Origin of the sequence: Saccharothrix syringae (assembly GCF_009498035.1) — a bacterium.
In the GTDB taxonomy this organism is placed as follows: Bacteria; Actinomycetota; Actinomycetes; order Mycobacteriales; family Pseudonocardiaceae; genus Actinosynnema; species Actinosynnema syringae.
The window spans coordinates 5,204,956-6,127,701 of the sequence record NZ_CP034550.1; the positions used below are offsets into that span (position 1 = coordinate 5,204,956).

The window sequence follows — 922,746 nt, forward strand, 5'->3', positions numbered from 1 at the left end:
CACGCTGCGCGAGCTGGTGCCGGAGCTGGACGACGAGCGGCTGGAGGCGGTCCGCGCCGCGTTCGCCGAGCAGCTCGGCCCGGAGGCGCCCGAGGCCGCGATCGGCCTGGTGCCCAACCTCGCCGCGTCGCGCGTGGCCAACCGGCTCGACCTGCGCGGCCCCGCCTACACCGTCGACGCGGCGTGCGCGTCGTCGCTGGTCGCGGTGGACCACGCGGTGCGCGAGCTGGCCGGCGGCCGGTGCGACGTGGTGCTGGCCGGCGGGGTGCACCACTGCCACGACATCACGCTGTGGAGCGTGTTCAGCCAGCTCGGCGCGCTGTCGCGCAGCCAGCGCATCCGCCCGTTCCACCGCGACGCCGACGGCGTGCTGATCGGCGAGGGCACCGGCGTGGTGGTGCTCAAGCGGCTGGCCGACGCCGAGCGCGACGGCGACCGGGTCTACGCGGTGGTCGCCGGCACGGGCGTGGCCAGCGACGGCCGGTCCGCCAGCCTGCTCAACCCCGACCCGGGCGGCCAGGTGCGGGCGGTGCGCCAGGCGTGGGAGGCGGCCGGCCTGGACCCGCGCGACCCGGACGCGCTGGGCCTGCTGGAGGCGCACGGCACCGGCACCCCGGCCGGTGACGGCGCGGAGCTGGAGACGCTGGCCGAGGTGTTCGGCCCGGCCGACGGCCCGCGCGCCGCGCTCGGGTCGGTCAAGTCGATGATCGGCCACACCATGCCCGCCGCGGGCATCGCGGGCCTGGTCAAGGCGGCGCTGGCGGTGCACCACCGGGTGCTGCCGCCGACCCTGCACTGCGACGAGCCGCACCCCGCCCTGGCCGCCACCCGGTTCGAGCCCCTGGCGCGGGCCCGGCCGTGGGAGCGCCCGGCGGGCGGCGCGCCGCGCCGGGCGGCGGTCAACGCGTTCGGCTTCGGCGGCATCAACGCGCACGTGGTGCTGCACGAACCGGCCCTCGCGCCGGCCGTGGTGAGCGAGCCGACGAAGGTGCTGCGCCTGGCCGCGGCCACGCCCGAGGCGCTGCTGGCGCTGCTGGACGGCGGTGCCGAGGGCCTGGACGAGCGGGCCGCGGGGACCGAGCCGTGCCGGCTGGGCGTGGTCGACCCGACGCCGCGCAAGCTCGCGCTCGCCCGCAAGGCGGTGGCCAAGGGCGTGCCGTGGCGCGGTCGCGGCGACGTGTGGTTCGCCCCGCGCCCCCTCGGCGGGCGGACCGCGTTCCTGTTCCCCGGCCTGGAGGCCGAGTTCGAACCGGCCGTGGCCGACGTGGCGCGGCGCTTCGGCCTGCCCTGGGCGGTCGAGGACGGCACGCGCGTCGGCGACGTCGGGCGGCACGGCGTGGCCGTGTTCCAGGTCGGTCGGGTGCTCGACGCCGCGCTGCGCCGGCTCGGCGTGGTGCCCGACGCGGTGGCCGGGCACAGCGTGGGCGAGTGGACCGCGATGGCGGCGGGCGGCATCCACGCCGCCGAGGACGTGGACGCCTTCCTCGCCTCGTTCGACCCGGGCGCGCTGCGCGTGCCGGGGGTGGTGTTCGCGGTCATCGGCACCTCGGCCGAGCGGGTGGTCGAGGCGCTGGCCGAGCACCCCGGGGTGGTGCTGTCCCACGACAACGCGCCCAACCAGGCCATGGTGTGCGGCCCGGAGGCCGAGGTGGACGCGGTGGTGCGGCGGTTCCGCGCGGAGGCGGTGATCAGCCGGGTGCTGCCGTTCCGGTCCGGGTTCCACACGCCGATGCTCGCGCCGTACCTGGACCCGATCCGCGGCGCGGCGCAGGACTTCGTGCTGCGCCCGGCGACCACGCCGGTCTGGTCGGCCACCACCGCCGGGCCGTACCCGGAGGACCCGGCGGCGGTGCGCGAGCTGTTCGTCCGGCACCTGCTGGAGCCGGTGCGCTTCCGGCCCCTGGTCGGGGCCATGCACGAGGCCGGGTTCCGGGTGTTCGTGCAGTTGGGGCCGGGGCAGCTGGGGTCGCTGGTCGACGACACGCTGGCCGGGCGGGAGCACCTGGTGGTGTCCGCCCACGGCGGGTTGGCCCAACTGCGGCGGGTGGTCACGGCGCTGTGGGCGCACGGGGTCGAGGCCGACGCCGGGCCGTTGCTGCCGCCGGTCGAGGTGCGGCGCGGCGGGCGGAGGCTGCCGCTGGAGCTGGGCAACCCGCTGGTGTCGCTGCCCCGGGACCGGCGCCCGGTCGTGCGGCCGGCGGTCGCGGCGGGGAACCTCCCGGCGGGTGACCCGCTGGCCGGGTTGGCCGGTGACCCGCTGGCGGCCGAGCTGTCGGCCCTGCTGCGGGACACGGCGGGCGTCGCGGCGGAGCTGATCGGCGCCCGCGCCTCGGCGACCCGCACGCCGGTCCGCCCCCCGGCGCACAGGCCGCCCGTTGCGCCCGCGCAGGGTTTTGCCCCGCCGGCCCCGTCCGCCAGGCCCGCGCCGCGCCCCGCCGTCCCGGCCGCGCCGGGCGTCAGCGCGCCGGTTCCACCTCCTCCGGGCCCGCGGGTGCTGCACGTGGGCCTGGACCGGATGCCCTACCTGCGCGACCACTGCTTCTTCCGCCAGCGCCCCGACTGGCCGGACGAGGCCGACCGCTGGCCGGTCGTCCCCGCCACCACGGTCGTCCACCACCTGGTGGAGCTGGCCGAACGCGCCGCCCCGGGCCTGCGGGCGGTGGCCGTGCACGACGTCCGGCTGCTGAAGTGGATCACCGCGATCCCGGCGGCCGACCTGCCGGTGTCGCTGCGCCGAACCGCGCCGAACCGGGTGGAGGTCGGCCTGACCGGCTACTCGCAGGCGGTCGTCGAGCTGGCCGACCACCACCCCGCGCCCCCGTCGCCGTGGCCGCTCGACGCCCCCGAGCGCACCCCGGACCTGACCGCCCGGCAGCTCTACGACGAGCGCTGGATGTTCCACGGCCCGCTGTTCCAGGGCGTGACCGAGCTGACCGCGATCGGCGACCGGCACGTGCGCGGCGTGCTGGCCGACCTGCCGACGCCCGGCGCCCTGCTGGACAACGTCGGCCAGCTGTTCGGCTACTGGGTGATGGCCGTCCTGCCCGAGCGCACCACCGTCTTCCCGGTGCGCTTCGACCGCATCGCCTTCCACGGCCCGCGCCCCGGCGGCCCGCTGGACTGCCACGTCCGCGTCACCGACGTCACCGCCACCACCGTCACCGCCGACGTGCAGCTCTCCCGGCGCGGCCGGGTCTGGGCGAGCATCACCGGCTGGACCGACCGCCGGTTCGACACCGACCCGAACATCCGCGCGGTGGACCGGTTCCCGGGCGCGAACACCCTGTCCACCGTGCACGAGGAGGGCTGGGCCGCGGTGCACGAGCGGTGGCCGGACCTGGCCACCCGCGAACTGGTGATGCGCAACGTCCTGGGTGGCGCCGAGCGCGACGCCTACGACGCCCACCCGCCCAACGGCAAGCGGCAGTGGCTGCTCGGGCGCATCGCGGCCAAGGACGCCGCCCGCGCCGTGCTGTGGCGCGAGGGCGCGGGCGACGTCTACCCGGCGGAGGTGGCCGTGCACGACGACGCCGAGGGCCGCCCGCACCTGCGCGGCGTGCACGGGCGCGACGTCTCCGGCCTGCACGTCTCGATCGCCCACCACGCCGAGGTCGGCGTGGCGATCGCCGGGCGCGGCCCGTGCGGGGTGGCCGTGGCGGAGGTCGGGCCCGCCGCGTCCGACGAGCCGGCCGAACGCGCGCTCCTGGCCGGCCTGCCGGGTGGCGCGGACCGCTGGTCCGCCGCGTTCCGGGCCGCCCGGGAGGCCGTCGCGCGGCTGTGCGGGCACCAGGGCCGGGTGGTGGCCGCCGACGGCGACCGGCTGCGCGTCAAGGCGGCCGGCGTCGAGCACACCGCGCGGGTGCGCGACCTGGCCAACCCGCCCGGCCTGCCCCCGCGCCGGTACGTCGTCGCGTGGACCGCACAACGAGGAGAGGCACCATGAGCACCGAGACCACCAGCGCGACCACCGCCGACGCGGACGCCGTGCTGGCCGACATCACCGCGATGCTGCGCGACCTGCTCGACGAGAACGGCCTGGAGGACGTCGAGGTCACCCGCGACGCCACCTTCCACGGCGACCTGGAGCTGGAGAGCATCGACCTGGTGACGCTGTCGGCCGACCTGCGCGAGCACTACGGCGACCGGGTCAACTTCGCCGAGTTCGTGGCCGAGCTGGAGCTGGACGAGATCATCGCGCTCACCGTCGGCGAGCTGGTGGACCACGTGGTCGCGTCGCTGCGGGCGGCGTGATGGCGAAGGTACGCACCGGCGGGATCACCACGCACGTCCAGCGGCTGCCCGCGGCGGGCGGCGACCCGGGCGCGCCGCTGGTGGTGTTCGTGCACGGCCTGCTCACCGACAGCCTCGCCAGCTACTACCTCACCGTCGGGCCGGGCTTCGCCGCCGCGGGCGTGGACGTGCTGATGTACGACCTGCGCGGGCACGGCCGCAGCGACCGGCCGGCCACCGGCTACCGGCTGGAGGAGTTCGTCGACGACCTGGCGAACCTGCTCGACGCCCTGGGGGAGACCAGGCCGGTGCACGTGGTCGGCAACTCCTTCGGCGGCACGGTCGCCGCCGGCCTGGCCGCGTGGCACCCGGCGCGCGTGGCCACCGTGACCATGATCGAGTCCGAGCCGCCGGTGGCGACCTGGCTGGGGCACATGGCCGACGGCCTGGCCGACGCCAAGGCCCGGCTGGCGCGGGAGGAGGTCATCGGCTGGATCGAGGCCAACCACGGCTCGCACACCGCCCGGCTCTCGCGCGGCGCGAGCCGCATCCTCCAGGCCACCACGCTGGCCGAGGACGTGCCGCTCAGCCGGGTGGTCGCCGACGACCTGTCCGCGATCACCTGCCCGCTGCTGGCGATCTTCGGCGACGAGTCGGGCCTGTCCGCGCAGGTGCCCGACCTGGAGGCGAAGCTGGTCGGCTGCCGGACGGTCGTGCTGCCCGACCAGGGCCACTCGGTGCTCATCGAGCGGCCGCACGAGACCCGGGAGCTGGTGCTGGACTGGGTGCGCGAGCACAGCGCGCTCGCGGGTGCGCCCCGGTGAGCCGGTACCTGCTGGTGGTGCCGCCGCTGGTCGGGCACGTCAACCCGCTGGTGGCGGTGGCGGCGGAGCTGGCCGGGCGTGGCCACGAGGTGGCCTGGGCCGGGCACGCCGAGCTGGTGCGCCGCCTGGCCGGGCCGCGCGCGCGGGTGTTGGACTGCGCGCTGCCGCCCGCCGAGGGGCTGGACCGGCCGCCGACGCTGACCGGGCCCGCCGCGTTCCGGTTCCTGTGGCGGGACTTCTTCGTGCCGCTGGCCGACGCGATGGCCGACGGCGTGGCGGCGGCGATCGAGGCGTTCCGGCCCGACCTGGTGCTGGCCGACCAGCACGCCGTGGCCGGTCCGCTGGTGGCCGAGCGCCTGGGCGTGCCGTGCGCGACCTCGGCGAGCACCTCGGCGGAGCTGGTGGACCCGCTGGCGGGCCTGCCGAAGGTGCGCGCCTGGCTGGGTGAGCTGCTGGCGGAGCTGCGCGGGCGGATCGGGGACCCGGCGGCCGACGGCGACCCCCGCTACCCGGCGCACGGCGTGGTCGCCTTCACCACCCGGGACCTGGTCGGCGACGTCGACCTGCCCGGCGGCGTGCGGCTGGTCGGCCCGGCGGTCACCGCCCGACCGGGCGGGGCGTTCCCGTGGGACCGCCTGGACCCGGGGCGGCGGCTCGTGCTGGTCAGCCTCGGCACCGCGAACGCGGACGCGGGCGCGCGGTTCCTCGGCGCCGCGGCGGAGGCGCTGGCGGCCCGCCCGCACGTGCAGGGCGTCGTTGTCGACCCCGGTGGCCTGCTGGCCGCGGTGCCGCCGGAAGTGCTGGTGTTCCCGCACGTGCCGCAGCTGGAGCTGCTGGCGCGGTGCGCGGCCGTGGTGTGCCACGCGGGCCACAACACCGTGTGCGAGTCGCTGTGGCACGGCGTGCCGCTCGTGCTCGCCCCCATCCGCGACGACCAGCCCGTGGTGGCCGACCAGGTGGTCGCCGCCGGCGCGGGCGTGCGGGTGCGGTTCGGCCGCGTCGGCGCCGAGGGCCTGGGCGCCGCGCTGGACGCCGTGCTGGACCCGGCGGGCGGCCACCGCGCCGCGGCCGCGGCGATCGGCCGGTCGTTCCGCGGGGCCGGCGGCGCGGTCGCGGCGGCCGACCACCTCGAACGGCTCACCACCGTTGCCGTCCGCTGAGCACCCCTGGGGACCGGAGATGACCGAGACCAAACCCCTGCGCGTGCTGCTGGGGCACGCCCGACCGCACCGCGCGGTGCTGCTGGGCAGCCTGCTGCTGGTGCTGGCGGCCAGTGCGACCGGGCTCGTGCAGCCGCTGGTCGCGCAGGACGTGCTGGAATCGCTGGGCACCGGCGGGCAGGTGTGGCGGCCGGTGCTGCTGCTGGCCGCGCTGGTGGTCGTGGGCGCCGTGCTGACCGGCGTGCAGTCGTGGTGGCAGCAGCGCACCGCCGAGCGGGTGGTCCGGCAGGTGCGGCGCGACCTGGTGCACCGGCTGGTGCGGCTGCGCGTGCCGGAGCTGGACCGCCGCCCGCCCGGCGACCTCACCGCCCGCGTCACCTCCGACAGCACGCTGCTGCAGAACGCCGCCACCGAGGGACTGGTGATGGTGGCCAACGGCCTGCTCACCACGGTCGGCGCGGTGGTGCTGATGGGCACCGTGCACGCGGGCCTGCTGGGCGTGACGGTGGGCGTGCTGCTGGTGGTGGCCGTGCTGCTGCTGGTCGTGCTGCCGCGCATCCGCGCCGCCGTGGCGCGGGCGCAGGAGTCGGTCGGCGCGGTGGGTGCCGCGCTGGACCGGGCGCTCGGCGCGGCCCGCACGGTCAAGGCCAACGGCGCCGAGGCCCGCGAGACCGCCGCGGCGGGCGCCGCCGTGGACGAGGCGTACGCGGCGGGGCTGGTCGGCGCGAGGTACGTGGCCGTGGTGAAGGTGCTGACGGGCGTGGCGATCCAGGGCGCGTTCCTGGCCGTGCTGGGCGTGGGCGGCGCGCTGGTCGCCTCCGGCGGGCTGACCGCGCCGGACCTGATCGCGTTCCTGCTCTACGTGTTCTACCTGGCCTCGCCGATCGGGTCGCTGGTGGCGGGCCTGGGCGTGCTCCAGCAGGGGCTGGGCGCGGTGGGCCGCATCGACGAGGTGCGCGGCATGCCGGTCGAGGACGACGTGGACCTGGACGTGCCCGCGCCCGACGGGCCGCCGCCCGCGGTGGAGTTCGATGCCGTCGAGTTCGCGTCCAGGCGGTGCACGGTCATCCTGATCGCGCACCGGCTGTCCACGGTGACCGACGCCGACCAGATCGTGGTGCTGGAGCAGGGCGCGGTGCGGGCGGCGGGCACGCACGCCGAGCTGGTGCGGGCCGACGGCCTGTACCGGGAGCTGGCGGCCACCCAGCTGCTGGTGCCCGCCGGTGGCTGACCGGGGCGCCCACCGGCGGCGGGCGCCCCGGTGCCCGTCACGCGGCCGCGATGCCCGCGGTCAGCGCGTTGAGCGCGGGGAGGTAGCCGTCGCGGTGCCCGGCGGCGTTCGGGTGGTAGGACTCGTTGATCTTGTCCCACTCCAGGCTGGTCACCCACTTGGTGCCCGAGGAGCACAGCGAGTGCGGGTCGAACACCGGCCGCGCGTCCAGGAAGGTGAACCCGGCCTCGGCCGCGCGCTGCGACATGACGGCGGCCAGGGTGTCCGCCGCGGAGTTCAGCGCGGTGCGCTCGGTGTCGCTGAGCCCGAAGATGCCGCACGTGCCGCGGATGGTGTAGAGCCGCGGGTAGCCGACCACGATGACGCGGGCCGACGGCGCCTTCGCCCGCACCGCCGCGTAGACCTGGGCCAGGGCGGGGGAGAGGTAGGTGGTGGCCGCGGACTTGGCCGCCTCCACGCCGTTGACGCAGTCGCGGTCGTCGATGGTGAGGATGCAGTTCTTGAGCACGTCGACGAAACCGACGTCGTTGCCGCCGACCTGCAGGGTGATCAGCGTGGTGTCCGCGGTGACCAGCGGGAGCTGGTTGCTCACCAGGTCGGTGGTCCTGGCGCCGGAGCAGCTGGCCTCCACGAACGCCACCGACGGGTGGGCCGCGGCCCACAGCCGCGAGTAGGTCAGCGGACCCCGGCGGCACGGGTCGTTGACGTCGTCGTAGGTGCGGGTGCCGGGGGCGGTCGCGTAGGAGTCGCCGAGGGCGACGTACTTGCCCGCCAGCGGCGCCGCCTGGGCGGGCGCGGCGAGGACCGCGGTGGCGATCAGCGCCATCAGTACGGGGAACAGGGCCCGTGGTGTGCGCATGGATCTCGTCTCCATCAGGGTGGGGTGGAGCGGACCCCTCCAGGAGTAACAGGTGATGTTGTGGGGGAATACCCCGCAAAGGGTATTAACGTGTGAATATTTCACAAATGGTGCGGGATTCCGATCCGGCCGGGCGGAACGGGTGGGAATGGGGGCGCACCGCCCGTCCGGGCGGTGCGCCCGGCGGTCAGTGCCACCACCCGGAGCGCCACGTCACCACACCGTCACCAGACCCAGCGCCGACGCGGCGACGAACAGCGCCGCCAGGGTCCCCACCAGTGGCAGCGGCAGGGCGCGGACCACTCGGGCCGCGAGGCCGAGCGCGAAGCGCACGAGCCGGTCCAGCCAGGAGGCGACGCACCCGACGCCGTCCCCGTACGCGTACACCACCGGGGACGGGGTCCGGTCGTCCCGGCGGCTGCGGGTGCTCCAGCAGTAGTCGGGCAGGACGAGCAGCACGGCGGTGGCCGCGACAGCGGTCCGCAGCAACCACGCCGCTGCCCGCAACAGGGCCGGGGCCGCCCACCTGGTCGTCAGGCAGGCGACCACGACCGCGATCACGACGGTCGGCAGGCCCGGTGGCAGGAGCGGGCCCACGACCCGGCCGGCGAGGATCACGGCACGTCCGTCCCGTCGTCACCCGTCGACCGCGCGTTGCCCCGGGTGTCGCCGAAGGCGAGCGGCAGCGGCTTGTCACCGGCGGTGAACACCTTGAAGAGGTTCTCCTGCGCCATCTGCAACGCCGTGCGGAGGGGGTCGTCGATCTGCCACCGGTCCAGGGCCTCGGACTCCAGCAGGCGGTTGATGAAGTCGAACACCGCGCGCAGCCGGCTGTCCCGTTCCTCCACGAGCACCTTGACCACGCTCGCGATGTCCTCGGGCTTCAAGGTCAGCTGGAGGGCGAGCTGGTCGAAGTCGCCCGTCTCCAGGATCTGCTTGAACTGGTCGACCTTGCGCCGGATCACCGCCTGCTCCAGGGTGACCTCGTCCTTGGCCAACCGGACGTACGCGCGCACCGACAGCCCCAGGTCGGCGCCGAGCACGCCGTCGGCCAACTCCCGGTTCGCCTCCCCCTCCGCCAGGTCGGACTCGTGGATGCCGAACCTCCGGGTCACCGCCCGCAGCCTGGCGAGCATCGGCGGGGACACCTTCCCGCACACGTCCGAGACCCCGGAGCGCACGACCTGCGCGGGGTCGGTCACGTTCCACACCAGGTCGATCGCGGAGCGAAAGAAGACCGTGTCGCCGCGACTGGGGAGTTCCTCCTCGAGGTGGGACACGTACGTGCCGAGGTCCACCTCGTACACCGTGCGGACCCTCTTCCACACCAGTTCCCCGGTGGTGGGCTGGCCGTCCGCCGGGTACGTCAGGCAGCACCCCGAGCGGGTGACGAACACCCGGGCCGCGCGCACCCCCACCGGCAGGCGCCGGTAGAGCAGCTCGAAGCGGCGCACGTGCCGCTCGTCGGAGATCGGGCCGGCTGCCTCGGGGTGCTGGACGGGCGTGGGCGCCGCCGCGTGCCCCCGCTCGCCCTTCGCCGCGTCCGGCGGGCGTTGGTCGGGTTCCTCCACCCGGTCGGTCTCGGCCTGTGGTTCGGTCTTGGTCGCGGTCGTCACGATGCTTCCTCTCGGGTGTCGGGGCGGTGGAGGCGGACGGCCGACTCCAGCAACCCGGCCGCGTTGTCCGCGAGGGGATCGCTCCAGTCGTGCCGCAGGCGGTTGATCAGGTGGCAGAGGCGGCGGGCGTCGAACTCGTCGTGGACGAGGTGCGGCACGAACGCGACGAGCGCGCGCATGCACTCGTCCTCCTGCCCGGCGGCCCGCATCCACGGACCGAACAGGTACTTGGCCACGTAGTCGGCGCGTCGCCCGCGCAGGCCCCAGCGCAGCAGGTGCGCGATGCGGGCGGTGAGGTGCGGCTGCTCGTCCTGCAGGGCCAGCAGGAGCGGCCAGCGCTCCCGGGTCCGCGCCGTCGGTCGCTTGGACCGCCCCGCTGACATCCGCAGGTGGTTGAGGTCGTACCCGTGCATGCTGATCATGAACAACATCGCCCACCACGCCAGGTTGCGAACGCTCTGCCGCTCGTCGACCGCCCACTCGGCGAGCTTGGCGAGCACCGGTTCCACCTCGCCGAACGCGAAGAGGTTCGCCACGCTGTAGCCGGACGTCTGCACCAGGTCGGAGACCAGGCTCAGGTCGGCCAACCAGTCCAGCGCCAGGTGCCGCTCGGACGGGGTGCCCAGGACGCGCAGCTCCTCGAAGGTCACCTCGATCGACCGCCGGCCCAGGTCGTAGCCGAGGGCCGCCGCGGCGGTCCACCGCTCGGCGTAGCTGCCGTGCCGCCTCCAGTACTTCAACCGCTCGTCCACCGCTTCGGCGACCCGGTCGTCCCGGGCGGCCTGGTCCAGCGCGACGGCGGCGAACAGGCGCCGCTGCTTGCACTTCCCGCCGTTGGCCGTGGCGCCGGGGCGGATCATCGACTGGAAGGTGAAGTGGAAGTCGAGCGAGCAGAACAGCCCCGTCGCCTGGGCGGCTCGAACCCAGATCATGGGGCGGGCGTCCTTGCTCAGCGCCTTCAACCAGCCGACCATCGCGGCCCGCAGGTTGTGGTGGTTCTTCCAGACGTGGCTCAGCAGCACCACCGGAAGCCGGTCGTCGGAGTAGTGGGCCAGCCCGGTGGGCAGGCTGATGCGGCCGAAGGACAGGCGGCCGTCCGTGATCTCCGCCCGTGACCCCGGCAGGCGGTTCCGCTGGTCGTCGGTGAACGGAGAGGGTGAGGTCGAGGCGTCCTTGAGCCCCTTGCCGAACCTCTCCGCCAGGTCGCGGCCGGCCTCGGTCACCATGTGGTACGGCGACCTGTTGAGCACCGCGAGCGAGATCCGGAACGCCGCGAGGTCCAGCGCGTCCCGCAACGCGGCGCCGCGCAGCCCGGGGAGGCTCGCGAACCACTCCAGCACCTGTTCCCGCACCAGCAGGGCCGCCTCGTTCTCCACCTCCTCGAGCGTGATCTCACGGCGTCCGTGCCGGGCCAGCAGGCGTGCCATCTCGGCGGCCTCGGCCGGGCGCGGCGCCGGTCCCAGGGCCTTCTGGAGGCGAGGCGTGCCGGCCAGTTCCCCGAGCAGGTCGCGCACGTCCCGGTCGCCACCCCGCACCTCCTGCGCCAGGTGGCTGCGCAGCACCTGCCGGTGGTCCGGCGCGGGGTGGGGTGCGGCGTAGCCGCCGAGGCGCCTGCCCGCGAGGCCGTCGGGCTCGGCGGTCACCACGAGCCAGCTGCCGCACCTGTCCGTCAGGTCGCGCAACTTGTCCAGCTCGGCCTCGCCGGTGGGGCCACCGACCTCGCCCGCGACCTCCAGGACGTAGCCGTGGCCCCGCTCGAAGTCGCCTTCGGTGAGGGAGGCGAGCGCCTGCCCGGCCTCGAACCGGCAGATCTGCCCCGGCACGAGTTCGTCGAGCAGCCGCACCGCGGTGGTGAAGCGCCCCGAGCCCGGTTCGCCGCACAGCAGGAGCACCCGCCGGTCACCCAGCGTGGACCGCATGTCCTCGAAGCCCGCCACCCGCACGTAGCGGGCGCGGACCTGTGTCCGCTCCTCGTCGCGCACGGACCCCCACCGGCGACCGGTGCCGCCGGTGGCGAAGTGGTAGTGCCGGTCGCCGATGTGCATCCGGTCCACCTCGGTGTCCCGGATGAACGCCATGGGGCCGTCCGTGGTCAGGTTGCGACCCTGGTCGTATGCCTCGCCGAACGCCCTGCGGTCGGGTCCGTAGGGCACCTCGGGTTCGCCGTGCTCGGCAGCCTGCTTGCCGCCCTCGTGCTCCCCGCCCTTGCCGGGGGAGGGGGCGCGATCGCCGCTCCGGCCGGCGCCCGGTGCGGGACCGCCACCTGCCGGTCGCGAGGTGTCCGCGGTCCCGGGAGCCGCTGCCGGTGTTCCTCCGCTGTCGTCAGAACTCATCGTCGCCCGCCACACCGTGGTCGACCACCGTTGCGATGACCTGGCGCCCGATCCGCGGGTTGCCGACGAAACTCACGTTCGGCCCGCCGATGCCGCGGTGGCGCGACCGCTCGGGCGCGGCGAGGTCCTCACGCCGGTCCCGGGTGACGGGGGTCGAGTACCCCGGCACGCGGTACCAGGCCCCGGTCTGCTCGTCGACCTGCCCGTAGGCGTCGATCTCGACCTGGTCGCCCCGACGCCTCACCGCGTCGTAGACGCCGTCCGAAACGAGGACCACCAGGCGCCCGTGCCGGTGCCGGTGCAGGATTTGGTGGGCCTGGTCGCACCGGGCCAGTTCGCCCGCTTCCTCCTCGTCGTCCACCGCGATCCCGACGTGCACGGGCCGGGTCACCCTGTTCGCGATCCCGTCGAGCCACGGTGTGACGACCCCGGCGTACGGCACGTGCGCGGCGACCGCGCACACCAGGTGCTCCCCCGCCTCGTGCACCCGGATGCCGTCGTGGTGCGGGGTGGTGGTCAACGGGTACAGCCCCGCCGGGTCACCGTCCTCGGGGTGCAGGACCACCGTGAGCCCCTGTGCCGCCCGGCCTGCGGGTGGCGGGCGAACCGCGACGGGGGCGGGTGCGACGCCGCGGCGCAGGCCGTCGTCATCCGTGAGCAGTTGTCGTTGCAGTTGCACGAGTTGTTCGTCCACTTCGAGACCACCGATTTCGACTACGTGCTTCCGGTGTGCGGTGTAGGTGTCGAGCGCTTCCTGGCGACGCCCGGCGTGGTGGAGGGCGAGCATGGTGAGCCTGGTGACCGTCGCGTCGTGCGAGCGGTCCCGGAACAGGTGGACCAGGCGTGGCACCTGGTCCCGGTGCCGGCCCAGCCGGATGCCGAGCTCGGCGCAGCGCAGTTCGGCGGCGAGGCGCCGTTCGACCAGTTCGACCCGCAGCGCGTCGATGCGCCGGCTCCGCAGGCCGGCCAGTGGCTCGCCGTCGGCCAGTCGCAACGCCTCGGCCAGCAGCGCGAACGCCTCCCGGTCGGCGGCGTGCTCGGCCTGTGCCAGCAGGGTGTCGAACCGGTGCAGGTCAACCCACTCGTCGGGCACCTCCAGGCGGCACCGCCGATCCCGGCTCACCAGCGCTTCGCCCAGACCGGCCGGTTCCAGGCGCCTGCGCAGCCTGCCCATGTAGCGGTGGAGCTCTTCGGAGGGGTCGGCGGGCGGGTCCACCCACACCCACTCCGGCAGCGAGTCCCGAGGCACCTGCTGCCTCCTGGCGACCAGCAGCGCGGCGGCCAGGCACCTCTCCCGTTCCGTGCCCAGGTGCAGGGGCTCGCCGCCGTAGTGGGCGACAAGAGGTCCCCAGAGGTGGAACTCGACCGGTTGTCCGCGCTTTCCAAGAGGTTTCCCCGCCATTGTCACCAATCCTTCTGTTCGGGTCACGAGGCTTCACCGTCACGGTGTCGGTACTGCTGCCAGTTGCTCCCCGCGGCGCTGCCAGTCGCTTCCGGTGGAGCAGCCGGCTGTGCTGCCGGTCCGACCGCTGAATCTCGGTTCATGCGACGGAGGAATCGCAGCGGAACAGGAGGACAGGACGTGGACGCCAGGAACCGGCAGTGGAAGAAGAGTTCGTTCAGCGAGGGCGGCGGCGAGTGCGTGGAGGTCGCGATGGTGTCGGGCGGGGTTCTCGTCCGCGACTCGAAGAACCCCAACGGTCCGGAGCTGTGGTTCACCTCCTTGGAGTGGATCGCGTTCCTGTACGGCGTGCTGGCGGGTGAGTTCGGCCTTCAGTGACCGCGGTACCGGGTGCGGGTCCGCCGCGGGGACCCGCACCCGGTGCGTCACGAGGTGGCGGACCGGGCGTGTCGTGCGACCGCGTCCAGGAACTCACGCGCCTCGTCGTCGAACACGGCCATCCGCTGGAGCAGGGTCCAGCGGTTCTCGTAGAGCTCGATGTCGTCGGAATCGGTCACCTCGACCGGCCGGTGGGCCATTTCGACCGTTACGAGGCCGTCACCCCCGTCATGCGGGCCGTAATAGATGACGAAACCGTGCGACAAGGTGGTCGAGGCATCGGCGTCGTTCGGGATGAGGCCGAGCGACACGTTGTCGAGCGTGCTGACCGAGGCCAGGCGGTCGAACTGGGCGAGCAGCAGCGGGAGGGGACCCGGTCGCCAGCGCAGCGCCGCCTCGGTGATCAGGAAGTCGAAGCGCCGGTGCGGTTCGAACACCAGGCGCTGCCGCTCGACGCGCGAGGCGACGGCGGCGGCGAGGTCGTCGTCGGAATAGGGGACCGGGAACAGCGAGAAGACGCGCCGGGCGTACTCGGCGGTCTGGAGCAGGCCGGGGACCACCGAGTGCTGGTAGGTCCGGATCCGGGTGGCGAGCGCCTCGCGCCGGGCGATCTCGTCCTGGAGGTGGCCTCGCCCGTGGAGCAGGCCGCGCCAGGAGCGCGCCTCGTCGTGCGCGCCCCTGGTCAGGGATGCCAGTCGACTCCGCGTGGCCGGTGACGCCTCGACGGCGGCACTCCACGCGACGACCTCGGGCATGGAGGGCAGGACGCTGCCCGACTCGATCCTGGAGACCTTCGACTGGCTGATGGCGATGCGCCTGCCCAGTTCGCGACCGGAGATCCCGGACAGACCGCGGAGGTGCCGCAGTTCCGCGGCGAGCCGGTGGCGCATCGAAGGCGTCGGCTGGGTGCCTTCTGCGGTGAGGTCCACAGGCCCTCCGTGATTCGAGGTGAATCTCGTTGATTCAAAATGATTCGTCGACTGAACCAGGTGAACCCGGGGGTGTCAAGGAATTCCACTTCGCCGGGCCGGAGTCCATTCCGGCGGGAATGGTGACGCGTGTTCGTGTTCTGTTTTCCGCGGTTCAACCGCGGCGGGAATCAGACCCAGGAACGATCCGCCCCGCGGGTCAGGCGGGCCAGGTCGGCTGGGCCGTCGAGCGAGGGGCGGACGTAGCCGGCGCGCGACGCCAGGCCCGCCGCCTCGCCCCGGGACCGGCAGTCGAGCTTGGTGAGCAGCCGCTCGACGTAGGTCTCCACCGTGCGGCGGCTGACCACCAGCGCCTCGGCCATCGCCTGGTTGCTCAGCCCGGCCACCAGGCCGGTGGCGACGTCGAGTTCGCGGGCGGTCAGGCCGGGCGCGTTGTCGAACGGCGTGCACGCCGCGATGACGCCGCCGCGCGGTCCGTCGCCGGCGCGGAGCAGGCGCACCCGCAGCCAGCCGTCCGCGCCGGGCCACAGGAACGGGACCGTGCGGATGCCCAGCGCGGCGAACCGGCCGGCCAGGGCCCTCAGCCCGGGGTCGTGGGCGATCGGGCTCGGGGTGCGGCCGGTCACCGGTGCCGGCGCGGGCAGCACCCAGCTCGCCGTCCACTCCGGACCGAACCACGCGTCCAGCGCGGGGTGGCGCAACGGGTCCACGCGGCGGGCCAGGGCCTGGCCGACCGCGGCCACGAACTCCCGGGCCTGCTCGCCGAACGCCGACCGCACCGGCGCGTTGAGGTGCAGCACCCCGGCCACCCGGCGGCCGTCCGGTTTCAGCGCCGCCGACAGGCCGTCCTCCAGCCCGGCGGGGCGCAGCTGCTCCTGGTAGTGCGGGGAGTCGCGGAAGTTGTGCGGCATGTCGTCCATCAGCAGCGGGACGGGTGAGTCGAACAGCTGGCCGCCCCACCGGGTGCGCGGCAGCTCGTGGGCCAGCTCCCGGCTGATGGCGCGCTGGTAGCCGTCCTCGGCCAGGACCAGGAACCGGCGCGCCACCGGGTCCCACGCGGTCACCTGGACCGCGCACATCTCCGGTACGGCCATCCGCAGCGCGGCGAAGACCTCGGCCCACTCGACGTCCGCGGCGCTGCCCAGCGCGGCGCCGATGCGCAGCGCCGAGGCGACCCGCGTGCTGTCCATCCGGCCTCCTTGGGTAGGCGGACAAACTACGCGAGGTCAGTGGTCTAGACAACAGTTACCGCAGGTCGCGAACCTTCCTCGGGTTGTCGGCGCGGGCGGCGGTCGGCACCGCCGGAGCGGTGTCGGTCACGACTGGACCGACCTGTCGACGACCTCGTCGGCGACCCACCGCACGACGTGCTCGGGGAAGGGGTCGGGCAGCACCAGGACGACGTGCCCGAAGCCGGCGTCGACGGCCTCGGCGATCGCGTCCCTCGTCCCACCGGGCTGGTCGTAGGACACCGGCAGGACGATCGACCGGCCGACCGCCGCGGGGTCGCGGCCGATCTCGGCGCAGAAGCGGTCCAGCAGGGCGCTGCGGCGGGCGGCGTCGGGGATGTCGTCGCCCGGGGTGTTCCACGTGTCGGCGTGCTCGGCGACCACGCGCAGCGTCGCGGTGGAGCGTCCCCCGACGACGATCGGCGGGTGCGGTCGCTGGACGGGTTTGGGGTTGCCGTACGCCCCGGTCACCCGGACGTGGGTGCCTGCGAAGTCGAACGGCTCGTCCTCGGTCCACAGCCGCCGGATGACCGTGCACGCCTCGGCGAGGGCGGCGACCGCGTGGGCGGCGTCGTGGTAGGGCAGGCCGTGGGCGTCGTACTCGCGCCGGGCCAGGGGGTGGCTCGGCCGGGAGCCCGCGCCGATGCCGAACTCCAGCCGCCCGCCGGAGACCGCGTCCACGGTCGTGGCGATCTTGGCCAGCACCGCGGGCGGGCGGAAGCGGTTGCTGGTCACCATCACGCCCAGGCGCAACCGCTGGGTCCGTGCGGCCAGGGCGGCGAGCGTGGTCCAGCCCTCCAGGGCGGGGCCGTCGGGGTCGCCGCCGATGGGCATGAGGTGGTCGAACAGCCAGGCGTGCCCGATCCGCGGTACGGCGTCCGCCTCCTGCCACACCCGCAGGAGGTCGGGGTAGGTGACGTGCTGCTGGGCCGTCATGATCCCGAAGCTCGGCGTCGTCATCGGCGGCGTCGCAGCGACGGGTCGAGCAGGGACGGCGGGGTGTCGTGCTTCTCCTCCGGGGCGAGGTCGACGCCGGGGGCGACGATCGCGTCGACCGCGTCCAGCACGTCGGCGGGCAGCACGGTGTCGGCCGCGGCGAGCTGGGCGTGCAGGTGGTCCAGGGTGCGGGGGCCGACGATCGCGCTGGTCACGGCCGGGTGCGCGGTGACGAAGCCGAGGGCGAGCTGGATCATCGTCAGGCCGGCCTCGTCGGCGACCCGCGCCAGCCGCTCCACGGCGTCGAGCCGGGCGCGGTTGGCGGGCAGGGCGGTGTCGAAGCGCGCCGGCATGGTCTTCGCGCGGTTGGTGGTGATCTCCTGTCCGGCGCGGATCGCGCCGGACAGCCAGCCCGAGGCCAGCGGGCTCCAGACCAGCACGCCCATCCCGTACTCCTCGGTGACGGGCAGGACGTGGGCCTCGACGCCCCGCTGGAGGATCGAGTAGCTGGGCTGTTCCGTGACGTACCGGCCCAGGTGGTGCTCCCGGGCCGTCCACTGCGCCTGGACGATCCGGTGGGCCGGGAACGTCGAGGAGCCGAAGTAGCGGATCTTCCCGGCGCGTCGCAGGTCGGTCAGCGCCGACAGCGTCTCCTCGTCGTCGGTCGACGGGTCCCAGCGGTGGACCTGGTAGAGGTCGACGTGGTCGACGCCGAGGCGGCGCAGGCTGTGGTCGAGCGCGGTGACCAGCCAGCGGCGCGAGCCGCCCCGGTGGTTGCGGTCCTCGTCCACCGGGAGGGAAGCCTTGGTGGCGAGCACGACGTCGTCGCGGCGCCCGGCCAGGGCCTTGCCCACGATCTCCTCGGACTCGCCGCGGCTGTAGAAGTCGGCGGTGTCGACGAGGTTGATCCCGCCGTCCAGGGCGGCGTCGACGATGGCCCTGGCCTCGTCCGGGGTGGTGCGCCCGATGGCGCCGAAGTTCATCGCGCCGAGCGAGAGCGTGCTGACCTGGACGCCGGTGCGGCCCAGGGTGCGGTACTGCATGGGGGTCTCCTCGTGACAGGGGGACTCGCGGTCGGCCTCGCGCTCTGCCACCATGGGCAAGCGGAACCGCGTTCCACTTAATATACGGAGCACTGTTCCGGTTAGCAAGGTGCGATGGGAGGACCAGTGGCCGACACCGAGGGGCGGACCCCCGGGCCGCAGCGCAAGCGGGCCGACGCCCGGCGCAACGAACAGACCCTGCTCGACGCCGCCGCCGCGGTGTTCGTCGCCTCGGGCGTGGACGCGCCGGTGCGCGACATCGCGGCCAAGGCCGGCGTCGGCATGGGCACGATCTACCGCCACTTCCCGACCCGGGCCGACCTCGTCATCGCCGTCTACCGCCACCAGGTCGACGCCTGCGCCGAGGCCGGACCGGCCCTGCTGGAGGGCGGCGGCTCACCGCACGCCGCGCTGGCGCGGTGGGCCGACCTGTTCGTCGACTTCCTGGTCACCAAGCACGGGCTCGCCGCGGCGCTGCACTCCGACAACGCCCGCTTCGAGGCCCTGCACGCCTACTTCCTCGACCGCCTCGTGCCCGTGTGCGCCCAACTGCTCGACGCCGCGGTCGCCGCCGGGGAGATCCGCTCCGACGTCGACGCCTACGGGCTGCTGCGCGGCATCGGCAACCTGTGCGCGGGCGTGGACAACGACCCGCGCTACGACGCGCGCCGCCTGGTCGGGCTGCTCGTCGCCGGGCTGCGCCGAACCGGGGGATGAGCCCCCGGCGGCACCCCGCCGCGGCACGCGGTCTCAGCCGTCGACGGCGATGTGCACGGCGACGGGCGCGCCCGCCGCGTCCACGTCCAGGTGCACCGGGAAGTACCCGTCGCCGACGGAGGTCATCGCCACCATGATGTCGGCGCCGCCGACGGTGAGGGTGGCGGCCTCGTGGTCGGCGGCCCGGACACCCGCCATCGCCCGCCAGTGGTGCGAGTGCGGGCGGAAGTCGAAGGCGAACCTGCGCTCCGGCTCGGCCTGCCGGTGCTCCTCCAGGGCCACCGCCCGCCGGTAAGCCTCCCGGACCGGCAGGTCGAGCCAGCCGTAGTGGTCGTCGCCCGGTGTGCCGGTGCGCCGCGCGCCGAACTCGGCGGCGACCTCGTCCTCGTCCCGGCCCCAGAACACCACGTCGGCGAGGCCGTCGAGGGGGGTTTCGTGGACCCAGGAGCCGAGCGCGTCGGCGTCGGCGAAGGCGAACCGGGCGTGGTCGACCCCGAGCCTCGCCAGGGTGCGCCGGTCCGCCACCGCCCCCTCGCCGAGCTCGATCCGGATGTGGGCCCACCCCTGCTGCCCGCGCGTGGCCACGACGCGCAGCGCCCGGTCGGTGGGCACACCGCCGACCGGGACGACCGGCACGCCGGTGATCAGGAAGTCCGGGTCGGCCGCGGCGAGCGCGTGCCGCACCCGCGCGCGGTGCGGGACCCGGCTGGGGAAGCGGTGCAGCGAAGCGCTGAAGCCGCGTTCGCGGCAGTGCTCGTCGAACAGCGCGGTGAACATCTCCGCCGCGTGCTCGGGGATGTCGTACAGCCTGCACCCGGACTGGCGGTCGAAGGAGCGCGCCGCGAGGTCGGCGTCGGGACCGACCACCTCGAAGTCGACCGCGGCGACACCGCCGGGTTCCGCGACCTCGTCGGGGGAGCGCTCCCCGGACCACAGGCCCAGGTAACCGCCGTCCACCAGCACGAGTTGTCCGGACGGGCAGGTGACCGAGCCGAGCACGACGTCATCCACCGCGGCAGTCTACGAGCCGGGCGCGCGCGGGCCGCGCCGGCGTCGTCGCCCGGGACGGCACCGCGCACGACGCCCGCGGTCCGGCGGGTCGGCGGTCCCGGCAGGTCAGCGGGTCAACGGGTCAGCGCAGCTTCTCGGCCACCTGCTCCAAGCCGTCCCGGATCATCCGCCCGTACCCGTCGTCGCCGAGCGCGCCGATCGTGGCCCGCGCCCGCGCGAGGTGCTCCCGGGCGCGGTCGAGGTCGCCCAGCTTGCGGTAGCACTCGCTCAGGTTCAGGTGCAGCGACGGGTACAGGCCGGCCACCGGGAGCGTCAGCCCGGCCTGCATCATCCGCGCGTCGGTGAGCAGGTCGGCGGCGGCCATCGCGCGCAGGTCCCAGGCCAGCTCCTCGCGCACGTCGTCCTGCATGTCGGCCATCGCGTGCGCGAGCGTGCAGCGGTGCAGGGGGTCGCCCCGGTCGCCGCCGATCTCGTCCCAGATCCCCGCCAGCGACGCGCGGGCGGCCTCCCGCTCGCCCCGGTGGCCGAGCTGCACCGCCTCGCCGATCCGGTTGAGGGTCGGGTCGGTGATCATCGGTGGTTCCTCCCCTTGGCGGTGTTCCCCGGCGCCGCTCCGCGCTGCCGCCGGACCGGGCCGGGAGGTCAGTCGTCCAGCAGCCGCCACGCGGTGAGGGCGAGCCTGGCCCGCACCAGCCCGGTCGGGTCGGTCAGCTCGACGCCCAGGGCCTTCCCGAGCTGGTCGAGCCGGCGGGAGACGCTGCTGTGGTGCAGGTGCAGCACCTCGGCGGCCCGGCGCAGGGAGCCGGTGGCGCAGTAGGCGTCCAGCGTCTCCAGGTCCTCGGGGTTGGCGGCCACCCGGGCGACCGCCGCGACGTCGGCGTTGTCCCGCGCGACCTCCGGGGGCACCTGCGCCAGCAGCGCCAGCGCCCCGAGGTCGTCGTGGTGGACCACCGGTCGACGCGGGGTGGTGAAGCGCAGGGCGGTGCGCGCCTCCCGCCAGGACCGGTCGGGGCTCTCGGCGGCGCCGATGCCCGCGCGGGTGCCCGCCGGGAACCGCGTCGCGTCGACGCCGGTGGCCAGCACGACGCCCACGTCGCCCAGCGGCGCGGCCTTGACCGGCCGGCCCGGGCAGACCAGGCCGGCGACCCGGTCCAGCGGCAGCGGCGAGCGCACGGCGGCGACCCGGACCGGCAGGGCCGCGGCGAAGCCCAGCAGCCGCAGCGCCCTGGCGCGGGCCGCCTCGTCGCTGTCGGCGCTGATCACCAGTTCGACCAGGGCGGGGTCGGCCATGGTGGTGCGGGCCGGGCCGTAGCGCTCGACGACCACCGCGGCGGCGATGGCGAGCCGGTCGAGCAGCACCTCGTCCAGCGGGTTCGCCGGACCGGGGCGCTCCAGCCACACCGCGCCGATCTCCTCGTCGTCGAGCGTGATCGGCGCCGTGCTGGACGCGGGTGACGGCGGGGTGGGCGCCGGCGTGCCGTCGGGCGACACGCGCACCGAGCGGCCCGTGCCGTGCAGCCGGAACCCGGCCACGCACTCGGCCAGGCCCGCCGAGGCCCGCGCGAGCGCCGGGAGGTCGACCCGCCTGCGCATCAGCGTGTCGTAGAACATCACCACGCGGAGCGCGCCCTCGACCTGCGAGTCCAGGTGCGACAGCCGCTTGGCCAGTACCTCCACGGCACGAGCGTACAAGGGGCCGGGTGCGCCGAGCGGTGCGCGATCGGGGCCGGATGCCCGACGGTTGGCGGGCGATCCCGGCGGCCCCGGTCGCCAGGATGATCTCCATGGATGCCGAGCTGGAAGCCTTCGTGCCGCTGTTCCCCAGGATCGACCTCGACGACCCGGTGGCGGCGCGCCGGGTCTACGTCGAGCTGGCCGCCTCCCGGCCCGTGCCGGACGTGCCGGACCTGGAGGTCGAGGACCACGTGGTGCCGGCCGACCCGGACGTGGCGATCCGGGTCTACCGGCCGCGCGGGGCACGGGGCGCCGTCGTCTGGCTGCACGGCGGCGGGTTCGTCATGGGCGACCTGGACACCGAGCACACCTGGGCGGTCCGGATCGCCCAGGCGGCCAACGCGGTGGTGGTCTCGGTGGACTACCGCCGGGCGCCCGAGAACCCGTTCCCGGCCGCCCTGGACGACGCCTACGCCGCACTGACCTGGACCGCCGGGCACGCGGCCGAACTCGGCGTCGACCCGGACCGGATCGCGGTCGGCGGGCACAGCGCCGGCGGGGGCCTCGCCGCCGCGGTGGCGCTGCGGGCGCGCGACGAGCAGGGGCCGCCGCTGTGCTTCCAGCTGCTCAACGAGGCGGGGCTCGACGACCGGCAGGAGACCTGGTCGCAGCAGCACGTCGTCGGCACGCCCTGGATGGACCGCCACGCGGTCGCCGCGGCGTGGCGGTACTACCTGGGCGGCACGCCGGCCACGCCGTACGCCGCGCCGGCCCGGGCCGCCGACCTGTCCGGCCTGCCGCCCGCCTACATCGCCACCGCCGAGCTGTGCCCGAACCGGGACGAGGACATCGCCTACGCGCTGCGCCTGCTCCAGGCCGGGGTGCCGGTCGAGCTGCACCAGTGGCCCGGCACGTTCCACGGGTCGCAGGCGATCCTGTCGGCCGAGGTGTCGCAGCGGCAGATCGCCGAGATCACCCGGGCCCTGCGCCGTGCCCTGGGCGACTGAAACCCGTTGGTGTCGAACGAACGAGGGGGAGTTCCGGTGAAGGTCCGAACCGATTTGCAGTCCACGTTGGACGACATCCACCGCGCCGGGGTGCCCGGTGTGTTCGCCGAGGTGCGCGAGGCCGGCCGGGTGTGGCGCGGCGCGGCCGGGGTCGCCGACCTGGCCACCGGCCGTCCCGCCCACCCCGACCTGCGCCAGCGCGTCGGCAGCGTCACCAAGACCTTCACCGCCGCGGCGGTGCTGGGACTGGTGGAGGAGGGGCGGATCGGCCTCGACGCGCCGATCGACGACCACCTGCCGGGCCTGGTGCCGGGGGAGCGGGGCCGGGAGATCACCGTCCGGATGCTGCTCGACCAGACCAGCGGCATCCCGGAGTACCTGCCTCACGCCTTCCCGTCCCTGCGCGCCTTCCCGTCCCTGCGGGACATGTCGCCCGAGAGCCTGGACGACAACCGGTTCCGGCGGTTCCGGCCGGCCGAGCTGATCGCGATGGGGCTCGCGGCACCCGCCGGGAAGCCCGGCGAGCTGCCCGGGACCTACTCCAACGCCAACTACCTGATCCTCGGCCGGCTCCTGGAGCGCGTGACCGGCACCCCGGCGGAGGAGCGCATCACCCGCGACGTCATCGAGCGCGCCGGGCTCCGGCACACCTCCTTCCCGGACGGGCCGCGCGTCGACGGGCCCCACCCGCTGATGTACGAGTCCTTCCACGGCCTGGTCGACCCGCCGCGCGACTACAGCGTTTACGACATGTCCTGGGTCGGGGTGGGTGCCGCGCTGGTGTCGACCGTGGCGGACCTCAACCGCTTCTACGCCGCGCTGTTCGACGGCAAGATCGTGAGCCGGTCGACGCTGGCGGAGATGCGGCGCGCGGTGCCGGTGCGCTCCCAGACCGGCGAGGACATCGCCTACGGCCTCGGGCTGCGGCGTTTCGAGGTCCCGGGCCTCGGCACCCTGTGGGGGCACGACGGCACGGTCTGGGGTGCCTGCACCATGTCGCTGATCAGCGAGGACGGCGCGCGGCAGATGTCGATCGCGGTGAACCTCGCGCGGTGGAACCGGCCCGACGCCGCGGGCGGGGTGCGGCGCCACCCGATCGACGACGCGCTGGCCGCGTTCACCGGGCGGGCCATGGGCGGTGGGTGGTGACCGCGCCGGGCCTGTCCGGGTTGCTGCGCCCCCACCTGGGCGGGTTCGCCGCCGTGGTGGTCCTCCAGGTCGTCGGCGCGGTCGCGGGCCTGGCGCCGCTGCTGGCCGTGGTCGAACTGGGGCGCGCCCTGCTCCCACCCGGCCCGGTCGACCCCGGTCACGTCCGGTTCACCCTGGTCGTGGGCGCGGTCGGCCTGTTCGTCCGGCTGTCGTGCACGGCCGCCTCGGCCGGGATCGGGCACCTCGTCGACGGCCGGGTGCAGCTCGCGTTCCGCCGTCGGCTGGCCGAGCGGCTGGGGCGCGTGCCGATCGGCTGGCTCGCCCGGCGCCGGACCGGCGAGCTGGCGAAGCTGGTGGGCGAGGACGTGGGCGCCGTGCACCCGTTCATCGCCCACACCCCCGGCGAACTGGTCTCCGCGTTCGTGGTGCCGCTGGTGTCGCTGGTCTACCTGGTCACCGTCGACTGGCGGCTCACGCTGGTCACGCTCGTGCCGGTGGTGCTCGCGCTGGCCCTGGTACCGCTCATGATGGTGCCCGCCCGGCAGCGCGAGCAGGAGGAGTTCGACGCGGCCATGGCCCGGATCTCGGACTCGGTGGTGGAGTTCGTGCGGGGCATCGCGGTGGTCAAGGCGTTCGGCGGTGCCGAGCGGGCCCACCGCGGGTACCGCGCGGCCACCGACGAGTTCGTCGGCACGTTCACCCGGTGGGTGCGCGGCATCTCCGGCACGGCCGCGGCCGTGCAGCTGGTGCTGTCGCCGCCGTTCGTGCTGCTGGTCGTGCTCGTCGGCGGCGCGGTCCTGGTCACCGGCGGTGGTCTCGCCCCGGCCGACCTGCTGCCGTTCCTGCTGCTCGGCCTGGGCCTGACCGCCCCGGTGGCGGCCCTGGGCCACGGCTTCGACGAGCTGCGGGCCGCCCACCGCGCGGTCGGCCGGATCCGGGACGTGTCGGCCGTGCCGCCGCTGCCCGAGCCCGCGCACCCCGTGGCACCGCGCGGGCACCGGGTGGAGCTGCGCGGCGTCCGGTTCGGCTACGAGCCCGGCCGCGAGGTGCTGCGCGGGGTCGACCTGGTGCTCGAACCGGGCACCACCACCGCGGTCGTCGGGCCGTCGGGCAGCGGGAAGTCCACCCTGGTCCGGTTGCTGCCGCGGTTCTCCGACCCGACCGGCGGGGCGGTCCTGCTGGGCGGCGCCGACCTGCGCGAGCTGGCCGACCGGGAGCTGTACCGGGCGGTGTCGTTCGTCTTCCAGGAGACCCACCTGCTGCGCGCGTCGGTCGCGGACAACATCGCCCTGGCGGTACCGCACGCCGACCGCGACGACGTGGTCCGCGCCGCCCGGCTGGCCGACGTCCACGACCGGATCACCGAGCTGCCGCGCGGCTACGACTCGGTGGTCGGGGACGACGCCGGCTTCTCCGGCGGCGAGGCGCAGCGGATCTCGCTCGCCCGCGCCCTGCTCGCCGACGCGCCCGTCCTGGTGCTCGACGAGGCGACCGCCTTCGCCGACCCGCGGACCGAGCGGGCGGTGCGCCGGGCCCTGGCGGCGCTGGAGGGCGAGCGGACCGTCCTGGTCATCGCCCACCGCCTGGAGACGATCGCCGATGCCGACACCGTCGTGGTCCTGGACGACGGGGTGGTCGTCGAGCAGGGCGCGCCCGCGGAGCTGTTGGCGCGCAACGGGAGGTTCGCCGAGTTCTGGTCGGCGGTCGGAGGGGTGAGCCGGTGATCCGGATGCTGTTGCGCGTGCTGGGGGACGAGCACGCACCGCCGGTGCGCCGCACCGTGGCCCTGATGACGGTGACCGCGGTCGCGGAAGGGCTGTCCTGCGCCCTGCTGGTCCCGGTGCTGCGGGCGCTGTTCGGCGGCACGCCGGGGGACGTGTGGCCCTGGCTGGCCGCCTTCGGGGCGGCGGTCGCGGTGTGCGCGGTGCTGCGCTACCGCGGCGACCTGTCCGGCTTCCGGGTCGGGACCACGCTGCTGCGCGGCGCGTACCACCGCCTCGGCGAGCACCTGGCCCGGCTGCCCGTCGGCTGGTACCGCGCCGGCCGGGTCGGCGAGGTGTCCGCCCTGGCCGGTCAGGGCGTGCTCCGGGCGGTGAGCGTGATCGCGCACCTGCTGGCGCCGTTCATCTCCGCCACCGTGACGCCCCTGGTGGTCGTCGCGGTGGTGCTGGCCTTCGACTGGCGGCTGGGGCTGGCCGCGCTGGCCGCCGCGCCGGTCGTGGTCGCGGTCCAGGCGTGGACGGCGCGCGCGACGGCCGCCGACGACGCGCGGCGCGCCGAACTCGACCACGAGGCCACCGCGCGGGTCGTCGAGTACCTCCAGGCCCAGCCGGTGCTGCGGGCCGGCGGCCGGACCGGCGAGCGCTTCCGGCTGCTCGACGACGCGCTGCGCGAACTCCAGCGCGCGTCCCGCCGCTCCGCGCTGTCGGCGCTGCCCGGCGTGGTGGGCTCGGTGCTCGTGGTGCAGGCGGTGTTCACCGCGTTGCTCGTGCTGGGCGCCCACCTCGCGCTGGGCGGGCACGCCGGCGCGCCGGAGGTCCTGGCGGTCCTGGTGCTGGCCGCCCGCTGCGCCGACCCGCTGCTGGCGCTGTCCGAGCTGGCCGGCAGGCTGCGCGGCGCGCGGGCCGAGCTGGTCCGGCTCGACGCGGTGCTGCGCGCCGAGCCGCTGCCGGAGCCGCCCGACCCGGTCCGGCCGCGGCGCCACGACCTGGAGTTCGACTCGGTCACCTTCCGGCACGGCGACCGGGTGGTGCTCGACGACGTGTCGCTGACCGTGCCGGAGGGGCGGCGGCTGGCCGTGGTCGGGCCGTCGGGCGCGGGCAAGAGCACGCTGCTGCACCTGCTCGCGCGGTTCCACGACGTGACCGCGGGCGCGGTGCGCGTGGGCGGGGTGGACGTGCGCGCGATCGACAGCGGGGTGCTGATGTCGCGGATCGCCGTCGTCTTCCAGGACGTCTACCTGTTCGACGGCACCATCGAGGACAACGTGCGCCTGGGCCGCCCCGACGCCGACGGGGCCGAGGTGCGGGCGGCGGCGAGCGCGGCGGGGCTCGACGAGGTGGTCGCGCGGCTGCCCGGCGGGTGGGCGGCGAACGTCGGCGAGGGCGGTGCGCTGCTGTCCGGTGGGGAGCGGCAACGGGTGTCGATCGCGCGGGCGCTGCTCAAGGACGCGCCCGTCGTGCTGCTGGACGAGGTGACCTCGGCGCTGGACCCGGTGAACGAGGCGGCGGTCCACCGGGGCGTCGAACGCCTGGTCGCCGGTCGGACCGTGGTCGTGGTGGCGCACCGGCTGCGGACGGTCCGGCACGCCGACCACATCGCCTTCCTCGACGGCGGTCGGGTCGTGGAGCAGGGGAGCCACGACGAGCTGCTGCGCCGGGGCGGCCGCTACGCCGACTTCTGGCACCTGTCCGCGGCGGAGGTGGGCGGGTGACCCGCGACCGCCGCGGACCGGTGGGGGAGCCGGTCCGCGGCGGTCACGCCCCGGTCGTGCCGGGGTTGCCGCCGGTGGACCCCAGGTCGAGGTCCGCGCAGGTGCGCGAGTCCCGGACCAGGTCGTCGCAGAAGGCGGCGACGTCGTCACCGATGAGTTCCAGGACGCCCTTGCGGGCCGCGACGCCCTCCTCGAAGAACTCGACGACCCCCGGCAGCAGGCTCCCGCCGAACAGGTCGACCGGCCCGACCTTGAACAGGTACCTCTGCATCTCCCCGTAGACGATCCGGTAGTCCGGCGGGAGCGCCTTGACCCGCGCCACGTGCGCCCGCCACTGCCTCTTGCCCTCGATGATGTCCCGCACGCCCACGTCAGCCTCCCAGCCGGGCCAGTTTCCTCGCGACGTTGCCGTTCAACTTCTCGCGCCACCGGTCGCGATGGGTCCGGGCACCCTCCCCGCCGGCCAGCGCCGCGCAGAAGCCCTCGACGTCGTCACCCAGCACCTCGTGGACGCCCAGCCCGTCGGCCGCCGTCTCCTCCAGCAGCCCCAGCGCGCCGTCGAGGATCGGCACCAGGTTCCGGCCGGTGAAGCTCCCGTAGGGGAAGAGGTGGCACTTGACCTCTTCCCACGCCGCCCGGTACTCGGCCGGCAACGCCCCGGCCCGCACTTCGAACGCCTCGCAGTCCCTGGTGAGGTCGTTGCCCGTGATGGTGTCCCAGAACTTCATCTCCCACCCTCCCTCAGCCGGTCGATCCGAGAGGTGACGTACTCCCACTTCGCCCAGAACGTCGCGAGTTCTTCGCGCCCCGCCTCGTTGAGCGCGTAGAACTTCCGCGGCGGGCCCTTCCCGGACGGTCGTTTCGCGACCCGGACGAGCCCGTTGCGCTCCAGCCGCAGCAGGATCGCGTACACCGTCCCCTCGACGACGTCGGCGAAGCCGAGTTCGTTCAACCGGCGCGTGATGGCGTACCCGTAGGTCTCCTCGTCGCCGATGATCTGGAGCACGCAGCCCTCCAGCGTGCCCTTCAGCATTTCCGTCAGGTCGTCCACCGGGGCCCTCTTCGGTCCTCTCGGTACTCAGTGGCACTGAGTACCGGTGCACAGTACCACTGAGTAGTGGACCGCGGGGCCCGGGAACGTCCCGGGCCCCGTTCGCGCATGCGGGACCGCTACGGGGTCACGCCCCGTGCTCCTCGATGAACGCCAGGACCCGCCGCCACGCGTCGGCGGCGTGGTCGGCCTGGTCGGGCAGGTCGCCGTCGAAGAACGAGTGCGGCGCGGCCTCGTAGAGGCGGAACTCGTGCGGCACGCCGGCCTCGGTCAGCGCGCGGTCGAAGGCCAGGCTCTCCTCGACCGGGGTGAGCGCGTCCGCGCCCGCGGCGAGCACCAGCACCGGCCGGGTCATCCGCCCGACCAGGTCCCGGCACCCGGCCGGCCTGCCGCAGAACCCGATCGCGCCGGCCAGCCGCGGTTCGAGGGCGGCCTGGGCCCAGGACAGGGCGCCGCCCAGGCCGAACCCGACGGTGAACGCGGCGGTCACGCCCAGGGCGAACAGGTGGTCCACCGCCGCCCGCACGGCCGGCTGGACCAGGTCGCGGTCGTAGCGGTCGAGCACCAGGGCGGCCACGCCGGCCTCGGCGAACCCGTGGGCCAGGTCGTCGTGGAACTCGCGCGCGCCGCGCACGTCGGGCAGCACCACCACCCCGGCGGCGGCCGGCTCGACCGGCAGGGCCCGGTAGGCGGGGAAGCGCGTGCCGTCGGCGGTGGCGAGCCGCAGCGGCGCGCCGCGCACCGCGGGTCGGTCCACGGGCAGGTCCTCGACGGGCAAGGCGATCACCGGTCCACCGTTCTGGTCGCGTGCTCACGGGGTGATCGGCTCAGCGTGGTTCACGCGGGTCGGTCGGCCGGTCCGTAGAAATACCGAATTCGACACCGCCCGTTCATCGCGCGGATCGGTTCCCCCGATCGGCACGCCGCCGCGCGTCGGCCCAACCGACCAGGGCGGCGCCCGCCGCGAGCGGCACCATCCCGGCGATCAGCGCCACGACGTACCTGTTCACATCCCGGAAACCCTTCGCGTCGAGTTTTGGTGCGATCGCACCAATAAGTTCGGCACCCGCTCGACACTGCTGCGGTCCGCCCTGGAACTGCTCAACTCCGACGCCGAGCGGCACGCGCGAGCGCCTGGCCGCCTTCGGCGACGCCCCGGGGCAGCGCACCCCGCTGCGCGGTGTGCTGCTCGGGCAGACGGCGCCGGACCGCGCGGTGGTGTTGCTGGACCGGCAGCTCGACCGGGTGTTCGCGCGGGCCCGAGCCCCGTTGTGGATCATCCTTTCGATATCTCGACCGGGTGCGCGCGGGCCGGCAGCGTGCGCCGCATGGATCATGGTCAGGCATTGCGCCGGGAGTTGGCGTCCGCGGGCGTCACGCCGGTGATCGGCGTGTTCGACATGCTGTCGGCGTCGGTCGCGGCACGGCACTACGACGCGTTGTTCGTCTCCGGCTTCGGCCTCGCCGCGTCCCACTACGGCCTGCCCGACATCGGGTTCATCGCCTGGCCGGACGTGGTCGGGTTCGTGCAGCGGCTGCGGCTGGCGTTCCCGCGCCACCACCTGCTGGTGGACGTCGACGACGGTTACGTCGACCCGGAGGTGGCCTGCCACGCGGTGCGCGCCCTGGAGCAGGTCGGCGCGTCGGGCGTGGTGCTGGAGGACCAGCGGCGGCCGCGCCGGTGCGGGCACGTGGGCGGCAAGCAGGTGCTGCCCCTGTCGGAGTACCTGGACAAGCTCGACCGCGTCCTGGCCGCCCGCACCGACCTGGTCGTGGTGGCCCGCACCGACGCCACCGGGGAACCGGAGATGCTGCGCCGGGCCGCCGCGCTGGCCGCGACCGACGCGGACGCGGTGCTGGTGGACGGCGTGCCGTCGGTCGAGGTGCTGCGCGGGGTGCGGCGGGCGGCGGGCACCAGGCCGCTGGTGTTCAACCAGATCGCGGGCGGCCGCTCGCCCCGGCTGGACCTGCCCGGGTTGGCGGAGCTGGGGGTCGACGTGGCGATCTACAGCACGCCGTGCCTGTTCGCCGCGCACGCGGCCATCGAGGAGGCGGTGGTGGGGCTGAAGCGGAGCGGCGGGGCGCTGCCCGTCGGCTCGATCGGGGTGGCGGAGTCGCAGGAGCTCATGGCGCGGAACCTCGGGGCACGGGACCTGCCCGCGCAGCGCGCGACCTCGGTGCCCGCCCGCTGAAGGCCGGGTCCGGGCGGGCGGCGCGGCCTTCAGCCGGTGGGCCGCACCCGGATCGTGCCGTCGGCCCCGGCGGACACGAGGAGCCGGCCGTCGGCGCTGTAGGTCAGGTCCGTGACGCGGGCGGTGTGGCCGGTCAGGGCGTTCTTGAGGTCGCCGGTCGCGGCGTCGACCACGCGCACCAGGTTGTCGGGCTCGCCGACGGCCAGGCTCCGGTGGTCGGGGCTGATCGCCCACGGGCCCTCCGGGGTGGTGGTGTGGAGCAGCTCGCCGGTGGCCACCTCCCACAGCTGCACGACAGTCCGGTCGAAGTTCGTGGTGGCCAGGGTCGTGCCGTCGGTGCTGAACGACACGGGTTCGCCGGCGCCGTCGAGGGAGCGGATGCGGGCGCCCGTGGCGGTGTCCCACAGGCTGATCTTGTCGGTGTAGTGGCTGCTGGCGGCGATCACGGTGCCGTCCGGGCCGAAGACGGCGACGTAACCGGCCTCGAAGGTAGCGGTGTTCCGGCCGGTCGCGACGTCCCAGACGCGGACCGTCCGGTCGACCGAGCCGGTGAGGAGCAGGCGGCCGTCGCGGCTGAAGGACAGGTGCTGGACGCCGTTGGTGTGCCCGGGGAGCGTCGCGACCTGCCGGCCGTCGGCCGCGTTCCACAGCAGGACCGGGTTGTCGAAGGGGGCCGTGCAGGCGCAGGAGGAGGCGGTGGCGAGCGTTCCGCCGTCCGGGGCGAACGCCAGCGCCGGTCCGGTCGTGGTGCCCCGCAGCTCCGCCCTGGTGCGGTGGGTGGTCAGGTCCCGGAGGACCGCCGAACCGTCGGACCCGCCGACGGCGACGGTGTGCGGGGCGGCGCTGAAGGCGAAGGAGAAGGCGTTGCCGTCGACGGCGTCGACGGCCTGGCCGGTGCGCACGTCCCAGAACTGGACGCGCTCGCCCCCGGTCGTGGTGAAGCCGGCGAGGGTGCCGGCGTCGGGGCTGAGCACGATTCGTTCGGCGGTGCCGGTGATGACGGGCGCCGCGGCCGCGGGCGCCGCGCTGCCGCCGGAATCCGAGTCGCCCCGGTTCACCAGTACGACGACCGTGGTCACGACCAGGGCGGCCGCGGTGAGCAGGGCGACCAGTCGGACGCGGCGGGAGGCGAGGGCGCGGCGGAGGGGTGATTCGGTCCGGGGTGTGGCCGGGAGTGGGGGTGGCGGGAGCGGCTCGGGTGTCGGCTCGGGTGTCGATGTGGCTGGAGGCGGGGGGAGTGGCTCGGGTTCGGGTTCGGGTGTCGATTCGGCGGCAGCCCGTTCCGGGGTGGCGGGCGTCGAATCGGCGAGCAGGGCGGCGGCCGCGGTGGAGACCTGGCGGCTGTCGTCGTCGGCGAGGCGGCGGATCTCCTGCTCCGCGCGAGCCCGGACGAGGTCGTTGCCCACGCGGCGCAGGCGGGCCAGGCCGTCGAGCGCGCCGAGGCGATCGGTGGCGATGGGGCTGGTCAGGGCGTTGGCCAGGTAGCCGGGCAGGGTCCAGTTGACGTTGCGGGCGATGACCGTGCGGCCCTGCACGTCGTCCTGCTTCTTCGGGCGTTGCTGGGGCATCTCCTCGACCACGTGGTCGTGGACGTAGCCGTACAGCTCGTCCACGGTGATGTCGCCGTCGCCGTCGAGGTCCGCGCTGCCGTCGCGCAGGCCCGCGACCAGGTGGCGGGTGAACACCGACTGCGCGGCCCGCCCGTGCGGCCGGTCGCCCTCGAAGGAGTACTGCGTGGCGTCCGACGCGGTCAGGACGGTGCGGCCCCGGCCCTGGAAGCGTTCGAGGGCGTGGACGGCCGTGTCCGCCTTCGCGATGCGCCCCGCCGGGAACGCGCCGCTGTAGCAGCAGTCGAGCACGAGGATCTTCCGGCGGGACGCGCAGCCCTCCATCGCCTGGTCGACCTGCTCGGCGGGCAAACCGGTGAACAGCAGGTTGTCCCGGGCCGTGTTGGTCATCGCGAGGTACAGCCTGCCCTCGTCGTCCTTGAGGCCGTGACCGGTGAAGTAGAGCAGCGTCAGGTCGTCGCGGCGGCGGTCGCGGTAGAACTCGCCGATCGACCGGCCCACCCGGTGCAGCGGCTCGTTGACCAGCGTGGTGACCTCGAACCCGGCGATCGACGGGTCGGCCAGCACCTCGGCCAGGGCCTCCGCGTCGTGGGCGGGCGCGGTCAGCCTGCGCAGCCCCGCGTCCTCGTACTCGTAGGTCGCGATCAACAGCGCCAGCCGCCGGCCCACGGTTCACCCCGAGTGCCGCTGCACGTAGGCGTCGACCAGCGCCCGCCGCTCGGCCGCGGTGGCCTTCTCCAGCGTGATAGTGTCCCCGTCGACGGTGAGCGACACCCGGTGCCGCGCGGCCTGCCGCGCGAGCCAGTCCCGGACCGTCTCGACGAGCAGCGGGAACACCCCGCCGGAAGCGCTCAGCGCGACCAGCACGGCGCCCAGCGCGACCGGGTCCCCGACCTTGGCGCCTTCCGGTGACGGCCCGGCCGCGGCCAGCCGGGCGTCGACGTCGAGCTGTGCGACCTCGGTGCGCAGCCGGCGCGCGAGGCGGTCGGCGCTGTCCGGGTCGACGTCCGGGTCCGGCTCGACCACGAGGAGCACGACGCGTTCGTCCTCGGTGCCCATCGGCCCTCCCGTCATCGGGGTGAAGGACCTTGCACCGGGGATGTCGCCGGCGGCCGGGCGCCGTTACGGCCCGGGGCGCTGCGTGGCCGGCGCGGTTGTGGCCTGGAGCTGCGGTTGTGGTGGAGAGGGAGGCGCGGCGGGGCGGCGGGGCGGAAGGGCCGGGCGGCGGGGCGGCGGCGCGGCGTGGCGTGGCGGCGGCGTGGCGTGGTGGAGGCAGCGTGGTGGAGCTGTGGCACGTCGGAAAGGGCGGGCCCGGTGGTCGACCACCGCCGCGTCGACCACCGGGCCCGCCGGGTCGTTCCCCGATCGGGCGGTCAGCCGCCGACCGGGGTGGGCCGCCACTCCTCCTGCCAGCCGTGGCGGGTGTCGTAGGCCGTGGCCAGCAGGCCGAGCACGTCGCGGTCCCCGGTGTGCTCGACCTCCTCGCGCAGCCAGCGCGCCTTCTCCTCGAACGGCACGGGCTCGCGCTCGCCCTGCGCTTGGGCCGGCCCCGGCACCAGGATCAGCCCCTGCCCGTCGTCGGTGCGCAGCACGCGCAGCCTGCCCTGCCGCTCGGCCTCGTCCAGCAGCGGCAGCTCCTCGCGGGCCAGTCGCTGCTCGTCCTCGGCCAGCCCGTCCAGCACGAACCGGCGCAGGTCTTCGTCGGTGACGTTCGCCTCGGCATCCATGCCGCTGGGGTATCCACCCGTCGCGCGGAAAACACCCGGTGCGTCACACCCCGTCGCCGTGCGGGTGATCGCGGCGCGGGGTAGGAATAGTTGGTGACCAGCGCGTACGAGCCGGACCCGCGGCGTTGGCGGGCGCTGACGGTGACCCTGGTGGCGGGCTTCATGAGCCTGCTCGACGTCAGCATCGTCTCCGTCGCGCTGCCCTCGATCCAGCACGGCCTGGGCACCACGCCCGCCGGCGTGCAGTGGGTGGTGTCCGGGTACGCGCTGGCCTTCGGCCTGGCCCTGGTGCCCGCCGGGCGGCTCGGCGACGCGATCGGCCGCCGCACCATGTTCCTGTGCGCGCTGGGCGGGTTCGTGCTGTTCAGCGCCCTGGCCGGGCTGGCGCCGACCACGGAGGTGCTGGTCGTGGCGCGGCTGCTGCAGGGCGTGTCCGCGGGTGCGCTGGCACCGCAGAACTCGGCGCTGATCCAGCAGCTGTTCCGGGGTGCCGAGCGGGGTCGGGCGTTCGGGTTCTTCGGCGCGACCGTGGGCATCTCGACCGCGGTCGGGCCGGTGGTCGGCGGCGTGATCCTCGCGGTGGCGGGCGAGGACGAGGGGTGGCGCTGGATCTTCTACGTCAACGTGCCGATCGGCGTGGTGGCCCTGGTGCTGGCGGCCCGGTTGCTGCCGCGCCGGCGCGGTGGACGGCGCGGGCACCTCGACCCGGTCGGCGCGGCGCTGCTGGGCGTCGGCGTGCTGGCGCTGATGCTGCCGCTGGTGCTGGCCGAGTCCGGTGGGCTGACCGACCTGTGGTGGCTGTTCGCGGTGGGCGCGGCGCTGCTGGTGGTGTTCGTGCGCTGGGAGCGGCAGTACGCGGCGCGCGGGTGCTCGCCGCTGCTGGACATCGGGTTGTTCAGCAGCACGCCCGGCTACGGCACGGGCGCGCTGCTGGGGATGGTCTACTTCGTCGGGTTCAGCGGGATCTGGCTGGTGTTCGCGCTGTTCTTCCAGACCGGCCTGGGCTACACGCCGCTGCAGTCGGGCCTGGCCGTGACGCCGTTCGCGCTCGGGTCGGCGGTGGCGGCGGTGGTCGGCGGCCGGCTGGTGGAGCGGTGGGGCCGCAGGCTCACCGTGACCGGGTTGAGCCTGGTGGTGACGGGTCTGGCGGTGACCGCGGTGGTGCTGCGGCTGGCACCGCCGCACGTGGCCGGGTGGGCGGTGGCACCGGCCCTGCTGGTGGCCGGCGTCGGCGGTGGCTGGGTGATCTCGCCGAACACCACGCTGACGCTGCGGCATGTGCCGGTGTCGATGGCGGGCGCGGCCGGCGGTGCGCTGCAGACCGGGCAGCGCATCGGCGCGGCGATCGGCACGGCGGCCCTGGCGGGCGTGTTCTACTCGGTGCTGTCGGCCTCGGACCGCGACTTCCGGGTGGCGGTGTCGGTGGCGCTCGGCGGTGCGGTCGTGGCCGTGGCGGTGGCCCTGGTGGTGGCCGTGGTCGAGCTGCGCAACCGACCGCGCTGCCCGGCGGCGCAGGAGGGGGCCGAGCACGTGGTCTCGGACGCGGGCTGACGCCCGGCCGGCGGTCGCGCCGAGACTCCCGGGTGGCGGGCGGGCGTGGGTCGTCGGGCGCGTCGCCCGGGAGCGGTTGGCCGGCGGGCGGGGGCGGGTCGTTGAGCGCACCGCTCGGGAGTGGTCGGCTGACGCGCGGGCGCGGGTCGTCGGGCGCGTCGCCCGAGAACGGCTGGCCGGCGGGCGTGGTGCCACCTGTTCGGACCGGCGGGGGAGGAGGCCGGCCGGGCACGATGGCCGCATGGACATCCTGTCGCTCGCCGAGGAGCTGATCGCCATCCGGTCGACCGCCGACCGGCCCGAAGACCTCGCCCGCGCGCTGGACCTCGTGCTCGACGCGGTCGGGCCCGGCTTCACCGTCGAGCGGTTCTCCTCGCGCGGCAAGCCCAGCGCCCTCGTCCACACGGGCCCGGACCGGCCGCACTTCCGGGTGGTCTTCAACGCCCACCTCGACGTGGTGCCCGGCGCGGACGCGCAGTTCCGCGCCCGCCGCGAGGGCGACCTGCTGGTCGGCCGCGGCGCGCAGGACATGAAGCTGTCCGCGCTGGTGCTCGCCGGGGTGTTCCGGGACCGGGCGCGCGAACTGCCGTTCCCGCTCGGGCTCCAGCTCGTCACCGACGAGGAGGTCGGCGGGCGCGACGGCACCCGCCACCAGCTCGAACAGGGCGTGACCGCGGACTTCGCGGTCATCGGCGAGCACAGCGCGCTGCGGGTGGTCACCGAGTCCAAGGGCCTGGCCATCGCGCGGCTGCACGCGACCGGCCGGGCCGGGCACAGCGCCTACCAGTGGCTGGGCGACAACGCGGTGCTCAAGGTGGTGCGCGCGGTCGACGGGGTGCTGGCGAAGTACCCCGTGGCCGAGGCCGAGGAGTGGCGCACCACGGTCAACGTCGCCCGGATCACCACCGGCAACCAGGCGCTCAACCAGGTGCCCGCCGACGCGACCGCCCACCTGGACATCCGGTTCCCGCCCGAGGACGCCGACTTCGCCGGCCGCACGCCCGGGCAGGTCGCCGCCCACCTCACCGCGCTGTGCCCGCCGGGCGTGACGGCCGAGGTGGTCGACCTCGAACCACCGCACCGGGCCGATCCGGACGGCGCCGACGTGCGGGCGTTGCAGGCGGCCGCGCGCGCCCAGGGCCACTCCGGCGAGCTGCTGCGCAAGCACGGCGCGGCGGACTCCCGGTTCTACCACCGGGCCGGTGTCGACGCGGTGATCTTCGGCGTCGGCGGCGACGGGCAGCACGGCCCCGACGAGCACGCCGACCTGACCACGGTCGAGCCCTACCGGCGGGCCCTGCACGCGTTCCTGGACGACGTCGCCCGCCGGTCGTTGCCGAACGCGTAACCCAGAGGTTACGCTTCCGCCCGTGGACGAGGTGGCGGCCGCGATCGCGGACCCGGTCCGGCGGCGGATCCTGGAGCTGCTGCGCGACGACGCCCGGCTGTCGGCCGGGCAGCTCGCGGAGCGGTTCGAGATCAGCCGCCCGGCGGTGAGCAGGCACCTGCGCGTGCTGCGGGAGAGCGGCCTGGTGCGCGACGAGCTCGTGGGCAGGCAGCGGATCTACCGCCTGGACGCCTCCGGCCTGGTCCCGCTCGTCCACTGGCTCGCGGGCTTCGACCGCCCCGCGGGCTGGGAGCACCACCTCGACGCGCTGGAGACCGAGGTGTACCGGGCGCGGCGGGAGCGCCGCGCCGGACGACCCACCGAACGACCCGAGGAGCACACGGCATGACCCGCATCCCCACCGGTCGCCTGTTCCGCACCCCCGCGGGCAGCGACCTGGTGATCACCCGCACGTTCCGGGCGTTAGCCGAGGACGTGTGGGCGAGCGTGACCGAACCGGAGCGCACCGCCCGGTGGTTCGGCCCCTGGGAGGGCGAGGCCGGGCCGGGCCGCACGGTGCGCGTGCGGATGGTGTTCGAGGAGCAGGCGCCGTGGCTGGACGTCCGCGTCGACGCCTGCGACCCGCCCCACCGGCTGGCCCTGTCCACCGCGGACGAGGCCGGCGTGTGGCGGCTGGAGCTGGTGCTGGCCGAGGTGGACGGCACCACCGAGCTGCGCCTGGTGCACCACCTCGACACCGAGGAGGGCATCGGCGAGGTGGGCCCCGGCTGGGAGTTCTACCTGGACATGCTGGTCGCCGCGCGCGACGGCACGCCCCAGCCGGTCTTCGACGACTACTACCCGTCGATGAAGGCCCACTTCGAGGGGCTGCGCGACCCGGCGTGACGGGGGCCGGTGGTCCCGCCGGCCGCTCTTCGACCGGTGGGGCCACCGGGCGGGCCGGGACTCCGCGCCCGGTCCCGTGGAACTGCCCCGCCGCCGCTCCGGCAACCTCCGGGGGGTCGGGCTGCGCAATCCCGCCGTGCCGGGTACGGTTCGGGCACGCAGCCGGTTGAGCAAGCAGCCACTGCCTTCTTCGAGCGTGAGGAGGCCGCGGCCGTGGTGGCACACTTCGACCGCCCGTTCCGGGTGGAGCGCGAGGTCCACGGTTACGCGATAGTGGTGCGCGTCGTCGGCGAGGTGGACTCCTCGACCGCCGCCGAGCTGGGCCGGGCAACGGCCGTGGCGCTGGCCCTGGCCACCCCGCCCGCACCCGTCGTGGTCGACCTCAGCGACGTCGACTTCATCTCCGCAGCCGGGCTCAACCAGCTCCAGCGCGACCACGGCGCCGCGTCGGCGGCAGGCGTCGAGCTGCGCGTGGTGGCCCGGCACCGGCACGTGCTGCGCCCCTTCGAGGTCACCGGCCTCGACCGCGACCTGCGGCCCGCGGCCACGCTGGCGGAGGCTTTGCGCGTGCGCGCCACCGACGCGCGACGCGCCGTGCTGCGGGGTTGACCGGCCGCCGGCGGTTGCGCCACCCGGCCCCGCGGGTACCCCTCAATGCGCTTCGGGAAAGCCTCCTACCCCGGTAACCGGCATTCCAAACATGCAATTCACCGGCGTGTTCCGGGACAAAGGACGAAATGCCCGCGTGCAATACTCGTGGGCACGACGACCGGAAGGCAAGGGGTGGTGGAGCGAATTGGTCCCGGACGACGAGGAATGCTCGAACTCCGCGGACCGGACCACCACCGCACCACTCGCCGGGCGGGTCGCCACGTGATGCCCGCGACGGCGGTGAGCGGGCAGCGGCCGACCGGTGGCGGGCACGACGGCAGCGCGGTGCCGGCCGCGCCGCGGAAGGCGGTGGCATGACGGACACGGTGGTGGACATCCTGGCGGCGGGCCGCGAGGAGCTGATGGCGGCGCTGGCCGAGGGCGACGAGCACGCGGCGGTGGACCTGGCGATGCGGCTGCTCGACGGCGGCGTGCCCGCCGACGTGGTGCTGCTGGAGCTCGTCGCCGACGCGCAGGTCGAGATCGGCGTGCTGTGGCAGGCCAACCGGTGGAGCGTGGCGCAGGAGCACGCCGCGACCGCGATCTCCGAGCGGGTGATCGCCGCGGTGGGCGACCGCGCCGCCGCCGCGCCGACCAGGGGCCACGTGGTGGTCGCCTGCCTGGACGGCGAGTGGCACGCCCTGCCGGCGCGCATCGTCGCCGAGGTGCTGCGGGGCCGGGGCTGGCGGGTCACCTTCCTAGGCGCCAGCGTGCCCGCCGCGCACCTGGTGCCCTACCTGGAGGAGCACGGCCCGGACGCGGTCGCGCTGAGCTGCACCCTGCCCCGCGGCCTGCCGCGCGCCGACCAGGTGGTCGCCGCCTGCCGGGCCACCGGCACGCCGGTCCTGGTCGGCGGCCTCGGCTTCGGCCCGGACGGCAGGTGGGCGCGGGTGCTCGGCGCGGGCACGTGGGCCCCGACCGCCCGCGCCGCCGCGGACCTGCTCGACCGACCGGAGTGGCCGCGCACGGCGCTGCCGGCACCGCCCCGGCCCGCCGACCCGGAGTACGCCGCGCTGCGCGCCCGCCGCGCCGAGCTGGTCGACGCGGGCCTGGCGGCGCTGCACGAGTGGTTCCCGCCGCTGCGCGACTACGACGCGCGCCGGCTCGACGCGACGCTGGACGACCTGGGCGACATCGTCGACCACCTCGCCGCGTCGGTCTACGTGGACGACCCGGAGCTGTTCGGCGAGTTCGTCACCTGGACCGCCGAGGTGCTGGCCGCGCGGGGCGTGTCACCGGCGTCGGTGGAGGTCGCGCTGGAGGCGATCGCCCGCGTGCTGGACGACCACCCGCGCACCCGTCACCACCTGGACCACGGGCGGCGGGCCCTGGCGGCGCATTAGGACTGCCGGAGGCCGGCGGTGGACCCGTCCACCGCGGGCGGGGAGGACCCGCGGGCGTCGACGGTTCACCGGTCCGACCGCCCGGAGGCCGCGCCGTCGAGGGCGCCCAGCAGTTCCCGCAGCGACGACGCTTCCTCGTCGCGCAGCTGTGCCTCGTACAGCTCCAGCGCCTTCCGCCAGGCCGCGCGGGCGTCGTCGTGCCGGCCGAGCCCGTGGAGCGTGTTGGCCGCCGCCCAGGCGTGGCCGATGTCCCGGTAGATGGCCGGCGCCCGCTCGTAGTGCTCGACGGACTGGTGGTGGCGACCGGTGTGGTGGTCGCGGTGTGCCACCCCGGCTCGTTGAGGGACCGCGGACAGGCTGAGGTGGGGGGTCCGGGTCGTCGAGGGCGCTCGCGGAGTTCCGCGGCGATCTCCGCCAGGCGCGGGTGGGGCCGGACCTGGGCCCGGCTCGCGATGACGCCCGGGGCGAGCGGGAACCCGCCGCACAGCGCGACCAGCTCCGCCGCGGCCGCCGCCTCGGCCGTCACCCGGTCCGCGCCCAGCCGGTGGGCCGGCCCGCCGGCTGGTCACCACCACCGTGCAGGAGTCCCCGCCGGGCAGCAGCGGGGCGACCTGGTCGGCGGCGACCGCGTGGGGACCCGGTAACCGCCATCCGCCTCACCGGCTGGAGTAGGAGAACCGCCGCACGTGCGGTGCCCAGTCCTGGAACGCCGCCAGGTCCGGCAGCGTCACCAGGGCGGTCACCTCCTGCAACCCCCGGTGCAGGTGGAACCACGCCTCGGCCTGCCCGTCGGTCAGGGCGCCGACCACCGGTGAGCGCCCGTCGCGCGGTGCCAGGTCCGCCGCGAACGACGACCACGCGTCGGCCCGGTCCCGGTGCAGCAGACCGCCGCGCACGCCGGTGCCCGGCGGTGCGGTGAGGGCGGCGGCGGCCAGGGCGGGGGTGGCGGCGACGATGCCGAGCAGCACGACCACCGCCTGGAACTCGCCCGGCCGGTCGTCGTCGCCGAGGAACGCGGCCGCCTCGCCCAGGTCGCGGCTGGCGCGGATCATGCGGTAGACGTTGAACAGGCGCTTGGCCGCGCGCGGGGTCCGCACCAGGGGGTCCAGGGCGTCGAGGAACCGCAGCTCGCCCTCGGTCAGGGGGCGCGCGGGGCGCTGCGGGTGCGCGAGCACCGCGTCCCGCTCGATGGTCAGCAGGTCCGACGGCGGGGCGGGTTCCGCGGCGGGCACGGGGGTGGCGGCCGGGGTGGGGGAGTCGCCGTCGACCATGGACCGCAGCACGTGGCCCAGGGTGCCGCGCACCATGCCGGGCAGGGTGAACGGGATGTTGACGATCTTCTCCAGGTAGTCCTCCGGCGGCGTCGGCAACTCGGACCCCGCGCCGTCCAGCAGGTCCGCGTAGTGGCTGCGCAGCGCGCGCACCAGCCACCGCGGGTCGACCCCGACGACCACCACGAACAGGTCCATCGCCAGCAGCAGGTGCACGGCCTCCAGCACCTGCACGACCTGGCGCGGCTCGCAGCGGTCGAGGTCGTCGACGTGCAGCACCACCCGGTCGATGGGCCGCCGCGCCGAGTCGGCGTCCGGGTTGGCCCGCCAGTCCGCCAGCAGCGCCACCAACTGCTCGAAGTCCTTGCGCAGCGCGGAGACCACGCCCAGGCCACCGGTGTAGGCGTCGCCGCGGTCGCGCAGGAACTCCGACGCCCGCCGCGCCGGGTTCAGCTCGGCCAGCCGCCTGCCCAGCTCGCCGACGTGCGCGACGACCTCGTCCAGCTGCGCCTGCGCGACCAGGTGGTCCGCCTCGGCCTCGCGCAGCCGGTCCATCAGCTCGGCGGCCTCGGCGCGCACCCGCTCGTCGTGGATGCGGTCCAGGCCGCCGCGCAGGTCCTCGCTCAGCGCCCGCAGCTCGCCCAGGCCGGTGCGGGCGCGGGCGAGCAGGCCGCCGCCGAGCGCCGCCAGCGCCGCGCCCGCCGCGCCGCCGACCAGCGCGACCAGCGGCACGGCCAGTCCGGCGAGGGCGCTGAGCCCCAGCACGGCGCCGGCCGCCGCCAGGGCGATCCGGCCGTTGCGGTCGCCGGGCACCCGCCGCACGGCCACCGCGTCGGCGTGGGCGTCCTGGAGCTGGTCGGACAGCAGCCTGGCCCGCTCGACGTCGTCGGCGACGCCGATCCGCCTCCACACCCGGTCCAGCCGGGCCCGCACCTGCTCCGAGCCGCGCAGCGCGGCCAGCAGGTCGCGGGCGCCGGTGACGTGCGCCCCGTCGGCCTCGTCGACCCTGGCCCTGAGCCGGGCGACCTCCGCCTCGGCCCGGGTGCCCGCCTCCTCCAGCTCGGCCCGCCCGCCCACCTTCTCGGCCAGCAGCCGCTGGAGCTCGCCGCGCTGCGCCTCCGCCCCGGGCTCCGGGTCGGCCAGGCCGCGGAAGATCACGTCGGCCAGGCTCGCCCACAGGTTGGTGTCCGCGTAGTGCCAGGCGTTGAAGCCGATCTGCACGATGCGGCGGCAGTACCTCGCGTCGCCGGTGCCCGCCAGCTCCTCGATCCGCCCGCGCAGCATCCCCATGAAGAAGCTCTTGCCCGAGCCCCACTCGCCGAACACGCCGATGGACAGCGGGGTGGGGGTGGCGCGCTCGGCGACCACCGCCGCCAGCATCGACACGTACGGGGTCACGCCCAGCCGGTCGCGTTCCAGCGGGATGGGCCGCACCGGGTCGACCAGGTCGCTCGTGACGCCGCCGGCGAGTTCGTCGGGGACCGCGTCCGCGGGTTCGTCCTCCGCCACCCACGCGGGCCGCGACTCGATCTCCGGGCCGCGAATGCCGTTCCACAGGTCCTCGACGAGGGGCACCACTTCCGGGTCGAGGCCGATCAGCAGCACCCGACGCGTCCGCGTGATGACCCGGTCGCGCAGCGCGTTGATGATCGCAGGTAACGCGACCGCCGCCACTTCGGCGTGCGAGAGCCCCAGCACGCCCGTCGCCAGCAGCGGCACCGCCAGGCTCCGGGCGCCCGCGCGGTTCGCGGCCAGCACCGCCTCCTGGGTGGCGGTCCGCACCGCGCCGAGGTCCACTTCCTCCCCGTCGTCGGCCTCAGGGGAGGCCAGCACCGCCAACCGCAGCGGTTCCGCGCCGTGGAACCGGAGCACGCGCGGGCGCGACGACCTGATGCTCGGCAGTTCGACCTCGTCGACCGCGCGCAGGAAGTCGGGGAACTGCGCGGCGAGCGCCGAGCCCAGCCCGCCAAGGGTGTGCCCCACCGACACCACCAGGGCCTCGACACCCAGCTCCCACGGCCGGTCCGTGGCGGCGACCCCCACCACCACGTCATCTACCGTCCCCAAGTTCCTGACCGCGACCACGAACCGCCCCCTCCGGTCGACCTCCCGCCCCGGCCGTTGACCGTACCGAGCCGATTACGCACCGCGATCAGCGCCCCCGGGAATGGGAATTCGCCGGTCAAACGTGAATTCCGACCAATGGAGGACGGGCGTGGCCCGGCATTCCCGGCCACGCGTCCCGTTAACGGGTGTTATGCGCCGTTGATTCGGGGTAGTCGGCGGAAGACTGCCGACGAGGAGGAGCAAGTGGACCCCATCAAACCCGCCAAGGTCGTCAAGGAAGCCCTGGACAAGGCGGTGGAGAAGGTCGCGGACCTGGTCACCCCACCGGTTCCGGGGGTGCCGGGCAGCGAGCCGCCGCGGTTGGACCCGCCGACCGAGCCCCGGGGTCCCCTGCCGCGCAAGCCCGACCAGGCGTCCCCGCAGACCCGGTCCGCGACCGGCGCGGAGACCGGTGCCGGGCACGAGGTGCGCGAGCAGCGGGGCGAGTTCCTGACCACGTCCGCGGGCCTGCGCCTGCACGACACCGACCACTCGCTCAAGGCCGGTGAGCGCGGACCCACGCTGCTGCAGGACCACCACCTGCGCGAGAAGATCACCCACTTCGACCACGAGCGCATCCCCGAACGGGTGGTGCACGCCCGCGGTGCCGGCGTGCACGGCGTGTTCGTCGGCTACGGCAACGCCGAGCAGGTGTGCCGGGCCGCCTTCCTGAAGCAGGGCGAGACCACGCCGGTGTTCGTCCGCTTCTCCACCGTGGTCGGGTCGCGCGGTTCGGCCGACACCGTGCGCGACACCCGCGGCTTCGCCACGAAGTTCTACACCTCCGAGGGCAACTTCGACCTGGTGGGCAACAACATCCCGGTGTTCTTCATCCAGGACGGCATCAAGTTCCCCGACATCATCCACGCGGCCAAGCCGCACCCGGACCGCGAGATCCCCCAGGCGCAGAGCGCGCACGACACGTTCTGGGACTTCGTCTCCCAGCACACCGAGGCCACCCACCACGTCCTGTGGCACATGTCCGACCGGGGCGTGCCGCGCTCGTACCGGACCATGGAGGGCTTCGGCGTCCACACCTTCCGGCTGGTCAACGCCGAGGGCAAGACCTCGCTGGCCAAGTTCCACTGGAAGCCGAAGCTGGGCGTGCACTCCCTGCTGTGGGAGGAGGCGCAGCTGATCGCGGGCGTCGACCCGGACTTCCACCGGCGCGACCTGTTCGACGCCATCGAGTCCGGCGCGTTCCCGCAGTGGGAGCTGGGCATCCAGGTGTTCCCGGACACCCCGGAGCAGACCTTCGAGGGCATCGACCTGCTCGACCCGACCAAGATCGTGCCCGAGGAGCTGGCGCCGGTGCAGCCCATCGGCATGCTCACGCTCAACCGCAACACCACCAACTACTTCGCCGAGACCGAGCAGGTGGCCTTCCACGTCGGGCACCTGGTGCCGGGCATCGACGTCACCGACGACCCGCTGCTGCACGCGCGGCTGTTCTCCTACATCGACACGCAGCTCAGCCGGCTGGGCGGGCCGAACTTCAACCAGATCCCGGTCAACCGGCCGCACGCGCCGGTCAACGACATGCTGCGCGACGGCTTCCACCAGCACGCCGTGCACAGCGGCGTGGCGCCGTACAAGCCGAACTCCCTCGACGGCGGCTGCCCGTTCACCGCGGGCGCCGACATGAGCGCGTACGTGGAGGTCGCCGCGCCGGTCGCGGCGGCGGTGAAGCAGCGCAAGTCGCCGGCGTCGTTCGCCGACCACTTCAGCCAGCCGCGGATGTTCTACCGGAGCCTGAGCCCGCTGGAGCGCGAGCACGTCGTGCGGGCGTTCACCTTCGAGCTGGGCAAGTGCTACGAGCAGGCCATCAAGGAGCGGCAGCTGCGGGTGCTGGCCAACGTCGACGCCGAGCTGTGCGCCCGGGTCGCCGAGGGCCTGGGCCTGCCCGCGCCCGAGCCGACGGTGCCGGTGGAGGAGGTGACCACGAGCCCGGCGCTGTCCCAGGTCGGGCGGGTCTGGCCGCCGGACGGCCGGATGATCGGCATCGTGGTCGACGCCGACGACCCGGACAGCCTCGACGGCCTGCACACCCTGCGGCAGACCATCACCGCCGCGAACATGGTGCCGCTGGTCATCGCCGCCCGCGGCGGTGCGCTGGAGGAGGGCCTGGTGGCGCAGCGGACGTTCCTCACCGCGCGCTCGGTGGAGTTCGACGCGATCCTGCTGGCCGCCGCCCCGCCACCGGCGCCCGACGCGCTGCCCAGCCGCGACGCCAAGGCGGGCGCGCCCGCCGCCACCGTCGACCCGCGCGTGGTGCTGATGGTGCAGGAGGCGTACCGGCACGCCAAGGTGATCGGCGCGTGGGGCAGCGCCCGCACCGCGCTGGTGGAGGCGGGCTGCACGCCCGGTGAGCCGGGCGTGGTGGTCGGCGAGAACCCGGCCGACGTCTTCGCGCGGGTCTCGGAGCTGCTGGCCGCCCACCGCGTGTGGGAGCGGTTCCCCGTGTCCGTCGGCTGAGCCCGGACCCGCACCGCCCCCGCCGGGCTCCCCGGCGGGGGCGGTGCCGCGTCCTGCCCGGCGTGCGGTTGATCGCAAGGCAATCGCAAGGTTCGCCGGGGCGGATCGGGGCGACCACCGGTGGGCGGCGCGAAAGAATTCCCGGTGCACGACCGGGCGCCGGCCGTGCGGACGCGGTCGGCGCCCGCCCCGATCGTCCCCCGCGAGAAAGCAGACAGTGACCGCGATCCCCGCTGCCCCCGGCGCGTCGTCCCTGACCCTGATCTGCGACCACTGCGGTCGCGCCTACCCCGACACCGGGACCGAGTGGCTGGTCCTGTGGCGGGCCGCGACGGCCGCGGGGTGGGACGGGCGTGACCGGGCCGTGGGGCCGCACCGGTGCGACGCGTGCGGCTGACCGGTCGCGGGCCGCGCGACCCGCGACCGGTCGGGCCGCCTCAGCACGCGCAGAGCGAGAAGTTCGCCTGGTAGGTGGTCGCGGTCGCGGGTGCGACCACGTTGTGCGTCTGCGCGCCGCCGTCGGACCAGTTGGCGAACCGGTACCGGAAGAACAGCGGTCCGGGCTGGGGGCTCGGCGCGCTGATCGAGTTGTTCGACCCGACGATCACGGTCCGGGTGAACGGCGTGGCCTGCGCCGTGCCGCCCACGCTGAGCTGCAGCCCGCTCGGGTTGGTCGCGAAGGTCAGCTGCACCGTCCGCGGGTCGAGCCTGCGGGTGGTGGTCACCGACCGCCCGGAGGAGTCCGTCGCGGTCAGGCTCAGCTCCAGGTACGACGGGTACTCGTGGTCGGGCGCCACGAACGAGCCCGACGCGATCCCGGACCAGTTCTGCACCACGTGCTCGTGGCACGTGCCGTTGGCCGCGCAGTGCTGGATGCTCAGCCGCCAGCTCAGCGCGGACGCGGGCAGCGCCCCGTCCTGCGGGTCGGTGGCGTGGCCGGTGAACGGCACGGTCTGGCCCACCGTCCAGTTCAGCGGCGCGGTCGGGGTGTCGATCACCGGCACCGGGTCCTGCGCCACCGGCGCGCCGACCGTGACCGTGACGGTGGCGGTGCCCGAGGCGCCCGCCTGGTCGGTCACCCGCAGCCCGACCGTCACCGTGGCCTGCGTGGTGTAGGTGTGGGTCGGGGTGGCGGAGGTGGAGTCGTCGTACTGGCCGTCGCCGTCGAGGTCCCAGGCGTAGCCGAGCACGTCACCGGGGTCGGGGTCGGTGGAGCCGGTGCCGCTGAACTGCACGGTCAGCGGTGCCGCGCCGGACTGCGGGGTGGCGGTGGCCACCGCGGTCGGCGCCTGGTTGGCGCCGGTGTAGCTGACGCGCCGGAGCTGGCCCGCGCCCAGGGCGATGTAGAACAGGTCGCCGCCGGGGCCGGTGGTGACCTGCACCGGGACGTTCACGCCGGTCACGAACGGCACCAGCTTGGCGGGGTCGGGCAGGCCGTTGGTGGTCTGCATGGCCCAGATGCAGCCGCGGGAGCTGTCGGCGAAGAACAGCGCGCCGTCGTAGGCGGCCGGGTAGTTGCTGGTCGACTCGAACGCGATGCCCGAGATCGACGACCCGCCGGTCGGGCACGGGTCGCTCGCCACGACCTTGGCCGAGTGGTTGTAGGTGTAGTGCGGCGCGGTCTGCCCGGCGCCGGTGTAGAGCGATTCGCACAGGTCGAGGTTGGCGCCGTCGTAGCCGCCCTGGCGGCCGCCGCCCTCGTAACAGGGCCAGCCGAAGTTCTCCGCGGTCGCGTCGTTGACGTCGGCGACGCGGTTGATCTCCTCCCAGGTGTTCCAGCCGACGTCGCCCGCCCACAGCTCCTCGGTGCCCGGGCGGAAGCCGAACCGGAACTGGTTGCGCATGCCGTAGGCGATCACGCGCCGGGCGTTGGCGTCGGTGCTGCTCGCGAACGGGTTGCCGGGCAGGCCCGCGCCGGTGTCGGGGTCGATGCGGATGATCGTGCCGTCGAGGGTCACCGGCTCGCCCGACGGGCGGCGCACCGACTGGGAGCGCAGCGCGCCGCCGCGCGCGGTCGGCGCGGTGAGGTTGGTGCCCGCGGGCGACGGCGGGTCGGCGCACGGGTTGCCCACCTGGCCGTAGTCGGTGAAGTTGAAGCTCGCGCCGTCACCGCCGCCGACGTAGAGGGCGCCGTCGGGGCCGAAGGCGACCGTGCCGATGGAGTGGCTGGGGTACTGCTGGCACCAGTCGGTGATCAGGGGCTGCTCGGCGGTCATGGTGCCGCCGGCACCCATGGTCAGCTTGGAGACCCGGGCGGTGACCACGCAGCCCTGGTCGGTGGCGCCGGGCGGGGTCGGGCACTGGTCGCCCCAGCGCGGGTGGGTGCCGCCGGGCACCGCGTCGTAGGTGTAGAGGGCGTAGACGTAGGGGCGGGTGGGGAACTGCGGGTCCAGGGCCAGGCCGAGCAGGCCGCGGTCCCAGAAGTCCTGCGTCTGGGGCCGCAGGTCGGCGAACGTGGTGGGGGTGGTGTCGGCGAGCGAGTCGTAGACCTTGATCAGGCCGCTCTTCTCGCCGATGAACACCCGGCCGTCGGCGGCGAAGGAGACCGCGGTGGGCGAGCTGAGGCCGCCGATGGCGAGGGTGTCGGTGAACCCGGTCGGCACGGCGGCGCCCGCGGTCGGCGGCAGGGCCACCGCGGTGGCCGCGAGCACGACGGCCGCGGCGGAGGCGGCGGTCCAGCGTCTGGAACGGGGGGAAGGTCGTCTGCGACTACGGCGGAGGAGACGCATGGTGAACTTCGTTCCCTTCGTGACACGGTCGAGTGAGCACGAAAGGGTGACACTTGAGATCTACACCACTGTCAGTTTTCGCCTTTCCGCTTCGGGATTCCGACGCATCTCACCCTCGCGGCCTAGCGGGGAGATCGGGGGAGTAGTGTGAAAGCCCGGCCGGTCCGCCTTTTCAGGGGTTCGTGACGGCGTTCCGGGTGTCGTCCGTCCGGGCCAAGAGGTATCCGGCGGCCGCGGCGAGCGGGAACATCACCACCCCGTAGACCGCCGCCGGCACCGCCAGCTCCTCGCTGCCCAGCACGCTCACCGCCACCGTGATCGCCAGCGTGCTGTTGTGCACGCCCACCTCGAACGCGGACGCGACCGCCTGGCGCCGCCCGACCCGCGCCAGGCGCGGCACCGCGTAGCCCGCCGCCAGGCTGCCCGCGCAGAACAGCGCCGCCACCAGGCCGACGTCGGCCAGGTAGGCCCCGACGTCGTCCCGCTCGGCGGCGATGGTCCCCGCGATCACGGCCACCAGCACCACCGCGGAGACGACCCGCACCGGCCGGTCCGCCCGCTCGGCGAACCCCGGCGCGCGGCGGCGGACCAGCATCCCCAGCGCCACCGGCACCAGCACGATCGCGAACACCTGGGCGACCTTGCCGAACTCCAGCCCCACGCCCCCCGCGCCCGCCGGCTCGAAGTGGGCCAGCGCGAAGTTCACCACCAGCGGCAGCGTGGCCACGGCCAGCACCGAGTTCACCGCGGTCAGCGTGATGTTGAGCGCCACGTCGCCGCGGAACAGGTGGCTGAACAGGTTGGCCGTGGTGCCGCCGGGCGAGGCCGCGAGCAGCATCATCCCGACCGCGGGCACCGGTTCCAGGCTCAGCACCACCACGAGCGCGAAGCAGGCCATCGGCAGCACCAGCAGCTGCGTGGCCAGTGCGACCGCGACCGCGCGCGGTTCGCGGGCGACGCGGGCGAAGTCGGCCGGTGCCAGCGAGAGGCCCAGCCCGAACATCACGGTGGCCAGTGCCACGGGGAGGCCGATTGTCGTCAGTGCGGTGTCCACGGCGATCACCTGCGTCTCTCGCGCGGCCGGCGGGAAGAGCGCATCCTCTCCCGCGGACGCGCGGATCGGGAGGTGCCGCGACCACTTCGATGGCATTCGGTGATCGACCGGGCGGCGCGCGGTTCCGCGGCGGGACCACGCCCGCTCGCGCGGGTGCGGTGAGCGTTCGGCGGGCTGCGCACCGAGATCGCCCGGATCACGCCCGCTCGCGCGGGTGCGGCGAGCAGCTGACCGACCCCGGCCCACCCGGCAGCCCACCACCCCGCTCGCGCGGGGGCGGCGACCCGTGGCGGGCCGCGGTGCGACGGCACCGAATTTCTTCGAGGCGGGCGGTTTCCCGTCGACACCCGGCGGTCCCCCGCATGGTCGCGGCCGGAATGCGGAGTTCCACACCTCCGTAAGGAGGTGCGCCGACGCGCATTCACCGATCGATCCCGGAATTGTTCGCGGACCGCGTGGAATTGGCGGGCCGATGAGGTCTTTGGCCTCTGGCGGGGTGCCGGCCGCACCTGTGACGCTGGCCCCGGCGTTAAGGGTGCCGGGTGACCCCCGATATTTCCAGCCGACCCGGTATTGGGCGCCAAAGGCCACTCGTGAGGGCAGGAATCCGGCCGCGCACGAGACCCGTCGGGTGAAAGGGGAGAGGCCGCATGTCATTGTCCTCGGCTGATCTTGCCGTGCTCGGAGGCACGCCGATCACGATCCGGTCGACGTACTTCGCGAACGTCTACCTGCGCATGGACGGAACCGGGGTGACCGCCGCCACCGGCTCCGGGGGCGGGACGGTCAACTGCCAGTACGGAGCGGGCGACAAGGAGAAGTACCGGGTCCGGCCACAGGCCGACGGGTCGTGTTCCTTCGAGTCGGTCGCCTTCCCGAAGGTCTGGTTGCGCATGGACGGGACGGGGGTGACCACCACCGGTCCCGGGGGCGGGACGGTCAACTGCCAGTACGCCGCCGACGCGCCCGGCCCGTGCGAGAAGTACTGGGCCCGCGCCCAGGGCAACGGTTCGTTCTCCTTCGAGTCGGCCGCCTTCCCGAACGTGTTCCTGCGCCTGGTCGGCAGCGGGGTGACCGCCACCACCGCCGCCGGGGGCGGAATCGTCAACTGCCAGTTCAACGCCAACGGCGGCGGGCACGAGACGTTCTTCCTCGACATGGCCGACCAGGGCATCGACTTCGCCATGCAGCACCAGGAGCAGACCTGGTGGTGCTGGAACGCGGCCACGGTCAGCGTCGCCAAGTTCTACAACCCGGCCGCGGCCTGGACGCAGGGGTCGCTGGCCAACGCGGAGTTCGCCCGCAACGACTGCACCGTCGCCGCGGGTCAGGTGTCACCGTGCAACTGGGGCCGGTGGCCGGACGCGCCGCTGCAGCGGGTGGGGCACTTCGGCGAACGCCTGAACAACGCCCTGACCAGCGTGCAACTGGGCGCCGAACTGGCGAAGTCCGCGCCGGTCGTGGTGAACATCGCCTGGCGGGACCGCAACGGCAACATCACGGGCGGCCACATCGTGGCGCTGCGCGGGCGTTCCCTGCGCGACGGGGTCGAGTGGGTCAGCGTGAGCGATCCGTGGTCCGGTGACTCCGACATGACCTACGAAAGCTTCCGGAACAGCTATCCCGACAACGGACTCTGGAACGTCAGCTACCGGACCAGGTCACAGGGGTGAGGGAGTTCGCATGCCACTGCACCTGCCCGACCCACCGGCCGGCGTGCCCGACCGGGTCAGGGCGAAACTGCAAGCGTTCGCCGACGGGGCCAAGTTCTCCACCAAGGCACTGCGCGGCGCGCGGAAGGACCGGCTCGACGTGTCCACCCCCCACCAGGTCTTCACGATGGGGATCGACGACATCACCTCCGGCGCCGGCCTCGACGGGGCGCGGCCGGCGGGCTGGCGCTACCTCGTCGAGGAAGGCGGGCAGCTGATCGCCAGCGCCGAGACCACGCAGGCCCCCGACGGGACGCACGAGGTGTCCCGCTTCACCGAGGGGCCGTTCGTCGCGGAAACCGACCGGGCCGTGAAGGCCGTCCGGAGGCTGCCCCAGCTCGAAGCGGCCGGTTTCGAACTCCGCCTGCTGCGCATCCCCGCTCTCTACGTGATGGCGCTGTGGCTGCACGCACCGACCACCGACCTGCTCGTGCCGCTGGCGCCGTCACCGATCGGCAAGGAGGGCAGACCCCTCCCGGCGGCGGAGTTCCTCGCCGACCTGCCCGAACTGATCAGGCAGGCGACCCCGCCCGCCTGACGCGGAGGTGCGGGCGCGCGGTGGCGGACGCGGTCCGCCACCGCACCCCCGCCGTTTGCTAGGTTGCCGGGCGCCGCCCGGCGACGCCCGGCGCCGAACCACGTCCGGGAGACCGATGCGCTGCTCGTTCTGCGGCAAGGCCGCCGCCGAGGTGCGGAAGCTGATCAGCGGCCCCGGCACCTACATCTGCGACGGCTGCGTGGCCGCGTGCGTCGCGATCCTGGAGGACGACGACGGCACCTCCTCCGCGAGCGTGCCCGAGTGGGCCGACCTGACCGACGACGAACTGCTGGCCCACCTGCCGCGCATCGCCGCCACCGCCGCCCAGGTCGAGGGCGGCCTGCGGGCCCGCGTGCTCGACCTGCGGCAGCGGGGCGTCACCTGGGCCCGGATCGGCGAGGCGCTGGGCATGAGCAGGCAGTCGGCGTGGGAGCGGTTCAAGTGACCCGCGACCCGGTGCCCCCACCACCCGGCCCGGCGGTGCCCTGAGACCGGTCGGACCTGGTACCAACGCCGGGTGAACGCGGTTCTCCGGGAGCGGCCGCCGTGGCTGGCGCGGGTCGACGTCGACGGGGCACCGGTCGGCGCCGGCGTGCTGCTGGCCCCCGACCTGGTGCTGACCTGCGACCACGTCGTGCCGGTCGACCGGGTGCGGGTGGTGCTGGTGCACGCCGGCCACGAGTCCGCCGCCGCGGTGGAGTTCCGCGCGCCGGTCACCGGGGACGGCCGGGGCGACCTGGCCGTGCTGCGCCTGGACGCGCCGGCCGACGCGACCGCGGCCCCGCTGCGCGCCCCGCGCGCCCTGGCCGACCACGGCTACCTCGTGCAGGGGTTCGCGGGCGGCCACCACGCGGAGGCCCGGGGCAGGCTGGGCGGCCGGGTCGGGCCCGGCTGGGTGCAGATGGACGACGCGCGCGGGTTCGGCCACGTGCTGGACCGCGGCTTCTCCGGCGCGCCGGTGTGGGACGACGAGGTCGGCGCGGTGGTGGGCCTCGTGGTGGCGGCGCACCGGCCCGCCCGCGGCGGCTACCTGCTGCCGGTCGACGAGGTCGTCCGGTGGTGGCCCGCGGCGGCCGCGTTCACCGGCTGGCGGCTCGACCTCGACGACGCGTTCGCCACCCACTGGCTGCCCCGCGCCCGCGGGGTCGAGCCGCACGAGCCGACCGGCACCTCCCGCTTCGTCGGACGTCGCCGGGTGCTGGAGGAGCTGGCCGGGCACCTGGCCGCCGAACCCGACGGCCGGGTGCGCGTCGTGACCGGCGCTCCGGGCAGCGGCAAGAGCGCCGTGCTCGCCCGCACCGCCGTCCTGGCCTGCCGCGCCACCCGGCACCTCGTCCCGCCCGGGGAGCTGACCGCCGCACCGCCGCCGGTCGGCGGCCTCACCGTCGCGGTGCACGCGCGCGGCCGCACTGCGGCCGACGTGGTGCGCGCGATCGCCGCGGCGACCGACGTCGACGCGGGCGACCCGGCCCACCTGCTCCAGGCCCTGACCGGCCCGGTGGCGGTGCTGCTCGACGCGCTGGACGAGGCGGCGGCCGGTGCCGCCGAGGAGATCGCGACCCTGCTGGCCAGGCTCGCGGCCCTGCCCGGCAACCGGGCGGTCGTCGGCACCCGCCTCGGCGCCCGCGGCGCGGCCCCGGGCCCGCTGCTGCGCCGGCTCGGCGACCCGGTCGTGCTCGACCTCGACGCGCCCCGCTACCTCGACCACCACGACCTGGTGCGCTACGCCCGGGACCGGGTCGGCGACCCGGCGCTGGCCGAGGAGATCGCCCGGCACGCGGGCGGCAACTTCCTGATCGCCCAGCTGGCGTGCCTGTCCGGCACCGACCGCCTGCCCTCGACCGTGGGCGCGGCCCTCGACGACTACCTGCGGGCCCGGTTCGAGCACCCGCGGCGCGTGCGCGACCTGCTGCTGCCGCTGGCCTTCGTCGCGGGCACGGGCCTGCCGGAGGGCCCGCTGTGGCTCGCCCTGGCCAACGCCCTGACCGCGGGCGCCTACACGGCGGGCGACCTGCGCGAGGTGCTGGGTTCCGCGGCGAGCTACCTGGTCGAGCAGGCGGACCGCCGGTACCGGTTGTTCCACCAGGCGCTGGACGACACGCTGCGCGCCGAGCACACCGGACCCGAGCCCGAGCGCGTGGTCCACCGGGTGCTGCGGGCCGTCGGACCGGGCGACGAGTACGTCCGCCGGCACCTGCCCGGGCACGCCGTGGAGGCGGGCGAGCTGGACGAGGTGTTGGCGGACCTGGACCTGGTGCTGGCCCTCGACCCCGCGGGCCTGGTGCCCCACCTGGCGCACGCGGCCTCCGAGCCGGCCCGGGTGGTCGCCCACGTCTACCGGCGCGCCGCGCACGGGATGACCGCGCCCGACCGGCGGGCGGCCTACTTCTGCCTGGTCGCCCGGCAGTCCGGGTTCGGCGAGCCGGCCGACCGGTGCACCGACCCGTCCTGGCGGGCCGACGTGCTCGCGTGGGACGTCGAGCAGGGCCAGCAGGTGGTCGGGCGCATGCCGGGCGGCACGCGGCTCGTGCTGTGGGTCGACCACCACGGCCGGGCGGCGGCGTTCGCGGCGCACGACGGCAGGCTGGCGCTGTACCGGGCGCAGCCCGACGCGCTGGCCGCGGTGGACGGGCTGCGCTCGCCCGAGACCGGCCTGGGCTTCGAGGCGGCGGCCGCGCACGTGCACCCCGACGGCCGGGAGGTGGGCCTGACCGTCGACCACCGCGGCACCGTGCGCGCCTGGTCGTTCACCGACGGCCTGCGCGCCCGCGGCACCGTGCACCTGGGCGGGACGGGCGTGACGTGGGACGTCGTGCTCGCCGACACGCCGGACGGCCTGCTCGCCCTGGTGGTCAACGACCACGCGCTCTGGCTGCTCGACGTCGGCGGCGAGGCACCCGTGGTGCTGGACCACCTCGACGGCCGGGGGCTCGCGAGCGGTGCCGTGACCGCCCACGAGGGGTCGGTGTGGGCGGTGTCCATCGGGGACGACGGGGTCCGGCTGTTCCGCGTCGTCGAACGGTGCCTGACCCGGGTCGGCGCGCCGCTGCGCGTCCACCGGTACAGCCCGCTGCTGGCGCGGTTCCTGGTGGCCGGGGACGGTCGCCTGCTGGTGGTCAGCGCCTCGACCGAGCAGCGGGTCGTCTCGGCGGTGACCCCCTCCGGGCCGGTGGTGCTGGAGGCCACCCGCGCCGCGACGTCCGCGGCGGCCACCCTCGACGGCGCGGGCGTCGTGGTCTTCGGCGACCCGTCGGGCGGGCTCGCCGCGTACGAGGTGACCGGCGAGGTGGTGCCGCTCATGGCGGTCGCGGCGCACCACGGCGGCGTGGCGGCGGTGGCGGTGGGCAGCGTGTCGACGGCCTTCACCTTCGGCTCGGACGCGCTGGTCAAGCGGTGGGACCTGCGGTACGCGCCACCGCTGCCGGACCGACCGCCCCCGCCGTTCGGCCGGATGCGCGGCCGCGTCGCCCTGGTGCCCGCCCCCGGCCGGGGCGCGCTGACCACGCGGGTCGCGGGCACCGGCTTCGAGGTGTGGTGGGCGGCCGACGGCCTGGTGCGGCTGGACACCCCGCCCGGCCCGCGCGGCGACGACATGGCGCACGACGCGGTGGCCGCCCGGGGCCCCGGCGGCACCGTGCTGGTGGCCGTCCTGCACGGCTCCGGGCGGATCGCCACGTGGACCCTCGCCGACGGCCGCTGGACCTCCGCCGGCACGACCGCGTTGCCGGGGGAGCTGCCGTACTTCGGCACGGTGGCGGCCGTGGGTGCGGCGGGGGAGCCCGTGGTCGCGGTCGGGCAGGTGGACGGCACCGTGCGGTACCGGGAGCGGTCCGAGGGGCGTTGGCGGCCCCTGCCGGAGCACCGCTTCGGCCACCGGATCACCCGGCTGGAGTTCTGCCGCGTGGCCGGTCGCCTCCTGCTGCTGGTCGTCGCCGGCGGGCAGGCGCACCTGGTGTCGCCCTGGCGGGCGGAACCGCTGGGGGTGTTGCCGACCGGGGCGCGGGAGCAGTGGGTGGTCCTCGGTCACGGGGGCGCCGACGTCGTGGCCGCGGTCTTCGACCACCACGGCGGCGGGCCGGTGGTCCGGCTGCACTCGTTGACGGACAAGGGGTTCGAGCCGTTGACGTCGTCCTGGGCGGTGCCGGGCGGGTTCGCGGCGGCGGTGACCCGCGGGTCCGGTCCGGAGGTGTGGCTGGCGCTGGCGGCGGACGACGACGCCCTGCACGTGTGGTCGTGCGCACCGGGGGCGACGCCGCGCGAGATCGCCGTCACGTGGCCCGGTGCGCGCGTCAGGGACCTGGTCTGGACCGACGACCACCGGCTGGTGGTCTGGTGCGAGGCGGGCGTGCTGAGCTTCGACTTCCGCCGGGCGTGAGGGGCACCGGGCGATCAGCCGGGCCGGTCGACGTGGGTGACCTGCGAGTACCACGGCCGGTGCCGGACGCCCGGGACGCGGGTGCAGGTCACCCCGCGCTGGTCGCCGAGCTGCCTGCCGGCCAGGCCGTCGTCGAGCCCGTGGGCCGGGTCGCGGTCGACGGCACCGTCGAACGAGCCGGTGAACCGAGGCGCGGCGGACCTCGGTTCACCGGGTGGCGGCCGGCGGGACGCGGCCCTCTCCGGGAACGGGCGATCCCGGCGCTACGGACCGGCCGTCCTCCTGGCGGCGCAGGCCGGGTCCACCAGCACGTCGTCGTCCCGCTCGACCCGGAGGAATTCGTACCGCTCCAACTCGATCCCGCTCCTGCGCGCGGTGGCCGCCGCCAGCTCCCCGCGGATCCGGCGCGCCTCGGCCAGGCAGGCCGAACCGTCCTCGCCCCGCCCGGTCGCGCACCGCAGGTCGCCGAGCTTGCCCAGGGCGATCGCCTCGGCCAGCCGGTCGCCCTCCTCGCGGTGCGCCTCCAGCGCGCGCTGGTAGAACCGCTCGGCCCGCTCCGCCCGCCGCAGGGCGCGGTAGGCGTCGCCGAGCCGGTGCAGCGTGACGGCCTCGCTGTACCGGTCGGGGTCGTCCCCCGCCAGGGCCAGCGACTCCTCGAACTCCCCGATCGCCCTGGCGGGGTCCTCCAGGTCGAGGTGGGCCTGGCCCAGGTTGCTGCGGGTGCGGGCCTCGCCCGGCCGGTCACCGAGGTCCCGGCGGATCGCCAGCGACGCCGTGTAGTGCCGGACGGCTTCGGCGGCACGTCCCAGCGCGCGTTCGGCGTTGCCGATGTTCGACAACGCGTCGCTCTCGCCGGAGGCGTCGCCGACTTCGCGGGCGAGCAGCAGCGCGCGTTCGTGGCACTCCAACGCGTCCGCGTAGCGCCCGACGCCGTGGTACGCGTTCCCCAACGAGGTCAGCGCGCCGCCCTCCCCGGCCCGGTCGCCCAGGCCGCGGGTGGCGTGCACGGCGGCGCGCGCGACGTGGACCCACGCGCTCCAGTCCTTCCGGGAGTCGAGGTGGTGCTCCAGCGCCGCGGCGAGGTCGCGCAGCTCGGCGGGCAGCCCGGACCCGTCCGCCAGGTCGATGCCGGCCAGCAGGTTGGGGTGCTCGACGTCGAACCACGCCAGCGCCTCGGCGCGGGTGGGGAAGCGGGGGCCGCGCCGGTCCGCCGGGACGCGCGGGTCCAGCCGCTGCGCGGCGCACCGGGCGAGGTCCGCGTAGTGGCGCAGCAGCCGGGCCGCGGCGGCCGCGCGGTCGGGGTCGTCCTCGGCGAGTTCGGCGGCGTAGAGGCGCAGCAGGTCGTGCATCCGCCACCGGCCGCGCGCGGACCCGGGCACGACCAGGTACGCGTGCACCAGCCGCCGCAGCAGGCGGCGCGCCGCGGCCGGGTCCACCCCGACGAGCGCGGCCACCGCCTCCGTGCCGATCTCCGGGCCGTCGCCGAGCGCGAGCAGCCGGAACAGCCGCGCCTCCTCGTCGGCCAGCCGCTGGTAGGACAGGTTGAAGGCGGCGCGCACCGACAGGTCCGCCTCGACCTCCAGCCCGGCCAGCCGGTGGCGCTCGTCGGCCAGGTCCGCCACCAGCTCCGCCAGCGGCTGGGTGGGGTCGGCGGCCAGCAGCGCGGTGGCGGTGCGCACCGCCAGCGGCAGGCCGCAGCACAGCTCCACCAGGCGCCGCGCCGCGGCCGGGTCGGACCGCACCCGGTCGTCGTCCGACCGCGCGGTGGTCAGCTCCACGGCGAGCAGGGCCGTCGCCGAGGACTCCGGCAGCACGTCGAGGTCCAGCAGCCGGGCGCCCTGGAGCCCGGCCGGCGTGGTCCGGCTGGTCACCAGCACCCGGTGCCCGCCGCCCGGCAGCAGCGGCCGCACCTGCTCGGCCGAGGAGGCGTTGTCGACGACGACCAGCACCCGCCGCCCGGGCCGGTCGTGCTCGGCGAGCACCGAGCGCCACAACCGCTCGCGCCCGTCGGCCGCCACGGGCACCTGCTCCGCCCGCACCCCGACCGCCACCAGCAGGGACCGCAGCGCGGCCGAGGCGGTGAGGTGCCGCCCGGTCCGGTCGTAGCCGCGCATGTCGATCATGAGGACACCGCCGGGGAACCACCCCTCGGCCACCGCCCGCCGCGCCGCGTGCACCACCAGCGCCGTCTTGCCGATGCCGCCCATCCCGCCGACCGCGGACACCACCGCGGCGCCGTCGCCGGTCCCGGGCCGCAGGACCTCCAGCAGCTCCAGGACCTCGGCCTCGCGCCCCACGAACACCGGCTGCGGCGGCAACCCGGCCAGCGCGGCGCGCACGGGGACCGCCGGTGCCAGGGTGACGGTGCCGGCCTGCACGACGTTGCCCACCACCGTGCCGCTGACGCCGTTGACCACGCTGTTCTCCGGTGGCACCGGGCCAGTGTGCGCCCGCCCGCGCGGGCGGCGGCACGTGCCGCCGCCCCTTCACCCGAACGGGGCATCCCTGCCCGCGCGCCGCGCCACGTGCCACCCTGGACGGCGACACCCGCGTGCGAGGAGAGGCATGGCGTCCAAGTCGAAGAAGTGGTCCGTGGCCCCTTACGTGGCGTTGTTCATCGCCGCCCTGATCCTGATCCCCGACCTGCGGGAACCGGTGTTCACCGTAGTGGACTCCCTGGTGGAGAAGGTCAAGGACGCCTTCTTCGGCTGAGCGGTGCCGCACGCGGCCCGCCGTCGGCTCGAAGGCCCGCGGAGTGGTGCACCGCGAAAGGGCGCGCAGTGGCACTGGGGTGCGCCGCCCTCCCGCACGACGATCGGTGCGGGAGCGGGACACGTCCGCACCGCTGATCGCCGAAGGAGAAGACATGCGGCACCTCACCCGCCGTTTCGCCGCCACCGCCGCCGCCACCGCGGTGCTGGCCGGGGCCACGGTCCTCGCGGCGCCCGCGGCGTCGGCCGCCGCGCCGGGGGCGGAGTTCCGGTACGGCGCCCTGACCTGCCGGGCCATGGAGGGCCTGCCGGACTACGACGGCCTGCTGGCGTGCGAGGGCACCCAGGCCGGGTACTGGCGGGCCAAGGTCAAGTGCACCCTGAGCTTCAGCACGTATTACGGCAACTGGCAGAACAACCAGTACGGCGGCGAGTACTACTCCATCTCCGACTCGAACTGCTTCTGGGGCGTCTCGGACGTCTCCCTCAGCACCACCTGATCCCACCGGTTCGCGGGGGCACCCGCGCGGCGTCCCCGCGAACCGGTGCCTCAGCCCCGCCGCGCCACCACCAGCGACTGCCCCGGCGACGACCGCAGCGGGTGCCACGACGGCTCGCCGAACCCCGCCGACGCCAGCCACGACGCGATGGCCCCCGCCGGGTACACCTGACCGCCCTGCCCGTGGAACAGGTTGAGCCCGAACACCCGCGCGAAGGCGTCCGCCGCGCGGTCGGGGGAGTGCTCGTCGTGCTCCAGCAGCACCACCGCGCCGCCCGGCCGCAGCGCCGCCGCGACCCGCGCCAGCAGGGCCTCGTTGGCGGCGGGCGGGCGGCCGTGGACCACGTTGAACAGCAGCACCACGTCGTGGTCCGACCCCAGGTCAAGGCTGTCGTAGTCGCCCGCCCGGAAGGTGATCCGGTCGGCCAGGCCCGCCGCGGCCACCGCCGCCTCGCCCACGGCCACCGCCTCCGGCAGGTCGACCACGGTCGCGTGCAGCGCGGGGTGCGCCGCGCACAGCCGGATCGCGTGCTTGGCGTGCCCACCGCCCAGGTCGAGCAGCGACGAGCCGACCGGGACCACCGAGACCACCTCGGGCGCGATCGCGTCCGCGTGGCCCGACAGCATCCCCTGGAACCGGCGCAGCGTCTCCGGCCGCTCGGCCAGCCACGCGTAGAAGTCGACGAAGGGCTTGCCGGTGCGGACCGACTCCTCCAGGCCCTCCCACGACTCGAACAGCACCGTCGACCAGAACCGCTCCACCTCGGCGTACGGGCCGGTGAGCCAGTCGGCGGCGTTGGCGTAGCCGTCGTCCGCCACGACCAGGTGCCCGAACGAGACCAGGGCCTGGCACAGCAGTTCCGTGCCGCGCGGGTCGGTGCCCAGCACCGCGGCCAGCTCCCCGGCCGACCGCGGCCGGTCCAGGGCCTCGAACACGCCGAGCCGCAGGCCGGCGGCGAGCGCCCGGTACCCGGCGGCGGCGAGCATGTCGTGGAACGACGGCGGCCCGTCGTCCGGTGGCAGGTGCAGCGGCATCGTTCAGCCCCTCTCCGGCATGACCCCCGCCGAGGCGAGGTAGTCGACGTGGCGCCCGATCATCTCGGCGTCGGCGGGCGGGAACTCCACGCCGCACTCCCGCGCGGCCGCCCAGGTTGCCGAGCAGTCGAACACCGGGTGCGCCCGGTGCGTGGTGGTCAGGCCGAACGCCAGCGGCCCGAACGCGCTGTCCGGGCTGTCGAGCATCAGCGCCCGCCAGTCCGGGTAGTCCAGCGCCCTGGTCGGGTAGCCGCGGGCGGTCAGCACCTCCCCGAGGTCGGGGTAGGTCAGGCCGTCGGCCCGGTAGTAGTGGAAGTCCCGCCCGTGCCACTCCGGCCGGGTGGAGATGCCCGCGATGGCCGCGGCGAGCCGGTCCACCGGCAGCATGTCGATCACGTCCGGGCTGATCGGCACCGCGCCCGCGTGCGCGCAGGTGGCGATCTGGCGGCTCAGGTACGACTCGGTCTTGGCGGTGCCCGTGCGCACGTCGCCCACGATCGCGGCGATCCGGTGGATGGACACCGGCACGCCCCGGTCCCGCGCGAGCACGCCCATCATGTCCGCCACCCACTTGGTGGTGTGGTAGCCGGTGTCCAGGCCGGTCGGGTCCTCGGGCCGGTCGGCCTCGGTCACCGGCTGCCGGTCGTAGGCCGCGCCGAGGAACACGCCGAGCGTGGACATCAGGTGCAGCGGCTTGGTCGAGTAGCGGGTGGCCAGCCGCAGCACGTCCGCGGTGCTGCCCACGTGCGGCGGCATCATCCACTGGTAGGTGAGCACGAAGTTCATCACCGCGCCGTTGTGGTAGATCGCGTCCACGCTCTCCGCGAGCCGGTCGAACTCGGCCTCGGCCAGGCCGAGCAGCGGCCGGGACATGTCGCCGACCACCGGCACCACCCGGGTGAGCAGGTCGTCCGGCACGTCGAGGTGCGCGCGGCGCAGGTTGGCGCGGATGCGCGCCAGCGCCACGGCGGGCGTCTCGGCCCGCACCAGGCAGTGCACCTCGGCGTCGGTGCGCGCCAGCAGCTCGCCCAGCAGGTGCGCGCCGAGGAACCCGGTGGCGCCGGTCAGCAGCACGCGTTCCGGCGGGCCCTGCCGCAGCGGGTGGTGCGGCGCGATGTCGTCCGGCGGCACGGCGTCCAGCCGCATCTGCGACACGCTGGGCAGCCCGGACCGGTAGCGCTTGGCGAACGTGTGGTCCGCCGCCGCGGCCTGCTCCACCACCTCGGCCAGCTCGGCGAGGTCGGCGGTGGCGAACAGCGCGCGCAGCGGCACGGTCACGCCCAGCAGCGCCCGGACCTTCGCCAGCACGGCGGCGGCGATCAGCGAGTGCCCGCCCAGGCCGAAGAAGCTGTCCCGGCGCCCGACCGCGGGCACCTCCAGCACCTCCGACCAGATCTCGGCCAGCGCCCGCTCCACCGGGGTGCGCGGCGGCTCGTACGGGGTGGTGCGGGCGGTCGGGTCCGGGTCGGGCAGCGCGGCCGGGTCGACCTTGCCGTGCCGGGTCAGCGGCAGTTCGGCCAGCTCCACGCGGGCGCCGGGCAGCATCGCGTCGGGCAGCCGCTCCGCGCAGAACGCCCGCAGCTCGTCCAGCTCCGGCGCGCTCCCCCCGGACCGCGGCACCACGTAGGCCACCAGCACGTCACCGCGCACGGCCACCGCCGCGTCGGCCAGCGCCGGGTGCGCCAGCAGCGCGGCCCGCACCTCGCCCGGCTCGATCCGGTGCCCGCGCAGCTTGACCTGCTCGTCCACCCGCCCCAGGAACTCCAGCGCGCCGTCGGGCAGCAGCCGCACCAGGTCGCCGGTCCGGTACATCCGGCCGCCCACCACGGTCGGGTCGGGCAGGTACGCCGACGCGGTGCGCCCCGGGTCGCCCCGGTAGCCGCGGGCGGGTGCCAGGCCGCCGACGTGCAGCTCACCGGGCACGCCCACCGGCGCGGGCCGCAGGTCGGCGTCGAGCACGTAGGCCCGCACGCCGGGCAGCGGCCGGCCGATCGGCAGCGTCGCCGCCCGCGGGTCCACCTCGGCCGCGTCGACGGTGCGGTGGGCCGTGGCGCACACCGTGGTCTCGGTCGGCCCGTAGTGGTTGACCAGCGCGACCTTCCCGGAGGTGACCGCGGCCCACTCGGCGACCGTCGACACCGGCACCGCCTCGCCGCCGATCATCACCACCGACAGCGGCCCGGGGTCCGCGGCCACCCCGCCGAGGTCGGCCACCCACCGCTTGAACAGCGCGGCGGGCGCGTCCACGGCGGTGATCCCGTGCTCGGCGCACAGCTCCAGCAGGTCGCGGCCGCCGATCGCGGCGGGCTCGGGGTGCACCACGACCGCCGCGCCCGCGCACCACGCCGGGAACACGTCGCCCACCGACGCGTCGAAGCTCAGCGGCGGCACCATCAGCACCCGCTGCCCCGGCCCGAAGCCGTGCAGGTCGATGAACGCGCCGGTGAGGTTGGCCAGCGTGTCGTGCTGCACCTGCACGCCCTTGGGCACGCCGGTCGAGCCGGACGTGTAGACCACGTAGGCCAGGCCGTCGGGGGCGGGGAACACCGCGGGCGGTTCGGCGGCCTCACCGGTGAACGCGTCGTCGGAGGTGTCCAGCAGCGCGCCGCGGTACCCGCCGAACCGGTCGCGGCTGCCGGGCGCGGTGAGCACCACCGGCGCGCCGCAGTCGGCGAGCAGCCCGGCCAGCCGGGCGGGCGGGTGCGCGGGGTCGAGCGGCACGTACGCGCCACCCGCCTTGAGCACGGCCAGCAGCGCCACCAGGGCGTCCGGCCCGGCCTTGAGCGCCAGCCCGACCGGGGTCTCCGGCCCGACGCCCAGCCCGGCCAGCACGTGCGCGACCCGGTTGGCCCGCCGGTCGAGCCGCGCGAACGTCAGCGACGCGCCGTCGGCCAGGTCCAGCACGGCGACCGCGTCGGGGTGCGCGGCGACCTGCTCGGCGACGCGGTGCAGCACCGGCGGGCGGCGCAGCGACGGCGCCGGGTCCAGGCCGTCGCCGGGCCCGCCGTTCAGCGCGGTCGCCGCCACCCGGTCGGCCGGGGTCGTGGTGTCCAGCTCGGACAGCCGCGCGGTGGGCGCGGCGACCAGGGCGGCCAGCACGGTCAGCAGGTGGTCGGCCATCCGCGCGGCGGTGTCGGGGTCGAACAGGTCGGTGCTGTAGTCGAGGTTCGCCGGCCAGTCGCCGTCGGTCTCGCGCACGTGCAGGGTCAGGTCGAACCGGCTGGTGCCCCGGTCCACCGGCAGCGGCGCGGCGGCCAGCCCGCCCCAGCGGTCGGTCCCGCCGCCCCGGTTGAGCACCAGCATCACCTGGAACAGCGGGTGGTGCGCCAGGTCGCGGCGGTGCGCCACCCGCGCGGCCACCTCGTCGAAGCCCACCTCGGCGTGGTCCAGCGCGTCGACCGCGGTCTCCCGGGCGCGGGCCAGCAGCTCGGCCACGGTCGGGTCGCCGGACAGGTCCAGCCGCAGCGCGGTGGTGGTGACGAACATGCCCACCGAGCGCTCCAGCTCCGGGAACGGCCGGTGCGTGGTCGGCGCGCCGACGACCAGGTCGTCCGCGCCCGACCGCCGCGACAGCAGCACCCCGAACGCGGCCAGCAGCCCGGCGAACGACGTGCAGCCGTGCGCGCGGGCCAGCTCGACGAGCCGCCCGGCCAGCGCCGCGGGCACGGTGAACCGGTGGCTGCCGCCCGCGGTGGTGCGGTTCGGGGTGCGCGGCCGGTCCAGCGCCAGCTCCAGCACCTCGGGCGCGTCGGCCAGCCGCTCGTGCCAGTGGTCGAGCTGCCGCTGCCGCTCGCCGTCGTCCAGCCGCCCGGCCTGCCAGTGCGCGTAGTCGGGGAACTGCGCCCCGACCGGGTCCGGGTCCAGCCCCTCGTACAGCCGGCCGACCTCGTCCACCACCACGTCCAGCGACAGGTCGTCGCAGACGATGTGGTGGGCGCTGAACACCAGCGCGGTCCCCGCGCCGACCCGCACCGCCCGCACCCGCAGCAGCGGCGCGACGGCCAGGTCGAACGGCGCGTCCACCTCGGCGACCAGGAACGCGCGCAGCTCCTCCTCGTCGGCGACCGACGAGCACGCCACGTCCTCGGGCACCTCGTCCAGCACCTGCTGCGCGGGCAGCCCGTCGGTGTCCACGACCCGGGTGCGCAGCGCCTCGTGCCGCGCCATCACCACGCGCACGGCCCGGCGCAACCGCTCCTCGTCCAGCTCGCCGGACACCCGCAGGGCGGCGAACATGACGTAGGCGCCCGCGTCCAGGCCCAGGCGGCCGGTCAGCCACAGGCCGCGCTGGTTGCCGGTCAGCGGCACCACCGCGCCCCCGGGCCGCCGGGGCACGCCGGGCCGTTCGGCGGGGGCCAGCCCGCGCTCGGCCAGCAGCTTGGCCAGCAGCAGCTCCCGGTGCCGGGACTCCAGGGGTTCGGACAGCTCGGTCACGGCGTGGTCCTCTCAGCCGCGGCGGCCTCGTCGGCCACCGCGTCGGGCAGGTCGTCGGCGGTGCGCAGCGCGGGCCGCGTCCAGGCCCAGGCGGCCAGGGCCAGCATCAGCACGCCGACGACGAGGAAGATCAGGGCGATGCCGCGGCCGGCGCCGGTGCCGATCACCGCGCCGACGCTGGGCGCCAGGGCGCCGTCGGCGGCCATCAGGGGCTCGGCCACGCCGTCGGTCAGCGGGCCGATCAGCAGGAACGCGACGGGCATCGCGGCGGTGCCCAGCACCCGGACCACGGCCAGCACCCGGCCCAGCACGGCCGGGTCGACCTTGGTCTGGAGCAGCGTCACGCAGCAGGTGTTCATCAGCGGCAGGGTGAACAGGAACGCGGGCGCGGCGATCCCGATCAGCCACGGCGAGGGCGCCAGCGAGTGCAGCACCAGGAACACCCCGCCCAGCGCCAACCCCAGGTAGACGCCCAGCACGCGGCGCTTCGGCCCGCCCCACACGCCCATCACCAGGCCGCCGGCGAACAGCCCGCTGCCGCCCGCGGCCATCAGCACGCCCAGCGTCGCGGGGGAGGCGAAGGACAGGATCAGCGGCTGCACGAGCCCGCCCGCGATGGCGAACAGGAAGTTCCACGCGCCGAACACCGCGCACAGCGCGAACAGGCCGGGCGCGCCGCGCAGCCACGCCAGCCCGGCGCCGACGCCCGCGCGGTCGACGTCGCCGGCGCCCGGCGGCCGCACGGCCTCCTCGGGCAGCCGCGCCACCAGCAGCGCGCCCACCGCGAACACCATCGACACCACGTCGACCAGCAGCACGCCGCGCAGCCCCACCAGGCCCAGCAGCGCGCCGGCCACCAGCGGCGCGGCGATCTGCACGCCCTGGGTGACCTGCATGAACCCGTTGATCCGGCCCAGGTGCTCCTTGGGCACCAGGGCGGGCACCAGCGCGGTGTAGGCGATGAGGTGGAAGGTGTTCAGCGTCGCGCTCAGCGCGGTGGCCGCGTACACCTGCCACACGGCCAGGCCGCCGGTGGAGGCCGCGACCAGCAGCAGGGCGGTCACCGCGCCGCCGCCGAGGTCGGCGGCCAGCATGATCCGCCGCCGGTCGTGGCGGTCGGCGACCACGCCCGCGTAGGGCGCGAGCAGGATGCCCGGCACCACCGCGCAGAACTGGATCAGCACGAACTGGGTCACCGAACCGGTGCCGGTGTAGACCCACACGCCGAGCACGAACGCGGTCAGCGCGGACCCGATCACCGAGACCAGTTGGCCGCCCCAGACCACGGAGAACCGGCGCAGTCCCGGGTTCGGGGCGCGGTGCGGCTCCGGGTTCACCGGGCGGCCTCCCCGAGCATCGCCGCGACCTCGTCGGCCGACAGGCCGGCCAGCTGCTCGCGCAGCTCGGCGACCGCGGCCACCCGGCCCGGCACGTCCTCCAGCGCGGCCAGCGCACCGGCCAGGCCCGCGACGGTCGGCGCGGCGAACAGCCGGCCGATCGGCACCGGCACCGAGAACGCGCCGTGCACCCGGGCCAGCACCTTGGCCGCGAGCAGCGAGTGGCCGCCCAGCGCGAAGAAGTCGTCGTGCACGCCGACCTCCGGCACGCCCAGCACCTCGGTCCAGATCCCGGCCAGCACCCGCTCCACCGCGTCGCGCGGCGCGACCCGCTCGCCCTCGGCGGCCCACACCGGCGCGGGCAGCGCGGCGCGGTCGGTCTTGCCGTTGGGCGTGAGCGGGAACGCGTCGAGCACCACCGCGGTGGCGGGCAGCATGTAGTCGGGCAGCCGCTCGGCCAACCGCGCCCGCAACCGCGGCCACGGGACCTCCGCCGGCCCGTCCGGCACCAGGTAGGCGACCAGCCGGTCGTCGACCGCCTTCACCACCGCCTCGCGCACCTCGCCGGTGGCCAGCAGCGCGGCCTCCACCTCGCCCAGCTCGATGCGGAACCCGCGCACCTTCACCTGGTGGTCGGCGCGCCCCAGGAACTCCAGGGCGCCGTCGGCGCGGTGCCGGACCAGGTCGCCGGTCGCGTAGAGCCGCTGCCCGGGCCGCCGGGCGAACGGGTCGGGCACGAACCGCGACGCGGTCAGCCCCGGCCGGTCGTGGTAGCCGCGGGCCACGCCCGCACCGCCGATGTGCAGCTCGCCGACCACGCCCGGCGGCACCGGTTCCATCCCCGGGCCCAGCACGTACAGGCGCGTGTTGCCGATCGGCGGCCCGAGCACCACCGGCGCGGGGGAGGGCTCGACCAGCCCGGCGGAGGACCACACCGTGGTCTCGGTGGGCCCGTAGGCGTTCCACAGCAGCGCGTCGTCGGCCAGCAGGTCGTCGGCCAGGTCGCGGGGCAGCGCCTCGCCGCCGCAGATCCGCGTCACCACGCCCGCGGGCACGCCGCCGGCCGCGTGCAGCAGCCGCCACGTGGCCGGGGTCGCCTGGAGCGCGGTGACCTCGCGGTCGACCAGCAGCCGCCGCAGCGCCTCGCCGTCGCCGGCCACGTCGGCGGGCACCACCAGCACCTCGGCGGCGGCGGTCAGCGGCAGCAGCAGTTCCAGCACGGAGATGTCGAACGACAGCGTGGTCACCGCGGCCAACCGGTCCCGCGGGGTGAGCAGGAACAGCTCCTGGAACGACACCAGCAGGTTGACCACGGCCCGGTGCGGCACGCCCACGCCCTTCGGCGTGCCGGTGGAGCCGGACGTGTAGATCACGTACGCCAGGTCCTCGCCGGTCGCCGGGCACGGCGCCGGGTCGGGTTCGCGGGCGTCGGCGTCGCCGGGGTGCAGCACCGCGCCGGCGAAGGCGAACCGGTCCCGGTCGGTGAGCAGCACGGCCGCTCCGGAGTCGGCGAGCATCAGCGCCAGCCGGTCGGCGGGCCAGCCGGGGTCCAGCGGCACGTAGGCCGCGCCCGCCCGCCACACCCCGAGCACCGCGGCCACCAGGTCGGGGGTGCGGGGCAGGCACAGCGCCACCGCCGAACCCCGGCCCACGCCGTGGGCGCGCAGCAGGGCCGCGTACCGCCGCGCCCGGACGTCCAGTTCGGCGTAGGACAGCGCACCGTCCACACCGGACACCGCGGTGCCCTCGCCGGTGACCAGCTCCAGCGCGGTGGCCGCGGGCGGCAGCGGCAGGTCGGTGGCGTTGTTGCCCTCCAGGACCTGCCAGCGCCGCACGCCGGTGAGGCCGTCCAGCTCGCTGATCCGCCGGTGCGGCTCGCGCGCGGCGGCGGTGAGCAGGTCGACGAGCCGGTCGGTGAACTCGGCGACGGTGCCCTCGTCGAACAGGTCGGTGCTGTACTCGACGGCCAGGCCCAGCGCGTCGCCGCGCCGCTCGGCGGCCAGGGTGAGGTCGAACTTGGCCACGCCGGGATCGGGCACGATCGCCCGCACCCGGAGGCCGGGGAGCGACAGGCCCGCCGCCGGGGTGTTGGTGAGGATGAGCTGGGCCTGGTAGAGGGGCGCGTGGCCGGTGCTGCGGCGTGGCCGCAGGTGCTCCACCAGCCGCTCGAACGGCAGGTCGGCGTGCGCCAGGCCGGCCACGGTCACCGCGCGGACGTGCGCCAGCAGCTCGGCGAACGTCGGGTCGCCGCCCACCCGGGTGCGCAGCGCCAGGGTGTTGACGAAGAACCCGACCAGGCCCTCCAGGTCCGGGTGGGACCGCCCGGCGACCGGCGTGCCGACCACCACGTCGTCCTGCCCGGCCAGCCTGCCGAGCCGGGCGGCGAACCCGGCCAGCAGCACCATGAACAGGGTGGCCCCGTGCTCCTGCGCCAGCCGCTCCAGCTCGGCCAGCTCCGGTGCCCCCACCCACGCCTCGCGCAGCGCGCCCCGGTGGCTCACCACGGCGGGCCGCGGCCGGTCGGTGGGCAGGGTCAGCAGCTCCGGCGCCCCGGCCAGGTGCCGCGTCCAGTACTCCAGGTGCTCCGCGGCCGCGGCGCCGGTCACCCGGTCGTGCTGCCACACCGCGAAGTCGTGGTAGTGCAGCTTCGGCGCGGGCAGGTCCGGGTCGGTGCCGCGCAGCGCCGCGTCGTAGGCCCGGCCCAGCTCGTCCAGCAGCACCGACAGCGACCATGCGTCGGAGGTGATGTGGTGCATGTTGAGCACCAGCACGTGGTCGTCGTCGGCCAGCCGGCCCAGGCTCGCCGCGAACAGCGGCCCCTGCCGCAGGTCGAAGCCGACGGCGCCGCGCTCGTCGGCGAACCGCTTGGCGGCGGCGTCGCGGTCGGGCGCGCCGGTCAGGTCGTGGGTGGTCAGGGTCGCGGTGCCGGTGGGCGCGACGAGCTGCACCGGCTCCCCGCCCGAGTCGGGGAACGTGGTGCGCAGCGCCGAGTGCCGGTTCACCAGGTAGTCCAGCGCGCGTTGCAGCGCCGCGGTGTCCGGCGCACCGCTCAGCCGCAGCCCGACCGGCACGTTGTAGACGGCGCCGCCGGGGGAGAACTTGTCCAGGAACCACAGCCGCTGCTGCCCGAACGACAGCGGGTAGGCGGTGGGGGTCGCGGCCCGCGCGCGCAGCCGCTGCGCCAGCAGCTCCCGCTTGCGGGCGGACGTGGTCGCGTCGGCGCCGGGTCCGTCGGTCATGTCAGCTCCCGGAGGTCGCGAGTCGGTCGGCCGCGGCGCGCACGTGCTCGCGCAGGTGCGCGGGCACGCGGTCGCCGAACCGCTGGAGGTAGGCGGCGACGGTGTCGTCGTCGTCGCGCAGGAACGGGAAGTCGGTCGGCACCATGTGCCGGATCGCCAGCAGCGGCACCGGGCTGTGCAGCGGGCGGAACTCCGGGTTCCACAGGCCGCCCTTCTGCGGCGGACCGGGGTGGAACTCGCCGAGCATCAGCCCGTCGCGGGTGTAGTCCGGTTTCAGCGCCCGCTGCGCCCGGTCGACCACGTCGAACCCGGTCAGCTCGGGGAACAGCACCAGGATGGTCTTGAACTGCGCGCCCGGCCCGGTGCGCGGTTCGAGCAGGCCGAACCAGTCGCGGTAGTCCAGCAGCAGCGCGGCCAGCTCCTCGACGCCCGCGGGCCGCCCGGGGTGCACCGAGAGGTAGAACAGGCCCCGCTGCAGCGAGGTGTCGGTGAACGGGCAGACCGCGCCGCGCCTGCCCAGGTCGGGGTGCGGTCCGCACAGGTACTCGTCGGCCCAGGCGAACACGGTGCGCAACGCGGTCTCGTGCGCCGCGACCGCGTCGGGCAGGGCGGGCGCGGCGAAGTCCGCCGGCTCGACCAGCGGGAACGCCCGGCGGTGGGGGTGGATCAGCATTCAGTTCACCTGTTTCCTGCAACGCCCGCGGATCAGGGTCGCCAGCGCCGTGCCGGCCAGCGCGGCGCCCGCCAGCCCCACGCCGGCGGCGCCGAGCAGGCGGTCCTGGCGGCGGGACCGGGCCAGCGCCTCGCCGTAGGGGACGGTGGTGTGCGCGATCAGCGTGTAGAGCGGCACCCATGCGTCGGGGAACAACCGGTGCAGCGCCAGGTCCGCCTGCTTGCGGACCAGGAACAGCGGTGAGCGCAGCTTGTCGCGCAGCTCGACGAAGTTGCGCTTGGACAGCTCGGCGAGCACGTCGGTGTGCGGCCTGCGGGCGGCCTCGAACGCGGCCAGCGCGCCCGGCAGGTCGCCCGGGTGGGCGGCCAGGCACCGGTCGAGCACCGAGCAGTCCTCGAACGCGGCGTTCATGCCCTGCCCGAAGAACGGGTAGACCGCGTGCGCGGCGTCGCCGACCAGCACCACGCCGCGGCCCTCGTCGGTGGTGACGTGCCAGGGCGCGGTGCGCACGGTGACCAGGCTCGCCGCCTCGTGGTCCAGGAACTGCTCCACCACGTCCGGGATGAGGGTGAGCGTGTCGGGGAAGCGGCGGGCGAAGAACGCCCGCACCTTCGCGGGCTCGGTGAGCCCGGCGAACCCGTGCTCGCCCGCGAAGGGCAGGAACACCGTGGCGGTCAGCGAGCCGTCCGCGTTGGGGTGCGCCACGATCAGCCCGTCGTCGCCCGGCCACACGTGCAGCGCGCGCAGCTCGGTGCGCGGCCGCCCGTCGTCGCCGACGGGGATCAGCAGCTCCTTGTAACCCCACTCCAGGAACTCCTGGTGCAGGTCCACCCGCAGGCCGCGACCGAGGTGGGTGCGCACGGCGGAGAACGCGCCGTCCGCGCCGACCACGAGGTCGGCGGTGTGCACCTCCGCGCCACCCGGCCCGGTGGCGGTGACCGCGGGCTTGGCCCGGTCCACCGCGGTGACCCGGTGGCCCCAGCGGAACTCCACGCCCAGGCGCTCGGCCTCGTCGACCAGGGCGACGTTGAGGTCGTGGCGCAGCACGGAGTGCAGGATCTGGTCCTCGGCCAGGCCGTAGGGCTGGAACCGCAGCCCGTCGGGCAGGTGCACCACGCGGCCGCGCATGGGCACGGTCAGCGGGCGCAGCCGGTCGAGCAGGCCGACCTCCCGCAGCGCCACGATGCCGCGCTGCGACAGGCCCAGGTTGATCGAGCGGCCCTGCTCGCGGACACCGGGCGTGCGCGGGTCGCCGCGCCGCTCCAGCACCTTCACCGCGAAGCCCCGCCGCGCCAGGTAGACCGCGGTGAGCGAACCGGCCAGGCCCGCCCCGGCGACCAGCGCCTGCCCGCTCACGCCAGGTCCCCGTCGTCGACCATGGTGCCCAGCAGGCGGTCGACCTCCTCGTCGGACAGCTCGTCGAGCTGGTCCAGCAGCGGCACCGGGCCGCGCGCGGCCGGGCCCCGCTGGAGGTTCGCGCACAGCTCGGCGATGGTCGGCGCGGCGAACAGCGTGGCCAGCGGCAGGTCCGCGGCCAGCGCGGTGCGGACCCGGGCCAGCATCTGGGTGGCGGTCAGCGAGTGGCCGCCCAGGGCGAAGAAGTTGTCGTGCACGCCCAGCGGGGCGTCCGCGGGCAGGCTCAGCACCTCGCGCCAGATCAACGCCATCCGCCGCTCGGTGTCGTCGCGCGGCTCGACCCGCTCGACGGCCTCGGTGGTCCACACCGGCTCGGGCAGCGCGTCCCGGTCGACCTTGCCGGTGCCGGTGCGCGGCAGCTCCGCCAGCACGACGACGGTGGCCGGGAGCATGTACTCGGGCAGGTTCGCGGCCAGGTGCGGCCGCACCCGGGCCCTCAGCTCGCTGTCGGGCAGGGCCGGGTCGGCGGGCACCGCGTAGGCGACCAGCCGCACGTCCGCGGCGTGCGCGGACCAGGCGACCACGACCGCCTGCGCCACGTCCGGGTGCGACCGCAGCACGGCCTCGACCTCGCCGGGCTCGATGCGGTAGCCGCGGATCTTGAGCTGCCGGTCCGCCCGGCCCAGGAACTCCAGCCGCCCGTCGACGTGCCGCCGGACCAGGTCGCCGGAGGCGTAGAGCCGCCCACCCGGCGCGGTGCCGAACGGGTCGGGCCGGAACCGGTCGGCGGTCAGCCCCGGCAGGCCGTGGTAGCCGCGGGCGACCCCCGCGCCGCCGATGTGCAGCTCGCCGATCACGCCCGGCGGCACCGGCCGCATCAGCGGGTCCAGCACGTGCAGCGAGGTGCCCCGGACCGCCGGGCCCAGCCGCACCGGCCCCGGCGCGGGCGCGACGGCGCCGGCCGCCGAGTACACCGTGGTCTCGGTGGGCCCGTAGCCGTCGACGAGGGTGGCGCCGTCGCGCTGGAGGTCGTCGGCCAGGTCGCGGGTCATCGCCTCGCCGCCGCTGACGCGCAGCCGCACGTGGGCGGGCACGCCACCGGCCGCGACGACCATCCGCCAGCTCGCCGGGCCGCCCTGCACGACCGTGGCGCGGCTCTCGGCGATGCGGGTGCGCAGCAGCGCGCCGTCCGCCACGTCGTCGGCGGGCAGCACGACCAGCGCGGCGCCGGTGATCAGGGGTGCCAGCATCTCCACCGCGGACACGTCGAACGCGGGGGTGGTGATGGAGGCCAGCCGGTCGTCCGGGCCCAGGCCGGTCAGCTCGACCATCGCCCGCAGCAGCGCGGCCAGGCCGCCCTGGGTGCAGCGCACGCCCTTGGGCGCGCCGGTGGAGCCGGAGGTGTGGATGACGTAGGCCAGGCCGTCCGGGTGCTGGGGGACGGCGGGGGGAGGGGTGTCCGGCTGGGAGCCGAGGTCGGCGGTGTCCAGGTCGACCTCGGTCCACGGGCCGGTCAGCGGGCCGGTGGTCGCGCGGGCCGCGCCGTCGGTGACCAGCACCGGGACTTCGGAGCCGGTGGCCATGGCGGTCAGGCGCGCGGCCGGCCAGGTCGGGTCCAGCGGCAGGTAGCCGGCGCCCGCCTTCCACGCGGCCAGCAGGCCGACCAGGACGGCCGGGCCGCGGTCCAGGCACAGGGCGACCGGGCGGTCGGGCGCCGCGCCCGCGGCCAGCAGCACGTGGGCCAGGCGGTTGGCGGCGCGGTCGAGCTCGCCGCGGGTGAGGGAGGTGGCGGTCGGGGTGCGGGGAGCGGAGACACCCGAGGCCGCCTCGCCCGGCGTTGCCCCGGCGGGAGCCGGTGCGCCGCGAGTCGGCCCCCCGTGCGGCGGGAAGCCCTCGATCGCGGGCCGGTCCGGGTCCCGCGCCAGCGCCCCGATCACCAGGTCGGCGGCGGTCTCCCGGGGCACCTCCACCGCGTGCTCCTGCGGCGAGCCGCCGGTCAGCGGCAGCTCGGCCACCAGGTCGCCGGGATCGGCGTGCACCGCGGTGGCGAAGATCGCGTGCAGGTTGGCCACGGTGGCGGGCTCGAACAGCTCGCTGTCGTACTGCCAGCGCGCGTACCAGCCGTCGGGGGCCCGCTCGACGGTCAGCGACAGGTCGAACTTGGCCCCGCCGTTGGCCACCGCCTCCGGGGCGAAGGTCACCGGACCGGCCTCGCGCGGCGGCGGCACCGGCTCGACCGCGAACATCACCTGCACCAGCGGCGCGTGCGCCAGCGTCCGCTGCGGTGCGACGAGGTCGACCAGCCGCTCGAACGGCAGTTCCTGATGCGCCAACGCGGCCACGGTCGCCGCCTCGGCCGCCGCGACCACGTCGCCCAGGGTGGTGCCCGGCGTGATCGTCGCGCGCAGCGGCAGGGTGTTGGCCACGAACCCGACCAGGCCCTCGGTCTCCGGCCGGGTGCGGGCGGCCACGGGCGTGGCGACCAGGAAGTCCGCCTGGCCGGTCACCCGGTGCAGCACGCACTGGAACACCGCCAGCAACCGGGCGAACGACCCGTCCGGCACCTCCAGCGTTGCCCGCAGCTCCGCGCCGCGACCGGTCGGTGCGGCGGGCCGGGCGCGGTCGGCGGGCAGGGACAGCACGGTCGGTGCGCCGTGCAGCGCCCGCCGCCAGTGCGCGGCGTCGGCCTCGAACGCACCACCGTCGACCTGCTCCAGTTGCCACACCGCGTAGTCCGGGTACTGCACGGGCAGCTCCGGCAGGTCGGCGGGCTCGCCGCCCACCTCGGCCGCGTAGAGGTGGGCCAGCTCGTCGAACAGCACCGCGCACGACCAGCCGTCGGCGACGGTGTGGTGCAGCACGAGCACCAGCACCGGTCCGTTTTCGTCGCGGGGCGGGCTGGGACGCGGCGTCAGCCCGTCCTCGCCGCGCGCCGGGGCGGCATCCGGTGCCGGTCCGCCCTCGCCGTCCGGTGCTGGTCCGTCCTCGCCGCGCACCAGGGTGGCGCGCAGCAGCGGCCCCTCGTGCAGCGCGAACGGCCTGCCGACCTCCTCGCGCACGGCCGCCTCGACGTCCGCGACCCGGGCGCGCCGCAGCGGCACGGTCAGCGCGGCCGACACGACCTGCACCGGTACGCCGTCCTCGGCGGCGAACCGGGTGCGCAGCGCCTCGTGCCGGGCGACCAGCCCGCCCAGCGCCCGCTCCAGCGCGTCCTCGTCCACCGGCCCGGTCAGGCCGACGCGCCAGCCGATGTTGTAGACCGGGCTCGCCGGCAGCAGCTGGTCGACCAGCCACAGCCTGCGCTGCCCGGACGACGCCGGGAACAGGAACACCTCGTCCGCCCGGTCCTCCGGAATCACCGCGCTCATCGCGCTCCTCCCCCCGCAGTCGTCGTGTCGCCGTGCTCGGACCGGCCGCGCCGGTCCACCGCCACCACCCGGAACTCCGCGGTGTGCCGCGCGCCGCGCGCGTCGGTCAACCACAGCCCGTCCGGGTCGGGCAGCATCTCGCCCACGCCCATGGGCGCCTCCGGTTTCTCCCGGTCCAGCGCCCGCACCGCGTGCGCGAACAGCTCGACCGACGGCCGGCTGGCCAGGTCCACGTAGAACGGTTTGTGCTCCACCGGGCTCTTCACGAACAGGAACCGCGGCATGCCGTGCTCCCGGCGCCACGCCTGCGCCCCCAGGAAGCGCGTGGTCTCGTCGGCGGCGAACGCGAACCCGCACCGCGAACTCGGCAGCCGCCAGCCCTCGCGGGCCACCACGAGCCGGTCCAGGCTCACCCGCGGCGTGTGCTCGCCCGCGGGCAGCAGCCGGAAGTGCTGCACCAGCTGCGCCATGACCTGCTCGTTCAGCAGCTCCACCAGGTCCAGGTCGACCCGGCCGTCCCGGCTGCGCGCCACCAGCCGCCCGCCGACCTCGACCACGTCGCAGTCGCCCACCGGCACCGCGCCGCGCAGGCCCGGGCCGCAGGCGTCGTGCCCGGACACGATCTTCAGGTCGCCGGGCAGCACGAGCGCGTCGGCCAGCCGCTGCGGCGTGCCGCCCTCCTCGCGGGTGGTGGCGAGCACGACGCGGGGCCCGTTCATGTCCCGGCCCATCGCGGTGCGCAGTTGTTCGGGGTCGGGGTGCTGGGAGACGAACAGGGCCGAGCGCATGGTGTTCACGCCGGGGTGCACCTCGCCCAGCACCCACCGGTAGTCGCCGTCGCAGATGGCCTGCTCGTCGCGGGCGGCGATGAGCACGTCCGGACTGTGCTGCACGGCGCCGCGCCAGCCCGGGCGGGGCGCGGCGAACTCCCGCAACACCGCGGCACGCACGTCGGCCACCCGGTGGTGCACCTCCCAGGCGCCCGAGGCGTGACTGTTTGGCCGGTGGCTGCCTGGCGCGTGGCCGTCTGGCCGGTGGCCGTCCAGCCCGTGAGCGCCTGGCCCGTGACCGTCCGCCGCATGGCGGCCAAATCCGTGGCCACTCAGCTCGTGACCACCCAGCGCCCGGGCCCAGCGCTCCTGCAGTGCGCCGACCAGGCGCCGGACCAGCCGCTCGTCGAGCCGGAAGATGGTGTCGTTGGCCCACAGCCAGAAGTCGGCCAGGCTCACCCGCTCGTCACCGGTGGCGGCCACCCGCCGCCGGTAGACCTCGCGCAGCGCGCGCCCGTACAGCGCGGCACCGGCGGAGGTGTACCAACGCGCCGCCTCCAGCACCAGCGACAGCGGCGACCACAGCGTTTCCAGCAGCGAGGGGGAGAGGGTGACGTCCAGGTCGCGACGGCACTCCTCGTGCACCACGGTCCGCCCGGCGTAGAACAGGCCGGGCCTGCGCACCGCGGCGGTGCCGGTGACGGCGGTGAACCGCTCGTGCAGGTCCTCGACCGCCCGCACCAGCCGGTCGGGGTCGCCGACCGCGTCACGCACGGCGTCCCGGCCGTCCTCGATCGAGGCCAGCGCCCGTTCGGCACCGGCGCGCGCCTCGTCGTCCCCGATGGCCGCGATCTGCTGCCGCAGCGAGGTCTCGGGCACCAGCGCCTCCGGCGGCACCTCCAGCGTCCAGGCGATCCGCTTGGCCCGCCGGAGCCGGTCCAGCGCGGCGAACACCTCCGGTTCGGGACGGCCGAGGGCGGCGGCGATGGCGTGGGCGCCGGTCAGCCCGTCGCAGGCGGCGAGCACGGCGGCGTCGAGCGGGGGCAGCCGCACCGGGTCGGCCATCGGGACGTGCACGGTGTCGCCCTCGACCCGCACGAACGGCATCCGCCGGGGCACCGCCCACGGCCGCACCTCGTCGGTGGTCAGCGCTTCGGCCACCTGTTGGACGGCCCAGTTCTCCAGGTAGGTGGTGCGCGAGGCGATCAGGTCGGGGCCGGGCGCGGTGGTGATCGCGGCGGGTGCGTCGTCCACTACCCGTGCCCATCCCACGGGGCCGAAGAAGCCGATGGTGTCGTTCTTCGCGCAGTAGCGCTGGAGGTAGCTCACCGCGGTGTGCTCCCAGCGGCGGTAGTCGACGTTGCGCGTGGCGGGTCGGTCGCCGGACAGGGCGCGCTGCAGTGTGCGGTGGAGTGCGTCGACTGCGGTTTGCAGGGCGCGGGGGTTCTGCCAGGCGACGGCCTCGCGGAACTTGGGGTCACCGCTGACCTCGCGCAACACCTCGGCCACCGCCCGACCACCCTGCTCGAAGCGGTCGGCGTAAGCGGCGAGCAACGCGTTGTGCCGAGCATCGGCATCGGCCGCAGCCGCCAGCGCAGCGTCTACCTCGGCAATGTCAACATCAGAGATATCGGCTCCGGCAATGTCAACATTGGCGATGTCAACATTGGCGATGTCGACATCAGAGATGTTGACATCAGAGATGTTGACATCGGTGAGATCGGCTCCGGCGCTGCCCGCACGATCGGAACCCGCAATGTCAACATTCGACATCTCTACATTCGCGCGGTTGATGTGGTTGACATTCGCGTGGTCGGCATTCGCGTGGTCGGCGCTCGCGTGGTCGGCGCTCGTGTGCTCCGTGATCGCGTACTTGGCCTTGGCGGTACTCGCGTTGGCGATCCTGGCCAATGCCTCCCGGGCCTCGGTGAACCGTCCTTTGCGCACCAGCCGTCCGATGCGGCGCAGCGCCGACCGCTGCTCACCTCGCGCCCGGTCCTCGACCTCGCGCAGCACGCGGAACGCCGCCCACCGCGCGGCCCCCACCTCGTCCTCCGCTTCCAAAGCCTCCTCGGCGGCCCGTGCCGAGGCCGGATCGGCCAACGCCAGCAGCGGTTCGATGCCGAACCCCGTGGCGCGCAGCTCGACCCACCGCCACGCCGCCCAGTTCCCGTCATCAGGCAGCACCAGGTGGTCGGCCACCGCTGCGGTCCGCTGCGCGGGCACCCGGTAGGCCGACCGGTCGCGTCGGGTGATCCCCGCCGACACCTGGCGCCGTGCACCGTTCAGCGCAGAGCTGTTGTTCGCCGCGGGACTGCCGTCAACCGCAGGACTGCCATCGATCGCAGAACTACCGACCGCGGAACCGCCGCCCACCGCAGGACCGCCAACCAAGGAGCCGTCGGCCACAGAACCACCGGCCAGAGAACCACCGGCCAGAGCGCTTTCGGCCAGACACCCATCGATCACCTCCGCGCAGCCGGCCAAGGTCCGCGCCCGGTGCAGCGCCGCGACCGGCACCTCCACCCCGAACTCCTCACGCACCCGGAACACCAACCGCACAGCCAGCAACGAGTTGCCGCCCACCGCGAAGAAGTCGTCCTCCGCCCACACCTCGGCCACGTCCAGCAACCGCCGCCACAGCCGCGCCAACCGCCGCTGCACACCGGTCGCCGGCGGCGTCCGGTCCGTGCCCCGCGCGCCCGGGGCACGGACCGTGCGCAGCGCCGCCCGGTCCACCTTGCCGCTGCGGTTCAGCGGCAACTCCGGCAGCGGTGCGTACCGCGCCGGGCACAGGTAGGCGGGCAGCCGTTCCGCGACGTGCGCGCGGACGTCCTCCACGTCAAACGCCCCCGCGTCAAACGCCTCTACGTCAAACGCCTCTACGTCAAACGCCTCTACGTCAAACGCCTCTACGTCAAAAGCCCCGGCGGGCACCACGTACGCCACCAGGTGCCGCGCATCGCCATCACCGACCGGCAGCACGGCCGCCTCAGCGACGGCCGGGTGCTCGCGCAGCACCGCCTCCACCTCGGCCGGCTCGACCAGGAACCCGCGCACCTTCACCTGCTGGTCCGCGCGCCCCAGGAACTCCAGCACCCCGTCGGGCCGCCACCGCGCCAGGTCACCGGTCCGGTACAGCCGCCCACCGGGGGCCCCGAACGGGTCGGGCACGAACCTCGCCGCGGTCAGGCCGGGCGCGGCCAGGTAGCCGCGCGCCAGCCCGTCACCACCGGTGTACAGCTCACCGGGCACGCCGACCGGCACCGGCCGCATCTCCTCGTCGAGCACGTACACCGTGCTGCGCTGCACCGGCGTCCCGATGGGCACGGTCTGGCCGACCTGGTCGGCCGAGGTCATCACGTGGCACGCCGTGAACGTGGTGTTCTCCGTCGGCCCGTACCCGTTGACCAGCGGCTTGCCGCCGCGGGCCGCCAGCGCCGCGCGCACCGCGGCCGGCGCGAGCACGTCACCGCCCGCCAGCAGCTGCCCGACGCCCGCGAGCACGTCCACGTCGAGCGCCACGAGCTGGTGGAACAGCCCGGCGGTCAACCACAGCACGTCCACCCGGTGCTCCCGCAGCAACCCGGCCAGCACCGCCGGGTCCACCGGCCCCTCGGGCGCGGGCACCACCCGACCGCCGGTCAGCAGCGCGCCCCACACCTCCAGCGTGGTCAGGTCGAACGCGGTCGCCGACAGGTGCAGCAGCGTCCGCCCCGGCCCGAGCAGCGCGAACGAGGGCCGGGTCACCAGTCGCACCACGCCCCGGTGCGGCACCGCGACGCCCTTGGGCCTGCCGGTCGAGCCGGACGTGTAGTTGACGTAGGCCAGGCCCAGCGGGTGCGCCGGCACCGCGTCGAACGCAGGCCCGCCGGAAGTGTCCACATCGGACACCACCACGCCGCTCACCCCGTCGGGCAGCGGGCGCGGCCGGTCGACGACCACCAGCGTCGCGCCGGACTCCCGCAGCGCCGCCGCCTCCCGCGCGGCCGGGTTGGCCGGGTCCAGCGGCAGGTACGCGGCCCCGGTCTTGAGCACCGCCAGCATCGCGGTCACCAGCCCCGCGCCGCGCGGCAGCGCCAACCCCACCGGTCGGTCCGGCACGGCGCCCCGCGCCACCAGCTCGTGCGCCAGCCGGTCCGACCGCCGGTCCAGCTCCGCGTAGCTCAGCCACCGCCCGCCGTCGAACACCGCGTCCGCGTCGGGTCGCGCCCGCACCTGCTCGGCGAACAGCGCGGGCACGGTGGCGTCGGCGGGGAAGTCGACCGCCGTGTCGTTCCAGCGCTCCAGCACGCGCACCCGCTCGGCGCCGCGCGGCCGGGTCAGCTCCCGCACCGGCCGGTCCGGCGCCTCGGCCATGCCCGTGACCAGGTCGCGCACCCGCGCCAGCAGCGCGTCGGGCGCCCACGCCGGGAAGCGGCCGGTGTCGTGGATGAGCTGGAAGCTCAGGCGCGGCTCGGCGAACGCGTACAGGGTCAGGGCGTAGCCGGGGGTGCGCAGGATGCGCACCCGCCTGCCGGGCGGCGCGGACGGCCGGGAGGCCAGCACCGCGCCCAGTTCCCGGTGCTCGAACAGCACCAGGCTGCGCATCAGCGGCGCGTCGTGGCCGGCGGCGCGCTGGATGACCGGCAGCGGGCACAGCTGGTGGTCCCGCGCGGCCACCGAGCGCTCCCGCACCGACCGCAGCCAGTCCACCACCGACGCGTCCCGGTCCACCGGCAGCCGCAGCGGCACCGTGGCCAGCAGCAGGCCCAGCATGTCGTGCGCGCCCTCGACGGTGCCGTGCCGCGCGGCCCGGGTCACCCCGAACACGGCCTCGTCGGCCTGCCCGTGCACGGCCAGCACCAGGCCCCACGCGGCGAGCACGACGGTGTTGACCGTGACGCCCGCCTCCGCGGCCAGCGCCCGCACGGCCCCGGTCTCCGCGTCGGTCAGCCCGGTGCCCGCGGTGGCCATGACCGGTGTGCCCGGCCCGGCGTGCTCCAGTGGCAGCGGACCGGGCTCGGGCAGCCCGGCCAGCTCGGCGCGCCAGAACCGCTCCTCGTCCGGCGCGGTCCGGGCGTCGTACCAGCGGGCGTAGTCGGCGAAGTCCGGGCGCGGCGCGAACTCCGGCGCACCGCCCGAGAGGCGCGCCGCGTAGTCGTCGTCGATCTCGGCCAGCAGCATCGCCAGCGACCGGCCGTCCAGGATCGCGTGGTGGAAGGTCGTCACCACCACGTCCCCCGGCAGCGCCACCACCCGCAGCGGCGGCGCGGCCACCGGGTCGACGCCCGAGCGCCGGTCGGCGGCCAGGAACGCGTCGAGGTCGGTGACCGAGTCGTCCGCCAGCACCGGCACGTCCGCGGCGGGCCCGGCCCACTGCTCCAGGCCGCCGTCGGCCCGCCAGGTGAAGCGGGTGCGCAGCAGCGGGTGCCGTTCGACCGCCGCCCGCCACGCCGCGAGGTAGGCGGCGGTGTCCAGGCCCCCCGGCCAGTGCTGCACGCATTGGATGACGTCCGTCCCGGCCGCCGGGTCGCGCAAACCGGCCGCGATCATCCCGCTCTGCAGCGGCAGTGCGGGCGCGGGTCGTGACAACGATTCCGTGGGCACCGGATCCTCTCCCGTCCGAGGTGTTCCGGGCGCGCTGGAAAGGACCACCGGAAAATATCCGGCAGTCTATTGGGCGCACCACGGACGCGCCCGTGCGGAACGGGCGCTGGTGAATTTGGCGAGGAAGGTCCGGAGGTCAGCCGGAGTGCGCCGCGAGGTGCTCGCGAACGCTGCGCGGGCGCATGTCGGTCCACACGCGGTCGATGTGGGCGAGGCACTCTTCCCTGGTGCCGCGGGTGCCCTCGGCACGCCAGCCCAGCGGGAGGTCGCGGTCGGCGAACCAGACCGAGTACTGCTCCTCGTCGTTCACCACTACGAGGAATTCGCGCTGAGACGCGCTGTCCGTGCTCATGGTCGTACTCCATGCCCTTGGCGGATGTGGGCGGTTGACGTGGAGGGCCACGCTACGCGGCGGTTGTCGCCATTCGGAATCCACTGAACGGTCGAATCGGTCATAAGGGGGACCTCGGGCGGGTTATCAAGTGGTCCTATTGGCTGTAGCGGCGCGTGTTCGATCGGTTACCGGACCGTTTCCGGATGGCGACCGGAGAAACTTTTGCAACCTATGGAGTCCGCCGAAAGCAGTCATGATCGTTGGGCTGTCCGGATATCTGGATCGGTTTTCCGCCGTTCTCGCAACCGGGTGTGCACGCAGGGTTATCGGGGCGCTAGGGTCCTGTCCGGTCGGCGAGGAGGGGCGCTGTTGACGGGCACCGGTGACGAGATCCACAACACGGTCGACGGCACCGTGCACGCCGACTCGGTGGTGCAGGCGCGCGACATCCACCTCCACCTCCACGGCGAAGTCCCCGCACCGGCATCCGACCACCCCGACCCGTGGGTGCGACAGGTCCTGCGGTCAACCGCCTGGGACTGCGTTCAGTCCGGGCACGACTTGCGCGCCCGCGCCGCCGCCGTGGCGGGGCACCTGGCGGTGGTCCGGGACGAGGCGGGCGCCCGCCTGGCCGCCGACCCGTGGCGCGACGACCAGGTGGCCGCGCGCTTCGCCAAGCGCATCGGCTGGCTGCTGAAGCGACTGAACCTGGAGCTGGCCCCCGCCGAGGCCGCCCTGCTGGCCCTCGTGCCACTGCTGCACCAGGCACTGTGGGACCGCGCGGCCGCCCGTCTCGTGGACGTGGGTCCCACCGACCTCGACCAGACCGGCCGCCGGGAGCGCATCGACTACGAGCGCTACCTCCGCGACCACGACCGCCTGGTCGACCGCGCCCTGCTGCCCGACCTGCCGGACCGCCCGGACGCCCAGGTCGAGATCGGCTGGTGGCTGTTCAACCGGTGGGTCAGGCAGCGGGCGGAGGAGGTCAAGCGCCGCGCCGTCGGCGAACTGCTGGCCGGCACCGGCATGCCGGAGGTCCTGGACGTCGACCGCGTCCGCGAACTCCTGTACGGCCTGCGCCTGGAACCCCAGGCCCTGTGCGCCCTGGACCGCCTGGGCGGCACCGCCCCGCACGACGTCCTCCACGGCGGCGAACCGGACGAACAACGACTCCGCGTCCCCCTCCTGGGCCTGCTGCTGGGCGTGGCGCACACCGCGACCGTGCCCGTCACCGACCTGTCCGACACCATCGCGTGGCACCTGGGCATCCCCGCACCGGTCGACCTGGACCGCCTGCGCGAGACCCTGGACAAGGCGGCCTGGCAGACCCAGGCCGACGGCCTGGTCCTCAAGGCCGCCTGCCAGCACGGCGCCGTGATCGAGGCGCTGCGCGAGCACGCCGTCCGGATGGACGCCCTGCTGCACGCCGTCCGACGAGCCGCCGAGAAGCACGGCGGCCTGGACGTGCTGGGCAGGCTGCCGGTCCGCGCCTCGGCGGACCAGGTCGATGCCGCCCACGACCCCGACGGCAAGCCCGAGTTCAGCGGCTGGAGCCGGTTCAGCCTGGACGAGCAGCGGGTGCGCGAGCTGCTGATGGGCGAACAGCTCTACCGCGACCGCGACCTGGCGATCCGCGAGCTGTACCAGAACGCCCTGGACGCCTGCCGGTACCGCCGGGCACGGGAGCAGTACGTGGCGCGGACCACCGACCGCCTGTCGGCGTGGCAGGGGCGCATCACCTTCACCCAGGGCGTCGACGAGAACGGCCGCGCCTACCTGGACTGCGTGGACAACGGGGTGGGGATGGGGGAGGGGGAGCTGAAGGGCGTCTTCTCCCGGGCCGGTGTGCGCTTCGCCGACTTGGCGGAGTTCCACGACGAGCAGGCCGACTGGAACGCCCTGGACCCGCCGGTCGAGCTGTACCCGAACAGCCGGTTCGGCATCGGGGTGCTGAGCTACTTCATGCTGGCCGACGAGATCACCGTGACCACGTGCCGCATGGCGCGCGACGGCGGTCGGCGCGGGCCTACGTTGCAGGCGACGATCTCCGGACCGGGGCACCTGTTCCAGATCCGGCCGGTGGAGGACCGGGGTGGGCCGGGGACGACGGTGCGGCTGTACCTGCGGGGTGGTGAGAAGACGTCCTGCGTGCAGGTGTTGAGGCGGGTGCTGGGCATCGCGGAGTTCGCCACGACCGCCCGGCACGGGCCGGAGCGCGAGCAGTGGGAGCCGGGCGTGTTCCACGCCAGGAGGCGGCCCTCGTGGAAGCCCGAAGGGCTGAACGCTCACGGCGCGCTGATCCCGGTGGTCGACGGCCGGGTGATCTGGTGCGAGCACGGCGGCGCGATCCTGGTGGACGGGTTGCTGGCGCAGCCGACCCACCTGCACGGCGTCTTGGCGGCCCCCGCCTCGGACAAGTCCTTCACCGGCGCGGTGGTGAACCTGGCCGGCAAGCAGGTGCCGCGCCTCTCGGTCGACCGCGCGAAGATCGTGGACGACGTGTCGGAGGTGGTCGAGGACCTGCTCGTCCAGGGGATGGGTGAGCTGGACTTCTCCGGTCCCGTGGTGTTCGAGTGGATCGACCAGGTGGCCTGGCGGACACCCAGGCTGGCCGACCTGGTCGCGGCCAGAGGGGCGCTCGGGGTTGAAGCGGTGCGGTTCCCGCAGGACATCAACCTGGTGGGCGACCTCCGGGATGAATACCGCGGTCCCGCCGACCGGTTGCGGTGGATGATGCGGTCGATGAGCGCCAAGGGCTTGCCCGACCACATCTACCTGTGGCGCTTGCTCACCTACGGCTCGGACCTCGTGGACCTCGTCCCGGAGCTGTCCCACGTCGGTCCGCTCCTGCCCGCCCTGCCGTCCGATGGGGCGCTGCTGGCGGAGATCTGGCCGGACATCCTGTCGTGGCGTTCCCAATACCAGTCATTGACCCCGTACGACATCCTAGCGGCTGCCTGGAGCACCGGGACCACGCCGCGCGAGATGGCTCGTCGTGCCGCGGCGCTGCACCTGGGTTCCCTGGACTCCGAGTGCTTCTCCGGCAGTCGAGTGCCCGACCCCGACGACCGCCTCCTGGTGTTGAACACGCTCGGCAGCCTCGTCGGCTCGGTGGGCCACTCATACCGGGCCTCCGCTGGGCAGGTGCTGCACGGACACCTCGGGCTTGGCCTGAGTCTGCCTGAGGTGGCGAGCCGGTTGGCGCGCTACGGGTTCGACGTCGAGGTCGTGGACCGCCTGCCGGACGACGTGGACGAGGTCGATCTCAACCTGCTCAGCCGGTACAGCAGTGGGATTGGGAGCTGGCTGGCGGAGGAGTTCCCTGTTCCCCTGGTCCACGTGGCACGCGTGAGCGAGGATCTGGGCATCCCGACGGGTCTGGTCCGGGAGAGGTTGCTGCGCTTCGGGTTCGTACTCGAAGCAGCGGAAGGGCTGTTTCCCTCGTACAGTGACCGCGACTTCGTCCTCTTGAGCCATCGGTTGGACGGAATACCTCCCTGGCTGGATCGCGCAGTACCCGTCCCTCCCGGTCATCTGGTGGCTGCGGCTGTCGCGTTCAACATGCCGCTCCAGGCTGTTGTCGACGTCTTGGCGGCATACGGGTTCGACTGCCCGGCCATGCCATCGCACCGCCCCGCCGTGGAGGACAAGTTGTTGCTGTCACGGGGCGTCATCGGGCTTGAGTCCTGGCTACGAGCGGGGCAGCCACTACCGCCGCATCACATCCCAATGTTCCGCCACCAGCACAACCTGGCGCAGCAGGAAGTCGTGCGCCGGCTGAACGCCTACGGCTTCGAAGTCACCGATGACGACCTGCGCGACGACCTGAGCCTCAACGACCTGCTGCTGCTATCCAGGGACTTCGACGGCGTCAGCCCGTGGCTCAACCGGGGCGAGCCGATCACGCTGGCACACCTGGCCGAGGCGGGCGCCCGGTTCTCCATGACCATCACCGAAGTGGCCGACCGACTCCGACAGTTGGGCGTCGACCTGCCCGACCCGGCCGACATGATCCGCGCCGCCATCCCGAAGATCCCGCTCGCCCGCTGACCCCTACGGCACGATCGAGTCCACGTACCCGCCGTCGACCCGCACCGCCGCCCCCGTCGTAGCCGAAGCCTGCGGCGAGGCCAGGTACACGCACAGGTTCGCGATCTCCTCCGGCTCGATCAACCGGCCCAGCAGCGACTGCGGCCGGTGCAGGCGCATGAACTCCCGTTGCGCCTCCTCCCACGGCAGCGACCGGTCCACCAGCTGGTACACGAAGTCCTCCACCCCACCGGTGTGCGTGGGCCCGGCGATGACGCAGTTCACCGTCACCCCGCTCCCGGCCGCCTCCTTGGCGAACCCCCGCGACACCCCCAGCAGCGCGGTCTTGGACACGCCGTAGTGGATCATCTCCGCCGGGATCACCACGGCCGAGTCGCTGGCGATGTACTGCACCCGGCCCCAGCCGCGCTCCTTCATGCCGGGCAGGAAGGTGCGGGTCAAGCGCACCGCCGCCAGGACGTTGACCTCGAAGTACCGCCGCCACTCGTCGTCGGTGATGTCCAGGGCCGGTTTCGAACCGAAGATGCCCACGTTGTTGATCAGAATGTCAACATTCGACATTGTGGCCTCCAGCGCTGCGGCGCCCTCGGCGGTCGAGACGTCGCCGGGGGCGGCGACCACGTCGGCACCGGGTACTGCCGCCCGCAGCCGCTCGACGGCCTCCTCCACCGCCTCCGGCTTGCGCCCGTTGACCGCCGTCCGGGCGCCCGCCCGGGCCAGCGCCACCGCGATGGCCTCACCGATGCCCTGCGTCGAACCCGTGACCAGTGCCGTCTTCCCGCTCAGATCGAGGTGCACCGCACCATGATCGCGCAACCGGCCGGGCACCGCCTCGGGAGGCGCCCGCGGGGTCGTCCGGTCGGGTGGAGGTTGCGCCTGTACCCGCCGGGCTACCTCGACGGTCTCCGCCGGCAGGCCGGGTTCCTCCGGCGACCAGCCGACGCGCGAGGCGCAGGTCGAGGTTGGCCGGACGGCGTGGGCCTCCTGCCGGACCGCCGCGCCACCCTGGCGGTCCGGACCTCACCGACGCCCGGACCGCCACCACCTCACGAGTACAACGCCCCCAGGAACTCCACCAGCAGCCGCTCCCGCAGCGCGGGCGAAGCCGCCGCCAGCAGCGTGTTCACCACGGCCATCCGCTCCGGCAGCACCCCCGACCCGCCCATGCCGGCCGCCGCCAGCAACCCGGCGAAGTCCACCGGCGTCAGCGTGGCCGGGTCCAGCGACGCGACGTGGGCCAGCACCTCCGGCGCCACCTCCACCGGCCCGGCCTCGACCGCCGCCGCCACCGACGCGCGCAGGTCGTCCAGCAGCTCGCGCTCGTTCCCGGCGTTCGCGGCCGTCACGGTCAGGTGCAGGTTGGCGGGGGAGGGCCCGAACGCGAACTGCGGCTGCACGTACCACTTCCGGGCCCGCATCTCGTCGGCCACGGTGAACACGTCGAAGTCGTCCCGGTCGGCGGTCACCGCCAGCAGCGTCGCCTCCGGCGTCCCGAGCACCCGCAGCCCGTCGATGTCCTCGATCCCGGCGCGCAGCACCCGCGCGCTCTCCAGCACCCGCAGCGCCAGCTCCCGGTACCCGTCGTCGCCGACGTGCCGCAGCACCGCCCAGGCGGCGGCCAGCGGACCACCGGACCGGGTGGACTGCGTGGTGGAGTTCAGCATCGTGTAACCGGGCCAGTCGGCGCTGGCGAAGTACTGCGACCGCCGCAGGTCGGCGTTGGCGTGCAGCAGCACCGAGGTGCCCTTCGGGCAGTACGCGTACTTGTGCAGGTCCACCGAGATGCTGGTGACTCCGGGCACGGACAGGTCGAACGGCTCGATGCCGGCGGCGTGCGGCAGCACCCACCCGCCGATGCACGCGTCCACGTGGCACCGCACGCCCCGCTCCAACGCCGCCGCCGCGATCGGGGGCACCGGGTCGACCACGCCGTGCGCGTAGGACGGCGCGCCGGCCACCACGAGCACCGTGGACGAGTCGATCGCCGCGGCCATCGCGCCGGGGTCGGCCCGGAACGTCACCGGGTCCACGGGCACCGGCACCGCCCGCACCCCGAAGTAGTGCGCGGCCTTGTGGAACGCCGCGTGGGCGGTCTCGGGCAGCACCATCGACGGCGCGGCCACGTCGGGTCGCGCGTCACGCGCCGCCACCACCGCCAACAGGCACGACTCGGTGCCGCCGGAGGTCACCGTCCCGACCGCCCCCGCCGAGCCGCCCAGCAGCCGCGCGGCGGTGCGCACCACGTCGTTCTCCAGCCGCAGCAGGCTCGGGAACGCGGTCGGGTCGAGCCCGTTCGCGGAGGACGCCAGCGCGTGCGCGGACGCGGCCAGTTCGTCCAGGCCGGGCAGCGCGCTGTCGTAGACGTAGGCCAGCGTGCGGCCGCCGTGCGTGGGCAGGTCGCCCGCCCGCAACGCGCGCAGCTCGGCCAGGACGTCGGTCATGCGTTCTCCTCCCGCAACAGGGGCAGGGCGACCACCGCCAGCACCGCGGGCACGACGGTGAACCCGAGCAGCGCGGCGGTCACCGCGCCGGACGACTGCACGGCCGAGCCGTCGGTGCTCGCGGCGTACCCGCCCAGCGCCAGCACCAGCCCGTACACGCCGGGGCCCAGCGCCAGGCCGAGGGTCTCCCCGGCGGTCCACACCCCGGAGAACAGGCCCGCGCGCGTCGCGCCGACCCGCTCCTCCTCGGCGGTGATCACGTCCGGCAGCATGGCCAGCGGGAACACCTGCATGCCCGCGTAACCGACGCCGACCACCGCCATCAGCGCCAACACCACCGCGACCGGCAGCACCGGCGAGGCCGGCAGCCCCAGCACGGCCAGGGCGAACACCAGCGACGAGCAGACCAGCCCGGCGCGCTTGCCCCACCGCCGGCCCACCCGCTGCCACAGCGGCATGACCAGCAGCGCGGGCCCCACGAACCCGGCGAACAGCACGGGCTGCCACCCCTGGTCGCGCAGCACGAGCCGGGCGAAGTAGTCGACGCCGGCGAGCATCGTGCCCAGCCCCACGGCCTGCACCACGAACACCGCCAGCAGCAGCCGGAACGGCCGCGAGCCCCGCACCGCGGCCAGCAGGTCGCGCGGTGCGGCGGCGGTGGACGTGCGTCGCGCGACCGGAACCCCGCGCGTGCCCGCGACCGTGACCAGGGTCCCGACCACCATCACCGCCGCGACCGCCGCGCCCATGCCGGGGTAGCCGACCAGGTCGCGCACCGCCGGCGCGCCCGCGCCGCCGAGCAGGATGGCCAGGGCCAGGAACGCCATCCGCCACGCCATCAGCCGGGTGCGCTCGTCGTAGTCGTCGGTGATCTCCGCGGCCATCGCCACGTACGGCACCTGGAAGAACGCGTAGGCGGTCGCGCAGGCCAGGAACACCACCGCCACGTACACCGCCGCGCCCGCGCCGTCGAACGGCCCGGCGAACAGCAGCGCGAACAGCACCGCCGTGGCCAGCCCGCCGCGCAGCAGGAACGGCCGCCGCACCCCGGCCCGGTCGCTGATCCGGCCCGCCACGGGGTTGAACAGCACGTCCCACGCCTTGGGCAGCAGCACCAGCAGGCCCGCGACCGCGGCGGGCACGGCCAGGCCGTCGGTCAGGTAGGGCAGCAGGAGCAGACCGGGCACGGTGCCGAACGCGCCGGTCACGAACGACCCGGTGGCGTAGCCCGCCCGGACCCGGTTGCCGATCATCCGCATAGGCGGAAGATCTTCGCATCCGGTGCGACCCGCCGGCCAGGAGCGCTTCGGCGGGTGAGCCCGCGGCGGGTGGTGCCAACCGCCACCCGCCACGGGCTCAGGGGATCGGCACACGCGTGCGGTCGGGTACGAGGTGAGGTCGACGCTCCGCTCCGGCGTCGCCGGGCAGTGCGGTCGCTACCACCAGCGCGCGCATCGCGGCGCGGACCCGGTCGGGCCGCACCGCGCCACCCGCGGGCCGCCGTCCGCGACCGGCCGGCACCCGCGAACCGGGGAGTCCGCTCACCCGGGGTCGAGGCGGACGCAGCACAGGTCGGGCGCGGGGGCGAGGCGGGCGGTCAGGCCGGTGGCGGCGAGCCCGTCGAGCAGGCCGTCCAGCAGGCACAGGTTCATGCCGCACACCAGCTCGGTGTGCTGCCGCGCCAGGCTGTGGAACGGGCAGTTGCCCAGCACGATCGCGGTGCCGGACGCGCGCGGCTCGAACCCGTGGTCCTCCAGCGCGCGCATCGCGGCGGGCCGGTCGTCCCGCGCCCCGTGGCCGTCGCGGGCGGCCCGGCCGATCTCCCGGCCCAGGTCGCGGGCACGCCGGTGGAGCACGGCGCGCGGTGGTTCGCCGGTCGAGTCGGCCTCGGCGAGGGCGTCGGCCAGCAGCAGCCCGGCCAGCTCGTAGCGCCGGTCGGGCAGCGAGACCGCGATCTGCGCCGCGGAACGCCGGTAGAGCTTGGCCGGCCGCCCGGCGCCGGGACCGCTGCGCCCGGTGCGCCGCTCGTGGACGGCCTCCAGCAGCCCCTCGGCGACCAGCCGGTCGAGGTGGAACGCGGCCGTGGTGCGCGGCACGCCGACCGCCTCGGCGGCCTCGTCGCGGCCCACCGGCGCGGGTTGGCGCACCACGAAGTCGTAGAGCCGGCGCCGGGTCGGCTCGTCGAGCGCCGCGACGGCGGAGACGTGCGTCGACGGCGGCTGGTCCGGTTCGCCCATTCTAAAACCTACTTCTGTTGACGGAAGAACGCGTCGGCTTCTAAGGTTAGCCGAAGTTGTCGATAGAAGGAGGAGCCATGTCCACCGAGGTCTCCGACGTCCGGCCGGCGGGTCGGGCGGCGCGGCCCGACTCCCCGCCCCGGCGGTTGCAGGTGGTCCACGGGCGCGGCGTCGTGGACGTGGCGGCCGCGCGGCGGGCCGTGGCCGACCTGCTGGTGGCGCTGGGCAAGGACCCGGCCTCCGAGCACCTGGCCGACACGCCGCAGCGGGTCGCGCACGCCTACGCCGAGATGCTGACCCCGCGCGAGTTCGACCTGACGACCTTCCCCAACGACGAGGGCTACGACGAACTGGTGCTGGTGCGGGGGATACCGGTGCAGTCGCTGTGCGAACACCACCTGCTGCCCTTCCACGGCGTGGCGCACGTGGGCTACCTGCCCGGTGAGCGCATCCTCGGGCTGTCCAAGCTCGCCCGCGTGGTCGAGCTGTTCGCCCGCGACTTCCAGGTGCAGGAGCGGCTGACCAGGCAGGTGGCCGACTGGCTGCGGGAGCACCTGGTGCCCCGGGGCGTCGGCGTGGTGGTCGAGGCCGAGCACATGTGCATGTCGCTGCGCGGCGTGCGGGCCCCGGGCTCCCGCACCGTGACCTCGACCCTCCACGGCCTGCTGCGCGAGGACGCCCGGTCGCGGCAGGAGTTCTTCGCCCTGGCCGGCGTCAACCGGTAGCCGGGGCGAGCACGCCGAGCACCGCCAGCGCGATGTGGACCAGGTGGGCGTGCGACCGGGGCGCGGTCTCCCCGGCCAGGACCCGGTCGGACCGCAGGTTGAGCACGGGGCGCACCGCGACCAGTTGCAGCGTCAGCACGACCGGGGCCGCCACCGCCGCGGTCGTCACCGGGGCGGGCGGCGAACCCGCCACCACCGCCGCCACCACGACGCAGGCCAGGCGACCTCGACGACGTTGAGCGCGCGGAACACGATCCGGCCGATGCCCAACCCGATCGCCACCGTCACCCCGGGCGCCCGGAACTTCAGCGGTGCCTCCGGGAAGGAGATCGCCGGCGCCATCCCCAACCACAGGCAGGCGATGCCCGCGAGCACCGCGGTCGGCGTCACGGCGCGCCCCCGTCGTCCGCGGGCATGTCCGCACCGCAGCGCGGGCACACCGCGGGCGGCTCGCCGTCGGGCAGCAACCCGCACTCCGGGCACAGCCTGGACAGCCGGCACGTCGGGTCGCCGCCGTCGACGTGCTCCCGCCGGACGACCGCGGCCCGGTCCTCGTCCAACCCCACCGCCACCTCCTGGTGCCTGAAACAGGTAGTGAAAATACCTCTTTTGCTATGGTCGGACCGTGCGCCTCAACCGCTCGACCGACATCGCCCTGCGCGTGGTGATGCTGCTCGCCTCGGGCGGCGGTCGGCTCACCGTCGACCGGTTGGCCGAGGTGCTGGACGTGCCGCGCAACCACATGGCCAAGGTCGTGCAACGCCTCCAGCGCCACGGCCTCGTCGTCACCGCGCGCGGCCGGGTCGGCGGGGTCGCCGTGCCGGTGGGGGCGCTGGACGCGACCGTCGGCACCGTCGTGCGCGCGCTGGAGGGTGAGGACGAGGTCGTGGACTGCGAGGGGCCGCCGTGCCCGCTGCGCGGGGGCTGCCACCTGCGCACCGCCCTGCGGGAGGCGCAACTGGCGTTCCTGGCCGCGCTGGACCGGGTGACCGTGCGGTCGCTGGTGGCCACGCCGGCCGGCCCCGTGCTGCTCGGCCTGGCCGCGGGGGAGCGGTCGTGACCGCGAGGCGGGACCTGGGCGGTCGGGAGGACGCGCTGGCCGTGGTGACCGAGTTCTACCGGCGCGCCTTCGACGACGCGCTGCTCGGCCCGGTCTTCCGCGACGTGGCCCGGCTGGACCTCCCGGCGCACCTGCCGGTGATGGCGGACTTCTGGGCGACGGTGCTGTTCCGCGCCGGGACCTACCGGGGCAACCTGCTGAGCGTGCACGCGGCGCTGGACGAACGCGCCCCCCTGACGGCCGCGCACTTCACGCGGTGGCTGGCGCTGTGGACCGCCACCGTCGACGAGCTCTTCGCGGGCGAGAAGGCCGACCTGGCGAAGTCGCAGGCCGAGCGGATCGCCGCGTCGGTGGTGCGCCGCCTGCGGCGGGAGGACGCCGGGGAACTGGTCACCATCCGGCGGCGGGACCAGGTCGAGGCGGGATCGACCCGGGTGCCGACATCACCCGCGCGTGGTCGCACCCCGGCGCCCGGCGGCTCCTGCTCGACGAAACAGCCCGCGGATGGCCTTCGCACCTCGACGGGGTATGACCCGGAGCGGGACTGCGAGCGGGCAGGAACTGCCGGCGACTAGAGCAGCAGCGGGGTGCTCGGCTCGACCCCGCACAGGGCGCGGCCGTAGTGCTCGATGCCGGTGGTCGGGATCATGACCGCGTGCGTGGCCAGGGCCTGGACGTCCCGGGCGATCCGGTGGAGGGGGAACCTGGTCGCGATGCCCGACGCCCCCGAGTTCAGGCGCAGCGCTTCGACGGCCTCGGTGCACAGCCTCGCCGCGTAGGCCGCCTGCCCCCAGACCCTGGCCTTGTCCGCCGGTGGGCACGGCGCGCCCGCGGCGACGCGCTCGTCGAGCAGGGTGGCCGCCTGGTCGGCCAGCAGGCGGGCGGAGTCGATCTTCAGCCTGGTCTCGGCGACCTGGTGGTGGGTGGTGGCGGCGTCGCGGTGGTGGGCGTGACCCGTGTAGGCGATCGGGCCGCGGTGGGGCAGGCGTTCCAGGTACAGCTCGTACGCGGCCTCGGCCATGCCCAGGAAGGCCGCGACGGCGCTGGTGAGCAGGTAGGTCAGCGGCGGGTGGCGGAAGAAGGGCGAGTTCGCGTTGCGCTCGCTGCGGTGCTCCTGGTCGAGCAGCCGCGCCGACCGGATCGCGTGCCGGTGGGGCACGAAGACGTCCTGGCCGGTCACCGTGTTGCTGCCGGTGCCCTCCAGGCCGCTGACGTACCAGTCGTCCTCGACGGTCAGGTCCCCGGCGGGGAGGACGAAGTGCATCAGCTCACCGTCGACGACGGCCGGGTGGAGCATGTACGAGGCGTCCAGGCAGCCACTGCTGAACGGCCAGCGGCCGGACACGGCGTACCCGCCGTCGACCGCCACCGCCCGCCCGGGCGTGGCCAGGGTGGTGCAGTGGAAGGCCCGGCGGTCGGCGAACACCTCCTCCTGCACCTCGTCGGGGAACTTGGTGAGCAGGAAGGCCGAGTCCAGGTAGATGGCCGAGACCCAGGCCGTGGAACCGCAGCCGCGGGCCAGCTCGGTGAGGGCCGCGAGCTTCGTGCGCACGTCGCACTCCAGGCCGCCGAGGTGCCGGGGCAGGGCCACGTGGAAGATGCCCGTCTCGCGCAGCGCTTCGAGGTTCTCCCGGGGGACGCGGCGCTCGGCGGTGCAGCGGGCGGCGTTGGCGCGGAGCAGGGGGAGCAGGGCGCGCACCCGGTCGACGAGATCCGGCATCGTGTCCTCCCGTGCTCGTGACCCGCGCTCCGGGGCCACTGTGCCACAGGAGATCATCGGCGGCTGGGGCGCGCGGGACACGGCACCCGAACGGCCCTTCGGGCCGGAGGCGGCGGTCACGGGCCGCTCGGCGGTCACCGGCAACGCGCCGCCGCCGGAGTAACCGGTGCTGCTGCCAGTGGTGGTTGTCCGGGGTGTGGAAACACCGTAATGATATCGCTTGCCCTGAATCGCGGGGAATTCGGGTTGTCAGGGTATATTCCACTCGAATGCCGAAGGTGGCGTGGTGAGCAGTATTCGCGGAGTAGAATTGCCGAGATATTTCACAATTCTTTCGACCGTCGCGGTCACGGCGCTGGCAATCGGTGCCACGGCGCCGCGGGCGGCCGCGGCCGCGGCCCCGCCCCCGATCACCGACCTGGGCGCCCTGCCCGGTGACCTCTACAGCTACCCGGACGGCCTCAACGAGGCGGGCACGGTCATCGGCCAGTCCTTCTCCGGGCTCCCGAACCGCGACAACACCAGGGAGCGCGCGGTGCGGTGGAGCCCCGACGGCACCATCACCGCCCTGCCCATCCCGGCCGACATCCCGCACCCCCACAGCACGCCCGTCGACATCAACGAATCCGGCTCGATCACCGGCTTCACCTCGGACGTCCCCGGCATCGGGGTGTACCGGGCCCTGCGCTGGGCCCCGGACGGCACGGTCACCGAACTCGAACCGCTGCCCGGCGACACCCAGGCCAACCCCCGCGGCATCGCCGAGGACGGCACCGTGGCCGGCTACTCCCAAGGCCCCACCGGCGTGAGGCGCGCGGTGAAGTGGGCACCCGACGGCACCGTCACCAGGCTCGCCCCCCTGCCCGGCGAGACCGACTCCCTCCCCTCGCTGGTCAACGACAACGGCACCGTCGTCGGTCGGGTGAGCACGAACAACCGCCAGTACGCCGTGCGGTGGAACCGGGACGGCACGGTCACGGACATCACCGCCCACGTCGCGAGCCCTTCCGCCATCAACGGCGCCGGTGCCGTCAGCGGCTGGGGCCGGGACCGCCACGGCTTCCGACTGGACCCGGACGGCACGGCCGTCGACCTCGGCCTGGACGCGGACACCAGGGCCATCGGCACCGACGGCACCACCGTCGGCTGCTACTACCACGGCCCGCACCAGAAGACCGCCGCGAAGTGGGCTCCCGACGGCACCGCGACCGCACTGGAGCACCTGCCCGGCGACACCAACGGCTGGGCCTTCGACATCAACGACGCGGGTACCGCCGTCGGGCGCACCTCGCGGTTCTTGAACGTGAGCAGCGAGGTGGGCCAGGCCGCGAAGTGGGCTCCCGACGGGACCGTCACCGCGCTGGGCGCCCTGCCCGGCGCCACCCGGAGCGGGGCTTACCACATCAACTCGGCCGGCACCGTCGCCGGCTCGTCCCACACCTCCTCCGGGGAGGAGCACGCCGTGGTCTGGCGCCCCTGAGCGGGGGCCCGGTCCACCCCTCGGGTGAACCGGGCCCCACCGCCTACACCGTGTCCACGTGCGCCACGCCCGCCGAGCGGTAGCCCGCCACCCGCGACGACACCTGCGCCGGGCTCAGCACCTGGTCCTTGGCGAAGTACACCCAGTCCACGTGCTGCTGGTAGGCCCGGTCACCGGGCGCGCCCACCAGCCCGCCGGAGATGAACCACAGGTTGAAGTTGATCGACATCGGCGTCTCCGGGTAGTACTTGTCGCCGTGGTCGGCGACCTGCGCACCGTCCACGAAGTACTTCACCCGGCCGCCCGACACCTGGATCACCAGGTCGTGCCAGCCCGCATAACTGCGCCGCTGCTCGTCGTGCACGTTGTCGGCCAGCCACGGCTCGTTGCGGTAGGTCTCCCAGGTCGTCTCGTACAGGATGTTCGCCGGCTCGCCCCACCCGCCGTTGGGCAGGTACTCGAAGTCCATCTCGCCGTAGTTCGGGTCGAGGTCGGACTGGAGCGGGGTGATGGTGAAGAACGTCTGCACCACGTGGTCGCCGTCGGGCCCGTAGACCGGCGCGTCGGAGAACTTCACCCGTGCAGCGTAGGTGCCCTCGAAGAACTTGCGCTGGTGGTACAGCTCGGTCTGCCGCGCCGCCGACCCGTTGTTGGACGACTCCAGCCGCAGGGACTGCTGCCCGTCCACGGTCGGGAACGTCACCAGCGCCGGGTCCCACACCGCGCCCGGCACGCCCGGACCGCCGCCGCCGGAGCGGACCGTCCAGCCGCGCTGCGCGATGCGGGGGTCGCCGGAACCGGTGTAGGAGAAGTCGTCGAACAGCGCCGGGCCGTTGGGGTTGGGCGGGGTCGAGGTGGTGGTGGTCGTGGTGGTGGTCGACGAGCCGCCGGGCGGCGTGCCGAACAGCAGGGTGCCGCCCCGGTGCACGGTCACCCGCGACCACGCCGAGTAGGTGCTCGACGCCAGGAACGAGTAGTCGTCGGCCTGGTTGATCGCGCCCCAGTTGGACCGGTAGAAGCGCAGCTGGAGGTCGCCGGTGTCGGCGCCGGGCGCGAGCGAGCCCGCACCGGCGGTGAAGCCCACCTCCAGGTACCGGTCGGCCGACCCGCCGGTGAGCGTGCCGAAGGCGCCGGTGACGTTGCCGCAGCCGCGCACCGCCCACGAGCAGGCGAAGCGGTAGCCGACGTCGGGGGTCTCGGACTTGAAGTAGTAGCGGATGCGCAACTCGCTCAGCGGCACCGTCGTGGTGCCCGAGTTGACCAGCTTGAACCACGGCTCGACCTGGTCGGTCGTGGCGCCGGCGGCGCTGGTGCGGTACTGGGCGGTGACCGCGTCGGCGGCCAGCGCGGTGGGTGCGGTCACCAGTCCGGCGACCGCCACCGCGGCCGCGCCGAACGCGGCGAAGGTGCGTTTGGACAAGGTCTTCCTCCTCGTGTCAGCAGGGTGGGACAGGGGAGTGGCGGTCAGCGCGGCGGCACGGGCGAGCGGTGGTCCTCCTTCCCGACGGCCCCGACGCCCCCGACGGCCAGGGGTGCGTGGGGCACCGACAGCGCGGTCAGCCGGCTCGCGTGGCCGCGCATCCGGTCGGTGAAGCCGGTCCAGTCGGGCCGCCGCGCCCACAGCGCGTCGGCCAGCGCCGCGAGCCGCGGGAACGCCAGCCGCTCCAGGTGCTCGGCGGTGGGCACGTACTCGGTCCACAGCGCGCACTGGGCGCCGAGCACCCCGGCGGGCAGCGGCACGTGGTAGACGTCGTGCGCGGTGACCACCAGGCCGGGCTGCCCGGCGGGCTCGTCCGGGCCGGTCGACTGCGGGTAGTCCAGGTAGGTCCAGCGGTGGGGCGACATCACCACGTCGTGGCCGCGGTCCAGCGCCGGTGCCGCGTCCGCCGCGTCCCGCCACGGCATGACCACCACCCGCGGGTCCCCGACCGGCTCCCACGACACCGGCACCCGGCCGCGCGCGACCAGGTGGTCGGTGATCCGCCGCAGGAACCAGCCGTGCAGCTCGTGCGGCCCGGCCAGGCCCTCGCGGGCCACCCGCGCCAGCGCGGCGGGGCTGGTCGCCCACTCGGTGGTCGGGCACTCGTCGCCGCCCACGTGCACGTGCGGGTCGGGGAAGACCTCCAGCACCTCGTCGAGCACGTCCCGGCAGAACCCCAGCACCGCGTCGTGCACGCCGAACACCGCCTCGCTCACGCCCCACCGCGTCCACACCGGCAGCGGCCGGTCGGGGGAGTTGCCCAGGTGCGGGTAGGCGGCCAGGGCCGCGCGGGCGTGGCCGGGCATCTCCACCTCGGGCACGACCCGCACCCCGCGCTCGGCCGCGTACCCGACGAGCCCGGCCAGCTCCGCGCGGGTGTACCAGCCGCCGTGCGGCACGCCGTCGCCCGCGGTCTCCGCGCGCCAGGCGCCGACCTCGGTCAGCCGCGGCCACCCCGGCACCGGCAGCCGCCAGCCCTGGTCGTCGGTCAGGTGCAGGTGCAGCACGTTGAGCTTGTGCAGGGCCATCAGGTCGACGAACCGCCGCACCACGCCGATCGGCTGGAAGTGGCGGGCCACGTCCAGCAGCACCCCGCGCCACGGCAGCCGCGGCGCGTCCCGGATGTCCACGCCCGGCAGCGCCCAGACCGCGTCGGGCACCGGCCGCGACCCCAGCGCCTCCGGCGGCAGCAGCTGCCGGATGGTCTGCACGCCGTGCGCCAGCCCCTGCCGGGTGGCCGCGCGCAGCACCACGGCGTGCTCGTTGACGCTCAGCGCGTAGCCCTCCGCGCCCAGCCCGACCAGCCGCTCGTCGAGCGCGAAGACCACGCGCCCGTCCTCGTGCAGCGGCAGCGGCAGCCCGGTGGCCGGGCGCAGGCAGGCGCGCAGCAGCCGGGCCGCGCCCTCGGCGCCGGGCGTGACCCGGATGGCGGTGTCGGGGGAGAGGGTGAACCGACCGTGTCGGCGGACCAGCCTCGTCGGACTCGGCACGAGCACGCGGCACCACTCAACCCTTCACCGCGCCACCGACGATGCCGGTGGTCACGCGGCCCTGGAGGACGAGGAAGACGAGCAGCACCGGCAGCATGAACAGCGTGGAGGCGGCCATGGTGGCGCCCCAGTCGGTGCCGAAGGTGTTGCTGAACGAGGACAGCCAGACCGGCAGCGTGCGGTCGTCCTGGTCCTTGATGATCAGCACGTTGGCGAAGGCGAACTCGTTCCAGGCGGTGATGAACCCGAACAGCGAGGTCGCCAGCAGGCCCGGCGCGAGCAGCGGCAGCACCACCCGCCGGAACGCCTGGGCGCGCGAGCAGCCGTCCACCAGCGCCGCCTCCTCCAGGTCCGCCGGGATGGCGTCGAGGAAGCCGCGCAGCGTCACGATCGTGAACGGCAGCGTGATCATGAAGTAGACGAGCGTGAGCATCCACAGCGTGTCGAGCGTCCCGGTGTCGCGGGCGATGACGTAGACCGGGATGAGCAGCGCCTCCCACGGCGTCATCTGCGCGGTGAACACCATCAGCACGAAGGCGCGCCGCCCCGGCCACCGCAGCCGCGCCACCGCGAACGCGGCCAGCAGCGCGACCACCAGCGCCAGCAGCACCGCGCCGCCGGCGACCAGGGCGCTGTTGCGCCAGAACGACCAGAACCCGCGCGCGGACACCGCCGTGCCGAAGTGCTCGAACGTCACCGACAGCGGCAGCAGCACCGGGGTGGCGGCCTGGATGTCGCGGGTCGGCTTGAACGCGGTCAGCACCATCCAGTAGACCGGGAACACCGACACGGCGAACACCACCAGCGCGGCCACCCCGCGCAGCACCCGGCCGGTCACGGCTCCAGCTCCCGCCGGTAGAGCTGCCGCAGGTGGGCCAGCAGCGCCAGCACCAGCAGCACCACCATGAGCATCGACACGGCCGCGCCCAGGTCGTAGCGCTGCAACGACTGCGCGACCTGGAAGGCGTAGACCGGCAGGGTGGTGGTGGCCTGCCCGGGACCGCCCTGGCTGATGACCCAGATCTGCACGAACGCCTTGGCCACCCAGATCACCTCCAGGGAGGTGATCAGCCCGAACATGGGGCGCAGCACCGGGAAGGTGATGGTGGTGAACGCCCGCCACGCGCCCGCGCCGTCGATCCGCGCCGACTCGTACAGCTCGGTCGGGACGGTCACCATCGCCGCGTAGAGCGTCAGGGCGCCGAACGGCACCGACTGCCACACGACCAGCGCGACCAGGATGGTGAACGTGGCGGGCCCGTCGGCGAACCAGGTGTAGTCGCGGAAGCCCTCGAAGCCCAGCCGCACCAGCGCCCAGTTCACCACGCCCAGCCGGGACTGGAACAGCCACTGGAACACCGTGGTCGCCGCGATCACCGGGGTCGCCCACACCAGCACCAGGCCCGCCATCACCAGCAGTCGCGGCCACCGGCCCAACCGCACCAGCAGCAGGGCGACCAGCGTGGACAGCAGCATGATCAGCACCACGTTGACCGCGGTGAACAGCAGCGTCCGCCGCACCACGGCCCAGAACTGCGGGTCGGCCAGCACGCGGGCGTAGTTGGCCGCGCCGACGAAGCGGGCGTCGCCGCGCACGAGCTGCGGCAGGCCGAACTCCTGCACGGACATGACCACGTTGCGGGCCAGCGGGTACAGCAGCAGGTAGCCGGTGGCCAGCAGGGTCGGCGAGATCAGCAGGTAGGGCCACAGGGGCCGGCGCCGCCGGGGCGCGCGCGGGGCGGGGCGCGGGCGGTGCGCCACCGGCCGCGCCAGGGTGGTGGCCACCTACGCGCCCGAGTTGAGGGCCTGGGTGATCACCCGGTCCGCCTCGGCCGCGGCCCCCGCCGGGTCGGCGCCGGTCAGCACCGCGGTCAGGAACTCCTTGACCGGGTTGCGCGCCTCCACCGCCGCCCAGTTCGGCGAGTTCGGGGTGGCGTGCCCGTTGACCGCGCCCGCCGCCATGGCCGCCGCGCCGGGGTCGTCGCCGACCGCGTCGGCCAGGCCCCTGCGGTTGGGCACGTAGTTCATCGCCTTGGCCAGCTCGACCTGCCACTTGTCCCCGGCCAGCGCCTTGACCACCTGGTAGGCGCCCTCCTGGCGCGGCGAGGCGAGCGGGATGATCAGGTCGGACCCGCCGGTGAACACCGCGCCGGGCCGGTCGGCGGTCTTGCCGGGCACCGGGAAGAAGCCGAGCTTGCCGACCAGCTCCGGGTTGGCCCGCTCGACCAGCTTCGCCGCGCCGGGCACGGCGATGAACTGCGCGACCCGGCCGGCGGCCACCACGTCGGTCTGCTGCGGCCTGGCCTCGTCGGAGTCCCTGGGGCCGTCGCCCAGCGCCTGGAGCCGCCGGTAGAAGTCGGCGGCGGCCAGCGCCTCGGGCGTGTTCAGCGAACCGGACCACTGGTCACCCGACCGCTTCGCCAGGTCGCCGCCCTCGTCCCAGATGAAGCCGGACAGCACGTACCAGTTCTGGCCGGGCAGGTAGATGCCCTGCACGTCGCCCTGGTCGAGCTTCGCCGTGGCGGCCAGCCACTCGTCGCGGGTCCTGGGCGGCGTGACGCCGGCGGCCTGGAACAGGTCGGTGCGGTAGACGACCACGCGGTTGGCCGCGTAGAACGGGATGCCGTACTGCCGTCCGTCGACCGCGCCGGGGTCGGCCAGGCCGGGGATCCAGTCGTCGCCGCCCAGCTCGGCCCTGCGGTCGGTCAGGTCGGTCACGCCCCGGCTGGCCGCGTACTGGGCGACCTGGGTGTTGCCGACCTCGATGACGTCCGGCGGGTCGGTGGAGGCCAGCGCGCCGGTGACCTTCTGGGTGATGCCGTTCCACTCCTGGACCTGGACGTCGAGGTCCAGGTCGGGGTGGTCGCGCTCGAACTCGGCCTCGAAGCGGGCGGTGAAGTCGTCGGTGGCCGAGTCCTTCATCAGCCAGACCGTGATCTGCTGCCTGCCGCCGGCGTCGCCGGGGTCGTTGCCGCAGGCGGTCAGGGCGAGTCCCAGCGCGAGGACGAGGGCTGCGGAGCGGTGCGGCACGTCTCACCTCTCAAGTTGACCAATTGGTAAACCCGGGCGGAGCGTGTTGAAGATGGCATAGACCAATGTGACAGTCAACACCCAGCTCAAAGACCGTGAGAGCGCTCTCGAACTTGACGGCGTGGTTGCTGACCAGTGGTCTGACATACTGGTGGTGCGACGAGGTTCAGACGAAGCGAGGCGGCATGGCCGAACCGATCCTCAAGCGCGAACGGGTGCGCGACTACCTGCTGGAGCTGATCGAGACGCACCCGCCGGGCGCCCCGATCCCGGCCGAACGGGCCCTGTGCCAACAGCTGTCGGTGTCCCGCCCCACGCTCCGGTCGGCGGTCGACGAGCTGGTCAACACCGGCCTGCTGGTCCGCCAGCACGGCCGCGGCACCTTCGTCGCCCCGGCCAAGATCACCCAGGAGCTGGTGTCGCAGGACCGGGCCATGACCCTGCCACAGGCGGGCGGCGCGTGGACCAGCCGGGTCCTGGAGCACGCCCGCGTCCCGGCCGGCGCGCGCGTCGGCCGCAAGCTGCGCGTCTCCCCGGCCGCCGAGATCACCTACACCGCGCGCCTGCGCCTGGTCGACGGCCAGCCGATGGCGATCGAGTACCTGCACGTCCCGGTGGCCGTCGCGCCCGGCCTGACCCGGGAGGACATGGAGTCGGGCAACTTCTACGACCGCCTGGCCGAGCACGGCGTGCACGTCAGCGACGCGGTGCAGTCCATCGAGCCCACCGTCACCAACGACGCCGAGTCCGGGCTGCTGGGCGTGCCGGTCTTCGCGCCCGCGCTGCTGTTCGAGCGCCTGACCAACGACACCACCGGCCGCCCGGTGGAGTACGTCCACTCCCTGTACCGGGGCGACCGCTACCGCATCGTCTCGCGGCTGTCGCTGGCGCCGACCGCGCCGGGGCCCGGCGGTCGACCGGGGCACTACCCGGGCATCCCGCCGGGCTCGGTGACCGCGGTCCGCTCCGCCACGACGGGGGACGTGCAGGCGGAGTGAGGCCCGCGCGGAACCCGGTTCGGACACCCGGTTGCAACACCACCCCCGCTGCCGGCACCTGACCGACGTGAGGACCGGAGGGCGGGGATCGGTGGACGCGGCGATCGCGGGCGAGCACGACCCGCCGGGTGACGCCGAGCTGTGGCGGCGCGGCGACCGGGACTCGTTCGGGGTGCTGTTCGAGCGGCACGTCGAGGCGGTGTGGAACTACTCCTACCGCCTGACCGGCTCGTGGGAGCAGGCCCAGGACATCACCTCGGCGACCTTCCTCACCGCCTGGCGCACCCGCGCCGACGCGCCACTGGTCCGCGACAGCGCGCTGCCCATCCTCTACGGCATCGCGGGCAACCTCGTGCGCACCGCACACCGGGGCCGGGCCCGGCGCACCCGACTCCGGCTGCGCCTCGCCGGACCCGGTGACACCGCCGTCCCCGACCACGCCGACGCGGTCGCGCACCGGGTGGACGAGCGGGAGCGGCTGCGGCGGGTCGTCGCCGAGATCGGGCGCCTGCCCAGGGCCCAGCGGGCGGTCGCCGAGCTGTGCCTGCTGGGCGAGCTGCCCGTCGCGGACGCGGCCCGGCACCTGGGCGTGTCCGAGGTGACCGTGCGCGCCAACCTGTCACGTGCCCGCGCCCGGCTGCGCGGCTCAGCGGAGGACACCCGGTGAACGACGACATCCCCGACCTGCCGCCGTGGCGCGCGATCCCGTCGCCCGTGCGGGCCCAGTTGCGCGCCGAGTTCGACCTGGGCCTCGACGACCCGCGCCCGCCCCGGGTCAGGCCGTCGTCGTCGGTGGTGGCGGCCGCCGCGGTGGTGGTGCTCCTCGTGGGCGCGGTGATCGTGCTGCGCGACAGCGCCGGCACCACCGAGCCCGCGCAGCGGACCACGACCGCCGCCCCGGCGCCGGGCGACGAACTCGTCTCCGCGGCCCTGGACCGCTGCGCGCGCCGGGCCGCGCGGGTCGGCGGCTACCCGGACCGGTCGCGCTGGACGCCCTCGTTCGGCGTGGGCGGCGACGCGCTGGTCGTGGTCGCCGCGCGGGCCGCCGGGCAGCCGGTGTTCTGCCAGGTCACGCCCACCACCGTCACGGTTTCCGCCCCGGCCGCCGGTGCGCTGGTCAGCCGCGAGGGCGTGGTGGCCGGGACGGTGGACGCCCCGAGCGGCGAGGTGCGGGTTCGGGGCACGGGACCGCACGGCGACTTCGGGTTCACCCCCTCGGTCATCGACCACATGTACGTCGCGATGACCTCCACCAACCCGACCGGCACGCGGATCACCGCCGACGACGTGCCGGTGTCCGCGCCGGACGCGCTGACCGCGCGCGACCGCCCCGACGGCCCCGAGCCCGACCGGGCCTCCGAGGGCGGGCGCCTGCTGGGGGAGTGCCTGCGCGACGCCTCGCGGCCGCTGGTCGACCCCGACTCGTACCAGCCGGGCGCGCACGCGGGCGGGATCGTGCTGGGGCGCAGCGCCACCACGCTGGTGGTGTGCCGCCAGGAGGCGGAGGCCGGTGCGGCCCGGGTGCTCCAGACCCGCCGGCTGGTCGAGGGGGTACCGGTGGACGTCGTGTTCGCCGAGGCCGGGCCCGGCGGCGGCCTGGTCGTCGGTGGTCGGGCACCCGCGGCGGCGGTCCGGGTGGCGATCTCGGTCGACCGCGGCACCCCGTTCGAGGGCGCCGCCGCCAACAGCACCTACGCCGTCTCGATGCCGTTCGAGACCCGGCTGGTGCACCTCCGGACGCTGGTGCGGCTGACCGCCTACGATGCCGCCGGCACCGTCCTGTACGACGAGGAGATGCCCTACGCACTGGCGTAGTCGAAGCGGATCAGCGCCCGGCGCGGCACCGGCACCGGGCCGCGCACGGTGGTCCGGAGATCGGCCTCGGGCGCGAGCGACAGCCGCCAGCGCCGCGTGATCGCCGCCAACGTCAGCACGGCCTCCGTGGTGGCGTAGGCGTCACCGATGCACTGGCGCGCGCCGGCGCCGAACGGCACGAACGACTCGCGCGGCGGCAGGGGGCCCAGCGCCGGGTCCCAGCGGTCGGGGTCGAACAGCCGCGGCCGGGGGTGGTCGGCCGCGTTCAGGTGGACCACGGCGGGTGAGGTCAGCACCGTGGCGCCACGCGGCAGGGTGGTCCCGGCCAGCTCGACCGGTTCGGTGACCGTCCGGGTGAGCAGCAGGGTGGGGTGGTGCAGCCGCAGCGCCTCGTTCAGCACGCGCCGCGCGTAGGGCAGCTCGTCCGGTTCGGACGCCCGGTTCGCCTCGGCGCGCACCCGGTCCTGGACCTCGGGGTGGCGGGCCAGGCGGGTCAGGCACCAGGTCATGGTGGCCGCGGTGGTCTCCACGGCCGCCACGAGCATGGTCAGGACCTGGCTGTGCACCTGGTCGGGCGGCAGCGGTGCCAGCACGTCCACCAGCCCGCCCGGCCGCCGCGCCGCCACCAGGACGTCCACCGCGTGCCGCAGCGAGCGGGAGGCCCGCCGGTGCGGGTGGTGGACCGCGGCCAGCAGCCGGCGCAGCGGAGGCGGGAGGAGCATCAGCGGCAGGAAGCCCCGCAGGACCGCCTCGACGCTGTGCTGGACGGTGTGCACGGTCGCGGGCGCGTCCTCGGCGAACAGGGTCCGCACCACGACCCGCCGGGACAGCGCCTGGAGCGCGGGGTGCACGTCGACCACCTGGCCGGGGCGCCAGGCTCCGACCACCCCGGCGACCTCCTCGGCCATGACCCGCGCGTACCACCGCATCCGGTCGGCGCGGAACGCGGGCTGGACCAGGCGGCGCTGCGCGCGGTGCTGGTCGTGGCGGCAGGTGGCCAGGCCGTCGCCGATGACGTCGCGGATGCGCTCGACCGCGGGACCGCCGCGGTCGAACACGCGGTCGTGCACCAGGACGTGGCGCAGCAGTTCGGGGTGGCAGCACACGTGGGCGGGGCGCGGGCCCAGCCGGATCTCGACCAGGTCGCCGAGGCGGGGCAGCGCGCGGAGGAAGTCGACGGGGCGGGTGGCCAGGTGCCAGGCGTGGCCGAGGACGGGCAGCGCGCCGGGGGCGGTGGCGGAGCGGTAGGTGCCTCGCAAGTGAGCACTCCTCGGTCATCGGTCGTCGTCGGAGTGCACCCCGGATCGGCGGGCCCGGCGCGCCGGCCAATCCCAATGGGGCGTGTGCACCCCCCGTCGGGGGACCGGGTGCGGCGGGCCCCGGGGAACGGGCGGAGGATCGCGTGGTTGTGGCCCAGGCGGTGCGAGGGCGACCGCGCCGGCGGGCCCGCGACGAGGGGCGCCCGACCGAGACCGCCGCACGTGACCCGCCCGGCGCATTTACCGCCCACACGGGCGGTGTCACGGTGGGCCCATGACCTCCGAACCCCACGTGCTCGACCTGACCGGCCGCGACATCCAAGCGGAGGCGGCGCGGCTGCGCGAGGCGGGGCCGGTCGTGCCGGTCGTGCTGCCGGGCGGGATCCGGGCCTGGTCGGTCGGCCGCGCCGACCTCCTGCGGCAGCTGCTGGCCGACCCCCGCGTCTCCAAGGACGCGCGCCGCCACTGGCGCGCCTACCGCGACGGCGAGGTGCCCGAGGACTGGCCGCTGCACCTGTGGGTGTCGGTGCGCAACATGTTCACCGCCCACGGCGCCGAGCACCGCCGCCTGCGCGCCCTGCTGATCAGGGCGTTCACCGCGCGGCGGGTCGAGGCGCTGCGCGCGGACGTCGAGCGGATCACCGCCGCGCTGCTCGACGCCCTGGAGGCCGGCCCGGACGTGGCCGACCTGCGCGCCGGGTACGCCTACCCGCTGCCGATCGAGGTGATCTGCCTGCTGATCGGCATCCCCGACGACGCGCGGCCGGTGCTGCGCCGGATCGTGGACTCCCTGTTCGACACGACCACGACGCCGGAGCAGGCGGTGGCGAACCAGGCCGAGCTGTACCGGGTGCTGGACGGGATGGTCGCGGGCAAGCGGCGGGCCCCCGGCGACGACCTGACCAGCGCCCTGATCGCGGTCCGCGACGACGACGGCGAGCGGCTGACCGAGACCGAGCTGCTGGACACCCTGCTCCTGCTCATCGCCGCCGGCCACGAGACCACGGTCAACCTGCTCGACCAGGTCGTCGTCGCGCTGCTCACCCACCCCGACCAGCTGGACCTGGTCCGGTCCGGGGCGCGGAGCTGGGCGGACGCGGTCGAGGAGGCGTTGCGGTGGCAGGCGCCGGTGGCCAACCTGCCGCTGCGCTACGCGGTCGAGGACGTCGAGGTGGCCGGGGTGACCATCCGCGCGGGCGAGGCATTCCTGGCCGGCTACGCGGCGGCGGGCCGCGACCCGGACGTGCACGGCGCGACCGCCGACCGGTTCGACGTGACCCGCGAGGACAAGGCGCACCTGTCGTTCGGGTACGGCGTCCACTACTGCCTGGGCGCGCCGCTGGCCCGGCTGGAGGCCGAGGTGGCGTTGCCCGCGCTGTTCGCGCGGTTCCCCGACCTGGCCCTGGCGGTGCCCGTCGACGAGCTGAGGCCCGTGCCCTCGTTCATCTCCAACGGCCACCAGGCCCTGCCGGTCAGGCTGCGCTGAACCTCGGGGGTCGGTCGTCGAGGCGCACGAGGACCTCAAGCCGGGCGGGGTCATCCTCGGCCGGGGCACGCCGGCCAACGCCGGCGCCAACCGCTCCCGCACCGCCTTCGAGCACAACCCGGCCGCCGACAAGGCGCGCTTCCCCGGCGCCGTCGACCCGGCCGTGACCGTGCTGCGCTGCCGCCGGGGCACCGCCCGGACCCGGAGCCGCCGGGCCCGGGAGGTGTTCGCGGGCCCGCAGGCGGCCGTGGCCGGCGGCGTCGACCACCGGATGCGGTCCGTGGACGTGGGCCCGGCGCCGCCCGGCTTCACCGAGGGCGTGCGGAGCCCGTGGAAGGCGCTGTTCGAGCCGTTGGACGTCGAGGTGCCGCGGTCGCCGACCCGCGTCCGTGGACCGGCGTGACAGGTGCCACACCCCCTTGTCATCGCGGGGCGGGTGGAAGAGGCTGGTCCCAACAGGTAGACAAACTAGTACGTCTACCTAGTGCGAGCGCCGCACACCAGCCGAAGGGACCACCATGACCACCGCAACCGCCTCGACCGGCATCGCCGCGACTCTCCGCCGGCTCTACTTCGTGCGTTTCGCGTTCGCCCTCGTCTGGGCCGCATCGCTGTTCGCGACCGCGTCCGCCATCGGACCGGTGAGCGCGGCCCTGCTCGTGCTGTACCCGCTGTTCGACGTGGCCGCCGCGGTCGTCGACGCGCGCTCGGCCCGGGCGAGCGGCCTCTACGTCAACATCGTGATCAGCTCGCTCGCCGCCGTCGGCCTGGCCCTCGCCGTCACGTCCGGAATCCCGGCGGTCCTGCGCGTGTGGGGTGCCTGGGCGGTCGTGTCGGGGCTCGTCCAGCTCGCCGTGGGCGTCGGTCGGCGCGGGCTCGGCGGTCAGTGGGCGATGATCGCCAGCGGCGGTCTCTCCGCGCTGGCCGGCACGACGTTCTACCTGCAGGCTTCCGGTGCGGAGGCGTCACTGACCGGCTTGGCGGGGTACGCCCTGGTCGGCGGGATCTTCTTCCTCGTCTCGGCGCTGCGCCTCGGGCGTGCGGGCGCCTGACCGCCGTCGGTGCGCGGGGCCGGGAGGACTAATCTCTGGGACGGGACCGGAGCGGACGGGGCTGGAGCGGTGATGGCACGGACAGCGAGCGCGCGAGCCGACGCCGCGCAGCGGCCCTCACCGGTCCGGGAACGCATCCTGGCGGCGGCCGACGAGCACTTCTACGCCGAGGGGATCCGCACGGTCAGCGCGGACCGGCTGATCGCCGAGGCGGGCGTCAGCAAGGTGACCTTCTACCGGCACTTCCCGTCCAAGGACGACCTGGTCCTGGCTTACCTGGCGGGTCGTTCAGCGCTCGAACGCCACGCGCTGGAGCAGTTGCGCGCCCGGGCGGGCGACGCCTGCGAGACGCTCGTCGCCATCGCGCGGGCGGTCGCCGACATGAGCTGCGCGCCGGGGTTCCGCGGCTGCCCGTTCCTCAACGCCGTCGCCGAGTACGCCGACCCGACCCACCCCGTGCGGCAGGCCGTCGCGGCCCACCGGGACTGGTTCGCGGCGTTCCTCGGGGAGCTGCTCGGGGAACTGGGGATCGACGACCGCACCAGGGTGGCCGACCAACTGGTCATCCTGCGCGACGGTGCGATGGTCGGCAGCTACCTCAGCGTCGACCCGGAGTCCCGCTTCGACACGATCGTGGGCATCGGTCGCGCGGTGATCGACACCGCCCGCGGGTCGCGTTGACGGTGTAGCGCCACCGTCCACAGTGGATACGACGGTCGGGTCGGGCCCCGTTCGCCACGACCGCGCGTTCCTCGACCGCCCGGTCGGGATTTCCCGTACGGCAACCACCACCCCGCTCGGTCGGCGACAATGGCCGGGGGAGAGGGGGAGCCGTGCGATTACCCGACGGGTTCGAGGAGTTCGCGGCGGATGCTTCACCGCGGTTGTCGGACACCGCGCGCCTGCTGACGCGTGACGCCGGACAGGCCGAGGACCTGCTCAGGACCGCGCTGGCGCAGGTCTGCCGGGCGTGGCCGCGCGTCCGGCACGCGCCGGAACAACACGCGCACCGGGTCCTGGTCAGGGCCTACGCCGCCCGGTGGCGGAGGTGGCGCTCCGAGCCACCGGCGGAAGTGCCTTCCGAACGCGCCGACGCGCACGGCGCGCGGATGGCGGTGGTCCGGGCGAAGGTGTGGACGGCCCGCCGGCGCCGGGTGGCGGCCGTGGTGGTGTGCCTGCTGCTGGTGGGTGCGACCGCGGCCGCGGTGACGTGGCGCCAAGCGGGCGAACCGGCCGTCGCGTCCTTCATGATCCCCGAGGTGCAGGACGCGGATGAGTACTTCGGCGGCAACCGGGTCGTGGCGGAGGGCTCCGCCGAGGCGCCCGAACCGGTGGTCGTCCGCTACCTGCCCCGCTTCTCGCCACCGGCGTTGCTCACCGAGTGCCTGGTCGACGGGGACCGGCGAACCGACTTCCGGGTCGCCGTCGCGATCAACGGCGTTCCTTCGTTCGAGGGGCTGTGCGGCGGCCTGCCCGGGGCGGGCGAGGACTGGCGCGGCCTGGTCGTCGGCCGGGAGGCCGAGGTCGCCGTGACCGCGCTCCCCGGGGCGCCGGCCGGGGGTGGCGAGCCCCGGCCGGTGCCGGCGGGCACGGAGGTCCGGGTCCGGTTGGGTGAGCCGGTGCCGGTCGACGAGTACCCGCTGCCACCGCGCCCGGAGCGGCTCTCGCCGGTCCGGGAACAGGTGGAGCGGCAGGGTGGTCGCGTCCTGCTGTGGTCGGACCCGGCGGACCCCGACCGCGTGCAGCAGGTGACCGCGGTGCTGCCCGAGGACGGGGTCTACGGGTACTTCACCAACGCGCCGGGGCGGGTGCTGGTGGACTTCGGCGGCGTGACCCGCGTCTCCGGCTCGTGGGACTACGCCAACCTCGTGTCGGCCGGCGACCTGCCCGTGGCCGGCGAGGTCACGATCACCGCGCGACCGGAAGGCCACCGCGGCGACTGGGCGCTGGTGCTGATGACGACGTGACCGCCGCTCAGTCGAGCACCAGCTCCGGCCGGTAGAGGTCGATCCAGTGGTAGAGGTCCAGGAACCGGTCCAGCCCCGCCCGCTCCCCGCCCCCCATGGCCGTCGGGTCCACTTCGGACGCCCGGTGCACCCACCCGCGGTCGATGAGGTCGAACACGCGGTGGTCCCGTTCGGTCAGCACCTCCTTGGCCTGCTGCTGCAACGCGGCCCCATACCCCGGGTCCTGGGTGGACGGGTAGGGGCTCTTGACCCGGTCGCGCACCGACGCGGGCAGGACGTGCGCGGTGGCGTGGCGCAGCAGGCTCTTCTCGCGACCGTCGAAGGTCTTGAGCGACCACGGCGTGTTGTAGACGTACTCGACGAGCCGGTGGTCGCAGAACGGCACGCGCACCTCCAGCCCCACCGCCATGGACGCGCGGTCCTTGCGGTCGAGCAGCATCCGCACGAACCGCGTCAGGTGCAGGTGGCACACCGTGCGCATGCGGGCCTCGTGCGGGTCCTCGCCGTCGAGGTGGTCGACCTCCGCCACGGCCGCGCGGTACTGGTCGGCGACGTACTCCCGCAGGCCCAGCCGGGCGAGCAGGCCGGGTTCGAAGGGCGAGGTGCGGGGGACCGAGCTGAGGAAGGCGATCCAGGGGAACGTGTCGGCCTGGGCGGACCCGTCGTGGAACCAGCGGTAGCCGCCGAACACCTCGTCGGCCGACTCGCCGGACAGGGCCACGGTCGACTCGGCGCGGATCGCCTTGAACAGCAGGTACAGGGACGTGTCCATGTCGCCGAGGCCGGCCGGGATGTCGCGGGCCCGCAGCACGGCGCGCCGCACCTCGGGGTCGGTCAGCGCGGCCGGGTCGAGCACCACGTCGTGGTGGTCGGAGCCGACCAGCGCGGCCACGTCGCGGATGTAGGGCGCGTCGGGGGTGTCGCGCATCTCGTCGGGCTGGAAGTTCTCCTCCTGGCCGACGAAGTCCACCGCGAACGTGCGCAGCCCCGAGCCCAGCTCCGCGGCCGCGAGGCCGGTGACGGCGCTGGAGTCCAGCCCGCCGGAGAGCAGCACGCAGCGCGGCACGTCGGCGACGAGCTGGCGGCGCACGATGTCGGTCATCAGCTCGCGGACGCGGGCGACGGTGGTCTCCCTGTCGTCGGTGTGCGGCGTCGCGTCCAGCCGCCAGTAGGTGCGGGCGCGCAGGCCGTCCCGGGTGACCGTGACGACCGTGCCCGGCTCCACCTCCCGCATCCCGCGCCACAGCGCCCAGCCGGGGCTCTTGGTGAACGACAGCAGCTCGCGCAGCCCGTCGGTGTCGACCACGCGCGGCGCGAGCGGGTTGGCCAGGATCGCCTTGGGCTCGGAGCCGAACAGCACGCCGTCCGCGGTGGGCAGGTAGTAGAACGGCTTGACGCCCATGCGGTCGCGGACCATGACCAGCTTGCGCTCGCGCTCGTCCCAGACCGCGAACGCGTACATGCCGTTGAGGCGTTCCGCGACGCCCTCGCCCCACTCCAGGTAGCCGCGCAGGACGACCTCGGTGTCGCTGTCGGTGCGCCAGGCGTGGCCCAGGGCGGTCAGCTCCGCGCGCAGCTCGGTGAAGTTGTAGGTCTCGCCGCTGTAGACGAGCGTGACGTCGCCGCGCGGGGTGCCCGCGGTCATCGGCTGGCGTCCGCCGGGCAGGTCGATGATGGCCAGGCGCCGGTGGCCGAGGGCGACGTCCGGACGGACCCACGTGCCCGAGTCGTCGGGGCCGCGGCAGGCCATCGTCGCGGTCATGGCGTCGATGACGGCCCGCTTCGAGGTGAGGTCGGAGTCGTAGGCGACCCAACCGGTGATACCGCACATGCCGAACTCCCGCTTGGTTAGCTTCAGCAACTATCGGTAACTTTGATGAAACACCCGTTGGCCGCCGATGTCTGCCCGATTTGCACGCTCCGCCCCTGTGACGTGACGCACCGTCGCTGAATAGGGTGAACGGGTGCCCTTCGCCACGACCCCGGACGGCGTGTCCCTGCACTACGAGACCGGCGGTCGCGGTGCCCCGCTGCTGCTCCTCGCCGGCCAGGCCAACAACCACCACTGGTGGGACCCCGTGCGGGCGGACTTCGAGGACGCCTTCACCGTGGTCGTGCTGGACTGGCGGGGCACCGGCGCGAGCGACCGCCCGGACACCGACACCTACAGCACGCGGGGCTTCGCCGCCGACGCGCGGTGCGTGCTCGACGCCCTCGGCGTCGACCGGGCCCACGTCTACGGCACCTCGATGGGCGGTCGCGCGGCCCAGTGGCTGGCCATCGACCACCCCGACCGCGTCGACCGCCTCGTCCTGGGCTGCACCACCCCCGGCGGGCGGCACGGCGTGGAGCGCGGCCCCGAGGTCAGGCGCTCGCTCGCCCGGCGCGACCCCGAGGCCGCCCGCCGGGCGCTGCTGGAGCTGATGTACACCCCGGAGTGGCTGCGCGGGAACCCCGGCCCGTTCACCACGCTCGGCGACGACACCATGCCGCCGCACGCCCGCCGCCGCCACCTGATCGCCAGCGGCGAGCACGACGCGTGGGACGCGCTGCCGTCCATCACCGCGCCCACCCTCGTCGTGCACGGCGCGGACGACCTGTTCAACCCGGCCGCCAACGCCCCGCTGCTGGCCGGGCGCATCCCGGGTGCCCGCCTGCACCTGCTCCCCGGCGCCCGGCACGCCTACTTCGACGAGTTCCGCGCCACCGCGAGCCCGCTGGTGCTGGACTTCCTCTCCGATTCCACCTCGCGCGGACCGGTGGGGACCTAACATCCGCGCGTGAACATCTCCCTCTCGGTCTCCTACAACGAGCAGCGCCTGAGACGCGTGATCAAGTTCCTGGTCCGCCGGCAGTTCAAGTGGATCCGCATCATCGGCCTGCTGGCGCTGGTCGGCGGTGTGGCCGGGCTGGTCACGGGCTACTTCTCGTCCGCGACGGCGACCGCGCTCCTCTTCCTGGGAGTCGTCCTCGGCCTGGTCATGGAGCCGTACTCGGTCGCGCAGTCCATGCGCATGCAGGCCAGGGTCGCGCAGGAGGGGTACGTGCTGACCCTCGACGACACCGACTTCGCCGTGAACGCCCACTCGTACAGCTGGCGGTACTCGTGGTCGATGCTCGACCGCGTCGTGGACACCCCGGGCGCGTGGTACCTGATGTTCAACAAGATCCAGGCGCAGGCGGTGTTCAAGGACCTGATGGGCGAGGAGGAGCGGGCGGAGTTCGCCGACTTCCTCGCGCGTCGGGAATCCGCGCGACCGGCCTGATCCGGGGCGCGGAAAACCGCTCGGCCGCCGCGCTGCCCGGTCGAGCGGTGGCTCCGGTCCCCGGTCGAGCGGCGACCCCCGCCCGCCGGTCGGCCGGGCAGCGACCCCGCTCGCGTCACCCCTCCCGGTCGAGCGACCCCCAGGGCGAGGCCGCGTGCGACACCACCAGGTCCTCGCACTCGACCAGCACCTCGTCCGAAATCCACCCGATCGGGGAGTGGCACCGCACCAGGGGCTCGTTGTCCGGCCCCCGCCCGACCTCCTCGCCCTCCAGCACCCACGGCCGGGTGCCGGGCCCGCGCCGCTCGCGCAGGTGCCGGTAGTCGTACAGGCGGCGGGCCACCCACAGCCGCAGCGGGCGGTCGTCCCACCACGGCTCCACGGCCAGCGAGTTCGCCGACAGCCCGGGCAGCGCGCCGCCGGTCAGGCCGTCGCGGCTGCACCGGCCGCCGTCGGCGTCCGGGCCCCTCGACCACCGCACGAACAGCTCCGTCGCGGGCAGCCGTGCCTCCACCAGGGCGGTCAGGTCGTTCAGGTCGGTGAAGGTGCGCATGGGCCTGGATTACCCCGGAGTACAGGTTCGAACATCCGAGTCGCGGGTATGGGCAGGGCATGACGGAAGCCACCACCACGGCCCGGCACTCGCTGTGGTCCGAGATCATCCCCCAGGGCCGGTTCCCCGCTCTCCGCGGCGAGACGACGGTCGACGTCGCGGTCGTCGGCGGTGGCATCACCGGCGTCACCACGGCCCTGCTGCTCAAGCGGGCGGGCCTGACCGTCGCGCTGGTCGAGGCCGACCGCGTCGCGGGCGGCGTGACCGGCAACAACACCGCCAAGGTCACCGCGCTCCAGTCCACCCTGTACTCGCAGCTGGTCAAGAAGCAGGGCGTGGAGGCCGCGTCCGACTACGCCGCCGCCAGCCTGGCCGCGGTCGGGTTCGTGGCGGCGCTGGCCGAGCGCGAGGGCGTCGACTGCGACCTGCGCCGCCGCCCCGCCTACACCTACGCCCTGACCGAGGACGAGCTGCCGTCGGTCGAGCGGGAGGCCGAGGCCGCGCTCCGGGCCGGCCTGCCGGTGGTGCGCGACCGGGGCGAGCTGATGGGCGTGCCGTTCGAGGTGGCGGGCGCGGTCCGGCTCGACGACCAGGTGGTGTTCCACCCGGTCAAGTACGTGCGCGGGCTGGCCGAGCTGGTCGACGGCGACGGGTCGCGCGTCTACGAGCACAGCCGCGTGCTGCGCGTCGAGGACGGCGAGCCGGTGCGGGTGCGCACCGAGGGCGGCACCGTCGTGGCCGACCGCGTGGTGATCGCCACGCACTACCCGATCCTCGACCGCGGCCTGTACTTCGCCCGCCTGGAGGCGATGCGCGCCTACTGCGTCGCCGCCCGGCTGCGCTCCGGCACGCCCCCGACCGGCCTGGCCATCAGCGCGGGCAGCCCCTCGTGGTCGCTGTCGACCGACGGCGAGCTGCTCATCGTCTCCGGCCAGGGCCACGCCACCGGCTCCGACGAGGGCGAGCCCTACGACGAGCTGGTGAAGTTCGCCCGCGAGCACTGGGACGTCGAGGAGGTCACGCACCTGTGGTCCGCCCAGGACGCCGTGCCCTACGACCACCTGCCGATGGTCGGCCCCTACACCCCGGGCAACCGGCGGCTCTACGGCGCGACCGGCTACCAGAAGTGGGGCCTGTCCAGCGGCACGTTCGCCGCGATGATCCTCGCCGACCTGGTCACCGACCGGGACAACGCCTGGGCCGAGCGGTTCAGCCCGCACCGGCTGTCCCTGGGCTCCACGCCGACGCTGGCCAAGATGAACGCCAAGGTCGCCGCGGACCTGGTCGGCGACCGGCTGCGCACCGCCGACGTCGGCTCGGTGGACGAGGTGCCGCGCGGCGAGGCGCGCGTGGTGCGCGACGGCACGGACAAGGTCGGCGTCTTCCGCGACGACGAGGGCGGCGTGCACGCCGTGTCGATGCGCTGCACCCACCTGGGCTGCCTGGTGCGCTTCAACTCCGCCGAGCGCAGCTGGGACTGCCCGTGCCACGGCTCGCGGTTCGACGTGGACGGCGCCGTGCTGGAGGGCCCGGCGACCGAGCCGCTGCCGCGGCGCGACCCCGCCTGATGACGATCGGGGTCGAGGAGGAGTTCCTGCTGGTCGACCCGGCCACGCGACGCCCGGTGGCGCGTGCCGGGGAGGTGCTGGCGCGCATCGACCGGGACGCCCTGCCCGCCGGGGCCAAGGTGCACCGGGAGCTGGTCGGCACGCAGCTGGAGTTCGCCACCGGCGTGTGCGACGACCTGCCGGAACTGCGCGACCAGCTGCTCACCGGCCGCCGCGCGCTGGACGCGGCGGCCCGCGCCGAGGGCCTGCGGCTGGTCGCCACCGGCACGCCCGTGCTGGCCGACCCGGCGCCGCCGCTCAGCCGCGGCGAGCGGTTCGAGGTCATCGAGGGCATCTACCGCGGGCAGGTCGCCGACTACCAGTGCTGCGGCTGCCACGTGCACGTCGGCGTGCCCGACCGGGACACCGCCGTGCACGTGGTCAACCACCTGCGGCCGTGGCTGCCGACCCTGCTCGCGCTGGGCGGCAACTCGCCGTTCCTGCTGGGCCGCGACACCGGTTACGCGAGCTGGCGGATGCTGGAGCAGGCCAAGTTCCCCGGCGCGGGCGTCACCCCGTTCTTCAAGGACGCCGCCGAGCACGACGCGCAGGTCGAGCGGCTGGTCGACGCCGGCGTGCTGGTGGACGCGAGCCAGACGTTCTGGCTGGCCCGCCCGTCGCCCGCGTACCCGACGGTGGAGGTGCGGGTCGCCGACACCGCCGCCACCACGGCCGGCGCCGTGCTCCAGGCCGGTCTCACCCGAGCCCTGGTGCGCACCGCCCTGGCCTCCGACGAGCAGCCGCCGGAGCTGGACGACCAGGTGCTGGCCGCGGCGCTGTGGTCGGCGGCCCGCCACGGCCTGGCCGGGCCGGGCGTGGACCCGCGCACCGCGCGCCGCGTGCCCGCCGCGGAGCTGGTCGAGGCGTTGCTGGCGCACGTGTCCGACGCGCTGGGCGGGGACCGCGAACCGGTCCGGTCGCTGCTGCGCGGCGCGCTGGCCGGCGGCACGGGCGCGCAGCGGCAGCGGGGCGCGGGGGAGCCGGGGGCGGTGGTGGACCTCCTCACGTGCATCGTCACCGAAAGTGGGTAGTCCACGCGCATGACCTCTTTGGACCATGCCGTCTCCTCGGCCGTGCTGCCCGCGCCGCGCGGGCCGTTGTCCGCGGCGGTGCTGGACGTCCTGCGGGGCACGGACGTCCTGCGGGGCGCCCTGCCCGCAGTCGGCCTGCCGTCGGACGTCACCGCCGACCCGTACGGCGAGGACCTCCAGTTGGCGCTCCACGTCTGCTACGAGCTGCACTACCAGGGCTTCGCCGGCGTGTCGGAGGAGTGGGAGTGGGACCCGGAGCTGCTGCGCTTCCGGGCCGGGCTGGAACGCGCGTTCCTGGACGCGCTGCGCGCCGACGTGCCCGGCGGCACCGACATCGCCGGTGTGCTGGACGAACTGCTCGTCGAGCCGGTCGACGGCTCCGGCGTGAGCCACTTCCTCAAGGACGAGGGGGAGTGGTGGCACGTGCGCGAGTACTTCGCGCTGCGCTCCATCTACCACCTCAAGGAGGCCGACCCGCACGCCTGGGTCATCCCGCGGCTGCGCGGGCGGGCCAAGGCCGCGCTGGTGGCGGTGGAGTTCGACGAGTTCGGCGGCGGGCGCGGCGACCGCATGCACTCCCAGCTGTTCGCCGACCTGCTCGTCGGCGCCGGCCTGGACGACGGCTACCTGCACTACCTGGAGCACGCGCCCGCGGTCATGCTGGCCACGGTGAACCTGATGTCGCTGTGCGGCCTGCACCGGTCCCTGCGCGGCGCGCTGGTCGGGCACTTCGCCGCGGCCGAGATCACCACCGCGCCCAGCGCGGCCCGGATGGCCAAGGCGTTGCGGCGGCTCGACGCGCACCCGGACTGCGTCGAGTTCTTCACCGAGCACATCGAGGCCGACGCCGTGCACGAGCAGGTCATGCGCCGCGACGTGATCGGCGACCTGCTCGACCGCGAACCCGGGCTGACCGCGTCGGTGGTGTTCGGCGTGCAGGCCACCGAACTGCTCGAAGCCCGCCTGGGCGAGCACCTGCTCGGGGCGTGGGAGAAGGGGCAGACGGCGCTCCGCCTGCCCCTGTGATCCCGGAAGCCTAGCGACGTTTGCGGTGGCTCGTGTCGCACAGCGGGTAGCGCTTGCTGCGGCGGCACGAGCAGACCGCCACGACGAACCGGTCGGAGCACACCACCGACCCGTCCTCCAGCTCCATCTCGACCGGCCCCTCCACCAGGAGCGGCCCGCCGGGCACCACGGTCACCTTGCGCACGTCACGCGGCGTCGGCACGGATCACCACCAGTTCCTCGTGCCGCTGGCCCTGCTCGATCAACCCCTGTTCGAGCAGCCACGGCGCCCGGGCGCGCATGACCGGCCCGAAGGGGATGGTCCGCCGGGCCACCACCGCCGCCTTGAGCCCGCCACCGCGCAACTGCCGCAGCGTGACGTCCGAGTCGCACAGCGCGGAGTGCACGATCAGGCCCATCCCCTTGCGTGCCAACAGCATCGGCATCACCGCGCACAGCCGGTCGAGCACCGCGCGCCCCATCGCCCCGGCGTCCCACGCCCGCTCGCACCCGCGCCGGGGCACGCCCACACTGGGCACGTAGGGCGGGTTCGCCGTGATCAGGTCGAACTCCCCGGTGCCGACCAGGTCGCCGAAGTCCGTCCGCAGTGCCCGGACCGGCACGCCGTTCAGGCGCCCGTTGACCCGCGCCGCGAGCACCGCGCGCCGACACAGGTCGACTGCGGTCACCTCGCCCGCACCCGCGCGACCGGCGGCGATCGCCAGCGCACCGGTACCCGTGCACACGTCCAGCACCCGCGCACCGCGCGGGACGCCCGCTTCAGCCAGAGCATCGACCATGAGCCAGGTGTCTTCCTGCGGGCGGTACACACCGGGCGGCCTCCACAACCACATAGGACAGTGGTTCCCGGCGTTCCGGCGCGCAAACGAACCCGTTCTTCGCGGTTCAAGTCCCCCTGACAGGGGAACCCCCGGTTCCCGGACATGGAGGTTCCTATGGGCGTAGTGGAAGCGGCGCGCGCCGCGGCCAGGGAACAGGTGCTCGTGGCCATGCTGGGCATCCCGCGCCTGCTGGCGCACCCGGTGTGGCGCGACGCCGACCCCGACCAGGGCCGCGGCGTCGGCGTCCTGCTGGTGCCGGGGTTCGGCTTCGGCGACCTGAGCCTGCACCTGACCGCCACGTGGCTGCGCAACCGGGGGTACGTGCCCGCGGGGTCGCGCATCGGCCTGAACGTGGGGTGCACGACCGAGCTGGTCGACCGGCTGGAGAAGCGCCTCCAGGCGCACGTCGAGGCGACCGGTGGACCGGTGGTCCTGCTCGGCCAGAGCCGCGGCGGCGGCCTGGCCAGGCTGCTGTCGGTGCGCCGCCCGGAGCTGGTGCGCGGCCTGGTGATGCTGGCCAGCCCGGTGCTGGACACCCTGGGCGCGCACCCGAGCGTGGTGAAGGTGGCGCGGACGCTGGCGCGCCTGTCCGCCATGGGCCTGCCCGGCCTGCTGGACGAGGACTGCTTCCAGGGGTCGTGCTACGAGACCAACTCCTCGGCCATGGCCAAGCCGCTGGAGGTGCCCGCGGTCGCGGTGTTCTCGCACAACGACCTCATCGCGCCGCCGAAGCTGTGCGCCGACCCGTGCGCGGAGTGCGTGGAGGTCGGCAGCACCCACACCGGCATGGCGCTGGACCCGGAGCTGTACGAGCTGCTGGAGCCGAGGTTGGCGGCGTGGGCGCGGGCCGGGGAGGAGAAGCGGCAGGAACCCGAGCTGGTACCGCTCGCGCACTCGGCGTGAGTTCCGGGAGCACCCGCCGCCCCCATGGCGACGAGGTTCCCGACTTCGCGCGGTCCACTTCGGACAGAGGAGTCACGGGCCTTTTCCGGCTCGGCTCTGGGAGCGCTTCCGGAGTGCCGGTCACGGGTTGCCCGGGAGGTCGACGCGGACCGCGTCGGAGACGACCCGGTCCCGGTGGACGCCCGGGAACCTGCGCGCGACCTCGGTCGGGTCGTAGACCACCGAGACCTCCAGCGCACCGGCCGGGTGGGTGTACCAGTCGCCCAGCCTGAACGCGGTGCCCGCCCGCTGGCCCGGGGCGAGCGGGCGGAGGTCGTCGGCCGGGTGCGGCGCGCGGTGGTAGAGCTGCGCCGGCCCGCCGACCGCCTCCCCGGTGACCGGGTCGCGCAGCACCGCGTACAGCTCGCGGTCGGTGCCCCCCTCGTACCCGACGGCCAGCCGACCGGCCACGACGACGGTGGCGTCACCGGTGTTGACCAGCGCGACCCGCACGAGGTCCCTGACCACGTGGAGCCGGACCTCCAGCGGCGTCACGGCAGCACCACCGCGACGTAGTTCGCCCGGAGCCCGGCGTGCGCGGCCCGCTGCGCGGGTGTCCCGGCGTCGATGCGCCGCAGGACCTTCCGCCGCACGGCGACGAACTTCGCCCGGAACCGGCGGCGGTCCGCAACCGACATCAGGTTCCAGTTGGCCAGGCACCGGGTCGCGTCGCTGACGAAGGCGTCGTGGGTGGGGTTGACCGGGTCGAGCGGTTCCTCGGGCATGCCGACGCTGAGGACCTCCAGGGCCTCGCCGAGGAACTCGTGCGTCGCCGCCGAGGTGATGCCCTGGCGCAGCCGGCGCACGTGCTCCAGCTCGTGGGCGATGTTGTGCACGGCGCCGGAGAAGGGCAGGGTCAGCGCGTTCGGACCGACCCGCACCCGGACCGGTTCGCCCGGCCGGAAGTCGGTGGAGGCCAGGGCGGTGACCGCCGGGTCGAAGAAGACGGCGAGCAGGTTGCCGTCGTCGGTCAGGTCGAAGAAGTCGACCAGCAGCCGCAGGGCGGCGTTCGGGCTGGTCGCGACGAGCCGGGTGTAGAAGACCTCGGTGGTCGCCGGCCCGATCCTGCCGTCGACGGCGATGCCCGCCGCCTGCTGCGCCTCCGCGACGAACTGGGTGGTCGTCACGTCCCACACCCCGGTCACCGGAGCCCCGACCAGGCCCTGGACGGCGCGCGCGGAGCGTTCGTCGGAGTACTTGGCGCGGGTGAAGGCCAGCCCGCTCCGCGCCTGGGCCGCGGTGAGCCGGGTGGGCGTGGCGGCCGCGGGCGCGGCGGCCGGGGCGGGCCGGGCCAGCTCGCGTCGGATGGTGTCGCGCAGCGTGGTGGCACTGGTGAAGGCCCCGTCCCCGACCTCGACGACGCGCAGCCCGCCGGACTCGAACCGGGTGGAGGCGGGCGAGAATTCGGGCCACGGGATCAGGCCCCCGAGCAGCCGCATCCCCTCGAACGTGAACGCGCCCGCGTTGTGCCGGACCACCAGCACGTCGCCGCCGGTGCGCAGGTCGTAGAAGTCGAGCACCAGTTGGATGCCGTGCTCGGGGCGGTGGCCGGCCAGGCTTTCGGTCACCAGGCGGTCCATGGTGGCCTGGTCGACGACGCCGTCGTCCCCGAGCCCGCGGGCCGTCTGCCAGTCGGAGGTCGCCCGGACGGTGCCCGGCCCGATCACCCCGTCGCGGTTCGCGGCGGGCACCCCGGTGACCGTTTGCAGCACCCGCACCGTGAGGCTGTCGAACAACCGCCGGTCCGCCGCGACGGCCGCGGTGCTCTCCGCCGGCGTCAGGGCCCGCCGCTGGACGAGCGTGCGCGCCACGCCGCGGTTGCCGACCGACCGCTGGAGTTCGACGAGGTGCCCGGCCTCGGGGCGCTGGTCGGGGGCGGGACGCGCGGGTGGCCGTCGCCTGGGCGCGGGCTCGGCGTGGTGCGTGGACACACTCCCGCCCTCCTCGCGAGCCGGGGCCGACCTCCCCAGTCTCCCCGGTCGACGCCTCCGGGGCCTGCCCCTCCGGGCAGCCGCGCGGCCGCGCCGGGCTGCGTGGACGGGCGGTCGGCGTCAGGTGGGCTTGCGGACCAGGCCGGTGTAGGCGGCGACGGCGAGGGTGGCCATGGCCCACAGCAGGGCTTGCAGCGCCCAGAGGAGGTAGGTGAACGCCTGACCGCGGCGGGTGGCGGTGTCGAGGTCGCAGCGGGCGCGCAGCCCGGTGGCGCCCAGGGGCAGCCCGCGGTCGATGCCCAGGCCGATGAGTTCCGCGGTGGAGCAGGGCGTTCCCCGGCCGCCGTCGGTCGTGCTCACCACGCGCTCGGCGGCGTGGTGACCGGCGCGGGTGGGGACCTGCCCGGCCGCGTAGGCCAGCGCACCGGTCAGGGCCAGGACCACGACCAGGGCGGTGACCAGGCGGTGGGCGCGGTAGCCGTAGCGGCCCAGCCAGCCCCACAGCCAGTGCCGCCACCGCGCCACTCGGCCCTCGAACGCGTCGGGCGCGCGACGCCGCAGGTCCTCCTGCTGGGCGATGAGCACCTGACGGGCGTTGCCGTCGTGCCCGGCGGCCCGCTCCGCGGCGGCGGGCACCGCGATCCGCCGGTCGCCGTCCGCGCAGCCCCGGCGACCGGATTCCGCGCGCTCCCGCAGGCACATCACCGAGGCGGGCAGGTACAGCACCCTGTCCACCCACACCTTGCTCAAGATCAGGAGGGAACCGGAGTCGTGGTCCAGGTCCGGCACGCCCACCACCCGCACACCCCGGACGCGCACCCCGCGCGGGTCCAGCTCGCCGTGGCGGCCCAGCAGCAGTTCCCGGACCAGTTCCGCCCGGACGCACGGGTCCGCGCCCTCGACGGTCGCCGGCCCACGCGCCCCGGCGGGCGGCGTCGACCACCTCCTGCTCCCACGAGCCCTAAATGACGTGCCCGGTGATCACCGCCGTGGCAGACTCCACCCCCCGATGCGGGAGGGGTGGGGATGAAGCTGGGTGAGGCGCTGGCGCTGCGAGCCGACGTCGCGCGACGTGTCGAGCAGTTGCGCGCGCGAGTGGCCGGCAACGCCCGCTACCAGGAGGGCGAGACGCCCGCCGAGGACGCCGTGGAGCTGCTGGCGCAGGCGGTGGAGGCGTGCGACGAGCTGGAGTCGTTGATCCGCCGGATCAACCGCACCAACGCCTCGACCCCGCTGGGCGGCGGCACGATCACCGACGCCCTGGCCCACCGCGACGCGCTGCGCCTGCGCCACGGCCTGCTCACCGCCGCCGCCGACGCCGCCACGGGCCGCAACCAGCACGGCGTGGCGCGCCAGCTCCGCTCCGAACTGCTGTACGTCTCGGCCCTGCCGGTGGCGCGGCTGCGCGCGGACGCCGACCGGTTGGCGCGGGACATCCGCGAGGTCGACGTGGCGATCCAGCAGGCGAACTGGCAGGTGGACCTGCTGGACTGAACGAGTGGCAGGAGCGGGTAGTCGCCCGGGGGGCGAGCGCACACCGCGGGCCGGCGGTCAAACCAGCCCACCTTCTCCGGCGCGCGGAGGGCAGCGCGGGGGTTCGATTCCCCGGATCACGACGCAGCCCAGGACACCTCACCGGTGACCGTGCACGAAGAACACCGCACCACCACGCGCTGATCCCGGACGACGAGGGCGGGCAAGGGGTTCCCTGCCGCGGCGGGGCCCGACGCGCACACCGCGCGCCGGGCCCCGCCCATCACTCGATCCAGTGACACCCGGCACCCCATCGGCTGTCGCGCCCGCGACCGCCCCGGTGCCACCGTGGTCGCGAGGGGACCCGCCACCCGAGGAGTGGGTGCACGTGAGCCGCGCGACCGCACCAGTGGACATCCCCGTCGCCCGGGGCCGGCTGCCGCTGCTCGGCCACGCCTGGCCGGTGCTGCGCGACCCGGTGGACTTCCTCGCCTCGCTCCAGGGCCAGGGCGACCTCGTCCGCGTCACCGTGGGCCCGTTCGACGTGGTCGTGGTGTGCGACCCGGACCTGGCCCACCAGGTCCTGCTGGACGACCGCGCGTTCGACAAGGGCGGCCCGTTCATCGAGCGCGCCCGCGACGTGGTGGGCGACAACGTGAGCACCTGCCCGCACTCCGACCACCGCCGCCGGCGCAGGCTGGTCCAACCCGCCTTCCACCCCGACCGGCTCCCCGCCTACGGGCGCGTCATGTCCTTCCAGATCGCCGAGCGGGTCAACTCGTGGCACGACGGCCAGGTCCTCGACGTCCCTGCCGAGATGGCCATGATCGCCACGAACGTGTTGACCTCGACCATGTTCTCCGACACCCTCCCGCCCGCACGGCTGCGCAGGGCCCGGCGGGACGCCGACACCGTCGCTGGTGCCGTCCTGCCCAGGATGTTCCTGCCGCGGGCGTTGACCCGCCTGCCGCTCCCGGTCAACGTCCGCTCCGCCCGCGCCCGCGACCGGCTGCGGCGGAGCACCCTGGCGGCCGTCCGCGCCCGGCGCGCCGAGGGCGGCGACCGGGGCGACCTGCTGTCCGCCCTGCTCGCCGGGTACGACACCGAGTCCGCGGACGACCGGCGCACCTCGTCCGACACCGAGCTGGTCGACGAGATGCTGGTCTTCCACCTCGCGGGCAGCGAGACCACCGCCGTCGTGCTGTCCTGGGCGCTGCACCTGGTCGCCGGCGACCGCGAGGTCGAGCGCCGGCTGCACGCCGAGGTCGACGCCAACCTCAACGGGCGCACCGCCACCTACGAGGACCTGCGCGCGCTGGAGTTCACCGGCCGGGTCGTCACCGAGACCATGCGCCTGCGCCCGCCGATCTGGCTGCTCAACCGCGAGCTGACCACCGACGCCCGGCTGGGCGGCCACCACCTGCCCGCGGGCACGGTGGTGGCGTGCAGCCCGTACGTCGTCCACCACCGCGCCGACCTCTACCGCGACCCCGAGCGGTTCGACCCCGACCGCTGGGACCCGGCCGCGCGGCCCGTCCCGCCGCGCACCGCGTTCCTGCCGTTCGGCCACGGCGCGCGCAAGTGCGTCGGCGACCGGTTCGGCGTGGTCGAGGCGACCCTGGCCCTGGCCTCCATCGCCACCCGCTGGCGCCTGGCGCACCTGCCCGGGGAGGAGGAGGTGCGCCCGGCCGCGTCCGTGGTGCTGCGGCCACGCCGACTGCACATGCGCGTCACCCGACGTGCCCGCTGACCAGGCTTTTTGCCCGACCCCAAAGGCCCGCCAAAGGCGCGGCCCGGAGCATGGTCCCGCGCCGGACCCGACTTCGCCCCCGACGAGACCCCACCGGGGTTTCGCCGGGCGGGGACCCGGCGGCGGGGGTGACCGGTACCGCGCCGTACCGGTCACCCGCGCCGGTCGAGCGCGTCGCCTGCGACGTCGCCGAGCAGCACCAGGCACACCACGGTGACCAGCAGGAACCCGCCGGGGAACAGCAGCAGGTGGGGGTGCTCGGCCAGGTCGCGCGACTGGTTGACCAGCACGCCCCAGGACACCGCCGGCGGGCGCAGCCCGACCCCCAGGTAGGACAGCGTGCTCTCGGCGGCCAGGTAGCCGCCGAGGCTGGTGCTGCCGACGGCGACGACCGGCGGGAGCGCGTCGGGCAGCACGTGCCGCAGCACCACGTGCGGGTGGGACGCCCCCAGGGCGCGCGCGGCGTCCGCGTGGCCCGACCGCCGCGCCGCGATGGTCGCCCCGCGCGCGATCCTGGCCACCGGCGGCCAGCCGAGCAGCGCCAGCGCACCGACCACCGCGACGACCGAGTGGGCGCGCAGCAGGGTCAGCAGCACCAGCACGCCCAGCAGGGCGGGCAGCGCGGCGAAGACGTCGGCGGTGCGCGAGACGGCGCTGTCGACCCAGCCGCCGCGGTAGCCCGCGACGGTGCCGGCCAGCCCGCCGACCACGACGGCCGCGACCGCGGCGCACAGCCCGACGAGCACGGCCGGCCGGGCGCCGTGGACGGTCATCGCGTAGTAGTCGCAGCCCAGCGCGTTGGTGCCGAACACGTGCGCCGCGTCGGGCGGTCGCGCGCCCAGCGCGAGGTCGCAGTCCCGGGGGTCGCGCCGGGTCCACAGCCGGGGCAGCGCGGCCATCGAGAGGACGGCCAGCAGGGGCAGGGCGAGCACGATCCGGCCCACGCGGTCAGCCATGGCCGATCCGGGGGTCGAGCACCGGGTAGAGCAGGTCGACGGCGAGGTTGACCACCAGGTGGACCAGCAGCGCGATCGTGGCCGCCGCGATCACCACCGGCGCGTCGCCGTCCGCCACCGCGGTGAACACCAGCCGGCCCGCGCCGGGCACGTTGAACACCCCTTCGACCACCACGGCGCCGCCGAGCAGCGCGGTGACGTCGGACCCGAGGTGCGTGACCACCGGGACCAGGCAGTTGCGCAGCGCGTGCGCGCGGACGACCCGGGCCCGGCCCAGCCCCTTGGCGGCGGCGGTGCGCACGTGGTCCGCGCCCAGGTTCGCCGCCACCGCCGACCGGGTCACCCGGGCGGTGACGGCCGCGGCCAGCGCCCCGAGCACGGTGGCCGGGACGACCAGGCTCAGCCACGGGTGGCCGGGCCGGAACGCGACGGTGAACACGTCACCGAGGAACTGCGGCGCCCACGGCTGCCCGTCGAGCCACCGGCCCAGCCGCACGCCCAGGCCGAACTGCGCCAGGGCGCCGAGCAGGAACGGCGGCACCGCGACGAGCGCGGCCGCGCCGACCCGCACCAGCCGGTCGGCGGCCCGGCCGCGGCGCGCCCCGGCGAGCACGCCCGCGGTCAGGCCCGCGGCGGCGTTGACGGCGAACGCCAGCAGCGCCAGCCGGAGCGTGACCGGCGCGGCGTCGCCGACGGCGGCCAGCACGTCGCGGCCGCGCACGTCGGTGCCGAGGTCGCCGGCGAGCAGGTGCCGCAACCGGGTGCCGAACACCGGCAGGCACGGGTCGCCCACCCTGGCGAAGCACGGGTCGTCGGTGCCCAGGCGGCGGGCCGCGGCGGCGAGCTGGGCCGCCGTCGGCACCCGGTCGCCGAACACCGCGCGGGCCGGGTTGCCGTTGAGCTGGATGCCCAGGGCGGTCAGGTAGTGCAGCGCGAACAGCGTGGCCAGCACGGTCGGCGGGAACTGGAGCAGGCGGCGGGCCAGGTACCGCCCCGGACCGGTCACCCCCGCAGCCGGACGCCGGTCAGGTCGAGGGCCCGGGTCACCGGGTGGACCGACAGGTGCTCGACCCGCTCGCCCAGCGCCATCGCGGCCCGGTCGAACCACAGCGGCGCGACCGGCAGCTCCTCGGCCAGCAGCTCCTCGGCCTGCCCGTAGCGGCGGGCCGCCTCCACCGGGTCGGCCGCGCCGTCCCCCTCGGCGATCAGCCGGTCGAACCCGGGGTCGGACCACCGCGAGTAGTTGCCCGACTGGCCGGTGCCGAACAGGGGCTTGAGGTAGTTCTCCAGCAGCGGGTAGTCCGGCACCCAGTTGGTCCGCCACGGCCCGGTGGCCCCGCCCTGCCGCAGGGTCTCCAGGTACTGCGCCGACGGCAGGGTGTCGCGCAGCTCGTAGTCGATGCCCAGGTGCCGCTTGACCTGGTCGCCGACGGCCTGCATCAGCAGCTCGGCGCCGCTGCCCGAGGGGAACCACAGCTGCAGCGGCCCGCCGCGCCAGCCGCCCGCCCGCGCCAGCAGCTCGCGGGCCCGCGCCGGGTCGAACCGGCAGTGGCCGCACCGGCCCGGCCGGGCGCCGGGCACCAGCGCCGGGGCGAACCCGTCCGCGGCGGTGTAGCGCCCGGAGACGACCGCGTCGCTGACCGCCTGCCGGTCGATGGCCAGCGAGATGGCCTGCCGCACGCGCTTGTCGTCGAACGGCGGCAGGTGGGTGGGGAACCCGAGGTGGCGCACGGCGGGGCTGTCCTGCTCGACCAGTCGCGGGCCCAGCCGCTGCCGCGCGTCGGTGACCTTGTTCGGTGGCACGTCCTTGAGGAAGTCGACCTCGCCGGCGAGCAGGTCGTTGTAGGCGGTCTCGCCCTGGGCGTAGACGAGGAAGGTGAGCCGGTCGACCGCGGGCGCGGGGCCGGGGTGGGCGTCCTGGCGGACCAGCGCGAGCCGGCGGTCGTGCTCCCAGCGGCCGTCCACCCGGAACGGGCCGTTGCCGATGGGCGCCTCGCCGCACGCGGTCGGGTCGGCGGCGCACGCCGCGGCCATCGGCAGGAACACCGGGGCGCCGAGCAGCACCGGGAACGCGGCGAACGGCGCCGCGAGGGACACCTCGAAGCGGAGGTCGTCGAGCTTGCGCAGGCCCGCGAGCCGGTCGGCGCGGCCGGACTGGGCCTCGGCGAACCCGCTGACGCGGTCCAGGAACGACGCGCCCTGCTGGGCGTTGGGCCCGTGGGCGGCGAAGTTCCACGCCCGCAGGTAGGCGTCGGCGTCGACCGGCTCGCCGTTGTGGAACCGCCACCCCGGCTCCAGGGCGATGGTCCACACCCGCCGGTCGGTCGTGGTGATCGACTCGGCCATGGCGTTGACCGGCGCGGAGGTCTTCGGGTCGTACTCCACCAGGCCGGTGTAGAGCGCGCTGAGCACCAGCACCGCGTTGGAGTCGGTGGCGTCGGTGCTCAGCAGGGACCGGGGTTCGGTGATGGCGACCCGCAGCTCACCCGCGGGCGGGGTGCCGTCCTCCGCCCCGGTCGTGCCCCGGCACGCCGCCGCGGCCAGCAGCAGCGCCACCCCGCAGCAGGTCGAGAGTGCCCTCGACATGGGTGCTCCCCTCCAGGTCGACCAGTTGTCGCCCGATCCGGTCGGCGTCGGCGGTCCGGTACTGCCCCAGGTACCGCTCGCGGGCCTGCCGCCAGCACCGCCGGGCCTCGTCGCGCCTGCCGAGGGCCAGGTGCGCCGCCGCCACGTGGTCGAGGGCGTTGGCCTCCTCGAAGGCGTTGCCGAGCTCGCGGTAGAGGTCGAGCGCCCGGAGGCCGTGGTGCAGCGCGCGTTCCCAGTCGCCCAGCTGCTGGTGCACGTACCGCAGGCTGTCCAGGGTGTTGGCCACGGCCTCGGCGTGCCCGTGGGCGGTCAGCAGGGCGAGGGCGAGTTCGCACTGGGCCCGCGCCTGCCGGTGGCGGCCCACCTGGGCCAGGTACCAGCCGACCCCGTTGCGCGCCTCGCCCTCCTGCGCCGGGGTGCCCACCGCGCGGAACAGGTGCAGCGCCCGGGCCAGGTGCGCCAGCGCCGCCCGGTGGTCGCCGGTGGCCTCCCGGATCGAGCCGAACGCCTGGTGGGTGTGGGCCTGGGCGCGCCGGTCGCCGGTGCGCTCGGCCAGCTCCAGGGCCTGCCGGAGGTGGTCGACGGCCTCGTCGTGCCGACCGAGCCGGGCGCAGGCCAGGGCCAGGCGCCTGCGGGTGAGCACCAGGGCCCCGGTCGACCCCGACCGGGTCGCGGCGGCCAGCCCCAGCACCCACACCGCGTGCTGGTCGGCGAAGCGCCCCTGCCTGCGGTGGAACGTGCTCAGCGACCAGGCCAGCTGCCACACCGCGTCGTGCCTGCCCTGCTCGTCGGCCAGCCGCTGCGCGGCGAGCAGGCACGCGTGCTCGGCCTCGAACCACCGCATGGCCGCGGCCTGGTCGGGCAGGTCCACCGGCTCGCACCCGGCCGCGGGCGCGACCTCGACCGGGTCGCGGTGCGGGTTGAGCAGCCGTTCCCCGGCCACGGCGGTGTGCAGGTAGAGGTCGACCACCCGGTGCAGCGCCGCGGCGCGCTCGTCCGCCGCGAGTTCGCCGGCCCGCTCGGCCGCGTAGAGCCGCACCAGGTCGTGCATCCGCCAGCGGCCGTCGCGGTGCCGCCGGACCAGGTTCGCGTCCTCCAGGTCCCGCAGCACCGCCTTGGTCCGGGACGTCGGCAGCCCGGCCAGGGCCACCGCGGCGGCCAGCCCGCTGTCGGGCCCGGGTGCCGCGCCGAGCAGCGCGAACAGGCGCCGCGACCCGGCCGCGAGCGGGGCGTGCGACCAGGACAGCACCGCGCGCACGTCGACGCCCAGCTCACCGCCGTCCAGCGCGTCGAGCCGGGCCGCGGAGGACCGCATGTCCTCGGCCAGCTCGGCCAGCGGTAATCGCGCGGTGCGGGCGGCGCGCGCGGCCACGATGTCCAGCGCCAGCGGCAGCCCCGCGCACGCGGCCAGCAGCTCGGCCGTCGCCGCGGGTTCGGCGGCCGTGCGCCCGGCGCCGAGGCGGCGGGTCAGCAGCTCCTCGGACTCCGGCCCGCTGAGCACGTCCAGCTCCACGGCCGCGGCGCCGTGCGCGACGACCAGGCCGCCGAGGTAGCGGCGGCCGGTGACCAGCACGGCGCACGACGGGCTGCCCGGCAGCAGCGGTTCGACCTGCGGGGAACCGCCGGCGTTGTCCAGCACCACGAGCAGCCGCTTGTCGGCGGTCAGGCTCCGGTACAGCGCCGCCCGCGCGTCCGGGTTGCGGGGCACCGCGTCGGCGGGGACGCCCAGGGCCTCCAGGAACGAGTGCAGCACCTCCTCCGGTGCCGGCGGCGCGCCCGCGGGACCGAAGCCCCGCAGGTTGGCGAACAGCTGGCCGTCGGGGAAGCGGTGGGCGTTCGCGTGCGCCCAGTGCAGGGCGAGCGAGGACTTGCCGACGCCGCCGGGACCGGTGACGACCGCGACCGCCACGCCCGGGCCCGACAGCGCCTCGTCGAGGCGGCGCAGCGGGCCGGACCGGCCCACGAACAGCCGGGGACCGGCCGGGAGCTGCCGCGGCACGACGTCGGGGGCCGACCGGGCGGTCACCCGGCGGCGGGGCGCGTCGAGGGCCGGCGCCGAGGCCAGCACCTGCTGGTGCAGCGTGCGCAGCGCCGCACCGGGCTCCAGGCCCAGCTCCTCGGCCAGCCTGCGGCGGATCCGCTGGTAGTGCGCCAGGGCGTCGGACCGGCGCTCGCTGCGGTACAGCGCCAGCACCAGCTGGCCGGCCAGGCGTTCGTCGAGCGGGTTCTCCTCGACCTGGTCGTGCAGCTCCGGGACCAGCGCGGCGTGCCGGCCCAGCCGCAGCCGCAGGTCGGTCAGGTCGAGCCGGGCGGCCTGGCGCCGCATGAGCAGGACGGTGCGCGCGTTGTTGAGCCAGGCCGTGTCCAGGGTGCCGAACGGGTCGCCGCGCCACAGCCGCAACGCCTGCTCCAGCAGGTCGGCGCTGCGCTCGTCGTCACCGCCCGCCCGCGCCTCGTCGACCAGGTCGTGGAACCGGAGCACGTCCACGGCCGCGGGGTCGACGGTGAGGCGGTAACCGGGCGCGCACCGCTCGATCGCCACTCCGTCCACGCCGGTCAGCGCCCGCCGCAGCAGCGCCAGGTAGGTGTGCAGCGTGTTGACCGGGCGGTTGGGCAGCCGCCCGCCGCCCCACACCCGGTCCACCAGCTGCGCGCTGGGCACCACCAGGTTGGCCTCCACCAGCAGGACCGCCAGGACGCACCGCTGCCGCGCGTGGCCGACGTCCACGGGTCGACCGCCGACCAGCGCCTGGATGTCACCCAGCAGGCGGAACTCCACTGCCATCCCAGTCCCCGGTGCTCCCGCGAGAGATCACGATCCGACGACGCTAATGGCTTCCGCCGGCGCCGCTCAAGGTCTGTCGTTCGAATCCCCCCTTCGGCTGCACGGCGACGCATTCGCGCTGTCGCCGTGCACGCCGGGTAGTGCTTTTACCGCATTGCGGCGGACATTTCGCGAATGGTCGCCGCCGGGGGCGGCCGAGTGGTGCGCGGGAATCGGGCGAACGCGGTAACCGCCCGGTCGGCGCGGGTCAGCGGGGCGGCGGTGCGTTCGGTGCACCACCGGTCGCGGGCGGACCAGCGCATTTATGGGTGCCCAAAGTCCTGCCGAAGGCGCGGTGCGGATCGTGGTCGGTGCGCGGGGCCCGGCGGTCCCGGAGGGGAGCAGGTGGTCGATGGACGTGGCGTACGAGAAATTCTGCCTGGCCGACCCGGTGTTCTACGACTCGCCGGCGCGGGTGCGGACCGGACCGGCCGAGGCGCTGTCCGCGGGGCGGGTCGTGCCGCACGGGTGGGTGCGGCACGAGAACCCCGAGTGGGTCCACCTGACGCCGACGTCGGCGCGCCTGCCCGCGCAGGGGTGGAAGGTCCACGTGTCGGCCACCCCCGCCAACGCGGTCGAGGTGCTGGACGCGGTGTGGGGGTACTGCCTGCCGCGGGCCCTCCCGTTCAAGTTCCTGCCCGACCTGACGGCCCTGCTGCTGCGCAACGGGAAGTACGCCGACCGGGGCGGCAGCGGGAAGTTCATCACCATCTACCCCGCTTCGACCGGCGAGCTGGAGCAGCTGCTGGACGGGCTCGGCGCCGCCCTCGACGGCCAGCCGGGGCCCTACATCCTCAACGACCTGCGCTGGGGCGCCGGGCCGCTGCACGTCCGCTACGGCGCGTTCCGCCGCCGGTTCTGCCGCGCGCCGGGCGGTGAGCGCGTGCCCGCCATCGCCGACCCGACCGGCCGGCTGGTGCCGGACTTCCGCGGGCCGTACTTCGAGGTGCCGCCGTGGGCGCCGGTGCCGGACTTCCTGGCCGAGCGGATCCGCGCCCGGCTGCGCGACGAGCAGGCACCGGCGGACTTCCCGTACACCGTCGCGCGACCGCTGCACTTCTCCAACGGCGGCGGCGTCTACCTGGCCACCGACACCCGGACCGGGCGGCGGGTCGTGCTGCGGGAGGCCCGGCCGCACGCGGGCCTCGACGCCACCGGCCGCGACGCGGTGCGGCGGCTGGAGCGCGAGCAGGAGGTCCTGGAGAAGCTGGCCGGGACCGGGGTGGTGCCGGAGCTGTACGAGCGGTTCACCTGCTGGGAGCACCACTTCCTGGCCGAGGAGTACGTGGAGGGCGCGACGCTCGGCCGGATGTTCGTCGACCGCTACCCGCTGATCCACCCGGAGGCCACCGAGGCGGACGTCGCCGAGTACACCGCGTGGGCGCTGGACGTGCTCGACCGGGTGCGCGAGGGCCTGCGGGTCGTGCACGACCACGGCATCGCGTTCGGCGACCTGCACCCGCACAACGTCATCGTCCGGCCGGACGGGCAGATCCGCTTCGTCGACTTCGAAGCGGCCTCGTACACCACCGACGAGCAGCGCCCCGGCCTGGGCGCACCGGGGTTCGCGCCCCCGGACGGCCGCCGCGGCACCGCGCTCGACCGGTACGCGCTGGCCTGCCTGCGGGTCGCGGCGTTCCTGCCCCTGACGGTCGTGTTCCCGCTCGCGCCGGACAAGCCGCGGGCGCTGGTCGAGACGATCGCGCGCCGGTTCCCGGTGCCCGCGAGCTATGCCCCGGAGGTGCTGGCGGAGTTGCGCCCCACCGCACCGCCCGGCCGGATCGGCGCGCTCGCCGACGCCCTGGACGCGGGGGACGGCGTGTGGCCCGTCCTGCGCGCGTCGCTGCACCGCGGCATCCTGGCCGGCGCCACCCCCGAGCGCGACGACCGGCTCTTCCCCGGCGACATCAGGCAGTTCACCGGCAACGGCGTCGGGTTCGCCCACGGCGCGGCCGGGGTGCTGCACGTGCTGAACGCGACCGGCGCCGGCCGCCACCCCGAGCACGAGGACTGGCTGCTCGACGCGGTGTGGCGAGGGCAGTGCGGCGACGCGGTCGGCTTCTTCGACGGCCTGCACGGCGTGGCCTACGCGCTGGAGGCGCTGGGCCGCCGCGACGACGCGCTCACCCTGCTGGACGGGGTGCCGGACACCGCCCTGGACACCGCGTCGGCCAACCTGTTCGACGGCCTGGCGGGCATCGGCCTGAACCTGCTGCACTTCGCCGGGCGGACCGGTGCCGGGGAGTTCCGCGCCCGCGCGCTCGACGTGGCCGACCGGCTGGTCGACTGCACCGCCGTGCCGCCGGACCCCTCGGCGGTCCGGCGGGCGGGCCTGATGCACGGCCCGTCCGGGCACGCGCTGTTCCTCCTCCGGCTGTTCGAGGCGACCGGCGACCGGCAGTTCCTCGACCTCGCGGAGACCGCGCTGCGCCGGGACCTCGACCGGGCGGTGGCGCTCGACGACGGCACGGTGCAGGTGGACGAGGGCTTCCGCGTGATGCCCTACGTCGCGACCGGCAGCGCCGGCACCGGCTTCGTGCTCGACGAGTTCCTGCGCCACCGCCCGGACGAGGAGCTGGCGGGCACGCTGCGGGGGATCGCGCGGGCGGCCACCCCCGAGTTCGTCATCGGCTGCGGGCTGTTCAACGGCCGGGCCGGGCTCATCGCGTTCCTGGCCAGGCTGCGCGACACCGGCCGGGTCGAGCACGGGCCGGTGGTCGAACGGCACCTGCGCAGGCTGTCCTGGCACCTCCTGGACCACCGGGGGCACGCCGCCTTCCCCGGCGACCAGCTCCTGCGGTTGTCGATGGACGTGGCCACCGGGTCCGCCGGGATCCTGCTCGCCGTCGCCGCGGCCCTCGACGGCGACCACGCGACCTTCCCGTTCCTGTCCCCGTGGGAGGGGGTGACCCCGTGACCTTCGTGTTGAACCTGCAGAAGCTGGACGCCTCCGGCGACGACCTGTTCGGCCTCAGCACCCACAGCGACCACTGCTGCAGCTGCGTCAGCCTCCTGGCCTGCAACTAGGAGCTGTTCGGGGTTCGGATCATGTGGTTGGGATCAGGGTCTTCAGCCACATGACCGCTCCTCGTAGATGTAGTCCGGCCTCGTGGCTTTGCGGGATCGAACGAGACCGGCCGGTCGGGCCGGGACCCCGGATCCGGTCCAGCACCGTCCGCAACCGCGGGTTGGCCGGGGGTGAGCACGAACGCCAACGGCAACCCCGCGGCGTGGATCTTGCTGCTCAGCCCGCCCCGGGACCGGCCGAGCCCGGCCGCCGCAGCCCGCGCCTTCCGACGACGCCCGCGAGCGGCACGGTCCCGACCGGCAGGCGTGCCCGCGTCGGCCGTGTCAGGCGCGGACCGCGGCGCACCACCCGCAGCACGCTCTGTTGGGTGGGCAACGGAGCCCCCTTTTCCTCGGTCAACGCCTGCTCCAGCGCATCCAGGGTCTCCCCGGCGACCGCCACCCCGCTCAGGCACTGAACCGGGAGTAGACGGTCAACTGCTCGCGCACCCGCCGTGGCAACAGCCCGGTGGCCGCCACCGGCACGTGCGGCTCGATCAGCGCCCACTCGGCATCGGTCAGATCACAACGCGCCACAACCGTGTTCTACCAGCCCCAACCGGCACACCACCGAGCCCAACCGAGATCCGAACCTCAAACAGCTCGTAGCGCGCCACGGCACCGGTGCGGCGCCACCGCACCGGTGCCGCCGGTGTCACCGCCGCCACTGCTCCGCGGGCGTCGCGCCGGGGAGCGGCCTGCCGACCAGGACGAGCGGCACGAAGAAGTTGACCTGCCCGATCGCCAGGGCCAGCGTCGTGATCGCCAGGTCGTCGTAGTGCCGGGACACCTGCGCGTACAGCTCGTCGGGGACGCGCTCGCCGTGCGGGTTCGGGGTGAGCACGGCCTCGACGAGCGCCAGCGCGGCACGCTCGGGCCCGGTGAAGCAGGGCGCGTCGCGCCAGGAGGCCACCGCGCTGATGCGGTCCTCGGTCTCCCCGCCCCGGCGGAGGTCGCCGGTGTGCCGGGCGGTCAGGTAGGTGTTGCCGACGAGCTGCCCGGCGCGCAGGTGCACCAGGCTGATCGTGGTCCGCGGGACCGAGCCGTTCCCGACCGCCTCGAACAGCAGGCCGCCCAGCTCGGTGAGCCGGGGGACGTGGGCGGTCGGGTCGGGCAGCCGCGGCTGGTGGGTGCTCATGGTGGGTTCCTCTCCCGTTGTGGGGTGTCCACCGACCTGACGCCGGGCGCGCGGCGGAGGTGACCGGCGGGGCGCGGTCACATCCCACGGGTTTCGTTCGTCAGGCTGGTGGAGGACCCACCGGGGGAGGACGGACGTGGACGTGTTGGCCAGGCGGTTCGAGGAGCACCGCACCCACCTGAGGGCGGTGGCCCACCGGATGCTCGGCTCCCTGGCCGAGGCCGACGACGCCGTCCAGGAGACCTGGCTGAAGCTCGCGCGCGCCGGGGCCGACGACATCGACAACCTCGGCGGCTGGCTGACCACGGTGGTCGGCCGGGTGTGCCTGGACGCGCTGCGCGCCCGCCGGCTGCGCCGCGAGGACCCGCTGGAAGCCCACCTGCCCGACCCGGTGATAGGTCCCGAGGACACCGGCCACCCGGAGGCCGGGGCGCTGACCGCCGACTCCGTGGGCCCGGCGCTGCTGGTGGTGCTGGAGTCGCTGACCCCGGCCGAGCGGCTGGCGTTCGTCCTGCACGACCTGTTCGGGCTGCCCTTCGAGGACATCGCCCCGATCGTCGACCGCACCCCGGTGGCCGCCCGCAAGCTCGCCAGCCGCGCCCGCGGCCGGGTCCGGGGCGCCACGCCGAGCCGGGAACCGGACCCGGCCACCCAGCGCCGGGTCGTCGACGCCTTCCTGGCGGCCGCCCGCGAAGGCGACTTCGAGGCCCTGGTCGCCATCCTCGACCCCGACGTCGTGCTCCGCGCCGACAACGGCACCCTGACGGTCGTCCGCGGGGCCGAGGCGGTGGCGGGCCGGGCCGCGGTCTTCCGCCGCGCGGCCGGCGCCGCCACCACCCGGCCCGCGCTGGTCAACGGGGCACCCGGCCTGGTCAACACCCTCGGCGGCGGGCTGTTGTCGGTCATGGGCTTCACCGTCGCCGGTGGTCGGGTCGTGGCCATCGACATCCTCTCCGACCCCGCCCGGCTGGCCCGGCTCGACCTCGGCGGGCTGGGTGTCGACCTCCGGGCGTGCCGGGTCGATCGACCCGAAAAGCGATGAGGGTTCCTCGTTTTTTCGAAACTCTTTCGCTCCCCGCCGAATTGCGGAAAAGGTGTCGTGGGGTCGCCCGCGCGCGCCATTCCAATGCGCGGCCGGTCGGGCGGTCAACGCAGATGCCGGCCTTTCACTCGTATTGCTCACCACGTCGTGCTCCGTTCAGGTGATCATCGCCGGAAAAGCCGCCGGGATTGATTTGCGAATCGGCGCCCGAGGTACCCCTGGAAAGCAACACCCCGAAAGGGGAGTCCGACGAAGGGAGAAAGCGAATGTCGATCCAGGACGTTGTTCGACGCACCGGCAGAGCGGTGGCGCTGGTCGGCGCCTCCCTCCTGGTGGGGACGGGCGTCGCCGCGGCCGCCCCCGCCGGCGAGGACCCGGGGGTCGGCCCCTACGCCGTCTACGTGTCGCAGGGCGAGGACTACGCCCAGTTCCTCGGCGGTGTGGTCAGCGTCTGCGACATGGAGGGGGACGGCAACCTGGTCTACGCCGAGTACCGCCTGCCGAACAACACGATCGGCCGGGTCACCGACGACAACGGGGTGACGCCCGGCTGCGGTTCGGTGACGGTGACCATCACCCACCTCCGGGTGTGCGAGAACGACATCTTCGGCGACAGCTGCTCGGAGTGGAGGCCCTGACCTCCCGCGTCGCCGATCGCGCCACACCTGCTGAGGCGGGGTGAAGTCCGATCGGCCCCCCGCGCCCACCTCCGGGTGGGCGCGGGGCCGTTCACCGTGAACGGGCGAGTGCACTGCCCTTTCGTGCGCGGTGATTTCCCGTGCTGAATTCCCCCGGCTTTGCCCGTGGCGCCCAACCGCATTCGGGAATCGCGTTCACGACCCCGTCACCCGGTAGTGCCGCACCGCCCGCCGCCAGACCAGCGCGGCGGCGACCGCGGCGAGCACCAGGGCGGCCCCGGCGTAAGGTCGAAGCGGTGGGGGAGCACATCACCGAGCCGTCGTCCCGCCTGATGGCGTTCGGGAACCAACTGGTCCGCGTGCACGTCGCCCTGCGCGAACAGCTCGCCGAGCTGCGCGACCACCTGGACGACCACCTGACCGGCCACCTGACCGGCGAGCACCGCCCGCTGCCCGACCTGCGCGCGCACTGCCTGTCCTTCTGCGCGGCCGTCACCCGGCACCACACCGCCGAGGACGACGGCGCGTTCCCGGTGCTGGCGCGGGAGCACCCCGAGCTGCGCGCGGTGCTGGAGGAGCTGGCGCGGGACCACCGGGTCGTGTCCGACGCGCTCCGGGCGCTGGCCGAGCGGATCGGGTCGCCGGGCGGCGACGAGGCGTCCGCGCGGGCGGCGCGCACCGAGGTGGACACCGTGGCCGCGCTGCTGGAGACGCACTTCACCTACGAGGAGCGCAAGATCGCCGACGCGCTGACGGGGCTGGCCGGGAGGCTCGGCGCGGTGGACGCGGAACTGGTGGCGCGCGCGGTCGAGGTGCCCGGCCGGTAGTCCGCAACCCCCAGGTTTGGGGATACGCGCACGCCGCCCGCCCCGCGAGAGTACGAAGTCACGCCGCGCGGTCCGCGTCGGCGGGGGGGACTCTCGGAGGGGGACGCACATGGTCGGGTCCAGGGTGAAGAAGGTCGCCGCGGTGCTGGGCGCCGCGGCGTTGGCGGCCGGCGGGGTGGCCGGCTCGGCGGCGTCGGCCGAGCCGGGCGCGGAGGCGGTGGGGTTCATGCTCGCGGCGAACCTGAACAACCGGTGCCTGAACATCGCCGACGCCAACCCGTACCGGGGCGCGATGGCGCACATGTGGGACTGCGGCGGCTGGGCCCAGCAGCGGTGGTCCTGGCGGGGTGAGCAGCTGGTGACCGACCTCGACGGCGGGCAGTGCCTGGACGTGCGGGGCGCCAACGGCGACACGGGTGCGGCGGTGGGCCTGTACGACTGCATCGACCAGCCGCAGCAGCACTGGTACTGGCAGGGCTCGGAACTGCGCAACCGCATCAACGGCAAGTGCCTGACCGTCCTGGCGGGGAACTGGTGGAACGGCGCCGCGGTCGTGATGTGGGAGTGCGTCGGCGCCGCCGACCAGCAGTGGCACACCACCTGACTGAGGGGGACCACCGCACCCGGCCTGCCGCGCGGGCGGCCGGGTGCGGGGATGGAGCGGGGGTGGGCGCGCCCGTCCTGTGGCCGGTCTGGACACGGGCGCGCCCGCTCGCGTGGCCGACCTGGGTGGGTGCGGTGGCCGTGTGGCCGGGCTGGGACGCGGTCCCGCCTGCCCGGGTGGTCGGCCCTGGTGGTGATCCCAGTGTGAACGGTTGATCCCCAAGGTTGGGTGATCATTAACTCGGTCGTGTTGTTTCTCGGGCATGCTCCCCGGGGGTGCGGTCACCCTGCGACGCCGCTCCCGGGAGGAGATCCACGATCGTGCGAACCCGGTCCCTGCTTCATCCAACAGCCTTCGTGGTGGCCGTCGTCGCGGTGGCGGCGGCCCTGGTGGTGCCCGCGGCGTCGGGCGCCGCGCCGATCACGGTGGCGGCGGCCATCGCGCAGCAGAACGGCGCCACCGCGACCGTGCGGGGTTACGTGGTCGGCCAGCCGACCGCGACGAGCACCGTGGTCAGGTCGGCGTTCCCGTCGGACTACGCGCTGGCGCTGGCGGACTCGCCGTCCCAGACGGCCACCGGCCAGATGTTGTACGTGCAGGTCACCTCGGCGTTCCGGGCGCAGTGGGGGCTGAAGAGCAACCCCGGCCTGCTGGGGCGGCAGGTGGACGTGACCGGCGTGCTCGGCGCCTACTTCGCCCACCCGGGCCTGACCTCGACCTCGGCGTTCGCGTTCGCCGGCGGTGCACCGACGACGACCACCACGACCGGCGCCACCACCACGACGACCACCACGACCGCGGTGCCCGACGTGGACGCGTACTACAGCGCGGCGCTGGGCAAGTCCGGCGCGGCCCTGAAGACGGCGCTGCACCAGATCATCCGCACCCAGACCAAGCTGTCCTACGACCAGGTGTGGGAGGCGTTGAAGGTCACCGACCAGGACCCGGACAACGCCGCCAACGTCATCCTGCTGTACTCCGGGCGCTCGCAGGGCAAGACCGCCAACGGCGGCAACGCGGACGACTGGAACCGGGAGCACGTCTGGGCCAAGTCGCACGGCGACTTCGGCACCGCGACCGGTCCGGGCACGGACGTCCACCACCTGCGGCCGGAGGACGTGTCGGTCAACGCCAACCGGGGCAACAAGGACTTCGACGCGGGCGGTTCGGCGGCGGCCGAGGCGCCGGGGAACTACACCGACGCCGACTCGTGGGAGCCGCGCAACGCGGTCAAGGGCGACGTGGCGCGGATGCTGTTCTACATGGCGGTGCGCTACGAGGGGGACGACGGGTTCGCCGACCTGGAGCTCAACGACAGCGTGGCCAACGGCACCGCGCCGTACCACGGGCGGTTGTCGCTGCTGCGGCAGTGGCACGCGCAGGACCCGCCGGACGCGTTCGAGAAGCGGCGCAACCAGGTGATCTACGACCGGTTCCAGCGCAACCGGAATCCGTTCATCGACCACCCGGAGTGGGTCGCGGCGATCTGGGGCTGAGCGCGGGGGCGTTCCGAAGAAGAATTCCTGTGTCCCGTTGTCCGCGATCATGCGGATAACGGGACACAGGTGCACACCGAACGTCACCGGAATTGCGGGGCGTCGCCCGATCCCGTGACCGCGTTCGTCGCCCGGTCGGTTCGGCCGTATCAGCGGACGTGCGCGGCGGGCACCCGGCCCCGCGCCCCGGCCCGCGCCGCCGGCACCACCGGTTCGGCGCAGATGTTCTTGGCCACCGACAGCAGCTGCACCACGTCCGTGGCGAACGAGAAACCCCGCGCGTGCTGGTCCCCGGGCGCCTGGAACAGCCGGTAGGCGCGGATCACCCACTCGGTCAGCGAGTCGTCCCGCAGCACCTCGTGCTCGCGGCGCCCGTTGACCGTCACGGTCAGCTGCGAGTGGTCGTCCTCGTCGCTGACCGCGAAGTGCCCCACCGCGACGCCCTTCTCGAACTCCACGGTGACCCGCCGCTCCCGCACCGGCGAGGTCAGGTCCGAGGCGATCTCCGCGCGCACCCCGTTGTTGTGCCGCAGCCCCACCCGCGCGCCGCCCATCCTGGGCACCACCGCGTCGCCCACGACCAGGTCGAACCCCGCCGCGTGCGTCACCCGCGCGCTGCCCGCCAGGCGCAGCGCCAGCCCCACGCCGTGCGGCAGCTCCACGTCGAAGGCGGTCGGGTGGCTCGGCGAGGTCAGCGACCGCCGGAACCGCGGCTTGTTCTGCACCACCGAGATCGACCGCGGCTCGCCCAGCGCCCCGCCGCGCACCAGCCCGACCAGCCGCTCGGTGAGTGCGCTGGTCAGCCACGGCTCCACCACCGCGATCCGCAGGCCGTGCTTGCGCCGCAACCGCATCACGCGGGCCAGGTCGTCGGTGTCGGCGGCCAGCGGCGCCTCCACGATGACGTTGCGGAATCCGCGCTCGGCCAGCTCCGCCACCACCGCGGCCCGCACCGTCGGCGGTGTGCACACGTGCGCCACCGAGTCGGCCGGGTCCAGCAGCGCGGCCGCCTCGGCGACGCTGCCCACCATCGCCAGCCCCGGCCGCTCCGCAGGCAGCCGGCGCGGGTCGCACGCCACGACCGGCCGGTCGTCGAACAGCTGCCGGACCGAGGCCCGTGCCCTGGCCAGCACCGGCAGGTGCAGGTCCGTCCCGTCCCGCCCCAGCCCCACGACGAGTGTCCGCACTAGAGAGCCCCACTTGTCCCGAGTTGATGTGGAAGACATCGGAAATGAAATCAAATTGACTGCGGATGACGTTAGTCCGAGGCTCGCCAGCGTTGTCAACACGGAGTGCGGTAGTTGACCAGGAAGAGTGAACTCGCCGGTCACGGGAGGTTCTTCCGGGCTCCTGACATACGCTGCACCCGGAGCGACGACAGCGGAGGTGAGCGCGCTGACCGGGCCATTCTTCACGCAATCGGCGACTTTTTTCGATTTGTGGTGCGCTGCTCGGAAATGCATTGTCGGTGTTGATCGCGGTAAAATCGGTCGAGTCGGCGAAGTGGCAGAGGAATGCGCGTCCGGCCACGGCGTGCAGGCCGGAGGGGCGGATGGTGCCCCCGACGGTGCTCGCGCGCCCGCCCTGACTCGAACACCGGCTCCCGCCCGCAGGTACAACCCCGCCACCGCCCTCACCGCACTCCCCGCGCACCCGCGGCAGCCGGCATGACCTCGACGCTGACGGCGGTGCCGTGGTCCGGCCCGGTGGACCTGCCGCTGGGCGGCGAACTGGACGTGCAGGCCGCGTGCGGCCTCATGCACGTCCACGGCCGCCGCTTCGGGCGGCCGACCCCGCTGGCCGTGGACTACGCCTCGATCGTGGCCGGCGAGCTGTCCGCCACCGGCACCCGCGCGCTGGAGCTGGCCCGCCTGCGCGGCGCCCCGGTGCGCGTCGCCACCACCTCCGTGGCCCAGGCCGCGCTGCTGGCGGTGGCCCAGTACCTGGCCGCGGCCACCGCGGACGAACCGGTCGGCCCCTTCGCCGTGGGCGGCCCGCCGTTCGTGTCGGCCGACGGGGTGGCCTTCGAGCTGGAGGCGCCGGAGGCGGAGGCGTGGCGGCGCTTCTGGACCGCCCTGCGCGCCGACCCGCGGGCGGTGGCCCGGTCCTGGCGGCCCTTCGCCGACCGGTTCGCCACCGCCACCTGCCCGCTGCCGCCGGAGCTGACCGGGGCGGCTGCCCGCCTGCCGGTCCACCTGCTGGAGCGCACCGCCGCCGTGACCGGGATGACCCTGGTGCGGGTGGCGCACCGGGCGCTGGACCACCTGCCGCCCTACCGGCTGGTCGAGCTGCCCGGCGCCTCCGTCCCGGCGGTGCCCGTACCGCGCGGCCCGCTGCCGCTGTCCGGGCTGGTGGTGCTGGAGTCGACCCGGCGGGTGCAGGGGCCGCTGGCCGGGCACCTGCTGGGCCAGCTCGGCGCGACCGTGGTCCGGGTGGAGCCGCCGGGCGGCGACCCGACGCGCGTCGCCTCCCCGCTGACCTGCCCGTCCTCCGGCCCGGTCTCGGCCCGCTTCCACGCGCTCAACCGGGGCAAGCAGGTCGTCGAGGTCGACCTGGGCACCGTGGCGGGCAGGCACGAGCTGCTGGACCTGGCGGCCGGCGCGGACGTGTTCCTGCACGACTGGGCGCCCGGCGAGGCCGAGCGGTGGTCGCTGCGCGCGCGGGACGTGGCACGGGCCCGGCCCGGCGTCGTCTACGCGCACGCCTCCGGCTGGGGCGGCGAGCTGGGCGACCGGCCGCCGGTGGGCACCGACTTCGTGGTGCAGGCCCACGCCGGCGTGCCGCCGTCGCTGATGACGGTGCTGGAGGTGTTCGCCGGCGTGGTGTGCGCGCAGGGCGTGGTGGCCGCGCTGGTGCGGCGCGTGCGGGAGGGGGCGGGGCAGGCGGTGAGCGCGTCGCTGCTGTCGGCCGCCGCCCGCCTGAACGCCCGCGCGGCCCGTCGTTGCACCGCGCCGCTGGCGGTGCCGGTGTGCACCGACCTCGCCGCGCTGGCCGCGGACCCCAGGTTCGCCCGAGCCGTGGTCCGCGACGGGTGCGCGATGCCCGCGCCGTGCTGGGAGTTCGCCTGACCCGCTTGACCGGCGACCGCCGGTGGCCCACAGCCCGAGCGTGGCGCGGCTCACCGCACCCCGTCGGGCAGAATCGGCCGGGTGAGCACCAACTGGGCAGGCAACGTCACCTTCTCCGCCGCGCGCACCGAGCACCCCCGCTCGCTGGACGAGGTCCGGGACCTGGTGACCGGTGCCGACACCGCCCGCGTCGTCGGCACCGGTCACTCCTTCAGCACCGTCGCCGACACCACCGGCACCCTGATCGCCCTCGACGGCGTGCCCGAGGTGTTCGAGACCGGCCCCGACTCGGTCCGCGTCGGCGCCGGCACGCGCCTGGCCCGCCTGGCCGAGCTGCTGCAAGCCCGCGACCTCGCCCTGCCCGCCATGCCGTCGCTGCCGCACATCACCATCGCGGGCGCCTGCGCCACCGCCACCCACGGCTCCGGCGACCGGGTCGCCTCGCTGGCGAGCCTGGTCCGCGCGGTCGAGCTGGTCACCGCCGACGGCGGGACCGTGCGCCTGGCCCGGGGCGAGGAGGACTTCGACGGCGCGGTGGTCTCCTTCGGCACCCTGGGCGTGGTCACCGCCGTGGAGCTGGACGTCGTGCCCGCCTTCGACGTGGAGCAGCGCGTCTACGAGGACATGCCGTTCGACGCGCTGGTGGAGCACGTCGACGCCGTCTTCTCCAGCGCCTACAGCGTCAGCGCCTTCACCACCTGGCAGGGCGTGGCCCACGTGTTCACCAAGCGCCGCACCACCGACGAGCGGCCCGACCTGACCTGGACCGGCGCCACCGAGGCCACCCGGCCGCACCACCCCGTGCCCGGCCAGCCCACCGTCCACTGCACCGCCCAGCTCGGCGAACCCGGCCCCTGGCACGAGCGCCTGCCGCACTTCCGGGCCGACTTCACGCCCAGCGTCGGCGCGGAGCTCCAGTCCGAGTACTTCGTGGCCCGCGAGCACGCCGCGGACGCCCTCAAGGCCCTGGCCGGCCTCCGCGAGCACGTCACGCCGGTCCTGCTGACCTCCGAGGTCCGCACGATCGCCGCCGACACCCAGTGGCTGAGCATGGTCCACGGCCGCGACAGCGTCGCGTTCCACTTCACCTGGCGGCCCGAGGACCGCGAGGTGAGGGCCGTGCTGCGCCGCATCGAGGACGCCCTGGCGCCGTGGGACCCCCGCCCGCACTGGGGCAAGCTGACCGAGCTGCCCGACCCCGCGGCCCGCTACCCGCGACTCGACCGGTTCCTGGACCTGCGCCGCCGCCTCGACCCGACCGGCAAGTTCGGCAACGCCCTGGTCAACGGCTGGCTCAACCGCTGAGCCGGGGGACTGGGCCGGGGGCCGCCGGGCCGGGCCGCTGAGCCAGGGGCCGCCCACCCTCAGACCCCCGCCCTCGAACCACCAGGCCCGAGCCCCCGCCCCCGAACTGCCGTCACCGAACCACCGGGCCCGAGCCCCCGCCCCCGAACCGCCGCCCTCGAACCACCGGGCCCGAGCCCCCGCCCCCGAACCGCCGTCCCTGAACCACCAGGCCCGAGCCCCCGCCCCCGAACTGCCGGGCCCGGACCGCTCAACAGCGGCCCGGGCCCGACAGGCACCCCACCTCCGCCACCTCACATCCGCGCGAACCGCCGCAGCATGTCCAGGTCCGGCACCACCACGTCCCGCCGCAGGTGGCTGACCACCACACCGGCCTTGCGCAGGTCGGCGAACGCCTTCTCCGCGGTCCGCGGCTTCATCCCCGCGATCGAGGCCAGCTCCACCTTGGTCAGCGGGATGCCCAGCACCCACCCGCCGACCTCCTGCCTGCCGTGCGCGCCGACCAGCTCGGCCAGCACCCGCGCCACCCGCTCGGCGGCGGTGTGGGACAGGAAGTCGCGCCGCCGCCGGTTGGCCCACCGGAGCTGGTCGTCGATCACGCCGATCAGCTCGACGAACCCGTCGTTGCGGCGGTGCAGGAAGCTGTGCAGCTCGGCGCTGGTGATCAGCTTGGCCACCACGTCACCGCACGTCACGATAGTCGCCGACCGCGGCTTGTGGTCCATCGCGGCCATCTCGCCCACCAGGTCGCCCGCCACCCGCACGGTCAGCACCGCGGTGTCGCCCGCCTCGTCGTTGACCACCACCTTGACCACGCCGTCGAGCAGCAGGAACGCGTGCGTGTCGGTGGCGTCCTGGATGATGATCTCGCGGTCGGCGGCGTAGCGGACGGTGGTGCCGAGGTTCATCAGCTCCTGCCTGCTGGTCTCCCGCAGCCGGTGCAGCAGGGTGCCCACCGGCCACTCCGCGCCGGCCGGCAGGGTCTGCCGCACGCCCGGCCCGGCGGGCTTGGCCGTGGCCAGCGAGCGGCCCGCGTCGGCGAACGAGGCGTAGCCGCGCTCGAACGACGGGTCGGGCCCGGTGCCGGACACCAGCGCCTCGCACGCCCGCCGCAGCTCGTCCAGCTCCGGCACGGCCGGGTGGTCGGCGCCCAGCGCGGCAGTGGCCCGGCCCGAGGCGTCGCGCACCAGGTCCAGCAGGCGCTGCGCCTGCGGCCGCGGGCCCTCCACGTGCGCCAGCTCCAGCTCGGCCGCCGCCAGGTTCGCCGAGGCGATCAGCGCGTGCGGGTGGTCCGAGCCCAGCCGCATGGCCGTCCGGTCGGCGGCCGAGCGCAGGCTGGGCAGCGCGAGCCTGGCCCGCTCGGCGGACCGGCGCACCCGGGCCAGCTCGAACTCCGCGGACGCCAGGTTGGCCTGCGCCACCAGCGCCCGCGGGTGGTGCGAGCCCAGGGCGGCCAGCGCCCGGTCGGTGGCCTCGCGCAGGTCGCCCAGCGCCTCGGCCACCTCCTCCGCGTCGCCCTGGTCGCGGGCTATTCGGAACCGCGCGCACATCAGGTTGAGCCGCACCGCGGCCGTCTGCGGGTGGGTGGCGCCCAGCACCGCCGCGTTGCGCTGCAGCGCCAGCTCCAGCGGGCCGGTCTCGGTCTGGGGCGCCGGTCCGACCGCCACCGCCACCGAGCCGACCGCGACCCGGTCCGCCGCGGGCGCGGGGTCGAGGAAGTCGCCCAGCACCTGCCGCAGCGGGGCGCCCCGCCCGAACGCCGCACCGGGCACCCGCCGCCGCGCCACCGTGCCGGGCTCGCGGCGGCCGCGGGCCACGGCGACCAGCGCCTGCTGGTCGCGCATCCGCGCCGCCTCCGGTGTCGCCGGGTCGACCAGCCCGAGCATCGCCACCAGCAGCGCGTCCGCGGCGTCGGCGGAGCCGATCCGGGTCAGCGCCGCGGCGCACCGCAGCAGCCGCTCGACGTCGCGGCGGGCGCTGAGCGCGTCCAGCGAGCGCGCCAGCTCCACCGCCAGGCGCCGCGCGGCGAGCCGGTCCGGGGCAGAACGGGACAGGACTGCTTCGAGTTCGACCATTCGGCTGTTCATCCGGCACCCCAGTTGGTTGCTCGGTCCACGACTGTGCGGTTCCTGCGGTTCAGGCGTTCGGACGTCTCGTTCCGGCGTTCGGGCGCGTCTACTCGTACCGCCGGAGTGGAATCGTCGTCCATAGCGGCGATATCGGTGGCTTCGGGCAATCGTTAGCCCAGGCCGTGACATCGTTACGGTATGAATGTTCAGACGTTCGTCCAGGCCGCAATAATGCGGACAACTCCCGCTCACCTGCGTCCATCGGTGGAGGCCGGAAGCGGAGAGTCAACGGGGCGCGGCCAGGTTATCCCGATCGAAATATGAGCTTCACTCGATAGGGGAAACTTGCGCGTAATCTGCTTGCCGCTCAGTGACCACCCGTCCGGGTTGCTCCGGTTGGCGTACTTTGTCCGGTACTCCGTTCCGGCTCCCGCAACCATTGCGGCCCTATGCGGTCTCGTTTGATTGCTTGGGGTTCCGCTCGATCCCGTTCGCTTCCCGGCGAACCGCCGCGTCTCGGTTGGCGGGGTTCAGGGGTCGGGCCACCGCCCACCGCCGGCCTCGCGCGGGGTGCGGGCCGCTGCCGCCCGCGTTATCTTCGGAACGAAGGTGCTGGTCAGACGGGGATCAACCGGCGTTCCGGGTGGGCGTTCCGCCCCGGCCGGCACCGTTCCGGTTCCCGTAGCGGAACACGGTGATTCGTTTTCACGAGCACGACTTTCAGTCATCCTATGGCCCTCCCGGACCACCCGGTCGGCGGTACCCCGTTCCGGGGGTCGGCCTTGCGCGCCCCGATCGACCACTGCTGACTGGCCGGGTTGACCTTCACCGCAGGAGGAAGTCGATGACCGTTGCCCACGACGACCCCCACGTCGCGCGGCTCTTCGAACAGATGGTCCGGCTGGTCGCCGAGGAGGACGGAGACCCGCTCGACGTGCACGAACAGCTCCTGGAACTGGCCCAGGCCAACTTGCCCGAGGTCGCCAGGTACTGGAAGCAGGTCGGGACGGGCGTCGGCGTCCCGGACACCGCCTACAAGGACGGCGGCCCCCACCTGTTCCCCGACGCCCCCGTGGTCCGCGAGTTCCGGACCAGCGGCACGACCGGCAGCTCCCGCGGCAGCGTCCGCTACTCCCGGCTCGGCCTGGAGCTGAAGGGCATCGCGGTCGCCGCGCGGGCCCGCCGCGAGATCGCCTTCCCCGACGTCAGGCCCGTGGTGCTGCCGTTCGCCCCCTCCGAGCCCGCCGCACCGCACATGGCCATCGCGTTCGACATGGCCCGCATCGTCGAGGCCGTCGGCGACCCCCGGCTGAGCACCGCCGTGGTCGGCGCGGACGGCGTGGACGTCGAGCTGCTGGAGCAGCGGCTCGACGCGGCCGTCGCCGAGGGGCTGCCGGTCGTGCTGGTCGGCGCCACCTTCGCCTTCGTCAACATCTGCGACGCGCTCGACGCCCGGGGCCGCAGTTGGCGGCTGCCACCGGGCTCGCGCATGTACGACGGCGGCGGCTTCAAGGGTCGCTCGCGCGTCATGGCCGTGGACGAGCTGCGCGCCATCGTCGGGCGGGTCTTCGGCATCGAGCGGTTCGGCAACATCTTCGGCATGACCGAGATCGCCAACCCGCTCTACGACTCGGCCGACACCCCGGTCGGCCCGCTGGGCGAGCGGCCCAAGGCGGGCGGCGTCGCGGGCGGTCCGCGGGTCCGCGACCCCCGCACCCGCGAGTACCTGGCCGAGGGGCCCGGCCTGCTGGAGATCACCGACTACGCGCTGCTGGACCGGCCGCACGTGCTGCTCACCGGTGACGTCGGCATCGCCGTCCCGGAGGGCGTGGCCATCGCGGGCCGCGTCGCCGGCACCACCAGCCGGGGCTGCTCGCTGTCGCTGGACGAGATGACCGGGGGTGCCGCGTGAGCGTGTCGTGGATGCCCGGCTGGGTCACCCACCCGGGCACGCCGTTCACCCTGCGCTCCGGCGCGCACGAGTGGCGCGGCGAGCGGCCGGCCGACTGGGCCGCGATCGGGGCCGGGCTGCGGGCCGCGCACGAGGAGCTGCGCCGGCTGCCCGTGCGCCGCATCGTCGAGGCGTTCGACGTGACCGCCGAGCGGTGGGCCAAGCGCGACTTCGCCCCGCGCCGCGCCGTGGTGCGGGACGCCTCGCTGGTCACCGGCATGTCCGAGGAGACCATCGAACGCGCCCTGGACGCCGAGGTCGGCAACCTGCGCGCCGAGTCGCTGCTGGCCGCGCTGACCCGCGAGCTGGGCGACCCGGAAGTGCTCGACGGCTTCCGCGGCGGCACCACCGCGGTGGGCCCGCGCACCGTGCTCGGCGTGTTCTCCGGCAACGTCCCCGGCCTGCCCGCCCGGTCGATGGTGCGGGCGCTGCTGGTCAAGTCCAGCCTGATCGCCAAGGTCCCGGCCAAGGAGCCGCACTTCACCGCCGCGTTCCTGCGCACCCTGCACGACGTGGAGCCGGTCGTGGCCGACGCCGTGGTCGCCACCTACTGGGACCGCGACGACGAGGCGACCATGGACGCCGCCCTGGCCGAGGCCGACGCGGTGGTCGCCTACGGCGGCGACCGGGCGTGCGCGGCGATCAGGGCGAAGGTCCGACCCGACCAGTTCTACGAGGAGCACGCCCACAAGCTCTCCTTCGGCCTGGTCAGCGCCGAGTACGCCAACCGGTGCGGCCCCGCCGAGGTGGCCCGCCGCATCGCCGCGGACTGCAGCGACTTCGACCAGCACGCCTGCCTGTCGCCGCAGGTCTACCTGGTGCAGGCCGAGCACGCCCGCGCGGTCGCCCAGTACCTGGCCGACGCGATGCGGCTCGCCGCCCGGGACTGCCCGCCCGGGAAGGCGGGCGAGCACGAGGCCATCGCGCTCGGGCACCGCCGGATCGTCGCCGAGTGGCGCGCCGCCACCCGGGACACCAGCGAGGTCTGGGCCCCCGACGGTCTGGAGTGGACGGTCGTGCTGGACGACTCGCTGCTGCCGCTCAGCGGCGCGGGCGACCGGGTCGCCCGCATCGTGCCGGTGCCCGACCTGCCGTCGGCCGTGGAGCTGATGCGCCCCTACGCCAGGCACCTGCAGAACGTCGGCCTCGGCGCGGTGGGCGAGGAGTTCTGGCGCACCGCGCGGGCGCTGGCCGTGCTCGGCGCGAGCCGGGTGTGCGAGCCCGGCGCCATGACCAGGCCGAGCATGTCCTGGCGGCACGACGGGCAGCCGCGCATCGCCAACCTGGTGCGCTGGGCCGACGTGGAGCTTCACCCCGAGCTGGCCACCGAATAACCTCCACACGGGGTCACGAGGTCGCCGTGCCCCGCCCTCCCGGGCACCCGCCCGGCGCGGCGGGGCACGGCCGTTCGCTGGGGAGGACCTGGCATGTCCGTGACGGTGACCGGTGCGCACGGCGCGCTGGACGAGCGGGATTTCCGGCGGCTGGCGGAAGCGGTGGAGCTGGTCCGGTCCACCACCACCGCGCGGGCCCTGGCCGAGGTGGTCGACGCGCCCGCGGCGCTGGCCGCGCACCTGGAGTTCACCCACGCCGCCGTGCTGGTGGCGGCGCACGGGGTGGGCGACGCGGTGGCGGCGCTGGTCGCGCTCGGCGTGCGCCCGCACGAGCCGGCGACCGCCGCGGCGGTCGCCGAGCGGCTGGCCCGCCGCACCGGCCGCGAGGTCGACGTGCGGCTGGTGCGCGGCACCGTGCCCGGCTGCCCGCGCGGCCTGGAGGTGTTCGTGGCGGTCGGCGCCGACCTGTCCGACGCCGACCGCGACGCGGGGGCCCACCTGGCGTTCCGCGTCACCACCGACGACGACGTGGTGCCGCGCGGCGTCTACGAGACCCTGCTCGACGCGGCCCTCACCCCCGACGGCGCCGACGACCGCGACGGGGTCACCGAGCTGCACCTGCGCGGCCGCACCCGCCTGGCGCTGCGGCTGCCCGGCCGGCGGGATGGGCTGCTGCGCCGCCACGTCGGCCGCCCCGACGAGGCCAGGCGCGCGGCGTTCGAGCTGATGACCGGCGCCTGGCGCACCCGCGCCGTGGCCGCGGCCGCCGAACTGGGCGTGGCCGACCTGCTCGCGACCGGCCCGCTGCCGACCGCCGAGCTGGCCGCGCGCACCGGCACGAAGGAGGACAAGCTGCGCCGCGTGCTGGCGTTCCTGGCCGCGCTCGGCGTGCTGCACCGCGACGGCGAGCAGTGGTCGCTGACCGAGGTCGGCGCGCTGCTGCGCACCGACGCCGACGGGTCCGTGCGCGACCTGGCCCGCATCTACGGCGGCCTGTTCTACCGGTCGTTCACCGGCCTGGAACACACCCTGCGCACCGGCGGCAGCGCGTTCGAGCACGTCTACGGCGCGGTCCCGTTCGAGCACTTCGCCGCCCACCCCGCCGACGCGCGGCTGTTCGAGGGCGCGATGGCGGCCGGCACCAGCTTCCTGACCCTGGTGCCCGACCTGCTCGACCTGCCCGCCACCGGCACGGTGGTCGACGTGGGCGGCGGCGACGGCAGGCTGCTGGGGCTGGTGCTCTCCGCCGCGCCCGGCCTGCGCGGCGTGCTGTTCGACCGGCCGCACGTGACCGGCGCGGCCACCGAGGTGCTCGCCGGCCTGGGCTGCGCGGACCGCGCGCGGGTCGTCGCCGGCGACTTCTTCCGCGACCCGGTCCCGGCGGGCGGCGACGTCTACCTGCTCTCGCGCATCCTGCACGACTGGGACGACGAGCGCGCCTCGGCCGTCCTGCGCAACATCCGGGCGGCGATGCCCGCCGGCGCGCTGCTCGCGATCGTGGAGCGGCCGATCCGGGACGACCGGTCCGTGCTGCCGCTGTCGTTCAACGTCCACATGATGGTCAACACCGCGCTGGGTGGCGAGCGCACCACCGCCGAGCACCGGGAACTGCTGGCCGCCAACGGTTTCACCCTGGAGGACGTGCGCGACCTGCCGCTGGACATGGCCGTTCTGGTGGCCCGGGCCGACGCCGGGTAACCGCTCTCACCGTCCGAATGCTGGAAACCCGCTTCCTCGTCGCCCGATCGGGCGACGAGGATCGGCGGCGTGGAAGCGGTCACCGATACCCCGAGCCCGTCCCGCGCCCGTTCGCTCGTCCCGCTGTTCTCGGTCAGCCTGCTGACCGGTGTCGGGTACGCGCTGGCTGGTCCGTTCATGTCGGTGTTCCTGATCAAGCAGTTGCAGGCCGGTCCCGTCGCGGTCGGGGCGTTCCTGCTGGTCAGCTCGTTGGGGTCGATCGCGGTGAGCACGGTGGTCGGTCGGGTGTCCGACTCCCGCGCGATCCGCCGACTGGTGCTGCTGACCGCCAGCTCGACCGGTGCGGTGGCGTGGCTGCTGTTCGCGTTCGTCCGCGAGTACTGGCTGCTGCTGGTGGTGTCGGTGACGCTGATGGCGATCGCGTCGTCGCAGGTGCCGCAGGTGTTCGCCTACGCGCGCCAGGTGCTCGACCAGACCGGCTCCACCCGGGCGCCGCTGGCGATGAGCGGGCTGCGCACGGTGATGTCGCTGTCCTGGGTCGCCGGTCCGCCGCTGGGCGCGGTGCTGATGGCGGGTACCGGCTTCACCGGCCTGTTCGGCGTGACCGCGCTGTTCTACGTGCTGGCCGCCGCGGCGATCGCGCTGTGGCTGCCGGAACCGGGCGTCCCGGAACCGGCGTCGGCCGAGGCCGCCGCCGAACCGCCCGCGGCCCGGGCGGAGGTCCTGCTCGCCAGCGTGGCGTTCGTCCTGCTCCAGGGCGCGACCTCGGTCGGCGTGGCGGCGATGCCGCTGTTCGTGCCCGAGGTGCTGGGCGGCACGACCACCGACGCGGGCCTGGTGCTGGGGTTGTGCGCGGCGCTGGAGATCCCGCTGATGCTGGGCTTCGGCGCGCTGGCGGTCCGCCACGATCAGCGGCGCCTGGTGCTGCTCGGCGGCGCGGTCGCGCTGGCCTACTACGCGGTGGTGCTGGCGGCCCAGGCGACCTGGCAGGTGATGGCCGCGCAGGTGCTGCACGCGGTGGTGATCTCGGCGGTCATGGGCGTGGGCATCTCCTACTTCCAGAACCTGGCCCCGGACCGCCCCGGCTACGCCACCACGCTCCACTCCAACACGTTCAAGATCAGCGCGATGCTGTCGGGCCCGCTGCTCGGCGTGGCCCAGCAGTTCGGCTACCGCTCCGCCTACGGCATCGGCCTGGTCATGTCGGTGCTCGGCTTGGCGCTGCTGCTGGCCGCCCGCCCGAGGCGCCAGGCAGGCTACGAGCGGTGGCAGACCCGTAACAGAGAGTGAACCGACCGTTCGGTTTGCGCTGTTCGAGCGGTTCTCCGCGAAAATCGGGTCACTTCGACGCGGGCGTTGCTAAACCTTCCTCACGGGAGGTCGCCATGCCCAGGGGGTTCTACACCGACGAGAAGGGCCGGGTGCGCCCCGTGCCCGTCCGGCACGGCCGCGCCGGGCCGCTGCTGCTCGCCGGGCTGCTCGTGCTCGGCGCCGTCGGGTACGGGGGAGCGGTCGGGCTCAGCGCGGGCGGTGCCGGCGGCGCCGGCCTCGGCGTGACCGCGCGCCGGGCCGAGAGCGAGGACCTCGCGCGCCGCGGTGACGCGGACGGCGCGTGGCAGCGCATGGGGCTGCACGGGCTCCGCCAGACGGGCCCGCAGCCGACCGAGTGCACCGCGGGGTCGTTCGGCGAGGTGCACGAGTTCCTGCGGCGCACCGGCTGCGCCTCGATGGACCGCGCCCTGTTCGCGGTGGGCGACGGCACGGGCAACACCGCGGTCGTGGCCGTGGCCTGGGTGGAGTTCGCCTCGCGCGGCGACGCCCGCCGGTTCCAGGACCTCGTCGACGCCTCCGGGACGGGCGACGTGGAACCGCTGGGCACCGAGGCGCTGGACCTGGGCGAGGTCTCGTTCAGCGGCGCGAACCACGGCTCCGAGCGCCACCGCGGCACCGTGACGGTCGCCGAGGCCGAGCTGGCGTCGGGCCACCTCACCCCGGAGGTGCTGGACGCCCTGGCGGAGGTGGCGGCGCTGCTGCCGCGGTGAACCGGGGCTGTTCGAAGCGCGCGCGGCGGGCGGCGCGGCGCAGGGTGCGCAGCAGCACCGGGCCGGTGGCCAGCACCAGCACCGCGGTGGTGATCGCCCGGCCGACGTCCCAGCCCAGCGAGGTGGCCAGGCTGAAACCCACCAGCCGGACCAGGTTGTCGGCGAGCGGGCCGCCGGGTTCGTAGGACAGCGACGTGCTCGCCGCGCCCAGCGCGAACGGCCAGAACGACAGGTTCAGCAGCAGGCCGTAGACCAGCGAGGCCACCGTGCTGTAGGCGGCCAGCAGCACCGGTTCCCAGCGCCCGCGCAGCGGCGGCAGCAGCCCGGCGCCGAACGCCACCCAGGCGGCGCCCAGCATCTGGTAGGGGAGCCAGGGGCCGACGCCGCCGGTGAGCAGCGCCGAGGCGAACATCATCGTGTTGCCCAGCACGAAGCCGAAGCCGGGGCCGAACACCCGGCCGCCCAGGACGAGCAGGAAGAACACGACTTCGATGCCCGCCGCGCCCGCGCCCAGCGGCCGCAGGGCCGCGCCGAGGGCGGACAGCACGCCCAGCACCGCCACCGCCTTGGCGTCCAGGCCGCCCTCGCCGAGTTCGGCGAGGGTCACGGCCAGGACCAGGGGGAGGAGCAGGATGAACAGCCAGGGTGCGCCGGTGCCGCGGGCCAGGGCGGCGTCGGCGGAGATCAGCAGCGGCCAGCCGAACGCGGCCGCGCTGATGACGGCGGCGATGCCGAGGGCGATCGCCGCGCGGGGGCGGATGCGGATGGGGGAGTGGGTTGCCCGGCCGGTCCTTCCGGCAGCCCTCGGTTCGGTCTCCGACCCAACCCCTGCCTCAACCGCCGACCCCGCCGACCCCGCCGACCCTGCCGCCCCTGCCCCCGCCAACCCTGCCGCCACCGAGCCCGCCGCCGCCCCTGCCGCCGCCGCCGAGCCCGTCGACCCCGCCGTCGACCCCTCCGACCCTGCCGAGCCCGCCGCCGAGCCGGCCTCCGCCCCAGCTACCGACCTGGTTCCCGACCCTGCCGAGCCCGCCGCCGAGCCGGCCTCCGCCCCAGCTACCGACCTGGTTCCCGACCCTGCCGAGCCCGCCGCCGAGCCGGCCTCCGCCCCAGCTACCGACCTGGTTCCCGACCCTGCCGAGCCCGCCGCCGAGCCGGCCTCCGCCCCAGCTACCGACCTGGTTCCCGACCCTGCCGAGCCCGCCGCCGACCCGGCCTCCGCCCCAGCTACCGACCTGGTTCCCGACCCTGCCGAGCCCGCCGCCGAGCCGGCCTCCGCCCCAGCTACCGACCTGGTTCCCGACCCTGCCGAGCCCGCCGCCGAGCCGGCCTCCGCCCCAGCTACCGACCTGGTTCCCGACCCTGCCGAGCCCGCCGCCGAGCCGGCCTCCGCCCCAGCTACCGACCTGGTTCCCGACCCTGCCGAGCCCGCCGCCGAGCCGGCCTCCGCCCCAGCTACCGACCTGGTTCCCGACCCTGCCGAGCCCGCCGCCGAGCCGGCCTCCGCCCCAGCTACCGACCTGGTTCCCGACCCTGCCGAGCCCGCCGCCGAGCCGGCCCCCAGCCCGGTTCCGCAGCCGCCCTCAGGCCCGGTTCCCCCGCCGCCCACCGAACCAGCCCCGCTCACCGGGCCGCCAACGCGTCGCGCACGTCCGCCACCGTCAACCAGGCCCGCGGCGCCAACACCTTCGCCACCTGGGGCGAGAACACCGGCGAAGCCGTCACCACCTCGGCGGTCGGCCCGTCGGCCACCACCTCGCCACCGGCCATCACCACCACCCGGCTCGCGTACTCGGCGACGAACTCCACGTCGTGCGTCGCCAGCACCACCGCGTGCCCCCGCTCCGCCAACCCCCGCAGCGCCGCCGCCAACCGCGTCTTGGCCGGGTAGTCCAGCCCGCGCGTCGGCTCGTCCAGCAGCAGCACCCGCGGCGACGGGGTCAGCGCCACCGCCAGCACCAGCGCCAGCCGCTGCCCCTCCGACAGGTCGCGCGGGTGCCGCGAGTCCGGCACCCCCGGCGCGAGCCGGTCCAGCAGCTCCCGGCACGTGCCCGCGGCCCGCCCCGACTCCCGGTCGGCCTGCGCGCACTCCCCGGCGACCGTGTGCAGGTACAGCAGGTCGGCCGGCTGCTGCGGCACCAACCCGACCACGCCCCGCCGCGGCCCCGGCTTGAGCCCCGCCGGGTCGACGCCGGCCACCTCCACCGAACCGCCCGACCGCCGCCCCGTGCCCTGGAGCGCCCACAGCAGGCTGGACTTGCCCGACCCGTTGCGCCCCATCACCGCCACCCGCTCACCGGCGCCGACGGCCAGCGACACCCCGCGCACCGCGTCCACAGTGGAGTAACGCACCCGCAGCCCGTCCGCGCGCAGCAGCACCTCGCCCGGTGACCCCGGCACCTCCGGCGGCCCGGCGAGGCGTTCGCGCAGCGGCCCGGCCAGCCGCCGGGCGTCCCGGATGGACACCGGCACCGGGTCCCACCCGGCCAACTGCCCCAGCCGCACCACCGGCGGCGCGACGGGCGCCTGCGCCAGCACCGGCCCGGGCGCACCGCCCACCGGCGGCCGGCCACCGCCGGGCAGCCACACCACGCGGTCGGCGTACTGCGCCACCCGCTCCAGCCGGTGCTCGGCGATCAGCACCGTCATCCCCAGGTCGTGCACCAGCCGGTGCAGCGCGGCCAGCACGTCCTCGGCCGCGCCGGGGTCCAGCGCCGACGTCGGCTCGTCCAGCACGAGCACGCGCGGGTGCGCGGTCAGCGCCGCGCCCACCGCCACGCGCTGCTGCTGACCGCCGGACAGCGTCGCCAGCGGCCGGTGCCGCAGGTCGGCCAGGCCGAGCAGGTCCAACGTCTCCTCCACCCGCTTGCGCATCACCGGCTCGGGCAGCGCCAGCGACTCCATCGAGTACGCCAGCTCCTCCTCGACCGAGTCGGTGACGAACCCGGCCTGCGGGTCCTGCGCCACCAGCCCGACCACGTCGGCCAGCTCGCGCGGCGGGTGCGTGCGCGTGTCCCGGCCGTCGACCAGCACCCGGCCGGCGAGCGTGCCACCGGTGAAGTGCGGCACCAGGCCGTTGACCGCGCGCAGCAGCGTCGACTTGCCGGACCCGGTGCGCCCGACCACCAGGCACAGCTCGCCCTCGGGGACCTCCAGGTCCACCCCGGACAGCACGGGCGCCTCAGCGTCGCGGTAGGTGACGGAGACGTTCTCGAACCGGATCATGCCCTCTTCCGATCGACGAGCACGGGCGCCAGCGCGCACAGCAGACCGAGCGCGGGCAGCAGGGGCAGGCCGGGCACCACCAGCGGCGAGGTGCCGGGCGTCAGCGCGTCGCCGCCCAGGTCGGCGGGCGCCAGGAACGTCGCCAGCGCCGCCACCAGCCCCGCCCCGACGATCAGCAGCTCGCGCGGACCCCAGGTGTCCGGCCGGTACCGGCTGCGCCGCACCCGCCGTGACCCGGTCCACAGCCCCGCGACGGCCAGGGCCGCGCCGACCGCCAGCACCGGCGCGCCCACCAGCGGCGGCGCGCTGCCGTCGAGCAGCCCGTACGCGCCCAGGCACAGCCCGCCCAGCCCGCCCAGCACCAGCACCCCGGTCAGCGCCCGCGCCGACCGGGGCAGCCCGGCGGTGCGCCCGTACCCGCGCGAGTCCATCGCCGCCGCCAGCACCAGCGACCGCTCGAACGCGTCCTCCAGCACGGGCACCGCCAGCACCCGCAACGCCCTGATCCCGCGCACCGCGTCCCCGCGCAGCGCCCGCGCCCGCCGCACCGAACGCGCGCTGGTCACCAGCTGCGGTGCCACGGTCAGCGCCACCACCACCGCCACGCTCACCTCGTACAGCGCCGCCGGCAGCGACCGCAGCAGCCGCTTGGCGTTGGCCAGCGCGTTCGCCGCGCCCACGCAGCACAGCAGGGTCGCGAGTTGGAGCCCGTGGTAGAGCGCGAAGACCAGGCCCTCGGCGCTGACCGGGCCGCCCAGCCGGATGCCGCGCGCCCACCCCGGCAGCGGCACGGACGGCAGCGTGAACAGCACCGTGGGCCCGGCGACGCCGCCGAGCAGCACGTGGAACACCACCCGGACCGCGATCACCGCCAGCCCGAACTTCAGGAACACCCCGTAGGCACCCGCCCACGGCGTGTCCGGCCGGCACGACACGGCCACGTACCCGGCGACCGCGACCACGAGTGCGAGCAGCACCGGATTGGTGGTCCGCGTGGCGACGGCGGCCAGGCACAGCGCCCACAGCCACCACGCGCCGGGGTGCGGTGTCACTCCGGCGCCCTGGCGCGCCGGCGCGCGGTCCACCAGCCCAGGCCACCGAGCACGAGCACCGCCGCGACACCCGCGAGCAGGCCGAACGTGCCACCGGACGACGTGCTCGCCGCCGGTTCGACCGCGACGGGCGTGCCGCCGGTCGCGGACGGTGCCGGGGTGGGGGAGGACGGTGCGCTGCTGCTCGCCGGCGCGCCCGCGGAGGCCGTGGGCGGTGCCGAGGTCGTGGCGCCCCCGGTCCCCGAGGTCGTCGGCTGCGCGGTCGGCACCGGCTGCCCCGGGGTCGGTTGCGGCGCGGGCGGCTGGGGTTGTGGCTGGGGCTGGGGTGGTGGCTGCGGTTGTGGTTGGGGGACCGGTTGTGGTTGGGGTTGCGGCTGGGGAGCGGGTGCCGGCGGTGCCGCGCTCGGCGGCGTCCCGGCGCCGAACGACCAGCCCTCGACGCTGCCCGGAGCCGGGTCGTGCACCCCGGCGCCCGCGCTGCTGTAGGTCCAGCCGCTGCCGGGCGTGCCGTGCCAGTAGGACCAGTAGGCCGTGGTGGGCGCGCCGTTGCACGGGTCCGGCAGGCCGTCGACCCGGCAGACCATGCCTGCTTGGCGCGGCAGGAACTCGTAGCGGAACCCGGCGGCGGACAGCGCCGCCAGGCCGCTGGCCGGGTCACCGGGCGCGCAGCCGGTCCGCACCCCGCCCAACGACCCGAAGTCCACCACGACGCTCACCCCGGCGCAGGACGCGGCCCAGGCGGCGGGGGAGAGCAGCGCCGGAACGGTGACCGCGATCAGCACCGCCGACGAGGCGGCGAGGCCGCGGGAGGTCGCTCGCGGACGCCGGTGTGCCGTTGCCGCGCGGGCGGCAGCCGTGACCGGTATCGCCGACGAGGCCGCGAGACCGCGTGAAGTCACTTCCCGACCCCGGCGTGCCGCTGCCGCGCCACCACCAGCAGCAGCGCACCCGCGGCCAGCAGCAGCGAACCCAGCCACGTGGCCGGCCCGACCGGTACGCCCGTGCGGGCCAGCTCCCGCCCGCCACCGGCCGCCGCCACCGCGGTCGTCGTGGTCGTGGTGTCCGAAGTGGAGGCCGCCGGGGTCGTGGAGGTCGGTGCCACCGGGCAGTCGAGCACCGGCACGCCGGTCACCGCGCCCTCGGCCGACAGCTCGGCGTAGCCCACGCCCACCAGCCCCAGCACGGCCTGCGCGCTCGCGGCCTGCGCGGTCGCGGCGGTGAAACCGGTCCGGTCGTAGGCGATCGCACCGCGGTCCGCCCCGGCCGCCGAGCAGCCCTGGGCCAGCCCGGCGAGGAACGCCGCCGCCCGGTCCGCCTCGGCGGTCCGACCACCCGCGCGCAGCGCCTGCGCCGCGAGGCCGGTGCTGTTGGCGTTGCCCTCGTCGTCCTTGCCGTCCTCGCGGAACCCGCCGCCCGGCTGCTGCTGCCCGGCCAGCCAGGTCAGCGCCTCGGCCAGCGCCGCGTCGTCCGCGGGGGTCCGGTCCACCGCCAGCAGCGCCTGCACGGCCATCGCGGTGGTGTCCACGTCGGGCACGCAGGGCTCGGCCAGCAGTTGCACCGGGAAGCCGGTGCCCGGGCACCGCGTGCCCAGCATGAAGTCGACCGCGTTGCGCGGCGCGCTCTGCCGGCGCTCCAGCGCCAGCACCGCGAACGCCTGGGTGAAGCCGTTGGAGAAGTCCTGCGGGACGTCGGAGAACCGCCCGGAGGGCGCCTGCAGCGCGGTCAGGCCCGCGATCAGGTCGACCCCGCCGAAGTCGGTCGGGTCCAGGCCGCGCACCTGCACGGCCAGCGCGAGCTTGGCGTACGAGCCCGCGTAGGAGGTGTTCGGGTCGCCGAAGTGCAGGTAGGTCGCGACGGTCTCGGGCCGGGCGAACCAGGCGGTGATCGCGTCCGCGCGGTCCTCGGCGACGCCGGCGGCGGCGAGGGCGAACAGCGCGTCCAGGGTCAGGCCGTGGTCGACGAACCGGGTGCCGCCGTACTCGGTCTCCAGGTGGTCGCCGTCGACGAGCCGCCGGGCCAGCCACCCCGCCGCGGCGGCGGCCACGCCCGCCTGGGCCGCGCTGGCCGAACTCGCGTTGGCCGAAGCCGCGTCTGCTGGAGCCGCGCCGACGGGAGCCGCGTCCGCCGGAGTCGCGCCGACGAGAGTCGCGTCCGCCGGAGCCGCGCCGACCAGAGCCGCGTCCGTCGACGACGTGCCCGCCGAAGGCGCGTCGGCCGGCGGCTGCGCGTGGGCGTGCGGCGCGACCAGCAGCGCGGCGACGGCGGCGACCGCGGCGGCGGTCCGTCTGATCGGCCTGATCGGCATGTTCGACCTTTCCGGGCGCGAGGCGCGCGAGCGGACCCCGGACGGCCTTCACCCGGGCTCCGACCCGCTGACCTCGACGGTGTCTGGAGCGTGCCGCGCGTGGCGGGTGTTCGGGCTCGTCCCGGGCCGGGACCTACCGTTGCGGGCCAGCGCCGGACTTCGACCGGCTTCCCCCTGTTCACGCGCGATTGCCGATCGTCTGCCACCGACCACGGTGTGTCAATCCGCCTGTGGCGCGATGCTCGCCACCCGCGCATGCGGTTACCGTTCGTCGATTCGATCTGGGGACGGACTGGGGAACGAGGGGTGTGGGATGGCGACTCTGGCGTCGGTGCGCGAGGGCCTGGTGGCGTGGGTCGCACGGCGTTCGGCGACGCGGTGGATCATGGGCAAGATCGGTTCACGGGCGTTGTCGCTGCTCCCGGACCGTGCGCTGGTGCCGCTGAAGCGGGACGGCGTCGAGCCGGTGGCGGAGCTGGAGCGGATGCGGGAGTCCGGGCCGGTGCACCGGGTGCCCGTGCCGTTCGGCATTCGCGTGTGGTTGGTCACGGGCGAGTCGGAGGCCAGGGAAGTGCTTTCCGACACAGCGGCGTTCAGTAACGATTACACCCGCCTGGGCGCGGCGGTGGGGCGGCTGGAGCAGTCGCCGGGTGGTCTCGGGTTCGCCGACCCGCCGGACCACACCCGGCTGCGCAGGCTGCTGACGCCGGAGTTCACCATGCGCCGGCTGTCGCGGCTGGTGCCGCGCATCGACGAGATCGTCACCGAGCGGCTGGACGCGATGGAGGCCGCGAAGGGGCCGGTGGACCTGGTCAAGGAGTTCGCCCTGCCGATCCCGTCGCTGACGATCTGCGAGCTGCTGGGCGTGCCCTACGACGACCGCGACCGGTTCCAGCAGCTCGCGGCGGCGAGGTTCGACCTGTTCGGCGGCGCCGGCCAGGCGCTGGGCGCGATCTCGGAGTCGCTGGAGTACATGCGCCACATCGTGGAGCGCGAGCGCCGCTCGCCCGGCGACGGCCTGATCGGCATGATCATCCGCGAGCACGGCGACGCGGTCGACGACGCGGAGCTGGCCGGCCTGGCCGACGGCGTGCTCACCGGCGGGTTCGACACCACCGCGAGCATGCTGGCGCTGGGCGCCTACGTGCTGCTGCGCGACGACGAGGCGCGTGCCGCCATGCGCGACGACGACGCGGCGGTCGCCCCGCTGGTGGAGGAGCTGCTGCGGCACCTGAGCGTGGTGCAGGTGGCGTTCCCGCGCTTCGCCCGCAACGCCCTGACCGTGGGCGGGCAGCGGATCGAGGAGGGCGACGCGATCGTGGTGTCCCTGGCGGCCGCCAACCGCGAGGGCACGCCCGGGTTCGACCACACCCGCAAGTCCTCGTCGCACCTGGCGTTCGGCTACGGCGCGCACCGCTGCGTCGGCGCCGAGCTGGGCCGGATGGAGCTGCGCGCGGCGTACCCGGCGCTGCTGCGCCGGTTCCCGAACCTGCGCCTGGCCGAGGACCGCCCGGTCTTCCGGGCCGCCTCCATCGTCCACGGCGTGGACCGGCTCTTGGTCCACACGCGCTGAGCGCCCGAACGGGGTCCGCAACGGCGCGGGCCCCGACCTTGAAGCAGCGCTTAACGCACGTGCATGAGGTTTCACTTTTCTTGAAACCCCCACCGGGGCACGGTGGTCCCATGACCGGACGAGGCGTGCTGCGGGTGGGGCTGCTGGCCCTGCTGTGGGGTTCCTGCTTCCTGTGGATCGAGCTGGCGCTGACCGGGTTCGCGCCGGCGCAGATCGCGACCGCGCGGTGCGCGCTGGGCGCGGCCTTCGTGTTCGCCCTGGCGCGCCGGGCGGGCCAGCGCCTGCCGCGCGGCCTGTGGGGTCACCTCGCCGTGGCCGCCCTGTTCTGCAACGCCCTGCCGTTCGTGCTGTTCGGCATCGGGCAGCAGACGGTCGACTCCGGCGTCGCGGGCGTGCTCAACGCCACCACCCCGCTGTGGTCGCTGCTCATCGGCCTGGTGACCGGGGGCGAGCGCGGCCTGTCCCCGGTGCGGGCGGCCGGGCTGGGCCTCGGGTTCGCGGGCGTGCTGGTCGTCTTCGCCCCGTGGGAACAGGGGGTGACCGGGGTGGGCGCGCTCTTCCTGCTCGCCGCCGCCGCCGGCTACGCCGTCGCGTTCGCCTACATGAGCCGCACGCTGGTGGCCAAGGGCGCGCCGCTCGCGGTGTCGGCGGCGCAACTGGCCGTCGCGGCGGGTCTGAGCGCGCTGCTGCTGCCGTTCGACGGCGCGGCGGCGGGACCGAACACCGTCGCGGTCGTCGCGCTGGTGGTCCTGGGTGTGCTCGGCACCGGTGCCACGTTCGTGTTGAACTACCGGATCATCACCGACGAGGGCCCGACCAACGCCGCCGCGGTCGGGTACCTGCTGCCGGTGGTGTCGGTGGCGTTGGGCGCGGTGGTGCTGGGCGAGCCGCTGACCCCGCGGGTGGTCGTGGGGGTGCTGGTGGTGGTGGCCGGGGTCGCGTTGACCAGGCTGACCGCCGCGCCCGGCGCGTCCGGGGTCGGCCGCCGGGCTGCCGGGGCCGTGTCGGCATCGGTGCGCGGATAGGCGGCACCCCCGGCCGGCCGCACGGCAAGAGGCCGCCCGAGCGACGTGGTCCTTACCAATTGTCGGTTTTCTCCACCGAGCGTGATGCCGAACGCGACCGTTCGGCCGAACCGGGTTGACCATGGCATAACCGCTGGTCAGGCTGCAGGGATGAACCCGGACGAGTGACCGTTGGCCCCGTCGACCCTGCGTCGGGGCGCACTGGTCCGGGGGCACCCGAAGGAGCCGACAAGTGCGTCCTTTCACCAGAGCGCTCACCCTGCTGTCCGTCTCCGCCACCGCCATCGGCCTGACCACCGGCACCGCCCCGCCGCGCCGCGGCACCAGGCCGAGGTCGTCCTCGCGACCGCCTCGGCGACCGTCCACCCGATCGAGGACACCTACATCGTCAGCCTGGGCGCGACCGCCCGCGCCGACGCGAAAGCGGCCGCCGCGGCCGCCGGCGTCACGCCCACCCACGTGTGGGGCGCGGCGTTCCACGGCTTCTCCGCCAAGCTCACCCCGGCCCAGCTGCGCAAGCTCAGCCGCGACCCCTCGGTCGCCTCGATCGAGCAGGACGTCCTGGTCACCGACGCGCTCGACGCCACCCAGGCCAACCCGCCGTCGTGGGGCATCGACCGGGTCGACCAGCGCAACCTGCCGCTGTCGGCGAGCTACACCTACAACTACACCGGCGCCGGCGTGCACGCCTACATCATCGACACCGGCATCACCCCGGGCCACGCCGACTACGGCGGCCGGGCCACGTTCGACTACAACGGCATCGACACCAACAACACCGACTGCCACGGCCACGGCACGCACGTGGCGGGCACCATCGGCTCCACCACCTACGGCATCGCCAAGGGCGTGCGCCTGCACGGCGTGAAGATGATGAACTGCTCCGGCAGCGCCACCACCACCTCCGCGCTCAACGCGATCAACTGGGTCACCCAGAACCACACCAAGCCGGCCGTGGCCAACACCTCGTGGAACTTCACCGCGTCGGCCAGCCTGGAGACCGCGATCCGCAACATGATCGCCGCGGGCGTGTTCCTGGCGACCTCGGCGGGCAACACCGGCGGCAACTCGTGCGACCGGCTGCCCCGCAAGGTGGAGACCGCGTCCGTGGTGGCCTCCTCCGAGCGCACCGACGCCCGGTCGTCGTTCTCCAGCACCGGCGCCTGCGTCGACCTGTACGCGCCCGGCGGCTCGATCGTGTCGACCGTCCGCACCGGCGGTTCGGGCGCGATGAGCGGCACGTCGATGGCGACCCCGCACGTGACGGGCGTGGCCGCGCTCTACAAGCAGCGGTTCGGCGACCAGCCGTCGGCGACCGTGCACGACTGGCTCAACTCCTCGGCCACGCCGAACGCGGTCAGCGGCGGCGCGACCGGCGGCACGGTCAACCGCCTGCTGTTCACCAACGGCCTGTGAGGACGTCCCCGGTGCGCGGGCGCCCTCGTCCTCCCGCGCACCGGGGCACCCACCGGCTCAGGTGGTGGTCCGCCGGGCGGCCTTCCACTGGTGCCACAGCACGTCCCCGAAGTCCTGCCACTTCCGGAACCGGTCCGGGTCCGCGGCCTGCACCGGGGAGGGCACCGTGCCCACCCGGCCGCCCGGCCCGGACTGCCGCGCCGGGACGTTGGCCGAGTTCTGCAGCCGGTCCCTGAAGTCGCCCCAGACCACCTTGGCCTTCGCCGCCATCTCCTGGTCGAGGACGGCGAAGACCCGCCAGACGTCGGCGAGGCAGTTGTCGGCGTGGTTGGTGGCCACCTCCAGGAACGCCACCTGGGTCCTCAGCCACCCGACGTCGCCGCCGATCATGGTGTCCATCGCGTCGTTGAGCCTGCCCCTCAACCACGCGTTGCTCAGGCCGGCGGCCGGGACGTCGATCGCGCGCACGTCGGCGTCCCGGCCGACCAGGTCGTGTTCCGTCGCGTAGTAGTCCGCCACCGTGTCGCGGAACTGGGTGAAGTCGGCGGCCCGCCGGGCCGGCCCGAGCGCCTTGAGCCGGGTCCTGACCTGCTCGACGACCTTCTTCCGCAGGTCCGTCTCGACCTTGGACGCCTGCTGCAGCAGGAACCTGTCGATGTCCGGGGGGATGTTCGGCAGGACGGCCTTGTAGTTCCCGGTGTAGTAGACCAGCCCTTCGGCGGCCTTCAGCGGCCCGCCCCACTTCCCGCCCCGGACGTCGAGGAGCTTGAGCAGGCGGGCCACCCGGGCGCCGAAGGCGGCGCCGGCCGCCGCCTGGGCCTGCCCACCGCCGCAGGCGACGAACTTGAACGCGGTGTCCCGCTGCAACCCGTGGTGGTCCATGCTCGCCTCGACCACGAAGTCGAAGGGCGTGATCCCGCCGATCTTCTCGCGGGTGCCGTGGCCGTAGAAGACCGAGGGTTCGGTGGTGGGGGTCGGCGGGAACACCCAGTCGTCCTCCCACTTGTGCGACCCGGCCCGCCCAGCGTGCCCCTTGGCGGTCAGGGCCTCGCCGATCTCGTCGACCTCGGCGTTGCCCACGGCGTTGCGCGCGCCCTGCTCGTAGGGGTTGGGCATGCGCACCAACAGCCGCTGCACGGCCCGGTTCCCGGCGAGCTGCTGCAACCCGAGGAGCCGGTGGACCGGTGGGACGTCGGAGCGGGGCGCGGCCGGGCGCCCCGGCGTGCGCTCCCGCTCCGGTTCGGCGTGCTCTTCCACTGTGCACCGACTTCCTGGTGGCTGGGCTCAGGTGCCGCGCGTGCACGATCGGACACTACCGGTGACCACCGGGCCGTCGCACCGTCCGCGAGGGCGGCGGAACGTGCCCGTTCGGGCGGGCGACCCCGGAAGCCCTCACCCCCGGTCGAGCACGCACCGCAGGTGCCCGGCCAGCACGGCCACGTTCGGCGGGTCCACCATGGACAGGTGGTCGCCCGGCACCGGCACCACCTCCAGCGAACCGCACGCGTCCGCCCACCCCAGGTCGTCGTCCTCCTGCCGCCGCAGGTACCGGGGGTCCAGCACGGTGGTCAGGGTCTCGCGCTCGGTGGCCCGGTAGAACACCACCCGGCCCGGGAAGTGCCGGGGCTCGTACCGCTCGGCCGCCCGCGCGTCCAGGTACGAGGTCCGCTGGTGCCGCAACGCGCCGGGGCTGATGCCGACGCCCGCCACCACCAGCGCGTCCAGCACGGCGTCCACCTGCGCCTCGTCGCCGAGCCCGGCCAGCGCGCCCCACGGCAGCTCCACCACCGCGCCGTACACGCGCTCGACGTGCGCCAGGTACCGCTCGAACCGGTGCCGCACCAGGTCGGCGGGCGACACGTCCGGCGCGGGCAGCGGCCGCACCGTGTCCACCATGACCACCAGCTCCACCTCGTGCCCGTCGTCGAGCAGCCGGCACGCCACCTCGTGCGCCAGGCACCCGCCGAACGACCAGCCGCCCAGCACGTACGGCCCCTCCGGCTGGGCGGCCCGCACCAGCTCCGCGTACCGCCGCGCCCTGGCCGGGACGTCGGGCAGCCCGTCGACCCGCTCGTACCCCCAGCACGGCCGGTCGGGCAGCAGCTCCACCAGCGGCTGGTAGACGCTCGTCGGCCCGCCCGCGGGGTGGAACAGGTGCAGCGGCCGCCGCGACCCGCCCGCGCGCAGCACCCGCACCGGCCCGCCCGCGCCCTCGAACCGCCCGCGCAGCACCTCGGCCATCGCCTCCACGGTGCGCGCCCCGCGCAGCGCCCCTGCCGGGTCCGCGCCCGGCACGCGTTCCCGGACCAGGGCGACCAACCGGTCCAGCGGCCCGTCGAACTCGTCGTGCACGCCGAAGTCCCGCCGCCCCAGCACCCGCGCGCACAGGCCGAACAGCCAGCGCTCGGTCGCGTCCCGCGGCCCGACCCGCGGTGCGGCCGGCTCGTGGTCCGGCCCCCGACTCGGCTCCGGCTCCAGCTCCCGGTCCAGGTGTCGCGCCAGGTCGGCCAGGCTCGCCCCGCGCAGCAGCAGCGCCACCGGCAGCTCCGCCCCCAGCTCGTGCTCCACGGCGTTGCGCAGCCGCATCGCCATCAGCGAGTCCAGGCCGAGCGAGGTCAGCGGCGCGTCGGGGTCGGGCGCCGCGCCCAGCACCCGCGCCACGATCGCGGTCAACCGGTCCCCACCGCCCTCCTCGGCGCCGGCCCGGACGAACCCCTCCAGGAACGGCCGCCGCGCCAGCCGCGGGAACAGCTCCACCGCGGTCCGGGGGTCGAACCGCGCCACCCCGGTCACCGCCCGCCCCGACCGCACCAGCGCCTCCACCGCCGCCACGCCCTCGGCGGGCGAGATCGGCCGCAGCAGCGGGTTGGCGTTGTCCCGGGCGAGCCCGACCCGGCTCCACGCGCCGAAGCCGATGCTCGTCGCGGGCAGCCCGGCGGCCTGCCGGTCGCGGGCGAAGGCGTCCAGCCACGCGTTGGCGGCGGCGTAGGCGAGCTGCCCGGGGGACCCCAGCAGGGCGGCGGCGGAGGAGAACAGCACGAACCAGTCCAGCGCGTGGCCGGCGGTGGCCTCGTGCAGGCGCAGCGCGCCGTCGACCTTGGGGCGCAGCACGCGCCGCACGTCCTCCGGGTCGAGCCGGTCGACCGGCGCGTCGGCCAGCACCCCGGCCGCGTGCACCACGCCGCGCAGCTCCACCCCGCCCGCCGTGGCGGCCGCCACCAGCCGCTCGGCCACCCCGGGCCCGGCGACGTCGCCGGTCACCACGAGCACTTCCGCGCCCGCTCCGCCGCCCGGCGCCGCCACCTCGGCCGGCACCCCCGCCGACGGCTCCCGACGCCCGGACAGCACCACCCGCGTCGCCCCGCGCTCGACCAGCCACCGCGCCACCACGCGCCCCAGCCCGCCCAGGCCGCCGGTCACCACGTACGCGCCCGCCCGGACCACCGGGCCGCCGGCGCCCCCGGGCACCACCGGCCGCAACCGCGCCGAGTACCGCTCGCCCCGCCGCCAGGCCACCTCGTCGTCGTCCGGATCGGCACCCAGCTCCCCGGCCAGTACCGCGAGGTCGTCCACGTCCACCACCGACGCCCGCAACCCCGGCCGCTCGAACGCCAGCACCCGCACCGCCCCGCGCAACGCCGCCCGCTCCGGCACCCCGCGCTCCCCGTCGAGCACCGCCGCCGCCCCGCGCGTGACGACCCACAGCCGACGCGCCCCGTGCGCCAGGCCGGCCAGCCGCACCAGGTCCTGCGCCAACCCGTCCCGGGGCACGAACACGACCCCGTCGGTGTCCGCGTCCGGGTCGGTGGTCACCCGGTGCCCCGCCGCCGCCAGCGCCGCCGCGACCCCCAGGTCCCCGCCGACCACCAACCACCTCCGCGGACCACCGCCGCGGGCGGGCAGGTCGTGCCGCTCCCAACGGGCCTCCAGCAACGGCAACGCCGCCGCCACCGGCCGCACCCGGACGTCCAGCACCTCCGCCAGCAACGCGCCCGCGTCGTCGTGCAGCCACACCGACCCGGTCAGCCCGCCGTCGCCCTCGGCCACCACCGCCGAGCACCGGTCGGCCCGGCGCGGGTCGCCGTGCACCCGCACCGCGCCGATCCCCACCGGCAGGCACGGCCCGTCGACCCCGAGCCCCAGCGCGGCGGCGGCCAGGGCGTGCAGGCACGGGTCCAGCAGCGTCGGCGGCAGCCGCCACGCCCGGTCCGGCCCGTCCGGCCGGCGCAGCAGGCAGCTCGCCACCCCGCGGCCCGCCCGCGCCTCCAGCACACCGCGGAACGCCGGCCCGTACTCCATGCCCGCCTCGGTCAGCCGCTCGTACAGCGCCACCGGTTCCAGTCCGCTGTGGACGACACCGGCGCCCTCCGGCGGCGTGGTGCCCACGACGGTCGCCACGGCGTGCCGCACCCAGCCGTCCCCGGTCCTGGCGTGCACCTCCACCCGCCCGTCCCGCAGCGTGGTGCTCAACCGGACCGGCTCGCCCAGCGGCAGCAGCGCCTCGAACTCCACGTCCCGCACCGCCACCGGCCCGCCGGCGACCAGCGCACCGGCCGCCAGCGCGATCTCCACGTACGCCGCGCCGGGCAGCACCGCCGTGCCCCGCACGCGGTGGTCGCCCAGCCAGGGCAGCGCGTCCAGGCCCACCTCGGCCTGCCAGGCGTGGGTGCCGTCGGGCAGCTCCACGTGGTCGCCCAGCAGCGGGTGCCCCGCGGTCCGGGGCCGGGGCGCGGCCCAGTGCTCGCGGTGCAGCCAGGGCGCGGTGGGCACGTCCGTGACGCCCCGGGCGCGCACCAGCCCGTGCAGGTGCAGCTGCGCGAGGTTGTCGTGGAACGCCTCGTCGTCGTCCCGGCGCAGCGTCCCGACCAGCAGCAGGTCCGGCGCGTGCTCGGCGATCGCGGCCAGCGCCACCGGGTGCGGCGAGACCTCCAGGAACGCGGTGTGCCCGTCCTCCAGCGCCGCGCTCACCGCCTGGGTGAACCGCACCGGCTGCCGCAGGTGCGCGGTCCAGTAGGCGGCGGTGAACGCGGGCGCCTGCCGGGGGTCGGCCAGCACCGTCCCGTACAGCGGCACCGCGCCGGACCGCCCCCGCACGTCCCGCAGCCGCTCGGCCAGCTCCGCCAGCACCGGTTCGACGGCGGGGGAGTGGCCGCCGGCGCGCAGCGGCAGCAGCCGGGCCGTGCCGCCGCCCGCCTCGACCCGGTCGACCAGCGCGGCGACCCGGTCGGCGGGCCCGGACACCGTGCAGCGGCGCGGCGCGGCGTGCACGGCCACCGACAGCTCCGGGTCGTCCACCTCGTCGGCGGCCAGCTCGACCGCGGCCATCCCGCCCGCGCCGTCCACGGCGTCCAGCAGCCGGGCGCGGGTGGTCATCACCAGCACCGCGTCGGCCAGGGTCAGCGCGCCCGCGACCACCGCCGCGGCCACCTCGCCCACCGACTGGCCGATCACCGCGGCCGGCCGCACCCCGCGCGACTCCCACAGCCGGGCCAGCGCCACCTGCACCCCGAACAGCGCGAGCTGCCCGTTGCCCAGGCCCTCGTCCGGGTGCTCCAGCAGCCGCCGCACCGAGCGCGGCGCGAGCAGCCGGTCCACCTCGTCCACGGCGGCGGCGAACACCGGCTCGCCGGCCAGCAGCCGCTGCCCCATCCCGGCCCACCCCGAGCCGTAGCCGGAGAACACCCACACCGCGCCGGCCCGCGGTCGGACCCGCCGCACGCCCGAGGGCAGCGCCCGCAGCCCGGCCACCACGGCGTCCCGGTCGGCCCCGGTCACCACCGCCGCGCGCGGTTCGCGCCCGCGGCGCCGGGCCAGCGTGGCGCCGACCTCGCGCGGGTCGGCCCCGGAGGCGTCGAGCCAGTCGGCCAACCGCGCGGCGTGCCGCCGCACCCGCTCCTCGGACGCGCCGGCGACGACCAGGACCGCCGGGCCGGCCGGCTGCGCCACCGGCTCGGCCGGCGGCGGTTCCTCCAGCACGACGTGCGCGTTGGTGCCGCCGAAGCCGAACGAGGACACGCCCGCGGTGATGCGGCCCGAGCGGCGCGGCCACGGCGTCGGCGCGGTGACCACGCGCAGGCCGGTGAAGTCGACGTGCGGGTTGGGCGCGTGGAAGTGCGGGCTCGGCGGGATCTCGCCGCGCTGGATCGCCAGCACCACCTTGACCAGCCCCACCAGCCCGGCGGCCGACTCGGTGTGGCCGAAGTTGGCCTTGGCCGAGCCCAGCAGCAGCGGGCCGCCGAGGACCTCGCCCAGCGCGTGCGCCTCGATCGGGTCGCCGAGCAGGGTGCCGGTGCCGTGCGCCTCCACGTAGTCCACCAGCGCCGGGTCGACGCCCGCCTCCGCGTACGCCTGCCGCAGCAGGTCGGCCTGGGCCCGCGGGTTCGGCGCCATCAGCCCGTTGGAGCGGCCGTCGGAGTTCACCGCGCTGCCGCGGACCACGGCCAGCACCCGGTCGCCGTCGCGGCGGGCGTCGGCCAGCCGCTTGAGCACCACCACCGCGCAGCCCTCGGCGCGGGCGATGCCGTCGGCGGCGGCGTCGAACGGCTTGCACCGGCCGTCGGCGGCCAGCAGGCCCGCCCGGTGGAAGGCGACCGTGACCGCGGGGCCCAGCAGCAGGTTCACCCCGGCCACCACGGCGGTGTCGCTCTCGCCCGCCCGCAGGCTGCGGCCCGCGTGGTGCAGCGCGACCAGCGACGAGGAGCACGCGGTGTCCACGGCCAGGCTCGGCCCGCGCAGGTCCAGCAGGTAGGACAGCCGGTTCGCGGCGATCGACAGGGCGCCGCCGGTCGCCGTCCACGGCTCGACCCGGTCCAGGTCCAGCGCCTGCGCCGCGCCGTGCTCGCCGCTGGAGATGCCCACGAACACGCCGGTGCGGGTGCCGCGCAGCGCGTCCGGCGCGATGCCCGCGTGGTGCAGGGCCTCCCACGACACCTCCAGCACCAGCCGCTGCTGCGGGTCCACCAGCGCGGCCTCGTGCGGCGAGATGCCGAAGAACTCCGCGTCGAAGCCCTTCACGTCGGCCAGGAACCCGCCGAACCGGGGCGTGCCCTCGGGCAGGCCGGGCCAGCGGTCCGGCGGCGCGGGCGCGATCGCGTCACCGCCCGACCGCAGGAACTCCCACATCCGCTCGGGCCCGTCGACCCCGCCCGGCAGGCGGCAGCCGACGCCGACCACCGCGATCCCGTCCGCGGGCGTCGGCCCGGCCGGTCCGACCTCCGGCGCGGCCAGGTGCCCGGCCAGGTGCCGGGCGAGCCGGGCGATGGTCGGGTGCTGGTAGAGCGCGGTGGCCGGCAGGGGGGTGCCGACCTCCTCGCCCAGCGCGCCCGCCAGCACCACGGCGTCGCGGGAGGACAGCCCCAGCTCGGCCAGGGGTTGGTCGACGTCGACCTCGTCGCCGGGCAGGCCGGTGAGGTCCGCGACGCCGCGCACCAACCACGCGCGGATTTCCGCCTCGGCGGTCATGCGGGCCATGGGAGAACCTTTCGGGATTTTTGCGCGAAGCGCGACGGAGTGCGACCGATCGTGACCGTCCACTGTGCCGTTAACAATAGTCCGTTCGGGTTAAACGGGGTTGCTGGACGTAGTCGTTGACAGTTCTTGTACTCGTGGGTAGCTTCCGACCTCGACATGTGCTCGAAAGACACGGAAAAACTTGTGTCGAACGCACAAAAGTTATTTCTGGATTTGTGGTACCCAGGGAAAAGAGGCTGGTCATGACGGTCGCATTGACCAGGACGGGCACGGTCGTCGACGCCGTCCGGCGTTGGGCGGTGGAACGCGGGAACAGCACCGCGTTCACGTTTGTCGACCATGACCTGGACCCGCTCGGGGTGTCGGTGTCGATCACCTGGGCGGAACTCGACGCGCGCGCCCGGGGCGTGGCATTCGAGCTGCGGAAAAGGTGTTCCGCCGGTGATCGCGCGGTGCTCCTGCTGCCGCAGGGGATCGACTACGTGGTGGCGTTCGTCGGCTGCCTGTACGCCGACGTGCTCGCCGTGCCGCTGTTCCCGCCCACCGGCGACGGCCACCGCGACCGCCTCGACGGCGTGCTGCGGGACTGCGCCCCCCGCGTCGCCCTCACCGCCGCCCCGGTGCCGCTCGACCTGGACGTGGTGGTGGTCGGCCGCGTGCCGCCGGGCACCGCGCCCCTGCCCCCGTGGCCCTCCGGCGGCCCCGCCTACCTCCAGTACACCTCCGGCTCCACCCGCACCCCGGCCGGCGTCGTGGTGACCGACCGGAACTTCCGGGTCAACGTGGGCCAGGCGCTCACCGCCTACGACCTCGCCGACGCGACCGCGACCCCGGTCAGCTGGCTGCCCCTGTTCCACGACATGGGGCTGGTGCTGGGCGTCGGCGTGGCCCTGACCACCGGCGCCGAGGCGGTGCTGATGGACCCGCTGGCGTTCCTCTACCGGCCGTCCCGGTGGCTGCGCGCCATGCACGGCAGGCGGGGCGTCATCACCGCCGCGCCCAACTTCGCCTACGACCTGTGCGCGCACCGGGTCCCCGAGGCGGACCGGGCGGACCTGGACCTGTCCGGCGTGGTCGCGATGGTCAACGGCAGCGAACCGGTGCGGGCGGGCACCCTGGCGCGGTTCCAGGCCGCCTTCGCACCGTGCGGCCTGCGCCCCGACGCCCAGCGCCCCTCCTACGGCCTGGCCGAGGCCACCGTGTTCGTCACCGCCGCCGACGGCCCGGCCACCGCGTCGTTCGACCGGGAGGCGCTGTCGCACGGGCGCGCCGAACCCCAGGACGACCCCGCGCGGGCCACCGTGCTGGTCGACTGCGGCGCGCCGGTGGACCAGCACGTGGCCGTCGTCGACCCCGTCACCGGCGAACCCGTCGCCGACGACCGCGTCGGCGAGATCTGGGTCTGCGGCGACAACGTCTCACCGGGCTACTGGTCCGGCCGCACCGGCTTCGGCGCGGAGCTGGAGGCCCCCGGACTGCCGCGCGGCCCGTGGCTGCGCACCGGCGACCTGGGCGTCCTGCACGGCGGCGGGCTGTACGTGGCGGGCCGGATCAAGGACCTGATCGTCATCGACGGGCGCAACCACTACCCGCAGGACGTCGAGGCGGTGGCGGAGCGGGCGGACGAGGTCATCCGGCGCGGGCACGTGGCCGCCTTCGCGGTGCCCTCGGACGACGGTGAGGCGCTCGTGGTGGTCGCCGAGCGGAGCGCCAGGTCGCCGCGCGACGCCGTCGACCAGGCGCGGGTGCGCAACCGGGTCCGGGCGGCCGTGGCCCGCCACCACGACGTGCGGGTGCGCGACGTGCTGGTCGTCGAACCCGGCTCGGTGCCCCGCACGTCCAGCGGCAAGCTGTCCCGAGCCGCCTGCCGCGACCGCTACCTGGCCGGCCTGCTGCCCGCGTCGTGAACGGCGGACCGCCCAAGCCCCGACACCTCGCGGGTTGAGCCCGCTGCGCGTGCCGCCTACGACGCGTCGTGAACGGCGGACCGCTCAAACCCCGACACCCCTGGGAGAACCCGTGTTCCGCACCCTGCTCCTGGCCGTCACCACCACCCTCACCACCACCGCCCTGCTCACCGCCCCCGTCGCCCACGCCACCCCCGACATCCCGGCCGACGACGGCGCCCGCATCACCGACGAGCGCCGACCGGCCCCCCGCACCGTCGACCTCACCATCTCCTCACCCGCCGTCGGCGGCGCCGTGCCGGTCCGCGTCCTCACCCCGCCGAACTGGTCCCCGACCGCCAACCGCACCTGGCCGGTCCTCTACCTCCTCCAGGGCGTCGGCGACGACTACACCTCCTGGACCCGCGAAACCGACGTCGAAGAGCTGAGCGCCGACACCGACGTGCTGGTCGTGATGCCCGACGCGGGTCGCGCGGGCTGGTACACCGACTGGTACAACGACGGCCGGGGCGGCACGCCGAAGTGGGAGACCTTCCACACCACCGAGCTGCTCCAGCTCATCGAGCGCAACTACCGCGGCAGCACCACCAGGTCGGTCGCCGGGCTGTCCGCGGGCGGCACGGGCGCGCTCAACTACGCGGCCAAGCACCCCGGCCTGTTCCGCGCCGCCGCCTCCTACAGCGGCCTGCTGTCCACGCAGTTCATCGGCGTCCCCCAGTTCATCTACACCACCGTGCTGCGCGAGGGTCTCGACCCGTTCGGCCCGTGGGGCCGCGAGGCGCTGGTGCCGCAGGTCTGGTCCGCCAACAACCCGAAGTCCCTGGCCGAGGCCCTGCGCGGCACCCAGCTCTACGTCTCCTTCGGCAACGGCTTCAAGGGCCCGCTGGACACGAGCTGGCTCACCCTGGACCCGTTCGAGACGATCGTCGGCACGACCGCGCCGGACTTCGTCGCCCGCGTCCGCCAGCTCGGCATCCCGATCACCGTCAACGCCTACGGCGGCGGCACGCACACCTGGAAGTACTGGCAGCGCGAGCTGCACGCGTCCTGGCCGATGCTGGTCTCCGCGCTCCGGTGAACCCGGTCGTCCTGCTCGCCTGCGTCGCGGGGTTCCTCACCGCGCTGGACAACAACGTCCTCATGGTCGCCCTGCCCACCATCGGTGACGACCTCGGCCTGACCACCCACGACCTCCAGTGGGCCGTGGTCGGCTACATGCTGGTGTTCGCGAGCCTGATGGTGGCCGCGGGCGCGGCGGGGGACCGGTTCGGGCCGCGGCGGGTGCTCCTGGCGGGCCTGCTCGGGTTCGCGGTGGCCTCGCTGGGCTGCGGCACCGCGGGCAGCGGGTGGGAGCTGTCGCTGTGGCGGGCGGTCCAGGGCGCGGGCGCGGCGGCGATCGTGCCCACCGGGCTGGCCGTGCTGCGCACCGGGCTCGACGAGCGCGGCAGGCGGGCGGGCATCGCGGCGTGGACGGCGGCCCTGGCGGTGGCGCTCGCGGTCGGGCCCGCGCTGGGCGGGCTGCTCGCCGAGGCCGCGCACTGGCGGTGGATCTTCCTGGGCAACGTCCCGGTGTGCGCGGCGGCGGCGCTGCTGGCGCACCGGGTGCTGCCCGACCGCCGGGGCGCGGCACCGCTGCCGGTCCGCTCCACGCTGGCGTTGACGGCCGCGGTGTTCGCGGTGACGGCCGCCGTGCTCGGCGTGGGGCTCGCGCTCGTGCCGGCCGTGGTCGCCTGCCTGGTGTTCCGGCGGGTCGAGCGGTCGGCGGCGCACCCGCTGTTCCCGCCCGGGGTGGTGCGCGGGCCGTTCGCCGCGGGCGTGGCCGCGCAGGCGCTGTGGGGCCTGGCGGTCAGCGGCGCGCTGTTCGTGCTGCCGCTGCACCTGCACCGCGCCGAGGGCTTCACGCCGCTGGGCACCGGCCTGTTCTTCGTGCCCGCCGCGCTGGCCGTGGTCGCCGGGGCGCCGGCGGTGCCGTTGCTGGTCGCCCGGTTCGGCGCGGCCCGCACGGCGGGCGCCGGCCTGGTCGCGGTGACCGCCGGGCTGGCGGTCCTGCCGGTCGTGCCGGTGCCCGGGGTGCTCGCCTGCCTGGTGCTCGTCGGTCTCGGCTCGGCCCTGACCACCCCGCTGACCACGACCGCGCTGGACGCCGCCGACGAGCGGCTGGCCGGGGTGGCCTCGGCGGCGGTCACCGCGAGCCGCGAGCTGGCCGGCGCCCTCGGCGTCGCGCTGGTCGGCCTGGCGTTCACCGCCGCCGGGCTCGCCGCGGCGGTGTGGGTGGCCGCCGCGGCGACGGCCCTGGCGCTGCCGCTCAGCCGTTCGGGCAGGTGTCGCGGTACTCGGAGATCGCCGGGTCCGGCACCGGTGCCGGGCACAGGAACTGCTCGTAGCGGACGTCGTCGTCGACGAACCGCTTGAGCCAGGAAATGCTCAGCCGCGCGATGGTGGTGTGCGGTGAGTTGGTGACGAAGTGGTCGCCGCCGCGGATTTCCAGGTACGCCTTGTCCGGGGTCGACGGCAGCGACTGGTAGAACGGTTCGGAGTGCAGGGAGACGGGCGCGATGAGGTCGTTCTCCGCGCCGACCACGAGCGTCGGCACCCGGTTGGTCGACCAGTTCCCGTTGAGGTCCCACCCGGCCAGCGGGATCGCCGCCCGGAGGGCGGGCCGGTCGCGGGCCGCCTCCAGCGCCCCGCCGCCGCCCATCGAGTGCCCCATCACGGCCGTGCGCGACGCGTCGATCCGGGAGCGCACGGGGCTCGCCGCGGTGAGGTAGTCGAGGGCGGCCAGCAGCTGGTCGCCGCGGGCGTCGGGGAAGTCGAGCGGGCCGTTGGTGTCGATCGTGATCACCACGAACCCCCGGGACGCCAACCGCGGCCCGTACCAGGAGATCGCGGACTGCGACTCGGTGAACCCGGGCGCGACGGCCACCGCGCCGAACGTGCCCTCGGCGGTGCTGGTCGGGTAGTGGATCGTGCCGCCGCCGAACCGGCCGCCGGCCTGGGCCGCCGTCACGGTGGCCGTGGCGACGGCGAACGGGCCCAGCGGCGCGTCCACGCCCTGCCGCGTGGGTGCGGGTCCGCGCTCGTGGGGGTTGGCGGCCGCGTGGGCCGGCGTCGCGACCGCGGTGCCCGCCAGGGCGAGCACCGCGGCGACTGCTGCTCTCTTCGTCAAGGGTCGCACGTCGTCGTACTCCCTGCTCGAAACCGAAAGACGGCGGAATGGTTGGACGATAACGTGCGAACGCTTTTCTGGGGAGCCCCGAATATTTTGTCACGCGGTTGACCGCGAGGGCTTCGGGAATGTGTGCGCCCTGGCGCGTTTTGTGGAAATCCGCGCAAAATTTCCCGGTTCTCCGCCTATTCGAAGAACTTCAGGCCCCACCCGGTGTCCGAGGTCGCGCCCGGGACGTTGGCGCGGCGGTAGGTCGTGTTGCCCCACCAGGTGAACGTGCCGGTGTACCAGTAGCGGTTGTCCCAGTGGTAGGGCGTGCCCTTGGCCACCGCGTGGTAGACCAGCGGGAACCGCGGACCGGCCGGCGGGCTCGTCGCGATGTCGCCGTCGAGCAACACGAACGAGTGGTGGCCCGGCCCGTTGACGTACAGGGTCGGGTCCCAGCCGGTCATCATGGTGGCCCGGTTGGAGCCGAACAGGCAGCCGTTGGACTTGTACCAGTCCCACACGTGGGTCGGGTCGCCGCCGGCGCGCAGCCGCAGGTCCGCCAGGCAGTACTGCTCGCTCCAGCTGCCGTTGGCCGAGTACACGACGTGCAGCCGGCCGTCGGGGTCCTTGATGACCTCGGGCGCCTCGTTGATGAACGGGTCGCCGACCACCCGCTCCCACGGCTCGCGCGGCTGCGAGATGACGTGGCGGTCGCCCACCGGCGTGAGCGGGTCGGACATGCGGGTGATGTAGAGGTTCTGCTCGACGTTGGTGGTGCACTCCCAGCCCGACCAGATGAAGTAGCGCTGACCGTTGAACGTCACCGGGACGCCGTCGATGGCCCACCGGTCACCGGGCAGGGCGAGCCGGACCTCGCCGGTGTAGCCGGAGTCCGGCGAGGCCGAGCTGATCGCGTACATGCGGTGCGCCGCGTCGTCGCCGGCCGTGAAGTAGATGTGGTACCGGCCGCCGTCGCGGACGATCTCGGGCGCCCACACCGAGCCCAGGCCGCGCGCGTCCCGCCACACCAGGCGCGCGGGCGCGGCGGCCAGGCCGTCCGGGGAGGACGCCTGGCGGACCTGGATGCCGCCACCGCCCACCTGGGCCGAGATGTAGGTGCCGCCGACGCGGATCACGCTCGGGTCGGCGGCGCGCAGGGTGGTGCGCCCCAGTGCGGAGACCGCGCAGTCGTCCGGTGCGACCGGTTCGACACCGAGGGCCGGCGGCGCGGGAAGGACGAGTGCGGCGGCGATGGCTGCCGCGAGCCGCCTGAGCCTGGTCGGGAACGTGCGCCGGGTGCCGGAGGACGAGCGCATGGGACTCCTTGCGGTGCGGGGAACCGGGCAGTGGCGCAGGGGGCCACGCGCGACCGCACACCCTCCGGCGGCTGTGGGCCTCGACGGTTCGCGCGACAACGAACGCTACATAGTCCGACGAAGTACAACAACGGGGCGCGGCGAACCACCCATGCGCACCACCCGCCCCTGGCATGATCGGATCATGGGGACCACCGCGCTGGTGCTGCCGCTCGCCGACCCCGCCGCCGACCTGGCCGCGGTCGGCGGGAAGGGCGCCGCGCTCGCCCGGCTCGCCGCCGCCGGCCTGCCCGTGCCCGACGGCTTCCACCTGACCACCCACGCCTACCGCCGCTTCACCGCGGGCCTCGACATCGACGGGATGCTGCGCGGGGACGACCCGGCCGCCGCGATCGCCGCCGCCTTCGCCGGGCGCGAGGTCCCCGCGGACGTCGCCGCCGCCGTGCGCGCCGCGCTCCCGCCGGGCCCGGTCGCCGTGCGCTCCTCCGCGACCACCGAGGACCTGCCCGAGCTGTCGTTCGCCGGCCAGCACGACACGTTCCTCGACGTGCCGGCCGACGGCGTCCTGGACGCGGTCAGGCGGTGCTGGGCCTCGCTGTGGACCGCGCGGGCCATCGACTACCGCGCCCGCAACGGCATCACCGACCCGGCCCTGGCCGTGGTGGTGCAGCGGATGGTGCCCGCCGAGGTCGCCGGCGTGCTGTTCACCGCCAACCCGGTCACCGGCGCCCGCGGCGAGACCGTGGTCAACGCCGCGCCCGGCCTCGGCGACGCCCTGGTCGGTGGCGAGGTCACCCCCGACGAGTACGTCGTCGCCGACGGCCGGGTGCGCCGCGGCGGCGACCTCCTGACCGACGCCCGGGTGCTGGAGCTGGCCGCCCTGGGCGAGCGCGCCCAGGGACTGTTCGGCACCCCGGTCGACGTGGAGTGGGCCCGGCACGACGACCGCTGGTGGGTGCTCCAGGCCCGCCCGATCACCGCCCTGCCCGAGGTGTGGAACGACAGCCTGCGCGGCGACTACCTGTGGACGTGCGCGAACCTCCGCGAGGCCGTGCCGAGCGTGATGACCCCGGCGACCTGGTCGCTGGCCCGGGCCCTCGACGACCGGACCGTCGGCGGCCACCCCACCTCCGGCAACATCGGCGGCCGGTTCTACCTCAACCTCAGCGCGGCCCTCGCGGTCGCCTCGGCGCTGGGCCTGGGCCGCCCGGCGCGCCGGGCGGCCGAGCAGGTCTTCGGCCCCGTCCCGGCCGACCTGGGCGTGCCGCCGCTGCCGCTGTCCCGCCCGGCCCTGCTGCGCGCCGCGCTCGGCGCGGCCCTCGTGTTCCTCAGGCAGGACCGCGAGTACCGGGCGCGCATCGACGACCTGCTGGCCACCGCGCCCGCCGCCGCCGAACGGGTGCTCGCCGCCGTCCGGGCCGCCGGCACGCCCGCGGAGCTGCGCGCCCGCTGGGACTCCGACGTGGACGAGGTGCTCAACGTGCGCGCCCGCCTGTTCAACATGGGCGCCCGCAACGGCCCGATGTCCTCCACCCGGGTCCGCGGCCGGCTCGTCGCCCTGGTGGGCGAGGACGACGCGGCGGCGCTGCTGACCGGCGCCCACGGCGCGGGCGGCGAGCTGGTCAGCCTCGGCCCGGTGCTGGGCCTGGCGGGGCTGCGGCGCGGCGAGATCTCCCGCGAGGACTACGTGCGCGCGCACGGCCACCGCTTCGACGACGAGTTCGAGGTCTCCGCGCCGCGCCCGGCCGAGGACCCCGCGTGGCTGGACCGGCAGCTCGCCGGCCCGGACGTCGACCCGCGGGAGCTGCTGGCCGGGCAGGCGGAGCTGCGCGACGCGGCGTGGGCCCGGCTGCGGCGCGCGGTGCCGCCGCGCAAGGCCGCCCGGCTGCGCCGCCGGGTCGACAAGCTCACCGAACTGGCCCGCGAGCGGGAGCGGGCGCGCTCGGAGTTCGCCCGGGCGTTCGCGGTGCTGCGGGCGTTCCTGGTGCGGGCGGGCGAGGTGACCGGCCGCGGCGACGACGTGTTCTTCCTGTCCCTCCCGGAAACCCTGCGCCTGCTGGAGGGCGACACCGCGCCGCTGGCCCGGGTGAAGGCCCGCCGGGCGACCTACGAGCGCTACCGAGCCCTGCCGCCGTACCCGACCCACCTCCGCGGCCGCTTCGAACCGGAGGCGTGGGCCGGCCCGGCGACCACCCGACCCGACGGCTCCGAGGGCGCGATCACCGGCCTGCCCGGCTCGGCGGGCGTGGCCGAGGGCGTGGCGCGGGTGGTCCTCGACGTCGCCGACGGCGCCGCGCTGGAACCGGGCGAGGTCCTGGTGACCACGGTGACCAACATCGGCTGGACCCCGCTGTTCCCGCGCGCCGCGGCCGTGGTGACCGACGTGGGCGCGCCCCTCTCGCACGCCGCCGTCGTGGCGCGCGAGCTGGGCATCCCGGCCGTGGTGGGCTGCGGCGACGCCACCACCCGGCTGCGCACCGGCGACCGGGTCCGCGTCGACGGCGGCCGGGGCACGGTCACCCCGCTGCGCTGACCGGCGTCGGGCGGTGCCACCGCACCGACCACGGCCCGTACCCGCCGGCGTCGTACCACTTCCACCCGACCGTGTGATCGCAGCGACCCGATCAGCCCTGCCCCCGCCGCGCGCCGCGGCCCGATGCTGTGTCCCGGCAGGGCCACCCAACGCGCACGGAGGATGTTGTGCCCCTCACCGACCTGCTCAAGGCCAAGATCAACCACGGGTTCGACCACCTCGACGTCGACGGTGACGGCCTGCTCACCGAGCAGGACCACGTCCTCATGGGCCGCCGCGCGGCCGAGTCGCTGGGCCACGCGCCCGGCTCGCCGGAGGAGCGGCGCATCGTGGACGCCTACCTCCGCATCTGGAACGACCTGCACCGCCCGCACATCCCCGACGGCGGCGAGGCCATCACGCGCGAGCAGTTCCTCACCTCCACCGCCTCCCTCGCCGACGACCCGCGGGCCGCGCGCGAGACCGTGGGCGCGATCGCGGAGGCGTTCCTGGCCATCGCCGACACCGACACCGACGGCCGCGTCAGCCCGGACGAGTTCCTGGTGTTCCAGCACGGCCACTTCCCGGGCCTGAGCGAGGCGGAGTCGGCCGAGGCGTTCCGCCACCTCGACACCGACGGCGACGGGCACCTCACGGCCGAGGAGTTCGTCCGGGCGTGCGTGGACTACTGGACCAGCACCGACCCGGACAACCCGGGCAACTGGTGGGCCGGTCGGCCCGTGGGCTGACACCGCGAGCCGCAAAACCGGTGGACGCGGCACGCGCCTCCCGACCACCATCGGTCGACGTGGATCACCAGGACATCTGGGACGAGGACGCGGCCCGGCGCTACGACACGCCGGGCACCGGCATGTTCGCCCCCGACGTCCTGGGCCCGACCGTCGACCGCCTCGCCCGGCTCGCCGCCGGCGGCAGGGCGCTGGAGTTCGCCGTGGGGACCGGCCGCGTGGCCGTCCCGCTGGCCGAGCGCGGCGTGCCCGTCACCGGCGTCGAGCTGTCGACCGCCATGGTCGGGCGACTGCGCGAGAAGGCGGACGAGTCGCTGGTCCCGGTGGTCGTCGGCGACATGGCGAGCGCCGTCGCACCGGGCACGTTCACCCTGGTCTACCTCGTCTACAACACGATCTCCAACCTGCTCACCCAGGACGCGCAGGTGGAGTGCTTCCGCAACGCCGCCCGCCACCTGGCGCCGGGCGGCCGGTTCGTCGTCGAGCTGTGGGTGCCCGAGCTGCGCAGGCTCCCGCCGGGGCAGCGGGCCACGGTCTGGCACACCGAGCCCGGCTACATCGGCCTGGACGTCTACGACGTGCTGCGCCAGCAGGTCGTCTCGCACCACTTCACCTTCGACGAGGACGGCCGGGCCAGGCTGGACCGCAGCCCGCACCGCTACATCTGGCCGGACGAGCTGGACCTGATGGCGCGGTTGGCCGGGTTCGGGCGCGAGAGCAGGCACGCCGACTGGACCGGCGGCGAGTTCACCGCCGACTCGCGCTCGCACGTGACCGTCTACCGCCTCGGCGGCTGACGGGGCTCGCGGTGGCGGTCACGCCGCGCCGATGATGACCCGCCGGAGGTGCCTGCGCCGATCGGTGAAGGCGTTGCGGGCGTGCAGCATGCGCCAGTTGTCCCACACCAACGCGCCGCCCGAACCGATCGGGATCGCCACCCGGGTCCGCCGGAAGTACTCCCTGCCCGCCGCGACGAAGTTCTTCGAGAAATCGTCGGCGCACTCCATGAAGAGCGAGCTGAACCGCAGCACCGGGCGTCCGTCCACCGCGGTCAGGATCGGTGCCGATGCCTCCTGGTGGATTCCCTCGCTCTCCAGGGTCACCTGGGAGCGCCACCGGTACGACCGCCGCGCCAGTTCCGCCCTGTCCTCGGCCGAGAACGTGGCCAGGTACCCGTAGCCGTCGGCCAGCGTCGTCTCGCCGCCGCTGCTCGCGGCCACCACGGCGTGCAGCACGACATAGCGCGGTGGGACGTCGGGGAATTCGAACCACTCGGTGTGCGGGAGCACTTCGGACCGGTTGTACGGGGTGATGACGTCATCGCTGATGGCGGGATCCGGTCGCACGTCCCTGACGTACTCGCCGAGGTACTGGGGAACCGGTTCACCCAGGAAACCGAAACCCGTCCGCAGGTCGAACGATTCCCCCACGTCGTCGACGTACGAATACCCGTGCGCGCGGAGGTCGGACCTCACCGCGTCTTCGTCGATCGGCACGACGCCCCCTTCGACACACGACAGGTCGATCGGCGGTGCGAACCCGGCGGGGAACTCGGACGCCCGGGTGCCGGGATGTTTTCGCCGAGTGTCCGACAAGTCGGGGCGCACGTACCGGGTACCTCGCGCGGTTCACCCGATCGGCAGCTCCGCGACCCGCAGGAATGCGGTCCGGCGGCACCGCCGCGGAACCGCACTGGTGCGCCCCTGCCGGTCGGAGCACAATGCCGCCGTGGCGGAGAGCGGGTGGACGCATTCGAAAGAACCGGTTTCCGGTGCGAATGGAATGCTGACCTCGCGGCACCCCCATGCCGCGAGGGCCGGCGCGGCGGTGCTCCGACAAGGCGGGAACGCGGTGGACGCCGCCATTTCGGCGATCGTCGCGACCGGCGTCGTCCAACCGTTCGCCACCACCATCGGCGGTGGTGGGGTGGCGACCGTCGCGGCACCGGGCGGACGGGTCCACACCGTCGACTACCGGTCGGAGGCACCGGCCGGGGCGAGCCCCGACATGTACCGGGCGGTCCGGCCGAGTCGCGGGCTGTACGGCTGGACGGGCGTGCGCGGCGAGGAGAACGAATCGGGGCACGGGGCCGTCGCGACACCCGGCGCGATCCCCGGGCTGGTCGACGTGCACCGGGCGTTCGGCCGCCTGCCCTGGCCGGAGGTCCTGGCGCCCGCGGTGTCCCTGGCCCGACGCGGTTTCGAGATGGACTGGTTCGGCACCCTGATGCAGGGAGCGCACCTGGACCGCCTCACCAGGTACGAGCTGACGGCGAAGACGTTCCTGCGCGATTCCCGCTACCCGTACCGCTCCGCCTCCGCCCACCGGGGCGACACGTTCCGCCAACCGGAACTGGCGCGCACGCTGGAGGAGATCGCCGCGGCCGGGCTCGACGGCTACCTCCACGGCAGGTTCCGGGCATCGCTGATCGACGAGATGTCGGGCAACGGCGGCCTGATCACGGGCGCCGATCTCGCGGACTACCGACCACGCCCCCTGCCGGTGCGGCGAATCGGGTTTCGCGGGCACACCGTCGTCGGGCCGTCCCACGGGGGCATCCACGAACTCGTGCTGCTGGTGCTCGAACGGACGGGCACGCCGACCGGCGGCATGTCCTCACCGCTGCGGCTGCACGTGCTGGCCGAGGTCCTCCGGCGCTGCCGCCGCGTCGAGAGCCGTTGTGGCGACGGGATCGAGCCGCCGTGGATCAGCCGGCCGGGGCTGCCGGGGGAGATCGCCGCGAGCATCGACCCCACCTCCCGGCACGACGGCTGGTTCGACGCGTGGTGGGCCGAGGGGAGCGCGGTGGAACCGCCCGCGCACGAGAACACCGCTCACGTCTGCGCCGTGGATTCCGACGGCACCGCGGTCAGCCTCACGGAGACCGTCCTCGGTCCTTACGGTTCGGGCGTGACGACAGCGGGCGGTGTGCTCATGAACAACGCGATGAACGCGTTCGTCCCGGTGCCCGGTCACCCCAACTCGGTGCGGGCCGGCCGCCGGCCGCAGTCGAGCATGAGCCCGCTGGTCGTGCTGGACGGGACGGGTCGCCCCGTCCTCGCGGCCGGCGCGTCGGGCGGGCAGCGCATCCCCGCGGCCGTGGTCCAGGTGCTCCTCCACATCCTGGACTGGGGCCTGCCGCCACAGGCCGCGGTCGAAGCACCCCGGGTGGACACCGCGGACGAGACCCTCCTGCTCGACAGCAGGTTCCCGGTCGGGGTCGCCGCGGCGCTGGAGCGGATGGGCCACACCGTCGAGGTGGTCGCCGAGGACATCTCCACGCTGCACTTCGCCAACCCGTCCGTGATCACCGCCTTCGAGCCGGGGACCCTCCGCGCCGGCGTGAACCCGTTCAGCACCACCACGGCGGTCGGCGTGTGAGCGGCTTGCGGGTGGTCGTGCTGCGCCCGGCGGTCTTCGACCCCCTCAACTCCTGGGGGAACGAGGAGTGCGTCGGCGCGGTGGTCGACGCGCTGACCCGGTCCGGCGTACCGGCGGAGTGCCGGACCGTGGAAGACCTCCGGGAACTGGACGCCCACCGCGGTCGCCCCGGGTTGCTGGCCTTCCCCAACGCCCGGCGCCTCGACGGCTCGGAGTCGTTGATCGAGGCGTTGGCGCGGCGCCGGATCCCCTTCGTCGGCTCCAGCGGCCCCGGCATGGCGGTCGAGGACAAGTCGTACCTGAAGCGGAGGCTGGCCGCGGCCGGCATCCCGACCCCGCACGGCACCGTCTTCGACGGGGACCGGGCCGTGGAAGCGAGCACCGACGGCCTCCGGTTCCCGTTGGTGGTCAAGCCGGTGCGAGGTGCGGAGAGCGTGGGTGTCGCGAAGCACGAGGACGTGGCATCGCTGCGCACCGCACTCGGTCGGCCCGGCCGGTTCCTGATCGAGGAGTGGCACCGGCACCGGGAGTTCACCGTCGCGGTGGTGGGGAACGGTTCCGCGCTCGTCGCCGCCCCGGCCGAGATAGTCCTCCCGGCCGGCAAGGACATCCTCGACTCGGACACCAAAGCGCACCGCATAACCTCCACGCTGGTCCGGGCCGACAGCCGTTCGGCGACCGGGGCGGCGGGAGTCGCGCTCCGGGCGTTCGACGTGCTCGGCCTGCGGGACTGGGCGAGGATCGACGTCGTCGTGGACGACGACGGAACCCCCTACGTGATCGACGTCAACACCATGCCCGGACTGCGGCGCGAGATCGGCCACCCGAGTTACTTCCCCCGTTGCCTGGCTTTCTCCCGAGGTCTCGACTACGACGAGTCGGTGCGCGCCTTGATCGCCGCCTCCGCCTTGCGGCACGGCCTTGAGGTGACGCCCGTTCTGCGGGCGGCGCACTCGAAGGCCATGGGGCGGTGAACGCCACCCGGCCGCACCGCCCCGGCTTCCGCACGCGTGCGGAGAGGTGGCCACCACCACCGGATGAACCTCCGACTCCGGCCGAACCCACCAGCCCGCTCCGGGCGCGGGTGCGGAACAATCGCCGCGTGGGCCCCACAGTCTTCGTCGCGCTGGCGGACCTCCTCGCCAACCCGAGCGCACGTGCCGCCCTGGAGCGGCAGTTCCCGCGGATCGTCGTCGCGACCGAGCGCGTGCGCGCGCTCGACGAGCTCACGGACCTCGGGGCATCGGTGGACGCGGTCATCGTCGGGGTGCGCGAACGGGTCGACGCGGCGCTGCTCGACGAACTCCCGAACCTCAGGGTCCTCGGCTCGGTCAGCGTCGGCACCGACCACCTCGACCGGCCGGCCCTGGACGGGCGGGGGGTGCGCGTGGTCACCACCCCGGGCGTCAACGCCGTCTCCGTCGCCGAGCACGCGCTCGCCATGATCCTCGGCCTGGCCAAGCGGATCGTGCCCGCCCACGCCGCGGTGCTGTCGGGCGAGGACCGCGCCGGCCTGGCCTCGCCGCCGGTGGAGGTCCGCGGGCTGCGGGTCGGCGTGCTGGGGGCCGGGGCGACCGCCGGTGCCCTGGTCCCCCTGCTGAAGGCCCTGGGGACCGAGGTGCTGAGCTGGACCAGGGACCCGGCGAAGCACCCCGGGCTCGCCTGCGCCGACCTCGCCACGATCTTCCGGCGCAGTGACGTGGTCAGCGTCAACCTGCCGCTGACGCCCGAGACCCGCGGGCTGGTGGGCTACGACCTGCTCTCCGCGCTCCCGCGGGGGGCCATCGTGGTCAACGTCGCGCGCAAGGAGATCGTCGACCGCGCCGGCCTGGCCCGGGTGCTGGCCGAGCGGCAGGACCTGCGGTTCGCGGTGGACGACTTCGAGCTGGCCGCCGACGGCACCGTCGAACTGGTCGGCGAACGGGGGTTGTGGAGCCCGCACGTGGCCGGGGTGACGGTGCAGGCCCTCGCGGCGATGCAGGACGCGGTGGCGACGGGGGTGGCGGAAGCGATGGCCGGCTGAACACCCAGCGAATCGAGTGGCGCCCATGGAGATCCTGAACGACATCGACGCGGTCCTCGGCATGTTCGGGTTCGCCATAACACTGGTCACGCTGCTCAAGGTGCAGTCCGTGCGCCGGATCCAGCGCGAGGAGCGCGATCTGCTGCGCAAGCTGTACGGCACCGAATCGCTGGCGAACCACCTGCGGTCGGCGGCGACGTTCCTGCGCAAGGACCAGGACAACGAGGCCAGGGTGCTCGCCGAGGAGCTGGTGCGGCTGTGCGGGCAGATCGAGGGGATCGGTCGTGCCCTGGACACCATGACGCGGGTGACCCGGGCGGCGAACGCGTCGCTGGTGGTCGACCGCGGTTACTTCACGCCGGTGTTCCTGCGCCGGGCCGTCGACGACGCGCGGCGCAACATCGACTTCCTCATCTACCGCAACCTGCAGTTCACCAACGTGGACCTGCTGGAGTCCATGGAGTACGCGGCGAAGCGCGGTGTGCGGATACGCATCCTGGCGCTGTCGTCGCGAGCCGACGACTCCGTGCTCGAACAGGCGTCCATGGTCCTGCCGTGGCCGCAGGCGGACGCCAAGACCCTGCGGCGGCAGTTGGCCGAGTCGGAGGAGAGGATCCGCGGCATCGTCGCGGGCTGGAGCGAGCCGGCCCGCGCGAAGTTCGAGTACCGGGGGTACTCGGTCGCGCCGAACGTCCACTTCGTGCGGGTGGACGGGGTGCTCCGGCAGGGGTTCATCGGGACGTTCTCCGCGGCACAGCCGGCACGGCTGGAGGACCGGCCCTACCTGGAGGTGTCCGCGGCCGGCGAACCGGGCGTGACCCTGTCCCGCCACTTCGACCAGCTGTGGGAGCGGAGTGCCGCGCGGAACTAGGAGCTGTTCGGGGGTTCGGACCACGGGGTTGAGGCCCGGGTTCTCACCCCCGTGACCGCTCCTCGCGGATGTGGTCCGGCCTCGCCGTGTCCGGCCTTCTCCGGGACCACCGCCGTGATCCGGCGGCGACGCGGGTGAGCCCGGTCGGCCTTGGCGGGGTACGCCTTGTCCGCGGCCACCGCGACGGGCAGCCCGCCCGCGTCGACCGCGGCGTGGATCCTGCCGCTCAGCCCGTCCCGGGACAGGCCCGGCCGCCGTCGCCCGCGCCTCCCCGGCGGTCGAACAGCTCCTGGTGGCCCGGCGCAGGCGGCCGATCCGGGCCCGTCCGGTCGAAAGCGGACGCCCGAGGGGTGTGAACGGCCCCACGCGACAGCGTCGCCGCTGGTCGCGGCCTGCTGCCGGTGCCCGCCGGCGGGAGGGGGCGGTTCCGTGCACGAGCCGGCGTTGCGGCAAGCGGAGTATTCCACTGCGGTGACGGGATCGTTACAGTCGGTTTCTGGGAACGCTCCCAGAAACGACAACGAAGGGGTTGTTGTGCGAAATCTGCTGGCGGCGGTCGCCGCTGTCGTCTCCGTAGCCGGGTTGGTGGTGATCGGCGGGAACAGCTCCGCGGGAGCGGCACCCGTCTGCGCCGTGGACTACAAGCTCAACCAGTGGTCCAACGGCTTCACCGCCAACGTGACCGTGACCAACCAGTCCGCTCCGGTCACCTCGTGGCAGCTCACCTGGACCTTCCCGGGCAACCAGGCGGTCACCTCCGGGTGGAGCGCCGACGTGAAGCAGTCCGGCACCCGCGTCACCGCCTCCAACATGCCGTGGAACGGGTCGCTGGGCACGGGCGCGAGCGTCCAGTTCGGCTTCCAGGCCAACTACAGCGGCACGAACGCGGTGCCGACCGACTTCGCGTTCAACGGTGTCTCGTGCAACGGGGACTCGCCCACCACGACCACCACCACGACGACGTCGACCAGCACCTCCACGTCCACGTCCACGTCGACCACGACCACCACGACGACGACCACGACCACCACGGACCAGCAGCCCCAGGACTGCACCTCGGCCGCGATCTGCGACGGCTTCGAGCAGCAGTCCGGCACGCCGTCCGGCCGCTGGACCGTCGGCGCGGCCAACTGCACCGGCCAGGGCCGGGTCAGCATCGACAGCGGCGTGGCCCGCAGCGGGTCGAAGTCGGTGCGGGTGGACGGCGCGTCCGGCTACTGCAACCACATCTTCTTCGGCACCGCCCTGCCCACCTCCGGCACCGTGCACGGCCGCTTCTACGTCCGCCACACCACGGCCCTGCCGACGTCGCACGTGACGTTCATGGCCATGAAGGACACCGCCGACAACGGCCGTGACCTGCGCATGGGCGGCCAGAACTCGGCGCTGCAGTGGAACCGCGAGTCCGACGACGCCACCCTGCCCGCGCAGAGCCCGCAGGGCGTGGCGCAGAGCAAGCCGCTGCCCACCGGCCAGTGGAACTGCGTGCAGTTCACCGTCGACTCCAGCGGCAAGCTCTCCACCTCGCTCAACGGCACCGCCGTCGCGGGCCTCCAGGTGGACGGCACCCCGACGCCGGACATCGACGACCAGTGGCTGCGCAAGACCTGGCGCCCGACCCTGACGGACCTGCGCCTGGGCTGGGAGAGCTACGGCGACGGCGCGGACACCCTCTGGTACGACGACGTCGCGATCGGGTCCTCCCCGATCCGCTGCTGACCCGTCGTCCCCGGCGGTGGCGACGCCGCCGCCGGGGACAGCAGGTCGTCGTCCCACCACCAGGCCACCGACGGGTAGGGCAGGGGAGCGGGGTCGTCGTCCAGCGGCCCGTCGGTGTAGGCGGGCCGCACGCCCTCCGGCAGGTGGCGGGCGGCCAGGCACCCCCACTCGACGGTGCCGGCGAGCGTGCGGCCGATGTCGTCCACGTACCGGGCCAGCGCCGGGTCGGCCCACGACAGCACCTGCTCGCGCACGGCGAGGAACCGGAGCACCAGCCGGTCGCGCAGCGCCACCCCGGCGCGCACGGCCTCCTCGGGCGAGCAGCCGCGCTCGCGCTCGATGACGGCGAACAGGTTGTGCACCTCGTGCCGCCGGACCTCGCGGGCGTAGGAGTACCGGTCGTTGTCCAGCCCGCCGATCGTGCCCGCCATCTCGGCCAGCGCCGCCACCGCGGGCAGCTCCAGCCACTCGGTGGGCAGCGGCGCGTCGCGCGCGAGCTGCAACCAGTGCGAGACCAGCTCGGCACCCCCGGTCCGCCGGCGCAGGACGAGGTAGTTCGACGTGTCGAACCGCCTGCCCCGCGCGTCGACCGCGGCCTGCCACTGCATGCCCGACAGGGTCGTCCGCAGCGCCTGCCCCATCCGGTTGACCACCGACACGTCGGCGAGGGCGCGGAACCGGCGGCCGAGGTCGCGCATCGCCTCCGGGAAGGGCGAGCCGAACCGCCAGTCCGGGTGCTCGAACGCGCGCTCGGCCTGGTGGCAGACGAGCGTGAGGGTGACCGGGTCGGAGGGCATCGGGGAGGTGTCGCAGTAGGCGTCGTCGAACGCGAACAGCCAGTGCACCCAGCAGGTCGCCGCCACCAGCAGGTCCAGGTCGGTGGACGGCGGCAGGACCCGGCAGGTGAAGTGGGCGCACCGCGTGGCGACGGCGCGCGCCCACTCCTTCGGGGTCGGGCGGAAACCGGCGCGGTCCACCCAGTCGAGGGCCAGGCGTTCCACGGTGTCCACGGCGGGGTGCGTGGTCGGCTCGAACGGGCAGTAGAACGACAGCAGGCCGGGAGGGATCGGCGTCGTCAGGGCGGCGGTGGGCGATGCCATGGCACCAATCGTGGAGACCACCGGGGGCGACCGACAACGAGGAACAGCCGATCGTGTGGACCTCACCGGTCGTTCGGGTGCTCGTCCACAAGGTCCCGCCGGTCGCCCGCCGCGGTGTCGCCCGCCGTGAGGCCGTCGGTCGGAAGGCGGTCGGCGTCGAGGTCGGCGAGCTGGCGCCGGACGCGGTCGGCGTCGTCGTGGCGGCCCTGGTCCCGGTACAGCGCCAGCGCCTCCTCCCACACCTCGCGGGCCCGGTCGCGCTCGCCCAGGGCGGCGTGGGGGTGGCCGACTACAACGGCGCCCTCATCGGCACCGTGCAGTCGTCGTTCTTCCCGACCTACGACGACGCCCTGGTCCGCGTCACCAACACGGCCGGCTGGACCCGGGGCCCGTGGGTGGACTGCGGCACGATCACCGCCGAGCGCGTCACGGTGAACTACCGGGGCGGGTTCACCGTCCGGGACCTGACCAGGCACGACGCGTGCGTCGAGCCCGGCGACTCGGGCGGCTCGAACTACCGCGACTCCGGCACCCGCACCGCCGAGGGCGTGACCAGCGGCGCGCTGCTGTCCGCGGCCAACCGCTGCGGCCAGAACGCCACCCCGTCGTTCCCGAACGAGTCGTACTACTACCCGGCCGCGCTGAGCGTGCCGCACTACAACAGCACCCACGGCGTCACCCCGTGGTGACGTCCTGAACCGGGAGGAGCCGGGGCGCCGCCCCGGCTCCTCCCCCCGCGCGCGGCGCCGGATCGATCAGGGGGAGGCCCGGCGCCGCGCGCACGCGGCTCTCCCGGATCTCCCGGGCGCGCTCGAACAGCGGCCGCGCCTCGTCCGCGCGGTCGAGCAGGCTCAGGGCCAGGCCCAGGTTGTTCAGCCGCGCCGCGACCTCGGGGTGGTCGGGTCCGTGGCACGCCCGGCTGATGTCCAGCGCCCGCTCCAGCAGGGGCAGGGCGGCCCGGGGGCGGCCGAGGTCGCGCAGCGCGCCCGCCAGGCTGGTGAGCCGGACGGCGACCCGCGGGTGCCCGGACCCGTAGACGGCCTCGGTGATCGCCAGCGCGCGCGAGTGCAGCGGCAGGGCCTCCTTCGGCTGGCCGAGGCTGCGCAGCAGCAGGCCGAGGTCGTTCAACCGCACCGCCGTCTTGGGGTGGCCGGGCCCGTAGGCCGCCTCGGTGATCGCGAGCGCCCGCTCCAGCAGGGGCCGGGCCTCCCGCAGCGTCCTGGAGTCGGGGGAGGGGCCCAGGTCGCGCAGCACGAGCCCGAGGTTGCTCAGGGCGGTGGCCACCTCGGGGTGGTCGGCGCCGTGCGCGGCCTCGCTCGCGGCCAGGGCCCGCGCCAGCAGGCAGCGGGCGTCGTCGAGGCGGCCGATGTCGCGCATGGCCAGGCCCAGGGTGCTCAGGGCGACCGCGACGTCCGGGTGGTCGATCCCGTGGCCGGCCTCGGTGACGGCCAGCGCCCGCTCGTGCAGGGCGATCGCCTCGCGGCCGCGCCCCAGGTCGCCGAGCACCAGGCCCAGGGCGTTGAGCCGGGCCGCGACCAGGGGGTGCCCGGACCCGTACCTGGCCTCGGTGACGGCCAGGGCCCGCTCGTGCAGCGGCAGCGCCTCGTCGGGCCTGCCCAGGTCGCGCAGCACCAGGCCGAGGTTGTTCAGCGGGACCGCGACCTCGGGGTGGTGCAGCCCCAGCGCGGCCTCGCCGATCGCCAGGGCCCGCTCCAGCAGCGGCCTGGCCTCCGCGGGCCGGCCGGACTCGCTCACCGCGTTGCCGAGGTTGTTCAGCAGCCGGGCCAGCTCCGGCCGGTCGGGCCCGTGCACCTCCTCGCCCGCCCGCAGCGCCCGCCGCAGCAGCACCTCGGCGTCGGCGAGCTGGCCGGTGCGCAGCAGGTAGGTGCCCGCCTGGTCCAGCAACCGGCTGGCGGTGCGCGGGTCGGCGGCGGCGACGCCCGCCAGCACGTGGGGCAGCAGTTGCCGCCAGCGCGGCCACGTCGCGGGCGCGCCGGGCGGCAGGTCGCGCAGGGCGGCTTCGAGCAGCGCGCCGACCTCGGGCCCCGGCGTGGCGCGGGCCGCGAGCTGGATCATCCGGTGGACGACCAGGTGGTCGCCGGAGCGCTGCGCCAGCGAGTAGTCCACCAGCACGCCCACCGCGTCGCCGAAGCCGCCGTCCGGGTCCTCGGCGGCGGCGCGCAGCGGCGGCGGCAGCAGCCCGGTGTCGGCGGTGAACAGGTCGAGGGGGATCGGGTCGGGCGCGAGGTGGGCGCAGATCGCCAGCAGCCGCGCCGAGGCCGGGTGGTCGCGCTCGATCCTGCTCAGCGGCAGCTCCCACACGCGCCCGCGCACCGCGCCCGGGCGGCGGCGCAGCAGGGCCAGGTACTCGGGCACGGGCAGCCCGGTCTGGGTGAGGTAGGCGGCCGCTTGTTCCAGCGCCAGCGGCAGGTCCCCGAGCAGCCCGGCCAGCTCGGCGGCCTGCCCGGGCGTCACCGCGGGCACGCGGCGACGCAGCAGCGCCACCGAGTCGGCCCGCTGGAACGTGTCGAGCACGAGCACCGACCCGATCGCCTCGAAGCCCGCGCGCCGGGTGGTCAGCAGCACGTGACCCGGCCCGGTGGGGATGTACGGTCGCACGCCAGCCACGGTCTCGGCGTTGTCGAACACCAGCAGCCACCCGCGCCGCACGCGCAGGTGCGCCAGGACCACCGACACGGCCTCCTCGGCGCCCGCGGGCAGCGCCAGGCCCAGCGCCCGCCCCAACGCGACCAGCTGGCCCGGGATCAGCGCCGGGTCCTCGGCCGACAGCCACCACACCGCCGCGTACCGGTTCGCGCGCCGGTGGCAGAACTCGACCGCGAGCTGGGTCTTGCCGATGCCCGCCATGCCCCGGACCGTGCACACCACCACGTCCCGCCGGTCGCCGAGCAACCGGGCCAACCGCTGCCGCTCGCCGCGGCGGCCGGTGAAGTTGGGGTTGCGCAGCTCCACCTTCCACACCGGCGGGTTGGGTGTGGCGGAGCGGTCGCGCCGGACCGTGGCCCACACGGTGACCACCAGCAGGGCGAGCAAAACCGACCACGCGCCCCGCGGGTCGTCCAACCAGGAGGGCAGGGCGTCGCCGGCGGCCTCGACCACCAGGCCGGCCGCGAACGCGAGCGCGACCTCGAACGCGACCAGCCGGATCCGCGCAGGTCCCATCCCACCCCCTGACCGCCCTCTACCGGCACCCTAGCGGTGACGGTGCGTGCGCCGTCCGCGATCAGTGGGTCACGTGCCGAACGGCCCCTGGCGGGCTTGCGGTCGACCAGAGGTGCGTGAACCGTTCGCGATTTCCTACCCGAAAGAGACGTTAGTGGCCTGACCTGCGCGGCGCCGGACCCGCACTTCGGTGGTCCAGGCGGGCGTGAACCAATTCTGGAGCGGTCGTGACGGAGTGGGCCGGCTGGACCGGCACCGCCGTCCAGCCGGCCCGCCCGGGCAGCGGAATCAGAAGAGCAGCCACAACCGGTAGTAGTTGGGGTTCGAGTCCACCTGGCAGTCGTAGTCCATCGCGAAGGCGCCGGGGCCGACCGTGGCCGCGACTCCCGCCGCGAGGCATTCGATGTAGAAGAAGTAGCGCTCCGTGGGCCGCCACCTGGCCTGTGCGGTGACGTCCGGTGGAACCTGCGTCCCGTGGGCGGCGGCGCGGGCACTCACGGCGGTGACCGCGCCGGTCGTCAGGGAGCCGTCGTGGCCGCCGACACCGACCTGCCGCGAGGTTCCGGCGGATGCGGGCGAAGACAACGCCACGACGGTGAACAGCGCGGCCAGTGCCACGCCGAGCGGTTTGGTGATCGAATTCAAGGTGGGCCCTTCCGGAGCATCGGATTCGCGATCTCTCGCGAGTTGGCCACGAACGGAACGGCCTTCCCGGGTCACCTGCGTCCCCCCGTGGGTGCGAGTGGCTCGCCCTCGAAGCGGATCCGGTAGGTCCTGTCGTGGTATCGCCCACCATCGCGGCAGCCCGCTTGGAATTCGCTGAACACGCGTTGTATCGCCTGCTCCCAGCCGGTATGCAGGAGAGGGGGAGGGGGGCGCGGTGGGATCGGATCGTCACGTCGTGGTGGGGGTGCTGGGTGAGCTGGAGCTGTGGCTGGGCGGACGGCCACAACCCGTAGGGCACGCCCGCCGGCGGTCGGTGCTCGCGGTACTGGCGGTCGAGGCCAACCGGGTGGTGCCGGTGGACAGCCTGATCGACCACGTCTGGGGTGAGCGGCCGCCGGGCACGGCGCGGTCGGTGCTGCGCGTCTACCTGACCCACCTGCGCCGGGTCCTCGCCCCGACCGGGATCACGATCACCCGCAAGGGCAGCGGCTACACGCTGGCCGTCGAGGCCGACGTCGTGGACCTGCACCGCTTCCACCGACTGCTCGACCTGTCACGGGCGGCTCACGAACCACGTCAGGCCCTGTCCCTGGTCGAGGCCGCCCTGGCGCTCTGGCGGGGTGAACCGCTGGCCGAGCTGGACACCCCGTGGGCGCAGGCGGTGCGGGAGCGATCACGCCGGGAACGCGCCGAGGCCGAGGCCGACCGGATCGACTGGGCGCTGGCCTGCGGCCGGCACCGGCAACTGCTGCCGGAGCTGAGCACACGGGCAGAGGCCGAGCCGCTGGACGAGCGCGTGGCCGGACAACTGGTGCTCGCGCTGTACCGCGCCGACCGCCAAGCCGACGCCCTGGCCCACTACCAGCACACCCGACAGCGCCTGGTGGAGGAGTTGGGCGCCGATCCCGGGAGGGCACTGCAAGAGCTGCACCAGCGCGTCCTCGCCGCCGACCCGACCCTCACGCAGACCGAGCCCGCCATCACCGGCACCACCGCCGGGTCACCGGTGGTGCCCCGGCAGCTACCCGCTCCACCCCGGTGGTTCACCGGCCGCGCCGACCACCTGGCCGCGCTGGACGCCGCCCTGGAGGACCGGGGCGCGATGGTGATCTCCGCGATCGGCGGGGCGGGCGGTATCGGCAAGACGTGGCTGGCCCTGACCTGGGCCCACCGGCACCTCGACCGGTTCCCCGACGGGCAGCTGTTCGTCGACCTGCGCGGTTTCAGCCCGGACAGCGCACCCACCGACCCGGCGGTGGCGGTGCGTGGTTTCCTCGACGCCCTCGGCGTGCTCCCCGACCGCATCCCGACCGACCTGGAGGCGCGGGCCGCGTTGTACCGCAGCCTGGTCGCCGGGCGGCGGATGCTGGTCGTGCTGGACAACGCCGCCACCGCCGAGCAGGTCGTGCCGCTGCTGCCCGGCGGCACCACCTGCACCGTGCTGGTCACCAGTCGCCACCGGCTGGACGCCCTGACCGCCCGGCACGGCGGTCGTCCACTGCCCCTCGGTGTGCTGACCGGCGCCGAGTCCCGCGCCCTGCTCATCGCCGCCCTCGGTGCCGACCGCGTCGCCGGTGACGAGCCCGCGGCCGCCGAGCTGATCGCGCTGTGCGGCGGGTTCCCCCTCGCGCTCGGCCTGATCGCCGCCCGCGCCCAACCCGACCTCCCCCTGGCCGAAGCGGTCACCGAGCTGCGCGAGTCAGGACTGGACGCGCTGGACTCCGACGACCCCGCGGCCAGCCTGCCCGCGGTGCTGTCCTGGTCCCTGCGCCACCTCACCGATCAACAACGCACCGTGTTCGCGCTGCTGGGCGTCACCCCGGGGCCCGACATCGGCCTGCCCGCGGCCACGAGCCTCACCGGCCTACCGGAACGGGAAACACGCGCCGTGCTCCGCGCGCTGACCGACGCTTCCCTCCTCGACCACAACTCCGGTGGTCGCCACGCCATGCACGACCTCGTCCGCGCCTACGCCACCACCACTGCCCACGACCTGCCCGGAGCAGTCCGGCAGGCGGCGCTGGAACGCGTGGTCGACTTCTACCTGCACACCGCCCACGCCGCCAACCACCTGCTGGATCCCCACAGCCCGCCGTTCCGGCTCGACCCGCCCGCTCCCGGGGTCCGGGGCCAGTCGCTGCCCGATCTCCCCACCGCCCTGGCCTGGCTGGACACCCACCACCCGCACTTGTTGGCCGCCCAACGCGCCGCCGCCACCCACCACCTCCACCAGAGCGTGTTCCGCCTGGCCCGGAGCATGGCCACCTTCCACTGGCGGCGCGGGCACCGCCACGATGACCTGATCGCGTGGCAGGCGGCGCTCGATGCCGCCGGTCACCTGCCCGACCCGACCGCCCGAACCCTCTGCCACCGGCGCCTTGGCCGGGCCAACGTCGAGCTGGGGCGGCACGAGCAGGCCATCGACCACCTGCATCAGGCCCTCGCCCTGGCCGAACAGCACCACGACGCCACCCAGCAGGCCCTCACCCACAACGTCCTCGCGCGAGCCTGGGAGCGGTGGGGTGATGACTCGCGGGCCCTGGTGCACGCCCACCACGCCCTGGACCTCATCCGCGCCCTCGACCGGCCGGTGTGGGAAGCCGACGCGCTCAACGCCGTGGGCTGGTACGCCGCCCGCCTGGGCGAGTTCGACACCGCCCGCGACCACTGCCGGGCCGCCCTCACCCTGCACCGCCGCCACCGCAACCCCGACGGCGAGGCCGGCACCCTGGACAGCCTCGGGTTCATCGACCACCGGACCGGCCGCCACGACGAGGCCATCAGCCACTACCAACAGGCATTGACCCTGTACCGCACCCTCGGCAACACCACCGAGACCGCAGACACCCTCGACCGCCTCGGGCATCCCCTCGCCGCCCTCGGCCGGCACGACCAGACCCGCGCGGTGTGGCGGGAAGCGCTGGAGCTGTACCGGGAGCAGGGGCGCACGACCGACGCCGAGCGGGTGCGGCGGCAACTCGACGATCTCCACGACACCCCGACTGCGGTTCCGGCGAGCAGTTCCTGACCCGCTGCCGACCGGACGCACGAACGACAGCGGGGCCGGCAGGCATCACGCCCACCGGCCCCGCCCCGTGATCAGCCGATCAGGCCGCGTTCACCGAGACGTCGTCCAGCACGAACGAGGTCTGGTAGGACCAGTCCTCCGCGCCGGTGAAGCTCAGCGTCACGCTCTGGCCCGCGTAGGCACCCAGGTTGAAGGTGCGCACCGCGTAGCCGGAGGGGTTGAGGTTGGTGTAGGTGGCCAGCGTGGTGCCGTTGGCCTGGATGGTGAAGGTGTCGAACACCTCGGGCTCGTACTCCGCGGTGGTGATCTTCAGCCACAGCGACAGGGTGGTGTTGGCGCACCCGGCCGGGACGGTGACGGTCTGGGACAGCGTCTCGGTCTGCGTGTAGCCGTAGCCGCTGATCCACGCGGACCGCGAGCCCGACCGGGGCGCGCCGTCGCCGGTCCACGCGCCGATCGTCCAGGTGGCGTTGGACCAGCCGGTCGTGCCGCTCTCGAAGCCGCCGTTGGCGACCTTCTCACCGGGCGCGGAGCAGGAGCCGCCCGGCGGGTTGATCGTCCAGGTGAACGTCACCGACGCGGTCTTGGCCGCCGAGTCCGTCACGGTCGCGGTCACGGTGTAGGTGCCCGCGGTGGTGGGGGTGCCGGAGATCAGCCCGCTGGAGGCGTTGAGCGACAGGCCGGGCGGCAGGCCGGTGGCCGACCACGTGTACGGCGGCGTGCCGCCGGTGGCCTTGAGCTGGAGGCTGGTGGCCGTGCCGACGCTACCGGTTTGGTTGCCCGGCGGGGTGATCGACGGGGTGCCCGGGCCGGGGCCGCCGCCGGTGTTGACGAACAGCAGGCGGTTGGGGGAGCCGGTGCCCGGGCTGGTGATCTTGTTCGCGGTGGAGTTGGTGACCATGGCACTGGCCACCTGCGCGGGCGTCAACGACGGCGTGGCGCCGAGCAGGAGGGCCGCGCCGCCCGCGACGTGCGGGGTGGCCATCGACGTGCCGCTGATGGTGTTGGTCGCGGAGTCGCTGGTGTTCCAGGCCGAGGTGATGTTCTGGCCGGGCGCGAAGATGTCGGTGCACGTGCCCCAGTTGGAGAACGAGGCTCGGGCGTCGGTGTTGGTCGACGCGTTCACCGTGATCGCCTCGGCGACGCGCGCCGGGGTGAAGTTGCACGCGTCGGCGTTGGAGTTGCCCGACGCCAGGGCGTAGGTGACGCCGTCGGCGATCGAGTTGCGGACCGCGTTCTCGGTGGTGGCGTCGCTGCCCTGGCCGCCCAGGCTCATGTTGGCCACGGCCGGGCCGGAGGTGTGGTGCCCGGTGACCCAGTCGATGCCCGCGGCGACACCGGCGAACGAGCCGGAACCGGCGCAGTTGAGCACCTTGACCGCGATCAGCGTGACGCCCTTGGCCACGCCGTGCGCGGTGCCGCCGACCGTGCCGGCGACGTGCGTGCCGTGGCCGTTGCAGTCGGTGTTGTTGCCGTCCCCGGTGGTGTTGGTGCCCCACGAGGCCCGGCCGCCGAAGTCGCTGTGGGTGGTGCGGATGCCGGTGTCGATGATGTACGCGGTGACGCCGGAGCCGTTGTTCGGGTAGGTGTAGCTGGAGTCCAGCGGCAGGTCGCGCTGGTCGATGCGGTCCAGCCCCCACGACGGCGGGTTCGGCTGGGTGTCGAACGCCTCGACCGTGCCGTTCTGCTGGACGTAGGCCACGTTCGGCTCGGCGGCCAGGCGGCGCGCGGCCCGTTCGGACAGCGTGCCCGCGAAGCCCTTGAGGGCGTGGCGGTAGGTGAAGTCGACCTTGGCGCGGTACTTCGCGCTCAGGTCGGCGGTGAGCGCGTCGGCGCTCTGCGCGGACAGGTCGTTGTAGACGACGATGTAGCTGTCCTTGATCGGGTTCGCGGCCCCGAGGACGTCGCCTTCGGCCGCGGCCGGACCGGCCGTGGCGGTGAGCGCCAGCGCGGTGGTCGCGGCGGTGGCTAAGGCGAGCAGTGCTCGTCTGGCTCCGCGGACGTCTCCCATCAGGGTTCTCCCTCGTGCAGGGGTTCCCGACAGACCCGATGACGGCTCGGGCCGGCCGGAGGAGTGGAGTTTCCCGGACACGTACGCGCGGACGTGGTCGGGAACGTTAGAGGAGTCCTCACCGCCCGACAATCGGCCGGCAGGGCGAACGACCTGCGGTAATCCGAATGGCGGCGACTAGTGGTCGCTGGTCTCCATCCCTTCAGTGTTGCCTGAACGCAACAGCTACGCTCCCAGGTCATCCGGCTGCGGGAGGGGGACGGGAGATGGCGGAGGAGGTCCGGCGCGGTGTGCGCGGGCGGCGCGAGCCCGGCCACAGCCCCGCCTCGCCGTCCGGGGCGGCTGGTGGGATGGGGGCATGTCCCCAGGGCTGCCGGGATGACCACGTCGAACCTCGGCGCGGGCACGTCGCTGCGCCGGCTGCTGGCCGCGACGGCGGTGTCCGACTCGGCCAACGGGGTCTTCGCCGTCGCGGCGGTCCTGGGTGCCCGGCAACTCGGCGGCTCGGCGCCCGCCGTCGCCGCGGTGGGCGCCGCCGCGACCCTGCCCTGGCTGCTGGCCGTGCCCGCGGGGATGCTCGTCGACCGGGTCGACCGGGCCCGCGCCATCACCGCCTGCAACCTGGGCCGCGGTGCGCTGATGCTGGCCCTGGGCGCGCTGCTGCTGATCGGCGCGCCGGCCGTGCCCGCCCTGGTGGTCGTGGTCTTCGGGGTCGCGGTTCTCCAGACCGTGGTGGACACCGCGGCCGAGTCGCTCGTCCCGGACCTCGTCCGGGCGGCCGAGCTGACCAGGGCCAACGGCTACCTCGCCGTGTCGACGCGGCTGTGCCACCAGGCCGTGGGCCCGTTGGCCGCCGGGCTGCTGTTCGAGGTGTCCGCACCCACCCCGGTCCTCGTCGCCGGTGTCGGCTGTGCGGCGGCCGTGGTGCTGTTGCGCGGTGCGCGGGCCCGTCCGACCGCGCCGGCTTCGCCGGCCCGCCTGCGGACCGGGGTCGTCCTCATCGCCCGCTCGCCGGTGCTGGCCGCGACCGTCGCGGTGAGCGCGCTCACCACGCTGGTCAACGGCGCTTTCATGACGGTGTTCGTGCTCTACGCCATCAGCCCCGGCCCGTTGGGGCTCGGCGAGTCGGAGTACGGCCTGCTGCTGGCCCTGGTCGGCCTGGGCGCGGCCGGCGGCTCGGTCCTGACCTCGCGGTTCGAGGCCCTGGTGGGGCGGGGGCACCTGCTCTGGCTGACGCGCGTGGGGTGGGCCGCGGTGTTCGCCGCGCCGGTGTTGCTGAGCGGTGTGGCGCTGGTGGTCGTCGTGACCCTCGGCAGCTTCGTCGGGGGGATGTGGTCGGTGCTGGCCATGACCGCGCGGCAGCGGAACTCCGAGCCGCGGCACCGGGGGCAGGTGGCGGGCGCGTCCCGCATGATCACCTACGGGTGCGCCCCGATCGGGGCGGGGCTGGGCGGCGTGCTCGGCGAGTTCCTGGAACCCCGGGCGATCTTCCTGGGGGCCGCCGTCGCCACCCTCGCCACGATCCTGTTGCTGCGACCCGCTCGATAGTTTCAGTGTTGACCGAAAATAAACCATTCAGAGGCGGGCGCACCCCTAACAACCACCCAGGAAAGGCGATTTCCCGGGTATGAGGGCGCGGAAGTGGTTGGTCGTGGCGGGGGCGGGGCTGCTCGTCGTCCAACTGGTGCTGCTCGGCGCGGTGCCGAGCTGGGCCTGGCTGACGCGGTGGTGGCCCGCGCTCGCCGGTGTGCTGGTGCTGCTCGTGGCGGTGGTCTTGGTGCTGCGGGGCGGGGGAGCGGGGGAGGGGAGGCCGCACGACTGGCAGCGGACCACCGGCCTGGTGACCGCGCTGACGGCGGTCGGGGCGCTGGTGTTCACCGGCCTGTCGCTGCGGTCGACCCAGCAGCAGGTGGCCGTCGCCGAGCAGGCCCAGCTCACCGACCGCTACCTGCGCGCGGTGGAGCAGTTGGCCAACGAGGGGGAGGGGAAGGTCCACCTGCGCATCGGCGGCATCTACGCGCTGGGGCGCGTCGCCGTGGACTCGCCGCGCGACCAGGGCGCGGTGGAGGAGCTGCTGGCGGCCTTCGTCCGGGACCGGAGCCCGCGCCACGCCGGCAGCGCCTGCCCGGAGACGCCGGTGGACGTGCAGGCCGCGTTCGCGGTGCTGGCGCGGCGGGCGCCGCAGGGGGAGCGCGGTCTGGTCGACCTGCGGGACACCTGCCTGACCAAGGTCAGCGCGCCGGAGGCGAACCTGGACCAGGTCTCGCTCGCGGGTGCCGACCTGACCGACGCCAACCTGTACCACGCCCAGATGGGGTTGACGTCGTTCGTCAACGCCACCCTGGTGCGGGTCCGGTTCGACAGCGCCCGGTTCGACGCCTACACCTTCGTGGAGGGGGCGGACCTGACCGGGGCCGATCTCCGGTACGCCGACCTGTCCGGGGTGCGGTTGGAGCGGGTGAACCTGTCGGGGGCCGACCTGACGGAGGTCAAGCACGAGCACGCCGACGTCTCCGGTGCGATCAAGAACGCGAAGACCGTCGGTGCCTGGTGGTAGTCGACTCGATAACTTCAGTGTTGACTAAAAATCAATCCACAGCCGGAAGTCGTCGAAGAACGAGAGGAAAAACAACAACGAAGCACGCCCCTCCGCGACCGCGTTGGATCACCTGAAGCATGCCGTGGTGGTTGGTGGCGATGCGTCGGGCGATGGACAGGCCGAGTCCGGTGCCGCCGGTGTCGCGGGTGCGGGCGTCGTCGAGGCGGGTGAAGCGGTCGAAGACGCGTTCGCGGTCTTCGGGCGGGATGCCGGGGCCGTCGTCGAGGACCTCCAGGACTGCCTGATCGTCGGCGGCGTCGAGGCGGACGGTGATGGCCGTGGTGGCGTGCCGTTCGGCGTTGTCGAGGAGGTTGCCCAGCAGGCGGTCGAGCAGGGGGCGGCTGCCGCGTACCGGCACCGGGTGGTCGGGGAGGTCGACGTCGAGGGTGTGGTGGGTGCGGCGGCGGTCGGTGTGGTCGCGCACCAGTTCGGTGAGGTCGACGGTGCCGTCGTAGCCGGTGGTGGTGTGGTCGAGGCGGGTGAGCAGGAGCAGGTCGCCGGCCAGGTCCTGGAGGCGGTGGGTGTCGGCGAGGGCGGCGTCGACGACGGCGGGCCAGTCGGCCTGGCCGGGGTGCGTGGTGGCGATCTCCAGTTCGGCGCGGAGGGCGGCGATGGGGCTGCGGAGTTCGTGGGAGGCGTCGGCGACGAAGCGGCGGTTGTCCTGGACGGCGGTTTCCAGCCGGTCCAGGGTGGCGTTGACGGTGTTGGCCAGGGCGGCGATCTCGTTGCGGGTGCGGGGTACGGGGACGCGGCGGGTGAGGTCGTGTTCGGTGATGTCGGCCATTTCCCGGCGGATGGCTTCCACGGGTCGCAGTACGCGTGCGGTGGCTGTCCACACGACTGCGCCGAAGACGGAGAGCATGCCGAGCACGGTGGCCGTGGTGGCGAGGACGAGCCCGTTGACGGTGTTCTGTGTTCGGTCGAATCGGGCCTTTTCTTCGGTCGGTATGTCGTCGGTCCGTGTGTAGAGGAGCCGGTTCTTGGTGTCCACGGTTATTTTGTAGCCTTCGTCCGGTGGGCCGGAGAAGGGGAAGAGGGAGAGTTTCGGGATGAATTGCGTGGATGTGTGGGAAGCGGTGTAGGTGGAGTTCTCGGACGAGATCGCCAGTTGTCCTGTGCGGTCTGTGCAGAGCGTGGTCGGTTCCGGTCCTCTCGTGGTGGTCGACGGTGTTCTGGTGAGGCACAGGGTGGTGGTTTTCGTCATGCCCAGTTCGGGGCGTGACAGGTCGTCTTTCATGGTGAGGAGGTTGAAGTAGGCGAGTGTGGTGATCGGTATCGCCATGACCAGGACCGCGATGGCGGTGACTCTCGCGCGGAGTGAGCGGGGGGTGTGGTGCGGTTCCGTCATGTCCGTACTGTGCACCACTCGCCGGTGTATTCCTGAAGGATGTTTCAGGGTGGGGGTGGCCCGTAAGGACGGGCGACCCCCACTCCGGTGTTTCAGCGGCCGATGTATTCCCGCAGGTGGCGTGCGGTGAGGGTGTCGGCGGTGTCGACGAGGTCGGCGGGGGTGCCGGTGAAGACGATGCGGCCGCCGTCGTGGCCGGCGCCGGGGCCGAGGTCGATGATCCAGTCGGCGTGGGCCATGACGGCCTGGTGGTGCTCGATGACGATGACGGTGTTGCCGGTGTCGACGAGGCGGTCGAGCAGGGCGAGGAGTTGGTCGACGTCGGCGAGGTGGAGGCCGGTGGTGGGTTCGTCGAGGATGTAGGTGGTGGCTTTCTCGGCCATGTGGATGGCGAGCTTGAGGCGCTGTCGTTCGCCGCCGGAGAGGGTGGTGAGGGGTTGGCCGAGGGTGAGGTAGCCGAGGCCGACGTCGACGAGGCGGTCGAGGATGGTCTTGGCGGCTTTTTCGGTGAAGAAGTCGCGGGCTTCGGTGACGGGCATGGTGAGGACGTCGCTGATGTTGCGGCCGCGCAGCCGGTAGGCGAGGACTTCGGGGGTGTAGCGCTTGCCTTCGCATTCTTCGCAGGTGGTGGCGACGCCGGCCATCATGGCGAGGTCGGTGTAGACGAGGCCGATGCCCTTGCACTTGGGGCAGGCGCCTTCGGAGTTGGCGCTGAAGAGGGCGGGTTTGACGCCGTTGGCCTTGGCGAATGCGGTGCGGATGGGGTCGAGCAGGCCGGTGTAGGTGGCGGGGTTGGAGCGGCGTGAGCCGCGGATGGCGGATTGGTCGACGGTGACGACGCCGTCGTGGCCGGCGAGTGAGCCGTGGATGAGGGAGCTCTTGCCGGAGCCGGCGACGCCGGTGACGACGGTGAGGACGCCGAGGGGGATGTCGACGTCGACGTCGTGGAGGTTGTGGAGGTTGGCGCCGGTGATGTGGTGGTGGCCGGTGGGGGTGCGGGGGTGGTCGCGGAGTCGGGCGCGGTGGTCGAGGTGGCGGCCGGTGGGGGTGTCGGACTTGCGGAGGTCGGTGACGGAGCCGGTGAAGGTGATGTGGCCGCCGTTGGTGCCCGCGCCGGGGCCGAGGTCGACGACGTGGTCGGCGATGGTGATGGTTTCGGGTTTGTGCTCGACGACGAGGACGGTGTTGCCCTTGTCGCGCAGGCGGAGGAGGAGGTCGTTCATGCGTTGGATGTCGTGGGGGTGGAGGCCGACGGTGGGTTCGTCGAAGACGTAGGTGACGTCGGTGAGGGCGCTGCCGAGGTGGCGGACCATCTTGACGCGTTGGGCCTCGCCGCCGGAGAGGGTGGCGGCGGGTCGGTCGAGGCTGAGGTAGCCGAGGCCGATCTCGACGAGGGAGTCGAGGAGTTCGCGGAGGTTGGTGAGCAGGGGGGCGACGGCGGGGTCGGTGATGGTGCGGGCCCAGTCGGCGAGGTCGCTGATCTGCATGGCGGAGCAGTCGGCGATGGTGACGCCGTTGATCTTGGCGGAGAGGGCGGCCTGGTTGAGGCGGGTGCCGTCGCAGTCGGGGCAGGTGGTGAAGGTGACGGCGCGGTCGACGAAGCGGCGGATGTGGGGTTGGAGGGATTCGCGGTCCTTGCCGAGGAAGAGGCGTTGGACTTTGACGAGGAGTCCTTCGTAGGTGACGTTGGTCTTGCCGATCTTGACCTTGGTGGTGTCGCGGTGGAGGAAGTCGTGCCATTCCTGGTCGGTGTAGTCGGTGAGGGGTTTGTCGGGGTCGAAGAAGCCCGAGGCGATGTAGGTCTGGACGTACCAGTTGTCGACGGTGAAGCCGGGGACGGTGATGGCGCCCTGGTTGAGGCTCTTGGTGCGGTCGACGAGTTGGTCGATGTCGGTGGTGGTGGTGCGGCCGAGTCCTTCGCAGGTGGGGCACATGCCTTCGGGGAGGTTGAAGCTGAAGGCGCCGGAGGTGCCGACGTGGGGTTGGCCGAGGCGGCTGAAGAGGATGCGGAGCATGGTGTGGGCGTCGGTGGCGGTGCCGACGGTGGAGCGCGAGTTGGCGCCCATGCGTTCCTGGTCGACGATGATGGCGGCGCCGAGGTTGCGCAGGTCGTCGACGTCGGGGCGGCCGAGGTTGGGCATGAAGGACTGGATGAACGCGGTGTAGGTCTCGTTGATGAGGCGTTGGGACTCGGCGGCGATGGTGCCGAAGACCAGGGAGGACTTGCCGGAGCCGGAGACGCCGGTGAAGACGGTGAGGCGGCGTTTGGGGATGTCGAGGCTGACGTTTTTGAGGTTGTTCTCGCGGGCGCCTCGGACTTGGATGACGTCGTGGCTGTCGGCGATGGTGCCCATGCCGGTGTCCCCCTGGTTTTGTTTATGGCGTAAAGTGATGCGGGCACGATACTTTACGCCGTAAGGGGTGGCAAGTGGCGATCTTCGCTGGGCAGGGCGACGCCCGCCGGTCGATGCGGCTGCTGTGGCGGGACCCGGCGCCGCCGGGGCCGGGGTTGAGCCTGGAGGCGGTCGTGGCGGCGGCGATCGAGCTGGCCGACCGGGACGGCATGGCGGCGGTGTCGATGCGGGCGGTGGGCCGGCGGCTCGGGCGCACCGCGATGGCGCTCTACACGTACGTGGCGGACAAGGCCGAGCTGGTCGACCTGATGTACGACCAGGTGCTGGGCGAGCTGCCGGCGGACTACCCGCTCGACGACGGGTGGCGGGCGGCGCTGACGGCGTGGGCGCGCGACGGGCGGGCGTTCTACCTGCGCCACCCGTGGGTGCTGCAGGTGTCGCAGGCGCGGCCGGTGCTGGGGCCCCACGAGTTCGCCTCGCTGGAGACGCTGGTGCGGATCGTGCGGGGGACGGGGCTGGCGCCCGACGTGCTGCGGGGCGTGGTGGGGGCGCTGATGCAGTTCGTGCGGGGCGCGGCGGCGGTGATCGCGGACGCCCGCAGCGCCGCCGCGGCCACCGGCGTGAGCGACGAGGAGTGGTGGTACTCCCGCTCGCCGCTGCTGGAGGAGGTGGCGCCGGACTTCGCCGAGCGGTTCCCGCTGGCGACGTGGGTGGGGGCGGAGGACCCGCCGGAGGTGCCGGGGGACGAGTGCGCGCCGTACCTGGAGCGGGACGCGGTGCACAACTTCGACGTGGGGCTGCGGGTGCTGCTCGACGGCATCGAGGCGGCCGTGGCGCGGGGCGGGGAGTGAGCCGAGGCGGGTGGGGCCTGTGTCATCCGGGTGCCTGTCGGTGTCCTGTGGGACGCTGAGGCGGGGAGAGGGGGCGGCCTCACTCGCGGAGGTGGCCGCACGGGTTCGGGCGGCGTGTTCGACGGGCGAGCGGGCGCGGGCCGCGCCGGAGCGGGCGGAGGAACCGGAGCTGTCGAGCACGGCGGCCGAGGTGAACGCCGTGCCGGACCGGGTCATCGGATGGGGGCATCGGGCCCTCGTCGGGTCGAGGCCGAGGCCGGCCGGATCGGCCTGGTACCCCACGCCGTCCCGGTGACCAGAGACCGGGCCCGCCCCAACGCCCCAACACCCAACGCCCCGACGAGTCCCGGTCGAGCGGAACTCCCGTGAAGCACGGCCCCGGACTGAAGTACCGTGCGCCGGTGCTCCAACCTCAGATCGTCACGCGACTGCGCGCCGCCGGCTGCGTGTTCGCCGAGGACGAGGCCGCCCTCCTGCTCGAAGCCGCCCGCACCCCCGCCGAACTGGAGGACATGACCGCCCGGCGCGTCGCCGGGCTGCCCCTGGAACAGGTCCTGGGGTGGGCGGAGTTCTGCGGGCTGCGCATCGCCGTCGAACCCGGCGTGTTCGTGCCGCGCCAACGCACCCGGCACATGGTCGACCTGGCCGTCGACAGGCTCCGCGCGGGCGCGGTGGTGCTCGACATGTGCTGCGGCACCGGCGCCGTCGCCGCCGCGATCGCCCACCGGGTGCCCGGGATCGAGGTGCACGCCGCCGACGTCGAACCCGCCGCCGTGCGCTGCGCCCGCCGCAACCTGCCCGGCGGGCACGTCTACCAAGGCGACCTGTACGCGCCACTACCGGGTGAACTGCGCGGTCGGGTCGACGTGCTGGTGGCCAACGCGCCCTACGTGCCCAGCGACGAGATCGCCCTCATGCCGCCCGAGGCGCGCGACCACGAACCCCGCGTCGCCCTCGACGGCGGCACCGACGGGGTGGACGTGCAGCGGCGCGTCGTCGCCGGGGCGGGGGAGTGGCTGGCACCCGGCGGACGGCTGCTCATCGAGACCGGCGCCCGCCAGGCCGCCACCACCGCGGCGGCGTTCGCGGCCGCCGGGCTGCGGGTCGAGGTGGCCGCCCGCGAGGAACTGGCGGCCACGGTCGTCATCGGGACGCGGTCAGGAACGCCCGCCACACCCGCGGGCTGAACGCCAGCTCGGGGCCGGTGTGCTTGGAGTCCCGCACACCCACCGCGCGGGGCGCGAACGCCACCTCGACGCAGTTGCCCTCCGCCCCGCTGGTGCCGCTGTAGCTGCTCTTACGCCAGGCAGTGCCCTCCGGCATGGTGATCCTCTCGCGGACGGCCGTACTCATCGGCCAAGTCGGTCAGCAACACCCGGGATTCTTCCGCACTCAAGGCCACGCGCGACAGGTCCGCCAGAACGCTCCGGTACTCCGCGATCTGGGCGGGGCTCTCCAGGAAGATGTTGGCCACCCGCGTCTCCAGGTACGCCACCGGCCGCTCATCGGGATTGTCCAGCAAAACGAATGAGCCATCCAGAGCGGTGTGCGGCGGTGCTCCGAACGGAACTACCCGCACAGTCGCCCCGCTGAGCATGATGTGCATCATCTGGTCATGCATAATCGCGGTTGAGCCGACCGGCCGGCGCAATGCCGACTCCTCCACGAAGAAGATCGCTTTGACCCGGCTCAACAACCTTTGCCGGGCTATCCGCAGATCGGCCGCGTCGTCCAGCACGATCGAGCGCGCGTAGTCGATTGTCTGGAGCAGACCGGGGACCAGCGTTGCGTCGTAGCAACTGATTGCGATCGCCCGCGCCTCCTCGGCCTTGAGCGTGCGGGTGCGGGTCGCGGGATCGGCACCGCGCGGCTGCACCCAGGTGTCCTTGCTGGACTCGCGGCTGATGGCGACCAGGCGGGCGAACTCCTCGCCGCGCACCCCGCACAACGTCAGATATGCCGCGACGTCGGTGTCGCTGGTCCCGCGCTCGCCGTTCTCCAGCTTCGTGACCTTGCCCAGGCTCCACCGCAACTCGGCGGCCAGCCGACGGGCCTTCCACCCGGCCGCCAGCCGCTTGGCCTTCAACTCCTCGCCGAGCTGCCTGCTGCGCGCCGTCGAATCGCGTCGCAGGGGTGGTGGCGGCGGTATTTGTTCTTCCGGCATGGCCGGATCGTATTGGCCGTCGGTCCACCATTCACGCCGCGACTCGACAACATTAACCGAAAGCAGTATCGACGTAAATCCGGTGACCAACGGTATTCGTTGCGTTTGCGCAACCCGAGCGGGCCGTGGAGGTGTTCGGCGACCTGCGCGACGCGCACGGCGAGGCGATGGCGCGGCACGACCCGCGATCGCCGCCCGGCTGCGCGAGCTGCTCGACGGCCTGGACGGCTGACCCCGCCGGACTACCCGCCCGATACCCCGTCGCCCGACTCGCGAGCCACGTCCGGGGGCCCGGCGTACTCCGGCGGCGGTTCCAGGGGCACGGCGATGCGCGCCGTGACGTGCCCGTCCGCCACCTCCAGCACCGCACCGGCCCTGGTGAGGATGCGCACCGCGGCGACGTTGTCGGTGGTCGTGTGGGCCACGACGGTGAACACGTCGCGCCGCGGCGCCTCCTCGACCAGCGCCCGCAGCACCTCCAGGCCCAGCCCGGCGCCCCGGGCGGCACGGGCCAGCCACAGGCCGGCCTCGCCCCCGGCGGTCAGCCGGGCCATGCCGACCGTGCGGCCGTCCGCGACGACCTCGTAGGCGTCGCGCCGGAAACCCCGGTAGAACCCGCGGAACTCGTCGAGCCGGTCCGCCGACCAGCCGGGCGGCATCACGTCGGCGGGGTCGGCGTCGGCCACCGCCAGGGCCAGCAGCCGCTCCAGGCCCTCGTCGTCCACGGCGCGCAGCAGGATCACGTCGCCAGCTCCTTCTCCAGCGGGTTGCGGAAGCGGGGCACCACGCGCACCCCGCCCAGCCACGCGGTCAGGCGGGCGGCCTGCCGGGCGATCGCCGCGGTGGCGTCCGCGCCGACGTCGACCAGCGGCTCCCACACCACCTCGCCGTCCGCGCGCTGCGCCCACCCGCCGACCACGCGGCCGTCCCACCACACGGTCGGGCCGACGTTGCCGGTGGCGTCGAACAGCCGCGGCCGCAGTTCCGGGGCCAGGTACCAGTCGCGGTCCTGCCAGCCCATCGGCGTGGGGTCCAGGCCGGGCAGCAGCGCCGCCCACGGCTCCGGCGCCTCCACCGGGTCCTCGTCGCCGGGCAGCACGTAACCCGTGCCCCGCTCCAGCGCCACCTCGACCGCGCCCACCGCGGCCAGCGCGTCGCGGGTCTGGCGCACCGTCCACCCGGTCCACCACTTCAGGTCCGCCGCGGTGCCCGGCCCGAACGAGGCCAGCCACCGCCGGGCCAGCTCCGCCCGCGCCCGTGCCGGGTCCGTCTCCGGCCACGGCGCGCCCGCGGTCCAGCGGAACTGGCTGCTCAGCCACGTCCCGCGCGGCCGGGCGCGGCGGATGAGGCCCTCCGCGGCCATGGTGCGCAGCACGCGGCTGGAGACGTTCTGCCGCACCTCGTAGGGCTTTCCCCCACCTACCAGGACCTGCTCGGCCAGCGCGGGCACGTCCCGCACCAGCTCCGCCGCGGCCGCCTCGCCCCGCTCCCGCAGGGCCGCCAGGACCTCCTGCCCGACCTGCTTGAGGCGCGCCTCGTCCCAGCCCACGCCCTCGGCGAGGTGGGCCAGCAGCTTGACCCGCTCCCGCTCCGCCACCGCCCGGCCCGCCGCGGTGTGCACCACCGGCACGTCCCCGGCGGCCACCACGAACATCGTGCGGCGCATCGCCAGCAGCCGCTCCAGCGACCGCCGCCCGTACAGGGCGTCCTCCACCTCGGCGACCGAGGGGTCGGCCAGCCGGGCCCACGCCGACAGGAACACCGTGGCCGGGTCCGTGGCGTGCAGCGCGACCAGCGCCCCCACCACGGCCTCGGTGCTGTCGGCGGGGCGGGCGAGCAGGTGGCGGACGCCCAGGCGGACCCGCCGCCGGGCGTCGTCGATCACGGCGAGCGTCACCGCCCCATCGTGGGCGATCTAGTCTGATCGCGAAACGGAATTCCACGACGCGGATCGGGATCATGTCGGCGACACGGCTGCTCGTGCTGGGGGTGGTGCGCGGCTACGGGCGCGCCCACGGCTACCTCATCGGCAACGACCTGCTGTCCTGGGGCGCGGGGGAGTGGGCCAACGTCAAGTGGGGGTCGATCTACCACGCCCTCAAGCAGCTCACCAAGGACGGCTGCCTCACCGACCACACCACCCCGCCCGCCCGCACCGACTACGAGCTGACCGCGCGCGGCGAGGCCGAGTACCGCCGCCTGCTGCGCGACGCCCTGCGGCGGCCGGAGACCAGGCCGGACCTGCTGGCCGCCGGGCTGGCGATGCTGCCCTCGCTGACCCGGGACGAGGCGGTGGACCTGCTCACCGAACGCCTCACCGCCCTGGAGGCCCGCCGCGACACCGCGCGTGCGCAGGTCCGGGCGTGGGGGGAACCGGCGCACGTGCGCGAGCTGTACGGGCTGTGGGAGCACACCGCGGACGGCGGGGCGGTGTGGACGCGGGGGCTGATCGGGCGGCTGCGGGAGGGCGCCTACCCGATGGCGGGGGAGCCGGGGTCGCCCGGGGTGCCGGGGAGCTGGGGCGTGCTCGGGCGGGCCGAATGACCCGCCGCGCGCACGGTGGCCGCACGGAGGAACGGCGACTTCTCGGCTCGTCGTTCGGCGCGGCCGCGGCCGCCTACGCCGAGCACCGGCCGGACTACGCGCGGGCCGCGGTGCGCTGGGCGCTGGAGCACGCGCCCGGGCCGAGGGTGCTCGACCTCGGGGCCGGGACCGGCAAGCTGACCGCCACGCTGGTCGCGCTGGGGGTCGAGGTCGTCGCGGTCGAACCCGACCCGGCGATGCTGGCCGAACTGCGGCGCGCCCTGCCCGCCGTCCGCGCCCTGCCGGGCAGCGCCGAGGCGATACCGCTGCCGGAGGCGTCCGTCGACGCCGTGCTGGCCGGCAACGCCCTGCACTGGTTCGACATGGCCGTCGCGGGACCGGAGATCGCCAGGGTCCTCGCGCCCGGGGGCGTCCTGGCCGGCCTGTGGAACGTCCTGGACGACCGGGTCGACTGGGTGGCGGGGCTGGCGCGGGCCGGCGGGAGCGCGGCCATCGGCCCGCGCGACACACTGGGCGGCTGGCGCGTCGCGACGGCGGACGCGCACCTCCCCGGCACCGGTCGTGCCGCCGGGTTCGGCTCGCCGGAGCAGGCCGAGTTCCCGCACGGGCAGCGCCGGACCGCCGACTCCCTCGTCGCGACGCTCGCGACGCGCGCCGGGCTGCTCGTCATGCCGGAACGGGAACGAAAGGCCCTGCTCGGCCGGATCCGTGCCCACCTCGCGAGCAGCCCGGAAACCGGCCGCGGCGGGTTCACCCTCCCGATGCTGACCGGCGTCCTCCGCACCCGACGGCTCTGAACCACCCACCGGCGGTGGACCCTGCAGCCGGGGCGGGCTCAGCGCCGGAGCGCCCGGTAGCGCCTGAGCTGGGCGGTGATCCGCCCGGGGTCGGCGGCGCCGTTCAGCTCGGCCAGCAGGTCGTCGGGGCACAGCTCGTAGTGGTCGCCCCACCACCGCCGCGCCCTGTTGTCCCAGATCCGGTAGCCGCCGGACACGCCCCTCGCCACGTACCGCCGCTTCGCCAACCGGCCCTCCCGCTGTCGCCCGCCCCCAGGATCGCAGCGCACGGCAACGGAGTTTCCGAGCGCCCGCGACCCCGACCGCCGGGCGCACCACCCACGCATCTGGTTATACTCAAACTTGAACAGAGGGGGAGCTGCTGAACACGGGGTTGGAGCGGTACCCGGCGGTCTTCGAACCGGCCGACCCGCCACGCACGTCCACCATCGCCTTCTACGCGCCACCGGACGCCGATCCCGGCGACCTCGCCCCGGACCGGCTCACCGTCGCCGCCCCCGACGGCACCCGCCGCACCGTCCCGGCCCGACGCCTGCCGCTCACCGAGGCCGTCCCGCTGCTCGGCCGGGCCCGCCGCGCCCGCACCCCGACCGCCCACCCGGCCACCGCCTTCTGGGGCGCCGCCGTGGTCCTGGCGCTCCAGCTCGTCGCCCGGGGCCGGCTGCGCCCCGCCGTCACCGACGCCGACCACGACGCCTGGCTCCTCACCCCCGACCCCGCCGACCACACCCGCATCCGCGACCTCGCCGCCGCCATGCCCCCGCACGCCCGCGCGATCCCCGTCCCCGGCCGCGACCCGCTCGAACTGCCCGCCGCCGAACCGCTCCTGCGCGCCTTCCTCGACGCCGTCGCCGACACCATGCCCCGGGGTGCCGCCGCCGCGACCGCCGCGGGCGCGCCGGCCTTCGCCGCCACCGCCCCGCAGCGGGTCCCCCACCTGCGCGGGTGGGCCGACCAGGGCGTCCGCCTGTCCCTGCGCATCGAGGGGCCCGAGCCGTTCCTGGTCGTCGTGCAGGTGCACGACCTCGCCGACCCCACCCTGGTCGCCGACGCCGCCGAGCTGTGGCCCACCGCGGGCGCCCGCACCCGCGCCGACGCCACCGTCGCCCTGCGCCGCGCCGCCCGCGCCTTCCCACCCCTGGAACGCCTGCTCGACCGCCCCGTCCCCGACCGCGTCCCCCTCTCCGACGCCGAGGTCGAGCAGCTGCTCACCACCGGCACCACCCGCCTGGCCGCGGCCGCCGTGGACGTGCACTGGCCCAGCGACCTCGTCCGCGACCTCAACGCCAGGGTCGTCATCGGCCACGACACCGGCGACCGCCCCGCCTTCTTCGGCCCCGACCAGCTCACCGCCGTCAACTGGCGCCTGGCCCTGGGCGACGACCCGCTGACCCCCGAGGAACTGGACCGGCTCGCCGAGGCCACCCGCCCGGTGGTGCGGCTGCGCGACCGCTGGACCCTGGTCGACCCCGAAACGGCCCGCCGCGCCCGCGAACGCGCCCTCAAACCCCTCACCGCCGTCGAGGCCCTGGGCGCCGCCCTCACCGGCACCACCGAGGTCGACGGCACCGAGGTCGACGCCGTCGTCACCGGCCCGCTGCAAGACCTCCGCGACCGCCTGGCCCGCCTCGACGCCGACCCCGCCGCCCCGCCACCGGGCCTGCACGCCACCCTGCGCGACTACCAGCTGCGCGGCCTGCGCTGGCTCGACCGCATGACCTCGCTGGGCCTGGGCGCCTGCCTGGCCGACGACATGGGCCTGGGCAAGACCGTCACCCTCATCGCCCTGCACCTGCACCGCGACGCCGAACAACCCACCCTCGTGGTGTGCCCGGCGTCGCTGCTGGGCAACTGGCAGCGCGAGATCGAGCGCTTCGCCCCCGGCACCCCCGTCCGCCGCCACCACGGCCCCCACCGCACCCTCGACGACCTCGCCGGCGGCTTCGTCCTGACCACCTACGGCACCATGCGCCTGGACGCCGACCGGCTCGCCGGGACCGACTGGGGACTGCTGGTCGCCGACGAGGCCCAGCACGTCAAGAACCCCGCCTCCGACACCGCCAGGGCCCTGCGCCGCATCCCCGCCCGCGCCCGCGTCGCCCTCACCGGCACCCCGGTGGAGAACACCCTGACCGAGCTGTGGGCGATCCTCGACTGGACCACCCCCGGCCTGCTGGGCACCCTGCCGCGGTTCAAGGCCCGCTGGGCCAAGCCGATCGAGGCCGACCGCGACACCGCCACCGCCGAGCGCTTCGCCCGCCTGGTCCGGCCCTTCCTGCTGCGCCGCCGCAAGACCGACCCCGGCATCGCCCCCGAGCTGCCCGCCAAGACCGAGACCGACCGGCCCGTGGCGCTGACCCGCGAACAGGCCGTGCTCTACCAGGCCGTGGTGCGCGAACTGCTCGACGAGGTCCGCGACAGCACCGGCATCGCCCGCCGCGGCCGCGTGGTCAAGCTGCTCACCGCCCTCAAGCAGGTCTGCAACCACCCCGCCCAGTACCTCAAGGAACCCGAACCCCGCCTGGCCGGCCGCTCGGGCAAGCTGGAACTGCTCGACGAACTGCTCGACACCATCCTCGCCGAGGACGGCGCCGTGCTCGTGTTCACCCAGTACGTCGCCATGGCCCGCCTGCTGCGCCGCCACCTCGCCGACCGCGGCGTCGCCACCGCCCTGCTGCACGGCGGCACCCCCGTGCCCGCCCGCGAGGAGCTGGTCCGCCGCTTCCAGGACGGCGGGGTCCCGGTGTTCCTGCTCTCCCTCAAGGCCGCCGGCACCGGCCTGAACCTCACCCGCGCCGACCACGTCGTGCACTACGACCGCTGGTGGAACCCCGCCGTGGAGGACCAGGCCACCGACCGCGCCCACCGCATCGGCCAGACCCGGGCCGTGCAGGTCCACCGCCTCGTCGCCGAGGGCACCGTGGAGGACCGCATCGCCGCGGTGCTGCGCGCCAAGCGCGACCTCGCCGACGCCGTGCTCACCCGCGGCGACGCCGCGTTCACCGAGCTCACCGACGACGAACTGGCCAACCTCGTGGAACTGCGGAGCGGCACGTGACCGACCTCGCCCGGGGCTTCCCCGCCTTCCCCAGGGGCACCCGCCGCGCCCGCACCTGGTGGGGCCGCGCCTGGCTGCGGGCGCTGGAGGACACCTCCCTCGACAGCGCGCCGCTGCGCCAGGGCCGCCGGTACGCCCACGCCGGGCTCGTCGACACCATCACCGTGAGCCCCGGCCGGCTGCACGCCCTGGTCCACGACGGCGACGAGGCCCACCACACCACCGTGCGCCTGGCCCCGCTCACCGACGCCGAGTGGGACCGCTTCCTCGCCAGGCTGGCCCGCAAGGCCGCCCACCTGGCCGCGCTGCTCGACCACGAACTGCCCCGCGACCTGGTCGACGTCGCCGCCGACGCCGGCGTGCCCCTGCTGCCCGGCATCGGCGACCTCGACCCCGAGTGCACCTGCCCGGGCTGGGAACTGCCCTGCCGCCACGCCGCCGCCCTGTGCCACCAGGCCGCCTGGCTGCTCGACGCCGACCCCTGGCTGCTGCTCCTGCTGCGCGGCCGCGACCGGGACCAGGTCGTCACCGGCGCCCGCCCCGACGCGGACACCCCCGCCGTCACCGCCTACGCCACCCCCGTGGCCGACCTGCCCGACGACCGACCCGACCCGACCGCCACCCCGGACCCGCCCGCCTTCGACCCCGCGCCCGGCCTGGACGTCACCGTGCTGGGCCTGCTGGTCGCCGACGCCGCCGCCAAGGCCCGCGCCCTGCTCGCCACCGGCCACTGGCCCGCCGCCGACGACCGGCAGGACCGCGTCCGGCTGGCCGCCGCCCACCCCGAGCTGCGCGACCGGCTGCGCCCCGACCCCCGCGCCGTGCGGGCCTGGCAGCAGGGCGGCGCCACCGGCCTGGACGTCCTGGAACACCCCTGGACCCCGCCCGAGGCCGACACCAACCGCGCCCGCGCCGCCTGGCACGGCCACGACCTGCCCGCACCCGCCGTGCGCCGCAACCACTGGACCGTGCGCGACCGCCAACTCCGCTACGGCCCCGACGGCCGCTGGTACCCCTACCGGCGCCACCCGGACGGCCGCTGGTGGCCCACCGGCGACCCGCACCCCAACCCCGCCACCGCGCTCGCGCGAACCGAACCCGGGGCCGAACGCGGCTGACGCTCCGCCGTCAGAGCTTCTTGGTCGTGAGCGTGTCCCGGAAGTCGACGCCCAGGAACCCGACCATGGAGTCGACGGTGCAGGTGGGGGCGGTGAACGCCGTGCGCCACTTCTGCGCCTCCTCCCAGTCGTCAAGCCGGGCGATGTCGAACTCCAGGTTCGCGGCGATGTCCTCGACGAAGCACAGCATCTCGCCGATGGAGACCGCATCGTCCTCCTCGGCCTCCTTGGCCACCGATTCGAGGAGGTACGCGACCTCCTCCCGCAGGGTGCCCGGCTGGAAGTCCCTCGACCTCTGCAAGGCGACCACCGCCTCCGCCAACCCGTCGATGGACCGCAGCGGCTCCGCGACCTCGCCCGGGTCGCCCGTCGCCTGGGGCCTCCTGCGCGGCGCCGGCGGCTTCTTCGGCGAGGACAACCCCTTGCCGCTGGTGCTGCCCAACATCTTCTGCAGGCGGCTGAGCAGCCCGAAGGCCGTGGCGTACATGAAGCCGATCACCTGGTTGGCGTCCGCGTCGCCCACCCACAGGTTCCCGGGGTGGTTGTAGAGCAGCGCCCACGCCAGCCGCCGCGCCTGCCAGTCGCTCGACGGCCTCGCCGTCATCCGCGGCCTGGTCCGGGCGAACAGGTCGTTGAGCCCCACCTCGTCGAGCCCCTGCCCCGTCCACCTCTCGTAGGCATCGACGTAGGCGTCCCGCAGTTCGGAGAACCGCTCCTTGACCTCCTCCGCGTTCTCCACCGCGTACCCGAGCAGGTGCGAGGGCACGATGTGCCGGATGGCCAGCCCCGCACCCCTGGCGCGGCTGAGGTCCACCGGTCCGATCCAGGGCGGCCGGGAACCGAGGTTGCGCGGGCGGTGCGGCACGACCCCGGTGGCCCTCGGGGCGATCAGCTTGTGCTCGTAGAGGAATTCGCAGAACCCGGTCCAGTTGTCGAACGACCCGCCCTTCAACTTCTTCGCGATCTCGGCCAACTCCTGCTCGGCCCTGTTCTCCCGCAGCGGCGGTATGCCGTAGGAACGGGCGATCAGCCGGTACACCCGGTTGTTCGGGCGAGCCCCGCAACCAGGCATGTTGAGCTGCATGTGCTTGATGAAGCCCGAATGGTCGGTGTATTTCTCGCCCGCCACGGAAATAGCCACAACCCACCCCGAGACACGCCGGAACGGAAACGCGGTACCCCCTCGGCAACCGCGTGTCGAGACGTTACTCCGGTTTTTACGGGTGTTGTTCGGCTCATCGGGTGACGCGATAAGTGCGCATTCCTCACAGGTCCGCCACCCGGGACGGCACCCCAGGCGACACACGGCGCGACACACGGCGCGACACCCGAAAACCACCACACCTGTGGTACCACAGGTGTGGTGAAAGGCTTGGAGGGTGCCCGGCCCGCCCGCACGACCCCGACGGCACTGGGGGTTGCCGCGTCCGTCGTGCGGGCGGGGGGAGTGCGCGCGAGCCGACCGAGGTTCCGAGCCAACGGTCGAGGCGCACTCCGACCCGCACGGCATGAGGCGCCGACGCCGTGCGGGGGAACGAGGTTTCGGGCCCCGCCGCGAGACCTCCGGCCCTCCCCTGCGGACCGGTCCCGCGTGATGCCGGGAAGTCTCCCGAGCCCGGCGGTGAGAGGTCAACATCCACTCCGGCCCGGCGCGACTCACCGAGGTGAGTGAACACCCCCCGGGCGGGTGAGTTTCCAATACGGTGTTTCCTAAACAGGCGGGTATGCGCCCGACGCCGAGAGCCGGCGAGGGAACGGGGGAGTGCTGCATGGTTCCGGTGCGTGAACGACTGCTCGACGCGGGCGTCGAGCTGCTGTTCGAGGACGGCGCCAAGGTCCTCGGCCGCGGCCTCAACGTCGCCGAGATCGCCGCCCGCGCCGAGGTCAGCGAGAAGACCTTCTTCGCCACCTTCGGCGACAAGGGCCGCTACGTCGAGGCGCTGCTGCTCCGGTTCACCCGCACGCCCCAGCGCGCCTCGGGCGAGCTGGGCGAAGTCGTCGAGCAGGCCCTGGCCGACTCCCAGGGCGACCCGCGGCGCATGCTGCGCACGGTCTGCGACTGGGACTACCGGCAGGTCCGCAGCGACCCGACCACCCTCATGCAGCTGGCCGTGCTCGTCCTGGGCCGCGGCCACCCCGGCGCCCTCAAGCGGCTGCGCCAGCTCTACGCCGGCTACGACGAGGCGGGCGTGCGCGCCTACCGGCCGGTGCTGGCGCGCTGGAGCACGTCCCTGCGCGCCCCGTTCACCCTCGAACACCTCGCCGTCGCCCTCACCGCCCTGGTCGAGGGCCTGGCCCTGCGGCACCTCGCCGACCCCGACGCCGTGCCCGACACCCTGTTCGGCGACACCGTCGTGGCCCTCGTCGGCGCCCTGCTCGACCCCGAGCAGGGCCACGGGCACGTCGACGACGTCATCGCGCCCCTGGCCGACGAGGTCGTCCGCGCCCACCGCGCCGACCACCTCGACAACCTGCCCGAACACCCCCGCAACGCCGTCATCGCCGCCGCCCGCCACGAGTTCGCCCACCGCGGCTACTACGCCACCAGCCCGGCGCACATCGCCTCCCGCGCCGCCGTGCCGCTGCCCGTGCTCACCCAACTGTTCCCGGTCAAGGCGTCCATCGTCGCCGGCGCCCTGCGCGGCCCCTACGCCGACCTGAGGTCCCTGGTCGACGACGACCTGGCCCTGGGCGTCGCGCCCACCACCATGCTGCGCCGCCACCTCGAACAGCTCGCCGCGTTCGCCCTCAACCACCGCGAGTTCGCCGAAGCCCTGCTCATGGCCGCCGTGCACCGGCCCGCGCAGCTCGACACCGAGGCGGTGCGCGAGATCGACCTGCCCGCCGTGCTCATCCCGGCCCTGCGCGCCGGCATCGCCGCCGGCGACTTCCGCGCCGACCTCGACGCCCGCGACCTGGCCGAAACCCTCGCCCACACCCTGCTGCTGCGCTGCCTGACCCACCCCGACGCCACCGCGGCCGAGCACGCCGCCACCGTCGGCACCCTGGTGGACGGGCTGCCCGGCCGGCCGCGGACCGACTGAACCGCGTCCGGCCGAGCAGGTGGCGCACCCCGGCCCCGCGGGCGGGCGGCGCGCCCACACCGCCCGCTTCCGCCCGCCGGCCGGCGGGGTTCCCCGCCAGGGGGAACCCCGGTCCGGACCCGGCGGCCGCACGGGGCATGTGCGGGGGTTCGCGGGGTGCGGCCGTCAGACCCCCGTCAGTCGGCGGGCGGCTCCTCCCAGACGCTCAGCCAGACGTCGTTGGTGGCGCCGCCGGCCGAGCAGGTGTACTGGATGAGCGGGTTGCCCTGTCCGACCCCGTACTGGACGTTGAGGCACTTGCCGCTGTTCTTGTTGACGAACTGGTAGCCGATGGCCTTGGGGACCACCTTCCACAACTCGTTGGGCGCGGTGCCGCAGGGCCACTGGATGACCGGCGCGCCGTCCGCGACGGCGGCGTTCCTGACGTTCAGGCACTTGCCGCTGTTGACCGATCTGAACCGGTAGTAGCCGTCGAGCGACGCCTGCACCGCCCACCGCTGGTTCTTCGCCCCGGTCAGCGCCCACAGGTCCACGGGCGCCCCGTCGGCCTGGGACGCCTGCGCGACGTCGGCGACCAGGTCGGGACGGGCGGCCAGGCGCACCGTCGCCTCCCCGACCTCCGCGACGCCCGCCTGCGCCGGCACCCCGGCGGCCAGCACGGTCCCGACCGCGACCGCAGCGCACACCAGAACCGTCCGTCGTGATGGGATCATTCCGATTCTCCTCTTCGACGAATGTCCGTCCGAACAATTCCGGCGGTCCGCGTCGCCGGAACCGAACACGACCCTAGTCTCAATGGAGTACGCCCACATGGGCCGAACGGCCCGACCACTGCCGCAGGATTGCGCAATCGGGCATCGGCGGGCCGGAATCGGAAAGCGCGAATGGGAGTGCGAGTCGGTTTTCTTCCTCGCGGTGAATACCGGCGTCCCGCACCGGCGAGGACGAATGACCGGATGACGGGCCGTCACCCGGCGGGGAACCGGCAGCGGCGAGCGGCGGCACGCGCGGACCCCCGCGCGGCGAACGACCCCGTGCCACCCGACGGCGGGGACGAGGTCGGGACCGGTGGAGGCGGCCGGCGGCACCAGCCCGGTCGACCCGACCGCGGTGCCCCGGGCCGCACGGCACCCACCCCGGTGCGCCCGCACCGGGGGAGCTGGCCACCCGGGCTAGGTGATCACGCCCGGCAGCGACGCGGCGGTGCGCCTGCGGCGCAACCACACCTTCCTGGACCCGTCGCCGAACAGCAGCGTCCGGGACAGCTCCCACCCGGAGAACTCCGCGTGGATCGCCAACTGCGTGGTCGCGGTGCGACGCGAGACCCCGGCCGGCAAGCGCAGCGGCCGGTACTCCCAGTCCCCGTCGACCACCCCTTCGTCCGTCATCCGATCACCTGCATCCCTCGACCGTACCCAGACACGACGAACACGCGTCCGCCGTCCGGGTCCACCGCCACCGAGTCGGGCTGGCGGACCGTGGCGTACCGGTGCCGCTCCACCGGCTCACCGCCCGACACGTCGAACCCCACCACTTCGTTGCGCTCGGTCAGCGTCACCCACAGCAGGTCGCGCGCGGCGTCGTAGGCCAGGCCGTAGGGCCCGCCCGGCAGCGGGTAGCGCAACCGCATGATCAGCGGGTTCGCCGAGAACGCCAGCAGCTCCCCGCCCCGGGTGTCCACCACGAACACCCGCCCGAACCGGTCGGCCACCGCGTTGGTCGCGCCCTCTCCCGCGCGCAGCCCCGCGCCCGGCCGGTCCGCCGACGGGTCCAGGTCGAACACCGCGCTGCGCGGCCGGTCCAGCACCACCGCCCGGTCGCCCACCGCCACCAGCCGGTCCGGGCTGTTGATGCCGCCCACCGCGTGGTCGCCCACCAGGACCCGCCCCGCCTCGCGCTGCGCCACCAGCGCGCGCCCGCCCGCCGTCACCACGTCCACCGGGCCGCCGGGGACCTCCCGCGCCGACGAGGACCCGTCCGGCCGCACGGTCACCACCGCGCCCGCGGGCACCGCCGCCTCCACCGCGTCACCGGAGGCCACCAGCCGCTCCGCCGGACCCGGCAGCGGCACCGACACCGGCGGCGCGGACAGCGCGCCCAGGTCGAAGCCCACCACCGACGGCGGGTCGGTCACCGCCACCGCCACCCGCCCGCCCGCGACCACCACCGACGAGCCACCGCCCACCGGCACCACCGTGCCCGGCAGGTCCGCGGACTGCTCGGGGGACGCGGCCGGTCGCGCCGGCTCCAGCGTGGCCGCCACCTGCAACGGGTCGCCCGGGTTCTCCTCCGTCGCGCACCCGGACACCACCACCGCTCCGGTGAGCACCACCGCGGCCAGTCGGCGCAACGTCGGACCTCCAAGCTGTAACCCGTTCGCCCATGCCTCCCCAGCATCCAATCACCGAACCACCATCCTCACGCGGGGGGAGGGTGTTGTCGTTGGTCCGCTGAGGTGATAGTCGGCCGCCGCCCGTACCCCCGGGGCCGGGCGGACGACTATCCCAGGTGACCCCCGGAGGCGTCCCCATGACCGTCGAGGAACTGCGGGCCCGGCACCTGAGGCTGCTGCGCGACCGGCGCGTGGTCGACCGCCTGGAGCCGCCCGCGCACCGCGACCCCGCGCCCGAGCGCTACCACACCTGGACGCAGGTCGCCGCCGAACCGCCGCCCGCCAGGCTCGCCCGCCTGGTCGACGCCCGCGTGCGCCCCGGCCCCTACCGGCCCGCCCACCTGCACGACCAGCAGCGCACCCTCGACGCCCTGCAACCGGAGGTGCTGCACCTCGCGCACGCCGCCGGCCACCCGCCCGACACCCCCGTGCTGGCCGGCGTGTTCCCCACCGGCACCCTCGACGGCCTCAGCGTCCCGCTACCGGGCCTGGGCGTGCTGGTCCTGGTCAACACCGCCGTGCTGGACCTGCTCGACGGCGTCCTGAAGATCATGACCGGGGCGCTGCCCAACTACGGCACGCCACCCCTGCTCACCGACGAGCAGGCCACCTACGCCCTGGCCGAGGCCGTCAACGCCTACCTCTACGGCAACGGCGCCGCGTCCGTGCGCCGCCTGCCCGAGCTGTCCGGGCAGCGCCTGGCCCTGGTCGGGCTCATGGTCCGCCGCGCCACCCAGTTCGTGCTCGCCCACGAGGTCGCCCACGTGCTGGCCGGGCACCTGCCGCCCGCCGGCACCCGCACCGACCCCGGCACCCCCGTGGGCCCCCTGGAGGCCCAGGTCGTCGGCTGGCCCCGCGAGCACGAGGCCGACCGGCTGGCCGCCGCCATGCTGCTGCACACCCTCGACGAACTCGGCCCCCGCGAGCTGGACGTGCACGAACCCTGCCTGGTCGGCGCGCTGCTGCTGGTGCTGTTCCTGCACGAGGTCACCGACCGGCTCGCCGCCGAGCTGGGCCTGACCGTGCCCTTCGCCGACCTGCACCCGCCGCCCGTGCGGCGCATCCAGAGCCTGGTCGAGCACCTGGCCGGCCGCGTGCGCACACCCCGCGCCCTCGACCTGGCCGCCGACGTGGCCACCTGGCTGGAGGACCAGCTCACCGGCGTGCGCCACTGGCTCCGCCTGGTCGACCAGGCCCTGGCCAGGCCCTGAGACCCCGGGTCGCGGGGCGCCCTTCGAAGGCGGTCAGCCGGCGCCGGCCCGACGGAGGCGCTCGCGGGCCTCGTCCTCCGACAGCGAGGTGACGGGCCGGCCGACCGCGTGCTGGTACTTGGCGTCGTAGGCCCTGGTCCACACGCCCGCCGCCCACGCCCGCCGCAGTTCGCCGGCGCCGAACCCCCGGCCACGCGCCCGGCGGTACGCGTCGAGGAACCGCTCGGTCTCCCCGACGGTGGCGAGCGCGTCCGCGCCGGCGGTCGAGTGCAGCGCGGCGGCGAAGCCGACCAGGACGGCTTCGCCGTCCGCGACCACGCTGTCCCAGTCGTGCACCACCAGCAGCGCGTCGCCGTTCCAGCGCAGGTTGCCGGCCAGCCAGTCGCAGTGACCGATCACGGCGTCGGACCCGCCGGCGCGCAGCAGGTCGCGGGCACGCCGCCCGGCCTCGTCGACCCACTCCGCGCCGGCCGCCCCGTCGAGGTCGACACCGGGGTCCTCCTCCGACCGCGGCCACAGCCCTTCCCCGGCGTGGTCCCAGTCCGCCCACGACGGTGCCGGGTCGAGCGCGGGCACCTCGGCCGGCCGGGGGGCCAGCCGGATCAGCCGCGCGAACGCCTCGGCGAAGGCCACGGCCGCGTGGTCCGCGCCCGGGAGGGCGTCGCCGCCGGGCACGAAGGTCTCCGCGGTGGCGACGTCGCCGTCGAACGGCGTGACGCCGGTGAGCGGCCGGGGGCAGGGATAGCCGGCGCGGAACAGCCGGCGCTGCACCTCGACGCAGCCCGCCAGCCGCGGCGAGTCCGGACGGGCCTTGACCACGACCTCGCGGCCGTCGGCCAGCCGCAACCCGACGACCGCGGACAGGTGCCCGGACCGGAACAGCTCCTCCGCCGGCGGGCTGCCCAGGTGCTCGCGGCACCACCGGGCGAGGCGGTCGGGATCGACGGCACGCGCGCGAGGCGACACGGGAACATCCTCACCGATCCGGCTCGCGCGGGCACCCGACTCGGCGAACTCCGGCCGGCCGGGCCCGGCCGACCGGACCGCCCGGCGTCCGCACGCGGTCGGCGGACCGCGGGCCGAGCGCGCCGCTCCACCGGGCTCGACCGGCCCGACCTCACAATCCGGTGCCCCGTGCCGTCGAACCGGTGAGATGCGCACACGAACGAGGGAACCGATGACCACTCCACCCGACCCCGAGGTCCTGCGCGAGCGCCGCCGGCTGATCAACCTCGCCTACCGGCTCCTGGGCTCCCTGACCGAGGCCGAGGACGCCGTCCAGGAGACCTACGCCCGCTGGTACGCGATGTCCCCGGCGCAACGCGACGCCGTCGAGTCCCCCGGCGCCTGGCTGACCACCGTCGCCGGCCGCGTCTGCCTGGACCTGCTCGGCTCGGCCCGCGCCCGCCGCGAGCGCTACGTCGGCGAGTGGATCCCCGAGCCGCTGCCCGGACCGGGGGAGTCGCCGGCCGACCCGGCCGAGCGGGTCACCCTCGACGAGTCGGTCACCATGGCCCTGCTCGTCGTGCTCGACGCGATGACCCCGGCCGAGCGCGTCGCGTTCGTCCTGCACGACGTCTTCCGCTACCCCTTCGCCGACATCGCCCGCATCGTCGGGCGCACCCCGGCGGCCTGCCGCCAACTGGCCTCCTCCGCCCGCCGCCGCGTCCGGGCCGCCGACGCGCCCGCCGCACCGCCCGCCCGGCAGGCCGACCTCGTCCGCGGCTTCAAGCGGGCCTGGGAGGCCCGCGACGTCGACGCGCTGCTGGCCGTGCTCGACCCCGACGCCACCGCCGTCGCCGACAGCGGCGGCCGGGCCGCGGCCCTGCCCCACCCCGTCCGGGGCGCCCGGGAGATCGCCCGCCGGTACGTCGGGATCGCCAGGGCCGCCACCGGCGTCACGCTGCTGGAGCGCACCGTCAACGGCCTGCCCGGCCTGGTGGCCCGGGAGGACGGCGTCACCGTGACGGTGTTCGCCTTCCACGTCGTGGACGACCGGATCAGGCACATCTGGGTGATGCGCAACCCCGACAAGCTCCGCGCCTGGGCGTGAGCCGGATCACTTGAGGGCAGCTCACACTTCGCCGGGCTGCCTCGTCGGTAGTGGCGGGAACAGCGAACGACGAGTGAGGACCGAGCACATGAACGCACGTTTCGACTACGCCGCCAACCCCGTCGGCGGCAAGGTCGTCAAGCACCTCGTCGCGGCGGGCAACGCCGTGGCGGCCGCGCTGCCCGCCACCACCCGGCACCTGGTGGAGATCCGGGCCAGCCAGCTCAACGGCTGCGGCTACTGCCTGGACATGCACACCAAGGACGCCGCCCACGCCGGGGAGACCCCCGAACGCCTCAACCTGGTCGCGGCCTGGCGCGAGGCGGGCGTGTTCACCGAGGCCGAGCGGGCCGCCCTGGAGCTGACCGAGCAGGGCACCCGCCTGGCCGACGCGCCCGGCGCGGTCACCGACGAGGTCTGGGCCGCCGCGGCGAAGCACCACGACGAGGACCAGCTCGCCGCCCTGGTCGCCCTCGTCGCGGTCATCAACGCCTGGAACCGGCTCAACGTCGTCACCCGGCAGCCCGCGGGCGACTACCGGCCGGGCCGGTGGGGGTGACGGCGGCGCGGGTGGACTTCGGCGGTCTCCGACCGACCCGGTGACCACCCGGACCCGGGTGTGGGGCCCGGCACCGGGCCCCACACCTCACCCGAGCGGGCGCTCCGGGTAGCCGAAGTCGATCGCGCTCACGTCGTCCAGCGCCGACCGGATCGCCGGCGGCAGCGTCAGGTCCTCGGCCGCCAGCGACCCCAGCAGCTGGCCGGTGTCGCGCGCGCCCACCACCGGCGCCACCACGCCGGGCCGGTCCCGCACCCACGCCAGCGCCACGCACAGCGCGTTGGTGCCCAGCCCGTCCGCCGCGGTCGCCACCGCCTGCACGATCCGCGCCGCCCGCTCCGTGCGGTGCTGCTCCACGTAGCCGGCGAAGTGCGCCGACGCGCCCCGCGAGTCCGCGGGCGTGCCGTTGCGGTACTTGCCCGTCAGCACGCCCCGCCCCAGCGGCGCCCACGGCAGCAGCCCGATCCCGTGGTGCTGCGCGGCGGGCACCACCTCCCGCTCCACGCCGCGCTCCAGCAGCGAGTACTCCACCTGCGTGGACACCAGCGGCGTGTGCCCGGGCAGCGCCGCGGCCGTGCCCAGCTGCCAACCCGAGTAGTTCGACACCCCCGCGTAGCGCACCCTGCCCGAGGACACCGCCGCGTCGAGCGCCGACAGCGTCTCCTCCAGCGGCACGCCGGCGTCCCAGGCGTGCAGCTGCCACAGGTCGACGTGCTCCACGCCGAGCCGCCGCAGCGAGCCGTCCAAGGCGTGCAGCAGCGCGCCCCGGGAGGCGCCGCCGCCGAACGGGCCGTCGTTGCGCCGCGCCACCGCCTTGGTCGCGATCACCAGCTCGTCCCGCGGCACGACCTCGCCCAGCAGGCCGCCCAGGATGCGCTCGCTCTCGCCCTCCACGTACACGTCCGCGGTGTCCACCAGCGTGCCGCCCGCCTCGGTGAACGCCAGCAGCTGGGTCGCCGCCTCGTCCGCGTCGGTGTCCCGGCCCCAGGTCATCGTGCCCAGGGCGATCCGGGAGACCCGCAGACCGCTGCGGCCGAGGTATCGCTGTTCCACGCGGGGGAGCCTAAAGGGTGATCGACTTGGGGGCGGGGCGCGGCACGCGGCCTGTCAAGGGGTATTCCGGGTGCACCCGCCCTGGCGGAGCAGGTTACCGACCGGTACGGTCCCGGCTGTGCGACTGGGACTGAACCTCGGGTACTGGGGCGCGGGCAACGACGCCGCGAACCTCGAACTGGCCAGGGAAGCCGACCGGCTGGGCTTCTCGGTGGTGTGGGCCGCGGAGGCGTACGGCTCCGACGCGCCCACCGTGCTGTCGTGGGTGGCCGCGCAGACCGAGCGCGTGGACGTGGGCAGCGCGGTCATGCAGATCCCCGCGCGGACCCCGGCCATGGCCGCGATGACCGCCGCGACCCTCGACACCCTCTCCGGCGGCCGCTTCCGGATGGGCCTGGGCGTGTCCGGCCCGCAGGTCTCCGAGGGCTGGCACGGCGTGCGCTTCGACAAGCCGCTGGCCCGCACCCGCGAGTACGTCGACATCGTGCGCGCCGCCCTGCGCCGCGAGCGCCTGCGCTACGACGGCGAGCACTACCGGCTGCCGCTGCCCGACGGCCCCGGCAAGGCGCTGACCCTGACCGTGCACCCGGTGCGCGAGCGGATCCCCGTCTACCTGGCCGCGGTGGGGCCGAAGAACGTGGAACTGGCCGGCGAGGTCGCCGACGGCTGGCTGGCGGTGTTCTTCTCCCCGGAGCACTCCGCCGACTCCGTGGCCGCCCTGCGCGCCGGCCGCGAGAAGGCCGGCAGGACCCTCGACGGGTTCGACGTGGTGCCCACCGCGCCGCTGTTCGTCGGCGAGGACTGGCGCGCCTGCGCCGACCACGTCCGCCCCTACGCCGCGCTCTACGTCGGCGGCATGGGCAGCCGCCGGAAGAACTTCTACAACGACCTGGCCGTGCGCATGGGCTTCGCCGCCGAGGCCGCCGAGGTGCAGGAGAAGTACCTGGCCCGCGACTACGAGGGCGCCATGGCCGCGCTGCCGGTGGACTTCCTCGACGCCACCTCGCTGCTGGGCCCGAAGGAGCGCATAGCAGACCGCATGCGGGCCTACGCCGAGGCGGGGGTCACCACTCTGACGGTTTCACCCATGCTGCAAGATCTTGAGCAGGGGATCGCCGCGCTGCGCACGGCGACCGAAGCTCTGGATCTGGCAGGAGTGGGTAGTTGAGCTGGTTGCAGGCCATTGTCCTAGGACTCGTCCAAGGTCTCACGGAATTCCTGCCCATTTCCTCGTCGGCGCACGTCAGGATCGTCTCCACGCTGTTCTTCGGCAACGACGCCGGCGCGTCGTTCACCGCGGTCATCCAGCTGGGCACCGAGATCGCCGTGCTGATCTACTTCGCCCGCGACATCGGCAACTTCGTCGCGGCCTGGTTCCGCGGGCTGTTCAGCAGGGCGGCCCGCGCCACCGAGGACTACCGGATGGCCTGGTACGTCATCATCGGGTCGATCCCGATCAGCGTGCTGGGCTACCTGTTCAAGGACGAGATCCGCTCCTCGTTCCGCAACCTGTGGATCACCGCGACCGTGCTGGTGGTGTTCGGCCTGCTGCTGGGCCTGGCCGACCAGTTCGCCCAGCACGCCCGCGACCGGCTCCAGCTCAAGGACGCCGTCGGCATGGGCCTGGCCCAGGCGCTGGCGCTGATCCCGGGCGTGTCCCGCTCCGGCGGCACCCTGACCGCGGGCCTGTTCCTCGGCCTCGACCGCGCCGCCGCCGCCCGCTACTCGTTCCTGCTGGCCCTGCCCGCGGTGTTCGGCGCGGGCCTGTTCAGCATCCCCGACGTGCTCGACCGCTCCGAGCCCAACGCCGCCAGCGTCCCGCAGATGGTCGTCGCCACGGTCATCGCCTTCGCCGTCGGCTACGCCACGATCGCGTGGTTGCTGCGCTACGTCTCCAAGCACAGCTACTCGGCGTTCGTGTGGTACCGGCTGCTGCTGGGCATCGTCCTGATGGGGCTGCTGTCGATGGGACTCATCAACCCGACATAAGGTGGCCTCGTGGCTACCGTGATCTTGTTGCGACACGCCCGGTCCACCGCCAACGGGTCGGGCGTGCTCGCCGGGCGCCAGGAGGGCGTGCGGCTGTCCGAGCAGGGCGAGCACCAGGCCGCCGGGCTCGTCGAGCGGCTGGCGGGCGTTCCGGTGGCGGCCGTGGTGACCTCGCCGCTGGAGCGCTGCCGGCAGACCCTCGCGCCGCTGCTCGCCGCCCGCGGCCTGGAACCCGTGGTCGACCCGCAGCTGGCCGAGGTCGACTACGGCGAGTGGACCGGCCGGGCGATCAAGGACCTGTACGCCGAGCCCCTGTGGGCGGTGGTGCAGCAGCACCCGTCCGCCGCGGTGTTCCCCGGCGGTGAGGGCCTGGCCGGCGTGCAGGCCCGCGCCGTGGCCGCGATCCGGGCGCACGACGCCCGCGTGACCGCCGAGCACGGGCCGCGCGCGGTGTGGCTGGCGTGCAGCCACGGCGACGTGATCAAGGCCGTGATCGCCGACGCCCTGGGCGTGCACCTGGACGGGTTCCAGCGCATCGTGGTCGACCCCGCGTCGGTGTCGGTGGTCCAGTACACCGAGACCCGGCCGTTCGTGCTGCGCGTCAACGACAACGGCGGCGACCTGTCCGGGGTCGTGCCACCGCCGGAGAAGGCGGGGGAGGCGCCGTCCTCCGACGCGGTGGTCGGCGGCAGCACCGGGCCCTGATCGTCGGGAGGAGCCGTGTGGCCCCCGGACAGTGCAGGGTAGTCCGGGGGCCACGGTGAGCTGGGCCGGGCGGCGGGGCGGCCTCGTGATGTCGATCGTATTGGCGTTAATGCCGGGGTAAACGCCCAGTTTTCCGCGACTTCGGGGTCGGCGGGGGAGCGGCGTCGCAGGTCAGCGTGCTCCGCAAACCTCTGGAATGCGGTAAAACCGCAGCTCAAACCGCGTGGAAACACTGCGGAAACACACCGTGGCAAGCGCGCGGACGGTTCAGCGGGCTGGGCTTGGTGGCCTACGCCGGAAGAACCGGTCGTGTTTACAGTTAACGACGCACCGTGCGCTTTCGGTCACACTCCGGGGCGTTTTGGCTTGGCCCTCTCACTCCGTGACGCTTCGCGACTCCATCGGGTGACTATTCACTCTTTCGAGTGTAATCACTTCAGTGTTGACTAAAGAAAACCCTTGACTGATGGAGCTACGATGCGAAACCGTGCGCGCCCTACAACACCCGGACGTGGAGAAAGTCCCGCTGCCGACCGTGCTCAGCGCACTGGCCGACCCGGTCCGGCTGAGGATCGTCGCCGAACTCGCCCGCTCGGGCGGCATCGCGTGCGGTGACTTCGACGTGCCGGTGAGCATGTCGACGCTGTCGCACCACCTGAAGGTGCTGCGCGAGGCGGGGGTGCTGCGGGTGATCCCGCAGGGCAGCTACCGCACCCACGAGCTGCGGCGCGAGGAGATGGAGCGCCGGTTCCCGGGGGTGCTGGAGTCGATCACGCGGGCGGTCGGGGTGTGACCTGTTCGGGGACGAACAGGCAGAACGGGTGGCCCGCGGGGTCGAGGCAGACGCGGACGTGGTCCTGCGGCTGGTGGTCGGCGACGGTGGCGCCGAGGGCGACGGCGCGGGCGGTGGCGTCGGCGAGGTCGTCGACCCGGATGTCGAGGTGGGCCATCATCCGCTGGTGGCCGTCGGTGGCGGGCCAGGTGGGGCGCCGGTAGTCGGGCTCGGTCTGGAAGGACAGGCCGGTGCCGCCGCCGGGTGGGTGGAGGGTGACCCAGTCGGGTTCGTCGTCGCCGGGGGTCCAGCCGAGCAGGTCGCGGTAGAAGCGGGCGAGGGCTCGGGCGTCGGGTGCGTCCAGGACGGTCGCGATCAGCTCCACCGGTCCAGTGTCGCCCGGTCGGGGGAGGTTCGCAGGGCGCGGTGCTTCAGCGCCGGTCGCGGGGGGAAGTGCTCGACGCGGGTGATGACGGTGGTCAGGGCGGCCGGGGAGCGGTGGACGTCGCCGGGGACGTCGAGGTTGTGGTCGGCGTCGGTGCACCGTGGCAGCCCGGCTCATCGGATCACCACCGTGTCGCCGGTGCGGGCGACGGGTGCGGTGGCGCGTTCGGCGGCCTGGTCGCGGGTGAGGGTGTGGCCGACGTGGGTGAGCAGGAGGCGGTCGGCGCCCTTGGCGGCCGCGGCGGCGTCCTCGGGGCAGCAGTGGTGGGGTCCGGTGCCGTCGGCCTCGCACAGGAACAGGTCGGCGCCGTCGGCGAGGGCGTGCAGGGCGGGGCAGGGACCGGTGTCGCCGGAGTAGGCGAACGCGGCGCCGTCGTGGTGGGCGCGCAGGCCGAAGGCGGGCAGGCCGTGTTCGACGGCGTGGCTGGTGAGGGTGAGGTCGCCGACCTCGGCGTGGTGGCCGTCGTGCAGTTCGCGGACCTGGAAGGCGGCGGACGCGGGGTTGGGGGCGGCTCCGGCGAGGAAGGTCTCCAGGCGGTCGGCCAGGCCGGGTGGGCCGTAGAGGGGGATGGGTGCGCGTGGGGGCAGGTCGGCGAAGAGCAGGGCGTAGTAGCAGGCGAGCAGGTCGGCGGTGTGGTCGGCGTGGGTGTGGGAGATCCAGATGGCGTCCAGTCGGTCGGGGCGCAGGTGCCGTTGCAGCTCGGCGAGGGTGCCGGGGCCGGCGTCGACCCACACGGCGGTGTGGTCGGTGCGCAGCAGGTAGCCGGAGCAGGGGTCGTCGGGGCGCGGGTACGGGGTCGCGGTGCCCAGCACGGTGAGGGTGAAGGTCACGACGCCGGAGGTTACGGCGCGGTGTGGCGCAGGACGTGGACGCCCGCCGCGGTTTTCAGGTAGGCCCAGGTGGTGGTGCCGGTGGTGGCCAGGCCGACGTGGGAGGCGGAGGTGCGGGCGAGGTCGTCGGGCAGCGGCACGGGTTCCCAGTCGGTGCCGGTCCAGTGGTGGAAGGCGGGGCGGGTCTCGAAGCTGCCGCGGTCGGCGCGCACGCCCCAGGTCCAGCCCGCGGCGACGCCGTGGACGCTCAGGCGGTCCTCGTCGCGGGGTGAGGGCACCTCGCTCCAGCCGGTGCCGTCCCAGCGGTGCACGCGCAGGCCGTCGGCGTCGCGCACGTGGGCCAGCCACACGTCGTCGGGTGCGGCGGCGGCCAGGCAGGCGACGTGGCCGCGTTCGAGCCGGGGGCCGGGCAGGTCGTGCCAGGCGTCGCCGTCCCAGCGCACCAGCACGGGGTACTCGTAGCTGGCGGGGCCGACCCCGGCCAGGCCGCCGCCGCCCGCCCAGAGTTCGCGCGGGCCGGTGCGGGTGAGGGTCTGCAGGCCCTCGCGGGCCGAGGAGAGCACGGGGCGCACGTGCCAGGTGCGGCCGTCCCAGTGCAGCCCGTCGCGGCCGGTGCCGACCACGTGGACGTCGTGGGCGCCGATCGCGGCCACGGCCTTGGCCCAGGTCATGGGTGGGGTGTCGAGGCTGTGCCAGGTGGTGCCGTCGTAGTGCAGCACCAGGGGGCGGCCGCCGGTGTTGCCGACGGCCCACACGTCGTCGGGTGCGGTGGCGGCCACGCCGGAGAGGCTGGCCGGGGTGGGCAGCGCGGGCAGCGGTTCCTCGCGCCAGGTGTGGCCGGTCCAGCTCAGCACCAGTGGTGCCGACGGTCGGCTGGTGAACACGCCGGTGGTGCCCGCGAGCCAGGCGTGGTGCTCGCCCGCGGTCGCCAGGGCGGCCAGTGCGGTGCTGGGTGGCAGCACGGGCACCGGCACGGGTCGGAACAATCCAACTCCCCCTCGATGGGCCTCCCCCGACTCATCGAGGGTCCAGCAGATCGGGACGGGCGCGGGTGCGCCATCCGCCGAACGGCGGCTTGTTGCCGAACCAGGGCCGTCGTCGTCCGCGATTGCCGCCAGGGTGGCCGTTATGACGCAATTGCACGCCTACTTCGGTTACCGCGACGCCCCGGCCGCCCTGAGGTGGCTCAAGGAGGCGTTCGGCTTCGAGACCACGATGAACTTCCCCGACGAGCACGGCGGTGTCATGCACGCCGAGCTGCGGCTGGACGACGCGGTGGTCATCGTGTTCAGCGACCGCGACGGCTACCAGCGGCCGCCGCGGCGCGGGGACACCGGCGGTTTCGGGGTCTACCTGACGTTGGCCGACGAGGCGGCGGTGGACGCGTTGTACGCGCGTGCGGTCGCGGCGGGTGCGGTGACGGTGTGGGAGCCGGCGGGGACGGAGTGGGGCAACTACCGGTTCCGGGTGCTGGACCCGGAGGGGTACGAGTGGTCGTTCGGCATCCACCGGCCGGGTGAGCCGGTCTGAGCCGGTGAGGCGGGTCACCCCGGCATTTGTCGGCTCGATTCCCCGCGCGCACCGCCGCCGGTGATCGACAATGCCGGGGTGACCACCACCCTCGCGGCCAAGGCCCGGGCGCTGCGCGCCCTCCACGTCCCCGGTGACCCCGTCGTGCTGCCCAACGTGTGGGACGCGGCGTCCGCGCGGGTCCTCGCCGAGGCCGGCTACCCGGCGATCGCCACCGCCAGCGCCGCCGTCTCGGCGGCCCTGGGCTACCGGGACGGCCACGACATGCCGGCCGACGAGGCGTTCGCGGCCGTCCGCCGCGTGAGTGGCGCGGTGGACGTGCCGGTGACCGCCGACGTCGAACGCGGCTACGGCCTGCCGCCGGCGGTGATCGCCGAGCGGCTGGCCGAGGCCGGTGCCGCGGGGTGCAACCTGGAGGACTCCGACCCGGTCGGCGAGCGGTTGGTCGAGGTGGGGGAGCAGGTCGACTTCCTGGCCGCGGTGCGCGCCGCCGACCCGGAGCTGGTGATCAACGCGCGGGTGGACGTGTTCATCCACGGCGACCGCTCGTTGGACGAGGGTGTGCGGCGTGCTCGCGCCTACCTGGAGGCGGGCGCGGACTGCGTCTACCCGATCGGCCTGCCGGCCGAGCACGTCGCCGCCTTCGTCGCGGCGGTCGACCGGCGCCCGGTCAACCTGTGGCACGGTCCCGGCGAGCCCGGCTTGGGGGAGGTGGCGGCGTTGGGGGTGGCCCGCGTCAGCTTCGGCCCGGGTTTGCAGCGGCTGCTGCTGGCGCGGTTGGGGGAGCTGGTGGGCGGGATTCGGGAGGGGCGCGACCCTTACGCGTGAACCGGGCCCGGTCTTCGCAAAAGGGCGAGGTGCCTGCGGGGGCGGGCGCGGAGGTCGGGTCGGCCCGACCGGCGACGGGGCGCGTCACGGTCGCCGAGGCCGAGAACGCCCCGGGTGGCCGGTTCGACCACGACTCGCTCGACGCCATCGCCGAGGTCGCCGCCTGCCTGCCGCGCCCGTGACCGCGGTTCCGCCGAAAACCCCGCCCGGCGGGCCCCGGAACCACCCGTGCGCCCTGCCCCGGGGGTGATCCGCCGGATAATCGGCGGCACCGGTTTCGCCGCCCCGATATCCTTGACCCCAAATGAGTACCACCTCGCACGCTGACCTGCGCAAACGCCTGTCCGACCTGATGACGCGGGACCAGCGGCGGCTGGGGCGCCGCCTCGACGGCGCCCGCAAGGTCCGCGACGACGACGCGCGCGCGGCCGTCCACGCGGAGATCGAAGCCGACATCGAGGCCGCCGAGCTGCGGGTCGCGCTGCGCCGCGAGGCCGTGCCGAAGATCACCTACCCGGGTGAGCTGCCGGTCAGCGCGCGCAAGGACGACATCGCCGCCCTGATCCGCGACCACCAGGTCGTCATCGTGGCCGGCGAGACCGGCTCGGGCAAGACCACCCAGCTGCCCAAGATCTGCCTGGAGCTGGGGCGCGGCGTGCTCGGCCAGATCGGGCACACCCAGCCGCGGCGGCTGGCGGCGCGCACGGTCGCCGAGCGCGTGGCCCAGGAGCTGAACACGCCGTTGGGCAGCGCGGTCGGCTACAAGGTCCGGTTCACCGACCAGTCCGGCGACGACACGCTGGTCAAGCTGATGACCGACGGCATCCTGCTGGCCGAGATCCAGTCCGACCGGATGCTCAGCCGCTACGACACGATCATCATCGACGAGGCCCACGAGCGCAGCCTCAACGTCGACTTCCTGCTGGGCTACCTCAAGCAGCTGCTGCCGCGCCGCCCCGACCTCAAGGTGGTCATCACCTCCGCCACCATCGACCCGGAGCGGTTCTCGCGGCACTTCGGCGACGCCCCGGTCATCGAGGTCTCCGGCCGCACCTACCCGGTCGAGGTGCGCTACCGCCCGGTCGTGGACCCCGACGACCCGGACGCCGACCCCGACCGCGACCAGACCCAGGCCATCTGCGACGCGGTGCGCGAGCTGCAAGCCGAGGGCCCCGGCGACGTGCTGGTGTTCCTGTCCGGCGAGCGCGAGATCCGCGACACCGCCGACGCCCTGGCAGCGCTGGACCTGCGCAACACCGAGATCCTGCCGCTCTACGCGCGGCTGTCCTTCGGCGAGCAGCACCGGGTGTTCCAGCCCCACACCGGCCGCCGGGTGGTGCTGGCCACCAACGTCGCCGAGACCTCGCTGACCGTGCCCGGCATCAAGTACGTGGTCGACCCCGGCACGGCCCGCATCTCCCGCTACAGCCACCGGCTCAAGGTGCAGCGGCTGCCCATCGAGCCGATCTCGCAGGCCAGCGCCAACCAGCGCAAGGGCCGCTGCGGCCGCGTGTCCGAGGGCATCTGCATCCGCCTCTACAGCGAGGACGACTTCGACGCCCGCCCGGAGTTCACCGACCCGGAGATCCTGCGCACCAACCTGGCCTCGGTCATCCTCCAGATGACCTCGATCGGCCTGGGCGACATCGCCGCGTTCCCCTTCATCGACCCGCCCGAGTCGCGCAACATCACCGACGGCGTGCAGCTGCTCCAGGAGCTGGGCGCGATCCTGCCCGCCGAGCAGAGGCTGACCCCGCTGGGCCGCAAGCTCGCCCAGCTGCCCGTCGACCCCCGCCTGGCCCGCATGGTCGTCGAGGCCGACCGCAACGGCTGCGTCCGCGAGGTCATGGTCATCGCCGCCGCCCTGTCCATCCAGGACCCGCGCGAGCGCCCCTCGGACAAGCAGCAGGCCGCCGACGAGCAGCACGCCCGCTTCCAGGACCCGGACTCGGACTTCCTGGCCTTCCTCAACCTGTGGCAGTACCTGCGCGAGAAGCAGAAGGAGCTGTCGAGCAACCAGTTCCGCAAGCTGTGCCGCGCCGAGTTCCTCAACTACCTGCGCGTGCGCGAGTGGCAGGACGTCTACCAGCAGCTGCGGCAGGTCGCCAAGACCCTCGGCGTGCACGTCAACGACCAGCCCGGCGACCCGCGCAACATCCACATCTCGCTGCTGTCGGGCCTGCTGTCCCACCTCGGGCTCAAGGACGTGCCCAAGCGCGAGCCCGGCAAGCGCGCGGCCACCGAGTACCTGGGGGCGCGCGGCGCGAAGTTCGCGATCTTCCCCGGCTCCGCGCTGTTCCGCAAACCACCCCAGTGGGTCATGGCCGCCGAGCTGGTGGAGACCTCCCGGCTGTGGGGCCGCATCGTCGCCCGCGTCGAACCGGAGTGGGCCGAGCGGCTGGCCGGGCACCTGGTCAAGCGCACCTACAGCGAACCGCACTGGGAGGCCCGGCGCGGCGCCGCGGTGGCCCTGGAGCGCGTCACCCTCTACGGCGTGCCGATCGTGACCTCCCGCAAGGTCGACTACGGGCGCATCGACCCGGGGCTGTCGCGGGAGCTGTTCATCCGCCACGCCCTGGTGCAGGGCGAGTGGACCACCCACCACGAGTTCCACCGCCGCAACCGCGAGCTGCTGGCCGAGGTGGAGGAGCTGGAGAACCGGGCCCGCCGCCGCGACATCGTCGTCGACGAGGACACCGTCTTCGACTTCTACGACCGGCGCGTGCCCGCCGACGTGGTCTCCGCCCGGCACTTCGACGCCTGGTGGAAGAAGGCCCGCCGCGAGCAGCCCGACCTGCTCACCTTCGACAAGGCGATGCTGGTCAACGACCGCACCGGCGTCACCCCCGAGTCCTACCCCGACGAGCTGCGCCGCGGCGGGCTCAGCCTGCCGCTGACCTACCGGTTCGAACCCGGCGCCGCGGTCGACGGCGTCACCGTCGCCCTGCCGCTGCCCGCGCTGACCACCCTGCCCGCCGACTCGCTGTCCTGGCAGGTGCCGGGCATGCGCACCGAGCTGGTGGTCTCGCTGATCCGGTCGCTGCCCAAGCCGATCCGGCGCAACTTCGTGCCCGTGCCCGACGTCGCCGCCGCGGCCCTGACCGGCATCGACCCGGACGAACCGCTGCTGCCCGCCCTGGAGCGCGAGCTGCGCCGGCTCACCGGCGTCGTGGTCGACCGCGGCGACTGGCAGCTCGACCAGGTGCCCGAACACCTCAAGCTCACCTTCCGCGTGGTCGACGAGGACGGCCGCGAACTGGCCCGCGGCAAGGACCTCGCCGCGCTCAAGGACCGGCTGCGCGGCCAGCTGCGCGAGTCCCTGGCCGCCGCCGCGAGCAACCTCGCCCGCACCGGCCTGACCCGCTGGGACATCGGCGACCTGCCCCGGACCGTGCAGCGCCGCCGCTCCGGCATCGTCGTCACCGCCTACCCGGCGCTGGTCGACAAGGGCGACTCGGTCGCCGTGGAGATCCTCGACACCCCCGGACGCCAGCGGCACGCCATGTGGCGCGGCACCCGCCGGCTGCTGCTGCTCAACGTCCCCTCCCCGGTCAAGGCCCTGCAGCGCGGCCTGACCAACGCCGAGAAGCTGGCCCTGACCCGCAACCCGCACGGCGGCGTCGCCCCCCTGCTGGCCGACTGCATCAGCGCCGCGGCGGACAAGCTCGTCCGCGACGCCGGCGGCCCCGCCTGGACCGAGCAGGGCTTCGCCCGGCTCACCGAGCACGTCCGCCGCGGCCTGGGCGAGGCCACCTTCGACGTGGTCCACCAGGTCCGGCGCGTGCTGGAGGCCGCCCAGGAGGCGGAGCTGCGCATCGGCACCGTGCGCGGCGCGGTGTTCGAGGAGTCCCTGGCCGACGTGCGCGCCCAGCTCACCGGCCTGGTGCACGCCGGGTTCGTCACCGAGGCCGGCGCCGAGCGGCTGCCCGACGTGCACCGCTACCTGCAGGGCATCACCCGCAGGCTGGAGAAGCTGCCGCACAACCTCGACCGCGACCGGGAGTGGATGGACCGGGTCCACGAGGTCCACGCCGAGTACCGGGAGCTGCGCGCCGCCCTGCCCGCCGACGAGCCGCACCCCGAGCTCGACGAGGTCCGCTGGATGATCGAGGAGCTGCGGCTGAGCTACTTCGCCCAGACCATCGGCACCCGCTACACCGTCTCCGACAAGCGGATCTTCAAGGCGCTCGACGCCGTGCCGCGCTGACCCGGGGCCGGTCGGTTGTCGGGGGGACGCCCGTCCCCCCGACAACCGACCTCAGACGGACACGTCGGACGGGCACGCGGACGGCACCAGCGCCCGACCGGTCACGCCGCCGTCCTCCACCGCCGCCACGTAGGCCCGCGCCACCTCCGCCACCGGCGTGCCGCCCGCCTCGCCGAGCGCGAGCAGCGTCTCGCGCACCCAGCCCGGGCTGACCACGTTGACCCGCAGCCCGCGCGGCAGCTCGGCCGCCGCGGCGCCCACGAACGCCTCCAGACCGGTGTTGGTCAGCGCCCCGAACGCGCTGCCGCGCGTCGGCCCGGGGAAGGTGCCCGAGGTCAGGGTCACCGAACCGCCGTCGGGCAGGTGGCGGACCGCCCGGCGCAGCAGCAGCACCTGACCCAGCAGCTTGCCCCGCAACCCCCTGGTGAACTCCTCGTCCGTGCCCGCGTCCACGGGCACCAGCGCGCCACCGGCCGCGCAGCACACCACGGCGTCGATCCCCGGCACGGCCGCGAACAGCGCGTCCACGCTTTCCGGCCGCTCCAGGTCCACCCGCACCGCACCCTCGCGCGAGGCGGGCACCACCTCGTGGCCGCGGGCGTTGAGCGCGGCGGCCACCGCGGCGCCGATCGTCCCCGTCGCACCGATCACCACGACCCTCACCGGTCGATCACCCCGCCGCGGCGAACTCAAGCGGACAGGCCCTGACGGGGGTGGAAGTCCTCCAGCACCCCGTAGGAGGTCCCCGGGTCGTCCGGGGCGCCCAGCCGGATCGGCGCGGCCAGGGTGTAGACGGCGCCACCGGACGTGGTGCCGTCCGGCTCCGCGGTCACCTCCGGCGGCGGGTACCGGGTGTGGTGGGCCGTCCACTGCCCGGGCTCGGCGGTGGCCAGCGTCGAGGCGCCGTCGCCGACGGTCAGCGCGAAGGACTGCAACCAGGTCTCCACCAGCCGCCCGTCGGCGTCCTTGGTGAGCACGCTGTCGGGGGACTGGGCCCGGCCGGGCAGCCCGAGCGCGACCGCGCCCAGGTCCGGGTGCTGCGCGGTGAGCGCGAAGTCCACGCACCGCAGGTACACGCGGTCGGTGCCGGCGACCACCAGCCGGACGGTCCTGGTGCCGGTGAACAGCAGCGGGGTGGGCTCGCACGCCGTGGCGGGCGCGTCCACCGTCAGCGTCGCCGTGCCGACGACCCGCAGGGTCACCGTCTGGCTGCCGGCGGCCAGCAGCTGGCCCAGGCCGAGGGGGTCGGCGCCGGCGCGACCCACCGCACCGGCGGCCAGCACGGCCCCGGCACCGACGAAGGCGCCGCGCAGCAGGGCGCGGCGGTTGAGAGAAGACGTCACGCCCGGCATCATCGGGCCGCGCCGGGGCGGTGCCGGGCAGGACAGGCCCGGGGTTCACCCCGCCGAGTGGTGTGCATGATCGATCGGGTGACGAGGGGACCGCGGCCGATGCGCCACGCCACCCGGCCCGACGGTCTCCCGGGGCCGCACGACCACCCAGCCCACGACCACCGGGCCGCACGTCGCGCCCCCCGCCCCACCGTCCCCGCCTCACCAGCCGGCCAGCTCCACCACCCGCTCTGCGACCCGCACCACGGACCGCCCGTCGGTCGGCACCCGCACGGTGTGCGCCGGCGCCTCCCGCGCCAGCCTGCCCGCCGCGGCCAGGCCGCGGGTGACGTGCGGCTCGAACTGCGAGCCGACCTCCCGCCCGGCCAGGCGCTCCCGCACGGTGGCCTCACCCGCCGTGAGCAGCACGGACGTCACCCGCACCGGTGGTCCGGCCCCCATCGCGCGCCGGATCATCGGCTCTTCGAGCACGCTGACGGTGTTGGTGTAGATCAGGCGCGACTGCCCCAGCGCGGCGTAGTTGGCCCACACCGACGCGAGGTTGCGCTCGGTGATCGCGGTGCGGTGCGGGTCGCCCGGCGGCGCCGGGTGCACCTGGTCGAGGAAGTCGCCCTCGACGAAGCAGTGCGCCGTGCCCGCCGCCCGCAACAGCGCCGACACCTCCCAGCCGACCGACGTCTTGCCCACCCCCGCGCCACCGCCGATCAGCAGCAGCTCCCGGACGGTCACTCGCAGACCTCCAGCAGCGCCCGCAGCGCGTCGGCCACCGCGGCCCTGGTGCGGTCGTCCAACGGCTCCAGCAGCCGCGCGTAGTGGGCCATGTGCTCGGCCATCATGCCGTCCACCAACTGCCGCCCCCGGTCGGTCAGCTTGATCCGCACCACCCGCCGGTCCGCGGCGTCGGGCACCCGCTCCACCAGGCCCTTGGCCACCATCCGGTCGATCCGGTTGGTGATCGCCCCCGCGGTCACCAGCGACGCCGACAGGAACGCCCCCGCGGTCATCCCGTGCGTGGAACCGGCCCGCCGCAGGGTGGTCAGCACGTCGAACTCTCCGGGCTCCAGGTCGTAGTGCGCCAGGAACTCCCGCAGCTCGCGCTCCAGCAGGCGCGCCAGGCGCATCACCCGGGCCAGCACCGCCATCGGCGAGGTGTCCACGTCCGGGCGCTCCACCGACCACTGGGCCAGCACCAAATCGACCGCATCGGCCATCAACTCCTCCAGGAGTGTCGACGCTCGGGGAAAGTGATCGGCGCTCACCGGGGCTTCGACGCCGAGCGGGCTCGGCACCGGGTTGAACGGCACGAGCCGCACCGGGCGCCATCCGCCCGGTGCCGCGTTGAGAACTGCGGTCCCCCTCCGATCCGCACCAGCCCACCGTAAGCGCGTGATCCACTCGCGCACCCTGTTTGTGGGCAAATCAGGCGCGTCGGCGGACACGGGACTGGTCTGGTCGGCGGCCCTGACCGGTGAAGACTGTGAACGGGGCCGGCGGGTCGCCGGGCGCGGGCGTCGGTCAGGATGGCCCGGAGGAGGTGCGGCGTGGAGGTACGCCTGCTGGGTGAGGTGGTCGTGCTGGCGGGTGGTCGACCGGTGGACCTGGGGCCGGCCAGGCAGCGGTGCGTGTGGGCGGCGCTGGCGCTGGACGCCAACCGCGTGGTGCCGGTCGAGCGCCTGGTGGAGCGGGTCTGGGACGAACCGCCGCTGCGCGCCAGGGCGGTGCTGACCAGCTACGTCTCCCGGCTGCGGCAGGCGCTGGCCGGGCACGACGGCGCGGTGGGCCTGGTCCGCCGCTCCGGCGGCTACCTGCTGGAGGCCGACGAGTCCGTGATCGACCTGCACCGGTTCCGCGCCCTGGCCGCCCGCACCGGTGACGTCGACGCGCTGACCGGGGCGCTGGCGCTGTGGCGCGGCGAACCGCTGGCCGGCCTGTCCGGGCCGTGGGTCGAGGCCGAGCGCGACCGGCTGCGCCAGGAGCGGCTGGCCGCCGAGCACGACCTGGTCGACGCCAGGCTCGCCGCGGGCCAGGGCGCGGAGCTGGTCGCGGAGCTGGCCGCGCGGGCCGCCGAGCACCCCCTGGACGAGCGGGTCGCCGGGCAGTACCTGCTGGCCCTGCACCGCGCCGGGCGCACCGCCGACGCCCTGGCCCACTACCGGCTGGTCGAGCGGCGGCTGGCGCGGGACCTGGGCACCGACCCCGGCCCGGCCCTGCGCGAGCTGCACCGCCGCCTCCGGGACACCGACCCGGACCCCGACCCCGACACCGCCCCGCCCGTCGCGACCGGCCCCGTGCCCCGGCAGCTGCCCGCCGCACCACCCCACTTCACCGGCCGCGACGCCGAACTGACCGCCCTGACCGCCGCCGCCGAACGGGGCGGCGCGGTCGTCATCTCCGCCATCACCGGCGCCGGCGGCATCGGCAAGACCTGGCTCGCCCTGCACTGGGCCCACCGCAACCTCCACCGCTTCCCCGACGGCCAGCTCTTCGTCGACCTGCGCGGCTTCAGCCCCGACAGCGAACCGATGGACCCCGCCGTGGCCGTGCGCGGCTTCCTCGACGCGCTCGGCGTGCCCCCGGGCCGCCAACCCGCCGACCCCTCGGCCCAGACCGCCCTGTTCCACGAGCTGGCCGCCGGCAAGCGCATGCTGCTGGTGCTCGACAACGCCGCCGGTGCCGCCCAGGCCGCGCCGCTGCTGCCCGGCGGCTCGACGTGCACCGTGCTGGTCACCAGCCGCAGCCGCACGGCCGCCGCCGTCGCCGGCCGGGAGCTGGCCCTGGGCGTGCTCGACGACACCGAGGCCCGCGACCTGCTCACCGCCAAGCTCGGCGCCGGCCGCACCGCCGCCGAACCCGCGGCCGTGACCGAGCTGATCCGGCTGTGCGGCGGGTTCCCGCTGGCCCTGGGCATCGTCGCCGGCCACGCCCACACCCGCCCCCACCTGCCGCTGTCGGTCGTCGCCGCCGACCTGCGCGACCTGGGCCTGGCCGCGCTGGAGGACAGCGACCCCACCGCCAGCCTGCCCGCGGTGCTGTCGTGGTCCCTGCGCGCGCTGACCCCCGACCAGCGCCGCGCCTACGCCCTGCTGGGCACCGCGCCCGGCCCGGACATCGGCCTCCCGGCCGCGGCGAGCCTCGTCGGCCTGCCCCGCGACGAGGCCGCGGCCGTGCTGGCCGCGCTGGAGCACGCCTCGCTGCTCACCCGCGACGGCCACGACCGCCACCGCATGCACGACCTGATCCGCGCCCACGCCGCCGACACCGCCCACGACCTGCCCGAACCCGAGCGGGACGCGGCGCTGCGGCGGCTGCTCGACTTCTACCTGCACACCGCCGACGCCGCCGACCGGGCCGTCTACCCGTCCCGGGGAACGCTCGCCCTCGACCCGCCCGCGCCCGGCGTCCACCCGCACCCCGACTTCGACCCCGCCACCGCCATGGCCTGGTTCGACGCCGAGCACCCCAACCTGCTGGCCGCCCACCACCACGCCGCCGCCCGGGGCCGCCACCGCACCACCTGGGACCTGGCCCGCAGCCTGCACAGCTACCACCAGCGCCGCGGCCACCTGCACGACCGGATCACCGTGTGGCGGGCCGCGCTGGCCGCCGCGGCCCACCTGCCCGACCCCGGCGCCCTCATCCAGGCCCACCGGCTGCTCGGCACCGCCCAGGCGCTGCTGGGGCGGCACGAGGAGGCGTTCGAGCACATGCACCGGGCGCTCGCCCTGGCCGAGGAGCACCGGGACCCCACCCACCAGGCGCACACCCACCGGATGCTCGCGCTGGCCTGGGAGCGGCAGGGCGACGACCGCAGGGCGCTGGAGCACATCACCCGGTCCCTGCACCTGCACCGCGCGCTGGGCCAGCCGGTGCTGGAGGCCGACGCGCTCAACGCCGTGGGCTGGTACCACGCGCGGCTGGGCGACTACGACACCGCCCGCGAGCACTGCCTGGCCGCGCTGGCCCTGCAACGGGACCAGGCCGACGACGGCGCCGTGGCCAACACCCTGGACAGCCTCGGCTACATCGACCACCGCACCGGGCGCCACGCCGAGGCCGTCGAGCACTACCGGCAGGCCCTCGACCGCTACCGGGAGCTGGGCATCACCTACGAGTACACCGACACCCTCGACCGCCTCGGCCACCCCCACGCCGCCCTCGGGCAGCGCGACCGGGCCCGCGAGGTGTGGCGCGAAGCGCTCCGGCTCTACCGGCACCAGGACCGCGACACCGACGCCGACCGCGTGCGGCGGCAGCTCGACGAGCTCGACGGCCGGCCGGGGTGAGGCCCGGCCGCGCCGGGCCGCACCGCGCGCGGACGCCGGGACCGCTCCCCGGTGCCCGGCCCTACCTTCGGCGCGACCGGCACCAGCCGTGCCGGGACGAGCGAGGAGGGAGTTCGCCATGGAGAAGTTGTCGAAGCTCGCCGTGAGCGGGGCCGTGTGCGCCGCGTTCCTCGGCTTCGGCGCCGTGACGGCGGCGCAGGCCACCGCCGCCGGTTCCCCGGCGGCGGCACGGGCGACGGTCCGGCAGGTTCCGGGCTGGGAGGTCTACTACGAGGACTGGTTCTACTCGGCGGCCAGCTGCGAGGCGCGCGGCAACGCCATCGTCAACCCCGGGAGTTCCCAGCACATCCCCGGCGCCCTCGACTACGACTGCTGGCTGGGCTCGGGCGACGCGCGGTGGTCGATGAGCATCCTCTGGTGCGACTGCCGGGCGGACGGGGGCGACGCGCGGTGGTCGACGGGCGCCCGCCGGAGCTGACGCGGCAGTCGCCTCGTGAGGCGGTCCGCGTCCGCCGGGTCGTCCCCGCCACCGGCCCGGTGGCGGGGACGACCCGGCGTCAGGTGGCGAACGGCGAGGAGGCACCCTCGCCGCGGGTGGTGCCGCGGCGCCTGGCCGACAGCGGCAGGGCGACGTCCTCCAGGGACTTGCCCTCCGCGTCCACGGCGAGCGCGCGGGCCACCAGCCCGCCGGCGATCATGACGGCCGCGCCGAGCAGGTAGCCCAGGAACAGGCGGACCGGGTGCTCGCCGGTGCCGATGAGGGCGCCGTAGACGACCGGGCCCAGCGCGCCGAAGCACTGGGCGATGGCGAAGAACACCGCGATCGCCTTGGCCCGCACCTCCAGGGGGAAGATCTCGCTGACCGTCAGGTAGGCCGCGCTGGCGCCCGCCGAGGCGAAGAAGAAGATGACGCACCAGGCGATGGTCTGGGTGATCGCGTTGAGCGCGCCCACGTAGAACAGCACGGCGGTCACCGCGAGCAGGACGCCGGAGATGACGTAGGTGCCGGTGAGCATCTTGCGGCGGCCCAGGGTGTCGAACAGGTGGCCGATGGCGAACGGGCCGACCAGGTTGCCCACCGCGAACGCGATCAGGTAGATCGGCGTGGTGCCCGAGGGGACGCCGTAGAACTTGCCGAGCACCAGGGTGTAGGTGAAGAAGATCGCGTTGTAGAGGAACGACTGGGCGATCATCAGCGACGCGCCCAGCACCGCCCGCGACGGGTACTCGCGGAACAGCACGCGGGTCAGCGCGGCGTAGCCGATCCGCTCGGCCGGGGTGACCTCGATGGCCTTGTCCCGGTCGACCGGGGGCAGCGCGACGCCGGAGCGCTCGACCTCGCGCTCGATCCCGCTGATCGACTCCTCGGCGTCGCGCTCCCGGCCGTGCATGATCTGCCACCGCGGGCTCTCCGGCAGGTGGCGGCGCACCAGCAGGATCACCAGGCCCAGCACCGGGCCGATCAGGAAGCCCAGCCGCCAGCCCAGCGACAGGTCGGTCTTGTTGAGCAGGATGAACGTGCCGAGCGTGCCCAGCACGGCGCCCGCCCAGTAGGTGCCGTTGACCGCGATGTCCACGCGGCCCCGGTAGCGGGCCGGGATCAGCTCGTCGATCGCGGAGTTGATGGCCGCGTACTCGCCGCCGATGCCCATGCCGGCGATGAACCGGGTGAGGTAGAGGAACGCCACCCAGCCCGGGCCGTTGCCCAGCGTGAACGCGGTCAGGCCGCTGCCGACCAGGTACACCACCAGGGTGATCATGAACAGGTTGCGGCGCCCCAGCCGGTCGGACAGGTTGCCGAAGAACAGCGCGCCGACCACCTCGCCCGCCAGGTAGACGGTGGCCAGCAGGCCGACCGCGGTGGAGGACATGTGCAGCGTCTCGGGGCTGGTGAGGGTGTCGGCGACCGCGCTGGCCACCGTGATCTCCAGGCCGTCGAGGATCCAGGCCACGCCCAGCGCGACGACCATCCGGGTGTGGAACCGCGACCACGGCAGCCGGTCGATGCGGGCGGGGATCAGGGTCCGCATCCCGGAGGACGTCGTACCGGGTGTCGTCGCCATGACAACCTCCTCGGAAGCGTGGTGCGCCCGAATTACCCTGCGCGAATCACGCGAAAACCGGAGTTGCCGAAGCCGGATTCATTTGTTGTGTGCCTTTTTAGATATTTGTCCGGATTTTCCGGCCGAGGCCGGGGCGTGCCGGTCACCGCACGGTCACCGTCACGCTGCCCGGTGCGGCGGCGAGCGCGGCGCGGACGCGGCGGGCCAGCGCGTCCCGGTCGGGCCGGGCCGACCCGGCCCAGTCCTCCAGGGCGCAGTTGAACGCCGCCACCAGCACCTGCAGCGCGAGGCGGGGCCGCAGGTCGTCGGCGGCGAAACCGAAGCGCTCCCGGAGCACGTCCACCGAGGCGCGGATGGTGCGGTCGCAGAAGTCCAGCCCGTGCGCGTTCATCGACGGGGTCGAGGCGGCCAGCCGGCGGGTGCGCGCCACGCGGTCCGCCCACCCGTCGGCGGGCATCCGGGCCAGCGCGGCGAGCAGGGCGTCGCGCAGCAGGTCCAGCAGGGTGCCGCCGTCGGCGGGCGTGGTCGGCAGCTCCGCGAGCACCGCGCGCCACAGGTCGTGGACGGGCGCCAGGGCGACGTCCTCCTTGCCCGTGAAGTAGCGGAAGAACGTCCGCTTGGACACCTCGACCTCGGCGCACAGCTCGTCGAGCGTGACGCCGTCGAAGCCGTGCTCGGTGAACCGGATCAGCGCGGTGTCGACCAGCGCCTGGCGGGTGCGCAGCTTCTTGCGCTCGCGCAGCGGCAGTTGATCCACATCACGAAAGTCTACCCGGTACACAATCGCCTCTCCTAGGCTTGTGCCACTCAGTGGCACCACTTGGGAGGTCCCCGTGCACGCACTCTTAGTCGACCGCTCCGCACCCGGCGGACTCCGGCTCGGCGAGGCGCCCGACCCGGTGCCGGCACCGCACCAGGCGCTGGTCCGGGTCACCGCGACCTCGCTCAACTACGGCGAGGTCGCGCACGGCGTCGCCAACGCCCCGGAGGGCACCGTGCTCGGCTGGGACGCCGTCGGCGTCGTCGAACGCCCGGCCGCCGACGGCACCGGACCCGCCGCCGGCACGACCGCGGTCACCTTCGGCATGGACGGCGGCTGGGCCCGGCTGCGCGCCGTGGACACCGACCGGCTCGGGATCGTGCCGCCCGACGCGGACGCCGGGGCGATCTCCACCATCCCGGTCGCGGCGGGCACCGCGCTGCACGGCCTGCACCGCCTGGGCCCGATCCTGGGCAGGCGCGTGCTCGTCACCGGCGCGACCGGCGGCGTCGGCCGCTACGCCGTCCAACTCGCCCACCTCGGCGGCGCGCACGTCGTCGCCTCCACCGGCGACCCCGACACCCACGGCGCGGGCCTGCGGGCGCTGGGCGCCGACGAGGTGGTGGTCGACCCCGCCGACACCGACCCCGTGCACGGCGTGCTCGACATGGTCGGCGGGGCCCAGTTGGTCTCCGCCTACGACCGGCTGGCCGGGGGCGGCACGCTCGTGGCCATCGGCCACGCCACCGACCAGGGCGAGCACTTCCCGTTCGGCGCGTTCTTCGGCGACGGCGACCGGCACGACCGCTCGGTGACCTCGTTCTTCCTCGGCGCCGTCCGCGGCCTGGGCGCCGACCTGACCTGGCTGGCCGGCGCGGTGGCGTCCGGTCGGCTCGACCCGCAGATCGCCTGGCGCGGCTCCTGGCGGGACGTGGCCGAGGCGACCGCGCTGCTGCGGGAACGCCGCCTGCACGGCAAGGCCGTCCTCGACCTCGACTGACCCGCGTCAGGCGCGGGCGTCGGAGCGGGTGAGGGCGGCGTGCCCGGAGGACCCGCCCCGACGCCCCGCCGCGGACCGCGCCCGAACACCGGGCCGGTCACCGTCGACCGGTGCGCCCAGGGTCGGCCTGCCGCAGTACGCCAGCGCCAACTCCCGCACCACGACCGGGGTGGCGTCGGGACGCGCCGCGAACAGCGGCCCGAGCGGGCGGTGCCACTCGTCGATCTCCAGCACCTCGCCGATCACGTGCGCCCGTCGGTGCCGGGGGAGCGCCGGGACGATGGCGGTCAGCGCCGCCGACCGCGCGGCGGGGTGGTCGACGGCGCCGGTCAGCTCCACCGCCCACTCCGGTTCGCCGAGGCGCGCGGTGGCCTCGGCGACGGCGGACAGCGCCCACGCGCGGTGCCCCGCCTCGGGGATCGAGCCGGCCAGCGAGGAGGCCCAGCCGACGTCGCCCCGCTCGGTGGCGCACCGGGCGAGGTGGGTCAACGCGCGCGCCCGGGTCCGGCTGTCGGTGACGGACCGCGCCAGCACCTCGGACCGGTCGAAGCGGCCGGTGTCCGCGGCGGCCTGGGCGGTGGTCGCGATGGCGTCGGAGCGCTGGTCGAGGTGCGGGACCGCGCTCGCCGCGGCCTCCGCCCGGTCGAGCAGGCCGTCCGCGCGTTCGTCGTCGGCCGCGGCCCCGGCGACGCGGGCGAGGTCGGCCAGGGCGAGGGCCTCCCGGTACGGGTCCTCGATCGAACAGCTGAGGTCGACGGCGTGCTCGATGCCGGCCGCGTACAGGTCGCGGTGACCGGTGCGCGCCGCGGCGCCGGCCAGCCTCGCCCAGGCCACCGCCCGCCGGGCCGGGTCGGTCGCGGACTCGTGGAGGTCCCGGAGGTCCCGGGAGCGGGCCGGCGCGGGCCCCGCCGCGCCGGTGCCCGGGTCGTCCGCGGCGTCGGCGAGCCGCCGCCGGACGTGGTCGCGCAGCCGGTGCGCCCAGTCCTCGTGGCCGTTGGCGGCGGCCGCCGCGGCGACGGCGGTCAGGGCACGTGCCAGCTCCCCGGCCGTTCCGGTCACGCCGAGGGGTGTTCCCGACCGCCGGATGACGCCGCCGGCGCGCGTGCGGTCACCGCAGTGCCGGGCCTGTTCGACGACCGACACCAGCGCCCACGCCCGATCGCCCGGATCGGGGATCGACCAGGCCAGTTCCTCGGCCTGGTCGAGCAGCGCCGCGGCCTCGCCGGTGCGCCCGCCCCCGGCCACGGCGCGGGCCAGCGCGGTGAGCGCCCGGACGCGGTGCGCCCGACCCGGCACACCGTGCTCGACCAGGCTCCTGGCCCAGCTCGGGCGCTCCGCGGCCGCCGCCGCGCAGGCCAGGTCCTGCACGGCCAGGGCGCGCTCGTCGGCGTTGCGGACCTGCACGACCTCCTCGCCGGCCCGCGCGAGCAGCGCCGCGGCGAGCTCGGCCTCCCCGGCGAGGGCGGCGTGGCGGGCGATCGCGCACGCCGCGCGAGACCGCCGGTACGGGTTGGTGACGGTCGGCAGCACCGCGGTGGCCAGGTCGAAGTCCCCCGCCTCGGCCAGGGCCCCGACGTGGCGCTCCAGGACCGCCTGCCCGATCAGCTCCACGGCCCCGGACCGCGCCTGCTCGTCGTCGACGCGGCGGGCGATCGACTCGGCCCGCGCGGGGTCGTCCGCGGCGGCGGCCACGGCGACCAGCGCCAGCGCCCTGGTCCTGCGGTGGGGGTCGGGGATCGAGCCGGCCAGGGTCTCGGCCCAGGCGGGGTCGCCGGCCGCCGCGACCGCCTCGGCGACGACCGCCAGCGCCGCCGACCGGTCGTCGAGCCCGGGGATCGACCGCGCGACCTCCTCCGCCCGACCGGTGTCCCCGACCTCGGCGAGGGTCCGGGCGAGCGCGGTCAGCGCGCGCGTCCGGTCGTCGGCGTCGGGGATCGAGCGGGCCAGCTGCTCGGCGCGGCCGACGTCGCCCAGTCGCGCCCACGCCGCGGGCAGCGGGACCGGCACGTCGCGGACGGCGGCGAGGCGGTCGCGGTGGACGGCCAGGCGGACCAGCGCGACCAGGTCGGGGGAGTCCTCCTCGCGCAGGCGCGACATCGCGCAGCAGAGGTCGTCGACCGCGGCCCGGTCGTCCCCGGTCAGGGCCAGCAGCCGGGCCCTGCGCTCGGCGCTGGTGGCCAGCTCGACCGCCCGACGACCGCCCCGCTCCTCCAGCACGAGTTCGAAGTAGCCGCGCAGCAGGTACTCCGGGGTGTCGGGAGGCCACCCCCGCGCCCGGTAGCGCCGGGCCCAGGCGTGGACGCGGCGGCGGTACCGGTCCAGCTCCGACGGTGCGAAGAGCCCGCAGGCCGCCTCCCGCAGGTCCCGGTGCCGGAAGGAGTACACGTCCGCCGCGGCCGCCCCCGGGTGCAGGGGTGCGCGTCGCACCAGGCAGCGGTCCGCCGCGCCGAGGAGGCCCGCGACCTCCCGCGACGGGGTCCCGCACAGCTCGGCGAGGTCGTCGACCGCCAGGCCGCCCCGGCACACCGCCAGCAGGCCGACCAGGTCCCCGGCCCCGTCGACCAGGGTGGCCAGGTCGTCCTCCGCCCCGGCCCTGGCCTCCCGCGCGACCCCTGACGGCGGGAGGACGCGCGCGCAGCGCGGTGCCGGTCCCGGGGCGCGCCCGGTCACCACGACCCGCAGGTTCCCGGGCGGTCGCGCGGGCAACGACGACGGCACGCGGTCCGGATCGGCGGCACCGTCGACCACCAGCACGAGGTGCTCGCCGTGCTCCGCGCACTCGTCCGCGGCCTCCGCCAGCAGATCCGGCAGACGGGCCTCCCGGGCGGAACGCGACGTCACCCCGGACGCGGACCGGCCCAGCAGCGCCGCCAACTGGTCGGTGACCTCGTCGACGAAGGCCATGCGGGCGTTGCGGCCCGTCGACTCCGGCGCGCCGAAGAACGACACGACCCGCACCCCGGCCGGCGGGTGCGTCGCGAACCACGCCGTCAACGCCGACTTCCCGCCCCACGCCGGCGCGGTCCACCACTGGTACGGCGCCGCGGGCCGGGGCGAGGTGCAGAAGTCCTCCAGCTCGGCCAGCTCCGCCTCCCGGCCGAGCAGTTCCCGGGGCGCCACGGCACGCGCCCGGTCGAGGTGGCCGGTGCGCGGCGGCGGTGCGACCCGCCCCGGCGCGGCGGTCGAGGGCGGGGCGTGCCGGGTGCCGACGTAGACGTTGCCGTGCACCACCCCGATCTGGGCGACGGTGCCGTGCACGACGCCCGCCACGGTGTTGACCACGTGCCGAGCGGGCGCGATGCCGCCGCCCGGTGAAGCGCTGCCCGCCATCGCCCGCCCCCACGCCGGAGATCCGCCGGTCCTCGTGCGAGTCTGGCACGGGACGACCGGTGCGGGGGCGGCTCTTCGCGGCACCCCCGCACCGGTCCCGGACCACCTAGGCGGCGAAGACCTCCCACCACTGCTGCGACTGGAAGTTCTTCTCCCACAGCTGCGCCACCGCGCCGTTGCCCGCGTCGGGGTCCCGGTCCACCACGGTGTTGTGGTCGTTCAGGTACAGCTCGTTGTAGATGGCCAGGTCCCCGTCCAGCCGCCACCACCGCTGCTGCGGGCTGTGGTTGCACTCCCACAGCTGCAGGCGGGTGCCGTTCGCGCCGCCGCCGTTGGTGTCGGCGTCCAGGCACATGTCCTGGAACAGGCCGTTGACCAGGTAGCCGTCGTCGGTCGAGAACCACCTCTGCTGCGGCTCGCCGTTGCAGTCCCACACCTGGACCCTGGTGCCGTTGCCGCCGCCGGCGGCGTCGGCGTCGAGGCACTGGCCGCCGTTGCCGTGGAGGCTGCGGATGCCGACCCAGGCCGCGTCACGGGCGACCGAGCCGCCGAACGAGACCGGTGCCGAAGGTGCCGACGAGGCCGCCGCCACGCCCGGCACGCACGCCGCCGCCGCGCACAGGGCGATCGCACTGATGGTCTTGCGCATGTTTCCCCCTTGCCCCTCGGCGACCTGTCGGCCACCGCGGGAGGTTGACTGGATTCCCACGTCCACCACCCTGCGCGGCCGACCCTGCGCGGAGTTCACCGATGTGTGGAACCCGCAGGTCAACCGCCCGAGGAGTGCAGGGTGACCGTGGTCCAGGCACCCACGTGCACCCGGTCGCCGGGGACCAGCGGGTGCGGTTGGTGGGGGCGCAGCGGCTCGGTCGCGTCGTTGACCGTGGTGCCGTTGGTCGACCCCAGGTCCACCACGGCCCAGCCCCCGTCCGAGGGCACCAGCAGCGCGTGGTGGTGGGAGACGCCCGGGTCCTCGGGCGGGCCGACCAGGTCGATGCCCGGGAAGGTGCCCCGCGACCGGCTGCGCCGCCCGATCGACACCTCCACCGCGCCCAGCTCGAACCGCCGCTCCGGGCAGAACCGGGGGAACTCCACCCCCGCCGCGTCCGGGCCGCCCGCCGCCACCACCACCCGGTCGAAGTGGGCGCGGTCGGCGGCCACGGTCACGTGCCAGGTCACCGGTGCCGCCACCGGGGTCGCCGGGCGCAGCGAGTCGTGCCCGCACTCCTCGCAGAACCGGCCCACCCGCGCCGCGCCGCACGCCGCGCACGCGCCCTCCGGCGGAACACCCGGCGGAACACCCGGCGCAGCGGCCGCGGGAGCGGCCTCCCCGGAGATCGGCGCCCCGCACACGTCGCAGAAGTCCTCGGTGGTCGAGCCGTGGCCCGCCGGGCACCTGACCATCGGTTAGGCCCTCCCGATCCGCCGGGTCACCGTCGACCGGGTGTCCAGGGTCATCTCGTCGGCGTCGGCGACCTGCCGGCGCAGCCGCACCGTCCCGGTCGGCGCGTCCTGCACCTCCACCACCCCGGCCAGCAGCCGGGCCGTGTCGGTGTTGCCGGTCTCGTGCGCCAGCCGCACCGCCCGCCCCAGCCGCGCGGTGGCCCGCTCCGCGTCACCGGCCCTGCGCGCCTCCAACCCCTCCCGGATCGCCGACGCCAGCTCGGCCTGCCCGGTGTGCTGGGCGACCTCGGCGTTGATCCGCGTGGACAGCGCCACGTCGTCGGTCCACACCGCCAGCACCCGGCCCTGTCCCAGCACCGCGCCCGCCGGGTCGACCAGGCTCACCCGCGAGGCCAGCATCCGGTCGCCCACGCCCGCGGGCCGCACCCGCACGCACAGGTGGTAGTCGCGGCTCTCCCCGGCCGCCCACGCGCCGGTCGGGTAGTCGCCCACCCGCGGCGCGGACTCCACCCGCCACCCGGTCAGGTCCACCAGCGTCGGCGCGGCCTGCTTGAGGAACCGCACCTCCGCGTGCTCGGGCGTCCACAGCCGCAGCGACACGTCGGCCACCGCCTTGCCCATCGCCGCCACCGCCATCGACCGGAAGTCCTCGGCCAGGTCCGCCGGGTCGGCCACGATGTCCACCGACCCCAGCAGCGCCTCGGAGATCCGCCGCAGCTCGGCCACCCGCCAGTTCGTGCCCACGCCCCGGCAGTCGCAGGTGAAGCCGCCCGCCACGTGCTCCAGCACCTCGGTCAGCCGCTCCGGCGTCTCGTGCTGGTTCTCGCCGTCGGTCAGCAGGATCGCGTGCCGCAGCTCCGCGTCCTGGCCGGCGAACAGCCGGTCGGCCAGCAGCAGCCACTGGCCCATCGCGGTGCCGCCGTCGGCGTGCAGCCGGTTGACCGCCTTCTTCGCCGCCGCCCGCGTCGCCGGGCCCGCGACCTCCATGCCGGGGCCGTTCGGGTAGACCACGCGGGCCGTGTCGGTGCCCGCGACCACCGCGAACCGCACGCCGTCGCGCAGCGCGTCGACCGCCGCCGCGGTGGCCCGCTTGGCCGCGGCCAGCTTGGTCGGCGGGTAGTCCATCGACCCGGAGGTGTCGATGACGACCACCTCGGCCGCGGCCGCGGGCTCGACCTCCCGGCCGGGCGCGCCGGTGCCGCCCGCGGTCACCGTGACGATCGCGTCGACCTGCCCGGCCCCCTGCGGCAGGTACTCGTTCTGGAACACCTCGACGCCGAACTCAAGACCCATTCCCACCCCTCAGCTGGATCACCACCACCGTGATGTTGTCGTGCCCCCCGGCCTCCAGCGCGACGTCCACCAGCCCGCGCGCCACCTCCACCGGCGGCACCCCGCGCGGCAGCACCGCCAGCAGGTCCTCCGGTTCCGGCACGTAGTTCCACAACCCGTCGCTGCACAGCACCAGCAGCCCCGGCGTCTCCACCATGAACGTCACCGACTGCGGCTCGACCGCGCCGGCGTCCGCGCCCAGCCACCGCGACAGCACGTGCGCCCGGCGGTCGGTCAGCGCCTCCTCCTCGGTCAGCACGCCCTCCGCGACCAGCTGCGCCGCCCACGTGTCGTCGGTGGTCAGCCGGGCCGCGCCGGTCCCGGCCACCAGGTAGGCGCGGCTGTCGCCGACCCACCCCACGGTCGCCGAGTCGTCGGTGACCACCGCCGAGACGAACGTGCACGACGGCGCCACCTCGGCCGCCTCCGGCCGCGCCAGCCGCGCCACCGCCCCGTTGGCCGCGGTCACCGCGTCCGCGGTCGCCGCCTCGGCGTCCGCGCCCGACTGCAACCCGGTCAGCAGCACGTCCACCGCCGTGTCCACCGCGGTCTGCGACGCCTGCTCGGCCCGCTCCGAGGACGCCACCCCGTCGCACACCACCACCGCGACGCCGCGACCCCGGACCCGCCCGAACGCCATCGAGTCCTCGTTGCGCTGCCGCCGCCTGCCCCGGTCGCTGACCCCGGCCACGCCGGGCAGCACGAACTCCACGCGGTCCCGGACCGCGACGCGCGCCCGGCCGCAGCGCGCGCAGAACCCCTCGCCGTCGAACTCCGCCCCGCCGCACGCGCAGCGCGCCGTCACCGGCCCGCCCACGGGTGTGCGCTGCACGCGCAGGTTGCGCCCGCACGCCTCGCAGAAGCGGTCCTGCGGCGCGACCGGCGCCGCGCACTCCGGGCAGGAGTCCCGGAGGCCCGAATCCATCGTCATGCGCACATCCTGCGCCCTGCCCTCACACCAGCGTCCGGGGGCGCACCGCGTTCGCCCGGTCGACCAGCGCGATGCGCTCCTCCGGGGTGTCCGCCAGCCGCGCCAACTGCCGGTAGCAGCGCTCCAGGCCCAGCCGCAGGCCCTCCTCGGTCGGCTCGCACCCCAGCAGCCGCGCCGCACCCGGCGGCGTGCCGCCGCGCGCCAGGTCCAGCGCCACCCGCAGCAGCTCCGCGGTCAACCCCGCCCGCCTGGCCACGTCCAGCTCCACCCCCTCCAGCCGCGCACCGGCGGCCACCACGTCCGCGGGCGAGCCCGCCGCCTGCAACCGCACCGCCGCCACCTGCGCGGCCACGTGCTGGATCGAGGTGTCCGGCACCGAGTCCAGCACCGCCACCGCCGCCCCCCGGTCGCCGCGCGCCACCAGCACCCGCGCCAACCCGAACGCCGCCGACACGAACGAGTGGTCCGTGCGCCACACCACCTCGTAGTGCGCCGCCGCCGCGGCGCGGTCGCCCGCCAGCTCCGCGCACACCCCCAGCGCCAGCTTCGGCGCCGCCTCGCCCGGCAGCACGTCGCACACCTGCTCGAACGCCGCCCGCGCCGCGTCGACCCGGCCGTCCACCAGCGCCACCACCCCGCGGTACCAGCCGGGCCGCCAGTCGTCCGGCGCGGGCGCCTCCGGGTCGTCCGGGTCGAACGGCGACGCGCCCGGGAACGAGGCCGGCGCCAGCCCGTCCAGCTCCGCCACCGCCTCGTCCACCCGACCGGCCTCCACCAGCGCCCGCACCACCTGCAACCGCACCTCGGCCGTGCGCACCGGCGCCGCCCGCAGTGCGGTCACCGCCTGGTCGGGGTCGCCGCTGCCGGCCGCCGCGGCCAGGAACCCCGCCGCCGGGTCGGAGGTGTCCACCTGCGGCACCGGCAGCCCCCGCGCCACCGCCCGCACGTCCAGCTCCTCGTCGACCTCGGTGCCGAACGCCCGCCGCTCCGGGGTGAACTGCCGCGACAGCCCCGGCCGCGGCACGCCGTCCTGCCGCGCCAGCACCTCCCGCAGCACCCCGGTCAGCTGCTCGGCCATCTCCTCGGCGCCCGCGAACCGCTGCTCCGGGTCGCGGTGGGTGGCGCGGGCCAGGAACCGGCGCAACGAGTCGTGCTCGCGCAGCAGCGGCTGGTCCCCGGGCGCGGGCAGCGACTCCTTGTACCTGCCGCGGAAGTCGAAGTGGAAGCTCATCACCGCCAGCGCCCGCCCGACGGTGTAGAGGTCGGAGGCCACCGACGGGCCGACCGAGCCGATCTCCGGCGCCTGGTAGCCGATGGTGCCGTAGATGGGGGAGTGGCGGTCGTCCGCCCGCCGCACCGCGCCCAGGTCGATCAGCTTCAGCTGCTCCTCGGTCTGGATCACGTTGTCCGGCTTGAAGTCGCAGTACAGCAGGCCCACGCCGTGCAGGTAGCCCAGCGCGGGCAGCACCTCCAGCGCGTAGGCGATGGCCTGGGCGGTCGGCAGCGACTCGTACCCGGTGCCCTCGGCCCGCAGCTGCTTGATCATGTCCTTGACCGAGGTGCCGCCGACGTACTCCATCACGATGTAGTCGACCAGCTCGCCGGTGCGCCGGTCGGCGTGCCGCACGAAGTTGTGGATCTTGACGATGTTCGGGTGCTCCACCTCGGCCAGGAACCGCCGCTCCGCCATGGCCGCGGCCATCGCGTCGGCGTCACCGGAGTCCAGCAGGCCCTTGAGCACCACCCACCGGTCGCTGACCGCGTGGTCGGCGGCCAGGTAGATCCAGCCCAGGCCGCCGTGGGCCAGGCAGCCCAGCACCTCGTACTGGTCGTGCAGCACCTCGCCCGGGACCAGCTTCGGGGTGAAGGAGTAGTGGTGCCCGCAGTGGGCGCAGAACCCCTCCACCCGGCCCGGCCGCCCCTCGCGGCTGCGGCCGACCTCCTTGCCGCAGCTGGAGCAGAACCGCTTGGCCTCGGGCACCTCGGGGTCGGCCAGCACGGCGGTCTTGGGGTCGCGGTAGGGCACCCGGGGCACCTCCACCAGGCCCGCGCCCAGGCGGCCGCGGCCCGACGAGCGGGTCGAGGTCGACGCCCGGCGCGACCGGCCGCCCGACGGGGTGGCCGGGGACCACGGCGCGGTGCCCGGCCCCGTGTCGGGACCGGTGGCCGGGCCGCTGTCGGGGCCCGTGGCGGGTCCGCTGTCGGAGCTGATGGCGAGGCCGCTGCCGGAGTTGCCGTCGGGGCCCGGGGTCGCCCCCGTCGCCGATCCGACCCCGGTCCGGCTGCCGGGACCGGGCCTGAGGGCCACCGCGACGCGACGACCGGCGGCCCCGGCGCCCGTCCCCCCGGCACTCCCGGCCGGGGGATCGGGCGCGGTCCGGGCCAGGACCGGCGCCTCCAGCCCGCACACGTCGCAGAACCCGTCGTCGTCGATCGCCCCGCCGCAGCCTGGCCGCGGACACGTCTTCATCGGCCCTCCGTCCTGGCCAGCACCGCCTGCTGGTACCGCCGCACCGCCACCGCGCCGGCCGCCAGGTCGCACGGCGCCCGGTACAGCACCTCCCGCGCCCGCCGGTGCAGCTCGCCCAGCTCGGCGTCCTCGGCGAACCCGCGCCCACCGGCCTTGGCCCGGTAGGCGGCCAACCGCCCGCGCAGCTCCGCCCGCCGGTCCAGCGACCCGGTCAGGTGCGCCAGCACCTCCCGCGCCCGGTCCAGCGCCGCACCCGCCGCGACCTCCGCGGCCGCCACGTCGGACTCCGCCACGTCGGGGAAACGCCGCCGCAGCCGCGCGAGTGCCCCGGCCACGTCGTCCCCCGGCACGGCCGGGTGCTCGCCGGCGATCCTCGCCACCACCCGTTCGCGCACCTCGCGCGCCTGCTCGCGCACCACCGCCACCTCCGCGACCCGCCGCTCCAGCGCCGCGGCGCGCCCGTCGAACCCCCGGTGCAGCCCGACCAGCTCCGCGACCTCCGCGACGAGCCCGTCGAGCGCCGGGTCCGGGGTCAGCGGGTCGGCCACCGCGCGGGCGTGCGCCTCGGCCACCCGCCGCCGCAGCGGCTCGGCGCGCGGCGAGTCCAGCCCGGCCAGCTGCCCGACCAGCGGGTCCAGCACCCCCAGCCGCCGCGACCACGCGTCGTGCGCCTCGGTCAGCACCGCGGTCACCTCGTCGTAGAGGGCCTTCATCCGCGCCACCAGCTCGGTCAGCGCGACCCGCTCGCGCACCACCGCCGGACCGGTCAGCGTGCGCACCGGCACCGGTTGCCCGTCCAGCACCACCACCGAGCGGCCGTCGGCGACCGCCGCGCGGTAGGCGTCGAACCACTCCCACAGCCGCACCATGGCCGCCGCGGTGGCCTCCCAGCGCTCGCGCGAGGCCCCGGTCAGCGCGGCGCCGCGCAGCAGCCGGTGCCCGGGGTGGTCGTCCATGGCCAGCAGCGCCTGCGCCACCCGCTCGCCCTCGGTCCCGGCCCGCACGGCCTCGTCGCCGCCCACGTCAGTCCCGGTACACCGCGACGGGCGGGGCGGGCGGCTCGCCCAGCCAGCGCTGGTGGGTCGCCGCCCACGTGCCGTCCGCGCGCAGCCGCTCCAGCACCGCGTTGGTGAACCGCACGAGGTCCTCGTGCCCCTTGGGGAAGGCCATCCCGTACGGCTCGGCGGTGAACTGCGGGCCCACCACCTTCGTGTAGGGGTCCTGCGCGGCGAACCCGGCCAGGATCGTGTTGTCGGTGGAGATCGCGTCGACCTGGCCCTGCTGCAGCATCACCAGGCAGTCCGTCCAGTTGGGCACCGACACCGCGATCGGCCCGGACGGCGCGGTCGCCACGTTGACCAGCGAGCTGGACCCCCTGGTCGCGCACACCCGCTTGCCGCCCAGCGACTCGATGCCGGTCGCGTCGGAGTTCACCGGCACCAGCACCCGCTGCCCGGCCTGGTAGTAGACCGTGGAGAAGTCGACCTTCTGCCAGCGCTCGCAGGTGATCGTCATGGTGCGCACCACGATGTCGACCTGGCCCTGCTCCAGCGCCGGGATGCGCTGGTCGGAGGTCAGCACCTTGAACTGGATCGCGTCGGGGTCGCCGAGGATCGCCCGCGCGACCTCGCGCGCCATGTCGACGTCGAAGCCCTCCAGCTCCCCGGACAACGGGTCGCGGAACCCCATCAGGTAGGTGTTCTGGTCCACGCCGGCGATCAGCCTGCCCCGGGCCCGGATGACGTCCAGGGTGGGCCCCGACGACTGGCCGGTCGGGCGCAGGCTCGCGGTCGGGTCGCACGACGCGGGCGCCACGGCGGCCCGGCTGGGCGGCTCGGCCAGCTCCGACGCCTCCGCCGGCACGGGCGGCACCGGCGTCGACCCGCCGATCGGCGGCGCGCTGCTGGGCACCGGCGCGCACGCCGCCAGCAGCAGGGCCAGCAGGACACCGCTCGCCGAGAGCCACCTCATCGGTACTCCTTCAACCGCTGCCACAGCCCGAACGTGGCGGCCGCCGCCGCGAACAGCGCCAGCACCGCCACCGCGGGCACCGCGCCGACCATCGCCGCCCGCGCCCGGCCGATGCCGCCGGTCAGCTCCGCCCGCGAGGCGCCGATGGCCTCCACCAGGTCGCCGTCGAGCCGGTCGAACGCGGCGGCCGCGCCACCCTCGTCCTGCCCCAGCACCAACGCCACCGCGGTGTTGTGGTCGCCGTCGCGGTCGGCGTCGCGGACCCGCTCGTGCGCCTGCCGCCACTGCGCGTGGTGCTCGCGCGCGGCCACCACCGGGGCCGCGCCGCCGTAGGCGCCCGCCTGCGCCAGCAGGCCGTCCAGCTCCGCGTCGACCTCGTTGAAGCGGTTGTCGTAGAGGGCACCGCCACCGCGTGCCACCAGCGTCAACGTCTCGTCGCCGCGCGCGCTGAGGGTGGCGATCCGGGCCCGCGCCAGCACGTCGACCAGCGCCGCCTCGTCCTTGCCCGCCGCCGCGTGGTAGACCGCGAGCAGGCTGGCGGCCAGCACCCACAGCAGCGACACCGCGGTCAGCGCGGTGGCCACCACCAGCCCGGGGTTGAGCACCCGGTTGGTGCGGCGGGTCAGCCAGCGCTGCGCGACCGCCAGCACCGCCAGCGCGGCCACGCCCAGCAGCAGCTCCAGCCACGGCAGCGATCGGGCATGGTCCAGGTCGCGCGCCACGTTGCCGGTCTCCACCCCGTACAGCTCCCGCGCCGCGGGCAGCAGCTCCGACCGCATCAGGTGCGACGCCTCGCCCAGGTAGGCCGCGCCCACCGGGTTGCCCTGCCGGTTGTGGGTGCGGGCGGTCTCCACCAGCCCGGTGTAGACGGGCAGCCGGCCCGACAGGGTGGTCAGCGCGGCGCTGACCTCGGGGGAGCGGGTGATCTCGCTGGTCGCGGCGGACAGCGCGGCCGCGGCCTTGGCCACGTCCGCCTCGTACCGCTGCCGCAGCGCCGCGGACTCCACGCCGCCGGACAGGAACGCGCCGGCCGCGGTGGCGTCGGCGTCGGCCATCGCCCGGTAGACCTCCTGGGCGGCGAACGCCAGCGGTTCGCTGCGGTCGGCCAGCGCCTCCAGGGCGGCCGAGCGGCGCTGGAGCGACCCGGTGGTCAGCGCCCCGACCAGCAGGCTCACCGCGATCAGCAGCAGGGCGAGCGCGCTCAACCGGCCGGGGGTGCTGCGGGCCAGCCCGGTGACCCGGCGCACCGCGCCGCGGTTGCGTTGAGCCTCGACCAGCACGACCGCCCCCTTTCCGAGGTGATCGGCGCCACCCACCGCCGCTGTTAGCGTAGATCGAACGTGATCGAACCGGGACGTGAACGACGCAGTCCGCAACGACGCCTACGGTGGGCGGGGTGATGGTGATCGCCCATGTGAGTGACCTGCACCTGGACGGCGGCAGCCGTGCGGCCGAACGCGCGCGCCGCGTCCACGACCACCTGGCCGGGCTGCCCGGTCGCCTGGACGCCGTGCTGGTGTCCGGCGACATCGCCGACCACGGCCTGCCCGCCGAGTACGCCGAGGCGCGCCCCCTGCTCGACCTGCCGCACCCCGTGCTGGTGCTGCCGGGCAACCACGACACGCGCGCCGCGTTCCGGACCGGCCTGCTCGACGAACCCGCCTCCGACGAGCCGGTCAACCGGGTGGTGGAGGTCGGCGGCGCGGTGTTCGCGCTGTGCGACTCGACCATCCCCGGCCGCTCGGAGGGCCGGCTCGCCGACGAGACGCTGGCGTGGCTGGACGACGTGCTCGGCGACGGCCCCTCGTTCGTGTGCTTCCACCACCCGCCGGTGGAACTGCACGCACCGCACCTGGACCGCATCCGCCAGTTCGACGAGCACCGGCTGGCCGAGGTCGTGCGACGGCACCCCGGCGTGGTGGCGGTGCTGTGCGGGCACGCCCACACCGCCGCCGCCTCGACGTTCGCCGGACGGCCGCTGCTGGTCGCGCCGGGGGTGGTGTCGACGATCCAGCTGCCCTGGGAGGGCCCGGACGTGATCGACCCGGCCCAGCCGGCCGCCATCGCCTACCACGTGCTGGCCGACGACGGCAGGCTGACCACGCACTACCGGTTCGTGGCCTGATCCTTCCGCTGGTTGGCCGGCGGCCCGCCGGCCGCGCCCGGGGGGATCGACGAGGATCGAAGTCATGAGTTCAATGCGCGCCATCAGCCAGCGGACCTTCGGCGGCCCGGAGGTGCTGGAAGCGGTCGAGCTGCCCGTCCCGGAGCCCGGCCCCACCGAGGTGCTGGTCCGGGTCCGGGCCGCCGGTGTCAACCCGGTCGACGCCAAGACCCGCGCCGGCGGCCGGTTCCTCGGCGAGCCGCCGTTCGTGCTGGGCTGGGACGTCTCCGGCGTCGTCGAGCGGGTCGGCTTCGGCGTCACCCTGTACCGCCCCGGCGACGAGGTGTTCGGCATGCCCCTGTTCCCGCGCCAGGCCGGCACCCACGCCGAGTACGTCGTCGCGCCCTCCCGGCACTTCGCGCCCAAGCCCGCCGCCCTCGACCACGAGCACGCCGGGGCCCTGCCGCTGGTCGGGCTCACCGCGTGGCAGAGCCTGGTGGAGACCGCCGACGTGCGCGAGGGCCAACGGGTGCTGGTGCACGCCGCCGCGGGCGGGGTCGGGCACGTGGCCGTGCAGATCGCCAAGGCGCGCGGCGCGCACGTCATCGGCACGGCCAGCGCGGCCAAGCACGACTTCGTCCGGGCCCTCGGCGCCGACGAGGTCGTCGACCACACCGAGGTCGACTTCGCCGAACACGTGCGCGACGTCGACGTCGCCTTCGACACCGTCGGCGGCGACACCGGCGTCCGCTCGCTGCCCACCGTCCGCGACGGCGGGATCGTGGTCACCATCCTGGGCGACACCCACCAGGCCCTCGCCGAAGCCGCCGGCGACCGCGTGCGCACCGCCGCCGTGCTGTGCGAACCGGACCGCCTGGGCCTGCTCGCCCTGGCCGACCTCGCCGACCGCGGCCTGCTGCGCACCGAGCTGGCCGCGGTGGTGCCGCTGGCCGAGGCGGCGCGGGCGCACGAGCTGATGGGCTCCGGCCGCACCCGGGGCAAGATCGTGCTGGTGCCCTGACCGCGGCGACACCTCCCGGGGCCGCGGTGATCGACAAACGGCTCGCGCCCACCGCCTGGTCGCCGCCCTCGCGGTCGTCCTGGCCCTGGCCACCCTCACCGTCGCCGCCTGCACCGGTCCGGTCCGCAAGCCGACCCGACCCCGCCGTGCTCAACCCCGGAGCCGCTCCCGCACCGTCATCAGCGCCTGGCCCAGCAGGTTCAGCCCGAGCCAGCGCGACGGGTCGGCCGCGCGCTCGTCGTCGGCGGCCAGCCCGATGCCCCACACCCGGTCCACCGGGCTGGCCTCCACCAGCACCCGGTCGCCGGTGGACAGCAGGTAGGAGCGCAGGTCGTCGTGCGCGCGGAACTTCGCCAGGTTCCCGCGCACGACGACGTCCACCCGGTGCTCCGCCCAGCGGTCCCCGTCGAAGCCGCGCACCTGCCTGCCCAGCGCCTTCGCCTCGACGGGCGTGCGCGCCGCCAGCACCCGCGCGGCGACCTCCTCGTCACCGAACAGCAGCGCCTTGCCGGCCATCATGTAGTGCTCGGCCGTCGGGTACGTGCGGCCGTCCTCGGTGAACGGCGCCTCGTACCACTGGCTCAGGCACTGCTTGCCCACGGGCGCGCCGGGGCGCGTCCGGTGCCCCCAGAAGAACAGGTACTCCACGCCGCGCACGATGTCACACCCGGCCGAGGGAGTCGGAGCGGATTTGCACCTCACGCCACGTGAGGTCCTAGCGTCCTGGTCATGACCGGAACGTGGAGCACCGGTGACCTGGCCCGCGCGGGCGGCGTGACCGTGCGGATGCTGCACCACTACGACGAGATAGGGCTGCTGGCGCCCAGCGGCCGCACCGCCAGCGGGCACCGCCGCTACACCGCCGACGACGTGCGCCGCCTGTACCGCATCCGGGCGCTGCGCCAGCTCGGCCTGCCGCTGGACCGCATCGCCGCGTCCCTCGGGTCCGGCGACCTGCGCACCGCGCTCGCCGACCAGCTCGCCGACCTCGACGCCCGGGCCGAGCACCTGGCCGAGCTGCGCCGCCGCGTCCGCGCCCTGCTCGACACCCCCGACCCGGCGCCCGACCAGCTGCTGGCGGCCCTGGAGCACCAGTCGCTGCTGGACTCCTACCTGTCCGGGCGGCAGCAGGCGGACCTGGTCGCCCGCAGCGCCGAGCTGGGCCCGGAGCAGGTCGACGCGCTGCGCACCGAGCTGCTGGGGCTGGTGGCCGAGCTGGAGCGCCACCAGCGCGCCGACACCCCGACCACCGACCCGGACGTGCGGCGCCTGGTCGACCGCTGGCAGGAGATCGGCGAGTCGTTCCACTCCAATGCCGATGCGGTCAAGGACCGCATCGGCGACCTGTGGCGCGACCACGGCGACCGCCTCGGTGCCGACCTGGCCCGCCGCACCGGCCGGGACCTGCCCGCGGTGCTGGCCTACCTCGACCGCGCCCGGGGTGCCCGATGACCGACGTCGGGTTCACCGCCCTGGCCGCCGCGGCCGGGCGCGCCGTGGAGACCAGCCGCCCGGACCGCCTGGCGGTCGACCCGTTCGCCGCCGACTTCGTGGCCGCCGCGCACCCGCCCGTGCCGCTGCCCACCCGCTGGCCCGACGAGGGGGCCGAGCTGACGCAGCAGGAGGTGCTGCTGCTGCTCGGCGCCAACTACGTGGGCCTGCGCACCCGGTTCTTCGACGACCGGCTGGTCGGTGCCCGCCAGGTCGTGCTGCTCGGTGCCGGGCTGGACACCCGGGCGTTCCGGCTGGCCTGGCCCGACGGCGCGGTCGTGTTCGAGCTGGACCAGCCGGCGGTGCTGGAGTTCAAGGCATCGGTGCTCACCGCGCCGCCGCGCTGCACGCGCGTGCCCGTCGGCGTGGACCTGGCGCGGGACTGGGCGGCCGCGCTGCTCGCCGCCGGGTTCGACCGGTCCGCGCCCACCGCGTGGCTGGCCGAGGGGCTGTTGCAGTACCTGTCGCCGGCGGCGGAGAACGCCCTGGTCACCGCGGTGGACGCGCTGTCCGCGCCGGGCAGCGCGCTCGCCGTCGAGCGGGCCCTGGACCTCGGCGACCCGGCGCGGTTGCGGGAGGGCGCCGAACGCGCGGGCGTGCGCGTGGACCGGCTGGTCCGGTCGGGCCCCCGCGACGACCTCGCCGCCTGGCTGCGCGACCGCGGCTGGCACGCGCGGGACGTGCCGCTGGACGAGGTCGCCGCCCACTACGACCGGCCCCTGCTGCACCCCCGCCTGGTCGGTGACCTGCCACCGGGCGCGCGGCAGCCGACCCCGGCGGGGTTCACCACCGCCACCAAGGACGCCTGACCGCACTTCGCGAACGCGGGCCGAGCCGGTGGAGAAGGCCGTGGCGGCGCGCCTGGACGAGCGCGCACCGCATCCCGCGCATCGGCCGGCCGGCGGGCGGGGACGAACCCCGATCCCGCGTCGTTGCCGGCTGTCGGTGGTCGCCGGCATGGTGGTGCCACCACCCAGTCGTCTGTTCCCGCCTGCTCGGTCCGAAGGGGCGCGTCGGCTCCTCCGGCCCGTGCAGGGGGCGCAGGCGCTGCAACTCGTCATGCGGGGGAACAGCGCCGTGAACGCTCCTGTCGAGCTGGTCAACGCCGCGCCGGTCGCGGCTCTCGTCGTCTTCGCCGTCCTCCGCCGGGGCCCGGCCGTGGTCGTGACGCTGGTCGCCGGGGTGATCGCCGTCCTGAGCCGCGACCGGGAACGCGGTGAGCGGGCCCTGGAGGTGCTCCGGCTGGTGCACCGCCCGGCCGCGCCCCGACGGCGGCCGGGCAGGCGCGTCCCGCTGGAGCGCTGAGCCGCGACGCCGAGCCCGGAACGCCGAGCCGGAAGCACCCGGCCGGCGCGCCGGCGATCAGCGCGGCGGCAGCGGCAGGGGCAGCGCGGGCAGCCCGTCCAGGCTCGTCGCGTTGTGCTCCTTGCCCTCGCAGTACGCGGCGAACTCCTCGTCCGACTTGCGCCCGAAGTAGTCCTCGTGCAGCGTCCGCTCACCCCGGTAGTCCAGGAACGGCACGGCGAACCCACACGTGTCGCTGATCAGCTTCGCGGTCACCACCACGACCGCCCGCAGCGCGGGCCCGTCCGCCTCGCCGAACCCCGCCACCAACCCGGCGAAGCGCGGGTCGTCGCGGAACACCGGTTCGCCGGTGCCGTGCACGCGCACGATGTTCGGCGGCCCGTCGAAGGCGCACCACATCAGCGTGATCCGCCCGTTCTCCCGCAGGTGGGCGAGGGTCTCCGCGTGGCTGCCGCCGAAGTCCAGGTAGGCCACCCGCCGCTCGTCGAGCACCCGCCAGGTGCCCCGGCGGCCCTTGGGCGAGAGGTTCACGTGCCCGTCGGCCGCCAGCGGGGCGGTCGCGGTGAAGAACACCGGCTGCGCCTCGATGAACTCCTTGAGCCTGCCTTCGATCCGGTCGTAGGTCTTCCCCATGCCGAGGAGTATTCACCATTGATCGTCGCGGACCTTCCGCGCGACGATCGCGACGTAGGGGCGCCTGCCCGGGTCGACGCGCCCCTCCGTCGCCTCCACCCGGAAACCCGCGTCCGCCAGGCACCGCGACATCTCCTCGACCGACCAGAAGTAGGCGGTCGTCACGGCGTGCGGGAACGGCTCGACCCGCGTCCCCTCGAACAGGCCCAGCAGCAGGCCGCCGCCGTCGCGCAGGCACCGCGCGAACTCTTCGAGGACGCGGGGCACGTCCGCGGGCGCGGTGTGAATGATCGAGTACCACGACAGGATGCCGCCCAGCGAGCCGTCGGGCACGCCCAGGTCGGCCAGGTCGCCGACGCGGAAGGGGATGCCGGGGAACCGCGACCGGGCGATCTCGACGAAGCGCGGCACCAGGTCCACGCCCTCGACGTCGCAGCCCAGGTCGCGCAGGAAGCCGGTCCACCGCCCCGGCCCGCACCCCGCGTCGACCACGCGCCCGGACAGCCCGCCGGCCCACCGGGACACCAGCCGTTGGTCCAGCTCGTGCAGGCCCTCCGGCGAGAAGGCCAGGTCGACGTAGTCCTCCACCCGCCGCGTGTACGCGTCCCGCACGTCGTCCACCGACACCGAACACCCCCATGATCACGAAACCCCGGACATGCTCCCACCGCCGCACCGGAACCCTGTTGCAAAAAGGTGGCAACAACATCGAGACTGGGCGCCATGCCCCCGGAGATCCGCCGTTCCCTGGTCCTGCACTCCACCCTGCGCCGCGACCCGCACGCCGCGCTGCGCCGCCTGCTCGACCGCGTCCCGCCGGGCACCGCCCCGGAAGCGCCGACCGAGGAGCTGGAGCGGCGGATCGCCGACCTGCTCGGCAAGCCGGCCGCGCTGTTCTTCCCCTCCGGCACCATGGCCCAGCAGGTCGCGCTGCGCGTGCACGCCGACCGCACCGGCCGCCGCACCTTCGCCGCGCACGCCCAGTGCCACCTCGCGGTCTGGGAGGAGGGCGGCCACCACGCCGTGCACGGCCTGCGGCACAAGGTCGTCGGCGACCGCCACCGCCTGATCACCGCCGACGACCTCGCCGAGGTCCGCGAACCGGTCTCCGCCCTGCTGCTGGAACTGCCGCAGCGCGACCTCGGCGGCCTGCTGCCCACCTGGGACGACCTGGTCGCCCAGACCACCTGGGCCCGCGACCGCGGCGCCGCGGCCCACCTGGACGGCGCCCGGCTGTGGGAGGCCCAACCCCACTACGACCGCCCGCACGCCGAGATCGCCGCCCTGTTCGACACCGCCTACGTCTCCCTCTACAAGGGACTGGAGGGCGTGCGCGGCGCGGTGCTGGCCGGCGACCGGGAGACCGTCGACACCGCGTCGGTGTGGCGCAGGCGGCTGGGCGGCGCCATCCCCGACGCGTGGCCACTGGCCGCCGCCGCCCTGGTCGGCCTGGACGAGGTGCTGCCGCGCATGGCCGAGTTCCGCGACCACGCCGTCGCCATCGCCGCCGCCATCAACGCCGACGGCTACGCCCGCACCCACCCCGAGGTGCCGCAGACCCCGCTGTTCCACGTCCACCTGCCCGCGCCGACCGAGGCCGTGGCCGCCGCCTCCCGGCGCATCCTGGAGGAGACCGGCGTCGAACTGCCCCGACGCCCCCTGACCACGGCCGACCCGGGGCGGTGCGCCGTCGAGCTGTCGATCGGCGTGCTCGCGCTGGAGTTCAGCCCGCAGGAGGTGGCGGAGCTGGTCCGGCTGTTGCGCTGAGCGGGGCGCCGCCGGCCGTGATCGGCACGACGCGGTTCGCCGGGCGCGCGGGACCGTCGGCACCCGAGGTCTTTCACGGGCGGAGGCAGTCGTCGAGCGCGCGCCGCAACAGCGCGCGTTCGGCAGCGTTCCCGGCCGACGCCAGCGCCCGCTCGTAGGCCGCCGCGGCCTCGGTCGGGCGGTCCAGGCGGCGCAGCAGGTCGGCGCGGGTGGCGTGGAACAGGTGGTAGTGGTCCAGGTCCAGGCCGTCCACCAGGGCCAGTGCCGCCGCCGGGCCGGAGACCTCGGCCACCGCGACCGCCCGGTTGAGCGCCGCCACCGGGGTAGGCGTCAACACCATCAGGTGGTCGTAGAGCCGCACGACCTGCGCCCAGTCGGTGGGCGGCGGGTCGCTGTGCACGGCGTTGATCGCGGCCAGCACCTGGTAGGGGCCGGGCTGGTCGCGCCGCAGGCACCACCGCACCAACTCCCGCGCCTCCTCGACCAGCCCGGCGTCCCACCGGGTGCGGTCCTGGTCGGCCAGGCGCACCAGCGAGCCGTCGGGGGCGGTGCGCGCCGGCTGCCGCGCCCGCAGGAACAGCATCAGCGCCAGCAGGCCGACCGCCTCGGGCTCGTCGGGCATCAGCCGCACCAGGACCCGGCCCAGCCGCACGGCCTCCGCGCACAGGTCGTCGCGCACCAGGTCCTCGCCCGAGGCGGCCGAGTAGCCCTCGTTGAACACCAGGTAGACCACGGCGAGCACGGCGCGCAGCCGGTCGGGCAGCTCCGCCTCGCCGGGCACCCGGTACGGGATGCGCGCGGCGCGGATCTTCGCCTTGGCCCGCACCAGCCGCTGCGCCATGGTCGCCTCGGGCACCAGGAACGCCCGCGCGATCTCGGCCGTGGTCAGGCCGCCCAGCAGGCGCAGCGTCAACGCCACCCGCGCGGCCGGGGCCAGCGCCGGGTGGCAGCACGTGAAGATCAGCCGCAGCCGCTCGTCGCCCACCGCGTCCACCTCCGGCGGTTCGTCGCGGGTCAGCAGGGCGGCGGCCCGGGCGTGCCGGTCGTCGCGGGAGGACTCCCGGCGCAGCCGGTCCACCGCCCGGTTGCGGGCGGTGGTGATGATCCAGCCCGCCGGGCTGGGCGGCACGCCCGCCTCCGGCCACCGCCGCACGGCCTCGGCGAACGCCTCCTGGACCGCCTCCTCGGCCAGGTCGATGTCGCCGAGGGCGCGGACCAGGACGGCGACCGACCGGCCGTACTCGGCCCGGAACACCCGCTCGACGTCCGCGACGCCGCCCCCGGGCGCCCCACCGGGCACGCCACCGACGAACGCCCCGCCCTCCGACACGCCGCCCCCGGACACGCCGCCCCGCCGCACTCCCGGCCCCGACACTCCCGGCCCCGGCACGTCAGTCCTGGAACGGCCGGACCTCGATGGGCAGGGTGGTCGCCAGGCTGAGCTTGCGGCCCCACCCCAGTGCGGCGTCCAGGTCGGCCGCCTCGATGATGGTGAACCCGCCGAGGTGCTCCTTGGTCTCCACGTACGGCCCGTCGGTCATCACCACGTCCCCCCGGCCGTCGGGGCGCAGCGTGGTGGCGGTGTCGGGGGAGTGCAGGCCGGCGCCGAAGACCCACGCGCCCGCCCGCCGCATCTCCTCGTCGACCGCGCGCACGTCGACCATGATCTTCTCCAGCACCTCCGGGTCGGGCACGCCGCCGGTCGGCTGGACCACGCTCAGCAGGTACTTCGTCATCCCGTCCTCCTCGGGCAGGGGGTTCGCGTCGCCCTCTACACGAACGGCACCCGCCCGGATCGACACCCGCGCCGAAAAAATCCTCAGACGACCACGACGAGCTTGCCGACGCGGCGGTCGTGCTCCATGTCGTCGTGCGCCCGGCGGATGTCCTCCAGCCGGTAGACCGCGGTCGGGCCGAGGCTGGTCCGCCCGCTCGCGACCCGGTCGAGGAACCGCTGCAGCACCTCGGCGGGCAGGTCGTCGCTCTCCCCGCCGTACGCGGTCAGCCGCACGCCCTTGGGCAGGTAGCCGATGGGGTAGAAGTCCTCGACCAGCCACTGGTTGGACAGCATCCCGCTGAAGCACACCGTGCCGTGCACCCTGGTCGCGGCCAGGGTGTCGGGCAGCGTGGGCGTGCCGACCAGCTCCAGCGCGGCGTCCACCCCCGCGGGGAACAGCGCGCGCACCTGCGCGGCCACGTCGCCGTCGTCGACCAGCGGGTGCGCCACGCCGTGCTCGCGCAGCACGGCGAGCCGCTCCGGGCGGCGGGTGGTGGCCAGCACGGTCGCGCCGATGTCGGCCGCCAGCGCGGCGGCGGCGAAGCCGAGCGCGGACGTGCCGCCGCGGACGAGCAGCGTCTGGCCGGCCTTCAGGTCCAGGCCGGTGGTCAGCGAGCCGTACGCGGTCTGCAACGTCTCCGGGACCGCGCCCAGCACCTCCCACGGCAGGTCGGACTCGAAGGGCACCAGGATCCCGCGCGGCACGGCGGTGTACTCGGCGTAGCCGCCGTCGAACACCCGGCCCATGCCGCCCATCATGGCCGCGACGCGCTGCCCGAGCGGCAGGTCGCACTCGCTGTCGACCACGCCGACCGCCTCGATGCCCGGCACGCGCGGGAAGGTGACGCCCTCGGCCAGGCCCAGCCGGGTGTGCAGCTCGGATCGGTTGAGGCCGAACGCGCCGACCTTGACCCGCACCCACCCCGGCGGCGGCTCGGGCACCGGCAGGTCGACCACGGTCAGGTTCTCCACCGGCCCCGGTCCGCTCAGCACGACCGCCCGCATCGTCCCGGTCACCCGTGGTGCTCCAGGACCACGGTGAGCATGCGCGCCAGCTCCTGCCGCTCGGCCGCCGACAGCGGCGCCAGCAGCACGTTCTGGGCCCGCCCCACGACCCGGTCCAGCTCGCGCAGGTGCGCCGCGCCCGCCGGGGTGATGGCGACGACGTTGCGCCTGCGGTCGGTCGGGTCGGGCGCGCGTTCGACGAAGCCCTTGTCGGCCAGCTCGTTGACGGTGGCGACCACGTCGCTGCGGTCCAGCCCGCCGCGGCGGCCCAGGTCGGCCTGGCTGGCCGGGCCGAACTCGTCCAGCGCGGCCAGCAGCGAGTAGTGGTAGCGCCGCGCGCCGACCGCGCCGAACCCGTCCCCGACCAGGCGCCTGCCCTGCGTGGCGGCCTGGTTGAGCAGCCAGCTCGGCGTGCCGCGCAGGCGGCGTGGTGCGCTCCGCGTCTCCATGGCGGGAGTCTACCGAGTCGTTGGCGGGGCCAACGTTGGGAATTTCTGTTATGCCAATTGGCAAAGTTGTGCTTTGATCATCCCGTGGACGAGCACAGGGGACGGGGCAGGCCGCGCAAGGACCCGGCGGCACTGGCGCGGTGGACCCCGCCGGAGGGGTGGTCGCGCCTGGTCGCGTGGATCTCGCCGGAGGAGAAGAAGGCGCTCAAGCACGTCGCCGTCGAGGCGGGCGTGTCGGTGGCGGACCTGGTGCGGGCGCTGGCGAGCGGCCTGGCCACCGGTGCCGTCACCCACGGGGAACTGGTCGGTCAGGTCATCAGGGGGAAGCAGGTCATGGAGAAGATCCCAACGCTGTTCGAGCGCGACGAGCGCTTCCACGTCGTCGACCGCCCGCGCCCGGAGTGCGCGTGGGTGTTCGAGGGCGCGGGCGTGGGCACGGAGAAGCTGGACGGCACCAACGTGCGCCTGACCGTGCGGTCCGGCCACCTGGTCCGGGTCGAGAAGCGGCGCAACCCCGGCAAGGCGCAGAAGCAGCAGGGCATCGTGGACGGCTGGTACGTCGACACCAGCGGCGAGTCGGCCGAGGACAAGTGGATCCTCGCCGCGGCCGCCAACACCGACGTGTCGGCCTGGCCCGACGGCGAGCACCCGTGCGAGGCCCTGGGGCCCCGCATCCAGGGCAACCCGCTGGGCCTGGACGACCACCTGTGCGTGCCGTTCGACCTGGCCGCGCCGCGGCTGACGGAGGTGCCGCGCACCTACGCCGGGCTGCGGGAGTTCCTGGCCGGGCTGGACAGCAGGTACTCGCCCGGGCACCCGGCCGAGGGCGTGGTGTTCCACCACCCGGACGGGCGCCGGGCCAAGATCAAGCGCAAGGACTTCCCGCGCACCGCGTGAGGCGCACCCGGGCGGGGTCCGGACCGCATCCGGACCCCGCCCGGGTCAGACCAGGCCGGGGTGCCCGAACTGGGCGATGCGCAGCCCGCCCTCCACCACGACCGTGTCGACCAGCCGGAAGCCCAGGCCCTCGTACAGCGCGATCGCGGGCGCGTTGACCGCGCCCGTGGACACGATCGCCGGCCCGCCCTCGGCCAGCACCTGCTCCACCAGGCGCCGCGCGAACCCCAGCCGGAAGTGGCTGGGCGCCACGCACAGCCGGTCGATGTCGAGCACGCCGTCCACGCGCGCGTAGCCGACGAAGGCGACCAGCTCGTTGTCGACGAAGCCGCCGAGCCAGCGCAGCGGCAACGCCCTCATGTCCTCGACGGTCTCGTGCAGGGCCGGGTTCGCGGTGCTGCCGATCAGCTCGGCCTCCACCGCGTAGGAGTGCAGGGCGATCCGGTGCACCGCCTCGGCCGTCGCGTCGTCGGTCATGTCCAGGGGCACGATCATGCGGCCACCGCCTGCCTGTGCGTGGGGTTGGAGGAGGTGAGCCGAAGATTGCCATTCGGTGATCGGTTTAACCACCGTCGCGCGCGGTGACCGGAATTCCGCCGGTGCGTGACCGCTCGGCGGGCGCCCAACCGAGCGGGGCCGGCCCGTCAGCGGTCGGCCCCCGGTTCGTCGAGCCGCCGCCGGACGCGGTCGGCGTCGGTGGTGCACCCCTGCTGCCGGCACAGCTCCAGGGCTTCCCGCCACACCGCGCGGGCCTCGGCGTGGTGGCCGATGTCCGAGGGGCTGATCCCGTGGGAACTCAACGGGATCAGCCCCTCTCCCTCGGCCCACGCTGCGGCCGGGCCTTCACTCAGACGCGCAGGCGTTCGCACCCGGAGATCACCGCTCGAAGACGACCGTTAAGGCGCACAACCGGCGTCGAGCAAAGCGAGATCCCGCTCCATCGCCTTCCGGAAATCCGCCCCGATCGAGCCGTTGAGCAAATTCTGCACTTGGGCACGCAGCTTTTGCCACTCGCGGGAGGGAACCGGGAGCCCGGCGAGCCAGAGGTCCGTCGCCGTTTGCTCCACGGCATCCCGGCAGGTCGCCTCTTTCGCGCTCGCGGGTGTTGCCGACGCGACGGGGGTCAGGACGAACGTGGCGGCTGTGATGGCCGCCGCGAGACAAGCCTTCAACTTCATGAGCGACTCCTCATCCTTGTATTCCGTTTGTCACCGCACTGCGGTGTTGCGATTCCGCGGTGGTGGCGGTTACTTCTTGGAGAATCCGGCTCGGACGTAGGCGATGCCTTGTCCCCAGGCGCCGAGGTGTTCGGCGGCGATGTCGGTGACGCCGTCGTAGGTCTCGGAGCGGGCCCAGTCGCGCTGCAGTTCCGAGAGCACGCCGATGGTGGTGACGGGGACGATGCCCTTCTGGGTCATGCGGGCGATGGCGGCGTCGTGGGTGGCGGGGGTGGCGCCGGCGGAGGCGTCGACGACGGCGAAGACCTCGTAGCCGGCCTCGGCCGCGGACAGCGCCGGGAAGGTCAGGCAGACCTCCGTCCACAGGCCGGCCATGACCAGGCGGCGGCGGCCGGTGGCCTCGATCGCGGCGCGGAAGTTCCCGTCCTGCCAGGCGTTGAGGTGGGAGCGGTCGATCACCCCGGTGTCGGGGAAGAGGCGGGTGATCTCGGGGAGCAGGGGGCCGGAGAAGGTGTCGGCCGCGATCGAGGTGAGCACGGTGGGGATGGCGAAGAGCTTGCCGAGCTTGGCGAGCACGGCCACGTTGTTGATCACGGTCTGGGGGTCGGCGCTGCGCGCTCCGAAGATCATCTGCGGCTGGTGGTCGATGAAGACGAGGGCGGCGTCCTCGGTGCTGAACAGGGCCTTGACGGCGCTGTCGGGCAGGTCCGACAGGGGGTTGGCCACCATGACACCCTCACAATTGGATAGGGACTTTCCTTTAGAAAGCGGATGAGCGAAGGTTAGCGCGCCTCGGCGCTACGGGCAAGCCACTATCCGTTGGTAAGCTGCGGGGGTGACCTACGAGCCGGACTTCTGCCCCCGCTACCACGAGGCCGTCGAGATGATCGGCCTGCGGTGGGCCGGAGTCATCCTGCGCGAGCTGCTCCGGGGCGCCACCCGCTTCAGCCAGATCGGCGACGCCATCCCCGACATCACGGACAAGCTGCTGTCCGCACGGCTCAAGCGCTTCGAGAGCGAGGGCATCGTCGAACGCATCGTGCTGCCCACCACGCCCGTCACCATCGAGTACCGGCTCACCGACAAGGGTCGCGCCCTGGAAGCAGCCGTCCAGGCGATCGCCACGTGGGCCGAGACGTGGCTGCCGGCTCTGGCCCAGCCCGACGACGCAGCCCAGCCCGACGCAGCCCAGCCGGACACGGCGGGGCGGCGCGGTTGACGCACGCTGAACCGCCGCCCGCTGCCTGCTCGTGCGGCACGACGAGCCGACCGGCGCGGCGCGGCCGGACATCGGGCAGTCGTCGCTGAACCCCAGCGCCAGGATCTCCGCCGCGCGCTCCAGCGCCCCCGGGCGGCCGCTTCCCCACCGAGGTCCTGCGCTCCGCCGCATCGCATGACCCCGTACGACTCTCCCGACCGGCACCAACCCGCTACTCCGCACTTCGGGTCAGCTTCAGGGGGCCTGGGCGGTGGGGGTGCGTCCGCGGGCGCACCCCCACCGGGTGCTACGACACCGGCCGGCCCGTGGCGAGGGTGACCACGGCGTCGAGCAAGGCCGACACCTTCCCGTCGTGCCCGGTGTGGTCGTGCCCGGTCTCGTCGCGCGCCTCGCGGTGGCGCTTGACGGTGTTGGCGATGCGGAACAGCAGCGCCTCGTGGTGCTCGCGGACCTGTTCGAGCCGGTCGACCCGTTCGGTCTGCGCCCCCAGCCGCTGGGCGAGTTCGCCGACGCGCTGCTCCTGCTCGGCGCGCAGCGCGACGCCCTCGGCCCGTGCCCGCTCCACCTTGTGCTCGGCGTCGGCGATCCTGCGCTCCGCGTCGGCGACCCTGCGGTCGGCCTCGGCGACGGCCCGTGCGACCTGCTCGGCGCTTTCCCGCCGGGCGCGTTCCGCCGCGGCCTCCGCGTCCCGGGCGCGGGCGCGGTGCTCGTCGAGCCGTTCCAGCGTGGTCTTGAGCTCACCGCGCAGCGCGGCGGCGTCCTCCCGGGCCGCGGCCGCCGTCCCGGTGGCCTCCCGGACCCGTTCGTCCGCCGCCGCCGTGGCCGCGGCGACCGCGGCCGCCGCACTGGCCGTGGCGCGTTCGGCCTGTTCGCGGGCCGCGTCGCGCTCGGCCAGCAGGCGCTCGCGGGCGCGCACCGCGTCCTGGCGTTCCCGCTCGGCCGCGTCGCGGACCCGCAGCGCCTCGGTCCGCTCGGCCCGGGCCGCCTGCGCCTGACGCAGCGCCTCGTCCCGCGCGGCCTCGGCGGCCAGGGTCCGCTGCTCGGCCTCCTCCTTGGCGGCCGCCGCGGCCGCGGCGGCCTGCTCGGCCTGTTCGACGCGGGCGATCAGCTCGTCGCGCAGCCCGGCGAGCAGTTCCCGGGAGGTCCGCACGGTCTCGGCCAGGTCCTGCACCGGCTCCCACGCCTCGTCCAGCTGCCCGGACAGGTCCAGCACGGTCTGCCGCAGGGCCGGTGCGCCCCCGGTCGCCTCGGCGGCGCGGGCGGTGACCCGCTCGGCCCGCGCCCGTGCCTGGCAGTCCCGTTCCTCGGCGGGGCAGTAGCGGGGCGGTCGCCCGGTGGGGCGGCGGGCCGCCACGGGACGTCCGCAGTAGGCGCAGGGGCGGGTTCGCGCGGCGGGCGGGGCTTCCACCTGCGCTTCTTCGGCAGCAGTCACCCGAAGATCGTACCGCACTTCCCGTTTCTGGTAACCCTAACTCGTTCTTGTTGTCGAAAACAGAAACCTCCCCAGAGAGGTTACCGAGATAAGTGGCCTTATCTCGGTGCTATGTGCGGATGTGAACCAGCCTGACCGGAGGGCTCCTGTGACGCGCAGGGGCACGGTCGGGGCCTGGACCGGGCCGCTGGACGGTGAGCGGGGAACCGCTATATGGTTCAGTTGTGGCTGAAATAGCTAGCAACGACTGCAAGTCGAGGTGGTGGTCGTGACCGCGCGGCCGGAGTGCGTGGCGCTGTCCGGCCTCGGCACCCGCTGCGCGGGCGACCTCCACCACCTGCGCCGGCCCTGGTCGGCCGCCGCCACGGCATGGGCCGGCGGACGCGGGAGCGGGGCGCCGTGAGCGGGGAACGTCAGGACGAACTCATGCGCTGGGTGGAGCGGGTGGCCACCTTCTGCGTGGAGGAGTGGGGGCTGCCGCCGATCACCGGGCGCGTGCTCGGCTGGCTGATGATCTGCGACCCGGCCGAGCAGTCCGCCGGCGGGATCGCCGACGCCATCCGGGCCAGTCGGGCGTCCCTGACCTCCACCATGCGCCTGCTCACCACCATCGGGCTGGTGCGCAAGGTCCGCCGCCCGGGCGACCGCACCGCCTACTACCGCATCGAGGACGACGCCTGGCACAAGGTCGTCCAACGCAAACTCGACGGCCTCGGCGCGTTCAGCGACATCGCCGAGGAGGGCTTCGCCATCACCGGCCGCGAAGGACCGCGCACCGAACGCATCAAGGCCGCGCAGGAATCCCTGAACTGGCTGCGGGACCTCGCCGCCCGCAACCCCCCGGAGCACTAGGAACCCCATGTCACCCCAACACCTGCGCCTCGATCCGGTCCAGGAGACGCTGCTGCTGACCCTGTACGCACGAGCACTGGACAGCAAGGCCCCGACCCCGATCCTCGGCGACACCCTCGCCGCGGCGGTCGCGGACCGGATCGCCGAGGACACCGGCTACGACTTCGCCAAGCTCAAACCCAAGCCGAGTCTCGTCGCGAGCACCGCACTCCGCGCTCGCCGGATCGACGACGTCATCCGCCGGTTCACCACCGCGCACCCCGACGCGGTCGTCGTCGACCTGGGTTGCGGCCTCGACACCCGGTCGACCCGCTGCGCCCCACCCGCCGGCGTCGACTGGTACGACGTCGACTTCCCCGAGGTCGCGGACCTGCGCCGGCGATACCTCCCGGACCGGTCACACCTGGTCGCCGCGGACGTCACCGAGCCCGACTGGTCGCGGGCACTGCCCGACGACCGGCCCGCCGTGGTGGTGGCCGAGGGCTTGTTGCCCTTCTTGCCGGGCGATTCGTTCCGGACCGCGATCCGCCGGCTGACCACCCGGCTCCCGGCCGGTGAACTCGTGCTCAACGGCTACACCCGCTTCGCCGCCTGGGCGATGAAGTACCACCCCTCGATCAAGGCCCTCGGCATCGACGCCGCCCAGGGCTTCGACGACCCTCGCGAGCCGGAACACTGGAACGCCGGTCTCACCCTGGTCGCGGAGCAACTGCTCACCCGCGCCCCGGAGGTGGCCGCGTTCCCGCAACCCGTGCGCGCACTCACCCGGCTCATCGCCCACAGCACGGCGCTGTCCCGCCAAGGCACACGCATACTTCACTACCGCTTCTGAACACACACCGCCCGCTTCGCTTTCCGACCGGGACCGCCGGGGGTGTCCGCCCGCCGCCCCGGCTCCCGGCCGGCCTGCGGGCGGTGCTGCCGGTGTTGTCGGGTCGCCGGCCGCGGGCGCGGTCGGGTGGGTGTCCGCGTGCCGCCTACGCGGTCCCCGGGCAGGTGCTGTCACCCGGGCTGCCGGAGTTCCACCGCGCCTCGTCACCGCGGCCGCGTGCCGATCGGCCGGTCGCCGCGCAGGGTGCTGCTGGGCAGGACGCCGTAGGCGGCGCGGTAGGCGGCGGTGAAGCGGCCGTGGTTGGCGAAGCCCCAGCGGGCGGCGATCCGGGACACGGTGGTGCGGGCCGGGTCCGCGGCGAGCAGGTCGCGGTGGGCGTGGTCGAGGCGGATGCCCTGCAGGTAGGTCATCGGGGTGGTGTCGAGGTGGCGGCGGAAGGCGAGCTGCACCGCGCGGACGCCGACGCGGGCGGCGGCGGCGATGTCGGCGACGCTGATGTCCTCGGCGGCGTGGGCGTCGAGGAAGGCGATCGCGCGCCGCAGCGTCCTGGGGGAGGCGTCGTGGCGGTCCTCGATCGTGGGATCGGTCAGCGCCGTGTTCGGGAAGGTGGCGAGGGTGACGGCGGCCAGCAACCGCGTCGCGCTCGCGACGACCAGCGGCGAGGCCGCCATCTCCTCGTCGCCGAGCAGGGCCGCGACGTACGACCGGGTGGCCCACCAGTGCGCGGCGGCCGCCGGTGACCGCGCGTCGAGGCTGGTGAACCGGATCGGCCCGGGGCGCCGGGTGGGCGCGGTGGCGGCGACCCGGGCGAGCGAGTCGAGGTCGAGGATGCAGTTGGTGAACCGGCCGGGCAGCAGGCGGGCGGTGTAGGGCTGGTCGGGGTAGGCGCCGAGGAAGACCTGGCCGACCTCGTACCGCTGTTCCGCGCCGCGGCACGTGCGCTCCACGCGGGCGGTCGACATGCGGGCGACGACCAGCTTGTTGAGCGGCTCGACCCGGAAGTCGAGGTCGGCGGACTGCTCGATGGTGTTGAGGGTGACGCTGCCGGCCCGGGTGTCCCGGTAGCGCAGCAGGGAGCTGTCCTCGGTGCCGCGGATGCGCATGCCGGTGCCGTACGCGGTGGTGAGGAACTCCTCGACGGCGTCCACGTCGGTCAGCTCGACCGGCGCCTCGCTCGCGGCTGGCTGGTCCGTGGCCATCGCGCTCCTCCCGGTGGTGACGCGCCGCATGCACGATTTACCCGCGGAACGAGCGGCGGCACCACGCCTCGTGGCGATTCCGCCCGCCCGAACGGGTGATAGGGATGCCCCTGCGGCACGCCACCGGGAAACCTCATCGTCACCGTGACGAAAGTGGGTGGTGTCCCGGGGTCCCGGGTATTCGGGAAATTTCGGGCGGATACGGCCCGACCGGCGGTTTCGGCGGGTGCCGGCCTGACCGGTGCCGGCCCTCCACCCACCGGCGCGAGATCTCCCACCGGCCCACCGTCCCGGCGCGCGGTGCCGGCGGGGCGTCGGCGATGCTGTGCGCGTGGAGTACGTGTCCAGAGTGCCGCGACCGCCGCTGGACGGGCTGATCGACGACCTCTACTACCTGGAGGGCGCGCCGCCGTACGCCCGGCTGGTGCTGCCGCCGATGCCCGGGGCGTTGCTCATCGTCAACCTCGGGGCGCCGTTCCGCATCCGCGCCGGCACCGACGTCGAGGCGGCCGAGTACGCCGACGGCTGCGTGATCACCACGCCGACCCGCGCGGTGGAGTTCGGCTACCCGCTCCGGACCCGGTCCGTCGGCGTGCACTTCAAGCCGTGGGGGCCGGCGCCGTTCCTGCCGATGCCCGCGGCCGAGCTGCGGGACCGGCCGGTGGCGGTGGAGCAGGTGTGGGGCCGGCCCGCCGTTGCCGGCCTGCGGGACCGGCTGGCCGCGGCGCCCGGACCGCACGGGATGCTGGCGCTGTTCGAGGAGGAGCTGGTGCGGCGGCTGCGCGAGACCGCCGGCCTGGGGCTGGTCCGCCACACGAGCGGCGTCATCGCGGCGACCGGCGGGACGGCGGCGATCGGCGACCTGGGCGTGGCCGCCGGTGTCAGCAGCACCCACCTGGCACGGCGGTTCAAGGAGCTCGTCGGCGTCACGCCGAAGCGGCTGGCCCGCACCTACCGCTTCGCCGCCGCCGTGTTCGCGATCAACCCGGCCGGACCGGTCGACTGGGGCGCCCTCGCCGGTGGCGCGGGCTACTTCGACCAGGCCCACTTCGGCCACGAGTTCCGGGCGTTCACCGGGCTCACGCCGACCCGCTACGTCGAAATCCGGCGGCGGTTCCTGCGCGAACACCCCGGCCACGTGATGGACGGCTGGCCGCTGCCGGCCGATTGATTTCCTACAAGAGCGACGGCTCGCGACACGTTAACTTGGGGCACCCCGAAGCAGAGGAGAGCCCCGTGGGCGCGGTGGTCATGTACAGCTCGGTGTCGGTGGACGGCTTCGTCGCGGACGAGGACGACCGACCCGGGCCGCTGTTCGACTGGTTGACCGGCGGTGACGTCCCGTTGGACGAGGGCGGCGTGCTGAAGGTGTCGCGGACGTCCTACGACCACACCCGGCCGTACTGGGACCGGATCGGGGTGACGATCGTCGGCCGCCACGTCTTCGACCTGACGGACGGCTGGGACGGGAAGCCCCCGGGCGGGGTCGACCACGTGGTCGTCGTGACGCACCGGCCGGCGCCCGAGGGCTGGGACCCCGGGGCGCCGTTCCACTTCGTCGACGGCGTCGAGGCGGCCGTGGCCAAGGCGCGGGAACTCGCGGGTGACCGCATCGTCGAGGTCGCCGCCGGCGACGTCGGCGGCCAGGTGCTCGCCGCGGGCCTGGTCGACGAGGTGCGCATGGACGTCGTGCCCGTCGTGCTCGGGTCCGGCAAGCGCTACTTCGGGTCGGTCCACGCGCAGCACCTGTTGGAGGACCCCCACGTGGTGGTCCGGGGCAACCGGGTGCTGCACCTGTGCTACCGGGTGCGCCGCTGACCGATCCGGGCGGGAACGCCGACAAGTCGCTCACCGTGTCGGGGAAACCCGCGCCACCGCGGCGGCGCAGGAGGCGGCCGAGCCTGCTCCGACCGGTGCCGGGTTCACCCCGGGGCGGCGGCGTTGCGGCCCGGCGCGGGCAACCAGCGCGGCATCACGCCGGCCACCAGCAGCGGCACCAGGGCGAAGCCCGCGAACAGCGCGGTGACGCCGAACCACCCCGACCCGACCGCGTAGAACACGTAGAACGCCACCGCCACCGCGTCGGTGCCCAGCCCCGCCACCGACGTCACGGTGGCGCGGGCCGTCCCGCTGATCACGTCCTGCAACCGCGCCTGGGCCAGCACGATGCTCAACTGCACCACCCCCAGCCCCACCGCGACCGGCACGACGCCCAGCGGGTGCCCGCTCACCGCCCCCACGGCCAGCAGCACCGCGGCCACGCCCAGCGCCAGGGCCAGCACCGCCGGGCGCAGCAGGGCCAGGCGGCCCGCCAGCCAGCCGCCCGCCGCCTTGCCGACCACCGCCAGGATCACCACCAGCGGCACGGCCGCGGTCGCCACGCCGGTCGAGCGGGCCAGCAGGGGCAGGTACTCGTCGAGCACCAGCATGGCGGGCAGCACCGCGGCCAGCAGCGCGGCCCGGCGCACCGCGGTGTCGCGGCGCACCTCCGCGACCCCGCTCGCGAGCATCGCCAGGTAACCGGCGAAGCGCCCGCGCCCGGGGTGCCGGTCGACGGGGACCTCGGGCAGGGCCAGCGCGACCGCGGCGGTGACCAGGCACACCGCGCCGCTGACGACCTGCACCAGGGCGTAGGACCCGGCGGCGAGCAGCGGCACGGCCAGGGCGGTGGCCGCCACGTTCGCGACCAGCGCGGCCACCCTCGCCCGGCCCATCAGCCGCGGGTAGTGCGCCTCGGCGCCGCCGGCGCGCAGGTGGTCGTACACCAGCGCCTCCAGGGTGCCGGAGGTCAGCGCGTGGCACGCCCCCCACAGCACGGCGCCGACCACGAAGGCCGGGTAGGAGGGCAGCAGCACCCACAGGGCGAAGCACAGCGCGCGCAGCAGCGCGCCGAGCGCCAGCAGCCGGCGGCGCGAGGTGACGTCGGCCCACGCGCCCGAGGGCACCTCCAGGGCGAGCGCGGCGAACGCCAGCACGGCGAACAGGGAGGACACCTCCACCGGGTCGAGCCCGGCATCGGTGAACAGCAGGGCGACGACCGGCACCACGGGGACGAAGTCGTTGAGCGCGGTGAACGCGTACAGGCCGGTGATCAATTTTCGGGACAGCGCAAATCGAATTGCCATCGGTTGACGCCGCCCCCTCCGCCATCGTCCGACCGCGAACATACCAGGCGGTCCCGCCGATATCCGCGAATTCCATTCCGAATGGTATGCGGGCGATCCACGCATTTGCTGGCGACAGGTGGACGCGCTGGGTAGCCTGCGGGTCACGGGGAAACCGATGCCAGGGGGGCACAATGCGTATTCTCCTCGTCAAACCACCCATTCGCGCGTGCATGGTGGAAGTGGGCCGCCACGTGCCGATCGGGTTGGCCTACCTCTCGGCGACCCTGCGCGCGGCCGGGCACGAGACGGCGGTGTTCGACGCGCTCGCCCACGTCGAGGACAACCACGTGGTCCCCGACGACGAGCTGACCGCGGTCGAGCGGCTCAAGCTGGCGACCCACCCGCGGTGGCGGCACGTGGTGCACTGGGGCGCGCGGTGGGAGCGCATCGCCGAGGCCGTCGCCGGCAGCGGGGCCGACGTCGTCGGCATCTCCTGCATGTTCACGCCGTTCTACGAGTCCGCCTACGACCTCGCCCGGCTGACCGGGGAACTGCTGCCCGACGCGGCCGTCCTGCTCGGCGGCCAGCACGGCACCGTGTTCTTCCACCACACCCTCCAGGTCCCCGAGATCGACGCGGTGGTGCTCGGCGAGGCCGAGTCGACGATCCTGCCGCTGGTCGACGCCGTGGAGCGGGGGCTGCCGTTCGAGCGGCTGGAGGGCGTGGCGTTCCGCTGCGGCGCGGGCCGCTGCACGTGCGAGGTGCCCGGCGCGCCGCACGTGCGGCCGCGCGCGCCGTTCGTGCCCGACCTCGACGCGCTGCTGATGCCCGCCGTCGACGAGCTGGACTTCGCCCGCTACGACCACACCACCACGTTGATCACCAGCCGCGGCTGCCCGTTCTCCTGCACCTTCTGCACGGTGCACGCCACCGTGGGGCGGGAGTTCCGGGCCCGGTCGCCGCGCAACGTGGTCGACGAGATCGAGCGCTACGTCCGCGAGCTGGGTGTGCGCCGGTTCCTCGTCGAGGACGACAACTTCACCTTCGACATCGACCGCGTGCACGCCATCTGCGACGAGGTCCTGGCCCGCGGGCTCGACGTCCGGCTGCGGCTGCCCAACGGGATCACCGTGGTGAAGCTGACCGAGGAACTGGTCGCGAAAATGGTGGCGGCCGGATTCGAGAGCCTGTTCTTCGGGCTGGAGACCACCGACGTGGAACGGTTGCGCAGGATGCGCAAGGGATTCACGTCGCTGCCCAAGGTGGCCGCGGGCGCGTCGCTGTTCGAGAAATACGGGCTGAGCGTCAACGGCTCGCTCATCGCCGGTCTGCCGGGTCAGGCGCTGGGGGAGATCGTGCAGGACTCGGTGAACTGCGCGGTGCAGCGGGTGCGGTTCTACACCAACCCGTTCTACCCGATCCCCGGTTCACCCGACTACCGCACGTGCCTGGAGAAAGGGCTGATCGACCCGCTGACCGAGCCCGCGCTGTTCGACCAGTTCAACTTCGCGTTCGGCAACGGCGAGCTGACCGCCGAGCAGCTGTACTGGGCCTGGATCGGCACCCAGGCGCTGGCGCTGTGGCCGGACTACCTCGTCGAGGGCAGCGCCCGGCGCGAGGGGGGACCGGTGACGCCCGCCGAGGCCGCCCGACGGCTGGTCGAGCACAGCTCGCGGCTCAAGTCCTCCGGGCAGCGGCTCGACGTGTGCGCCGTGGTGCGCGACTGCCGGGTCGTCGAGGAGGGCCTGCTGGTGGAGACCTCGCGGGAGGACTGCTTCTGCGCCGTGCAGCGGGTCGCCGACGACGTGCGCCGCAGCGGCACGGCCGACCTGTGCCTGTTCTCCGGCGACGTCATCGCCGCCGCCATCGCCTGCTACACCGGCGTCCCGCTCGCCGCCGAGCAGATCGCCTCCGAGGTCGGGCGGGGCTGCGCGTTCCTGGTCCGCCCCGCCGGGGACGGGCCCGCGGCCCCGATCCAGCGCGAGTTCGTCACCCGTCTCGACGCCACCAGGAGGGACGCGGTGGCCACCGCCGGCTGACCGCCGGTCCTCGGCTCGGGAGGACCGGGCCCGCCCGGGCCGGTTCCTCCCGACCGGCGCGTGGCGCCCGGCCCGTCGCGCGGGGCCGGGCACCACGCCCCGGAGTCCGTCCCGTCGCCTGGCAGGACGGACCCCGGGCCGGTCAGCCGTTGGGCGTGGTGATCACCGAGAACACCGAGCCCTGGCCGGCGATGCGCTGGTTCAGGTCGGTGATGATCGTCTCGATGGGCACGTAGTTGTTCAGCTCGCCGGCCTGGCACTCGCCCTGCCGGGCCTGCTGGCTGCCCTCCAGGATGCCCAGGGCGGTGTGGTCGACCTGGCTGAACAGCGGGCCGCCGCTGTCGCCGGCGCGGGCGCACAGGTCGGTGTTGATGCCGACGTCGGTGGAGAGCACCCGGCCGCAGCGCGTGCCGACCAGGTAGCCGGTGCCCGCGCCGCTGTCGTACGAGTCGGGGTAGTTGACCGCGTTCGAGCCCGACCCGGTGGCGCACACGACCCAGCCGGCCTTGATCTCGGCCAGGGTGCGGGTGCCGGTGATGTACTCGTCGGCGGAGGTCGCCTGCTCGCCGCACGGGGTGTCGACGTTGCTGTCCATGCCGCCGTTGCGGCAGTACTTGAGCACCCGGTTGCGGCCGGTGTGGCCCTCCAGCCACGTGTTCGCGGTGGCCGCGTCGACGTAGGGCAGGGCCGCGTAGTCGTAGGGGTAGGCGTTCTTCTCGATGCCGTGCTGCTGGAGCACGGGGGTGCCGTTGTGCTGGGTCGGCGTGTTGTTGGTCTTGGTGGCCATGCAGTGGCCGGCCGTGAGCACCCACGCCTTGCCGGGGTGCCCGCCGCCGGTGGAGCGCAGGTTGAACCCGGCCGTGCAACCGCCCCACGTGCCGTTGTCGCGCTGCATGTCCAGGCGCAGGCCGCCGCGCATGGGGCCGTGGCCGGTGCAGTACAGCGGGTGGCAGAAGCCCCAGTCCACGTTCGGCGTGGCCATCGGCTCGGGCTTGACCAGCGTGCGGGTGACGACCAGGTCGTCCGGTTCGGCCTCGACCGCGGCCCGGGCGTTGGCGGCCTCGGCCGCGACGGCGTCGCCCGCCGCGCGCCGGGTCTGCTGCTCGGCCCGCTTGTCCGCGGCGACCCAGCCGCGTTCCCAGACCACGACCTTGTTCTCCGCCTCGCTGACCGCGGGCAGGTAGACCGCGTCGGGACCGGCGCCGACGCGGGCGGCGACCCGGTCGCGGGCGGCGTCGAGGTCGGTCAGCGAGTGCCGCACGGCCTGGGTGCGGACGTTCTTGCGGTCCGGCAGCGCCCGGACGAGCCGGTCGGCGTCGGCCGGGCGGGTCATGGCCACCACCAGCACGCCGCCGGCGGCGTGGTCGAGCCACATGCCGCCGTAGGACGCGGCGGCGTCGCGGCGCAGGGCCTGGTCCAGGCGGGTGGCGTCGTCCTGGAGCTGCAGGCGGCGCAGGGCCTCCCGCTCCGAGACCCCGAACGCCTTCACGAGGTAGCGCACGGACTCCGTGACGGAACCCGGGTCAAGCGCGCGGTGCAGCTGCGGAGCGGCGGCGGCGACCGGGACGGCCGCCAGGCCCGCTGCCGCGACGACCGCGAGTGAGGCGATCAGCGCCCCCACGCCTCGTGCTCTTCCCACGACATCTCCCCAATCGTTGACGACGAACGGGGTGATCAAACAGTGCGAAGGTTCCTCACGTCCGGGGATCGGGAAATCCTTCACACAATCTCCCCACCGCCTCCACGCCCGCCGACCGTCACCGTGACGGAATTGGGTCGGGTGCCGGGACGTCCGCCGCCCCCGGTATCGTGATCATGATGGCCGCGGAACTGGAGATCGCGCCCGGGGTCGACGGGCCGCGGGTGGATCCGGCGGTGCTCGACGCGCTGCTGCGCGGCTGGCTGCTCGGGTACCGCTCGACGGCCACGCGCCTGGCCTACGGCGACGCGCTGGGCCTGCACCGGCCGTGGGTGCGCGAGCTGTCGGGCGAGGCCGTCCCGCCGGCGGGACGGCGGCCGCCGGTGCGGCTGGGCCGCTACCGGGACCTGGCGTGGTTCCGCTGGTGCGACCGGCAGGGCCTGCACCCGTTCGCCGCCACCAGCACCGAGGTCAAGCGGTGGCAGGCGGAGCTGGCGGCGGCCGGGATGCCCAAGTCCACGCGCGCGCACCGGCTGGCCGCGGTCGGCGAGTTCTACCGCCACCTGGTCGGGCAGGGCGTGCTGGGCGCCAACCCCGCCGCGTTCGACCGCCGGGGCCTGGGCCTGGGCACGGCGGGCGACACCTCGCGCACGGTGGTGCTCACCGTCGAGCAGGTCGACGCCCTGGCCGCCGCGGCGAGCCGGGCCCGGCGCGGGGTCAGCCCGCTGATGGGGCTGCGCGCGCAGGCGGTGGTGGCGCTGTTCACCCTGGGGCTGCGGGTGGGCGAGCTGGCCGCGCTGCGGCGGGGCGACCTGCACGTCACGCGCGGCCGCCGGGCGTTGCGGGTCACCGGCAAGGGCGACAAGGCGCGGGTGGTGTACCTGTCGCGCACGGCCGAGCGCGTGCTGGAGGACTACCTGGCCGAGCGCGACCGGTGCGCCGGTGCGGCCGTGCCCGCGCGGGTCGGCCGGGTGTCCGCGCACGACGCGCCGCTGGTCGCCACCGGCCGCGGCACCCACCTCAACCCGCGCGACGTGTGGGCGATGCTGCGCCGGCTGGCGCGGGCCGCGGGGCCGGAGCTGGCCGACGTGACCGACCGGATGACCCCGCACGCCCTGCGCCACTTCTACGTCACCGCCGCCGCCGAGCTGGGCGCGGACATGACCCACGTGCAGGCCGACGTGGGCCACGCGTCGGTGGACACCACCAACCGCGTCTACAACCGGGCGGCCCGCCACCCCGACCGCTCGGCCGTGGACGTGGTGGACCGCGCCCTGGTGGCGGCCCGCGCCCGGCGCGCCGCGGCCGGTCCGGCGGTGGGGGCGCTGGAGGAGGTGCGGGGGCGGTTGCGCGACGCCGAGCCGTTGACGCGGTTGGCCGCGGTGCAGCGGTTGGAGCACCTGGTGGCCGACCACCCCGACCTGGTCGCGCGGGCGGTCGAGGTGCTGGACGCCGTGGTGGCGGGCGAGGACCAGCCGGTCGTGGCCGAGGCCGCGCGACTGGCCCGCGACCGGCTGGCGGGGTGAACCCGCGGGTCACGCTGCAGGGTCACGCTGCGGGGTGCGTGACGGGCTCGCCGGCGGGGTCGTGCCGCGGGTTTGTCGGCCCGTGGGGCGGGTGCGCGGCGCGTCAGCCCAGGGTGACCGGTTTGCCGACCAGGCTGGTGGCGATCACCCGGTCCACGCCGGGCAGGGTCGACAGCCGCACGGCCAGCCGTCGGGCGTGCAGCCGCAGCGGTGAGGCGGGCAGGAACCACCGGGCGCCCGACCGGGCCACCCGCTGCCGGTCCTCCACCACCGGCCGCCAGGCGCGTTCGTAGCCCGCGGGGTCGTCCAGGTGCCCGGCCAGCACCCACGCGCCGGCGATGCCCAGCGACGCGCCCTGGCCGGCCAGCAGCGACACCGCGCCGCACGCGTCGCCCACCAGCGCGACCCGCCCGCTGGTCCAGCGGGGCAGCTCCACCTGCGCGACCTGGTCGTAGTAGATCTCGGCCGGGCAGCGGGCCAACGCCCGCGGCACGACCCAGCCCAGCGACCCGTAGGTCTCCAGCACCGCCGCGCGGGGGTCCCGGGGCAGCCGCGGCGAGGACGTGCGGTGCACGGTGAACGCGGCCACCCGCCCGTCGCGCAGCCCGTAGAAGCCGACCTGGCGGCCGACGGTGTCGGTGACGCAGAACCGGCCGCGTACCAGCTCGTGCACCGCGGGGTCGTCGAAGGTGAACGCGGCCGTGTGGAACCCCAGGTGGCGCACGTGCCCGTCGCCGAAGACCAGCCGCCGCACCGCGGAGTGCACGCCGTCCGCGCCGACCAGCAGGTCGCCGGGCACCGCCGAGCCGTCGGCCAGCCGCGCCACCGCGTGGTCGGCGTGCCGCTCGACGCCGACCACGCGCGCCCCGTGGCGCAGCTCGACGCCCGGCGGCAGGTCCTCGCGCAACGCGCGTTCGAGGTCGGGGCGCATGATGCTCAGCAGCCGCCCGTCCACGGCGCGGGCGAGCCGGTCGAACCGCAGCCCGGCCACGCGCCGCCCGCGCCGGTCGACGTAGGCGGCCTCGGCGACGCGGTAGCCCAGTTCGCGCAGGCGGGGCAGCAGCCCCATGCGCTCGGCGGCGTCGTAGCCGGGCCCGAAGAAGTCGACCATGTACCCGGCGGTGCGCGGCGCGGGCGCCCGTTCGAGCACCACGACGTCGTGGCCGAGGGTGCCCAGCCGGTGCGCCAGCGCGAGCCCGGCGATGCCCGCGCCGGCGACCACGACCCTCACCGCAGCACCCGGCCCAGCACCTGGGCGACCAGGTCGGAGGTCAGGTCGGGGGACAGGGCGCGGTGCAGCAGCACCCCGTCCACGGCGGCGGCCAGCACCGCCGCGGTCTCCCCGGGCGTGGGCACGCCGCGCGCGGCCAGCCAGGAGGCCAGCTCGGCGCGGAAGTCCGCCAGCACCTCGCGCACGGCCGCGCGCACCTCGTCGTCGCGGGTGGCGGCGAGCAGGGTCTCGGTGAACAGCTCCCGGCCGCTGTGCCCGTCGAGCGCGCCGAGCAGGGTGGTCAGGGCGTCCTGCGGCGTGGCCGCGTCCTCCAGCACCGCGGGCAGCCCCGCCAGGGCGGCCCGCAGCGCGCCCACCGACGCCTGCACGAGCACCGATCGCACCGAGTCGAAGTGGTAGTGCACCACCCCCGGGCCGACGCCGGCGCGCTCGGCCAGCACGCGCGTGCTGACCGCACCCCACCCCTTTTCCGCGATGAGCTCCGCGGCCGCGTGCAGCAGTCGTTCCCTGACCGTCATTTGGACGATCGTACTGGACGTTCGCCCAAAACGGTGGGCGGACTTCCGCCGCGCGTCACCTCCCGGCGCGCTCCGGCAGCAGCGCCTCGGCCAGCCGCCGCCAGTGGGGCATGGCCGAGGTGCCGGGTTCGACGCCGAGTACCTGGACGCCGACGTGGTCGGCGCCGGCGTCCAGGTGCTCGTGCAGCCTGCGCGCGACGGTGTCCAGGTCGCCCCAGGCCACCAGGTCGTCGACCAGCCGGTCGCTGGCGCGCCCGCCGGCGAAGTCGGCCTCGGTGTAGCCCAGGCGCAGCCACTTGGCGATGTTGTACTTCGACAGCTCCGGCAGCAGGTAGGGGTGCAGGTGCTCGCGCGCGACGGCCCGCGCGCGGTCGGGGTCGCGCTCGAACACCACGGCCTGCTCGACGCCGAGGAACGGTCCCGCGCCCAGCACTTCCCGCGCCCGCGCGGTGTGCGCCACCGGCACGTGGTAGGTGTGCGCGCCCTCGGTGCGCTCCCCGGCCAGCCGGAGCATCCTGGGTCCGTAGGCGGCGAGGACGCGGCGCATCGGCCGGCTCGGCGGCGGGTTGGCGCTGGTGGCCTCGTCCATGTCGGTCAGGTAGCGGTCCATCGCGCCCAGCGCGTCCTCCACGCCGGGGCGGTTGCCGCCGAAGCCCAGGCCGAGCAGGTGGCGGTCGGGGTAGGCGTCGGCCAGCAGCTGGGCCGCGCCCCGGGTCCAGCGGGCCTCGCGCGACCAGATGCGCGCGATGCCGTTGACCACGGTCGTGCGCTCGGTGCTGGCCAGCAGGAACCCGGCGTGGGTCAGGGCCTCGCGACCGTCGCGCTCGGGGATCCAGATCGCCGGCCAGCCGAGTTCGTCGAGTTCGCGGACGGAGTCCCGGATCAGGGCCGCCGGCTGGTCCTCGAAGTCGAACGTCCAGATGCCGAAGCGCCCCAGGTGCATCCCGTCGATCGCGCCCATGTTCTCCCCCGCAGGTCGTGGTACGTGATGCATCGAAGTATCGCATAAAGTCGATGCGTTCGAGGTGGGGGGACTGCCGGAGGGGTTTTGGTCAGAGGGTGCGGCCGAGCACGTCGACGAGGCGGGCGATGCGCTCCTCGTCGCGCCGGTAGTGCGTCCACTTGCCGACCCGGGTGGCGCGGACCAGGCCGGCGCGCTGCAGCGCGGCCATGTAGGCCGAGACGGTCGACTGGGCGAGGCCGGTCTTGGCCTGGATGTGGCTGACGCACACGCCGACCTCGTGGGGGTCGGCGATGCCCCGGTCGACGGGGAAGTGGCGCTCGGGCTCGCGCAGCCACTGCAGCACCTGCAGCCGCACGGGGTTGGCCAGCGCCTTGAAGGCGTCGACCAGCTGCGCTGCGGTGTCGGATGAGGTCGTCATGGGCGGTCGGGGCCGAGTATAGGGCGTTCAGTCCCCCGCGGTGATCGCCACGTCGCCGTCGGTGCCGGCGAAGCGCAGCAGCGCCGCGCCCTCGGCCTCCACCTCGGCGCGGCGGGTGCGGTCCAGCGGGCGGAGGACCCGGATCCGCAGGCCGCCGGGGGTGAGGCGCCAGGTGCCGTGCACGAAGCCGTCCACCAGCAGGGTCGGCCGGCCGCCGACGACGATGCCGCGCCGGTAGTCCTCCCCGGAGATGACGCGGGTGCGGTCGTGGTGGCCCAGCAGCAGGTTGTCGAACTCGGGCAGGAACCGGGGCGGCGCGGGGACGTCCGGGTCGACCAGGGGCGCGTCGGGCAGGTCGTGGAGCACCCGGCCGGTCGGGTCGGTGAACCTCGGCAGGTCCATCGCCTCGACCACGGGTGCCAGCCGGGTCGCGCCGCTCCAGGTCTGCAGGTCGCGCACGGAGGCTGGGCCGAACGCGGCCAGGTAGCGGCGCACCAGTTCCTCGACGGGCGCGGCGGGCGCGGTGGCGGGCAGCCAGTGGGCGGCGGTGGTCCACCGCGCCCGGCCGCCCCGCCCCCACAGCCCGCGCGGCGGCACCTGCACGGTGGGCGCCAGCGCGGTGGCGGCCTGGCCCAGGGCGGCGGTGTCGCGGTCGGGCCACCGGGCCGCCAGTTCCCGGCCCAGCTCCGGGCGGGTGCGGGGCTGCTCCAGCAGCCCGGCGGCGGTCGCGGTGAACTCGTCGAGGTCGACGCCCGCCACGGCGTGCCGGAACGGGGAGGAGGCGAAGCGGCGGTGCAGGAACGGGCGCAGCAGCGGTTCCAGCCGGCCGTGGTCGGCGGCGGTGACCAGGTGGATGGTGGCGCGGTGGAGGGTGGCGCGCACCGCGTGGCGGCCGGTCAGCAGCTCGACCAGCTCGTCGGGGCGGAACCCGCGCGTGCGCGACCACAGGCCGTAGTAGGGGGCGAGCGGTTCCTGGGCCTGCATGCCGACCAGGTGCTCGATCACGTCGGCGGCCGGGCGGTCGGCCCGCTCCAGCAGCAGCTGCCGGTGCAGGGTGGTCCGGTTGAGTTCGCGGGTCGTCAGCGTGCGCACGCGGTCACGCTAGCCGGTATCGCGGACAACAACGGTCCGCGATACCGGCGGTGGTCGGCTGGTGGTGGTCGGTCAGCGGTCGTTGACCGCGCGGCGCAGGGCGACGGCGTCGGCGCGCACCCGCTCGGGCGGTTCGCGGTCGATCAGCGCGCGGCGCATCAGGTCGGCGATCGCGGGCTGGTCGTCGGGGGTGAAGCCGCGGCGGGTGATCTCCTGGGTGCCCAGGCGCAGGCCGCGCAGGCCCTCGTCGATGCGCTGCCAGGGCAGGCCGATGCCGGACAGGTAGAGGCCCGCCTCGCCCAGCAGCACCGCCGCGGCGTCGCCGCCGCCGAGGGGCAGCGCGTCGACGGCCAGGTGGTGCGAGCGGGTGAACACCCCGTCGTGGCGGGCCACGTCGAACCCCCGCTCGAACAGCGCCGCGCCCAGCGCCCGGGCGTTGGCCACGCAGGCGGCGGCGTAGTCGGCGCCGTGCTCGGCCAGTTCGGCGGCGGTGACGGCCAGCGCGCCCAGGCGCCCGGCGTCGTAGTTGGCCAGCATGCCGGGGTAGACCACGGTGGAGACGCGTTCGGCCAGGTCGGGGTCGCGGGTGACGACGCAGCCGCCGGAGGGGCCGCCGAAGGACTTGTAGGTGGAGAAGGTCATCAGGTGCGCGCCCTCGTGCAGGGGGCGCTGGAACACCTTCCCGGCGACCAGCCCGGCGATGTGGGAGGCGTCGTAGACCAGGATCGCGCCCACCTCGTCGCAGGCGGCGCGCACCGCGGCCACGTCGTGCGGGAACAGCATCAGGCTGGCGCCGACGACGACGATCCGTGGTCGGTGGACGCGCAGGAACCCGGGCAGCCGGCCGTAGTCGATGTCCAGTTCGTCGGGCAGGTAGGGCAGGTCGACCACGGTCAGGCCGCGGATGGCGGGCACGCCCTGGACGTGGTGGCTGGCGTGGCCGCCAGCGAACTCGGGCAGCACGGCGATCTTGTCCCCGGCGCGGGCGAAGGCGGTGTAGACGGCGAGGTTGGCCAGGGTGGCGCTCTGCAGCCGCACCTCGGCGAACCCGGCCTCCATCAGGGAGGCCACCAGCATCGGCGCCAGCACCTCCAGGGTGTCCAGGTGGTCCAGCCCCACCTGGTACTTCTCGCCAGGCCAGCCCATGCTGGGCCGGTTGGACACCGCGTGGCCGCCGACCGCCGCGGCGGCGGGGCTGAGCACGTTGGTGCCGGCGTAGAGCACGATCCCGTCGTCGTCGAACTGGGTGGCGTGCGCGTCGAGGGCCTTGCGGACGGTGTCGGCGACACCTGCGGCGCTCAGGTCGGCGGAGACGGCGGCTTCGACCTCGGCGAGCCTGCGCTGCGCCTGCGGGGACGCCCAGGGCGCGATCCTGCTGTTCGTCACGGTGCAGAACGCTAGGGCGTCCGGCGCCGCCGGGCGAGCACCAGGGGTGCCGCTGTGGATCACCGGGCCGTTCGGTGGCGGCGGGGCCCGGACCGCGGACGAGCCGGCGCGGCGGCTGCCGGGTGCGGTGCTTCGCGCTGACGGCGGGCTCGCGGTGGGCGGGGCTCGCGACGGCGTGGCGGTGCGGGTGGTTCGCCGATGCGCCGGTGCGGCCGGTGGAGGCGGCCGGGCCCGGGTGGTCAGCTCGCGCCCTGCACGTTCTGCGGGAACGCCAGCACCCGGTCGGGGTCGTGACGCCGGGCCACGCGCCGCAGGCGGGGCAGGTTGGCGCCGTAGTAGGCGGTGCCCCAGTCGGGCATGTCCGGGTCGATGTAGTTGACGTAGCCGGTGCCGCCGCCGATGCCGTCGCGCAGGTCGGCGAGGATGCGCCGCGCCCGGCCCTCGTCGACGGTCCCGACGGGCACGTAGGTCTGGGCGCTGGAGACGGCCCGCCGGTGCGGGAACGGGGTGGCGTCGGGGCGGACCCGGCCGATCGCGCCGCCGAAGGAGTCGAACTGCACCCAGCCCGCGGGTCGCCCGTCGAGCAGGTCGGCCACGCGCGCCGGGTCGGCCGGCCGGTGCAGCATCCGGGAGGAGGCCACGAACGGCGTGCCCTCGTCGGGCGGGCACTGGGGTCGGCAGCCGGCGAAGTAGCGCATGGCGGTGAGGTAGTCCATCGGCGTCACGGTCACGCCGGCGGGCGACAGGCGCGCGAGCAGGCGGTCCAGCACCGGCCGCAGGGCGTCGGGCGGTCCGGACCAGGTCCCGTCGACCGCGACGCCGGGCGGGTCGCCCGACACGACGGCGCAGGCGGTCCACAGGTCGTCGGGCGAGGCGGCGATCCACTCCTGCCACGCGCCGAGCACGTCGACCGCGGCGCCCGGCGGGAACGTCGCCCCGAACACCGCCACGTCGTGGGCGGGCGCGGTGTCGAAGGTGAAGGAGGTGACCACGCCGACGTTGCCGCCACCGCCGCCGCGCAGCGCCCAGAACAGGTCGGGTTCGGTGCCGGCGTCCACCCGGTGCAGCCGGCCGTCGGGGGTCACCACGCGCGCGGCGCGCAGGTGGTCGCAGGTCAGGCCGTGCTTGCGGCCCACCACGCTGATCCCGCCGCCCAGCGCCAGGCCGCCGATGCCCACGCTCGGGCACGACCCGGCGGGCAGCAGCCTGCCGCGGCGGGCCAGTGCGCCGTACAGGTCGATCATGCGGGTGCCGGCGCCGACCTCGACCGCGTCGCGGGGGCCGAAGCGGATCCGGTGCAGCGCGGTCAGGTCCACCACCAGGCCGTCCTCGGGGGTGGAGTACCCGGCGTAGCTGTGGCCGCCGCTGCGCGCGGCGACGCGCACCCGGTGGCGGGCGGCGAACTCCAGGCAGCGGGCCACGTCGGACTCGTCGGCGCACAGCGCCACCGCCGCGGGCCTGCGGTGGGCGTAGACCAGGTTGTAGGGCCTGCGGACCTCGTCGTAGCCGGCGTCGCCGGGTAACACCAGCCGGCCGGTCAGCACGCGCCGCAGCCGGTTCCAGTCGTGGTCCCACGCCCCCAGGGCCGCCAGGCCCGTCGCCCGCACGAAGGTCCTGCGCCCGAACTCCATGATCGCCCCCCGGTTCCCGCGGTCCTGCCGCGATGCTGCTCCGGCGGGGCGCGGCCGGTACAGGTCCGGGCGGGTGAGGCGCGGGGCGGTGCCGGCCGCCCCGGGGGACGCGGCCGTTCGGCGGCGCGGTCGCCGCCACGGGCAGGACGGTCAGCAGGACATACGGTCAGCAGGACATGAAGCGGTCGAGCACGCGCACGCCGAAGCGCAGGCCCTCCACGGGCACCCGCTCGTCCACGCCGTGGGTCACGCCCCGGTAGTCGAAGCCGGGCGGCAGGGACAGCGGGGCGAAGCCGTAGCAGTCGATGCCCAGCCTGCTGAACGCCTTGGCGTCGGTGCCGCCGCCCATGCAGTAGGGCACGACCACGGCCCCGGGGTCCTCGGCCCGCAGCGCCGCGGCCATGGCGTCGAAGGCGGGGGAGTCCACCGGTGCCTGCACGGGTTCCTGGTGGTTGATGAACTCGCGCCGCACGCCCGGGCCCAGGGCGGCGTCGACGGCGGCCATCAGCTCGTCCACGGTGCCGGGCAGGGTGCGCACGTCGACCTCGGCGGTGGCGGTGCCGGGGATGACGTTGACCTTGTACCCGGCGCGCAGCACGGTGGGGGTGGTGCTGCTGCGCACGGTGTTCTCCACCAGCTTCGCGGCGGGTCCGAGGCGGGCGACGGTGGCGTCCACGTCGTCCCAGTCGACCGGCACGCCCAGGGTGGCGGCGACCCGTTCGATGAACGCCCGCACGGGCGGGGTGAGCCGGACGGGGTGGCGCAGCGCGGCGATGCGGTCGAGTGCGCCGATGAGCTTGAGCACGGCGTTGTCGTCGTTGCGGCGCGAGCCGTGCCCGGCGCGGCCGGTGGCGGTCAGCCGCAGGTGGGAGGTGCCGCGCTCGGCGGTGCCGATGGGGTAGACGCGGTGCTCGCCCACGTGGTGGGAGAAGCCGCCGGACTCGCTGATGGCGGTGCCGCAGCCGGCGAAGAAGTCGGCGTGGTGCTCGACCAGCCAGTGGGCGCCGAAGTGGCCGAGGTCCTCCTCGTCGGCGACGAAGGCCAGCACGACGTCGCGGCGCGGGCGCCTGCCCTCGCGCGCCCAGGTGCCCAGCACGGACAGCACCATGGCGACCATGTCCTTCATGTCCACCGCGCCGCGGCCCCACAGGAAGCCGTCGCGCTCGACGCCGGCGAAGGGCGGCACGCTCCACTCGGCGGGGTCGGCGGGCACCACGTCCAGGTGGGCCTGCACGAGCAGGGCGGGCAGGTCGGGTTCGGTGCCGGGCACGCGGGCGAGCACGTTGGTGCGCCGGGGGGCGGGTTCGAGCAGCACCGGGGTGATGCCGGCGCTGTCCAGGTGCCCGGCGACGAACTCGGCGGCCTCGCGTTCGCCCTCGGCCTCGCCGTTGCCGTAGTTGGTGGTGTCGAACCGCACCAGGGCGGCGCACAGGTCCACGACGTCCTCAGCCATAAATCCCCTCCACGGCCGCCGCCGCGATCGCGGTGACGACCTTGAACGCCTGCATCGCCAGCGTCATCGAGGCCGCCTCGAAGCCGACCCGCCGCGGGCCGAGCTGCTCGACCGTGGGCACCACGGCCGCCGCGGCGGCCAGGTGCGTGGCGTCGAACTCGACCTCGACGCGGTGCCCGGTGACGTTCCCGGGTACCCGTCCGGCGCGGTTCATCGCCTCTTCGGCGGCGGTGCGGATCATGGCGCCGGTCACCTGTGGCGGCGCGCACACCGCGGCGTAGCGGCTGACGCACTCCTTGACCGCGACGGTGCGCGCGCCGGGGGCGTAGTCGGCGGCGTCGGCGCAGGTCCGGTCGTCGCCGGTGACCAGCAGCACGGGCACGCCGTGCTCGGCGGCCAGGGCGGCGTTGAGCCTGCCCTCGCTCGCGGGCACGCCGTCGAGCCACACGCCGGTGACGGAGTTCTCCAGGTAGGTGTGGGCGAGCACGCCCTCCTCGCCGGCGCCGGCGTGGTAGCCGAGGAACACCGCGCCGTCGATGCCGGAGTCCACGCCCTGCATCATCGACAGGGGTTTGTGCCTGCCGGTGAGCAGCCGGGCGCGCGGGTCGAGGTCTTCGAGCAGCAGGTTGCGCTGGGCGGAGTGGGCCTCGTTGACCAGCACGGCGGTGGCGCCGCCGGCGGCCAGGCCCGCGACGCAGGCGTTGACGTCGTCGGTGAACAGGCGCCGGAAGCGCTGCCACTGCTCGGTCTGCGCGACCACGTCCGCGGTCCAGGTGACGCCGGTGGCGCCCTCCATGTCGGCCGAGATCAAGATCCGCATGACCTCACCGTACCGAGGCGACGCCGTTTCGTCGCTTTTTGGCGTGCGCCCCGGTGCGGTGGTTACCGGTTCACGCCCGGTGGCGCTTGAGCTCCCGCTTGGCCAACGACATGCGGTGGACCTCGTCGGGGCCGTCGGCCAGCCGCAGCGTGCGCGCCGAGGCCCACAGCTGCGCCAGGGGGAAGTCCTGGCTGACGCCGCCCGCGCCGTGCACCTGGATGGCCTTGTCCAGCACCCACTCGGCCATCAGCGGCGTGGCGATCTTGATGGCCTGGATCTCGGTGTGGGCGCCCTTGTTGCCCACGGTGTCCATCAGCCACGCGGTCTTGAGCACCAGCAGCCGGGCCTGCTCGATGCGCACCCGGGACTCGGCGATCCACTCCTGCACCACGCCCTGGTGGGCGATGGGCCGGCCGAAGGCGACGCGCTCGTTGGCGCGCCGGCACATCAGCTCCAGGGCGCGTTCGGCGGTGCCGATCAGGCGCATGCAGTGGTGGATGCGGCCGGGGCCCAGGCGGGCCTGGGCGATGGCGAAGCCCTCGCCCTCGCCGGCGACGAGGTTGTCGGCGGGCACCCGCACGTCGTCGAAGACGACCTCGGCGTGGCCGCCGTGGGAGCCGTCGGTGTAGCCGAAGACCCGCATGCCCCGCCTGACGGTCACGCCGGGGGTGTCGCGCGGCACCAGGACCATGCTCTGCTGGCGGTGCCGGTCGGCGTCGGGGTCGGTCTTGCCCATCACGATGAAGACCGCGCAGTTGGGGTCCATCGCGCCGGTGGACCACCACTTGCGGCCGTTGATCACGTAGGAGTCGCCGTCGCGCCGGATGCTGGTGGCGATGTTGGTGGCGTCGGAGGAGGCGACCTCGGGTTCGGTCATGCAGAACGCCGAGCGGATCTCGCCCTCCAGCAGGGGCCGCAGCCACCGCTGCTTCTGCCGCTCGGTGCCGAACATCGCCAGCACCTCCATGTTCCCGGTGTCCGGGGCGGCGCAGTTGAGCGCCTCGGGGGCCAGCTGCGGGCTGCGGCCGGTGATCTCGGCCAGCGGCGCGTACTGCAGGTTGGTCAGGCCCGCGCCGTGCTCCGCGTCGGGCAGGAACAGATTCCACAGGCCCTGGCGGCGGGCCTCGGCCTTGAGCTCGGCCAGCACCGGCGGGCGGGTCCACTCGTCGGCGGCGCCGGCGAGCTGTTCGTGGGCGACGGCCTCGGCGGGGTGGACGTGCTCGTCCATGAACCGCAGCAGCCTGCCGCGCAGTTCCTCGGTCGTGGCGTCGTAGGCGAAGTCCATCCCTCAGCGCTCCCCTGCGCTCGCGGCCAGACCGCGCCGCACCAGCGGCAGGGTCAGCTGACCGATCGTGTCGAAACCGGCTCCCACGGTCTGGCCGCGGGTGTAGCGGAAGTGGATGCCCTCCAGGATGACCGCGAGCTTGAAGTAGCCGAACGCGGTGTACCAGCCCAGGTCGCCGACGTCGGCGCCGCTGCGCTCGGCGTAGCGGTGGATCAGCCCGTCGCTGTCGGCGAAGCCGGGCAGCGAGGGCACGGTGCCGGTGATCGGGTCGTCGCCGGCGCCGGTGCCGTTCCAGTACACGCACAGCAGGCCCAGGTCGGCCAGCGGGTCGCCCAGGGTGGCCATCTCCCAGTCCAGCACCGCGCTGATGTCGAGCGGGTCGCGGGTGACCAGGACGTTGTCCAGGCGGTAGTCGCCGTGCACGACCGCGGTGCGGCGGGTGACCGGGACGGTGCCGGCCAGCCGGTCGCGCAGCTCGTCGATGCCGGGCAGCTCGCGGCTGCGGGAGGCGTCGAGCTGCTTGCCCCAGCGGGCGACCTGGCGCCGCAGGAAGCCCTCGGGGCGGCCGAAGTCGCCCAGGCCCACCTCGGCCGGGTCGACCGCGTGCAGGTCGGCCAGGACGTCGACCAGGCGGTGCGACAGGGCGCGGGCGTGGTCGGGGGTCAGCCAGGGGCACTGGTCGCGGTGGCGCAGCGCGACCCCCGGCACCTCCTCCATCAGGTAGAACGGGGCGCCGAGCACGTCGGTGTCGGTGCACAGCAGCTCCACCCGCGGCACGGGCACGGCGGTGTCGGCCAGGGCGGCGATGACGCGGTGCTCGCGGGCCATGTCGTGCGCGGTGGCCAGCACGTGGCCCAGGGGCGGGCGGCGCAGCACCCAGCGGCGGGTGCCGTCGGTGACGCGGTAGGTCAGGTTGGAGCGGCCGCCGGGGATCAGCTCGCCCGACAGCGGGCCGGTGCCCAGGTGCGCGGCGAGGCGGCGGAGGTCCAGGCCGGGCAGGTTCCGCTCGTCGCTGGTGCTCTGCTCGTCGTGGGTGTTCTGCTCGCCGTCGGTGTTCCGCTCGCCGTCGGTGTTCCGCTCGTCGCTCACGCGGCGGTCCCCCGCAGCCGGTCGATCACCGCGCGCGTGCTGTCGGCGTCGGTGTGCAGGTGGGCGTGCAGGCCGACGGCCCGGGCGCCCTCGACGTTGGCCGGCGAGTCGTCGAAGAACGCGCAGCGGTGCGCGGGCAGCCCGACCTGCTCCAGGGTGTGCTCGAAGATGCGCCGGTCGGGCTTGCGCAGCCCCACCCGGCCGCTGATGACGACGGTGTCGAACAGCTCCAGCAGCAGGTCCTCGGGGTAGCCCTCGCCCCAGCTGTTGGACAGCAGGGCGGTGGTCAGGCCGTCGGCGCGCAGCTCGCGCACCAGGTCGACCATCTTGGGGTCGGGGTGGGCGCTGCCGAACATGCGGCGCAGCAGGCCCTCGCGGGCGACCTCGCGCCCGTCGAGGGTGATCAGCTCGGCGGCCATCAGCGCCTCGAACTCCGCGACGGTCAGCTCGCCGGTCTCCAGGCGGTGGACCGGGTTGCCCGGGAGGGCGTCGCGGCCCATCCAGCCGCGCATGGTCGCGCGGTAGCGGTCCTGGTCGATGTTGTCGGCGGTCAGCCACTGCTCGATGAATTCGGGTACGGAGACCGTGAGGACCCCGCCCCAGTCCAGCACCACCGCGTCGATGCGCCGTTCGTCCACCTCCTGAGGGTACCGACCGGTCGGTATGTAGGCAAGGCGCGGGTGTTGTGCCGGGTCCCGGAAAACGTGAACGGCGTGTTCACGTTTGACAATTCTTTGTTTCGGTTGACAGCATTCCTCCGATTCCTTTTTCGTCCCCGTCGGGGGTTGTTCCGCCGTGCCCGGAGGAAATTCGTGGAGCCGATACTCGTGGTCGGTGCGACCGGCACCGTGGGACGCGCGGTGGTGCGCCTGCTGCTCGCCTCGGGCCGGCGGGTCCGCGCGGTGACCCGCACGCCCGGCCGGGCCCGGCCGCCCGCCGGGGTGGAGGTGGTGGCCGGTGACCTGGCCGAGCCGTCGTCACTGGTACCGGCGTTGCGGGGGGGTGCGGCGGGCGCACCTGGTGTCCGTCGCCGGCGACGGCCCGGCCGTGGTCGAGGTGCTGGCGGAGGCGGGTGTGCGGCGCCTGACGCACCTGGGGCACGACGACCCGGGGCGCGGGGACGACGACCCGCTGGAGTCGTGGCACCGGGTGTTCCGGCGGGCGGTCGAGTCGTCCGGGATGGAGTGGACGCACCTGTTCCCGGGTGAATTCATGGCCAACACCCTGGCGTGGGCGCCGTCCATTCGCGAGCGGGGTGTGGTGCGTTCCCCGTTCGGCGGGTGGAACACGGCCCTGGTGCACGAGGACGACATCGCCGCGATCGCGGTGGCGGCGTTGCTGGAGGACGGGCACGCGGGGCGGACCTACCGGCCCACGGGCCCGGAACCGGTGCGGCGGCGGGACGCGGTGCGGGTGATCGGGGAGGCGATCGGGCGGGAGGTGCGGTTCGTCGAGCTGACGCCGGGGCAGGCGCGCGAGGAGTGGCGGGAGGTGTACCCGGCGGAGGTGGTCGAGTGGTTCCTGGAGATGGGGGCGGGGGCCGGGGACGTGGGGTGGGTGTCGCCGGACGTGGAGCGGGTGCCGGGGCGGCCGGGGTTGACGTTCGAGCGGTGGGCGCGCGACCACGCGGCCGACTTCACGTGACGGTTTTTCGCGTGGTGCTTTTTGCGTGACGCTCTTCGCCCGGCGCTTTCAGGCGGGCGACGCGGTCTCCGGTTCCGGTGCGGCGTTGCGCAGCCGGATGCCGCTGAACCCCAGGGTGCTCGCGGTGACCCGCCGCCAGAACGGCCACAGGTTCGCCATCACCCGCAGCTCGATCCCGGCCCGCTCGTGCAGCGCCACCAGGTCCCCGACCGGCTCGGGCGGCCCGAGCGGTTCCACGGTCCCGGTGGCCACGTGCGCGTGGGGCGGGTCCCCGATCGGGTGAAACGGGGCGGCGTCGAACCGGTAGGCGTACAGCCGGGTGGTCTGCATGCGGCGCAACCACCCGTACTCGATCGCGTGCACCCGGTCCGCGCCCAGCCACGCGCGGTCCTCGGCCGTGGTGGCGGGGGTCGGCCAGATCAGGACGCGAGGGCACTGGCGCGGGAACCAGTAGTCCGGTGCCCGCCCGTGGTCGACGGCCCAGACGTAGGCGTCGGGCACCCGCGCGGTCGCCGCCACGTGCGGCTCGAACCTGGTGATGGCCGGGTCTTCGGAGAAGTGCAGCACTTGCCCCGGCTCCGGTCGCATGACCGGTGATCATGACGGAAGGGCGGTGGTGCGGGGAACCGTATTTCGCCGGCGGCCACGGCCCACTCGCCGCGCCGGCCGGCCGAGGAGGACGTCGGGTGGGGGCGACGAGTGAGGACGGCGAGGAGAACAGCGCCGGCCGGGACGCCTCCCGACACGACGAGCGCCGGATTCGCCGGTCGGATTCGCCGGTCGGTCTCGGCGGCTGGGTTTCGGCGGCTGGGTTTCGGCGGCTGGGTTTCGGCGGCTGGGTTTCGGCGGTCGGCCAAGGGGTGGGAGGCGGCCTTGGCCGGCCGCCCTCACCGCCTCGGCCGACCGTCCCGGCCACGGGCCCCGCGTCGGGGCCCGGTGGGTCGGGAGCTGCCGGAGTTGCGGACTTGCCGTCCGGGTGTCGTGGTTGCCGTTGGGGTGTCGTGAATGTTTCCGGCACCGGCGGTGCTGGGTGCTGGGTGCCGGGTAGTGGTTGTCGGGTGTCAGGTCATGCGTTGATCTGCTTCGGCGCGTTGTCGGCGGTGCCGATGGTGATCTTGCGCGGCTTGGCCTTCTCCGCGATCGGGATGCGCAGGGTCAGCACACCGGAGTCGTAGTCGGCCTGGATGTGGTCGAGGTCGAGGGTGTCGCCGAGGAACAGCTGCCGGGAGAACACGCCCAGCGGCCGCTCGGAGACCTGCATCTCGACCTGGTCGCCGGTCCGGGTCGGGCGCCGCTCGGCCTTCACGGTCAGGACGTTGCGCTCCACGTCCAGGTCGATCGCGTCGGGCGCGACGCCGGGCAGGTCGAACTCCACCACGAACTCGTCCCCGGAGCGGTAGGCGTCCATCGGCATGGGCGTGGGGCGCGACCAGGTTCCCGGGCCGGAGAAGAACTGCTGGGCCAGTCGGTCCAACTCGCGGAACGGGTCGGTGCGCATCAACATCGGGAAACACCTCCTGATCGACTTCGCCGGCCGTCGGGCCGGGCTCTGCGCCTCCATTTCTACCACGTCGTCAAGTCGTTGACAACCCCTGGTGTCGTCGGTATGTTGACGACATGGCGATCGGTGACTACGAGACCATCCGGGCGGCGACCACGGACGAGGAGCTGAGTGCGGGGCAGGTGCTGTCCGCGCTGGTGCTGCTGCGTCGGCTGCGCGAGGAGCTGGCCGGGTGGGAGCCGCAGCTGATCGCCTCGGCGCGGGAGCTGGGTGCGAGCTGGGCCGAGCTGGCACCCGCGCTCGGGGTGGCCAGTCGGCAGGCCGCCGAGCGCCGGTACCTGAGGCTGCGCCCGTCGGAGCTGGGTTCGACGGCGGAGGGGCGGGTGCGCGCCGAGCGGGACAGGCGGGCGGGTGACCGGGCGGTGTCGCAGTGGGCGCGCGACAACGCGGCGGCGCTGCGCAGCCTGGCCGGTCAGGTGGGGCGGGTGGACGTGGTGGTCCGGGACGCGCTGGCGCAGGACGACGCCGTCGCGCTGATCGATCCCCTGCTGTCCTCCCTGTCCAGGGTGCGGGCGGTCAACCCGGAGCTGGCCGAGGAGATCCAGGCGGTCGGCGACCGGGCGGAGGAGGTGCGACGCGACACCCAGGCACTGAGGAACAACAAGGGGCCGCGAGACGACCTCGCCTGAACGACGCGCGCCTGCCGGGCACGCAGCGGACGGACAGGCGTCTGCCGGGCACGCGGCGGACGGCACTGGCGCTGGTTTCGGGTCCGGCGCTGGCGCCGGGTTCACGGCGCGGGCGGTACGAGGGCGCGGCGCGGCGGCGTGGGGCCGTCGAAACGACCGATACCGACCGATACCGGTAGTACCGGGGCGCGGCGGCCCGCTCGACGTCGTCGAAGGGGGTGTGTCCGGCGGGCTCGGGTCATCCGTTCGATTGATCCGCCAGTCAACCTTCTCCCGCCCCGATCCGGTCCTTTCGCCGATCGTGCGCCTCCCTCCCCGCTGCCACGGTGGAGGTGCGGTCCATCGAGGGCGAAGGGGGAGACGGGCATGGCACTACCCAAACGGGGGATCACGCTGGTCGCGGTCGTGTCGTCGGTCCTGCTGCTGGGCACGGGGGCGACGGGGGCGACGGGTGCGACGGGGGCGGCGACAGGGGCCTCGCCGCACCGGCCGGGTGACTGGCCGACGTGGTCCAAGGACGCGTCGGGGTCGCGGTACGCGGCGGCGGAGTGGCGGATCACCCCGCGCACCGTGTCGGGGTTGAAGCTGAAGTGGGCGTTCGCGTTCCCCAAGTCGCCGTTGCCGGTGCGCAGCCAGCCGGCCGTGGTGGGCGGGGTGGTGTACTTCGGCGGCCCGGACGGCAGGTTCCACGCGCGGGACGCCCGGTCGGGTGCCGAGCGGTGGACCACGGACCTGTCGGGCATCGCGCCGGGCGCCAGGCCGGCGATCCCGTGGGACAGCCCGTCGGTGTCCGGGGGCCGGATCTACTTCGGTGACCTGCGGGGTTACGTCTACTCGCTGGACCAGCGCACCGGCCGGGTCGTGTGGGCCACCCAGGTCGACGCGCACCCGGCGGCGACGGTGACCAGTTCGCCGATCGTGCACGACGGGCTGGTCTTCGTGGGCACGTCCAGCGGGGAGAACGCCGCGACCGCCCCGGACGGCGGCGACGACCCGAACTACCCGTGCTGCACCTTCCGCGGTCACGTCGACGCCCTGGACGCCGCTACCGGCGAGCTGGTGTGGCGGCACTACACCGTGCCCGAGCCCCGGGCGGTGGGCACGTGGCCCAGCGGCGCCACCCGCTACGAGCCGTCCGGGGCCGGGGTGTGGAGCTCCCCGGTGATCGACCCGCGCACCGGCACGCTCTACGTCGGCACGGGCCAGAACTACACCGGCAGCGCGGGCGACTTCGACACGCTGCTGGCGCTGGACCACCGGACCGGCGCGGTGAAGTGGCGCAACCAGGTCACCAAGGCCGACACGTGGCGCGGGCTGTGCAACGCCCCCGACCCGGCGGGCTACTGCCCCGGCCTGGCCGACGGCTCGGCGCTGGACTACGACATCGGCGCCACCCCGAACCTGTTCACCGTCGACGGCCGCGCGCTGGTCGGCGTCGGGCAGAAGCTGGGCGTCTACCACGTCTTCGACGCGGCGACCGGCGAGGTGGTGTGGCGCAGGCAGTTGGGCGTGCCGTGGCCCAGCGGCGGCATCGGGGGCATCCAGTGGGGGTCGAGCTTCGACGGGCACCGGCTGTACGTGGCGACGTACTTCGCCGAGCCGGGCAAGGTCTTCGCGCTGGACCCGGGCACGGGCCGGGTGCTGTGGGAGACGCCCAACCCGGCCGACGGGTGCACCACCGGCGGGGCGGCGGCGTTCCCGGAGATCTGCTCGCTGGGTCACGGCCCGGCGGTGACCAGCAGCCCGGGGCTGGTGTGGGAGGGCGGCAACGACGGCAAGCTGCGGGCGTACTCGGCGCGCGACGGCCGGGTGCTGTGGACCTACGACACCATCCGCGACTTCACCGGCGTCAACGGCCTGCCCGGTCGGGGCGGCACGATCGGCGGCGGCGGTGGCGGCGTGGTGGTGGCCGACGGGATGGTCTACGTGCAGGCCGGGTACGCGCCGGACTACCCGAACCCCGACGGCGGTGACGTGCTGCTGGCCTTCGGCCGCTGAGCGGCCCCTCGAAGCAGGACCCCCGTGGCGAATCCCGGTGGACAAGCCCCTTGTGCCGGTGCCGGTCACCACCGGCACCGGCACGGGGCGGTCAGACGGGCAGGGTGCGGGCGAGGAACGCGGTGGTCAGCTCCCACGCGGCGGCCGCGGCGGCGGGGTGGTGGAACTGCGGGGCGGCGTGGTTGTGGAAGGCGTGCCCGGCCTGTTCCTGGACGTGGATCTCGGCGTTCGGCCTGCCGGTGACGGCGTCGACGACGCGCTGCACGGCCGCGCGCGGGATGTAGGGGTCCTGTCCGCCGAAGTGGTACTGGACCGGGCAGGTGATCCGGTCGAGCTGGTCGAGGCGGTCGGGCACGCCGGAGCCGTAGAAGGACACCGCGGTGTCGGGGTCGGCGGCCGCGGCGACCTCGTGGGCGATGGACCCGCCCAGGCAGAAGCCGAACACGCCGGCGCGGCCGGTGCGCTCGCGCAGCCGCCGCAGGGTGGCCGCGGTGTCGGACACGCCCAGGGCGAAGTCGAACCGGCCGGCGACCTGCATGGAGGCGGCCACGCCGTCCTCGTCGTGCGCGGAGGACCAGCCGGGCGCCACCCGCCAGAACAGCTCGGGCACGGCCACCACGTAGCCGAGGGCGGCCAGGTCGACGGCCACGGAGGTCAGGTAGTCGTCCAGGCCGAAGATCTCCTGGACCAGCACGATGCCCGGCCCGCTGCCGGAGGCGGGTTCCCAGACGGGCGCGTCGAACGCCCCGTCGGCGACTTCGATCTTCACGTGCCCACGGTTACCACACCGGTGCCCCCGTCGATCTCCACCGACACGCCCAGGGGCACGGTGAGCTGCCCGGCGCGGTGCCCGAAGCCGGCGTCGGCGACCACCGGCACGCCCAGCCCGCCCAGGCGGTCGGCGAGCACGGGCGCGACGTCGCCGCACCCGGTCCAGGAGCCCAGCACGATCCCGGCGACGCGGTCGAACCAGCCGGCGCGCAGCAGGGCGGTGAGCATCCGGTCCAGGCGGTAGGGCTCCTCGTTGACGTCCTCGACGAGCACGACCGCCCCGTCGGGCGGCGGGGTGTCGAACAGGCTCAGGGTGCCGCCGGCGGCGGTGCCGCGGGCCACGCCGGGCACCATGCCCGTGCCCCGGTAGGAGGCGACGCCGGTGAACAGGGCGCGGCGCAGGTGCTCGCGGGCGGCGGCGTCCTCGACGAAGGCGGTGGTGGCGATCATGGGTCCGAACCAGGTGGGGACGCCGGCCTGCCGGAACCGGTCGTGCAGGGCGGTGGTGTCGCTGGAGCCGGCGAAGACCTTGCGCCGGCCGGCGGCCACGGCGGTCCAGTCGACCAGGTCGACCACGCGCGTGCTGCCGTAGCCGCCTCGGGCGCACAGCACGCCGGCCACGGCGGGGTCCAGCCACGCCTGTTGCAGGGCGCGGGCGCGGTCGGCGTCGTGGCCGGCGAGGTAGGGCAGGGTGGGGTGGGTGTCCAGGGCGTGGGGTGCGGCGCGGGCGTCGAGGCCCCACTCGCGCAGCCGCGCCAGGCCCGCGTCCAGCAGGGGTGCCGAGACGGGGCCGGCGGGGCTGACGACCACCACCCGGTCGCCGGGGGCGAGCAGCGGCGGGCCGGCGGGAGGCGGGGTCACGGGCGCCCGGCCGGGGCGGTGCGGGCCGCCGGCGGGCGGTGTCCGCGCGGGTCGGGCGCCGTTCGCGGGCGTGGGCCGGTGGCGAGGGGTCGCCCGGCGGCGGTGTCCGGGACGGCGGACGGCTGCGCGGCGGGCGGGCGCACCCCGGCTGCGGGGCCGGTGACCGGCGCGCCGCCGGTCACCGCGGCCAGGGCGACCGACGCGGCGACCGACGCGGCGGGCGTCCCGGCCGCGCCCGGCGTCACCGTCACCGTCACCGTCACGGACACCGTCACCGTCACCGGCCGAGGTCCGGGAATCCCCACCGCCGCGGTCACCGGCGCAGTTCCAGGACCGGCACGCCGGGCGGGGTGAAGCCGAACACCTGCCCGTAGAACGACAGCTCGGCCTGCAGCGCCGCGATGATCGTGCCGGCCCGGCGGAACCCGTGCTGCTCGCCCTCGAAGGTCAGGTAGGCGTGCGGCAGCCCGGTGCCGCGCAGGGCCGCGGCGAAGCGGTCGGCCTGCTCGGGCGGGCAGATCTCGTCCTCCAGCCCCTGCAGCAGCAGCACGGGCCCGGCGAGCCGGTCGACGCGGTTGGCCGGGGACCGCTCGGCGTACCGGTCGGCGGCCTGCGGCCAGGGCCCGACCAGGCCCTCGACGTAGCGGGACTCGAAGTCGTGGGTCTCGCCGCCGGTGCCGGTCCAGCCGGCCAGGTCCAGGATCGGGAAGGCGACCATGCCGCACCGGTAGGTGTCCACCGAGGTCAGCGACGCCGCGGAGGTGAAGCCGCCGGCGCTGCCGCCGCGGATGGCCAGGCGCGCGGGGTCGGCGGTGCCCTCGTCGGCCAGGGCCCGGGCGACGGCGGCGCAGTCGGCCACGTCGACCACGCCCCACTGGCCGCGCAGGCGTTCGCGGAAGGCGCGGCCGTAGCCGGTGGAGCCGCCGTAGTCGACCGCGACCACGCCGATGCCGCGGCTGGTGAAGTAGGCGATGTCCAGGTCGAGCACGGGCAGGCTGCGGCCGGTGGGGCCGCCGTGGACGTGCACCAGGTACGGGGGCCGCTCGTGGTCGGGGTGGGTGAAGTCGGGGTTGCGCGGCGGGTAGACGTGGGCGGGCACGTCGCCGTCGGGGCCGGTGAACACGCGTTCGACGGGCACGGGCAGGTACGCCTCGGGCACGCCGGTGTCCTGCGCGGTGTGCGCGGTCAGCTCGCCGGTGGACAGGTCCAGCGACACCACGGCGGTCTCGGCCAGCGGTCCGGCGGCGGAGCCGACCACGACCCCGTCGTGCGCGGCCAGGTGGGCGTGCCAGACGGGCAGGTCGGTGTCGACGTCGGTGACGGTGCGGCTGCGCTCGTCGAGCACGGCCAGCCGGTTGGCGCGCAGCACGGCGTGGCGGCCGCGGCCCAGGGGCGCGAACCAGCGGTTGCCCAGCCGCCACACCGGGCCGCCCAGCTCCCACGGGCCGGGGGCGAGGTTGACCGACCTGCCTGCCAGGTCGACGCGGTGCAGGTTCCACCAGCCGTCGGGGTCGGTCAGCACCAGCAGGTCGGCGCCGTCCCACTCGACCTGGCAGACGGCCTCCTCCGGGCCGCCGGCGAGCACCCGGTGGCCGGGCACCCCGACCTCGGCCACGCACAGCTCGGTGCCGTCCCAGGGCATCCGGGGGTGGTCCCAGCCGATCCAGGCGAGGTGGCGGCCGTCGGGCGAGGGCCTGGGCCCGGTCATGAAGCGGTGGCTCGCGGCGAGCACCCGCGGCGCGCCGCCGTCGAGCGGCACGGCGACCAGGTCGCGGCGGACGTCGGTGCGGGCGTCGCCGGTGGCGGTCTCGCGCACGCACCACACCTCGCGCCCGCCGGGCCCGGCGACCAGGTCGGCGTAGCGCAGGCCGTGGCGGCGTCCCGGTTCGGGGGTGATGGGCACCGGGCGGGGGTCGTCGGGGTCGAACAGGTAGATCCGCTGGTCGTCCCAGTGGGTGAACGCGACGCGGGTGCCGTCGGGGGTCTCCAGCACCGCCCAGGGGCGTCCGCCGTACTCGTGGACGCGGTTGCGGGCGTTCCACGGGGGCGGCAGCAGGTCCTGCCCGTCGCGCACGAGGGCGACCCGGCCGCCCTCGTCGGGGCGCCCCTCGGCCCACCAGGGGCGGCCCCGGTGCAGGTCCACCCACTGCACCCCGCCGCCCGCGGCGGCGGCGTCGGCCGCGCCGACCGGTGAGCTCCACGTTCCGCACGGTGCGATCTCGACCACGCGCGCACCCTATCCGCACGTCTGCGGGCCGGCCGCGCGCGGCGGGGCGCCGGGTGGGGCGCGGGGCGGAAATGGCGGGGGCAGGGCTGCCGATCTTGCTCGCGTGGCCTAGGGTCGTGTTCGTCATGGCACGCGTCATCCACGTATTCCGCCAACCCGACCGGTTCGTCGCCGGGACCGTCGGGCAACCTGGCGAGCGCACGTTCTACCTGCAAGCCTCCGAGGAGGCCCGGCTGGTCAGCGTGGCGCTGGAGAAGCAACAGGTCGCCGTACTCGCCGAGCGCATCGGCTCGCTGCTGGAGGAGGTGCACCGGCGGTTCGGCGCGGAGGTACCCGAGGCGGTACCCGAGGACCTCCGGGACACCGAACCCCTCGCGGTGCCGGTCGAGGAGGAGTTCAAGGTCGGCACGATGGGGCTGGGGTGGGACGCCGAGTCCCGCGCGGTGGTCATCGAACTGCTCGCGATCACCGAGGAGGAGGTCGACGAGGCGGTGGTCCTCGACGACACCGAGGAGGGTCCCGACGCGGTCCGGGTGTTCCTGAGCCCGGCGGAGGCGCGCGCGTTCGCCGAGCGCGCCGACCGGGTGGTCAAGGCGGGCCGCAAGCCGTGCCCGCTGTGCTCGGAGCCGCTGGACCCGGAGGGGCACGTCTGCCCGCGGCAGAACGGCTACCGGCGCTCGGACGAGGGCTGAGCGTCGCGTGGGGCCGGCCGGGGAGGGTGTCCTCGAACTGCTGCGGCGGGGTCGCCTGGAGGTGGAGGGCCGGATGGTCGACGCCTCCAACGCGACCCTGTTCTGCCGGATCACCCTGGACGGGGTGAGCGGGCAGTGCGTGTACAAGCCGGTCAGCGGCGAGCGGCCGCTGTGGGACTTCCCCGACGGCACGCTCGCCGGCCGCGAGGTGGCCACCTACCTGGTGTCGGAGGCGGCGGGCTGGCACCTGGTGCCGCCCACGGTGCTGCGGCCCGGCCCGTTCGGGGCGGGCATGGTGCAGCTGTGGGTGGACACCCGCGAGGACGAGGACCTGGTCGACATCGTCGCCGAGGACGAGGTGCCGGCCGGGTGGCGGGCGGTGCTGCGCGCGCACGACCGCTACGGCGAGCCGGCGGTGCTGGTGCACGCCGACCACCCGCGGGTGCGGCTGATGGCGGCGTTCGACGCGGTGGTCAACAACGCCGACCGCAAGGGCGGGCACGTGCTGCACGCCGCCGACGGCGCGGTGTACGGGGTGGACCACGGGATCTGCCTGCACGCCGAGGACAAGCTGCGCACGGTGCTGTGGGGCTGGCTGGGCGAGCCGCTGCCGGAGGAGGCGGTGGACGCGCTGCGCCGGGTGCGGTCGTGCCTGGAGGGCGAGCTGGGCGAGGCGCTGCACGAGCACCTGACCCGCGCGGAGGTGCGGGCGCTGGCCGAGCGGGTGGACAAGCTGCTGGCGGCGGGGGTGTACCCGGAGCCCTCGGGCGACTGGCCGGCGATCCCGTGGCCGGCGTTCTGACCGCTCCGGCCGCTCCTGTCCCGTCCGCTCCGCGGCCGGCCGTTCCCGTTGCGCCCTGTCGCACCCCCGTTCCCGGCCGACCGTTCCCGGCCGACCGTTCCCGGCCGACCGTTCCCGGCCGACCGTTCCCGGCCGACCGTTCCCGGCCGACCGTTCCCGGCCGACCGTCCGCAACCGGCGGCTCCGCCCGCCGGCGCGTCCCGGGTACCGCCGGTACCCCGTGCCCCGCGGGCTCACCCGTGCGCGGGGTGATCGTCGCCGTGCGGCGCGGGGTGTCTGACAACGGCGTCGGTTGGGTGTCTACTTGCCGGCGTGAGCGGCGTGGAACTGCGGGCGGTGACCGAGTCCGACGTGCTGGCCTTCTTCGAGCACCAGCGCGATCCCGAGGCGGTGCGGATGGCCGCGTTCGTCTCCGGCGACCCCGACGACCGGGCGGCGTACCTGGTGCGGTGGGCGCGGATGCTGGCCGACGAGTCGGTGGTGACGCGCACGGTGGTCTTCGACGGCGAGGTGGTCGGGCACCTGGGGCGGTTCACGCAGTTCGGTGAGCCGGAGGTGACCTACTGGATCGCCCGGGAGCACTGGGGCAAGGGGCTGGCCACCGCGGCGCTGGGCCTGTACCTGGCGTCGGACCCGGTGCGGCCGCTGTACGCGCGGGCGGCGGTGGACAACGTGGGGTCGCTGCGGGTGCTGGCCAAGTGCGGGTTCGTGGCGGTGGGCGAGGACCGGGGTTTCGCGGAGGGGCGGGGCGAGGACGTGGAGGAGTTCATCCTCAGGTTGGACCGCTAGTGGTCGGGGTGGACGGGGGCCTGGCCGGGCGGATGGCGCGGCGGTTCGGCGAGGGGGTGCGGCCGTGGCTGGAGGGGCTGCCGGCGCTGGTGGCGGAGTTGTGCGCGCGGTGGGGCCTGGAGGTGGAGGGGCCGCTGTCGGGCGGCACCTCGCACGCGCTGCGGTGCCGGCGGGCGGGTGTGCCGGTGGTGTTGAAGCTGACCCCGGAGCCGGCGCTGGCGCAGGCCGAGCGGGCGGCGTTGCGGGTGTGGGGGCCCTCGCCGCGGGTGGTGCGGGTGCTGGAGGCCGACACGGCGCGGGGTGCGCTGCTGCTGGAGGGCCTGGTGCCGGGCACGCCGGCGGCCGACGGGCCGGGGTTGTTGGAGGTGCTGCGCGCGTTGCACGTGCCGGCGCCGGAGGGGTTCCCGCCGTTGGCGCAGCGGGTGGACTTCGTGTTCGGCCTGCTGGCGCGCCGGCACCCGGGTGACCACTCGCGGGCGCACGCGGAGGCGTCGCGGCTGGCGCGGGACCGGGTGCCGCGGGTGCTGCTGCACGGTGACCTGCACCCGGCCAACGTGCTCGACGCCGGGCCGCGGGGGTTGGTGGTGATCGACCCGCGGGCGTGCGTGGGCGACGCGGCGTGCGATGCGGTGGACTTCGCCTACCTGGGGCCGGACCTCCGGGCGCGGATCGAGTGGTTGTCGGCGGTGGTCGACGGTGACCGGTTGGCGGCGTGGTGCCGGGTGTTCGCGGCGTTCCACCCCGACCACCCGGCGGTGCGGTCGGCCTGAGGGGCGGACCGGCCGGTAGGGTCGCGCGGCGTGCGATCACACGAGTACGGCCGGGACGTGTTGTCGGGCGGCAGGCGGCGCGCGGTGCCGGAGGTGGCGGCCGAGCCGGGGCTGGTGGTGGAGGACCCGGGGTCGGGTTTCTGCGGCGCGGTGGTGCGCTTCGAGCACGGCGGGGTGGTGCTGGAGGACCGGCACGGCCGGCACCGGGTGTTCCCGCTGCGCCCGGCGGCGTTCCTGCTGGAGGGCCGGCCGGTGACGCTGGTGCGTCCGGCCGCGCCGGCACCGTCGGCGGTGTCGCGGCGCTCGGCGTCGGGTTCGGTGCGGGTGGAGGGCCTGAAGGCCCGCACGGCCCGGGACAGCCGGATCTGGGTGGAGGGCGTGCACGACGCGGAGCTGGTGGAGCGGGTGTGGGGCCACGACCTGCGGGTGGAGGGCGTGGTGGTGGAGCCGCTGGACGGGGTGGACGTGCTGGCCGAGCGGATCGCCGGGTTCGGCACGGGTCCGGGGCGGCGGCTGGGCGTGCTGGTGGACCACCTGGTGGAGGGCAGCAAGGAGTCGCGGCTGGTGGCGGGGATCCGGGACGAGCACGTGCTGGTCACCGGTCACCCGTACGTGGACGTGTGGCAGGCGGTGAAGCCCGCGTCGGTGGGGATCGCGGCGTGGCCGCGGGTGCCGCGCGGGGTGCCGTGGAAGGAGGGGGTGTGCGCGGCGCTGGGCTGGGGTGAGCCGCACGAGGGGTGGCGTCGGGTGCTGGCGGGGGTGTCGGGGTTCCGGGACCTGGAGACGCCGTTGCTGGGCGCGGTGGAGCGGTTGATCGACTTCGTCACCGAACCGGCCTGAGCCGCACCCGCCCGTTCGCACCGGCCTGTCCGCCCACGCCTGCCCGCCCGGGCCGCGCCTGTCCGCCCACGCCGTCTGCCCCCCGTGTGGCCGGGGCCGCCCCCGGTCGACCAGCCGTCCGTCGCCCCCCGCCCGCCGGCCTGGCCGGGCCGCGCCCGGTTTTCGGGTGAAGCGGCCCGTCGGGTTCCCGCTGGTGGGAGGATGGCGGTGTGGCCGCGTTGATCTGGTTGGTCCTCGGTGTCGTGCTGGTGGCGGCCGAGATCCTGTCGGGTGACTTCGTGCTGGTCATGCTGGGTGTGGCGGCGTTCGGCGCGGCCGGTGCGGCGGTGCTGGGCGCCGACGTGCTGGTGGCGGCGCTGGTGTTCGCGGTGGTGTCGTTGGGGCTGCTGGTGGGTGCGCGGCCGGCGATCAGGCGGCGGATGGAGCTGGGCACCGGGCACACGTCCGGGGTGGAGGCGCTGGTCGGCAGCACGGCGGTGGTGGTGTCGCGGGTGGACGCCCACGGTGGCCGGGTGCGCATCGGCGGTGAGGTGTGGTCGGCGCGGTCGTTGGACCGCGGGGTCATCGAGCCGGGCGCGGAGGTGACCGTGGTGGAGATCTCGGGTGCGACCGCGGTGGTGCTGGCGGCGGTCTGAAGGTCCCCCCGGCGGGGAGGGATTCGTGCGAGTGGAGGCGGGAGAACGGTGACCACGCTGATCGTCATCGCGGTGCTGGTGTTGTTCGTGCTGGTCGTCATGGTCAAGTCGGTGCTGGTGATCCCGCAGGCGACGGCCGCGGTGGTGGAGCGGTTGGGTCGTTACCGCACGACCGCGGCGCCGGGGTTGAACATCCTGGTGCCGTTCTTCGACCGGGTGCGGGCGCGGATCGACCTGCGCGAGCAGGTGGTGTCGTTCCCGCCGCAGCCGGTGATCACGCAGGACAACCTGACGGTGTCGATCGACACGGTGGTGTACTTCCAGGTCACCGATCCGCGGGCGGCGGTGTACGAGATCTCGAACTACATCGTGGGTGTGGAGCAGTTGGCGACCACGACGCTGCGCAACCTGGTGGGCGGGATGAGCCTGGAGGAGACGTTGACCTCCCGCGACCAGATCAACAGCCAGTTGCGCGGGGTGCTCGACGAGGCGACGGGCCGGTGGGGCATCCGGGTGGCGCGGGTGGAGCTCAAGGCGATCGACCCGCCGCCGTCGATCCAGGACTCGATGGAGAAGCAGATGCGCGCGGACCGGGAGAAGCGCGCGATGATCCTCAACGCCGAGGGGCAGCGGGAGTCGGCGATCAAGACCGCGGAGGGTCAGAAGCAGTCGCAGATCCTGGCGGCGGAGGGCGCGAAGCAGGCGGCGATCCTGGCGGCGGAGGCGGAGCGGCAGTCGCGGATCCTGCGGGCGCAGGGCGACCGGGCGGCCCGGTACCTGCAGGCGCAGGGGCAGGCCAAGGCGATCGAGAAGGTGTTCGCGGCGATCAAGGCGGGCCGGCCGACGCCGGAGGTGCTGGCCTACCAGTACCTGCAGACGTTGCCGCAGATGGCGCAGGGTGACGCGAACAAGGTGTGGTTGGTGCCCTCGGACTACGGCAAGGCGTTGGAGGGGTTCGCGCGGATGCTGGGCGCGCCGGGCGAGGACGGGGTGTTCCGCTACGAGCCGCCGGCGGAGGAGCCGCCGGCGGAGGAGCCGCCGGTGTCGGCGCCGGAGCAGGACGACGCGTCGGTGGCGGACTGGTTCGACACCGCGCCGGACCCGGCGGTGGCCGAGGCGGTGCGGGCGGCGGAGGCGGTGGCGCGCAAGGAGGTGCCGGGGCCGTTGGACGGGGCGCTGGGGGGCGCGCCGTCGGGGGCGCTGGGTGCGTCCGGGGCGGCGCCGGGTGCGCTGGGTGCCGGGTCGCCGGCGGGGTCGGGTTCCGCGCAGGCGGGGCGGGAGTTGGGCGGTGGGGAGGCGGAGGCGTCGCGGTCGCCGCTGGAGTGACGCCGCTGGAGTGACGTCTTAGGGGGGCCGTTCGTCTTCGACGGCCCCCCTTTTTTCGTGTGCTCCGCCGTCGATCGACGCCCGAGGCATGTCGTGTCCGGTGGAATTCGGTGGCTTCATGCAACCGGCGCGGGGTTGGCGCGCCCTTAGGAGGTGGGTCCGGGGAGGGCCCGCGTTCCTGAAGGCGTCTCGTGGGGGACATCCATGTCGTGGTTCGGCGTCGTGCCCGTCGCACTGGTGGTGGTCGGGTGGTTGTGGGGGCCGGGGTTGCCGGTCGGTCTGCTGTTGGGGTTGCGGGGGATCGCGCTGTTCGCGTTGGCCCCGGTGTTCGGCGTCGCGGTGGTGGCGTCGGCGGCGGTGGTGGCGCGGTTGGTCGGGGTGGCGTGGTCGGTGCCCGTGGCGCTGGTGGCGTCGGCGGTGGCCGCCGGGTTGGCCGGGGTGGTGGCCGTGCTGGCGCGGCGCGGGGACTTCCTGGCGGTGCGGGCCGATCCGCGGCGGGTGTGGCTGGTCGCGGCGGCGGGGTTGTCGCCGGCGGTCGCGCTCGCCGCGGTGGCCGTGGTGCGGGCGGTGGGGGCGCCGGACGCGATCTCGCAGGTGTTCGACACGCCGTTCCACTACAACGCGCTCGCCCACGTCCTCGACAGCGGGGACGCCTCGTCGTTGACGGTGAACGCGGTGGGCGACCCGGAGACGCCCACCGCGTTCTACCCGGCGGCGTGGCACGACCTGACCTCGCTGGTGGTGATGTCGACCGGTGCGTCGATCCCGGTGGCGGCCAACGTGGTGTGCGCGGTCGTGGTGGTCCTGGTGTGGCCGGTGGGCTGCCTGCTGCTGGTGCGGCAGCTGTTCGGCCGCGACCCGGTGGCGTTGGCGGTCGCCGGGGTGCTGTCGATCGCGTTCCCGGCGTTCCCGTGGGACCTGTTCGGGTGGGGCGTGCTGTGGCCGAACCTGCTGGGCCTGGCGTTGGCGCCGGCCGGGTTCGCGCTGGTGTTGACGGTGACCGGGTGGGTCGCGGACGACTGCCTGGGTCGGGGTCGGGCGTGGTTGTTGTTGGCGGTCGCGGTCGGGGCCGCGGGGTTCGCCCACCCGAACGTGGTGTTCTCGCTGATCGCGCTGTCGGTGTTCCCGGCCGGGGCGGCGGTGTACGTGCGGGCCCGGGGGTTGCGCGCGGGGGGACGGGCGCGGCGCGGGCTGGTGGAGTGCGCGGTGTTCGTCGGGGTGGTGTTCGGCGGCTGGCTGTGGGCGGCGACCACGCCGGCGTTGGCGGAGGTGCGCAACTGGAACGCGTGGAAGTCGTTCGAGACGCCGGCCGCGGCGGTCGGCGAGGTGGCGCTCAACGCGACGAACCAGCGGGACGCGCTGTGGCTGCTCTCGGCGCTGGTGGTGGTCGGCGCGGTCACGGCCCGCCGCCGGCCGGCGATCCGGTGGGTGGTGGCGGGGCACCTGGTGTCCGGGGTGCTCTACGTGCTGGCCGCCGCGCTCAACCGGCCCGACACCGACCTGCTCACCGGCTACTGGTACAGCGATTCGCACCGGCTGGCGGCGATGCTGCCGATCACCGGGGTGCCGCTGGCGGTGGCGGGGGTGCTGGCGCTGTCGGCGAGGGTCGCGCCCCGTGTCCGCCGGCTGGGCGTGGCGGGGGTGGCGGTCGGGTTGACCGCGGCGCTGGTCGTGCTCACGGGCGGGCTGTACCCGGGCGACCGGGAGGCGCGGGTGGCGGTGACCTACCCGAAGGCCGAGCGGGACAAGCTGGTGCCCGACCGGACGCGGGAGTTCTACGCGCGGGTCGCCCGGCACGTGCCGGAGGACTCGGTGGTGCTGGGCAACCCGTTCGACGGCAGCGTCTACCTGTGGGCGCTGACCGGCCGCGAGGTGTTGTACTCGCACCTGCTCAAGCCCTTGAGCGCCGAGCAGGAGTACCTGGCGCGCAACCTGCACCGGGCGGCGGGCGACCCGCGGGTCTGCGCGGCGCTGGCGCGTTACCGGGCCGGGTACGTGCTGATCGCGCGGGACGACCCGGCGATCGTGGGCGTCGAGCCCTACGGGGGTGTGGCGGGTGTCCCGCGGGCGGCGGGGTTCGAGCTGGTCGACCGCGAGGGGCCGGCGAGGCTCTACCGGATCACCGCCTGCCGGTGACCGCCGACTGCCGGTGTGGGTGCCGCCTGCCGGTGGGTGCCGTCGGGGGTCAGGGGGTGGCGGGTGGGCGGCGGTCGGTCCAGGGGCGGGCGCGTTCGAGTTGGCCGGCGGCGGTGAGGATGGTGGTCTCGCCGTCGGGGGCGGCGACGAGCTGGACGGCCAGGGGCAGGCCGGTGCGGGTGTGGCCGGCGGGGACGGCGGCGGCGGGGTTGCCGGTGACGTTCCACAGGGGCAGGAACGCGGTGAGGCGGGCGGCGGCGAGCAGGGCGGTGACGGTGGGGTGGCGCCGCCACTGGCCCACGCGCAGGGGCGGGCGGGTGAGCACGGGGGTCAGCAGCAGGTCGTGGTCGGTGAACAGGCGGTTGGCGCGGCGGGTGAGGCCGGGTTGGCGGGCCAGGGCGGCGCGGACGGCGGCCGGGGGCAGGGCGCGGCCGAGGTTGGCCACGGCGCGGGTGCGGCGGTCGAGGCGGTCGGGTCGGTCGAGGGCGGCCTCGGCGGCGGCGGCGCCGTGCAGGTAGCGGGCGGCGAAGGCGGCGGGGCCGGCGAGTTCGCGGGGTGCGGTGTCGAGGCGGGTGACGTCGTGGCCGAGGTCGGCGAGCAGGCCCGCGGTGTCGAGGACGGCGTCGCGGACCTCCTGGTGCAGGGGGGTGGCGGGGCCCCAGGGGCGCAGTGACACGGCGATGCGCAGGGTGCGGTTCGCGGTGGCGGCGGCGGTGTGGTCGGTGCCGGGGGCCAGGACGTCGAGCAGCAGGGCGGCGTCGCGGACGTGGCGGGTGATGGGTCCGGCGGCGACCAGGCCGTCCCGGGTGTCGGTGTCGGGGGTGAGCGGGACGCGGTCGCGGCGGGGTTTGAGGCCGAACAGGCCGGTGCAGGCGGCGGGGACGCGGATGGAGCCGGCGCCGTCGGTGCCGACGGCGGCGCCGACGAGGCCCGCGGCGACGGCGGCGGCGGATCCGCCGCTGGAGCCGCCGGGGCTGTGCTCGGGCGACCAGGGGTTGCGGGTGGCGCCGGCCCAGGTGGACTCGGTGTGGGGCCACAGGCCCAGTTCGGGCATGCGGGTGCGGCCGAGGACGACGGCGCCGGCGGCGCGCAGGCGGCGGACGATTTCGCCGTCGGCGGGTGCGGGCCGGTCGACCGCGGCGGTGCCGCGGGTGGTGGGCAGGCCGGCCAGGGGGATGTCCTCCTTGACCGCGACGGGCACGCCGAGCAGGGGCGCGTGCTCGCCGCGGGCGCGCCGGGCGTCGGCCTGGTCGGCCTCGTCGAGGGCGCGGCGGGTGAAGACCAGGCGGAAGGCGTTGAGGTGCCGGTCGTGGCGGTCGATGCGGCGCAGGCACTCGGCGACGAGGTCGCGGGCGGTGAGCGCGCCGGAGCGGATCAGCTCGGCTTGTCGCGCGGCGCCGGCGAAGCACGCGTCGGTCAGGTCCATGTGCGCACCCTAGGACAGCGCGGGGGCGCGGTGGCGTGCGCGGGTGATCACCGCGGCGGGGGTGCGGGGTGCCGTCGCGGCGCGGGGACGTCCCCGGGTTGCCGGGCCGGTCGCGGGGCGTCGAGGCGGTGGCGGTGTCGCCCGGCGGTGTCGCGGTCGTGCCCGATGTGGTGGCGGGTGTGGGCGGTGGGGGCATGATCGGGGGTATGTCCTCGTGGCTGGTGCCGCTGGCGGTGGCGGTGGGCGTGGTGGTGTGGGCCGGGGTGCGTCAGGTGCGGGCGGCGCGGTCGGACGCGTTGTTGGACCTGCACGCGCGGCGGCGGGTGGGTGGGCGTCCGCCGGTGCCGTCGCCGGTGTCGGTGTGGCGGGAGGCCAACCGGTTGTTCCGGTCGGGCGACCGGGAGGGGTTGCTGCTGCTGGCCGAGATCGGCCGGCGGGTGCCGCGGCGGCGGCAGGCGGTGGTGGACACGTGGCTGGCGGCGTTGCGGGGCGGGGTGGCCCTGGGGCTGGACGTGCCGTGGCGCACGGCGGTGCAGCGGGAGCTGGTGTCGCACCTGCGGCCGGGGCCGGATTTCTGGCCGGGGGTGGACGTGGTGGCGCCGGGGGCGATCCTGGTGGACTTCGACCTGTCGGGGTGCCGGGTGGGTCGGGTGGACCTGGCGGGCGCGGTGTTCGTGGGCGACGCGCGGTTCGGGGCGGCGACGGTGACCGGGGACGCGGACCTGTCGGGTGCGCGGTTCCTGCGGCACGCGGTGTTCACGGAGGTGCTGTTCGCCCGGTCGGCGTCGCTGGCGGGTGCGGTGTTCACCGGCAACGTGTCGCTGCGCTCGGCGCAGGTGGCCGGGGACCTGGTGGTGGCGGGGGCGAAGGTGTCGGGTCGGGCGGACCTGCGCGGTGCGGAGGTGCACGGGTCGGCGCGGTTCGACGGTGCCCGGTTCGGGGGGCGGGCGTTGTTCGGCGGGGCGGTGCTGCACCGGGACGCCTCGTTCGGGCGGGTGTGGTTCCGGGGGCGCACGGACGTGGGGTCGGCGTTGATCGGGGAGTCGGCGGACTTCGACCGGACCCGGTTCGGGCGGCGGGTGCTCAGCCGGGAGCGGGACGGGCGGCGGCGCGACCGGTGACCGGTCAGCCGCGGGTGCCGCGGCGGCGGTGGTCGGCGACGTGCACGCGGTTGGCGCAGCGGGTGGTGCAGTAGCGGCGGCGGCCGTTGCGGGAGGTGTCGACGTAGACGGTGCGGCAGCCGGGTCGGGCGCAGCGGCCCAGGCGGGTGGGGTCCTCGCAGACGGCGTGGGCGAGGCCGGCGGCGGTGAAGGCGCGCACGCGGTGGGGCGCGGGGGCGTCCTCGGGGGCGAAGTGCAGGTGGGGTGCCCGCCCGTCGTGGGTGGAGACGTAGGGCTTGGTGGCGGTCTCGGCGAGCAGGGCGTTGAGCAGGTCGACCCGGTCGGGGCGGTGGTCGAACACGGGGGACAGGCGGGCGGCCCAGTCGGTGAGCTCGCGGGCCTGGGCGGCGTCGAGGCCGGTGAGGGGTTTGTAGTCGTGCTCGCGCAGCAGGCGGGTCAGGTCCTCGGGGGTGGCGCGGGGGTCGGCGTTGACCAGGGCGGCGGCCAGCGCGGCCGCGGCACCGCCGTAAGGGTTGAAATGCACTGAACCATGACATCACGCTGGGGGCGTGACTTCCAGCCGTTCGAGTGATCCCGTCGACCCCGGCCGCGGTGGGGCCGGTCCCGCGTGCCCGGTGTGCGCGTGGCCGGTGGCCGAGCCCGCCTACCCGGTCTCGTCGCACCCGGTGTCGTCCTACCCGGCGTCGTCCCGTTCGGTGGTGGACTACGTGCGCTGCGTGTGCGGGGTGTGGCTGGTGGTGGAGGCGGGACGGGTGGTGGCCGCGGCCGGCGGACCAAGATCGGCTAGTGTCCCCTGCTCGTGAGTGGCCGTCGGGTGTCCAGCCGCCGTCGTGAGCTGTTGAGCGACTGCGCGATCTCGGTGCTGGCCACGGAGGGCGGCCGGGGGCTGACCCACCGGGCGGTGGACCGGGCGGCCGGGGTGCCCGAGGGGACCGCGAAGAACTACTTCCCCACGCGCGAGGCGCTGCTGGAGGCCGCGGCGGAGCGGATGACCCTGCTGCACGCCGAGGCGGTGGGGCGGCTGCGGGCGACCACGCCGCGCGGGGTGACCCCGGCGCAGGTGGCGGGCCTGTACCCGGCGCTGCTGCGGCGCGCGGTGGACGGGGACCCCACGCAGCTGCTGGCGATGGCGGAGCTGTACCTGGAGGCGGTGCGCAGGCCGGGGGTGCGGGCGGCGCTCGGGCGGATGGCGGTGTCCAACGCGCGGGCCTCGGCGGCGCTGCACGGCGCGGCCGGGCTGGCCGGGTCGCCGCGCGAGGCCGGGGTGCTCGACGCCTACTTCCTGGGGATCGCGCTGTCGCTGCTGGCGCTGCCGGGCGAGGCGTTGCGGGCGGTGGGGCTCGACGACGCGCAGGCGCTGGGGCTGGACCTGTTCCACGCCGCCGTGTCGGGTGCCGCCGTGTCGGGTGCCGCCGTGCCGGGTGCCGCGGTATCGGGTACGGCGGTGTCAGCCGGCGACGGCGGCGCGCAGGTCGGTGACGACGGTGGCGGTGGCGGGACCGGGGACCGCGCCGCAACTGGCGGGACGCCGGTGGGGTAGCTCGCGCACCGCGGTGGTGACCCGCCAGGCGCGGCCGTCGGCGTGCCGCACGGTGCACCGGTCGGGCCCGTCGGGGTCCGCGGCGACGGCGAGGGTGTCGCGGTCCTCCCCGGTGGCGCGCCGCACGGCCAGCTCGGCGACCTGGCCCGCCGGGTCGTGGGCGGAGCGGCCGCGGCACCGCTCGGCGACCACGCGGCCGGCGGCGGCCCGGTCGAGCAGCAGGCGGCCCAGGTCCGCGTCGAGGCGGCCGTAGGTGTAGCCGGTGGGCAGCAGCACCCCGGTGGGCGCGAAGCGGTGGCCGCCGGTGTGGCTGCACTCCCACACCTGCCCGGGCCGTTCCGCCGCCAGCGCGGCGGCCAGCGGCCGGCCGAGCAGGGCGCAGCAGGCGTCGCGGCGGCTGTTGGCGCACACCAGCAGCACCGGCGCGGTGGTGACCCGGCCCAGACCGGTCGGGCGGCCCGCGGCCAGCGCGGCGAGGTCCAGGTCGAGCAGCTGCTCCGGTGCGGCCAGGTCCACCCGTTCGAGCCGGGTGCGGCCGGGCGCGGTGGCGGCGAGGTAGGCGCGCCGGGGACCGGGGACGTCGGCGTGGCGGCCGGGGCGGCGGATGAGCAGCACGCGGGCGTGCGCGGCGGCGGCGCGCCGGGCCAGCTCCGCGCCCAGGGCCGGGTCCAGGCGGCTGTCGACGAGCGCGTCGCGCCCCCACGGGCCGGGCTGCTCCAGGCAGATCCAGGCGCGCGCGGTGGCGGCGGTGCCCTCCTGGGGTTCGTCCAGGGCCGCCGACAGCACGGCACAACGCGACTCGATCACGCACACAGGGTGCCCTCGCCCCGCCTTTCGAGTGACACCGGGGTCGAAGTTGCCCCCATCGGGCGAGGGGATGTGCGCGGAGAGTGGCGTGGGTAGGTTTCGGTTCCTACCGGGCCACGCAGCCCGACACCCAGGGGGAGGAGACGACATGCCCGGACTCATCGTGGTCACCGGCGGCAGCCGCGGCATCGGCGCCGCCGTGGTCCGACGGGTCGCCCGCGACGGACACCGCGTCGTCATCGGCTACCGCACCGCCCACCACGAGGCCCACACCCTCGCACGCGAGGTCGACGGCACCGCCGTCCAGGTCGAGGTCTCCGACGAAACCCAGGTCGAAGCCCTCTTCGACACCGCCGCCGAACTCGGCCAGATCACCGGCGTCGTGATCAACGCCGGCATCACCAGCCCCGCGGGCCCCCTCACCGACCTGCGCACCGAAGACCTCCGCCGCGTCCTGGAGGTCAACGTCGTCGGAGCACTGCTGTGCGCCCGACGCGCCGCACGACAACTCGTCACCGGAGGCGCCATCGTCTCCCTGTCCTCCGCCGCCGCCACCCTCGGCTCACCGGGGGAGTACGTGCACTACGCCGCCAGCAAGGCCGCCGTCGACGCCATGACCATCGGCCTGGCCAAGGAACTCGGACCACGCGGCATCCGGGTCAACGCCGTCGCCGCCGGCACCGTGCGCACCGACATCCACCACCTCACCGGCATCCCCGACCGACCCGACCGCGTCGCACCTTCGATCCCGCTGCGCCGCCCCGGCGAACCCGAGGAGATCGCCGAAGCCGTCGCCTGGCTGCTCGGCGACGGCGCCTCCTTCACCACCGGAGCCGTCCTCCGCGTCGCCGGAGGACTGTGACATGCCCACCCACCACGACCTCGTCCGCGCCACCACCACCCTGCGCCCCGTACCCCTGACCCCCGAACTGCTCGTCCACACCGCCGACGACGTCACCGCCCTCTGGGAACGCACCGGCACCCCCGAACCACCCTTCTGGGCCTTCCCCTGGGCCGGCGGCCAGGCCCTCGCCCGCCACCTCCTCGACCACCCCCACCTCGTCGCCGGCCGCCGCGTCCTCGACCTCGCCTGCGGCTCCGGCCTCGTCGCCCTCGCCGCCGCCCGCGCCGGCGCCCACGTCACCGCCAACGACATCGACCCCCTCGCCACCACCGCCACCGCCCTCAACGCCGCCGCCAACCACCTCACCGTCCACACCACCACCGGCGACCTGCTCGACACCACACCCGACACCGACGTCCTGCTCGCCGGCGACGTCTTCTACGACCGCGACATGGCCACCCGCTTCACCACCTTCCTGCTCCACGCCCACCACCGCGGCACCCTCGTCCTCGTCGGCGACCCCCAACGCTCCTTCGCACCCCGCGACTGGACCCGCCTGGCCACCCACCCCGTCCCCGTGCCCCACGACCTCGAAGGCGTCACCACCAAGAACACCACCGTCTGGACCCCACCGGCCCGAACCCCACCGGCGACCTAGGAACGCGACGCGAACCGCCCCGTCGCCGCCACCACCGCCTCCGCCATCCCCGGATCCGACGCCGCGTGCGACGCCCCCGGCACCACCACCAACTCCGCACCCGGCCACGCCCGCGCCAACTCCCACGCCGTACCCACCGGCCCCTGCAAGTCCCACCGCCCGTGCACCAACACCGCCGGAATCCCGCGCAACCGCCCCACATCGGCCAGCACCCGCCCGTCGGGCAACCACACCCGGTGCGCGAAGAAGTGCGCCGCCAACCGCGCGAACCCCATCCGCCACACCGGATCAGCCCACCGCGCACCCCGCCGGTGCCCCGGCCGCAACGACACGATCGACGCCTCCCACTCCGTCCAGTCCGTCGCCGCCCGCTCCCGCACCACCGGATCCGGATCGTTGAGCAACCCGTCGTAAGCCGCCACCAGGTCCACCGCACCCCCGCCGGCACCCGCCCGGAACCGCGCGTGCTCCTCCGGGAAGAACACCCCCAACCCGTGGTACAGCCACGACAACTCCGCCCACCGCCCCGTCGTCACCGCCACCAGCACCACCTCGCTCACCCGGTGCGGGAACAACTGCGCGTACCGCAACCCCAACGTCGACCCCCACGACGCCCCGAACACCATCCACCGCTCCACACCCCGCGCCACCCGCAACCGCTCCACATCGGCCACCAGGTGCGCCGTCGTGTTCACCGACAGATCCGTCGACCACTCCGCCGCGTGCGGCACACTGCGCCCACAACCACGCTGGTCGAACAGGATCACCCGGTACACCCGCGGGTCGAACCGCCGACGCATCGCGGGGGAGCAGCCCGTACCCGGACCACCGTGCAACCCCACCACCGGCTTGCCCCCCGGGTTGCCCGACTCCTCCCAGTACACGAGGTTGCCGTCACCCACGTCCAACATCCCGCACTCGTACGGCTCGATCTCCGGGAACACACCACACCCCCCACACCGAAACAACAGCACTGTTACATTAGGGGAGTGGACCACCGATTTTTCCTCGGCACCCGCCTGCGCCACCTGCTCGACCAACTCGACACCGGCATCGCCCACGTCTACACCGACCTCGGCCTACCGGACTTCCGCCCCCGCTACACCCCGATCATCCAACTCGTCCACACCCACGGACCCCAGTCCATCCGCCAACTGGCCGACACCATCGGCATCACCCACTCCGCCGTCAGCCAAACCGTCAACCAGATGCGCCGCGACGGCCTCGTCGACCTCGTGCCGGGGGAGGACGCCCGCCAACGCCTCGTCCACCTCACCGACCACGCCCGCGCCCTCAAACCCACCCTCGACGCCGAGTGGCACGCCACCAACGCCGCCGCCCTCCGGTTCGACGCCGAACTCCCGCACTCCCTGTCCGACGCCGTCGACGCCGCACTGCGCGCACTGACCGAGAAACCCATGCGCGACCGCATCCGCGAACACCTGCGGACCGGGCAACGCGCGGCGGCCGAGGAGGAGGTCGGGGAGGACCCCGAATCTCTTACTTAACATAATGTAGATTATCGGCTTTATGGCACAGGCCGCCCACCAGGCCATACGAGGCGAGGACCGTCCACACAGGCCCGAACGCACACCACACGCGTCACGACCGCACGAACACCGCGCACGCCCGTCCGCTCGTCGAGTCGCACGGGTTCCGCCAGCGCCCGTCCGCCGGGACGACGGGCGGGCGGGCGCCACGCCGCCGGGCGGGACGAAGAGCCGTGGAGGGCCGCGAGTCCCCGGAGCGGGACCATCCGGTCACACCACCGCAAAACGTCACAGTGACGGATCACCGGTGGTGTGAGGAGACGTCCGACGGTCACACGCGACGCCACCGAAGCGATGATCAAGTACCTCGGGCCCTTCCCGGGCCACGCCCCGACCTCTGGACCCGACGGACGAACCGGCGTGACGGCGAGCGCACGACAACGCGCACACGTCGGAACAGCGCACCGCGGGAGCCGGGTTCCGGTCGATCGAGGGCGTCCGGGAGTGGCATCCCCCGGTCGGGGCCCCACCCCCTCTCGGACCGTTATTTGATGGATAATCGGCATTATCCATGAGTTGATCATGGTTATGGGGGATCCGCGCGGGTCGCACGACGGTTCGTGACGGCCGTGCGGTTCGGTGTGGCCGTCCTCGGGGTGTCCGGGCGCTGTGTTGGTTCGGTGCCGGTGGTGTTCGGTGGCGCTCTCGGTGTGTCGGTGGGGTGCGCCGTGATCGGCTCCTGCCCTGTCCCCTGGTCGTGTCCCGCTCCCCTGCCGGGCTGCCGTGGGTCGCGGGTTTGTCGGTGGGGTGCGGTAGGAAGATCGTTATGCGAGTTGTTGCCGCTCAGGAGGCGTTCTTCCTTGCTCGTCGTCCGCGCAAGGACTCCCCTCACACGACTGCCGCGTATCGGCGTGATCTGGCGGGGATCACGGTGTTGTTGGCGGAGGCGGTGTCGACGTCGGTGGAGGGGTTGGTGGTGGAGGACCTGACGGCGGGGAACCTGCGGGCGGCGTTCGGGGTGTTCGCGGATTCGCATGCGAAGTCGTCGGTGTTGCGGGCGTGGTCTACGTGGAACCAGTTCTTGACGTTCTGCGTGGCGGAGGAGTTGGTGGCGGGGAATCCGATGGGTGCGGTGGCGCGGCCGAAGACGCCGCCGTTGGTGCCGAAGCCGTTGCGGGGTGAGGACACGCCGGAGCGGTTGTTGGCGGCGGCGGCGGAGGGGGTGCGGAAGGCGCGTGATCCGTGGCCGGAGCGGGATGTGCTGGTGTTGGCGTTGGGGTTGGTGGCGGGGTTGCGGTCGGCGGAGATGCGGATGTTGACGTTGGGGTCGGTGGTGGGACGGCCTGGTGAGCGTCGGTTGCACGTGGCGGGTAAGGGGGGTCGGGATCGTTCGGTGCCGATCGAGCCGGCGATGGATCGGGTGATCGAGGAGTACCTGGTGTCGTGTCGGGGGCGTTTTCCGCGGGCGCGGTTCGATCGGGGGTCGGCGTTGTTGCGGGATCGGCACGGGGAGCCGATCGGGCGGGGTGGGTTGGAGTATTTGGTGCGGTCGTGCTTCCGGTGGGCGGGGTTGCACGACCGGGTGCCGTCGGGGGCGAGTTTGCACGCGTTGCGGCACACGTTCGCGACGCGGTTGGCGGAGGACGGGGCGTCGGCGTCGGAGATCATGGCGTTGTTGGGGCATGCGTCGTTGGCGACGTCGCAGAACTACATCGAGGCGACGGCGCGTGAGCGGCGGGCCGCGGTGGCGGGGAATCGGACGTACGTGTCGTTGGGGCGGTTGCCGGGGCGTGGGGTGGAGTAGGTCGTCAGGGGTGGTTGTGGTGGGTGGTCGGGTGCGGTTGGTGGAGTACGACCCGGGGTGGCCGGGGGTGTTCGAGCGGGAGGCGGTGCGGGTTCGGGGGGTGTTGGGGTCGGCGGTGCTGGGGTTGTGGCACGTGGGGTCGACGGCGGTGCCGGGGTTGGCGGCGAAGCCGGTGGTGGATGTGGTGTTGGTGGTGGCGGATTCGGCTGATGAGGCGTCGTACGTGCCTGCGTTGGAGGGGGCTGGGTACGTGTTGCGGCTTCGGGAGCCGGGGTGGCGTGAGCACCGGATGTTCAGGGGTCCGGGTGCCGAGGTGAACCTGCACGTGTTCACGGTGGGTGACGTGGAGGTGGCGCGGATGGTGGCGTTTCGTGATCGGTTGCGGGTCAGTGTTGAGGATCGGGTGTTGTACGAGGGGGTGAAGCGGGAGTTGGCGGGGCGGGAGTGGGAGGTGTTGGAGGGGTATGCGGAGGCTAAGGCGGGGGTGGTGGCGGACATCCTGTCCCGGGCTCGGCCGGTGTAGGTGGTTCTCCCCCCGGGTGGTTCTTCCCCTTGGCCGCCTCTCCCCTGGTTGTCCTCGCTCGGTGGCTAGGGTTGGGGCATGCCGAAGATCGCGACTGCGGAGAGCGTGTCCCGTGAGCAGCTGCTGGAGTTCGTGCGGCCTCGTCACCGGGCGTTGTTGATCACTCGTCGGGGTGATGGCGGGGTGCAGGTGTCCCCGGTGACGTGCGGGGTGGACGGGGAGGGTCGGGTGGTGGTGTCGACCTATCCGCAGCGGGCGAAGTCGCGTAACGCGCGTCGGGACGGGCGGGTGTCGTTGTGCGTGTTGTCCGACGAGTGGGATGGGCCGTGGGTGCAGGTGGACGGTCGGGCGGAGGTGTTGGAGCTGCCGGAGGCGTTGGAGCCGTTGGTGGAGTACTTCCGGTGCATCGCGGGTGAGCACCCGGATTGGGACGATTACCGGCGGGCGATGCAGCGGCAGGGGAAGGCGTTGATCCGGGTGACGGTGGAGCGGTGGGGTCCGGTGGCGACGGGTGGTTTCCCGCCGGGTGTGGTCTGATCCGCTCCCCTGTTGTTCCCGCGCCCCGGGTGGACTGCCCGGGGCGTTGGTGTGGGTGGCCTCTTTCGGCTTGGTGCCGTGTGACGGGTCTGCGGTGTCCGCGGCGCCTTCGGGCGGGTTCGGTGGACGCCGCCACTCCCCCGGGCCGTGCCCGTGTCTTCGCCCGCGGGGCCTGTCCCGGTGACTTTCAGTGGTCTTCGGCCCAGGTGCCGCCCCAGCCCGGGGGGTTCTCCAGGACGGCGAAGGTGTTCCCGGCGGGGTCGGCGAGGGCGGCGACGGTGCCGGTGGGGACTTGGAGGGGGCCGGCGAGGATGGTGCCGCCGAGTTGTTCGGCGTCGTGGGTGGCGCGGGTGGTGTCGGGGACGGCGTAGTAGCAGGTCCAGCCGCCTTGGGCGGTGGTCAGGCGGCCGGCCACGGGGCGGGGGTCGTGGTCGTCGGTGTCGTAGAGGGTGAAGTCGGCGTGGGGGTCGCGGACGCGCCAGCCGAGTTGGTCGGCCCAGTAGTCGTCGGTGGTGGTGCCGAGGTGTTCGACCCAGCAGGGTTCGCCGGGGCGGGGTGTGGGTGCCCAGGGGCCGTGCAGGACGCGGCCGGTGTCGACGGCGGCGCGGGGGTCGAGGTCGCGGGGGTGGGTGCCGGCGAAGACGAGGCGGGGGCCGGTGTCGCCGGGGTGGACGCGCAGGGCGAGGCGGTCGCCGACCCAGCCGGTGAAGGCGCCGTCGGGTTCGGGGATGAGGACCCAGCCGAGGAGGGTGGCGTAGAACTCGGCGACGGGTTCGGGGGTGGGGGTGGCGAGTTCGGCGCGGCGCAGGCCGCGCGCGGGGGTGTGGGTTCCGGGCACGGCGGGTGTCCCCTCGGGCGGCGGCGTGGTGGTGGGGCCTGATCGGGTGATCAGGATCGGGCCCCATCCTCCGCACCGGCGAGGTGGGACGACAATGCTCCGTCCGGGGTCTTCGGTTGCTCCGAGAGGACGCGGGTGAGGGGGACGGGGCGGCCGAGGTGGAATCCCTGGCCGACGCGGACGCCGAGTCGGGTGAGGACGTCGACCTGGGCGGGGCGTTCGACCCATTCGGCGACGGCGGAGAGGTTGAGGCCGCGGGCGATTTCGATGATGCCGGAGACGAGGACGGCGTCGACGGAGCGTTCGTCGATGCCGCGCACGAACTCGCCGTCGATCTTGATGCCGGTGATGGGCAGGTGTTTGAGGTGGACGAACGAGCCGAAGCCGGAGCCGAAGTCGTCGAGGGTGATGCGGCAGCCGAAGGCGCGCAGTTGCACGGAGAGGGCGCGGGCGGCGTCGAGGTTGGTCACGGCGGCGGTTTCGGTGATCTCCAGGCCGAGTCTGCCGGGGGCGACGCCGGCGCCGGCGAGGCGGTCGAGGACGAATCCGGCGAAGTCCTCGTCTTCCAGGGTGCGGCCGGAGACGTTGACGTTGAACCTCAGTTCGGGGTCGGGGTGGGCGATCAGGGCGTCGATGGCGGTGGCCATGACCCAGCGGTCGATGTCGAGGATGAGGCCGGAGCGCTCGGCCTCGGGCAGGAACTCGGCGGGGCCGAGCGGGGGTTCGCGGCCGTCGTCGAGGCGCAGGAGCAGTTCGTGGCCGAGGGTGCGGCCGGTGGCCAGTTGCACCATGGGCATGGCGTGCAGTTCGAGGCCGCCGCGGCCGGAGGAGGCGCGGTCGAGGGCGCTGCGCAGCCGGTCCATCACGGAGACGCGTTTGGCGGTGTCGGCGTAGTGGCCGAGTTCGTAGACGGTGACGCGGTTGCGGCCGGCGGCCTTGGAGGCGTAGAGGGCGAGGTCGGCGTTGGCGAGCACGAGTTCCCAGCTGTCGCCGGCGCTGTACTCGGCGACGCCGGTGGACACGGTGATGCGGGAAGCCGCACCGACCAGGGGCAGGGAGGCGACGGCTTCGCGGAGTTCGTCGGCGACGCGGGCGGCGGTGGTGCGGTCGCAGTCGGGCAGGACGACGGCGAACTCGTCGCCGCCGAGGCGGCCGATGAGCTGGCCGGGTTGCAGGCGGGAGCGCAGCGCGGAGGCCAGGGCCCGCATGAGCCGGTCGCCGACGGCGTGGCCGCGCAGGTCGTTGACGTCCTTGAAGTTGTCCAGGTCGAGCAGCAGCATCGCGCCGGAGCCGCCGGTGGCCAGTTGGCGTTCGAGTTCGCGGGTGACGGCGCGTCGGTTGGCCAGGCCGGTGAGGGGGTCCTGTTCGGCCAGGGCGAGCAGTTCGTCGTGGACGCGGCGGGCCTTGGTGATGTCGTGGGCGGTGCCGAGGACGCGCAGGGGGGATCCGTCGGCGTCGAACTCGACCTCGCCGAAGCACTCGAACCAGCGTTCGGTGCTGCGGTCGGCGAGCACCATGCGGTGGGTGTAGGTGAACCCGGCGCCGGAGCGCATCGCCTCCTGGAGGGTGGCCTGGATCATCGGCAGGTCCTGGGGGTGGACCAGTTCGGCGTAGGTGTCGAAGTCCAGTTCGGTGCCGGGTGGGAACCCGAACAGGCCCAGCAGGGTGTCCGACCACACCACGCGGTCCTCGGCGACCAGCCATTCCCAGGTGCCCATGCGGCCCAGGACCTGGGCGCGGCGCAGCGCGTCGGCCTCGTGGGTGGCCTCCATCTCGCGGTCGCGCCAGGCGGTGACGTCGACCACGCGGTAGAGCAGGCGTCCGTCGTCGAGGGGCCGGCAGGTGACCTCCAGCCAGCGGTGTCCGCGTCGGGACGCGCCCGCGGTGAGCAGCGCCAGCCCGGAGCGGGGGCTCTCGGGGGCGCCGGGCAGCAGTGCGGGCAGCGACCGGCCGACCGCCTGTTCCGCGGGTACGCCCAGCACTTCGGCCAGCGCGGGGTTGACCCAGGCCAGCACCCCGCCGGGCCCGGTCACGCCGAACCCCACGTCGGCCCGGTCGAGCACCTCGCGGTGCAGCGTCCCGTCGCCGTTCACGTGCTCCTCCTCGCCGCCCCGGGCGCCATGATGGTGGAGATCACGCGGCGCGGGCAAGCCGGTGGGCGCCGGCGGGTCGTGACCGCGTGGTCCGGACAACTTCCCGGGCGGTCCCGGCGCCACCCCCGCCGTCCCGGTGGTACCTCCCCGCCGGGGGCCCGGCGGGGGTGTGCGCGCGGTGCGGCCGGCGGTTCAGCGCAGCCGCTCCAGCCCGCGCGCGGTGTCGACCAGTTCGTCGGCCAGCCGTCGCAGCTCCGCCCGGGCCGCGCCGTCGGCCGCGGCGGTGGCCACGTCCTCGGCGGCGCAGCGCAGTTGGAACAGCCGGTCCTGCAGGTCGGCCAGCTCCCCCGCCGACAGCACCACCGCGTCCTCGGGCAGTCCCCCGCGCTGCACCGCCGCCCGCCGCTCGTAGGCGCGCTGCCGGCAGGGTTGGGCGCAGTAGCGGCGCGGCCGGCCGATCCGGCCGCCGTCGGGCAGCCGCCGTCCGCACCAGGCGCAGTGCCTGGCCTCGTCCCGGCGGCCCGCGACGGCCTCGGTCACCAGCTCCATGGCGCGCGACGGTATCCCGCTACCCGCCGGTCACCGCAACGCCACGCCGCCAGGGCAGACTCTGCCGCTGTGACGTCGACCCACCCCTACCTGACCGGACCGCGTCCCCGTGCCTACGCCCACCGCGGCTGGCACCTCGACGAGCTGGCCGGCATGGAGAACTCGCTGTCCGCGTTCGCCAGGGCCGCCCGGGAGGGCTACCGCTACCTGGAGACCGACGTCCACGCCACCGCCGACGGCGTCGTGGTGGTCCACCACGACGCGGTGCTCGACCGCACCACCGACGGCACCGGCCCGGTCGCCGCCCAGCCCTGGTCGGCGGTGCGCCGCGCCCGCGTCGGCGGCCGCGAGCCCGTCGCCCGCCTGGAGGACCTGCTCGAGGAGCTGCCCGACGCGCTGCTCAACGTCGACGTCAAGGCCGACGCCGCGGTGGAGCCGGTGCTGGGGGTGCTGCGCCGCGCCGGCGCCCTGCACCGGGTGTGCCTGGCGTCGTTCTCCGACCGGCGCCTGGCCCGCCTGCGCCGCCTGGGCGGGCCGGGCCTGCTCACCTCCATGGGCCCGCGCAACGCCGCGGCGCTGTGGGCGGCCGGGCGCGTGCCCGTCGCGCGCCTGCCGGTGCGCGGCGCCGTCGCCCAGGTCCCGGTGACCCAGGGGCGGCTGCGGGTGGTCGACGGGCGGTTCGTGCGGGCCGCCCACCGGCGCGGCCTGGAGGTCCACGTGTGGACCGTCGACGACCCGGCCGCCATGCGCGCCCTGCTCGACCTCGGTGTGGACGGGCTGGTCACCGACCGCCCCGACCTGCTGCGCGACGTGCTCACCGCCCGCGACGCCTGGACCACCTGACACCGACCCCCCGGCGCCGGCGCCGGCGAAGACCACGCCCGCGGGAACGGAACACAACAGGTTGGTGGTGATCACCACCAACGGGGGAACCACCGGCTACAGTCCGCCCCCATGAGCGTGGCCGACAGCACCACCCGCACCGCCGAGCGCAAGCGCGAACAACGCGGCTGGACCTGGTACGACTGGGCGAACTCGGTGTTCCCCACCTCGGTGGCCCTGGTGTTCCTCTCCGGCTACCTCACCGCCGTGGCCAAGCAGGCCGCCATCGCCGACACCGCCCGCAACGGCACCGCCGCCTGCGCGGAGTCGGCGCTGCGCGACTGCGACATCAGCCTGTTCGGCCTCTACTTCCCCGCCGGGTCCCTGTGGGGCTACCTGCTGTCGGTGGCCACCGTCGTGCAGGTCGTCGTGCTGCCCGTCATGGGCGCGATCGCCGACCGCACCCAGAACAAGCGCCGCATGCTCGCCGTGCTCGCCTTCTCCGGCTCCGTGGCCACGATCGCCCTGGCCCTGGTCTCCGGCGACGACTGGCACCTGGGCGTCGCCCTGTTCATCCTCGGCAACATCTGCTACGGCGCCAGCGTCGTGGTCTACTACGCCTTCCTCCCCGAGATCGCCGACCCCGACGAGCGCGACGCCGTCTCCGCCCGCGGCTGGGCCTTCGGCTACCTCGGCGGCGGCCTCGCCCTGGGCATCCACCTCGCCCTGTTCGTCGGCCACGACGCCCTGGGCCTGTCCGAGTCCGCCGCCGTGCGCATCGCCTTCGTCCTGTCCGGCCTGTGGTGGGCCGGGTTCACCCTCATCCCCCTGGCCCGCCTCAAGCGCCACCAGGCCCCCCACGGCACCGAGACCGGCGCCTCCGTCATCACCGCCGGGTTCGCCGAACTGCGCCAGACCGCCCGCCAGGCCCGCCTGTTCCCCCTCACCCTGGCCTTCCTGGGCACCTACCTCGTCTACACCGACGGCATCGCCACCGTCGCCAACGTCTCCGCCCAGTACGGCCGCGACGAGCTGCGCCTCGACGAGACGGTGCTGATCACCACCATCCTCATCGTCCAGTTCGTCGCCTTCCTCGGCGGCATGCTGCACGGCCGCGTCGCCCGCTCCTGGGGCGCCAAGCGCACCATCATGGCCAGCCTGTGCGTCTGGATCGTCGTCGTCGGCGCCGCGTTCTTCGTCGAGGCCGGCCGGCAGTTCCAGTTCTACGCCCTGGCCGCCGGCATCGGCCTGGTCCTCGGCGGCACCAACGCCCTGTCCCGCTCCCTGTTCAGCCAGATGATCCCGCCCGGCCGCGAAGCCCAGTACTTCTCCCTCTACGAGGTCGGCGAACGCTCCACCTCGTGGCTGGGCCCCCTCGTCTTCGCCGGCGTCGGCCAGGCCACCGGCTCCTTCCGGCTGGCCATCATCAGCCTGGTCGCGTTCTTCGCCATCGGCTTCGTCCTGCTGATCTTCGTGCCCGTCCGCAAGGCCATCACCGCCTCCGGCAACCCCGTCCCCGCCAAGGTCTGACCCCCGTCACCGGTCGCGCGCCGGGACCTCCCGCCGCGCGACCGACCACGGCCGCACCACCACCGCCACCAGCAGCGCGACCACCACCCACGCCCACGCCACCGACACCGCCGACAACCGCCCCGTCACCGCCGACGCCGCGGCCACCGGCACCCCCACCGCCGCCGCCACCCACCACCGCCGCGACGGCACCGGCGCCTCCCCGTGGAACCCCGCCGCCACCGCGGCCGCCGACACCCACACCGGCACCGCGAACACCGCCGGCCACCCCCACGGCTCACCCCGCCACAGCGCCGCCAGCAGCGGCACCGACACCACCGCGGCCGCCACCACCGCCACCGCCCGGCCCACCGCGAAACGCCCGCCCACCACGCACGCGAACGCCGCCACCCACAGCGGGTCCACCCACCACGCCGGCGCCGGCCACCCCCACCACGCCGCCGTCACCCACGACTGGGCCGCCAACACCACCTGCGCCAACAACCCCGCCAACCCCGCCAGCCGCACCCACTCCCCCGCGGGCGTGCGCGCACCCAGCCGCACCCGCACCGCCAGTCCCGCCGTGGCCCACGCCTCGCCCCACCCCGGCCAGCCGTGCTCCAGGTCCAGCCCGTCCACCCGGTCGGCCAGGAACAGCCCGACCATCTCCTCCTCGCGCCCCGCCCGGTACCGGGCGGGCAACAACACCCGCAGCAACGCCCGGTACCGGCGCTCCAACCGCGACCCGCCCCCGCCGCCCGCCACCGCGTCGCCCGCCACCGCGTCGTCCCCGCTCACAGCGCACCCCTCTCCCGCAGCACCGCCGAGGCCGCCCGCACGTTCGCCGACAGCCGCGCCACCTCCGCCGACAACCCCCGCACCCCGGCGTCGGTCAACCGGTAGTACCGGCGCAACCGCCCCTGGTGCACCTCCTCCCGCTCCCGCTCGGCCAGCCCGTCGGCCACCAACCGGTCCAGCACCCCGTACAGGGTCCCCACCCGCAGCCGCACCCGGCCCTCCGACAACCCCTCCACCGCCCGCACGATCGCGTACCCGTGCAGCGGCTGCTCCGCCAACGCGGTCAGCACCAGGAACGCCTGCTCAGACATGCCCTTCACAACGCAGTTATATCGCGTCGCGGTATATATCGTCCAGGGTGGACGTACGGCGTTGCCCCCGCGCATCCGGGTGGGTTCCCGTCTTTCCTCGTCCGGTCCGGGGCGACCCACGCGAAGCGTTGCCTTTGGGCAACACTGAAGCGACAGTGAACACACGACCGCCACCACCGACCGCGACCACCACCGCCCGCACTCCACCACCCCCGAACGGGCGCACTAGGGTGGCCCGCCGTGGAACCCACCAACCCTGCCCAGGACCCCACCGACGCGCTGTCCCCCGTACCCGCCACGGGCACCGGCCGCGCCCCCACCCCCACCGGCAGGCTGCGGTTCTTCTTCGGCCCCATGGACTGCGGCAAGTCCACCCTCGCCCTGCAGATCGACCACAACCAGGCCCGCCAGGGCCGCAACGGCCTGCTCCTGGTCCGCCACGACCGCTCCGGCACCCCCACCATCTCCAGCCGCATGGGCCTGGCCCGCAAGGCCCTGGAGGTCCACGAGGACATGGACCTGTGCCGCGTCGTGCGCGACCACTGGGCCCGCGGCACCCGCGTGGACTACCTCATCGTCGACGAGGCCCAGTTCCTCTCCCCCGACCAGGTCGACCAGCTCGCCGAACTCGCCGACGACGCCCGCCTCGACGTCTACTGCTTCGGCCTGGCCACCGACTTCCGCAGCACCCTGTTCCCCGGCTCCCGCCGCCTGTTCGAACTCGCCGACGAGCTCAACGCCATCCAGGTCGAGGTCCTGTGCTGGTGCGGCCGCCCCGGCCGCTTCAACGCCCGCGTCCACGACGGCGACGTCCTGCGCGCCGGCGACACCGTCCTGGTCGCCGACACCGCGATCGCCGCCGACGAGGTCCGCTACCAGGTCCTGTGCCGCACCCACTACCGTACCGGCGACCTCGGCCCCACCGCCGTCGACGGCCGCCAGCTCAGCCTCACCTGACCCCGCACCGGAGACCGGACACCACCGTGGACGACGTGCTCGACAAGGTCGGCGAACGACTCCGCCACATCCGCACCAGCCGCGGCGCCACCCTCGCCGACCTCGCCGCCGCCACCGGCATCTCCAAGTCCACCCTCTCCCGCCTGGAGTCCGGCCACCGCAAACCCACCCTCGAACTACTGCTGCCCATCGCCCGCGCCCACCGCGTCCCCCTCGACGAACTCGTCGGCGCCCCACCCGTCGGCGACCCCCGCATCCGCCCCGTCCCCGTCCGCCGCAACGGCATGACCATCCTGCCGCTCACCCAGCAACCCGGCGGCCTCCAGGCGTACAAGATGATCATCCCGCCCCGCGGCGAACCCGACCCCCGCACCCACACCGGCTACGAGTGGCTCTACGTCCTGTCCGGCCGCCTGCGCCTGGTCCTGGCCGACCACGACGTCGTCCTCAACCCCGGCGAGGCCGCCGAGTTCGACACCCGCCTGCCCCACTGGTTCGGCCCCGCCGACGACGAACCCGTCGAGATCCTCAGCCTGTTCGGCAAGCAGGGCGAGAAGATCCACATGCGCACCCGCCGCAAGACCTGACCCGCGGGCACCGCCACACTGTGCCCATGACGGGCAAGCGCAGCGCGGGCATCGTGCTCCACCGCCGGGTCGACGGCGAACTCCAGGTCCTGCTCGGCCACATGGGCGGCCCCTACTGGGCCGGACGCGACGCCGGCGCCTGGTCCATCCCCAAGGGCATGCCCGAGGACGGCGAGGAGCCCCTGGACACCGCGCGGCGCGAGTTCACCGAGGAACTCGGCCTGCCCGTCCCCGACGGCGAACCCCGCCCCCTGGGCGAGGTCCGCCAGGCCGGCGGCAAGCTCGTCCAGGCGTGGGCCCTGGCCGGCGACCTCGATCCCGATCAGGTGGTTCCCGGCACCTACACCGTCGAGTGGCCCCGCGGCTCCGGGCGGTACCGGCGCTTCCCCGAGCTCGACCGCGTCGCCTGGTTTCCCCTGGTCGAGGCCCGTACCAAGATCGTCAAGGCCCAGGCCGAGCTGCTGGACCGACTCGAAGCCGATGTTGCGTTCGGGCAACACTGAAGTCATCGTGGGCGAAAAGGTCGCGGAGCAACGTTTGAGTGCGGGCCGGACGGGTGATACATGCTCGTGTCCACCACCCACCGGTTCCGAGTAGTCACCCTGGGGTACGGCAACGCCGAAGCCTTACCGAACTAACGTTGCGTGACCGCAAACATGACGGGCATCACTACTCGTCGGTTAAACCCGCCGTAACGTCGCCCTGCGTGTTCGGTCTAAGCTGTCGCAGCCGCACGACCTCTGCCAGTGTTGCTCCATCCGTGTGATGAAGCAGCCCGGTAGCTGGCTAACGCGTCACGATCCGCCCGCGATTGCCTCCCTTGGAAGGAAGCCTTCGTTGACGGGTGAAAGACGTCACTGTGGGCGACGACGACCGGAAAACCGGGAACGAACGGAGCAGTCCGATCGTTGCACTCGGTAGCAACAAGCCTGGGCACCGCCCTGAGCCGAGCGAAAGGACACCGCCATGGCCGACCGCGTTCTACGGGGTAGCCGGCTCGGAGCTGTCAGCTACGAGACCGACCGCAATCACGACCTCGCCCCGCGCCGGTCGGTGCGGTACGCCTGCCCCAAGGGCCACGACTTCGAGGTTCCCTTCTCCGACGACGCCGAGATCCCGCACACCTGGGAGTGCCGCCTGCACGGCCAGGAGTCCAAGATCATCGACGGCGCCGAGCCGGAGACCAAGAAGGTCAAGCCGCCGCGCACCCACTGGGACATGCTGCTGGAACGCCGCAGCATCCCCGAGCTGGAGGAGCTGCTGGACGAGCGGCTGGAGGAGCTGAGGGGTCGGCGCAGCCGCACCGCCTGAGCCGCGACGACGCGAACGGGGCCCGCCGGGGGAGATCTCCCGACGGGCCCCTCGCGTACCGGGACCCCCGCGTAGCCGGGCCCTCGCGGCCCCGCTCACCACGGCCCCGCTCACCACGGTCCCGGGCACCACGGTGCCGCGTGGCCGGGGCTAGCGGCTGGAGGCTTTGGCCTTCGGCGCGAACAGCTCGCGCAGCTGCGTGGCCCGCCGCCGCACACCCCACTTGGTGACCCGCCACAGCGCCTCGCGCACGATGTCGCCGCTCATCTTCGACTCGCCGATCTCACGCTCGGTGAACGTGATCGGCACCTCCACCACCCGGTACCCCAGCTCGATCGCCCGCCACGCCAGGTCGATCTGGAAGCAGTAGCCCTGCGAGGCCACCGTGTGCAGCGCCAGCCGCTCCAGCACCGTCGCCCGGAACGCCCGGAACCCGCCGGTGATGTCCTTGACCTTCGCGCCCAGCGCCAGCCGCGAGTACACGTTGCCCGTGCGCGAGATCAGCTCCCGCGCCTTCGACCAGTTCACCGTGCTGCCGCCGGGCACGTACCGCGAGCCCAGCACCAGGTCGGCGTGCTCCAGCGCGTCCAGCAGCCGCGGCAGGTCCTCCGGGGCGTGCGAGCCGTCGGCGTCCATCTCCACGACCACCGCGTACCCGTGGTCGAGCGCCCACCGGAAACCCGCCACGTAGGCCGCGCCCAGCCCCGCCTTCTCGGTGCGGTGCAGCACGTGGACCCGCTCGTCCGCGGCGGCCATCTCGTCGGCCAGCTGGCCGGTGCCGTCCGGGCTGCCGTCGTCGACCACGAGCGCGTGCACCCGCGGCAGCGCCGCGTGCAACCGCTTCACGATCTTCCCGATGTTGTCCCGCTCGTTGTAGGTCGGGATCACCACCAGCACCGGCCCGAGCTCGTGGTCAGGCTGCGCCTGCTGGTCCGCCATCCGTTTCCTCCTCGCCGACCCCCGCACCAGGGGTCGGACGCGATCGTCGTCGTGTTCCTGCCAAGCTGAACGCCGCGGCCGAAAGGCCCAGAGCGGTCATCACCCACTCGGGCCATGCGCCGAGCCGGGTGGCCAGCGTAGCCTCCCCGCGCAGCGGCACCTCGGCCACCAGTGCGTCGGCGGTGAACATGCCGGTCCGCCGCGCCACCGACCCGTCGGGCAGCACGATCGCGCTCACCCCGCTCGTGGCCGACACCACCACCGCCCGGCCGTGCTCCACCGCCCGCACCCGCGACATCGCCAACTGCTGGTAGGTCATCTCCGTGCGGCCGAAGGTGGCGTTGTTGGTCGGGATGGCGATCAGGTTCGACCCCGCCCGCACCGAGTCGCGCACCACGCCGTCGAAGGCCACCTCGTAGCAGGTGTCGATGGCCACCTTCGCCCGCGACATGGCGAAGCCCTCCGGGTCGGTGCCGGGCTGGAAGTTGCCCGCCCGCTCCACGTCCTCGCTGAACAGGCGGAAGAACGACCGGTAGGGCATGGTCTCGCCGAAGGGCTGCAGCTGCCGCTTGGTGTAGGTGTCGGTGGCGCCCTCGCCGGGCTCGAACAGCACCACGCTGTTGCGCGGCAGGTTGTCGCCCTCGTCGACCAGCACCGCGCCCACCGCGACGGGCGCGTCGACCGCCTCCACCGCGCGCTGGATCTGCGCGGCGGCGTCGGCGTTGCGGAAGGGGTCGATGTCGGAGGCGTTCTCCGGCCAGATCACCAGGTCCGGTCGCGGCACCCGCCCCTGGCGCACGTCCTCGGCCAGCTGGAGGGTGCGCGCGACGTGGTTGTCGAGCACCGCGCGGCGCTGGGCGTTGAAGTCCAGGCCCGCGCGCGGCACGTTGCCCTGCACCGCGGCCACCACCACCGTGCCCGCGGTCGGCGCGGTGCCCACCAGCGGCGTCACCGCCAACCCGGCCACCACCGGCACCAGCACCGCGGGCACCGCCACCCGCCGCGACCGGCCCAGGTGCGCCAGCCCGAACCCGGTCAGCGCGACCGCGAACCCCACCAGCGGCGCCCCGCCCACCGACGCCAGCGGCAGGTACCAGCCCTCCGGCTGCCCGAACGCGATCCGACCCCACGGGAACCCGCCGAACGGGAACACCGACCGCAGCGCCTCGTCGGCCACCCACACCAGCGCCATCCACAGCGGCGCCCCGGGCAGCCGCGACACCAGCGCGACCACCGCCGTGCCGACCGCGATCAGCACCGCGACCAGCAGCGCCAGCGGCAGCCACGCCACCAGGCCCACGAACTCGCCGGTCCAGCGCAGCAGCGGCACGGTGAACCCCAGCCCCCACACCAGCCCCAACCCGAACCCCGCCCGCAGGCGGCGGCCGTGCAGCAGCACCCCCAGCACCGCGAACCCGACCGGCGCGAGCCACCAGGCGGTGCGCGGCGGGAAGCTCAGGTAGACCAGCGCCCCGCCCGCCGCCGCGAGCACCACCCGCAGCAGCAGACCGCTGACGAACCGACGGCGGGCGGGGGGCGTGTCGGCGACGGGACCCGACGCCACGGCAGGTGCGACCACCCGGTCAGCCTACGAGGCGGGCGGTGGGGGGCTCGTGGGGTGGTGAGGGCGGCGCCACGGGCCGGATCCCGATCGCCGCGCGTTCTCGGGTCGGCCGAGCCCCACCCCCGGCCGACCCGAACCCCGCCTCGCCGCGGACATGACCGCCTCGGGTGCCTGCTCCCCCGCTGCGCACAGCCCCGCCGGCAGCGCGACCACCGGACCGCGAGTCGGCCTCCGGCACGTCCCCGGCCGGGATCACGTCCCGGTGGTACCACTCCAGCGCCACCGCCGTACCGAGCTCGTAGCCACGCGCCCGCTCGCTCACCCGTTTCCGCAGGCCGATCCGCTCCAGCGGGTCCGGCCGCGCCCGCAACTCCCCCGCGCAACGCCTCGCCGGAGCGGTCTACGGGCGCGTCGCCGTCCCCGGTCGTGGTGCCCTGCACGTGAGGAGCGGGGGGACGCGGTCACCGGGCGTGTCGAACAGGTACCGACCGAGCAACCGTCACGCGCCCGGGCGGCGCGGCTGCGCGAGTGCACCCGGGCCCAGGGGATCTCGGCGGGGTGGCCCCGGCCGTCCGGTCGTACACCGGTCCCCGCCGCTCCGGGCGGCGAGCACCCGCCGTAAGACCTCACGCACCGTCAAAGGATCACACACCCGAGTGACCGCCGAAGGTGGCAAGACCGCCACGACGTGTCGATCACATCGAGGTTGCCCTGGGATTGCCGACCCCCGACCAGGGGTACGAAATCAGGGTTACCACCGATGCCGCAGGACCCGAGCAGGGGGATGGTGGAGTTCATGACCACGTTGACCAGGCCGCAGAACCAGAAGGTGATCGCCGGCGTGTGCGCCGGGCTGGCCACCCGCTACGGATGGCGCCCCAACACCGTCCGGCTGCTGTTCGTGCTGTCCTGCCTGCTGCCCGGACCGCAGTTCATCGTCTACCTCGCGCTCTGGGTGATGATGCCCAAGCGCCCCTACTGACCCGACCGCGACCGCACCAGCGCCTCGATCCCGTCCAGCACGCGCTCCAACCCGAACGTGAACGCGTGCTCCCCGTGGTACGCGGCGCCGTGCGCCTGGCCCGCCGCCGCGCCCACGCGGGCGGCCACGGGGAACCGCGCGGGGTCGAGCACCCGGGCCAGGAACGGGGCCGCCGCCTGCCACCACTGCTCGTCGGTCAGGCCGGTGCGCCGCCGCGCGCGGTCGGCCTCCACCGCCACCCGCGCGGCGGCCCGCACGTGGGCCAGCACGAGCCCCAGCACCGAGTCCATCTCCACGTCGGTCAACCCGATGCCGTCCACGGCGCGCAGCTCGTAGTCGTACTTGGCGGTCACCCCCGGGCCCAGCACCGACCGGTGCGCCTCGACCTCCAGCAGCCACGGGTGGCGCAGGTGCAGGTCCCAGTTCTGCCGCGCGATGTGCGTCAGCCGGGCCCGCCACCCGCCGGGGACCTCCGCCGGGCGCTCGGTCTCGCCCTGCACCGCGTCGACCATGGCGTCGACCAGCTCGGCCTTGCCCGGCACGTGCGTGTAGAGCGACATCGTGCCCACGCCCAGCCGGTCGGCCACCCGCCGCATCGACAGGGCGGCCAGGCCCTCGGCGTCGGCCAGCTCCACGGCCGCGGCCACGATGCGGTCCACGCCCAGGTCCTTGCGCGCGGTGCGCTCGTTGGTGCGCCACAGCACCGCCAGGGTGCGGGCCGGGTCCTCGGTCGCCACGGGCGCCGACCCTACGGGACGGGCCGGTCGGTCAGCGCGGCGCGCACGATCTCCAGCGCCTCCTGCGCGGCCAGGCCCTGCTCGCGCGCGGTGGCGGCGTAGGCGCGGGCCGCGCGCAGCACCCGTTCCCGGCTGCGCTCCCCCGCCGCGCTGACCACCGTCCCGGCTCTGCCGCGGGTCTCGATCAGACCCGCCTCCTCCAGCTCCCGGTAGGCGCGGGCCACGGTGTTGACCGCGATGCCCAGCTGCGCGGCCAGCGCCCGCACGGTGGGCAGGCGGGCGCCCGCGGCCAGCTCGCGGTCGGTGATCTTGCGGGCCAGCTGGGACCGCACCTGCTCGTAGGGCGGCACGGCGGAACCCGGGTCGAGGCTCAACACGTCGTCGATAGTGGCAGAGCGCGACCGCCGAGTCGCCCCGCCACCGCGGTCGGTGGCAGGGTTCGTACCATGCCCACCCCCGTCGGGCCGCGCCTGCTGCTGCCGGCGGCCGCCCTCGCCCTGGCCGTCGCCGCGCTGCTGGCGCCGGTGCCCCGCCTGCGGGTCCCGGGCACGCCGACGGCCTACTGCACCGACCTGCGGCTGCTGTTCGGCACCGACGAGCAGATGCGCCGCGCCGCCGGGGAGTTCCGGCACGACCCGCGCGTGCGGGAGGTCCGGGAGGAGCGCACCAAGCTGGACAACCACCGGCTGCTCACCGGCGCGGAGGACCCGGAGGGCACCGCGCTGACCCCGGCGTCGCTGCGCCTGGTGGAGGCCGTCGGCGTCGACCCCGCCGACCTGGCCGACGAGCTGCGCGCCGAGCACCGGGTCAACCTCAGCGACGCCTGCGCCGACCACGAGCCCTAGCGGCGGGGCCGGCCGCGGGTCCTCACCGGGTCGCCGGGGTCACCACCGTGCCGCGGGCGCGGGTGGCCACCAGCGGCGGGTCGAGCACGTCGGCCGCCGACGGGCCGCGCTCCGGTGCCGAGCGGCACACCACGCGCAGCTCGAACTCCAGCTCCCGGGACCGGTTGCCGATGCGCACCAGGGTCGCGGTGGCCTCCACCACGTCGCCCGCCCGCACCGCGGCCAGGAACTCCACCGCGGTGTAGCCGGCGAACAGGCCCTCGTCGCCGTCGGTGCGGATCAGCAGCTCGGTGGCCACGTCACCGAACACCCCCAGCCCGTAGGCGCCGTCGACGAGGCTGCCCCCGTAGTGGGCGTGCGAGTGCGGGACGTAGCGCCGGTGGGTGACGGCGAAGCCCTCGGTCAGGCTCACGCGTGCTCCTTCCGCTGCTCCTTGACGGCGTGCACCAGGTAGCTGGCGACCTCACCGGGGGTGGTACCCCGGCCGAACACCCGGTCCACCCCCAGTTCGGCGGCCGCCAGGGGGTCGAAGCGGGGACCGCCCGCGACGAGCAGCGGCCGGCGCCGCCCCATCGCCTCGCGGAACGCCGCGGCCATCTCGCGGGTGTTGAGCAGGTGCGCGTCGCGCTGGGTGACCACCTGCGAGACCAGGACCGCGTCGGCCTTCTCCGCGCGGGCGCGGCGCACCAGCTCGGGCACCGACACCTGCGCGCCCAGGTTGACCACCCGCAGCTCCCGGTAGTACTCCAGCCCCTTCTCCCCGGCGAAGCCCTTGACGTTGAGGATGGCGTCGATGCCCACGGTGTGGGCGTCGGTGCCGATGCAGGCGCCGACCACGACCAGCTTGCGGCGCAGCAGCCGCTTCACCGCGCCGTTGACCTCCGCGGGCGAGAGCAGCGGGTACTCCCGCTCCACCACGCGCACCTGGTCGAGGTCGACCACGTGCCCCACGGGGCCGTAGACGACGAAGAAGGTGAAGTCCTCGCCGATGGGTTTCGCGTGCACCACCATGGCCGGGTCGATGCCCATGCGGTTGGCCAGCTGCCGGGCGGCGCCCTCCGCCCTCGGACCCGCGGGCAGCGGCAGGGTGAACGAGGTCTGCACCATGCCGTCGCCGGTGGTGTCGCCGTAGGGCCGCACGTGTCGCCTGCTCACCTGGCCACCTCCACCCGACCGACCCCCACCGGACCGACCCCCGCCGGACCACCGGGGTCCGCCTCCAGCAGTTCCGCGGCCGGGTTGAGGTAGTCCCCGGCCTTCTCCACCACCCCGTCGGCGCCCTTGCCGCCGTCCGCGGGCCGGCGCATCAACCCGAACGTGCCCTCGGCGATGGCGGTGAGCAGGCCCTGGTCGACGATGCGCTCCAGCAGGTCCACCGCCTCGCCCAGCACCTGGTGGGCGCGCTTGACGATCAGCCCGTCGGGCGCGGGCCGGAAGTCCTCGGCCAGGCCGCCCGCGGCGTCGAGCACGTAGCGGACGTTGGCCAGCGCCAGGTCGCGGTCGGACAGCAGCGGGGTCACCACGGCCTCGGTCATCATGCCGACCAGCAGGATCGACTGGCCGGTGAGCACGCCGGCGAGGTTGAAGAACCCGTCGAGCAGGTAGCCGCGGAACACGTCGCCGGTCATGTGCTTGGTCGGCGGCATCCACTTCAGCGGCGCGTCGGGGAACAGCTCCCGGGCCAGCAGGGCGTGGGCCAGCTCCAGCCGGAACGACTCCGGCACGGTCGGGTCGACCTCGAAGGCGTGGCCGAGGCCCAGCAGGTGGTCGGGCAGGCCCGCCTCGTGCGCGAAGTGCTCGTTGAGCAGCTGGGAGACCGTGACGGTGTGCGCGGCGTCCACCGCGTCGGCGGTGGTGAGGTAGTTGTCCTCGCCGGTGTTGATGACGATCCCGGCGCGGGCGTGGACCTGCCGGGAGAACCGCTGGTCGACGAAGGTGCGGATCGGGTTGATGTCGCGGAACAGGATGCCGTACATGGAGTCGTTGAGCATCATGTCCAGCCGTTGCAGCCCGGCCAGCACGGCGATCTCGGGCATGCACAGGCCCGAGGCGTAGTTGGTCAGCCGCACGTAGCGGCCGACCTCGCGCGACACCCCGTCCAGCGCGGCCCGCATGACGCGGAAGTTCTCCTGGGTGGCGTAGGTGCCGGCGAAGCCGTGGTGGGTGGCGCCCTCGGGCACGTAGTCGAGCAGGGACTGGCCGGTGGAGCGGATCACGGCGATGACGTCGGCGCCGGCGCGGGCGGCGTTGCACGCCTGCACCACGTCCTCGTCGATGTCGCCGGTGGCCACGATCAGGTAGATCCAGGGCCGCCGCGGCGGGTCGCCCAGCCGGGCCACCAGCTTGTCGCGCCGCGCGCGGTTGCGGTCGACGGTGCGCAGGCCCCGCCTGACCGCGGCGGTGGCGGCGCGGCGGGCGCGGTCGCGGTCGCGGCCGGTGGGCAGGCTGTAGCGGACCTGCCCGGCGGCGGTGGCCTCGGCCAGCTCGGTCAGGCCGCCCAGGTCGTGGCGGCGCAGCGCGTGGAACACCGGCAGCACCACGCCGTGCTCCAGGCCGCAGTGCTCGCGCACGGTGTCCACGACCCGGTTGACCCACGGCACGTCACCGGCGCGGTGGGTGGAGTCCGCGCCGGTGATGCCGGCCAGGCGCAGCGTGGCGCGCTCGACCGCCACCGTGGTGTGGGCCCTGGCGATGGCCACGACGGGCTCGGCGGCGCGCGCGGCCAGCGCGCGCGCCTTGGCCACCACCTGCGGGTCCAGGTCGAGCAGCGCCACGTCTCACTCCTCCTCGTGGATCGTGCGGCCGCGCAGCACGGTCCGCAGGCAGGTCGGTGCCGGCCCGTCGAGGGCGGGCAGGGCGGGCACGCGCGAGCGCGGGTCGGTCGACCAGCGCTGCACGCGCGAGTCCGGTGCGGCCACCTCCAGCTCGCCCGCCCGCCACACCGCGTAGGTGGCGGGCGCGCCGGGCTGCAGGGTGCCGGTCAGGCCGTCGTCGACGCCGGCGGCGCGCCAGCCGCCGCGGGTGTGGGCGTTGAACGCCGCCCGCGGCGAGATGCCCGAGCCGTCGGTGCGGTGGTGCACCGCGGCCCTGACCGCGGCCCACGGGTCGACCCGCGTCACCGGCGCGTCCGAGCCCAGGGCCAGTACCAGCCCGGCGGCGGCCAGCCGGGAGAACGGGTTGAGCGCGGTGCCGCGGTCGACGCCCAGGCGCTGGGCGTACATGCCCGACGCCCCGCCCCACTCCCGGTCGAACAGCGGCTGCACCGAGGCCACCGCGCCGAACGAGCCCAGCAGGGCCGCCTGCTCGGCGGTGACCATCTCCAGGTGCTCCAGCCGGTGGCGGCGGGCGGCCAGGGCGGGCACGCCCACGACCGCGGCGGCCTTCTCGAACCCGGCGACCACGGCGGCCGCGGCGGCGTCGCCGATGACGTGGAACCCGCCCTGCAGGCCGGCGCGGGTGCAGGCCACCAGGTGCTCGGCCACGGCGTCGGCGTCGAGGTAGAGCGCGCCGCTGGTGTCGGGCGCGTCGGCGTAGGGCTCGCACAGCGCGGCGGTGCGCGAGCCCAGGGCGCCGTCGACGAACAGGTCGCCTGCCAGGCCGCGCACGGGCAGGTCGACCGGTTCGGTGGCCCCCCAGTAGCCGACCACGTCGAGCAGGTCGGTGGCCAGCAGGTCGGCCAGGTCGTCGCGGGAGGAGATGTCGGGGCCGGCGCACTCGTGCACCGAGGCGATGCCGCGGGAGGCGGCGTGGCGCAGGAACGCCGCCTGGGCGGCGCGGCGCCGCCCGACGGGGACGGCGTCCTTGGCCGCGCCGCGCACGTGGTGGTGCGCCGCGCGCGACAGCGGCCCGTCCGGGGACCAGCCGTCGGCGTCGCGGGCGCCGGGCGCCAGCTCCAGCAGGGCGGTGGAGGCCAGCGCGGAGTGCACGTCCACCCGGGAGAGGTAGACCCGCTTGCCGCCCGCGGCCTCGTCCAGCTCGGCGCGGGTGGGCGGGCGCCGCTCCGGCCAGCGCGTCTCGTCCCAGCCGTGCCCCCACACCGTCGGGCCCTCCGCGGCGCGCACCGCGTCGAGCAGCCCGGACAGCGAGGTGCAGCCGGTCAGGTCCAGGCCGGTCAGCAGCAGGCCCGCGGAGGTGGCGTGCACGTGGGCGTCCACGAACGCCGGCGCCACGAAGGCGCCCTCCAGGTCCACGACCTCGGCGCCGGGGTGCAGGGCGCGGCCGACGGAGTCCTGGCCCAGCCACACCACGGTGCCGTCGGCGACGGCCATCGCGGTGGCGTCGGGGTTGGTCGGGGAGTGGATGCGCCCGCCCACGAGGAGAGTAGTCACGCCTGCTGAGTCTGCCTGTGCTCGAACAGGGCCCGCACGGTGGGCTCGGCGCGCAGCAGGTCCAGCGCGAACGCGGCGTGACCGGGCACGTAGCCGTTGCCCACCAGCATCTCCACGTCCGCGGCCAGCCCTTCGGCGCCCAGCGCGGCGGCCGGGAAGGAGGTGGCCATGGAGAAGAACACCACGGTGCCGCCGTCGGCGGTGGCCAGGATCGCGCCGTGCTCGCAGCCGGGCACGTCCACGCACACCACGGTCACCTCCACCGGCTCGCCCACCGCGGCGGCCACGGCCACCGGGTCGCGCGCGTCGGCCACCACCACCTCGTCGGCCAGCCCGGCCGCGCGCACCGCCGCCGCCTCGGCCTGCGCGGGCACCAGCGCCACCAGCCTGCCGGCCCCGGCGCGGCGGGCGGCGGCCAGCGACAGCGAACCGGACTTGCCGCCGCCGCCCAGCACCAGCACCGAGCGCGCCGCCCGGCGGCGCACCACCCGGTCGGTCAGCGCCGGCGCGCCGCACACGTCGAGCACCGACAGCGCCAGCGCGTCGGGCAGGTCGTCGGGCAGCACCGCGGCGATCGAGCGGCCGAACAGCACCGCCGTGCCCGCGCACGGCACCTGCTCGTCGGTGCCGTCCCAGCGCTCCAGGCCGTCGGTGATGCGCAGCGGGGTCAGGGTCAGCGAGACCAGGGTGGCGATCCGGTCGCCCGGGCGCAGGCCCAGCGGCGAGTCCGGGCCGACCTCGCGCACCGTGCCCAGCAGCATCCCGCCCGAGCCGGTGACCGGGTTCTGCACCTTCCCCCGCTCGGCGACGATGTCGAGCACCGCCCGCCGCAGGCCCGCCACGCCGTGCTCTTCGCGCAGCTGCCGGTAGGAGGCGGCGTCGAGGTTGAGCCGCTCGACGTCCACCACGACCTCGTCCGCGCCGCACACCGGCGTGGGGTCCAGCCGCCACGCCTGCTGCGGCAGCACGCCCGCCGGTTCCAGGACGCGGTGCAGACCATACGGCGAAGTCATGGAAATCCTCCGGTCGAATCACCTCTGACCCGAATATCTTTGCGCGCAGCGTCAAGATCGCGCAAGGACGGGGAGTACAGTTCCGCCATGGAGCGCGGCGACGGGCGCGGTGACGGGCGCGGCATGCGCGAGCGGATGCTCGCGGGGGACCTGTTCCGGGGCGACGACCCGGAGCTGCTGGAGGACGCGGCCCGGGCCGACGACCTGGTGCGCGCCTACAACGACACCTCCGCGCGCCAGGCCGCCCTGCGCCGGCGCCTGCTGGCCGACCTGTTCGGCGAGGTCGGCGAGGACGTGGTGGTCCTGCCGCCGCTGCGCGTGGACTTCGGCCGCAACACCCGCGTGGGGCCGCGCACGTTCGCCAACACCGGCCTGGTCGTGCTCGACGTCGCGCCGGTCGCCATCGGCGCGGACGTGCTGATGGGGCCCAACGTCCAGCTGATCACCTCGACCCACCCGGTCGACCCGGCCGGGCGCCGCGCCAAGTGGGTCAGGGGCGCGCCCGTGGTCGTCGGCGAGAACGTGTGGCTGGGCGGCGGCGTGATCGTGCTGCCCGGGGTCAGCATCGGCGCGGACACCGTGGTCGGGGCGGGCGCGGTGGTGACCCGCGACCTGCCCGCCGGCGTCGTCGCGGTCGGCAACCCCGCGCGCGTGATCCGCCGCGTCGACTCCTGACGCCCCGCACCCGACGCCCCGGCCGCGCACGAGGGGCCCCTCGGCAGGCCGCTCCCCGTCGGCGTCGAGGTCCGACGCCCCGGGCGCGCACGCGGGGCCGGGACCGGCCGCACGCCGACCCCGCCGACCCCGCCGGTTCGACCGGCCGAGCGCCGATCCCGCCGGTTCGGCGGCCCGAAGCGGTCTCGTTACCCCGATCCGCGTTGCCGGAAAATCTCCCACTCGGCCGCTGTGCGGAAAGCCGTTACCTCGTAGGGTGTCGGCCGGGACGTCCCCGCCCGCGGCCGCCGCCCTCGCACTCGTCGGCCGCGGGCGTCCCCGAGCACACCCGCCCCGCACGGGCGGGCCGCCCCTGCGAAAGGACACCCATGCACGTCAGCAGGTTCCGCGCCGCCCTCGTCGCCGCGGCCGCCGCTCTGCTCGCCGTCGCCGGCGCCGGCACCGCCGCGGCCGCCCCCGCCGGCCAGGACCCGGTGTTCACCCCCTCCGCCGACACCCCGGTCACCGCGCTGGTCACCAAGCTCACCCACGCCCAGGCCACCTCCCGGCTGCGCGCCGCCGGCATCTCCTGGACCTCCAGCGGCGGGTGCAGCGACCGCAACAACTCCACCTGCACCTCCTTCGAGCAGGTCAACCTGACGACCATCCAGGGCGCGGAAACCCTCAAGCGGGCCAGCGGCTGCGCCCTGACCATCACCGGCGGCACCGAGACCGGCCACGCCAGCGGCACCTACAGCCACTGGAACGGCTACAAGCTCGACTACCGGCTGGGCAGCTGCATCGACTCCTACGTGAAGAACAACTTCACCTCCATCGGCGGCAGCAAGTGGCAGTCCGGCTCCGGGAACGTCTACTACCTGGAGGGCAACCACTGGGACGTCACCTACTACAACTGCGGCGGCTGCTGACCCGCGTCCACGACGAACGAGGGGCCCCGCGTTCCCGCAGCGCGGGGCCCCTTCGCGCGCCCGCCGCCGCAGTAGAGTCCGGACGGGGAGGCGTGGACCGATGATCGACGAGGTCGGGGGAACCGGCGGACCGGAGGCACCCGCGCGGGGCGGCCGGGCGCGGCGCGCGCTGGCGGCGGCACCGGTGACCGCCGCCGCGGTGGCGCTGCCGTGGGCACTGGCCCTGGCCACCCGCTCGCTGCCCGCCGGCCCGCCGCCGGAGGTGCGGCGGGCGGTCGCGGTCGGCGTGCCCGCGCTGGCCGACGGGCGCTGGTGGACACCGCTGACCGCGGGCCTGTGGGCACCCGGCTGGGGCGGCTACGCGCTCGCCGCGCTGGTGGCGCTGGCGGCCCTGCCCGTGGTCGAGCGGCGCCTGGGCTCCGCGCGCACGGCGGTGCTGCTGGTGGTCGTGCAGGTGCTCGGGTCGCTGGCCGGGGTGGGCCTGGTCGCGGCGCTGGCCGGCGTGGACCGGGAGTGGATGGGCGCCCTGGCCGGGCAGACCGCGCTGGGCCCGGTCGGCGCGGTGGTCGGCGTGGTGCTGGCCGGGTCCGGGCACCTGGGGCCGCGCTGGCGCCGCAGGCTGCGGCTGCTGCTGGTCGCGGGCCTGGTGGTGGCGGCGCTGTACTCGGGGCGGCTGGCGGACCTGCTGGCGCTGGGCACCGGGCTGGTGGGCCTGGCCCTGTCGGCGGTGCCCTCCGCGCTGCCGGCGGGCGGGCACCGCGCCGGCCGCCACGCGCCCTCCGCGGCCGAGGCGCGGGCCCTGGTGGCGCTGGTGGTCGCGGTGGGCGCGGTCGGACCGGTGGTCGCCGCGCTGACCCGCACGCCCGTGGGCCCGCTGTCGGTGCTGCAGGCCCTGTTCCTGCCCGCTCCCCCCGACGCCGACACCGTGCGGGCGCTGTGCGCGGCCGGCGACGACCCGCTGGGGTGCCGCCGGCTGCAGGCCCGGCTGCGGGTCTCCGGCCTGGGCCCGGCGGTGCTCACGGTCGTGCCGGTGCTGCTGTCGCTGGCCGCCGCCGAGGGGCTGCGGCGCGGCCGGCGGGCCGCGTGGTGCTCGGCGCTGGTGCTGCACCTGCTGCTGTTCGGCTGGGGCGTGCTGCTGGCCGTCGCGGTGGTGCGCACCCCGCGCGAGGAACGGGTCTTCTTCGCCGGCACCCACCTCTGGCAGCACCACCACGGCCACCCCCTGGCCGCGGTGCTGCTGCCGCCCGCGGTGCCGCTGCTGGTCGCGGCCCTGCTGGTGGCCACCCGCTCCCGCTTCGGCATCGGCGACCCGCGCACCCGGCGCGCCGCGGCCAGGGTGGGCCTGGCGCTGGCGGCGGCCTCGGCGGTGTGGCTGGTGGGCGGGTGGGCCGCCCGCGGCGGGTTCGACCGGGCCGCCGGGTGGGGCGACCTGCTCGCCGAGCTGCCCCAGCGGTTCGTGCCGCCGGGCTACCTGGTGGAGATCCCGCCGGCGCTGCTGCCCGCCACCGGCACCACCACCCTGCTGTTCGAGTGGACCGGGGCGCTGTTCTGGCTGTTCACCACCGCGGTGCTGCTGCGCCTGGTCACCACCGACCCCGGCGCGCGGCAGGCCGGCGAGCGCGAGCGGGTCGAGGCGCTGCTGCGCCGCGACCCCCGGTCGAACCTGGCGTGGATGGTGCTGTGGCCCGGCCACCGGTACTGGTTCACCCCCGACGGCGGCACCGCCGTGGCCTACCGGGTCGTCGGGTCGGTCGCGCTGACCACCGGCGGCCCCTTCGGCGAACCCGGCACCGACACCGCCGCGGTCGCCCGGTTCACCCGGTTCTGCCGCGACAGCGGGTGGGTGCCCTGCTTCTACGCCGTCACCGAACCGGTGCGCCTGGCCTGCGCCGAAGCCGGGTACGCCTCCGTGCAGGTGGCCGAGGAGACCGTGCTCGACCTGCCGGACCTGGCGTTCAACGGCCGCCGCTGGCAGGACGTGCGCACCGCCCTCAACCACGCCGCCAGGGCCGGCATCACCGCCGAGTGGCACCGGCTGGCCACCGCCCCGCGCGGCCTGGTCGACCAGGTGCGCGCCATCTCCGAGGAGTGGATCGCCGACAAGGGCGTGCCGGAGATGGGGTTCACCCTGGGCGGCCTGGCCGAACTGGCCGACCCCGGCACCCGGCTGCTGCTGGCCGTCGACGCCGACCGCACCGTGCACGGGGTCACCAGCTGGCTGCCCGTGCACCGCGACGGGCAGGTGGTCGGCTGGACCCTGGACTTCATGCGGCGGCGCACCGACGGGTTCCGCGGCGTGGTGGAGTTCCTGATCGCCTCCGCCGCCCGCGCCTGCCGCGACGAGGGCGCGCTGGTGCTCAGCCTGTCCGGCGCGCCCCTGGCCCGGCACGACCGCGGCGGGCCCGCCACCCCGCTGCAACGCCTGCTCGACTACCTGGCCACCACCCTGGAACCGGTCTACGGGTTCCGCTCGCTGCTGGCGTTCAAGGCCAAGTTCCAGCCGCGCTACCTGCCCCTGCACCTGGCCTACCCGGAGACCGCGGCGCTGCCGGCCATCGCGCAGGCCCTGACCCGGGCCTACCTGCCGGGCGCCTCGGTGCGCCAGTTCGCCGCGCTGACCAGGCGGCTGCTCGGCTGAAGCGCCCCGCCGCGGGAGAACCCCGCACGGCACCGGCCGGACGAGCGCCACCCGCGACGCGCGGGTGCGTGGAGGCGTGGAGGCGTGGAGGCGTGGAGGCGGGGCGTTGCTGCGCGGCGGGACGCCGGGGCGCAGAATCCGGGACGTGCTGGACTGGGCGCCGTCGGGCTGGGTGCTGCCGAACCCGCCGCCGCTGACGTGGCCGCCGCCGGGCCGGTCGCTGCCGGGCCGGTCGCCGTTGGACTGGTCGCTGCTGGACTGGTCGCTGCTGGCGGGGTCCCGGCCGATGGTGGCCGCGGTGGCGGCGGGCGCGGTCGCGCTGGCCGCGCTGCTGGCCGGCCGGGGCGGGCCGTGGTGGCTGCGGCGGGTGCCGGTGGCCGCGGCCGTCGCCGTCGTGCCGGTCGCGGTCGCCGTGCCGGTGCTGCGCCGGTGGGGCCCGGTGCGCGACCCCCTGCCGCCGGTGGTGCCGCTGTGCGCGGCCGTGGCGCTGCTGGCCCTGGCGCTGGCCGCGACCCGGCTGCTCGCGCGCCCCCGCCGCGCCCGGCGCCTGGCGTGGGTGCCCGCGGCGGTCGTGGTCGTCCTGGCCTGCGCGGAACTGGTCAACGCCCACTACGGCCAGTACCCCACCGTCCGCGCCGCGCTGGGGCTGCCCTCGTGGACGCAGACCACCCTGGACCAGGTGCTGCCACCCGGCCAGCCCGTGGCCGCCACCGCCGGGGACACCCCGCTGGACAGCACCTGGAACCCCCCGAAGAACCTGCCCGCCACCGGCGTGGTGGCCCCGGTGACCATCCCCGGCCGCGTCTCGCGGTTCCCCGCCCGCCCCGGCTGGGTGTGGCTGCCGCCCGCCTACCGGGTCTCACCACGACCGCTGCTGCCGGTGCTGGTGCTGGTCAACGGCCAGCCCGGCAACCCCCGCGACTGGCTCGACGGCGGCCTGCTCGCCCGCCGCATGGACCGCTACGCCGCCGCCCACCGCGGCCTGGCCCCGGTGGTCGTCGTGCCCGACGACCTCGGCGGCACCCTGGACAACCCCATGTGCCTGGACTCGCACCTGGGCAACGCCCGCACCTACCTCGCCCGCGACGTCCCCGACTGGGTGACCGCCACCCTCCAGGTCGACCCCGCGCCGCGGGCGTGGGCCTTCGGCGGGTTCTCCCACGGCGGCACCTGCGCGGTGCAGATGGCCGTGACCGCGCCCGAGCGCTACCCGACGTTCCTGGCGATCTCCGGGGAGGACGAGCCGCGCCGGGGCAGCCGCGAGCAGAGCGTGGCCGACGCCTTCGGCGGCGACACCGCCGCGTTCACCGCGGTCAACCCCCGCGACGTCATGGCCGCCCGCCGCTTCCCCGGCACCGCCGGGCACTTCGTCGTCGGCGCCGACGACGAGGAGTTCCGCGCCCAGGGCGAGCGGATGTACGCCGCGGCGCGCGGGGCGGGCATGGACGTGGCGCTGTCGGTGCTGCCCGGAGGGCACGGGTGGGAGGTGTGGGGGCCGGGGCTGGAGCAGCAGTTGCCCTGGCTGGGCACCCGCCTGGGGATCACCTCCTGACCCCAGCGGACCACACCCTCCTGCGGACTCTGGCCCGCGTCGACCTCGCCCCGGCCCCCAGCCGCGAGCCGATCCCGACCGGCCCGCACCACGTCCGCCCGGCACCCCCGCCTCAGTCGCCGCCCCGCCGGAACCAGCGGCAGCCGTAGGGGCCCAGCTCGATGCGCGCCTTGCCCTTCTTCACCGGCACCGTGCCGTCGACCAGCAGGTCGGTCAGGTCGCCGTCCAGATCGCCGACCTCCACCACCGCGTCGTGGTCGCCCAGGTTGTGCACGGCCAGCACCGTGCCGCCGTCGACGTCGCAGCGGTGCGCCAGCACCGACGGTTCGGCGGTGTCGATCACCCGCACGGTGCCCCACGCCAGCTCCGGGCACTCGCGGTAGCGCTCGACCAGCAGCCGCACCCACGACAGCAGCGAGTCGGGGTCGCGGCGCTGCTCGGCCGCGGCGTCCCACCACATCGGGGTGCGCACGGCCTCCCGCCCCTCCAGGGACAGGTCCTCGGTCATGCCCACCTCCTCGCCGTAGAACAGCACCGGGGTGCCGGGCAGGGAGAACAGCAGGCTGTAGACCATCTTGACCCGCTCGATGTCGCCGCCCAGCATCGAGGGCAGGCGGCGGCGCAGGCCGCGGCCGTAGAGCTGCATGTCCTTGTCCGGGCCGAAAGCGGCGAAGACCTCCTGCCGCTCGGGCTCGGTGAGCTTGTCCAGGGTCAGCTCGTCGTGGTTGCGCACGAACGTGGCCCAGTGGCAGTCGCGCGGCGGCTGCGGCCGCTCCTTGAGCACGTGGGTCAGCGGGCTGGCCTCCTGCCGCGCCAGCGACAGGTACATCTGCTGCATGCCGATGAAGTCGAAGCACATGTGCAGCTCGTCGCCCACGCCGTCGGCGCCGCCGAAGAACCTCATCGCCTCGGTGTAGGGCAGGTTGACCTCGCCCAGCAGCACCGCCTCACCGTTGCGGCGCGACAGGAACGCCCGCAGGTCGGCCAGGTAGTCGTGCGGGTCGGGCAGCGCCTCGACCGGCGCCTCCAGCAGGAACGGCACCGCGTCCACCCGGAACCCCGACAGGCCCAGCTCCATCCAGAAGCCCATCACCCGGGCGATCTCGTCGCGCACCGCCGGGTTGGCCACGTTCAGGTCGGGCTGGTGCCGGTAGAAGCGGTGCAGGTAGTACTTGCCCGCCTTGCGGTCGTAGGTCCACAGCGACTTCTCCTTGTCGGGGAAGACCACGCCCTGGTCGGCGTCCGGCGGCTTCTCCTCGGCCCACACGTACCAGTCGTGCCGCGGCGAGTCCGGGTCGCGGGCCTCCTGGAACCACGGGTGCTGGTCGGAGGTGTGGTTGACCACCAGGTCGGCGATCACCCGCATGCCCCGGTCGCGGGCGGTGCGCACGAACTCCACGAAGTCGCCCAGCGTGCCCAGGCGCGGGTCGACGTTGTAGAAGTCGGTGATGTCGTAGCCGTCGTCGCGGTCGGGGGTGGGGAAGAACGGCATCAGCCACAGGCAGGTCACGCCCAGCCGGTGCAGGTGGTCGATCTTCTGGATCAGGCCCCGGAAGTCGCCGTAGCCGTCGCCGTCGGAGTCGTGGAAGGTCTCCACGTCCAGGCAGTAGACCACCGCGTTCTTCCACCACAGGTCGGCGGTGCTGGTCAGCTTCACCCCCGCACCTCCGGCAGCACGCGCTCGCCGAACACGTCGAGGAACCGCTGCTGCTCCTGCCCCACGTGGTGCAGGTAGATCTCGTCGAAGCCCAGGTCGGCGTACTCGCGCAGGACCTTGGCGTGCCGCGCGGGGTCGGCGGAGATGTTGACCACCCGCGCGACCTGCTCGACGGTGACGTGCTCGGAGACGATGTCGAAGGTCTCGGCCAGGTCCAGGTCCCAGCACACCGGCGGGGCGAACACGTTGCTGCGCCACTGCTCGTGCGCGATCGCCGCGGCCTCCTCGTCGGTCTCGGCCCAGCTCAGGTGCACCTGCAGGTGCAGCTTGCCGCGACCGCCCGCGTCCCGGTAGGCGTCGTGGACCCGGCGCAGCTGCTCGACCGGGGCGTTGACGGTGATCAGGCCGTCGGCCCACTCGGCGCACCAGCGCGCGGTCTGCTCGCTGACCGCCGCACCGATCAGCAGCGGCGGTTCCTCGGGCCGGGTCCACACCCTGGCCCGGTCGACGGTCACCAGCCCCCGGTGGGTGACCTCCTCGCCGCGCAGCAGCGCGCGGATCACCTCCACGCACTCGCGCAGCCGCGCGTTGCGGGTGGCCTTGTCCGGCCACACCTCGCCGGTGACGTGCTCGTTGCTGGCCTCACCGCTGCCCAGCGCCGCCCAGAACCGGCCCGGGTACATCGCGCCCAGCGTCGCGATGGCCTGGGCGATGATCGCCGGGTGGTAGCGCTGGCCCGGGGCGTTGACCACGCCGAAGGGCAGGCTCGTGGACTGCAGCGCCGCACCCAGCCACGACCACGCGAACGCCGACTGCCCCTGCCTGCTGCTCCACGGCGAGAAGTGGTCCGAGGACATCGCCGCGTCGAACCCGACCTGCTCGGCCCGCTGGACGGCGGCCAGGAGCGCGCTGGGGTGGACCTGCTCGTGCGAGGCATGCACACCGATGACCGTCATGCCGCTTCACATACCCAACGCCCGGTTCGGCGACACCCGGGCGGCGTACCGCAGGCGGAGCAGGTCGCGGGTTCGAACCGACGCCCTCGGCCTCCCCGCCGGGCAGACCGCGCGCCGCCGCTAAGGCAGCTCGGGCCGCGCGGGACCGGTCGCCGGGGTCCGCGGCGCCAGGTCCACCACGTCACCCTCGACCACCACACCACCGGCCATCGGGTCGCGCCCGTGCCGCAGGTTGAGCAGCAGCGCCCGCTCCCGCTCCTCCGCCCGCCGCGCCATGCGCCTGCTCACCAGCCGCCGCGTGGGCGGGAACAGCAGGAACAGCCCCACCAGGTCGCTGAGGAAGCCCGGCACCAGGATCAGCAGCCCCGCGGCCGCGATCAGCACGCCGTCGGCCACCTCCTGGTGCGGCGCGCGCCGCGTCCGCACCGCCTCGGAGAACGCCCCGAGCGCCCGCGTGCCCTCGCGCCGCAGCAGCACCAGGCCCACCACACCGCCCAGCACCAGCAGGCCCAGCGTCGGCAGCACGCCCCAGGCGCCGAACGCCGCCACCACCGCCGCCCACTCCACCAGCAGCCCGACCACCACCACCGCGAACACCCGCATACCCCTCCCAACGCACAACGCCCCCGAAACGCTCCCCGGCGGAATATTTACGCCGATCTGGCCATCTGGCAGCATATCTTCACGCCACACGACCAGCAGGGAGCATGGATGACTGCGCTGCACGAGGTCGCCACCACGCCGGCCACACCCCAGCCCTACACCTACGCCCGCCGCGAACTGGTCGAACCCGACTGGCGCCGCTTCCCCGGCTGGCGCCACGTCACCACCACCCAGTGGCGCGACGCCCAGTGGCAACGCGCCCACTGCGTCAAGAACCCCGCCCAGCTGCGCGCCGTCGCCGGCGACCTGCTCGCCGACCGCTTCTACGACGACCTCGCCGCCGACCAGCAGCACCTGGCCACCATGTCCATGCTGGTCCCGCCCCAGATGCTCAACACCATGGCGCCCCACGCCCCCCTCGACCCCGACGGCTTCACCACCGCCTTCCTGGCCGACCCGATCCGGCGCTACATGCTCCCGGTCCACTCCGACCGCGACCCCCACTGGCCCAGCCACCCCCACTCCACCCGCGACTCCCTCCACGAGGCCGAGATGTGGGTCGTCGAGGGCCTGACCCACCGCTACCCCACCAAGGTCCTCGCCGAACTCGTCTCCACCTGCCCCCAGTACTGCGGCCACTGCACCCGCATGGACCTCGTCGGCAACTCCACCCCCCAGGTCGCCAAGCACAAGCTCGCCCTCAAACCCGCCGACCGCCAGGACCGCATGATCGACTACCTCAAGCGCACCCCCGGCGTGCGCGACGTCGTGGTCTCCGGCGGCGACGTCGCCAACGTCCCCTGGCCGCAACTGGAGAACTTCCTCATGCGGCTGCTCGACATCGACACCGTCCGCGACGTCCGCCTGGCCACCAAGGCCCTCGCGGGCCTGCCCCAGCACTGGCTCCAGCCCAAGGTCGTCGAAGGGCTCGAACGCGTCGCCCGCACCGCCGCCCGCCGCGGCGTCAACCTCGCCATCCACACCCACGTCAACCACGCCCAGTCGGTCACCCCGCTGGTCGCCGAAGCCGCCCGCACCGCGCTGGAGGTCGGCGTCCGCGACGTGCGCAACCAGGGCGTGCTCATGCGGGGCGTCAACGCCACCCCCGAGGACCTGCTCGACCTCTGCTTCGCCCTCCAGGGCGAGGCCAACGTGCTGCCCTACTACTTCTACATGTGCGACATGATCCCCAACGCCGAGCACTGGCGCGTCGCCGTCTGGGAGGCCCAGGCCCTCCAGCACGCCATCATGGGCTACCTGCCCGGCTACGCCACCCCCCGCATCGTCTGCGACGTCCCCTACGTCGGCAAGCGGTGGGTCCACCAGCTCCACGACTACGACCGCGAGCTGGGCATCTCCTACTGGACCAAGAACTACCGCACCGGCATCGAGCTCGACGACGCCGAGGCCCTCGACCGCCGCCACCCCTACTACGACCCCATCTCCACCCTCGGCGACACCGGCCGCGCCTGGTGGTCCCGCCAGGGCTGACCCCGGGGTCCTCCGCGGCGGGGTGACCGCGGAGGACCGGGCGGGGTGCCGAGGAAGGTCGGGTGGGGTGCCGCGGAAGGCCGCGCCCGGCGCCGCGACCGTTGTCGATCTTAAGTCGACACTGAAATTATCAACACCAGTACATGAGAGTCTTTCGGCTACGCCATTGAGCTGGTCCGCCTGGTGCGGTCTCGGGCGGAATGGCCAGACTGGCGGGCATGACCGACTCCCTCGCGTTACCGGCCCAGGACCTGTTCTCCCCCGAGGCGGTGGCCGACCCCGACGCCCTGCTGCGCCGCATCAGCGCCGAGGCCCCGATCAGCGCCGTCCCCCAGCTCGACGCCTACCTGCTGACCCGGCACGCCGACATCGTCGCGGCGCTGAAGGACCGCACCATGGTCCCGGCCAACATGGCGCAGATGCTGTCGCTGTTCACCGCCGAGGAGCAGGAGGAGCTGCGCCCGCTGCGCCTGTCCATGGAGCTGTGGATGGGGCACACCAACGAGACCGACCACGTGCGGTTCCAGCAGCTGCTCAAGCGCTACTTCACCCCCGCCACCGTCAACGGCCTGCGCCCGCGGGTGCGCGAGCTGACCGACGAGCTGCTCGACGCCGTGGCCGACCGCGGCCGCATGGACGTGGTCACCGACCTCGCCTACCCCCTGCCCGCCAACGTCATCGCCGAGATGCTGGGCATGCCCACCACCGAGCGCGAGCGGCTGCGGGCGTGGTCGCGCGACATCCTGGCGATCTTCCAGCTCGCCGACGTCGACCGGCTGCGGCGCTCGCAGCGCAGCGTGCTGGAGATGCAGGACTACGTGCGCGGCCTGGTCCGGCAGCGCCGCGACGACCCGCGCGACGACCTGATCAGCATGTTCGTCGCCGCCGAGCGCGACGGGCAGGTCACCGAGGACGAGATCGTCGCCAACTGCGTGCTGCTGCTGTTCGCCGGCCACGAGACCACCGCGGGCCTGATCACCAACGGCCTGGTGCTGCTGTTCGACCACCCCGACGAGTTCGCCCGCCTCAAGGCCGACCCGTCGCTGACCCCCGGCGCGGTCGAGGAGATGCTGCGCTGCGCGGGCCCGGCGAGCACCATCGTGCGGCAGAGCACCGCCCCGGTCCGCCTGGGCGGCCACGAGCTGCCCGCCGGCAAGCGGTTCTACCTGGCCATGTCGGCGGGCAACCGGGACCCCGAGGTCTTCGACGACCCCGACCGGTTCGACATCACCCGCAAGCCCAACCGGCACACCGCCTTCGGCCTGGGCGCGTTCTACTGCCTGGGCGCCGCCCTGGCCCGCATGGAGGCCGACGAGTGCTTCCGCGTCCTGCTGGCCCGCTGCCCCGACCTGCGCCTGGAGTCGGTCAGCTCGGTGCCCGCCCCGCCGCTGAGCCTGCGCGTGGAGTCCCTGGAAGTTTCCTTCTAGCAAACTTTTTCAGGGGACGGTGGTGGCGACCCCCTGGCCGGTCCCGACCACCACCGCCCACAATGGACCGGTGCACAACCCCAGGGTGTTCGTGGCGGGCCCGGTCTCGTGGAACCGGCTGGTCCGACTGGACCGGCTCCCCGAGGCCCGGCCCCACACCACCTTCGCCACCGGCCACCGCACCACCGTCGGCGGCACCTCCGCCGGAAAAGCGCTCAACCTGGCCTCCCTGGGCGCCCGGGTCACCCTGCGCACCGCGGTCGGCGACGACGAGCCCGGACGGGCGGTGCTCGCCGCCCTGGCCGACGCCGGCGTCGAGGTCGTCGCCGAGACCGCCGAGGGCGCCACCGAGCAGCACCTCAACCTCATGGACCCCCACGGCGGCCGCGTCTCCATCTACCTCTCCGTGCCCGACCTCCGGGCACCCCGGCACGACGACCGGGCCCTGGAAGCCCTGGCCGGGGCCGACGTGGCCGTGATCGACCTCGCCGAGCACGCCCGCCCGCTGCTGGCCGCCGCCCGCGAGGCCGGCGTCCCGGTCTGGTGCGACCTGCACGACTACGACGGCACCGCCGAGTTCCACCGCGACTTCCTGCACGCCGCCGACCGCCTCTTCCTCAACGACGACGGCTTCCCCGACCACGACGCGCTGCTGGCGTTCCTGCGCTCGACCGGCAAACCCGCCGTGGCCACGCTGGGGGCGGCCGGGGCGCTCGCCGTCGAGGACGGGCGGGTCCACCGCGTGCCCGCCGCACCGATCGACCGAATCGTCGACACCAACGGCGCGGGCGACGCCTTCTTCTCCGGCTTCCTGGTCGCCCACCTGGGCGGCGCCGACGTGCCCGGGGCGATGGCGGCGGGGGCCGAGCAGGCGGCGAAGTGCCTGGCCTCCCCCGACCTGGCGCCCGCGGCCGCGCCCGGGGCCTGATCCGGCAGCCACCACCAGGAAGACCCGGTCCGACGGCGACACCGTGCCCGGGAAAGCCTGTCGGGCCTCGACCGGGCACCGGCGCGGCCACCGGGTCGACGCCCCGCCCCGCCGGTCGCCTGTCAAGACTTGCTGAAAGTCCTTGCAAAGGTTTTCATCCGTTGCGCGTGTGGCCGCAGTGGAGAGGACGGACATGGAGAGCGCCCCCGCCCGCCTGAGCGACATCGCCGCGCAGGCCGGGGTCAGCGAGGCGACGGTCAGCCGGGTCTTCAACGGCAAGTCGGGCGTCCCGACCGCCGCCCGCCAGGCCCTCGTGGCGGCCGTGGACCCGCTCGGGTACGAGCGCCCGCCACGGCTGCGGCAGCGCAGCGCCGGGCTCATCGGCTGCACGCCGCTGCTGTGCACGCAGACGCCCGCCGACTCCACCGCGGACTCCACCGCGGACACCGAGCGCGTCTCCGCGCCCTTCATGCCCACCGACGACCGGACGGCCGTGCGGTTGGCCGTCTCGCACCTGGTGGAGCCGGGGCGCGAGCGGATCGGGCCGGCCGTCGGACCCCGGTGGTTCGTGCAGCCGGTCGAGGCCATGGGGCAGGCCGCCGTGCACGCCCTGCCGGAGGAGATCGGCGGCACCCCCGCGCCGCACGCCGAGTTCGTGTTCATGCCGGAACTGGTGGTGCGCGGCTCGACGGGCGCGGGGCCGCGGTGACCGCCGGACGGGCGCGGGCGCTGCGCATGCGGGCGCAACGCCTGACCAGCCCCGCCCGCGACGTGGCCGGGCTGCTGCACGACGTGGTGGCGGTGCAGGCGCAGGACCTGACCGCGGCCGGGTTGGCCGTCCGGGCGCGCACGACCGGGCTGGCGCCCGCGGACCTGCGGGGCGCGCTGGACCGGGGCGAGGTCGTGCGCACCTGCGCGATGCGCGGCGCGGTGCACCTGGTGCGCCGGGAGGACGCGGGCTGGCTGGTGGCGCTGCTCGGTCCGGTCAACACCGCGCGCGGGCGGGCGCGCCGGCTGGAGCTGGGGCTCACCGACGAGCTGTGCGCGCGGGCGCTGCCCGCGCTGCGCGAGGTGCTGACCGGACCGCTGAACCGGGCCCAGGTCGTCGACCGGCTCGCCGAGGTCGGGGTGCCGCTCGACCCGACCACGCCCGCACCCGCCCACCTGCTGGCCTACGCCGCCAACCAGGGCGTGGTCTGCGCGGGCGCCTCGACCTACCGGCTGCTGCCCGAGCCGGCGCAGCCGGGGCACGGCGTGCCCGAGCTGGTCCGCCGCTACCTGCGCGCCTACGGCCCCGCCACGGTCGACGACCTCGCCGCGTGGAGCGGGCTGCCCGCCGACCTGCTCCACGCCGGGTTCCCCGCCGACGAGCTGGTGGAAGGCGAGCACGGTTGGCGGCTGCCCGCCGACGACGCGCCCGAACCCGAACCCGACGCGCCCGAGACGGTGCGGCTGCTCGGCCCGTTCGACACGTTCCTGCTCGGCTACCGCGACCGGGACCTGCTGCTCGACCCCGCGCACGCGCCGCTGGTGCAGCCCCCGGGCGGGGTGCCGGTGCCGCACGTGGTGGTCGACGGGCGGGTGCACGGCACCTGGCGGCGGCGGGAGGGGCGGGTGGTGGTCGAGCAGTTCGGCCACATCCCGGTCCCCCAGCTCGACGTCGAGGTCGAGTCGGTGCTCGCCTGGAGCTGAGAGCCCGGGTCGGAGCCAGCGGGCGGGGAGGGGGCGCGCCCGTCACACGTCGTTGCGCAACGACGTGCAACTGTTTGCACACCGACACCGAAGACGATCGGTCGCAAACCGTTCTACGTGCGCTTATTGGGGTCGTTTCTTGCAATCATTTGCAAACCCCTGAGTTTGGTGGATCTCGCGGAAGTCGCACCGGCCGGTGTCGTACGGTGTCCGAATGACCGAGCGGGGCCAGGAATCCGGCGGCGTACCCAGAGCGCTCAGTTCGTTCGTCGGCCGCAAGGATCTGCTCGCCGAGCTGCGCCGGAAGCTCGGCGTCTCACCCCTGATCACGCTGACCGGCGTCGGCGGCTGCGGCAAGACGCGGCTGGCGCTGGAGCTGGCCGCCCAGGTGCAGCGGGCCTACGACGACGGCGTGCGCGTGGTCGAGCTGGCACCGGCGCGCGGCGGCGACCCCGAGCTGCTGGCGCAGGTCGTGCTCAGCGCCGTGGGCGTGCCCGACCAGGCGACCACCACGCCGCTGGACACGCTGGTGGACTACCTGCGGTCGCGCCGGGTGCTGCTGGTGCTGGACAACTGCGAGCACCTGGTGGAGCCGGTCGCGCGGCTGGTGCGGGCGGTGCTGGGCGCGGCGCCCGGGGTGCGGGTGCTGGCCACCAGCCGGGCGCGGCTGCGGGTGCCCGGCGAGGTGCTGGTCATGGTGCCGCCGCTGGACGTGCCCGCCGAGGACGCCCCGTTCTCGCCCGCGCACGAGTCGGTGGCGCTGCTGGTCGACCGCGCCGAGGCGGGCGTGCCCGGCTGGCGGCTGACCCCGGAGAACTGGCCGGACGTGGTGCGCGTGCTGCGCCGGGTCGCGGGCATCCCGCTGGCCATCGAGCAGGCCGTGGTGCGGATGCGGTCCATGCCGGTGTCGCTGCTGGCCGACCGGCTCGACGACGTGATGCGCGTGCTGACCGCCAACGACACCACCCGGGTGCCGCACCACCAGACCATGGCGGCGATGATCGACTGGAGCCACGCCCAGTGCACGCCCGCCGAACGGCTGCTGTGGGCCCGGCTGTCGGTGTTCGAGGGCGGGTTCAGCCTGCCCGCGGCCGAGGCCGTGTGCGCGGGCGGCGAGCTGGGGCGCGACGCGGTCGCCGACGCGCTGGCCGGGCTGCTGGACAAGTCGATCGCCCTGCCCTCCGCCGACCGCAGCCGCTACCACCTGCTGGAACCGCTGCGGCAGCACGGGGCGGCCCGGCTGGGCGCCTCCGGCGAGGAGGCCGAGGTGCGCGCCCGGCACCGGGAGTTCTTCCGCGCCGAGGCGGCGCGGCTGGCCGGCGGGTTCGTCGGGCACAACGAGGCCGCGCTGCTGGAGGCCGTCGACCTGGACATGGCCAACCACCGCGTGGTGCTGGCCGACCTGATCGGCACCCCCGCCACCACCTACGACGGCCTGCAGATGAGCGTCGACCTGGCGCGCACCCGCTGGTACACCTACGCCGGGCGGTTACCCGAGGAGCGGCTCTGGCTCGGGCGCGCGCTGGCCGCCACCCCCGAGACCCCGGACCCGCTCCGCGTGAGCGCGATGGCGCTGGACGCCTGGATCGCGCTGTGCCTGGGCGTGCAGCGGGCGCAGGTCGCCCGCCGCGTCGACGAGCTGACCGGCCTGGCCGACCGGGTCGGCGTGCCGCTGCCGCCGGTGACGTTCGTGCGCGGCGCCTACACCGTGCTCGCCCTGGGCGACCTGGAGGGCGTGGAGCTGCTGCGGCAGGCGCACGAGGGCTTCGGCGCGATGGGCGCGCACTTCGCCGTCGACCACCACCTGGCCCACATCCTGCACACCGTGTCCCTGGTGCTGCTGGGCGACCGCGAGCAGGCCGAGCAGGCCGCCGAGGAGTTCTTCGCCGAGTGCGAGCGGCTGCGGGCGCAGTGGGGCCTGAGCTGGGCGCACTGGTGCCGCAGCGTGGTGCAGACCCGCTGGGGGTCCCCCGACCGCGCGCTGGACGTGCTGCTGGAGGGCCTGCGCCTGCAACGCGCCATCCGCGACAAGTGGGGCCCGCTGTGGACGATCGAGGCGCTGGGCTGGGCCCACGCCAAGGCGGGCGACGCCGCGGCGGCCGCCCGGATGCTCGGCCTGGCCCACAACCTGCACCGCGTCACCGGCGTGCGGGTCGACGGCCTGGTGCCCTTCGCCCGGTTCAGCGAGCAGGCCGCCGCCCGCGCCCGCGCGTTGTTGGGCGACCAGGAGTACGAGCGCGCCTACGCGTGCCCGGCCGAGTCCGTCGAGCAGGCGCTGGCCTCGGTGCTCGACACCGCCGAGCCCGACCGGCCGCAGCCCACCCGGCGCCTGGCCGGGCTGACGCAGGCGGAGTGGAACGTGGCCAGGCTGGTGGGCGACGGCCTGTCCAACCCGGAGGTGGCCGACCGCCTGGTCATCTCGCCCGCCACCGTCCACACCCACCTGACCCGGATCTACCGCAAGCTCGACATCGCCAACCGGCACCAGTTGATCACCTTGCTCGCCAGCTTGGCGGACTGACGCTGCTGCACGGTGCCGGGCCGGTTGCGCTCCCCCAGTCGAACGGACATCGGCCTCAGCGCTCCAGCAGCAGGGGGACGGCGGCGAAGGTGTTCGGCACGACCTTGTCGTCGCGCGGGAACTCCGCCGGGTCGCCGGCCAGCCTGGCGTCGGGGAACCGCTCGCGCAGCGCGGTCAGCGCGGCCCGCGCCTCGATCCGCGCCAGGTGGTGGCCCAGGCAGTAGTGGATGCCGTGGCCGAACGCGGCGTGCCCGAGGGCGGCGTTGCCGCCGGCGGGGCGGCGGGTGGGGTCGAAGCGGGACGCGGTGGGCCCGTGCACCACCGGGTCGCGCCCGGCCGTGCCGAGGCCGACCATGACCAGCGCGCCCGCCGGCAGCACCGCGTCGGGCAGGTCGATGTCGACCACGACCCGGTAGTGCGGGGTGACCCGGACCGGCGGGTCCCAGCGGGCCGCCTCCTCCACCGCGTCCCCGACGGCCTCCGGGGTGGTCAGCGCCTCCCAGGCGCCGGGCAGGGCCAGCAGCGCGGTGATCGAGTTGCCGATCAGGCCGGTGGTGGTCTCGTGGCCCGCCACGACCATCAGGATCGCGGTGGTCACCAGTTCCTCGGGGGTCAGGTGCTCGCCGTCGACGCGGGCCTGCACGAGCGCGGTGAGCAGCGCGTCGTCGGGGCGCTCGCGCTTGTACTCGATCAGGCCGGCCAGGTAGCCGACCATCGCGTCGGAGGCGGGCACGACCAGCTCGGGGCGCTCGGTCATCATCGCCGCGGTCCACCGGTTGAGCTGGTCGCGGTCCTCGGCGGGCACGCCCAGCAGGTCGCAGATCACCGCCAGCGGCAGCGGGAACGCCAGCCGCGAGATCAGGTCGACCTCGCCGGACATGCCGGCCACCAGCTCCGCGGCCGTGCGCTCCACCGCCGGGCGCAGCGCCTCGATGCGGCGCGGGGTGAACGCCTGGGAGACCAGGGCGCGCAGCTTGCGGTGGTGCGGCGGGTCGGTGTTGAGCATCGACGGGCCGATGATCCGCGACAGGTCGGTGGGCCTGCCCTTGTCCGCCAGCTGCTGCTGCATGGCCGCGCGCAGCCCGGCGGCGTCCTTGGACAGCCGGTTGTCGCCCAGCAGGGTGCGGGTGGCCTCCAGGCCCAGGGTGGTGACCAGCACCTCCAGGCCGTTGGGCAGTTCGGCGGGGTGCACCGGTCCGGTCCTGGCCAGCGCGTCCTCGTGCGCGTGGTGCTGCCAGCCCCGCAACGACCCGCCCACCAGGGCCTGCCGATCGGGGGCGAACTCCGCCGTCAGCTGCACTTGCGCTCCTTCGCGACACATGTTTGCGTTCAGCGTTCACCTTCGTGGGAACGTGACCACGAGCGCATCCACAGACATCCGTATTCGCGTCTCGGACGTACGGAGACCGGTGTACGCGAGGGGGTGCGGAGGATACGGATGCGGATACGGATGGTTGCTGATGCGTCCGTATCCGCGCGTGCGCGAGGCTGGTCGTCGTCCGGCACCCCGACGGCCGGACGCAGACCGGGCACGGCGGAAGGGTAGGCCGCCGTCCCGGTGCCCGGGGGGGCGGATCAGGGGTCGCACCACGCGCGGCCCCGATACCACGCCGACGGCCGGCCGGCCGACAGCGACAGCGGGGAGGGCCGGTCAGCCGTCGGCGGCCACGCGGTCCAGCACGCGGTGGAACACCCGGTCCAGCACCTCGACCTCCTCGGCCGACAGCGCGTCGAACACGTAGCGCCGCACGGTCGCCACGTGCCCGGGCGCGGCCTGCCCGAGGGCCGCGCGCCCGGCGGGCGTCAACCGCACCATCGAGCCGCGCGCGTCGTCGGCGCACTCCTCGCGCACCACCAGCCCGCGCTTCGCCATGCGCGCGACCTGGTGGGACAGCCTGCTGCGCTCCCAGCCGACCAGCCGGCCCAGCTCGCGCGAGCGCACCACGCCGTCGGGCGCCTGTGACAGCGGCACCAGCAGGGCGTAGTCGGCGTTGGACAGCCCCGAGTCGCGCACGAGCTGCCGCTCCAGCGCGGCGTGCAGCTCGCGGTGCAGCGCCAGGTACGCCTGCCACACCGCCGCCTCCCGCCCGTCCAGCCACCGCGGTTCGCCCATGCGGCCAAGCTAGCAACTTGTTGACGCGTCATCAAACAGTCGTTAGGTTGTTGACGTGTCAATGAATGGGATGCAGCTCGGGATCTACAGCTTCGGCGACCGCCACCCCGACCCGGTGACGGGCGGGCAGGTCGCGGTCGCCGACGCGCTGGCGCAGACGCTGGAGCGGATCCGGCTGGCCGACGAGCTGGGGCTGGGCTTCTACGGGCTGGGCGAGCACCACCTGGCGGACTACTCGATATCCACCACGCGAACGTGGGATTCCTCCCACCGCAACTGACCGCACGGCCGCCCCTGCGGGACACGCCGCGACCGACCCGCTCCCCCGCTTCCGCGAGGGACGCCTCCCACCGAAGGGGCCACCGTGGGTGACCGGATCATCCCCGACCTCGCGTTCGGCGCCCCGCCCGCAGCCCCGCCCGTCGCGAGGCCCGCCGCGTCGATGAAGCCTCCCGCGCCACCGCGCCACGACGGCGACGTCGCGGGCCGCCGGGACCCGGTCGACGACGACCGCCTTGCGCTGCGCGCGGGTGCTGCTCCGGGGCGCCGGGAGTTGGATCTGCGTCGGACCGAGGCGCCGGGGCCGGGGGCGTTGGCCGTGCGCCGCGAACCGCTGCCTCGCCGTCACGCGGTGCGTGCTTTCGACGGGAAGGGCCGGATCTCCGATCGGTCGCTGTTCGGGGCGCTGGGGTGGAGTGGCCGGATGGCGGTGTCGATCCACGCCCACGAGAGCGGGGCGCTGGTGGTCCGTCGTGATCCGGACGGCGTGTCGGCGTTGACCGCGCGGGGCATGGTGGCCGTTCCGGCCCCTGTTCTGCGGTGGTGCGGTTTCGCCGTGCGGGAGCAGGTGTTGTTGACGGCGGTGCCGTCGCTGTCGGCGTTGGTGGTGCACGGTTTGGAGGCTTTGGATCGTCTGCTTCCGGATGCGGAGCGGATGGTGGCGCGGGTGTGCCCGGTCAGGGACGGGGCGGGCGTCGGGGCCGGTTCGGGTGTCGTGGCGCGGTCGTGGGGTGGGGAGGCGGCCGGTGTCTGAGATGTCTGTGGTCGTGGGTGTGGGGGGCGGGGACGTCGCGGTCGAGGACGACACGGCCGGGCGGCGCGCCGATGGCGATGTCGTGACGGTGGCGTTGCAGGCGGCGTCGGAGGCGTCGCGTCCGACGTATCGTTCGTATCTGAACAAGGCGGTGGCGGTGTGGGGGTCGCGTCGCCTGGACGAAGTGCTTCCCGACGAGGTCCGGGATTTTCTGGGGCGTGTGCAGGCCACCGCGGTGGCGCGGCGGTCAAACGCGGGCGGGACGACCGCGATACGGAATGCCTATCAGGCGTTGTCGTTTCTGTATCGGTATGCGGTGCAGCGCGGTTTCCTCGGCGAGCAGCAGGTGGTGCTGCGACTGGTGGAGATGCCGAGGAGGCAGCCGTCGCGGCGGCACGCCGTGAATCCCGAGTTGATTTCGCAGATTTTCCGGGTCGCGCGGGAGACGGGCGTGGATCCGGAGTTGGACGTGCTGCTGTTGCGGTTCCACCTGGAGACCGCGGCGCGTACCTGTGGTGCGTTGGCGTTGCGGGTGCGGGATCTGGATGTCGACCAGTCGCTGGTCCAGTTGTGGGAGAAGGGCGGGACGCGGCGGTGGCAGCCGGTGTCGCCCACGTTGATGGGGCATCTGCTCGATCACGCCCGTCGGCGGGGTGCCCGCGACGACGGGGACAAGGTGTTCCGTCGTCTCGATCGTGCTCCGATGACCAGGAAGCGGTACGAGTCCTTGTGGGGCCGGTTGCGCGGTCGTCTGGAGAGTGTGCGGGTGATGCACATCAGCACGCACTGGTTGCGGCATACCACCGTGACGTGGGTGGAGCGCAATTTCGGTTATGCGGTGGCCCGCGCCTATGCCGGTCACGCGGTGTCGCACTTCGGCAAATACGGCTCCACCCATGCCTACGTCAAGGCCGGTGTCGAGGAGATCGCCGCGGCGTTGCAGGCGTTGACCGGTGAGCGTCATCCGTTGGCGCCGCCGTCGGACTCGGCGACCGCGGTGGAGGGCGTGTCGGCTGCGGTCGGGTTGCACCGGGTGGTCGACGGTGCCGTGGAGCGGGTGGAGTTGCGTGAGTGGTTGCGCGCCGAGGATGCCCGGACCGCCGGGTTGAAGAGTCTGTCCGAATGGGTCCTGGCGTTGTACGAGGAGGCCGGGCGGATCGGGAGGCCCCGGCCGGGGCGTGACGAGTTGGTCGGGATCACCGGGGCGTCGGTGTATGCGGTGCGGGCTGCGCAGAGGAAGGTCGCCGGTCTCCTGAGGCGGCGGGCGCAGGATGAGCTGGCCGTGCGGATTCGCCGGTTGTACGAGGAGGCGGAGGCGGCCGGCATGCCTCGACCGAACCGGGGCGCGTTGGCCGAGGCGACCGGGGCGACGGTGTCCGCTGTTCGTGGGGCGCTTGCCCGGCTCGGCATGCCCGTGCGGGAGAGAGAGCAGGACGCGAGGCACCGTGACCTGGTCGGTCGGATTCGACGGTTGTGCCGGGAGGCGGAGCTGGCCGGGATGCCTCGGCCGGGCCGTGCTGCCCTGATGCGGGCGACCGGAGAGTCTGCCCACGCGGTGAAGTTGGCACAGGCGGACATTCGAGCCTGTGGAGGGGTATGGGCCGACTGACCGACGGGGTGGTTCGTCCGTCGCGGTTGATTCCGGTCGGTCCGACTTTCGGCGTGGCACCGCGGCCCCGAGGCCGCGGTGCGGTCGTCGGCCGGCCTGGTCGGCGGGAAGTCGGCGCCGACGTGAACGACGTCGACGCGATCATCGAGGACGTCGAGTTGCTGGCCGCTTTGCGGAGCCGTATGCAGGCGAGCCGGTCAGCGCGCTGTTCGCCTGAGGGCCGTTGGAGTGGCGTGCCCCGTTTGTTACGCGCTGCGGTCGATGACGTGTTTGCGGAGGCGGTGCTGTTGTGTGGTCGATATTTAGTCAACACTGAAGTAATTATACTAACTATGCGGCCGCTGATGTCGCCTGCTGCCGAGCTACGCGACGATCCTCGTGTCGAGGGAGGAACGGCCGGGAGTACCTCCGACGGGTTCCGATCCTCACCCTGTCCGTCGGAACGGGTCAACCGCACCTACGGGGCACCGCGGGTGCACGCCGAGCTGCGGGCCCGAGGCCAGCGCCATTCCCGCAAACGCGTCGCCCGTCTGCTGCGGCAGGCCGGCCGGGCCGGACGCGCCCCGAAACGGTGGCGCACCACCACCGTCCCCGACCCCGCCGCGACCGTTCCGCCGGACCTGATCCGACGCGACTTCTCCTGCACCGCAACGGACATCGACACCCGCTGGTGCGGCGACATCACCTACATCCACACCTGGGAAGGCTGGCTCCACCTGGCCACCGTCATCGACATCGCCTCACGCCGCGTCGTCGGCTGGGCCACCGCCGACCACCTGCGCACCGACCTGGTCGCCCAAGCCCTGGACAACGCCGTACGACAGCGTCGCCCCCGGCCCGGAGTGATCTTCCACGCCGACAGGGGCTGCCAATACACCTCCGCCCGGTTCGGCGCCCTCGCCGAGGACCTGGGCGTGCGGCCGTCGGTGGGACGCAAGGGCCAGTGCCGGGACAACGCCGTATCCGAGTCGTTCTTCGCCACCATCAAGACCGAACTGCTCGACCGGCGGACCTGGTCCACCAGGACCATGGCCCACAAGGCGATCTTCGAATACATCGAGGGCTGGTATAACACCCGACGCCTGCACTCCAGCCTCGGCTACCTCAGCCCCGCCATCTACGAAGCGACCCGCCACCACCCGCTGGAACAGGTAGCCTGACCACACCTCATCGACCCTGTCCGTCAAAACGGGTCAACCTCACCACCCGACACAAGCGGCACCCGAACGCCGGACCGCCCCGAGCAACATAGGTCTTCCCCGCACAGTCGCCCCTTCGCGCAACCAGTCGATCCGACTTCTCGTATCGGCGATCGCCCCAGAGGGCCACAGTTCTTACGGTGTGCCCGAGGTTCGACGACACCCTTCTGCTGTTGCGGTGGTGTCTCGGGCCGGCACAAGTCGATCGGCAGGTCCACACGCGGCGTGGGGCGTGGTCGACCACAAAATTTTTCGCGGGCAGTCCACGAACCGACAGACCTGCCAACCGTCGATCGTCCTCCACCGTCAGCACACGCCTACCACCGCTATTCCGCACCACTGCCACCAATCCTGAACAACTCTTCAGGATGATTCAAGACTTCTTCAGAACCCGTCGGGCACAGTAGGCAGCGTCCACACGGACCCCAGGGTGTGCACGTGTTCACCGCAGGTCGCCGAAAAATCGTGAGGGGGACGGCAGCCGGCCATATGGGTGACTCGTTCGACGCATTCTCAGGCGGTTACGGGCCGCGTACACGAATCTTCCCGCGATGGATCACCCTGCGAGAAGGTGGCGCTGCGGTGCGGTGACACCTCGATCGATTCCCTTACGGACGCCATACAGGAACACCTTGTCGAAAGAAACGGAGACAGTGGCCATCATGGGCAGGACGACTCGTTTCATCACGGCCGGGCTCGCGCTCACCGCACTGTCGCTGGTGGCGCAGCCGGCACCGGCTGGCGCCGTCGGCAGCGGGACTCGGGCGGCGACCCACGGCAGCGGGACGCACTTACCGGTTCAGATTGCCTACGACGCCGTTGTGTACACCACAAACGACTCTGCGGTCGCCTCGGTGGACCGGTGGAACGCCTGGGAGTTGGAGGTCTGCGACGAGTCCGCGGACGGAATGCGGGCCAGGGCCGAGCTGCGCAACCTCACCACCGGCCGGGTCGTCGCCACCGCCGAGGACGCCAACGGCGCCGCCAACGACGACTGCGGCGTCGGCTACGCCTACCCCACTCCCCGCTTCGGCGAACGCCTCCGCGTCACCGTCTGGGTCCAGGACGGCGCCAACGGCACCCCGCGATACCGCGCCTACACCGACTTCACCGCCTGACCACCCATCAACTACCCACTCCGGGTCGGCGGGCATCCGCCAACGGGCCACCCCTGAGGAGCGGGCAGGAGCCGACCGAGGTGTCCACCACCGCACCAACGTCCGCACCGGCACGACACCGACCTCACGCCTGGGATCGGGCCAGTCGTGCGGACGCATCCGCCGTACCGGGCAGTGTCCGGACGGTGAGTTCACCGCCGTATCCGGCCGGTGCGGCCAGGACCGGTCGCGACGTCGCCGGTGATGGGGCACCACGTTCGGATTCGACATATCGCTGTCCATCACCTCGAAGAAAGGCGAGCACCATGCGTTTTCGCACCTTCATGGGCGTCCTCGCGCTGTTCCTGGGCGCGATCGCCACGAGCGGCACGGCCTCGGCCGCACCCACCGCCGACCCGACCCCCTCCACCCAGGAAGTGATCAGGTGGTGGGCGTCGGGGACAGATCTGGTCATGGACGCCTCGAACTCCGGCGGCCACGGCACCCCTGTCATACTCTGGCGCGAGAACGGCGGCAGCAACCAGTACTGGGTCACCGAATCGGCCCGCGAGGGCGGGACCTACCTGCACCCCGCCTACTCCGGCGGGCTGTGCCTGGACTTCGACGGCCAACGGGGCTACGGCAACCCCATCAAGGTCAACAACTGCGACGGCAGCGACTCCCAGCGGTGGTTCTTCTTCTACCACCCCAGCGGCGGCTACGCGATCGCCACGCACAGCGACTACCAGTACTGCATCGACGTACCCAGCTCCGATTTCACCGCCGGGCGGCAACTCCAACTCTGGGAATGCAACAACGGCGCAGCACAACAGTGGCGCAGGTAACCAAGCCCTCCGTCCGCACAACCGCATCACGCCCGCGGCGCCGCCCGTCAGGACGCGGCGCCGCGACGGCGCATCGGATCACGCAGAACACCTCACCGGTGTCGCCCCCCACGACCGCCACATCGTCCGCGACCATCTGCCGCCCCACGGCGGACCGCACACCCGGCACCGCCCGCCCGGCCCATCACGCCCAACAGCGCGGCGAGAGCCATCCCACACCGCCGCCACGGCCCGACACCCATCGGCACGACCTTCTTGCTTCTCCCACCGCCCGCCCCGGCAGGCCAGGCACGCGGGGTCGGGCAGCAGCGGGGCGAGCTCGGCCCACTGGGCGTCGGTGACGTCGGTGGGATATCGGGCCATCCGTACGGTGGGCCGGTGGGAGACGACCAGGCGGCGGCACGGGGTACCCGCGGTGGACCCGCCCGCAGGGATCGGGCACGACAACAACGGAACTCCTGGCAGAACGGCGCTTCGACAACGTCCGATCCACCAGGAGTTCCCCGTCTGCGCACCAAACGGCCTTCACCTGCCCAAGCTCGGGAACGACCGCTGACGCAGTGAGCGACATGGGGAGACCAACGGTGGACGATCGACGACTGACAACTCTTCCCGTGCGCGGTCTTGCTGCAGAAGATCTCGTTGTCGGTGTGGACTGCGACGGTGGTAACGGATTGCGCCTGGCGGGCGAAGTCACCTATGACATAATCGTGCTGGACGTGATGTCGTCGGAGATGAACGGCGATCGTGCGCGTGCACGGCCGCGGACTTCACGGGAGTGGACGTCGCTTCTGCCGATGGCGGCCGACGGGCCCTGGTCCGGCGAGGCTGGCCGTGTTCCGGTGAACATGCCGCGTGTCGGGGCTCCGGAAGTTGACGCTGCCACGCGGACCTGTCGATGTGCCGGCGAGCCGCTCTTCTTGAATTCCAGAGTTGGTGCTGCCGGAACTCCCGCTGTGCCGCCCTGGGTGTGTGGTCCCCGAACCGCGACTATCACCGGAGTCTGTCACGAGGCCCGTGAGCCCGGCATGACCGAAGTCCACCTCGGAACCTCGCGCCGCAGGATCGGCAGCCTGTTCGGGCGGCACGCCGTGTTCACCGCCCGCGACATCGGCACCAGTTTATGCCACAGGAGCCATTGTGATGAAAAAACGCAGGAAATCGATTCGGGCGGCAGCAACGCTGGCCGTCACCACCGTGGTGGCGCTTCCCCTTGTCGTGGCATTCGTCGTCGGGGCGGTGTTTCTGCGCAAGCAAGCAGATCTTCTGCGCGAGCAGGCGGAGTATTGGGAAGCGGTGCCGGAGCGGCGGGTTGTGTTGTGCAGTGACCCCGATTCGTTCCTGGATGCCATGGGCACACGAGAACGACTGGCGAGTGGCGCGGTCGATCCCCCCGACGACCACAGGTGCGTGGAGTACGCACGTGCGCAGGCATTGGTCCCCGTCGAAGGCAACGGATCTGCGGACAGGCCGCCGGGTTCCACCGATGCGCCCTCCGCACCCGAAGCGCTCTACACGCGGGACTACTCCGGCGCGGCTGCGTATGCGCAAAACACTCTCACCCGACCGTTGCTGGTGCTCGCCATGGGGTGCATCGGATTCTGCGCTCTGGTCGGCTCAGCGGTATGGGTGACGTGCGGGCGTCTGCTGCGTCCGGTAGAGGCCATTCGCCGGGAGATGGCAGACATCACTGAGCACGACCTCGCTCGTCGGGTTCCGGTTCCCCGAGGTCGTGCGGAGATCACCACCCTGGCGGAAACCGTCAACGCGACCCTCGACCGGCTCCAGCACGCGGTCGAGGAGAACCAACGCTTCGTGGCGGACGCCTCGCACGAGTTGCGCAGTCCGATCGCGGCGTTGCGCGCCGAGTTGGAGATCGCCACCACCCATCCCGGTCTGACTGACTGGCCAGAGGTGGTCGACGCCGCCCTGGCCGACACCGAACGCCTGCAACACCTGGCCACCGACCTGCTGCTACTGGCCCGACTGGACCATGCCCTCACCGCCACCCCTGTCGACAGTCACACCGCCATCGACGGCAGCGTCGACCTCGGCGCCCTGACCCGCGAGCACACCGATCACCGCCGCAGTCGCCACACACTCACCACCGACCTGCCCGACGTCCCAGCGCCGGTGCGCGGCAGCCGTGCCCTGCTCGACCGCCTGCTGGGCAACCTGCTCGACAACGCCGAACGCCACGCCACCACCACCATCACCATCCGCCTGAGCACCGCCGACGGCCAGGCGATCCTCGAAGTCCTCGACGACGGCCCCGGCATCCCACCGGAGGACCGCGAACGCATCTTCGACCGCTTCACCCGCCTCGACGACGCCCGCACCCGCGACACCGGCGGCACCGGACTCGGACTCCCCATCGCCCGCCGCATCGTCACCAACCACGCAGGCACCCTGCAGGCCGTTGACCCGGACGTTGGCGGCGCGCGGTTTGTTGTCACCCTCCCCCTCATCTCTTGATCGGCGACAGGGGAGCGGTGTTGCAGCCGAATGTATGGGTCCGCTCTGTCGTAGGTGTCATGGGTGCTGTCGCGGAGTACCTGCGGCGGCAACGCGCCCGGTGAGATCTGGTGTGTCCCGGGCGCGCAACTATGCCCCCACACATGCCGTCTTCCGCCGGGCCGATTTACCCGCCCCTTGCCGGTCGGCACCGGTCACAGTGCTCCCTGCGTGCCGACTTGGCCGGTCCCGGTGTGCACTTCTACCCGCCTCAGGTACGGCGTTTCGGTTACATCGGGACGCCGAACCGGCTTCTCTTCCGATCTCCGCTCGCCGGCTCATCCGCGCGGATGCGGGTGTATGTCGCGGTTCAGGCGGAGTGGGCCTGCTGGAACTGTTCGATCAGTGCCGTGGGGATGCGTCCCCGGTCCGAGATCTGCTCTCCTCGGCTTCTGGCCCACTCACGGATCGCCTGGTTCTGCGCCCGGTCGCCGCCTGCGGGAACTGTCGTCCGGGTGTGGCGTTGCCGCGTGGTGCGCTGCTTGCGGCCACTGGATCGTCGTCCGCTCGCGACGAAGTCGGCGAGCCGTCGGCGCAGCTTGTCGGCGTTGCCCGCGGACAGGTCGATGGAGTAGCTGACTCCGTCCAGGGCGAAGTCCACGGTTTCCCGTGCTTCACTGCCGTCGAGGTCGTCGACCAGCGTGACGATGGTCTGCCGCGCCATGCGGAAACTCCTTGTCGGGATTGCCGTGTTCGGCAAACGGAGCGAGCGTTGCGCACTACCGAACCGGCACGAATACGCGACCGGTCGACCGCGCGCAGCGATTCTATTGACCGATATGGATCAGCGCAAGCTATTCCAGTGGGCGAAAGACTCGAGATCGACGACTTTCGGGCTCGATACCGGGTTGAGGCGGTGCGGCATTGTGAAAGCCGTTCACCCTCGACTCACGGCAGGCGGGGTCGTTGACGGTCTGGTCGGTCACCGGTTCACCTGTCGGGCAGAAGACCTGTGATGTCGCGTCGGCTCGTCAGTCCGGACGGTCCCGGCACCCAGGGGCGATCGTCTCGGCGGGCGGATTCGAGTGATCATCGCAACGTTGCCGGATCATGATGCCAGTGCGTCCTGGAGGACGTCCGCGGGTGTGCGCCAGCCGAGGGTTTTGCGTGGGCGGTTGTTGAGTCGGTTCTGGACGGCCTGGAGGTCGGCGGGAGTGTGGACCGAGAGGTCGGTGCGTTTCGGGAAATACTGGCGCAGCAATCCGTTCGTGTTCTCGTTCGTGCCGCGCTGCCACGGGCTTGAGGGATAGGCGAAGAACACACCTTCCCGCAGCAGCGGCGCGATCTGCTCGTGGCAGGCCATCTCCGAGCCCTGGTCCCAGGTCAGCGTCAGCCGCACCGATTCGGACAAGTCGCCGAGCACCGCGGTGAGGGCGTCACGGACCGCCTCCGCGGTACGGTCGACGGGCAGGTGCACCAGCAGGAGGTAGCGGCTGGCGCGGTCGACCAGGGTACCGATCGCCGAGCGGCCCCCGGCACCCACGATGAGGTCCCCTTCCCGATCGCCGCAACGGTTCCGCTCCAGCGCGGCGGCCGGGCGTCGATCGATCAACTCCGCCGGCGCGGTGAACCTGGTGCTGCGCCGGTCGGCGCGCCGACGGCGTTTGCGCAACGGTCGACCGGTGCGCAGCTGGTGGGTGAGCTGCCTGCTCAGGCCGCCCCTGCCGCCGTGGTAGAGCGCCTGGTAGATCGTCTCGTGGCACACATGCCAGTCGGGTCGGTCGGGGAATGCGATCCGCAGATGGGCCGCGATCTGCTCCGGACTCCAACTCCGACTCGAGTCTGGCCTGCACCTCCGCGCGCAACAGCGCGTCGTCGACCAACCGGGACCGCCGCGGCCGACGACTCCGCTGCCGTGCACGCGCGTGCGCCAGGTCGCCGTCGTAGCCGCGGTCGTGGGCCAGGACGTTGCGGCGCAGCTCCCGGCTCACCGTCGACGACGCACGACCGATCACCGCCGCGATCCTCCGCACCCCCAGCCCTTCCCGACGTAGCGTGGCGATCCGCTGCCGCTCCAGCAAGGACAGGAACCTGTTCGACCGGGTCGGCTCCGGCAGTCGCACCGGCGGCAGCCCGCCGTTCTCCGACCGCCACCGGTAGCCGGTCTTGCGACCGATCCCCAGTCGTCTGCACGCCTCGACCACGCCCACACCGGCGGCCAACAGCAACCAGTACTCCGACTCCAGATCAAGTCTGCGCTTACGCCCACGCCTCGCCATCAACACGCCCTTCATGATCAGGTGTGTTGCAACAAGCGCTGGAACCCGCGCGTCGCCAGGGGGGCAGTTTTCACGCGTCGTCGACACAAACCCGGCCACCGCACCCGGCTGATCTACCGCATGCTGGTCCACCGCGGCCGCAAGGGCGAGAAGAAGGGCTTCCGCGAGACCGACTTCGCCGCCCCTGCTGGACGCCGCCCACCGGCAGTTGGGCGGGAACATCGTGCTGGTGTGGGACCGCTGGACGGCTGCAGGCGGGTTCCGAGCGGCGACCGCTCGGAACCCGCTTCGCGCGTACCCGAGGATCGGACCAGCCCGGCCGGGGTCGGCGACTCGTGCGGGCTGCCCGCTCGATCAGGGCCACAGGAACACGATCAGGATCGCGGTCACCGCCTCAGCGGAGAGGTGGTCTCGTCGAGGATCTGGCTGACCAGCGCCGGGGTGGGCGCGTAGCCACCGATGTACTCGAACAGCGCGCGCGGACGTACTGGCGGCGCGCTGGCTTGTCGTAGAGCGCGCGGAAGTCGCGGTCGTCGTCAAGTTGCTGAGCGAAGCCGTCGAGGCCGGCGTCGGCGTACGCCTGGCGGGCGTCGTGTCCGACTTGGCCGGGCGCACCGTGCAGGACGCGCCACACCAGCCGGGCCGGGAGCACCGGGTGCGTGCCGCAGGCGGCTTCGGCCAAGTCCGGCAGGGTGGTGCGTCGGACGTGGAGCCCGGCTGCTGGTCGGTCACCATCGACCTGGTCAGCGGCGAGCGGGTCGGCCAGAACGTGGCCGGCGCGCTCGCCCGCGCCGTGCGGGCGTTCGTGCGGCAGCTCGGCGACGGGTTCCCCACGCCGCGGGTGGCGTGCGAGCCGCCCACCGCGTGGACCGTGCTGGAGGACCCGGCGCTGCTCGACGAGGTGCTGCCGGGCGTGGAGCGGCTGCTGGTGGAGGCGTGGGCGGGCGGCGACCCGCAGCACCGGGAGCGGGTCGAGCCGGAGCCCCCGGCGGCGGAGGAGCGCGAGCCCGACTCCGGCACCAGGCTGCTGCTCCGGGTGGACGTGGCCACGGACCGGTCGGCCGGCGCCGAGTGGCAGGCACGGGCCGTGGCCAGCCGGGTCGCGCGGAATGGCAAGATCACCCGGGTGGCCCGCGCGAACTCCTACTGAGAGTGCACGTCGACCTCGGTTCGACCGCGAACCTCCTGACGTGGCGCTACGGGAGGCGGTGGCGTCGCTGGGCCTTTCGGGGTGGTCGGAACCGTCGTGGTCGGGGCCCTCGGCGGTGGCGCGCTGGTCAGCCGCACCCGTCCCACCAGCCGGGATAACCGCTCTGGAACTCACCGCGACACCGGCCTCGGCATTCGTGTGGACGGTGCCCGGCTGAAGTGGACTTCGTTGATCCGATCGAGTGGATTTCCGCCTCCACCCGGTCAGCCGATCTTGCTTGCGGGACATGAAAATTTAGGTACTACTTTCAACTAGGGAGAAAGCTGTATCGCAGCGCCGCTATTCCAGCTGGATGGCGGACAGGCTGCCATCCGTACCACCCATAGGAGGTCGCGATGGGGTGGTCGGTGAAGTCCGGGCGTGAGGGCCGTCGAAGACCGTCCGAGCGTCGTAGCTGGCAACGGGCTGCCGGTGTCTGTACGGATGTCGGCAATCTCGGTACTGCCGGGGCGGGGGTGCTCGCATTGAGCGGCGCGGCGCTCCCGACCTGGTTGGCCGGGGGCGCCGCAGTTGCCGGATACCTGGGCGCTGCACTGTGCAGGTGGATGAGCGCCCGTCGGTGAGCTTGCCGCTCTCCGGTTGCTTCCCTACAGGGGGCGGTGGCCCGGCAGCCAGCCGGGTCACCGCTCCCCTGGGGAACACCCTGCTCCACAACGCAAGCCCAATCAAAGGTGATCGCACCAACGCGAAGCAACGTTTCCCCCTATCCGGGGAAACGGTTGCACCGACAGTAAGCAGCGGAGGACCACTGTGTAACCCGGACGGCCGAACCCATGACGATCAGCGCGAGAGAACTGGTTACGGCACCGAGCACACCCTGCACCCCACCGAGCACCGCCTTGCGCATCGTGTACATCCCCTGTGCACCCCGCCGACCTCCAGGACCTCCGCCAGGACACAAAGACGAATATGGACCGGCGCCGCAGAGCCTGCCGAGGGCACGTCAACCACCACCGGCGCACGACCACGCCGGGCACCACGAACGCCAACCGCGGCCAAGCTCGCACAGCCTGCCGGCGAGCATCAGCAGGGCCCGACACCGCGAGCCCAACGACCGCCCGGATCGGGCACTGACGGCCGAGACCACCCAAGCCCGAGCCGCGTCCGGGGTAACGGGTTGGCAGATGTCGGCCGCGGGCACCGCGAGTTGGGGTCCCGAACCGCTCACACCAAGGCCAGGTCGACGCGCCCGAGCCCGGCCGACTCGATGCCGAGACGACGCCGCAGCCGGGCACCAGCCGCCCGATCGGTGCGGACGCGGTGGACACTGCGGCACCACGTAACCCGTCGAACCAGCAGCGGCCGCTCAGCCGAGCACGCACCCGGTGTCCGGGCCCACGCGGGCAACACCGCGGCCGCCGATGCCGAGCAGGCCGGGGTCGTCGCGTCGGCGGCGCCGACCCACTACGACGACCGTGCCGCCACGGCGCGTCCTTGGCCGACAACTGCCGGAAGTACGAGGCCGAGGCATGACCGACTGCTCCACCGCAGCCGAACCGATCACCGACCCGACGACGCGCTGTTGGACTACATCTGCAACGGCAACCTGGACGACGACGCGAGACCCGGGCACTCGGGAACGCCCATGGCGCCACGCCAGCCGCGGCCCTGGGTAACCGCTCGACGCGGGTCGAGCGCTCCATAATCACGCTGGCCGAGCTGTCCGACGTCGCGCCACGCACCCTGACGGCCTACGTCGCCCGAGGGCAGACCTCGGAACGCTGCGGCCTCGCCAACGACACGGCCAGTCCCATGCGAGAGGAGACGGTCACGCGGGCCTGGACCCGGTTCCGGGTCAACCCGGGGCTCCTGCCAGCGGGTCCGGACCTGAGGAACATCCTGCTCGGCTGGCTCATGTCCACGGTCCGGGCATGCTGGACGTCCCTGGACTCCGCTCGGCCGGAAACCTCCCTCCACTGCAGGGGGCGCGCCGAGCCGAACGCCGACGCCCCTGTTTGCGCGGGTGCCTGCGTCGGCCAGGCGGCCGTGGTCGCGTGCCGGACAGCGATTCTCCCCGGCCCGGCACCCGATGCCGGGATAACGAAACGGCCACTGCCATGATCAATACGGAATCGGACCGTCACACTTCCCTGGCGGCCGTGGGGGTGCGGCCCGGGAGCGGCTTCCCCTGGAGACTTCTCTCCTGCCCCGCGGCGATGTGCCGCAGCAGGGGCGGGAGGATCGGCAGGCGTTCTTCCCGTGCGTCCCCCACGACCGGTCCATCCGTTCGGGAACAAGGGGAACACGTGGTCCTGGCCCTGCTGAGGCACCCTCGCAAGACCTTCGCCGTGCTGTCGCTGATGCGCGAGGCCAAACGACGCGGCGTGACCTACGAGCAGCTGCCCGAGGAACTGGTCGTCGCACGCCTCTACCGCGTCGACGTCACCCGCTGGGGCCTGGCGCCCGACGCCGAGGTCGTCACCCGCGGCCCCGCCGACCCCGAACTGGACGCCGCGTGCGCCGCCGCGACCGAGGGCGGCTGGGAGCCCGCCGCCGCGCTGCTGGCCTCCACCCGGGGCGACTGGGAACGCCGCGACGAGGTCGTGCGGGCACTGGCCGACCACGTCGTGCGGGACGCGACTTTCCTGCAGCGCTGGCACGAGACCGACCCCGACAACGGCGACCTGGCCGTGCTGCACGCGCTGTCGCTGGTCTACCTGGCCTGGGAGGCACGCGGCACGGCGCGCGCCGCGCAGACCAGCCAGGCCCAATTCGCCGAATTCCACCGCCTGCTGCGCCTGGCGCAGACGACGGCACAGCACGCCGCGACGCTCCTGCCCGACGACCCCACCCCGTGGACGACGCTGGCGATGCTGGCCCGCGGCCTGTCCTACGACCACCAGCGCTTCGGGCTGCTGTGGGACGAACTGCTCGCCCGGGATCCGCACCACCGGTCCGGACACGTGCAGGCCCTGCAGTACTGGTGCCGCAAGTGGCACGGGTCGGACGAACTGATGTGGGACTTCGCCACCCGCGCGGCCGCCTCCCCCGCCCTGGCCGCGCTGCCGCTGCAAGCCGCCCTCGAAACCGCCGACAAGACCCCGCAGATCTGGCGCTCGCCCCTGGTCCGCGACCCTCTGGAGACCCTGCTGGCACGACTGGAGGGCGAGGGCGCGGCCACCCGGGCGCTGCGCTCCGACCGCGGCCTGGCCATCACCGCCCTGGTGTTCGCCGAACGCTACGACGAGGCGCTCGCCCAGTTCCGCGTGCTGGGCCCCCACGCCGACGGCGAGCCCTGGCGCAGCTACTCCTCCACCCCACGCATGGACTTCCTGGAAGCCCGCATCGCGGTCTGCACCGCCGCCGGCAAACCCGCCTGAACCCCCGGCCGCCCGAGCCGTTCTCCGGCCTCGACGGCCCAGGCGGTTCGTCCGTGCCCGCCGGGCACGCGTAGCGCGCTGACGCCTCGCCCGGGCATCTCCTGCCGCGCTGCGCACAGGAACGGGACGGTGCGGCCGAGGCCGGGCGTGGACTGCCCAGGGCTTTCCGGGGTGGCCGGTCGAGCCGCGGCCTGGGTTGACCCGGCCGTCCTTTCCCGCGCCCGGTCACTGTCCCGTCCGTCTCGAACGCCGGAACGCTGCCGTGCCCGGAACTGCCGTCGCGGCAACGCCGATCGGTGTCCCCCGTGTGAGCGCCGACCTGCGGAGTCCGACCCACACCCGTCAGGGCGGCGCGGGTGTGGTCGGCTCGCGCGGGCACGAGCCCCTCCGGCGGCAGCGACAGTGGTGCGCGGCCCTCCCACCGGCGACGCCGCTGCCGTCGCCGGTGGGAGGGCCGAGGATGAGCCGGCTGGACCGGGCCGGGGTGTCCGCGCAGCAGCAGGACGAGTCCGGCGACCCCGTCACCGGTGGGCAGGACGTCCTGGTGTAGCGGGCCGGGACAACGGCTGCGCCGGTCACCCGGCACACGTGCGGAACCGGGCCTGTGCACGCGGTACCCCGTCACCACGGCCGAGGCTGGCGGGACATGAGCGCCGGCCCCACCCCGAGCACCACCGCAGCACGGTGACCGAACGGGTTGGTCAGGCGGCCACGATGAGGTCGACCAGGGACTGGGCGAGGGTGTGCACGCTCGGCTGACCGGACCCAGCGGTCTTCCTGTCGATGCTGCTGACGTAGTGGAACCGCAGCACCTTGTTCCCGTGGGCGAACAACGCGGTGCAGCGATATTCGTACGGGGTGGCGAGGTACTGGTCGATGGTCAGGCCGTAGTCGACCGGGTCGCGCTCGCAGTAGCCGAACCGGTCGTCGATGATCGGCCGGGTGGAAGGCAGGCTCTCCTCGGAGTACCGCTGCCGGTCGTACCCCGACGGGTCGTGCTGCCGGGGATAGCACTCGGAGACCACGCGGGCCTGCTTGACCACCTCCCGGGCCGCGACCCCCTGGTAGACGACGCCGTAGAGGCTGTAGGTGGCCGTGCGGCCGTCGGGTGCGGTCCAGGTCCAGCGCTGCGTCCGACCGGCCAACGCCTGCCCCGCCGAGGCCAGCTCCCGGCACTCCACCAGCGGCTGCACCCCGGTCTCGGGCTCACCGGCCGGCACCAGGCCCGCCGGGCCGGTCACCTGCTCCCCCAACGCCAGCCTCGCCACCACCGCCGCGGCCGCCACTGCCGGATCCTCCGAGACGACCGGCGCGGCGGGCGGCCCCGCCTGCGCCGAACACCCCGCCACCAGCACACCGGCGCACACCAACGCCACCACACCACGCACGTACATCCCCCTAGATCCAGATCCGGGACGGGACTGTACTGCAGACCGAGCCGACACCGCGTCGATTTCGACGCGGGCCCGACCACGCCCGCTACACCGCGTGGCCGACCACCACCCAGCCGCCCCGGGACCACGGCCCGCCTGCCCGCGCCACGGGCCACCACACCAGGCCGACCGGTCGGCGGCCGGTCACCTCGTCCGTGCCGACTGGCAACCGGGCAGTGCTTGGAAAGTGCACAATTCGCGTGAGCGCTGGAGAGCGCGATCGCTGACCGGAGTCGCCGATGGCACCGGTGAGCCGCCTCGCCCAGTACGGTCACCATGTCGACTGCTACGGGGAGTCGACGAGGGCCACCTCGATTTCCACAAGGCGGTGCCAGGTGCCCTCACGGCCGTCGACCGGCTGGTGGTCGTCAGTGGCTCTCCATCCGGTGGGCCAGTTCGAGGTCTCGACCGGATGCTGCGTGATCGCCCCGCCGCAATAGGCGTCCACGGTGAACGTCGCCCTGTCGAACCGGGCGTGGTGTGGTTGGCAGTGGTCGAGGTCGAGGTCGATGAGGGTGGCGCCGGTGAGGTTGAGGTCGGTGTCGGGCCAGTAGGTCTTGACCGGGTGGTCAGGGTTGGGGCCGGGGTGGAGGTGGGTGGTGAGGATGTGTTGGGCGGTGAGGCGGACTTCGCGTTCCTGGACGCGGTGGTCGTGGCGGGTGCGGGTGGGTTCGTCGGCGTTGTCGGCGGGTGGGTCTCCGGGGAGGGTGTAGGGCATGCGCAGGTAGGCGCACAGCACGTTGACCACGGTCTGGCGTTGGTGGGGTTGTCCTGGGCGAGGCGTTCCAGGGCGTAGAGCCCGGCCAGGCGGACCGGGGCCTTGTCCGAGCCGAGCTGTTCGGAGGCTTTGGTGTAGAGCTCGGTGATCCGGCGGGCCTCGGCATCGGCACGGGCGTGCAGGGAGTCCTCGCGCTGAAGCTCGTAGGCGCGGGCGACGTCGGCCAGGTCGCGTTCCTTGTGCACCAGGCCGATCTCGGTGGCGTGCTGGCGGCGCCAGGCCAGGTAGAGGGCGAAGAGCCCGCCGCCACCGATACCGATGCTCAACCCGGTGCGCAGGGCCTCGAATCGGGCGGTCACCAGCGCCTGACCGGACAATCCTGCGGTGCCCGCCCACCACAGCACCAGCACCACCCCCGCGGTGAGCACGGCGATGCCCACCGCGACCAGCGCGATCGCCCCGGACGGCATCGGCCGCAGCGGCCCCCGCACCGACGGCGTCGGCACCGGGAGCGCGGACGGCGCCGACGGCCGGGGTAACGGGGCAGGACGTTCGTCGCTCATACCTGGATCATCGTCCCCGGACTTGCCCTTATAACCCCCACCCCGCCTCGCGGGTCACAGTGGGATGCCGAGACTGTGCAGGCCCGGCCGCAGCAAGCCAGACCTACGCCGCGGAAAGCTGGGCGGAAAGCCTGAAGCGACGCAGGAACGCGGCCAGGTTCGGAACGGGGAATCGGTCGGCGGCGAGGCCCCCTGGGCGTGATCAGCTCGCGCAGCAACGCCCTCGATTCATCCCGTCCGGCGGTCCGGGTGGGCATCACTCCACATCAGACCCGCTCGCGATCCCGGCCCCGGACCGCCGGACACGCCGAGCCGGGCACCGGCACCGACCGGCCGCCGTGGGTCCGGCCGACAGGGCTGCGGCGTACCCCTTGCAGGCGGCGTGGAATCGCGGCGTGGTGGGCGCGGACATCCTCCTCGGACACCCGGAACGCCTGCCCGACCTGCCGGGCGAGCACTGAGGCCAGGTCGACGCGCAGCACGACGACCACCGGGACCCGGTGCTCGCCACCGACGGGCGACCACGGCTGCGCGCCGGGCGGCCGGCGATGTCCCGTCGACCACCCCGGAACTCCCGACCGCGCACCGGGCTGCCGATTCGGCGTGCGCACCGCCGACCACGCGGGCGGTGACCAGCTCTGCCCGGCCACCGCAGCCAGGCAGAGGGCCGTCGAGAACATGCCGGCGGCTGTCGCAGGAGACCACCGCCGTTTTCGGGCCGGTCCGGCGGGTACGCAGGAAGGGACGGCGTCGACGACCATGCGTCGAAATTCGTCCACCAAGCCCAGGTCCAGGGCCCGGGGCCATGTCCCGGGCCGGCCGGCCCGGGAAGCGGCCCGCGGCGATGACGCCCGGACTCCGGGCGCACCGCCGTGCCGAACGGTGAACGATTCAGTCCGTCTCGGCCCAGCCCGTAGCGTTCGGCCGACCGCCGCGGCTGGTCAGCAGTCCCCACAGGGCGTCGCGGACAACGCTCAGGGCACCTCGGCATCCGCCGGGAACTCGGCGGCCGTGCCGAAGCAGCCGAAGCAGACACCCCGGGGTTGACCTGCTCGCCGCGCAGGTACCACGTGCTCTCCGCGCCGCTGTACCGCACGGCGCCGAGACCGGTGCGCCCGCCGGCCCCGATGAGCAGCTCGTGGCCGAGCAGGCCATCGCTCGTGGCCGAGGAGGACGACAACGGCATCACGCCGTCGCCGTCTGAGGAACAGCTCGCCATCATCACCGCGGCGCACCGGCGCGCGAGTACACGAACGGGCTGAAGGCCAGGCTGGATTCCGGGCGCCTCGCGTGCACCCCGACCCGGTGGTGGACGCAGATCCTCCGCTGTTTAGAGGGCAACCTCCCGGTCATCTACGACGACCAGGGCCCACTTCGGCCACTACCTCTACGTGTTCGCCTCCACTGGCGGCATCAGCCGAGCCCAGGCAGGCCACATCCTCGTGGTCTTGGGCGAGGTCGGAGCGGATGCGGTGCATCGGTGAGCTGCTTCGGGTTCATGTCGGGTCGTGTGCGCACCATGCTGCTTGGCATCGTCGGGCGCTCGGGCGGTGGACCACACGCGATCCTGTGAGATTCGCGGAACCTCCTGGTCAACACCGAGATCCCGTCACCACCCGCAGGCGGCCTGCTATCTCAACGACCACCCGGTCGGTGTAACGGGGCTACGAGATCGACCTGTCACGCCGCAACGCAGCTTCATGGCGTTGAGCCGGATAAATGCCCATCAGGCACCGCCTGTCGCAGCTCAGCGGTCCGCATCTCCCATGGCCCGATCATGTGCGCTGGCGCGCGTGGTCGGTGCAAGTGGTCGGGCACGCCCGGTAGGGTCTGCTCCACGAGGTACGGCTGATCGTCAAGCCGCTCTCCCAGCCCGCTGCGGTTCCGGCTCTGTTCTTCGCCGGAGGCAACAGCGGCACCCGGTTGGGTTTCACCTCCGGCGTGGGCTAGGAGGTGGTGCACGTTGACCGACCAGCAGGGCCCCGAGGAGCCACCTGAACCACCAGAACCACCAAGGTGGTCCCGCCGACGAGTTGCCCAGGTCCTGAGTAGCTCGGGTGTCGTGATGGAGGTCGCCGCGGTCGTGGCGTCCGCCCCGGACGACGGAAGCCCGACGATCTTTGTGACCGCCGGGCTCCTCGCCATCGGTCTCCACGTCGCAGCGAGTCGCATCCGCAAGACGAGGTGACCACCGCCGGCGGCCGGGAAGCAGCAGGGATTGCGGCCCTGTTGATCAGCTTCTCGGCCGTTGGCGTCTTACGCGCCGTCTATCACTCGAATGAGCTAAGTAGCGCACGGGGCAAACCATACCCCCTGGCCAGCGGGGGTACTCAAGCCGACGCGACAGCGGGTCGGAATACCATCACGGCTCCTACCCCCATCTGCCTGCGGATATCCTGGTTCGCTCCTCAACGGCTGTCACGGAGACCAGCCAGACGGAGGACATGCCCAGAGCGCTTGGGCTAGCAGCAACCTGAGACCACCCGGCCTGATGAGACCAAGCAGTGGCTGCCACGCGGTCAAGCTCAGCCAAGCTGGGCCGGAATCTCGACAGCCGGAGGCAGCGGAGCCACGACCACCTGAGCCCCACCGGCTTGCTTGGCGCGCTGCTGCGCTGCGTCGGCCGCGAGCAGCAGTTGGTCGACGGTGACTCCGTGCTGTGGGTAGAGCGCAACGCCGACCGAGGCGGGCAGGCCGAGCAGCTCGGTGGGCCCCGAGGTGGCGCTCACCTGCGTCCGGTGGGTGCGCAGTGCCAGCAGCAGACGGGTGCTGATGTCGTTGACCTGCTCTTTTCCGACTCCCGGCAGTAGGAGCACGAACTCGTCGCCGCCGAAGCGGGCGACCAGGTCGCTGCCACGCAGTTCCTGGCGCAGGACATCGGCGGCGGCCTGGATCGCGTCGTCACCGGCGGGGTGGCCCAGGTCGTCGTTGATCCGCTTGAACCGGTCGAGGTCGATCATGAGCAGGGCTGCGGGTCGGACCTGTTCCCGGAGGCGACGCAGCAATGCGGTCGCGAGCCGGGTGAAGAACACGGGATCGAGCAGGCCGGTCTTGGTATCGGTCTGCACCTGACGGCGCAGCTGCGGCAGGAGGAACTGCTGGTGCAGCACGACGACCGTCACCATGAGCACGAGGACGAGCCACGGCGCGTGGATCAGCAGCGCGGCCATGCCGATGCCCAGTCCCAGCGCCGCTGCGACAACGAGCTGGTCCGCCAGGTCGCCGAGCGCCGCGCGGACCGGCGCCTCGGGGTTGCTCACGCGCAGAACGGCGACCACCAGGGCGAAGTTGACAAACCACCACGTCACCGCGGCGGCCACCAGCACGAGCAGGCCCAGCCGTCCGGTCGGGATTGTCGCCGCATCGGCGAGCTGGCTCACGCTCAGCACCGCGGCGGCCCCGCCCGAGGCCAGGATGAAGGTGGCCGCGGTGAAGACCTTCTTGTGCGCCCGGCTCTGGCCGTCGACGCGGGCCCAGGCGTACAGGTACGTGATGGCCGTCAGCGCCGCGACCAGCGGGAGCGGCAGCAGCACGACGCCGGTGAACACCCACAGGCTCTTGAGGTTGACGTAGGGCGTGCCGGAGACCGCCATCTCGCGCATCCGCTCGATGCCGCGCGCGAACTCCAGATGCACCACGGCGGCGCCGCTCAGGACGGCGAAGCGCACCAGGTCGGTGCCGGTGACCGCGCCACGCACCGAGGTCAACGCCACGAGCGCGAGGGCGGCGACGTCGACGGCCAACACATAGGCGAGCACCGGCCGAGGTAGCTCCCACAGGTGCCAGGAGAACGGCTGAACCAGGCGCAGGCGTTGACCAGTGGTTCGCCGCTGCGAGGACGCCGCGCTCACACTCATGTCGTAACCCCATACGGTTCTACCCGGCCGCACCTGCGTGTTTTCCAGCACGGTAACTACGGGACTACCCGACGTCACGAGTCCGTCCGGGTGCGGTTTCCCCTGGCCCAGCACAACCCGTAACGAGGAGCACCCCATGCGCGTCATCGCTGGTAACGAGTGGACCCGGACCGCCACGACCGCCGCCCGCGGCAACGAGTGGACGCTGCGCCGCGACGGGAACGAGTGGACCCTGCGGGGTAACGAGTGGACGCCTGCGGCGGTGGCCTGACCAGGGCAGTCAGCTGGAGTTCGCGCGTCGCCAGGCCGCGGTCACCAGCGACGCGCCCACCGCGCCGAGCCCACCGGCGACCGCGACGACCACCGAGGCGGACGTCGCGGTCGCCGCGAGGCCGGCCGGCACGATCCCGCCACGCCGGGCGGTGTGCAGCGCGGTGGCGGCCGGCCCGAGGCACTGCCCGCGGCGTTCGTCCGGCACCAGCCGCACGAACGTCGCGCGGGCCACCACGTGGTAGCCGGACGCCGCGCCGGACAACCCCCACGGGGCACCGGCGTGAGCACTAGGCCCGGCCGCCATGCGCACAGCACGAGCGGTGCGCAGGCGGCCACCGCGAGCGGAACCATCAGGCGCTGGCGGCGCTGCGGACCCAGCCGGGCCACCAGCACGGTGCCGAGCACCGTGCCCGCCGGACCGGCCGCGAGCAGCAGACCCGCCGCCGTGCCCTGCCCGAGCTCACCGGCGTACGGCACGGCCAGCCCTTCGACGACGACGTAGCAGCCCGCGACGCAGGCCGGTGCGAGCAGCACCCCGAGCCGCCGGCCGCGTCGCCGCGCCTCCACAGCGGCCGGCTCCGGCGGCACGCCGGAGGCTTTGTCGCCGGAGAAGGCGATGCAGGCATTGGGGAGCCGTCAAACACCCGTCCGATGCGCCACTGCGCGGCGGTGAGCACGTCGATTCCCCCGCCTCGTCTGTCCCCTGCTCACCGGTCCTCGGTCGGGCGCACGCCGGGGGTGGAGGCACGGTGTTCCCGCCGGCGGGTCGTCCACTCCCGGAACCGGGCGATCCTGGTCTGGAGCCGGTCGACGTCGGCGCGGAGCCGGCCCGGGTCACGTCCGGTCCAACCGGTCTGCACGTCGTCGAGCAGCAGGTCCATCTCCTCGCGGAATCGATCGGTCTCGCGGCGCTCCAGGATCCCGGGGGGGTCGGAGCCTGGGCCAACGCGCGGTCCAGCGCGTGGGCGCGGGCCGCCCGCCCGGCCAGCACCACCGCCCAGGCCGCCTCGTGCACCCGCTCGACCACGACTAGGACCAGAACCCGGGCCACGGCCTCCAACGACTCGTCGGTCCGGTGCGGGCCCGTGCCGACGGCCTGCGCGATGGCGGCTCTCAGCTGTTGGAACACGGCGTCGAGGGGGCGCCGGTGTCATGCCCGGAGGCGGCGACGTCGTCCAGGGTCACGCCGTCCCGGATCAGCCGCCCACGCGCGGTTCTTCGACGGCACCTTCCCTACGCCGCCGATGCCCTATCTGGTCCCCTGCTTCGTCACCGACGCCTACGAGCGCGGCCGGATCGCCGTGCGTCCCGATTGGACGCGCCTGCTTCCCGTCTCCGCCGACTGCGGCCAGGCCCGCTGAACCCGACCACCGTCGCGCCGGGCGGGTCGACAGCGACCTGCCTCGCCCTGCGTCGATCCCGCTGTCCGGCCGGGTGCCGTGTGCAGGGTGCTCTGGCGGCCGTCGGCGGGCAGGTACCTGCCCGCGGTGATCGCGTAAGCCAGTGCGGCCAGCGTCGCGTTGATCTCCGGGACGTCGGCGGGCGGTCCGTCCGACTCGGCCACGGCCTGGCGGACCGGAGCGACATGTTCAACAAGACGGGCGGGGTCATCCGGCACGGCGCCCGCGGAGACGATGTTGGTGGAGACGGCGTCGGCGGAGACGGCGTCTGCGGCGTCCAGCACGATGCGGGCGATCACCGGGAACCCACAGCCGGATCAGCCCTCAGGGTGACGCCGCCGGGGTGTGCAGTTCGCGACCGGTCGACGGGGCGGCGTGCGGGCGGCGCGGGTCGGTGCCGGTGCGCCGAGGAGGCGTCGTAGGGCGGGCCGTCGTCGGGTGGGGTGTCATCGGGTGGGGTGTCCTTCGGTGGTCGTGGCTGCCGCCTGGTGGATCGCGGTGCCGCTGAGGGCGTCGGCGCGACGGCGCAACTCCTCGACGGTCCGGTCCGGATCGAGCGCGATCCGGTCCAACTCGGCCACCAACGGCCTGTAGACGGCGTCGTGTCCTTCGGTGAATACCGTTGCGGTGGCCGTCCCGGTGTAGGCCAATGACCGCAAGGGCCGGGCGAAGGTCATCAGGGTAAACGAATCCCGTGGGCCGTGTCGCGCGACCGGCACCAATCGTACGCGGCGATGCAATTCCCTGCCCGCGAATGCCAACCACAGCAACTGGTTGCACATGACGTCCGTTGCGTCGTCATTCGGAACGGGTGTCGAGAGTGCCGATTCGTGGATGTAGAACACCTGCCGCTATGTGGTCTCAGGAGATCCTTGACGTTTCGTACTCAGGACATGCTTGACGATCACCGACGTCCTGATCTTGTGACTCTGTGGATCAAGAAACACTGGCGGAGTACCGCTATCGAGCGGTGTGCGAGGTGCTCGGCGGCTCCCCAATCAGCGAAGTCGCGGCCCGCTACGGCACGTCCCGGCAGTCCCTGCACATCTGGCGGCGGCGGTTCCAACAGGAGGGCATGCCCGGTCTGGCCGACCGCTCCCGCCGGCCACGCACCAGCTCGAATCGGGTCATGGCCGAGATCGAGGCGCTGACCTGCCAGTTACGCCGGCAGCATCCGCGTTGGGGCGCCCGCCGGATCAGCCACGAACTGGGGCGGCGTGGAGCTGATCCCACGCCGTCACGGGCGACGGTCCACCGCATCCTGGTTCGCAACGGACTCATCGATCCTCAAGCCCAGCAACACAAACGCAAGTACAAGCGATGGCAACGGGCCGAGCCCATGCACCTGTGGCAGATAGACATCGTCGGCGGTGTCCCGCTGGCCGACGGTCGGTCCTGCAAGCTGGTGACCGGCATCGACGACCGCTCCCGGTTCGTCGTGGTTGCGGCGGTGGTCGCAGTGCCGTCCGGGCGGGCGATCTGCGCGGCGTTTACCGCGGCGATGCGCCGCTACGGCGTCCCGTCGGAGGTGTTGACCGACAACGGCGGGCAGTTCACCGGCCGGTTCATCAAGCCCCAGCCGGTCGAGGTGCTGTTCGAACGGATCTGCCGGGACAACGGGATCAAACAGCGCCTGACCAAGCCGAGTTCGCCGACCATCACAAGGAAGGTTGAGCGGTTGCAGAAGACACTGCGGGAGGAGTTTCTCGATCGCGTCGCACCGTTCGAGTCTGTTGCCGCCGCACAGGCCGCGATCGACGGGTGGGTCGAGAGCTACAACCGTCAGCGCCCCCACCAGGCCCTGGACATGGCCACCCCAGCCGGCTTTTCCGCCCCAACGGCCCCACCCGTCTTGACCTCGGCGCGGACCCGGGCGGTGTCACCGACACCGATGACCCATCCGAGGAGGCGGCCCCGCATCCCGACACGCCAGAACAACGGCCGGCAGCGTCGACGCTGCCGGTGGACGTGATCGAACCGCCCGCCTTGCTCACAGACGGCACTGTCGAGGGCGCCGCGGTGGAGTTTCAGGCACGGGTTCCGCCCAGCGGCCAGCTCACCGTTTGCTCCGGCCGTCAATCGATCGGTCTGCACGAGAGCATGGCGGGCCGGCTGGTGACTGTCTGGGCCGACCTGCGCAGCGTCCATGTCAGCCTCGACGGGCACGTCATGCGCACCGTCGCCTCCCGGCTGCGCCCCGAGGACCTCCAACATCTGGCCATGCGCGGTGCCCGATCTGCTGGGCCGCCGCCCGCCAAGCCCGCGCTGCGCCGCCGCAACGGCATCCCGGTACTGCCCGAGGGCGGCGCGGTTGAGGTCGAACGGTCGGTGACCAAGGACGGCCGGGTGACTATCGCCGGCCGCCCGCATCTGGTCGGGTTCGCCTGGGCCGGCCGCAAGGTCACACTGCGCCTGGACGGGCATCTCATGCACGCCATCACCGACAACGCCCTGATCGGCACCTGGCCCTGCCCGGTCAGCACCGACCGCCTGGCCGGCATTCACGGCGCGCGAACCCCGTCGACACCGCTGCCGCCTCCGCCGCTGCCCGCTGGATCGCTTCGCGCGCAACGGAAAGTGCACGCCACCGGGCGGATCATGGTCGGTGGTCAGCGGATCAAGCTAGGTCCCCGCCACCGCGGCAAGGTCGTCACCGTCGTCATCGAGGACACGCACCTGCGCGTCTTACACGGCGATGAAGAGATCGCCGTCCGCCCTCGTCGCGACCTCACGCCGATCACTCGTCTCCACGTCACCGGCGCCGGCGTCAACCCGAGATCGCGTCAAGCGTCTCCCAACGACAAAACGTCAAGCAAGTCCTGAGACTTCACATTGACAGGCTGTGGCGGGTGGTGTCGTCGGCGCTCGGTGTCGTCCGGTAACAGGACGTGATTCGGATCGTCTGTTCAGCGGTGCCGCACCAGGAGTGGCGGGCCTAATCAGGACTTCTTCGCGGGGTGCCGGGCGGGGGAGGTCTGTGCGGTGGAGGTGGAGTTGCGGGTGTTGGGCCAGGTCGAGGCCCTCGTCGACGGGACACCGGTCGACCTGGGGCCCGCCCGGCAGCGGTGCGTGCTGGCGGTGCTGCTGGTCGAAGCCGACCGCCCGGTGGCCACCGGGCAGGTGATCGACCGGGTCTGGGGCGGACAGCCGCCCCGGCGGGCCCGGCAGCTGGTCAGCAATTACCTGTCCCTGCTGCGCCGACTGCTCGCGGACGCCGACCTCGCGGGCGAGGTAGTCGTCGAGCGGCGCGGCGAGGGCTACGTCGTGCTGGTCGATCCCGACCGGGTGGACCTGCACCGGTTCCGGCGCCTGGTCGCCCGGGCCCGCGCCGAGACCGACCCGGCCCGGGCGCTGGAGCTGCTGGAACAGGCCGCGGCGCTGTGGCGGGGAGAGCCGCTGGCCGGATTGGACACGCCGTGGATCACCGGCGTGCGGCAGGGGCTGGAGCGCGAGCGGTTCGCCGCCGACACCCACCGCATCGACCTGGCGCTCCAACTCGGGCGACACACCACGCTGCTGCCCGAGCTGACCGACCGCGCCACCACGCACCCGCTGGACGAACGCGTGACAGCCCAGCTCATGCTCGCCCTCTACCGCTGCGGCCGCCAGGCCGACGCCCTGGACCACTACCAGCGGCTGCGTACTCGACTGGTCGATGAGTTGGGCGCCGATCCCGGACCGGACCTGCAACAGCTCCACCAGCGCATCCTGGCCGCCGACCCCGCCCTGACCGCCCCCGCGGCGCAGGTGGGCCACGCGCCGGTGGTGCCCCGCCAGCTGCCCGCCGCGCCCGCGCTGTTCACCGGCCGCGTCCCCGAACTCGCCGAACTGGACCGCACCCTGACTTCCACCGTCCCGAACGGCGAGGGCGTGTTCGCCGAGTCGGACGCGGAAATCCGGGACCCGCTGGCGGGGACGGTGGTGATCTCGGCTATCGGCGGGGCCGGCGGCATCGGCAAGACCTGGCTCGCCCTGACCTGGGCCCACCGACGGGCCGACCAGTTCCCCGACGGCCAACTGTTCGTCGACCTGCGCGGCTTCAGCCCCACCGGGCAGCCCACCAACCCGGCCGACGCGCTGCGCGGCTTCCTGACCGCCCTCGGCGCCGACCCCGGCAGCCTGCCCTCCGACCTCGACGCCCTGACCGCCCGATACCGCAGCCAGGTCGCCGACCGGCGGATGCTCGTCGTGCTGGACAACGCCGCCACCGCCGACCAGGTCACCCCCCTGCTGCCCGGCGGTACCTCCTGCACCGTGCTGGTCACCAGCCGCACCCGACTGGCCTCCCTGATCGACCGCCACGGCGCCCGCCACCTGCACCTCGACGTGCTCACCGACGCCGAAGCCCGAGCCCTGCTGATCACACGCCTGGGCACCGACCGCGTCACCGCCGAGCCCAACGCGACCGACGAACTGCTCGAGCTGTGCGGACGCCACCCGTTGGCACTGGCGATCGCTGCCCGTCACGCTGCCACCCGCCCACAGGTCCCGCTGACCGAGGTCGCCGCCGAACTGCGCGAACTCGGCCTGGAGATGCTCGACCACGACCACGACACCGACCCGGCCGCCAGCCTGCCCACTGTGCTCTCCTGGTCCCTGCACCGGCTCACTGACCAGCAGCGGGTGGTGTTCGCGCTGCTGGGCATCGCACCCGGCCCCGACACCACCCTGCCCGCTGCCGCCAACCTCACCGGCCTGACCCCGGCCCACGCACACAAGACCCTGTCCGCCCTGGAGAACGCGTCACTGCTCGAACGGCGGCCCGGCGGCCGCTACACCATGCACGACCTGATCCGCGCCTACGCCGCCACCACCGCCCACGACCTACCCGAACACCTGCGGGAAGCAGCCCTGACCCGGGTGATGGACTTCCACCTGCACACCGCGTTCGCCGCCGAACGCCTGCTGCACCCCCACCGCGATCCGATCCATCTGGACCCGCCCGCCCCCGGCGTCCACCCCCAGCCGCTGCCCGACTACCCGGCCGCACTGGCCTGGCTGGACGTCCACCATCCCCACCTGCTCGCCGTCCAGCACACCGCCGCCGCCCACCACCGCCACCAGGTCGTGTGGCAGCTGGCCTGGAGCCTGACCACCTTCCACTACCTGCGGGGACACCACCACGACCAGTTGGTCGTGTGGCAGGCCGCCGCCCACGCCGCCGAGCACCTGCCCGACCCCACCACCCGCATCCTCACCCAGCGGCACCTCGGTCTCGGCCACACCGAGGCGGGGCTGTACGAGCAGGCCACCGACCACCTGCACCAGGCGCTGACCTTGACCGAACACCACCACAACCCGACCCAGCAGGCCCATACCCACCACGACCTGGTGCGGGTCTGGATGCGGCGAGGAGACGACCGGCAGGCCCTGGAACACGCCCGTCACGCCTTGGCCCTCTACCACGACCAGCCTCGGTGGCAAGCCCGTGCGCTCAACGCGGTCGGCTGGTTGACCGCGCGCCTGGGCGAGTTCGACACCGCCCGCGAACATTGCCGGGCAGCCCTCACCCTGCACCGCCGCCACCACGACGTCCACGGCGAGGCGGGCACCCTAGACAGCCTGGGCTACCTCGAACACCAAGCCGGCCGGCACCGCCAGGCCGTCGACTGCTACCAGCAGGCGCTCACGCTGCTCCGCGACCTCGGCCACACCACCGCGGTCGCCGACTCCCTCGACCGCGTCGGCCACTCCCACGCCGCGCTCGGACACCACCACCAGGCCCGCGCCGCCTGGCGGGAAGCCCTGGAGCTCTACCGGGAACAAGGCCGCGACACCGACGCCGACCGCGTGCAACACCAACTCGACGACCTCGACCCAACGCCGGAGCAAACCGACCCGTCAGGCGCGACCAGGAATACGGAGAACGAGCAGAGCCGCGGATAAACACCGTGATCCGCGCCGGTGCACACCACGGCAGACCCGCTCGCGCGCCCTCGGTCCTCCAAGCTCAACCGATCTCCGACCGGCCCACCAAGTGCGGTTGCCATCCGCTGCCGCCACGACAGTCCCAGCCGCGTTGCCCCGCCCATCGATCACCACACCACCGCTGACTCGGAAGAAGCACGGCCGAGTCGGTCACCCGCCGATCAGGAGGTTGAACAACACCGCGATGACGGTGCGGGTGGTCGAGTACACACTGGAGGATCTCACTGTGTCGCGGTAGGTCGCGCCCTACCGGTTGATCACCACTATCCTCGGCCACCGTCGGGCGCCGGCGAAGGAGTTGGCGGCGTTGTACCGTCAAGGTTGAGAAATCGAGACCGCGCTGGACGAGCTCAAGACCCACCAGTGCGGTCCCGGGCAGGTGTTGCGCTCGCGCTCGCCCGACGGGGTCGAGCAGGACGTCTGAACGCATCCGTTGGTCCACCATGGGATCCGCTCGCTGATGCACACCGCCACTACTGAAGCCCGCTTGGACCCCGACCGGCTTTCGTTCGTCCACACCCTGCGCCTGGCCCCGCCAGACCACCGCCCAGACCGGGAGTCCGAGGTTTGCTCAACGAAGTCGTCGGTTCCCCCTCAAATCTGGTGTCGACAGCGTGATCGAAAGAGGCACCGATGGATCCGGACCGCAGACCGGAGCCGGACAGCAGGAAGGCTCTTCATGCGTCAACAGCAACCGACACCACCCAACATTCCGCTCACCGGAATGTATTGCATCCCCTCGTGCGGGTAAATATGATCACAACACCCGACAGGCCGGTTGTGCGTTCACTCCGACCCTATTCATGCACCATGCTCGCAGCGATCGCGGAACAGACAACCCCGAGAAGGAGTCTTCGCATGGCACAGCAGACCATCGTCCAACTGATCGACGACCTCGACGGCGGCGAGGCACACGAAACCGTCGGTTTCGCCCTCGACGGAGTCGACTACTCCATCGACCTGTCCACACCCAATGCCGACAGATTGCGCAACACGCTCGCCGACTTCGTCGCCAAGGGCCGACGAACCGGCAGCCGCACATCACGCAGCGCCGGGCAGCGTCGCACGCGGACCACCGTTCCCGCTGGTGGTGACAAGCAGCAGAACCAGGCGATCCGCGAATGGGCCAGGAGTCAGGGACGGGACATCTCGGACCGGGGACGTATCCCCGGCGCGCTGATCGAGGAGTTCCAGCAGGCCCACTCCGCCTGAAATCGCCTTGCGGGCCAATGACACCCCGCCCGCCCGGTAGGTGCCCAGGGGCGTCGCGGCCGGATCGGTGACGGTGAACCACGGCGTCAGCGGGTAGCCGGGACCGCCGGACTGGCCGACGAAGGAGTAGTCCTGGGTCAGCGCGGGCGTGCCCGAGCCCTTGGCGACGGTGATGCCGGTGAGCGCGGTCATCGACGCGGTCGAGGCGGCCTGGTCGTCCTGCACGTACCCGGAGGCGTAGAGGGTCAGTACGGTGCGGCCGGGCGTCTTGAGCCTGGTGTTGATCGCCGAGCGCACGGCGGACAGCACGACGTACGTGTTGGGCAGTACGGCGAGCTTGATGGCGCTGAGGTCGAGGTGCCCTTGGTCAGGTCGCTGAGCAGGTAGTGGCGGACCGGCGTGCCCAACCGGGTCAGGTCCTCCACGAGGTTGGGCAGCTGGTCGCCCGCGAACCCGTAGGAGTTCTCCCCAGCCGGTGTGAGCGCGGCCTGGTAGTTGGGCGACACGTCGTCCGCGAACACCGCCACCTGGGGTTGGTAGGCGCTCGCGCCGCCGTGCCGGATCTTGTCGACGGCCCGGAACACCGACTGGAGGTTGGCCCACAGCGCTTCCAAGTCGCCCGCCCTGTCGGGACGGCCGAACCAGCCGACGCCCTGCAGGTCGAGCAGGTGCACGGCCCGGCCGCCGATCCCGGCCGCGATCAGGTTGCGGCGCAACACCCGGATGCTGTCCCACAGGTTCGTGACGGTCCTGGAACGGGATCGGCCGGCAGTCCACCTCACAGGCGAGCAGGGTGCGGGTGTCGTCCTCGTCCATCCTGTGCCGCTCGAAAAGTCATCGTCGCTGGTAGGGCAAGGGGCCACCGTGTTGAGAGCATGGCCGGGTGATCGTGTCCCTGCTGTACAAGGTGACCCGGAGGTTGCTGTCCGTGCCGTCGGTGCTGCTGCGCGGCGAGGCGGCGAAGAACGCCGAACTGCTGGTGCTGCGGCACGAGAACGCGGTCCTTCGTCGGCAACTGACGGGTCCGGTCCGTTACGCGCCCGCGGATCGGTTCTGGTTCGCCGCCCTGTCCGGGTTGGTGGACCGTCACCGATGGCGGGAGATCTTCCCGGTCACGCCGGGCACCCTGCTCGCCTGGCACCGCAAGCTCGTGGCTCGTAAGTGGGACCACTCCGCGCGTCGACGCACCGGACGCCCACCGACTCGAGCGGCGGTCAAGAAGCCCGTGCTGCGGCTCGCCCGGGAGAACCCGCGGTGGGGTCACCGGCGGATCCAGGGCGAACCGGCCCGACCCGGCGGAAGTTCCTCACCGCCCAGGCCCAGGGCATCATCGCGGCGGACTTCCCCCACCTCGACACCGTGCTCGGCAGGCGCCTGTACGCACTGGCGTTCCTCGAACACGACACCCGCCGCCTGCACGTCACCGGCGTCACCTCTCACCCGACACGGGAGTGGACGACCCAGCAGGCCGGGAACCTCGCGACTGACCTCGGAACGCGCACGGAGCCCCCGCGTTTCCTGCTACGCGACCGCGACGGCAAGTACGGCGAAGCGTTCGACACCGTCTTCCAAGCCGACGACCTACGCATCATCAAGAGCGCGCCACAGGCACCTCGGATGAACGCCCACTGCGAACGGGTCACCGGCACCATCAGACGCGAAGCCCTCGACCACATCCTGATCACCGGCGAGAGCCACGCACGGCATGTCCTCAACACCTACGAAGACCACTACAACCGACACCGACCCCACCAGGCCCGCGACCAACTACCACCCGAAGCTCAGCAGCACCCCACCGCGGCACACGCCCCCCGACACCCACAGACCGCACCGCACCCGCATCCTCGGCGGACTCATCAACGAGTACAGACATGCCGCTTGACCAGCAACGACGACTTTTCGAGCGGCACACGTCACGCCTCCAAGGACGACACGTCGGGGTGACCGATACGCACCAGGACGCCCAACCAACGAAGTGACCGGGCGCCGGGCCGCCACCGTGGCACTGACGGGCGCTGCCGTGGTGGCGACCCCCGGCTGATCCTCCTCTGGTTGTTCGGAGTCGACGGGGATCGGGCACCGCTGCCCTATGGTCCCGGTGGCCAACTCGGCAGTGGCCATCCGCACTCGGGCCAGTAGCCCTCGTCCTCGTAGGCCCCCTCACCCGGTCAACGTATCGGGCAACCAGATCGACCCGGCCGCTGCCAGCCGGCGGCGAGACCCACCGGCCAGCCGCACACCACCGTGATCGCAGACCTTCACGGCGCCCACGGGTAACCGGCCACGTCCTGGTCGAACGCGGCATTCAACTCCGCGTCGCTGATCCCATCGTCCGGTCGCAGCGAACTGTCCCCGCCGAATCCGGCCGCGTTCAACACCGCCCACACAGCGTGGGCGACGGCCGCGTACTCGCGGACTGTCACATCGGCTGGCAGCAGGATCTCCAAGCGTCGGGTGGGCATGCCGCACAGCGTGCCCCGCGCATCCTCGGCCACGCGAGCCCTCGACCGCATTCCCCTGTCCCGGTGGTCCACCCGCTGCACGCGCCGACGCCAACGACCGAGGATGCTCCTATAGAAGTTAAGCTGTCGGTATTGGGGTGGTTCGGGCTGTGTGGCTGATTGCTGTGCTGGTCAGGGCGCGGTAGACCTCGCGGGCGATGAAGCGTTTGAGGCAGCCGATGCCTCCCGGAACACCCTGAGCTCGCCTTCCACGACCGGTTGCCGTGCGTGCGCGACACGGTGTTTCGGTCGGGGACCGATGCGGCTCGGGCAGAAGCGGCGGGTGGTGTCGAAGCCGGGTGGCGGTGTGAGCGGGCTGAGCGTGGCGGTGGCCAGGGCACCGAGGAGGTGTTGGTAGCCAGAATCAGCCGGACGGTTGTCATCGCGGCGGAGAGGACCTCGCTGCTGGAGTGACCCGATCCATGGGCGCGGTCGGCAGCTCCGCCGACAACGCTGCCGAAAGCCTCAACGCATCCTTCAAAAGCGAAACTCCTGGAGCGCCGTCCACACTCTGCCCGTGCACCCCTGTGGAGACGCTGAAGCCTGCTTAAGCGGACTTCAGGATGGCACTTTCGGTTACGGCACAGTATTGACATGCTGGTGCTACTGGAGGACGACCACCGATTGACCGACTGCTCGCCCCGCAGACTCGCGATGGGGAGTTCCACCATCAACATGAAGCACAACGCTCCCGACAGGCCGTGGCGGGCGGGTGCGCCCCCTACGACATGGTCGTGCTGGACGTTGTGTCGTCCAACCTCAACGGCTACAGGTGTGCGAGCGGTTACAGACGACGGAGGGGCGGACGCCGATCGTGAAGGACGCTGAACCGGACAAGACCGAGGGCGGGACACCGATACGGACAACTACTCGGCCAAGCTCTTCTCCTACTTGTGCCGGTAGCCCGTCCACGGATCTTGGCCTGCAGGTACGCCATACCGCGGCCCGCCACGCCGGGAGCCGGGAGCCGACTGCGTGCACCTGCCGCCACGATCGCACATCCGTTACGCTGATCACCAAAGAGTCCACGGCGATGGAATTCCTGCTCGGTCGTCAGGGCAAGGTTCTGTCCAAGGCCGTGCTCATCGCCGCAGTACGCGACGCAGCCCCTGTCACGATCCGAACCCGGTCGATGCCTCCGCCAGCGCCACGCACCACAGGATCGACACCCCGCCGCCCCGGCGAACCATCCCCCTCTGCAGCGTCAACCACCGGCCGAGCAGGCACAAAAGGAACCGGATGAGCAGGAAAATCTCCCAACAGGGCTCATACACGGACGGATCACGCACCGGTCGTCCCGAATATCACCCCGTCGACCGTCATTGTGATGACACCGACTACCACCGTCCATAAAAGTCATGTGGTTCACCGCAGCATTGATGAACAGTACCGACGGAATTTTCACCGAAGGACTACTTCACGTTTGCGCTCAAGCCAAGCAGAATCCACATGGACATGCGACACCAGAATATCGACAGCCTTCCGAGTGACACGGCACCACAACGGCACGCGACCGTACACACCCACCGGACAAGCGAGGGAATTCAGACATGAACCGCCGAGCACATCGCTCACGTTCACTGCGCAAGCAGATTACCCTCATTGCCACATTGATTGTCGCGGTGCCGGTCATTGCGGCAACGATGCTTGCCGCAATGATTTCACGAAACAGTGCCATGCAACCGCATGCCTCGCCGGTGAAAGTCGACGACATGTGTGTAAGCGGCCATTTTCAAGATTCGAACGGGGCGGTCATGAGGATCTTTCCCACAGGAAGGATCCTCCTGCTGGAATGGGAAAATACTTGCAAGAGCGCCACCGGGGAGAACGACGGAATAATAATGCAAATCAAGTCCAAAGAAATGATGGAATACTTCGAAGCCGGGGACAGCTTAACAGACAAGTCCATTGTCTGCGAAGCGTCGCACACGTCTTATGCGATGGTTCCCGACCTGTCTCTGTGGCCCTTGATCGATCCGAACGACATAACCTACTCGGTGGTTTCAGACACAGGAGAGCGAAGAGGGCGATCATTGCCGTTGGCACAGGAGATGCTCGGACCAGGGGTCGAAAAACTTGCCCAGGTACAGCGCGCCCTCAATGGGCGAACCCTGTCGCTGTATAGTGGCGCGTTGCTGCTGATCGGCTTATTCGCCCTGGTGGTGTGGGTCGCGATGGGGCGGGTGTTGCGGCCGGTGGAGGCGATCCGTCGCGAGATGGCCGACATCACCGAGCACGACCTGACTCGCCGTGTGCCCGTGTCTCGTGGACGCAATGAAGTCGCCGCGCTAGCCACCACGGTCAATGCCACCCTGGACCGGTTGGAGGCCGTGGTGGAGGACAACCGGCGCTTCGTCGCCGACGCCTCCCACGAACTGCGCAGCCCGATCGCCGCCCTGCGTGCCGAATTGGAGATCGCCACCGCACACCCCGGCCTGACCGATTGGCCCGCCGTTGTCGATGCGGCACTGACCGACACCCACCGCCTGCAGCAGTTGGCCACCGACCTCCTCCTGCTCGCCCGCCTCGACCACACCTCCACGACCACCCCCGGCAGCGACATCGTCGACCTCACCACGCTCGTTCGCGACCAGACCGCCCACCGGCGCAGCCGCCACGCCCTGACCGTCGATCTGCCAGGCCGCCCCACCCCTGTACACGGCAGCCACAGCCTGCTCGACCGCCTGCTGGGCAACCTGCTCGACAACGCCGAACGCCACGCCACCACCGCCATCACCGTCCGCCTGACCACCGATAACAACCACGCGACCCTGGAAGTCCTCGACGACGGCCCCGGCATCCCACTCGAAGACCGCGAACGCGTCTTCGACCGCTTCACCCGCCTCGACGACGCCCGCACCCGCGACACCGGCGGCACCGGACTCGGCCTGCCCATCGCCCGCCGCATCGCCACCAACCACCACGGCACCCTCCACGCCACCGACCATCCCAACGGTGGAGCACGACTGGTCATCACCCTCCCCCTGTCCCCGTGACGACTCGGACGACTCATCCAGCGCCGACCGGCTGACCGCGTTTCCGCCCACCCTGCCGCCGCGGTGGTAGTCCGGGTGCCGCGTCCACGACAATGACGCGGTGCCCGAGCACCGCAACCGCGTGACCGGTCCGATGTTCCAGCCGGTCGTGCAGGCCCGGGACATCCAGGGCAGCGTGCACGTCACGTCGGCGACCGGGCCGGCCCGGTCCCGCTACCGGGAGCAGGTGCGCCAGATCGCCCCCGCCGAACTCGTCGGCCGGGAAACGGAGCTGGCCGAGTTGGCGGACTTCTGCCTGGCACCCGACGAGGTGGGTGCCTACCGGTGGTGGCGGGCGCCGAAACGGGCGGGCAAGTCCGCGCTCATGTCCTGGTTCACGCTGCACCCGCCGCCCGGCGTGCGGGTGGTGTCGTTCTTCGTGACCGGGCGCCTGGCGGGTCAGGACCACCGCGGCGCGTTCGTGGACGTCGTGCTCGAACAGCTCGCCGAGCTGCTGGCCGAGCCGCTGCCGGCGTTCCTGCCCGAGACCACGCGCGAGGCGCACCTGGTCGGCATGCTCGCCGAGGCCGCCGAACTGTGCCGGTCGCGCGGCGAGCGGCTGGTGCTGCTCGTCGACGGCTTGGACGAGGACCGGGGCTCGGCAGGGCCGCACAGCATCGCGGCCCTGCTGCCCGCGCACCCCGCCGCCGGACTGCGGGTGGTCGTCTCCGGCCGGCCGAACCCGCCGCCGCCGGGCACCTCGCCCCGCTGCTGCACCACGCCGAGAACCACCGCATGGTCGACGCCTGGTGGTACATGCGCAAACACCTCTGCTGGCGCCTGCGACTACGGCCCGGGCCAGCAGGACACGCCCTGAAGCAACACCTCGCCGACGCCCTCGACACCCGAGGACGGATCAGCGCATGGTGGCCAGGCGTCTACGAGGCCGAGACCGCGGCGTTCGGAGGCCCGGCGGGCATGAACGCCGCCCACGACCTGTTCTGCGCCGACAGCCGCGCCATCCTCAACCTCACCCACACCAAGGACCTCGAACTCGGCCGACGCGAACTGTCCCTGCTGCTGTGCACCACCCTGCTACGCGCTGCCAGCCTGGAATGGTACGAACAAGGCGACGTCTGGCAGCACGTCACACGAGAACGCCCTCTGCCCGCCGACGTCCCGACGACGAAAACCAGCGCCATGGCCGTCGACCTCACGCGACTGCTGCGCGCTGACACCTCCCCCGAAGGACCACTGCTGGGCACCGACGGCCCCTTGTCCACCACCGCCCCGTGGATGAACGCCTTCCGCAAAGCCGGCCACAGCCTCGGCACCGCAGCCCGCGAAGGAACCCTGCACAGAGGACTGCGCGAAGTCCTGAGCTACCTGGTGATCTTCCACTGGAACCGACTCGGACTACCCACCCGCACCCAAAGCATCCTCGCCCATGCCGCACACACAGCGGTGCTGAACCCGCCCGCCACCGCCCCGCACGAAAATCCCACTCAAGTACAGAGGTTGAATTGGTGTTGGCGGGGTGGAGTTGGCCCCGTGACGTTTCTTGATCGTCGCGGTATGTCGGGTGGATGAGGTATGTGCAGGTTGGAGGCATGACGCCCCGCCAGCAGCAGGCTCGGGAGCGCATTCGACTTGAGGCCGGTGCGCGGTTCGCCCGGGGTGAGAAGACCACGGTGGTCGCGGCGGAGCTGCGGGTGGGTGTGCGTCAGGTGGAGAAGTGGCGCCGCAGTTGGCGCGAGGGCGGTCTGGAGGCGTTGCGTTCGGCGGGGCCGATGTCGGTGGAACGGCTCTCGCCCGCCCAGTGGGAGCGGCTGGTGCGCGAGTTGGCCAAAGGGCCGTTGGTCCACGGCTGGGATCTGGGCGGGGGTTGGACTCTGGGCCGGGTCAAGACGATGATCGGCCGGTTGTTCCACGTCGGCTACACCGTGCAGGGGGTGTGGCGGCTGCTGCGCCGGCACGGCTGGTCGCTGCAGGTCCCGGCGCATCGGGCGATCGAGCGTGACGACGGCGCGGTCGGGGTGTGGCACGGGGAGGTCTGGCCCTGGGTAAAAGACTCGCCGCGGACCTGGGCGCCGTCATCTGCTTCGAGGACGAAGCAGGTCAAGGGCTCCAGGCCGCCGAAGGGCCGGAGCTGGGCGCCGCGCGGGCGGACCCCGGTGTTCCGGGTGCGCGGCGGACGCGGAGGCTGGGTCTCGACGGCCGGAGTGCTGTGCTTCAGGCCCGGCGAGCGGCCGCACCTGCTCTACCGGTTACGGCTGTGGCATGGACGCAAGGGCGAGCGGCGTGCCTTTACCTGGAGCGAGTACCGCGACCTGATCCTGGCCACCCACCACCGGCTTCGGGCTCCGTTGGTGTGGATTTGGGACAATCTGAATGTCCACAAGGCACACGAGTTGGTCGAGTTCATCGACGCCAACCGGGACTGGCTGCGGGTGGTGCACCTGCCCTCCTACGCGCCGGACCTGAATCCGACCGAGGGGGTGTGGTCGCTGCTCAAGCGGTCGCTGACCGAGTTCGCCGCCGCCGACCTCGACCACCTCGTGCGCGTGGTGAAACGCAAACTCAAGAAGATCCAGTACCGGCCCGACGTACTCGACGGCTGCCTCGCCCAGACCGGACTGACCCTCACGACAACACCATGATCGCGCCAACCGCCATCACGAAATCAACCTCTGTACTGGACCGGGTGCAGAGACAGCGGCTGCCCTACCGTGCGCGCAGTGTGCTCAGCGGCTATATCTTCCGACTGCGGCGCGTCACCACCCCAGGCGGGATGGAGATCCGCAGGCAGAGCAGCGGGTACGTCCTGCTGACCGATCCCGAGCAGGTGGACCTGCACCCGTTCCGCCGCTTGGCCGCTGAAGCCCGTGCCGAGGCCGACCCGTCTGTCCCGGGTTGAGCCTGCGCCACACCGAGCCGGACTGTCGGCGGTGCGCGCGGAGCAGGCCGGAAACGAAGGTCAGGGTCCGATGTGGCAACGGCAGCGCGGCACGGTAGAACAGCACGTGAAGCCCCCGGGTGTGCTGGACGATCTCGGTTGAGAGTTCTGCTACCAGGGGCTTCACCATGTTCAGAGACCGACACGCCGACTACCGCCAGCTTGTAATCGACTTCCCTTGCGCACCAGAGCATCCAGATCAGGATTAAAGACGTTCACCATGTGCATGCTGGCACAGGCATTCCTCGCGGTCACCCGTGCCAGCCAGGGAAAAGAAACTCCGTTCCGGGAGAGCGAGACGACCGGCTGAGACCGGTGCTGCCGCCCTTCTCGACCGCGGCGATCCGAGGACTGCCGGCCGCGACCGTGCTGACCCGCGCCATCGACACAGGCGCCGCGACCTCTCGCGCCCTCTGGCGTCGAGTCCACCTCGATAGGGCCCTGATCAGCCACTGCCGCCGAAGCGGCGACCCACTCCCGCGCAATCTCGGAATGTAGTACCAGTCAGCCCAACCACAAGATCATGCGCCTCCGCCGCAATTTCCCCACACACTTGAGACCGCAAAGCATCAGTCGGAATGAGTACAGCCACAGAGAACGCACTGCTTTTCGGATGAGGCACGCTCAACGGATTCAGTGTACAGCCAGCCGGTCGTCTCGGTTTCCTTCACTCTCACGACCACCGGCCTGAAGTTTCGCGGATGGGCGTTCACACTTTGTCGGACGACCTCTTCGAAGAACCAATCGGAGGTTACCAAAGCATATCTCCGCGAGGCAACGCGCAAAGCATCCCTGACGGGCGTCGCGTCGAGCAGCCTGAACGTGAGGTTGACCGCTGCGCCGGTGACTCCGTACTCGTCGTAGAGCACTTCACCGGCGTGCAGCGCCATGCGCAGACGGACGCGTTCCTGTACCGGATGCTTGTCGTTGTGCGCAGCCAACTCCCTGGTCATCTCGCGCGGCACGAAGTCCACGAACGCGGTCTTCGGAACATCCGGCTCGACCAGGATCAACACCCCGTCACCCCGGTCCTCCAAGCGGTAGCGCGAGCGGCCGACACCGGACCGTTCCAGCGCGCGCCGAACCACCCGGTACAGCCCGCGGCGCACCGCAACCTGATGGGCGTTGGTGCGGCAGCGGCTGCCGAACCCGGCGACATCGACGACGGCGATGATCCGATGGACCGGTGATCGGGGGAACCGACGTGTCCCGCAGAAATTCGACACCACAGTGACTATTCGTCTGATCATCGACTCCCGCTCCCGTCTTCCTGCGACAGGCCGCACATTTGCCGCCCGGTTGTGAGTCAAATGCCCCTGTGGCCGTCGGGCGACAGTCCGGACAATGGCCGCACAAGGTCGGCCGGGATGTCCGTACAACCCCGTACGCGAGATCGACTGCCACCGCGAGGAGGGCTCGTGCAGCACGGGACCGAGGGAGAGCAGTTCACCGCCGACCCCGCAAAAGTGCGGACGAAATCCGACTTCGCGCGTGAGTTGAGCGCGCTGAGGGCACTGGCCGGCCGTACAGTCCGGGAAGTCGCGAAGGACGTCGGGGTTCCCTATAGCACGGCGGGTGGGTATTTCAGCGGACGTCATCTGCCCCCGCTCACGATGCCGCACGTGTTGCGCCGAATCATCCAGGCCTGCGGTGTCACCGACCCCGAGGAAGTGGATCGGTGGCTGACCGCGTTGCACCGGGTCCGGCGACGGCCCGGTCCGCGCCCGCGTGGCGTGGCCGCGCCGTACCGGGGTTTGGAGAGCTTTCAGCCTGAGCATGCAGCGTGGTTCCACGGGCGGGAGCGGCTCACCGCGGAGTTGACCACGTTGACTGCCCGTCAGTGGCCGGGTGGCAACTGCACGATCGTCGTAGGACCTTCGGGATCGGGGAAGTCCTCGCTGTTGCGTGCCGGTCTCGTCTCCCGGTTCCAGCGCGGTGAACATGCATTGGCGGGCGATTGGACCACGGTGCTGATGACACCCGGACAGCGGCCCTTGGCCCAGTGGGAAGCGCTTGTTGACCAAGCGCCCGTCGGTCCCCGACTGGTCGTGGTAGACCAGTTCGAGGAACTGTTCACGCTGTGCGCCGACGTCGGGGAGCGACAGGAGTTCATCGCGCGCTGCGCCAGAGCCGCGCGGGAGGATCCGTCGACGTTGGTCGTGCTCGGATTGCGCGCCGATTTCTACCCTCAAGCGGCGCGCCACACCGAGCTGGTGTCCGCATTGCAGGACGCTCAGGTGGTGGTCGGTCCCATGACCGCCGATGAGGTCAGGAGCGCGATCGTCGAGCCCGCGCGGCAGGCCCGGCTGGAGGTCGACGACGGGTTCGTGGAGCTGTTGATGCGCGACCTGGCGCCCATCCAGGGCGCAGTGCCGTCAGCCGCGTACGAGGCCGGGGCGCTCCCGCTGTTGTCCCACGCTCTGCTCGCCACTTGGCAGCGGTCGAGCCCCGGTAGACTGACCATCGCCGACTATCGGGCCACGGGCGGAATTTCCGGCGCGATCGCACACACAGCGGACGCCGCCTACGCCGAACTCGACGCGCGCCAGCAGACCATGGCCCGCCACCTCTTCCTGCGGCTGGTTCGTCTGGGCGACCAGTCCGCCGACACCCGACGCCGGGTCCCCTACGCCGAGATCCTGCCCGAGGGAGAGGACTCGGGCGAACTCGCCGACGTGCTCGACCTGTTCGTGGAACGGCGGCTGATCACCGTAGACACGGACACCGTCGAGATCACGCACGAAGCGCTGCTGACCGCGTGGCCGCGCCTGCGCCGCTGGATCGACGCGGACCGAGCCGGCCTGGAGATCCACCGCCGACTGACCGACGACGCACACGTGTGGAGCCGGGCGCAGCGCGACTCAGGCGTGCTTTACCGCGGCGTTCGGCTCGAGGCCGCGCGGGAATGGTCTGCCGACACCGGGCACAGTCGGGCCCTCAACGCGGTGGAGCGTGCGTTCCTCGACGCGAGCGTGGCAGCGGAAGAAGCGGACCGCAGGTCCCGGCGTCGGCGTGCGAGACAGCTCCGCCGCCTGGTGGCCGCCCTGTCCGTGCTCGTGCTGATCGTCGCGGCATTGGCGGTTTACGTGTTCCGCCAGCGGACCGACGCCCTACGTGAACGGGACGCGGCCATCTCGCGCCAGGTAGCAGGTGACGCGGACAACCTGCGCGGGAGCGACGTCGCGCTGGCATCACAGCTGGCCTTGGCCGCATACCGGATCAGTCCCACGGTGGAGGCGCGGTCGAGCCTGCTGGACACCACCGCGAATGCCTCGGCGACGCGGGTCGTCGGGCAGGAAGGCGTGGTTCAAGCCGTCGCCGTCGCGCCAGGGCGCGATGTCATCGCGGCGGGTGGGGCGGACACCACGGTGCGGATATGGCGACTGACCGACCGGCCGTCACTGGAGCCTGCGGATACACCGCTCGGCGACCCGGAGGGCATCGTCTACTCGCTGGCGTTCGACCCGTCCGGCACCCTGCTCGCCGCCGCGGGCGCGGACCGCGTGGTCCGGCTGTGGGACGTGACCGACCCTGACCACCCGGCGTCACTGGGCGAGCCGCTGTCCGGGCCGACCAACACCGTGTACTCGGTGGCATTCAGCCCCGACGGCCGCGTCCTCGCGGCAGGCAGCGCGGACAACCGGGTGCACCTCTGGGAGATCGGAGCCACACAACGCCCGACGCCGCTGCCGCCGCTGGAGGGCGCGGCAGACTACGTGCACTCCGTGGCGTTCAGCCCGGACGGCAGGACGGTGGCCGCGGGTGGCGCGGACGGCACACTCCTGCTGTGGGACGTCACCGATCCCCGTCGAGCGACGCGGATCGGTTCGCCGCTGGTCGGACCGACGCGCAAGATCCTCACCGTGGCGTTCAGCCCGGACGGCAAGAGTCTTATCGCCGGCAGTTCCGACAAAAACCTCTATCTATGGCGGCTTTCGGGCCGTGAGGTGGCCGACGCGGCGGGCGCCCCGCTGGGCGGCGCGGCCAGTTGGATCAACGCGGTGGCCTTCAGCCCGGACGGAAGCACGTTGGCATCGGGCAGTTCGGACAACACGGTGGTGCTACGGAAGACATCCGACTGGGCGGTGACGCAGACGCTGACCCATCCCGGCCCGATCACCACGGTCGCTTACCTCGACGGCGGCGAGACACTCGCGACCGGCGCCGCGGACGGCACGGTGAGGCTGTGGGCCGTCCCCGGGCCGGTGATCACGGACAGCCGCGACGGCGTGTTCAACGTACAGTTCAACCCGACGGGCACGCTCCTCGCGACGGGAAGCGGCGCGGCCGATGGCGCTTTTCGGATCTGGGACGTCAGCGACCGGCAACGGCCACGGATAGTCGGCACGCCGATGGAGAACCCCTCACCCGGCAACCGGTTCATCGGCGCGCTCGACATGTCGTCGGACGGTCGGACCCTCGCCGCAGGCGGCTTGGACTCGCGCGTGCAGCTGTGGGACATCGACCACCCGGACCGTCCGACGCCGATGGGAGAGCCATTGGGCGGCCGGTTCGCACCGCCGGAGTACCTCACGGCCACCTTCGGGCCTCGGAGCTCACTCCTGGCGGTGTCCGGTATGGGCAACGTGGTGTGGCTGTGGGACATCACTGATCGGACGAGGCCACGACAGGTGGGAGGGGCGCTCACCGGACCGACCAATCACGTCTACTCGATCGCGTTCAGCCCGGACGGCACGACGTTGGCGGCCGGCAGCCTGGACAAGACGGTGTGGCTCTGGGACGTCCACGATCTGTCGAAGATCCGCCGTCTGGGGTCGATCGACGGGCCGGTGAGCTACGTGCACTCCGTCGCGTTCAGCCCCGACAGCCGCACGCTGGCCGTCGGCAGCGCCGACAAGACCGTTCGGCTGTGGGACATGACCGACCAATCGCGACCCCGGGCGATCGGTGATCCGATCACCGGTCCGTCCAATTACGTGTACGCGGTCGAGTTCAGCCCGGACGGGCGAATGCTGGCGGCGGGCAGCGCCGACCGTTCGGTGTGGCTGTGGAATGTCGCCGACCGGGCGCGACCGAGCCACTTCGCGACGCTCACCGCAGCCACCGGTGCGGTGCACTCGGTGAAGTTCAGTCCGGACGGCAGCACCATCGCGGCGGCAAGTGCCGACCAAACGGCACGGTTGTGGGCGGTAAGTCCGGACGCAGTCGCCGACATGGTGTGCGAGACCGCCGGGGAACCGCTCAGCCCGGCGGAGTGGAGCCAATACATCCCAGGCCTGCCACACCGCCAGGTGTGCGGATGACCGCGATATGGCGGCGCCACAGTCCATTCTGAGGCAGATAAGAAGAGCAGCGAAGTCACCTCGTGATGCACACCCAACTACTCGGCCAAGCGCCGGATTACCGACTCGAGGTCCGCCTCCCTGACAACCGGACAGCGCAGGCTCCCAACTCGTCGAGTGAGCCTCCCACGGCATCCTGAGGCGGGGCTTACCTGATCCCGGTCGGTCTTACCGGAATGGCGGCCGGTTCAGTACGGGCGATGCACCAGGCGATCGGGACCGTGACATCGCGCGCTGTCCCCTTCAGCAACTTGTCCTGCGAGACAGCCTTCGAACGCCCACTTCCCCACCCCGCCACGACGCACGGACCGTGACCGTGCCGGATGACGTATGTGGGACGCGTCCCCGGTGTACAGGCCGGCGTCGCCGCTGCTAGATTGCGGTCGTGATCTCCTACCTTCGTACTGAAGGTGGGACGGATCCCACATCTGCGTGCTTGATAGGGCATCTCCAACCCCGGCACGGTCCTGGCCGCCGCCGCGGGCCTCACCTCGCGGATCACGCTCAGCAGCGCGGTCACCGTGCTCAGCACCGAGGACCCGGTGCGCGTCTACCAGCAGTTCACCACCCTCGACCAGCTCAGCCGGGGTCGCGCCGAGCTGCTGGCCGGGCGCGGTTCGTTCACCGAGTCCTTCCCGCTGTTCGGCGCGAGCCTGGAGGACTACGACGAGCTGTTCGAGGAGAAGCTGGCACTGCTGCTGCGCCTGGACCGCGAGCACCCGATCACGTGGTCCGGCAAGCACCGCGCGCCGCTGACCGACGCCGAGGTCCACCCCCGCCCCTACGGCGAGCGGCTGCGCATCTCCGTGGGCACCGGCGGCAACCCCGAGTCCTCGATCCGCGCCGGGCTGCTCGGCCTGCCGGTGGTCTACGCGGTCATCGGCGGCGAGCCCGAGCGGTTCGCCCCGCTGGTCGACCTGTACCGGCGCGCGGGCGAGGCGGGCGGGCACCTGGGCTCGCACGTGACCATGAGCGCCATCGGCCTGATCGCCCGCCGCTCCCAGGACGCCAAGGAGGCGTTCCACCCGTACTGGCTGGAGACGATGAAGTACGGCGCCCGGGCCCGCGGCTGGCCGGTGCCCTCGCGGGCCGAGTACGACGAGTGGGCGCGCGGGGCGCGGTCGATCTTCGCGGGCAGCCCGGCGGAGGTCGCCGAGCGGCTGATCACCGTGGGGCGGCTGGTCGGGGCCGACCGGTACGCGATGCAGATGGACTGGTCGGGCGTGCCGCACCGCCTGGTGATGGAGGCGATCGAACTGCTGGGCACCGAGGTCATGCCGCTGGTGGACGAGGAACTCGGGTCGTGACGCGCCCCTCCGGCGACGAGGTCCGCTCGTACCTGCTCGGGCAGGTCGACCTCGCCCTGCGCCGCCCCGACGTGTACGGCGGGGAGATGTCGTTGCCGGTACTGCTGCGAGCCGCGGCGTTCGCCCACGGCCGGGTCGAGGACCGGGAAGCCGAGCAGGAGGCGTTCCGCGCCCGCGGCGTCGCCAACGCCGCGATCGTCGGCGGCGGGGTGGAGGTCTTCTTCGGGTTCCGCGACCACGACCTGGTGGCCTCGGTCTACGCCGAGGGCGCCCACCGCCGCGGCCGGCTCACCCTCGACCGGACACCGTCCCCGGCGGAGCACCGGCGGCTGCGCGGGACCGCCGGGCCGTGGGCGGCGGTCGACCGGGACCACCACGAGGTGGTCGACGAGTTCGGCCCGCCGTCGGTGTTGATCGGCGGCACCAACCCCAAGTACGGCAAGACCCTCGGTTACGGCACCGCCGACCCGCTGGTGTTCTTCCACCTGTGGAACGGGAACCGGCCGGGCGACCCGGACACCCGGCCGCCGCCCCGCCCCGAGCCGCTGCTGCTCGCCGTCCGCCACGGCGACGCGGGGTTCGCGGACGCGGTGACCTTCACCCCGCGCGGGGCGGACCTGCGGGCGCGCTTCCTGGACGCCGCGGGCCGGTGACCGATTCGATCAGGGCACTACGGGGTAGATGTCCGTTATGACTGGTATGACGGGTCGAGTGGTGGTGTTCGCGCCGTCGCCGGAGCTGACGGTGACGGTGGAGGAGCTGGACGGGGCGCCGGACATCCACGTCCACGCCGGCGGGCAGGGCGTGTGGCAGTCGCGGATGATCGAGTCGCTGGGCGCGGACGTCGTGCTGTGCGCCGCGCTGGGCGGGGAGACCGGGCAGGTGCTGCGCCACCTGATCGGCGTCGGGCTCAAGGCCCGCGAGGTCGCCGCCCGCAACGGCGGGTACGTGCACGACCGCCGCGACGGCGGCCGGGACCAGGTGGTGCGGATGCCCGCGGACGCGCTGACCCGCCACGAGCTGGACGACCTGTACGAGATGACGCTCGTCGAGGCCCTGGGCGCGGGCGTGGCGGTGCTCAGCGGCCCCGCCGAGCAGGACGAGCCGGTGCCGGACTCGGTCTACGAGCGACTGGCCAAGGACCTCGGCGGCAACGGCTGCCGGGTCGTCGTGGACCTGTCCGGCGGGCGGCTGGCCGCCGCGCTGCGGGGCGGGCCCGAGGTGGTCAAGGTCAGCCACACCGAGCTGGTGTCGGACGGCTACGCCGGGTCCGACGACCTGGAGGAGCTGGCCCGGGGGTGCCGCAAGATCGCGGAGTGCGGCGCGCGGGCGGTGGTGGTGTCGCGGGCGGCCGAGGACACGCTGGCGTTGCTCGACGGCGACTTCTACCTGGTTTCCGTCCCGGAGCTGTCGCCGGTGGACACCCGCGGCGGCGGCGACTCGATGACCGCCGGGCTCGCCGCGGGACTGGCGCAGGGGCTGTCGCTGGAGGAGGCGCTGAAGCTGGGCGCGGCGGCGGGCGCGGTCAACATCACCCGGCACGGGCTGGGCACCGGCAGCGGCGACGTGGTGCGGGAGCTGACCGAGCGGGTAACCCTCAAGCCGTGGGAGACGTCATGAGGGTCCTCATCACCAACGACGACGGCATCGACTCGCCCGGCCTGCACGCCCTGGCGCGCGGCGCGGTGGCCCACGGCTGGGACGTGGTGGTCGCCGCGCCCGAACGCGAGGCCAGCGGCACCAGCGCGGGGCTGACCGCGGCCGAGGACGACCGGCGGGTGCGCGTGGAGCGGCGGGAGCTGCCCGGGTTGGCGGGGGTGCCGGCTTTCGCCGTGGCCGCGCACCCCGGGTTGATCGCGCTGGTGGCGGCGCAGGGGGCGTTCGGCGGTGCGCCGGACGTGGTGCTGTCCGGGGTGAACCGGGGCGCCAACGTCGGTCGGGCCGTGCTGCACTCGGGCACCGTGGGCGCGGCGCTGACCGCGTCGATCAACGGGGCGCGGGCCCTGGCGGTGTCGCTGGACGTGCCGCTGGAGGGGGCCGACGAGCACCACTGGGACGCGGCGGTCGCGGTGGCCGCCGGGTTGTTCGACCGGCTGGCCGCGTCGCCCGTCGGGACGGTGCTCAACCTCAACGTGCCGAACCTGGTCGAGGCGGGCGAGCCGAAGCGGGCGGGCCTGGCGGAGTTCGGCGCGGTGCAGAGCCGGGTCAAGGACACCGACGACGGGTCGATCGACCTGGCCGCGGTGTTCGTGGAGGGCGAGTTGCCGCCCGGCAGCGACGCGGCGCTGTTGGCGGAGGGGCATCCGACCGTGACGCCGTTGCGGTCGGTCAGCGAGGACCTCGGGGTGGATTTCTGATCACCGCGCCCGGGCTCGCCACCGCGCGAGTTCGCCGCGGACGACCGGATTGGCGGGGTGGTGCCGGGCGGCAGCCCGCTGGTCGATCTCCCGGCGCGGGGCCACGCCCCGGTGGTGCCCGGCGCGGCGATCAGCGGGAAGACCCGGCGTAGTCGGCCGCCAGCCGCTCCTGCAGCCTGGCGTGGCGGAACTGGTAGACCGCGCCCACCTGCCGCAGCACGCCGCGGCGGTGGGCGTCGTCCAGGAAGGTCATCAGGCGTGGTGGGGTGCGGCCGGTGGCGGCCAGCCACAGGCGGCCGGCGCACCAGGCGCCCCAGGCCCGCGACAGGCCGACCGTCAGGCCCGCGGCCAGGCCGAACAGCACGCCGGCGGCCAGGGCTTCGCCGGGGCGGTCGGCGCGCGGGAAGACCTGGCCGCCCACCAGGACGCCCGCGGCGCCGTAGATGAGCACGCCCGGGCGGCCCGCGAGGAACCGGCCGAGCATCGCCGCGGCGAAACCGCCCGCCAGGGCCAGGACCACGTCGAACCTGCCGCCCCACCACGAGGTGAAGCGCACCTCCTCGGTGTAGGCGAAGGCCAGGCCGTAGAACAGGCCCAGGCACAGCGCGAACGACACCGTGAACGCCAGCGCCGCCGCGCGGTCCGTGCGCAGCAGCGACCCGGGGTCGACGGCGCGGTGCACCTCGGCGGGGGCGGCCAGCCAGACGTGCACGCCGAAGCCGAAGCCGAAGACCACCGCCAGCAGCACGACCACGCCCGGGGAGAGCGCCCACGCCAGGCCGAAGCCGACGCCCACCACGACGCCGATGGCGAACCGCCCGCCGAACCTGGCGCCCGTGCCGCGCACCCGGAACTCCACCCGCAGCGGGCCGGGGCGGTCGCCGTGGCGGTGCGCGAGGACGCCGGCCGCCGCGAACGCCAGGCCGTAGACCAGGGCCACCCGCGGGCCGCCCGCGACCAGGCCGGTGAGCGCGTACAGCACCGCGGGCGGCAGGCCCAGGACCAGGCCGGTGGGCAGGGCGCGGTCCGGTCGCCACCACTCCAGGTCGCGGGTGCCGCGCCGCTGGAGGTGGTCGGCCAGGAACGACAGCCACCGCTGCGCCCGCCCCGGCTCGTAGCGCGGCGGGCGGGCGTGCGGCGACGGGTAGGCGGGGCGCTCGGCGTACACCGTGGGCAGGTAGGCGTCCAGCAGGTGCGCCTCGACCGAGGCGGTGTCGGGGAACCGGCACAGCTCCGCCGGGCTGGAGGCGGGCGAGGCGTACGCGGTGCGGGCCAGGTTGACCATCAGCGGGGTGCTCAGCGCCCGCGCCAGCGGGCCGTCGGGGTCCTGCCGCAGCCGGTCGACCACCGGCTGCCACCGGGTTTCGCCGACCGGTGCGCGGGCGGTGAGGAACGCGGCCGCGTCGTCGGGCGCCACCGGTTCGATCTCCACCACCGACGCCCCGGTCAGCAGCGCGCCCGACTCCCGCACGGCCCGCTCGTACTCGGCGCCGCGGCTGGTCAGCGCCAGGGCGGGCACGCCCGCGGCGGCCCGGTCCACCGCGTCGACGGCGGTGGCGTGCAGGTCGGCGGGCATCTCGTCCAGGCCGTCGAGCACCGGCAGCACGCGGCCGGAGACCACTAGTCCGGCCGCGGCGCCCGGGCCGTAGGCGGCGGTGTTGCCCAGGCCGGGGTACTCCTCCAGCAGCCGCCGCGCCAGCCAGGCCAGCAGGTGCTCCCGACGCGGGTCCCAGGACGTCGGCGACAGCAGCACGGGCACCGGCTGGTCGGGCGTGCGGTCGGCGAGCAGGCCCAGGGTGAGCAGGATGGCCAGCACGGTCTTGCCCGCGCCGGGTTCGCCCAGCACCACCAGGCGACCGGTCGGCACCGCCCGGAACGCGGCCACCACCTCGGACAGGTCGCCGCGCGGGGCCGTGGTGCGCCGCGGGCCGGTGGTGACCAGGCGACCGGTGCAGGCCCACCGGACCCGCACCGGTTCGGGCCGGCGCAGCGAGCGCAGCTCCGCCTCGGCCGTCCACTGCCGGGTGACGGCGGCGGCCAGGTCGTCGGCCGCGCGGACCAGCGGGTCCGGGGTGGCGGAGCGGGTGGCGACGGGGTCCGGGGTGGCGGGAGGTGCGGCGGCGGCCCTGTTGGAGTGGACGGCGGCCCCGTCGGGGTGGGCGGCGGTCCCGTCGGGGTGGGCGGCGGTCCCGTCGGGGTGGGCGGCGGTCCCGTCGGGGTGGGCGGCGGTCCGGTCGTCGTGGCGGGGGCCCGCTGCGTCGCGCAGCACGGCCAGGTGCGCCTGCCGCACCTCGGGGCCGGGGTCCACGCCCAGCTCGTCGGCCAGCCGGGTGCGCAGCGCGGTGAACACCGCCAGCGCGTCGGCCTTGCGCCCGCTGCGGTCCAGCGCCAGCATCAACCGCGCGTGCGCGCGTTCCCGCAACGGGTGCTCGACCGCCAGCGCGGACAGCTCCTCCACCACCTCGCAGTGCCTGCCCAGCTCCAGCCGCCACTGCGCGCACAGCTCCACGGCGTCCAGGCGCTGCCCGTCCAGCAGCACGGCCCGGGCGGCCAGCACCGGCGACCCGAGGCCGTCCAGCGCCGGGCCGCGCCACAGCGCCAGCGCCTCCTGCACCGCGTCCACCGCCTCGGCGAGCCCACCGCCCGCCGCCAGCTCGCGGGCCGCCGCGACGCCGCGGCGGAACCGCGCCCAGTCGAGCCGGTCCTCACCCGCGGTGAGCCGGTAGCCGGGGCCGTCGGTGACGATCAGGCCGTGCTCCCCGAGGCGGTCGCGCAGCGCCGAGACGCAGTTCTGCACCTGCTTCGCCGCGGTCGCGGGTGGCCCGTCGGCCCACACCGCCTCCACCAGCCGCGCGATCGGCACGACCGCCCGCGGTTCCAGCAGCAGCGCCGCCAGCACCCGCTGCTGCCTCGGGCTGCGCACCTCGACCCGCTCACCGCCGGACCGCACCTCCAGCGGCCCGAGCACGCGGAAGTCCATCCCCACCCCCTGCGCAAGCCGGCGCCCCGACCAGTCTACGCAGGCTCTGAGCTGCGAAAACGTTATTCCGCGCGAGTGGTGGTGACAAGACGGGGACAACGTGATGACGGGCCGGGCCACCGTGGGGACCGTCGACCGGCGACCGGTACCGGCCATCGGAGGGGATGGGACGCCGACCGACCGGGGGTGATCCGTCCGCGGCGTCCCGTCCCGAGGGACGCCGCGGACGGCAGCACGGCGGACCGGCCCCGCCGGGCAACGGCGGGTGCGGCCCGGTTCAGTCCCGCTCGACCTGCTCCGCCGCGGCGTCGACCTGCTCCGCCTCGACCGGTACCGGCGCGGACGCGATGCCCGTGACCAGGTCCGGACCACCCCACTGCCGGTCGTCGGACTGGACCAGTCTGTGCTTGGCCATGGTGCTACCTCCGCTCGATCCCCGGGCAGGTACCCCGTTCGGCCGCCGCTCACACCCGAACGGCCGGTGACCCACCCCACGGGGACGGGTCACCGGCTGCGGAGGGTGACTAGCCCGCGTAGTACACGTCCGGCCACGGCGGGGTGGCCATGCCGTTGCCGATGTGGAAGCTCGGGTGCGGCGGCTGGTTGTAGGCGGTGTTCTGCCAGGCGATGGCGACCCGGTACATGGTGTCGTGCATCAGGGTCGGGATGCGCCGGTCGGTCTGGTTCGGCGTGGCGTAGACGCGCAGCGCGGTGTTGTCGCTGGTGGGCCAGACGACCTCCTCGCGCCAGTCGCCCAGGATGTCACCGGACAGGGACGGGGTGGCCTTGGTGCCGTTGTTGGAGTGGACCCCCGAACCGGTGAGCAGGCGGGTGTCGCCGCCGGTGCCGTACTTGTCGACGCGGGTCTGGTCGAGCAGTTCCCGGGTGGGGTCGCCGTCCCACCAGATCAGGAAGTTGGTCGAGGACGGCTTGCGGCCGACGTTGGCGCCGGAGGGGCTGCGCAGGCTGCCGTCGGCGCTGGACCAGGACTCGGCGCCGGGGCTGCCCGCGTAGATGTCACCGGACACGCCGCGGCCGTTGTCGCTGCCCGACGCGGTGGTCCACAGCCGCTGCCCGGTGCGGGCGTCGGCGAACCAGGACCCCGGCTTGGAGGTGTCCTCGGAGACCTTGAAGTACTCCAGGCCCGGCCGCGACGGGTCCAGGTCGCCGACGTGGGCGGCATCGCCGTGCCCGAGGCCGGTGGTCCACAGGCCGCGGCCGTTGTCGTCGATCGCGGCGGCGCCGTAGACGATCTCGTCCCGGCCGTCCTGGTCGACGTCGGCGATGCTCAGGGCGTGGTTGCCCTGGCCCGCGTAGCCGGAGTTGCCCGAGGCGTTGGAGTCGAACGTCCAGCGCTTGGTGAGCTGCCCGTTGCGGAAGTCCCAGGCCGCGATGACCGCGCGGGTGTAGTAGCCGCGCGCCATGATCAACGACGGGCGGGCGCCGTCCAGGTACGCGGTGCCCGCCAGGAACCGGTCCACGCGGTTGCCGTAGCTGTCGCCCCACGACGAGACCGTGCCGCGCGGCGGGTCGTAGTTCACCGTCGACACGGCCGCGCCGGTCAGGCCGTTGAACATGGTCAGGAACTCCGGACCGGACAGGATGTAGCCGCTGGAGTTGCGGTAGTCGGCGCTCGCGCTGCCGATCACGGTGCCGCGGCCGTCGCGGGTGCCGTCGGCGGTCTTCATCGCCACCTCGGCCCGGCCGTCGCCGTCGTAGTCGTAGACCTGGAACTGGGTGTAGTGCGCGCCCGCCCGGATGTTGCGGCCGAGGTCGATGCGCCACAGCCGGGTGCCGTCCAGGCGGTAGGCGTCGACGTAGACGTTGCCGGTCACGCCGCTCTGCGAGTTGTCCTTGGCGTCCGCCGGGTCCCACTTGAGCACGAACTCGTAGTCGCCGTCGCCGTCGAGGTCGCCGACGCTGGCGTCGTTGGCGCTGTAGGTGCTGCCCGGGGACTGGATCGGCACGTCCAGGTAGCCCGAGCCGAACGACAGCGAGGCCGGCGAGGCGGGCTGCTCCACCCCGCCCACGACCGCGCGCACGGTGTAGGAGGCGTCGGCGGCCGCGCCGCTGTCCAGGTAGTTCGTCGAGGCGGTGATCGGTGAGGAGTTGACCTTCGTACCACCCCGGTAGACGTTGAACCCGACGTCCCTCGGGTCGCCGGCCAGCAACCGCCAGCTCACCAGGTTCGCGCTGCCCGACCGGATGCTGATCACGCCCCGGTCCAGCCGCTCGGCCTGCTTGCGGCCCGTCGGGTCGCTCGGCGCGGGGCCGTTGGTCGTGGTGGTCGTGGTGGTCGTGGACGTGGCGGTCGTCGTGGTGGTCGTGGTCGGCGCGACGCCGGTGCACGGGGTGCCGTTGAGCGTGAACGACGTGGGCACGCCCACGCTGGTGCCGGTCGTCGTGCCGTTGAAGCCGAACGACACCGCGCCACCGGTCGGGATCGCGCGGTTCCAGTCCACGTTGGACGCGGTCACGCTCGCGCCCGAGGCGGCGAACTCCGCGTTCCAGCCCTGCGCGAACCGCTCGGCGCCGGGGAAGTCCCACACCAGGCGCCAGCCGTCGACCGGGTCGCCCACGTTCCTGATCGTGACGTTGGCGGAGAACCCGCCCTCCCACCTGTTCTGCACCACGTAGTCGACGCCGCAGCCCGGGGCGGCGGAGGCCACCCCCGCGACCACCAGGCCGCCCGTCAGCGCGCTGATCGCCGTGGCGGCAGCGATCGCCCGCACCCTGAACGAGTTGGTGAGCACCGTTGCTCCATTCGCACTCGGGTTCTGGGAGCGCTCCCAGAAAGTTGCCGGGTAACGCCCTGTCTCCGCCACATGACAGCACCGGCGCACCGACAGCGTCAAGGATGAAACGATTCATCACTGTCCCGGTCCCGCGATGCGAACATCCGGGCGGAGCAGAGGATTTACCCCCTGCAACGGTTCAACGGCTGAACTTTTGTCTCAACGGCGGACCTTCCGGCTGGAGTCGCGCACCACCAGCTCCGGGGCGAACAGCACGTGCCGGTGCCGGTGCTCCCCCGGCGTCATGGTCTCCGCGATCACCAGCTCCGCGGCGGTGCGGCCGATCAGCTGCCGGGGCTGGCGCACCGAGGTCAGCGGCACGGCCGCGGCCGCGGCGAAGTCGATGTCGTCGTAGCCGACGATGGCGATCTCGTCGGGCACCCGCACCCCGGCCCGCACCAGCACCTGGAGCACGCCCAGCGCGAGCAGGTCGTTGGCGCAGAACACCGCGTCCGGCCGGGTGGAGCGGGCCAGCAGCTGCTCGGCCGCGCGCTGCCCGCTGGCCACGTTGAGCGCGGGCACCTTCAGCTCCTCCAGCACCGACTCCGCCCGCCCCGCCTTGCGCACCGCGTCCAGCGCGCCCTCCAGCCGCTGCCGGGCCTGGTGGATGTGCGAGGGCCCGTTGACCATCACGATCCGCCCGTAGCCCTCGGCCAGCAGGTGGGTCAGCGCCAGCTCGCCGCCCGCCCGGTCGTCCACCGCCACCGAGCACAGGTCCGGCTCGTCGGTCGGGTGGTCGAGCAGCACCACCGACATGCCCCGGGCGCGCAGCCTGCGCACCGCGGCCAGGTCGGTGTCCACGGGGGTGATCAGCACGCCGTGCACCCGCTGCTCGGCCAGCAGCTCCACGTGCCTGGCCTCGCGCTGGGCCGACTCGTCGCTGTTGCACAGGATGACCGCGTGCCCGGCGTCGCTGGCGGTGTCCTCCACGCCGCGCGCCACGTCGGTGAAGAACGGGTTGCCCACGTCCAGCACCACCAGGCCGATGGCGCGCGGCGTGCCCGAGCGCAGTTGGCGGGCGGCGTCGTTGCGCACGAAGCCCAGTTCCTCGATCGCGCCCAGCACGCGCTCGCGGGTCGCCGGCGCGACGACCTCGGGGCGGTTCAGGACGTTGGAGACGGTGCCCACGGACACCTTCGCGCGCGTCGCCACGTCGCGAATGCTCACCGGTGACCCCACCACGCCTCCTCGGCGGCAGAAAAGGTGTGAAGGACGCGAGCCTACCCGGCGACGGCACGTCCGGCCGCGCGCGGCCCGGTGTGATCATAACGGGTGCGAGCAGCGTTAAATCGTTTCACCTGGTGGGTGGGTGCTGATCTTGGGGATGGGGCGCGGCTGCCGCGGGGTCGAGGTGCGGCGGGCCGGGTCGGGTCGAGTGGGGCCGGGTCGGGCAGGCCACGTCGGGTTACCCCTCCTCCGCCCTGGCGGCCGCGGCGCTCCACTCCCCCGCGACGCGGCGCAGGTCCTCGCGCTCGCCCTCGGGCATCCGCCCGACCAGCTCCCGCTTGATCCGCAGCACCAGCTCGGGCACGCCGAGCAGATCGGCGCAGTCGCCATCGGCGACGGCGGTGGCGATCTCCCGCGCGCGCAGCTCCTCCGTGGCCCCCCGGGCGGCGTAGAGCTGCCTGAGTTCGTCCTGTGCGTCCTCCGACGAGTCGACCGGGAAGCCGCGGTCGGCCATGCACGCGGCCCAGGGGCCGACCGACTCCCGGTAGCGGGGGTCCTCCCCCACCTGCTCGGCCACCTCCCGGTGCAGCACCGGTGGCAGGTAGGTGATCTCGGCCCACCGGACGACGTCTCCGTAGAGGGCCTGCTGGGCCGCGGCGGTGCAGCCGCCGCCGGGGAAGGACACGACGGAGTCGGCGTCGCCGACCCGGATCGCGCGCCGCTCGCGCTCCTCGCCCAGCAGGGCGCGGTCGTAGGCGGTGCGGCCGGCCTCGTCGAGGCCGCGCACGTACGCGTCGCCGGCGGGCACGTCCCCTGGTTGCGCCGCGTACTGCGCGTAGAGGCCGTAGCCCCGGGTGCGGCGGTACTCCGGGGTGAACTGCTCCTCCGGGCGGCGCTCGGCCTCGGCCCGGAGGGGAAAACCGCGCTCGGCCATGCACCGGGCGATGAGGCGGTGCTCGGCGGAGGCGAGGGCCTGGTCGCGCCGCTCGTAGGAGCCGGTCCTGGTGAGCAGGTCGAACGACGGGTCCTCGGCCGGGGCGGTGCAGGCGGCGACGGCCAGCACGAGGAGCAACGGCAACGCGGGGCGCAGCGGCACGACGACCTCCGGGCACTCGGGGTGCCCCGCCGACCCCGCGGTCGGGTCGGCGGGGCGGGTGGCGGTGTCAGACGCAGTTGGACCAGGAGTTGGAGCTGGCCGCGTCGTTGAAGCCCCAGTCGGCCAGGTTGGAGATGCCGACCTCGCGGTTGAGGCCGATGTTGCCCAGCGTGCCGAGCGTCCGGTTGAAGCCGTCCCACAGGTAGGCCCAGCAGGACCTGCCGTGGTTGTAGACGGAGGACGCGCAGTTGTTCCAGGTGTCGCCCGGGCAGCTGCCGTGGGCGAACACGCGCCAGTCGTTGTTGGTGCCGGCCAGTTGGCCCGGCCCGTCGCGGTACCCGCTGTTGACCCAGAAGCAGACGTTGCCGAGGTCGCAGCCGGCGGGCGCCGCCATGGCCGACACCTCGTCGACCGTGCGCTCGACCGGCTCGGCGTTCGCCGCCACGGCCGAGCCGAACAGCAGGAGTGCGACCCCCGCGAGCAGGAGCAGAACGCGTTTCATCGGTTTCCCCTCTCCTCGACGCGCCCGGCGGGCCGGACGGGACCGCTGCGGTGGGCGCGTCGGCGACGAGGCTGGCCGACGCGGATTGGCTGCGACTTGGACATGTCTTGGACCCGCTGCTCACGGCCGTGGCCGGCCCCTTCGGCGGCTGTCGGCGGTCGGTGCGGGTGACATGATGTGCGGCTTGACGCCTCACCACGGGGGGAGCTGTGGGGGTTGAACTCAGGCTGCTGGGGGACGTGTCCTGCCTGGTCCGCGGGATCGCGCTGGACGTGGGCCACCGGCGTCAGCGCAGCGTGCTGGCCGCGTTGCTGGTCGACGCGAACCGGCCGGTGCCGGTGGACGCGCTGATCGACCGGATCTGGGCGGAGAAGCCGCCGGTGCGGGTGCGCACCACGTTGTACGGGTACGTCCACCACCTGCGGCGGGCGCTGGACGCCACCGCCGAGGCGCGGGTGGTGAGCAGGCCGGAGGGCTACTGCCTCGCCGTGGACCCGGCGGCGGTGGACGTGCACCGGTTCCGGCAGTTGGCCGAGCGGGCGCGTGCCGACGACGACCAGGCGCTGTTCGACGCGGCGCTGGGGCTGTGGCGGGGCGAGCCGTTCGCGGGGCTGGAGTCGCCGTGGTTCGACGCGGTGCGCGAGCACCTGCTCCAGGAGCGGCTGGCCGTGGAGATGGATCGCAACGACGCGGCGCTGCGCGGCGGGCGGCACCACCGGCTGCTCCCGACGCTGTTCGCGATGGCCGAGGAGCACCCGCTGGACGAGCGGCTGGCCCACCAGTTCATGCTCGCCGCCTACCGCAGCGGGCGGCAGGACGAGGCGCTGCGGCGGTTCGACGCGATCCGCGCCCGCCTGGCCGACGAGCTGGGCACCGACCCGGGGTCGACGCTGCGGGCGCTGCACCACCGCATCCTCACCGGCGACCCGGAGCTGCGGCAGCAGGTGGTGGCGCGCCGGCCCGTGCCGCGCCAACTGCCGACGCCGCCCCGGCTGTTCGTCGGCCGCACCGACGAGCTGGGGGCGCTGGACCGCTGCCTGACCGCGGGGTCCGACGCCTGCCCGGCCGCGGCGATCGCGGTGGTGCACGGGCCTCGCGGCATCGGCAAGACCGCGCTGGCGCTGCGGTGGGCGCAGGCGCGGACGCACCTGTTCCCCGACGGCCAGTTGTACGCCGACCTGGGTGGTGCGCACGGTGACCCGGCCGCGGCGCTGCGCGGCTTCCTCGACGCGCTCGGCGTCGCGCCCGGCGCGGTGCCGCCGGACCCCGGGGTGCGCGCGGCGCTGTACCGCAGCCTGGTCGCGGGCAGGCGGGTGCTGGTGATGGTCGACGACGTGGCCGACTGCGGGCAGGTGCTGCCGCTGCTGCCCGGCAGCGCGGCGAACACCGTGCTGATCACCAGCCCCGCCCCGCTGACCGACCTGGTCGCCACGCACGGCGCGCACTGCGTCGGGCTGGGCGCGCTGGGGCACGGCGAGTCCCGGCAGCTGCTGGCCGGCCACCTCGGCGAGCAGCGGGTCGCCGCGGAACCCGCGGCGGTCGTGGCGGTGCTGTCGCGCAGCGCGGGCGTGCCCTCGGCGCTGAGCCGGGCGGCGGCGCGGGCGCTGGCGCGGCCGGACCTGCGCCTGTCCGCGGTGGACGCCGAGTTCGACCGCCCGAGCACCGGGCACACCACGACGCTGCGCCGCCGGGTGCGGCGCAGACCGGCGACGCTCTCGCCGCGGCGTTCCTGAGCGCGACGGGAGCGCGACGGGTTCGGGCGAGCGGGTGAATCGCGGCGACGGCCCGGTGGTGTGGTAGAACGCTGGATGCACCAGTCGACGACCGGATCGGGAAGGTGTCCTCCGGTGGTGCCTGCCGCGCCCGGGCAACCCGACGACCCGGGGCCCGCCGTCCGCGACGGCGGGCCCCAGGTCGAGGTCCGCAACGCGGTCTCCGGTGACGCGGGCTCGGTGGTGCAGGTCGGGGTGGTGCACGGTGACGTGCACCTGCACGCGCCCTCGCCGCCGTCCGCGCCGGTGGTGCCGCGACAACTGCCCGCCGCGCCGGGGGTGTTCGCCGGGCGGGTGGTGGAGCTGGCCGCGCTGGACCGCGTCCTGGGCGGTGACTCGGACGTTCCGGTGGCGGCGGGCAGGTCGGTGGCGGGGAAGTCCGCGGCGGCGGGTGGTCCGGCCGGCAGGTCGGTGGTGATCTCGGCGATCGGCGGTGCCGGCGGGATCGGCAAGACCTGCCTCGCCCTGACCTGGGCCCACCGCAACCTCGACCGCTTCCCGGACGGCCAGCTGTTCGTCGACCTGCACGGCTTCAGCCCCACCGGGCAGCCGACCGACCCCGCGGACGCGGTGCGCGGCTTCCTCACCGCCCTCGGCGCCGACCCCGACGGCCTGCCCGCGGACCTGGACGCCCTGGCCGGGTCGTACCGGGGTCTGGTGGCCGGGCGGCGCGTGCTGGTGGTGCTGGACAACGCCGCCACCGCCGACCAGGTCGTCCCGCTGCTGCCCGGCACGCCCACGTGCACCGTGCTGGTCACCGGCCGCACCACCCTGCCCTCCCTGATCGACCGGTACGGCGCCCGCCACCTGCACCTGGACGTCCTCACCCCCGCCGAGGCCCGAACCCTGCTCGCCGCCCGCCTCGGCGGCCGGCTGACCGACGACACCGTGACCGACGACCTGGTCGAGCTGTGCGGGCGCCACCCGCTCGCCCTGGCGATCACCGCCCGCCACGCCGCCACCCACCCGCGCGTCCCGCTCGCCGAACTCGCCGCCGAGCTGCGCGACCTGGGCCTGGAAGCGCTCGACCACGACACGGACCCGGCCGCCAGCCTGCCCGCCGTGCTCTCGTGGTCCCTGCGCCGCCTCACCGACGAGCAGCGGCGGGTGTTCGCGCTGCTCGGCACCGCCCCCGGCCCCGACATCGACCTGCCCGCCGCCACCTCGCTCACCGGTCTGCCGCCGGCCCGGACGCGCAAGGCCCTGCACACCCTGGAGGACGCCTCCCTGCTCGACCGGCGCCCGCACGGCCGCTACGCGATGCACGACCTGGTCCGCGCCTACGCCGCCACCACGGCCCACGACCTGCCCGAACCGGTGCGGCGGGCGGCGCTGGACCGGGTGGTCGACCACTACCTGCACACGTCCCACACGGCCGAACACCTCCTGCAGCCCCACCGCCCGCCGATCCGGCTCGCCCCGCCCGCCCCCGGGACCGACCCCGAGCCGCTGCCCGACCACGCCGCCGCGCTGACCTGGCTGGACACCCACCACCCCCACCTGCTCGCCGCCCAGCGCACCGCCGCCGCCCACCACCGCCACCAGACCGTCTGGCACCTGGCCTGGACCCTCTACACCTTCCAGCGCCGGCGCGGGCACCGCCACGACGCGCTGGCGGTGTGGCGGACGGCCGTCGAGGCCGCCGAGCGGCTGCCCGACCCCGTCGCCCGCATCCGCAGCCACCGGCTCCTCGGTGACGCCCACGCCGACCTCGGGCAGCACGAGCGGGCCATCGGGCACCTGCACCGGGCGCTCGAACTGGCCGAGCACCACCACGACCCCCTGGAGCAGGCGCTGACCCACCACATCCTCGCGCCGGTGTGGGGGCGGTCGGGGGACGACCGGCGGGCCCTGGAGCACTCCCGCCGCGCCCTGGAGTGCTACCGCGCCGTCGGGCGGCCCGCGTGGGTGGCCTCCGCGCTCAACCTGGTGGGCTGGTACGCCGCCCGCCTGGGCGACCACGACACCGCCCGCGACCACTGCCGGGCCGCGCTGGCCCTGCACCGCCGCCACCGCTACCCCGAGGGCGAGGCGGCCACCCTCGACAGCCTGGGCTACGTCGAACACCTCACCGGGCACCACCGGCGGGCCGTCGACCACTACCGGCGGGCGCTCGCGCTGTACCGCACCCTGGGCAACGCCGCCGAGACCGCCACCACCCTGGACAACCTCGGCCACCCCCTCGCCGCCCTGGGCCGACCCGACCGGGCCCGCGCCGCGTGGCGGGAGGCGCTGGAGCTGTTGCGGCAGCAGGGCCGCGACGCCGAGGCCGAACGCGTCCGGCGGCAGCTCGACGACCTCGGGCCGGCACCGGGGGAGGACGGGCGCGACGACGGGTGACCCGGGCCGGTCCCGCCCTCAGTCCAGGTGGAAGACCTCGGTCAGGGGGCGCATGGCCTCGTCGGGGTCCCGGCCGTCGAGGGCGGTGAAGAACTCGGCCATCTCGGCCTGCCACCGGTCGTTGACCTCGCGGTCGCGCATGCCGCGCCGGGCGGCGTCCCAGTCGGGGGTTTCCAGGTAGCCGACGAGCAGGCCGTCGTCGGCCAGGAAGAGGGTGTAGTTGCCCCAGCCGGTCTCCCGCAGCGCCCGTCGCATCTCCGGCCACACCTCGCGGTGCCGTTCGCGGTACTCGGCCATCCGCTCGGGGCGGACCCGCAGCAGGAAGCACACACGTCGCACGTCGACCTCCGGGAAGAACGGGAAGGGACCGGGAACACCCCGCTCCCGGGATCACGGCGGGCGGACGCCGTCGTGGAAGGCCACCCGCACGGTGATCTCCCGCTCCTGCCCCGGCGCCAGCACCAGCGGCCGGTCCCAGGCCAGTGCCGAGCCGATGCCCTGGTACTGCCGCACGCGCACGAACCACGGGTCGGTCGGCCCGGACACCAGCGCGGTCCACGGGCGTTGCGGGTCGGACACCACCACCGCCAGCCACGGGGCGGGCCGCCCGTTGACCTGGTCCTCCCCCGACCCGCCGGAGGTGAACACGTGCACGGTGGCCGGGTCGAGGTCGGGCAGCCGCCAGAACCAGCCGCCGTAGCCGGCGCCGGCCCGGCCCTTGCTGCCGGGGCTGTGCAGGACCACCTCGCGATCGGCGGACAGCACGCTGGTCCACTCCAGCTCCCAGCCGCCCTCGACGAACCGGCGCCGCACCCGCCGCCGCTCGCGCAGCAGCACCCGGCCGCCCGCGTCGCACCAGGCCAGCTCGTCGGGGCCGGGTTCGCCGTGCGCCAGCTCGCGGACCACGCCCAGCTCGCCGGGCTCGTAGCCCCGGCCGGGCACGTAGTTGCGGCCGCCCCACAGGTTGACGCCGTTCACGTCGGGCAGTGCCAGGCCGATGCCCCGGTGCCACGGGTGGTCGTCGGGGTGCTCGCCGGTGACCACGGTGCCGCCGAGGGTCCGCACCGGGTGCAGCGCGGGCCGCGGCACGACCAGCGGCAACGCGGCGCGGTCCCAGCCGTAGCGGGCGGCGGCGCCCAGCGGTGACCAGGGCACCTCCAGCTCGCCGAAGGTGCGCAGCCGCTCGGCGGCCCTGGTGACCGCGGAGTCCACGCCGTCCACGTCGACGCGGTCGCCGTTGCGGCGCAGCCACGCCGAGTCGATCGGCAGCGGTTCGGGCGCGGTGCGCACCTCCTCCAGCACGCGCGTGAACGCGCCGGTGGCGGTCAGCGGCGAGTTCAGCGGCACGGCGGGGTCGGCCAGGTGGTCGAGCAGGTTGGCCAGCGGGGTGTCGTGGCCGTGCCGCTCCTCGATGCCGTCGACCACCAGCGCGTGGCGGGTGTAGTGCAGCTCGGCGCGCCTGCGGCTGCCGTGCACGACGAGCACGGGTTCCTCGGCGACCTCGGCGCACAGCGTCACCGCGACCACCACGACCGTGCCGCGGCGGGTGCGCAGCCGCAGGCACGAGGTGTCGTCGGCCTCGATGTCGCGGGCGCGCAGCAGCTCCAGCGCGATGTCGTCCACGTCGTCGACGCCGGTGCTGCCGTCGAGCGCCAGGGCGGTGGCGATGCCGTGGGCGAAGGGGTTGGTCAGGGCGCCGTCGACGACCGGGGCGCCGTCGAGGGTGCGGCGGCCGGCCCAGGGCGCGCGGGTGTAGTAGGCGTCGTCGCGCGACCACGTGCCGCGCACGCCGATGCCCCGCACCTCGCCCAGCCCGCCCGACCCCATCAGGTCGGCCAAGCGGCGCACCGCGTGCGAGCCCAGGCTCTGGAAGCCGACCTGCACCGGCCGCCCGGCGGCCCGCGCGACCAGCGCGCGCCAGTCGGCGAGGGTGGCGGTGGGCGGTTTCTCCAGCAGCAGGTGGGCGCCCGCGTCCAGCACCCGGTGGGCCAGGCCGACGTGGGTGTGGATGGGGGTGGACACGATGCCGATGTCCGCGCCGGGCAGCAGTTCGCCCGGGTCGGCGGACACGGGCCGGTCGCCGACGAGCCGCCGCGCCTCCTCGTCGAGGGCCTTCACCTCGCACACGCCGGCCAGCTCCACCCGCCCTGCAGCTTCCAGCGCGGCGATCTCGCGCAGGTAGAGCCGCCCGTAGCCGAAGGCGCCGGCGAGCACCACGCGCGGGGTCACCGGCGCTCCACCGCGACCGCGGCGAACACCAGCAGGCCGGGCACGACCACGGCGAACGCGGGTGCCTGCACGACCACCAGCGAGGCCACCGCCAGCGCGCCGACCAGGTAGGCGTAGCCGACGGGGTCGCGGGCGGGCTCGGCGAGCAGGGCGGCCCACCGGTCGCCGGGCCGCCACCGCGCGGCCGTGCGCAGCACCAGCAGCAGCGCGGCGGCCAGCGCCACCCCGATCACCGGGCCCAGCACCGCCGATCCCGGCAACCCGCCGGCCAGCGCGAGCAGGTCCAGGGCGCCGACGACGAGCAGGGCGGGCGGCACCAGCAGCGCCACCGGGTCGCGCAGCCCCCGCCCCACCAGCACAGCGAACCGCCGCGCGGTGGGCGTGCGGCCCCCGTCGACCAGCTCCCGCAGCAGCACCGACCCGGCGGCCAGCGCCGGTGCCGCGGTCAGCACCGGCAGCGCCGCCAGGCACACCAGCACGCCGATCAGCAGCACCTCCGCCAGCAGCGCCAGCGGGCGAACCCACGTGCCCATTGCCCTACCCCTTCAACCCGGAGGTGGCCACACCGTCCACCAGGAACCGCTGGAACGCCAGGAAGAACAGCCCGATGGGCAGCAGCGCCAGCACCGACATGGCGAACATCGGCCCGAACGCCGACTCGGTGGCCTGGTCGACGAACAGCTGCAGCGCCAGCGGCAGGGTGAACTTCTCCGCGTCGTTGAGGTAGATCAGCTGCGAGAAGAAGTCGTTCCAGTTCCAGATGAAGGTGAAGATCGCGGTGGTGATCAGCGCCGGGCGCAGCAGCGGCAGGATGACGTGCCGGAAGGTACCGGCGGGGCCGCAGCCGTCCAGGGTGGCCGCCTCGTCCAGCTCGCGCGGCAGGGTGCGGATGAACTGGACCATCAGGAAGATGAAGAACGCGTCGGTGGCCAGGAACTTGGGCAGCACCAGGGGCCAGAACGTGTTCACCACCCCCAGCTGCTGGAAGATCACGTACTGCGGGATCAGCACCACGTGGTGCGGCAGCATGATGGTGATCATCATGAAACCGAACATGGGCCCCCGGCCGCGGAAGTGCAATCGCCCGAAGGCGTACGCGGCCAGCGAGCACGACACCACGTTGCCGACCACCGCGCCGGCGGAGACCAGCAGCGAGTTCCGGAAGTAGTGCAGCACGCCGAACTCGCCCACGCCGTCGAACACCTGCGCGTAGTTGTCCCCGGTGGGCTCGCGGGGCAGCAGCGCGAGCGTGGACAGCACCTCGGTGGCGGGCTTGAACGACGTCGACACCAGCCACACCACCGGGTAGAGCAGCACCAGCAGCACGCCGATCACCACGACGTGCCACAGCACCTTCCCGGACGTCGTCACCGGTCCTCCCCCGCGTAGAACACCCACCGCCTGGAGCTGCGGAACACCAGGGCGGTCAGCGCCGCCACCACGACCAGCAGCACCCAGGCCATCGCCGAGGCGTAGCCCATCCGGAAGTCGGTGAACCCCCGCTGGTACAGGTACAGCGGGTAGAGCAGGGTGGAGTCGCTGGGCCCGCCCCGCCCGCTGCTGACCACGAACGCGCCGGTGAACGCCTGGAAGGCGTTGATGGTCTCCAGCACCAGGTTGAACAGGATCACCGGCGAGAGCATGGGCAGCGTGATGCCGAACAACCGCCGCGCCGGGCCCGCGCCGTCGATCGCGGCCGCCTCGTACAGCTCGCGCGGCACCTGCTTCAGACCGGCCAGGAAGATCACCATGGGCGCGCCGAACTGCCACGCGGCCAGCGCCACCAGGGTCAGCAGGGCGTACCGGGGCTGGTCCACCCAGCCGCCGGTGTCGATGCCGAGCCCGGCCAGCACCTCGTCCACGGTGCCGTCGGTGGAGAACAGCGCCCGCCACGCCAGCGCCACGCTCACGCTGGCACCCAGCAGCGACGGCGCGTAGAACGCCGACCGGTACAGGCCCACGCCCCGGCGCGGCCGGTTGAGCAGCAGCGCCACCGCCAGGGCCAGGGCCAGCTTCAGCGGCACCGACAGCAGCACGTACTCGGTCGTGGTCCACGCCGCGTGCCAGAACCGCTCGTCGCCGGTGAACATGGTGGCGTAGTTGTCGAAGCCCACCCACTCCGGGCTGTCGAACAGGTCGTAGTCGGTGAACGACAGGTACAGCGACGCGACCATCGGTCCGATGGTCAGCAGCGCGGCACCGACGATCCACGGCGACAGGAACAGGTAGGCGACGCCCTGGCCCCGCCGCCGGCGCGCGGTGCCCGCGGGCGCCGGCGGCGGGGGGTCGAGGGCGTCCGGTCGGGTCAGCGCGGACTGCGTCATCTCGTCAGGAACCCAGCGACTTCTCGGCGTCCTGGATCACGCGCCGGGCGGCGTCGGCCGCGCCGACCCGGCCGAAGATCACGTCGTCGTAGGTGCGCTGGAAGTCGCGCTTGATCGCGGAGGCCCCGGTCGGCCAGGCCCCGAAGGCGGGGCCGATCTTGTCCTTCTGCGCCTCCTCGTAGTCGCACACCGCCTTGGTGCCCCCCTCGGCGGCCGCGCAGACCTGGGCGCGGATCTCCTCGTTGGGCGGCACGCCGCGGGAGGCGCCGAGCAGCTTGCCCGCCGCCGGGTCGTTGAGCAGGAAGTCCAGCAGCTTGACCGCGGCCTCCTTGTGCTCGGAGCGCCGGGCGACGGCGAAGGACACCGGCGGCAGCGCGGCCATGCCGGTCTCGGCGACGTCGCTGGGCAGCGGCGCGAGCTTCAGGCCCGTCCCGAAGGCCCCGAAGTAGCCGGTCACGGTGGAGTCGTAGCCGATCTCGGAGGCGGCCTGCCTGGTGACGATGCCGGAGTTCTGCACCGACCCGTCCATCTTGGTGGTCACCTCGGCGGGGGTGGCGCCCCTGCCGGCCCGCAGCGCGCCGATGGACTCCCAGTACCGGGTCAGGTCCTCGGCGGTGAAGCCGAGCCCGCCCTCGGCGGTGTAGAGCCGCTTGCCGTGCTGGCGCAGCCACACCTCGAACCAGTCGACGGCCCAGCCGAAGTCGGTGGTGCCCGCGACGGTGCCGGCCGCGCCGACCTTGGCCATCGCGTCGGCGAACTCCGCCCAGGTCCACCTCTCCCCCGCGGCGGTGGGCACCCTGGCGCCGGCGGCCTCGAAGTGGGTGGGGTCGAAGACCAGCACCTGGGTGGTGGCGCCGCCGGCCACGGCGTACTGCTTGCCGTCGACCTTGCCGCCCTCCAGCAGGTCGGGCGAGATCCTGTCGACCTTGAGCGCCTTACCCACGTACTCGTCGAGCGCGGCCAGCACGTTGCGCCCGGCGTACTCGCCGAGCGTGGCCCGGTCGAGCTGGAGCAGGTCCGGCCCGGCACCGCCCGCGACCTGGGTGGACAGCTTCTGGAAGTAGGCGTCGTAGCCGCTGTACTCGGTCTCGACCCTGATGTCGGGGTTGCGCCGCCGGAACTCCTCGACCGCCTCGCGGGTGACCTTGGCGCGGTCCTCGTTGCCCCACCAGACGAACCGCAGCGTCACCGGGCCGTCGGCGGAGTCGCTGCCGCACCCGGCCAGCGCGGCGGACGCCGACAGCAACCCGACCAGCAGGCCGGCCGCCCGGCGAGACATTCGCCCCATCGCCCTCACCTCTCGTTTGAATCGGTTCAAACAACCTAGGTGAGCGGGATCACGCCGTCAAGGATAGCGCTTTCCAGGTTGAAACTTAAACGTCATCTTCCGTTGGGCGGCTGGTTGAAACGGTTCATCGCATGTCGTCGTTCCGCACCTCGCGCACCGGTCGCGCCCCTGGAGGCCGCCGATGACCCGTCACCGAGCCGCGCTCGCCGTACTGGCGGTGCTCGCGCTCGTGCTGTCCGCTCCCCCGGCCGGGGCCACCGGCGGGGTCCCCGGCTGGAACGGCTGGACGGCACAGGGCCGGCCGGCGGTTCGCGCTACCAGGTGGCGGCGCTGGTGCGGGGCCGGCAGGTGGACCTGAGCGCGCCGGTGTCGCCGTGGGGAGGCACTACGACCTGCCGCTGCGCAGGCCCGCGGGCGGGGTGACGCCGGCCGGCGAGGCGTACACCTACTCGGCCAACGACGTCAGCGTCGGCGACGTGGACGGCGACGGCCGCTACGAGTACGTGGCGAAGTGGGACCCGTCGAACTCCGAGGACGTGTCCCAGGTCGGGTACACCGGGCCGACCCATGTGGACACCTACCGGCTGGACGGCACGCTGCTGCACCGGGTGGACCCGGGGGTGAACATCCGCTCGGGCGCGCACTACACGCAGTTCCCGGTCTACGACTTCGACGGCGACGGCCGGTCGGAGATGATGCCCAAGACGGCGCCGGGGACGCGGGTGACCTCCTACGACCGGCGCGGGCGCGTGGTGTCGCAGCGGTACGTGACGATGCCGCCCGAGGACGTGCGGGCCGGGTACTCGCACCGCGACGACGCTGGAGCAGGCGTTCGGCATCCCGGTGCGCTACGGCTACCCGCTGTCCGATGTGGATGCGCGGGCGCTGGTCGGCCACTTCGTGGACGTACCTGACGGCGCTCGACGGTGCGACCGGCCGCGAGCTGCAGACGGTGCGCTACGAGCCGGGGCGGCACGACGACGGGTTGATGCGGGGCGACTACGCGTTGCCGAGGATCGAGCCGGGCAACCGGGTGGACCGGTTCCTGGCCGGGGTGGCCTACCGGTGGGACGGCCGCCGGTTGGCGCGGGACTGGTTCGTCGACAGCGGGTGGGTGCCGGTGGGCAACCCGTTCGACGACGCGGTGCACAACCGCAACGGCACCTCCGCGTCGCACGGGGCGCTGGCCACGCAGGGCGCGCACTCGCTGAGCGCGGCGGACGTCGACGGCGACGGCAGGCAGGAGGTCGTCCACGGCGCGGCCACGGTCGACGACGGCGGGACGCTGCGCCACAGCTCGTTCGGCGTGCTGCCGCCGGGCAGCGCGCGGCCGGGCGAGGTGGAGCGGCTGGGGCACGGCATGGTGGGCGACGTGCTGCCGGACGTGCCGGGGTTGGAGACGTGGGCGTCGGCGCCGGGCGGGACCGGGGCGGTGGGCCTGTGGTCGGCCGACGGGCGCCGGTTGTCGGAGGCGATCCCGGGGACCAACCAGGGCATCCGGTGGGCGGCGGACCTGACCACGCAGGTGGTGGACGGTTCGGGCGAGGCGGAGCCGGTGGTGCGGGACTGGCGGCGCGGGGTGCTGCTGACCGCGACCGGTGCGCGGGCCGACAACGGGACGAAGGGCAACCCGTCGCTGGTGGCCGACGTGCTGGGCGACTGGCGGGAGGAGCTGGTGGTGCGCACGGTCGACAGCTCGGCGCTGCGGTTCTGCGCGAGCACCGAGGTGACCGGGCACAAGATGTACTCGTTGATGCAGGACCCGCAGTACCGGGTGGAGGTCGCGCGGCAGCAGACCGCCTACAACCAGCCGTCCCACCCGGGGTTCCACCTGGCCTCGGACACCGACTGGTCGACGGTGCCGCGCTGAGGGCCGCGGCCCCGGTCGGCCTCCCCCTCGGCGGGAGGCCGACCGGGGCCGGTTCAGCCGAGCTTGGCCCGGAGCTCCTGCCTGCCCGCCAGCTGCAGCTTCCGGTAGGTGCGCGTCAGGTGCTGCTCGACGGTGCTGACCGACACCGACAGCGACCGGGCGATGTTGCGGTTGCTGCACCCGCTCGCGGCCAGCAGGGCGACCTGCCGCTCCGACCGGCTGAGCTTGTTGAGGTAGCTGGAGTACCGGTCCTCGATCTTGTAGCGGGGCACCCGGGGTGCAGGCACGGTGATCTGGCCGCCCGCCAGCAGGGAGTCGACCGCGCCGAGCACGTCGCCCGACACGGCGGCGGCGACCAGGGTGCTGAACACCTGTTCGCGCACCGCGCTGCGCCGGTCGCGCCCGGCGCCCGCCGCCTCCTCCCCGTCCCCGAGCACCGCCTCGACCTGGCCGATGCGCTCCTCGATCAGGTCGATCGCGCCGTCCTGGTCGCCGAGGGTGAGCAGGGCGCCCGCGGCGGCCAGCCGCCAGGGTGCGACGCTCTCCCGGTCGACGCCCCAGTCGACCAGCAGCCTGCCGCAGCTGCGGAAGTCCGCGAGCCCGGCCCGCACCCGGCCCGTGGCCAGGTTGAAGTGCCCCCGCGCGTAGAGGTAGACGGGCCCGTGGCGGGAGTCGAACACGGCGGCGGGCAGGGGGCGGTTGACGTACTCCGCCGCCCCGGCGCGGTCGCCGGTGGCCAGGTGCGCCAGCACCGCGCAGGCGATCGGCGACGCGACGCGCACGCCCCACGCCTGGGTGGAGATCAGCGACAGCGCCCTGGTCGCCTTGGCCGCGGCCTCTCGGTGCCTGCCCCGGCGCAGCGCGGCTTCGGCGCCGACCGCCGTGAACCTCGCCTGCCACACCGGGACCCGCTGCCGGGCGGAGTCCTCGGCGAACCGCTCGGCGAACGACCCCGCGGTCTCGCTCTCCCCCGCGTACACCAGCGCGGTGAGCGCCGCGGCGATCGCCGGCGCGGTCTCCTCGGTCGCGTGCGGGAAGCCGTAGAGGGCGTTGGTGGCCCTCCGGGCGGCTTCGCGGTCCCGCCGCGGCGAGGTCAGGGCGGTGGCCAGGGACCACGCCATCTCGTGCCGCGCGGAGCGGCCCTCGTCGGCGCGGTCGTCGGCGCCCTCCAGCCACTCCGCGAGCAGGGCGGGGTACTCGCCGCGGACCAGCAGCCGGTCCGCGGCCAGGTCGGTGTCGCCGGACTCGGTGACGACGGTCAGCTTGGCCACCGCCTCCCGCCCCCGGCCGCGCCGCACCATCTGCTCGGCGAGCACCGGCGAGTAGCGGTGCCACAGGTCGAGCTCGGAGCGCACGGTCGCGGCCTCGTGGAACGCCTGGCAGCAGGCGTCGGGGTCCACGGCGGACTGCACGAGCGCGATCCGCTCCAGGATGAACGCGCGGCTCTCGTCCTCGCGGGCGCCCCGCAGCGCCAGGCGCAGGATCGTGTGCACCAGGCCCCAGTCGCGCACCGCCACGGCCTGGGCCACGGCCTCGTGCACCAGGAAGCCGCTCCAGTCCTCGTCGACGTGGTCCGCGGCGACGAGGTGCCTGGTCACGTCCAGGGCCCGGGCGCCGAGGCCGCGCAGGGTCTCGGCGACGCGCAGGTGCAGCACCTGGGCCTCGTGCAGCGACAGGTCCGTCAGCACGGCCTCGGCCGCGGCCGGGTGCCGGTACCCCGTGTCGGTCAGCAGGCCGACGGCGCCCAGCTCGGCCATCGCCCGCTCGGCCTCGGCCACGCCGGTGCCCGCCACGTCGGCCACCGCGCGGGGCGTGCCGGGCGCGCCCAGCACGGCGATGGCCCTGGCCACCGCGCGGACCTGCGGCTCCAGCTTCGCGATGACCAGCCGCACGGCCTGGTTGAAGGCGTGCCCGAGGACCAGGCAGTCGGCACCGGTCTCGGCGGCCTGGCTGTCGCAGTCGGCCAGGACCATCCTGGCCAGGTTCAGGTTGCCGCCGCTCAGGCGCAGCACCTCGGCCGCCTGCTCGGGCTTGAGGGCCAGGGAGAACGCGGTCCGGGCGAACGCGGCCACCCCGTCCGCCGACAGCGTCGTGAGGGAGATGTGGTGGTAGTGCCGGTGGTCGCGCAGTTCGGCGGTGATCTCCCGGTAGGTCTCGGTGGCCTCCCGCACGCTGAGCACCAGGATGACGGGGGTGGTGCGGTTCGCGAGGACCGAACCGACGAAGCTCCGCACGGACGCGCGGTCGGCGTGGTGGAGGTCGTCGACGCACAGCAGCAGCGGGGTGCGGGTGAACCGCAGGTCGGTGCGCAGGGTCGGCTCGAAGCGGGAGATGCCGACCCACTCCACGTCGAACCCGGCCGACCGCGCGCGCTCGGCGAACACCGACAGCAGCGCCGTGCGCCCGGCACCCGGCCGGCCGGACACCACGAGGACCTGCCTCCTGCGCGCCTCCACCTCGGTGCGCAGCACGTCGAACAGCATTAACTCGTCAGCACGTTCTTGTAAATACAAAGAAGTCCCCCATCATGCCAACCGCCGCGCAGCGATTCACCGTCCAGGCAGCCCAAAAAGGGATGCCGACCACAGATCGGCAGACCGAAAGGCCAAAGTCGAAATTCCCCAGTGGTAACGCCGAGAATTACGTTACCGCTCGATCGTGGTCCATGTCGTCAACAACGGGCCATCCCATGATTGTGACGTCACCGCGTGCAACGGCTGCAACGTTACAGGGACCCACCCCTACCTGCCAGGGCCAACACCGCGCGGCGCCACGTCCCCGGCCCGGCGCCGCCCGGGGGGGTGCGGCACCGCGAAAGGTTCGCACGGGGTTCACACGCGGTGAAACCGGACCGGCAGGGCATCCAGCGCACGAAACTGGAGGCTGTTGCGCCACACCAGATCCGCGGCCGGCCGGGCCAATTCCCAGGAGCCGAACCGGTCGAGCAGGGCGCGGAGCACGACCTCGCCTTCCAGGCGGGCCAGCGGCGCGCCGACGCAGTGGTGGATGCCGTGCCCGAAGGAGACGTGGGCATTGGCCGGCCTGGCCGGGTCGAGGCGATCGGGTGCGGTGAACCGACCCGGGTCGCGGTTCGCCGCGGCCAGCGAGATGAACACCAGCTCGTCCTCGGGGATGACCACGTCGCCGACGAGGACCGGCGCCACGGTGAACCGGGCGGTGGCGAGGTTGAGCGGGCTCTCCCACCGCAGGAACTCCTCGACCGCCGCGGGGACCAGGGCCGGGTCGGCGCGCAGCGCCCGCTGCGCGCCGGGGTCGACCAGCAGGGCGTGCACGCTGCTGCTGATCATGCTCGCGGTCGTCTCGTAGCCGGCGTTCATGACGAGGAAGACGGTGGACAGCAGTTCGTCGTCGTCCAGGGCCTCGTCACCGTCGCCCGCCTCGACGAGCGCGCCGATCAGGTCGTCACCCGGGTCTGCGCGCTTGGCCTTGATCAGGGCGGCGATGCAGGCGCCCGCGGCCCGGAACGCGGCCTGCTTCTCGGCCATGCCGGCGGTCACGCTCGTCAGGACCCCGTTCCAGGCCCGGAAGTCCTCGTGCCGGTCGTCCGGGACGCCCAGCAGCCTGCCGATGACGGAGATCGGCAGGGTCAGGGCGATGTCCCGCACGACGTCGGTGACCGCGCCCGGCGTGACCCGGTCCAGCAGCTCGTGGACGGTCCGCTCGATCCACGGCCTCATGGTCTGCACCCTGCGCACGGTGAACGCCCGGCCCATGATGCGGCGCAGCCGGGTGTGGTCCGGCGGGTCGCTGAACAGCATGTTGCGCACCACGGGCGTGTCGGTGCGCTCGGTGCCCACCTTGTGCCGCTCGACGATGCGCGGCATCTGGTCGCCGTCCTTGGACAGCCGCCGGTCGGCCAGCAGCCGCCGGGCGTCGTCGTAGCGGGTCACCACCCAGGCGTTCAGCTCGACGGTGAGCGTCTTGACCACGACCTTGTGCACCGGGGCGTCGTCCCGCATCCCCCGGTAGACCGCGTACGGGTCCTGGACGAAGTCCCAACCGAGCAGCGTCCGGGGGTTCGCGGTGGCGCCGTTCGCGGGTTCAGGCATGGGAGCACTCCTCGGTGAGCCAGTCGCGCACGACCCGGGCGGTCGAGTGGGCGGATTCGTCGATCAGGGACAGGTGGTCCAGGGCCGCGTGCACGGCGCGGTGGGGACCGGGCCACTCGACCCGGTACCGGGGAGCGGGACCGGCACCCCGGCGGGTGGTGGCGCTGACGACCAGGGTGGGCACGCCGGTCGCGCCGGGCGCCCAGTCCTCGAACAGGCGCAGGTACGCCGCCATCGCGGTCAGCTCGGCGTCGTCGACGTCGCCGTCCCGGCCGTAGATCGCGGCGAGCAGGTCGGCCTGGATCTCCGCGAGCTGCGGGCTGCCCGGCAGGTGCGAGTCGAGCACGACGACTCCCGCGGGCGGTGCGCCCGCGGCCGCCAGGTGCTCCGCCACCGCGTGCGCCAGCCAACCGCCGGACGAGTACCCGACCAGCACCGCGCCCGCGTCACCGGCCTGCTCGCGCACGGCACCGGCCAGGTGCGCGACGACGTCCGCGCGGGTCCTCGGCAGCGGCGTGCCCGCGGTGAAGCCGGGGTAGCGCAGGACCGCCAGGTCGAGCGCGCCGCGGAACCCGGCGGCGAACCGCGCGAACTGGTAGGGGTTCGACGGCGCGACGACCGACGGGAAGCACAGCAGCGGGGGCAGCTCGTCGCCCCTGCTGAACACGACCGCGGTTCCCGCCGCGAGACGCCCCGTTCGCGGGCGCCGGTCGGCCGCGGCCACCAGGAGCGCGAAGCCCTCGGCCGGCCTGCCCCCGACGCACGTCGCCCGGAACGCCGCCAGCAGCCCGGTCTCGGGCCGGCGGGCGCCGGGCTCGGCGAGCGCGGCGGTGAGCACCTTGGCCAGCAGCCGCGGCGTGGGGTGGTCGAACACGGCGGTGGCGGGCAGGCTCGTCCCGGTGGCGGTCCTGAGCCGGTCGACCAGCTCGACGGTGGTCAACGAGTCGAAACCGAGTTCACCGAACGGGCCGTCCGGGTCCGGGGCGTGGTCGGCGGTGAAGCCGAGCACCCGCGCGGTCTGGTCCAGGACCAGCTCCAGCAGCAGGTCTTCCCACTCCGGCCGCGGCGTCGCGGCGAGCCGGGCGGACAGCGCACCGGGGTGGGCGTCCGGCCCGGTCGGCAGCACGTCGGGCGCCGCCACGCGGTCGCCCACCTCCGGCGGCGACACGTCGAGCCAGTACCGCCGGTTCTGGAAGGGGTAGGTGGGCAGGTCGACCACGCGCGCACCCGTGCCGGCGAAGAAGACCTGCCAGTCGACCCCCACACCGCGCACGTGGAGCCGGGCCAACCCGGTCAGCAGCGAGTGGACCTGCTCGCGGTCGCGGCGCTGGACCGGCACGCACCCGTCGACCAACCCCGACAACACCGCATCCGGACCGACTTCGAGGAACGTGCCCACCCCGGACGCCGTCATGGTCTGGACCGCTTGGTGGAACCGCACCGTGCCGCGGACCTGCCGGACCCAGTACTCCGGGTCGCGCACCTCGTCCGAGACCAGGGCACCGGTCACCGTCGAGATCAGCGGCAGGCTCGGAGCCTGGTGGGAAACCTGTTCCAGCACCGCCCGGTACTCGTCGAGCATCGGCTCGATCAAGACGGAGTGGAAGGCGTGGCTGACCCGCAGGCGCTTCGTCCGCCGCCCCAGGGCGGCGAACTCCGCCGCCACCGCCAGGACTTGCTGCTCATCACCCGACAAAACCACCGAATCGGGCCCATTGACCGCCGCGATGTCGACACCCCGACCAGTGACCTCGTCCTCCGTGGCCTGCACCGCCACCATCGCCCCACCGGCGGGTAACGCGGCCATCAACCGACCACGAGCACTCACCACCCGCACCGCGTCATCCAACGACCACACACCCGCCACATGCGCAGCCGCCAACTCGCCGATCGAATGCCCGGCCAACGCCCCTGGGGATACGCCCCAGGAGGTCAGCAGCCGAAACAGGGCCACCTCAACAGCGAACAAACCCGGCTGCGCCCAACCGGTGTCATCCAGATCCTCCGCGCCGTCGAACACCACGTGGCGCAAACCATCACCGAACGCGGCACAGACCTCGTCGAACGCCTCGGCGAAGACAGGGAAAGCCGCATGCAGCCCACGGCCCATCCCCACCCACTGCCCACCCTGACCGGTGAACAACAGACCCAGGTCACCGGACACCACCGAACCCGACACCAACTCCCCGCGACCACCACCCACGACCACGGCCCGGTGCTCGAACACCGAACGCGACAGCAGGGAAAGACCCACGTCGACCGGATCGGCGTCGACGGTGGCCAGGCGGGTCGCCTGAGCGGCGAGTGCCGCCCCCGTGCGGGCGGAGAGCACCCACGGGACGACCGGCGGGGCGGTCCCCCGCTCGGGTTCCGGCCGGGCGGGCGCCTCTTCGACCACCACGTGCGCGTTGGTGCCGCTCGCCCCGAACGACGACACGCCCGCACGCCTCGGGCGGTCACCGGCCGGCCACGGCCGCGCCTCGGTCAGCAGCTCCACCGCGCCGGAGGACCAGTCCACCTGCCGGGTGCGCTCCTCGGCGTGCAGGGTCCTGGGCACCCGGCCGTGCCGGAGGGAGAGCACCACCTTGATCACGCCCGCCACGCCGGCGGCGGCCTGGGTGTGGCCGATGTTCGACTTCAGCGATCCCAGCCACAACGGCCGGTCCCGCTCCTGGCCGTAGGTCGCCAACAACGCCTGCGCCTCGATCGGGTCACCCAACCGGGTCCCCGTGCCGTGCGCCTCCACGACGTCCACGTCCGCGGGGCGGAGCAGGGCCGAGTCGAGTGCGCCGCGGATGACCCGCTGCTGGGCGGGCCCGTTGGGCGCGGTGAGCCCGTTGGACGCGCCGTCCTGGTTGACCGCGGAGCCGGTGAGCAGCGCCAGCACGCGCCGGCCGTGGCGTTCGGCGTCGGAAAGGCGCTCCAGCAGCAGCACCCCGGCGCCCTCGGCGAAGCCGGTGCCGTCGGCCGCCTCCGCGAACGAGCGGCAGCGCCCGTCCGGGGACAGGCCCCGCTGGCGGCTGAACACCTGGAGCATCCCGGGGGTCGCCATCACGGTCGCCCCGCCGGCCAGCGCCAGCGCGCAGTCCCCCGCGCGCAGCGCCTGCGCGGCCAGGTGCAGCGCCACCAGGGACGACGAGCACGCCGTGTCCAGCGTGACCGCGGGGCCCTCCAGGCCCAGGGTGTAGGAGATGCGCCCGGACACCACGCTGCTCGCGTTGGCGGTGAGGAAGTAGCCCTCCAGCCCACCGGGGCTCCGCTCCAGCAGCCGGGCGTAGTCCTGCACGCTGGAGCCGACGAACACCCCGGTCCGGCTGCCCCGCAGCGACACGGGGTCGATGCCCGCCCGCTCCACCGCTTCCCACGACGTCTGGAGCAGCAGGCGCTGCTGCGGGTCCATCGCCAGCGCCTCGCGCGGCGAGATCCCGAAGAACAGCGGGTCGAACCCCGCCACGTCGTCCAGGAACCCGCCCCCGGTGGCGTAGCAGGTCCCCCAGCGGTCCGGGTCCGGGTCGTACAGCGCGTCGAGGTCCCACCCGCGGTCGGTGGGCAGGCCGGAGATGACGTCGGCGCCCTCGTCCAGCAGGCGCCACAGGTCCTCGGGCGACCTCACGCCGCCGGGGTAGCGGCAACCGATGCCGACGACGGCGACGGGTTCGGGTCGCCGGTTCTCCAGCTCCTGGATCCGCTTGCGGGCCTGGACCAGGTCGGCCGTCACCCACTTGAGGTAGTCCCGGAGCTTCTGCTCGGTGCCGCCCCCGTTGGGCTCCCCCTGTTGTGCGCGCACGGGTCCGCTCCCCCTGTCCGCCGGCGTCGTCACTGGTCCGACCTGCCGAGTTCGGTGTTGATGAAGGCGAAGAGGTCGTCGTCCGACGCCGCCTCGATGAGGTCGGCGGTGTCGTCCTCGACCCGCTCGCCGCCGATCCGGTCGAGCAGCGCCCGGACGTGGCCGACGACGCGGTCCCGCTCGAACGCGTCGGCCGCGGTCGCCGCGGCGGTCTCCAGCAGGTCGATCCCGGCCAGGGCCCGGTCGACCGGCGCGTCGTCGGGCACCAGGCCCGCGCCCAGGTGCCGGGCCAGGGCCCGGGGGGTGGGGTGGTCGAAGACCACACCCGCGGCCAGCGCCAGCCCGGTGGCCGCGCGGAGCCGGTTGCGCAGCTCGACCGCGGTGAGCGAGTCGAACCCGATGTCCTGGAAGGCCCGGTCCGGGTCCACGGCGTCCGGCCCGGCGTGGCCGAGGACGGCGGCGGCCCCGGTGCGGACCAGGTCGAGCACCGCGGTCTCCCGCTCGGCCGGCGACAGCCGGGCCAGGGTCCGGGTGAGCGCGCCGTCGTCGTCCGGTCCGGACCGCACGTCCGCCGCGTCGGCGGCCTCGGGCAGCGCGTCGAACAGCCGGCTGGCGCGCTGGAGCGTGAACGTGGGCGCGAACCGCGACCAGTCCACGTCCGCGACCACCACGGCGGCCTCGCCGTCGGCGACGGCCTGGTCCAGGGCGGTCAGGGCCGTGTCGGCGGCCATGGCGCGCACACCGCCGCGGTCGAGCTGCCCGCGGCGCTCGTCGTCGAGCATGCCCACGCCCCACGAGCCCCACGCCACCGCGGTCGCCGGTTCGCCCCCGGCCCGCCGCCGCTGGGCGAGGGCGTCGAGGAAGGCGTTCGCCGCGGAGTAGGCGGCCTGCCCGCCGCTGCCCCACACGCCCGCGATCGAGGAGAACAGCACGAACGCGTCGAGCGGGGTGCCCGCGAGCACGGCGTCCAGGTTGAGCGCGCCGACCACCTTGGTCGCGACGGCGTCCGCGAACCCGGCGGCCGTGGTGTCGGCCAGCGCGCCGAAGTGCACCGCCCCGGCCGCGTGGACGACCGCGCGGATCGGCCCCACCGCACCGGTGGCCGCGGCGACCGCGGTGCCGAGCGCGGCCGCGTCGGTGACGTCGCAGGCCAGGACCGTGACCGCGGTGCCGAGCTCCTCGGTGAGGGCCCGCGCGCCCGGGGCGTCCGGCCCGCCGCGGCTGAGCAGCACCACGTGCTCGGCACCGCGGTCGAGCACCCACCGGGCCACCAGCCCGCCGAGCGCGCCGGTGCCACCGGTGATCAGCACCGCGCCCCGGGGTCGCCACGACGCGGTGCGCCCGGCCGGTCGGGTGGCGCGCACGAGCCTGCGCACCAGCACCCCGGTGTCGCGCACCGCGACCTGGTCCTCCCCGGTGGCGCCGGCGATCGCCCGCAGCACCCCGTCGACGACCCGCGGGGTGAACCGCTCGGGCAGGTCGACCAGACCGCCCCACCGGTCGGGGTGTTCGAGGGCGGCGACCCTGCCGACACCCCACAGCAGCGCCTGCGCGGGCGCGGTGACCGGGTCGGCGGGCTGGGTGGACACCGCGCCGCGGGTGGCGCACCACAGGGGCGCCCCGACCCCCGCGTCGCCCAGCGCGCGCAGGAGGGTCACGGTGCGCGCCGCGCCGGCGGTCACCGCGTCGGCGTCGTCCTCCAGGGCGAGCAGCGACAGCACGCCCGTCACGGGCACCTCGACCGCGGCCAGGTCTTCGACGAGCCGGGCGGGGTCGTCGAAGACCTCGATCCGGCGGACGTCGAAGCCGCGTGCGGCGAGGTCGCCCGCGATACCGCCCGCCCGGTCCCCGCCGCCCACGACGAGCCACGTCCCCGACGGGGTCGGCACGTCCGCGGCGGGCAGCGGGTGCCAGGCGACGCGGTAGCGCAGGCCGTCGACCTCGGCCAGTTCCGCGCGCCGCTTCCGCCACGAGGAGAGGGCGGGCAGGACGGCGGACAACCCGTCGTCGGGGCGCACGGCCAAGGCGTCGGCCACCGCCGCGACGTCACCACTGTCGATCGACTCCCACAGGACCGCGTCCAACGGGTCGAGCGCGGCTGTCGGCGGCGCGGGGTCGGGCCAGTAGCGGGTGTGCTCGAACGGGTAGGTGGGCAGGTCGACGACACGGGCACCGGTGTCGGCGAACACCGTCCGCCAGTCGACGTCCACGCCGTGGCAGAACAGCTCGCCCGCCGACTGCAACACCCGGTCCAGGCCACCCTCGTCGCGCTTGAGCGTGCCCACCGCCACCGCCTCGACCCCGACGGCGTCGAAGGTCTCCTGCATCCCCACCGTGAGCACCGGATGCGGACTGACCTCCACGAACACCCGATGCCCATCCGCCAACGCGGCGCGTATGCCCTGCTCGAACCGCACCGTCCGCCGCAGATTCCGATACCAGTAACCCGCGTCCATCAGCGCGGCACCGACCGGCTCGCCCTCAACCGTCGAATGCAGCGGGATCTCGGCCTCGCGCGGCTCGATCCCCGCCAGCACCTCGGCCAACTCCGACTCGATCGCCTCCACGTGCGCCGAGTGCGAGGCGTAGTCCACCGGAACCCGACGAGCCCGAACACCCTCGGCCTCACAGCGGGCCACCAACACGTCCAACTCCGCCACATCACCGGAAACCACCGTCGAAGACGGGCCGTTCACCGCCGCCACCGACACACCCATACCCAACAACGGCAATACCTGCTCCTCGGGCAGCGACACCGACACCATGCCCCCGGCCCCGCTGAGCGCCCGGATAGCGCGACTGCGCAAAGCGACCACCCGCGCCGCATCCTCCAACGACAACGCACCCGCCACACACGCCGCCGCGATCTCACCCTGCGAATGACCCACCACAGCCGCCGGCACCACACCCAGCCAGCGCCACAGCTCCGCCAACGACACCATCACCGCGAACAACACCGGCTGCACCACATCAACCCGGTCAAACCCAGTCCCCGACCGCACCGCCTCCAACAACGACCAACCGGTCAACGGGTCCAACACCGCCGCGCATTCATCCAGCCGTCGAGCGAACACCTCCGACGACTCCAGCAGGTCCACCGCCATAGCCGCCCACTGCGCCCCCTGACCGGGGAACACGAACACCACACCACCACCGGGAACCGGAGCCGCAGCAGGCTGCTCACCCGCAGCCACGACCGTCAGCCCGTCAACACCCCCCAGCACCACTGCCCGGTGCTCGAACACCGAACGCGACAACAACGAAAAACCAACATCGACCGGCGACCTGTCGGCCACCACGGGCAACAGGCGAGCCGCCTGGGCGCGCAACGCCTCCGGGGTCCTCGCCGACAACACCCACGGCACAACCGGCGGCCCCACCCGGTCCGGAACGACCTCGCCATCCACATCGGCCTGTTCGAGGATCACGTGCGAGTTCGTCCCGCTCACGCCGAACGACGACACACCCACCCGCCGCGGACGACCCGTCTCAGGGAAAGTCCTGGCCTCGGTCAGCACCTCCACCGCGCCGGACTCCCAATCGACCTCCGGCGTGGGCTCATCCACGTGCAAGGTCTTGGGCAACAGCCCTTCCCTCAGCGCCATGACGCTCTTGATCACGCCAGCCACGCCCGCAGCGGCCTGGGCGTGACCGATGTTCGACTTCAACGACCCCAACCACAACGGCTCACCACGACCCTGCCCATAGGTCGCCAACAACGCCTGCGCCTCGATCGGATCACCCAACCGAGTCCCCGTCCCATGCGCCTCCACCGCATCCACATCGGACGCAGACAAACCCGCATTGGCCAACGCCTGCCGGATCACCCGCTGCTGCGAGGGCCCGTTCGGCGCGGTCAACCCGTTCGACGCACCGTCCTGGTTCACCGCCGAACCACGCACCACCGCCAACACCCGATGACCATTCCGCCGGGCGTCCGACAACCGCTCCACCAGCAGCAAACCCACGCCCTCGGACCACCCGGTCCCGTCCGCAGAAGCCGAGAACGCCTTGCACCGACCGTCCGGCGCCAACCCGCGCTGACGGCTGAACTCGACGAACAGGTCGGGGGTGGACAGCACGGCGACGCCGCCGACCAGGGCGAGGTCGCACTCGCCGGACCGCAACGACTGCCCCGCCAGGTGCAACGCCACCAACGACGACGAACACGCCGTGTCCACCGTCACCGCCGGACCCTCGAACCCGAACGTGTAAGCAACCCGACCCGACAGCACGCTCCCGGTGTTGCCGGTCAGCAGGTAGCCCTCGCGGTTCTCCGGGTCCCGCGCCAGCAGCGACGAGTAGGTCTGCCCGCTCGCGCCGACGAACACCCCGGTGCGGCTGCCGCGCAGGCCCGCCGGGTCGATCCCGGCGCGTTCGAGCACCTCCCACGCCGATTCCAGCACCAGTCTCTGCTGGGGGTCCATGGCCACCGCCTCGCGCGGCGAGATCCCGAAGAACGCCGCGTCGAAGCCGGCCGCGTCGGGCAGGAAGCCCCCGCCGCGCGCGTAGGTGGTGCCGGGCCGGTCGGGGTCGGCGTCGAACAGGCCGTCGAGGTCCCAGCCGCGGTCGGCGGGGAACCCGGTGATGCCGTCGACGCCGTCGACCACCAGCCGCCACAGGTCCTCGGGCGAGGTCACCCCGCCGGGGAACCGGCAGGCCATGCCGACGATGACCACCGGGTCGCCCGTCGTCGACGCCGGCGCGGCGACGACGGGCGCGGTCGCGCCGCCACCCAGCAGCTCGTCGAGGAGGTGGCCGGTGAGCACGGCGGGGGTGGGGTGGTCGAACACCAGGGTGGCCGGCAGGCGCAGGCCGGTCAGCGCGGCGAGCCGGTTGCGGACCTCGATCGCGGTGAGCGAGTCGAAGCCCATCTCCTGGAACGCCTTGTCCACCGCGACGGCCGCCGCGGACCCGTGCCCGAGCACGGCGGCCGCCTCGGACCGGACGAGGTCCAGGACGTGCCGGTGCCGTTCCTCGGTCGACCGCGCCGCCAGTTGGCCGGCCAGGTCCGGGGCGCCGGTCCCCGCCGGCCGCACCACCCGCCGCGCCGGCGCGCGGACCAGGCCGCGCAGCAGCGCGGGCACGTCGTCGCGCCGGCGCCACGCGGCGAGGTCGAGCCGCGCCGGCACGACCGCGGCGCGTCCCGCGGCCAGCGCGGCGTCGAACAGGGCGAGGCCCTGCTCGGCGTCGATCGGCAGCAGGCCGCCGCGGGCCATCCTGGCCCGGTCGGCCGCGCCGAGCCCGGCCGTCATGCCCGCGCCGTCCCCCCACAGGCCCCACGCCAGGGAGACGGCGGGCAGACCGCGTGCCCGGCGGTGCCGCGCGAGGCTGTCCAGCGCGGCGTTGGCGGCGGTGTACCCGGCCTGGCCGGGCGCGCCCAGCACTCCCGCCGCCGAGGAGAACAGCACGAAGGCGGCGAGGTCCAGGTGCTCGGTCAGCTCGTGCAGGTGCCACGCGGCGCCCGCCTTGGGCCCCAGCACCCCCTCGAACCGCTCGGGGGTCTGGGCGGCGAGCACGCCGTCGTCGAGGACGCCCGCGGCGTGCACCACGGCGGTCAGCGGCGCCGCGAGGCCGTCGACGAGGCGGGCCAGCGCGGCGCGGTCGGTCACGTCGACGGCCTCCACGCGGACGTCCGCGCCCAGCGCGGTCAGCTCCTCGCGCAGCTCGGTCGCGCCGCTCGCGCCCGGACCGCTCCTGCTGACCAGCACCAGCCGCCGCGCGCCATGGGCGGTCACCAGGTGGCGGGCCACCAGGGCGCCGAGGGCACCGGTCGCGCCGGTCACCAGCACGGTGCCTGCCGGGTCCCAGGGGCGGGGGAAGGTGAGCACGAGCTTGCCGACGTGGCGGGCCGCGCTCAGGTGCCGCACCGCCGAGCGCACGTCCGCGACCTCCCACGGGGTGACCGGCGCCGGGCGCAGCCGGCCGGCGCGGAACAGGTCCAGCACCTCGGCCAGCATCCGCCCGATCCGCTCCGGCCCGGCTTCGAGCAGGTCGAACGCCCGGTAGCCCGCCACGCCCTCGCGGACGTCGGTCTTGCCCATCTCCAGGAACCGGCCGCCGGGGGCGAGCAGCCGCAGGGAGGCGTCCACGTAGTCGCCGGCCAGGGAGTTGAGCACGACGTCCACCGGCGGGAACCGGTCCGCGAAGCCGAGGTCCCGCGACGAGGCGATGTGCGCGTCGTCGAGGCCGAACTCCCGGAGGGTGCCCCACTTCGCGGGGCTCGCGGTGGCGAAGACCTCCGCCCCGAGGTGGCGGGCGAGCTGGATGGCGGCGAGGCCGACGCCGCCGGCGCCCGCGTGGACCAGCACCTTCTCGCCCGCGCGCAGCCCGGCGAGGTCGACCAGGCCGTAGCGGGCGGTCAGGTGGACCACCGGCACGGCCGCCGCGGCGGTGAACGACCAGCCCTCGGGCACGTGCTCCAGCACCTCGTGGTCGGCCACCACCACGGGGCCGAGCACGCCGTGGAACAGGCCGAACACCCGGTCGCCGGGGGCGAAGGAGGTCACGCCGGCACCGACGTCGAGCACGACGCCCGCGCCTTCCGACCCCAGGGCCGCCGCGCCGGGGTACACGCCGAGGGTGATCAGCGCGTCCCGGAAGTTCAGCCCGGCCGCGCGCACCGAGATCCGCACCTCCCCCGGTCCGAGCGGCCGCCCGGCCTCGGGGTGCGGCACCGCGACGAGGCCGTCGACGGTGCCCGTGCCGCCGGTGGCGAGCCGCCACGGCGAGGTGGGGAGGTCGAGCCGGTCCTCGGTCCCGACCCGGGCGAGCCGCGGCACGTGCGCGGTCCCGGAGCGCACCGCGCACTCCGGCTCGCCGGACGCGGCGACGGCCAGGGCGGCGCGCAGCGACCCGGGGTCGTCGTCGACGTCCGCCAGTGCGAAGCGGCCGGGCTGCTCCAGGCGCGCGGTCCGCACCAGGCCCCAGGTGGCGCCGCGGCCGGGGTCGGGCACCGCGTCGCCGGGCAGGGCCGCCACCGCGCCGCGGGTGAGCAGCAGCAGCCGCGCCCCCGCGAACTCCTCGGCCGCGGCCCACCCCTGCACCAGGGCGAGGGCGTCGACCGCGGTGGACGGCCCGGGGCCGTCGGGGTCGCGCGGGTGGTCGGCGACCACCAGGTCCGGCAGCGGTTCGCCCCGCCGCAGCCGGGCGCGCAGGCCGTCGAGCCCGTCCGGGCCCAGGTGCAGGGCGGTGGGTTCGCCCGTCGGCACGGGGTGCTCCACCCAGTCGACGTGGAACAGCGCGTCGGCGGCGGTCGGGCGCACGCCGCCCGCGGTCACCGGCCGCAGGGTCAGCGACGCCGCGGTGAGCACGGGTTGCCCGGACGGGTCGGTGGCGACCAGCGCCGCGGTGGCGGGGCCGGTGCGGGTGAGCCGCACCCGCAGCTCCGCCGCGCCCGCGGCGTGCACGGTGACCCCGGACCAGGCGTAGGGCAACCCCGGCGCCACCAGCCCGGCCGGGCCGAGGGCGTGCAGGGCGGCGTCGAGCAGGGCGGGGTGCACGCCCCAGGCGGCCAGGTCGTCACCGGCGGCCTCGGCGGGCAGGGCCACCTCGGCGAACACCTCGTCGCCCGCGCGCCACGCCGCCCGCAGGCCCCGGAAGGCGGGGCCGTAGGCGAAGCCGTCGTCGGCCGCGCGGTCGTAGGCGCCTTCGAGGTCGAGGGGGACGGCGTCCGGCGGCGGCGTGGTCGACGCGGCGGGGACGTGCGGGTCGGCGGCGGTCAGCACGGCCGTCGCGTGGTGGGTCCAGGACTCGCCGTCCACGTCCCGGGAGTGCACCGTCAGCCCGCGCGCACCGGTCCCGTCCGGGCCGCGCACCAGGACCTGGACGCGCACGGCGCCCCTGTCCGGCAGCACCAGCGGCGCGGTGAGGGTCAGCTCCGCCACGTGGCGGGCACCCACCTGCTCGCCCGCCCACGCGGCCAGGTCGACGAACACCGTGCCCGGCAGCAGGACCGCGCCGTGCACCGCGTGGTCGGCCAGCCACGGCCGGGCGCGCCGGGACAGCACACCGGTGAGCAGCACCCCGTCGTCGTCGGCGAGCTGGGTGACGGCGCCGAACAGCGGGTGCCCGGCCGGCCCGAGACCGGCGGCCGCGAGGTCCGCGCCCGGCGCCGCGCCGGCGTCGAGCCAGTAGCGGTCGCGCTGGAACGCGTAGGTGGGCAGGTCCACGGTCCGCGCCCCGGTGTCGGCGAACGCCGCCGCCCAGTCCACCGGGACGCCCCGGGTGTGGGCGCCGGCGAGCGCGGTGAGCGCGGCCGCGGGCTCGTCGCGCTCGCGGCGGGACAGCGGCAGCGCGGCGATCCCGGGGGCGCACTCGCCCACCATCGCGGTGAGCACGCCGTCGGGTCCCACCTCCAGCGCGGTGCGCACGCCCTCGGCGGCGAGCGCGGCCACGGCGTCGGCGAAGCGGACGGGTTCGCGGACGTGGCGCACCCAGTAGTCGGGGTCGGCCAGGTCGGCCGCCGTCGCGACGGCCCCGGTGAGCGTGGACACGACCGGCACCGCGGGCGCCTCGGCCCGCACCCCCGCGACGACGGCGCGGAACCGGTCGAGCACCGGCTCCACCAGCGGCGAGTGGAACGCGTGGCTGACCGCGAGGCGCTTGGCCTTCCGGCCGCGGGCGCGGAACGCGGCCAGGACGTCGAGCACGCCGCCCTCGTCCCCGGACACCACCACCGCCCGCGGTCCGTTGACCGCGGCCACGGCGACACCCGGCCGGGTGGGCAGCTCGGCCAGCACCTCCTCCTCGGTGGCGCCCACCGCGCCCATGGCCCCGCCGGCGGGCAGGGCCTGCATGAGGGTGGCGCGCGCGGCGACGACCCGGGCCGCGTCGGCCACCGACCAGACGCCCGCGACGTGCGCGGCGGCGTACTCGCCGATGGAGTGGCCGACGAGGAAGTCGGGGGTGACGCCGAAGGACTCCAGCAGGCGGTGCAGGGCCACCTCGAACGCGAACAGGGCGGGCTGGGTCCACCCGGTCCGGTCGAGGGCGCCAGCGGGGTCACCGGCCATCACCTCGCGCAGCGAGCCGGGCAGCAGCGGGTCGAACGCCGCGCACACCTCGTCCAGCGCGGCGGCGAAGACGGGGAACGCCGCGGCGAGCCCGGTACCCATGCCCGCGCGCTGGGCGCCCTGGCCGGTGAACAGCACGGCGAGCCCACCGGGCGCGGTGGAGCCGGTGACGACGCCGGGCGCGGCCGTGCCCGACGCGACCGCGCGCAGGCCGCGGACGAGGTCGTCGAGGTCGGTGCCGAGCACGACGGCGCGGTGGTCGAGCGCCGCCCGGGTGGTCGCCAGCGACCAGCCGACGTCCGGCGGCGGGACGTCGGCGCCCAGGGACGCCGCCAGTTTCGCCGCCTGGGCGCGCAGACCGGCCTCCGAGGCGCCGGACAGCACCCACGGCACCGGCCCGGGGCGAACCACCACCGCGGCCCCCGGCTCCGGTTCCGGTTCGGGCGCGTCCTCGATGACGACGTGGGCGTTGGTGCCGCTGATGCCGAACGACGACACCCCCGCCCGGCGCACGCGGTCGCCCGCGGGCCACGGCCGCGCCTCGGTCAGCAGCTCGACGGCGCCCGCGGACCAGTCCACCTGGGACGTCGGCGCGTCGACGTGCAGGGTCACCGGCAGTTCGGCGTGCCGCAGCGCCATGATGACCTTGATGATCCCGGCCACGCCGGCGGCGGCCTGGGTGTGGCCGATGTTCGACTTCAGCGACCCCAGCCACAACGGCCGGTCCCGCCCCTGCCCGTAGGTCGCCAGCAGCGCCTGAGCCTCGATCGGATCACCCAACCGGGTACCGGTCCCGTGCGCCTCCACGACGTCCACATCGGATGTGGAAAGACCCGCATCGGCCAACGCCTGCCGGATCACCCGCTGCTGCGAGGGCCCGTTCGGCGCGGTCAACCCGTTCGACGCACCGTCCTGGTTCACCGCCGAACCCCGCACCACCGCCAACACCCGGTGACCATTCCGCCGGGCGTCCGACAACCGCTCCACCAGCAGCATCCCGGCGCCCTCGCCCCAGCCCACGCCGTCGGCGGCGTCGGCGAAGGACTTCGACCGCCCGTCGGGCGCGGACCCCCGCTGACGGCTGAACTCCAGCAGCACGCCGGGCGCCGCCATCACCGCGACACCGCCGACCAGCGCCATCGTGCACTCGCCCGCCCGCAGCGCCCGCACCGCCAGGTGCAGCGCGACCAGCGAGGAGGAGCACGCGGTGTCGACGGTCAGCGCCGGGCCCTCCAGGCCGAAGGTGTAGGCGAGCCTGCCCGACATCACGCTGGGCGTGGTGCCGGTCATCAGGTACCCGGCGACCTCCTCGGGCGCGTGGGCCAGCGGCGGGGCGTAGTCCCAGGTGTTGGCGCCGACGAACACGCCGGTCCGGCTGCCCCGCAGCGACCCGGGGTCGATGCCCGCCCGCTCGAACGCCTCCCAGGAGACCTCCAGCAGCAGCCGCTGCTGCGGGTCCATCGCCAGCGCCTCGCGCGGGGAGATGCCGAAGAAGCCCGCGTCGAACTCGGCCAGCCCGGTCAGCATCGCCGCCTGGTCGGAGTAGACCGTGCCCGGCCGCGAGCCCTCGGGGTCGTACAGGGCGTCGACGTCCCAGCCCCGGTCGTCGGCGAACCGGGTCACCGCGTCGCCACCGGCGGCCACCAGCCGCCACAGGTCCTCGGGCGAGGTCACCCCGCCGGGGAACCGGCACGCCGCGCCGCAGATCGCGATCGGCTCGGCCACCCGCCCCTCCAGCTCCCGCACGCGCTCACGGGTCTGGACGAGGTCGGCGGTGACCCACCGCAGGTACTCCCGGAGCTTCTCTTCGCTCTCCATCAGCAGACCGCTCTCTCCGCAACCGTCGGGGTCCGTGCCGTCACTCGGACTTGCCCAGTTCCTTGTTGATGAAGTCGAAGATCTCGTCGTCCGACGCCGAACCGAGGCGCTGCGCGGCCGCGCGGGCGGTCGCGGGCGCCGCGCCGACGCGGGCGAGGACGTCGCGCGCCCGCGAGACCAGCGCGGACCGCCCCGGCTCGTCCGGCGGGATCGCGGCCAGGGCCGCGTCGAGCCGGTCCAGCTCGGCCAGCACCGAGTCCACGGTGACCGGCTCGGGCTCGGGCGTGAGCCGCCCGGCGAGGTGGCGCGCCAGCGCGGTGGGCGTCGGGTGGTCGAACACCAGCGTCGCGGGCAGCTTCAGCCCCGTCGCGCCGGTGAGGCGGTTGCGCAGCTGCACGGCCGCCAGCGAGTCGAACCCGATCTCCCGGAACGCCGTGCCCGGTTCGACGTCGGCGCCCGACGCGTGCCCGAGCACGGTGGCGACCTCGCCCCGGACCAGCCGCAGCAGCTCGCGGTCCCGCTCGGCCGCGGACAGGGCCAGCAGGCGCCCGCGCGGGTCCTCGTCCGCCCCGGCGGGCCGGTCCGCCGACCGCGCGGGCCCGGCGGCCAGGGCGCGCACCTCGGGCAGGTCGCGCAGCAGCGGTTTCGGCGTGCCGCCGTGCACGGCGGCGACGAACCGCCGCCAGTCCACGTCCACCACCGTGACGAAGGGCTCGTCGGCCTTGGTGCTCCAGCGCAGGGCGGACGCGGCGACGTCCGGGTCCATCGGCCGGAAGCCGCGGCGCCGGATGCGCTCCTCGTTCTCGTTGAGCGCGGCCATGCCCTCGCCCGCCCACAGGCCCCAGCCGACGGAGGTGCCGACCAGCCCCTCCACCCGGCGGCGCTGGGCCAGGGAGTCCAGGAAGGTGTTGCCCGCCGCGTACGCGCCCTGGCCCGCGGAGCCCAGCCCGCCGGAGACCGAGGAGAACAGGACGAACGCGTCCAGGTCGCGGTCCGCGGTCAGCTCGTGCAGGTTCAGCGCCGCGGTGACCTTGGGCCGCAGCACGACCTCCAGGTCGTCCGGCGACACGGAGTCGAGCACGCCGTCGTGCGACACGCCCGCCGTGTGCACCACCGCGGACAACCGCTCGCCCGCGGGCAGCCCGTCGAGCAGCGCGGCCAGCGCGTCGCGGTCGGCCGCGTCGCACGCGGCGACGGTGACCCGCGTGCCGAGCGCGGCCAGCTCGTCCACCAGTTCGGCCACCCCCGCCGCGGCGGGACCGCTGCGGCTGGCGAGCACCAGGTGCTCGGCGCCGTTGCGGGCCAGCCAGCGGGCGACGTGCTTGGCCAGGCCGCCGGTGCCGGTGACCAGCACGGTGCCGGAGGGCGCCCACCCGCCGTCGGGGGCGTGCTCGGCGGCCGGGACGCGGGCGAGCCTGCGGACGAACACCCCGGAGTCGCGGACGGCCACCTGGTCCTCGTCCCGGTCCGCCGCCAGCACCTCGCCCAGCCGGGCCGCGGCCCGGTCGGTGACCGCGGGTGGCACGTCGACCAGGCCGCCCCACCGCTGGGGGTGCTCCAGGGCGACGACCCGGCCGAGGCCCCAGGCCGTCGCCTGGAGCGGGGCGGTCAGCAGGTCGCCGGCGGCGGCGAGCACCGCGTCCCGCGTGGCCTGCCACAGGCGGGCCGCGATGCCCGCGTCGTCGAGCGCCTGGACGAGCGCGACCGACCGGGCCAGGCCACCCGGCACGCCCCGGTGGTCCGGCAGGGGGCGTTCGTCCAGGGCCAGCCAGGACAGCACGCCCGTCACCGCGCCGCGGTCCGCGACCACGTCCGCGAGCCGCCGGGCCAGCGACCCGCGGTCCGCGTCGGCGGGCACGACGACGTCGCGCACCTCGGCACCCCGCGCCGTCACGGCGGCCCGGGACGCCGACACCCACTCGTCGTCGACGTGGTCCTCGCCGACGACCAGCAGCCACGTGCCGGTCAGGCTCGCGTCCGGCGCGTCGCCGACACCGGTCCACCGGACGCGGTAGCACCAGGCGTCCAGGGCGTTCGCGCGGTGGGTCAGGGCGGAGCGCGCCGCGGCCAGTTGGTCGGGGGTGACCGGCCGGGCGACGAGCGCGTCGGCCGAGGCCACCGGGCGGCCGGCGGCGTCCGCGACGGTGAGCGCCGCGGACCCCTCGCCCAGCCGGCGGAACCGGACGCGCAGCGCCGCCGCACCCGTGGCGCGCAGCTGGAACCCCGTCCACGAGAACGGCAGCACCGCCCGGGTCGAGTCGCCGTGCAGGCCGATGATCGAGGCGTGCAGGGCCGAGTCCAGCAGGGCGGGGTGCAGGCCGAACCGGGCCGCCTCGGCCTCGTGCCCGGCCGGCAGGGCGACCTCGGCGAACACCTCGTCGCCGCGCCGCCACACCCGGCGCAGGCCCTGGAACGCGGCGCCGTAGCCGTAGCCCTGGTCCAGGAACCGGTCGTACACGCCCGTGAGGTCGAACTCCTCGGCGTCGACCGGCGGCCACGCGGACAGGTCCTCGCCGACCTCGTCCGCGGGCGTCGTGCCGAGCGCACCCGCCACGTGCTGGGTCCACTCGCCACCGTCCCCGGGCCTGGAGTACACGGCCAGGTCCCTGCGGGCCGCACCGTCGGGCGGGCCGACCACGACCTGCACATGGACGGCGCCCCGGTCGGGCAGGACGAGCGGGGCGTGCAGGGTCAGCTCCTCCACCCGGTCGCAGCCCACCTGGCGTGCGGCCCGGGTGGCCAGTTCGAGGAACCCGGTGCCGGGGAGCAGCACGGTGTCGAGCACGGCGTGGTCGGCCAGCCAGGGGTGGGTTCGCAGCGACAGCCTGCCGGTGAGCACGGTCCGCTCACCGTCCGCCAGCTCCACCGCGGCGCCCAGCAGCGGGTGGTCGGCTTCGGCGACGCCGAGCCCCACCGGGTCACCCGCCGCGGAGCGGTCACGGGGCATGAGCCAGTAGCTCTGCCGTTGGAAGGCGTAGGTGGGCAGGTCGACGGTGCGGGCGCCGGTATCGGTGAACACCGTCCGCCAGTCGACGTCCACACCGTGGCAGAACAGCTCGCCCGCCGACTGCAACACCCGGTCCAGGCCACCCTCGTCGCGCTTGAGCGTGCCCACCGCCACCGCCTCGACCCCGACCGCGTCGAAGGTCTCCTGCATCCCGACCGCCAGCACAGGATGCGGACTGACCTCCACGAACACCCGATGCCCATCCGCCAACGCGGCGCGTATGCCCTGCTCGAACCGCACCGTCCGCCGCAGATTCCGATACCAATAGCCCGCGTCCATCACCGTGGTGTCGATCCGCTGACCTTCCAGGGTCGAATACAGCGGAACCCCGGCCTCACGCGGCTCGATCCCGGCCAACACCTCCGCCAGCTCGGACTCGATCGCCTCCACATGGGCCGAATGCGACGCGTAGTCCACCGGCACCCGGCGAGCCCGAACACCCTCGGCCTCACAGCGGGCCACCAACACGTCCAACTCCGCCACATCACCGGAAACCACCGTCGAAGACGGGCCATTGACCGCCGCCACCGACACACCCGCACCCAACAACGGCAATACCCGCTCCTCGGGCAACGGCACCGACACCATCCCCCCGGCCCCGCTCAACGCCCGGATAGCGCGACTGCGCAAAGCGACCACCCGCGCCGCATCCTCCAACGACAACGCACCCGCCACACACGCCGCCGCGATCTCACCCTGCGAATGACCCACCACAGCCGCCGGCACCACACCCAGCCAGCGCCACAGCTCCGCCAACGACACCATCACCGCGAACAACACCGGCTGCACCACATCAACCCGATCAAAGCCAGTCCCCGACCGCACCGCCTCCAACAACGACCAACCGGTCAACGGGTCCAACACCGCCGCGCACTCACCCAACCGTCGAGCAAACACCCCCGACGACTCCAACAGGCCCACCGCCATAGCCGCCCACTGCGCCCCCTGCCCGGGGAACACGAACACCACACGCGAACCCACACCACCCGACCCCGACACCAAACCCGGAGCCGAATCACCCGACGCCAGCGCACCCACACCCGCCCGCAGCGCAGACCCGTCCCCCACCACGACGGCCCGGTGCTCGAACACCGAACGCGACAGCAACGAGAAACCAACGTCAACCGGGCGCACTCCGTCCACACCGGACAGGAGACGACGCGCCTGGGCCCGCAACGCCGCCGGCGTCTTGGCCGACAACACCCACGGCACCGAGGCGGGCGGCGCCAAGTCCTCCCCCGGTTCCGCGGCAGGCTGGTCCGGGGCCTGTTCGAGGATCACGTGCGAATTCGTCCCACTCACACCGAACGACGACACACCCACCCGCCGCGGACGACCCGTCTCGGGAAAAGCCCTCGCCTCGGTCAACACCTCCACCGCGCCGGATTCCCAGTCGACCTCCGGCGTGGGCTCATCCACGTGCAGAGTCTTGGGCAACAGCCCTTCCCGCAGCGCCATGACGCTCTTGATCACACCGGCCACGCCCGCGGCCGCCTGCGCGTGACCGATGTTCGACTTCAACGACCCCAACCACAACGGCTCACCACGACCCTGCCCATAGGTCGCCAACAACGCCTGCGCCTCGATCGGATCACCCAACCGAGTACCGGTCCCATGCGCCTCCACCGCATCCACATCGGATGGCGATAAACCGGCGTTGGCCAACGCCTGCCGGATCACCCGCTGCTGCGACGGACCATTCGGCGCCGTCAACCCGTTCGACGCACCGTCCTGGTTCACCGCCGAACCCCGCACCACCGCCAACACCCGATGACCATTCCGCCGCGCGTCCGACAACCGCTCCACCAGCAGTGCGCCGGCACCTTCGGACCACCCGGTCCCGTCCGCGGACGCCGAGAACGCCTTGCACCGGCCGTCCGGCGCCAACCCGCGCTGACGGCTGAACTCGACGAACAGGGTGGGCGTGGCCATCAGTGCCACACCGCCCACCACGGCCAGGTCGCACTCCCCCGACCTCAGGGCCTGCCCGGCCAGGTGCAGGGCCACGAGCGAGGCGGAGCACGCGGTGTCCACCGAGACGGCGGGTCCCTCGAAGCCGAACGTGTAGGAGATCCGACCGGAGATGACGCTGGCCGAGCCGCTGGTCAGCAGGTACCCCTGGTAGTCCTCGGGTGAGCCGGGCAGCAGGTTGGCGTAGTCCTGGCCGCCCGCGCCGACGAACACCCCGGTGCGGCTGCCGCGCAGGCCCGCCGGGTCGATCCCGGCGCGTTCGAACACCTCCCAGGAGATCTCCAGCAGCATCCGCTGCTGGGGGTCCAGGCCCAGTGCCTCCTTGGGCGAGATGCCGAAGAACGCCGCGTCGAACTCGTCGGGCGCGGTGAGGAAACCGCCTTCGCGGGCGTAGGTCCGGCCGATGCGGCCGGGATCGGGGTCGTAGAGGTCGTCCAGGTCCCAGCCGCGGTCGGTCGGGAAGGGGCCGACGACGTCCGTGCCGGTCGCCACCACCCGCCACAGGTCCTCGGGCGAGGTCACCCCGCCGGGGAACCGGCAGGCCATGCCGACGATGACCACCGGGTCGCCCGCCACGACCGCCGCGGGGAGCGCGGGCCCGACGGGAGCCGCCGGGACGGCACCGCCCTCCCCGAGTTCGCCCAGCACCAGGCGGGCGACGGCCGCGGGGCTCGGGTGGTCGAAGACCAGGGTGGCCGGCAGCCGCAGGCCGGTGGCCGCGTCGAGCCGGTTGCGCAGCTCGACCGCGGTCAGCGAGTCGAAGCCCATCTCCTGGAACGCCTTGTCCGGCACGACCGCGTCGGGCGAGGCGTGCCCGAGCACGGCCGCGACCTCGACGCGGACCACGTCGAGCACGGCGGGTTCACGCTCGGTCCCGACCAGTCCGGCCAGCCTGCGCCGCAGCGCGTCGGTGCCGTGCCCACCCGCGTCGACGACCCGTCGGGCGGGCGCGCGGACCAGGCCGCGCAGGACGACCGGCACGTCGCCGCCGCGGCGGACCGCGGCCAGGTCGAGCCGCACCGGGACCAGCGCGGGTCGTGGCGTGGCCACCGCGGCGTCGAACAGGGCGAGGCCCTGACCGGTGGGCATCGGCACGACGCCGCCGCGCGCCGCGCGGGCCCGGTCGGTCGCGGACAGGTTCTCGGTCATGGCGCTCAGCTCGGCCCAGAAGCCCCACGCGAGCGCGGTGGCCGGCAGGCCCCTGGCGGCGCGGTGGACGGCCAGGGCGTCGAGGAAGGCGTTGGCGGCGGCGTAGGGCGCCTGGCCCGCGCCGCCGAAGACCGACGCGGCCGAGGAGAACAGCACGAACGCCGACAGGTCCCGGTCCTCGGTCAGCTCGTGCAGGTGCCAGGCGGCGTCGACCTTGGGCCGCAGCACGCCCGCCACCCGCTCCGGGGTCAGCGAGGCCAGCACGCCGTCGTCGACGAGCCCCGCCGCGTGCACGACCGCGGTCGGGTCGGCCGCGTCGACCAGCGCCGCGGCGGCCTCCCGGTCGGCGAGGTCGCAGGCGACGACGCGGACGCGGGCACCCAGGTCGGTCAGCTCGGCGACCAGCTCCGCCACGCCCGGCGCGTCGGGGCCGCGGCGGCTCGCCAGGACCAGGTCGCGCACGCCGTGCGCGGTCGCCAGGTGCCGTGCGACCAGACCACCGAGCACGCCCGTGCCGCCGGTGACCAGCACGGTCGAACCCGGGCCGAACGGCGTGGCACCCGCGGGTGCGTCGGGGCGGGCCAGGCGGGGCACGACGGCCCCTCCGGCGCGCAGGGCCACCTGCGGTTCGTCGCCGGCCACCACCGCGGGGAGCACGGCGGCGAGCGCGTCGGGGCCACCGGTCCCGGCGTCCACCAGGACGAACCGGCCGGGCTGCTCGGTCTGCGCGGAGCGGACCAGGCCCCACGCGGCGGCCTGGGCGAGGTCGGTGACGTCCTCGCCGGGCCGGGTGGCGACCGCGCCGGCCGTCACCAGCACCAGGCGGGCCCCGTCGAGGCGCGGCTCGGCCGACCAGGCCCGCACGAGGGCCAGGGCGGCGGTGGTGACGTCGCGCACCGCGTCGGGCACGGGGCCGTCGCCCGCCGCCGGGCAGGCGACCACGACGGTGTCGGGCGTGGTGGCGCCCTCGTCCACCGCGCGCAGCAGCTCGGCGAGATCGGCGCGGACGTCCACCCGGTGCCCCGCACCGCGCAGGGCGCCGGCGAGGACCCGGTCCCCGAGCACCGCCCAGGTGCCGCCCCCGGACCGCGCCGGGAAGGGCCGGTCGACCCAGTCCAGGTGCCACAGCGCGTCGGGTCCGCGCTCGCGGAGCCGGTCGGCGGTCACCGGCCGCAGCACCAGGGACCCGATCGTCGCGACCGGTGCGCCGGACGCGTCCGCGACCGCCATCGACACGGTGTCGGGGCCCAGGCGGGTCAGCGCGACCCGCAGGGCTCCCGCGCCCGCGGCGTGCAGCGACACGCCGGTCCAGGTGAACGGCAACCGGCCCTCGTCGGAGGGCAGCAGCCCGCTCAGCCCGATGGCGTGCAGGGCGGCGTCCAGCAGGGCCGGGTGCAGGCCGAACGAGGAGGCGTCGGCGCGCAGGTCCTCGGGCAGCTCCACCTCGGCGAACGCGGTGTCCCCCGCCCGCCACGCCGCCCGCAGGCCCCGGAAGGCGGGTCCGTAGCCGTGGCCGGTCCCCGCCAGCCGGGCGTAGAGCCCTTCGGCGTCCAGGACCGCCGCCCCGGCGGGGGGCCACTGGTCCGGCGGCGGGGCGGGCGCGGTGCGGTCGGGGACGAGCACACCGGCCGCGTGCCGGGTCCAGCCGTCCTCGTCGGACTCCGGGCGCGAGTGGACGCCCACCTCGCGGCGTTCGTCGCCGTCCGGTGGTCCCACGACGACCTGGACGTGGACGGCCTCCCGCTCGGGCAGCAGCAGCGGCGCGTGGAGCGTCAGCTCCTCGACGCGGCTCGCACCCACCTGGTCGCCCGCGTGCACCGCCAGTTCCAGCAGCGCGGTGCCCGGCAGCAGGGTGGCGCCCATGATCACGTGATCGGTGAGCCAGGAGTGGGTGCGCCGGGAGAGCCTGCCGGTGAGCACCACGCCGTCACCATCGGCCAGTCGCACGGTCGCGCCCAGCAGCGGGTGCCCGGCCGCGCCGAGCCCCGCGGCTCCGATGTCACCGGCGCCGCTGCCCGCGTCGAGCCAGTACCGCTGGTGCTCGAACGGGTAGGTGGGCAGGTCGACCACGCGCGCACCCGTGCCGGCGAAGAAGGCTGGCCAGTCCACCGCCACGCCCCGGCTGTGCAGGGCGCCCAGCGCGCTGACCAGCGAGTGGACCTGCTCGCGGTCGCGGCGCTGGGTGGACACACACCCGTCGACCAACCCCGACAGCACCGCATCCGGACCGACTTCCAGGAACGTGCCCACGGCCGTCATAGCCTGGACCGCGTCGTGGAACCGCACCGTGCTGCGGACCTGCCCGACCCAATACGCCGGGTCGCACACCTCGTCCGACACCACCGCACCGGTCACCGTCGAGATCAACGGCAGATTCGGAACCTGGTAGGAAACCTCTTCCAGCACCGCCCGGTACTCGTCGAGCATCGGCTCGATCAAGACGGAGTGGAAAGCGTGACTGACCCGCAGCCGCTTGGTGCGCCGCCCCAGGGCGGCAAACTCCGCCGCCACCGCCAGAACTTGCTGCTCATCACCCGACAAAACCACCGAGTCCGGCCCGTTGACCGCCGCAATGTCGACACCCCGACCAGTGACTTCCTCCTCCGTGGCCTGCACCGCCACCATCGCCCCACCAGCGGGCAACGCCGCCATCAACCGACCACGAGCGGCAACCACCCGCACCGCATCGCCCAACGACCAGACACCCGCCACATGCGCAGCCGCCAACTCACCAATCGAATGCCCCGCCAACACCCCAGGCGACACACCCCACGAGGTCAGCAGCCGAAACAGGGCCACCTCAACAGCGAACAACCCCGGCTGCGCCCAACCAGTGTCATCCAGATCTTCCGCACCGTCGAACACCACCTCGCGCAAGCCGTCGCCGAACGCGGCACAGACCTCGTCGAACGCCTCGGCGAAGACAGGGAAAGCCGCATGCAGCTCACGGCCCATCCCCACCCACTGCCCACCCTGGCCCGAAAACAGCACACCGAGCCCACCGGGCACCACCGAACCCGACACCAGCCCCGGAGCCGAACCCCCCGACGCCAACGCCGCCAGACCCGCCCGCAACACCGGCCCGTTCCCCACCACCACGGCCCGGTGCTCGAAAGCGGTCCGGGTGGTGGTCAGCGAGAAGGCGATGTCCAGCGGGTCACCGGCCGAGGGGTCGTCCAGCCGGGTCAGCAGCCGCTCCGCCTGGGCGCACAGGGCGTTCTCCGACTTGGCCGACAGCACCCACGGCACCACGGGCAGGTCGACGGGCGTGACCGGCTCCTCCGGGGATTCCTCCGCCACCAGCTCGTCGGCCTGTTCGAGGATGACGTGGGCGTTGGTGCCGCTGATCCCGAACGACGACACCCCTGCCCGCCGCGCCCCTTCCTTCTCCGGCCACGGCCGCGCCTCGGTCAACAGCTCCACCGCACCCGCGGACCAATCGACCTCCGGCGTGCGCTCCTCGGCGTGCAACGTCTTGGGCAACAACCCCTCACGCAACGCCATGACCATCTTGATCACACCCGCCACACCCGCGGCGGCCTGCGCATGACCGATGTTCGACTTCAGCGACCCCAACCACAATGGCCGGTCCCGCTCCTGCCCGTAGGTCGCCAACAACGCCTGCGCCTCAATCGGATCACCCAACCGAGTACCGGTCCCGTGCGCCTCCACGACGTCCACATCGGACGGCGACAAACCGGCGTTCGCCAACGCCTGCCGGATCACCCGCTGCTGCGACGGCCCGTTCGGCGCGGTCAACCCGTTCGACGCACCGTCCTGGTTCACCGCCGAACCCCGCACCACCGCCAACACCCGGTGACCGTTGCGCCGCGCGTCCGACAACCGCTCCAGCAGCAGCAAACCCACGCCCTCGCCCCACCCGGCGCCGTCGGCGTCGGCCGAGAAGGAGCGGCACCGCCCGTCGGGGGACAGGGCCCGCTGCCTGCTGAACTCCACGTAGGCGGTCGGGTCGGACATGACGGTCACGCCGCCCGCCAGCGCCAGTTCGCAGTCGCCCGAGCGCAGGCCCTGCGCGGCCAGGTGCAGCGAGACCAGCGACGACGAGCACGCCGTGTCCACGGTCACCGCCGGGCCGGTCAGCCCCAGCGAGTAGGCGACGCGGCCGGAGGCGATGCTCCCCGCGCTGCCCGCCAGCAGGTAGCCCTCGATGCCGTCGGGGACCTGCCGGACCCGGTGGCCGTAGTCGCCGTACATCACGCCCGCGTACACGCCCACCGGCTTGTCCTTGACGGTGTGCGGCGCGATGCCCGCCCGTTCGAAGACCTCCCAGGCGACCTCCAGCAGTTGGCGCTGCTGCGCGTCGATGGCCAGCGCCTCGCGGGGGCTCACCTCGAAGAACGCGGGGTCGAACCGGTCGGCGCCGTAGAGGAACCCGCCGTCGCGGACGTAGGTCTTGCCCACCTGCTCGGGGTCCGGGTCGTACAGGGCGTCGACGTCCCACCCGCGCGTGTCCGGGAACGGGCCGATGGCGTCCGTGCCGTCGGCGACAAGCCGCCACAACCCCTCGGGCGAGGTCACCCCGCCGGGGAAGCGGCAGGCCATCCCGATGATCGCGATCGGCTCGCCCCTCCGCCGCTCCAGTTCCCGCAACCGGTGTCGGGTCTGGTACAGGTCGGCGGTGACCTTCTTGAAGTAGGAGACGAGCTTCTCGTCGTTCGCCATTGCGCTGAGCACCCCACTCGATCCGTCTGCGGTTCGGCCGATCAGCTGAAGTTGATTCCGAATTCCCGGTCGACGAAGTCGAGGAGCTGCTCGACCGACGACGACTCGATGTCCACCTCGTCCGCCTCGCCGCCGGTGGGCTCGGCCCACCGCGCGAGCAGTGCGTGCAACCTGTCCGCGGCGCGGTCCCGCACGCCGGGGTCGGCCACCAGCGGGGCCAGGGCCCGGCCCAACCGGTCGATCTCGGCGGAGACGACCTCGTCCGGGGTGGGCGCGGTGCCGATGAGCTCCCGCCGCAGGTGGCCGGCGAGGGCCACCGGGGTCGGGTGGTCGAACACCAGCGTGGCCGCCAGCCTGCGCCCGGTGGCGCGGTTGAGCCGGTTGCGCAGCTCCACCGCGGTCAGGGAGTCGAAGCCCAGTTCGGTGAACGCGTGCCCCGGGTCGAGCGCCGCCGGGTCGGCGTGGCCGAGCACGGTGGCCACGTGGGCGAGCACCAGTTCCAGCAGCGCGAGGTCCTGCTCCGGCTCGCCCAGGCCGGCCAGCCGCTCGACCAGGGCAGCGCCGCCGTCGACCGCGCCGTCGGCCGCGGCGCGGCGCGGTGCGACCCGCACCAGGCCGCGCAGCAGGGCGGGCAGCGCGTCGCCCTGGGCGCGCAGCGCCACCGGGTCCAACCGCATCGGGAGCAGCCACTCGTGGTCGGTGGTGAGGGCCAGGTCGAACAGGTCGAGCCCTTGTGCCGCGGTCAGCGCGGCCATGCCGGCGCGGGCCATGCGCCGGTAGTCGGCGTCGGTCAGGTGCGCGGTCATGCCGCTCGACGTCCCCCACAGGCCCCACGACAGCGCCTGCCCCGGCAGGCCGATCCGCCGCCGGTGCCGGGCCAGCGCGTCGAGGAAGCCGTTGGCGACCGCGTAGTTGGCCTGCCCGGCGCCGCCGAGCACCGCCGCGGCGGAGGAGAACAGGACGAACGCCCGCAGGTCGAGGTCGCGGGTCAGGTCGTGCAGGTGCCACGCGGCGTCGACCTTCGGCCGCAGCACGGCGGAGATCCGCTCCGGGGTCAGCGCGCCGACCACGCCGTCGTCGGAGACGCCCGCCAGGTGCAGCACCGCGGTCAGCGGCCGGTCGGCGGGCACGGCCGCCAGGGCCGCGGCGGCGTCCTCGCGCACGGCCACGTCGCCGGCGAAGACGGTGACCGTCGCGCCGAGGGCGGACAGCTCGGCCACGAGGTCGGCGGCACCGGGGGCGTCGGCGCCGCGCCTGCTGGTGAGCAGCAGGTGCCGGACGCCGTGCCCGGTCACCAGGTGCCGGGCGAGCAGGGCGCCCAGCGAGCCGGTGCCGCCGGTGACCAGGACGGTCCCGTCGGGGTCGAGCGCGGGCGGTGCGCCGCCGGTCGCGGTGGCGCGGGTCAGGCGCGGTACCAGCAACCTGCCGTCGCGCACCGCCACCTGCGGCTCGCCGGTGAGGACCGCCGAGCGCACCGCGCCCACCTCGTCCTCTTCGCGCGCCGCCCGGTCCAGGTCGACCAGGACGAACCGGCCGGGGTTCTCCGTCTGCGCGGACTTGACCAGGGACGAGGCCGAGGCGGTCGGCAGGGTGGTCGGGTCGTCGCCGGGCAGGGCCGCGTCGCGGGTCGCGACGACGAGCCGGGACCGCTCCAGGCGCTCGTCGGCCAGCCACTCCCGCACCAGGTCCAGCGCGCGGGCGGCGGCGGCGTGCGTGGCGGCGGCGGGGTCGGCCGCGGCCGGGGCGGTCAGGGGCGCGACCACGGTCTCCGGCACGGGCAGGCCCGCGTCGATCGCGGCGCGCAGCCCGGTCAGGTCGGCGAAGGGCTGCCCCGGGCCCAGGTGGACCCACTCCCCCGCGACGGCCCGCGGTCGGGGCACCTCGACCCACCGCACCTCGAACAGGGAGTCGGACGAGCCGGTCCCGGCGGGCGCCGCGGCGTCCGGTGCCACCGGGCGCCACCGCAGCGAGGCCGCGAGCGCCACCGGTGCCCCGGTGGCGTCGGCGACGAGCAGGGACGCGGTGTCCTCGCCGGTCGAGGTGAACCGGACCCGCAGCGAGGTGGCGCCGACCGCGCGCAGGGAGAAGCCGTCCCAGGTGAACGGCAGCACCGGCGGGGCGGCGGCGTCGACGACGCGCAGCACCATCGCGTGCAGGGCGGCGTCGAGCAGGGCGGGGTGCAGGCCGTACCCGGCGGCCTCGTCCCGCAGCCGTTCGGGCAGGGCGACCTCGGCGAAGACCTCGTCACCCCGCCACCAGGCGCGGCGCAGGCCCTGGAACGCCGGGCCGTAGTCGTAGCCCCGGGCGGCGAAGCGCTCGTAGGCGCCGGTGACGTCGACCTCCTCGGCCCCGGCCGGCGGCCACTCGGCCAGCCCGTCGGCGTCGGCCCCGTCATCGGGGGCCAGCACGCCGCCGGCGTGCCGGGTCCACGGCCCGTCGCCGCGGTCCGGGCGGGAGTGCACGGCCAGTTCGCGCCTGCCCTGCCCGTCGGGTGGGCCGACGCTCACCTGGACCTGGGCCGCGCCCCGCTCGGGCAGCACCAGCGGCGCGGCCAGGGTCAGCTCCGCCACGTGCGCCGCGCCCACCTGCTCGCCCGCGCGCGCCGCCAGCTCCAGGAACCCGGTGCCGGGGAACAGCACCGCCCCGCGCAGCGCGTGGTCGACCAACCAGGGCGCGGTGGCGGTGGACAGCCGGGCGGTGAGGACGACGCCGTCGTCCTCGGCCAGCTCGACCACGGCGCCCAGCAGCGGGTGCGCGGCCGTGCCGAGCCCGGCCGCGCCCAGGTCGCCGCGGGCGCGGCGGCCCGGGCGCGGCCAGTAGCGCTCGCACTCGAAGGCGTAGGTGGGCAGGTCCACCACCGAGGCGGCCCCGAACACGGCGGACCAGTCGACCGGCACGCCGTGCGCGTGCAGCTCGGTCGCCGACAGCAGGAACCGCCCGGTGCCGCCGTCGTCGCGGCGCAGCGTGCCGACGGCCAGCGCGTCGACGTCGACCGCCGCGAAGGTCTCCTGCAGGCCCAGCGCCAGCACCGGGTGCGGGCTGACCTCGACGAACACCCCGTGCCCGGCCTTGAGCAGGGCGGTGGTGGCGTCCTGGAACAGCACGGTCCGGCGCAGGTTGCGGTACCAGTACCCGGCGTCCATGCTGAGCGGGTCGACGAGGTCCCCGGTGACGGTCGAGTACACCGGCACGTCGCCGCGACGCGGGGTGACCGGGGCCAGCACCTCCGCCAGCTCGGCCTCGATCCGCTCGACCTGGGGCGCGTGCGCGGGGAACCTCACGCCGGGCACGTTCCAGCGCATGACCCCGTCGGCGGACAGCTGCCTGGCCAGCTCGACCAGCGCGGCGGGTTCACCGGAGACCGAGACGGAGCCGGGCCCGTTCACCGCGGCGACCGCGATCCGGTCCCCGAACGGCTCGACGCGCGCCCTGGTGCGCTCGACGGGTTCGACGACCGACAGCATCCCGCCGAGGCCCTCCAGCGCCACCAGCGCCCGGCTGCGCAGGGCGACGACCCGCGCGGCGTCGTCCAGCGACAGCACGCCGGCGACGCAGGCCGCGGCGATCTCCCCCTGCGAGTGGCCGACCACGGCCGCGGGCCGCACCCCGATCGAGCGCCACAGCTCGGCCAGCGCCACCATGACCGCGAACAGCACCGGTTGCAGCACGTCGACCCGGTCGAGCCCGGGTGCGCCGGGCGCGCCGCGCAGGACGTCGAGCAGGGACCAGCCGGTGAGCGGGTCGAGCGCGGCGGCGCACTCGGCGATCCGCGCGGCGAACACCGGTGCGGCGTCCAGCAGCGGCACGGCCATGCCCGCCCACTGCGAGCCCTGGCCGGGGAACACGAACACGACCCGGTCGTCCGCCGCGGCGGAACCGGTGACCACCGCGGGCGAGGGCACGCCGGCGGCGAGCGCGGCCAGTCCGTCGAGCAGCGCGTCCCGGTCCGCGCCGACCACCGCGGCGCGGTGCTCGAACGCGGCGCGGGTGGAGGCCAGCGACCAGCCGACGTCACGCGGGTCGGCGGCCGGGTCGCGGCGCACGTGGTCGAGCAGGCGCGCGGCCTGGGCGCGCACGGCGCGCGGCGACCGGGCCGACAGCACCCACGGCACAGGTCCGGGCAGGCCCGTGGCCGCGGCGCGCTCCCCGTCCGCGACGCGCTCTCCACTGGGGGCGCGCTCCCCGCCCGAGGTGGTCTCCCCGCCTGCGACGCGCTCCCCACCCAGAGTGGTCTCCCCGCCCAGAGTGGTCTCCCCGCCTGCGACGCGCTCCCCGCCCGGAGTGGTCACCCCTCCCGGGGCGCGCTCCCCGTCCGGCGTGGGCGGTGCCTCCTCCAGGATCACGTGCGCGTTGGTGCCGCTCGCGCCGAAGGCCGACACGCCGGCGCGGCGCGGCCGCCCGTCGACCGGTCGCTCCCAGGGGATGGTGCCGGTCAGCAGCCGCACCGCACCGGAGGACCAGTCGACCTCGGGCGTGGGCTCGGTGACGTGCAGGGTCTTGGGCAGCACCCCCTCGCGCAGCGCCATGACCGCCTTGATCACGCCGCCGACGCCCGCGGCGGCCAGCGAGTGGCCGATGTTCGACTTGAGGGAGCCCAGCCACAGCGGTCGCCCGGGTTCGCGGTCGCGGCCGTAGACGTCCTGGAGGGCTCGTGCCTCGATGGGGTCGCCGAGCCGCGTGCCGGTGCCGTGCGCCTCGACCACGTCCACCTCGGCCGGCGCCACCCCGGCGTGCTCCAGCGCCTCGCGGATCACCCTTCGCTGGGCGGCGCCGCTGGGCGCGGCCAGCCCGTTGGACGCCCCGTCCTGGTTGACGGCGCTGCCCCGCACGACGGCGAGCACGCGGTGACCGTTGCGCCGGGCGTCGGACAGCCGCTCGACCAGCAGCAGGCCGACCCCCTCCGCCCACCCGGTGCCGTCGGCGGTTGCGGAGAAGGGCTTGCACCGGCCGTCCGCGGCCAACGCGCGCTGCCTGCTGTACTCGATGAAGTTCGCGGGCGTCGCCATGGCCGCGACACCGCCCGCGAGGGCCATCGAGCACTCCCCCGACCGCAGCGCCTGCCCCGCGAGGTGCAGGGCCACCAGCGAGGACGAGCACGCGGTGTCCACGGTGAGGGTCGGTCCCCCCAACCCGAAGGTGTAGGCGATCCGGCCGGACAGCACGCTCGCGGCGTTGCCGGTGAGCAGGTAGCCGTCGAAGTCCTCGGGGTCACCGGGCAGCAGCCCCGGGTAGTCCTGGGCGTTGGTGCCGACGAACACGCCCGTGCGGCTGCCGCGCAGGGTCGCCGGGTCGATCCCGGCGCGCTCGAACACCTCCCAGGCGGTGTGCAGCAGCAGGCGCTGCTGCGGGTCCATGGACAGGGCCTCGCGCGGGTTGACCCCGAAGAAACCGGCGTCGAACCCGGCCAGGTCGGCGAGGAAGCCGCCGGACCGGGTGTAGGTCTTGCCGGGCCGGTCGGGGTCGGGGTCGTGCAGCGCCTCGACGTCCCAGCCCCGGTCGTCGGGGAAGTCGGTCACCGCGTCCACGCCGTCGGCGACGAGCCGCCACAGCTGTTCGGGCGAGGTCACCCCGCCGGGGAAGCGGCACGCCATGCCCACGATCGCCAGGGGCTCGTCGGCGGGCGCGGTGCCCGCGGCACCGCGCTCCGGTCCGGTCGCACCGGTGTGCAGCGCCTCCGCGAGCAGCGCGGGCGTCGGGTGGTCGTAGACGAGGGTGACGGGCAGGTCGAGGCCGGTGGCCGCGCGCAGCCGGTTGCGCAGCTCCACGGCGGTGAGGGAGTCGAAGCCGATGTCCTTGAACGCGCGGTGCTCCTCGACCGCGTGGGGCGAGCGCAGCCCCAGCACGGCGGCGACCTCGGTCCGCACCAGCTCCCGGACCGCGTCGGCCCGGTCCACCCCGGGCAGTCCCGGCTCGCCGCCGGTCCGCCGGTCGCGGACCCGGGCGTCCGGCACGCCCGCCAGCAGCGGGCGCGGGCGGATCGCGGCGTACTCGGGGACGAAGACCTCCCAGTCGATGTCGGCGACGACCACCAGCGCGTCCTCCGCGCCGACCGCCCAGGACAGGGCCCCCGGCGCCGTCCCGGCGGCCAGGGGGCGCACGCCCCGGCCGTGCCCGGTCGCGCCCGCACCCGACCACGGCCCCCAGGACAGCGCCGTGGTGGGCAGGCCCCGGCGCCTGCGGTGTTCGGCGAGGGCGGCGAGGTGGGCATCGGCCATGGCCACGCGGCCGTGGCCGGGCGAGCCGAACAGGCCGACCAGGGAGGTGAACAGCACCAGTTCGGTCTCGGCGCCGAGCAGGTCGTCGAGGTGGCGCGCCCCGGTCACCCTGGCGGCGGTCTCCTCGTCCACGGTGGCGGCGTCGAGCCCGAGCAGCGGGGTGGGCGCGTGGTCGTCGGCCAGGTGCAGGACCGCGTCGACCCGACCGTGCCCGGCGGTCAGGTCCGCGATCAGCGCGGCCACGGCCGCGTGGTCGGTGACGTCGCACGACACCACCGTGATGCGGTCGTCGGCCGGCTCGCGGCCGGCGGGGTCGGTCGGGGCGCGCCGGCCCGCCAGCACCACCCGCGCCGCGCCGTTGGCGACCAGCCACGGTGCGACGAGGCCGCCGAGGGCCCCGGTGCCGCCGACGACCAGGACCGTGCCGCCCGGTCGCCAGCGGGTGGGGCCGGCGCCGGGGACCGGGACCAGCCTGCGTGCCGCGGCCCCGCCTTCGCGCACCGCGACCTCGTCCTCCACCCCCGCCGCCAGCACGCCCGCCACCAGGTCGGCCACCACCGGGGAGGCGGTGCGCGGCACGTCGACCACCCCGCCCCACCGGTGCGGCTGCTCGACGGCGGCGGCCCGGCCCAGTCCCAGCACCGCGGCCTGGTCCGGGTCGTCCGGGTCGGGACCGGCGCCGTGCGTCGCGCACCAGACCCGGGTGTCCAGGCCGCGGTCGGCCACGGCCTGGACCAGGGCGAGGGCCGAGGTGTGCCCGCCGCCCGCCAGGCCCAGCAGGCTGAGCACGCCGTCGGGGGCGCGCCCGCCGAGGAGCCGCGCGAGGCCGGACCGGTCAACCCGGTCCTGCTCCACCGCGACCACCTCGACGGCGGCGCCCCGACGTGCCAGGGCGTCCCGGGCGGCGACGGCCCACGCCTCGTCGGCCCCCGCCGCGGCGAGCACCAGCCAATCGCCGCCGAGGTCGCCGTCCAGCCGGTCGTCCAGCGGGACCCACTCGACCCGGTAACGCCGGTCGGCGCCGGGCACGGCGCTCCGGGCGGCCGGTGCGGCGTGCCAGTAGCGCTCGCGCTCGAAGGCGTAAGTCGGCAGGTCGACGCGGCGGGCGCCGGTGCCGTCCAGGAGCGCGGTCCAGGTGACCGGGACACCGCGCACGTGCAGGTGGGCCAGTGCCGTGACGGCCGACTCCACCTCGTCACGACCCCGGCGCAGAACCGGAACACCGTGCTCGACCAACCCCGCCAACGCACCACCCGGCCCCACCTCCAGGAACGTGCGCACGCCCGTCATGGCCTGGACCGCGTCGTGAAACCGCACCGTGCTGCGGACCTGCCCGACCCAATACCTTGGGTCGCACACCTCGTCCGTCGCCAGGGCACCGGTTACCGTCGAGATCAACGGCAAACGAGGCGGCCGGTAAGAGACCTGTTCCAGCACCGCCCGGTACTGGTCGAGCATGGGTTCCATCAGGACCGAGTGGAAAGCGTGACTGACCCGCAGCCGCTTGGTCCGCCGTCCCATGGCGGCGAACTCCGCCGCCACGGCTAACACCCGCTGCTCATCCCCGGACAAAACGACTGAATCGGGCCCGTTGACCGCCGCGATGTCGACACCCCGACCAGTGACCTCGTCCTCGGTGGCCTGCACCGCCACCATCGCCCCACCGGCGGGTAACGCGGCCATCAACCGACCACGCGCCGACACCACCCGCACCGCATCGCCCAACGACCACACACCCGCCACATGTGCAGCCGCCAACTCACCGATCGAATGACCCGCCAACACCGCAGGCGACACACCCCACGAGGTCAACAACCGAAACAGGGCCACCTCAACAGCGAACAACCCAGGCTGCGCCCAACCGGTGTCGTCCAGATCTTCGGCGCCCTCGAACACCACCTCGCGCAAACCATCACCAAACGCCGCGCACACCTCGTCAAACGCCTCGGCGAAGACAGGAAAAGCCGCATGCAGCTCACGGCCCATCCCCACCCACTGCCCACCCTGACCGGTGAACAACAGACCCAGGTCGCCGTCGGTGACCTCGCCGCGCACGAGCCCGGCCGCCGACCGGCCCGCGGCCAGCGCCGTGAGCCCGTCCTCGACCTCGGCGCGGGTGTGCCCGAGCACGACGGCGCGGTGCTCGAAGGCCGTGCGACCGGTCGCCAGCGAGTGCGCCACGTCCACGAGGGGTGCGGTGCGGGCGGGTGAGGCCAACAGCCGGGTCGCCTGCCCGCGCAGCGCCTCGCCGTTGCGCGCCGACAGCGGCCACGCCACCACCGCCGGTGCGGCGCGGTTCTCGGGCGCCGGTTCGCCGGTGACCGCCGGCGGCTCTTCGAGGATCACGTGCGCGTTGGTGCCGCTGGCGCCGAAGGCGGAGACGCCGGCGCGGCGCGGGGTGGTGGTCGCGGGCCAGGGGCGGGGTTCGGCGAGCAGCTCGACCGCGCCCGCCGACCAGTCCACGGCCGGCGTGGGCTCCTCGACGTGCAGCGTCCTGGGCAGCACGCCGGCGCGCATGGCCAGGATCACCTTGAGCACGCCGGCCAGGCCCGCAGCGGCCTGGGTGTGCCCGATGTTGGACTTGATCGAGCCCAGCCACAGCGGCCGGTCGCGGCCCTTGCCGTAGGCGGCCAGCAGCGCCTCGGCCTCGATGGGGTCGCCGAGCCGCGTGCCGGTGCCGTGCGCCTCGACCGCGTCGACGTCGGCGGGGTCCAGCCGGGCGTCGGCGAGCGCGGCGCGGATGACCCGCTGCTGGGCGGGTCCGTTGGGGGCGGTGAGCCCGTTGGACGCGCCGTCCTGGTTGACCGCGGTGCCGCGGACGACCGCGAGGACGGGGTGGCCGTGGCGGCGGGCGTCGGACAGGCGCTCGACCAGCAGCACGGCCGCGCCCTCGGCCCACCCGGTGCCGTCCGCACCGGCGCCGAACGCCTTGCACCGCCCGTCGGCCGACAGGCCGCGCTGGCGGCTGAACTCCAGGAACGTGCCGGGTTTGGACATCACGGTGGCCGCGCCGACCAGCGCCGCCGAGCACTCGCCCGCGCGCAGCGCCCGCACGGCCAGGTGCAGGGCGACCAGTGAGGACGAGCACGCGGTGTCGAGGCTGATCGCGGGCCCCTCCAGGCCGAGGGCGTAGGCGATCCGGCCCGACAGGACGCTGGCCACGGTGCCGGTGAGCAGGTGGCCTTCCAGGGCCTCGGGGGGTTCGTGCATGGCCAGGTAGTCCTGGTTGACGAAGCCCGCGTAGACGCCGGTCCGCGTCTCGCGCAGCGACCTCGGGTCGATGCCCGCGCGCTCGACGGCCTCCCAGGCGGTTTCCAGCAGCAGGCGCTGCTGCGGGTCCATCGCCAGCGCCTCGCGCGGCGAGATGCCGAAGAAGGCGGCGTCGAAGTCGGCGGCCGAGCGCAGGAACCCGCCTCCCCGGGCGTAGGTGGTGCCCGACCGGTCCGGGTCGGGGTCGTAGAGGGCGGCGAGGTCCCAGCCGCGGTCGGCGGGGAAGTCGGAGATGACGTCGCGCCCCTCGGCCACGACGCGCCACAGCTCCTCGGGGGTGTCGACGTCGCCGGGGAAGCGGCACGCCATGCCGACGACCGCCACCGGCTCGGGTTCCTCCAGCTCGCGCAGCCGGGTGCGGAGCCGCTCGTTCTCCTTCAGCGAGCTGCGCAGTGCCCGAACGATGTCCTCTGGGGACGTGGCCACGGGTCCGTTCCTCCTCGGCGGGGTCTGGTCAGGCATCGCGGGACGCCATCCGGATCAGCTCGTCGACGTCCATCTCGTCGATGGCCGGGTCGTCGTCGGGGTCCGCCGGAGCGGTGTCCTCGGCCAGGGCGCGCAGCGCCGGGACGAGGCCGGCCGCGCGGAGCCGGGCCACGGGGATCGCGGCGAGCAGTTCGCGCAGGGCGCGGTCGCCGGGGTCCCCCGGGTCCTCGCCGGGCAGCAGCAGGGCGCCGAGGTGGGCGGCGAGCTTCGCCGGGGTGGGGAAGTCGAAGACGACCCCCGCGGGCAGCGGGAGGCCGGTGACCACCCGGAGCCGGTTGCGCAGCTCGACCGCGGTGAGCGAGTCGAACCCGATCTCGCGGAAGGCGCGGTCGGTGCCGACCTCGTGCGGCGAGGCGTGCCCGAGCACGGCGGCGACCTGGCCGCGCACCAGGTCGAGCAGCGCCTTGGCCCGCTCGTCGGGGTGCAGCGGCGCCAGGGTCTCCGCCAGCGACGGGCCGTGCCCGGCAACGGGCTCGTCGTCGGCGGGCAGCGCGCGGACCTCGGGCAGGTCCGACAGCAGCGGGCTGGGCCGGTGGTAGGCGAACGCCGGGTGGAACCGCGCCCAGTCCACCGCCGCGACGGTCAGGGCGGTCTCGCCGTCGGCCACGGCCGCGGCCATGGCCCGCACCGCGAGGTCCGGGTCCATGGGGAGCACGCCGCCGCGGTCGAGCCGGTCGGCGACGTCGGCGGCCAGCATCCCGCCCGCGCCCCACGAACCCCAGGCGATCGACGTGCCCGCCAACCCGGCGCGGCGGCGGTGCGCGGCGAGGGCGTCCAGGTAGGAGTTCGCGGCCGAGTAGGCGGTCTGGTCGCCGCTGCCCCAGGTGCCCGCGATCGACGAGAACAGCACCAGCGGCGCGGTGTCGTCCTCCAGCAGGTCGTGCAGGTTCCGCGCGCCCTCGACCTTGGTGCGCAGCGCGTCGGCGAAGTCCGCGACGGAGGTGTCGGCCAGGGGGCGGTAGTCCACCGCGCCCGCGGCGTGCAGCACCGCTCCCACCCGCTCGCCCCCGGCGCGGAGCCCGGCGAGCACCCCGCCCAGGGCGGTGCGGTCGGCGACGTCGCACGCCACCACCGTCACCCGCGCGCCGAGGTCCCGGACCTCGGCCGCCAGCCCGGCCGCGCCCGGGTCGCCCGGCCCGCGCCGGCTGAGCAGCACCACGTGCCCCGCCCCGGAAGCGGCGGCCCAGCGGGCCATCCGGGAGCCGATGGACCCGGTGCCACCGGTGATCAGGACGGTGCCGTCGGGTGTCCACGGCCGCGCGGCCCGGGTCCGGGGGGCACGGCTGAGCCTGCGCCCGAACGCGTCCGCGCCCCGCACCGCCACCTGGTCCTCGTCGCGTTCCCCGGCCAGCACGCCCAGCACCCGGTCCACGGCCGGGTCGACCAGGGCCGCCGGCAGGTCGACCACCCCGCCCCACCGGTCGGGGTGCTCCAGGGCGGCCACCCTGGCCACGCCCCACACCGCGGCCTGGTCGGGCACGACCGGGTCGTCGCCGACGTCGACCGCACCGCGGGTCAGGCACCACAGCGGCGCGGTGACGCCCGCGTCGCCCAGTGCCTGGACCAGGGTCAGGGTGGCCGGGGCCGCCACGGGCAGCTCCGGGTGGCCGGGGTGGCGCGAGTCGTCGAGGGCCAGCAGCGACAGCACACCCGTCACCTCCGAGCCCGCGACCGCCTCGGCGACGCGGCGCGCGACGACGTCCCGCTCCTCGCCGGTCGCCACCGGCACGAGCCCGCGGACGTCCAGCCCCCGCGCGACGAGCAGGTCGAGGACCCCCGCGGCCGCGCCGGTCCCGCCCAGCACCACCAGCCAGGCCGGGGACGGCGCGGACCGGGCGATCGCCCGACCGGGCAGCGGGACCCACGTGACGCGGTAGCGCCAGCCGTCCACGACGGCGTCGTCGCGCCTCGCCGCCCGCCAGGCGGCGAGGGCGGGCAGCACCGCGTTCAGCGGTTCGTCCGGGGCCACGCCCAGCCGGTCCGCGACCGCGTCGACGTCGTCGTCGGTGACGTCCCGCCAGAAGTCGGCTTCCGCGGGGTCGGCCGGGGTCGGCGCCTCGGCTGGGAGTTCGACCCAGTAGCGGGTGTGCTCGAACGGGTAGGTGGGCAGGTCGACGACACGGGCACCGGTGTCGGTGAACACCGACCGCCAGTCGACGTCCACGCCGTGGCAGAACACCTCCCCCGCCGACTGCAACACCCGATCCAGGCCACCCTCGTCGCGCTTGAGCGTGCCCACCGCCACCGCCTCGACCCCGACGGCGTCGAAGGTCTCCTGCATCCCCACCACCAACACCGGATGCGGACTCACCTCCACGAACACCCGATGCCCATCCGCCAACGCCGCCCGCACACCTTCCTCGAACCGCACCGTCCGCCGCAGATTCCGATACCAGTAACCCGCGTCCATCAGCGCGGCACCGACCGGCTCGCCCTCAACCGTCGAATACAGCGGAATCTCGGCCTCGCGCGGCTCGATCCCGGCCAACACCTCCGCCAACTCCGACTCGATCGCCTCCACGTGCGCCGAGTGCGAGGCATAGTCCACCGCGATCAACCGCGCGCGCACGTCGGCGGCCACCAGTTCGTCACGCAAGGCACGCACCGCGTCGGCGTCACCGGAAACCACCGTCGAAGACGGGCCATTGACCGCCGCCACCGACACACCCACACCCAACAACGGCACCACCCGCTCCTCGGGCAACGGCACCGACAGCATCCCCCCGGCCCCGCTCAACGCCCGGATAGCGCGACTGCGCAACACCACCACCCGCGCCGCATCCTCCAACGACAACGCACCCGCCACACACGCCGCCGCAATCTCCCCCTGCGAATGCCCCACCACAGCCGACGGCACCACCCCCAGCCAGCGCCACACCTCGGCCAACGACACCATCACCGCGAACAGCACCGGCTGCACCACATCAACCCGGTCAAAGCCAGTCCCCGACCGCACCGCATCCAACAACGACCAACCCGTCAACGGGTCCAACACCGCCGCGCACTCACCCAGCCGCCGAGCGAACACCCCCGAAGACTCCAGCAGGCCCACCGCCATACCCACCCACTGCGCCCCCTGCCCCGGGAACACGAACACCACACCACCACCGGGACCCGGCGCCGCAACAGGCTGCTCACCCGCAGCCACCGCCGCCAAAGCCCCGGCACCACCCACCACCACGGCCCGGTACTCGAACACCGAACGCGACAACAACGAAAAACCAACATCGACCGGCGACCTGTCGACCACCACGGGCAACAGACGGGCCGCCTGGGCCCTCAACGCCTCCGGAGTCCTCGCCGACAACACCCACGGCACAACCGGCGACCCAACCCGACCCGGAACGACCTCACCGTCCACATCGGCCTGTTCGAGGATGACGTGGGCGTTGGTGCCGCTGATCCCGAACGACGACACCCCCGCCCGGCGCACGCGGCCGCCCACGGGCCACGGCCGCGCCTCGGTCAACAACTCCACCGCACCCGCAGACCAGTCCACCTCCGGCGTGCGCTCCTCGGCGTGCAACGTCTTCGGCAAAACACCCTCGCGCAACGCCATAATCATTTTGATCACGCCACCCACGCCGGCGGCGGCCTGCGCATGGCCGATGTTCGACTTCAACGACCCCAACCACAACGGCCGGTCCCGCCCCTGCCCATAGGTCGCCAACAACGCCTGAGCCTCGATCGGATCACCCAACCGGGTCCCCGTACCGTGCGCCTCCACGACATCCACATCGGACGGCGACAAACCGGCGTTCGCCAACGCCTGCCGGATCACCCGCTGCTGCGACGGACCATTCGGCGCCGTCAAACCATTCGACGCACCATCCTGGTTCACCGCCGAACCCCGCACCACCGCCAACACCCGACGACCATTGCGCCGCGCATCCGACAACCGCTCCAGGACGAGGACGCCGACGCCCTCGGACCACCCGGTCCCGTCCGCGGACGCCGAGAACGCCTTGCACCGACCATCCGATGCCAACCCGCGCTGACGGCTGAACTCGACGAAGGTGCCGGGCGTGGACATCACCGTCACACCACCGGCCAGGGCGAGGTCGCACTCGCCGGACCGCAACGACTGCCCCGCCAGGTGCAACGCCACCAACGACGACGAACACGCCGTGTCCACCGTCACCGCCGGACCCTCGAACCCGAACGTGTAAGCAACCCGACCCGACAGCACGCTCCCGGTGTTGCCGGTGAGGAAGACGCCTTCCAGCTCGCTGGGCATCCGGGACAGCGGAGGCGCGTAGTCGTGGTACATGGTCCCGGCGAACACGCCGGTGCGGCTGCCCTTCAGGGCACGCGGGTCCGCGCCGGCGTGTTCCAGCGCCTCCCAGGAGGTTTCCAGCAGCAGCCGCTGCTGGGGGTCCATCGCCAGCGCCTCGCGCGGCGAGATCCCGAAGAACGCCGCGTCGAACCCGGCCGCCTCGTGCAGGAACCCGCCTTCGCGGGTGTAGGAGGTGCCGGGCCGGTCGGGGTCGGGGTCGTAGAGGACGGCCAGGTCCCAGCCCCGGTCGGTGGGGAACCCGGTGATGCCGTCGACGCCGTCGACCACCAGTCGCCACAGCTCCTCCGGCGAAGCCACGCCACCCGGGTAGCGACACGCCATGCCCACGACCACCACGGGGTCGTCCGCCACCGCCGCCGGTGCGGCGACGTCGGGTGCGACCGCGGTGTCCGCGAGGAGGAGCGCCACCACGTGCGCCGGGGTCGGGTGGTCGAACAGCAGGGTCGTGGGCAGCCGCAGGCCGGTGGTCGCGACCAGGCGGTTGCGCAGCTCCACCGACGCCAGCGAGTCGAAGCCGACGTCCTTGAACGGCAGGTCCCGGTCGATCCGGTCGGGGGACGGCAGGCCCAGCACGGCGGCGGCCTCGGTGCGCACGAGGTCCAGCAGGACCCGTTCGCGCTCCTCCCCCGGCACGCCGGCCAGCAGGCGCTCCAGGGGGTTGTCGTCGTCCGCCGCGCGGGCGGCCACCGGGCGGGCGGGTGCGCGCACCAGGCCGCGCAGCAGGGCCGGGACGCCCTCGCCGCGCCGGCGCACGGCGGCGGTGTCCAGCCGCAGCGGCGCCAGGAGCGCACCACCGTGGGCGAGTGCGGCGTCGAAGAGGTCCAGGCCCTGGCGGACCGGCAGGACGCCCACCCCGGCCCGCGCCATGCGGGTGAGGTCGGTGTCGCCGAGGTTCCCGGCCATGCCGCCCTCGCGGTCCCACAACCCCCAGGCCAGTGACTGCGCGGGCAGGCCGAGCCCGGCGCGGTGCTCGGCGAGGGCGTCGAGGAAGGTGTTGGCGGCGGCGTAGTTGCCCTGTCCGGCGGCGCCGACCAGGCCCGAGATCGACGAGAACAGCACGAACGCCGTGAGGTCGGCGCCGCGGGTCAGCTCATGCAGGTGCCAGGCGGCGTCGACCTTGGGCCGCAGCACGCCCGCCACCCGCTCCGGGGTCAGCGCGGTCACCACGCCGTCGTCGAGCACCCCCGCCGCGTGGACCACGCCCTGCAGCGGGTGGTCCGCGGGAACGGCGGCGAGGACGGCCGCCAGGGTTTCCCGGTCGGCGGCGTCGCACGCCTCGACCCGGCAGGTCGCGCCGAGGGCGGTCAGCTCCGCGACGAGGGCGGTCGCACCGGTGGTGGCCGGGCCGCGCCTGCCGAGCAGCAGCAGGTGCCGGACGCCGTGCCCGGTCACCAGCCTGCGGGCGACGAGTGCGCCGAGGCGGCCGAACGCCCCGGTCACCAGCACGGTGCGCTCGGGGTCGAAGCGGACCGCCGCGCGGTCGGCCCGGGCGGGCACGCGTGCGAGGCGGGGCGCGGTGGTCTTCCCGTCCCGCACGCGCAGCTGCGGTTCGCCGGTGGCCAGCGCGGAGGCGAGCGCGGTGTCGTCCACGTCGGTGGCCGCCTCGACGAGGACCACCCGGCCGGGGTGCTCGGCCTGGGCGGTGCGGACGAGCCCGTGCACGGTGGAGGCGCCCAAGTCGGTGGTGGTGACGACGACCAGGGTCGCCTCGGCGAGCACGTCGTCGGCCACCCAGTCCTGGACCAGGGCGAGCGCGGCGACCGCGGCGCGGTGCGCGGCGTCGACCACCGGCCCGCCCCCGTCGAAGAGGGCGACCACGGCCCGGGGGACGGGGGCACCGCCGGCGACCTCCACGCGCAGCTCCGGCAACCCCGGCACGTCCCGGCCGAGGCGGACCCAGCGCCCGGTGCCGGTGGCGGCCGGCACCGGCGGTTCCGTCCAGGCCACGGTGAACAGGGACTCGTGCCGCCGGGTGCCGGCGGCCAACCGGTCGGGCGTCACGTCGCGCCAGGCCAGCTCGGTGACGGTGACGACCGGCCGGCCCGCCGGGTCGGTGGCGACGAGGGCCGTGGTGCCGGGGCCGGAGCGGGTGAGCCGCACGCGCAGGGACGTGGCGCCCGTGGCGTGCAGGGACACCCCGCTCCAGGAGAAGGGCAGCCTCGGCGAGTCCGCCGCCAGGACCACCGCGTGCAGGGCGGCGTCGAGCAGCGCGGGGTGCAAGCCGAACGCGGCGGCGTCGACGGCCTGCTCGTCGGCCAGGGCGACCTCCGCGAACACGTCGTCGCCGCGGCGCCAGGCGGCGCGCAGGTTCCGGAACGCGGGACCGTAGGCGAACCCCCGCCCGGCGAGCCGGGCGTAGGCGTCGGCGAGGTCGACCGGCTCCGCGCCGGAGGGCGGCCACGGCACGGCCGGCGAGACCTCGACCTCGTCCGGCACGAGCAGGCCGACCGCGTGCCGCACCCACGGCACCGGGTCCGCCTCGCCGCCCGGGTCCGGGCGCGAGTGGACGCCGATGTCCCGCCGCCCCGCCGCGTCCGGCGCCCCGACCACAACCTGCACCTGGACCGCTTCCCCGGCCACCAGCACGAGTGGTTCCCGGAGGGTCAGCTCCGCGATGCCGCGGCACCCCACGCGGTCGGCCGCCCGAACGGCCAGCTCGACGAAGGCGGTACCCGGCAGCAGCACCGCGTCGAGCACGACGTGGTCGGCCACCCAGGGGTGGTCCGCCGTGGACAACCTGCCGGTGAGGACCACCCGGTCGTCGTCCGCGAGGTCGACTTCGGCGCCCAGCACCGGGTGGTCCACGTCCGCGAGCCCGACGGCGGCGGCATCGGTCCCCGGGCCGGCGTCGAGCCAGTACCGCTGGTTCTGGAAGGGGTAGGTGGGCAGGTCGACCACGCGCGCACCCGTGCCGGCGAAGAGGGCCTGCCACTCGACCCCCACACCGCGCACGTGCAGGTGGGCCAGTGCCGTGACGGCCGACTCCACCTCGTCACGACCCCGACGCAGGACCGGCACACCGTGCTCGACCAACCCCGCCAACGCGCCACCCGGACCGACTTCCAGGAACGTGCGCACGCCCGTCATCGCCTGGACCGCGTCGTGAAACCGCACCGTGCTGCGGACCTGTCCGATCCAGTACGCCGGATCGCACACCTCGTCCGACACCACGGCCCCGGTCACCGTCGAGATCAGCGGCAGGTTCGGAGCCTGATAGGAAACCTGTTCCAGCACCGCCCGGTACTCGTCGAGCATGGGTTCCATCAAGACCGAGTGAAAGGCATGACTGACCCGCAGCCGCTTGGTGCGACGACCCAAGGCGGCAAACTCCGCCGCCACCGCCAGGACTTGCTGCTCATCACCCGACAAGACCACTGAATCGGGCCCGTTGACCGCCGCGATGTCAACACCCCAGCCAGTGACTTCCTCCTCGGTGGCCTGCACCGCCACCATCGCCCCACCAACAGGCAACGCCGCCATCAACCGACCACGAGCGGCAACCACCCGCACCGCATCGTCCAACGACCACACACCCGCCACATGCGCAGCCGCCAACTCACCGATCGAATGCCCCGCCAACACCGCAGGCGACACGCCCCAGGAGGTCAGCAGCCGAAACAGCGCCACTTCAACAGCGAACAAACCCGGCTGCGCCCAACCGGTGTCATCCAGATCCTCCGCGCCCTCGAACACCACCTCACGCAAACCATCACCAAACGCGGCACACACCTCGTCGAACGCCTCGGCGAAGACAGGGAAAGCCGCATACAGCCCACGGCCCATCCCCACCCACTGCGCACCCTGGCCCGAAAACAGCACACCGAGCCCACCGGGCACCACCGAACCCGACACCAACTCCCCACGACCACCACCCACCACCACGGCCCGGTGCTCGAACACCGAACGCGACAGCAGGGAAAGACCCACGTCGACCGGTCGTGTTCCGCCCATGCCGGACAGCAGTTCATCCACTCGGGCGCGCAGTGCCTCCGGGGTCTTGGCCGACAGCACCCACGGCACCACCGGCAGGTCGACGGACGTGACCGATTCCTCTGCCACCGGCTCGTCGGCCTGTTCGAGGATCACGTGGGCGTTGGTGCCGCTGATCCCGAACGACGACACCCCCGCCCGGCGCACGCGGTCGCCCGCAGGCCACGGCCGAGCCTCGGTCAACAGCTCCACCGCGCCGGAGGACCAATCGGCCTCCGGTGTGGGCTCATCGACGTGCAGGGTCTTGGGCAACAGCCCTTCCCGCAGCGCCATAACCATCTTGATCACACCGGCCACACCCGCAGCCGCCTGCGCATGACCGATGTTCGACTTCAACGACCCCAACCACAACGGCCGGTCCCGCCCCTGCCCGTAGGTCGCCAACAACGCCTGCGCCTCAATCGGATCACCCAACCGGGTCCCGGTCCCGTGCGCCTCCACAACGTCCACGTCAGACGCCGAAAGACCCGCATCGGCCAATGCCTGCCGGATCACCCGCTGCTGCGACGGACCGTTCGGCGCCGTCAAACCATTCGACGCACCGTCCTGGTTCACCGCCGAACCCCGCACCACCGCCAACACCCGATGACCGTTGCGCCGCGCGTCCGACAACCGCTCCACCAGCAGCATCCCGACGCCCTCGGACCACCCGGTCCCGTCCGCAGAAGCCGAGAACGCCTTGCACCGACCATCCGGCGCCAACCCGCGCTGACGGCTGAACTCCAGGAACATGCCGGGTGTGGCCATCACGGTCACGCCGCCCGCCAGCGCCAGTTCGCACTCGCCGGACCGCAACGCCCGCACCGCCAGGTGCAACGCCACCAACGACGACGAACACGCCGTGTCCACCGTCACCGCCGGACCCTCGAACCCGAACGTGTAAGCGATCCGACCTGACATGACGCTCGGGGTGGTACCGGTGAGCAGGTACCCGGCGAAGCCGTCCGGGGCCTGCGCCGCGCGGGGCCCGTAGTCGCTCGGGGTGGCGCCGATGTAGACACCGGTCCGGGTGCCCTTCAGGGACAGGGCGTCGACACCCGCCCGTTCGAACAGCTCCCACGACGTCTGGAGCAGCAGGCGCTGCTGCGGGTCCATCGCCAGCGCCTCGCGCGGCGAGATCCCGAAGAACTCCGGGTCGAACCCCGCCACGTCGTCCAGGAACCCGCCCGCGCGGGTGTAACTGGTCCCCCAGTGCTCCGGGTCCGGGTCGTACAGCGCCGCGTTGTCCCAACCGCGCCCCTCGGGGAACGGCGTGATGGCCTCGTCGCCCGCGAGGAGCAGGCGCCAGAGCCCTTCAGGGGACCGCACACCGCCGGGCAGCCGGCACGCCATCCCCACGATGGCGACGGGCTCGTCGACCGGCGGTGTGCGGGGTCGGGTGTCCCGGCGGTCCTCGCCGGCGACCTGGTCGAGCAGGTGGGCCGCCAGGAGCGCGGGAGTGGGGTGGTCGTACACGGCGGAACCGGTGATCCGGAGTCCCGTCGCCTCGGACAGGCGCTGCCCGAGTTCGACCGCCATCTGGGAGTCGAAGCCGAGTTCCTTGAAGGTGCGCCCGGTGTCGACGTCGGCGGCCTGGTCTCGGCCGAGGGTGGCGGCCACGCTCGCGCGGACCACCGCGCCGAGGTCGCTCCGGCCGGTGGGTGCCTCCTCGGCCGTCTTCCGCGGTCGCGGTGGCACGTGGGTGCGTCGAGTGGTGTCGTCGAGCCAGTAGGTCTGGCGCTGGAAGGGGTAGGTGGGCAGGTCGACCACGCGCGCACCGGTACCGGCGAACCACGCCTCCCAGTCCACCGCCACGCCCCGCACGTGAAGCCCGGCCAACCCGCTTGCCAGCGACTGGACCTGATCACGGTCACGGCGTTGGAGCGGCACGCACCCCTCAACCGACCCCGACAGCACCGCATCCGGACCGACCTCCACGAACGTGCCCACGCCCGTCATGGCCTGGACCGCGTCGTGGAACCGCACCGTGCCACGCACCTGCCCGACCCAATACCCCGGATCGCACACCTCGTCCGTCGCCAGGGCACCGGTTACCGTCGACACCAACGGCAGGCTCGGACCCTGATAGGAAACCTGCTCCAGCACCGCCCGGTACTCGTCGAGCATGGGTTCCATCAGGACCGAGTGAAAGGCATGACTGACCCGCAGCCGCTTGGTACGACGTCCCAGGGCGGCGAACTCGGCAGCCACCCTCAAGACTTGCTGCTCATCCCCAGACAAGACCACCGAATCCGGACCATTGACCGCCGCGATGTCAACACCCCGACCAGTGACCTCGTCCTCCGTGGCCTGCACCGCCACCATCGCCCCACCAGCCGGTAACGCCGCCATCAACCGACCACGCGCGGCGACCACCCGCACCGCATCGCCCAGCGACCAGACACCCGCGACATGCGCAGCCGCCAACTCACCAATCGAATGACCCGCCAACACCCCAGGCGACACACCCCAGGAGGTCAGCAGCCGAAACAGCGCCACCTCAACAGCGAACAACCCGGGCTGCGCCCAACCGGTGTCATCCAAGTCCTCCGCACCGTCGAACACCACCCCACGCAAACCATCACCGAACGCCGCGCACACCTCGTCAAACGCCTCGGCGAAGACAGGAAAAGCCGCATACAACCCACGGCCCATCCCCACCCACTGCGCACCCTGACCCGAAAACAGCACACCGAGCCCACCGGACACCACCGAACCCGACACCACGTTCCCCGCCGGCACACGACCCGCCAACGCCGCCAGGCCCGACACCAGCTCCTCACGACCGCCACCCACCACCACGGCCCGGTGCTCGAACACCGAACGCGACAGCAGGGAGTGCCCCACGTCGGCCGGGGAGACCGCGGTGGAGTCGAGGAGGGTTCGCAGCCGGTCCGCCTGGGCCCGCAGGGCGGGCCCGGACTTGGCCGACAGCACCAGCGGGACGCGGGTGGGCGGTTCGGCGTGCCCGGTGGGAGGGGTGGCCGGTGGTGCGGTCAGCACCACGTGGGCGTTGGTGCCGCCCATGCCGAAGGAGCTGACCCCGGCGGTGCGCGGGCCGTCGTCGGTCCAGTCGGCCGACTCGGTCTGCACGGCGAGGTTGAGGCGCGCGAGCGGGATGCGCGGGTTGGGCGTGGTGAAGTTGAGGCTGGGTACGAGCCGGCCGTGGCGCAGGCACAGCACCGCCTTGATGAACCCGGCGATGCCCGCGGCGCCGCTGAGGTGCCCGATGTTGGTCTTGACCGAGCCCACGGCCAGGGGTGCGCCCCCGGGGCGCCGGGAGCCGATCACGGTGCCGAGGGCGGCGGCCTCGACGGGGTCGCCGGCTTTCGTGCCGGTGCCGTGCAGTTCCACGTAGGAGATGGCGCCGGGGTCGATGCCGGCGCGGTCGCACGCCGCCCGCAGGACGTCGCGCTGGGCGTCCGCGTCGGGGGTGGTGAGGGTGCGCCCGCCGCCGTCGTTGTTGACCGCGGAGCCGCGGATGACGGCGTGCACGCGGTCGCCGTCGGCGAGCGCGCGGTCCAGGGGTTTGAGCACGACGAGCCCGCCGCCCTCACCGGGGACGTAGCCGTCGGCCCGTTCGTCGAAGGTGGCGCAGCGCCCGTTGGGCGACAGGCCGCCCCAGCGCGCCGCGGCCACGACGCCCTCGGGGGTGAGGTGCAGGTTGACGCCGCCGGCGAGGGCGGTCGCGGACTCGCCGTTGCGCAGGCTCTCGCAGGCCAGGTGCAGGGCGACCAGGGAGGAGGACTGGGCGGTGTCGACGGTGATGCTCGGCCCGCGCAGGCCGAGCACGTAGGACAGGCGGTTGGCGATGAGGCCGCGCTGGGCGCCGGTCATGGTGTGGTGGCCGGGTTCGGTGCCGTGGGAGAGCTTGGCGTAGTCGTCGGCGCTGACGCCGAGGAAGACGCCGGTGCGGCGGTCGCGCGGTGCGTCGGGGCGGTGCCCGGCGTCCTCCAGCGCCTCCCACCCCAGCTCCAGCACGAGGCGCTGCTGGGGGTCCATCGCCGCCGCCTCGCGCGGGGAGATGCCGAAGAAGTCGGGGTCGAAGTCGGCCACCGCGTCGAGGAAGGCGCCCCGGCCGGGGATGCCGAGCGCGGCGGGGGCCCACCGGTCGGCGGGGGTCGCGGTGATCGAGTGCCCGCCGCGGTGCAGCAGTTCCCAGAACCGGACCGGGTCGGGGGCGCCGGGGAACCGGCAGGCCAGCCCGACGACCGCGATGGGGAAGCTCTCGTCCCTCAGCACAACCTGCACCTTCCAGTCCGTCCGGGGTAGTCGGGTCAGAAGACGAGGACCGGTTTGACGGTGCGCCCGGCTTCGGAGTCCTCGACGGCCTTGTTGATCTCGTCGAAGGCGTAGCGGCGCACCAGTTCGTCGAACGGGAACCGGCCGGCGAGGTGGAGGTCGAGCAGCCTGGGGATGAGCAGGGCCGGCACGCAGTCGCCCTCGATCACGCCGCGCAGGGTGCGCGTCATGAGCTGGGTCATGTTCACCGCGACCTCGCGCCCGGCGCCGGCCGAGCCCGCGACCACGGCGGTCCCGCCGGCCCGCACGGCGTCGAGGGCGGTCCGGGTGGTGGCGGGCAGCCCCACGGCGTCCACCGCGGCGTCGACACCGCCGCCGGTCGCGGCGACGACCCGGGTGGCCAGGTCGTCGGGGGCCGGGTGCACGTGCGTGGCACCGAGGTGCTCGGCCAGGGCCAGCCGCTCCTCGTTGGGGTCGCTGACCACGACGGTGGTGCAGCCGGCGACGCGGGCGGCCATGACCGCCGACAGGCCGACCGCGCCCGCGCCGAGGACGAGCAGGCTGGAGCCGGCCGAGGGCCGCAGGACTTCGAGCACCGCGCCGGCGCCGGTCTGCACGCCGCAGCCCAGCGGGCCCAGCAGGTCCAGGGGGACGTCGCGGTCGCCGACCGGGACGACGTTGCGCTCGTGGACGACGACGTGCTCCGCGAAGGAGGACTGGCCGAAGAAGTGGCCGTTGAGCTCTTGGCCCGCCGCGTCGCGGTAGGCGGTGCTGCCGTCGGGTCGGCGGCCGCGCAGGTTGAGCGGTCCCCAGGTGGCGCAGTTCATCGGGTGGCCGCCGCGGCAGTTGGCGCACCGGCCGCAGCTCGACGGCGACAGGACGACGCGGTCGCCGACGGCGAGGCCGGTGACCGCGTCGCCGACGGCGGCCACGACCCCGCTGCCCTCGTGCCCGAGGACCACCGGGACGGGCGGCGGCAGCACGCCGTCGCGCACCAGCAGGTCCGTGTGGCACACGCCGACCGCCACCACGCGGACCAGCACCTCGTGCGGGCGCGGTTCACCGACCGCGATGCCCTCGATTTCGAACGCGGTTCCGCGCCCGCGCAGCACAGCGGCCCTCGCCACAATCATCCCGCCCCCAGAAGAAATTGACGCGCACCTTGTCCAGCACACTATTCAGGGCGGGGCCACCGACAACCCCTAGGTAACCTCGATAGTCACCGCCGAGGCGCTGAGCAGCGAAGATGTTGATGCATGGCTTGTTAGGGGTTGATCGCCCAGAACCGCGGTGGCACGTTTTTGCGCGGCGGGACACCCCGGATTCGCCGTTTTCCGGCGTGCCGGGTGGTATATCTGCCACCGGGTTCCGGGCCGAAAGACCTGCCGACCGCCAGCGCCTAGACCCCGGGAGCCACCGTGTCCACAGCGTCCTCGTCCCCGGTGCGGGCGGCCCCGGCCGCCCCCGCCCAGCCCGACGCGCGCGACCCCCTGCTGCGCCTGTCCGCCCTGCTGGACCCGGGCTCGCCGGCCGTGCTGCACGACCCGGACGGCACGGCCGTCACCGCGGCGCGCGGCACCGTCGACGGCCTGCCGGTGGTCGCGTTCTGCACCGACGCCACCCGCAAGGGCGGTGCGCTGGGCATCGCGGAGTGCGTCCGCATCGCGAGGGCGGTCGACGTGGCCAACGCCGAGGGCGTGCCGGTGATCGGCCTCTGGCACTCCGCGGGGGCGAAGCTGTCCGACGGCATCGAGGCGATGCACGGCATCGGCGGGATCTTCGCCTCGATGGTGGCCGCGTCCGGGCGCGTGCCGCAGATCTCGGTCGTGCTCGGGCCCGCCGCCGGCGGCGCCGCCTACGGTCCCGCGCTGACCGACGTGGTGGTCATGGCGCCCGCCGCGCGCGTGTTCATCACCGGCCCGGACGTGGTGCGCAGCGTGACGGGCGAAGAGGTGGACATGCTCGCGCTCGGCGGCCCGGAGGCCCACAGCAGGCGCTCGGGGGTCGCGCACATCGCCGCGGCGTCCGAGGCCGAGGCCCTGCGCACCGCCCGCTCGCTGGCCCTGCTGCTCGCCCGCACGGGCGTCGTCCGGCCCGACGAGGTGGGCGGGGGCGGTGTCGACCCGCGCGCGCTGCTGCCCGCGTCACCGCGGCGCGCCTACGACGTGCGCCCGCTGGTGGCGGCCCTGGTCGACCCGGGCACGGTGGTGGAGCTGCACGGCAGGTGGGCGCCGAACGTGGTGACGTCGCTGGGCCGGGTGGGCGGCGGCACGGTGGGCGTGGTGGCCAACAACCCGCTGCGCAAGGGCGGCTGCCTGGACTCGCCCTCGGCGGAGAAGGCGGCGCGGTTCGTGCGGATGTGCGACGACTTCGGCATCCCCCTGCTGGTGGTGGTCGACGTGCCGGGCTACCTGCCCGGCGCCGCGCAGGAGTGGGGCGGTGTCGTGCGCCGCGGCGCGAAGCTGCTCTACGCGATGGCCGAGGCCCGCGTCCCGCGGGTCACGCTGGTCACCCGCAAGGCGTACGGCGGGGCGTACATCGCGATGAACTCCCGGGCGCTCGGCGCGGGCGCGGTGTTCGCCTGGCCGGACGCGGAGGTCGCGGTGATGGGCGCGGAGTCGGCCGTGGAGGTCCTGCACCGCAAGCTCCTCGCCGCCACCCCGGAGGCCGACCGCGCCGCGCTGCGGGCGCGCCTGGTGGCCGAGCAGGTCGCCCGGGCGGGCGGTGCGGAGCGCGGCCTCGCCCTCGGGCTGATCGACGAGGTCGTGGCGCCGGAGCGCACGCGCCACCGGATCGCCGCCGCGTTCGCGGACCTGCGGGCCCGTGCGCCGCGCCGGCACGGCGGCCACGGCAACGTCCCGCTCTGACGCCGGTGGGCCCGGCGCGGGTCCGGCGTCCCGCGCCGGGCCCGCCGGCGCTCCACCGGCCACGCACCTCAACCGACCACAACCCCCGCGGACGCGTCCGGCTCCACCGCGACGTGCGCCGCGGCCGGAGGAGCCAGGCTCCTCCGGCCGCGGTGGAAGAGGACCTGCCCGCCACTGGGGAGTGCGGGCAGGTCCCCCGCGGTGGCGTGGGCGAGTCGCCCGCCCACGCCGCGGGAGGGCACGAGCCGCTGGGGGGGTGGGACGGCCGGTGCCCCGGTCGGGCGGTCAGGACGTGGCGGGGGCGGGGTCGCCCGCGGGCGCGGTGCGCTTGGTGGACCTGATCACCAGCAGCACGAGCAGGAAGCCCGCCGCGGCGAACAGCGCGCCGCCCACGCAGGCCGCCGCGACCGCGTCGGCCAGGACGGTGCTCGCGCGGGTCGCCTCGTCGAGCCCCGGCGGCGGGGTCGCGTTGCGGATGCTGGTGCCGAAGATGGTGACCAGGATGGCCGTCCCCACCGAGCCGCCGATCATGCCGACGGCCTGGAGGACGCCGGAGGCGGCGCCGGAGTCCTGCGGGGGCACGCTGGCCAGGATGGTGCCGGTGAGGGGCGGGTTGAGCAGGCCGACGCCCGCGCCGAACAGGAGCATCGGTCCGAGGATGGCGCCGGCGTAGCTGGAACCGGCGGACACCGCGGTCAGCCACGCCATGCCCGCGGTGATCATCGCCAGGCCCGTCAGCATGGTCGGCTTGGCGCCCACGGCGGTGACCAGCCTGGGCGTGACCTGGGCGGGCACGATGAACATCAGCACCGCCATGGGCAGGAACGCCAGGCCCGCGCCGAACGGGCTGAGCGCGAGGACTTCCTGGACGAACTGGGTGAGCAGGAAGAACATGCCGAACATGGCGGCGCCGGAGCAGATGAACACCAGGAACCCGCCGCTGCGGTCCCGGTGGGCGAACAGCCCCAGCTTGAGGATGGGCTGCCGGTGCCTGGCCTCGATGGCGACGAACACCGCCAGCAGCAGCACGCCGACCGCGAAGGCGGTGATGGTCAGCGCCTCGGACCACCCGCGTTCCGCCGCGTTGACGAAGCCGTACACCACGGCCGTGGTGCCCAGGGTCGCGGTGAGCGCGCCGCCGACGTCGAAGCGACCGCGCTGGACCTGCGAGGCGGGGATGAACCTCGGCGCGAGCAGGGCGACCACGAGTCCGAAGGGGACGTTGATCAGCAGCACCCAGCGCCAGGAGGCCGCGTCGGTGAGCAGGCCGCCCAGCAGCAGGCCGCCCGCGGTGCCCAGGCCGGAGGCCATCACGAAGATGCCGAGGGCGCGGTTGCGCGCCGACTCCTCGCGGAAGGTGGTGACCACGATCGCCAGGGTGCTCGGGGCCGCCAGCGCACCGCCGATGCCCTGGACCGCGCGGGCCGCCAGGAGCCACCAGGACGACTGCGCCAGACCGCCGAGCAGGGACGCCGCGGTGAACAGCGCCACGCCGATGACCAGCGCCTTGCGGTGCCCGAGGATGTCGCCCATCCGACCGCCGAGCAGCAGCAGGCCGCCGTACGCCAGGGTGTAGGCGTTGAGCACCCAGGACAGGCCGGCCGGGCTGAAGCCCAGGTCCTGCTGGATCCTGGGCAGTGCCATGTTCATGACCGTGATGTCGATGGCGATCATCAACTGTACGGCCAGGATGAGGGTCAGGATCAGGGTGCGGTTGCGCGATCCCGGGTCCGTCGCCGAGCCCGGCCGTGCCGTGCTTTCGGACATGTCGGTCGTCCCCTTCGAGGTGGAGCGTCGCTCCTAGGAGGCCCCGCGGGCAAAAAGCGGAGAAGCCTCTCCGGTCTGACCTCGGTACCATACGGGGAGTACTCGCCGCTTTGCAACCAGGAGGGGTGCCCGTGTCGAAGGGGAACACCTTGCCGCTGGCGTTGCCGGATCGACCGACCCGGTCGGACGCGCGCCGCAACTACGACCGGCTCGTCGAGGCCGCCGACCTGGCGTTCACCGAACACGGCACCGATGCCTCGTTCGACGAGATCGCCAAGCGCGCCGGGGTGGGTTCCGGGACGCTGTACCGGCACTTCCCGACCCGCGAGGCGCTGATGCGCGCGGTGTTCGCCGAGCGGATCAACAAGGTGTGCGCGCAGGGCGAGGAGCTGCTGGCGACCGACGACCCGCTGCACGCGCTCACCTCGTGGCTGCGCCAGCTGATCGACCTCACCATGCGCAGGGGGTTGGCGACCGCGCTGGTGGCGCGGGAGAAGACCTCCACCTCCGAGCTGTTCCACGCCTGCCACGAGGCGCTGCGGGTGACCGCGCGGCCCCTGCTGGCCCGCGCCCAGCTCGACGGCGGCATCCGCCCCGACCTCGCGCTGACCGACCTGCTGCTGCTGTGCCACGCGATCGCCTCGTCCGTCGAGCGCTCCCGCGAGGGCGCCGAGCAGGCCAACCGGCTCCTCGACCTCGTGCTGGAGGGCCTGCGCACGAGACCGGCGCGGTCGTGACCCCCGAGAGCCACCGCGCACGCCCACCCGGACCGCCCCGCGCCCGCGGGCGGTCCGCACCTCCGCCGCGGACGAGGCGGTCCCACGTCCGGGGCCGCCAGCGGGACGCCGCCCAGCAAGACGACCTGAATGGACCACGGACCTCATGGACGACCCACTGAGCCGGGCTCGTGACCTGTGTCTTCCTGAGAAAACTCGACCGTCCGCCGACGCCGGTCCGCTCACGGCCAGTCGCGACCGGGGCGCCGGGAACGCCCCACCGCCGCTCCCCGGGCAGCCCGGGGCGAAGGACCGCGACCGGTCCGCCCGCGGGGACCGGGACGCCCGCGACGCGGTGTACGACTCGCTCACCCCGCACGAGCAGGAGGTCTACCGGCGGGTCTCGATCTTCACCGGCGCGTTCGACCTCCAGGCGGCCGCGGTGGTCAGCTCCGGTGACGACCTGGGCGCGGACTCCGCGTTCGAGGTGCTGTCGGCGCTGCACCAGCAGGGCCTGGTCGAGCGCGCCCCCGGCGACGGCGAGCAGCGCCGGTTCCGGCTGAGCAGGGCCGGTTCGGCCCACAGCCGGGCGCTGCTCAACGCGGCGGGCGAGACGGCGGCGACGCACCGCGGGCTGGTGTCGTGGCTGTGGCGGCACGCCGAGGTGCTGGGCGGCAGCTACCACCTGCCGGAGCGGGAGCGGCGCTGGTTCGCCGACCGGCTGCCCTACCTCGACCTCGCGGTCGAGTGGACCTGGGCGCACGCCCGTGACGACAGCCGGCACGACCTGCTCGCGGTGGTGCTGGCCTGCCTGCGCGCCCAGCAGGACCGGCTGGAGGAGAGCAGGCGGCTGCTCGACCGGGCGCTGACCCGCGACGCCGCGTCCCGGCACCGCGGCGACCTGCTCACCCACGGCCTGTGGATCTTCGCCTTCGGCGCCGGGGAGCTCGGCGGGGCCGACCTGGTCCGGGCCGCCCGCCGGGCGGTGCTGACCGCGCGCGCGAGCGGCGGCACCCTCGCGCTGATCCGGGCGCTCAACACGCTGGCGGGCGCCCACGTGCTCGCCGACGACCTGTGGAGCGGCCTGCGGTGCATGGACGAGTCGATGCGGCTGGTCCGCGACATCGACGACCACCTCACCTTCGTGGTGTGCTCGCGGCTGCGCGCCTGGGTGCTGATGGGCGTGGGCGAGCACGCCGAGGCCGCGCGGGTCATGGCGGCCACCTCCGTGCTGCTGATCGAGCACGAGGAGCCGCGCCAGTTCGCGATCCACATGTTCGTCGCGGGCGTGCTCGCGCAGGACATGAGCGAGATCGACGCCGCCGAGGAGCGGCTGCTGACCTCCGTCGCGCGGATGCCGGCCGGCGACCCGACCGTGCTGTACCCGATCGAGGGGCTGGCCCTGGTGGAGCTGCGCCGCGGCCACCCGCGCGAGTGCCTGACCCTGCTCACGGCCACCGCCGCCCTGCGCGCCCGCGGGCGCACCCCGGTCGCCCCGTGGTGGCTGCGGATGCTGGCGGAGGCCCGGGGCGCCGCGGTGGCGCAGCTGCGCGACGTGGAGCTGCCCGAGGTCGTCGTGACGGGCGAGGCGGCCCTGCCGCAGCTGGTGGCGGCGGTGCTCGACCGGACGGCCGTGCCCCGGCGCCCCGCCTCCTCGGAGCTGACCGGCCGCGAGCACGAGGTGGCGATGCTCGCCGCCGAGGGGATGGGCACCCGGCAGATCGCCGCGCGCCTGCACATCGCGGAGAGCACGGTCTCCTCGCACCTCAAGCGGGTCTACACGAAGCTGGGCATCCACTCGCGCGCCCAGCTGGCCGCCTGGGTCGCGGTGAACCACCCCGAGGCGGCCGTGCCCGTCCGCCGCCCCGGCGCGGGTGCCCGCAGCGGGCCGGGCTACCGCGGCACCTCCGCGTGGGGCTCGGTGCCGGGGTTGTGAACCGCTGATCGCCACCACCGGAAGGAGACCGGTCCCACGTGTCGCAACCCGCGGTGTACTGCGTCGTGTGCTCCACCCGCTTCGCCGCGGGACCGGGTACGGCCGCCAGGGCGGGCGCCGTGCCCCGGTACTGCTCGGCCGCCTGCCGGCAACGCGCCTACCGCAGGCGGCTGGCCGAGCGCCGGGCACCGCCGCACCCGGTGCCCCTCGGGGCGCGCCCCGCCCCGTCGCTGCCCGTGCACCTGGACGGGTTCGTCGGCAGGGCCGCGGAGCTGCGGCACCTGCGCACCCTCGTGCACCGGCCGCTGGTGACCCTGGTCGGCCCGCCGGGCGTGGGCAAGAGCAGGCTGGCCGCGCGGTTCGCGGAGCTGGAGGTGCGCTCACACCCGGGCGGCGTGCACTGGGCGCACCTCGACCCGGCCGCCGGCGCGGCGGACGTGCTGGCCGAGGTGGCGCGCGCGGCGGGGTGCCCGGGCGCCGACGAGGAGGCCCTGGCCGCCGAGCTGGCCGCGCGGCGGGGCCACTGCCTGCTGGTGCTCGACGACGGCGACGCCGTGGTCGACGAGTGCGCGGCCCTGGTGCGCCGGCTGCTCGCGGCGGCGCCGCCGCTGCGCGTGCTCGTGGCGTGCCGGGAGTCGCTGCGGGTGCCGGGCGAGCTGGTGGTGTCCCTCGGTCCGCTGTCGCTGCCGGGGCCCGGTGACGACACCGACCAGCGGGCGCTGCTGCGCGCCGACGCGGTCCAGCTGTTCGTGGAGCGCGCCTCGGCCTACCACCCGGAGTTCGCGCTCAACGACGGCAACGGCCGGGCCGTGGCCGCGCTGTGCCGGGAGGTCGCCGGCCTGCCGCTGCTGATCGAGCTGGCCGCGCGCCGGGTCGGCATCCTGCCCGCCGTCGACCTGCTCGCCCGGCTGCACAGCCCCAGCCGGGTGCTGACCGTGGGCAGCCGCACGGCCGGTCGGCGGCACAGCGGGTTCCGCGCCGCGTTCGAGGTGAGCACCCGCGCGCTCGACCCGGACGAGCTGGCCGCGTTCCGCAGGCTGTCGGTGCTCTCGGGTCGTTTCGACCTCGACAGCGCCGCGGCGGTCTGCGAGGGCGGTCCCGCCGAGCGGCACGGCACCCTGGACGTGCTGTCGCGGCTGCAGGCCAAGTCGCTGCTCGTCGCGGGCGGGGGCACCGCGGACGACCTGCCGCTGCGCCAGCTCACCCCCGTGCGGCGGTACGCGATGGAGCTGCTGGAGGAGGCGGGTGAGCTGGAGCAGACCTGGGACCGGCTGGTGGCGTGGCTGGTGGAACGGGTCCAGCCGGTGTTCGGCGCCGTGGTGACGCCCTACCCGGTGGTCCGGTGGCTGGCGGGCCTGCACGGGTGCGTGCTGGGCGCGGCGGAGTGGACCGCCCTGCGGCACGACCCGCGCACGGCGGTGCTGGCGGTGGCCCTGGCGCGGACCCGCCAGGTGCTGGGCACCAGCCCGCGGGCCGACCACGTGGCCAACGACGCGCTGCGCGGCTCGGCGCCGCCGCGGGTGCGCGCGCTGCTGCTGGCGGAGATGGCCGTGGCCAAGCGGGTGGCGGGCAACCTCAACGAGGCGGTCTCGCTGGCGACGCAGGCGGTGTCGCCGGCGGCGCGGGCGGAGTCGGGCGAGGACGCCGCGGTGCGCGCCCAGGCGCTGCTGGTGCTGGCGACGTGCCTGCGCGACCGCGACGACCTGGGCGGCGCCGCGGCCCGCGGCGAGTCGGCCCTGGAGCTGGCGGAGTCGCACGGGCAGCCGGCCGGTGTGGCGCACTGCCTGACGGAGCTGGCGGTCACCAGGCTGCTGGCGCGGTCCCCGACCGAGGCGGCCGCGCTCGTCGGGCGGGCCCTGGCCGTGGTGGACGAGGTGGACCCGCTCACGGCCACCGGGGCGCTGTGCACGGCGGCGGACGTCGCCCTGGCCTGGGAGGAGCTGGACGTGGCCGAGGAGCACGCCGTCGCGGCCGTGCGCCGGTCGCCGCCGGTGGCCGCGGTCCTGCACCGCGGCGTGGCCAGGCTGGCCGCGGTGGCGCTGCGCCGCGGTGACGCCGACCGCGGCCTGCGGCTGGCCGCGTCGGCCCGCGCGCTGCGGGAGCGCGTGCCCGGTCTGGACCGGTCGCCGCTGGACAAGCGGGTCGACGAGGTGGTGGGGCGGGCCCCGGCCCGGCACGACCTGGCCCTGGTCAAGGCGGTCGACGTGGTGGCGCGCCGCCTCTCGGTGGAGCAGGTCCGCGACCACGCCCTGGGCGGTGCGTGGCTGTCCGCCGGGCCGGACCAGCCCGCGGGCTCGATGTTCTCGGCGCGGCAGCGCACGATCGCCCTGCTGGTGGCGGAGGGGTTGACCAACTCCCAGATCGCCAACCGGATCGGGGTGTCGGCGCGGACGGTCGCGGGTCAGCTGGCGCGCCTGCGGGCGGGTCTGGAGCTCCAGTCGCGGGCGCAGGTGGCCGCGTGGGCCCGCACGGCGCTGCTGTAGGCGGGTGCCCGGGCAGGGGCGGGGCCGATCCGTCGGGGCCGGTCCGTCGGGGCGGTGCGCGCGCAGCGCGCCCGGCCTGGTGGCAGGCCGGGCGCGCGGGCGGGCGGGACCTACCAGGTCACCGGGAACTCGTCGAAGGACCGGGCCAGGTAGCCGCCCTTCCACTCCAGCGAGTCCAGCGGCACGGCGGCCCGGAGCGTGGGGAAGCGGCGGAACAGGGTCTCGAAGGCGATCCGCATCTGGGTCCGGGCCAGGCCGGCGCCGGGGCAGAAGTGGGTGCCGTACCCGAAGGTGACGTGCGGGTTGGGCGAGCGGGTGATGTCGAGCCGCTCGGGGTCGTCGAAGACCTCGTCGTCGTAGTTCGCGGCGACCCGGGAGGGCAGCACGGGCTCGCCCGCGCGGACCAGGGTGCCGCTGATCTCGACGTCCTCCTTGGCGTAGCGGGAGAAGATGGCCGCCTCGTCGTTGTAGGCGTAGCGCAGCAGCTCGTCCACCGCGGTCCTGGCCAGCTCCGGGTTCCTGACGATCTTGTCGTACTGCTCGGGGAAGGACATCAGCACGTAGGTGCCGTAGGAGATCTGGTTGGCCGTGCTGCCGTGGCCGGTGGCGAGCAGGAACATGCCGAGCCCGACGATCTCCTCCTCGGTGATGTCGTCGTCGGCCTCGTAGGCGGCGGCGAGGTCGCTGATCATGTCCTCGCGCGGGTTCTTGATCCGGTCCCTGACCATCTCCGCGACGTACGCGTGCTGCTTGGCCAGGTAGTCCTGGATCTGCTCCACCGGCATGGAGGTGGTGGCGATCATGGCCTTGGACCACTCGGTGAACAGCGGCCGGTCCTCGACCGGGACGCCGAGGATCATGGCGATCACGGTGGCGGGCAGCGGGGTGCCGAACGCGGTCACCAGGTTCGCGGGCGGGCCGGCGTCCTCCATGGCGTCGAGCAGCCCGTCGCAGATCTCCTGGATCCGCGGTTTCCACTGGGCCACCCGCCGCTCGGTGAAGCCGCGGGCCACGACCTTGCGCAGGCGGGCGTGCTCGGGGTGGTCCATCCGCATGATGCCGATGTCGGGCATCTCCACGAACACGCGGGGTTCGTCGCTCGCGTGCGCCATCGCCCGGCTGAACCGGGGGTCGCCCATGACGAACTTGAAGTCCGAGTGCCTGGTGGTGAACCAGGCTTCCTCGCCGTAGGGCATCCGGGCCCGGCACACCGGCCTGGTCCTGCGCAGCTCGGCGTAGACCGGGTTCAGCCTGGGCGGGCCGTCCTCGTCCAGGGGGTAGTTGATCGGCTCGGTGATCTCGGAGCCGGCAGGTTCGACGTCGACCACGGGGGGCACCTCTCCCTCGAACGGCTCAGGCTTTGCGGAACACGTCTTTGACGAGGATCTTCCCGTCGCGGAGGGTGAACAGGTCGATGCCGCGGTCCACGACCTCGCCGTCCGCCTTGCGCAGCGACCACTCCACGACCGCCTTGTCGGGGTCGGTGAGGAAGACGGGTTCCTCGAAAACGCCGTCCATGCCCTGGGCGCGCACGGTCCGCGCCATCTCGTCCAGCTGGACCAGCAGGTCGCGGATCTCGGTCTTGGTGTAGGTCCGGCCCGGCTCGGGGCCTTCCGAGGCGAGCCACACCGCGTCGTCGGCGAAGCAGGCCCAGGCGCCGTCGACGTCTCCTTTTGCTCCCGATTCGAAAAACTGGTGAATGACACTCTTCGCCATGCGATCGCCGCTCCTCGAAACGTCGAATCCGGAACCCGGGACATCGGTCCGCGGGCCCTGGCGAGAAGGCTATTGCATGCCGCGGGGGCGACAACCCCTAGGAAACCTCAGGTGCCGCGTGGGCGGCGAAATGAGGACTGTTAGGGGTAGCCACGGTCCGGCCCGGCGCTAGCGTGGGCCGGGAAAAGACGGGACATCCGCAAGCACTTCGCCCGCCGACACAGCTCGGCCCGACCGTTAAGGACAGCGAAGCCGATGACGGCATCCGACGTCGTGACAAGCCCGACCCCGGTCACCGAACCGGCTTGGATCTTCAGCTACACCGCGACAGGTCCGTCGCTGGACTGGTCGTGGGCCGACGAGCGCCTGAGCGGGGCGCGGAACTTCTGGCTGGCGGTGCCCGGCCCGGACGGCATGCCGGTGTGCCGCCCGATGTGGGGGTTCTGGACCAACGGCACCTTCTGGTTCTCCACGGTCAACCGGATGACCGAGCACCTGCAGGAGGACGGCCGGGCGATCCTGCACACCGAGAGCGGTGACGAGGTGGTCATCGTCGAGGGGCGGGTCGAGCGGCTGTTCGGCAAGGAGAACCTGCAGGTGATCGCCGACGGCTACCTCGCCAAGTACAGCCACCGGACCGTCGCCACCGACGAGGGGGTGTTCACCCCGCAGGGCTACGGCGGCCCGGGGTACCGGCTGACGCCGAAGAAGGTGCTCGGCTGGGAGGCGCCGCGGTTCGGCACCGCGACCAGGTGGACCTTCCCGGCCTGAGGGGCGGGGACCGGGCGCGGCGGGGTGGACGGGCTTCCCGTCCACCCCGTCGCGCCCGGTCGGGTCTGCACCGGCGGGTCGGGGCGCCTGCCTGCGGGTCGGCCCCCGGCGGGCAGGTTTGAACTCTGCCGGCAGGTCGGGCGTGTGGCGGCGGGTCGGGCGTTCACTTGCGGGCCGGGGGTCTGCCGGCGGGTCGGGCGTCTGCAGCGGGCCGGGCGTGTGCCGGCGGGCCGGGCAGCAGGTCGGGCTTCCACCTGCGGGTCGGGTATGTGCCTGCGGGTCAGGCGTCGACGAGGCGGGCCAGGGTGACGCCGTCGGCCAGGGGCAGCAGCACCGGCTCGACCCGGGGGTCGGTGGCGATGAAGGCGTTGAGCTCCCGGATGGCGACCGTGTCGGGGTCCTGGGCGGCCGGTTCGAGGACGCGCCCGAAGAGCAGGGTGTTGTCGATGACGACGAGTCCGCCGGGCCGGACCAGGTCGAGGGCGTGCTCGTAGTACACGCGGTAGTTGGCCTTGTCCGCGTCGATGAACGCGAGGTCGAACGACGCGGGCCCGCGCTCGGCGCGCAGCTCCCGCAGGGTGTCGGCGGCCGGTCCGAGGCGCAGGTCGATGCGGTCGGCCACCCCGGCCCGCTCCCAGTGCGGCCTGCCGATCCGCGGCCACTTCTCGACCACGTCGCAGGTGGTCACCCGGCCGCCCGCGGGCACCGCGCGGGCCAGGCACAGGGTGCTGTAGCCGGTGAAGGTGCCCACTTCGAGCACCGACCGGGCGCCGGTCGCGGCCACCAGCAGGGCGAGCAGCTGCCCTTCCTCGGCCATGACCTGCATCGCCGCGCCCGCGGGCAGCGCGGCGGTTTCCTCCCTCAATTCCCGGAGCACCGGGTCGTCCCGCAGGGAAACCTCCCGAATGTAGTCGAGCAGCCCTGGGGAAAGTTCCACCTGATTGGCCATGGCGCGAGGGTATCCGGCCCGCTCCCCCGTTCCCAAGATGGCGCCGGGTCAATAGCGGAAGAACAGGGGATGGGGTTTGTCAGGGGTCATGCCGCGCACCGGCCGGCGCTATCGTCGGCGGCACCGGGAGCACTCGTGCCCGGGGATTCCGGGGCGGCTGCGGAATCGGCACGCCAATCGCGCGGAGGTTCAGTGACCCACCACGGGAGTCATCGCCTGGCCGTACTGGGCGCAGGCGTCATGGGCACCAACATCGCCACCACCGCGATCGGGCACGGGGTGCCCGTGGTCCTCGTGGACGTCGACGACGCCACGCTGGAGCGGGCCCGAACCGCGATCGACCGGCAGGTGCGGCACGGTCAGCTGCTCGGCGCGCTGCCGCGGGGGGCCGCCCGGGGCGGGTTGACCACGACGACCGCGATCGGCGGGGTCTCGGGCTGTTCGGCGGTGATCGAGGCGGTGACCGAGTCGCCGGAGGTCAAGCGGGCCGTGCTGGGCGAGGCGTCGGCGGCGGTGGCGCCGGGCACGCCCGTGGTCTCCAACACCTCCGGCATCCCGATCGGCGAGATGGCCGGGTGGGTGTCGCGGGGCGAGGAGCTGGTGGGCGCGCACTTCATGAACCCCACCTACCTGATCAGGACGGTCGAGGTGGTGCGCGGCCCGCGCACCTCGGACCGGACGCTCGCCGCGGCGGTCGACGTGCTCGCCGCGCTCGAACGCGAGGCGATCGTGGTGCGCGACTCCCCCGGGTTCGTCACCAGCCGGCTGCTCCACCCGATGATCAACGCGGCGAGCCGGCTGGTCGGCCAGGGCGTCGCGGACGCGGAGTCGGTGGACGCGCTCATGCAGAACTGCCTGGGCCACCCGGCGGGTCCGCTGCGGACGGCCGACCTGATCGGCATCGACAACCTGGTCGACTCGCTCACCGTGCTGCACCGGCGCACCGGCGACGAGGGCTGCCGGCCCAGCGAGGTGCTGCTGGCCAAGGTGCGGGCGGGCGAGCTGGGCCGCAAGTCCGGACGGGGTTTCTACGACTACGGAAAGGCGCTGTCGTGACCATTGACCAGACCGCCGGGGCGACCGCGGTCACCGGTGACGGTGTGCGGGAGGTCCTGCTCGACCACCTGGAGGCCCGGATCAAGGTCCGGGTGGCGGCCGACCACGACCTGCTGGCCACCGGCCTGGTGACCTCGATGTTCGCCATGGAGCTGATCGTCTACCTGGAGCAGTCCTTCGGGGTGGAGGTCGTGGGCGACGACCTGCGGATGGACAACTTCCGGTCCGTCGACTCGATGACCGGGCTCGTGCTGCGGCTGCGCGGTGCGTGAGCCGGACGCCGACGGGCGGGCGTTGGTCGACGCCCTCGTCGGGGACCGGGCGCGGGCGTGGGACCTCGCGGGCGAGCTGCCCGGGGAGGTCCTGCGCGAGCTGGGTGCGCAGGGCCTGCTGTGCGCGCAGGTGGGTCCCGAGCACGGCGGGCCGGGCGCGACCAGCCTGGCCAACGGCGAGTTCACCGCGCACGTGGGCTCCCGGTGCAGCTCGCTGCGCAGCGTGATGACCTCGCAGGGCATGGCGGCGTGGACGATCGAGCGCTTCGGCGACGAGGGGCAGCGGCGGACCTGGCTGCCGGCGCTGACCGGCGGGCAGCTGGCCGCGGTGGCCATGAGCGAGGCCGGGGCGGGCAGCGACCTGTCGGCGATGGGCACGGTGATCGAGCGCGACGGGGACGAGGTCGTCGTCACCGGGCGGAAGAAGTGGATCACCGCGGCGGCCTACGCCGACCTCGTGGCGGTCTTCGGCCGGTACGGCGACGGCGCCGCCGTGGTGGTGGTGCCCACGACGGCGCCGGGTGTCCGCGTCGAGCGGGTGCCCGACCCGCTGGGCTGCCGGGCCGCCGGGCACGCCGACGTGGTGCTGGACGGGGTGCGGCTGGACGCGGGCGCGGTGCTGCGCGGGGCCGGGAACCCGGTGTCGCTGCTGGTGACCGCGGCGCTGGCCTACGGGCGGTTCTCCGTGGCGTGGGGTTGCGTCGGCATCCTGCGCGCCTGCCTGGAGGCGGCGGTGGCGCACGCCCGGTCGCGCGAGCAGTTCGGCCGGCCGATCGCCGGGCACCAGTTGGTGGCCGGGCACCTGGCCGAGCTGTACGCGGCCGAGCAGGTCGCCACCCGCGCCTGCGAGCACGCCAGCCGCTGCTGGGACGCGGGGTCGCCGGAGGTGGTGGTGGCCACCGTGCTGGCCAAGCACGTCGGCGCGGAGCACGCCGCGCGCGGCGCCGCCTCGGCCGTGCAGGTGCTGGCCTCCGCCGGCGCCTCGGACGGCCACGTGGTGGCGCGCGCGTACCGGGACGCGAAGCTGATGGAGATCATCGAGGGCAGCAGCGAGATCTGCCGACTGATCCTGGCCGACCACGCCGGTCGCGGGCGATGAGCCCCCGGGTGGCGGCCGAACGGGGGGATGGACCGTGACCGACCGACCGACGCCGGTGAAGTGCCTGGTGTGGGACCTGGACAACACGCTCTGGCGCGGCACCCTGCTGGAGGACGGGCGGGTCGACCTGGTCGAGGGCGTCCGCGAGGTCGTCCTGGCCCTGGACGCCCGCGGCGTCCTGCAGTCCGTGGCCAGCAGGAACGACCACGACCTGGCGTGGGCGAAGCTGGAGGAGCTGGGCCTGGCGGAGTACTTCGTGCTGCCGCACATCAACTGGGGCCGCAAGTCGGACTCGGTGCTGGCGGTGGCCGAGAGGCTGCGGTTCGCGCAGGACACCATCGCCTTCGTCGACGACCAGCCGGCCGAACGCGCCGAGGTCGCCTCGCGCGCGCCCGCGGTGCGGTGCTACCGGGCCGAGGACGCGCTGTCGCTGCCGGACCGGCCCGAGTTCAGCCCCGCCGCGGTCACCGCGGACTCGCGGCGGCGGCGGGAGATGTACCAGGCAGGTTTCCGCCGCGAGGCCGCGCAGGAGGCGTTCACCGGCCCGGACGCCGAGTTCCTGCGCTCGCTGCGGCTGTGGATGCGCATCGAGCGGGCCGACGGGGAGCGGTTGTCGCGCGTGTCGGAGCTGACGCTGCGCACCAGCCAGATGAACGCCACGGGGGTGTACTACTCCGACGCCGACCTGCGGGCCCTGGTGGCCGACCCGCGGCACGAGGTGCTGGTGGTCGGCATGGGCGACCGGTTCGGCCCCCACGGCGCGGTGGGCGTGGTGCTGCTGGAGGTCGGGGCCGGGTACTGGCACCTGAAGCTGCTGGCCACCTCCTGCCGGGTGGTGTCCTTCGGCGCGGGCGGGACGGTCCTGGCCTGGCTGGGCGACCAGGCCGCCCTGGCGGGTGTCCACCTGGTCGCGGACTTCCGCCGCACCGCGCGCAACCGGGTGATGGAGGTGGCCTACCGCTTCGCCGGGTACACCGGGGAGTCCTGCGCCTGCCTGGCGGCCGTCGCACCGGCCGCGGTGGAGGGGGTCGAGCGGCTGCACCTGGTGCCGGCGCGGTGGCAACCGCCCGACACGATCACCCTGACCGCGCCGCCGCTGGCGGTCGAGCGCTCCGCGGTCGGCTGAGCCCCGGTCCGGCGGTGCGGTGGTCGGGCGGGTGCGGCGGGTGGCGGCTAGGGTCGCCGGGTGGACGTGGCGGTGGTGACGGGGGCGGCGCGCGGGTTCGGGCTGGAGATCGCGCGGCGGTTGCGGGGGCGCGGGTTCTCGGTGCTGCTGACCGATGTCGACGACGCGGTGGTGCCGGTGGCGGAGGGCCTGGGCGGGCACGGGGTGGTGGCCGACGTGCGGGACCCGGCGGCGCACCGGGAGGTCGCCGCGCGGGCCGCGGCGCTGGGGCGGCTGGTGCTGTGGGTGAACAACGCGGGCGTGCTGGCGACGGGGCCCGCGTGGGAGCACGACGACGCCGCGGTGCGGCGGTTGGTCGAGGTCAACGTGCTGGGCGTGGTGCACGGCAGCCGGGTGGCGGTGGAGGCGATGCGCGGGCACGGGGGCACGGTGCTCAACGTGTCGTCGATGTCGGCGCTGGGGCCGGTGCCGGGGTTGGCGGTGTACGCGGCGTGCAAGGCGGCGGTGCTGAACTTCGGGTTGAGCCTGGAGGGCGACCTGCGGCGGGAGGGGGTGCCGGTGCGGGTGCTCACGTGCTGCCCGGACGCGGCGGACACCGACATGGTGCGCGGGGTCCGGTCCGACCCGGACTCGGCGATCCTGTTCTCCTCGGCGGGCGGGCTGCTGTCGGCGGCGCGGGTGGCGGAGCGGGCCGTGGGGATGCTGGACGGGCGGCGGCTGGTGCGGGCGCTGCCGGCGCACCGGGCGGTGATGGCCCGGGCGGGTGCGGTGCTGCCGTCGGTGGGGTTGCGGGCGATCGCGGTGCTGCGCCGGCTGGGCGAGCGGCGCCGCGCCGGGCGGTGACCGGCGGACCGGAAGGCACGCGTCACCCGATCGGCGGACGTGAACCGGGCCGCTCATGGACGCGGCGTCACCGGGCACCCCGGTGGCGGCACCCGGTGGTGTCCTCTCCCGACAGCACGGAGGTGATCCGCGTGAGCAGGCACGACACGACGGGGCGGCGGCAGTTCCACGTCGACGTCGCCGGGGAACCGGCCCGCGCGCAGGGCGTGCGGCGACAGGTGCCGGTCCGCGCCCTGCACTCCGAAGTGGCCCCGGTGCGGCAACTGGGCGCCGGCGTGGTGCGCATGCCGGCCGGGCACCACACCAAGCCGCACGTCCACCCCCGGTCCGAGATCGTCGTCCACGTGTGCAGCGGCGTGGCGGCCTCGCTGTGCGGGCCCGAGCTGCGGCCCGTGCCGCACCGGCCCGGCTCGGTGGTGTGGATGCCGCCGGGGCTCCCGCACGTCGCGGTCAACCTCGACGACACCGACGACCTCGTCGCCTTCGAGGTCCGCGCCGACCCCACGTTCGAGCGGGACACCACCCTGTGCCCCGACCTCGACCGGCCGGCCGAGGAGCGGGTCCGCCGACTCCGGCACGACCACCCCGCCGCCGGGCGGCACCGCTGAGCACCCGCCGCCGGGCGGCGGGTCAGCGGGCGAGCTTGGCGCGGATGGCGTCGACCCGCTCGGCCGGTCCGACGCGTTCGAGCAGGTCGGCCGCTCGCCGCCAGGTGTGCCGGGCGGCGTCGAGGTCGCCCGCGGCGGCGACGACGTCGCCGAGCTGGTCGAGGGTCAGGCCCTCCTCGGGCCGGTTGCCGGTCTCCCGGTACAACCGGGCCGCCTCCTGGTAGAAGGCGCGGGCCTGGTCGTGGTCGCGCAGCTGGTGGTAGGCGTGGCCGAGGCTGTCGAGGGTGTCGGCGGCGCCGTCGCGGTCGCCCAGGCCCAGTTGCAGGGCGAGGGCCTCGCGGCAGTGGTCGACGGCCTCGCGGTGGCGCCCCTGCCGGCCGAGCGTCCAGCCGATGCTGTTGAGCGCCTTGGCCTGCCCGGCGCGGTGGTCGGCGGCCCGGTAGTCGTCCAGGGCCGACCGGGCGTGGCGCAGGGCCTCGGCGTGGCGGCCGGCGTGGTCGCAGACCTCGGCGAGGTTGAGCCGGGTGTGGGCCTGGCCGACCCGGTCGTCGAGGTCGGCGTAGCGCTCCAGGGCCTGCCGGAGCTGGTCGAGGGCCTCGTCCTCGCGGTCGAGCCGCAGGTAGGCGCGGGCCACGCCGCGGTGGGCCTGGGCCTGGTCGCGGCGGTCGCCGCCGCGCCGGGCGGCGCGCAGCGCGGTCTCCTCGGCGGCGACCCAGTCGGGCCAGTACCCGGCGCGGTAGAGGTAGGCCGACAGCGCCCGGGCCAGGCGGTGCACGTGCGCCTCGAAGCCGGGGTGCTCGCGGGCGAGCAGCGCCAGCAGCACCCGGCGCTCGGCGGCGAACCAGGCCAGGGCCCCTTCGGTGTCGGCCGGCTGTTCCGGGGCGGAGCCGGGCGCGGGTTCGGGCAGGTCGAGCGCCGCCCGGTAGGGGTCGAGCAGGCGGGAGGCGCGGTCGGCGGTGCGCAGGTAGTGGTCGAGCAGCCGGTGGGTGGCCGCCGCGCGGCCCTCGGCCCCGTCCTGGTCCTCGGCCAGTTCCTCGGCGTAGGCGCGGAGCAGGTCGTGGCAGGCGAAGCGGCCGGGCCGGTGCTCGGTGAGCAGGTGCGCGTCGGCCAGCTCGCGCAGCAGCCGGCGCGCCTCGCGGGTCCCGGTGGCGGCCAGGCCGGCCGCGGCGGCGGTGCCGACGTCGGGACCGGGGTGGTGGCCCAGCAGCCGGAACAGGCGGGCGGTGGCGGGGTCGAGGGCGCGGTAGGACCAGGAGAACACCGTCCGCACGTCCACCGCCCGGTCGGTGCCGGCGAAGGCGTCCAGGCCGCGGCCCGCGGTGAGCTCGGCGGCCAGGTCCGCCAGCGGGAAGTCGGGGTGGCAGGCGGCGCGGGCGGCCACGATCGCCAGCCCCAGGGGCAACCCGGCGCAGGCCGCGGTGATCCGGTCCGCGGCGTCGGGTTCGGCGTGCACGCGGTGCGGCCCGACGCGGTCGGCGAGCACGGTGCGGGCCTCGGCCGGGGTCAGCGGGTCCAGGCGCAGCGGGTGGGCACCCTCGACGGCGACCAGGCCGGCCAGCCGGTCGCGGCTGGTGACCAGGACCAGGCAGCCCGCCGAACCGGGCAGCAGGGGGCGGACCTGCTCGGCGTCGCGCGCGTCGTCCAGCAGCACCAGCACCCGCCGACCGGCGAGCAGGCTGCGGTACAGGCCGGTCTGCCCGTCGAGGGTCGTGGGCACCTCCGGCGGTGGCACGGCGAAGGCGTCGAGCAGGACGCGCACCGCCTCGGTCGGCGTCAGCGGCGCGCCGGGGCCGTAGCCGCGCAGGTTGACGTAGAGGTGGCCGTCGGGGAAGCGGTCCGCGGCGCGGCGGGCCCAGTGCAGCGCCAGGGCGGTCTTGCCGATGCCGGCCGTGCCGCCCAGCGCCGAGACCACCACCGTGCCGCCCGGCGCGCCGACCTGCTCGGCGACGCGGTCCAGCACGGCGAGTTCGGCCTGCCGCCCGGCGAAGTGGCGCGGCGCGGCGGGCAACTGCCTGGGCACCGCGGCGGGGACGTGCCGCTCCAGCCCGGCGCGGGCGGAGGCCGCCAGCCGGCCCGCGGCGTTGGCGCCGTCGACCGCGCGCAGCATCCGCAGGTGCCGATCGGCCCAGCGGTCCGGGTCGGCCACCTCCGGGGGCAGCGGCGCGCCGAGCTGCCCGGCGTGGGCGGCGCAGGCGGTGACGAACGAGGCGACGAACTCCCACTCCGGCAGCGAGCGGGCGTTGAGCTTGTCGCTGATGGTGGAGCGCGGCAGCGGGTGGTCCAGGTCGGCGGTCAACGCCGCCAGCCGGTTGAGCGACGGGTCCCCCGCGAGCCTGCGCAGCCGCTTGAGCTCGTCGACGAACCGGGTGATCGCCGTGCGACCGGCTTCGGTCATCGCCCGTGCCTCTCCGCTCGGCCGGGGGCATCCCCGGACAGCCCGGACACCGCGGCCAATCTACCGCCGGCACGCTGCACCGTCCGGCGTCTCAACCGGTTCGCCGTCCGGGATCCGGCCGTCCGGCGCCGGCGCCCGGCACGGTTTCCGGCGGATCGACCGGACAGGCGGGAGGCACGGCATGGGGCGTGGGAAGTCACCGCGGGTAGCGACCCCGACGGGGCCGGCCGTGGTGCCGGCGGCCGGGGCGGTCACCGCGACCGGCGGGGTGTCCGGCGGTTCCCCGACGGATTCGCAGGCGGATTCGCGGGCGGTCGACCGGGGACCTCGGCGTCGCCCCGCGTGGTCACGCCGCGGGCCACCGCGCGACCGGGGGGATCAGCCGGGACCGCGGTGCACGGCGTGGAGAGCCGGATCGCGCTGACCACCACGGCGGCGCCGTCCACCACGTCGGGCAGTTCGGGCGCGCCGGGGAACGGGGCGGCCGCCGAGGACTGGCGGCCCCGGGCGCACGTCATCCGCTCGAACCGAGGGGCCTGGGGGTGGGGGCGTTCCGGACCGCCGTCCGGAACGCCCCCTTCGGTCAGGCGAGGAAGGGCAGGGCGGAACCGATGGAGGCGTCTTGCCGCAGGACGGTGTCGGGATTCACCCGCCCATTGTGCAGCCTTTTACCTGCATGTTGTCGACCGAATTTCCCCTCAGCGCAACACCCTCGGACGACGACGCCCCAACGCGATGCCGTTGTCGACGTGGTGCAGGGCCTCGCGCTCGCTCCACCCCTCCACACCGTTGTGCCCCGAAGCCGCGCCGAGCAGCAGGTCGACCGCCGTGCGCTCGTCCAACCACCCCGCACCCACCAACTCACCCACCCGACAGGCGGCCGTGAACACCACGTGCGCGCGAACCCCGGGACGAGCCCCGCGCACCCGGTCCAGCTCACCGGCCAACACCGCATCGCGATAAGCACCGACCCGACGTGGCGACGGGCGCTGGACCGGAACGACGAGATCCTCGGGCGGCGGCGGGGCCAGCAACTCGACCAACCACCCCGGCACCGGCGCCACGGGCAGGTCGCGCAACACCCGGTAGCGACCCCGCCCCACCCGGGAACCGGCCGCCACCACATAACCACCGACACCCCGCGTGTCGACCTGCGGGGCGATCCTGCCCACCGTATTGCCCAACGGCACCTCCGGCGCCACGAAATACCGGTGCTCTCCCCCACCCGCCGTCGCCACGGTGTAGGTGTCACGAGGATCCTCCGCACCGTGCTGCCACGCCCGCCGGGCGAACGCCTCACGCCCGTGCGGCAGGTCCAGGTCCACCACCAGCAGACCGGCCGCACCACAGGAAATCCCGATGTTCCAGGGCCGGCGGGCCCACCACGCCCGAACGCGGTCACGGTCCGTGGTGGCCTCGTGGTCCCACCCCCGCAGCGCCGGAACCTTCTCGTGCGGCCGCAACGGGAACACCGGCCACCCGCGCGCCGCCGCGTCCAACGCCTCCCGGTACCTGGTCATGCCATCCCCCATCGACTCGGCGGCGGGGGAAGCACCGCACCACCCAGTGTGCACGAACGAACCACCCCACGACACCGCCACCAGGAGGTGGAACGCCACACCACCCCGGCCCCGGGCTCGGACAACACGGAACGGGGCCCACATGACGCGCAAGACCCCCCGCGGCGGCACGCGCGTTCGTCGTGGCCTCGGCCCGGCACCTGTTCACCGACGACACCCTGCGCACCCACCCCACCACCGCCCCGGCGCACACCTCGCCGTCCTGGAGACCGACGTGTCCCCGACCAGGCTGTTCACCCTGCCGGGACTCCGGATGACCAGCGCACCACGAGTGGCCTTCAAGCACGAGATCGCCGCGTACGCACTACGCGTCGCCACGTAACCCGCAGTTCATCCTTTCGGGGTGTGGCGACGCCGTCCGCCACGGACGGCATCCACCCTGTGGCACCGTGAACGACGATGGTCACGGCACAAGGCGACCTGGTCGCGCGGTACGCACGCAGGCTGCGGCTGTTCGACGCCAACGCCGACGGGATCGTGCGCCGACGCGACGTGCTGGCCGCCGCCGAACGACTGGTCCACCGCTTCCGCCTCGACCCCGGCGCCATCGGCGCCGAACGCGTCCGATCCGCCTACGAAGTGCTCTCACTGGTGCTCGTCGCCGACTTCGGCGACCCCGCGCGCGACGAGGTCACCGGCACCGGCTTCGCCACGGCACTCGCCGCCGACCCCCGACGCACGGCCGAACTGGGACGGCGCATCGCCCACGCCGACGCACTGGCCGTGCGCGAGTGCCTGCGCGGCATCGGCACGCAGGTCAAGGCCGAGCAGGTGGCCGAGGTCGTGATCGCCCTCGGCGCCCACCCGGGCGACCTCCCGGTCATCCAGCAGGCCCTCGAACACGACGGCACCCCGCTGCCCCTCGACGCGACCGAGCGGCTGTTCACCGCCTACTTCACCGGGTCCGGCGACCCGCGCCTGTACGGGCGGCTGTAGCCGAGGAGCCCCTGCCCGGGTGCGGGACCAGGCGGTCCCGCACAATGGTCCACAAAGGACTCGATCGTCCTGGCTGTTCTTCTTCGCCGACACCGACACGCCGTAGAGTGTTGCTTTCAGGCAACACTGAAGTGATTAAGAGGGCTGAATACCCAAAATCGGGTGCGACACCGCCTGAGCAGCGGTTTCAGGGAGGTGCTTCAGCTCTCGAAGAGGATTTCCGCCCACACGGTCGTGTTGCGTCCCTGCGACTCCACGCCCCAGCGCTCGGACAGCGCGTCGACCAGCAGCAGTCCCCCGGCGGGCCACCACGGCCCCGGCCCGTGCAGGGCGCGGTCGGACACGCTGACCACCAGGGCCTCGTGCCAGTGGTCCAGGACCAGCTCGATGACGTAGGGCGGCGAGCCGTGCCGCCGGGCGTTGTCGAACAGCTCCCCCACCACGACGCCGATCAGCAGCACGTCCGGCGCGGGCCACCCGTCGACCCGCCCGTGCAGCCACGAGGCGACGTCGGCGACCGAGCCGGCGTCGTCGTCCTCGACGACCAGCACGACGGTGTTGTTGTTGCCGGCGGTCACGGCTCACACCCGACCGCGGCGGGCGGGCGGACGGGGAACGGGTGTCGGGGCGGCGGCGAGGACACGTACGAGCCTCCCACGCCGGCGCCGGAACGCACCTGATGATCACCTGAAGATCGCTTCGCCGCCGCGGCACCGCGTCGTGGACGGTGGGCGTGCGAGGGGCCTAATCTGCCGATCATGCGCCGCACGGGGAGCGGCGCACCGGGGGGACGATCACTGGGGGAACGGTGTTGGAGCAGTTGGACGTCGTGCAGGCGGAACCGGCCACGGCCCGCGGCGGGCACGCGGGCACGCGACTGGTCACCGACGAGGCGGAGATCTCGCGGCTGCGGGGCGACCTCGTGCGCGACGCCCGCCGGGAGTGCCGGTGGGTGACCGCGCACGACGGGTCGACGCCCGCGGTCGACCGCGCCGGGCCGGCGGGCGTGCGGCGGCGCGGCATCTGCACCCGCTCGGCGATCGAGCACGACGAGGTGGGCGCCTCCATCGCCCGCGCCGTCGCGAACGGCGAGGAGTACCGGCTCACGCGCGAGCAGCCGCCGACCGGGCTGCTGATCGCCGACGACGTGGTCCTGCTGTGCCTGGCCGGCGCCCCGGGCGCGGTCCTGGTGCGGGCGCCGCGCGCGGTGTCGGTGCTGGTCGACTACTTCGAGCGGCTGTGGGCGGGGGCGGTGCCGCTGGGCGACGACCGCGACTGCGGGACCGCGCTGCCCGCGATGCAGTCGCGCATCCTGAGGTTGGCGGCGCAGGGGTTGAAGGACGAGTCGATCGCCCGGGTGCTCGGGCTCAGCGCGCGTTCGGTGCGCAGGCACATGGAGAAGCTGGCCGAACGGGCCGGGGCGAGCAACCGGCTGACGCTCGGGATCGCCGCGGCCCGACTGGGCTGGATCTAGCAACCGGCTGATGCTCGGAATCGCCGCGGCGCGACTGGGCCGGGTTCAGCCGCGGTGGTCCGGATCCGTTGCCCGCCAACGGGTCCGGACCACCGCCGGCCGCTTCCGGCCGCTGTCCGGTTTGCCCTCCCCCGCCGCGGTCGCCGCCGGCAGGCGCGACACGAGGGGTGACCACGAGCCGTTCCACGGCACGGCGTCGGGTCGGGGCACTGGTCGCGACGCCGGCACTCGGCGGGACGCTGAGCGGGGTGGTGGCGCGCCTGGGCCGCGTGGGCCGCGGCGGCACGCCGCGGCCCACGACACCCTCACGGCGGTGTTCCCGACGCGGGACTTCGCCGACGAGCTGACCGCCGCGCTCGACGGCGCCGGTCCGGACACCGGCGCCGGCGCGCCGGTGGGCAAGGCCGCGGCCATCATCGCCGCCCGCACCCAGGTCGTGGCCCGGCAGCGCGGCCTGGGCGTGGGCGACCAGGCCCGGCTGTTCGCCCTGGTCGGCCTGGCCCGACCTGGCGGCCGCTGTCGAAGCAGCGCGACGGCACGCGGCCTTCGGCGGCGCGTGGGCGGGTGCGGTGAAGGGCTTCTTCGGCCGGGACGACATCGCCTTCACCGCGACCACCGAGGACCCCTTCGCGGTCGGCGTCGAGCGGAAGTTCACCAGTTTCAGCGCCGCCGCCCCGGAGAACGCCCGCAGTCGCGTCTGCCTGGGGGTGCGCTACCAGTTCGACGGTGACGCCGGGCTCGCCGCGAGCGCCGACCTGGCCGCGCGCAACGCCACGTTGCAGGTGCACTTCGGCAGCAGCGACGGCAAGGCGTACTACGCGACGGTGTCCGACGCGTTCCCCCGGGTTGGACCGGCTGGTTCCCGGCCGGGTGCGTGTCGTTCACCTCCTGAGGCCGGCTCATCGCGAGCACGCGGGGCCGCCGGCACACGGCCTCGCCGGCGGGTGGTCTCGCCGGCGGGCAAGATCGCCGGCGGGCGGGTCGGCCACTGGCGCGTTCCCCGCGCGGAGGCCAGCAGCGCGTCGCGTGGGCCGGCGAGCGCACCCTCGGATGCGCTCCCCCGCACGGGGGACCGCCCCGCCGCGCATCGGGCAGGCCGGCGTCCGCGGGCCTAGGGTGGGGCGATCATGACCTCCGACTCCCCACCCGCGCCCACTCCCCCGGTGGCCCCGGTGGCGGGCGATCCGGCTGCCGTCGTCGCCTGCTTCGAGGAGCTGCCCGCCGTGGTGTGGGCGTTCCGGGGACCCGACCTGGTCGTGGTCGCCGCCAACCGCGCGGCGCGCGCCAGCGTCGGCGACCGGCCGGGGCTCGTCGGCCGCCCGGTGCGCGAGAGCGTGCCGGAGGTGGCCGGGCAGCAGGTCTTCGACCTGATCGAGCAGTGCTACTCCCGGGCCCAGGTGGTGGTCGGCGACGAGCGGCGGGTGCTCGTCGACCGGGACGGCGACGGGCGGCCGGAGGAGGGCTTCTTCACCTTCACCTGCCTGCCCTGGCGCGACGGGGGCGGCGAGGTCACCGGCGTGGTGGCGCACGTGGTGGAGGTGACCGGCCAGGTGCTCGCGCGGCGGCGGGCCGAGGAGCGCTGCCAGGCCGCGCAGGACCTCGTGCACGCCCTGCAGAGCGCCCTGCTGCCCGCGACCCTCCCGGTGCTGCCGGGGGTCCGGCTGGCCGCCCGGTACGTGGTCGCGGGCGACGAGCACGCCTCCGGCGGCGACTGGTTCGACGCGGTGCCGCTGCCCGGCGGACGGGTCGCGCTGCTGGTCGGCGACGTGGTCGGCCACGGTCCCGCGGCCGCCGCCGCGATGGGGCAGTTGCGCACGGTCGCGCTGCACGCGCTGTGGTCCGGCGCGACGGTGGCGGACGCGGTGGCGCAGCTCGACGCCTTTGCCGCGCGCCTGCCCGCGACCCGCGCGGCCACCGTGTGCGCGGTGGAGCTGGACACCGCGACCGGCGCGCTGACCGGCGTGAACCGGGGCCACCCGCCCGCGCTGGTGGTCACCGCCGGCGGCACCACGCGGTTCCCCGGGCAGGGCGAGCCGGACGCCCCGCTGGGCGTCGGCCGGGCCGGGCACGCGGTGTGGCGCGACCGGCTCGCCCCCGGTGACGCGCTGCTGCTGTACTCCGACGGCCTGGTCGAGCGGCCCGGCCGACCGCTGGCCGCGGGCCTGGCCGCGCTCGCCGAGGCCACCGCCGCCGCGACCGACGAGGCGGGCACCCTGCCCCGCAACCCGGCCGACCGGCTGTGCGTGGCCGCGGTCGAGCGGATGGGGTGGCTCGGCTACGACGACGACGTCACCGTGCTCGTCGCCCAGCGCCCGGCGCGGCCCCACCCGCCGCTGCACCTGGTGCTGCCCGCGAAGGCGGCCGCGCTGACGTGGCTGCGGCACGGGGTGGCGGACTGGCTCGCGGCGCTGGACGTCGACGACGGCACCGCGTTCACCGTGCAGCACGGGGTCGGCGAGGCGGTCACCAACGCCGTCGAGCACGCCTACGGCGACGGGCGGGGCGAGGTGCTGGTCGACGCGACCCTGTCCGACGAGGGCGTGGCCGAGCTGGTCGTGACCGACCGCGGCCGGTGGCGGCCGCCGGGGGCGCCGGGTGGGCGCGGTCGCGGGCTGGCGCTGATGCGGCACTTCGCCGAGGCGGTCCAGGTGACGCCGACCGAGGACGGGACCACCGTGCGGCTGCTGTTCCGGCTGACCCGCGCGCCGCACCTGGAGCACCCGCCGCGACGGACGGGCCGTCGGGTGGACGAGCTGGTCACCGACCTGCGGCGCGAGCCCCGCCCGGTGCTGACGGTGAGCGGACCGGTCGACGCGCACACCGTGGACGCGCTCGGCGCCGCCCTGCTCGACGCCGGCCGCGGCGGCCCCCGGCCGCTGGTGGTGGACCTGACCCGGGTGACGCACCTGGCCAGTGCCGGGGTCCGGTTGCTGCACGAGGTGACCGCGGAGCTGGACGCGGAGCTGGTCGCGCCCACGGGCAGCACCGCGGGGCAGGTTCTGGCGCTGACGGATCTCCGGCACCGGGCCGACCTCCCCGAGGCCGACCTGCACGGAGCCGACCTGCACAGGAACGACTGATCAGGGGCGACTGATCGGTTCGGTTGGGCGGGCGGGCGGCAGCGCGGGGCGGTGGCTTGGCGGTGTGCGGCAAGCGGCACCGGCGGGAGGTGGGCCGACCGCGCGGCACGGCCGCCCCACCTCCCGATAGCCACCTACTTCGAGTCCACAGTGGACAAATCAACCTCGTTGTCGTCCAGGAACCCGCCCGACTGGTGCCGCCACAGCCGCGCGTACGTGCCCTGCGCCCGCAACAGCTCGTCGTGCGTCCCCTGCTCGACGATCCGCCCCCGGTCGAGCACGACGAGCCGGTCCATCCGCACCACGGTGCTCAACCGGTGGGCCACCACGAGCGCGGTGCGGCCTTCCATCAGCTCCCACAGCGCCTCCTGCACCAGGACCTCGCTCTCCGAGTCCAGCGCGCTGGTCGCCTCGTCGAGCAGCAGGATCGGCGCGTCGCGCAGGATGGCGCGCGCCAGCGCCACCCGCTGGCGCTGACCGCCGGACAGCTTGACGCCCCGCTCGCCCACCAGCGTGTCGAACCCGCGCGGCAGGGCCTCGGCGAACTCGGTGACGTGCGCGGCCCGCGCCGCGCGGCGGATCTCGGCGTCGGTGGCGTCGGGCCGGGCGAAGGCGATGTTCTCCCACAGGGTCCGGTGGAACATCGCCGGGTCCTGCGGCACGTATGCCATCAGGCTGCGCAGGTCCGCCTGCCGCAGCCGGGTGACGTCCTGCCCGCCCACCAGGACCCGGCCGCCCTGGACGTCCATCAGCCGCAGCAGCAGGCGGGTCAGGGTGCTCTTGCCGCCGCCGGAGCGGCCGACCAGGCCGATCCTCGTGCCGCCGGGCACGGTCAGGTCCAGGCCGGTGAACAGCGGTGGCGCGCCGGCGTGGGCGAAGGTCACGTCCTCGAAGCGGACCTCCGCGCCGGCGGGGCGCAGCGGTTCCGGGTCGACCGGGTCGACGACCCGCGACGGCACCATCAGCAGCTCGGTGAACTGCGCGGCCTCGGTCAGCGCGCTCTCCAGGCGCCGGTAGATGTGGTTGAACTCGAACATGATCCGGGTCGCGTTGGTGAAGTACGCGAAGGTCACCACGACCGCCTCCACGCCCAGCGTCCCGCCGCTGAGGCCGACCGCCACCAGCAGTCCCAGGGCGTTGGTGAGCACGGACATCGGCGCGATGAACGTGTCGATGCGGAGGTTCGCGTAGTCCCAGGACCGGATCGTGATCGCCCGCTGCCCGGCGGCGCGCTCGCGGTGCTCGGCGCTCTCGCGCCGCTCGGCCGCGAAGGCCCGCACCGCGTCCATGTTGGTCAGGGTGTCGGCGACGCGGCCGGATACCCTGGCGATAGTCGCCTCCCGCTCGTCGACCAGCTCCTGGCGGCGCCGGATCAGCGGCACCGAGACCAGGCCGGTGAACGCGATCAGGCCCACCAGGACGAGCACCAGCACCGGGTTGTAGCGCCACAGCACCACCGAGGCGAACAGCAGCGGCACGACGTTGGCGACGACGGAGAACGCCAGCACGTCGATGAACTGCTCGAACCGCGACGCGAAGCTCAGCACCCGCTTGGTGAGGGAGCCGGCGAAGTTGTCGTGGAAGAACGCCGCGTCCTTGCCCAGCAACGCGTCCATGCCCCGCACGGACAGGCTCTCGATGCCGCGGGCGTCGGTGCGGTTGAGGCAGTGCACCGCGATCCGCCACAGGACCTCGGCCGCCAGCGCCAGGCCGGTGAAGCCGAGCGCGTAGGGCAGGACGGTGGTGAAGTTCGCCGGCGCCCCCTCGGCGAGCCGCCCGGCGAGCGCGCCGACGACCAGGGGCAGCAGGTAGTGCAGGAAGGTGTTGCCCAGCGCGGGCAGCAGGAGCGCGGGTATCGCGATCCTCTTCTGGCGGACGACCTCCCTGCCGTAGTAGCGCAGGGCCAGCAGCACTGCGGATTTTCTCGTGGGTGGTTGTTCTCGGTCCGGTTCTGCCGCGTCGCCACGTGCACCGGGCGCGGTCATCCCTCTCCCTCCAGTGGGTGTCCGACCTCGGGACCGGCCATGCTGCCGCAGCGGGTGCGGTCATAGCGATCGAATAACGGTCGGGCACCCACGGCGGGCACCGGAGGGCTCTGGTGATCGGTTCGGAACGAGTTCTCGCAGGCCGCGGAGTCGGCGAAAGCCCTTGGGCCAGGTGAGGGCGCGTTCGACCGGCCGGCGGACTTCGCCCAGGCCGGAGCCGTGCGTGACGTCGTCGCGGTCAGGCGGCACGCCGGCTCATTCAGAACTGATCACTCACCGGCCCTCGGGCTCCCCCTCCTTGGCGCGAGTGGCGCGCAGCGAGCCCGGGTGGGCCTTGGCGCCGGGGTCGCGGCGGGTCTTGAGCAGGCTCGCCACGGTCACCACGACGAGGATGCCCAGGATCACGCCGAGGCTGAGCAGGGTGGGGATCTCGGGCACGCTCGGGGACAGGTCCTCGTGCGCCCAGTGCAGGATCAGCTTGACGCCGATGAACGCCAGGATGACCGCCAAGCCCGTCGACAGGTACACCAGCCGGTCGAGCAGCCCCTTGACCAGGAAGAACAGCGCACGCAGGCCGAGCAGCGCGAAGGCGTTGGCGGCGAAGACCAGGAACGCCTCCTGGGTCACGCCGAAGACGGCCGGGATGGAGTCCAGCGCGAACAGCAGGTCGATGCCACCGATGGCGACCAGCACCACGACCAGCGGCGTGGCGACCTTGCGGCCGTCGACGTGGGTGACCAGCTTGCCGCCGTCGTACTCGGTGGACAGCGGCAGGACCCGGCGGGCGGTGCGGACCACGGCGTTGTTCTCGACGTCCGGGTCCTCGTCGCGGTGCCGGAACAGCTGCACGGCGGTGAAGATCAGCAGCAGGCCGAACACCAGGAACATGAACGAGAACAGCGACAGCAGGGTCGCGCCGAGCGCGATGAAGATCACGCGCATGACCAGCGCCAGCACGATGCCGAAGGTGAGCACCTTGTGCTGGTGCTCCTCGGGCACGGCGAACGTGGTCATGATGATCACGAAGACGAACAGGTTGTCGACCGACAGGCTCTTCTCGACGAGGTAGCCCGTGAAGTACTCGGTGCCGAACTCGCCGCCGTGGGCGAGGACCACCCACACGCCGAAGGCGACGGCCACGAGCACGTAGAACACCGACCACGCGGTGGCCTCGCCGAACCCCACCTTGTGCGGCCGGACCGCCGCGAGCACCAGGTCGACCGCGAGCAACGCCACGATCAGCCCCACGGTGACGACCCAGGTGAGGGTGTTGATCTCCACGCGGTTTCCTCGCTTCCTGACCAGTTCGAGCGGCTAAACGGACATTACCGACATATTCACCCTATCTGAGCATCGACACACGGTGATACGACCGCATCTCGGAGTCCACCGCATCTCGTGGCGCCCGTCTTCACCCTGTGTTGACGAGGCGGCGCCGTCTCCATGCCCGCCGCGACGCCCCCTGCCGTCCAGCGCGGGCCAGGCCGACCGGGATGGGGGCGGCGGGCATCCCGGGCGCACGGCCGGGTACCGGCGGGCGTGGGCGCCGGGCTGCCGGCAGCGTCGCGCCCAAGGCGTCCTGAAAACTGCTTCAGGCTGTCCCAGGATCGCCTCAGGTTCCGCCGGGAACAATACGCGACACCAGGACACGCTTTCACGGAAAATTTTTCGAAGCACCGCAAAGGGAGGATAAGTTGAAGCGACTGGCATTGGCACTCCTGTCCGCCGCCGCGCTGCTCGCGACTTCCGCCGCCGAGGTGTCGGCGGAGCCGTCGGGTAACGCGGTCGCTCAGGCGTGTCGCCTGGTGTGGTCGCCGGACCCCGACGACTACGCCGGGTGGTGGGGTTCGGCAGAGGTCAACGTCGCGAGTGCGCCCCTGCGATCTGGCCCCTACGCCGAGTGCGGCTCCAGGGCATCCCTGCAGCGTGGTTGGCCGATGACTGTGTATTGCTACTACAACAACGATTACGGCAACACGTGGTTCTACGTCAGCGCCTATCCCGAGGGGAGGCTGGGCTGGATCTATTACGGCAATGTCGCTTTCCACGGCGTCATCCAGCCGTGCTGACAGCGCGCCCCTGATACCGAGTCCCCGAGTGGGTGGCATCCGGTCCGCGGATCACCCGCTCGAGTCGGCCACCGGGAAAGGTGATCGATTCGTTTGACCGGGGAACGGCCGGGTAGCCGCCGGGCATGAGCAACGACCTGCCGATCCCCGACTACGACCAACTGCCCCTCGGCGACCTGCGCCACCGGGTCCGCTCGCTGAGCCGGGAGGAGCTGGGGCGGGTGCTGGAGCACGAGCGGGAGCACGGCGACCGGGTGCCGGTCGTGGAGGTGCTGACCGCGCGGCTGGCCGAGCTGGACGGTGGCGCCCGGCCGTCCGGCGGCGACCCGCGCAACGCGCCGGGGGTCGCCTCGACGCCCGGCGGCTCACCCGTGACACCGGCGACCTCGCCGGACCCGAACATGCCGTTGCGCCACGGGCAGGCCGGTCAGACGGCCGCGCCGGGCCGCTCCTGAGGCGACCACGGTGGACGGTCCACCGTGAACACGTCCGGTGACCCGAACCTGTTCCGCGTGGCGGCCTCCGGCTCGCCGGTATCACCGCCGTGGATGACGGGGATCGACCGGGGCGATACTGTGCGCGGCCCACAGAAAAAAGTCGTGAAATTCGCCGCTCGTCACTAGTCCCGAGTGGAGGGTGGGGCGTTCACTGCTGGTGACCGTCCACCTTCTCCACTCGGGAGCGAACACCGTGTTCCCACTGCGATCACTGCTCGGTTGCCTCGCCATCGCGCTCACCTCGGTACCGGCACCCGCGGCCTCCGCCGCCGCCGGCTGCGCCGACCTGGAGGTGGTCTTCGCCCGCGCCACCGGCGAACCCGCCGGCCTCGGCTCGGCCGGCACCCCGCTGGTCTCGGCCGTGAAGTCCGGCCTGCCCGGCGCGACCGTCGCCTCCTACGCCGTGGACTACGCCGCCAGTTCCGACCAGAGCAGCGCCGGTCCCGGCGCGACCGACATGACCCGGCACGTCAAGGCCACCGCGGCCGCGTGCCCGGGCACGAGGTTCGCGCTCGGCGGCTACTCGCAGGGCGCCAGCGTCACCGACATCGCCATCGGCATCCGCACCGTCCTGGGCACCGGCGAGACCATCCCGGCCGACCTCGCGGACCGCGTCGTGGCCGTCGTCGCGTTCGGCAACCCGCTGGGCATGTCCGGCGGCCGGACCATCAAGGACGCCAGCCCGACCTACGGGCCCAAGAGCCTGGAGTTCTGCAACCGGGGCGACTGGATCTGCGGCGGCACCGGCACCTGGACCGGCTCCGGCCACCTGAGCTACCCGCGCGACGGCAGCGTGCCCGCCGCCGCGGCGTTCATCGCCGAGCAGTTCGACGCCGCCTGAGGCGTCGACCCCCGACCTCGCGCGGGCGGGCCCCGACCCCGCCCGCGCGAGCACGCAAGCCCACTTCAAAGCTCACCGGACGTTCAGGGGCGCGGCCGGTCGCGCGTCCACCGGCGCCCGCGCTGGGCGCGCGGCGTGGTGGCGGCCGTGCAGCGCGGGCACAGCCACAGCCCCTGCCCCGAGGTCTGTTCGAGCCACTGGGCGTCCGCCCAGCTCACGTGGCTGAACCTGGCCAACCTGCTGCGGCTGAGCGCCAGCCCGCACAGGGTCTGGTTGGTCCCCGGCGCCCAGGCGTGCACGTCGCCGGACGGCTGCCGCACGCCGTCCTCGTCCAGCCACTGGCTGGAGGCCGCGACCGAAGGTGTGGTGCCCACGGCGTGGGTGTACCCGCGATCCGGCCGGTGACGCGGGGGTGGCCCCGGAGAACCGGGACCACCCCCGCCCGGCGTCAGAAGCCCGGACCGCCGAACTTCTTCTCCTTGATGAAGGCCAGGACCTGCTCCTCCAGGCCCGCCGAACCCTCGGCCTGGGCCGTCACGGCGGCCTCGTCGTCGGCCGGGACGTCCGGCCGCGGCGCGCCGGGGCACACCGCGCGGCTGCCCGGCAGCACCCCGTCGACCAGGTAGCGGTCGACCAGCTCGGTCACGCAGGCGTTGCGCGAGTACAGGCCGTGCGTGCCCTCGTCGGACACCGAGACCAGCGCGTCGTCGAGCCTGGCCGCCATGGCCGGCCCGCCGTCGTAGTGGGTCTGCGGGTCGAACTCGGCCTGGATCACCAGGCCGACCGGGTACCGGGTCCGCTTGAGGTCGGTGACCTTGTCGGCCGGCTTGAAGCTGCGGAACGTGCACTCGGTCGGCGCGGCGCGCAGCACGCCGAACCCGTACGGGTAGTCGACCCGGTACCGCCGCATGTCGGCGTAGTAGGTGTTGAGGTCCGCGGGCCAGTCGGCCTCGCAGGTGACGGTCTGGAACACGCCCGGCACGGTCTGGGCGATGCCCAGGTCGCGCAGCGCCCTGGTGGCCTCGACCACGTCCGCGACGACCTCGGGCGCGACCTGCTCGCCGAGCACGTCGCGCCGGATCGCGGCGATGTCCTCGGCCAGCAGGTCCCAGATCTCGCGGTACCGGGCGTTGGAGCCGACCACGACGTCCCAGGTGGTCTGGTCGACGAAGCCCTGCCACGGCTGGACCGCGAGCCTGGCCGACAGCTCCTCGCTGGTGGCGAACACCTCCGCGGCCGTGGTGCCGAAGCCGTAGCGGCTGTCGCGCTCGGCGACCCAGGCGAAGAAGGCGTCGACGTTGTCGCGGATGGCCCGCGACTGCGCCTTGAACTGCTCGCGCCAGATCCACTCCGGGTGCACCGACGAGTCCAGCACGTTGCGGTCGAGCCTGGCGGGGAACAGGGTCCCGTAGACCGCGCCGAGGTAGGTGCCGTAGGAGAAGCCCAGGTAGTTGATCTTCTGCTCGCCCAGCACGGCCCGGATGACGTCCATGTCGCGGGCGGTGTTGGGGGTGTTGACGTAGGGCCGGATGCCGCCCGCGGCCCGCGCGCAGGCCGCCTCGGCGGCGCGCGCGGTGGCGGTCCAGTCCGCGAACTGGGCGTCGGTCGGCCTGCTGGTCAGCGTGCCGATCTCGGGGGACGCCTCGCACTCCAGCGGGCTGGACTCCCCCACCCCGCGCGGGTCGAAGCCGATCAGGTCGTAGGTCTCGGCGATCCGGTTGCCGGCGAAGAACTCCGGCATGTCCAGCCCGGCACCGCCGGGGCCGCCGGGGTTGAGCAGCAGCACGCCGCGGCGTTTCGCCGGGTTCTTCGCGGGCAGCTTGCTGATGGCGACCCGCAACCGCTCGGCGTTCGGTTTCCGGTAGTTCAGCGGGACCACGACGGTGGCGCACTGCAACGCGCCGGACTCGCCGCACGCGGACCAGGTGACGTCCTGCTCGTGGAATTCGGTCAGCCCGGCGGCCGACGCGGCGGGGGCCGTCGCGACCAGGCCGGACGCGGCCACCAGGACGGATCCCAGTGCCGTGGCGAGCCGTTTCACCCTGCTCGTCATCCTCGTGTTCCCCCTCATCTGTTGGATGGCACCGAAAAGCTAGGTAATGCGCGGGAGCGGCCGACACGTCCGAAAGTCGGGTGCCGGCTGTGACGCCGCACTCATCGGATGGGTGGGTGATGGAATTTTTTCGGGTGACGACCGCGATTTCGCGGGCGGCGCGGGCGTAGTCTCCGCGCGAGTGCACGCCCGTGCGACGGTGTGATCGGAGGGATCGCGGTGCCCGGTTCGACCGCCCCCGTCGAACGGCGGGACCTGGAAGGGGTCTTCGCCAAGCCGCCGGGCGCCGCGGAGCGGGTGGGCCTGGAGACCGAGATCGCGGCGGTCGACCCGGTGACCGGGGACTCCCGCCCCTACCACGGGGAGCGCGGCGTCCGGGCGCTGCTCGACGCGGTGCTGGGCGTGGGCGGGTGGCACCCGGTGCGCCACGGCGCCGACCTGGTGGCGCTGACCAGGGACGACGGCGCGCAGATCACGCTCGAACCGGGCGGCGCGGTGGAGTACGGGTCGGCGCCGCACGGGGACCTGGTGACGCTGCTGGACCGGACCCGCCGGGACCTGGCGGCACTCGCCGGGTGCGCGGCGCGGGTGGGCATCGCCCTCGTGCCCGGCGCCAACTACCCGTTCACCGGCATCTCGGGCGCCAAGTGGGCCCCGAAGCCGCACAGCGAGATCGTCCGGGACCACCTCGCCCGCATCGGCGCCGGCGGCGCGTGGGGGCCGCACGTGATGGCGCTGACCCTCTCCACCCAGGTCACCCTCGACTACACCGGTCCGGCCGACCTCGCCCGCAAGCTCCGCGCCCAGGTCGCCGCGTCGACGGCCGCCGCCGCGCTGTTCGTGAACTCGCCGCTGGAGGCGGGCCGCCCGACCGGCCTGCTGTCCCGGCGCATGCGGTACTGGACCCGGCACGACCCGCGGCGCACCGGCGTGCTGGCGCCCGCGCTGGCCGAGGGGTTCACCGCGGCGGACTTCGTCGACTGGGCGCTGGCCCTGCGCATGATCTACCGGCGGGACCGCGCCGGGCGGTACGTGCCCGCGCCGGACCGCCCGTTCGCCGTGCTCCTGGACGAGGGCTTCGGCGACGGCACCGCGCCGGACCTGGCGGACTGGCTGCTGCACCTGTCCCAGATCTGGACCGACGTGCGCCTGCGGCGGACACTCGAACTGCGCGCCGTCGACGGTCCGCCGCACGCGGCCCTGGGCGCGGTGCCCGCGTTCTGGGTCGGGTTGACCTACGACGCCTCCTCGTGCGCGGACGCCTGGGAGCTGCTGCGCCGCCACACCGCCGCCGACCACCGGGCGCTGGTCGACGACGTCGCGGCGCGGGGGCTGCGGGCGCGGCTCGCCGGCACGCCGGTCGCCGAGGTCGCCGCCGAGCTGCTGCGGCTGGCCCGGCGGGGGCTGGCGGCCCGGGTCGACCGGGGGCTGGAGCACCCGTCGGCGACCGCCCTGCTGGAGCCGCTGGAGGAGGTCGCCGCGACCGGTACGACGTTCGCCGAACAATGCCTGCGCCGCTGGTCGGGAGAATTCCACGAGAGCCCGGAGCGGTACGTGCGCGCGTACCGCATCCCAGTGGACCACGAATGCGTCCCCGGCCGCCTGCTCCGGTGATCGAAATCCGTCGCGCCGGCTTCCGCACAAGTACGGTGAACGACCGGGCTATTCCACGGGACGGGTGACCGGCGGCAACGGCGGATCAAGGCGCGCAATCATTTCACCTTCGCGTCGGATTTCCACCGCGTGCGGACTTCCCCGTTGGAGTCGATTCGGGGATTGACACGCCGGACGCCGCGCCACCAATATGAAAAACATCTCAACCGGGTGAAGGCGCCGGGGCCGGGCGCGTCGACGCGGCGCGGCACGAAATGGCGCGGTGCACCGCACGCACCACCCGGCCGGTAATGGCGCACGCCCGGTGGGCGGTGCCGCCGCCCGTCCCCGTGACGCCGGTCGTCCCCGCGCCGGCGCGCACGCCGCGACCCGTGGCGCCACCGCGCCGGGCAGCGGGCGGACGGCGGTACGGCCGGGCCGCCGGGGAGGGGGGCGAGGTGGCACCGATGCCCTCGCTGGACGCACCCGGTGACGCGCTGACCGCGGCCGTGCGCGCCCGCTCGTTCCTCCACCTGCTCGACACCGGCCGTCCGGTCCCGGTCGTCGCGCTGGGCACCCCGGCCGGCCGGACCGCGGCGGAGGTGCGCCGCGTCGTCGACGCCCTCGCGGGCTCCGGCCGGCTCACCCTCACCGAGGACCGCGGCGCCGTCACCGGCAGCCTCGGGCTGTCCGTCGTGCCGACCAGGCACCGCCTCGACCTGCACCGGGGCACCTACCACACGTGGTGCGCGCTCGACGCCGTCGGCATCCTCGGCGCGCTCGGCGCCACCGGCCGGATCACCTCGACCACGCCCACCGGCCTACCCGTCGCGGTGGACTTCGCCGACGGAGAGCCCACCGGCCCGCCCGGACCGGTGCTGCTGCTGCCCGAGCGCGGCACGGGCCCGCCGGTGACGACCTGGTGCCCGCTGGTCAACTTCTTCACCGACCTCGACCAGGCCAGGGCGTGGTCGGCGGCGCGCGGCCTGACCGCCTCGGTCGTGCCGCTGCGCGAGGCGACGTCCTTCGGCGCCGGGCTGTGGCGGGAGGCGATCGCCGCGGCCGACGACCTCGGCCCGTGGCACCCGCCGGGCGGCCCGCACCCAACGCGCGTCCCCACCCGACCGCCGTCCCACCCGCTTCCGCCCCACCCGCTTCCACCCCGCCCGTTCCCCCGGCCGTGAACAGGAGTTGCCGTGCGAGAACTCGCCGACCGCCTCACCTCCGTCCTCGACCTGACCTTCCCGCCGGTCGCGCTGCGGTTCACCACCACCGCGCCGGCCGACGTCCCACCGCCGGCCCGCCCGCTCCCCTCGGCCTGCGCCATGTGGCGGGAAGCGGAGCGGCGCACCTTCTACGCGCCGGCGGGCGACCACCACGGGTGCCCGGTGGGGACCATGGTCATGGGCTTCCCGGTCGACGAGGTCGGCGACCGGCTGGGCGAGGTGGTCACGGCGATGGCGGCGTGCGGCTACCTCTCGCCGGAGGAGGCCGCGGCCATCCCCTCGGTGGGCCGGGCGTCGAGCGGCATCGTCTACGGGCCGCTCGCCGACGCCGGGGACACCCCGGACGTGGTGCTGCTGTGGGTCAACGCCAAGCAGGCGATGCTGCTGACCGAGGCGGACGGCACCGCGGCGTGGACGGCACCGCCCGCGACGGTCAGCGGCCGCCCCGGCTGCACGGCGCTGCCCCTGGCGCTCCAGGGCGGCCGGCCCGCCACGTCGCTGGGCTGCATCGGGATGCGCACGTTCACCGGCATCCCCGACCACCTGATGCTGGTCGCGGTGCCCGGTGCCGCGCTGCGCGGCTTCACCGACGACGTCGAGCGGCTGGCCGCGGCCAACGACTCGATGCTGGCGCTCTACTCCGCCATGACCCCGTGACATCCCCACCACCGGCTGACGGCACCGCCGGAGCAGGAGGTACCCGGTGAACCCGACCACCCCGGCACCACCCGGGCGCACCGCCCGGCTCGCCCGACCGCTGCCGGTGCTGCTGATCTCCACCTACGAACTGGGGCACCAGCCCTTCGGCCTGGCCTCGCCCGCCACGTGGCTGCGCGACCTCGGCGCCGAGGTCACCGCGCTGGACACGGCGGTGCAGGACCTCCCGGCGGAGGAGATCCGGTCCGCCGAGCTGATCGCCGTCTACCTGCCCATGCACACCGCGACCCGGCTGGCCGTGCCGATCCTGGAGCAGGTCCGCTCGCTCAACCCCCGGGCCCACGTCTGCTGCTACGGCCTCTACGCGCCGGTGAACGAGGTCTTCCTGCGCAAGCTGGGCGTCGCGACCGTGCTGGGCGGCGAGTTCGAGGAGGGCCTGTGCGCGCTGGCCCGCAGGCTCGCGGGCGAACCGGCGCCCCGCGCGCACCGCATCGACCTGCAGATCGAACCCGTGGTGTCGCTGCCGCGCCTGGACTTCCGCGCGCCCGACCGGGCGATGCTGCCCGCCCTGGCCGACTACGCCCACCTGGACACCGGCACCGGCGGGCGCAAGGTCGTCGGCTACACGGAGGCCACCCGCGGCTGCAAGCACCTGTGCCGGCACTGCCCGGTCGTGCCCGTCTACAACGGACACTTCCGGGTGGTGCAGCGCGACGTCGTGCTGGAGGACGTCCGCAGGCAGGTCGCGGCCGGCGCCGAGCACATCACCTTCGGCGACCCGGACTTCCTCAACGGCCCGGCCCACGGCATGGCCGTCGTGCGGGCCCTGCACGCCGAGTTCCCGCACATCACCTACGACTGCACGATCAAGATCGAGCACCTGGTCAAGCACCGCGACCTCATCCCGCAGCTGCGCGACACCGGCTGCCTGTTCGTCACCAGCGCGGTCGAGGCGGTCGACCCGCTGATCCTGGACCGCTTCGACAAGCGCCACACCCGGCAGGAGTTCGTCGACACCGTCCACCGCTTCCGGGAGGCCGGGCTGGCGATGAACCCCACGTTCGTGGCGTTCACCCCGTGGACCACGCCGCACGGCTACCTGCACCTGCTGGAGGCCGTCGCGGAACTGGACCTCGTGGACAACGTCGCACCCGTCCAGTACGCGATCCGGCTGCTCATCCCCGAGGGCTCCCGGCTGCTGGAACTGGACGACGTCCGGGCCGTCATGGGCCCGTTCGACGAGGCGGCCCTGTGCTACCCGTGGCGCAACCCCGACCCGCGCGTGGACCGCCTCCAGGAGGAGGTCATGGCCTCGGTGATGGCGAGCCAGGGCCAGAAGGCCACCCGCCGCGAGTCCTTCGCCCGGGTCTGGGACCTGGCCACCGCGCTCGCGCACGGCGAACCGCGGCCGCTGCCCGCCGGGCTGGACCGCGACGCCCCGGGCCGCCCGGCGCCGTCGATGTCCGAGCCCTGGTACTGCTGCGCCGAGCCGACCCCGGACCAGTTCCGCCCGTTCGTGTGACCCACCCCCGAGCGACGAGGAGATTCCCCGCCATGACCACGGACGTCCGGTCACCCGACGCGGTGACCGGCGAGGACGACGTGTTCACCCTGGCCAAGGGCTACTACACCGCGCGGGCCCTGGTGGCCCTGTGGCGGCTGGGCCTGTTCGACCGCGCGCACCGGGACGGCGAGCTGGTCCCGGACGCGATCGCGGCCGAGTGGGAGGTCGACGAGGAGGCGGTCCGCCCGCTGCTCAACTACCTCGTCGTGCGCGGCCTGCTGGAGCTGACCGGGACCGGCTCGTTCCGGCTCACCCCCCGCGCGCACGAGGCGTGGGCCTACCGCGGCTACCTGTCCACCATGATCGGCGCCTACGAACCGGTGTTCGCCCGGCTGGAGGACCTGGTCACCGGCCGGGCCGTCTACGGCCGCGACGTCTCGCGGTCCCACGAGGAGATGGTGCGCGGGCTGACCGTGCTGGAGGACCGGATGATGGGCACCGTCGGCGACGCGGTGCTCGGCGCCAAGGCCCGCAAGGTCCTCGACCTGGGCTGCGGCAGCGCCCGCATGATCACCCGCATGTGCGAGCTGGACCCGGACCTGCGGGCCGTCGGCGTCGACCGGGACCCCGGCTCCTGCGCCGTGGCCGAGGAGACCGTGGCCGCCCGCGGCCTGGCCGACCGGGTCGCCGTCGTCCAGGGCGACGCCTTCGACCTGGCGTCGCTGCCCGCCGACGTGCTCGACGGCGTGGACTCGGTGACGGTGATGTTCCTGCTGCACGAGGTGCTGCGCCAGCGGGGCCGCGCGGGCACCGTGGGGCTGCTCCGGCAGATCGCCGACCTGGTCGGCCCGGACGGGCGGCTGATCATGGTCGAGGTGTCGGGCACCGTGGACGTGCGCCACCGGGAGCGGCAGCTGTTCGTCCCGGAGTACGAGCTGCTGCACGAGTACACCAACCAGCGGCTGGCCGCCCGGTCGGAGTGGGAGCGCATGGTCGGCGAGGCGGGCATGGAGGTGGCCGACGTGCTGCCGGTCGACATGTGCCAGTCCTTCTGCCTGGTCGCCCGACGGCCGGGTGAGCTGCGATGAGCTGCACGCCGCCCGCCGGCTCGGGCCGGACCTGCATGGGCATCGTGGACGAGGCGGGGCGGCTCGACCGCGCCGGGCACCCGGTGATCCACCTGGAGAAGGGCGAGCTGGACCTCGACACCCCGGTCGCGGTGAAGCAGGCGGCCGTCGACGCCCTGGCGGCCGACCTGACCCGCTACTCGCACAGCAGCGGGCTGCCCGAGCTGCGCTCGGCGATCGCCGAGCACTACGCCCGGCGCTACGGCGTGCAGGTCACCCCGGACCGCGTCGTGGTCAACGCGGGGTCCTCCGCCGCGCTGCTGGAGCTGTTCCTGGCGCTGCTGGACCCCGGCGACGAGGTCGTGCTGCCCGACCCCGGCTACCCCGCCTACCCGGCGTTCGTCACCGCGGCGCGGGGCGTGCCGGTGCGCGCGGGATCGGCCCGCAACGGCTTCCGGCACACCGCCGAGCTGGTCCGGCCGCACCTGACCGCGCGCACCAGGGCCGTCCTGGTCAACTTCCCGAGCAACCCCCTGGGCGCGCTCGCCGACCGCGCCGAGCTGCGGGCGTTCGCCGAGCTGGGCCCCCTGGTGGTCGCCGACGAGGTCTACCACGGCCTGGAGACCGGCGGGGTGCACTCGCCCTCCGTCCTGGAGGTCACCGACGACGCGATCGCGGTCGGCAGCTTCTCGAAGTCCTACGCCATGACCGGCTGGCGGCTGGGCTGGCTCGTGCTGCCGCCCCGCCTGGCCGCCGCGGTCACCCGGCTGCACTCCGACCTGTTCGTGGGCACCAACACCTTCACCCAGTGGGCCGCGATCACCGCGCTGACCGGCGCCGACGACATCCAGCGGCGGCTGCGCGCGGAGCTGGACCACCGGCGCGAGGTCCTGCTGCGGCACCTGCCGCGCCTCGGGCTGGTACCCGCCCACCCGCCGGACGGCGGCTTCTACGTCTTCACCCGGCAGCCGGAGGGCACGGGCACCTCCGCCGCGTTCGCCGCGGAGCTGCTGGACCGCACGCACGTGGCGCTCACCCCCGGCAGCGTGTTCGGGCCGAGCGGGGAGGGCAACATCCGCTTCTCGCTCAGCGCGCCCGCCGAGCGGATCGCCGAGGCGGTGGACCGGATCGGGAACTTCCTGGCCGACCGGGGCGTGCTGGCCCCGGCGGCGGGGTGAGAGGAGACGGCGGTGACCCACACGGAGGTCCCCGGCACGACCGGCGGTCGGATCGCCCCGCTCACCGGGTGGCGCGGTGACCACGACTACTTCCGCTTCGCCGAGCTGGACCGGCTCGACGCCGACGCCGTGCTGGACGTGCTGCTCGGGCGGCGCCTCGGCGTCGTCTTCCGCGGCGTGATCGACGCCGCGGCGTCGGCCGAGCTGGTCCGGCGGTTCTGGGACAGCCCGGTCCGCAAGCGGCGCGGCGGCGAGGTGTGCGAATCGCTGGGCTACTACGTCGGCGCCTACCACTACCACAAGCCGACCGACCGGTACCTGGACGAGAGCGCCGAGGTCGCCCCGCACCTCGACGACCTGCTGGACGTCCCCGACGAGCCGACCCGCTGGTTCCGCGCCGAGCTGGACGCCCGGCTCCGCCGCGACGGCGCCCGGCTGCGGCCCGCCGAGCAGGGCGGCAGGCCCGCCTGCCCGGTGCTCGTCCGCCACTGGAACGCGCAGGGCGCGTTCGCCCTGCAACCGCACGAGGACTCCTCCCAGCTGGGCTGGCCCGAGCAGGCCGGCTTCGAGATCCAGCGCACCACCGAACGCGTCGTCGCCGCGGTCAACATGTGCCTGGAGAACGGCGAGGGCGGCCGGCTGGTGGTCTGGAACGTCGTCCCCGACCTGGCGAGCCGGACCCGCCTGGGCCTGGAGCTGTCCGGCAGCCCGTACCCGGTCGAGAGCACCGCGGGCCACGACTCGCTGTGGCTGGAGGTGCGCCCCGGCGACATCTACGTGTTCAACGGCGGGCACGTGCACGGCGTGGAGGCCAGCGCGCCGGGCGCCAAGCGCACCACGATGGCCTGGAACATGGGCTTCTGCGACGACCGGAACGTGGTGACCTGGACGTGAGCGGCGGCATGACCGACGCGGAGATCGCCGCGACACCACCGCTGAGCAGGCCGGACCCGGTCCTGGACCGGGCGATGCAGCTGCTGCTCGTCGGGAGCGCGCCGGTAGCGGTCCCCGACCTGGCCCGGGACCTGGGCCGGGACCCGGGTGAGGTGGCCGCCGCGGTCCGCTCGTTCGAGGAGGTGGGCAGGCTGCGCCGCGACGGGCACGGCGCGATCACCGCCGCCGCGGGCCTCGGCGTCGTCCCGGACGACTACGAGCTGCGCGCCTCCGGCCGGCGCTGGTGGGCCTGGTGCGCCAAGACCGGGCTGGGGGTGCTGGCCGCCCTCGCCGCCGGCGGTTCGCTGCGCGGCCGGTCCCCCGACACCGGCGAACCGCTCCGGGTCGACTTCGACGGCGCCGAACCCCGCCCCACGGCGTGCGCGGTGCTCTGGCCGCACGAGCGGCTGCAGAACAGCTGCTCGTCGGCCGGTGAGCTGTGCGCCGCCTACACCCTGTTCGCCGACGCCGACGGCGCCGCCGCGTGGGCGGTCGCGCGCTCCGTGGACGCCGAGGTGGTCACCGTGGCGGAGGCGGTCCGGCGGGCGTTGCCGCGCTACCGGCACAGCCTGGGGCCGTCGGTCCGGCTCGTCACGGGGGTGGCCGGGGACTGAGCCGCCCGCCGCGGGTTGCGCTACCGTGGAGCGCGGAGGTGGGGGGCTCCGGTGCGGATTCCAGCGGACGAACGCGGTGCTTGAGGCGCTGCTGGCCTTCTTCGCGGTGGCCACGGTGGTGATCGTGACGCCCGGGCCGGACAGCTTCCTCGTGCTGCGCAACACCGTCGGCGGCGGGTACGCCGGCGGGGTGGCCACGGCCGCGGGCGTCGCGACCGGGCTGGTGCTGTGGGGCGCCGCGGCCGGGGTCGGGCTGTCGGCGCTGGTGGCGGCGAGCCGGATCGGCCACAACGCCCTCCACGTCGGCGGCGCGGCCTACCTGGTGTGGCTCGGGGTGAGCAGCCTGCGGAGCAGCGGCGGGCCGCTGGTCGACCAGGCGCCCCGGCCGGCCGCGGACGTCCCGCGGGGCCGCATGTACGCGCTGGGGCTGCTGTCCAACCTCCTCAACCCGAAGATCGGCGTCTTCTTCGTCGCCTTCCTGCCCGGGTTCGTGCCGGCCGGGGAGGCGGTGGGGCCGTTCTCCGCGGCGCTGGGGCTGGCGTTCGCGGTCGAGACGGGGCTGTGGCTGGTCGCGCTGTCGTGGATGGCGGTGCGGGGCGTCCACTGGCTGCGGCGGCCCCCGGTCCGCCGGGTGCTCGACCGGGTCACCGGGGTGCTGTTCATCGGCTTCGGGGTCCGGCTGATCACCGACCTGCGCTGATCGCCATGATGGGCGGCATGAGGACTTCGCGCGAGGTCACCGTCATCGGCGGCGGGGTGGTCGGGTACACGTGCGCGCACCGGTTGGCGCGGGCCGGGCACGAGGTCACCGTGATCACCGCCGACCCGCCCGGGCGCACCACGTCCGCGGTCGCGGCGGCGGTGTGGTTCCCCTACGAGGCGGGCCCGGCCGACGCGGTGCTGCGGTGGGGCGCGGAGTCGTTGCGCGCCTTCACCGCCCTGGCCGCCGACCCGCGCACCGGGGTGTCGCTGCGCCGGGGGCTGGTGCTGCACCGCACGCCCGAGCCGGACCTGTGGTGGACCGCCGCGGTGCCGGCCGCGGAGACCGTGGTCGACGGCCTGCCCGCCGGCGTGGTGAGCGCGACCCGCTGCACGCTGCCGGTGATCGACATGGGCCGCTACCTGGGGTGGCTGGTGGCCGAGGCGGGCGTGCGCACGGTCGTGGGCGAGGTGCGGGACCTGGCCGAGGTGCCGGGCCCGGTGGTGGTGGCGGCCGGGCTGCGGTCGGGCGGGCTGGTCGGCGACGACGGGCTGGTGCCGGTGCGCGGCCAGGTCGTGCGGGTGGCCAACCCCGGCCTGACCGACTGGCTGATCGACGACGACAACCCGGCCGGGCTGACCTACGTGGTGCCGCGCGCGTCGGACGTGGTGTGCGGCGGGACGGCCGAGCGCGGCGAGCGGTCGGTGGAGCCCTCCCCCGCCGTGGAGGGTGCGATCCTGGACCGGGTGCGCGCGCTGGTGCCCGCGCTCCGGGGCGCGCCGGTGCTCAGCCGGGCGGTGGGGCTGCGGCCCGCCCGGCCGGTGGTGCGGCTGGACCGGGTGGTCGAGGGCGGGCGCGCGGTCGTGTCCTGCTACGGCCACGGCGGCGCGGGGGTCACGCTGTCCTGGGGGTGCGCCGCCGACGTGGTGGCGCTGCTGGAGGTCTAGCGGTCGCCCAGCGCGCGGGCGCACTCGGCGGCCCCGGGTCTGCGGCGGGCGGACAGCGACGTCATCAGGGTGAGCAGCCGCACCAGGTCGGCGGGCAGGTCGCGCGGCACGTGCGGCGGGCGCTGCAACCGGGCCTCCGCGGCCGCCTCGCCGGTGTACTCGCGGCGCCCGGTCAGGCACTCCAGCAGCACCAGGCCGAGCGCGTAGACGTCGGCGGGCGGGCCGACGTCCTCGCCGCGCAGCTGCTCGGGCGCCAGGTAGGGGGCGGTGCCGACGACCTCGTCCCCGCGCGTGAAGCGGGTGCCGTCGGCGGAGCGGGCCAGGCCGAAGTCGGCCAGGTGGGCGGCGCCGTCGTGGTCGAGCAGGACGTTGGCGGGCTTGACGTCGCGGTGCACCACGCCGTGCCCGTGGACGTGGGCCAGCGCGTCGGCCAGCCTGGCGCCCGCGGCCCGCACCCGGTCGGGCGGCAGCGGCCCGTCGGCCACCAGGTCGCGCAGGGTGCCGCCGTCGAGCAGCCGCATCACCACGAACGAGGTCGCGCCCGCCCGGCCCAGGTCGTAGACGGGCACGAGCGCGGGGTGGGTCAGCGCGGCGAGGGTGCGGGCCTCGCGGGCGAAGCGCCGGGCACCGACCTCGTCGGTGGCGGTGAACAGCTTCACCGCCACCGGGCGGCGCATCCGCACGTCCCAGGCGCGGTGCACGCGGGCCATGCCGCCCGTGCCGAGCACGCCGTCCAGCCGGTACCGGTCCGCCAACAGCCGTCCACCAGCAGCGCCGTGCACACCCAGTCCTCCCCCGAACTCCGGTCCGGCCGACCAGCTTCACCCGATCCCGGGACGGGCGCACTGCGGCGGTCCGAAGCGGCGCGGTGGGCCGGGGAGGACCGGCCCACCGCGCCGCGGTCACCGCTCGGCGTGCAGCCGGGCGACCTCGTCGTCACCGAGGGCCCGGCCGTAGGCGCGGACCTCGTCCACCGCCCCGTGCCAGTAGTCGGTGGGCCGACCGGCGTACTTCGCCCGGCCGATGGTCAGCGGACCGGTGCTCACCTCGTCCGGGCCCGCCGGGATGGTCGCCGCCCGCCGCCCGTCGACGTACAGGCGCACCTCGCCCGCCGCCTCGTCGCGCACGCCGACCAGGTGGTACCAGCGGCCCGCCTCCGGGGTCGCCGGTGCCGTGGCCCGCCGGCCGCCCGGCACGCTGAACGCGAAGGCGCCGTGGCCGTACTGGAGGTAGAACGGGTTCTCCGTGCGCCTGCCGTCCTGGCTGACGGCGGTGGCGTAGTTGCCCGGCAGCGAGTCCAGGCTCACCCACGCCGACACGGTGTAGCTGCCGCGCGTGTCCAGCACCGGCCCGGCGGTCCCGGCGGAGTCGCCGTCGCCGTCGAACCGCAGCGCCTGCCCGCGCACGCCGGGCGCGTAGGCCGCGTCCCCGGCCGGGGTGACCGGGCTGCCGCCGCCGCTGGCGTCCTCGCCGCTGCCGTCGAGCGACCACGTGCCGCGGCCCGGGTAGGTCCGCTGCCCGGCGGCCGCGCCCGCGGCGAGCACCTTCCGGTTGACCTCGCGCACCGGGGCGGGGTCGACCTTGATCTCGCGCCGGTCGTAGGTCCAGAAGCCGTTCAGCTCGGTCTCCACGTCGGTGACCTGGGTGTAGACCGAACCGGACAGCTCGGCGCCCGCGCCCTCCAGGTAGAAGGTCTCGGTGTTGGACACGTACTTGGCGGTCAGCGCCGCCTTGTCCGCCACCCCGCTGTAGATCACGGCCGGCGCGCCGGGCCACTGGTGGCCGGGGGTGCGCAGGGTGAACCCGCCGTGCTCGCCGTCCATGGCCGCCCGGGTGGCGTCCGGCCACGGCGCGTCGTTGTTGACGTAGTCGTGGTGGTCGATCACGTCGCCCTTGCCGGAGTCGCCCTTGGACGCGCAGCAGTTCACCCCGCTGTGCGCGTTGACCACCCGGGACGGGTCGGCGGCCCGGACCGACTCGGCGATGCGGCCGGTGGCCTCGCGGTCCCACTCGCCCCAGCCCTCGTTGAACACGACCCAGCCGATGACCGCGGGCGAGTCGTGCACCTGCTCCATGGCGCGGCGCCCCTCGGTGAGGAACGCCTCCTGGCCGGTCTGGTCGGTGACGTTGACGTTGACGAAGTCCTGCCACACCAGGAGGCCGAGCCTGTCGGCGTGGTAGTACCAGCGGGCCGGTTCGACCTTGATGTGCTTGCGGACCGCGTTGAACCCGAGGTCCTTCTGCGCCTTGAGGTCGAACAGCAGGGCCTCGTCGCTGGGCGCGGTGTTCAGGCCGTCGGGCCAGAAGCCCTGGTCCAGCATGGCCAGCGAGAACACCGGCTTGCCGTTGAGCACGAGCTTGGGGAACCCGCCGACGTCCTGGACGTCGACCGAGCGCATGCCGAAGTAGCTCTTCACCGAGTCCCGGCTGGAGCCCTCGACGAGGCTGACGTCCAGGTCGTAGAGGTAGGGGTCCTCCGGGGTCCACAGGTGCGGGCCGGGCACCGGCAGCGTCAGGTCGGTGTTGGGGCGGCCGGTGACCGCGCCGACCTGCCTGCCGCGGTGGTCGCGGGCGGTGACCCTGACGGTGGCGGCGGCCGAGGCGGTGGTGGACGACACGCGGACGGCGAGCGTGCCCGCGGTGATGTCCGGGGTGGTCTTCACGTCGTCGATCGCCTTGTCGGGCACCGGTTCCAGCCACACGGTCTGCCAGATGCCGGAGGACTGGGTGTAGACGATGCCGCCGGGGTTGCGCGACTGCTTGCCGATCGGCTGGTTGTCGCCGGTGGTGTCGGTGACCGCCACGACCAGCTCGTGGCGGCCGCGGCCGCGCAGCGCGTCGGTGATGTCGGCGGTGAAGGAGGTGTAGCCGCCGGTGTGCTCGGCGACCTGCGTGCCGTCCACCCACACCCGCGCGGAGTGGTCGACCGCGCCGAAGTTGAGCTTCAACCGCTCGCCGCGCCCGATCCGCCAGTTCCCCGGCACGGTGAACTGCCTGCGGTAGAACATGTGGTCCTCGTGGCGCTCCAGCCCGGAGAGCTGGGACTCCACCGGGAACGGCACGATGATCCGCTCGGGGAGCGCCCGGCCGAACTCGGGCTGCTGCCCGGCGGTGGCGGCGGCGAACTCCCAGGGGCCGTTGAGGTTGACCCAGTCCTCGCGCACCTGCTGCGGCCGGGGATACTCGGGCAGCGGGTGGTCGGTGTCGAGGTCGTCGCCCCACGGGGTGGTGAGCCGGTGGGTGGAGGTGTTGGTCGCGGTGCGGACGATCTCCGGCACCGCCTCGCCGCCCGCGGTCAGCCCGGCCGCGCCGTCGTAGGTGACGCGGACGCGCTGGCCCTCCTGGACCGGTGCGGCCAGCTCGACCACGACCTTCGTCCGGTCGCCGCGGGCGAGGGTGGCCTTGCCGAGGGGGAACGGGACGGTGTCGACGTCGACCCTGAGGTGCGCGGTGAGCGAGCCGATGTTGTTGACGGCTCGGTCGAAGTCCAGTTCGAGGCGGTCCTTGGTGGTGGTCGGCCGGACCGGGTAGACCGGGAAGTCCGCGGGCGGGAGGAAGGCCGTCTCGGGCACGAGCCGCTTCGCCGCGGTCGGGGTCGACCAGCGCAGGTACATGTTCGCGCCGCCGACGTCCTGGAACAGCTCCAGGCGGAAGTCGTGCTCCCGGCCCGCTTCCAGGTGGATGGGGGCGCTGTGCTGCTCGACGTCCCAGTCGCCGACCCAGTGGTCGATCACCGGGGTGCCGTCGAGGAAGAGCCGGAAGCCGTTGTCGCCGATGGCGTGGAAGGTGTAGTCGCCGGTGGCCGGGGCGGTGAGGCGGCCGGTCCAGCGGGCGGTGGTGTGCTCGGTGCGGCCGGTCAGGGCGGCGAAGGTGCTGGTCAGGTCGGTGAAGTTGATGTCGGGGTCGAGGCTGGTGCCGCCCGGTTCGGCGAAGTCGCGCGCGCCGGGGGCGGACATGCGGAAGTACTCGCCCTTCAGGCCGTGCACCGGTGGCGCGGGGTCCGGTCTGCCGGGGCGGTCGGGTTCGGCTCCGGCGGGCAGGGCGATGGCGGGGAGGAGGAACAGGCTCAGCAGGAGGGTGAGGAGGCGGTGGGCAGGGCGCATGCAGGTTCTCCCTAGGGCTCGGCGGTGAGACCCGTCACAGCTCCGCTCATCTATCCACACGGTCGCGCAAAAGACAACAACAAGTTGCGCGTTGGGAGCGCTTCCACGACTCAACCGCTCAACTTCGGGCAGAGGTTCAGGCCAATCCGGGCAGGGTCGACGTGCCGTCGGGCCCGTCCGCGGTCAAGGCGCACCTACCGGACGCAGCGGACGGGACGCGGACCGGACGCGCCACCCGCGCTGGCGATGCCCGCCTCGCCTCGGGCGCGGTGCGCGGTGCGCGGAATAAACCGAGCATGGTGCCGCAACCGGCGGCCGCGCCGTGAGTGACCGAGCACGGCCGGCTATGCGGCCTCGCCCTCCGAAAGGACCTCTCGATGACAACCGGTGCACCTGCCGAACGACCGCACGTCGCCCGGACACCGAGTCCGAGGAGGTCGCGAGCGGGGCGGGTGCATCGGCCTCAGGCAGTACCCGGACGGGGGTGGGGGGCGTTCCGGCAGAACTGCTCCACCCTCGACCTGCGGCAGAACCAGGTGTTGTCGACCGCGGGCGTCGACATCGGCGACAGCCTCACCCTCGTCCAGGCGGTCGACCCCAGCGCCCCCGCCTACACCTGGACGTTCACGCTGCTCTGAGGCCGCCCCGCCGGCGAAGGACGCCCCCCTGGTCGAGGCGGTCCGGCATGAACGATCGACGGCCGTGGCGGCGGTGTCCACCCGAGCAGCACCGGTAACGCCGCAGATCTCATTCTTTTTCTCCTCACGGCCCTCCTCGGCGGGAATTCAGGTGCCCGAAGTGGTGGCAGCCGGAGCGCAGACCAGCGGAGAAGCGCTGATCGTGGTCGCCGTTGCCCCGCGCCGACTCAGACGGTGCGCGTCATGAAGGTGCTGTTGGGGTCGTCCACGTAGGCACCGAACGGCGGGCACGGCGTGAAACCCGCCTTGGCGTAAAGGGCGCGGGCCGCCGCGAAGAAGTCCATGCTGCCGGTTTCCAGGGAGATGCGCCCGACACCCCGCTCCCCCCGCGTCCCGGATCAGGTGGTCGAGCAGCAGCCGGGCGATGCCCTGCCCCCGGCGCGCCGGGGCGGTGCGCATGCTCTTCAGCTCCTCGTGCCCCGGTTCCAGCGCCGCCAGGGCGCCGGTGCCGATGATCTCCCCGCCGTCCCGGACGACCCACAGCCGGACGGAGGGGTCCTGGAGGCCGGCCAGGTCCAGGGCGTGCCGGCTCTCGGCGGGCGCGGTGGGGGCCATGTCGTCCAGGTGGGCTTGCAGGAACTCCTTGAGCCGGGGGTCGGTGAAGTCAGCGCGTTCCACGTGCGGCATGGATCAAGCCTGCCCCGGGGGCGTTTCACGGCGGTTAGTTCGCGCTCACCGCGACGAGCGGGGCGCGGCCGGCGAACCACCGCCGGCCGCGCCCTCGGCTCAGCTCGCCGTGCAGCTCACCACGGTGACGCCGGCGCTGCCCTGGCCGTTGGCGACGAGCCCGAAGCTCGTGCTCGCCGCCGGCGCGAGGGCGCCGTTGTGGGCGGCGTTGGTGACCGTGGTGCCGGTCAGGGTGCCGTTCCACACGCTGTTGATGGTCCAGCCACTCCCGACGGCCAGCTTGACGCTCCAGGCGCGGGTCGCGGCGGTGCCGGTGTTGGTCACCGAGACCTCGCCCTGGAAACCGCCCTGCCAGCTGTTGGCCGTGCGGAGGGTGGCGGTGCACCCGGAGCCGCCGCCGGTGCCCGGCTGGGTCGTGGCGGTCACCGCGGCCGAGGCCGCGGACTGGTTGCCCGCCGCGTCCCTGGCCCGCACCGTGTAGGTGTACGCGGTGCTCGGGCTCAGGCCGGTGTCGGTGTAGGTGGTGCCCGACGCGGTGCCGACCTTGGCGGTGCCGCGGTAGACGTCGTAGCCGACGACGCCGACGTTGTCGGTCGACGCCTGCCACGACAGGGCCACCGAGGACGACGTGGTCGTGGTGGCGGTCACCGACGCCGGCGTGCTCGGGGCCGTGGTGTCGACCGGGTCGCCGCCGGTGTAGCGCTCGGCCAGGCTGATGCCGGTGGTGCTGCCCTCGCCGCCGAGGCGGACCTGGTGGTCCAGGCCGACGAACTTGCCGCCGTGCTGCCACAGGGCGGGCTTGAGCAGCGCGTACTTGGTCTCGTCCCAGGTCTTCCAGTCGTCGAGCAGCAGGCCGCCCGTGTCACCGGAGTTGGGGTTGAGCACCCAGAACGTCTGGTGCAGGCCCTCCTGCACGATCAGGTCGCGCAGGGCGGCCATCCACCGGTCCTGCCGCTCGTCCTGGCCCAGCCGGCCGCCCCACTCGCCGATCAGCAGGGGCGCGGTGCCCTGCTCGTGGATGTAGAGCCAGTTCGGCCGCCACACGTCGGTGATCAGCGAGTCCTTGGTGAACGGCTTCTGGAACCACGGCTGGTCGAACACCAGCGGGCCGTAGTCGTGCGGCGAGTAGACGAGCTGGTCCTGGTTGGCGCCGAGGTTGACCGGGAAGTCCTTGACGCCGCGCAGGTTGCCGCCCCACCAGGTGTTGTAGTAGTTCGGCGACAGGTCGGGGTCGGTGTTCGGCGAGTTCCAGGTCTCGCCCTCGCGCGGGTAGACCTCGATGCCCTCGCAGAGGATGAGCACCTTCGGGTTGATCGCCAGGATGCGCTTGCCCGCGGTCTCGCAGACGTTCTTCCAGTTGTCGACGTCGGTGGAGTTGTCCCACTTGGCGCGCGGCGGCTGGTTCGGGGTGCCGTGCGGCTCGTTCTTGACGTCCATCGCGACGATGGTGTCGTCGTTCTTGTACCGCGCGGTGACCCACTCCCACGCCTGGTAGAACATCTCCGTGGTGTAGGTGCCCTTGTACCAGACCGGGTGAATGTGGCCGGAGTTGTCCGCCTCGGCGCTGTGCACGTCCAGCAGCACCTTCAGGCCGAAGCGCTCGCACAGCTCCAGCCAGTAGTCCCAGACCTGGAGGCTGTTCTTGCCCGCCAGCTCCGGGTTGGCGTAGGTGTTGACGTTCGGCGCGGCCGCCTGGCCGTTCTTCCACTCCAGCAGCAGCTGGACGGAGATCGGGACCCGGACGATGTTGATGCCGCGGTCGGCCATCGCCTTGGTGACCTCGGTGATGTTCGCCGACCACAGGCCGTGGAACACCCGCTCGGTGGCGTTGAAGCCGAACCAGTTGGCGCCGGTCAGCCAGACCCTGTTGCCCGCCTCGTCGACGATCTGGTTGCCCTCGACGTGCAGCCAGTCCTCCTGCGGGGCCGCCGTGGCGGCGGGCGTGGCCCCGGCGACGGCGAAGGCGGACGCCGCCGCGACCGCGACGAGGGCCACCGCCCGGCGCCACCGCGCCGGGCCTGAACGTGTCGTTCTCATGTGCTGCTTTCCCGACCTTCCGACGCTGGAACGCGGTTTCGAAGCGGCTGCACCGGGAGCGCTCGACTGCGGCGGCGGTGTTTCTGGGAGCGCTCCCAGTCCGGCGTAGTGTAGGCGTTCGAGACCTTTTTGCAATATCCCCGCACACCGTGCGTGCGCCTCCGCCGACTCCCCCGCACACCGTGCGTGCGCCTCCGCCGGGCGCGGCCGGCGGTTTTGCCGATCAAGCCCCGGGTACCTGACGGGTCCGACGCCAACCCGTTGCAGGAGGTACGCGGTGGATCTCGCCCCGGTCCTGTACGCCGGGGCGGGCCTGGTCACGCTGACCGCCGCTTTACTGCCCCGGCTGCTCGCCAGAGCCCCGATCTCGATGCCCATGGTCTTCCTGGGCGCCGGTGCGCTGGCCTTCACCCTGGTCGACCCGCTGCCCGACCTCGACCCGCGGGCGCACGGCCCGGTGGTGGTGCACCTGACCGAGCTGTGCGTGATCATCTCGCTGATGGGCGCCGGGCTGGCCATCAACCGGCCGGTCGGCCTGCGGCGGTGGGGCACCACGTGGCGGCTGCTGGCCGTGACGATGCCGTTGAGCATGCTGGTCGTCGGCGTGCTGGGCTGGGGCCTGCTCGGGCTCGGCGCGGCCGCGGCGGTGCTGCTGGCGGCCGTCGTGGCGCCCACGGACCCGGTGCTGGCCGGCGAGGTGCAGGTGGCCGAGCCCGCCGAGAACCCCGAGGCCGACGAGGACGAGGCGCGGTTCGCGCTGACCTCCGAGGCCGGCCTGAACGACGGGCTGGCCTTCCCGTTCACCTACGCCGCGGTGGCGATCAGCGCGGCCGGCGCGGCGCCGGGCGGCTGGCTGCCGGAGTGGTTGCTGGTCGACCTGGTGTGGCGGCTCGCCGCGGGCGTGGGCGTCGGGCTGCTGGTCGGGTGGCTGCTGGGCCGGCTGTTCTTCTCCGCGCCGTCGGAGAAGTTCCGGCTGGCCGAGCACGCCGAGGGGTTCGTGGCGCTGGCCGCGACGTTCCTGGCCTACGGGGTCACCGAGCTGGTCGAGGGCTACGGGTTCGTCGCGGTGTTCGTCTGCGCCTGCACGATCCGGGCCGCCGAGCGCCACCACGACTACCACCACGTGCTGCACCAGTACGTGGAGCAGGCCGAGCGGATGCTCACCGTGCTGATCATCATCCTGCTGGGCGGCGCGGCCGCGTCGGGGCTGCTCGCCGGCACCGGGTGGCGCGAGGTGCTGTTCGCCGCGGTGGTCCTGCTGGTGGTGCGGCCGGTGGCCGGGCTGGTGGGGCTGGCGGGCGGCGGCACGGGGCCGCGCGAGCGCATGGCGATCTCGTTCTTCGGCGTGCGCGGCGTCGGTTCGCTGTTCTACGTCGCCTACGCGCTGGACGCGGCGGACTTCGGCGACGAGGCGGAGATCTGGCGGCTGGTCGCCCTGGTGGTGATCGGCTCGATCCTGGTGCACGGCGTGTCGGCGACCCCGGTCATGCGGCTGCTCGACCACCGGCGCGACCGCGAGGCGCGGCGCAACGGCGAACCGGGGCGGGCCGCCGGCACCCCGGTGTGATCGCGGTGGGTTCTCCGGCGTGCCTGGCGACGATCTCCCGGTCGAGGCCGGCCGGGGCGCCGGTCGCACTTCGACGGCGCGGTGCTCGCGACCGGGGTCGCGCTCGCCCCGACCTGACCGAGCGCCGAGGCGGGTGACCCCCCACCACGCCCCGGCGCACCGTCTGGTTCCCGCTCCCCCGACGGGCGTGGAACCTCCCCCGCATCCCCCCAGGCCCCTCCCCTGACCTGCACCAATCCTGTCGGACGGCCCCCGCGGCGACAACGTCGCGGCTCGGCCACCACGAAGCCTCGAACTTGCCGATCACCGGCAAGCAACGACAGGAAAGCCCGGAACTCGCCCAAAGGACGCAATACGGTCAAGCTTGGTGTTTACCGGGGCTCGGCAACGCCGTGGCCGGCCAGCCCAGCAGCTTCGCCCCGAGCACGGCGACCTGGAGCGCGAACCCCTGGCGCGGGTCGTCAGCGGAGTGGCCGGTCAGCTCCCGCACCCGCTGGAGGCGGTAGGTCACGGTGCGCACGCCGACGTGCAGGTCGCGGGCGCACGCGGTGGCCACCCGGCCGGAGGCGAAGTACGCGTCGAGCGTGTCCAGCAGCGGCCCGGCGCCGCCACGCGCCCGCCGCAGCGGCTCCAGCACCGCGCCGACCAGGTCCGCCAGCGCCGCGCTGTCGCGCAGCAGCACCCGGTAGACCAGCAGGTCGGCGGCCTTGTGCAGCGGTCCGGGCAGGTCCAGCCGCTCGGCGATGTCCAGGGCGTGGCGCGCCTGCTCGAACGACCGCACCGCGCCACCGGGGCCCGGGTGCGGCCGGCCCAGCCCCACCCGCCACGCCGCGTCGGACCCCATCGCCGCCGCGACCTGGCGCACGAACTCGTCCGGCGCCTCGCCCATCGCCTCCGGCGCCACGCACACCAGCAGGCCGTCCTTGGTGGTGACCAGCACGTCGCGCGACCCGAGCCGCAGGTGCAGCGCGGTCTCCACCCGCCGCGACACGTCGCCGCCGTCCACGATCGGCCCCGCGGCGCGCACCGCCGCCACGACCGTGCTGCCGGCCAGCCGCAGGCCGAACCGCTCGGCGCGCTCGGCCAGCTCGGCGAGGTTGCGGCCGTCGAGCAGGTCGTCGACGAACTCCCGGCGGAACGACTCCTCCCGCCGCACCGCCCACCGCTGCGCCTCCTCGTAGCCCTCGGCCAGCGCCGTGACCGCGATGTCGGCGGCCCGGAACACGGCCTCGCCGACCACCCGCACCGCCTCCGCGCCGGCCGCCCGCCGCACCCCGGGCAGCACCGGCCAGGCCAGCCGGGTGGCGCCGAGGTAGAGGTCGACCAGGCCGCGCAGCGACACGCCCTGCGCGGCGGCGCGCGCACCGACGTCGTGCCGGGCCCGCAGCCGGTCGGGCCCCAGCTGCACGCCGGTGGTGCTGACCTCGGCCAGGTCCTCCAGGTAGCCGTCCAGCAGCTCGGGCGGCACGCCGGACGCGTCGCGGCTCGCCCGCGCCGCCAGGTCCGCCACGTCCAACCCGGGTTCCGCTCGCGTCGTGGCGCCCGGTCTCGCCGCACCTCCACCGTTCCCCCACACCCTCCCCCCGATCCCGCCACGTCCGTCGCCGATGATCGGCGGCGTGGGGCACTGGTGGCGGTGGGCGTTGGTCGTGGCGGCGGTGGCGGTGGCGGTGCCCTCGGCGGGCGTGGCGCCCACCGCCCTGTTCGGCGTGGTGCCGGTGGCGGCGTGGGGCTGTCTGGCCCGCACCCGGCGGGTCGGGGTGGTGGTCGGGGTGGTCCTGCTGGTGCTGCTGGCGTGGTTCGCGCTGCCCCACGGCCTGGGCTGGTCCGGGCCGTGGGTGCCCTCGCCGGCCGAGCTGTGCTGGCTCTACCCGCTGGTCGCCGCGGTGGTGTGCGGGATCGGCGGCGCGGTCGACGGGCGGTCGGGCTGCGCGCTGTCGCTGTCGTTGACCGGGGTGGTGCTGCTCGGGTTCCTCGTCGCGCTGGTGGACCTGGCGATGCTCACCGAGTCCCCGCCCGGGGACGAGGGGGTCCTGCCGGCGCCGCCGGGGCTGCGGGTGGTCGACCCGGACCTGGTCTGCGGGTCCGGCGGGTGCGCCCGGCAGGTCGGGTTCGCCGGGGACGACGCCCGCGCGCTGGTCGACGCGCACCTGGCGGCGCACGGCTTCGTCACGCACCGGCCCGCCGCGGTGCCGGGCACCGACCTGGTGTGCCGGGTGACCGGGCTGCTGGTGCGCCGCCAGGCGTGCGCGGAGGTGCGGGAGGCGGCGGGCGTCGTCCGGGTCACCTGGTACGTGGAGTAGGCCGCCGGCGCTTCAGCGCAGGCGCCACAGGACCGCCCGGGGAGACCCTGTCTCGGGGATCTCGGAGAAGCCCACGACGACACCGCGGTCGTTCACGTCCGAGGCCGCGCTCCAGGTGCTGCCCGGCAGCGCACCCAGGTTCCGGACGCGGTTGTCGCGGTCCCAGACCACCGCGTACGACGCGACGCCCGGCTGCTCGGCGCTGCCGATGACCAGGCCGCGGTCGTTCAGGCCGCTGGTGGAGGTCGACGTGCTGCCGGGCGGTGTCCCCAGGTCGACGGCGCGGCCGCGCTCGTCCCACCGCACGGCGTGCCGGATCGACTCCGGCTGGTCCATGAACGCGATGCCGGCCATGGCGCCGTGCGCGTCCACGGCCGTGAGCGCGCTGTTCCTCGCGCCGGCCGGGAGGTCCAGCGGCACGACCTGCCCCAGTCGGTCCCACCGCACGGCGAGCCGGTCCCGCGGCGTGGGCCCGGTGGCGGTGCCCGCGATGGCGCCGCTGTCGGTGATGGACTCGGGATAGGTGCTCCACCCGTCGAGCCGCGGCAGTTCCGTGAGGGTTCCCCGGCGGTCCCACGCGACCGGCAGGGTCCGGCCGGGGCCGAGGTCGGCGCTGCCGACGACGGTCCCGGCGTCGTTGATGTCGGCGGGCTCGCTGCGGGTGGCACCCGCGGGGATGCCGAGGTCGGTGATCCGCCCACCGCGGTCCCACCGCACGGCGTGGGTCCGGCCGTCGGAACCGGCGCTGACGCCGATCCAGGTTCCCGCCGCGTTGCGCCCGTGCACCTCGGTGGAGCCGCCCGCGAGCGACGCGAACTCGGTGATGTTCCCGGCGCCGTCCCACCGTACGGCGTGCGCGGTGTAGTTCCCGTCACGGACGGTGCCGATGACGACGCCGTCGTCGAAGATGTCGTGGGCGGTGACCTCACCGCCGGTGGACAGGCCGGGCAGGACCGTGACGGCGCCACCGCGGTCCCACTTCACCGGGTGCGGGACGTAGTCGGCGGACCAGGCGGAACCGACGACCGTTCCCGCGTCGTTCACGGCCCGCGCCAGACTGCCGACGGTGCCGGGCGGCAGGTCGAGTTCGACCATGACCACGGCGGCCTGGGCCGGCGCGGGCGCCGCGGTCGTGACGAGACCGAGGACCGCGACCGCGGTCACGGCTCCGCGCGCGGGTGATCGCTTCATGACTTCCCTCCCGGGGCGACTGGGGGACGGCGGCGGGGCCGGCTCGACCTCGTCGCGCGAACCCGCACCCAGCATCGGGGACCGCGCCGGCCGGGGATACCGGCTTTGGTCCCGATCCGGTGGGGGCGACCGGCTCGTGGTCTAGCCCGGTGAGCCGGACGTCCCCGGGTCCTCGTCGCGCACCGCGGCGATGGCGGCGACGATGCCGTGGTAACCGGTGCAGCGGCACAGGTTGCCGGCTATCGCGGTGCGGATCTCGGCCTCGGTGGGCGAGGGGTTGTCCCGCAGCAGTTCCACCGCCACGACCAGCATCCCCGGCGTGCAGAAGCCGCACTGCAGGCCGTGGTGGCGGCGGAAGGACTCCTGGAGCGGGGTCAGGGACGTGGTCGCCAGGCCCTCCACCGTGGTGACCTCCGAGCCGTCCGCCTGGACCGCCAGGACGCAGCAGGACCGGGCGGTCGCGCCGTCCAGCAGGACGGTGCACGAGCCGCACGCGCCCTGTTCGCAGCCGACGTGCACGCCGGTCAGGCCGAGGTCGTGGCGCAGCAGGTCGGCGAGGGTGCGGCGGGGTTCGCAGTCGGCGGTGCGGGTGCGGCCGTCGACCGTGATGGTGATCTTCATCCGGTGGTCGCCCGTCGTAGTGCCCTGCGGGTCAGGACGGCGGTCATGTCGCGGCGGTACGCGGCCGGGGCGTGCAGGTCGTCGACCGGGTCGGTGGCGGACGCCGCCGCCTCGGCGGCCTCGGCCAGCACGCCGGGGGTGGGCGCCCGGCCGGTCAGCACCTCCTCCGCCGCGCGGGCCCGGATCGGGGTGGGCGCGGCGCCCGCCACGGCGATGCGGGCGTCGGTGACCACGCCGTCGGTGAGCACGACCGAGGTGAACACCGCCGTCACCGCGAGGTCGTTGGGGCGGCGGCTCAGCTCGGCCATGCCGTGGCGGGCGGTCGGGGCCGGCAGCGGGACGCGCACCGCGGTGAGCAGTTCGTCGGGTTCGAGCGCGGTGCGGTGCGGGCCGCGGAAGAAGTCGCGGGCCTCGACCTCGCGGGTGCCGCGGTGGCTCCGCGCGGTGAAGACCGCGTCCAGCGCGAGGAGGACGGCCGGGACCTCGGCCGCGGGGTCGGCGTGGGCGGCGCTGCCGCCCACCGTGCCGCGGTTGCGCACGGACACGTGGCCGACGTGCGTCAGCGCCTCGGCCAGCAGCGGCAGGGCGCGGGCCACCACCGGGGACGTCTCGGCCGTGCGCAGCCGGGTCAGCGCGCCGAGCACCAGCGCCGGGCCGTCCCGCTCGACGGTGGTCAGCGGCAGCCGCGACACGTCCACCACGAGCGCCGGCCGCCGCACCCGCGCGTTGAGCAGCGGCACCAGGCTCTGGCCGCCCGCCAGCACGACGGCGCCCAGCCGGAGCGCGTCCAGCGCGTCGCCCACCCCGCCGGCGCGGGTGTACTCGAACGGCGCGGCCTTCACCGGTCGGCCCCGGCGCGGATCGCCGCCAGCAGGTCCGGCGGGGTGATCGGCAGCGACGTGATCCGCACCCCGAACTCCGCCAGGGCGTCCTCCACGGCGTGCGCGATCGCCGCGCCGCCGCCGATGACCCCGGCCTCCCCGGCGCCCTTGAAGCCGCCGGGGACGTGCCGGGCGGGTGTCTCCATGTGGGAGACGCCGATCGGGGGCACGACGGTCGCGGTCGGCAGCAGGTACTCGGCGAACGAGCCGGTCAACGCCTCCCCCGACGCGCCGTAGGCCAGCCGTTCGTACAGCGCGCCGCCGATGGCCTGCGCCGCGCCGCCCGCCAGCTGGCCGTCGACGATCATCGGGTTGATGACCGTGCCGCAGTCGTGCGCCAGCAGGTAGCCCAGCAGCTCCACGACACCGGTCTCCACGTCGACCGAGGCGAGCACGGCCGTGCAGCCGAACGCCGTGGCGACGTCGACCGGGTCGTACACCTCGCGCTCGTGCAGCGTCGGCTCCTCGCCCTCGGGCAGCGCGCCGTGGAGCCGCCGGTGCGCCGCGTCGCCGATCTCGGCGAAGCCGACGGTGCGGCCGGGCACGCCCGCGACCGACACCACGCCGTCGTCGATCACGAGGTCGTCCGGCGACGCCTCGAACAGGTGCGCGGCGATGCGCAGCACCTTGGCGCGCAGGCGGGTGGCGGCGTTGAGCACGGCCGCGCCGCCGACCGCCGCGGCCCGGCTGGCCGCGGTGCCGTACCCGGTGTACGGGCTGGAGTCGGTGTCGTGGGCGATGACGCTGACGTGGTCCAGGGGCACGTCCAGGGCGTCCGCGGCGACCTGCGCCAAGGCCGTGAAGACGCCCTGCCCCATCGACATCTGCCCGGTGTGGACGACGACGTGCCCGGTGGAGTCGATGCGCACCACGGCCTCGTCGAACCCGGAGTGGTCGAGGCCGGCCAGGTTGATGACCCGCGAGGGCCCGAACCCGGACACCTCGTTGTGGAAGGCGTAGCCGATGCCGACGTGCCCGCCGCGGGCCCGCGCCGCGGCCACCCGCTCCGCCCACCCGGCGCGGCGCACCGCGTCGCGGCACAGGTCCAGGCACTCGCCGTAGCGGCCGCTGTCGTAGGTGAACACCGGGCTCTGGTAGGGGAAGTCGGTCACGAAGTTGCGGTGCCGCACCTCGTGCGGGTCCAGGCCGAGCCGGCGGGCCAGGGCCTCGACCACGTGCTCGTGCACGAAGTTCGCCTTGGGCAGCCCGTAACCCCGGTACGAGCCGTAGGGCGTCTTGTTGGTGACGACGCCGACGACGTTCATCTCGTAGGCCGGGATGGCGTAGGGCCCGGTCATGACGGCCGCGGTCGTCCAGCACGGGCTCAGGCCGACGGTGCTGAAGTTCGCGCCGAGCACGCCGTGCAGGGTGCCGCGCAGGCCGGTGATCGTGCCGTCGGCGCGGGCCGCCAGCTCGACCTCGATGCGCTGCTCGCGCGAGTGCACGGTGGCGACGAAGCTCTCCCGCCGGTCCTCGACGAGCTTGACCGGCCGCCCGGTGGCGCGGGACAGCACCGCGGCCACCACCTCCTCGCCGTAGAACTCGAACTTGTTGCCGAACCCGCCGCCGACGTCGGGCACCCGCACCCGCACCTTGTTCACCGGCAGGCCCAGGACCTCCGCGAACAGCTCGCGGGCCAGGTGCGGCGCCTGGGTGTTGAGCCACACGTCCAGGTACGAGGTGAACGGGTCCCAGGTCGCCACCACGCCGCGCGTCTCCAGGGGCGCGCCCATCTGCCGGGCGAAGCGGAACGTCTCGCGCAGCACCACGTCGGCCCGCTCGAACGCCCCCGCCACGTCGCCCCGCGCCACCACCGCGCGCCCGGCGACGTTGTCCGGCCAGTCCTCGTGCAGGCGGGGCGCGTCCGGCGCCAGGGCCTGCTCCAGGGTCGTGACGGCGGGCAGCGGCGCGTACTCGACGTCGACCAGCTCCAGCGCGTCCTCGGCCGTGGCCCGGTCGACCGCGGCGACGGCCGCCACCCCGTGCCCCTGGTAGAGCACCTTGTCCACGGCCAGCGGGTACGCCACCGGCTCCGGCGCGTCGGGCGCGATCCGCCACAGCACCGGCTGCGGCCGGCGCACCGCGGCGCGCACGTCCGCGCCCGTCACCACCGCGAACACCCCGGGGTGGGCGGCAGCCGCGGTCGGGTCGACCCGCACGACCCGGGCGTGCGGGTGCGGGCTGCGCAGGACGGCCGCCTCCAGCAGGCCGGCCGGCCGCACGTCGTCGACGAACACCGCCCGGCCGGTGAGCAGCCGCGCGTCCTCCGCGCGGCTCACGCGCGCACCGATCAGCTTCCCGCCCACGGTCACCCCCGGTCGTCGGTCCCACCCTGGCACCCGGCGCGGGGGCGGGGAATCACGCAGTCGGCTGGTGCTGCTCCACCTCGTCGAGGGCGAGGGCGAGCACGCGCCGGTCGTCGTCGCCCAGCGGCCACGGCAGCCGGCCCGCCGGCTGGTCCTCCTCGGCCGCGGCGAGCCGCTCCTCGACCAGGACCAGGAGGATGTCCGGCACGCCGGTGCCCAGCAGCACCTCGACCAGCCGGCAGGACAGCCCGGGGTACGGGAACCGCGCGGCCCGGCGGCTCGCCCGCGCCTCGTGCCAGATCCGGCGCGTCGCCTCCGGGCCCTCGACGTGGGCGGCGTCGTGCAGCAGCCGGTACCAGCCGACGTCGGCGCGGTCCGCGGTGCCGGTGAACTCGCCCCACAGGTCGACCTCGGCGACCTCGCGGAACAGCGCGAGCGCCGCGGCGCGGTCACCGGCCTCGTAGAGCGCGTGGGCGCGTTCCAGCTTGGCGTTGAGGAGCTGCCTCGGGGAGGCGCCGTGCTCGGCCTTGTACTCCTCGGCCGCGCGGGCGAGGACCGCGACGTCGCGCATGCGCTCGGAGTAGGCCCAGAGGTCCCCGGTCCCCGTGGCACCGCGTTCCTCGGCTTCGCGGAGCAGGGCGGTGGCGCGGTCGTTGTACCCGGTCATCTCCTCCGAACCGGCGAACTCCAGCGCCTCCAGGCAGCCGTAGGCCCCGGCGAGGGCGATGGCGCCGCCCGCGTCGTCGCCCGCGCCGCGCTCGTCCGCGACGCGCTCCCAGTCGGCGGGGTCGGGTGGCAGCTCACCGGCGGCGACCAGGGCGGTCACGGCGGCGGGGACGGGCGGCAGGTCCACGGTGCTCCTTCGGTTCGGTGCCGGGTGAGACCGCCCGCGCCCCGGTCCGGTTCCCCGGCCGCGCCCCCAGGGCGGCCGGGGAACCGGGATCGGTGCCGGGCGGCGACGTCGTCGTCGCACGCCCGCCACGGGTCGAGGCGCTGCCCACCGGCGTGCCGTCGCCTCCCTCGTCGTCGGCTCCCTCGTCGTCGGCTCCCCGCGGGACAGCGTTTCGCGGGCGGTGCGCTCGCGGGGCGGGTGGCCGTCGCACCGGTCCGCTTTCCTGGGATTCCTGTCGTACTGTGGCCGGGTGGAGGGGCGGCTGGTCGTCGTGGTGGGGTACGACGGGGTCGAGCTGGTGGACGTGGCCTGCGTGACGAGCGGGTTCGAGCACGCCAACCGGCGGGGCGCCGAACCGGCCTACCGCGTGGTGCTCGCGACCCCGGCGGGCCGGTCGGTGCGCAGCGACTCCGGGCTGGAGGTGCGCGGCCAGAGCGGTTTCGACGGCATCCGCGGCCGGCTCGACACGCTCGTCGTCTCCGGCGGGCTGGGCCACGTCGAGGCCGCCGCGGACCCGCGGCTGGTCGGCCAGGTCCGGCGCCTGGCCGGCGCGTCGCGGCGGGTGGCGTCGGTGTGCACGGGCGCGACGGTGCTGGCCGCCGCGGGCCTGCTGGACGGTCGACGCGTCACCACGCACTGGTACTACGCCCGCGAGCTGGCCGAGCGCTTCCCGCGCGTGCGCGTCGACGCCGGTCCGGTCTACATCCGCGACGGGGTGGTCGCCACGTCGGGCGGGGTCACCGCCGCGCTCGACCTGACCCTGGCCTTCGTCGAGGAGGACCACGGGCCCGAGCTGGCCCGCGAGGTGGCCATGGGCATGGTCGCCTACCTCCAGCGCCCCGGTGACCAGGCGCAGATCAGCCAGTTCACCGGTGTGCCGCGCCCGGAGCAGGCCCTCGTGCGGCGGGTGGTCGACCACGTGGTGGCCCACCTCGACGCCGACCTGGGCACCGCGAGCCTGGCGGCGCTGGTCGGCGTCAGCGAGCGGCACCTGGGCCGGCTGTTCGGCGAGCACCTGGGCACGACCCCGGCCCGGCTGGTCCGCGACGCCCGGCTGGAGGCCGCCTCCCGCCTGCTGGTCACCACGCGCGAACCGATGACCGCCGTCGCCCGCCGCTGCGGGTTCGCCTCGGCCGAGGGGCTGCGGCAGGCGTTCACGGCGCGGTTCGGCGTGCCGCCGTCGCGGTTCCGGGCGGAGCGGGCGCGGGCGCGGGACCCGGGCGCCGCGGGGCTGTCCTGGTCGTGAACCGCGCCTGCCGGTGCCGGTCGTCGACGCGGCCCGGCCGGGGGATCGGCGAGCACCGGCCCGCTCAGGGCGACACCACCTCCGGGATGTCCCGCCCCTCCCGCACCGCCTCGGCCAGCTCCTCCCGGTCCAACCGCCACACCACCGTGTCCCCGCCGGACGGCCCGGTGAAGCCGAACACCGGCGTGGCGTGCGCGGCCAGCCACGGCAGCAGGTCCGGGGAGGCGTAGCCGTAGCCCTGGCCCAGCGGCCGGCTCTGGGTCAGCACGTGGTCCGCCCCCGCCCGGTCCAGGGCACCCAGGGAGGTCCAGGTGCCGAACCGCACGTCGTCGGTCGACTGGTAGGCGAACTGGGCGGTCACCGTGGTCACCCCGACCCGCGACCCCGGCGGCAGCGCCGTCTCGAAGTACTCGCCCGCCCGCCGGTAGCCGTCGTCCGCCGCGGTCCGCGCCACCACCGCCAGCCCCAGGCCCGCGGCCGGCAGCACCAGCGCGGTGGCGGTGAGCACCGGGCGCAGCCGCGCCAGGAACCCGGGCGGCTCGACGTGGACCACGGCCGCCGCGAGCACGCCGGGCACCACCACGAAGTAGCCCATCTGCTCCTCCAGCGTGCCGAAGGCCAGCGCGAACACCCCCAGCGCGCCGGTCGCCACCGCCACCAGGCCCAGGGCCCGCCGGTCGGCGCGCGCGGACCGCACGGCCAGCAGCGCGGCGGGCACGGCCAGCCCCAGCAGCACGTAGGAGGTGCCGAACCTGGTCAGCTGGCCGACCAGCGCGTCCAGCAGGCTGGGGGCGTTGTCCGCGTTGAAGCCGGTGACCTGGTCCAGGCCGACCAGCCGGCGCAGGCCGCCGACCTTGTGCCGCCACCAGTCGGGGAGGCGGCCGGCGACCGCCAGCGCCACGACGTACCCCGCGTACGGCACGAGCCCGGCGCCCACGACCAGCGCGGCGTCGCGCAACGCCACCGTGCGCCGCCACAGCGGGGCCAGCGCCACCGGCAGCAGGGCCGGGACGACCGCGATGTCCTTGGTCAGCACCGCGCAGCCCAGCAGCAGCCCGGCCGCGGCCAGCACCGGCCGCGACGCGCGGGACAGGCCGACCAGCAGCACCAGCCAGCCCGCCAGCACCAGGGCGAACGCCGGGGTCTCCAGCATCACCCGGCTGTCCTGGCGCAGCGTGAACGGGTCGGCGGCCAGCACCAGCGCGCCGACCACCGCCACCGCCGGTCGGGTGGTGCGCGCCAGCAGCGCGTAGGCCAGCGCCACGACCGCCGCGCCCAGCACCGCGTTGACCCACCGCAGCCCGAAGACCAGGTCGATCGGGGTCGGTGGGAGGCCGAACAGCTCGGCCACGCCGCCGTTGAGCCAGAACGCCAGCGGCGGGTGCAGGTAGAACGCCTCGCCCGCCAGGTTGGGCCACTCGCCGCGGCCCGCCGACGAGGCCAGTCGGGCGTAGGTCAGCTCGTCGATGAACAGCTCGTTGGCCGTGGTCAGGCCCCAGGCCCGCAGGCCGAGCGCGAGGAGGGCCAGCGCGGCGCCGACGAGCCACGTCCGGGTCACCTGGCCGCCCCCGCGTCGCCCCAGCGGCGGATGTGGCGCCGGTGCACGGCGCGGTGCAGCCACGCGGCCGCCGGGACGAGGGCCCGCGGCCGGGTGAACTGGAGGATCCACGCGGTCCGGGTGGACGCGCCGAGGTTGGGGTGGGCGCCGTGCACGGTCTCGAACAGGTGCAGCGCCGCGCCGCCCAGCGGCAGCGGGCAGTCCACCGCGCCCGCCTCGTCCACGCCGACGGTGCGCAGCGCGCCCCGCCTGCCGGGCACCGGCTCGTGCGGCAGCACCCCGCCGAGGTGGCTGCCGGGCACGTACCGCAGGCAGCCGTCGGCCACCGCGACCGGCGCGGTGGGCACCCACACGTTGAGCCGCCGCTCGGGCAGGCCGGACCGCTTGTGCACGCGGTCCTGGTGCCAGACCGTCTCGTAGGCGCAGCCGGGCGGTTTGCGGATGCTGTGGTCGAACCGGAACCACGTGCCGGGGCCGAGGAGCCGCCGGGCCAGGTCGGAGCTGCGCCGGAACACCGCGGTGTCGCGCAGCGCGGGCGCGAGCAGCGACGGGTAGAGGATCTCGGGCACGTCGCGGCCGAACTCGCCGGCGGTGGCGCCCAGGTCGAGCGTGCTGGTCGCGGGCAGCTCGGCGAACCGCGCGAACAGCGCGTCGAGCGCGTCCGCCACCTCCCGCACCTCCGCGGGGGTGAACAGGTCGGGCAGGATCACGAAACCGTTCTCCGCCAAGAACTCCCGCACGTCCTCACCGACCACCGCCCACCTCCCGGTGCCATTCGCGCACTGCGGACAAGTACGCCTCCTCCTGTTGTCGGGCGATCCGGTCCCACGAGCGGGACCGGGCGAGTTCCCGGCCGCGCGCGCCCATCCGGTCGGCCCGGTCCGGGTCGACGGCCAGGTCGAGCAGCGCGCGGCCCAGGGCGGCGGTGTCGAAGGCGGGCACGCGCACCCCGACCCCGTCGGGCACGACCTCCCGCAGGCAGTCGATGTCGAAGGCCACCACGGGGCTGCCGCAGGCGGCGGCCTCCGCGGCGACGATGCCGAAGGTCTCGAACCGCGACGGCACCGCCACCACCGCCGCGGCGGCGAACAGCTCGAACTTGGCCCGGTCCGCCACCCGGCCCGGGAAGCGGACGCGGTCGGCCAGGCCCAGCGAGGCGGCGCGGGCGCGCAGCGCGTCCCCGTCCGGGCCGTCGCCGGCCAGCACGAGGTCGCCGGGCAGCCGGTCGGCGATCCCGGCGAACGCGGTCAGCAGCAGGTCCAGGCCCTTCTGCGCGGTCTCCAGCCGGCCGACGAACACCACGTCCCGCCCGCGCGGCACGGCCACCTCGAACGCGGCGGCGTCCACGCCGTTGCCGATCACGTCGACGTGCGCGGCGGGGTTCAGCGCGCGCAGCCGGTCCGCGACGCCCGCCGAGACCGCGACGAGCCTGCGGTGCGCCCGCACGCCCGCGCGTTCGACCAGGAAGAACGGCAGCCGGTACTGGCGGGACTTCTCGCGCGCGTTGAGCCACTGCACCACGCCGACGGTGGGCCGCCCGGTCCACCGCGGCGCGCCGGTCGAGGACACCGGGGCGAAGAAGTCCTCCACCACCAGGTCGGCCTCGCGGCGGCGGGTGGCGAACGGCAGCACCAGCGCGTAGCCCGCGATGCGCCCGAGGTGGGTGCGGCCGCGGCCCAGGCCCACGTGCTCGTAGCGGACGCCGTCCTGCACCCGGTCCGCGCAGCCGGGCCACCGGGTGGTGAGCACGGTGACGTCGTGGTCGCGGGCCAGCCTGCGGTTGACCTCGTGGGTGCGCACCGCGCCGCCGCCCGAGCCGGGCAGCGCCGGGTCCTCGAACCCCAGGTGCAGCACGCGCAGCCGGTCGCCGGGTTCGGCCGGCCCGGACTGGGAGCGCCGCACGCGGCGCAGCGCGAGCAGTCCGAAGAGGACCGCGACGACGAGCCACCCGGGTGACCAGGCGCGCACCGGCACCAGGACCGCCGCGGCGGCCAGCGAGGCGACCACGGGCCCGAGGAGGACGCCGCGGGTGCCGAGCGGTGTCCGCCACGCGATCAGCACCGCGCCCGACACCGCGCCGACGCACGCGCCCGCCGCCAGCCCCGGCACCCCGCCGAGGAACCACCCCGCGGTCGCGCCACCGCCGAGCAGCACCACGGCCGCGGCCAGGCCGGTCATCGCGCGGCGGTAGGCACCCCCGGCCTGCGACACGGTCACCAGCAGCGCGACCGCGCCGCAGGCCAGGCCCGCCACCGCGGTCGACGGCACCAGCGGCAGCGCGCCGGCCAGGTGGGCGGGCACGACCGGCCGCAGCACGCCCGCGGGCGCGGTGGCCAACAGGACCGCCACCGGCAGCCCCAGCCAGGCGTAGGCGCCGAGCGCGGCGCGCAACGCGGCCCGGCCGCCGGGCGCGCCCAGCCTGGGGTAGAGCACCACGGCCAGCGCGGTGGCGACGAACAGCGGCGCCCGGCCCAGCGCGGCCGCGAGCTGGAACGCCGCCGTGCCGTCGGTCGCCCCGGCCAGCACCGGCGCGAGCACCACGTCCGTGGTGGTCAGCACGCCCAGCAGCACCTGGACGCCGGTGCCCCCGGCGGTCTCGGCCCAGCGCGACCGGTCGCGCAGCAGACCCGGCCGCCAGGACAGGTCGGCCCACGCGCGCCCGCCGTTCGCGGCGACCGCGGCCAACCCGCCCACCAGCAGCACGGCCGAACCGAGCAGGAACGCGCCCAGCGCGCCCGCCGCGCCCAGGCCGGCCACCACCGCCACCCCGCCCGCGCCGACCCGGACCACGACCTCGGCCACCCGCAGCACGGCCAGCCGGCCGAACCGCGCCTCGCCCTGCAACCAGCCGACCGCGCAGCCGGACAGCACGATGCCCGCCACCGCGGCCGCAGTCGCCCCGACCACCGGCGGCGGCGCGTACACGGCCGTCACCGCGCCCAGCACCAGCGCCGCGAGCACCGCGCCGACCGCGCTCAGCGCCAGCGCGTAGGCCAGCGCGGCCCGCCGACCACCCGACCCGGCGGGGTGGGTGCGCACCGCCTTGGCCAGCGCCCACGGCACCGCCGCGGCGGCCGCCGTGCCGGAGAGCAGCAGCAGGGTCTGCCCCGCCGCGAACACCGCGTACTCGGCGCCGTCGAGCACGTGCGCGAGCAGGATGCCGTAGCAGTAGCTGACCAGGCCGACCGCCAGCGAGGCGGCGGCAAGGTGCAGCCCGGCCCGCGCGATCGGCGCGGGCCGCTCGACGACCGCCGTCACGTCCGGTCCGCCGGGTGCGCCGCGCCGGTCAGCAGCTGCTCCTCGCGGGCCAGCTCGATGCTCACCGGCTCGACCCGCCAGCGGGCCAGCACCGCCTCGGCGTCCACCTCGTCGCAGCCGTGCAGCAGCGCGGTGCCGTGCTCGCCGTCGACGCGGACCTGGTCGGTGAGCCGGCCGCGCGGCGGCGGCACGTCCCGGGGCACCCGGAAGCGCACCGCGGTGACCAGGTCGGCGCGGGCGGCGCGGCGGTCGGGGCGCGGCGCGGCGAGCCGGCGCCCCTCGGCGGCGAGCACCCCGGCCAGCAGCTCGGCGCTGCGGTCCCAGGTGAACGCCGACGCCCAGGCGCGGCAGCGGTCGGACAGGCGGGCCGCGACCGCGTCGTCGGCCAGCCGGGTGAGGGCGTCGACCAGCGCCGGCGCCAGCGCGGCCGGGTCGGGCACCAGCCAGCCGGTGCCGTCGTGGCGCACCGAGTCGTCGATGCCCGCCGCGGCCACGGCCAGGCACGGCACGCCGAACCGGTTGGCCTCCAGCACGGTGCAGCCCCAGCCCTCGCCCTGCGAGGTGGAGGTGGTCAGCCACGCCCGCCGCACCAGCTCGTCGCGCTCGGCGTCGGGCAGGCGGCCGTGGAAGCGGACGGCGCGGCGCAGGCCCAGCTCGCCCGCCAGCAGCTCCAGCCGACGGCGCTCCGGGCCGTCGCCCACCACCGAGACCCGCAGCCCGGGCACCGCCGGGAGCACGTCGGGCAGGGCGCGCAGCAGCCGGTCCAGCCGCTTGTGCGCGACCAGCCTGCCGACCACCACGACGGTCGGGTCGGGGTCGCGCGGGCCGGAGCGGTCCACCGGCGGCTCGTTGCCGTTGGGCACGATGAACGCCGGTCCGCGCAGGCCCAGGCGGGTGCGCACGTCGCGGCGGGTGGACGGCGACACCACGGCCAGCGCCCGGTCGCCGTAGACGCGCCTGCTCGCCGGGCCCTCCAGGAACCGGCCGAGCACCGCCACCGGCCTGCTGAAGTGGGCGTCGAACTGCTCCTGGTGCACGTGGTGCACCACCTGGACCACCGGGGTGGTGCGGGGTGCGAAGGCGGGCGCGAAGAACGGGATGCCGTTCTGGCAGTCGAGCACCGCGTCGAACAGCCGGCCGTGGCGCAGCAGCGCGGCCGCGACGGCGGCGTAGACGGAGAACGTGCCGCCGCGCCGCAGGACCTGGACGCCGTCGACGACCTCGCGGGCGGGGGTGCCCGGGGGGCGCGAGGTCAGCCAAGTGACCCTGACCCCGGCGGCGGCCCAGCGCCTGGCGACCTGGTGGGCGTACAGCTCGGCGCCACCGGCCCGGGGGTGCCGCACGTCGCGCCAGTTGAGGACCAGCACGGACCGGCCGCGCAGGGCGTCCAGGCCGTCGGTGCGGCGGGCGGGCGCCACGGTGATGTTGCCGTTGTTCCGCCGGCCGTTGCCGCCGTGGTCGGTCATGCCCCGGCCGCCCGGAGCCGGAGGGCGGCGCGGAAGGCGGGCAGGCCGTCGCGCAGGGGGCGGAAGCTGGACCGCGCGTCGTCGGTCCAGGCCACCGGCAGCTCGACCACGGTGCCGCCGGCCGCGCGCACGCCGCGCAGCAGCTCCACGTCGAAGGCGAACCCGGTGACCTCGCAGTCGACCAGCGCCTGCTGCACGGCCCGGCGGTGGAAGAACTTGAAGCCGCACTGGGTGTCGGACACGCCCGGCACCGCGCGCCGGGCCAGGGCGCGGAACGCGGCGCCGCCGACCCGGCGGACCACCGGCTGCCTGCGGACGATGCGCGCGCCGCCCGCGTAGCGCGAGCCGATCACCGCGGTCGCGCCCCGCTCCAGCAGCCGCACGGCCGCGCCGAGGGAGTCGACGGGGGTGGCCAGGTCGGCGTCGACGAACCCGACGAACCGCGCGGAGCTGGTCATGATGCCCCGCCGGACCGCGGCGCCCTTGCCCGCGATGGCGCACCCGATGACGCTGACCGGCACCGCGGCCTCGTCCGCGCCGGACCGGGCGACGCGGGAGGTGGCGTCCGCGCTGCCGTTGTCGACCACCACGATCCGCGTCGACCAGGGGCTGCCGGCCAGGTAGCGGGCGGTGGCGGCCAGCGACGCGCGCAGGCGGCCCGCCTCGTTGTAGGCGGGGATGACGACTTCCAGGTCGACCGCGGGTCTTCGGGACCACGCGCCGGTTGACGGTCGTACTGGTCGGGTCGGCGAATCCAGGTGCGGTAGTCGGCGCGTTTCGGTCACAGAGTTCCCCCTGCCGATGGTGAATGCCCCGCTAGGCCGCGCCGACCTTATGACACTGACGAGTGAATCTGTAAGCGTTCCAGGGTTAACCCTCAGTTACACTCGAAGGGACTACACACGATCGCGTGCAACACCATCACTCACCAGGGTTTTTCTTATTCACAGTGATACAGAACACAGTTGCCCGCATGGCACGTGAAAACTTCTCAAAGTTACTTGCCGGTCACTTTTTGACGCGCCGAGAGAATATTTCTACGGGTGCCGGAATTGTTAATAACCGCATTTTTCGGGTCTCGGCGGTCGCCAACCGCAATGCGGCGGTCCGAACCGGCGGGGACTCGCCACCGCGAAGGGATCCGACGCGGCGCAGCACCCGGTGCGGCGACCTCCACGGCGACCCCCTCGGCCGCCGACCAGACCAGCTCGGCCACCAACCGGACCAGCTCGGCCACCAACCAGACCAGCTCGACCACCAACCGGACTAGGAAGCGGCCAACGCCTGGTCCACCGTGGGGTGCACGACCAGAAGATCACCCAATCCGGTGAGCTGAACCGAGCGCATGGCCGGTGTGGTGTCGGTCGCCACGATCCGCAGCCGGGTGTCGGGCACCGCCTGGTCGTGCGCGGCGATCAGCGCCGCCAGTCCCGCCGAGGCGAGCAGGGCCACGCCCCGCAGGTCGACCGCGACCACCGCGGGGCGGTCCAGCAGCACCTCGTCGAGGACGCGGCGGAGTTCCGGCGCGGTGACCTCGTCGATCTCACCGGTGACGGACACCACCACCGCGTCGGGGCGCCGGCTGACCGCGGCGGTGAACTGCTGCGGGTTGGGGGGTTGCGTCGAGGCGTGCACGTCGTGGTCGCCCTTCCTCCGGTTCCGTCCGGCTGCTCCGGCCCCGGTGCGACGACCGGGTGAGCCGCCTCGGGCCATCAGCCCATCGTCACCCGCCCGGGCGAGTCGCGCCATTCAGGCGCTCCCACCCCAGGCCAACCCGCGTGTCCTCCACTCCCGCACCGCGTGTCCTCCACTCCGACACCGCCTGTCATGCACCCAAGCCCGGCGTGTCATGCACCCAGCTCCCGCGTGTCATGCGCTCAGCCCTCACGTGTTCGACGCTCAGCACCCCCGTGTTCGACGTTCAGCGCCCGCGTGTTCGACGTTCAGCACCCCCGAGCAGCCCCCGCCCCCGGCTCCCACCGGTCAACCCGCCCACCCCTTGGTGATCTAGCATCCGCTGGGTGGACAGGACGAGGCTGGGCGCCTGGGCGGTCGTCGCCCTGGTCGTGGTGCAGGCGGTGGTCACCTGGGCGTTCGTGCGCCCGACCGAGCTGACCGCGACCGGGCTGCTGCTCAACGCGGCGGCGGGCGTGTCGGCGGGGTGGCTGCTCCTGCGCCCCGCGCGCAACCGCTGGCCGCTGACGGCGTGGGCGGCCGGGTTCTTCGGCTGGCACGCCATCGGCCTGGTCACCCTGGCGGGCCTGGTGAGCACCGGACTCGACGCGGTGTTCGCGGTCGGGTGGCCGCGGGAAGCCCTGGTCGGGTACCAGGCGGTGCTGACCACCCTGGCCGGTTTCGCCGTCCACCTGCTCCTGCCCCGGCCGAGGACGGGCTGACCGCTCGCAGCCGCCGGACAACGCTCAACGAGGAGGAACCCAGTGGCACAGACGGTTCGCGGTGTGGTCTCGCGGGTCAAGGGCGCGCCGGTCGAGGTGGTCGACGTCGTGGTACCCGACCCCGGTCCCGGCGAGGCGGTGGTGCGCGTGCGGGCCTGCGGCGTCTGCCACACCGACCTGCACTACCGCGAGGGCGGCATCAACGAGGAGTACCCGTTCCTGCTCGGCCACGAGGCCGCCGGCGTCGTGGAGGCCGTCGGCGACGGGGTCACCGACGTGGCACCGGGCGACTTCGTGGTGCTCAACTGGCGGGCGGTGTGCGGGCAGTGCCGCGCCTGCCTGCGCGGGCGGCCCTGGTACTGCTTCAACACCCACAACGCCGCCCAGCCCATGACCCTGGCCGACGGCACCCCGCTGTCGCCGGCGCTGGGCATCGGGGCGTTCGCCGAGAAGACCCTCGTCCACGCCGGGCAGTGCACCAAGGTCGACCCGGGGGCGTCGCCGGCCGTGGCCGGCCTGCTGGGCTGCGGCGTGATGGCCGGCCTGGGCGCGGCGCTCAACACCGGCAACGTCGGCCGCGGCGACTCGGTGGCCGTCATCGGCTGCGGTGGCGTGGGCAACGCCGCCGTGGCCGGGGCGCGCCTGGCCGGGGCGACCACGATCATCGGCGTGGACCTCGACCCTCGGAAGCTGGAGTGGGCGCGCGGCCTGGGCGCCACGCACACCGTCAACGCCGCCGACGAGGACGTCGTGGCGCGGGTGCGCGAGCTGACCGGCGGGCACGGCGCGGACGTCGTCATCGACGCGGTCGGCCGGCCCGAGACGTGGGAGCAGGCGTTCTACGCCCGCGACCTGGCCGGGACCGTGGTGCTGGTCGGCGTGCCGACCCCGGAGATGCGCGTCGACATGCCGCTGATCGACTTCTTCTCCCGCGGCGGCGCGCTGAAGTCCTCCTGGTACGGCGACTGCCTGCCCACCCGCGACTTCCCGCTGCTGATCGACCTCTACCGGCAGGGGCGGCTGGACCTGGACGCCTTCGTCACCGAGACCATCGCCCTGGACCAGGTCGAGGACGCCTTCGCCAAGATGCACCACGGCGACGTGCTGCGCTCGGTGGTGGTGTTCTGATGGCCCGCGTCGACCACGCCGTCTCCCGCGGCACCTTCACCCTCGACGGCGAGACCTTCGACGTCGACAACAACATCTGGGTCCTGGGCGACGACAGCGAGTGCGTCGTCATCGACGCGCCCCACGACGTCGAGGCCGTGCTGGAGGTGGTGGGCGGCCGCGCGGTGAAGGCGATCCTGGCCACGCACGCCCACGACGACCACGTCCGCATCGCCCCGGAGCTGGCCCGCGCCACCGGCGCGCCGGTCCTGCTGCACCCGGACGACCGGGTGGTGTGGGACCTGACCCACCCGGACACCGCCCCCGACGGCGAGCTGCGCGACGGCCAGGCGGTCGAGGTGGCCGGGACGGCGCTGCACGTGCTGCACACGCCGGGCCACTCCCCCGGCGCGTGCTGCTTCCACGTGCCCGAGCTGGGCGTGGTGTTCACCGGGGACACCCTGTTCCGGGGCGGGCCGGGCGCGACGGGCCGGTCCTACTCGGACTTCGACACCATCATCGGGTCCATCACCCGGCGGCTGCTCCCGCTGGACCCGGACACGGTCGTGCACACCGGCCACGGGGACGACACCACCATCGGGGCGGAGGCGCCCCACCTGGCCGACTGGATCAGCCGCGGTCGGTGAGCCCCGTCCCGTCAGCGCCCACCCGGCGGGTGCACCACCCGCCGCTGCCCGAACTCGCCCGGCAGCCCCTCGTCGTCCGCCACCTCGTGGCGGTGGCCCGAGTGGGGGTGGCCGCCGCCCTCGTCACCGGTGGCGGGTTCCGGATCGGGGTCCGGTCGCCCGAGGTCCGGGCTGCCCGGGTGCCGGTCGGCGTCGCCCCCGGGCGGTACGGGCATGCGCACCTGCCGGGTCCCCTGCTGGTCGTCCTCGGTGGGCATCGGGCCTCCAAACCGGTCGTGGTGCGGCTGTCCGGGGGGCGTACCCGCTGGGCGGCGGGCGAACCACGGGTTTGACCGTCACTCGAATCGGTGAACTGGTGGGACGTGGTTCACCGAGAGGAGTCGGACGGGATGTCGAACGGTGGCGGGCCGCACCGGGTGCGGTGGGACGGCGGCACCCGCAGCCTGGAGTTCGGCGACCCGGGTGCGGACCGGCACGGCGGCGAACCCGTGGTCGTCGTCGTGCCCGGTCTCGGGGCCCTGGGCTACCTGGTGGACGCACTGGCGGGCTGCGCCGCGTGGTCGCGCCCGTTCCTGCTGGACGTGCCGGGCTTCGGCCACCGACCCCCGCGGCCGTGCGCGGCGGAGGTACCCGCGGTCGCCGACGCGGTGGTGAGGTGGCTGGACCTGGTGGTCGGGGACCGGCCGGTGGTCCTCGTCGGTCACTCCACCGGGGCGCAGGCCGCCCTGCACGTCGCGGCGCTGCACCCCGGACGGGTGGGTGCGCTGGTGCTGATGGGACCGACGTTCCCGCCGGAGCAGCGGCGGTTCCCCGGTCTGCTCAGGAACTACTTCCGCAACTCCCGGCGCGAGCCACCGGGCCTGCTGCCGGTGACGGTGCCGTACTACGCGCGCGGCGGTCCGCGCGAGCTGGTCCGGTTCGTGCGGTCCGGGCAGCGGGACCGACCCGAACAGGTGATCACCGGGGTCCGCTGCCCGACCCTGCTGGTGCGCGGCGAGCACGACGCGTTCTCGCCGCGGGACTGGGTGGACCGGCTCACCGCCGCCGCGCCCGACGGGTGGTCGGAGACGGCGCCGGGCGCGCACACGTTCCCCTACCAGCACGGCGGGGCGACCTCGGCGCTGATCGCGCGGGCGGCCCGCCGCGCCGGGCTGCTGGGCCCGGTGCCCTCGCCGGAACCGCTGCACACTCGCCCGAAAGGGTGTTCACCGGAGGTGTGACCAGCGGTTGCCCCGCCGACGCCCGGGTATCCGACCGGGGCGTCAAGCAGTCGGCGCGACGGACTTGATGGGAGGTAACGGTCATGGAACACCCAACCCACCCCGAGCGGGGCGCGGTCGTCACCTACCTCAACCCCGACGTGCTGGCCCCGGACGCGTTCCTGACCGGCGTCGTCACCGGAGCGCACGTCGTCGACCCGGAGACCGGCCGGGCCTGGGTGTCGGTGCTGCTGCCCAACCGCACCACGTTCGTGCTGGACGCGGCGAACATCGTCGAGGTCCAGCCGTCGGGGCGCGGCCCGGAGATCTGACGCCCCGGGAATCCGAGCCCCGAAGGCCCGAAAGCCCGAAAGGCCCGAGCCCTGGAAGCCCGCAGCCCCGGGCCGGGTCAGCCGGCCGCGCGGCCGACGGTGCTGCGCCGCGCGATGAGCCGGTGCGCGGCCCGCACCTCGATGCCCGGCAACCTCTCCTCGCTGCCGATGCGGTCGAGCACCCGGTCCACGGCGGTGGCCGCGATCGCCACCTTGTCGGGTGAGATCGTGCTGATCGGCGGGTTGGAGTACCGGCCCTCCTCGATGTCGTCGTAGCCGATGAGCGCGACGTCCTCGGGCACCCGCAACCCGCGTTCCAGCACGACGTGCAGCGCGCCGAGCGCGACCAGGTCGCTGTAGCAGAACACCGCGTCCGGCGGGTCGTCGCGGTCGAGCAGGTGCCGCATGGCGCCGGAGCCGTCGGCGCGGTTGAACCGCGGCGTGCGGATGACCAGGGACTCGTCCACGGGCAGGCCGGCGTCCTCGTGCGCCCGGCGGTAGCCGCAGGTGCGCAGCTGCGCGGCCTCGCCCGTGGGGTACGGCTGGTCGCCGATGGCGGCGACGCGCCGCCTGCCCAGGCCGATCAGGTGTGCGGTGGCCTCGCGGGACGCGGCCACGTCGTCGATGCCGACGTGGTCGAAGACCCCGTTGGACACCCGTTCGCCCAGCACCACCAGCGGCAGCTCGGGGTCGCCGTCGGCCAGGTCGTCCTGCGCCAGGCCGAGCGGGCTGAAGATCATGCCGTCGAACAGCAGGGCGCGGCCGCCGCGGCGGATCAGCTCGCGCTCGTGGTCGGGGTCGCCGTCGGTCTGGTCGATCAGGACGTTGTAGCCGCGGTCGCGGGCCCTGGGGATGATGGCCTGCAGCAGCTCGGCGAAGTACGGGGTGTCCAGGTAGGGCACCACCACGGCGATCTGGCCGGACCGGCCGTTGGCCAGGTTGCGGGCCAGCACGTTGGGCCGGTAGCCCAGCTCGTCGATCGCGCGCTCCACCTTGGCGCGGGTGTGCTCGGTGACGCGCGCGTAGCCGTTGACCACGTTGGACACCGTGCGCGGCGACACGCCCGCGAGGAGCGCTACGTCACGCAGCGTGGCTTCGCGCATGGCTCCTCCTCCTCGCGACCGGCGCGACGACCCACCGCTGCGGCGCTGGACAGGAGTGTGCCCGGAGCGGCCCGCCGCGACAAGCACGACCCGCTTCGGGATTCGAATGGGGTCTTGCAGCGCGGCAAAAGCCGGTACATAGTGCTTTGCAGCGCAGCAAAGCCTGGTGCCACGGCGGCACGCGGGGCCGGTGCCCACCGTGCCCGCCGGTCGTGGCGCGACACCCGGACCGAAACCGGCGGCCCGCCGCCGGCCCCTCTCGCCCCTACGTCCTGCTCACGCTCGGTGATGGCGGTCGCGCGTGCCCAACGAGGTGCACGCGACGGAAAGGCGCTGCTCATGTTCGGTGTCAGCCGGTTGGCGAAATCCCTCCGGGCCGCCTGCTCGGCCCTGGTCGCGGGCGGGCTGCTCGCGGTGGCCGCGTGCGGCGGCGCCGGGGGCGACGACGGGCCCGTGCGCGTGTCGGTGTGGGCCTGGTACCCGGAGTTCAAGGGCGTGGTGGACGCCTTCAACGCCTCCCACGCCGACGTCCAGGTCGAGTGGACCAACGTCGGCACCGGCCCCGACCAGTACGCCAAGCTCAAGACCGCGTTCACCGCGGGCAAGGGCGCGCCGGACGTGGCCATGGTCGAGTTCCAGCAGATCCCGACCTTCGTCATCCTCGACGCCCTGGTCGACATGGGGCCGTACGGCGCCAACGACGACGAGGCCCTCTACGCGGAGTGGGCCTGGAGCCAGGCCACCGACGGCGACAAGGTCTACGCGATCCCGGTCGACGGCGGGCCCATGGCGCTGATGTACCGCAAGGACCTGTTCGACCTGCACGGCATCCCGGTGCCGACCACGTGGGACGAGTACCGGACCGCCGCCGAGCGGATCAAGGCCGTCGACCCGAACGCCCACATCGCCAGCTTCGGCAGCGACGGCGGCTGGATCAACGGCCTGATGTGGCAGGCCGGGTGCCGCCCCTACGGCTACTCCGCGGCGAAGGCGCGCGACCAGGTGCGGATCGACCTCACCGCGCCGGCCTGCCGCAAGGTGTTCGAGCTGCACGGCGACCTGGTCCGGCGCGGCCTGATGGCCACCGACCCGTTCTTCACCGCCGACGCCACCGCCGCGCTGGACTCCGGCAGGTACTGGACCTGGGCGGCGGCGGGCTGGACGCCCGGCTACGTGGCCGGGTCGCTGAAGAACACCGCGGGCAAGTGGGCCGTCGCGCCGATGCCGCAGTGGACGGCGGGCGCCGACGAGCAGGGCGACTGGGGCGGCTCCACCTTCACCGTCACCAAGCAGGCCAAGGACCCCGCGGCGGCCACCAGGGTGGCGCGGGAGCTGTTCGGCCGCTCCAAGGAGGCTTGGGACGTCGGGCTCAACAAAGCCTTCCTCTACCCGCTGGTCAAGGACATCGCCGCCGACCCGGCGTTCACCGGCAAGACCTACGAGTTCTTCAACGGCCAGAAGGTCAACGAGATCTTCGTGCCGGTGTCGCAGAAGCTGGGCGAGTTCCAGTACACGCCGTTCCAGGACTTCGTCTTCGGCGAGCTGAACGACCGCAGCGCGGAGGCGATCGCGGGCAGCAGGCCGTGGGAGACGGTGCTGGAGGAGACGCAGGAGAACGTCATCGCCTACGCCCGGCAGCAGGGCTTCAAGGTCGGCAACTAGTTCGCGGAGGGGGTGTCCCGTGGCCTCTCGGTCCTCGCGCCGCGTGACCGCGCACCCGGTCGCCGGGGTGCTGTTCGTGCTGCCGTTCTTCCTCGTCGTGGTGGCGTTCCTGGTGGTGCCGCTGGGGTACGCCTTCTGGCTGAGCCTGTCCACCCGCAGCCTGGCCCTGGGCACGCGCTTCACCGGCCTGGAGAACTACCTGCGGGCCTTTACCGACCCCGTGCTGCTCGACGGGCTGCTGCGGGTGGTGGTGTTCGGCGCGGTGCAGATCCCGGTGATGCTGGGCATCGCGCTGGCCGGCGCGCTGGCCCTGGACGTGGTCACCACGAGGTTCGCCCTGGCGTTCCGGCTGATCGCGTTCATGCCCTACGCCGTGCCGGCCGTGATCGGCGCGCTGATGTGGGGCTTCCTCTACAGCCGCACGTTCGGGCCGTTCGCGGACCTGCCGACGCTGGTGGGCGGTGCGCCGCTGGACTTCTTCGGCCCCGGGCTGCTGCTGGCGTCGCTGGGCAACATCGTGACCTGGGCGTGGACCGGCTACAACATGATCGTGCTCTACTCGGCGCTCCAGGGCGTGCCGCGGGAGTCCTACGAGGCGGCGGTGATCGACGGCGCCTCGCAGGTGCAGATCGCGCTGCGGGTGAAGGTGCCCGCGATCCGGCAGGCCATCGCGCTGGCCGCGATCTTCACCGTCATCGGCACCATGCAGTTCTTCACCGAGCCGCAGGTCATGGCCCGCTTCGCGCCCGCGGTGTCGGCCGGGTACACGCCCAACCTCTACGCCTACAACCAGGCGTTCGCCTACTCCGACTTCCACTACTCCGCCGCGATCTCCTTCGCGCTGGGCTTCGTGGTGTTCGTAACGGCCTACGCGTTCGTGTTCGTCAACCGGCGCCGGGGGGCCGCCTCGTGAAGCCGCGCACCCGCCTGGCGCACCTGCTGATGTTCGCGGGCGTGCTGTACTTCGCCGTCCCGCTGCTGTGGGTGCTCGTGGCGGCCACCAAGAACCAGGCCGACCTGCTGTCCTCCCCCGCGCTGTGGTTCGGCGAGGAGTTCAGCCTGTTCGACAACATCGGCCGGCTGTTCCGCGAGGACGACGGCGCCTACGGCCGCTGGATCGCCAACACCGCCCTGTACTCGGGCACCAGCGCGGTCGGCGCCACCGCGCTGGCCGCGCTGGCGGGCTACGGCCTGGCCCGGTTCTCCTTCCCCGGCAAGCGGTTGCTGGAGACCGCGCTGCTGGGGATGATCATGGTGCCGGCCACCGCGCTGGTGCTGCCCACCTACCTGATCCTGGCCGAGCTGGAGGTGGTGGACACCGCGTGGGCGGTCATCCTGCCCTCGCTGCTCAGCCCGTTCGGCACCTATCTGATCCGCGTGTACGTCGCCGAGGCCGTGCCCGTGGAGCTGATCGACGCCGCGCGCGTGGACCGGGCGGGCGAGCTGCGGATCTTCTGGCGGATCGTGGTGCCGGTGATGCGCCCGGCGCTGGTCACGGTGTTCCTGTTCAGCCTGGTGGCGACCTGGAACAACTACTTCCTGCCGCTGGTGGTGCTCAGCGACGCCGACCTCTACCCGCTCACCGTCGGCCTGACCACGTGGTTCAACACCGCGCAGCAGGAGGCGGGCACGCGCGTGCTGTTCGACCTGGTGGTCACCGGCTCCCTGCTGGCGATCGTCCCGCTCGTCATCGCCTTCGTCCTGCTCCAGCGCTTCTGGCGCAGCGGCGCGGGCACGGGCGCCCTGAAGTAGGAGGACCATGCTCACCGCAACCCTTGCCCTGCACGCCGACGACGTGGTGGCGCCCGTGCGGCGCCGGCTGTTCGGCTCGTTCGTCGAGCACCTGGGCCGCTGCGTCTACACCGGCATCCACGAACCGGGGCACCCCACCGCGGACGAGGACGGCTTCCGCGGCGACGTGCTGGCGCTGACCCGCGAGATGGGCGTGTCCGTGGTGCGCTACCCGGGCGGCAACTTCGTCTCCGGGTACCGCTGGGAGGACGGCGTCGGCCCGGACCGCCCGGTGCGCCGGGACCTGGCGTGGCGCAGCATCGAGACCAACGAGGTGGGCCTGGACGAGTTCGTCCGCTGGGCCCGCAAGGCCGGCGCCGAGGTGATGTACGCGGTGAACCTGGGCACGCGCGGCGTGCTGGAGGCGCTGGACGTGCACGAGTACGCCAACCACGAGGGCGGCACGCACCTGTCGGAGCTGCGCCGCGCCAACGGTTCCGACGCGCCGCACGGCATCCGGCTGTGGTGCCTGGGCAACGAGATGGACGGGCCGTGGCAGACCGGCCACAAGACCGCGCACGAGTACGGCCGGCTGGCCGCGGAGACCGCGCGGGCGCTGCGGCAGGCCGAGCCGGGGCTGGAGCTGGTGGTGTGCGGCAGCTCCAGCCACGCCATGCCGACCTTCGGCGCGTGGGAGGACACCGTCCTGGAGCTGTGCTACGACCAGGTGGACCACATCTCGCTGCACGCCTACTACGAGCCGCTGGACGGCGACGTGGACAGCTTCCTGGCCTCGGCGGTGGACATGGACCGCTTCATCGAGCAGGTGGTGGCCACCGCCGACGCGGTGGGCGCCCGGCTCAAGAGCGACAAGCGGATCACGCTGTCGTTCGACGAGTGGAACGTCTGGTACCTCAGCCGCTACCAGGCCGACCCGCCCACCGAGTGGCGGGTGGCGCCCCGCCTGATCGAGGACCGGTACGACGTGACCGACGCCGTCGTGGTCGGCAACCTGCTGATGTCGCTGCTGCGGCACGGCGACCGGGTGGCCGTGGCGTGCCAGGCGCAGCTGGTCAACGTCATCGCCCCGATCCGCAGCGAGCCCGGCGGGCCGGCGTGGCGGCAGACGACCTTCCACCCGTTCGCGCTGACCTCGCGGCTGGCGCGCGGGGACGTGCTGCGCGGGCACGTCGCCGCGCCGACCCACGCCACCGGGCGGCACGGCGAGGTGCCGCTGGTGGACGCGGTGGCCACCCGCGACCCGGGCAGCGGCGAGGTGGTGGTGTTCGCGGTCAACCGGCACCGCGGTGAACCGGTGGAGCTGCGCGTGCCGCTGGCGGGCCTGGGCGGGGTGGAACCCGTGGAGGCGTGGTCGCTGCACGACGCCGACCCCACCGCGACCAACACCGAGCGGGAGCCGGACCGGGTGGTGCCGCGGCCGTTGGAGGTCGAGGTGGTGGACGGTGCGCTGCGGGTCGTGCTGCCGCCCGTGTCGTGGCAGGCGATCCGGCTGGGCGCCCGGTCGGATCGGTGAGGTCGGATCGGTGGGGTCAGATCGGTGAGCAGTCGGGCTTGTCGGTCCAGCCGGCCGGGCAGCGGTAGAGGGTGAAGGCGGTGGTGTAGCCGTAGCGGGCGCCCAGGGTGTTGTAGTCGGTCACGCCGATGCGGCCGGCCACGTAGTGCTGGGTCGCGGTGCCGGTGGCGGTGTCGACGGGCTGCGCCGTGCTCGTGGTGGTGGTCGGGGTGGTTCCGGTGGTGATGCCCCAGAAGCGGGCCAGGTGGTAGGCGGAGCAGATGTCGACGTCGAGCACGTAGGCGCCCGCGGTGCCGCACTGGGTCGGCCCGGTGCCGGGGTCCACCGGGTGGCCGTGGCCCATGCCGGTGATCTGGTACAGCTCCACCACCCCGCCGTAGACGCGGTGCGGGTAGCCGGCGACGGTGTCGCTGACGTCGGGGGTCTGGTCGGTGCCGTGGACGTCGGTCCACTGCTCGACCAGCTCCCCGGCGTTGGCCGGGACCACGGTGGTGTCGGCGGTGCCGTGCCAGATGGAGACCTTGGGGCGCGGTCCGCCCGCGTAGGCGGCGCGGACCTTGTCGCCCCACTGGGCCGGGGTGAGGTTCACGCCGGGGTTCATGCAGCCGAATGCCTGGGCCACGGCGGTCGCGCAGCCGTAGGGCAGGCCCGCGACCACGCCGCCGCCGGCGAAGACGTCCGGGTAGGTGGCCAGCATGACGGCGGTCATCGCACCGCCCGCGGACAGGCCGCTGACGTAGGCGCTCGACGCCTTCACGTCCTGTTTGACCCGGTCGACCATCTGCTTGATCGACAGCGCCTCGCCGGCGCCGCGCCGGGTGTCGCCGGGTTCGAACCAGTTGAAGCAGGAGTTGAGGTTGTTGGCGCTGCGCTGCTGCGGGAAGACGACCGAGAAGCGCCACTGGTCGGCGAGTTTGGTCCAGCCGGTGCCCGTGGCGTAGGACGCGGCGTTCTGGGTGCAGCCGTGCAGGGCGACGACCACCGGGCGGTCCGGGGGCAGGCCGTCGGGGACGTAGCGGAACATCTGGAGGTTGCCCGGGTTGGTGCCGAACCCGGTGACCTCCTGCAGGCCCGCGGCGCGGGCCGGTGGTGCGGTGGTGGTCAGCGCCGCGGTGGCCAGTGCGGCGGTGAGCGCGGCGGCCAGGGCTGCGACGGCAGGGCGAAGAGCCGGCATGACGCGACCTCTCCGTTGAGGTGAGTGACGGGCGTCACTCGCGTTGGGCTGATGGTACGAACGGAGGTGCGTCGTCCGCCCTGGTGCGCGTCACCACTCCCGTCGGCGGCGGGATATCGGTGGGCCACACGCGAAGCGGGGTGCGGTGCAGGCCCTGGCGCGCGCCCGCCAGGCCCTGGGCCTTCAGGTCATCGGCGCAGCAGCGGTATCACCGCGATGGCGATGCCCCTGCTGGTGGTGCTGCTCGCCTGGTCCCGCAGGGGCGCCCAGTGCACCTCCGTGGGACCTTCGTTCGGGTAGCGGAACACGCCGTACCCACTGGCGAAACTGGTGTAGTTGTACGCCTCGCAGAAGAGGTCCCAGCCGATGTAGTCCCCGGGGCGCGGACGCGGGAAGTCCGGTTCCTGGAGGGCCGGGACGTAGCTCCAGCAGTTCGGCAGCAGGGTCGCGGCGATGTGCTCCTGCGCGCTCAACAGCGTGCTGGCCAGCGCCTCGGTGGTCAAGCCGGTGCGACCGCGTGCGTTGAGCGCGATCGGGGACACGATGCTCAGGGCGAAGCCGAGCTGGTCCTTCCGGGCCGCGTCGGAAATCGCCGGCAGGGTGCTGGCGATCTGCACCGCGCAGCCGGTCGCGTTCTGGGCGAACTGCTGCATGTTGTCCGGTGCCATGCGTTCGATGTCGATGTACTCGATGAACGCGTGGTTGGCGCACGCCCGCAGCTCGGCCACGGCGATCGTCTCCATCTGGGCCAGGATCTCCGCCTTCGCGGAGTTGACCGCCGACAGGATCTGCGTGGTGGCCTGCTTGATGGCCTCCTCGGTGTTGGCCGAGGAAGCCCAGGAACCGATCGCGCTGATGGCGGCCACCACGACTTTCGTCCAGTCGAGGTATGCCTGTGGCGGCTGCTCGGCGGCGGTCGCCCGGACCGGTTGCCCGCCGAGCGGGATTATGACGAGGGCGGACAGCGCAGCGGCGATCAGCGCGCGCCAGTGTCTTGTTCGCATGTTCCACCTCATTTTCATTCCATTCGCCGCGGCTTACCTCGGCGCGGCGATCGGACATCGCGAAAAGCGAATGAGGCACATTACGCCCGAACCGGAAGCGCCGGCTACGGGCATTTCTCCCCGACCGCTAAAGGGCGGTCCAGTGCGGTGCGCCGGCCCGTTCGGCGACGGCCAGCGCGTGCTCGCGGTGCTCGGCCGCCCGGCGGTGGCGGCCCAGGGTGGCGGCCAGGTCGCCGAGGTAGTGGGCGACCGGGCGCAGGGTCAGCATGCCGCTGCCGGCGCCCGCCAGTTCGTTCGCGGCGGGTTCGAGGGCGGCGTGCAGGCGTTCGGCCGCGGGGCGGTCGTTGGTGCGGACGGCGGTGATGGCGTGCAGGCAGGTGCGGGCTTCGTAGAGCAGGTCGTGGGGTGAGTCCGGGATGGGGGTTTCGGTTTGGGTCAGGAGGGGGCGGCACCAGGGGGTGTAGGCGCCGAAGTCGGTGTCGTCGATCGGGGGTTCGCCGCGTTGGAGGCGGTCGCACAGCAGGGCCAGGGGCAGGATGCCGTTGTCCACACCGGACATGCCGGTGCCGGCCAGGCGGGCGGCGGCGGCGCGGTAGGCGGGTTCGGCGGGTTCACCGGTGACGCCGGTCCGCAGGGCGCGGTACCAGTCGGTGAAGACCCGGACCAGGGGCAGTTGGTGCGTCCGGCCCAGGCGGTCGGCCGCGGCGGCGTGGTGGTCGGCGGTGGTGAAGTCGGCGAGCGCCGAGTTGGCCTGGATCAGGACCAGGTGGCCCAGGACCTCGAAGGTGACCAGGTCGTGCCGGTGGGCCAGGTCGACCAGTTCGGTGCCGACGCGGGCGCGGTCGGGGGCCAGGCCAGCGCGGTCGAAGGACTGCAGGAAGCGGGCGTTGAGGGCGAACGCGAGCAGCGCCGGGTCCGTTGAGGAGCGGGCCAGGGCTTCGGCTTCGCGGGCGGCGGTGCGGGCGCGGGTGCCGCCGGTGCTGCGCAGCTCCACGGCGAGGGTGGCGAGCAGGCGGGCCCGGGTGGTGGTGCGGTCGGCGGGGAGGGCGGCCAGGGTGCGTTCGGTGGTGGCGGCGATCCGGGCGGCCAGGGGTGGGTCGTCGTGCTCGGTCCAGACGGCGGGGACGTCGAAGGCGGTGATCACGCGGGCGGTCAGGTCGGGGTCGCCGAGGTCTTCGGCGAGTGCGATCGCCTCGGCTCGGTGGTGGCGGGATCGGGCCAGGTCGCCGGTGACGGCTCTGGTGCGGGCCAGGCCCATGACCAGGTCCAGCCTGGTGGCTGCGGGGGTGGGGTGGGTTGCTGCGGGGGTGGTGGGCGCGAGGGTCGTGGCGGGGGCAGGGTCGGTGGCGGGGGCGTCGGTGCCTGAGCGGTCGGCGGCGAAGCGGCCGGCGGTCGAGTGGCCGGGACCAGAGCGGTCGGCGGTTGAGCGGTCGTGGGCGGTGAGTGCGGCTTCCCACAGCCGGGCCGCTTCGTGCGGGGCGCCTCGGCGTTCGGCGCGTTCGGCGGCGGCGCGGGCGTAGTGGGCGGCGCGGGGGTCGGTTTCGGGACTGTCGGCCAGCAGGAAGTGGTGGGCCAGCGCGTCCACCTCGTCGGGGCGCAGCCGTTTCAGCGCCTCGGCGGTGGCGGCGTGCCAGTGGGCTCGGCGGGAGCCGGTCAGGTCCTGGTAGAGGGTGTCGCGCACGAGGGCGTGGGCGAAGCGGAACCGCCGCGGGCCGCGTTCGACCAGGAAGCCGTGGTCGGTCGCGGTTTCCACCGGTGCGAGCACGTCCTCCCCCACCAGGGCGGTCAGCAGCTCCAGGTCCAGGTCGGTGCCGACCACGGCGGCCCGCCGCAGCACGGCCTGCGCGGGTTCGGGCAGGCGGGCCAGGCGGTGGCGGACCACGTCGCGCACGCCGGGCGGTACCGAGGCGGCCCAGTCGGGGCCCTCGCTCTCGACCAGCCGGGCCAGCTCGCGCACGAAGAACGGGTTGCCGCCGCTGCGCCGGTGGATCGCGGTCGCGGTGGCCTCGTCCACGTCGTGGCCGGTGGTGGCGCGCACCAGTTCGGGCACGGCGGTGGCGGGCAGTCCGCCGAGGTAGACGCGCGTCGGTTCGGCGCGGGCCACGCGGCCGAGGAGGCCGGCCAGGGCGGTGGGGACGTCGGTGGTGCGGTGCGTCGCGATCACCAGCAGCGGGTGGGCGGTCGACCCGGTGACCACGGCGACCAGCAGCGCCAGGGTCTCCTCGCCGGCCTGGTGCAGGTCGTCGAGGACCAGCAGCAGCGGGGTCCGGCGGGCGACGGCGGCCAGGTGCTCGCCGACGGCGCGGTGCCGGTGGAAGCGGGCCACCAGCGGGTCGCCGTCGGTGGGGGTGGCGGGCGGGTGGCCGTGGCCCCGGGCGGCGAGGGTGTCCAGGAGTTGGTGCCACGGCCAGGCGGCGGGCAGGCCCTCGGTGTCGGGGTTGGTGCCCCAGGCGGTGGTCCAGCCGCGGGTGGTCAGGTGGTCGGTGAACGCCTCGGCCAGGGCGGTCTTGCCCGCGCCGGCGTCGCCGGAGACCAGGGCCAGGACGGGGCGCGGCAGCTCGGTGGCCCGGGTGGCCGCGGCGTCGAGCTGCGCGACCTCGTCGGCGCGGCCGACCAGCCGGGAGGGGGTGAGGAGGTGGCGCTCCGGCCGGGCGGGGGTGGGGGTGTCGTTGGGGCGGGTGGGGGCGGGTGGTGCGGCCAAATCGGCACCGTGCGCGGCCGAATCCGGGCCGTGTGCAGCCGAGTTGTGGCCGTGCGCAGCCGAGTTGTGGCCGTGCGCGGTGGGTGCGGCCGAATCGGGACCGTGCGCGACTGGCGTGGCCAACCCGTGGGTGCCCGCGAGTGGCGCGGCCAGGTGGGGCGCGTGGGCCAGGACATCGGCCTCCAACTGCCGCAACCCCGGCCCCGGATCGACACCCAACACCTCGGCCAGCCGCCCCCGCGCCCGGCGCAGCGCACCCAGCGCGTCCCCCTGCCTCCCGGCCCGGTACAGGGCCAACGCGAGCAACCGCCAGGCGTCCTCCCGCCACGGGTGCTGCCCGACGTGCGCCTCCAGGTCCGGCACGGCGGCCGCAGCCCGTCCCGACGCCAGCAGCGCCTCCGCCCGCCGTTCCAGGGCCAGCAGGCGCAGTTCGTCGAGGCGGGCGGCCTCCGCGCGGGCCCACGGCCGGTCGGCGAACTCGGCGTAGGCCGGTCCCCGCCACAGCGCCAGCGCCTCGTCCACCAGCGCCTCGTCCACCCCCGCCGCGTCGCGGTCCCCGGTCACGGCCGCCTCGAACCGCCACGCGTCGACCGCGTCCGGTTCGGCGCGCAGGGCGTAGCCGGGTGGCGCGGTCACCAGCACCCGGGCGGGGGCGCGTGGCGGCCGGTCCGGTTCGAGGGCCCGTCGGAGCGCGGCGACGAACGTCTGGATCGCACCCACCGCACCCTCGGGCGGGTCGTCGTCCCACAGGTCGTCGACCAGGTGGCCCACGGGCACCACCCGGCCGCGGGCGACCAGCAGCCGCGCCAGCACCGCGCGGTGCCGGGGCCCGCCCACGCGCACCGGGCCCCTGGCGTCCTCGGCCACCAGCGGGCCGAGCACGCCGAACCGCACCGACATCAACCCTCCCGACGCCGGGACTCTAACCCGGCCCGGCCCGGCGCCCCCGCTCAGCCGTTGCTGATCGGCTGCTGATCGGGGTCCCGGAGGCTGGCGGCACGGCAACCCGACCCGAGAGGCAGGACCATGCAGATCCCCGGATTCGACTACCGACGGGTGACCGTCGCCGACGGCGTGGCGCTCAACGCGGCCGTGGCCGGTTCCGGCGACCCGGTCGTGCTGCTGCACGGCTTCCCGCAGACGCACCTGATGTGGCGGCACGTGGCCGCCGACCTGGCGGCCGACCACACCGTCATCTGCCCCGACCTGCGCGGCTACGGCGACAGCGACAAGCCCGCCGACACCGACGGCCACGCCTACAGCAAGCGCACGATGGCCGCCGACGTGGTGGGCCTGGCCCGCGCGCTCGGCCACGACCGCTTCGCCCTGGCCGGGCACGACCGCGGCGCGCTGGTCGCCATCCGCGCCGGCCTGGACCACCCCGACGCGGTCGGCCACCTGGCCGTGCTGGACGTGCTGCCGACGCTGGACATGTGGGACGTGCTGCACGGCGTGACCGCCGCGGTGGGGTTCCACCTGTACCTGATGGCGCAGCCGCCCGGCCTGCCCGAACAGCTCATCGGGGCCGCGCCGGACGCGTTCTTCGGCCACTTCCTCGACGCCTGGACCCGCGACCCCGCGGCCATCCCAGCGGACGTGCGCGCGGCCTACCTGGAGGCGTCCCGGAACGCGGTGACCTCGATCGTGGCCGACTACCGCGCCACCGCGGGCGTCGACGTGGCGCACGACACCGCCGACCGGCTGGCCGGCAACCGGCTGGGCATGCCGGTCACCGTGCTCCAGCAGGACTGGGGCGCGGCGCTGGGGTACGACGCGGCGGCGCTGTGGCGGGCGTGGGCGCCGGACCTGGAGCACCGCACGGTGTCGTGCGGCCACTTCATGGCCGAGGAGGCGCCCGCGGACGTGGTCAAGGCCCTGCGCGGGCTGCTGGCGCGCTGACACCGGCGGGACCGGCCGTCGCCGGGCCCGGGCCCGACCACGCGGCTCCGCGACCTGCCGGAGCGGTTCGCCCCGGTGGCGGAGCACCCGCCCGACCCGGCGGGGCGGGGACGCCCGGGATCGGCCAGACCGCGCTCGGCCTGGCCGCCCGGGCGTGAAAGCGGCTCACGGCTCGTTGAAGTACCAGCGCTGGTCGCTCCGGCCGTAGTCGCACCGCTCCAGTCGCGGGCTGCGCTCGTGCCCGTCGTAGGTGAGGCAGGTGCCGAACTCGTCGTTCACGATGACCCGGGAGTTGCCACCGCCCTCGCGCCACCACAGCTGCCCGGGGTCGTCGGGGTCGCACGCGCGCCCCTTGAGCTGACCGCCGATGGCGGCGGCGCACAGGCCGGTCCCGATGTTCCTGATCAGGTTGTCACCGGCGCCGAGGCGCCACACCTGCCGGTCGTTGCCGCGGTAGTCCTCGGTGATGATCGGCTTGGTGTCCCAGAGCGTCTGGAGCCACACGTCCTCCGAACCGTTGGCGCTCTCGATCACCGCCACCGTGTCCGCCGAGGCCGGTGGTGCCCACGCCAGCGCCGAGCCCGCGACCACCAGGGCGACCAACGTCTTCCGGAATGCCATGGCCCTCTACCTCTCCCGCCGTCCCGGGCGGCGCCGTCACCGACCCGGGTGCCGAAACGTTCGGCGTCCCCAGTGAAACCGGGCGGTCCCGATCGGCCAACGCTCGTGACACGAGCAGGTGGGAGAAGAACTCGTTGGGGTATCAGGGAAAGCCCGCTGCCACGGACGGTGTCGGCGTGCTGCGGCCGAACACGTGGTCGCGCACCAGCACATCGTGTAGTGGCGCGGGCCGTCCTGGACAGCTCCGCCGGCGGTGCAGTAGGCACGGACGCGCAGTTGTCGCAGGCAAACCCCGATCACCACAGGGAGCACTGCACCGGCGGGACCCGGTTCTGGAACATGCCCTTCGTCCACGTCGGCGGGTGCTCGGCCTTCACCGACAGCGGCGGCCCTTACGTGATCCGCATCGACAGGCTGCAGATGATGCCGACCCCGATCAACCCGCTGCGCATCGTGTTCTACGACGTCGTCGCCACGTGCGGCAGCTACAGCCCGAACGTCGGCGGACAGTTGAGCGAGGGGTCGAGCTGCACCTTCCAGCTGTGATCGACCTCAGTCGCGGGTCGCGCCGTCCGGCCAGACCACCGTGACCGGCATCCCCCTGCGCCCGGCCTCCCCGACGACGTCCGCGGTCCCGCCGTGGCCGCGGGCGGGCCGCCCGTCCCACACCGCCACCAGCTCGTCGGCCCGGTCGAGCATCCGCAGGCTCGCGTCCAGGTAGGCGGCCGGGTCCGGTTCGACGTGGTCGAGCGCGACCACCTCCGCGGCGCGCGAGAGCAGGTCGTCGTAGACGGGGTGGTGGGACCCGGGCAGTGCGCCGCGGTACTTCGCGGCGGGCACGACCACGACCAGCGAGCCGCCGGCGTCCAGGACGGCGCGGGCGAACAGCGCGTCCGCACCGTCGGCGATGCAGGACAGGCCGACCAGGTGCGCATCGGCCCGCGCGGCCAGCAGGTCGCGCAGGGCCGCGTCGACCAACCGCTCCGTCGGTCCCGGCAGGCCGCGGTGACCGGTGACGGCCAGGCGCACGGCTACTCCCCTCCTCGGCGGGACCCGTCCACGGCGGTTTCCCCCGGCGACGCCCGTTCCCCGCGCGGGGTCGCGAGGTCGGTCCCCGTCACGTTCGCGCCGCTCAGCTTCGCACCGCTCAGGTCGGCGCCGCCCAACCGCGCACCTCCCAGGTCCGCCCCGGTGAGGTCGCAGTTCCGCAGGCCGGCTCCGCCCAGCTCGGCTTCCCGCAGGTCCGCGTGGTCGAGGGTGGCGTGGTCCAGGACCGCCCGCCCCAGGTGGGCGCCGCGCAACCGGGCCCTCCCCAGCCGCGTGTCGACCAGTTCGGCGAAGCTCAGGTTCGCGTGCCGGAGGTCGACCTCGTGCGCCACGGTGTACTTGAGCTTGGCGCCCCACAGGTTCGCGTGGTCCAGGCGGAGGCCCGACAGGTCGGCACCGCAGAGGTCGGCGGTCCTGAGGTCGACGGGGTTGCGCTCCGGACGCCGGGGACGCCGGCCGAGGACGGTGAGCGCCACCTGCACGTCCGTCGCCAGGGAGCGGAAGGCGGGCTTCGACCCGTCGTGCCGGCAGTTGTGCCTCTCCTCGTGCATACCGGTCTCCCCGGTGGTGGTCCGCTCGCGGATGAAGGCGGCGAGGACTTCGACGACGGTGACGTGGTCGCGTTCCGACTCGACCATGAGGTGTTCGAGGGCGTAGACGCCGCCGACGCGCTCGGTGAGCTTGTCGGAGGCGAGCTGCGCCACCGCCTTCCCGTAGCGGTCGGTGAGCTGACCCCGGCGGGACAGGTAGTAGGTCCGGGCGGTGAACCCGATGCCGACGAGCGCGGCGGCGCCCCCGGCCGCGGCGAGGAGCACCTGCCGGGTCGAGTTGACGGCGTCGGCCTTCTCCTTGCCCTTGAGCTCACCCACGGACGCGGTCGCCCACCACGCCACGGGGCCGAGCAGCAGGACCAGGACCGCGCAGGTGCCCACGACGGCCGACAGGGCCAGCGGAACCGGGTGGCGCAGCGGCGACCGGCGGCCCGTGCGCGGGCGGCGTCGTGAGGCCGGACCGGTTTTGCCCGGGAGGTCTCGCGGTAACGGCCGTGTCATGGCCCTCCTTGCGCGGGGACAGCCGGGACAGCCCGAGCGACCTCCGGTGGCGGCTCCCCCGACACCGCGACCCATCGGCGCTGAAACCCGGCAATCATGGCACAGCAGGTCGCCCCTCCGGCGTGAACGCCCTCCCACACCAGCGGGGTCGGGACCCGTCGGCGAGCCGCGCCAGGGCGCTGCCGGCGCGCCGGCAGCGCCCTGGCAGCACCCTGGCAGCGCCCCCGGCCAGGGTGTCCGGCATGGATACCCGAGTTCTCATCGTCGGAGCCGGCCCGACCGGCCTCACCCTCGCCTGCGACCTGGCCCGCCGGGGCGTCGCGCACCGCGTCGTGGACCGCGATCCCGGCACCTTCGCCGGTTCCCGCGGCAAGGGGCTCCAGCCCCGCACCCTGGAGGTCTTCGCCGACCTGGGCGTGATCGACCAGGTCCTCAAGCACGGCGGCCCCTACCCGCCCATGCGCGCCTACCGCGGCCGCGAGGTGGTGTGGGAGCGGCCGATGCGCGAGGTGTCGCCGCCGCGCGACGACGTGCCCTACCCGAACGGGCTGATGCTGCCGCAGTGGCGGACGTGCCTGATCCTGCGCGAGCGGTTGGCCGAGCTGGGCGGGCGCGTGGAGACCGGGGTGGAGCTGACCGGGTTCGAGCAGGACGACGACGGGGTGACCGCCTACCTGGACGGGGTGCCGGTGCGGGCGGAGTACCTGGTGGGCGCGGACGGGGGGCGCAGCACCGTGCGGCGGGGGCTGGGTGTCGGCTTCGCGGGCGAGACCGACGAGGAGCACCGGCAGGTGATCGCCGACGTGCGGATCTCCGGGTTGGACCGGAACCACTGGCACTTCTGGGCCTCCGACGACCCGGTCGTGCCGCTGCTGGGCGCGTGCCCGATGGCGGGCACCGACTCGTTCCAGGTGACCACCACGCACCTGGAGGAGGCGTCGGTGGAGGGGTTGCAGGAGCTGCTGACGCGGGCCTCCGGGCGGGACGACCTGGTGGTGGGCGACCTGACGTGGTCGAGTTCGTGGCGGCCGAACGTGCGCATGGTCGACCGCTACCGGGTGGGGCGGGTGTTCCTGGCGGGCGACGCCGCCCACGTGCACGCCCCGACCGGCGGCCAGGGGCTGAACACGGGCGTGCAGGACGCCTACAACCTGGGCTGGAAGCTGGCGCTGGGCGGCGAGGTGCTGGACACCTACGAGGACGAGCGGCTGCCGGTGGCGGCCGAGGTGCTGGGGATCAGCTCGGCGTTGTTCCGGCGGGCTCTGCGGGGTGGTCGCGACGCCGTGGACCGCAGCGACCCGGCGCTCAAGCAGCTGGGGGTGAACTACCGCGGCAGCGCGCTGTCGGTGGAGCTGCGGGCGAAGCCGGGCACCGTGCGGGCGGGTGACCGGGCGCCGGACGGGTGGTGCGGGGACCGGCGGGTGCACGAGGTGCTGACCGGTCCGGGGTTCGCGGTGCTGGCCTTCGGGCGGGCGCGTTTCCCCGGTGCCCACGAGGTGACCTACGCCCCCGCCTTCGACGTGGTGGGCGACGCGCTGGCGGTGGTGCGCCCGGACGGCTACGTCGGGTTGTTCGCCGACACCGCGGACGAGGTCAGCCCGTACCTGGACCGCTGGTCCCGGTGACGCGGGCGCGCAGGCCGGGGTTGTCGGTGCCGCGCAGCCGCCGGGCCTGGTCGAGCAGGTCCAGGGCGGCGGCGCGGTCGCCGCGGGCGACGTGCCACTCGGCCTGCCCCTCCAGCACGGCGGCGTGCGCGGGGCCGTCCTGGCTGCGGCGGGCCAGTTCCACGGCGCGCTCGTGGTGGTGGCCCGCCAGGTCGAGGTCGCCGAGCTCGGTGAGGGTCCTGGCGTAGTTGCCGTGCATGCCGGCCAGGAACTGGGTGGTGGCGAGGGCGGGGTCGACGGCCATGGCCTTGTGGTGCCAGCGCAGCGCGGTGGCGGTGTCGCCGCTGAGGCGGGCGATCTCGGCCAGGCCGTTGTGCAGGCGGGCGAGCGCGAGGGGGTCGTCGTCGTGGACGGCGTCCCGCTCGGCGCGTTCGAGTTCGCGCCGGGCGTGGTCGAGGTCGCCGGCGCGGGCGTGCAGGCGGGCGGCCTGGACGAGCATGACCGCGGGGACGGTGCTGATGTGGCGCATGGCCTCGGACAGGGACTCCATCGCCTCGGCGGTGGCGCCGCGGTCGGCCTGCAGGACCGAGCGGAACATCAGCGAGCAGGCCAGCAGGAGGTGGTCGCCGGTGTCGCGGAAGCCCTGGGCGGCGGCGGTGTAGTGCTCCTCGGCGGGTGCGGCGCCGCCGGTGGCGATCTCGGCGGTGGCGTAGCCGCGCAGCAGGTGGCCGGCCGCCCGGCGCCACGGGTCGGTGGAGGCGGTGAGCCGGTCGGCGACGGCGGTGAGGCGGGCGCGGTTGGTGTGGTCGGCGAGCACGGCCACGGCCAGGGCGGCGGGCTCCTCGCGGGCGGCCAGGCGGTCGAGCAGGTCGGGGGTGGGTGCGAGCAGGGCGGTGGCCAGGTCGTGGGCCAGGTCCGCGGTGGGGTCCGGGAACGGGTCGGCGGCGAGGACGGCGGTCGCCCAGCGGCGGGCCTCGGCCAGTTCGGTGCGCACCAGCCAGTACCACAGGCGGGCGGTGAACAGCCGCGGTGACGTGGCCCGGTCGGACATGGCCTGGTCGAGGTTGGCCTGCTCGGTGGCCAGCCGGTCGACCCACACGGCCTGCTCGGGGCCGCGCAGCCGGGGTTCGGCGTGCTCGGCCAGGGCGGTGTAGTGGGCGGTGTGCCGGGCGCGGACCCGGTCGGCGTCCTCCAGGTGGGTCGCGGCGTACTCGCGGACGGTCTCCAGCAGGCGGTACCGCTCGTCGGTGGCGACCACCAGGGACTTGTCGACCAGGGACGCCACCTGGTCCAGGGTGCCGCCGGTGACGTCCTCCACCGCCCGGAGGGTCGCACCGCCGGCGAACACCGACAGGCGGGCCAGCAGGGTGCGCTCGGCGGGGTCGAGCAGGTCGTGGCTCCAGTCCAGCACGGCGCGCAAGGTGCGGTGGCGGGCCGGTGCGCCGCGCACGCCGCGGTCGAGCAGGCCGAGCCGGTCGCCGAGGCGGTGGGTGAGCTGGGCCGGGGTGAGGGAGCGCAGGCGGGCGGCGGCGAGTTCGACGGCCAGCGGCAGGCCGTCGAGGGCGCGGCAGATCGCGGTGGTGGTCTCGTCGGGGGTGAAGCCGGGGCGCACGGCGCGGGCGCGGTCGGTGAACAGGGCGACGGCCTGGGCCCCCGGCAGCGGGTCGAGGGGGCGCAGGACCTCGCCGGTGACGCCGAGGGGTTCGCGGCTGGTGGCCAGCACGCGCAGCCGGGGGCAGCGGGCGAGCAGGTCGGCGGCGAGGCCGGCGACGCCGTCGAGGAGGTGCTCGCAGTTGTCCAGCAGCAGCAGGGCGGTGCGGCCGGCCAGGAAGTCGGCGGGGCGGTCGGTGGTGCCCAGGGCGGCGCGCACGGCGGGCAGCAGGCCGTCGTCGGCGGGCACGGGGGCGAGGTCGACCAGCCAGACCCCGTCGGGCGCGGGGGTGCGGTCGGCGGCTTCGAGGGCCAGCCGGGTCTTGCCGGCGCCGCCGGGACCGGTGACGGTGACCAGGCGGGCCTCGGCGAGGGCGCGGGTCAGCTCGTCCAGCTCGTGCTCCCGGCCGACGAAGCTGGTCAGCCGGGCGGGCAGGCCGGGGCGGCGGGTCGGTGCGCGCAGGGCCTGCCGGTGGGCCTCGCGCAGTTCCGGGCCGGGGTCGGCGCCGAGCTGGTCGGCGAGCAGGGCGCGGGCGCGCTCGTGGGCGGCGAGGGCGTCGGCGTGGCGGCCGCGGGCGCACAGGGCGCGCATCAGGCGGGCGTGCAGGCCCTCGCGCAGGGGTGTGGCGGTGGCCAGTTCCTCGATCTCGGCGACGAGCTCGGGGGTGGCGCCCGCGGCGAGGTCGAGGTCGAGGCGGGCCTCGACGGCGCTCAGCCGCAGCTCCTCCAGGCGGGCGAGGGTGGCCTGGGCGAACCCGGTGTCCGCGACGTCGGCCAGGGGCGCGCCCCGCCACAGGGCCAGGGCCTCGCGCGGCCGGCCCTCGGCGACGGCGCGGGCGAACGCGTGCAGGTCCACCTGCTCGGGTGGCAGGTCGAGCCGGTAGCCGGTGGGGTGGGAGCCGATCGCGTCGCGGCCCAGGGCGCGGCGCAGCCGGGCGACCAGCGACTGGAGGGCCGCGGTGGGGTCGGCGGGCGCGGTGTGCGGCCACAGGTCGGCGACGAGGCGGTCGGTGGTGACCACGCGGCCGGTGTCGACGGCCAGGCGCAGCAGCAACGCGCGCAGCATCGGACCGCCGAGGTCGACGCGGGTGCCGTCGGGTCCGCGGACCTCCAGTTCCCCCAGTGCCCTGATCCGCACGGGTCCATCCTCGCAACCGCCGGTCGCCGGTGGTGCGCGCGGGTCGGTGCCGGGCAGGATCGCGGGATGAGGAGTCGGTCGAGCTGCCTGCTGCTGTCGTTGACGCTGGTCCTGGGGGTGGCCGCCGGTGCGGCCGCCGAACCCGGTGACCCGCTGGTCGCGGACCTGGACCGCCTGCTGGGCGAACCGCGGCTGACCTCCGCCGCGGTGGGCCTGGTGGTGCGCGACGCCGACACCGGCGACCTGCTCTACGACCGGTCGGGGCGCACCCGGTTCCAGCCGGCGTCCACGGCGAAGCTGCTGACGGCGGCGGCGGCGCTGGAGGGGCTGGGTCCCGACCACCGGTGGGACACCGACCTGGCGGCGACCGGGCCGGTGCGGGGTTCGGTGCTGCTGGGCGACCTGTACCTGCGGGGCACCGGCGACCCGACCGCGCTGGCCGGGGACTACGACGCGCTGGCCGCGCGGTTGGCGGCGAGCGGCGTGCGGGTCGTGCGCGGCGCGCTGGTGGCCGACGACACGTGGTTCGACCAGGTGCCGCTGGGCACGGGGTGGGCGTGGGACGACGAGACCTACTCCTACAACGCGCAGACCTCGGCGCTGACGTTCGCGCCGGACACCGACTACGAGCCCGGGTCGGTGGTGGTGCGGGTCTCCCCCGGCGCCGAGGGCGGTCCGGCGCGGGTGCGGGTGGAGCCGCCGGTGGAGGTGGAGGTGCGCAACACCGCCGTCACGGCCGCCGGCGGCGGGGTGCGGGTGCAGCGCGCGCACGGCACCAACGTGGTGCACGTCGACGGGTCGATCGCGCCGGGTGCCGGCGACCACGTCGCGCGGGTGGCGGTGGACGGGCCGACCGCGCTGGTGGCGGGGTTGTTCCGCAGGTCGCTGGAGGCCCACGGGGTGGTGGTCACCGGCGGGACGGAGTTCCGGGCGACGCCGGCGTCGGCGCGGGTGCTGGCGCGGCACCGGTCGATGCCGCTGCGGGAGCTGCTGGTGCCGTTCTTGAAGCTGAGCAACAACCTGCACGCCGAGGCGCTGGTCAAGACGTTGGGGCGGCGGTGGCACGGCGAGGGCAGCTGGTCCGCGGGGCTGCGGGCGGTGGCGTCGCTGCTGTCGGGGCTGGGCGTGGACGTGACGGCGTCGCGGCTGGTCGACGGGTCGGGTCTGTCCAGGATGGACGCGGTGTCGCCGGAGGTGCTGGTGGCGCTGCTGGGCGCGGCGCGGGCCGAGCCGTGGTTCGCCGACTGGTACGGCGCGCTGCCGGTGGCCGGGAGGCCGGACCGGCTGGAGGGCGGCACGCTGCGCAACCGGATGGCGGGCACGGCCGCGGCGGGCAACGTGCGCGCCAAGACCGGGACGTTGACCGGGGTGAGCGCGCTGGCCGGGTACGTGACCACGGCCGACGGCCGCCGGTTGGTGTTCTCGCTGGTGTCCAACAACTACGTGTCGGCGGCGCCGAAGGACCTGGAGGACGCGGTGGCGGTGCGGTTGGCCTCGGACCGGGCGGGGCAGGGGCAGCCGCAGGCCCGGGTCGCGGGCGCGGATGCCGGTGCGGTGGTGGAGCTGGAGTGCTCGTGGACGAGGTCGTGCTGAGCTGAATTCCGGGGTGGCGGTCCCCGGTGCGGCACTACGGTTCCGCCCATGACCGTGGTGGAGATCTCCGACCTGGTGGCGGTGTGGGACCCGGGCACCGGTGAGCGCGTGCCGGTGCGGCGGGACGAGGTGGTCGACCGGTTGCGCGCGGCCGGGGACGCCCGGGCCGCCCGGATCGTGGCGCGGATGCCGGTGGTCGGCGGGGTGCTGGACCCGGTGGCGGTGGACCGGCTGCTGGTGCGGGTGCACACCGAGTTGCAGCGGCTCAACGAGGAGCTGCGCATGGCGGACCGGTTCGCCGAGCTGCTGGTGCCGGTGCTGGCCGCGGTGCGCGCGACCGGGGTGCGGCCGCGGGTGGTCGACGTGGGGTGCGGGCTGGGGTACCTGGTGCGCAGCCTGGCCGCCTCGGGGGTGCTGGGCGGTGACGTGGAGCTGGTGGGGGTGGACTTCAACCGGGCGCTGGTGGCCGAGGCGGCCGGGTTGGCCGCGGAGGAGCGGTTGCCGTGCTCGTTCGCGTGCGGTGACGCGTTCGCGCCCGCCGAGCCGGCGGTCTACGTGTCCAGCGGGTTGCTGCACCACCTGCCCGCGGACCGGCTGGCCGGGTTCTTCCAGGCCCAGGACCGGGCCGGGGCGCCGGCGTTCGTGCACTACGACATCGCCGCGACGCCGTTGGCGCCGTTGGGTGCGTGGTTGTTCCACCGGGCGCGGATGCGGGAACCGCTGGGGCGCCACGACGGGGTGGCCTCGGCGCGGCGCGCCCACGGTGACGGGGTGCTGCTGTCGGCGGCGGCGCGGGCCGAGGGGCTGGAGGTGTTCCTGTTCGAACCGGTGCGGCACGCCAACCCGTGCTGCGCGGCGATGCGGCCGGTGGTCGGGGTGCGGCCGGAGCTGGTCGGTGCGGTGCGCCAGGGGTTGGGGCGACGGGCGCGCGGGCTGGTGGGTGCGGCGGCGTGACCGGGGGTGGCGTGGTGGCGGTGGCGGTTCCGGTGGTGCTGGTGCTGCTGTGGTTGGTGGACGCCGGTTTCGCCGGGTTCCGCGCGGCGACGGGGCGCAACGCCCGGATCGACAAGCGGGTCTACCACCTGGTGGCCGCGGGTCGGGGGTTGGCGGTGGGCGCGGCCGGGCTGGGGGTGGTGGCGGTACCGGCCCTGGTGGCCCTGGCGGGCGCCGCGGACGTGGGTGCCCGCTACGACGGGCTGGTCGGTGCGGGGGTGCGGATGTTGCAGGTGCTGCTGCCGTTCGCGGGTCTGCTGGCGGCGGCGCTGCCCGCGTACTGGCTGCTGCCGATGCGGGAGAGCGCGTTCGTGGTGCTGGTGGGGCTGGGGCCGTTCACCCTGGTCCGGCCGGTGGTCGTGGTGGCCGCGGCCGGGTGGGCGGCGGCGGGGTCGGGCGACTGGCTGGTGTGGGCGGTGGCCGTGGCGGCGGCGGTCGGGGTGCTGGTGGTGGAGCCGGTGGTGCACCGCCGCTGGTACCGGGTGCCGGTGCGAGGGCTCAGGGCGTGACCGGGAAGTTGTGGCGGAAGACGTTGTCCGGGTCGTAGGCGGCCTTGACGCGGCGCAGGCGGGCCAGGGTGTCCGGCGGGAAGACCTTGGTCAGGGCGGCGGCCTGGTCGTGGGTCTCGAAGCTGAGGTGGATCGCGTCGGCGTCGAGCCGGTCCCAGGCGGCGGGGCCGGTGTCGAGGACGGCGGCCAGGGAGAAGTTGCGGTCGCGGTGGGCGTAGGCGGGGACGTCGGCGGGGACGTCGTTGACCGCGCCGCCGACCGCGCGGACCTCCAGGTGGGCGGTGTGACCCGCGGTGAACAGGTCGGCGACCACGTCGGTGGTGCGGGGGTCCAGGTGCTCGACCAGGGCGGAGCGGCTGCGCCCGCGGCCCTGGCCCCGGTGGCGGGCGTGGTCGGGGGCCATGATCGCGGCGTACGGCAGCAGGTCGGCGTGGTGGCGGTGGACGGGGGCGAGGTCGAGGAAGGGCTGGAGCGCCGCGGCGGCGGCACCGGTGTCGTCGCCCGCCCAGACGGCCCTGGTCTGGGCGATGCGGTGGTCCTGGGCGCGGACGAGGGTGAGGAACGCGGTGAGCTCGCGGGGTGCGTGCTCGACCAGGTCGCCCCAGGCGCGCAGGAACGCGGCGGTGTCGGTGGCGTCGTGGGTGAACGCGGCGTGGACGACGTCGGACAGCTCGACGGCCTCGATGTCGAAGGAGGTGACCACGCCGAGGTTGCCGCCCGCGCCGCGCAGGGCCCAGAACAGGTCGGGGTGGTGGTCGGCGTCGGCGCGCACGGTGCGGCCGTCGGCGAGCACGACGGTGGCGGCGCGGACGCGGTCGACGGTCAGGCCGTGGGCGCGGGCGAGGAGTCCCTGGCCGCCGCTGGTGGCCAGGCCGCCGACGCCGACGTCGCCGTAGTCGCCGGAGCTGATGGCCAGGCCGTGCGGGGCGAGGGTGCGGGCCACGTCGCCCCAGCGGGCGCCGGCGCCGACGCGGACCAGGCGGTGGTCGAGGACTTCGACGCCGTGGAGGGCGGTCAGGTCGATGACGATGCCGCCGTCGTTGGTGGCGCGGCCGCTGATGCCGTGGCCGCCGCTGCGGATGGCCAGGGGGAGCGGGCGGGTGCGGGCGTGGGTGAGGGCGCGGGCGACCTGGTCGGGGTCGGTGGGGCGCAGGAGCAGGGCCGGTGAGCCGGGCCAGGCGTAGGTGGAGCGGAGGCGGTCGTAGTCGGGGTGGCCGGGGGTGACGGCGCGGGCGGCCAGGTCGGGGGGCGGGGTGTCGTGGTCGGTCACGGGTGCTCCCCCGGGCTGGACGGCGCCGCGGGCGGAGGGTACTCCCCCGCCCGCGGCGTCGTTCAGGTCGCGGTGCGCGTCGGTTCAGGCCGCGGGTGGGCGGCTGTCTGAGCCGAAGTACGCAGCCGGCCGGGCCGCGGGTGCGCGGCAGGTCAGGCCGGAGGTGGCGCCTGTCGAGCCTCCGTGTGCGTGGTCGGCCGGGTCACGTGACCGTGCCCGAACCGCGCGTGCGGTCCGACCCGGGCACGGGTGCGCGATCAGGCCGCGGTGTGCGCGGCGACGCGGGAGGCCAGGCCGTTGAGCAGCTCGGTGAGCTGGGCGGTGACCTCGGCGTCGTCGGCCGGGTGGGTCTCGGCGAAGCGGACCACCGAACCGGGGATCGACAGGGTGAGGTCGCCGAGCACGGTGGCGCCGGCGATGCCCGCCGCCTTGCGCGCCTCGTCCTGCGCCCACACGCCGCCGTACTGGCCGTACGCGGTGCCGACCACGGCGACCGGCTTGTCCTTCAGGGCACCCGCGCCGAAGGGGCGGGACAGCCAGTCGATGGCGTTCTTCAGCACGGCCGGGATGGTGCCGTTGTACTCCGGGGAGAACAGCAGCAGCGCGTCGGCCCCGGTGGCGGCGGCGCGCAGCCGGGTGGCGTGCTCGGGCGCGGAGCCGTCGAGGTCGATGTCCTCGTTGTAGAAGGGCACGTCGGCCAGTCCCTCGAACAGCTCGATCTCGACGCCCTCGGGGGCGAGCCGGACGGCGGTCTCGGCGAGCTGGCGGTTGTGGGAACCGGCGCGGAGGCTGCCGACGAGGGCCAGGATGCGGACGGGCATGGGAAAACTCCCCCGGGTACGTGGGTGACTGACGTTGCACCAGGCTAAACGGGACGTGGTCCGGTTATCTTCCGGCTACCCTTCCGACGTGACCGACGCCACGCCGCCCGCCGCGGGGTCCCGCACGCCGCTGCCGCTGGTCCCCGGCGAGGGCGAACCGCGCCTGCGGGCCGACGCGGCGCGCAACCGGGCGCGCCTGCTGGAGGCCGCGGCCCGGTTGGCGGCCGAGCACGGCGCGGCGAACCTGACCATGGACGCCGTGGCCGCGGCGGCGTCGGTGGGCAAGGGTACGGTGTCGCGGCGCTTCGGCGACCGCACCGGGCTGCTGCTGGCCCTGCTCGACCACCACGAGCGGCGGTTGCAGGAGGCGTTCCTGGCCGGTCCGCCGCCGCTGGGGCCCGGCGCGGACCCGGTGCAGCGGCTGCTGGCGTTCGGGCCCGCGGTGGTGCGGCACGAGCGCGCCCACCTGGACATGTACCTGGCGGCCGAGCCCGGTCGGCGCCGCTTCACCGTCCCGGCGAACCAGGTGCGCCGCACGCACGTGGCGGTGCTGCTGCGGCAGGCCGGCGTGGGGGTGGACGCGGAGCTGACCGCGTACGCGCTGGTCGGCACGTTGGACACGGCGCTGGTCGACCACCTGCTGACCGAGCGGGGGTTCCCGCCGGAACGGCTGGACGCCGGGTGGCGCGACCTGGTCACCCGCGTGGTGGGAACGCGCCGGACCTAGCGCAGGCCCAGCAGGGGGAGCCAGCCGCGGGGTGCGCCCGAGGCGGTGCGCGCGGCGGCGAGGACGCCGGCCGCGCCGTTGAGCAGCGTCATGTCGGTGCGGGCGAGTTCGGCCACCTCGTCCTGGTGCCGCCGCAGGTGGTCCAGGAGGCGGTGCACCGCGGCGGCGGTCCCGGGGAGGCCGGCGCGGGTGAAGGCGTCGAAGACGGCCAGGACGCCGGCCGCGCCGTGGCAGACGGCCAGCCGGTCGCCCGGGGTGTCGCCGGTGAAGTGGAAGTCGTCCGGGGAGCTGACGGCGGCCGCGGCGAGTGCGGTCAGGTCGGGGTCGCCGAGGGCGGTGCCGGTCTCCCACAGCGCCCAGGCCACGCCGGGGACGCCGTAGCACCACGCCCGGCGCGTGCGGGGCGGCGTGCCGTCGGCGGCCGACCAGGTGATCGCGCCCCGTTCGTGGTGGGCCTGGTCGGCCAGCCAGCGGCCCAGGGCGCGCAGCGCGGCGACCGCGGCGGGTTGGCCGGTCCCGGCGCGCACGGCGGCGGCCAGGGCCACCGCCACGCCGGGGACGCCGTGGGCCAGGCCGAGGTTGATCCTGCCCTGCATCCAGGCCAGCTTGTCGTGGTGCTCGTAGGCGGTGCACCGCAGACCTTCGGCGCCCCGGGCGCACAGCTCGGCCAGGTGGGCGGCGTGGGGGGCCAGCTCGTCCGGGTCGGCGGCGGGGGCGCAGTGGGCCAGCAGCACGCCGGCGGGACCGGAGACCAGGTCGTAGTCGGGGAAGCCGAACCCGGTGCCGCGGGGTCGGGTGCGGCGCAGGGCTCCGGCGATGGGCGTGGCGAGCCGGTGCAGGGCGGGGTGGTGCGCGGCGAGCAGGCGGAGGCCGGCCAGGTGCCCGGCGAGGCCGCCGAACAGGCCGGGGCGCGGGTTGGCGGTGTGGCGCAGGCCGTTCAGCCACGTCCGGGCGGCCAGGGCGGCGGTCGGGTCGTCGGGGGGCAGGGTGGAGGCCAGGACCACCGGTCCGGGGTCGGGGGTGGGGTCGCCGCGCTCGGCCCACTCCCGCAGGACGTGGTGGGTCAGCTCGTCCAGGGTGGGGTCGCGGTGGGCGGTGTGGACCATGCGGTGTCCGTCCGATGTGGATCTGGCGCGGTGCGGATCTGGCGCGGCACGGGTTCCGCGCGGGTGGGCGGGTCCGCGGGGACCCGCCCACCCGGTCGCGCTCGGTCAGTACGAGTCGCCGTCGTCGTCGCAGAACGCGAGGACCGAGCACGCGAGGACGCTGCAGCCGTGCTGGCTGAACGCCATGGGGTTCGCGTCGGACAGCCGGACCTCGCTGATGCGCTCCTCCAGGTCGGTGATGAGGCTGTCCAGCTCGCCCGGTTCCAGGATCGCCTGGTCCATTCTCGTTCTCCCTTCAGATCTGGTCGGCCGCTAGTGCCGTTCCCACCCGGACGGGTGAGGGGTCGGTGGTGCCGCCGCGGGGGCCGGTGTGCGGGGTGGGACGTCCCGGGGCGGCGGTCGTCAGGAGGCGTCCTTGTCGTAGCAGAAGGCGATGAGCGAGCACAGCGCGACGCTGCAGTCGTCCTCGCTGAACGCCATGGGGTTCGCGTCGGACAGCCGGACCTCGCTGATGCGCTCCTCCAGGTCGGTGATCAGGCCGTCCAGCTCACCCGGTTCCAGGATCGCCTGGTCCATGTCGTTGTCTCCCTTTCAGGTTGCGTCGGCCGCTGGTGCCGCTCCCACCCGGACGGGTGGGGGGTCGGTGGCGTCGGCGACGGGCAGGCGCAGCAGCAGCTGGCAGGCCAGGCGGTCGCCGGCGGTGTCCTCGACGGGGGACCCGGTGGGATCGGGCAGCATCTCGGTGAGGACGAGGGAGTCGGCGGTCAGGAGCCGGTCGAGGGTGCGCAGGGCGGGCAGGCCGGCCAGGTCGACCGGCACCTGCCGGTCACCGGGGGCGCCGGCGAACACCCAGCGGGGCAGGGCGCGGGCGCGGGTGAGGCGGCCCAGCGCGCGGAACCTGGTCTCGACGTCGGCGTCGGGCGCCCACAGCTCGTCGCGGTCGACGCGCCACTGGGCCCGGGTGAGGACCACGGGTCCGGCGGTCAGGCGCGGCAGGTGGCGGCGGTCGGGGAACGCGGCGATGGGCTGGGGCCGGTGGCGGTCGGGCGTGCGGGGGCCGGCGGCCAGGAGCAGGGCCAGGGCGAGGTCCCAGGGCGGGAAGGGCGCGCGGGTGGCGTGGTGGACGGGCCACAGGCGTTCGCCGCGGGCCTCGGCGACGACGTGGCGGCCGTCGCGGCGCAGGGTGATCTCGTGCAGCGGCACGTACCGCCCGGGGTGGTCGCGGCCGAGGTAGGGGTGGGCGTCGGGGTCGCCGGTCCACAGGTCGGTGTAGGCGGGGCGGCGCACCGCGTTGGCGGAGCGGGCGTTGTGCGGTGGCACCAGGACCTCGACCAGCCGGCCGCCGCGGCGGTGCTCGAACCCGCGCAGGAACTCCCGGTGCGCGGTGACCGCCGCGGGTTCGTTGCCGTGCAGCAGTTCCAGGCCGCGGGCGAAGCGGGCGTCGAGGACCCCGGCGGGCACGACGGCCTCCAGCACCGCCCCCGGGTCGCCGGGCAGGGGGCGGAGCAGGCAGTCGACCGGCCAGTCGGTGGTGGGGCGGGGCGCGCCGACGTCGTCGAGCAGGTCGTGGGTGATCTCGGTGGTGTGCCCGATGCGGCGCAGCAGTTCGGCGTAGCCGGAGGCGGGGTCGTGCGGGACCGGCCAGGTGTCGCGGTCGGTGGCGGCCGGGCGGTGGTCGGGGCGCTCGGCCAGGAAGCGGCGCACCAGGTCGGGCAGCGGGGTGGGGCGGCCGTCGAGCAGGTCGTGGACGGTGGTGGGCGGGGGCGGGGTGTCGGCGCGGATGAGGGCGTCCAGGCGGCGCAGCACGTCGACCGCGGTGCGCACGGCGGTCGGGTCGGGGGCGGGGGGTGTGCCGGTGACGTGGCGGTGGACGTCGAGGAAGTCCTCGCCGGTGCGGGGGCGGGGGCGGGGCGGGCCCCAGGCGGAGGTGCGCTCGGGGACGCGGTGGCAGCGCTGGAGCACGCCCAGGGTGGCCAGGTGGTCGGTGAAGGCGGTGAGGGCGGCGCGGGCGGCGGGGTCGTCGGCGCGGGGGCCGAGCAGGGTGGTGACCAGGTCGTGGTGCGGTCGGGGGCCGGTGGCCAGGGCGGTGCGGACGGCGCGCAGGGCCGGGGTGTCGCGGACCCGGATCTCGCGCAGCAGGGTCGGGGCGTCGGGGTGCGGGGCCCAGGTGACGAAGTCGCCGTCGTGGGACCAGTGCAGGCCGGTGGGGGCGAGGGTGGTTGCGGCGGGGTCGTGCCTGGTGGTGTGCACGTTGGGCACTTCGTGGGTGGCGAACGGGCCGGCGGTGGGGGTGGGGCGGGCGGCGCCGGGCGGGGCGACAGGCGCGACGGTGGCAGGCGCGACGGTGGCAGGCGCGACGGTGGCAGGCGCGACGGCGGTGGGCGCGACGGCGGTGGGCAGGTCGGTGCCGCCGACCAGGGCGATGTGGGCGAACCAGCTGCGCGGCGTGGTCTTGGCGGTGCCGCGGGCGATCAGGCGCCACAGGTGGTCGGCGCGTTGGCGCAACCTCTTGCCGTCCCAGGGTTCGCCGGCGGCGAGCCGGCGTTCGACGTCGGCCACGAGGTCCGCGGCGTCGTGGGCGAGCGCGGCACCGCCCACCGGCGAGGAGCGCAGCAGGCGCCAGGGCAGCCCGGCCAGGCGGTGCTGCTCGGCGGCCAGGTCCTCGCGCACGCGGTCCTCGGCCTGCCGGTGGTGGCGGGCGCGGGCGACCAGGCGGTCCAGGCCGATGGCGGACGGCGGGTCGACGCGGGCGGCGGCGGTGCGGGCCAGGGCAATGGTGGTGTCGTCGGGCAGGGGGCGGCCGTTGTGGGCGGCGCGGCGCACGCGCAGGACGGCCTGGCGTTCGCGGTCGGTGACGCCCGGGTGGGGTACGACGCGGTCGCCCAGGCGTGCGGCGAGGGTGCGGCCGTGCTCGCGGCACGCGGCGGCTGCCGCGTCCGCGTCGGCGAGGGCGGTGAACAGCCGGGGGCACGCACCTGCCGCCCACAGGCTCGCGGGCAGGCCGGCCAGGCGCAGCAGCACCGGCCCGCCGCCCGCGGCCTGATCCACCGCCACCTGAACCACTGCCTGCTCCAGCGCGACCTGAACCACCGCTCGCCGCACCCCCGCCACCCGCTCCCCCGCACCCGGTTCACCCACGACCCGGCTCCACCGTCGTGCCCAGGGCCTCGGCCAGCAGGATCTGGCGCTCGGCGGACAACGCCGCCCGGTTCCAGTGGAAGACGATGCAGAACGCGGCCGCGTGCCGCGGCCCGACACCGCCGTCGTGGCCGTCGAAGAACTCCGCGCGCCAACGCCTGCCGACGTCGACGGCGCGTTCCCGGTGCCGGGCCACGACCTCGCGCGCCCAGTCCGGCAGGGATTCGAGCAGCCGGTCCTGGTCGTGCCACAGGTGGCGGATGCCGCGCACCGCGGCGTCGAGCCCGGTCTCGCCGCGGGCGGGTTCGGGCAGGCGCCTGCCGGCCTCCCAGCGGACGCGGTCCCACACGTCGCGGTCCTCCCAGCCGACGACGCCCAGGCCGTCGAACAGGGCGCGGAGCATCGGCAGCGACACCGCCCAGACCGGCACCTCGCGCCGCCCGCCGCGGTGGTGCACGCGCAGCCAGGCCAGGGAGTCGGCGGTGAACAGCTCGTGGGCGTAGCGGGCGGAGGCGCGGCCGCCGAACAGGCCGGCCTCGACCTCGTACACGCCGGGCACGACGGCGGTGGTGGCGCCGCCCGCGGCCAGGTCGCGGCCCCAGCGCAGGACCTCGTCGCGCAGCTCGTCCCGACCGCCGGGGGGCGCCTGGAACCGGACGCGCAGGCCGGGGTGCTTGTGCATGAAGAAGAACGCGGTGGCCCGGCCGTCGTCGAGCAGCCGGGTGGCGAAGTCGTGCAGGGCGGCGTAGAGCGGCGCGCTGCGCTCGACGGCGGGCGAGAGCCCGACCTGGACCCAGCGGCGCTCCTCGGCGGGCGGGGCGAGGGCGGCGAGGCCGGCGGCGAGGAACGCGCGTTGCGCCTCGGCCAGCTCGGGGTCGTCGGGGACGCCCTGGCCGGTGGCCGTCCGCAGGCAGCCGGTGAGCAGGTCCACCAGGGACACCGACCCCTCCCCCACGGAGACCGCGGCGGTGCGCGGGGGTGGGACGCGGGTGGCGGCGCCGGTCAGCACGCGTGGTGGCATGTCACATCCCCGGGGGTAGGTGTGTGCCAACCGGATTACGGCGTCGGGGCGTTGCTAAACACCGCTGCGACGTGCGTTCACCTCATCGTGTCAACTTATGCCCCGTTCGTGATGTCCAAGATCACCCGACCGAGGAATTGCCCCCCACCGCCGTGCCGTGCTCCGCAACGGTCCAATCAGGACGGTCGCCCTCAGCGGTTCGCCACCGGCAGCACGTCGCGCACCGACCTGAGCACCGTCTGCTCCGAGTCCACCCGCGGCACCAGCGGGGGCAGGGCTGGCACCGGCGACGACGCCGGGCCCAGCGTGTACGACTCCGGGAAGTCCACCTCCACCGCGACCTCGTCGCCCCCGATCTCCCGCGTGATCCACGGCCCGGTCTCCACCAGCTGCCGCAACGTCTTCAGGTGCAGCCCGGCGATCCGCCGGAGGTACCACTCGTCCGGCGGCAACGCCCCCATCCGCCCCGCCAGCCGCGCCTTGACCGCCCGCACCCGCTCCCACAGCACCGCCGTCAGCGCCGCCCGGTCGCCCGACCCCCGCAGCCCGTCCCGCAACCGCGCCTCGATCCCCCGCGGCACCCCGTCCTCGTCCGGCATCAGCATCGTCGTCCACGCCCGCGACTTCTCGCGGTACTGCAACTGCTGCATCAACCCCTCGTGCCCGGAGAAGTCCGCCGCCCGGAACGGCCGACCCCGCCACCGCGACCGCAGCGTCCCCGCCAGCGACAACGCGCTCTTCACCCCGGTGTTCAACCCGCGCCCCGGCCAGAAGTGCAGCGAGTTCGCCGCGTCCCCGACCAGGAACCCGAACGCCTCCGGCCCCAACTGGGCGGTGAACCGCGCGTTCTGCGTCATGCCCAACCGGAACACCGTGATGCCCAGCACGTCCTGCGGCCCCGCGCCGAAGAACCGCGCCCCCTCCAGCACCCGCGGCCACAGGAACGACAACCGGTCCACCGACGGCTTGAAGATCGCCCGGTGCCGGTCGCACACGAACCGCCCGCCGCGCGGCAGCACCGTGCACCGGAACTTCGCGATGCACTCCACCGGGCCGTCCTCGCCGATCGCGACGACCTCCGATGCCTCCTCCGCGGTCAGCCGCATGTTGATGAACCCGCCGCCCAGCGAGTTGAACAGGTACCGGTTCTGGCACACGGTCAACGGCACCGTGTGCTCGTCCGGGAACACCCCCTTGACGCGGATGCCCAGCACCGTCTCCACCAGCTGCTCGCCGTCCACCGAGTAGAAGTCCCGGTCGGGCGTGCCGAAGTGCTCCCGCAACGCCTCCCGCGTCGGCGAGTTCGCCCCGTCCGCCACCACCAGGATGTCCGTCCCGCCCCAGGTCGCCGGCACCTCGAACCGCCCCGGCACCAGCTCGATGCCGTACACGTCCTGCGCCATGTCCAGCAGGCAGTCCTCGATCCACCGGATCCGGATGTTGCGCGGGCGCCCCCGCTCCGCGGGCGAGTCCGGCCCCAGCGGCCACATCTCGCCGAACCGGCCCTCCGCGAACAGCCGCTCCTGCACCAGGTGCGGCAGCGTGGACCACACGTTGCCCTGCAGCGTCACCACCTGCTCGCGGCGGAAGTTCCCCTCCGCCTCGCCCAGCCACACCACCCGGCTGCCCCGCCGCCGCCACCGCCGGTCGTGGACCCGCACCTCCACCTGGTCGCCCATCATCGCCCGCAGCGCGCACGCGAACGACAACCCCACCGGCCCACCGCCGGCCACCACGACCCGCAGCGGCTTGCGCCCGCTCGGCAGCGGCTCCAGCTTCTTGAACAACCCGGTCGCCCACTCCCCGGCGGGCGCGCCCGCCGGGCGCTCCGGCATCCGGATGAACGTCGTCCTCACGTCGGCGTTGCTCACGACCGGGTCTCCCCCTCAGGCACCAGCGGCACGGACAGCTCCCACACGCACGGCGACCCGGATCGGTTCACCCGGGTTCCGGACGCCAGAGGAGGCACCCGAACGCCGGTTTCCCCGACGGACCGACCGCGCACCACCAGTTGATCACCGACCCGTATACTGCGGGCTCCGACATCCGGGGGGACAGCGGTGGCCGTGCACGCCCACGACTTCTTCCGCCTCGTCGACGCGCTCGCCGACGTCGACCAGGCCAAAGGCGACCAGTACACGACGCTCACCGTGCGCGGCAAGCGCTTCGGCTACTACTGGCCGCGCACCCACACCGCCGGTCTCAAGCAGACCCTCTCCGAGCAGCGCGCCCTCGTCGCCGAACGCCCCGACGTCTTCGAGGAGCAGTTCACCGCAGGCGGCTTCGGCTGGGTCGTCGTCCACCTCGACGGCATCGAACTCGACGAACTGTCCGAACTGGTCTTCGAGGCGTGGCGGCTGTCCGCGCCCGAGGAGCTGGTGGCCGAGGTGCCGGACTGGGCCGAGCAACCGCCCCTCCAGGCGCGATCGCGCGCCGGGCGGAGCAGGTCTACGGGCAGTCCTCGTCGCTCCGCGCCACCACGACCGGCGCGCTGAACTCGTCCACGCCGTCGTAGCCGTTGAACACCGCCACCTGCGTGGCACCCGCCGAATCGCCGAACGCGCCGACGGGCACCCGCCAGGTGACCACCCGCCCGTCCTCCACCTGCTCGGCGTCGACCACCGGCTCCCACGCCCACCCCGGTCCGACATACCGGTAGAGCACGCCCTCCTCGATCATGTGGTCCACCCCGGCGGGCAGCCCCGGCGGCAGCACCCAACCGCCCGTCGCGTCGCCGTCGGTGTCGATGAACACCCTGCGGTGGGTGAAGTCCCTGGCGAAGGTGGCCCGGTAGCTGGCGGTCGTCGGGCCGAGGCACGCAGCGGGGTCCCGCACCACCGGGGTCGGGGTGACCACGGTGACCGGCGCGCCGGGGGCCGACGCGTTGCCCGCGACGTCGCGGGCGCGGACGGCGAAGGTGTAGGTCGTCCCGGGTAACAGGTCGGTGGCGGTGAAGGCGGTGTCGTAGGTGGTGCCCACCGGCACGCCGTCCCGCAGCACCTCGTAGTCGGCCACCGCCACGTCGTCCAGCGCCGACCGCCACCGCAGGACCGCCTGCCACGGCGTGGCGACCGCGGTGGTGCCGCGCGGCGGGGCGGGCGGGCTGGTGTCCACCACGCCCGCGACCTCGCCCAGCTCGGCGTCCCAGTAGCCGGCGATCGAGTCCCAGGTGTACGGGCCGAAGGACCGGTCGGTGACGTAGACGTACCCCGCGCCGTTGGCCTTGCTGCGGCGCACGACCTCGGCCATGTCCTGCGCGGTGGGCACGCCGTGGACCAGGTGCCAGAACTTGGCCCGGTCCTGGTGCCCCCGCTCCCACGCGGGCGGGGTGTGCGCCAGGTAAGCCTGGTGGTCGCCCTCGAAGGACAGGATGGTGTCGGCGACGGCGTCGTAGCACTGCTCGGTCGCGGTGCCGGGGTTGACGGCGATGTGCGCGTACGGGTGGGCGCCGCGGACGTGGTCGGCGATCGCGGCGTAGTGGGCGACGTACCCGCCGTCCGGGCCGCAGGTGTGCAGGGCCTGGTCCAGGAACACGCCGTCCACGCCGTGGCCGCCGTAGAGCGCGTACCAGTCGTCGACGTCCTGCCGGACCTGGGCGGCCCACGCCTCGGCCGAGGTCTCGCCGGTCCTGGTGCGGTGCGCGCCCTGGCCCACGTCCACGCCGAAGTAGCCGGTGTCGACGTAGACGAGCACCTTGGCGCCGGAGTCGTGCACCGCCCCGATCGCGTCGGCCCACGCGTCGGAGTAGGGCGCCTCCGGCCTGCTCAGGCTGCCGTTGACCACCACGATGCCGGTGGCGGGCCGGTTCTGGGCCAGGCGCCGGAACGCGGTCAGGCCGTCGGGGGTCGCCGGGCTCCAGTAGGCGGGCACCGCGGCCCACTGGTGGGTGACCGCGGGACCGGGGTTCAGCAGGGTGAACGTCGTGACCACCGCCCCCACGCGGGCCAAAGCGGTTCTCAGGCGCGCCATGCGGGCCAGTTTCGACCGCTCCCGACGAACGGGCAATCGGTCGGAAGGCAGGACCCGGATTAGGCCGCCTGCCGGTATGCGAAAGAATTCGCCGATGCCGTCCGCCGCGATCCGGACAACGCACGACAAGAAACGCGAAACATACTCACATGCCCCCTGGGCAGCGCGTCGGGACCTTTTCCGCCGATGCGCGGAAAAGGCTCCGACGAGGCGTCGTCCGGGTCGCCGGGAATTTAACGTTCATTACATCCGACCCGGCATCCCCGCGCGATCGTCCCGGTAGCGGGGCTACGTTACCGCTGCGTTAATAACGAGACGGTATCGAACGGGACCCACCCACCGGTTGTTCCAATCGGCGGCACTTACCACGAATTGCGGTACCGCCCCTCCGGAATGCGCCCTACCTTCTCGACGGGAACAGATCGGAGAACTACCGCGCACCCGGCGTGGGGACCGCTGCTGTGCGGAATCAGGTAACTCGACCGGGAGGTCTTACCTTGAGAACACGTCCTTCGCGCGCGAGAAAATGCGCGGTAGCGCTGCTCGCGCCCGTGCTCGCCGCGGCCCTCGCGCCCGGCACCGCGGCCGCCACGCCGGGATCGCACCGGCACCCCTTCATCAAAGCCGCGGTCGCGCGGCCGCAGGCACCGCCCCCGGTGCGGCTGACACCGGTCAACGGCCCGCTCCCCGCCGAGGCCGAGAGCACGCCGTTCGCGCCGGCCGACCAGGTCGCGCTGCGGCCCCTGGTGGTCGCCCTGGACGGCACCGACTTCGGCCTGCCCACCTGGCGCGCCGTGCTCAACCGGATCGGCACGCCCTACGACGTGCTGCTGGCCAAGGACGAACCGCTCACCGCGCAGCGGCTGGTCCGCTCGGACGGCGTCGGCCGCTACAACGCCGTCCTGCTCACCGACAACGCCCTGCTCTACCGCAACAGCTCCGGCGGGTACGTCAGCGCGTTCGACGACACCGAGTGGCGGACCCTCTGGGCCTACGAGCGCAGCCACCGGGTCCGCCAGGTCTCGCTGTTCACCTCGTGGGGCACCTTCCCCGAGGACCACTGCCTGCGCCCCGGCGTCGAGGGCGAGGTCAACCCGCCGGTGCAGGCGGCGCTGACCACCGCGGGCGCCGCCCTGTTCGACCACCTGGAGGCCAACGCGCTGGTGCCGATCAGCGACTCCTACGCCTACCGGTCGGTCCTCGCGCCGAACTGCGCGGCGCAGCCCCTGCTGACCGTCGGCACCCACGTGCTGGGCGTGACCTCGACCTCGACCGACGGGCGGGAGCGCGCCGCGCTGACGTTCTCCTCCAACGAGAACCTGGCGCAGACCGACATGCTCGCCCCCGGCCTGCTGCGCTGGGCGACCCGGGGCGTGCACCTGGGCGAGCAGCGGCACTGGCTCAACGCCGACGTGGACGACTGGTTCAACTCCAGCGACCACCTCTACCCCGACGGCCGCCTGGAGACCGACCCCGGGTTCCGGCTCAGCGGCACGGAGGCCGCCGCGGTCGCGGTGCAGCAGCGGACGCTGCGGGCGGAGCACCCGGTGGCCGCCGGGTTCACCCTGAACCTGCCCTACAACGGCGGCGACCTGAACACCGCGGCGCCGTCGCGGTGCTCCTCCCTGCTCACGCCCGACCCGCTGACCAGCTACTCCCGGTGCCTGTCCCGCGAGTTCCGCTGGGTCAACCACACGGTGAGCCACCCGGAGCTGAACGCGACCGACTACGCGACCAGCCGCGGCGAGATCGCCGACAACCTGACCATCGGCCGCAACGCCGGGCTGACCGTGCCCACCGACGTGCTCAAGACGCCCGCCTACTCGGGGCTGGGCGTCTACAACCCGGACCCGAACGCGCCGGACACCGACCCGCCGACGGACTTCGGGCTGGCCCGGTCGAACCAGGCCATGCTCGACGCCGCGCGTGACGTGGGCGTGCGCTACCTGCACGGCAACATGTCCTTCGCCAGCCACCGGCCGGCCTGCTTCAACTGCGGCACCTACCACCCGCTGCGGCCCGAGCTGCTGGTGGTACCGGACTGGCCGACCAACATCGGCTACCAGACCACCGCGCCCGCCGAGCTGACGCTGTTCTACAACCGGCTCTACGGCCCCAACGGCAGGTTCCCGTACCACGACCACGACCTGACCTACGCCGAGGTCGTCCACTACGAGTCCGAGGTGGCGCTGCAGCACGTCATGACCGGCTCGGTCTACAGCCACACCCTGCACCAGGGCAACCTGCGGCAGTACGGGGTCGGGCGCAGCCTCACCTTCGACTGGCTCAAGGCCGTGGTCGACAAGTACGACGCGCGGTACCGGGTGCCGTTGAAGAACCCGGACTGGCCGACCCTGGCGCGGTACGTGCAGGCCAGGAACGCGCACTTCGCCGAATTGGCCGCGGGCGGCGACGCGATCTGGGACCGGGCGGCCAACACCGTGACCTACACCGCGGCCACCGCGGGCTCGCTGTTCATCACCGGTGCCACCGCCTCCGGTGCCGAGACCGAGCGGTACGGGCAGGACAGCGTCACCAGGATCACGACCAGGGCGGGCACCCGCGTCACGGCCGCGGTGGACACGCGTCGATGAGGACGAGGCTGCCGCGATCGGCTCCCCCGGTGCACGCGCCGCTGCTGGCGGTCCTGCTGCTGGCGCTCGGCGCGATCACCGTCATGAGCCCGCCCGCCCCGTCGGGCGCCGGACCGACCGGGGCGGGCGCGGCGCCGCCCGTCCCGGACCCGGTCCCGGTCGCGGTGCCGGCCAAGCAGCGAATCCCCGTGCGCCGGGCCGGGCCGCCGACCGGCCCGGCCGCGCGGGGCGACCGGGTGGCGCTGCGCCAGCTCGTGGTCGCCACGGGCCAGGACGACTTCGGCCTGGCCGCCTGGCGGTCCGTGCTCGACGCGATCGGCACGCCGTACGACGTGCTCGTGGCGGGCGCCGAACCGCTGACCGCGGACCGGCTGGTCGGCGCGGACGGCGTCGGCCGGTACAGCGCGGTCCTGCTGACCAGCGGCGCGCTGCTGCGACCCGACGCGGACGGCGCCTACACCTCCGCGCTGGACGACGGGCAGTGGCAGGTCCTGCAGGACTACGAGCGCGCCTACCGGGTCCGGCAGGCGGCGCTGAACACCCACCCCGGCACCTACCCGGACGACCTGTGCCTGCGGTCCGGGTCCGAGGGTGCGGTGAGCGGGGCGCCGGTGCCGCTCTCGCTCACCCCGGCCGGCCGGCGGGTCTTCGACCACCTCAGGCCCGAAGCCTCGGTGCCGCTCACCAACGCCTACCTGTACCGGACGCTGGTCGCCGACGGCTGCGGCGCCGAACCCCTGCTGTCGGTGGAGGACCGGGTGGCCGCGGTGACGAGCCGGGCGCCGGACGGCCGGGAGCGCCTGGCGCTCACCTTCTCGCTGAGCCCGGGCTCGACCGCCGAACTGCTGCTCGGCCACGCCGTCGTGCGCTGGGCGAACCGCGGGGTGCTGCTCGGCGAGCGGCGGCACTGGTTCAACGTCGACGTCGACGACTGGTTCAACGTCACCCAGCGCCTGCGCCCCGACGGCACCGCGGAGCTGTACCGGCTCGGCGCCGGTGACGCCGTGGCCGTGGACGCGCAGCAGCGCGGGCTGCGCGAGCGCCACCCGGTGGCCGCCGGGTTCACGCTCAACCTGCCCTACAACGGCGGCCGGTTCGACGCCGCGGCGCAGGCCACCTGCGCCGGCACCGGCGGGGGCGACGCGCTCAGCGGCTGCTCCAAGGCCCTGGTGGACCGGTTCCGGTGGATCAACCACACGGTCAACCACCCCCAGATGAACGACACGCCCTACGACACGAGCCGGAACGAGATCACCGACAACCTGCGGATCGCGGCGGCCGCCGGGCTGCCGGTGCCGGCGGCCGTGCTCAAGACCCCGGAGTACTCGGGGCTGGGCGTGTTCGACCCGGCGGCGGGCTCGTCCGGGCCGCCGACCGACTTCGGGCTGGCCCGGTCGAACCAGGCGCTGCTCGACGCCGCGCACGACGTGGGCGTGCGCTACCTGCACGGCAACATGTCCTTCGAGGGCCACCGGCCGACCTGCTTCAACTGCGGCGTCCACCACCCGCTGCGGCGGGAGGTGCTGGTCGTGCCCGACTGGCCGACCAGCATCGCCTTCGAGGCGACCGAGCCCGCCGAGCAGGTGGCCCTCTACAACCACGAGCGCGGCACCGGGCTGACCTACGAGCAGGTCGTCGCCGCCGAGGCCGCGGTGGCGCTGCAGCACCTGCTGGGCGGGTCGGTGTACGCGCACACGCTGCACCAGGGCAACCTGCGCGAGTACCAACCCGGCCGCAGCCTGGCGTTCGACTGGGCCGAGGCCGTGGTGGCCGCCTACGACGCGCTGTGCGCGGTGCCGCTGGAGAACCCCGACTGGCTCACCCTGGCCCACTACGTCGAGGCGCGGACCGCGCACTTCGCCGAGCTGGCCGAGCACCGCGACGCGGTCTGGGACCGGGCCACGGGCGCGGTCACCTACCCGGCGGCCCGCGACGGCGCCCTGTTCGTGACCGGGGTGGAGACCAGGGAGGCGACCGGGGCCGACCAGGGTTCCCCCGACGAGGCCGAGGTCTACGGCTCGGACCAGGTGTCGCGGATCGGGCTGACCGCGGGCGAGCAGGTCGTGCTGACGGCGAGCCCCCGCCCATGACCGTTCCCGCGGTGCGCCCCGTCACGGCGGACCCCCCGGACCCGGACGACGGGCTGCGGGTCGCGCTGGTCTCCGAGGGCACCTACCCCTACCACCCCGGCGGCGTGAGCCTGTGGTGCGACCAGCTCGTGCGCGGCATGCCCGAGCACGCGTTCACCGCGGTGGCGCTGACCGTGGACGGCACCGAGCGCCCCTCCTGGCCCGCGCCCGCCAACCTCGTCGGGGTGGTCGACATCCCGCTGTGGGGCGGGTCGCCCGGCCCGGCCCGGCGCGAACCGGAGGGGTTCGCGGCGGCCCACGACGCGTTCCTGCGGTCCTTCGTCCCGCACGCCGAGGGCAGCGCCGAGGCGTTGCTGGTGGCGCTGCGGCGCCTGTTCGAGCTGTCCCGCTCGGCCGACCTCGGGCCGGCGCTGGTGTCCAACGACGCGGTGGGCAGGCTGGTCGACGTCACCGCCGAGCGGTGCGGCAGTCCCCTGCCGCTGCACCACGCGGTGGCGGTGACCGACCAGCTCGAACACATGCTGCGGCCGCTGTGGCACCCGCCGGTCCGGGTCGACGTGTGCCACCTGGCCATGAACGGCCTGAGCGCGCTGGTCGGCCTGGCGGCCAAGTGGGCGCACGGCACACCGCTGCTGATGTCCGAGCACGGCGTGTACCTGCGGGAGCGCTACCTCGGCGCGGCCGAGCAGGGCGGGCCGCGCGCGGTCCGGGCACTGGTGCTGGGCTTCCACCGGGCGCTGGCCGGCGCCGCCTACCGCGCCTGCGACGTGCTGGCGCCGCACTCGGACTACAACCGCCGGTGGCAGCTGCGCAACGGCGCGGACGAGGCGCGGGTGAACACGATGTACAACGGCATCGACCCCGACGACTTCCCGCCCGCCGCGGGTGAGCCGGACGAGCCGACGATCGTGTTCGTGGGCCGGATCGACCCGCTCAAGGACGTGCGCACGCTGATCCGGGCGTTCGGGCTGGTCCGGGCGGAGCTGCCGCGGGCGCGGCTGCGGGTGTTCGGCCCGGTCACCGCGGCCAACCGGGACTACCACGCGGACTGCGTGCGGCTGGTCGAGCAGCTCGACCTGGCGGGCGCGGCCGTGTTCGAGGGCCGGGTGCCCAACCAGGTCGACGCCTACCACGCCGGGCACGTGGTGGCGCTGACCAGCGTGTCGGAGGGCTTCCCCTACTCCCTGGTCGAGGCGATGTCCACGGGCCGGGCCACGGTGTGCACGAGCGTCGGCGGGGTGCCCGAGGCGGTCGGCGGCGCCGGCCTGCTGGTGCCGCCGCGCGACCACGCGGCCGTGGCGCGCGCCTGCCTCCGGCTGCTCACCGACGGCGAGCTGCGCGACCGCCTGGGCCGCGAGGCCCGGCAGCGGGTGCTGGAGCGCTTCACCCTCCAGCGCTGGAACGACGGCTACCGGACCCGGTACGCCGAGCTGGCGCTGCCGGGGGGCGCGGGATGAGCGTGACCGACCCGGTGGAGCGGGTGCGGGCGCTGCTGCCCGACCCCGTGGACGAGCTGCAGGTGGCGGCGCTGCTGGAGAGCCAGGGCGTCACCGACGCGGTGGCGCTCGACGACCACGGCGCGGCCGACGTGTTCGAGCTGGCCGAGCAGGTGTACGCGCGGCTGGCCGCGGAACCGACGGCCGAACCCGAACCCGAGCCGCCGCCGGAGCGCCCGCGGGCGTGGCTCGACGCCGGGCACGGCCCGCTGTACCTGATGCCCACCACCGCCTACCCGGCGGTGTTCGCGGTGCTCGGCGACGCGGAGGCGTTGCGCGCCCTGCTGTTCGGCACCTCCACCGGCTGGGTGTGGGGCGCGGTGACGAGCTGGGTCGCGCACCGGCTGGCCGGCGCGGGCGCGGCGGCCAGGGCGCTGGTCGTGCTGGGCGGCCTGGGCACCGCCGCGGCGGCGCTCGGCGCGGTGCTGCTGGCGCTGCTCACCGGCGGCGGACCGGGCACGGTGCTGTTCGTCGCGGTGCTGGCCGCCTTCCAGGCCGCCGCCGGCGCGCTGCTGCTCCACCGCGCGGAGGGCCGGCTGCTGCTCGCCGCGCTGCCCGCAGGCGTGGCCGGGCTGGTCCACCTGGGTTCCGGCTACGCCGACGCGCTCGTCGTGCCGGTCCTGCTGGCCGGCGCCGCCACCGCGGTGCTGGCCCTGCACGGGGCGTGGCGCACCTGCCGGGCCGCCGGGCCGGTCGGCCCGGGGCGCGTGCCACCGCTCGGGGTGCTGGCGCGCGGCGCGCTGCCCGGTGCGGCGCACGCGGCGGCGGGCGCGGCGCTCCTGCTGCACACCGACGCCCGCCACGTGCTGGGCCCGCTGGACCTCGCGATCGCGGTGGCGCCGCTGGCGCTGGGCATGGGCGTGGTCGAGTGGCGCGCCAACCGGCTGTTCGACCGGGCCGGGCGCCTGCTGCGCACCACCGGGCGCCCCGAGCGGTTCCGCGCCGCGGTGTGGCGCCTGCTGCTGCGCGAGTACGCCACGTGCCTGCTCGCGCTCGGCTCGGTCGCCCTGGTGCTGATGCTGGTGCTGCGGTGGTCCGGCGCGCTCACCGCGCCCGGCGCGCTGCTGGTCGACGGGCACGTGGTGCTCGGCGGCGCGTACTTCCTCGGCTTCGTCCTGGTCCGGACGGGGGGCGCGGCCCTGGCACCGCTGCTCACGTCGGGGGTGCTGCTGATCGACGTCGCGGTGGTCGCGGTCGTCGGCGACGCGGTGCCCGACGTCGACGTGCCGGTGTTCCTGGCCTGCGGAGCCCTCCTGTCCCTCCTGCTGCTGGCGGCGCTCCACCGGAGCGTCGGCCAGGTTCGCCACTACCGATGAGATGCCACCACCGATGAGATAAGGAGGACCCGGTATGCACGCGGTGATACTCGCCGGCGGCCGTGGGGTGCGCCTCCGCCCCTACACGACGGCACTGCCCAAGCCCCTGGTCCCGATCGGCGAGGAGTACGCGATCCTCGACATCATCCTGCAACAACTGCGCGCCCGCGGGTTCCGGCGCGTCACCCTGGCGATCGGCCACCTCGGCTCGCTGATCCGGGCCTTCGTCGGCGACGGCTCGCGCTGGGACCTCGCGGTCGACTACAGCGAGGAGGTCAAACCGCTGTCCACCATCGGGCCGCTGCTGAACTTCCTGGACCGGCTGCCCGAGCACTTCCTGGTGATGAACGGCGACGTGCTCACCGACCTGGACTACACGGCGCTGCTCGCGCACCACACGGCCAACGGGGCGCCGCTGACGGTGGCCACGTACCAGCGCAAGGTGAAGATCGACTTCGGCACGCTGTCCACCGAGCAGGGCCGGATCGTGCACTTCGTCGAGAAGCCGGAGCTGTCCTACGGCGTCAGCATGGGCGTGTACGCGATGTCCCGCGAGACGCTGGCGCCCTACCCGCGGGACGTGCCGTTCGGCCTGGACCAGCTGGTGCTCGACCTGCTGGCCCGCAGCCGCCGCCCGGCCGCCTACGAGTTCGAGGGCTACTGGCTCGACATCGGCCGCCCCGACGACTACGACGAGGCCAACCGCTGCTTCGAGCAGGCGCGGTCGGCGCTGCTCCCGGGACCGCGGCGGGCGCCGCTGGGAGCCGTGTCGTGAGCCCCACCCGGGTGCTGGTGTTCGGCGCCACCGGCTACCTCGGGCGGCGGGTCGTCGCCGCGCTCACCGCCCGGCCGGGGGTGGAGGTCGTCCCGGTGCGGCGCGGCGGGCCGCCGGGCGGCGACCACGTCCGGCACGACCTGGTCAGCACCGATCCGGCGGACCTGCTCTCCTCGACCGCGCCGGACGCGGTGGTCAACTGCACCGGGCGGCTCGGCGGCACCGCGACCGAGCTGGTCGCGGCCAACGTGACGGCGGTGGCGCGCCTGCTCGACGCGCTGCCCGCGGCCACCCGGCTGGTCACCCTGGGCTCGGCGGCCGAGTACGGCGTGGTGCCGGTGGGCCGGCCGGTCGGCGAGGACGCGCCCGAGAAGCCGGTCAGCGCCTACGGGGCCACCAAGCTGTCGGCCACCGGCCTGGTGCGGGCGGCCGTGGCGGCGGGCCGGGCGGACGCCGTGGTGCTGCGGGTGTTCAACCCGGTCGGGGCGGGCGCGCCCCACGACACCGTGCTGGGCCGCGCGGTGGCGGCCATCCGCAGTGCCGCCACCGGCGTCCGGCTCGGCCCGCTGGGCGCGCACCGGGACTTCGTCGACGTCCGCGACATCGCCGAGGCGGTCGCCCTGGCCGCCCTGGCGACCGGCGCGCCCGGCCCGGTGCTCAACATCGGCAGCGGCACGGCGGTCGTGGTCCGGGACGCGGTGAAGCTGCTGGTCGAGGAGTCCGGGTTCACCGGCCAGGTCGTCGAGTCCGACCCCGCGCCCGACCGGTCCCGCGCGGTGGACTGGATCGCGGCGGACGTCACCCGCGCCCGCGAGGTGCTGGGCTGGCGACCGCGGCACGACCTGCGGGCGTCGGTGCGCGACCTCTGGGCGGGTGGCTCGGGGTGAGGGCCGGGCGGGTGTGCCGGTGGGGTGCCGGCACACCCGCCTCCCCGTTCGGCGGGCCGGGTGCGCCGGGTTCGGCGGGCCAGGGGTGCCGGGTGCGCCGGCCGAGGGGTGTTCGCGGGTGTGACGCGCGGGTCGAGGACCGGGTCGAACGGCGGGTGGTCGAACGGCGCGCCGGTCCGGCCGGGCTCACCCCGGCGCGGGACCGGTGGACGCCCCGGGACCCGGGCGGGTGTGCCGGCCGAACCGGCACACCCGCCCTCTCTCACCCCGCGTGGTCCCGGTACCACTCGTAGGTCTGCCGAACGCCCTCCTCCAGCGGCACGGTCGGCTTGAACCCGGTCATCGCCCGCAGCAGGGTCAGGTCGGGGCAGCGGCGGTGCACCGAGCCGCGCGGCGCGGGCACCTGCTCCAGCACCGGGTCGTGGCCGGCGACGTCGAGCACCAGCCTGGCCAGGTCGCCGATGTTGGTCTCGGCCGTGTCGTCGCCGATGTGCACGACGCGGCCGACGGCCTCGTCCGCCGCCATCAGCCGCACCACCGCCTCGACCGCGTCGTCCACGTGGCAGAACGCCCGGTACTGGTCGGTGCCGTAGACCCGGAACGGGTCCTCGCGCCGGGCCGCGCGCAGCGACAGCTCGGGGATCACGTGGTCGGCGCCCATCCGCGGCCCGTAGACGTTGTGGAACCGGCCGATCACGGCCGCGACGCCCTTCGCCCGCCCGGTGTGCGCGACCGCGGCCTCACCGAGGACCTTGCTCACGCCGTAGGCGGCCCTGGGCGCGGTCACGTCCGCCACGACCAGCGGGACCGACTCGGGCGTCGGCACCGGCACCACACCGGAGTCCACGCCGCCGGCGTAGGTCTCGCTGGTGGAGGCGAAGAACAGCCTGTGCCGGGGCGTGACCCACGCCAGCGCGTTGAGCACGACCAGGGTGTTGACCCGGATCACCCGCTCCGGGTCGCGCTCGACGTTGCGCACCCCCACCACCGCGGCCAGCAGGTACACGTGGTCGACGTCGTCGGGCAGCGCGTCGAAGGCCGCCGGGTCGGTGAGGTCGGCCGAGACCACCGGCACGCCCAGCAGCCCCAGCTCGGTGTCGTCGCGGCCGCGGGAGAAGTCGTCGACGACGACCACGTCGTGGCCGTCGGCCAGCAGGCGGCGGGTGAGGTGCACCCCGATGAACCCGGCGCCGCCCAGCACCAGCGCCCTCACCGGGCCGCCCCCGGCTCGTAGCCCAGGGCGGCGTAGCGGACGCCGTGCCGGGTGACCCGGTCGGGTTCCAGCAGCCGCCAGGAGTCGTAGAGCAGGCGGATGCCGGACCCCGGCAGCAGCGCGTCGACGTCCAGGTCCTGGTACTCGCGGTGGTCGGTGATCACCAGCACCGCGTCGGCGGCGGCGAACCCGGCGGCCAGGTCGACCGGCTCGCCCCCGTAGCGGCGGATGACCCCGGCGTCCACCAGCGGGTCGTGGCCGAGGACCCGCAGGCCCGCGTCGGCGAACACCGGCGTCATCGAGGCGATCGGCGTGCCCCGCATGTCGTCGGTGGCGGGGCGGCCCTTGTAGGCCCAGCCGAGCACCAGCAGCGCGTCGCCGGGCCGGGCGCCCATCAGCTCCACCACGCGTTCGGCGACGTGCCGCGGCAGGTCCTCGTTCACCTTCCGGGCGGCACCGACCAGCGGCAGCTCGCGGCCCACCCGCCCGGCGACCGACAGCAGGATGTACGGGTCCTTCGACAGGCAGCCGCCGCCCACGTAGCCGGGCCTGGCCAGGTCGGGGCGCGGGTAGTCCAGGTTGGCGGCCCGGATGACCTCCAGCGGGTCGAGCCCCAGCCGCTCGGTCAGCCCGGCCACCTCGTTGCCGTAGGAGTAGATCACGTCGGTGTGGCAGTTGTTGGCGAGCTTGACCAGCTCGGCCGTCTCCAGGTTCGACACCGGCACCACCCGGTCGGTCAGCCGGCCGAACAGCGCGAGCCCGAGCCGCAGGCTCTCGTCGTCGAGCCCGCCGACGACCTGCGGCAGCTCGACCAGCTCGCGCAGCGCCTGCCCCTGGATGGTGCGCTCGGGCGCCATCACCAGCCGCGCCGAGCCCCACGCGTCCACCAGCCGCGGCAGCACGACCGACCTGGTGGCGCCCACCGGCACCGTGCTGCGGACCACCACCAGGGTGTCCGGCGAGCACCGCTTGGCGATGTGCTCGGCGGCCGCGGCCAGGTTGCCCAGCCTGGGTTCGTGACCGGTCTCGTCCACGGGGGTCGAGACGCAGACCACCGCCGCGTCCACGCCGCCGTCGGGCAGGTCGGGGCCCAGGAAGATGCGCCTGCCCACCCACTCCCCGAAGGTCTCCTCGACACCCGGTTCGAAGATGTGCGCCCGGCCCCGCGACAGCGAGTCCAGCACGGCCTGCTGGGTGTCGACGCCGTGCACCTCGAACCCGCGCCGGGCCAGCGCGGCGGCCAGCGTGAGGCCGACGTAGCCCATCCCGACGATCCCGATCCGGTGCAGCTCCGGTGGTCCTTCCGTCACATCCGCTCCTCGTTGGTCCGGCGCGTCCGACGGGTCACCCGCAGGGCGCGCCGACCCGGTCCAGCGCCTGCACGGTCACGTATCCCTCGAAACCCTCTTCGCGGTACCGGCGGCACGCCGCCGCGACGTTGTCCGGCCGCACCGCGTAGTCCACCGCCAACACCGTCTTGCCGGCGTCGCGGATCTCTCTGGTGGCCGCCAGGTTCGCCGCGCAGTACGAGGCGGTGCACGGCCGGTCGGTGGCCAGGAAGAACAGCTCCTCCACGCCGATGCCGTCGATGGCGTCGAGGTAGCCGGGGTGGGCCAGCAGCTCGGGCGAGTTCTGCGGGAACACCAGGAACCCGGGGCGGGCGGCCTCGGCGTGCCCGGCGATCCGGGCGATCAGGTCGACCATGCGCCTGCCCAGCTCCGCCCGGTCCAGGCCGGGCACCAGGTCCTGGTCGATCTCCTCGTAGGCCAGCGGGGTGTCCAGGTAGGCGCCGTCGAACCCGGCGGCCAGCGCCCGGTCCAGCCGGGGCCGGACGGCCAGCTCCCACCAGCTCGGCTCCCAGTAGCGGACGAAGTGCTCGCCGGGCCAGCTCGCCCACTCGTTGAGGACCAGGCGGGCCGGGTCGGCCGCGACGGCGGCGTGCTCGGGCCGGAACGACTCGATCGCCCCGATTTCGAAGTAGGCCAGCACGATCTTCCCGGATGCCCGCAGCCGGGACACCTCGGCGCGGGTGAAGTACGAATTTCCGGCATCCCGCGCCAAGTCGACCACGACGTAGCGGAAAGAGGACGAAGCCAATTCTTCGAGCCCGCCGTCCCGATAACCCTGCAACTGGTACGCGAAACCGTCCGGATGTTTCTCCACCACCCTTTGCGGAGCACACCCGGGTGCACCGAGGAGCAGGACCACCGGGAGGACGACGAAAACGCCGGGAAACCGTCGACCCACCACGGCACCACCATACCGGCGCAGGTAAACCGGGCAATGCCCCGTTGAGGGGAACCGATCCGGGCGCCGATACGTGAATTGCGGATTACCAGAACGGGACGGGTCGGGCGGAATAATTCGGGGCGCGGGCGACCGCGCGACGACGACCCGGACGAAACGGGCGGACGACTTCGCGACGGCGGCCCGACCGGGATGGGTGGACGACTTCGCCACGGCGACCCGGTCGGGTCACCAGCGCCATTCGGCGCCTTCCGCCGCGTCCTCGGCCTCACCGAGGTGGCACAGCGTGGCGCGAGCGGCGATCAGCGCCGCCCTGGTGGCCTCGACGTCCCCGCCGACCGCGTGGGTGAAGGCGTTGCCCAGGTAGCCCCGGGCCACCTCGAACACGCCGCGCGGGTCGTGCACCGCCCCCGCCAGCGCGCCCTGCACCGGGGAGACCGCGGCGGCGAAGTCGGTCAGCATCGGTTCCAGGGCGTCGGCGCGCGCGGCCGGGGGCAGCGCGGCGATCGCGGCGTCCACGGCCGCGACCAGCACGGTCAGCGGGTCCTGCGGCGAACGCGCGCGGCAGGCCGTCGCGGAGCCCGCGCGCGTCTGCTGCGGCACCTGGACGGGCGGCGGGTCGAGGCTCACGGCATGAGCTTAGGAAGGAGGGGGAGGCTCCGCTCGGCGTGCATCTGCACGTGCACCCGCACGGGCTAACGGTGTCCGCAGCAATGCGGTCCTGGTCCCGGCCGCGACCTCGGCGTCCTCGCGCGCGGTGACCACCCAGACCCCGATGGCCGAGCCGGCGGCGCTGATCCGCGAATCACCCGATGCAGTGAGGTTGGCGTCCCGGTCGAGGGTCGGGCCCAGGAACGCCAGGCCGTCGACCACCCGCGCGCGCACCTCGGCGTCGTGCTCGCCGACGCCGCCGGTGAACACCAGCAGGTCCAGCCCGCCCATCGACGCGGCCATCGCGGCGACGCCCTGGCGCAGCCGGTGGGCGAACACGTCGACGGCCAGCCGGGCGGCCGGGTCGCCGTCGGCGGCGGCCCGGTGCACGTCGCGCAGGTCGGCGTGCCCGGCCAGCCCGGCCAGGCCGGAGCGGTGGGCCAGGCCGTCGGCCAGTTCGCCGGGGGTGAGGTGGTCGAGCAGCCACAGCAGCAGGCCGGGGTCGAGGTCGCCGGGGCGGGTGGCCATGGGCAGGCCGGCCATCGGGGTGAAGCCCATGGTGGTGTCCACCGAGCGGCCGTCCCGGACCGCGGCCAGCGAGCAGCCCGCGCCCAGGTGGCAGGTCACCACGCGCGAGCCCCCTCCGGCCAGGTCGACCGCGTGCCGGGAGGCGTGGGCGTGGGACAGGCCGTGGAAGCCGTAGCGGTGCAGGTCCCAGCGCTCGCGCCACTGCGCCGGCAGCGGGTAGGTGGCGGCGACCGGGGGCAGGGTGCGGTGGAAGGCGGTGTCGAAGCACGCCACGTGCGGCACGTCCGGGAACAGCCCCACCGCCGCGTCGATGCCGGCCAGGGCCCGGGGTTGGTGCAGCGGCGCGAGGTCGGTCAGCTCCTCGATGCCGCGCCGCACCCGGTCGTCGAGCACGGTGGGTTCGGTGAAGCGGGTGCCGCCGTGGACGACGCGGTGCCCCACGGCGTCCACCCGGGGCAGCGGCAGGTGGCCGAGGTCGGGGCGGCCGTCCCACCGCTCCACGTGGTGCTCGGCCAGGACGGTGTCGTCCGGGCCGAGCACGGTCAGCTTCAGGCTGGACGAGCCCGCGTTGACCACCAGGACGTCCATCAGTACGGCCAGGTCCAGTCGCGGACCTCGGGCAGGTCCTCGCCGTGCTCGCGGATGTGGTCGTGGTGGCGGGTGCGCTGGTCCTGCATGAGCTGGCGCAGGCCGGCGGCCTTGACACCCAGGCCCGGGACGCGGTCGATGACGTCGATGACCAGGCGGTAGCGGTCCATGTCGTTGAGCACGAGCATGTCGAAGGGCGTGGTGGTGGTGCCCTCCTCCTTGTAGCCGCGGACGTGGATGTCGCGGTGGTTGGTGCGGCGGTAGGTCAGCCGGTGGATCAGCCACGGGTAGCCGTGGTAGGCGAAGATCACCGGCTTGTCGGTGGTGAACAGGGCGTCGAACTCGCGGTCGGGCATGCCGTGCGGGTGCTCGGTCTCGGGTTGCAGCCGCATCAGGTCCACCACGTTGACCACCCGGATGCGCAGTTCGGGCAGGTGCTCGCGCAGCAGGGCGGTGGCGGCCACGACCTCCAGCGTGGGTGCGTCGCCGGCGCAGGCCAGCACCACGTCGGGTTCGGTCAGGCCGTGGTCGGTGCCCGCCCACTCCCAGATCCCCGCGCCGCGGGCGCAGTGCAGCGCCGCCTCCTCCGGGCCCAGCCAGTCCGGGGTGAAGTTCTTGCCCGCGACGACCACGTTGACGTAGTCGCGGCTGCGCAGGCAGTGGTCGGTCACCGAGAGCAGGGTGTTGGTGTCCGGCGGCAGGTACACGCGGACGACCTCGGCCTTCTTGTTCATCACGTGGTCGATGAACCCGGGGTCCTGGTGGGAGAACCCGTTGTGGTCCTGCCGCCACACGTGCGACGAGAGCAGGTAGTTCAGCGAGGCCACCGGGCGGCGCCAGTCCAGCTTCCGGTGCGTGCCCAGCCACTTGGCGTGCTGGTTGAACATCGAGTCCACGATGTGGGTGAACGCCTCGTAGCAGTTGAACAGCCCGTGCCGCCCGGTGAGCAGGTAGCCCTCCAGGAAGCCCTGGCACAGGTGCTCCGACAGCACCTCCACCACCCGGCCGTCGGTGCCCAGGTGCTCGTCGGTGGGCAGCCGCTCGGCCAGCCACTGCCGCGCGGTCACGTCGAACACCGCGTCGAGCCGGTTGGAGGCGGTCTCGTCCGGGCCGAACAGCCGGAAGTTGCGCCGGTCGGCGTTGAGGGTGAGCACGTCGCGCAGCATCCGGCCCATCACCCGGGTGGGCTCGGACGTCGTCGTGCCGTGCTTGGTCACCTCCACCGCGTACGGCGCCGTGCCGGGCAGGCGCAGGTCGCGCAGCAGCAGGCCGCCGTTGGCGTGCGGGGTGGCGCCCATGCGCAGCTCGCCGCGCGGGGCCAGGGCCAGCAGCTCGGGCTTCGGGCCGCCGTCGGCGTCGAACAGCTCCTCCGGCCGGTAGGACTTGAGCCAGTCCACCAGCAGGGCGAGGTGGCGCGGGTTGTCGCGGACACCGGCCAGCGGCACCTGGTGGGAGCGCCACGTGCCCTCCACCGGCACACCGTCCACCTCGGCCGGACCGGTCCAGCCCTTCGGCGTGCGCAGCACGACCATCGGCCAGCGCGGGCGCCCGGTGTCGCCGGCGCGGGCGGCTTCCTGGATGCGGCGGATCTCGTCGACGACCTCGTCGAGCACCTGCGCCATGCGCGGGTGCAGCGCGGCCGGGTCGTCGCCCTCCACGTAGTGGGGGGCGTAGCCGTAGCCGCGCAGCAACGCGTCCAGCTCGTCGTGCGGGATGCGCGCCAGGATGGCCGGGTTGGCGATCTTGTAGCCGTTGAGGTGCAGGATCGGCAGCACCGCGCCGTCGTGGGCGGGGTCGAGGAACTTGTTGCCGTGCCAGCTCGCCGCCAGCGGGCCGGTCTCGGCCTCGCCGTCGCCGACCACGCAGGCCACCACCAGGTCCGGGTTGTCGAACGCCGCGCCGAACGCGTGCGCCAGCGAGTAACCCAGCTCGCCGCCCTCGTGGATCGAACCGGGCACCTCGGGCGCGACGTGGCTGGGCACCCCGCCCGGGAAGGAGAACTGGCGGAACAGGGTGCGCATGCCCTCGGCGTCGCGTGACACGTTCGGGTGGGTCTCGGTGTAGGAGCCCTCCAGCCACGTGTTGGCCAGCAGGGCGGGGCCGCCGTGACCGGGACCGGTCACGAACAACACGTTCAGGTCACGCGCGTTGATCACCCGGTTCAGGTGGGCGTAGACGAAGTTCAGGCCGGGCGTGGTGCCCCAGTGCCCGAGCAGCCGCGGCTTGATGTGCTCCGGCGCCAGCGGTCGGGTCAGCAGCGGGTTGTCGAGCAGGTAGATCTGTCCCGCCGAGAGGTAGTTCGCCGCCCGCCAGTAGGCGTCGACGAGGGACAGGTCGGTGTTCTCCGGCTGGGGCATCGCTTCTCCTGCCTGGGGTTTCGGCTGCTTCCCCAGCCTGCCGCCGGGACCGGGGCGGTCCCAGGGACGCCGGCCCCCGATCCGACCGGGACCTTCGTCCCGGCGCGCCGGGCCCGTCCGACGCTAGTGGCAGCCGGCCGGGGTCGCACCTCAGCCGGCCGGGGTGCGCGCCCCTTCCGCCACCCGCAGCGCGACGCGGGCGAACGCGGCGGCCGGCCGGGAGCGGGACCACTCCGGCCACGCCACCACGACCGTCGTGAGTGGACCGTCGACCACCGGCACCGCCACCAGGTCCCCGATCAGGTGGCGTCGCGCCGAGTCGGGCAGCACGGCCACCGCCCGGCCCAGCGCGATCAGCTGCATGAGCTGGGCGCTGTCGCGCACCAGCGGCCCGCCGGCGTCCGCGGCCGAGCCCGGCCACCGGGGCAGCGGCTCGCCCGCCAGGTCGGCCATCCGGACCTCGGCCCGCCCGGCCAGGGCGTGGTGCGCGGGCAGCACGGCGACGGCGGGTTCGACCAGCAGCCGCTCGTGGTCCAGGCCGGTGAGGTCGTCGTGGGGCAGGTGCAGGAACCCGACGTCGGCCCGGCCGTCCCGCAGGAGGTGGGCCTGCTCCCCGATCCCGCACACCAGCACGTCCACCGGCACCGCGTCGGGGTCGGCGGCGTAGGCGTCGAGGATCGGGCCGAGCAGGCCGCTGTCCCCGCCCGGCTTCACCACCAGCACCAGCTCCGGCTCGGGCCGGCCGGCCCGCTGCGCCCGCCGCCCCGCGGCGGCCACCGCGACCAGCGCCCGGCGCGCACCGTCGAGCAGCTCCTCGCCCGCGCCGGTCAGCTCCACCTTCCGGCTGGTGCGCTCGAACAGCACCACGCCCAGCCGCCGCTCCAGCTGCCGGATCGCCCGCGACAGCGGCGGCTGCGCGAGCCCGAGGCGCTCGGCCGCGCGGCCGAAGTGCAGCTCCTCGGCGACGGCCACGAAGTAGGCCAGCTCGCGGGTCTCCAGATCCATACCGCGACGGTATCGCCCATGACCGAGGTCGTCATCGCCGGCGCGGCGGCGCGGTGGTGGGGTCGACTTCGTGACCGACACGAAGATCGCCCTCGTCACCGGTGCCAACAAGGGCATCGGCTACCAGATCGCCGCGCAGCTCGTCGAGCTGGGCACGACCGTCCTGCTCGCCGCCCGCGACCGCGAGCGGCGCGAGAAGGCCGCCGCCGAGCTGGGCGCCCACCCGATCGCGCTCGACGTGACCGACCCCTCCTCCGCCACGGCCGCGGCGGAGGAGGTGGGCAGGCGGTTCGGCAGGTTGGACGTCCTGGTCAACAACGCCGGGATCGCCGGACCGTGGGAGCAGGGGCCGGGCACCGGGGCGGTGGACGTCGCGCGGGCGGTGTTCGAGACCAACGTCCTCGGCGTCATCGCCGTCACCGACGCGATGCTGCCGCTGCTGCTGCGCTCCCCCGCGCCGCGCGTCGTCAACGTCTCCAGCGGGGTCGCCTCGCTGACCGCGATGAGCGACCCGGGGCACCGGCTGGCCGCCCTGCCCGCCGGCCTGGCCTACCCGCCGTCCAAGACCGCGCTCAACGCCGTCACCGTGCAGTACGCCAAGGCGCTGCGCGAGCACGGCGTCCTGGTCAACGCCGCCGACCCCGGCTTCTGCGCCACCGACCTCAACGGCCACCGCGGGCACCGCACCGCCGCCCAGGGGGCCGCGGTCGCCGTCCGCCTGGCCACCCTCGGCCCCGACGGCCCGACCGGCGGGTTCCACGGCGAGGACGGGCCGCTGCCCTGGTGACTCCGTTCGCCCTGCCGGCGGTCGGGCGATCCTCCGAAGTGGACCGGAGGCGCCGCCCACCGGCCTCCGCACCACCGGCACCGGGCACGGGGGGGCGGCCGGCCGGTGGCAGTCGCCGGAGGGGGTCCCGGCGGTGGTCCTCGCCGGAACGGGACTTCCGACTCTGCGTTCGCCCCTCGGCCGGTGCCACTGTCGGAGGGACCGGGCACAAGCGGCGGAGGTGAGCCGGCATGGAGCGGGGCGGACGGGACCGGGGGACGATCGGCGCGGCGGTGGCACCGGCCCGCCGCGCGCCGTCGGCGCACAACGCGCGGCCTTGGCGGTGGCTGGTCGGCGACCGGGGCGTGCACCTGTGCGCCGACCCGCTGCCGCCGACGCCGCGCCGCCCGGTCGGCGAGGTCGTGGAGGGGTCGGCGGGCCCGTGAGGTTCCGCGGCGACCGGGTTCACGGTCGGCGACCGCGGCGGGTTCGGTGGTCGCCGGGGCCTTCGCCACCCCGGCGGCCACCACGACGGTGACCGGTTCGCCGACGCCGGGGACGAAGTCCTTGCCGCACGGGGACTTCGTGCCCTGGTGCGCGCGGTGCCCGGTGCCGACACTGACCGGGCACAGGAAGCGGGTGGACCATGACGATCGACGTGCAGCAACCGAGGACCTACGACCTGGTGGACAACACCGTGCGGGTGGCCGGTGTCGCCGGCGGGGCGTTCGAGGCCAACTTCAACTACCGCGTCCACGAGGGCCACGACGAGGTCGTCGGGTCCTTCCTGGCGGGCGACGGCGCCGGCGGGCACGGCCAGTTCCAGGTGGCCGTGGACGTGTCGGGCGCGGCGTTCGTGCGCGACCGGCTGTTCGTGGAGGTCTACCACGTCTCGCCCCGGGACGGCACCGAGCTGGACAAGGTGGTCGTGCCCGTCGTCTTCGGGCCGAAGATCGTCCCGGGCTACTACTCCTACCTGGAGCACGTGGTCGCGGCGGGCGAGACGCTGTGGGCGATCGCCACCCGCTACTACGGTTCGGGCAACCTCTACCACCGGCTGGTGGCGGCGAACCCCGGCACGATCAGCAACCCGAACGTCATCCACCCCGGTGACGTGATCAGGGTGCCGCAGGGCAGCTGACCTCCTGGGGCACGATCACCAGCGGGCACGGCGCGTGCAGGACCAGCGCCTGGCTGGTCGAGCCCCGCACCACCCCGGCCGACGGCGCGTGGCCGTGCGTGCCGACGACGAGCAGCCTGGCCCGTCGGGCGGCGCGCACCAGCGCCCACACCGGGCTGTCGCGCAGCACCACGCCGTCGACCTCCACGGCGGGGTGCTTGTCCCGCCACGGTGCCAGGCGCTCGGCCAGCAGGAGGCACTGCTCCTCCACCACGTCCGGCCAGTCGCGGGCCAGGCGGGGGCGGCCGCCGACCAGCAGGTCGGTGACGGCCATGACGGCCCGCAGCGGCGCGCCGAGCGCGTCGGCCTCGGCGAAGGCGTGCTCGACCGCCGCGTCGCCGGCGGCCGTGCCGTCGACGCCGACCACCACGGGCCCGTCGGGCACCTCCGGCCGCCGGTGGACGACGACGGGGCAGGTGGCGCGCGTGACGACCGCGGCGGCCACCGCGCCGGCCGACCGGTCGCGGGCCTCGTCCGGACCGCCGACCACGACCAGCCGCGCGTGGTGCGAACGGCGGACCAGCACGTGCGCCGGCCTGCCGCGGACCAGCTCGGCCACCCCGGTGCCGGCGGCGCGCTCCGCCTCGTCGAGCCAACCCCGGACGCGCTGGTCGGCCTCGTGGTCCCCGGCGGCGCGGGAGCGGACGTGCAGCAGCCGCAGCGGTGCGCGCAGGCGGTTCGCCTCCTCCGCCGCCCAGCGGACCGCGCGCAGCGCCCGCTCCGTGCCGTCCACGCCCACCACGACCGGTCCGTCCACGGCCCGCTCCTCCGCTCGGTTCCCACGACCCTAGGGGACGGGGGTGGTCGGGCGCGGTGGCCCTTGGTCCCTGGCCGGCAGGGACCAACGGCAGGTGTCGGGTCGACAGGGACTTTGGCCCCTCCCCCGACGGCACCGGGGGCGGAAGCGTGGGGGTGTCCCGGACCCACCGGCGGCACCGTCGCGGTGGGGCGGGCGCGGGAGGTGGACGGCGTGGACGCGGGCAAGGCGCGAAGACGGGTCGAGCCCACCGAGGCCGGTGGCGCGGGCACGGGTGGAGCGGAGCAGCACGTCGAAGCCGGCAGCGCGGCCGGCGCACGACGACCAGACGAGGTCAGCGGCACGGCAGGCACGCGGCAACCCGGCGAGGTCAACGGGACGCCCGGCGCCCGGCATCCAGGCGAGATCAGCAGCACGGCAGGCACCCGGCAACCCGGCGAGATCAGCGGCACGGCAGGCACCCGGCAACCCGGCGAGACCAGCGGCACGGCAGGCGCACGACAGCCCGCCGAAGCGGGCGGCGCCAACAAGGCGCGCAGGCGGGTGGAGCGCATCGAGGTCAGCGGCGCGGTGCAGGGCGTGGGGTTCCGGCCGCACGTGCACCGCCTGGCCGCCTCGCTGGGCATCGACGGCGACGTGCGCGACGTCGACGGCCACGTGGTGATCACCGCCGCGGGCCGGCCGCACGACCTGGCGGAGTTCCACCGGCTGGTGCGGGACCGGCCGCCGCCGGTGGCGCGGGTGGACCGGGTCGTGGTCAGCTCGCTGCCCGCCTCCGCCGCACCACCACCGGGTTTCCGCGAGGGCGGCCCGGCCGACGACGCCGGCGTGCGCTCGCTGCCACCGGACCTGGCGACCTGCCCGGCGTGCGTGGCCGACCTGTTCACCCCGACCGACCGGCACTACCGGTACCCGTTCACCACCTGCTCCCGGTGCGGGCCGCGGGCGACCATCGTCGAGGCGCTGCCCTACGACCGCGAGCGCACCACCATGCGCGGTTTCCGCATGTGTGCGGACTGCGCAGCGGAGTACGCCGACCCGGCCGACCGCCGCTTCCACGCCGAGCCCGTCGCGTGCCCCGCGTGCGGCCCGGTCCTGTGGTGGGGCGCGCTGGCCGGTGAGGACGCGTTGCGCGCCGCGGAGGCCGTGGTCGCCGGGGGCGGGCTGGTCGCGGTCAAGGGCGTCGGCGGCTACCAGTTGGTCTGCGACGCGGCCGACGAGGCCGCGGTGCTCCGGCTGCGGCGGGCCAAGGGGCGGCCCCGCGAGCCGTTCGCGGTCATGGCGCCCTCGCCGGCGGCGGTGCGGGAGCTGGCGACCGGTGTCGACGAGGCGGTGCTCGTCTCGCCGGCGGCGCCCGTCGCGCTGCTCCCCCGCCGTCCCGGTGCGCGGCTGGCGCCGTCGGTCGCGCCGGGCCTGGCCGAGGTCGGCCTGTGCCTGCCCCACAGCCCGCTGCACCACCTGCTGCTGGCCGACCTGGCCCGACCGCTGGTGGTCACCGGCGGCAACCGGTCCGGCGACCCCCTGGTCACCGACGACGGCGAAGCGCTCACCTCCCTGGGGCCGCTGGTCGACGGCGTGCTGGGCCACGACCGGCCCATCCGGTCGGGCTACGCCGACTCGGTGGTCCGCGGCCCGGCGCTGGTGCGCCGCGCCCGCGGCTACGCGCCCGAACCGCTGCCGCTGCCGGTGACCGCGCCCGAGCCGGTCCTCGCGCTGGGCGCGCGGCTGCGGCACACCGCGGCGGTGGCGGTCGGCGGGCTGGCCGTGGTGGGCCCGCAGAACGGTGACCTGTCCGACTGGCGCGGCCTCGCCGCGTTCGAGGCGAGCGCTCGGGCGTTGTGCCTGGTGCCGGACGTGCGGCCGGCGTACTGCGCGCACGACCCGGACCCCGGCTGCCCGTCGACCCGGCACGCGCTGGGCTGGCCGCCCGGCCGTCGGATCGCGGTCCAGCACCACCACGCGCACGTGGCGGCCACGGCCGCCGAGCACGGCGTGGCCGGCCCGTTCATCGGCGTGGCCTACGACGGGCTGGGGCAGGGCGACGACGGCACGCTGTGGGGCGGCGAGGTGCTGCTGGCCGACTACCTGGGCTACCGGCGCGTCGGCCGGATCGGCACCGCACCGCTGCCCGGTGGCGAGGTCGCGGTGCGCCGCCCCGCCCGGATGGCCCTGGGCTACCTGCTGGGCGCCGAGGACTTCGGGGCGCACCCGGTCGGCGACGACCTGCTGCGCCGGGTCGGGCCTGCCGAGGCGGAGCTGGCGCGGCGGATGATCGCCCGGGGCGTGGACTCGCCGGTGGCCTCCAGCGTGGGCAGGCTGTTCGACGCGGCGGCCGCGCTGCTGGGCGTGTGCGACGACAACACCTACGACGGCGAGGCCGCGGCGCTGCTGGAGGCGGCCGCGGCCGGGCTGCCCGCCGGCGAGCCACTGTCGTGGCGGCTGCACCACCGCGACGGCCTGTGGGTCTACGACCCGGTGCCGACGCTGCGCGACGCGGTGACCGCGGGCGAGCCGGTGGGCGCGGTGTCCGCGCGGTTCCACACCACCGTCGCGCACGCCACCCGCGCGCTGGTCGGGCGGGTGGCCGACGACGCGGGCGTGCGGGTGGTGTGCCTGGGCGGCGGGGTGTTCCGGAACAGCCGGTTGACCGGCGAGGTGGTGCGCGGCCTGGCCGAGGACGGGTTCGAGGTCCACGTCGGCGCGCGCGTGCCGGTCGACGACGGCGGCATCAGCTACGGGCAGGCCGCGGTCGCCGCGGCCCGGTTGGCGAAGGGGTGAACCTCGGATGTGCTTCGGTGTGCCGGGCCGGGTCGTCGCGGTGGAGGCGGGCGAGCCGCGCAGCGGGGTGGTCGACTTCGACGGGACGACCCGGCCGGTGTGCCTGGCCTACGCGCCGGGGGCCGGTGTGGGCGACTGCGTGATCGTGCACGTCGGGTTCGCCATCGGCGTGGTGGACGAGGCGGTCGAGGCGGTCGACGTGCCGGGGTCGGCGTGAGGCGGGGTGTCCCGGCCGGCCGCGGGCGTGTGGGCGCGCCCGCGGCCAGGGCGCGGAGGGCTCACCGGCGCCGATCGGCTCCTGCCGGTGAGCCCGGTGACGCACTCCCCATTGTGCGACCACTTCGGCCGACGTGTGCAAGGGGCCGGAACCGGACCGTCCACATCGGACTTGTTCACACTACTGCGGCGATGTTGCGGGCCGGTGTCATTGGCCCCCTGTGTCGACCGCCGACTCGCGAAAGACTTCGACCATGATCGCAATAAGCCACCCCGCAGCCGCGCTGGCCGTGGCGTGCACCGCGCTCATCGGCCCGGGTCAACCGCCGGTGAAGGTGCACGGCGTGCTGGCGAACGGCCAGGCGGGCTACGTGGAGCTGCACAACCCCTCCCAGGCCGAGGTCGACCTGTCCGGTTGGTCCCTGGCGTCGTGCTCCGGCTCGACCAAGACGGTGTTCCTGGTGTTCCCCTCGGGTTTCTCACTCCCGCCGGACGAGCACCTGCTGATCGCCGGGGCCGACTTCGCGGGCACCTCGGAGCGACGGGTCGTCGTGCCCGAGATCTCCGGCGAGGGCCAGGTCCTGCTCGACCGCCACGGCACCACGGTGGACCGCGTCGGGCTCAGCGCCACCTCCCCGTGCCGGGAGGCCGAGGCCGCGGAGCCGTGCGCGCCGGGGCTGCCGCTGGTCAGGGACGAGCGCAGCACCGACACCGACTACAACCGGCGGGACTTCACCTGCGCGGAGGCACCGGCTTGAGTTCCCGCGAGCGCGCAAGGTGCTGTGAACGCGAGAGGGCCCGCGAGAGACGGCCGGACGGCCGGGCGCGGCCGGCTGCCGCGCGGGTGCCGACCGCGCGGGTTCTGGCACCACCTCCAGCCGCCCCGGCCTTGGCCGCGTTGCCCCCGGCCACGCCACTTCCAGCGGCGCCACCCCCAACGGCGGCGGCCTCAGCCGCGCCAGCCTCAGCCGCGCCACCGCCAACGGCGCCGGCCTTGGCCGCGCTGCCCCCAGCCGCGCCACTTCCAGCGGCGCCACCCTCAGCCGCGCCACCCCCAGCCGCGCCGCACCGGCCGCTGCCCCCACCCCCGACCGCCGCCCCCGCGGCCCCCTGATTCCCATGGCCACCGAATCCCTGGAACCCGCGCGCACCGGCGAACCGGTGGTCGTGCTGGTCGAGCAGCTGGTCGGGCGCTGGGCCGTCGGCGACGCGGTCGGCGTGAGCAGGCTGTTCGCCGAGCCCGTGCAGTGGTGGACCACGCCCGTCCCCGGTGCGCCGTGGCCCGCGCACGTGCGCACGCGTCGCGAGGTCGAGGCGTTCTTCATCGCCTTCCGCGGCGCCCTGGAACCCGGCGGCATCACCAGCCAGGGCCTCGTGGTGGACCGCTCGGACGCCGTCCTGATGGGCCGACTGGACCTGCGGACACCCGCGGGCGGGTGCCCGGTCAACCAGCACTTCGCGCTCTCGATCGGCGTCCGGGACGGCCTGATCAGCGATTTCCACCTGTACCTGGACACCTTCGCCATCCGCCTGGCGCTGCCGCGCTGATTCACCGCCGGATGTTCCGCGGGTATCACCGTGACGCTTTCCCACGAGTCGGCGCGCCGGTGAAACAATGATCACGACGAACCCGCACGAGGAAGGTTTTGCGGTGCTTGCAGAGAACCGGGAATCGAGACCGGAACCGATCAGCGAGGTACTGCCCAGGCTCAGGCGCGGTCACGGCCTGACGCAGTGCGAACTGGCGGCGCGCCTGCTCGACGCGTCCGGAAATCCCAGCATCACCAGGGAAGAGGTGTCGCGCTGGGAGCGCGGCAAGCGCATACCCGGCCCCTACTGGCGGTCCTGGCTGTGCCTGGTGCTGGACGCCCCGCAGCACGAGCTGGAGCGGGCGGCGGCATTCGGCCGACGCCTCCGCCGAATGCGCCGGGAGGCCAGTTCACCATTTAACAGAAATACACCTCGCTAGTTGGCCCCTTTCTTCCGAAACCTTCGAGGAGCATTCTCGGAAGGGTCGAGGAATTCCCCCGGCCTCGACCGGAAGAAACACAACAGCTAGGAGAGGAAAGTCATGCGTCGATTTCTGAGCGGTGCCGCGGTGACCGCGGTGCTGGCCGGCGCCGCCGTGACGAGCGGTATCGCGTTCGCCTCCCCCGACACCGACGGCGTGCAGCCGATGGTCTCCTCGTCGCTGGTCATCAACGAGGTCGCCACGCGCGGCCCGAACGGTGAGCGCGACGAGTTCATCGAGATCCGCAACGTCAGCGGCCAGTCGATCAACCTGGAGAACTTCGTCGTGCGCCTGTACGGCGCGCAGAACCAGGAGGTCGGGTCGATCACCTTCCCGGCGGGCACCGAGCTGGCGCCCAAGGGCAACACGGGTGACCTGGCGGTGCTGGTCGGGCCCGAGTTCTCCGGTACGGTCCCCGCCGAGATCCTGACGGTGCCCTTCAACCTCGTCGGCACCGCGGGCATCCCGGACACCGGCGGCGTGGCGCTCTACACGCTGAACAACGTCAAGGTCGACGGCGTGGCGTTCTCCAGCGTCGTGACCCAGGCGCGCGAGGGCACGGCCGCGCGGCCGATGACCAACCTCCCGGTGATCGACCCGCTGACCTACATCGCCTCGGCACGTGACGTGCTCAGCACGGACACCGACAACAACCGGGCGGACTTCACCCTGCACATGGCCACCCCGGGTGAACTGAACTGACCCGTTCGGCACGCCGGTCCGCCGGTGCCCGCGAGGGCACCGGCGGACCGGGTCCCTCCCGCCGCCGGGGGGGAGGACCGGCCGCACCTCCAGCGGCCACCTCGGCCGGGCACCCGCCCCACGGGTGCCCGGCCCCCGGGCACCCGGGCCGGGCACCCGACCGAGGCCCCGGGTCTCCGGGCCTCGGGCCGGGCGCCCGGCCCGGACCTCGGGCCCGCGCACCTGGTCCGCGGACCGGACCCGCGGACCGGCTCCACCGGGCCTCGGGCGCCCGGCCCGGACCCCGGGTCCGCGCGCCGGACTCGCGCACCGGACTCGTGCGCCGGACTCGCGCACCGGACTCGTGCGCCGGACTCGCGCACCGGGCTCGTGCGCCGGGTCTACAGACCGGCTCCACCGGGCCCCGAGCCCAGGACCGGCCCCAGCGCCGACCTCGGCCCAGCCCCCGGAAACCCCCGGCACCGGGTTCGCGAACCAGACCCGCGGATCACCGCCGCGAACCGGGCTTCGCGAACCAGCCCCACCCACCGCCGCCGAACCACCACCCCGGCGGACCGCACCCGCGAACCGCGGCCGGTCCCGCCACCAGAGGTCCCGCACAGAGGGCCCCGACCGTCACCGGACGGCCGGGGCCCGTGCGCGTGCGTGGCGGCAAGTCGCCGGCGGCGACTTGCCGCCCTCTTCAACAGTTCCGCCACGCCGGGCGCGGCCCCATCCTCGGACTCCCCTGTACCGAGGAGGAGCCATGATGCGTCGTCACGGGTGTGCGCTCGGCGTAGCACTGCTCACCGCGGCCCTGATCCAGGGCAGCGCGCCACCGGGCGCCGCCGCCGGCCCCAATGCCTCCGGTCCGCCCGCCGAGGCGCACCGGATCACCCTGATCACCGGCGACGTCGCCTCCTACCAGCAGGACCCGGGCACGGTGCGGATCGACCCGGCGCCGCGCGAGGACGGCTCGCAGCCCTCGTTCGCCACCACGACCACCGCGCACGGTGTGTTCGCCTACCCGTCCGACGCGCTGCCGCTGATCGGCGCGGGCCGCCTGGACCCCGAGCTGTTCAACATCACCGCGCTGGTCGCCGACGGCAGGCAGGACGACGAGACCCCGACCATCCCGGTGATCGCCAAGCCGGACGGTCGGCCGATGGCGCTGGCCGTGCACACCCACCTGTCGGACGCGGTGGGCGTCCGGGTGCCCAAGCAGGACGCCCCGCGCTTCTGGGCCTCGCTCAAGGCCGACGAGCTGGGCCTGTCCTCGGTGCGACTGGACCGCAAGGTCAGGCCGCTGCTGGAGCGCAGCACGCGCCAGATCGGCGCGCCGACCGCCTGGGACCTCGGCCTGGACGGCAGCGGGGTCAAGGTGGCCGTGGTCGACACCGGCGTGGACGACACGCACCCCGACCTCGCCGGGAAGGTGGTCGCCGCGGCCGACTTCAGCGGTGAGGGCGACGCGGTCGACCGGCACGGTCACGGCACGCACGTCGCCTCGACCATCGCGGGCACCGGTCGCGCGTCCGACGGGCGCAACCGCGGCGTCGCACCGGGGGCGTCCCTGCTGTCGGCCAAGGTGTTCGACGGCTCCGGGCAGGGCGACGAGTCGGGTGTGATGGCCGGCATCGAGTGGGCCGTCGCCCAGGGCGCCGACGTGGTGAACCTGAGCATGGGCTCGGGCGTCACCGACGGCTCGGACCCGCTCAGCGAGCTGGTCGACTCGCTGTCGGCCTCCACCGGCACCCTCTTCGTGGTCGCGGCGGGCAACGACGGGCCGGGCGACCGCTCGATCAACTCCCCCGGCTCGGCCGCCTCGGCGCTGACCGTCGGCGCGGTCGACCGGGACGACTCGCTGGCGTGGTTCACCAGCCGCGGCCCCCGGCTGCGCGACGCCCTGGTCAAGCCCGAGATCGTGGCACCGGGCGTCGGCATCGTGGCCGCGCGGGCGGCGGGCACCGCCATGGGCGAGCCGGTCGACGACTACTACACCGCCGCGTCCGGCACGTCCATGGCCACGCCGCACGTGGCCGGTGCCGCCGCCCTGCTGGCGCAGCAGCACCCGGACTGGACCGGCGCGACCATCAAGGACGTGCTCGCCTCGACCGCCAAGGACGTCGGCCACAAGTGGTACGAGCAGGGCGCCGGGCGGCTGGACGTGGCCAGGGCCGTGACGCAGCGGACCACCGGCCCGGCCTCGGCGAGCTTCGGCAAGGTCGAGGGCGTCGCACCGGCGAAGCACGCCGTGACCTACACCAACACCGGTGACGCGCCGCTGACCGCGGGCCTCGCGCTCGGCGTGGCGTCCTGGGACGGTTCCGCGCCCGACCCGGGCACCATGGCGCTGGCCGGTTCCTCGCTGGCCCTGCCCGCCCGCTCGACCGCCGACATCACCGTGACGGTCGACCCGGACGAGGGCCCGTTCGGCGTGTACGGCGGCACCGTGGTCGCCACCACCCCGGACGGCGGCACCGTCCGCACGCCGGTGAGCACCTACAACGCGCCGCCGCTGTTCCCGGTGTCGGTGCGGGTCCTGGACACCTCCGGCACGCCCGCCAAGCAGGCCGTCGTGCAGCTGGTGGACGACCGCCTGGGCACGGAGAACCGCAACGACCCGTTCCTCGACCAGGTGGAGCACTGGGTGGACCTGGTGGACGGCGCGGGCCGGGTGTCGCTGCCCGCGAGCACCTACTCCGCGCTGGGCTGGACCTCCGAGAAGAGCCTGACCGCACGCCGGTGGCTGGGGCTGAGCGCCGCCGAGGTGCCGGTGTCCGGCGCCACCACCATCACCCTCGACGGCCGCGCGACCGTGCCCGTCTCGGCGCGTCCGGCCGGGCGCACCGACCAGCGCGACCGCACCGTGGCGCTGCGCCGCGTGCTGCCCGCGACCGGCGACCGGGAGGGCCTGGTCACCGAGGTCGGGCTGAGCGCGGGCGCGACGCCCTGGGAGGTCCGGCTGACCCCGGCCGCGGCGGCGGGGACCGGCGCGGTGTCGGTGCAGGACCACGGCATCCACGGCAGCGCCGCGGTGGACCTCAAGTCCGGGGCCACCACGCTCGACCCCGTCTACGACGTCCCCTCCATCACCACCTGGCCGGGTGAGCACCGGCTCGCCCTCGTACCCCAGGGCGCGGCCGACCAGCGGGGCCGGGCCGTGCTGGTGCGGCTGCCCGCGCCGACCGGCACGACCGACCCGGTGAGCGCGGCGAACCGGGCGGCGCTGGCCGCGGCGCAGACCGCCGCGCAGGCGGGCGCGGCGGCCGTGATCGCCTACGTCGACGTGCCAGGCGCGCTGCCGCTGGGCCCGCTGACCGGTGCGGCGCTCCCGCTGCTCTCGCTCGGCAACGCCCAGGGCGAGGCGCTGCGCGCGGCCGGCGGCGAGGTCTCGATCACCGTGCGGCCCGTGCCCGCGGCCATGTTCAACATCGACGCGGTCGACCGCGACGGCGTGCCCAAGGAGCACGTGCGCACGTACCGCCCGGAGGACCTGGTCGCCCAGCAGGCCACCTACCACGCCGACCAGCCCGGCCTGACCGGTCAGAAGACCTGGTACGCGTTCCCCGAGGGGCTGTGGAAGACGCAGTTCGCGCAAGCGGTGCGGGTGCCGCTGCCCGGCACCTGGACCGAGTACACCGGCCCCGGTGACGAGCAGGTGGTGTGGAAGCGCGTGGTCAGCGCCGCCGCGCCCGGCGGCGCGTCGCTGGCGATGAACCAGTTCAACGTCTACCGGCCGGGCGAGCGCACCCGACCGGACGAGCACTGGTTCCGCGCACCGCTGCGCGCCACCGCCACCGAGCTGAACGCCGACCACCCGGGGCGCTACCCGAGCGCGGCCGACCGGTGGAAGGTGCTGTGCTCGGCCTGCCGCGAGGGCGACCTGTTCACCCCGCCGCTGCAGTGGGTCGACGGCGCGCACTTCGTCAGCCCGCACGAGAACGGGAAGTACTCCGCCATCACCACCGCCCGGCTCTTCCGCGACGACCGGGAGATCAAGCCGGTGGACGACCCGCTCGCGCAGTTCCCCCGCTTCCCCCTGGCGGCGGAGAGCGCGACCTACCGGCTGGAGGTGACCGACGCGATGGTCGGCCCGGGCAAGTCCGCCGCGCCGAGCACGCTGCTGTTCGCGCACGCCCAGCGCACCCAGACCACCTGGACGTTCACCTCCGCCCGGTCGACCGCGGCGCCGCCGGCCGGCTACTCCTGCCAGGGCGGGAGCAGCTGCTCGTTCCAGCCGCTCATCCTGCTCGACCACCGGCTGCCGCTCACCGCGGACAACGTGCTGGTGGGCAGGAGCTTCGAGGTGGCGGCAGCCTCGCACACCGGCGCCCGCGGCGGTGGCGCGGTGGTGTGGCTGCACGTCTACGCCTCCACCGACGGCACGACGTGGACGGAGCTGGCCGCGCAGCCGAGCGGGACCGGGGTGTGGACGGTGACCGCGCCGTCGGTGTCCGGTGACGTGTGGCTGCGCACCGAGGCCCGCGACGTGCGGGGCAACACCGTGCGGCAGACGGTGGAGCGCGCCTACCGCAGTCCGTGACCGCACCGGCCGGGGACGGGCCGCCGTCCGGCAGGCGCGGACGGCGGCCCGGTTACCGGTGGGTGGAGCCGAGCGGGTGGGTGTGATCCGGCGGGGGCGGTGCTGTCAGGGCAGGCCGTCACCCTGGTAGGGGATGCGCACCCACCCCTTGGCCGCGGCGCGCAGGCCCGCCTGGAAGCGGGTCTGCGCGCCGAGCGCGGCCATCAGGTCGCGCAGCCTGCGCTGGAACGTCCGGTAGCTCAGCCCGAGCTGCTTGGCGATGCTGCGGTCGGGCATCCCGGTGGTGAGCAGCGCCAGCAGGCGGGCGTCCTGTGTGGACAGACCACTGTGGTTGTGCAGCGCCAGCGGCAGCGCCTGGTGCCACAGGCTCTCGAACAGCGCGGCCAGCGCGTCCAGCAGCGTGCACGGGCGCACCACCAGCGCGGTGCGCAGGTCGGCCGCCGCCGAGTCCAGCGGGATCAGCCCGATCTGGCCGTCCACGAGGATCATCTTCAGCGGCGCCTCGGCCACCACCCGGGCCTGCTCGCCGAGCGCGAGCCCCGGTTCCAGGTCGTCCTCCAACCCGTGCAGCTCCAGCGCCGCGCGGTCGTAGACGCCGCGGAACCGCACGCCGCGGACCAGCAGCTCGCGCTCCACCGGGTGCAGCACGGTCGGCGGTTCGGCGTAGGGCGGCTTGTCGACGAACCGCACCTCGCGCCGCGCCGACCGCATCAGCTGCCCGGCCCGGCGCGCGATGGCCTGCTCGCCGCTGACCACCTCCAGCAGCTCGGCCGGGTCGGTGCCGCGCACGCTGCGGCGGTGCCGCTCCTGCAGCTCCGCCCGCAGCAGGCGGAACTCCTCCAGCTCCCGCTCCTTGCGCACCAGCAGGCCGCCGAAGGCCACCTCCGGCGCCACCGCGCTGAACCGGGCGGGCCTGCCCGGTGCCCGCGACACCAGCTCCAGGTCCACCAGCCTGCGCAGCACCGCGCCCAGGCGCCGGGCGTCCAGGCCGAGCCGGGCGGCCAGCTCCGCCGCGGTGCCCGGGTCGTCCAGCAGCGCCCGGTAGACGTCGAGGTCCAGCGGGCCGAGGTCGGATTCAGGCATATCGGCCCCGAACCGTGAACGGCAGCTTGGGTTGTGTTAACCGGATTCGCGTCATAGGCGCCCCATGTTGGCAGATGGCGGTTGTTTCGCGGCAGGGGCGGGCGAGTATCCGAAGACGTGTCGACGACCAGGGACGAGTTGGTGAACGCGGCCGCGCACGTGTTCGCGCGGGACGGGTACGCCCGGGCCACGGTGGACCGGGTGTGCGACCTGGCGGGTGTCACCAAAGGGGCGCTGTACGGGCATTTCACGTCGAAAGCGGAACTCGCGGTCGCGGTGGTGGAGCAGGACGCGGTGGAACTGGAACGCGCCCGGGAGCGCCTCCAGTGGCGGCACGCCGACCCGCTCCAGGTGCTGGTCGACCTCGGCCACCTGGTGCACGGTGGCGACCGGGTGGCGGGCCGGCTGGTGTACCGGGCGCCGGTGTGCGACGAGGTGGCGGGCGAGCTGGTCGCCTGGTGGACGCGCACGGCCCGCGACCTGCTGCTGAGCGCGTCCTACCGGGGCCAGCTGCACGCCGGGGTGGACCTGGACCGGGCCGCGCGCGGCGTGGTGACCTCCCTGGTGGGCACGCAGCTGATGGCGCAGGCCACCGGTTCCGGCGCGGAGGAGCGGGTCGCGGCCGTGTGGCGCGACTGGCTGCCGCGGGTGGCGCCGGCGGAGACCGTGCGGCGGCTGCGGCTGACCGCGCCCCGGCCGGACCGCCGCTGAGCCGCGCGTCTCGGTTGGCGTAACGGTGCAGGTGCACGTGCGCCGCGTTTGTGGTGGTAGGAGCCCTCTTGCGGTTGACGCGCTCCCCCAGTCTCGTTACGTTCAGTGGTGGAGGTGCGTACTGTGAGTGGCGACGGCAAAGGGCACTCCACCCGCGACCGGCTCGTCGAGGCGGCCATCGAGCTGTTCGACCGCGACGGGTACGACGCCACCTCCCTGGAGTCGGTCTGCCGGCGCGTCTCGGTCACCAAGGGCGCGCTCTACCGGCACTTCCCGTCGAAGCAGGCGCTGGCCGTGGCCGTGGCCGAGGAGTACTTCCGCTACTGGCACGAGGTGCGGGCGCGGGTCGAGGCGTCGGGCGCGGGACCGCTGGCCGCGCTGATCGAGGTGACCTGCCGGATGTGCGCCCTGGCCGACCGGGCGCCCGCGGTGCGGGTCGGGGTGCGGCTGCTGTTCACCAGCGAGCTGTTCGACCTGCTGGCGGGCGTGCACCTGGGCGGGCTGGTGGTGGTGGTGCGCGACCTGCTGGCGCGGGCCGTCGCGGCCGGCGAGGTGCGGCCGGGGACGCGGGTGCGCGAGGAGGCCGACGCCATCACCGCCGCGCTCGCCGGCGCGCAGGCCCTCGGCGCGGTCGGCGCCGGCGGGGGCAGCCCGCTGGACCGGATGACCGCCGAGTGGCGCCACCGCCTGGGCGACCTGGTGCCGCCCGAGCACCGGGGCTCCGCGCACGCCGCCCTGCTGCCGCGCCAGGTCGGGCGGTCGCCGGGGGCGCCGACCAGGCGGTGGCTGGTGGACGTGACCATCGACGAGCAGGACCGGGGCACGACGGCGCGGGCCCGGCTGCGCACCGGGGACGACGAGCACCTGGTCGGCACCGGGTCGGCACCCGGCGAGGACGTGGCGCCGGGTGCGCCCGGCGAGCTGGCCGCGGCCCGTGCGCTGTCCGACCTCGCGCGGCAACTGCTCGACACCGCTTCGAGCACGCACCTGCGCGACTGAGCGGACCCCTTCACTCGGACCCGTTATTCACAAATCCGCCCCTCCCCTCTTTCGTTACCGCGTGTGAATTCGGGGTTTCGTCCGCGTGCGTATTCGTGGATATTTGCGGTGACCAGGAATGGGGCCGGAGTTTGTAGTCTGGGAGCACGGAACCCCAGCCATTTTCCACCACTCCCCCGCGGGCCGGCGTTGTTCCGCGAAATCCCCAGTGAGGACCTCCATTCATGCTGCTCTCGAAGACAGCCCGCGCGGTCGCCGCCTGCGCCGTGCTCGGGCTGGTCGCCGCGGTACCCGCCCCCGGCGCCGCGGCCGCCCCGGCGGGCACCGCCGCGGTCGACCCCGCCGTGCTGGCGCGGACCGAGCTGTCCGGGACCTCGACCTTCTTCGTCCGCCTCAAGTCCGGCGCGGACCTCCACGCCGGACTCGACGCCACCGACCGCACCGAGCGCGTGCGCCGCGTGTACGAGGCGAAGCGCGCGCACGCCGAGCACTCCCAGGCGGCCCTGCGCGAGGTGCTGACCGCGCGCAAGGCGCCCTTCACCCCCTACTGGATCACCAACGCCATCCGGGTGACCGGCGACAAGCGGCTGCTGCTCGACCTGGCCGCGCACCCGGACGTGGCCGAGGTCCTGCCCGACCGCGAGTACCACCTGGCCACCCCCGTGCACCGGGAGGACGGCCCGCGAACGCAGGCCGTCGAGTGGAACGTCGAGCGGGTGCGGGCCCCGGAGGTCTGGCAGACCTACAACACCCGCGGCGAGGGGATCGTCGTCGGCACCATCGACACCGGCGCGCAGTTCGACCACCCCGCGATCGCCCGCCAGTACCGCGGCGCCCGGGTCGGCGCGCCCGACCACGACTACAACTGGTTCGACCCGTCGCACGTGTGCGGCAACCCGTCCGGCGCGCCGTGCGACAACGTCGGCCACGGCACGCACGTCCTGGGCACGGTCCTCGGCGACGACGGCGGTGACAACAAGACCGGTGTCGCGCCGGGCGCGCGGTGGATCGCCGCCAAGGGCTGCGAGACCGACAGCTGCTCCACCTCCGCGCTGCTGGCCTCCGGCCAGTGGATGGTCGCGCCGACCGACGCCGCCGGGCACAACCCGCGCCCGGACCTGGCGCCCGACGTGGTGAACAACTCCTGGGGCGGCAGCCCGAACGACCCGTTCTACCGCGACATCGTGTCGACCTGGGTGGCGGCGGGCATCTTCCCGGTGTTCTCCGCGGGCAACAACGGCAGCGCGGGCTGTGGCACGGTCGGCTCGCCCGGCGACTACCCGGCCTCCTACGCCGTGGGCGCGTCCACAGCGGACAACGGCATCGCCTGGTACTCCAGCCGCGGGCCGAGCGCGGTCGACGGCGGCGCCAAGCCGGACATCGTGGCACCCGGCGACGACGTGCGCTCCAGCGTGCCGGGCGGTTACGCCTCCTACAGCGGCACCTCGATGGCGGCGCCGCACGTGACCGGCGCGATCGCGCTGGTGTGGTCGGCCTCGCCGCACACCCGCCGCCAGGTGGCGCAGACGCGGGAGCTGCTGGACGGCTCGGCGGTCGCCACCGCCGACGGCACCTGCGGCGGCACCGGTTCCGACAACAACGTGTGGGGCCGCGGCAGGCTGGACGCGTTCGCGGCCGTCACCCGCGCACCGCGCGGACCGGTCGGCCACGCCGCCGGCACCGTCCGCTCGGGCGGCCTGCCGCTGGCCGACGTGGAGGTCCGGGTCGACGACGGCGCGGTCCGCACCACCAGGACCGCCGCCGACGGCACCTACGCGCTGCCCAACCTGCCGGTCGGCGAGCACACCGTCACCGCGGGCGCGTTCGGCTACCTCACCGTCTCCGCCCGCGTCACCATCACCGAGGACACCACCGCCACCGCGGACTTCGACCTGGCCGCCGCGCCGCGCCACACCGTCTCCGGGCAGGTGCGCGACGCCGGCGGCGCACCGGTCGCCGACAGCGAGGTCACCGCGGTGGACGCGCCGCTGCCGCCGGTGCGCACCGACGCCGAGGGCCGCTACCGGGTCGCCGACGTGCCGACCGGGCAGTACGACCTGACCGCGGCGGGCGGGCGGTGCCTGCTGCCGCAGCGGCTGCGCGTCGAGGTCGACGGCGACGAGCGGGTCGACTTCACCCTGCCGGTCAAGGGCGACGCCCACGGCCACGTGTGCGCCACCGGCGCCTCCTCGTGGACCGACACGGGCACCACGCTGCAACTCCAGGGCGACGACGCGTCGACGCCCGTCGACCTGCCGTTCCCGGTGAACCTGTACGACCAGTCCTACCGCCGGGTCAACGTGAGCACCAACGGCTTCCTCAGCTTCACCACGACCTCGCCCGTCTACCTCAACACGCCGCTGCCCGCCACCGGCGAGCCCAACGCGGCCGTCTACGCGCTGTGGGACGACCTGGTCGTGGACGGCGGCGCGTCGGTGCGCACCGCGACCACCGGCGAACCCGGGCGGCGGGAGTTCGTCGTCGAGTGGCGCGACGTGCGGTTCGTCGGCGCACCCGAAACCGTCCGGGTCAGCTTCCAGGTGGTGCTGCGCGAGCACGGCCCGATCTCGCTGCGCTACCGAGGCATCGGCGACCAGCCGGTGGAGGCGGGCGCCTCGGCGACCGTCGGCGTGGAGGACGAGACCGGCACCGACGCCCTGGAGTACGCCCACGGGCAGCCGGTCCTGCGCGACGACGTGGAGATCACCTTCAGCGTGCCCGGCACCGGCCTGGTCCGCGGCCGGGTGCTCGACGCCGGCGACCGCGGCCCGGTCGCGGACGCCGAGGTCACCGCGGTGCGGGAGGGGCGTCCCGACCTGGTCGTCCGCACCGACCGGGACGGCTACTACCAGCTGCGCGCCCGGGTCGGCGACGTGCGGCTCAGCGCCGCGCGGGAGCACTACGAGACCGCCGGGGCCGACGTGCGGCTGTCCGAACCGGACCGCGTGGTCGAGCGGGACTTCGAGCTGCGCACGGCCGCGTTGCAGGCCGAGCCCGCGACGCTGGACCTCGTGGTGCCGCAGGGCGAGAGCAGGCGGCGCACCGTGCGACTGGGCAACACCGGCAGCGCCGAGGCGACGTGGGAGGTCCGGGAGGCGGGCGGCGAGGCCACCCGGCAGGCCGCCTCGGTGCGGCAGGTCGCCGACCCCTCCGCCCGGACGAGCGCCGGGGTCGTCACGGACCGGCCCGACGTCGGCACCGCGACCGCGGGCCGGGTGATCCGGTCGTGGCCGACCACCGGCGTCGGGCTCGGCTGGGGCGTGGCCGCCCGCGACGGCGCCTGGATCTCCGACGGGTCGGGGCGCGCCAACCGGTACTTCACCGGTCAGGGCGTCCCGGGCGTGACGTGGTCCGCGCCGTGGGCCGACTGGCCCGCCGACGCGGCGCACGTGCCGGGGCGCGACCTGGTGTGCCAGGTCGCCGTCGGCGGTGACAACGGCATCCACTGCTGGAACCCGGCCACGGGCGAGGACGTCGAGCGCATCGCCGGCCCGCTGCCGTGGACGGCGACCTCGCAGCGCGGGCTGGCCTACCGCCCCGACGACGACACGTTCTACGTCGGCGGCTGGAACGAGGGCGTGATCTACCACGTCAAGGGCCTGTCCCACCCCGACCGCGGCGCGGTGGTCGGCCGCTGCTCCCCCGCCGACCGGGGGATCTCGGGCCTGGCCTGGAACAGCGCGTTCACGATGCTCTGGGTGGCCACCAACACCCAGACCGACACCATCTACGGCATCGACCCCGACACCTGCCAGACCCTGCGGACCATCGCGCCGCCCGACCAGGTCCCGTTCACCGGGGCCGGGCTGGACACCGACCCGTTCGGCAACCTGTGGGCGGTGTCCCAGGGCAGCCCGTCGACCGCGTACCTGGTCGAGAGCGACGCGCCGGACTTCACCGACGTGCCGTGGCTGCGGGCCGAGCCGGGCTCGGGGCGGATCGGCGTCGGCGGGGCGCAGGACGTGGAGGTGCGGGTCGACACCACCGGCCTGGCACCGGGCCAGTACGGCGCGACCCTGGTGTTCACCAGCAACAGCGGCCGGGAACCGGTGCGGGCGGTCCGGGTGCGGCTGGTCGTCCCCGGCTACCAGGCGGGGGTCAACGCGGGCGGCACGGCCCGCGTCGACGCCCTCGGCGACACCTGGCAGGCCGACCGGGCCTACACCGCCGGCGGCTTCGGGTACCTGGACAACCGGCGTTCCCGGGTGGTCCGCACGGCCATGCCCATCTCGGGCACCGACGAGCAACAGCTCTACCGCGACCAACGCGAGAACGCCTACGAGTACCGCTTCGACAACGTCCCCAACGGCTGGTACGCGGTGGACTTGGAGTTCGCCGAACTGCGCCGGACCCGACCCGACACCAGGGTCTTCGACGTACTGGCCGAGGACCGGGTGGTACTGCCCGCGGTGGACGTCGCCCTGGCCGCCGGCAGCTTCACCGCCCTGCACCGGACGGTATACGCGGAAGTGACCGACGGACAGCTCAACCTGCGACTGGCCAGACGGGTCGGCGACCCGATCGTCAACGCGATCCGGGTGACACACCGCCCCGACCACGTCGGCTGAGGGCGCGTCGGGCGGCCGGGGTGCGCCCCGGCCGCCCGACCCCGTCACGACCGGTTCACCGCGTGAGGCTGAAGGTGGGCATGATCCAGTAGTTGGTGTTCCGGTAGGTCTCCGTCGGGTAGCCACCACCCACGCCGTAGCGGTAGTAGGAGTACCCGGCCCGGAACGGCGACTGCGCCAGCAGCCCGGTGAAGTAGTCGGGGGACGCGGCGTAGCCACCGGCCGGGCTGTAGTAGGTGATCACGAATGATTGCCACCGCAGGAGCGCCAGGGGCGCGGTGAGGCGCACCCGCTGGACGCCCGTGCCCGGCGGCACCGCGACCTGCGTGAACAGGTTCCCGGTCGGGGTGTAGACGCGCAGGACCAGGTCACCGGTGTAGGCACCGCGCCGGATCGCCGCACCGGTGAGGTAGCCGTCCCGGTCGACCCCCATGCCCAGCCCCAGTTCCACCGGCTGGTCGTCGGTGTGGGCGGCCAGGGGCTTGTCGACCATGTCGAACACGCACTCGCAGCTGACCGGGGGCGGGGGCAGCGTCGGCCCGCCCACCTGCACGACCACCGAGGCGGCGGGCCCCGCCGTGCCGTCCACGACCGCGCGGGCCAGCACCGGGTGGGACCCCGTGGTGGTGGGCGTGAAGTCGTGGAACCACCCGCTCGGCGTGCCCGAGGCGGTCACCCACCCGGTGCCGCCGTCGGTGGACACCTCCACCCGCACGCCCGGTTCGGTCGACGAGGTGCCGGTGACCATCACCGTGGTGCCGGGCGAGATGAGGAGGTTGGGCGTCGGCGTCCGGATGACCGCCACGGGATCGGCCGACAGCGGCTCCGCGACGGCAGGCGCGGCGGTGACCACCAGCGAGGTCGCGGTCAGGAGGACGAGCAGTGCTCGTGGTCGGAACATGGTTCCCCTCTCGTGGCGCGCGCGTCGCGCCCCGGGGTGAGATCACGCCTCTCACCCGCCCCGCTACCGGAACCGTTGCCGGACAAGCCTTTTGGCGCAGCGGGTGCCCCGGAACCGGTCAACCGCTTGCGCCGTTGGTCCGGCCGCCGTTCCTCCGGCGGGACCGCCGGACCGCGGCTCCCCCTCACGTCCGGCTCCGCCACAGGGCCAGGTTGCTCCGGGTGACCAGGACGTCGGGGTGGTTCGACCCCAGCACCCGGAGCCGGTCGGCCAGCACCCCCTCCAGGTCCGCGACCGCCGCGGCGGCGTCGCCGGCCTCCCCGCGCCAGTGGGCGAGGTTGGCGCGGGTGAGCAGGGTGTCGGGGTGGTCGGCGCCCAGCACGCGGATGTCGTCGGCCAGCACGGCCGCCAGTTCGTCGACGGCTCCGGCGACGTCACCGGACTTGCCCCGCCACGTGGCGAGGTTGTGCCGGGCGGTGAGGGTGTAGGAGTGCTCCGGCCCCAGCGCCCGCAGGTGGTCGGCCAGCACGGTCTCCAGTTCGACGACGGCGTCGGCGGCGGTCTCGCGGGGGCGGTGCCACCGCGCGAGGGTCCCCCGGGTGGCGAGGGTCGCAGGGTGGTCGGGGCCGAGCACGCGCAGCCTGCCCGCCAGCACGGCTTCGAGGTCGGCCACCGCGCCCTCGACGTCCCCCGCCTCCCGGCGCCAGCGGGCCAGGCCGCTGCGGGTGGCCAGGGTGTCGAGGTGGTCGGCGCCCAGGACCCGGGTCTTGTCCCGCAGGACCGCTTCGAGCCCGGTCACCGCGCCCACCGGGTCCCCCACCTCGCCGTACCAGGACGCCAGGTCGCCGTGCGTGCCCAGGGTGTCGGGGTGGTCGGGGCCGAGCAGTCGGGTCTGGTCGGCGAGCAGCGCCTCGAACTCGCGCAACGCCTGGTGCGGGTGCCCGGACTCGGCCTGGAGCGCGGCGAGGTTGTGCCGGGTGACCAGCGTGTCGGGGTGGTCCGCGCCCAGGACGCGCTCCTGGTCGACGCGGAGCGCTTCGAACTCCGCCATCGCCCCGACGGGGTCCCCGGCCTCACTGCGCCACAACGCGTGGTTGTGGCCCGCGTTGAGCACGGCGCGGTGGTCGGGCCCGAGGTGCGAGGTCGCGGCGTCGCGCAGGCGCCGGTACCAGTCGCGGGCCTGGACGGCCAGGCCGCCGTTGCCGAGGCTGCGCCCCGCGCGGAACAGGACGCGGTGGGCGTCGTCGCGCCACAGGTGCTCGCCCGCGGCGCGGTCGAGCGCCTCGGTGTTGGCCCGCAGCACCTGCGAGAGCAGGCCGTCGCGCTCGACGACCGGCCAGACCTCCACCAGTGCCTCGGCCACGACGCGCGCGACGGCCCCCAGCCGGTCCTCGGGCGTGTTGTCGCGGGTGGCGCGCTGGACCAGCGCGTGCACCCGCACCGCCCGGTGCGGCGCGCCGGGGTCGAGGGTCACCAGGCTCAGCCGGCGCAGGCAGCCGAGCGCGTCGCGGGCGTCCTCCGCGGTGACGTCGCGGCCGGTGACGAGCGACAGCCATCGCACCACGGCGGTGGACGCGAGCACGTCGGCCGGTATGCCGTTGGCGTCGAGCACGGACGCCGCCTCCAGCAGCGGTTCGGCCAGCCCGCGGGGTGCGAGGTCGTTCGCCTGCTCGACCGACAGCGCCCAGGTGGCGGTCACCGTCGCCCGGTGCCCGTCCGGCAGCGCCCCGCCGTCGGGCAGCAGCGCCGCCAGGCGCCGGCGGTCGGCCAGCCGGGAGCGGTAGGCCGAGCAGGGCAGACCGCGGTCGAGCAGGTACGCGGCGGCCTGGGCCAGCGCCAGCGGGAGGTAGCCGAGCTCCGCCGCCAGCCCGTCGGCGCCGTCGAGCAGGTGCGGCTGGTCGGCCAGGGCGACCCGCAGGTACGTCCCGGCCTCCCGCGGGGCGAACACCCCGACCTCGACGACCTGCCTGCGGTGCCCGCGCATCGCCGCGTCCTGGCGCCGGGTCGTCACCAGCACCCGGCCGGTCGGGGCCGCGGGCGGCCACAACCCGTCGAGGTCGCCGGGGCGGCGCACGTCGTCGAGGACCACCAGCCACCGCGCCCGCGTGCGGGCCAGCCACTCCAGCAACCGCCGCGCACCCAGCTCCGAGTCGGGGTCCTCGACGCCGGTCAGGTCCGCGGCCACCCGGGCGTAGTCCGACACGACGGCGTCGCGCGAGCCCGCCGTGACCCACACCAGCAGGTCGACCGCGCCCGCGTCCCAGAGGCGTTCCGCGTGGTCCACCGCCAGTTGCGTCTTGCCCACCCCGCCCAGGCCGGTCAGCACCCGCACGACGGGCTCGGGGCCTCCGGCACCGATCGGCTCCGGCGCGGCCGCGCGCCGCTGGAACGCGCCCGCCCTCGGCGGCACCACGCCGGCGCGGTAGGGGAGGTCGACGGGGCGGCGGGCCGTGGTGTGGTGGTGCACACCTCCTTGGATGGTGTGCGCCTGCACCAGGGGTGCCGCCACCGGGCCGAGGACCGTGTTGCCCCTCTCCGGCGTCCCCTCGCTCCCCGACCGCATGGAGCCGAGTATTCCAACCCCGCGATCTGCGGAGAGCGCTCAACCGACGTGGTACCTCCAGCACGCCCACCACCACGCTGAGGTGGGAGGTCCGTCCGGTGCACGCTCGTGAACCCCGGTCGTCGCCTTCGGCGGCCTCGAAGGCGACCCCGACGACGAGGACGCGCGGCGCCGACCTGGGCGACTGCATGGCCGACAAGACGGACGGCCTGGACCGGTAGCTCAACCGCTCGGTGTTCGTGCGGCCGGCCGACCGGACCGTGACCATGCAGGGCTGCTTCGCCGGTCTGCCGCACCGGGAGAAGTGCGACCACTGCCGCCCCCTCCACTGGAGGACCGACCGCTCCGAAGGCTTTCGCGCGCGCCGCCTTCGCCGCGCAGGACACGGCGGGTCGATCCCCAACCGCCGCGCCGCCTGCTGCCGGGACTGCGGCTCGCGGACCTGCTCGACCACCGCACCTACAACGTCGCCTCCGGCCGCGCAACCACCTCGACATCACCCGCCTCGGCTCACTCCCCCGCCTCCCAGGCGAACCCGTCGGGGTCGGTGAACGACCCGGCGCCGCCGATCGCGATCCGGTGCGACCCCGTGCCCTCCGGGGAGACGCCGGCGTTCTTGGCCAGGGCGCGACGCCGGTACAGCGCCAGCTTGACCGCACCCGGCGCGCTCGCGAACTCCACGTACATGCGGCCGAAGCTCTTCCCCACGGCGAAGCCCCGCTCGACGTAGAACCGCTTGCTCGCGACCACGTCGGCGACGCCCAGCAGGAGCACGACGTCGTCGACCCGCCCGGTGGCGGGGCCGGTGTCCTTCTTCTTCGAGCTCGCGATCGTCCAGATCGCCCCGTCCGGGGCCTGCACGGCGCCGCCGTAACCCCAGAGCGACCTGGCGGCGGGCTTGAGCGAGGTGGCCCCGGCGGCGAGGGCGGCGTCGACCAGGACGTCGACGTCGGCCGGCTGGGACGTGGTGAGCGACAGGGTGTAGCCGCGGAAGCCGGTGGTCGGTTCCTGCGACGCCCGCACCCGCAGGAGGGGGCCCAGGCCGAAGGCGTCGGCGTAGAAGCGCTCGGCGGCCGCGGGGTCGGTCGCCCCGAGGGTGACGGTGTCGATCGAGGTCGTGGCTTCGGTGGAGGTCATGGGGGAAACGCTAGGCGCGGCACGGTGACCTGCGCTTCTCGATTCCTGACCGATCCCGGCGCGGGCCGGCCCGACCACAATTCGGGTGCGCCGCGCCGGAGCCCGCCCTACCCTGGCGCCCGTGATGCAGCAGCTGTTCTTCCTCTGAGGGACGACGCCTCCACCGGTACCCCGCACCGCGGTACCGGCCTTCGTCCTTCCCGCGCATCACTTCCCACCGGAGGCACTCCCCCCATGACCACCACCGCTCCCGTGCGCGCGGCGCACGTCAGCGCCCGCGGCGTCCACCTCTCCTTCGGCGGCCGGCCCGTGCTCGCCGGGGTCGACCTCGTCGCCGCCGCGGGCGACCGGGTCGCCCTGGTCGGCGAGAACGGCCGCGGCAAGACCACCCTGCTCCGGGTGCTCGCCGGCGACCTGCCCGCCGACCGCGGCCAGGTGCGCCGCACCGGCCCGGTCGGCGTGGCCGACCAGCAGATCCCGCTCGGCGCCTCGGCCACCGTCGGCGACCTGGTCGACCTCGAACTGGCCGCCGTGCGCTCCGCCCTGACCCGGTTGGACGACGCCGGCCGGGCGCTCGCCGAGGGGCGTCCCGACGCCGACGACGCCTACGCCGCCGCGCTCGCGGAGGCCGAGGCCCTGGACGCGTGGGACGCCGACCGGCGGGTCGAGGTCTCGCTGGCGGCGCTGGGCGCCGTCGCCGACCGGGCCCGCCCGCTGGGCACCCTCTCGGTCGGGCAGCGCCACCGGGTGCGGCTGGCGTGCCTGCTCGGCGCCGGGCACCCCGTGCTGCTGCTCGACGAGCCGACCAACCACCTCGACGCGGGCGGCCTGGCCCACCTCACCGAGCGGCTGCGCGCCCACCCGGGCGTGGTCGTGCTGGTCAGCCACGACCGGGCGCTGCTGGCCGACGTGGCCACCTCGGTGGTCGACCTCGACCCGTCCGCCGACGGGCGGCCGCGGGTGTACGGCGGCGGGTACGCCGGCTACGTCGAGGGCCGTCGGGCCGAGCGGGCCCGCTGGGAGGCGCTGCACGCCGAGCAGGTCGCCGAGCGGCAGCGGCTGGCCGACGACCTGTCCGCGGCGCGGAACCGGCTGCGCGACAACTGGCGGCCGGACAAGGGGCACGGCAGGCACACCCGCGCCACGCGCGCACCCGGGCTGGTGCGGTCGGTGCACCGGCGGCAGGAGGAGCTGGCCGCGCACGTGGTGGCGGTCCCGCCGCCGCCGGCCCGGTTCACCATGCCGGAGCTGCCCGCGCGCCCCGGCGCGACCCTGCTGCGGGCCGACGGGGTGACCGTGGCGGGCAGGCTGGCGCGGCCGGTCGACGTGGCGCTGGCCTCCGGGGACCGGCTGGTGGTCACCGGGCCCAACGGCGCGGGCAAGTCGACGCTGCTGGCCGTGCTGGCGGGCGCCCTCGAACCCGGCACGGGCGCGGTCGGGCGCGCCCCTTCGGTGCGCGTCGGGCGGTTGGGGCAGGAGTCCGGGCCGCCGCCGGGCGGGCGCACCGCCGCGGAGGTCTACGGCGGGCGCGTCGCGGGTCCCGGGCTGGACGAGCTGGGCCTGCTGGACCGGTACGACGCGCACCGGCCGGTGGCCGAGCTGTCGGTCGGCGCCCGGCGGCGGCTGGACCTGGCGCTCGTGCTGGCCGACCGCCCGCACGTGCTGCTGCTCGACGAGCCGACCAACCACCTGTCGGCCGCGCTGGTCGACGAGCTGACCGCCGCGCTCGGGTCCACGCCGGCCGCGGTGGTGGTCGCCACGCACGACCGGCAGCTCTCGCGCGACACGGCGTCCTGGCCGCGGCTGGCCCTGTGACGGTGCCGGGGTGGGGCGCGCCGGCCCCGCCCCGGCACGCCGGGGCGGTCATTTCGCCCGACTCCCGGGTAAAAGTAGTTTCGCCCAAAGCGACCGACCGCTCACCGACAGTCCCATTTCCCGCCGTCACCCGCTCGGGAAAATTCATTGGAGTTCGATCGAAAATACCCACCCTGCGTACTTGTCGCCCTCGGATATCGCGAAATTTTCTCGATTTAGCGGCGGCCGAACGGGTGGATTCCACGCCCGGCGGACACGATGCGTAACGAAGGCCGGACCATTTCGAAAAGATCCCTGCAAGGGTTCCTCGACCTGGGAGGCAGCCGTGGATTGTGCCAGCGATGTCCACCATGACCTGTTCGTCGCCGTGGTCGAGGACCGGCCGCTGGTCCGGCAGGGCCTGATCCGCGTCCTGCAGAACGCGCCCGGCATCAGCGCGGCCCGCTGCTTACCGGATGTCCCCGAAGTTGACGACACCCCGATCTACGACGTGCTGGTGATCGGCATCCACTCGCTGGACAACCTGCGGCTGCTGCTGCGGATCCACCACCTGGCCGGCCGGTGCCGCCTGGTGCTGGTGTCGGACTCGCTGGCGCTGTCGGCCACCATGGTCCTGCTCGACGCGGGCGCGGACGGCTACCTCACCACCGACGCCAGCGAGCAGGCGCTGTGCGAGGCGGTGCACCGGGTGGCCGACGGCAGGCCCTACCTGGCACCCGCCATCGCCGCGCTGATCGCCGACTGCCGCGCGGAACCCGGCACCCCCACGCTCACCCCCCGGGAAGCCGACGTGCTGCGGTACGTGGCGGCCGGTTTCACGCACGCCCAGACCGCCAACCGGATGGGCGTCAGCGTGGCCACCGTGGAGACCTACCTCCAGCGCATCCGGAAGAAGTTCACCATCGACACGCCCACGCACCTGGCGCGGCTGGCCCGCCGCGCCTACGTGCACCACCTGCTGGAGCAGAACGGGACGTGAAGTCCCCAGAATTCCCGACTACGAATCCCTTCCCGGCCGGGGCACAGTCGTCCCCGGACCACCACCGAGGGAAGGGCGTGAGAGCCGATGGACCTGGCCACCGTCTACCTCGAGCACTGCCTGGCCGACCCGGACTTCTACGACTCCACCGAGCGCTGGGACGACTCGGCCGCGCGGTTCCCCCTGGCCGATCGGGAACGGCCCGGGTGGCGGAGGCTCCGGGAGCGGCTGTGGGTCTCGTTCACGCCCGAGCACGCCGCGGTGCCCGAGCAGGGGTGGAAGGTGCACGTCTCGGCCGTCCCCGGCAACGCCGAGCACGTCCTGTCCGTCGTCGCCGGGCACTGCTTCCGCCACGGCCTGACGTTCAAGTTCCTGCGCAGCCGCCTGGCGCTGCAACTGGCCGGGTCCAAGTACGCCGACCGCGCCTCCAGCGGCAAGTTCTGCGTCGTCTACCCGCCGGCCGACCGGCTCGAACGCACCGTGTCCGAACTGGACGCCGCGCTGGCCGGGCAGCCGGGCCCCTACGTCCTGAGCGACCTGCGGTGGCGCCGGGGGCCGGTGTACCTGCGCTACGGCGCCTTCAGCCCCCGGTACTTCCTCGACGACGCCGGCGACCCGGTGCCCGCGCTGACCGACCCGGCCGGCCGCCCGGTGCCCGACGACCGCGTCCCGGTGTTCCGGGTGCCCGGGTGGGCCCCCGTCCCGCCGTTCCTGGCCGAGGCGATCGCCCGCCGCGACGCGGGCGAGTTCCCCTACCGCGTGCTGCGGCCGCTGCACTTCTCCAACGCGGGCGGCGTGTACCTGGCCGACGAGCCGGTCACCGGGCGGCGGGTCGTGCTCAAGGAGGCCCGGCCGCACGCCGGCCTGGACGAGGACGACGTGGACGCGGTCACCCGGCTGCACCGCGAGCACGACACGTTGGTGAAGCTGGCCGGGCTCGGCCTGGTGCCCCGTGCGCTCGGCACGTTCACCTGCTGGGAGCACCACTTCCTGGTGCAGGAGCACGTCGAGGGCGACCCGCTGCCGCGCTGCGTGGGCGACCGCTACCCGCTGGCCGCGCCGGACCCCGACCCCGAGGAGGTCGCCGGGTACGCCGCGTGGGCGGTGCAACTGGTCAAGCAGGTCGGCGACGCCCTGCACGTGCTGCACGAGCACGGCGTGGTGGTGGGCGACGTCCAGCCCGCCAACGTGATCGTCCGCCCCGACGGCCGGGTCGCCCTGGTGGACCTGGAGCTGGCCATGCCGGTCGACGAGGCGAGGCGGCCACCGCTCGGCGCGGCGGGGTTCGCCGCGCCGCCGGGCTGCACCGGGACCGCCGTCGACGAGCACGGGCTGGCCAACGTGGCGCTGTGGCTGTTCTGGCCCTCGGCACCGGTGCTGTGCGCCCGCGACCCGGGCAAGGTCGAGCTGTTCCTGGCCGAGACGACCGCGCGGTTCGGCGTCCCGGAGGGTTTCACCGCCGAGGTCCGGCGCGGCCTGCGCCACGAGCCGACCCCCGCCGCCGAACGCCCGCTGCCCGCCGACCCGAAGGCCGCGGACTGGCCGGGCCTGCGCGACGCGATCGCGGCCGGGATCACCGCGACCGCCACCCCGGACCGCGACGACCGGCTGTTCCCCGGCGACGTCGAGCAGTTCCGCACGGGCGGGCTGGACCTGGCCCACGGCGCGGCCGGGGTGCTGCTGGCCCTGCACACCGCCGGCGCCCCGGTCGACCCGGAGCACGTCGACTGGCTGCTCCGCGCGCTGCCGCGCTGGGACGTGCCCAGGGCGGGGTTCTACAACGGCCTGCACGGCATCGCCTACGCGCTGGACCGCCTCGGGTACCGGCAGGAGGCGCTGTCCACACTGGACCGGGCCGTCGACGTGGGGCGCCGGGTCGCGACCAGGGGCTTGCACGGCGGCCTGGCCGGGATGGGCCTGAACCTGCTGCACTTCGCCGCCGTCACCGGCGACCGCGGGCTGCGCGACCGGGCCGCCGTGATCGCCGACCGGCTGGCCGAGTGGCTGGAGTCGGGCACCGCCGGGCCCGACCGGCCCTCCGCCGCCGGCCTGCTGCACGGCGCGTCCGGCGCGGCGCTGTTCTTCCTGCGCTGCCACCGCGACAACGCCGACAACGCCTTCCTCGACCTCGCCGCGACGGCCCTGCGCGCCGACCTGGCGCACTGCGTGGTGGGACCGCGGGACACGCTGAACGTCGCCTCGGCGCACCGGCTGCTGCCCTACGTCGGCATCGGCACCGCCGGGATCGACCTGGTGCTGCGGCGGTTCCTCGCGGTGCGCCGGGAGGAGGACCTGGTGCTCGCGCACGAGCGGGCCCGGCGCACCTGCCGCGCCGAGTCGGCGCTGTTCCCCGGCCTGTTCACCGGGCACGCCGGTCAGCTGGCCTGCGCGGCGCTGACCGCCGACGGCCCACCCCCGGAGGACCCGGCCGTGCGCGCCCACCTGCGGGCGCTGTCCCGGCACGCGCAGTCCTACCGGGGGCACCCCGCCTTCCCGGGTGAACAACTCTTCCGGCTGTCCGCGGACCTGGCCACGGGCGCGGCGGGTGTGCTGCTCGCCCTGCGGGTCGTGTTCGAGGACCGGCCGGGGGAACTGCTGCCCTTCGTCGAGACCGGGAGGAGGTGAACCGACCATGACCGCAGTCCTGGAGCTCCAGACCCTGGAGACGCCTCAGGTGGAGGCCCGCAACCCGAGCAACGTCCTGAGCACGGCGCTGCACAGCACCCTGTGCCTCGGCTGAGCGATCGGCACCCGGCCGGTGGGCGGCCACCAACCCCCACCGGCCGGCGCCGGCGGAAGGCAGGTGCCCGATGCGACTGCTCGACAACCGGGACTTCCGCCTGCTCTGGTCCGCCCAGGTCCTCGCCGCCACCGGCGGGCTCTCGGCGGCGGTGGCGCTGCCGCTGCTGGTGCTGCGCACCACCGGGTCCGCGTCGGCGGCCGGGCTGGTGGGCTTCGCCGTGCTCGCGGCGGCGGCGCTGACCGCGCTGCCCGGCGGCCGGGTGGCCGACCGGTACGACCGCCACGCGGTGCTCGTGCGCTGCGCCGGCGGCAGCGCGGCCTGCACCGGGCTGCTCGCCTTCGCCGTCCACGGCGGCGGTGCGGGAATCCCCCTGGTGCTGCTGCTGACCGCGCTGAGCGGTGCGCTGTCCGGCGCGTTCAACTCCGCCGGCGTGGCCGCGCTGCCCCACCTCGTCCCCGCCGCGCGGCTGCCGACCGCGCTGGCGGCCAACACGGCGCGGCTGGCGGCCGCCGCGCTGGTCGGCCCGGTGCTGGCCGGCGGTCTGTTCGGGGTCTCGCCCGAGCTGCCGTTCTGGGTCGCCGCGGGCGCGCTGCTCGTCGCCGCCGCCTGCGCCGCGGCGATCCGGACCCCGCTGCCCGCCCCGCCCCGCTCCGGGCCGAGCGGCCTGGCCACGGGCCTGGTGCTCCTGTGGCGCGACGGCGTGCTGCGCGGCATCACGACCGTCACCGCGGTGCACAACGCCGTGTTCAGCGCGGTCCCGCTGCTGCTGGTGGCGATCGGCCTGCGCCAGCAGGGCTCCAGCCTGTCGATCGGCCTGGTGTACGCCGTGACCGGGGCGGGTTCGCTGGTGGGCGCGCTGGTCGCCACCGGGGTGAGCCGCCGCCTCTCGCCGCGCGCGGCGGTCCTGGTCACGTGCTGGGTCCCGGCCGCGCTGCTGGCCGCCACCTCGCTGTCGCCGACCCTGGTGGTGCTCGCCGCCGCGCTCACCGCGGGCTGCCTGGTCGGCCCGTCCGCCGACGCCGTGCTGGCGGCGGTCCGCATCGGGCGCACCCCCGACGCGCTCCAGGGCCGCACGCAGGCGGCCGTGACCCTGCTCGGCATGTGCGCGACCCCGCTCGGCCCGCCGGCCGCCGGGCTGCTGCTGGACCACCTCGACGTGGGCGTCGCGCTGCTGGTGCTGGCGGCGCCCCTGGCCGCGGTGGGCGTCGCCGCCGCGCTGCACCCGCGGCTGCGTTCCGTTCGGACACCAGGAGGTCCCGGTGGTTGACGCGTTCCGGTGGTTGGAGGAGGACACGGTCGAGGTGCTGGCGTGGCAGCAGACCGAGAGCCGGGCGGCTGCCGCGCACCTGCGCGGCAGCCCGGCCTGGTCGCGCGCGCTGGCCACGGCCTCCCGCTTCGCCGTGCCCGCGCTGACCTACCGGCCGCCGGAGCGGTACGGGGAGCGGTGGTTCCGCGAGCGGGTGCCCGACGGGGCCCGCAACCCGGTGCTGGAGGTCGCCGCGACCCCCGACGGCCCGGGCCGGGTGCTGGTCGACCTGACCGACCGGGAGGGGGTCGCGGTGCCGCACTGGCGGCCGTCGCCCGACGGGCGGCTGCTGGCCTGGGGCGTGCCCGGGTCGTTCCGGGTGGTGGACGTGGACTCCGGCGAGGTCCTGGTCGACGGGCTGCCCGACGACGGCGTGCACCGGGTGACCTGGCTGCCCGCCGGCACCGGGCTGTTCTGCGTGGTCAACGGGGGCGCCTGCTCGACCACCCACCTGGTGCGGCTGCCCGGGCCGGTGGTCGAGCGGCAGGAGCTGCCGGCCACCCCGGTCACCCGGTGGGTGACGGTCTCGCCGGACGGCCGGTGGGTCCTCGCGCACAGCGCGGAACGACCGCACCACGTGCTCGACCTGCGGTCCGGTCCGGGCTGGGCGCCGTTCCTGCCCGGCGCCACCGGGCACTTCCGGGGCGCGGTGGTGGGCGACGAGTTCGTCGCGGTCACCGACGAGGGCGCGCCCGACGGCCGGGTGGTGGCGGTCCCGCTGCCCGGCCCCGGGCCGTGGCGCGAGCTGGTGCCCGAGGGCGACGGCGTGCTGTTCTCGGTGACCGGCCTCGGGTCCGAGCTGGTGCTCGCCGGGCACGCCGACGGGGCGAGCCGGCTGCGGCGGATCGCGCCGGACGGCACCGCGCTGGGCGAGGTGCCGCTGCCGGACCGGGGCATGGTGTGGGCGGGACCGGGGCGCGACGACGCCGTGGTGACCCCGACCGCGGGCGGGTGCACGTTCTCGTTCTCCTCGCTGACCCGGTCGCCCGCCACCTACCACTACACCGCCGGCGCCGCACGACCGCGGCGGGTCACCGCGCCGCGCGCGTCGGTCGAGGGCGCGGTGGTGCGGTGCGGCGTCGCCGACGGCGTGCCGTACAAGGTGGTGTGCAAGGGCGAGCCCGACGGCCCGCGGCCGCTGGTCATCGGCGCCTACGGGGCGCTCAACATCGCCTGGCTGCCCGCGTACCTCTCCGCCCTGCCCGCGGCGTGGGTGGAGCTGGGCGGCGTCTACGTGCACGCCCACCTGCGGGGCGGCGGCGAGTACGGCGCGGACTGGTGGCGCGCGGCGCGGCGGCGCACCAAGCAGACCACCTTCGACGACCTCTACCGCGTCGCGGCGGACCTCGTCGAGCGGGGGTGGACGACACCGGGGCAACTGGGCGTGTTCGGCTTCTCGCTCGGCGCGCTGACCGCCGCGGTGGCGGTGGTGCAGCGACCGCGGCTGTTCCGCGCCTGCGTCGCCGTGATGCCGCTGCTCGACCTGCTCAACTGCCGGCGGGACGCGGCGACCCTGGCCGACGTGGTGACCCTCGACCTGGGCGACCCGCGGGACCCGGCGGACGCGGCGGTGCTGCGGACCTTCTCGCCCTACCACCTGGTGCACGACGGCACGCCCTACCCGGCGGTGCTGCTGGACTGCGGCGAGGCGAACCCGACCTGCCCGCCGTGGCACGGCCGCAAGATGGCCGCGCGGCTGCGGCAGGGCAGTTCCTCCGGGCACCCGGTGCTGCTGCGGGTGCGGCCGGGCGGGCACCTGGCGGAGACCGCGCCCGCGGACGTGGCCCGGCGGGAGGCCGAGCACCTGGCGTTCTTCGCGGAGGAACTGGGGTTGTGAGCCCGGGGCGCCCGGTCAGCCGAAGATGCCGCGCGCCGGGATGCCCTCGGGGAAGCGGTCGAAGGCGGCACCCGCCTGCGCCGCGAGCGCTTCCAGCGCGGCGACCTCGGCGGGCGTCGCGAGGTGGCCGACCGCCCAGTACGCGCCGATGGCGCCGATCGCGTCGGGGTGCAGGATCGGCGCCATCAGCAGGCTGCGCACGAACGTCGGGCGGTAGGCGGCCTGCGGGATGCGCTCGTCCACCAGGATGTCCGGGATCACGACGGTCTCGCGGTGCAGCATCGCCCATCCGCTGATGCAGGAGGCGGCCGGGAAGCGCTGGCCCTTCCACAGGGGGCTCATCGAGTCCTCGTCCGCGTAGTAGCACTGCTCGCCGTCGAGGAGCACGACCGTGGCGCCGTGTGCGCGCAGGGCCCTGCGGGCGGCGGTCCGCAGCACCTGGTTGACCTGTTCCACGGAGGTCGCCCGTTCGAGTTCCCCCGACACGTCGCTCACCCGAACACCGTAGAGGCCGCCCGGTTCGCCTTCTACGCACTGTTCGGGTGATGCGAACCGGGCCCATCGGCTACCTCTATCGGTGGTACGCGAATCCGGATGAACGGCCGCCGCACCAGCCGTGATCGGGGCGTCAGGACCTCTCGTGCGGCGTCCGCTCCCCCGCCTCCACGGCGAAGGGCAGCCGGTTGCCCTCGGGCGGCAGCGGGCACGTGGCGTAGTCGGTGAAGGCGCACGGCAGGTTCACCGCTCGGTTGAAGTCGAGCACCACGCGGCCGTCCGCGTCGGGCGCGGGCACGGCCAGCGACCGGTTCGCCGGGTAGGTGGTCACCCCGCTGGTGGCGTCGGTGAACAGGATGCTCAGCCCGCCGCCGGTGCCGTTGAACGCGGTCAGCGCGTGCTCGACGCCGCCGTGCCGGAACCGCACCACGCCGGGCGCGGTGTAGACGTGGCTGAGCCCCTCGACCACGGCGCCGACGGTGGTGGGCCGCGGCTCGTCGAAGGGCTCGAACGTGCCGGTCAGCACCCACTCCGGGCTCGGGTCGTAGGCGGGGACGCCGCGGAACTCCCGCAGCACCGGCGCCTCCGGGTCGTGCACCCGGATCAGGTAACCGCCGCGGCGGGCCACCTCGATCTCCACGTCACCGGCGGTCACCCGGGTGCCCGCACCGCTGTTGACCAGCTCGAACCGGCGCACCCCGGTGACCGGGGCGCCGTCGTGCACGAGGTCGGCGCCTTGGGGGTCGAGGTAGGCCGCCTCCTCGTCCTGCCACCACAGGCCGGGCAGCCCGGCGTAGCCGCGGGGCCGGTCCTCCAGCCAGTCCAGGGAGACCAGCGCCAGCCAGCCGTACGGGTCGGCCAGGTTCCGCTCCCGCTCCTCCTTCCAGCTCCGCCACTCGTCGGTGAACCCCACCGTGCTCGTCACTCGGACACCTCTTTCGCCAGTTCCCCGAGGAGCGTCCAGGTCCGCAGCCGGTCCCGCTCCCCGAGGAGGTCGGTCTGCGTCGCCACCAGCTCGGTGGCCCCCGCGTCCAGGTAGCGGCGGAGTTCCGCGGCCACCGCGTCCTCGTCGCCGATCACGACCAGGTCGGCGGCCTCGTCGACACCGCTGAGCCCGATCACCCGTTGGTAGGAGGGAATCGTGTTGTAGAACGCGAACTGCTCCGCGGCCGCGGCGCGGGCGGCCGCCACGTCGTCGGTCACCACCACCGGGACGGCCGCCACCACGCGGTGCCGCCTGTCCGCCTGGTGCAGGGCGGGCACGATGTGCTCGCCCAGCGCACGCGGCCCGGCCAGGTACGGCAGGATCCCGTCGGCCAGCTCCGCGGCCACCCGCAGCGCCCGCGGCGCCATGGCCGCGACCAGCACCGGGGTCGGGCTGGCGCCGGGCAGGCTCGCGGGGAGCGGGGTGCGGGCGGTCAGCGTCTCGCCGGCGAAGTCGGTGTTGCCGGTGGTCAGCACCTCGCCCAGGGCGGTCAGGAACTCCCGCAGGTGCCGGGCCGGCCGCTCGTGCGACACCCCGTAGACCGGTTCGACGAACGCCTTCGCCCCCAGCCCCAGTCCCAGGGTGAACCGCCCGTGCGTGGCGGCCTGCGCGGTCTGCGCGGCCGCCGCGACGGTGAGCGGGTGCCTGCCGTAGACGGGCACGACGGAGGTGCCCACGGCGAGGTCCGGCACCTCCCGCCCGACCACCGCGGCCAGCGCGATCGCGTCGTAGTTGAAGAGCTGGGCGAACCAGGCCGAGCGCAGGCCCGAGTCCGCGGCTTCCCGGGCCAGGGCGACCACGTCGTCGACGAGGTTGGCGCCGGCGGGGGCGGTTGGTAACACGACTCCGATGTCCACACCAGCGCCAACCCCGGTGCCCCGGGCCCGAATTCCACCTCCCACTGATTGGGAAAGCGCTGGTGCGGTCCCTGTCAGTTGTTCACCGACGCGGGCTGCTCCACGATCTGGAACAGGTCGTCGAAGGACAGCGGGGCGAGGGCGATCAGCGCGCCGGCGATGAAGGCGGTGCCGGGTTGCAGTGAGCCGGTGACGACCCGGGTCACGGTGGAGCGGTTGAGGCCCATGGCCCTGGCCAGGGCGTAGTGCGATCCGAAACCTGCCGCCTGCGTGATCCTGACGAACCTGGCGGTTCTCAGCTTGACGGTGTGAGCCATGGTGATCCCGTTCCTCGCGGCCGTGGCCTGGCTCGTTCCCGGGTGCGTGGACATCAGTGGCTTCCCCGGTCGTAGCGGTCGGCCCAGCGGGCGAGCCGCTCGTGCGACTCGTCCGGGCCGAGCGCCAGGACGCCCAATCGCCACATCTTGAGGTGGTAGTCGGCCACGATCTCGGGGTCGTCGTGGAAGACGGTGGCGGTGTCGGTCTCGGCGCAGGCGACCGGTCGGATCGGGTCGGGGAAGGTCATCAGGGTCGCCGGGTGCCGCAGCCTGGTTCGCGTCCCCGCGGTCATGGGGACCAGGCGCACGGTGACGCCGGGCCAGCCGCACATCAGCGTCAGGTGCAATGCCTGGTCGCGCATGACCACCGGGTCGTCCAAGCCCATGTGCAGCGCGGCCTCGTGCACGTAGAGCAGCACGCGCGGGCCGTTGACCGCGTGCAGCACCCGCTGCCGCTTCATTCGGGCGCCGACCTGGTCTTCGTCGGCGGTCAGGGCGCGGGCGTAGTCCTCGGTCTGACCCAACGCCGGGACGGTGAGGGGTTCGTAGGCGGTGACGGTGGCCGCGTTGGCCTCGTGGAGGGTCAGCACCGTCAGGGCGTCCGGGCAGGGGGTGTGCAGCCGCAGGAAGTTGTGGGTGTCCGCCCGCTGGTCTGCCAACGCCAGCACGCGGTCCCGGACGGCCTTGTCCACGCCGTAGCGGCCGATGAGGATGCCGATCTCCCACAGGCTGGTGCCCCGGCTGCCCAGTTCCAACTTGCTCAGCTTCCCCGCCGACCAACCCAGCCCCTTGGCGACCCTCGGCAGGGCCAGCCCGGCTTGGCGGCGGATCCGGCGCAGTTCCTCGCCCAATTCCCTGCTGCGGGCGGTGGTCAACCGCGCCCAGGGGTTCTCGACGGTCTTCTCGACCGCGTTGTCGCTGTTCATCGGCGTTCCCGGTGTGCTCGAATGTCGCGCGCGGCGACGGGTGGTCAGGCGGACTCGGCGGGGACCAGGTCGGGCAACGGCCACGCGGGTAACCCGAATTCGACCAAGACCAGCCCGTTCACCGCAGGCAGCTCACCCGGCACAGGTGTGACGTCGACGAGCGTGCGCACGGCCGCCGCGCTCTCGGGGGCGATCGGGAGCAAGGCGGCCAGCGCGCGATTGAAGCTCCTGTCCGCCCGGGCGTGCTGGTCCAAGCCGCGGTGCGCCAGTCCGGCCAGCACCAGGCACACAGCGTGCTGGCGTGCGTCCCGGATCGCTTTGTCCAACTGCCCGTAGCAGGCGTCGGCACGCAACAGGTGATCCAGCGCGGCCTCGGGACGACCCGCTTCCAGCATCACCGCCCCCAGCTCACGCAGCGTCCACGCCGAGCGCGCATCCACCGACCGCCCGCGCAGGATCAGCAGCTCCAGCAGTTCCTCCAGGCAATCGGCCACCTCGTACAGCAGACCCATCGCACGATCGATGCGCGCCAGCGAGTCCAGTGCATCCCGGTACCCTCGGAACGTCTCCTCCCGCAACGGAGACTCACCATCCGCCCGCGCCCGCCACACCGCCAACTCACGCACACCGATCCAACGAGCAAGCCGACACAGTCGGGACAGGGCGAGCAGTTCGTCGGCGATCACCGCATCCCCCTCAGCAGGCGCACCAACCGGTTCGTTTTGCGATGGCGGTGTCGCTCGACGTCACGCGGCGTCGAGACAGCTCGTAGTACGCCCGCACAACGAGGGCATGGCGCTCCGAGCGGGCACACCATGGGCAGCGGAAGCAGCCGATATCCACATACGGCCTGGTAGACGCCATCACCCATAGCTCGACAGCTCGCGACCGCCTCGTCGGTGACGGCGTGCGCACGACAGTCGCCCAGAGCGGTTATCCAGGTGGTGAACAGCGGTTCTGCTGCGGTAGTCATGACACTCTCACGGTCCGTGGTTGATCAGTCGCGTAGGGTTGACACTGACACCGATCGACCGTCTGAACTGCCACAGCAGCGCCACAACCGGGGCGGGGTGATTGATCCCCTCAGCGGCATCGGGCTGGATGGGGAGGACACCGTCGGCGGGAGGAGCGACATGAGCGACGAGCAACCGACCCGCATCGGGGTGCGGATCGCCGAGTTGCGGAAGATCCACGGTGCCACGCAGCGCGGCCTCTCCCAGCGCGCCAACGTGTCGTACTCGCTGCTGCGCAAAGTCGAATGCGGTGAGCGCCCGGCCAGCCACAGCTTCATCGCCGCGATCGCACGGGCGTTGTCGGTCAACGTCACCGACATCACCGAGCAGCCCTACCACGCCCGCAACGCCTCACCCGCCTCCGAACAAGCCGGGGTCCCGGCACTGCGGCAGGCACTCGTCGAAGGCGACGACCCCGAACTCGACACCCCGCCCCGCGACGTCGACGACCTGCGCGAGGCGGTCGCGCAGATCAAGGAGTGGGACCGGCGCACCAAGCACGCCGAGGCCGTGCGGGCGTTGCCGGACGTGCTGCGACACCTGCACCGCGCGAGCCGCGACCTGCCCACAGCCGAGCGTCCACCGATCCACGAACTGCTCTCGGCGGCCTACTTCTACGCCGTCGGCTCCCTGTACCGCCTGGGTCACCTCGACCTGGCGCACCTGGCCGACGAGCGCGCCCGCGCCTCGGCCGCACGCGGCGACGACCCGCTGCGCACCGCCGTGGCCGAGTGGCAGCACGCGCTGATCCTGCTGTTCGACGGCTCCTACCCCGCCGGGCTCCGCGCGATCGACCGCGCCTCCGCGCTGACCGATCTCGCCCCCGCACAGCCCGCCACCCAGGCCGTCCGCGGCGCACTGCACCTGCGCGCGGCGATCCTGGCCGCGCGCACCGGCAACACCGACCTCGCCGAGTCACACCTGGCCGAAGCCGACACGCTGACCGCACCCGGCCAGGAAGAGGCCAACTTCTACGCCACCAAGTTCAGCGCGCCCAACGTCGACATCCACCGCGTCGCCGTCCCCGTCGAACTCGCCGACGGCACCACCGCGGTCAGCAGAGCAGCGTCCGTGCAGCTACCCGCGACCACGGCACCCAGCCGCAGCGGGCACTACTGGATCGACCTCTCCCGTGGCTGGCTGCTGCACGGCGACCGCCGCCGCGCCCTGGAGGCGCTGCACAACGCCCGCCGGATCGCGCCACAGCTGACCCGCTACCACCCCCAGGTGCACGAAACCGTGCAGACCCTGGCCGCCAACGACGCACGCTCCACCAACAGCCTCGCCCACTTCGCCGCCTGGTGCGGCATCCACCGCTGACGAACAGGGGACCATGAACGACAACGGCCAACCCGTCCTCTACGCCATCGTCACCGGCTCACCGGCCGCCCGCGACGTCGGCAAGCTCGTGGACCTCGCCCAAGCCGACGGCTGGGACGTCTGCGTCATCGCCTCCCCCGACGGACGCCGCTTCATCGACACCGACGCCCTCGCCGCCAAGACCGGGCACACCGTGCGCAGCCGGTACAAGGAACCCGACGCACCCGACGTCCTCCCACCCGCCGACGCCATGATCGTCGCCCCGATCACCTGCAACTCACTGGCCAAGTGGGCCGCCGGGATCTCCGACACCCTGCCCCTCGGCCTGCTCGTCGAAGCCGTCGGCAAACGCCAACCCGTCGTCGCGATGCCGTTCTCCAACTGGGCCCAGATCAGCTTCCCCGCCGTCCAGGAGGCCATGCGCAAGCTCTCCGACTGGGGCGTCACCGTGCTCGTCGGCGACGAGGTCTACAAGCAGCACGACCCCGGCACCGGCGCCAACTACATCCACCTGTTCCCCTGGCACCTCGCCTGGCAGGCCCTGCTCGACCACCCGTTCAGGGTGTCAAGTTCGGGTCCTGCGCGTCCGTGAGGGGTTCCAGAACCTGCAGAAACCACCTATAAGTGTGATTTACAGGCGGGCGGTACCACGTCCCACCAGTGACAAGAGCAACCGTCCTCCTGGTGGGAAAGCTCGACATGTGATCACTGCGGTTTGATAATCCCCACCGAAGCGCGAGTCGGGGGAGGTAGTGGGATGGGCACCGAGCTGAACCGCCGGTCGTTCCTCGTGGTCGCCGGGTTGCTGGGGCTCACGGCGTGCGGCTCCAACACCGGGCGCGAGGGCTCCGCGAAGGGCACCTTGCGGCACTGGTACCACGCCTACGGCGAGGACGGCGTGCAGGACGCGGTGCGCCGCTACGCCGCCGCCTACCCGAACGCGCAGGTCGAGGTCCAGTGGAACCCCGGCGACTACGACTCCAAGATCCTCACCGCGCTCCAGAACAGCGCGGTGCCGGACGTGTTCGAGGCCCAGGTGAAGGTCGACTGGGTGCGGCAGGGGCAGGTCGTGCCGCTGGACGACCTGCCGGGTGACGCGCGGGGCGACTTCGTCGGGGCCCTGCTGGAGTCGCAGACCGTCGACGGGAAGCTCTACGGCATCCCCCAGGCCATCGACACGCAGGTCCTCTACTACCGGCCCAGCCTGCTCGCCAAGGCGGGCGTCACCCCGCCGAAGACCGTCGACGAGCTGGTGGACGCCACCCGGCGGCTCAACGCCGACGGCGTGCGGGGCCTGTTCGCGGGCAACGACGGCGGCGTCGGCGTGCTCACCGCGCCGCTGCTGTGGTCGGCGGGCCTGGACTTCCTGTCCGAGGACGGCAGGGCACCCGGCTTCGACGACCCGCGCGCGGCCACCGCGTTCGGCAAGCTGCGCGAGCTGCACCAGGGCGGCGGGCTGCTGCTCGGCGCGCCGACCGACTGGGCCGACCCCGGCGCGTTCGTCGACGGCCTCGTCGCCATGCAGTGGACCGGCCTGTGGAACCTGCCGAAGATCGTCGCGGCGCACGGGGACGACGTCGGCGTGCTGCCGTTCCCGCGGCTGGACGCCGGGGGTGCGGAGTCGGTGCCGGTGGGGGCGTTCAGCGCGATGGTCAACGCGCGCAGCGCCGACGTCGAGGCGGCCAAGGCGTACGTGAAGTGGTTGTGGGTCGAGAAGACCGAGTACCAGACGGAGTTCGCCACCGCGTTCGGCGCGCACCTGCCCGCCCGGCAGAGCCTGGCGGCGCAGGCCGAGCCGCTGCGGGACGGGCCGGGCAAGGAGATCGTCGGGTTCGTGACGGCGAGCGGTCGCATCGCCAGCCCGGCCCGGTGGTCGGCGCGGGCCAACACCGCGTTGTCGGACGCGGTGTCCCGGATCGCGCGGGAGGGTGCCGAGCCGGCGGGTGAGCTGCGCGCGGCGCTGGACGTGGCGCGGGACGAGATCTCGCGGCTGGACCGGTGAGCGGGGCCGGGGCCGAGTTCGGGGACGCGGTCGGGCCGGTGGGCAGGGCCGGGCCGGTGAACGCCGCCGGGCTGGTGAGCGGGAACGGGCCGGCGGGCTCGGTCAAGCCGATGGGCTCCGCCGGCTCGCGGCACAGGGCGGGTCGTCGGCGTGCGGCGCTCGCGTTCTGGCTGTTCGTCGGCCCGTTCGCGGTCGGCCTGCTGGCCTTCACCTACGTGCCGATCGGCTGGAGCGCCTACCTCAGCCTCTTCGACGCGCGCAACACGGTGACCCCGAGCGAGTTCGTCGGCCTCGGCAACTACGCGGACGTGCTCACCGACCGGGCGTTCCTGGACAGCATCGGCACGTTCACCGCCTTCGCCGCGTTCGTCGTCCCCACCACGGTGGTCCTGGCGCTGGCGCTCGCCCTGCTGGTCAACCAGGTCCGCGTGGCGCGGGCGTTCTTCCGGTCGGTGTTCTTCCTGCCGTTCGCCTGCTCCTACGTGGTCGCCTCGCTGGTGTGGAAGTCGTCGCTGTTCTCCGGGTTGGACAGCGGCGTGGCCAACACCGTGCTGGGCTGGTTCGGCGGCCAGCCGCAGGCGTGGGTCGGCACGGTCGACCCGCCGCTGTACTGGGTCGTGCTCGTCACCGCCCGGCTGTGGCTCCAACTCGGCTTCTACGTGGTCCTGTTCATCGCCGCGCTCCAGCGCATCCCGGCGCACCTGTACGAGGCGGCGTGGACCGACGGGGCCTCGCCGGGGTGGCAGACGTTCCGGCACGTCACCCTGCCCGGCCTGCGCGGCGCGCTGGTGGCCGTGCTCACCCTGAACCTGGTCAACGCCTACCAGGCGTTCGACGAGTTCTACAACATCCTCGGCGACTCCCGGGGCTACCCGCCGTTCGCCCGACCGCCCCTGGTCTACCTCTACTACACCTCCCTCGGCTCGGGCGGGCAGGACCTCGGGCGCGGCAGCGCGGGCGCGCTCGTGCTCGCGCTGGTGATCGCCCTGGCCACCCTGCTGTCCGGCCGCGTGTTCCGGAGGGCCGGCTGATGCGCCCGGTCGGTCACCGCAACCCGCCGGCCGCCGTCGCCCGCTGGGTGGCGCTCGTGGTCGGGGCGGCGCTGTTCCTGCTGCCGTTCGCGATGCTGGTGCGCGACGGGTGGTCGGCCCTGCCGGAGGTGTTCACCGGCACCGAGGTCCCGTTCGCGCGCAGCCTGCTCAACTCGACGGTCGTCGCCGTGCTCCAGACCGCCGGCCAGGTGCTGCTGTGCTCGCTCGCGGGCTACGGGCTGGCGCGCATCCCGTACCGGCACGCGCCGGTGGTGCTGTACGCGACCGTGGCGACGCTGATGGTACCCACCGCCGTCACGTTCGTGCCGAGCTTCGTGGTCGTCTCCAGCCTGGGCTGGCTGTCCGACCTGCGCGGACTGGTGGTGCCCGGCCTGTTCAGCGCGCTCAACGCGTTCCTGTTCCGCCAGTACTTCCTGGACTTCCCCCCGGCGCTGGAGGAAGCCGGCCGGCTCGACGGCCTGTCCCGCTGGGGCGTGTTCTGGCGGGTGGTCGTGCCCAACTCGACCGGGTTCTTCGCCGCCATCGCGGTCATCGACTTCATCGGCAGCTGGAACCAGTTCCTGTGGCCACTGGTCATCGCCCAGGACAGCGACACCTGGACGGTCCAGGTCGCCCTGTCCGGCCTGCTCACCGCCCAGAACCCGAAGGTCACCCTGCTGTTCGCGGCGGCGGCGGTGTCGATCCTGCCGATCGTGCTGGTGTTCGTGCTGCTCCAGCGCTACCTGGTCCGCGGGGTGACCGAGACCGGGCTCACGGGCTGAGGTCACCGCGGTCCGCGTTCACCGGTGCAACACCGACCGGGTGCGCAACGATGCACGTCGTGGTGACAGGTCGACACGAACGGATGAACTTGTGCCGAACGGGATGAGGAGCGGGCCGCCTCGTCGGGTGCTCATCGGCCACACCCCGGAACTGCGGCGCCTACCGGCGGACCGGTCGTTCGCGGCGGCGGCGGGGTCCGCGGTCTCGCGCGCCGGTGACGTGGAGATCCCCGGCGGCACCGACGCCCGGACCGAAGCCGCGTGCCGCCGGGCGGTCGGCGGGGCCGACGTCCACGTCCTGCTGGTGGGGTTCCGGTACGGCTCCCCGGTCCCGGACCGGCCGGAGCTGTCGCACCCGGAGCTGGAATTCGACGTCGCGGGGGAACTCGGGGTGCCTCGCCTGGTGTTCCTGCTGACCGAGGACACGCGGGGCCCGGCCGAGCTGTTCCTGGACCACGAGCACGGGGCGCGGCAACAGCGCTTCCGGGCGCGGTTGCGGGACGACGGGCTGGTCACGGCGTCGGTGTCCTCCCCCGCCGAGGTCGAGGCCGCGGTGCTGGACGCGCTGTCCGGGCTGCCCCGCGCCGCGCCGGCGGGAACCGTGGTCAACTCCCTGGGCGGTACCGCGCACGGCAACGTCGTGATGGCCGGGGCCGTCCACGGCGACATCAACCTGGCGCACAAGCCCGACCGGGACATCGGCATCCACGTCGCCGGGGCGCACGAGCCGTTCGAACCGGTCGACGGGGAGTACCACCTCCCGGTCGAGATCGCGCGGAAGACGCCCGACGTCCACCGGCTGTCGCTGTCCGCGGACGTGGACGGCACGCCCGCGGCGGCGTGGCGGCTGCGGCCCGCGGACGTCGTGCTGGACTCCGACCACACGACCGTCGAGGTGACCCTGCGGTTCACCGGCACGCCCCTGGGCGCGGGACCCCGCAGGCTGACCCTGGAGGCCAGGAACCCCGACGACGACCGGTCGTGGTCGAGCAACGGCGTCATCGTCGACGCGCCGGCCGATCCCGGTGCGGAGCTCGACTTAGAGGTGCCCGGGAAGGGGATCTGGACTTCGGGGACCTACCGGGTCGAGGTCGTGATCCGGAACCGGGGGAACACCCGGCTGGAGGGCTCCCTCACCAAGTCCTGGGACCACCGCGACCAGCCGGGGTTCCTGCCACCCGAGGCGGTCGGGTTGGCCCCGAACACGGCTTTCACCGTCGCGCCGGGCGGCGAGGTCCGGCACGAGGTCAGCCTCACGGTGCCCAGGCAGCGGTGGTTCACCACCACGTGGCACGTCCCGCTGGGCGTCGCGGTGAGGCGCTACGACGTCACCGCGGCACCGCCGGGCCTGGAGCAGCGGGGGATGTTGGCGGACCTGCGCGACCTGCTCCAACGGCTCATGGCGTGGGGCCGGGTCCCGCTGACGCTCAAGCGCGGGGTGCTCGCGGCCTCGGGCGCGGGCATCCTCGCCCTCGGTGTCACCTGCGGCGTGACCGCCTCTCCCGACGCGCCCGCACCGCTGCCGCGCACCGTGATGGCGTGCGACGCGGACACGGCGGCGATCGTGCTCGGGGAGCTGACCGCGGACGACGCCCGCGACCACGGGAGCTACGCCCTGGCCACCGAGCGGGCGCGACTGCCCGCGGTGCTGGGGCCCTACCGGGTGCAGGCGACGGAACTCGCCTACGCCTGCCCCTCGGTCAAGCGCGTGGTCCGCCCCGAGTTCACCGCCGTCCTGTGGTTGGGGCCCCTCCCGTCGGCGAAGGCGGCGGAAGTCTGCCCGGTGCTCGGGCGGCAAGCCGGGTGCGGGGTCGCGCTGACCTACTGAGCCCGCCGCTCCTCGTCGGCCCCGCGCGGATCGGGCAGCACCGGCCACGAGCGGGCGCACGAGCGCACTTCCCCGGCACGGGCGCGCAGCCGGTCGGCCGTCGCGCCGCTGGTGCGGGTCGCGCGGCGTTCCAGGCCGTCCGCGTAGGCCAGTTCGCCCTCGCGGAACCAGACGGCCTGGCGGTCGTGCAGGACGGACGGGTCCACCAGCCCCACCTCGTCCGGGTAGACCTTGGCCAGCCGCCACGCCAGGCGGGCCGCGGCGAGCGCGTCCCCGGTGCTGGTGTGGGCGTCGTCCAGGCGCACCCGGTAGTGCTCGCACACGGCGCCCAGGGTGCGCTTGGCCCTCCGGTGCGGGTCCACGTGCCGGTCCACGCACCACGGGTCGACCACCGGGCCGCCCAGCGGCAGGCCCCGGCCGTGGTGGCGCCGGAGTTCGGCGTCGAGCATGGTGAGGTCGAACGCGGCGTTGAAGGCGCACAGCGGGGTCGTGGGCGTCCACACCCGGGACAGCTCGGCGGCGACCTCGGCGACGACCTCCGCGGCGGGGCGGCCGTCGCGGCGCGCCCGCTCGGTGCTGATGCCGTGGATGGCCGTGGCGTCCGCGGGGATCTCGACCCCCGGGTCGGCCAGCCAGGTGCGGGTGGCGACCTCAGGGCGCGTCCCGGGCGGTCCCGGGGTGATGGTCACCACGGAGGCGGTGACCAGCCGGTCCCGGCGCGGGTCGGTGCTCGTGGTCTCCAGGTCCAGCGCGACGACGGGCCCGTCGGCCCACGACACAGTCATGCGCGCACCGTAGTGGTCGGGTACGACAGGCGGGACCGGGCCGGACGGGCAAGGGGTTACCCCGTCCGGCCCGGTCCCGCCGGTCGGCGGTCACTCTGCCGATCGCTCGACCGAGTTACTGCGGGTCACTCGTTCGTGGAACGGGATTCTGACTTCCAGCACTCCCCGCCGGTAGGACACCTCGACCGCGTTCGTCCGCGCGCCCGTCAGGTGCACCCGACCGCGCCGGTACGGGTCGCGGGGCCACCCGCCGGAGCACGTGAAGCCGCCCGTCATCCGTTCTCCTCTCCCGCGGGCCGCGGTGGCCGCCACCGGGGCCCGACCGCTCACACCACCGAAGTTAGGCGGCGGCGCGGGCCGCGACCGCGGTCCTTGGTCACCGGGGACCCGGGACCAAGGGCGGCGGATTCGGGACCTATGACCGCATCGGCGGGGTTGCTCCGAGTGGCCTAATGGCGGGTGACGGGAGGAACGGCGATGATGCACTGGTACTACGGCCCCGGTCTGAACGGCGTGTTGTTCATCGTGCTGACGGCGGTCGTGCTGTTCGGCGCCGCGACGCTGGTCGCGGTGGTCGCGCTGCGCAGGCGGCCGGGCCCGGCGAGGCGCGTGCCGGATCGGGGCGGGCTCGACCGGCGGAGGACCTTGAGCGCGTCGTAGCAGGGTCTTTGGACCCTGTGCGGAGTGGGTAACCCCGGCCAACCTGGGGCTGGACGACGAGAAGGGTGGGGTTCGTGGCGCGGGTGTTCCTGGTGGACGACCACGAGGTGGTCCGGGTGGGGGTCAGGGAGCTGCTCAACGGCGACGAGGGCCTGGAGGTCGTGGGCGAGGCCGGTTCGGTGGCCGAGGCGCTGGCCCGGGTGCCGGTCAGCGGCGCGGACGTGGCCGTGCTCGACGTGCGGCTGCCCGACGGCAACGGCATCGAGCTGTGCCGCGAGCTGCGCTCCCGCCTGCCGGAGCTGAAGTGCCTGATGCTGACCTCCTTCACCGACGACGAGGCCCTGTTCGACGCCATCATGGCCGGCGCCTCGGGGTTCGTGCTCAAGCGCATCCTGGGTCACGACCTGCAGAACGCCGTGCGCACCGTCGCCGCCGGCGGCTCGCTGCTCGACGCCCGCTCCACCACCGCCCTGCTGGACCGCATCCGCCGCGAACGCGAACAGGGCGACCCGGTGCGCACGCTGACCGAGCAGGAGCGCGCGGTGTTCGACCACATCGGCGAAGGGCTGACCAACCGGCAGATCGCGGAGAAGATGTTCCTGGCCGAGAAGACCGTCAAGAACTACGTCTCCCACCTGCTGGCCAAGCTCGGCCTCGAACGCCGCACCCAGGCCGCCGTGCTCGCCACCCGGCTGCGCAAACCCACCTCGTCGAACCAGGAGTGACCACGGCCCGGGAGTGACTACAGCGGCACCCGCCAGGTCAGCCGCGTCCCCCCGGTCGGCCCGCCGGTCACCGTGCACGTGCCGCCCAGGTCCAGGGCCCGCTGTTCGAGGTTGCGCAGCCCGCTGCGGGCCACCTGCGCGGGCATCCCGACCCCGTTGTCCGCCACCGTGATCACCAGCGCCTCACCCGCCTCCACCGTGACCACCAGCTCGGACGCCGCGGCGTGCCGCACCGCGTTGCTCACCGCCTCGCGCACCACCGCCTCGGCCTGCTCGGCCACGAACTCGGGCACCGAGTTGTCCACCGTCCCCGACATCCGCACCACCGGGGTCACCGGCACGTCCTCGGTCAGCTCCGACACCAGGTCGAGCAGCCGCCGCCGCAGACCGGGGGCGTCGTCGCCCGCCTGGAGGTCGAAGATGGACGTGCGGATCTCCAGCACCGTCTCGTCGAGGCTCACCACCGCCTTCTGCACCCGTTCACGCGCCCGCGGCTCGCGGATCGACCCGACCGCGCCCTGCAGGCTCATCCCGGTGGCGAACAACCGCTGGATGACGTGATCGTGCAGGTCGCGGGCGATCCGGTCGCGGTCCTCCAGCACGTCGACCAGCCGCCGCGCCCGCTGGTTCTCGGCGAACTCCAGCGCCACCGCCGCCTGATCCGCGAACGACGCCAGCAGCGGCACCTGGTCGGCACCGAACTGGGCGCTGCCCTTGTCCCGGGCCACCAGCAGCACGCCGGTCACCGCCGACCCGGCGCGCAGCGGCACCGCCACGCCCGGCCCGACGTCGACGCTGGTGTCGCCCAGCCGCCCGTCCAGGTCCTCGATGAGCATCGGCGTGGCCGACTCCAGCACCTCGTCGGCGAACGAGCCGGTGCCCGCGAGCGTCCCGCCGACCAGCCCCTCGACGTGGGAACCCGCGCCCGCGGCCAGCCGCAGCCGCCGCGGCGAGCCGTCCTCGACCAGCACGATCAACGACATCGTGGCCAGGGACAACTCCCTGGTGCGCTGCGCGATCAGCCGCAACGCGTCCTCGGCCGAGGCACCGCCCAGCAACTCGGTGTTGACCTCCGCCGTGGCCTCCAGCCACCGCTCCCGCATCCGCGACCGCTCGAACAACCGCGCGTTCTCCACCGCCACGCCCGCCGCCGCCGCCAACGCGGTCAGCACCACCTCGTCGTCCGCGGTGAAATCACCGCCGTCGGTCTTCTCGGTCATGTAGAGGTTGCCGAACACCTCGTCGCGCACCCGCACCGGCACGCCCAGGAAGCTGTGCATCGGCGGGTGGTTGGGCGGGAAGCCCACCGACGCCGCGTGCGTCGACAGGTCGTGCAGCCGGATCGCCCGCGGGTCCTTGATCAGCAGCCCCAGCAGGCCCTTGCCCTGCGGCAGGTGCCCCATGTGCGACCGCGTCTCCGGGTCGATCCCCACGTAGACGAACTCCGACAGGTCGTCCCGCGTCCCCAGCACGCCCAGCGCGCCGTAACGGGCACCGACCAGCTCCACCGCCGCCTGCACGATCCGCTGCAACGTCGAGTCCAGCTCCAGCCCGGCACCCACCGCCAGCACCGCGTCCAGCAGGCGCTGCATCTTGTCCCGGGTCGAGGCGATCTCGGTCAACCGCTCCCGCACCTCGTCGAGCAGTTCGTCCAGGCGCAGGCCGCCCAGGAGCCGGGGTGGCGCTCCGCCGTCGGGGATACCCATGGCGATCAGCCTTCCACCCGAGCGGAGCGGCCGCCAAGGCCGGTGTCCCGGTGTGGACGGGACCTTCGGCCGTGTGCGCACGTCCTCCCGGTCCCGACAGTGGACGTGTTGGTTCGAACAGGTGAACTCGGGGTTGGGGTGCGGGATGGACGGGGTGGGCGGTGCCCTCGGGTTGGCCGGGGACCAGGTGGTGGACGCGCTGGGGACGGCGGCGCTCGCGCCGTCGGTGCACAACACGCAGCCGTGGCGGTTCCGGTTGGCGCCGGACCGCGTTGAGCTGCACCCGGACCCGGCGCGGCGGCTGCCCGCCACCGACCCCGAGGACCGCGAGCTGCGGCTGTCGTGCGGCGCGGCGCTGTTCAACCTGCGCCTGGGGCTGCGTCGGCACGGGATCAAGCCGCTGGTCACGGTGCTGCCGGGGCACGACGCGCCGGGCGCGCTGGCCGTGGTGCGCCGCGGTGGCCTGCGCGGGCTCGACGAGGAGACCGCGGAGCTGGTCCGGGCGGTGCCGGCGCGGCGGACCAACCGCAGGCCGTTCCACGACGTGCCGGTGCCCGCGGCGCACCGCCGGGCGCTGGTGCGGGCGGCCGAGCGGGAGCGGTGCTGGCTGCACGTGGTCGACGACCGCGCCGAGCGGGCCCGGCTGCAGGGCTTCGTGGCCAAGGCGCACCGGCTCCAGGCCGAGGTGCCCGGGGTGCGCGCGGAGCTGTCCGCGTGGACCGGCGCCCGGGTGGACGACGGCGTGCCGCCCGCGTCGGCGGGCGTGCGCCCGGCACCGCAGGACGAGTGGGCCCTGCGCGACTTCCAGGCCGCGGCCCGGACGCCCGGCCGGGACTACGAGTCGGACCCGCTGGTGGTGGTGCTGTGCTCGTTCTACGAGGGCCCGGAGGCGGAGGTGCAGGCGGGGCAGGCGTTGCAGCGGGTGCTGCTGGCGGCGACCGCGCTGGGCCTGTCGGCGTCGTTCCTGTCGCAGGCGGTGGAGGTGCGGTCGGTGCGCGAGGAGCTGCGCCGGTCGCTGGGCGGGCTGCTGGTGCCGCAGACCGTGCTGCGCATCGGCTACGGCACCCACGTCCCGCCCACGCCCCGGCGGGCGGTGGCCGACCTGCTGCTGGAGCCGTGCGCGCCGTAGGGACTTTGGTCCCTGCCCGGCACGCGCGCCGGCCCCTGTCGGGCGGGGCCGGCGCGGACGAGGGTGGGTGCATGGGAGAGCAGCCGAAGACCGTTCCGGGCCCCGTCGTCGCGGTGGGCGACGACTCACCGTGGGGGCGTGCCGCGCTCCGCTGGGCGACCGAGCACGCGGCACGGGTGGGCGCGCCGCTGGAGGTGCACCCGCCGACCGCCGACCAGGGGCACGACCTGCTGCTGGTCAGCGCCCGCGCCGACCTGGTGGTGATCGCGCACCGCGGCGCGTGCGGCACGACGTTCAACCTCAGCCGCCTGGTCCTGCCGCTGGTCGAGCACGCCGCGTGCGACGTCGTGGTGGTGCGCGGCACGCAGGAGGCGCTGCGCGGCGCGCACCGGCGGGTGACCGCCGTGGTCACCGGCGACGCGCGCGACGAGCTGGTGCTGGCGCGGGCGGTCGAGGTGACCGGCCTGCTGGGCGCCGCGCTGCGGGTGCTGCACGCGGCGCCGCCGCTGCCGGTGCGCGCGGACGACCCCGAGGTGCCGGTGGCGCGGGCCGACGAGGTGTTGCGCGGGGTCCGGCACAGCTCGGTGCTGGCGCGCATGCACCCGCAGGAGGCGATCGCCCACTACGCCGACACCGACCTGCTGGTGCTGGCCGACCGGGGGCCGACGACGCGGGCGGCGCTGCACCACGCCCGCTGCCCCGTCCTGGTGGCGCACCGCGCACCCCGGGAGGTGCTCGCGGACCGCTCCCCCGCCTGGTCGGCGCAGGCCGCGCGCTGAGGGCCGCGCCGCGCCGGTCCGAACCCCGCGCCGCGCGACACTCACCGTCCACTTCGGACTGATGTGTCCGCTTGACCTGGACCGCGCTCCAGGCACTAGCGTTGCCCCGTCGTCGATCGGGTGGAGAACGGAGCGAGCCGTGCGGCTGGGCGTGCACATCAACCGGTTCAACCAGGGCCCGGCCCGGCTGGCCGCCGAGCTGGCCGCCACCGGCGCGGCGGCCGAGGAGGCCGGGCTCGGCTGGCTGTCGGTGATGGACCACTACTTCCAGATGGAGGGCAACGACCGCGCCGAGGACCCGATGCTGGAGTGCTACACGGCGCTGGGCTTCCTCGCCGCGCACACCTCCACCGTCCGGCTGGGCGCGCTGGTCACCGGCGTCACCTACCGCCACCCCGGGCTGCTGGCCAAGGTCGTCACCACCCTGGACGTGCTCTCGGGCGGCCGGGCCACCCTGGGCATCGGCGCCGCCTGGTACGAGCGGGAGCACGCGGGCCTGGGCGTGCCGTTCCCGCCGGTGGCCGAGCGCTTCGAGCGCCTGGAGGAGGCGCTCCGCGTCTGCCTCCAGATGTGGGACCCGCGGGACAACGGCCCGTTCGAGGGCGAGCACTACCGGTTGGCCGAGACGCTGTGCGTGCCGGCGCCGGTGAGCGCGCCGCACCCGGAGGTCATGGTCGGCGGCAACGGCGAGCGCAAGACCCTGCGCCTGGTCGCCCGCTACGCCGACGCCTGCAACGTGCTGGTCCCCACGCCCGCGGAGGCCGCGCGCAAGTTCGACGTGCTGCGCCGCCACTGCGAGGACCTGGGCCGCGACCCCGACGAGATCCGCAGGACCGTGGTCCACCTCGGCGCCACGCCCGGGGAGGGCGACATCGACGCCTTCACCGCGGAGGTGGGCGCCTACGCGCAGGTGGGCGTCGACACGGTGATCGTCGGCGCGCCGGACGGCGACGTGCCCGGCTGGGTCGAGCGGGTGGTCGGCCCGGCCGCCCGCCGACTGGCCGAGGCGGGGTAACGAGCGGTCGCCGCCGGCCGATTCCCACCCGTGACGAGTGGCGCGCACGACGGCTCGACGGTCAACACCTTCTCCGGCGACGCGCGGGACGTGCTGCTCGCCCGCGACATCCACGGCGACGTCCACCTCGGGGCGGCGCCCCGGCGGTCCCGCGGCATCCTGACCCACCGGGAGCGGCTGGCGGGCCTGTCGCGCCGCAACACCAACCTCACCGCGGACCGGCTGGCGTTCGTGCCGCCCGGCGACCACCCGGCCGACCCGGCCCGGCTGTTCGCGGCGCTGCGCGGTCGGTTCGACGACCGGGGCGTGGTGCTGGTCGGGCCGGCCGGGGCGGGCAAGACCCGCACCTGCCTGGAGGTCGCCGCGCTGGCCGAGGCGCAGGGGTGGCGGGTGCTGCACCTGCTCGCCGGGGAGTACTCGGTCGAGCAGGTCGCGGACGCGGTGCTGGACGGCACCTCGCCCGCGCTGGTGCTGATCGACTACCTCAGCGACTGCCGCGGCCTGGACTACTCCGACCTGCGCACGTGGCTGGTGCCGACAGCGCGGGCGCGGGGCGTCGAGGTGGCGGTGCTGGCCACCGCGCGGCCGGGGTGGATGCTGCTCGACGCCGCCGACCCGGTGCACGCCGAGTTCGACGTGGTGCCGCTGCGCACCGACCCGGCGCACCTGGGCGCGGTGTGCGCGGCGCTGCTGGACCTGGAGGCGCGCACCGCGCTGGCGGTCTACCCCCGCGACCGGGTCGAGCGGATCTGCGGTGGCCGGCCGGTGATCGCGATGCTGGTCGCCCGCGAGGTCGAGGAGCTGGCCCGCGCCGGGAAACCGCTGGTGGCGCCGAGCCGCGCCGGCCTGGCCGGGTGGTTGCCGGGCAGGCTGCGCGAGGACGGCCTGGTCGTGCCGCGCCGCAAGCGGTGGTCCGACCGGGTGGAGCCGGACGTGGACGTGCAGGTCGCCGCGGCGGTGGTGGCGGCGTGCCCGCAGCCGCGCGAGGCGCTGGAGCGGATCGCCGCGGGGGTGCCGGGCGCCCCGGGGGACGCCCGCCGGTACGTGGACGCGCTGCTGCGCATGGGCTGGCTGGAGGACGACGAGCCGAACCTGGCGGTGGTGCACGACGTCGTCGTCGACGAACTGCTCGAACAGGTCCTGCTCACCGACGACGGCGACCGGGTCCGGCGCACCGTGGCCGACGCGCTCCTCGCGCCCGCCGCGACCGACGCGCGCACCGCCGGCCGGTACGCGCTGAACCTGGCCAGGCTGGTGCGGGACCTGGCGGCCGGGGACCGGGCGGACGAGCTGGCCGCGTTCTGCGCCGACTGGCTGCGCGACCACGCCGAACCGGTCGGGCGGGCGCTGCTGGCCGATGCCGAGGCGGGCGGGTTCGCGCTGGGCACGCTGCTCGACGGCGCGCCGTGGGCCCGGCCCGCGCTGGAGCGCTGGGCGGAGCTGGTCGGGCCGTGGCTGGACCGGTACGGCCGGATGCCGCAGGCGCGGCACGTGTACTTCAAAGCCCTGCACCTCGCGCCCGCCGACCGGGTCGCCGACCTGACCGACGGCGCGGTGGGCTGGCTGGTCGAGCACGGCGGCCGGGTGGGCGCCCGGTTCGTGCTGACCGTCCTGCTGACCAAGGTCGACCCGGGCCCGCACGCCGACGCGGTGGTCGCGACCGCGCTGGACTGGGTGCGCAGGCACTGGCGGCGGGTGGACGCCCAGTACGTGCTGACCGGCCTGCTGGGCCGGGTGGGGCCGGGCCTGGGCACGACGGTCGCGGTGGAGCACGCCCGGCGTTGGGTGGTGGCGCACCGCGCCCGCGACGACGCCCGGTACGTGCTCTGCGCGCTGCTGGACAAGCGGCACGACCTCGGCCGCGCGGCCCGGGAGGTCATCGACCTGGCCCTGGACTGGCTGACCGACCACCGAGGCCCGGAGACGGCGATGGTGCTCAGCGCGCTGCTGCGCCGCACCGACCGCGCCGTGCCGGGCGCGCTGGCCTGGCTGCGGCGGCACGGCACCCCGCCCACCGCCCAGTACCTGCTGGAACCGCTGCTCACCGAACGCGCGCTCGACCCGGCGCAGGCCGACGAGGTGGTGCGGCTGGCGCTGCTGTGGGTGCTGGACAACCCCGACCGGTTCGCGGGCGGTTTCCTGCTGGGCGCCGTGCTCGACGGGCGTCCCCTGGGCGAGCACGCCGAGACCGCGCCGACCGTGGCGCTGGCCTGGCTGCCGCGGCACGCCGCGGAGCCGGTGGCCGGGAACGTCCTGCTGCGGCTGGTCGAGCGGGCCGAGCCGGTCGTGCTGCCCGAGGCCGCGCGGACCTGGCTCGACGTCCACCACGAGTCGCACACCGCGGGCCCGCTGCTGGCCGCGCTGCTGCCCCGGCCGGGTTCGGGCGCGCTGCTCGACCACGGCGTCGCCTGGCTGGTCGACAACCGCAAGAGCACCTGGACCAACGCCGTCGCCGCGGCCCTGCTGGGACGCCCCGACCTCGGCGGGCACACCGACACCGTCACCGCGCACGCGCTGCGCCGGCTCGTCGTCCAGGGCGACCAGCCCGCCGCGGCCGGGCTGAGGACGGCGCTGGGCGTCACCGGGAGCGACCTGGACGCGGCGCTGGCCTGGCTCGACGACCACGCGCACGTCCCGGCCGCCGAGGTGCTGCTGCGGCACCTGCTGCTCTGCGCGGACCCGGGCGAGCACGCCGACCGGCTCGTGGCGCGGGCGCTGGAGTGGCTCACCCACCACGGCACGACCCCCGAGGCGGGCCCCCTGCTCGACGCGGTCCTGCCGCGCACCACCGGCGCGGTCGTCGACACCGCCCTGGCCTGGCTGGCCGGGCACCGGCTGCCGGGCCGGTCGGCGATCCTGCGGTCCCTGCTGGCCCACCCCGACCTCGGCGACCGGCGCGCCGCCGCGGTCGACCTCGCGGTGGCGCGGCTCGCCGAGGAGGAGGACGCCCTCCGCGAACCCCACCTGCCCCTGCTCAAGGCCGTGCTGAAGGTGCCGGGCCTCGACGAGGGCGCGTACGCGGCCGTCGTGCGCTGGCTGGACACCCACGACACCGCGACCGGCGCGGCGCAGGTGCTCAGCCTGGTGGTCGACCGCGACGACCTCGGCGCGCACGCCGGGGCCGTGGCCGCGCGGGCGCTGGCGTGGGTGCGGGCGAACCCCGGACACGCCACCGCGTACGTGGTGCTGAGCAAGCTGCTGACCCGCCCGGAGGCCGGGGCGTGGACGGCGGGGGCCGTGGCCTGCGCGTGCGAGTGGGCCGCCGAGCACGGCTCGACCCCCAAGGGCCGGTTCGTGGTCGGCCGCCTGCTCGAACGCCCCGACCTCGGCCCGCTGGCCCCGGTCGCGGTGGCGCACGGGCTGCGGTGGCTGGAGCTGCACGGCACCTACCCCAAGGCGTGGTTCGTCCTGCTGCCGCTGCTGCGCGTGCCCGGCCGGCACCTGGGTGCGGTGACCGGGCACGCGCGGGCGTGGCTGGCCGCGACCGACAACGACCCGGCCATGCGGGCGGAGGTCGAGGCGCTGCTGGCGGAAGCGGGCTGAGGCGGCCGTCAGTGGCAGTGGCCCCGGCGGCCCAGGGTGTCCACGGGGGTCGCGCCGGGACGGGTCCACTGCGGCACCGGGCGGCTGGTCTCGCCCCAGGTGAAGTTCCCCTCCGCGTCCGAGCGCCAGGTCCAGCACGCGTTGTCGCCCGCCGGCCAGCCCTCGGGGTTGTCCTCCCACGCCTCGCCGCGGCCGTAGGGCGTCATGTCGAGCAGGCCCATGGACGCGTTGACCCGCTCGACGCCGCGGCCGGTCGTGGAGTAGGTGAGGAACGTGCGGTCGCCGTCGCGCAGGTAGCAGGTGAGGAAGCCCATGTCGCCGCCCGCCGGGCCCTCCACGCCGCGCACCGAGTACCACGGCTGGGTGTAGCCCATGAACTCGACGAAGGGGGCCACCTCCTCCCACCGGCCCGTGGTCAGGATGGCGAACGACACGCCGCGGGCGTTGAGGTAGACGGCGTCCCTCAGGTGCCAGGCCGCGGTGGTGCAGCCCTCGCACTGGCCCTGGTGCGGCGCGCCGTCGTGCCACATGTGCTTGTAGACCACGAGCTCGTCGCGGCCCTCGAACAGGTCCAGGAACGGGACCGGGCCGTCGGGGCCGACGACCTCGACCGTCCCGTCGAACTCGACCATCGGCAGCCGGCGGCGGGCCGCGGCGAGGGCGTCGCCCTCGCGGGTGTACGCCTTCTCGCGGATCAGCAGCTCGTCCCGGGCGGCCTGCCAGGTGGCCGGGTCGACCACTGGCGGGCGGCCGGGCAGGGCGGTGGTCGGGGTGTCCGGCGTGGTGGTCATGGCGTCCTCCGTCGTCTGGTTCCGGGCCGCGCCGCGGAGGGGTTCCGCGACGCTCACTGGAACAGACGTTCGATCCAACCGGAAATCGTCGCGGCCGTCGTCGCGGCGTCCTCGGCGATGACCGAGTCGTGATCGCCCGGCACGTCGACGGCCTCGTGCGGCAGCGGCCAGCGCGGTCGCCAGTCGCGGTCCGGGTCGATCGCCAGCATCCCCGGCGTGGGGCGGCCGCGCAGCAGCGCGGTCGGCACCGGGGACGGTTCGGGGTGCCACCGGTCGAAGATCCGCGCGTAGCCGCCGCCCGCCAGCACGGCGGAGTCCTCGACGTAGTCCTCGTACAGCTCGGCCGGGCGGTGGGCGTCGGCGGCCACCAGGGCGAGCGCGCGGGCGTCCTCCCTGGTGTCGGGGCCGTGGTGGGTTTCCAGCAGGACCACGCCGGCCGGGGCGTGGCCGCCGGCGGCGAGGCGGGCGCCCAGGGCGTGCGCCACCGCGCCGCCCACGCAGTGCCCGACCAGCACGAACGGCCGGCCCGCGGCCAGCTCGCGGACCGTGTCGGCGTGCGTGTCGACCAGGGTGCCCACGTCGTCGGGGATGGGGTGCCCGTCCCGGAAACCGGGGTGGTTGAGCGCGAACAGGTCGTGCTCGCCGGCGAGGCACCCGGCCAGGCCGGTCGGGGTCGGGTCGCCCAGCGCGAGGTAGCCGGGCACGTACACCAGGACCGCCTCGGCCGGGCCCGTGGCCAGTCGGGTCGGGGGCAGGGCGTGCCGGGCGCGGTCGGTGGTCGGGTAGGACGGCAGCGCGTACGACGCCAGGAACCGCAGTGCCATGGCCTCGCGCGCGCCCTGGTCCCGCACCACGCGGTGGTACAGCTCGGCGAAGCGGAGGGGGCGGGTGGTCTTGGGGGCGGGTGCGGTGCGGGCCCCGGCGGTGTGAGCCCCAGCGGTGTGAGCCGGGGCGGTGTGGGCGCCGGCGGTGTCGGCTGGAGCAATGCTGTCCGGTGCGGTGTCGGCTGAAGCAGTGTCACCCGCCGCGGCGGCCATCGCCTCGCGGACGTGCGCGGTCAGCTCCGGCAGCGTCGGGTGGTCGAGCACGACCGTCGGCCCGAGCCGCAGGCCGGTGGCCGCCCCGATCCGGTTGCGCAGCTGCAACGCGCCCAGCGAGTCCATGCCCAGTTCCGCGAACCCCTTGTCCACCGGCATCGCCCCCGCGTCGGCGAACCCGAGCACCGCCGCCAGCTCGGCGCGGATCAACCCGGGCAGCGCAGCGGGTGCGACGGCAGTCGACGGCTCGGTCCCCGGCCCCGCCGCCGGGTCGAGCAGGACCGGCACCAGGTGCGGTTCGCGGGTGCGCAGCGCGCGGTCGAGCGCGGCCACGCCCACCGGCGCCCCGATCGGCAGCACCCCGTCCCCGGCGGGCGCCGACGCGGCCATGCCCCGGTCGGTCTCCCACAACCCCCAGGCCAGCGACTGGGCGGGCAGGCCGCGCGCCACCCGGTGCCGGGCCAGCGCGTCGAGGAACGCGTTCGCGGCCGCGTAGTTCGACTGCCCCGGCCGCCCCAGCACGCCGACGGCCGACGAGTACAGCACGAACGCCGACAGCCCCAGGCCCGCGGTGGCCTCGTGCAGGTGCCACGCGGCGTCGGCCTTCGGCGCCAGCACGGTCGCGAGGCGCTCGGGCGTCATGGCCGGCAGCAGGCCGTCGTCGACCACGCCGGCCAGGTGGAACACCGCGGTCAGCGGCGGGTCGCACGAGGCGACCAGGTCGTCCACCGCAGCGCGGTCGCCGACGTCGCACTTCGCGGCGGTCACCCGGGCGGGCAGGTCGTCCGCCCACTCCGGCACCTCGCCGCGCCGGCCGGCCAGCACCAGGTGCCGCACGCCGTGCTCGACCACCAGGTGCCGCGCCAGCACCTCGCCGAGCGCGCCCGTGCCACCGGTGACCAGGACGGTGCCGTCGAACGAGGGCGGTTCGCCGTCCGGTTCGGGCGCGGGCCGCAGCCGCGGCGCGAACGGGGTGCCGGCGCGGACGGCGACCTGCGGTTCGCCCGACGCGATCGCCGCGCCCAGGGCGGCCGCCGACTCGGGGCGCCCGCACAGGTCGACCAGGACCAGGGAGCCGGGGTGCTCGGCCTGGGCGCCGCGCACCAGGCCCCACACCGCGGCGGCGGCCGGGTCCGGGTCGTCCCCGGTGGCGTTGCGGGTGACCACGACCAGGAGGTCCGCCGACCGCTCGCGCAGCCGGGCGAGCGTGGCCGCGAGGAGCGAACGGGCGCGTTCCGGCGGGGTGCCGTCCGCCTCGACCAGGCCGGTGTCGAAGACCTCGTGCGCCGGGGCGGTCCCGCCCGCCGGAACGGGCACCCAGGTCACCCGGTGCAGCGCGCGGCGGGCGGTGGCCTCGGCCGGGTCCGCCGCCTCCAGCGGCCTGGTGGTCATCGACCCGACCACCGCGACCGGCCGACCGGCCGCGTCGGTGAGCCGCACCCGGACCTCGCCGGGCCCGGTCGGCGTGAGCCGCACGCGTGCCGCCGCCACACCGACCCGGTGCAGCTCGACGCCGGTGAACGCGAACGGCACCGCGGGTCCGCCCGGCCGGTCCGCCGGTTCGGCCAGCAGCGCGGTGTGCAGGGCCGCGTCGAGCAGGCACGGGTGCAGGGCGTGCGCACCGGCGGCCTGCCCGCGCGGCAGCGCCACCTCGGCGAACAGCTCGTCGCCGCGCCGCCACAGCGCCGTCACGCCGCGGAACGCGGGCCCGTAGCGGTGGCCGCGCACCGCGAGCCTGCCGTAGCTGACCGGCACCCGTGCCGCGCCGGGCGGGGGCCACGCGCCGGGCGGGTCCGCCTCCGGTCGCCCCACAGGGGCGAGCACAGTGGGGGCGAGCACGGCGGTGGCGTGCCGGGCCCAGCTCCCGCCCTCCGGTCGGGCCCAGACCGAGACCTCGCGGCGCCCTTCCGAGTCCGCGTCGGCCACGACGACCCGGACCCCGGTCTCGCCCCGGAGCACCAGGGGTGCCGGCACGACCAGTTCGTCGAGCCGGCACGGGCCGCCGGCGGACTGGAACACCAGGTCGGCGAACGCCGACGCGGGCACCACCACCTCGTCCCCGACGCGGTGGTCGGCCAGCCAGGGCTGGGCGGTGGTGGACAGCACGCGGTCGGCGGCGGGTTCCGGCGCGGTGGGCGGGGAGGCCGCGAGCCAGTAGCGCTGCCGCTGGAACGGGTAGGTGGGCAGGTCGCGGCGCCGCGCGCCGGTGCCCGCGTACACCGCCTCCCAGTCGACGCCCGAGCCGTGGACGTGCAGGGTGGCCAGGGCGTCGAGGTACGCGGTCGGCTCGGCCGCGTCGGCGCGCGCGAACGGCGCGACCACCGCGTCCGGGGCGCACTCCTCCGCCGGCACGCTGAGCGCGGCGGACGGGCCGACCTCGGCGAACGCGGTGACGCCCAGCCGGGCGAGCCCGCCGACGGCGTCGGCGAAGCGGACCGCCTCGCGCGCCTGCCGGACCCAGTAGTCGGGCCGGGTGAACGCCTCGGTCTCCGGGCGACCGGTCACGGTGGACACCAGGGGCACGACCGGCGCCCGGTAGGTCACGGACCCGGCGACCGCGCGGAACTCGTCGAGGACCGGGTCCAGCAGCGGCGAGTGGAACGCGTACCGGCCGCGCAGCCGGGTCGCCCGGCGGCCCAGCCGCGCGACCACCCGCGCCACCGCCCCCTCGCGGCCGGACAGCACGACCGACGCGGGCCCGTTGACCGCCGCGACCGCGACCCCGTCCCCGAGGTGCGGGAGGACTTCGTCCTCGGCGGCCCGCACGGCGACCATCGCCCCCGGCGCCATCGCGGCCATCGCCCGGCCGCGCGCCGCGACCAGCCGGGCCGCGTCGGGCAGGGACAGCACGCCCGCGACGTGCGCGGCGGCCAGCTCGCCCACGGAGTGCCCGACCAGGTGGTCGGGGCGCACGCCGTGCGCGTCGAGCAGGGCGCACAGCGCCACCTCGAAGGCGAACAGCGCGGGCTGGGTGTGGTCGGTGCGGTCGAGCAGGTCCGGGTCGGTCGGCGGTTGCTCCAGGTAGGGCTCGAACTCCGCGCACACGGCCGTGAACGCGTCCCGGAAGACCGGGAAGGCGGCGGCCAGGCCGAGTCCCATGCCGGGCCGCTGGGCGCCCTGGCCGGTGAACAGGAACGCGGTCCGCGCGTCGCGGCGCGCGGTGGCCCGCCGGACCGCCGGGTTGCCCGTGCCGCGGGCCAGGTCGCGCAGCCCGGCGAGCATGGTCCCGCGGTCGGCGGCGAGCACGGCCGCCCGGTGGCGCAGCGGCGCCCGGGTGGTGGCCAGCGAGTGCGCCGCGTCCAGGGTGGACCCGTCGGTCAGCGCCTCGGTGAGCCGGGCCGCGTGGGCGCGCAGGCCGGTTTCGTCGACGCCGCCCACCAGCCAGGGCGCGGTGGTCAGCGTCGGCGCGACGGGCGGCGCGGGTTCCGGCCGGGGCGGTTCCTCGACGACGACGTGCGCGTTGGTGCCGCTGATGCCGAACGCCGAGACGCCCGCCCGCCTGGGCCGGTCACCCGGCGGCCACGCCACGGGTTCGGCGAGCAGCCGCACCGCGCCCGTCGACCAGTCCACGTGCGGCGAGGGCTCGTCGGCGTGCAGGGACCGCGGCAGCTCGCCGTGGCGCATCGCCCAGATCACCTTGACCAGCCCGGCCACGCCCGCGGCGGCCTGGGTGTGGCCGAGGTTGGACTTGACCGAGCCGAGCCACAGCGGTCGCGCGCGCCCCTGGCCGTAGGCGGCGAGCAGCGCGGTCGCCTCGACCGGGTCGCCGAGCCTGGTGCCCGTGCCGTGCCCCTCCACCACGTCCACGTCGGATGGTCGCAGGCCCGCGTCGGCCAGGGCGAGCCGCACCACCTCGCGCTGCGCCTCGCCGCTGGGCGCGGTGAGGCCGTTGGACGCGCCGTCCTGGTTGACCGCGCTGCCGCGCAGCACCGCGAGCACGGGGTGGCCGTTGCGGCGGGCGTCGGCCAGCTTCTCCAGCAGCACCAGGCCCGCGCCCTCGGCCCACGCGGTGCCGTCCGCGCCCGCGGAGAACGAGCGGCACCGGCCGTCCGGCGACAGGCCGCGCTGGTGGCTGAAGGCGACGAACGGCCGCGGCGTCGCCATCACGGTCACGCCGCCCGCCAGCGCCAGCGAGCACTCCCCCGCGCGCAGCGACCGGGCCGCCAGGTGCAGCGCGACCAGCGACGACGAGCAGGCCGTGTCGATGGTCAGCGCCGGGCCGCGCAGGCCGAGCACGTAGGAGATCCGGCCGGACGCGACGCTGCCCGCCGAGCCGATGCCCAGGTGGGACTCCAGTTCGTGGGTGACCAGGCGGGCGGCGTAGTCGCCGTGCATCAGGCCGACGAACACGCCGGTGTCGGTGCCGCGCAACGACGTGGGCGGGATGCCGGCCCGCTCCACGGCCTCCCAGGCGACCTCCAGCAGCAGCCGCTGCTGCGGGTCCGTGGCCAGCGCCTCGCGCGGGGAGATGCCGAAGAACGCCGGGTCGAAGTCGGCCGCGTCGTAGAGGAACCCGCCACGGCGCGTACAGCTCTTGCCGACCCGGTCGGGGTCGGGGTCGTACAGGTCGGCGGGCCAGTCGCGGTCGGTCGGGAACCCGCCGGTGGCGTCGACCCCGTCGGCGACCAGCCGCCACAGCTCCTCCGGCGAGCGCACCCCGCCCGGGAAGCGGCAGCCCACCGCGACGATCGCCACCGGCTCGGCCGGTCCGCCGGGCCGGTCGGTGACCACCACAGGTGTGGTACCGCGCAGGAGGACGCCCAGGTGGGCGGCCACGGCCGCCGGGGTCGGGTGGTCCCACACCAGGGTGGTGGGCAGCCGCAGGCCGGTGCGCAGGACCAGCCGGTGCCACAGGGTGGTGGCCCCCGTGGAGGTCAGGCCCAGGTCGGCGAACGCGGTGGCCGGGTCGGCGGGAGCGCCGAGGACCGCCTCGGTCTCGGCGAGCACCAACTCCTCCAGCCCGCCCGTGAACGGGACCGCCGGGGCGGTCAAGGACTCGCGCAGCACCCGCCGCCGCGCCTTGCCGGACGCGGTGCGCGGGATGGCCGGGGTGAGCAGCACCTCCTCGGGCACCTTGTGCGGTGAGAGGAGTCGCGCGCACGCGCGCAGCAGGTCGGCCGGGTCGACCGACTCGTCGGCGGGCACGACGAACGCCACCGGCGCCTCGCCCAGCAGCGGGTGCGCCCGCGCGACCACGGCCGCGTCGCGGACCCCGGGCAGGCCGAGCAGCACCGCCTCGACCTCGACCGGGTCGACGTTCAGCCCGCCGCGGATGACCAGGTCGTCCACCCGGCCGGTGACGGTGAGCCTGCCGTCGCCGTCGAACCGGCCCAGGTCGCCGGTGCGGTACCAGCCGTCGGGCAGCGCGTCGGCGGTGGCTCCGGGCCGGCCGTGGTAGCCCGACATGAGGTTGGGGCCCCGCACCCGGATCTCCCCGTCGGCGCCCGGCGGCACCTCGGCGCCGGTGCGCGGGTCGACCAGGCGCACCCGCACGCCGGGGACCGGCGGTCCGCAGGTGCCCGGCGCGCGCGGGCCGTGCACGGGTTCGACGGCGATCATGCCGCAGGTCTCGGTGCTGCCGTAGCAGTCGAGCAGCGGGGCGCCCAGCGCCGCCTCGACGTCCGCCCGCAGCCGCGCGTCGGCGGGCGCGCCGGCGGTGACGCAGACGCGCAGCGACGGCACCGGGGCGGGTGAGGCGTCCAGCAGGTGGCGGTAGGTCGTGGGCACCCCGGCGAGGAACGTCGGCCGGTACTCGCCGATCAGCCGGACCAGCGCGGCCGGGGACCGACCGCCGGCGATGCGCGCGCCCGCGCCCGCCGCGGTCACGCCCAGCACGCACAGCGAGTGGGCGAAGCTGTGCGCCAGCGGCAGCGGCCACAGCAGGCGGTCGTCCGCGGACAGGCCGAGCAGCGGCCCGTAGCAGGCCACCGGCGACCACAGGGCCGCGCGCTGGGTCGACACCGCGGCCTTGGGCGTGCCGGTGGTGCCGGAGGTGTAGACCATCCAGGCCGGCTCGTCCAGCCCGAGGTCGTCCCGCGGCGGGACGGCGGGCCCGGTCGCCAGGGCCTCGAAGTCGGAGTCCCCGGTGCCGGCCACCAGCAGCCTCGCCCGGCACCCCGCGACCCGCGGCAGGTGGCGCCGGTCGACCACCAGCAGGTCCGGGTCGCAGTCGGCCAGCAGGTGCGCCAGCTCGGCGTCGGTGGCGCGCGGCCCCAGCGGCACCCCGACCGCGGCCGCCCGGGTCGCCGCCAGCAGACCTTCGACCAGCTCCACCCCGTCGTCGAGCAGGAACGCCACCCGCGCGCCGCGCGCCACGCCGAACCCGGCGGCCAGCCGGGCGGTCCGGTCGGCCAGCGCGGCCCAGGTCACCGCCCGGCGGTCGTCGGTGAACGCGTCCCGGTCGCCGCGGTGCCGCGCGTGGTCGGCCAGCAGCTCCGGGATCGGGCGGACGGCGGGGTGTTCGGGCACGGGCGGGCCTCCCGGGTCGACGGCGTCGTGCTTCCCGATGGTGGCGCAGGTGGTCGCGGTCGTGCGGGAACTCCGGTGCGGGAAGGGGACTTCAGGGCAGGGGAACGTTGCCCGCCCGCGGCCCACCGCAAATGTTTGACCTGATCCGCCCACCTCGGGCATGGTCGTGGTGACGCTCGGTACCGGGGAACCCGAGCCGGCTGGTGCCGCGGCCGACGCCGTTCACGCCGTGCTCCGGCGAGTGGTTCTCGACAACCACGTTGGGGGGCGTGGCGACATGAGGCTGCACGACGGGCGGGAAGACCTCCTGCGCCGGGACGACCCGTCACCGGACGGCGTGGACGCGCTGTGCGAGCGGGTGGTGACGGCGGCCGCGCTGCTGGTGCTCGCGCTGGCCCTGGCGCTGGCGCGGTGGGACGAGACGACCGCGGGCCGGATCTGGTTCCTGGTGGTCACCGGGACGGTCGACCGCTAGGCGGTTCCCAGCCGCGCGCGAGGATGTCGAAGACCTGCCCGACGGCGGCTTCGCGGTCCGGCCGGTTGCGGGTGAGCGCCGGGATCTGCAGCACGAACCGGGCGAGGGCCGCGCAGGCGAGGTCGTCGTGGTCGACGCCGAACTCGCCGGCGATGGCGGCGGCGAGGCTGTCGGTGTGCCGGGTCCACATGCGTTCCGCGTACTCGCGCAGCGCCGGCGTGGAGTCCACCAGGGCGACGAACTCGGCCGCCCGCGGGTGCGCCGCCACCGGCAGCCAGGTGTCCAGGACGTGCCGCCGGAGGGCGTCGAGGACGCCCTGGCCGTCGGCTCGTCCCCGCACCGCGGCGACCAGTTCCGCCTCGCGGTCCTCCTCCTCGTCGAACACCAGCGCTTCCTTGCCGCTGAAGTGCTTGAACACCGTGGTGGTCGACACGTCGGCCAGGTCGGCGACGTCCCGGATGCCGACCTGGTCGTAGCCGCGCTCCAGGAACAGCCGCAGCGCGGCGTCCGCGATCGCCTGCCGGGTGGCCGCCTTCTTGCGCTCGCGGCGGCCGACGGGGGGAACGGTCATGGCTTGAGCGTATCCGAACGTGACACGCGTAGCTAAGTTGACTTGTTGCACTTTTCCACTCGTTCCGCTTAGCTGGGGCACGACCCCACCGAGAGGAACGACCATGAACTCCCCCGCACCCGCCCGCGCCAGGATCAGCGTCATCGGCGCCGGCCCCGGCGGCCTGACCTGCGCCCGCGTCCTGCAGCGGCACGGCCTGGCGGTGACCGTCCACGACCGCGACCCCGGCCCGGACGCGCGCGACCAGGGCGGCACCCTCGACCTGCACGCCGACAACGGCCAGGTCGCCCTGCGCGAGGCGGGCCTGCTCGACGAGTTCTTCGCGCTGGCCCGCCCCGAGGGGCAGGAGATGCGCCAACTGGACCCCGCCGGCAGGCTCACGTTCCACCACGTCCCGGAGGCCGACGAGCTGGTCAAGCCGGAGATCGACCGCGGCCGGCTGCGGGAGCTGCTGCTCGGCTCGCTGCGGCCGGGGACCGTGCACTGGGGCCGCGCCCTCGACGCGGTCGAGGGACCCGCGGAGGGGCCGCGGCTGCTGCGCTTCGCCGACGGCACGACCGTCGAGGCCGACCTGGTCATCGGCGCCGACGGCGCCTTCTCCCGGGTGCGCCCCGCCGTGTCGCCCGCCGTCCCGGAGCACACCGGGGTGAGCTTCCTGGAAGCCTGGTTCTCCGACGTCGAGGACCGGCACCCCGACCTCGCCGAGCTCGTCGGCCCCGGCAGCGCCGCCGCGGCCGACGGCGACCGCGGCCTGTTCGCCCAGCGCAACAGCGGGAACCGCATCCGCGCCTACCTCGTGCGGAGGGTCCCGGTCGACTGGATCCGCGCGAGCGGCCTGACCGCCGACGACACCGAGGGCCTCCGCGCCCTGCTGCTCGACGAGTACGCCCACTGGTCGCCGCGCCTGCGCCGGGTGATCACCGACAACGACGGCCCCTACGTCGACCGCCCGATCTTCGCGCTCCCCGTCCCGCACACGTGGGAGCCCGACCCGACGGTGACCCTGCTCGGCGACGCCGCCCACCTCATGCCGCCGCTCGGCGTCGGCGTCAACCTCGCCATGCTCGACGCCGCCGAACTCGCCCTCGCGCTGGCGAACTCCGCCACCGTCGACGACGCCCTCCGCACCTACGAGAAGACCATGCTCCCCCGCGCCACCGAGACGGCGAAGGCCCTCGAAGGCGGTGCCGAGCACCTGCTGTCCGCCGAGGTACCGGAGTTCGGCCCGGAGCTTGCGTAGGACACCGTCGGCGAGGTCGTCCGGCGCACCACGGCCGCCCCCGGCACGGCGGTGACCGGCACGAACACCGTCCACGCCGAGCACATCGGCAACGTGGTGCCAGGCCCACACCACCAACCAGGTGATCGTGAACGTCCACGGCGACGCCGAGACGCTCACCTCGATGGGTTCCCGGCGAGGGACACGAGCGCCGGTTCGGCCGCTTGGATGCCGGCCGAACCGGCGACGGGTGCCCGGTACGAGTACCGGCTCACCGACTACAGAATGTCCAACAGGTGATTGTTGTGACTCAGGATAGGACCGTTCAACACGTCCTCGACGTTGTTCAGGCCGCCCTGAGCGGTCTTCTCGACCGTGTTGACGGTCGAGTCGAGCACGCCGACGGCGGGGCCGGTCGCGGCGTTGCTCCTTCGCTCACCCCGTCACCACGACGGGTTCCCTGGAGTGGGAGGCGGTGCGCACCGTCATGAAGAACATCGGCGACGGGCTGTGAACTGCAACCCCAAACGGATCAATCCATTAAGGTGAACGTCGCAGTGTCGCGTTGTCGTGGTCATCGCCGGCCGCAGGCGTGATCATCCATTTCGGATGAACGAAGCCGGGTATCCAGACAGCCGCTGACAACGCGAGCGGCGCCGGAATTCAGAGCAGTGCCGGCGCCCCTTCCGACACGGGCACCACGGCGTCACCGACGGCGATGCGGCCGGGCACCACCACCGACGCGTACACCCCCAACGCCATGTCGTGCCCACGGGCGATCGCCCGCAGCACCGACCGGTCGCGCTCACCGGTGTCCGGGTCCACCGACACCACCGCGCACCGCCGGTCCCGGCGGTCGATCCGCAGCACCGCCCCGCCCACCGCCACCGCCCACCCCACCCAGTCGTCCTCGTCGCCGTCCGTCTCCACCACCAGGTTGGGCCGGAACCGGCGCGCGTCACCCGCGCCCACCGCCGCGACGCTGCGCGTGGAGATCAGCGAGACCGGCGCGGAGTCGAACGTGCCCCGGTCCAGCTTCATGGGCCGCGCGCCCAGCAGCGCGGCCAGCGCCGGGTCCGCCACGTCGTGCTCCCGCCCGGCAGGCGTGCGCACCACGACGGTCCGACCCACCAGGCGGGGCCGGTGCAGCACCAGGTCGGGGCGTTGCCTGGCGGTCAGCCACGGGAACCCGTCGCGCACGCGGCCCTCGCGCACGAAACCCCACCGCCGGTCGTCGACCACCCCGTGCCACGACAGGTCGGCCGCCTCCAGCACCTCGCCCGCCATCGACTTGACCGGGTACCGGTGGACCGCGTGAACCCGACCGACCACCACGACGCCTCCCAGGGGAACGGAGGCGCCCTTGATGCCGGTGGAGCCGGGACCGAGCGTGGCGGACCTCGTCCGTCGCAGCGCCTCTCGGCCCCGTGACCGCATCGTGGCAGCGGCCGCCCGAGGCGGTCAAGCAGCGGGCCCGCCCGCCGCTCACTCGAACGCCGCGAACGCACCGACCTGGTAGGAACCGCCCTTCTGGTGCACGATCACGGCGAGCCGGTTGGCCGCGTTGATCAGGGCGACCAGCGACACCAGCGCCGCGACCTGGTCGTCGTCGTAGTGCTCGCGCACCCGCGCCCACGTCTCGTCGCTCACGCCCCCGTGCGCGTCGGCCAGCCGGGTGCCCTCCTCGGCCAGCGCCAGCGCAGCCCGCTCGGCCTCGGTGAACACCGTGGACTCCCGCCAGGCGGCGACCAGGTGCAGTCGGACCGGGTCCTCACCGGCGGCCGCGGCCTCCTTAACGTGCATGTCGATGCACCACCCGCAGCCGTTGACCTGGCTGGCGCGCAACGACACCAGCTCCTGCGTGGACCTCGGCAGCGTCGACTGCCGGACCACCAGCCCGGCGTTGGCGAACCGCTTGGCGAACTTGAGCGCGACCTCGTTGTCGAACAGGTTGAACCGGGTGCTCATGACGTCGTCCTCCCTCGTGGTGTGCACTGGATGCACACCAGATGGCGGCGAGCCCGATCCTGTGACAAGCCGGGCGTGTGACGCCCAACACAGTCCACATCGGACCGTCACGGTCTCGCGCCCGCCCCGGGCAGCGCCACCGCGCGGGCGTAGTCCGCCGCGGCGCGGGCGTAACCGAGGACCAGGGGTCGGGTGTCGTCCGCCCGCCAGGCGACCGCCAGCTCGCAGGGCGCCACCCCGGTGACCGGGCGCACCACCACCTCGTCCCTGGCGATCAGCGGCGCGTTCCCGGCGGCCAGCAGCACCACGCCGTCGCCGTTCGCCACCGCCTCGTGGGCCTCCTCGGCACTGGAGATCTCCGCGCCGATCACCGGTTCCCGGCCGCCGCGCGCGTCCGTCACCAGCCAGTGGTCCCGCGCGGGGCCGGCGGATTCCGGGAGCGCGAGGAACGGCTCGTCCAGCAGCTCGGCGAAGTCGACGCCCTCCCGGCCGGCCAGCGGGTGCCCGGCGGGGAGCGCCACCAGTCGCGGTTCCCGCGCGACCACCACCCACCGGTACCGCTCCGCGTCGGGCACCGGCAGCCAGACGAAGCCGACGTCGGCCGAGCCGTCGGCGAGCCCGGCCGTCGGATCACCCCAGCCGACCTGGCGCGGGGTGAGCCTGGCGTCGGGGAACCCCACGACCAACCGCATCCGCAGGGCGGACAGCAGGCCGCGGCCGGGGCTGGTGCTCATGCCCGCCACCAGCGTCGTCCGCCGGGCGGCTTTCGCGGACTCGACCGCCGCCCGCGCCCGCGACCACTCCGCGACGATCCGCTCGGCGTGCGGCAGCAGCGCGGCGCCGACCGGGGTCAGCCGCACCTGCCGCCGGTCGCGCTCGAACAGCGGCGCGCCGAGCTGCCGCTCCAGGGCGCGGATCTGCTTGCTCAGCGCGGGCTGCGACACGAACAGCCGTTCGGCGGCCCGGGTGAAGTGCCGCTCCTCGGCGACCGCGACGAAGTAGTTCAGGTCCCGCCCGTGCACGTCCATAGCCATTGGTTATCACAGTGGATCTTGGACTGGTGCCCGTTCCGTTGAGCACAGTGTGCGCAGCTGAACGGCACGAGGAGCGAGTTCGATGAACAACCCCAGGGTATGGCTGGTGACCGGCGCGAACAGCGGCTTCGGCCGGGCGATCACCGAGGAGGCGGTCGCCGCGGGCGACACCGTGGTCGCGGCCGTCCGCCGCCCGGAGGCGCTGGCCGACCTGGTGGCCGCCCACCCCGACCGGGTGGACCCGGTCCGGCTGGACGTCACCGACACCGCGCGGGTCGACGAGGTGGTCGCGGACGTGCTGGCCCGGCACGGCCGGATCGACGTGCTGGTGAACAACGCGGGCCGGACCCAGGTCGGCGCGGTCGAGGAGACCACCGAGGCCGAGCTGCGGTACCTGTTCGACCTGCACTTCTTCGGCCCGGCCGCGCTGATCCGCGCGGTGCTGCCGTCGATGCGGGCCCGGCGCGGCGGTGCGGTCGTGAACCTGAGCAGCGTCGGCGGGCAGCTCTCGTTCGCCGGGTTCTCCGCCTACAGCGCCACGAAGTTCGCGCTCGAAGGGCTGTCCGAGGCACTGGCCGACGAGGTCCGCGAGTTCGGCATCAAGGTGCTCGTGGTGGAGCCCGGCGCGTTCCGCACGAACCTGTTCGGCGCGGGCGCGGCCCACTTCAGCGCCGAGGACCCGGCCTACGCGGGCAGCTCGGGCCGGACCCGGGAGTTCGTCAGGACCGGGCACGGCGGGCAGGCGGGCGACCCGGCCAAGGCGGCCGCGGCCATCCGCACCGCGCTCGACGCCGACCACACCCCGCTGCGGCTCCCGCTCGGCGACGACTCGGTGGACGGGATCCTCGGCCACCTCGACGCCGTGCGCGCGGAGATCGCCACGTGGGAGCGGGTCGCCCGCGACACGAAGTTCGACTGACGCCCCGGCCGGTGGCGCGGCCCGGGGCCGCGCCACCGGTTCGTCAGGGCACGAGCACCAGCCGTCCGCGCACCCCACCCCCGGCCAGCCGCCGGTGGGCCTCGGCCACCTCCTCCAGCGGCAGGGTGCCCGCGACGCGCGTCCGCAGCCCACTCGCGACCAGCTCGGCCAACCGGGCACCGTCGGCGCGGATCCACACGTTCGACACCCGGATCCCGCGCAGCGGCAGGGGCGCACCGCCCAGCACGGCCACGTAGGCGCCACCGCCGCGCACCGCGTCCAGCGCCGCGTACCCGAGCGAGGCCGCGTCGACGACGGCGTCCACCCCACCGGGCACGAGCCGGCGCACGGCCGTGCCCAGCTCCGCCGACCTGGGCACGAAGTGCGTCGCACCCAGCTCGCGGACCACCTGCTCGTCACCGTCGCCCGCAGCGGCGACCACCCGCATACCCTGCCGCGCGGCCAGCTCCACCGCGTACCCGCCCACACCGCCGGCCGCGCCGGTGACCAGCAGCGTCTCCCCCCGCACCAGGTCCAGCGCCTGGGCGGCGGTCAACGCGTTCAGCGGCAGCGTCGCGGCGGCCACCAGGTCGGCCCCCACAGGCAACGAAGCGACCGCGTCGGCGTCCAGGACCACCTGCTCGGCGTGGGTCTTCGCGGGCAGCGCCAACCGGTCGGACAGCCCCGCCACCCGGTCGCCCACCGCGAACCCGGCCACCCCGGGACCGACCGCCCCGACCGTCCCGGCCACGTCCCACCCCAGGCCGATCACGTCCCGGGCCGGGATGAGCCCGGCCAGGTCACCGGACCGGGTTTGCAGGTCCACCGGGTTGACCGCGGCGGCGGCGACCCGGACCAGCACCTGCCCGGCCGCCGGCACCGGCTCCGGGACGTCCGCCACTTCCAGCACTTCAGGGCCCCCGTAGGAGCGCACCACCACGGCTCTCACCCCCGGAACGCTAGGAAAGCTACTCTCCGACAGGAAGTAGGCACCTGAAAGTGCGTACCGCACCCGGAGGTGGGCATGACGACGACCGCCGCGCAACAACGCGCCCGACAGCGCCAGGCGTACGACGCCTACCTGGCCGAGTGCCCGGCGCGGCAGCTGCTGAACCGCATCGCCGACAAGTGGGTCACCCTCGTGCTCACCGCCCTGGCCGACGGCCCCCGCCGCTACGGCGAGCTGAGCCGCACCATCGCGGGCGTCAGCCAGAAGATGCTGACCCAGACGCTGCGCGGCCTGGAGCGCGACGGCCTGCTCACCCGGACCGTGACCGCGTCGGTGCCCGTGCGGGTGGACTACGAGCTGACCGCCCTGGGCCGCAGCCTGCTGCCGGTCGTGGCGTCGATCAAGGCGTGGGCCGAGTCGCACATCGAGCAGGTGAGGTCCGCCCGCGTCGAGTACGACCAGGCCGGACCTGACCGGCCCGGACGCCCGTCCTGACCCCGCACCGCGACCCCGCTCGGCGTGCTCCCGCCGGCCGAACACCTTCGGCTCAACACCGTCCTCGCGCGGGCCGCCAAGCCGGTGGCAGGGGCGGGTGGTCGCCCGCCGCGTCCCCGGCTCGGAGGTACCGATGCCCCGGCCCGCCGATCACCCGCGCTCGGAGCCGCCCTGCTGCCGGCCGCCGCCGTCCTGGGCACCCGGCCACCACCTGGACCGGGACCCGCTCTCCACCGGGAACTCGACCTCGGTACCCGGCCCCGGCGCCTGCTCCAGACCGGCGACGGCACTCCGATCTCGCGCGACACCTCGGCAACCAGGATCGTCGCGCCCGGCGTCGACGGGACCTCCCTCCGGTTCCACCACTCCTTCCACGGCCAACCGCGGACGACGGGCGCGTTCCCCCGCCAACCGGGCCGCGACCCGGTGCCGGGCGTCGAGCCCGCACCGGGTCGCGGCACCTCAAGCGCCCCTCCGCCTCAGCCGGCCAGCGCCATGACCTGCGCGGCCACCTCCGCCGGTGCCTCCAGCGGCAGCATGTGGCCCGCGTTCTCCACCACCACCGACTCGCCGCCCACGATCGACGCCAGCTCCTTGGCGTTGGACTCGGGCACCAGCCGGTCCTCGTCGCCCACGATCGCGATCACCGGCCGCTCCCCCGCCACGGTCAGCGCCGCCTCCCGGTCGTAGCGGTCGACCGCCGGGCGGAACAGCGCGACGGTCTCCGGCCAGTGCGCCCACACCATGTCCGCGGTCAGGTCCACGTCCTCCTGGCGCGGCTCGTCGCCGAACAGCCACCAGCGCAACCCGGCGGTCTTGGCCGGCTCGATCTTCTCCCGGATGGTGCGCACCAGCGGCCCGAACGCCCGCTCCAGCTCGCGCACCAGCTTGCCCACCGACTTGGGCCAGGCCAGCGACGTCTCGGCCAGGCCGGTCGAGGCCGTGGACACGAACACCACGCCCGCCACCACCTGCCGGTAGAGCCGGGGCCGGCGCTCGGCCATCGCCATCGCCGCCATGCCGCCCATGGAGTGACCGGCGATCACCACCCGGCCGCGCTCGACCAGCCGCTCGACCAGCTCGCCGAGGTCGTCGCCCAGCTGCTCGATGGTCGCGGTCTCCTTGTCCGCGGGCGACGAGGCGCCGTGCCCGCGGTGGTCGTAGGAGATGACCTGCACCGACGCCGGCAGCGCGGCCACGACCCGGTGCCAGCTGCGGTGGTCCAGCGCGTAGCCGTGCGCGAGGACGACGGTCAGCTCCGCCTCGGGCGGACCGCTGCGCACCACGTGGAGCTCCGCCCCGTCCCCCAGCAGCAACCGCTCGGTCGCCATGCCGCTACCCCTTCCGTCGGTCATCTTGCTTAACCAACGAGTAGGTAAGCGGTTCGTCACGCCTCGGGCGGCTGACGGGTGCGACGGGCGCGGGGCGGCCCGCGGACACGGCGGGGGTCGTCGCCGAGCGGTCCGCGGTCGACATCGGCGCCGTCGACCGGTTGGGCTTCGCCCTACGCTGCGGCACGCCAACCAGACCGTCGTCACGCGGCTGGAACCGTCCTGCTCCAGCACGCCGGAGGAGCCGATGACCGACGGGTGGTGGGTCATCGGGGTGCGGTGCACGGCCTACGACGGCACGATCGGGATCACCTGCCCGTACGGCCTGTACCGGGTGCCGATCCCGCCCGCGTCGGCCTTCCCGGAGGAACCGGCGCTGTCCCGGCACCACGCCACGGTGCGCGGGGACGCCCGCGCACCGTCAGCAGGCGTCCTTCGCGGCCAGCACTCGACGCGCGGCCTCGTCGACGCGCGTCGCGGGCAGGGTGCCGGACGCCACCGAGGTCTCCAGGTGGTCCAGCACCTCGCCGGTGCGTCCGCCGGAGGACCACAGGGCGATGTCGGCGCCGGCGGCCAGCGCCTGCCGCACCGCCTCGGGCAGGTCCACCAGGTCGGTCACCGCGCGCATCGCGCCCAGGTCGTCGGTCATGGCCGGGCCGGTGAAGCCGAACTCGCCGCGCAGCAGCGCATACGCCTCGGCGCTCAGGGTGGCCGGGCGGCCGCCGGTCAGGCCCGGCACGGCGATGTGCCCCAGCATCACCACGACCCGCCCGTAGCGGCCGATGTCGCGGTAGGGCAGGAGGTCGCCCTGGCGCAGCGCGTCCAGCGCGGGCGAGGTCACCGCGCCCTGGTGCGAGTCGCCGCTGGTGTTGCCGTGGCCGGGGAAGTGCTTGAGCACCGGGGTGATGCCCTCCTCGTGCAGCCCCTCCGCGAACGCCTGGGCGTACGTGGCGGTCACCGCCGGGTCGGGGCTGAACGACCGGTCGCCGATCACCGTCCGGTCGGGCTGGCCGCTGGTGTCGACCACGGGGGCGAGGTCCATGCTCACGCCCCGCACGCGCAGCGCCCGCGCCCGGTCGCGGGCCAGGGCGCGCACCTGCTCCGGTGACATGTCCGCGGCCATCCGGCGCGCGCTGGGCAGCGGGCCGTCCAGCTCCTCCACCCGCTGCACCCGGCCGCCCTCGTCGTCCACGGCGACGGTCAGCGGCAGCGCGGCCGCGGCGCGCACCGCGTCCAGGCCGCCGGTGAGCAGGGCGGTGTCGTCGCCGCCGATGAAGATGCCGCCGACCTGCTCCCGCCCGACCACGCCCAGCGCGTCGCCGGTGCCGCGCGGGTCGACGCCGACCATGAGCAGCTGGGCCAGCCGGGCGCGCAGGGGCAGGGCCGCGGTCCTGACCGCGCACGGGTCGGGTGCCGGGGCGGGTGCGGCGGTGGGCTCGGAGGACGGCGAGGGGGACGCGGTCGTCGGCGCGGCCACGGGGCGCCCGGTCACCAGGGCGCCGGGGTCGTGCAGCAGGGCCGCGAGCAGCGCGCCGACGGCCGTGAACACCAGCCACGCCCTCGTACCGGCGTTCGGGCCGCCGTGGTGCCTGTTCGGCCGCTCGGTCCGCACGGCACCCAAACTACGTCATCGGTCCCGGGCGCACCGGGACGCGCGGGCGAGCGACACGTCACAGGGGGCGGTCGGGCGAAGCCGCGCCACGAGGTGGTGGGCCGCCCCGGCCGCGGTGGGAGAGGACCCGGCCGGAGCGGCCCACGAGAAGGCGGCCGCACCTGAGGCGGGCGACCGCACCCGGTCGGACGGGGCGGAGAACCGCGGCGAGCCCGAATACTCACCAGCTTTAACGCTTAAGTCAACCTGGTGACCGATTCTCGTCCGAAATCCGACAAGAGCGTTCAACTGTTCATGGTCACTTTCTTAACTGCTTAAGCCGCTCACCACACGCCTTGACCGCCCACCCCTCCCACCCGGTGGTCGGAGACCGACAGAGGTCAGTTAGTAACGCTAAGCTTCAGGCGTGAAGCGCCCCGTCGGACTCGTCATCGCCGTGCTCAGCCTGTGCGGGACCGTCGTGTCGCTGATGCAGACCCTCGTGGTCCCGCTGCTGCCCGAGCTGCCCACCCTGCTGGGCACCACCGCCGACAACGCCTCGTGGCTGGTGACCATCACGCTGCTGACCAGCGCGGTGGCCACGCCGATCCTGTCCAAGGTCGCCGACATGGTGGGCAAGCGGCTGGTCATGGCCCTCGCCCTCGGCGTGCTGGTGGTCGGCTCGGTGGTGTGCGCGCTGAGCGGTTCGCTGGGCGGCATGATGGCCGGCCGGGCCCTCCAGGGCTTCGCGCCCGCGCTGATCCCCGTGGGCATCAGCATCATGCGCGACGAGCTGCCGAAGGAACGGGTCGGCTCGGCCGTGGCGCTGATGAGCGCCACCCTCGGCATCGGCGCGGCGGCCGGGCTGCCGCTGGGCGGCGCGATCGCCACCGCGCTGGACTGGCACTCGCTGTTCTGGGTCTCGGCCGGGATGGGCGCGGTGATGCTGGCCGCGGTGCTGCTGGTCGTGCCGGAGTCGTCGGTGCGCTCCCCGGGGCGCTTCGACCTGGTGGGCGCGGTGCTGCTGTCGGTGGCGCTGACCAGCCTGCTGCTGGCGATCTCGAAGGGCGCGGCGTGGGGGTGGACCAGCCGGGCCACGCTGCTGTGCCTGGTCGTCGCGGTGCTGGGGTTCGCCGCGACCGCGCCGTGGGAGCTGCGGGTGGGCAACCCGCTGGTCGACCTGCGCACCTCGGCCCGCCGCCCGGTGCTGCTGACGAACGTGGCGTCGCTGCTCGCCGGGTTCGCCATGTACGCCAACCTGCTGGTCAGCACGCAGGAGCTGCAACTGCCCGAGGCCACCGGCGTCGGCTTCGGCCTGCCGCCCACCGCGGCCGGTCTCGCGATGCTGCCCGGCGGCCTGGTCATGGTCCTGCTCGCGCCGGTCTCGGCCGCGGTCACCCGCCGCTACGGGGCCCGGATCACCCTGATGGTCGGGTCGCTGGTGATGGCGGTCGGCTACGCCGCGCGCGCCCTGCTCACCGGGCAGCTGTGGCAGCTCGTCACCGGGACCACGGTCATCTCCGTCGGCACGGCCATCGCGTTCGCCGCCATGCCGATCCTGGTGATGCGCTTCGTGCCGATCACCGAGACCGCCGCCGCCAACGGCCTCAACACGCTGGTGCGCTCGATCGGCACGTCCTCCTCCAGCGCCGTGGTCGCCGCCGTCCTGACCGCGGGCGCCGTCACCACCGCGGGCGTGGCCGCGCCGACCGCCGCGGCGTTCGCCCGGGTCTCCTGGATCGCGGCCGCGGCGGCGGTGCTGGCCGCCCTGCTGGCCACCGCCCTGCCCGGCCGCGAGGTGACCGCGGTCCCCTCGCCCGCCCGCGACGAGACCGGGGAGGTGGTGGCGCGCGGCGAGGTCGTCACGCCCGACGGCCACCCGGTGCGGTTGGCGGTGGTCACCGTGCTGACCCTGCGCGGGCGGCGGGTCGACTGGGCGCGCACCGACCACACCGGCACGTGGTCGGTCGCCCTGCCCGGTCGGGGCCGCTACCTGGTGGTGTGCTCGGCCGACGGCTGGTCGCCCCGCTCCCGGGTGCTGGACCTGGGCGCCGACCGGCCGCAGCGGATCGTGCTGTGCGACCGGCGGGAGCTGGTCGGCGTGGTGCGCCACGGCGGTGCCGCGGTGGCCGACGCCCTGGTCACCCTCACCGGCCCGGCCGGCGAGACCGCCGAGCACGCGCGCACCGACCGGCAGGGCCGCTACGCGCTGCCGCTGCCGCCCCTGGGCGGCTACGTGCTCACCGTGCTGCCGCCGGGGTCGGACGTCGCCCACGCCACCGACGTGGTGGTGACCCCGCAGCGCCGCACCGTGGACCTGGACCTGCCCGTGGCGTGAACCCGGTCGACCTATGATCCACCGGGTGGTCACCATCGCCGACGTCGCGCGAGCAGCGGGCGTCTCGCCGAGCACCGTGTCCTACGTGCTGTCGGGCAAGCGCGCGATCTCCGACGCGACCCGGCTCCGGGTGCAGCGCAGCATCCGCAGGCTGGGGTACCGGCCGAACGCGGGCGCGCGGGCGCTGGCGGGCAAGCGCACCAACGTGCTGGCCCTGGTGGCGCCCCTGCGCGCCGACCAGAACGTGCCGGTGGTGATGCGGTTCGTCGGCGCCACCGCCGCGCGGGCCCGCGACCACGACCACGACGTGCTGCTGCTGACCGCGGACGAGGGCGCGGAGGGGCTGCACCGGGTCGCGGCCTCCGCGCTGGCCGACGCGCTCATCGTGATGGACGTGGAGGCGGGCGAGCCGCGGGTGCCGGTGCTGCGGTCGCTGGAGCGGCCCTCGGTGCTCATCGGCGTACCGGACGACGTGCGCGACCTGACGTGCGTGGACCTGGACTTCGTCGCCGCCGGGGCGGACTGCCTGGCCCACCTGGCCGACCTGGGCCACCGGCGGGTCGCCCTGATCGGCCCCTCCCCCGCGGTCTACCGGCGCGGCACCAGCTACGCGGGCCGGTTCCGGCGCGGGTTCGAGCAGGCGGCGGCGCGGCGGGGCGTGCGGGCCGCCGTGCTGGCCTGCCCGCCCACCTACGAGGGGCTGCGGGCGTGCCTGGACGGGCTGCCGGCCGGGGTGACCGGGCTGGTGGTGCACAACGAGGCCGTGCTGGGGCCGCTGCTGTCGGAGCTGGAGCGGCGCGGCGCGCGGGTGCCCGGGGACGTGTCGGTGCTCGCGGTGTGCCCGCCGGACCTGGCCGAGGCGCACGCCGTGCCGCTGACGTCGGTGGACATCCCGGCCGACGAGCTGGGCGCGCTGGCCGTCGACCTGGCCGTGCGGCAGCTCGACGGGCTGGGCGCGCCGGAGGTGCGGTTGCTGCCGCCGCGGCTGACCGCGCGCGGCAGCACCGGCCCGGCGACCTAGTCGGCGGCGGGCCGGGGGAACAGGGTCAGCAGCCGCGCCGCGGCCTGCTCGTCGCCCGCCACCCGCGCCCGCCCCGCCGCGACGGCGTCCGGCAGGCCCGCGCCGCCGAAGACCAGCTCGCGCAGCGTGGCGCGGTCGGTGTCGACCACGGCGTCCGGTTCGGCCGGGGCGCCCGCGACGACGTCCACCCGTCCCCCGTCCACGGCCACCCGGAAGGGCTCGTCGTCCACCCGCAGCTCGAAGGTGCCGCGCAGGTCCCCGGCCCGGTCCGGGGAGAACGTCGTCAGCAGGGCGAACAGCAGGGCGGCGACGCTCAGCTCCGCGGTCGAGCCGACCGGCGTGGCACTCCCCCACCTGGCCAGTTCCAGCAGCACCGGCCGCAGCCGCGCGCCGCGCCGGGTCAGCTCGTAGACCGGCGCCCCGGTGGCGCGGCGGCGCACGACGTCGGCGGCCTCCAGCTCCCGGAGCCGGTGGGACAGCACGTTCTGGCTCGCGGCGGGCAGCCCGGCCCGCAGGTCGGTGAACCGCTTGGGGCCGAACAGCAGCTCCCGCACCACCAGCAGCGCCCAGCGGTCGCCGACCAGGTTCAGCGCGCGGGCGATCCCGCAGGGGTCGTCGTACACCCGACTCGACATCGCACTCCTTTTGCCATACCTTCTGGTCCTAGTTTAGGACCAGATCGGTTCCAGGGGGAACTCATGACCGCGATGACCTCGTTACGGGGACACGCCGAGCAGGGCCACGCGAACGTCCGGGGATCCGCCGGTCGGAGGCGAGGCTGACGTGGCGACCTACGTCCTCGTCCCCGGCGCCGGCGGCGACGCCGGGTTCTGGCGGTTCGTCGAACCGCTGCTGCGCCGACGCGGCCACGACGTCGTCGCCGCGGACCTGCCCGCGGCGGACGACTCGGCCGGCCTGGCCGAGTACGCCGACGCCGTCGTGACCGCGATCGGCGACCGCCGCGACCTGGTCCTGGTGGCCCACTCGCTGGGCGCGTTCACCGCGCCGCTGGTGTGCGAACGCGTACCGGTGGACCTGCTGGTCCTGGTCGCCGCCATGGTGCCCGCGCCGGGTGAGGCCCCCGGCGACTGGTGGGCCAACACCGGCCAGGTGCAGGCCGAACGGGAGGTCAGGCAGGCGCACGGGCTTGACCCGGACGCCCCGTGGGACCTGGGTTTCACCTTCCTGCACGACGTGCCCGCCGAGGTGGCCGCGCCGCTGGCGGCCGAGGGGTGGCCGGCCCAGTCGGGCACCCCGTTCGGCCGGCCCTGGCCGCTCGGGGCGTGGCCGGACGTGCCGACCAGGTTCCTGCTCTGCCAGGACGACCGCCTGTTCCCGGCGGAGTTCCAGCGGCGCGTGGTCAAGGAGCGCCTGGGCATCACCCCGGACGAGATGCCCGGCGGCCACCTGCCCGCGCTCGCCCGCCCGGCCGAGCTGGTCGAGTGGCTGGAGCGCTACCGGACCGGGGTGTCGGGTCAGTAGGTGTAGCGGCGCACGACCTCCGGGTGGATGACGAGCCGGACCTGGTCCTCGGCCAGGATCGCGGCCAGTTCGGCGGCACGGGTCGGGTCGTCGAGGTCCCAGTAGCGGGCGGCCAGGCGGGTGCACAGGTCGTGCGCGCCGTCGGGCTCGATCGCGACCCGGCCGGCGACCGACACCCAGCGCTCGCGCTCACCGACCGGGGCGGCCACGACGAGCGACGCGCGCGGGTCGCGGCGCAGGCGTCGCACCTTGACCGTGCCCGGGCCGGTGAACAGCTGCACCGTGCCCTCGTCGGTGGCCTCGAACCACACCGGCCGGGGCTGCGCCGGCACCGGCCCGGCGGCCACGGACAGGAAACCGTGCAGGGGGCGTCGGAGGAATTCCAGGTCCTCGGCGGTCAGTGCGTCGTCGCTCATCCGCGGCCTCTCCGGTCGTAGGGAACGGTGTCAACGTAAACCAACACCTGCTCCGCAGCGGCTCCCGATCCGGGCTCGACCGGCCGGGGAAGCCGCCGGGCGTTGCGCAGCAGTCGCGAACCGCCTTGTACGGCGGGAAGACGCACCCGAGGCTTGCCGCCCACCTCCGACTACGCGCTCAGCCCACCCAGCGCCGACCCGACGACCACGTGGGCGAGCACCGCCAGCACCGCCGCCACCGGCAACGTGATCGCCCGCTCCGGCCACGTGCGCCCCAACAGCGGCACCAAGGCGAACACCGCGCCACACACCCACGCCTGAGCCTCGTAGTCCAACACCAGGGCGTAGTGCAGGCCCTCCTGGCCGAACACGCCCGCGAGCACGGCCAACCCCGCGACCCGCTGCCACCTCCGCCCGCTGGCGCGCCACCAGGCACCCGCCGCGCCGAACAGCGGACCGGCGAGGAAGGCCATCGCGAGCCACACCAGCGGCCAGGACCAGTCGCCCATGCCGTCACGCCCGAGCTCGGCCCAGCCATAGTAGCCGAGCACCAGGCCGCACTCGGCGCACAGCCCGCCGACCAGCGACACCACCATCCCCCAGCGGGACAGCAGCGCCCCCGCGCAGAACGCGGCGACCGTCCACACCGCACCGGAGTTGGCCAGTTGGTTCCACGCACCCGGCAGCACGCCTTGCGCCAGGTTGGTCAGCACACCCAGCAGCAGACCACCTACAAGGGCCAACACTGGCGGTTGAACACGGCGCTCTTGCCTGACAGTCGTCACGGACAGCAACTATACACACAGTTCATAGTTGGCGAGCGGCCACGGGCCGCGCGCCCGTGGTCACCGCGCGGAGGAGCCATTCCAGCGGTCCGTAGCGGTGGCTGCGGAGCCACAGCGCGCTGAGTGCGAGCTGGACCGCGTAGATGCCGACCACGAGCCCGGCGACCGCGCCGTAGGACAGGGTGCCCATCAGGCCGAATCCGTACGCGGTGAAGACAACGCCCAGCACGACCGACTGCAGGATGTAGTTCGACAGCGCGACGCGACCCGCCGGGGCGAACACGGCCGCGGCTCGGGTGTCGAACAGGCGTAGCAGCACGGCGACGTACCCGCCGGCGAGCAGCGGAGCGGTGAGGATGCTGACCCCGATCGCGACCGTCTCGACAGGACTGCCGGGGTGGTTCACCGCGACGTAGGCGTAGAAACCGGCCCCCGCGAGCCCGATCGGCGCGCCGACGCGCAGCAGCCACGCCCACAGCGCCCGGTACCGCCCGGGTTCGGCGAGCACCCGCCGCCTGCCCGCCGCGAACCCGAGCAGGAACATCGCCAGGGCGCTGGGCGCCTGGACGAACACGACGAACCCGAGCGTGGCGGGCAGCTGTCGCAGGCGCTCGGCGACCACCGTCCCCGGACTCCCCCGGTAGGCGGCCACTGTCTCGGCGACCTGCGCGGACACCGCGGCGGCGTCGGCCGGGGCGCGGGTGAGCACGTCGAGGACACCCAGCAGGGTCCACAACGCACCGCTGACGAGGATCAGGCCCACCGCCAGCCGGACCGCGCGCCTCGGGGAGATGCCGCGCAGCGCCAGCAGGACGAGGCCGAGCAGGGCGTAGGTGGTGAGGATGTCGCCGTGGAACAGCAGCACGGCGTGCGCGACGCCGATCGCCGCGAGCCCGAGGTGCCGCCGCAGCATCCGCGGCCGGAAGGCGACGCCGGCGCGGGCGGCGGAGTCCATCTGCTGCGTGAAGCTGTAGCCGAAGAGGAAGGAGAACAGCAGGTAGAACTTGGTTTCGAAGAACATCGAGACGATCCACTGGACGGCCGGGTCGCGTGCCGGATCGGCGATCCCGGAGCCGTAGTAGCCGGTCGCGAAGACCCACGCGTTGACGGCGAGGATGCCGAACAGCGCGAATCCGCGCAGCGCGTCCAACCGCACGAGGCGGTACTGGTCGGACACAGGTCCGCCTTTCATAAACCGAGTAGTCGGTCTAATATTGAGGGCGCACGATCCACACCGTCAACCCCCTGGTTGAATCGGACCCATGCGCACCGTGGACCCGGCCAAGCGCGAGGCGAAGCGACTCCAGATCCTGGCGGCCGCGGCGCGGTGCTTCGCGCGCAAGGGGTTCGGCCAGACCCGCACCGCCGACATCTGCGCCGAGGCGGGGATGAGCCCCGGCAACCTGTTCTACTACTTCGGCAGCAAGCAGGACATCTTCGCCGCGGTCGTCGAGCAGGACGGCGTCGACACCGAGGCGCTGTTCGCCGGCCTGTCGGCCGCCGAGCCGTGGGACGCGCTGACCCGGTTCTTCGACCTGGTGGTCGACCTGGCCGCGGACGCGGACTACGCCCGCCTCGCCCTGGAGATCTCCGCCCAGGCCCACCGCGACGAGCGGATCGCGGCCCTGGTCGCGGCCAACGACCGGTCGGTGCGCTCCGGCCTGGCCGACCTGGTCGCGCGGGCGACCGGGGCAGGCCGGATCGACCCCGGCCTGGACCCGACCACGACCGCCACCTGGCTCGCCACCCTGGTGGACGGCCTGTTCAACCGCGTCGCGGTGGACGCGGGCTTCGCACCGGAGCGCGAACGCGAGTCACTGCACCTGATCCTCGCCCGACTCCTGCGCCACGAGGCCCAACCCGAATCCTGACCGCCGGCACCGTTCCCTCCCCCGGATATCCTGGGCCCCTGCCGACCTGGTGGAGGAAGCGTTCGTGCGCATCGGTGTGTTCTACGACGGGACGTGGTTCGCGTACCTGAGCGACTTCTACGCGACCGTGCACCCGCGGGCGGCCCGGATCTCGCTGGACGGCCTCCACGACGCGCTGCGCTGGCACGTCCACACCGAGACCGGTCACCCCTTCGAGGAGTGCGTCGTGCCGGAGGCGCACTACGTGCGCGGCCGCATCGACACCCCCGCGACGTCCTTCGACGCGGCCCTGGCCGCGGCCGGCGTCACCCGGCACGACCTCCCGCTGCTGGGCGGCAAGGAGAAGGGCGTGGACGTCCACTTCGCACTGGAGGTGTGGGACCGGGCCACCACCTCGCCGTTGCAGTGGGTCGTCCTGATCACCGGGGACGCCGACTTCACCCCGCTGGCCGGCAGGCTGACCACGCGCGGCGTGCGCGTGGTCGTCCCGGTGGTCGAGCCCCGGATGCCGTGGTTCCCGTCCTCGTCCCCGCCGGAGTGGACGCCGCGTACCGCCGCTCCCCTGCGCGCGGCGGCAACCTCGACGCCCGCGTTCGACGACCTGTTCGCCCCCGCCGACCGCGCCGACTCCCCGCTCCGGTCCCCGTTCGTGGCCTCGCGGCAGGCCGCGGCCTCCCCCGCGGGCACCCCGCGCGGCCGCCGCCGGGGCACCGTGACCGGCTGGCAGCCGGGGCAGTCGCACGGTTTCATCACCGACACCCGCGGCGGCTCGTGGTTCGCCTCCCGCGACGACCTGCCGGGCAGCCGGACCATGCTGCCCAGCGGGACGCCGGTGTCGTTCACCGGCTCACCCGTCCCGCCGCCGGGGCACAGGTACCCGCGGGCCTACTCGATCCGAACCGAGCCCGATTCGGCGATGTCGCACCGGACACCATGACGCCGGTCCTGTTACCTTCTCCCGGCCGTGCTCGTCATGGGGGTGACGACCGGGCACGTCCGGTCGTCACATCGACGAGCGAGGTGGGGCGAGGATGCTGACCAACATCATGTACGTGACGGTCTACGTCACCGATCAGGACCGTGCGCTGGAGTTCTACGCGGAGGGCCTGGGCCTGGAGAAGCGGATCGACTTCCCGGGGCCCGACGGCCGTTTCCTCACCGTCGGCGTGCCCGGCAGCCCGGTGCAGGTCGTCCTGTGGTCGCACGCGGCCTCCGCGGGACAGCCGGCCGACGCGGGCCCGCCCGTCGCGCCCGGTCCGCTCATCCTCGAATCCGACGACCTGCGCGAGGACTTCGAGACCTTCCGCCGGCGTGGCGTCACCTTCACCGAGCCCGAACCCGTGGACTACCCGTTCGGGCTGCGCGTCGAGGCGGTGGACCCGGACGGCAACCGGATCTCGCTGCGCGAGCGGCGCACGGCGTGACCGCCCACCCCTCCGACCTCGTGGCCGAGGCGTTCGAGGCCCAGCGCGACCGGCTGCGCGCCGTCGCGTACCGCGTGCTGGGCTCGCACGCCGACGCCGAGGACGCGGTCCAGGAAGCCTGGGTGCGCCTGGTCGGCCGGGACGCGGCGTCGATCGACAACCTGGCGGGCTGGCTGACCACCGTGGTCGGCCGGATCAGCCTGGACGTCCTGCGATCCCGCCGCGCCCGCCCGGAGACCGCCTACGGGCAGGAGTCCGGGGACCTGCTGGTGACGCCCGACGACGGCCCCGCACCGGACGAGCAGGCGGCGCTGGCCGACTCGATCGGCCTCGCCCTGCTCGTCGTGCTCGACACCCTGACCCCGAACGAGCGCCTGGCGTTCGTCCTGCACGACATGTTCGCGGTGCCCTTCCACGACATCGGCCGGATCCTGGGCAAGTCCGGCGACGCCGCCAAGATGATCGCCAGCCGCGCCCGCCGCAAGGTCCGGGCCGCGGACCGGCCGGCGGCCCCCGGCCGCGAACACCGGGAGGTCGTCGACGCCTTCCGCGCCGCCGCCCTCGGCGGCGACTTCGAAGCACTCCTGCGCGTCCTGGACCCGAACGTGGAACTGACCGTCGACACCCCCGGCGGCGTGATCGTCACCCTCGGTGCCACCGAGGTCGCCGCCGGCGCCCGCACGTTCTCCGGCGAGGCCGCCCACCACCGCCCCGTCCTGGTCGACGGCATCCCCGGCCACCTGTCTTGGCGCCCCGACGGGACACCCCTGTCCGCCATCGCCTTCACGGTCGCCGGAGGCCGGATCACCGCCATCCACATCGTCGTCGACCCGGCCAAGCTCGCCTCGATGCACTGATCCCCCGCCGGGCGGTGCGGGCCCGGGATCGCCGGGCCCGCACCGCCGCGCGCATCACCGGACGCCGGTCAGGGTCACCGCACCACCGCCGGCCTCGACCAGCACCCCGTCGGGGTGCGGCCGGGTCCGTCCCCCCTCCACCGCGTCGACCGAACCGGCGCCGACCACCAGCAGCCGCCAGTGCGTCGGCGGGGTGTCGGCCCCCACCTCGATCCGGTCACCCCGCCGCCGGGTGCGGAAGGTCGTGCCGCCGACCACCGTCACGTGGTCGCCGTCCGCCAACCGGTACGCCCGCAGCGTGACGCCCTCGGCGTGGTCGTAGTCGGGCCGGTCGTCGACCGCGCCCACGGGCAGCACGGTGTCGGGCCGCACCAGCAGCGGCAGGGTGAGGAAGTCGCAGCGGTCGCGCGCCCAGCGCGGGCCGGTCACCTCGGCCCCGGTCAGCAGGTGGGTCCACGTACCTTCCGGCACGTAGTAGGAGACCTCGCCGTCGTCGGCGAACACCGGCGCCACCAGCAGGTCGTCGCCCAGCATGTACTGGCGCTCCAGGTACGCGCACGCGGGGTCGTCCGGGAACTCCAGGGCCATCGCGCGCATCATCGGCACGCCCGCCTCCACCGCCTGCCGCGCGGCCCGGTCCAGGTAGGGCATCAGGCCCAGCTTGAGCTTGGTGAAGCGCCGCAGCACGTCCACGGCCTCCTCGTCGAACAGCCACGGCACCCGGTAGGAGCCGCTGCCGTGCAGCCTGCTGTGCGAGGACAGCAGGCCGAACGCCGTCCACCGCTTGAACAGCGCCGCCGACGGGGTGCCCTCGAAGCCACCGATGTCGTGGCTCCAGAAGCCGAACCCGGACAGGCCCAGCGACAGGCCGCCGCGCAGGCTCTCGGCCATCGACTCGTAGCTGGACTCGCAGTCGCCGCCCCAGTGCACGGGGAACCGCTGCGAGCCGACCGTGGCCGAGCGGGCGAACACCACGGCCTCCTCGGGACCGCGCCTGCGGCGCAGCACCTCGAACACCGTCCGGTTGTAGAGGTAGGTGTAGTAGTTGTGCATCCGCTCGGGGTCGGAGCCGTCGTGGTAGACCACGTCGGTGGGCACCCGCTCGCCGAAGTCGGTCTTGAAGCAGTCCACGCCCTGCGCCAGCAGCGCGTCGAGCTTGGCCGCGTACCACTCGCGGGCGGCCGGGTTGGTGAAGTCGACCAGCGCCATGCCCGGCTGCCACAGGTCCCACTGCCACACCTCGCCGGTCGGCCTGCGCAGCAGGTAGCCGGCCGCGGCGCCCTCGGCGAACAGCGGTGACCGCTGCGCGACGTAGGGGTTGATCCACAGCGAGACGCGCAGGCCGCGGGAGCGCAGCCGGTCGAGCATGCCGACCGGGTCGGGGAAGGTGCGCGGGTCCCAGGTGAAGTCGCACCAGTGGAACTCGCGCATCCAGAAGCAGTCGAAGTGGAACACGCTCAGCGGCAGGTCGCGCTCCGCCATGCCGTCGACGAACCGGGTCACCGTCGCCTCGTCGTAGGAGGTGGTGAACGAGGTGGACAGCCACAGGCCGAACGACCACGCGGGCGGCAGCGCGGGCCGGCCGGTGAGCGCGGTGTACTTGCGCAGCACCTCCTTGGGCGTGGGCCCGTAGATGACGAAGTACTCCAGCTCCTCGTCCTCCACGCTGAACCCGACCTTGGACACCGCCTCGGAACCGACCTCGAACGACACCCGCCCGGGATGGTTGACGAACACCCCGTACCCGCCGCTGGTCAGGTAGAACGGGACGTTCTTGTACGCCTGCTCGCTGCTGGTGCCGCCGTCGGCGTTCCACACGTCCACGACCTGGCCGTTGCGCACCAGCGGCCCGAACCGCTCGCCGAGGCCGTAGACCACGTCGCCCACGCCCAGGTCGAGCTGCTCGCGGACGTGGTGCGCGCCGTCGGCGGTCATGAAGCCCATGCCCTTGGCGCCGCTGCCGGTCAGCCTGCGCCCGTCGGCGGTGAAGTCGACCCGCCACCGGTCGCCGCGGTGGACGTGCGCGGACAGGGTGCCCGCGGTCAGCACCACCCCGGCGTCGTCGTCGACCACCTTGGCCTCGTGCCCCGGGTCGGCGACCACGGCGAACCGCGGGCCGTTATCCGCGCCGCCGGCGAAGTGGGTGATGGTCACGCCGACCACGTCGGGCATCGGCGAGGACAGGCGCAGGGCGACCACCGGGCCCTTGAGCGTGTCGCCCCGGTGCCGCACGGGGTGGGTCGGCGCGTGCACGACGACCTCGCCCTCCCCCACGACGACGTCGTGCACCTGGACCGGGTGGGCGGCCTGGACCCCCGGCCGCAGCAGCCAGTACCCGTCGGTGAACTTCACTTGCGCTCCTGTCGGTGGAGATCGGGCCGTTCGCGGCCGGGAGGGGACCAAGGCGCTGAACCGGCGGCGAGGGGTTCGCGGGGGTGTCGGGTGCGGTCGCGCGGCTGGTGGCCGGCGCCCTCCGACGAAGTGCCGGGCACGGCGATCCCGGAGGCGGAGGAGTCGGGACCTGCCCGCTGCACCTGGCGGGTGGTGCGGTGGCGCGGCCCGGGTAATCGCGCGAACCGCCGCACGCGGAGGTCGCCGCGCCAGGCGCGGAATTCGTTCGCCGGACGGGGAGCGCTCACCTCACCGCTCCCGCCGTGACACCGCGGGCCAGCGCCCGCTGGAAGACGAGGAAGAACACGACGGCGGGCAGCACGCCGAGCAGCGCGGAGGCGCCGGTCGTGGTGGCGTCCATCATCCGCTGGCCCTGGAGCACCCCGAGCGCCACCGGCACCGTCTGGTTGTCGTTGGAGATCAGCAGCACCATGGGGAGGAAGAACTCGTTCCAGGTCCAGATGAAGAAGAACACGAACAGCACCGACAGCGTCGGCCTGCTGACCGGCACCACCACCCGCACCAGGGTCTGCCACTTGCCCGCGCCGTCGATGCGGGCCGCCTCCAGCAGCTCCCGGGGGAACTCGCCGAGCGTGGAGGTGAGCAGGTAGGTGCCGAAGGCGGCCTGGACGGCCGTGAAGATGACGATCACGGCCGTCTTGGTGTCGTAGAGGCCGACCTGGTTGGTCAGGAAGTACAGCGGGTAGACCAGCGCTTCCTGCGGCAGGGTGTTGGCGACCAGGAACACCACCAGGATCCACAGCCTGCCGCGCACCCGGCCGATGCCCAGCGCGTAGGCGTTGCACACCGACACCACGACCGCCAGCACCGCCACCGAACCGCTGATCACCACGCTGTTGAGCAGCTTGCGCCCGAAGTCCACCCGCTGCCAGAAGGCGATCAGCGCGTCCAGCGACACCGGGTCGGGCACGGCGAGCGGCCCGTTGGCGGCGTAGTCCGCGGGCGTCTTGACCGCGTTGAGCGCCACGATCGCGAACGGCACCAGCATCGCCACGGCCAGCACGACCACCGACCACAGCACCGCGTGCCGCCTCACCGGCGCGCACCCCGGTCCTGCACCCGCAGGAACACCGCGGTCAGCACCAGCACGAGCACCGTCAGCACCGTCGCCACGGCCGCGCCGTAGCCGACCCTGGTCCGCTCGAAGAAGTTCTGGAACGAGTAGTACGACGGCACGGTGGTGGCGCCACCCGGGCCTCCCCTGGTCAGCACGTAGATCGGGGCGAACACCTTGAGCGCGGCGATGGTGCAGGTCAGCAGGACCACGAACACCTCGGGGCGCAGCTGCGGCACGGTGACGTTGCGGAACCGGCCCCACCACGACGCGCCGTCGAGCTCCGCGGCCTCGTGCAGCGACGGGTCGACCCGCCCCATGCCGGCCATGAAGATCACCACGGGGTAGCCGACCTGGATCCACAGCAGCACGCCCATCACCGACCACAGGGCCAGGTCGGGGTCGCCGAGCCAGTCGCCCGCCAGCGCGTCGAACCCGACCGCGCGCAGCAGCTCGTTGAGCGCGCCGTCGCGCGGCGCCAGGACCCAGCCCCACACGATCCCGGCGACGGCCACCGGCAGCACCTGCGGCAGGTAGACGCACGCCCGCAGCACGGCGGCGGCGCGCATGCCGAAGTGCCTGCCGATGTAGTCGAACAGCACGGCGGCGATCAGCAGCCCGGCCAGGGTCGGCAGGACCGCCATGGCCACCACCAGGCCGACGTTGTGCCGGAACGACGCCCAGAACGTGCCGTCCGACAGCAGCCGCGCGTAGTTGTCCAGGCCGATCCACTCCGGCTCGCCCGCGCCGGACCACTCGGTGAGGCTGATGCCGACGTTCATGCCGAACGGCACCAGCACCACGGCGAGCAGCAGCAGGCCGCCGGGCAGCAGGAACAGCAGGTAGGAGCCGCGGTCGCGGAGGGCGGGAGGGATCATCGGTCGGTGCCCGAGCGGTTCTCCCGGTAGTAGTCGCCCAGCTCGGTCAGCACCTCGTGCGGGCCGAGGTCGCCGGTGATGAGCTTCTGCACCGCCGAGACCTGCACGTCGTAGAAGCCGGGCGCGGGCCAGTCGGGGTAGAACGCCAGCCGGTCGCCCGCGGTCAGCTCGCGGAAGTCGGCGTTGAGCTGCTCGGTCCTCGGGTCGGCCGCCGGGGTGGCGCCCGACGCGACAGGCACGCCGCCCGCGTCGCGCAGCTTGTCCTGGACGGCCTGCGACATGGTGATGTCGATGAAGTCGTAGGCCAGCTCCTTGTTCTTGGCGCCCTTGGGCACGACCCACAGGTTGCCGCTGGAGCCGGCGGTCATGCCGAACCACGGGAAGGTGCCCCACTCGAAGCCCTGGACCTGGGCCCGCACCCGGCCGTACCACCAGCTCCCGGTGACCATGAGCGGGTACTCGCCGCGGATGAACGCCTGGCCCATGTCCTCGGCCTTCATCCCGGCCGAGTCCTTGCCCAGGTAGCCCTCGCGCAGCCACTTGGCGAAGGTCTCGGCGCCGTGGACCCAGGTGTTGTCGTGGAAGTCCACCTCGCCGGTGTAGCGCTGGTACCGGTCGACCCAGTCGCGGTCGGCCTCGGTCAGCGCGAGCTGGTAGAACAGCTGGTGGGCGGGGTACTCGGCGCCGCCGACGGCCAGCGGGGTGATGCCGGCGGCGACGAACTTCGCCATCGCGGCGGTCAGCTCGTCCAGCGTCGTGGGCACGGCCAGCCCCTGCCGGTCGAACAGGGTCTTGTTGTAGTAGACCGTCACGTACTCGGCGTAGTTGGGCACGCCGTACCACTTGCCGGAGCCCATCACGCCGCGCTCGTCGTAGCGGGCGGTGGTGTCGATGCCGGCGCCCAGCTCCTTGTCCCACCCGCGTTGGGCGACCTCGGCGCTCAGGTCGGTCAGCAGGCCCTGCCTGGCCAGCAGACCGGCGGTGGCGTTGCCCTTGTTGTACTCCATGACGTCCGGCGCGTCGGCGGAGTTGAGGACCATGGGCGCGGTCTTCTGGACCTGCTCGAAGCCCTTCTCCTCGAACCTGACCTCGACGCCGGGGTGGGTGGCCTTGAACTCCTCGATCGCCGCGGCCCACGCCACGCCCATCGCGCTGTCGGGACCCTCGTAGTGCCAGAGCTTGAGCGTCTTGCCGTCGCCCGCCTCGTCGCCGGAACCCCCGCAGCCGGTCACGACCAGCAGGACGGCGGTGGCGGCGGCCAGGAGTCTGCGCATCAGGGTCCTCCGCGGTGAGGTCCGGCCTGTCGAAGCGCTTCGATAGCATCGACATCTCAGACCGTAGGGCGGGGGGTGTGCCGAGATCAACAGACCAGCAGGGTGAACCGCCGGGGTGGGCGCTGACGCAGCGCAGTCGACGACCCGCCGGAGACCGCCGCGGCGCACCCGGTCTTCACCGCACCGGAAATGAAGCACCCATTTTTTGGGCGCAATTCTGCGGGAACGCCTGTTCGACCTGGTGCCCGGGACAGCCCTCGGGTCACGCGCGATCGCCGGCCGCCCCTTTTCCGATCGGGTGACAAGCGGAGTTCGTCCTTCTGCCGGTCCGGCCCCGCTGCGAGGATCCGGGGATGAGCCTTTCCTCGTCGCGCCCCGCTTTCCACATGCCTTTCACCGCGCGCACCAACCCCCACCTGGAGGGGACCCGGGAGCACGTGCGGCACTGGGCGGAGCAGATGGGGATGTTCGACGAGCCCTACGCCACCACGTGGCCGGACCAGTGGAGCAGGCGGAAGTTCGACGAGGCCGACTTCGCGCTGTGGACCGCGATGACGCACCCGGACGCGGAGCCGGGCGAGCTGGACCTGGTCACCGACTGGCACGTGGCGCTGTGGTTCGTCGACGACCTGTTCCTGCCGCTGTTCCGGCAGGACAACGACCGCGCGGCGGCGCGCGCCCAGGTCAAGCGCCTGCTGGAGTTCCTCCCCCTCGACGGCCTGCCCCGCCCGCACCTGGTGCCCGGCAACCCGGTCGAGCGGGCGTTCGCCCACCTGTGGCCCAGGACCGCACCGCCCATGACACCCGCCTGGCGACGCCGTTTCGTGCAGGACATCGACCGCTTCCTGCACGGGGTCCTGTGGGAGATCGACCACGTCGACCTGGGCGTGAGCGACCCGGTCGAATACGTCTACGCCCGCCGGGAATTCGGCGGTCTGCCCATGACCGGCACCCTCATGGAGCACGGCCTGGGCGAGATCCCCGGGAACGTCCACCGGATGCGGCCGCTGCAAAGCGCCCTGCGCGCCTTCGCCGACATCATCAGCCTGCACAACGACATCGTTTCCTACGACCGGGAGGTCGCCGAGGGCACGATCGCCAACAACGGGGTCGAGGTGCTGCGCATCGCCCTCGGTTGCGACCTGGCCGACGCCTCCCGGCTGATGAACCAGCTGCTCACCGCGCGCGTCCGCACCCTGGACGAGGTGGTCGGCCCGGACCTCGAACGCGCGCTGCGCGACGACGACGTCCCCGAGCCCGTGCCGACCCGGCTCGCCGGCTACCTCCAGGCCCTCAAGGACGCGACCGCCGGCTCCTACGCCTGGCACGAGGCGACCGGCCGCTTCGGCCGGCGCCTCTCCGTCCCGCACGGCCCCACCGGCCTCGGCACCTCGGCCGCGCGACTGAGCTTGACGCTGTGACACCGGGGGTTGACCGACCGGGGAAGCAGCCCGCGGAGCAGGTCCGGGTGGCGACGCGCGCCGCCACCCGGTCCCCCGTCAGGCGGTCAGCAGCGTCAACCCGTAGGTCGACAGGATCTCGTTGATCGGCTGGAACCAGGTCCGACCGCCGGACGAGCAGTTGCCGTACCCGCCGGAGGTGACGCCCTGGGCCTGGTCACCGGTGATGAACGAGCCGCCCGAGTCGCCGCCCTCCGCGCACACGCTCGTGCCGGCCATCTGGTGCACGTCGCCCTGCGCGTAGTGGATGGTCTCGTTGCGGCTCTGGATCACGCCGCAGTGCCACCTGGTGGTCGAGCCCGACCGGCAGACCGACGTGCCGACCGGCGCCTCCCACGAACCGCGCACCAGCGCGTCGCTCACCGTGCCCCAGCCGAGCACCACGGGCACGTTCCACCAGCCGCCGCCGGTGCGCACCCACGCGTAGTCGTTGCCCGGGAAGGAGGACCCGGCGAACTGGCCCTGCCACGAGCGGTCCCAGCCGTAGACCTGGGCGCCGGCCTGGCCGCAGTGCCCGGCGGTGACGTAGCCGCCGTGCACGGAGAAGCCGATCGAGCAGCGGACGTTGCCGGTGTAGTACGGGTCGCCGCCGACGGTGCCCGCGGCGAACGGCACGGGCGCGGTCACGCCCTCGGTGTCCACCTCGACCGGCCCGAGTCGGCGGGCGCGGTCCAGGAACGCCTCCACCGCCGGGGTGCGCCTGCCCTCCTGGACCTTGACCACCACCGCGCCGCGCTCGGCGTCGGGGTGCCAACTGGTCACCTCGGCGGGCACCTGCCCGGCCCCGGACAGCGCGTCCACGCGGTCCTTGACCCGGTCCAGCTCGGCCGCCGTCCGCTTGACCAGGCGCGGTTCGGCGCCGGTCGCGCGGACCCGGTCGGCTGCCTCGTCGTCGGTCACGCCGACCACGAGCACGCCCTCCTCCTGGTCGAACCAGCTGCCGCCGAACGAGGCACCGGCCGCGGCGCGGGCCGAGGGCTCCTGGCGGGTCGCGGTGGCCTCCTGGCGCAGCCTGGTCAGGACCTGCTGCTCGGTCAGCCCGAACGCGTCCCGCATGGAGGCCACCAGGCCGGGTGAGAGGGGCGCCGCCTGGGCGGGCTGGGCCACCGCCAGGCCGCTCACCACGAGGGCGGCGGCCAGGCCGATCTTCGTCATCGATGTCATCGTTGTCATCCGCACGCAGCACTCCTTGTCCGCAGGGGGTGCGCGGCCGGCGCCGGGCCGGTCGCACACCGGGCAAGTTGTTCTGAGAGCGCTCTCATGGAGAACTGGTTCAGACCATGCCGATTTTTCGGCGCGCCGTCAAGCGGGGGGGCGGCGGTTGCCCGTGCCGGGCAGGTCGCGCCGCGTGGGCGGCGCGCCGTCGAGCGGGGGACGACGACTTCGCGGGCGCGGTGATCGGGCGGGGCCCGCCGTCGGGGGGTGTGCGGCCGGCCCCGCCCTCACCTCGGGGCGCCGGGGCGGTGGCGGGCCGGGGCGTCGCGCCGCCGGTCCCGGGCCACGCCCCGGCCCCGCGGCTCAGTGCTCGCGGATCGCGATGTCCCGGACGCCGTTCCAGCACCACCCGGCGCTGACCGAGGCCCAGTTGCGCGGCGGCGACAGGACGATGCCGCTGGTGGCCGTCGACCCGCCCACGCACGTGACCGTGATCGACCAGGCCACGTTGCCGGGCCACGAGACGTTGAAGCAGGACGCGTCACCGTGGTAGAAGCCCACGCTGGTGCTCGTGCTCAGGGTGCAGTACATGCCGGTCTTCGGCGTGGGCGAGACCACCGACCCGGGCGGCGCCGCGTTCGCCACCGCGCCCGCGCCCGCCACGGCCCCGACCGCCAGCGCCCCCGCGACCGCCGCCTTCCCCGCCCTGCGGAGCAATCCGTTCATCGTGCCCTCCCTCGTGGCGCGGCCCCTCGCCGCGCCAGGGAATCCTGCGACCCCCCGTCACGCCGCGACAGGACCACAAAGCCCCGGTTCGCGCCGAACCAGTCCACTTCGGACCACTACGGGGGTCGAACCCGGGGAGTAGTGGCCCTCGGCGCGGCGCCGTCCGACTGGTGTCCTCGACGTCCCGGGGCAGCTCGCGCCGGGACGTCCTTCAGGAGGAACCCATGCGCATGTCCCGTCTCGCGCGGCTGGCCGTCGGCCTCGCAGTCGCCGCCGCCGCGCTCGTCGTACCCGCGACCTCGGCCCAGGCGGCGCCGATGACGTGCTCGGCGTGGAGCTCGATCGACGGCATGTGGATGCCGTGGGTGCAGGCCATCGCGTGCCTGGAGTACAGCGGCACGTCCAAGCGCGCCCAGTACTGGGTGACCAACAACCAGTCCTTCGGCGCGGTCACCCTCAACAAGCTGGAGGTCGCCACCACCGCCGGGGGCTGGCCGACCCAGTGCCTGAACGCGCCCATGGCCCTCCAGCCGGGCAGCACCCTGCACTGCGAGTCGCCGTGGGTGACCGACACCAACGCGTGGGCCGACTGGGCCTACGGCGACCTGAACTTCGTCAACACCTCGACCCCGTACGCCGACTGGAGCACGAAGCTCTCGCCCGCCCTCTGAAACCGCCCTCCGAACCGCGCCCCGCCCGCAGTGGTCCTGCGCAGGCCGCGTCGCAGTGGACCTGCCGCCACCGGTGGGCGGGCGCGAGGCTCGACCGACCCACCGCACCCGAGAGGACGAGCGATGAGCGAGAACGACCTGCCCCCGCGCGACGCACCCGGCCGGTTCGTCGACCGCCGCCGGTTCCTGTACCTGACCGGCGCCGGCGGCCTGGTGCTGGCGGTCGTCCCGTCGGGCGGCCCACCCGGCGAGGAGCGGGACCTCGCCCTGACCGCCAACGCGACCCGGACGCTGCACCTGCGCCGCCGCGAGGACTCGCTCAACCTGCGCGTGGACCTGTTCAACGCCGACCTGGTGCAGACCGGCGGCGGCGCGGAGCTGCGCAAGGTGACCACCGGCAGCGCGTACCTGGTGGTCCACTTCCCGCCGCAGGCCGTGCTGGAGCGGGTGCTGACCGACCCGCTGCGGCTGGCCGACCTGCCGCTGCCCACCCGGGTCGCGGGCCCCAGCCGGCTGGCGTTCGACATCACCGCCGCGCTGCCGATGGCCGCCACGCTCGACGCGCTGCTGGGGTGGACCGGTTTCACCCCGCGCCTGGCGCCGACCGCGACCAGCACCCAGACCGCCTCGGCGCTGGTGGCGCCGACCGACACGCAGACGGCGCTGGAGCTGCCGTGGCGGGTGCTGCTCTCGCCGAACGAGAACGGGGCCTGGGAGCACGCCGTCGCGCCGGTCACCGACAACGGGTGGACCGAGCTGTGGCACACCCGCCTGGGCGTGCGGACCGGGGACGGCGGTGTCGACGACCAGGCCGAGGGCCGCTCGGTGCGGGCGGTCTGGCTCGCCGACCCGCAGATGGCCACCTGGGTGCAGAACCCGGCGTCCGTGCCGAGCACCGACGACATCGCCCACCTGCTGACGCCCCGGCAGCGGTTCGCGGTGGTCCGGCTGTCGGCCGACCCGACGCTGCGCACCGGGCTGGACCCGGCGCTGCCCAAGCCGATCGACGTGGCCGAGCTGACCCTGAGCAGCCTGGGCGCCACCGCCGACCTCGACGGCCGGTGGACCTACCCGGTCAACTCCGCGCTCCAGCTCAAGTCCTGGCAGCACCGCGCCGGCCTCGGGCGCGACCAGTCCGTGCGCGTCACGACCGGCGGCTTCCTGTTCCCCTACGGCCACCGCGCCGCGCTGGTCGAGGTCGCCGAGCGCCGGTTCGAGCGCCGCCCCAACCCCGACGGCAGCCCCGGCCCCTGGTACGCCCCCCTGCGCCGCACCCAGTTCGTCGTGGTGCAGCAGCCGGTGCGCACCTACGCCGGCGACACCGCGATGCCGCACGGCCAGCGCAAGCTGCCCTTCACCTCGGTCCGCGTGCTCACCCGCATCACACCGCCGCTGGCGGCGCCGGTGGAGTTCGGCGGCACCGCCCAGGCGGCCAACGCCTTCGTGCCCAAGGCCGCGGCCGCGTCGGACGTGCCGTTCACCTTCCACCTGCGCGGCACCGACCACGACGGGCACGAGGTCGACTTCACCGCCCCGGTGGTGTTCGTCTACGAGACCGCGGCCGCCACGGCCGCGAAGATGCAGGCGATCCACGACGTCTACAACACCAACCCCGGTGGCGACGCGGTCGCCGCGCGCACCATCGACCTGGACAACGTCAAGATCGCCCTGGCCCAGCGCGGCAGCGCGTACCCGGTGGGCAGCACCACGGCCAACGCCCACCGGCTCGTGTTCAACTCCGAACCGGCCACGGGCTCCACCGCACCGCTGCTCGCCGCCGGCCGGGCGCCGTTCTACCCGTACCTGGAGCGGGTCGTGCTGGAGCTGCCCGAGGTCGCCGCGCTCAGCGGCGGCGCGGTGGCCCCGACGGCGTTCGAGTACGCCGCGCCCTACCTGACCGACGGCATCCACGCGCCGGGCAAGCACACCGGCGGGGTCTACCTGACCCTGCACCCGGCCGGCGCGCAGCCCGCCCTGGACTTCTCCCCCGCCGCCACCGGCGTGGTCACGCCCAGCGGCGGCATCCGGGGCCTGTCGGCCAAGACCGGGCCGATCACCGCCGACCCGATCGACGTGGCCAAGGAGCTCTACAACCCGGAGAAGATGTTCGGCGACCCCGAGAAGGCCAAGCTGCTCGGGGGCCTGCCGATCAAGGACCTGCTGCCCGTGCCGGGCTCCGGGGTGTCCAACCCGGACCAGGCGTGGAAGGTGAACCACCGCCCGCTGCCCGAGATCGACGCCAACGAGTGGACCCTGGTCTGGACGCCGAAGGTCGAGGCGGGCCCGAAGCAGGCGACGCTGTTCGAGCCGCTGCCGCCGCCGGCGGGTGCCCCGCCGATCCAGCACCTGACCGTGATCATCGTCTACACCCACTCGTCGCGGGCCGGCGTGGAGTCCACCCAGCGCATGCACGGCGAGCTGCGGGACTTCGCGCTGCACCTGTTCGGCAAGGAGGGCGCCGGCCGGGCGGTGACGATCCAGTTCGACAACCTGCGCTACACCTCGGCCAGCGGCGCCAAGACGAGCATCGACTGCCGGGTGCGCGACGTCAGCTTCCACGGCGCGCTGAAGTTCGTCGAGGAACTGGCCGAGCTGTGCTCGTTCCTCGGCTCCAAGCTGGAGATCACCGCCGGCAGCAACGGGGTCCGGGCGGGGCTGCGGTTCGCCGTGCCCGCGATCCCGCTGGGCGTGTTCGCGCTGAGCGACCTGACGCTGCGCGCGTCCGTGGCGATCCCGTTCGACGGCAGCGCGGTGCGCGTCGAGTTCGACCTCAACACCCGCGAGAAGCCGTTCAACCTGCGCGTCTACTGGTTCACCGGCGGCGGCTACGCGAGCATCGCGCTGGGCGCCGACGGCCTGGAGCGGCTGGAGATCGGCTTCACCTTCGGCGCCACCCTGCCGCTGGACGTCGGCATCGCCAGCGGCAAGGTCGAGGCCGTCGGCGGCGTGTGCTACCTGCTGGAGAAGGTCCGGGTCGTGGAGAACGGCGCGGAGGTGGTGCGGCAGCAGGTGGGCCTGACCGCGTTCCTGCGGCTGCGCGGCAGCCTGGACTTCTTCGGCCTGGTCAAGATCTCGGTCGAGTTCTACCTCGGCCTGACCTACCAGGAGAAGACCGACGGCAGCTCCGTGCTCGTCGGCGAGGCATCGGTGACCGTCTCCATCGAGGTCTGGCTGTTCAGCGAGACCTTCACCGTCCGCACCCGCCGCGAGCTGGCCAAGACCGCCGCCCCGGCCGCCGGTGCCCGCGCGGCCCTGGCCGCCGCGCCGGAGGTGCCCGCGCACCCGTTCGGCGCGGCCTTCACCCAGCAGGACTGGACCGACTACTGCGCCGCGTTCGCACCCGTGGGGGCCTGAAGATGAGCAAGCAGACCATCACCTGGACCGTGCTGCCCAACGGGATCACCCCCGCGCTGGACCTGGTCCGCTTCTCCGTGCACGTCGCGCCGCGGCTGGTGCCCGACACCACGCCCGACACGCTGGCGAAGTTCCCGGACTGGGTCGACTGGCCGGCGCGGGTGCTGGGCGCGGCGTTCTGGCTGGAGTTCCCGGACATCACCGACCAGGCCACCGGCAGACCGCTGCGCGTCGCGGCCAGGCGCTCGTCCACCCCGGAGAGCAGGCGCTGGTCGGCCCTGTTCGCCACCACCTCCCGGGTCGACCGGCACGCGCTGACCCGGTTCACCCGCCGCCGCATCCGCTCCTACCCGACCCGCCACGTGCGCGACTTCCTCGACAGCCGCTACGGCCGGTTCGGCGCGCTGGCCCCCGAGCGGTTCCCAACCCTGGACGAGCTGACCGCCGACGACGCGTTCGGCCCGATCGGGTTCGAGTCCGACAGCGACCGCGACGGGCTCGGGTCCGACCGCAAGACCCTGCTGGTCAAGCGGCTGGAGGGCGGGTTCAACCCCGGCTCGCAGGACCCGGCCCAGTGGGCGCTGCCGTTCCGGCCCGCCGACGCCACCACCCCCGAGGGGGTGGCGCGGACGTTCCTGCAGGCCGAGCGGTTCCACCGCAGGCGCGACCCGGTCAAGGGCGACCTGCCGCCGCTGTCCGCGCCGAAGCTGGACTTCCACCAGGTCGTCGCGATGACCCGCGAGCACCACCACCTCCAGCGGCTGCTGGGCCTGGTGCTGGACTTCGAGTCCACCGACCCGCTGCTGATCAACCTCGTGCGCGGCAACGAGCTGGTCACCCGGGTCCGCCTGGTCACCGACCTCAAGCCGCTGCTGGGCACGGCGGACGCGGTGCACGTGCGGCCCACCATGCGCTGCCGGGTCGGCAAGGGCACCCGCGACTACGCGTTCACCGCCATCCCGCTGGACACCGACAGCGACCTGCGCGACGGGCTGCTGCGGGTCGGCGAGACCGACCGGTTCGCCGTGCTGCAGGTGGACCCGGACAGCGCGGCGCTGGCCGTGCGCCAGTTCGCCGACACCGTCACCCGCCTGCGCGTGGAGCGCGGCGGCCGGCTGCGCAAGCGCAGTGCGAGCACGCCGGACGAGCAGGCGCTGCCCGTGCTGCGCACGGCCGGGTTCTCGGTGGGCCGGCTGTCGCGCGCCTCGCGGCTGGCGACGAAGATCGAGCGCGGCCGGGTGGTCAACGACGCCGCGTTCACCTCCGGCGGCGACAAGATCACCGACGACATCGCGCTCAACGCCGACGACGTGGTCCGCGGCTACCGCTGGGACGTGCGCGACGAGAACGCCGGGCAGTGGTTCTCGCTGATGTGGCGCGACGGCGCGTACGTGTTCGTGCGGTCCGGCAACGAGGAGGTCAAGGTGCTGGAGGAGACGGCGGCGCAGACCGCGCCGACGACCTCCGGCGCGAGCGGCGACGAGGACCTGTACCTGCAGGAGTCGCTGGTGCACTGGGCGGGCTGGAGCCTCGCCGCCCCGCGCCCCGGCAAGGCGCTGGCCGCGGACAACTCCCTCACCGACGCCGAGGGCAAGCCCGACCCGGACTTCCCGTTCCTGGCCAGGTTCGGCCCCCGCGCGCTGCCCCGGCTGCGGTTCGGGCGGCGCTACCGGTTCCGGGCGCGCGTGGTGGACATCGCGGGCAACTCGCTGACCTCCGAGCAGGCCGACGCGATCACCGACAAGGCGGTGAACACCCCGGTGGAGACCTTCCGCCGGTTCGAGCCGGTGGCGGCCCCCGAGGTGCTGCTGCGCTCGGTGCCCGGCGAGGCCGAGTCGCTGGAGGTGCTGGCGCTGCGCGGCAACACCGGCACCGACACGGCCGTGGGCACCGCCGACCGGCACGTGCTGCCGCCGCGCACCAGCGTGCAGGTCGCCGAGCAGCACGGGATGCTCGACCAGAGCACCACGGGCCGGCCGGTGAACGCCGCCCGCTACGCCGAGCTGGCCACCCGCGACGCCGCCGTGCTGGAGCAGCACGCCTCGGCCCGCGCCCTGCCCGCCCCGGCCGACCGGCACTGGTACTACGACACCGACCAGCTGCCCGTGCCCTACCTGCCCGAACCGCTGGCCCGGCGGGTCCTGGTGCGCGGCCTGCCCGGCTCCACCACCTCCACCACGCTCACCGCGGTCGACCAGAGCACCTGGCCCGCGGCCAAGGGCTTCCGCGTCCGGCTCCAGCAGGGCACCCCCGGCTGGACCTGGAACGAGTCCGCGCGGCTGCTCACCGTGCGGCTGCGCCCCGGCGACAGCTACCGGCTCCAGCTGTCCTCGCAGTTCGACGCGGCCGACCTGGACCTGATGGCGCTGTGGCCGCTGATCCAGCAGGCCGGCACCGGGGTCGACCTGGAGGCGGTCCGGCAGTCCGTGGTCGGCGGCAGGCACCCGATGTTCACCCCCGCCCGGACGCTGACCCTGGTGCACGCGGTGCGCACGCCCCTGGCCGTGCCCGACATCACCGCGGTCACCGCCCGGCGGCCCGGGATCGGCACCACGCACGCGGAGCTGGGCCCGAGCATGGTGGTCAGCCGCAAGAGCAGCGGCAGCGTGGAGTTCACCGCGAGCTGGCGGATGCCCGTGGACGACGGCACCTCGGACCCCACGGTCGTGCGCGACTTCCGGTCCGCGCCGATCACCGTGCCGCTGGAGCAGGCCCACGGGCCGCAGCCGGACACCGAGACCGTCCAGTTCCAGGCGAAGCACGAGTTCGGCGACACCCGGTTCCGGCAGGTGCGGTACGAGGCGCGGGCGGTCACCCGGTTCAGCGAGTTCTTCCGGGAGCACCGGGAGGTCGCCTTCAGCGGCGAGCAGCACACCCTGGGCGTGCCGATCGACCCGGCCCACCTGGTCGTGGTCGACAAGGACAGCCGCACGCAGTACCAGCCCGGTCCCCGGGGCGCCGACCCCGCCAAGGCGCCCGGCGACTACGTGGTCGTCGACGCCGCCAACGGCACGTTCCGGCGGACCGCGGGCGGGTCGCTCACCTCCCCGCGCACGCTGGAGGTGAGCTTCGTCCGCCCGGACACGCGCAGCGCGCCCGCCGTCGTCGAGCACGAGATCCGCAGCTCGGCCCGCCCCGCCGCGCCGCGGATCCGCCAGGTGGTGCCCATCTTCCGCTGGGAGAACCCGGCGCCGGGCCAGAGCGTGCGGCGCGGCGGCGGGCTGCGGGTGTACCTGGAGCGGCCGTGGTGGTCCAGCGGTGACGGCGAGAAGCTGGGCGTGCTGCTGTGGCCGAGCACCACCACCGACGCGCCCGAGCACGTGCGGGGCGCGGTGACCATGTGGGGCAACGACCCGGCGCAGCACTCCACCCTGGTGGCCGACGACGTGCTCCAGCAGTCCTTCCCGCTGGCCACGAGCTTCGGCACCGGCATGGCGGTCCCGGAGTTCCCGACCACCGAGCTGAAGGTCGCCGCGCACGACGTGGCCTTCGACCCGGAGCGCGGGCTGTGGTACTGCGACATCCAGATCACCCGGCAGGGCGACACACCGCTGGAGGGCTACTTCCCGTTCGTGCGCCTGGCCCTGGCCCGCTTCCAGCCCAGGTCGATGGCCGGCCTGTACCTGTCCTCGGTGGTGACCGCCGACTTCGCGCAACTCGCCCCGGACCGCACCGCGGTGGTGACCGGCAGCGGTGCCACCCGCACCGTCCAGGTGAGCGGACCGGGTGCGACGAACACCCAGTCGGGACGGCTCAACGAGGTCCGGGTGACCGTGGAGCAGCAGCTGGCCGGCGTGACCGACCCGGTGCTGCGCTGGCAGCCGACCGGCGCGACCACCACGATCAGCACCCCGACGAGCAGCAACGGCGTGCTGACCTGGACGGGGACGGTGTCACTGCCCACCGGCACCAGCCCCCTGCGGCTGGTGGTCGAGGAGTTCGAGGCGCACCGCGACGGCAACGGCGGGATCGTCGCGACCCGCCTGGTGCACACCGACACCGTCGCGCTGGGCTGAAGTGCGGTGGCGGCGCCCGTGATCGGGCGCCGCCACCGGGGACGGACCGGGGACATGACGAGGCCGGTGCCCGCTGGGCACCGGCCTCGTCCCGTGCACCTCCCGGACCGCCGCTCAGCCGCGGCGGCTCACCGGGGCGGACCACCGGTGGCCGCTCACCAGGGGCTGCCACCGCCCTCGCCGCCGCCGCCGTCGTCCTCCCGACCGGCGGCGATCACGTCGGTGCCCCACGGGCTGCCACCACCCGCGCCGCCCCCGCGGGTGGGAACCGCATCGGTGCCCCACGGGCTGCCACCACCCGCACCGCCCCCGCGGGTGGGAACCGCGTCGGTGCCCCACGGGCTGCCACCGCCCACGCCACTCTCGCGAGCGGCCATCGCATCGGTGCCCCACGGGCTGCCACCACCCGCACCGCCCCCGCGGGTGGGAACCGCGTCGGTGCCCCACGGGCTGCCACCGCCCACGCCACTCTCGCGAGCGGCCATCGCATCGGTGCCCCACGGGCTGCCGCCGCCCTCGCCGGAGCCGCCGGTGTCGTAGGTGCACCACGAGATGCCCGCGATGCCGTTCTGGTTGTAGTTGTTGACGTTGCGCGAGTCCACGTACCCCCACAAACCGCCCGACGGCGTGGCCGTGGGAACCCACGCCCACAGGTAGATCTGGGTGCCCCAGACCCCACCGACGCCGCGCGTCTGGCAGGACACGTAGATGTCCTCCCAGGACGACTCGCCCACGGTGGAGTGCCACTGGTCGTAGACCGCGGTGTAGGACCCGTAGGCCGTCATCCACGCGGCCGCTGCCGAAGCCTCGCCCGCGGTGACCGCGGGTGTGACGGCGGCCAGCGCCAGCGCGGCGCCGGCGACCCCCTTGCGGATGTTCATCGACTTCCCTCCCCTTGCGTCGTATTCACGTGCACCGCGCGTTCCGCGCGGGAAACCGTGGGCTCACAGGCCGATCGCCCGCTCCACCGCGGGGTGCTCGACGTGCAGCACGTCGACCAGTTCGTCCAGGACACCGCGCAGCACCTGCTCGGGCAGGTGGCCGTGGCCCAGGACGAGGGCGTTGCCCGCCGGGCGGCCGGGCAGGTGGAACGACGCCAGCGTGGGCACCAGCACGCCGCGCCGGTGCAGCTCGGCGTGCACGCACTCGGCGTCGAGCCGGTCGGGCAGGTGCACCACGACCGTGCCCGCCGCGCCGGGCGGCGCCAACCGGACGGCGGGCCCCAGCGGCGCGAGCGCGGCGCGCACCAGGGCGTCCTTGCGCGAGAACAGGCGTTCGAGCTGGTGCAGCCGCCGCAGCACGCTGCCCTCGGTCAGCAGGTGCGCCAGCGCCGACTGGGCCACGTGGGACGGCTGCTCGTCGCCGAACGCGCCCGGCGGCAGCGCCTTGAGCAGGTCGCGGTGCAGCAGCACGTAGCCGACGCGCAGGGACGGGGCGAACACGGTGCGGAAGTCGCCCACCACCGCGGTGCGCACACCCGCCAGGTTCGACAGCCTGGGCAGCGGCGCGGCGGCGGGCGCGACGTGCACCCCGACCACCTCCACCACCAGGTGGTCCTCCTCGCGGCGCGCCCAGTCGGCCAGCTGCTGGCGGCGCAGCGCCGAGACCACCGCGCCGAACGGCGGCCCGCCGTCGGGCGAGACCACCGCGGTCGTGCACGCCGGCGGCACCGCGCCGGTCCACCCGCCGTCCCGGTCGACCGGCAGCGCCACCGCCCGGCGGCCGCTGTCGGCCACGACCTGGCGCAGCACCGGCGGGGCCGGGTCCTGGACCGCGACGCGCCCGGGGCCGCCCAGCGCGTCGAGCACCAGGCGCAGGCCGTGCGCCAGGCCGCTGGTGATCAGCACCTGGTGCTCGTCGCAGCCCAGGCCGCGGGTGCGCCGCAGGTGCCCGGCCACGGCGCGGCGCAGCTCCGGCAGGCCGCCGCGGGGCAGCTCGCGCACCGGCGGCGGCTGGAAGCTGGCGTGCCGCCACGCCGCGCGCCACGCGGCCAGCGGGAAGCCCTCCCCGGTCGCCTGGCCCGGCGTGCAGTCGACGTGCTCGCCCGCGGGCGCGGGTGGCCGGCACTGGTCGGGCGGCGCGGACCGGCGGGCGGCCACGTAGCTGCCCGAGCCGCGGCGCCCCTCCAGGTAGCCGCGGGCGTACAGGATCTCGTAGGCCGCCAGCGCCACCCCGCGCGAGACGTGCAGCCGCTCGGCCAGCGTCCGCGTCGACGGCAGCCGGCAGCCGCCGGCCAGCAGGCCGCGGTCGACCGCGCCGGCCAGCTGCTCGGCGAGCTGGTCCTGGAGCGGGCGGCGGGTGGTGCGGTCCAGCTCGATCGGGATGGTCAGACCTTCCGGAATGCGCATCGTTCCCCCTGCTGTGGCACTGGCAGTTCCCCCTGGTGCGGCACTGGCGGCGCGGTCGGCGGCGGCACTGGCGGCGCGGGCGTGACGCGGGTGGCCTCGACGATCCGCTCGAAGGGCACCCCGGCCCGGCGGAAGGTCAGCTCCAGCTCGTCCGGCGCGTCCCCGGTCAGCATGCAGAAGTAGCTGTCGTCGACCGGGATCGCCAGGCACCCCGCGAACCCGGTGCTGCCCCGCCCCTCCGCGAGCACGCGGCGCAGCGCGGCGGCCACCTCGTCCTGCTGCGCACCGGGCAGGTAGCACTCCACCAGGAACAGCCGAGCCGCCGTATCCGTCATGCCACGAGCCTGCCGCGCGGGCACCCCCCGACGAATCGGGGAGCGACCCTACAGTTGCCCCGCCCACCCCCGGACCGCGCTCAGTCCGGCGGGTCCCGCAGGAACTCCAGCCGGGCCAGCTCGCGGCGGCCGGTCACGCCGGTCTTGCGGTAGATCCGGCTCAGGTGCGCCTCGACGGTCTTGGTCGACACGTACGCCGCCGCGGCCACCTCGCGGTTGCTCAGCCCGGCGGCCACCAGCCGGGCGATGTGCAGCTCGGTGGCGGTGAGGTCGTGCTCGTCGCCGCGGCGCAGCCCCAGCCTGCCCAGCTCGGTGTCGACCCGCCCCGACCAGTGGTGCGCGCCCAACCCGTCGAACACCCGCTTCGCCGCCAGCAGCACCTCCCGGGCGGCAAGCTTCTCCTTGCGCCGCCGCAGCACCCGGCCGCGCACCAGGTCCGTGCGGGCCTGCTCGAACGGCATCGGCAGCGGCGTCGGGACCGCCAGCGCCGCGTGCGCGCCGTCCAGGTCGCCCCGCGCCATCAGCACCAGCGCCGCCGACCGGGCCGCGACCGCGGCCAACCACGGGCGGGACGCGCGGTCGCGGCGGCGCTCCAGCTCGGCCAGCAGCACCTCCGCCTCCGCGACCAGGCCCAGCTCGGCGGTCACCTCCACCAGGTCGCCGTAGAGGGAGCTGATCGGGAAGTCCGCCAGCCCGACGGTCACGCACACCTCCAGCGCCGCGGTCAGGTGCGCCCGCGCCGCGCCCGGGTCCTGCCGGGACAGCTCGACGAAGCCCCGCACGGCCATCAGGTGCACGGTGACCCACGAGTCGTCCAGCTCGGTGGCGATGCGCAGCCCCTCCCCGGCGGCCCGCAGCGCGGCGTCGTCGTCGCCGAGGTGGGCGTCCACCAGCGCGCGGGTGTAGAGGGCGTAGGCGATCCACGGCCGCTGCCCGGCCTGCTCGGCCGCGTCGACCGCCTCCGCCGCCTCCCGCCCGGCCAGGTCCCAGTCGCCCAGCCACACGTCCAGCTCGGCCAGGTGGACCAGCTCGTGCACGGCGACCGCCTCGTCACCGCGGTCCAGCGAGGCGCGGCGGGCCCGCGCGAACTCCTCCCGGCCGCGCACCGGGTCGGTGTACTTGGTGAGCACCCGCAGCAGGCTGCGGGCCATCCGGGCGTCGCGGGCCTGGTCGGTCGGCGACACCAGCGTGGCGGCCCGGCACAGGTCCCCGGTGGCCAGCCCCTCGCCGGACAGCAGCCGGTAGTAGGCGCTGCTGACCAGGATGCACGCCACCAGGTCGGCCGGTGCCGCGTCCTCGTGGCCGGTGATCGCCTCCAGCGCCTGGCGGGTGTTGCGGTACCGCAGGGCGGTGTCGTTCTGGCAGAACCAGGACCGGCGCAGGTAGGCCGTCGCGGTCAGCACCGGGTCGTCGCCGGCTCGGGCCAGCGCCTCGTCGCTGAGCGCGGTGGCCTCGACCGGCCCGTCGCCGTAGAACACCACCACGGCCAGCTCCAGCAGCGCCGCCACCCGCTCCGGCCCGTCGGGCAGGTCGGCCACGGCCGCCTCGAACAGGTCGCGGGCCCGCTTGGCGTCGCCCGCGAAGAACAGGCACTGCGCGGCCGACACCAGCAGCGCCGCGCCGCGGGCCGGGTCCGTCGCGTGCCCGGCGGCCAGCTCCCACAGCCGGGCCGCGGTCTCGGGCGCGCCGCGCTGCCGGGCGGCCAGCGCGGCACCGTCGAGCGCCTCGGCCACCCCGGGGTCCGGGGCGCCCGCCCCGAAGGCCAGGTGCAGCGCCCGCGTCTCGGGGTCGGCCACGACGTCGGCCAGCCGCCGGTGCGCGCGCCGCCGCCGGCCGGCCGGTGCCGCGGAGTAGGCGGTCGAGCGCAGCAGCGGGTGGGTGAAGCGGATGGCGCCGGCGACCACCTCGACCACGCCCAGGTCCTCGGCGTCGGCCAGCGCGTCCTCGGCCTCGTCCGGGTCGGGCATGGCCCGCCGCACCAGGTCCACGGTGGGCTGCGCCAGCGCCGCCGCGTACAGCAGCGCGTCCCGGGCGGCGGCCGGCAGCGCGACCAGCCGGTCGGCCAGCAGCTCGTCGAACGCCCGCGGCGCGGGCAGCGGCAGGCCGGGTGCGGTGGCGGCGCCGTCGCGGGCCAGCGCGCGGGCCAGCTCCAGGGCGTAGAACGGGTTGCCGCCCGAGGTGCGCTGCAACCGGATCAGCGTCGGGCGGGGCAGCGGTGCGCCGAACGCGGAGCGGACCAGCCGGTGCAGGGCGCCGATGCTCAGCCCGGTCAGGCGCAGGTGCGCCAGGTCGTCCTGCCCGGCCAGGCCCAGCGGCGGCTGCTCGTCGTCGTCGGAGCGGACGGCCACCACGACCGCCACCCGCTCCTCGGCCAGCCGGCGCAGCACGTACTCCAGCACCCGCGCGCTGGCCTCGTCCAGCCACTGCGCGTCGTCGACCGCCAGCACGACCGGCGTGCGCGCGGCCAGCGCCCGGACGACGTTGAGCGCGGCCAGGCACACCGCGCGCGGGTCGCCGGCACCGCCACCCGCCCCGTCGTCGGCCCGGCGGCGCAGCAACGCCACCTCCAGCGCGGCCCGCTGCGGCTCGGGCAGGCCGGTCAGGGCGTCGTCGGGGACGCGGTCGAGCAGGTCCACCAGGCCGCCGAAGGCCAGCCGGGCCTCGGACTCCACCGGGCGGCACGACAGCACCGCCCAGCCGCGGGCCGCGGCGTCGCGCAGCACCCGCTCCCACACCGCGCTCTTGCCGATACCCGCCTCGCCCGACAGCACCAACCGGGCGGTGCACCGCTCCGCCCGCGCCAGCACGTCGGCCGCCGCCGCCAGCTCGTTCTCGCGCCCGACCAGGTCCGAACCGGCCACGTTCCCACCCCCGTCGAGGTGCAGACGGTAGCTGGCCGACACCTCGGCGCGGGAGCTATTTCGGTGGTTCTTTCGAAATATTCGATTCCCCTATGGCGGGAACCCCGCCGGCGGCGGGGACCGGACCGGGGTCGGCCCGGTCCCCGTGCGGTCAGGCCAGGCCCAGGCTGAAGCGGTCGCGGGCCGGGTCGACTTCGAGCACCCGGACCCTCACCCGGGCGCCGACCTCGGCGGTCTCGCCGTGCAGCAGGCCGTGGGCGCCGCCGGGGTGCTCGACGAACGAGCCGAACGGCACGTTGGACACCACGGTTCCGACGAAGACCTCATCCCGATCGGGCAGCACGTGTTCCACCTCCTCTCGTCACGAGCCGCGGCTTGCGGGGTTGCGGTCGTGACGAGGGGGCGGGCCGCGGATCAAGCCGCGGCCGGGCACCCGTTCCGTGCGCGGCGCGAGGCCGACCCGGCAGTCATGGCGCCGAACCTACCAGCACGGCGCGGAACGCGTCACCGGCCGATCACGGGTGGCGCCACCTTCTGCATCGGGTCCAGGAAGATCCCCGGGTCCTCCTCGTAGGGCGTCCGGCGCCGGATCGACTCGACCCGGTGGTGGCGCGCGACGGCGGCCCACGAGGTGATGCCGACGGCGATCACGCCGTAGACCGCGAGGATGACCTCGGCGGGCACGCCGGCGCGCCACATGGCGACGGCGCTGCCGGTCAGCATCCCGACCAGGGCGCCGAGGGCCGCCAGGGCGCGGACCAGCGGCCACGGCCGCAGGCCCTCGGCCACCCAGGTGGTCTCCCACGGTCCGGATCGCGCCCCACCGGGGACCGGCCCGGGTTCGTCCCGCGGCGCGGCCGGTTCGCCGGCCGGGTGGCCGGGCGGCACCGGTGAGCCACCCGAACCGGCGGGCGGCGACGGCCGACCGCCACCGGCCGACGCGGACACCCGACCGCCGCCGGCCGAACCGGACGACCGACCACCACCCGCCGACGCAGACAGCCGATCACCACCGGGCGACGCCGGCGTCCGATCACCAGCCGTCGCCGGCGACCGGCCGCCACCTGCCGACGCCGGCGGTCGGCCGCCACCAGCCGACGCGGGCGGTCGACCGTCGGCAGCAGGCCGGTGGGGCGGCGGCGACCCGTCGTCGGGGATCGGGCGGCCGGTCAGCGGCGGCGCGGCCCACTCCCCCGCCCGCCGCGACCCGCCCGCGGCCGGCGGCGGTTCCGGCGGTGCGGTCCGGTTCAGGTGGTGCCAGGTGTTGACCCACAGCGCCGTCTCCTCGGCCGACACGCGGCAGCCCCGCAGGAACAGCCGCAACTGCGGCAGCGGCGGCAGGGTCTCCCGCTTGATCATCGCCTGGGCGGTGCTGCGCGACATGCCCTTGCCCACCGCCGCGCCGATCTGGGCGTAGGACAGCTTCCTGGTCCGGCGCAGGGCGTCGAGCAGGGCCAGGAACTCCTGCGGGGTGGACGCGTCGAGCACGCCCCTGGCCTGGAGGCTGTACCCGTTCGCCGCGCCGGGCGGCTTCCCGGCCCTCACCGGTCGTCCCCGATCACCGGCCGCGCGGCCCTGGGCGGCTCCGGGAACGGGGCGGAGTCCAACCAGACCTTGCGCACGTGCGGCCGGTCGACCTCGGCGGTCCGGCCCACCGTCCACAGCGCGATCCCGACCGCCGCGGCGGTGCAGCACCCCAGCATCACGGGCACCGGCACGCCCCAGCGGGCCAGGGCGATGGCACCGGCCGGGGCGAGCGCGAGCGCCGCGAGCAGTCGCGGCAGCCCCCCGTGCACCTCGTCCCGGCCGGACCCGCGCCGGGGGCGCGGCGGGTCGGGTTCGACGGCGTCCGCACCCCGGTCGTCGTCGGCCGCCGCCACCGGCTCGGGCGGTGGCGGCGGTGGCGGCGACGAGTAGACGACCGGCTCCTCCGACGCCGGCGGCTCCGGGGCCTGGAGCCGGGCCAACCCGGTCAGCCACTGGTCGCGCTCGTGCGCGGGGACCCCGCACAGGTGCAGCAGGGCCGACACGCGGTGCGCGGTGAGGTCCCGCTGACCGGTGAGCATCGCGTGCGCGCTGCTGCGCGAGATGCCGGGCACCCCGCGGGCGCGGCGCTCCAGCCTGGCGTAGGTCAGCCCCTTCTCCCGCCGGAGCGCGTCGAGGGCGACGCGGAACCCGGCGGGCGTGCCGGCCGCGAGCGCCCCGGCCAGCGCGGCCGACGGCGGCGACCAGGCGCTGAGCACGGTCGCCTGCTGCTGCGGGTCCTCCGGTGCGGGACGCGCCCGGCGTCCCGCACCGACCCGTTCGGTGGACATCCGGGTCACGTCCCGCACCGCCCCGGTCAGCGGGCCAGGTGGACCAGCGGCAGCGCCCGCTGCGGCCGGGACACGCCGTACCCCGCCCACACGGCCACCACGACCAGCCCGGACACCAGCCCCAGGCTGGTCGGGACGTCGTAGCCCCGCCGCAGCAGCACCAGCACGAACACGAAGACGAACACGAACACCGCGGCGCGCACGAGCACCGCCGGTAACGGCAGGCACACCGCGGCGCGCGGCTCCCCGCCCGACAACGACACGATCATGATCATCCACTCCCGATCTCGACACGCTCCCGGCCCGGACACGCGCTCCCCGCCGACCGGTCTGCGGCACCCGGCCGGTTGGCGCCGGCCCTGGTGCCGCGGAGCAGACCTCGTGCGGTGGATCCCGTGCCGCCATGATGGTCCGAGTCGGCCGACCGGCACACCCGGACGGGCCCGTCCGGTCGTCCGGTGGACGATGCGGACGACAAAGTGCCGAGACATCGCCGCAGGTGGGAGGGCGTCTACCGGCCAGGATGAACTTCTCGGCGTCCGGCCGCGTCCTCGGACGCTGGTCACCACCGCCGCCGGGCCCTACCGTGGGGCCCGCAGGCCGCGTCCCGCCCGGGACCCGGTCCGCCACCTCGACGCCCGCCCGTCCGCAGGCCCGGACACGTGCGCGAGACCGGCGGGTCGCCGTTGGCGCGGCACCCGCCACCGCTTCCGCCGGACCCGTCCGGCACCCCTCGGTGCCGGACGGGCCGGTCGCGGTCGGGATCGTGGCCGGGAGCCCCGGTCAGGAGTTGCGCAGGAACCGGTCGAGCACCCGCACGCCGAACTTCAGCGCCTCCACCGGCACCCGCTCGTCCACGCCGTGGAACAGGGCCGAGAAGTCGAGGTCGGCGGGCAGCCGCAGCGGCGCGAAGCCGAAGTTGCGGATGCCCAGCTGCTGGAACGACTTGGCGTCGGTGCCGCCGGAGAGCATGTAGGGCAGCACCTTGGCGCCGGGGTCCTCGGCCGAGATCGACGCGACCATCGCGTCGACCAGCGCGCCGTCGAAGGTGGTCTCCACCGGCGGCAGCCCCAGCCACTCGCGTTCCACCTCGGGCCCGAGCAGTTCGGCCACCTCCCGGTCGAACGCCTCCTCCCGGCCGGGCAGGATGCGGCAGTCCACCGTGGCCTCGGCCACCGACGGGATGACGTTGGCCTTGTAGCCGGCCGACAGCATGGTGGGGTTGGCGGTGTCGCGCAGGGTGGCCCCGATCATCCGGGACAGGCCGCCCAGCTTGCCGATCGAGCCCTCGACGTCGTCCTCGGGGAACTCCAGCCCGGTGATCTCCGACACGCCGGCCAGGAACTCCCGCACCGAGGGCGTGAGCACGACCGGGAACCGGTGCTGCCCCAGCTTGGTCACGGCGGCCGCCAGCTTCGCCACGGCGTTGTCGTGGTGGATCATCGAGCCGTGGCCGGCGGTGCCCCGGACCCGCAGCTTGAGCCAGCGGATGCCCTTCTCCGCGGTCTCCACCAGGTAGGCGCGGACGTCGTCCTTGAGGGTGATCGAGAACCCGCCGACCTCGCTGATCGCCTCGGTGACGCCCTCGAACAGCTCGGGCCTGTTGTCCACCAGCCACTTGGCGCCGTACAGGCCGCCGGCCTCCTCGTCGGCGAGGAACGCGAAGACGATGTCGCGCGGCGGCACGATCCCGTCGCGCTTGAACCGCCTGGCCACGGCCAGCGCCATGGCGCACATGTCCTTCATGTCGACCGCGCCGCGACCCCAGACGTAGTCGTCCTGGACGGCGCCGGAGAACGGGTGGACCGACCACTCGGAGGCGTCCGCGGGCACCACGTCCAGGTGACCGTGCACCAGCAGCGCGCCCCGCGCCGGGTCCGCGCCGGCGAGCCTGACGACGACGTTGCCGCGGCCGGGCGCCCCCGACTCGACGTAGGTCGTCTCGTAGCCGACCTCGGCCAGCTTCTCCGCCACCCACTCGGCGGCGGCCCGCTCCCCGACGACCGTCGCGGGGTCGCCGGTGTTGGTCGTGTCGATCCTGATCAACTCGCTGGCGAGCGTCACGACCTCGTCCTGCGCACGCCGCAACCCATCCTGATCTGCCCTGTTGCTCACCGGGTCTTCCTACCACTGCCCCGGCCGGTCGGCTCCCGCCGGCGTCGCGGGAAGAATTTCCGCCACCCGTGTCGAACCGGCGCGCCGCCGTTCGACGCAGGGGTGAGGGCCGGTCACGGCGTCCGGACCAACCGGACCACGGCCCGTGGACGAAAGTGGAGCGACCATGCGTTTCCTGCTGATGCACCGACTGGACGAGAGCCGCCCGGAGGCGTGGAACCCCTCGCCGGAGTTCGTCGAGAAGATCGGCGCGATGATCCAGGACTGGACCGAGCGGGGCGTCCTCATCACGGCCGAGGGCGTGCACCCGTCCGCGCGGGGCGCGCGGGTCCGCAAGAACAGCGGCAAGGCCGCCACCGCCACGGACGGGCCGTTCACCGAGGCCAAGGAGGTCATCGGCGGGTTCGCGCTGATCAACGCCGCGAACCGGGAGGAGGCCGTCGCGCTGGCGAGCAGCTACGCCGAGCTGTTCGACGAGGTCGAGGTGGAGGTCCGCCAGGTCGTCGAGTTCGACGAACTGCCGCCCGGCGCCTGAGGGAATCGACCACGTGCGGGCCGGGCCCGCACGTGGTCGACCCGGGCCGGATCGTCACAGGCGTTGCCGATCGCGGTGATCTCCTTCAGAGCCGGACGGTCGTCTTGTCGGCGGAGCTCTCGTGGTGGTCGATCTCGTAGAGGTCGGGCGCGATGGGGGGTGGAGTGGGCCTCGACCCATCCCCGCAGGTCGTCCGGCCACCGGGTGCCGGTGGACCAGCGCACCCCGGCGAGGCGGACGCGGCTCAGGTCCGCCCTGCTCAGGTCGGCGCCGGACATGTCGCGCACCGCGTCCAGGACGCGGTCGAGCGCCGAGGTCACCGACTTGAGCTGGGCGAACGTCGGGTCCTCGGCGGCGAGGTCGTGGTCCTGGGCGAGGTCGACCAGAAGGGCCTGGCGCTGGATGTCGAGCACCACGCGGAGGTGGCGGACCTCCGGCACCTCGATCTCGGCGCGGGCGGCGAGGCGCGCGGGCGCCGGACGGGCGGCGAACTCGTCGGCGAACCGCGCGAGCGCCCCGACGCAGCGTAGACGCCACCGCCCGGCCCGAGGGGGCGAGCCCAGGGCCGGCCCTTGACCCGTTTGGAAGCCTCCAGGAACACCACGCCCAGGTTCGCGGCGGCGCCGAGCACGCCCCATGAGGCACAGGTCGCGATAGCGGGATCCACCGCCCCGATATCACGTGCCTGTCACCCACCACCGACCCGCACCGGAACGTCCGCCACCGCGGGTTCGCCGCGTCCCCCCAGATCGCGGCGAACCCGCGGTGGCGGTTGGTCCCGGGAGCCCTGCGCTCCCCTCAGCGCGCGCCGCCATCGGATCGAGGCGCGCCCCGCAGGGCCGAAGGCGGTCGGGTGCGCCACCCGGAACCCGTTCCCCCCATACCGCCTCTTCCACTGCTGGAACGCCAGTGGTTCTCACCCCCAACAGCAGTGGAAAAGGCACCCGCAGACTACTGCGGGTGCACCTTGGAATCAACTGCTGTGGTGGAGTAGGTTTCCCCGTGCCACTCGCAGTGGAAGTAGTTGCCGCGGGGCAACGGCCGCGACTCGTCCAGGGGTGCCCATGACCGCCGGGGAGCAGTTCTCGTTCGCCGCCGTCCTCGACGAGCTGTGCCTGCGCCCCGGCGACCGCCCGCGCTACACCAACGTCGAGCTGGCCGAGCGCATCCGCGCCGACGGCGGGGAGATCACGCACACCTACATCTCGCAGCTGCGCCGCGGCGACAAGGACAACCCGACCTGCCGCACCCTCGAAGGTCTGGCCAACGCGCTGGGCGTGCACCCGGCCTGCTTCGTCGGCGGCCGGTCCGAGCTGCGCGGCGGCGAACGCCCGGCGTGGCGCCGCGGCGCGCTCAAGCACCTGTTCAACACCGTCTACCCGATCAACCGCGGCCCGTTCTCGCCCGAGGAGGTCGCGGCGCGGATCAGCGGCGGCCCGTACGGCTCCATCTCGGCCAACTACATCCGCGAACTGCTCGCCGGCACCAGCGACAACCCCAGGCTCAAGCACATCCTCGGCCTGGCCGAGGCGTTCGGCGCCGAGCCCGCGTACTTCTTCGACGACGAGCTGGCCGCCCGGGTGGACGAGCAGCTGGAGACCCGGCTGGCGATGGACCGGCTCGGCGTCAACACCGTCATCATGCGGACCGCGGAGCAGCCGCCGCCACCGGGCGTGCGCAACCGGATCCTGATGGCGCTGCTGCGCGCCCTGCACCCGGACGCCGCGGCCGAGGACGCCGTCCGCCAAGTCCTCGAACGGGAGCGGACCGCCGACGACCCGAAGGGGTGACCGCATGAAGGCGAAGGACCTGCGCGAACTGCGCGACGAACTGATCCGCGACCTCGACCTCGACAGATCGGCCACCACCGAGACCGTCTGCGTGCGGTTGTGCCAGGTCATGGCCCAGCGCCTCCAGCGCGAGATCCGCCTGCGGTTCGACGACCTCGGCGACAGCGGCACCAGCGGGCTGTGGGCGGTGACCGAGGAGGGCGTCCACGTCGTCATCGTCACCACCGCGCGCAGCTGGGTGCACCGGCTGCTCATCCTGCTGCACGAGATCGCGCACATGCTGTGCGGCCACGCACCGCCGCGGCTGGACGCCGAGGAGGCGCGCCGCCTGCTCTACCCGGACCTGTCCCCCGCGATGCTGCGGATCCTGGCCGGCCGCACCGACCTGTCCCGCCGCGACGAGCGCGAGGCCGACCGGGTCGCGGGCGTGCTGACCCGGGCGCTGATCGACTGGGCCGGCCGACCACCGCAGGGCTCGTCCCCACCCGGCGGCGACGAGCTGGCCACCCGCGCCTGGTACGCCTTCGGCTACTCCTCCGAGCGGGGCGACCGTGGCTGACGCCGGCACCGACCTCCAGTACGCGGTGAGCGCCGCGGGCGTGCTGGTCCTGCTGGTGCACAAGGCCCGAGCGTGGCGCCAGGCCCCGCCCGAGCACCGACCCGCCCTGCTGCCGATCTGCCTGTCGTGCGTGACCGCGATCCCGGCGTTCCTGCTCCTGGCACCCACCGTCGGCACCGGCCTGGACCGCCTGACCGGCGTGCCCAACCTCTCCGTGCTGGTGATCTACGCCCTCGGCGTGGTGTTCGTGGCCACCAACCAGGCCATGCTGCTCTACTGGCGCCACCCGCCGGCCAGGGCGTGGCGCACCACCCGCGTGGTCGTGGCGGTCTGCGCGCTGGTCCTGGCCGCCATGGTCGTCCTGTTCGCGCTGGGCGAGACCCCGGTGGAGCGCCACGACGACTTCCCCGCCGCCTACGCCGACACCCCGTACATCGGCGAGATGATGGTGCTGCACCAGGGCACGTTCCTGCTCGGCCTGCTCAACGTGGTGCGGCTGTGCTGGCTGTGGGCGCCCGAGGACCAGCCGTGGCTGCGCCGCGGGCTGCGCATCAACGCCGTCGGCGTCCTGGTGGCCTCCGCCTACTCCGCGATGACCCTGGTCGCCATCTTCGGCAGCTGGCTGGGCGCCGACCTCGACTCGTGGGCGGTGACCGCGCCGGACGCGCTCACCCTGTCCATGCCCCTGGTGGTCGTCGGCGCCAGCATCGCCGCTTGGGGCCCGCGCCTGCCCCACCTGCGGGAACGCCTGGTCCGCGTCCGCGACGCCCGGCGCGACCACCGGGTCCTGCGGCCGCTGTGGACCGCGCTGCGCGCCGTCGACCCGGCGATGCTGCACGCGCCCGGCACGCTGCGCGAACGGCTCAGCCCCGAGCACCGGCTGTTCTGGCGGGTGATCGAGATCAACGACTGGCTGCACCAGCTGCGCTGCCACCGCGTGCCGGACCTGCGGGCGGCGGTCGAGCGGCACGCGCCGCACCTGTCCCCCGCCGAGGTCGACGCCGTCACCGAGGCCGCCCGGGTCCGCTCCGCCCTGCGCGCCCGCGCCCTGGGCACCGCGCCGGCCGACACCCCCGTGCCCGACCAGGACGACCCGGTCGGGGCCGAGCACGCCTTCGCCGGCGAACGCACCCGCCTGGTGCTGCTCGCCCTGGCCTTCACCAGCCCCGTCGTGGACGAGGTGCTGGCCTGCACCCCCGCGCCCACCGGATAGGAGACCCCGTGCCGCAGCAGTCGACCCGTGCCCTGGTCCTCGGAGCCGGCCTGGCGGGCACCCTCGCCGCCTCGGTGCTGGCCCGCCACGTGGACCGGGTCACCGTCGTCGAGCGCGACCGCTTCGAACCCGGCGCCGCGCACCGCAAGGGCGTGCCGCACGCCCGCCACGCGCACGTCCTGCTGGCCGCGGGCGCCCGCGCCCTGGAGGAGCTGCTGCCCGGCGTCACCCGGGACCTGACCGCGGCCGGCGCCCGCCACCTCGGCCTGCCCAACCAGCTGCTGACCCACACCCAGGCGGGCTGGCTGCCGCGCCTGGCGGAGATGCAGTTCCTCATCGGGTGCAGCCGCGCCCTGCTCGACCGCACCGTGCGCGAGCGGGTCCTGGCCGACGACCGGGTCGAGCTGGTCGAGGCCGCCGACGTGGTCGGGCTGTCCGGCGACCGGGCCCGGGTGACCGGGGCGCGCGTGCGCGACCGCGGCACCGGCGGCGAGCGCGAGCTCACCGCCGACCTCGTGGTCGACGCCACCGGCCGCGGCTCGCGCGCCGACCGGTGGCTGGCCGACCTGGGCCTGCCGCCCGTGCGCGAGGACCTGGTCGACTCGGGCATGGTCTACGCCACCCGCGTCTACCGCGCCCCGGCCGGCGCGGAGGGCTTCCCGGGCGTGAACATCCAGGGCGACCCCACGACCGACCGGGTCGCCCGGGGCGGCGTGCTGCTGCCGATCGAGGGCGGCCGGTGGGTCGTCAGCCTGGGCGGCACCAGGGGTGGCGAGCCCGCCGACCTGGCCCCCGAGGGCTTCACCGCCTACGCCCGCGGCCTGCGCCACCCGGCCATCGCCGACCTGATCTCCGCCGCCGAGCCCCTGACCCGCCCCTACGGCTTCCACGCCACCGTCAACCGCCACCGGCGCTACGAGCGGATGACCCCGTGGCCGGTCAACTTCGCCGTCATGGGTGACGCGGCCTGCACGTTCAACCCCGTCTACGGCCACGGCATGACCGTGCTGGCCCGCCAGGCGCTCGCCCTGCGCGACCACCTGGAGCGGCACGGCCCCGACCACGCCGACCGCCTCCAGCGCGCCCTCGCCGCCGAGACCGCCGACGCCTGGGCCATGGCCGTGGGGCAGGACCAGCGCTACCCGGCCACCACCGGCCCCCGCCGCGGCCGCGCCGCCCGCCTGCTGGACCGCTACCTGGACCGCATGGTCGTCACCGCCACCGGCCGCCCGTCGGTCACCAAGGCCCAGATCGACACCTACACCCTCTCCGCGCCGCTGAGCCGCCTGCTCCACCCCGCCACGGTCCTCGGCGTCCTGCGCGGCCCGGCCCACCCGCCGCCCGCCGACGTGCCGTTCACGCCGGCCGAGCTGGCCGTGCTGGCCCGCGGCGACCGGTCTTCCTGACCTCGTGACGCAACCTCGGCGCGTCCCCGCCGTCCTGAAGTCGCGTTGATCGATCCGGCGGGCGGGGGGCAGTGATGGTGGTCAGGGCCTATCGGGTGTCGTCGGTCGACGCGGCGGTCCCCTGGATCCTGGTGGGGCTCGCGCTGGCCGTGGTCGAGGCGGCCGCGGTGCTGCTGGGCGTCGCGGTGTTCCCGATGCGCCACGTCGTCGAGCCGGTCGTCGTCGGTGCCGCCGGCGGGCTGTGGATCGCGTTCGTCGCCGTGGTGGTGGGGCGCCGCGCCGCCTCGCCGCGACCGGCCGTGGCCGGTGCCGTCGGCCTGCTGGTCGAGGCCGGCGCGTTCCTCGGGTTGGCGGCGATCCTGCTGCACGTGCTGCCGGGGTTCCTGATCGTCTACCCCGCGCAGGCCCTGCTCGTCGTGGCCGTCGCCGCGACCGCATCGCTGTCGGGGCCCCCGTCGTGGCGCGCCTCGGTGTGGGCGGGGCTCTCCGCGGGCCTGCTGGGTGGTGTCGTGAGCATGCTCCGGGGCATCGGGGGCACCGGCAGCGAAGTGCTCGTGATCGGCGCGCTGCTGGTGGTCGTGGCGGTCGTGCTGCTGGTGCGCCGCCCCCGGCACGCGCTCATGGCCGTGCCGGTGGCCGCCGTGGTGGCGTTCGCGGTCGCCCCGGTCTACGCGCTGGTGCCGGCGGCGGTCACCGCGCTGTTCCCGGTGGTGGCGGGGTAGTCGCCGAACCCGCGTTCTGCGGTTTCGGGTCCGGTTCCGCGCGGGAATCCCGGAAAGGCAAGACCATGACGCTCACCCCCACCGCGACGGCCTTCACCGCCGCCGTCGCCGCCCGCATGCTGACCCGCTTGCGGCGCAACGGGTAACGCCCGGTCGCTCCCGCACCTCACCCGGCCGCCGCGCGGACCAGCTCGGCGCGCAGGAGCCGGTGGAAGGTGCGGGAGTGCGCGGGGGCGAGGACCTGGAAGTGGTTCCCGGGAACCTTGACGTAGCGGTCGGCACCGTGGGCGTCCCAGCGCCTCAGGTGCCGGAGCCACTGCGCGGCACCGGAGGGCGGCTCCACGTGGAAGACGGTCATCGAGCGGACGCGGCCGGTGGGGCGGTAGTCGCGCAGGAAGGTGTTCGCCACGTGCATCACCTCCGTCCAGGCGATGAACTGCCCGGGGGTGAGGTCCAGCTCGGCCAGCCGGTGCGCGGGCGCGATCCGCATGACGTGCGCCAACTGCTTCTCCGGTGGCAGCTCCACCAGCTCCTCCAGCAGCTCGTCGGCCTCCTCGTCGGTGACCAGGTCCAGCCCCCAGGTGAGGAACAGGGCGCACAGGCCCCGGTCGTGCTCGGCGTCGACCAGCGGCGGGGGCAGGGCCGGTGGCTGGTCGATGACGCCGAGGAACGCCACGTCCTCCAACGCCTTGGCGATCTCGAAGGCCACCAGCGCGCCGAAGGAGTAGCCGAGGATCACGTACGGTCCCCGCGGCTGCCGGCGGCGGATGGCCCCGACGTAGGTGTCGACCATCTCGGCCAGGCTCCGGAACGGCTCCTCACCGGCTTCCAGCCCGCGGGCCTGCAAGGCACAAAAAGGACGGTCGCCGGCGAAGTGCTGGGCGAGGCCGGCGAAGCTCAGGACGTCACCCCCGGCCGGGTGCACGGCGAACAGGGGCGGGCCGTCCCCGGTGGGCTGGAGCGTCACGACGGGGTCGTAGCGCGGCGCGGTCGCGGTGCTGTCGGCGAGCCGCCCGGCCAGGTCGCGCAGGGTGGGCGCGGCGAAGATGGCGGACGCGGGCACTTGCGCGCCGGTGGCCCGGCCGATGAGGTGCTTGAGGCGCAGGACCTGCAACGAGGTCCCGCCGAGGTCGAAGAAGTTGTCGCCGGCGTCGACGGTCGCGGGGTCGCGGGCGAGCAGGTCGGCGACGATCCCGACCAGCGCGGCCTCCCGCGGGCCCCGGGACCCGCCCCGGCGCGGCGGCACCTCCACGGCGGCCCGGTGCTCGTCGTAGGCTCCCGCCTCCAGGCGCTCGCGCATCAGGGAGCGCTGGAGCTTGCCCGAGCCGGTCCTCGGGAACGCGTCCGCGGGCAGCGGCAGGACCAGCGCCGGCGCGAAGCCCCAGTGCGCGGTCACCGCGTCCCGGACGGCGGTCAGCAGGGCGTCGTCGCGGGTCGCCGTGGCGACGGCGATCACGAGCCGTTCGGTGTCGCCGCCGCGCTCGCGGGTGGGGAAGGCGGCGACCTCGCCGGGCACCAGCTCCGCCAGCACGGCCTCGATCTCCTGGCTGTGGTGGTTGACGCCGTTGACGATGACGGTGTCCTTGCGGCGGCCGACCAGCAGCACCCGCCCGTCGTCGACCCTGGCCACGTCACCGGTGCGCAGCCAGCCGTCCGCGGTGAACGCGGCGCTCGTCGCGGCCGGGTCGCCGAGGTAGCCGGGGCTGATCACGGGGCCGCGGAGCTGGAGCTCGCCGGTCCCGCCGGCGGGCAGCACCGCGCCCGCGTCGTCGGTGACGCGGACGGACACGCCGGGCACCGGGTGCCCGACGGCCGCGAAGTCGCGCCCGAGGTCGCCGCCGGGGAACCGCCCGTTGAACAGCACCCCCGCGCAGGTCTCGGTCATCCCGTACGCGGGCCACAGCGCGCCGGGGTCCAGGCCGTGGGGTGCGAGGCGGTCGAGGAACGCGGTGCCGGTGCCCACGGCGTTGGCCTCGCCCCCGGACAGCACGCGGCGCAGGCACGACAGGTCCAGCCGCCGGTGCGGCGGGGTGCGGTTGAGGGCGCCGAGCAGGGAGTTGGGGATCGAGGTCAGGCTCACCCGGTGGGCGTCCACCAGCCGCAGCAGGCGCGCCGGGTCGGGCAGGACCGTCCGCGGGTCGGTGAGCACCTGCGACACGCCCAGGGCGAGGGCGAGCAGGTGGATCTCCAGGGCCACGACGTGGTCGTGGGTGACCCAGTTGAGGGCGACGTCGCCGCCGTGCAGGCCGAGCGCGTGGACGCGGGCCCGGGTGGCGGCCAGCAGGTTGGCGTGGGTGAGCCGGACCGCTTTCGGCCCGCCGGTCGACCCGGAGGTCGGCATGAGCACGGCGGTGTCGTCGGGTCGGACCGGGCGGTCGGCGAGCCCGGTCGGTGCGTCGCCCCGGGGATGGGCGCGCAGTTCGCCCAGGTCCACCACCCGCGCCCCGGGCGGGGTCGGCAGCCGCTCGCGCAGCGCCCGGGTCGTCACCACGACGGGGTGCTCCAGCAGGGCGGCCACCGGGCCGGGCCCGGCCCGGTGGCGCGGGTCGGCCCGCGGTGGCGGGAGCGGGCACACCGGCATGCCGCCCAGCACGCAGGCCCAGAACGCCGGGACGAAGTCGTCGGGCCCCTCCAGCAGCAGGGCGACGGGTGCGCCGGGTGCGCACCCCCGTGCGCGCAGCGCGGCCAGCAGGTGCGACGCCTGGTCGTGGAGGGCGGCGTAGGAGTGGAACGCGCCCGCGGGCACGTCGTCGCCGAGGCAGAAGCGCACCCCGCGCGCCGGGTCGCCGGCCGCGGCCCGGGTCAGCAGGTGCGACAGCAGGGTGGCGTGGGGAACCTTCGTGGGTGCTGTGTGCCGCATGGGTTCTCCCTGTTCGTGGCGCGTGCTCAGCGGTGCAGGCGGTGGTGGTGCAGGTCGTGCCCCAGGACGTAGAGGTGGGCGGCGGCCTGCAACAACGTGTGCCGCGCGGGGCGGTGGACGCCCATGGACGGCACGACCGCCGCCCGCACCCCGTGCGCGGCGTAGGTCGCCTGCACCGGGGGCGTCATCGACGCGCGGGGCCCGATCTCGACCGCCGTGACCGTGCCGCCCGCGGCCTCCGCGGCGGCCAGCACGGCATCCTGGACGCGGACCGGGCTGACCAGCGTCTCGGCCCAGTAGTCGGGGCCGTAGGCACCGGAGGACGCCGGCGCGCCGGTCAGCGTGCTGAACACCGGGCGGTCCGGCGGGTGGACCGCGATGCCCTCGACCGCGGCGGCCAGGGCGGCCCGCGCCGACCGCATGAGGGGCGAGTGCAGCGGGTAGTCGCGGTGGCGCACCTGCCACTGCCCGCCGCACTGGCGCACCCGCTCGCCCAGGGCCGCGGCGTCGTCGCGGTCGCCCGAGACCAGCGTCAGCGCCGGGCTCAGGTACACCGCGGGCCACAGCCGCTCCGCCGGGTCGATCAGCACCTCGACCGTGGTCGCGGGCAGGCCCACCGTCACCATGCAGCCGGTGCCCCGCGCCGAGGCCACCGCCTCGCCCCGGCGCACCGCCACCCGCAGGCCGTCCTCCAGGGTCAGGACGGCGGCGGCGTGCGCGGCCGCGATCTCGCCCACGCTGGTGCCCACGACCAGGTCCGGTTCGACGCCCCAGTACCGCCACAGCCGGGTCAGCGCCGCCTGCACGGCGAACAGGGCGGGCTGCGCGACGCGCGGGTCGTGCAGCCGGGAGGCGCCCGGCCCGGCCGTGAGCTGCTCCAGCAGCGACCACCCCTCGCGGTCGCCGACGAGGTCGGCGCAGCGCTTCAGCACGCGGGCGGCGACCGGTTCGCCCAGCAGGTCCACCCCCATCCCCGGCCACACCGACCCCAGTCCGCTGTAGACGAACAGCACCCGGCGGCGCAGCCCCGGTTCGGCCGTGCCCAGGCGCACCCCGCCCGCGCGGGGGGGACCGGCCGCGTCCAGGTACCCCGCCGCCTCGGCGCGGGTCCGGGCGACCAGGGACATCCGCACGGGCAGCCGGAGGTCGCGCAGGCAGGCCGTGCGCACGGTGTCGCGCCAGGAGCCGCCGTCCGCGTCCCCGCGCAGCAGGACGCGGTAGGCGGCCACCGCCTCGGCCAGCTCGTGGTGCGTCGACGCGGAGACGGCGAGCAGTTCCGGCCGCGGTGTCACGACCGCACCTCCCGATCGGCGGCCCACCGGCGGCCGTGGCGCTCGACGGGGGTGAGGTAGGGCAGGTCGTCGAGGGGCTGGTCGGTGCAGAACCGCGTGACGAGGTCGGCGAAGTCGGCGGGGCGCTCCAGGAAGCACAGGTGGTCGGCGTCGCGGAGCAGGGCGAAGGAGGCGTCGTCGAACCGCGCGGCCACCTCGCGCCCCCGGTCGGGCGGGCAGAGCTGGTCGTGCTCGCCGGTGAAGCACAACGCGCGCACACCGGTGACCGGGCCGGGCGGGATCAGGGCGTGCCTGATCATCCGGAGGCTGGCGTCGGCGAACCGGGGCCTCTGCTCGGGCGCGGTGCCGCCGAGGACGTAGGCCAGCACCCGCAGCACGGCGTCGCGGTTGGTCACGAACACGGCCGGGTCCTGGCGGACGAGGAACCGGGCGGCGTGGTGGGCGAACTCGTCGGGCTCGTCGGACTCCAGGGCGTCGGCCATGGCGCGCAGCAGGGCGACGCTCTCGGCGCGCAGGGACGGGCTGTAACCGCACAGGCCCAGTCGGGCGACGCCCGTCGGGTTGGTCCGCGCGTGGCGGTAGGCGACGGCGCAGCCGTACGAGACCCCCACGAGGTTGACCCGTTCGAGGCCGAGCCGGTCGAGCAGGTGACCGAGGGCGAGGCCCAGGAAGTCGAAGCCGTAGGACGCGGGCAGCACGTCGGCGGTGCCCACGCCGGGGAGTTCGACGACGACCAGGGTGGCCGCCCGCCGCCACGGGCGCTCGACCCGGTGGAAGGCGTACATGTCCTGGTAGGCGCCGCCGACGAGGACGATCGGCTCGGTGCGGGCCTCGGCGTTCTCGACCACCCGGCAGGAGTAGGTGAATCCCTCGTAGGTGCACATCTCGATGCGCTCGGCCACCATGCGCGACACCTCCCATCCCCCTTCAGGATTAATCCGAAAGTATGAGTAGTCGATAAGCTGAAGAGGTGAGCGTTCGTAGCTCGTACGGCCCTGCCACGACACGTGGAGTAGAGCCGGCCGGCGAAGGACCCGCAAAAGTGGGGTTCAGGCGTCGGGCGGCGCGCCGAAGGTCTGCCCGATCTTGCGTTGTCGCGGCCGTCGCGGAGGAGAAGGATCGGAGGGTCGGCCCCCGTTCCCCGGAACCCTTGCGCGCCAACGCCGCCGCCTCCGGTCGAAGTGGACGGTCCGGCCGGATCCCCTCACCACGGCCCCTCCCGGGAGACCTCCACATGCCCACTGCCACCACCGCGCCCCCGCGCACGGGCACCGCCATCGCGGTGCTCGCCCTGGGCGGCATCGTCGTCGCGCTGACGCAGACGATCGTCATCCCCCTGCTCCCCCGGTTACCCGGCCTGCTGCGCGCGTCGCCGGCCGACGTGGCGTGGGTGGTCACCGCGACGCTGCTCGCCGGCGCGGTCGCCACGCCGGTGGTCGGCCGGTTCGGCGACATGTACGGCAAGCGCCGCATGCTGCTGGTCAGCCTGGCGCTGCTGGTCGTCGGCTCCCTCGTCGGCGCGCTCAGCGACGGCCTGGCCCCGATGCTGGTGGCGCGGGCGCTCCAGGGCCTGTCGGCCGGGGTGATCCCGCTGGGCATCGGCATCATGCGCGACCAGGTGCCCGCCGAGCGCCTGGGCTCGGCGACCGCGCTGATGAGCGCGTCGCTGGGGGTGGGCGGCGCGCTGGGCCTGCCGGCCGCGACCGTGCTGGCCGAGCGCGCCGACTGGCACCTGCTGTTCTGGATCGCCGGCGCCCTGGGCCTGGTCACCGCGGTGCTGGTGGTCCGGCTGGTGCCGGCGACCGGCACCCGCAGCGGCGGCCGGTTCGACCTGGTCGGCGCGCTCGGGCTGGCCGGCGCCCTGGTGTGCCTGCTGCTGGCGGTGTCCAAGGGCGCCGACTGGGGCTGGACCGCCGGCCTCACCACCGGCCTGGCCGGCGCGGGCGCCGCGGTGCTGCTGGCGTGGGGGTGGTGGGAGCTGCGCGTCGCGCGGCCGCTGGTCGACCTGCGGGTCTCGGCGCGCCGCCAGGTCCTGCTGACCAACGTGGCCGCCACCGCCCTGGGCTTCGCGCTGTTCGCGGTCTCGCTGGTCGTCCCGCAGCTGGTCCAGCTGCCGACCGACACCGGCTACGGGCTGGGGCAGCCGCTGGTGGTCGCGGGCCTGGTGCTGGCGCCGTCCGGGCTGGTCATGATGGCCGCGGCCGGGCTGTCCGCCCGCGTCACGGCCGCCCGGGGCCCGAGGGCCGCGCTGCTGCTGGGCTCGCTCGTGGTCGCGGCCGGCTACCTGCTGGGCACCGCGCTGATGTCGGCGGTGTGGCAGTTGCTGCTGGTCTCCGGGATCGTCGGCGCCGGGGTCGGGCTCGCCTACGGCGCGATGCCCTCGCTGGTGATGGCCGCCGTGCCGGTGTCGGAGACGGCGGCCGCGAACAGCCTCAACAGCCTGGTGCGGGCGGTCGGGACGTCCCTGGCGGGCGCGGTGACCGGGGTCGTGCTGGCCGGGACGACCACCGGCGGCGCGCCCTCGCAGGCCGGTTTCCGGCTGGCGATGGCCATCGGCGCGGCCGCCGCCCTGCTCGCCGCCGCGACCGCCGCGGCCCTGCCGGCCCGCGCGGGTGGCGGAAAGCACCGGCCGGCCACCGGGGAATTGTCGCGTTCACCGAAATAGGGGGACTTCCTCCCCTTGTGGCGCAATATGATTGCCCCATGGACAAGGGCGATCTCGTTCCCGATTTCACGTTGTACGACCACAAGGGCCAGCAGCGGTCACTCTCGGAGTTCACCGCTGCCGGCCCCGTGGTCCTCTTCTTCTACCCCGCGGCCATGACCCGGGGCTGCACCATGGAGAGCTGCCACTTCCGCGACCTGGCCGCCGAGTTCGCCGAGGTGGGCGCCCAGCGGGTGGGGATCAGCGCCGACGCGGTCGACCGGCAGCGGGAGTTCGCCGAGGCCAACGGCTTCGACTACCCGCTGCTGTCCGATCCGGACGGTGCGGTGGCCAGGGTGTTCGGGGTGCGGCGCAAGGTGGCGCTGCCCGGCCCGCTGGCCGCCCTGCGGACCCGCCGCTGGACGTTCGTCATCGGCACCGACCGGCGGATCATCGCCGTCATCAAGAGCGAAACGCAAATGGAGGCGCACGCCAACGAGGCGCTGGAGGTGCTGCGCACCGCCGCATGAAGTCGAGGTCCCGGTGGCAATTGCCACCGGGACCTCGTATTCCCATCCCCGGGCGCGGTTTCCGGGGATCAGGCCGTGCTGCCCACCGACCGCGCCGCCACCGGCAACCGATCGCCCTCGTCCACCCGGGGACCGACCCGGATGACGCGGTGGGTCGGCGGCGGCGCGGTCCCGTCGACGTGGGCGGTGAACGGGATGCCGTCGTCCTTGCACACGAAGTGCATCACCTGGCGGCCGGCGGCGGCCGCGCGGATCAGCCCGCCGGTCGTCGCCCACACGCCCGACTGGTAGAAGTCGCGCAGCCCGGGCAGGCCCGGCCCGTGCTTCTTGACCAGCTCCTCCAGCGTCTCGCCGCTGTCGACGAACGGCTGCCAGCCCAGCACCGTGCCGTCGTAGTTGCCGGTGTAGCGGACCTGGGTCAGCGGCGTCGACAGGTCGCGGGTCACCACCGACTCGGTGATGCCCGGGTAGCGCTTCTCCAGGTACTCCATCAGCGCCAGCCTGGTGCGGCGCTTGGCGTGGTAGTACTCGCGGCCGTGCCGGACCGGCAGGGTGTGCAGCACCTCGCCGCCGCGGCTGCGGGTCACCTGCTCCGGGAAGTCGTCCACCTCGCGCCAGGGCGCGATGTCGGCGAAGTAGGTCATGTAGACCACGGTGGTGCCGTCGGGCGACAGCTCGGGGTAGTGCGTGCTGCGGAACTGGATGTTGATGCTGCGGTCGCGGATGCCGACCAGGTCGGCGGCCTCCTCCTCGGTCAGCAGGTGCGTGGTGCACGGGTCGCCCTCGGGCACCGGCCGGTTCAGGCCGAGGAACAGGCAGACGTAGCCGGGGAACACCATGCCCGGCTTCTTGATGGTCTCGGTGTAGAGCTCCCGGTACTCGTCGTTGAGGTACCGGCCCTTGAGGAACTTCATCATCGTGGTGTGCCCGTCGGCGGCGGAGACCACGATGTCGGCCCGGAACTCCCGGCCGTCGTCGAGCCGCACGCCCGCGGCGCGGTCGCCCTCGACGATGATCTCCTCGACCTTGGCGTTGTAGGTGACCCGCCCGCCGAGCCGCCGGTAGCGCTGCTCGATGGACTTCGCCAGGCCCAGCGACCCGCCCTCCGGCACGCCCGCGGACAGGTTGGCGTGCGAGGCGAGCTGGAAGTAGAACGGCAGCACCGGGAACGCCGAGTGCTTCTCGTACAGCACGTAGTTGAACGCCTCGCGCAGCAGCGGGTCCTGGAACCGCTTCGAGTAGTCCGTCATCAGGGTGCTGATGGACTTGCGCACCACGTTGAAGTACGGGATGAACGAGGACAGCATCCTCGTCTTCTCCAGGAAGCCCATGATGCCGACGGGCTTGAGGAACGGGTACACCGCCAGGGCCCGGCGGAACTTGCGCAGCCCGGCGCAGAACTCGCGGACCGGCTTGGCGTCGGCCGGCGACAGCTCCAGCAGGTGGGCTTCGAGCCGGTCGGGGTCGGAGTAGAAGTACACCGAGCGCCCGTCCCGGCCGCGCACGATGTTGAACACGTCGAAGTGGCGCACCTCCTTGCCCTGCAACGCGCCCAGCTCCAGCCAGATCTGGTGCATCTCGTTGCCCGGCCCGCTGCCCAGCAGCCAGCTGATGCAGCAGTCGAAGGTGAAGTCGCCCCGGTCCCACGCGGTGCAGCAGCCGCCGGGGATCTCGTGCATCTCGAAGATCTGGCTGTCGTAGCCGTTCATCTGCGCGTAGCACCCGGTGGAGAGCCCACCCAGGCCGGCGCCGATGACGATCATCGTCTTGCGTCGCGCGGTCATGTCCGTGTGGTCCTCGCTGTCGGTCGGGCGGCCCGTGGGCGCTCTGAGGTGTCCAGTTGGGGGAGGTCGCCGAGCTTGCCCGGGTGCCACGGCTCGGTGCCGCCGCTGACCTCGGCGCGGAACGGCACGCCCAGCTCGCGGCAGACGTACTGCGCGGCGAACCGGCCGGACGCGGCGGCCCGCAGCACGCCGCCGCTGCCGACCCACTGGCCGGCCAGGTGGAACCCGGACAGGCCGGGCAGCGCCAGCCTGTCCTTGGCGACCAGGGCCTCCACCAGGTCGTCGGCCCTGGGCGACTTCCAGCCCAGGATCGAGCCGCGGTGGTTGCCGGTGTAGCGCTCGGTGGTGGCGGGGGTGGCCACCTGGACCACCTCCACCCGCTCGTCGATGCCGGGGAAGCGGCGCTCCAGGAACTCCCGGACGAACGCCCCGAGCCGTTCCTTGAGGTCCCAGTAGGCGCGCCGGTCGGTGGACCGCAGCCCCTTCCAGGTGTCGTAGTCGCTGAAGTAGGTGCACTGGATCAGCGACCGGCCCTCGGGTGCCAGCCCGTCGATCAGGCGCGACCGCAGGTGCACCACCACGCTCCGCTGGAGCACGCCGGGCAGCCGGGCCAGGTCCTCGTCGTCCAGCAGGTAGGTGGTGCTCGGCGGCTCGTCCGCGGGCACGTCGCCGCGGAAGCCGACGAACACCGACACCACCGACGGGTACAGCTGCTCGTGGTCGGGCAGCACCTCGGTGAACAGCTCCTCCAGCCGGGGGTTGGTGTACTCCCCGCCCAGCATCTTGTTCACCGTGGTCAGCGTGTCGCAGGCGGAGACGACGTGGTCGGCGTAGTGCCGCTCGCCGTTGCGCAGCTCCACGCCCACCGCGCGGCCGTCCTCGACGAGCACGCGGGCGACCCTGGCCCGGAAGTCGATGCGCCCGCCGAGGGTGTAGTAGCGCTCCTCCACCGACCTGGCCAGCCCGAGCGACCCGCCCTGCGGCAGGCCGACGTTGCCCTTGTGCGCCTCGGCCATCGTGTAGTGGAACGGGATCACCGCGAAGTTCTGCGGGTCCTGGTAGAACATGTTCCGCATCGCGGTGGCCAGGAACGGGTCGCTGAGCGTGTCGGTGAAGTCCGTCATCTGCTTGGCGGTCCGCGCGAACAGCCGCAGCGCGGGCAGCACCTGGCGGGCCAGCTTCAGCTTCTCCCGCCACGGCATCAGCGGGGTCGGCCACAGGAACGGGTGCAGCTCCAGCTTGAGGAACCGGCGCAGGTCCGCGCAGAACGCCCGGATCCTGTCCGCGTCCGCCGGCGAGCACGCCTCCAGCTCCGCCTGGAGCCGGTCGGGGTCGGTGTAGAAGGTGACCTCGCGGCCGTCGGTGGAGACCACCCGGTTCATCTCCTCGAACCGGGTGATCGCCTTGCCGTCGAGCGCGCCGAGCTCCTGCCACACCTGGTTGGCGTGGTTGCCCGGCGCGGTGCCGTTGAGCCAGTCCAGGCAGTAGTCGAACAGGTAGCCCTCGCGGGCCCAGGCGGTGCAGCAGCCGCCGGGCAGCACGTGCGACTCGAAGATCCGCGTCTCCAGGCCGCTCATCTGCCCGTAGCAGCCCATCGACATGCCCGCCATGCCCGCGCCGATCACGATGACCCTGGGGCGGTCGCCGGGAGCGCGCGTGCGGCGCTCCCAGACGACCCTGGTGCTACGCGACATCGGTGGCGACCCCGGTCCCCAGCGCACCGCGCAGCAGGTCGGCGTTGCGCGCCAGGTGCTCGCCGTCGAGCATCTCGGCGTGGGCGCCGGACCCGGCCAGCACGGTGGTGCCGACGGTGGAGCTGCCGTGCCAGGTGCCGCGCGCGGCGGCGCCGTAGAACTCGACCTTGTTCTCGTCGGAGATCACCGTGACCGGCGCGGACACCTTCCCCAGGTTCGGGGTGCGGCTGGAGAACTGCAGGTACTCGCGCGCCTGCCGCATGGTCTCCTCGGCCACCGCGTCCGACCCGGTGTGCCGGTGCAGGTGCCCGGCCAGCTCGGTCTCGAACTCGGCGATGTTCTCCTCGGCGAGGGTGAACCGCTCCGGGATGCGGTAGGAGTCCATGATCACCACGTTCGCCGAGACGTGGCCGCGCGCCTCCAGCTCCTTGGCCACCTCGAAGGCGAGGTTGCCGCCCAGCGAGTAGCCGAACAGCCGGTACGGCCCCTCGGCCTGGAGCGATTCGACCAGGTCCGCGTACTCGGCCACCTTGCCGTCGCCGGGCACGTAGTTGAACGCGGCGAGCCGCTGCTCGGGCAGGTGCGCGGACAGCAGCCGGTAGACCAGGCCGTGGCCGCCCGCCGGCGGGAAGCAGAACAGCGTGTCCTCCCGGTCGGGGTTGAACAGCAGGTACGGCTTGGCGCCCGCGAGGCGCCCGGTGACGATGTGCTCGACCGTCTTGGCCATGCCGCGCAGGGTCGTGACCCGGAACAGCAGGCTCACCGGGATGGTGACGGCGAACTCCTCCTGCAGGTGGTGGATCAGCTCGATCAGCGTGATGGAGCTGCCGCCCAGCTCGAAGAAGTCCTGGTCCAGGCCGACCCGGTCGACGGTGAGCAGGGACTGCCAGTGCTTGGCGGTGCGCACCTCGTAGAGGGTGACCGGCGGCTCCAGCTCGCCCTCGTCCTGCCGGTCGGGCATGGGCAGCGCGTCCACGTCGACCTTGCCGTTGGGCGTCAGCGGCAGCTCCGGCACCGCGACCAGGTGGGCCGGGATCATGAACGTGGGCAGGTGCTCGCCCAGGTGGGCGCGCAGGGCGCGGGCGTCGAACTCCACGCCCTCCGCCGGGACGACGTAGCCGAACAGGGTGTCCTCGCCGCGCGCGTCGGGGCGCACCAGCGCCACCGCCTGCGCCACGCCGGGCCAGCGGCCCAGGTGCGTCTCGACCTCGCCGACCTCGACCCGGTGGCCGCGCACCTTGACCTGGCCGTCGGCCCGGCCCAGCAGCTCGACCCGGCCGCCCGCGGCCCAGCGGGCGAGGTCGCCCGTCCGGTACAGCCGGACCTCGCGGCCGGCCAGCTCGCGGGTGACGAAGCGCTGCGCGGTCTGCTCGGGGTCGTTGAGGTAGCCCGCGGCCACGCCGGCGCCGCCGATCCACAGCTCGCCGACGACGCCCTGCGGCACCGCCTCACCCCGCTCGTCGAGCACGTGCAGCGCGGTGTTGGGGAACGGGCGGCCGATCGGCACCACCCGGCCGGGCTCCAGGTCGTCCACCGGGCCCTCGAAGTAGGTGCTGTCGATGGTGGCCTCGGTCAGGCCGTAGGAGTTGACCACCCGGGTGTCGGGGCCGGCCAGCGCCTTGAGCCGCCGGTACTCCTCGACCTTCCACACGTCCGAGCCGACCACCAGCAGCCGCATGAAGTCCAGCTTCGAGCCGGTGCGCTCGCAGTGGGCCATCAGGCCGCGGACCACGGCGGGGACGAACTCGGCGGCGTTGACGCCCTCGGCGACCATCGTGTCGTACAGGCGCTCGGTGTCGAAGAGCAGGTCGCGCGTCACCAGCACCAGCGTGCCGCCCGAGGCCAGCGCCCGGACCAGGTCGCCGGTGAACACGTCGAACGCGAAACCGGCCATCTGCAGGTGCACCCGCGCCTCGGTGTCCAGCCGGTACTCCTGCCGCCAGGCGGCGAAGGCGGACGCGAGGTTGCGGTGGTCGACGCGGACCGCCTTGGGCGTGCCGGTCGAGCCGGAGGTGTAGATGACGTAGGCGGGGCTGTCCAGGCCGACCGGCTTGAGCTTCGCCTTGCCCTTGGTCGGGACGCCCTCGTCGGCGGTCAGCTCGGCCACGTCGGTGGCCGCCACCGCCAGCCCGGCGAGCCGGTCGCGGGTGGTGGCGTCGGCGAGCAGCAGCTCGACGCCCGCGTGGCGGACCATGTGGTCCAGGCGCTCGGCCGGGTACTCCGGGTCCAGCGGCAGGTACGCGCCGCCGGCCTTGAGCACGGCCAGCAGGGTGACCACCAGCTCGGCCGACTTCTCCAGGCACAGCGCCACCACCGAGCCCTCGCCCACGCCGCGGGCGCGCAGCACCCGGGCCCGGGCCGTGGCCCGCCGCTCCAGCTCGCCGTAGGTGAGCCGGTCGGCCTCGCCGCCGCTGTTGGTCGCGGGCGGCGTGACGACGGCGACCACGTCGGGCTTGGCCGCCGCGGCCGCCGCGATCAGGTCGGTGACCGGCGCGTTGGCGGCCACCGTCCGGTCCGCGCCGCTCCACTCGTCCACGATCACCGCGCGCTCGGCCGGCTCCAGCAGGGCCAGCTCCGCGATCGGGGTTTCCGCGGTGGTGCGGGTCAGGCTGTCGAGCAGGGTGACGTAGTGCTTGGCCATCCTGGTCATCGTCTCGGCGAAGAACAGGTCGGTGTTGTACTTGAACACGCAGTGGAAGCGCTTCTCCGCCTCGTCCTCGTAGGCCGAGAGGGTCAGGTCGAACTGGCCCTCCTCCTCCGGCAGCTCGATGTAGTCGAGGTGGTAGCCGTACTTCTCGGTGGACACCTTGTGCACCAAGAGGATGAACATCGCCTGGAACACCGCCGACCGGCTCGGGTCGTGCCGCAGGCCCAGCTCGTCGACCAGCATGACGAACGGGTACTCCTGGTTGTCCAGGCCGTTGAGGACGGTCGAGCGGACCTGGTCGAGCAGGGTGCCCACGTCCGGGTCGCCGGACAGGTCGGCGCGCAGCGGCAGCGGGTTGACGAAGTAGCCGTAGACCGAGGCGAACTCCTTCTCGGTGCGGCCGGTCACCGGGCTGCCGACGATGATGTCGTCCTGCCCGGAGTAGCGGCTGAGCAGCAGGTAGTACGCGGTCAGCAGCACCACGAACACGGTGACGTCGTGCTTGCGGGCCAGCTCGTGCACCCGGGCGCTCAGCTCGGTGTCGAGGGTGAAGAACTCCGAGGCGCCGTTGTCGGTCTGCACCACCGGCCGCGGCTTGTCGGTCGGCAGGTTGAGCACCGGCGTGCCGGCGGGCAGGTGGTCGCGCCAGTACTCCAGCATCCGGCCCGCGTCGGGCCCGGCCAGGAACCTGTTCTGCCAGTTGAGGAAGTCCAGGTACTGGGCGGCGGGCTCCGGCAGCTCCACGGTCTCGCCGGCGCGCATGCCCTCGTAGACCGAGAGCAGCTCCTCGATGAAGGTGAACGTGGAGATGGCGTCGGAGACGATGTGGTGGACCGCCTTCATGATCACCCAGCGGTCGGGGCCCCGGCGGAACAGCCGGAAGCGCACCAGCGGGTCGCGCTCCAGGTCGTAGGGCGCCCGGTACTCGCCGATGATCATGTGGTAGATCTCGTCCCAGTCCCGGCCCTCGACGTCGAACAGGGCGGTGTCGGGCTCGACCGAGTCGGAGATGACCTGGACCGCCTGGCCCTTCTCCATGGTGAAGTTGGCGCGCAGCAGCGGGTGGCGGGCGATCAGCACGCGCACCGCCTCGAACATCAGCTCGGGGTCCAGCTCCGCGGCCACCTCGACCGCGCCGCCGATGTTGTAGGCGAAGCCGTCGGGGTTGAGCTGCTTGAGGAACCAGATCGCCTTCTGGTTCTGGGTCAGCGGGAAGCGGTGGTCGTCGGTGAAGATCTCGACCGCCGCCTCCTCCTGGTCGCCGGTGGCGGCGTGCGCGATCAACCCGGCGTGCACCTGGTCGACCAGCTCGGCCACCGGGGTGCCGCTGAGCAGCGCCACCACGGGCAGGCCCACCTTCAGCTCGGTGGTGATCCGGGCCCGCAGCTCCATCGCCAGCAGCGAGTCCAGGCCCGCCGCGGTCAGGCCCGCGGCCGGGTCGACCTGCTCGGTGGGCACCCGCAGCACGTTGGCCACGATCGAGGTGAACCGCTCGTTGACCAGCTCTCGGCGGGTCTCGGCGTCGGCGGTGCGGAAGGCGTCGAGGAAGCTGCCGCCCTCGTCCGGGCGGTCCTCCGCGGCGGCCGCGGCGAGCGTGGTCACCAGCGGCGGCGGCGTGCCGTACCAGGACAGGAACACCGGCCAGTCGACCACGGTGGCCACCAGCAGCTGCGGGTCCTCCTGGCCGATCACCCGCTCCAGCGCGGCCATGCCGGCCTCGGGCGAGAGCGAGCTCATGCCGCGGCTGACCCGGTAGTGCTCGACCAGGCCCAGGTCCTCGATCATGCCGGTGGCCCACGGGCCCCAGTCGATGCTCAGCGCGGGCAGGCCGCGGGCGCGGCGGTGGTGCGCCAGGGCGTCGAGGAAGGCGTTGCCCGCGGCGTAGTTGGCCTGGCCCGCGGTGGTCAGCAGCGAGGCGATCGAGGCGAACAGCACGAAGTGGTCGAGCGGTTCGTCGCGCAGGTGGTGGTGCAGCAGGTAGGCGCCCCGGACCTTGGGGTCGTGCACGGCGTCGAAGCTCGTGCGGTCCATCGCCGGGATCAGCGTGTCGCGCACGTGCCCGGCGAGGTGGAACACGCCGTGGATCGGCCGGCCGTGGTCGCGGCGGTAGTCGGCCAGCCACGAGGTGAACGCCCGCTCGTCGGTGACGTCGACCGGGGCCAGGATCACCTGGGCGCCCTGGGCCTCCAGGTCGCGGACGAACCGCACGGCCCGGCCCACGGCGGTGTCCCGCTCGATCATGCCCCACCAGGCCCGCTCGGGCAGCCGGGTGCGGCCGACCAGGATCAGCCGGCGCGCGCCGCGGGCGGCCAGCGTCCGGCACAGCAGCCTGCCCAGCGCGCCGAACGCGCCGGTGACCAGGTAGCTGCCGTCCGCGCGCAGCCGCAGCGGCAGCGGCTGGGTCAGGTCGGGCCCGGCCGGGACGAGGCGGCTGGTGTGCCGCCCGCCGCCGCGCAGGGCGATCTCGTCGACCGCGCCGACGCCCTCGACCTCGGCGTCGACCGGCGCCAGCACCTCGCGCAGCAGCGCGTCGACCTCGGCGCGGCGGGCGTCGGCGCCCTCGGGCGCGGTCGGGTCCAGGTCGACCAGCTTGCCGCGGTGCGCGGTCAGCTCCTGGTGCCACAGCACCCGGCCGATGCCCCACGCCCGGGCGCCCAGCGGCCGCACCGGGTCGCCGGCGGCGACCGCCTGCGCGCCGCGGGTGACCACGTGCAGCCGGCCGGTCAGCTCGCCGGCCAGCAGCGACTGCGCGACCGTGACCAGCGAGTACGCGCCGGGGCCGGTGGTGCGGTCGAGGTCGGGCGCGGACAGGCCGTCCAGCTCGGGCAGGTCCAGGTTCCACAGGTGCACGACGCCCTCGAACCCGCCGCCGTGCTCGTCGGCGAGGTCGGCGACCAGCCGCGACAGGTCGGCGGGATCGCCGGCGGACACGGTGGACTCCCACCGGCCGCGCCGGTAGCCGTGGCCGTGGCGCACCAGGTGGCAGTGCCTGCCGGCGCCGCGCAGCGCGGCGGCCAGCTCCTCGGCGACGCCGCCGGTGTCGGCCAGCAGCAGCCAGGTGCCGTCGGCGGTCTCGGGCTCGGGTGCGGGCGGGCAGGGCGTCCAGGTCATCTTGGCCAGCCAGCTGTCGATGGTGGACTGGCCCACCGCCGTGGCGGCCTTCTCCACGTCGGCGGCGCGGAAGCCGCGCACGTGGCCGAGCGGGGTGCCGTCGGCGGTGTAGACCAGGATGTCGCCGACCAGGTCGCCGCCGTCGCGGTCGGTGATCACCGCGTGGGCCCACAGCTCGCGGTCGCCGACCGGGTCCAGCCGGACCTCCTTGATCGACAGCGGCAGCCGGATGCCGCCGTCGGACCCGGCCGCGCCGTCGGACAGCAGCGGGGTCAGCAGGGTCTGGAAGCACGAGTCGAGCAGGACCGGGTGCACGTGGTGCCCGGCGGCGTCGAGCCCCTCGGTCGGGCGGATGCGGGCCAGGGACTCGCCCTCGGACACCCACACCTGCGCGATCCCCTGGAACGCGGGGCCGTAGTGGTAGCCCAGCCGCGCCAGCTCCGCGTAGGCGTCGGGGCCCTCCAGGACGCGCTGGGCCCGGGCGCGCACGGCGTCGAGGTCCAGCGGCGCGACCGCGGCGCCGCGCTGGCCGGTCAGCACGTTGCCCGCCGCGTGCACCACGCGCTCCCGCGCGCCGTCGGTGACCGAGGCGACGGTGAACCCGGCGTTCTCGCCGGAGAACGACAGCCGCACCGGCCGGGACTCGGTGTCGGACACGAACAGCGCCTTGCGCAGCTCCAGGTCGGCCACCGCCGCCGACGCGCCGCCGGTCATCGCGCGCACGGCCTGCACGGCCATCTCGATGTAGCCGGCGGCCGGGAACAGGGCGTTGCCCTCGATGCGGTGGTCGTCGAGGTAGGGCAGGTCCTCGACGTCGAGCCGGGCCTCCCAGGTGGGCTCGGCGCCCTCGACGCGCCGGCCCAGCAGCGGGTGGTCGCGCCGGCCCAGGCGGATCTGCTCGACCGGCTTGGGCTCCACCCAGTAGCGGTCGCGCCGCCACGGGTAGCGCGGCAGCGGCACCGGGGCGCCGGCGGGCTGGAGCACGTCCCAGTCCAGCGCCACGCCCAGGGTGTGCAGCTCGGCGAGCGAGCGGGTGAAGCGGGCGGGCTCGTCCTCGTTGCGGCGGATCGAGGGCACCGAGCGGCCCTCGACGCCCGAGGCGGCCAGGCACTCGGCGATGGAGTGCGCGAGCACCGGGTGCGGGCCGATCTCCAGGAACAGCCGGTGGCCGTCGGCGGCCAGCTCGTCCATCGCGGCGCGGAACCGGACCCGGTCGCGCACGTTGTCCCACCAGTAGGCGGCGTCGAGCTCCGGGCCGCGGGCGCGGCCGGCCCGGCCGGTCAGGTAGAGCGGGATCGTCGCCTCCCGGCCGCGCAGGTCGGCCAGCGAGGTCAGCAGCTCGTCCTTGATCGCCTCCATGCGGGCGCTGTGGTAGGGCACCCGGACGGTGAGGAACTTGGCGAACACGCCCTCCAGGGTCAGCGCCTCGCGCAGCTCCTCCAGGGCGTCCTCGTCGCCCGCCAGGGTGACCGCGGACGGGGAGTTGACCGCGGCGACGGAGACGCGGTCGCCGTAGGGCAGCACGCGGGCGTTGGCGGCGTCCTCGGGCAGGCCGACCGCGAGCATGGTGCCGGTGCCCACGAGCTTCTGCTGGAGGCTGCTGCGGTGCAGCATCACCTTGACGGCGTCCTCCAGGGTGTAGACGCCCGCCTCGTAGAACGCGGCGGCCTCGCCGGTGCTGTGCCCGACGATGGCGACCGGGCGCACGCCGCGCGAGCGCCACACCGCGGCCAGGGCGATCTGCACGGCGAAGTTGGCGGGCTGGGCCAGCCACGTCTCGGCCATCGCGGAGTCGGCCTCGTCGGCGGCCATCATCTCGATCAGCGACCAGCCGGCCTGCCTGCGGATCTCGGCGTCGACCCGCTCGATCACCTCGCGGTAGACCGGCTCGGACGCCAGCATGCCCCGGCCCATGCCCCACCACTGGGGGCCCATGCCGGTGAACACCCACACCGGGTCCTGCGGCTCGGCCGGGACCTGGTTCTCCACCACGTCGGGGTGCGCGTCGCCGCGCTCGCGGGCGGCCAGCGCCTCGACCAGGTCCTCGGTGGTGGAGTAGGCGACGGCGAGCCGGTGCTCGTGGTGCTGGCGGCGGTGCGCCAGGGTGTGCGCGACGTCGGTGAGTTCCGCGCCGTCGGCCAGCTCGCGGCGGATGCCGGCGGCCAGCTCGGTCAGCGCGCCGGGGTCGCGGGCGGACAGCGGCAGCACGGTGCGCGCCGGGGCGGCGGGTCGGGCGTCGGCGGACCGCTCGGCGCGTGCGGGCGCCTCTTCGAGCAGGACGTGGGCGTTGGTGCCGCCGAAGCCGAAGGAGTTCACGCCCGCGCGCGCCGGGCCCTCGTGCTCCGGCCACGCCACCACCTCGGTGGGGATGTCGAACGGCAGCGCGTCCAGGTCGATCTTCGGGTTGACCTCGTTGAGGTTGATGTGCGGCGGGATCAGCCGGTGCTTGAGCGCCAGGGTCGTCTTGATCAGGCCCGCGATGCCCGCGGCGGACTCGGTGTGGCCGATGTTGGTCTTGACCGAGCCCACGTAGCAGCGGGAGCCGGGGGCGCGCCCCTCGCCCAGCGCGCGGCCCAGCGCGTTGGCCTCGATCGGGTCGCCGACCGGGGTGGAGGTGCCGTGCGCCTCGACGTACTGGAGGTCGCCGGGGGTGATGCCCGCCTCGTCGCACACCCGCCGGATCAGCCGGACCTGGGCGTCGGCGTTGGGGACGGTGATGCCGTTGGTGCGGCCGTCCTGGTTGACGCCGGTGCCGATGATCACCGCGTGGATCGGGTCGCCGTCGCGCTCGGCGTCGGCGAGCCGCTTGATGGCCACCATGCCCACGCCCTCGGCGCGCACGTAGCCGTTGGCGTCGGCGTCGAAGGTGCGCGAGCGGCCCTCCGGCGAGAGGAAGCCGCCCTTGGTCTCCGCGATCGTGTACTGCGGGGTCAGGTGCAGCAGCGTGCCGCCGGCCAGCGCGATGCTCGTCTCGCCGCGCAGCAGGCTCTGGCAGGCCAGGTGCACCGCCACCAGCGACGAGCTGCACGCGGTGTCGATGGAGACGCTGGGGCCGCGGAAGTCGAAGCAGTACGAGATCCGGTTCGACACCATCGTCATCATCGTGCCGGTGGCGGTGTGCGCGGCCAGGGTCTCGAAGCTCAGGTCCGCGAACTGCAGGATCTTGTAGTCCAGGGTGAACGCGCCGACGTACACGCCCACGTCCGTGCCCGCCAGCTCACCGGGCCGCTGCCCGCCGTCCTCCAGCGCCTCCCACGCGACCTCCAGGAGCTTGCGCTGCTGCGGGTCCATGTACTCGGCCTCGCGCGGGCTGATGCCGAAGAACGCGGGGTCGAACTCGTCGAACCCGTCGATGTAGCCGCCGCGCCCGCCGACCAGCCGGCCTGGCTTGGCCTTGTCGCGGCTGCCCAGCGTCGCCACGTCGTAGCGGTCGGCCGGTGTCTCGGTGATGCAGTCCTTGCCGTCGAGGAGGTTCTGCCAGAAGGTGCGGTAGTCCGAGGCACCACCGGGCAGTCGGCAACCGATGCCGACGATCGCCAGGCGGTTGTCCCGGGAGGCCGGGGAAATGCTTTCGGGCATGAATCGGGGTCCTTTGCGGTGGCAGCGCGACCTGGCCCCGCCACGAGGGCGTGAGCGGTATTCGGCACGTGGGGGTCAGCGGTCGCTGGAGAAATGTCCGGCGCGGAAGTGGTGAGCGGAGTTCGGTCGGTCAGGGCAGGGATTTCGACCTGCGGTCGCGGAGCTGGTCACGCCTTCTCGGGCGGAACGGGTGCAGGAAGCTGTAGAAGAAGGACTCCGTGCGCGGGAACGACATCGGGTCGAACAGGCCGATCCCGCGCGGAATGCGCCCGGGCCGCCAGGTGTAACTGCGGAAGAGGTGGTCCCAGATGGCCAGGTCGGAACCGTAGTGACCGGCCTCCTGGGGATTGTTGCTGTGGTGCAGGCGGTGCTGTTCGGGGCTGGCCAGCAGGTGGTTCAGCCACCCGATGCGCACCTCGACGTTGGCGTGCGTGAAGTAGCCCTGGGCGGTGACGAACATGCCCACGACGAGGACGGAATCGGCGGAGAAACCGGCGAGCGCGAGCGAGAGCTGGACGACGCCCTGGGCGATGATGATGTCGAAGACGTGGTTGACCCCGTTGTTGGCGACGTTCACCTTGTCGGGCACGTGGTGCACGCCGTGGAAGCGCCACAGGAACTTGTTGGTGTGCCCCAGCCGGTGCATGGTGTAGCTGCCCAGCGAACCGAGCAGCAGCGCGGCGGGGACCTCGGCCCACATCGGCCAGGTCGGCTCCAGCGGCGCGACCACGCCGATCAGCAGCGTGACGAAGAACTGGGCGATGGCCGCACCCACCGCGGTGAGGATGAAGTAGGCCCCGTACCAGCCCCACTCCTTGGCGTCGGGGTGCCAGTCAGGGTTGTGCGGGATGATCCGCTCCAGCACGGCGAAGTAGCCGATCACGCCGACCAGGAACAGCGGGCTGACCAGCGACGGGTCCCACCCCAGCAGGACCACCGCCGCACCGGTGGCCGCCACCAGGAGCAGGAGGACCGGGTAGGCGGCGCGGCGCAGCACCCCGTGCGCTGTCGACGGTTCGCGCACTGCGGGCGTCGAGGTGACCACATGCCCTCCTCGGGTGCGTGGTGACGCGCGCGGGTCGACGCGCGTTCGAATTCCGTTGGCTTCCGGCTTCCGCCGGGACCACCCGGCCGCGGTCGACGACGATTGGCGACTGCCGGGCGGGACCGCCACTCGCGACGCCCCCGGACCTCGTCGTCCAGGCGGGGCTTGAATCGGGGCGGAACCGCTCCACCGATCGCTAATGACTCGGTCACTGTACGTTTTCGCTCGACCGGCACTCAAGTGATCGCACGAACGGGCTGCCCGTTCGGCCCCTAGGTGAATTCCCCGATCGGACGGGGGCGAGGAGTGCCTCAAGATCGTCCGCCATGCGGACCTAAACACCCGTAACACTCCATTGAGGACCGATGGTTCACGGCAGGTGGGGGCGGGAATTCCACCCGAGTGATCAACTCACTTCACCCGGGCACGCCGCGAATCTGCGGTTTGGGCTTTCGGGGCCAGGGCCTGGGTGAAGCGTGACACAGGCCACAGGATGTCACTCGAACGAACTAGGGGGAGGCCCCGTCAACGCTTTGGAGTAACCGGAACCGGGCGCCGAGGCGAATGCGGGCGACCTTCGGGACTCCGCGACCGGGGGTACGCAAGGGCAGCACGGGGGCCGGCGGGCGGTACCAGACGTCCCACGTCCGGATCAATGGCGAAATTGGCGTGACTTGCTTAACGGTCGGTTCACACGTCTTTACCGGGAGGCAAAGCAGGGCATTCGTGAATTTTGCTCACTTGCCCGGCACGTCGCCGACATGCGCAAAAGCCCCGCCGACGCGTCGGCGGGACCGTGCGGCCCTCCTGGGAGGCCGTGCGGCACCACGACCCCGGCGTGGACCAGCACCACGCCGGGGAACCCGTCCTGCCCACCGGGCGGCGGCGCGGGCCCGTGGAGGTGCGGGGGTGCGGACGGGCGAGTCCGCACCCCCGCCGGTCACCGCCCGCTCGGCGGGCCGTCGGTGACCGAGCCGAGGATCGAGGGGCCGGGCGTGCCCGTGCTGCGCAGGGTGAGGTCGAAGCGGACGTGCTCGGCCGGCTCGACCTCCGAGTCGGCCACCGTCTGCACGAACAGCTCCCGGCTCAGCTCACCGCGCGGGATGACGGTCACCACCGACACCCCGGTGCTCGACAACGGCCGCGAGGGCAGCGGTTCCTCCTGGGAGACGCGCTGGCGGAACCAGGTCTCGTCGACGTCGGTGGTGGACAGCTCGGCACCCTCGGGCGTCGCCACCGCACCCGCGATCGTGACGTTCGAGTCGGCCGGCGAGTCCAGCGCCACCCGCCACCTCAGGGTGCCGCCCTCGGCCACCTCGTCGACGACGGGGGTGGCGGTGAGGGTCGGCGGCGGGTCGTCGTTGGGCACGGTCAGCCGGTCCGTGTAGCGGCCCACGAGCGCACCGCGCACGACCTTGGCCAGCACCACGCGCTTCGCGCCCAGGCTCCAGCGGGTGTTGCCGGTGACCTGCACCGGGATCTCGACCCGGTGCTGCCCCGGCTCGATCGTCACCAGCCGCTCGGCGTACGTGCTGCCGTCCTCGTTCTGGACGAACACGCGCACGGAGGCGGTGCCGTCGCCGGTCACCGAGACCGGGAACCCGACGGTGCGCGTGCCGGAGTCGCCCTCCTCCACGGTCAACGCCCCCAGGTCGACGCGTGGCAGCGGGGTCGGGCGCGGGTCGGGCAGGCCGGGTGCCCAGCCGTGGGCGTCGATGAGCCACGCCTGACCGGCACCGCCGTGCGGGGTCAGTTCCAGCGCGGCGACGCGGCGCAGGTCGATACCGCGCAGGGGCACCCGGACCTCCTGCGCCCAGCTCGCGGTGTTCCGCCCGGTACCGGGCAGGCCGTCCACCGTCACCGACCCGAGGTGCGCGCGCCGCCCGGCCGCGTCGGTCACGGCCACGTCGAACCGGTTGCCGGTGCTGTTCGGCGGCACGGCCAGCCGCAACGCCAGCTCCCGCGCCCCCACCAGCGACACCGGCCCACCCGGCCGCACGGTCCCCACCTGCCCGTCCGTGCTCCACCGCAACGCCACGGCGAACCGGCCGGACTCGGGCACCACGCGGTTGAACCGGACGAAGTGCGGCAGCGGGCGGGACACCGCCGGGTCGACACAGGCCGCGGCCGTATCGGCCGTGACCTGCGCGCACACCGCCGCCGACCCGCCCGCCGAGGTCGCCTCGTCGGGTACGACGAACGGCGTGCGGGCGCCGCCGACCGCGTGGCCGAGCACCCGCGCCGGGTCGGCCGAGGGCGCGCGGACACCCGACCCGTCCAGCAGCGGCAACACCCGCCGGTCCCCCGCCACGAACAGGCGTGCCGCCGCCGCGATGTAGACCGCACCCGCGGTCTGCTGCTGCCCGGCCGTCAGCCGGGTGGGCATGCCCGGCGAACACACCGCGTCCTCGGGCGGCGACCGGAAGTCGTCGGACGCCGGGGCCTCCGCCTGCCCCGGGGTCCACTCGCTGTTGAAGAAGTTGTGGTTCGCGCCGACGACGTACAACGCGCTGTGCAACGCGGCTCCCCGACCCACCCCACGGGTGGCGTCCACGAACAACTGACCCTGGAGATCGGAGACGTCACCGTCACAGCCGGGCAGGATCGTCACCGACGGCACGTTCGGCGCCGGGTTGTGCCCGAAGATCGTCGGACCGATCAGCACGGTGCCCCCGACCGTCCACCGCACCGGACCGTCGTAACCACTGCCCGCGGGCGGCGGCGTGAGGCTGTCGATCACGGCCCGGTTGACGCCCTCGCCCCCACGCGAGTGCCCGACCAGCAACACCCTGCCCACATCCGCGACCGGCGCGGCCCGCACCACCTCCGGCGCCGAACCCCGACCGGCACCCGCCCACTCCGCCCACCTCGCCAGGTGCGCCCGCACCAACGCCGACCGCGCACCCGCCCCGGCCTCCACGTCCAACGCGTCCTGCGCGTTGACCGAGTTCGCCGAGATCGACACCGTCACATAACCCTGCGAGGCCAACAACCGCTGCGCCTGGAGATAACCACGATGACTGGGCACCGGCTTCGCCGGCACCGGACACGGCCACTCCAACAACTGCGTCGTGCCGTCATAACAGGAGATGTGCCTGCCGTGCAGGAACAACGCCAACGGACGCCGACCCGACACCCCCTCCGGCGCCACCACCACCGCCTTCATCTCCAACGGCACCGCATACCCCGGCACCGTGATCGGATCCAGCTCGTACTCCCCCGCACGCGTGGCGAACGGACCCGGCTGACCCGGATCGACCTCCCCGGCCGGCCGCAACGCGGGCAACACCGCGGTCGCCGCCATCGACGGGCCTGCGGGTTCCTCGACGTCCAACCGCCTGTCCAACGCCCGCACCTGAAGCCCGCCGACATCACCGACCCCGACCCCGTCCAACGTGTAGGTGCGCAGATCAGCCGACGGACGCGGCACACCCAACAACCGATCACCGTCCCAGAACTCGACCGCCGCACCACCCGGCGGAATCGGGGCGGGCGCCGTCCACGTCAGCCGCTCCCCGGCAATCGCCCAGCCCGACGGTGGTGAGTCCGGTGCCCGTCCGGGTTGGGCCGTGGCCGGGAGCGGTGTGATGAGAGCCGCTGCCACCAGCACGGGCAGCAGAAGTCTTGCGGAGCGCATGCGCGACCCCCTGTATCGGCCCGCGGCCGATCAGTTCTAGCGGTGCCCGACATGGGGTCACAAGCGTTGTCGAAACTGTTGCGGGCCGTTGGCCACAACACTTCCCGAAAGTCTCCTGCGGCCGCTGCACGGGCTGACGACGGCACTGTTCGGGGGGTGGCGATGCCGCGTGGAATCCGCGTGACGCCGTGCGGTGTCGGCGATGGGGTGGATGGCGAGCGGGCGGCGCGGTGGCGGGTGGGCAGGGGGCGGCGGGGCGGGTGGTGCGCTCTCAAGCGCCCTCCCGGTCGCCTCTTCGGCAGACTCCGCGCCGCCTCTTCTCTGCCAGACTGGACCGGCCTGCCTCCAGCAGGTGACCTCGATGGATCGAGGAGGAAGCACCATGGCAAGGATCTCCCGACTGCTGCCGGTCCTCGCGCTCACCCTCGGCGCGGCCGTGCTCGGCTCCCCCGTCACCGCGTCCGCCGCCCCCGCCGGCGACGACCAGACCGGTGCACCCACCGACAACCGCGACCTCGGCGCCGATTCCCAGCTCGGCACGAACGGCTACACCTGGAGCAACGGCTACACCTGGAGCGACTGACGGTCCACCCGGTCGGCCGGGTGCGGTCGACCCGCGACCGGGTGGGCGGCCCGCCACGCCGCGGGCCGCCCACCGGGCGACCTCAGACGCCCAGGATCGTCTGCGTCTGGAGCGCGGCCCGCATGCCGGACTCCATGGCGCCGTCCACGTAACCGCTCCAGCCGCTGGCGATGTCGCTGGTGGCGAACGTGATGCGCCCCTGCGGCTGCTGGATGGCCGACAGCAGCTCGGTCAGCTGCCGGGGCCTGCGGAACGACCAGCCGCCCAGCGCGTACTGCTCCGAACCCCAGTTCGCGCTCTTGAGCGACAGCACCGTGGCGTCCGGCACGAGCTGCCGGATCGCGCTCTGCACCGACGTGATGCTGCTGACGTTGAGGTTCGGGTCGACGCTGAAGCCGATCATCAGGTAGCCCTGCGAGGTCTGCTTGTAGGGCACCATGACGTTGACCGAGTAGGACTCCGGCGCGTTGACGTAGGTGTTGCCCAGGCTGGACCGCATGTGCACCCAGAACTTGCGGGCCGTGGGGACGCCGATGGTCTCCTGCGAGGCGCGCAGCCGCAGCGAGGACAGCGAGGGCGAGAAGCTGATGGTGCGCCACACGTTCACCGGCACCGCCATCACGCACGCCCGCGCCGTGTAGACCGAGCCGGACCGCAGGCGCACCGACACCCCGCTGCCGGTGTCGGTGACCCCGGCGACCGGGCTGTTGAGCTTCACCTCCGGCGCGTTCTGCGACAGCATCCCGTTGATCAGCCCGGCCATGCCGGTGGTGGGCCGGTAGGTGTTGATGCCGTGGTAGGTCGCGGCGTCGTAGTTGCACAGCGACCACCAGTGCAGGAAGTCCGTCATCGCGCCGCGGGTGGACAGGCCGCTGATCGGGCCGACGCCCGCGTCCAGCCACCGCTTCTGCTGCGTGGTCAGGCTCGTGAGCTGGTTGATCCGGTCGCGCACGGTCAGCAGGTCGGCCGAGGACAGCGCGGTGGAGTTGGCCAGCGGGCTGTAGGGCTGCGGGAACAGCGCCTGCGCCTGCTCGCTGAACAGGGCCAGCAGCTCGCCCTGGCCGCCGAATGCCTCCTCCACCGTGAAGTAGCCCATGCCGGTGGCCGTGGGGAACAGGGCGCGCGACGGCGCCGCGTCGGCGACGATGCCGATGCCCTGGTTCTGCGTCTCGGCCCACACGTTGGTCTGCAGCGGGTCGATCCAGGTGCCGCCCATCTCGACCTGCTCGCCCTCGAAGGTGGAGGTCCAGGTGCGGCCGCCGACGCGGTCGCGGGCCTCCAGCAGCAGGACGCTCAACCCCTTGCGGCGCAGCTGGCGCGCGGCCGTGACACCGGCGAAACCGCCGCCGACCACGATCACGTCGTAGTTGTTGTACGCGGCCGGCCCGCCCTCGGCCGCGGCGGCCAGCGCGGGCGGGAGGGCCGCGCCGGCCGCGGTGGCGAGCGTGCCGACGGCCAGTCCCTTGAGGACCCGGCGCCGGGAGAACCCGGCGCCGGCTCCGACTCGTTCGTTCATCGGGTGCGTTTTCCGTTTCTGTTGCGGCGGTTGACGGTGGTGCGTCGGGATCGGTGGTCTCGGATCGGTTGCGCGTGGTCTCGGCGGTGCGGGGACCTCAGAGGAACGGGGTCTCGGGGTCGAGCCCGACCAGGACGCGGCCGTGCACCTCCAGGCCCATGTCGGGCGACATGAGGCCGTGGGTGGTCAGCGCCAGCAGGTCGCGGTAGTAGCGCTGGAACGGCAGGTACTTGCTCAGCGCGGACGCGCCGGCGAGGGTCTGGAGGTCCTGCACGGCCTCCTTGACGAGCTGGATGGCGGTGCCCGCCTGGCCGCGGACGGCGGCCCGCTCCTCGACGGTGGGCTGCTCGCCCGCGTCGGCGCGCCGCTGCAGCAGCTCGACGTAGCCGGCCGACAGCGCCTCGGCGGCGGCGATCTTGTTGGCGGCCAGCGCGACCCGGTGCTGGGTCAGCGGGTGCTGCCGCTGGTCGGTCCAGTTGGTGTAGGCCAGCCCGCGCCCGGGCAGGCGCTCCAGGAACACCTCCAGCGCGCCCTTGGCCATGCCGATGTAGGTGGCGACGGAGGCGGCCACCACGTAGCTGATCATGCTGTACTCGCGGCCCTTCGCGGTCGGCGTGCGGCCGGGCGCGCCGTCGCCCAGGGCGTACTCGCCGGTCAGCACCCGGTGGGCCGGGACGAACAGGTCCTGCGCGGAGGTGCTGGAGCTGCCCGTGCCCGCGGCGCCGCTGACGTGCCAGTCGTCCTCGATGGTCAGGTCCGACATCGGCACCAGCGCGAAGACCTCTTCCTCCTCGCCGTCGGGGTGCTCGACGAGCGCGGCCAGCAGGTCCCAGTGGGCGCCGCGGCAGCCGGTGTTGAAGCGCCACTTGCCGGTCAGGCGGTAGCCGCCCTCGACCGGGACGGCCTTGCCGGTGGGGGTGAACGCGCCCGACACCCGCACCGAGCCGCTGCCGAAGATCTCCTCCTGGGTCTGGTCGGGGTAGAGGGTGGCCATCCACGCGGTGGAGACCCACGCCACGCACGCCCAGCTGGTGGAGCCGCAGCCGCGGGCGATCTCGGTCAGCACCGCGACCTGGTCGGCCAGCGGCAGGTCTAGGCCGCCGAACCGGCGCGGGACGGCGAGGCCGAACACACCCGCCTTGTCCAGCAGGTCGATGTTCTCTTCGGGGATCCAACGCCGCTCGTCGGCCTCCAGGCCGTTCTCGCGCAGCCGGGGGACGCTGTCGCGCACGGCGTCCAGGACTGCCTTGGCGTTGTCGTGCTCGCCCATGGGGAACTCCTCCGTGGTCCTTCGCGATGTCCGGGCCGCCGCGCTTTCCCGGCGCGGCCCTGCGTAACGGGCAATGGGAGATATATCTGAATTCACCCGGGCGGAGGTCACTTCGCACTCATTCCCGGCATGGTTACTCCGCAGTGACCGACCGGTGAGCAGGCGGTTCCCCGGCCCCGTGGAATTCGAACGGGCCCATCATCGGATGACCGGGCGGGAAATGCGGAACGTCACCGGCCAGTTTCCCGGCCGACTACCCCACGCTACCCCTTTGTCGCGCACAGCAATACCCCGGCGCTTTTGTGGAAAAACGCCGGGGTGAATGGAAGGGGGGTCAGGCGCCGGGCACCAGCGAGCGCGCCTCGACCAGGCTCAGCTCCCGACCGCGCCCCACCGCCTCGGCGAACGCGTCCTCCCCCATGGCCGCCGCGCAGCGCGCGGTGATGCGCTCCAGGTCCCCGCGCTCGGCCGCCGGCAGCGGCGCCCCGGTGCCCGCGCGGGCCGCCTCCGCCGCACCCAGCAGCAACGCGGCCCGCTCGAAGTCCCCGGCCAGCGACACCGCGCCCGCCACGCCCTCCACCGCCAGCGCGATCGCCCGGGGATCACCGGCGGACCAGGCCCGCTGGTACCCCTCCCGGTGCAGCTCCAACGCCTGCGCCGCGTCACCGCGCTGCTCCGCGACGAACCCCAGCTCCGCCAGCACCAGCGCCAGCCCCAGGTCGCCGTCCAGCCGGCGGCACCAGTTCAGCCACCGGCGTAGGTGCGCCTCGGCCGCGTCCAGCCTGCCCCGCCGGCGCGCGCCCAGCGCCAGCCCCACCTCGGCGAAGTGCTCGCCGAAGGCGTAGCTCTGCTCGGCGGCCAGGCGCATGGCGCGCTCGTGCAGCTCCTTGGCCGAGTCGTGCTCCTCGTTGAGCAGCGCGATCCGGCCCAGCCCGGCCAGCTTGGTCGACACCTCGGTCCACAGCTGCAGGTCCTCCGCCACCCGCAGGCCCTCGCGGTGCAGCCGGGCCGCCAGGTCGTACCGCCCGCGCACCTCGGCCAGCAGCGCCAGCGCGTCGCTGGCCAGCAGCTGGCCCCAGCGGTCGCCGGACTCGCCGAACAGCCGGGTGCTCTCCCGGCCCCACCGCTCGCTGGCGGCCAGGTCGCCGCGCAGCACGGCCTGCTTGGCCAGCGCGCCCAGCGCCGCCGCGCAGCCCCACCCGTCGTCGAGGGTGCGGAACTCCTCCAGGGCCTGGTCGATCCGCTTCTCGGCCTGGTCGTGCTGGCCGAAGCCGATGCGGGCGAAGCCCAGGAACCACCGGGCCAGCGCGCGGTCGTGCGGCTCGTCGATCTGCTCGACCAGCTCGTCGTAGTGCTCCAGCGAGTACGTGGCGTCGCCCGCGCGCAGGGCGAACCCGGCCTGCCAGGCCAGCGCGGTGGCCCGCCGGGCCGCGGGCACCGGACCGTCGACCCCCAGCGCGGCGGCGAACGCCCGCTTGGCGTCGCCCAGCCTGCCCCGCAGGAACCAGTACCAGGCCAGCGCGTTGACCTGCCGCACGGCGTGGTCGGCCAGGCCGGCCCGCACCGCGCCCTCCAGCGCGGCGCGGAAGTTGGCCGCCTCGGCGTCGGCCCGCTCCAGCCACTGCCGCTGCCGCGGCCCGCGCAGGTGGGGCAGCAGCCGCTCGGCCGCCTCGGTGGCCCACTCGACGTGCCGCACCCGCACCTCGTCCCGCTCGCCCGCGGCGCGCAACTGCTCGGCGGCGTAGTCGGACACCGACTCCAGCAGCCAGAAGCGCCGCCCGCCCGGCCGGTCCGCGGCGTTGACCAGCGACCGGTCGACCAGCCTGGCGAGCAGGTCGACGACCTCCCCGCCGGGGACCCCGCCGCCCGCGCACACCCGCTCGACCGCGTCGAGCGCGGCGCCGCCGCTGAACACCGACAGGCGGCGCAGCACCGCGCGCTCGCCCTCGGTCAGCAGGCCCCAGCTCCACTCGATCGCACCGCGCAGCGTCTGCTGCCGCACCGGTGCGGCCCGGTCGCCCGCGCTGAGCAGCGGGAAGCGGTCCTCCAGCCGCTGGGCGACCTCGTGCACGCCCAGCGCGCGCACCCGGGTGGCGGCCAGCTCCACGGCCAGCGGCAGGCCGTCCAGCCGGCGGCAGATCGCCTCCACGGCCTCGGCGTTGGTGTCGTCCAGCCGGAACTCGGGCACCTTCGCGGCCACCCGCGCCAGGAACAGCTGCACCGCCCCGGACCGGCCGACCTCGGCCGGGTCGCCGTCCGCGGCCGGGTCGGGCAGGCCCAGCGGCGGCACGGTCCACAGCCGCTCGCCCGCGATGCCCAGCGGGAGCTGGCTGGTGGCCAGCAGGCGCACGCCGGGCGCGGTCCGCAGCAGGTCCACGGCCAGCCGGGCCACCGCGTCGACCACGTGCTCGCAGTTGTCCAGCACCAGCAGGATCTGCTTGGCGCGCAGCGCGTCGGCCAGGCGGACCTCCAGCGGCACCGCGCGACCCTCGTTGACCGTCTCGTCGCGGATGCCCAGCGCGGCGGCGACCTGGCTGGCGACCAGCCCGCGCACGGCCGCGTCGTCGGCGTGGCCGGCCGGCTCGACGCTGGCCAGCTCCACCAGCCAGGCGCCGTCGGGGTGCTCGGCGGCGACCTGGGCGGCCACCGCCAGCGCCAGCCTGGTCTTGCCGACCCCGCCCATGCCGGTCAGGGTGAGCAGCCGGCCCGCCTCCAGCAGCGCGCGGACCTCCTGCACCGCCTTGTCCCGGCCGATCAGCTCGTTCACCGGCACGGGCAGGTTGGTGCGCACGCGGGTGGCCACGGTGATCGGGCTCGGCGCGGGCGCGGCCCGCTCGTCGTGCTCCAGGATGGCCTGGCGCAGCGCCACCAGCTCCGGGCTCGGCGACAGGCCCAGGTCGCGGGCCAGCCGCACGCGCAGCTCGTCGAAGCTGGCCAGCGCCTCGCCGCGGCGGCCCGCGCGGTGCAGCGCGCGCATGTGGGCGGCTCGCAGCCGCTCGCGTAACGGGTGCCTGCCCAGCAGGTCGGTCAGCTCGCCGACCAGCACGTTGTGCTCGCCCAGCTCCAGCATCGCCTCGGCGCGCTCCTCGACCGCGGTCAGCCGCTGCTCCTCCAGCCGGGCGGCGGTCGGCCGGGCGAACTCCTCGTCGGCGAAGTCGGCCAGCACGTCGCCGCGCCACAGCAGCAGCGCCTGGTCCAGCAGGGAGGCACGGGTGCGCGGGTCGACGGCCTCGCGGGCGGTGGCCAGCAGCTTGGTGAACGCGATCGCGTCGAACCGGGCGGCCGACAGGTCCACGCGGTAACCGGGCGGGTGGGACACCACCAGCTCGCCCGCGCCCGGCTCGGCCTCCTCCAGCGCCCGCCGCAGCTGCCAGACCCTGGTGTGCACCGCGCCGACCGGGTTGCTCGGGGCCGCCTCGCCCCACAGCAGGTCGGCGAGCCGGTCCACCGACACCGGCCGGCCGTCGTGGACCAGCAGCACGGCGAGCAGGGCCCGGACCTTCTGCCCCGGCAGCCGCACCGGCCGGTCGTCCGAGGTCCACGCCGCCAGCGCGCCCAATATGCCGAACCGCATGGCATCCACATTATCGATTGCGGAAGCGCTCTCTCGCCCTCCGTGCCCTTAGGGGCAACACCACCGAGAGAGGGCTTAGAGGTCGCTTGGAGAGCGTTCGGAGACCGCCCCGCCAACCTGGTGGCACGCGGCGCCGAGGGGCCCCACCACCCGGTGGTCGGCCCGGGCACCGCGGGACAACAGGCAGACACTGAACCGAAGAGGATTGCCATGGGTTCGGACAACCGAGCGCCCGTTACCGTCGTCGGCCTCGGCTCGATGGGGTCCGCGCTGGCCAACGCCTTCCTGGACAAGGGCCACCCGACCACGGTGTGGAACCGCTCCCCGGAGAAGGCCGAGGCCCTGGTGGCCAAGGGCGCCGTCCTGGCCGCCACGCCCGCGGAGGCCATCGCCGCCAGCGAGCTGGTGGTGGTCTGCGTGCTGGACTACCGCGCGATGCGGGAGATCATCGACTCGCTGGGCGAGGCGCCCGCCGGGCGGGTCATCGTCAACCTCACCTCCGGCACGCCGGACGAGGCCCGGCAGGCCGCGACCTGGGCGGCCGAGCGCGGCGTCGGCTACGTCGACGGCGCGATCATGGCCACCCCGCCGATGATCGGCTCGGAGCACGCGCTGATCTTCTACGGCGGCCCGAAGGCGCTCTACGACGCCAACGCGGAGGCGCTGGCCTCCATCGCCGGCGCGGGCACGTACCTCGGCGAGGACGCGGGCCTGCCGTCGCTCTACGACGTGGCGCTGCTGGGCCTGATGTGGACCACCTGGGCCGGCTTCATGCACTCGCTGGCGCTGGTGGGCTCCGAGCAGGTCAAGGCCGAGGCGTTCCTGCCGTTCGCGCAGGCGTGGTTCGAGCACGTCGTCAACCCGGAGATCCCGCGCATCGCCGCGCAGGTCGACCAGGGCACCTACCCCGACGGCGGCTCGGCGCTGGGCATGCAGGCCGTGGCCGTGGAGCACCTGGTGGACGCCAGCCGGGCGCAGAAGGTCGACGCGGCGCTGCCGGAGTTCCTGCTGGAGCGGGCCGAGCAGGCCATCAAGCAGGGCCACGCGGGCGACGGCTTCGCCTCCGTCTACGAGGTCCTGCGCAAGGCGCGGGGCTGACCGCACCGCCGGGCGGGCCGGACCCCGGTCCGCCCGGCACCCGCTCCCCCGGCCGTGGCGCCCGTCACGGCCGGTCCGCCGACGTGCGCGGAATCCGCCGCCTTCTTATGGTACTTGTGGTGCACGCCTTTCGGATTGACGGGTGACCTTCGGAATGACGTAGACGCCGTTCGGAATGACGCAGCACCCGGGGGTCCCCGATCCCTGGCAAATCGCAGGTGCACGAGAGCCGGGCCCCCACGAGGGCGATTCCCGGCACTCCCATCGAACCATGGGGGAAGTCAGATGAAATTCCGACTGCTCGGCCCGCTCGAAGTCGTCCACAACGGGCACCCGATACCTCTCGGCGGGGTCAAGCAGCGCGCAACGCTGGGTTTCCTGCTTTTAAAGGCCAACCACGTCGCGCCGACCAGCCAGCTGCTGGACGCGCTGTGGCCGAACGAGGACCTGCCCGCCTCGGCGAAGAAGATGCTGCAGAACGCGGTGTGGAGCCTGCGGGCGCTGCTCGCGGTGGACAAGTCCCCGACCGCGCCGAAGCTGCTCACCCAGGCACCCGGCTACCTCCTGCAGGTCGACCCGGAGCAGGTCGACCTGCACGAGTTCCACCGCAAGGCCGACCGGGGCCGGGCCGAGCTGACCGCGGGCACGCCGGAGCGCGCGGCCAGGACGCTGCGCGAGGCGCTGGCGATGTGGCGCGGCGCCCCGCTGGCGGACCTGGTGGAGACCGGCATCGCCTGGCCGGAGCTGACCGTGGTGTCCAACGCCCGCCTGGACGTGATGGAGGACTACTTCGAGGCCGAGCTGGCCTGCGGCAGGCACCAGGCGGTGCTGGGCGAGCTGGAGGCGATGGTCGAGGCCGAGCGGCTGCGCGAGCGGTCCTGCGGCCAGCTGATGCTCGCGCTGTACCGGTGCGGCCGGCACGCCGACGCGCTGAACGTCTACCAGCGCCTGCGCCAGCACCTGGTCGACGAGCTGGGCCTGGAGCCGGGCCCGGCGCTGCAGAAGCTCCAGCAGGCCATCCTCGGGCACGACCCGTCGCTGGTCCTGCCCGAGCGCGAGGCGCCGGCGCCGGTCGCGGTGCCGCAGGTGGTGGACCGCGACCCGGTCGCCGCCGCCGCGCCGCCGCCCGCCCCCGTGGCGATCCCGTTCCAGCCGGGCGGCGCCCCCCAGCACCGGCACATGACCGTGGCGCTCATCCAGACCTGGCTGCGCGACGGTTCCTGCGACGTCGCCGACGCGCCGGAGGAGGAGGTCGACCACGCCCTGGCCGCGGTGAGCGCCATGGTCCGGGCCGGGATCGAGGAGCTGGGCGGCACGGTGGCCACCTCCATCGGCTCCGCCTCGCTGGCCCTGTTCGGCTACCCCGGCACCCGGCAGGAGCAGGAGGCGGTGGCCGTGCGGGCCGCGCTGGCGCTGCGCGACTGCCTGGCCTCGGCCCGGCTGGCCGTGCACGTCGCGCTGGTCACCGGCAACGCGCTGGTCTTCCCGCAGCCCCAGGGCCACGGCGGACCGCCGACGGTGAGCGGGCGGCTGGTGGACCAGGCCCGGCACCTGCTGCACCGGGTGCCCCAGGACGAGGTGTGGATCTGCGACCGCACCAGGGCGCTGGCGGGCGAGGCGCTGGTGTGCGCGCCCGCCGAGGGCGGGGCGTGGCGGGTGGAGTGCGCCGCGTCGACCGCGTCCCGCGACACCGCGCCCGAGGGCGAGCTGCTGCTGGTGCGCGGCATGCTCGACCGCACCCTGCGGCGCGGCACCCCGCACCTGGTCACCGCGCTGGGCGAGGCCGACGAGGCGATGGGCCCGTTCCTGGCCGGGGTGCGGCACTGCGCCGAGCAGGAGCCCGCCGGGCCGCTGGTGCTCACCGGGGTCGCCTCCGCCGACGACCACCTGTCCGCCGCCGCGCAGGTGCTGGCCGCCTACTGCGGCATCGAACCGCACGAGTCGCCGGACTCGGCGCGGGCGAAGCTGGCGCGGGCGTGCGAGCGCGTGCTCGGCTGCGACGGCCACGCCGTCCGGCTGCTCCCCCTGCTGCAGCCGGGGCACGGGGTCGGCCCCGCGACGGCACGCGGCACGCTCGCGGCGTGGCGCGCGTTCCTGCGGCTGGCCGCCCTGCACCGCCCGCTGGTGCTGGACCTGCGGGACCTGCACCTGGCCGACGACGACCTGCTCGACGCGGTGGAGTGCTTGGTGGACGACACCGAGCAGACCGCGCCGCTGCTGGTGGTGGCGTCCGCGCGGCTGTCGCTGCTGGACCGCAGGCCCGACTGGGGCGGCGGCAAGCAGCACGCGGCCACCATCACGCTGACCCCGCAGGCGGGCCGCACCTCCCGCGGCCTGCGGCGCGCGATCCTGTCCGCGGTGGACGACAGCACGGGCAGGCTGCTGCTCGCGCCGAAGGTCCCGGCCGCACCGACCAGGGTCGTCCACCGGCGGGTGGTGCGGGCGCACTGCCACGAGCCCGGCATCGACTACGAGGCGGCCCACCGGAACCCCGCCGCCGGCCTGCTGCCCAGCGGGCCGAGGGGCCTCACGCCGTTCGGCCCCCGCCGCGGCGGCACCCTGCCGCTGGGGCCCGTCGGACGCGACTCCGTGGTGGGCCTGTAGACCAACTGACCCGCCCCTTCCCCCCCGGACGAAAGCGCCGCCCACCGCCGTGCGGCGCTTCCCGCGCGCCCACCCCCGGGTCCTCCCCGGGTTCTCCCCGCGCCGACTCCACGACCACCGCACCCCACCGGACCAGCGAGCAACCGATGCGCTGCCACCACATCACCCCGAACACCCTGCCGGAACACCATGATCTGCCATTGCCGCGCACCGCGGAAGAAGGCACTTCGCAGTCACCGGATGACTTCGCGGTAACCGACGACGACTGCGCGATCCGCCAGTGGGACACCAGGTTCGACTGCGAGGTCCGCCAGGTCCTGGACCGCATCGCGGACAAGTGGTCCCTGCTGGTGATCGCCCTGCTGGACCGGCGCCCGCTGCGCTTCTCCGAGCTGCGCAGGGCCGTCGGCGGCATCAGCCAGCGGATGCTGACCGTGACGCTGCGCCAGTTGGAGCGCGACGGCCTGGTCGAGCGCACCGTCCACCAGGTCGTGCCGCCCAGGGTGGACTACGCGCTCACCGGCCTGGGCCGCGGCCTGCACGGCGCGGTGCAGTCGCTGGTGTCCTGGGTCGAGGCGCACCAGGACGACATCGCGGGCGCCCGCGCCAGGTACGACGAGCGCGTCGGCTGACGGGCGGTACCCCCGTTCCGCCGTCGGGTCGTGGCGCGCGAGCCCTTCGGCGCCACCCGCGTGGACGGTGTAGCGGCGAGATCGGGAAAGACGATCAAATCTCCGGGAAGAGATCCCCACCACGCCCGGAGGAGTGCGCATGTCCCGTTCGCTCAGGCTGTCCGCGGTGGTCGCCGCGGTGGTCCTGGTGTTATCCGGCACGTCGGTCGCGCAGGCCGCCGAACCCACCGCGAGCTTCTTCACCCCCACCACGCAGGCCGGGGTGGCGGTGGGCGTGCCGGTGATCGTCACCGGCACCACACTCCTCGGCAACACCGCCCCGGTCACCGGCACCGAGCTGACCTTCGACGGCGGCGCCACCTGGGTCGAGCCCACGCCGGTCGAGCTGTTCCCCGACTTCCGCATCGACTGGTCCTACCTGTGGACGCCCACCGAGGCCGGCACCACCGAGATCGCCGCGCGCCCCGTCACCACCGCCGGTCCCGGCGCCGTGAGCGCGCCGATCGTCGTGCACGTCGGCGGCGAGACCGTGGTGCAACCGGTCAACTGCTCCGTCCGGTGCGAGATGTCGATGCCGTTCGTGACCGAGGCCGGCGAGCACGAGGACATCGACGACCAGCCCGTCGAGGTCGGCGTCCGGGTCCGCGTCGACCGGCCCGGCGTGATGCTGGGCGCGTCGACGCTGCGCGGCAACTACCGTGGGACGCTCGTGGTGCGCATGTGGGCCGACGGCGTGCTGCTGGCCGAGCAGCCGTACGACCACCCGGGCCGGATGGTGCAGGCGGACTTCGCCACGCCGGTGCCGGTCGAGCCGGGTCGCGAGTACGTGGTCTCCTTCTACAGCCCGCAGGGCGGGTACATGGCGACCGAGGACTACTTCACCGGCACGCTGGTGGCCGCGCCGTTCATCGCACCGCACGACGGCGTGCACGGGGCGGGCGTCTACCACTACGGCGTCGGCGGCGGCTTCCCGACCGACACCTACCACGACAGCAGTTACTCGGTGCTGCCGGAGTTCCGGGGCTGACGGTCCTGTCCGGGTCGCCCTGCGCGGGGTGGCCCGGACAGGACGATCGTCCAGGTGGGTGACTGTCCGGTCAGTACGTCGGGCAGAGGTGCTTGCGGACCACCGCGAGCACCTGCTCGGCGACCTCCGGCCCGAAGCCGGACGCATGGCCGGGCGCGGTGAACCGCGTGTTGGTCAGCTCGACCAGCTTGGCTTGGTCGCCGGCGTGGTTCGGAATCGCGCTGCACTGGTTGCGCCCGCGGTCGATCGCCTTGTCGGTGTTGTCCTCGTCCACGAGCAGCGGCTCGATGGCACGCAACTCGGCCAGGTACGCCTCCGCCGTCGCCCGGTCCGGTTTCGGCGGGATGCCGGCCGCAGCCGCGATCGAGGACATCTCCGCCGCGCTCAAGCCGGACGGCGTCGTACCGGTCACCGGCGTCGAGGCCACTCCACTCCCGGTACTCCCACAACCCGTCACCAGGACGAGCACCCCGCAGATCACCGCTACTGCTGTTCGTGTCACGCCGGGTACGTCGCCAGCACAGGGGTAATATGTTACCTGCCGACCGGTGTGATGAGGAGACTCAGAAGCTGAAGTTCCGGATCGCCGCACCCCCGGACGCGGCCGTCTTCCGGAAGAACGCGACGAGGTCCCGGTAGTTGTCCCGCAGGTAGCCGATGTCGTCCGCGTCCCACATGTGCCGCATGGGGTACACGTCCGCCTCGCTCAACTTCCGCGGGTCGTAGTGGACCTCCAGCGCCTCGAACGGCGTCGCGCCCAGGGCCTCGGCGGACGCGGCGACCAGGTCGGCGCTCCAGCCGAACAGGACGCACTCCTCGTCGATCGGGTCGCCGTCCTCGTACACGTCGACCCCCACCCCGGCCTCGTCCAGCAGGAACCGGATGCCGGCCCAGGACTTCTCCAGGAAGCAGTACGGCAGCTCCTCGTCGTCCAAGTCAACCCGGGGGCCAGTCTCCCGCACCACTCCCACCAAGATCGGCACTTCGCCGGATCTCGTCGCATTAGGATCGCTCCGTGACGACAGCCGAGGGCACCAACCCGGGCGCGAGGGCCTTGCACCGCCTGGCCGAGCTGGGCTGCTGCACGATCGAGCCCGGGTTGACCGACGCGGAGTTCGCCCGCATCGAGCACGAGCACGGCTTCGAGTTCGCCGACGACCACCGGGCGTTCCTCGCGGCGGGACTGCCGGTGAACAGCCCCTTCGAGCCGGAGGAGGGCGTCACCTACGCCTGGGAGAAGCCGTGGCCGGAGTGGCGGAACGGCAACCCCGACGAACTGCGCGAACAGCTCGACTGGCCGACCGGGGGCGTGCTGTGGGCGGTGGAGCGCCACGGTCACTGGCCGCCCGCCTGGGGCGCGCGGCCGGACACCCCCGAGGCGGCGGTGGAGGCGGCCCGTCGGCTGCTGGCGGACGTGCCCAGGATGATCCCGGTCTACGCGCACCGGTTCCTGCCCGCCGGGCGCGGCACGTCCGGGCACCCGGTGCTGTCGATCTACGGGACGGACATGATCTACTACGGCACCGACCTGGCCGACTACGTCGACCGCGAGTTCACCGAGTCCGAGCGGCCGGAGGACTGGTCCCCGCGGGCCACCGTGCCGTTCTGGCGCGACTACCTGTGACCCCGCTGGACCGCCCCACCCGGGGCGGTCCAGCGGGCGACGGTCACGCCGGCGGGTAGTACCCGGTCTCGGCGAAGAACCGGATGTAGGTGTCCACCAGCTCCTCACCGATCGGCGGGCACGCGATCCCGGTCCCGGCCAGCGCCTCCTCCGTCGTCGACACGTCCACCAGCGGGTAGAACGCGGCGCTGTCGGAGGTCATCAGGTCGAACGCGTCCAGCAGCGGGATCAGGGCGTTGTCCCGGTCGGCCAGCACCGAGGCCCGCCACTCCTCGAAGTCCCGCTCCGGCAGCGCGTACCCGTGGGCGCGCAACCGCGCCACGATGGTCTGCCAGCTCACCCGCCCGGGGTTGTAGAGGTGGTGGGTCTCCCCCGAGTTCGCCGACAGCGCCACCACCGCGGCCGCGACGTAGTCGACCGGGACCATCGGCACCGTGCCGCTCAGCCCGCGCGGCACCGAACCGGCCTGGACCAAACCCTTGGTGCTCAGCCACACGAAGTCACGGGTCTGGCAGGCGCCGTTGCGCTGGTCGCCGGAGACCAGGTCGACCCGGTAGACCGAGACCGGCAACCCGCGCGAACGGGCCAGCCCCACGACCCCCTCGGCGACCCACTTGCTGCGCAGGTAACCGCTGGGCAGCTCGGGCGCCGGGCCGGTCGGGTCGTCCACCCTCAACGGCACGCCGGGTTCGCGCATCCCCGCGAACACCCCCGTGGTGGACAGGTGGTGGACCGGCACGGTGCGGTGCCGCGCGGCCAGCCGCAGCACCTCCTGGGTGCCGTGCACGTTGGCCGCCTTCAAATCCTGGTACGGGCGCAGCCAGTTGACCACCGCGCCGCCGTGGTAGACGACGTCCACGGTGCGGGCCAGGTGGTCGAAGACCTCCTCGGTGAGCCCCAGCCGGGGCTTGGACAGGTCGCCGGGCACCACGCGCAGCCGCGAGAAATCGACCTCGTCCCGGAGCCGGTACCAGCGGAGGTTGGCCTCCAGCTTGCGGCGCCCCTCCTCCTCGTCCGCGGCGCGCACCAGGCAGTGCACGGTCGCGTCCGAAGCCTTCAGCAGCTCCCGCAGCAGGAACGCGCCGAGGAAGCCGGTGCCGCCGGTCAGCAGCACGTGCTCGGGCGCGGACACCGTGCGCACGACCTCGTCGGCCGGCCGGATGTCGTCGGGCAGCACCACCTCGGCCTCGTAGTCCACCTCGGTCGCCCCGGCCGCGCCGGCCAGGAACGCGGCCAGCGCGCCCGGCGTCGGGTGGTCGAACACCACGGTGGCGGGCAGGGTCAGGCCGGTGGCGGCGGCCACCCGGTTGCGCAGCTCCACCGACAGCAGCGAGTCGAAGCCCAGGTCGGGGAACGGCCGGTCCTCCACCGGCGCGGTCAGCCCGAGCACGGCGGCGACCTCGGCGTGCACCAGGTCGGTGACCACGCGCCGCCGCTCGTCCTCGGTCAGCTCGGCCAGGTCGGGTGCCGGCGCGCCGTTGCGGGCCGCGGGCCGCACCACCGGCAGCAGGGTGCGCAGCAGCGGCGGCGCCTGGTCGGGCCGGGCGCGCAGGGCGTCGCGGTCCACCGGGGCGGCCACCACGGCCGTGGTGCCCAGGGCCGCGTCGAGCATGGCCAGGCCGTGCCCGGTGGCCACGGGCCGCAGGCCGGCCTTGGCGATGCGGCTCCGGTCGGCGTCGGTGAGGTTGGCGGTGATGCCGCTGGTCTGCTCCCACAGGCCCCAGGCGATGGAGGTGGCGGGCAGGCCGATGGACCGGCGGTGCGCGGCCAGGCCGTCGAGGTAGGCGTTCGCGGCGGCGTAGTTGCCCTGGCCCGCACCGCCGATCACGCCCGCGATCGAGGAGAACAGCACGAACGCGGTCAGGTCGTGGCCCCGGGTCAGCTCGTGCAGGTGGCGGGCGGCGTCGGCCTTGGGCGCCAGCACGCCGGCCAGCCGCTCCGGGGTCAGGTCGCCGACCAGGCCGTCGTCGATGACGCCCGCGGTGTGCACCACGCCGGTCAGCGGGTGCCGCGCCAGCAGCGCGGCCACCTGGTCCCGGTCGGCCACGTCGCACGCCTCCACGACCACCCGCGCGCCGTGCGCGGACAGCTCGGCCACCAGCTCGGCCGCGCCCGGCGAGTCGGGCCCCCGGCGGCTGGTCAGCACCAGGCTCCGCACGCCGTGCGCGGTGACCAGGTGCCGGGCCACCAGCGCGCCCAGCGCACCCGTGCCGCCGGTGACCAGCACGGTGCCCGAGCGGTCCCACCGCTGCCGGGTCAGCGAGGCGGGCCGCAGCACCGGCACGTGCGCGACCCCGCCGCGCACCACGACCTGCGCCGCGCCCGACGCCACCACGGCCGCCACCAGCTCGTCGGTCGCCTCGTCCGCGTCCACCAGCGTGATCCGGCCCGGCTGCTCGGACTGCGCGGACCTGGCCAGGCCCCACAGGGCGGCGCCGTCCACGTCGGTCACGTCGGGGCCGACCGCGCCGGAGGTGACCGCGACCAGCGGTTCGCCGCGCTGGAGGTCGGCCAGCGCGGCGGCGAGCCGGGTGTGCAGGTCCGCGCCGGGCGACCAGCGCACCACCCGGGGTGGCGTCCCAGCCCCCGCGGGCAGCTCCACCGGCTCCCACACCACCTCCAGCAGCGCGTCGGCGGGCCGCAGCAGCCCGTCGGCCACCTCGTCGGGTGCCACGGGCGCCAGCTCGACGGACCCGACCGTGGCCACCGGGGCGCCGCTCGGGTCGGCCAGCAGCAGCCCGTCCCCGGTCACCCGGGCGCGCAAAGAGGCCGCGCCGACCGCGTGCAGCTCCACGTCGCGCCACCGCACGGCCGCACCGTCGCCCAGCAGGCGCACGGCCCGGTCGAGCAGGGTCGGGTGCAGCCCGAACCCGCCGGGTTCCACGCCCTCGACCTCGGTCCACGGCCCGTCGGCGAACGCGGGCGCCGGACCGGCCGGGGCGAGCCGCCCGGTGGCGTGCGCGCGCCAGGCGCCGTCCAGTCGCGAGTGGACGGTCACCCGGTCGCCGCTCACCCGCACCTGCAGCTGCACGCCGCGGTCGGGCACCACCACCGGCGCGGTCACCTCCAGCTCCGCCAGCCGGGGCAGCCCCACCTCGTCGCCGGCCCGGATCGCCAGCTCCACCAGCGCCGCCGGCGGCAGCACGACCGCGCCGTGCACCCGGTGGTGCGCCAGCCACGGCTGGGTGCGCGGGGAGAGCCGGGCGGTGAACAGCACCTCGCCGCTGTCGGCCACCGGGACGGCCGCGCCGAGCAGCGGGTGGTGGGCGTCGGCCAGGCCCAGCTCGCCCGCGTCCACCGCCTCGGTGTGCTCGACCCAGAACCGCTGCCGCTGGAACGGGTAGGTGGGCAGGGGCACCTTGCGGGCGTTGCTGCCGGCGAAGAACGCGCGCCAGTCCACCGCGACGCCGTGGCCGTGCAGGGCGGCGAGGCCCGCGACCAGGCCGCCGCCGGCCCGCTGGAGGGCGACCGCGGCCACCCCGTCGACGGTGTCGCGCACCATCGGGGTCAGCACCGCGTCCGGGCCGACCTCGACGAACGTGGTCACGCCCTCCTTGGCCAGGGCACGCGCGCAGTCGGCGAACCGCACGGCCTCGCGCACGTGCCGCACCCAGTAGTCCGGCGAGCGCAGCAGCTCACCGCCCGCCGGGGCACCGGTCACGTTGGACACCACCGGGATGACCGGTTCGGCGTAGGTCACCCTCGCGGCGACCTCGCGGAACGGCGCCAGCGCCGGCTCCATGCGCGGGGAGTGGAACGCGTGGCTGACGGTGAGCCGCTTGGTCCGGCACCCGCGCGCCCGCAGCTCCTCCTCCACCGCGCGCACGCCGTCCTCGTCGCCGGACACCACGACCGCGGCGGGCCCGTTGACCGCGGCGATGCCCACGCCGGGCACCAGCAGCGGCTCGACCTCGGCGGGCGGCGCGGCCACCGCCACCATCGCACCGCCGGCGGGCAGCTCGTCGATCAGCCGGGCGCGGGCGGCGACCAGGGCGCACGCGTCCTCCAGCGAGAACACCCCGGCCACGTGCGCGGCGGTCAGCTCGCCCAGCGAGTGCCCGGCCACGCAGTCCGGCCGCACGCCCCAGGACTCCAGCAGCCGGAACAGCGCCACCTCGAAGGCGAACAGCGCGGGCTGGGTGTAGCGGGTGCGGTGCAGCTCGTCGGAGCCGCCGAACACGACCTCCTTGAGCGGCCGGGGCAGGTGCGGGTCCATCAGCGCGCACACCGCGTCGAACGCCTCGGCGAAGACCGGGTACCGCTCGTGCAGGTCGCGGCCCATGCCCGCGCGCTGCGCGCCCTGGCCGGTGAACAGGAACGCGGTGCGGCCCGGCGGCGGCACGGGCGCACCGCCCGCGAACGCCTCCAGCGCGGTCAGCAGCCCCTCGCGGTCGGCCGCCACCACCGCGCCCCGGTGCTCCAGCGCGGCCCGCGTGGTGGCCAGCGAGAACGCCACGTCCGCGGGCTCCAGCGCGGGGTCGGCCGCCACGTGGTCGCGCAGCCGCGCGGCCTGGGCGCGCAGCGCCTCGGGGCTGCGCGCGGACAGCAGGAACGGCCACTCCCCCGCCGACCGCGGCACCTCGACCGCCTCGGGCTCGGGCACGTGCTCCAGCACGACGTGCGCGTTGGTGCCGCTGACGCCGAACGACGACACCGCCGCCCGCCGCGCCCGGTCGGCCGCGGGCCAGGGGCGGGCCTCGGTCAGCAGCTCGACCGCGCCCGCCGACCAGTCGACCACCGGGGTGGGCTCGGTGACGTGCAGGGTCCGCGGCGCGACGCCGTGCCGCATGGCCTCCACCATCTTGATCACCCCGCCGACGCCGGCGGCGGCGACGCTGTGCCCGATGTTGGACTTCAGCGACCCCAGCAGCAGCGGTTCGGACCGGCCCTGCCCGTAGGTGGCCAGCAGCGCCTGCGCCTCGATCGGGTCGCCCAGCCGGGTGCCGGTGCCGTGCGCCTCCACCACGTCCACGTCCGCCGGGGTGAGCCGGGCGTCGGCCAGCGCGGCCCGGATGACCCGCTCCTGCGCGGGCCCGTTGGGCGCGGTCAGGCCGTTGGACGCGCCGTCCTGGTTGATGGCGGTGCCGCGCACGACCGCCAGCACCGGGTGGCCGTTGCGGCGGGCGTCGGACAGCCGCTCCAGCAGCAGCAGGCCCACGCCCTCCGACCAGCCGGTGCCGTCGGCGGTGCCGGAGAAGGACTTGCACCGGCCGTCGGGCGCCAGGCCGCGCTGGCGGGAGAAGTCCACGTAGCCGGTCGGCGAGCCGTAGACCGTGCTGCCGCCGGCCAGCGCCAGGCTCGACTCGCCCTCGCGCAGCGACCGCACCGCCAGGTGCAGCGCCACCAGCGACGACGAGCAGGCCGTGTCGACGGTGACCGCCGGGCCCTCCAGCCCGAAGGTGTAGGACACCCGGCCGGAGGCGACGCTGGAGAGCTTGCCGGTCATCAGGAAGCCCTCCAGCTCCTCCGGCCCGGCCAGGCCCAGGTAGCTCTGCTCGCCCACGCCGGCGAACACGCCGGTCCGGGTGCCGCGCAGGCCGGCGGGGTCGATGCCGGCGCGCTCGAACAGCTCCCACGCGGTCTCCAGCAGCACCCGCTGCTGCGGGTCCATGCCCAGCGCCTCGCGCGGCGAGATGCCGAAGAACGCCGCGTCGAACTCGGTGGCGTGCTCGATGAACCCGCCCTCGCGGGTGTAGGTGCGGCCGGGCGTGCCGGGTTCGGGGTCGTAGAGGCGTTCCACGTCCCAGCCTCGGTCGGTCGGCCACTCGGTGATGCCGTCGCCGCCGGACTCGACCAGCCGCCACAGGTCCTCCGGCGAGGACACGCCGCCGGGGTAGCGGCAGGCCATGGCCACGATGGCCACGGGCTCGGGTTCGGCTGCCTCCAGCTCGGCGATGCGCTCCCTGGCCTGCTGCAGGTCGGCGGTCACCCACTTCAGGTACTCGACCAGCCGTTCCTCGTTGGACACCGGGGTTTCCTCTCCTGCTCGGTGGGGTCGACCGGTCAGCGCGCGACGCGGCCGAGCTGGTTGTCGATGAAGTCGAACAGCTCGCTGGTGGTGGCGGAGGCGAAGTCGGGGCGCGCCCGGTCGCCGGCCGGGGAGTCGGCCGCGGAGTTCCAGCGCGACAGGATCGTGCGCAGCCGCACGGTGATCTCGTCGCGGTGGTCGTCGTCGTGGCCGATGCCGGCCAGCACCGCCTCCAGCCGGTCCAGCTCGGCCAGCGCGGGCGGCACGGGCCGCTCGGCGGGCGCGACGCGCGCCAGCAGCACCTCGGTGAGCGCGGCGGGCGTGGGGTGGTCGAACACCAGCGTGGCCTCCAGCCGCACGCCGGTGGCCGCGGCCAGCCGGTTGCGCAGGTCGACCGAGGTCAGCGAGTCGAAGCCCAGGTCGCCGAACGGCCGCTCCAGGTCCACCCGGCGCGGGTCGCCGTGGCCCAGCACCGCGGCCACCTGCTCGCGCACCACCTCGGCGGCCACCCGGTGCCGGTCGCCCTCGGCCACGCCCGCCAGCCGCTCGGCCAGCGTCGCCGCCGGCGCCGGGCGCACCAGGTCGCGCAGCAGCGGGCTCGCGGGCAGCGCCGACACCGGCGCCGCGACCACGGCGGGCAGCCCCGCCCGGACCGCCGCCCCCAGCGCGTCGTCGTCGGCCTCGGCGGGCAGCACCACGAACGCGCCCGGCTGCCCGGCCTCGCGGCGCAGCCGGGCCAGGGCCTCCAGGAACGCCGCGCCGGCCGCGTAGTGGGCCTGACCGGTCACCCCCAGCCCGTCCACGGTGGACGCGAACGCCAGGGTCCGCTCCGGTTCGGCCTCGTGCAGCTTCCACGCCGCGTCCACGACCTCGCGCAGCACCTCGTCCAGCGCCTCGTCGGTGAGCGCGCCGAGCACGGCGGCCGCGGGCGGTTCGACCCGGTGCACCACCAGGTCGGCCGGCTCGACCCGACGGGGCTCCGCGCGCACCAGCCGGGGCGCGAACGCCCCGCCGTCGCGCAGCAGCACCTGCGGCTCGCCCGAGGCCACCACCGGGGCCAGCCGGGCCGGCTCGCCGCCGACCAGCACGATCCGGTCGGGCGCCTCGGCCTGGGCGGCGCGCACCAGGCCCCAGACCGCGGCGATGCCGGGGTCGGCCGGGTCGGGCGTGAGCACCACCAGCCGCCCGGTGCCCGCGGCGCGGCGGCGCAGCTCGGCCAGCACCCGCCGGGTGGCGGTGTGCGCGGTGGTCACCGGGTCCGGCCCGGCCTCGACCCGCAGCACCTCCGGCTCGGGCCCGTCGGCGGCGGGCAGCTCCACCGGTTGCCACCGCACCTCGTAGAGCGCGGTGCCCAGGGCGCGGAAGGACACCTCGTCCACCCGGGCCACCTCGGCGCCCGCCTCGTCGCGGAACGCCTCGCCGTCGAAGCGCACGGCCGTGCCCGGCGCGGTGGCGCGCAGCCCGCGCCAGAGCACCGGGTCGAGGTCGTCGCGGGCGACCAGGTCCAGGTCGACCCGCGCGTCCACCGCCGGTCCCGCGGCCAGGGTGCCGCGGGCGTGCTCGACCCAGCCGTCGCGCCAGGAGTGCACGGTGACCGGGCGCCGCCCGTCCTCGGGCGCGCCGACCTTGACCTGCACGCGCACCTCGGCGTCCTCGGGCAGCGAGTCGACGTCGAGGTCCAGCACCGGGTGGCCGACCTCGCGGCCGGCGTGCCAGGCCAGCCCGGCCAGGCCGGCCGCGGTGAGCCGCCGGTCGGTGCGGCCGGTGAACAGCACCTCCCCGGTGCCCGCCACGGGCACCGCCGGGTCGAGCACCGGGTGCCCGGCGCCGGCGCGGGCGCGGGTGGTCAGCCAGTACCGCTCGCGCTGGAACGGGTAGGTGGGCAGCACCGCCCGCCGGCCGGGGAAGGCCGACCAGTCCACGGCCACGCCCCTGGCGTGCAGGGTCGCGAACAGCTCCACCGCGGTGGCCGCCTCGGGGCGGTCGCGGCGCAGCGCGGGCAGCGCGGCCGAGCCCTCCGGCAGCACCGCGCCGAGCAGGCCGGACAGCACCGCGTCCGGGCCGACCTCGACGAAGGTGGTCACGCCCGCCTCGACCAGCCGCCGGGCGGCGTCGGCGAAGCGGACGGTCTCGCGCACGTGCCGCACCCAGTACTCCGGGTCGGTCCAGTCGCCGTCGGCGGAGACCGAGGACACCACGGGCGTGGTGGGCTCGTGGAACTCCAGCCCGCGCACGACCTCGCGGAACTCCTCCAGCATGGGCTCCATCAGCGGCGAGTGGAACGCGTGGCTGACGGCCAGCCGCTTGGCCCGCAGGCCCTCGGCGGCGCGCAGCACGGCGTCCTCGACACCGGAGAGCACGATCGACCGGGGCCCGTTGACCGCCGCGACGGCCACGCCCCCGGGCAGGACCACCTCGTCCTCGGCGGCCTGGACGGCGACCATCGCGCCACCGCGGGGCAGCGCCTGCATCAGCCGGCCGCGCGCCTCCACGAGCTTCGCGGCGTCGGCCAGGGACAGCACGCCGGCGGCGTGCGCGGCGGCGATCTCGCCGATGGAGTGGCCCGCCAGGAAGTCCGGGCGCACGCCCCAGGACTCCAGCAGCCGGACCAGCGCGACCTCCACCGCGAACAGCGCGGGCTGGGCCGTGCCGGTCTCGTCCAGGCCCTCGCCGGAGGCGACGGCCTCGCGCACGTGCGCCGGGAGCAGCGCGCACACCTCGTCGAGGGCCTCGGCGAACACCGGGAAGCGTTCGGCCAGCTCCAGGCCCATCCGCACCCGCTGCGAGCCCTGGCCGGTGAACACGAACGCCACCCGGCCGTCGGTGGCCTTCGGCAGCACCCGCGCCGCGCGCAGGTCGGCCGGGTCGGTGGCGGCCACCACGGCGCGGTGCTCCAGCAGGGCGCGGCCGGTGCCCAGGGTGTGGGCCAGGTCCGCGAGCGGCACGTCCGCGCCGGCCAGCCGCTCCACCTGCTCGGCCAGGGCGGCGGGCGTGCGCGCCGAGACCACCACCGGCACCGGGCCCTGCACCGCGGCGGGCTCCGCCGCGGCCTCGGGGGCCTGCTCCAGCACGACGTGGGCGTTGGTGCCGCTGATGCCGAACGAGGACACCGCCGCCCGGCGCGGCCGGTCGGCCGGCCACTCGCGCGCCTCGGTCAGCAGCTCGATGGCGCCCGACCACTCCACGTGCGGGCTGGGCCGGTCCACGTGCAGGGTGCGGGGCATCACCCCGTGCCGCATGGCCTGCACCACCTTGATGATCCCGCCGACGCCGGCCGCGGCCTGGGTGTGGCCGATGTTGGACTTCAGCGAGCCCAGCGCCAGGGGCCGGGGGCGCTCGACGCCGTAGACCGCGTGCAGCGCCTCGGCCTCGATCGGGTCGCCCAGGGTGGTGCCGGTGCCGTGCGCCTCCACCACGTCCACGTCCGCGGGCCCCAGGCCGGCGGCGTCGAGCGCGGCGCGGATGACCCGCTGCTGCGCCGGGCCGCTGGGCGCGGTCAGGCCGTTGGACGCCCCGTCCTGGTTGACCGCGGTGCCGCGCACCACGGCCAGCACCGGGTGCCCGTGGCGCACCGCGTCCGACAGCCGCTCCACCAGCAGCAGGCCCACGCCCTCGGCCCAGCCGGTGCCGTCGGCGGCCGCGGCGAACGGCTTGCAGCGGCCGTCCGGGGACAGCCCGCGCTGGCGGGAGAACTCCACGAACGGCGTGGGCGTGGACATGATCGTCGCGCCGCCGGCCAGCGCCAGGTCGCACTCGCCGTTGCGCAGCGCCTGCGCGGCCAGGTGCAGGGCCACCAGCGACGACGAGCAGGCGGTGTCGACGGTGATCGCGGGGCCCTCCAGGCCCAGCGCGTAGGCCAGCCGCCCGGACGCGACGCTGCCGGCCGTGCCGCCCGCCAGGTAGCCCTCCAGCTCCGGCGGCAGGGCGCCGCCGCTGCCGTAGTCGTGGTACATCAGGCCGGCGAACACGCCGGTGCGGCTGCCGCGCAGCCCGGACGGGTCGATGCCCGCGCGCTCGATGGCCTCCCACGCGGTCTCCAGCAGCAGCCGCTGCTGGGGGTCGGTGGCCAGCGCCTCGCGCGGCGACATGCCGAAGAACTCCGGGTCGAACAGGTCCGCGTCGTGCAGGAACCCGCCCTCGCGGGTGTAGCTCGTGCCGGCCCGCTCCGGGTCCGGGTCGTAGAGGGCGTCGAGGTCCCAGCCGCGGTTGGTCGGGAACCCGCTGACCGCGTCGCGGCCCTCGACGACCAGTTGCCACAGGTCCTCGGGGGTGCGCACGCCGCCCGGGTAGCGGCAGGCCATGCCCACGATCGCGATGGGCTCGTCCACCGGGGTCACGGCCTTGCGCTCGACCTTCTCGGGCGCGACCGAGCCCGCCAGGAACCGGGCGAGCGCGGCGGGCGTCGGGTGGTCGAACACCAGCGTGGTGGGCAGCTTCTGCCCGGTCGCGGCGGCCAGCCGGTTGCGCAGCTCCACCGCGGTCAGCGAGTCGAAGCCCAGCGCGGTGAACGCGCGGTCGGCCTCGACCCCGGCGGGGTCGGCGTGGCCGAGCACGGCCGCGACCTGGGTGCGCACCAGCTCGGTGAGCGCGCGCAGCCGGTCGCCCTCGGACAGCGCGGCGAACCGGTCGCCGGCCTGCCGGGCCCTGGCCTTGCGCGGGGCCAGCTCGCGCAGCGCCGGGTGCGGGTCCTCGCGCAGCGCGGCCCGGTCCAGGCCGGTGACGGCGAGCACCGGCTCGTCGCCGGCCAGGGCCGCGTCGAACGCCGCCAGCGCCTCCTGCGTGCCCAGCGGCTTGAGCCCCAGCCTGCCGATGCGCTTGCGGTCCACTTCGGACAGGCCGTCGGACATGGCGCTGCCGGTCTCCCACAGGCCCCACGCCAGCGAGGTCGCCTTGAGGCCCAGCGCGCGGCGGTGCTCGGCCAGCGCGTCGAGGAAGGTGTTGCCCGCCGCGTAGTTGGCCTGGCCCGCGGTGCCCAGCACGCCCGCGATCGAGGAGTAGAGCACGAACGCGTCCACGTCGCCGACCAACTCGTGCAGGTTCCACGCGGCGTCGACCTTGGGCCGCAGCACCGCGTCGACCTGCTCGGGCGTCAGCGACCCCAGGGTGCCGTCCCGGAGCACGCCCGCGGTGTGCACGACCGCGGTGACGGGGTGCTCGGCCAGCAGCGCGGCCAGGGCGTCGCGGTCGGCCACGTCGCAGGCGGCGGTGACCACCTCCACGTCGCCGGGGACCTCCGGGGCCCGCCCGCTGCGGCTGACCAGCACGAGCTTGCGCGCGCCGTGCCGGTCGACCAGGTGCCGCGCCAGGGCCGAGCCCAGGGCGCCGCCGGCGCCGGTGACCAGCACGGTGTCCCAGTTCGGGGCCTGGCCCTGCGGGCGCGGCGCGGGCACCAGGCGCTGCTCGACGACCTGTCCGCCGCGCACCACGGCGAACCGGTCGGGGTGCTCGGCCGCGGCGCTGCGCACCAGGCCGTGCACGGCGGCGTGGGCCAGGTCGTCGCCGACCTCGATGCCCAGCCGGCCGCCGTCGCGGGCCAGCCAGTCCCGCAGGACGCCCAGCACGTGGTGCACGGCGCGGTGGGTGCGCTCGGGCACGGTGCCCTCGCCCGCCTCCACCGCCACCACGGCGTCCACGGCGGCGTCGGCGGTGCGCCAGGCGGGGGTGAACAGCAGCCGGTCGCCGGTTCCCGACGCGCTCGCGGGCCGCAGCACCAGTTCGTCCACCGACACCACGGGCGTGCCGGCGCTGTCGGCCAGCAGCAGCGCCACCGACTCCGGGCCGGTGGGGGTGATCCGGACGCGCAGCGCGGTGCCGGCGGTGCCGTGGAAGCGGACGCCGTGCCAGGAGAAGGGCAGCGCGGCGGGCCGGTCGTGGTCGACCACGCCGGGCAGCAGCGGGTGCAGCGCGGCGTCGAACAGCGCCGGGTGCACCGCGAAACCGGTCACCTCCGGCTCCTCCGAGAGCGCGACCTCGGCGAACAGCTCCTCGCCGCGGCGCCACACCCGACGCAGGCCGCGGAACCGGGGCCCGTAGCCGTAGCCGTGGCGCTCCACGCCGTCGTAGGAGAAGTCGACCTCCTCGGCACCCTCCGGCGGCCACGCCAGCAGGTCCTCGGTGGGTCCGGGGTCGGCGGCGGGCGCGCCGGTGGCGTGCCGGGTCCACTCCTCGTCGTCGCGCCGCGAGTAGATCTCCACCGCGTCCTCGGCGCGCACCACCCGCACGGTGACCGCGCCGTCCTCGGGCACCACCAGCGGCGCGGTGATGGTCAGCTCGGCCAGGGCGCGGCCCGCCACCTCGGCCAGCGCCGTGCCGGGCACCACGACCGCGCCGTTCACGCGGTGGTCGGCCAGCCACGGGTGCGCGGACAGCGAGAGGGTGCCGGTGAGCACGGTCGAGCCGTCGGGCAGGTCCACCGCGGCGCCCAGCAGCGGGTGCCCGGCCGCGCGCAGGCCGGCCGCCGAGACGTCGCCGCCGGGTGCCGGGCGCAGCCAGTAGCGCTTGCGCTGGAAGGCGTAGGTGGGCACGGGCACCTTGCGGGCGCCGGGGAACACCGCGGCCCAGTCCGGGTCAACGCCGCAAGTGTGCAGCGCGGCCAGCGCGGCGGCCGCGGCCACCGGCTCCGGGCGGTCGGCGCGCAGCAGCGGCACCGGGGTGACGTCGTCGAACGCCGCCGCGGTGAGCCCGGACAGCACGGCGTCGGGGCCGAGTTCGACCACGGTGCGCACGCCCCGCTCGACCAGGGCGGTCATCGCGTCGTGGAAGCGCACGGTCGCGCGGACCTGCTCGACCCAGTACTCCGGGTCGGTCCAGTCGGCGTCGGGCGACACCGTGGACGCCACCGGGACCTGCGGCGCGTGGAACGCCAGCGTGCGCGCGACGGCCCGGAACTCGTCGAGCATGGGCTCCATCAGCGGCGAGTGGAACGCGTGGCTCACGGCCAGCCGCTTGCCCCGCAGGCCCTCGGCCGCCCGGAGCACGGCCTCCTCGACACCGGAGAGCACGATCGACCGCGGCCCGTTGACCGCCGCGACCGCCACGCCCTCGGGCAGGTCCAGCTCGTCCTCGGCGGCGCGCACGGCCACCATCGCGCCGCCCTCGGGCAGTGCCTGCATCAGCCGGCCGCGCGCCTGCACCAGCTTCGCGGCGTCGGCCAGGGACAGCACGCCGGCGACGTGCGCGGCGGCCAGTTCGCCGATGGAGTGGCCGACCAGGAAGTCCGGGCGCACGCCCCAGGACTCCAGCAGCCGGAACAGCGCCACCTCCACCGCGAACAGCGCCGGCTGCGCCAGGCCCGTGCCGTCCAGGCCCTCGCCGGAGGAGATCGCCTCGCGCACCGGGACGTCGAAGTGCGCCAGCACCTCGTCGAGGGCCTTCGCGAACACCGGCTGCGCGCGGGCCAGCTCCAGGCCCATGCCGACGCGCTGCGAGCCCTGGCCGGTGAAGGCGAACGCGACCTTGCCCGGCCTGGCGGGCACGGCGGGCGGGAGGTCGGCCGGGTCGACCGACCCGGAGCGGTAGGGCATGGGCGTGCGGGTGGCCAGGGTGTAGGCCACGTCCGGGGTGAGTTCGACGCCCTCCAGCGAGCGGGCCAGCTCGGCCACGGCCTCCGGGGACTTCCCCGACAGCACGACCGGCACCGGGCCGGTCGCGGTGCCGGCGGGGACCTCCTCGGGCTCGGCCTCCTCCACCACGACGTGGGCGTTGGTGCCGCCGAAGCCGAACGAGGACACCGCGGCCCGCCGCGGCCGGTCGGCGCGCGGCCACTCGCGGGCCTCGGTCAGCAGCTCCACCGCGCCGGAGGTCCAGTCGACGTGGCGGGAGGGCCGCTCGGCGTGCAGGGTGCGCGGCGCGACGCCGTGCCGCATGGCCTGCACCACCTTGATGATGCCGCCGACGCCGGCCGCGGCCTGCGAGTGGCCGATGTTGGACTTCAGCGAGCCCAGCCACACCGGCCGGTCGCGGTCCTGGCCGTAGGTGGCCAGCACGGCGCGGGCCTCGATCGGGTCGCCCAGGGTGGTGCCGGTGCCGTGCGCCTCGACCAGGTCGACGTCGGAGGTGGACAGCCGCGCGGAGGCCAGGGCCTGGCGGATCACCCGCTCCTGGGCCGGGCCGTTGGGCGCGGTCAGGCCGTTGGAGGCGCCGTCGGAGTTGACCGCGGTGCCGCGCACCAGGGCCAGCACGGGGTGGCCGTTGCGGCGGGCGTCGGACAGCCGCTCCAGCAGCAGCACGCCCACGCCCTCGGCCCAGCCGGTGCCGTCGGCGTCGTCGGAGAAGGACTTGCAGCGGCCGTCGGCGGCCAGCCCGCGCAGCCGGGAGAACTCGACGAACGCCGTGGGCGTGGACATCACCGTCGCGCCGCCGGTCACGGCCAGCTCGCACTCGCCGCGGCGCAGCGCGTTCGCGGCCAGGTGCAGGGCGACCAGCGACGAGGAGCACGCGGTGTCCACGGTCAGCGTCGGGCCCTCGAACCCGAAGGCGTAGGCCAGCCGGCCGGACGCGATGCTGCCCGCGCTGCCGCTGAACAGGTAGCCCTCCACGCCCTCGGCGGGCAGGTTGGGTCGCGAGCCGTAGTCGTTGTACATCACGCCGACGAACACGCCGGTCCGGCTGCCGCGCAGCGTCTCGGGGTCGACGCCGGCGCGTTCCACGGCCTCCCAGGTGGTCTCCAGCAGCAGCCGCTGCTGGGGGTCGACGGCCAGCGCCTCGCGCGGCGACAGGCCGAAGAACTCGGCGTCGAACAGGTCGGCGTCGTGCAGGAACCCGCCGTGCCCGGTGGTGGACTTGCCCACCTTGTCCGGGTCGGGGTCGTGCAGGTCGGCGGGCCAGCCGCGGTTGGCGGGGAAGCCGGTGACCGCGTCGCGGCCCTCGGCCACCAGCCGCCACAGGTCCTCGGGGGTGCGCACGCCGCCGGGGTAGCGGCAGGCCATGCCCACGATCGCGATCGGTTCCTGCTCCTTGTCCTCGACCTCCTTGAGCCTGCGGCGTGCGTCCCGCGCGTCGGCGATGGCCCGCTTGAGGTAGTCGCGGAGCTTGTCTTCGTCAGCCACGTCCGTCTCCAGGGTCAGTCGAGCTCGTCGACCAGCGCGAACAGCGCCTCGTCGTCGTCGGTGTCGAGGTCGGGGTCCAGGGCGGGGCGGCCCAGCAGCGCGCGCAGCCGCTCCAGCTCGCGGTCGGCCACGCCGCCGCCGCGGATCAGCTCTTCCAGGCGGTCCACCAGGGACCCGGTGTCCTGCGGCTGCTCGGCCGGGGCCACGAGGGTGCGCAGGTGGTCGGCCAGGGCCTGCGGGCTCGGGTGGTCGAACACCACCGTGGTGGGCAGGTCCAGGCCGGTGGCCGCGCCGAGCCGGTTGCGCAGCTCGACCGCGGTCAGCGAGTCGAAGCCCAGCTCGGTGAACGCGCGCCTGGCCTCGATCGCGGCCGGGTCGTCGTGGCCGAGCACCGCGGCCACCTGCGCCCGCACCAGCTCCGGCAGGTCCGCCGGGGTGGGTGCGCCGCGCTGGGCGGGCACCACGGGCCCGGCGGCGGGCCTGGCGGGGCGGGACCGCACCAGGTCGCGCAGCACGGCGGGCAGGTCGTCGCGGTCGCGCAGGGCGGCCAGGTCCAGCTCGGTCACGGCCAGCACGGGCGCGCCGTGCTCCAGGGCGGCGTCGAACAGCTCCATCGCCTCGGCCGAGGCCAGCGGCTTGAGCCCCATCCGGCCCAGGCGCCTCACGTCGACCTCGGACAGGCCGCCGGACAGCTCGCTGGCGGTCTCCCACAGGCCCCAGGCCAGCGACACGGCGTGCTTGCCCCGCGCCCGCCGGTGCTCGGCGAGCGCGTCGAGGAAGGTGTTGCCGGCCGCGTAGTTGCCCTGGCCCGCGGTGCCCAGCAGGCCGGCGACCGAGGAGTACAGGACGAACGCGGAGGCGTCGCCCAGCAGCTCGTGCAGGTTCCACGCGGCGTCGACCTTGGGCCGCAGCACGGCGTCGACCTGCTCGGCGGTCAGGCCGGCCAGGGTGCCGTCGGCCACCACGCCCGCGGTGTGCACCACGGCGGTGGGCCGGTGCCGGGCCACCACCTCGGCCAGCGCGTCCCGGTCGGCGGCGTCGCAGGCCACCGCGGTGGCGGTCGCGCCGAGGTCGGCCAGCTCGGCGGCCAGCTCGGCCGCGCCGGGCGCGTCCGGGCCGCGCCTGCTCAGCAGGACCAGGTCGCGCACGCCGTGCGCGGTCACCAGGTGCCGGGCCAGGATGCCGCCCAGGGCGCCGGTCGCGCCGGTGACCAGCACCGGCCCGTCGCCCCAGTCGACCCGCTGCCCCTGCCCGGCGGTCCTGGCCAGGCGCGGGGCGAACACCTCGCCGCCGCGCACGGCCACCTCCGGCTCGCCCAGGGCCAGGGCGGCGTCCAGGGCCTGCTCTGAGGCGGGGTCGTCGTCCACCGCCGCCAGCACGAACCGGCCGGGCTGCTCGGTCTGCGCGGTGCGCACCAGGCCGCGCACGGCCGCCTGGTCCACGTCGTCGCGGAGCACCACGGCCAGCCGACCGCCGGCGCCGCGCAGCGCGGCCAGCACCTCGTGCACCGCCTCGCGGCCGGTGCCGGCCACCCGGTGCACGGCCAGGTCGTGCGACCTCGCGGTGGTGACCGGGACCGGGCGCCAGGTCAGCGCGTGCAGGCCGGAGCGCGGCGCGGTGCGGCCCAGCGGCCGCAGCACCAGTTCGTCGGCGGACAGCAGCGGGGCGCCGGCGGCGTCGTGGACGTCCAGCGACACCGCGGAGCCGCGCCGCACCAGCCGGACGCGGGCGGCGGTGCCCGCGCCGTGGGCGGTGACCCCGCGCCAGGAGAACGGCACCACCGGTTCGGCGTCGTCGTCGACCACGCCGGGCAGCAGGGTGTGCAGCGCGGCGTCGAGCAGCGCCGGGTGCACCAGGAACCCGTCGGTGCGGTCGGTGCCGGCGACCTCGGCGAACAGCTCGTCGCCCCGGCGCCACACCGCGCGCAGGCCGCGGAAGGCGGGTCCGTAGCCGTAGCCGTGCTCGGCCAGCCGGTCGTAGGCGCCGGTCAGGTCGACCTCCTCGGCCCCGGCGGGCGGCCACTCCCCCAGCTCCCCGGGCGCGTCCGCGGCGGTGGTCAGCACGCCGGTGGCGTGCAGCTCCCACGGCCCGTCGTCGGTGGCGGCGTGCACGGTCACCGGGCGGCGGTCGCCCTCGGCCGCGCCGACGGTGACCTGGAGCCGGGCCGTGCCCAGCACCAGGGGCGCGGCGAGGGTCAGCTCGGCCAGGTGCGGGTGGCCGACGTGGGCGCCCGCGGCGAGCAGCAGCTCGGCGAAGGCGGTGCCGGGCAGCAGCACGTCGCCGCGCACCCGGTGGTCGCCGACCCAGCCGTTGGCCGAGACGCGGCCGGTGAGCACCACCGACCCGCCGTCGGCCAGCTCGACCGCGGCGCCCAGCAGCGGGTGCCCGGTCTCGCCCAGCCCGAGCCCGGCCGCCGAGCGGCGCGAGCGCGGCGCGTCGAGCCAGAACCGGCGGCGCTGGAACGGGTAGGTGGGCAGGGCGACCCGCCGGGCGCCGGGGAACTCCCAGGTCACCGGGACGCCGCGGGTGTGCAGGGTGGCCAGCGCGGTCAGCGCGCTCTCCAGCTCCGGGCGGCCGCGGCGCAGCACCGGCACGGCGCTGCCGGGCTCGCCGGTCAGGCCCTGGCGGGTCAGGGCGGTGAGCACGCCGTCCGGGCCCAGCTCGACGAACTCGGTGGCGCCCAGCCGCTCCAGGGTGCGCACGCCGTCGAGGAACCGCACGGCCTCGCGGATGTGCCGCACCCAGTAGTCGGGCGAGCGCAGCTGCCCGTCGGTGGCGGGTTCGCCGGTCACGTCGGAGATCACGGTCAGCCGCGGCTCGTGGAAGGCGATGCCGGCCAGCTCGGCGCGGAAGGAGTCGAGCACCTCGTCCATGTGCGGCGAGTGGAACGCGTGGCTGACCGGCAGCCTGCGCACCCGCCGCCCGCGGGCCGACCACTCGTCGACCGCGAGGCTGACCTCCGCGTCGTCGCCGGAGACCACGACCGAGCGGGGCCCGTTGACCGCGGCGATGGCCAGGCCGTCGCGCAGGGTGGGCCGGACCTCGTCCTCGGTGGCCTCGATGGCGGCCATGGCGCCGTCGTCGCGGGCCGACTGCATGGCCCGGCCGCGCGCGGCGACCAGCCGGCAGGCGTCGGCCAGGTCGAACACGCCCGCGACGTGCGCGGCGGCGACCTCGCCCACGGAGTGGCCGAACAGGAAGTCCGGCCGCACGCCGTGGTGCTCGGCGAACCGGAACAGCGCCACCTCCAGCGCGAACAGCGCGGCCTGGGTGAACCGGGTCTGGTCGAGCAGGGCGGAGTCGGCGGAGTCCGGCTCGGCGAACAGCACGGTCTTCAGCGGCCGGTCGAGCACCGGGTCCAGGTGCGCGCACACCTCGTCGAGCGCGGCGCGGAACACCTCCGAGCGGGCGTAGAGGTCGCGGCCCATGCCCACGCGCTGGCTGCCCTGGCCGGTGAACAGGAACGCGACCTTGCCGCGCCCGGCGCCGGTGCCGCGCACGACCGCGGGCGAGTCGAGGTCGGCCAGGCCGCGCAGCAGGGCGGCGCGGTCGCCGACCACGGCGGCGCGGTGCTCCAGCAGCGGCCGACCGGCCAGGGTGAGCGCGGCGTCGGGCGCGGGGACGTCCTCGTGGGCGGCCAGGTGCTCGCGCAGGTTCGCCGCCTGGGCGCGCAGCGCGGTCTCGTCGCGGGCCGACAGCAGCAGCACGGTCGGCTCGTCCGCCGGCTCGCGCTCCGGCAGCGGCGCGGCCTGGGCCTGCTCGACGATCACGTGGGCGTTGGTGCCGCTGATGCCGAACGACGACACCGCGGCCCGGCGCGGCCGGCCGGTGGCGGGCCACTCGCGCGGCTCGGTCAGCAGCTCCACCGCGCCGGCGGACCAGTCCACGTGCGGCGAGCGCCGCTCGGCGTGCAGGGTGCGGGGCATCACGCCGTGCCGCATGGCCTGCACCACCTTGATGATCCCGCCGACGCCGGCCGCGGCCTGGGCGTGGCCGATGTTGGACTTGAGCGAGCCGAGCCGGACCGGTTCCCCGCGGTCCTGGCCGTAGGTGGCCAGCAGCGCCTGCGCCTCGATGGGGTCGCCGAGCTTCGTGCCGGTGCCGTGCGCCTCCACCAGGTCGACGTCCGAAGTGGACAGCCGGGCGGAGGCCAGGGCCTGCCGGATCACGCGTTCCTGGGCCGGGCCGCTGGGCGCGGTCAGGCCGTTGGAGGCGCCGTCCTGGTTGACGGCGCTGCCGCGCACCACGGCGAGCACGTCCAGGCCGCGCTTGCGGGCCTCGGACAGGCGCATCACCAGCAGCAGGCCCACGCCCTCGGCCCAGCCGGTGCCGTCGGCGTCGGCGGAGAAGGACTTGCAGCGGCCGTCGGCGGACAGGCCGCGCTGGCGGGAGAACTCGACGAACGTGCTCGGCCCGGCCATGACCGTGACGCCGCCGGCCAGTGCCATCTCGCACTCGCCGTTGCGCAGCGCCTGCGCGGCCAGGTGCAGGGCGACCAGCGACGACGAGCACGCCGTGTCGACGGTGATGGCGGGGCCCTCCAGGCCGTAGGTGTAGGCCAGCCGGCCGGAGATGACGCTGGAGGTGTTGCCGGCCAGCAGGAAGCCCTCGACCTCCTCGGGGGTTTCGGGCAGGCGCGAGGCGTAGTCGTCGTACATCACGCCGACGAACACGCCGGTGCGGCTGCCGCGCAGGCCCGCCGGGTCCACGCCGGCGTCCTCGAAGGTCTCCCACGCGGTCTCCAGCAGCAGCCGCTGCTGGGGGTCGGTGGCCAGGGCCTCGCGCGGGGACATGCCGAAGAAGTCGGCGTCGAACAGGTCGGCGTCGTGCAGGAACCCGCCCTCGCGGGTGTAGCTGGTGCCCAGCTTCTCCGGGTCCGGGTCGTAGAGGGCGTCGAGGTCCCAGCCGCGGTTGGTCGGGAACGGGGTGACCGCGTCGCGGCCCTCGGCCACCAGTTGCCACAGGTCCTCCGGCGAGCGCACCCCGCCGGGGTAGCGGCAGGCCATGCCCACGATGGCGATGGGCTCGTCGGCGCGGGCCGCGGTGGTGGTCGTGGTCTTGGCCGGTCCGCTGCCCGCGAGCAGGTGCCGGGCCAGCGCCCGGGGCGTGGGGTGGTCGAACACCAGGGTCGCGGGCAGCGCCAGCCCGGTGGCCGCGATGAGCCGGTTGCGCAGGTCGACGCCCGCCAGGGAGTCGAAGCCCTGCTCGCGGAAGGCGCGGTCGGGGTCGACCGCGGCGCCGTCGGCGTGGCCGAGGGCGGCGGCGGCCGCGGCGCGCACCAGCTCCAGCGCGGACTCGGCGGTGAGCGCGGCGGCCTTGGCGGGCCGGGCGGTCCGGCGCCGGACCAGGCCCAGCAGCGGCGCGGGCACGACGCCGTCCGGGTCGACCCTGGCCGGTTCCAGGGTGGCGGGCACCAGCAGGGCCCGGTCGTCGGCCAGGGCGCGGTCGAGCAGGGCCAGGCCGCGTTCGGCGGTCAGCGGCGCCACGCCGGCGCGGGCCCAGCGGGCGAGGTCGGCCTCGGACAGGGTCTCGCCCATGCCCGCCTCCCACAGGCCCCAGGCCAGCGAGGTGGCCTTGAGGCCGCGGGCGCGGCGGTGGGCGGCCAGGGCGTCGAGGTAGGTGTTGGCCGCGGCGTAGTTGGCCTGGCCCGCCGTGCCCAGCACCCCGGAGATCGAGGAGAACAGCACGAACAGCGGCACGTCGCCGGCCAGCTCGTGCAGGTGCCGGGCGGAGTCGGCCTTGGCGGTGAGCACCCGGTCGACCTGCTCGTCGGTGAGCGCGGTGGTCGTGGTGTCGTCCAGCACGCCGGCGGCGTGCACGACCGCGCCCAGCTTTTCGCCGGCCAGCAGCGCGGCCAGCGCGTCGCGGTCGGAGACGTCCACGGCGGCGACGCGGGCGCCCAGCTCCTCGGCCAGCTCGCGGGCGCCGGGCGCGTCCGGGCCGCGGCGGCTGACCAGCAGCAGGTCGCGCACGCCGTGCCGGTCGTGCAGGTGCCGGGCCACCAGCGCGCCCAGGCCGCCGGTGCCGCCGGTGACCAGCACCGTGCCGTCGACCTCCAGCGGCGCGGCCTCGGGCAGCTCGGCGCGGGCCAGGCGGGGCACCAGGAATTCCCCGCCGCGCACCGCGACCTGCGGTTCGCCGGTGGACGCGGCGGCCCGCGCCTCGTCCTCGTGCTCGGCGTCGACGACGACCACGCGGTCGGGGTGCTCGGACTGCACCACGCGCACCAGGCCCCACACCGCGGCGCCGGCCAGGTCGTCGACCCGGTCGCCGGGCCGGGCGGCCACCGCGCCGCGGGTGCGGAGCACCAGCCGCTCGTCGGGGCCATGTTCGGCGGCGAGCCAGTCCTTGACCACCGCCAGCGCGTGGCGCACAGCGTCCTTGGGGTCGTCGGTGGCGGCGGTGGGCACCACCACGTGGTCGGCGACCCGCGCGGGCGCGGGCACGGCGGTCCAGTTCAGCGCGAACGCGGTGCCGGCGGCCAGGCCGTCGCGGGCGACCTCGCGCAGGGTGATGCCCTCGACCGAGCCGACCGGCACGCCCGCGCCGTCGAGCAGGTCGATGGTGAACGCGTCGTCGCCGGTGGGCGTCATGCGCACGCGCAGCGCGGTGGCCTGCGGGGCGTGCAGCTCCACGCCCCGCCAGGCGAAGGGCAGCCGGATGCGGCCCTGGCCGGCCGGGCGCAGCACCAGCGGGTGCAGCACGGCGTCGAGCAGGGCGGGGTGCACCAGGAAGCCGCGCTCGGCGCCCGGCACGGAGACCTCGGCGTAGATCGTGTCGCCGTCGCGCCACAGGCGCTGGAGGCCGCGGAACACGCCGTCGTAGTCGTAGCCCAGCGCGGCGAGCCGGTCGTAGGCGTCGGCCACCGGCTCCTCGACCGCCTCGGGCGGCCAGGGGAACGCCTCCGGCGCGGCGCCGGCCGGGGCGAGCGAGCCGGAGGCGTGCCGCTGCCAGGAGTCGGTGCGGGAGTGCACGGCGAAGCGGCCCTCGCGCACCGAGACCTGGACCCGGACGGTGCCGTCGGCGGGCACCACCAGCGGGGTCTCCAGCACCAGGTCCTCCACCCGGGGCAGGCCGACCCGCTCGCCCGCGGCCAGCGCCAGCTCCAGGAACGCGGTCGCGGGCACCAGCACGGCGCCGTTGACCACGTGCCCGGCCAGCCACGGCTGGGCGGTCAGCGACACCTCGCCGGTGAGCACCAGCTCGTCGCGCTCGGCCAGCTCCACCTCGGTGGTGACCAGGCCGGCGGCGCGACCGCGCGGCTCCAGCCAGTACCGCTGGTGCTGGAAGGGGTAGGTGGGCAGGTCGGCGCGGGCGTCGCCGGGGGCGAACGAGGCCAGGTCCAGGGCCGCGCCGTGGGCGTGGGCCTGGGCGAGGCCCTGCACCGCGGTGGCCGGCTCGGGGCGCCCGGCCCGGCCCAGCGCGACCGCGGCGGTGACGCCGGCGGCGCGGGCCAGCGGCGCGAGCACCGCGTCCGGTCCGACCTCGACGAACACGTCCGCGCCGCGCTCCCGCAGGCCGCGCACGGCGTCCAGGAAGCGGACCGCGGCGCGGATCTGGCGGGTCCAGTGCTCGGCCGAGGGCTCCAGCAGTTCACCGGTGACCGTGGAGACCACCGGGACGGTCGGCCGGTGGTAGGTGATCGTCTCGGCGACGGCGCGGAACTCCTCCAGCAGGTCGTCCATGTGGTGGGAGTGGAAGGCGTGGCTGACCGAGAGCCTGCGGGAGCGCGGGAACCGCGCGGCGAACGCCAACACCGCGTCCTCGTCGCCGGCGACGACCACGGACTCCGGGCCGTTGACCGCGGCCAGGGACACGCCCTCGGGCAGGTCCAGGTCCTCCTCGCGGGCCTGGACGGCGACCATCGCGCCGCCCGCGCGGGCCGACTGCATCAGCCGGCCGCGGGCGGCGACCAGCTTGGCCGCGTCCTCCAGGGACAGCACCCCGGCCACGTGCGCGGCGACCAGCTCGCCGATGGAGTGCCCGGCCAGCAGGTCGGGCCGCAGCCCGTGGTGCTCGGCCAGGCGGTGCAGGGCGACCTCGAAGGCGAACAGCGCGGGCTGGGTGTAGCGGGTCTCGTGCAGCTCGGGCGCGTCGCCGAACATCACCTCGCGCAGCGGCCGGTCCAGGTGCGGCTCGAAGGCGGCGACCACCTCGTCCAGCGCCGCGGCGAACACCGGGTGCGCGTCGTACAGCTCGCGGCCCATGCCGTTGCGCTGCGCGCCCTGGCCGGTGAACAGCACGGCGGTGCGCGCGTCGGGCACGGCGCGGACCGGCACGACCTGGGACAGGCCGGCGGCGAAGTCGGCGGCGGTGGTGCCCACGACGACGGCGCGGTGGTCGAAGCGGGTGCGGGCGGCCAGCGCGTTGGCGACCGCGGCGACGTCCGGGTTCTCCAGGGCCGCCAGCTGCCGCGCCTGGGCGCGCACCGCGTCCTCGGTGTGGCCGCCGAGCAGCCACGGCACCGGGGTGGCGACCTCGGCGCGCGGTTCGGGGCGCTCCGGGTCGCCCTCCTCCAGCACCAGGTGGGCGTTGGTGCCGCTGATGCCGAACGACGACACCGCCGCCCGGCGCGGCCGGTCGCCGCGCGGCCACTCGCGGGCCTCGGTCAGCAGCTCCACCGCGCCCGAGGACCAGTCCACGCGCGGGGTGGGCTCGGCGACGTGCAGGGTGCGCGGCATCAGGCCGTGGCGCATGGCCTGGACGAGCTTGATCACCCCGCCCACGCCCGCGGCGGCCTGGGTGTGGCCGATGTTGGACTTGAGCGAACCGAGCCGCAGCGGTTCGGCGCGGTCGCGGCCATAGGTGGCCAGGATCGCCTCGGCCTCGATGGGGTCGCCCAGCGAGGTGCCGGTGCCGTGCGCCTCGACCACGTCGACCTCGTGCGCGGGCACGCCCGCGTCGTCGAGCGCCTGCCGGATGACGCGCTGCTGGGCCAGGCCGCTGGGCGCGGTCAGGCCGTTGGAGGCGCCGTCGTTGTTGATGGCGCTGCCGCGGATGACGGCGAGCACCCTGTGCCCGTTGCGGCGGGCGTCGGACAGCTTCTCCAGCACCAGCAGGCCCACGCCCTCGGCCCAGGCGGTGCCGTCGGCGTCGGCGGAGAAGGACTTGCAGCGGGCGTCGGCGGCCAGGCCGTGCTGGCGGGAGAACTCCAGGAACATGCCGGGGGTGGCCATGACCGCGACGCCGCCGGCGAGGGCGGTGCCGGACTCGCCGCTGCGCAGCGACCGCACGGCCAGGTGCAGCGCGACCAGCGAGGAGGAGCAGGCGGTGTCGACGGTCAGCGCCGGGCCGACCAGGCCGAGCTGGTAGGCGATGCGGCCGGACATCACGCTGGGCGCGGCGCCGGTGAGCACGTGCCCCTCGGCCTGCTCGTCGGCCTCGTGCATGCGGGGGCCGTAGTCGCCGGCCGTGCCGCCGATGAACACGCCGGTGCGGCTGCCGCGCAGCGACTCCGGGTCCAGTCCGGCCCGCTCCAGGGCCTCCCAGGCGGTCTCCAGCAGCAGGCGCTGCTGCGGGTCCATCACCAGGGCCTCGCGCGGGGAGATGCCGAAGAAGGCCGGGTCGAACCCCGCCGCGCCGGCCAGGAAGCCGCCCTCGCGCACGGAGCTGGTGCCCGAGCGGTCGCCGTCCGGGGAGTACAGGTCCGGCGACCAGCCGCGGTCGGCGGGGAACGGGCCGATGGCGTCGCGCTCCTCGACCAGCAGCCGCCACAGCTGCTCGGGGGAGGTGACGTCGCCGGGGTAGCGGCACGCCATGCCGATGATGGCGATGGGTTCGGTGCTCTCCCCGGCGGTCGTCCCGGCCGTCGCGTCGTGGTCGCCGGAGGTCAGGTGGTCGATCAGCGCGCGGGGCGTGGGGTGGTCGAACAGCACGCCGGTGGGCAGCGGGCGGTCCAGCGCGGCGGACAGGTTCTCGCGCAGCTCCACGCCCATCAGCGAGTCGAAGCCCAGGTCGCGGAAGGGCAGCCGCAGGTCGACGCGGTCGGCGTCGCGGGCGCCCAGCACGGCGGCCACGTGCGCGCGCACCAGGGCCGCCATGTCCCGGTTCACGGTCCGGTCCGCGGTCTTGGCCGGCGCCGCGGCCGGAGTGGCGGTGACCGTGGTGGCAGGCGTGGCGGCGGGCTGGTCGTCGAGCCAGTACCGCTCGCGCTGGAACGGGTAGGTCGGCAGGTGCACCCGCCGCGCGCCCGTGCCCGCGTAGACGCCCGCCCAGTCCACGGCCGCGCCGCGCACGTGCGCCGCGCCGAGCGCGGTCAGCGCGGTGACCTGCTCGTCCGCGCCCGCCCGCATCATCGGGAACGCGCGGGCGCCGGTCGCGGCCGCGAGCGCGGACAGCACGCCGTCCGGACCGGCCTCGACGAACGTCCCGACCTGGGCGGCGCGCACCGCGTCGAGGAACCGGACGGGCTCGCGCACCTGGCGCACCCAGTACCCGGGGTCGGTCAGGTCCTCCCCGCGCCCGGTGACCGTCGAGACCACCGGGATGCGCGGCGCGTGGAACGCCAGGCCCGACACGACCTCGCGGAAGGCGTCGAGCATGGGGTCCATCAGCTGGGAGTGGAACGCGTGGCTGACGGTGAGCCGCTTGGTGCGGTACCCCTTGGCGCGCAACGCCTCGGCGTAGGCCGTGGTCGGTTCCTCCGCGCCGGACAGCACCACCGCGCGCGGCCCGTTGACCGCGGCCAGCGACACGCCCTCGGGCAGGTCCAGCTCGTCCTCGGCCGCCTCGACCGCGACCATCGCGCCGCCGGCGGGCAGGGCCTGCATGAGCTTCCCGCGCGCGGTGACCAGCTTCGCGGCGTCGGCCAGGGACAGCACGCCCGCCACGTGCGCGGCGGCGATCTCGCCCACGGAGTGGCCCACCAGCACCGAGGGCCGCAGGCCCCAGGACTCGGCCAGCCGGTAGGCGGCCACCTCCACGGCGAACAGCGCGGGCTGGGTCCACCCGGTCTCGTCCAGCCCCTCGCCGGAGGCGATCACCTCGCGCAGTTCCGGGTCGAGGTGGGCGCAGACCTCGTCGAACGCGGCGGCGAAGGCCGGGAACGCCCGGTACAGCCCCTCCCCCATGCCGGCGCGCTGCGCGCCCTGGCCGGTGAACAGCACGCCGAGCGGGCCGTCGCCGACCGCGCCGGTCACCACGCCGGGCGCGGGGGTGCCGGCGGCGAGCGCGTCCAGGCCCGCGTCCAGGGCGTCGCGGTCGGCGGCGACCACGACGGCGCGGTGCTCGAAGGCGGTGCGGGTGGTGGCCATGGAGAAGCCGAGGTCGGCCGGTGCGCCGGGGGTGGCGCGCAGCCGGGCGGCGTGGGCGCGCAGGGCCTCGGGGGTGCGACCGGACACCGGCACGGCGACGGGGGTGTCGGCCGGGGTGTCGGTCCGCGGCGTGCGCGCGGGCGCCTCGGTCAGCACGACGTGGGCGTTGGTGCCGCCCATGCCGAACGAGCTGACGCCGGCGACCAGCAGCCGGTCCGGGTGCGGCCACGGGGTCGGTTCCGTCTGCACGACCAGGCCCAGCTCGTCGAGCGGGATGGCGGGGTTGGGCGTCTCGTGGTTGAGGGTGGCGGGCAGCACGCGGTGCCGGATCGCCAGCACGGTCTTGACCAGGCCCGCGATCCCGGCCGCGCCCTCCAGGTGGCCGATGTTGGTCTTGACCGAGCCGACCGGCAGCGGCTCGCCGCGGCTCGCGAACACCGCGCCCAGCGCGGCCGCCTCGACCGGGTCGCCCACCGGCGTGCCGGTGCCGTGCAGCTCGACGTACTGCACCTGCTCGGGCGAGACGCCCGCGCGGCGCTGCGCGGCCCGCACCACCTGCTCCTGGGCCCTGGCGTCGGGCACGGTCAGACCGGGCGTGGCGCCGTCGTTGTTGACCGCGCTGCCCCGGATGACCGCGTACACGTCGTCGCCGTCGGCCAGGGCGCGCGCCAGCGGCTTGAGCACGACCACCGCCGCGCCCTCGCCGCGCACGTAGCCGTTGGCGCGGGCGTCGAAGGTGTAGCAGCGGCCGTCCGGGGACAGCCCGCCGAACCGGCGCGCGCCCTCGGCGCCCTCGGCCAGCACGTTGAGGTTCACGCCCGCCGCGATCGCCAGCGGCGCCTCGCCCGAGCGCACGCTCTGCGCGGCCAGGTGCACGGCCACCAGCGAGGACGACTGCGCGGTGTCGACCACGACGCTGGGCCCGTGCAGGTCCAGCGCGTAGGACACGCGGTTGGCGATGATGCCGCGGTGGGTGCCGGTGTTGGTGTGCTGGGTGATCCGGCCCCGGCCCAGCGCCAGGGTCGCGTAGTCGTCGCGCAGCGCGCCGACGAAGACCGCGGTCGCGGTGCCCGCCAGGTCGGCGGGCACGATGCCCGCGTCCTCCAGGGCCTCCCAGGCCAGCTCCAGCACCAGCCTCTGCTGGGGGTCGGTGGCCGCGGCCTCGCGCGGCGAGATGCCGAAGAACGCCGCGTCGAAGTCGCCGACCGAGTCGAGGAACGCGCCCCGGCGCGTGCCGCGGTCGGCCCGCACGTCGGCCGTCAGCGCCTCCCACCGGTGCGGTGGCAGCTCGCCCACGGCGTCGCGGCCCTCGCTGAGCAGCCGCCAGAACGCGGCGGGGTCGGCCGCGTCCGGCAGGCGGCAGGACACCCCGACCACCGCGACCGCGTCATCCAGGTTCGCCATCGACTGTCCTTCCCGAGCAGAGGACTTCTTCTCCGGGGACATTCCTACCGAGCAATTCCAACCGGCCAGTCACAAAGCGGTCGTCGGCTGTTCCAGGGGGCGGCGAATTACCGACGTGTGACCGGTGCCCGGTTAGCGTCGGCGGCGCCGTATCCCCTTCTCGCGAAAAGGACTGGTTCGACCGTGACCGCGATCCTGAAGAAGTTCGAGGCCCCGACCGACCCGCTGGAGATGACCGCCCTCTACGTGCGCGCCGTGAACGAGGGCGACGTCGACGCGGTGCTCTCGCTCTACACCGAGGACGCGGTCTCGGTGTGGGACCCGGAGAAGCCGATCAGCGGCGAGGAGCACGAGCAGACGATCCGGGAGTTCATGACCAAGAACCCGGTGATGACGGCCGAGGTCAAGGAGTCCTACGTGACCGGCGACACGGTCCTGCTGGTGGTGGACTGGAAGTTCGACATCGAGGGCGAGGAGTCGATCAGCGGCACCGGCCTGGACGTGCTGCGCAAGTGCCCCGACGGCCGCTGGCGCTACGCCATCGACAACCCGTTCGGCGACAACGACCCCGTGCAGGAGGACGCCGCGGAAGGCGACTCCGCCGCCGAGGGCTGAGATGGCGCTGGAGCTGGCCGAGGCCCACCTGCGCGGGCTGCTGTCGCAACTGGGCCTGGACGCGGAGTACGTGCGGGGCGAGGGCGACACCCTGTGGTGGCGCACCCCGTCCGGGGACGTGCCGGTGGTGGACTACGTGGGCGGCTACGGCTCCCTGGTGCTGGGCCACAACCACCCAGCCCTGGTCGAGCGGGCCAGGGAACTGCTGGACCAGCGGGTGCCGGTGCACGCCCAGTTCTCCTACCACCCGTACGCCAACGACCTGGCCGCCGCGCTCAACCGGGTGCTGTGGCGCGAGTTCGGCGTCGAGGAGCCGTACTCGGCGATCTTCGCCAACACCGGTGCCGAGGGCATCGAGGTGGCCCTCAAGCACGCCGAGATGGACCGGGTCGGCAGGGTGGCGCGGCTGCGGGCCGAGATCGAGGGGCACCTGGCCTCGGCCGACCCGGAGCTGGCCGCCAGGGCCAGGGAGCACAACGAGGGCCGGTTCGACCTGCCCCCCGTGTTCCTGACCCTGGAGGGTTCCTTCCACGGCAAGCTGGCGGGCAGCGTGCAGCTGACCCACAACGAGGGCTACCGCGTGCCGTTCCGCGGCCTGGCCGCGCAGGCGAGGTTCGTGGCGCCGACCGAGGTGGCCAAGGCCGTGGAGGCCGAGCGCGTCACCGTGCTCGACGTGGTCGACGGCGAGTTGGTCGAACGCGACCTGCCGGTCGTGGCGGCGTTCTTCGTCGAACCGGTCCAGGGCGAGGGCGGCATCCGGGTGCTGGAGGCGGAGGTGGCGGCCGAGATCCGCGCCGCCGCGGACGCGGCCGGGTTCCCGGTGGTCGTCGACGAGGTGCAGAGCGGCGTGGGGCGCACCGGCGCGTTCTACGCGGCCTCGCACATCGGCCTGCTCGGCGACTACATCGTGCTGGCCAAGGCCCTGGGCGGCGGCCTGGCGAAGTCCTCGGTGCTGCTGGTCAGGCAGAGCCGCTACCTGCCGGACTTCGAACTGCTGCACAGCTCGACGTTCGCCAAGGACGCGTTCTCCTGCCACCTCGGCCTGCGCGTGGTCGACCTGCTGGAGGCCGAGGACGGCGCGGCCTACCGGCGGGCGGCGGAGCGGGGCGAGGCGCTGGCCGCCGCGCTGCGGTCGGTCCGCGACGAGTTCCCCACCGTGGTCGCCGACGTCCGCGGCAAGGGCCTGATGCTGGGCCTGGAGTTCCACGACCAGACCGGCGGCACGACCGCGGTGGCCGAGTTCGCCCGCCAGGGCCTGCTCGGCTACGTGCTGGCGGGCTACCTGCTGCGGGAGCACCGCATCCGGGTGTTCCCCACCGCCAGCGCCACGCACACGCTGCGCTTCGAACCGTCGATCCACATCACCGACGAGCAGATCGCCCAACTGGTCACCGGCCTGCGCGCCGCGTGCACCGCCCTGCGGGACCACGACGACCCCGCGATCCTGCCGGCCTGATCCTCCCCGTCAGCCCGGCACTCCCCCGCGGCCCACCGACCTCCCACCCCGGGTCGGTGGGCCGCGGTTTTCCGCTCATCGGGTCAGGTGGAGATCACCAGGCGGACGAACCGCTTGTCGACCACCGGCCCATCTGCCAGTTCTGCGTCGGGGGTGCCTGCCGGGTAGGCGGTGATGACGGCCTGGGCGGTGCGGTCGTGGCTCCAAGTGCGGATCACAGCGCACAGGCGTTCGGCGAGATTCGCCCCAAGCGGGCCGTGGCCGGTGGCGCCGAGTTCGAAGCGGCGTTCGGTGGCCTCGGGTTCAGGTCCGCGCAAGGTGAGGTAGGCCAGGGAGTCGCCGTCGACCAGGGCGGGGCTGCTGAACTTGAACGCGGGGTTGCACAGGCCGGCCTCGACGGCGGCGTTGCCCGCGGCGAAGCGGCAGGTACCGGGTTCGACGCCGGTGAGGCGGGGCCAGATGAGGTCGGTGGATTCCATCGGGGCCACCGACGCGCCCGACCACACCGTGGTGGCTTCCCGGGCGAGGACGCCGTGGAGCGTTTCCGGGTCGATGGGCTGGTCGGGGTCGTAGTGCAGGTCGACGTCGTCGGCGATGCGGGCTGTGCGTTCGCCGTCCTGGCCGTCGCCGATCATGGGGATGAAGCCGCACAGCCGGCTGTCGGTGGCGCGCAGCACCCCGTCCTCCTGCTTGACGAACGCGACGCTGCGGGTCTGCCCCCTCCAGGTCAGCGGCACCACGAGCCGACCGCCGGGGGCGAGCTGGTCCAGCCACGCGGGCGGCAGGTCCCAGGGGCCGACGGTGACGATGATCCGGTCGTAAGGGGCGTGGTCGGGGTGTCCCAGGGTGCCGTCGCCGGTGACGACGTGCACGCGGTCGTAGCCGGTGGCGTCGAGGGCCTGACGAGCATGAGTGGTGACGTCGGGGTGGATGTCGATGGTGGTGACCTGGCCGGTGGGTCCGACGAGTTCGGCCAGCAGGGCGGCGTTGTAGCCGGTGCCGGCGCCGATCTCCAGGACGCGGTGGCCGGGTCGGGCGTCGAGCTGGTCGAGCATCATCGCCACGACCGTGGGCACGGAGATGCAGCTCGCGGGCCTGCCGCCGGGTTCGCCGGGCTTGATGGTGATGGACCTGTTGGCGTACGCGTCCTCGATGGTTGCGTCGGGCACGAACAGGTGGCGGGGCACGGTGCGCAGCGCGTGCTCGATGGTGGCCGAGTGCAGGTGTCCGGCATCGGCGATGTGGTCGACCATGCGGTCGCGCAGCTCGTCCGGCCCGGTGTCGGTGGTGGCGGTCATCCGGTTCCTTCCGCGTCCAGCGTCTTGGTGGCAGGTGGGGTGATGAGCAGGCAGGCGTCCCACCGGAGAGCGGGCGCGGTGGCCGCGTCGCGGGTGAGGGCGATGCCTGCGGTGCCTTCGAGAAGGCCGTTGCCGGTGACCGGTCGGCGGCCGTGCAGGTGGTACTCGAAGCGGGTGTGCAGCTGTGGCAGCAGGGCCGTCAGCTCGCTGTCGGGTCCGGCGTCGGCGGCGGTGCGCCGGGCGGTGTGGACGAGTCCGGCCCAGCCGTGGCAGAGGGAGGCGTCGTCGAGCAGGGCGAGCTGCCGCTCGTCGGTGATGCAGGCGGTCAACGCGTGCTCGGCGGCGCGCTGCCGACGGCGGTCGCCCAGTGCCAGGGCGGCGAGTTGTTGGGCGCGGGCGAGTCCGGGGGTTCCGTAGCACCACGACGGCCGCTGCGCTGCGTGCTGGTCAACGGAGCCGGTGCGCCATTCCGCCGCCCGGATGGTGCCCGGCCACCACGGTCGGGTTGGGGTGCCGCACCGCCACCGGTCCAGCTCACGGCAGATCCGGTCGATCGCCTCGGCCTGTCCGGGAACGGTGATTCCGCTGATCACCGCGTGGGCCAGCAGCGCCAATGGGCCGGCAATACCGTGGGCGATGCCGAGGTTGGCGTGGCCGCCGGGCCACCCGGTCGAGGGGCGGTCGGTGGAGGCGTGGTCGGTCCACCAGCCCGGAAAGGCTTCGCCGGCACGGGTCACGGGCTCGGTGGCCAACCGCACCAGGTAGCCCAGTACCTCCCTCGCGAGCACGCCGTCACCGCCTCGGAGCAGCAGGTACGCACCGAGGCCGGTCAAGCCGTTGATCAGGTCGAACTCGCGCAATCGGGGCAGTCGGCCCTGCTCGACGCGCTGGTGTGCGGCGGTCAGGCGCTGTGCGACGAGGTCGGTGATGTAGCGGTCGAGGGTGTCGATCGCGGCAGCGTAGGCAGGTCGGCCGGCGACCCGAAGGACGAACGCGACCGCCGGAGCGCCCCGGAACAGGCAGGCGTCGGGGTGCGCGGTGATCGGGCGGCGGGTCATCGCCGCAACCCACGGGTGGGCGGTGCTCCACTCGCCCAAGCCCGCACGGGCGCGAACGACGTGCCGCAACGCGATCCCGGCTGCGCCGAAGGACAGGGACTGCCCCCAGTCCGGCGAGGGATCGTGCTCCGGCGGTTGCGGGTTGATTTCGGTCATCGGCTGCCGCCTCGCGCCCGGCGGGCGAGCGCGGCCTGCCTGGCCAACCGGCGGCACGCGTGTTCGCTGTCCGAGTCGATGCCGACGGCCCGGTTGTGGTGCATGTGCAGCAGCGACTCCAGAACGGTGTCGGTGTCCGCATCGGCCGGCAGTTGCACGCGGTAGGCGGCCAGCGTGTCGGCGCGGGACCGCCATGCCTGCTCGACCGACTCCATCCAGCCGGGCAGCTGGCGCAGCGCATCCCGGTCGGTGGCCAGCCGGATCGCCTCGTCGGCCACCGCGCGGTCGATCGCGGCAGTGGTGCGGGTCCGGCGGGCGGTCAGCCAGTCGGCCGCTTCGCCGGGACCGCCGAGGAAGCCTTCGACGATGCCGACCATGCCTGCCGCGACCAGTGCGGTGGGGTGGGCCGCTGTGGCGGGCAGGTTCCGCAGCAGGGCGGCGACCAAGCGGGAGTCGGCGGCGAAGACGTCCTCGGCGGCGGCCAGTGCCGCACCATGCCCGTAGCGGCCGACCTCCGGGTGGTAGGTGTCCAGCACCAGCCGTCCGGTCACGCCTGCCTGCCGCATCCGCTGCGTCCACTTCCCGAGCGCGTTGGTGCACGCAGCGTAGTGGTCAGGGTCGACATGCAGGCGCAGCCGGAGGTGGTGGGTCTCGCGAGGGCTGTGATAGCGCAGGAACCACCAGCCCTGGTCCTCGTCGAGGTCGTCCAGCAGCTCCGGCAGGTGCCGGGCGACGATGTCGTTCATCCGCTCCGGGTGGGTGTGGATCTTTGCCGTGAGCCGGCGCGAGTCCGGGGCGCCGGGCAGGTGCCCGTGGGTGTTGCCCACCTCGGGCAGTGCTCCGCGCAGCGGGTTCGGCGCGGGAGCGCGTGTGGTGACCAGCGGCAACGCGATCTCGTGGGCGTGGTGGTCGAGCCAGCCGCAGTCGGCGACGGGTGTGGCCTCGTGGAGGACGGCTTGGCCGTGCCGGACGAGGTGGGCGTGCAGCAGGGTGGCGTGGGCGGGCTCGTCGAGGGTCAGGCGCAGGGTGCGGTCGGCGTCACGCAACTCGACCACGTCGGGGCAGTCCCACAGCCGCCGCCACCGGTCCGGCAACTGCCGCCAGTCGTCACCGGTCGACAGGTCGGCGGTGGTCAGCCGCCATTGCGCCGGGGACAGCACGGTGCGGCCGTAGCGCACCCGCGGCAGCACCGGCAGGTTGACGTGCGGTCCCCAGTCGAACTGGTACCAGGACGCGCTGAACGCACGCGGCAGCTCGGCCAGGAACCGCGCCAGCGGCGGAGGCTGCTTGTCCAGCGCGAGCGCGTGGAACACCTGCGGCTCGACCACCCGGCGGCGGGACCTGCTGACCAGGTGCAAGCGGTCCCGGGTCGCGGCGACGGCCAGGTCCTCGACGGTGATCAGGGTGGCGGGATCGCCAGGTCCGCGGTGCTCTCCCAGTGGGATGACGTGGTCGAGGTAGGCCGGGACGCGGCAGACGTTCTCCGCCGGCGCGTACTTCGGGCCGAAGCTCAACTGGGCCCGCAGCGCACCCTCGGTCGCGGCGGGTAGCGCCCGGTAGACCTCCGCCAGCCCTGAGCCGGTGGCCGTCGGGGTGAAACGGCTGGTCAGCGTCCCGGCCGAGCGGGCGGGTGCCACGGTGAGGGTGAACTCCCCGCGGTCGACCGCCGCCGCGCCGGCGGCGTGCACGCGAGCGGACAACTCCACGTGCGGCGGGATGTAGCGCTCGTCGAAGTCCTCGCTGGTCAGCGCGGCGATGTCGTCGTCGGTCAGGACGATTTCGCGGGTGCCGTCGGCCATCGCCCGCCAGGCCATCGCCGCCAACCGCTCGTCGCGCCGGGCGAACGCCGGGACCGGCGTGGGCAGCAGGCTGCCGTCGTAGCGGGCCGGGTAGCCCAGGCCGGCGTCCGGGGAGACGAGGTCGAGCAGCGGCACCAGCGTGCCGGTGCCGTACCGGTCGACGAACGCCGCGTGGTACTCCCGCCAGGCCGGATCACCGGTCGGGTGCCGCGTGGTGCGCAGCAACGCCGAGGCCGCGCGCTCCATCTCCTGCGCGACGCCGTCGGGCACGCGGACATCGCTGTCCAGCAGCAGATCCGCGGCCAACGGGGTACGGCCCGCCGAGGACAGACACCGCATGCGGTCCAGGAGCGTGGTGCGCAGGCGGTGCTGCTCGGCGGGCGGGGTGGCGTCGTCGTTGTGGTGGCGAAGCTCGGCCAGGACGACGTCGAGTCCGTCGAGCAGGGTGGTCATGCCGGGCAAGCTCCGGGCGTCGGCATCGCGCAAGCGAGCGATCAAGTAGGCGAATGGATCGGTCACGGTGAACGGTGCGCGCAGGCCGGTCAGCAGATGACCTCGACGCACCAGCTCGGTAAGGGTGTCGAGGGCTCGGCGTCGGTCGGCGGTGAAGTCCTCGGCGAGCCTGTCGACCAGCGCGCCGAACCGGATCGGGGTCGACGCCGCCTCCCTGACCGCGGCGACCACGCTGGTGTGCCGAATCGCCACCCGGTTCGGCCCGTGCGGGACCTCCAGGCGGTCACCACGCCGCACGGCCAGGTCGTTGACGGTCACCTCCAATCGCTCCAGCAGTTCGGGAACGGCTTCGGCGCGAGTGGTGATGTCGGCCAGCCACTCGGTGTTCACCCGCACGGCCGCCCGGTGCTGTCCACCCCACCGCACGCTGGTCCTGTCGGCCACCGTCACCGGGGCCACCCCCGCGAACAGACCGAAGGGCATGGGGCGGCCGATGCCGCGCAGCACGTACCGGGCGACGGACAGGGTCATGCTGCGGACCTGCCGGTCGGACACCGCGTGGCCCAGCCTGATGGCTTCGACGCGGTCGGCCAGCGACGGGCCGGCCTGCCGCACCGCCTCGACCAGACCGGACCGGGACCACATCCGGTCCAGCCACAACCGGCACCCCGGGATGTCGGTCAGGTCGGGCCACCGGTCGGGTGCGTCGGTCAGCGGTGCCGCCGCGGCCCGCAGCAACGCGACCCCCGTGTGCCGGTACAGCGGCCTTCCACCAGCGGAAATCATCGGATCCTCCAGGCTCGTACCGAGCGAGTCCAGGCAGCCCGGCTCATACGCCGCCGGTCACGCACGCCGATGCGCACGTGGGGTCGCAGCCGTCGTTGGTGCCTTCCGTGCACGCACCCTGCGCCCCGTTCGGCACGTCGGTGATGACCTGGACGTCGAGAGCGAACGGGTCGTCGACGGCGTGGAGTTCGGTCGTCGTCATGAGCAGCGGTTCCCTTCGTATTGCTGAGCAGATCACCATCAACCTGACGCGAAAGCCTTGTGGAGCAGGGCTTTCGCACAGGGGTTCGCGCAGATCGGCCACCCGCACCAGGTGAACGGCCCGGTCGGGGCAGGTAGGCACAGGGCGCGGCACAACGCCCGATAGCGACGGCCGAGGTGGGCCGAGCCGTGCGCCGGCGCATCGTTGGCGACGAGGTGCCGTTCGTCGGTGAACACACCCGGCAACGGGCGAACGTCGTTCACGTTCTCCTCCTGGGTGGGTGGCTGCCGGCGACAGCGCCTTGGTGCGGTTCTGCCGCCGAGTGCGACGAGGTCCACGACACCAGCCGGGCCGGCCGTGCCTCTAGGCTGAGGCGTGACTCACGGTGGGTTCACGCCCACTCACGGTCGAAGAAAGCGGGGGTGTTCGTGACCGGTGGGGCGCGTTCGACGAGCGGGGACAACGACGAGATCAACGCCTTCGCGGCGGAACTCACCCGTTGGCGTGACGTGCGCGGGCTGTCCCGCACCGCACTGGCCAAGCTGATGGGCTACGACCGCTCGTACGTATCCAAGGTGGAGTCGGGGCACGAGCGGCCATCACGGGAGTTCGCGCTCCAGGCCGAAGCCGCGTTGAAGGCCGGCGGGGCGCTGCGCACCGCGTTCCGCGAGTACGAGTCAGGCCGCACCGGCAAGTCCCGACCGCCGCTGTCACCCACTCCCGCGGAGCAGTCCGGCGCGGGCAGCCTGGTGGTCGACCACGACGACGCCACCCTGCACTACGACGGGCACACCTACCGGCTCACCCAGCGCCGCCGCCTGGTCAACGGCGGTGCCGAGCCCATCACCCGCTACCTGATCCGCATCTCCGTCGACCGCCACCCCGGCGACCCCGAACGGTCCACCCGCCTCTACAGCACCGACCCGCTGACCTGGGACGAGATCGACCTGCACGCCTGGCACGGCCAGGACCGGGCCGAGCCGATGAGCTGGAGCGCCCACCACGACCGCGACGCCCTCAAAGAGGTCTGGCTGCACTTCTCCGGCGACACCGGCCACTTCCCGCTCTACCCCGGCGAGTCGACCTGGATCGAGTACGAGTACACCGTCCGCGACACCCACTGGGGCAACTGGTTCCAACGCGCCGTCCGGCTGCCCACCGCCAAGCTGTCGGTGTCGCTGAACTTCCCCGCCGACCTCACCCCGGTGGTGTGGGGCCTGCACACCTCCATGACCGCCGAGGCCATGCCCTTCCCCACCGCCATCGACCGCACCATCGACCACGATCGGGTGATCTTCGCCTGGTCCTGCCAGGACCCGCCCCTGCACGCCCGCTACCGGCTCGAATGGGACTTCCGCGGCCGCACTACCGCCGACACCGCGCCCGCGCGCCCCAGCGAAACCATGGCCGCGCTCGGTGTGGTCCAGGACGGCGACCCGCTGCTGCGCCGCACCGCCCGCCCCTTCGACCTGCCCGCCGAGGCCGAGGACGCCCGCCGGGTCATCGCCGAGCTGCACTCCGCCGCCGAACGCATCGCCCACGCCCACACCTTCGGCAAGGGCATGGGCATCGCCGCACCCCAGATCGGCATCGACCGCGCCGCCGCCCTCGTCCGCCCGCCCGGCACCGATCCGATCACCCTGCTCAACCCAAGGATCATCGAGAACGGCACCGAGACCGACGAGCAGTACGAGGGCTGCCTGAGCTTCTTCGACGTCCGCTGCCTGGTCCCCCGACCGATGCAGATCCACGTCGAGCACACCGACATCACCGGCGAGAAGAAGATCACCGTCTTCGACCGCGGCATGGCCCGCCTGGTCGCCCACGAGGTCGACCACCTCCACGGCACCCTCTGCCGCGACCACCTGCCCGACGGACGACAGCCCATCCCGGTCGAGCAGTACCGCGGCACCGGCCAGACCTGGAACTACAGCGGATCGCCGTGAGCGCTGACCACCGCCTGCACCTGCTCAGCATGCCGTGATCGCGCCCGGACGTCACTCACCGGTCCGACTTCTTCCGCCACTGGAAGTCGGTCCGCTCGACCGCAGCGAGCAGTAGCCGCCGCCTCGTCCTCGCCCGGCTTCGGCCAGTCGTCACGCACCTTCTTGCCGAACCGCGAGGCCGAGACCAAGTAAGCAGTGGTCCAGGCTGCCCGGGCGGTCCACTGCCCTCTCTCCCGGTCGGTGGACCGCGGTCATTTCCGCGGGCTTCGCCGACCTTTGCGCAAGATGACCCCCTTGCGGAACTATCGGCCCGGCCGCTGCGTCAACCCGGGACGGGTGCCCGTTCGCCGGGAATGCGTCGCGGCGGGCACGCGGTACGAACTCACGGGGGGTGAGCTGCTGTGACCGGTTCCAACGACCTGGTCGTCAAGCCCGATGCCGAGCCGGGTGGATTCTTCAACGCCGGTACAGGTGACAACGGCTGGGCGACGGGCATCTCCATCGCCGAGTCCGCGATGGACACCTACAACGGCATCAAGGACGGCAACTGGATCCAGGCCGGCCTGGGCATGGTCGGCCTGGCGGCGGACGCCGCGGCGATGGCCATCGACCCGTTCGGGACGCTGCTGTCCTCGGCGGCGGCGTTCCTGATGGAGCACGTGCAGCCGCTCAAGGACATGCTCGACAAGCTGGCGGGCGACCCACCGGTGATCGAGTCGTACTCCACGACGTGGGGCAAGGTCTCCGAGGAGCTGGGGAAGGTCGCCCAGGAGTACGCGGAGGCGGTGAAGTCCGGCACGCAGGGCTGGACCGGTCCGGCGGCCGAGGCATACCTGGCCAACTCCAAGCAGCACTCGGATGCGTTGTCCGGTGCGGCGTCGGCGGCGGGGACCGTGGGCACCGTGGTCGGGATGATGGGCATGGTGGTGGGGTTCGTGCGCGAGGTGGTGCGCGACCTGATCGCCGATCTGGTGGGCAAGCTGATCGCCTGGGTGTTGGAGGCGGTGTTCAGCCTGGGGTTCGGCACGCCGGTGATCGTGGCGCAGGCGGTGACCGCGATCTCGAAGTGGGCCGCGAAGATCGCGAAGATCGTCCAGGATCTGTTGGACACGATCAAGAAGGTCTCGCCGCTGCTCAAGCGTTTGGTCGAGGTCTTCGAGAAGATCATGAAGGTGGTCGGCAAGCTGGCCGGCAAGGCCACCGGCCTGGACGTGCTCTCGCCCAGCAGCATCAAGCACGGCGGGTTCCTGCAACGCGGCAACAGGGGCCTTGACGGCTCGCCGGGCAGCAGCCCTGACGGCAACTCCCCCGACGGGAACACCTCCGGCGGCGACCGCCCCGGCAGCCCTGACACCGGCACCGGCCGCGATGGCGGCACCGGCGACCGGGGCACCGACACACCGTCAAACCGGCCCAGCGGCACCACCACGACGTCCAGCACCGCCCCAACCGTCGACACCCCGCGCCCCGGCCGGGACCCGGACCTGCCGACCGGGAACCCGCGCCCCGGCACCAGCCCTTCCGCCCCCGAGGCACCGCACACCACCTCCAGCAGCTACCCCCCGCGCGGCACCGGCCGCGACGGCGGCACGGCGCCGAACAGCCCGCAGCCGGGCACCTCGCCCTCCGGCAGGACCCCGGGTCACAACGCTCCTGGTCACAGCGCTCCCAGCCATAACTCGCCGAGCCACAGCACCCCCAGCCACAGCACCCCCAGCCACAACTCACCCAGCTACAGCACTCCGTCCGGCGCCCCCGGCCACACCAGCCCGAGCGGAAACGCCCCGAGCCCGACCCGCCCCGATCACACCTCGGCCTCCACCGCCGCCGCACCACCCCGGGCGGACCAACCGCACACCCCCACGTCCCCCAGCCCCCACCACACCTCCCCCACCGGTCAGCCCACCCCCGGCGGCATGCCCAGCAGCCCCGGCACGCACGGCGGCTCGCCCAGTGGCGGCGGTCCGAGCCCGCGCCCCAGCAGCGGCGGCTGGACCGGAACTCCGGGCAGCAGGGGCGACCTGGGCTCCAGCGTCCCGCCCGCCCGCACCCCCGACGGCCCTCGCCCTTCGGGCCACACCCCGTCACACACCAACCCGTCCCACGCTGGCCCGTCCCACGCCACCCCGCCGCACAGCACCCAGCCGCACGCCGGCCCGTCGCCAACCGGTCCCGGCCAGCACGGTCCCGGCCAGCACACCCCGAACCGCCCCGGCCCCACCCAGCAACCTCCGCACCCCCGCCCAGGCCAGCCCAACTACGGCCCACCGCCGCAACGCGGCCCCCAGCAGCCGACCAGGCCCGCCACACCGCACCAGCCACCCGCCCCGAGGCACACCCCGGACGCCGTGCCACCACGCCGCCAGCCGGACGCGTGGACCCCACCGCGCCGCGAGCCCGACAACATCCCCGCCCCTCGCCGCGACCCGGAAGCCTGGACGCCGCCACACCGCGACCCCGACAGCAACCTGGACCACACCCCGCACCCCGACCAGCCCCACCCCGACCAGCCGAGCATCGACGAGGCCCACGCCCGCCACGGCGAAACCACCCCCGCCGGCATCTCCCACCACCGCGGCGACCCCACCATGGGCGACCTCCCCCACCGCGTCCCCCACGACCCCCGCTACTTCACCGCCGACGTCCACATCACCCCCGACGGCCACGCCCGCATCGGCAACCACACCTACACCCCCGAGCAATACGGCGACCTCCTGCGCCGCCACGGCTGGAACGGCCACACCCCCCTCCGCCTCATCGGCTGCGACGCCGCCACCAACGACTTCGCCCACCGCCTCTCCCGCCACACCGGCGCCGACGTCCTCGCCCCCACCAAACCCGCCTGGACCGACACCCACGGCCGCGTCTACACCAGCGACGCCGAACTCGCCCCCGACGGCACCCGCCACCCCCGCATCCCACCCAACGGCGAATGGCACACCCACCACCCCGACGGCACCACCACCACAACAACCAACGACGGCTACGCCCCCAACACCCCCGACAACCACAAAACCGACCACACCACCCCCGACGGTGCCCGCGACCGCGGTCAGCAGGACGGCGGGTCGGACTGGCGCGACCGGCCGGGCCCGGTCACCGGCAAGTCGCCGAACGACAAGCTCGCGGACCTGGACCACGTCAAGAAGCACTACCTGGTCCGGTACACCAACAACCGGTGGGAGCTCTACGTCAACCCTCACAGCGGCACCGACCTGGACGGCAGGGCACCGGACCCGGTCGACGTCTCGCCCGCGGACTGGGAGCCCCCGAAGCGCCCGGACGGCAAGGGGGACCTGGACAGCCTCACCCAGGAGGACTTCGAGAAGATCGAGCTGAAGTTCAAGGACGACCGCGAGACGTTCGACTCGCAGCCCCTCGAAGGCTCCACGGTCCACGGCTCCCGCGACACCCTCTCGCCGGAGGAGCAGTGGGAGGCCGACCGGCTGGCCCACATGCGGCCGGGCGCCCAGGCCGGCTACAACGAGATCGACGCGCCGTTCGCCGTCGAACGCGCCAACGACAAGGTCGACGCCGCGCAGAAGAAGCTCGACGAAGCCAACGCCAGCGGTGAACCGGCCCGCATCAGCAAGGCGGAGGAGGAGCTGGCCAAGGCGCAGCAGGCGCGCGACAAGGTGGTCGCGGAGGCACCCGTCCGGGAGGCCGAGGCGAGGCTGGCCAAGGCCCTGGAGTCCCAGCAGGGCATCGAGTCGTCCCGGCGGGCGCAGGCCGAGGTCGACGAGCGCTTCGCCGGCGCGAGCCCGGAGGAGATCCGGCGGCACGCCGAGGAGGGCGCGCTGTCGCGCAAGTACGTGGCCGAAGCGCACGTCCGGCAGGCCGAGGCCGACCTGGCCAACGCGCGCCGCGACCTGGCCGACAGCAGGGTCCGCGACGCCGAGGCCGACCTGGACCGGGCCCGCGCCGACGGGAAGGACACGACCCAGGCCCAGGCCGACCTCGACCGCGCCAGGCAGGACGCCGCCGAAAAAGCCGAGGCCGCCAGGAAGACCGACGCCGACGCCGCGCTGGCCAGGCAGCGGGAAGCCGAGTTCAACGTCAGGCAGGCCGAGGCCGAGCTGGAGCACGCCCGCAGGGCCGCGGACGACCCCAACGCGGAAGCCGCGCGGGCCGAACGGTCCGTCGAGGAGGCCCGCGACAGGCTGAAGGCAGCCCGCGAGCACGAGGCCAACGCCTCCCCGGCCGACAAACCCGAGGCCGAGGCCGCGGTCCGGCGCGCCGAGGCGGACCTGGTCGCGGCGCGGGACGCCGAGACCAGGGCGGCCCGCGACACCCCGCAGACGCCCGAGCAGCGGCAGGCGGACGCCGACCGTGCGGTCCGCGACGCCGAGGCCAGGCTCGACGCCGCCCGCCAAGTCGACCCGTCGCAGCCGCCCCCGCCCCGGTCGACCGACCTGGACGAGTGGCGGCCGGACCGCGCCGGCGTCGGCCAGCTGCGCGGCGACGTGGGCGAGTCCATCGGCGGTTTCGCGATGGAACACCGGGTCCGCGACCTCAACGCCGAGCGCGCCGACGCGGACCTGCCGCCGTTCGACCGGGTCGACGCCATGCCGGACCGGGGCGCGGGCCACCTCGACGGCGTCTACCGCAGCGAGCACCCGGACGGCACGGTCGAGCACCGCATCTACGAGGCGAAGGGCCCCAGCGCCGAGCTGATCCGCGCCGACGGCTACATGCAGGGCCACCCCGGGTACCTGGACCGCACCCTGGACAAGCTGCTGAACAAGGCCAACGAACGGGAGGAACTGGCCCGCACCGCCTCCGACGCCGAGCTGATGAAGAAGTACGGCACGACCGACCGGCAACGCCTGCAGGACGAGGCCGTCGCCGAGCGCAAGGCGGTGGAGGAACTGATCGAGGCGCGCCGCCTGGACAAACTGGACGGCGGCCAACGCGTGCGCTACTTCAAGGCCCAGGCGCAGGTCGAGACCCCGCCCGGCGACCCGAAGCCCCGCTACGCCGGCTACGAGGAGAACGAGTTCGACCTGTCCCTGTGACCACGCCGGGTGAGCGGCCCGCCGGGCCGCTCACCCGGCCGGGGAGTCCCGGTCGGGTGAGGTCCACCAGCGCCGGACCGCGTCGACGGCGTCGAGGACCCGTTCCGCGGTATCGGCGCCACCGAGGTCGTAGACCGCGGCGGGGACGTCGGCCAGCACCCGCTGGCAGCCGCCGAAGTCCAGCCCGGCCAGCATCCGGTGGACGATGTCCAGCTCCTGCTTGCCCAGCGCGTCGCCCCACAGCGCGCCGGCCTGGCGCAGCAGGTTCCACCGCGCCCGGGTGCCGCCCCGGGCCACGCCGACCACCTCGGCGAGCACCCGTTCCCGCAGCGGGCCGGTCAGGTGCAGGGCGACCGCGCCCCACACCGGCGTGATGTCGCATTCGCCGGGCAGTGCCCTGGTGGCGTTCAGCGCCTCGCCGATCAGCCGTTCGGGGACGCGCGGCACGTACCGGGCCAGCTCGGCGTGCTGCGGGGTCCTCGGCTCCTCGCCCACTGTCATTGGCGCCCAGCGCGGCGCTGATAGCGCCCAGCAGCGTGGTCAGCATCCGTTCCGGAACGTACCTGACGAGCCTGCCCGCCACCTGTCCCAGCAAACTGTCGTTCTTGCCGAGGGTCCTCGCCAGGCCGATGGCCTCCGCGAGTACCTCGGAGGACCCTGGCGGTCGCATCTCGGCGGCGAGCGAGACCAGGAGCGCAACCCGATACGACACGGCTGGCGAGGTCCGCGCCACGTCCAGCGCGTCGTGAAGGATCTCGTCCCGCACTGGCTGCGGGAATCGGGTGGCCAGTCGTCCGAGCGCCCACACCCGCATGTTCACGTCGTCGATCGTGTCGGCGACGGTGCTCGACTCGTCCAACCGACAGCGCCTCGCCCACGAGGTGTTCGGGCAGGTGCGGTGCCAGTGCGCCCAGGGCGTGGGACCGGTAGAACCCATCGCTCATCCGCTTCGCCTCGGCGACGGCACGGGTCAGCTGCGCTTCCGCGAGCAGCGGCGCCAGCAGGCGGATTACGTGCGCTCGCTCCCCCTCGTCGATCTCGGCCGCGTTCGCCAATGCTTCCGACAGCACCTGTTCGCGCTCGGCGGCGAGGAGGTGGGCGGCGAGGTGCCGCAACACCCGTGCCCGCAGGCCCGGGTCGCGCACCAGCCGCGCCAACGCCAAGAGTTCGTCGGATCTCCGGCCTTGCAGGCAGTCCGTCGTCAACCTGACCAGGAGGTCTGCGAGTTGTTCCTCATCGTCGAGGGTGGCGGCTCCCGCGATCGCTTCCGTGATCACATCGTCTTGTTCGGCTTCCGGCAGGTACTCGGCGATCGCGCACAAAGCGATCACTTTCCCCGGCACGCTCTCAAGTCCCGTGGCCGCCGCCAGGGTGGGGGCCAACAGGGAGGCGTGCCCATCACCGAGTTCACTCATGATCGTCAGCAGCGCCCGGATCCGCTCCCATGGATCCTCGGTGGCCAACGCCGTCTCCACCGCTTCACGGGTCACCGCATCGCCAGAGGCGTCGTGTTGCGCCAGCTTGCACAGGGCCCAGACCCGATTGGGTGTGCCGGAAATCTGACGGGCGAGTGCCAGCGCCTCGTCGAGGAGTCCGTCGGGCAAGCACAGTGCGAGCCAGCTGAGGATCTTGGCGCGACCGAACCGGTCGTCCGTCGCACGGGCGATAGCGAGCACATCGGGCACGAACGAGTCCGGGAGGTAATGCAGGAGCCGCACGACCGCGTCGGCCCGGGCCTGCTCGTCACCGATGGCGGTGGCCGTGGCGAACGCCTGGGCGAGCAGGTGGTCGGGCAGGTGCGGTGCGAGCGCGCCGACCTGCTCGGCCCGCTGGACCCCGTCGGTGATCGCGCGCACCGCGGCGAGGGCGTCGGCGAGCGCAGTGGTCCGGTCCGGTTCGGGCAGGTGGTCGAGCAGCCCGGTCAGCGCCCGCGCGCGGTCACCGGGCACGTGCAGGTGACGGGCGTGGGCCAGGGCGCGGGTGTGCGGCCAGACGCCGGAGGTGACCAGCCGCAGCAGCAGCGGGACCGGGACGTTCGCGGTCAGCGTGGTAACGCCCGCGGTGATCAGGGCGTAGCGGATCTCCAGCGCGATACCCGGCGCCGGACGCCCCGCCACCACCCGGCCGTCGGTGTCGGCTTCGGCGTGCCGCCGGGCGCGGGCCACGTCGGCCAGGTAGTCGTCCACCGTGCCACGGCTGTTGTGTGCGTCGAACCAGAGGTTGCGGGACGTGCCCGGACCGGTGGCCCGCTCACAGGCGAGCACGCGGTGCACCTCCCCGACACGGCCCGCCGCGGCGAGGTGGTGGGTCAGGTGCCGCAGCGCGTAGCCGCCGTCCGCGCCCGCCACCGCCGGGTCGTCGCCCAGGCGGGCGAGCCCGGTGCCGAGCCCGCCGAACAGGTCCAGGTAGTGGTCGGCGATGCGGTCGTGGGCCTCGCGGGTGGCCGCCGCCAGCTCCCCGACCCGGGACCGGACCCCGTCGACCACGTGCCCACGCAGCATTCCGGCCAGGAACTCCCGCAGGCTGGTGTGGTAGATCCCGTAACAGCCGCCGTCGTCGGTGAGGAACGGTCGCAGCCGCCCCGCGCACAGCTCGCTCACTGCGGCGCGGTCGGTCACCCCGGCGAGCCGGGCCAGGCCGTCGACGGTCAGCGGTTCGGCGGCCGCAGCCGGCGTGCCGAGCACCGGCAGGCGCACCCGCGACCACGCGGCCTCGTCCCGGGACGCCGACAGGCACTCGAAGTAGTAGTGCGCCAAGTCCCCTGGCAGCAGGTCGAGCTCGGCGGGGCTGCGCGCGCCGTACCGGATCTCGTCGAGCACGTACCGCGAGTACACCCACACCCCGCCGCAGCGCTCGACCAGGTCGCGGACCAGCGCCCTGACCGGCACGCGGTGCCGCGCCAGCAGCGACGCCAGCGGCTCGGCGCCCGCCGCGGCGGTGAGGAACCGGCGCAGGTCGGCGGTGTTGCTCCGGTCCCCCGCCCCGATCGACAACGCCTGCCACGGCCGGCGCAGCGCGGGCAGGTCGGTGCCGGTGCGGCAGGTCACCACGAAGAACGCGCCGCGCGGCAGCGTGGACGGCAGCCCGAGCGGCAGGTCACCGGCGACGTGCGTCGAGCCCGTCCACCACGACGACCAGCGGCTCCCCCGCGGCCCGGGCCACCTCCGCGGCCTCGACCAGGACCTGCTCGAACCAACCGGGTTCGCCCGCGGTCTCCGGCAGCAGCCCGCCGGGCGCGAAGCGCTCGTCGAGGTCGAAGCGGGCGATCAGCTGGACGGCGAGGTTGCGCAGCGCGGTCGCCGCGACCCGCCCCCGCCGCCTGCGGGTGAAGTGGCACGGCCAGTCGCGCGCCCGGGCCGGCCACGCCGTGAACGCCGATTTCCCCAGCCCGGCGGCGGCCTCCACCAGCACGTAACCGCGGTCGTGGTGGCGGAGGAACCGGTCGACCCCGGCGACCAGCCAGTCCCGGCCGACGAAGTGCTCGGTGCCGACCTCGTCGAACACCGGCCGCGGGTCCAGCCACACGTCGCGCAGCCGGGCGAACCGGCCCACGAACACGTCGCCGGTGATGACGTCGCCGCCCGCCTGCACCACGGTCGAGCCGATGGCGGTGGCGCTCTGGCCGACCACCGGCGCGGCCCGCTGCCCCGGTCGCCGCACCACCGGAATGGCGCCGCCCGCGCCCGCACCCCGGCGCGGTCGGGTTCACCCGGCTGCCGCCGGACCCGCCCCGCGTCGTCGCGGCCCTGCCGCCCGTGCCCCCGCTCGGAGGCGGCCGGTCACCGCGGTTCGGCGGCCGCCCCCACCTCCGGTGGCAGGGGCGACCGCCCTGCGGCCTCCCACCGCTCGCGCAGGTCGGTGGGAATGGACAGGGTGGTGGACTGGCCGTTGGTCAGGTTGCGGACGCTGCCACCGAGCAGCAGCGCGCCGGCGCGGTCGAGGATCGTGGTGGCCAGGGCGCTGCTGTCCTCGGAACGCTCCAGCAGGCGGACCAGGCGGGTGCCCACCCCCACCGCGCGGCCCCAGCCGCGGGAGTCCGGGACCTGCATCCAGTCGGCGACCTCGGGGTTGACGACCTGCCGGACCATGGCGGCGACGATGCCGTCGAAGAGCTTGCCGGGGAACAGCCCCTCGTAGAGGTCGAGCAGGTGGCGGGTGAGCACCACGCCCTCCGGCGACGGCCCGTAGGCGGCTTCGACCACCGTGGCGCTCAGCTCGCGCGCGTCCTCGATCGACTCGGGCACGGCCTCGGCGGGGATGCCGAGCATGGCGCCCGCGGCCCGCCACACGTAGTAGTAGTCCTGCGCCTCCTGCTCGGTGACGGAGATGCCGATGCGGCGCATGCCCTCGACCACCTGCACGGAGAAGATCAGCAGGGCACCGACCATGTCCTGCCGGCACACGGGCACGCCGTCGGCCTCGACGTCCCAGCGGCCGGACGCGATGAGGAAGTGGCGCACGGCGGCGTGGATGAGGCGCGTCTTCTGGATGGTGGGCACGAACGACCCGCCGGAGCCGAAAGCGTCGCGGCCCATCATGTTCATGACGAACTGGGAGGTCTCCGACAGCCGCCTCTGGGGCTGGTCCAGGCCGTGGGTCAGGGTGAGCGCCCGGGCCCCTCGCGCGTGCGCGTAGCAGTTGATCATCGCGCCGAAGGTGAGCACCGAGGCGACGTGCATCCCGTCGTCGACGAAGAAGTCGTAGGCCCGCGCGATCCGGTCGGGCTCCACCCACGCCGGCGGGGCGTCGGTGGCGACCAGGAACTCCCGCACCGGCCCGGGCAGCTGCTCGGGGATCGGTTGGTCGTTGGCGCGGAAGTGCTCCAGCACCTCGTTGACCAGGTCCACCCGGTTCGTCGCGACCAGGTCGGCGACCACGGCGTCGGCGAGGGGGTCGCCCTGGAACTTCAGGGCCTCGAAAGCGGCTGCGTCGATCACCGGGGCCACCCTTCGCTCGTGGGAACCCCCACTCCACTCCCCGCGCGCCCGGCGCACCAGAACACGACCAGGTGAAACGCCACGCCCAACCGCCACGTTCCGTGGGCGGACCGCACAAAGCGGAAACCGAACGGAGAAAAAGCGGAGCCCCGGAGGGTGATCTCACGACTGTGCGACCGGTTGCCGGTGGACACCCGCCGGGGTGCTGCGAAGAATCCCGCCCATGGCCCACCCCGAGGAGCTGGCGGAGCTGGACCTGTACCCGGTCTGGGCGACGGCGCCGGAGCTGGAGGGTGCGTTCGACCCGTTCCGCTTCGAGCAGCGGATGGCCGCCTACCGGCTGATGATCCGCAACACCAACCCGGCGGACGGGTTCGGCGCCGACAACCGGCGCAACCCCCTGTGGGGCCTGATGTTCCAGCACCAGTGGCAGCTGCGCAGCGGCCGGCTCGGCGCCGGCGCCCCGCGGGACGGGCGGATCGACCCGGACGCGCCGTGGGGCTACGGCAACTACGCGCTCAGCGCCATCCCGTGGCTGGGTGCCGCGGCCGCCGGGGTGGTGCCGGCCCTGCCGGTCGCCGACCCGCCGGGCCCGTCCCGGTTCCGGTACGTGACGGGCGGGGTCGTGCCGGACGAGCTGGTCGGCGCGGTGGCCGACTGGCGCGACTACTTCACCCTGGTGGCCGGGAACGGGTCGGCGGACCCGGAACCGGCGCGCCTGGCCCTGTGGAAGGCGCACAAGACGTGCCTGGACGTGGTGGCCGGCGTGCTCGCCGACGTCGACACCGCCCCCTGGCCCGACCTGGAGATCACCTTCCTGCGCGGCTGGTGCCGGATGGTCGACTACCTGTGGGCGGCGGCCTGGCCGACCGACTTCGCCTCCATGACCGCCCACGGCCTCGACGTGCTGCCCGAGTCGCTGCTCACCGGGCCCGGGGACGTGGACGCGCTGCCGGCCAAGGCGCGCAGCAACGTCGTCAACGTCCTGCGGCTGGCCACCACCCCCCGGTGGCGCTACAACCTGAACCTGCTGCTGTGGCAGCGGATCATGCGCACCCGCGAGGCCCGCGACCAGGTGCTGCCGCTGCTCGACGCGGTGTTCGACCCGCGACCGGACAACCGGGCCGAGCGCCGCAGGCTCCTCGTCCACCTGCTGCGCCCCTGACCCCGGCACCGGTCACCCCGGCCGGCGCACCGGTCGGTCCGGACGGGGCCCCGCGAGCAGTTCCGCGACCAACCGGGTCCCCGGGGCCGCCCGGCCACCCGGCCCCGGCAGCGGGAGCACGTCGTCGGCGTGCAGTTCCCCGCCGCAGTGGGAACAGGCCACCACCGGGGTCGCCACGTGGTCGCAGGTGGTGTGCCGCAGGCGCAGCGGTGCGCCGTCCGGGGCCAGGTGCCGGTCGCCCCAGGCCAGGAGGCTGACGACGACGCCGTAGAGGTCCTTGCCCGCCCCGGTCAGGTGGTACTCGTGGCGAACGGGGTGCTCCTGGTACTTCCGGCGCTCGACCAGACCGGCGTCCACCAGCGTGGCGAGGCGGTCGGCCAGGGTGTTGGTCGCGATGCCCAGGTCCGCGGTGAACTGGTCGAAGCGGGTCAGGCCCAGGAACAGGTCGCGCAGCACGAGCAGGGTCCACGGGTCGCCGACGATGTTCGCGGTGCGGGCCACGGAGCACGCCATGGCGCTGAAGCGGTCTCTGGGCATGCCGCGGATCCTAGTCGATTGCAAAGAGCAAGTCGGCAGCTCTAAGGTCACTTGCGATTCGCAAGTCACTGGAGGTGCATCGTGTACCACGCCGTCGTCCGCGCCAAGGTGCGCAGGTTGTGGGAGCGGGTCGGGGCCGGGGACCACCTGGCCGCCGTCCGGCTCGCCGCTCCCGACGTCAGGTTCAAGTTCGTCGGGGAGCCCCCGCTCGGGGCCGAGTTCACCGGTCGCGACCGGCTGGAGCAGTGGTTCCGCGGGATGCAGGAAGTCCTGCCCGGGCTGCGCATCACGCTCGTCGACGTCGTGGTGCGCGGGTGGCCCTGGCGCACCACCGTCGTGACGAGGCTGACGATGGCGGGCACCCTCGCCGACGGCGGCGAGTACCGCAACGAGGGCGTGCAGTGGGTCACCCTGAAGTGGGGCAGGATGGTCGACGACTACGTCCTGGAGGACACGGCCCGCCTGGCCGAGGCGCTGCGCGGCCGGACGGGCAGCCCGGCCTGAGCACGCCGCCGCCACCGGGTTCCGCTCCGACCGGTGTTCCGCACGGTCCGAACCCCCGTCAGCCCTCGGGGCGCGGCTACGCGCGCGGGCGGGCTCCCCGGCCACCCGGGTCCGTCGCAGGCCGCCGGTCGAGGTCGTCGAGTTGCCGCCGGACCCGCTCCGCATCGTCGTCGCGGCCCTGCTCCCGGTACAGCGCCAGCGCCTCCCGCCACGCCTCGCGGGCCAGGTCGTGCTCGCCGAGGGCGAGGTGCGGGTGGCCGAGGCCGTCGAGGGTGTTGGCCGCCATGTAGGTGTTGCCGAGGGTGCGGTAGAGGTCGAGCGCCCGGTGGTAGTGGCCGACGGCCTCGCGGTGCCGGCCGGTCCGGTGGTCGATCCAGCCCAGGCTGTCGAGGGTGTCGGCCTCGCCGTCGGGGTGGTGGTGCTCCCGGTTCAGGGCGAGGGCGGCCCGGCAGTGCTCGCGGGCGGTGTCGTGGTCGCCCAGGCGGGCGGCGTACCAGCCCGTCGCGTTGAGCGCGACGGCCTCCCACACCGGCCGGTCGACCTGCCGGTAGAGCTCGACCGCGCGCCGGGCGTGGTCCAGGGCCCTGCGGTCGTCGCCCCGCGCACCCCACGCCAGCGCGAGGTCGTAGTGGGTGGCGGCCTGGTCGGTGGTGGCGTGGTGCCGTTCGGCCAGGTCCAGTGACCGGTGCAGGTGCGTGGTGGCCTCCTCGTGCCGCCCGAGCCTGGCGTGGGCGCTGCCGAGGTTGCGGTGGGCGCGGATGCGGGTGGCGGGGTCGGGCAGGTGCTCGGCGGCGTCCAGGGCGGCCCGCCACACCACCAGCTCGTCGTGGAAGCGCCCGGTCCGCTGGTGGAAGTCGATCAGGGCGCGGGCCAGCTGCCAGACGACCCGGTGCCGGTGGCCTGCGGCGGCGGTGTGCTGGGCGGCGAGCAGGTGCGCGTGCTCGGCGTCCAGCCACGCCAGCGCGGCGGCCTGGTCGGGCAGCGGGTGGGGGTGGACGCCGGGCGCGGGCGGGTCCGGGCGGATCGGCGAGGCGTGGGGGTCGAGGAGGCGGTCGGCGGCGAGGGCGGTGTGCAGGTAGAAGTCGACCACCCGCTCCAGTGCCGCCCGCCGCTGCGGTTCGGGCGGGGCGAGGGTGGCGGCGTAGGCGCGGACCAGGTCGTGCATCGCGTAGCGGTTGCCCGGTCGCCGCTCGACCAGCGAGACGTCCTCCAGGACGCGCAGCACCGCGCGCGTCCACGTCGGCGACCGGCCGGTGAGGGCGGTGGCGGCGGGCAGGCCGATGTCGGGGCCGGGTGCGATGCCCAGCAGGGCGAACGCGGTCCGCTGCTCGCCGGTCAGGTCGCGCAGGGACCAGGACAGCACGGCGGGCAGCCCGGTGTCGTGGTCGAGGGCCTCCAGGCCGAGGTCGCGCAGTTCGGCGGCGAGTTCGGCCAGCGGCACGGCCGGGCGGGTGTGCGCCTGGCGGGCCGTGATCGACAGCGCCAGCGGGTAGCGCCCGCACAGCGCGATCAGCTCGTCGGCGGCGTCGGGTTCGGCGGCCACGCGCCGGTCGCCCAGGCGCGCGGCCAGCAGGGCGCGGGCCTCGTCGGGGGACAGGACGTCGAGGTTCAGGTGCCGGGCGCCGTGCCGGTCGATCAGCGACGCGAGCCTGGTGCGGCCGGTGACCAGCGCGGCGCAGGCGGGGTTGCCCGGCAGCAGCGGGACCACCTGGTCGGCGGTGGCCGCGTTGTCCAGCACCACCAGCACCCGCCGGTCCGCGACCAGGCTGCGGAACAGCGCGGACCGGTCCTCCAGGGCGGCGGGCACCCGGTCGGGCGCGGTGCCGAGGGCGGTGAGGAACCCGGACAGCGCGGCCTCCGGCGGCACCGGCCGGCCGTCGGGGCTGAACCCGCGCAGGTCCACGAACAGCTGCCCGTCGGGGAACTCGTCGGCGTGGCGGTGGGCCCAGGCCAGCGCGAGCCAGGTCTTGCCGATCCCGCCCGCACCGCCGATCGCCGAGATCAGCACCGTCCCGGCGGTCCGCGCCTCGTCCAGCCGGGCCAGCTCGGCGACGCGACCGGTGAACGGCCCCGGCGGCGCTGGGAGCTGCCGCGGCACCACCGCGGTCGCGGCCGAGGCGCCCAGGGCGGGATCGGCGTCGAGCACGCGTCGGTGCAACTCCCGCAACGCCGCACCGGGCTCGGCGCCCAACTCCTCCACCAGCCGCTGCCGCACCCGCCGGTAGTGCGCCAACGCGTCGGCGGTGCGCCCGGCGCGGTGCAGGGCCAGCACGTACTGCCCCGCCACCCGCTCGTCCAACGGCCGCCGCCCGGCCCGCGCGGTCAGGTCGGCGACCAGGTCCTCACCGTGGCCCAGCCGCAGCAGCGCGTCGGCCAGGTCGCACTCGGCCTCCCAGCGCTCCTGGTCCAGCCGGTCGCGCTCACCCGCCGCCCACTCCCCGTCCACCCCGGTCAGCGCCTCCCCACGCCACAACCCCAGCGCCTGCCGCCACAGCGCCACCGCCTGCCGGTCGTCGGCGGCCCGGGCCCGCGCGCACAGGTCGTGGAACCGGTGCAGGTCGACCACCGACCGGTCGACCTGGAGCGCGTACCCGCCGGTGCGCCGCACCACGACCGCGTCGCCCAGGACCCCGCGCAGCCGGGACAGGTAGCTCATCAGCGTGGCCCGGGCGTGCGGCGGAGCGTCCTGCGCCCAGACCCGCCCGATCAGCCGGTCGACCGACACCACGCGCCCGGCGTCGACCGCCAACGCGGCCAGCACGCACCGCTGCCGGGCCGGGCCGACGTCGATCACGGCCCCGTCAACGGTCACCGCCATTCCACCCAACAGGTGAAACTCGATCATCCCGCCCCCCGGGTAAGACGATGCACCGCAGGAGTGCACACCCGCCCTGACCAGCGATTGGGAGAAAACGCAAACAGTTCACACAATCGGCCGCGCACGGTTGGTTCACCCAAGCAGGCGATCGAAGGGGGAAGCGCAGTGCGATCGAAACTCGTGGGGGCCGCGGTGGCGGCACTGCTCGGCTCGGCGTTGGTGTCCGCGATGGCGCCCGCGCCCGCCGTCGCGGCGGAGGGGGACTTCGTGGCGCAGGCGCAAGCCGCCGGCCTGCCCGCCGACCGGGCGCGGGCGCTGCAGGACAAGGTCGACGGTTACCTGGCGAAGCTGGGCGACGAGGCCCACCAGGTCGCCCCGAACCGGATCGAGTGGCCGGGGGCGGTGCTCAACGTCACCGTGCCGGGCGAGTCCCGCCCACGCGCCCTGGTGGCGTCGGCCCCCATCCCGGAGTGCGAGGGCGGGGCGAACTACAAGTGGTTCTGCGCCTACCAGTACGAGTACTTCGGCGGTGACCACGTCGGCATGTACACCTGCAACGTCTGGAAGGTCATCCCCTGGTCCACGACGGGCTCGTGGGAGAACAACCAGACCCGCGGCACCCGCCCGCTGCTGGAGTTCCTGAACAAGGACACCTGGCTGATGCCCGCGGCGTACGCGGTGCAGCGCACCGGCGTGGGCTGGGCCCCGGTGTACCGCATCGACCCGTGCTGAGGAACGGGCGGTCGTCACCGAGCAGTTCCTCCGCTCACAGCGGCTGGACGGCCCCGTTGCGCTTGACCGTGCGCACGACCGGCGCGGTCTCGACGTGGGTGATGCCGTCGAGGGTGGCGACGCGTTCGGTCAGGTAGCGGTAGAGGTCGAGCGAGTCGCGGCAGATCACCGTCGCCACCAGGTTGGTCGGCCCGGTCGTCACGGCGGTGAAGGAGACCTCGGGGTGGCCGGCCAGGGTCTCCGCGGTGGCGACGAGGGCCGACGGGCGCACGGACATCCACAGGCGCGCCTCGGCGTGGTAGCCGAGGACGTCGGCGGGCAGGTCGACCTGGTAGGACAGCACGCCGGTGCGCCGCAACCGGTCCATCCGCCTGCTGACCGTGGACTCCGACCAGCCGGTGGCGACGGCGAGGTCGGCGAGCCCCGTCCGGCCGTCCACCGACAGCGCGCCCAGCAGGACGTGGTCGCCCTCGGACAGCTCGACCGGTTCGTCCGCGACGATCGGCGTGCCGTCCCGCATCGCCTCGACCTGCCGCGGCGACAGGCACGACAGGCCCGCCCAGCCACCCGGTCCCGCGAACCCCTTGAGCACGCAGTGCGCCGTCACCGAGCTCACCCGGCCGGAACGGGCCAGCTTCTGCAGCAGCAGCGCGTCGCGCTCCTCCGGCAGGCGCGTTTGCGTCACGCAGGAGATCTCGGTGCCACCGGAGAGCAGGTGCACCCAGAAGGTGTCGGGCCGACGGGCCAGCGACATCGCGATGGACCCCGCGGCGTCGGGGGTGCAGCGCAGCCGGATGGTCCACACGACGTTGCCCAGCCTGGCCCCGACGAGCGCGCCGACCACCCGGAGCACACCGGCCGCGCGCAGCCGGCGGTAGCGCCGGGCGACGGTGTTCTCGGAGACGCCGAGCACACCGGCGATCTTGCTGAACGGCGCCCGGCCGTCGAGCTGCAGCGCATGGGCCAAGCCGCGGTCGAGATCGTCCAGGGTGACGGTTTCCACCTGTGAACCCTAGGCGACGACGGATGTTTGCACAGGAGGCACATCGGCTGGAGTCGTGCACGCGTCGGTGCCACGTTCGCGGCGTGCACAGGAGGAAAGGACGCGTTATGCGCAAGTGGTGGCCCCTGGTGGCCGTGTGCCTGGGGTCGTTCATGCTGATCGTGGACACCACCGTGGTCACGGTCGCGCTGCCGGTCATGGCCGGGGACCTCGGTGCGACGGTCGCCCACGTGCAGTGGGTCCTGAACGTCTACACGCTCGCCCTCGCCGTCATGACGCTCGGCGCGGGCTCGCTCGGTGACCTGTTCGGGCAGCGACGGGTGTTCGTCTCCTCGCTGGCGGTCTTCGCGGTGGCCTCGTTGGCGTGCGGTGTCGCCCCGGACGCCGGGGTGCTGATCGCCGCGCGGGGCGTGCAGGGCGCCGGCGGCGCGGCGATGATCGGCACGACGCTCGCGCTGCTGGGCAGCTCGTACCGCGACCGGGACCGCGGCACCGCGATCGGCGTGTGGAGCGGTGTGCTCGGCATCGCCGCCGCGGCGGGACCGCTGCTGGGCGGTGTGCTCACCCAGTACCTCGGCTGGCGCGCGATCTTCTTCGTCAACCTGCCGGTCAGCGTGGTGGCCCTGGTGCCGGCGGCGCTCTCGGTCGGCGACCCGCCGCGACGCGAGGGCGCGCGGATCGACGTCCCGGGCATGCTGGCCTTCGCGGCCTTCACCGGCACGCTGACCTTCGCGCTGATCCGCGTCGGTGGCGGCGGGGGCTGGACGTCCGGGCCGTCCGCGGTGCTGTTCGCCGTGTCGGTCCTCGCGCTGGTCGCCTTCGTGCTGGTCGAGGTGCGGCGGAAGCACCCGGTGCTGGACCTGGCGCTGTTCCGCAACGCGTCGTTCGCCGTGATCGTGCTGTGCGTCGTCGCGACGTCGGTCACCTTCGCCTGCCTGGTCTACACCTCGTTCTGGTTGCAGTCGGCGCTCGGGCTCGGTTCGCTGCCCGCGGGCGTGGCGCTGGTCCCGATGGCGCTCACGTCGTTCCTGGCATCCGTGCTCATCGGCAAGCGCCTGCACGCCGTGCCGCCGCGGGTGACCATCGGCGGCGGCCTGCTGCTCATCGGCGCGGGGTGCGCGCTGATCGGCTTCACCGTGGACGGGGGGTCGTCCTGGTACGCCCTCGCACCGGCCCTCGTGCTCGTCGGCGCGGGCATCGGCGTCAGCGGGCCGGGCACCAACGCCGCGGTGCTCGCGTCCGCGCCCCCGGACCGGGGCGGCATGGCGTCGGGCGCGATGGCGACGTTCCGCCAGCTCGGCCAGGCGCTCGGCGTCGCCGTGCTCGGCCTGTTCTACCTCGCCGCCGCGCAGCACCCGGCACCGGGCGAGGACGTGCGCGACGCGGCCGCCCGGGGCCTCGACGACGTGTACCTCATCGCGGCGGGCTTCGGCCTGCTGGCCTGCCTGCTCGCCTTCGGGCCGGCGGGCAGGGGGATCATGGCCACCACCGCGCGGCGCGATCCCACCGGTGCGCGCCGCTGATCCGGCCGGCGCGGCACTGACGGCGGGCACGGCGACGGCCCCGCCGGTTCGGTACCCGACGGGGCCTGCCGCCACTCCCCCGCGCCTACAACGGCACGTTGCCGTGCTTGCGCGGAGGCGTCCGACGCCGCTTGTCCCGCAGCATCGCCAACCCGCGCATGATCGCGGTACGGGTCTGCGCCGGGTCGATCACGTCGTCGACGAGCCCGCGCTCGGCCGCGTAGTAGGGGTGCATCAACTCGGCCGTGTACCGGGAGATCAACGCGCCCCGCAGCTCGGTCGGATCGGCCGCGGCGGCCAACTCCTTGCGGTGCACCACGTTCACCGCAGCCTCCGCGCCCATCACCGCGATCTCGTTGGTCGGCCAGGCCAGCGACAGGTCGCAGCCGATGGAGCGGGAGTCCATCACGATGTACGCGCCGCCGTAGGCTTTGCGCAGGATGACCTGCACGCGCGGCACCGAAGCCTCGCAGTAGGCGTAGAGCAGCTTGGCGCCGTGCCGGATCGCCCCGCCGTACTCCTGCTCGGTGCCCGGCAGGAACCCCGGCACGTCCACCAGCGTCACCAGCGGGATGTTGAACGCGTCGCAGAACCGCACGAACCGCGCCGCCTTCTGCGACGCCGCGGTGTCCAGCACCCCGGCCAGCACCAGCGGCTGGTTGCCCACCAGGCCCACGACCTCGCCGCCGATCCGGCCCAGCGCGCACAGCACGTTGCCGGCCCAGCCCTCGTGCACCTCCAGGAACTCGCCGTCGTCGACCACCTCGGCGACGACCGCGCGCATGTCGTAGGGCTGGTTGGGCTCCACCGGCACCAGGTCGGCCAACCCCGGCCGTGCCCCGTCGTCCTCGTCGAACTCCACCGCCGGCGGCGGCTCCAGGTTGTTCGACGGCAGCAACGACAACAGGTACCGCACGTCCTCCAAACAGCTTTCCTCGTCGTCGTGCACGAACGACGCCACCCCCGACCGGCTGCCGTGCACGTCGGCGCCGCCCAGCTCGGCGTGCGTGACCCGCTCGCCGCTGACGGCGGCCACCACGTCCGGCCCGGTCAGGTACATCTGCGCGGTGTCGCGCACCATGAACGTGAAGTCCGCCAGCGCGGGCGAGTACGCCGCACCACCCGCGCACGGCCCGAGCACCACGCTGATCTGCGGGATGATCCCGGACGCCTCGACCTGGCGGCGGAAGATGCCGCCGTAGCCGTCCAGCGCCATCACGCCTTCCTGGATGCGCGCCCCACCGCTGTCGTTGAGCGCCACGATCGGCGCCCCGTTGGCCAGCGCGAGGTCCATCACCTTGTGGATCTTCGCCGCGTGCGCCGCACCCAGCGACCCGCCGGAGATGGTGAAGTCCTGCGCGTAGACGAACACCCGGCGACCGTCCACCGTCCCCGAGCCCGCCACCACGCCGTCGGTGTGCACCCCGGTGCCGCCCGCGCCCCGCCGGAACGCGTCCAGCTCGACGAACGACCCCTCGTCCAGCAGCAGCTCCAGCCGCTCGCGCGCCGTGCGCTTGCCCAACCGGTGCTGGCGCGCAACGGCGTCCTCGTTGCCCACCGTGATCCGGGACCGCAGCTCGTCCCGCCGCTCCCGCAACGCGCGCATGGTGCGCGGCGGGAGCGGCTGCCGCGGCACGACCGGCGCCGGCTCGCGGCGAACCGCGGGGCGCAGGTCCATCTCGGAGATGCTCATCGTCGCCTTTCGCTCGTGTCGACCCGCCGGTAGGCGCCGTCGAAGAACAGCAGGCCGGCCGTGCCCGCGCCCCGTCCGGAGTCGAGCACGCGGCCGATGAAGATCGAGTGGTCGCCCGCCTCGTGGGCCTCCTCCAACCGGCACTCCACCCAGGCCAGGGAGCCGGCGAGCACGGGCGCCCCGGTGTGCCGGCCGGGCAACCAGTCCACGACGTCGAACTGGGCGCGCCCGGCGGGCCGGCCGCGGTTGGCGAAGTGCCGCGCAGACCCCTCCTGCTCCGCGTCCAGCACCGAGGTCGCGAAATGCCCGGCAGCCGTGATGGCCCGGTGCATGACGGCGGTCCGCGCCACACAACACAACACCAACGGAGGATCGAGCGACACGGAACTGAACGCGTTGGCGGTCATCCCGTGGATGTGCTCCCCACCGACGGTCAGCACGACGACACCGGTGGCGAACAGGGCCATGGTGGAGCGCATCTCGGCCGGCGACACCCCGCGCAACTCAGGGGCCAGGTCCATCGCACACGTCCTTCCGGCAGGGGCGGCGCGGGCCGCGGCAGGGCGTGGCCCGCGCCACCGCGCTCACAGGTCCTCGACGGAATCCGCGACGGGGCGGTCGACGGCCATGACCCACTTGCCGTCCTCACCGCGCACCAGCACGTCGGTGCACTTGCCGAGGATGCGCTGCTTGGAGCCGTCCTCCTTGGTGATGACCAGGTCGTAGTCGACGATGATCAAAGAGGTGTCACCGGTGGAGAAGTACGAGCGAACGGTCGACTTGAGCTCCGGCTTGGTCGCCAGCAGGGCGGTGATCGCCTCGGTGCGCGCCGCACCCGTCAACGGCTGGCCCGACAGGTTGGAGATCGAGTCGTCCCGGTAGAGGCTGTCGAAAATAGCGCCCTGACCGGAGTTGAACGCGGCCAGGAAGACGTCGTTCTGCACGTCCGGGTCGTCGGTGAGGTCGAGGTTCTGCAGGTCGAGCTGGGCGGTCATGGGCGGGGATCCTCGCTTTCCACACGATTCGGCATTGCCCGCCGCTCACGTTATCCACGCCCCGCGCGTGTCCCCCCACCGTGGAATAACTGACCGCTCACCGCCCACCCAGACCCATTCCACCGCCCGGTCATCGCCCACCCCCGACGTGGGCCGACACCCCGCTCCCAGGCTGCACGCCCAGGCGGACCCCCGACGCCGCTACTCGGAACGCGAAGCCCGCCGAGCAAGCCTGCCCGCGGCCATGTGCGCGTGGTCCAAGCCCACAGCCAGCAACGTCGCCCGGATCACCGAGACCGACACCCGGTTCATCAGCGCCCGCGAGGTGTGCTCGGTCTCGATGTCGAGCCGGACGGCCACATCGGCCGGGAGCATGACCGGGACCAGGTCAGCCACGTCGTCGTAGATCAGAGGAGGAACTTCGTTAGTCACGCAGCCAGTGTTGCCGGTCGGATCGCCGCGTGACCAGTACCCGATCGGTGGGGGTGCGACCGGCAATGGACCCCCGGTACAGGCACATTGGATCACCACAGGCCCACGCCAACGCCTCACCGCTTTTCAAACACGACCGAACCATTTCAAGAACCCGGATTACAACGGACCAGGTGTACACAACAAACACCTCTGATGTGACACCAATCACCCGTTCGCCCGAGCCCGGCACACTCTCAGCCACACCTGCGCCCGCAAGTCGACACCTCCAGCCGCCAGGCCGCCCCCGTCGCGGCGGGCGCGAACCAAGACCAACAAGGGGTGACAACGATCACCGGGCCACCCCGCGCGCCCCCGTGCCGCACCTTCAGTCCACGCCAACAGGCCAGCCCTCAGCCCCCTGACCTGCACCAACACCAGGGAGGTATTCCCGGAAGATCCCAACGGACCCCCCGATTTTGGCGTCTGCGGACGATCATGTAATCTATGCACACACCACGGCGAGAGCCGAGAGTCCGGGTGGCGGAATGGCAGACGCGCTAGCTTGAGGTGCTAGTCCCCGCAAGGGGGTGGGGGTTCAAGTCCCCCCTCGGACACTCAAACGTGGGGAATTCCCCACTCCACACCATGGTACGACAGGCCCCCGATCGCAGCACGCGGTCGGGGGTTCAAGTCGCTTTCACGACAGATCCTTCCCGTGCGGGGTGGTCGCCTTGGGTGACCGGATCATCCCCGCGCTCGTCCCCGGCCGAACTCTCCGTCGCGCCTCCGCAGACGCCCCGTCGGCGTCGGGCCGGATCCCCTCCACCACCGGAACGGACACCCCTGCGGCGGAACCTCTCGCTCCTCGGGAATTGGACCTGCGGCGCACTCCGGCCCCGGCTCCGGGCGAGCTTCCGCCGATCCGGTTGCGGCACCTGCGCCGGTATTCGACGTCGGTGTTCGACCACAAGGGCCGGTTGACGTGCGGGATGTTGTTCGACGTTCTCGGCTGGGAAGCGGGAACGCGGATCGACATCACCGCACACGCCGGGACGATCGTGGTGCGCGGTGCCCGCGGTGGCGCCCACGAGGTCAAGAGCCGCCGTTTTCTGCACATCCCGGCGACCGTGCGGCACTGGTGTTCCTTCGGCGCGCGTGAACTGGTGCTGCTGCGGGCGGTGCCGGAGCTGTCGGTGCTGCTGATCTTCGGCCAGGAACGGTTGGACCAGGCCCTGCCCGATCCGCGTCGACTCGTGGATGCCGCCCGCGCCGTGGGGGGCCAAGTCGGTGGTTCCGGCGGCGGCCCGTCGGATCGGGCGGTGGAGGCCGGGAGGTCGGTGTCGCGGCCGGCTGCCGGTTCCGGGGAGTTGGGAGGTGGGCGTCGTGGCTGAGGCTGGTCCCGATCCGGTCGACGTGGCGATGGCCACGCAGTTGCTGGCGCGGATGAAACTGCGCGTCGAGGACCTGGTCGATCTCGACGCGTTGGTGGCCGAGCGAGCCGCGGCGGGCAGGCAGGCGGCGGAGGCGCCGCCGGTGCCGACGTTCGCGGAGTTCGTGCCGGTGGTGCAGGGTGCGGTTCCGGCACCGTCGCGGCGGGTGTACGGCACCTACTGGCGCAAGATCGTCGAGGTGTGGGGCGGGCGGCGGCTGGACGAGGTCACCGTCTCCGACGTCCAGGGGTTGTTCGAGTTCGTCAAGGCCGGGGTGGTGGTGCGTCGGTCGGGCAACGGCGGGCAGGGTGCGGCCGAGCACACTTACAACGCGTTGTTGTGCCTGTACCGGTACGCGATGGACGAGGAATTGCTGTCGGTCCGGCAGAACGTGATGCTGCGGGTGGCCAAACCAAAGCGGGTGCGGTCGCGCCGCCACAGCCTGGACCCGGATCTGGTGGCGACGATCCAGGAGGTCGCCTCGACTACGGGCAACGATCCGGGGTTGGACGCGTTGCTGCTGCGGTTCCACATCGAGACCGCGGCCCGGCGCGGCGGGGCGCTCGGTTTGCGGCTGCGGGACCTGGATCGGGAGCGGTGCCTGGTGCTGCTGCGGGAGAAGGGCATGACCTCGCGGTGGCAGCCGGTGTCGCCGACGCTGATGGACACCCTGATCCACCACGCCCACCAGCGCGGCGCACGCGACGAGGACAGCCCGGTGCTGCGCTACCACGACGGCACCCCGCTGACCCGCAAGCGCTACGAGACCCTGTGGGGACGCATCGGCAAGCACGTGGACACCGTGCACACCCAGATGATCAGCACCCACTGGTTGCGGCACACCACGCTGACCTGGGTGGAGCGCAACTTCGGGTTCGCGGTGGCGCGGGCCTTCGCCGGGCACGCCGAGCCGACTTCGAACAAGCACGGCGCGACCTACACCTACGTCAAGGCCAGCCTGGCGGAGGTGGCCACGGCGTTGCAGGCCATGACCGGCATCCGACACCCGCTCGCGGTTACCGAACACGAGAAGGTGGAGGAGCACCCGTTGCAGGCGGTACTCGACGCATCAGCAGGAGGGCTGTAGTTGGGGGGTGCCCGATCGTCGGTTGACGGCCGGGCACCGCGTTCGTGATCTGGCCCTTGGGTCCGCCGTCGTCGACGGTCATCGAGCGGCTGTCGACGACGGCGGGGAGCTGCCGGGGTGTTGCGACGAAGGAGCACAGCAGGAGGACGGCTACCTGAGCATCGGGGCGATTTGGCTGATCAGGAGCGTGATTGCGCCCGCGAGCAGGGTGGCGGTGATGACGAGCCGTCGGGCGGAGACCAGCACCGACCGCACGGCGTCCAGCAAGGTGCAGGTGGTCTTGGCCCACCGGTTGATGCGCTGATTGAGCTTCATGCCCATCACGGTGATACCCCATTTTCCATACTCCATAAAATCGCGGCCATGACTACCGAGGCGGAGGTCCGCAAGCGGTTGACCAGGCGACTGCGCACGGGCCTGACCGAGCGCGAGTGGGCTTTCCTGGTCAGGCGCGGCCACTTGGACGACCTGCTCTCCTGTGAGGGCGATGATCTGGACGAGGAGGTCAAGGCCGTCGCGGGGCTGTTCAAGGACATGCGGGAGTTGCTCTATCCCGCCTCCGACCCGGCCGGGTCCACCGAGCCGGGTCGCAGCCTGCCGTCGCCGTCCTCGCCTCAGACCCACTCGGCTGCGGTGGGACAACGGTCGATGGCGTACGCGCTGGCGTTGAGCGAGAACATCGCCGCCGAGGCCGACCGTGATCGCCAGACCGCGGCCTTCCGCGCGGCCCACCTGCCCGATGGCCTCATCAGGTTGGACCGGGTCGAGGAGTGGATCGGCCAGCGGGCCCAGGAGCAGCCGGGTGACCTACGGCAGGCCCGCGTTCGGATTCCGGCGGGCTGGCAACCCGACGAGCCGTTGCCGTCGACCTCGGCGAGCATTTTCGTCGACCGGCTGGAGTACGTCGCGCCGGGGCACGACCGGGTTCGGTGGATCGTGGTCGCGCCGGGCGGCGTGCTGGGGTGGTTGCGCAGGCTGTCGGTGGGGTTGGCCACCGCTCACGGGTGGGAACCCGCGCAGGCCACCACCTGGGTGCTGACCGGGTTGACCCCGCTGGTCGGACTGATCCGGGTCACCGAGGAACGGGAGAACATCCGGGACTCGCAGTGGATGGCGTGGTCGGAACGCATCACGCTGGACGTGCACCCCGCCGCAATGCCCGACGAGGTGGCCGACGCCTACCGCGCCGCCCGCAAGCGGTTCGACGCCCGCCGCACCAACGGCGAGTACCGGGCGCGTTCCCAGGCGATTCCTCAACTGGCCTTGGCCCGGTTCGTCGCTCGCCGTCGCCCAAGGTGTACGTGGGACGAGATTCGGGTGCTGTGGAACGACTGGATCACCGTGCAGGCCGACTACCCAGGCGTGGCGCTGAAGCGCTACGACTCCGCCAAGCGGTTCCACAACGAGGCCGTGGCCGCCTGCAAAAGGGTGCTCTACCGAGGCGGCTACGTGGGCCGCCAAGGTGTCGCCCAAGCGGTGGTCGACGGCGAGTTCTTCGATCAACAGACCCGTTGACGTGCGGGGTTGGGATGCGCCGATGGCGAGCCTCACCGGCGAGAACGTGCTGTCGCTAGTTCATCAGGCCCTGACCGAGTTCGACGATCGTCCACTGGATGTGACCATCCGTCGCGCCGCTCGGATCGCTTCGCTACTGGGCGAGACCGAGTTGGCCGTCCGGTTCACCATGGAACTCAAGGCGCACGGAGGACACCCGCAGTCCAACGCGGAGAACGCCCAACGCATGATGGCCGACCCTTCGGCATGGGGGTCGCCCGACGGTCCGGATTTCGCGGCGATGAGGGCGTGGTCCGAAAACCGGACGTTCAAGGACGGACCGCATGCGGGCAACGTCAGCACCTTCGGCGTGGCCGAGATCATCGCCTGGTTGGACGAGTTCGACGAGCGCCGTGCCGATGGCGATGACAGGTTCGTGCGCCTGCACTACCGGGCGGTTCTGGAGCGTATCCGGCAAAGGGTGTTCACGGCGTTGTGCGCCTGGGAGCGGCAGCTGACCTACGCCAACGTCAACGAGCGGATCTTCGATCGCTTCCGCTCTCGCGTGGACGCCATGTTGGCTCAGGGAGCATCGGCGCTGGTCGCCCAGTTCTCCGCTGTGTACCGCAGGCTGCGGGAGGCGACCCGCGACCCGCAGTCGCCGGTGGCCGAGGAGTTGGCTCAGGCGGTCACCACGTGCAGGCGCATCCTCAAGACCGTCGCCGACCACGTCCTGCCCGCCGCACCGGGCGCCGTGGCCGAGAACGGCAGTCCGCTCAACGACAGCGCGTATCGCAACCGGATCTTCCAGTTCGTCAAGGACAACGTCGGCAGCGAAGCCGTCGCGGGTGCGGTCAAGGCCGCGATCGGCGGGGTGTATGAGCGGTTCAGCACTCTGGACAAGCTCGCCAACAAGGGTGTCCACGCGGAGTTGGGCGTCAAAGAGGCCGAGATGTGCGCCATCCACACCTATCTGGTTGCCGGTGAACTGCTCGATCTCTTTATCGCGTCGAGCAACGAGGTCACTCCAGCGCACCCCTGACAGAGGCGGCAGTCGCTGGGGAGCACGTCGCATAGTGACTTGGACGCCGACCTCTCCCCCGGCCCGTGGGAGGGGCCGGCATGTGCCGTCGTTGACGCCTGGCTCGTATCCGTCGTGGCGATCGCTCGTTCGTGTCGCGAGATGCGGCGCTACGGTTGCCGACCATGATGCTTTCACCGATACCGTCACCGCACACCGCGTCGGAGTGGGTCGCCGAGTCGGGTGCTGGGATCCACAACACCGGATCACCAGGCGATGTGGCCTGACGAGGGGGTGGTGCTGATCGACCTGGAGAACATGGTCGGCACCAACCCGCGTCCTCCCGTGCTGCGGTCCCGGGTGACGGCGCTGTTGGAAGCGGCAGGCCCTTGTCACCATGTCGTGGTCGCCTACGCCGCGTCCGAGGACGACGGCGACACGGCCGCGTCGGTCCTCGCCGCCCTTCGTGTGGCACCGCTGCGGGTGGAGCCCGGACCTAACGCTGCGGAGAATGCGCTGATCAGGCACGCCGGCCGCATGCAGGCCAGTGGTTGCACCCGGTTTGTCGTCTGCTCCGGTGACCGTGCGTTCGCCGCGTTGGCCGATGTCGAGAACACCCGGATCGACGTGCTGGTGTGGCAAGGGCAACCTGTCGCGACCCGGCTGGCCGATGTCGCCTGCGGCATCCGCGAACTGCCTCGGGTGGACAAGACGACCACGACGGGTGAACCCGCGTCCGTGCGCCGCCAGCACGGCGACGGCATTCGGCAGGGGCGGCTGCCCGCCGCCGGGAGATACCGACTGCCGAACTTCCCTCTGCCCGTGACGGCGCTGCTGATCGGCGTAGGGATCGCACTCGGGCACCGGTTGATCGACCTGGCGTTGTCACGAGGCCGAGCATCCGACCAAGCACCTGGTCGTCGCCCGTGCCATTCGGGTCGGCCTGTCCGTGGCCGAGTGTCACGCAGTGGCCGGGCCGGTTGAGTGGTGCACGGCAGGCCGAGCACCGGTGCCTGAGTTCTCGCGGTCGATCCAGACCGCCCGATCTCGGAGGTAAGCACCGGGGGTCGGGGGGCGTGCCCCCGGTGCCTGCCCGTCTATCGCCGCGTGCCTGCATCGCGAAACAAGATCATCGCTCGTTCACTCGTTCGCGCTACTTCGAGCGGACAGCGGCTCGGCTCCTCCATCGCTTCTCCGTCGTCATCTCCGCGCCGGTCACCGATGAGCGTTTCCGGCACGAACTTGAAGTCGTGAGGCTGCGCCGCTTCGGTTGGAGCGAGCCACAGCCGAACCTGCTCACGCCACCGGCGAGAGGTGTTCGGCCAGAGCGGCGGCGATGGGGTCGGCCTTGATCCAACCGTCCTGTTCGACCGCTTCGGCCGGGGAGGTCGAAGGTCACCAGCGGTTCGTGGCCGGCGAGGTGGATGCCGTCGATCTCGGGGTAGATCCGCAGTTGCCGGGCACCGGGACGCAGTGGCACGACAGCGCGGCTGCCCCAGAAGTCGATCACGAGGCCGAGCACCTGTTCGTCGCCCTCGGCGGCCGGGTCGACCTGCACGTGGCCGATCACGGCAGAGTGGCCGCCGCGGGCGAGCAGCTCGATGACGGCGCGGGCGAGGGTGTCGCCGACGGCGATGATCCGTGATCGACGGGTGATCTCGACGAAGCGCTCGCCGGGCGGAATCGTGAGGGGCCAACCGTCCTTGTCCTGGCCAATGGACGGGCCGGGCGTGAGCTGACGGAACAGCTCGTGTGCCTCCGGTCCAAGCGGTCCACGTCGATGACAACGGTCTTCGCCACGGCGGCCCCCACTACGACAGATGAGTGATGCTCACGCATCCTGCGAACAGCTCGCCCGGTGGGGGTGCCGTCGGGTCGCCGCTCACCGTTCCTTCGGTCTTCGAACACATGTGCGAGTCTCCTGGGGTGTCTTCGATGTCGACGGCTCAACGCCTCAAGTTCGAGAACGACGTGGCCGCCCTGCGCCGGCTGATCAACCGCACGCCGCGGTGGCGCCCGGCGCAGGTGGACGACGAAGCCGTGATGATCGACGCGCTGGGACAGGTGGCGTTGGTCTTCCACGGTCCGTGGAAGACCAACCTGCACACCTTCTTCACCCACTTCGACCACGACGTGCTGATCGTGCTGCTCGGTCTGCTCGAAGCGGCTCCCGGCACCCGCGCCGAGGGGCAGGCGCTGCGTCTGCTGGAGATGATGCGATTGCCGTCCGACGAACCGGACGCCCGTTGAGCAGCGCGAGACCGCTCAGCCCGTGTCGCTGTGACGGCCCGCGGAAGCTCCCGGACTCGCCGGTGTTCGGGTCGTGGGCTGCCCTGCATGCCGAACCGTGAAGAGGCCGAACGGCGGCTGGGGAGGTTGTTCACCGCCGTCGCCGCCTGGGCGTCCCGGATCCAACAGCCGCCCCTGGTCGCCTCGCCGGGCAGCAGCCTCGCCGCCGACGACCAGGCGTTTCCGTCGCCGCCCGCGTCGACGATCGTCTACAATGGTCTGGTCACCGCCGTCGAGCACCTGGACTACTTGCGGACGGCGTTGCAGGCCACCGGCCGGATCTATCCGGCGGCGAACTACACCGTGTTGAAGTCGGCTCCGACGGGGGCGGCGCAGGCTGTCTGGGTGCTGGCGCCGCAGGCCCGCAGCAAGCGGGTCGGGCACGCTCTGGAGATCGCGGTCGACAACTACAACCAGCAGCGCAAGCTCGTCGAGGCCGCCACCGCCCTGACCGTCGAGCAGCAGGCCGTCGCCGATCGGGTGACTGCCACGCTGGACGCCCGCCTGGACGAGGCCGCGGCGCTCGCGACCTTCCTGGGCAAAAACTCCGCCAACATCCGCAAGTGGAAGTTCGACATGACCCGGGCGATCACCGAGGCGGTCGAGTTGGCCAACCCGGTCGACACCGCCGACGCGGCGGTGATCCGCTCGGGCACCGGACTGCTGTGGCGCTCGCAGAGCGGCCACGCCCACGGCACTCCGGGCAGCCGCCTATCGCTGATCGACCACGGCAGCGTCGTCGACGGCGGCAACGGCACCCTGTGGGTCGCGGCGAGCATCTCGTTCGAGGAGGTGGTCACCGCCACCGGCGCCGCCACGCTGCTGCTCGACGAAGCTTGGCGTCTCTACGACCTGCGCCGGGAAAGCCCGGGTGACGCCTGATGACCACCGACGACCGGAACCGCGCGCCCAAGACTCGGCTGTGGGACGACAGGGAGAACGCGCGTAAGGCCAGGACCGCGATCATGATCCTGACCGAGGCGTTCGAGGCGGTCGTGGACGCCGGGCAGATCACCGTCCACGCCCAGACCAGCCACGTCTTCCAGGCGACGTTCGGCTGGTGGGCCTGGATCATGCGCAGCAGCAAGGCCGCCGTCCTGCTCCACGACAACGGCCTGGACCACGAAGCGGACCCCATCGTCCGGTCGATCCTGCAACACGCCCTGGTGCTCCAATGGGTGATCGACGTCGGCGACCAGGCCCTGGAGGCGGTTGCCGAGCACGGCGAGAACGAACAGCGCAGGTTCTTCGGCCACGCGCAGCGAGCCGGCTGGCCTTCACCCGAAGCCGTCGGCACGCCGGTCGCGCCGAAGCCGGACACGCCGCATCCGCTGCTGCCGATGGTCAAGAACTTCCTTGAGCTCTGCCGCGCCTACGACGCACAGCCCGCCTACGTCGCGTTCAGCCTCTACTCGGCCCACGTCCACCCCTCCACCAAGGGCGCGATGGCCTACCTCGACCCGCAGACGGGACTGCACGGCACACCGATCCGCGAAAGCTACAGCGGGCTGCTCCACACCGCCGCCTGCGCGATCCAGACCACCAAGACCATCAACCGACTCCTCGCCAGGCATCCGTTCGACCAGGCCCTCTCCCGCGCCGAACAGGCGCTGGGAACCCGCATCGACCCGCCCGTCCTGCGCCCCGAACACCGGCCTTCACCACCGTCGACCCCGTGATCAACCAGCCCATATCGAGCCAAGTCGGCACCTGACTGGACAGCACCCTCGTTTCCGGAGCCGTCACGCACACCGGCTCGGCCTGGCGGCGTGGAAGGACTTGTCGGCTCGCCGGTCGTCACGTCGAAATCCATCGAGCCGGTCGCCGCTTGGTGTGGCATCCTGTTCGGCTGGCCTCCCGGCCGGCCCGCCCCCTGGGTGGCAGCTGGCGATGAAGGAGCAGGTCCGTGATCACCCGCACGCTGGAGGAGCTGCGCGCCGCCGATGAGCGCACGCAGCTCTTCACCCCCTTCGGGCTCGGCATCACCCTCAGGCTCACGCCGGAGGCGGCATTGGCCCACCAGCACGCGATGCTGGACGGCACCGACCTGGTCGACGAGGTCGCCGAGGGCACCCGCCTGCGCTTCGAGCGCGTACGCACCCTCTACCTGCGCGGCGTGCTCGACCATGAGTCGTTCACCGTCGCCGGCGACCACGCCCGCCTGGTCGTCGAGCACGCTCTCCGCGACCGGTTCCTGAGCTTCTACCGGCACCGCATCGTCCTGGTGAGCACCTCCAGCGGGCACGAACGCATCGCACAGGTCGACTCGTTCGACAAGGTCCGTGCCGCCTTCGAGCGGCGCGGTGGCCCGTGGAAGCTCAAACTGACCATCGGCGGCGTGCTCGAAGAGTTCAACGGCATGCTGAACGGCCTGTGGAACTGGGCCCGGGAGGAAGGGCTGCTGCCCGGTCAACGGGCCAGGAGCATGCAGCCCGTACAGATCAAGCTGCGCAACATGGTCGCGCATCCCTCCGGCTACCACCTCGGCACACCCGTCGATGCCGCCCGGGTCATCCACGACCTGGCCGAGATCATCAACTGCCTGTGGGGCGCCCGGACGCCCGGCGGGCGCCTGCACCCCGCGCCCGTGCACCGGTCGGTGCAGCTCATCATCTGGGACGACACCGGACGCGTGGAAATCGGCGACATCACCACCGTGCCCACCGAGCACATGACGGCCAACGTGACCTGCCTGGTCGTCCGGGCGCAGGTCAACGACCGCCAGGAGTTGCTCGGGTTCGATCCCCGGTTCGAGACCACCCGCTACCCAGTGGAGTTGCTCTGGGGACCGGGCACCGTCGAGCAGGCACGAGTCTGGGTCGAGGCCCACCGGCCCGTGGACGACGAAGTCGACACGCTAGACCGCCACTTCGTGATCCGTCGTCACGGCGACCGCATCGACCCGCCCCGAGGCACCGCGGTCACGGCCGGATTGCCCACCGACCAGCGAGCGGGCGTCTGGTTGCTGGTCAAGGCCGACGACCCGCTCAGCGCGTTCAACCACATCCGCAACCAGACCGGCGCCACCAGCGCCTGCACGGACGCAAAGCCGTGTACGAACTGCCCCGCCCACACCGTGACCAGCGGCGACTGGGAGACGATCCTCCAGCATGCCGCTCAGGCAGGACTCGACACACGTCCTGTCCACCCCGCCAACGTTCAGGTGCCGTCCCCACTGCCCTCGTGGACCGCCGAATCCTGAAGCGGCGGAGCCGCGTCGATCACCTCCGCGTCCCGAGTGCGCAGGTACGGTCGCACCCCACCCGACAGCACACCCGGTTCCAGACCGGGTCGCCCGATACCTCACCGTGCAAGGAGCCGTTCATGACCCGTCGTCGGTTCGAGGCCGCCGCATGGCTGCCGCAACCCTCCTCGCCCGAAACCCACCGGGCCGGGATCGAAGCGGTGGCCGGTTGACTGCAAGAACAGGAACAGCGCACGGGCGCGGCAGCCGTGCTGGTGACCGACACGTTTCCCACCGACGACGACATTCTGCGGGGCCCCTCCCAACGGGAACCACGCACTTCACGGTGAAGTCCTCCGGCCCCGTCGTATCCGGGCCCGTCCTGACGTTTCGTCCCACTTACAAGGCACTCGACGTCGCCCAGGACACCACCCGCTCGGCAATCTGCGTCTGGGAAGCTGGCGACACGCCGATCCGCGACTGGGCCGGGCAGGTCGACGCAGTCAACCCCGCCTGGCCGACTACCTCGATCGCCTGGTCGACGCTGGCAACAACGGCTACGCCGACCAGGCTGGCCTGCGCGATGCCCGTATCATCCTCGCCGAAATGCGTGACCACGACCTGCTCGACCAGGAAGTCTCCGGTGCTTTGGCCGCGTATGACACCCTCTCTGTGGACGCCCTGGATCGCATCGCCAAGCTGATCGTCTCACTCGGAGGTCGCCGCGTCTGAGAGGCTGTGACGTTCCACTACCGACCCAGGGAATGCCGCCGACTACACTGTGCTCTGCTTGTCACACAAGATTGGCAGATCCCAGACCGGAGTGGGTAGGTCATGTGGACTTCGAGACGCTCTGACACTCGACCGCAGCCTCGGACCATTCCGACCACAGTGGGCCGAGTATATAGCGGCCATCCTCGTTCTTTTCGAGCGCGCGGAGGTTTACCAGCGCCTTGGCGACACGGTAAGTCGTAGGCAATGGCAGCTTGGTCGCGCGGCTCATTTCTGTGAGATTCAGCGGCTTGTTGCCGTTGGCGACCGACTCCAGCATTGTAAACGCTCGTTCCAGTACCGAGGAGCGAGTATGGCCGTTGAGCATCTCCTCACCTTCCGATCCGGAGGAGGACGCGGAAGCTATCGGTTCGACATGTCGATCTTCCGCTGACCGTTGCGACCGTGATTGAGCGTTGGTCGCCTTGCCGTTCCATTGAGGGCCGGTGAACGACACGTTGGCTTTCCTTTCAACTTTTCACGCACCCTCGGCGAGGTCGTAATCGGACGAGGCACTGACGGGTCGTTCTGCGATCCCAGTTGGACGGCGTCGCGAAGTACCGCACGGCGTGGCATTGCCTGCCCGTGCGCATGGTAGTCGCTGACGTGTAGCCGATTGCAGTCAGTCGTTGGGCTGCGGCGACTCGCGGTAGTAATATGAGCATCGTCGAAGTGGCTCGAATATACGCAAAGGGCTTGAGGCTAGTTTGACATCCGCCGTTGAAGACTCATCCTTCGACGGCCAGCACGCTCGACAGTTACAGCTCTGCGACCAGCACAGGGCGAGCCGTGGGCTGCGCGCAAGCACTAGAGGTGCCTGCGAAGCAGGTTAGGTGACCGACAATTTGTTCCGTTGCTTCATCAATATTGTCGCGAGCGATCCGGTCCCGATCATCTGAGTCGGAACCGATTCAAGCGGGCGCATTGGGGGTGCCAGTGGTCGACGTGACGGAACATCGAGCTCGTTCGTTGCGTTCCGTTCCGGGCGGGATTGTCGCGTAGGACGTGTCGAGGAACGAACGGAGCCGTGCCGTACTGAGGATCAGTTCGTGCCGTTCGTCGGTCTCTCCGCGCAGGATGTGTGCGATTTTCATGGTCTGTTGGTTCACCCTGGTGATGATCACGTCGCCCTCTCCTTCCTCGGCGCCATCGTGTTGAAGGGCGAGGCCGGTGTCGAGTAGCTCCCGCCCGAACACCCATACGACTTCGGCGTCGATGGTCCAGGCGTGGTGGTGCACGTATACCGCGTAGGGATCGGCGGGGTCGTAGACGAGTCGCACGGCGACTCCATACAGCCCCGTGGCGCCTGTGGTCTCGACAGTGATCGGTACGGTCACTGGTGTGGTCTTCCCTTGCGTTCGTCCGATGGGGAGGGCGGTTCGGTCGTTTGGGCATGGCAGGGTTGTCATGGGCAGGTTGCAGGTGTTCCGCTCGTCGTGGCTGTTCTTGCTCCATAGGGTGGACGTTGCGCGGTCTGTCTCCGGACGATGTCGCCCGATGTCAGGTCTCGGGAAGGCGGCTGTCCGGATCCGGTCGGTTTTCGGAGTTTGCTCTCATGAGCGCCACTCTGTGTTCCAGGGAGAAGCAGAGGCGTTCGGCACTACCGTGAAAAGCCCTCAACAGTGGTACGACGGGCGTGAGCATCGGAGATGAAGCTTGCGGGTAATCCGTGCCCGACCCGCCCAGAGCTGCCACGAACCGGTGGAATACTTCATGCGCGTACAGCTGCTCGAACTGGGCTCGAAGGTTGCGCGCATCCTCGACCTGGTGGCGCGATCCAACACTCTCGGCGACTCGCAGCGCGATGTCCGACGACGTTGCCACAGCGATGCCGATCTGGCCGAGGACGTCGCGGTGCGCGCGGAGTTCGTCGTACCGGTCGCAGTGTCCGTACACGTGCGGGGCCTGGTGTGACGTGTCGGGTTGTTCCGCAGGTTCGACGACGTTCTCCATCCGGGGCGTGAGGATGCCGACAGCCCGCCCCAGCAGCTCCACGTGGCGGCGGAGTTCCTCGACGGCCTGTTCCCCACTGTCTGTCACACAACCCCCTCCGTTCCGTTCGCCGGTTCCCTCAGAAGCACCCGCAGGGCCGCGGCTGATCGCGCCGAAGTCGTCGCCGCAGAAGTTCTGAGTGCCACGTCCGGTGCGAGTCAAAATCGATCTTCGTTGGCACTGCTTGCGTCGGAGTCCCCCGGGCACGTGCAGCGCTCCCAGTCCTTCCTTAATCCCACGAACACAGCATCGTGAGTCCGTGCCGGGTGGCACATCGGGGACGACACGAAGATCCGATCGAAACCGCATCAGTGCGGAAAACCTCAGATCCTAATGTTACTGTCGGCAACACCCTGATCACCGTGGGCATTCCTCGTACTCGCCCCAGCCCGCGCCAGGCCGTGATCCCGAGTCCCTGCTTGGCTTCTACCAGCATGGTTGCTTCACCGGCCCACGATGGCGCCGTTGACGTCGCGCACCGATGACGACGCCGTCCGCGACGCTGGTTCCCGTGTCAACCCCGATGCGCATCCGCAGAAAGGAAGGGATTCTGTGCGGTGGCTCGTCCACACAGCGGCCTCGATCCCCAGGAGACGACACGAAGATGGCGATGTCCCAGCTCGCCGACGCCGACCGCCAATTGCTGCTCGGCGGCACGCTTCACGGATACCGGCACCACGACGTCGAGGACGCCGCCCGGCGCGCGGGAGGGGTGCACGTGGCTACCCAGCCGAACGGCGTGGTGGTGCACGTGCTCACGGTCGGTCTACGGCAGGCTCGCGATCTGCTGGGTGACCCGCGGTTGTCCAAGGACGCCGCGGCGATCATCGCCACGATGGGCCGCCACATGATCGCCGCCGGTCACGATCCCCGGGATCTGTCGGCCATCATCGGCCCCAGCATGATCAACTCTGATGCGCCGCGCCATACGCGCTTGCGGCATCCGGTCGCGGCGGCGATGACCTCGAAGCGACTCGCCCGCCTCCAGCCGCGCATCACCGGCATGGTGCACGACCTGCTCGACGACCTCGACCCGGATCGCCCGGTCGACCTGGTGGGACAGTTCGCGCTGCCGCTGCCCCTGGCCGTTATGTGCGATCTGCTCGGTGTCCCGGAGGGCGAGGACCGGTCGGCGCTGGCGGGCTGGTCGTCGGCGATGATGACCGAGGTGCCGGAGGTGCAGAAACCGGCGTCCGACGCGATGGTCGGCTACCTGACCGCCCTGATCGAGGAGAAGCGGACGAGCCCCGACGAGGCACTGCTGTCCGCGCTGGTGCACGGCGAGGTCGACGGCGACCGCCTGACCCCGGAGGAGGTGTTGACCACCGCCGTGCTCCTGGTCGCGGCCGGACACGAGACCACGACCGCGGCGATCGGGAACACCGCGGTCGGGCTGCTGAGCACCGGGACCTGGTCGGCGGTCGCCCAGCGTCCGGACACGGTGCCGGACGCCGTGCAGGAAGGGTTGCGGCACGATCCGCCGACCCGCAACATCCCCCACTACCTCGTCACCCGGGATATCGAACTCGACGGCGACACGGTCCCGGCGGGTTCCATTGTCATGGTCAACCTCGGTGCCGCCAACCGCGACCCCGACGCCTTCGGTGCCGACGCCGACAGGTTCGACCCGTTCCGCCGCCGTGGTGCCGGTGCGCTGACTCACGCGACCTTCGGAAACGGTCCGCACCGCTGTGTGGGAAGCCGTCTGGCGACGATGGAGATCGAGATCGCCTTGGGCGAGATCACCCGACGCTGGCCACGCGCGCGTCTGGTCGACCCGGTCGACGATCTCGCCCGCGGTGCCGCAGTGGTGATCAACGGTTTCGACCGTGTCGACGTCCTCCTGGAACCCTGACGGCCGGATTCGGAGTGCGGGTTTCGTTCCGTCAGGGCCTCGTCCCGCCTCATGCGGCGATCACCGGTCTCGGTGGTGCTCGTTGAGGTAGGCGATGAGGCCGAACCGGTTGCCCACTCCCAGTTTGCGGTACATGGTGGACAACTGGTACTCCACGGTCCGGTGGCTTTTGAACAGTCGCGCGGCGATCTGCTTGTTCTGCAGTCCGTCCCTGACCAGGCGGGCGAGTTCCCACTCGTCGACGGTGAACGGCTTGGGCGGATCGGCCTTCGGGACCGATCCGCCGTCATCGCCCTTTCGGACGTTGTCGCCACCGGCGGGCGGGCCACTGCCCGCCGTTGTGGTGGGCAGGGCGTTGTCGGCGGCGGGCACACGTAGATTCACACCGGTCCGCAGTCCATACCTGCGGTCCAGTACCAGTGCGATGGCTTCCTCCACGGTGCTCACCTGCACGGCATAAGCCGCGTCGTACTCGTCCGGGGTCAGGTGTCGGGCGACCGCGTTCTCGGCATGCTCGCGCAGCACGGCGAACACCTCCAGCTTCCGGGAGAGCTGGATGCCGGTCGACCGGTGCAACCCGTCGGCGGCGCCCAGCAACCGGGCGGCGTCGTCCGCGTACTGTTTCCCGGCCAGCGCCAGTGCCCAGGCCAGCACCGGCAGGGTGAACAACGGCGTCCACCGATCGTCGATCTCCCGCTGCCCACGCACACTCTCGATAAGGACGTCGACAGCGGCCAGCGGGTTGTCGTCGAACCTGATCAGCGACACCGCCAGGCACCATCGCGCCCACGCCATGCCCCACGCCGCCTGGAGGCGCTCGCACTCCTCGACGAACGCCACGGCCGCCGCCCGGCCTTCGTCGGCGTCGCCGAGCAGGACCGATCCCATCGTCAGCAGAATCTCGGTCAGGTGCGCGTCGACCAGCGCGCCGGGCCCGTAGGAGCGCCACAGACGATGGGACTCCCGCAGCACCTCCACTCCTCGCCGGTCGGCGTCGATGAGCACCTGGTGGGCTCCGCGGATGAACAGCAACGCGGCGACCGGCTCGTCCGGCGGGGCCGCCTGCTCGGCATCGGCGATACGGGCCAGCACCGCCTCGCGCCCCTCCCCCAGGCACAGCTTCATCCACGCGTCGAGCGCGATGGCACTGGCCCGCAGCACCGAGCGGGAGACGGGGGCGGCTTTCAGGGCGCGCTGCAGCCACAGGGACTGCTCGGGAAGCTTTCCGGAGTACGTCCACCACCGGCTGCGTGAGAGGTCGACGCTCATCTGCAGCGCCTGCACGGCAGGCTCCACCCCGACAGACTCCGAATCCCTGAGCAGAGAGCCGAGGGCAGCGCGCAGATCCGGCATGTCGAGCCCGACCGCGCGCAGCAGCGACACCTCGTTGTCGCCACGAAACCCTGTCGCGTACCCGGTGGCGAGGTTGCGGTAGTGGTCACGGTGACGCGCACGCACCGCGACGCCTCTGTTGGGGGACTGCATGAGCAGTGTCGCGGCGAACTGCCGGATCGGGACCAACAGCTCGTATCTCCTGCGATCGGCCGACGGCACGACCAGAGACTTGTCGACCAGTTCGATGAGCGCGTCGGCGACCTCGACGGCGGGCAACCGCTCGTCGGCGCACACCCGCTCCGCCGCCGTCAGGTCGAAGGAGCCGGTGAACACCGATGCCGCTGTCAGCAGGTGCTGCGCCGACGGTGTGCACAGTTGGTAGCTGGTGCGGATCAGACCGGCCATCTTCCGCTGGTGCGGCGCGGAGTCCAGTCGCTCGGCGATCACCTCCGCCGACAGCGACCTGAACTGGCCGACCAGCAACTCGATGCCCAGCGGGAGCCCGCCGGTGCTGCGCACGATCTTGCGTACCGCCGGCCAGTTGCGCTCGTCCAACCGCCATCCCGGAGCCCCGGCCGCAGCCCGCTGGACCAGCAGCTGAACGGACTCCACCTCGACATCGAGAGGTCCGTCCTCGTCGGGGATCGCCAAGGGAGGAACGACGACGAGGGCCTCACCGTCCAAGGCGAGCAGCGTGCGGCTGGTCGCAAGGACCCGCAGATTCGGACACGCGCGCAATAACGCGGCCACCAGGTCACCCACCTGATCGACCAGATGCTCGCAATTGTCCATGATCAACAGCATGCTGCGGTCCCGCAGATAGGCCACCAGAGTCCGCAACGGATCGTCGGCGGCCTGACTGGGCACCTGCACCGCCCAGAGCACCGCCTGTTCCAGCAGCGCCTGGTCCCCCTCGGGCACCTTCGCCAACTCGACCACGCACACCCCGTGCTCGTAAACAGACCGCACGGCCTGGGCATGCTCGAGAGCCAACCTCGTCTTGCCCGCGCCGGGACCACCCGTCAACGTGACCAGCCTCGTGGCGGCAAGACTCTGCCGCAGATCCTTCAACAGCGCGCGCCTGCCCACGAACGCGCTCAGCGTGAGCGGAAGCCCACTCTGGCCGGTGTCGCCCGGAACCATCGAAGTACCCATGGTCTCACCGTACGACAATACTGTGAACAATACTCGGCATTCCGACGGCAGACCCACCAGCCCGAAGACACGGTGTTCAACCCACACACCATCTCATGCCGAGTGTGGTATGTCCGCGCGAGACGGTTTCGGCGAGGCAGCGCGCAAACGCTCAAAACACCGGCGTTCACACCATCTGCTCGGATGATGCCCGCCTGGTTTATGCCGATCCGATCTGCTCAGCCGCCCACACCGCCTTGTATCGGCGGACCGGGGATCGCGGTTATCGGACGCCTGCTCTGCCAGCAGCCCGGCGGCTTCCTCCCATGTCGCGAGGCGCACCCCGCCCCCAACCACATCCGCAGGTCGAAGCCGGTGGTGTGCGCCTGCGACGCGCACCGGCCCCGGAGAATGTGGGCCGCTACGTGGGCCGGACCGGCCGAGCCGCACACCGCCGGGCCAGGACTTCAGGTTCGCGGTCCCATAGGCGTCCTGTCCGCGACGAGCAACCCGGCGGCGGCGAACACGGTCAACAGGTCGCGCGACGACATCGCCACCACCACCCGCACCCTCGCCGCCCGCACCGAACGCCTCGACCCCGTGATCGCCACCACCGCGTTCATCAAGGACGACCGCCACGGCAAGGTGTTCCTCGACCCCACCCGGACCCACTGCGCCACCGTGGCCGCCGCCTACAGCCCTCGCATTCCCGTCGCCCGTGTCCAGGGCCATGCACGAGGGGAAGCGGCGGGCACGCGCGGCGCGCGGCGGGTGACCCGGGTCAGGCCACGTAGACCGCCGGGGTGGTCACCGGCCGGGCGTACGTCGGGCGGTTGTCGTAGACGGTGCGCCAGTAGCCGGGGTCCGGGTGCACCAGGTACTCGCTGTAGAACAGGTACCCGTACATGAAGTGCGCCAGTGCCACGCTGTGGACCGGCGTCCACGTGGCGCCGTCGGCGGAGTACTCGATGCGGGACACCGGGGCGGACGGGGGCGGGACCTGGGTGGGGTAGCCGTACCCCCCGTAGGCCCTGACCTGGCCGTCCGCCATCCGGGCGATCTGCGAGCCGAAGCTGATCGGCTGGAACACGGTGATCGGCCGCACGACGGACGAGGGCAGCAGGTCCGGCCCCGTCGAGGGCCAGGCGAACTGGATGTACAACAAGCTCGTGCGCGACGGGGCGAACCGCTTGGTGAAGTGGCCGGTCGCATCCGTGATCGTGTCGGTGGTGCCCCACGGCGTGCACCCCGGGCCGTCGCAGAGGTGGATCACGATGTGGCCGCCCGACACGCCGACCTGACCGTCGGGCGAGTCCTTGGTCAGCCAGCCCGTGATGGTGACCTCCTGACCCGCGTCGACCTCCGTCACGTCCGTCGACGCGGTCAGCTGCGTCGGCACCGCGGGCACGGCGTCCGCCGGCCCGGTGACGAGGGTGGTGGCGCACAGGGCGGCGAGCGCCGCGATCGCCCACCTCCGGAAGTGGTGCATGCCCCCTCCTCCTGATCGGTCTCGTTGTCTTCACGCACCGGCTTGGTCGCGCTTCCACAGGATCCCGTTACCCGCTCCGCCGGCCTGGTGAAAGCGTTGCGCCACAAGCACTTCGACCGTTGCTTCCGGGCTTGTCCGAAGCCGCACGTCGCGTGGCATCCCCAGCCGGGAGTGTTGCTTTCGGGCAATACTGAAGCCATGGAGGCCGCCGAGGTTGGGCCGAACGCGCCACGACGAAGGTCGGTACCGCCGCGCGCCCGGTAACCCGCAGGCTCGGGATGGCTTTCCCAACACCCTGCGGAGGCAGCCATGTCCCTGAAGAGGACGACCCCACCGGCGAGCGCCCTGGTGCTCGCCGCGGCCCTGCTGAGCCCACCGGTCTCGACCGCCGCACCGGTCCACGCCCTGGCCGCGGCGGTCGTCGGATCCGCGCCAACTGGCCGTCTGTGGCGTGGACGCAACGTCCGGACGCGTCCACGCCGACCGATGTCGGAAGGGGCGTGATCGGGTGCGATGGTCAGGTAGTCGGCGAGCCAGCCGAGCGTCTTGTAGTCGCCGCGTCGGGTGAAGACCGCCGCACCGGGCCGACCGCCGTCGACATCCTCGGGATGGGGTGGCGGATGGCTGGCACGCTGGTCGGGCCGTCAATGGGAATATCGTCTACGAGTGCATCGACGACCTGCGCCGCATCGACTTCTCCGACGCGGGAGCCTCCGGCGGCGACGAGGTCGCGGAGTCGCTTGTCCACCGCTTCCTGCCGACCCGCTTCCGGCACGACTACGACGAAGCGTTCTTCCGCAAGGTGTTGGTCACCGCCGTGAAGGTTGCTCAGGACCTCGCCGACCCCGTCGGCAGAGCCGCCGCGTGCACCGCCTAAGTGATCATTCATGCCGCGCTGCCCGCCACCGGGCAGCGCGGTGTGCGAGCACGCCAGCATCCCGGGTGTGAGCGCCGACGTACTCGACGAGTATCTGTTGGAGGACCTTGACTTCAAGCGGCTGTTCGCCGAGAAGATCCGCGGTGTCGAGAACGACCCGCGGCTGGACGGCACGGCCAACCTGTCCGACGAGGGCGCGCACGACTGGTTCACCCTGTTCACCGAGACCGTCCTCGTGCACCCTTACACCGGACCGATCGCCGTGCGGCGACGGGTCCACGATCTGCGGTACTGGTTGCCTGCCGTCGCCGGGCAGTCTCGACGGCTGGACCGGGAGTTGGACGTCCCCAAGCCGGTGGTCGCGTTCGCTCCGACAGAGCCGTGGTGGCGGCGGCCCGCGTCGCGACCGACCCCGACGCCCCGGAGCTGTGGGTGCCCGACGACACCGACCCCGACGCCTCGTTCCGGGCCCTGCTCGCGGCGGTATCCCGCGCGCCCAGCGGCAGCGGCCGGCTGATCTGGCAGCCGTTCGAGGACGACGACACGATCCGCACCAACATGCTGATGCGCGCCACCCCCTACCCGCACTTCCCCGTGAGGCAGGACGAATCGTGGATCGACGCCGCAGTCGCCAAGGCCGCTCTGCTGGCGATTCCGCTGCGCTACGTCGTCTCCTACCGCCCCGATCCTTACCTGCGGTCTCACGTGGAACCGGAGACACCGTTCCCCGTGATCCCCCTGCCGCCCCAGGACGCCGAGTAGGCGACCGTCCATCCGATTCATTCACTACAGACTCAGGCTGTGATCGCGGTGAGCGCCTGCGGACGGTGGATCACCCTCCGGGGGCCGGGCGGCCACCGGTGATGCGTGTGGCGTCCGCCGTTCTGCGGCGTGGATCGGCTCGGCCGGGTGGATCCTGACGATGTCCACCGGTGGCCTGGCGGTGTGATGCAACGCCGGGACCCGCCAGTCGGTGACCGGGGAGGTGCCTGGGGCGGTGATTCCCGAGGCGGAACAGGCTGACGATCCCGTGCCCGACGCCCGTGGTGGCGGACATGGGCTTGGAGTGCTCAACGTGGTGTCGGGTGGTGCGGGCGGTGTGGTGCAGGCCGGAGCGGTGCACGGCGATGTGCACCTGCACGCGCCGTCGTCTCCGGCGCCGGCGGTGCCGCGTCAACTGCCCGCCGCGCCGGGGATGTTCGCCGGACGGACGGCGGAGTTGGCCGTGCTGGACCGTGCCCTGGCCGACGCCCCCGGCGGTCGGGACCGCGCGGCGGCGGGCGCAGCGGTGGTGATCTCGGCGATCGGCGGGGCGGGCGGGATCGGCAAGACCTGGCTCGCCGTGGCCTGGGCCCACCGCCGGCTGGAGCGGTTTCCCGACGGGCAGCTGTTCGTCGACCTGCGCGGCTTCAGCCCCACGGACAACCCGGTGGACCCGGCGGTGGCGGTGCGCGGGTTCCTCGACGCCCTGGGCGTCGTCCCCGACCGCGTCCCGACCGATCTGGACGCCCAGGCCGCGCTGTACCGCACCCTGGTGGCCGGCAAGCGGATGCTGGTGGTGCTGGACAACGCCGCCACCAGCGAGCAAGTCGTTCCGTTGTTGCCCGGCAGCCCAAGTTGCACCGTGCTGGTCACCGGCCGCCGCAGGCTGGCCTCGCTGATCGACCGGCACGGCGCCCGCCACCTGGCCCTGCGCGTCCTGGCCCAGGACGAGGCGCGCGCCCTGTTGATGGCACGCCTGGGCCCTGACCGTGTCGCCGCCGAACCCGTCGCGGTGGAGGAGTTGGTCGAGCTGTGCGGGGCCTACCCACTGGCCCTGGCGATCACGGCTCGCACCGCCGCCACCCGCCCCGCCGTCCCGCTGGCCGAGGTCGCCGCCGAGCTGCGCGAACTGGGCTTGGAGGCGCTCGACCACGACACCGATCCGGCCGCCAGCCTGCCCGCCGTGTTGTCCTGGTCTCTGCGCCGGCTCACCGACGAACAACGCACCGTCTTCGCGCTGCTGGGCATCGCGCCCGGACCCGACACCACCCTGCCTGCCGTGGTGTCGCTCACCGACCTGCCCTCGGACCGCATTCGCAGGGCATTGTCGGTGTTGGAGGAGGCATCCCTGCTCGAACGGCGTTCACAGGGCCGGTACGCGATGCACGACCTGGTCCGCGCCTACGCCGCCGCCATCGCCCACGACCTGCCCGAGCAGGTGCGGGAGACGGCCCTGAGACGGGTGATGGACTTCCACCTGCACACCGCTGTAGCCGCCGACCGCCTTCTGAACCCCCACCGCCAGCTTCTGCACCCCGACCCGCCCGCGCCCGGCACCCACCCGTACCCGCTGCCCGACGCCGCGGCCGCGACCGCCTGGCTGGAGGCCGAGCACGCCACCCTGCTGGCCACCCAACATGCGGCGGTCACCCTCGAACGTCACCACGTCGTCTGGCACCTGGCCTGGGCACTGGACACCTTCCACACCCGACGGGGGCACTGGCGCGACACGCTCGCCTCATGGAGGGCCGCACTGAACGCCAGCGTCCACCTACCCGTCCCCGCAACCCGTAGCCGCGCCCACCGACTTCTCGGCCACGCCTGTTCCCAACTGGGCCTGCACGAGGAGGCCACCGGGCACCTGGAGCAGGCCCTCGCCCTGGCCGCGCGCCACCACGACTCCACCGAACAGGCACACACCCACCGGGTACTCGCGATCATCTGGGAACGACGGGGGGACGACCGGCAGGCACTGAATCACGCCCGGCACGCCCTCGACCTCCAACGCACCCTCGACCAACCGGAGTGGGAAACCGACTCGCTCAACCAGGTGGGCTGGTACGCCGCGCGCCTGGGCGACTTCGCCACCGCCCGCGAGCACTGCCACGCCGCCCTCACCCTGTACCGACACCATCACAACCCCGACGGCGAGGCCGCCACCCTCGACAGCCTCGGGTTCATCGCCCACCGCACCGGCGACCACCGGCAGGCCGTCGACCACTACCACCAGGCCCTCACCCTGTTCCGCACCCACGGCCACATCTACCAGGTCGCGGACACACTCGACAGCCTGGGCCACTCCCACGCCGCCCTCGGACACCACGACCAGGCCCGCGCGGTCTGGCAGGAAGCATCGCAGCTGTACCGGGACCAAGGCCGCGACACCGACGCCGAACGGGCCCAGCGACAACTCGACGACCTCGACTCGACACCGACGCCGGTCAAGCCGCCGCAGGACACGGACGGGGACAAGACTGGCGGGTGAGACGGAGTCGTCGTAAGGATTCCGGTCACATCCGTCGTGAACCGGACCGCATCGACCAATCCCGCCCTGCCGAAATCACGGGCGCATTCAGCCCGCCTCCGGTGATCCAGACGTGCCCGACGAACCGGTGTCCGGTTGCACTCGCCGACACAATCAGCGCCTTCGCCGATCACATCGTCGGGCGCGGCAGGAGTTCGGCCAATACCGCCTCCACGATCGGTGATCCCTGCCAGTACAGGTAGGCCCGCCCCTCGGGAAGATGTTCCAGTCCGTGTCGCTGGTAGAGATCGCGAGCGCGAGCGGTTGGGACTTCCTCGTCCGTAAAGTCGATCAATCCCAGACGTCGAGCGGTCGCCAGGTGCAACTCCATCCCCCTGAGCGAGCCGAAATGTCGGTCGATGTCCCCTTCGACCGCGCCTTCGATCAGGGCCACGATGAACACGTCGGCGAACCGATCCCGCCGGTCGGTCTCATCAACCATCGGCGCTGCCCTGACCGGGAGCGATGCCGAGCATCGCTCGGTCGCCGCGGCACGGCGTCAGAGCCGGATCGTTCGGGTCCACGCCGTTGGCAACGGCCATCGCGCGGTAATCCGAGTAGAGCTCCACCGGGCTGCCGATCGAGTCCGGATCGATCCGGCCGCTGACGACCGCCAGACGGATGGTGAGGTTGTCCGACGCCCCACGCAGCAGGAAACCGGCGCAGGTCTGAGGGGCCGACCGGGACGAACCGTGGCAGCCGAAGGTGTGGGTGGCCAGGTCGTAGGTGGTGCGGGCGCTGTCCCGGAAGACCTGGGGCGGGAACACGTTAAGCGGGGCGTCGACGCGCCACGGACAGCGTGGACATGGCTCGGTCCGGTAGTCGGTTCCGCGGCGTTCGATGGTGACGACGCCCCACTTGCCGTCTCCGGCGGGGCGGACCATGACCACTCTCGACCGGTCGGCGCGGGGCAAGGCGGTTCCTCCAGGTCGGGACTGCCGCTGCTGTTGTTGAGAGGAAGGGAGGCGCGTGGTGCGCCGCCCATCCTGCCGCGTGGAGCACCGACCAGCGCCGGAGCGCCACACCGCCTTCTCCGTCGACCCACGCACTGCTGGTCTTCATCTGCCGGTACAGGCGCGGGTCGCGCTTCAGGCGGAGTGTGCCTGCTGAAACTCCTCGATCAGCGCCTGGGGGATGCGCCCTCGGTCCGAGATCTCCCGTCCCTGGCTCCTGGCCCACTCGCGGATCGCCTGGTTCTGCTGCCTGTCGCCGCCTGCGGGAACGGTGGCCTGGGTGCGGCCCTGCCGGTTTCCACGTTGGGTGCGGCCACCTGCTCGCCGTCCTTTGGCCACGAAGTCGGCGAGCAGGTCGCGCAGCTTGTCGGCATTGGGTGTGGACAGGTCGATGACGTAACCGACGCCGTCGAGGGCGAAGTCCACGGTTTCGTGTGCTTCGCCACCGTCGAGATCGTCAATCAATCGGACGATGGTCTGCTGTGCCATGAAAGGCCCCTTATCGAGGTCGCCACGTTCTGCGATCGTTGCGGGTATTGCGCGCGAGACAAACCGGCATGAACGCACAACCGTCTTGATCGCGCGGTGCGATCCTATTGCCCCTCGGAGAAAAAGGCAACATATTTCATTAGATGAGAGCAGGTGGATGCCGGTTCGCTTCTGCGCGGAACGGGTCCATCCGGCTACTCGATGTCACCTGCGGTTCGAAGCCGTCGACGCGTCCTCCGTTCATACCGTCGAGGCCAGGCCGCGCAGGGCACCGGCGGCTTCGTTGAGCAGTCCTTAATGGCGTGCCCGCGCTGTATGTATTCACGGTTGTCGGCAGCCACGCCGCCCGATCGGTGACGGCTGCCCTGTGGGTCTGCTCCGTTTCGACGGCCAGGGCGAGGATCATCTGCGATCAGGGGCGTCCCACCCTGGAAGGATGTCCCATCCTGAAGCTCATGGCGGCCGAGTGCAACGCGACCAAGGTCAAACAGCGGTGGATTCTCGCCTCGAAGTGATCCGCGACGGCATCCGGGGCCGGCGCGTGCTTCGACGCACACCGGCCCCGGGAACGTGACGCCGGCGCGGACCGAATCGGTAAAGCCGCATGTCGCCGGGTCGGGACTTCGGGTTCGCGGTGCAGCCAAGGACGAGCGCCACCGGTGCGACGGTCATGGGCACGGCGACGCCCGCGACGTCCGGGCCGCTCCGTCACCCCGCGGCGGGCACCGTCATCGTGAACTCGCCGGACAGCGGTCCCTCGACGGTCAGCAGCCCTTGTCGCACGGCCCAGTCTAGCGTGTCGCGCACGTCGTCTTCGGCCACCAGCGTGCGCGCCGCCAGCGCGGCGACCGTCTGCCGGGCACCGCCCCACAGGGCCACCGACACCAGGTCGGCGGCGAGGGACCGGAACCGGTCCGACTCCTGCCACAGCACCAGCTCGGCGCGGCGCTCGGGCGACAGGTCCAGCACGTCCTGCGCCCTGGGCTCGACCTCGGGCCACCGGTAGGCGTCCCCGTCGGCGACGAGCAACCCGGCGGCGGCGAACACGGCCAACAGGTCGCGCGGTGACGTCGGCGCGGGCACCCCCAGTTGGGCGGCCACGTCGGCGGGGTCGAGCTCGCGGTGCCCCGGCCCGGGCAACGGCCCGTCCAGCCACCCCGCGCCCCGGTGCTGCCGTTCGCTCCACCGCCGCACCGCCTCGACGGTGGTGACGCCGTCCGCGTCCCGCGCCGCCCACACGGCGGCCAGCAAATCGGTGACGTGGTAACCGAACAGGTACCGCCAACCCCCGTCACCCGCGGGCACCGCGGGCAGGGCACGCGCCGACCACCGCGGCGGTTCGACCTCGGCCACCGGCCAGAAGCACAGCCGCCACACCGCCTCCATCCCCTCGTCCGCCGAGGGGCCCGCGCACACCCGCACCCGGTACAGGCCCGGACCCGCCAACCGCAGGTGCTCCTCCCCCGGCCCACCCGTCACCCAGGTCAGACCGACCACCCCGGACCGACTCCGGTACGGGATCTCCACCACGTCCTCCCACCCGGCGGTCTCCTCGGGCGGCGCGCCGTCGTGCGACTCCAGGCGCACCACCACCGGCCCGTCACCGGCCGCCGCCTCCAACCAGCCGTACCCGGTACGCACGATCGTGCCGCACGGCTGCACGCGCGAGGTGTGCTGCTCGAACGGACCGTCCCCCACGTCACCGACCCAGGTGTCGCGCACGGTCAACGTGCCGAACTCCGGCCAGTAGTCCCCGTCCTCGTAGATCCCCCTCATCCGATCAACGTATCGGGCGACTGGAACGGCGCCGCCACGGCCAACCGGGGCGATGTCTACCGGCCGACTGCGCACTGCCGTGATCATCGAGCAGGCACACGGAGCCGCACAATCGCCGGTGGACATCCACGAGTCGCTGACCTTCACGGTGACCACGGATAACCTGCCACGTCCTGGTCGAACGCCGCGTTCAACTCCGCGTCGCTGATCCCCTCGTCCGGCCGCAGCGCGCTGTCCCTGCCGAACCCGGCCGCGTTCAACACCGCCCACACGGCGTGGGCGACGGCCGCGTACTCGCGGACCGTCACATCGGCCGGCAGCAGGATCTCCAAGCGTCGAGCAGGCACGCCGCACAGCGTGCCCCGTGGACCGTCGACCACGCGAGCCCTCGCCGCCCTTCCCCTGTCCCGGTGGTCCTGTGCTCCTGCGGGACGCGGGAGCGGAGCGGGAAGGCCAGCCTGCGGTATCGCGGTGTGCCGTCGTCTCCGGCTGTTCCGCGTCCCGCCCCGGGTGGGCGCAGCGCAGTTCGAACACCACCCGGTCGGGCGAATCCGGACATTCGATCGTGCAAGCATCGGCGTTAGTTGGATGCACCAGGTGCCGGAACACTCCCACCGCCCGAACAGACGATCCCGCATCGGGCGCGGTTGATCCTTTCCGGTTTATCGCGATCAGCGTGTCGTCCGTCCCCTCGCCCTCCGCTCCTCTTACCGGTATGCCGCGGATGACAGGACGGTCAGTTCTTCACGAGGAGGGTGCGCAGTACCTCGACCTCTGTCGGGGTGATTGCTTCGGTTTTGCCGGTGTAGCGCGTGCGTAGGCTCGGAGTCGGACTCGGCAGTTCGGCCATGTCCAACCAACCGCGAACCCGGGTTGGGTGCCGGGGGTGACGGATCCACCACCGCTGTGTGTCGAAAGAGGGCATGGTGGTGGGCGTCACGGCGACATCGCTATCTATGGGGTCCGTCCTGGTGGTTGGCCATGTGGTCAGGTGGGTCAGGGCTAGGTGGCTTCCGGGAGCCAATGCCCGAAGGTAGGTGCCGATGATCCTGTCGGGCTGGTCCTGATCGGGCAGGGTGTCGAGAATGTCCACCGCGATCAGCCCGGTAGGTGTGTCCGGGTGCAGTAGCTGTGCGGTGTCGGGGTGCTCGAGTACGGCTCGGGGGCGGCGCAGGTCAGCTTGGACGACGGCGGTGTGAGGACGGTCCCGGGTCAGCAGGGTGATGCGGGCGGCGGTGGCGGGGTCGTGGTCGACGTAGACGATGCGGGCGTCGAGGTCACGGCTGCTGACGAGCTGGTGGATCGCCCCCATGGTGGGCAGGCCACAACCGAGGTCGAGGAATTGTCGGATGCCGGTATCGAGCATGTGGTGCACCGCTTGGCGCAGGAAGGCACGGTTGTCGCGCAGCAGGTCTCGCAGCGCGGGGTGGGCCTGCAGGGCGGCGGTGGCCGCGGCGCGGTCGAGGGGCGTGTTGAGTGTGCCGCCGAGCAACCAGTCATGAGCTCGGGCGGCATTGGGTCTGTCGAAGTCGGCGGTCGCGGCGTCGTGTCGGGACACGCGCCTCCTTTCGGAGAGGGTGCTCAGGAGATGATCTTGCCGGTGGGGTGGCCGATGGGTGGACGGTGGGTTGTGGGTGCGCTGATAGAGAACACCGGTGGGCTCCACCTGTGACGCATCGATGCGCCACTACACCCGCGCGAGGAGCGGATTCACCTCTCGCGAGCAACGGAGTGGCAATATTGCGGAGTCGCAATGCTCTGATTGGGTGAAGTTGCCGGGCAGCCAATCAAGATCCGGGACTTCGGACAGTGAGTAACGGGTGTACGTCCATCCCGGGCGTGCCTTACGCCGAGAGGTGTCCGTGCTGCTCGATCCGAAGTTCGCGGCAGGCCCGACGGTCGGTTCGTCCGGTCCGCCACGCTGCAGGACGCGGCCATGCCGCACAGCAGTATGCAGACGGTCATGCCGCAGAACCCGGAGTTCCCTCCGGCACGGCGCCGGTGCCGGCGGGTGGCTACGGCATGGCCGCATCCGCCCGGTCACCGGGAGCACCGGACACACCGGCGTTTCGCGGCCGGTCACAGCGGTGCCGGCCACGGTGTGGCGCGTCGTAGAACGGCGCATGGCGCCGGGGCGTGTGGTGACGGACGGGTTGTGGGGGCCCCGGATTCCGGGAACGGGGCGGGGCATTCCCAGGTGAATGACGGGTACGACGAGGACCGCCGTGACCACGAGCAGGCGTTCGAGGACTTCTACCGCTCCCATGCCGACAATCTGATCAACTTCGCGTATCGGATGGGGCCGACGGTGGACAGCAAGGATGTCGTGCAGGAGGTGATGACCAAGATGCTGGCCCGCTGGTCGTGCATCGAAGGATCTCCGCTGGCCTATGCCTACGTCTCCGTGCGCAACTCGGTCAAGGACCGCATCGCCGAGCAGCGGCGGCAGCAGCCCAGTGCGGAGTTCCCCGAGGAGCAGTTGCAGCGGGCGCTGGTGGTGTCGATGGGTGACATCGACACCAGGCAGCGATTGGTCGAGTTGTGGGACCGCATCGACCGGCTGCCCGAGCGGTTGCGGGAGGCGGTGATGCTGAAGGTGTGCGGGTTCGATATCGGCCAGAGCGCCGAGGCGATGAACTGCAGCAGGACAACTGTGTCGGCCTACCTGTCCAGGGCTAAGCAGCTTCTGCGGGAATCGGGCTATCGCGCCGGTCATCAGAGCCGGCGGCGACACGACGACGGGGATGACGTGTGATGCTGCGATGGATTCTGTCCTGGATTCCCGGGACCAGCGCGTTCGCCGGGCGCCGCCGACTGGACGCCGATCTGGATCTGTTGGCCCGGCTGGGACCTCCGGTGCTGTCCGAAGAAGACAAGGACGCCGCACTGGCCCGGATCCGTGCCGCAGTCGACACCGCCAGCCCGTCCTCGCGGTCGCCCCTCGGGGAGGAGGTGACCGTGTCACGGCAAGCCGACGGTCACACCCGTCCGGCCGGCTTCGAGGAGATGGTGGCCGAGTGGGCCAAGGCGCTGGCCGCGACGGTCTATCTGCCATTGGATCAGCGGCAGTTGCGCGAGCGGCTCACGCTCATGGCCAACGGGCTGTTGGAGCACGCTTCCGGCGGTGACACGCTGGAACTGCCCGCCGAGCGGATCGGCCGGGAGCTGGCTCAGGACCTGCGGCTGACCGCTGAGGCTTTCCAGAACGGCCTGGAGCTGATCATCCCGTGGCTGGAGCGGACGCAGCGGCACACCGGCCAGGGTAGCGCCGCCTCCCGCGCCGGCGCCCTGGCCGCTTTGGCCGCCGGCTACGCCGCGGGCGCTCGTGATCGGATCCTCGACGAGCAGTTGGACATCACCGGGGCGGGACTAACCGCGGTACACGCCGAGCTGCGCGACCGCGTCCGCGGCAACGAGCACACCCTGTCCAGGAATCACGATCGCGGGCAACGCGGTCCGATCATGACCGACACCGCGCCGCCGATGGGCGTGCTGGACATCCACGGCACCGTGCTGCAGGCCAACCCCGCCCTGTTGCGGCTGCTGCGGTGTCCCGACCACGAGGTGGTCGGGACACCGCTGGTCGGACACATCACCGACGAACACTCCCGCGAAGCGGTACGCTCGTGCATCGCCTCAGCGGTGCGCCACCCTGGCACGCCCCATGACACCCGGTTCGCCCTCGGCGGCCACGATCGTGACACCACCTGGGTCGGCGCCGCTCTGGCCTGGCACCCCGACCGCCCTTACGACGACCCGGCCGGCGGGCGGATGTTGATGGCGCTGGCCGACATCACCGGACACCACAACCGCCAGCAACGCGTGCATCCCGAGGACGACTACGACCCCGTCACGCAGTTGTCCACCCGACGCCGCTTCCTGCACACACTGCACACCATTCTGCGCCCCGGTGTCGCGCACGAACCCGAGGTGGTGGGAGTATGCGCGCTGCGACTCGACGACCTGGCCACAGTGACCGCGGCCATGGGCCCGGCCGCAGCAGACCGCGTCCTGGTCTCGGCTGCCTCCCGGATCACCGCAGCGCTGGCCGACCACTCCCCCGCCACCGTGGCACGTATCGACCGCGACCGCTTCGCCATCCTGTTGACCACCCCCTGCGACTGGAGCACCATCACCGATCTGGTCCGCCGGCTGGTCGACTGGACCCGCGGGCCCTACACCACTGCCCGGTACAACGTCAGCCTGTCGGTCAGTGTCGGACTGGTCCAGGCCCTGCCCGGCGTCCGGGCCGAGCACCTGTTGCGCCAGGCCGAGGCCGAACTGGACGCCCAGTACCGCGGGCAACGCCGGATCCACACCGACACCGAGCCAGTCGACCACGGCGAGATCCGACACGACCACCTGCTCACCGCCGTGCCCCATGCACTACGCCGCGGCGAGATCACCCTGGCCTATCACCCCATCGTCGACCTCACCAGCTCCGTCGTGGTCGGAGTCGAGGCCACCGCCGTGTGGGCCCACCCCGATCACGGCGACATCCCCGCCGACGACCTGCTGTGCGAGGCCGAAGCCATCGGCCTGGCCCGGGACTGGGGGCCGTGGATGCTCAACCAGGCCACCCGGCAGGCCGCACGCTGGTCCCGCGCCCTGGGTAAGCGCGCACCTCAGATGGCTCTCAACATCCCCCCGGGATTCGCCGTTGACGACGGCTTCGTCGACCACCTCACCCGGGCGCTGCGCGACAACGACCTGCCACCACGCAGACTGCTGCTGTTGATGACCGAATCATCGATCGTCGACAGAAGAGGCCGGCTGCGTCGGCACCTGGTTCACCTGGGCGGCACCAGCGTGCCACTGGCCCTGGCCGGACTCGGCTCCGACACCGCCCATTACGACAGCCTGCCCCATCTCACCATCGACACCCTGGTCATCGCCCCCACCGTCACCGCAGGCATCGCGGGCGTCACCGCGGCCGACCACGGCCATCACGCCACCCTGGCCGAAGCTCTGATCAAAATGGGCCGCCGCCTCACCCACACGGTGATGCTCAAAGGCATCACCACTCGGGAGCAGGTCAAAGCCGCCCGCCGTATGAAAGCCGACCTGGGACTGGGCGAACTCTTCGGCGGCCCTCAACCCCCCGACGCCATCGAAGCCATGATCGTCGAAGGCGCCGTCGCCGTATGACCTCAGGGAAGGCGGCGGCAGCCGCCCCGCCTTCCCCTACCTCCCAACCTGTCCTGCACCACTGATACCACGACGATCCGCTCTTCGCCCCAACCTGCCACCACCGCACCGCGCCGGGCAGGACACACACCCCAAGGCCGCCGCATGACCATCCCTCCGGCAACCCCGCCAACCGCCCCACCACCACCCCACTCCGAGCCCTCCGTCACCCACAACCGCAACCACGATGGTTGCTCCCACATCGTCCTGCAGGTCGGAGCCATCCACGGCGACGTCACCATCCACACCGCCGCACCCACCAGTCACGACGCCACGAGCACCGCAACGCGGACCTCCGCCCGACAACGCCACACCCCGGCCGCAGCGGCGCCGATGACAACCACACCGCCGGCAGACGAACACACCACACCGTTACCCACCCTGCCTCGAATCCTGTCATCCGCCACCACGACGGCCACCGCGCCATCCACGCCGGAGTTTCGCGGCTCACCCCACCTTCCCTATACCGCCTTCTACGACATCGCCTTCCGCGAAAGCGACTCCCCCGACGGTGTCCAAGGCGTCCCCACCCCCACTGTTCCGCGCCATCAGGCCATCGACCGCGTCTCCGTCCACCGCGGCCCGTACTCCCAGGCGCTGCTGCGCTGGCTGTCCTGCCTGGCTCCCACGCCGATCCCGCTCACCCTGATCGACACCGAGATCCTGGCCACCTCCCCCGCCTTCGCCGGACTGACCCGAGCCGACCTCAGCACCGGCCTGGAAGCCCTCGCCAAAGCCAAGCTGATCACCCTGCTCACCGTGCGCCCCACCCGCAGCACGGCACCAGCCATCCCCTGCCTGCTGCTGCACCACACCGACCGACCACCACTGACCCGACTGGACCCCTCCCTCGCCCCCGACACCTACATCGACCTGTGCTGCACAGCACTGGACATCGCCCTCGCCCACGCCCGCCACCACACCCCGTTCTCACACGCACATCTGGCCACCCTGCTTCCCCACCACCAGCACCTCGCCCGCTACCTGCATACGCAGACCAGCCCGGCCCGGGATCACCCCACTCCCTCACTACCGACGCACCATCCGTCCACCAACCACAGTCTCGAAAGACGTCGGGGCAGTGCTTTAGGGCAACAGCGACGGTGAGTGTGATCGGCGGGCACGTCAAGCCTTCTCGGGGCAGTCGGCGAGGTCGGCGGTGCGGATGGGCGCTACCCGGGGCTGTCGTCGGTGGCTCGATCCGGGATTCTCGGCGTACTGCCGAAGCGACGCATGAGGGGGCGTTCCACCGTGCGGTGGAGGAGCCAGGCGACCAAGAGGCACAAGGTGATCTCCAGGACGATGGTGGCGATCGTCCCGATCACCGGTCGGATTACCGACCCGGCCCAGGCGTTGAACAACTCTACGACCAGCGGGTGGACGAGGTAGAGGGCGAAGGAGATTTCGCCCAAGAAGATCATGAAGGGTCTGCGCCACATCGAGCGTGCGCCCCGCAGGTCCATCGACGCCGCCGCTACGACGATCAGCGCCACCGGGACGATGCTCGCCGCCACAAAGACGAACAGCGGTGGCAAGAAAAAGAAGGCGGTGTTGAAACAGACCACGGCCGCAACCGCTGGGATCGTTACGCCCAGCCGCGGGGTGAGGCCGTTGCGGACCAGTCTGGCCAGGACCATGCCCAGGACGAACTCTGGCAGCCTGCTCGGCGGGAAGAAGTAGGTGAACCAATACTGCACTAAAGGCATTTCCACGACGCCCGGTTGCAGCGCGGGGCCGTCCAGCGTGCCCGCCAGGATCGGCACCGTGAAGACGAGCACTACCATGACCAGGGCCGTCGTGGTCAGGAGTTGTGCCGGGATTCTGCGCACTAGCTGGATGACGAACGGGAACAGCAGGTAGAACAGAACTTCGCTGCTCAACGACCAGCTCACCGGGTTCACGCTGTACAGGAACTCGGGCAGCGGTGCCCACGGGTGCAGCAGGAGCAGGCTGATCACGGGGCTGGAGGTCCACCCGTCACCTGGCGGGGGACCGCCGGGGACCGCCGAGATACCAGTGATCACGAACACCACGTACATCACCGCCCAGGTAACGACGTGGTTGGGCAGGATTTTCCAGGCCCGCCTGCGCCAGAACGCCCGCGTGGTGTCCGTTGGCCGGGCCGACCACATGAGGACGAAACCGCTGAGCACGAAGAAGAACGACACCGACACCATCGCGGTCGGCAAGAACGGTGCCCACACATTCACGTGGCCCAACAGGACGAAGAAAGCCGCCGCGAAACGCAGGCCCGTCAACGACGGCAGGCGGTGGACGACACTCGGGGAGGCGGTCACGGGACCTCCTTTCAGGTCGTCACCATGGGAAGCTTTTCCAGCGCGGTCACATACGGACTGGCCTGGAACACGGGCGGATCGTCATGATCGACATGCAGGTTCGGAAAGCGGTCCAGCAGCACGTTGAGAACCACCCGGCTCTCCAGACGGGCCAACGGAGCACCCACGCAGAAGTGGATGCCCCGGCCGAAGGTGAGGTGCGGATTGGGGTCCCGAGTGATGTCGAAGACATCCGGCCGGGCGAACTGACGGGGGTCACGATTGGCCGCGCCGAGGCACACCGCGACCATCTGGTCGGCCGGTATCACCTTGCCCGCCACTGTGGTCTCTACGTTGGTCACACGGCCCATCTCGGGGAACGGGGTCAGGTAGCGCATCGATTCCTCGATCGCGGCCGGGACCTTGGTGCGGTCGGCGCGGACCTCTTCGCGTGTGTCCGGGTGCGCCTCCAAGCACAGCACGGCGTTGCCGAGCACCATCGTAGTGGTGATGTGGCCGTTGACCAGCAGTACGTTGGCGAAGTTGGCCACCTCGGTGTCGGTAAGCCGCCGGCCGTCGACCTCTGCCTCGACCAGGGTTCCCAACAGGTCGTCGGACGGCGTGCGGCGGCGGTGGGCGGCGTGTTCGCTCATGTAGTCGACGAAGTGCTGCATCTGCTCCATGGCGTGTTTGAGGATCCGTTCCTGCTCCTCGTCGGACTCGATGTGGGAGTACTCGTGTGCCTGCTCGGTCATTTCGTCGACCCACCGCTTGAACAGGTGACGGTCGCTCGCCGGTATCCCCAGCAGCTCCGCGATGACGATCACCGGCAGCGGGTAGGCCAGGTCGCGGATCAGCTCGACCTTGTCCTTGCCCGCCACCGCGTCAAGCAATTCGTGCGTCAGGGCCACGACTCTCGGTTCCAGGTCGGCGACCACCTTGTGCCCGAAGGCGTGGTTGACGACCTTGCGCAGCTTGCCGTGGTCGGGCGGATCCATCTCCAGGAGGTTGCCCTCCAGGAACTTCACCTCCATGTCGGCCATGCGGCCGGTGTTGGAGGAGAACGTCTTCGGGTCGGCCAGCACCTTCACCGACTCCGAGTATCCGTACACCCGCCAGACGCCGGTCTGCGGGTTGCGGTCCACCAGCTCCGCAGGCTGCCTGCCGGTGAGCCAGAAGTGCCTCGGGTCGGGGTTCCACTGCGTCAACTCGGCCACGCGAATCCTCCTCGGGTCGAAGGGGCGTGCCGCTGCGCCGATCACACCGACCCTCGGGTCGGGGGTGAACCGGCGGGCCCGACGTGTCCCGGCGACGGGACGGCGGTCAGGCCAGGCGCAGCAGCCACTTGTCGGGGTCTGGGGCTTGACCGTGGTGGATGGCGGTCAACGCCTCCCGCAGGCCGGTCGTGACGGGACCCGCCCGGCCGTCGCCGACCGGCCACCTACCATGCGTGCTGACGATCGCGCCCACCGGAGTGGCGACGGCGGCGGTGCCACAGGCGAACACCTCCGTCGTCGCCGGCGAGCACAGCTCGTTCAGAGTGATCGGGCGCTGCTCGGTCCGCAGGCCCGCGCGGGAGGCGAGGGTGAGGATCGAATCGCGGGTGATACCGGGCAGCAGGGTGCCGGTCAGCGGCGGGGTGCCGAGCGTACCGTCCTCGGTCACCCAGAAGACGTTCATGCCGCCCAGCTCCTCGACGAAACGGTGCTCGGCGGCGTCGAGCCACAACACCTGCCGGCAGCCGTGTTCCGCAGCCTCGCGCTGAGCAGCGAAGCCCGCCGCATAGTTGCCTGCGCACTTGGCCTCGCCGGTACCGCCGGGCGCGGCCCGGGAGTAGTGCGCGGGAACCCACACGTGGATCGGCTCCACAGCGCGGCCGAAGAACGCCTCGGTGGGGAACGCCAGCAGCTGAAACGCGTATTCCCGGGCCGGGCGCAGAGCCAGCGTCGCCTCCGCGCCGTAGAGCGTGGGCCTCAAGTACAGCGCGCGACTCTCGCCCTCGGGTACCCAGCGGCCGTCGACGGCCAGTAACGCACGGATCGCCGACTCGAACAGTTCCCCCGGCAGCTCCGGAATCTCCAACCGGCGCGCCGAAGCGGCGAACCGGCGGGCGTGGTCGGCCACCCGGAACCCGGCGGGGACGCCGTCGGGTTGCCGGTAGACCTTCAAGCCCTCGAACACCACCTGGCCGTAGTGCAGACCGGCTAGTGCCACCGGCACCGTCATCGTTGTGTGAGGGCACACCGTGCCGTCGTGCCAGCCTCGTCCGGGTGTCCACCTCAGCGTCACCACGTGCTCGGTGAACACCGTGCCGAACGGGGCGTCCGCGGACCGTTCGCGCACCTGGGCATCGGGTAACGGGTCCGGTCCGGGCAGGTGCGCCCAGGTCGTCGTGGCGGTCACCGTACGCGCAACGGCAGCCGGTCGACGCCGCAGATTTCGGCCGACCGGGAGAACGTCGGAACCTGGTCCTCCGCGATGGTCAGCTTCGGGAAGCGGTCCAGCAGCACATTGAGCGTCACCTGGCCCTCCAGCCGGGCCAACGGCGCGCCGACGCAGAAGTGCACCCCCCGTCCGAACGCCATGTGCGCGCCGGAGTTGCGGGACAGGTCGAACGTGTCTGGGGCGACGAATTGCCGCGCGTCGCGGTTGGCCGCCGCGATCCACACCCGTACCATCTGATCCTTGCCGATGGTCTGTCCGCCGATCTGGACTTCCTCGGTGGTGGCCCGGTAGGCCAGCGCGAACGGGCTGAAGAACCGTAGCGACTCCTCGATGGCGGGCACCAGCCGGTCGCGGTCCTCGCGCACCAAGTCCCGCAGGCCAGGCACGGTGTCCAGGCACAACACCGTGTTGCCCAACAGCATGGTGCTGGTCAGGTGGCCGGCGAAGAGCAGGATGTTGGCGAAGTTGACGATCTGGGCGTCGTTGAGCCGCACGCCGTCGATCTCGGCCAGCACCAGCTGCGACAGCAGATCCTCGCGCGGTTTGCGGCGGCGTTCCACGGTGTGCGCGTGCAGGTACTCGTAGAGCGGCCGGATGTGGTCGATCTGCTCCTGGAACTCCCGGCCCTGCTCCTCCTGTCGGTCCACCAGGGAGATCTGGCCGGTGCCCTCCAGCATCTTGTCGACCCAGCCCTTGAACAGGTCGCGGTCGCTGGCTGGCACGCCGAGCAGTTCGGCGATCACGATGACCGGCAGCGGGTAGGCTAGGTCGGCGACCAGTTCCAGTTCGTCGCCCTCCACCGCGTCGAGCAGTTCGTGCGCCAGCCGTTCGACGCGGTCTTCCAGCGCCGCTACCGTCTTCAGGCTGAACGCGCTATTGACCAGGCGGCGCTGTGCGCTGTGCGCCGGCGGGTCCATCTGCATCAGGTTGCCGTCGCTGAACGGATTGTCCTCCACCTCCACCTGCACCAGCCGGGTGGTGTCGGAGGAGAAGCACTTCGGGTCGGTGAAGATTTCCACCGCCTCGGGGAACCCGTAGACGTTCCACAGCCCCACCGTCTCGTCGAACCGCACCACCTGTTCGGCGTGCCGGCCGCGCAGCCAGAAGTGCTCCGGGTGGAATTCCCACTGCTCGGGGAAGTCGGTCATCGCGGTCCTCCCAGGGTTTCACTTACGGGCGAGGAACAGCCGCCCGGTCGGGAAGGCGAGTTCGACGGGCTCCACGGCGGAGAAACCCGCGTCGCGCAGCCGCGCCTCCCACTCCTTCTCGGTCTGGAGGCGGCGCTTCATGAACTGGTGGTGGAAGTAGGTGACGGCGGCGCTGAACCGGCGTTCCCGCGTGTTACGCAGGTAGGGCACGGCCTCGGTGAGCGCCATGATCCCGCCGGGCCGCAACGCCTCCCGGCAGCGGGCGAACACCTCCATCGCGGTGTTCTCCTCCTCGGGGAACATGTCGTGGAAGACGAATCCTGCGTGGATGACGTCCGCGCCCTCCAACGGCGACGGGTCTGTCGCGATGGACTGGATGGGCCGCTCGAACACGGTGAGCCGGTCGCTCACTCCGGCACGGTCCCCCGCCTGCCGGGCGGCTGCGCACGAGTCGTGGTCCAGGTCCAAGCCGACCGCGCGCGAGTCCGGCAGTGCCAACAGGATCTCGATCAGCAGCCGGCAGGTGCCCGAGCCAAGGTCGACGGCCACGGCGGGTTTCACCTCGATCAGCGCGCTCAACGCGGCAGGGTAGAACGCCTTGGAGCCCATCCACTGCGAGCTGACCGCCACCTCGCGGCCGTCGCGCAGGTCAATGCCGGTGCCCCGGTCGGGGTCGTTGAGGAAGTCGCGGGCGTTCTCGACGAACGGCCGGTTGGCGTTCATCGTCCATGACAGGAATCCGGCCTGGTGCTGGATCACGTCGAAGTCCGGCACCGCGCGGAACGTACCGCCGTCGGTACCGACGGGTTCGATCAGCGCGGCCGACTCCAGCGCCTCGCAGTACCCGGCGACACCGGTTTCGCGCAGGTCCGCCGCCTGAGCCAACTGCGCGACGGTGAACGGTTCGCCGGTCTGGATCACGGTGACGACGCCGAGCCGGTCGCCCATTTCCAGCAGCGCGGCGGCGGCTGCGAGCGCCGGGGCGTCGCCGCCTGCCCGGCACTCGGCGGTGAAGTCGTGGTCGACCGTGTGGTGGGTACTCGTCCTCTCGAAGGTCATCCGATTTCCTCCTGGTGCGGCGTCCGGGCGCCGCGGTGGTCACGGTGTGAGCAGGCCGCCCAGCGCCGCGCCGATCACGGCGGCGTTACGCGGCCAGTACATCTCCTGGTGTGTGCAGGCGACGTCGAACCGGCGCAGGTCACCGGTCACCAGCGGCCGCCACAGGTCGGCGAACTGCTCGTCGAGCACGCGCTCCCGGCGGGTCTCCGGGTCCAGCAGGGCGTTGAAGAACACCGCGTCGCCGCGGTACACCGGTTGCGTGTAGCGGCGCATCCGGAGCGTGTGGTCGACGACGATCGACGCGGCGGTCTCCAGCAGCCGCGGGTAGCCGTCGACGTCGGTGAGGTGGCCCATGTAGTTGGCCAGGAACGCACGCACCCCGGCTTCATCGGGCACGTCGTAGCGGGCGAACATGTCACCGGGCACGCAGTCGATCAGCCCGAGCAGGCCGATTTCGTGGCCGCGCTGCTGGAGTTCGACGGCCAGCGCGTGTGCCAACGTGCCGCCCAGCGACCAGCCCAGCACGTGGAACGGCCCGGCGGCCTGGACCTCCAGCACTTGATCGGCGTAGTCGGCGACCATCTCCTCGACGGTGCTCGGGCGCGGCGCGTCGGCGCGGAATTCGCGTGCCTGCAATCCGTACATCGGGTGCCCTGCAGGCACGTGCGGCACGAAACCGAGGTAGGGCCAGCACAGGCCGCCTCCGGAGTGCACCCACCACAGCGGCGGGCGGTCGCCCTCGGTGCGCAGCGGCAGCACTACGGCGAACGGGTCCACCGCAGCGGGCAGCGAGATCGCGGCCTCGGCTGCGAACTCCGGTTGCCGGCACTCGCCGGGTAGCTGCCCGGCGAGCCCGGCGACGGTCGGGTGGGCGAACACGGTTCGGATCGGCACCTCGACACCCAGCCGCTCACGGATGCGGTAGATCAGCCGGATCGCGCGCAGCGAGTGGCCGCCCCGGTCGAAGAAATCGTCGTCGACGCCCACTCGGTCCACGCCGAGCACCTCGGCGAACAGCCCGCACAGGGCCCGTTCGTCGTCGGTAGCGGGCGGTCGGTAGGCGCTGCCCGCGAACTCGGGTGCGGGCAGGGCGGTCCGGTCGACCTTGCCGTTGGCGGTCAACGGCAGGCGCTCCAGCACCACGACGGCGGCGGGCACCATGAACTCGGGCAGGCTGCGGGCCAAGCCGTCGCGAACTGCCGAGGGCAAGACTGCGGCGTGCCGGGACAGGGCGGGCGCGTTGGCCGTCGGTCCGGTCGGCTTGCCCGCCCGGTACACGCCGTCCAAGGCCGTGGCGGGTTGGTCGAGCACTACGGCTTCGAACTGGTCGGGCGCGTCGGGCGACCAAGTGCAGTATGCAGTTCGGCCGAGGGCCGCGCAGCGTCGGATCAGTTTCTCGGGGTCCACCTCGCCCGCCTCGCCCGCCTCGCTCGCCAGCCGGGCGTTGGGCAGGCGGGTGATCCGCACCGGGCCCACCGCGTTCAGCAGCGGGTCGAGGTCGGCCGGGTCGCGCAGGTCGACACCCCACACCACGTGCGGCAGGTCGGCGGCCGACCGGGTGTTGACGGGGGCGCGGTGCAGCACGACCTCGTAGCGGTGGCGGGTGAGCTCGTTGTGCGCGGTGCCGCGCTTGAGCCGGATGTCGACGGCGGCCGACCGGTTGCGCGCCCACGCGTCGAAGAACACCGGGTCCAGCAGGAGTTCCTTCTCCCCCAACACGGCCTGCTCGACGGCTGCGCGCACGGCGGCGTCCGAGGCGTCCGGGTGCCGGGCGCGGTGCACGGCGGCGTGGAACCGCCGCACGGTCGCGTAGTTGCGCACGTCACCGACCATCAGTCGGCCGCCGGGCGCGAGTGCGGCCCACGCGACGTCCAGCACTCGTTCCAGGTAGTCGGTGTCCGGGAAGTACATGACCACCGAGTTCAGGATTACCGTGTCGAAGTGGCCGGTGGGCAGCCCCGTCGGGTCGTCGGCGGCCTGCCAGCGCACCCGGACCCGGTCGCGCAGCACCTCGTCGCGGTCGACGTGGTCGCGCAGGCGGTCCACGGCGTGGGCGGAGAAGTCGGTGGCCCAGTAGCTGTCTACGACGGGCGCGAGCGGGCGCAGCAGCAGGCCGGAGCCGACGCCGATCTCCAGCACCCGGCGCGGCACGTACGCGGTGATGCGGTCCACGGCGGCCTGCCGCCACCCGGTCATCTCCTCCAGCGGGATCGGCGCGCCCGTGTAGGAGCTGTTCCAACCGGTGTAGTCGTCCGCCAGTGGGCCGGGGTCGACCGGCCGGTCGTAGACGTGCTCGTAGACCTCCTGCCACTCGGTGAGCTGGCGATCCGGGTCGGTCGCGCCGGGCTCGTGCCGGTCGGGCACGACGTAAGCGACCAACTGGCGTTCGTCCAGCGCGTCCACGTAGGGCAGCACGACGGCCCGCGCCACCCCGGGCTGGCGCCGCAGCGCCGCCTCCACCTCGCCCGGTTCGACCCGGAAGCCGCGCACCTTCACCTGGGTGTCGGCGCGGGCGACGAACTCCAGCCGGCCCGCCGCGTTCCACCTAGCCAGGTCGCCGGTGCGGTACATCCGCTCCCCCGGCTGGCCGTACGGGTTGGCGGTGAACCGGTCGGCGGTGGGGCCGGGCCGGTCCACGTAGCCGCGCACCACGCCCGCGCCCGCCGTGTACAACTCGCCCACCACCCCGGGCGGCACCGGGCGCAGCGCGGCGTCGAGCACCAGCAGGTCGCTGCCCTGCGTGGGCACGCCGATGGGCACCGGTGCGCCGTCCAGGTCGGCCAGGGCCACGACATGCCGCGCGGCGAACGCTGTGTTCTCCGTCGGGCCGTAGCCGTTGACCAGCCGCAGGTCCGGGCAGGCGGTCAGGGCGCGGCGGGCGGTGGCGGGCGGCAACACCTCACCGCCCACCCACAGCTCCGCGACCCCGGCCAGCGCCTCCGGCCGGTCCTCGACCAGCAGCGCGAACAGGCCGGTGGCCATGCAGATCCCGGTAACGCCGCCCGCCACCACGGTGTCGGCGAGCACGCCGGTGGCGAACCGCCCCGGTGGGACCGGCACGATTGCGCCGCCGGATAGCAGCGGCACCCACAACTCCCAGGTGGAGGCGTCGAACGTGTGTGGCGAGTGCAGCAACACCCGCCGGTGACCGTCGCCTAGGCAAGCGTCCACGGCCAGGTCGACGATGTTGCGGTGAGTGGCCAGCGCGCCCTTGGGCGAACCGGTGGAACCGGAGGTGTAGATGATGTAGGCGGCGTTGTCCGGTGACAGCGGCACCTCCGGGTTGTGCGCGGGCAGGTGACCCCGGTTTCGCTCGGCCCACTGCGCGTCCAGCAGGGTCACCGGCGCGGCGTCGGCGAGCACGAAGTCGATCCGTTCCCGGGGGTACGCCGGGTCGATCGGGACATACGCCGCGCCGGCCTTCAGCACGCCGAGGGTGGCGATCACTAGCTCCGGCGAGCGCTCCAGCATGATGCCGACCCGCCGCTCGGGTCCGGCGCCGGCGGCGATCAGGTCATGGGCGACCCTGTTGGCCTCGGCGTCCAGTTCGGCGTAGCTCCAAGTGCGCTCGCTCGTGATCAGTGCCGGGGCGTCGGGCGTGCGCCGGACGTGGCCCGCGAACAGCGCGACAGCGGTCGTGGCAGGTGGATCCTCGCCGCGCCCGCGCCGACCCAGCGCCAGCACGCGGGCCCTTTCCGGGCCGGTCAGCAGATCCGGTGCGGAGATCGGGACGGCCGGGTCGGCGACGAACGCGGCCAGCAGCCGCCGCCAATGGCCCAAGTGGGCGGTGATGGTGGCACGATCGAACAGATCGGTGGCGTACTCGGCGAAACCCAGGATACTACCATCGGCCCGCTCGGACAGGCTCAGCGACAGGTCGAACCGGGACGTGCCCTGGTCGACCGGTTCATAGGCCACCCGCAGGCCGGGCAGCTCGAAATCGGGCTCGGCGTTGTTCTGCACCGCCAGCGCCACCTGGAACAGCGGGTTCGCCGAGCCGGAGCGGACCGGGTTCAGCTCCTCCACCAACCGGTCGAACGGCAGGTCTTGGTGATCGTAAGCAGCCAGGCTCGCCTCGCGCACCCGCCGCACCAGCTCGGTGAAGCTTGGATCCCCGGAGGTGTCGGTGCGCAGCACCCACGTGTTGACGAAGAACCCCACCAGGTCGTCGAGCGCCGCGTCGGTGCGGCCCGCGATCGGCGAGCCGATGGCGATGTCGGTGCCCGCACCCAGCCGGGTGAACAGGGCCGCCAGCGAAGCCTGGAGCACCATCGCCACGGTCGCGCCGCACGCCTGTGCCTGGGCCGCCACGCGGCGGCTCAGGTCGGCGTCGAACCCGAACGCCAGCAACTCCCCCGCGTTGGACGCCACGGCCGGGCGCGGCCGGTCGGTGGGCAGGGTGGTGGTCTCGGGCAGCCGGTCCAGCTGCCGTGCCCAGTAGGCCAGCTGTATGTGGTGGGCGCTGGTCCTGTCATCCGGGTCGCCGAGCAGCTCCCGTTGCCACATCGTGTAATCCGCGTACTGGACGGGAAGCGGTGACCAGCCCGGCGCAGTGCCGCCGAGCCGGGCCTCGTAAGCGGTGACCAGGTCGCGGGCCAGCGGCGCCAGCGACCAGCCGTCGCCCGCGATGTGGTGCAGCACCACCAACAGCACGGATGTGTGCGAGTCCAGCCGGAACAGCACCGCCCGCAGCGGCAGGTCCCGAGTCAGGTCGAACGGGCCGCGCGCCACCTCCCGCAGTGCCGCTGGCAACTGTGCCTCGGACATCGGACGCACCTGGAATGGGACGCGGCAGCCCACCGGGTCCAGCACCCGCTGCCGCGGCTCGCCGTCCACCTCGACGAACACCGTGCGCAGCGCCTCGTGCCGGGTGACCACATCGTGCAGCGCGGATCGCAGCGCCTCCGAGTCGACCTCACCGGTCAACCGGAGCCCCAGTGGCCAGTTGTAGGTCGCCGACGGGCCCTCCAGCCGGTGCAGGAACCACAGCCGGGCCTGCGCGGCCGAGGCCGGCACCAGATCGTCCGGGCGCGGCCGGGGACGCAGCGGCGGGCGACGGGTGCCAGTGCCCAGCGCGGCGGCCAGCCCGGCGGGTGTGGGCGACTCGAACACGGCACGCAGCGGCAACCACACGCCGGTCTCCGCCTGGATCCGGGTGACCAGCTTGCCCGCCAACAGCGAGTGCCCGCCGATGTCGAAGAAGTCGTCGTCCGGACCTGCCTGCCCGTCCAAACCCAAGACCTTCGCGAACAGATCGCACAGCAGTTCCTCGTGCCGGTCGCGGGGCACGCGGCGGCTGGACGTGGCGATCAGGGCGGGTTCGGGCAGGGCGGCCCGGTCCAGCTTGCCGTTGGGGGTGGTGGGCAGCGCGGCGACCGCGACCACGGCAGCGGGCACCATATACTCGGGCAGATGCTCGCGGGCATACGGGCGCAGGTCGGCCACCAGTGCCTCCACGCCGCGCGCGGCAGCCGGGTCGTTCACCACCGGGCCGGGTCGGATCCGGACCGCGCCCGCGACCACCCGTTCCGGCCGCGGCGGACCGGGAAACAGCACGGCATCGAACCGCAGCGGGTCCGGTGCGGGCACGGCCACCAGGTCCAGGCCGTGCCGGACGGCCTCGGCGCGCAGCACGTGCGGGTCCACCCGTGGGCCGGGGACGGGCGTGCCGAACACGGCACGGGTCGCGTCGGCGTCGCGGGCCAGACGGGCGTCCGGGATGCCGTCGACGCGCACCGGACCCGTCCGCGCCGCGGCGAGGATCGTGGCCATGCCGTCGACACCGTCGGTCCAGCGGTGGACGGGCAGGTCGTGCACCGGCACAACAGGCGCGGATTCATGGTGCAGCGCCACCTCGTAGCGGTGGGCGGTCAGCTCGTTGTGACCTGAACCGGCCTTGAGCCGCACGTCGACCGCGCCAGCACCGTGCCGCTCGCCCCAACCGGTAAACCAGCCGGGGTCGACCAGGAGTTCCTTCTCCAGCAGCACGGCTCGGTCGGCCGCTGCCGCCACCGCCGCAGGACGGGCCCGCCGATCGCGGGCGTGCCGGATCGAGGTGTGCAGCAGGCGCAGGGAGGCGTACCGGCGCACGTCGCCGATGACCAGCCGCCCGCCCGGCGCGAGCAACGGCCACAGCCTGGTGAGCACGGCGTCGAGGTAGTCCTCGTTGGGAAAGTACTGGACGACGGAGTTGAGCACGACGGTGTCGAAGTGACCGGGCGGCAGGCCGGTCACATCGTCGGCCGCCTGACAGCGCAAACGGACACGGTCCGCACGGCCGGTGCGGACCAGGTCGGCGTGCAGCCGGTCCAGGGCGGTGGCGGAAAAGTCGGTGCCCCAGTACTCGTCGACCGCGTCGAGCACGCCGTGCAGCACGAGCCCGGTGCCCACGCCGACCTCCAGTACCCGGCGTGGCCGATGACAGGTGACCCGTTCCACGGCCGCGTCCCGCCAGGACCGCATGTCAGCGCGCGGGATCGGCTCGCCGGTGTAGCCGGACTTCCAGATGCCAAAGTCTTCCGCCGGGTCACTGGCAGCCGGTTCTGCGTATGCCTGGTCATAGACCTCGCGCCAAGCCCGGACCTGGTCGAGGGCCGCGTCGGGGGTACGGTCCGGGCGCGGCACCACGTGCGCGACCAGCCGCCGCCCCTCGTCCGTGCCGCGCACGGTTACCACGGCCCGCGCCACGCCGGGGTGTCCCGCCAGCACATGCTCCACCTCGCCCGGCTCGACCCGGTAGCCACGTAGCTTCACCTGGTCGTCCACCCGGCCCCTGTGGTGTAGCCGGCCCTCGGTGTCCCAGCGGGCCAGGTCACCGGTGGCGTACAACCGAGATCCGGGCGGCCCGAACGGGTCGGCCACGAACCGGGCCGCGGTCAGTCCCGGCCGGCCGAGGTAGCCGCGCGCCAAGCCGTCGCCCGCGATGTACAGCTCGCCGGTCACGCCTATCGGCACGGGAGCGAGGCGCCGATCCAGCACGTGCACCCGGGTGTTCGCGATCGGCTGGCCGATCGGCGGTGCGCCTCCATCGGCCACGGGGCCGCTGGTGGACCAAATCGTGGTCTCGGTAGGGCCGTAAAGGTTGGTCGCTCCCACCGTTCGGGCGACCAGCTCTGCCGCCAGGGCCGCACCCAGCGGCTCACCGCCGACCAGCGCCCGCACCGGCAGCGTACGCCGGTCCTCGGCCAGCAGCGCCTGCCACAACGACGGGGTGCCTTGCAGGACCGTGATCGCCTCACGACCGAGCAGGTCGAGCAGGTCGGCGGAGCGGGCGACCACCGCGCGCGGCGCGACGACCACACACCCACCTGCCGTCAACGGCAGGAACAGCTCCAGCGCGGCGATGTCGAACGCCGTCGTAGTGACCGCGAGTAACCGGTCCGCCGGCGTCGGCGCGAACTGCTCCGCCATGGCGTGCAGGAAGTTCAGCAATGCGTGACGGGTGACCACGACGCCCTTGGGCACGCCGGTGGAACCGGAGGTATAGACGACGTAGGCGGCCGACGCCGGCAGTTGGGGGACCTCCGGCGATGTGTCCGGCCAGTCACTGGGCACGTCGGCGTCGCGCAGGGTCACCAGGGGTCGACAGTCGGCGAGGATCCGCTCGGCCCGTGCCGGCGGCTGGTCCGGATCCAGCGGCACGTACGCGCCGCCCGTCTTGAGTACCGCCAGCAGGGCCACGACCAGGTCGGCCGAGCGCGGCAGTGCCACCGCGACCCTCACCTCGGGTCCGACGCCGGCGGCGAGGAGCCGGTGCGCCAACCGGTTCGCGCGGGACTCCAGGTCGGCGTAGCTCAGGTCGACGCCGTCGAACCGCACGGCTGGCGCATCCGGCCGCACGGAGGCCCGGCGGGCGATCCATCGGGTCAACGGTTCGGCGGGCACGGACGTGGCGGTGCGGTTAAAACCGTGCCGTAGCAGGTTGCGCTCCCGGTCGTCGAGCATGTCCACCGCGCCGACCTGCAAATGCGGCCGATCAAGCACGGCCCGCAGCACGCGCTCGAACCGGGTGGCGATTGCCTCGGCCGTGGCTCGGTCGAACAGATCGGTCGCATACTCGACGCCCACCACCAAGCCATCGCCGTCGAGTGCGGGCCGCAGGTTGAAGAACAGGTCGAACTTGGCGGTGCGGGTGAAGGCGGGTTCCACCGACACGGCCAATCCTGGCAGCGCCAGGTCCGGCAGTGGGGTGTTCTGCCATGCTGTGAGCACCTGGAATAGTGGATGGTGCGCGGTGCTGCGGTCCGGGCGCAGCAGCTCCACCAGCCGCTCGAACGGCACATCCTGGTGGTCGTAGGCCGCAAGCGCCTTGCGCCGCACCCGGCCCAGCAGCTCGGCGAAACCCGGGTCGTCGGACAGATCGACACGCAGCACCCACGTGTTGGCGAAGAACCCGACGAGGTCGGTCAGCGCCTCGTCGGTGCGGCCAGCGATCGGCGAGCCGATCACCAGGTCGTCGCCCGCGCCCAGCCGGTGCAGCAGCACAGCCACCACCGCCTGGAACACCATCGCCGGGGTCGCCGTGTGCGCGCGGGCCAGGTCGGTGACAGCGGTGAGCACGGCGGCGGGCAGGGTGCGCTCGACGATGTCGCCCGCGTCGCCAGCCACCGGCGGGCGCGGGCGGTCCAGGGGCAGCGGCAGCGGCTGGGGCACGCCAGCGAGTTCGTCGCGCCAGTAGCGGCCCTGCACTGACAACGGGCTCGTCGGGTCGTCCTCCTCGCCGAGTAATTCTCGCTGCCACAGCGCGTAATCCCGGTATTGGACGGGCAGTGGCGGCCAGTCCGGGGCGCGGCCGGCTCGGCGGGCGGCGTAGGCGGCGCCCAAATCGCGGGCCAGCGGGGCCATCGACGCACCGTCGGCGGCGATGTGGTGCACCACCATCGCCAATACGTGTTCCTCAGGGCCGATGCGCAGCACCGAGGCGCGCAGCGGAATGTCGCCGGACAGGTCGAAACCCTCGATGACAGCGGTGTGCACCGCGTCGGGTACGTCCGCCGCGTCGACGTCAAGGACCGGTACCGGCAGGCACACCTCGTCCACCGGCAGCACCCGTTGCACGGCGGTACCGCCATCGTCCTCGCCGTACACCGTGCGCAGACTCTCGTGCCTGCCCACGACGTCCCGGATCGCCCCGGCGAGCGCGGCCACGTCCAGCGGGCCGCGCAGCCGCAGCGCCAGCGGCAGGTTGTAGGTCGCCGACGCGCCCTCCAGGCGGTGCAGGAACCACAGCCGGGCCTGTGCGGGTGACAGCGGGACCGGGATCGGTCGGGAACTTGACTGCGCGGTCACGGTGAACTCTCCTCCGGGTGTCCGGGTTACTGCGCGCAGGCACCTGCCATCCGGGACGGACAGGCGCCCTGGGCATGTCCCGTCGGCGGGACACCGGAAAGGTCAGGCGCGGCCCTCCGCCATCGCCTCTCGCAGGCTTTTGGGCCGCAGGTCGGTCCAGTTCTCCTCGACGTAGGCCAGGCACGCGGCCCGGCTCTGCTCGCCGAACACGACCCGCCACCCGGTCGGCACCTGGAGGAACGCCGGCCAGAGCGAATGCTGCTCCTCGTCGTTCGCCAGAACGTAGAACCGACCGCTCTCGTCATCGAAAGGATTCGTGGTCATTATTCGCCTCTCACCGGCGGTGTGAATTCGCAGCCTCCCGGGCTCCACGCGGTGATTCATTCTTGCCACAAAACCGCGGTGTTCGTCAACGCACCGGCGAGTGCATTACCGGCCGACCCGATCCCCGTCCGGCGCTGTCCCGTCGGCGGGACAGCGCGGGCGCGCACAAGCGCGCACCCGAACCGGGGCACCTTCCACCACTGGGACATCCTGATTTGAGACTTCTGGAACGTGACCACGCGTTCAGGTGCTTGCCGATCTCTACAAAGTCCCAACGTATGGTTCAACGATAAAGTGGAACCGTGAAACTCTCCAACCGCCACGTGCCCACCTCCCCGGTGCCGGAGTGGATAAGGGTGACCGGTGCCCGCGAGCACAACCTGGCGAACGTTGACGTCGAGATCCCCAAGCGGCGGTTGACCGTCGTCACCGGAGTGTCCGGGTCGGGCAAGTCGTCAATGGTGTTCGACACGATCGCGGTGGAGGGACAACGCCAACTCAACGACACGTTGCCCGCGTTCGTGCGCAGCTTCCTGCCCAGCTCCGCACGGCCCGCAGTGGACCTGATCGAGCACTTGCCCGCCACCATCGCAGTGGACCAGCGTCCGCTGACCGGCGGCCGACGCTCTACCGTGGGCACCATCACCGACATCGCCCCTCTGCTGCGGCTGCTGTTCTCCCGTGCGGGCGAGCCCTTCGTCGGGTACGCCGACGCGTTCTCGTTCAACATGCCCGCCGGCATGTGCCCCGAATGCGAGGGCTTCGGCGAGGTCGTTGACGTCGACCTGGACCGCTTCCTGGACCGCGACAAGTCGCTGGAGGAGGGCGCGCTGCGTCCAGCGGTGTTCAAGGTCGGTTCCCGGGACTGGTACCTGCTCGCGCACTCCGGCCGGCTCGACCCGGCCAAGCCGGTCTCCGCCTACACCGAGCAGGAGCTGGAGGACCTGCTCTACTCGACAACGGGCACGGTGCTGCTGGAGGTCGCGGGCCAGGAGGTCAACGCGTCCTATGAGGGTGCTGTAGTCAAGTTCCGCCGCCGCTACCTGACCGCGGACGCCGAGGCGGGCTCACGCACCAAGCAGATGGTGCAGGAGTTCACCACGTCCGCGCCATGCCCGGCGTGCGGCGGCACCCGGCTGTCTCCGCTGGCCAGGGACAGCAAGATCAACGGCTACGACATCGCCCAGTTCTCCGCAATGGAGAGCGAAGAGCTGCTGGCCGTGCTGCGCGGGCTGGACCTGCCGCAGGCCAAGCCGGTGGTGGACGCACTGGTCACCCAGGTGGGCCATCTGGTGGAGATCGGGCTAGGCTACCTGAGCCTGGAGCGGCGCACGGCCACACTGTCCGGCGGCGAGTCACAACGAGTCAAGATCGTGCGGCACCTGTCGAGCAGCCTCAACGACCTGCTCTACGTGTTCGACGAGCCCAGCGCGGGCCTGCACCCCCGGGATGTGCACCGGCTGACCGATCTGCTCCACGCGTTGCGTGACAAGGGAAACACCGTGCTGGTCGTGGAGCACGACCGGGACGTCATCGCCGCCGCCGACCACGTCATCGACATTGGTCCCGGCGCGGGTGACGCGGGCGGGCACGTGGTGTTCACCGGCACCGTCGCCGATCTCGTCAAGGCGGACACGCCGACCGGCCGCCTGCTGGCCGACCGGCCCCGACTCAAGCAGCGGCTGCGCACCCCGACCGGTGTGCTGCCCGTGGTCGACGCGAAAACACACAACCTGCGGAACCTGAACGTGGACTTTCCCGTCGGCGTGCTCACCGCGATCTGCGGCGTGGCGGGTGCGGGCAAGTCCAGCCTGGTCGGCGGGGCGTTCCAGCGCCAACATCCGGACGCGATAGTCATCGATCAGGCACCGCCGCACGCCAACCGGCGGTCCACGATCACCACCTATACCGGCGTGGCCGACCAGATCCGCGCCGAGTTCGCCAAGGCCAACTCGGTCAGCCCGGCGCTGTTCAGCCCCAACTCGACCGGCGCCTGCGAGACGTGCAGCGGACTGGGCGTGGTGTTCACCGAGTTGGCCTCGTTCGACGGTGTCTCGTTGGTGTGTCAGACCTGCGACGGCCGCCGCTTCAACGACGAGGTTCTCGGCCACACGCTGCGCGGATGCAGCATCAGCGACGTGCTGGAGATGACCGTCGCGCAGGGTCGGGAGTTCTTCGCCAAGAGCCGCAAGATCAGCCCGGTGCTGACCGCGCTGGCCGACGTGGGCCTGGACTACCTGCGGTTGGGTCAGCCGCTGACCAGCCTGTCCGGCGGCGAGTGCCAGCGCATCAAGCTCGCCGGGCACCTACACGGCAAGCACCGTATCTACGTGCTCGACGAGCCGACCAGCGGCCTGCACATGGCGGACGTGGGACGGCTGCTGGACGTACTGGACCGTCTCGTCGACCGGTACGGAGCCACCGTCATGGTGATCGAGCACAACATGGACGTGGTGGCGCACGCGGATTGGGTGGTGGAACTGGGGCCGGAGGGCGGCAGCAGGGGTGGCCGACTGCTCTACCAGGGCGAGCCGCGCGGCCTGCTCGAGGTGCCTGGCTCGCCCACTGCCGTATACCTGCGCGACGCGATCGCCGAGCCCGAAGGGAGTCGGGTGTGACCGCATCGGACACCGCACGCCGCCGCCTTGCCGCGGCCGTCGTCCAGGCCGCCGAGGCGGTGTCGGACAAGCTGTCCGAGCATCCGGTGCGCGGCACCGAGCCGTACCCGATCGGCGCGGTGCTGCCGACCCTCGCCGAGCAGCACCGGGCGCTGCTGGCGGCCGTGGCCGTCATTGACGAGCCGCTGGCGGTGGACGCGACGGGCAAGCAGGACCCGCTCACCGGCGACCTGGCCGCCTTCATGAGCTACCTCCAACTGCTGGTGGTGCTCTACCACGGGCTGACCGAGATCCCGAAACCCATGCAGGTCAACGCCTCCCGCAACATCTCGGCGGTGCGGCTGGCGGCGGGCAAGGTGCGCGACCACGCCCGTCGGGCCGCAGGCTGACCCATGTCACTCATGGAGCGACGGGGGCGATCACATCCCGGCCCGCCGCAGCGCGGGCCGGGTAGTGCCCTTCAGCTCCGCCCAGCGGGCATCCAGCGCGGCGACAGTCGGGGCCTCGAACAGCAGCCGCATCGGGATTTCCACGCCCAGCACGGCCCGGATCCGGCTCACCAGCCGGGTTGCCGAGAGCGAGTGCCCGCCCAGCGCGAAAAAATCATCGTCCACGCCGACGTTCAGCACGTCCAACACCTCGGCGAACAACTCGCACAGCGCCTTCTCCCGCACCGATTCCGGCCGCCGCCCGCCCCCGCCGCCCGTCGGTGCGGGCAGCGCAGCCCGGTCGAGCTTCCCATTGGGTGTCAATGGAATCCGGTCCATCTCCACGAACACCGACGGCACAAGGTAAGCCGGCAACCGAGCCGCCAGAAACGCGCCGAGCCCGTCCGCACCCCCCTCCGCCACTACGTACCCGACGAGCCGCCCGTCCGCCGCGACCACCGCCGCTTGCCTTACGCGCGGGTGAGCGCACAACGCCGCCTCGACCTCACCGGGCTCGACGCGGAAGCCCCGCACCTTCACCTGCGCGTCGACCCGACCCGCGAACTCAAGCCCTCCCGGCCCCCACCGCACCAGGTCACCCGTCCGGTACAGCCGCCCCCCGGTGTTCGACGGGTCGGCCACGAACCGGGACGCGGTCAGGTCGGGCCGGCCGAGGTAGCCACGGGCCAGTCCCACGCCCGCGATGTACAGCTCGCCCACCACGCCGACGGGCACGGGCCGCAGGTGCCGGTCGAGGACGTGCACAGCGGTGCCGGCGATCGGCTCGCCGATCGGCGGGGTGCCGTCCGCGTCGGAGAGGTCCGCAGCGGTGGACCAGACCGTGGTCTCGGTAGGGCCGTAGAGGTTGGTCAGCCCAGCGGACCGAGACAGCGCGCGGGCCGCACCGGCGGACAGCGCTTCGCCGCCGGACAGCACCCGCAGGTCCCGCACCGCATCCGGGGCGTGCTCCAGCAGGACCTGCCACAGCGACGGCGTGGCCTGCACGAGGGTGATTCCGGCGCGCCGGCACAGGTCGAGCAGCCGGTCGGGTTCGGTGCGCAGGTCTCCGTCCGCCAGCACCACCCGCGCGCCACACACCAGCGGCAGGAACAACTCCAGCACCGCGATGTCGAACGCGACCGTGGTCACCGCGAGCACCCGGTCGGCCGGCGTCGGCGCGAACCGGTCGACCATGGCCCGCAGGAACGCCGCCAGCGCCCGGTGCTCCACCACGACCCCTTTGGGCACGCCGGTGGAACCGGACGTGAACACGACATAGGCGGCCCGCTGCGGCGGGTACGCGCCGGGCACCTGACCGGTGGGCGCGCCGGTCAGGTCCGGAAGGTCGCGCAGTACCACCACAGGGTCGCTGAGCCGCAGAATCGTCTCGACGCGGGCAGCAGGGTGCTCAGGGTCGACCGGCACGTAGGCCGCACCGGTCCGCAGGACTGCCAGCAGAGCCACCACCAGGTCCGGTGTCCGGTCCAATACGACCGCGACCCGCTGTTCCGGTCCGGCGCCGCGCGCGATCAGCCACTGGGCCAACCGGTCGGCTGCCGCGTCCAGTTCCGCATAGGTCAGTTCCCCGTCGTCGTGTACGACGGCCAGCGCGTCCGGTGTGGTGTGGGCCCACTTTCCGACCAGGGCGGCGACGTCCAGGCCCGGTCCGGAAGGTGCCGGTCCGGTGCCGCGCCGCAGCAGGTCCGCTCGTTCCGCGGCAGGAACCGCAGCGAGGTCGGACAGCCGCGTGCCAGGCTCGGCGACGACCTGGGCCAGCATCCGGGCGAATCGGTCGGCCAGCGCGGTCACCGTGGCCGGGTCGAACAGGTCGGCGGCGTACTCGACGACCCCGCGTATCCGGTCGCCGTCCGGGTAGAGGTTGACGAACAGGTCGAACTTGGCCGTGCCGGTGGGCACCGGCTCGACCTCGGTGGTGACGCCGGGCAGCGCGAAGTCCGGCCACGGGTCCTGCTGCCAGGCCAGCATGACCTGGAACAGCGGGTGGTAGGCGGTGGACCGGGCCGGATTGAGCAGTTCCACCAGCCGCTCGAACGGCACGTCCTGGTGGTCGTAGGCGGCGAGCGCCCGCTCGCGCACCTGCTCCAGCACCTCGCCGAACGCCGGGTCGCCCGACAGGCGTATCCGCAGCAACCACGTGTTGACGAACAGCCCCACCAGTCCGGTCGATGCCTCGTCGGTCCGCCCCGCCACCGGCGAGCCGAGCACCACGTCATCGCCGCTGCCGCTACGGTGCAGCACGACCGCCAGCACCGCCTGGAACAGCATCGACAAGGTGGCGTCCCGGTCCCGGGCCAGGGCCCGCGCGCCCGTCGCCACCTCGGGCGGCAGCACGAACCGGACTTCACCGCCCCGGTGTCCCGCCACCGCCGGACGCGGCCGGTCCAGGGGCAGCGGCAACGGCTGGGGCACACCGGCCAACTCGGCCCGCCAGTACTCGGCCTGCCGTGCGCCCACCCCGCTCGGGCCGTCAACCAGGTCCCGCTGCCAGACCGCGAAATCGGCGTACTGGACGGGCAGGTCGGCCCAACGCGGCGGCCCACCGCGCCGGCGGGCGGCGTAGGCGGTGGCGAGGTCGCGGGCCAGCGGAGCGGTGGACGTGCCGTCGCCCGCGATGTGGTGCACGACCAGGACCAGAGTGTGGTCGTCGGGCGCGGTGCGCAGCAATCGGGCCCGGACCGGGATTTCGTCCGCAAGGTCGAATGGACGGGTCGCCGCCGCGCGCAGCGCCGCCGTGCGGGACTCGGCGTCGACCGGGACCAGCGGCACGTCGAGGCCGGTGTCCTCGGGCGGCAGGACGCGCTGGCGGGCGGTGCCGTCCGCGTCCTCGGCCACGACGGTGCGCAGGCTCTCGTGCCGGGCGACGACGTCGTGGACGGCGGCGCGCAGCGCGGCCGCGTCGAGGGGGCCGCGCAGCCGCACCGCGTAGGGCAGATTGTAGACAGCCGACGGGCCGTCGAGCCGATGCAGGAACCACAGCCGGCGCTGGGCGAACGACAGCGGAACCGGCCCGGCAGCGGTGCGCCGGGTGAGCATCGGGCGGGTGCGGGCGGTGGTGTCGAGCCGGGCCGCGAGCCGGGCGGCGGTGGACGCCTGAAACACTGCCCGGATGGGCACCTCGACGTCGAGGGCCGTCCGGATCCGGCTCACCAGCCGGGTTGCCGAGAGCGAGTGCCCGCCCAGCGCGAAGAAATCATCGTCCACGCCGACGTCCGGCACGTCCAACACCTCGGCGAACAGCCCGCACAGCAGCTCCTCCCGCAGCGAACCCGGTCCCCGGCCGCCGCCGTCGCGGGTGGGTGCGGGCAGCGCCGCCCGGTCGAGCTTCCCGTTCGGCGTCAACGGGATCCGGTCCACTGCGACAAAGACGGAGGGCACCATGTAATCCGGCAGCCGCCCGGCGACGAACTCCGCCAGGCCCGACACATCTCCTTCGGACAGCACGGTGTAACCGACGAGCCGTTGCCCGACCGCGACCACCACGGCTTGCTCGACGCGGGGATGTCCGATCAGCACCGACTCCACCTCCCCCGTCTCCACGCGGAACCCGCGGACCTTGACCTGCGAGTCGAGCCGGCCGACGAACTCCAGGCCGCCCGCGCCCGCCCGTACCAGGTCGCCCGTCCGGTACATCCGCCCGCTGGGGGCAAATGGGCAGGCCACGAACCGCGACGCGGTCAGGCCGGGCTGGCCGAGGTAGCCACGGGCGGTGGTGTCGCCGTGCACGTACAGCTCGCCTACCACCCCCGGTGGCACCGGCGCGAGGGTCGCGTCGAGCACGTACAGGGCGATACCGGGCAGCGGCCAGCCGATTGGCAGACCCCGGTCGCCGGTGAGCGGCTCGTCCGGTTCGATCCCGGCCGCGGTGGTGTAGAAGGTCTCGCTGGGCCCGTAGGTGTTGACGATCCGCACGCCGGGTATCGCCTCCCGGACCGCACGGACCAGCCCGGCGGACACCGGTTCGCCACCAAGCACGACGGTCCGCGCCTGCACCCGGCCTCGGACCAGGCCGACCAGTTCGGCCAGCACAGACGGCACGGTGCTGATCACGTCACCGGTCCAGGAGTCCCGCTCCCCCAGCGCGAGGGCATTCGGCACGATCTCCAGCAGCCCGCCCTGGCACAACACCGAGAACAGCTCGAACACCGAGATGTCGAAGCTGATCGAGGTAGCCGCGAGCAGTCGTGCGCCGGGTGGAACCTTCAGCCACGCGGGCATCGCGTGCACCGCGGTGACCAGGCTGCGATGGGTCGCGGCAACACTCTTGGGTACACCAGTGGTGCCGGATGTGCTCATCACGTAGGACAGGTTGTCCGGATGCGGTCGGCACACCGGCGCGCTGTCGCCCTCTGCGTCCCAGTGCAGCAGCCGTTGGCCGGGGGGCAGGACGGTGGCGGTCTCCGCGTCGGTGACCACCAATGCCGGACGAGCGGCCGTGACGATGGCCGCCACCCGCGCAGGCGGGTAACCGGGGTCGATCGCCAGGTACGCGCCACCCGCCTTGAGCACCCCAAGCACGGCGACGACGACAGCCGCCGTGCGCGGCAGAGCCACGCCGACCACCACGTCCAGGCCGACGCCGTGCCCGGCCAGCACGCCGGCGAGCCGGGTGGCGCGAGCGTCGAGCTCACGGTAGGTCAGGGTTTCCGGGCCGGCCTCGACGGCGACCGCGTCGGGGGTGGCGACGACGTGCCGGTCGAACAGGTCCAGCACGGTGGTGTCCGGTTCCGGTCCGGCGGTGTCGTCGCGCAGGGCCAGCGTACGCTCCCGCTCACCCGGTACAAGGATGTCCACAACAGACAATGTGCGTTCGGGGACCGTGCACTGTTCGAGCACGCGGGCCAGCCGGTCGGCGAGCACGGTCGCCGCGTCGGCGTCAACGGCGTCGCGGCGATGTTGCAGGGTCATCCTGGGGTGCGGATCCGCGGCGACCAGCAGGGCAAGCGGGTAATGGGTGGCGGTGACCGGACTGATCCCCGTCACGGTAACCCCGCCGCGCGCCGCCGCCTCGGCCAGTCCTACCCGGTCCACCGGGTAGGACTCGAAGACCACCAGGGTGTCGAACAGGGTGCCGTGGCCGACCGCCCGCTGGATCTCGCCGAGCGGGGCGTGGTGATGCTCGAGCAGGTCGGCCTGCCGGTGCTGGAGGTCGGTGAGCAGGTCGGCGATCCGAGCACCGGGCGGGCACGGTACGCGCACCGGCAGGGTGTTGATGAACAGCCCGATCATCCGCTCCACGCCGGGCACCTCGGCCGGGCGGCCGGAGGCGGTGGCGCCGAAGACCACGTCGTTCTCGCCGGTCAGTCGGGCAAGCAGGATCGCCCACGCGCCCTGCACGAGCGTGTTAACCGTGACGCCAAGGGCGGAGGCGGCGCCGGTGAGGCGGCGGGCGAGGTTGGCGGGCAGCGGCACGTCCACGTGGCCGACACCTGTCGGCGCCGCGGAAGCGTCGGAGTCAGACGAGGCGGAGTCGAGCGGAACCGCCGCGGGATCGGGCACGACGGGCGTCGAACCGGCGGGTCCCGTGGAAGCGGGCGAGGCAGGAGCGGGCGGCGAGGAGGAAGGCAGGGTCGATGCAAGCAGGGTGGGTCCGGGCAGGTCAGCCAGGGCGTTCCGGAAGGCGTGCACGGCGCATGCGCGGTCCTGACGGGTCAGCCAGGCCATGAAGTCCCGGTAGGGGCGGGGCGCAGGCAGGTCGTCACCGGCGTGCAGGCGCAGGAGTTCGGCCAGCAGCAGTGGGGTGGACCAGCCGTCGAACAACGCGTGGTGGGAGGTGAGCACCAGGTCTGCGCTGTTGGGTCCCGTGTGGTGCAGCGTCAGCCGCAGCAGCGGCGGGGTGGCCAGGTCGAAGCGGGCGGCACGGTCGGCGGCCGCGGCGTCCCCGTCGTGGACCTCCCGCCAGGGCAGCACGACGTCCTGCACGACGACCTGCACCGGCACGCCGGCCGCATCGGCGGTGAATGCAACCCGCAGGTTCGGGTGCCGGTGCAGCAGGGCCTGACCCGCGGTGCGCAGCCGGGCCGGGTCGATCCGGCCGGTCAGGTGCACCACCAACTGCTGCTGGTAGGCGTCCGCCCCTTCACCCAGGCCGGAGTGGAACAGCAGGCCGGATTGCAGTGGCGTCGTGGGCCACACGTCGACCAGGCCCGGGTAGCGCCGCTCCCACGCCGCCACCTGGTCCTGGTCGGCGATGACCAGGTCGAGGTCAGACGGGGTCGGCCCGCCCACATCGGGGGTGTCCAGGTGCGCGGCGAGGCCCTCGACCGCCGCTCGCCATCGGTCGGCGAGCACCCGCACGTCGGCTTCGGGAACCGCGCCGGACGGGTGGCCGAAGGCGGCGGACAGCCGGGGTTCACCTGCCACGTCCACCACCAGGGCGTCCAGGGTCAGGGGGGCGGGCGCGGGCATCTCCTGTGGCGGGAGAGCGACCAGTCCGGTGCCGCCAGCGGGTGGGGTTCCGTCGCCGGGTGCGAAGCGACCGAGGTAGTTGACCAGGATCTGGCCGCCGGGGTGGGCGGCGAGCACCGGGTCGTCGAGCAGCAGGCCGTAGCCGATGCCCCGGTCGGGAAAGGCACGCAACTGCTCCTTGACCAGCCGCAGCAGTGCGCCCGACGCCGGGCCGCCAGCCGCCGCGTCGGCCAGGTCGGTGTCACCGGGGTCGAGCAGGACAGGGTGGATGGAGGTGAACCAGCCGATCGTGCGGGACAGGTCCGCGCCGGGCAGCAGGTGTTCCTCGCGGCCGTGCCGCTCGATGCGCAGCAACACGTCCCGCTGCCGGACACCCCGGTCGCGCCGCAGCCGCGCGACAGCGACGACGAGGGCGGCGAGCAGGCCGTCCTCGACAGTGGCGCGGTAGGCAGCGGGCAGCCGGGTCAACAGGGTGCGGGTGGTGCGGGCGGAGAGCACGACCTGCGTGGTGCGGACGGTGGCGGCGGTGTCGGTCGCCGGGGCCAGCGGGCGTTCGCCCAGCAGCGGGTCGGGTGCGGTGACGATCTCCCGCCACCGGTCCAGTTCCGCTGCGCGGGCTGGCGCGCTGTCGGCCAGGGCGCGGACCCAACGACGGTAGGAGGTGCCGACCGGGGGCAGTTCGACGGGATCGCCCGCACCCAGCGCCCGCCAGGCGGTGGCGAGATCGGCGGCCAGTATGTGCCAGGACACGCCGTCCACGACCAGGTGGTGGGCGATGACCAGCAACTGCCCGCGTCCAGACGGGCCGGGGTCGAGCCATACGAACCGGATCATCCCGCCCGTCTCCGGGTCGAGCAGGTTGGCGGCGGTGCGGGCCTCCACCGGGATCCGGTGCGGCCACGACGTGGGCGGACCGGGCACCCGGCGCAGCACGACCCGGGCTGTCTCGGGGCCGGGCACGTCGAGGCCGTCGGGGGTGAGCCGGGCGCGCAGGACGTCGTGGTGCGTCAGGACGGCGGCCAGCGAACAGCGCAGCAGCGACTCGGTCAGGCCGCGCGGCAGGTCCAAGGTCGTGTATTGGGCGAAACGGCGGAAGCCCGGCCCGAGGAACATCCGCGCCACCGGGGGCAGCGGCAGTGGGCCGGTACCCTCGTCGTCGGGCGCGGGCAGAGCCGGTTCGGTGCCGGCGGCTTCGGCGAGGCGGGCGACCGTGCGCTCGGCGAATACCTGGCGCGGGGTGACGACCAGACCGTGCGGTCGCGCCCGCGTGGCGACCGCGATCGCCCGGATGCTGTCACCGCCGGCGGCGAAGAAGTCGTCGTCGATGCCGACCCGGTCCAGGCCGAGGACGGCGGCGAACACCTCGGCCAACGCCTCCTGCGCCGGGCCGCGCGGCGGTCGGTAGGCGGTGGGTGCGAACACCGGCGCGGGCAGAGCGGTCCGGTCAAGTTTCCCATTGGGTTGCAACGGCAGCCGGTCGAGCACGACGACCGCCGAGGGAACCAGGTGGTCGGGCAGCCGCCGGGCAGCGAACTCGCGCAGCTCGCCTGTGTCCACGCCGCCTCGCAGGTCGAGGTCGCCCGCCTCGCCGTCGCCGCTGCGGCCGATGCCACCCGCAGCCGTCGCCACGACGTAGGCCACCAATTGTCGCCCGCCGTCCCGGCTTGGACGGGCCACGACGGCGGCGTGCTCGACGCCTGGGTGTGCGGTGAGCGCGGCGGCGACCTCACCCGGCTCGATTCGAAAACCTCGGATCTTCACCTGGTCGTCGACACGGCCGAGGTGAACCAGTTCGCCGTCGGCGTCGCGGCGCACCACGTCGCCGGTGCGGTACAGGCGGGTCCCCGCCGGGCCGGCGACGAACCGGGTGGCGGTCAGGCCGGGGCGGCCTGCGTACCCACGCGCCAGCTGCACACCGGACAGATACAACTCGCCCGCGACACCGCGCGGCACCGGGCGCAGGCCAGCGTCCAGAACGTGTGTGCCGGTGTTCCACGCCGGGGTGCCGATCGCGACGCCGCCGGAACGCGGTGCGCAGCACCACGAGGTGACGTCGACGGCGGCCTCGGTCGGGCCGTACAAGTTGTGCAGGGGCGTGTCCAGAACCGTGCGGAACCGCTCGACCAGCGCGGCCGGCAATTCCTCCCCGCTACACAGCACCCGGCGCAGGCTCGTGCAGGCGGCGGCGGTCGGTTCGGCGAGGAAGGGCTCCAGCATCGATGGGACGAAGTGCGCGGTGGTGACGCCCGCGCGACGGATCAGGTCGGTGAGGTGGCGCGGGTCGCCTTGGCCGCCGGGGGCGGCCAGCACCAGGGCCGCGCCGGTGATCAGCGGCCAGAAGAACTCCCACACCGAGACGTCGAACCCGGCGGAGGTCTTCTGAAGAACGCGATCGTCCGAACCGAGGTGGTGCTCGTGCTGCGCCCACAGCAGCCGGTTGACGATCGCGGCGTGGGACACCACCACCCCTTTGGGCGTGCCGGTCGAGCCCGAGGTGTGGATGACGTAGGCGGCCAGCGCGCCGTGCCGGGGCCCCCGCGGTGCAGGGCCGCCGGGGTCGGGCTGCGTGGGGTCCAGGCGCGAACGGCCGGTGTCGGGCAGGTCTGCCCCGGCGGGAGCCACCACCAGGACGGGGTCGAGGTCGTCGAGCGCGAACCGGATCCGTTCGGCGGGGTAATCGGGGTCCACCGGCAGGTACGCCGCGCCGGTCGCGAGCACCGCCAGCAGCGACACGACCAGCTCCGGCGAGCGCGGGACCACGACGGCGACCACGCGTTCGGGGCCCGCACCGCGGGCGGCCAGCACGCGGGCCAGCCGGTCGACGCGCGTGGCGAGGTCGCCGTAGCGCACGGTGTCGCCGCCGGCCAGCACAGCGGGCGCGTCCGGGGTTGCCGCCGCCTGCCGAGCGAACAAGACCGGGATTGTGGTGTCCGGTACCGGCACGTCGGGCCCGTGCACCGCGTCCGGCCGTTCATCGGGCGCGCGCAGGTCCACCGCATCGATCGGGGTGTACGGTGCGGCGGTGAGCGCACGCAGGCAGACCACCAGTCGCGAGGCCAGCGCGGCCAGGTCGGCGCGGTTGTGCAGGGTGCGTGGCGCGTCCAGCCGGATCCGCAACTCGCCGCCGTCCGGGCCGGTCGGGTAGATCGAGATCATCAGTTCGTCGGTGACGCCGAACGATCCGCCCGCGAACCGCGCGGTCGCCATGCCGAAGCGCAGTTCCGGCAGTGCCGGCATCAGGTTCAGGATTACACCGAACGGGCTGCGAAGCTCGCCGCTGATGCCTGCGGCGCGGCGCACGTCGGACACCTGGTGCGAACCGTGCCGGAACACCTCGCGGGAGCGCGCGGCGGCCGTGCGGGCCAATTCCACCAGCGAGGCGGTCGGCGACACGGGAATACGCACCGGCACCACGTTGGACACCGCTCCCGGTGTCGCCCTGGTGGCGCCGAACCGGTTGTCGAGGGTGAGCGAGAACAGTGGCTCTGCTCCGCCAGACAACTGTCGGAAAAGCACGGCGGCACTGGCGGTCAGCAACGACGCGGTGCTGACCCCGGCGGTGGCGGCGATCCTATTCCACGCCGCGTACTCGGCACCCGGTACTGCCGTCTCGTATTCGGCCATGTCCATCCCGACGGCCAACCCCTGCCATGGCGTGACGACCGGGTCGACCGGTACGCCTGCGATGCCGCTGGGCAGCCTCACCACGTCGCCGCCAGCCGCCAGATAGTCTCGCCAGAACTCGTGGTCCGCGTGGAACCGGTCGGACGCGCGATAGGCGCGGTCCACCGCGTGGAATTCCGCCGGCGACCGGAAGGCGCATGCGGGCATCGGGGAGCCCGCGACGACCGCTGTGCAGATCTCGGCGATGCGCCGGGACAACAGCATGATCAGCCCGGTCGCGTCGATGGCGATGTGGGGGAAAACCAGCGCCAGCAAGTGCCGCTCCGCGGACAGCGCGATCAGCGCGGCCCGCGCCAGCACGCCCTCCGCCAAGTCGAACGGCGTGGTCACCAGCTCGGACAGTACCCGGCGAGCAGGGGCCTCCGGATCGGGCCAGTCGGTGAGGTCGACGATCCGGGGTGCCCAGTCGCCCAGATTCCGAAACACCTGTCGCACATCGCCAGTCTCATTGCGGAAGTTGACCAGAAGGGTACGCGCCTCGGCCAGTGCGGCCCGCACGGCGGAGTACAGCGAGGGGTTATCTATGACACCTTCGATCAGCCACAGTGCGGACACGTTGTTAGGCACCCCGGGCGCCATTCCTTGCGCCCACCAAAATCGTTCCTGGGCAGCGGAGAGTGGTTGTCCGGACATGCTTGCCCCCTTCGACTCGGGATGCCGGCCGGCGGGTCTCACGATGGCGATCACTTTCGTGCGCCGTCGTCATGGAGTCAACGACTGTCCCGTCGCCGGGACACCGGACAGCTCATCCGACAGAAGCACGACGGAAAGATCATCGTGTCCGCCCCGCATGGACTTCGATGGCAGACCACCCGAAACTACCCTTCAATGGACCGGCGCAACCCGTCGACACAGCGCACGGTTCGAAGTCGGCAATGACGGCGAAACCAGCCGCTCGCACGCAAAGCCGTAGAGCATGGGCGGAACAGTGCCGATCAGATCCAATACACTCGGTCAGCGGTATGCGGCAAGAATTTACCATGATACCTTCAAATATATCAAACATTTTCTCCTACCTGTCGAATATTTTCCGGGGGGGATATTGTTGACCGGCACGACCGCAGTTGTTGCACACACCGGCGACAACATCGGCACGGACCACGAGGTTCCCGAACAGAACACCGGAGGCCGTCGAAGAAGGACCGACCAAGTCCTGTTGACCAGGGTCGGACTGCGCATTCCGAAGAATCTGAGTTTCGATGACTGGGAGCGCGCTGGCCACCAACTGGCCGGGATCGTGGACTCGTCCGCCTGGAGTCTCGGCGACTGGCTCGTCTACGGAGCCGACCACTATGCGGACCGCTATCAGCGGGTGCTCAAGACCGTGGGGCTGAGCTACAAGACCCTGCGCAACTACTCGTGGGTATCCCGGCGATTCCCGCTGGAACGGCGGCGAAGCGGACTGAGTTTCCAGCACCACGCGGAATTAGCCTCGTTGCCAGACGAGGAGCAGGAGAAGTGGTTGACCCGGTCGGAGGAGGGCGGCTGGTCAACCAAGCAGCTGCGAGCCCAGGTGCGCGCCGAACAGCGGGCCCTGGAAAGCGGCGACAGGCCGGGTGAACTGGTGCCGCGCATCGACGTGCAGGGCAGTCGGCTGCGCCGGTGGCAGGAGGCGGCGGCACGGTCGGGCACCCGGTTGAGCGACTGGCTGCCCGCGATCCTGGATCAGGCCGCCGAGCAGGTGCTGCTGGCCGATGCGGAGCCGGGCGGGCCGGCGGTCGCAGTCGACGAGTCCGAATTGGTCATTGTCGGCATTCACGTGGCCCGCGTCGACACGGACTGACCTCTGGCTGGCCCGGAGCGCCGCCTGGCGCTCCGGGCCGACGGGCTCAGCCAGCGACCGCACCGCGTGCAGGCCGGTGCGACATCCGCAACGAGTAGGGGTCCAGCAGGTCGTCCGGACGCCCCTCGATCGATACCTTGGTACCCAGCCCGAACTCGTCGGCCAGCCCCAGCAGCACGTCCAGCGCGACGTGGTCCTCGAAGGCGAATCCGGTGGAGTCGAACACGGTCAGCACCCCGCGGTAGCGCTCCGCCTCGTCCGGGTGCGCACACAAGTGCGCCAGCGACGGTCCGATCTCGTCCTCGGCCAGCTGTTGCGACTCGCCCTCCCGGCGCGCCTGCTCGCGGTGGTCCACGCACACCATGGCCCGGCGCAGCAGCTCGACGGGCAACTCGGTCTTACCGACCTCGTCGGACCCGATGGAGTTGATGTGCAAGTGCGGCTGGTGTGCGCCGTCCGGCACCACCGGCCCCGCACCGACACCGACCGAGGTGGCCGTGCACAGCACGTCGGACTCGGCGAGAATCCGTTCCGGCGGGGCGGGCCGCACGTCCAGGCCGAGGAACGCCACCCGGCGCGCGAAGCTCTCTCGGTGCTTCGGGTCGACGTCGTGCACCAGCACGGTGGCCACGTCGAGCACCTGGCTGAGCCCGTGCAACTGAGTCACCGCTTGTGCGCCGACGCCGACCATGCCGACCACTCGGGAACCGGATGCGGCGAGCCTGCGGGTCGCCACCGCGGAGGCGGCCCCGGTGCGCAACGCGGTCAGCAGCACTGCGTCCACCAAGGCGACCAGCCGACCGCTGGTGTCGTCGATGCGGGCGACCGTGCCGAGAATCGTGGGCAGCCGCGAGCCGACGATGTTGCGCGGACTATAGGAGATCGTCTTAACCGTGACGCCGACACCGGGCTCGCGGTGCGGCATCGTCTCGATTACCCCCGGCACGTCGCCGGTGCGGGTGAACCCCGACCGCACCGGCGAGTTCTGCCGCAGGCCGCGACCGAGGTCACCGAAGCCTCGTTCCAGCGCGGAGATCATCCGCCGCATCAGCGCATCCCGCCCCACCAGGTCAACGATGCGCGCCACGTCGTCCTGGCCGAGCAGCCAGGTATTCACCATGATCACCCCTTCGCTGGGACGCGGATCCGCCAGGGAAGAACCGCAAAAAGAGGCGGACGATGAAACGAGTGGTTGCCTCCGACCGCCGCTTGCACAATTCCCGCACCACGCTAGCGATAGCCTCGCATAGAGGGAAGGTCACCTTCCACTGTCCCGTCGACAGGACACCCCGGAAGCCCGCCCAACTGCTCCTTCTTGCCCACCGGGCGGCTGGCGAACTACTGTCGAGGGGCGCGTGCCCGCGAATAGTCGAATACCCCGTCCGCCACTTGGAGCGAATCAAGCATACCAGGGGTGACCATGTTTTCAGATATCGGCACCGAGGTGAAGTTCATCCGTTGGCCAGCGGACGCAGAATTGCGCCAGCAATACCTGGGTAGGGGTATTCCGCGACTGCTGGTGGTGGAGGGCGGCGCACAGCCACCGATGTGCAACGATCCGCACGAGGACTGGGTCCGCGCACCCATCTCGCGACGCGACCTGGAGGCTCGGGTGGCGGCACTGCAGCAACGCGTCCACGACCGTACCCCAGTGCTGGACCCGACGGGGATGCTGCGCTTCGGCCGCGCCTCGGTGACCGTCTCCACCACCCAGGCCGAGCTGATGGAGCTGTTCCTCGCCCGCTTCGGCGAGGTCGTCTACCGGGCGGAGCTGGAGCAGCGACTCGCCCGGCCGACGCGCAACTCGCTGGACCTGCACATCATGCGGCTGCGCCGGCGTTTGGAGCCGGTGAACCTGTCGCTGCGCACCGCCTGGGGACGCGGCTATCTCCTGGAGCCAAGCCCTGTCATCAGGTGAGCACACCGGGGCGGATACGGCCGGGCGGGCGCCCAGCGGAGCCCGGCACGTGGCGGATGTTACGACAGCGGTTAGGCGGCAAGCGGCGGGGTGAGCGGATCTCAGTTCGGATACCGCAGGGAGCGCAGCCGACGCAACTCCGGAAACGGCAGCGCGATTCGCCGAGCCAGGTGTCCGGCTCCGCTCGTACCGCCGGTGCCATCGCGCTGGTCGATCATCCGTGACACCAGCGCCAGGTGCGTGACCTTCCAGCGCCAGTAGCCGTTGCCGATGTCCAGCAGCGCCTCCGCGAGCCGGTGCAGCACCCCGGCTCCCACACCGCGCGCACACACCTCAGCCACCGACGTACCTTGGTGCTCGGCCGCGCTTTGATACGCCCGGTACAGGCTTCCGTCGCCCTGGTCGTTGCCCAGCAGGCTGGCCAGCATGCGGAACTGCGCCGACTGCGCCCCACTGGCACCGGCCAGGTAGGGGCGGAACTCGGCGAAGTAGCGTACCGGCAGCTTCTCCAGTGCCACCAACTGCTCGTGCAGCACGCGCAGCAACTCCACAGTGCGGGCCAGAAACTCCGCGCCCAACTCCAGGTCCGCGGGCTGATGCGGCGGACACAGCGCCTCGGCGGCGGCGTCGAGGTCCGACGCGATCTGCTTGAGCCACAGCTCCGACGCCTGGTGGGTGATGATGAAGAACTGCTCGGCCAGCACCACCGCGCGGTCGGCGGTGTGCGGGGTGCGGGGTGACTGGAGGGACAGTAGGTCGTCCATCCGCAGGTAGTCTGCGTAGGTCAGGCCGGTCATCGTGTCCGGCCGCACTCGTCGACGAACTCCAGCAGCCCGTGCACGCCCGCCGCCAGCGCTTCAGGGGCGACGCACATCGCGATCCGCACCAGGTGCCGTGACCACGGCGCGGGCGCGATCGAGCGCACCGCCCCCACCGCGTCCAGGTCGGGGCGCAGGGCGAACCCGGTGCCGGGAACGACGGCGATGTCCCGGTGCCGCAGCAGCCGGTCGGTGAACACCTCGGCGTCCAAACCGGTGCAGGTCACGTCGAGCACCGCGTACCAACCGCCGTCGGGCAGCGCCGGCAGCAGCCCGGCATCGACCAGGGCGGGCAGCGCGGTGTCCCGATTGCGGCGTACCCGGTCGCGATTCCCGGCCGCCGCCTCGGCGCGCAGGGCGACGGCGGCGACGCCCGCGTGTTGCACGGGCGTGGCCGGGCCGATGATGTTGGCCTCCTGCACGACGCCGAGCACACGCGCGGCGCGTTCGGTTGCGGTGGCGACGTAGCCGAGCCGGTAGCCGGTCATGGCCAGGCTTTTGGAGAAGCTGAAGACGCTGTGCACCACCCGCTCCTCGACCGGCACGTCCCGTTCGAGCGCAGCAGGCGAGATGTGCTCGCCGGTGTAGACGTAGTCCTCGTACGCCTCGTCGCTGACGACCTGCCAACCCCGGGACCGGGCCCCGTTGACCAGGATGCGCAGGTCGTCCGCGCCGAGCACGGCACCGGTCGGGTTGGCGGGCGAGTTGAGCACCAGCACGCGAGTGCGGGGCGTACCGGCAGCCAGCACCACCGCTGGGTCCGGCCGGTGGTCGGGGCCCAGCGGGTAGAACACCGGCCGGTAGCCAGCCAGCAGCGCCTGTTGCAGGTGCACCGGCCAGTGCATCTCGGGCAGCAGCAGTTCCGCGCCGGGTTCGGCCAGGGCGAGCAGCAGCGCCAGCAGGCCCTGACAGGAGCCGGGGGTGGCAAAGACGCGGGAGACAGCGGAATCGATGCCGTTGGCGGTGGCGAGCTTGGCCACCAGTGCCTCGCGCAGTGCCACCAGTCCCTCCACCGGGCCGTAGCCGGCGTGGCCGCGCAGCACAGCGTGCGCCAACGCGGCGGCGACGCCTTCGGGCGGACCGAAGTACGGTTCCCCGACGTGCAGTCGGGTGATCGGGTGGCCGGTGGCGCGTTCCCTGGCGTCGGCCGCCCGGAACACCTCGTGCAGCCACGACGACGGGATCGTGGCGGCCACGGGCAACAAGTCAACCGACCCGACCCCGCCGCTGAACACGGTCATGTCCCCTCCGAATCCTATTAGCCGGTCATGCGGTGCGACCACCGTCAACCGGGATCAGCGCGCCGGTGACCCAGCCGGCGAATCCTGGGTCGAGCAGTCCGCACACCCACCGCGCGACCTCCTCGGCGGTGCCGATGCGTCCCATCGGGGTTGCCGCGATCAGATCGACGCGCAACTGTCGCGTGTCCTCCTCAGTGAGACCGAGCGTGTCCCACAGCGGGGTGTCCACCGGACCGGGCAGGACCGCGTTGATCCGGACGTCGGGTGCGAGTTCTTTGGCCAGCGATCGGGTCAGGCTGTTGAGCGCGGCCTTGGCTGCGCCGTAGTAGGAGCGGCCGGGCATGGCCAACACACCGGCGACGGAGGACACGTTGACCACCGAACCGTGCCGGGCGCGCAGGTGCGGCAGGGCGGCCCGGATCAGCCGAACCGGGGCGACGGTGTTGAGCGCCAACAGCGCTTCCAACTCGGACGGGTCGTGGTCGGCGAGCCTGCCGTAGTAAGCGGCGGCGGCATTATTGACCAGGCCGTCCACGCCTCCGAACCGGGCGACGGCGGCCGCCACGACGCGGTCCGCCGCCTCGGGTGCGGTCACGTCCACCGCCACCGCCTCGACAGCGTCCGGACGGTCATCGGCGATCTCGTGCAGCAGGTGCTCACGGCGGCCCACGACGGTGACGAACGCGCCGGCGCCCAGCGCGCAGCGGGCGACAGCCAGCCCGATGCCGGTACCCGCACCAGTGACCACGACCGATCGGCCGGCCAGCGAGTCGAGGTCAGCCATGGCTGGGCACCGCCGTGAGCAGGTCGGCGACCAGGGCGGGAGGGTCGACCAAGACGTGGAAGTGCGCGCCGGGACGTTCGCACAGACTGAACGAACCGGTGGTGACCGTGGCCCAGCCGCTCAACCGGCCTGGATCGACCAGCGGGTCACCGGTGCCGTAATAGCAGCGGACCGGGCAGGCCAGCCGCGGGCGGGCTGGCCGGGGCCGGTAGCGCTCGCTGGCCCGGACGTCGGCCCGCAGGCCGGGCAGGACCAGAGCGCGAAGGTCAGTGTTGGCGGCGACGTCCGGGTCGGTGCCGCCGAGCGCGCACACCGCCGTCCACAGCTCCTCGTCGTCCGCTAGATGGGTGGTACCCCGGCCAGCCTCGGCGGGCGGCGGCGAGCCGGAGACGGCCAGGTGACGCGCAGGTGCGGCGGCGTCCCGGAGCAGCAGCGCGGTTTCATAGGCGACGAGCGCGCCCAGGCTGTGGCCGAACAGGGCGGTGGGCACCGGGTCGAGGCGGAGAAGCTCAGCGGCGACCCGGTCGGCCATCTCGGTGACGGCATCCACCGGCGGTTCGCCTAAGCGATCGGCGCGGGCCGGGTACTGCACGGCGATCAGCTCGACGCCGAACGGGACGGCGGTACCCCAGTCGTGGAAACCACCGGCCACGCCACCGGAGTGCGGGAAGCAGACGAGCCTGAGGGCGGGACGGACGACGGGCCGCAGTCGTCGCAGCCAACTCTGCTGACCAGTCCGCACCACGCCTCCTCGTGCCTCGTCTACCCGGCCAGTTTCGCGGGGGTCCGCGCCGGGTGGGCGCGTGTACGACAGATATCGGCAAGAAGCGGCCAGGCGGCCGGTCGGGCCTGTGAGGATCGGTGCGGTTTCCGCTGCCGAGGAGGGCCCATGGACTCGACGAGCGAAGCGTGGCTCGACCTCGACCTCACCGACCCCGCCGCGTTCGTCGACAACGACCCGCACGCGTACTGGCGCGCGGTGCGGGCGCGGGCGCCGGTGCACTGGCGGCCGGGTGTTGGGCGGCGGCCCGGGTTCTGGGTGGTGGCGCGACACGCCGATGTGCGGACCGCATACGCCGACAACGGATCGTTGATCTCCTCGCGCGGGACGGTGCTGGACGTGCTGTTGCGCGGCGAGGACTCCGCGGGCGGCCGGATGCTCGCAGTGACCGACCGACCCCGGCACCCGGCGCTGCGGCGGGTGCTGGGGCGGGCGTTCTCGTCGCGGGTGCTCGACGAGGTGGCGCGCGCGGTGCGGGCGCGGACGGACCGACTGGTCGCGGCGGTGGCGCACGGCGCGGAATTCGACTTCGCCGCCGAGGTCGCCGACCGGATACCGATGAACACCATCTGCGACCTGCTGTCTATTCCGAACGGTGATCGGCTGGCGTTGCTGCGGTGGAACAAGGCCGCGTTGTCCTCCGACGGGCCCCAGGTCGACCCATACGGGGCGGTGGAAGCGCGTAACGAGATCGTCCGGTATCTCACGGAGCTGGCGCGGGCGCGGCGGGCGAGGCCAGGGGACGACGTGATCAGCGCAATCGCCACGGCCGAGGTGCAGGGACGGCGGCTGCCGCTTGAGGACGTGGCACTCAACTGCTACAGCCTGGTTCTGGGCGGCGACGAGTCGTCGCGGGTATCGGCGATCTGCGCGGTGAAGGCGCTGGCCGAGCACCCCGGGCAGTGGCGGGCGTTGCGCGACGGTGAAGTGGGGCTGGACACCGCCGTGGAAGAAGTGCTGCGGTGGGCGACACCGGCTATGCACTTCGCCCGGACCGCCGTGCGGGACGTGGTGATCGGCGGGCGGCAGGTGCGCGCCGGTGACGTCGTGACGCTGTGGAACACCTCGGCCAACGACGACGAGGCGGTGTTCGACGAGCCGCGCCGGTTCAATCTGGGCCGGACACCGAATCGGCATCTGTCGCTCGGGCACGGGGCGCACTTCTGCCTCGGTGCATTCCTCGGGCGAGCGGAGCTTCGGGCGCTGCTGGGCGCGCTACGGGAGTCTGTGGCGGAGGTGGAACTACGCGGCGAGCCGACGCCGATTCACTCCACCTTCCTCCGCGGCTACAGCACGCTGCCAGCGTCGTTCACACCTCGCCGGTCGCCCCAGCCCACGGGGGCGGCCGACAGCGCAGTGTGAGTGAGGCCGTCCTAGGTCGACCCGTCTGGAGCCGGTGCGGCGGATCGTCCGTTACCGCGCACTTACCCCATCGCGTGTCCGGGAGGCCCGTCTCTACCTTGATGCCAGCCCACCCTCTCAGTCCGGTACGTCCAGGTCGGCGGCCAGATCGCCGAGGGTGGGCGTGGTGAACAGCGCGCGCATCGGGACGTTCAGCCCGAAGTCGGCCGCCAGCCGCCCGGCCAGCGCGGTGGCGAGCACGGAGTGGCCGCCGAGGTCGAAGAAGTTGTCGTCGGGCGTGACGTCGGGGACGCCGATCACCTCGGCGACGACCGCGCACAGCACCTCCGCGAACGGTGCTCCGTCCCGCACCCCGGCACCCCGGGCACGGGCGGCCGAGCGTTCGGCGCGCTCGCGCAGGGCCGCACGATCAGCCTTCCCGTTCGGAGTCGTCGGCAGGGCGTCCAGGACGACGACGGTGGCGGGCACCATGTGTTCGGGCAGGGTACGTGCGGCATGGTTGCGGATCTCCGCGCCGACGATCCGGCGACCGGGCATTGCGGTGACGTAGGCGGCGATGCGGGCGTCGGCGAGGCCGCCGTGCACGACGGCGACTGCGAGGTCAACGGCGTGGTGGGTGACCAGGCCGGCCTCCACTTCGCCGAGCTCGACCCGGAAGCCGCGCAGCTTGACCTGGTCGTCGACGCGACCTGCGAAGTACAACCGGCCGTCGGGTGCGCGGTGGCCTCGATCGCCGGAGCGGTACATGCGGGCCCCGGGCGCACCGTGCGGGTCGGCGACGAACCGAGTCGCGGTCAGGCCGGGCCGGCCGAGGTAGCCGCGCGCAAGGCCGTTGCCGGTGAGGTACAGCTCTCCGATCTCGCTGTTCAGGAGGGGGTTCAGCCGCTCGTCTAGGACGTGTACACCGTTGCCCCGCCAGGGCCTGCCGATGTCGACGTCCTCCGTCGGGTTGACGGGTCCGCTGATGGTGGTGCCGACAGTGGTCTCGGTAGGGCCGTAGCCGTTGAACATGCGCCGACCGGGGGCCCACTTGGCGACCAGGGCGGTGGTGCAGCGGTCGCCGGTGGACATCACGGTGCCGCCGATCAGTACGCCGGTCGGGTCGGTGACGTCAAGGGCGACCGGGGGCAGCACGGCGTGGGTGATGCGTTCACGTCTCAGGGTGTCGCGCAGTGGCGGGCCGGGCAGCAGGTCTTCGGCGGGCGCGGTCACCAGGGTCGCGCCGGACAGCAACGCGGTGCTCCACTCCCAGAACGCCGCGTCGAAGCTGATCGACGCCCACTGGAGCACGCGGTCGCCGGGGCGCGGGGCGATGGTGGCAGCCTGCGCGGCGACGAGGTCCGCTGCGCCCTGGTGCGGCACGGCGACGCCCTTGGGCACACCGGTCGACCCGGACGTGTAGATGACGTACATCAGGTGGTCCGGCCGCAGCGGCGAGATCCGGTCCACGTCGGTGACGTCCGCGGCGGACTCCGCCGCACAGGCGGCGAGGAAGTCCGGGTCGTCCACGACAATCTCCGGCACGTCGCCGGGCAGCGCCACCGCCAATGACCGGGCGAGTAGCACTGGGCGGGCGTCGGCGAGCATGTGCGCCAGCCGGGGCGCGGGGTAGGTGTGATCGAGCGGCAGATACGCGCCGCCAGCCTTCAGCACGGCCAGCAGTGTGGTAATCATCCTGGCCGACCTGGGCACGGCGACCGCCACCGGCCGGTCCGGGCCGACGCCAGCGGCGATGAACCGACGGGCCAGCCGGTTGGCGTCGGCGTCCAACTGGGCGTAGCCGGTGGCCACACCCTGATGCACGACGGCGGGCGCGTTGCCCATCCGGGCTACGACCGCCGCGAATAGTTCCGGCACAGTCCGCACGCGCCACCCCCGCTCCGTTCGAGTCGCACGGACGCTAACCGGCACTCGCCGCCCGGCCCGACAGCGCCGACAGACAACCGAAAGGTCCTGTCCGGGATCTGTCACCGGCCGTCGCCCCGCCGGTCGTGGCGCAGGACGCTAACGGCGACGTGGGGAGCCGACATGATGCGAGATTGGGTGCCATGGCCGGCGGAGTTCGCCGACCGCTACCGCCGCGAGGGCTACTGGGCGGGCCAGCCGCTGGGCGCGTTGTTGCGGGACTCGTGCGTGCGCCACGCGGGCCGGGTCGCCATCGTGCACGACGACTGCCGGCTGACCTATCGGGATCTGGCCGAGCGGTCCGGGCGGCTCGCGGCACGCCTGCACAGCCTGGACGTGCGGGCGACCGATCGGGTGGTGGTGCAGCTGCCGAACGTGCCCGAATTCGCCGTGCTGCTGCTGGCGCTGCTGCACATCGGCGCTGTACCCGTGCTTGCCCTGCCCGGACACCGCCGGGTCGAGATCACCCACCTGTGCACGCACAGCGGCGCCGTCGCGCTCGCGATCGTTGACCGGTTCCGGGGCGTGGACTACCGACAAGTGGCCCGTGAGGTGCGGCCGGGTGCGCCGGACCTGCGGCACGTACTAGTCGCCGGCGACGCGCAGGAGTTCACCGGCTGGGAGGGCGAGGACATCGTGCCCGAGCCGCACCGGCCCGATCCGGGTGAGCCCGCGCTCATGCTGCTGTCCGGCGGCACGACCGGTCTGCCCAAGCTGATCCCCCGCACCCACGATGACTACGCCTACAACGCGCGCACCACCGCCGAAGCCCTGCGGTTCGGCGCGGATGGCGTCTACTTGGCGGTCAACCCGCTGGGCCACAACTCGGCGCTGGGCTGCCCTGGCCTGCTGGGCGCGCTGCTGGTGGGCGGCACGGTGGTGCTGACCTCCGGGGTCCGGCCGGACGAGGTGTTCGCGCTGGTGCGGCGGGAGCGGGTCACGTTGACCACGGTGGTGCCGTCGGTGCTGCGGCTGTGGCTGGACGCCGCTGAGCGCACCGGCACCCGGCTACCTGACCTGCTGCTCCAGGTGGGTAGCGCGAAGTTGGCCCCCGCGTGGGCGGGCCGGGTGCGCGAGGTGCTGGGCGGCCAGCTGAGCCAGTGGTTCGGGATCGGCGAGGGCCTGCTCACCTACACCCGGCTGGACGACCCGGACGAGGTCGTGGCGGGCACCGAGGGCCGGCCGCTGGCGGCGGCCGACGAGATCCGGGTGGTCGACCCCGACGGGCGGCCGGTGCCCGCGGGCGAGGTGGGCGAACTGCTGGCACGTGGCCCGTACACAGTGCGCGGTTACTACCGGGCTCCGGAGCGCAACGCCGAGTCGTTCACGGAGGACGGATTCTTCCGCACCGGTGACCTGGTGCGTCTTCGGACGGATGGCAACCTCGTGGTGGTGGGTCGGCTCAAGGACGTGGTCAACCGGGCGGGCGAGAAGGTACCGGCGGCCGAGGTGGAGGAGCACCTGCTGACCCATCCCGAGGTGCTGGACGCGGCGGTCGTCGGCGTCGACGACCCGGTGCTGGGCGAGCGGGCGGTGGCGTTCGTCGTGCCGCGCGGCGGCGGACTGGACGCGGGGGCGGTGAAGCGGTACCTGCGGGAACGCGGATTGGCGGTGTTCAAGGTGCCAGACCGGGTGGTGCCGGTGACCGGGTTGCCGCGTACGGCGGTGGGCAAGGTGGACAAGGTGGCGCTGCGCACGTCGGTCGCATCGGTGCCGTGACGGGAGGACGGATGGCGCCGAGGATTGCGGACTGCCCGCTCGGCCGTGCGATCGCGCTGATCGGGTCGTGGTGGGTGCTGGAACTGCTGCACGAGGCGTTCGACGGCCGGTCCCGGTTGGACGAGGTGTGCCGTAACCTCGACCTGCCGCCGCAGGTGGTCCGAGAGCGGATCGACGACTTGGTGCAACGCGGGCTGCTGATCGTGCGGGACGACCGGGTCGTGCCCACCGACCTGGCCCACCGCGTGCGGCCGGTACTGCTGATTCTCGCCGCGCTGGGCAACGCCGGGCTCGCACCGGCCGAACGCGGCCTGGTGCTGGTGGACCGGGCCACTGGGGCGGAGGTCGAGCCGGTGGTGGTGGACAGGCGGACCGGGCGGCGGGTCGACACGGAGGGTTTCACGTTCGCCGCCGGACCTGCTGCAAGCGTCACACTGCGCGCCCGCTACCCCGCGGGCGCCTGATCGGTGAGGTGTTCGGTGATGTAGCGGTGCAGCATCGCAGTCCCCTCCAGCATCGCCATGGCGCGCTGGGTGAGCGCGGCCCGTTGCCGGTGCACGGCCTCGCGTAGCGCCTCGCTGCTCAAGGTGCGCCTGAAGTGCTCCATGATCGACTTCACTTGGGGCAGCGAATGCCTCCCCCGGCGCAACATGCTGATGACCTGCGCGTCGCGGACGTCGGTCGCGGTGTAGCGGCGGTGGCCGTCGGCGTCACGCACCGGGGTAAGCAGACCCGCCGATTCCCACACCCGCAGCGCGGAGGGCCGCACCGCGAGCCGGTTGGCCACCTCTCTGATGCGCATGCCCGTCCGGGGCACCGGCGGAGTTTGCTGCGCGCTTTCGGCGACGGCTTCCAACGCCTCGGCGACGGCCTGCAGCGACTGGCGCTGCTCATGCATCCGAACGTGTCCGAGGTCCACCAAGTCCAGCGTTCGGGCGATGTCACCAGCGTGCGCGGCGAGCATCATGGACTGGGCGGCGTCCCAGCCGTAGCCCCTGCCCAGCATGCGGAAGGTGAGCAGGGCTTGGCGGTGGCGCTCCTCGAACCGGCGGTAGCCGAACTCGGACCGCTCGGCTGGGGGCAGCACCCCCGCGTCGAGATAGTTGCGGACCTGCTGGGTTGAGATGCCGGCCGCCCGCGCCAGATCGACCGGGCGCAGCGTGGTCCCGTCCTTGCTCACCTAGCACTCCCCCAAACCGGATCGGTTCAACACCGGTTTGAAGGTTAGCGCAACACTGGCATGGCTGATCAGGCAGCATTTGAAAAAAGTATCAACGTGTTGTTCAACGATATTCTTCAACCCATGGATGGCAACGACGTTCCTCGACCGCGCGTGGACGCGGCCGACACCGGCACTGCGCCGGTCATCGAAGTCCACAACCTGCGCATGCGCTACGGGACCAAGGACGTCCTCACCGGGATGGACTTCACCGTGCGACGCGGGGAGGTCGTGGCGCTGCTGGGTCCCAACGGCGCCGGCAAGTCCACCACGATCGAGATCCTGGAGGGCTTCCGCAAGCGCTCCGCCGGTCGAGTCGAAGTGCTCGGTGTCGACCCGGACCACGGCGACGAGGCGTGGCGCGCCCGCCTGGGCATCGTTCTGCAGTCCTGGCGCGACCACGGTCGCTGGCGGGTGCGCCAACTGCTCGCCCACTTCGGCCGCTACTACCGCCCCTACGGCACCCCCGACCGCCCGCGCCCGTTCGACGTCGACGATCTGATCGCCATGGTCGGGCTGACCGAGCAGGGCGAGAGCCGCGTCGGCGCGCTGTCCGGCGGCCAGCGGCGCCGACTGGACGTAGCCATCGGCCTGGTGGGGCGTCCCGACCTCCTGTTCCTGGATGAACCGACCACCGGTTTCGACCCGGAGGCCCGGCAAGACTTCCACAACGTCGTACAGCAGCTAACCGCAGCTGACGACATGACCGTCCTGCTCACCACACACGACCTGCACGAGGCGGAGAAGCTGGCCGACCGGATCCTGATCCTGGCGGGCGGCATCGTCGTTGCCGACGGCAGCCCGGCCCAGCTGGCGACCCGAGTAGCCAGCAAGGCCGAGGTGCGCTACAGCATCGACGGCCGCCCCGAGGTCCGATCCGTCGACGATGCGACTACATATGTACGAGGGCTGTTCGAGCGACACGGCCAAGCCGTCGGGGACCTGGAGATCCGCCGGGCGAACCTCGAGGACGTCTACCTGACCATGGTCCGCAACGCCGTCACCGGCCAGGGGACCGAGGTGCCACGCGAGCTGAGCGGAGCGAAGTCATGATCGGCAATGCGGTGGATAAAGGCGCGGTGACGCTGCGCGCGGGCTTGGACCGGGCCTGGATCGAATTCCGGCAGACCGTCACCAGCGTGGCAGAGCTGTTCGCCTGGCTGTGGATCCCATTGGCGGCGCTGCTCGTCATGTACTTCGTCGGCGACGATCCTGTGCCCGGCACCGGAGTGACCCTGGGCGCACAGGCCATCCCCGGTATCCTCGGGATGAACGTGGTCTTCACTGCGTTGTTGGGGTTGGCTATGGCGCTGACCGCCGACCGTGAGGACGGCACCCTGCTCCGCGCCAAGGCCACACCGCACGGCATGTCCGCATATCTGATGGGGAAAGTGCTCAGTAAAGCCGGCATGACGGTGGCGACCATGGTGATCTTGTTGATTCCCACAACTTTCCTGTTCGACGGGTTGCAGATGGATCGGGTGTCCCCATGGGCGGACCTGGTGCTGGTGTTGCTGCTAGGATTGGTGGCAACGCTGCCAATCGGCGCGGTACTCGGGTCACTGTTCTCCAACGTGCAGACGCTAGGCTTCATCACCCTGTTCCTGATGGCCCTCGTGGCGATTTCCGGGGTGTTCTATCCGATCACGGCGCTGCCGGAATGGCTACAGTTCGTGGGCCAAGTGTTCCCGGTGTACTGGCTGGGACTCGGGCTGCGATCGGCTCTACTCCCCGACGACCTGGCGCTGGCGGAGGTCGGCGGGACCTGGCGGGAGTGGGAGATGGTCGGCGTACTGGGACTGTGGGCGGTCATCGGGTTCGTGCTCGCGCCGGTGGTGCTGCGTCGAATGGCCCGTCGGGAGTCCGGCTCTGCGGTGGCGGCGCGCCGGGAACAGTTGATGCAGCGCGCCGCATAGTAGGGTTTTGTCAGGTGCTGTTGGGCTGCTGTTTTTGTGGGTTAGTTGCACTCCGGACGAACTGTCCACAGGCGCGGCAGACGCAGGTCCAGGCCGCGAGCGAGTGCTGGAGTTCGCACAGGACGGTGTAGAGAGTCAGGTCTGCGTATGGGTTTTTGAGATGCAGCGCGGCGTCGTGCAGATCACCTGGACGACGGAGACGCGAGTAACGTGTCGATGCCACCTCAACCAGGAGCGGCCCTCGAAGCGGTCCAGACCGAGCCCGCCTTCGAGTTCGCGGTAATCGTGCTCGACGGGCCACCATATCCTGGCCAGTTTCACCAAATTACGCAGCCGGACGTCCTGTAGCCGAGCCGGGAGACAGTAATCAGTGGACTTATTGACCTTCAATTCGTGGTGTCGGTTGAGGCCAGGCGGGATGGAATGTTGCAACCGGACGGGCGCACCCGCAGCACCAGGAAGCGCGAGGGCATGGTCGCGGTCGGATTGTCCGCGCTCTTGCGGAAGTCGTGACGCTAGACTACGAAACTCCCCGCCGACCCCGGCCTCGGCGATTAAAAATTGACGGTGACAGACATGTCCGGATAGCTCGCCTTGACCGGCAGGTGGCCTGTGCCAGAGTAGACCGGCGCGACCGGAACCGACGTGAAACACCACCAAGCGTCGCGACAGGCCCAGGCTAGCCGCTTGTCGATCATGTCAAGACCAGGCGCCACTCCTCCCGGTGCCGCACCTCAATGGCGGCCGGACCCTAGGACCGGATGAGCCGCGTTCCGGTGCCGATCCGGCCAAAAGATGCTCGGCCCCGTGAGCAGCAGCTCGCTGGGCATCATCAGGTCCACCGGCGCCGGCCTCATGCCGCCACCCCAATGGTGTTTACGGCGGTAACACAGGCGCAGCGCTGGGCGATTCAGGGCAGCGCCGAGTCTTCCCTCTCCTCTCGTGATAGGAGATGCCAGTGCAGGTGGTACACCGTCCTTTTTTAGGGCTGCCGCGCCGAAGCGCTGCTAGCGATGTAGTTCGACAACACTCCCAGGAAAACATAGAATGTGCGAGCGGCGATACGCACGCGATACCCCGCCAGAACTACTTAGGTACAGGACCAGGACAGAAGTGCATGTTCGGCTTCCTGATCTTCCCTCCATCTAGATGGATCCGCTCACACACCCGACGCACTGCGATCCTGTTTTCAACGTCGTGAACACCGGCGAACCGCAGTGCCTTTTCCACCCAAAACTCGAGCATGAGCGTTCGTGGCCAGCCGAACGCTCTGACCGCAAGCTTGGTCAACTGGCCGATAAAGTCCGACCCGAACACGGGGCCGTCGCGATCATCAAGGAGTGACGAGCCGCGAATTTCTTCCAGAAGCCGGATCACATCCTCTTCACCGACAATGAGCTTACGCTCCTCCGATCGAAACTCGGGAAGCGGCGCGAGTTCCGGCTTGCCAAAAAGAGCGAATCCGACACGTCGGCGCCGGATTCTGTGGATACTCTTTAGCCGCACATCAGGATAAATTTTGTCCGGATACTTCCTGCCAGGGCGGACAACCGTGTCGAGCCTGACCGCCCATAACTCTTGTTCATCGACATCGAGGCAGCAGACCTCCGAATTTCCGAGGATGCCGTGTAGAACGTCTGCGGTCACACGGACCTCACCACCTTGCGGCGCTGTCAGCAACCGATTCGCACGTCCGCCGGTCCACACCCAGTAGGTGGACTGGAATCCGCCGGGTCCCCTCGTGTCCGCCACCGTCCGACGGCTCATCTCTTGCGTCGTGATCGCGGAATCCTGTACCTCTACCGCGTATCGGAGCTCCGAACCGGGAATGGTCACTGCTACGTCGACCCGCCGACTGGCGGCGGGATAAGATTCTTCGAGGGCCACCTTGTAGCCTACGGCGCGGAACTTGTCTGCCAGTATTCGCTTCGCGGCAAGGTGTCGTGGACTTTCGCCCGATGCCGGACAGTCCAGATTTGCTCGATGCACAAAATGGGACACCACGACTGGCCCAGGCATCAGGACAACCGCCTCATGACAGACCGGACAGGTGTAGCCAGCTCGTGGGACTTGACGGGCGGCTTCGACGCGCTCGCCATCACTGTTGCGTGCCACCAACATGGTTCACGTCTACACCAATTCCCTGAGAATCCGGAGCTACAGCGGGTTGAGTTGCTCCATCAGGTCGCGGTCAGTACTGCAACGGCACTCGCACGTCTCGTAGCGGATCATGTGGGGTGTGATTGTGGATCTAGCGGTGGCAGGACTGGAGCGGGTTCACGCGTTGATCGCCGGGCGGTTCACGCAGTCGAAGCCGCTAACCCAGTGGCGGCAGCTCGTGCCACGGTCGGCTGCGGCGACCCGGAGCTACGGGTGCCAAACGACACCAACCCCGATGTCTCCTTCCGGAGGTTGCTCGCCACAATGAGCCTTTTCCAACCTCATCCGGCGTTGAGGTGGAGTGTCAAGACGGCTCGGATCAGGTCGGTGATGAGGGTGGTAGAGCAGCGGAGTCTGCGCAGCAGCCGTCAAGACTTCAGGATCGAGATGGTCCGTTCGCCGCGAGCGCAGATGCGGGCATGGGAGGCGGCTAACCGCCTGCTGACCTGGCGACAGGTTGTGCCACCTACTGCGGTAAGCCTTGCCTGCCCAGCACGGGATGTCGGCTATGGTCGCGACGAAGCACTGCGCACGGCCAGGGCACGGCGGACGCCGCCCACATGAAGATCCTCAGCGTCGCACGCGGGACTTGACCCTGGATGTTGGACACCAGACACACTTGGATCCTGAAGATCCGGGTGGACAGGAGTCCCGTTCAGATGGTGATGAAGCACTATCCGCCGGAGTTCCGGGCCGAGGCGGTCGCGCTCTACCGGTCCCGTCCCGGAGCGACGATCAAATCGGTGGCCCGGGACCTGGGCGTCAACCACGAGACGCTGCGCAACTGGATCCGCCTCGACGACGCGCAACGGGCAGGGGCACCCGCCGCCACCGCCGCGAGCGCCTCGGCGCCGGCCTCGCCGGAGGACGAGAACGCCCTACTACGCAAGCGGATCCGCGAGCTGGAAGAGGAACGTGACATCCTGCGCAAGGCGGCCCGGTATTTCGCGGGGGAGACGCGCTGGTGAACCGCTTCCAGTTCGTCGACGATCACCGGCGCCACCACGGCGTGAAGCGGTTGTGCCAGGTCATCGGCCTTGCCCGGTCCAGCTACCACCACTGGAAGGCCACCGCCTCGGACCGGGCGGTCCGCGCCGCGGACGACGCACACCTGGCCGCCCGAATCCGCACCATCCACCTCGAGTCGGCCGGCACCTACGGCGTCCCCCGGATCACCGCCGAACTGCACGACACGGGGCAGGTGGTCAATCACAAGCGCGTCGCCCGGGTGATGCGCCAGGTCGGCCTGGCCGGGCTGCGGCTGCGCCGCCGGCACCGCACCACCACGGCCGACCCGACGGCGGTCAAGGCCCCGGACCTGCTCGAACGCGACTTCACCGCCCAGGCGCCCAACACCCGCTACGTCGGCGACATCACGTATCTGCCGATCGCCGACGGCACGTTCCTCTATCTGGCCACGGTGATGGACCTGTGCTCGCGCCGCCTGGTCGGCTGGGCGGTGGCCGACCACATGCGCGCCGACCTCGTCCTCGACGCCCTGCACGCGGCGCGGCGGACACGCGGCAGCCTGGCCGGGGCGATCTTCCACAGCGACCACGGAGCCCAATACGGTGCCAGGGCCTTCGCCGACGCCTGCCGTGCCGCCGGGGTGACCCGGTCCATGGGCGCGGTGGGCAGCTCCGCGGACAACGCCGCCGCCGAAAGCCTCAACGCCTCCTTCACACGCGAAACCCTTCAAGGCGCTCTGAACTAGGGCAGCGCAAGGGAAGCACGACTGGCCGTGTTCGGCTGGGCACACCGCTACAACACCCGACGACGCCACTCACACCTCGACCAGAAATCCCCGATCGACTACGAGAACAGCCTCACCCCGACGCCGGCTACGCTGGCCCCAGCCGCATAACCCCGTGTCCAACATCCGGGGTGAAGTCCCCGCACCCGGACGGGCATCACTGTGGAGCACGTCGAGAACCGTCTCGTGGACACGGCAGCGGCACCAGGTAGTGCAGGACCGCAACGAAGCCGCAGGCCGGTACCTGTAACGGCGTGGCAGGGGTGATCGACTCCTGGGTCATGCGCGTTCCCACGGCGTTACTCGTCCCGGTCACCGTGCTGGCGATTGTCGGCACTGCGTGCGCCGCGACGACGCCGGGCACTCCCGAGTCGCTCCGGCAACGGTCACGGTGGTTCCCACGGTGACCGCCACCCCCGCTCCACGGACTCGGCGGGTATTCGACGCGCAGTCAGTCGAGCACGGCGTGAGCCTTGTCCTGCGCCAGGACTACAAGATCGCGGGCGTGGAGACGGTCGAGTGTCCTGATCAGCAGGCCGTGGTGGCCGGGACGTCGTTCGTGTGCGCGGTGCGACTCGGCGGCGGCGACACGGAGGTGACCATCATGGTCAAGAGCGGCGATGGAGAGTACGCGGTAGGACGACCTCGGTGACCTGCGGCGAGCTTCACCGCGACCATCGAACCTCCGCGGGAGGATGGGTGACATGACCGCGAACGAACCGCAGCGTCTGCCGCACAGTAAAGCCGCCCGCGAGATGCTGGCGGCGGACGCCTACGCGGACGTGTTGGTGAACACTTTTCGCGGCACCGCGCACGAACGCGAGGCGGCGAGGTTGGCGCAGCGGGTCGCCGATTCCGCCGTGGAAGCCTCACGCTTTCAACGCGGAGCCGATCGTGACGACCGGGCCGCCGAGCAGGCGGAGGCGGCCAGGGCGACGGCGAAAGCCGAGCGGCGACGCGCGGAGGAAGCCGTACAGCGGTGGTTCACCGAGGACCGCCGGGTACACGGCGGCTGACAGCGGGTGCGCTTCGGGTTCAGCTCGGCTCAGGACAGCGGGTTCCCGACCACGGAGGTGCCCAAGGCATGGGACAGCCGGCAGGATCATCCGGACACGACACCGACTGGTGGCGGCGGGTGCGCCTGCTGCCCAAGGACACGCCGGTGACCACGCCACCCGGCCTTCCCGGACGTCCGGCCTCGGCACGCCTGCAGTTCGAGGGCGCCACCTACGATCGGGTGCCCGATACCGGTTTCACCATGCTGCTCGCCTGGCTCGCCGGCCTCGAACACCTGGTGCGCCTGCCCGACCGGGAATCGCACACCGTCACGGTGACCGAAATCCGAGGCACCGCCAGGATCACTCACAGTGGACCGCGCACCTCCACCGATCAGGACACGATCGACGAGGGCATCGAGGACTACCTGGCCGACGCGGGCGTGCCCGCACCACCCCGCGGCCACCGCTGGTACCAGCGCCTCCCTCACGGCCACGACACCCTCGACGACGTCTACGCCCACGTCAACACCGCCCTGCGCGCCACCGACCCCGAGGGCACCGCCATACATCCCGACCAACTCAAGCCGATCTTGACCGACATCATGGCCGTTCTCTACCCACACTGACACCACGCCGCCAGCAGGCGGAAGGTCAGCGGGTCCGCTGTCGCCTCGCCGACGGCGTGATCGCCGGCACCGCCCCTCAGCCGGACATAGTGGACGCACCGGACTGCGCCGGCCAGCGAGTGGCGAGGTGTCAACTGGGCAGGTCGATGACCTTCCGGACGGTGAATGCACCGTCCAGGCCGACCTCGATCACCGGTAGCCGCCAGCTGGTGGAGTTGCCCGTCGTGGCGTTGATCCCGAAAGGCGCCGCCAGCGCCGTTCACGGCGTTCTTCGTGTGGTCGAGCCGGGTGGGGGCGGCCCGGACGTCCTTGCGGGTGACGGTGGCGCCGGTGTTGAGCCCGCCAGCCGCCTGGTTGATCGACTCGGTGGTGGCGAGCACCGCGTCGTGCATCACGATGCTCCATGCGTCGTCCAGGTCGGCCCTGGAGAAGCCGAGCTGGTCGAGCTCCTTGCCGATGGCTGCTTCAGAGCGCGTTCGAGCCGCCCCTGCTTCTTGGCGGTGGTCAGCCCGGTGGAGTCCCGGGCGATGGCGACCTGCGCGGTGACGAACCTCGGGAACGGGGGTGGTGCCGTATCCGGCGGCGGTGAGGTCGAGGTCGCGGGTAAGGCTGGCGAGCACCTCCCACGCGGTGTTGCTTTTCGGCGCCGCGCAGTCGATGACGGCGTAGGGGATCTCGCCGGTCAGCCGCCGCTGCGCCTCGTCGAGCAGCGTGGTCTTGCCCGCTCCCGTGGGTTCGGTGAACACGAGCACCGGTGTGGGCCGCATGGTCGGCGCGCCATCGCGCTCCGGCCTCTCCATGAACTCGCGTACGGGCGCGAGGCAGGTCCTCCTACGCCGTCGGCAGTACTTCCCTCACGATACGGCCGCGAGGTCACATGATCGTCCGCGTGGTAGATGCTGTCACTGCTGCGAACGAATATCGGCCACTGTTCCCCCGGCCGATCAGCTGACGCGGGTTGCGTGGTGCTCGGCCAGCGCGATGAGGTTTTCTCGGCGGCTCGGAGAGGCGGCGGATCTTTTCGTGGTCGGGTTTCTGCTGTGCACGGCCGTCTCAGGTTGTCCTGCCGAGGACGGTGACGACGGTGGCCGCGGTGTTCGGTGCGGCTGTCGAGGCGGTGTCGACGTGGTCGGTGTGCAGGATCGCTGTGTCTGGCTGCAGTGGTGTCAGGCGGGTCAGCCAGGAGTGCACGGTGGCGGTGGTGCGGGGGTGTCGGCGCCACCAGTCGGCGGAGGGATGGTCGATATCGCCGGAGGCGGCGGTATCGACGAGGGGCCAGGCGGTGAGGTGGGTGAGGGCCACGATGCTGCCGGAGGGCAGGGCGTCGAGGTAGTGCTGGAGGACGCGTCCGGGCCGGTCGTGGTCGGGCAGGGTGTCGAGGATGTCGACGGCGAGCAGCCCGGTGGGCTGTGTCGGGTGCAGCAGGCGTCGGGTGTCGGGGTGGTCGAGGACCCGGTCGGGGTGGCGCAGGTCGGCGTGGATGCCGAGGGCGGTGGGCGTGTCGTCGAGCAGGAGGTTGGTGCGGGCGGTGGTGGCGGGGTCGTGGTCGACGTAGACGACGGGGATGGCGGGGTCGTGTCGGTGGGCGATGCGGTGGGTCGGGGTCATGGTGGGCAGACCTGCCCCGAGGTCGAGGAATTGGCGTATTCCGGCGTCGAGCATGTGTTGCACGGCGCGGTGCAGGAATGTCCTGCCGGCTCGGGCGAGTTCGCGCAGGGCCGGTGCGCGGGTCAGGGCGGTGGCGGCGGCGTCGCGGTCGATGGGGGTGTTGAGGGTGCCGCCGAGCAGCCAGTCGTGGATGCGGGCGGCGTTGGGTCTGTCGAAGTCGGCTGTCGCGGTGTCGTCCCGGTCGGACACGCCAGCTCCTTCCCTGATTGATCATCGTGTGATCGGTGGCCGTGGGGTGTCCGGCCGTACAGGTCGTGCCCCTATGCTCTGACATCCGCAGGACTGCGGAATGACGTGCTCAAGGCATGGTTCGCCCGTGTGTCGTATGCGGTTCATCGTCATGGCCGCCATGGTCGTGTACCGACCGGTCATGTCCTCACTCTTTCGGGTGAACCATTGAGCGGCGACATGGACATCGCGGGCGCTGCGCACTGATCAAGGGCGTACGTCCATACCGGGCGTGTCCTCGATGGCGAGAGGTTCCCGTGCTGTCGCAACTGATATTCGCGGCGGACGCCGTGGGCGGTTGGCACCGTCGGTGGCGTACCGGCTTCCGCGGGCGCCTGCGGCCCCGCGCTTGTCGTCACGTGCGGTGCGGGTTGTGTCCGGCTGGTGCCCGTATCCGCGCCGCGGCTCGCAGGCGGGGGATCCGGGCCGGTGTGACCGGTGGCGGTCTTCCGTGGTCGGCCTCGGAGGTGGCGACGGTGCAGGGCGACTGCACGTGACCAACCCGCACGACGCGCAACGACACGTCCACGAGCGAGAGTTCGCCGAGTTCTACCGCGAAACCCATGACAAGCTGTGTCGCTATGTTCACCACCATGCGCCGATGCTGGACAGTCGGGAGATTGCCCACGTGGCCTTGAGCCGGGTGTGGGGACGCTGGGGACGTATCGAAGGCAGCCCTCTCCGGTACGCCTTCATCGTGGCCAAAAACCTCATGGTGCAGGAGCTGCGGCAGACGACCGCGCCGCCGGTTTCGCCCGATGAGCGTCATCGGCTGCTGGTCGCGCCGCTGGAGGACATCGAGCAACGGCAGCGGCTGCTCGAGGTCGAGGCGGCCATCGAGAAGTTGCCCAGACACCTGCGGGACGCGTTGCGGATGAAGTCCTTCGGGTTCAGCAACAAGCAGATCGCCGAGGCGATGGGTTGCCGGACGCGCAGCGTGTCCAACTACGTCGCCGAGGCACGGCGACGACTGCTTGCCCGCGACGATCCCGGTGCGGGGACAGCCGAGGGGGATGGTGCGGTCCGGTACGACGACAGAGGTGACACATGATGCTGCAATCGATCCTGTCCTGGATCCCGGGAACCAATGCCTTTCACGGGCGGCGTCAACTCGATGCCGATCTGGCGCTGCTGGGCAGGCTGGGACCGGCGCCGACCTCCGAGGCGGACCAGGATGCCGCTCTGGCGCGCATCTTCGCGGCCGACGCCCGCCCACCGGCGCCACCGGCCGCCGAAGTGCGGGTTCCTCCACAACCGATCGGGGACCGGCGGCCCGTGGGCTTCGAGGACATGGTGGATGAGTGGGCCAAGGCACTGGTGTCCAGTAGTTGTCTGCCGATGGGCCAGGACGATTTGCGTGACCGGCTGACGGTGATGGCCCGCGGCCTGCTGCGGCAGGTCTGCGGGGACGCTCCGTCGGGTGTGTCCGCCGAGCGGATCGGTCGGGAGTTGGCCCAGGATCTGCTGCTGACCGCCGACGCCTTCCAGAACGCGCTGGAGTTGATCATCCCGTGGTTGGAGCGCGTGCACCGGCACACCGGCGAGGGCACCGCGGCCTGCCGTGCACAGGCTGTGGCGGCCCTGGCCGGTGGGTTCGCCGCCGGGGCACGCGACCGCGTCCTCGACGAGCAGATGCGGGTGACCCGCGCCTGGCTGGACTCCCGGCACCACGCCCTGCGCGCCGGCTTGGAGGAGCCTGGACGCTTCCATTCCGGGTTGTCCGATGCTCCCGAGCCGATGGGGCTGCTCACCGCCGAGGGCACGGTGCTCGAAGCCAACGCGGCGCTGCTGCGGCTGCTGGACCGGCCGCGTCCGGCCGTCGTCGGGCACCGCCTGCTCGACTTCGTACTCGGCGAGCACGACCTGACCACGGTCGCCTCCGCCCTGGAAGCCGCCGTCCAGGCCGCAGGCCGCCCGATCTCGACGGAGTTCGCGCTCACCGGTGCCCACGGAGGCTTCACCGCCTGGGCCGACGCCGCGTTGGCCTGGCACACCGGCTCCGACCGGGCCGACGGCCGAATTCACCTGATCATGCAGGACGTCACCACATGCCGTGCCTGGCAACGACGGCTGCAACCTCGTGCCGACCGTGACCAGGTCACCGGCCTGCCCACCCGACGGCATTTCCTGCACCGCGTTCACACCGCCCTGACCGCCGGCTCCATCGGCGTGGTCGGACTGTGTGTGCTGCGGGTGGACGGGTTGGCACCACTGGCCCGGGCGTTCGGGCCCGCTGCCGGTGACCGGATCGCCACCACCATCGGCTCGCGCGTCATCGCGGCGCTGTCCGACGTGCCCGACACCGCCCTGGCCAGGCTGGACCGGGACCGTTTCGCGGTACTGCTGACCGACCCGCACCACTGGACCGGCGTCACCGAGCTGGTCAAACGGCTGGTCGACTGGGTCTCCGCCCCGATACGCAGCGATACCCGGGAGGTGCTGCTCTCGCCCAGCGTCGGCGTGGTCCAAGCCCGTCCCGGCGTCTCGGCCGAGGAGCTGCTCGACGAAGCCGAAACCGCCTTGCCCACCGAGCATCGCGACCAACGCCGTCTGCGCACCGTCACGCGGCCACCGCACCAGGACCGGCAACTGCAACGCGCGCACCTGCTCGCCGCACTGCCCCGCGCCCTGCGGGACGGCGAGATCACCCTGGTGTGGCGGCCCATCGCCGACCTGGCCACCGAAACCGTGGTCGGCGCCGAGGCCACCGCGACCTGGCGCCGCCCCGACCGGAGCATCGTCGCCGACGACCTGCTCGACGAAGCCGAGGCTTTGGGCCTGATCCGCGGTTGGGGCCCGCGGATACTGCGGCAGGCCGCCGTCCAGGCCGCGCGGTGGCGTGCCGCCCTGGGCGAGGCCGCCCCCCGGGTCACCGTCAACCTGCCGGCACGCTTCGCCGACGACGACGCCCTGGTCGAGCACGTCACCGCCGCCCTGCGCGAGACCGGCCTGCCGCCGGAACAGCTGCTGCTGTCGATGCCCGAGTCGGCGGTCGTGGACGAGTCGGGCAGGCCACGGCCACGCCTGCTCAAGCTCAACAACCTGAACGTGCCGGTGGCGCTGGACGGCCTGGGTACCGACATCGCCCGCTACGACCATCTTCCGCACCTGCCCCTGCACACCCTGGTCGTCTCCCCCACCCTGACCGCCACACTCGGTTCGGGCGACCAGAGCCGCTGTAGGCAGTCGGTCGCCGCAGCCCTGATCAGCCTGGGCCGGGAGTTGACCCAGACGGTGATGGTCAAGGGCATCGACACCGTAGAGCAGTTCCGCGGTGCCCGGTCACTGCAAGCCCACCAGGGCGCCGGCGACCTGATCGGCAGGCCCGCAGGCCCCGACGAGATCCAGGACATGGTCCTCGGCGGCGCCCTGACCGTCTGATCCCCGCCCCGGGACCGCGCACCGGGTGTCCGGTGGTCCGTCCCGTGTCGGGGCGGACCACCGGACACCCGGCACCACAGCAGCGCACGACCACACCGCATCTTCGTCCCCCCGACACCGCCCCCAGGAGAGCGTCGATCATGTCCGCCCCGCCCTCTCGACACCCCTTCGGCACGCCGCCCACCGGCTCCACGGTCACCAACACCCTGGACAACGGACAGCACGGCACCGTGCTGCAGGTCGGCCACGTCCACGGCGACCTCGCCCTCCACGCCGCCTGCGACGACACCGCAGGGCCGGTGTCCATCCGCCCACCCCTGGACCGGGTCACCTCCGACCTGCACGGCCGCGACGACCTGGTCGCCACCCTGCTCGACGGCGTCCTGCGCCAGGACGGCGCCACCACCGTGCTGCACGGCGCGGGCGGGGGCGGCAAGACCGCCGCCGCCCTCACCCTGGCCGACCTGCTCGACCACGAACACCGCCGGATCCGCCTGTGGTGGATCGACGCCTCCACCGAACGCAGCCTCACCGCGGGCCTGCGCGAACTGGCCCTGGACGCCGGAGCCCCGATCGACACCGTCATCCGTGCCTGGTCGGGCCAGTTGTCCCCGGTGCCGGTGCTCACCGACGCACTGGCCCGCCACCCGCGGCCGTGGGTGGTCATCGTCGACAACGCCGACGACACCCGCCTGCTGCAGCCCTGGCTGCCGGCGTTACGCCACCGCACCGGCCACGTCCTGATCACCAGTCGCGACGGCACCGGCGACCGCTGGCCCCGCCACGCCACCCTGGTCCCCCTGCGTCCCCTGACCCGCGAGCACGCCGCCGACGTGCTGTGCTCCCTGGCACCCCGGGCCGGGACCCGCGACCAGGCCCTGCTGCTGGCCGACACCCTCGGACGCCTGCCGCTGGCCCTGCACCTGGCCGGGCGCTACCTGCGCGGCGCCGCCGCCCTGCCGCCCGTGCCAGGCGTCCTGCTGCCCGTGGACTTCGACCACTACCGCCGCACCTTCCACGACCACTTCGCCCACGTCGACCGCCTGCACAACCTCGGCCGCGACCTCGACGAGCGCGCACTGCTCACCCGCACCTGGGAGCTGTCGCTGGACCTGCTGCACGACCGCGGCCTGCGCCACGCCCGGCCCCTGCTGCGCTGGCTGTCCTGCTTCGCCCCCGCGCCCCTGCCCTACGTCCTGGCCAACCCCGACATCCTGATCCACTCGCCGCTGTTCCCCGGCATCACCGGCGCCGACATCACCGACACCCTCACCGTCCTGGTCGACTTCGGCCTGATCGACCAGGTCGACTTCCGCGACAGCCGCTCCTCGGCCACGACCACCCGCAGCATGCTCATCCACCCCGTCATCCGCGAGGCCAACCGCCATCAACCCGACCTGCTCGCCGACCCACGCCCCTACCTGGCCCTGTGCGTCGCGGTGCTCGACGGCGCCACCAGCCACCTGCACACCGCCGACCCCACCCACCGGTCATGCTGGGCCGCGCTGATCCCCCACCTCGACCACCTCGTCGACCACGTCGCCCACCACCCCGACCTGCCCGACACCTGGCGGCTGCTGGCCACCAAACTCACCCGCAGCACCGCGGTGTTCGCCCACCTCGCCGGCACACCGGCCCGCGCCGAAACCCTCTACCACGACGCCCTGACCGTCCGACACCAACACCTGGGCCCTCACCACCCCGACGTGCTGACCCTGCGACGCGACCTGGCCTGGCTGCACTGGACCGGCCACCCCACCCCCGACCCCGACCACCTCCAGCGCTGCCGCGCCGAGTACACCGGGCTGATCGACCACTGCACCACCCACCTGGGCGAGCACCACCCGCTCACCCTGACCTGCCGCTTCGACCTGGCCTGGATCGACATCCAAGACCGTCGCCACAGCAGCGACCCCGCAGAGGCCGTCGAGCGATACCGCAACCTCATCCGCGCCGAACACCAGGCCTACGGACGCCACGAAATCAGCGGCCTGGCCGTCCAGCTCGAACTCATCGCCCACCTCTGGCGCCGCACCGTAGCCTGCACTCCGCAGCCCCATGTCACCATGCCACCTCACTACATCACGCTGGTCACCACCGAGTTCGAGCGACTGTTCGCGATGATCGACGACATCGAACAACATCCCGACCTCCACGCCGGCCTGCCCATGACCGTCGATCAGCTGCGCGACAGCGCCCTACACCTGCACCACGCCTTCGCCACCCGACACAACCGACACCCGAACGCCGGACCGCCCCGAGCGACATAGGTCCTCCCCGCACAATCGCCCTCTTCGCACAACCAGTCGATCCGACCTCGCGTATCGGCGATCGCGCCAGAGGGCGACACCTCTTATGGTGTGCCCGAGGTTCGGCGAAACCCTTCTGCTGTTGCGGTGGTATCTCGGGCCTGCACAAGTTGATCGGCCGGTCCACACGCGACGTAGGGCGTGGTCGACCACAAAATTTTTCGCGGCCAGTCCACGAACCGACTGACTTGCCAACCGTCGATCACCCTCCACCGTCAACACACGCCTACCACCGCCATTCCGCACCACTGCCACCAATCCTGAACAACTCTTCAGGATACTTCAAGACTTATTCAGAACCCGTCGGGCACAGTAGACAGCGTCCACACGGACCCCAGGGTGTGCACGTATTCACCGCAGGTCGCCGAAGATCGTGAGGGGGACGGCAGCCTGCCGTATGGGTGACTCGTTCGACGCACCCCCAGGCGGTTACGGGCCGCGTACACGAATCTTCCCGCGATAGATCACCCTGTGAGCAGGCGGTGCTGCGGTGCGGTGACACCTCGATCGATTCCCTTACGGATGCCGCACAGGCACACCTTGTCGAAAGAAACGGAGACAGTGGCCATCATGGGCAGGACGACTCGTTTCATCACGGCCGGGCTCGCGCTCGCCGCACTGACGCTGGTGGCGTAGCCGGCACCGGCCGGCGTCGTCGACAGGGGACTCGGGCGGCGACCCACGGCAGCGGGATGCACCTACCGATTCAAATCGCCTACGACGCTGTTGTGTACACCACCAACGACTCCGCGGTCGCCTCGGTGGACCGGTGGAACGCCTGGGAGTTGGAGGTCTGCGACGAGTCCGCGGACGGAATGCAGGCCAGGACCGAGCTGCGCAACCTCACCACCGGCCAGGTCGTCGCCACCGCCGAGGACGCCAACGGCGCCGCCAACGACGACTGTGGCATCGACTACGCCTATCCCACTCCCTGCTTCGGCGAACGCCTCCGCGTCACCGTCTGGGTCCAGGACGGCGGCAACGGCACCCCGCGATACCGCGCCTACGCCGACTTCACCACCTGACCGCCCACCCAAGTCCCCACTCTGGATCGGCGGGCGCCTACCGCACCGACGTCTGCATCGGTGTAACACCGACCTCACGCCTGAGATCGGGCCAGTCGTTCGGACGCATCCGCCGCCCCTGGAGCGTGTTCGGGCGGCGAGCTTACCGTCCGTATCCGGCCGGCGCGGCCAGGACCAGTCGCGGCGTCGCCGGAGCCGGGGCACCACACCCGGATTCAACACATCGCTGTCCATCACCTCGAAGAAAGGCGAGCACCATGCGTTTCCGCATCCTCACGGGCCTCCTCGCACTGTTCCTGGGCGCGATCGCCACGAGCGGCACGGCCTCGGCCGCGCCCACCGCTGGCCCGACCGTCGCCGCGCCCCCCTCCACCCAGGAAGTGATCAAGTGGTGGGCATCGTGGAGCGGTCTGGTCATGGACGCGTCGAACTTCGGCGGTCACGGCACCCCGGTCGTGCTCTGGCCGGACACCGGCGGCAGCAACCAGTACTGGGTGACCGAGACGGCCCGCGAGGGCGGCACCTACCTGCATCCCGCATACTCCGGTGGGCTGTGCCTCGACTTCGACGGCGAACGGGGTTACGGGAATCCCGTCAAGGTCAACAACTGCGACGGCAGCGACTCTCAGCGGTGGTTCTTCTTCTACCACCCGAGCGGAGGGAACGCGATTGCCACGCACAGCGACTACCAGTACTGCATCGACGTACCCAACTCGGATTTCACCGCCGGACGGCAACTCCAACTGTGGGGATGCAACAACACCACAGCACAACAGTGGCTCAGGTGACCAGGCCCTCCGTCCACGCAACCGCATCGTGCTCGCGACTCCCGCAGCCCGATCGCGCACAGTGGAAATCCGGCCGAAGCACACTCCGGTGACCACCGACTCGTGCCCGCGGCGCCGCATCCTGACGGGCGGCGCCGCGGGCACGAGTCGGTGGTCACCGGTGTTGGCTTTGTCGCTGAGAAGCGACCGCGAATCTCTGTCAGCGGTGATCGCACCGCAGTTGGCGGGATGTCGGTGTCGGTGAGTCTCGACCGCAGGGTGCAGTTGATCTGCGGTCGCGCGTCGCCCGAGGTCGGGGCGCCTCTGGCGCGTGGCTTGGTCTGCTTGTGCCCGCCCGGCGCGGTCACGTCTCGCCGACATTGATCACGCGCTTGATCGACAAGTGCGGTCGAAACCGAGCTGCATTCGCGATCAGAACTCGCTGACATAGCCACCGGTGTCATTCCCCACGACCGCCACGTCGTCCGCGACGATCTGCCCATGCCCCACGGCGTACCGCACACCTGACATCGCGTGTCCGGCCCATCGCGCCCACTAGCGCGGCAGGGAACACTCCCCGCTGGCCGTCACGGCCCGACATCCATCGGCACGGCCTCCTCGTCATCGCGACACTTGTCCGGACAGAGCATGGATACGACAGGGGAATCCACAAAGGATGCACGGCCAGCACCACACCGGACATCCCCTCAACGCTTCCGAGAAACGCTGAAGCGATCTTCGGGAACCTCGTGACACCGGTACATAGTATGGTCATGCAGATGCCGGAGACAGGGGACAATCGTGGACCGACGAACATGCCGACACGAGGACCGCCACCTGAAATATTCGCCATCGACGAGGAATGCAGTGCAACGGCGACCTGCGACAGGCCGGCGAGCATCCTTACGATGGGAACCGGGCCTGATGTGGCGCCCCCCGACCCGAAGGGGTACCAGGTGTGCACACAAATGTGTACCACGGAAACTGGACACCGATACCGACTGCCACCCGGCCCCCTTCTCCCGCGGCCACCACTCATCACCCGCCCGCAGATGCAGCACACTGCGGCGGCGCGCCACGTCCGCCCGTGCTCAAGCATGGTGGGTCCGAGTCGAACTCGGCCGTGAAGACCCATCGTTCCGCCGACCGGGTCATCCCGCCGACAGCAGAGAAGTTCGCGGTGCCGGAGCGCTGCAACACTGTCTGGCCGGGGACGTGGCGCGTGGGATAGGCACGTCACTTGGGCTTACCTGATCCACAGGACAGGAGTGGGACCGATGGAGAGCTGGCAACAGTCCCGAATGCGGTCGTTGCGTGTGTCGGTCTCGCTTGCGGCCACGGCTGTGATCACCGTGCCCGTCGCCGCCGTGACGGTCCTGGCGGTGATGTCCGCACGGAATGAGGCGATGCGACCGGACACCTCACCGGTCGAGATGCGCTATCTCTGCAGTTTTGCTGTTGTACCGCCACGATCGGACCTGCTCCCCGGAGACGTGTCGAACGTCGTCGTCGGATGGGCAGAAACGCAACACTGTGTTCGTAACCGGAACGCCGACTCGACGGAAGTCGAGTGGTTCAACCAGGTGCCATCCAAACCCGTACGGGTTGGCGATATAACATTCGACGACACCATCGATGCCGACACAATCATCACATGCGGAGCGGACTATAGCTCCGCAGTCGTGATCCCCGAGCTGTCTTTATGGCCTTTCACCGACGCGACGAAAATCCGCTACAAATACGTAGCGGACAACGGATACACCCGTACTGTCCCTCCTGAAGACGTGCCACTCCGACCCGACGATCGCGCACGACTTCAGCAAGCGCAGCGGGCTCTCAACACGCGGGTATTGTTGCTGACCTTCGGAGCGGTGCTCCTGAGCACTCTGTTCGGCTGTGTTGTGTGGCTCGCCACCAGTCGCATGCTCCGGCCGGTGGAGGCGATCCGCCGGGAGATGGCCGACATCACCGAGCACGACCTGACCCGCCGGGTCCCCGTGTCCCGCAACCGCAATGAAATCGCCGAACTGGCCGACACGGTCAACGCCACCCTGGACCGACTGGAGACCGCGGTGCAGGACAACCGGCGGTTCGTCGCCGACGCCTCCCATGAACTACGCAGCCCGATCGCGGCGCTGCGCGCCGAGCTGGAGATCGCCACCACCCATCCCAGCCAGGCCGACTGGCCCGCAGTGGTCGACGCGGCCCTGGCCGACACCGAGCGACTGCAGCACCTGGCTTCCGATCTGCTGCTGCT

Annotated in this window: 691 protein-coding genes, 1 tRNA gene, 15 pseudogenes and 1 riboswitch (2 of these 708 cut by a window edge); of the genes and pseudogenes, 346 read left to right on the plus strand and 361 right to left on the minus strand. The window is 74.0% G+C overall.

Annotation, left to right across the window (positions count from 1 at the left end; translation table 11 throughout):
- The 5 genes in view from EKG83_RS22615 to EKG83_RS22635 are tightly spaced (at most 19 nt apart) and all read left to right on the plus strand, a layout consistent with a single transcriptional unit that may run on beyond the window.
- On the plus strand, positions 1-3,943 hold the 3' portion of the coding sequence (locus tag EKG83_RS22615) for a type I polyketide synthase (protein ID WP_084716190.1). Its footprint begins 455 nt before the window's first position; only the last 3,943 of its 4,398 coding nucleotides appear in the window; the start codon falls outside the window, past its left edge; the stop codon is at positions 3,941-3,943.
- Complete coding sequence (locus EKG83_RS22620) at positions 3,940-4,251, plus strand: acyl carrier protein (RefSeq protein ID WP_033429503.1); 312 nt, start codon at positions 3,940-3,942, stop codon at positions 4,249-4,251. The genes EKG83_RS22615 and EKG83_RS22620 overlap by 4 nt, the downstream gene beginning before the upstream one ends.
- Entirely contained in the window at positions 4,251-5,054 is an 804-nt protein-coding gene (locus tag EKG83_RS22625; RefSeq protein ID WP_033429502.1) for an alpha/beta fold hydrolase, read from the plus strand. The genes EKG83_RS22620 and EKG83_RS22625 overlap by 1 nt, the downstream gene beginning before the upstream one ends.
- Positions 5,051-6,214, plus strand: coding sequence for a glycosyltransferase (locus EKG83_RS22630; protein ID WP_033429501.1), 1,164 nt, complete (start codon positions 5,051-5,053; stop codon positions 6,212-6,214). Before EKG83_RS22625 ends, EKG83_RS22630 begins: the two co-directional genes overlap by 4 nt.
- A 19-nt stretch (positions 6,215-6,233) precedes the next feature.
- Positions 6,234-7,445, plus strand: a complete 1,212-nt coding sequence (locus tag EKG83_RS22635; RefSeq protein WP_033429500.1) for an ABC transporter ATP-binding protein — start codon at positions 6,234-6,236, stop codon at positions 7,443-7,445.
- Positions 7,446-7,482: 37 nt separating this feature from the next.
- On the opposite strand, the gene EKG83_RS22640 is transcribed toward EKG83_RS22635, so the two are convergent.
- The 5 genes from EKG83_RS22640 to EKG83_RS22660 all read right to left on the minus strand — a co-directional run bounded on the left by EKG83_RS22640 (position 7,483) and on the right by EKG83_RS22660 (position 13,655).
- Positions 7,483-8,304 (minus strand): SGNH/GDSL hydrolase family protein, encoded by an 822-nt coding sequence (locus tag EKG83_RS22640; RefSeq protein ID WP_033429499.1) that lies wholly within the window; start codon positions 8,302-8,304, stop codon positions 7,483-7,485.
- Between the two features lie 213 nt (positions 8,305-8,517).
- Complete coding sequence (locus EKG83_RS22645; protein WP_033429498.1) at positions 8,518-8,922, minus strand: hypothetical protein; 405 nt, start codon at positions 8,920-8,922, stop codon at positions 8,518-8,520.
- Positions 8,919-9,920, minus strand: coding sequence for a hypothetical protein (locus tag EKG83_RS22650; protein ID WP_033429497.1), 1,002 nt, complete (start codon positions 9,918-9,920; stop codon positions 8,919-8,921). Before EKG83_RS22650 ends, EKG83_RS22645 begins: the two co-directional genes overlap by 4 nt.
- The gene (locus EKG83_RS22655; RefSeq protein WP_033429496.1) at positions 9,917-12,073 is read right to left on the minus strand and encodes a hypothetical protein; all 2,157 of its coding nucleotides are present in this window, start codon (positions 12,071-12,073) and stop codon (positions 9,917-9,919) included. Before EKG83_RS22655 ends, EKG83_RS22650 begins: the two co-directional genes overlap by 4 nt.
- A 169-nt stretch (positions 12,074-12,242) precedes the next feature.
- Positions 12,243-13,655 carry an AfsR/SARP family transcriptional regulator gene (locus EKG83_RS22660; RefSeq protein WP_084716189.1) on the minus strand — a complete coding sequence of 471 codons (1,413 nt, stop codon included), beginning with the start codon at positions 13,653-13,655 and terminating at the stop codon, positions 12,243-12,245.
- 180 nt (positions 13,656-13,835) lie between these two features.
- On the opposite strand from EKG83_RS22660, the gene EKG83_RS22665 reads away from it, so the two are divergent.
- Positions 13,836-14,033, plus strand: a complete 198-nt coding sequence (locus EKG83_RS22665) for a DUF397 domain-containing protein (RefSeq protein WP_033429494.1) — start codon at positions 13,836-13,838, stop codon at positions 14,031-14,033.
- 47 nt (positions 14,034-14,080) lie between these two features.
- Here the strand turns inward: EKG83_RS22665 and EKG83_RS22670 are convergent, their stop codons facing one another.
- The 4 genes from EKG83_RS22670 to EKG83_RS22685 form a co-directional block, all read right to left on the minus strand.
- Positions 14,081-14,962, minus strand: coding sequence for a helix-turn-helix domain-containing protein (locus EKG83_RS22670; RefSeq protein ID WP_033429493.1), 882 nt, complete (start codon positions 14,960-14,962; stop codon positions 14,081-14,083).
- 170 nt (positions 14,963-15,132) lie between these two features.
- Entirely contained in the window at positions 15,133-16,152 is a 1,020-nt protein-coding gene (locus EKG83_RS22675; RefSeq protein WP_033429492.1) for a helix-turn-helix transcriptional regulator, read from the minus strand.
- A gap of 126 nt (positions 16,153-16,278) precedes the next feature.
- Positions 16,279-17,127 carry an LLM class flavin-dependent oxidoreductase gene (locus tag EKG83_RS22680; protein ID WP_228122785.1) on the minus strand — a complete coding sequence of 283 codons (849 nt, stop codon included), beginning with the start codon at positions 17,125-17,127 and terminating at the stop codon, positions 16,279-16,281.
- A gap of 20 nt (positions 17,128-17,147) precedes the next feature.
- Positions 17,148-18,170, minus strand: a complete 1,023-nt coding sequence (locus EKG83_RS22685; RefSeq protein WP_033429490.1) for an aldo/keto reductase — start codon at positions 18,168-18,170, stop codon at positions 17,148-17,150.
- Positions 18,171-18,284: 114 nt separating this feature from the next.
- On the opposite strand from EKG83_RS22685, the gene EKG83_RS22690 reads away from it, so the two are divergent.
- Positions 18,285-18,887: a TetR/AcrR family transcriptional regulator gene (locus EKG83_RS22690; RefSeq protein ID WP_051765100.1), complete on the plus strand. Its 603-nt coding sequence runs from the start codon at positions 18,285-18,287 to the stop codon at positions 18,885-18,887.
- A gap of 33 nt (positions 18,888-18,920) precedes the next feature.
- Here the strand turns inward: EKG83_RS22690 and EKG83_RS22695 are convergent, their stop codons facing one another.
- The 3 genes from EKG83_RS22695 to EKG83_RS22705 all read right to left on the minus strand — a co-directional run bounded on the left by EKG83_RS22695 (position 18,921) and on the right by EKG83_RS22705 (position 21,575).
- Positions 18,921-19,898, minus strand: a complete 978-nt coding sequence (locus tag EKG83_RS22695) for a hypothetical protein (RefSeq protein WP_033429488.1) — start codon at positions 19,896-19,898, stop codon at positions 18,921-18,923.
- 121 nt (positions 19,899-20,019) lie between these two features.
- The gene (locus EKG83_RS22700; protein ID WP_033429487.1) at positions 20,020-20,472 is read right to left on the minus strand and encodes a hypothetical protein; all 453 of its coding nucleotides are present in this window, start codon (positions 20,470-20,472) and stop codon (positions 20,020-20,022) included.
- 68 nt (positions 20,473-20,540) lie between these two features.
- On the minus strand, positions 20,541-21,575 hold the full coding sequence (locus EKG83_RS22705; protein ID WP_033429486.1) for a PucR family transcriptional regulator: 1,035 nt from the start codon (positions 21,573-21,575) through the stop codon (positions 20,541-20,543).
- Between the two features lie 107 nt (positions 21,576-21,682).
- Here EKG83_RS22705 and EKG83_RS22710 point away from each other — a divergent pair, with 107 nt between their 5' ends.
- The 4 genes from EKG83_RS22710 to EKG83_RS22725 are packed head-to-tail and all read left to right on the plus strand — an operon-like array spanning position 21,683 to position 27,161.
- Complete coding sequence (locus EKG83_RS22710) at positions 21,683-22,579, plus strand: alpha/beta hydrolase (RefSeq protein ID WP_051765250.1); 897 nt, start codon at positions 21,683-21,685, stop codon at positions 22,577-22,579.
- A gap of 36 nt (positions 22,580-22,615) precedes the next feature.
- Positions 22,616-23,728 (plus strand): serine hydrolase domain-containing protein, encoded by a 1,113-nt coding sequence (locus tag EKG83_RS22715; RefSeq protein ID WP_033429485.1) that lies wholly within the window; start codon positions 22,616-22,618, stop codon positions 23,726-23,728.
- The gene (locus tag EKG83_RS22720) at positions 23,725-25,452 is read left to right on the plus strand and encodes an ABC transporter ATP-binding protein (RefSeq protein ID WP_228122786.1); all 1,728 of its coding nucleotides are present in this window, start codon (positions 23,725-23,727) and stop codon (positions 25,450-25,452) included. Before EKG83_RS22715 ends, EKG83_RS22720 begins: the two co-directional genes overlap by 4 nt.
- A 5-nt stretch (positions 25,453-25,457) precedes the next feature.
- Positions 25,458-27,161, plus strand: a complete 1,704-nt coding sequence (locus EKG83_RS22725; RefSeq protein ID WP_228122909.1) for an ABC transporter ATP-binding protein — start codon at positions 25,458-25,460, stop codon at positions 27,159-27,161.
- 43 nt (positions 27,162-27,204) lie between these two features.
- On the opposite strand, the gene EKG83_RS22730 is transcribed toward EKG83_RS22725, so the two are convergent.
- The 5 genes from EKG83_RS22730 to EKG83_RS22750 form a co-directional block, all read right to left on the minus strand.
- Complete coding sequence (locus EKG83_RS22730; RefSeq protein WP_033429483.1) at positions 27,205-27,531, minus strand: DUF1048 domain-containing protein; 327 nt, start codon at positions 27,529-27,531, stop codon at positions 27,205-27,207.
- A 1-nt stretch (position 27,532) separates the two neighbouring features.
- Positions 27,533-27,889 carry a DUF1048 domain-containing protein gene (locus EKG83_RS22735; RefSeq protein ID WP_033429482.1) on the minus strand — a complete coding sequence of 119 codons (357 nt, stop codon included), beginning with the start codon at positions 27,887-27,889 and terminating at the stop codon, positions 27,533-27,535.
- A complete protein-coding gene (locus tag EKG83_RS22740) occupies positions 27,886-28,212 on the minus strand; it encodes a PadR family transcriptional regulator (protein WP_033429481.1) in 327 nt (108 codons plus the stop codon). The genes EKG83_RS22735 and EKG83_RS22740 overlap by 4 nt, the downstream gene beginning before the upstream one ends.
- Before the next feature lie 127 nt (positions 28,213-28,339).
- A complete protein-coding gene (locus tag EKG83_RS22745) occupies positions 28,340-28,999 on the minus strand; it encodes a dienelactone hydrolase family protein (protein ID WP_084716187.1) in 660 nt (219 codons plus the stop codon).
- 103 nt (positions 29,000-29,102) lie between these two features.
- Positions 29,103-29,336, minus strand: a complete 234-nt coding sequence (locus EKG83_RS22750) for a hypothetical protein (protein ID WP_153278306.1) — start codon at positions 29,334-29,336, stop codon at positions 29,103-29,105.
- 204 nt (positions 29,337-29,540) lie between these two features.
- On the opposite strand from EKG83_RS22750, the gene EKG83_RS22755 reads away from it, so the two are divergent.
- On the plus strand, positions 29,541-30,404 hold the full coding sequence (locus EKG83_RS22755) for an isocitrate lyase/PEP mutase family protein (RefSeq protein ID WP_033429480.1): 864 nt from the start codon (positions 29,541-29,543) through the stop codon (positions 30,402-30,404).
- Positions 30,405-30,433: 29 nt separating this feature from the next.
- Here the strand turns inward: EKG83_RS22755 and EKG83_RS22760 are convergent, their stop codons facing one another.
- The 3 genes from EKG83_RS22760 to EKG83_RS22770 form a co-directional block, all read right to left on the minus strand.
- Positions 30,434-32,641, minus strand: a complete 2,208-nt coding sequence (locus EKG83_RS22760) for a caspase, EACC1-associated type (protein ID WP_051765095.1) — start codon at positions 32,639-32,641, stop codon at positions 30,434-30,436.
- Positions 32,642-32,644: 3 nt separating this feature from the next.
- Positions 32,645-33,031, minus strand: a complete 387-nt coding sequence (locus EKG83_RS22765) for an effector-associated constant component EACC1 (RefSeq protein ID WP_033429479.1) — start codon at positions 33,029-33,031, stop codon at positions 32,645-32,647.
- Between the two features lie 314 nt (positions 33,032-33,345).
- Positions 33,346-33,699, minus strand: a complete 354-nt coding sequence (locus EKG83_RS22770) for a hypothetical protein (protein ID WP_033429478.1) — start codon at positions 33,697-33,699, stop codon at positions 33,346-33,348.
- A gap of 162 nt (positions 33,700-33,861) precedes the next feature.
- Here EKG83_RS22770 and EKG83_RS22775 point away from each other — a divergent pair, with 162 nt between their 5' ends.
- The 6 genes from EKG83_RS22775 (at position 33,862) to EKG83_RS22800 (ending at position 39,477) form a co-directional block, all read left to right on the plus strand.
- Positions 33,862-35,250 (plus strand): MFS transporter, encoded by a 1,389-nt coding sequence (locus EKG83_RS22775; RefSeq protein WP_153278943.1) that lies wholly within the window; start codon positions 33,862-33,864, stop codon positions 35,248-35,250.
- 241 nt (positions 35,251-35,491) lie between these two features.
- Positions 35,492-36,598 carry a M20 family metallopeptidase gene (locus EKG83_RS22780; protein ID WP_033429477.1) on the plus strand — a complete coding sequence of 369 codons (1,107 nt, stop codon included), beginning with the start codon at positions 35,492-35,494 and terminating at the stop codon, positions 36,596-36,598.
- A gap of 22 nt (positions 36,599-36,620) precedes the next feature.
- On the plus strand, positions 36,621-36,986 hold the full coding sequence (locus tag EKG83_RS22785) for a metalloregulator ArsR/SmtB family transcription factor (protein WP_033429476.1): 366 nt from the start codon (positions 36,621-36,623) through the stop codon (positions 36,984-36,986).
- Entirely contained in the window at positions 36,983-37,483 is a 501-nt protein-coding gene (locus EKG83_RS22790; protein WP_033429475.1) for an SRPBCC family protein, read from the plus strand. The genes EKG83_RS22785 and EKG83_RS22790 overlap by 4 nt, the downstream gene beginning before the upstream one ends.
- 213 nt (positions 37,484-37,696) lie before the next feature.
- Positions 37,697-38,092 carry an anti-sigma factor antagonist gene (locus EKG83_RS22795; RefSeq protein ID WP_051765092.1) on the plus strand — a complete coding sequence of 132 codons (396 nt, stop codon included), beginning with the start codon at positions 37,697-37,699 and terminating at the stop codon, positions 38,090-38,092.
- Positions 38,093-38,448: 356 nt separating this feature from the next.
- Positions 38,449-39,477: a cobalamin B12-binding domain-containing protein gene (locus EKG83_RS22800; RefSeq protein ID WP_033429474.1), complete on the plus strand. Its 1,029-nt coding sequence runs from the start codon at positions 38,449-38,451 to the stop codon at positions 39,475-39,477.
- A 65-nt stretch (positions 39,478-39,542) separates the two neighbouring features.
- Here the strand turns inward: EKG83_RS22800 and EKG83_RS22805 are convergent, their stop codons facing one another.
- Together EKG83_RS22805 and EKG83_RS22810 are read right to left on the minus strand one after the other, a co-directional pair.
- Complete coding sequence (locus tag EKG83_RS22805) at positions 39,543-39,806, minus strand: tetratricopeptide repeat protein (RefSeq protein ID WP_033429473.1); 264 nt, start codon at positions 39,804-39,806, stop codon at positions 39,543-39,545.
- A gap of 327 nt (positions 39,807-40,133) precedes the next feature.
- Positions 40,134-42,353: a P-loop NTPase fold protein gene (locus EKG83_RS22810; RefSeq protein ID WP_153278307.1), complete on the minus strand. Its 2,220-nt coding sequence runs from the start codon at positions 42,351-42,353 to the stop codon at positions 40,134-40,136.
- Positions 42,354-43,058: 705 nt separating this feature from the next.
- On the opposite strand from EKG83_RS22810, the gene EKG83_RS22815 reads away from it, so the two are divergent.
- The gene (locus tag EKG83_RS22815; RefSeq protein WP_033429471.1) at positions 43,059-45,329 is read left to right on the plus strand and encodes a catalase; all 2,271 of its coding nucleotides are present in this window, start codon (positions 43,059-43,061) and stop codon (positions 45,327-45,329) included.
- A 217-nt stretch (positions 45,330-45,546) separates the two neighbouring features.
- Positions 45,547-45,726 carry a hypothetical protein gene (locus tag EKG83_RS22820; RefSeq protein ID WP_033429470.1) on the plus strand — a complete coding sequence of 60 codons (180 nt, stop codon included), beginning with the start codon at positions 45,547-45,549 and terminating at the stop codon, positions 45,724-45,726.
- A 40-nt stretch (positions 45,727-45,766) separates the two neighbouring features.
- On the opposite strand, the gene EKG83_RS22825 is transcribed toward EKG83_RS22820, so the two are convergent.
- Both EKG83_RS22825 and EKG83_RS49425 read right to left on the minus strand, forming a co-directional pair.
- Positions 45,767-47,980 (minus strand): PQQ-dependent sugar dehydrogenase, encoded by a 2,214-nt coding sequence (locus EKG83_RS22825; RefSeq protein WP_051765090.1) that lies wholly within the window; start codon positions 47,978-47,980, stop codon positions 45,767-45,769.
- A gap of 250 nt (positions 47,981-48,230) precedes the next feature.
- Positions 48,231-49,769, minus strand: a complete 1,539-nt coding sequence (locus tag EKG83_RS49425; RefSeq protein WP_322746681.1) for a bile acid:sodium symporter family protein — start codon at positions 49,767-49,769, stop codon at positions 48,231-48,233.
- On the opposite strand from EKG83_RS49425, the gene EKG83_RS47035 reads away from it, so the two are divergent.
- From EKG83_RS47035 to EKG83_RS22850, 4 genes are all read left to right on the plus strand, one after another.
- The gene (locus EKG83_RS47035; RefSeq protein WP_084716183.1) at positions 49,763-50,785 is read left to right on the plus strand and encodes a papain-like cysteine protease family protein; all 1,023 of its coding nucleotides are present in this window, start codon (positions 49,763-49,765) and stop codon (positions 50,783-50,785) included. The two genes, EKG83_RS49425 and EKG83_RS47035, sit on opposite strands and share 7 nt — an antisense overlap.
- A gap of 10 nt (positions 50,786-50,795) precedes the next feature.
- A complete protein-coding gene (locus EKG83_RS22840; protein ID WP_051765089.1) occupies positions 50,796-51,362 on the plus strand; it encodes a hypothetical protein in 567 nt (188 codons plus the stop codon).
- Positions 51,363-51,477: 115 nt separating this feature from the next.
- Positions 51,478-51,807 carry a helix-turn-helix domain-containing protein gene (locus tag EKG83_RS22845; protein ID WP_033429469.1) on the plus strand — a complete coding sequence of 110 codons (330 nt, stop codon included), beginning with the start codon at positions 51,478-51,480 and terminating at the stop codon, positions 51,805-51,807.
- A 72-nt stretch (positions 51,808-51,879) separates the two neighbouring features.
- Positions 51,880-55,737, plus strand: coding sequence for a P-loop NTPase family protein (locus EKG83_RS22850; protein WP_033429468.1), 3,858 nt, complete (start codon positions 51,880-51,882; stop codon positions 55,735-55,737).
- 263 nt (positions 55,738-56,000) lie between these two features.
- Here EKG83_RS22850 and EKG83_RS22855 read toward each other — a convergent pair whose 3' ends face one another.
- Complete coding sequence (locus tag EKG83_RS22855) at positions 56,001-58,172, minus strand: ATP-binding protein (RefSeq protein ID WP_051765087.1); 2,172 nt, start codon at positions 58,170-58,172, stop codon at positions 56,001-56,003.
- Positions 58,173-58,302: 130 nt separating this feature from the next.
- On the opposite strand from EKG83_RS22855, the gene EKG83_RS22860 reads away from it, so the two are divergent.
- Positions 58,303-58,449, plus strand: a complete 147-nt coding sequence (locus tag EKG83_RS22860; RefSeq protein ID WP_153278308.1) for a hypothetical protein — start codon at positions 58,303-58,305, stop codon at positions 58,447-58,449.
- A gap of 154 nt (positions 58,450-58,603) precedes the next feature.
- On the plus strand, positions 58,604-58,948 hold the full coding sequence (locus EKG83_RS22865) for a hypothetical protein (protein WP_033429467.1): 345 nt from the start codon (positions 58,604-58,606) through the stop codon (positions 58,946-58,948).
- Between the two features lie 50 nt (positions 58,949-58,998).
- Here EKG83_RS22865 and EKG83_RS22870 read toward each other — a convergent pair whose 3' ends face one another.
- From EKG83_RS22870 to EKG83_RS22910, 9 genes are all read right to left on the minus strand, one after another.
- On the minus strand, positions 58,999-59,982 hold the full coding sequence (locus EKG83_RS22870; protein WP_033429466.1) for a methyltransferase: 984 nt from the start codon (positions 59,980-59,982) through the stop codon (positions 58,999-59,001).
- 3 nt (positions 59,983-59,985) lie between these two features.
- Positions 59,986-64,416, minus strand: a complete 4,431-nt coding sequence (locus EKG83_RS22875; protein WP_051765085.1) for a non-ribosomal peptide synthetase — start codon at positions 64,414-64,416, stop codon at positions 59,986-59,988.
- Complete coding sequence (locus tag EKG83_RS22880) at positions 64,413-65,753, minus strand: MFS transporter (RefSeq protein WP_228122788.1); 1,341 nt, start codon at positions 65,751-65,753, stop codon at positions 64,413-64,415. The genes EKG83_RS22875 and EKG83_RS22880 overlap by 4 nt, the downstream gene beginning before the upstream one ends.
- Positions 65,750-68,992, minus strand: coding sequence for a non-ribosomal peptide synthetase (locus EKG83_RS22885; RefSeq protein ID WP_033429465.1), 3,243 nt, complete (start codon positions 68,990-68,992; stop codon positions 65,750-65,752). The genes EKG83_RS22880 and EKG83_RS22885 overlap by 4 nt, the downstream gene beginning before the upstream one ends.
- 1 nt (position 68,993) lies before the next feature.
- Entirely contained in the window at positions 68,994-69,665 is a 672-nt protein-coding gene (locus EKG83_RS22890) for a DUF6875 domain-containing protein (protein WP_033429464.1), read from the minus strand.
- On the minus strand, positions 69,666-71,021 hold the full coding sequence (locus tag EKG83_RS22895; RefSeq protein ID WP_033429463.1) for an FAD-dependent oxidoreductase: 1,356 nt from the start codon (positions 71,019-71,021) through the stop codon (positions 69,666-69,668).
- Positions 71,018-74,389, minus strand: a complete 3,372-nt coding sequence (locus tag EKG83_RS22900) for a non-ribosomal peptide synthetase (RefSeq protein WP_033429462.1) — start codon at positions 74,387-74,389, stop codon at positions 71,018-71,020. The genes EKG83_RS22895 and EKG83_RS22900 overlap by 4 nt, the downstream gene beginning before the upstream one ends.
- The gene (locus EKG83_RS22905) at positions 74,386-80,748 is read right to left on the minus strand and encodes a non-ribosomal peptide synthetase (protein WP_153278309.1); all 6,363 of its coding nucleotides are present in this window, start codon (positions 80,746-80,748) and stop codon (positions 74,386-74,388) included. Before EKG83_RS22905 ends, EKG83_RS22900 begins: the two co-directional genes overlap by 4 nt.
- A gap of 136 nt (positions 80,749-80,884) precedes the next feature.
- Complete coding sequence (locus tag EKG83_RS22910; protein ID WP_033429461.1) at positions 80,885-81,100, minus strand: MbtH family protein; 216 nt, start codon at positions 81,098-81,100, stop codon at positions 80,885-80,887.
- Between the two features lie 351 nt (positions 81,101-81,451).
- Between EKG83_RS22910 and EKG83_RS22915 the strand changes: the two genes are divergently transcribed.
- Positions 81,452-85,132, plus strand: a complete 3,681-nt coding sequence (locus EKG83_RS22915) for a wHTH domain-containing protein (protein ID WP_051765081.1) — start codon at positions 81,452-81,454, stop codon at positions 85,130-85,132.
- Positions 85,133-85,135: 3 nt separating this feature from the next.
- Here the strand turns inward: EKG83_RS22915 and EKG83_RS22920 are convergent, their stop codons facing one another.
- The 4 genes from EKG83_RS22920 to EKG83_RS22935 form a co-directional block, all read right to left on the minus strand.
- On the minus strand, positions 85,136-85,930 hold the full coding sequence (locus EKG83_RS22920; protein ID WP_033429460.1) for an SDR family NAD(P)-dependent oxidoreductase: 795 nt from the start codon (positions 85,928-85,930) through the stop codon (positions 85,136-85,138).
- Between the two features lie 248 nt (positions 85,931-86,178).
- Complete coding sequence (locus EKG83_RS22925; RefSeq protein ID WP_033429459.1) at positions 86,179-87,573, minus strand: pyridoxal phosphate-dependent decarboxylase family protein; 1,395 nt, start codon at positions 87,571-87,573, stop codon at positions 86,179-86,181.
- Positions 87,570-88,832 (minus strand): MFS transporter, encoded by a 1,263-nt coding sequence (locus tag EKG83_RS22930; protein WP_033429458.1) that lies wholly within the window; start codon positions 88,830-88,832, stop codon positions 87,570-87,572. The genes EKG83_RS22925 and EKG83_RS22930 overlap by 4 nt, the downstream gene beginning before the upstream one ends.
- 282 nt (positions 88,833-89,114) lie before the next feature.
- Positions 89,115-89,810 (minus strand): helix-turn-helix transcriptional regulator, encoded by a 696-nt coding sequence (locus tag EKG83_RS22935; protein ID WP_033429457.1) that lies wholly within the window; start codon positions 89,808-89,810, stop codon positions 89,115-89,117.
- Between the two features lie 77 nt (positions 89,811-89,887).
- Here EKG83_RS22935 and folE point away from each other — a divergent pair, with 77 nt between their 5' ends.
- Entirely contained in the window at positions 89,888-90,535 is a 648-nt protein-coding gene (gene folE, locus EKG83_RS22940) for a GTP cyclohydrolase I FolE (RefSeq protein ID WP_051765079.1), read from the plus strand.
- Here folE and EKG83_RS49735 read toward each other — a convergent pair.
- Genes EKG83_RS49735 through EKG83_RS22950 form a run of 3 tightly spaced genes read right to left on the minus strand, consistent with a single transcriptional unit; the run spans position 90,525 to position 91,101 of the window.
- A complete protein-coding gene (locus EKG83_RS49735; protein ID WP_407690772.1) occupies positions 90,525-90,740 on the minus strand; it encodes a hypothetical protein in 216 nt (71 codons plus the stop codon). The two genes, folE and EKG83_RS49735, sit on opposite strands and share 11 nt — an antisense overlap.
- Positions 90,701-90,925, minus strand: coding sequence for a hypothetical protein (locus tag EKG83_RS49740; RefSeq protein ID WP_407690773.1), 225 nt, complete (start codon positions 90,923-90,925; stop codon positions 90,701-90,703). The genes EKG83_RS49735 and EKG83_RS49740 overlap by 40 nt, the downstream gene beginning before the upstream one ends.
- Positions 90,922-91,101, minus strand: coding sequence for a hypothetical protein (locus EKG83_RS22950; RefSeq protein WP_153278310.1), 180 nt, complete (start codon positions 91,099-91,101; stop codon positions 90,922-90,924). The genes EKG83_RS49740 and EKG83_RS22950 overlap by 4 nt, the downstream gene beginning before the upstream one ends.
- Before the next feature lie 59 nt (positions 91,102-91,160).
- Here EKG83_RS22950 and EKG83_RS22955 point away from each other — a divergent pair, with 59 nt between their 5' ends.
- Complete coding sequence (locus EKG83_RS22955) at positions 91,161-91,595, plus strand: RrF2 family transcriptional regulator (protein WP_033429455.1); 435 nt, start codon at positions 91,161-91,163, stop codon at positions 91,593-91,595.
- Positions 91,592-92,170 carry a group III truncated hemoglobin gene (locus EKG83_RS22960; RefSeq protein ID WP_063741276.1) on the plus strand — a complete coding sequence of 193 codons (579 nt, stop codon included), beginning with the start codon at positions 91,592-91,594 and terminating at the stop codon, positions 92,168-92,170. Before EKG83_RS22955 ends, EKG83_RS22960 begins: the two co-directional genes overlap by 4 nt.
- Here EKG83_RS22960 and EKG83_RS22965 read toward each other — a convergent pair.
- Positions 92,167-93,315, minus strand: coding sequence for an acyl-CoA dehydrogenase family protein (locus EKG83_RS22965; RefSeq protein ID WP_033429454.1), 1,149 nt, complete (start codon positions 93,313-93,315; stop codon positions 92,167-92,169). The genes EKG83_RS22960 and EKG83_RS22965 overlap by 4 nt on opposite strands.
- A 40-nt stretch (positions 93,316-93,355) precedes the next feature.
- On the opposite strand from EKG83_RS22965, the gene EKG83_RS49085 reads away from it, so the two are divergent.
- Together EKG83_RS49085 and EKG83_RS22970 are read left to right on the plus strand one after the other, a co-directional pair.
- A complete protein-coding gene (locus EKG83_RS49085) occupies positions 93,356-93,478 on the plus strand; it encodes a hypothetical protein (RefSeq protein WP_265590345.1) in 123 nt (40 codons plus the stop codon).
- A gap of 372 nt (positions 93,479-93,850) precedes the next feature.
- A complete protein-coding gene (locus EKG83_RS22970) occupies positions 93,851-94,795 on the plus strand; it encodes a hypothetical protein (RefSeq protein ID WP_153278311.1) in 945 nt (314 codons plus the stop codon).
- A 43-nt stretch (positions 94,796-94,838) separates the two neighbouring features.
- Here the strand turns inward: EKG83_RS22970 and EKG83_RS22975 are convergent, their stop codons facing one another.
- The 5 genes from EKG83_RS22975 to EKG83_RS22995 are packed head-to-tail and all read right to left on the minus strand — an operon-like array spanning position 94,839 to position 100,795.
- Positions 94,839-96,215: a cellulose binding domain-containing protein gene (locus EKG83_RS22975; protein WP_153278312.1), complete on the minus strand. Its 1,377-nt coding sequence runs from the start codon at positions 96,213-96,215 to the stop codon at positions 94,839-94,841.
- Between the two features lie 44 nt (positions 96,216-96,259).
- Complete coding sequence (locus tag EKG83_RS22980; protein ID WP_211269032.1) at positions 96,260-97,765, minus strand: beta-N-acetylhexosaminidase; 1,506 nt, start codon at positions 97,763-97,765, stop codon at positions 96,260-96,262.
- 16 nt (positions 97,766-97,781) lie between these two features.
- Complete coding sequence (locus EKG83_RS22985; RefSeq protein ID WP_033429452.1) at positions 97,782-98,603, minus strand: carbohydrate ABC transporter permease; 822 nt, start codon at positions 98,601-98,603, stop codon at positions 97,782-97,784.
- The gene (locus EKG83_RS22990) at positions 98,600-99,550 is read right to left on the minus strand and encodes a carbohydrate ABC transporter permease (RefSeq protein WP_211269031.1); all 951 of its coding nucleotides are present in this window, start codon (positions 99,548-99,550) and stop codon (positions 98,600-98,602) included. The genes EKG83_RS22985 and EKG83_RS22990 overlap by 4 nt, the downstream gene beginning before the upstream one ends.
- Positions 99,551-100,795, minus strand: coding sequence for an extracellular solute-binding protein (locus EKG83_RS22995; RefSeq protein WP_033429451.1), 1,245 nt, complete (start codon positions 100,793-100,795; stop codon positions 99,551-99,553).
- A gap of 185 nt (positions 100,796-100,980) precedes the next feature.
- Between EKG83_RS22995 and EKG83_RS23000 the strand changes: the two genes are divergently transcribed.
- From EKG83_RS23000 to EKG83_RS23010, 3 genes are all read left to right on the plus strand, one after another.
- Positions 100,981-101,793, plus strand: coding sequence for a GntR family transcriptional regulator (locus EKG83_RS23000; protein ID WP_033429450.1), 813 nt, complete (start codon positions 100,981-100,983; stop codon positions 101,791-101,793).
- A 91-nt stretch (positions 101,794-101,884) separates the two neighbouring features.
- Positions 101,885-102,460, plus strand: coding sequence for an RNA polymerase sigma factor (locus tag EKG83_RS23005; RefSeq protein ID WP_051765075.1), 576 nt, complete (start codon positions 101,885-101,887; stop codon positions 102,458-102,460).
- Positions 102,457-103,608, plus strand: a complete 1,152-nt coding sequence (locus tag EKG83_RS23010) for a hypothetical protein (RefSeq protein ID WP_033429449.1) — start codon at positions 102,457-102,459, stop codon at positions 103,606-103,608. The genes EKG83_RS23005 and EKG83_RS23010 overlap by 4 nt, the downstream gene beginning before the upstream one ends.
- Here EKG83_RS23010 and EKG83_RS23015 read toward each other — a convergent pair.
- Positions 103,593-104,867, minus strand: coding sequence for a cytochrome P450 (locus EKG83_RS23015; RefSeq protein WP_051765073.1), 1,275 nt, complete (start codon positions 104,865-104,867; stop codon positions 103,593-103,595). The two genes, EKG83_RS23010 and EKG83_RS23015, sit on opposite strands and share 16 nt — an antisense overlap.
- Before the next feature lie 274 nt (positions 104,868-105,141).
- Here EKG83_RS23015 and EKG83_RS23020 point away from each other — a divergent pair, with 274 nt between their 5' ends.
- From EKG83_RS23020 to EKG83_RS23040, 5 genes and pseudogenes are all read left to right on the plus strand, one after another.
- The gene (locus EKG83_RS23020; RefSeq protein WP_194283051.1) at positions 105,142-106,353 is read left to right on the plus strand and encodes a cytochrome P450 family protein; all 1,212 of its coding nucleotides are present in this window, start codon (positions 105,142-105,144) and stop codon (positions 106,351-106,353) included.
- 22 nt (positions 106,354-106,375) lie between these two features.
- Positions 106,376-106,756 (plus strand): annotated as a pseudogene (locus EKG83_RS23025) (neutral/alkaline non-lysosomal ceramidase N-terminal domain-containing protein); the annotation flags it as partial.
- 115 nt (positions 106,757-106,871) lie between these two features.
- Positions 106,872-107,405 (plus strand): hypothetical protein, encoded by a 534-nt coding sequence (locus tag EKG83_RS23030; RefSeq protein ID WP_033429447.1) that lies wholly within the window; start codon positions 106,872-106,874, stop codon positions 107,403-107,405.
- Positions 107,406-107,477: 72 nt separating this feature from the next.
- Positions 107,478-108,086, plus strand: a complete 609-nt coding sequence (locus EKG83_RS23035; protein WP_033429446.1) for a TetR/AcrR family transcriptional regulator — start codon at positions 107,478-107,480, stop codon at positions 108,084-108,086.
- A gap of 152 nt (positions 108,087-108,238) precedes the next feature.
- Positions 108,239-109,372 carry a SigE family RNA polymerase sigma factor gene (locus EKG83_RS23040; RefSeq protein ID WP_153278313.1) on the plus strand — a complete coding sequence of 378 codons (1,134 nt, stop codon included), beginning with the start codon at positions 108,239-108,241 and terminating at the stop codon, positions 109,370-109,372.
- A 7-nt stretch (positions 109,373-109,379) separates the two neighbouring features.
- Here the strand turns inward: EKG83_RS23040 and asnB are convergent, their stop codons facing one another.
- Entirely contained in the window at positions 109,380-111,203 is a 1,824-nt protein-coding gene (gene asnB / locus EKG83_RS23045) for an asparagine synthase (glutamine-hydrolyzing) (protein WP_033429445.1), read from the minus strand.
- A gap of 133 nt (positions 111,204-111,336) precedes the next feature.
- Between asnB and EKG83_RS23050 the strand changes: the two genes are divergently transcribed.
- Together EKG83_RS23050 and EKG83_RS23055 are read left to right on the plus strand one after the other, a co-directional pair.
- Positions 111,337-112,143: an alpha/beta fold hydrolase gene (locus EKG83_RS23050; protein WP_033429444.1), complete on the plus strand. Its 807-nt coding sequence runs from the start codon at positions 111,337-111,339 to the stop codon at positions 112,141-112,143.
- A 9-nt stretch (positions 112,144-112,152) separates the two neighbouring features.
- Positions 112,153-112,638, plus strand: coding sequence for a YcxB family protein (locus EKG83_RS23055; protein WP_033429443.1), 486 nt, complete (start codon positions 112,153-112,155; stop codon positions 112,636-112,638).
- Between the two features lie 115 nt (positions 112,639-112,753).
- On the opposite strand, the gene EKG83_RS23060 is transcribed toward EKG83_RS23055, so the two are convergent.
- Positions 112,754-113,191: a DUF6098 family protein gene (locus EKG83_RS23060; RefSeq protein ID WP_033429442.1), complete on the minus strand. Its 438-nt coding sequence runs from the start codon at positions 113,189-113,191 to the stop codon at positions 112,754-112,756.
- 59 nt (positions 113,192-113,250) lie between these two features.
- Between EKG83_RS23060 and EKG83_RS23065 the strand changes: the two genes are divergently transcribed.
- Genes EKG83_RS23065 through EKG83_RS23075 form a run of 3 tightly spaced genes read left to right on the plus strand, consistent with a single transcriptional unit; the run spans position 113,251 to position 116,855 of the window.
- Entirely contained in the window at positions 113,251-114,759 is a 1,509-nt protein-coding gene (locus EKG83_RS23065; RefSeq protein ID WP_033429441.1) for an FAD-dependent oxidoreductase, read from the plus strand.
- Positions 114,759-115,829, plus strand: coding sequence for a carboxylate-amine ligase (locus tag EKG83_RS23070; protein WP_033429440.1), 1,071 nt, complete (start codon positions 114,759-114,761; stop codon positions 115,827-115,829). The genes EKG83_RS23065 and EKG83_RS23070 overlap by 1 nt, the downstream gene beginning before the upstream one ends.
- 9 nt (positions 115,830-115,838) lie before the next feature.
- Positions 115,839-116,855 (plus strand): iron-containing redox enzyme family protein, encoded by a 1,017-nt coding sequence (locus tag EKG83_RS23075; protein ID WP_033429439.1) that lies wholly within the window; start codon positions 115,839-115,841, stop codon positions 116,853-116,855.
- A gap of 10 nt (positions 116,856-116,865) precedes the next feature.
- Here EKG83_RS23075 and EKG83_RS23080 read toward each other — a convergent pair whose 3' ends face one another.
- A complete protein-coding gene (locus EKG83_RS23080) occupies positions 116,866-117,057 on the minus strand; it encodes a CDGSH iron-sulfur domain-containing protein (protein ID WP_033429438.1) in 192 nt (63 codons plus the stop codon).
- Entirely contained in the window at positions 117,041-117,688 is a 648-nt protein-coding gene (locus EKG83_RS23085; RefSeq protein WP_033429437.1) for a HemK2/MTQ2 family protein methyltransferase, read from the minus strand. Before EKG83_RS23085 ends, EKG83_RS23080 begins: the two co-directional genes overlap by 17 nt.
- A gap of 102 nt (positions 117,689-117,790) precedes the next feature.
- Between EKG83_RS23085 and EKG83_RS23090 the strand changes: the two genes are divergently transcribed.
- Entirely contained in the window at positions 117,791-118,579 is a 789-nt protein-coding gene (locus EKG83_RS23090; RefSeq protein WP_051765069.1) for an alpha/beta fold hydrolase domain-containing protein, read from the plus strand.
- Between the two features lie 120 nt (positions 118,580-118,699).
- On the opposite strand, the gene EKG83_RS23095 is transcribed toward EKG83_RS23090, so the two are convergent.
- The 3 genes from EKG83_RS23095 to EKG83_RS23105 all read right to left on the minus strand — a co-directional run bounded on the left by EKG83_RS23095 (position 118,700) and on the right by EKG83_RS23105 (position 121,368).
- On the minus strand, positions 118,700-119,113 hold the full coding sequence (locus EKG83_RS23095) for a hypothetical protein (RefSeq protein ID WP_033429436.1): 414 nt from the start codon (positions 119,111-119,113) through the stop codon (positions 118,700-118,702).
- On the minus strand, positions 119,110-120,549 hold the full coding sequence (locus tag EKG83_RS23100; protein ID WP_051765067.1) for a peptidoglycan-binding domain-containing protein: 1,440 nt from the start codon (positions 120,547-120,549) through the stop codon (positions 119,110-119,112). The genes EKG83_RS23095 and EKG83_RS23100 overlap by 4 nt, the downstream gene beginning before the upstream one ends.
- Positions 120,550-120,669: 120 nt before the next feature.
- The gene (locus EKG83_RS23105; protein ID WP_153278314.1) at positions 120,670-121,368 is read right to left on the minus strand and encodes a hypothetical protein; all 699 of its coding nucleotides are present in this window, start codon (positions 121,366-121,368) and stop codon (positions 120,670-120,672) included.
- 207 nt (positions 121,369-121,575) lie between these two features.
- On the opposite strand from EKG83_RS23105, the gene EKG83_RS23110 reads away from it, so the two are divergent.
- Positions 121,576-122,043: a DIP1984 family protein gene (locus tag EKG83_RS23110; RefSeq protein ID WP_033429433.1), complete on the plus strand. Its 468-nt coding sequence runs from the start codon at positions 121,576-121,578 to the stop codon at positions 122,041-122,043.
- A 367-nt stretch (positions 122,044-122,410) separates the two neighbouring features.
- Positions 122,411-123,772: a cytochrome P450 gene (locus tag EKG83_RS23115; RefSeq protein WP_228122789.1), complete on the plus strand. Its 1,362-nt coding sequence runs from the start codon at positions 122,411-122,413 to the stop codon at positions 123,770-123,772.
- Between the two features lie 152 nt (positions 123,773-123,924).
- Here the strand turns inward: EKG83_RS23115 and EKG83_RS23120 are convergent, their stop codons facing one another.
- Genes EKG83_RS23120 through EKG83_RS23135 form a run of 4 tightly spaced genes read right to left on the minus strand, consistent with a single transcriptional unit; the run spans position 123,925 to position 130,099 of the window.
- Positions 123,925-124,728 (minus strand): ABC transporter permease, encoded by an 804-nt coding sequence (locus EKG83_RS23120; RefSeq protein WP_033429431.1) that lies wholly within the window; start codon positions 124,726-124,728, stop codon positions 123,925-123,927.
- Positions 124,721-125,734 carry an ABC transporter permease gene (locus EKG83_RS23125; protein WP_033429430.1) on the minus strand — a complete coding sequence of 338 codons (1,014 nt, stop codon included), beginning with the start codon at positions 125,732-125,734 and terminating at the stop codon, positions 124,721-124,723. The genes EKG83_RS23120 and EKG83_RS23125 overlap by 8 nt, the downstream gene beginning before the upstream one ends.
- Positions 125,731-127,314: a peptide ABC transporter substrate-binding protein gene (locus EKG83_RS23130; RefSeq protein ID WP_063741275.1), complete on the minus strand. Its 1,584-nt coding sequence runs from the start codon at positions 127,312-127,314 to the stop codon at positions 125,731-125,733. Before EKG83_RS23130 ends, EKG83_RS23125 begins: the two co-directional genes overlap by 4 nt.
- Positions 127,211-130,099, minus strand: a complete 2,889-nt coding sequence (locus tag EKG83_RS23135; protein ID WP_084716180.1) for an AfsR/SARP family transcriptional regulator — start codon at positions 130,097-130,099, stop codon at positions 127,211-127,213. Before EKG83_RS23135 ends, EKG83_RS23130 begins: the two co-directional genes overlap by 104 nt.
- A 397-nt stretch (positions 130,100-130,496) precedes the next feature.
- Here EKG83_RS23135 and lanKC (EKG83_RS23140) point away from each other — a divergent pair, with 397 nt between their 5' ends.
- Complete coding sequence (lanKC, locus tag EKG83_RS23140) at positions 130,497-133,055, plus strand: class III lanthionine synthetase LanKC (RefSeq protein ID WP_051765246.1); 2,559 nt, start codon at positions 130,497-130,499, stop codon at positions 133,053-133,055.
- Between the two features lie 271 nt (positions 133,056-133,326).
- Here lanKC (EKG83_RS23140) and EKG83_RS49745 read toward each other — a convergent pair.
- From EKG83_RS49745 to EKG83_RS23150, 3 genes and pseudogenes are all read right to left on the minus strand, one after another.
- A pseudogene (locus EKG83_RS49745) lies at positions 133,327-133,455 on the minus strand (IS5/IS1182 family transposase); the annotation flags it as partial.
- Positions 133,456-133,612: 157 nt separating this feature from the next.
- On the minus strand, positions 133,613-133,741 hold the full coding sequence (locus tag EKG83_RS49090) for a hypothetical protein (RefSeq protein ID WP_265590346.1): 129 nt from the start codon (positions 133,739-133,741) through the stop codon (positions 133,613-133,615).
- Positions 133,742-133,859: 118 nt separating this feature from the next.
- Positions 133,860-134,342: a carboxymuconolactone decarboxylase family protein gene (locus tag EKG83_RS23150; RefSeq protein WP_033429428.1), complete on the minus strand. Its 483-nt coding sequence runs from the start codon at positions 134,340-134,342 to the stop codon at positions 133,860-133,862.
- A 136-nt stretch (positions 134,343-134,478) separates the two neighbouring features.
- On the opposite strand from EKG83_RS23150, the gene EKG83_RS23155 reads away from it, so the two are divergent.
- From EKG83_RS23155 to EKG83_RS49750, 5 genes are all read left to right on the plus strand, one after another.
- Positions 134,479-135,384: a sigma-70 family RNA polymerase sigma factor gene (locus tag EKG83_RS23155; RefSeq protein WP_051765059.1), complete on the plus strand. Its 906-nt coding sequence runs from the start codon at positions 134,479-134,481 to the stop codon at positions 135,382-135,384.
- 266 nt (positions 135,385-135,650) lie between these two features.
- Positions 135,651-136,022 carry a hypothetical protein gene (locus EKG83_RS23160; protein ID WP_153278316.1) on the plus strand — a complete coding sequence of 124 codons (372 nt, stop codon included), beginning with the start codon at positions 135,651-135,653 and terminating at the stop codon, positions 136,020-136,022.
- A gap of 296 nt (positions 136,023-136,318) precedes the next feature.
- A complete protein-coding gene (locus tag EKG83_RS23165; RefSeq protein WP_211269030.1) occupies positions 136,319-136,849 on the plus strand; it encodes a hemerythrin domain-containing protein in 531 nt (176 codons plus the stop codon).
- Between the two features lie 109 nt (positions 136,850-136,958).
- Positions 136,959-137,453, plus strand: a complete 495-nt coding sequence (locus EKG83_RS23170; protein WP_051765058.1) for an RICIN domain-containing protein — start codon at positions 136,959-136,961, stop codon at positions 137,451-137,453.
- A gap of 425 nt (positions 137,454-137,878) precedes the next feature.
- Positions 137,879-138,949, plus strand: coding sequence for an endonuclease (locus EKG83_RS49750; RefSeq protein ID WP_407690788.1), 1,071 nt, complete (start codon positions 137,879-137,881; stop codon positions 138,947-138,949).
- 149 nt (positions 138,950-139,098) lie between these two features.
- Here the strand turns inward: EKG83_RS49750 and EKG83_RS23180 are convergent, their stop codons facing one another.
- Positions 139,099-140,136: a Gfo/Idh/MocA family protein gene (locus tag EKG83_RS23180; protein WP_033429425.1), complete on the minus strand. Its 1,038-nt coding sequence runs from the start codon at positions 140,134-140,136 to the stop codon at positions 139,099-139,101.
- 480 nt (positions 140,137-140,616) lie between these two features.
- Between EKG83_RS23180 and EKG83_RS23185 the strand changes: the two genes are divergently transcribed.
- Both EKG83_RS23185 and EKG83_RS23190 read left to right on the plus strand, forming a co-directional pair.
- Complete coding sequence (locus EKG83_RS23185; protein WP_033429424.1) at positions 140,617-142,017, plus strand: CoA transferase; 1,401 nt, start codon at positions 140,617-140,619, stop codon at positions 142,015-142,017.
- Positions 142,018-142,098: 81 nt separating this feature from the next.
- Positions 142,099-143,322 (plus strand): D-arabinono-1,4-lactone oxidase, encoded by a 1,224-nt coding sequence (locus tag EKG83_RS23190; protein ID WP_228122790.1) that lies wholly within the window; start codon positions 142,099-142,101, stop codon positions 143,320-143,322.
- 293 nt (positions 143,323-143,615) lie between these two features.
- On the opposite strand, the gene EKG83_RS48110 is transcribed toward EKG83_RS23190, so the two are convergent.
- Positions 143,616-145,409 carry a Crp/Fnr family transcriptional regulator gene (locus EKG83_RS48110; RefSeq protein ID WP_228122791.1) on the minus strand — a complete coding sequence of 598 codons (1,794 nt, stop codon included), beginning with the start codon at positions 145,407-145,409 and terminating at the stop codon, positions 143,616-143,618.
- Between the two features lie 826 nt (positions 145,410-146,235).
- Here EKG83_RS48110 and EKG83_RS23200 point away from each other — a divergent pair.
- The 5 genes from EKG83_RS23200 (at position 146,236) to EKG83_RS23220 (ending at position 152,416) form a co-directional block, all read left to right on the plus strand.
- Complete coding sequence (locus tag EKG83_RS23200) at positions 146,236-147,303, plus strand: long-chain-fatty-acid--protein ligase (protein WP_033429422.1); 1,068 nt, start codon at positions 146,236-146,238, stop codon at positions 147,301-147,303.
- A complete protein-coding gene (locus tag EKG83_RS23205; protein WP_033429421.1) occupies positions 147,300-148,676 on the plus strand; it encodes an acyl-CoA reductase in 1,377 nt (458 codons plus the stop codon). Before EKG83_RS23200 ends, EKG83_RS23205 begins: the two co-directional genes overlap by 4 nt.
- Positions 148,677-148,769: 93 nt before the next feature.
- Entirely contained in the window at positions 148,770-150,374 is a 1,605-nt protein-coding gene (locus tag EKG83_RS23210; RefSeq protein WP_033429420.1) for a methyltransferase, read from the plus strand.
- 69 nt (positions 150,375-150,443) lie between these two features.
- Complete coding sequence (locus EKG83_RS23215) at positions 150,444-151,664, plus strand: sugar efflux transporter (RefSeq protein WP_063741273.1); 1,221 nt, start codon at positions 150,444-150,446, stop codon at positions 151,662-151,664.
- A 95-nt stretch (positions 151,665-151,759) separates the two neighbouring features.
- Positions 151,760-152,416, plus strand: coding sequence for a hypothetical protein (locus EKG83_RS23220; RefSeq protein WP_051765052.1), 657 nt, complete (start codon positions 151,760-151,762; stop codon positions 152,414-152,416).
- Here the strand turns inward: EKG83_RS23220 and EKG83_RS23225 are convergent.
- The 5 genes from EKG83_RS23225 to EKG83_RS23245 all read right to left on the minus strand — a co-directional run bounded on the left by EKG83_RS23225 (position 152,361) and on the right by EKG83_RS23245 (position 158,998).
- On the minus strand, positions 152,361-153,182 hold the full coding sequence (locus EKG83_RS23225) for an ECF transporter S component (protein ID WP_033429728.1): 822 nt from the start codon (positions 153,180-153,182) through the stop codon (positions 152,361-152,363). The genes EKG83_RS23220 and EKG83_RS23225 overlap by 56 nt on opposite strands.
- Before the next feature lie 857 nt (positions 153,183-154,039).
- Positions 154,040-155,641 (minus strand): ABC transporter ATP-binding protein, encoded by a 1,602-nt coding sequence (locus EKG83_RS23230; RefSeq protein WP_033429419.1) that lies wholly within the window; start codon positions 155,639-155,641, stop codon positions 154,040-154,042.
- On the minus strand, positions 155,638-156,693 hold the full coding sequence (locus tag EKG83_RS23235; RefSeq protein WP_033429727.1) for a CbiQ family ECF transporter T component: 1,056 nt from the start codon (positions 156,691-156,693) through the stop codon (positions 155,638-155,640). The genes EKG83_RS23230 and EKG83_RS23235 overlap by 4 nt, the downstream gene beginning before the upstream one ends.
- Positions 156,690-157,475, minus strand: coding sequence for a hypothetical protein (locus tag EKG83_RS23240; protein ID WP_051765050.1), 786 nt, complete (start codon positions 157,473-157,475; stop codon positions 156,690-156,692). The genes EKG83_RS23235 and EKG83_RS23240 overlap by 4 nt, the downstream gene beginning before the upstream one ends.
- 113 nt (positions 157,476-157,588) lie before the next feature.
- Positions 157,589-158,998: a prenyltransferase/squalene oxidase repeat-containing protein gene (locus tag EKG83_RS23245; RefSeq protein ID WP_063741272.1), complete on the minus strand. Its 1,410-nt coding sequence runs from the start codon at positions 158,996-158,998 to the stop codon at positions 157,589-157,591.
- Between the two features lie 84 nt (positions 158,999-159,082).
- Positions 159,083-159,223, minus strand: a riboswitch (cobalamin riboswitch).
- An 88-nt stretch (positions 159,224-159,311) separates the two neighbouring features.
- Here EKG83_RS23245 and EKG83_RS23250 point away from each other — a divergent pair.
- From EKG83_RS23250 to EKG83_RS23260, 3 genes are all read left to right on the plus strand, one after another.
- Positions 159,312-160,571 (plus strand): cytochrome P450, encoded by a 1,260-nt coding sequence (locus tag EKG83_RS23250; RefSeq protein WP_033429418.1) that lies wholly within the window; start codon positions 159,312-159,314, stop codon positions 160,569-160,571.
- Between the two features lie 110 nt (positions 160,572-160,681).
- Positions 160,682-161,596 (plus strand): DMT family transporter, encoded by a 915-nt coding sequence (locus tag EKG83_RS23255; protein ID WP_033429417.1) that lies wholly within the window; start codon positions 160,682-160,684, stop codon positions 161,594-161,596.
- A 171-nt stretch (positions 161,597-161,767) separates the two neighbouring features.
- On the plus strand, positions 161,768-163,012 hold the full coding sequence (locus EKG83_RS23260) for a S8 family peptidase (protein WP_228122792.1): 1,245 nt from the start codon (positions 161,768-161,770) through the stop codon (positions 163,010-163,012).
- Positions 163,013-163,069: 57 nt separating this feature from the next.
- Here EKG83_RS23260 and EKG83_RS23265 read toward each other — a convergent pair whose 3' ends face one another.
- Entirely contained in the window at positions 163,070-164,269 is a 1,200-nt protein-coding gene (locus tag EKG83_RS23265) for a hypothetical protein (protein ID WP_033429416.1), read from the minus strand.
- Positions 164,270-164,404: 135 nt separating this feature from the next.
- Complete coding sequence (locus EKG83_RS23270) at positions 164,405-170,482, minus strand: SDR family NAD(P)-dependent oxidoreductase (RefSeq protein WP_322746683.1); 6,078 nt, start codon at positions 170,480-170,482, stop codon at positions 164,405-164,407.
- 242 nt (positions 170,483-170,724) lie between these two features.
- Between EKG83_RS23270 and EKG83_RS23275 the strand changes: the two genes are divergently transcribed.
- The 3 genes from EKG83_RS23275 to EKG83_RS23285 all read left to right on the plus strand — a co-directional run bounded on the left by EKG83_RS23275 (position 170,725) and on the right by EKG83_RS23285 (position 174,801).
- A complete protein-coding gene (locus EKG83_RS23275; protein WP_033429415.1) occupies positions 170,725-172,389 on the plus strand; it encodes a fatty acyl-AMP ligase in 1,665 nt (554 codons plus the stop codon).
- Positions 172,390-172,501: 112 nt separating this feature from the next.
- Positions 172,502-173,467 carry an alpha/beta hydrolase gene (locus EKG83_RS23280; protein ID WP_033429414.1) on the plus strand — a complete coding sequence of 322 codons (966 nt, stop codon included), beginning with the start codon at positions 172,502-172,504 and terminating at the stop codon, positions 173,465-173,467.
- Positions 173,464-174,801 (plus strand): MFS transporter, encoded by a 1,338-nt coding sequence (locus tag EKG83_RS23285; RefSeq protein WP_051765048.1) that lies wholly within the window; start codon positions 173,464-173,466, stop codon positions 174,799-174,801. Before EKG83_RS23280 ends, EKG83_RS23285 begins: the two co-directional genes overlap by 4 nt.
- Here the strand turns inward: EKG83_RS23285 and EKG83_RS23290 are convergent.
- Positions 174,695-175,555, minus strand: a complete 861-nt coding sequence (locus EKG83_RS23290; protein ID WP_211269029.1) for an alpha/beta hydrolase family protein — start codon at positions 175,553-175,555, stop codon at positions 174,695-174,697. The two genes, EKG83_RS23285 and EKG83_RS23290, sit on opposite strands and share 107 nt — an antisense overlap.
- Positions 175,556-175,740: 185 nt before the next feature.
- The gene (locus tag EKG83_RS23295; RefSeq protein WP_051765046.1) at positions 175,741-176,859 is read right to left on the minus strand and encodes a glycoside hydrolase family 43 protein; all 1,119 of its coding nucleotides are present in this window, start codon (positions 176,857-176,859) and stop codon (positions 175,741-175,743) included.
- Between the two features lie 184 nt (positions 176,860-177,043).
- On the opposite strand from EKG83_RS23295, the gene EKG83_RS23300 reads away from it, so the two are divergent.
- The 3 genes from EKG83_RS23300 (at position 177,044) to EKG83_RS23310 (ending at position 180,917) form a co-directional block, all read left to right on the plus strand.
- The gene (locus EKG83_RS23300) at positions 177,044-179,392 is read left to right on the plus strand and encodes a PEP/pyruvate-binding domain-containing protein (RefSeq protein WP_033429412.1); all 2,349 of its coding nucleotides are present in this window, start codon (positions 177,044-177,046) and stop codon (positions 179,390-179,392) included.
- Positions 179,393-179,559: 167 nt separating this feature from the next.
- A complete protein-coding gene (locus tag EKG83_RS23305; protein WP_033429411.1) occupies positions 179,560-180,120 on the plus strand; it encodes an EF-hand domain-containing protein in 561 nt (186 codons plus the stop codon).
- Positions 180,121-180,242: 122 nt separating this feature from the next.
- A complete protein-coding gene (locus EKG83_RS23310; protein WP_084716230.1) occupies positions 180,243-180,917 on the plus strand; it encodes a class I SAM-dependent methyltransferase in 675 nt (224 codons plus the stop codon).
- Positions 180,918-180,935: 18 nt separating this feature from the next.
- Here the strand turns inward: EKG83_RS23310 and EKG83_RS23315 are convergent, their stop codons facing one another.
- On the minus strand, positions 180,936-181,727 hold the full coding sequence (locus tag EKG83_RS23315) for a TauD/TfdA dioxygenase family protein (protein ID WP_084716229.1): 792 nt from the start codon (positions 181,725-181,727) through the stop codon (positions 180,936-180,938).
- A 175-nt stretch (positions 181,728-181,902) separates the two neighbouring features.
- On the opposite strand from EKG83_RS23315, the gene EKG83_RS23320 reads away from it, so the two are divergent.
- The 5 genes from EKG83_RS23320 to EKG83_RS23340 all read left to right on the plus strand — a co-directional run bounded on the left by EKG83_RS23320 (position 181,903) and on the right by EKG83_RS23340 (position 188,114).
- The gene (locus EKG83_RS23320) at positions 181,903-183,501 is read left to right on the plus strand and encodes a gamma-glutamyltransferase family protein (RefSeq protein ID WP_228122793.1); all 1,599 of its coding nucleotides are present in this window, start codon (positions 181,903-181,905) and stop codon (positions 183,499-183,501) included.
- Positions 183,498-184,475: a D-alanine--D-alanine ligase family protein gene (locus EKG83_RS23325; RefSeq protein ID WP_033429407.1), complete on the plus strand. Its 978-nt coding sequence runs from the start codon at positions 183,498-183,500 to the stop codon at positions 184,473-184,475. Before EKG83_RS23320 ends, EKG83_RS23325 begins: the two co-directional genes overlap by 4 nt.
- 128 nt (positions 184,476-184,603) lie before the next feature.
- Positions 184,604-185,524 carry an NAD(P)-dependent oxidoreductase gene (locus tag EKG83_RS23330; RefSeq protein ID WP_051765043.1) on the plus strand — a complete coding sequence of 307 codons (921 nt, stop codon included), beginning with the start codon at positions 184,604-184,606 and terminating at the stop codon, positions 185,522-185,524.
- A gap of 109 nt (positions 185,525-185,633) precedes the next feature.
- Positions 185,634-186,395 (plus strand): phospholipase D-like domain-containing protein, encoded by a 762-nt coding sequence (locus tag EKG83_RS23335; protein WP_153278317.1) that lies wholly within the window; start codon positions 185,634-185,636, stop codon positions 186,393-186,395.
- A gap of 534 nt (positions 186,396-186,929) precedes the next feature.
- The gene (locus tag EKG83_RS23340) at positions 186,930-188,114 is read left to right on the plus strand and encodes a cellulose-binding domain-containing protein (protein ID WP_033429405.1); all 1,185 of its coding nucleotides are present in this window, start codon (positions 186,930-186,932) and stop codon (positions 188,112-188,114) included.
- On the opposite strand, the gene EKG83_RS23345 is transcribed toward EKG83_RS23340, so the two are convergent.
- On the minus strand, positions 188,045-189,214 hold the full coding sequence (locus EKG83_RS23345; RefSeq protein ID WP_033429404.1) for a terpene synthase family protein: 1,170 nt from the start codon (positions 189,212-189,214) through the stop codon (positions 188,045-188,047). The two genes, EKG83_RS23340 and EKG83_RS23345, sit on opposite strands and share 70 nt — an antisense overlap.
- Before the next feature lie 53 nt (positions 189,215-189,267).
- Here EKG83_RS23345 and EKG83_RS23350 point away from each other — a divergent pair, with 53 nt between their 5' ends.
- Entirely contained in the window at positions 189,268-189,903 is a 636-nt protein-coding gene (locus EKG83_RS23350; RefSeq protein ID WP_153278318.1) for a chymotrypsin family serine protease, read from the plus strand.
- Here EKG83_RS23350 and fxsT (EKG83_RS23355) read toward each other — a convergent pair.
- Both fxsT (EKG83_RS23355) and EKG83_RS23360 read right to left on the minus strand, forming a co-directional pair.
- Entirely contained in the window at positions 189,890-192,397 is a 2,508-nt protein-coding gene (gene fxsT, locus EKG83_RS23355; RefSeq protein WP_033429402.1) for an FxSxx-COOH system tetratricopeptide repeat protein, read from the minus strand. The two genes, EKG83_RS23350 and fxsT (EKG83_RS23355), sit on opposite strands and share 14 nt — an antisense overlap.
- Before the next feature lie 288 nt (positions 192,398-192,685).
- A complete protein-coding gene (locus tag EKG83_RS23360; RefSeq protein ID WP_153278319.1) occupies positions 192,686-193,117 on the minus strand; it encodes a hypothetical protein in 432 nt (143 codons plus the stop codon).
- A 160-nt stretch (positions 193,118-193,277) separates the two neighbouring features.
- Between EKG83_RS23360 and EKG83_RS23365 the strand changes: the two genes are divergently transcribed.
- The gene (locus EKG83_RS23365; protein ID WP_033429400.1) at positions 193,278-196,091 is read left to right on the plus strand and encodes an AfsR/SARP family transcriptional regulator; all 2,814 of its coding nucleotides are present in this window, start codon (positions 193,278-193,280) and stop codon (positions 196,089-196,091) included.
- A 79-nt stretch (positions 196,092-196,170) separates the two neighbouring features.
- Here EKG83_RS23365 and EKG83_RS23370 read toward each other — a convergent pair whose 3' ends face one another.
- On the minus strand, positions 196,171-198,102 hold the full coding sequence (locus tag EKG83_RS23370) for a S8 family peptidase (protein WP_063741271.1): 1,932 nt from the start codon (positions 198,100-198,102) through the stop codon (positions 196,171-196,173).
- Positions 198,103-198,480: 378 nt separating this feature from the next.
- Here EKG83_RS23370 and EKG83_RS23375 point away from each other — a divergent pair, with 378 nt between their 5' ends.
- Both EKG83_RS23375 and EKG83_RS23380 read left to right on the plus strand, forming a co-directional pair.
- Positions 198,481-199,650 (plus strand): MFS transporter, encoded by a 1,170-nt coding sequence (locus EKG83_RS23375; RefSeq protein ID WP_033429399.1) that lies wholly within the window; start codon positions 198,481-198,483, stop codon positions 199,648-199,650.
- 79 nt (positions 199,651-199,729) lie between these two features.
- Entirely contained in the window at positions 199,730-200,659 is a 930-nt protein-coding gene (locus tag EKG83_RS23380) for a pentapeptide repeat-containing protein (protein ID WP_033429398.1), read from the plus strand.
- A gap of 31 nt (positions 200,660-200,690) precedes the next feature.
- Here the strand turns inward: EKG83_RS23380 and EKG83_RS23385 are convergent, their stop codons facing one another.
- Together EKG83_RS23385 and EKG83_RS23390 are read right to left on the minus strand one after the other, a co-directional pair.
- Positions 200,691-202,049, minus strand: coding sequence for a sensor histidine kinase (locus EKG83_RS23385; RefSeq protein WP_033429718.1), 1,359 nt, complete (start codon positions 202,047-202,049; stop codon positions 200,691-200,693).
- Positions 202,050-202,141: 92 nt separating this feature from the next.
- Positions 202,142-204,403: an ATP-binding cassette domain-containing protein gene (locus EKG83_RS23390; RefSeq protein WP_033429397.1), complete on the minus strand. Its 2,262-nt coding sequence runs from the start codon at positions 204,401-204,403 to the stop codon at positions 202,142-202,144.
- Between the two features lie 74 nt (positions 204,404-204,477).
- Here EKG83_RS23390 and EKG83_RS23395 point away from each other — a divergent pair, with 74 nt between their 5' ends.
- Complete coding sequence (locus EKG83_RS23395; RefSeq protein WP_033429396.1) at positions 204,478-205,254, plus strand: TetR/AcrR family transcriptional regulator; 777 nt, start codon at positions 204,478-204,480, stop codon at positions 205,252-205,254.
- 401 nt (positions 205,255-205,655) lie between these two features.
- Positions 205,656-206,441 (plus strand): putative protein N(5)-glutamine methyltransferase, encoded by a 786-nt coding sequence (locus tag EKG83_RS23400; RefSeq protein WP_033429717.1) that lies wholly within the window; start codon positions 205,656-205,658, stop codon positions 206,439-206,441.
- On the opposite strand, the gene EKG83_RS23405 is transcribed toward EKG83_RS23400, so the two are convergent.
- From EKG83_RS23405 to EKG83_RS23420, 4 genes are all read right to left on the minus strand, one after another.
- Positions 206,398-206,577, minus strand: coding sequence for a DUF397 domain-containing protein (locus tag EKG83_RS23405; protein ID WP_033429395.1), 180 nt, complete (start codon positions 206,575-206,577; stop codon positions 206,398-206,400). The genes EKG83_RS23400 and EKG83_RS23405 overlap by 44 nt on opposite strands.
- Positions 206,552-207,418: a helix-turn-helix domain-containing protein gene (locus EKG83_RS23410; RefSeq protein ID WP_084716175.1), complete on the minus strand. Its 867-nt coding sequence runs from the start codon at positions 207,416-207,418 to the stop codon at positions 206,552-206,554. Before EKG83_RS23410 ends, EKG83_RS23405 begins: the two co-directional genes overlap by 26 nt.
- A 242-nt stretch (positions 207,419-207,660) precedes the next feature.
- A complete protein-coding gene (locus EKG83_RS23415) occupies positions 207,661-208,161 on the minus strand; it encodes a GNAT family N-acetyltransferase (RefSeq protein WP_051765039.1) in 501 nt (166 codons plus the stop codon).
- Complete coding sequence (locus tag EKG83_RS23420) at positions 208,158-209,315, minus strand: winged helix DNA-binding domain-containing protein (RefSeq protein ID WP_033429393.1); 1,158 nt, start codon at positions 209,313-209,315, stop codon at positions 208,158-208,160. Before EKG83_RS23420 ends, EKG83_RS23415 begins: the two co-directional genes overlap by 4 nt.
- Positions 209,316-209,377: 62 nt before the next feature.
- Here EKG83_RS23420 and EKG83_RS23425 point away from each other — a divergent pair, with 62 nt between their 5' ends.
- Together EKG83_RS23425 and EKG83_RS23430 are read left to right on the plus strand one after the other, a co-directional pair.
- Positions 209,378-209,962, plus strand: coding sequence for a PadR family transcriptional regulator (locus tag EKG83_RS23425; RefSeq protein ID WP_033429392.1), 585 nt, complete (start codon positions 209,378-209,380; stop codon positions 209,960-209,962).
- On the plus strand, positions 209,959-210,759 hold the full coding sequence (locus EKG83_RS23430) for a class I SAM-dependent methyltransferase (protein WP_033429391.1): 801 nt from the start codon (positions 209,959-209,961) through the stop codon (positions 210,757-210,759). Before EKG83_RS23425 ends, EKG83_RS23430 begins: the two co-directional genes overlap by 4 nt.
- A 38-nt stretch (positions 210,760-210,797) precedes the next feature.
- Here EKG83_RS23430 and EKG83_RS23435 read toward each other — a convergent pair whose 3' ends face one another.
- Positions 210,798-210,986, minus strand: coding sequence for a hypothetical protein (locus EKG83_RS23435; RefSeq protein WP_033429390.1), 189 nt, complete (start codon positions 210,984-210,986; stop codon positions 210,798-210,800).
- Positions 210,987-211,132: 146 nt separating this feature from the next.
- Between EKG83_RS23435 and EKG83_RS23440 the strand changes: the two genes are divergently transcribed.
- Entirely contained in the window at positions 211,133-213,817 is a 2,685-nt protein-coding gene (locus tag EKG83_RS23440) for a DEAD/DEAH box helicase (protein WP_153278321.1), read from the plus strand.
- Positions 213,814-214,935 carry an SWIM zinc finger family protein gene (locus EKG83_RS23445; RefSeq protein ID WP_033429388.1) on the plus strand — a complete coding sequence of 374 codons (1,122 nt, stop codon included), beginning with the start codon at positions 213,814-213,816 and terminating at the stop codon, positions 214,933-214,935. The genes EKG83_RS23440 and EKG83_RS23445 overlap by 4 nt, the downstream gene beginning before the upstream one ends.
- Before the next feature lie 10 nt (positions 214,936-214,945).
- Here the strand turns inward: EKG83_RS23445 and EKG83_RS23450 are convergent, their stop codons facing one another.
- Positions 214,946-216,064 (minus strand): hypothetical protein, encoded by a 1,119-nt coding sequence (locus EKG83_RS23450; protein ID WP_153278322.1) that lies wholly within the window; start codon positions 216,062-216,064, stop codon positions 214,946-214,948.
- A 640-nt stretch (positions 216,065-216,704) separates the two neighbouring features.
- On the opposite strand from EKG83_RS23450, the gene EKG83_RS23455 reads away from it, so the two are divergent.
- Positions 216,705-217,979: a TetR/AcrR family transcriptional regulator gene (locus EKG83_RS23455; RefSeq protein ID WP_033429386.1), complete on the plus strand. Its 1,275-nt coding sequence runs from the start codon at positions 216,705-216,707 to the stop codon at positions 217,977-217,979.
- A gap of 176 nt (positions 217,980-218,155) precedes the next feature.
- Here the strand turns inward: EKG83_RS23455 and EKG83_RS23460 are convergent, their stop codons facing one another.
- From EKG83_RS23460 to EKG83_RS23470, 3 genes are all read right to left on the minus strand, one after another.
- Positions 218,156-218,692, minus strand: a complete 537-nt coding sequence (locus tag EKG83_RS23460) for an RICIN domain-containing protein (RefSeq protein WP_033429385.1) — start codon at positions 218,690-218,692, stop codon at positions 218,156-218,158.
- A gap of 459 nt (positions 218,693-219,151) precedes the next feature.
- Positions 219,152-219,367: a DUF5703 family protein gene (locus tag EKG83_RS23465; protein ID WP_033429384.1), complete on the minus strand. Its 216-nt coding sequence runs from the start codon at positions 219,365-219,367 to the stop codon at positions 219,152-219,154.
- A complete protein-coding gene (locus EKG83_RS23470; protein WP_033429383.1) occupies positions 219,364-220,329 on the minus strand; it encodes a YncE family protein in 966 nt (321 codons plus the stop codon). Before EKG83_RS23470 ends, EKG83_RS23465 begins: the two co-directional genes overlap by 4 nt.
- 179 nt (positions 220,330-220,508) lie before the next feature.
- On the opposite strand from EKG83_RS23470, the gene EKG83_RS23475 reads away from it, so the two are divergent.
- The gene (locus tag EKG83_RS23475; RefSeq protein WP_153278323.1) at positions 220,509-221,582 is read left to right on the plus strand and encodes a M48 family metalloprotease; all 1,074 of its coding nucleotides are present in this window, start codon (positions 220,509-220,511) and stop codon (positions 221,580-221,582) included.
- 33 nt (positions 221,583-221,615) lie between these two features.
- Here EKG83_RS23475 and EKG83_RS23480 read toward each other — a convergent pair whose 3' ends face one another.
- Positions 221,616-222,548, minus strand: a complete 933-nt coding sequence (locus EKG83_RS23480; RefSeq protein WP_033429381.1) for a phosphotransferase family protein — start codon at positions 222,546-222,548, stop codon at positions 221,616-221,618.
- Between the two features lie 211 nt (positions 222,549-222,759).
- Here EKG83_RS23480 and sigJ point away from each other — a divergent pair, with 211 nt between their 5' ends.
- Both sigJ and EKG83_RS23490 read left to right on the plus strand, forming a co-directional pair.
- A complete protein-coding gene (sigJ, locus tag EKG83_RS23485; RefSeq protein ID WP_033429380.1) occupies positions 222,760-223,635 on the plus strand; it encodes an RNA polymerase sigma factor SigJ in 876 nt (291 codons plus the stop codon).
- 88 nt (positions 223,636-223,723) lie between these two features.
- Complete coding sequence (locus EKG83_RS23490; protein ID WP_033429379.1) at positions 223,724-224,194, plus strand: carboxymuconolactone decarboxylase family protein; 471 nt, start codon at positions 223,724-223,726, stop codon at positions 224,192-224,194.
- A gap of 87 nt (positions 224,195-224,281) precedes the next feature.
- Here the strand turns inward: EKG83_RS23490 and EKG83_RS23495 are convergent, their stop codons facing one another.
- The gene (locus EKG83_RS23495) at positions 224,282-225,247 is read right to left on the minus strand and encodes an aldo/keto reductase (RefSeq protein WP_033429378.1); all 966 of its coding nucleotides are present in this window, start codon (positions 225,245-225,247) and stop codon (positions 224,282-224,284) included.
- A gap of 118 nt (positions 225,248-225,365) precedes the next feature.
- On the opposite strand from EKG83_RS23495, the gene EKG83_RS23500 reads away from it, so the two are divergent.
- The 4 genes from EKG83_RS23500 to EKG83_RS23515 all read left to right on the plus strand — a co-directional run bounded on the left by EKG83_RS23500 (position 225,366) and on the right by EKG83_RS23515 (position 228,734).
- A complete protein-coding gene (locus tag EKG83_RS23500) occupies positions 225,366-226,415 on the plus strand; it encodes an LLM class F420-dependent oxidoreductase (RefSeq protein WP_033429377.1) in 1,050 nt (349 codons plus the stop codon).
- Positions 226,412-227,236, plus strand: a complete 825-nt coding sequence (locus tag EKG83_RS23505) for an undecaprenyl-diphosphate phosphatase (RefSeq protein WP_033429376.1) — start codon at positions 226,412-226,414, stop codon at positions 227,234-227,236. Before EKG83_RS23500 ends, EKG83_RS23505 begins: the two co-directional genes overlap by 4 nt.
- Positions 227,237-227,245: 9 nt before the next feature.
- Positions 227,246-227,941, plus strand: coding sequence for a histidine phosphatase family protein (locus tag EKG83_RS23510; RefSeq protein WP_033429375.1), 696 nt, complete (start codon positions 227,246-227,248; stop codon positions 227,939-227,941).
- Between the two features lie 487 nt (positions 227,942-228,428).
- Positions 228,429-228,734, plus strand: a complete 306-nt coding sequence (locus tag EKG83_RS23515; RefSeq protein ID WP_033429374.1) for an ArsR/SmtB family transcription factor — start codon at positions 228,429-228,431, stop codon at positions 228,732-228,734.
- Here the strand turns inward: EKG83_RS23515 and EKG83_RS23520 are convergent.
- The 3 genes from EKG83_RS23520 to EKG83_RS23530 form a co-directional block, all read right to left on the minus strand.
- Positions 228,712-229,098 (minus strand): VOC family protein, encoded by a 387-nt coding sequence (locus EKG83_RS23520; protein ID WP_033429373.1) that lies wholly within the window; start codon positions 229,096-229,098, stop codon positions 228,712-228,714. The genes EKG83_RS23515 and EKG83_RS23520 overlap by 23 nt on opposite strands.
- A 173-nt stretch (positions 229,099-229,271) precedes the next feature.
- On the minus strand, positions 229,272-229,988 hold the full coding sequence (locus EKG83_RS23525; RefSeq protein ID WP_033429372.1) for an MBL fold metallo-hydrolase: 717 nt from the start codon (positions 229,986-229,988) through the stop codon (positions 229,272-229,274).
- Between the two features lie 11 nt (positions 229,989-229,999).
- Positions 230,000-230,974, minus strand: coding sequence for a hypothetical protein (locus EKG83_RS23530; protein ID WP_033429371.1), 975 nt, complete (start codon positions 230,972-230,974; stop codon positions 230,000-230,002).
- A 142-nt stretch (positions 230,975-231,116) separates the two neighbouring features.
- Between EKG83_RS23530 and EKG83_RS23535 the strand changes: the two genes are divergently transcribed.
- From EKG83_RS23535 to hrpA, 4 genes are all read left to right on the plus strand, one after another.
- Positions 231,117-231,518, plus strand: coding sequence for a VOC family protein (locus EKG83_RS23535; RefSeq protein ID WP_033429370.1), 402 nt, complete (start codon positions 231,117-231,119; stop codon positions 231,516-231,518).
- Between the two features lie 78 nt (positions 231,519-231,596).
- Positions 231,597-232,346: an isocitrate lyase/PEP mutase family protein gene (locus EKG83_RS23540; RefSeq protein WP_033429715.1), complete on the plus strand. Its 750-nt coding sequence runs from the start codon at positions 231,597-231,599 to the stop codon at positions 232,344-232,346.
- Positions 232,347-232,375: 29 nt separating this feature from the next.
- Entirely contained in the window at positions 232,376-232,528 is a 153-nt protein-coding gene (locus EKG83_RS23545; protein WP_153278325.1) for a hypothetical protein, read from the plus strand.
- A gap of 122 nt (positions 232,529-232,650) precedes the next feature.
- Positions 232,651-236,553 (plus strand): ATP-dependent RNA helicase HrpA, encoded by a 3,903-nt coding sequence (hrpA, locus tag EKG83_RS23550; RefSeq protein ID WP_033429369.1) that lies wholly within the window; start codon positions 232,651-232,653, stop codon positions 236,551-236,553.
- Between the two features lie 51 nt (positions 236,554-236,604).
- Here the strand turns inward: hrpA and EKG83_RS23555 are convergent, their stop codons facing one another.
- The 4 genes from EKG83_RS23555 to EKG83_RS23570 all read right to left on the minus strand — a co-directional run bounded on the left by EKG83_RS23555 (position 236,605) and on the right by EKG83_RS23570 (position 239,116).
- Complete coding sequence (locus EKG83_RS23555) at positions 236,605-237,216, minus strand: short chain dehydrogenase (RefSeq protein ID WP_033429368.1); 612 nt, start codon at positions 237,214-237,216, stop codon at positions 236,605-236,607.
- A 26-nt stretch (positions 237,217-237,242) separates the two neighbouring features.
- The gene (locus EKG83_RS23560) at positions 237,243-237,896 is read right to left on the minus strand and encodes a hypothetical protein (RefSeq protein WP_033429367.1); all 654 of its coding nucleotides are present in this window, start codon (positions 237,894-237,896) and stop codon (positions 237,243-237,245) included.
- A gap of 210 nt (positions 237,897-238,106) precedes the next feature.
- Positions 238,107-238,634, minus strand: a complete 528-nt coding sequence (locus EKG83_RS23565) for a nucleoside/nucleotide kinase family protein (RefSeq protein ID WP_033429366.1) — start codon at positions 238,632-238,634, stop codon at positions 238,107-238,109.
- Complete coding sequence (locus EKG83_RS23570; protein ID WP_033429714.1) at positions 238,631-239,116, minus strand: MarR family winged helix-turn-helix transcriptional regulator; 486 nt, start codon at positions 239,114-239,116, stop codon at positions 238,631-238,633. Before EKG83_RS23570 ends, EKG83_RS23565 begins: the two co-directional genes overlap by 4 nt.
- 330 nt (positions 239,117-239,446) lie before the next feature.
- Here EKG83_RS23570 and EKG83_RS23575 point away from each other — a divergent pair, with 330 nt between their 5' ends.
- Positions 239,447-242,188 (plus strand): AfsR/SARP family transcriptional regulator, encoded by a 2,742-nt coding sequence (locus EKG83_RS23575; protein ID WP_322746684.1) that lies wholly within the window; start codon positions 239,447-239,449, stop codon positions 242,186-242,188.
- Between the two features lie 118 nt (positions 242,189-242,306).
- Positions 242,307-242,666 (plus strand): hypothetical protein, encoded by a 360-nt coding sequence (locus tag EKG83_RS23580; RefSeq protein WP_033431091.1) that lies wholly within the window; start codon positions 242,307-242,309, stop codon positions 242,664-242,666.
- Between the two features lie 79 nt (positions 242,667-242,745).
- On the opposite strand, the gene EKG83_RS23585 is transcribed toward EKG83_RS23580, so the two are convergent.
- Together EKG83_RS23585 and EKG83_RS23590 are read right to left on the minus strand one after the other, a co-directional pair.
- Complete coding sequence (locus tag EKG83_RS23585; protein WP_033431092.1) at positions 242,746-244,251, minus strand: MFS transporter; 1,506 nt, start codon at positions 244,249-244,251, stop codon at positions 242,746-242,748.
- A gap of 142 nt (positions 244,252-244,393) precedes the next feature.
- Positions 244,394-245,008, minus strand: coding sequence for a TetR/AcrR family transcriptional regulator (locus EKG83_RS23590; RefSeq protein ID WP_033431093.1), 615 nt, complete (start codon positions 245,006-245,008; stop codon positions 244,394-244,396).
- 76 nt (positions 245,009-245,084) lie between these two features.
- Between EKG83_RS23590 and EKG83_RS23595 the strand changes: the two genes are divergently transcribed.
- On the plus strand, positions 245,085-246,011 hold the full coding sequence (locus EKG83_RS23595; RefSeq protein WP_033431094.1) for a zinc-binding dehydrogenase: 927 nt from the start codon (positions 245,085-245,087) through the stop codon (positions 246,009-246,011).
- A 6-nt stretch (positions 246,012-246,017) separates the two neighbouring features.
- On the opposite strand, the gene EKG83_RS23600 is transcribed toward EKG83_RS23595, so the two are convergent.
- From EKG83_RS23600 to EKG83_RS23640, 9 genes are all read right to left on the minus strand, one after another.
- Positions 246,018-249,341 (minus strand): hypothetical protein, encoded by a 3,324-nt coding sequence (locus EKG83_RS23600; RefSeq protein ID WP_033431095.1) that lies wholly within the window; start codon positions 249,339-249,341, stop codon positions 246,018-246,020.
- Positions 249,342-249,447: 106 nt separating this feature from the next.
- Positions 249,448-249,990 carry an RICIN domain-containing protein gene (locus tag EKG83_RS23605; RefSeq protein ID WP_033431096.1) on the minus strand — a complete coding sequence of 181 codons (543 nt, stop codon included), beginning with the start codon at positions 249,988-249,990 and terminating at the stop codon, positions 249,448-249,450.
- Positions 249,991-250,109: 119 nt separating this feature from the next.
- A complete protein-coding gene (locus tag EKG83_RS23610) occupies positions 250,110-250,745 on the minus strand; it encodes an FHA domain-containing protein (RefSeq protein ID WP_033431097.1) in 636 nt (211 codons plus the stop codon).
- A gap of 3 nt (positions 250,746-250,748) precedes the next feature.
- Positions 250,749-252,038, minus strand: coding sequence for a vWA domain-containing protein (locus tag EKG83_RS23615; protein WP_033431098.1), 1,290 nt, complete (start codon positions 252,036-252,038; stop codon positions 250,749-250,751).
- Positions 252,028-253,008 carry a PP2C family serine/threonine-protein phosphatase gene (locus tag EKG83_RS23620; protein WP_033431099.1) on the minus strand — a complete coding sequence of 327 codons (981 nt, stop codon included), beginning with the start codon at positions 253,006-253,008 and terminating at the stop codon, positions 252,028-252,030. Before EKG83_RS23620 ends, EKG83_RS23615 begins: the two co-directional genes overlap by 11 nt.
- Positions 253,009-253,030: 22 nt before the next feature.
- Positions 253,031-255,478, minus strand: coding sequence for a serine/threonine-protein kinase (locus EKG83_RS23625; protein WP_033431100.1), 2,448 nt, complete (start codon positions 255,476-255,478; stop codon positions 253,031-253,033).
- Positions 255,475-256,500 carry a hypothetical protein gene (locus EKG83_RS23630; protein ID WP_033431101.1) on the minus strand — a complete coding sequence of 342 codons (1,026 nt, stop codon included), beginning with the start codon at positions 256,498-256,500 and terminating at the stop codon, positions 255,475-255,477. Before EKG83_RS23630 ends, EKG83_RS23625 begins: the two co-directional genes overlap by 4 nt.
- A gap of 1 nt (position 256,501) precedes the next feature.
- Positions 256,502-257,449, minus strand: coding sequence for a glutamate ABC transporter substrate-binding protein (locus EKG83_RS23635; RefSeq protein WP_033431102.1), 948 nt, complete (start codon positions 257,447-257,449; stop codon positions 256,502-256,504).
- Complete coding sequence (locus EKG83_RS23640) at positions 257,446-258,729, minus strand: hypothetical protein (protein ID WP_033431103.1); 1,284 nt, start codon at positions 258,727-258,729, stop codon at positions 257,446-257,448. Before EKG83_RS23640 ends, EKG83_RS23635 begins: the two co-directional genes overlap by 4 nt.
- A gap of 119 nt (positions 258,730-258,848) precedes the next feature.
- On the opposite strand from EKG83_RS23640, the gene EKG83_RS23645 reads away from it, so the two are divergent.
- Positions 258,849-259,574 (plus strand): metallophosphoesterase, encoded by a 726-nt coding sequence (locus tag EKG83_RS23645; RefSeq protein ID WP_033431179.1) that lies wholly within the window; start codon positions 258,849-258,851, stop codon positions 259,572-259,574.
- Between the two features lie 73 nt (positions 259,575-259,647).
- Positions 259,648-260,574, plus strand: coding sequence for an NADP-dependent oxidoreductase (locus EKG83_RS23650; RefSeq protein WP_211269096.1), 927 nt, complete (start codon positions 259,648-259,650; stop codon positions 260,572-260,574).
- Positions 260,575-260,724: 150 nt separating this feature from the next.
- Here the strand turns inward: EKG83_RS23650 and EKG83_RS23655 are convergent, their stop codons facing one another.
- Entirely contained in the window at positions 260,725-261,231 is a 507-nt protein-coding gene (locus EKG83_RS23655; RefSeq protein WP_407690729.1) for an NADAR family protein, read from the minus strand.
- A 72-nt stretch (positions 261,232-261,303) separates the two neighbouring features.
- Here EKG83_RS23655 and EKG83_RS23660 point away from each other — a divergent pair, with 72 nt between their 5' ends.
- The 3 genes from EKG83_RS23660 (at position 261,304) to EKG83_RS23670 (ending at position 263,370) form a co-directional block, all read left to right on the plus strand.
- Positions 261,304-262,026: a MerR family transcriptional regulator gene (locus EKG83_RS23660; protein ID WP_033431105.1), complete on the plus strand. Its 723-nt coding sequence runs from the start codon at positions 261,304-261,306 to the stop codon at positions 262,024-262,026.
- Entirely contained in the window at positions 262,023-262,874 is an 852-nt protein-coding gene (locus EKG83_RS23665) for an SAM-dependent methyltransferase (protein ID WP_051765758.1), read from the plus strand. Before EKG83_RS23660 ends, EKG83_RS23665 begins: the two co-directional genes overlap by 4 nt.
- A gap of 268 nt (positions 262,875-263,142) precedes the next feature.
- Positions 263,143-263,370: a hypothetical protein gene (locus tag EKG83_RS23670; RefSeq protein ID WP_033431106.1), complete on the plus strand. Its 228-nt coding sequence runs from the start codon at positions 263,143-263,145 to the stop codon at positions 263,368-263,370.
- Between the two features lie 57 nt (positions 263,371-263,427).
- On the opposite strand, the gene EKG83_RS23675 is transcribed toward EKG83_RS23670, so the two are convergent.
- Both EKG83_RS23675 and EKG83_RS23680 read right to left on the minus strand, forming a co-directional pair.
- Positions 263,428-264,003, minus strand: coding sequence for a pyridoxamine 5'-phosphate oxidase family protein (locus tag EKG83_RS23675; protein WP_033431107.1), 576 nt, complete (start codon positions 264,001-264,003; stop codon positions 263,428-263,430).
- Positions 264,004-264,015: 12 nt separating this feature from the next.
- The gene (locus EKG83_RS23680) at positions 264,016-264,630 is read right to left on the minus strand and encodes a class I SAM-dependent methyltransferase (protein ID WP_033431108.1); all 615 of its coding nucleotides are present in this window, start codon (positions 264,628-264,630) and stop codon (positions 264,016-264,018) included.
- A 96-nt stretch (positions 264,631-264,726) separates the two neighbouring features.
- Between EKG83_RS23680 and EKG83_RS23685 the strand changes: the two genes are divergently transcribed.
- Positions 264,727-265,770, plus strand: a complete 1,044-nt coding sequence (locus EKG83_RS23685; protein ID WP_033431109.1) for a threonine aldolase family protein — start codon at positions 264,727-264,729, stop codon at positions 265,768-265,770.
- Between the two features lie 73 nt (positions 265,771-265,843).
- Here EKG83_RS23685 and EKG83_RS23690 read toward each other — a convergent pair whose 3' ends face one another.
- From EKG83_RS23690 to EKG83_RS23705, 4 genes are all read right to left on the minus strand, one after another.
- Positions 265,844-267,070 carry an RNA polymerase sigma factor gene (locus tag EKG83_RS23690; protein WP_033431182.1) on the minus strand — a complete coding sequence of 409 codons (1,227 nt, stop codon included), beginning with the start codon at positions 267,068-267,070 and terminating at the stop codon, positions 265,844-265,846.
- A 91-nt stretch (positions 267,071-267,161) separates the two neighbouring features.
- Positions 267,162-267,506, minus strand: a complete 345-nt coding sequence (locus tag EKG83_RS23695; protein ID WP_033431110.1) for a YciI family protein — start codon at positions 267,504-267,506, stop codon at positions 267,162-267,164.
- A gap of 83 nt (positions 267,507-267,589) precedes the next feature.
- A complete protein-coding gene (locus EKG83_RS23700; RefSeq protein ID WP_033431183.1) occupies positions 267,590-268,552 on the minus strand; it encodes a zinc-binding dehydrogenase in 963 nt (320 codons plus the stop codon).
- Between the two features lie 8 nt (positions 268,553-268,560).
- Complete coding sequence (locus tag EKG83_RS23705) at positions 268,561-269,001, minus strand: MarR family winged helix-turn-helix transcriptional regulator (protein ID WP_033431111.1); 441 nt, start codon at positions 268,999-269,001, stop codon at positions 268,561-268,563.
- Between the two features lie 84 nt (positions 269,002-269,085).
- Between EKG83_RS23705 and EKG83_RS23710 the strand changes: the two genes are divergently transcribed.
- A complete protein-coding gene (locus tag EKG83_RS23710; RefSeq protein ID WP_084716387.1) occupies positions 269,086-269,898 on the plus strand; it encodes an RNA ligase family protein in 813 nt (270 codons plus the stop codon).
- Positions 269,899-269,943: 45 nt separating this feature from the next.
- Here the strand turns inward: EKG83_RS23710 and EKG83_RS23715 are convergent, their stop codons facing one another.
- The 4 genes from EKG83_RS23715 to EKG83_RS23730 all read right to left on the minus strand — a co-directional run bounded on the left by EKG83_RS23715 (position 269,944) and on the right by EKG83_RS23730 (position 271,805).
- Positions 269,944-270,393 (minus strand): GNAT family N-acetyltransferase, encoded by a 450-nt coding sequence (locus tag EKG83_RS23715; protein ID WP_033431112.1) that lies wholly within the window; start codon positions 270,391-270,393, stop codon positions 269,944-269,946.
- Between the two features lie 149 nt (positions 270,394-270,542).
- A complete protein-coding gene (locus EKG83_RS23720) occupies positions 270,543-270,698 on the minus strand; it encodes a hypothetical protein (RefSeq protein ID WP_153278328.1) in 156 nt (51 codons plus the stop codon).
- 96 nt (positions 270,699-270,794) lie between these two features.
- Positions 270,795-271,076 (minus strand): hypothetical protein, encoded by a 282-nt coding sequence (locus EKG83_RS23725; protein WP_033431113.1) that lies wholly within the window; start codon positions 271,074-271,076, stop codon positions 270,795-270,797.
- Positions 271,077-271,145: 69 nt separating this feature from the next.
- Positions 271,146-271,805, minus strand: coding sequence for a hydrolase (locus EKG83_RS23730; RefSeq protein WP_033431114.1), 660 nt, complete (start codon positions 271,803-271,805; stop codon positions 271,146-271,148).
- Between the two features lie 106 nt (positions 271,806-271,911).
- Between EKG83_RS23730 and EKG83_RS23735 the strand changes: the two genes are divergently transcribed.
- The gene (locus EKG83_RS23735; RefSeq protein ID WP_063741335.1) at positions 271,912-272,295 is read left to right on the plus strand and encodes a winged helix-turn-helix transcriptional regulator; all 384 of its coding nucleotides are present in this window, start codon (positions 271,912-271,914) and stop codon (positions 272,293-272,295) included.
- Between the two features lie 286 nt (positions 272,296-272,581).
- Here the strand turns inward: EKG83_RS23735 and EKG83_RS23740 are convergent, their stop codons facing one another.
- Positions 272,582-273,727 (minus strand): coiled-coil domain-containing protein, encoded by a 1,146-nt coding sequence (locus tag EKG83_RS23740; RefSeq protein WP_153278329.1) that lies wholly within the window; start codon positions 273,725-273,727, stop codon positions 272,582-272,584.
- Between the two features lie 268 nt (positions 273,728-273,995).
- Here EKG83_RS23740 and EKG83_RS49095 point away from each other — a divergent pair, with 268 nt between their 5' ends.
- From EKG83_RS49095 to EKG83_RS23750, 3 genes are read left to right on the plus strand one after another with little or no spacing between them, the layout of a single operon-like run.
- Positions 273,996-274,130: a hypothetical protein gene (locus EKG83_RS49095; protein ID WP_265590281.1), complete on the plus strand. Its 135-nt coding sequence runs from the start codon at positions 273,996-273,998 to the stop codon at positions 274,128-274,130.
- Positions 274,127-274,579, plus strand: a complete 453-nt coding sequence (locus EKG83_RS23745) for a GbsR/MarR family transcriptional regulator (RefSeq protein WP_228122175.1) — start codon at positions 274,127-274,129, stop codon at positions 274,577-274,579. The genes EKG83_RS49095 and EKG83_RS23745 overlap by 4 nt, the downstream gene beginning before the upstream one ends.
- A gap of 7 nt (positions 274,580-274,586) precedes the next feature.
- The gene (locus tag EKG83_RS23750) at positions 274,587-275,411 is read left to right on the plus strand and encodes a class I SAM-dependent methyltransferase (protein ID WP_033431117.1); all 825 of its coding nucleotides are present in this window, start codon (positions 274,587-274,589) and stop codon (positions 275,409-275,411) included.
- Positions 275,412-275,614: 203 nt separating this feature from the next.
- Here the strand turns inward: EKG83_RS23750 and EKG83_RS23755 are convergent, their stop codons facing one another.
- A complete protein-coding gene (locus EKG83_RS23755) occupies positions 275,615-276,610 on the minus strand; it encodes an AraC family transcriptional regulator (RefSeq protein ID WP_051765763.1) in 996 nt (331 codons plus the stop codon).
- Between the two features lie 349 nt (positions 276,611-276,959).
- Here EKG83_RS23755 and EKG83_RS23760 point away from each other — a divergent pair, with 349 nt between their 5' ends.
- Both EKG83_RS23760 and EKG83_RS23765 read left to right on the plus strand, forming a co-directional pair.
- Entirely contained in the window at positions 276,960-277,781 is an 822-nt protein-coding gene (locus EKG83_RS23760; protein WP_033431118.1) for a helix-turn-helix domain-containing protein, read from the plus strand.
- Between the two features lie 65 nt (positions 277,782-277,846).
- Positions 277,847-278,428 carry a dihydrofolate reductase family protein gene (locus EKG83_RS23765; protein ID WP_033431119.1) on the plus strand — a complete coding sequence of 194 codons (582 nt, stop codon included), beginning with the start codon at positions 277,847-277,849 and terminating at the stop codon, positions 278,426-278,428.
- 104 nt (positions 278,429-278,532) lie between these two features.
- Here the strand turns inward: EKG83_RS23765 and EKG83_RS23770 are convergent, their stop codons facing one another.
- Positions 278,533-279,735 carry an MFS transporter gene (locus EKG83_RS23770; protein ID WP_051765765.1) on the minus strand — a complete coding sequence of 401 codons (1,203 nt, stop codon included), beginning with the start codon at positions 279,733-279,735 and terminating at the stop codon, positions 278,533-278,535.
- Between the two features lie 212 nt (positions 279,736-279,947).
- Here EKG83_RS23770 and EKG83_RS23775 point away from each other — a divergent pair, with 212 nt between their 5' ends.
- On the plus strand, positions 279,948-281,756 hold the full coding sequence (locus EKG83_RS23775) for a B12-binding domain-containing radical SAM protein (protein ID WP_170191836.1): 1,809 nt from the start codon (positions 279,948-279,950) through the stop codon (positions 281,754-281,756).
- Positions 281,757-281,898: 142 nt separating this feature from the next.
- On the opposite strand, the gene EKG83_RS23780 is transcribed toward EKG83_RS23775, so the two are convergent.
- Positions 281,899-283,395 carry a trypsin-like serine protease gene (locus tag EKG83_RS23780; RefSeq protein ID WP_084716391.1) on the minus strand — a complete coding sequence of 499 codons (1,497 nt, stop codon included), beginning with the start codon at positions 283,393-283,395 and terminating at the stop codon, positions 281,899-281,901.
- Positions 283,396-283,574: 179 nt separating this feature from the next.
- Here EKG83_RS23780 and EKG83_RS23785 point away from each other — a divergent pair, with 179 nt between their 5' ends.
- Entirely contained in the window at positions 283,575-284,921 is a 1,347-nt protein-coding gene (locus EKG83_RS23785) for a tyrosine-type recombinase/integrase (protein ID WP_228122176.1), read from the plus strand.
- 103 nt (positions 284,922-285,024) lie between these two features.
- Here EKG83_RS23785 and EKG83_RS23790 read toward each other — a convergent pair whose 3' ends face one another.
- From EKG83_RS23790 to EKG83_RS23845, 12 genes are all read right to left on the minus strand, one after another.
- Positions 285,025-286,152: an FAD-dependent oxidoreductase gene (locus EKG83_RS23790; RefSeq protein WP_033431121.1), complete on the minus strand. Its 1,128-nt coding sequence runs from the start codon at positions 286,150-286,152 to the stop codon at positions 285,025-285,027.
- Positions 286,149-286,670 (minus strand): TetR/AcrR family transcriptional regulator, encoded by a 522-nt coding sequence (locus EKG83_RS23795; RefSeq protein WP_033431122.1) that lies wholly within the window; start codon positions 286,668-286,670, stop codon positions 286,149-286,151. The genes EKG83_RS23790 and EKG83_RS23795 overlap by 4 nt, the downstream gene beginning before the upstream one ends.
- 55 nt (positions 286,671-286,725) lie before the next feature.
- Complete coding sequence (locus EKG83_RS23800) at positions 286,726-287,613, minus strand: TIGR03620 family F420-dependent LLM class oxidoreductase (protein ID WP_033431190.1); 888 nt, start codon at positions 287,611-287,613, stop codon at positions 286,726-286,728.
- A gap of 109 nt (positions 287,614-287,722) precedes the next feature.
- Positions 287,723-288,052, minus strand: a complete 330-nt coding sequence (locus tag EKG83_RS23805; RefSeq protein ID WP_033431123.1) for an ArsR/SmtB family transcription factor — start codon at positions 288,050-288,052, stop codon at positions 287,723-287,725.
- Between the two features lie 27 nt (positions 288,053-288,079).
- Positions 288,080-289,144, minus strand: coding sequence for a winged helix DNA-binding domain-containing protein (locus EKG83_RS23810; protein ID WP_033431124.1), 1,065 nt, complete (start codon positions 289,142-289,144; stop codon positions 288,080-288,082).
- A gap of 72 nt (positions 289,145-289,216) precedes the next feature.
- Positions 289,217-290,530: a serine hydroxymethyltransferase gene (locus EKG83_RS23815; protein WP_033431125.1), complete on the minus strand. Its 1,314-nt coding sequence runs from the start codon at positions 290,528-290,530 to the stop codon at positions 289,217-289,219.
- A 239-nt stretch (positions 290,531-290,769) separates the two neighbouring features.
- Entirely contained in the window at positions 290,770-292,161 is a 1,392-nt protein-coding gene (locus EKG83_RS23820; protein ID WP_033431126.1) for an FAD-binding oxidoreductase, read from the minus strand.
- Positions 292,162-292,327: 166 nt separating this feature from the next.
- The gene (locus EKG83_RS23825; protein ID WP_033431127.1) at positions 292,328-293,614 is read right to left on the minus strand and encodes a M20/M25/M40 family metallo-hydrolase; all 1,287 of its coding nucleotides are present in this window, start codon (positions 293,612-293,614) and stop codon (positions 292,328-292,330) included.
- A complete protein-coding gene (locus tag EKG83_RS23830) occupies positions 293,607-294,434 on the minus strand; it encodes a M55 family metallopeptidase (RefSeq protein ID WP_033431128.1) in 828 nt (275 codons plus the stop codon). Before EKG83_RS23830 ends, EKG83_RS23825 begins: the two co-directional genes overlap by 8 nt.
- Positions 294,435-294,504: 70 nt before the next feature.
- Positions 294,505-295,719 (minus strand): acyl-CoA dehydrogenase family protein, encoded by a 1,215-nt coding sequence (locus EKG83_RS23835; RefSeq protein ID WP_033431129.1) that lies wholly within the window; start codon positions 295,717-295,719, stop codon positions 294,505-294,507.
- Positions 295,720-295,722: 3 nt separating this feature from the next.
- Positions 295,723-296,718, minus strand: a complete 996-nt coding sequence (locus EKG83_RS23840) for a phosphotransferase family protein (RefSeq protein ID WP_033431191.1) — start codon at positions 296,716-296,718, stop codon at positions 295,723-295,725.
- An 86-nt stretch (positions 296,719-296,804) separates the two neighbouring features.
- Positions 296,805-297,446 carry an HAD family hydrolase gene (locus EKG83_RS23845; RefSeq protein WP_033431130.1) on the minus strand — a complete coding sequence of 214 codons (642 nt, stop codon included), beginning with the start codon at positions 297,444-297,446 and terminating at the stop codon, positions 296,805-296,807.
- Positions 297,447-297,671: 225 nt separating this feature from the next.
- On the opposite strand from EKG83_RS23845, the pseudogene EKG83_RS48125 reads away from it, so the two are divergent.
- Positions 297,672-297,749: pseudogene (locus EKG83_RS48125) on the plus strand (hypothetical protein); the annotation flags it as partial.
- A 16-nt stretch (positions 297,750-297,765) separates the two neighbouring features.
- Complete coding sequence (locus EKG83_RS23850) at positions 297,766-298,452, plus strand: Rossmann-fold NAD(P)-binding domain-containing protein (RefSeq protein ID WP_228123000.1); 687 nt, start codon at positions 297,766-297,768, stop codon at positions 298,450-298,452.
- Positions 298,453-298,500: 48 nt separating this feature from the next.
- Here EKG83_RS23850 and EKG83_RS23855 read toward each other — a convergent pair whose 3' ends face one another.
- Both EKG83_RS23855 and EKG83_RS23860 read right to left on the minus strand, forming a co-directional pair.
- Positions 298,501-299,040: a DUF6886 family protein gene (locus EKG83_RS23855; RefSeq protein ID WP_033431131.1), complete on the minus strand. Its 540-nt coding sequence runs from the start codon at positions 299,038-299,040 to the stop codon at positions 298,501-298,503.
- Between the two features lie 478 nt (positions 299,041-299,518).
- A complete protein-coding gene (locus tag EKG83_RS23860; RefSeq protein ID WP_033431132.1) occupies positions 299,519-299,956 on the minus strand; it encodes an Hsp20/alpha crystallin family protein in 438 nt (145 codons plus the stop codon).
- Between the two features lie 113 nt (positions 299,957-300,069).
- Between EKG83_RS23860 and EKG83_RS23865 the strand changes: the two genes are divergently transcribed.
- A complete protein-coding gene (locus tag EKG83_RS23865) occupies positions 300,070-300,642 on the plus strand; it encodes a hypothetical protein (protein ID WP_033431133.1) in 573 nt (190 codons plus the stop codon).
- 366 nt (positions 300,643-301,008) lie between these two features.
- The gene (locus EKG83_RS23870; protein ID WP_033431134.1) at positions 301,009-302,640 is read left to right on the plus strand and encodes an outer membrane protein assembly factor BamB family protein; all 1,632 of its coding nucleotides are present in this window, start codon (positions 301,009-301,011) and stop codon (positions 302,638-302,640) included.
- Positions 302,641-302,731: 91 nt separating this feature from the next.
- Here the strand turns inward: EKG83_RS23870 and EKG83_RS23875 are convergent, their stop codons facing one another.
- Genes EKG83_RS23875 through EKG83_RS23890 form a run of 4 tightly spaced genes read right to left on the minus strand, consistent with a single transcriptional unit; the run spans position 302,732 to position 306,499 of the window.
- The gene (locus EKG83_RS23875; protein ID WP_033431135.1) at positions 302,732-303,409 is read right to left on the minus strand and encodes a dienelactone hydrolase family protein; all 678 of its coding nucleotides are present in this window, start codon (positions 303,407-303,409) and stop codon (positions 302,732-302,734) included.
- A complete protein-coding gene (locus EKG83_RS23880; RefSeq protein ID WP_051765777.1) occupies positions 303,406-304,272 on the minus strand; it encodes a S66 peptidase family protein in 867 nt (288 codons plus the stop codon). The genes EKG83_RS23875 and EKG83_RS23880 overlap by 4 nt, the downstream gene beginning before the upstream one ends.
- Positions 304,269-304,535, minus strand: a complete 267-nt coding sequence (locus tag EKG83_RS23885; protein ID WP_153278330.1) for a hypothetical protein — start codon at positions 304,533-304,535, stop codon at positions 304,269-304,271. Before EKG83_RS23885 ends, EKG83_RS23880 begins: the two co-directional genes overlap by 4 nt.
- A gap of 50 nt (positions 304,536-304,585) precedes the next feature.
- A complete protein-coding gene (locus EKG83_RS23890; protein ID WP_033431137.1) occupies positions 304,586-306,499 on the minus strand; it encodes a dipeptidyl-peptidase 5 in 1,914 nt (637 codons plus the stop codon).
- 125 nt (positions 306,500-306,624) lie between these two features.
- Here EKG83_RS23890 and EKG83_RS23895 point away from each other — a divergent pair, with 125 nt between their 5' ends.
- The 8 genes from EKG83_RS23895 (at position 306,625) to EKG83_RS23930 (ending at position 314,489) form a co-directional block, all read left to right on the plus strand.
- Complete coding sequence (locus EKG83_RS23895; protein WP_033431193.1) at positions 306,625-307,191, plus strand: DUF3090 domain-containing protein; 567 nt, start codon at positions 306,625-306,627, stop codon at positions 307,189-307,191.
- 7 nt (positions 307,192-307,198) lie between these two features.
- A complete protein-coding gene (locus EKG83_RS23900; RefSeq protein ID WP_033431138.1) occupies positions 307,199-307,993 on the plus strand; it encodes an SCO1664 family protein in 795 nt (264 codons plus the stop codon).
- A 312-nt stretch (positions 307,994-308,305) separates the two neighbouring features.
- Positions 308,306-308,782 carry a GNAT family N-acetyltransferase gene (locus EKG83_RS23905; RefSeq protein ID WP_033431139.1) on the plus strand — a complete coding sequence of 159 codons (477 nt, stop codon included), beginning with the start codon at positions 308,306-308,308 and terminating at the stop codon, positions 308,780-308,782.
- Complete coding sequence (locus tag EKG83_RS23910) at positions 308,782-309,552, plus strand: aminoglycoside phosphotransferase family protein (RefSeq protein WP_051765780.1); 771 nt, start codon at positions 308,782-308,784, stop codon at positions 309,550-309,552. The genes EKG83_RS23905 and EKG83_RS23910 overlap by 1 nt, the downstream gene beginning before the upstream one ends.
- 30 nt (positions 309,553-309,582) lie before the next feature.
- The gene (locus EKG83_RS23915; protein ID WP_033431140.1) at positions 309,583-310,392 is read left to right on the plus strand and encodes a DUF3097 domain-containing protein; all 810 of its coding nucleotides are present in this window, start codon (positions 309,583-309,585) and stop codon (positions 310,390-310,392) included.
- Between the two features lie 209 nt (positions 310,393-310,601).
- On the plus strand, positions 310,602-311,027 hold the full coding sequence (locus EKG83_RS23920) for an NfeD family protein (RefSeq protein ID WP_033431141.1): 426 nt from the start codon (positions 310,602-310,604) through the stop codon (positions 311,025-311,027).
- A 99-nt stretch (positions 311,028-311,126) separates the two neighbouring features.
- Positions 311,127-312,353 (plus strand): SPFH domain-containing protein, encoded by a 1,227-nt coding sequence (locus EKG83_RS23925; RefSeq protein ID WP_084716402.1) that lies wholly within the window; start codon positions 311,127-311,129, stop codon positions 312,351-312,353.
- A 204-nt stretch (positions 312,354-312,557) separates the two neighbouring features.
- Positions 312,558-314,489 carry a DUF6541 family protein gene (locus EKG83_RS23930; RefSeq protein ID WP_033431142.1) on the plus strand — a complete coding sequence of 644 codons (1,932 nt, stop codon included), beginning with the start codon at positions 312,558-312,560 and terminating at the stop codon, positions 314,487-314,489.
- A 49-nt stretch (positions 314,490-314,538) separates the two neighbouring features.
- Here the strand turns inward: EKG83_RS23930 and EKG83_RS23935 are convergent, their stop codons facing one another.
- Positions 314,539-315,915 carry an amidase family protein gene (locus EKG83_RS23935; RefSeq protein WP_033431143.1) on the minus strand — a complete coding sequence of 459 codons (1,377 nt, stop codon included), beginning with the start codon at positions 315,913-315,915 and terminating at the stop codon, positions 314,539-314,541.
- A 68-nt stretch (positions 315,916-315,983) separates the two neighbouring features.
- Between EKG83_RS23935 and EKG83_RS49100 the strand changes: the two genes are divergently transcribed.
- Positions 315,984-317,036 (plus strand): pentapeptide repeat-containing protein, encoded by a 1,053-nt coding sequence (locus EKG83_RS49100; RefSeq protein WP_153278331.1) that lies wholly within the window; start codon positions 315,984-315,986, stop codon positions 317,034-317,036.
- A 4-nt stretch (positions 317,037-317,040) separates the two neighbouring features.
- Here the strand turns inward: EKG83_RS49100 and EKG83_RS23945 are convergent, their stop codons facing one another.
- The gene (locus EKG83_RS23945) at positions 317,041-317,559 is read right to left on the minus strand and encodes a CGNR zinc finger domain-containing protein (protein WP_033431145.1); all 519 of its coding nucleotides are present in this window, start codon (positions 317,557-317,559) and stop codon (positions 317,041-317,043) included.
- Between the two features lie 315 nt (positions 317,560-317,874).
- Between EKG83_RS23945 and EKG83_RS23950 the strand changes: the two genes are divergently transcribed.
- Positions 317,875-318,576 carry a TetR/AcrR family transcriptional regulator gene (locus tag EKG83_RS23950; RefSeq protein ID WP_228122177.1) on the plus strand — a complete coding sequence of 234 codons (702 nt, stop codon included), beginning with the start codon at positions 317,875-317,877 and terminating at the stop codon, positions 318,574-318,576.
- Here EKG83_RS23950 and EKG83_RS23955 read toward each other — a convergent pair.
- On the minus strand, positions 318,484-319,383 hold the full coding sequence (locus EKG83_RS23955; protein WP_033431197.1) for a sucrase ferredoxin: 900 nt from the start codon (positions 319,381-319,383) through the stop codon (positions 318,484-318,486). The genes EKG83_RS23950 and EKG83_RS23955 overlap by 93 nt on opposite strands.
- 148 nt (positions 319,384-319,531) lie before the next feature.
- On the opposite strand from EKG83_RS23955, the gene EKG83_RS23960 reads away from it, so the two are divergent.
- Both EKG83_RS23960 and EKG83_RS23965 read left to right on the plus strand, forming a co-directional pair.
- The gene (locus EKG83_RS23960) at positions 319,532-320,245 is read left to right on the plus strand and encodes an SDR family oxidoreductase (protein WP_033431146.1); all 714 of its coding nucleotides are present in this window, start codon (positions 319,532-319,534) and stop codon (positions 320,243-320,245) included.
- 1 nt (position 320,246) lies between these two features.
- Positions 320,247-320,885: a class I SAM-dependent methyltransferase gene (locus EKG83_RS23965; RefSeq protein ID WP_033431147.1), complete on the plus strand. Its 639-nt coding sequence runs from the start codon at positions 320,247-320,249 to the stop codon at positions 320,883-320,885.
- Here EKG83_RS23965 and pip read toward each other — a convergent pair.
- The gene (gene pip, locus EKG83_RS23970) at positions 320,882-321,829 is read right to left on the minus strand and encodes a prolyl aminopeptidase (protein ID WP_033431198.1); all 948 of its coding nucleotides are present in this window, start codon (positions 321,827-321,829) and stop codon (positions 320,882-320,884) included. The genes EKG83_RS23965 and pip overlap by 4 nt on opposite strands.
- 45 nt (positions 321,830-321,874) lie before the next feature.
- Between pip and EKG83_RS23975 the strand changes: the two genes are divergently transcribed.
- The 4 genes from EKG83_RS23975 (at position 321,875) to EKG83_RS23990 (ending at position 325,239) form a co-directional block, all read left to right on the plus strand.
- Positions 321,875-322,393 (plus strand): MarR family winged helix-turn-helix transcriptional regulator, encoded by a 519-nt coding sequence (locus tag EKG83_RS23975; protein ID WP_084716394.1) that lies wholly within the window; start codon positions 321,875-321,877, stop codon positions 322,391-322,393.
- An 808-nt stretch (positions 322,394-323,201) separates the two neighbouring features.
- Positions 323,202-324,179: a tyrosine-type recombinase/integrase gene (locus EKG83_RS23980; RefSeq protein ID WP_033431148.1), complete on the plus strand. Its 978-nt coding sequence runs from the start codon at positions 323,202-323,204 to the stop codon at positions 324,177-324,179.
- 40 nt (positions 324,180-324,219) lie between these two features.
- On the plus strand, positions 324,220-324,702 hold the full coding sequence (locus tag EKG83_RS23985; protein ID WP_170191834.1) for a GrpB family protein: 483 nt from the start codon (positions 324,220-324,222) through the stop codon (positions 324,700-324,702).
- A gap of 78 nt (positions 324,703-324,780) precedes the next feature.
- Positions 324,781-325,239: a PPOX class F420-dependent oxidoreductase gene (locus EKG83_RS23990; RefSeq protein WP_033431150.1), complete on the plus strand. Its 459-nt coding sequence runs from the start codon at positions 324,781-324,783 to the stop codon at positions 325,237-325,239.
- Positions 325,240-325,426: 187 nt separating this feature from the next.
- Here the strand turns inward: EKG83_RS23990 and EKG83_RS23995 are convergent, their stop codons facing one another.
- From EKG83_RS23995 to EKG83_RS24005, 3 genes are all read right to left on the minus strand, one after another.
- Positions 325,427-326,077 (minus strand): VOC family protein, encoded by a 651-nt coding sequence (locus EKG83_RS23995; RefSeq protein WP_051765786.1) that lies wholly within the window; start codon positions 326,075-326,077, stop codon positions 325,427-325,429.
- A 50-nt stretch (positions 326,078-326,127) separates the two neighbouring features.
- Positions 326,128-328,170 carry a putative bifunctional diguanylate cyclase/phosphodiesterase gene (locus EKG83_RS24000; protein ID WP_228122178.1) on the minus strand — a complete coding sequence of 681 codons (2,043 nt, stop codon included), beginning with the start codon at positions 328,168-328,170 and terminating at the stop codon, positions 326,128-326,130.
- Between the two features lie 192 nt (positions 328,171-328,362).
- Positions 328,363-328,719: a hypothetical protein gene (locus EKG83_RS24005; RefSeq protein WP_033431151.1), complete on the minus strand. Its 357-nt coding sequence runs from the start codon at positions 328,717-328,719 to the stop codon at positions 328,363-328,365.
- A 69-nt stretch (positions 328,720-328,788) separates the two neighbouring features.
- On the opposite strand from EKG83_RS24005, the gene EKG83_RS24010 reads away from it, so the two are divergent.
- On the plus strand, positions 328,789-329,562 hold the full coding sequence (locus tag EKG83_RS24010) for a glycerophosphodiester phosphodiesterase (protein WP_033431152.1): 774 nt from the start codon (positions 328,789-328,791) through the stop codon (positions 329,560-329,562).
- Positions 329,563-329,673: 111 nt separating this feature from the next.
- Entirely contained in the window at positions 329,674-331,071 is a 1,398-nt protein-coding gene (locus EKG83_RS24015; RefSeq protein ID WP_033431153.1) for an MFS transporter, read from the plus strand.
- 6 nt (positions 331,072-331,077) lie between these two features.
- Here the strand turns inward: EKG83_RS24015 and EKG83_RS24020 are convergent, their stop codons facing one another.
- Complete coding sequence (locus tag EKG83_RS24020; RefSeq protein ID WP_033431154.1) at positions 331,078-331,848, minus strand: hypothetical protein; 771 nt, start codon at positions 331,846-331,848, stop codon at positions 331,078-331,080.
- Positions 331,845-332,159, minus strand: a complete 315-nt coding sequence (locus EKG83_RS24025; RefSeq protein WP_033431202.1) for a PadR family transcriptional regulator — start codon at positions 332,157-332,159, stop codon at positions 331,845-331,847. The genes EKG83_RS24020 and EKG83_RS24025 overlap by 4 nt, the downstream gene beginning before the upstream one ends.
- Positions 332,160-332,399: 240 nt before the next feature.
- Between EKG83_RS24025 and EKG83_RS24030 the strand changes: the two genes are divergently transcribed.
- The 4 genes from EKG83_RS24030 to EKG83_RS24045 all read left to right on the plus strand — a co-directional run bounded on the left by EKG83_RS24030 (position 332,400) and on the right by EKG83_RS24045 (position 335,014).
- Entirely contained in the window at positions 332,400-333,116 is a 717-nt protein-coding gene (locus tag EKG83_RS24030; protein WP_033431155.1) for a thymidine kinase, read from the plus strand.
- Positions 333,117-333,142: 26 nt separating this feature from the next.
- The gene (locus tag EKG83_RS24035) at positions 333,143-333,703 is read left to right on the plus strand and encodes a helix-turn-helix domain-containing protein (protein WP_194282929.1); all 561 of its coding nucleotides are present in this window, start codon (positions 333,143-333,145) and stop codon (positions 333,701-333,703) included.
- A gap of 26 nt (positions 333,704-333,729) precedes the next feature.
- Positions 333,730-334,206, plus strand: a complete 477-nt coding sequence (locus EKG83_RS24040) for an NUDIX domain-containing protein (protein WP_033431156.1) — start codon at positions 333,730-333,732, stop codon at positions 334,204-334,206.
- A gap of 463 nt (positions 334,207-334,669) precedes the next feature.
- The gene (locus tag EKG83_RS24045; RefSeq protein WP_033431157.1) at positions 334,670-335,014 is read left to right on the plus strand and encodes an RNA polymerase-binding protein RbpA; all 345 of its coding nucleotides are present in this window, start codon (positions 334,670-334,672) and stop codon (positions 335,012-335,014) included.
- Between the two features lie 150 nt (positions 335,015-335,164).
- On the opposite strand, the gene EKG83_RS24050 is transcribed toward EKG83_RS24045, so the two are convergent.
- Positions 335,165-335,953, minus strand: a complete 789-nt coding sequence (locus EKG83_RS24050; RefSeq protein WP_033431158.1) for a polyprenol monophosphomannose synthase — start codon at positions 335,951-335,953, stop codon at positions 335,165-335,167.
- Positions 335,928-337,532 carry an apolipoprotein N-acyltransferase gene (gene lnt / locus EKG83_RS24055; protein ID WP_084716395.1) on the minus strand — a complete coding sequence of 535 codons (1,605 nt, stop codon included), beginning with the start codon at positions 337,530-337,532 and terminating at the stop codon, positions 335,928-335,930. The genes EKG83_RS24050 and lnt overlap by 26 nt, the downstream gene beginning before the upstream one ends.
- A 781-nt stretch (positions 337,533-338,313) precedes the next feature.
- Between lnt and EKG83_RS24060 the strand changes: the two genes are divergently transcribed.
- Positions 338,314-338,499 carry a PspC domain-containing protein gene (locus EKG83_RS24060; protein WP_033431205.1) on the plus strand — a complete coding sequence of 62 codons (186 nt, stop codon included), beginning with the start codon at positions 338,314-338,316 and terminating at the stop codon, positions 338,497-338,499.
- On the opposite strand, the gene EKG83_RS24065 is transcribed toward EKG83_RS24060, so the two are convergent.
- Complete coding sequence (locus tag EKG83_RS24065) at positions 338,493-339,236, minus strand: TetR/AcrR family transcriptional regulator (RefSeq protein WP_033431159.1); 744 nt, start codon at positions 339,234-339,236, stop codon at positions 338,493-338,495. The two genes, EKG83_RS24060 and EKG83_RS24065, sit on opposite strands and share 7 nt — an antisense overlap.
- Before the next feature lie 11 nt (positions 339,237-339,247).
- Entirely contained in the window at positions 339,248-339,613 is a 366-nt protein-coding gene (locus EKG83_RS24070) for a GntR family transcriptional regulator (protein ID WP_033431160.1), read from the minus strand.
- 69 nt (positions 339,614-339,682) lie between these two features.
- Here EKG83_RS24070 and EKG83_RS24075 point away from each other — a divergent pair, with 69 nt between their 5' ends.
- Complete coding sequence (locus tag EKG83_RS24075) at positions 339,683-340,081, plus strand: hypothetical protein (RefSeq protein ID WP_033431161.1); 399 nt, start codon at positions 339,683-339,685, stop codon at positions 340,079-340,081.
- A 22-nt stretch (positions 340,082-340,103) separates the two neighbouring features.
- On the opposite strand, the gene kal is transcribed toward EKG83_RS24075, so the two are convergent.
- From kal to kdd, 5 genes are read right to left on the minus strand one after another with little or no spacing between them, the layout of a single operon-like run.
- Positions 340,104-340,493, minus strand: coding sequence for a 3-aminobutyryl-CoA ammonia lyase (gene kal, locus EKG83_RS24080; protein ID WP_033431162.1), 390 nt, complete (start codon positions 340,491-340,493; stop codon positions 340,104-340,106).
- A complete protein-coding gene (gene kamE / locus EKG83_RS24085; RefSeq protein WP_228122179.1) occupies positions 340,490-341,236 on the minus strand; it encodes a lysine 5,6-aminomutase subunit beta in 747 nt (248 codons plus the stop codon). Before kamE ends, kal begins: the two co-directional genes overlap by 4 nt.
- A complete protein-coding gene (gene kamD, locus EKG83_RS24090; RefSeq protein WP_051765788.1) occupies positions 341,233-342,855 on the minus strand; it encodes a lysine 5,6-aminomutase subunit alpha in 1,623 nt (540 codons plus the stop codon). The genes kamE and kamD overlap by 4 nt, the downstream gene beginning before the upstream one ends.
- A 3-nt stretch (positions 342,856-342,858) precedes the next feature.
- On the minus strand, positions 342,859-344,349 hold the full coding sequence (locus tag EKG83_RS24095) for an amidohydrolase (protein ID WP_084716404.1): 1,491 nt from the start codon (positions 344,347-344,349) through the stop codon (positions 342,859-342,861).
- Positions 344,350-344,405: 56 nt separating this feature from the next.
- On the minus strand, positions 344,406-345,422 hold the full coding sequence (kdd, locus tag EKG83_RS24100) for an L-erythro-3,5-diaminohexanoate dehydrogenase (protein WP_033431165.1): 1,017 nt from the start codon (positions 345,420-345,422) through the stop codon (positions 344,406-344,408).
- A gap of 87 nt (positions 345,423-345,509) precedes the next feature.
- On the opposite strand from kdd, the gene EKG83_RS24105 reads away from it, so the two are divergent.
- The 4 genes from EKG83_RS24105 to EKG83_RS24120 all read left to right on the plus strand — a co-directional run bounded on the left by EKG83_RS24105 (position 345,510) and on the right by EKG83_RS24120 (position 351,195).
- Positions 345,510-346,097, plus strand: coding sequence for a sugar O-acetyltransferase (locus EKG83_RS24105; protein WP_228122180.1), 588 nt, complete (start codon positions 345,510-345,512; stop codon positions 346,095-346,097).
- 368 nt (positions 346,098-346,465) lie between these two features.
- Positions 346,466-347,005, plus strand: a complete 540-nt coding sequence (locus EKG83_RS24110) for a hypothetical protein (protein ID WP_033431166.1) — start codon at positions 346,466-346,468, stop codon at positions 347,003-347,005.
- Between the two features lie 100 nt (positions 347,006-347,105).
- Positions 347,106-349,643, plus strand: coding sequence for a bifunctional lysylphosphatidylglycerol flippase/synthetase MprF (locus tag EKG83_RS24115; protein WP_033431167.1), 2,538 nt, complete (start codon positions 347,106-347,108; stop codon positions 349,641-349,643).
- 145 nt (positions 349,644-349,788) lie between these two features.
- Complete coding sequence (locus tag EKG83_RS24120; protein WP_211269094.1) at positions 349,789-351,195, plus strand: alpha/beta hydrolase; 1,407 nt, start codon at positions 349,789-349,791, stop codon at positions 351,193-351,195.
- 112 nt (positions 351,196-351,307) lie between these two features.
- Here EKG83_RS24120 and EKG83_RS24125 read toward each other — a convergent pair whose 3' ends face one another.
- The 3 genes from EKG83_RS24125 to EKG83_RS24135 form a co-directional block, all read right to left on the minus strand.
- Positions 351,308-352,852: an alpha-amylase family protein gene (locus tag EKG83_RS24125; protein WP_033431168.1), complete on the minus strand. Its 1,545-nt coding sequence runs from the start codon at positions 352,850-352,852 to the stop codon at positions 351,308-351,310.
- Positions 352,849-353,808, minus strand: coding sequence for a TIGR03885 family FMN-dependent LLM class oxidoreductase (locus tag EKG83_RS24130; protein WP_033431169.1), 960 nt, complete (start codon positions 353,806-353,808; stop codon positions 352,849-352,851). Before EKG83_RS24130 ends, EKG83_RS24125 begins: the two co-directional genes overlap by 4 nt.
- 120 nt (positions 353,809-353,928) lie before the next feature.
- Positions 353,929-354,411, minus strand: a complete 483-nt coding sequence (locus tag EKG83_RS24135; protein ID WP_051765789.1) for an FxsA family protein — start codon at positions 354,409-354,411, stop codon at positions 353,929-353,931.
- A gap of 108 nt (positions 354,412-354,519) precedes the next feature.
- Here EKG83_RS24135 and EKG83_RS24140 point away from each other — a divergent pair, with 108 nt between their 5' ends.
- From EKG83_RS24140 to EKG83_RS24165, 6 genes and pseudogenes are all read left to right on the plus strand, one after another.
- On the plus strand, positions 354,520-355,902 hold the full coding sequence (locus EKG83_RS24140; protein WP_033431170.1) for a KamA family radical SAM protein: 1,383 nt from the start codon (positions 354,520-354,522) through the stop codon (positions 355,900-355,902).
- A 218-nt stretch (positions 355,903-356,120) separates the two neighbouring features.
- Positions 356,121-357,329, plus strand: coding sequence for a cytochrome P450 (locus EKG83_RS24145; RefSeq protein ID WP_033431171.1), 1,209 nt, complete (start codon positions 356,121-356,123; stop codon positions 357,327-357,329).
- Between the two features lie 70 nt (positions 357,330-357,399).
- Positions 357,400-358,257: a carbohydrate kinase family protein gene (locus tag EKG83_RS24150; RefSeq protein ID WP_033431210.1), complete on the plus strand. Its 858-nt coding sequence runs from the start codon at positions 357,400-357,402 to the stop codon at positions 358,255-358,257.
- Positions 358,258-358,450: 193 nt separating this feature from the next.
- Positions 358,451-358,828, plus strand: a pseudogene (locus EKG83_RS24155) (LacI family DNA-binding transcriptional regulator); the annotation flags it as partial.
- A gap of 134 nt (positions 358,829-358,962) precedes the next feature.
- Entirely contained in the window at positions 358,963-359,949 is a 987-nt protein-coding gene (locus EKG83_RS24160) for a winged helix DNA-binding domain-containing protein (RefSeq protein WP_033431173.1), read from the plus strand.
- Positions 359,950-360,163: 214 nt separating this feature from the next.
- Complete coding sequence (locus tag EKG83_RS24165) at positions 360,164-362,470, plus strand: ATP-binding protein (RefSeq protein ID WP_051765794.1); 2,307 nt, start codon at positions 360,164-360,166, stop codon at positions 362,468-362,470.
- A gap of 55 nt (positions 362,471-362,525) precedes the next feature.
- Here the strand turns inward: EKG83_RS24165 and EKG83_RS24170 are convergent, their stop codons facing one another.
- On the minus strand, positions 362,526-363,770 hold the full coding sequence (locus tag EKG83_RS24170; protein WP_051765796.1) for a cytochrome P450 family protein: 1,245 nt from the start codon (positions 363,768-363,770) through the stop codon (positions 362,526-362,528).
- A gap of 351 nt (positions 363,771-364,121) precedes the next feature.
- On the minus strand, positions 364,122-364,583 hold the full coding sequence (locus EKG83_RS24175; protein ID WP_033431174.1) for a MarR family winged helix-turn-helix transcriptional regulator: 462 nt from the start codon (positions 364,581-364,583) through the stop codon (positions 364,122-364,124).
- Between the two features lie 55 nt (positions 364,584-364,638).
- On the opposite strand from EKG83_RS24175, the gene EKG83_RS24180 reads away from it, so the two are divergent.
- The 7 genes from EKG83_RS24180 (at position 364,639) to EKG83_RS24210 (ending at position 372,841) form a co-directional block, all read left to right on the plus strand.
- Complete coding sequence (locus tag EKG83_RS24180; RefSeq protein ID WP_228122181.1) at positions 364,639-364,863, plus strand: LLM class flavin-dependent oxidoreductase; 225 nt, start codon at positions 364,639-364,641, stop codon at positions 364,861-364,863.
- Between the two features lie 84 nt (positions 364,864-364,947).
- Positions 364,948-365,616 (plus strand): hypothetical protein, encoded by a 669-nt coding sequence (locus EKG83_RS24185; RefSeq protein ID WP_051765798.1) that lies wholly within the window; start codon positions 364,948-364,950, stop codon positions 365,614-365,616.
- Position 365,617: 1 nt separating this feature from the next.
- The gene (locus EKG83_RS24190; protein ID WP_084716406.1) at positions 365,618-367,225 is read left to right on the plus strand and encodes a site-specific integrase; all 1,608 of its coding nucleotides are present in this window, start codon (positions 365,618-365,620) and stop codon (positions 367,223-367,225) included.
- A gap of 122 nt (positions 367,226-367,347) precedes the next feature.
- A complete protein-coding gene (locus EKG83_RS24195; protein WP_170191837.1) occupies positions 367,348-368,385 on the plus strand; it encodes an IS3 family transposase in 1,038 nt (345 codons plus the stop codon).
- An 893-nt stretch (positions 368,386-369,278) separates the two neighbouring features.
- Positions 369,279-369,542 carry a hypothetical protein gene (locus EKG83_RS24200; RefSeq protein WP_033431176.1) on the plus strand — a complete coding sequence of 88 codons (264 nt, stop codon included), beginning with the start codon at positions 369,279-369,281 and terminating at the stop codon, positions 369,540-369,542.
- A gap of 305 nt (positions 369,543-369,847) precedes the next feature.
- Positions 369,848-370,366, plus strand: a complete 519-nt coding sequence (locus EKG83_RS24205) for an RICIN domain-containing protein (RefSeq protein ID WP_084716397.1) — start codon at positions 369,848-369,850, stop codon at positions 370,364-370,366.
- A 1,143-nt stretch (positions 370,367-371,509) separates the two neighbouring features.
- Entirely contained in the window at positions 371,510-372,841 is a 1,332-nt protein-coding gene (locus EKG83_RS24210; protein ID WP_033431216.1) for a sensor histidine kinase, read from the plus strand.
- 349 nt (positions 372,842-373,190) lie between these two features.
- Here EKG83_RS24210 and EKG83_RS24215 read toward each other — a convergent pair whose 3' ends face one another.
- The 3 genes and pseudogenes from EKG83_RS24215 to EKG83_RS50015 form a co-directional block, all read right to left on the minus strand.
- Positions 373,191-373,544 (minus strand): histone-like nucleoid-structuring protein Lsr2, encoded by a 354-nt coding sequence (locus tag EKG83_RS24215; RefSeq protein WP_153278334.1) that lies wholly within the window; start codon positions 373,542-373,544, stop codon positions 373,191-373,193.
- Positions 373,545-373,928: 384 nt separating this feature from the next.
- Positions 373,929-374,741, minus strand: a complete 813-nt coding sequence (locus tag EKG83_RS24220) for an IS30 family transposase (protein WP_428829952.1) — start codon at positions 374,739-374,741, stop codon at positions 373,929-373,931.
- A 106-nt stretch (positions 374,742-374,847) separates the two neighbouring features.
- Positions 374,848-375,321: pseudogene (locus EKG83_RS50015) on the minus strand (helix-turn-helix domain-containing protein); the annotation flags it as partial.
- 319 nt (positions 375,322-375,640) lie between these two features.
- Here EKG83_RS50015 and EKG83_RS24225 point away from each other — a divergent pair.
- Positions 375,641-376,249 (plus strand): hypothetical protein, encoded by a 609-nt coding sequence (locus EKG83_RS24225; protein ID WP_153278335.1) that lies wholly within the window; start codon positions 375,641-375,643, stop codon positions 376,247-376,249.
- A 2,306-nt stretch (positions 376,250-378,555) separates the two neighbouring features.
- Positions 378,556-379,629 (plus strand): hypothetical protein, encoded by a 1,074-nt coding sequence (locus EKG83_RS24230; protein ID WP_033435996.1) that lies wholly within the window; start codon positions 378,556-378,558, stop codon positions 379,627-379,629.
- Between the two features lie 701 nt (positions 379,630-380,330).
- Here EKG83_RS24230 and EKG83_RS24235 read toward each other — a convergent pair.
- The 5 genes from EKG83_RS24235 to EKG83_RS24250 form a co-directional block, all read right to left on the minus strand.
- Positions 380,331-381,023 (minus strand): hypothetical protein, encoded by a 693-nt coding sequence (locus EKG83_RS24235; RefSeq protein ID WP_033435997.1) that lies wholly within the window; start codon positions 381,021-381,023, stop codon positions 380,331-380,333.
- An 85-nt stretch (positions 381,024-381,108) separates the two neighbouring features.
- Positions 381,109-381,231: a hypothetical protein gene (locus tag EKG83_RS49105; RefSeq protein ID WP_265590282.1), complete on the minus strand. Its 123-nt coding sequence runs from the start codon at positions 381,229-381,231 to the stop codon at positions 381,109-381,111.
- A 117-nt stretch (positions 381,232-381,348) separates the two neighbouring features.
- On the minus strand, positions 381,349-381,810 hold the full coding sequence (locus EKG83_RS24240; protein WP_051767091.1) for a hypothetical protein: 462 nt from the start codon (positions 381,808-381,810) through the stop codon (positions 381,349-381,351).
- A gap of 799 nt (positions 381,811-382,609) precedes the next feature.
- Positions 382,610-382,834 (minus strand): hypothetical protein, encoded by a 225-nt coding sequence (locus tag EKG83_RS24245; protein ID WP_051767092.1) that lies wholly within the window; start codon positions 382,832-382,834, stop codon positions 382,610-382,612.
- 2,034 nt (positions 382,835-384,868) lie between these two features.
- Positions 384,869-386,251, minus strand: coding sequence for a GGDEF domain-containing protein (locus EKG83_RS24250; protein WP_170191992.1), 1,383 nt, complete (start codon positions 386,249-386,251; stop codon positions 384,869-384,871).
- Positions 386,252-386,336: 85 nt separating this feature from the next.
- On the opposite strand from EKG83_RS24250, the gene EKG83_RS49110 reads away from it, so the two are divergent.
- On the plus strand, positions 386,337-386,471 hold the full coding sequence (locus tag EKG83_RS49110; RefSeq protein WP_265590283.1) for a hypothetical protein: 135 nt from the start codon (positions 386,337-386,339) through the stop codon (positions 386,469-386,471).
- A 9-nt stretch (positions 386,472-386,480) separates the two neighbouring features.
- Here the strand turns inward: EKG83_RS49110 and EKG83_RS24255 are convergent, their stop codons facing one another.
- The 4 genes from EKG83_RS24255 to EKG83_RS24270 form a co-directional block, all read right to left on the minus strand.
- Positions 386,481-386,735 (minus strand): hypothetical protein, encoded by a 255-nt coding sequence (locus EKG83_RS24255; RefSeq protein WP_051767094.1) that lies wholly within the window; start codon positions 386,733-386,735, stop codon positions 386,481-386,483.
- Positions 386,736-387,180: 445 nt separating this feature from the next.
- Positions 387,181-387,354, minus strand: a complete 174-nt coding sequence (locus EKG83_RS24260; protein ID WP_153278336.1) for a hypothetical protein — start codon at positions 387,352-387,354, stop codon at positions 387,181-387,183.
- Positions 387,355-387,752: 398 nt separating this feature from the next.
- Complete coding sequence (locus tag EKG83_RS24265) at positions 387,753-388,172, minus strand: hypothetical protein (RefSeq protein WP_033435999.1); 420 nt, start codon at positions 388,170-388,172, stop codon at positions 387,753-387,755.
- Positions 388,173-388,319: 147 nt separating this feature from the next.
- Complete coding sequence (locus EKG83_RS24270) at positions 388,320-388,718, minus strand: Scr1 family TA system antitoxin-like transcriptional regulator (RefSeq protein WP_153278337.1); 399 nt, start codon at positions 388,716-388,718, stop codon at positions 388,320-388,322.
- Between the two features lie 86 nt (positions 388,719-388,804).
- Between EKG83_RS24270 and EKG83_RS49755 the strand changes: the two are divergent.
- The 3 genes and pseudogenes from EKG83_RS49755 to EKG83_RS24285 all read left to right on the plus strand — a co-directional run bounded on the left by EKG83_RS49755 (position 388,805) and on the right by EKG83_RS24285 (position 395,013).
- Positions 388,805-390,696, plus strand: a pseudogene (locus tag EKG83_RS49755) (IS481 family transposase).
- Positions 390,697-390,855: 159 nt separating this feature from the next.
- Positions 390,856-393,759 carry an AfsR/SARP family transcriptional regulator gene (locus tag EKG83_RS24280; RefSeq protein WP_033436001.1) on the plus strand — a complete coding sequence of 968 codons (2,904 nt, stop codon included), beginning with the start codon at positions 390,856-390,858 and terminating at the stop codon, positions 393,757-393,759.
- Between the two features lie 900 nt (positions 393,760-394,659).
- Positions 394,660-395,013 (plus strand): histone-like nucleoid-structuring protein Lsr2, encoded by a 354-nt coding sequence (locus EKG83_RS24285; RefSeq protein WP_033436002.1) that lies wholly within the window; start codon positions 394,660-394,662, stop codon positions 395,011-395,013.
- Between the two features lie 245 nt (positions 395,014-395,258).
- Here EKG83_RS24285 and EKG83_RS24290 read toward each other — a convergent pair whose 3' ends face one another.
- A complete protein-coding gene (locus EKG83_RS24290; RefSeq protein ID WP_153278338.1) occupies positions 395,259-395,729 on the minus strand; it encodes a hypothetical protein in 471 nt (156 codons plus the stop codon).
- A gap of 538 nt (positions 395,730-396,267) precedes the next feature.
- Between EKG83_RS24290 and EKG83_RS48165 the strand changes: the two genes are divergently transcribed.
- Complete coding sequence (locus EKG83_RS48165) at positions 396,268-396,957, plus strand: transposase (RefSeq protein WP_228122182.1); 690 nt, start codon at positions 396,268-396,270, stop codon at positions 396,955-396,957.
- Positions 396,958-397,271: 314 nt separating this feature from the next.
- Here EKG83_RS48165 and EKG83_RS24300 read toward each other — a convergent pair whose 3' ends face one another.
- Positions 397,272-397,508: a hypothetical protein gene (locus tag EKG83_RS24300; protein WP_153278339.1), complete on the minus strand. Its 237-nt coding sequence runs from the start codon at positions 397,506-397,508 to the stop codon at positions 397,272-397,274.
- A 1,556-nt stretch (positions 397,509-399,064) separates the two neighbouring features.
- Here EKG83_RS24300 and EKG83_RS24305 point away from each other — a divergent pair.
- The 5 genes from EKG83_RS24305 (at position 399,065) to EKG83_RS47040 (ending at position 403,406) form a co-directional block, all read left to right on the plus strand.
- Positions 399,065-400,510 (plus strand): sensor histidine kinase, encoded by a 1,446-nt coding sequence (locus EKG83_RS24305; RefSeq protein WP_153278340.1) that lies wholly within the window; start codon positions 399,065-399,067, stop codon positions 400,508-400,510.
- 100 nt (positions 400,511-400,610) lie between these two features.
- Positions 400,611-401,366, plus strand: coding sequence for a P-loop NTPase family protein (locus tag EKG83_RS48170; protein WP_033435752.1), 756 nt, complete (start codon positions 400,611-400,613; stop codon positions 401,364-401,366).
- Entirely contained in the window at positions 401,285-402,079 is a 795-nt protein-coding gene (locus EKG83_RS24310) for a thiopeptide-type bacteriocin biosynthesis protein (protein ID WP_248782480.1), read from the plus strand. The genes EKG83_RS48170 and EKG83_RS24310 overlap by 82 nt, the downstream gene beginning before the upstream one ends.
- 20 nt (positions 402,080-402,099) lie before the next feature.
- Positions 402,100-403,149 carry an IS630 family transposase gene (locus EKG83_RS24315; RefSeq protein WP_153278341.1) on the plus strand — a complete coding sequence of 350 codons (1,050 nt, stop codon included), beginning with the start codon at positions 402,100-402,102 and terminating at the stop codon, positions 403,147-403,149.
- The gene (locus EKG83_RS47040; RefSeq protein WP_033435753.1) at positions 403,146-403,406 is read left to right on the plus strand and encodes a hypothetical protein; all 261 of its coding nucleotides are present in this window, start codon (positions 403,146-403,148) and stop codon (positions 403,404-403,406) included. Before EKG83_RS24315 ends, EKG83_RS47040 begins: the two co-directional genes overlap by 4 nt.
- On the opposite strand, the pseudogene EKG83_RS24320 reads toward EKG83_RS47040, so the two are convergent.
- Positions 403,393-403,512, minus strand: a pseudogene (locus tag EKG83_RS24320) (IS5/IS1182 family transposase); the annotation flags it as partial. The gene EKG83_RS47040 and the pseudogene EKG83_RS24320 overlap by 14 nt on opposite strands.
- 502 nt (positions 403,513-404,014) lie before the next feature.
- Positions 404,015-404,671 (minus strand): nucleotidyl cyclase domain-containing protein, encoded by a 657-nt coding sequence (locus tag EKG83_RS24325; RefSeq protein ID WP_153278342.1) that lies wholly within the window; start codon positions 404,669-404,671, stop codon positions 404,015-404,017.
- 192 nt (positions 404,672-404,863) lie between these two features.
- On the opposite strand from EKG83_RS24325, the gene EKG83_RS24330 reads away from it, so the two are divergent.
- The 5 genes and pseudogenes from EKG83_RS24330 (at position 404,864) to surE (ending at position 412,412) form a co-directional block, all read left to right on the plus strand.
- A complete protein-coding gene (locus EKG83_RS24330) occupies positions 404,864-408,709 on the plus strand; it encodes an nSTAND1 domain-containing NTPase (protein WP_051767042.1) in 3,846 nt (1,281 codons plus the stop codon).
- Between the two features lie 485 nt (positions 408,710-409,194).
- A pseudogene (locus EKG83_RS24335) lies at positions 409,195-410,055 on the plus strand (LLM class flavin-dependent oxidoreductase); the annotation flags it as partial.
- Complete coding sequence (locus EKG83_RS24340) at positions 410,052-410,708, plus strand: hypothetical protein (RefSeq protein ID WP_033435754.1); 657 nt, start codon at positions 410,052-410,054, stop codon at positions 410,706-410,708. The pseudogene EKG83_RS24335 and the gene EKG83_RS24340, both read left to right, overlap by 4 nt.
- A 46-nt stretch (positions 410,709-410,754) precedes the next feature.
- Positions 410,755-411,675: a PfkB family carbohydrate kinase gene (locus EKG83_RS24345; protein ID WP_051767043.1), complete on the plus strand. Its 921-nt coding sequence runs from the start codon at positions 410,755-410,757 to the stop codon at positions 411,673-411,675.
- Positions 411,672-412,412, plus strand: coding sequence for a 5'/3'-nucleotidase SurE (gene surE / locus EKG83_RS24350; protein WP_033435756.1), 741 nt, complete (start codon positions 411,672-411,674; stop codon positions 412,410-412,412). The genes EKG83_RS24345 and surE overlap by 4 nt, the downstream gene beginning before the upstream one ends.
- A 130-nt stretch (positions 412,413-412,542) precedes the next feature.
- On the opposite strand, the gene EKG83_RS24355 is transcribed toward surE, so the two are convergent.
- From EKG83_RS24355 to EKG83_RS24380, 6 genes are all read right to left on the minus strand, one after another.
- On the minus strand, positions 412,543-415,392 hold the full coding sequence (locus tag EKG83_RS24355; RefSeq protein ID WP_033435757.1) for an AfsR/SARP family transcriptional regulator: 2,850 nt from the start codon (positions 415,390-415,392) through the stop codon (positions 412,543-412,545).
- Between the two features lie 277 nt (positions 415,393-415,669).
- Complete coding sequence (locus EKG83_RS24360) at positions 415,670-415,807, minus strand: hypothetical protein (protein WP_153278343.1); 138 nt, start codon at positions 415,805-415,807, stop codon at positions 415,670-415,672.
- A 109-nt stretch (positions 415,808-415,916) separates the two neighbouring features.
- Positions 415,917-418,145, minus strand: coding sequence for a rhamnogalacturonan lyase family protein (locus tag EKG83_RS24365; protein ID WP_153278344.1), 2,229 nt, complete (start codon positions 418,143-418,145; stop codon positions 415,917-415,919).
- Between the two features lie 201 nt (positions 418,146-418,346).
- Complete coding sequence (locus EKG83_RS24370) at positions 418,347-419,366, minus strand: LacI family DNA-binding transcriptional regulator (protein ID WP_033435771.1); 1,020 nt, start codon at positions 419,364-419,366, stop codon at positions 418,347-418,349.
- Between the two features lie 226 nt (positions 419,367-419,592).
- Positions 419,593-420,450 (minus strand): hypothetical protein, encoded by an 858-nt coding sequence (locus EKG83_RS24375; RefSeq protein WP_033435758.1) that lies wholly within the window; start codon positions 420,448-420,450, stop codon positions 419,593-419,595.
- A gap of 67 nt (positions 420,451-420,517) precedes the next feature.
- A complete protein-coding gene (locus tag EKG83_RS24380; RefSeq protein ID WP_033435759.1) occupies positions 420,518-420,952 on the minus strand; it encodes a peptidase inhibitor family I36 protein in 435 nt (144 codons plus the stop codon).
- A 209-nt stretch (positions 420,953-421,161) separates the two neighbouring features.
- Here EKG83_RS24380 and EKG83_RS24385 point away from each other — a divergent pair, with 209 nt between their 5' ends.
- Both EKG83_RS24385 and EKG83_RS24390 read left to right on the plus strand, forming a co-directional pair.
- Complete coding sequence (locus EKG83_RS24385) at positions 421,162-422,685, plus strand: AfsR/SARP family transcriptional regulator (RefSeq protein WP_051767044.1); 1,524 nt, start codon at positions 421,162-421,164, stop codon at positions 422,683-422,685.
- A gap of 117 nt (positions 422,686-422,802) precedes the next feature.
- Positions 422,803-425,064, plus strand: coding sequence for an ATP-binding protein (locus tag EKG83_RS24390; RefSeq protein ID WP_228122183.1), 2,262 nt, complete (start codon positions 422,803-422,805; stop codon positions 425,062-425,064).
- 18 nt (positions 425,065-425,082) lie between these two features.
- On the opposite strand, the gene EKG83_RS24395 is transcribed toward EKG83_RS24390, so the two are convergent.
- From EKG83_RS24395 to EKG83_RS24420, 6 genes are read right to left on the minus strand one after another with little or no spacing between them, the layout of a single operon-like run.
- Positions 425,083-425,403, minus strand: a complete 321-nt coding sequence (locus EKG83_RS24395) for an L-rhamnose mutarotase (protein ID WP_033435760.1) — start codon at positions 425,401-425,403, stop codon at positions 425,083-425,085.
- 51 nt (positions 425,404-425,454) lie between these two features.
- Positions 425,455-427,293, minus strand: a complete 1,839-nt coding sequence (locus tag EKG83_RS24400) for a DUF6807 family protein (RefSeq protein WP_051767045.1) — start codon at positions 427,291-427,293, stop codon at positions 425,455-425,457.
- Positions 427,290-427,826, minus strand: a complete 537-nt coding sequence (locus EKG83_RS24405; RefSeq protein ID WP_033435761.1) for a hypothetical protein — start codon at positions 427,824-427,826, stop codon at positions 427,290-427,292. The genes EKG83_RS24400 and EKG83_RS24405 overlap by 4 nt, the downstream gene beginning before the upstream one ends.
- A gap of 4 nt (positions 427,827-427,830) precedes the next feature.
- A complete protein-coding gene (locus EKG83_RS24410; RefSeq protein WP_033435762.1) occupies positions 427,831-428,664 on the minus strand; it encodes a carbohydrate ABC transporter permease in 834 nt (277 codons plus the stop codon).
- Positions 428,661-429,617 carry a carbohydrate ABC transporter permease gene (locus EKG83_RS24415; protein WP_033435763.1) on the minus strand — a complete coding sequence of 319 codons (957 nt, stop codon included), beginning with the start codon at positions 429,615-429,617 and terminating at the stop codon, positions 428,661-428,663. Before EKG83_RS24415 ends, EKG83_RS24410 begins: the two co-directional genes overlap by 4 nt.
- Positions 429,618-429,621: 4 nt before the next feature.
- Complete coding sequence (locus EKG83_RS24420; RefSeq protein ID WP_051767046.1) at positions 429,622-430,905, minus strand: ABC transporter substrate-binding protein; 1,284 nt, start codon at positions 430,903-430,905, stop codon at positions 429,622-429,624.
- A 374-nt stretch (positions 430,906-431,279) separates the two neighbouring features.
- Here EKG83_RS24420 and EKG83_RS24425 point away from each other — a divergent pair, with 374 nt between their 5' ends.
- Both EKG83_RS24425 and EKG83_RS24430 read left to right on the plus strand, forming a co-directional pair.
- A complete protein-coding gene (locus EKG83_RS24425) occupies positions 431,280-431,819 on the plus strand; it encodes a rhamnogalacturonan lyase family protein (protein WP_051767047.1) in 540 nt (179 codons plus the stop codon).
- Positions 431,774-432,775: a rhamnogalacturonan lyase family protein gene (locus tag EKG83_RS24430; RefSeq protein ID WP_153278345.1), complete on the plus strand. Its 1,002-nt coding sequence runs from the start codon at positions 431,774-431,776 to the stop codon at positions 432,773-432,775. The genes EKG83_RS24425 and EKG83_RS24430 overlap by 46 nt, the downstream gene beginning before the upstream one ends.
- Before the next feature lie 53 nt (positions 432,776-432,828).
- Here EKG83_RS24430 and EKG83_RS24435 read toward each other — a convergent pair whose 3' ends face one another.
- The 8 genes and pseudogenes from EKG83_RS24435 to EKG83_RS24510 all read right to left on the minus strand — a co-directional run bounded on the left by EKG83_RS24435 (position 432,829) and on the right by EKG83_RS24510 (position 485,886).
- Positions 432,829-435,258, minus strand: a complete 2,430-nt coding sequence (locus EKG83_RS24435) for a helix-turn-helix transcriptional regulator (RefSeq protein ID WP_033435764.1) — start codon at positions 435,256-435,258, stop codon at positions 432,829-432,831.
- Between the two features lie 348 nt (positions 435,259-435,606).
- Positions 435,607-436,845: a cytochrome P450 family protein gene (locus EKG83_RS24440; RefSeq protein ID WP_051767049.1), complete on the minus strand. Its 1,239-nt coding sequence runs from the start codon at positions 436,843-436,845 to the stop codon at positions 435,607-435,609.
- A pseudogene (locus EKG83_RS24445) lies at positions 436,838-440,596 on the minus strand (type I polyketide synthase); the annotation flags it as partial. The gene EKG83_RS24440 and the pseudogene EKG83_RS24445, both read right to left, overlap by 8 nt.
- Before the next feature lie 65 nt (positions 440,597-440,661).
- Positions 440,662-451,464: a type I polyketide synthase gene (locus tag EKG83_RS48180; protein ID WP_228122184.1), complete on the minus strand. Its 10,803-nt coding sequence runs from the start codon at positions 451,462-451,464 to the stop codon at positions 440,662-440,664.
- 40 nt (positions 451,465-451,504) lie between these two features.
- Positions 451,505-462,274, minus strand: a complete 10,770-nt coding sequence (locus EKG83_RS24475) for a type I polyketide synthase (RefSeq protein WP_153278347.1) — start codon at positions 462,272-462,274, stop codon at positions 451,505-451,507.
- Positions 462,275-462,315: 41 nt separating this feature from the next.
- Positions 462,316-472,185 (minus strand): type I polyketide synthase, encoded by a 9,870-nt coding sequence (locus tag EKG83_RS48185; protein WP_051766253.1) that lies wholly within the window; start codon positions 472,183-472,185, stop codon positions 462,316-462,318.
- Positions 472,186-472,213: 28 nt separating this feature from the next.
- Complete coding sequence (locus EKG83_RS24505; RefSeq protein ID WP_228122185.1) at positions 472,214-484,753, minus strand: type I polyketide synthase; 12,540 nt, start codon at positions 484,751-484,753, stop codon at positions 472,214-472,216.
- Between the two features lie 35 nt (positions 484,754-484,788).
- Complete coding sequence (locus EKG83_RS24510) at positions 484,789-485,886, minus strand: NAD(P)-dependent alcohol dehydrogenase (protein WP_033432445.1); 1,098 nt, start codon at positions 485,884-485,886, stop codon at positions 484,789-484,791.
- A gap of 285 nt (positions 485,887-486,171) precedes the next feature.
- Between EKG83_RS24510 and EKG83_RS24515 the strand changes: the two genes are divergently transcribed.
- On the plus strand, positions 486,172-487,620 hold the full coding sequence (locus tag EKG83_RS24515; protein WP_248782400.1) for an acyl-CoA carboxylase subunit beta: 1,449 nt from the start codon (positions 486,172-486,174) through the stop codon (positions 487,618-487,620).
- 285 nt (positions 487,621-487,905) lie between these two features.
- On the opposite strand, the gene EKG83_RS24520 is transcribed toward EKG83_RS24515, so the two are convergent.
- Positions 487,906-489,387 carry an MFS transporter gene (locus EKG83_RS24520; protein ID WP_063741374.1) on the minus strand — a complete coding sequence of 494 codons (1,482 nt, stop codon included), beginning with the start codon at positions 489,385-489,387 and terminating at the stop codon, positions 487,906-487,908.
- Positions 489,388-489,518: 131 nt separating this feature from the next.
- Here EKG83_RS24520 and EKG83_RS24525 point away from each other — a divergent pair, with 131 nt between their 5' ends.
- The 3 genes from EKG83_RS24525 (at position 489,519) to EKG83_RS24535 (ending at position 494,522) form a co-directional block, all read left to right on the plus strand.
- Positions 489,519-490,124: a TetR/AcrR family transcriptional regulator gene (locus tag EKG83_RS24525; RefSeq protein WP_063741378.1), complete on the plus strand. Its 606-nt coding sequence runs from the start codon at positions 489,519-489,521 to the stop codon at positions 490,122-490,124.
- Between the two features lie 334 nt (positions 490,125-490,458).
- Positions 490,459-492,039 carry a helix-turn-helix domain-containing protein gene (locus tag EKG83_RS24530; RefSeq protein ID WP_033432443.1) on the plus strand — a complete coding sequence of 527 codons (1,581 nt, stop codon included), beginning with the start codon at positions 490,459-490,461 and terminating at the stop codon, positions 492,037-492,039.
- Between the two features lie 38 nt (positions 492,040-492,077).
- Entirely contained in the window at positions 492,078-494,522 is a 2,445-nt protein-coding gene (locus tag EKG83_RS24535) for an ATP-binding protein (RefSeq protein WP_033432442.1), read from the plus strand.
- A gap of 110 nt (positions 494,523-494,632) precedes the next feature.
- Here EKG83_RS24535 and EKG83_RS24540 read toward each other — a convergent pair whose 3' ends face one another.
- On the minus strand, positions 494,633-495,850 hold the full coding sequence (locus tag EKG83_RS24540; protein WP_051766252.1) for a cytochrome P450: 1,218 nt from the start codon (positions 495,848-495,850) through the stop codon (positions 494,633-494,635).
- Positions 495,851-495,875: 25 nt separating this feature from the next.
- Entirely contained in the window at positions 495,876-496,238 is a 363-nt protein-coding gene (locus tag EKG83_RS24545) for a nuclear transport factor 2 family protein (protein ID WP_033432441.1), read from the minus strand.
- 255 nt (positions 496,239-496,493) lie between these two features.
- Here EKG83_RS24545 and EKG83_RS24550 point away from each other — a divergent pair, with 255 nt between their 5' ends.
- Positions 496,494-497,009, plus strand: coding sequence for a pyridoxamine 5'-phosphate oxidase family protein (locus tag EKG83_RS24550; RefSeq protein WP_033432440.1), 516 nt, complete (start codon positions 496,494-496,496; stop codon positions 497,007-497,009).
- A 280-nt stretch (positions 497,010-497,289) separates the two neighbouring features.
- Here EKG83_RS24550 and EKG83_RS24555 read toward each other — a convergent pair whose 3' ends face one another.
- The gene (locus EKG83_RS24555) at positions 497,290-497,958 is read right to left on the minus strand and encodes an O-methyltransferase (RefSeq protein WP_033432439.1); all 669 of its coding nucleotides are present in this window, start codon (positions 497,956-497,958) and stop codon (positions 497,290-497,292) included.
- 69 nt (positions 497,959-498,027) lie between these two features.
- Here EKG83_RS24555 and EKG83_RS24560 point away from each other — a divergent pair, with 69 nt between their 5' ends.
- The 6 genes from EKG83_RS24560 (at position 498,028) to EKG83_RS24585 (ending at position 502,962) form a co-directional block, all read left to right on the plus strand.
- On the plus strand, positions 498,028-499,014 hold the full coding sequence (locus tag EKG83_RS24560; protein WP_170191877.1) for a 3-hydroxyacyl-CoA dehydrogenase family protein: 987 nt from the start codon (positions 498,028-498,030) through the stop codon (positions 499,012-499,014).
- Positions 499,011-499,286, plus strand: a complete 276-nt coding sequence (locus tag EKG83_RS24565; protein WP_033432437.1) for a phosphopantetheine-binding protein — start codon at positions 499,011-499,013, stop codon at positions 499,284-499,286. The genes EKG83_RS24560 and EKG83_RS24565 overlap by 4 nt, the downstream gene beginning before the upstream one ends.
- On the plus strand, positions 499,279-500,385 hold the full coding sequence (locus tag EKG83_RS24570) for an acyl-CoA dehydrogenase family protein (RefSeq protein WP_051766250.1): 1,107 nt from the start codon (positions 499,279-499,281) through the stop codon (positions 500,383-500,385). The genes EKG83_RS24565 and EKG83_RS24570 overlap by 8 nt, the downstream gene beginning before the upstream one ends.
- A gap of 34 nt (positions 500,386-500,419) precedes the next feature.
- Complete coding sequence (locus tag EKG83_RS24575; RefSeq protein WP_033432436.1) at positions 500,420-501,511, plus strand: HAD-IIIC family phosphatase; 1,092 nt, start codon at positions 500,420-500,422, stop codon at positions 501,509-501,511.
- A 60-nt stretch (positions 501,512-501,571) separates the two neighbouring features.
- The gene (locus EKG83_RS24580; RefSeq protein WP_033432435.1) at positions 501,572-502,354 is read left to right on the plus strand and encodes an SDR family NAD(P)-dependent oxidoreductase; all 783 of its coding nucleotides are present in this window, start codon (positions 501,572-501,574) and stop codon (positions 502,352-502,354) included.
- 131 nt (positions 502,355-502,485) lie between these two features.
- The gene (locus EKG83_RS24585) at positions 502,486-502,962 is read left to right on the plus strand and encodes a cupin domain-containing protein (RefSeq protein WP_153278348.1); all 477 of its coding nucleotides are present in this window, start codon (positions 502,486-502,488) and stop codon (positions 502,960-502,962) included.
- Positions 502,963-502,984: 22 nt separating this feature from the next.
- Here EKG83_RS24585 and EKG83_RS24590 read toward each other — a convergent pair whose 3' ends face one another.
- Together EKG83_RS24590 and EKG83_RS24595 are read right to left on the minus strand one after the other, a co-directional pair.
- Positions 502,985-505,357 (minus strand): ATP-binding protein, encoded by a 2,373-nt coding sequence (locus EKG83_RS24590; RefSeq protein ID WP_033432433.1) that lies wholly within the window; start codon positions 505,355-505,357, stop codon positions 502,985-502,987.
- 698 nt (positions 505,358-506,055) lie between these two features.
- Positions 506,056-506,877 carry a bifunctional DNA primase/polymerase gene (locus EKG83_RS24595; RefSeq protein ID WP_063741376.1) on the minus strand — a complete coding sequence of 274 codons (822 nt, stop codon included), beginning with the start codon at positions 506,875-506,877 and terminating at the stop codon, positions 506,056-506,058.
- A 459-nt stretch (positions 506,878-507,336) separates the two neighbouring features.
- Between EKG83_RS24595 and EKG83_RS24600 the strand changes: the two genes are divergently transcribed.
- Complete coding sequence (locus EKG83_RS24600) at positions 507,337-507,873, plus strand: hypothetical protein (RefSeq protein ID WP_033432431.1); 537 nt, start codon at positions 507,337-507,339, stop codon at positions 507,871-507,873.
- 200 nt (positions 507,874-508,073) lie between these two features.
- Here EKG83_RS24600 and EKG83_RS24605 read toward each other — a convergent pair whose 3' ends face one another.
- Complete coding sequence (locus EKG83_RS24605) at positions 508,074-508,451, minus strand: ATP-binding protein (protein ID WP_033432430.1); 378 nt, start codon at positions 508,449-508,451, stop codon at positions 508,074-508,076.
- A 233-nt stretch (positions 508,452-508,684) separates the two neighbouring features.
- Here EKG83_RS24605 and EKG83_RS24610 point away from each other — a divergent pair, with 233 nt between their 5' ends.
- From EKG83_RS24610 to EKG83_RS24620, 3 genes are all read left to right on the plus strand, one after another.
- Positions 508,685-509,347 carry a helix-turn-helix transcriptional regulator gene (locus EKG83_RS24610; protein ID WP_153278349.1) on the plus strand — a complete coding sequence of 221 codons (663 nt, stop codon included), beginning with the start codon at positions 508,685-508,687 and terminating at the stop codon, positions 509,345-509,347.
- A gap of 569 nt (positions 509,348-509,916) precedes the next feature.
- Positions 509,917-510,462 (plus strand): phosphatase PAP2 family protein, encoded by a 546-nt coding sequence (locus EKG83_RS24615; protein ID WP_033432429.1) that lies wholly within the window; start codon positions 509,917-509,919, stop codon positions 510,460-510,462.
- Between the two features lie 12 nt (positions 510,463-510,474).
- Positions 510,475-512,427, plus strand: coding sequence for a SpoIIE family protein phosphatase (locus EKG83_RS24620; RefSeq protein ID WP_063741373.1), 1,953 nt, complete (start codon positions 510,475-510,477; stop codon positions 512,425-512,427).
- Positions 512,428-512,561: 134 nt separating this feature from the next.
- Here the strand turns inward: EKG83_RS24620 and EKG83_RS24625 are convergent, their stop codons facing one another.
- Positions 512,562-514,340, minus strand: a complete 1,779-nt coding sequence (locus EKG83_RS24625; protein WP_033432428.1) for an ABC transporter ATP-binding protein — start codon at positions 514,338-514,340, stop codon at positions 512,562-512,564.
- Between the two features lie 345 nt (positions 514,341-514,685).
- The gene (locus EKG83_RS24630; RefSeq protein ID WP_033432427.1) at positions 514,686-515,693 is read right to left on the minus strand and encodes a TerC family protein; all 1,008 of its coding nucleotides are present in this window, start codon (positions 515,691-515,693) and stop codon (positions 514,686-514,688) included.
- Between the two features lie 413 nt (positions 515,694-516,106).
- On the opposite strand from EKG83_RS24630, the gene EKG83_RS24635 reads away from it, so the two are divergent.
- From EKG83_RS24635 to EKG83_RS24645, 3 genes are all read left to right on the plus strand, one after another.
- Positions 516,107-516,481: a hypothetical protein gene (locus EKG83_RS24635; RefSeq protein WP_153278350.1), complete on the plus strand. Its 375-nt coding sequence runs from the start codon at positions 516,107-516,109 to the stop codon at positions 516,479-516,481.
- 125 nt (positions 516,482-516,606) lie between these two features.
- Positions 516,607-516,936 carry a hypothetical protein gene (locus EKG83_RS24640; RefSeq protein WP_033432426.1) on the plus strand — a complete coding sequence of 110 codons (330 nt, stop codon included), beginning with the start codon at positions 516,607-516,609 and terminating at the stop codon, positions 516,934-516,936.
- A gap of 235 nt (positions 516,937-517,171) precedes the next feature.
- Entirely contained in the window at positions 517,172-517,819 is a 648-nt protein-coding gene (locus tag EKG83_RS24645; RefSeq protein ID WP_033432425.1) for a cutinase family protein, read from the plus strand.
- A gap of 83 nt (positions 517,820-517,902) precedes the next feature.
- On the opposite strand, the gene EKG83_RS24650 is transcribed toward EKG83_RS24645, so the two are convergent.
- Complete coding sequence (locus EKG83_RS24650) at positions 517,903-518,193, minus strand: hypothetical protein (RefSeq protein ID WP_033432424.1); 291 nt, start codon at positions 518,191-518,193, stop codon at positions 517,903-517,905.
- A 74-nt stretch (positions 518,194-518,267) separates the two neighbouring features.
- The gene (locus EKG83_RS24655) at positions 518,268-519,872 is read right to left on the minus strand and encodes an alpha/beta fold hydrolase (protein ID WP_084716678.1); all 1,605 of its coding nucleotides are present in this window, start codon (positions 519,870-519,872) and stop codon (positions 518,268-518,270) included.
- Between the two features lie 219 nt (positions 519,873-520,091).
- Between EKG83_RS24655 and EKG83_RS24660 the strand changes: the two genes are divergently transcribed.
- From EKG83_RS24660 to EKG83_RS24705, 10 genes are all read left to right on the plus strand, one after another.
- On the plus strand, positions 520,092-521,486 hold the full coding sequence (locus EKG83_RS24660) for a glutamate-cysteine ligase family protein (protein ID WP_051766259.1): 1,395 nt from the start codon (positions 520,092-520,094) through the stop codon (positions 521,484-521,486).
- 446 nt (positions 521,487-521,932) lie between these two features.
- A complete protein-coding gene (merB, locus tag EKG83_RS24665) occupies positions 521,933-522,649 on the plus strand; it encodes an organomercurial lyase (RefSeq protein ID WP_170191876.1) in 717 nt (238 codons plus the stop codon).
- Positions 522,650-522,661: 12 nt separating this feature from the next.
- Positions 522,662-523,348, plus strand: coding sequence for a DUF169 domain-containing protein (locus EKG83_RS24670; protein ID WP_033432422.1), 687 nt, complete (start codon positions 522,662-522,664; stop codon positions 523,346-523,348).
- 100 nt (positions 523,349-523,448) lie between these two features.
- On the plus strand, positions 523,449-524,870 hold the full coding sequence (locus EKG83_RS24675; RefSeq protein ID WP_033432459.1) for a CUAEP/CCAEP-tail radical SAM (seleno)protein: 1,422 nt from the start codon (positions 523,449-523,451) through the stop codon (positions 524,868-524,870).
- A gap of 32 nt (positions 524,871-524,902) precedes the next feature.
- Positions 524,903-525,940, plus strand: coding sequence for an SAM-dependent methyltransferase (locus EKG83_RS24680; protein WP_033432421.1), 1,038 nt, complete (start codon positions 524,903-524,905; stop codon positions 525,938-525,940).
- Complete coding sequence (locus EKG83_RS24685) at positions 525,937-527,097, plus strand: pyridoxal phosphate-dependent aminotransferase (RefSeq protein ID WP_063741372.1); 1,161 nt, start codon at positions 525,937-525,939, stop codon at positions 527,095-527,097. The genes EKG83_RS24680 and EKG83_RS24685 overlap by 4 nt, the downstream gene beginning before the upstream one ends.
- Before the next feature lie 12 nt (positions 527,098-527,109).
- Positions 527,110-527,991 (plus strand): hypothetical protein, encoded by an 882-nt coding sequence (locus EKG83_RS24690; protein WP_033432419.1) that lies wholly within the window; start codon positions 527,110-527,112, stop codon positions 527,989-527,991.
- A complete protein-coding gene (gene merB, locus EKG83_RS24695) occupies positions 527,988-528,644 on the plus strand; it encodes an organomercurial lyase (RefSeq protein WP_033432418.1) in 657 nt (218 codons plus the stop codon). The genes EKG83_RS24690 and merB (EKG83_RS24695) overlap by 4 nt, the downstream gene beginning before the upstream one ends.
- A 76-nt stretch (positions 528,645-528,720) precedes the next feature.
- Positions 528,721-529,344: a LysE family translocator gene (locus EKG83_RS24700; protein ID WP_033432417.1), complete on the plus strand. Its 624-nt coding sequence runs from the start codon at positions 528,721-528,723 to the stop codon at positions 529,342-529,344.
- Positions 529,345-529,361: 17 nt separating this feature from the next.
- On the plus strand, positions 529,362-530,291 hold the full coding sequence (locus EKG83_RS24705) for an NAD(P)/FAD-dependent oxidoreductase (protein ID WP_033432458.1): 930 nt from the start codon (positions 529,362-529,364) through the stop codon (positions 530,289-530,291).
- Here the strand turns inward: EKG83_RS24705 and EKG83_RS24710 are convergent.
- Positions 530,288-531,073, minus strand: coding sequence for a serine/threonine-protein kinase (locus tag EKG83_RS24710; protein ID WP_153278352.1), 786 nt, complete (start codon positions 531,071-531,073; stop codon positions 530,288-530,290). The genes EKG83_RS24705 and EKG83_RS24710 overlap by 4 nt on opposite strands.
- Positions 531,074-531,193: 120 nt before the next feature.
- Positions 531,194-534,394, minus strand: a complete 3,201-nt coding sequence (locus EKG83_RS24715) for a LamG-like jellyroll fold domain-containing protein (protein ID WP_033432416.1) — start codon at positions 534,392-534,394, stop codon at positions 531,194-531,196.
- Positions 534,395-534,846: 452 nt separating this feature from the next.
- On the opposite strand from EKG83_RS24715, the gene EKG83_RS24720 reads away from it, so the two are divergent.
- The gene (locus EKG83_RS24720; RefSeq protein ID WP_033432415.1) at positions 534,847-535,032 is read left to right on the plus strand and encodes a hypothetical protein; all 186 of its coding nucleotides are present in this window, start codon (positions 534,847-534,849) and stop codon (positions 535,030-535,032) included.
- A 147-nt stretch (positions 535,033-535,179) separates the two neighbouring features.
- On the opposite strand, the gene EKG83_RS24725 is transcribed toward EKG83_RS24720, so the two are convergent.
- Positions 535,180-535,719: a GNAT family N-acetyltransferase gene (locus tag EKG83_RS24725; RefSeq protein ID WP_228122187.1), complete on the minus strand. Its 540-nt coding sequence runs from the start codon at positions 535,717-535,719 to the stop codon at positions 535,180-535,182.
- Between the two features lie 99 nt (positions 535,720-535,818).
- Positions 535,819-537,756, minus strand: a complete 1,938-nt coding sequence (locus EKG83_RS24730) for a cellulase family glycosylhydrolase (protein WP_051766245.1) — start codon at positions 537,754-537,756, stop codon at positions 535,819-535,821.
- A 277-nt stretch (positions 537,757-538,033) separates the two neighbouring features.
- Here EKG83_RS24730 and EKG83_RS24735 point away from each other — a divergent pair, with 277 nt between their 5' ends.
- The gene (locus EKG83_RS24735) at positions 538,034-539,323 is read left to right on the plus strand and encodes a cation:proton antiporter (RefSeq protein WP_033432413.1); all 1,290 of its coding nucleotides are present in this window, start codon (positions 538,034-538,036) and stop codon (positions 539,321-539,323) included.
- A 358-nt stretch (positions 539,324-539,681) separates the two neighbouring features.
- Here the strand turns inward: EKG83_RS24735 and EKG83_RS24740 are convergent, their stop codons facing one another.
- Positions 539,682-540,833, minus strand: a complete 1,152-nt coding sequence (locus EKG83_RS24740) for a PucR family transcriptional regulator (RefSeq protein WP_228122922.1) — start codon at positions 540,831-540,833, stop codon at positions 539,682-539,684.
- A gap of 109 nt (positions 540,834-540,942) precedes the next feature.
- On the opposite strand from EKG83_RS24740, the gene EKG83_RS24745 reads away from it, so the two are divergent.
- Entirely contained in the window at positions 540,943-541,626 is a 684-nt protein-coding gene (locus EKG83_RS24745; RefSeq protein ID WP_153278353.1) for a hypothetical protein, read from the plus strand.
- Between the two features lie 12 nt (positions 541,627-541,638).
- Here the strand turns inward: EKG83_RS24745 and EKG83_RS24750 are convergent, their stop codons facing one another.
- From EKG83_RS24750 to EKG83_RS24770, 5 genes are all read right to left on the minus strand, one after another.
- Positions 541,639-542,817 carry a hypothetical protein gene (locus EKG83_RS24750; RefSeq protein ID WP_153278354.1) on the minus strand — a complete coding sequence of 393 codons (1,179 nt, stop codon included), beginning with the start codon at positions 542,815-542,817 and terminating at the stop codon, positions 541,639-541,641.
- A gap of 141 nt (positions 542,818-542,958) precedes the next feature.
- Positions 542,959-543,438 (minus strand): (2Fe-2S)-binding protein, encoded by a 480-nt coding sequence (locus EKG83_RS24755; RefSeq protein ID WP_033432410.1) that lies wholly within the window; start codon positions 543,436-543,438, stop codon positions 542,959-542,961.
- On the minus strand, positions 543,435-544,280 hold the full coding sequence (locus EKG83_RS24760; RefSeq protein WP_033432409.1) for an FAD binding domain-containing protein: 846 nt from the start codon (positions 544,278-544,280) through the stop codon (positions 543,435-543,437). Before EKG83_RS24760 ends, EKG83_RS24755 begins: the two co-directional genes overlap by 4 nt.
- A complete protein-coding gene (locus EKG83_RS24765) occupies positions 544,277-546,598 on the minus strand; it encodes a xanthine dehydrogenase family protein molybdopterin-binding subunit (protein ID WP_228122188.1) in 2,322 nt (773 codons plus the stop codon). Before EKG83_RS24765 ends, EKG83_RS24760 begins: the two co-directional genes overlap by 4 nt.
- 79 nt (positions 546,599-546,677) lie before the next feature.
- Complete coding sequence (locus tag EKG83_RS24770) at positions 546,678-547,478, minus strand: hypothetical protein (RefSeq protein ID WP_033432408.1); 801 nt, start codon at positions 547,476-547,478, stop codon at positions 546,678-546,680.
- A gap of 289 nt (positions 547,479-547,767) precedes the next feature.
- Here EKG83_RS24770 and EKG83_RS24775 point away from each other — a divergent pair, with 289 nt between their 5' ends.
- The gene (locus EKG83_RS24775; protein WP_033432407.1) at positions 547,768-548,763 is read left to right on the plus strand and encodes a GlxA family transcriptional regulator; all 996 of its coding nucleotides are present in this window, start codon (positions 547,768-547,770) and stop codon (positions 548,761-548,763) included.
- 64 nt (positions 548,764-548,827) lie between these two features.
- On the opposite strand, the gene EKG83_RS24780 is transcribed toward EKG83_RS24775, so the two are convergent.
- The 7 genes from EKG83_RS24780 to EKG83_RS24810 all read right to left on the minus strand — a co-directional run bounded on the left by EKG83_RS24780 (position 548,828) and on the right by EKG83_RS24810 (position 556,680).
- Entirely contained in the window at positions 548,828-550,321 is a 1,494-nt protein-coding gene (locus tag EKG83_RS24780; RefSeq protein WP_033432406.1) for an ArnT family glycosyltransferase, read from the minus strand.
- On the minus strand, positions 550,318-551,076 hold the full coding sequence (locus EKG83_RS24785) for a phytanoyl-CoA dioxygenase family protein (RefSeq protein WP_051766244.1): 759 nt from the start codon (positions 551,074-551,076) through the stop codon (positions 550,318-550,320). Before EKG83_RS24785 ends, EKG83_RS24780 begins: the two co-directional genes overlap by 4 nt.
- On the minus strand, positions 551,066-553,579 hold the full coding sequence (locus EKG83_RS48190; protein WP_211269155.1) for a glycosyltransferase: 2,514 nt from the start codon (positions 553,577-553,579) through the stop codon (positions 551,066-551,068). The genes EKG83_RS24785 and EKG83_RS48190 overlap by 11 nt, the downstream gene beginning before the upstream one ends.
- Positions 553,576-555,045 (minus strand): glycosyltransferase family 4 protein, encoded by a 1,470-nt coding sequence (locus EKG83_RS24795; RefSeq protein WP_084716666.1) that lies wholly within the window; start codon positions 555,043-555,045, stop codon positions 553,576-553,578. Before EKG83_RS24795 ends, EKG83_RS48190 begins: the two co-directional genes overlap by 4 nt.
- Positions 555,042-555,830: a glycosyltransferase gene (locus tag EKG83_RS24800; RefSeq protein WP_228122189.1), complete on the minus strand. Its 789-nt coding sequence runs from the start codon at positions 555,828-555,830 to the stop codon at positions 555,042-555,044. The genes EKG83_RS24795 and EKG83_RS24800 overlap by 4 nt, the downstream gene beginning before the upstream one ends.
- A gap of 212 nt (positions 555,831-556,042) precedes the next feature.
- Positions 556,043-556,303 carry a hypothetical protein gene (locus tag EKG83_RS24805; RefSeq protein WP_153278355.1) on the minus strand — a complete coding sequence of 87 codons (261 nt, stop codon included), beginning with the start codon at positions 556,301-556,303 and terminating at the stop codon, positions 556,043-556,045.
- Between the two features lie 8 nt (positions 556,304-556,311).
- Positions 556,312-556,680, minus strand: coding sequence for an anti-sigma factor antagonist (locus EKG83_RS24810; protein WP_170191875.1), 369 nt, complete (start codon positions 556,678-556,680; stop codon positions 556,312-556,314).
- A gap of 386 nt (positions 556,681-557,066) precedes the next feature.
- Between EKG83_RS24810 and EKG83_RS24815 the strand changes: the two genes are divergently transcribed.
- From EKG83_RS24815 to EKG83_RS24825, 3 genes are read left to right on the plus strand one after another with little or no spacing between them, the layout of a single operon-like run.
- A complete protein-coding gene (locus EKG83_RS24815) occupies positions 557,067-557,441 on the plus strand; it encodes a hypothetical protein (RefSeq protein WP_033432405.1) in 375 nt (124 codons plus the stop codon).
- Positions 557,442-557,483: 42 nt separating this feature from the next.
- A complete protein-coding gene (locus tag EKG83_RS24820) occupies positions 557,484-558,569 on the plus strand; it encodes an S-(hydroxymethyl)mycothiol dehydrogenase (protein ID WP_033432404.1) in 1,086 nt (361 codons plus the stop codon).
- Positions 558,566-559,195 (plus strand): MBL fold metallo-hydrolase, encoded by a 630-nt coding sequence (locus EKG83_RS24825; protein WP_033432450.1) that lies wholly within the window; start codon positions 558,566-558,568, stop codon positions 559,193-559,195. The genes EKG83_RS24820 and EKG83_RS24825 overlap by 4 nt, the downstream gene beginning before the upstream one ends.
- Positions 559,196-559,206: 11 nt before the next feature.
- Here the strand turns inward: EKG83_RS24825 and EKG83_RS24830 are convergent, their stop codons facing one another.
- Positions 559,207-559,452 (minus strand): hypothetical protein, encoded by a 246-nt coding sequence (locus EKG83_RS24830; RefSeq protein WP_033432403.1) that lies wholly within the window; start codon positions 559,450-559,452, stop codon positions 559,207-559,209.
- Positions 559,453-559,584: 132 nt separating this feature from the next.
- Between EKG83_RS24830 and EKG83_RS24835 the strand changes: the two genes are divergently transcribed.
- Together EKG83_RS24835 and EKG83_RS24840 are read left to right on the plus strand one after the other, a co-directional pair.
- Positions 559,585-560,415 (plus strand): alpha/beta fold hydrolase, encoded by an 831-nt coding sequence (locus EKG83_RS24835; RefSeq protein WP_033432402.1) that lies wholly within the window; start codon positions 559,585-559,587, stop codon positions 560,413-560,415.
- 83 nt (positions 560,416-560,498) lie between these two features.
- Complete coding sequence (locus EKG83_RS24840) at positions 560,499-560,726, plus strand: hypothetical protein (RefSeq protein ID WP_033432401.1); 228 nt, start codon at positions 560,499-560,501, stop codon at positions 560,724-560,726.
- A 77-nt stretch (positions 560,727-560,803) separates the two neighbouring features.
- Here EKG83_RS24840 and EKG83_RS24845 read toward each other — a convergent pair whose 3' ends face one another.
- The gene (locus EKG83_RS24845; RefSeq protein WP_033432400.1) at positions 560,804-561,829 is read right to left on the minus strand and encodes a LacI family DNA-binding transcriptional regulator; all 1,026 of its coding nucleotides are present in this window, start codon (positions 561,827-561,829) and stop codon (positions 560,804-560,806) included.
- Positions 561,830-562,168: 339 nt separating this feature from the next.
- Here EKG83_RS24845 and EKG83_RS24850 point away from each other — a divergent pair, with 339 nt between their 5' ends.
- From EKG83_RS24850 to arfA, 4 genes are read left to right on the plus strand one after another with little or no spacing between them, the layout of a single operon-like run.
- Positions 562,169-563,491: an ABC transporter substrate-binding protein gene (locus tag EKG83_RS24850; RefSeq protein WP_051766243.1), complete on the plus strand. Its 1,323-nt coding sequence runs from the start codon at positions 562,169-562,171 to the stop codon at positions 563,489-563,491.
- A 19-nt stretch (positions 563,492-563,510) separates the two neighbouring features.
- Positions 563,511-564,404 (plus strand): carbohydrate ABC transporter permease, encoded by an 894-nt coding sequence (locus EKG83_RS24855; RefSeq protein ID WP_033432399.1) that lies wholly within the window; start codon positions 563,511-563,513, stop codon positions 564,402-564,404.
- On the plus strand, positions 564,401-565,243 hold the full coding sequence (locus EKG83_RS24860) for a carbohydrate ABC transporter permease (protein WP_033432398.1): 843 nt from the start codon (positions 564,401-564,403) through the stop codon (positions 565,241-565,243). The genes EKG83_RS24855 and EKG83_RS24860 overlap by 4 nt, the downstream gene beginning before the upstream one ends.
- 7 nt (positions 565,244-565,250) lie before the next feature.
- Positions 565,251-566,756, plus strand: coding sequence for an arabinosylfuranosidase ArfA (gene arfA, locus EKG83_RS24865; RefSeq protein ID WP_033432397.1), 1,506 nt, complete (start codon positions 565,251-565,253; stop codon positions 566,754-566,756).
- A gap of 16 nt (positions 566,757-566,772) precedes the next feature.
- Here the strand turns inward: arfA and EKG83_RS24870 are convergent, their stop codons facing one another.
- The 3 genes from EKG83_RS24870 to EKG83_RS24880 all read right to left on the minus strand — a co-directional run bounded on the left by EKG83_RS24870 (position 566,773) and on the right by EKG83_RS24880 (position 572,535).
- Positions 566,773-567,930, minus strand: a complete 1,158-nt coding sequence (locus tag EKG83_RS24870) for an extracellular catalytic domain type 1 short-chain-length polyhydroxyalkanoate depolymerase (protein ID WP_063741371.1) — start codon at positions 567,928-567,930, stop codon at positions 566,773-566,775.
- A 188-nt stretch (positions 567,931-568,118) separates the two neighbouring features.
- Entirely contained in the window at positions 568,119-568,934 is an 816-nt protein-coding gene (locus EKG83_RS24875) for a hypothetical protein (RefSeq protein WP_153278356.1), read from the minus strand.
- Positions 568,935-569,061: 127 nt separating this feature from the next.
- Entirely contained in the window at positions 569,062-572,535 is a 3,474-nt protein-coding gene (locus EKG83_RS24880; protein WP_153278357.1) for a BTAD domain-containing putative transcriptional regulator, read from the minus strand.
- Positions 572,536-572,661: 126 nt separating this feature from the next.
- Here EKG83_RS24880 and EKG83_RS24885 point away from each other — a divergent pair, with 126 nt between their 5' ends.
- Positions 572,662-573,534 (plus strand): alpha/beta fold hydrolase, encoded by an 873-nt coding sequence (locus tag EKG83_RS24885; protein WP_033434218.1) that lies wholly within the window; start codon positions 572,662-572,664, stop codon positions 573,532-573,534.
- Between the two features lie 165 nt (positions 573,535-573,699).
- Here EKG83_RS24885 and EKG83_RS24890 read toward each other — a convergent pair whose 3' ends face one another.
- Positions 573,700-574,155 carry a ricin-type beta-trefoil lectin domain protein gene (locus tag EKG83_RS24890; RefSeq protein WP_051766669.1) on the minus strand — a complete coding sequence of 152 codons (456 nt, stop codon included), beginning with the start codon at positions 574,153-574,155 and terminating at the stop codon, positions 573,700-573,702.
- A 339-nt stretch (positions 574,156-574,494) separates the two neighbouring features.
- On the opposite strand from EKG83_RS24890, the gene EKG83_RS24895 reads away from it, so the two are divergent.
- On the plus strand, positions 574,495-574,701 hold the full coding sequence (locus tag EKG83_RS24895; protein WP_153278358.1) for a hypothetical protein: 207 nt from the start codon (positions 574,495-574,497) through the stop codon (positions 574,699-574,701).
- A gap of 6 nt (positions 574,702-574,707) precedes the next feature.
- Here EKG83_RS24895 and EKG83_RS24900 read toward each other — a convergent pair whose 3' ends face one another.
- Together EKG83_RS24900 and EKG83_RS24905 are read right to left on the minus strand one after the other, a co-directional pair.
- Positions 574,708-575,184: a hypothetical protein gene (locus tag EKG83_RS24900; RefSeq protein ID WP_033434222.1), complete on the minus strand. Its 477-nt coding sequence runs from the start codon at positions 575,182-575,184 to the stop codon at positions 574,708-574,710.
- Positions 575,185-575,186: 2 nt separating this feature from the next.
- Positions 575,187-576,254 carry a pentapeptide repeat-containing protein gene (locus EKG83_RS24905; protein ID WP_170191930.1) on the minus strand — a complete coding sequence of 356 codons (1,068 nt, stop codon included), beginning with the start codon at positions 576,252-576,254 and terminating at the stop codon, positions 575,187-575,189.
- 242 nt (positions 576,255-576,496) lie between these two features.
- Here EKG83_RS24905 and EKG83_RS24910 point away from each other — a divergent pair, with 242 nt between their 5' ends.
- Entirely contained in the window at positions 576,497-577,879 is a 1,383-nt protein-coding gene (locus EKG83_RS24910) for an FAD-dependent monooxygenase (RefSeq protein ID WP_033434223.1), read from the plus strand.
- Here EKG83_RS24910 and EKG83_RS49115 read toward each other — a convergent pair.
- The gene (locus tag EKG83_RS49115; RefSeq protein ID WP_051766671.1) at positions 577,848-580,646 is read right to left on the minus strand and encodes a BTAD domain-containing putative transcriptional regulator; all 2,799 of its coding nucleotides are present in this window, start codon (positions 580,644-580,646) and stop codon (positions 577,848-577,850) included. The two genes, EKG83_RS24910 and EKG83_RS49115, sit on opposite strands and share 32 nt — an antisense overlap.
- Before the next feature lie 66 nt (positions 580,647-580,712).
- On the opposite strand from EKG83_RS49115, the gene dacB reads away from it, so the two are divergent.
- From dacB to EKG83_RS24930, 3 genes are read left to right on the plus strand one after another with little or no spacing between them, the layout of a single operon-like run.
- Positions 580,713-582,239: a D-alanyl-D-alanine carboxypeptidase/D-alanyl-D-alanine endopeptidase gene (gene dacB / locus EKG83_RS24920; RefSeq protein WP_033434224.1), complete on the plus strand. Its 1,527-nt coding sequence runs from the start codon at positions 580,713-580,715 to the stop codon at positions 582,237-582,239.
- 48 nt (positions 582,240-582,287) lie between these two features.
- Entirely contained in the window at positions 582,288-583,193 is a 906-nt protein-coding gene (locus EKG83_RS24925) for a methyltransferase domain-containing protein (protein ID WP_033434225.1), read from the plus strand.
- Positions 583,190-583,741 (plus strand): oxidoreductase, encoded by a 552-nt coding sequence (locus EKG83_RS24930; protein ID WP_153278359.1) that lies wholly within the window; start codon positions 583,190-583,192, stop codon positions 583,739-583,741. The genes EKG83_RS24925 and EKG83_RS24930 overlap by 4 nt, the downstream gene beginning before the upstream one ends.
- On the opposite strand, the gene EKG83_RS24935 is transcribed toward EKG83_RS24930, so the two are convergent.
- A complete protein-coding gene (locus EKG83_RS24935) occupies positions 583,731-585,011 on the minus strand; it encodes an FAD-binding oxidoreductase (protein ID WP_051766672.1) in 1,281 nt (426 codons plus the stop codon). The two genes, EKG83_RS24930 and EKG83_RS24935, sit on opposite strands and share 11 nt — an antisense overlap.
- Positions 585,012-585,268: 257 nt before the next feature.
- Complete coding sequence (locus EKG83_RS24940; protein ID WP_033434226.1) at positions 585,269-585,832, minus strand: NAD(P)H-dependent oxidoreductase; 564 nt, start codon at positions 585,830-585,832, stop codon at positions 585,269-585,271.
- Positions 585,833-585,920: 88 nt separating this feature from the next.
- Between EKG83_RS24940 and EKG83_RS24945 the strand changes: the two genes are divergently transcribed.
- Positions 585,921-586,559, plus strand: coding sequence for a TetR/AcrR family transcriptional regulator (locus tag EKG83_RS24945; protein WP_153278360.1), 639 nt, complete (start codon positions 585,921-585,923; stop codon positions 586,557-586,559).
- On the opposite strand, the gene EKG83_RS24950 is transcribed toward EKG83_RS24945, so the two are convergent.
- The 6 genes from EKG83_RS24950 to EKG83_RS24975 all read right to left on the minus strand — a co-directional run bounded on the left by EKG83_RS24950 (position 586,556) and on the right by EKG83_RS24975 (position 593,695).
- Positions 586,556-587,665, minus strand: coding sequence for a lanthionine synthetase LanC family protein (locus EKG83_RS24950; RefSeq protein WP_051766673.1), 1,110 nt, complete (start codon positions 587,663-587,665; stop codon positions 586,556-586,558). The two genes, EKG83_RS24945 and EKG83_RS24950, sit on opposite strands and share 4 nt — an antisense overlap.
- 105 nt (positions 587,666-587,770) lie before the next feature.
- Positions 587,771-587,947 (minus strand): hypothetical protein, encoded by a 177-nt coding sequence (locus EKG83_RS24955; protein ID WP_153278361.1) that lies wholly within the window; start codon positions 587,945-587,947, stop codon positions 587,771-587,773.
- 120 nt (positions 587,948-588,067) lie between these two features.
- The gene (locus EKG83_RS24960; protein WP_153278362.1) at positions 588,068-588,241 is read right to left on the minus strand and encodes a hypothetical protein; all 174 of its coding nucleotides are present in this window, start codon (positions 588,239-588,241) and stop codon (positions 588,068-588,070) included.
- A gap of 15 nt (positions 588,242-588,256) precedes the next feature.
- Positions 588,257-590,803 carry a lantibiotic dehydratase gene (locus EKG83_RS49120; RefSeq protein ID WP_051766674.1) on the minus strand — a complete coding sequence of 849 codons (2,547 nt, stop codon included), beginning with the start codon at positions 590,801-590,803 and terminating at the stop codon, positions 588,257-588,259.
- Positions 590,796-591,824, minus strand: a complete 1,029-nt coding sequence (locus EKG83_RS24970) for a thiopeptide-type bacteriocin biosynthesis protein (RefSeq protein WP_063741447.1) — start codon at positions 591,822-591,824, stop codon at positions 590,796-590,798. Before EKG83_RS24970 ends, EKG83_RS49120 begins: the two co-directional genes overlap by 8 nt.
- Positions 591,825-592,015: 191 nt before the next feature.
- Positions 592,016-593,695: a hypothetical protein gene (locus EKG83_RS24975; protein ID WP_051766676.1), complete on the minus strand. Its 1,680-nt coding sequence runs from the start codon at positions 593,693-593,695 to the stop codon at positions 592,016-592,018.
- 189 nt (positions 593,696-593,884) lie between these two features.
- Here EKG83_RS24975 and EKG83_RS24980 point away from each other — a divergent pair.
- Positions 593,885-594,217, plus strand: a pseudogene (locus EKG83_RS24980) (MmcQ/YjbR family DNA-binding protein); the annotation flags it as partial.
- A 55-nt stretch (positions 594,218-594,272) separates the two neighbouring features.
- Here the strand turns inward: EKG83_RS24980 and EKG83_RS24985 are convergent.
- Positions 594,273-595,793, minus strand: coding sequence for a spherulation-specific family 4 protein (locus EKG83_RS24985; protein WP_084716966.1), 1,521 nt, complete (start codon positions 595,791-595,793; stop codon positions 594,273-594,275).
- 497 nt (positions 595,794-596,290) lie between these two features.
- On the opposite strand from EKG83_RS24985, the gene EKG83_RS48210 reads away from it, so the two are divergent.
- The 6 genes from EKG83_RS48210 to EKG83_RS25010 are packed head-to-tail and all read left to right on the plus strand — an operon-like array spanning position 596,291 to position 604,951.
- Positions 596,291-598,387 carry an Agd3-related carbohydrate-binding protein gene (locus tag EKG83_RS48210; RefSeq protein WP_051766677.1) on the plus strand — a complete coding sequence of 699 codons (2,097 nt, stop codon included), beginning with the start codon at positions 596,291-596,293 and terminating at the stop codon, positions 598,385-598,387.
- Positions 598,384-600,477 (plus strand): Agd3-related carbohydrate-binding protein, encoded by a 2,094-nt coding sequence (locus EKG83_RS24990; protein WP_228122190.1) that lies wholly within the window; start codon positions 598,384-598,386, stop codon positions 600,475-600,477. Before EKG83_RS48210 ends, EKG83_RS24990 begins: the two co-directional genes overlap by 4 nt.
- The gene (pelF, locus tag EKG83_RS24995) at positions 600,474-601,934 is read left to right on the plus strand and encodes a GT4 family glycosyltransferase PelF (protein WP_051766678.1); all 1,461 of its coding nucleotides are present in this window, start codon (positions 600,474-600,476) and stop codon (positions 601,932-601,934) included. Before EKG83_RS24990 ends, pelF begins: the two co-directional genes overlap by 4 nt.
- Positions 601,931-603,289 carry a hypothetical protein gene (locus EKG83_RS25000; RefSeq protein WP_153278363.1) on the plus strand — a complete coding sequence of 453 codons (1,359 nt, stop codon included), beginning with the start codon at positions 601,931-601,933 and terminating at the stop codon, positions 603,287-603,289. The genes pelF and EKG83_RS25000 overlap by 4 nt, the downstream gene beginning before the upstream one ends.
- Before the next feature lie 34 nt (positions 603,290-603,323).
- Positions 603,324-604,064 carry a nucleotidyltransferase family protein gene (locus EKG83_RS25005; protein WP_033434231.1) on the plus strand — a complete coding sequence of 247 codons (741 nt, stop codon included), beginning with the start codon at positions 603,324-603,326 and terminating at the stop codon, positions 604,062-604,064.
- Complete coding sequence (locus EKG83_RS25010) at positions 604,061-604,951, plus strand: NAD-dependent epimerase/dehydratase family protein (protein WP_033434232.1); 891 nt, start codon at positions 604,061-604,063, stop codon at positions 604,949-604,951. Before EKG83_RS25005 ends, EKG83_RS25010 begins: the two co-directional genes overlap by 4 nt.
- A gap of 262 nt (positions 604,952-605,213) precedes the next feature.
- Here the strand turns inward: EKG83_RS25010 and EKG83_RS25015 are convergent, their stop codons facing one another.
- The 7 genes from EKG83_RS25015 to EKG83_RS25045 form a co-directional block, all read right to left on the minus strand.
- A complete protein-coding gene (locus EKG83_RS25015) occupies positions 605,214-606,164 on the minus strand; it encodes an NAD-dependent epimerase/dehydratase family protein (RefSeq protein ID WP_033434233.1) in 951 nt (316 codons plus the stop codon).
- The gene (locus tag EKG83_RS25020) at positions 606,161-607,474 is read right to left on the minus strand and encodes a nucleotide sugar dehydrogenase (protein ID WP_033434234.1); all 1,314 of its coding nucleotides are present in this window, start codon (positions 607,472-607,474) and stop codon (positions 606,161-606,163) included. Before EKG83_RS25020 ends, EKG83_RS25015 begins: the two co-directional genes overlap by 4 nt.
- A gap of 34 nt (positions 607,475-607,508) precedes the next feature.
- The gene (locus EKG83_RS25025) at positions 607,509-608,414 is read right to left on the minus strand and encodes an endo alpha-1,4 polygalactosaminidase (protein WP_084716967.1); all 906 of its coding nucleotides are present in this window, start codon (positions 608,412-608,414) and stop codon (positions 607,509-607,511) included.
- Between the two features lie 225 nt (positions 608,415-608,639).
- The gene (locus EKG83_RS25030) at positions 608,640-609,041 is read right to left on the minus strand and encodes a hypothetical protein (RefSeq protein ID WP_033434235.1); all 402 of its coding nucleotides are present in this window, start codon (positions 609,039-609,041) and stop codon (positions 608,640-608,642) included.
- Positions 609,042-609,050: 9 nt separating this feature from the next.
- Positions 609,051-610,178 carry an acetate/propionate family kinase gene (locus EKG83_RS25035; protein WP_063741449.1) on the minus strand — a complete coding sequence of 376 codons (1,128 nt, stop codon included), beginning with the start codon at positions 610,176-610,178 and terminating at the stop codon, positions 609,051-609,053.
- The gene (locus EKG83_RS25040; protein WP_033434236.1) at positions 610,178-612,535 is read right to left on the minus strand and encodes a phosphoketolase family protein; all 2,358 of its coding nucleotides are present in this window, start codon (positions 612,533-612,535) and stop codon (positions 610,178-610,180) included. The genes EKG83_RS25035 and EKG83_RS25040 overlap by 1 nt, the downstream gene beginning before the upstream one ends.
- Positions 612,536-612,685: 150 nt before the next feature.
- Positions 612,686-613,540 carry a LysR family transcriptional regulator gene (locus tag EKG83_RS25045; RefSeq protein ID WP_211269224.1) on the minus strand — a complete coding sequence of 285 codons (855 nt, stop codon included), beginning with the start codon at positions 613,538-613,540 and terminating at the stop codon, positions 612,686-612,688.
- A 70-nt stretch (positions 613,541-613,610) separates the two neighbouring features.
- Between EKG83_RS25045 and EKG83_RS25050 the strand changes: the two genes are divergently transcribed.
- From EKG83_RS25050 to EKG83_RS25060, 3 genes are all read left to right on the plus strand, one after another.
- Complete coding sequence (locus tag EKG83_RS25050) at positions 613,611-614,327, plus strand: SDR family oxidoreductase (RefSeq protein WP_033434237.1); 717 nt, start codon at positions 613,611-613,613, stop codon at positions 614,325-614,327.
- A gap of 230 nt (positions 614,328-614,557) precedes the next feature.
- Positions 614,558-614,752: a hypothetical protein gene (locus EKG83_RS25055; protein WP_033434238.1), complete on the plus strand. Its 195-nt coding sequence runs from the start codon at positions 614,558-614,560 to the stop codon at positions 614,750-614,752.
- Positions 614,753-614,952: 200 nt separating this feature from the next.
- Positions 614,953-615,447: a Gmad2 immunoglobulin-like domain-containing protein gene (locus tag EKG83_RS25060; protein WP_033434239.1), complete on the plus strand. Its 495-nt coding sequence runs from the start codon at positions 614,953-614,955 to the stop codon at positions 615,445-615,447.
- Here EKG83_RS25060 and EKG83_RS25065 read toward each other — a convergent pair.
- Positions 615,425-616,243, minus strand: coding sequence for a universal stress protein (locus tag EKG83_RS25065; RefSeq protein WP_033434240.1), 819 nt, complete (start codon positions 616,241-616,243; stop codon positions 615,425-615,427). The two genes, EKG83_RS25060 and EKG83_RS25065, sit on opposite strands and share 23 nt — an antisense overlap.
- Before the next feature lie 543 nt (positions 616,244-616,786).
- Here EKG83_RS25065 and hypF point away from each other — a divergent pair.
- The 7 genes from hypF to EKG83_RS25100 all read left to right on the plus strand — a co-directional run bounded on the left by hypF (position 616,787) and on the right by EKG83_RS25100 (position 626,475).
- Positions 616,787-619,021 carry a carbamoyltransferase HypF gene (gene hypF, locus EKG83_RS25070; protein ID WP_033434320.1) on the plus strand — a complete coding sequence of 745 codons (2,235 nt, stop codon included), beginning with the start codon at positions 616,787-616,789 and terminating at the stop codon, positions 619,019-619,021.
- Positions 619,022-619,028: 7 nt separating this feature from the next.
- Positions 619,029-619,238, plus strand: a complete 210-nt coding sequence (locus EKG83_RS25075) for a HypC/HybG/HupF family hydrogenase formation chaperone (protein WP_033434241.1) — start codon at positions 619,029-619,031, stop codon at positions 619,236-619,238.
- A gap of 253 nt (positions 619,239-619,491) precedes the next feature.
- On the plus strand, positions 619,492-619,995 hold the full coding sequence (locus EKG83_RS25080; protein WP_033434242.1) for a lamin tail domain-containing protein: 504 nt from the start codon (positions 619,492-619,494) through the stop codon (positions 619,993-619,995).
- Positions 619,996-620,356: 361 nt separating this feature from the next.
- A complete protein-coding gene (locus tag EKG83_RS25085; RefSeq protein ID WP_033434243.1) occupies positions 620,357-620,785 on the plus strand; it encodes a nuclear transport factor 2 family protein in 429 nt (142 codons plus the stop codon).
- A gap of 67 nt (positions 620,786-620,852) precedes the next feature.
- A complete protein-coding gene (locus EKG83_RS25090; RefSeq protein WP_084716968.1) occupies positions 620,853-621,206 on the plus strand; it encodes a helix-turn-helix transcriptional regulator in 354 nt (117 codons plus the stop codon).
- A gap of 102 nt (positions 621,207-621,308) precedes the next feature.
- Positions 621,309-621,950 carry a lamin tail domain-containing protein gene (locus EKG83_RS25095; RefSeq protein ID WP_033434244.1) on the plus strand — a complete coding sequence of 214 codons (642 nt, stop codon included), beginning with the start codon at positions 621,309-621,311 and terminating at the stop codon, positions 621,948-621,950.
- Positions 621,951-622,695: 745 nt separating this feature from the next.
- The gene (locus tag EKG83_RS25100; RefSeq protein ID WP_228122191.1) at positions 622,696-626,475 is read left to right on the plus strand and encodes a S8 family peptidase; all 3,780 of its coding nucleotides are present in this window, start codon (positions 622,696-622,698) and stop codon (positions 626,473-626,475) included.
- 105 nt (positions 626,476-626,580) lie between these two features.
- Here EKG83_RS25100 and EKG83_RS49125 read toward each other — a convergent pair whose 3' ends face one another.
- Entirely contained in the window at positions 626,581-627,558 is a 978-nt protein-coding gene (locus EKG83_RS49125) for a helix-turn-helix transcriptional regulator (protein WP_033434245.1), read from the minus strand.
- A 117-nt stretch (positions 627,559-627,675) separates the two neighbouring features.
- On the opposite strand from EKG83_RS49125, the gene EKG83_RS25110 reads away from it, so the two are divergent.
- The 3 genes from EKG83_RS25110 (at position 627,676) to EKG83_RS25120 (ending at position 633,836) form a co-directional block, all read left to right on the plus strand.
- Positions 627,676-628,269 carry a TetR/AcrR family transcriptional regulator gene (locus tag EKG83_RS25110; RefSeq protein ID WP_051766680.1) on the plus strand — a complete coding sequence of 198 codons (594 nt, stop codon included), beginning with the start codon at positions 627,676-627,678 and terminating at the stop codon, positions 628,267-628,269.
- 114 nt (positions 628,270-628,383) lie between these two features.
- Positions 628,384-629,268: a TetR family transcriptional regulator gene (locus tag EKG83_RS25115; RefSeq protein WP_170191931.1), complete on the plus strand. Its 885-nt coding sequence runs from the start codon at positions 628,384-628,386 to the stop codon at positions 629,266-629,268.
- A gap of 224 nt (positions 629,269-629,492) precedes the next feature.
- The gene (locus EKG83_RS25120; protein WP_153278364.1) at positions 629,493-633,836 is read left to right on the plus strand and encodes a S8 family serine peptidase; all 4,344 of its coding nucleotides are present in this window, start codon (positions 629,493-629,495) and stop codon (positions 633,834-633,836) included.
- 55 nt (positions 633,837-633,891) lie between these two features.
- Here the strand turns inward: EKG83_RS25120 and EKG83_RS25125 are convergent, their stop codons facing one another.
- Positions 633,892-634,737, minus strand: coding sequence for a DUF4082 domain-containing protein (locus EKG83_RS25125; protein ID WP_033434246.1), 846 nt, complete (start codon positions 634,735-634,737; stop codon positions 633,892-633,894).
- Positions 634,738-634,921: 184 nt separating this feature from the next.
- Positions 634,922-637,300: an FxSxx-COOH system tetratricopeptide repeat protein gene (fxsT, locus tag EKG83_RS25130; RefSeq protein WP_084716971.1), complete on the minus strand. Its 2,379-nt coding sequence runs from the start codon at positions 637,298-637,300 to the stop codon at positions 634,922-634,924.
- A 98-nt stretch (positions 637,301-637,398) separates the two neighbouring features.
- Here fxsT (EKG83_RS25130) and EKG83_RS49130 point away from each other — a divergent pair, with 98 nt between their 5' ends.
- A complete protein-coding gene (locus tag EKG83_RS49130; protein WP_265590284.1) occupies positions 637,399-637,521 on the plus strand; it encodes a hypothetical protein in 123 nt (40 codons plus the stop codon).
- A gap of 289 nt (positions 637,522-637,810) precedes the next feature.
- On the opposite strand, the gene EKG83_RS25135 is transcribed toward EKG83_RS49130, so the two are convergent.
- Complete coding sequence (locus EKG83_RS25135; protein ID WP_033434247.1) at positions 637,811-638,437, minus strand: VOC family protein; 627 nt, start codon at positions 638,435-638,437, stop codon at positions 637,811-637,813.
- A 234-nt stretch (positions 638,438-638,671) separates the two neighbouring features.
- On the opposite strand from EKG83_RS25135, the gene EKG83_RS25140 reads away from it, so the two are divergent.
- From EKG83_RS25140 to EKG83_RS25160, 6 genes are all read left to right on the plus strand, one after another.
- On the plus strand, positions 638,672-640,252 hold the full coding sequence (locus EKG83_RS25140; protein ID WP_033434248.1) for an ABC-F family ATP-binding cassette domain-containing protein: 1,581 nt from the start codon (positions 638,672-638,674) through the stop codon (positions 640,250-640,252).
- 496 nt (positions 640,253-640,748) lie between these two features.
- Positions 640,749-641,231: a helix-turn-helix transcriptional regulator gene (locus EKG83_RS25145; protein ID WP_153278365.1), complete on the plus strand. Its 483-nt coding sequence runs from the start codon at positions 640,749-640,751 to the stop codon at positions 641,229-641,231.
- 87 nt (positions 641,232-641,318) lie between these two features.
- Positions 641,319-643,856 carry a class III lanthionine synthetase LanKC gene (gene lanKC / locus EKG83_RS25150; protein ID WP_051766684.1) on the plus strand — a complete coding sequence of 846 codons (2,538 nt, stop codon included), beginning with the start codon at positions 641,319-641,321 and terminating at the stop codon, positions 643,854-643,856.
- A gap of 7 nt (positions 643,857-643,863) precedes the next feature.
- On the plus strand, positions 643,864-643,971 hold the full coding sequence (gene norA / locus EKG83_RS47045) for a noursin family copper-binding tricyclic lanthipeptide (protein ID WP_194282931.1): 108 nt from the start codon (positions 643,864-643,866) through the stop codon (positions 643,969-643,971).
- A 70-nt stretch (positions 643,972-644,041) separates the two neighbouring features.
- Positions 644,042-645,241 carry an MFS transporter gene (locus EKG83_RS25155; RefSeq protein ID WP_033434249.1) on the plus strand — a complete coding sequence of 400 codons (1,200 nt, stop codon included), beginning with the start codon at positions 644,042-644,044 and terminating at the stop codon, positions 645,239-645,241.
- Complete coding sequence (locus tag EKG83_RS25160) at positions 645,234-647,117, plus strand: prolyl oligopeptidase family serine peptidase (protein WP_033434250.1); 1,884 nt, start codon at positions 645,234-645,236, stop codon at positions 647,115-647,117. The genes EKG83_RS25155 and EKG83_RS25160 overlap by 8 nt, the downstream gene beginning before the upstream one ends.
- A 15-nt stretch (positions 647,118-647,132) precedes the next feature.
- Here the strand turns inward: EKG83_RS25160 and EKG83_RS25165 are convergent, their stop codons facing one another.
- The 6 genes from EKG83_RS25165 to EKG83_RS25190 all read right to left on the minus strand — a co-directional run bounded on the left by EKG83_RS25165 (position 647,133) and on the right by EKG83_RS25190 (position 651,383).
- Positions 647,133-647,612: a GAF domain-containing protein gene (locus EKG83_RS25165; RefSeq protein WP_051766685.1), complete on the minus strand. Its 480-nt coding sequence runs from the start codon at positions 647,610-647,612 to the stop codon at positions 647,133-647,135.
- A gap of 133 nt (positions 647,613-647,745) precedes the next feature.
- The gene (locus tag EKG83_RS25170; protein WP_033434251.1) at positions 647,746-648,537 is read right to left on the minus strand and encodes a DUF1684 domain-containing protein; all 792 of its coding nucleotides are present in this window, start codon (positions 648,535-648,537) and stop codon (positions 647,746-647,748) included.
- Entirely contained in the window at positions 648,534-649,454 is a 921-nt protein-coding gene (locus EKG83_RS25175) for a TIGR03564 family F420-dependent LLM class oxidoreductase (RefSeq protein WP_033434252.1), read from the minus strand. Before EKG83_RS25175 ends, EKG83_RS25170 begins: the two co-directional genes overlap by 4 nt.
- Positions 649,455-649,528: 74 nt before the next feature.
- Positions 649,529-649,771, minus strand: coding sequence for a hypothetical protein (locus tag EKG83_RS25180; protein WP_033434253.1), 243 nt, complete (start codon positions 649,769-649,771; stop codon positions 649,529-649,531).
- 53 nt (positions 649,772-649,824) lie between these two features.
- A complete protein-coding gene (locus EKG83_RS25185) occupies positions 649,825-650,697 on the minus strand; it encodes a helix-turn-helix domain-containing protein (protein WP_153278366.1) in 873 nt (290 codons plus the stop codon).
- Between the two features lie 44 nt (positions 650,698-650,741).
- Positions 650,742-651,383 carry a hypothetical protein gene (locus EKG83_RS25190; RefSeq protein WP_033434256.1) on the minus strand — a complete coding sequence of 214 codons (642 nt, stop codon included), beginning with the start codon at positions 651,381-651,383 and terminating at the stop codon, positions 650,742-650,744.
- A gap of 447 nt (positions 651,384-651,830) precedes the next feature.
- Here EKG83_RS25190 and EKG83_RS25195 point away from each other — a divergent pair, with 447 nt between their 5' ends.
- The 6 genes from EKG83_RS25195 to EKG83_RS25220 all read left to right on the plus strand — a co-directional run bounded on the left by EKG83_RS25195 (position 651,831) and on the right by EKG83_RS25220 (position 658,673).
- Positions 651,831-653,030: a helix-turn-helix domain-containing protein gene (locus EKG83_RS25195; RefSeq protein ID WP_033434257.1), complete on the plus strand. Its 1,200-nt coding sequence runs from the start codon at positions 651,831-651,833 to the stop codon at positions 653,028-653,030.
- 13 nt (positions 653,031-653,043) lie between these two features.
- Positions 653,044-653,622, plus strand: a complete 579-nt coding sequence (locus tag EKG83_RS25200) for a flavoprotein (protein WP_033434258.1) — start codon at positions 653,044-653,046, stop codon at positions 653,620-653,622.
- 165 nt (positions 653,623-653,787) lie between these two features.
- Positions 653,788-655,032 carry an ABC transporter substrate-binding protein gene (locus tag EKG83_RS25205; RefSeq protein ID WP_033434259.1) on the plus strand — a complete coding sequence of 415 codons (1,245 nt, stop codon included), beginning with the start codon at positions 653,788-653,790 and terminating at the stop codon, positions 655,030-655,032.
- 110 nt (positions 655,033-655,142) lie between these two features.
- Positions 655,143-656,063 carry a carbohydrate ABC transporter permease gene (locus EKG83_RS25210; protein ID WP_051766704.1) on the plus strand — a complete coding sequence of 307 codons (921 nt, stop codon included), beginning with the start codon at positions 655,143-655,145 and terminating at the stop codon, positions 656,061-656,063.
- A complete protein-coding gene (locus tag EKG83_RS25215; RefSeq protein ID WP_051766686.1) occupies positions 656,063-656,845 on the plus strand; it encodes a carbohydrate ABC transporter permease in 783 nt (260 codons plus the stop codon). Before EKG83_RS25210 ends, EKG83_RS25215 begins: the two co-directional genes overlap by 1 nt.
- A gap of 127 nt (positions 656,846-656,972) precedes the next feature.
- Positions 656,973-658,673 (plus strand): hypothetical protein, encoded by a 1,701-nt coding sequence (locus EKG83_RS25220; protein ID WP_051766687.1) that lies wholly within the window; start codon positions 656,973-656,975, stop codon positions 658,671-658,673.
- Here the strand turns inward: EKG83_RS25220 and EKG83_RS25225 are convergent.
- A complete protein-coding gene (locus EKG83_RS25225) occupies positions 658,667-659,458 on the minus strand; it encodes an exonuclease domain-containing protein (RefSeq protein ID WP_051766688.1) in 792 nt (263 codons plus the stop codon). The genes EKG83_RS25220 and EKG83_RS25225 overlap by 7 nt on opposite strands.
- Positions 659,459-659,935: 477 nt before the next feature.
- Between EKG83_RS25225 and EKG83_RS25230 the strand changes: the two genes are divergently transcribed.
- The gene (locus EKG83_RS25230) at positions 659,936-660,118 is read left to right on the plus strand and encodes a hypothetical protein (RefSeq protein ID WP_033434260.1); all 183 of its coding nucleotides are present in this window, start codon (positions 659,936-659,938) and stop codon (positions 660,116-660,118) included.
- Between the two features lie 74 nt (positions 660,119-660,192).
- A complete protein-coding gene (locus EKG83_RS25235) occupies positions 660,193-660,843 on the plus strand; it encodes a response regulator transcription factor (protein WP_033434333.1) in 651 nt (216 codons plus the stop codon).
- Positions 660,844-660,860: 17 nt separating this feature from the next.
- On the opposite strand, the gene EKG83_RS25240 is transcribed toward EKG83_RS25235, so the two are convergent.
- Entirely contained in the window at positions 660,861-662,549 is a 1,689-nt protein-coding gene (locus EKG83_RS25240) for a GAF domain-containing sensor histidine kinase (RefSeq protein ID WP_033434261.1), read from the minus strand.
- Positions 662,550-662,694: 145 nt separating this feature from the next.
- On the opposite strand from EKG83_RS25240, the gene EKG83_RS25245 reads away from it, so the two are divergent.
- The 4 genes from EKG83_RS25245 to EKG83_RS25260 all read left to right on the plus strand — a co-directional run bounded on the left by EKG83_RS25245 (position 662,695) and on the right by EKG83_RS25260 (position 669,015).
- Positions 662,695-663,678 (plus strand): Acg family FMN-binding oxidoreductase, encoded by a 984-nt coding sequence (locus tag EKG83_RS25245; RefSeq protein WP_033434262.1) that lies wholly within the window; start codon positions 662,695-662,697, stop codon positions 663,676-663,678.
- A gap of 71 nt (positions 663,679-663,749) precedes the next feature.
- Positions 663,750-664,457, plus strand: a complete 708-nt coding sequence (locus EKG83_RS25250; RefSeq protein ID WP_033434263.1) for a universal stress protein — start codon at positions 663,750-663,752, stop codon at positions 664,455-664,457.
- Positions 664,458-664,596: 139 nt separating this feature from the next.
- Positions 664,597-665,472, plus strand: coding sequence for an LLM class F420-dependent oxidoreductase (locus EKG83_RS25255; RefSeq protein ID WP_033434264.1), 876 nt, complete (start codon positions 664,597-664,599; stop codon positions 665,470-665,472).
- Between the two features lie 30 nt (positions 665,473-665,502).
- Positions 665,503-669,015, plus strand: a complete 3,513-nt coding sequence (locus tag EKG83_RS25260) for a hypothetical protein (protein WP_033434265.1) — start codon at positions 665,503-665,505, stop codon at positions 669,013-669,015.
- 8 nt (positions 669,016-669,023) lie between these two features.
- On the opposite strand, the gene EKG83_RS25265 is transcribed toward EKG83_RS25260, so the two are convergent.
- Both EKG83_RS25265 and EKG83_RS25270 read right to left on the minus strand, forming a co-directional pair.
- The gene (locus tag EKG83_RS25265; RefSeq protein ID WP_033434334.1) at positions 669,024-669,806 is read right to left on the minus strand and encodes a DUF899 family protein; all 783 of its coding nucleotides are present in this window, start codon (positions 669,804-669,806) and stop codon (positions 669,024-669,026) included.
- 53 nt (positions 669,807-669,859) lie between these two features.
- Entirely contained in the window at positions 669,860-677,311 is a 7,452-nt protein-coding gene (locus tag EKG83_RS25270) for a type I polyketide synthase (protein WP_228122192.1), read from the minus strand.
- A 277-nt stretch (positions 677,312-677,588) separates the two neighbouring features.
- Here EKG83_RS25270 and EKG83_RS25275 point away from each other — a divergent pair, with 277 nt between their 5' ends.
- The gene (locus EKG83_RS25275; RefSeq protein WP_033434266.1) at positions 677,589-677,786 is read left to right on the plus strand and encodes a hypothetical protein; all 198 of its coding nucleotides are present in this window, start codon (positions 677,589-677,591) and stop codon (positions 677,784-677,786) included.
- Here EKG83_RS25275 and EKG83_RS25280 read toward each other — a convergent pair.
- Positions 677,764-678,357, minus strand: a complete 594-nt coding sequence (locus tag EKG83_RS25280; RefSeq protein ID WP_033434267.1) for a TetR/AcrR family transcriptional regulator — start codon at positions 678,355-678,357, stop codon at positions 677,764-677,766. The two genes, EKG83_RS25275 and EKG83_RS25280, sit on opposite strands and share 23 nt — an antisense overlap.
- Before the next feature lie 103 nt (positions 678,358-678,460).
- Here EKG83_RS25280 and EKG83_RS25285 point away from each other — a divergent pair, with 103 nt between their 5' ends.
- Entirely contained in the window at positions 678,461-679,597 is a 1,137-nt protein-coding gene (locus EKG83_RS25285; RefSeq protein ID WP_033434268.1) for an FAD-dependent oxidoreductase, read from the plus strand.
- A gap of 642 nt (positions 679,598-680,239) precedes the next feature.
- Here EKG83_RS25285 and EKG83_RS25290 read toward each other — a convergent pair.
- The 3 genes from EKG83_RS25290 to EKG83_RS25300 all read right to left on the minus strand — a co-directional run bounded on the left by EKG83_RS25290 (position 680,240) and on the right by EKG83_RS25300 (position 682,572).
- The gene (locus EKG83_RS25290) at positions 680,240-680,908 is read right to left on the minus strand and encodes an MOSC domain-containing protein (RefSeq protein ID WP_228122193.1); all 669 of its coding nucleotides are present in this window, start codon (positions 680,906-680,908) and stop codon (positions 680,240-680,242) included.
- A 153-nt stretch (positions 680,909-681,061) separates the two neighbouring features.
- Positions 681,062-681,544 carry a carboxymuconolactone decarboxylase family protein gene (locus EKG83_RS25295; RefSeq protein ID WP_033434336.1) on the minus strand — a complete coding sequence of 161 codons (483 nt, stop codon included), beginning with the start codon at positions 681,542-681,544 and terminating at the stop codon, positions 681,062-681,064.
- A 107-nt stretch (positions 681,545-681,651) separates the two neighbouring features.
- On the minus strand, positions 681,652-682,572 hold the full coding sequence (locus EKG83_RS25300) for a LysR family transcriptional regulator (RefSeq protein ID WP_033434270.1): 921 nt from the start codon (positions 682,570-682,572) through the stop codon (positions 681,652-681,654).
- A gap of 88 nt (positions 682,573-682,660) precedes the next feature.
- Between EKG83_RS25300 and EKG83_RS25305 the strand changes: the two genes are divergently transcribed.
- A complete protein-coding gene (locus EKG83_RS25305) occupies positions 682,661-683,497 on the plus strand; it encodes an oxidoreductase (protein ID WP_033434271.1) in 837 nt (278 codons plus the stop codon).
- A 43-nt stretch (positions 683,498-683,540) separates the two neighbouring features.
- Here EKG83_RS25305 and EKG83_RS25310 read toward each other — a convergent pair whose 3' ends face one another.
- The gene (locus EKG83_RS25310) at positions 683,541-684,446 is read right to left on the minus strand and encodes an NADP-dependent oxidoreductase (RefSeq protein ID WP_033434272.1); all 906 of its coding nucleotides are present in this window, start codon (positions 684,444-684,446) and stop codon (positions 683,541-683,543) included.
- Between the two features lie 75 nt (positions 684,447-684,521).
- Here EKG83_RS25310 and EKG83_RS25315 point away from each other — a divergent pair, with 75 nt between their 5' ends.
- Positions 684,522-684,941, plus strand: coding sequence for a winged helix-turn-helix transcriptional regulator (locus EKG83_RS25315; protein WP_033434337.1), 420 nt, complete (start codon positions 684,522-684,524; stop codon positions 684,939-684,941).
- A gap of 479 nt (positions 684,942-685,420) precedes the next feature.
- On the opposite strand, the gene EKG83_RS25320 is transcribed toward EKG83_RS25315, so the two are convergent.
- Together EKG83_RS25320 and EKG83_RS25325 are read right to left on the minus strand one after the other, a co-directional pair.
- Complete coding sequence (locus EKG83_RS25320) at positions 685,421-686,272, minus strand: alpha/beta fold hydrolase (RefSeq protein ID WP_033434273.1); 852 nt, start codon at positions 686,270-686,272, stop codon at positions 685,421-685,423.
- Between the two features lie 421 nt (positions 686,273-686,693).
- Positions 686,694-687,884: a glycoside hydrolase family 3 N-terminal domain-containing protein gene (locus EKG83_RS25325; RefSeq protein ID WP_051766705.1), complete on the minus strand. Its 1,191-nt coding sequence runs from the start codon at positions 687,882-687,884 to the stop codon at positions 686,694-686,696.
- A gap of 406 nt (positions 687,885-688,290) precedes the next feature.
- On the opposite strand from EKG83_RS25325, the gene EKG83_RS25330 reads away from it, so the two are divergent.
- Together EKG83_RS25330 and EKG83_RS25335 are read left to right on the plus strand one after the other, a co-directional pair.
- Positions 688,291-690,201: an MFS transporter gene (locus tag EKG83_RS25330; protein ID WP_033434274.1), complete on the plus strand. Its 1,911-nt coding sequence runs from the start codon at positions 688,291-688,293 to the stop codon at positions 690,199-690,201.
- A 25-nt stretch (positions 690,202-690,226) separates the two neighbouring features.
- The gene (locus tag EKG83_RS25335) at positions 690,227-691,222 is read left to right on the plus strand and encodes a LacI family DNA-binding transcriptional regulator (protein ID WP_033434339.1); all 996 of its coding nucleotides are present in this window, start codon (positions 690,227-690,229) and stop codon (positions 691,220-691,222) included.
- Here the strand turns inward: EKG83_RS25335 and EKG83_RS25340 are convergent.
- Positions 691,219-691,857, minus strand: a complete 639-nt coding sequence (locus tag EKG83_RS25340; RefSeq protein ID WP_194282932.1) for a winged helix-turn-helix transcriptional regulator — start codon at positions 691,855-691,857, stop codon at positions 691,219-691,221. The two genes, EKG83_RS25335 and EKG83_RS25340, sit on opposite strands and share 4 nt — an antisense overlap.
- Before the next feature lie 148 nt (positions 691,858-692,005).
- On the opposite strand from EKG83_RS25340, the gene EKG83_RS25345 reads away from it, so the two are divergent.
- Positions 692,006-692,704 (plus strand): alpha/beta fold hydrolase, encoded by a 699-nt coding sequence (locus EKG83_RS25345; protein WP_033434275.1) that lies wholly within the window; start codon positions 692,006-692,008, stop codon positions 692,702-692,704.
- On the opposite strand, the gene EKG83_RS25350 is transcribed toward EKG83_RS25345, so the two are convergent.
- The 3 genes from EKG83_RS25350 to EKG83_RS25360 form a co-directional block, all read right to left on the minus strand.
- A complete protein-coding gene (locus tag EKG83_RS25350) occupies positions 692,698-693,120 on the minus strand; it encodes a pyridoxamine 5'-phosphate oxidase family protein (protein WP_033434276.1) in 423 nt (140 codons plus the stop codon). The two genes, EKG83_RS25345 and EKG83_RS25350, sit on opposite strands and share 7 nt — an antisense overlap.
- A 170-nt stretch (positions 693,121-693,290) precedes the next feature.
- Complete coding sequence (locus EKG83_RS25355; RefSeq protein ID WP_228122194.1) at positions 693,291-693,905, minus strand: DUF6518 family protein; 615 nt, start codon at positions 693,903-693,905, stop codon at positions 693,291-693,293.
- Between the two features lie 22 nt (positions 693,906-693,927).
- Positions 693,928-695,082: a DUF418 domain-containing protein gene (locus tag EKG83_RS25360; protein WP_228122195.1), complete on the minus strand. Its 1,155-nt coding sequence runs from the start codon at positions 695,080-695,082 to the stop codon at positions 693,928-693,930.
- A gap of 85 nt (positions 695,083-695,167) precedes the next feature.
- On the opposite strand from EKG83_RS25360, the gene EKG83_RS25365 reads away from it, so the two are divergent.
- The 4 genes from EKG83_RS25365 (at position 695,168) to EKG83_RS25380 (ending at position 698,057) form a co-directional block, all read left to right on the plus strand.
- Positions 695,168-695,776, plus strand: a complete 609-nt coding sequence (locus EKG83_RS25365) for a TetR/AcrR family transcriptional regulator (protein ID WP_033434278.1) — start codon at positions 695,168-695,170, stop codon at positions 695,774-695,776.
- A gap of 64 nt (positions 695,777-695,840) precedes the next feature.
- The gene (locus EKG83_RS25370; RefSeq protein ID WP_228122196.1) at positions 695,841-696,713 is read left to right on the plus strand and encodes an NYN domain-containing protein; all 873 of its coding nucleotides are present in this window, start codon (positions 695,841-695,843) and stop codon (positions 696,711-696,713) included.
- 94 nt (positions 696,714-696,807) lie between these two features.
- Positions 696,808-697,200 carry a VOC family protein gene (locus EKG83_RS25375; protein WP_033434280.1) on the plus strand — a complete coding sequence of 131 codons (393 nt, stop codon included), beginning with the start codon at positions 696,808-696,810 and terminating at the stop codon, positions 697,198-697,200.
- A complete protein-coding gene (locus EKG83_RS25380; protein ID WP_033434281.1) occupies positions 697,197-698,057 on the plus strand; it encodes a sigma-70 family RNA polymerase sigma factor in 861 nt (286 codons plus the stop codon). Before EKG83_RS25375 ends, EKG83_RS25380 begins: the two co-directional genes overlap by 4 nt.
- A gap of 54 nt (positions 698,058-698,111) precedes the next feature.
- Here EKG83_RS25380 and yicI read toward each other — a convergent pair whose 3' ends face one another.
- The 4 genes from yicI to EKG83_RS25400 all read right to left on the minus strand — a co-directional run bounded on the left by yicI (position 698,112) and on the right by EKG83_RS25400 (position 703,675).
- On the minus strand, positions 698,112-700,409 hold the full coding sequence (yicI, locus tag EKG83_RS25385) for an alpha-xylosidase (RefSeq protein ID WP_051766689.1): 2,298 nt from the start codon (positions 700,407-700,409) through the stop codon (positions 698,112-698,114).
- Between the two features lie 283 nt (positions 700,410-700,692).
- Entirely contained in the window at positions 700,693-701,505 is an 813-nt protein-coding gene (locus EKG83_RS25390) for a carbohydrate ABC transporter permease (RefSeq protein WP_033434282.1), read from the minus strand.
- On the minus strand, positions 701,502-702,401 hold the full coding sequence (locus EKG83_RS25395; protein WP_033434283.1) for a carbohydrate ABC transporter permease: 900 nt from the start codon (positions 702,399-702,401) through the stop codon (positions 701,502-701,504). The genes EKG83_RS25390 and EKG83_RS25395 overlap by 4 nt, the downstream gene beginning before the upstream one ends.
- Positions 702,398-703,675 (minus strand): ABC transporter substrate-binding protein, encoded by a 1,278-nt coding sequence (locus tag EKG83_RS25400; RefSeq protein WP_033434284.1) that lies wholly within the window; start codon positions 703,673-703,675, stop codon positions 702,398-702,400. Before EKG83_RS25400 ends, EKG83_RS25395 begins: the two co-directional genes overlap by 4 nt.
- Positions 703,676-704,061: 386 nt before the next feature.
- Between EKG83_RS25400 and EKG83_RS25405 the strand changes: the two genes are divergently transcribed.
- Positions 704,062-705,096 (plus strand): terpene synthase family protein, encoded by a 1,035-nt coding sequence (locus EKG83_RS25405; protein ID WP_211269228.1) that lies wholly within the window; start codon positions 704,062-704,064, stop codon positions 705,094-705,096.
- 78 nt (positions 705,097-705,174) lie between these two features.
- On the opposite strand, the gene EKG83_RS25410 is transcribed toward EKG83_RS25405, so the two are convergent.
- Positions 705,175-706,290, minus strand: a complete 1,116-nt coding sequence (locus EKG83_RS25410; protein ID WP_033434286.1) for a S1 family peptidase — start codon at positions 706,288-706,290, stop codon at positions 705,175-705,177.
- Between the two features lie 363 nt (positions 706,291-706,653).
- Positions 706,654-707,016 (minus strand): hypothetical protein, encoded by a 363-nt coding sequence (locus EKG83_RS25415; protein ID WP_153278369.1) that lies wholly within the window; start codon positions 707,014-707,016, stop codon positions 706,654-706,656.
- A 224-nt stretch (positions 707,017-707,240) separates the two neighbouring features.
- On the opposite strand from EKG83_RS25415, the gene EKG83_RS25420 reads away from it, so the two are divergent.
- The 3 genes from EKG83_RS25420 (at position 707,241) to EKG83_RS25430 (ending at position 715,057) form a co-directional block, all read left to right on the plus strand.
- Positions 707,241-707,687, plus strand: coding sequence for a hypothetical protein (locus EKG83_RS25420; RefSeq protein ID WP_033434288.1), 447 nt, complete (start codon positions 707,241-707,243; stop codon positions 707,685-707,687).
- Positions 707,688-707,810: 123 nt separating this feature from the next.
- Entirely contained in the window at positions 707,811-711,041 is a 3,231-nt protein-coding gene (locus EKG83_RS25425) for a hypothetical protein (RefSeq protein ID WP_033434289.1), read from the plus strand.
- Positions 711,042-711,043: 2 nt separating this feature from the next.
- Positions 711,044-715,057, plus strand: a complete 4,014-nt coding sequence (locus tag EKG83_RS25430; RefSeq protein WP_051766690.1) for a hypothetical protein — start codon at positions 711,044-711,046, stop codon at positions 715,055-715,057.
- 155 nt (positions 715,058-715,212) lie between these two features.
- Here the strand turns inward: EKG83_RS25430 and EKG83_RS25435 are convergent, their stop codons facing one another.
- From EKG83_RS25435 to EKG83_RS25475, 9 genes are all read right to left on the minus strand, one after another.
- Positions 715,213-715,938: a hypothetical protein gene (locus tag EKG83_RS25435; protein WP_153278370.1), complete on the minus strand. Its 726-nt coding sequence runs from the start codon at positions 715,936-715,938 to the stop codon at positions 715,213-715,215.
- A 63-nt stretch (positions 715,939-716,001) separates the two neighbouring features.
- Positions 716,002-717,405: an aminotransferase-like domain-containing protein gene (locus tag EKG83_RS25440; RefSeq protein ID WP_051766691.1), complete on the minus strand. Its 1,404-nt coding sequence runs from the start codon at positions 717,403-717,405 to the stop codon at positions 716,002-716,004.
- Positions 717,384-717,740 carry a hypothetical protein gene (locus EKG83_RS25445; RefSeq protein WP_153278371.1) on the minus strand — a complete coding sequence of 119 codons (357 nt, stop codon included), beginning with the start codon at positions 717,738-717,740 and terminating at the stop codon, positions 717,384-717,386. Before EKG83_RS25445 ends, EKG83_RS25440 begins: the two co-directional genes overlap by 22 nt.
- Before the next feature lie 80 nt (positions 717,741-717,820).
- A complete protein-coding gene (locus EKG83_RS25450) occupies positions 717,821-720,601 on the minus strand; it encodes an AAA family ATPase (RefSeq protein WP_153278372.1) in 2,781 nt (926 codons plus the stop codon).
- Positions 720,602-720,752: 151 nt separating this feature from the next.
- Positions 720,753-720,944, minus strand: coding sequence for a S1 RNA-binding domain-containing protein (locus EKG83_RS25455; RefSeq protein WP_170191932.1), 192 nt, complete (start codon positions 720,942-720,944; stop codon positions 720,753-720,755).
- 161 nt (positions 720,945-721,105) lie between these two features.
- Positions 721,106-722,146 carry a helix-turn-helix domain-containing protein gene (locus tag EKG83_RS25460; protein ID WP_033434294.1) on the minus strand — a complete coding sequence of 347 codons (1,041 nt, stop codon included), beginning with the start codon at positions 722,144-722,146 and terminating at the stop codon, positions 721,106-721,108.
- Positions 722,143-722,916 (minus strand): helix-turn-helix domain-containing protein, encoded by a 774-nt coding sequence (locus EKG83_RS25465; protein ID WP_153278373.1) that lies wholly within the window; start codon positions 722,914-722,916, stop codon positions 722,143-722,145. Before EKG83_RS25465 ends, EKG83_RS25460 begins: the two co-directional genes overlap by 4 nt.
- A gap of 26 nt (positions 722,917-722,942) precedes the next feature.
- A complete protein-coding gene (locus tag EKG83_RS25470; protein WP_153278374.1) occupies positions 722,943-723,185 on the minus strand; it encodes a hypothetical protein in 243 nt (80 codons plus the stop codon).
- A gap of 514 nt (positions 723,186-723,699) precedes the next feature.
- Complete coding sequence (locus EKG83_RS25475) at positions 723,700-725,031, minus strand: M20/M25/M40 family metallo-hydrolase (protein ID WP_051766692.1); 1,332 nt, start codon at positions 725,029-725,031, stop codon at positions 723,700-723,702.
- 166 nt (positions 725,032-725,197) lie between these two features.
- On the opposite strand from EKG83_RS25475, the gene EKG83_RS25480 reads away from it, so the two are divergent.
- The 7 genes from EKG83_RS25480 to EKG83_RS25510 all read left to right on the plus strand — a co-directional run bounded on the left by EKG83_RS25480 (position 725,198) and on the right by EKG83_RS25510 (position 731,256).
- Positions 725,198-725,566, plus strand: a complete 369-nt coding sequence (locus tag EKG83_RS25480) for a YciI family protein (RefSeq protein WP_033434298.1) — start codon at positions 725,198-725,200, stop codon at positions 725,564-725,566.
- 152 nt (positions 725,567-725,718) lie between these two features.
- Positions 725,719-726,096: a hypothetical protein gene (locus tag EKG83_RS25485; RefSeq protein ID WP_153278375.1), complete on the plus strand. Its 378-nt coding sequence runs from the start codon at positions 725,719-725,721 to the stop codon at positions 726,094-726,096.
- 534 nt (positions 726,097-726,630) lie between these two features.
- The gene (locus EKG83_RS25490) at positions 726,631-727,356 is read left to right on the plus strand and encodes a helix-turn-helix domain-containing protein (RefSeq protein ID WP_051766693.1); all 726 of its coding nucleotides are present in this window, start codon (positions 726,631-726,633) and stop codon (positions 727,354-727,356) included.
- 4 nt (positions 727,357-727,360) lie between these two features.
- Entirely contained in the window at positions 727,361-727,915 is a 555-nt protein-coding gene (locus EKG83_RS25495) for a M48 family metalloprotease (RefSeq protein ID WP_051766694.1), read from the plus strand.
- On the plus strand, positions 727,908-729,128 hold the full coding sequence (locus EKG83_RS25500; protein WP_033434299.1) for an MAB_1171c family putative transporter: 1,221 nt from the start codon (positions 727,908-727,910) through the stop codon (positions 729,126-729,128). The genes EKG83_RS25495 and EKG83_RS25500 overlap by 8 nt, the downstream gene beginning before the upstream one ends.
- A gap of 8 nt (positions 729,129-729,136) precedes the next feature.
- The gene (locus EKG83_RS25505) at positions 729,137-730,534 is read left to right on the plus strand and encodes an FAD-dependent oxidoreductase (protein WP_033434300.1); all 1,398 of its coding nucleotides are present in this window, start codon (positions 729,137-729,139) and stop codon (positions 730,532-730,534) included.
- Between the two features lie 74 nt (positions 730,535-730,608).
- A complete protein-coding gene (locus tag EKG83_RS25510; RefSeq protein ID WP_033434301.1) occupies positions 730,609-731,256 on the plus strand; it encodes a hypothetical protein in 648 nt (215 codons plus the stop codon).
- A 166-nt stretch (positions 731,257-731,422) separates the two neighbouring features.
- Here EKG83_RS25510 and EKG83_RS25515 read toward each other — a convergent pair whose 3' ends face one another.
- From EKG83_RS25515 to EKG83_RS25525, 3 genes are read right to left on the minus strand one after another with little or no spacing between them, the layout of a single operon-like run.
- Positions 731,423-734,116: an AMP-binding protein gene (locus EKG83_RS25515; RefSeq protein ID WP_051766695.1), complete on the minus strand. Its 2,694-nt coding sequence runs from the start codon at positions 734,114-734,116 to the stop codon at positions 731,423-731,425.
- A 26-nt stretch (positions 734,117-734,142) separates the two neighbouring features.
- Entirely contained in the window at positions 734,143-735,408 is a 1,266-nt protein-coding gene (locus EKG83_RS25520) for an acyltransferase domain-containing protein (RefSeq protein ID WP_033434302.1), read from the minus strand.
- Positions 735,405-736,313: an alpha/beta fold hydrolase gene (locus tag EKG83_RS25525; protein ID WP_051766696.1), complete on the minus strand. Its 909-nt coding sequence runs from the start codon at positions 736,311-736,313 to the stop codon at positions 735,405-735,407. The genes EKG83_RS25520 and EKG83_RS25525 overlap by 4 nt, the downstream gene beginning before the upstream one ends.
- A 329-nt stretch (positions 736,314-736,642) precedes the next feature.
- On the opposite strand from EKG83_RS25525, the gene EKG83_RS25530 reads away from it, so the two are divergent.
- Entirely contained in the window at positions 736,643-738,073 is a 1,431-nt protein-coding gene (locus EKG83_RS25530) for an MFS transporter (protein ID WP_051766697.1), read from the plus strand.
- Positions 738,074-738,111: 38 nt separating this feature from the next.
- On the plus strand, positions 738,112-738,582 hold the full coding sequence (locus tag EKG83_RS25535; protein WP_033434303.1) for a peroxiredoxin: 471 nt from the start codon (positions 738,112-738,114) through the stop codon (positions 738,580-738,582).
- Between the two features lie 68 nt (positions 738,583-738,650).
- Here the strand turns inward: EKG83_RS25535 and EKG83_RS25540 are convergent, their stop codons facing one another.
- The 5 genes from EKG83_RS25540 to EKG83_RS25560 all read right to left on the minus strand — a co-directional run bounded on the left by EKG83_RS25540 (position 738,651) and on the right by EKG83_RS25560 (position 755,407).
- Positions 738,651-740,366, minus strand: a complete 1,716-nt coding sequence (locus EKG83_RS25540; RefSeq protein ID WP_051766698.1) for a phytoene desaturase family protein — start codon at positions 740,364-740,366, stop codon at positions 738,651-738,653.
- A complete protein-coding gene (locus tag EKG83_RS25545) occupies positions 740,363-742,060 on the minus strand; it encodes a phytoene desaturase family protein (protein ID WP_051766699.1) in 1,698 nt (565 codons plus the stop codon). Before EKG83_RS25545 ends, EKG83_RS25540 begins: the two co-directional genes overlap by 4 nt.
- A complete protein-coding gene (locus EKG83_RS25550; protein ID WP_033434304.1) occupies positions 742,050-751,397 on the minus strand; it encodes a non-ribosomal peptide synthetase/type I polyketide synthase in 9,348 nt (3,115 codons plus the stop codon). The genes EKG83_RS25545 and EKG83_RS25550 overlap by 11 nt, the downstream gene beginning before the upstream one ends.
- A 130-nt stretch (positions 751,398-751,527) precedes the next feature.
- The gene (locus tag EKG83_RS25555) at positions 751,528-752,442 is read right to left on the minus strand and encodes a sterol desaturase family protein (RefSeq protein ID WP_211269229.1); all 915 of its coding nucleotides are present in this window, start codon (positions 752,440-752,442) and stop codon (positions 751,528-751,530) included.
- 940 nt (positions 752,443-753,382) lie between these two features.
- Complete coding sequence (locus tag EKG83_RS25560) at positions 753,383-755,407, minus strand: hypothetical protein (protein WP_194282933.1); 2,025 nt, start codon at positions 755,405-755,407, stop codon at positions 753,383-753,385.
- Between the two features lie 1,054 nt (positions 755,408-756,461).
- Here EKG83_RS25560 and EKG83_RS25565 point away from each other — a divergent pair.
- The gene (locus EKG83_RS25565) at positions 756,462-756,662 is read left to right on the plus strand and encodes a hypothetical protein (RefSeq protein WP_033434772.1); all 201 of its coding nucleotides are present in this window, start codon (positions 756,462-756,464) and stop codon (positions 756,660-756,662) included.
- An 82-nt stretch (positions 756,663-756,744) separates the two neighbouring features.
- On the opposite strand, the gene EKG83_RS25570 is transcribed toward EKG83_RS25565, so the two are convergent.
- The 3 genes from EKG83_RS25570 to EKG83_RS25580 all read right to left on the minus strand — a co-directional run bounded on the left by EKG83_RS25570 (position 756,745) and on the right by EKG83_RS25580 (position 763,022).
- Positions 756,745-758,178, minus strand: coding sequence for a flavin monoamine oxidase family protein (locus tag EKG83_RS25570; protein ID WP_033434773.1), 1,434 nt, complete (start codon positions 758,176-758,178; stop codon positions 756,745-756,747).
- A gap of 97 nt (positions 758,179-758,275) precedes the next feature.
- On the minus strand, positions 758,276-759,448 hold the full coding sequence (locus EKG83_RS25575) for an acyl-CoA dehydrogenase family protein (RefSeq protein ID WP_033434774.1): 1,173 nt from the start codon (positions 759,446-759,448) through the stop codon (positions 758,276-758,278).
- Positions 759,449-759,782: 334 nt separating this feature from the next.
- Positions 759,783-763,022 carry a BTAD domain-containing putative transcriptional regulator gene (locus EKG83_RS25580; RefSeq protein WP_033434775.1) on the minus strand — a complete coding sequence of 1,080 codons (3,240 nt, stop codon included), beginning with the start codon at positions 763,020-763,022 and terminating at the stop codon, positions 759,783-759,785.
- Positions 763,023-763,232: 210 nt separating this feature from the next.
- Here EKG83_RS25580 and EKG83_RS25585 point away from each other — a divergent pair, with 210 nt between their 5' ends.
- From EKG83_RS25585 to EKG83_RS25600, 4 genes are all read left to right on the plus strand, one after another.
- Positions 763,233-764,120 (plus strand): NAD(P)-dependent oxidoreductase, encoded by an 888-nt coding sequence (locus EKG83_RS25585; protein ID WP_033434776.1) that lies wholly within the window; start codon positions 763,233-763,235, stop codon positions 764,118-764,120.
- 468 nt (positions 764,121-764,588) lie between these two features.
- A complete protein-coding gene (locus EKG83_RS48220) occupies positions 764,589-766,724 on the plus strand; it encodes a BTAD domain-containing putative transcriptional regulator (protein WP_228122197.1) in 2,136 nt (711 codons plus the stop codon).
- A 200-nt stretch (positions 766,725-766,924) separates the two neighbouring features.
- Positions 766,925-767,356, plus strand: a complete 432-nt coding sequence (locus EKG83_RS25595; RefSeq protein WP_033434777.1) for a winged helix-turn-helix transcriptional regulator — start codon at positions 766,925-766,927, stop codon at positions 767,354-767,356.
- 139 nt (positions 767,357-767,495) lie between these two features.
- On the plus strand, positions 767,496-768,383 hold the full coding sequence (locus EKG83_RS25600; RefSeq protein ID WP_033434778.1) for a DUF4082 domain-containing protein: 888 nt from the start codon (positions 767,496-767,498) through the stop codon (positions 768,381-768,383).
- Positions 768,384-768,453: 70 nt separating this feature from the next.
- Here the strand turns inward: EKG83_RS25600 and EKG83_RS25605 are convergent, their stop codons facing one another.
- Entirely contained in the window at positions 768,454-768,795 is a 342-nt protein-coding gene (locus tag EKG83_RS25605; protein WP_153278376.1) for a hypothetical protein, read from the minus strand.
- 151 nt (positions 768,796-768,946) lie between these two features.
- On the minus strand, positions 768,947-769,318 hold the full coding sequence (locus tag EKG83_RS25610; RefSeq protein ID WP_051766814.1) for a DUF1877 family protein: 372 nt from the start codon (positions 769,316-769,318) through the stop codon (positions 768,947-768,949).
- Positions 769,319-769,398: 80 nt separating this feature from the next.
- On the opposite strand from EKG83_RS25610, the gene EKG83_RS25615 reads away from it, so the two are divergent.
- Entirely contained in the window at positions 769,399-770,007 is a 609-nt protein-coding gene (locus tag EKG83_RS25615; RefSeq protein ID WP_033434780.1) for a hypothetical protein, read from the plus strand.
- A 43-nt stretch (positions 770,008-770,050) separates the two neighbouring features.
- On the opposite strand, the pseudogene EKG83_RS25620 reads toward EKG83_RS25615, so the two are convergent.
- From EKG83_RS25620 to EKG83_RS25630, 3 genes and pseudogenes are all read right to left on the minus strand, one after another.
- A pseudogene (locus EKG83_RS25620) lies at positions 770,051-775,969 on the minus strand (thioester reductase domain-containing protein); the annotation flags it as partial.
- Between the two features lie 41 nt (positions 775,970-776,010).
- Positions 776,011-785,022 (minus strand): type I polyketide synthase, encoded by a 9,012-nt coding sequence (locus EKG83_RS25625; RefSeq protein WP_051766816.1) that lies wholly within the window; start codon positions 785,020-785,022, stop codon positions 776,011-776,013.
- A 14-nt stretch (positions 785,023-785,036) separates the two neighbouring features.
- Complete coding sequence (locus EKG83_RS25630) at positions 785,037-797,678, minus strand: type I polyketide synthase (protein WP_033434781.1); 12,642 nt, start codon at positions 797,676-797,678, stop codon at positions 785,037-785,039.
- A gap of 183 nt (positions 797,679-797,861) precedes the next feature.
- Here EKG83_RS25630 and EKG83_RS25635 point away from each other — a divergent pair, with 183 nt between their 5' ends.
- Both EKG83_RS25635 and EKG83_RS25640 read left to right on the plus strand, forming a co-directional pair.
- A complete protein-coding gene (locus tag EKG83_RS25635) occupies positions 797,862-798,293 on the plus strand; it encodes a YybH family protein (protein WP_228122198.1) in 432 nt (143 codons plus the stop codon).
- A 1-nt stretch (position 798,294) separates the two neighbouring features.
- Complete coding sequence (locus EKG83_RS25640; RefSeq protein ID WP_033434782.1) at positions 798,295-799,749, plus strand: aspartate aminotransferase family protein; 1,455 nt, start codon at positions 798,295-798,297, stop codon at positions 799,747-799,749.
- Between the two features lie 83 nt (positions 799,750-799,832).
- Here the strand turns inward: EKG83_RS25640 and fxlM are convergent, their stop codons facing one another.
- From fxlM to EKG83_RS48225, 4 genes are read right to left on the minus strand one after another with little or no spacing between them, the layout of a single operon-like run.
- Positions 799,833-801,047: a methyltransferase, FxLD system gene (fxlM, locus tag EKG83_RS25645; protein WP_033434783.1), complete on the minus strand. Its 1,215-nt coding sequence runs from the start codon at positions 801,045-801,047 to the stop codon at positions 799,833-799,835.
- Complete coding sequence (locus tag EKG83_RS25650) at positions 801,044-802,318, minus strand: lanthionine synthetase C family protein (protein ID WP_228122199.1); 1,275 nt, start codon at positions 802,316-802,318, stop codon at positions 801,044-801,046. The genes fxlM and EKG83_RS25650 overlap by 4 nt, the downstream gene beginning before the upstream one ends.
- Positions 802,258-805,299, minus strand: a complete 3,042-nt coding sequence (locus tag EKG83_RS25655; protein ID WP_033434784.1) for a lantibiotic dehydratase — start codon at positions 805,297-805,299, stop codon at positions 802,258-802,260. Before EKG83_RS25655 ends, EKG83_RS25650 begins: the two co-directional genes overlap by 61 nt.
- Before the next feature lie 43 nt (positions 805,300-805,342).
- Positions 805,343-805,603: an FxLD family lanthipeptide gene (locus EKG83_RS48225; RefSeq protein ID WP_211269253.1), complete on the minus strand. Its 261-nt coding sequence runs from the start codon at positions 805,601-805,603 to the stop codon at positions 805,343-805,345.
- A gap of 320 nt (positions 805,604-805,923) precedes the next feature.
- Here EKG83_RS48225 and EKG83_RS25665 point away from each other — a divergent pair, with 320 nt between their 5' ends.
- On the plus strand, positions 805,924-807,447 hold the full coding sequence (locus tag EKG83_RS25665; RefSeq protein ID WP_228122200.1) for a peptide deformylase: 1,524 nt from the start codon (positions 805,924-805,926) through the stop codon (positions 807,445-807,447).
- Between the two features lie 523 nt (positions 807,448-807,970).
- Here the strand turns inward: EKG83_RS25665 and EKG83_RS25670 are convergent.
- Positions 807,971-808,888, minus strand: a complete 918-nt coding sequence (locus tag EKG83_RS25670; protein ID WP_153278377.1) for a hypothetical protein — start codon at positions 808,886-808,888, stop codon at positions 807,971-807,973.
- Between the two features lie 456 nt (positions 808,889-809,344).
- Positions 809,345-809,539 carry a hypothetical protein gene (locus tag EKG83_RS25675; protein ID WP_194282934.1) on the minus strand — a complete coding sequence of 65 codons (195 nt, stop codon included), beginning with the start codon at positions 809,537-809,539 and terminating at the stop codon, positions 809,345-809,347.
- A gap of 256 nt (positions 809,540-809,795) precedes the next feature.
- On the opposite strand from EKG83_RS25675, the gene EKG83_RS25680 reads away from it, so the two are divergent.
- Positions 809,796-812,462, plus strand: a complete 2,667-nt coding sequence (locus tag EKG83_RS25680) for a hypothetical protein (protein WP_153278379.1) — start codon at positions 809,796-809,798, stop codon at positions 812,460-812,462.
- Between the two features lie 30 nt (positions 812,463-812,492).
- On the opposite strand, the gene EKG83_RS25685 is transcribed toward EKG83_RS25680, so the two are convergent.
- The 4 genes from EKG83_RS25685 to EKG83_RS25700 all read right to left on the minus strand — a co-directional run bounded on the left by EKG83_RS25685 (position 812,493) and on the right by EKG83_RS25700 (position 817,399).
- Positions 812,493-812,963, minus strand: coding sequence for a hypothetical protein (locus tag EKG83_RS25685; protein WP_153278380.1), 471 nt, complete (start codon positions 812,961-812,963; stop codon positions 812,493-812,495).
- Entirely contained in the window at positions 812,960-815,509 is a 2,550-nt protein-coding gene (locus tag EKG83_RS25690; protein WP_153278381.1) for a hypothetical protein, read from the minus strand. Before EKG83_RS25690 ends, EKG83_RS25685 begins: the two co-directional genes overlap by 4 nt.
- A 49-nt stretch (positions 815,510-815,558) precedes the next feature.
- On the minus strand, positions 815,559-816,122 hold the full coding sequence (locus EKG83_RS25695; protein ID WP_153278382.1) for a hypothetical protein: 564 nt from the start codon (positions 816,120-816,122) through the stop codon (positions 815,559-815,561).
- Between the two features lie 119 nt (positions 816,123-816,241).
- Positions 816,242-817,399 (minus strand): oxygenase MpaB family protein, encoded by a 1,158-nt coding sequence (locus tag EKG83_RS25700; RefSeq protein WP_033433584.1) that lies wholly within the window; start codon positions 817,397-817,399, stop codon positions 816,242-816,244.
- 223 nt (positions 817,400-817,622) lie between these two features.
- Between EKG83_RS25700 and EKG83_RS25705 the strand changes: the two genes are divergently transcribed.
- A complete protein-coding gene (locus EKG83_RS25705) occupies positions 817,623-818,564 on the plus strand; it encodes a Leg1-related protein (protein WP_033433531.1) in 942 nt (313 codons plus the stop codon).
- A 12-nt stretch (positions 818,565-818,576) separates the two neighbouring features.
- On the opposite strand, the gene EKG83_RS49135 is transcribed toward EKG83_RS25705, so the two are convergent.
- Positions 818,577-819,101, minus strand: coding sequence for a winged helix-turn-helix transcriptional regulator (locus tag EKG83_RS49135; RefSeq protein WP_033433532.1), 525 nt, complete (start codon positions 819,099-819,101; stop codon positions 818,577-818,579).
- A gap of 81 nt (positions 819,102-819,182) precedes the next feature.
- Here EKG83_RS49135 and EKG83_RS25715 point away from each other — a divergent pair, with 81 nt between their 5' ends.
- Positions 819,183-819,605, plus strand: coding sequence for a nuclear transport factor 2 family protein (locus tag EKG83_RS25715; RefSeq protein ID WP_051766494.1), 423 nt, complete (start codon positions 819,183-819,185; stop codon positions 819,603-819,605).
- A 76-nt stretch (positions 819,606-819,681) separates the two neighbouring features.
- Here EKG83_RS25715 and EKG83_RS25720 read toward each other — a convergent pair whose 3' ends face one another.
- Positions 819,682-822,423: an AfsR/SARP family transcriptional regulator gene (locus EKG83_RS25720; protein ID WP_228122201.1), complete on the minus strand. Its 2,742-nt coding sequence runs from the start codon at positions 822,421-822,423 to the stop codon at positions 819,682-819,684.
- A gap of 165 nt (positions 822,424-822,588) precedes the next feature.
- Between EKG83_RS25720 and EKG83_RS25725 the strand changes: the two genes are divergently transcribed.
- A complete protein-coding gene (locus tag EKG83_RS25725) occupies positions 822,589-823,155 on the plus strand; it encodes a hypothetical protein (protein WP_153278383.1) in 567 nt (188 codons plus the stop codon).
- A 34-nt stretch (positions 823,156-823,189) separates the two neighbouring features.
- On the opposite strand, the gene EKG83_RS25730 is transcribed toward EKG83_RS25725, so the two are convergent.
- The gene (locus tag EKG83_RS25730) at positions 823,190-824,158 is read right to left on the minus strand and encodes an Lrp/AsnC family transcriptional regulator (protein ID WP_033433533.1); all 969 of its coding nucleotides are present in this window, start codon (positions 824,156-824,158) and stop codon (positions 823,190-823,192) included.
- A 107-nt stretch (positions 824,159-824,265) separates the two neighbouring features.
- Here EKG83_RS25730 and EKG83_RS25735 point away from each other — a divergent pair, with 107 nt between their 5' ends.
- Entirely contained in the window at positions 824,266-825,681 is a 1,416-nt protein-coding gene (locus EKG83_RS25735; RefSeq protein WP_033433534.1) for an MFS transporter, read from the plus strand.
- 85 nt (positions 825,682-825,766) lie between these two features.
- Here the strand turns inward: EKG83_RS25735 and EKG83_RS25740 are convergent, their stop codons facing one another.
- From EKG83_RS25740 to EKG83_RS25755, 4 genes are all read right to left on the minus strand, one after another.
- On the minus strand, positions 825,767-827,374 hold the full coding sequence (locus tag EKG83_RS25740) for an acyl-CoA carboxylase subunit beta (protein WP_033433535.1): 1,608 nt from the start codon (positions 827,372-827,374) through the stop codon (positions 825,767-825,769).
- Positions 827,371-827,895, minus strand: a complete 525-nt coding sequence (locus EKG83_RS25745) for a flavin reductase family protein (protein WP_033433536.1) — start codon at positions 827,893-827,895, stop codon at positions 827,371-827,373. Before EKG83_RS25745 ends, EKG83_RS25740 begins: the two co-directional genes overlap by 4 nt.
- A 63-nt stretch (positions 827,896-827,958) precedes the next feature.
- Positions 827,959-828,369: a YybH family protein gene (locus EKG83_RS25750; RefSeq protein WP_033433537.1), complete on the minus strand. Its 411-nt coding sequence runs from the start codon at positions 828,367-828,369 to the stop codon at positions 827,959-827,961.
- A gap of 201 nt (positions 828,370-828,570) precedes the next feature.
- Positions 828,571-828,801 (minus strand): hypothetical protein, encoded by a 231-nt coding sequence (locus EKG83_RS25755; RefSeq protein WP_153278385.1) that lies wholly within the window; start codon positions 828,799-828,801, stop codon positions 828,571-828,573.
- A gap of 513 nt (positions 828,802-829,314) precedes the next feature.
- On the opposite strand from EKG83_RS25755, the gene EKG83_RS25760 reads away from it, so the two are divergent.
- The 3 genes from EKG83_RS25760 to EKG83_RS25770 all read left to right on the plus strand — a co-directional run bounded on the left by EKG83_RS25760 (position 829,315) and on the right by EKG83_RS25770 (position 831,300).
- A tRNA-Leu gene (locus EKG83_RS25760) sits at positions 829,315-829,397 on the plus strand.
- A gap of 342 nt (positions 829,398-829,739) precedes the next feature.
- Positions 829,740-830,174 (plus strand): hypothetical protein, encoded by a 435-nt coding sequence (locus EKG83_RS25765; protein ID WP_153278386.1) that lies wholly within the window; start codon positions 829,740-829,742, stop codon positions 830,172-830,174.
- On the plus strand, positions 830,167-831,300 hold the full coding sequence (locus EKG83_RS25770) for a tyrosine-type recombinase/integrase (protein ID WP_228122202.1): 1,134 nt from the start codon (positions 830,167-830,169) through the stop codon (positions 831,298-831,300). Before EKG83_RS25765 ends, EKG83_RS25770 begins: the two co-directional genes overlap by 8 nt.
- A 150-nt stretch (positions 831,301-831,450) precedes the next feature.
- Here EKG83_RS25770 and EKG83_RS25775 read toward each other — a convergent pair whose 3' ends face one another.
- Positions 831,451-831,615 (minus strand): hypothetical protein, encoded by a 165-nt coding sequence (locus EKG83_RS25775; RefSeq protein ID WP_153278387.1) that lies wholly within the window; start codon positions 831,613-831,615, stop codon positions 831,451-831,453.
- A 144-nt stretch (positions 831,616-831,759) separates the two neighbouring features.
- Here EKG83_RS25775 and EKG83_RS25780 point away from each other — a divergent pair, with 144 nt between their 5' ends.
- From EKG83_RS25780 to EKG83_RS25815, 8 genes are all read left to right on the plus strand, one after another.
- Entirely contained in the window at positions 831,760-832,815 is a 1,056-nt protein-coding gene (locus tag EKG83_RS25780) for a hypothetical protein (RefSeq protein WP_153278388.1), read from the plus strand.
- Positions 832,816-832,837: 22 nt separating this feature from the next.
- Entirely contained in the window at positions 832,838-833,836 is a 999-nt protein-coding gene (locus EKG83_RS25785) for a hypothetical protein (RefSeq protein ID WP_153278389.1), read from the plus strand.
- A 276-nt stretch (positions 833,837-834,112) separates the two neighbouring features.
- Complete coding sequence (locus EKG83_RS25790) at positions 834,113-834,799, plus strand: hypothetical protein (RefSeq protein WP_153278390.1); 687 nt, start codon at positions 834,113-834,115, stop codon at positions 834,797-834,799.
- Between the two features lie 364 nt (positions 834,800-835,163).
- On the plus strand, positions 835,164-835,460 hold the full coding sequence (locus EKG83_RS25795) for a hypothetical protein (RefSeq protein WP_153278391.1): 297 nt from the start codon (positions 835,164-835,166) through the stop codon (positions 835,458-835,460).
- 179 nt (positions 835,461-835,639) lie between these two features.
- Positions 835,640-836,065 (plus strand): hypothetical protein, encoded by a 426-nt coding sequence (locus EKG83_RS25800; protein ID WP_153278392.1) that lies wholly within the window; start codon positions 835,640-835,642, stop codon positions 836,063-836,065.
- Positions 836,066-836,191: 126 nt separating this feature from the next.
- Complete coding sequence (locus tag EKG83_RS25805; protein WP_033433545.1) at positions 836,192-836,986, plus strand: hypothetical protein; 795 nt, start codon at positions 836,192-836,194, stop codon at positions 836,984-836,986.
- Positions 836,986-837,783 carry a DUF5677 domain-containing protein gene (locus EKG83_RS25810; RefSeq protein ID WP_033433546.1) on the plus strand — a complete coding sequence of 266 codons (798 nt, stop codon included), beginning with the start codon at positions 836,986-836,988 and terminating at the stop codon, positions 837,781-837,783. Before EKG83_RS25805 ends, EKG83_RS25810 begins: the two co-directional genes overlap by 1 nt.
- A 227-nt stretch (positions 837,784-838,010) precedes the next feature.
- Positions 838,011-839,306: a hypothetical protein gene (locus EKG83_RS25815; protein ID WP_033433547.1), complete on the plus strand. Its 1,296-nt coding sequence runs from the start codon at positions 838,011-838,013 to the stop codon at positions 839,304-839,306.
- A 381-nt stretch (positions 839,307-839,687) separates the two neighbouring features.
- Here EKG83_RS25815 and EKG83_RS25820 read toward each other — a convergent pair whose 3' ends face one another.
- Complete coding sequence (locus EKG83_RS25820) at positions 839,688-839,906, minus strand: hypothetical protein (protein WP_033433548.1); 219 nt, start codon at positions 839,904-839,906, stop codon at positions 839,688-839,690.
- Between EKG83_RS25820 and EKG83_RS49140 the strand changes: the two genes are divergently transcribed.
- Positions 839,895-840,020 carry a hypothetical protein gene (locus EKG83_RS49140; protein ID WP_265590285.1) on the plus strand — a complete coding sequence of 42 codons (126 nt, stop codon included), beginning with the start codon at positions 839,895-839,897 and terminating at the stop codon, positions 840,018-840,020. The genes EKG83_RS25820 and EKG83_RS49140 overlap by 12 nt on opposite strands.
- A 100-nt stretch (positions 840,021-840,120) precedes the next feature.
- Here EKG83_RS49140 and EKG83_RS25825 read toward each other — a convergent pair whose 3' ends face one another.
- The 3 genes from EKG83_RS25825 to EKG83_RS25835 all read right to left on the minus strand — a co-directional run bounded on the left by EKG83_RS25825 (position 840,121) and on the right by EKG83_RS25835 (position 842,054).
- Positions 840,121-840,516 carry a helix-turn-helix domain-containing protein gene (locus tag EKG83_RS25825; RefSeq protein WP_153278393.1) on the minus strand — a complete coding sequence of 132 codons (396 nt, stop codon included), beginning with the start codon at positions 840,514-840,516 and terminating at the stop codon, positions 840,121-840,123.
- A 454-nt stretch (positions 840,517-840,970) separates the two neighbouring features.
- Positions 840,971-841,339: an SsgA family sporulation/cell division regulator gene (locus tag EKG83_RS25830; protein ID WP_170191908.1), complete on the minus strand. Its 369-nt coding sequence runs from the start codon at positions 841,337-841,339 to the stop codon at positions 840,971-840,973.
- 220 nt (positions 841,340-841,559) lie between these two features.
- Entirely contained in the window at positions 841,560-842,054 is a 495-nt protein-coding gene (locus EKG83_RS25835; RefSeq protein WP_033433550.1) for a hypothetical protein, read from the minus strand.
- Positions 842,055-842,655: 601 nt separating this feature from the next.
- Here EKG83_RS25835 and EKG83_RS25840 point away from each other — a divergent pair.
- Entirely contained in the window at positions 842,656-843,906 is a 1,251-nt protein-coding gene (locus EKG83_RS25840; RefSeq protein WP_051766498.1) for a cytochrome P450, read from the plus strand.
- A gap of 60 nt (positions 843,907-843,966) precedes the next feature.
- On the opposite strand, the gene EKG83_RS25845 is transcribed toward EKG83_RS25840, so the two are convergent.
- On the minus strand, positions 843,967-846,396 hold the full coding sequence (locus EKG83_RS25845; protein ID WP_153278394.1) for a helix-turn-helix transcriptional regulator: 2,430 nt from the start codon (positions 846,394-846,396) through the stop codon (positions 843,967-843,969).
- A gap of 390 nt (positions 846,397-846,786) precedes the next feature.
- Between EKG83_RS25845 and EKG83_RS49760 the strand changes: the two are divergent.
- Positions 846,787-847,023, plus strand: a pseudogene (locus tag EKG83_RS49760) (hypothetical protein); the annotation flags it as partial.
- A 133-nt stretch (positions 847,024-847,156) separates the two neighbouring features.
- Here the strand turns inward: EKG83_RS49760 and EKG83_RS25850 are convergent.
- Positions 847,157-847,864 carry a hypothetical protein gene (locus tag EKG83_RS25850; protein WP_033433553.1) on the minus strand — a complete coding sequence of 236 codons (708 nt, stop codon included), beginning with the start codon at positions 847,862-847,864 and terminating at the stop codon, positions 847,157-847,159.
- 613 nt (positions 847,865-848,477) lie between these two features.
- On the opposite strand from EKG83_RS25850, the gene EKG83_RS25855 reads away from it, so the two are divergent.
- Positions 848,478-848,741: a hypothetical protein gene (locus EKG83_RS25855; RefSeq protein ID WP_033433554.1), complete on the plus strand. Its 264-nt coding sequence runs from the start codon at positions 848,478-848,480 to the stop codon at positions 848,739-848,741.
- Positions 848,742-848,745: 4 nt separating this feature from the next.
- Here EKG83_RS25855 and EKG83_RS25860 read toward each other — a convergent pair whose 3' ends face one another.
- Positions 848,746-848,943 carry a hypothetical protein gene (locus tag EKG83_RS25860; protein WP_033433555.1) on the minus strand — a complete coding sequence of 66 codons (198 nt, stop codon included), beginning with the start codon at positions 848,941-848,943 and terminating at the stop codon, positions 848,746-848,748.
- A 182-nt stretch (positions 848,944-849,125) separates the two neighbouring features.
- Between EKG83_RS25860 and EKG83_RS25865 the strand changes: the two genes are divergently transcribed.
- On the plus strand, positions 849,126-849,503 hold the full coding sequence (locus EKG83_RS25865; RefSeq protein ID WP_153278396.1) for a hypothetical protein: 378 nt from the start codon (positions 849,126-849,128) through the stop codon (positions 849,501-849,503).
- A gap of 337 nt (positions 849,504-849,840) precedes the next feature.
- Positions 849,841-851,988, plus strand: a complete 2,148-nt coding sequence (locus EKG83_RS25870) for an ATP-binding protein (RefSeq protein ID WP_051766513.1) — start codon at positions 849,841-849,843, stop codon at positions 851,986-851,988.
- Positions 851,989-852,157: 169 nt separating this feature from the next.
- Here the strand turns inward: EKG83_RS25870 and EKG83_RS25875 are convergent, their stop codons facing one another.
- The 3 genes from EKG83_RS25875 to EKG83_RS25885 all read right to left on the minus strand — a co-directional run bounded on the left by EKG83_RS25875 (position 852,158) and on the right by EKG83_RS25885 (position 853,469).
- Positions 852,158-852,469 (minus strand): hypothetical protein, encoded by a 312-nt coding sequence (locus EKG83_RS25875; protein WP_033433557.1) that lies wholly within the window; start codon positions 852,467-852,469, stop codon positions 852,158-852,160.
- Complete coding sequence (locus tag EKG83_RS25880) at positions 852,462-852,941, minus strand: DUF6283 family protein (RefSeq protein ID WP_211269187.1); 480 nt, start codon at positions 852,939-852,941, stop codon at positions 852,462-852,464. The genes EKG83_RS25875 and EKG83_RS25880 overlap by 8 nt, the downstream gene beginning before the upstream one ends.
- Positions 852,942-853,115: 174 nt before the next feature.
- Positions 853,116-853,469, minus strand: coding sequence for a histone-like nucleoid-structuring protein Lsr2 (locus tag EKG83_RS25885; protein ID WP_033433558.1), 354 nt, complete (start codon positions 853,467-853,469; stop codon positions 853,116-853,118).
- A 302-nt stretch (positions 853,470-853,771) separates the two neighbouring features.
- On the opposite strand from EKG83_RS25885, the gene EKG83_RS48240 reads away from it, so the two are divergent.
- The gene (locus EKG83_RS48240; RefSeq protein ID WP_033433559.1) at positions 853,772-853,984 is read left to right on the plus strand and encodes a hypothetical protein; all 213 of its coding nucleotides are present in this window, start codon (positions 853,772-853,774) and stop codon (positions 853,982-853,984) included.
- A 193-nt stretch (positions 853,985-854,177) separates the two neighbouring features.
- Here the strand turns inward: EKG83_RS48240 and EKG83_RS25895 are convergent, their stop codons facing one another.
- The 3 genes from EKG83_RS25895 to EKG83_RS25905 all read right to left on the minus strand — a co-directional run bounded on the left by EKG83_RS25895 (position 854,178) and on the right by EKG83_RS25905 (position 856,803).
- Entirely contained in the window at positions 854,178-855,245 is a 1,068-nt protein-coding gene (locus EKG83_RS25895; RefSeq protein WP_033433560.1) for a DUF6042 family protein, read from the minus strand.
- A 143-nt stretch (positions 855,246-855,388) separates the two neighbouring features.
- Positions 855,389-855,592, minus strand: coding sequence for a hypothetical protein (locus tag EKG83_RS25900; RefSeq protein WP_153278397.1), 204 nt, complete (start codon positions 855,590-855,592; stop codon positions 855,389-855,391).
- 389 nt (positions 855,593-855,981) lie between these two features.
- On the minus strand, positions 855,982-856,803 hold the full coding sequence (locus EKG83_RS25905; protein WP_051766499.1) for an SAM-dependent methyltransferase: 822 nt from the start codon (positions 856,801-856,803) through the stop codon (positions 855,982-855,984).
- Between the two features lie 639 nt (positions 856,804-857,442).
- Here EKG83_RS25905 and EKG83_RS25910 point away from each other — a divergent pair.
- The 3 genes from EKG83_RS25910 (at position 857,443) to EKG83_RS25920 (ending at position 861,539) form a co-directional block, all read left to right on the plus strand.
- Positions 857,443-858,000: an RNA polymerase sigma factor gene (locus EKG83_RS25910; protein WP_170191909.1), complete on the plus strand. Its 558-nt coding sequence runs from the start codon at positions 857,443-857,445 to the stop codon at positions 857,998-858,000.
- Complete coding sequence (locus tag EKG83_RS25915) at positions 858,000-860,393, plus strand: EAL domain-containing protein (RefSeq protein WP_228122931.1); 2,394 nt, start codon at positions 858,000-858,002, stop codon at positions 860,391-860,393. The genes EKG83_RS25910 and EKG83_RS25915 overlap by 1 nt, the downstream gene beginning before the upstream one ends.
- A gap of 144 nt (positions 860,394-860,537) precedes the next feature.
- Positions 860,538-861,539 carry a hypothetical protein gene (locus EKG83_RS25920; RefSeq protein WP_153278398.1) on the plus strand — a complete coding sequence of 334 codons (1,002 nt, stop codon included), beginning with the start codon at positions 860,538-860,540 and terminating at the stop codon, positions 861,537-861,539.
- 65 nt (positions 861,540-861,604) lie between these two features.
- On the opposite strand, the gene EKG83_RS25925 is transcribed toward EKG83_RS25920, so the two are convergent.
- From EKG83_RS25925 to EKG83_RS25955, 7 genes and pseudogenes are all read right to left on the minus strand, one after another.
- Entirely contained in the window at positions 861,605-862,729 is a 1,125-nt protein-coding gene (locus EKG83_RS25925) for an acyltransferase family protein (protein WP_033433594.1), read from the minus strand.
- Between the two features lie 11 nt (positions 862,730-862,740).
- A complete protein-coding gene (locus tag EKG83_RS25930; RefSeq protein ID WP_051766500.1) occupies positions 862,741-863,925 on the minus strand; it encodes a cytochrome P450 in 1,185 nt (394 codons plus the stop codon).
- Positions 863,926-864,031: 106 nt separating this feature from the next.
- Entirely contained in the window at positions 864,032-865,111 is a 1,080-nt protein-coding gene (locus EKG83_RS25935) for a branched-chain amino acid aminotransferase (protein WP_033433565.1), read from the minus strand.
- Positions 865,108-866,301: a cytochrome P450 gene (locus tag EKG83_RS25940; RefSeq protein WP_033433566.1), complete on the minus strand. Its 1,194-nt coding sequence runs from the start codon at positions 866,299-866,301 to the stop codon at positions 865,108-865,110. The genes EKG83_RS25935 and EKG83_RS25940 overlap by 4 nt, the downstream gene beginning before the upstream one ends.
- Positions 866,302-866,319: 18 nt before the next feature.
- Entirely contained in the window at positions 866,320-867,360 is a 1,041-nt protein-coding gene (locus EKG83_RS25945) for a class I SAM-dependent methyltransferase (protein ID WP_033433567.1), read from the minus strand.
- Positions 867,361-867,399: 39 nt separating this feature from the next.
- Positions 867,400-876,627: pseudogene (locus EKG83_RS25950) on the minus strand (amino acid adenylation domain-containing protein); the annotation flags it as partial.
- Positions 876,628-876,750: 123 nt separating this feature from the next.
- Entirely contained in the window at positions 876,751-876,972 is a 222-nt protein-coding gene (locus tag EKG83_RS25955) for an MbtH family protein (RefSeq protein WP_033433597.1), read from the minus strand.
- 416 nt (positions 876,973-877,388) lie between these two features.
- Between EKG83_RS25955 and EKG83_RS25960 the strand changes: the two genes are divergently transcribed.
- The gene (locus tag EKG83_RS25960; protein ID WP_228122203.1) at positions 877,389-879,590 is read left to right on the plus strand and encodes an ATP-binding cassette domain-containing protein; all 2,202 of its coding nucleotides are present in this window, start codon (positions 877,389-877,391) and stop codon (positions 879,588-879,590) included.
- On the plus strand, positions 879,587-879,979 hold the full coding sequence (locus EKG83_RS25965; RefSeq protein ID WP_033433568.1) for a hypothetical protein: 393 nt from the start codon (positions 879,587-879,589) through the stop codon (positions 879,977-879,979). The genes EKG83_RS25960 and EKG83_RS25965 overlap by 4 nt, the downstream gene beginning before the upstream one ends.
- A gap of 30 nt (positions 879,980-880,009) precedes the next feature.
- Here EKG83_RS25965 and EKG83_RS25970 read toward each other — a convergent pair whose 3' ends face one another.
- Positions 880,010-890,761: a non-ribosomal peptide synthetase gene (locus EKG83_RS25970; RefSeq protein ID WP_084716845.1), complete on the minus strand. Its 10,752-nt coding sequence runs from the start codon at positions 890,759-890,761 to the stop codon at positions 880,010-880,012.
- 412 nt (positions 890,762-891,173) lie between these two features.
- Here EKG83_RS25970 and EKG83_RS47055 point away from each other — a divergent pair, with 412 nt between their 5' ends.
- Positions 891,174-891,911 (plus strand): LmbU family transcriptional regulator, encoded by a 738-nt coding sequence (locus tag EKG83_RS47055; RefSeq protein ID WP_228122204.1) that lies wholly within the window; start codon positions 891,174-891,176, stop codon positions 891,909-891,911.
- Positions 891,912-891,957: 46 nt separating this feature from the next.
- On the opposite strand, the gene EKG83_RS25980 is transcribed toward EKG83_RS47055, so the two are convergent.
- Complete coding sequence (locus EKG83_RS25980; protein ID WP_063741418.1) at positions 891,958-893,031, minus strand: ornithine cyclodeaminase family protein; 1,074 nt, start codon at positions 893,029-893,031, stop codon at positions 891,958-891,960.
- A 300-nt stretch (positions 893,032-893,331) separates the two neighbouring features.
- Here EKG83_RS25980 and EKG83_RS25985 point away from each other — a divergent pair, with 300 nt between their 5' ends.
- On the plus strand, positions 893,332-893,829 hold the full coding sequence (locus tag EKG83_RS25985; RefSeq protein WP_084716853.1) for a winged helix-turn-helix domain-containing protein: 498 nt from the start codon (positions 893,332-893,334) through the stop codon (positions 893,827-893,829).
- 101 nt (positions 893,830-893,930) lie between these two features.
- On the opposite strand, the gene EKG83_RS25990 is transcribed toward EKG83_RS25985, so the two are convergent.
- Genes EKG83_RS25990 through EKG83_RS26005 form a run of 4 tightly spaced genes read right to left on the minus strand, consistent with a single transcriptional unit; the run spans position 893,931 to position 897,675 of the window.
- Complete coding sequence (locus EKG83_RS25990; RefSeq protein ID WP_033433603.1) at positions 893,931-894,626, minus strand: tryptophan 2,3-dioxygenase family protein; 696 nt, start codon at positions 894,624-894,626, stop codon at positions 893,931-893,933.
- Positions 894,623-895,888: a pyridoxal phosphate-dependent aminotransferase gene (locus EKG83_RS25995; protein ID WP_051766503.1), complete on the minus strand. Its 1,266-nt coding sequence runs from the start codon at positions 895,886-895,888 to the stop codon at positions 894,623-894,625. Before EKG83_RS25995 ends, EKG83_RS25990 begins: the two co-directional genes overlap by 4 nt.
- Before the next feature lie 25 nt (positions 895,889-895,913).
- On the minus strand, positions 895,914-896,672 hold the full coding sequence (locus EKG83_RS26000) for an SDR family NAD(P)-dependent oxidoreductase (RefSeq protein WP_051766504.1): 759 nt from the start codon (positions 896,670-896,672) through the stop codon (positions 895,914-895,916).
- The gene (locus tag EKG83_RS26005; protein ID WP_153278399.1) at positions 896,665-897,675 is read right to left on the minus strand and encodes a thioesterase II family protein; all 1,011 of its coding nucleotides are present in this window, start codon (positions 897,673-897,675) and stop codon (positions 896,665-896,667) included. Before EKG83_RS26005 ends, EKG83_RS26000 begins: the two co-directional genes overlap by 8 nt.
- Between EKG83_RS26005 and EKG83_RS26010 the strand changes: the two genes are divergently transcribed.
- Positions 897,562-898,815 (plus strand): cytochrome P450, encoded by a 1,254-nt coding sequence (locus EKG83_RS26010; protein WP_033433570.1) that lies wholly within the window; start codon positions 897,562-897,564, stop codon positions 898,813-898,815. The genes EKG83_RS26005 and EKG83_RS26010 overlap by 114 nt on opposite strands.
- Positions 898,816-898,932: 117 nt before the next feature.
- Here the strand turns inward: EKG83_RS26010 and EKG83_RS26015 are convergent, their stop codons facing one another.
- Positions 898,933-900,786, minus strand: coding sequence for a non-ribosomal peptide synthetase (locus EKG83_RS26015; protein ID WP_322746601.1), 1,854 nt, complete (start codon positions 900,784-900,786; stop codon positions 898,933-898,935).
- A gap of 57 nt (positions 900,787-900,843) precedes the next feature.
- Here EKG83_RS26015 and EKG83_RS26020 point away from each other — a divergent pair, with 57 nt between their 5' ends.
- Both EKG83_RS26020 and EKG83_RS26025 read left to right on the plus strand, forming a co-directional pair.
- The gene (locus tag EKG83_RS26020) at positions 900,844-902,439 is read left to right on the plus strand and encodes a (2,3-dihydroxybenzoyl)adenylate synthase (RefSeq protein WP_033433572.1); all 1,596 of its coding nucleotides are present in this window, start codon (positions 900,844-900,846) and stop codon (positions 902,437-902,439) included.
- 11 nt (positions 902,440-902,450) lie between these two features.
- On the plus strand, positions 902,451-902,903 hold the full coding sequence (locus EKG83_RS26025) for a winged helix-turn-helix transcriptional regulator (protein ID WP_033433573.1): 453 nt from the start codon (positions 902,451-902,453) through the stop codon (positions 902,901-902,903).
- On the opposite strand, the gene EKG83_RS26030 is transcribed toward EKG83_RS26025, so the two are convergent.
- Positions 902,885-903,619: a MerR family transcriptional regulator gene (locus tag EKG83_RS26030; RefSeq protein WP_033433574.1), complete on the minus strand. Its 735-nt coding sequence runs from the start codon at positions 903,617-903,619 to the stop codon at positions 902,885-902,887. The genes EKG83_RS26025 and EKG83_RS26030 overlap by 19 nt on opposite strands.
- Positions 903,620-903,826: 207 nt before the next feature.
- Between EKG83_RS26030 and EKG83_RS26035 the strand changes: the two genes are divergently transcribed.
- Both EKG83_RS26035 and EKG83_RS26040 read left to right on the plus strand, forming a co-directional pair.
- Positions 903,827-904,711 carry an ABC transporter ATP-binding protein gene (locus EKG83_RS26035; protein ID WP_033433606.1) on the plus strand — a complete coding sequence of 295 codons (885 nt, stop codon included), beginning with the start codon at positions 903,827-903,829 and terminating at the stop codon, positions 904,709-904,711.
- Complete coding sequence (locus EKG83_RS26040) at positions 904,708-905,574, plus strand: ABC transporter permease (protein ID WP_051766506.1); 867 nt, start codon at positions 904,708-904,710, stop codon at positions 905,572-905,574. The genes EKG83_RS26035 and EKG83_RS26040 overlap by 4 nt, the downstream gene beginning before the upstream one ends.
- A gap of 1,086 nt (positions 905,575-906,660) precedes the next feature.
- Here the strand turns inward: EKG83_RS26040 and EKG83_RS26045 are convergent.
- Together EKG83_RS26045 and EKG83_RS48250 are read right to left on the minus strand one after the other, a co-directional pair.
- Positions 906,661-907,695, minus strand: a complete 1,035-nt coding sequence (locus EKG83_RS26045; RefSeq protein WP_084716847.1) for a competence protein CoiA — start codon at positions 907,693-907,695, stop codon at positions 906,661-906,663.
- Between the two features lie 320 nt (positions 907,696-908,015).
- Positions 908,016-908,247 (minus strand): annotated as a pseudogene (locus EKG83_RS48250) (IS5/IS1182 family transposase); the annotation flags it as partial.
- 146 nt (positions 908,248-908,393) lie between these two features.
- Here EKG83_RS48250 and EKG83_RS26050 point away from each other — a divergent pair.
- From EKG83_RS26050 to EKG83_RS26065, 4 genes and pseudogenes are all read left to right on the plus strand, one after another.
- Positions 908,394-909,598, plus strand: a pseudogene (locus EKG83_RS26050) (IS3 family transposase).
- Between the two features lie 292 nt (positions 909,599-909,890).
- The gene (locus tag EKG83_RS26055) at positions 909,891-910,139 is read left to right on the plus strand and encodes a DUF4333 domain-containing protein (RefSeq protein WP_170191912.1); all 249 of its coding nucleotides are present in this window, start codon (positions 909,891-909,893) and stop codon (positions 910,137-910,139) included.
- A gap of 52 nt (positions 910,140-910,191) precedes the next feature.
- Positions 910,192-910,503 carry a hypothetical protein gene (locus EKG83_RS26060; RefSeq protein WP_033433576.1) on the plus strand — a complete coding sequence of 104 codons (312 nt, stop codon included), beginning with the start codon at positions 910,192-910,194 and terminating at the stop codon, positions 910,501-910,503.
- Between the two features lie 119 nt (positions 910,504-910,622).
- Positions 910,623-911,111, plus strand: a complete 489-nt coding sequence (locus tag EKG83_RS26065) for a DUF5956 family protein (protein ID WP_033433577.1) — start codon at positions 910,623-910,625, stop codon at positions 911,109-911,111.
- Here the strand turns inward: EKG83_RS26065 and EKG83_RS26070 are convergent.
- Both EKG83_RS26070 and EKG83_RS26075 read right to left on the minus strand, forming a co-directional pair.
- Positions 911,099-911,857: a hypothetical protein gene (locus EKG83_RS26070; protein ID WP_153278400.1), complete on the minus strand. Its 759-nt coding sequence runs from the start codon at positions 911,855-911,857 to the stop codon at positions 911,099-911,101. The two genes, EKG83_RS26065 and EKG83_RS26070, sit on opposite strands and share 13 nt — an antisense overlap.
- A 307-nt stretch (positions 911,858-912,164) precedes the next feature.
- Positions 912,165-912,968, minus strand: a complete 804-nt coding sequence (locus tag EKG83_RS26075; protein WP_051766509.1) for an SAM-dependent methyltransferase — start codon at positions 912,966-912,968, stop codon at positions 912,165-912,167.
- A 532-nt stretch (positions 912,969-913,500) separates the two neighbouring features.
- Here EKG83_RS26075 and EKG83_RS26080 point away from each other — a divergent pair.
- The 6 genes from EKG83_RS26080 to EKG83_RS26105 form a co-directional block, all read left to right on the plus strand.
- The gene (locus tag EKG83_RS26080; RefSeq protein WP_033433579.1) at positions 913,501-914,058 is read left to right on the plus strand and encodes an RNA polymerase sigma factor; all 558 of its coding nucleotides are present in this window, start codon (positions 913,501-913,503) and stop codon (positions 914,056-914,058) included.
- Positions 914,055-916,388, plus strand: coding sequence for a GGDEF domain-containing protein (locus EKG83_RS26085; RefSeq protein ID WP_153278401.1), 2,334 nt, complete (start codon positions 914,055-914,057; stop codon positions 916,386-916,388). Before EKG83_RS26080 ends, EKG83_RS26085 begins: the two co-directional genes overlap by 4 nt.
- A gap of 140 nt (positions 916,389-916,528) precedes the next feature.
- Entirely contained in the window at positions 916,529-918,658 is a 2,130-nt protein-coding gene (locus EKG83_RS26090; protein ID WP_051766510.1) for a tetratricopeptide repeat protein, read from the plus strand.
- Positions 918,659-919,425: 767 nt separating this feature from the next.
- The gene (locus tag EKG83_RS26095) at positions 919,426-919,722 is read left to right on the plus strand and encodes a hypothetical protein (RefSeq protein ID WP_033433581.1); all 297 of its coding nucleotides are present in this window, start codon (positions 919,426-919,428) and stop codon (positions 919,720-919,722) included.
- Positions 919,723-919,979: 257 nt separating this feature from the next.
- The gene (locus tag EKG83_RS26100) at positions 919,980-920,510 is read left to right on the plus strand and encodes an RICIN domain-containing protein (RefSeq protein ID WP_033433582.1); all 531 of its coding nucleotides are present in this window, start codon (positions 919,980-919,982) and stop codon (positions 920,508-920,510) included.
- Between the two features lie 1,256 nt (positions 920,511-921,766).
- Positions 921,767-922,746, plus strand: the 5' portion of a protein-coding gene (locus EKG83_RS26105; protein ID WP_228122205.1) for a sensor histidine kinase. 496 nt of this gene lie beyond the right edge of the window; 980 of the gene's 1,476 nt are visible here — the first part of the coding sequence; the start codon lies at positions 921,767-921,769; its stop codon lies off the right edge, out of view.

Coding starts and splice junctions, on each gene's coding strand:
- EKG83_RS22620 (WP_033429503.1), top strand. CDS start 3,940: ATGAGCACCGAGACCACCAGCGCGACCACCGCCGACGCGGACGCCGTG.
- EKG83_RS22625 (WP_033429502.1), top strand. CDS start 4,251: ATGGCGAAGGTACGCACCGGCGGGATCACCACGCACGTCCAGCGGCTG.
- EKG83_RS22635 (WP_033429500.1), top strand. CDS start 6,234: ATGACCGAGACCAAACCCCTGCGCGTGCTGCTGGGGCACGCCCGACCG.
- EKG83_RS22640 (WP_033429499.1), bottom strand. CDS start 8,304: ATGCGCACACCACGGGCCCTGTTCCCCGTACTGATGGCGCTGATCGCC.
- EKG83_RS22660 (WP_084716189.1), bottom strand. CDS start 13,655: ATGGCGGGGAAACCTCTTGGAAAGCGCGGACAACCGGTCGAGTTCCAC.
- EKG83_RS22675 (WP_033429492.1), bottom strand. CDS start 16,152: ATGGACAGCACGCGGGTCGCCTCGGCGCTGCGCATCGGCGCCGCGCTG.
- EKG83_RS22680 (WP_228122785.1), bottom strand. CDS start 17,127: ATGACGGCCCAGCAGCACGTCACCTACCCCGACCTCCTGCGGGTGTGG.
- EKG83_RS22685 (WP_033429490.1), bottom strand. CDS start 18,170: ATGCAGTACCGCACCCTGGGCCGCACCGGCGTCCAGGTCAGCACGCTC.
- EKG83_RS22690 (WP_051765100.1), top strand. CDS start 18,285: ATGGGAGGACCAGTGGCCGACACCGAGGGGCGGACCCCCGGGCCGCAG.
- EKG83_RS22700 (WP_033429487.1), bottom strand. CDS start 20,472: ATGATCACCGACCCGACCCTCAACCGGATCGGCGAGGCGGTGCAGCTC.
- EKG83_RS22710 (WP_051765250.1), top strand. CDS start 21,683: ATGGATGCCGAGCTGGAAGCCTTCGTGCCGCTGTTCCCCAGGATCGAC.
- EKG83_RS22725 (WP_228122909.1), top strand. CDS start 25,458: ATGCTGTTGCGCGTGCTGGGGGACGAGCACGCACCGCCGGTGCGCCGC.
- EKG83_RS22735 (WP_033429482.1), bottom strand. CDS start 27,889: ATGAAGTTCTGGGACACCATCACGGGCAACGACCTCACCAGGGACTGC.
- EKG83_RS22755 (WP_033429480.1), top strand. CDS start 29,541: ATGGATCATGGTCAGGCATTGCGCCGGGAGTTGGCGTCCGCGGGCGTC.
- EKG83_RS22765 (WP_033429479.1), bottom strand. CDS start 33,031: ATGGGCACCGAGGACGAACGCGTCGTGCTCCTCGTGGTCGAGCCGGAC.
- EKG83_RS22770 (WP_033429478.1), bottom strand. CDS start 33,699: ATGGATGCCGAGGCGAACGTCACCGACGAAGACCTGCGCCGGTTCGTG.
- EKG83_RS22775 (WP_153278943.1), top strand. CDS start 33,862: ATGAGCCTGCTCGACGTCAGCATCGTCTCCGTCGCGCTGCCCTCGATC.
- EKG83_RS22780 (WP_033429477.1), top strand. CDS start 35,492: ATGGACATCCTGTCGCTCGCCGAGGAGCTGATCGCCATCCGGTCGACC.
- EKG83_RS22790 (WP_033429475.1), top strand. CDS start 36,983: ATGACCCGCATCCCCACCGGTCGCCTGTTCCGCACCCCCGCGGGCAGC.
- EKG83_RS22800 (WP_033429474.1), top strand. CDS start 38,449: ATGACGGACACGGTGGTGGACATCCTGGCGGCGGGCCGCGAGGAGCTG.
- EKG83_RS47035 (WP_084716183.1), top strand. CDS start 49,763: ATGTCATTGTCCTCGGCTGATCTTGCCGTGCTCGGAGGCACGCCGATC.
- EKG83_RS49425 (WP_322746681.1), bottom strand. CDS start 49,769: ATGACATGCGGCCTCTCCCCTTTCACCCGACGGGTCTCGTGCGCGGCC.
- EKG83_RS22840 (WP_051765089.1), top strand. CDS start 50,796: ATGCCACTGCACCTGCCCGACCCACCGGCCGGCGTGCCCGACCGGGTC.
- EKG83_RS22845 (WP_033429469.1), top strand. CDS start 51,478: ATGCGCTGCTCGTTCTGCGGCAAGGCCGCCGCCGAGGTGCGGAAGCTG.
- EKG83_RS22860 (WP_153278308.1), top strand. CDS start 58,303: ATGGCGTCCAAGTCGAAGAAGTGGTCCGTGGCCCCTTACGTGGCGTTG.
- EKG83_RS22865 (WP_033429467.1), top strand. CDS start 58,604: ATGCGGCACCTCACCCGCCGTTTCGCCGCCACCGCCGCCGCCACCGCG.
- EKG83_RS22870 (WP_033429466.1), bottom strand. CDS start 59,982: ATGCCGCTGCACCTGCCACCGGACGACGGGCCGCCGTCGTTCCACGAC.
- EKG83_RS22885 (WP_033429465.1), bottom strand. CDS start 68,992: ATGACCGACGGACCCGGCGCCGACGCGACCACGTCCGCCCGCAAGCGG.
- EKG83_RS22890 (WP_033429464.1), bottom strand. CDS start 69,665: ATGCTGATCCACCCCCACCGCCGGGCGTTCCCGCTGGTCGAGCCGGCG.
- EKG83_RS22900 (WP_033429462.1), bottom strand. CDS start 74,389: ATGAGCGCGGTGATTCCGGAGGACCGGGCGGACGAGGTGTTCCTGTTC.
- EKG83_RS22910 (WP_033429461.1), bottom strand. CDS start 81,100: ATGAGCACGGACAGCGCGTCTCAGCGCGAATTCCTCGTAGTGGTGAAC.
- EKG83_RS22925 (WP_033429459.1), bottom strand. CDS start 87,573: ATGACCGACGTCCTGGCCGAGCTGCGCGCGTTGCGGGCGGGCGACCTG.
- EKG83_RS22930 (WP_033429458.1), bottom strand. CDS start 88,832: ATGCGGATGATCGGCAACCGGGTCCGGGCGGGCTACGCCACCGGGTCG.
- EKG83_RS22935 (WP_033429457.1), bottom strand. CDS start 89,810: ATGGGCGAACCGGACCAGCCGCCGTCGACGCACGTCTCCGCCGTCGCG.
- folE (WP_051765079.1), top strand. CDS start 89,888: ATGTCCACCGAGGTCTCCGACGTCCGGCCGGCGGGTCGGGCGGCGCGG.
- EKG83_RS22965 (WP_033429454.1), bottom strand. CDS start 93,315: ATGCCGGATCTCGTCGACCGGGTGCGCGCCCTGCTCCCCCTGCTCCGC.
- EKG83_RS23000 (WP_033429450.1), top strand. CDS start 100,981: ATGGCCGAACCGATCCTCAAGCGCGAACGGGTGCGCGACTACCTGCTG.
- EKG83_RS23020 (WP_194283051.1), top strand. CDS start 105,142: ATGACCTCCGAACCCCACGTGCTCGACCTGACCGGCCGCGACATCCAA.
- EKG83_RS23030 (WP_033429447.1), top strand. CDS start 106,872: ATGACCACCGCAACCGCCTCGACCGGCATCGCCGCGACTCTCCGCCGG.
- EKG83_RS23035 (WP_033429446.1), top strand. CDS start 107,478: ATGGCACGGACAGCGAGCGCGCGAGCCGACGCCGCGCAGCGGCCCTCA.
- asnB (WP_033429445.1), bottom strand. CDS start 111,203: ATGTGCGGTATCACCGGTTGGGTCGCCTACGACTCCGACCTCACCTCG.
- EKG83_RS23060 (WP_033429442.1), bottom strand. CDS start 113,191: ATGCGCACCTTCACCGACCTGAACGACCTGACCGCCCTGGTGGAGGCA.
- EKG83_RS23065 (WP_033429441.1), top strand. CDS start 113,251: ATGACGGAAGCCACCACCACGGCCCGGCACTCGCTGTGGTCCGAGATC.
- EKG83_RS23070 (WP_033429440.1), top strand. CDS start 114,759: ATGACGATCGGGGTCGAGGAGGAGTTCCTGCTGGTCGACCCGGCCACG.
- EKG83_RS23075 (WP_033429439.1), top strand. CDS start 115,839: ATGACCTCTTTGGACCATGCCGTCTCCTCGGCCGTGCTGCCCGCGCCG.
- EKG83_RS23085 (WP_033429437.1), bottom strand. CDS start 117,688: ATGTGGTTGTGGAGGCCGCCCGGTGTGTACCGCCCGCAGGAAGACACC.
- EKG83_RS23090 (WP_051765069.1), top strand. CDS start 117,791: ATGGGCGTAGTGGAAGCGGCGCGCGCCGCGGCCAGGGAACAGGTGCTC.
- EKG83_RS23110 (WP_033429433.1), top strand. CDS start 121,576: ATGAAGCTGGGTGAGGCGCTGGCGCTGCGAGCCGACGTCGCGCGACGT.
- EKG83_RS23120 (WP_033429431.1), bottom strand. CDS start 124,728: ATGGCTGACCGCGTGGGCCGGATCGTGCTCGCCCTGCCCCTGCTGGCC.
- EKG83_RS23130 (WP_063741275.1), bottom strand. CDS start 127,314: ATGTCGAGGGCACTCTCGACCTGCTGCGGGGTGGCGCTGCTGCTGGCC.
- EKG83_RS23135 (WP_084716180.1), bottom strand. CDS start 130,099: ATGGCAGTGGAGTTCCGCCTGCTGGGTGACATCCAGGCGCTGGTCGGC.
- EKG83_RS23150 (WP_033429428.1), bottom strand. CDS start 134,342: ATGAGCACCCACCAGCCGCGGCTGCCCGACCCGACCGCCCACGTCCCC.
- EKG83_RS23160 (WP_153278316.1), top strand. CDS start 135,651: ATGTCGATCCAGGACGTTGTTCGACGCACCGGCAGAGCGGTGGCGCTG.
- EKG83_RS23170 (WP_051765058.1), top strand. CDS start 136,959: ATGGTCGGGTCCAGGGTGAAGAAGGTCGCCGCGGTGCTGGGCGCCGCG.
- EKG83_RS23185 (WP_033429424.1), top strand. CDS start 140,617: ATGACCTCGACGCTGACGGCGGTGCCGTGGTCCGGCCCGGTGGACCTG.
- EKG83_RS48110 (WP_228122791.1), bottom strand. CDS start 145,409: ATGAACAGCCGAATGGTCGAACTCGAAGCAGTCCTGTCCCGTTCTGCC.
- EKG83_RS23200 (WP_033429422.1), top strand. CDS start 146,236: ATGACCGTTGCCCACGACGACCCCCACGTCGCGCGGCTCTTCGAACAG.
- EKG83_RS23210 (WP_033429420.1), top strand. CDS start 148,770: ATGTCCGTGACGGTGACCGGTGCGCACGGCGCGCTGGACGAGCGGGAT.
- EKG83_RS23220 (WP_051765052.1), top strand. CDS start 151,760: ATGCCCAGGGGGTTCTACACCGACGAGAAGGGCCGGGTGCGCCCCGTG.
- EKG83_RS23230 (WP_033429419.1), bottom strand. CDS start 155,641: ATGATCCGGTTCGAGAACGTCTCCGTCACCTACCGCGACGCTGAGGCG.
- EKG83_RS23245 (WP_063741272.1), bottom strand. CDS start 158,998: ATGCCGATCAGGCCGATCAGACGGACCGCCGCCGCGGTCGCCGCCGTC.
- EKG83_RS23250 (WP_033429418.1), top strand. CDS start 159,312: ATGGCGACTCTGGCGTCGGTGCGCGAGGGCCTGGTGGCGTGGGTCGCA.
- EKG83_RS23255 (WP_033429417.1), top strand. CDS start 160,682: ATGACCGGACGAGGCGTGCTGCGGGTGGGGCTGCTGGCCCTGCTGTGG.
- EKG83_RS23270 (WP_322746683.1), bottom strand. CDS start 170,482: ATGGCCCGCATGACCGCCGAGGCGGAAATCCGCGCGTGGTTGGTGCGC.
- EKG83_RS23275 (WP_033429415.1), top strand. CDS start 170,725: ATGACGGTCGCATTGACCAGGACGGGCACGGTCGTCGACGCCGTCCGG.
- EKG83_RS23295 (WP_051765046.1), bottom strand. CDS start 176,859: ATGCGCTCGTCCTCCGGCACCCGGCGCACGTTCCCGACCAGGCTCAGG.
- EKG83_RS23300 (WP_033429412.1), top strand. CDS start 177,044: ATGGGGACCACCGCGCTGGTGCTGCCGCTCGCCGACCCCGCCGCCGAC.
- EKG83_RS23310 (WP_084716230.1), top strand. CDS start 180,243: ATGTTCGCCCCCGACGTCCTGGGCCCGACCGTCGACCGCCTCGCCCGG.
- EKG83_RS23320 (WP_228122793.1), top strand. CDS start 181,903: ATGCTGACCTCGCGGCACCCCCATGCCGCGAGGGCCGGCGCGGCGGTG.
- EKG83_RS23345 (WP_033429404.1), bottom strand. CDS start 189,214: ATGGCATCGCCCACCGCCGCCCTGACGACGCCGATCCCTCCCGGCCTG.
- fxsT (WP_033429402.1), bottom strand. CDS start 192,397: ATGGGACCTGCGCGGATCCGGCTGGTCGCGTTCGAGGTCGCGCTCGCG.
- EKG83_RS23370 (WP_063741271.1), bottom strand. CDS start 198,102: ATGGGAGACGTCCGCGGAGCCAGACGAGCACTGCTCGCCTTAGCCACC.
- EKG83_RS23375 (WP_033429399.1), top strand. CDS start 198,481: ATGACCACGTCGAACCTCGGCGCGGGCACGTCGCTGCGCCGGCTGCTG.
- EKG83_RS23380 (WP_033429398.1), top strand. CDS start 199,730: ATGAGGGCGCGGAAGTGGTTGGTCGTGGCGGGGGCGGGGCTGCTCGTC.
- EKG83_RS23385 (WP_033429718.1), bottom strand. CDS start 202,049: ATGACGGAACCGCACCACACCCCCCGCTCACTCCGCGCGAGAGTCACC.
- EKG83_RS23390 (WP_033429397.1), bottom strand. CDS start 204,403: ATGGGCACCATCGCCGACAGCCACGACGTCATCCAAGTCCGAGGCGCC.
- EKG83_RS23405 (WP_033429395.1), bottom strand. CDS start 206,577: ATGCCGGAGGGCACTGCCTGGCGTAAGAGCAGCTACAGCGGCACCAGC.
- EKG83_RS23410 (WP_084716175.1), bottom strand. CDS start 207,418: ATGCCGGAAGAACAAATACCGCCGCCACCACCCCTGCGACGCGATTCG.
- EKG83_RS23425 (WP_033429392.1), top strand. CDS start 209,378: ATGTCGGCGACACGGCTGCTCGTGCTGGGGGTGGTGCGCGGCTACGGG.
- EKG83_RS23430 (WP_033429391.1), top strand. CDS start 209,959: ATGACCCGCCGCGCGCACGGTGGCCGCACGGAGGAACGGCGACTTCTC.
- EKG83_RS23455 (WP_033429386.1), top strand. CDS start 216,705: ATGGTTCCGGTGCGTGAACGACTGCTCGACGCGGGCGTCGAGCTGCTG.
- EKG83_RS23460 (WP_033429385.1), bottom strand. CDS start 218,692: ATGATCCCATCACGACGGACGGTTCTGGTGTGCGCTGCGGTCGCGGTC.
- EKG83_RS23465 (WP_033429384.1), bottom strand. CDS start 219,367: ATGACGGACGAAGGGGTGGTCGACGGGGACTGGGAGTACCGGCCGCTG.
- EKG83_RS23475 (WP_153278323.1), top strand. CDS start 220,509: ATGACCGTCGAGGAACTGCGGGCCCGGCACCTGAGGCTGCTGCGCGAC.
- sigJ (WP_033429380.1), top strand. CDS start 222,760: ATGACCACTCCACCCGACCCCGAGGTCCTGCGCGAGCGCCGCCGGCTG.
- EKG83_RS23490 (WP_033429379.1), top strand. CDS start 223,724: ATGAACGCACGTTTCGACTACGCCGCCAACCCCGTCGGCGGCAAGGTC.
- EKG83_RS23535 (WP_033429370.1), top strand. CDS start 231,117: ATGACGCAATTGCACGCCTACTTCGGTTACCGCGACGCCCCGGCCGCC.
- hrpA (WP_033429369.1), top strand. CDS start 232,651: ATGAGTACCACCTCGCACGCTGACCTGCGCAAACGCCTGTCCGACCTG.
- EKG83_RS23570 (WP_033429714.1), bottom strand. CDS start 239,116: ATGGCCGATGCGGTCGATTTGGTGCTGGCCCAGTGGTCGGTGGAGCGC.
- EKG83_RS23580 (WP_033431091.1), top strand. CDS start 242,307: ATGGAGAAGTTGTCGAAGCTCGCCGTGAGCGGGGCCGTGTGCGCCGCG.
- EKG83_RS23585 (WP_033431092.1), bottom strand. CDS start 244,251: ATGGCGACGACACCCGGTACGACGTCCTCCGGGATGCGGACCCTGATC.
- EKG83_RS23600 (WP_033431095.1), bottom strand. CDS start 249,341: ATGGCGGGCAGCGCTTCACCGGGCGGCGGCATCGCGCCCGCTCGGCAC.
- EKG83_RS23605 (WP_033431096.1), bottom strand. CDS start 249,990: ATGCGCAAGACCATCAGTGCGATCGCCCTGTGCGCGGCGGCGGCGTGC.
- EKG83_RS23610 (WP_033431097.1), bottom strand. CDS start 250,745: ATGGTCAGGTGCCCGGCGGGCCACGGCTCGACCACCGAGGACTTCTGC.
- EKG83_RS23615 (WP_033431098.1), bottom strand. CDS start 252,038: ATGGGTCTTGAGTTCGGCGTCGAGGTGTTCCAGAACGAGTACCTGCCG.
- EKG83_RS23620 (WP_033431099.1), bottom strand. CDS start 253,008: ATGACGATGGATTCGGGCCTCCGGGACTCCTGCCCGGAGTGCGCGGCG.
- EKG83_RS23625 (WP_033431100.1), bottom strand. CDS start 255,478: ATGAAGACGTGTCCGCGGCCAGGCTGCGGCGGGGCGATCGACGACGAC.
- EKG83_RS23635 (WP_033431102.1), bottom strand. CDS start 257,449: ATGAGGTGGCTCTCGGCGAGCGGTGTCCTGCTGGCCCTGCTGCTGGCG.
- EKG83_RS23645 (WP_033431179.1), top strand. CDS start 258,849: ATGGTGATCGCCCATGTGAGTGACCTGCACCTGGACGGCGGCAGCCGT.
- EKG83_RS23650 (WP_211269096.1), top strand. CDS start 259,648: ATGCGCGCCATCAGCCAGCGGACCTTCGGCGGCCCGGAGGTGCTGGAA.
- EKG83_RS23660 (WP_033431105.1), top strand. CDS start 261,304: ATGACCGGAACGTGGAGCACCGGTGACCTGGCCCGCGCGGGCGGCGTG.
- EKG83_RS23665 (WP_051765758.1), top strand. CDS start 262,023: ATGACCGACGTCGGGTTCACCGCCCTGGCCGCCGCGGCCGGGCGCGCC.
- EKG83_RS23675 (WP_033431107.1), bottom strand. CDS start 264,003: ATGGGGAAGACCTACGACCGGATCGAAGGCAGGCTCAAGGAGTTCATC.
- EKG83_RS23685 (WP_033431109.1), top strand. CDS start 264,727: ATGCCCCCGGAGATCCGCCGTTCCCTGGTCCTGCACTCCACCCTGCGC.
- EKG83_RS23695 (WP_033431110.1), bottom strand. CDS start 267,506: ATGACGAAGTACCTGCTGAGCGTGGTCCAGCCGACCGGCGGCGTGCCC.
- EKG83_RS23700 (WP_033431183.1), bottom strand. CDS start 268,552: ATGCGGGCGGTCGTGCTGAGCGGACCGGGGCCGGTGGAGAACCTGACC.
- EKG83_RS23705 (WP_033431111.1), bottom strand. CDS start 269,001: ATGGAGACGCGGAGCGCACCACGCCGCCTGCGCGGCACGCCGAGCTGG.
- EKG83_RS23715 (WP_033431112.1), bottom strand. CDS start 270,393: ATGATCGTGCCCCTGGACATGACCGACGACGCGACGGCCGAGGCGGTG.
- EKG83_RS23725 (WP_033431113.1), bottom strand. CDS start 271,076: ATGAAGTTGAAGGCTTGTCTCGCGGCGGCCATCACAGCCGCCACGTTC.
- EKG83_RS23730 (WP_033431114.1), bottom strand. CDS start 271,805: ATGGTGGCCAACCCCCTGTCGGACCTGCCCGACAGCGCCGTCAAGGCC.
- EKG83_RS23750 (WP_033431117.1), top strand. CDS start 274,587: ATGTCACCCCAACACCTGCGCCTCGATCCGGTCCAGGAGACGCTGCTG.
- EKG83_RS23755 (WP_051765763.1), bottom strand. CDS start 276,610: ATGGCCACGGACCAGCCAGCCGCGAGCGAGGCGCCGGTCGAGCTGACC.
- EKG83_RS23770 (WP_051765765.1), bottom strand. CDS start 279,735: ATGGCAATTCGATTTGCGCTGTCCCGAAAATTGATCACCGGCCTGTAC.
- EKG83_RS23775 (WP_170191836.1), top strand. CDS start 279,948: ATGGTGGAAGTGGGCCGCCACGTGCCGATCGGGTTGGCCTACCTCTCG.
- EKG83_RS23785 (WP_228122176.1), top strand. CDS start 283,575: ATGGCCGCGGAACTGGAGATCGCGCCCGGGGTCGACGGGCCGCGGGTG.
- EKG83_RS23795 (WP_033431122.1), bottom strand. CDS start 286,670: ATGACGGTCAGGGAACGACTGCTGCACGCGGCCGCGGAGCTCATCGCG.
- EKG83_RS23800 (WP_033431190.1), bottom strand. CDS start 287,613: ATGCACCTGGGGCGCTTCGGCATCTGGACGTTCGACTTCGAGGACCAG.
- EKG83_RS23805 (WP_033431123.1), bottom strand. CDS start 288,052: ATGACGACCTCATCCGACACCGCAGCGCAGCTGGTCGACGCCTTCAAG.
- EKG83_RS23820 (WP_033431126.1), bottom strand. CDS start 292,161: ATGGAGTTCGGGCGCAGGACCTTCGTGCGGGCGACGGGCCTGGCGGCC.
- EKG83_RS23825 (WP_033431127.1), bottom strand. CDS start 293,614: ATGGCTGAGGACGTCGTGGACCTGTGCGCCGCCCTGGTGCGGTTCGAC.
- EKG83_RS23830 (WP_033431128.1), bottom strand. CDS start 294,434: ATGCGGATCTTGATCTCGGCCGACATGGAGGGCGCCACCGGCGTCACC.
- EKG83_RS23835 (WP_033431129.1), bottom strand. CDS start 295,719: ATGGACTTCGCCTACGACGCCACGACCGAGGAACTGCGCGGCAGGCTG.
- EKG83_RS23855 (WP_033431131.1), bottom strand. CDS start 299,040: ATGCGACCGGAGCCGGGGCAAGTGCTGCACTTCTCCGAAGACCCGGCC.
- EKG83_RS23860 (WP_033431132.1), bottom strand. CDS start 299,956: ATGTTGATGCGCACCGACCCGTTCCGCGAGTTGGACCGACTGGCCCAG.
- EKG83_RS23865 (WP_033431133.1), top strand. CDS start 300,070: ATGGCGATCGGTGACTACGAGACCATCCGGGCGGCGACCACGGACGAG.
- EKG83_RS23870 (WP_033431134.1), top strand. CDS start 301,009: ATGGCACTACCCAAACGGGGGATCACGCTGGTCGCGGTCGTGTCGTCG.
- EKG83_RS23895 (WP_033431193.1), top strand. CDS start 306,625: ATGGCACGCGTCATCCACGTATTCCGCCAACCCGACCGGTTCGTCGCC.
- EKG83_RS23925 (WP_084716402.1), top strand. CDS start 311,127: ATGGTCAAGTCGGTGCTGGTGATCCCGCAGGCGACGGCCGCGGTGGTG.
- EKG83_RS23930 (WP_033431142.1), top strand. CDS start 312,558: ATGTCGTGGTTCGGCGTCGTGCCCGTCGCACTGGTGGTGGTCGGGTGG.
- EKG83_RS23935 (WP_033431143.1), bottom strand. CDS start 315,915: ATGGACCTGACCGACGCGTGCTTCGCCGGCGCCGCGCGACAAGCCGAG.
- EKG83_RS23960 (WP_033431146.1), top strand. CDS start 319,532: ATGCCCGGACTCATCGTGGTCACCGGCGGCAGCCGCGGCATCGGCGCC.
- EKG83_RS23965 (WP_033431147.1), top strand. CDS start 320,247: ATGCCCACCCACCACGACCTCGTCCGCGCCACCACCACCCTGCGCCCC.
- EKG83_RS23980 (WP_033431148.1), top strand. CDS start 323,202: ATGCGAGTTGTTGCCGCTCAGGAGGCGTTCTTCCTTGCTCGTCGTCCG.
- EKG83_RS23990 (WP_033431150.1), top strand. CDS start 324,781: ATGCCGAAGATCGCGACTGCGGAGAGCGTGTCCCGTGAGCAGCTGCTG.
- EKG83_RS24005 (WP_033431151.1), bottom strand. CDS start 328,719: ATGGAGCTGGTGACCGAGGCCGTCGCGGGCCGCCGGGACGAGGCCAGG.
- EKG83_RS24015 (WP_033431153.1), top strand. CDS start 329,674: ATGAGCGTGGCCGACAGCACCACCCGCACCGCCGAGCGCAAGCGCGAA.
- EKG83_RS24025 (WP_033431202.1), bottom strand. CDS start 332,159: ATGTCTGAGCAGGCGTTCCTGGTGCTGACCGCGTTGGCGGAGCAGCCG.
- EKG83_RS24040 (WP_033431156.1), top strand. CDS start 333,730: ATGACGGGCAAGCGCAGCGCGGGCATCGTGCTCCACCGCCGGGTCGAC.
- EKG83_RS24045 (WP_033431157.1), top strand. CDS start 334,670: ATGGCCGACCGCGTTCTACGGGGTAGCCGGCTCGGAGCTGTCAGCTAC.
- EKG83_RS24050 (WP_033431158.1), bottom strand. CDS start 335,953: ATGGCGGACCAGCAGGCGCAGCCTGACCACGAGCTCGGGCCGGTGCTG.
- EKG83_RS24060 (WP_033431205.1), top strand. CDS start 338,314: ATGACCACGTTGACCAGGCCGCAGAACCAGAAGGTGATCGCCGGCGTG.
- EKG83_RS24075 (WP_033431161.1), top strand. CDS start 339,683: ATGCCCACCCCCGTCGGGCCGCGCCTGCTGCTGCCGGCGGCCGCCCTC.
- EKG83_RS24095 (WP_084716404.1), bottom strand. CDS start 344,349: ATGGCCGTCGCCGACGGCACCGTGGTGTGGCTGGGCCAGGACTCCGTC.
- kdd (WP_033431165.1), bottom strand. CDS start 345,422: ATGACTTCGCCGTATGGTCTGCACCGCGTCCTGGAACCGGCGGGCGTG.
- EKG83_RS24105 (WP_228122180.1), top strand. CDS start 345,510: ATGGAGCGCGGCGACGGGCGCGGTGACGGGCGCGGCATGCGCGAGCGG.
- EKG83_RS24110 (WP_033431166.1), top strand. CDS start 346,466: ATGCACGTCAGCAGGTTCCGCGCCGCCCTCGTCGCCGCGGCCGCCGCT.
- EKG83_RS24115 (WP_033431167.1), top strand. CDS start 347,106: ATGATCGACGAGGTCGGGGGAACCGGCGGACCGGAGGCACCCGCGCGG.
- EKG83_RS24130 (WP_033431169.1), bottom strand. CDS start 353,808: ATGACGGTCATCGGTGTGCATGCCTCGCACGAGCAGGTCCACCCCAGC.
- EKG83_RS24135 (WP_051765789.1), bottom strand. CDS start 354,411: ATGCGGGTGTTCGCGGTGGTGGTGGTCGGGCTGCTGGTGGAGTGGGCG.
- EKG83_RS24140 (WP_033431170.1), top strand. CDS start 354,520: ATGACTGCGCTGCACGAGGTCGCCACCACGCCGGCCACACCCCAGCCC.
- EKG83_RS24145 (WP_033431171.1), top strand. CDS start 356,121: ATGACCGACTCCCTCGCGTTACCGGCCCAGGACCTGTTCTCCCCCGAG.
- EKG83_RS24165 (WP_051765794.1), top strand. CDS start 360,164: ATGACCGAGCGGGGCCAGGAATCCGGCGGCGTACCCAGAGCGCTCAGT.
- EKG83_RS24175 (WP_033431174.1), bottom strand. CDS start 364,583: ATGGGCGAACCGCGGTGGCTGGACGGGCGGGAGGCGGCGGTGTGGCAG.
- EKG83_RS24190 (WP_084716406.1), top strand. CDS start 365,618: ATGTCTGTGGTCGTGGGTGTGGGGGGCGGGGACGTCGCGGTCGAGGAC.
- EKG83_RS24205 (WP_084716397.1), top strand. CDS start 369,848: ATGCGTTTTCGCACCTTCATGGGCGTCCTCGCGCTGTTCCTGGGCGCG.
- EKG83_RS24210 (WP_033431216.1), top strand. CDS start 371,510: ATGAAAAAACGCAGGAAATCGATTCGGGCGGCAGCAACGCTGGCCGTC.
- EKG83_RS24215 (WP_153278334.1), bottom strand. CDS start 373,544: ATGGCGCGGCAGACCATCGTCACGCTGGTCGACGACCTCGACGGCAGT.
- EKG83_RS24235 (WP_033435997.1), bottom strand. CDS start 381,023: ATGTACGTGCGTGGTGTGGTGGCGTTGGTGTGCGCCGGTGTGCTGGTG.
- EKG83_RS49110 (WP_265590283.1), top strand. CDS start 386,337: ATGCGCGTCATCGCTGGTAACGAGTGGACCCGGACCGCCACGACCGCC.
- EKG83_RS24260 (WP_153278336.1), bottom strand. CDS start 387,354: ATGGACCTGCTGCTCGACGACGTGCAGACCGGTTGGACCGGACGTGAC.
- EKG83_RS24285 (WP_033436002.1), top strand. CDS start 394,660: ATGGCACAGCAGACCATCGTCCAACTGATCGACGACCTCGACGGCGGC.
- EKG83_RS24305 (WP_153278340.1), top strand. CDS start 399,065: ATGAACCGCCGAGCACATCGCTCACGTTCACTGCGCAAGCAGATTACC.
- EKG83_RS24310 (WP_248782480.1), top strand. CDS start 401,285: ATGGTCGACGCCTGGTGGTACATGCGCAAACACCTCTGCTGGCGCCTG.
- EKG83_RS24315 (WP_153278341.1), top strand. CDS start 402,100: ATGACGCCCCGCCAGCAGCAGGCTCGGGAGCGCATTCGACTTGAGGCC.
- EKG83_RS47040 (WP_033435753.1), top strand. CDS start 403,146: ATGATCGCGCCAACCGCCATCACGAAATCAACCTCTGTACTGGACCGG.
- EKG83_RS24345 (WP_051767043.1), top strand. CDS start 410,755: ATGACGGGTCGAGTGGTGGTGTTCGCGCCGTCGCCGGAGCTGACGGTG.
- surE (WP_033435756.1), top strand. CDS start 411,672: ATGAGGGTCCTCATCACCAACGACGACGGCATCGACTCGCCCGGCCTG.
- EKG83_RS24355 (WP_033435757.1), bottom strand. CDS start 415,392: ATGGACTTCCGCGTGCTCGGGCCGCTGGAGGTGCGGTCCGGCGGTGAG.
- EKG83_RS24360 (WP_153278343.1), bottom strand. CDS start 415,807: ATGGCCAAGCACAGACTGGTCCAGTCCGACGACCGGCAGTGGGGTGGT.
- EKG83_RS24380 (WP_033435759.1), bottom strand. CDS start 420,952: ATGAAACGCGTTCTGCTCCTGCTCGCGGGGGTCGCACTCCTGCTGTTC.
- EKG83_RS24405 (WP_033435761.1), bottom strand. CDS start 427,826: ATGGGCACGTGGGTTCGCCCGCTGGCGCTGCTGGCGGAGGTGCTGCTG.
- EKG83_RS24415 (WP_033435763.1), bottom strand. CDS start 429,617: ATGACGCAGTCCGCGCTGACCCGACCGGACGCCCTCGACCCCCCGCCG.
- EKG83_RS24420 (WP_051767046.1), bottom strand. CDS start 430,905: ATGGGGCGAATGTCTCGCCGGGCGGCCGGCCTGCTGGTCGGGTTGCTG.
- EKG83_RS24430 (WP_153278345.1), top strand. CDS start 431,774: ATGTGGATGCGCGGGCGCTGGTCGGCCACTTCGTGGACGTACCTGACG.
- EKG83_RS24435 (WP_033435764.1), bottom strand. CDS start 435,258: ATGCTGTTCGACGTGCTGCGCACCGAGGTGGAGGCGCGCAGGAGGCAG.
- EKG83_RS24440 (WP_051767049.1), bottom strand. CDS start 436,845: ATGCCTGAACCCGCGAACGGCGCCACCGCGAACCCCCGGACGCTGCTC.
- EKG83_RS48180 (WP_228122184.1), bottom strand. CDS start 451,464: ATGGAGAGCGAAGAGAAGCTCCGGGAGTACCTGCGGTGGGTCACCGCC.
- EKG83_RS24475 (WP_153278347.1), bottom strand. CDS start 462,274: ATGGCGAACGACGAGAAGCTCGTCTCCTACTTCAAGAAGGTCACCGCC.
- EKG83_RS24510 (WP_033432445.1), bottom strand. CDS start 485,886: ATGATTGTGGCGAGGGCCGCTGTGCTGCGCGGGCGCGGAACCGCGTTC.
- EKG83_RS24520 (WP_063741374.1), bottom strand. CDS start 489,387: ATGTCCGAAAGCACGGCACGGCCGGGCTCGGCGACGGACCCGGGATCG.
- EKG83_RS24545 (WP_033432441.1), bottom strand. CDS start 496,238: ATGGCGAAGAGTGTCATTCACCAGTTTTTCGAATCGGGAGCAAAAGGA.
- EKG83_RS24550 (WP_033432440.1), top strand. CDS start 496,494: ATGACGGCATCCGACGTCGTGACAAGCCCGACCCCGGTCACCGAACCG.
- EKG83_RS24555 (WP_033432439.1), bottom strand. CDS start 497,958: ATGGCCAATCAGGTGGAACTTTCCCCAGGGCTGCTCGACTACATTCGG.
- EKG83_RS24560 (WP_170191877.1), top strand. CDS start 498,028: ATGGGGTTTGTCAGGGGTCATGCCGCGCACCGGCCGGCGCTATCGTCG.
- EKG83_RS24590 (WP_033432433.1), bottom strand. CDS start 505,357: ATGACCGAAGCCGGTCGCACGGCGATCACCCGGTTCGTCGACGAGCTC.
- EKG83_RS24595 (WP_063741376.1), bottom strand. CDS start 506,877: ATGACCAGGTACCGGGAGGCGTTGGACGCGGCGGCGCGCGGGTGGCCG.
- EKG83_RS24600 (WP_033432431.1), top strand. CDS start 507,337: ATGGTCACGGCACAAGGCGACCTGGTCGCGCGGTACGCACGCAGGCTG.
- EKG83_RS24620 (WP_063741373.1), top strand. CDS start 510,475: ATGACCTCCGACTCCCCACCCGCGCCCACTCCCCCGGTGGCCCCGGTG.
- EKG83_RS24640 (WP_033432426.1), top strand. CDS start 516,607: ATGAGCAACGACCTGCCGATCCCCGACTACGACCAACTGCCCCTCGGC.
- EKG83_RS24655 (WP_084716678.1), bottom strand. CDS start 519,872: ATGACGAGCAGGGTGAAACGGCTCGCCACGGCACTGGGATCCGTCCTG.
- merB (WP_170191876.1), top strand. CDS start 521,933: ATGCCCTCGCTGGACGCACCCGGTGACGCGCTGACCGCGGCCGTGCGC.
- EKG83_RS24680 (WP_033432421.1), top strand. CDS start 524,903: ATGACCACGGACGTCCGGTCACCCGACGCGGTGACCGGCGAGGACGAC.
- EKG83_RS24685 (WP_063741372.1), top strand. CDS start 525,937: ATGAGCTGCACGCCGCCCGCCGGCTCGGGCCGGACCTGCATGGGCATC.
- EKG83_RS24705 (WP_033432458.1), top strand. CDS start 529,362: ATGAGGACTTCGCGCGAGGTCACCGTCATCGGCGGCGGGGTGGTCGGG.
- EKG83_RS24715 (WP_033432416.1), bottom strand. CDS start 534,394: ATGCGCCCTGCCCACCGCCTCCTCACCCTCCTGCTGAGCCTGTTCCTC.
- EKG83_RS24725 (WP_228122187.1), bottom strand. CDS start 535,719: ATGCCGCACGTGGAACGCGCTGACTTCACCGACCCCCGGCTCAAGGAG.
- EKG83_RS24730 (WP_051766245.1), bottom strand. CDS start 537,756: ATGAGAACGACACGTTCAGGCCCGGCGCGGTGGCGCCGGGCGGTGGCC.
- EKG83_RS24750 (WP_153278354.1), bottom strand. CDS start 542,817: ATGAAGCGATCACCCGCGCGCGGAGCCGTGACCGCGGTCGCGGTCCTC.
- EKG83_RS24755 (WP_033432410.1), bottom strand. CDS start 543,438: ATGAAGATCACCATCACGGTCGACGGCCGCACCCGCACCGCCGACTGC.
- EKG83_RS24795 (WP_084716666.1), bottom strand. CDS start 555,045: ATGACCGACCACGGCGGCAACGGCCGGCGGAACAACGGCAACATCACC.
- EKG83_RS24830 (WP_033432403.1), bottom strand. CDS start 559,452: ATGCCCACCGAGGACGACCAGCAGGGGACCCGGCAGGTGCGCATGCCC.
- EKG83_RS24835 (WP_033432402.1), top strand. CDS start 559,585: ATGTCGAACGGTGGCGGGCCGCACCGGGTGCGGTGGGACGGCGGCACC.
- EKG83_RS24840 (WP_033432401.1), top strand. CDS start 560,499: ATGGAACACCCAACCCACCCCGAGCGGGGCGCGGTCGTCACCTACCTC.
- EKG83_RS24845 (WP_033432400.1), bottom strand. CDS start 561,829: ATGCGCGAAGCCACGCTGCGTGACGTAGCGCTCCTCGCGGGCGTGTCG.
- EKG83_RS24850 (WP_051766243.1), top strand. CDS start 562,169: ATGTTCGGTGTCAGCCGGTTGGCGAAATCCCTCCGGGCCGCCTGCTCG.
- arfA (WP_033432397.1), top strand. CDS start 565,251: ATGCTCACCGCAACCCTTGCCCTGCACGCCGACGACGTGGTGGCGCCC.
- EKG83_RS24870 (WP_063741371.1), bottom strand. CDS start 567,930: ATGCCGGCTCTTCGCCCTGCCGTCGCAGCCCTGGCCGCCGCGCTCACC.
- EKG83_RS24875 (WP_153278356.1), bottom strand. CDS start 568,934: ATGCGAACAAGACACTGGCGCGCGCTGATCGCCGCTGCGCTGTCCGCC.
- EKG83_RS24880 (WP_153278357.1), bottom strand. CDS start 572,535: ATGTCGGTGCGGTTCGGCGTGCTCGGCCCGCTGGTGGCCGAGGACGCC.
- EKG83_RS24885 (WP_033434218.1), top strand. CDS start 572,662: ATGCAGATCCCCGGATTCGACTACCGACGGGTGACCGTCGCCGACGGC.
- EKG83_RS24890 (WP_051766669.1), bottom strand. CDS start 574,155: ATGGCATTCCGGAAGACGTTGGTCGCCCTGGTGGTCGCGGGCTCGGCG.
- EKG83_RS24895 (WP_153278358.1), top strand. CDS start 574,495: ATGCCCTTCGTCCACGTCGGCGGGTGCTCGGCCTTCACCGACAGCGGC.
- EKG83_RS24905 (WP_170191930.1), bottom strand. CDS start 576,254: ATGACACGGCCGTTACCGCGAGACCTCCCGGGCAAAACCGGTCCGGCC.
- EKG83_RS24910 (WP_033434223.1), top strand. CDS start 576,497: ATGGATACCCGAGTTCTCATCGTCGGAGCCGGCCCGACCGGCCTCACC.
- dacB (WP_033434224.1), top strand. CDS start 580,713: ATGAGGAGTCGGTCGAGCTGCCTGCTGCTGTCGTTGACGCTGGTCCTG.
- EKG83_RS24925 (WP_033434225.1), top strand. CDS start 582,288: ATGACCGTGGTGGAGATCTCCGACCTGGTGGCGGTGTGGGACCCGGGC.
- EKG83_RS24940 (WP_033434226.1), bottom strand. CDS start 585,832: ATGCCCGTCCGCATCCTGGCCCTCGTCGGCAGCCTCCGCGCCGGTTCC.
- EKG83_RS24950 (WP_051766673.1), bottom strand. CDS start 587,665: ATGGTCCACACCGCCCACCGCGACCCCACCCTGGACGAGCTGACCCAC.
- EKG83_RS24955 (WP_153278361.1), bottom strand. CDS start 587,947: ATGGACCAGGCGATCCTGGAACCGGGCGAGCTGGACAGCCTCATCACC.
- EKG83_RS24960 (WP_153278362.1), bottom strand. CDS start 588,241: ATGGACCAGGCGATCCTGGAACCGGGTGAGCTGGACGGCCTGATCACC.
- EKG83_RS24970 (WP_063741447.1), bottom strand. CDS start 591,824: ATGCCACCACGCGTGCTGACCGGCGCCGCCACCCGCGTCCCACCCCCG.
- EKG83_RS24985 (WP_084716966.1), bottom strand. CDS start 595,793: ATGGCGCGCCTGAGAACCGCTTTGGCCCGCGTGGGGGCGGTGGTCACG.
- EKG83_RS24990 (WP_228122190.1), top strand. CDS start 598,384: ATGAGGACGAGGCTGCCGCGATCGGCTCCCCCGGTGCACGCGCCGCTG.
- pelF (WP_051766678.1), top strand. CDS start 600,474: ATGACCGTTCCCGCGGTGCGCCCCGTCACGGCGGACCCCCCGGACCCG.
- EKG83_RS25000 (WP_153278363.1), top strand. CDS start 601,931: ATGAGCGTGACCGACCCGGTGGAGCGGGTGCGGGCGCTGCTGCCCGAC.
- EKG83_RS25005 (WP_033434231.1), top strand. CDS start 603,324: ATGCACGCGGTGATACTCGCCGGCGGCCGTGGGGTGCGCCTCCGCCCC.
- EKG83_RS25035 (WP_063741449.1), bottom strand. CDS start 610,178: ATGGACGTCCTGGTGGTCAACGCGGGCTCGTCCAGCCTGAAGCTGACC.
- EKG83_RS25040 (WP_033434236.1), bottom strand. CDS start 612,535: ATGCCCCAGCCGGAGAACACCGACCTGTCCCTCGTCGACGCCTACTGG.
- EKG83_RS25045 (WP_211269224.1), bottom strand. CDS start 613,540: ATGGATCTGGAGACCCGCGAGCTGGCCTACTTCGTGGCCGTCGCCGAG.
- EKG83_RS25055 (WP_033434238.1), top strand. CDS start 614,558: ATGGAGCGGGGCGGACGGGACCGGGGGACGATCGGCGCGGCGGTGGCA.
- EKG83_RS25060 (WP_033434239.1), top strand. CDS start 614,953: ATGACGATCGACGTGCAGCAACCGAGGACCTACGACCTGGTGGACAAC.
- EKG83_RS25075 (WP_033434241.1), top strand. CDS start 619,029: ATGTGCTTCGGTGTGCCGGGCCGGGTCGTCGCGGTGGAGGCGGGCGAG.
- EKG83_RS25080 (WP_033434242.1), top strand. CDS start 619,492: ATGATCGCAATAAGCCACCCCGCAGCCGCGCTGGCCGTGGCGTGCACC.
- EKG83_RS25085 (WP_033434243.1), top strand. CDS start 620,357: ATGGCCACCGAATCCCTGGAACCCGCGCGCACCGGCGAACCGGTGGTC.
- EKG83_RS25090 (WP_084716968.1), top strand. CDS start 620,853: ATGATCACGACGAACCCGCACGAGGAAGGTTTTGCGGTGCTTGCAGAG.
- EKG83_RS25095 (WP_033434244.1), top strand. CDS start 621,309: ATGCGTCGATTTCTGAGCGGTGCCGCGGTGACCGCGGTGCTGGCCGGC.
- EKG83_RS25100 (WP_228122191.1), top strand. CDS start 622,696: ATGATGCGTCGTCACGGGTGTGCGCTCGGCGTAGCACTGCTCACCGCG.
- EKG83_RS49125 (WP_033434245.1), bottom strand. CDS start 627,558: ATGCCTGAATCCGACCTCGGCCCGCTGGACCTCGACGTCTACCGGGCG.
- EKG83_RS25120 (WP_153278364.1), top strand. CDS start 629,493: ATGCTGCTCTCGAAGACAGCCCGCGCGGTCGCCGCCTGCGCCGTGCTC.
- EKG83_RS25125 (WP_033434246.1), bottom strand. CDS start 634,737: ATGTTCCGACCACGAGCACTGCTCGTCCTCCTGACCGCGACCTCGCTG.
- fxsT (WP_084716971.1), bottom strand. CDS start 637,300: ATGCGGTCGGGGAGCGAGGGGACGCCGGAGAGGGGCAACACGGTCCTC.
- EKG83_RS25135 (WP_033434247.1), bottom strand. CDS start 638,437: ATGACCTCCACCGAAGCCACGACCTCGATCGACACCGTCACCCTCGGG.
- EKG83_RS25140 (WP_033434248.1), top strand. CDS start 638,672: ATGACCACCACCGCTCCCGTGCGCGCGGCGCACGTCAGCGCCCGCGGC.
- lanKC (WP_051766684.1), top strand. CDS start 641,319: ATGGACCTGGCCACCGTCTACCTCGAGCACTGCCTGGCCGACCCGGAC.
- norA (WP_194282931.1), top strand. CDS start 643,864: ATGACCGCAGTCCTGGAGCTCCAGACCCTGGAGACGCCTCAGGTGGAG.
- EKG83_RS25155 (WP_033434249.1), top strand. CDS start 644,042: ATGCGACTGCTCGACAACCGGGACTTCCGCCTGCTCTGGTCCGCCCAG.
- EKG83_RS25180 (WP_033434253.1), bottom strand. CDS start 649,771: ATGGCTCACACCGTCAAGCTGAGAACCGCCAGGTTCGTCAGGATCACG.
- EKG83_RS25185 (WP_153278366.1), bottom strand. CDS start 650,697: ATGAACAGCGACAACGCGGTCGAGAAGACCGTCGAGAACCCCTGGGCG.
- EKG83_RS25195 (WP_033434257.1), top strand. CDS start 651,831: ATGAGCGACGAGCAACCGACCCGCATCGGGGTGCGGATCGCCGAGTTG.
- EKG83_RS25200 (WP_033434258.1), top strand. CDS start 653,044: ATGAACGACAACGGCCAACCCGTCCTCTACGCCATCGTCACCGGCTCA.
- EKG83_RS25205 (WP_033434259.1), top strand. CDS start 653,788: ATGGGCACCGAGCTGAACCGCCGGTCGTTCCTCGTGGTCGCCGGGTTG.
- EKG83_RS25210 (WP_051766704.1), top strand. CDS start 655,143: ATGGGCTCCGCCGGCTCGCGGCACAGGGCGGGTCGTCGGCGTGCGGCG.
- EKG83_RS25215 (WP_051766686.1), top strand. CDS start 656,063: ATGCGCCCGGTCGGTCACCGCAACCCGCCGGCCGCCGTCGCCCGCTGG.
- EKG83_RS25225 (WP_051766688.1), bottom strand. CDS start 659,458: ATGACTGTGTCGTGGGCCGACGGGCCCGTCGTCGCGCTGGACCTGGAG.
- EKG83_RS25230 (WP_033434260.1), top strand. CDS start 659,936: ATGATGCACTGGTACTACGGCCCCGGTCTGAACGGCGTGTTGTTCATC.
- EKG83_RS25240 (WP_033434261.1), bottom strand. CDS start 662,549: ATGGGTATCCCCGACGGCGGAGCGCCACCCCGGCTCCTGGGCGGCCTG.
- EKG83_RS25245 (WP_033434262.1), top strand. CDS start 662,695: ATGGACGGGGTGGGCGGTGCCCTCGGGTTGGCCGGGGACCAGGTGGTG.
- EKG83_RS25250 (WP_033434263.1), top strand. CDS start 663,750: ATGGGAGAGCAGCCGAAGACCGTTCCGGGCCCCGTCGTCGCGGTGGGC.
- EKG83_RS25265 (WP_033434334.1), bottom strand. CDS start 669,806: ATGACCACCACGCCGGACACCCCGACCACCGCCCTGCCCGGCCGCCCG.
- EKG83_RS25275 (WP_033434266.1), top strand. CDS start 677,589: ATGAGGCTGCACGACGGGCGGGAAGACCTCCTGCGCCGGGACGACCCG.
- EKG83_RS25280 (WP_033434267.1), bottom strand. CDS start 678,357: ATGACCGTTCCCCCCGTCGGCCGCCGCGAGCGCAAGAAGGCGGCCACC.
- EKG83_RS25285 (WP_033434268.1), top strand. CDS start 678,461: ATGAACTCCCCCGCACCCGCCCGCGCCAGGATCAGCGTCATCGGCGCC.
- EKG83_RS25295 (WP_033434336.1), bottom strand. CDS start 681,544: ATGAGCACCCGGTTCAACCTGTTCGACAACGAGGTCGCGCTCAAGTTC.
- EKG83_RS25300 (WP_033434270.1), bottom strand. CDS start 682,572: ATGGACGTGCACGGGCGGGACCTGAACTACTTCGTCGCGGTCGCCGAG.
- EKG83_RS25305 (WP_033434271.1), top strand. CDS start 682,661: ATGAACAACCCCAGGGTATGGCTGGTGACCGGCGCGAACAGCGGCTTC.
- EKG83_RS25315 (WP_033434337.1), top strand. CDS start 684,522: ATGACGACGACCGCCGCGCAACAACGCGCCCGACAGCGCCAGGCGTAC.
- EKG83_RS25320 (WP_033434273.1), bottom strand. CDS start 686,272: ATGGCGACCGAGCGGTTGCTGCTGGGGGACGGGGCGGAGCTCCACGTG.
- EKG83_RS25340 (WP_194282932.1), bottom strand. CDS start 691,857: ATGTCGAGTCGGGTGTACGACGACCCCTGCGGGATCGCCCGCGCGCTG.
- EKG83_RS25350 (WP_033434276.1), bottom strand. CDS start 693,120: ATGAGCGACGACGCACTGACCGCCGAGGACCTGGAATTCCTCCGACGC.
- EKG83_RS25365 (WP_033434278.1), top strand. CDS start 695,168: ATGCGCACCGTGGACCCGGCCAAGCGCGAGGCGAAGCGACTCCAGATC.
- EKG83_RS25375 (WP_033434280.1), top strand. CDS start 696,808: ATGCTGACCAACATCATGTACGTGACGGTCTACGTCACCGATCAGGAC.
- EKG83_RS25395 (WP_033434283.1), bottom strand. CDS start 702,401: ATGATCCCTCCCGCCCTCCGCGACCGCGGCTCCTACCTGCTGTTCCTG.
- EKG83_RS25400 (WP_033434284.1), bottom strand. CDS start 703,675: ATGCGCAGACTCCTGGCCGCCGCCACCGCCGTCCTGCTGGTCGTGACC.
- EKG83_RS25405 (WP_211269228.1), top strand. CDS start 704,062: ATGCCTTTCACCGCGCGCACCAACCCCCACCTGGAGGGGACCCGGGAG.
- EKG83_RS25410 (WP_033434286.1), bottom strand. CDS start 706,290: ATGACGAAGATCGGCCTGGCCGCCGCCCTCGTGGTGAGCGGCCTGGCG.
- EKG83_RS25415 (WP_153278369.1), bottom strand. CDS start 707,016: ATGAACGGATTGCTCCGCAGGGCGGGGAAGGCGGCGGTCGCGGGGGCG.
- EKG83_RS25420 (WP_033434288.1), top strand. CDS start 707,241: ATGCGCATGTCCCGTCTCGCGCGGCTGGCCGTCGGCCTCGCAGTCGCC.
- EKG83_RS25425 (WP_033434289.1), top strand. CDS start 707,811: ATGAGCGAGAACGACCTGCCCCCGCGCGACGCACCCGGCCGGTTCGTC.
- EKG83_RS25430 (WP_051766690.1), top strand. CDS start 711,044: ATGAGCAAGCAGACCATCACCTGGACCGTGCTGCCCAACGGGATCACC.
- EKG83_RS25435 (WP_153278370.1), bottom strand. CDS start 715,938: ATGAACATCCGCAAGGGGGTCGCCGGCGCCGCGCTGGCGCTGGCCGCC.
- EKG83_RS25440 (WP_051766691.1), bottom strand. CDS start 717,405: ATGCGCATTCCGGAAGGTCTGACCATCCCGATCGAGCTGGACCGCACC.
- EKG83_RS25445 (WP_153278371.1), bottom strand. CDS start 717,740: ATGACGGATACGGCGGCTCGGCTGTTCCTGGTGGAGTGCTACCTGCCC.
- EKG83_RS25465 (WP_153278373.1), bottom strand. CDS start 722,916: ATGTCCACCGAACGGGTCGGTGCGGGACGCCGGGCGCGTCCCGCACCG.
- EKG83_RS25470 (WP_153278374.1), bottom strand. CDS start 723,185: ATGATCGTGTCGTTGTCGGGCGGGGAGCCGCGCGCCGCGGTGTGCCTG.
- EKG83_RS25480 (WP_033434298.1), top strand. CDS start 725,198: ATGCGTTTCCTGCTGATGCACCGACTGGACGAGAGCCGCCCGGAGGCG.
- EKG83_RS25485 (WP_153278375.1), top strand. CDS start 725,719: ATGGGGGGTGGAGTGGGCCTCGACCCATCCCCGCAGGTCGTCCGGCCA.
- EKG83_RS25490 (WP_051766693.1), top strand. CDS start 726,631: ATGACCGCCGGGGAGCAGTTCTCGTTCGCCGCCGTCCTCGACGAGCTG.
- EKG83_RS25495 (WP_051766694.1), top strand. CDS start 727,361: ATGAAGGCGAAGGACCTGCGCGAACTGCGCGACGAACTGATCCGCGAC.
- EKG83_RS25510 (WP_033434301.1), top strand. CDS start 730,609: ATGGTGGTCAGGGCCTATCGGGTGTCGTCGGTCGACGCGGCGGTCCCC.
- EKG83_RS25515 (WP_051766695.1), bottom strand. CDS start 734,116: ATGCGGCACACAGCACCCACGAAGGTTCCCCACGCCACCCTGCTGTCG.
- EKG83_RS25525 (WP_051766696.1), bottom strand. CDS start 736,313: ATGGTGGCCGAGCGCATCGAGATGTGCACCTACGAGGGATTCACCTAC.
- EKG83_RS25530 (WP_051766697.1), top strand. CDS start 736,643: ATGCCCACTGCCACCACCGCGCCCCCGCGCACGGGCACCGCCATCGCG.
- EKG83_RS25535 (WP_033434303.1), top strand. CDS start 738,112: ATGGACAAGGGCGATCTCGTTCCCGATTTCACGTTGTACGACCACAAG.
- EKG83_RS25540 (WP_051766698.1), bottom strand. CDS start 740,366: ATGACCGCGCGACGCAAGACGATGATCGTCATCGGCGCCGGCCTGGGT.
- EKG83_RS25545 (WP_051766699.1), bottom strand. CDS start 742,060: ATGTCGCGTAGCACCAGGGTCGTCTGGGAGCGCCGCACGCGCGCTCCC.
- EKG83_RS25550 (WP_033434304.1), bottom strand. CDS start 751,397: ATGCCCGAAAGCATTTCCCCGGCCTCCCGGGACAACCGCCTGGCGATC.
- EKG83_RS25565 (WP_033434772.1), top strand. CDS start 756,462: ATGGCAAGGATCTCCCGACTGCTGCCGGTCCTCGCGCTCACCCTCGGC.
- EKG83_RS25570 (WP_033434773.1), bottom strand. CDS start 758,178: ATGAACGAACGAGTCGGAGCCGGCGCCGGGTTCTCCCGGCGCCGGGTC.
- EKG83_RS25575 (WP_033434774.1), bottom strand. CDS start 759,448: ATGGGCGAGCACGACAACGCCAAGGCAGTCCTGGACGCCGTGCGCGAC.
- EKG83_RS25580 (WP_033434775.1), bottom strand. CDS start 763,022: ATGCGGTTCGGCATATTGGGCGCGCTGGCGGCGTGGACCTCGGACGAC.
- EKG83_RS25585 (WP_033434776.1), top strand. CDS start 763,233: ATGGGTTCGGACAACCGAGCGCCCGTTACCGTCGTCGGCCTCGGCTCG.
- EKG83_RS48220 (WP_228122197.1), top strand. CDS start 764,589: ATGCTGCAGAACGCGGTGTGGAGCCTGCGGGCGCTGCTCGCGGTGGAC.
- EKG83_RS25600 (WP_033434778.1), top strand. CDS start 767,496: ATGTCCCGTTCGCTCAGGCTGTCCGCGGTGGTCGCCGCGGTGGTCCTG.
- EKG83_RS25630 (WP_033434781.1), bottom strand. CDS start 797,678: ATGGCGAACCTGGATGACGCGGTCGCGGTGGTCGGGGTGTCCTGCCGC.
- EKG83_RS25640 (WP_033434782.1), top strand. CDS start 798,295: ATGGCGCTGGAGCTGGCCGAGGCCCACCTGCGCGGGCTGCTGTCGCAA.
- fxlM (WP_033434783.1), bottom strand. CDS start 801,047: ATGACCGCCACCACCGACACCGGGCCGGACGAGCTGCGCGACCGCATG.
- EKG83_RS25655 (WP_033434784.1), bottom strand. CDS start 805,299: ATGATTTCCGCTGGTGGAAGGCCGCTGTACCGGCACACGGGGGTCGCG.
- EKG83_RS25685 (WP_153278380.1), bottom strand. CDS start 812,963: ATGACAGTGGGCGAGGAGCCGAGGACCCCGCAGCACGCCGAGCTGGCC.
- EKG83_RS25705 (WP_033433531.1), top strand. CDS start 817,623: ATGGCCCACCCCGAGGAGCTGGCGGAGCTGGACCTGTACCCGGTCTGG.
- EKG83_RS49135 (WP_033433532.1), bottom strand. CDS start 819,101: ATGCCCAGAGACCGCTTCAGCGCCATGGCGTGCTCCGTGGCCCGCACC.
- EKG83_RS25720 (WP_228122201.1), bottom strand. CDS start 822,423: ATGGCGGTGACCGTTGACGGGGCCGTGATCGACGTCGGCCCGGCCCGG.
- EKG83_RS25735 (WP_033433534.1), top strand. CDS start 824,266: ATGCGCAAGTGGTGGCCCCTGGTGGCCGTGTGCCTGGGGTCGTTCATG.
- EKG83_RS25740 (WP_033433535.1), bottom strand. CDS start 827,374: ATGAGCATCTCCGAGATGGACCTGCGCCCCGCGGTTCGCCGCGAGCCG.
- EKG83_RS25745 (WP_033433536.1), bottom strand. CDS start 827,895: ATGGACCTGGCCCCTGAGTTGCGCGGGGTGTCGCCGGCCGAGATGCGC.
- EKG83_RS25750 (WP_033433537.1), bottom strand. CDS start 828,369: ATGACCGCCCAGCTCGACCTGCAGAACCTCGACCTCACCGACGACCCG.
- EKG83_RS25775 (WP_153278387.1), bottom strand. CDS start 831,615: ATGAAGCTCAATCAGCGCATCAACCGGTGGGCCAAGACCACCTGCACC.
- EKG83_RS25785 (WP_153278389.1), top strand. CDS start 832,838: ATGGCGAGCCTCACCGGCGAGAACGTGCTGTCGCTAGTTCATCAGGCC.
- EKG83_RS25810 (WP_033433546.1), top strand. CDS start 836,986: ATGACCACCGACGACCGGAACCGCGCGCCCAAGACTCGGCTGTGGGAC.
- EKG83_RS49140 (WP_265590285.1), top strand. CDS start 839,895: ATGCGTGACCACGACCTGCTCGACCAGGAAGTCTCCGGTGCTTTGGCC.
- EKG83_RS25840 (WP_051766498.1), top strand. CDS start 842,656: ATGGCGATGTCCCAGCTCGCCGACGCCGACCGCCAATTGCTGCTCGGC.
- EKG83_RS25845 (WP_153278394.1), bottom strand. CDS start 846,396: ATGGGTACTTCGATGGTTCCGGGCGACACCGGCCAGAGTGGGCTTCCG.
- EKG83_RS25850 (WP_033433553.1), bottom strand. CDS start 847,864: ATGCACCACTTCCGGAGGTGGGCGATCGCGGCGCTCGCCGCCCTGTGC.
- EKG83_RS25875 (WP_033433557.1), bottom strand. CDS start 852,469: ATGGTTGATGAGACCGACCGGCGGGATCGGTTCGCCGACGTGTTCATC.
- EKG83_RS25885 (WP_033433558.1), bottom strand. CDS start 853,469: ATGGCACAGCAGACCATCGTCCGATTGATTGACGATCTCGACGGTGGC.
- EKG83_RS25895 (WP_033433560.1), bottom strand. CDS start 855,245: ATGAGGGGGATCTACGAGGACGGGGACTACTGGCCGGAGTTCGGCACG.
- EKG83_RS25915 (WP_228122931.1), top strand. CDS start 858,000: ATGCTGCGATGGATTCTGTCCTGGATTCCCGGGACCAGCGCGTTCGCC.
- EKG83_RS25920 (WP_153278398.1), top strand. CDS start 860,538: ATGACCATCCCTCCGGCAACCCCGCCAACCGCCCCACCACCACCCCAC.
- EKG83_RS25940 (WP_033433566.1), bottom strand. CDS start 866,301: ATGACCGACTTCCCCGAGCAGTGGGAATTCCACCCGGAGCACTTCTGG.
- EKG83_RS25945 (WP_033433567.1), bottom strand. CDS start 867,360: ATGACCTTCGAGAGGACGAGTACCCACCACACGGTCGACCACGACTTC.
- EKG83_RS25955 (WP_033433597.1), bottom strand. CDS start 876,972: ATGACCACGAATCCTTTCGATGACGAGAGCGGTCGGTTCTACGTTCTG.
- EKG83_RS25970 (WP_084716845.1), bottom strand. CDS start 890,761: ATGTCCGGACAACCACTCTCCGCTGCCCAGGAACGATTTTGGTGGGCG.
- EKG83_RS25980 (WP_063741418.1), bottom strand. CDS start 893,031: ATGGTGAATACCTGGCTGCTCGGCCAGGACGACGTGGCGCGCATCGTT.
- EKG83_RS25985 (WP_084716853.1), top strand. CDS start 893,332: ATGTTTTCAGATATCGGCACCGAGGTGAAGTTCATCCGTTGGCCAGCG.
- EKG83_RS25990 (WP_033433603.1), bottom strand. CDS start 894,626: ATGACCGGCCTGACCTACGCAGACTACCTGCGGATGGACGACCTACTG.
- EKG83_RS25995 (WP_051766503.1), bottom strand. CDS start 895,888: ATGACCGTGTTCAGCGGCGGGGTCGGGTCGGTTGACTTGTTGCCCGTG.
- EKG83_RS26000 (WP_051766504.1), bottom strand. CDS start 896,672: ATGGCTGACCTCGACTCGCTGGCCGGCCGATCGGTCGTGGTCACTGGT.
- EKG83_RS26010 (WP_033433570.1), top strand. CDS start 897,562: ATGGACTCGACGAGCGAAGCGTGGCTCGACCTCGACCTCACCGACCCC.
- EKG83_RS26020 (WP_033433572.1), top strand. CDS start 900,844: ATGATGCGAGATTGGGTGCCATGGCCGGCGGAGTTCGCCGACCGCTAC.
- EKG83_RS26025 (WP_033433573.1), top strand. CDS start 902,451: ATGGCGCCGAGGATTGCGGACTGCCCGCTCGGCCGTGCGATCGCGCTG.
- EKG83_RS26035 (WP_033433606.1), top strand. CDS start 903,827: ATGCGCTACGGGACCAAGGACGTCCTCACCGGGATGGACTTCACCGTG.
- EKG83_RS26040 (WP_051766506.1), top strand. CDS start 904,708: ATGATCGGCAATGCGGTGGATAAAGGCGCGGTGACGCTGCGCGCGGGC.
- EKG83_RS26045 (WP_084716847.1), bottom strand. CDS start 907,695: ATGTTGGTGGCACGCAACAGTGATGGCGAGCGCGTCGAAGCCGCCCGT.
- EKG83_RS26060 (WP_033433576.1), top strand. CDS start 910,192: ATGACCGCGAACGAACCGCAGCGTCTGCCGCACAGTAAAGCCGCCCGC.
- EKG83_RS26085 (WP_153278401.1), top strand. CDS start 914,055: ATGATGCTGCAATCGATCCTGTCCTGGATCCCGGGAACCAATGCCTTT.
- EKG83_RS26090 (WP_051766510.1), top strand. CDS start 916,529: ATGTCCGCCCCGCCCTCTCGACACCCCTTCGGCACGCCGCCCACCGGC.
- EKG83_RS26100 (WP_033433582.1), top strand. CDS start 919,980: ATGCGTTTCCGCATCCTCACGGGCCTCCTCGCACTGTTCCTGGGCGCG.